This is a genomic window from Microbacterium sp. BH-3-3-3 (assembly GCF_001792815.1).
GTDB lineage: Bacteria > Actinomycetota > Actinomycetes > Actinomycetales > Microbacteriaceae > Microbacterium.
In genome coordinates this window covers 1308085-2224423 of the sequence record NZ_CP017674.1, presented here as the reverse complement: position 1 = coordinate 2224423, position 916339 = coordinate 1308085, and the positions used below count along the sequence as shown (strand labels likewise).

At 70.4% G+C, this 916339-nt stretch carries 847 protein-coding genes, 8 tRNA genes and 9 pseudogenes (2 of these 864 running past the window's edge); 396 read left to right on the top strand and 468 right to left on the bottom strand.

What is annotated here, in order from left to right:
* Positions 1–460, top strand: partial view of a DUF4239 domain-containing protein gene (locus BJP65_RS10295; RefSeq protein WP_055832764.1) — the 3' portion only. The gene continues 329 nt to the left of window position 1, outside the view; the window shows 460 of its 789 coding nt (coding positions 330–789); its start codon lies off the left edge, out of view; its stop codon occupies positions 458–460.
* A gap of 85 nt (positions 461–545) precedes the next feature.
* On the opposite strand, the gene BJP65_RS10290 is transcribed toward BJP65_RS10295, so the two are convergent.
* The 5 genes from BJP65_RS10290 to hemE all read right to left on the bottom strand — a co-directional run bounded on the left by BJP65_RS10290 (position 546) and on the right by hemE (position 4286).
* Positions 546–824 (bottom strand): hypothetical protein, encoded by a 279-nt coding sequence (locus BJP65_RS10290; protein ID WP_055832763.1) that lies wholly within the window; start codon positions 822–824, stop codon positions 546–548.
* Positions 814–1224: a phage holin family protein gene (locus BJP65_RS10285; protein ID WP_055832762.1), complete on the bottom strand. Its 411-nt coding sequence runs from the start codon at positions 1222–1224 to the stop codon at positions 814–816. The genes BJP65_RS10290 and BJP65_RS10285 overlap by 11 nt, the downstream gene beginning before the upstream one ends.
* 3 nt (positions 1225–1227) lie before the next feature.
* Complete coding sequence (locus BJP65_RS10280; protein ID WP_055832761.1) at positions 1228–1629, bottom strand: hypothetical protein; 402 nt, start codon at positions 1627–1629, stop codon at positions 1228–1230.
* 111 nt (positions 1630–1740) lie between these two features.
* Positions 1741–3252 (bottom strand): protoporphyrinogen oxidase, encoded by a 1512-nt coding sequence (gene hemG / locus BJP65_RS10275; RefSeq protein ID WP_070409074.1) that lies wholly within the window; start codon positions 3250–3252, stop codon positions 1741–1743.
* On the bottom strand, positions 3249–4286 hold the full coding sequence (gene hemE / locus BJP65_RS10270) for a uroporphyrinogen decarboxylase (protein ID WP_082516427.1): 1038 nt from the start codon (positions 4284–4286) through the stop codon (positions 3249–3251). Before hemE ends, hemG begins: the two co-directional genes overlap by 4 nt.
* Before the next feature lie 100 nt (positions 4287–4386).
* Between hemE and BJP65_RS10265 the strand changes: the two genes are divergently transcribed.
* The 3 genes from BJP65_RS10265 to BJP65_RS10255 all read left to right on the top strand — a co-directional run bounded on the left by BJP65_RS10265 (position 4387) and on the right by BJP65_RS10255 (position 6734).
* Positions 4387–5730, top strand: coding sequence for a glutamyl-tRNA reductase (locus BJP65_RS10265; protein WP_070409949.1), 1344 nt, complete (start codon positions 4387–4389; stop codon positions 5728–5730).
* Between the two features lie 52 nt (positions 5731–5782).
* The gene (locus BJP65_RS10260) at positions 5783–6064 is read left to right on the top strand and encodes a hypothetical protein (protein WP_055832758.1); all 282 of its coding nucleotides are present in this window, start codon (positions 5783–5785) and stop codon (positions 6062–6064) included.
* Positions 6065–6158: 94 nt separating this feature from the next.
* Positions 6159–6734 carry an HhH-GPD-type base excision DNA repair protein gene (locus tag BJP65_RS10255; RefSeq protein ID WP_070409073.1) on the top strand — a complete coding sequence of 192 codons (576 nt, stop codon included), beginning with the start codon at positions 6159–6161 and terminating at the stop codon, positions 6732–6734.
* 92 nt (positions 6735–6826) lie between these two features.
* On the opposite strand, the gene BJP65_RS10250 is transcribed toward BJP65_RS10255, so the two are convergent.
* Positions 6827–7339, bottom strand: coding sequence for a hypothetical protein (locus BJP65_RS10250; RefSeq protein WP_156784871.1), 513 nt, complete (start codon positions 7337–7339; stop codon positions 6827–6829).
* Positions 7340–7542: 203 nt separating this feature from the next.
* On the opposite strand from BJP65_RS10250, the gene BJP65_RS10245 reads away from it, so the two are divergent.
* The 3 genes from BJP65_RS10245 to BJP65_RS10235 are packed head-to-tail and all read left to right on the top strand — an operon-like array spanning position 7543 to position 9830.
* Positions 7543–8835 carry a hypothetical protein gene (locus BJP65_RS10245; protein ID WP_070409071.1) on the top strand — a complete coding sequence of 431 codons (1293 nt, stop codon included), beginning with the start codon at positions 7543–7545 and terminating at the stop codon, positions 8833–8835.
* Positions 8835–9353, top strand: a complete 519-nt coding sequence (locus tag BJP65_RS10240; RefSeq protein WP_156458908.1) for a hypothetical protein — start codon at positions 8835–8837, stop codon at positions 9351–9353. Before BJP65_RS10245 ends, BJP65_RS10240 begins: the two co-directional genes overlap by 1 nt.
* A gap of 6 nt (positions 9354–9359) precedes the next feature.
* Positions 9360–9830, top strand: coding sequence for a hypothetical protein (locus BJP65_RS10235; protein WP_070409070.1), 471 nt, complete (start codon positions 9360–9362; stop codon positions 9828–9830).
* A 46-nt stretch (positions 9831–9876) separates the two neighbouring features.
* On the opposite strand, the gene BJP65_RS10230 is transcribed toward BJP65_RS10235, so the two are convergent.
* Positions 9877–14463: an SCO7613 C-terminal domain-containing membrane protein gene (locus tag BJP65_RS10230; protein ID WP_156784870.1), complete on the bottom strand. Its 4587-nt coding sequence runs from the start codon at positions 14461–14463 to the stop codon at positions 9877–9879.
* A gap of 169 nt (positions 14464–14632) precedes the next feature.
* On the opposite strand from BJP65_RS10230, the gene BJP65_RS10225 reads away from it, so the two are divergent.
* Positions 14633–17503: an AAA family ATPase gene (locus BJP65_RS10225; RefSeq protein WP_070409068.1), complete on the top strand. Its 2871-nt coding sequence runs from the start codon at positions 14633–14635 to the stop codon at positions 17501–17503.
* Here BJP65_RS10225 and BJP65_RS10220 read toward each other — a convergent pair.
* The 4 genes from BJP65_RS10220 to menC form a co-directional block, all read right to left on the bottom strand.
* Entirely contained in the window at positions 17500–18303 is an 804-nt protein-coding gene (locus tag BJP65_RS10220; RefSeq protein ID WP_055832750.1) for an ABC transporter permease, read from the bottom strand. The genes BJP65_RS10225 and BJP65_RS10220 overlap by 4 nt on opposite strands.
* The gene (locus tag BJP65_RS10215) at positions 18300–19310 is read right to left on the bottom strand and encodes an ATP-binding cassette domain-containing protein (RefSeq protein ID WP_070409067.1); all 1011 of its coding nucleotides are present in this window, start codon (positions 19308–19310) and stop codon (positions 18300–18302) included. Before BJP65_RS10215 ends, BJP65_RS10220 begins: the two co-directional genes overlap by 4 nt.
* A gap of 155 nt (positions 19311–19465) precedes the next feature.
* Positions 19466–20854: a glycine--tRNA ligase gene (locus BJP65_RS10210; RefSeq protein WP_055934809.1), complete on the bottom strand. Its 1389-nt coding sequence runs from the start codon at positions 20852–20854 to the stop codon at positions 19466–19468.
* Positions 20855–20931: 77 nt separating this feature from the next.
* Positions 20932–22065 (bottom strand): o-succinylbenzoate synthase, encoded by a 1134-nt coding sequence (gene menC / locus BJP65_RS10205; protein WP_070409948.1) that lies wholly within the window; start codon positions 22063–22065, stop codon positions 20932–20934.
* 243 nt (positions 22066–22308) lie between these two features.
* Here menC and BJP65_RS10200 point away from each other — a divergent pair, with 243 nt between their 5' ends.
* The 8 genes from BJP65_RS10200 (at position 22309) to BJP65_RS10170 (ending at position 28729) form a co-directional block, all read left to right on the top strand.
* The gene (locus BJP65_RS10200; RefSeq protein ID WP_070409066.1) at positions 22309–22971 is read left to right on the top strand and encodes a response regulator transcription factor; all 663 of its coding nucleotides are present in this window, start codon (positions 22309–22311) and stop codon (positions 22969–22971) included.
* 550 nt (positions 22972–23521) lie between these two features.
* Positions 23522–23716, top strand: a complete 195-nt coding sequence (locus tag BJP65_RS16295; RefSeq protein WP_083285806.1) for an aureocin A53 family class IId bacteriocin — start codon at positions 23522–23524, stop codon at positions 23714–23716.
* Between the two features lie 83 nt (positions 23717–23799).
* Complete coding sequence (locus BJP65_RS10195) at positions 23800–24735, top strand: ABC transporter ATP-binding protein (protein ID WP_070409065.1); 936 nt, start codon at positions 23800–23802, stop codon at positions 24733–24735.
* Between the two features lie 199 nt (positions 24736–24934).
* Positions 24935–25471, top strand: coding sequence for an ABC transporter permease (locus tag BJP65_RS10190; RefSeq protein ID WP_258027459.1), 537 nt, complete (start codon positions 24935–24937; stop codon positions 25469–25471).
* A 173-nt stretch (positions 25472–25644) separates the two neighbouring features.
* On the top strand, positions 25645–26172 hold the full coding sequence (locus BJP65_RS10185; protein WP_083285805.1) for a PH domain-containing protein: 528 nt from the start codon (positions 25645–25647) through the stop codon (positions 26170–26172).
* Between the two features lie 242 nt (positions 26173–26414).
* Positions 26415–27641: a hypothetical protein gene (locus tag BJP65_RS10180; protein ID WP_258027458.1), complete on the top strand. Its 1227-nt coding sequence runs from the start codon at positions 26415–26417 to the stop codon at positions 27639–27641.
* 63 nt (positions 27642–27704) lie between these two features.
* Complete coding sequence (locus tag BJP65_RS10175; RefSeq protein WP_070409062.1) at positions 27705–28514, top strand: SDR family oxidoreductase; 810 nt, start codon at positions 27705–27707, stop codon at positions 28512–28514.
* Positions 28515–28519: 5 nt separating this feature from the next.
* Positions 28520–28729, top strand: a complete 210-nt coding sequence (locus BJP65_RS10170; protein ID WP_055832745.1) for a hypothetical protein — start codon at positions 28520–28522, stop codon at positions 28727–28729.
* 45 nt (positions 28730–28774) lie between these two features.
* Here the strand turns inward: BJP65_RS10170 and BJP65_RS10165 are convergent, their stop codons facing one another.
* Positions 28775–29461 (bottom strand): GNAT family N-acetyltransferase, encoded by a 687-nt coding sequence (locus BJP65_RS10165; RefSeq protein WP_070409061.1) that lies wholly within the window; start codon positions 29459–29461, stop codon positions 28775–28777.
* 174 nt (positions 29462–29635) lie between these two features.
* Between BJP65_RS10165 and BJP65_RS10160 the strand changes: the two genes are divergently transcribed.
* Complete coding sequence (locus BJP65_RS10160) at positions 29636–30040, top strand: MFS transporter permease (protein ID WP_070409060.1); 405 nt, start codon at positions 29636–29638, stop codon at positions 30038–30040.
* Between the two features lie 41 nt (positions 30041–30081).
* On the opposite strand, the gene BJP65_RS10155 is transcribed toward BJP65_RS10160, so the two are convergent.
* Positions 30082–31410, bottom strand: a complete 1329-nt coding sequence (locus BJP65_RS10155) for a nitrate/nitrite transporter (RefSeq protein ID WP_070409059.1) — start codon at positions 31408–31410, stop codon at positions 30082–30084.
* A 173-nt stretch (positions 31411–31583) separates the two neighbouring features.
* Here BJP65_RS10155 and purU point away from each other — a divergent pair, with 173 nt between their 5' ends.
* A complete protein-coding gene (purU, locus tag BJP65_RS10150) occupies positions 31584–32465 on the top strand; it encodes a formyltetrahydrofolate deformylase (RefSeq protein WP_055833210.1) in 882 nt (293 codons plus the stop codon).
* 172 nt (positions 32466–32637) lie between these two features.
* Here purU and BJP65_RS10145 read toward each other — a convergent pair whose 3' ends face one another.
* The 4 genes from BJP65_RS10145 to BJP65_RS10130 all read right to left on the bottom strand — a co-directional run bounded on the left by BJP65_RS10145 (position 32638) and on the right by BJP65_RS10130 (position 36918).
* Complete coding sequence (locus BJP65_RS10145) at positions 32638–33528, bottom strand: FHA domain-containing protein (RefSeq protein ID WP_055934832.1); 891 nt, start codon at positions 33526–33528, stop codon at positions 32638–32640.
* A 14-nt stretch (positions 33529–33542) separates the two neighbouring features.
* Positions 33543–33815: a hypothetical protein gene (locus BJP65_RS10140; RefSeq protein WP_070409058.1), complete on the bottom strand. Its 273-nt coding sequence runs from the start codon at positions 33813–33815 to the stop codon at positions 33543–33545.
* A gap of 109 nt (positions 33816–33924) precedes the next feature.
* Positions 33925–34890 (bottom strand): serine hydrolase, encoded by a 966-nt coding sequence (locus tag BJP65_RS10135; protein WP_070409946.1) that lies wholly within the window; start codon positions 34888–34890, stop codon positions 33925–33927.
* A gap of 48 nt (positions 34891–34938) precedes the next feature.
* Positions 34939–36918: a M13 family metallopeptidase gene (locus BJP65_RS10130; RefSeq protein ID WP_055832738.1), complete on the bottom strand. Its 1980-nt coding sequence runs from the start codon at positions 36916–36918 to the stop codon at positions 34939–34941.
* Positions 36919–37017: 99 nt separating this feature from the next.
* On the opposite strand from BJP65_RS10130, the gene BJP65_RS10125 reads away from it, so the two are divergent.
* Positions 37018–38346 carry an MATE family efflux transporter gene (locus BJP65_RS10125; RefSeq protein ID WP_070409057.1) on the top strand — a complete coding sequence of 443 codons (1329 nt, stop codon included), beginning with the start codon at positions 37018–37020 and terminating at the stop codon, positions 38344–38346.
* 74 nt (positions 38347–38420) lie between these two features.
* On the opposite strand, the gene BJP65_RS10120 is transcribed toward BJP65_RS10125, so the two are convergent.
* Both BJP65_RS10120 and BJP65_RS10115 read right to left on the bottom strand, forming a co-directional pair.
* Entirely contained in the window at positions 38421–38861 is a 441-nt protein-coding gene (locus BJP65_RS10120; protein WP_070409056.1) for a RidA family protein, read from the bottom strand.
* A 20-nt stretch (positions 38862–38881) separates the two neighbouring features.
* Entirely contained in the window at positions 38882–39544 is a 663-nt protein-coding gene (locus BJP65_RS10115; RefSeq protein WP_055832735.1) for an RNA methyltransferase, read from the bottom strand.
* A 77-nt stretch (positions 39545–39621) separates the two neighbouring features.
* Between BJP65_RS10115 and BJP65_RS10110 the strand changes: the two genes are divergently transcribed.
* The 3 genes from BJP65_RS10110 (at position 39622) to BJP65_RS10100 (ending at position 42044) form a co-directional block, all read left to right on the top strand.
* Complete coding sequence (locus tag BJP65_RS10110; protein WP_070409055.1) at positions 39622–40899, top strand: Nramp family divalent metal transporter; 1278 nt, start codon at positions 39622–39624, stop codon at positions 40897–40899.
* 9 nt (positions 40900–40908) lie between these two features.
* Complete coding sequence (locus BJP65_RS10105; RefSeq protein ID WP_070409054.1) at positions 40909–41544, top strand: metal-dependent transcriptional regulator; 636 nt, start codon at positions 40909–40911, stop codon at positions 41542–41544.
* Positions 41545–41612: 68 nt separating this feature from the next.
* On the top strand, positions 41613–42044 hold the full coding sequence (locus BJP65_RS10100; protein WP_070409053.1) for a hypothetical protein: 432 nt from the start codon (positions 41613–41615) through the stop codon (positions 42042–42044).
* Between the two features lie 9 nt (positions 42045–42053).
* On the opposite strand, the gene BJP65_RS10095 is transcribed toward BJP65_RS10100, so the two are convergent.
* A complete protein-coding gene (locus tag BJP65_RS10095) occupies positions 42054–44489 on the bottom strand; it encodes an HAD-IC family P-type ATPase (protein WP_070409052.1) in 2436 nt (811 codons plus the stop codon).
* Between the two features lie 42 nt (positions 44490–44531).
* Positions 44532–45479 (bottom strand): SDR family NAD(P)-dependent oxidoreductase, encoded by a 948-nt coding sequence (locus tag BJP65_RS10090; RefSeq protein ID WP_055832730.1) that lies wholly within the window; start codon positions 45477–45479, stop codon positions 44532–44534.
* Positions 45480–45671: 192 nt separating this feature from the next.
* Here BJP65_RS10090 and BJP65_RS10085 point away from each other — a divergent pair, with 192 nt between their 5' ends.
* From BJP65_RS10085 to BJP65_RS16590, 3 genes are all read left to right on the top strand, one after another.
* On the top strand, positions 45672–45842 hold the full coding sequence (locus BJP65_RS10085; protein ID WP_055832729.1) for a CsbD family protein: 171 nt from the start codon (positions 45672–45674) through the stop codon (positions 45840–45842).
* Between the two features lie 92 nt (positions 45843–45934).
* Positions 45935–46765, top strand: a complete 831-nt coding sequence (locus tag BJP65_RS10080) for an HAD-IIA family hydrolase (RefSeq protein WP_055934863.1) — start codon at positions 45935–45937, stop codon at positions 46763–46765.
* A gap of 26 nt (positions 46766–46791) precedes the next feature.
* The gene (locus tag BJP65_RS16590) at positions 46792–46941 is read left to right on the top strand and encodes a hypothetical protein (RefSeq protein WP_156458661.1); all 150 of its coding nucleotides are present in this window, start codon (positions 46792–46794) and stop codon (positions 46939–46941) included.
* Between the two features lie 152 nt (positions 46942–47093).
* Here BJP65_RS16590 and pyrE read toward each other — a convergent pair whose 3' ends face one another.
* Positions 47094–47672, bottom strand: coding sequence for an orotate phosphoribosyltransferase (pyrE, locus tag BJP65_RS10075; RefSeq protein ID WP_070409051.1), 579 nt, complete (start codon positions 47670–47672; stop codon positions 47094–47096).
* A 117-nt stretch (positions 47673–47789) separates the two neighbouring features.
* On the opposite strand from pyrE, the gene BJP65_RS10070 reads away from it, so the two are divergent.
* Together BJP65_RS10070 and BJP65_RS10065 are read left to right on the top strand one after the other, a co-directional pair.
* Positions 47790–48635: an exodeoxyribonuclease III gene (locus BJP65_RS10070; RefSeq protein WP_070409050.1), complete on the top strand. Its 846-nt coding sequence runs from the start codon at positions 47790–47792 to the stop codon at positions 48633–48635.
* A gap of 252 nt (positions 48636–48887) precedes the next feature.
* A complete protein-coding gene (locus BJP65_RS10065) occupies positions 48888–49313 on the top strand; it encodes a YciI family protein (protein WP_070409049.1) in 426 nt (141 codons plus the stop codon).
* 170 nt (positions 49314–49483) lie between these two features.
* On the opposite strand, the gene BJP65_RS10060 is transcribed toward BJP65_RS10065, so the two are convergent.
* From BJP65_RS10060 to BJP65_RS10010, 12 genes are all read right to left on the bottom strand, one after another.
* Entirely contained in the window at positions 49484–50056 is a 573-nt protein-coding gene (locus BJP65_RS10060; RefSeq protein WP_070409048.1) for an NADPH-dependent FMN reductase, read from the bottom strand.
* Positions 50057–50207: 151 nt separating this feature from the next.
* Positions 50208–51176, bottom strand: a complete 969-nt coding sequence (locus tag BJP65_RS10055; RefSeq protein WP_070409047.1) for an LLM class flavin-dependent oxidoreductase — start codon at positions 51174–51176, stop codon at positions 50208–50210.
* Positions 51173–52294: a hypothetical protein gene (locus tag BJP65_RS10050; RefSeq protein WP_070409046.1), complete on the bottom strand. Its 1122-nt coding sequence runs from the start codon at positions 52292–52294 to the stop codon at positions 51173–51175. Before BJP65_RS10050 ends, BJP65_RS10055 begins: the two co-directional genes overlap by 4 nt.
* Positions 52291–53460, bottom strand: a complete 1170-nt coding sequence (locus tag BJP65_RS10045; RefSeq protein ID WP_070409045.1) for a pitrilysin family protein — start codon at positions 53458–53460, stop codon at positions 52291–52293. Before BJP65_RS10045 ends, BJP65_RS10050 begins: the two co-directional genes overlap by 4 nt.
* Complete coding sequence (locus BJP65_RS16815; protein WP_070409044.1) at positions 53457–54401, bottom strand: T3SS effector HopA1 family protein; 945 nt, start codon at positions 54399–54401, stop codon at positions 53457–53459. Before BJP65_RS16815 ends, BJP65_RS10045 begins: the two co-directional genes overlap by 4 nt.
* The gene (gene lxmK / locus BJP65_RS10035) at positions 54398–55441 is read right to left on the bottom strand and encodes a class V lanthionine synthetase subunit LxmK (RefSeq protein WP_070409043.1); all 1044 of its coding nucleotides are present in this window, start codon (positions 55439–55441) and stop codon (positions 54398–54400) included. Before lxmK ends, BJP65_RS16815 begins: the two co-directional genes overlap by 4 nt.
* The gene (locus BJP65_RS10030; protein WP_070409042.1) at positions 55438–56916 is read right to left on the bottom strand and encodes a flavoprotein; all 1479 of its coding nucleotides are present in this window, start codon (positions 56914–56916) and stop codon (positions 55438–55440) included. Before BJP65_RS10030 ends, lxmK begins: the two co-directional genes overlap by 4 nt.
* Positions 56913–57965 carry a methyltransferase gene (locus tag BJP65_RS10025; protein WP_070409041.1) on the bottom strand — a complete coding sequence of 351 codons (1053 nt, stop codon included), beginning with the start codon at positions 57963–57965 and terminating at the stop codon, positions 56913–56915. The genes BJP65_RS10030 and BJP65_RS10025 overlap by 4 nt, the downstream gene beginning before the upstream one ends.
* The gene (locus tag BJP65_RS10020) at positions 57962–58141 is read right to left on the bottom strand and encodes a hypothetical protein (protein ID WP_070409040.1); all 180 of its coding nucleotides are present in this window, start codon (positions 58139–58141) and stop codon (positions 57962–57964) included. The genes BJP65_RS10025 and BJP65_RS10020 overlap by 4 nt, the downstream gene beginning before the upstream one ends.
* Before the next feature lies 1 nt (position 58142).
* Entirely contained in the window at positions 58143–58334 is a 192-nt protein-coding gene (locus BJP65_RS10015) for an LxmA leader domain family RiPP (RefSeq protein ID WP_070409039.1), read from the bottom strand.
* An 18-nt stretch (positions 58335–58352) separates the two neighbouring features.
* On the bottom strand, positions 58353–58520 hold the full coding sequence (locus tag BJP65_RS16810) for a hypothetical protein (RefSeq protein WP_181015916.1): 168 nt from the start codon (positions 58518–58520) through the stop codon (positions 58353–58355).
* Positions 58521–58651: 131 nt separating this feature from the next.
* Entirely contained in the window at positions 58652–59845 is a 1194-nt protein-coding gene (locus tag BJP65_RS10010; RefSeq protein WP_070409038.1) for a sensor histidine kinase, read from the bottom strand.
* Positions 59846–60052: 207 nt separating this feature from the next.
* Between BJP65_RS10010 and BJP65_RS10005 the strand changes: the two genes are divergently transcribed.
* The 5 genes from BJP65_RS10005 (at position 60053) to BJP65_RS09985 (ending at position 64740) form a co-directional block, all read left to right on the top strand.
* Positions 60053–60718 (top strand): response regulator transcription factor, encoded by a 666-nt coding sequence (locus BJP65_RS10005; RefSeq protein WP_070409037.1) that lies wholly within the window; start codon positions 60053–60055, stop codon positions 60716–60718.
* Positions 60715–61968, top strand: a complete 1254-nt coding sequence (locus BJP65_RS10000) for a sensor histidine kinase (protein WP_258027457.1) — start codon at positions 60715–60717, stop codon at positions 61966–61968. The genes BJP65_RS10005 and BJP65_RS10000 overlap by 4 nt, the downstream gene beginning before the upstream one ends.
* Positions 61961–62635, top strand: a complete 675-nt coding sequence (locus BJP65_RS09995; protein WP_070409036.1) for a response regulator transcription factor — start codon at positions 61961–61963, stop codon at positions 62633–62635. Before BJP65_RS10000 ends, BJP65_RS09995 begins: the two co-directional genes overlap by 8 nt.
* Before the next feature lie 105 nt (positions 62636–62740).
* Entirely contained in the window at positions 62741–63625 is an 885-nt protein-coding gene (locus BJP65_RS09990) for an ABC transporter ATP-binding protein (RefSeq protein ID WP_070409944.1), read from the top strand.
* Positions 63622–64740: an ABC transporter permease gene (locus tag BJP65_RS09985; RefSeq protein WP_070409035.1), complete on the top strand. Its 1119-nt coding sequence runs from the start codon at positions 63622–63624 to the stop codon at positions 64738–64740. Before BJP65_RS09990 ends, BJP65_RS09985 begins: the two co-directional genes overlap by 4 nt.
* Positions 64741–64826: 86 nt before the next feature.
* Here the strand turns inward: BJP65_RS09985 and BJP65_RS09980 are convergent, their stop codons facing one another.
* The 3 genes from BJP65_RS09980 to BJP65_RS09970 form a co-directional block, all read right to left on the bottom strand.
* A complete protein-coding gene (locus BJP65_RS09980) occupies positions 64827–65207 on the bottom strand; it encodes a VOC family protein (protein ID WP_070409034.1) in 381 nt (126 codons plus the stop codon).
* A 16-nt stretch (positions 65208–65223) separates the two neighbouring features.
* Positions 65224–65931: a hypothetical protein gene (locus BJP65_RS09975; protein WP_070409033.1), complete on the bottom strand. Its 708-nt coding sequence runs from the start codon at positions 65929–65931 to the stop codon at positions 65224–65226.
* A gap of 119 nt (positions 65932–66050) precedes the next feature.
* On the bottom strand, positions 66051–67832 hold the full coding sequence (locus tag BJP65_RS09970; RefSeq protein ID WP_070409032.1) for a glycoside hydrolase family 15 protein: 1782 nt from the start codon (positions 67830–67832) through the stop codon (positions 66051–66053).
* A gap of 113 nt (positions 67833–67945) precedes the next feature.
* Between BJP65_RS09970 and BJP65_RS09965 the strand changes: the two genes are divergently transcribed.
* Both BJP65_RS09965 and BJP65_RS09960 read left to right on the top strand, forming a co-directional pair.
* Entirely contained in the window at positions 67946–69307 is a 1362-nt protein-coding gene (locus BJP65_RS09965) for a glucose-6-phosphate dehydrogenase (RefSeq protein ID WP_070409031.1), read from the top strand.
* A gap of 387 nt (positions 69308–69694) precedes the next feature.
* Complete coding sequence (locus BJP65_RS09960) at positions 69695–70279, top strand: nitroreductase family protein (RefSeq protein ID WP_070409030.1); 585 nt, start codon at positions 69695–69697, stop codon at positions 70277–70279.
* A gap of 290 nt (positions 70280–70569) precedes the next feature.
* Here the strand turns inward: BJP65_RS09960 and BJP65_RS09955 are convergent, their stop codons facing one another.
* Both BJP65_RS09955 and BJP65_RS09950 read right to left on the bottom strand, forming a co-directional pair.
* Positions 70570–72768, bottom strand: a complete 2199-nt coding sequence (locus tag BJP65_RS09955; RefSeq protein ID WP_082516426.1) for an ATP-dependent Clp protease ATP-binding subunit — start codon at positions 72766–72768, stop codon at positions 70570–70572.
* Between the two features lie 169 nt (positions 72769–72937).
* A complete protein-coding gene (locus BJP65_RS09950; RefSeq protein WP_070409029.1) occupies positions 72938–73951 on the bottom strand; it encodes a GlxA family transcriptional regulator in 1014 nt (337 codons plus the stop codon).
* A gap of 86 nt (positions 73952–74037) precedes the next feature.
* Here BJP65_RS09950 and BJP65_RS09945 point away from each other — a divergent pair, with 86 nt between their 5' ends.
* Complete coding sequence (locus BJP65_RS09945) at positions 74038–74295, top strand: hypothetical protein (RefSeq protein WP_070409028.1); 258 nt, start codon at positions 74038–74040, stop codon at positions 74293–74295.
* Positions 74296–74359: 64 nt separating this feature from the next.
* Here the strand turns inward: BJP65_RS09945 and BJP65_RS09940 are convergent, their stop codons facing one another.
* From BJP65_RS09940 to BJP65_RS09925, 4 genes are all read right to left on the bottom strand, one after another.
* Positions 74360–75583: a glycosyltransferase gene (locus tag BJP65_RS09940; RefSeq protein ID WP_070409027.1), complete on the bottom strand. Its 1224-nt coding sequence runs from the start codon at positions 75581–75583 to the stop codon at positions 74360–74362.
* Positions 75584–75587: 4 nt separating this feature from the next.
* Positions 75588–76844: a glycosyltransferase gene (locus tag BJP65_RS09935; RefSeq protein WP_083285801.1), complete on the bottom strand. Its 1257-nt coding sequence runs from the start codon at positions 76842–76844 to the stop codon at positions 75588–75590.
* Between the two features lie 197 nt (positions 76845–77041).
* A complete protein-coding gene (locus tag BJP65_RS09930; RefSeq protein WP_258027456.1) occupies positions 77042–79219 on the bottom strand; it encodes an ABC transporter ATP-binding protein in 2178 nt (725 codons plus the stop codon).
* On the bottom strand, positions 79216–80943 hold the full coding sequence (locus tag BJP65_RS09925) for an ABC transporter ATP-binding protein (protein ID WP_070409026.1): 1728 nt from the start codon (positions 80941–80943) through the stop codon (positions 79216–79218). The genes BJP65_RS09930 and BJP65_RS09925 overlap by 4 nt, the downstream gene beginning before the upstream one ends.
* 127 nt (positions 80944–81070) lie before the next feature.
* Here BJP65_RS09925 and BJP65_RS09920 point away from each other — a divergent pair, with 127 nt between their 5' ends.
* On the top strand, positions 81071–81664 hold the full coding sequence (locus BJP65_RS09920; RefSeq protein ID WP_070409025.1) for a hypothetical protein: 594 nt from the start codon (positions 81071–81073) through the stop codon (positions 81662–81664).
* Between the two features lie 87 nt (positions 81665–81751).
* Here BJP65_RS09920 and BJP65_RS09915 read toward each other — a convergent pair whose 3' ends face one another.
* The 5 genes and pseudogenes from BJP65_RS09915 to BJP65_RS09895 form a co-directional block, all read right to left on the bottom strand.
* Positions 81752–82189: a heat shock protein transcriptional repressor HspR gene (locus BJP65_RS09915; protein WP_055832709.1), complete on the bottom strand. Its 438-nt coding sequence runs from the start codon at positions 82187–82189 to the stop codon at positions 81752–81754.
* 96 nt (positions 82190–82285) lie between these two features.
* Positions 82286–83280, bottom strand: a pseudogene (locus tag BJP65_RS09910) (DnaJ C-terminal domain-containing protein).
* Between the two features lie 11 nt (positions 83281–83291).
* Positions 83292–83906, bottom strand: coding sequence for a nucleotide exchange factor GrpE (locus tag BJP65_RS09905; protein ID WP_070409024.1), 615 nt, complete (start codon positions 83904–83906; stop codon positions 83292–83294).
* Positions 83907–83915: 9 nt separating this feature from the next.
* Positions 83916–85790 carry a molecular chaperone DnaK gene (gene dnaK, locus BJP65_RS09900; RefSeq protein WP_055832706.1) on the bottom strand — a complete coding sequence of 625 codons (1875 nt, stop codon included), beginning with the start codon at positions 85788–85790 and terminating at the stop codon, positions 83916–83918.
* 541 nt (positions 85791–86331) lie between these two features.
* The gene (locus BJP65_RS09895; protein WP_070409023.1) at positions 86332–88107 is read right to left on the bottom strand and encodes a DEAD/DEAH box helicase; all 1776 of its coding nucleotides are present in this window, start codon (positions 88105–88107) and stop codon (positions 86332–86334) included.
* 127 nt (positions 88108–88234) lie between these two features.
* Between BJP65_RS09895 and BJP65_RS09890 the strand changes: the two genes are divergently transcribed.
* Positions 88235–89608 carry an MFS transporter gene (locus BJP65_RS09890; protein WP_055832704.1) on the top strand — a complete coding sequence of 458 codons (1374 nt, stop codon included), beginning with the start codon at positions 88235–88237 and terminating at the stop codon, positions 89606–89608.
* 246 nt (positions 89609–89854) lie between these two features.
* Here BJP65_RS09890 and BJP65_RS09885 read toward each other — a convergent pair whose 3' ends face one another.
* Positions 89855–90376, bottom strand: a complete 522-nt coding sequence (locus BJP65_RS09885; protein ID WP_070409022.1) for a MarR family winged helix-turn-helix transcriptional regulator — start codon at positions 90374–90376, stop codon at positions 89855–89857.
* Between the two features lie 106 nt (positions 90377–90482).
* On the opposite strand from BJP65_RS09885, the gene BJP65_RS09880 reads away from it, so the two are divergent.
* Positions 90483–91190, top strand: a complete 708-nt coding sequence (locus BJP65_RS09880; RefSeq protein ID WP_070409021.1) for a hypothetical protein — start codon at positions 90483–90485, stop codon at positions 91188–91190.
* A gap of 60 nt (positions 91191–91250) precedes the next feature.
* Here BJP65_RS09880 and dcd read toward each other — a convergent pair whose 3' ends face one another.
* Positions 91251–91856 (bottom strand): dCTP deaminase, encoded by a 606-nt coding sequence (gene dcd / locus BJP65_RS09875; RefSeq protein ID WP_055832702.1) that lies wholly within the window; start codon positions 91854–91856, stop codon positions 91251–91253.
* A gap of 105 nt (positions 91857–91961) precedes the next feature.
* Between dcd and BJP65_RS09870 the strand changes: the two genes are divergently transcribed.
* A tRNA-Gly gene (locus BJP65_RS09870) sits at positions 91962–92035 on the top strand.
* A 112-nt stretch (positions 92036–92147) separates the two neighbouring features.
* Here the strand turns inward: BJP65_RS09870 and BJP65_RS09865 are convergent.
* A complete protein-coding gene (locus tag BJP65_RS09865; protein ID WP_070409020.1) occupies positions 92148–93287 on the bottom strand; it encodes a zinc-binding alcohol dehydrogenase family protein in 1140 nt (379 codons plus the stop codon).
* 124 nt (positions 93288–93411) lie between these two features.
* Here BJP65_RS09865 and BJP65_RS09860 point away from each other — a divergent pair, with 124 nt between their 5' ends.
* Positions 93412–93927: a TetR/AcrR family transcriptional regulator gene (locus BJP65_RS09860; RefSeq protein WP_181015915.1), complete on the top strand. Its 516-nt coding sequence runs from the start codon at positions 93412–93414 to the stop codon at positions 93925–93927.
* Positions 93928–94155: 228 nt separating this feature from the next.
* Here the strand turns inward: BJP65_RS09860 and BJP65_RS09855 are convergent, their stop codons facing one another.
* The gene (locus BJP65_RS09855; RefSeq protein ID WP_235560490.1) at positions 94156–94485 is read right to left on the bottom strand and encodes a hypothetical protein; all 330 of its coding nucleotides are present in this window, start codon (positions 94483–94485) and stop codon (positions 94156–94158) included.
* A 162-nt stretch (positions 94486–94647) separates the two neighbouring features.
* Between BJP65_RS09855 and BJP65_RS09850 the strand changes: the two genes are divergently transcribed.
* Complete coding sequence (locus BJP65_RS09850) at positions 94648–95265, top strand: YdeI family protein (RefSeq protein WP_070409018.1); 618 nt, start codon at positions 94648–94650, stop codon at positions 95263–95265.
* An 82-nt stretch (positions 95266–95347) separates the two neighbouring features.
* Positions 95348–96046, top strand: coding sequence for an SGNH/GDSL hydrolase family protein (locus BJP65_RS09845; protein ID WP_070409017.1), 699 nt, complete (start codon positions 95348–95350; stop codon positions 96044–96046).
* 64 nt (positions 96047–96110) lie between these two features.
* Here BJP65_RS09845 and BJP65_RS09840 read toward each other — a convergent pair whose 3' ends face one another.
* The 3 genes from BJP65_RS09840 to BJP65_RS09830 all read right to left on the bottom strand — a co-directional run bounded on the left by BJP65_RS09840 (position 96111) and on the right by BJP65_RS09830 (position 97384).
* Positions 96111–96548, bottom strand: a complete 438-nt coding sequence (locus BJP65_RS09840; RefSeq protein ID WP_070409016.1) for a BLUF domain-containing protein — start codon at positions 96546–96548, stop codon at positions 96111–96113.
* The gene (locus BJP65_RS09835; protein WP_055832616.1) at positions 96548–96832 is read right to left on the bottom strand and encodes a hypothetical protein; all 285 of its coding nucleotides are present in this window, start codon (positions 96830–96832) and stop codon (positions 96548–96550) included. Before BJP65_RS09835 ends, BJP65_RS09840 begins: the two co-directional genes overlap by 1 nt.
* A gap of 162 nt (positions 96833–96994) precedes the next feature.
* Positions 96995–97384, bottom strand: a complete 390-nt coding sequence (locus BJP65_RS09830; RefSeq protein ID WP_055832614.1) for an ester cyclase — start codon at positions 97382–97384, stop codon at positions 96995–96997.
* A gap of 158 nt (positions 97385–97542) precedes the next feature.
* On the opposite strand from BJP65_RS09830, the gene BJP65_RS09825 reads away from it, so the two are divergent.
* The 4 genes and pseudogenes from BJP65_RS09825 to BJP65_RS09810 all read left to right on the top strand — a co-directional run bounded on the left by BJP65_RS09825 (position 97543) and on the right by BJP65_RS09810 (position 101757).
* Positions 97543–98115: a hypothetical protein gene (locus BJP65_RS09825; protein WP_156459328.1), complete on the top strand. Its 573-nt coding sequence runs from the start codon at positions 97543–97545 to the stop codon at positions 98113–98115.
* Between the two features lie 190 nt (positions 98116–98305).
* Positions 98306–99012 (top strand): annotated as a pseudogene (locus BJP65_RS09820) (ThuA domain-containing protein).
* Positions 98985–100139: a Gfo/Idh/MocA family protein gene (locus tag BJP65_RS09815; RefSeq protein ID WP_070409015.1), complete on the top strand. Its 1155-nt coding sequence runs from the start codon at positions 98985–98987 to the stop codon at positions 100137–100139. The pseudogene BJP65_RS09820 and the gene BJP65_RS09815 overlap by 28 nt, the downstream one beginning before the upstream one ends.
* Before the next feature lie 172 nt (positions 100140–100311).
* Complete coding sequence (locus tag BJP65_RS09810; protein ID WP_083285800.1) at positions 100312–101757, top strand: HNH endonuclease; 1446 nt, start codon at positions 100312–100314, stop codon at positions 101755–101757.
* 99 nt (positions 101758–101856) lie between these two features.
* On the opposite strand, the gene BJP65_RS09805 is transcribed toward BJP65_RS09810, so the two are convergent.
* The 11 genes from BJP65_RS09805 to BJP65_RS09755 form a co-directional block, all read right to left on the bottom strand.
* The gene (locus BJP65_RS09805; protein ID WP_070409014.1) at positions 101857–103470 is read right to left on the bottom strand and encodes a GMC oxidoreductase; all 1614 of its coding nucleotides are present in this window, start codon (positions 103468–103470) and stop codon (positions 101857–101859) included.
* A gap of 26 nt (positions 103471–103496) precedes the next feature.
* Positions 103497–104990 carry an MDR family MFS transporter gene (locus BJP65_RS09800; protein WP_070409013.1) on the bottom strand — a complete coding sequence of 498 codons (1494 nt, stop codon included), beginning with the start codon at positions 104988–104990 and terminating at the stop codon, positions 103497–103499.
* Between the two features lie 130 nt (positions 104991–105120).
* The gene (locus BJP65_RS09795) at positions 105121–105912 is read right to left on the bottom strand and encodes an SDR family NAD(P)-dependent oxidoreductase (protein ID WP_070409012.1); all 792 of its coding nucleotides are present in this window, start codon (positions 105910–105912) and stop codon (positions 105121–105123) included.
* Between the two features lie 130 nt (positions 105913–106042).
* Positions 106043–107014: a fumarylacetoacetate hydrolase family protein gene (locus BJP65_RS09790; RefSeq protein ID WP_070409011.1), complete on the bottom strand. Its 972-nt coding sequence runs from the start codon at positions 107012–107014 to the stop codon at positions 106043–106045.
* Positions 107011–107985, bottom strand: a complete 975-nt coding sequence (locus BJP65_RS09785) for an amidohydrolase family protein (protein WP_070409941.1) — start codon at positions 107983–107985, stop codon at positions 107011–107013. The genes BJP65_RS09790 and BJP65_RS09785 overlap by 4 nt, the downstream gene beginning before the upstream one ends.
* Before the next feature lie 59 nt (positions 107986–108044).
* A complete protein-coding gene (locus BJP65_RS09780) occupies positions 108045–109178 on the bottom strand; it encodes an FAD-dependent monooxygenase (protein ID WP_070409010.1) in 1134 nt (377 codons plus the stop codon).
* Positions 109179–109213: 35 nt separating this feature from the next.
* Positions 109214–110203: a cyclase family protein gene (locus tag BJP65_RS09775; protein ID WP_070409009.1), complete on the bottom strand. Its 990-nt coding sequence runs from the start codon at positions 110201–110203 to the stop codon at positions 109214–109216.
* A complete protein-coding gene (locus tag BJP65_RS09770) occupies positions 110200–111147 on the bottom strand; it encodes a fumarylacetoacetate hydrolase family protein (RefSeq protein ID WP_070409008.1) in 948 nt (315 codons plus the stop codon). The genes BJP65_RS09775 and BJP65_RS09770 overlap by 4 nt, the downstream gene beginning before the upstream one ends.
* Before the next feature lie 33 nt (positions 111148–111180).
* Positions 111181–112197, bottom strand: a complete 1017-nt coding sequence (locus BJP65_RS09765; protein WP_055832593.1) for a VOC family protein — start codon at positions 112195–112197, stop codon at positions 111181–111183.
* 108 nt (positions 112198–112305) lie between these two features.
* Positions 112306–113064: a hypothetical protein gene (locus tag BJP65_RS09760; RefSeq protein ID WP_070409007.1), complete on the bottom strand. Its 759-nt coding sequence runs from the start codon at positions 113062–113064 to the stop codon at positions 112306–112308.
* Positions 113061–114227: a Gfo/Idh/MocA family protein gene (locus tag BJP65_RS09755; protein WP_083285798.1), complete on the bottom strand. Its 1167-nt coding sequence runs from the start codon at positions 114225–114227 to the stop codon at positions 113061–113063. Before BJP65_RS09755 ends, BJP65_RS09760 begins: the two co-directional genes overlap by 4 nt.
* 112 nt (positions 114228–114339) lie before the next feature.
* Here BJP65_RS09755 and BJP65_RS09750 point away from each other — a divergent pair, with 112 nt between their 5' ends.
* The 3 genes from BJP65_RS09750 to BJP65_RS09740 all read left to right on the top strand — a co-directional run bounded on the left by BJP65_RS09750 (position 114340) and on the right by BJP65_RS09740 (position 117185).
* Positions 114340–115608, top strand: a complete 1269-nt coding sequence (locus tag BJP65_RS09750; protein WP_070409006.1) for an ROK family protein — start codon at positions 114340–114342, stop codon at positions 115606–115608.
* Positions 115609–115692: 84 nt separating this feature from the next.
* Entirely contained in the window at positions 115693–116208 is a 516-nt protein-coding gene (locus tag BJP65_RS09745) for a hypothetical protein (protein ID WP_070409005.1), read from the top strand.
* Positions 116205–117185, top strand: a complete 981-nt coding sequence (locus BJP65_RS09740; protein ID WP_070409004.1) for a restriction endonuclease subunit R — start codon at positions 116205–116207, stop codon at positions 117183–117185. Before BJP65_RS09745 ends, BJP65_RS09740 begins: the two co-directional genes overlap by 4 nt.
* Positions 117186–117259: 74 nt before the next feature.
* Here the strand turns inward: BJP65_RS09740 and BJP65_RS09735 are convergent, their stop codons facing one another.
* From BJP65_RS09735 to BJP65_RS09670, 14 genes are all read right to left on the bottom strand, one after another.
* The gene (locus tag BJP65_RS09735) at positions 117260–118273 is read right to left on the bottom strand and encodes a Gfo/Idh/MocA family protein (RefSeq protein ID WP_258027455.1); all 1014 of its coding nucleotides are present in this window, start codon (positions 118271–118273) and stop codon (positions 117260–117262) included.
* Positions 118246–119118 (bottom strand): ThuA domain-containing protein, encoded by an 873-nt coding sequence (locus tag BJP65_RS09730; protein ID WP_083285797.1) that lies wholly within the window; start codon positions 119116–119118, stop codon positions 118246–118248. The genes BJP65_RS09735 and BJP65_RS09730 overlap by 28 nt, the downstream gene beginning before the upstream one ends.
* A gap of 3 nt (positions 119119–119121) precedes the next feature.
* Positions 119122–120126 (bottom strand): sugar phosphate isomerase/epimerase, encoded by a 1005-nt coding sequence (locus BJP65_RS09725; RefSeq protein ID WP_070409002.1) that lies wholly within the window; start codon positions 120124–120126, stop codon positions 119122–119124.
* Between the two features lie 13 nt (positions 120127–120139).
* Positions 120140–121336, bottom strand: coding sequence for a Gfo/Idh/MocA family protein (locus tag BJP65_RS09720; RefSeq protein WP_156784867.1), 1197 nt, complete (start codon positions 121334–121336; stop codon positions 120140–120142).
* A complete protein-coding gene (locus BJP65_RS09715) occupies positions 121333–121749 on the bottom strand; it encodes a DUF6379 domain-containing protein (protein ID WP_055832576.1) in 417 nt (138 codons plus the stop codon). The genes BJP65_RS09720 and BJP65_RS09715 overlap by 4 nt, the downstream gene beginning before the upstream one ends.
* Positions 121750–121757: 8 nt before the next feature.
* The gene (locus BJP65_RS09710) at positions 121758–122540 is read right to left on the bottom strand and encodes a nuclear transport factor 2 family protein (RefSeq protein ID WP_070409001.1); all 783 of its coding nucleotides are present in this window, start codon (positions 122538–122540) and stop codon (positions 121758–121760) included.
* A 26-nt stretch (positions 122541–122566) separates the two neighbouring features.
* Positions 122567–123613 carry a sugar phosphate isomerase/epimerase gene (locus BJP65_RS09705; protein ID WP_055832571.1) on the bottom strand — a complete coding sequence of 349 codons (1047 nt, stop codon included), beginning with the start codon at positions 123611–123613 and terminating at the stop codon, positions 122567–122569.
* A 95-nt stretch (positions 123614–123708) separates the two neighbouring features.
* On the bottom strand, positions 123709–124815 hold the full coding sequence (locus BJP65_RS09700; RefSeq protein WP_070409000.1) for a sugar phosphate isomerase/epimerase: 1107 nt from the start codon (positions 124813–124815) through the stop codon (positions 123709–123711).
* Entirely contained in the window at positions 124812–125219 is a 408-nt protein-coding gene (locus BJP65_RS09695) for a DUF6379 domain-containing protein (protein ID WP_055832566.1), read from the bottom strand. The genes BJP65_RS09700 and BJP65_RS09695 overlap by 4 nt, the downstream gene beginning before the upstream one ends.
* A 90-nt stretch (positions 125220–125309) precedes the next feature.
* On the bottom strand, positions 125310–126824 hold the full coding sequence (locus BJP65_RS09690; protein WP_070408999.1) for a GMC oxidoreductase: 1515 nt from the start codon (positions 126822–126824) through the stop codon (positions 125310–125312).
* Positions 126821–127615 carry a TIM barrel protein gene (locus BJP65_RS09685; protein ID WP_070408998.1) on the bottom strand — a complete coding sequence of 265 codons (795 nt, stop codon included), beginning with the start codon at positions 127613–127615 and terminating at the stop codon, positions 126821–126823. Before BJP65_RS09685 ends, BJP65_RS09690 begins: the two co-directional genes overlap by 4 nt.
* A gap of 94 nt (positions 127616–127709) precedes the next feature.
* Positions 127710–128546, bottom strand: a complete 837-nt coding sequence (locus BJP65_RS09680) for a carbohydrate ABC transporter permease (RefSeq protein WP_055832560.1) — start codon at positions 128544–128546, stop codon at positions 127710–127712.
* Position 128547: 1 nt separating this feature from the next.
* Entirely contained in the window at positions 128548–129522 is a 975-nt protein-coding gene (locus BJP65_RS09675; protein ID WP_055832557.1) for a carbohydrate ABC transporter permease, read from the bottom strand.
* Between the two features lie 40 nt (positions 129523–129562).
* Positions 129563–130852: an ABC transporter substrate-binding protein gene (locus BJP65_RS09670; protein ID WP_070408997.1), complete on the bottom strand. Its 1290-nt coding sequence runs from the start codon at positions 130850–130852 to the stop codon at positions 129563–129565.
* A 223-nt stretch (positions 130853–131075) separates the two neighbouring features.
* Here BJP65_RS09670 and BJP65_RS09665 point away from each other — a divergent pair, with 223 nt between their 5' ends.
* Positions 131076–132014 (top strand): LysR family transcriptional regulator, encoded by a 939-nt coding sequence (locus BJP65_RS09665; RefSeq protein WP_070409938.1) that lies wholly within the window; start codon positions 131076–131078, stop codon positions 132012–132014.
* An 81-nt stretch (positions 132015–132095) separates the two neighbouring features.
* Here BJP65_RS09665 and BJP65_RS09660 read toward each other — a convergent pair whose 3' ends face one another.
* From BJP65_RS09660 to BJP65_RS09650, 3 genes are all read right to left on the bottom strand, one after another.
* Positions 132096–133574: a DUF6379 domain-containing protein gene (locus tag BJP65_RS09660; protein WP_070408996.1), complete on the bottom strand. Its 1479-nt coding sequence runs from the start codon at positions 133572–133574 to the stop codon at positions 132096–132098.
* A 9-nt stretch (positions 133575–133583) separates the two neighbouring features.
* Positions 133584–134885: a DUF6379 domain-containing protein gene (locus tag BJP65_RS09655; RefSeq protein ID WP_070408995.1), complete on the bottom strand. Its 1302-nt coding sequence runs from the start codon at positions 134883–134885 to the stop codon at positions 133584–133586.
* 120 nt (positions 134886–135005) lie between these two features.
* On the bottom strand, positions 135006–136217 hold the full coding sequence (locus BJP65_RS09650) for an FAD-dependent monooxygenase (RefSeq protein WP_070408994.1): 1212 nt from the start codon (positions 136215–136217) through the stop codon (positions 135006–135008).
* A gap of 60 nt (positions 136218–136277) precedes the next feature.
* Between BJP65_RS09650 and BJP65_RS09645 the strand changes: the two genes are divergently transcribed.
* Positions 136278–136796, top strand: a complete 519-nt coding sequence (locus BJP65_RS09645) for a MarR family winged helix-turn-helix transcriptional regulator (protein ID WP_083285796.1) — start codon at positions 136278–136280, stop codon at positions 136794–136796.
* Here the strand turns inward: BJP65_RS09645 and pcaC are convergent.
* The 6 genes and pseudogenes from pcaC to pcaH all read right to left on the bottom strand — a co-directional run bounded on the left by pcaC (position 136781) and on the right by pcaH (position 140810).
* Positions 136781–137176 carry a 4-carboxymuconolactone decarboxylase gene (gene pcaC, locus BJP65_RS09640; protein WP_070408993.1) on the bottom strand — a complete coding sequence of 132 codons (396 nt, stop codon included), beginning with the start codon at positions 137174–137176 and terminating at the stop codon, positions 136781–136783. The genes BJP65_RS09645 and pcaC overlap by 16 nt on opposite strands.
* The gene (locus BJP65_RS09635) at positions 137176–137949 is read right to left on the bottom strand and encodes an alpha/beta fold hydrolase (protein ID WP_070408992.1); all 774 of its coding nucleotides are present in this window, start codon (positions 137947–137949) and stop codon (positions 137176–137178) included. The genes pcaC and BJP65_RS09635 overlap by 1 nt, the downstream gene beginning before the upstream one ends.
* Positions 137950–137998: 49 nt before the next feature.
* Positions 137999–138043: pseudogene (locus tag BJP65_RS17135) on the bottom strand (hypothetical protein); the annotation flags it as partial.
* A 526-nt stretch (positions 138044–138569) separates the two neighbouring features.
* A pseudogene (locus BJP65_RS17130) lies at positions 138570–139142 on the bottom strand (lyase family protein); the annotation flags it as partial.
* 295 nt (positions 139143–139437) lie between these two features.
* The gene (gene pcaG / locus BJP65_RS09625; RefSeq protein ID WP_070408990.1) at positions 139438–140001 is read right to left on the bottom strand and encodes a protocatechuate 3,4-dioxygenase subunit alpha; all 564 of its coding nucleotides are present in this window, start codon (positions 139999–140001) and stop codon (positions 139438–139440) included.
* Positions 140001–140810, bottom strand: a complete 810-nt coding sequence (pcaH, locus tag BJP65_RS09620) for a protocatechuate 3,4-dioxygenase subunit beta (protein WP_055832539.1) — start codon at positions 140808–140810, stop codon at positions 140001–140003. Before pcaH ends, pcaG begins: the two co-directional genes overlap by 1 nt.
* A gap of 90 nt (positions 140811–140900) precedes the next feature.
* Here pcaH and BJP65_RS09615 point away from each other — a divergent pair, with 90 nt between their 5' ends.
* Both BJP65_RS09615 and BJP65_RS09610 read left to right on the top strand, forming a co-directional pair.
* Positions 140901–141653 carry an IclR family transcriptional regulator gene (locus BJP65_RS09615; RefSeq protein WP_055934952.1) on the top strand — a complete coding sequence of 251 codons (753 nt, stop codon included), beginning with the start codon at positions 140901–140903 and terminating at the stop codon, positions 141651–141653.
* Between the two features lie 112 nt (positions 141654–141765).
* The gene (locus BJP65_RS09610) at positions 141766–142947 is read left to right on the top strand and encodes a 4-hydroxybenzoate 3-monooxygenase (RefSeq protein ID WP_070408989.1); all 1182 of its coding nucleotides are present in this window, start codon (positions 141766–141768) and stop codon (positions 142945–142947) included.
* A gap of 163 nt (positions 142948–143110) precedes the next feature.
* Here BJP65_RS09610 and BJP65_RS09605 read toward each other — a convergent pair whose 3' ends face one another.
* The 5 genes from BJP65_RS09605 to BJP65_RS09585 form a co-directional block, all read right to left on the bottom strand.
* Positions 143111–144547, bottom strand: a complete 1437-nt coding sequence (locus BJP65_RS09605; protein WP_070409936.1) for an amino acid permease — start codon at positions 144545–144547, stop codon at positions 143111–143113.
* A gap of 140 nt (positions 144548–144687) precedes the next feature.
* Positions 144688–145686, bottom strand: coding sequence for a magnesium and cobalt transport protein CorA (locus tag BJP65_RS09600; RefSeq protein WP_070408988.1), 999 nt, complete (start codon positions 145684–145686; stop codon positions 144688–144690).
* A 65-nt stretch (positions 145687–145751) separates the two neighbouring features.
* Positions 145752–145946: a hypothetical protein gene (locus BJP65_RS09595; RefSeq protein WP_070408987.1), complete on the bottom strand. Its 195-nt coding sequence runs from the start codon at positions 145944–145946 to the stop codon at positions 145752–145754.
* A gap of 131 nt (positions 145947–146077) precedes the next feature.
* Positions 146078–146986 (bottom strand): DMT family transporter, encoded by a 909-nt coding sequence (locus BJP65_RS09590; RefSeq protein WP_070408986.1) that lies wholly within the window; start codon positions 146984–146986, stop codon positions 146078–146080.
* Positions 146987–146993: 7 nt separating this feature from the next.
* A complete protein-coding gene (locus BJP65_RS09585; RefSeq protein WP_055832528.1) occupies positions 146994–148265 on the bottom strand; it encodes a serine hydrolase in 1272 nt (423 codons plus the stop codon).
* Positions 148266–148462: 197 nt separating this feature from the next.
* On the opposite strand from BJP65_RS09585, the gene BJP65_RS09580 reads away from it, so the two are divergent.
* On the top strand, positions 148463–149116 hold the full coding sequence (locus BJP65_RS09580; protein WP_055934960.1) for a heme oxygenase (biliverdin-producing): 654 nt from the start codon (positions 148463–148465) through the stop codon (positions 149114–149116).
* On the opposite strand, the gene BJP65_RS09575 is transcribed toward BJP65_RS09580, so the two are convergent.
* Positions 149104–150483: an ATP-dependent RecD-like DNA helicase gene (locus tag BJP65_RS09575; RefSeq protein ID WP_055832523.1), complete on the bottom strand. Its 1380-nt coding sequence runs from the start codon at positions 150481–150483 to the stop codon at positions 149104–149106. The genes BJP65_RS09580 and BJP65_RS09575 overlap by 13 nt on opposite strands.
* A complete protein-coding gene (locus tag BJP65_RS09570) occupies positions 150480–150992 on the bottom strand; it encodes a MerR family transcriptional regulator (RefSeq protein ID WP_082516413.1) in 513 nt (170 codons plus the stop codon). The genes BJP65_RS09575 and BJP65_RS09570 overlap by 4 nt, the downstream gene beginning before the upstream one ends.
* Positions 150993–151042: 50 nt before the next feature.
* Between BJP65_RS09570 and BJP65_RS09565 the strand changes: the two genes are divergently transcribed.
* Positions 151043–151876, top strand: coding sequence for an NAD(P)/FAD-dependent oxidoreductase (locus BJP65_RS09565; protein WP_070408985.1), 834 nt, complete (start codon positions 151043–151045; stop codon positions 151874–151876).
* A gap of 101 nt (positions 151877–151977) precedes the next feature.
* A complete protein-coding gene (locus tag BJP65_RS09560; RefSeq protein ID WP_070408984.1) occupies positions 151978–153057 on the top strand; it encodes a hypothetical protein in 1080 nt (359 codons plus the stop codon).
* Between the two features lie 6 nt (positions 153058–153063).
* On the opposite strand, the gene BJP65_RS09555 is transcribed toward BJP65_RS09560, so the two are convergent.
* Positions 153064–155049 (bottom strand): cytochrome c oxidase assembly protein, encoded by a 1986-nt coding sequence (locus BJP65_RS09555; protein WP_070408983.1) that lies wholly within the window; start codon positions 155047–155049, stop codon positions 153064–153066.
* 77 nt (positions 155050–155126) lie between these two features.
* Positions 155127–155414 (bottom strand): HU family DNA-binding protein, encoded by a 288-nt coding sequence (locus BJP65_RS09550; RefSeq protein WP_055832516.1) that lies wholly within the window; start codon positions 155412–155414, stop codon positions 155127–155129.
* A gap of 203 nt (positions 155415–155617) precedes the next feature.
* Here BJP65_RS09550 and BJP65_RS16585 point away from each other — a divergent pair, with 203 nt between their 5' ends.
* From BJP65_RS16585 to BJP65_RS17010, 3 genes are all read left to right on the top strand, one after another.
* Positions 155618–155770: a hypothetical protein gene (locus tag BJP65_RS16585; RefSeq protein WP_156784865.1), complete on the top strand. Its 153-nt coding sequence runs from the start codon at positions 155618–155620 to the stop codon at positions 155768–155770.
* 75 nt (positions 155771–155845) lie between these two features.
* The gene (locus BJP65_RS09545; protein WP_070408982.1) at positions 155846–157330 is read left to right on the top strand and encodes a LuxR C-terminal-related transcriptional regulator; all 1485 of its coding nucleotides are present in this window, start codon (positions 155846–155848) and stop codon (positions 157328–157330) included.
* Positions 157323–158795 (top strand): helix-turn-helix transcriptional regulator, encoded by a 1473-nt coding sequence (locus BJP65_RS17010; protein ID WP_070408981.1) that lies wholly within the window; start codon positions 157323–157325, stop codon positions 158793–158795. The genes BJP65_RS09545 and BJP65_RS17010 overlap by 8 nt, the downstream gene beginning before the upstream one ends.
* Positions 158796–158855: 60 nt before the next feature.
* Here BJP65_RS17010 and rpsN read toward each other — a convergent pair whose 3' ends face one another.
* The 11 genes from rpsN to BJP65_RS09485 all read right to left on the bottom strand — a co-directional run bounded on the left by rpsN (position 158856) and on the right by BJP65_RS09485 (position 166847).
* Complete coding sequence (gene rpsN, locus BJP65_RS09535) at positions 158856–159161, bottom strand: 30S ribosomal protein S14 (protein WP_055832510.1); 306 nt, start codon at positions 159159–159161, stop codon at positions 158856–158858.
* Positions 159162–159165: 4 nt separating this feature from the next.
* Positions 159166–159336 carry a 50S ribosomal protein L33 gene (rpmG, locus tag BJP65_RS09530; RefSeq protein WP_013584775.1) on the bottom strand — a complete coding sequence of 57 codons (171 nt, stop codon included), beginning with the start codon at positions 159334–159336 and terminating at the stop codon, positions 159166–159168.
* Positions 159336–159572, bottom strand: coding sequence for a 50S ribosomal protein L28 (gene rpmB, locus BJP65_RS09525; RefSeq protein WP_055832508.1), 237 nt, complete (start codon positions 159570–159572; stop codon positions 159336–159338). The genes rpmG and rpmB overlap by 1 nt, the downstream gene beginning before the upstream one ends.
* Positions 159573–159763: 191 nt before the next feature.
* Positions 159764–160423 (bottom strand): DNA-3-methyladenine glycosylase, encoded by a 660-nt coding sequence (locus BJP65_RS09520; RefSeq protein ID WP_070408980.1) that lies wholly within the window; start codon positions 160421–160423, stop codon positions 159764–159766.
* A gap of 11 nt (positions 160424–160434) precedes the next feature.
* Entirely contained in the window at positions 160435–161859 is a 1425-nt protein-coding gene (locus BJP65_RS09515; RefSeq protein ID WP_070408979.1) for a hypothetical protein, read from the bottom strand.
* On the bottom strand, positions 161849–162706 hold the full coding sequence (locus BJP65_RS09510; RefSeq protein WP_055832500.1) for a DUF1980 domain-containing protein: 858 nt from the start codon (positions 162704–162706) through the stop codon (positions 161849–161851). The genes BJP65_RS09515 and BJP65_RS09510 overlap by 11 nt, the downstream gene beginning before the upstream one ends.
* Positions 162699–163727 (bottom strand): permease, encoded by a 1029-nt coding sequence (locus tag BJP65_RS09505; protein WP_070408978.1) that lies wholly within the window; start codon positions 163725–163727, stop codon positions 162699–162701. The genes BJP65_RS09510 and BJP65_RS09505 overlap by 8 nt, the downstream gene beginning before the upstream one ends.
* Positions 163714–164127: a Fur family transcriptional regulator gene (locus BJP65_RS09500; protein ID WP_055832496.1), complete on the bottom strand. Its 414-nt coding sequence runs from the start codon at positions 164125–164127 to the stop codon at positions 163714–163716. Before BJP65_RS09500 ends, BJP65_RS09505 begins: the two co-directional genes overlap by 14 nt.
* A gap of 43 nt (positions 164128–164170) precedes the next feature.
* The gene (locus BJP65_RS09495) at positions 164171–165031 is read right to left on the bottom strand and encodes a metal ABC transporter permease (RefSeq protein WP_070408977.1); all 861 of its coding nucleotides are present in this window, start codon (positions 165029–165031) and stop codon (positions 164171–164173) included.
* A complete protein-coding gene (locus BJP65_RS09490) occupies positions 165028–165840 on the bottom strand; it encodes a metal ABC transporter ATP-binding protein (RefSeq protein WP_070408976.1) in 813 nt (270 codons plus the stop codon). The genes BJP65_RS09495 and BJP65_RS09490 overlap by 4 nt, the downstream gene beginning before the upstream one ends.
* Positions 165837–166847 carry a metal ABC transporter solute-binding protein, Zn/Mn family gene (locus BJP65_RS09485; RefSeq protein WP_070408975.1) on the bottom strand — a complete coding sequence of 337 codons (1011 nt, stop codon included), beginning with the start codon at positions 166845–166847 and terminating at the stop codon, positions 165837–165839. The genes BJP65_RS09490 and BJP65_RS09485 overlap by 4 nt, the downstream gene beginning before the upstream one ends.
* Positions 166848–167015: 168 nt before the next feature.
* Between BJP65_RS09485 and BJP65_RS09480 the strand changes: the two genes are divergently transcribed.
* On the top strand, positions 167016–168530 hold the full coding sequence (locus BJP65_RS09480; RefSeq protein WP_070408974.1) for a CoA-acylating methylmalonate-semialdehyde dehydrogenase: 1515 nt from the start codon (positions 167016–167018) through the stop codon (positions 168528–168530).
* A gap of 84 nt (positions 168531–168614) precedes the next feature.
* Here BJP65_RS09480 and BJP65_RS09475 read toward each other — a convergent pair whose 3' ends face one another.
* Entirely contained in the window at positions 168615–170126 is a 1512-nt protein-coding gene (locus tag BJP65_RS09475) for a PucR family transcriptional regulator (protein WP_070408973.1), read from the bottom strand.
* Between the two features lie 85 nt (positions 170127–170211).
* Here BJP65_RS09475 and BJP65_RS09470 point away from each other — a divergent pair, with 85 nt between their 5' ends.
* Positions 170212–171537: an aspartate aminotransferase family protein gene (locus tag BJP65_RS09470; RefSeq protein WP_070408972.1), complete on the top strand. Its 1326-nt coding sequence runs from the start codon at positions 170212–170214 to the stop codon at positions 171535–171537.
* A 345-nt stretch (positions 171538–171882) separates the two neighbouring features.
* Here the strand turns inward: BJP65_RS09470 and BJP65_RS09465 are convergent, their stop codons facing one another.
* The 4 genes from BJP65_RS09465 to BJP65_RS09450 all read right to left on the bottom strand — a co-directional run bounded on the left by BJP65_RS09465 (position 171883) and on the right by BJP65_RS09450 (position 175075).
* Complete coding sequence (locus tag BJP65_RS09465; RefSeq protein ID WP_055935001.1) at positions 171883–172299, bottom strand: hypothetical protein; 417 nt, start codon at positions 172297–172299, stop codon at positions 171883–171885.
* A 198-nt stretch (positions 172300–172497) separates the two neighbouring features.
* Positions 172498–173097, bottom strand: a complete 600-nt coding sequence (locus BJP65_RS09460) for a methionine ABC transporter permease (RefSeq protein ID WP_207301769.1) — start codon at positions 173095–173097, stop codon at positions 172498–172500.
* 53 nt (positions 173098–173150) lie between these two features.
* Positions 173151–174176, bottom strand: a complete 1026-nt coding sequence (locus tag BJP65_RS09455; protein WP_055832480.1) for a methionine ABC transporter ATP-binding protein — start codon at positions 174174–174176, stop codon at positions 173151–173153.
* Positions 174173–175075 carry a MetQ/NlpA family ABC transporter substrate-binding protein gene (locus BJP65_RS09450; RefSeq protein ID WP_070408971.1) on the bottom strand — a complete coding sequence of 301 codons (903 nt, stop codon included), beginning with the start codon at positions 175073–175075 and terminating at the stop codon, positions 174173–174175. Before BJP65_RS09450 ends, BJP65_RS09455 begins: the two co-directional genes overlap by 4 nt.
* A 194-nt stretch (positions 175076–175269) precedes the next feature.
* On the opposite strand from BJP65_RS09450, the gene BJP65_RS09445 reads away from it, so the two are divergent.
* Complete coding sequence (locus tag BJP65_RS09445) at positions 175270–176673, top strand: MFS transporter (RefSeq protein WP_070408970.1); 1404 nt, start codon at positions 175270–175272, stop codon at positions 176671–176673.
* Between the two features lie 26 nt (positions 176674–176699).
* On the opposite strand, the gene BJP65_RS09440 is transcribed toward BJP65_RS09445, so the two are convergent.
* The 4 genes from BJP65_RS09440 to BJP65_RS09425 all read right to left on the bottom strand — a co-directional run bounded on the left by BJP65_RS09440 (position 176700) and on the right by BJP65_RS09425 (position 181370).
* Positions 176700–178013 (bottom strand): dihydrolipoamide acetyltransferase family protein, encoded by a 1314-nt coding sequence (locus BJP65_RS09440; RefSeq protein WP_070408969.1) that lies wholly within the window; start codon positions 178011–178013, stop codon positions 176700–176702.
* A 79-nt stretch (positions 178014–178092) separates the two neighbouring features.
* On the bottom strand, positions 178093–179070 hold the full coding sequence (locus BJP65_RS09435; RefSeq protein ID WP_070408968.1) for an alpha-ketoacid dehydrogenase subunit beta: 978 nt from the start codon (positions 179068–179070) through the stop codon (positions 178093–178095).
* Positions 179067–180197: a thiamine pyrophosphate-dependent enzyme gene (locus BJP65_RS09430; RefSeq protein WP_055832470.1), complete on the bottom strand. Its 1131-nt coding sequence runs from the start codon at positions 180195–180197 to the stop codon at positions 179067–179069. Before BJP65_RS09430 ends, BJP65_RS09435 begins: the two co-directional genes overlap by 4 nt.
* 96 nt (positions 180198–180293) lie before the next feature.
* Complete coding sequence (locus BJP65_RS09425; protein ID WP_055832469.1) at positions 180294–181370, bottom strand: histidinol-phosphate transaminase; 1077 nt, start codon at positions 181368–181370, stop codon at positions 180294–180296.
* Between the two features lie 120 nt (positions 181371–181490).
* Here BJP65_RS09425 and BJP65_RS09420 point away from each other — a divergent pair, with 120 nt between their 5' ends.
* From BJP65_RS09420 to BJP65_RS09405, 4 genes are all read left to right on the top strand, one after another.
* Positions 181491–181895, top strand: coding sequence for a phage holin family protein (locus BJP65_RS09420; protein ID WP_070408967.1), 405 nt, complete (start codon positions 181491–181493; stop codon positions 181893–181895).
* Between the two features lie 34 nt (positions 181896–181929).
* Positions 181930–182436: a low molecular weight protein-tyrosine-phosphatase gene (locus BJP65_RS09415; RefSeq protein WP_055935022.1), complete on the top strand. Its 507-nt coding sequence runs from the start codon at positions 181930–181932 to the stop codon at positions 182434–182436.
* Between the two features lie 27 nt (positions 182437–182463).
* The gene (gene purB, locus BJP65_RS09410) at positions 182464–183843 is read left to right on the top strand and encodes an adenylosuccinate lyase (RefSeq protein WP_070408966.1); all 1380 of its coding nucleotides are present in this window, start codon (positions 182464–182466) and stop codon (positions 183841–183843) included.
* A 416-nt stretch (positions 183844–184259) separates the two neighbouring features.
* Positions 184260–185300 (top strand): zinc-dependent alcohol dehydrogenase family protein, encoded by a 1041-nt coding sequence (locus tag BJP65_RS09405; protein WP_070409935.1) that lies wholly within the window; start codon positions 184260–184262, stop codon positions 185298–185300.
* 218 nt (positions 185301–185518) lie between these two features.
* Here BJP65_RS09405 and BJP65_RS17005 read toward each other — a convergent pair whose 3' ends face one another.
* Together BJP65_RS17005 and BJP65_RS09395 are read right to left on the bottom strand one after the other, a co-directional pair.
* Positions 185519–185995 (bottom strand): amino acid transporter, encoded by a 477-nt coding sequence (locus tag BJP65_RS17005; protein WP_258027454.1) that lies wholly within the window; start codon positions 185993–185995, stop codon positions 185519–185521.
* The gene (locus tag BJP65_RS09395; protein ID WP_070408965.1) at positions 185992–186624 is read right to left on the bottom strand and encodes an acyl-CoA synthetase; all 633 of its coding nucleotides are present in this window, start codon (positions 186622–186624) and stop codon (positions 185992–185994) included. Before BJP65_RS09395 ends, BJP65_RS17005 begins: the two co-directional genes overlap by 4 nt.
* Positions 186625–186875: 251 nt before the next feature.
* On the opposite strand from BJP65_RS09395, the gene BJP65_RS09390 reads away from it, so the two are divergent.
* From BJP65_RS09390 to BJP65_RS09380, 3 genes are all read left to right on the top strand, one after another.
* A complete protein-coding gene (locus BJP65_RS09390) occupies positions 186876–187649 on the top strand; it encodes an ABC transporter ATP-binding protein (protein WP_070408964.1) in 774 nt (257 codons plus the stop codon).
* Positions 187646–188974, top strand: coding sequence for an FtsX-like permease family protein (locus BJP65_RS09385; RefSeq protein ID WP_070408963.1), 1329 nt, complete (start codon positions 187646–187648; stop codon positions 188972–188974). Before BJP65_RS09390 ends, BJP65_RS09385 begins: the two co-directional genes overlap by 4 nt.
* A 216-nt stretch (positions 188975–189190) precedes the next feature.
* Complete coding sequence (locus BJP65_RS09380) at positions 189191–189598, top strand: NUDIX domain-containing protein (protein WP_070408962.1); 408 nt, start codon at positions 189191–189193, stop codon at positions 189596–189598.
* 317 nt (positions 189599–189915) lie between these two features.
* Here the strand turns inward: BJP65_RS09380 and BJP65_RS09375 are convergent, their stop codons facing one another.
* The 3 genes from BJP65_RS09375 to BJP65_RS09370 all read right to left on the bottom strand — a co-directional run bounded on the left by BJP65_RS09375 (position 189916) and on the right by BJP65_RS09370 (position 192915).
* Positions 189916–191406, bottom strand: a complete 1491-nt coding sequence (locus BJP65_RS09375; protein WP_374754285.1) for an SDR family NAD(P)-dependent oxidoreductase — start codon at positions 191404–191406, stop codon at positions 189916–189918.
* A gap of 156 nt (positions 191407–191562) precedes the next feature.
* A complete protein-coding gene (locus BJP65_RS16580; protein WP_156458665.1) occupies positions 191563–191721 on the bottom strand; it encodes a hypothetical protein in 159 nt (52 codons plus the stop codon).
* A 9-nt stretch (positions 191722–191730) separates the two neighbouring features.
* Positions 191731–192915, bottom strand: coding sequence for an acyltransferase (locus BJP65_RS09370; protein WP_070408961.1), 1185 nt, complete (start codon positions 192913–192915; stop codon positions 191731–191733).
* 260 nt (positions 192916–193175) lie between these two features.
* Here BJP65_RS09370 and BJP65_RS09365 point away from each other — a divergent pair, with 260 nt between their 5' ends.
* Both BJP65_RS09365 and BJP65_RS09360 read left to right on the top strand, forming a co-directional pair.
* A complete protein-coding gene (locus BJP65_RS09365; RefSeq protein WP_070408960.1) occupies positions 193176–195017 on the top strand; it encodes a long-chain fatty acid--CoA ligase in 1842 nt (613 codons plus the stop codon).
* Positions 195014–195952: a DUF1295 domain-containing protein gene (locus tag BJP65_RS09360; protein WP_070408959.1), complete on the top strand. Its 939-nt coding sequence runs from the start codon at positions 195014–195016 to the stop codon at positions 195950–195952. The genes BJP65_RS09365 and BJP65_RS09360 overlap by 4 nt, the downstream gene beginning before the upstream one ends.
* A 12-nt stretch (positions 195953–195964) precedes the next feature.
* Here the strand turns inward: BJP65_RS09360 and BJP65_RS09355 are convergent, their stop codons facing one another.
* From BJP65_RS09355 to BJP65_RS09325, 8 genes are all read right to left on the bottom strand, one after another.
* Positions 195965–196624, bottom strand: coding sequence for a HEAT repeat domain-containing protein (locus BJP65_RS09355; protein ID WP_070408958.1), 660 nt, complete (start codon positions 196622–196624; stop codon positions 195965–195967).
* Positions 196625–196812: 188 nt separating this feature from the next.
* Positions 196813–197970 (bottom strand): GTPase family protein, encoded by a 1158-nt coding sequence (locus BJP65_RS09350; protein ID WP_055832444.1) that lies wholly within the window; start codon positions 197968–197970, stop codon positions 196813–196815.
* Positions 197971–198166: 196 nt separating this feature from the next.
* Positions 198167–198814, bottom strand: a complete 648-nt coding sequence (gene pdxH, locus BJP65_RS09345; protein WP_070408957.1) for a pyridoxamine 5'-phosphate oxidase — start codon at positions 198812–198814, stop codon at positions 198167–198169.
* A gap of 111 nt (positions 198815–198925) precedes the next feature.
* On the bottom strand, positions 198926–199078 hold the full coding sequence (locus BJP65_RS16575; RefSeq protein ID WP_156784863.1) for a PLDc N-terminal domain-containing protein: 153 nt from the start codon (positions 199076–199078) through the stop codon (positions 198926–198928).
* Positions 199078–199821, bottom strand: coding sequence for a hypothetical protein (locus BJP65_RS09340; RefSeq protein WP_156784862.1), 744 nt, complete (start codon positions 199819–199821; stop codon positions 199078–199080). Before BJP65_RS09340 ends, BJP65_RS16575 begins: the two co-directional genes overlap by 1 nt.
* Positions 199818–200138 carry a hypothetical protein gene (locus tag BJP65_RS09335; RefSeq protein WP_070408955.1) on the bottom strand — a complete coding sequence of 107 codons (321 nt, stop codon included), beginning with the start codon at positions 200136–200138 and terminating at the stop codon, positions 199818–199820. The genes BJP65_RS09340 and BJP65_RS09335 overlap by 4 nt, the downstream gene beginning before the upstream one ends.
* Entirely contained in the window at positions 200138–200647 is a 510-nt protein-coding gene (locus BJP65_RS09330) for a hypothetical protein (RefSeq protein WP_156784861.1), read from the bottom strand. The genes BJP65_RS09335 and BJP65_RS09330 overlap by 1 nt, the downstream gene beginning before the upstream one ends.
* The gene (locus BJP65_RS09325) at positions 200638–200946 is read right to left on the bottom strand and encodes a WXG100 family type VII secretion target (protein WP_070408953.1); all 309 of its coding nucleotides are present in this window, start codon (positions 200944–200946) and stop codon (positions 200638–200640) included. The genes BJP65_RS09330 and BJP65_RS09325 overlap by 10 nt, the downstream gene beginning before the upstream one ends.
* Before the next feature lie 312 nt (positions 200947–201258).
* Here BJP65_RS09325 and BJP65_RS09320 point away from each other — a divergent pair, with 312 nt between their 5' ends.
* The gene (locus BJP65_RS09320) at positions 201259–202335 is read left to right on the top strand and encodes an alkene reductase (protein ID WP_070408952.1); all 1077 of its coding nucleotides are present in this window, start codon (positions 201259–201261) and stop codon (positions 202333–202335) included.
* Positions 202336–202424: 89 nt separating this feature from the next.
* On the opposite strand, the gene BJP65_RS09315 is transcribed toward BJP65_RS09320, so the two are convergent.
* Genes BJP65_RS09315 through BJP65_RS09300 form a run of 4 tightly spaced genes read right to left on the bottom strand, consistent with a single transcriptional unit; the run spans position 202425 to position 206265 of the window.
* Positions 202425–203051, bottom strand: coding sequence for a hypothetical protein (locus BJP65_RS09315; RefSeq protein WP_070408951.1), 627 nt, complete (start codon positions 203049–203051; stop codon positions 202425–202427).
* Positions 203048–204064: a tripartite tricarboxylate transporter substrate binding protein gene (locus BJP65_RS09310; RefSeq protein ID WP_070408950.1), complete on the bottom strand. Its 1017-nt coding sequence runs from the start codon at positions 204062–204064 to the stop codon at positions 203048–203050. The genes BJP65_RS09315 and BJP65_RS09310 overlap by 4 nt, the downstream gene beginning before the upstream one ends.
* Positions 204065–204110: 46 nt before the next feature.
* On the bottom strand, positions 204111–205634 hold the full coding sequence (locus tag BJP65_RS09305) for a tripartite tricarboxylate transporter permease (RefSeq protein WP_070408949.1): 1524 nt from the start codon (positions 205632–205634) through the stop codon (positions 204111–204113).
* Between the two features lies 1 nt (position 205635).
* Positions 205636–206265: a tripartite tricarboxylate transporter TctB family protein gene (locus BJP65_RS09300; RefSeq protein ID WP_181015914.1), complete on the bottom strand. Its 630-nt coding sequence runs from the start codon at positions 206263–206265 to the stop codon at positions 205636–205638.
* Positions 206266–206412: 147 nt separating this feature from the next.
* Here BJP65_RS09300 and BJP65_RS09295 point away from each other — a divergent pair, with 147 nt between their 5' ends.
* From BJP65_RS09295 to BJP65_RS16565, 6 genes are all read left to right on the top strand, one after another.
* On the top strand, positions 206413–207252 hold the full coding sequence (locus BJP65_RS09295) for a MurR/RpiR family transcriptional regulator (RefSeq protein WP_055935068.1): 840 nt from the start codon (positions 206413–206415) through the stop codon (positions 207250–207252).
* Positions 207249–208436, top strand: a complete 1188-nt coding sequence (locus BJP65_RS09290) for an MFS transporter (protein ID WP_070408947.1) — start codon at positions 207249–207251, stop codon at positions 208434–208436. Before BJP65_RS09295 ends, BJP65_RS09290 begins: the two co-directional genes overlap by 4 nt.
* Positions 208437–208735: 299 nt before the next feature.
* The gene (locus tag BJP65_RS09285; RefSeq protein WP_083285792.1) at positions 208736–209041 is read left to right on the top strand and encodes a helix-turn-helix domain-containing protein; all 306 of its coding nucleotides are present in this window, start codon (positions 208736–208738) and stop codon (positions 209039–209041) included.
* Positions 209038–210363 carry a type II toxin-antitoxin system HipA family toxin gene (locus BJP65_RS09280; protein WP_181015913.1) on the top strand — a complete coding sequence of 442 codons (1326 nt, stop codon included), beginning with the start codon at positions 209038–209040 and terminating at the stop codon, positions 210361–210363. The genes BJP65_RS09285 and BJP65_RS09280 overlap by 4 nt, the downstream gene beginning before the upstream one ends.
* A gap of 253 nt (positions 210364–210616) precedes the next feature.
* Positions 210617–211489 carry a sce7726 family protein gene (locus BJP65_RS16570; RefSeq protein ID WP_181015912.1) on the top strand — a complete coding sequence of 291 codons (873 nt, stop codon included), beginning with the start codon at positions 210617–210619 and terminating at the stop codon, positions 211487–211489.
* Between the two features lie 52 nt (positions 211490–211541).
* The gene (locus tag BJP65_RS16565; protein WP_156784859.1) at positions 211542–212477 is read left to right on the top strand and encodes a sce7725 family protein; all 936 of its coding nucleotides are present in this window, start codon (positions 211542–211544) and stop codon (positions 212475–212477) included.
* A 386-nt stretch (positions 212478–212863) separates the two neighbouring features.
* Here BJP65_RS16565 and BJP65_RS09275 read toward each other — a convergent pair whose 3' ends face one another.
* Entirely contained in the window at positions 212864–213949 is a 1086-nt protein-coding gene (locus tag BJP65_RS09275) for a DUF3644 domain-containing protein (RefSeq protein ID WP_083285791.1), read from the bottom strand.
* 358 nt (positions 213950–214307) lie between these two features.
* Complete coding sequence (locus BJP65_RS09270) at positions 214308–215516, bottom strand: hypothetical protein (RefSeq protein WP_156784858.1); 1209 nt, start codon at positions 215514–215516, stop codon at positions 214308–214310.
* A 149-nt stretch (positions 215517–215665) separates the two neighbouring features.
* Here BJP65_RS09270 and BJP65_RS09265 point away from each other — a divergent pair, with 149 nt between their 5' ends.
* From BJP65_RS09265 to BJP65_RS09260, 3 genes are read left to right on the top strand one after another with little or no spacing between them, the layout of a single operon-like run.
* Positions 215666–216826 (top strand): DNA cytosine methyltransferase, encoded by a 1161-nt coding sequence (locus tag BJP65_RS09265; RefSeq protein ID WP_070408943.1) that lies wholly within the window; start codon positions 215666–215668, stop codon positions 216824–216826.
* A 56-nt stretch (positions 216827–216882) separates the two neighbouring features.
* Positions 216883–217014 carry a hypothetical protein gene (locus tag BJP65_RS17000; RefSeq protein WP_258027453.1) on the top strand — a complete coding sequence of 44 codons (132 nt, stop codon included), beginning with the start codon at positions 216883–216885 and terminating at the stop codon, positions 217012–217014.
* Between the two features lie 43 nt (positions 217015–217057).
* Positions 217058–217462 carry a hypothetical protein gene (locus tag BJP65_RS09260; RefSeq protein ID WP_258027452.1) on the top strand — a complete coding sequence of 135 codons (405 nt, stop codon included), beginning with the start codon at positions 217058–217060 and terminating at the stop codon, positions 217460–217462.
* Between the two features lie 284 nt (positions 217463–217746).
* Here the strand turns inward: BJP65_RS09260 and BJP65_RS09255 are convergent, their stop codons facing one another.
* From BJP65_RS09255 to BJP65_RS09240, 4 genes are all read right to left on the bottom strand, one after another.
* Positions 217747–218283, bottom strand: a complete 537-nt coding sequence (locus BJP65_RS09255; RefSeq protein WP_070408942.1) for an amidase family protein — start codon at positions 218281–218283, stop codon at positions 217747–217749.
* 233 nt (positions 218284–218516) lie between these two features.
* A complete protein-coding gene (locus BJP65_RS09250) occupies positions 218517–218699 on the bottom strand; it encodes a hypothetical protein (protein WP_070408941.1) in 183 nt (60 codons plus the stop codon).
* A 127-nt stretch (positions 218700–218826) separates the two neighbouring features.
* Entirely contained in the window at positions 218827–219390 is a 564-nt protein-coding gene (locus BJP65_RS09245; protein WP_070408940.1) for a dihydrofolate reductase family protein, read from the bottom strand.
* 130 nt (positions 219391–219520) lie between these two features.
* Positions 219521–220399 (bottom strand): helix-turn-helix domain-containing protein, encoded by an 879-nt coding sequence (locus BJP65_RS09240; protein WP_070408939.1) that lies wholly within the window; start codon positions 220397–220399, stop codon positions 219521–219523.
* Between the two features lie 153 nt (positions 220400–220552).
* On the opposite strand from BJP65_RS09240, the gene BJP65_RS09235 reads away from it, so the two are divergent.
* From BJP65_RS09235 to BJP65_RS09225, 3 genes are all read left to right on the top strand, one after another.
* Positions 220553–221821: a multidrug effflux MFS transporter gene (locus BJP65_RS09235; protein WP_070408938.1), complete on the top strand. Its 1269-nt coding sequence runs from the start codon at positions 220553–220555 to the stop codon at positions 221819–221821.
* Positions 221818–222390 (top strand): cyclophilin-like fold protein, encoded by a 573-nt coding sequence (locus BJP65_RS09230; protein WP_258027451.1) that lies wholly within the window; start codon positions 221818–221820, stop codon positions 222388–222390. The genes BJP65_RS09235 and BJP65_RS09230 overlap by 4 nt, the downstream gene beginning before the upstream one ends.
* A gap of 69 nt (positions 222391–222459) precedes the next feature.
* Positions 222460–223494, top strand: a complete 1035-nt coding sequence (locus BJP65_RS09225) for a zinc-binding dehydrogenase (RefSeq protein ID WP_083285959.1) — start codon at positions 222460–222462, stop codon at positions 223492–223494.
* Between the two features lie 102 nt (positions 223495–223596).
* Here BJP65_RS09225 and BJP65_RS09220 read toward each other — a convergent pair whose 3' ends face one another.
* Together BJP65_RS09220 and BJP65_RS09215 are read right to left on the bottom strand one after the other, a co-directional pair.
* Positions 223597–224028: a cupin domain-containing protein gene (locus tag BJP65_RS09220; RefSeq protein WP_258027450.1), complete on the bottom strand. Its 432-nt coding sequence runs from the start codon at positions 224026–224028 to the stop codon at positions 223597–223599.
* 1 nt (position 224029) lies between these two features.
* Entirely contained in the window at positions 224030–224365 is a 336-nt protein-coding gene (locus BJP65_RS09215; protein WP_070408936.1) for a carboxymuconolactone decarboxylase family protein, read from the bottom strand.
* A 121-nt stretch (positions 224366–224486) separates the two neighbouring features.
* Here BJP65_RS09215 and BJP65_RS09210 point away from each other — a divergent pair, with 121 nt between their 5' ends.
* Positions 224487–225446, top strand: a complete 960-nt coding sequence (locus BJP65_RS09210) for a helix-turn-helix transcriptional regulator (protein WP_070408935.1) — start codon at positions 224487–224489, stop codon at positions 225444–225446.
* An 18-nt stretch (positions 225447–225464) separates the two neighbouring features.
* Here the strand turns inward: BJP65_RS09210 and BJP65_RS09205 are convergent, their stop codons facing one another.
* Both BJP65_RS09205 and BJP65_RS09200 read right to left on the bottom strand, forming a co-directional pair.
* Positions 225465–226334 (bottom strand): helix-turn-helix transcriptional regulator, encoded by an 870-nt coding sequence (locus BJP65_RS09205; protein ID WP_070408934.1) that lies wholly within the window; start codon positions 226332–226334, stop codon positions 225465–225467.
* A gap of 195 nt (positions 226335–226529) precedes the next feature.
* Positions 226530–227177 (bottom strand): SDR family NAD(P)-dependent oxidoreductase, encoded by a 648-nt coding sequence (locus tag BJP65_RS09200; protein ID WP_083285957.1) that lies wholly within the window; start codon positions 227175–227177, stop codon positions 226530–226532.
* Positions 227178–227253: 76 nt separating this feature from the next.
* Between BJP65_RS09200 and BJP65_RS09195 the strand changes: the two genes are divergently transcribed.
* The gene (locus tag BJP65_RS09195; RefSeq protein ID WP_070408932.1) at positions 227254–227838 is read left to right on the top strand and encodes a TetR/AcrR family transcriptional regulator; all 585 of its coding nucleotides are present in this window, start codon (positions 227254–227256) and stop codon (positions 227836–227838) included.
* 82 nt (positions 227839–227920) lie between these two features.
* Here the strand turns inward: BJP65_RS09195 and dnaB are convergent, their stop codons facing one another.
* The 11 genes from dnaB to rpsF form a co-directional block, all read right to left on the bottom strand.
* On the bottom strand, positions 227921–229288 hold the full coding sequence (gene dnaB / locus BJP65_RS09190; RefSeq protein WP_055832400.1) for a replicative DNA helicase: 1368 nt from the start codon (positions 229286–229288) through the stop codon (positions 227921–227923).
* Positions 229289–229874: 586 nt separating this feature from the next.
* A complete protein-coding gene (locus BJP65_RS09185) occupies positions 229875–230618 on the bottom strand; it encodes an amino acid ABC transporter ATP-binding protein (protein ID WP_055832399.1) in 744 nt (247 codons plus the stop codon).
* Positions 230615–231481: an amino acid ABC transporter permease gene (locus BJP65_RS09180; protein WP_055832397.1), complete on the bottom strand. Its 867-nt coding sequence runs from the start codon at positions 231479–231481 to the stop codon at positions 230615–230617. Before BJP65_RS09180 ends, BJP65_RS09185 begins: the two co-directional genes overlap by 4 nt.
* 5 nt (positions 231482–231486) lie before the next feature.
* Complete coding sequence (locus BJP65_RS09175) at positions 231487–232353, bottom strand: ABC transporter substrate-binding protein (RefSeq protein WP_258027449.1); 867 nt, start codon at positions 232351–232353, stop codon at positions 231487–231489.
* Positions 232354–232414: 61 nt separating this feature from the next.
* Positions 232415–232843, bottom strand: a complete 429-nt coding sequence (locus BJP65_RS09170; protein ID WP_070408930.1) for a cupin domain-containing protein — start codon at positions 232841–232843, stop codon at positions 232415–232417.
* Complete coding sequence (locus tag BJP65_RS09165; protein ID WP_070408929.1) at positions 232840–234135, bottom strand: amidohydrolase family protein; 1296 nt, start codon at positions 234133–234135, stop codon at positions 232840–232842. The genes BJP65_RS09170 and BJP65_RS09165 overlap by 4 nt, the downstream gene beginning before the upstream one ends.
* Positions 234132–235502 carry an adenosylhomocysteinase gene (locus tag BJP65_RS09160; protein ID WP_070408928.1) on the bottom strand — a complete coding sequence of 457 codons (1371 nt, stop codon included), beginning with the start codon at positions 235500–235502 and terminating at the stop codon, positions 234132–234134. Before BJP65_RS09160 ends, BJP65_RS09165 begins: the two co-directional genes overlap by 4 nt.
* A gap of 187 nt (positions 235503–235689) precedes the next feature.
* Complete coding sequence (gene rplI, locus BJP65_RS09155; protein WP_055832388.1) at positions 235690–236142, bottom strand: 50S ribosomal protein L9; 453 nt, start codon at positions 236140–236142, stop codon at positions 235690–235692.
* A 10-nt stretch (positions 236143–236152) separates the two neighbouring features.
* On the bottom strand, positions 236153–236407 hold the full coding sequence (rpsR, locus tag BJP65_RS09150; RefSeq protein ID WP_055832386.1) for a 30S ribosomal protein S18: 255 nt from the start codon (positions 236405–236407) through the stop codon (positions 236153–236155).
* A gap of 101 nt (positions 236408–236508) precedes the next feature.
* Complete coding sequence (locus BJP65_RS09145) at positions 236509–237030, bottom strand: single-stranded DNA-binding protein (RefSeq protein ID WP_070408927.1); 522 nt, start codon at positions 237028–237030, stop codon at positions 236509–236511.
* Between the two features lie 5 nt (positions 237031–237035).
* Positions 237036–237428: a 30S ribosomal protein S6 gene (rpsF, locus tag BJP65_RS09140; RefSeq protein WP_055832381.1), complete on the bottom strand. Its 393-nt coding sequence runs from the start codon at positions 237426–237428 to the stop codon at positions 237036–237038.
* Between the two features lie 186 nt (positions 237429–237614).
* Between rpsF and BJP65_RS09135 the strand changes: the two genes are divergently transcribed.
* A complete protein-coding gene (locus tag BJP65_RS09135; RefSeq protein WP_070408926.1) occupies positions 237615–238778 on the top strand; it encodes a hypothetical protein in 1164 nt (387 codons plus the stop codon).
* Between the two features lie 28 nt (positions 238779–238806).
* On the top strand, positions 238807–239925 hold the full coding sequence (locus tag BJP65_RS09130) for a hypothetical protein (RefSeq protein ID WP_070408925.1): 1119 nt from the start codon (positions 238807–238809) through the stop codon (positions 239923–239925).
* Positions 239926–239973: 48 nt separating this feature from the next.
* Here the strand turns inward: BJP65_RS09130 and BJP65_RS09125 are convergent, their stop codons facing one another.
* Together BJP65_RS09125 and sfnG are read right to left on the bottom strand one after the other, a co-directional pair.
* Positions 239974–241044, bottom strand: coding sequence for a putative FMN-dependent luciferase-like monooxygenase (locus BJP65_RS09125; RefSeq protein ID WP_070408924.1), 1071 nt, complete (start codon positions 241042–241044; stop codon positions 239974–239976).
* A 26-nt stretch (positions 241045–241070) separates the two neighbouring features.
* The gene (sfnG, locus tag BJP65_RS09120) at positions 241071–242204 is read right to left on the bottom strand and encodes a dimethylsulfone monooxygenase SfnG (protein WP_070408923.1); all 1134 of its coding nucleotides are present in this window, start codon (positions 242202–242204) and stop codon (positions 241071–241073) included.
* A gap of 123 nt (positions 242205–242327) precedes the next feature.
* On the opposite strand from sfnG, the gene BJP65_RS09115 reads away from it, so the two are divergent.
* Complete coding sequence (locus BJP65_RS09115; protein ID WP_219811343.1) at positions 242328–243389, top strand: LLM class flavin-dependent oxidoreductase; 1062 nt, start codon at positions 242328–242330, stop codon at positions 243387–243389.
* A 480-nt stretch (positions 243390–243869) separates the two neighbouring features.
* On the opposite strand, the gene BJP65_RS09110 is transcribed toward BJP65_RS09115, so the two are convergent.
* From BJP65_RS09110 to BJP65_RS09095, 5 genes are all read right to left on the bottom strand, one after another.
* A complete protein-coding gene (locus BJP65_RS09110; RefSeq protein WP_070409929.1) occupies positions 243870–245180 on the bottom strand; it encodes an O-acetylhomoserine aminocarboxypropyltransferase/cysteine synthase family protein in 1311 nt (436 codons plus the stop codon).
* Positions 245173–245640 carry a hypothetical protein gene (locus BJP65_RS17095; RefSeq protein ID WP_308447280.1) on the bottom strand — a complete coding sequence of 156 codons (468 nt, stop codon included), beginning with the start codon at positions 245638–245640 and terminating at the stop codon, positions 245173–245175. The genes BJP65_RS09110 and BJP65_RS17095 overlap by 8 nt, the downstream gene beginning before the upstream one ends.
* 552 nt (positions 245641–246192) lie before the next feature.
* Complete coding sequence (locus tag BJP65_RS16555; RefSeq protein WP_156784857.1) at positions 246193–246648, bottom strand: hypothetical protein; 456 nt, start codon at positions 246646–246648, stop codon at positions 246193–246195.
* A gap of 86 nt (positions 246649–246734) precedes the next feature.
* Positions 246735–248498 carry an alpha/beta hydrolase gene (locus tag BJP65_RS09100; RefSeq protein WP_070408922.1) on the bottom strand — a complete coding sequence of 588 codons (1764 nt, stop codon included), beginning with the start codon at positions 248496–248498 and terminating at the stop codon, positions 246735–246737.
* Complete coding sequence (locus tag BJP65_RS09095) at positions 248495–248785, bottom strand: type VII secretion target (RefSeq protein WP_070408921.1); 291 nt, start codon at positions 248783–248785, stop codon at positions 248495–248497. Before BJP65_RS09095 ends, BJP65_RS09100 begins: the two co-directional genes overlap by 4 nt.
* A 195-nt stretch (positions 248786–248980) precedes the next feature.
* Here BJP65_RS09095 and BJP65_RS09090 point away from each other — a divergent pair, with 195 nt between their 5' ends.
* From BJP65_RS09090 to BJP65_RS09075, 4 genes are read left to right on the top strand one after another with little or no spacing between them, the layout of a single operon-like run.
* Positions 248981–249910, top strand: coding sequence for an ABC transporter ATP-binding protein (locus BJP65_RS09090; RefSeq protein WP_070409928.1), 930 nt, complete (start codon positions 248981–248983; stop codon positions 249908–249910).
* A complete protein-coding gene (locus tag BJP65_RS09085; RefSeq protein ID WP_070408920.1) occupies positions 249907–250704 on the top strand; it encodes an ABC transporter permease in 798 nt (265 codons plus the stop codon). Before BJP65_RS09090 ends, BJP65_RS09085 begins: the two co-directional genes overlap by 4 nt.
* 28 nt (positions 250705–250732) lie before the next feature.
* A complete protein-coding gene (locus BJP65_RS09080; RefSeq protein WP_258027448.1) occupies positions 250733–251851 on the top strand; it encodes a sensor histidine kinase in 1119 nt (372 codons plus the stop codon).
* A 7-nt stretch (positions 251852–251858) separates the two neighbouring features.
* Positions 251859–252464 carry a response regulator transcription factor gene (locus tag BJP65_RS09075; protein ID WP_082509391.1) on the top strand — a complete coding sequence of 202 codons (606 nt, stop codon included), beginning with the start codon at positions 251859–251861 and terminating at the stop codon, positions 252462–252464.
* Here BJP65_RS09075 and BJP65_RS09070 read toward each other — a convergent pair.
* The 7 genes from BJP65_RS09070 to BJP65_RS09040 form a co-directional block, all read right to left on the bottom strand.
* Positions 252461–252757: a hypothetical protein gene (locus tag BJP65_RS09070; RefSeq protein ID WP_070408919.1), complete on the bottom strand. Its 297-nt coding sequence runs from the start codon at positions 252755–252757 to the stop codon at positions 252461–252463. The genes BJP65_RS09075 and BJP65_RS09070 overlap by 4 nt on opposite strands.
* A 547-nt stretch (positions 252758–253304) precedes the next feature.
* On the bottom strand, positions 253305–253697 hold the full coding sequence (locus tag BJP65_RS09065) for a DUF779 domain-containing protein (protein ID WP_070408918.1): 393 nt from the start codon (positions 253695–253697) through the stop codon (positions 253305–253307).
* Between the two features lie 153 nt (positions 253698–253850).
* The gene (locus BJP65_RS09060) at positions 253851–255401 is read right to left on the bottom strand and encodes an aldehyde dehydrogenase family protein (protein ID WP_070408917.1); all 1551 of its coding nucleotides are present in this window, start codon (positions 255399–255401) and stop codon (positions 253851–253853) included.
* A 355-nt stretch (positions 255402–255756) separates the two neighbouring features.
* Entirely contained in the window at positions 255757–256281 is a 525-nt protein-coding gene (locus BJP65_RS09055; protein ID WP_055832358.1) for a hypothetical protein, read from the bottom strand.
* Between the two features lie 81 nt (positions 256282–256362).
* Positions 256363–257649, bottom strand: coding sequence for a GAF domain-containing protein (locus BJP65_RS09050; protein ID WP_070408916.1), 1287 nt, complete (start codon positions 257647–257649; stop codon positions 256363–256365).
* Positions 257650–257847: 198 nt separating this feature from the next.
* Entirely contained in the window at positions 257848–259275 is a 1428-nt protein-coding gene (locus BJP65_RS09045) for a CCA tRNA nucleotidyltransferase (protein ID WP_070408915.1), read from the bottom strand.
* Positions 259276–259373: 98 nt separating this feature from the next.
* A complete protein-coding gene (locus BJP65_RS09040) occupies positions 259374–260888 on the bottom strand; it encodes a methyltransferase (RefSeq protein ID WP_156784856.1) in 1515 nt (504 codons plus the stop codon).
* 106 nt (positions 260889–260994) lie between these two features.
* Here BJP65_RS09040 and murJ point away from each other — a divergent pair, with 106 nt between their 5' ends.
* The 3 genes from murJ to trxA all read left to right on the top strand — a co-directional run bounded on the left by murJ (position 260995) and on the right by trxA (position 266286).
* Positions 260995–264840 carry a murein biosynthesis integral membrane protein MurJ gene (gene murJ / locus BJP65_RS16870; protein ID WP_219811342.1) on the top strand — a complete coding sequence of 1282 codons (3846 nt, stop codon included), beginning with the start codon at positions 260995–260997 and terminating at the stop codon, positions 264838–264840.
* Between the two features lie 73 nt (positions 264841–264913).
* A complete protein-coding gene (trxB, locus tag BJP65_RS09030; RefSeq protein WP_070408913.1) occupies positions 264914–265900 on the top strand; it encodes a thioredoxin-disulfide reductase in 987 nt (328 codons plus the stop codon).
* A gap of 62 nt (positions 265901–265962) precedes the next feature.
* Complete coding sequence (gene trxA, locus BJP65_RS09025; RefSeq protein ID WP_055832344.1) at positions 265963–266286, top strand: thioredoxin; 324 nt, start codon at positions 265963–265965, stop codon at positions 266284–266286.
* A gap of 186 nt (positions 266287–266472) precedes the next feature.
* Here trxA and BJP65_RS09020 read toward each other — a convergent pair whose 3' ends face one another.
* The 9 genes from BJP65_RS09020 to rpmH form a co-directional block, all read right to left on the bottom strand.
* The gene (locus tag BJP65_RS09020; RefSeq protein WP_055832342.1) at positions 266473–266820 is read right to left on the bottom strand and encodes a hypothetical protein; all 348 of its coding nucleotides are present in this window, start codon (positions 266818–266820) and stop codon (positions 266473–266475) included.
* 83 nt (positions 266821–266903) lie between these two features.
* A complete protein-coding gene (locus tag BJP65_RS09015; RefSeq protein WP_070408912.1) occupies positions 266904–267875 on the bottom strand; it encodes a ParB/RepB/Spo0J family partition protein in 972 nt (323 codons plus the stop codon).
* Entirely contained in the window at positions 267875–268801 is a 927-nt protein-coding gene (locus tag BJP65_RS09010; RefSeq protein WP_374754284.1) for a ParA family protein, read from the bottom strand. Before BJP65_RS09010 ends, BJP65_RS09015 begins: the two co-directional genes overlap by 1 nt.
* A gap of 4796 nt (positions 268802–273597) precedes the next feature.
* Positions 273598–274227, bottom strand: a complete 630-nt coding sequence (gene rsmG, locus BJP65_RS09005; RefSeq protein WP_055832337.1) for a 16S rRNA (guanine(527)-N(7))-methyltransferase RsmG — start codon at positions 274225–274227, stop codon at positions 273598–273600.
* A 5-nt stretch (positions 274228–274232) separates the two neighbouring features.
* On the bottom strand, positions 274233–274736 hold the full coding sequence (locus BJP65_RS09000; protein WP_070408911.1) for a R3H domain-containing nucleic acid-binding protein: 504 nt from the start codon (positions 274734–274736) through the stop codon (positions 274233–274235).
* A 17-nt stretch (positions 274737–274753) separates the two neighbouring features.
* Positions 274754–275827: a membrane protein insertase YidC gene (gene yidC, locus BJP65_RS08995; RefSeq protein ID WP_156458668.1), complete on the bottom strand. Its 1074-nt coding sequence runs from the start codon at positions 275825–275827 to the stop codon at positions 274754–274756.
* Positions 275828–275829: 2 nt separating this feature from the next.
* On the bottom strand, positions 275830–276186 hold the full coding sequence (gene yidD, locus BJP65_RS08990) for a membrane protein insertion efficiency factor YidD (RefSeq protein ID WP_055832332.1): 357 nt from the start codon (positions 276184–276186) through the stop codon (positions 275830–275832).
* Entirely contained in the window at positions 276183–276521 is a 339-nt protein-coding gene (gene rnpA / locus BJP65_RS08985; RefSeq protein WP_055935199.1) for a ribonuclease P protein component, read from the bottom strand. The genes yidD and rnpA overlap by 4 nt, the downstream gene beginning before the upstream one ends.
* Positions 276522–276529: 8 nt before the next feature.
* Positions 276530–276667 carry a 50S ribosomal protein L34 gene (gene rpmH, locus BJP65_RS08980; RefSeq protein WP_013584598.1) on the bottom strand — a complete coding sequence of 46 codons (138 nt, stop codon included), beginning with the start codon at positions 276665–276667 and terminating at the stop codon, positions 276530–276532.
* Positions 276668–276961: 294 nt separating this feature from the next.
* On the opposite strand from rpmH, the gene dnaA reads away from it, so the two are divergent.
* The 10 genes from dnaA to BJP65_RS08930 all read left to right on the top strand — a co-directional run bounded on the left by dnaA (position 276962) and on the right by BJP65_RS08930 (position 287674).
* Positions 276962–278389, top strand: coding sequence for a chromosomal replication initiator protein DnaA (gene dnaA / locus BJP65_RS08975; protein ID WP_070408910.1), 1428 nt, complete (start codon positions 276962–276964; stop codon positions 278387–278389).
* A gap of 449 nt (positions 278390–278838) precedes the next feature.
* Complete coding sequence (dnaN, locus tag BJP65_RS08970; protein ID WP_055832327.1) at positions 278839–279990, top strand: DNA polymerase III subunit beta; 1152 nt, start codon at positions 278839–278841, stop codon at positions 279988–279990.
* Positions 279991–280037: 47 nt separating this feature from the next.
* Positions 280038–281192, top strand: coding sequence for a DNA replication/repair protein RecF (gene recF / locus BJP65_RS08965; protein WP_070408909.1), 1155 nt, complete (start codon positions 280038–280040; stop codon positions 281190–281192).
* Positions 281185–281673, top strand: a complete 489-nt coding sequence (locus BJP65_RS08960; RefSeq protein WP_055832323.1) for a DUF721 domain-containing protein — start codon at positions 281185–281187, stop codon at positions 281671–281673. The genes recF and BJP65_RS08960 overlap by 8 nt, the downstream gene beginning before the upstream one ends.
* A gap of 119 nt (positions 281674–281792) precedes the next feature.
* Complete coding sequence (gene gyrB / locus BJP65_RS08955; RefSeq protein ID WP_055832321.1) at positions 281793–283826, top strand: DNA topoisomerase (ATP-hydrolyzing) subunit B; 2034 nt, start codon at positions 281793–281795, stop codon at positions 283824–283826.
* A gap of 53 nt (positions 283827–283879) precedes the next feature.
* On the top strand, positions 283880–286510 hold the full coding sequence (gene gyrA / locus BJP65_RS08950; RefSeq protein WP_070408908.1) for a DNA gyrase subunit A: 2631 nt from the start codon (positions 283880–283882) through the stop codon (positions 286508–286510).
* Complete coding sequence (locus BJP65_RS08945; RefSeq protein WP_055832316.1) at positions 286507–286911, top strand: DUF3566 domain-containing protein; 405 nt, start codon at positions 286507–286509, stop codon at positions 286909–286911. Before gyrA ends, BJP65_RS08945 begins: the two co-directional genes overlap by 4 nt.
* A 68-nt stretch (positions 286912–286979) precedes the next feature.
* A tRNA-Ile gene (locus tag BJP65_RS08940) sits at positions 286980–287053 on the top strand.
* A gap of 14 nt (positions 287054–287067) precedes the next feature.
* Positions 287068–287140: transfer RNA gene (locus BJP65_RS08935), tRNA-Ala, on the top strand.
* 102 nt (positions 287141–287242) lie between these two features.
* Entirely contained in the window at positions 287243–287674 is a 432-nt protein-coding gene (locus tag BJP65_RS08930; protein WP_070408907.1) for an NUDIX hydrolase, read from the top strand.
* 6 nt (positions 287675–287680) lie between these two features.
* On the opposite strand, the gene BJP65_RS08925 is transcribed toward BJP65_RS08930, so the two are convergent.
* Together BJP65_RS08925 and BJP65_RS08920 are read right to left on the bottom strand one after the other, a co-directional pair.
* Positions 287681–288154: an aminoacyl-tRNA deacylase gene (locus tag BJP65_RS08925; protein ID WP_083285788.1), complete on the bottom strand. Its 474-nt coding sequence runs from the start codon at positions 288152–288154 to the stop codon at positions 287681–287683.
* Complete coding sequence (locus BJP65_RS08920) at positions 288151–288723, bottom strand: hypothetical protein (RefSeq protein ID WP_055832313.1); 573 nt, start codon at positions 288721–288723, stop codon at positions 288151–288153. The genes BJP65_RS08925 and BJP65_RS08920 overlap by 4 nt, the downstream gene beginning before the upstream one ends.
* Before the next feature lie 101 nt (positions 288724–288824).
* Between BJP65_RS08920 and BJP65_RS08915 the strand changes: the two genes are divergently transcribed.
* Complete coding sequence (locus BJP65_RS08915; protein WP_070408906.1) at positions 288825–289382, top strand: peptidylprolyl isomerase; 558 nt, start codon at positions 288825–288827, stop codon at positions 289380–289382.
* Between the two features lie 171 nt (positions 289383–289553).
* The gene (locus BJP65_RS08910; RefSeq protein ID WP_258027447.1) at positions 289554–290327 is read left to right on the top strand and encodes a rhomboid family intramembrane serine protease; all 774 of its coding nucleotides are present in this window, start codon (positions 289554–289556) and stop codon (positions 290325–290327) included.
* A gap of 63 nt (positions 290328–290390) precedes the next feature.
* On the opposite strand, the gene BJP65_RS08905 is transcribed toward BJP65_RS08910, so the two are convergent.
* The gene (locus BJP65_RS08905) at positions 290391–290630 is read right to left on the bottom strand and encodes a cell division protein CrgA (protein ID WP_055832306.1); all 240 of its coding nucleotides are present in this window, start codon (positions 290628–290630) and stop codon (positions 290391–290393) included.
* 53 nt (positions 290631–290683) lie between these two features.
* On the opposite strand from BJP65_RS08905, the gene BJP65_RS08900 reads away from it, so the two are divergent.
* The 3 genes from BJP65_RS08900 to BJP65_RS08895 are packed head-to-tail and all read left to right on the top strand — an operon-like array spanning position 290684 to position 292274.
* Positions 290684–291475: a class E sortase gene (locus tag BJP65_RS08900; RefSeq protein WP_070408904.1), complete on the top strand. Its 792-nt coding sequence runs from the start codon at positions 290684–290686 to the stop codon at positions 291473–291475.
* Positions 291475–291630, top strand: coding sequence for a hypothetical protein (locus BJP65_RS16805; RefSeq protein ID WP_181015911.1), 156 nt, complete (start codon positions 291475–291477; stop codon positions 291628–291630). The genes BJP65_RS08900 and BJP65_RS16805 overlap by 1 nt, the downstream gene beginning before the upstream one ends.
* Positions 291627–292274, top strand: coding sequence for an aminodeoxychorismate/anthranilate synthase component II (locus BJP65_RS08895; protein ID WP_070408903.1), 648 nt, complete (start codon positions 291627–291629; stop codon positions 292272–292274). The genes BJP65_RS16805 and BJP65_RS08895 overlap by 4 nt, the downstream gene beginning before the upstream one ends.
* Here the strand turns inward: BJP65_RS08895 and pknB are convergent.
* From pknB to BJP65_RS08860, 7 genes are read right to left on the bottom strand one after another with little or no spacing between them, the layout of a single operon-like run.
* Positions 292252–293952, bottom strand: a complete 1701-nt coding sequence (pknB, locus tag BJP65_RS08890) for a Stk1 family PASTA domain-containing Ser/Thr kinase (protein ID WP_055832300.1) — start codon at positions 293950–293952, stop codon at positions 292252–292254. The genes BJP65_RS08895 and pknB overlap by 23 nt on opposite strands.
* Positions 293953–293985: 33 nt before the next feature.
* Positions 293986–295776 carry a serine/threonine protein kinase gene (locus BJP65_RS08885; RefSeq protein WP_070408902.1) on the bottom strand — a complete coding sequence of 597 codons (1791 nt, stop codon included), beginning with the start codon at positions 295774–295776 and terminating at the stop codon, positions 293986–293988.
* The gene (locus tag BJP65_RS08880; RefSeq protein ID WP_070408901.1) at positions 295773–297227 is read right to left on the bottom strand and encodes a penicillin-binding protein 2; all 1455 of its coding nucleotides are present in this window, start codon (positions 297225–297227) and stop codon (positions 295773–295775) included. The genes BJP65_RS08885 and BJP65_RS08880 overlap by 4 nt, the downstream gene beginning before the upstream one ends.
* Before the next feature lie 49 nt (positions 297228–297276).
* Entirely contained in the window at positions 297277–298677 is a 1401-nt protein-coding gene (locus BJP65_RS08875) for an FtsW/RodA/SpoVE family cell cycle protein (RefSeq protein ID WP_055832293.1), read from the bottom strand.
* Positions 298674–299912, bottom strand: coding sequence for a PP2C family serine/threonine-protein phosphatase (locus tag BJP65_RS08870; protein WP_055832291.1), 1239 nt, complete (start codon positions 299910–299912; stop codon positions 298674–298676). The genes BJP65_RS08875 and BJP65_RS08870 overlap by 4 nt, the downstream gene beginning before the upstream one ends.
* Before the next feature lie 9 nt (positions 299913–299921).
* Positions 299922–300461, bottom strand: a complete 540-nt coding sequence (locus BJP65_RS08865) for an FHA domain-containing protein (RefSeq protein WP_055935212.1) — start codon at positions 300459–300461, stop codon at positions 299922–299924.
* Complete coding sequence (locus BJP65_RS08860) at positions 300458–301195, bottom strand: DUF3662 and FHA domain-containing protein (RefSeq protein ID WP_055832287.1); 738 nt, start codon at positions 301193–301195, stop codon at positions 300458–300460. The genes BJP65_RS08865 and BJP65_RS08860 overlap by 4 nt, the downstream gene beginning before the upstream one ends.
* A gap of 154 nt (positions 301196–301349) precedes the next feature.
* Between BJP65_RS08860 and BJP65_RS08855 the strand changes: the two genes are divergently transcribed.
* A tRNA-Leu gene (locus tag BJP65_RS08855) sits at positions 301350–301433 on the top strand.
* A 310-nt stretch (positions 301434–301743) separates the two neighbouring features.
* Here the strand turns inward: BJP65_RS08855 and BJP65_RS08850 are convergent.
* Genes BJP65_RS08850 through BJP65_RS08835 form a run of 4 tightly spaced genes read right to left on the bottom strand, consistent with a single transcriptional unit; the run spans position 301744 to position 305670 of the window.
* A complete protein-coding gene (locus tag BJP65_RS08850) occupies positions 301744–303324 on the bottom strand; it encodes a long-chain fatty acid--CoA ligase (RefSeq protein ID WP_070408900.1) in 1581 nt (526 codons plus the stop codon).
* A 59-nt stretch (positions 303325–303383) separates the two neighbouring features.
* Positions 303384–303836: a MaoC family dehydratase gene (locus BJP65_RS08845; protein ID WP_070408899.1), complete on the bottom strand. Its 453-nt coding sequence runs from the start codon at positions 303834–303836 to the stop codon at positions 303384–303386.
* Positions 303833–304735, bottom strand: a complete 903-nt coding sequence (locus tag BJP65_RS08840; protein ID WP_070409924.1) for an amidohydrolase family protein — start codon at positions 304733–304735, stop codon at positions 303833–303835. The genes BJP65_RS08845 and BJP65_RS08840 overlap by 4 nt, the downstream gene beginning before the upstream one ends.
* A gap of 5 nt (positions 304736–304740) precedes the next feature.
* Positions 304741–305670, bottom strand: coding sequence for an SDR family NAD(P)-dependent oxidoreductase (locus BJP65_RS08835; RefSeq protein ID WP_070409923.1), 930 nt, complete (start codon positions 305668–305670; stop codon positions 304741–304743).
* Positions 305671–305748: 78 nt separating this feature from the next.
* Here BJP65_RS08835 and BJP65_RS08830 point away from each other — a divergent pair, with 78 nt between their 5' ends.
* Positions 305749–306222: a MarR family winged helix-turn-helix transcriptional regulator gene (locus BJP65_RS08830; protein ID WP_070408898.1), complete on the top strand. Its 474-nt coding sequence runs from the start codon at positions 305749–305751 to the stop codon at positions 306220–306222.
* Between the two features lie 28 nt (positions 306223–306250).
* On the opposite strand, the gene BJP65_RS08825 is transcribed toward BJP65_RS08830, so the two are convergent.
* A complete protein-coding gene (locus tag BJP65_RS08825; protein WP_070408897.1) occupies positions 306251–306838 on the bottom strand; it encodes a PadR family transcriptional regulator in 588 nt (195 codons plus the stop codon).
* 89 nt (positions 306839–306927) lie between these two features.
* On the opposite strand from BJP65_RS08825, the gene BJP65_RS08820 reads away from it, so the two are divergent.
* Together BJP65_RS08820 and BJP65_RS08815 are read left to right on the top strand one after the other, a co-directional pair.
* Positions 306928–308037 (top strand): aromatic ring-hydroxylating dioxygenase subunit alpha, encoded by a 1110-nt coding sequence (locus tag BJP65_RS08820; protein WP_070408896.1) that lies wholly within the window; start codon positions 306928–306930, stop codon positions 308035–308037.
* 1 nt (position 308038) lies between these two features.
* Positions 308039–309022, top strand: a complete 984-nt coding sequence (locus BJP65_RS08815) for a PDR/VanB family oxidoreductase (RefSeq protein ID WP_070408895.1) — start codon at positions 308039–308041, stop codon at positions 309020–309022.
* A 51-nt stretch (positions 309023–309073) separates the two neighbouring features.
* Here BJP65_RS08815 and BJP65_RS08810 read toward each other — a convergent pair whose 3' ends face one another.
* Genes BJP65_RS08810 through BJP65_RS08785 form a run of 6 tightly spaced genes read right to left on the bottom strand, consistent with a single transcriptional unit; the run spans position 309074 to position 316135 of the window.
* Positions 309074–309922 carry an ABC transporter ATP-binding protein gene (locus tag BJP65_RS08810; protein WP_070408894.1) on the bottom strand — a complete coding sequence of 283 codons (849 nt, stop codon included), beginning with the start codon at positions 309920–309922 and terminating at the stop codon, positions 309074–309076.
* Complete coding sequence (locus BJP65_RS08805) at positions 309915–311597, bottom strand: dipeptide/oligopeptide/nickel ABC transporter permease/ATP-binding protein (RefSeq protein WP_070408893.1); 1683 nt, start codon at positions 311595–311597, stop codon at positions 309915–309917. Before BJP65_RS08805 ends, BJP65_RS08810 begins: the two co-directional genes overlap by 8 nt.
* Entirely contained in the window at positions 311590–312609 is a 1020-nt protein-coding gene (locus tag BJP65_RS08800; RefSeq protein ID WP_083285784.1) for an ABC transporter permease, read from the bottom strand. The genes BJP65_RS08805 and BJP65_RS08800 overlap by 8 nt, the downstream gene beginning before the upstream one ends.
* Positions 312609–314066, bottom strand: coding sequence for an amidase (locus tag BJP65_RS08795; RefSeq protein WP_070408892.1), 1458 nt, complete (start codon positions 314064–314066; stop codon positions 312609–312611). Before BJP65_RS08795 ends, BJP65_RS08800 begins: the two co-directional genes overlap by 1 nt.
* A gap of 51 nt (positions 314067–314117) precedes the next feature.
* Complete coding sequence (locus BJP65_RS08790) at positions 314118–315677, bottom strand: ABC transporter substrate-binding protein (RefSeq protein ID WP_070408891.1); 1560 nt, start codon at positions 315675–315677, stop codon at positions 314118–314120.
* Positions 315678–315709: 32 nt separating this feature from the next.
* Positions 315710–316135, bottom strand: a complete 426-nt coding sequence (locus BJP65_RS08785) for a DUF3237 domain-containing protein (RefSeq protein ID WP_070408890.1) — start codon at positions 316133–316135, stop codon at positions 315710–315712.
* Between the two features lie 259 nt (positions 316136–316394).
* Between BJP65_RS08785 and BJP65_RS08780 the strand changes: the two genes are divergently transcribed.
* Positions 316395–317075: a TetR/AcrR family transcriptional regulator gene (locus tag BJP65_RS08780; RefSeq protein WP_083285783.1), complete on the top strand. Its 681-nt coding sequence runs from the start codon at positions 316395–316397 to the stop codon at positions 317073–317075.
* Between the two features lie 39 nt (positions 317076–317114).
* Here the strand turns inward: BJP65_RS08780 and BJP65_RS08775 are convergent, their stop codons facing one another.
* The 3 genes and pseudogenes from BJP65_RS08775 to BJP65_RS08765 all read right to left on the bottom strand — a co-directional run.
* Positions 317115–318134 (bottom strand): agmatine deiminase family protein, encoded by a 1020-nt coding sequence (locus BJP65_RS08775; protein WP_083285953.1) that lies wholly within the window; start codon positions 318132–318134, stop codon positions 317115–317117.
* Between the two features lie 36 nt (positions 318135–318170).
* A complete protein-coding gene (locus tag BJP65_RS08770) occupies positions 318171–321008 on the bottom strand; it encodes an aminotransferase class III-fold pyridoxal phosphate-dependent enzyme (RefSeq protein ID WP_070408888.1) in 2838 nt (945 codons plus the stop codon).
* A 359-nt stretch (positions 321009–321367) separates the two neighbouring features.
* Positions 321368–323041 (bottom strand): annotated as a pseudogene (locus tag BJP65_RS08765) (amidase); the annotation flags it as partial.
* Between the two features lie 54 nt (positions 323042–323095).
* On the opposite strand from BJP65_RS08765, the gene BJP65_RS08760 reads away from it, so the two are divergent.
* On the top strand, positions 323096–323752 hold the full coding sequence (locus tag BJP65_RS08760) for a TetR/AcrR family transcriptional regulator (RefSeq protein WP_083285782.1): 657 nt from the start codon (positions 323096–323098) through the stop codon (positions 323750–323752).
* Positions 323753–323800: 48 nt separating this feature from the next.
* On the opposite strand, the gene BJP65_RS08755 is transcribed toward BJP65_RS08760, so the two are convergent.
* From BJP65_RS08755 to BJP65_RS08740, 4 genes are all read right to left on the bottom strand, one after another.
* Positions 323801–324622 (bottom strand): N-acyl homoserine lactonase family protein, encoded by an 822-nt coding sequence (locus BJP65_RS08755; RefSeq protein ID WP_070408886.1) that lies wholly within the window; start codon positions 324620–324622, stop codon positions 323801–323803.
* Positions 324623–324659: 37 nt separating this feature from the next.
* Entirely contained in the window at positions 324660–325457 is a 798-nt protein-coding gene (locus BJP65_RS08750) for a sulfite exporter TauE/SafE family protein (RefSeq protein WP_070408885.1), read from the bottom strand.
* Positions 325458–325545: 88 nt separating this feature from the next.
* Entirely contained in the window at positions 325546–326997 is a 1452-nt protein-coding gene (locus tag BJP65_RS08745; RefSeq protein ID WP_258027446.1) for a gamma-glutamyltransferase, read from the bottom strand.
* Positions 326994–327731, bottom strand: coding sequence for a FadR/GntR family transcriptional regulator (locus BJP65_RS08740; protein WP_070408884.1), 738 nt, complete (start codon positions 327729–327731; stop codon positions 326994–326996). Before BJP65_RS08740 ends, BJP65_RS08745 begins: the two co-directional genes overlap by 4 nt.
* Before the next feature lie 144 nt (positions 327732–327875).
* Here BJP65_RS08740 and BJP65_RS08735 point away from each other — a divergent pair, with 144 nt between their 5' ends.
* From BJP65_RS08735 to BJP65_RS08725, 3 genes are read left to right on the top strand one after another with little or no spacing between them, the layout of a single operon-like run.
* Positions 327876–328733 (top strand): ABC transporter substrate-binding protein, encoded by an 858-nt coding sequence (locus BJP65_RS08735; RefSeq protein ID WP_181015910.1) that lies wholly within the window; start codon positions 327876–327878, stop codon positions 328731–328733.
* 49 nt (positions 328734–328782) lie between these two features.
* Positions 328783–329595: an amino acid ABC transporter permease gene (locus BJP65_RS08730; RefSeq protein WP_070408882.1), complete on the top strand. Its 813-nt coding sequence runs from the start codon at positions 328783–328785 to the stop codon at positions 329593–329595.
* 8 nt (positions 329596–329603) lie between these two features.
* Positions 329604–330407 (top strand): amino acid ABC transporter ATP-binding protein, encoded by an 804-nt coding sequence (locus BJP65_RS08725; protein ID WP_308447279.1) that lies wholly within the window; start codon positions 329604–329606, stop codon positions 330405–330407.
* On the opposite strand, the gene BJP65_RS08720 is transcribed toward BJP65_RS08725, so the two are convergent.
* Entirely contained in the window at positions 330355–331020 is a 666-nt protein-coding gene (locus tag BJP65_RS08720; protein ID WP_070408881.1) for a TetR/AcrR family transcriptional regulator, read from the bottom strand. The two genes, BJP65_RS08725 and BJP65_RS08720, sit on opposite strands and share 53 nt — an antisense overlap.
* A gap of 62 nt (positions 331021–331082) precedes the next feature.
* Positions 331083–331442, bottom strand: a complete 360-nt coding sequence (locus BJP65_RS08715) for a hypothetical protein (protein WP_070408880.1) — start codon at positions 331440–331442, stop codon at positions 331083–331085.
* 277 nt (positions 331443–331719) lie between these two features.
* Between BJP65_RS08715 and BJP65_RS08710 the strand changes: the two genes are divergently transcribed.
* Together BJP65_RS08710 and BJP65_RS08705 are read left to right on the top strand one after the other, a co-directional pair.
* Positions 331720–333147, top strand: a complete 1428-nt coding sequence (locus BJP65_RS08710; protein WP_070408879.1) for an APC family permease — start codon at positions 331720–331722, stop codon at positions 333145–333147.
* Between the two features lie 49 nt (positions 333148–333196).
* On the top strand, positions 333197–333967 hold the full coding sequence (locus tag BJP65_RS08705; RefSeq protein ID WP_070408878.1) for an SDR family NAD(P)-dependent oxidoreductase: 771 nt from the start codon (positions 333197–333199) through the stop codon (positions 333965–333967).
* Between the two features lie 177 nt (positions 333968–334144).
* Here the strand turns inward: BJP65_RS08705 and BJP65_RS08700 are convergent, their stop codons facing one another.
* The gene (locus BJP65_RS08700; RefSeq protein WP_070408877.1) at positions 334145–334747 is read right to left on the bottom strand and encodes a TetR/AcrR family transcriptional regulator; all 603 of its coding nucleotides are present in this window, start codon (positions 334745–334747) and stop codon (positions 334145–334147) included.
* A 134-nt stretch (positions 334748–334881) separates the two neighbouring features.
* Here BJP65_RS08700 and BJP65_RS08695 point away from each other — a divergent pair, with 134 nt between their 5' ends.
* The 14 genes from BJP65_RS08695 to BJP65_RS16800 all read left to right on the top strand — a co-directional run bounded on the left by BJP65_RS08695 (position 334882) and on the right by BJP65_RS16800 (position 352351).
* Positions 334882–336405, top strand: a complete 1524-nt coding sequence (locus BJP65_RS08695; protein ID WP_070408876.1) for an ABC transporter substrate-binding protein — start codon at positions 334882–334884, stop codon at positions 336403–336405.
* Positions 336406–336451: 46 nt separating this feature from the next.
* Positions 336452–337393: an ABC transporter permease gene (locus BJP65_RS08690; protein WP_070408875.1), complete on the top strand. Its 942-nt coding sequence runs from the start codon at positions 336452–336454 to the stop codon at positions 337391–337393.
* Positions 337390–339186 carry a dipeptide/oligopeptide/nickel ABC transporter permease/ATP-binding protein gene (locus BJP65_RS08685; protein ID WP_070408874.1) on the top strand — a complete coding sequence of 599 codons (1797 nt, stop codon included), beginning with the start codon at positions 337390–337392 and terminating at the stop codon, positions 339184–339186. The genes BJP65_RS08690 and BJP65_RS08685 overlap by 4 nt, the downstream gene beginning before the upstream one ends.
* The gene (locus BJP65_RS08680) at positions 339183–340031 is read left to right on the top strand and encodes an ATP-binding cassette domain-containing protein (RefSeq protein WP_070408873.1); all 849 of its coding nucleotides are present in this window, start codon (positions 339183–339185) and stop codon (positions 340029–340031) included. The genes BJP65_RS08685 and BJP65_RS08680 overlap by 4 nt, the downstream gene beginning before the upstream one ends.
* The gene (locus BJP65_RS08675) at positions 340028–341800 is read left to right on the top strand and encodes a glycoside hydrolase family 3 N-terminal domain-containing protein (RefSeq protein WP_070408872.1); all 1773 of its coding nucleotides are present in this window, start codon (positions 340028–340030) and stop codon (positions 341798–341800) included. Before BJP65_RS08680 ends, BJP65_RS08675 begins: the two co-directional genes overlap by 4 nt.
* The gene (locus BJP65_RS08670) at positions 341797–344598 is read left to right on the top strand and encodes an alpha-L-rhamnosidase (RefSeq protein ID WP_070408871.1); all 2802 of its coding nucleotides are present in this window, start codon (positions 341797–341799) and stop codon (positions 344596–344598) included. The genes BJP65_RS08675 and BJP65_RS08670 overlap by 4 nt, the downstream gene beginning before the upstream one ends.
* A 450-nt stretch (positions 344599–345048) precedes the next feature.
* Complete coding sequence (locus tag BJP65_RS16995) at positions 345049–345171, top strand: hypothetical protein (protein ID WP_258027445.1); 123 nt, start codon at positions 345049–345051, stop codon at positions 345169–345171.
* 310 nt (positions 345172–345481) lie between these two features.
* A complete protein-coding gene (locus BJP65_RS08665) occupies positions 345482–346762 on the top strand; it encodes a sensor histidine kinase (protein WP_070408870.1) in 1281 nt (426 codons plus the stop codon).
* Positions 346755–347444 (top strand): response regulator transcription factor, encoded by a 690-nt coding sequence (locus BJP65_RS08660; protein WP_055832283.1) that lies wholly within the window; start codon positions 346755–346757, stop codon positions 347442–347444. The genes BJP65_RS08665 and BJP65_RS08660 overlap by 8 nt, the downstream gene beginning before the upstream one ends.
* 202 nt (positions 347445–347646) lie before the next feature.
* Positions 347647–350169 (top strand): class III lanthionine synthetase LanKC, encoded by a 2523-nt coding sequence (gene lanKC, locus BJP65_RS08655; RefSeq protein ID WP_070408869.1) that lies wholly within the window; start codon positions 347647–347649, stop codon positions 350167–350169.
* 5 nt (positions 350170–350174) lie between these two features.
* A complete protein-coding gene (locus tag BJP65_RS16990; RefSeq protein WP_258027444.1) occupies positions 350175–350297 on the top strand; it encodes a hypothetical protein in 123 nt (40 codons plus the stop codon).
* Positions 350298–350803: 506 nt separating this feature from the next.
* Positions 350804–351070 carry a GlsB/YeaQ/YmgE family stress response membrane protein gene (locus tag BJP65_RS08650; RefSeq protein ID WP_055832279.1) on the top strand — a complete coding sequence of 89 codons (267 nt, stop codon included), beginning with the start codon at positions 350804–350806 and terminating at the stop codon, positions 351068–351070.
* Positions 351071–351148: 78 nt separating this feature from the next.
* On the top strand, positions 351149–352147 hold the full coding sequence (locus tag BJP65_RS08645; RefSeq protein WP_070408868.1) for an endonuclease/exonuclease/phosphatase family protein: 999 nt from the start codon (positions 351149–351151) through the stop codon (positions 352145–352147).
* Positions 352148–352213: 66 nt separating this feature from the next.
* On the top strand, positions 352214–352351 hold the full coding sequence (locus tag BJP65_RS16800; RefSeq protein WP_181015909.1) for a hypothetical protein: 138 nt from the start codon (positions 352214–352216) through the stop codon (positions 352349–352351).
* Here the strand turns inward: BJP65_RS16800 and BJP65_RS08640 are convergent.
* The 3 genes from BJP65_RS08640 to BJP65_RS16865 are packed head-to-tail and all read right to left on the bottom strand — an operon-like array spanning position 352348 to position 353880.
* Positions 352348–352749 carry a hypothetical protein gene (locus tag BJP65_RS08640; RefSeq protein WP_070408867.1) on the bottom strand — a complete coding sequence of 134 codons (402 nt, stop codon included), beginning with the start codon at positions 352747–352749 and terminating at the stop codon, positions 352348–352350. The genes BJP65_RS16800 and BJP65_RS08640 overlap by 4 nt on opposite strands.
* A gap of 45 nt (positions 352750–352794) precedes the next feature.
* Positions 352795–353223, bottom strand: a complete 429-nt coding sequence (locus tag BJP65_RS08635; RefSeq protein WP_070408866.1) for a GNAT family N-acetyltransferase — start codon at positions 353221–353223, stop codon at positions 352795–352797.
* 48 nt (positions 353224–353271) lie between these two features.
* Positions 353272–353880 (bottom strand): GntR family transcriptional regulator, encoded by a 609-nt coding sequence (locus tag BJP65_RS16865; RefSeq protein WP_258027443.1) that lies wholly within the window; start codon positions 353878–353880, stop codon positions 353272–353274.
* 360 nt (positions 353881–354240) lie between these two features.
* Between BJP65_RS16865 and BJP65_RS08625 the strand changes: the two genes are divergently transcribed.
* Positions 354241–354447: a cold-shock protein gene (locus BJP65_RS08625; protein WP_055833134.1), complete on the top strand. Its 207-nt coding sequence runs from the start codon at positions 354241–354243 to the stop codon at positions 354445–354447.
* A 72-nt stretch (positions 354448–354519) separates the two neighbouring features.
* On the opposite strand, the gene BJP65_RS08620 is transcribed toward BJP65_RS08625, so the two are convergent.
* From BJP65_RS08620 to nucS, 4 genes are read right to left on the bottom strand one after another with little or no spacing between them, the layout of a single operon-like run.
* Positions 354520–356583 carry a bifunctional lysylphosphatidylglycerol flippase/synthetase MprF gene (locus tag BJP65_RS08620; protein WP_070408864.1) on the bottom strand — a complete coding sequence of 688 codons (2064 nt, stop codon included), beginning with the start codon at positions 356581–356583 and terminating at the stop codon, positions 354520–354522.
* A 39-nt stretch (positions 356584–356622) separates the two neighbouring features.
* Positions 356623–357834, bottom strand: coding sequence for a hypothetical protein (locus tag BJP65_RS08615; protein WP_070408863.1), 1212 nt, complete (start codon positions 357832–357834; stop codon positions 356623–356625).
* Positions 357827–358519, bottom strand: a complete 693-nt coding sequence (locus BJP65_RS08610) for an HAD hydrolase-like protein (RefSeq protein WP_055832266.1) — start codon at positions 358517–358519, stop codon at positions 357827–357829. Before BJP65_RS08610 ends, BJP65_RS08615 begins: the two co-directional genes overlap by 8 nt.
* A 56-nt stretch (positions 358520–358575) precedes the next feature.
* The gene (gene nucS / locus BJP65_RS08605) at positions 358576–359271 is read right to left on the bottom strand and encodes an endonuclease NucS (protein ID WP_055832263.1); all 696 of its coding nucleotides are present in this window, start codon (positions 359269–359271) and stop codon (positions 358576–358578) included.
* A 73-nt stretch (positions 359272–359344) separates the two neighbouring features.
* Between nucS and BJP65_RS08600 the strand changes: the two genes are divergently transcribed.
* The gene (locus BJP65_RS08600; RefSeq protein WP_070408862.1) at positions 359345–359779 is read left to right on the top strand and encodes a VOC family protein; all 435 of its coding nucleotides are present in this window, start codon (positions 359345–359347) and stop codon (positions 359777–359779) included.
* A gap of 32 nt (positions 359780–359811) precedes the next feature.
* Here the strand turns inward: BJP65_RS08600 and BJP65_RS08595 are convergent, their stop codons facing one another.
* The 3 genes from BJP65_RS08595 to BJP65_RS08585 form a co-directional block, all read right to left on the bottom strand.
* A complete protein-coding gene (locus tag BJP65_RS08595) occupies positions 359812–360051 on the bottom strand; it encodes a toxin (RefSeq protein WP_070408861.1) in 240 nt (79 codons plus the stop codon).
* Positions 360048–360305: a ribbon-helix-helix domain-containing protein gene (locus BJP65_RS08590; protein ID WP_070408860.1), complete on the bottom strand. Its 258-nt coding sequence runs from the start codon at positions 360303–360305 to the stop codon at positions 360048–360050. The genes BJP65_RS08595 and BJP65_RS08590 overlap by 4 nt, the downstream gene beginning before the upstream one ends.
* A 134-nt stretch (positions 360306–360439) precedes the next feature.
* Positions 360440–361675, bottom strand: coding sequence for a sugar MFS transporter (locus BJP65_RS08585; RefSeq protein ID WP_070408859.1), 1236 nt, complete (start codon positions 361673–361675; stop codon positions 360440–360442).
* Between the two features lie 77 nt (positions 361676–361752).
* Between BJP65_RS08585 and BJP65_RS08580 the strand changes: the two genes are divergently transcribed.
* The 7 genes from BJP65_RS08580 to mnhG all read left to right on the top strand — a co-directional run bounded on the left by BJP65_RS08580 (position 361753) and on the right by mnhG (position 369210).
* On the top strand, positions 361753–362802 hold the full coding sequence (locus tag BJP65_RS08580) for a LacI family DNA-binding transcriptional regulator (protein ID WP_070408858.1): 1050 nt from the start codon (positions 361753–361755) through the stop codon (positions 362800–362802).
* 98 nt (positions 362803–362900) lie between these two features.
* Positions 362901–365828, top strand: a complete 2928-nt coding sequence (locus tag BJP65_RS08575; protein WP_055832257.1) for a Na+/H+ antiporter subunit A — start codon at positions 362901–362903, stop codon at positions 365826–365828.
* Positions 365825–366406, top strand: coding sequence for a Na(+)/H(+) antiporter subunit C (locus tag BJP65_RS08570; protein WP_055935239.1), 582 nt, complete (start codon positions 365825–365827; stop codon positions 366404–366406). Before BJP65_RS08575 ends, BJP65_RS08570 begins: the two co-directional genes overlap by 4 nt.
* Complete coding sequence (locus BJP65_RS08565; protein WP_055935241.1) at positions 366403–367959, top strand: Na+/H+ antiporter subunit D; 1557 nt, start codon at positions 366403–366405, stop codon at positions 367957–367959. The genes BJP65_RS08570 and BJP65_RS08565 overlap by 4 nt, the downstream gene beginning before the upstream one ends.
* Positions 367956–368570 carry a Na+/H+ antiporter subunit E gene (locus tag BJP65_RS08560; RefSeq protein ID WP_055832244.1) on the top strand — a complete coding sequence of 205 codons (615 nt, stop codon included), beginning with the start codon at positions 367956–367958 and terminating at the stop codon, positions 368568–368570. Before BJP65_RS08565 ends, BJP65_RS08560 begins: the two co-directional genes overlap by 4 nt.
* On the top strand, positions 368567–368833 hold the full coding sequence (locus tag BJP65_RS08555; RefSeq protein WP_055832242.1) for a monovalent cation/H+ antiporter complex subunit F: 267 nt from the start codon (positions 368567–368569) through the stop codon (positions 368831–368833). Before BJP65_RS08560 ends, BJP65_RS08555 begins: the two co-directional genes overlap by 4 nt.
* Entirely contained in the window at positions 368830–369210 is a 381-nt protein-coding gene (gene mnhG, locus BJP65_RS08550; protein WP_055832240.1) for a monovalent cation/H(+) antiporter subunit G, read from the top strand. The genes BJP65_RS08555 and mnhG overlap by 4 nt, the downstream gene beginning before the upstream one ends.
* 2 nt (positions 369211–369212) lie before the next feature.
* Here mnhG and BJP65_RS08545 read toward each other — a convergent pair whose 3' ends face one another.
* From BJP65_RS08545 to BJP65_RS08535, 3 genes are all read right to left on the bottom strand, one after another.
* Positions 369213–369731, bottom strand: coding sequence for an SRPBCC family protein (locus BJP65_RS08545; protein WP_258027442.1), 519 nt, complete (start codon positions 369729–369731; stop codon positions 369213–369215).
* A 204-nt stretch (positions 369732–369935) separates the two neighbouring features.
* Entirely contained in the window at positions 369936–370643 is a 708-nt protein-coding gene (locus tag BJP65_RS08540; RefSeq protein WP_070408856.1) for an ABC transporter ATP-binding protein, read from the bottom strand.
* Between the two features lie 28 nt (positions 370644–370671).
* Positions 370672–372144 (bottom strand): ABC transporter permease, encoded by a 1473-nt coding sequence (locus BJP65_RS08535; RefSeq protein ID WP_070408855.1) that lies wholly within the window; start codon positions 372142–372144, stop codon positions 370672–370674.
* 121 nt (positions 372145–372265) lie between these two features.
* Here BJP65_RS08535 and BJP65_RS08530 point away from each other — a divergent pair, with 121 nt between their 5' ends.
* Both BJP65_RS08530 and BJP65_RS08525 read left to right on the top strand, forming a co-directional pair.
* A complete protein-coding gene (locus tag BJP65_RS08530; protein ID WP_055832233.1) occupies positions 372266–373000 on the top strand; it encodes a response regulator transcription factor in 735 nt (244 codons plus the stop codon).
* Positions 372997–374457: a cell wall metabolism sensor histidine kinase WalK gene (locus BJP65_RS08525; protein ID WP_070408854.1), complete on the top strand. Its 1461-nt coding sequence runs from the start codon at positions 372997–372999 to the stop codon at positions 374455–374457. The genes BJP65_RS08530 and BJP65_RS08525 overlap by 4 nt, the downstream gene beginning before the upstream one ends.
* 67 nt (positions 374458–374524) lie before the next feature.
* On the opposite strand, the gene BJP65_RS08520 is transcribed toward BJP65_RS08525, so the two are convergent.
* From BJP65_RS08520 to BJP65_RS08495, 6 genes are all read right to left on the bottom strand, one after another.
* A complete protein-coding gene (locus BJP65_RS08520) occupies positions 374525–376462 on the bottom strand; it encodes a YhgE/Pip domain-containing protein (protein ID WP_070408853.1) in 1938 nt (645 codons plus the stop codon).
* Positions 376459–377073, bottom strand: a complete 615-nt coding sequence (locus BJP65_RS08515; RefSeq protein ID WP_070408852.1) for a hypothetical protein — start codon at positions 377071–377073, stop codon at positions 376459–376461. The genes BJP65_RS08520 and BJP65_RS08515 overlap by 4 nt, the downstream gene beginning before the upstream one ends.
* Complete coding sequence (locus BJP65_RS08510; RefSeq protein WP_055832225.1) at positions 377070–377675, bottom strand: TetR/AcrR family transcriptional regulator; 606 nt, start codon at positions 377673–377675, stop codon at positions 377070–377072. Before BJP65_RS08510 ends, BJP65_RS08515 begins: the two co-directional genes overlap by 4 nt.
* Positions 377676–377797: 122 nt before the next feature.
* Entirely contained in the window at positions 377798–379240 is a 1443-nt protein-coding gene (gene argG, locus BJP65_RS08505) for an argininosuccinate synthase (protein WP_055832223.1), read from the bottom strand.
* A gap of 405 nt (positions 379241–379645) precedes the next feature.
* Entirely contained in the window at positions 379646–380302 is a 657-nt protein-coding gene (locus BJP65_RS08500; protein WP_070408851.1) for a peptidylprolyl isomerase, read from the bottom strand.
* Between the two features lie 56 nt (positions 380303–380358).
* The gene (locus BJP65_RS08495; protein ID WP_070408850.1) at positions 380359–381051 is read right to left on the bottom strand and encodes a Pr6Pr family membrane protein; all 693 of its coding nucleotides are present in this window, start codon (positions 381049–381051) and stop codon (positions 380359–380361) included.
* 108 nt (positions 381052–381159) lie between these two features.
* Here BJP65_RS08495 and BJP65_RS08490 point away from each other — a divergent pair, with 108 nt between their 5' ends.
* Positions 381160–382446 carry an adenylosuccinate synthase gene (locus tag BJP65_RS08490; RefSeq protein WP_055832218.1) on the top strand — a complete coding sequence of 429 codons (1287 nt, stop codon included), beginning with the start codon at positions 381160–381162 and terminating at the stop codon, positions 382444–382446.
* 1 nt (position 382447) lies between these two features.
* Positions 382448–383647: a beta-propeller fold lactonase family protein gene (locus BJP65_RS08485; protein WP_070408849.1), complete on the top strand. Its 1200-nt coding sequence runs from the start codon at positions 382448–382450 to the stop codon at positions 383645–383647.
* A 40-nt stretch (positions 383648–383687) separates the two neighbouring features.
* Here BJP65_RS08485 and nagB read toward each other — a convergent pair whose 3' ends face one another.
* The 11 genes from nagB to BJP65_RS08430 form a co-directional block, all read right to left on the bottom strand.
* Positions 383688–384473 carry a glucosamine-6-phosphate deaminase gene (gene nagB, locus BJP65_RS08480; protein ID WP_070408848.1) on the bottom strand — a complete coding sequence of 262 codons (786 nt, stop codon included), beginning with the start codon at positions 384471–384473 and terminating at the stop codon, positions 383688–383690.
* Complete coding sequence (locus BJP65_RS08475) at positions 384473–385405, bottom strand: ROK family protein (RefSeq protein WP_070408847.1); 933 nt, start codon at positions 385403–385405, stop codon at positions 384473–384475. The genes nagB and BJP65_RS08475 overlap by 1 nt, the downstream gene beginning before the upstream one ends.
* On the bottom strand, positions 385402–386130 hold the full coding sequence (locus tag BJP65_RS08470; RefSeq protein ID WP_070408846.1) for a copper homeostasis protein CutC: 729 nt from the start codon (positions 386128–386130) through the stop codon (positions 385402–385404). Before BJP65_RS08470 ends, BJP65_RS08475 begins: the two co-directional genes overlap by 4 nt.
* The gene (locus BJP65_RS16985; RefSeq protein ID WP_258027441.1) at positions 386127–386711 is read right to left on the bottom strand and encodes an MlrC C-terminal domain-containing protein; all 585 of its coding nucleotides are present in this window, start codon (positions 386709–386711) and stop codon (positions 386127–386129) included. The genes BJP65_RS08470 and BJP65_RS16985 overlap by 4 nt, the downstream gene beginning before the upstream one ends.
* Positions 386708–387610, bottom strand: coding sequence for a M81 family metallopeptidase (locus tag BJP65_RS16980; protein ID WP_258027440.1), 903 nt, complete (start codon positions 387608–387610; stop codon positions 386708–386710). The genes BJP65_RS16985 and BJP65_RS16980 overlap by 4 nt, the downstream gene beginning before the upstream one ends.
* Positions 387607–388548 (bottom strand): carbohydrate ABC transporter permease, encoded by a 942-nt coding sequence (locus BJP65_RS08460; RefSeq protein ID WP_070408845.1) that lies wholly within the window; start codon positions 388546–388548, stop codon positions 387607–387609. The genes BJP65_RS16980 and BJP65_RS08460 overlap by 4 nt, the downstream gene beginning before the upstream one ends.
* Positions 388538–389461 carry a carbohydrate ABC transporter permease gene (locus BJP65_RS08455; protein WP_070408844.1) on the bottom strand — a complete coding sequence of 308 codons (924 nt, stop codon included), beginning with the start codon at positions 389459–389461 and terminating at the stop codon, positions 388538–388540. The genes BJP65_RS08460 and BJP65_RS08455 overlap by 11 nt, the downstream gene beginning before the upstream one ends.
* 14 nt (positions 389462–389475) lie before the next feature.
* Positions 389476–390753, bottom strand: coding sequence for an alpha-L-fucosidase (locus BJP65_RS08450; RefSeq protein WP_070408843.1), 1278 nt, complete (start codon positions 390751–390753; stop codon positions 389476–389478).
* Positions 390754–390828: 75 nt separating this feature from the next.
* Positions 390829–392088, bottom strand: coding sequence for an ABC transporter substrate-binding protein (locus BJP65_RS08445; protein WP_070408842.1), 1260 nt, complete (start codon positions 392086–392088; stop codon positions 390829–390831).
* A gap of 177 nt (positions 392089–392265) precedes the next feature.
* Positions 392266–393438, bottom strand: coding sequence for an ROK family protein (locus tag BJP65_RS08440; protein ID WP_070408841.1), 1173 nt, complete (start codon positions 393436–393438; stop codon positions 392266–392268).
* A 244-nt stretch (positions 393439–393682) separates the two neighbouring features.
* Positions 393683–394807, bottom strand: a complete 1125-nt coding sequence (locus BJP65_RS08430; protein WP_082516406.1) for an AI-2E family transporter — start codon at positions 394805–394807, stop codon at positions 393683–393685.
* 81 nt (positions 394808–394888) lie between these two features.
* Here BJP65_RS08430 and BJP65_RS08425 point away from each other — a divergent pair, with 81 nt between their 5' ends.
* The 4 genes from BJP65_RS08425 (at position 394889) to BJP65_RS08410 (ending at position 398790) form a co-directional block, all read left to right on the top strand.
* Positions 394889–395194: a chorismate mutase gene (locus BJP65_RS08425; protein ID WP_055832214.1), complete on the top strand. Its 306-nt coding sequence runs from the start codon at positions 394889–394891 to the stop codon at positions 395192–395194.
* Between the two features lie 406 nt (positions 395195–395600).
* A complete protein-coding gene (locus BJP65_RS08420; RefSeq protein ID WP_070408839.1) occupies positions 395601–396920 on the top strand; it encodes a glycine betaine/L-proline ABC transporter ATP-binding protein in 1320 nt (439 codons plus the stop codon).
* Positions 396920–397822 (top strand): proline/glycine betaine ABC transporter permease, encoded by a 903-nt coding sequence (locus tag BJP65_RS08415; protein ID WP_070408838.1) that lies wholly within the window; start codon positions 396920–396922, stop codon positions 397820–397822. Before BJP65_RS08420 ends, BJP65_RS08415 begins: the two co-directional genes overlap by 1 nt.
* A gap of 62 nt (positions 397823–397884) precedes the next feature.
* Entirely contained in the window at positions 397885–398790 is a 906-nt protein-coding gene (locus tag BJP65_RS08410; protein ID WP_055832208.1) for a glycine betaine ABC transporter substrate-binding protein, read from the top strand.
* Positions 398791–398861: 71 nt separating this feature from the next.
* Here the strand turns inward: BJP65_RS08410 and BJP65_RS16545 are convergent, their stop codons facing one another.
* The 3 genes from BJP65_RS16545 to BJP65_RS08400 form a co-directional block, all read right to left on the bottom strand.
* A complete protein-coding gene (locus BJP65_RS16545) occupies positions 398862–399038 on the bottom strand; it encodes a hypothetical protein (protein WP_156784854.1) in 177 nt (58 codons plus the stop codon).
* 122 nt (positions 399039–399160) lie between these two features.
* The gene (locus tag BJP65_RS08405) at positions 399161–399808 is read right to left on the bottom strand and encodes a hypothetical protein (protein WP_070408837.1); all 648 of its coding nucleotides are present in this window, start codon (positions 399806–399808) and stop codon (positions 399161–399163) included.
* 177 nt (positions 399809–399985) lie between these two features.
* Positions 399986–400717, bottom strand: a complete 732-nt coding sequence (locus BJP65_RS08400) for a YqjF family protein (protein WP_070408836.1) — start codon at positions 400715–400717, stop codon at positions 399986–399988.
* A 47-nt stretch (positions 400718–400764) separates the two neighbouring features.
* Between BJP65_RS08400 and BJP65_RS08395 the strand changes: the two genes are divergently transcribed.
* A complete protein-coding gene (locus BJP65_RS08395; RefSeq protein WP_070408835.1) occupies positions 400765–401025 on the top strand; it encodes a DUF3253 domain-containing protein in 261 nt (86 codons plus the stop codon).
* 24 nt (positions 401026–401049) lie between these two features.
* Here the strand turns inward: BJP65_RS08395 and BJP65_RS08390 are convergent, their stop codons facing one another.
* From BJP65_RS08390 to purL, 4 genes are all read right to left on the bottom strand, one after another.
* Positions 401050–401787 (bottom strand): hypothetical protein, encoded by a 738-nt coding sequence (locus BJP65_RS08390; RefSeq protein ID WP_055832203.1) that lies wholly within the window; start codon positions 401785–401787, stop codon positions 401050–401052.
* A 33-nt stretch (positions 401788–401820) separates the two neighbouring features.
* Positions 401821–402810, bottom strand: coding sequence for a hypothetical protein (locus BJP65_RS08385; protein ID WP_156784853.1), 990 nt, complete (start codon positions 402808–402810; stop codon positions 401821–401823).
* Between the two features lie 158 nt (positions 402811–402968).
* Positions 402969–403103: a hypothetical protein gene (locus BJP65_RS16975; RefSeq protein ID WP_258027439.1), complete on the bottom strand. Its 135-nt coding sequence runs from the start codon at positions 403101–403103 to the stop codon at positions 402969–402971.
* A 50-nt stretch (positions 403104–403153) separates the two neighbouring features.
* On the bottom strand, positions 403154–405496 hold the full coding sequence (gene purL / locus BJP65_RS08380) for a phosphoribosylformylglycinamidine synthase subunit PurL (protein ID WP_070408833.1): 2343 nt from the start codon (positions 405494–405496) through the stop codon (positions 403154–403156).
* A gap of 304 nt (positions 405497–405800) precedes the next feature.
* On the opposite strand from purL, the gene BJP65_RS08375 reads away from it, so the two are divergent.
* Positions 405801–406793, top strand: coding sequence for a glycerate kinase (locus tag BJP65_RS08375; protein ID WP_070408832.1), 993 nt, complete (start codon positions 405801–405803; stop codon positions 406791–406793).
* An 87-nt stretch (positions 406794–406880) separates the two neighbouring features.
* On the opposite strand, the gene BJP65_RS08370 is transcribed toward BJP65_RS08375, so the two are convergent.
* Entirely contained in the window at positions 406881–409205 is a 2325-nt protein-coding gene (locus BJP65_RS08370) for an FdhF/YdeP family oxidoreductase (protein WP_070409917.1), read from the bottom strand.
* Between the two features lie 64 nt (positions 409206–409269).
* A complete protein-coding gene (gene fdhD / locus BJP65_RS08365; protein WP_070408831.1) occupies positions 409270–410148 on the bottom strand; it encodes a formate dehydrogenase accessory sulfurtransferase FdhD in 879 nt (292 codons plus the stop codon).
* A 336-nt stretch (positions 410149–410484) separates the two neighbouring features.
* Here fdhD and BJP65_RS08360 point away from each other — a divergent pair, with 336 nt between their 5' ends.
* The 6 genes from BJP65_RS08360 to BJP65_RS08335 are packed head-to-tail and all read left to right on the top strand — an operon-like array spanning position 410485 to position 413640.
* Positions 410485–410967, top strand: coding sequence for an Asp23/Gls24 family envelope stress response protein (locus BJP65_RS08360; RefSeq protein ID WP_055832194.1), 483 nt, complete (start codon positions 410485–410487; stop codon positions 410965–410967).
* Positions 410964–411152: a DUF2273 domain-containing protein gene (locus tag BJP65_RS08355; protein ID WP_055832192.1), complete on the top strand. Its 189-nt coding sequence runs from the start codon at positions 410964–410966 to the stop codon at positions 411150–411152. The genes BJP65_RS08360 and BJP65_RS08355 overlap by 4 nt, the downstream gene beginning before the upstream one ends.
* Positions 411149–411541, top strand: coding sequence for a hypothetical protein (locus BJP65_RS08350; RefSeq protein ID WP_055832190.1), 393 nt, complete (start codon positions 411149–411151; stop codon positions 411539–411541). Before BJP65_RS08355 ends, BJP65_RS08350 begins: the two co-directional genes overlap by 4 nt.
* Positions 411541–412122 (top strand): DNA/RNA endonuclease G, encoded by a 582-nt coding sequence (locus BJP65_RS08345; RefSeq protein ID WP_070408829.1) that lies wholly within the window; start codon positions 411541–411543, stop codon positions 412120–412122. The genes BJP65_RS08350 and BJP65_RS08345 overlap by 1 nt, the downstream gene beginning before the upstream one ends.
* Complete coding sequence (locus tag BJP65_RS08340) at positions 412119–412706, top strand: hypothetical protein (protein WP_070408828.1); 588 nt, start codon at positions 412119–412121, stop codon at positions 412704–412706. The genes BJP65_RS08345 and BJP65_RS08340 overlap by 4 nt, the downstream gene beginning before the upstream one ends.
* Positions 412707–412725: 19 nt before the next feature.
* Positions 412726–413640 (top strand): Asp23/Gls24 family envelope stress response protein, encoded by a 915-nt coding sequence (locus BJP65_RS08335; protein ID WP_070408827.1) that lies wholly within the window; start codon positions 412726–412728, stop codon positions 413638–413640.
* A gap of 301 nt (positions 413641–413941) precedes the next feature.
* On the opposite strand, the gene BJP65_RS08330 is transcribed toward BJP65_RS08335, so the two are convergent.
* A complete protein-coding gene (locus BJP65_RS08330) occupies positions 413942–414436 on the bottom strand; it encodes a DUF1990 family protein (protein WP_070408826.1) in 495 nt (164 codons plus the stop codon).
* A gap of 390 nt (positions 414437–414826) precedes the next feature.
* Here BJP65_RS08330 and glp point away from each other — a divergent pair, with 390 nt between their 5' ends.
* From glp to BJP65_RS08315, 3 genes are all read left to right on the top strand, one after another.
* Complete coding sequence (gene glp, locus BJP65_RS08325; RefSeq protein ID WP_070408825.1) at positions 414827–416011, top strand: gephyrin-like molybdotransferase Glp; 1185 nt, start codon at positions 414827–414829, stop codon at positions 416009–416011.
* On the top strand, positions 416005–416565 hold the full coding sequence (locus BJP65_RS08320; protein ID WP_083285781.1) for a molybdenum cofactor guanylyltransferase: 561 nt from the start codon (positions 416005–416007) through the stop codon (positions 416563–416565). Before glp ends, BJP65_RS08320 begins: the two co-directional genes overlap by 7 nt.
* Before the next feature lie 179 nt (positions 416566–416744).
* The gene (locus BJP65_RS08315) at positions 416745–417014 is read left to right on the top strand and encodes a DUF6457 domain-containing protein (protein ID WP_070408824.1); all 270 of its coding nucleotides are present in this window, start codon (positions 416745–416747) and stop codon (positions 417012–417014) included.
* 72 nt (positions 417015–417086) lie between these two features.
* On the opposite strand, the gene BJP65_RS08310 is transcribed toward BJP65_RS08315, so the two are convergent.
* From BJP65_RS08310 to BJP65_RS08290, 5 genes are all read right to left on the bottom strand, one after another.
* Entirely contained in the window at positions 417087–417485 is a 399-nt protein-coding gene (locus BJP65_RS08310; protein ID WP_070408823.1) for a type II toxin-antitoxin system VapC family toxin, read from the bottom strand.
* Positions 417482–417733, bottom strand: coding sequence for a type II toxin-antitoxin system Phd/YefM family antitoxin (locus tag BJP65_RS08305; RefSeq protein WP_070408822.1), 252 nt, complete (start codon positions 417731–417733; stop codon positions 417482–417484). Before BJP65_RS08305 ends, BJP65_RS08310 begins: the two co-directional genes overlap by 4 nt.
* A gap of 91 nt (positions 417734–417824) precedes the next feature.
* A complete protein-coding gene (locus BJP65_RS08300; protein ID WP_219811341.1) occupies positions 417825–418727 on the bottom strand; it encodes a hypothetical protein in 903 nt (300 codons plus the stop codon).
* 3 nt (positions 418728–418730) lie between these two features.
* Positions 418731–419507 (bottom strand): helix-turn-helix transcriptional regulator, encoded by a 777-nt coding sequence (locus tag BJP65_RS08295; protein ID WP_055832174.1) that lies wholly within the window; start codon positions 419505–419507, stop codon positions 418731–418733.
* Positions 419508–419636: 129 nt separating this feature from the next.
* Entirely contained in the window at positions 419637–420815 is a 1179-nt protein-coding gene (locus BJP65_RS08290) for a citrate synthase (protein WP_070408821.1), read from the bottom strand.
* Between the two features lie 52 nt (positions 420816–420867).
* Here BJP65_RS08290 and BJP65_RS08285 point away from each other — a divergent pair, with 52 nt between their 5' ends.
* The gene (locus tag BJP65_RS08285; RefSeq protein WP_070408820.1) at positions 420868–421953 is read left to right on the top strand and encodes a citrate/2-methylcitrate synthase; all 1086 of its coding nucleotides are present in this window, start codon (positions 420868–420870) and stop codon (positions 421951–421953) included.
* A gap of 71 nt (positions 421954–422024) precedes the next feature.
* Here BJP65_RS08285 and BJP65_RS08280 read toward each other — a convergent pair whose 3' ends face one another.
* The 7 genes from BJP65_RS08280 to BJP65_RS08250 all read right to left on the bottom strand — a co-directional run bounded on the left by BJP65_RS08280 (position 422025) and on the right by BJP65_RS08250 (position 431197).
* On the bottom strand, positions 422025–423098 hold the full coding sequence (locus tag BJP65_RS08280) for a Fic family protein (protein ID WP_258027438.1): 1074 nt from the start codon (positions 423096–423098) through the stop codon (positions 422025–422027).
* A 215-nt stretch (positions 423099–423313) separates the two neighbouring features.
* A complete protein-coding gene (locus BJP65_RS08275) occupies positions 423314–426271 on the bottom strand; it encodes a glycoside hydrolase family 2 TIM barrel-domain containing protein (RefSeq protein WP_070408818.1) in 2958 nt (985 codons plus the stop codon).
* Entirely contained in the window at positions 426268–427023 is a 756-nt protein-coding gene (locus tag BJP65_RS08270) for a glucosamine-6-phosphate deaminase (protein ID WP_070408817.1), read from the bottom strand. Before BJP65_RS08270 ends, BJP65_RS08275 begins: the two co-directional genes overlap by 4 nt.
* On the bottom strand, positions 427020–427916 hold the full coding sequence (locus BJP65_RS08265) for a carbohydrate ABC transporter permease (protein ID WP_197978726.1): 897 nt from the start codon (positions 427914–427916) through the stop codon (positions 427020–427022). The genes BJP65_RS08270 and BJP65_RS08265 overlap by 4 nt, the downstream gene beginning before the upstream one ends.
* Entirely contained in the window at positions 427913–428881 is a 969-nt protein-coding gene (locus BJP65_RS08260) for a carbohydrate ABC transporter permease (RefSeq protein ID WP_258027437.1), read from the bottom strand. Before BJP65_RS08260 ends, BJP65_RS08265 begins: the two co-directional genes overlap by 4 nt.
* The gene (locus BJP65_RS08255; protein WP_258027436.1) at positions 428878–430152 is read right to left on the bottom strand and encodes an extracellular solute-binding protein; all 1275 of its coding nucleotides are present in this window, start codon (positions 430150–430152) and stop codon (positions 428878–428880) included. The genes BJP65_RS08260 and BJP65_RS08255 overlap by 4 nt, the downstream gene beginning before the upstream one ends.
* Before the next feature lie 7 nt (positions 430153–430159).
* Positions 430160–431197, bottom strand: a complete 1038-nt coding sequence (locus BJP65_RS08250) for a carbohydrate kinase family protein (RefSeq protein ID WP_070408815.1) — start codon at positions 431195–431197, stop codon at positions 430160–430162.
* Between the two features lie 130 nt (positions 431198–431327).
* On the opposite strand from BJP65_RS08250, the gene BJP65_RS08245 reads away from it, so the two are divergent.
* From BJP65_RS08245 to BJP65_RS08225, 5 genes are all read left to right on the top strand, one after another.
* On the top strand, positions 431328–432074 hold the full coding sequence (locus tag BJP65_RS08245; RefSeq protein ID WP_083285778.1) for a DeoR/GlpR family DNA-binding transcription regulator: 747 nt from the start codon (positions 431328–431330) through the stop codon (positions 432072–432074).
* Entirely contained in the window at positions 432071–433411 is a 1341-nt protein-coding gene (locus BJP65_RS08240) for a 6-phospho-beta-glucosidase (RefSeq protein ID WP_070408813.1), read from the top strand. The genes BJP65_RS08245 and BJP65_RS08240 overlap by 4 nt, the downstream gene beginning before the upstream one ends.
* A gap of 134 nt (positions 433412–433545) precedes the next feature.
* A complete protein-coding gene (locus BJP65_RS08235) occupies positions 433546–436620 on the top strand; it encodes a glycoside hydrolase family 38 C-terminal domain-containing protein (protein ID WP_070408812.1) in 3075 nt (1024 codons plus the stop codon).
* Complete coding sequence (locus tag BJP65_RS08230) at positions 436617–437882, top strand: nitrate/nitrite transporter (RefSeq protein ID WP_083285777.1); 1266 nt, start codon at positions 436617–436619, stop codon at positions 437880–437882. The genes BJP65_RS08235 and BJP65_RS08230 overlap by 4 nt, the downstream gene beginning before the upstream one ends.
* 77 nt (positions 437883–437959) lie before the next feature.
* Positions 437960–439153: an MFS transporter gene (locus BJP65_RS08225; RefSeq protein WP_070409912.1), complete on the top strand. Its 1194-nt coding sequence runs from the start codon at positions 437960–437962 to the stop codon at positions 439151–439153.
* A gap of 48 nt (positions 439154–439201) precedes the next feature.
* Here BJP65_RS08225 and BJP65_RS16285 read toward each other — a convergent pair whose 3' ends face one another.
* The gene (locus BJP65_RS16285; RefSeq protein ID WP_083285776.1) at positions 439202–440092 is read right to left on the bottom strand and encodes a helix-turn-helix domain-containing protein; all 891 of its coding nucleotides are present in this window, start codon (positions 440090–440092) and stop codon (positions 439202–439204) included.
* Between the two features lie 113 nt (positions 440093–440205).
* Between BJP65_RS16285 and BJP65_RS08215 the strand changes: the two genes are divergently transcribed.
* On the top strand, positions 440206–440715 hold the full coding sequence (locus BJP65_RS08215; RefSeq protein ID WP_070409910.1) for a hypothetical protein: 510 nt from the start codon (positions 440206–440208) through the stop codon (positions 440713–440715).
* Between the two features lie 29 nt (positions 440716–440744).
* On the opposite strand, the gene BJP65_RS08210 is transcribed toward BJP65_RS08215, so the two are convergent.
* A complete protein-coding gene (locus tag BJP65_RS08210; protein ID WP_070408811.1) occupies positions 440745–441116 on the bottom strand; it encodes a hypothetical protein in 372 nt (123 codons plus the stop codon).
* Between the two features lie 101 nt (positions 441117–441217).
* On the opposite strand from BJP65_RS08210, the gene BJP65_RS08205 reads away from it, so the two are divergent.
* Positions 441218–441982: a DUF429 domain-containing protein gene (locus BJP65_RS08205; RefSeq protein WP_070408810.1), complete on the top strand. Its 765-nt coding sequence runs from the start codon at positions 441218–441220 to the stop codon at positions 441980–441982.
* Between the two features lie 3 nt (positions 441983–441985).
* On the opposite strand, the gene BJP65_RS08200 is transcribed toward BJP65_RS08205, so the two are convergent.
* Both BJP65_RS08200 and BJP65_RS08195 read right to left on the bottom strand, forming a co-directional pair.
* Entirely contained in the window at positions 441986–442828 is an 843-nt protein-coding gene (locus BJP65_RS08200; protein ID WP_219811340.1) for a nucleotidyl transferase AbiEii/AbiGii toxin family protein, read from the bottom strand.
* Positions 442825–443364: a hypothetical protein gene (locus tag BJP65_RS08195; RefSeq protein WP_070408808.1), complete on the bottom strand. Its 540-nt coding sequence runs from the start codon at positions 443362–443364 to the stop codon at positions 442825–442827. The genes BJP65_RS08200 and BJP65_RS08195 overlap by 4 nt, the downstream gene beginning before the upstream one ends.
* Before the next feature lie 223 nt (positions 443365–443587).
* Here BJP65_RS08195 and BJP65_RS08190 point away from each other — a divergent pair, with 223 nt between their 5' ends.
* Together BJP65_RS08190 and BJP65_RS08185 are read left to right on the top strand one after the other, a co-directional pair.
* The gene (locus BJP65_RS08190) at positions 443588–443968 is read left to right on the top strand and encodes a helix-turn-helix transcriptional regulator (RefSeq protein ID WP_070408807.1); all 381 of its coding nucleotides are present in this window, start codon (positions 443588–443590) and stop codon (positions 443966–443968) included.
* Between the two features lie 19 nt (positions 443969–443987).
* Positions 443988–444965 carry an SRPBCC family protein gene (locus BJP65_RS08185; protein ID WP_070408806.1) on the top strand — a complete coding sequence of 326 codons (978 nt, stop codon included), beginning with the start codon at positions 443988–443990 and terminating at the stop codon, positions 444963–444965.
* A 268-nt stretch (positions 444966–445233) separates the two neighbouring features.
* On the opposite strand, the gene fdhA is transcribed toward BJP65_RS08185, so the two are convergent.
* The 8 genes from fdhA to BJP65_RS08145 all read right to left on the bottom strand — a co-directional run bounded on the left by fdhA (position 445234) and on the right by BJP65_RS08145 (position 453039).
* Complete coding sequence (gene fdhA / locus BJP65_RS08180; protein WP_070408805.1) at positions 445234–446451, bottom strand: formaldehyde dehydrogenase, glutathione-independent; 1218 nt, start codon at positions 446449–446451, stop codon at positions 445234–445236.
* A gap of 189 nt (positions 446452–446640) precedes the next feature.
* Positions 446641–447084, bottom strand: a complete 444-nt coding sequence (locus BJP65_RS08175; protein ID WP_055832149.1) for a hypothetical protein — start codon at positions 447082–447084, stop codon at positions 446641–446643.
* Between the two features lie 323 nt (positions 447085–447407).
* The gene (sufU, locus tag BJP65_RS08170; protein ID WP_055832147.1) at positions 447408–447869 is read right to left on the bottom strand and encodes a Fe-S cluster assembly sulfur transfer protein SufU; all 462 of its coding nucleotides are present in this window, start codon (positions 447867–447869) and stop codon (positions 447408–447410) included.
* Positions 447866–449128, bottom strand: a complete 1263-nt coding sequence (locus BJP65_RS08165; protein WP_070408804.1) for an aminotransferase class V-fold PLP-dependent enzyme — start codon at positions 449126–449128, stop codon at positions 447866–447868. Before BJP65_RS08165 ends, sufU begins: the two co-directional genes overlap by 4 nt.
* 288 nt (positions 449129–449416) lie before the next feature.
* Complete coding sequence (locus BJP65_RS08160; protein WP_070408803.1) at positions 449417–450319, bottom strand: N-acetylglucosamine-6-phosphate deacetylase; 903 nt, start codon at positions 450317–450319, stop codon at positions 449417–449419.
* A 41-nt stretch (positions 450320–450360) separates the two neighbouring features.
* Positions 450361–450771 (bottom strand): RbsD/FucU family protein, encoded by a 411-nt coding sequence (locus BJP65_RS08155; RefSeq protein WP_070408802.1) that lies wholly within the window; start codon positions 450769–450771, stop codon positions 450361–450363.
* A 26-nt stretch (positions 450772–450797) separates the two neighbouring features.
* Complete coding sequence (locus BJP65_RS08150; protein ID WP_070408801.1) at positions 450798–451766, bottom strand: aldo/keto reductase; 969 nt, start codon at positions 451764–451766, stop codon at positions 450798–450800.
* Complete coding sequence (locus BJP65_RS08145; RefSeq protein ID WP_070408800.1) at positions 451753–453039, bottom strand: L-fuconate dehydratase; 1287 nt, start codon at positions 453037–453039, stop codon at positions 451753–451755. The genes BJP65_RS08150 and BJP65_RS08145 overlap by 14 nt, the downstream gene beginning before the upstream one ends.
* 103 nt (positions 453040–453142) lie before the next feature.
* Here BJP65_RS08145 and BJP65_RS08140 point away from each other — a divergent pair, with 103 nt between their 5' ends.
* Positions 453143–454000, top strand: coding sequence for a fumarylacetoacetate hydrolase family protein (locus BJP65_RS08140; protein ID WP_070408799.1), 858 nt, complete (start codon positions 453143–453145; stop codon positions 453998–454000).
* Complete coding sequence (locus BJP65_RS08135; protein WP_219811339.1) at positions 453997–454782, top strand: SDR family NAD(P)-dependent oxidoreductase; 786 nt, start codon at positions 453997–453999, stop codon at positions 454780–454782. Before BJP65_RS08140 ends, BJP65_RS08135 begins: the two co-directional genes overlap by 4 nt.
* Here the strand turns inward: BJP65_RS08135 and BJP65_RS08130 are convergent.
* Complete coding sequence (locus BJP65_RS08130) at positions 454683–455618, bottom strand: amidohydrolase (protein WP_181015908.1); 936 nt, start codon at positions 455616–455618, stop codon at positions 454683–454685. The genes BJP65_RS08135 and BJP65_RS08130 overlap by 100 nt on opposite strands.
* Before the next feature lie 60 nt (positions 455619–455678).
* Between BJP65_RS08130 and BJP65_RS08125 the strand changes: the two genes are divergently transcribed.
* Entirely contained in the window at positions 455679–456362 is a 684-nt protein-coding gene (locus BJP65_RS08125; RefSeq protein ID WP_070408797.1) for a FadR/GntR family transcriptional regulator, read from the top strand.
* Between the two features lie 99 nt (positions 456363–456461).
* On the opposite strand, the gene BJP65_RS08120 is transcribed toward BJP65_RS08125, so the two are convergent.
* From BJP65_RS08120 to BJP65_RS16535, 7 genes are all read right to left on the bottom strand, one after another.
* Positions 456462–457133 carry a response regulator gene (locus tag BJP65_RS08120; RefSeq protein ID WP_070408796.1) on the bottom strand — a complete coding sequence of 224 codons (672 nt, stop codon included), beginning with the start codon at positions 457131–457133 and terminating at the stop codon, positions 456462–456464.
* Positions 457130–459679, bottom strand: coding sequence for a DUF4118 domain-containing protein (locus BJP65_RS08115; RefSeq protein ID WP_070408795.1), 2550 nt, complete (start codon positions 459677–459679; stop codon positions 457130–457132). Before BJP65_RS08115 ends, BJP65_RS08120 begins: the two co-directional genes overlap by 4 nt.
* A 239-nt stretch (positions 459680–459918) precedes the next feature.
* The gene (gene kdpC / locus BJP65_RS08105; protein WP_070408793.1) at positions 459919–460503 is read right to left on the bottom strand and encodes a potassium-transporting ATPase subunit KdpC; all 585 of its coding nucleotides are present in this window, start codon (positions 460501–460503) and stop codon (positions 459919–459921) included.
* A gap of 11 nt (positions 460504–460514) precedes the next feature.
* Positions 460515–462650: a potassium-transporting ATPase subunit KdpB gene (gene kdpB / locus BJP65_RS08100; RefSeq protein WP_070408792.1), complete on the bottom strand. Its 2136-nt coding sequence runs from the start codon at positions 462648–462650 to the stop codon at positions 460515–460517.
* A complete protein-coding gene (gene kdpA, locus BJP65_RS08095) occupies positions 462650–464323 on the bottom strand; it encodes a potassium-transporting ATPase subunit KdpA (protein WP_258027435.1) in 1674 nt (557 codons plus the stop codon). The genes kdpB and kdpA overlap by 1 nt, the downstream gene beginning before the upstream one ends.
* 13 nt (positions 464324–464336) lie before the next feature.
* On the bottom strand, positions 464337–464423 hold the full coding sequence (gene kdpF, locus BJP65_RS16540) for a K(+)-transporting ATPase subunit F (protein WP_181016022.1): 87 nt from the start codon (positions 464421–464423) through the stop codon (positions 464337–464339).
* Positions 464423–464587, bottom strand: coding sequence for a hypothetical protein (locus BJP65_RS16535; RefSeq protein ID WP_156459319.1), 165 nt, complete (start codon positions 464585–464587; stop codon positions 464423–464425). The genes kdpF and BJP65_RS16535 overlap by 1 nt, the downstream gene beginning before the upstream one ends.
* Before the next feature lie 266 nt (positions 464588–464853).
* On the opposite strand from BJP65_RS16535, the gene arfB reads away from it, so the two are divergent.
* Positions 464854–465291, top strand: coding sequence for an alternative ribosome rescue aminoacyl-tRNA hydrolase ArfB (arfB, locus tag BJP65_RS08085; RefSeq protein WP_055935366.1), 438 nt, complete (start codon positions 464854–464856; stop codon positions 465289–465291).
* A gap of 33 nt (positions 465292–465324) precedes the next feature.
* Here arfB and BJP65_RS08080 read toward each other — a convergent pair whose 3' ends face one another.
* From BJP65_RS08080 to BJP65_RS08070, 3 genes are all read right to left on the bottom strand, one after another.
* Entirely contained in the window at positions 465325–465693 is a 369-nt protein-coding gene (locus BJP65_RS08080) for a PLD nuclease N-terminal domain-containing protein (protein ID WP_070408789.1), read from the bottom strand.
* Between the two features lie 198 nt (positions 465694–465891).
* Complete coding sequence (locus BJP65_RS08075) at positions 465892–467934, bottom strand: APC family permease (protein ID WP_156784942.1); 2043 nt, start codon at positions 467932–467934, stop codon at positions 465892–465894.
* Positions 467935–468100: 166 nt separating this feature from the next.
* Positions 468101–468955, bottom strand: a complete 855-nt coding sequence (locus tag BJP65_RS08070) for a serine hydrolase (RefSeq protein WP_070408787.1) — start codon at positions 468953–468955, stop codon at positions 468101–468103.
* Positions 468956–469034: 79 nt separating this feature from the next.
* Here BJP65_RS08070 and BJP65_RS08065 point away from each other — a divergent pair, with 79 nt between their 5' ends.
* The 5 genes from BJP65_RS08065 (at position 469035) to BJP65_RS08045 (ending at position 473602) form a co-directional block, all read left to right on the top strand.
* A complete protein-coding gene (locus BJP65_RS08065) occupies positions 469035–470123 on the top strand; it encodes a VanZ family protein (RefSeq protein ID WP_070408786.1) in 1089 nt (362 codons plus the stop codon).
* A gap of 121 nt (positions 470124–470244) precedes the next feature.
* Positions 470245–471498: a wax ester/triacylglycerol synthase domain-containing protein gene (locus tag BJP65_RS08060; protein WP_070408785.1), complete on the top strand. Its 1254-nt coding sequence runs from the start codon at positions 470245–470247 to the stop codon at positions 471496–471498.
* Positions 471499–471606: 108 nt separating this feature from the next.
* Positions 471607–472209, top strand: coding sequence for a hypothetical protein (locus BJP65_RS08055; protein WP_070408784.1), 603 nt, complete (start codon positions 471607–471609; stop codon positions 472207–472209).
* Positions 472210–472274: 65 nt separating this feature from the next.
* Positions 472275–473024, top strand: a complete 750-nt coding sequence (locus tag BJP65_RS08050) for a YcnI family protein (RefSeq protein ID WP_070408783.1) — start codon at positions 472275–472277, stop codon at positions 473022–473024.
* A 2-nt stretch (positions 473025–473026) separates the two neighbouring features.
* Positions 473027–473602 carry a copper resistance CopC family protein gene (locus BJP65_RS08045; protein WP_055832098.1) on the top strand — a complete coding sequence of 192 codons (576 nt, stop codon included), beginning with the start codon at positions 473027–473029 and terminating at the stop codon, positions 473600–473602.
* An 87-nt stretch (positions 473603–473689) separates the two neighbouring features.
* On the opposite strand, the gene BJP65_RS08040 is transcribed toward BJP65_RS08045, so the two are convergent.
* The 6 genes from BJP65_RS08040 to BJP65_RS08015 form a co-directional block, all read right to left on the bottom strand.
* Positions 473690–474565, bottom strand: a complete 876-nt coding sequence (locus BJP65_RS08040) for a neutral zinc metallopeptidase (protein ID WP_055937582.1) — start codon at positions 474563–474565, stop codon at positions 473690–473692.
* A gap of 131 nt (positions 474566–474696) precedes the next feature.
* Positions 474697–475731, bottom strand: a complete 1035-nt coding sequence (locus tag BJP65_RS08035; RefSeq protein WP_070408782.1) for a LacI family DNA-binding transcriptional regulator — start codon at positions 475729–475731, stop codon at positions 474697–474699.
* Positions 475732–475760: 29 nt separating this feature from the next.
* Positions 475761–476624: a carbohydrate ABC transporter permease gene (locus BJP65_RS08030; RefSeq protein WP_070409906.1), complete on the bottom strand. Its 864-nt coding sequence runs from the start codon at positions 476622–476624 to the stop codon at positions 475761–475763.
* Positions 476625–476632: 8 nt separating this feature from the next.
* The gene (locus BJP65_RS08025) at positions 476633–477571 is read right to left on the bottom strand and encodes a carbohydrate ABC transporter permease (protein WP_258027541.1); all 939 of its coding nucleotides are present in this window, start codon (positions 477569–477571) and stop codon (positions 476633–476635) included.
* Between the two features lie 66 nt (positions 477572–477637).
* A complete protein-coding gene (locus BJP65_RS08020) occupies positions 477638–478957 on the bottom strand; it encodes an ABC transporter substrate-binding protein (protein WP_070408781.1) in 1320 nt (439 codons plus the stop codon).
* Positions 478954–481137 (bottom strand): glycoside hydrolase family 36 protein, encoded by a 2184-nt coding sequence (locus tag BJP65_RS08015; RefSeq protein ID WP_070408780.1) that lies wholly within the window; start codon positions 481135–481137, stop codon positions 478954–478956. The genes BJP65_RS08020 and BJP65_RS08015 overlap by 4 nt, the downstream gene beginning before the upstream one ends.
* A gap of 144 nt (positions 481138–481281) precedes the next feature.
* On the opposite strand from BJP65_RS08015, the gene BJP65_RS08010 reads away from it, so the two are divergent.
* A complete protein-coding gene (locus BJP65_RS08010; protein ID WP_070408779.1) occupies positions 481282–483981 on the top strand; it encodes a hypothetical protein in 2700 nt (899 codons plus the stop codon).
* 45 nt (positions 483982–484026) lie between these two features.
* Here BJP65_RS08010 and BJP65_RS08005 read toward each other — a convergent pair whose 3' ends face one another.
* Positions 484027–485241 carry an amidohydrolase gene (locus BJP65_RS08005; RefSeq protein WP_070408778.1) on the bottom strand — a complete coding sequence of 405 codons (1215 nt, stop codon included), beginning with the start codon at positions 485239–485241 and terminating at the stop codon, positions 484027–484029.
* Between the two features lie 484 nt (positions 485242–485725).
* Between BJP65_RS08005 and BJP65_RS08000 the strand changes: the two genes are divergently transcribed.
* Positions 485726–486919, top strand: coding sequence for an NAD(P)/FAD-dependent oxidoreductase (locus BJP65_RS08000; protein ID WP_070408777.1), 1194 nt, complete (start codon positions 485726–485728; stop codon positions 486917–486919).
* Between the two features lie 131 nt (positions 486920–487050).
* Positions 487051–488244, top strand: coding sequence for a DUF4190 domain-containing protein (locus BJP65_RS07995; RefSeq protein WP_070408776.1), 1194 nt, complete (start codon positions 487051–487053; stop codon positions 488242–488244).
* 277 nt (positions 488245–488521) lie between these two features.
* Here BJP65_RS07995 and BJP65_RS07990 read toward each other — a convergent pair whose 3' ends face one another.
* Positions 488522–489538 (bottom strand): LacI family DNA-binding transcriptional regulator, encoded by a 1017-nt coding sequence (locus BJP65_RS07990; RefSeq protein ID WP_070408775.1) that lies wholly within the window; start codon positions 489536–489538, stop codon positions 488522–488524.
* Positions 489539–489580: 42 nt separating this feature from the next.
* Positions 489581–491260, bottom strand: coding sequence for a glycoside hydrolase family 13 protein (locus BJP65_RS07985; protein WP_070408774.1), 1680 nt, complete (start codon positions 491258–491260; stop codon positions 489581–489583).
* A 352-nt stretch (positions 491261–491612) separates the two neighbouring features.
* Here BJP65_RS07985 and BJP65_RS07980 point away from each other — a divergent pair, with 352 nt between their 5' ends.
* The gene (locus BJP65_RS07980) at positions 491613–492137 is read left to right on the top strand and encodes an adenine phosphoribosyltransferase (RefSeq protein ID WP_070408773.1); all 525 of its coding nucleotides are present in this window, start codon (positions 491613–491615) and stop codon (positions 492135–492137) included.
* A gap of 92 nt (positions 492138–492229) precedes the next feature.
* Here the strand turns inward: BJP65_RS07980 and BJP65_RS07975 are convergent, their stop codons facing one another.
* The 4 genes from BJP65_RS07975 to BJP65_RS07960 all read right to left on the bottom strand — a co-directional run bounded on the left by BJP65_RS07975 (position 492230) and on the right by BJP65_RS07960 (position 498434).
* Positions 492230–494140 carry an FAD/NAD(P)-binding domain-containing protein gene (locus tag BJP65_RS07975; protein WP_070408772.1) on the bottom strand — a complete coding sequence of 637 codons (1911 nt, stop codon included), beginning with the start codon at positions 494138–494140 and terminating at the stop codon, positions 492230–492232.
* Positions 494137–495525 carry an NtaA/DmoA family FMN-dependent monooxygenase gene (locus BJP65_RS07970; RefSeq protein ID WP_070408771.1) on the bottom strand — a complete coding sequence of 463 codons (1389 nt, stop codon included), beginning with the start codon at positions 495523–495525 and terminating at the stop codon, positions 494137–494139. Before BJP65_RS07970 ends, BJP65_RS07975 begins: the two co-directional genes overlap by 4 nt.
* A complete protein-coding gene (locus BJP65_RS07965) occupies positions 495522–496727 on the bottom strand; it encodes an LLM class flavin-dependent oxidoreductase (RefSeq protein WP_070408770.1) in 1206 nt (401 codons plus the stop codon). The genes BJP65_RS07970 and BJP65_RS07965 overlap by 4 nt, the downstream gene beginning before the upstream one ends.
* A gap of 240 nt (positions 496728–496967) precedes the next feature.
* Positions 496968–498434, bottom strand: coding sequence for an amino acid permease (locus BJP65_RS07960; RefSeq protein WP_070408769.1), 1467 nt, complete (start codon positions 498432–498434; stop codon positions 496968–496970).
* 616 nt (positions 498435–499050) lie between these two features.
* Between BJP65_RS07960 and BJP65_RS07950 the strand changes: the two genes are divergently transcribed.
* The 6 genes from BJP65_RS07950 to BJP65_RS07925 all read left to right on the top strand — a co-directional run bounded on the left by BJP65_RS07950 (position 499051) and on the right by BJP65_RS07925 (position 506932).
* On the top strand, positions 499051–500466 hold the full coding sequence (locus tag BJP65_RS07950) for an FAD-binding oxidoreductase (protein ID WP_070408767.1): 1416 nt from the start codon (positions 499051–499053) through the stop codon (positions 500464–500466).
* A gap of 27 nt (positions 500467–500493) precedes the next feature.
* Positions 500494–502149: an ABC transporter substrate-binding protein gene (locus tag BJP65_RS07945; RefSeq protein ID WP_070408766.1), complete on the top strand. Its 1656-nt coding sequence runs from the start codon at positions 500494–500496 to the stop codon at positions 502147–502149.
* A gap of 64 nt (positions 502150–502213) precedes the next feature.
* Entirely contained in the window at positions 502214–503230 is a 1017-nt protein-coding gene (locus BJP65_RS07940; protein ID WP_070408765.1) for an ABC transporter permease, read from the top strand.
* Positions 503227–504075 (top strand): ABC transporter permease, encoded by an 849-nt coding sequence (locus BJP65_RS07935; RefSeq protein ID WP_055832059.1) that lies wholly within the window; start codon positions 503227–503229, stop codon positions 504073–504075. Before BJP65_RS07940 ends, BJP65_RS07935 begins: the two co-directional genes overlap by 4 nt.
* On the top strand, positions 504072–505745 hold the full coding sequence (locus BJP65_RS07930; protein ID WP_156784852.1) for an ABC transporter ATP-binding protein: 1674 nt from the start codon (positions 504072–504074) through the stop codon (positions 505743–505745). The genes BJP65_RS07935 and BJP65_RS07930 overlap by 4 nt, the downstream gene beginning before the upstream one ends.
* Positions 505742–506932, top strand: coding sequence for a PLP-dependent aminotransferase family protein (locus tag BJP65_RS07925; RefSeq protein WP_070408764.1), 1191 nt, complete (start codon positions 505742–505744; stop codon positions 506930–506932). Before BJP65_RS07930 ends, BJP65_RS07925 begins: the two co-directional genes overlap by 4 nt.
* Positions 506933–507103: 171 nt before the next feature.
* On the opposite strand, the gene BJP65_RS07920 is transcribed toward BJP65_RS07925, so the two are convergent.
* Positions 507104–508123, bottom strand: coding sequence for an LLM class flavin-dependent oxidoreductase (locus tag BJP65_RS07920; protein WP_070408763.1), 1020 nt, complete (start codon positions 508121–508123; stop codon positions 507104–507106).
* Positions 508124–508379: 256 nt separating this feature from the next.
* On the opposite strand from BJP65_RS07920, the gene BJP65_RS07915 reads away from it, so the two are divergent.
* Both BJP65_RS07915 and BJP65_RS07910 read left to right on the top strand, forming a co-directional pair.
* A complete protein-coding gene (locus tag BJP65_RS07915) occupies positions 508380–509156 on the top strand; it encodes a hypothetical protein (RefSeq protein WP_156784851.1) in 777 nt (258 codons plus the stop codon).
* Between the two features lie 82 nt (positions 509157–509238).
* Positions 509239–510000: a L,D-transpeptidase family protein gene (locus BJP65_RS07910; RefSeq protein ID WP_070408761.1), complete on the top strand. Its 762-nt coding sequence runs from the start codon at positions 509239–509241 to the stop codon at positions 509998–510000.
* Between the two features lie 133 nt (positions 510001–510133).
* On the opposite strand, the gene BJP65_RS07905 is transcribed toward BJP65_RS07910, so the two are convergent.
* The gene (locus BJP65_RS07905; protein ID WP_070408760.1) at positions 510134–510850 is read right to left on the bottom strand and encodes a GNAT family N-acetyltransferase; all 717 of its coding nucleotides are present in this window, start codon (positions 510848–510850) and stop codon (positions 510134–510136) included.
* Between the two features lie 206 nt (positions 510851–511056).
* On the opposite strand from BJP65_RS07905, the gene BJP65_RS07900 reads away from it, so the two are divergent.
* A complete protein-coding gene (locus tag BJP65_RS07900) occupies positions 511057–511578 on the top strand; it encodes a GNAT family N-acetyltransferase (protein ID WP_070408759.1) in 522 nt (173 codons plus the stop codon).
* Positions 511579–511736: 158 nt separating this feature from the next.
* On the opposite strand, the gene BJP65_RS07895 is transcribed toward BJP65_RS07900, so the two are convergent.
* The 10 genes from BJP65_RS07895 to BJP65_RS07850 all read right to left on the bottom strand — a co-directional run bounded on the left by BJP65_RS07895 (position 511737) and on the right by BJP65_RS07850 (position 520465).
* A complete protein-coding gene (locus BJP65_RS07895) occupies positions 511737–512312 on the bottom strand; it encodes a GNAT family N-acetyltransferase (RefSeq protein WP_083285771.1) in 576 nt (191 codons plus the stop codon).
* A gap of 59 nt (positions 512313–512371) precedes the next feature.
* Positions 512372–513346: an ABC transporter substrate-binding protein gene (locus tag BJP65_RS07890; RefSeq protein ID WP_070408758.1), complete on the bottom strand. Its 975-nt coding sequence runs from the start codon at positions 513344–513346 to the stop codon at positions 512372–512374.
* A 149-nt stretch (positions 513347–513495) separates the two neighbouring features.
* Positions 513496–514278 carry an amino acid ABC transporter ATP-binding protein gene (locus BJP65_RS07885; protein ID WP_070408757.1) on the bottom strand — a complete coding sequence of 261 codons (783 nt, stop codon included), beginning with the start codon at positions 514276–514278 and terminating at the stop codon, positions 513496–513498.
* Positions 514275–515321 carry an amino acid ABC transporter permease gene (locus BJP65_RS07880; protein ID WP_055935437.1) on the bottom strand — a complete coding sequence of 349 codons (1047 nt, stop codon included), beginning with the start codon at positions 515319–515321 and terminating at the stop codon, positions 514275–514277. Before BJP65_RS07880 ends, BJP65_RS07885 begins: the two co-directional genes overlap by 4 nt.
* A gap of 353 nt (positions 515322–515674) precedes the next feature.
* Complete coding sequence (locus BJP65_RS07875) at positions 515675–516991, bottom strand: M20/M25/M40 family metallo-hydrolase (protein ID WP_070408756.1); 1317 nt, start codon at positions 516989–516991, stop codon at positions 515675–515677.
* Between the two features lie 8 nt (positions 516992–516999).
* Positions 517000–517353 carry a carboxymuconolactone decarboxylase family protein gene (locus BJP65_RS07870; RefSeq protein ID WP_055935442.1) on the bottom strand — a complete coding sequence of 118 codons (354 nt, stop codon included), beginning with the start codon at positions 517351–517353 and terminating at the stop codon, positions 517000–517002.
* A 222-nt stretch (positions 517354–517575) separates the two neighbouring features.
* Positions 517576–518760, bottom strand: coding sequence for an FAD-dependent urate hydroxylase HpxO (gene hpxO / locus BJP65_RS07865; RefSeq protein ID WP_070408755.1), 1185 nt, complete (start codon positions 518758–518760; stop codon positions 517576–517578).
* 8 nt (positions 518761–518768) lie between these two features.
* On the bottom strand, positions 518769–519089 hold the full coding sequence (gene uraH, locus BJP65_RS07860; RefSeq protein WP_055832040.1) for a hydroxyisourate hydrolase: 321 nt from the start codon (positions 519087–519089) through the stop codon (positions 518769–518771).
* Complete coding sequence (gene uraD / locus BJP65_RS07855) at positions 519086–519613, bottom strand: 2-oxo-4-hydroxy-4-carboxy-5-ureidoimidazoline decarboxylase (RefSeq protein WP_070408754.1); 528 nt, start codon at positions 519611–519613, stop codon at positions 519086–519088. Before uraD ends, uraH begins: the two co-directional genes overlap by 4 nt.
* Positions 519614–519805: 192 nt before the next feature.
* Positions 519806–520465, bottom strand: coding sequence for a helix-turn-helix domain-containing protein (locus BJP65_RS07850; protein ID WP_070408753.1), 660 nt, complete (start codon positions 520463–520465; stop codon positions 519806–519808).
* 159 nt (positions 520466–520624) lie between these two features.
* Between BJP65_RS07850 and BJP65_RS07845 the strand changes: the two genes are divergently transcribed.
* The 8 genes from BJP65_RS07845 (at position 520625) to BJP65_RS07810 (ending at position 531617) form a co-directional block, all read left to right on the top strand.
* Positions 520625–522397: an NCS1 family nucleobase:cation symporter-1 gene (locus BJP65_RS07845; protein ID WP_070408752.1), complete on the top strand. Its 1773-nt coding sequence runs from the start codon at positions 520625–520627 to the stop codon at positions 522395–522397.
* Entirely contained in the window at positions 522394–523272 is an 879-nt protein-coding gene (locus tag BJP65_RS07840) for an aspartate/glutamate racemase family protein (RefSeq protein WP_083285770.1), read from the top strand. The genes BJP65_RS07845 and BJP65_RS07840 overlap by 4 nt, the downstream gene beginning before the upstream one ends.
* A 51-nt stretch (positions 523273–523323) precedes the next feature.
* Positions 523324–524658, top strand: coding sequence for an allantoinase AllB (gene allB / locus BJP65_RS07835; RefSeq protein WP_181016008.1), 1335 nt, complete (start codon positions 523324–523326; stop codon positions 524656–524658).
* Positions 524659–524759: 101 nt separating this feature from the next.
* Positions 524760–525914 carry an acetamidase/formamidase family protein gene (locus BJP65_RS07830; protein ID WP_070408750.1) on the top strand — a complete coding sequence of 385 codons (1155 nt, stop codon included), beginning with the start codon at positions 524760–524762 and terminating at the stop codon, positions 525912–525914.
* A 151-nt stretch (positions 525915–526065) separates the two neighbouring features.
* Positions 526066–527811 (top strand): AtzH-like domain-containing protein, encoded by a 1746-nt coding sequence (locus BJP65_RS07825; RefSeq protein ID WP_258027540.1) that lies wholly within the window; start codon positions 526066–526068, stop codon positions 527809–527811.
* 274 nt (positions 527812–528085) lie between these two features.
* Positions 528086–529273 carry an alanine--glyoxylate aminotransferase family protein gene (locus BJP65_RS07820; protein ID WP_181016019.1) on the top strand — a complete coding sequence of 396 codons (1188 nt, stop codon included), beginning with the start codon at positions 528086–528088 and terminating at the stop codon, positions 529271–529273.
* A gap of 76 nt (positions 529274–529349) precedes the next feature.
* Positions 529350–530633: an allantoate amidohydrolase gene (locus BJP65_RS07815; RefSeq protein WP_070408749.1), complete on the top strand. Its 1284-nt coding sequence runs from the start codon at positions 529350–529352 to the stop codon at positions 530631–530633.
* A gap of 126 nt (positions 530634–530759) precedes the next feature.
* Positions 530760–531617 (top strand): PhzF family phenazine biosynthesis protein, encoded by an 858-nt coding sequence (locus tag BJP65_RS07810; RefSeq protein WP_070408748.1) that lies wholly within the window; start codon positions 530760–530762, stop codon positions 531615–531617.
* 228 nt (positions 531618–531845) lie between these two features.
* On the opposite strand, the gene BJP65_RS07805 is transcribed toward BJP65_RS07810, so the two are convergent.
* From BJP65_RS07805 to BJP65_RS07795, 3 genes are all read right to left on the bottom strand, one after another.
* A complete protein-coding gene (locus tag BJP65_RS07805) occupies positions 531846–534791 on the bottom strand; it encodes a molybdopterin-dependent oxidoreductase (protein WP_070409902.1) in 2946 nt (981 codons plus the stop codon).
* Positions 534792–534858: 67 nt separating this feature from the next.
* Complete coding sequence (locus BJP65_RS07800) at positions 534859–535692, bottom strand: FAD binding domain-containing protein (protein ID WP_070408747.1); 834 nt, start codon at positions 535690–535692, stop codon at positions 534859–534861.
* Between the two features lies 1 nt (position 535693).
* Positions 535694–536308 (bottom strand): pyridoxal 5'-phosphate synthase, encoded by a 615-nt coding sequence (locus tag BJP65_RS07795; protein WP_070408746.1) that lies wholly within the window; start codon positions 536306–536308, stop codon positions 535694–535696.
* 107 nt (positions 536309–536415) lie between these two features.
* On the opposite strand from BJP65_RS07795, the gene BJP65_RS07790 reads away from it, so the two are divergent.
* A complete protein-coding gene (locus BJP65_RS07790; protein WP_070408745.1) occupies positions 536416–537438 on the top strand; it encodes a methylenetetrahydrofolate reductase C-terminal domain-containing protein in 1023 nt (340 codons plus the stop codon).
* 431 nt (positions 537439–537869) lie between these two features.
* On the opposite strand, the gene BJP65_RS07785 is transcribed toward BJP65_RS07790, so the two are convergent.
* From BJP65_RS07785 to BJP65_RS16795, 4 genes are all read right to left on the bottom strand, one after another.
* Entirely contained in the window at positions 537870–538865 is a 996-nt protein-coding gene (locus BJP65_RS07785; RefSeq protein ID WP_083285768.1) for an antibiotic biosynthesis monooxygenase, read from the bottom strand.
* Between the two features lie 2 nt (positions 538866–538867).
* A complete protein-coding gene (guaD, locus tag BJP65_RS07780; protein WP_219811361.1) occupies positions 538868–540361 on the bottom strand; it encodes a guanine deaminase in 1494 nt (497 codons plus the stop codon).
* Positions 540362–540464: 103 nt separating this feature from the next.
* Positions 540465–541172, bottom strand: a complete 708-nt coding sequence (locus BJP65_RS07775; RefSeq protein ID WP_070408744.1) for an SDR family NAD(P)-dependent oxidoreductase — start codon at positions 541170–541172, stop codon at positions 540465–540467.
* Between the two features lie 126 nt (positions 541173–541298).
* Positions 541299–541784 carry a pyridoxamine 5'-phosphate oxidase family protein gene (locus BJP65_RS16795; protein WP_070408743.1) on the bottom strand — a complete coding sequence of 162 codons (486 nt, stop codon included), beginning with the start codon at positions 541782–541784 and terminating at the stop codon, positions 541299–541301.
* Between the two features lie 178 nt (positions 541785–541962).
* Between BJP65_RS16795 and BJP65_RS07765 the strand changes: the two genes are divergently transcribed.
* Positions 541963–543009, top strand: a complete 1047-nt coding sequence (locus tag BJP65_RS07765) for an alpha/beta hydrolase (protein WP_083285767.1) — start codon at positions 541963–541965, stop codon at positions 543007–543009.
* 186 nt (positions 543010–543195) lie between these two features.
* A complete protein-coding gene (locus tag BJP65_RS07760) occupies positions 543196–544572 on the top strand; it encodes an amidohydrolase family protein (protein ID WP_055935472.1) in 1377 nt (458 codons plus the stop codon).
* Positions 544573–544617: 45 nt separating this feature from the next.
* Here BJP65_RS07760 and BJP65_RS07755 read toward each other — a convergent pair whose 3' ends face one another.
* From BJP65_RS07755 to BJP65_RS07735, 5 genes are all read right to left on the bottom strand, one after another.
* Positions 544618–546555: a beta-L-arabinofuranosidase domain-containing protein gene (locus BJP65_RS07755; protein ID WP_308447296.1), complete on the bottom strand. Its 1938-nt coding sequence runs from the start codon at positions 546553–546555 to the stop codon at positions 544618–544620.
* Positions 546556–546558: 3 nt separating this feature from the next.
* Entirely contained in the window at positions 546559–547377 is an 819-nt protein-coding gene (locus BJP65_RS07750) for a carbohydrate ABC transporter permease (protein WP_070408741.1), read from the bottom strand.
* Positions 547374–548348 carry a carbohydrate ABC transporter permease gene (locus BJP65_RS07745; protein WP_070408740.1) on the bottom strand — a complete coding sequence of 325 codons (975 nt, stop codon included), beginning with the start codon at positions 548346–548348 and terminating at the stop codon, positions 547374–547376. The genes BJP65_RS07750 and BJP65_RS07745 overlap by 4 nt, the downstream gene beginning before the upstream one ends.
* A 65-nt stretch (positions 548349–548413) precedes the next feature.
* Positions 548414–549670 carry an extracellular solute-binding protein gene (locus BJP65_RS07740; protein WP_070408739.1) on the bottom strand — a complete coding sequence of 419 codons (1257 nt, stop codon included), beginning with the start codon at positions 549668–549670 and terminating at the stop codon, positions 548414–548416.
* 45 nt (positions 549671–549715) lie between these two features.
* On the bottom strand, positions 549716–550738 hold the full coding sequence (locus tag BJP65_RS07735; RefSeq protein WP_070408738.1) for a LacI family DNA-binding transcriptional regulator: 1023 nt from the start codon (positions 550736–550738) through the stop codon (positions 549716–549718).
* Positions 550739–550919: 181 nt separating this feature from the next.
* On the opposite strand from BJP65_RS07735, the gene BJP65_RS07730 reads away from it, so the two are divergent.
* Both BJP65_RS07730 and BJP65_RS07725 read left to right on the top strand, forming a co-directional pair.
* Positions 550920–552665 carry an amylo-alpha-1,6-glucosidase gene (locus BJP65_RS07730; RefSeq protein WP_070408737.1) on the top strand — a complete coding sequence of 582 codons (1746 nt, stop codon included), beginning with the start codon at positions 550920–550922 and terminating at the stop codon, positions 552663–552665.
* A gap of 209 nt (positions 552666–552874) precedes the next feature.
* A complete protein-coding gene (locus BJP65_RS07725; RefSeq protein ID WP_070408736.1) occupies positions 552875–554581 on the top strand; it encodes a CBM35 domain-containing protein in 1707 nt (568 codons plus the stop codon).
* 94 nt (positions 554582–554675) lie between these two features.
* Here the strand turns inward: BJP65_RS07725 and BJP65_RS07720 are convergent, their stop codons facing one another.
* From BJP65_RS07720 to BJP65_RS07670, 11 genes are all read right to left on the bottom strand, one after another.
* Positions 554676–555887 carry an MFS transporter gene (locus BJP65_RS07720; protein WP_070408735.1) on the bottom strand — a complete coding sequence of 404 codons (1212 nt, stop codon included), beginning with the start codon at positions 555885–555887 and terminating at the stop codon, positions 554676–554678.
* Between the two features lie 103 nt (positions 555888–555990).
* Entirely contained in the window at positions 555991–556770 is a 780-nt protein-coding gene (locus BJP65_RS07715; RefSeq protein WP_055935478.1) for a creatininase family protein, read from the bottom strand.
* Positions 556767–558098 (bottom strand): FAD-binding oxidoreductase, encoded by a 1332-nt coding sequence (locus tag BJP65_RS07710; RefSeq protein WP_070408734.1) that lies wholly within the window; start codon positions 558096–558098, stop codon positions 556767–556769. Before BJP65_RS07710 ends, BJP65_RS07715 begins: the two co-directional genes overlap by 4 nt.
* 142 nt (positions 558099–558240) lie before the next feature.
* A complete protein-coding gene (locus BJP65_RS07705) occupies positions 558241–559419 on the bottom strand; it encodes a nitrate ABC transporter substrate-binding protein (protein WP_070408733.1) in 1179 nt (392 codons plus the stop codon).
* A 146-nt stretch (positions 559420–559565) separates the two neighbouring features.
* Positions 559566–560456: an ABC transporter permease gene (locus tag BJP65_RS07700; protein ID WP_055935482.1), complete on the bottom strand. Its 891-nt coding sequence runs from the start codon at positions 560454–560456 to the stop codon at positions 559566–559568.
* The gene (locus tag BJP65_RS07695) at positions 560453–561229 is read right to left on the bottom strand and encodes an ABC transporter ATP-binding protein (protein ID WP_055832004.1); all 777 of its coding nucleotides are present in this window, start codon (positions 561227–561229) and stop codon (positions 560453–560455) included. Before BJP65_RS07695 ends, BJP65_RS07700 begins: the two co-directional genes overlap by 4 nt.
* 29 nt (positions 561230–561258) lie before the next feature.
* Positions 561259–562527, bottom strand: a complete 1269-nt coding sequence (locus BJP65_RS07690) for an amidohydrolase family protein (RefSeq protein ID WP_055832001.1) — start codon at positions 562525–562527, stop codon at positions 561259–561261.
* Between the two features lie 213 nt (positions 562528–562740).
* Positions 562741–563688, bottom strand: coding sequence for a PDR/VanB family oxidoreductase (locus BJP65_RS07685; protein ID WP_070408732.1), 948 nt, complete (start codon positions 563686–563688; stop codon positions 562741–562743).
* Positions 563685–564317 carry an XRE family transcriptional regulator gene (locus BJP65_RS07680; protein WP_070408731.1) on the bottom strand — a complete coding sequence of 211 codons (633 nt, stop codon included), beginning with the start codon at positions 564315–564317 and terminating at the stop codon, positions 563685–563687. The genes BJP65_RS07685 and BJP65_RS07680 overlap by 4 nt, the downstream gene beginning before the upstream one ends.
* A complete protein-coding gene (locus BJP65_RS07675) occupies positions 564314–565612 on the bottom strand; it encodes an amidohydrolase family protein (RefSeq protein ID WP_070409898.1) in 1299 nt (432 codons plus the stop codon). Before BJP65_RS07675 ends, BJP65_RS07680 begins: the two co-directional genes overlap by 4 nt.
* On the bottom strand, positions 565609–566574 hold the full coding sequence (locus BJP65_RS07670; protein ID WP_070408730.1) for an XdhC family protein: 966 nt from the start codon (positions 566572–566574) through the stop codon (positions 565609–565611). The genes BJP65_RS07675 and BJP65_RS07670 overlap by 4 nt, the downstream gene beginning before the upstream one ends.
* A 51-nt stretch (positions 566575–566625) precedes the next feature.
* Between BJP65_RS07670 and BJP65_RS07665 the strand changes: the two genes are divergently transcribed.
* From BJP65_RS07665 to BJP65_RS07645, 5 genes are all read left to right on the top strand, one after another.
* Positions 566626–567195 (top strand): NTP transferase domain-containing protein, encoded by a 570-nt coding sequence (locus BJP65_RS07665; RefSeq protein WP_070409897.1) that lies wholly within the window; start codon positions 566626–566628, stop codon positions 567193–567195.
* A gap of 193 nt (positions 567196–567388) precedes the next feature.
* Complete coding sequence (gene chvE, locus BJP65_RS07660; protein WP_055831994.1) at positions 567389–568510, top strand: multiple monosaccharide ABC transporter substrate-binding protein; 1122 nt, start codon at positions 567389–567391, stop codon at positions 568508–568510.
* 189 nt (positions 568511–568699) lie between these two features.
* Entirely contained in the window at positions 568700–570229 is a 1530-nt protein-coding gene (mmsA, locus tag BJP65_RS07655) for a multiple monosaccharide ABC transporter ATP-binding protein (RefSeq protein WP_055831992.1), read from the top strand.
* A gap of 5 nt (positions 570230–570234) precedes the next feature.
* A complete protein-coding gene (mmsB, locus tag BJP65_RS07650) occupies positions 570235–571455 on the top strand; it encodes a multiple monosaccharide ABC transporter permease (protein WP_055831990.1) in 1221 nt (406 codons plus the stop codon).
* A 147-nt stretch (positions 571456–571602) separates the two neighbouring features.
* Positions 571603–572814, top strand: coding sequence for an ROK family protein (locus tag BJP65_RS07645; RefSeq protein ID WP_083285766.1), 1212 nt, complete (start codon positions 571603–571605; stop codon positions 572812–572814).
* Positions 572815–572883: 69 nt separating this feature from the next.
* Here the strand turns inward: BJP65_RS07645 and BJP65_RS07640 are convergent, their stop codons facing one another.
* Entirely contained in the window at positions 572884–573987 is a 1104-nt protein-coding gene (locus BJP65_RS07640) for a glycosyltransferase family 1 protein (RefSeq protein ID WP_156784848.1), read from the bottom strand.
* 258 nt (positions 573988–574245) lie between these two features.
* Between BJP65_RS07640 and BJP65_RS07635 the strand changes: the two genes are divergently transcribed.
* The 3 genes from BJP65_RS07635 to BJP65_RS07625 are packed head-to-tail and all read left to right on the top strand — an operon-like array spanning position 574246 to position 576468.
* Positions 574246–575475: a glycosyltransferase family 4 protein gene (locus BJP65_RS07635; protein WP_070408729.1), complete on the top strand. Its 1230-nt coding sequence runs from the start codon at positions 574246–574248 to the stop codon at positions 575473–575475.
* On the top strand, positions 575472–576044 hold the full coding sequence (locus BJP65_RS07630; RefSeq protein WP_070408728.1) for a glycosyltransferase: 573 nt from the start codon (positions 575472–575474) through the stop codon (positions 576042–576044). Before BJP65_RS07635 ends, BJP65_RS07630 begins: the two co-directional genes overlap by 4 nt.
* A gap of 34 nt (positions 576045–576078) precedes the next feature.
* Positions 576079–576468, top strand: a complete 390-nt coding sequence (locus BJP65_RS07625; protein ID WP_070408727.1) for a hypothetical protein — start codon at positions 576079–576081, stop codon at positions 576466–576468.
* Positions 576469–576541: 73 nt separating this feature from the next.
* On the opposite strand, the gene BJP65_RS07620 is transcribed toward BJP65_RS07625, so the two are convergent.
* Positions 576542–577945, bottom strand: a complete 1404-nt coding sequence (locus BJP65_RS07620) for a hypothetical protein (protein ID WP_070408726.1) — start codon at positions 577943–577945, stop codon at positions 576542–576544.
* A 176-nt stretch (positions 577946–578121) separates the two neighbouring features.
* Here BJP65_RS07620 and BJP65_RS07615 point away from each other — a divergent pair, with 176 nt between their 5' ends.
* Positions 578122–579582, top strand: coding sequence for a lipopolysaccharide biosynthesis protein (locus BJP65_RS07615; protein WP_070408725.1), 1461 nt, complete (start codon positions 578122–578124; stop codon positions 579580–579582).
* 19 nt (positions 579583–579601) lie between these two features.
* Here BJP65_RS07615 and BJP65_RS07610 read toward each other — a convergent pair whose 3' ends face one another.
* From BJP65_RS07610 to purS, 6 genes are all read right to left on the bottom strand, one after another.
* Entirely contained in the window at positions 579602–580531 is a 930-nt protein-coding gene (locus tag BJP65_RS07610; protein WP_070408724.1) for a 2-hydroxyacid dehydrogenase, read from the bottom strand.
* Complete coding sequence (locus tag BJP65_RS07605; RefSeq protein ID WP_070408723.1) at positions 580528–581994, bottom strand: FAD-dependent oxidoreductase; 1467 nt, start codon at positions 581992–581994, stop codon at positions 580528–580530. Before BJP65_RS07605 ends, BJP65_RS07610 begins: the two co-directional genes overlap by 4 nt.
* On the bottom strand, positions 581991–582485 hold the full coding sequence (locus BJP65_RS07600; RefSeq protein ID WP_070408722.1) for an ureidoglycolate lyase: 495 nt from the start codon (positions 582483–582485) through the stop codon (positions 581991–581993). Before BJP65_RS07600 ends, BJP65_RS07605 begins: the two co-directional genes overlap by 4 nt.
* 105 nt (positions 582486–582590) lie before the next feature.
* Positions 582591–583307 (bottom strand): GntR family transcriptional regulator, encoded by a 717-nt coding sequence (locus tag BJP65_RS17090; RefSeq protein ID WP_070408721.1) that lies wholly within the window; start codon positions 583305–583307, stop codon positions 582591–582593.
* A gap of 199 nt (positions 583308–583506) precedes the next feature.
* Entirely contained in the window at positions 583507–584214 is a 708-nt protein-coding gene (purQ, locus tag BJP65_RS07590) for a phosphoribosylformylglycinamidine synthase subunit PurQ (protein WP_070408720.1), read from the bottom strand.
* Complete coding sequence (gene purS / locus BJP65_RS07585) at positions 584211–584459, bottom strand: phosphoribosylformylglycinamidine synthase subunit PurS (protein ID WP_022878640.1); 249 nt, start codon at positions 584457–584459, stop codon at positions 584211–584213. The genes purQ and purS overlap by 4 nt, the downstream gene beginning before the upstream one ends.
* 282 nt (positions 584460–584741) lie before the next feature.
* Between purS and BJP65_RS07580 the strand changes: the two genes are divergently transcribed.
* From BJP65_RS07580 to BJP65_RS07560, 5 genes are read left to right on the top strand one after another with little or no spacing between them, the layout of a single operon-like run.
* Positions 584742–586019, top strand: a complete 1278-nt coding sequence (locus BJP65_RS07580; RefSeq protein WP_055831970.1) for an ABC transporter substrate-binding protein — start codon at positions 584742–584744, stop codon at positions 586017–586019.
* 60 nt (positions 586020–586079) lie between these two features.
* Positions 586080–587156, top strand: a complete 1077-nt coding sequence (locus BJP65_RS07575) for a carbohydrate ABC transporter permease (RefSeq protein ID WP_070408719.1) — start codon at positions 586080–586082, stop codon at positions 587154–587156.
* The gene (locus tag BJP65_RS07570) at positions 587153–588052 is read left to right on the top strand and encodes a carbohydrate ABC transporter permease (RefSeq protein ID WP_055831968.1); all 900 of its coding nucleotides are present in this window, start codon (positions 587153–587155) and stop codon (positions 588050–588052) included. Before BJP65_RS07575 ends, BJP65_RS07570 begins: the two co-directional genes overlap by 4 nt.
* A gap of 29 nt (positions 588053–588081) precedes the next feature.
* On the top strand, positions 588082–589536 hold the full coding sequence (locus BJP65_RS07565; protein ID WP_070408718.1) for a glycoside hydrolase family 1 protein: 1455 nt from the start codon (positions 588082–588084) through the stop codon (positions 589534–589536).
* Between the two features lie 32 nt (positions 589537–589568).
* Positions 589569–590582 (top strand): LacI family DNA-binding transcriptional regulator, encoded by a 1014-nt coding sequence (locus tag BJP65_RS07560; protein ID WP_055831966.1) that lies wholly within the window; start codon positions 589569–589571, stop codon positions 590580–590582.
* A gap of 18 nt (positions 590583–590600) precedes the next feature.
* Here BJP65_RS07560 and BJP65_RS07555 read toward each other — a convergent pair whose 3' ends face one another.
* The 7 genes from BJP65_RS07555 to BJP65_RS07525 form a co-directional block, all read right to left on the bottom strand.
* On the bottom strand, positions 590601–591392 hold the full coding sequence (locus BJP65_RS07555) for a MerR family transcriptional regulator (RefSeq protein WP_083285761.1): 792 nt from the start codon (positions 591390–591392) through the stop codon (positions 590601–590603).
* Positions 591385–591897: a glycosyltransferase gene (locus BJP65_RS07550; protein WP_070408716.1), complete on the bottom strand. Its 513-nt coding sequence runs from the start codon at positions 591895–591897 to the stop codon at positions 591385–591387. The genes BJP65_RS07555 and BJP65_RS07550 overlap by 8 nt, the downstream gene beginning before the upstream one ends.
* Positions 591898–591993: 96 nt before the next feature.
* Complete coding sequence (locus tag BJP65_RS07545) at positions 591994–593349, bottom strand: MFS transporter (protein WP_070408715.1); 1356 nt, start codon at positions 593347–593349, stop codon at positions 591994–591996.
* Between the two features lie 191 nt (positions 593350–593540).
* Positions 593541–594869, bottom strand: coding sequence for a Na+/H+ antiporter NhaA (gene nhaA, locus BJP65_RS07540; protein WP_070408714.1), 1329 nt, complete (start codon positions 594867–594869; stop codon positions 593541–593543).
* A 125-nt stretch (positions 594870–594994) separates the two neighbouring features.
* Positions 594995–595237 (bottom strand): hypothetical protein, encoded by a 243-nt coding sequence (locus BJP65_RS07535; RefSeq protein WP_070408713.1) that lies wholly within the window; start codon positions 595235–595237, stop codon positions 594995–594997.
* Between the two features lie 478 nt (positions 595238–595715).
* Complete coding sequence (locus BJP65_RS07530; RefSeq protein WP_070408712.1) at positions 595716–597053, bottom strand: uracil-xanthine permease family protein; 1338 nt, start codon at positions 597051–597053, stop codon at positions 595716–595718.
* Between the two features lie 113 nt (positions 597054–597166).
* Positions 597167–598129: a phosphoribosylaminoimidazolesuccinocarboxamide synthase gene (locus BJP65_RS07525; RefSeq protein WP_055831955.1), complete on the bottom strand. Its 963-nt coding sequence runs from the start codon at positions 598127–598129 to the stop codon at positions 597167–597169.
* A 78-nt stretch (positions 598130–598207) separates the two neighbouring features.
* Between BJP65_RS07525 and BJP65_RS07520 the strand changes: the two genes are divergently transcribed.
* The 6 genes from BJP65_RS07520 (at position 598208) to BJP65_RS07495 (ending at position 605302) form a co-directional block, all read left to right on the top strand.
* Positions 598208–599935, top strand: coding sequence for a BCCT family transporter (locus tag BJP65_RS07520; RefSeq protein ID WP_070408711.1), 1728 nt, complete (start codon positions 598208–598210; stop codon positions 599933–599935).
* 314 nt (positions 599936–600249) lie between these two features.
* Positions 600250–600873: a PadR family transcriptional regulator gene (locus BJP65_RS07515; RefSeq protein WP_070408710.1), complete on the top strand. Its 624-nt coding sequence runs from the start codon at positions 600250–600252 to the stop codon at positions 600871–600873.
* Positions 600870–602420, top strand: a complete 1551-nt coding sequence (locus BJP65_RS07510; protein ID WP_070408709.1) for an MFS transporter — start codon at positions 600870–600872, stop codon at positions 602418–602420. The genes BJP65_RS07515 and BJP65_RS07510 overlap by 4 nt, the downstream gene beginning before the upstream one ends.
* Positions 602421–602674: 254 nt before the next feature.
* Positions 602675–603334 carry a hypothetical protein gene (locus BJP65_RS07505; RefSeq protein WP_070408708.1) on the top strand — a complete coding sequence of 220 codons (660 nt, stop codon included), beginning with the start codon at positions 602675–602677 and terminating at the stop codon, positions 603332–603334.
* A 9-nt stretch (positions 603335–603343) separates the two neighbouring features.
* A complete protein-coding gene (locus BJP65_RS07500; protein WP_070408707.1) occupies positions 603344–603973 on the top strand; it encodes a TetR/AcrR family transcriptional regulator in 630 nt (209 codons plus the stop codon).
* A gap of 45 nt (positions 603974–604018) precedes the next feature.
* The gene (locus BJP65_RS07495; RefSeq protein WP_070408706.1) at positions 604019–605302 is read left to right on the top strand and encodes a glycosyltransferase; all 1284 of its coding nucleotides are present in this window, start codon (positions 604019–604021) and stop codon (positions 605300–605302) included.
* 34 nt (positions 605303–605336) lie between these two features.
* Here BJP65_RS07495 and purD read toward each other — a convergent pair whose 3' ends face one another.
* Positions 605337–606608, bottom strand: coding sequence for a phosphoribosylamine--glycine ligase (gene purD, locus BJP65_RS07490; RefSeq protein ID WP_070408705.1), 1272 nt, complete (start codon positions 606606–606608; stop codon positions 605337–605339).
* A gap of 159 nt (positions 606609–606767) precedes the next feature.
* Between purD and BJP65_RS07485 the strand changes: the two genes are divergently transcribed.
* Positions 606768–607124 carry a sterol carrier family protein gene (locus BJP65_RS07485; protein WP_055831942.1) on the top strand — a complete coding sequence of 119 codons (357 nt, stop codon included), beginning with the start codon at positions 606768–606770 and terminating at the stop codon, positions 607122–607124.
* 161 nt (positions 607125–607285) lie between these two features.
* On the opposite strand, the gene BJP65_RS07480 is transcribed toward BJP65_RS07485, so the two are convergent.
* From BJP65_RS07480 to BJP65_RS07455, 6 genes and pseudogenes are all read right to left on the bottom strand, one after another.
* Positions 607286–608218 carry a sugar kinase gene (locus tag BJP65_RS07480; RefSeq protein WP_083285759.1) on the bottom strand — a complete coding sequence of 311 codons (933 nt, stop codon included), beginning with the start codon at positions 608216–608218 and terminating at the stop codon, positions 607286–607288.
* Positions 608219–608324: 106 nt separating this feature from the next.
* Positions 608325–608957, bottom strand: a complete 633-nt coding sequence (locus BJP65_RS07475; RefSeq protein ID WP_070408704.1) for a bifunctional 4-hydroxy-2-oxoglutarate aldolase/2-dehydro-3-deoxy-phosphogluconate aldolase — start codon at positions 608955–608957, stop codon at positions 608325–608327.
* Positions 608947–610173 carry a D-mannonate dehydratase ManD gene (gene manD / locus BJP65_RS07470; protein WP_055831938.1) on the bottom strand — a complete coding sequence of 409 codons (1227 nt, stop codon included), beginning with the start codon at positions 610171–610173 and terminating at the stop codon, positions 608947–608949. Before manD ends, BJP65_RS07475 begins: the two co-directional genes overlap by 11 nt.
* A 105-nt stretch (positions 610174–610278) precedes the next feature.
* Positions 610279–611679 (bottom strand): annotated as a pseudogene (locus BJP65_RS07465) (MFS transporter).
* Between the two features lie 35 nt (positions 611680–611714).
* The gene (locus tag BJP65_RS07460) at positions 611715–612719 is read right to left on the bottom strand and encodes an L-idonate 5-dehydrogenase (protein WP_070408703.1); all 1005 of its coding nucleotides are present in this window, start codon (positions 612717–612719) and stop codon (positions 611715–611717) included.
* Positions 612720–612762: 43 nt separating this feature from the next.
* The gene (locus BJP65_RS07455; RefSeq protein ID WP_070408702.1) at positions 612763–614262 is read right to left on the bottom strand and encodes a mannitol dehydrogenase family protein; all 1500 of its coding nucleotides are present in this window, start codon (positions 614260–614262) and stop codon (positions 612763–612765) included.
* A 148-nt stretch (positions 614263–614410) separates the two neighbouring features.
* Here BJP65_RS07455 and BJP65_RS07450 point away from each other — a divergent pair, with 148 nt between their 5' ends.
* Complete coding sequence (locus BJP65_RS07450) at positions 614411–615382, top strand: LacI family DNA-binding transcriptional regulator (protein WP_055833076.1); 972 nt, start codon at positions 614411–614413, stop codon at positions 615380–615382.
* Between the two features lie 109 nt (positions 615383–615491).
* The gene (locus BJP65_RS07445) at positions 615492–615827 is read left to right on the top strand and encodes a potassium transporter Trk (RefSeq protein WP_070408701.1); all 336 of its coding nucleotides are present in this window, start codon (positions 615492–615494) and stop codon (positions 615825–615827) included.
* Here the strand turns inward: BJP65_RS07445 and BJP65_RS07440 are convergent, their stop codons facing one another.
* Positions 615828–616439, bottom strand: coding sequence for a hypothetical protein (locus BJP65_RS07440; protein ID WP_055935551.1), 612 nt, complete (start codon positions 616437–616439; stop codon positions 615828–615830).
* A gap of 213 nt (positions 616440–616652) precedes the next feature.
* On the opposite strand from BJP65_RS07440, the gene purM reads away from it, so the two are divergent.
* The 3 genes from purM to BJP65_RS07425 are packed head-to-tail and all read left to right on the top strand — an operon-like array spanning position 616653 to position 620491.
* Positions 616653–617795 carry a phosphoribosylformylglycinamidine cyclo-ligase gene (purM, locus tag BJP65_RS07435; protein ID WP_055935554.1) on the top strand — a complete coding sequence of 381 codons (1143 nt, stop codon included), beginning with the start codon at positions 616653–616655 and terminating at the stop codon, positions 617793–617795.
* 6 nt (positions 617796–617801) lie between these two features.
* The gene (gene purF, locus BJP65_RS07430; protein ID WP_055831924.1) at positions 617802–619277 is read left to right on the top strand and encodes an amidophosphoribosyltransferase; all 1476 of its coding nucleotides are present in this window, start codon (positions 617802–617804) and stop codon (positions 619275–619277) included.
* Positions 619274–620491, top strand: coding sequence for a CynX/NimT family MFS transporter (locus tag BJP65_RS07425; protein ID WP_258027539.1), 1218 nt, complete (start codon positions 619274–619276; stop codon positions 620489–620491). Before purF ends, BJP65_RS07425 begins: the two co-directional genes overlap by 4 nt.
* Positions 620492–620504: 13 nt before the next feature.
* Here BJP65_RS07425 and BJP65_RS07420 read toward each other — a convergent pair whose 3' ends face one another.
* Positions 620505–620687 carry a DUF3073 family protein gene (locus tag BJP65_RS07420; RefSeq protein ID WP_055831919.1) on the bottom strand — a complete coding sequence of 61 codons (183 nt, stop codon included), beginning with the start codon at positions 620685–620687 and terminating at the stop codon, positions 620505–620507.
* 166 nt (positions 620688–620853) lie between these two features.
* Here BJP65_RS07420 and BJP65_RS07415 point away from each other — a divergent pair, with 166 nt between their 5' ends.
* Positions 620854–621372, top strand: a complete 519-nt coding sequence (locus tag BJP65_RS07415; protein ID WP_070408699.1) for a universal stress protein — start codon at positions 620854–620856, stop codon at positions 621370–621372.
* A 4-nt stretch (positions 621373–621376) separates the two neighbouring features.
* Here the strand turns inward: BJP65_RS07415 and BJP65_RS07410 are convergent, their stop codons facing one another.
* The 3 genes from BJP65_RS07410 to BJP65_RS16790 form a co-directional block, all read right to left on the bottom strand.
* Positions 621377–621982 carry a PadR family transcriptional regulator gene (locus tag BJP65_RS07410; protein WP_055831916.1) on the bottom strand — a complete coding sequence of 202 codons (606 nt, stop codon included), beginning with the start codon at positions 621980–621982 and terminating at the stop codon, positions 621377–621379.
* Positions 621982–622827: a DUF4097 family beta strand repeat-containing protein gene (locus BJP65_RS07405; RefSeq protein WP_055831914.1), complete on the bottom strand. Its 846-nt coding sequence runs from the start codon at positions 622825–622827 to the stop codon at positions 621982–621984. The genes BJP65_RS07410 and BJP65_RS07405 overlap by 1 nt, the downstream gene beginning before the upstream one ends.
* Before the next feature lie 247 nt (positions 622828–623074).
* Complete coding sequence (locus BJP65_RS16790) at positions 623075–623239, bottom strand: hypothetical protein (protein ID WP_181016006.1); 165 nt, start codon at positions 623237–623239, stop codon at positions 623075–623077.
* A 251-nt stretch (positions 623240–623490) separates the two neighbouring features.
* Here BJP65_RS16790 and BJP65_RS07400 point away from each other — a divergent pair, with 251 nt between their 5' ends.
* The 5 genes from BJP65_RS07400 (at position 623491) to BJP65_RS07380 (ending at position 628843) form a co-directional block, all read left to right on the top strand.
* Positions 623491–623760 (top strand): Rho termination factor N-terminal domain-containing protein, encoded by a 270-nt coding sequence (locus BJP65_RS07400; protein ID WP_070408698.1) that lies wholly within the window; start codon positions 623491–623493, stop codon positions 623758–623760.
* 3 nt (positions 623761–623763) lie between these two features.
* A complete protein-coding gene (locus BJP65_RS07395) occupies positions 623764–624729 on the top strand; it encodes a DNA topoisomerase IB (protein WP_070408697.1) in 966 nt (321 codons plus the stop codon).
* A gap of 46 nt (positions 624730–624775) precedes the next feature.
* Positions 624776–625141, top strand: a complete 366-nt coding sequence (locus BJP65_RS07390) for a CrcB family protein (protein ID WP_070408696.1) — start codon at positions 624776–624778, stop codon at positions 625139–625141.
* Complete coding sequence (locus BJP65_RS07385; protein WP_055831899.1) at positions 625138–625503, top strand: CrcB family protein; 366 nt, start codon at positions 625138–625140, stop codon at positions 625501–625503. The genes BJP65_RS07390 and BJP65_RS07385 overlap by 4 nt, the downstream gene beginning before the upstream one ends.
* Before the next feature lie 178 nt (positions 625504–625681).
* Entirely contained in the window at positions 625682–628843 is a 3162-nt protein-coding gene (locus BJP65_RS07380) for an efflux RND transporter permease subunit (protein WP_070408695.1), read from the top strand.
* 493 nt (positions 628844–629336) lie between these two features.
* On the opposite strand, the pseudogene BJP65_RS17125 reads toward BJP65_RS07380, so the two are convergent.
* The 3 genes and pseudogenes from BJP65_RS17125 to BJP65_RS07370 all read right to left on the bottom strand — a co-directional run.
* A pseudogene (locus BJP65_RS17125) lies at positions 629337–629825 on the bottom strand (DUF998 domain-containing protein); the annotation flags it as partial.
* 340 nt (positions 629826–630165) lie between these two features.
* The gene (locus tag BJP65_RS07375) at positions 630166–631071 is read right to left on the bottom strand and encodes an aldose 1-epimerase family protein (RefSeq protein WP_070408694.1); all 906 of its coding nucleotides are present in this window, start codon (positions 631069–631071) and stop codon (positions 630166–630168) included.
* The gene (locus tag BJP65_RS07370; protein ID WP_070408693.1) at positions 631068–631682 is read right to left on the bottom strand and encodes an antibiotic biosynthesis monooxygenase; all 615 of its coding nucleotides are present in this window, start codon (positions 631680–631682) and stop codon (positions 631068–631070) included. Before BJP65_RS07370 ends, BJP65_RS07375 begins: the two co-directional genes overlap by 4 nt.
* 390 nt (positions 631683–632072) lie before the next feature.
* On the opposite strand from BJP65_RS07370, the gene BJP65_RS07365 reads away from it, so the two are divergent.
* Positions 632073–634475, top strand: a complete 2403-nt coding sequence (locus tag BJP65_RS07365) for a DEAD/DEAH box helicase (RefSeq protein WP_070408692.1) — start codon at positions 632073–632075, stop codon at positions 634473–634475.
* Positions 634476–634525: 50 nt separating this feature from the next.
* On the opposite strand, the gene BJP65_RS07360 is transcribed toward BJP65_RS07365, so the two are convergent.
* Both BJP65_RS07360 and BJP65_RS07355 read right to left on the bottom strand, forming a co-directional pair.
* Entirely contained in the window at positions 634526–635629 is a 1104-nt protein-coding gene (locus BJP65_RS07360; RefSeq protein WP_070409893.1) for an Rv2578c family radical SAM protein, read from the bottom strand.
* 127 nt (positions 635630–635756) lie between these two features.
* The gene (locus BJP65_RS07355) at positions 635757–637169 is read right to left on the bottom strand and encodes a hypothetical protein (RefSeq protein ID WP_070408691.1); all 1413 of its coding nucleotides are present in this window, start codon (positions 637167–637169) and stop codon (positions 635757–635759) included.
* A 272-nt stretch (positions 637170–637441) separates the two neighbouring features.
* Between BJP65_RS07355 and BJP65_RS07350 the strand changes: the two genes are divergently transcribed.
* The gene (locus tag BJP65_RS07350; RefSeq protein ID WP_156784846.1) at positions 637442–638590 is read left to right on the top strand and encodes a M15 family metallopeptidase; all 1149 of its coding nucleotides are present in this window, start codon (positions 637442–637444) and stop codon (positions 638588–638590) included.
* A 128-nt stretch (positions 638591–638718) separates the two neighbouring features.
* Here BJP65_RS07350 and BJP65_RS07345 read toward each other — a convergent pair whose 3' ends face one another.
* From BJP65_RS07345 to BJP65_RS07305, 9 genes are all read right to left on the bottom strand, one after another.
* A complete protein-coding gene (locus BJP65_RS07345; protein ID WP_055831885.1) occupies positions 638719–639279 on the bottom strand; it encodes an ECF transporter S component in 561 nt (186 codons plus the stop codon).
* Positions 639280–639296: 17 nt separating this feature from the next.
* Positions 639297–640118: an energy-coupling factor transporter transmembrane protein EcfT gene (locus BJP65_RS07340; RefSeq protein ID WP_070408690.1), complete on the bottom strand. Its 822-nt coding sequence runs from the start codon at positions 640116–640118 to the stop codon at positions 639297–639299.
* Positions 640115–641797, bottom strand: coding sequence for an ABC transporter ATP-binding protein (locus BJP65_RS07335; RefSeq protein ID WP_083285939.1), 1683 nt, complete (start codon positions 641795–641797; stop codon positions 640115–640117). The genes BJP65_RS07340 and BJP65_RS07335 overlap by 4 nt, the downstream gene beginning before the upstream one ends.
* Before the next feature lie 125 nt (positions 641798–641922).
* The gene (locus tag BJP65_RS07330) at positions 641923–642480 is read right to left on the bottom strand and encodes an ECF transporter S component (RefSeq protein WP_070408688.1); all 558 of its coding nucleotides are present in this window, start codon (positions 642478–642480) and stop codon (positions 641923–641925) included.
* 121 nt (positions 642481–642601) lie between these two features.
* Positions 642602–643846, bottom strand: a complete 1245-nt coding sequence (locus BJP65_RS07325) for an LCP family protein (protein WP_070408687.1) — start codon at positions 643844–643846, stop codon at positions 642602–642604.
* Positions 643847–643978: 132 nt separating this feature from the next.
* Positions 643979–645001, bottom strand: a complete 1023-nt coding sequence (locus tag BJP65_RS07320; protein ID WP_070408686.1) for a pirin family protein — start codon at positions 644999–645001, stop codon at positions 643979–643981.
* Positions 644998–645336: a GNAT family N-acetyltransferase gene (locus BJP65_RS07315; RefSeq protein ID WP_055935615.1), complete on the bottom strand. Its 339-nt coding sequence runs from the start codon at positions 645334–645336 to the stop codon at positions 644998–645000. The genes BJP65_RS07320 and BJP65_RS07315 overlap by 4 nt, the downstream gene beginning before the upstream one ends.
* Positions 645337–645457: 121 nt before the next feature.
* Positions 645458–646402 (bottom strand): alpha/beta fold hydrolase, encoded by a 945-nt coding sequence (locus tag BJP65_RS07310; protein ID WP_070408685.1) that lies wholly within the window; start codon positions 646400–646402, stop codon positions 645458–645460.
* A 132-nt stretch (positions 646403–646534) separates the two neighbouring features.
* A complete protein-coding gene (locus tag BJP65_RS07305) occupies positions 646535–647056 on the bottom strand; it encodes a CGNR zinc finger domain-containing protein (protein ID WP_055935618.1) in 522 nt (173 codons plus the stop codon).
* A 25-nt stretch (positions 647057–647081) separates the two neighbouring features.
* On the opposite strand from BJP65_RS07305, the gene BJP65_RS07300 reads away from it, so the two are divergent.
* Both BJP65_RS07300 and BJP65_RS07295 read left to right on the top strand, forming a co-directional pair.
* Positions 647082–647276: a hypothetical protein gene (locus BJP65_RS07300; protein ID WP_070408684.1), complete on the top strand. Its 195-nt coding sequence runs from the start codon at positions 647082–647084 to the stop codon at positions 647274–647276.
* 62 nt (positions 647277–647338) lie between these two features.
* Positions 647339–648562 carry a DUF5684 domain-containing protein gene (locus tag BJP65_RS07295; protein ID WP_070408683.1) on the top strand — a complete coding sequence of 408 codons (1224 nt, stop codon included), beginning with the start codon at positions 647339–647341 and terminating at the stop codon, positions 648560–648562.
* Here BJP65_RS07295 and BJP65_RS07290 read toward each other — a convergent pair.
* The 10 genes from BJP65_RS07290 to BJP65_RS07245 form a co-directional block, all read right to left on the bottom strand.
* Positions 648559–649884: a S8 family serine peptidase gene (locus BJP65_RS07290; RefSeq protein WP_070408682.1), complete on the bottom strand. Its 1326-nt coding sequence runs from the start codon at positions 649882–649884 to the stop codon at positions 648559–648561. The two genes, BJP65_RS07295 and BJP65_RS07290, sit on opposite strands and share 4 nt — an antisense overlap.
* A complete protein-coding gene (eccB, locus tag BJP65_RS07285) occupies positions 649881–651215 on the bottom strand; it encodes a type VII secretion protein EccB (protein ID WP_055831866.1) in 1335 nt (444 codons plus the stop codon). Before eccB ends, BJP65_RS07290 begins: the two co-directional genes overlap by 4 nt.
* A gap of 4 nt (positions 651216–651219) precedes the next feature.
* A complete protein-coding gene (gene eccD / locus BJP65_RS07280) occupies positions 651220–652554 on the bottom strand; it encodes a type VII secretion integral membrane protein EccD (RefSeq protein ID WP_070408681.1) in 1335 nt (444 codons plus the stop codon).
* A 138-nt stretch (positions 652555–652692) separates the two neighbouring features.
* Positions 652693–652980 carry a WXG100 family type VII secretion target gene (locus tag BJP65_RS07275; RefSeq protein WP_070408680.1) on the bottom strand — a complete coding sequence of 96 codons (288 nt, stop codon included), beginning with the start codon at positions 652978–652980 and terminating at the stop codon, positions 652693–652695.
* A gap of 1 nt (position 652981) precedes the next feature.
* Positions 652982–653299: a WXG100 family type VII secretion target gene (locus BJP65_RS07270; protein ID WP_055831859.1), complete on the bottom strand. Its 318-nt coding sequence runs from the start codon at positions 653297–653299 to the stop codon at positions 652982–652984.
* Positions 653292–654851, bottom strand: a complete 1560-nt coding sequence (locus tag BJP65_RS07265) for a hypothetical protein (RefSeq protein WP_070408679.1) — start codon at positions 654849–654851, stop codon at positions 653292–653294. The genes BJP65_RS07270 and BJP65_RS07265 overlap by 8 nt, the downstream gene beginning before the upstream one ends.
* A complete protein-coding gene (locus BJP65_RS07260) occupies positions 654848–656146 on the bottom strand; it encodes a S8 family serine peptidase (RefSeq protein WP_070408678.1) in 1299 nt (432 codons plus the stop codon). Before BJP65_RS07260 ends, BJP65_RS07265 begins: the two co-directional genes overlap by 4 nt.
* A complete protein-coding gene (locus BJP65_RS07255; RefSeq protein WP_055831853.1) occupies positions 656146–656514 on the bottom strand; it encodes a hypothetical protein in 369 nt (122 codons plus the stop codon). The genes BJP65_RS07260 and BJP65_RS07255 overlap by 1 nt, the downstream gene beginning before the upstream one ends.
* A 173-nt stretch (positions 656515–656687) precedes the next feature.
* On the bottom strand, positions 656688–656975 hold the full coding sequence (locus BJP65_RS07250; protein WP_070408677.1) for a WXG100 family type VII secretion target: 288 nt from the start codon (positions 656973–656975) through the stop codon (positions 656688–656690).
* A gap of 29 nt (positions 656976–657004) precedes the next feature.
* A complete protein-coding gene (locus BJP65_RS07245) occupies positions 657005–657316 on the bottom strand; it encodes a WXG100 family type VII secretion target (RefSeq protein ID WP_055831852.1) in 312 nt (103 codons plus the stop codon).
* A 292-nt stretch (positions 657317–657608) separates the two neighbouring features.
* Between BJP65_RS07245 and BJP65_RS07240 the strand changes: the two genes are divergently transcribed.
* The 8 genes from BJP65_RS07240 to BJP65_RS07205 all read left to right on the top strand — a co-directional run bounded on the left by BJP65_RS07240 (position 657609) and on the right by BJP65_RS07205 (position 673477).
* Positions 657609–658970, top strand: coding sequence for a hypothetical protein (locus BJP65_RS07240; protein WP_156784845.1), 1362 nt, complete (start codon positions 657609–657611; stop codon positions 658968–658970).
* Complete coding sequence (locus BJP65_RS07235; RefSeq protein ID WP_055831847.1) at positions 658967–659989, top strand: RDD family protein; 1023 nt, start codon at positions 658967–658969, stop codon at positions 659987–659989. The genes BJP65_RS07240 and BJP65_RS07235 overlap by 4 nt, the downstream gene beginning before the upstream one ends.
* The gene (gene eccCa, locus BJP65_RS07230) at positions 659986–663987 is read left to right on the top strand and encodes a type VII secretion protein EccCa (protein WP_070408675.1); all 4002 of its coding nucleotides are present in this window, start codon (positions 659986–659988) and stop codon (positions 663985–663987) included. The genes BJP65_RS07235 and eccCa overlap by 4 nt, the downstream gene beginning before the upstream one ends.
* A gap of 84 nt (positions 663988–664071) precedes the next feature.
* Complete coding sequence (gene recQ, locus BJP65_RS07225; RefSeq protein WP_070408674.1) at positions 664072–666111, top strand: DNA helicase RecQ; 2040 nt, start codon at positions 664072–664074, stop codon at positions 666109–666111.
* A 265-nt stretch (positions 666112–666376) separates the two neighbouring features.
* On the top strand, positions 666377–668479 hold the full coding sequence (locus tag BJP65_RS07220; protein WP_055831841.1) for an acyl-CoA dehydrogenase: 2103 nt from the start codon (positions 666377–666379) through the stop codon (positions 668477–668479).
* Between the two features lie 144 nt (positions 668480–668623).
* The gene (locus BJP65_RS07215; RefSeq protein ID WP_055831839.1) at positions 668624–669196 is read left to right on the top strand and encodes a DNA-3-methyladenine glycosylase I; all 573 of its coding nucleotides are present in this window, start codon (positions 668624–668626) and stop codon (positions 669194–669196) included.
* Between the two features lie 219 nt (positions 669197–669415).
* Positions 669416–670969 (top strand): DEAD/DEAH box helicase, encoded by a 1554-nt coding sequence (locus BJP65_RS07210; RefSeq protein ID WP_055935685.1) that lies wholly within the window; start codon positions 669416–669418, stop codon positions 670967–670969.
* A 162-nt stretch (positions 670970–671131) separates the two neighbouring features.
* Entirely contained in the window at positions 671132–673477 is a 2346-nt protein-coding gene (locus BJP65_RS07205; protein WP_070408673.1) for an excinuclease ABC subunit UvrA, read from the top strand.
* A 116-nt stretch (positions 673478–673593) separates the two neighbouring features.
* Here the strand turns inward: BJP65_RS07205 and BJP65_RS07200 are convergent, their stop codons facing one another.
* The 8 genes from BJP65_RS07200 to BJP65_RS07165 all read right to left on the bottom strand — a co-directional run bounded on the left by BJP65_RS07200 (position 673594) and on the right by BJP65_RS07165 (position 681947).
* Positions 673594–674070 (bottom strand): hypothetical protein, encoded by a 477-nt coding sequence (locus tag BJP65_RS07200; RefSeq protein WP_055831833.1) that lies wholly within the window; start codon positions 674068–674070, stop codon positions 673594–673596.
* 197 nt (positions 674071–674267) lie between these two features.
* Positions 674268–675020, bottom strand: a complete 753-nt coding sequence (locus BJP65_RS07195; protein ID WP_070408672.1) for an SDR family NAD(P)-dependent oxidoreductase — start codon at positions 675018–675020, stop codon at positions 674268–674270.
* Positions 675021–675207: 187 nt separating this feature from the next.
* Entirely contained in the window at positions 675208–676956 is a 1749-nt protein-coding gene (locus BJP65_RS07190) for a sodium:proton antiporter (RefSeq protein ID WP_219811359.1), read from the bottom strand.
* Positions 676957–677024: 68 nt separating this feature from the next.
* Positions 677025–678266: a kynureninase gene (locus BJP65_RS07185; protein ID WP_070408671.1), complete on the bottom strand. Its 1242-nt coding sequence runs from the start codon at positions 678264–678266 to the stop codon at positions 677025–677027.
* Complete coding sequence (locus BJP65_RS07180) at positions 678256–679194, bottom strand: hypothetical protein (RefSeq protein WP_070408670.1); 939 nt, start codon at positions 679192–679194, stop codon at positions 678256–678258. Before BJP65_RS07180 ends, BJP65_RS07185 begins: the two co-directional genes overlap by 11 nt.
* Positions 679195–679205: 11 nt before the next feature.
* On the bottom strand, positions 679206–679463 hold the full coding sequence (locus BJP65_RS07175) for a glutaredoxin domain-containing protein (RefSeq protein WP_055831826.1): 258 nt from the start codon (positions 679461–679463) through the stop codon (positions 679206–679208).
* Between the two features lie 43 nt (positions 679464–679506).
* Positions 679507–680634, bottom strand: a complete 1128-nt coding sequence (locus BJP65_RS07170) for a glycosyltransferase (protein ID WP_055831824.1) — start codon at positions 680632–680634, stop codon at positions 679507–679509.
* A gap of 158 nt (positions 680635–680792) precedes the next feature.
* On the bottom strand, positions 680793–681947 hold the full coding sequence (locus tag BJP65_RS07165) for a polysaccharide deacetylase family protein (protein ID WP_070408669.1): 1155 nt from the start codon (positions 681945–681947) through the stop codon (positions 680793–680795).
* Positions 681948–682075: 128 nt separating this feature from the next.
* Here BJP65_RS07165 and BJP65_RS07160 point away from each other — a divergent pair, with 128 nt between their 5' ends.
* From BJP65_RS07160 to BJP65_RS07150, 3 genes are all read left to right on the top strand, one after another.
* Positions 682076–683044 (top strand): Gfo/Idh/MocA family protein, encoded by a 969-nt coding sequence (locus BJP65_RS07160; RefSeq protein WP_070409890.1) that lies wholly within the window; start codon positions 682076–682078, stop codon positions 683042–683044.
* A 41-nt stretch (positions 683045–683085) separates the two neighbouring features.
* Entirely contained in the window at positions 683086–684282 is a 1197-nt protein-coding gene (gene chrA / locus BJP65_RS07155; protein ID WP_070408668.1) for a chromate efflux transporter, read from the top strand.
* A 73-nt stretch (positions 684283–684355) separates the two neighbouring features.
* Entirely contained in the window at positions 684356–685939 is a 1584-nt protein-coding gene (locus BJP65_RS07150) for an AMP-binding protein (protein ID WP_070408667.1), read from the top strand.
* A 59-nt stretch (positions 685940–685998) separates the two neighbouring features.
* Here BJP65_RS07150 and BJP65_RS07145 read toward each other — a convergent pair whose 3' ends face one another.
* The 4 genes from BJP65_RS07145 to BJP65_RS07130 all read right to left on the bottom strand — a co-directional run bounded on the left by BJP65_RS07145 (position 685999) and on the right by BJP65_RS07130 (position 688827).
* Entirely contained in the window at positions 685999–688059 is a 2061-nt protein-coding gene (locus BJP65_RS07145; protein ID WP_070408666.1) for an MDR family MFS transporter, read from the bottom strand.
* A 456-nt stretch (positions 688060–688515) separates the two neighbouring features.
* Positions 688516–688588 (bottom strand) — tRNA-Phe (locus tag BJP65_RS07140).
* Between the two features lie 64 nt (positions 688589–688652).
* A tRNA-Asp gene (locus BJP65_RS07135) sits at positions 688653–688726 on the bottom strand.
* Positions 688727–688754: 28 nt separating this feature from the next.
* Positions 688755–688827: transfer RNA gene (locus tag BJP65_RS07130), tRNA-Glu, on the bottom strand.
* Between the two features lie 214 nt (positions 688828–689041).
* On the opposite strand from BJP65_RS07130, the gene BJP65_RS07125 reads away from it, so the two are divergent.
* Positions 689042–690493, top strand: coding sequence for a M23 family metallopeptidase (locus tag BJP65_RS07125; protein WP_070408665.1), 1452 nt, complete (start codon positions 689042–689044; stop codon positions 690491–690493).
* A 72-nt stretch (positions 690494–690565) separates the two neighbouring features.
* Here the strand turns inward: BJP65_RS07125 and BJP65_RS07120 are convergent, their stop codons facing one another.
* Entirely contained in the window at positions 690566–691099 is a 534-nt protein-coding gene (locus BJP65_RS07120; protein WP_055833321.1) for an inorganic diphosphatase, read from the bottom strand.
* Between the two features lie 181 nt (positions 691100–691280).
* Between BJP65_RS07120 and tilS the strand changes: the two genes are divergently transcribed.
* The 13 genes and pseudogenes from tilS (at position 691281) to lysS (ending at position 703393) form a co-directional block, all read left to right on the top strand.
* Positions 691281–692282: a tRNA lysidine(34) synthetase TilS gene (gene tilS, locus BJP65_RS07115; RefSeq protein ID WP_070408664.1), complete on the top strand. Its 1002-nt coding sequence runs from the start codon at positions 691281–691283 to the stop codon at positions 692280–692282.
* Positions 692283–692305: 23 nt separating this feature from the next.
* Entirely contained in the window at positions 692306–692857 is a 552-nt protein-coding gene (gene hpt, locus BJP65_RS07110) for a hypoxanthine phosphoribosyltransferase (protein WP_055833327.1), read from the top strand.
* Between the two features lie 120 nt (positions 692858–692977).
* Positions 692978–694981, top strand: coding sequence for an ATP-dependent zinc metalloprotease FtsH (ftsH, locus tag BJP65_RS07105; RefSeq protein WP_070408663.1), 2004 nt, complete (start codon positions 692978–692980; stop codon positions 694979–694981).
* A gap of 6 nt (positions 694982–694987) precedes the next feature.
* On the top strand, positions 694988–695575 hold the full coding sequence (folE, locus tag BJP65_RS07100) for a GTP cyclohydrolase I (RefSeq protein WP_055935726.1): 588 nt from the start codon (positions 694988–694990) through the stop codon (positions 695573–695575).
* Positions 695572–696374 (top strand): annotated as a pseudogene (gene folP, locus BJP65_RS07095) (dihydropteroate synthase). Before folE ends, folP begins: the two are co-directional and overlap by 4 nt.
* Entirely contained in the window at positions 696374–696742 is a 369-nt protein-coding gene (folB, locus tag BJP65_RS07090) for a dihydroneopterin aldolase (RefSeq protein ID WP_070408662.1), read from the top strand. The pseudogene folP and the gene folB overlap by 1 nt, the downstream one beginning before the upstream one ends.
* Positions 696739–697263, top strand: a complete 525-nt coding sequence (gene folK, locus BJP65_RS07085; protein ID WP_055935735.1) for a 2-amino-4-hydroxy-6-hydroxymethyldihydropteridine diphosphokinase — start codon at positions 696739–696741, stop codon at positions 697261–697263. The genes folB and folK overlap by 4 nt, the downstream gene beginning before the upstream one ends.
* On the top strand, positions 697260–697745 hold the full coding sequence (locus BJP65_RS07080) for a DUF3180 family protein (RefSeq protein WP_055833345.1): 486 nt from the start codon (positions 697260–697262) through the stop codon (positions 697743–697745). Before folK ends, BJP65_RS07080 begins: the two co-directional genes overlap by 4 nt.
* Positions 697699–698346 carry a PH domain-containing protein gene (locus BJP65_RS07075; RefSeq protein ID WP_083285755.1) on the top strand — a complete coding sequence of 216 codons (648 nt, stop codon included), beginning with the start codon at positions 697699–697701 and terminating at the stop codon, positions 698344–698346. The genes BJP65_RS07080 and BJP65_RS07075 overlap by 47 nt, the downstream gene beginning before the upstream one ends.
* Entirely contained in the window at positions 698343–700052 is a 1710-nt protein-coding gene (locus BJP65_RS07070) for a PH domain-containing protein (RefSeq protein WP_258027538.1), read from the top strand. The genes BJP65_RS07075 and BJP65_RS07070 overlap by 4 nt, the downstream gene beginning before the upstream one ends.
* Positions 700049–700771 (top strand): DUF2520 domain-containing protein, encoded by a 723-nt coding sequence (locus tag BJP65_RS07065; protein WP_070409888.1) that lies wholly within the window; start codon positions 700049–700051, stop codon positions 700769–700771. Before BJP65_RS07070 ends, BJP65_RS07065 begins: the two co-directional genes overlap by 4 nt.
* The gene (panC, locus tag BJP65_RS07060) at positions 700768–701622 is read left to right on the top strand and encodes a pantoate--beta-alanine ligase (RefSeq protein WP_070408661.1); all 855 of its coding nucleotides are present in this window, start codon (positions 700768–700770) and stop codon (positions 701620–701622) included. Before BJP65_RS07065 ends, panC begins: the two co-directional genes overlap by 4 nt.
* A gap of 250 nt (positions 701623–701872) precedes the next feature.
* Positions 701873–703393: a lysine--tRNA ligase gene (gene lysS / locus BJP65_RS07055; RefSeq protein WP_070408660.1), complete on the top strand. Its 1521-nt coding sequence runs from the start codon at positions 701873–701875 to the stop codon at positions 703391–703393.
* On the opposite strand, the gene BJP65_RS07050 is transcribed toward lysS, so the two are convergent.
* Positions 703344–704504, bottom strand: a complete 1161-nt coding sequence (locus BJP65_RS07050; protein WP_070408659.1) for a DUF4192 family protein — start codon at positions 704502–704504, stop codon at positions 703344–703346. The two genes, lysS and BJP65_RS07050, sit on opposite strands and share 50 nt — an antisense overlap.
* Positions 704505–704638: 134 nt before the next feature.
* On the opposite strand from BJP65_RS07050, the gene BJP65_RS07045 reads away from it, so the two are divergent.
* The 3 genes from BJP65_RS07045 (at position 704639) to BJP65_RS07035 (ending at position 707182) form a co-directional block, all read left to right on the top strand.
* Complete coding sequence (locus tag BJP65_RS07045; protein WP_055833357.1) at positions 704639–704836, top strand: hypothetical protein; 198 nt, start codon at positions 704639–704641, stop codon at positions 704834–704836.
* Positions 704837–704900: 64 nt separating this feature from the next.
* Complete coding sequence (gene cls, locus BJP65_RS07040; RefSeq protein ID WP_055833361.1) at positions 704901–706367, top strand: cardiolipin synthase; 1467 nt, start codon at positions 704901–704903, stop codon at positions 706365–706367.
* 77 nt (positions 706368–706444) lie between these two features.
* Entirely contained in the window at positions 706445–707182 is a 738-nt protein-coding gene (locus BJP65_RS07035; RefSeq protein WP_055935746.1) for a hypothetical protein, read from the top strand.
* A gap of 9 nt (positions 707183–707191) precedes the next feature.
* Here BJP65_RS07035 and BJP65_RS07030 read toward each other — a convergent pair whose 3' ends face one another.
* From BJP65_RS07030 to BJP65_RS07020, 3 genes are read right to left on the bottom strand one after another with little or no spacing between them, the layout of a single operon-like run.
* Positions 707192–707425, bottom strand: coding sequence for a helix-turn-helix transcriptional regulator (locus BJP65_RS07030; RefSeq protein ID WP_070408658.1), 234 nt, complete (start codon positions 707423–707425; stop codon positions 707192–707194).
* Complete coding sequence (locus BJP65_RS07025) at positions 707422–708036, bottom strand: hypothetical protein (RefSeq protein ID WP_156458687.1); 615 nt, start codon at positions 708034–708036, stop codon at positions 707422–707424. The genes BJP65_RS07030 and BJP65_RS07025 overlap by 4 nt, the downstream gene beginning before the upstream one ends.
* Entirely contained in the window at positions 708036–708662 is a 627-nt protein-coding gene (locus BJP65_RS07020) for a hypothetical protein (RefSeq protein WP_070408657.1), read from the bottom strand. Before BJP65_RS07020 ends, BJP65_RS07025 begins: the two co-directional genes overlap by 1 nt.
* 190 nt (positions 708663–708852) lie before the next feature.
* Between BJP65_RS07020 and BJP65_RS07015 the strand changes: the two genes are divergently transcribed.
* The 3 genes from BJP65_RS07015 to BJP65_RS07005 all read left to right on the top strand — a co-directional run bounded on the left by BJP65_RS07015 (position 708853) and on the right by BJP65_RS07005 (position 712666).
* Positions 708853–711378 (top strand): ATP-dependent Clp protease ATP-binding subunit, encoded by a 2526-nt coding sequence (locus BJP65_RS07015; RefSeq protein WP_055833379.1) that lies wholly within the window; start codon positions 708853–708855, stop codon positions 711376–711378.
* A gap of 70 nt (positions 711379–711448) precedes the next feature.
* Complete coding sequence (locus BJP65_RS07010) at positions 711449–711958, top strand: amino-acid N-acetyltransferase (protein ID WP_055937627.1); 510 nt, start codon at positions 711449–711451, stop codon at positions 711956–711958.
* 45 nt (positions 711959–712003) lie between these two features.
* Entirely contained in the window at positions 712004–712666 is a 663-nt protein-coding gene (locus BJP65_RS07005; protein ID WP_181016005.1) for a hypothetical protein, read from the top strand.
* A gap of 61 nt (positions 712667–712727) precedes the next feature.
* Here BJP65_RS07005 and BJP65_RS07000 read toward each other — a convergent pair whose 3' ends face one another.
* Positions 712728–714269, bottom strand: a complete 1542-nt coding sequence (locus BJP65_RS07000; RefSeq protein ID WP_070408656.1) for an amino acid permease — start codon at positions 714267–714269, stop codon at positions 712728–712730.
* Between the two features lie 147 nt (positions 714270–714416).
* Between BJP65_RS07000 and BJP65_RS06995 the strand changes: the two genes are divergently transcribed.
* The 6 genes from BJP65_RS06995 to BJP65_RS06970 all read left to right on the top strand — a co-directional run bounded on the left by BJP65_RS06995 (position 714417) and on the right by BJP65_RS06970 (position 719998).
* A complete protein-coding gene (locus tag BJP65_RS06995; RefSeq protein WP_070408655.1) occupies positions 714417–715772 on the top strand; it encodes a glutamine synthetase family protein in 1356 nt (451 codons plus the stop codon).
* Positions 715753–716547, top strand: a complete 795-nt coding sequence (locus BJP65_RS06990) for a gamma-glutamyl-gamma-aminobutyrate hydrolase family protein (protein WP_070408654.1) — start codon at positions 715753–715755, stop codon at positions 716545–716547. The genes BJP65_RS06995 and BJP65_RS06990 overlap by 20 nt, the downstream gene beginning before the upstream one ends.
* A complete protein-coding gene (locus BJP65_RS06985) occupies positions 716544–717899 on the top strand; it encodes an aldehyde dehydrogenase (RefSeq protein WP_070408653.1) in 1356 nt (451 codons plus the stop codon). Before BJP65_RS06990 ends, BJP65_RS06985 begins: the two co-directional genes overlap by 4 nt.
* Before the next feature lie 81 nt (positions 717900–717980).
* Positions 717981–718760, top strand: a complete 780-nt coding sequence (locus BJP65_RS06980; RefSeq protein WP_055833395.1) for a 3-oxoacyl-ACP reductase — start codon at positions 717981–717983, stop codon at positions 718758–718760.
* A gap of 25 nt (positions 718761–718785) precedes the next feature.
* Positions 718786–719502, top strand: a complete 717-nt coding sequence (locus BJP65_RS06975) for a FadR/GntR family transcriptional regulator (protein ID WP_055833396.1) — start codon at positions 718786–718788, stop codon at positions 719500–719502.
* 85 nt (positions 719503–719587) lie between these two features.
* Entirely contained in the window at positions 719588–719998 is a 411-nt protein-coding gene (locus tag BJP65_RS06970; RefSeq protein ID WP_055833399.1) for a hypothetical protein, read from the top strand.
* Positions 719999–720369: 371 nt separating this feature from the next.
* Here the strand turns inward: BJP65_RS06970 and radA are convergent, their stop codons facing one another.
* Entirely contained in the window at positions 720370–721737 is a 1368-nt protein-coding gene (gene radA / locus BJP65_RS06965) for a DNA repair protein RadA (RefSeq protein ID WP_070408652.1), read from the bottom strand.
* A gap of 462 nt (positions 721738–722199) precedes the next feature.
* Positions 722200–723153: an L-lactate dehydrogenase gene (locus tag BJP65_RS06960; protein WP_070408651.1), complete on the bottom strand. Its 954-nt coding sequence runs from the start codon at positions 723151–723153 to the stop codon at positions 722200–722202.
* Positions 723154–723415: 262 nt separating this feature from the next.
* Here BJP65_RS06960 and BJP65_RS06955 point away from each other — a divergent pair.
* Positions 723416–723505: transfer RNA gene (locus BJP65_RS06955), tRNA-Ser, on the top strand.
* A gap of 117 nt (positions 723506–723622) precedes the next feature.
* Here the strand turns inward: BJP65_RS06955 and BJP65_RS06950 are convergent.
* The 3 genes and pseudogenes from BJP65_RS06950 to BJP65_RS06940 form a co-directional block, all read right to left on the bottom strand.
* The gene (locus BJP65_RS06950) at positions 723623–724651 is read right to left on the bottom strand and encodes an agmatine/peptidylarginine deiminase (RefSeq protein WP_070408650.1); all 1029 of its coding nucleotides are present in this window, start codon (positions 724649–724651) and stop codon (positions 723623–723625) included.
* Between the two features lie 53 nt (positions 724652–724704).
* On the bottom strand, positions 724705–727581 hold the full coding sequence (locus BJP65_RS06945; protein ID WP_070408649.1) for an aminotransferase: 2877 nt from the start codon (positions 727579–727581) through the stop codon (positions 724705–724707).
* A gap of 364 nt (positions 727582–727945) precedes the next feature.
* Positions 727946–729619: pseudogene (locus BJP65_RS06940) on the bottom strand (amidase); the annotation flags it as partial.
* 181 nt (positions 729620–729800) lie between these two features.
* Here BJP65_RS06940 and BJP65_RS06935 point away from each other — a divergent pair.
* From BJP65_RS06935 to BJP65_RS06925, 3 genes are all read left to right on the top strand, one after another.
* Positions 729801–730328 (top strand): TetR/AcrR family transcriptional regulator, encoded by a 528-nt coding sequence (locus tag BJP65_RS06935; RefSeq protein ID WP_258027537.1) that lies wholly within the window; start codon positions 729801–729803, stop codon positions 730326–730328.
* Positions 730329–730393: 65 nt separating this feature from the next.
* A complete protein-coding gene (locus BJP65_RS06930; RefSeq protein WP_070408647.1) occupies positions 730394–731071 on the top strand; it encodes a phosphatase PAP2 family protein in 678 nt (225 codons plus the stop codon).
* Positions 731072–731087: 16 nt separating this feature from the next.
* Positions 731088–731891: a DUF1206 domain-containing protein gene (locus tag BJP65_RS06925; protein WP_070408646.1), complete on the top strand. Its 804-nt coding sequence runs from the start codon at positions 731088–731090 to the stop codon at positions 731889–731891.
* A gap of 20 nt (positions 731892–731911) precedes the next feature.
* Here the strand turns inward: BJP65_RS06925 and BJP65_RS06920 are convergent, their stop codons facing one another.
* On the bottom strand, positions 731912–732541 hold the full coding sequence (locus BJP65_RS06920; protein ID WP_070408645.1) for a TetR/AcrR family transcriptional regulator: 630 nt from the start codon (positions 732539–732541) through the stop codon (positions 731912–731914).
* Between the two features lie 172 nt (positions 732542–732713).
* Here BJP65_RS06920 and BJP65_RS06915 point away from each other — a divergent pair, with 172 nt between their 5' ends.
* The 4 genes from BJP65_RS06915 (at position 732714) to BJP65_RS06900 (ending at position 737920) form a co-directional block, all read left to right on the top strand.
* Positions 732714–734180 carry an amidohydrolase gene (locus BJP65_RS06915; protein WP_219811358.1) on the top strand — a complete coding sequence of 489 codons (1467 nt, stop codon included), beginning with the start codon at positions 732714–732716 and terminating at the stop codon, positions 734178–734180.
* A gap of 138 nt (positions 734181–734318) precedes the next feature.
* The gene (locus tag BJP65_RS06910; RefSeq protein WP_055935857.1) at positions 734319–735674 is read left to right on the top strand and encodes an APC family permease; all 1356 of its coding nucleotides are present in this window, start codon (positions 734319–734321) and stop codon (positions 735672–735674) included.
* A gap of 126 nt (positions 735675–735800) precedes the next feature.
* The gene (locus BJP65_RS06905; protein ID WP_070408644.1) at positions 735801–736823 is read left to right on the top strand and encodes a zinc-dependent alcohol dehydrogenase family protein; all 1023 of its coding nucleotides are present in this window, start codon (positions 735801–735803) and stop codon (positions 736821–736823) included.
* On the top strand, positions 736820–737920 hold the full coding sequence (locus BJP65_RS06900; RefSeq protein WP_070408643.1) for a sorbosone dehydrogenase family protein: 1101 nt from the start codon (positions 736820–736822) through the stop codon (positions 737918–737920). Before BJP65_RS06905 ends, BJP65_RS06900 begins: the two co-directional genes overlap by 4 nt.
* 34 nt (positions 737921–737954) lie before the next feature.
* Here BJP65_RS06900 and BJP65_RS06895 read toward each other — a convergent pair whose 3' ends face one another.
* Entirely contained in the window at positions 737955–738761 is an 807-nt protein-coding gene (locus BJP65_RS06895) for a DeoR/GlpR family DNA-binding transcription regulator (protein ID WP_055833427.1), read from the bottom strand.
* A 233-nt stretch (positions 738762–738994) separates the two neighbouring features.
* Between BJP65_RS06895 and BJP65_RS06890 the strand changes: the two genes are divergently transcribed.
* From BJP65_RS06890 to BJP65_RS06870, 5 genes are all read left to right on the top strand, one after another.
* Entirely contained in the window at positions 738995–740287 is a 1293-nt protein-coding gene (locus BJP65_RS06890) for a sugar ABC transporter substrate-binding protein (protein WP_055935867.1), read from the top strand.
* Positions 740288–740360: 73 nt separating this feature from the next.
* A complete protein-coding gene (locus tag BJP65_RS06885) occupies positions 740361–741290 on the top strand; it encodes a carbohydrate ABC transporter permease (RefSeq protein WP_055935870.1) in 930 nt (309 codons plus the stop codon).
* 1 nt (position 741291) lies between these two features.
* Positions 741292–742164 carry a carbohydrate ABC transporter permease gene (locus BJP65_RS06880; RefSeq protein ID WP_235561568.1) on the top strand — a complete coding sequence of 291 codons (873 nt, stop codon included), beginning with the start codon at positions 741292–741294 and terminating at the stop codon, positions 742162–742164.
* Between the two features lie 33 nt (positions 742165–742197).
* Positions 742198–743061 (top strand): ketose-bisphosphate aldolase, encoded by an 864-nt coding sequence (locus BJP65_RS06875; RefSeq protein WP_055833435.1) that lies wholly within the window; start codon positions 742198–742200, stop codon positions 743059–743061.
* A gap of 7 nt (positions 743062–743068) precedes the next feature.
* On the top strand, positions 743069–744322 hold the full coding sequence (locus BJP65_RS06870) for an ADP-dependent glucokinase/phosphofructokinase (RefSeq protein ID WP_258027536.1): 1254 nt from the start codon (positions 743069–743071) through the stop codon (positions 744320–744322).
* Positions 744323–744387: 65 nt separating this feature from the next.
* Here the strand turns inward: BJP65_RS06870 and BJP65_RS06865 are convergent, their stop codons facing one another.
* Entirely contained in the window at positions 744388–745491 is a 1104-nt protein-coding gene (locus BJP65_RS06865) for an FUSC family protein (protein ID WP_070408642.1), read from the bottom strand.
* A gap of 99 nt (positions 745492–745590) precedes the next feature.
* The gene (locus BJP65_RS06860; protein WP_070408641.1) at positions 745591–746556 is read right to left on the bottom strand and encodes an alpha/beta fold hydrolase; all 966 of its coding nucleotides are present in this window, start codon (positions 746554–746556) and stop codon (positions 745591–745593) included.
* A gap of 79 nt (positions 746557–746635) precedes the next feature.
* Here BJP65_RS06860 and BJP65_RS06855 point away from each other — a divergent pair, with 79 nt between their 5' ends.
* Complete coding sequence (locus tag BJP65_RS06855) at positions 746636–746875, top strand: DUF3072 domain-containing protein (RefSeq protein WP_055833442.1); 240 nt, start codon at positions 746636–746638, stop codon at positions 746873–746875.
* Between the two features lie 40 nt (positions 746876–746915).
* Here the strand turns inward: BJP65_RS06855 and BJP65_RS06850 are convergent, their stop codons facing one another.
* On the bottom strand, positions 746916–747404 hold the full coding sequence (locus tag BJP65_RS06850; RefSeq protein ID WP_070408640.1) for a MarR family winged helix-turn-helix transcriptional regulator: 489 nt from the start codon (positions 747402–747404) through the stop codon (positions 746916–746918).
* 135 nt (positions 747405–747539) lie between these two features.
* Between BJP65_RS06850 and BJP65_RS06845 the strand changes: the two genes are divergently transcribed.
* Positions 747540–748067: a MarR family winged helix-turn-helix transcriptional regulator gene (locus BJP65_RS06845; protein WP_070408639.1), complete on the top strand. Its 528-nt coding sequence runs from the start codon at positions 747540–747542 to the stop codon at positions 748065–748067.
* 63 nt (positions 748068–748130) lie between these two features.
* Here the strand turns inward: BJP65_RS06845 and BJP65_RS06840 are convergent, their stop codons facing one another.
* Positions 748131–748442, bottom strand: coding sequence for a hypothetical protein (locus BJP65_RS06840; protein WP_055833451.1), 312 nt, complete (start codon positions 748440–748442; stop codon positions 748131–748133).
* Positions 748443–748554: 112 nt separating this feature from the next.
* Between BJP65_RS06840 and BJP65_RS06835 the strand changes: the two genes are divergently transcribed.
* Positions 748555–748872 carry a hypothetical protein gene (locus tag BJP65_RS06835; RefSeq protein ID WP_055833454.1) on the top strand — a complete coding sequence of 106 codons (318 nt, stop codon included), beginning with the start codon at positions 748555–748557 and terminating at the stop codon, positions 748870–748872.
* A gap of 40 nt (positions 748873–748912) precedes the next feature.
* On the opposite strand, the gene BJP65_RS06830 is transcribed toward BJP65_RS06835, so the two are convergent.
* Complete coding sequence (locus BJP65_RS06830; protein WP_070408638.1) at positions 748913–749251, bottom strand: hypothetical protein; 339 nt, start codon at positions 749249–749251, stop codon at positions 748913–748915.
* A 116-nt stretch (positions 749252–749367) separates the two neighbouring features.
* Here BJP65_RS06830 and BJP65_RS16525 point away from each other — a divergent pair, with 116 nt between their 5' ends.
* The 7 genes from BJP65_RS16525 (at position 749368) to treZ (ending at position 758137) form a co-directional block, all read left to right on the top strand.
* Positions 749368–749508, top strand: coding sequence for a hypothetical protein (locus BJP65_RS16525; RefSeq protein WP_156458694.1), 141 nt, complete (start codon positions 749368–749370; stop codon positions 749506–749508).
* 43 nt (positions 749509–749551) lie between these two features.
* Positions 749552–750229 (top strand): GTP pyrophosphokinase family protein, encoded by a 678-nt coding sequence (locus tag BJP65_RS06825; RefSeq protein WP_055833460.1) that lies wholly within the window; start codon positions 749552–749554, stop codon positions 750227–750229.
* 21 nt (positions 750230–750250) lie between these two features.
* Complete coding sequence (locus tag BJP65_RS06820) at positions 750251–751102, top strand: transposase (RefSeq protein ID WP_070408637.1); 852 nt, start codon at positions 750251–750253, stop codon at positions 751100–751102.
* Entirely contained in the window at positions 751099–751587 is a 489-nt protein-coding gene (locus BJP65_RS06815; RefSeq protein ID WP_055833468.1) for a hypothetical protein, read from the top strand. Before BJP65_RS06820 ends, BJP65_RS06815 begins: the two co-directional genes overlap by 4 nt.
* A gap of 79 nt (positions 751588–751666) precedes the next feature.
* The gene (gene glgX / locus BJP65_RS06810) at positions 751667–753889 is read left to right on the top strand and encodes a glycogen debranching protein GlgX (protein ID WP_258027535.1); all 2223 of its coding nucleotides are present in this window, start codon (positions 751667–751669) and stop codon (positions 753887–753889) included.
* Between the two features lie 5 nt (positions 753890–753894).
* A complete protein-coding gene (gene treY, locus BJP65_RS06805) occupies positions 753895–756300 on the top strand; it encodes a malto-oligosyltrehalose synthase (RefSeq protein ID WP_070409884.1) in 2406 nt (801 codons plus the stop codon).
* A gap of 85 nt (positions 756301–756385) precedes the next feature.
* Positions 756386–758137 (top strand): malto-oligosyltrehalose trehalohydrolase, encoded by a 1752-nt coding sequence (treZ, locus tag BJP65_RS06800; protein WP_070408636.1) that lies wholly within the window; start codon positions 756386–756388, stop codon positions 758135–758137.
* 144 nt (positions 758138–758281) lie between these two features.
* Here the strand turns inward: treZ and BJP65_RS06795 are convergent, their stop codons facing one another.
* The 8 genes from BJP65_RS06795 to BJP65_RS06760 all read right to left on the bottom strand — a co-directional run bounded on the left by BJP65_RS06795 (position 758282) and on the right by BJP65_RS06760 (position 766997).
* Positions 758282–759097, bottom strand: coding sequence for a tryptophan-rich sensory protein (locus tag BJP65_RS06795; protein ID WP_070408635.1), 816 nt, complete (start codon positions 759095–759097; stop codon positions 758282–758284).
* Between the two features lie 128 nt (positions 759098–759225).
* Positions 759226–759954 (bottom strand): GMP synthase, encoded by a 729-nt coding sequence (locus tag BJP65_RS06790; protein WP_070408634.1) that lies wholly within the window; start codon positions 759952–759954, stop codon positions 759226–759228.
* A gap of 79 nt (positions 759955–760033) precedes the next feature.
* Positions 760034–761149 carry an ABC transporter ATP-binding protein gene (locus BJP65_RS06785; protein ID WP_070408633.1) on the bottom strand — a complete coding sequence of 372 codons (1116 nt, stop codon included), beginning with the start codon at positions 761147–761149 and terminating at the stop codon, positions 760034–760036.
* On the bottom strand, positions 761146–761949 hold the full coding sequence (locus tag BJP65_RS06780) for an ABC transporter permease (RefSeq protein ID WP_070408632.1): 804 nt from the start codon (positions 761947–761949) through the stop codon (positions 761146–761148). The genes BJP65_RS06785 and BJP65_RS06780 overlap by 4 nt, the downstream gene beginning before the upstream one ends.
* A complete protein-coding gene (locus BJP65_RS06775) occupies positions 761946–762863 on the bottom strand; it encodes an ABC transporter permease subunit (protein WP_070408631.1) in 918 nt (305 codons plus the stop codon). Before BJP65_RS06775 ends, BJP65_RS06780 begins: the two co-directional genes overlap by 4 nt.
* Positions 762860–763999: an ABC transporter substrate-binding protein gene (locus BJP65_RS06770; protein ID WP_055833486.1), complete on the bottom strand. Its 1140-nt coding sequence runs from the start codon at positions 763997–763999 to the stop codon at positions 762860–762862. The genes BJP65_RS06775 and BJP65_RS06770 overlap by 4 nt, the downstream gene beginning before the upstream one ends.
* 157 nt (positions 764000–764156) lie before the next feature.
* Entirely contained in the window at positions 764157–766154 is a 1998-nt protein-coding gene (locus BJP65_RS06765) for a CocE/NonD family hydrolase (RefSeq protein WP_070408630.1), read from the bottom strand.
* A 120-nt stretch (positions 766155–766274) separates the two neighbouring features.
* On the bottom strand, positions 766275–766997 hold the full coding sequence (locus BJP65_RS06760) for a LysR family substrate-binding domain-containing protein (RefSeq protein WP_083285752.1): 723 nt from the start codon (positions 766995–766997) through the stop codon (positions 766275–766277).
* A 34-nt stretch (positions 766998–767031) separates the two neighbouring features.
* On the opposite strand from BJP65_RS06760, the gene BJP65_RS06755 reads away from it, so the two are divergent.
* Positions 767032–767421 carry a DUF1304 domain-containing protein gene (locus tag BJP65_RS06755; protein ID WP_055833494.1) on the top strand — a complete coding sequence of 130 codons (390 nt, stop codon included), beginning with the start codon at positions 767032–767034 and terminating at the stop codon, positions 767419–767421.
* Between the two features lie 105 nt (positions 767422–767526).
* Here BJP65_RS06755 and BJP65_RS06750 read toward each other — a convergent pair whose 3' ends face one another.
* The 4 genes from BJP65_RS06750 to BJP65_RS06730 all read right to left on the bottom strand — a co-directional run bounded on the left by BJP65_RS06750 (position 767527) and on the right by BJP65_RS06730 (position 774642).
* Positions 767527–767934 carry a transferase gene (locus BJP65_RS06750; RefSeq protein WP_055833497.1) on the bottom strand — a complete coding sequence of 136 codons (408 nt, stop codon included), beginning with the start codon at positions 767932–767934 and terminating at the stop codon, positions 767527–767529.
* Between the two features lie 278 nt (positions 767935–768212).
* Positions 768213–768989, bottom strand: a complete 777-nt coding sequence (locus BJP65_RS06745) for a DNA-formamidopyrimidine glycosylase family protein (protein ID WP_070408629.1) — start codon at positions 768987–768989, stop codon at positions 768213–768215.
* Positions 768990–769156: 167 nt separating this feature from the next.
* The gene (locus tag BJP65_RS06735) at positions 769157–773845 is read right to left on the bottom strand and encodes an ATP-dependent helicase (protein ID WP_070408627.1); all 4689 of its coding nucleotides are present in this window, start codon (positions 773843–773845) and stop codon (positions 769157–769159) included.
* A gap of 128 nt (positions 773846–773973) precedes the next feature.
* Positions 773974–774642 carry an alpha/beta hydrolase gene (locus BJP65_RS06730; protein ID WP_070409882.1) on the bottom strand — a complete coding sequence of 223 codons (669 nt, stop codon included), beginning with the start codon at positions 774640–774642 and terminating at the stop codon, positions 773974–773976.
* Between the two features lie 85 nt (positions 774643–774727).
* Here BJP65_RS06730 and BJP65_RS06725 point away from each other — a divergent pair, with 85 nt between their 5' ends.
* Together BJP65_RS06725 and BJP65_RS06720 are read left to right on the top strand one after the other, a co-directional pair.
* Complete coding sequence (locus tag BJP65_RS06725) at positions 774728–775342, top strand: NUDIX hydrolase family protein (protein ID WP_070408626.1); 615 nt, start codon at positions 774728–774730, stop codon at positions 775340–775342.
* Between the two features lie 89 nt (positions 775343–775431).
* Positions 775432–777354 carry a M3 family metallopeptidase gene (locus BJP65_RS06720; protein ID WP_070408625.1) on the top strand — a complete coding sequence of 641 codons (1923 nt, stop codon included), beginning with the start codon at positions 775432–775434 and terminating at the stop codon, positions 777352–777354.
* A gap of 57 nt (positions 777355–777411) precedes the next feature.
* On the opposite strand, the gene BJP65_RS06715 is transcribed toward BJP65_RS06720, so the two are convergent.
* Positions 777412–778479, bottom strand: coding sequence for a low specificity L-threonine aldolase (locus BJP65_RS06715; protein ID WP_070408624.1), 1068 nt, complete (start codon positions 778477–778479; stop codon positions 777412–777414).
* A 119-nt stretch (positions 778480–778598) separates the two neighbouring features.
* Between BJP65_RS06715 and BJP65_RS06710 the strand changes: the two genes are divergently transcribed.
* Positions 778599–781796 (top strand): DEAD/DEAH box helicase, encoded by a 3198-nt coding sequence (locus BJP65_RS06710; protein WP_219811357.1) that lies wholly within the window; start codon positions 778599–778601, stop codon positions 781794–781796.
* Between the two features lie 67 nt (positions 781797–781863).
* Positions 781864–783405, top strand: coding sequence for an MFS transporter (locus BJP65_RS06705; protein WP_083285751.1), 1542 nt, complete (start codon positions 781864–781866; stop codon positions 783403–783405).
* A 110-nt stretch (positions 783406–783515) separates the two neighbouring features.
* Here the strand turns inward: BJP65_RS06705 and BJP65_RS06700 are convergent, their stop codons facing one another.
* Both BJP65_RS06700 and BJP65_RS06695 read right to left on the bottom strand, forming a co-directional pair.
* The gene (locus BJP65_RS06700) at positions 783516–784214 is read right to left on the bottom strand and encodes an SDR family oxidoreductase (protein WP_070409880.1); all 699 of its coding nucleotides are present in this window, start codon (positions 784212–784214) and stop codon (positions 783516–783518) included.
* An 85-nt stretch (positions 784215–784299) separates the two neighbouring features.
* On the bottom strand, positions 784300–785697 hold the full coding sequence (locus BJP65_RS06695) for a DUF6421 family protein (protein ID WP_156784843.1): 1398 nt from the start codon (positions 785695–785697) through the stop codon (positions 784300–784302).
* Positions 785698–785804: 107 nt separating this feature from the next.
* On the opposite strand from BJP65_RS06695, the gene BJP65_RS06690 reads away from it, so the two are divergent.
* The 3 genes from BJP65_RS06690 to BJP65_RS06680 all read left to right on the top strand — a co-directional run bounded on the left by BJP65_RS06690 (position 785805) and on the right by BJP65_RS06680 (position 788265).
* Positions 785805–786293, top strand: a complete 489-nt coding sequence (locus BJP65_RS06690; protein WP_181016003.1) for an Lrp/AsnC family transcriptional regulator — start codon at positions 785805–785807, stop codon at positions 786291–786293.
* Between the two features lie 63 nt (positions 786294–786356).
* A complete protein-coding gene (locus BJP65_RS06685; protein WP_070409878.1) occupies positions 786357–787538 on the top strand; it encodes a sensor histidine kinase in 1182 nt (393 codons plus the stop codon).
* Positions 787539–787617: 79 nt separating this feature from the next.
* Positions 787618–788265: a response regulator transcription factor gene (locus BJP65_RS06680; protein WP_070408623.1), complete on the top strand. Its 648-nt coding sequence runs from the start codon at positions 787618–787620 to the stop codon at positions 788263–788265.
* Between the two features lie 55 nt (positions 788266–788320).
* On the opposite strand, the gene BJP65_RS06675 is transcribed toward BJP65_RS06680, so the two are convergent.
* Positions 788321–788827 (bottom strand): hypothetical protein, encoded by a 507-nt coding sequence (locus tag BJP65_RS06675; protein WP_070408622.1) that lies wholly within the window; start codon positions 788825–788827, stop codon positions 788321–788323.
* 85 nt (positions 788828–788912) lie between these two features.
* On the opposite strand from BJP65_RS06675, the gene BJP65_RS06670 reads away from it, so the two are divergent.
* Positions 788913–789536, top strand: a complete 624-nt coding sequence (locus BJP65_RS06670) for a 2-phosphosulfolactate phosphatase (RefSeq protein ID WP_055833529.1) — start codon at positions 788913–788915, stop codon at positions 789534–789536.
* Between the two features lie 7 nt (positions 789537–789543).
* Here the strand turns inward: BJP65_RS06670 and BJP65_RS06665 are convergent, their stop codons facing one another.
* The 3 genes from BJP65_RS06665 to BJP65_RS06655 all read right to left on the bottom strand — a co-directional run bounded on the left by BJP65_RS06665 (position 789544) and on the right by BJP65_RS06655 (position 791551).
* Entirely contained in the window at positions 789544–790032 is a 489-nt protein-coding gene (locus BJP65_RS06665; protein WP_055833532.1) for a SprT-like domain-containing protein, read from the bottom strand.
* Positions 790033–790062: 30 nt separating this feature from the next.
* A complete protein-coding gene (locus BJP65_RS06660; RefSeq protein WP_055833535.1) occupies positions 790063–790590 on the bottom strand; it encodes a tetratricopeptide repeat protein in 528 nt (175 codons plus the stop codon).
* Between the two features lie 94 nt (positions 790591–790684).
* A complete protein-coding gene (locus tag BJP65_RS06655) occupies positions 790685–791551 on the bottom strand; it encodes a spermidine synthase (RefSeq protein ID WP_070408621.1) in 867 nt (288 codons plus the stop codon).
* A gap of 323 nt (positions 791552–791874) precedes the next feature.
* Between BJP65_RS06655 and BJP65_RS06650 the strand changes: the two genes are divergently transcribed.
* The 3 genes from BJP65_RS06650 to BJP65_RS06640 all read left to right on the top strand — a co-directional run bounded on the left by BJP65_RS06650 (position 791875) and on the right by BJP65_RS06640 (position 795590).
* Positions 791875–793542, top strand: coding sequence for an ABC transporter substrate-binding protein (locus tag BJP65_RS06650; protein ID WP_070408620.1), 1668 nt, complete (start codon positions 791875–791877; stop codon positions 793540–793542).
* An 84-nt stretch (positions 793543–793626) separates the two neighbouring features.
* On the top strand, positions 793627–794631 hold the full coding sequence (locus BJP65_RS06645; RefSeq protein WP_055833544.1) for an ABC transporter permease: 1005 nt from the start codon (positions 793627–793629) through the stop codon (positions 794629–794631).
* A gap of 53 nt (positions 794632–794684) precedes the next feature.
* Positions 794685–795590, top strand: coding sequence for an ABC transporter permease (locus tag BJP65_RS06640; RefSeq protein WP_235560547.1), 906 nt, complete (start codon positions 794685–794687; stop codon positions 795588–795590).
* Positions 795591–795871: 281 nt separating this feature from the next.
* Here the strand turns inward: BJP65_RS06640 and BJP65_RS06635 are convergent, their stop codons facing one another.
* The gene (locus BJP65_RS06635) at positions 795872–797539 is read right to left on the bottom strand and encodes an ABC transporter ATP-binding protein (RefSeq protein WP_055833549.1); all 1668 of its coding nucleotides are present in this window, start codon (positions 797537–797539) and stop codon (positions 795872–795874) included.
* Between the two features lie 239 nt (positions 797540–797778).
* Here BJP65_RS06635 and pxpA point away from each other — a divergent pair, with 239 nt between their 5' ends.
* The 5 genes from pxpA to BJP65_RS06610 all read left to right on the top strand — a co-directional run bounded on the left by pxpA (position 797779) and on the right by BJP65_RS06610 (position 808678).
* Complete coding sequence (gene pxpA, locus BJP65_RS06630) at positions 797779–798531, top strand: 5-oxoprolinase subunit PxpA (RefSeq protein ID WP_070408619.1); 753 nt, start codon at positions 797779–797781, stop codon at positions 798529–798531.
* 11 nt (positions 798532–798542) lie between these two features.
* Positions 798543–800135, top strand: a complete 1593-nt coding sequence (locus BJP65_RS06625; RefSeq protein WP_181016002.1) for an urea amidolyase family protein — start codon at positions 798543–798545, stop codon at positions 800133–800135.
* A 271-nt stretch (positions 800136–800406) separates the two neighbouring features.
* Positions 800407–803904: a DNA-directed RNA polymerase subunit beta gene (locus BJP65_RS06620; protein ID WP_055833556.1), complete on the top strand. Its 3498-nt coding sequence runs from the start codon at positions 800407–800409 to the stop codon at positions 803902–803904.
* A 56-nt stretch (positions 803905–803960) separates the two neighbouring features.
* Positions 803961–807836, top strand: a complete 3876-nt coding sequence (gene rpoC, locus BJP65_RS06615; RefSeq protein ID WP_055833560.1) for a DNA-directed RNA polymerase subunit beta' — start codon at positions 803961–803963, stop codon at positions 807834–807836.
* Between the two features lie 245 nt (positions 807837–808081).
* Positions 808082–808678, top strand: a complete 597-nt coding sequence (locus tag BJP65_RS06610) for a hypothetical protein (protein WP_055833564.1) — start codon at positions 808082–808084, stop codon at positions 808676–808678.
* A gap of 26 nt (positions 808679–808704) precedes the next feature.
* Here the strand turns inward: BJP65_RS06610 and BJP65_RS06605 are convergent, their stop codons facing one another.
* On the bottom strand, positions 808705–809337 hold the full coding sequence (locus BJP65_RS06605; RefSeq protein ID WP_070408618.1) for a hypothetical protein: 633 nt from the start codon (positions 809335–809337) through the stop codon (positions 808705–808707).
* 120 nt (positions 809338–809457) lie between these two features.
* On the opposite strand from BJP65_RS06605, the gene BJP65_RS16960 reads away from it, so the two are divergent.
* The 17 genes from BJP65_RS16960 (at position 809458) to BJP65_RS06520 (ending at position 835383) form a co-directional block, all read left to right on the top strand.
* Positions 809458–810582 (top strand): hypothetical protein, encoded by a 1125-nt coding sequence (locus BJP65_RS16960; protein ID WP_070408617.1) that lies wholly within the window; start codon positions 809458–809460, stop codon positions 810580–810582.
* Positions 810583–810590: 8 nt separating this feature from the next.
* Positions 810591–811073: a hypothetical protein gene (locus BJP65_RS06595; protein WP_070408616.1), complete on the top strand. Its 483-nt coding sequence runs from the start codon at positions 810591–810593 to the stop codon at positions 811071–811073.
* 103 nt (positions 811074–811176) lie between these two features.
* Positions 811177–811839 (top strand): hypothetical protein, encoded by a 663-nt coding sequence (locus tag BJP65_RS06590; protein WP_055833574.1) that lies wholly within the window; start codon positions 811177–811179, stop codon positions 811837–811839.
* A gap of 166 nt (positions 811840–812005) precedes the next feature.
* A complete protein-coding gene (locus BJP65_RS06585; RefSeq protein ID WP_070408615.1) occupies positions 812006–813139 on the top strand; it encodes a serine/threonine-protein kinase in 1134 nt (377 codons plus the stop codon).
* Positions 813139–819102 (top strand): Ig-like domain-containing protein, encoded by a 5964-nt coding sequence (locus BJP65_RS06580; protein WP_070408614.1) that lies wholly within the window; start codon positions 813139–813141, stop codon positions 819100–819102. Before BJP65_RS06585 ends, BJP65_RS06580 begins: the two co-directional genes overlap by 1 nt.
* A 66-nt stretch (positions 819103–819168) precedes the next feature.
* Entirely contained in the window at positions 819169–820134 is a 966-nt protein-coding gene (locus BJP65_RS06575) for a MoxR family ATPase (RefSeq protein ID WP_070408613.1), read from the top strand.
* A gap of 43 nt (positions 820135–820177) precedes the next feature.
* Positions 820178–821554 (top strand): DUF58 domain-containing protein, encoded by a 1377-nt coding sequence (locus tag BJP65_RS06570; protein ID WP_070408612.1) that lies wholly within the window; start codon positions 820178–820180, stop codon positions 821552–821554.
* Positions 821551–824064 carry a transglutaminaseTgpA domain-containing protein gene (locus BJP65_RS06565; protein ID WP_083285750.1) on the top strand — a complete coding sequence of 838 codons (2514 nt, stop codon included), beginning with the start codon at positions 821551–821553 and terminating at the stop codon, positions 824062–824064. Before BJP65_RS06570 ends, BJP65_RS06565 begins: the two co-directional genes overlap by 4 nt.
* Positions 824061–825806 (top strand): DUF5684 domain-containing protein, encoded by a 1746-nt coding sequence (locus tag BJP65_RS06560; protein ID WP_070408611.1) that lies wholly within the window; start codon positions 824061–824063, stop codon positions 825804–825806. The genes BJP65_RS06565 and BJP65_RS06560 overlap by 4 nt, the downstream gene beginning before the upstream one ends.
* On the top strand, positions 825803–826873 hold the full coding sequence (locus tag BJP65_RS06555; protein WP_070408610.1) for a hypothetical protein: 1071 nt from the start codon (positions 825803–825805) through the stop codon (positions 826871–826873). Before BJP65_RS06560 ends, BJP65_RS06555 begins: the two co-directional genes overlap by 4 nt.
* Positions 826874–827227: 354 nt before the next feature.
* Positions 827228–827596, top strand: a complete 369-nt coding sequence (rpsL, locus tag BJP65_RS06550; RefSeq protein ID WP_017201609.1) for a 30S ribosomal protein S12 — start codon at positions 827228–827230, stop codon at positions 827594–827596.
* Positions 827597–827601: 5 nt separating this feature from the next.
* On the top strand, positions 827602–828072 hold the full coding sequence (gene rpsG, locus BJP65_RS06545) for a 30S ribosomal protein S7 (protein WP_055833595.1): 471 nt from the start codon (positions 827602–827604) through the stop codon (positions 828070–828072).
* A 92-nt stretch (positions 828073–828164) separates the two neighbouring features.
* Positions 828165–830279, top strand: a complete 2115-nt coding sequence (gene fusA, locus BJP65_RS06540; RefSeq protein ID WP_055833598.1) for an elongation factor G — start codon at positions 828165–828167, stop codon at positions 830277–830279.
* A 161-nt stretch (positions 830280–830440) separates the two neighbouring features.
* Positions 830441–831634: an elongation factor Tu gene (gene tuf, locus BJP65_RS06535; RefSeq protein ID WP_055833601.1), complete on the top strand. Its 1194-nt coding sequence runs from the start codon at positions 830441–830443 to the stop codon at positions 831632–831634.
* A 312-nt stretch (positions 831635–831946) separates the two neighbouring features.
* Complete coding sequence (locus tag BJP65_RS06530; RefSeq protein WP_070408609.1) at positions 831947–832555, top strand: hypothetical protein; 609 nt, start codon at positions 831947–831949, stop codon at positions 832553–832555.
* Between the two features lie 352 nt (positions 832556–832907).
* Complete coding sequence (locus tag BJP65_RS06525; RefSeq protein ID WP_070408608.1) at positions 832908–833759, top strand: helix-turn-helix domain-containing protein; 852 nt, start codon at positions 832908–832910, stop codon at positions 833757–833759.
* Between the two features lie 124 nt (positions 833760–833883).
* Positions 833884–835383: a polysaccharide biosynthesis tyrosine autokinase gene (locus BJP65_RS06520; protein ID WP_070408607.1), complete on the top strand. Its 1500-nt coding sequence runs from the start codon at positions 833884–833886 to the stop codon at positions 835381–835383.
* 34 nt (positions 835384–835417) lie between these two features.
* Here the strand turns inward: BJP65_RS06520 and BJP65_RS06515 are convergent, their stop codons facing one another.
* Complete coding sequence (locus BJP65_RS06515) at positions 835418–835690, bottom strand: PqqD family protein (RefSeq protein WP_181016001.1); 273 nt, start codon at positions 835688–835690, stop codon at positions 835418–835420.
* 21 nt (positions 835691–835711) lie between these two features.
* The gene (locus BJP65_RS06510; RefSeq protein ID WP_070408605.1) at positions 835712–836680 is read right to left on the bottom strand and encodes a nucleotidyltransferase family protein; all 969 of its coding nucleotides are present in this window, start codon (positions 836678–836680) and stop codon (positions 835712–835714) included.
* 215 nt (positions 836681–836895) lie between these two features.
* On the opposite strand from BJP65_RS06510, the gene BJP65_RS06505 reads away from it, so the two are divergent.
* A complete protein-coding gene (locus tag BJP65_RS06505) occupies positions 836896–837717 on the top strand; it encodes a hypothetical protein (protein ID WP_070408604.1) in 822 nt (273 codons plus the stop codon).
* 4 nt (positions 837718–837721) lie between these two features.
* Here the strand turns inward: BJP65_RS06505 and BJP65_RS06500 are convergent, their stop codons facing one another.
* From BJP65_RS06500 to BJP65_RS06480, 5 genes are read right to left on the bottom strand one after another with little or no spacing between them, the layout of a single operon-like run.
* Positions 837722–838951, bottom strand: a complete 1230-nt coding sequence (locus BJP65_RS06500) for a hypothetical protein (RefSeq protein WP_156784841.1) — start codon at positions 838949–838951, stop codon at positions 837722–837724.
* Entirely contained in the window at positions 838932–840362 is a 1431-nt protein-coding gene (locus BJP65_RS06495) for an O-antigen ligase (protein WP_181016000.1), read from the bottom strand. Before BJP65_RS06495 ends, BJP65_RS06500 begins: the two co-directional genes overlap by 20 nt.
* The gene (locus BJP65_RS06490) at positions 840359–841456 is read right to left on the bottom strand and encodes a glycosyltransferase family 4 protein (RefSeq protein WP_156784840.1); all 1098 of its coding nucleotides are present in this window, start codon (positions 841454–841456) and stop codon (positions 840359–840361) included. The genes BJP65_RS06495 and BJP65_RS06490 overlap by 4 nt, the downstream gene beginning before the upstream one ends.
* A complete protein-coding gene (locus tag BJP65_RS17085; RefSeq protein WP_070408601.1) occupies positions 841453–842154 on the bottom strand; it encodes a DapH/DapD/GlmU-related protein in 702 nt (233 codons plus the stop codon). The genes BJP65_RS06490 and BJP65_RS17085 overlap by 4 nt, the downstream gene beginning before the upstream one ends.
* 4 nt (positions 842155–842158) lie before the next feature.
* Entirely contained in the window at positions 842159–843346 is a 1188-nt protein-coding gene (locus BJP65_RS06480) for a glycosyltransferase (protein ID WP_181016017.1), read from the bottom strand.
* Positions 843347–843507: 161 nt separating this feature from the next.
* On the opposite strand from BJP65_RS06480, the gene BJP65_RS06475 reads away from it, so the two are divergent.
* Positions 843508–845247, top strand: coding sequence for a DUF4012 domain-containing protein (locus tag BJP65_RS06475; protein ID WP_070408599.1), 1740 nt, complete (start codon positions 843508–843510; stop codon positions 845245–845247).
* A 60-nt stretch (positions 845248–845307) separates the two neighbouring features.
* Here BJP65_RS06475 and BJP65_RS06470 read toward each other — a convergent pair whose 3' ends face one another.
* Together BJP65_RS06470 and BJP65_RS06465 are read right to left on the bottom strand one after the other, a co-directional pair.
* Positions 845308–845592 (bottom strand): hypothetical protein, encoded by a 285-nt coding sequence (locus BJP65_RS06470; protein ID WP_070408598.1) that lies wholly within the window; start codon positions 845590–845592, stop codon positions 845308–845310.
* Complete coding sequence (locus BJP65_RS06465; RefSeq protein WP_181015999.1) at positions 845589–846005, bottom strand: GtrA family protein; 417 nt, start codon at positions 846003–846005, stop codon at positions 845589–845591. The genes BJP65_RS06470 and BJP65_RS06465 overlap by 4 nt, the downstream gene beginning before the upstream one ends.
* 128 nt (positions 846006–846133) lie before the next feature.
* Here BJP65_RS06465 and BJP65_RS06460 point away from each other — a divergent pair, with 128 nt between their 5' ends.
* The 8 genes from BJP65_RS06460 to BJP65_RS06425 all read left to right on the top strand — a co-directional run bounded on the left by BJP65_RS06460 (position 846134) and on the right by BJP65_RS06425 (position 858803).
* A complete protein-coding gene (locus BJP65_RS06460; RefSeq protein WP_070408596.1) occupies positions 846134–846925 on the top strand; it encodes a glycosyltransferase family 2 protein in 792 nt (263 codons plus the stop codon).
* A 2-nt stretch (positions 846926–846927) separates the two neighbouring features.
* A complete protein-coding gene (locus BJP65_RS16785; RefSeq protein WP_070408595.1) occupies positions 846928–847404 on the top strand; it encodes a VanZ family protein in 477 nt (158 codons plus the stop codon).
* Positions 847401–848933 (top strand): hypothetical protein, encoded by a 1533-nt coding sequence (locus BJP65_RS06450; protein ID WP_070408594.1) that lies wholly within the window; start codon positions 847401–847403, stop codon positions 848931–848933. The genes BJP65_RS16785 and BJP65_RS06450 overlap by 4 nt, the downstream gene beginning before the upstream one ends.
* A gap of 288 nt (positions 848934–849221) precedes the next feature.
* Positions 849222–850583 carry an O-antigen ligase gene (locus tag BJP65_RS06445; RefSeq protein WP_070408593.1) on the top strand — a complete coding sequence of 454 codons (1362 nt, stop codon included), beginning with the start codon at positions 849222–849224 and terminating at the stop codon, positions 850581–850583.
* Positions 850584–850643: 60 nt separating this feature from the next.
* On the top strand, positions 850644–852089 hold the full coding sequence (locus BJP65_RS06440) for a lipopolysaccharide biosynthesis protein (RefSeq protein ID WP_070408592.1): 1446 nt from the start codon (positions 850644–850646) through the stop codon (positions 852087–852089).
* The gene (locus BJP65_RS16780; RefSeq protein WP_181015998.1) at positions 852086–852925 is read left to right on the top strand and encodes a polysaccharide pyruvyl transferase family protein; all 840 of its coding nucleotides are present in this window, start codon (positions 852086–852088) and stop codon (positions 852923–852925) included. Before BJP65_RS06440 ends, BJP65_RS16780 begins: the two co-directional genes overlap by 4 nt.
* Positions 852925–853941, top strand: coding sequence for a glycosyltransferase (locus BJP65_RS06430; RefSeq protein WP_156784839.1), 1017 nt, complete (start codon positions 852925–852927; stop codon positions 853939–853941). Before BJP65_RS16780 ends, BJP65_RS06430 begins: the two co-directional genes overlap by 1 nt.
* A gap of 338 nt (positions 853942–854279) precedes the next feature.
* A complete protein-coding gene (locus BJP65_RS06425; RefSeq protein WP_181015997.1) occupies positions 854280–858803 on the top strand; it encodes a DNRLRE domain-containing protein in 4524 nt (1507 codons plus the stop codon).
* A gap of 27 nt (positions 858804–858830) precedes the next feature.
* On the opposite strand, the gene BJP65_RS06420 is transcribed toward BJP65_RS06425, so the two are convergent.
* The 9 genes from BJP65_RS06420 to BJP65_RS06385 all read right to left on the bottom strand — a co-directional run bounded on the left by BJP65_RS06420 (position 858831) and on the right by BJP65_RS06385 (position 870406).
* A complete protein-coding gene (locus BJP65_RS06420) occupies positions 858831–860531 on the bottom strand; it encodes a glycosyl hydrolase (RefSeq protein WP_070408588.1) in 1701 nt (566 codons plus the stop codon).
* Positions 860532–860634: 103 nt separating this feature from the next.
* Positions 860635–862647: an acyltransferase family protein gene (locus tag BJP65_RS06415; protein ID WP_070408587.1), complete on the bottom strand. Its 2013-nt coding sequence runs from the start codon at positions 862645–862647 to the stop codon at positions 860635–860637.
* Between the two features lie 143 nt (positions 862648–862790).
* A complete protein-coding gene (locus BJP65_RS06410) occupies positions 862791–863861 on the bottom strand; it encodes a glycosyltransferase family 4 protein (protein ID WP_070408586.1) in 1071 nt (356 codons plus the stop codon).
* On the bottom strand, positions 863858–864673 hold the full coding sequence (locus BJP65_RS16775; protein WP_181015996.1) for a glycosyltransferase family 1 protein: 816 nt from the start codon (positions 864671–864673) through the stop codon (positions 863858–863860). The genes BJP65_RS06410 and BJP65_RS16775 overlap by 4 nt, the downstream gene beginning before the upstream one ends.
* Before the next feature lie 350 nt (positions 864674–865023).
* Positions 865024–866175, bottom strand: coding sequence for a glycosyltransferase (locus tag BJP65_RS06400; RefSeq protein WP_070408584.1), 1152 nt, complete (start codon positions 866173–866175; stop codon positions 865024–865026).
* Positions 866176–866186: 11 nt separating this feature from the next.
* A complete protein-coding gene (locus BJP65_RS06395; protein ID WP_070408583.1) occupies positions 866187–867119 on the bottom strand; it encodes an NAD(P)-dependent oxidoreductase in 933 nt (310 codons plus the stop codon).
* A 5-nt stretch (positions 867120–867124) separates the two neighbouring features.
* Entirely contained in the window at positions 867125–868126 is a 1002-nt protein-coding gene (locus BJP65_RS06390; RefSeq protein WP_070408582.1) for a GDP-mannose 4,6-dehydratase, read from the bottom strand.
* 250 nt (positions 868127–868376) lie between these two features.
* Entirely contained in the window at positions 868377–868985 is a 609-nt protein-coding gene (locus BJP65_RS16265) for a hypothetical protein (protein WP_083285741.1), read from the bottom strand.
* The gene (locus BJP65_RS06385; protein WP_070408581.1) at positions 868982–870406 is read right to left on the bottom strand and encodes a polysaccharide biosynthesis tyrosine autokinase; all 1425 of its coding nucleotides are present in this window, start codon (positions 870404–870406) and stop codon (positions 868982–868984) included. The genes BJP65_RS16265 and BJP65_RS06385 overlap by 4 nt, the downstream gene beginning before the upstream one ends.
* Before the next feature lie 329 nt (positions 870407–870735).
* Here BJP65_RS06385 and BJP65_RS06380 point away from each other — a divergent pair, with 329 nt between their 5' ends.
* The 4 genes from BJP65_RS06380 to BJP65_RS16510 all read left to right on the top strand — a co-directional run bounded on the left by BJP65_RS06380 (position 870736) and on the right by BJP65_RS16510 (position 875654).
* Positions 870736–871947 carry a hypothetical protein gene (locus BJP65_RS06380; protein WP_156784836.1) on the top strand — a complete coding sequence of 404 codons (1212 nt, stop codon included), beginning with the start codon at positions 870736–870738 and terminating at the stop codon, positions 871945–871947.
* Positions 871944–873824, top strand: coding sequence for a DUF4012 domain-containing protein (locus BJP65_RS06375; RefSeq protein WP_083285740.1), 1881 nt, complete (start codon positions 871944–871946; stop codon positions 873822–873824). The genes BJP65_RS06380 and BJP65_RS06375 overlap by 4 nt, the downstream gene beginning before the upstream one ends.
* 441 nt (positions 873825–874265) lie before the next feature.
* The gene (locus tag BJP65_RS06370; RefSeq protein WP_070408578.1) at positions 874266–874886 is read left to right on the top strand and encodes a helix-turn-helix domain-containing protein; all 621 of its coding nucleotides are present in this window, start codon (positions 874266–874268) and stop codon (positions 874884–874886) included.
* Positions 874887–875111: 225 nt separating this feature from the next.
* Positions 875112–875654 (top strand): hypothetical protein, encoded by a 543-nt coding sequence (locus BJP65_RS16510; protein WP_156784834.1) that lies wholly within the window; start codon positions 875112–875114, stop codon positions 875652–875654.
* Positions 875655–875868: 214 nt separating this feature from the next.
* On the opposite strand, the gene lepB (BJP65_RS06360) is transcribed toward BJP65_RS16510, so the two are convergent.
* Positions 875869–876555 (bottom strand): signal peptidase I, encoded by a 687-nt coding sequence (gene lepB / locus BJP65_RS06360; RefSeq protein WP_083285738.1) that lies wholly within the window; start codon positions 876553–876555, stop codon positions 875869–875871.
* Positions 876552–877244 carry a hypothetical protein gene (locus tag BJP65_RS06355; RefSeq protein ID WP_156784833.1) on the bottom strand — a complete coding sequence of 231 codons (693 nt, stop codon included), beginning with the start codon at positions 877242–877244 and terminating at the stop codon, positions 876552–876554. The genes lepB (BJP65_RS06360) and BJP65_RS06355 overlap by 4 nt, the downstream gene beginning before the upstream one ends.
* 212 nt (positions 877245–877456) lie before the next feature.
* Between BJP65_RS06355 and BJP65_RS06350 the strand changes: the two genes are divergently transcribed.
* The gene (locus BJP65_RS06350) at positions 877457–877672 is read left to right on the top strand and encodes a hypothetical protein (protein WP_070408575.1); all 216 of its coding nucleotides are present in this window, start codon (positions 877457–877459) and stop codon (positions 877670–877672) included.
* Between the two features lie 123 nt (positions 877673–877795).
* On the opposite strand, the gene lepB (BJP65_RS06345) is transcribed toward BJP65_RS06350, so the two are convergent.
* On the bottom strand, positions 877796–878512 hold the full coding sequence (gene lepB, locus BJP65_RS06345) for a signal peptidase I (RefSeq protein WP_070408574.1): 717 nt from the start codon (positions 878510–878512) through the stop codon (positions 877796–877798).
* The gene (locus BJP65_RS06340; RefSeq protein ID WP_156784832.1) at positions 878509–879597 is read right to left on the bottom strand and encodes a hypothetical protein; all 1089 of its coding nucleotides are present in this window, start codon (positions 879595–879597) and stop codon (positions 878509–878511) included. The genes lepB (BJP65_RS06345) and BJP65_RS06340 overlap by 4 nt, the downstream gene beginning before the upstream one ends.
* Before the next feature lie 476 nt (positions 879598–880073).
* Between BJP65_RS06340 and rpsJ the strand changes: the two genes are divergently transcribed.
* From rpsJ to BJP65_RS06180, 32 genes are all read left to right on the top strand, one after another.
* A complete protein-coding gene (rpsJ, locus tag BJP65_RS06335; RefSeq protein WP_013584016.1) occupies positions 880074–880382 on the top strand; it encodes a 30S ribosomal protein S10 in 309 nt (102 codons plus the stop codon).
* 8 nt (positions 880383–880390) lie between these two features.
* Positions 880391–881050: a 50S ribosomal protein L3 gene (gene rplC / locus BJP65_RS06330; protein ID WP_055833690.1), complete on the top strand. Its 660-nt coding sequence runs from the start codon at positions 880391–880393 to the stop codon at positions 881048–881050.
* 2 nt (positions 881051–881052) lie between these two features.
* The gene (gene rplD / locus BJP65_RS06325) at positions 881053–881715 is read left to right on the top strand and encodes a 50S ribosomal protein L4 (RefSeq protein ID WP_055833692.1); all 663 of its coding nucleotides are present in this window, start codon (positions 881053–881055) and stop codon (positions 881713–881715) included.
* Positions 881712–882011, top strand: a complete 300-nt coding sequence (rplW, locus tag BJP65_RS06320) for a 50S ribosomal protein L23 (protein WP_055833695.1) — start codon at positions 881712–881714, stop codon at positions 882009–882011. The genes rplD and rplW overlap by 4 nt, the downstream gene beginning before the upstream one ends.
* Before the next feature lie 24 nt (positions 882012–882035).
* Positions 882036–882875, top strand: a complete 840-nt coding sequence (rplB, locus tag BJP65_RS06315; protein ID WP_055833696.1) for a 50S ribosomal protein L2 — start codon at positions 882036–882038, stop codon at positions 882873–882875.
* 12 nt (positions 882876–882887) lie between these two features.
* Entirely contained in the window at positions 882888–883169 is a 282-nt protein-coding gene (rpsS, locus tag BJP65_RS06310; RefSeq protein WP_013584011.1) for a 30S ribosomal protein S19, read from the top strand.
* Between the two features lie 25 nt (positions 883170–883194).
* Entirely contained in the window at positions 883195–883593 is a 399-nt protein-coding gene (rplV, locus tag BJP65_RS06305; protein ID WP_055833699.1) for a 50S ribosomal protein L22, read from the top strand.
* Positions 883593–884351 carry a 30S ribosomal protein S3 gene (gene rpsC, locus BJP65_RS06300; protein ID WP_055833702.1) on the top strand — a complete coding sequence of 253 codons (759 nt, stop codon included), beginning with the start codon at positions 883593–883595 and terminating at the stop codon, positions 884349–884351. Before rplV ends, rpsC begins: the two co-directional genes overlap by 1 nt.
* The gene (gene rplP / locus BJP65_RS06295; RefSeq protein WP_055833705.1) at positions 884351–884770 is read left to right on the top strand and encodes a 50S ribosomal protein L16; all 420 of its coding nucleotides are present in this window, start codon (positions 884351–884353) and stop codon (positions 884768–884770) included. Before rpsC ends, rplP begins: the two co-directional genes overlap by 1 nt.
* Entirely contained in the window at positions 884770–885081 is a 312-nt protein-coding gene (gene rpmC, locus BJP65_RS17080) for a 50S ribosomal protein L29 (protein ID WP_013584007.1), read from the top strand. Before rplP ends, rpmC begins: the two co-directional genes overlap by 1 nt.
* Positions 885081–885413 carry a 30S ribosomal protein S17 gene (gene rpsQ, locus BJP65_RS06285; RefSeq protein ID WP_070408572.1) on the top strand — a complete coding sequence of 111 codons (333 nt, stop codon included), beginning with the start codon at positions 885081–885083 and terminating at the stop codon, positions 885411–885413. The genes rpmC and rpsQ overlap by 1 nt, the downstream gene beginning before the upstream one ends.
* 34 nt (positions 885414–885447) lie before the next feature.
* The gene (rplN, locus tag BJP65_RS06280; protein ID WP_055833708.1) at positions 885448–885816 is read left to right on the top strand and encodes a 50S ribosomal protein L14; all 369 of its coding nucleotides are present in this window, start codon (positions 885448–885450) and stop codon (positions 885814–885816) included.
* Positions 885817–885818: 2 nt separating this feature from the next.
* Positions 885819–886178, top strand: a complete 360-nt coding sequence (gene rplX / locus BJP65_RS06275; RefSeq protein WP_055833711.1) for a 50S ribosomal protein L24 — start codon at positions 885819–885821, stop codon at positions 886176–886178.
* 2 nt (positions 886179–886180) lie between these two features.
* Positions 886181–886771 carry a 50S ribosomal protein L5 gene (gene rplE / locus BJP65_RS06270; RefSeq protein WP_055833716.1) on the top strand — a complete coding sequence of 197 codons (591 nt, stop codon included), beginning with the start codon at positions 886181–886183 and terminating at the stop codon, positions 886769–886771.
* A gap of 90 nt (positions 886772–886861) precedes the next feature.
* Positions 886862–887260 (top strand): 30S ribosomal protein S8, encoded by a 399-nt coding sequence (gene rpsH / locus BJP65_RS06265; protein WP_055833719.1) that lies wholly within the window; start codon positions 886862–886864, stop codon positions 887258–887260.
* Between the two features lie 7 nt (positions 887261–887267).
* Positions 887268–887804: a 50S ribosomal protein L6 gene (rplF, locus tag BJP65_RS06260; RefSeq protein ID WP_055833722.1), complete on the top strand. Its 537-nt coding sequence runs from the start codon at positions 887268–887270 to the stop codon at positions 887802–887804.
* A gap of 2 nt (positions 887805–887806) precedes the next feature.
* Positions 887807–888166: a 50S ribosomal protein L18 gene (gene rplR / locus BJP65_RS06255; protein WP_055833725.1), complete on the top strand. Its 360-nt coding sequence runs from the start codon at positions 887807–887809 to the stop codon at positions 888164–888166.
* Positions 888163–888843, top strand: a complete 681-nt coding sequence (gene rpsE / locus BJP65_RS06250) for a 30S ribosomal protein S5 (RefSeq protein WP_070408571.1) — start codon at positions 888163–888165, stop codon at positions 888841–888843. The genes rplR and rpsE overlap by 4 nt, the downstream gene beginning before the upstream one ends.
* Positions 888843–889028, top strand: a complete 186-nt coding sequence (gene rpmD, locus BJP65_RS06245; RefSeq protein WP_013583998.1) for a 50S ribosomal protein L30 — start codon at positions 888843–888845, stop codon at positions 889026–889028. The genes rpsE and rpmD overlap by 1 nt, the downstream gene beginning before the upstream one ends.
* On the top strand, positions 889028–889561 hold the full coding sequence (rplO, locus tag BJP65_RS06240) for a 50S ribosomal protein L15 (RefSeq protein ID WP_070408570.1): 534 nt from the start codon (positions 889028–889030) through the stop codon (positions 889559–889561). The genes rpmD and rplO overlap by 1 nt, the downstream gene beginning before the upstream one ends.
* Before the next feature lie 108 nt (positions 889562–889669).
* A complete protein-coding gene (gene secY / locus BJP65_RS06235; protein WP_055833728.1) occupies positions 889670–890992 on the top strand; it encodes a preprotein translocase subunit SecY in 1323 nt (440 codons plus the stop codon).
* The gene (locus BJP65_RS06230) at positions 890989–891582 is read left to right on the top strand and encodes an adenylate kinase (RefSeq protein WP_055833731.1); all 594 of its coding nucleotides are present in this window, start codon (positions 890989–890991) and stop codon (positions 891580–891582) included. Before secY ends, BJP65_RS06230 begins: the two co-directional genes overlap by 4 nt.
* Position 891583: 1 nt before the next feature.
* Entirely contained in the window at positions 891584–892423 is an 840-nt protein-coding gene (gene map, locus BJP65_RS06225; protein ID WP_083285737.1) for a type I methionyl aminopeptidase, read from the top strand.
* Positions 892423–893127 (top strand): thioredoxin domain-containing protein, encoded by a 705-nt coding sequence (locus BJP65_RS06220; protein ID WP_156784831.1) that lies wholly within the window; start codon positions 892423–892425, stop codon positions 893125–893127. Before map ends, BJP65_RS06220 begins: the two co-directional genes overlap by 1 nt.
* Positions 893128–893267: 140 nt before the next feature.
* Complete coding sequence (gene infA / locus BJP65_RS06215; protein ID WP_013583992.1) at positions 893268–893489, top strand: translation initiation factor IF-1; 222 nt, start codon at positions 893268–893270, stop codon at positions 893487–893489.
* A 59-nt stretch (positions 893490–893548) separates the two neighbouring features.
* Positions 893549–893665, top strand: a complete 117-nt coding sequence (gene rpmJ, locus BJP65_RS06210; protein WP_005050492.1) for a 50S ribosomal protein L36 — start codon at positions 893549–893551, stop codon at positions 893663–893665.
* 145 nt (positions 893666–893810) lie between these two features.
* Positions 893811–894185: a 30S ribosomal protein S13 gene (gene rpsM, locus BJP65_RS06205; RefSeq protein ID WP_055833737.1), complete on the top strand. Its 375-nt coding sequence runs from the start codon at positions 893811–893813 to the stop codon at positions 894183–894185.
* A gap of 34 nt (positions 894186–894219) precedes the next feature.
* Positions 894220–894618, top strand: coding sequence for a 30S ribosomal protein S11 (rpsK, locus tag BJP65_RS06200; protein ID WP_013583990.1), 399 nt, complete (start codon positions 894220–894222; stop codon positions 894616–894618).
* 188 nt (positions 894619–894806) lie between these two features.
* Positions 894807–895796, top strand: a complete 990-nt coding sequence (locus BJP65_RS06195) for a DNA-directed RNA polymerase subunit alpha (RefSeq protein ID WP_055833740.1) — start codon at positions 894807–894809, stop codon at positions 895794–895796.
* Positions 895797–895838: 42 nt separating this feature from the next.
* A complete protein-coding gene (gene rplQ, locus BJP65_RS06190) occupies positions 895839–896396 on the top strand; it encodes a 50S ribosomal protein L17 (RefSeq protein WP_055833743.1) in 558 nt (185 codons plus the stop codon).
* A 119-nt stretch (positions 896397–896515) separates the two neighbouring features.
* Entirely contained in the window at positions 896516–897361 is an 846-nt protein-coding gene (truA, locus tag BJP65_RS06185) for a tRNA pseudouridine(38-40) synthase TruA (protein ID WP_070408569.1), read from the top strand.
* Positions 897362–897442: 81 nt separating this feature from the next.
* Positions 897443–898156 carry an endonuclease/exonuclease/phosphatase family protein gene (locus BJP65_RS06180; RefSeq protein WP_070409873.1) on the top strand — a complete coding sequence of 238 codons (714 nt, stop codon included), beginning with the start codon at positions 897443–897445 and terminating at the stop codon, positions 898154–898156.
* Positions 898157–898201: 45 nt separating this feature from the next.
* Here BJP65_RS06180 and BJP65_RS06175 read toward each other — a convergent pair whose 3' ends face one another.
* Positions 898202–898756: a hypothetical protein gene (locus tag BJP65_RS06175; protein ID WP_070409872.1), complete on the bottom strand. Its 555-nt coding sequence runs from the start codon at positions 898754–898756 to the stop codon at positions 898202–898204.
* Between the two features lie 189 nt (positions 898757–898945).
* Positions 898946–900712 carry a DUF4012 domain-containing protein gene (locus BJP65_RS06170; RefSeq protein ID WP_070408568.1) on the bottom strand — a complete coding sequence of 589 codons (1767 nt, stop codon included), beginning with the start codon at positions 900710–900712 and terminating at the stop codon, positions 898946–898948.
* An 88-nt stretch (positions 900713–900800) separates the two neighbouring features.
* Here BJP65_RS06170 and BJP65_RS06165 point away from each other — a divergent pair, with 88 nt between their 5' ends.
* On the top strand, positions 900801–901439 hold the full coding sequence (locus BJP65_RS06165; protein ID WP_055833754.1) for a hypothetical protein: 639 nt from the start codon (positions 900801–900803) through the stop codon (positions 901437–901439).
* Here the strand turns inward: BJP65_RS06165 and BJP65_RS06160 are convergent, their stop codons facing one another.
* Together BJP65_RS06160 and BJP65_RS06155 are read right to left on the bottom strand one after the other, a co-directional pair.
* Positions 901440–902558 (bottom strand): diguanylate cyclase, encoded by a 1119-nt coding sequence (locus BJP65_RS06160; RefSeq protein ID WP_055833757.1) that lies wholly within the window; start codon positions 902556–902558, stop codon positions 901440–901442.
* Positions 902555–904222: a cell wall metabolism sensor histidine kinase WalK gene (locus BJP65_RS06155; protein ID WP_244630658.1), complete on the bottom strand. Its 1668-nt coding sequence runs from the start codon at positions 904220–904222 to the stop codon at positions 902555–902557. Before BJP65_RS06155 ends, BJP65_RS06160 begins: the two co-directional genes overlap by 4 nt.
* A gap of 177 nt (positions 904223–904399) precedes the next feature.
* Here BJP65_RS06155 and BJP65_RS06150 point away from each other — a divergent pair, with 177 nt between their 5' ends.
* A complete protein-coding gene (locus tag BJP65_RS06150; protein ID WP_070408566.1) occupies positions 904400–905200 on the top strand; it encodes a fructose 1,6-bisphosphatase in 801 nt (266 codons plus the stop codon).
* A gap of 45 nt (positions 905201–905245) precedes the next feature.
* Here BJP65_RS06150 and BJP65_RS06145 read toward each other — a convergent pair whose 3' ends face one another.
* The gene (locus BJP65_RS06145; protein WP_070408565.1) at positions 905246–906304 is read right to left on the bottom strand and encodes a hypothetical protein; all 1059 of its coding nucleotides are present in this window, start codon (positions 906302–906304) and stop codon (positions 905246–905248) included.
* Positions 906305–906449: 145 nt separating this feature from the next.
* Here BJP65_RS06145 and BJP65_RS06140 point away from each other — a divergent pair, with 145 nt between their 5' ends.
* Positions 906450–907928, top strand: a complete 1479-nt coding sequence (locus BJP65_RS06140) for a glycosyltransferase (RefSeq protein WP_055833768.1) — start codon at positions 906450–906452, stop codon at positions 907926–907928.
* Between the two features lie 98 nt (positions 907929–908026).
* Here BJP65_RS06140 and BJP65_RS06135 read toward each other — a convergent pair whose 3' ends face one another.
* Positions 908027–908971 carry a response regulator transcription factor gene (locus BJP65_RS06135; protein ID WP_181015995.1) on the bottom strand — a complete coding sequence of 315 codons (945 nt, stop codon included), beginning with the start codon at positions 908969–908971 and terminating at the stop codon, positions 908027–908029.
* A gap of 133 nt (positions 908972–909104) precedes the next feature.
* Positions 909105–910130, bottom strand: a complete 1026-nt coding sequence (locus BJP65_RS06130) for a glycoside hydrolase family 6 protein (RefSeq protein WP_156784830.1) — start codon at positions 910128–910130, stop codon at positions 909105–909107.
* A 74-nt stretch (positions 910131–910204) separates the two neighbouring features.
* Here BJP65_RS06130 and BJP65_RS06125 point away from each other — a divergent pair, with 74 nt between their 5' ends.
* Positions 910205–910522, top strand: a complete 318-nt coding sequence (locus BJP65_RS06125; protein ID WP_055833774.1) for a hypothetical protein — start codon at positions 910205–910207, stop codon at positions 910520–910522.
* Between the two features lie 7 nt (positions 910523–910529).
* Here BJP65_RS06125 and BJP65_RS06120 read toward each other — a convergent pair whose 3' ends face one another.
* A complete protein-coding gene (locus BJP65_RS06120) occupies positions 910530–910982 on the bottom strand; it encodes a MarR family winged helix-turn-helix transcriptional regulator (protein ID WP_055833777.1) in 453 nt (150 codons plus the stop codon).
* Between the two features lie 316 nt (positions 910983–911298).
* Complete coding sequence (locus BJP65_RS06115) at positions 911299–911592, bottom strand: hypothetical protein (RefSeq protein WP_156784829.1); 294 nt, start codon at positions 911590–911592, stop codon at positions 911299–911301.
* Between the two features lie 166 nt (positions 911593–911758).
* On the opposite strand from BJP65_RS06115, the gene BJP65_RS06110 reads away from it, so the two are divergent.
* The 6 genes from BJP65_RS06110 (at position 911759) to BJP65_RS16255 (ending at position 915202) form a co-directional block, all read left to right on the top strand.
* Positions 911759–912136: a hypothetical protein gene (locus BJP65_RS06110; RefSeq protein WP_070408563.1), complete on the top strand. Its 378-nt coding sequence runs from the start codon at positions 911759–911761 to the stop codon at positions 912134–912136.
* A 7-nt stretch (positions 912137–912143) separates the two neighbouring features.
* Entirely contained in the window at positions 912144–912662 is a 519-nt protein-coding gene (locus BJP65_RS06105) for a 2'-5' RNA ligase family protein (protein ID WP_070408562.1), read from the top strand.
* Positions 912663–912679: 17 nt separating this feature from the next.
* Entirely contained in the window at positions 912680–913057 is a 378-nt protein-coding gene (locus tag BJP65_RS06100; RefSeq protein WP_083285734.1) for a PPOX class F420-dependent oxidoreductase, read from the top strand.
* A 275-nt stretch (positions 913058–913332) separates the two neighbouring features.
* Positions 913333–913824, top strand: coding sequence for an FBP domain-containing protein (locus BJP65_RS06095; protein ID WP_070408560.1), 492 nt, complete (start codon positions 913333–913335; stop codon positions 913822–913824).
* A gap of 248 nt (positions 913825–914072) precedes the next feature.
* On the top strand, positions 914073–914294 hold the full coding sequence (locus tag BJP65_RS16260; protein ID WP_082509264.1) for a hypothetical protein: 222 nt from the start codon (positions 914073–914075) through the stop codon (positions 914292–914294).
* 5 nt (positions 914295–914299) lie between these two features.
* The gene (locus BJP65_RS16255) at positions 914300–915202 is read left to right on the top strand and encodes a helix-turn-helix domain-containing protein (protein WP_181015994.1); all 903 of its coding nucleotides are present in this window, start codon (positions 914300–914302) and stop codon (positions 915200–915202) included.
* A 46-nt stretch (positions 915203–915248) separates the two neighbouring features.
* On the opposite strand, the gene BJP65_RS06085 is transcribed toward BJP65_RS16255, so the two are convergent.
* Both BJP65_RS06085 and BJP65_RS06080 read right to left on the bottom strand, forming a co-directional pair.
* A complete protein-coding gene (locus BJP65_RS06085; protein WP_055833795.1) occupies positions 915249–916214 on the bottom strand; it encodes an LLM class F420-dependent oxidoreductase in 966 nt (321 codons plus the stop codon).
* Positions 916215–916322: 108 nt separating this feature from the next.
* Positions 916323–916339 carry the 3' portion of a TerC family protein gene (locus tag BJP65_RS06080; protein ID WP_055833798.1) on the bottom strand. The gene runs 1006 nt beyond the window's last position, so only the last 17 of its 1023 coding nucleotides appear in the window; its start codon lies beyond the right edge, outside the window; its stop codon occupies positions 916323–916325.

Below are 916339 nucleotides of genomic sequence, written 5' to 3'. Positions count from 1 at the left end.
CGTGCAGTACACGCGCAACGTCATCGACGAGGACTGGCCGATGCAGCGGCACCTCGAGATCCCGATGGAGACGGATGCCAACATCACCGCCATGCAGAGCGCCATCGAGGCCGTGGAGCCGACCTCGGCGGTCGAGGTGGTCTACGTGCAAGAGGCCCTCGAGCAGTTCCAGCAGTTGGTGCACGACCGGCGCGACCGCATCGCGCTGACCCACCTGGCCCTTCCGAGCGTGCTGTGGATCGTGCTCGGGGTGGGCGCGGTGCTCAACGCCATCCTCATCGGGCTGATCGAGGTGCGGAACCTGCGCGTGCACCTGCTGATGTCGGGGATGCTGGCGCTGTTCGTCGCCCTGCTGCTGTACGCCATCGCCGGGTTCGACCACGCGTACGCCGGTCCGATCGCGGTGACGCCGGAGTACTTCCAGGATCTTCTGGACGGGTTGTTCGCGAACGAGCCGTAGACGGACTCGGATCGGCGCTCGAGCCGGTCACCCTGTGAACGACGAAGCGGCCCGCCCCGACGGGGACGGGCCGCTTCGATGAGCGTCAGCGCGTGTAGGCGCGGACGATGCTCCAGACCGCCAGGCCGACGAGGCTCGCGACCCCCGCGACGACGGCGGCCGCCGCGGCGGGATTGCGCTGCGCGCTCTCGCGCACCTCACGGACCTTGTCGTCGACGGCCTCGCTCGCGCGGCGCGGGATGTTCGCCTTGTCTTCGAGGGCGGCCAGGGCGGCCTTCAACTCGGCGCGGGCCGACTGGACGGGATCGGTGATCCCCAGTGGCACGGCGGTGCGGGGCACGGGAACGGGACGATCAATACTCATCGCGGGCCTCCTTGACGATGCGGACGTCTTCGGCGATCGCTTCGCCGGGGTTCTCGCGCTTCGACAGCTTCTTGAAGCGCAGGTAACCCAACAGAGCCAGGATCGCGGTGATGACGATCATCACGCCGAACACGACGATCGCCGAGAGCCAGACCGGCCACCACGACGACAGTCCCGCGATGACGAACGCGAAGAACACCGGCACGGCCCAGAACAGCACGATGAGCGCGCCGACGAACCAGCCGGCGCCGATCCCGGCGTCTTTGGCCGTGCGCTGCGCCCACGCCTTGGCGCCGTTGATCTCGGCGACGACGAGGTTGCGCACGAGCTCGGGGATGTCGCCGACCAGAGTGAACAGGCTGTCGTCGGAACGATCGCGGAATCCGCGAGGAGTGGTCATGCCTCAGCTCCCGGACGAGGTGGAGCCGCTCTTGGACGCGCGTGCACGCGTGGTCGCGGCCTTCTCGGCTTCCTTGGCGTCGTCGACGGAATCCTCGACGACGTCGGCGACCTCGGAGGCCGACTGCTTCGCCGCCCGCGTGGCGCGCTCCGCGCGCTCCTGGGCGGTGCCGGACTGGGTCGCGGCGCCGGTGACCGACTTCGCGCCCTTCCACACCACACCGGGGACGGACTTGAGGGCCGAGACGCCGAACGCCTTGACCTTCTCGACCTGTCCCTGGACGACGGGCTGGTCCCAGACCTTCTCGGCCTGCGTCTTGATCTGCTCGTACCGGTCGCGGCCTGCGCGTGCACCGAGCACGTAGCCCGCCACGAGTCCGACGACGAGTGCTGCTTTGCCCCTCATGGGGTCTCCTCACGCTCGAACGAGTGCTGGTCGACTCTCACAGTAGCCATGTATTCCCATTACGGCATCCACCCTTGACACACGGCGGCGGATGACGAAGAACGGCGCCCGTCAGTGTCGCCAGAGCGCGTCGCTGCGCACACGGTCGGCCTCGTCGCGCGCATCGGGGATCACCTGCGCCAGCCCGGTGCCCGAGATCCAGGCGCCCGTGGCCCCGAGCCCGGCGACGGCGCGGATCGCCCCGCGCGCGGCGGCCGTCTCGGCGGCCCGCCCGATGGTCGCCGCCGGCTGCGACTGCACGTAGCGCACCCGGTGCGCGGCACGCAGGGTCGAGGCCGGCAGCTCGACGCCGAGCAGGGCGGCGGCCTCCGAGAGGGCGAGGGCGGCGGCGGCATCGCCGTCGAGGGCGGAGGTGGCGGGCTCTTCACCCTGTGCTCCGAACGAGACCCGCACGACGTGGACGCCGGGCTCGGTGGCATCCCGCACCCAGTCCCACTTCGCACTCGAGTGGGTGAGCGCTTTGGCGATGTGGCTGCCGGGCACGGTCAGCACGCCGGTGCCGCGCGGCGCGCGATCGAGTTCGGGCGCGTGCACGACGAGGGTGACGACCTCGACCACCGGCGCCACGGGGTCGCCCAGGTCGAGACCCGGGACGACCGGGGCGAGCAGGGCGCGGGCGGCGCCCTCGGGAAGCGCCACGATCACGGCGTGCGCGTGGAGGGGCTCATCGTCGGCCGAGGTCGCCACGGTCCATTCGCCGCCGTCGCGCGGGTCGAGACGCTCGGCGGCGACGCCGGTGCGCAGCTCGACCCCGCGCTCGACGAGCTGATCGACGAGCGCGTCGACGAGGCGCGACATGCCGCCCGCGATCCCCTCGACCGCCCCGCCGGGCGCCGCGGTCTTCGACGCGGGACCGGTGGCGACGGGGACATCGGATGCCGGAGCATCGGCGGGCCGCGGAGCCGAACGACGCGCCCGCAGGTCGGCGACGGCGCCGGTGAGCGAGCCGACGCGGGTGAGGGCGGCGTTCAGGCCCGGGGCGGCCAGGTCGACGTCGATGTCGTCGGGGCGGGCGGAGTACACCCCGCTCGTGACGGGGGCGACGAGGCGGTCGAGCACGCGCGCGCCGAGACGCGAGCGCACGAGCTTGCCGAGGCTGTGCTGGTGCCCGATGGTGAGCGGGGGCCGCAGGCGGTCGACGTAGGCGCGCCACGCTCCCGACCATCCGATGACACGGCGCACGTCGGGCGCCCAGGGATTGTCGGGGATGCCGAGCACCCCGCCCTTCGGCAGCGGGGCCGCCCCGACGCCCGGCACGCCGACCACCCACGCGCCGGCCGGATTCGGCGACACGATGTCGTCGGCGAGGCCGAGGTCGTCGAGGAGCTCGCGCACGATGCCGCCGCGCGTCGCGAAGCTCTCGGCCCCCACGTCGAGGGTGACGCCGCCGACCTCGGCGGAACGCACGACACCGCCCACCGCGTCGGACGCCTCGAGCACCGTGACCCGCAGGCCGACCTTGGCGCACTCCCGCGCGGCGACGAGACCCGACACTCCCCCGCCCACGACGACCACGTGCGTCTCGTGCGCGTGACGCGCCAGCCGCTCGAGGGGCTCGCTCACGCGTCTGCGCCGTGCGCGCGGGCGACGATGCGCGTCAGCACCTCGGGATCGGTGTCGGGGGGCACGCCGTGGCCGAGGTTGAGCACGTGCGCGCGGGCCGCGCGGCCGCGGGCCAGCACGTCGTCGACGTGCGCGGCCAGCACCGGCCAGGGCGCGCCGAGCAGTGCCGGGTCGATGTTGCCCTGCAGGGTCACGTCGGGACCGACCAGAGCCGCCGCCTCGTCGAGCGGCATGCGCCAGTCGACGCCGACCGCGTCGGCGAGCCCGCCGAGGCGCATGTCGTCGAGGAAGGCTCCGGTGCCCACGCCGAAGTGGATGCGCGGCACGTCGATGCCCTCGAGCGCCGCGTGCGAGTGCGGGGCGATGAACTCGCGGAACGTGGCCGGCGAGAGCGATCCGGCCCACGAGTCGAACAGCTGCACGGCCTGCGCGCCCCCGTCGATCTGCGCGTCGAGGAAGGCGCGTGAGACTTTCGAGAGCCAGCCGGCCAGGCGGTGCCACGACGCCGGGTCGGCGTGCATCATCCCGCGGGCCCGCAGGTGCTCCTTCGACGGACCGCCCTCGACCAGATAGGCGGCGAGGGTGAAGGGCGCCCCCGCGAAACCGATCAGGGGCACCGCGTCGTCGAGCTCGGCGGTGACCAGGCGCACGGCCTCGCGCACGGGCTCCGCCGCGGAGGCCACCTCGGCCGGGTCGATCGCCGTGATGCGCGCCACGTCGTCGGCCGTGCGCACCGGATCGGCGAACACCGGCCCGCGGCCCGGCTCGATGACGACGTCGACGCCCGCGAGCCGCAGGGGCACGACGATGTCGCTGAAGAAGATGGCGGCGTCCACGTCGTGCCGGCGGATGGGCTGCAGCGTGATCTCGGCCGCGAGGTGCGGGGTGAGGCACGCGTCGAGCATGCGGGTGCCCACGCGCAGCTCGCGGTACTCGGGCAGGGAGCGCCCCGCCTGTCGCATGAACCACACCGGCTGCCGCTCGGGGCGGTCGCCGCGGAGGGCACGGAGCAGGGGCGCGTCGAGGGAGGCCATGGCATCCATCCTCCCACTGGGCGACGGCCGACCAGGGGGATGCCTCGACGTCGAGCGGCCCACCGGAATACCCCACGGGGCGCGGGCGTAGAATATGAACGTGCTGCTGTGCGTCAGCGCGAGTCATAAGACCGCGTCCTTCGAGCTCCTCGAGCGGCTCAGCGTACCCGCGACCCCGGTCGCGCCTCTGATCGCCGAGCACGACGAGTGCGTTCAGGGCGCCGTCGTGGTGGCGACCTGCAACCGCTTCGAGGCGTACGTCGACATGGACGAGCCCGTCACCGCGGGCGTCGCCCTCGGCATCGAGGCCACCCTCGCCGCCATCGAGACCGCCACCGGCGTTCCGGTCAGCGAACTCGAGGGCTCGTACACCGTGCTGGGCGGAAGCGACGTGGCCGAGCACCTGTTCTCGGTGGCATCCGGTCTCGAATCCGTCGTCGTCGGCGAGGGCGAGATCGCCGGTCAGGTGCGCCGCGCGCTCACCGAGTCCCGCGCCCTCGGCACCACCTCCGCCGAACTCGAGCGTCTGTTCCAGCGGGCCTCCGAAGCGCAGCGCGGCGTGAAGAACTCCACCGCCATCGGCCGCGCCGGCCGCTCGCTCGTGCGCCTGGGCCTCGAGCTCGCCGACAGCCGCATCGCCGACTGGTCGACGCAGCGAGTGCTGCTCGTCGGGACCGGCGCGTACGCCGCGGCCACGGTCGCCGCCCTCCGCGATCAGGGCGCCGCCGACATCTCGGTGCACTCCCCCTCGGGTCGGGCGACCAAGTTCGCGACGAAGCACGGCCTGCGCGCCGTCTCGGCCGAGACGTTCCCGATGGCGGTCGCCCACGCCGACCTCGTCATCACCTGCACCACCAGCGAGCACCACGTCGTCAGCGCCGCGACCTTCGCCGCGGGCCGCACCCGCGCCGAAGCCGCCGTCGAGGCGACCGCCGGCGGATGCCCCGTCGACCACACCGCGCGGCGCCTGGTGATCGACCTGGGCCTGCCCCGCAACGTCGACCCCGACGTCGCCACCGTGCCGGGCGTCGACCTGCTCGACCTCGAGACCATCCGCCTGCACGCCCCGCTCGAAGAACTGCAGGCCACCGACGCCGCGCGCGACCTCGTGCGCGACGCCGCCCGCCGCTTCGTCTCGGTCGGCGAGCGCAAGAACATCACCCCCGCCGTCGTCGCCCTGCGCGCCCACGTGTTCGGCGTGCTCGACGCCGAGGTGGCACGCGTCCGCGCCCGCGGCGACGAGGGCGGACAGACCGAGCAGGCGCTCCGCCACCTCGTCGGCGTGCTGCTGCACACCCCCACGACCCGCGCGCACCAGCTGGCCGAGACCGGCCGGGCCGACGAGTACGTCGACGCCCTGTCGGCGCTGTTCGGCATCGAGGTCACCGAGCCCCTCGTCGAGCGCGGCACCGCCCACCCCGACGGCATCGCCGACGCGGGCTGAGGCACGCCGGCTCGCGCTGAGGCGCGGGCGTCCGTCGGGCAGGATGGATGCCGTGAGCACACCGGCATCCGAGGTCTACGTCGTCGCGGGAGAGGATCGCGCCCGCAACGGGCTGCGGTGGGCGAGCACCGTGGTGCTCGGCCTGTTCGACGCGGGCAGCGTCGCGCCATCGGTGAGCGAGGTCGTGATCCGGCGCGTCGACGGGTCGATCGTGAAACGCCTGCCTCCCGGTGACGTCGACGACTTCACTGCGCAGCTGAACGAGATCACGGCCGACCTCGCGACGATGTCCGCCGTGCCCTTCGCCGAGAAGTGGATCGCCGAGCCGGCGTGAGCGGAGACCGACCGCGAGACCGCCCCCGCTGATACCTCGGGTGCACGATTCCCTCGCCGCACCCCTCGCGCGGGGAACGCGCGAGAATGAACGCATGAGTCTGCGCATCACCGACGACCCGGCCGCCGACGAGCTGCTGTCGAGCAACCCGCTCGCGCTGCTGATCGGCATGCTCCTCGACCAGCAGGTCGCGATGGAGACGGCGTTCGCCGGTCCGTTGAAGATCCAGGAACGCGTCGGATCGATGGATGCCGCGACCCTCGCCCACGAAGAGCCCGACGACTTCGCGGCCACCTTCTCGCAGTCGCCCGCCGTGCACCGCTATCCGGGCTCGATGGCGGGGCGCGTGCAAGCGCTGTGCGCGGCCCTCGAGGAGGACTGGGGCGGCGACGCCGAGAACCTCTGGACACGCGACGACCCCGACGGCGCCACGGTGCTGAAGCGCCTGAAGGCGCTTCCCGGCTTCGGCGAGCAGAAGGCGAAGATCTTCCTCGCCTTGCTCGGCAAGCAGTGCGGCTTCGACGGGGCCGGGTGGCGTGAGGCCTCAGCGCCCTACGGGGAAGACGGATCGTTCCGCTCGGTCGCCGACATCACGAGCCCGGAATCGCTCACCCGGGTGCGCGAGCACAAGCGCGCGGCGAAAGCCGCAGCCAAGGAAGCGAAAGCCTGAGGCTCGCCCGCGGGCGCCGAGGGGCAGCCTGCTGTTCCTCGCGTTCACCGCGTTCACGCGAACGAGCGCCTTTCGGGCACGGGCCTTTTGCGCTACTCGTCGCGCCCCGTGAAACTGCAGTCGACGGATCCGGCGCGTTCGTCGGAGACCAGGATGTTGCCGTCGCGGCGGATCTCGCACGAGATCACCGTGGTGGGGGTCGACGCCTGTGCTCCGATGCCGATGACCGTCGCGCTGGAGTCGAGAGTGATGGTCTCGCCAGAGTCCCACTTCTCGTTCGTGCGATCGGCGCCTTCCCTGATGACCACGTTCACGGGTTCCGGCGAGTCGACCGTGAGCGTGTACGTCGCGGACGGGGCCAAGGCTCCCCCGAGGAGTACTGCGCCGATGGTGACGGCGGGAGCGACGATCGCCAACGCGGACAGCACGATGGCGATGATCCGGCCGAAGCGAGGGGCGGCGACTCCGCGCGCCCGGACCGCGAGAACGAGCGCGACCGCACCGATGACCACGGGCACGATCAGCACGGCCACGCGCGACCAGGACAGGAGCATGCCGACCGCGAAGAAGGCGAGAGCGGCGACCGAGAGAGCCATACTCGCCACACGCATCCGCGAAACCGCGAGCGTTCGACCTTCGGTCATTTGTTTCCCCCATTCACGACACGACGATCTTAGGTGGGGTCAGGCACTTTCACCCGCTGGGGTTCTCTTTCGCGACGCGATATGCAGAATAGGGGGAGGGGCGGCTTCGGTGGTGGAGATGATCAGCGGTCGCCCGTTCGCAAGCGACGGATGAGGACATTTCTGTGAGCTACGACGACTTGGACAGTTCAATCGGCGCGTTGAAGAAGGCGGCGATCGACGCCTTCATGGCTGACGACGGCTTCTACGAAGACAAGTTCGGCACCAACTACTACTACAAGTGGGGCTGGGCGCCGAACGGCTACGAGATGCCGAACGCCTCCGGCGAGGGCGGCGGCAAGGTCGACGGCATGCCCTGGAACGACGACATCTCTTACGACGGCGTCCGCTCGCGTGTCGACGACGTTGTCGACAAGTGGCGCGCCCTGCCGACCGGCGCCGACGCCGGGGCGTACAAGACGTCCACGTCGAGTGCGGCCGCCAGTCTCGGGGCGTCCGGAAGCGGTGCGTCCGTCGCCGACGACGGAGCGATCCTCACCTCGACGAACACCATGGGCGATCTGCTCACGCAGGAGTTGGTCGCGTCCTTCATCGGGCCGATGCTCGACAAGTACTACACCCAGTTCAAGGGTGTCTCGCAGAGTCTCGGAGCCGCTGCCGCGATCCTGCAGATTAATTACACGATGCAGTCGACCATGTGGGAGGGCGTGCGCGACGACGTGGCCACCATCGTGGAGAACGCCAAATCCGCGTGTGCCGAGTACGCCGAGAGCAAGGGTTCGGCCGACTTCCAGATCACGCTGGGAGTGGTGGCCACGGTCGCCGCAGCGGTGGCGACCGTGGCGACGGCCGGCGCCGCAGCACCCCTTGTCGGCGCGATGGTCACCCTTTCGTCTGCCGCCTCGACCGCGGTCGCCGCCATCAGTGCGGATGCCTCGATCACCGGCGGAAGCTACGACGAGATCATGTCGTCTTTCGAGGAAGCCCTCGAGACACTCCGCACGGCGGTCTCCGATCAGGAGTCCGAGGTTCGCACCATGCTCTCCGGCGCCGTCAATGCGATCATCGCGGACCCGGGCGGCTTCGATCTGAACCGCTACCGGATCGAGCCGCAGGATCAGAACTTCTCCGACGAGATCGTGATGGTACGCCAGCACACGAATACCGTGTCGAGCAATATGCAGCGTGTGATCGAGGGCCTCGATGCCGCGAAGACCGCGCTCGGATCTCCGCCCTATTCGGACCCGACGCCGCACGCCGCGATCTCGAGCGGAACGCACTCGAATGCGCTGAATCTGTTCGACTACACGGCCGATGCGATCAATTCGACCCTGCAGGAGTACTCGCGCGGCAAAGATCTCTTCGACGCCGAGGTGGAGAACTACTTCAACGCCGACGAAGAGAACCAGCGACTCGTCGAGCAGCTCGCTGCGTCGGAAGCCCTCACGCCCAACTGATGAGCCTCATCCGGCACCCGGACCACAGCAGAACGGATCACATCGCAATGGAAAGCCGTGTCTTCGGACCCGTGGAGCTCGTCGGCGGCGTCGGCGGCGCCGTGTTCGAAACGACGACCGAGCTCAGCGGCGCCACCGTGCCGTTCCGCCTCGAAGTGGACTACCCGTCTCGATTCGATGAGCGGCAGGTCGAGCAACTCGACGCCATCCTCCTGGGCTGGGAGCGGATCGACATGATGGCCCGTGACGCGCTGACCGCGGCTCTGGACGATCCCGATTCCGCTCCATCGGCACTCTTCCGGGAATGGGAAGAGGAGTTCGCGTCGGGGAACGGCGACACCCGCGATTTCCTCGCCGAGCTCAAGCCGGAGAGCGTCACGATGCTGTGGGACGCTCCGGGCTCCCATCAGGATCGCATCGTGATGCCCTGGGGCTATTCGCTGGCGGCCGGCTCGGTCGTTCTGCGCTTTCGCGAGCGCGTGGGTGTCGAGATCGATCCGGCCCGCAGCGCCGTCTAGGGCGTCGTGCTCTCCCTTCGCGAGTCAGTGAGCGATCCGGTGCAGCGGGCGATCACGCGCTCCGCCCTCCGGCGTGGCGTGATCGCCGCGGTTCTCGTTCCGGTCACGCCCGTCACCCTGCTCGTGGCGTTCGACGTGTGGCGCGCCTCGGTCGGTGCGGCCTTCCTCGCCCTCCCCGGCAACCTGCTTCTCGCCGCGCTTTTCGCCGTGGTGGCGATTCGGGCGTTCCTCCTGGCCCGTCGAGGTGCGCAGACCGAGCGGGGGGCGTCCACCGATCGCGCGCTCGTGCTCGTCTGCCTGGTCGTCGGCGGCTTCATGCTGGTGCTTCCCGCCCTCACGGCGCTCGGTGCCCCCGGCGGTATCGCCGTGGCGATCTACGCCGTGGCGATCACCGCGGTCCTGGTCGTCCTCTGCCGCTCGAACTGGAGGACCCCCTCTTCCGGGGCTCCGCTCGCCGCTCACGGCCCCGTGATCTGAACCCTCCGGGCGACTCGGGCGACCTGTCGGTCGCCCCGAAGCGCACTCAGCGCAGGGAGCGGATCGCCAGCGCCACCGCCTTCACCTCGCGGATGCGACGCTCGTACGTCGCGGCGACCACGATGAGCAGGACGCCGGCGATTCCGAGCCACAGCCACCAGAGACCCGTCGCGCTCTCGTAGAGCGCGGTGATCCGCGGCCACAGCTGGGCGACGGCGTGGACGATGAGCACCACCCCGCCGAGCAGCACGGGGGCCTGCCAGCGCAATCGTGCGCCGATGAGGAGCACCGCGAGAGCGACGACGCCGAGCGCGAGGACGCGCCAGAGGGCGTTGTCGGCGCCGAAGTCGAACAGCAGCGAGGGGACGAGAAGCAGCCCGAGACCGATCCCCAGGGCGGGCCAGGTGCGCAGCTCGTGATGCCGATGCAGGGCCCGGATGCCGTGGAAGACGACGGCTGCGGCGAGAGGAGCGGTGGCCGCCTCGACGGGGTCGGCGCTCCCGAGGACCATCGCGGTGAGGGCGAGGACGGTGGACAGGGCGATCACGGCCCAGAACACGATCCGGCCGCGCCACCACAGCCCCAGGGTCAGGACGGCGACGAGCGTCACGACCAGGCGCACAGCGCCCTCCCCCGTCGCCGACAGACGCGCCAGTGTCAGCGCGACCGCGACCGAGGGGGCGGCGAGGGCGAGGACCACCGGCATCCACGAGGCGACGGCTGCGCGGCGCCGGAGCAGCAGCACGGCCACACCCGCCAGCGGGACGGTCGCGAGGAGCATCCAGACGTCGAAGAGCGGTGTGGCGAGTTCGCGCAGGGCGCGGAGCGACGCGGCGACGATCAGCGCCAGTCCCGCGACCGCGATGACGGGCGTCAGGAGCGGGGCGAACGCGTGCCGCAGAAGGAGCACCGCCCCCACGAGCACGGCGTTCGCCGCGACGGCGACGCCGATCGCCCGGGCCGGCGACGCGTCGGCGAGCACGGCGGAGGGCAGCAGTCCCACGGCCAGCCCCGCCGCGGCGAGCAGCACGAAGGGCGGCGTGATCGGGCGGCGGCGCTCGAGCAGGGCGGCGGCGATCCAGGCCAGGGCGAGCGGTAGCGTCATCCACTCGATCGGACGCACGTCGGCTGCCACCCCGGCGACGGCGACCAGACCCGCGCCGCCGAGTCCGGCGATCGACAGCGGGATGCCGAGCAGCGGCGGAGCGGATCGAAGAGCGCCGACGCCGAGGGCTCCGAGCACGACGATCGCTCCCACCGTGCGGACGATCGGCCCCCCGTCGGCGGCGACGAGCGCCGTCGAGCCCAGGGCGAGGATCGCGGCCGCCGTCACCGCGGCGATGCGCGCCGATGCCAGCGCCCACGGCGCAGGGCGACGGGCCACTCCCCGCGCGGCCACCCCGATCGCGACCGCCGTGACCATCAAGACGAGATCGGCGAGACCAATGCCCCCGCGACCGGCCGCGTGCCCGAGCTGCGAGACCGTCAGCAGCACGAGGGCGAGCGCTCCCGAGGCACCGACGGCGACGGGCAGCTCGTCGGGAGTGCGCGCGGGGCGCACCCAGGCTCCGGCGACGAGCACCGTGGCCGAGACAGCGCCGACGACGAGAGTGCGGACGGCGTCGTCGGGAGTGGCCAGGGCGCTGGGGGCGAGAGCGACGGTGATTCCCGCGGCGGCGATGACCGAGGGACCGGCCACGGAGCGACCGTCGACGAGACGTCGCGCACGCTCGTGACCGGCGGCCAGAGCGAGGAGCGCAACGCCGACGGGCACCGTGAACGCTTCGACGGCCTCGGTCTGCTGCCAGAACAGTCGGGTCCACAGCGCCAGCGTTCCCAGCGGGAGCGCGAGCCAGACGAGATGACGCCGCGGGCCGCGCGACCGGAAGAGGCCATCGACGTCGGTCGCCCAGACCATCGCGGTCACCGCGGCGAGCAGGAGGGGGATCCACCGCACGCCCTGCGACGGAGCATCGGCGATCGACAAAGCCACGACGATCGCCGTTCCGGCGTCGAGGAACGCGCGGGTGAGTGCGTCGGCGCGCAGCAGGCGGAGCGCCACCGCAGCGACCACGAGGGCGATCGCCGCGAGAACGACCACGCGCGCGAGAGCGGCCGCGTCGACGAGACGCAGTGCCGCCCCGGCCGCGCCCGCCACGAGCAGCGGGGCCAGCAGGGCCGCGGCCGGCCTCGCCACACGCCACGACCGGTAGGGCGCCGTGAGCACGGCTGCCGACGCCCCCGCCGAAAGGGCCGCCGAAGCGAGCATCCAGACGTCGGCCGCCACCCCCGTGCGGAACAAGAGCGCCAGTGGTCCCACGGCAGCGATCACCGCGAGGGCCGAGACGATTCCGGATTGGCGTTGCGCCGCGGTGAGCCCCACCCCGCGGGCGAGCGGGAGCACGAGGACGATCAGGCACAGGGAGGCCATGACGAGCGACGCGATGAAGAGGGAGAACCCCTCGATGACGACATCGGCGCCGATGCGCATCGCCGGGGGCACGAACGGAGCGCTCCCCGATACGAACAGCACGACCGACACCGTGGACGGCACGCGGAGCCCCGGGTGCACGCCCGCGGCGGCCGCGAGGACGGCGGCCACGACGATCGAAGCGAGCCCCCAGGCGAGCGGAGACGAGAACGACAGCAGCCAGCCGATGCCGAGGGCCAGCGACCCGGCCACCGCGGCGAGCGCGATATCGCCGCGCCGGCGCCGGAGGACGATGAGGGCGATGACAGCCAGCACGAGGTACCAGCCGACGTCGAGCAGGAGCACCCGCAGCTGGGGCCCGGCGAGCAGGGCGACGGTCGCCGCGGCGATGAGCGCGGGCGATCGGCGTTGCGGCCACGACCCCGAGAGGCGCCAGACGACGGTGGCGAGGGCGACGATGGCGGCGAGCGCGATGACGGCGGCGGTGCTCGTGGCATCCGGAGCTGTGGTGTCGACGGCGGACTGCCCGAACGTCGAGATGATCGAGCGCACCGGGGCACCGAAGGCGGTCAGCGCCCAGAAGAACGGGACGACCGCGGCGAGCGCGGCGGCGAGAGCGGCCGCCCAGGCAGCGGTCGCGACGGTGGTCCGACCCACGCCGGGGGTGGCGCGGCGCGCAGCGGCGTCGAGACCGAGCGCGAGAGCGGCGGCGATGAGCACGGGAACCGTCGCCGACAGCGCGGCGTCGGCCGTGCGGACGGCGGAGGCGGCGACGCCCACGCCCAGGACGAGCACCGACAGCACGGCCGCGGTGGGGGCGAGACGCGCGGCATCGCGCCGGGCGAGCGAGCGGGCGTGCAGCGCGAGAGCCACCGCGAGGGCGGCCGACAGCAGAGCGGGACTGGCGGTATTCCGCGGGTCGACGAGCAGGGCGGCGGTCACCGCGACGGCCGCGCCGACGGCGGCGAGTCCCCGTACGACGGCGATCTCGACGGCGAGCGACGGCCGCGGGCGGCGGGCGAGGAGCGGGGCCAACGGGGCCGCCAGAGCGACGACGAGGAGCGCGAGACCCCCGGCGTACCCGCCGAGGACGGCATCTCGCTCGACCAGACCGGTGACCAGCACCGCCGGGCCGATCGCGAGCGACACGACCGCGGTCGACAGCGGGGCACGGAGCCGCGAGAGCCGCGCCCACCCGACGAAGGCTCCGCCCGCGACGATCGAGGTGACTCCCCAGAACACGCGGGGCTCGACGTTCATTGCCCCGCCCAGGTCGTTGGCGCGCACGGCCCAGACGTCGAGGGCGACGAAGGCGATGCCGAGCAGAGCGATGCCCTCGGCGGTGGCGCTGAGACCGCGTCGGCGCAGGATCGACGCGGCGGCGATGATCGCGGCGGTCACCAGCCCGATGATGATCGACCGCAGCACGAGGCCACCGCTGATCCACGCGACGGTGAGGAAGAAGGCCGCCGCGACCGCGAGCAGCACCACACCCACCGACAGCAGGAACACCTGCACGCTCGAGCGGCGCGGCTTCGCCAGCGGGAACGGGGCCGGCGGGGACGGGGCCGGCGGGGACCCGGCGGGCGGTGACCCCGTCGGCGCCGCCACGGCGGAGGGCGGGCCCCCGACGAACGGCGGGGCGGGGGCGGGGGCGGGGGCGGGCGGCGCCGCTGCCGAGGCGGCGGCGGGGGCGGGCGACGGGTCGAGGGGCACAGGAAGAACCGGCGCCCCCGACGGCGGCGCGAAGACCACCTCGGTCGCCGCGACCGGAGCCGAGGCCGCCGCGGAGGGCTCCGCCGCCACCGGGGCCGCAGCTGCGGCGTCGGTGGTGGCTGCGGCGTCAGTCTTGGCTGCAACGTTGGTCGCGGCAGGGGCACGGGGCACCTCGGTGGGGGCCGGCCCCGCCGGCGTCCGCTCCCCCGCAGCCGGAGCCGGAGCGGCCGCAGCCGTCGCTTCCGCGGCTTCGCGGTGGACCCGCAGGAGCACGTCGGTGCGCTCGTCGACGAGCTCGACGATACGTTGCGACAGCTCGAGCACGCGCGCGGTGCGCGAGTCGGCGAGGTTCAGTCCGCACGAGACGCACGGCGTCGCGGTGATCGGGGTGAAGCACGACGGGCAGCGCGAGGTGTCGACGAGCGCTCCCAACCCCGGCGGCCAGGCAGGACCGGAGAACTCTCGTCCACCATCGACTTCCGTCATCGTGCCCCCTCGGCGTCGGTCGTCGACCCCAGGCTAACGAAGTCCCGCCTCCGGCCTGTGTCATCCACCCCCGCCCCTCCTCCCCAGGGGGCGCGGTGCGGCCATCGACCGAACAGCCGATCCCCCCGCGCTCGGCGGGGACCGTCTCGCGCGACCTAGTCTGGACACCGTGCGGGTGAGGTTCTTCGGCGGCCTGGCCGTGACATCCGACGACGGCGAGGCCGTCGTCGTTCCCGGGCGTGCGCGACAGGCCCTGCTGCTGCGCCTCGCCATCGATGCCGGGACGACCGTGGGCACCCGCGCGCTGGCCGAGGACGTCTGGGTGCGCGACGCCCCCGACGATCCCCGCGCGGCCCTGCAGTCGCTCGTCTCGCGCCTGCGCGGGTCGCTGCCGGCGGGGCTCGTCACGTCGACCCCCGGCGGGTACCGGCTCGAGCTCACACGCGACGACGTCGACGTCACCCGCTTCGCCGACCTGGTCGCCGAGTCCCGAGCGGCGAACGACCCCGAGCGCGCTCGCACGGCGCTCGCGCTGTGGACCGGCGACGTGTGGACCCCGCACGAGGGCTTCGACTGGCTGGTGCGCGACCTGCTCGAAGACCGCGCCCACGCCGAGGGCCTGACCGCCGCCGCCGCGAAAACATCGACGGCATCCCCGCCCGCCGCGTCCGCACCGGCGGCGTCGCCCGTCGGAGCCGCGCTGACCGCCCTCGTCGGCCGCGGCGACGAGCTCGACGCGATCCGCGAGCGGCTCCGCACCGACCGCCTCGTCACCGTCATCGGTCCCGGCGGCGCCGGCAAGACCACGCTCGCCATCGAGACCGCCCGCGCGGTCGCCGATTCGATCGTCGTCGAGCTCGCCCCGGCCGCCGCCGGAGACGTGTGGACCGCGATCGCCGGCGCCGTCGGCCGTCGCATCCGCCTGCCCGAGACCGCGGCCACCCCGGCCTCTCCGCTCGACCGGGTCACCGAGGCCGTGGCCGGCCGCGACGTCGTGATCGTGCTCGACAACTGCGAGCACCTCGTGCGCGAAGCCGCGGAGGCCGCTCTGGCGCTGCTGCGCATGAGTCCCGGCGTGCGCGTGCTCACCACCAGCCGCGAGCCCCTCGGCATCCCGGGCGAGGCGTTCGTCGATCTCGGGCCGTTGCCGCCGACCGATGCCCGGAGGCTCTTCGCCCAGCGCGTGCGCTCCGCACGCGGCCGCCTGCCCGACGACGACGAGCGCGCCACGGCGGAGCGCATCGTGCAGCGCCTCGACGGCCTGCCGCTCGCGATCGAGCTCGCCGCCGCCCGCACTCGAACACTCACCCTCGCCGAGATCGACGCCGGCCTCGACGACCGGTTCGCGCTGCTGTCGCACGGTCCCCGCCTGAGCGTGGAGCGCCACCGCACCCTGCGCGCCCTCATCGACTGGAGCTGGGACACCCTGTCTGCGGGCGAACGCATCGCACTGCAGGCCTCCGCCGTCTTCGCCGACGGCATCGGCGCCGCGGACGCGGCGGCCGTGGCTGCCGCCTTCGAGGTGGATGCCGCGGAGTTCGACGCCCTCGTCGACCGCTCGCTGCTCGTGCGTCGCGACGCCCGCTTCCGCATGCTCGAGACCGTGCGCGAGTACGGACTCGACCGCCTGCGCACCGACGGCGCCGCCGAGACGTACCGCCTGCGCGCGGCCGTGGTGCTGACGGAGCTCGCCGCCGCCCGCGAGGCGCGCACCCGCGGACCGGGCCTGCGCGACGCCCTCGCCTGGTTCGACGCGAACGACGAGAACCTCACCGCGGCCCTGCGCGTGTGCGCCGAGGCGCACGACCGGCGCGCGGGGGTGCGCCTGCTGCGGAGTCTCGTGTGGCCCTGGGCCGTGCGCGAACGCACCGACGACCTGCGCCGCGCCGTCGCCGAGTTCGCCGATCCCACCGCCGCACTCGACGACGAGCCCCGCGTGGTGGTCGAGGCGGTCGCCCTGTTCGCCGCGGCGTTCCCCGCGCCGGGTCGGCCGTCGACGGTGACCCTCGAGAGCTACACCGCCCGCCGCGCCGAACTCGAGCAGGCGGCTCACCGGAATCGATCCGACGTCACCGCGCTGGTGCCGCCCCTGCTGCGCCTGGCCCAGACGGTGCTGCGCAGCGGCGCCGGCGACGCCGCGCGCACCTGGCACGTCGACGTCACCGACGAGGAGTTCGCCGCCGCCCCGGCGTGGACGCGCGCGATCCTGCACGCGCTGCGGGCGGGAGCGGCGCAGAACTCCGGCGACATGACCGCGTTGGACCGCGAGAGCGAACGCGCGCTCGCGATGTTCGAGGCGATCGGCGACCCGTGGGGCACGGGGTTCGCGAGCCAGTTGCGCGCGGAATGGCTCTCGCTCGCCGGCCGCCTCGACGATGCCCTGGCCGTCACAGACCGCTCGGCGGCGGCCGTGCAGGGCCTGTCGTCGGTCCCCGACGTTCTGCAGCAGCAGTCGCAGGCGGTGGGCATTCTGCTGCGACTCGGCCGCCTCGACGAGGCACGGCTCCGCGCGCGCGCGATCGACGACGCGGCCCAGGCCGACGGATCGGTGCGCTCGCTCGCCCAGGCGTACATGACCGCGGCCCAGGTCGAGGTCGCGGCGGGCGACGGCGAGGCCGCCCTGCGGGTGGTCGGCCTGGTGGATCTGCGCGGGCAGCCCGGCATCCCCGAGCAGTTCTCGGCATGGCTCGACGCGCAGCGCGCCCAGGCGCTGCTGCTGCTCGGCCGAGACGACGAGGCCCGCGTGACGCTGCGCACCGCGCTCTCGGCGGCGATCTCGTCGCAGGATCACCCGATCATCGCGTCGGTGCTCCTCGCCGTCGCGGGGTGGAACGCCGTCACCGGGCGCTCCGCCCGAGCGCGCGAGGCCCTCGCCCGCGCCACCGCGGTGCGCGGGGCCGCCGACGTGCACGACCCGTTCCACGTGTGGGTGAGCGCACGCACCGGAGCGGGCGCCGAGGAGACCTCGGCACCCGCTGGTGGCATCCGTACCGCCCTGTCGGACGTGGATGCCGAGACCCTCACGGCCCTGCTCGACTAGGCCTTGCGCATGTAGGCGCGCACCGTGAGCGGGGCGAAGACCGCCACGATCACCGCGGCGCCGAGCAGCGACACGAGCACGTCGGAGCCGACGACGCCGTTGTTGACGAGGTCGCGCACCGCCGACACCAGGTGCGACACCGGGTTCGCGTCGACGAACCACTGCAGCCACGAGGGCATGGTGTTCGAGGGGACGAAGGCGTTCGAGAGGAACGTCAGGGGGAACAGGATCAGCATCGAGATGCCCTGGACGCTCGATGCGCTGCGCGCGATGACGCCGAAGAAGGCGAAGATCCAGCTGATCGCCCACGAGCAGACGATGACGAGCAGTCCCGCAGCGACCACGGCCCAGAGCCCTCCGGCCGGACGGAAACCCATCAGGTAGCCCATCGCGAAGGTGATCGTGGTGGCGATCGCGTAGCGGACGGTGTCGGCCAGCAGGGCACCCGACAGCGGCGCGATGCGCGCGATCGGGAGCGAGCGGAACCGGTCGAACACGCCCTTGTCCATGTCTTCGCGCAACTGCGTGCCCGTCACGACCGAGGTCGTGATCACGGTCTGCACGAGGATGCCCGGGATGATGATGGGCAGGTAGTTCTGCACGTCTCCGGCGATCGCCCCACCGAAGATGTACGTGAACATCAGGGTGAACAGGATCGGCTGCACCGTGACGTCGATGAGCTGCTCGGGCGTGCGGCGGATCTTCAGCAGACCGCGGCCCGCCATCGTGAGGGTGTTCTGGACGGTCTGGGCGAGACCCGCGGTGCGGGGCAGGTCACGCGAGAGGGTGAGGGCGCTCATGCGCGGACTCCTTCGAGAGGGGCGGCGCTCTCGCGCGCGCCGGCGTCGTCGGCCGGCACTCCGGCGCCGGTCAGGGTGAGGAAGACCTCGTCGAGGGTGGGCTGCTGCACGCTGAACTCGCTCAGGTGCACGCCCGCCTCGCGGAAGGCTACGAGCAGATCGGTGACCCGATCGGGGTCGGACATCGGCACGGTGAGGCGCGCCGCCTCGGGCGAGACGATCGCCGTCGCGTCGAGCACCCGGGCCACGGTCGTGCGGGCGAGGTCGAGGTCGGAACCGGGCTGCAGCCGCAGCACGAGCGAGGCCTGACCGACCGACGCCTTCAGCTCGAGGGCCGTGCCCTCGGCGACGACGCGGCCGCGGTCGATGACGGCGATGCGGTCGGCCAGCTGGTCGGCCTCGTCGAGGTACTGGGTGGTGAGCACGACGGTGGAACCCGACGACACGAGCCGCCGGATCGTGTCCCACATCTGCCCGCGGGTGCGGGGGTCGAGGCCCGTGGTGGGCTCGTCGAGGAAGATGAGCGGCGGCTGGGCGATGAGGGAGGCCGCGAGGTCGAGCCGGCGACGCATGCCGCCCGAGAACTTCGCCAGGGGGCGGGAGGCCGCCTCGGTCAGGCCGAACTCCTCGAGCAGGTCGCTCGCCTTGCGGCGCGCATCGCGGCGCGAGAGGCCGAGCAGCCGGCCGAAGATCATGAGGTTCTCGGTGGCCGAGAGCTTCTCGTCGACCGAGGCGAACTGCCCGGTCAGGCCGATGAGCTGGCGCACGACGTGGGGCTCTCGAGCGACGTCGTGGCCGAAGATCTCGGCGCGACCGCCGTCGGGACGCAGCAGCGTCGTGAGCATGCTGATGGTGGTGGTCTTGCCGGCGCCGTTGGGGCCGAGCACGCCGTAGACGGTGCCCGCCTCGACGACGAGATCGACGCCGTCGACGGCCCGGTTCGAGCCGAACGTCTTGACGAGGCCCTCGGCGCGGACCGCCGGGACGCGGGTGGATGAAGTGGTCATGACGCAAGAATGCGCCGGGGGCTCTGTCGCGCCCCTGTCACGGGGACAGGGACGCTGTCACGGCACTGTCGCGGCGCTGTCACGGACCCGTGAAACGACGAGACCGGATGCCGCGACCTCGAGGTCGCGGCATCCGGTCAGTCGTGCGTGAGGGGTCAGGCTCCGCGCAGGCGCTCGGCGAGGTAGCCGTGCAGGGCGTCGAGGCCGATGCGCTCCTGGCCCATCGTGTCGCGGTCGCGCACGGTCACGGCGTTGTCGTCGAGCGAGTCGAAGTCGACCGTGACGCAGAACGGGGTGCCGATCTCGTCCTGACGGCGGTAGCGGCGGCCGATGGCGCCGGCGTCGTCGAAGTCGATGTTCCACCCGGCCGCACGCAGCGTATCGGCGACCTCGCGCGCCAGCGGCGACAGGCGCTCGTTGCGCGACAGCGGCAGCACGGCGACCTTGACGGGCGCGAGGCGCGGGTCGAGCTTGAGCACCGTGCGGGTGTCGGTGCCGCCCTTGGCGTTGGGCACCTCTTCTTCGCGGTAGGCGTCGACGAGGAACGCCATCATGGCGCGCGTCAGACCGAACGAGGGCTCGATGACGTACGGCGTGTACTTCTCACCCGAGGCCTGGTCGAAGAAGGTGAGCGACTGGCCCGACGCCTCGGAGTGGCTCTTGAGGTCGTAGTCGGTGCGGTTGGCGACGCCCATGAGCTCGCCCCACTCCTTGCCCGGGAAGCCGAAGCGGTACTCGACGTCGATCGTGCCGGCGGAGTAGTGCGCACGGTCGTCCTCGGGGACGTCGAAGCGCTTCATGTTCTCGGGATCGATCCCGAGGTCGAGGAACCAGTTCCAGCACGCCTCGACCCAGTGCTCGAACCACTCGTTCGCCTCGGCGGGCGGCGTGAAGTACTCGATCTCCATCTGCTCGAACTCGCGCGTGCGGAAGATGAAGTTTCCGGGGGTGATCTCGTTGCGGAACGCCTTGCCGACCTGGCCGACGCCGAACGGGGGCTTGCGACGGGATGCCGTGAGCACGTTCGAGAAGTTCACGAAGATGCCCTGGGCGGTCTCGGGACGCAGGAAGTACAGGCCCGACTCGTCGTCGACGACCCCGAGGTAGGTCTTCACCAAGCCCGAGAACGACTTGGGCTCGGTGTACTGCCCCTTGTTGCCGCAGTTGGGGCAGGGCACGTCGGCCAGACCGTTCTCGGCCGCGCGGCCCTTGCGCGCCTCGAAGTCCTCGATGAGCGTGTCGGCGCGGAAGCGCTTGTGGCAGCTGAGGCACTCGACCAGCGGGTCGGTGAAGGTGGCGACGTGCCCCGAGGCCTCCCAGACGCGCTTGGGCAGGATGATGCTCGAGTCGAGCCCGACCATGTCGCCGCGCCCGCGCACGAACGTCTGCCACCACTGCCGGCGGATGTTCTCTTTGAGCTCGGTGCCGAGGGGGCCGTAGTCCCACGCGGAGCGGGAACCGCCGTAGATCTCACCGGCCTGGAAGACGAACCCGCGGTGGCGGGCGAGGGCGATGACCTTGTCGAGGCGGGACTGTTCGGCCACGGTGGCTCCAATGGTCGGGAAAGCTGTGGGGATGCGGCGCGAGTGCGCGGCTCCAGTTTATCGAGCGTCGGCCCTGCTCACCGTGTGAGCCGCTCGCGGCGCACGGTGAAGCGCTCGAGCGCCGCCGCGTCGATCTCGACGCCGAGGCCCGGACCGGTCGGCACGCGCACGTGTCCGTCGTCGAGCACGGCGGGTTCGGTGACGATGTCGTGCTCGTAGAAGCGGGCGGATGCCGAGATGTCGCCGGGCAGCGTGAAGCCCGGCAGGGCCGCGAGGGCGGCGTTGGCGGCACGGCCGATGCCCGTCTCGAGCATGCCGCCGCACCAGACGGCGATGCCGGCGTCGCGGCACAGGTCGTGCACCGCGACGGCCTCGAGGTACCCGCCGATCCGACCCGCCTTGACGTTGATGATCGACCCCGAGCCCAGCGCCAGGGCGTCGGCCGCCGCCTTCGCCGACACGATCGACTCGTCGAGGCAGACAGGGGTCCGCAACCGCGCGGCGAGCGTCGCGTGGTCGACCAGGTCGTCTTCCTGCAGCGGTTGCTCGATGAGCAGCAGGTCGAAGCGGTCCAGTTCGGCGAGGGTGTCGGCATCCTGCAGCGTGTAGGCCGAGTTCGCGTCGACCTGCAGCGGGATGGATCCGAAGGCCTCGCGCACGGCGGCCGTGTCGGCGAGGTCGCGCCCCGGTTTGATCTTGATCTTGATGCGCACGTAGCCCTCGTCGAGGTACCCGCCGACGACGTCGACGAGCGCCGCGGGGTCGCGCTGAATCCCGACCGAGACGCCCGAGGGCACCCTGTCCTTCTCGGCGCCGAGGTACTGCCCGAAGCTGCGCCCCTCGGCGCGCAGGGCGGCGTCGATCACCGCGAGCTCGAGTCCCGCCTTGGCCATGCGGTGCCCGACGAACGCACGCAGGATGCCGGGAACCTCTTCGGGCGCGAAGGCGCGGCGCTCCAGCAACGCCGGCGCCAGGTACCTCGCCAGCACGTCCCACGCGCTCGCGGTGTACTCGCTGGAGTACAGCGGCGCAGCCATGGTGACCACCTCGCCCCACCCCCGCCCGTCGGGGGTCTCGGCCGCGACGACGATCACCTCGCGCACGGTCTCGGTGCCGAACGACGTCGTGAAGGGCGAGACGAGCGGGATCTGCAGCACGCGCAGCTCGATGGCATCCAGGGTCACGGGGGCGGCGGCGCGGGTGAGCGGCATGAGGGCAGGGTAGCCGCCGGTGCGGGCGCCGGAGGCATCGACCGGCACCCTCACCAGCGCCGCGTCCTCATCTCGCTTCGCCCGGAGGCGATGCCGAGATCGAGTCCGGGGTGACGACCGGGATGAACTAAGGGAAGAACGCTGCGGTTGTCGCGTGCGTCACGCGTTGCCCCATCAGGGACACGCGCCGGGCGGCAGAGATTTTGCGACGGCCGCCGAGAAGCCGCCACATACGCTGCTCGAATGCAACCGATCCGCGTCCTCATCGCCGACGACGAGGCGCTTGTCCGCCGTGCGCTTCGCCTCTTCGTCGACGCTGAGTCCGAGTTGGAAGTCGTCGGTGAGGCGAGCGACGGGCCGAGTGCCGTCGATCAGAGCATCGCCCTCGGTCCCGACGTAGTGCTGATGGACGTCCGGATGCCGGGCGGCGATGGAATAACTGCGATTGAACGGGTCGCAACAGCCCTCCCGCTGACACGCTGCGTTGCTCTCACCACGTACCGGTCCGACGAAACGGTGGTAGCTGCTCTCCGTGCCGGGGCGGTCGGCTTTCTCGTGAAGGACTCGGAGCCGGAGCACATCACGGCGGCGATACGCAGCGCCCATCACGGTGGATTCGTGCTCTCACCCATCGCCGGCCGCGCGCTCATCCGGCGAATTGGTACGTCAGCAGACAATCAGCCGAGTCGTACTCTGAGCGAGGGCGAGCAGGTGTCACGTCGCGAACGCGATGTACTCGAGCTCCTCGCCCAGGGCATGTCCAACGCCGAGATCGGTCAAAGCCTCTTTCTGTCTGAAGCCACGGTTAAGTCGCATCTGCGTCGCATCATGACGAAGTGGAGCGCTCGCGATCGTATCCAGGTTCTTCTCTACGCGGCATCAACGGGCGTCGTTCGCATTCCCTGAGCACTGATGCGCAGGTCGACTGCGACCGGTCCTACTGCCCGCGGCGTGTGCGCTTCACTCGCGAAACAATGGCGAACGTCGTCGCGGCGGCGACCACGCCACAAGAAACGGTGGCGCCCCACCGTATTGGGGCATCGACATCGGTGAAGACCGCGAGCGCGATGTTCACTGCCGCTGCTACTACGCACAGGGCGACGAGCGCTGCGCCGTCTGCGATGGTCCGCTTCATTCCGGCCACAAGAGTCCTTCCGTCACGGGTGCTCTGGCGCCGCGCTGCAGGCGTCCGCACCCAAGGGTCACAACCCCTCGGAGCGTAATCGCGGCGCGCGTCGGTCGACAGAGGCCCCAGGTCTGTTCAGTCCCGGGGCGGTATCACCCACCCTGCGGTTGCGCCTTTCGGTGGGTTCAGGTTGCGCCCCCCGCGTCCAACCGTGGGTCTTTCAGGTCAAGAAATACCTACGACGGCCTGGCTAGCGTCACCCTCGGCGCTGCGATCGCGGTCACGAACGCATCGCCGTTGACAGAAATCAACGGATCGAGAGGAAACATCATGGGGGCAGTTCTTCGGTTCATCTCCTGGGTTTGGGCAAACATCGGCCGCTGGGGCAGATGGGTAGCCAGCCAAGTAGAACGGATCGTCGCGTGGGCGCGTAACAACTGGCGTCGCGTGCTCGAGTGGATCAATGCGGGTATCTCCTTCGGCACGATCGTCGAGTGGATTCTCCGCAGCCTCGGTATCGGCTGAGGGGCATCCGGATGGGGCGGCATCATATGTGCCGTCCTATCCGGATTGATCACTTCGCCCCCAAGAGAAATGAGGAGCAACGCATGCCGCGCGAGCACGACACAGGCATACAAGTGACGGGTGTCAGCAAGAGCTACCGCAAGAAGCGGGTCCTCGATGACATCACCTTCGATGTCCCCGCCGGGACCATCACGGGTCTCCTCGGCCCGAACGGGTCCGGGAAGTCCACGGTTATGCGCGCAATGCTTGGGCTGACCCTCACAGGCTCAGGATCGACGACGTTTGATGGCATTCCTTACCGCGACCTTCCGCAGCCCGGGCGCTGTGTCGGGGCACTCCTCGACCCCACAGCCCACCACCCGGGACGCAGCGTCGAAGACACTCTTTCCAGCGCCGCAGTACTGGCTGGCGTCCCGATAGAACGCGCGCGTGGACTGATCGCCATTCTCGGCCTCGCCTCAGCTTCGCATCGTCGATTCGGCGCGCTCTCCCTGGGGATGAAGCAACGCCTCGCCCTGGCCTTGGCTCTCATGGGCAGTCCTCGGCACCTCATCCTCGATGAGCCGATGAACGGTCTTGATATCGAAACCGCGGACTGGCTTCGAACGACCCTGATACAGCACGCGCACGCGACCGGCGGCTCCGTGCTCGTTTCGACGCATCTCCTTGAAGAACTTCAGACCTTCGCCGACCGTATCGTTGTGCTCAGCGAGGGGACGATTCGATACGTTGGAGAAGTCGGTCAGCTCAGCCCCGAGACGAGCACGACGGTTGTCGCCGTTGACCCCGATGCCATGATGCGGGCGCTGCAGTCTCGCGCGCTGTCATTCAAATTCGACCGGGGGTCGAGCCGGTTCTTCGTCGGAACCGACCCCCGGTCCCTGAGCAAGATCTGCATCTCCGAGAGCATCCTCATCGACGAGCTCGGTGAAGACCGTGAGTCCATCAGCGATGTGTACCGCCGCCTCACACGAGGCGAGTACCGAGTCGAAGGAGACGCCATTGCTACTCACCAGTAGTGGAGTGTCGACAGCTCGCTTCACCCGTTGCCTGCATGCCGAGCTCCGCAACGTGCGGACGACGCGCGGGATCCGTTGGACTCTCGGCATCACGGTGTCCTTATGGGTTGTCGTCGGGGCAGGAGTCGCCGCGATCAATCTCTTGCTCGACCCGGGGTCGGTAAGCATCGCAGGCGCACTCCTAGGCGTTGGTTCTGCTGTGACCGTCTTCGTTCCGATCCTGGCGATCTTGATTGTTGCGGCCGACTGGCAGTCACGCGACGTGATGACGACGTTCACCCTCGAACCACGACGTCACATCGTCTTTTTCGCGAAGGCGATGACGGTGCTCATCGTCTGCCTGGCGCTCGTGATCTTCGCCGCCGTCTTCGTGGTCGTCTTGGCGGTATCGCTTGCGCTGGCGACAGGCTCCGGCGTTGGATGGAACACCGATACCTCCACCGTCGCGCTTTTGCTCGGCGGTACGGCTGTCGGCATGATCTCGGGCCTTGCCTACGCGGCCGCGACGCAGCGCGTCGTCATCGCCATCGTCTTTTCTCTCATTCAAGGTTTTGCTCTCGATCCGCTCCTGATGCTCGTCCCTCACGGCGCCGGCTCGTGGTTCCGCCTGGCCGCGATCAGTGAATTCGTCAGCGGAAGCGGACAGCTCACACCTGCGATCAGTGCTGGTGTGCTCTGGCTTGTCGTTCCGCTCACCACAGGTTTTGTTCGCCACCAGAGGGCCGACGTGCAGTGAGGACGAGATCTTGCCACGAGAAAAGTCTGGCTGGCGCCTCGGTCAAGGCGCCAGCCAGGTGCTCCAATCGGATCGAGAGGAAGCATCCTGATGCTACGCGCCCGCTTCTCGAAACTGACTGGGAGTCGCAGACCCCCGCACCTTCCTCAGCCCGACGATGCGAAAGGAGCGCCGTGTCGCCATCCGTACGGCCGACGCAGCTTCCCCTTCAGGGCCCGCCACCGACGCAGAACGCACCGGGCAACAGTTCGCTGGCTCCTCGCGCGCTCAACTACCTCAACGTCCGGACGGGGTTCAGCACAGCCGCGGCTGTGGCAGTGCTGGGAGGTGGAATCTGCTTCCTCCCTGATGTGATGTGGCGCGGCATCCTTGGCTCGGTCGTCGCCGCGCTCGCCATCATCTCCTTGTGCATCGAGTTGCCGTGGCTCAACCGCAAAGAAGTGCAGAGTTGTAGTTACACGGTGACTCCCGACTTCGTCTACATCAGTCGCGGCTGGCTCTGGCGCCGTAGCACGACGATCCCCACCGCGCAGATTCTGAACGTCGAGATTGTCCAAGGGCCCCTGCTCCGTATGTTCGACGTCGTAAGCGTCAGGTTCACGTGCATCTCCGAAGTCGAAGCCTTGCGTCCGCTCGAGTGGAGCGCCGCAGAGCTCGCGCGTACCACGGTGCTGCTGACCCGTGCAGAGCCACTCGAATGAGTGAACGGACTGAAACGGCAACCCGGCGCTTGCCGCGGCATTACCTCCCGGCGGCATATCTAGAAGCTGCACCGAAACTGATCGGCGGGCTCTCGGCGGGCGCAATCGCCATCTTCGCGCCGGGAGTCTGGCCCGGGGCGTGGGCGTGGCTCGCGTTGGGTCCGTTGATCAGCGTGCTCGCCCTTGAACCGGCCTGGCGTTGGGCGTTCACTCGCATCACCCTTACTCCCACACATTTGATCGTGCGAACCGGCGCCGTCCACCGCCGAGAACAGACCCTCGCGTGGACCGACGTCGGCACTGTCGACAGCCGCCAGCCTTGGGCGTTTGTCCCGTGGCGCCTGCGCGCGATGACGTTGTCCCAGGCAGGAGATGAGCGGACGAAAGTGTCTTTGTGGGCCGCCGACGACGCTCTTCACCACGACGTGACAGCATCCATCCACCGAACGGTGCACGCCGCTCAGCGGGCAGTCAGCGACGGGCATACGGAGGCGGTCGGGGACGCGAAGACCGAAGACCTTCTTCTGTACCGCGCGCGAATCGGCCAACTGCTTCTGGCCAGCGTGGTCTACGGGCAGTTTGCACTCATCGGCGGTGGAGCGGCGATGGCCTTTTCTGAGTGGTTGCAGACGTTTTCGGTCGACAAGGTGATCGCAGGATGGATCCGCCTCACGCCGGCCGCGTGGGCGTTCGTCCTCATCGGAGTCATCGGCACCCTCGGAGTTCTTCTGACAGTGTTCCGATACGCGAACTTCGAGGTGCGGCGAGCCGGGGACGGACGCCTCGTGATCTCCTACGGTCTTCTCTCCACCCACGTTCGGAGTGTCTCGCCGCAGGCGACCATCGGTGTCGTTCTTCAGCGCAACATTGTCGAGACGGCACTCGGCCGGGTTCGACTGTCTTTGTTGACGACGGACTCGGCAGCGCAAGCCGGAACGAACCTCGTGCTTCCGTCACTCCCTCGACGAAGCGTGGAGCGTCTCCTGCACGAAGCGTTCGGGGAGGATCCGTCGACACCACTGCTCACGGCGGACCGTGGCTTCCGCGCAGTCGGCACGGGCGTTGCAGTGCTCGCATCGATAAGCGCCGCAGCGGTGCTCGCCGGGTGGACTACCTCTGGTTGGGGGTGGTCGCCTGCACTGATTCTCGCAGCGGGGGGGTTCGCTATCGCGCTGGTCTGGCCCGCAAGCAGGGTTCTCTGCTCACGGCTGCACGCCAATCCGGAGTCCGACCGAGTCGCCCTTCTCATCAGCCACCTAGTCCAACGGCAAACGATTCTGTCCGCCGGGGCTGTACACGTCATCGCGACAACCCGCTTTTTGAGCCATCCCCTCCTGGTCTGTTTGAGTTACTACGCAGGCATGCCACGCACCTTCCGCGCGCCTCTCTTCTCTGTGCGGGAGGTCGACGCGCTGTCCACTCGTATGGTTCGAGGCGTTCCGCCACCGCGGACGCGCCGGCGACCGTAACGCCCGCGTCCGACGCTGGCAAGGCCGCCGACCGCGCCGGGGCGCACGCGTAGCGTCGGTCGCATGAGCGACTTCACCCCGCGCCACGCGATCGTCACCGGCTCCGACTCGGGCATCGGTGCCGCCACCGCCCTCGCCCTGGCCGACGCCGGCATCGACGTCGCGATCACCTACCACTCCGACAAGGACGGCGCCGAAGAGACCGCCGAGGCCGTCCGCGGCCGCGGCGCCCGCGCGATCGTCACGCAGTTCGACGCCACCGACTTCGACTCCGTCCCCGACGCCGTGAACGCCATGGCCGATGAGCTCGGCGGACTCGACGTCTTCGTCAACAACGCGGGCGGCGGCATCGGGGGCACGTTCCTCGACCTCGACCTGAAGACCTGGCGCACCGACATCGCCCTCAACCTCGACGGAGCGTTCCTCGCCCTGCACACCGCGGCCCGCCGCATGGTGCAGGCCGGCAACGGCGGTCGCCTCATCGCGGTGTCGAGCGTGCACGAGCACCAGCCCCGCGTGGGCTCCGCCCCCTACGTCGCCGCCAAGCACGGTCTCGGCGGCCTGATCAAGACGATGGCGCTCGAACTCGGCCAGTACGGCATCACCGCGAACGCCGTCGCCCCGGGCGAGATCGCGACGCCCATCAACGACATGTCGGCCGACGACGCGGAGCGCACGCATCGCCCGGGCATCCCCCTCGGCCGCCCCGGCAAGCCGAGCGAGGTGGCCGACGTGATCCGCTTCCTGGCCTCGCCCTCGGGATCGTACGTCTCGGGCGCCAGCTGGGTCGTCGACGGCGGAATGCTGCAGATGGGCCCGCAGGCGGGCTCCCACATGGAGTCGGACGCCTGGCGTTCGGCAGGCGAGGAGTGAGCGCGATGAGCGACGAGAAGAGCTTCGAAGAGAACCGTCACGACCAGTTGACGAGCGCACCGAAGGCGACCGAAGAAGACGCCGCCCCGCGTTTCGACGTCACCGAGCACGACGGGGTCACGCGCATCGACGTGCGCGACGACGCGGCCGTGCGCCCGGGCCCCGGTCAGGGCGACCCGGCGGCCGAGAAGGACACCCCGATCACCGAGCAGTGATCCCTGCTGCGTCGCCCGCCCCCACGGAGCGGGCGGCGCGAGGCGTCACCGCACGATGAGGTATCCGCGGCGATCGAAACCGCCGACGCGGCGACCGGATGCCCGGTGCTCCCGCAGTTCGTCGCGCACGCGCACGCGCCACCCGGCGGCGGCCACCGGGTCGCTGCGGCGGAGCGCCGCGACGTCGTCGGGCACGGCCACGGCGGCGAGGATCTCGGCATCCGCGGGGGTCGGTGCGGGCGGCTCGGCGAGCGCCCACGCGACCATGAGGCGGTCGGACTCGTCGCCGCGGTTCACGGCGTCGTCCATCTCGCCGTACTGGTTGACGAGGTAGTCGGTGACGCGAGCGCCGAGCACGGCCAGGTTGAAGTGGGCGTTGCGCGCGACGAGCGGGTCGAAGGTCCAGGTGATGTGCCCGACGCCGCGCTCCAGCGCCCAGGCGCGCTGGTGCTCCTTCAGCTGACGACCGAGGCCGCGGCCCTGGTACCCGGGCACGATGCCGGTGATGTGCGAGTGCATCGAGCGTTCGGCGGGCGGCGCGAAGAACGCCGCCGACGCGCCGACCATGCGATCGCCGTCGAACAGGCCCACGACGTAGTTGCCCGCGTGTTCGAGGGCGCGCAGGATGTTCGCCGGCATCGTTCCGCGCTCGCCCCACACCTCGTCGAGTACCCCCGCGGCCCGGTGGATGCCGTCGATGTCGCCCAGCGTGCGGATGTCAATCGCGCTCATGCTCCGAGTCTCGCACCGGGTCCGCCGGGCGCGTGTCGGGGAAACCCCGTCGGGGCGTGACGATTCCGCCGCCCGGTACGTCTCCTCCGTGACGACACCGTCACCTTCACGAGAGGACATCGACATGGCATCCACGATCATCGACTTCCGCGTCACGTCGCTCGAGGTGCACCCGTGAGGCGCGTGACCTCGGGTGCCCGTCGCCGGCCCCGCGGCGTGTTCATCGCCACCGGCGTGGGTGCGGCCCTCACGGTGATCATCGCCCTCGCGCTGTACCTGCCCCTCGTCGGCTTCCTCGCCGCGACCACGGCCGGCACGGCGGGCCTCGTTCCGTTCCCCGTCGGCGGTGTCGCCCTCGCGACCCTGCTCGGCGTCGTCGTGGCCGCGGGCGCCCTGCTGGTGGCGGTCACGCGCCGCCGCGTCTGGCTCGCGTGGACCTTCGCGGTCGTCGCCGTGCTCGCCGCCCTCGCGACGACCGTGTATCCCCTCGTCGCGGTGGCCGTCGGTTCGGCCGACCGGGCCTCCGACGTGGTGCCGCTGCTCATCGACCTCTGGCAGCGGGTGACCGGCCTGGGCTGACCGGAGCGATCCGTCCTCCCCTGCCGGCCTCACCGCGGGCGTCAGCGCGGCAGCTTGTCGAACCCGCCCACGTGACGGATCGTGCGCCCGCGCTCGACGGCGATCGCGATCCCCCCGACGAGCCACAGCGGCACCTGGGTGAGGAACGCCAGGCGGAAGGCATCCAGAGAATAGGTCGCCGGGGTCCCCGCCCCCTGCACGTCCATCGCGACGCCGATGAACAGGATCGCGAGGAGCGCGGCGAGGAAGCCGCCGCCGTTCACGATGCCCGTCGCGGTGCTGAGCCGGTGGCTGGGAGTGAAGGTGCGCGCGTGGTCGAACGCGATCATCGAGGCGGGTCCCCCCGTCGACAGGGCGAACATCAGCACGATCAGCAACCACACCGGGGCGGGCCCCGGCCAGGCAATCACGGCGATCCACACCACCGCCTGGAACGCCACGACCGGGAGCACGAGCCAGCGCGAACGACGGGTGGGATGCCGACTCGACAACGCGCCGATGACCGGACCGCACACGATGCCGAACAGCACGAGCGTCGTCATGATCAACGACGCCGTCGCCGCCGGAAGCCCCTCGCCCGCGGTGAGGAACGGGAAGCCCCAGAGCAGCATGAACGCCGTTCCCGCGAAGGGGGTGGCGAAGTGCGACCAGAAGCCGAGGCGGGTGCCGGGGTGCGCCCACGACTCGCGGAACCCCTGCCGCAGGTCGGCCGCCGAGGTCACGACCCGGATCGCGCCGGTCTGCGTGTCGACCGAGGTGTCGACCGGGTCGGTGCGACGCTCGGGCGGGCGGTTGCGGATGATCGCGTACGTCAGCACCGCGAACAGCACCCCGAGTCCCGCGACGCTGCCGAAGGCGACGCTCCAGCTCGTGGCGTGCAGCAGCGCGGCGAGCGGCACCACGGCGATGATCTGGCCGAACTGGCCGATGATGCCCGTGAGCTGCACCAGCAGCGGCGCCCGTTGCGCCGGGAACCACGTCGCGATCACGCGCAGCACGCTGGGGAAGATGGCGGCGTCGCCCGCCCCGATGAGCACGCGGGCCAGGATGCCGATCCCCACCGCATCGGCGAACGCCATCACCAGCTGGCCGAGCGCCATGAGGACCATGCCGATCGCGATCATGGGCCGCGCGCCGAAGCGGTCGAGCAGCAGGCCCACCGGGATCTGCATGGCGCCGTAGACGAAGAGTTGGATGACGGCGAACATCGACAGCGCCGACGCATCGGCGTGGAAGCGGGTGGCGGCATCGACGCCCACGGCCGAGAGCGACGTGCGGTTGACGATCGAGACGACGTAGGCGAGCAGGCCGACGCCCCACAGCACCCAGGTGCGCCACCCCGGCCGGTCGAGGCGCAGGGCGTTGTTCACGTCTCCCAGGCTAGCCCCGCCCGCCGACATCGAGGCTGGTGCGGTCAGCCCGGCGCACCGGGGCGCGATCGGTGCACCGGGGCGCGCGATGACCGCCCCGCTGTACGAACAGCGCCCCGCTGTGCGCCGCAACCGTGGTCGGGGACCGCGTCGGCGCACGGCAGAATGGTCCGATGGTCTCCGCGAGCCCCCACCTGCAGCCCGATCACGCGTGTCTCATCGTGCACGGCAGTGACACCCCCGGCATCATCGCCGCCGTCTCGGCCCTCATCGCGCGACAGGGCGGCAACGTCGTCGCCTTCGACCAGTACTCCGACCAGCTGCGCGGCGGCGCGTACTTCCAGCGCGTGGTCTTCCACCGCCCCGACCTGCCCGCGGCCCTGCCCGAGATCGAGGCCGACCTCGCGAAGACCCTCGGCGACGGCTTCGAGCTCGAGTGGACCCTCACCGACCTCTCGACGCCGAAGCGCATGGCGATCCTGTCGTCGAAGCAGGACCACTGCCTCCTCGACCTGCTGTGGCGTCACCGCCGTGGCGACCTGCCCGTGAGCATCCCCATGGTGGTGTCGAACCACACCTCCTCGGCCGACGACGTGCGCTCGTTCGGCGTTCCGTTCTTCCACGTCCCCTCGACGCCCGGGCCCGACAAGTCGGCATCCGAGGCCCGCATCCTCGAGCTGCTCGTCGGCAACGTCGACTTCATCGTGCTGGCGCGGTACATGCAGATCCTCTCGCCCGACTTCCTCGAGAAGATCGGGGTGCCGGTGATCAACATCCACCACTCGTTCCTGCCGGCCTTCATCGGCGCGGAGCCGTACAAGAAGGCCAAGCAGCGCGGGGTCAAGCTCATCGGTGCGACCTCGCACTACGTCACGAGCGACCTCGACGAGGGTCCGATCATCGAGCAGGACACCGTGCGCGTCACGCACGCCGACTCGGCGGCCGAGCTCGCCCGTCGCGGCGCCGACGTCGAACGCCAGGTGCTCTCGCGCGCGGTTCTGTGGCACGCCGAAGACCGCGTGCTGCGCGACGGGAACCACACGATCGTCTTCTGACGCGGTCGCGAGGCGGCGTCGCTACCGCCACGCCCGACCGAGGACGCATTCGTTCGTCGAGACCGCATCCGATCGAGCACACTCCCGTGCGGCCTCGACGAACGGATGCGTCCTCGACGAACGGATGCCGCTTCGACGGCGCCCAGCCCGCCCGGCCAGCCCGTCCACCGTCTCAGTCGGGATCGCTCGCGCGGCTGAGCGGGCCGCTCCCACCCCGCGGCGGCTGCTTGCGCTGACGCGCCAACTCGCCGCCGACGCGCCCGCCGTACGGTCGGCCGTGGTCGGCGAACTCGGCGCGGAAGTACGCGAGCCGCCAGTCGCCCAGCTCGATACGCGCACCGGTGCGCAGGATGCGCCCGCCGCGGTCACGACCCGGGCCTTGCTCGCGCGCCCCGCCGCCCCCGACCTCGTCGAAGCCGTACAGCACGTACTCGTCGTCGCCCTCGTGGCGGATCTCGGCGTGCACCGGCGCCAGGCCGGGCAGGCGCAGGTCGACCTCTTCGCCCGAACCGATCACGGTCTTCTCGGGCAGCAGGTCGAACTCGCGCGGCCGCGAGCCGTCCCACGTCGCGTCGCCGACCGCGAAGATCAGGCGCGGCCGCCCCGAGCCGGGCGTGTAGTGCGTCGTGGTGATGCGGCGGCGCACCGTGCGGTTGACGGTGGGAACCAGCGGCATCGGGGTGCCCGGCGGGATCGGGAAGACCGACCCCCGACCGTTCCGTTTCATCAGCAGCGGTGCCACCGCCGCGACAGAACCCAGTCGGATGTGCGCCGACCCCGTGACCGCCCGCTGCAGGACGCTGCGCTTGACGTCGCCGAGGTGCAGGATCGGACCGTCCGGCCCCTCCACGCGCACCGAGATGCCCCGGGATGCCAGGGCATCGGCCAGGGTCGACAACTCGCCCAGGGTGCGCCGACCGCGGCCCGGCAGGCGCGAGGGGTCGCTCACGAAGACGCGCACCTCGGAGCCCGCGGCGGTCACCGTGCCCTCGAACGGAGGCGACCCGGCATCCTCCGTCTCGTCGCGCTCCGAGAAGGCGAGGTCGATGTCGAGACGCACCATGACGGCGCCGCCCCTCAGCTGCCGCGGTGCGGGTCGGACCCGGCCGCGGTGTCGTCGCTCGTGGTGACGCGCAGGGTGCCGTTGAGCTTCCAGGTCGCGCGCGGGGCGTCGGGACCGATGTCGCGGGGAACCTCGACGGTCATGTCGACGAACGAGTAGTTGACGGCCGCGCCGCGACCGGTCAGATACGACCACATCTCGCGACCGAGGTCGGTCCAGTCGGTGATGGAGTGGCCCTCGGGGCCGGCCTTGTCGGCGAACGGGTCGGTGGTGGAGGAGTCGGACATGGCCCCGGTCCCTTCTTTCGTGTGGAGGCGACCAGCGTCCCAGCGACCCTCCGCGCCGGGGAAGGGATTGCGTTCGCGCGCCCGGTGGGGGAGCATTCTTCGCCGCCCGTCAGTACACGTACTCCATCAGCTCGACACCCAGCACGCGGAAGGCGTCGTGCGCCCGCAGACGGTGGGCGATCGAGAGGTCGTCGAAGTTGACGATCAGCGCGAACGCGACGCCCGCGCGCGGTCCGCCCAAGACGCCGGCCTCGGCGCGCACGCCCGCCGCGCGACCCGTCTTGTTGACGAACAGCAGCCCGTGCTGATCGTTCTCGTGGGCGAAGGGATCGAGGCCGGTGGCGGATGCCACGAGCGACAGGTCGTGGTTCAGGCTCAGCCACTCCGCGACCTGCGCGCTGACCCCCGGCGACACGATGGTCGAGTTCACCAGACCGGCGAACACGTGCGCCATCTCGCGCGCCGTGGACAGGGCCAGATGGGGGGCGTCATCGGGTCCGCGGGCGTCGCGGAACCGGTCGAGCAGCGCCGTGCGCCGCAGGCCCAGCTGTTCGACCCGCGCCCGCACCGATTGCAGCCCCACCCGGTGCACGAGGGCGTTGACCGCGAGAGCGTCGCCCGACGACGCGGCCAACGCCGCGAGATCGGCCACGGGCAGCGCCGGGGCCTTGAGGTGCTGCCAGACCCCGCCCTGGGCGGCGTCGTGCACCGACGCGCGGTCGACGATCTCGAGCGGGTCGAGGCGCCCCGCCTCGATCGCGGCGGCGACCTCGATCAGCAGCGGCACCACGCCGAGGCCGCCGACGGGCAGCGTCACGAAGTCGTCGCCCGACAGCACTTCCGCCCCACCGTCGAGATCGTCGATGCGCACCGAGACCTTGGCCCCCGACGCCGCCAGCTCGTCGAGCGAGCGCAGCGTCGCCGTGAACGACCGACGACCGGCCGCGGCGCGACGCGGGAGGCGCTTAGGTCCCTTGCGTCCCGCCCCGCGGAGGGCGGGGGCGTCGCGACGAGACGACGACTCCACCGGCCCACCGACGGGGTCGGGCACGGCGGGCTCGGGAACCGGGGGCATGCCCACGAGCGTGGCTCCTTCCGGGTCAGGAGGGCAACAAACGCGACCTCACCAAATGGTGACGCGCTGGTCGGCGTCGAGCCAGAGGGCGTCGCCCTCGGTGACTCCGAACGCCTCGTAGAATGCGTCGATGTTACGCACGATCTGATTGCAACGGAACTCGTTCGGCGAGTGCGGGTCGATGGTGAGCAGACGGATCGTCTCGGCGTCGCGCCCCTTCTGCTGCCAGATCTGAGCCCAGCTCAGCAGCAGACGCTGGATGCCGGTGAACCCGTCGACGTCGGGGCCCTCACCCGCCGTCTCGCCCTGTCCCTCGAGGAAGAGGCGGTATGCCGCGATCGCGATGCCGAGGCCGCCCAGGTCGCCGATGTTCTCGCCGATGGTGAGCGCGCCGTTGACGTGGTGCTCGTCGGCGAGGCCCTGCGGCACGAGCGCGTCGTACTGGGCGATGAGGGCCTTGGTGCGCTCCTCGAAGGCCGCGCGGTCGGCATCCGTCCACCAGTCGCGCAGCGACCCGTCACCGTCGAAACGGCTGCCCTGGTCGTCGAAGCCGTGTCCGATCTCGTGACCGATCACCGCACCGATGCCGCCGTAGTTGGCCGCGGCGTCACGGTCGGCGTCGAAGAACGGGTACTGCAGGATCGCGGCGGGGAACACGATCTCGTTCATGAGCGGGTTGTAGTACGCGTTCACGGTCTGCGGGGTCATGTACCACTCGTCGCGGTCGATCGGCTGGCCGACCTTCGCGAGCTGGCGGTCGTGCTCCCACAGGTGAGCGCGGCGTACGTTGCCGATCAGGTCGTCGGCGACGACCTCGAGCTCGCCGTAGTCCTTCCAGCGCACGGGGTAGCCGATCTTCGGCGTGAACGCGTCGAGCTTCGCGAGGGCGCGCTCGCGCGTCTCTTCGGTCATCCACTCGAGGCCGCGGATCGACCGACGGTACGCCTCGATGAGGTTGGCGACCAGGCCGTCCATGGCGTCCTTCGCCGCCGGCGGGAAGTGCCGCTCGACGTAGACCTTGCCGATCGCCTCGCCCAGGGCGGCCTCGACGAGACCCACCCCGCGCTTCCAGCGCTCGCGGTTCACCGGCACGCCCGTCAGCTGGGTGCCGTAGAAGGAGAAGTTCTCGGCGACGAAGTCGTCGGAGAGGAACGACGCGGCGGAGTGCACGATCTTGAATCGCACCCAGGCCTTCCAGTCGTCCAGGCGCTCCTCGACCAGCAGTCCCCCGAGCGACTCGATGAAGCTCGGCTGGTAGACGACGACCTCGGCGAGCGCGTTCTCGTGCCCCGGCGCGACGGCGGAACGCCACGGCTCGAGGTCGAGCCCGGCCAGGGCGACGGTGTCGTCCCACGACTTCAGGTTGTACGTCTTGACCGCGTCGCGGTTGTCTTCGCGCGACCAGTGGTGCGTGGCGATCTCGGTCTCGAGGGCGAAGACGCGGTCCGCGGATGCCGCGGCCTCGGCGACGCCGGCCAGGTCGAGCAGGCGCTCGATGTGGCCGCGGTACGCCGTGCGGGTCTCGTCGAAGTTCTCGAGGCGGTAGTAGCTCTCGTCGGGCAGCGAGATGCCGCTCTGGTACAGCACCGGGACGTAGCGGGTGGGCGCGCCCGGGTCGGGCTCGACGAACAGCGCCAGCAGACCGCTGACGCCGTCGCGCTCGAGGTCGCCGATGAGCTGCAGCAACGAGGCGATGTCGGTCACGGCGTCGACGCGCTCCAGGCGGGCCTCGATGGGCGCGCGGCCGAGCTGCTCGATGCGCTCAGTGTCCATGAAGCTCGCGAAGAGGTCGCCGATCTTGCGGGCCTCGGTGCCGGGCTCGGCATCCTGCGACTCCTGCACGATGGTGCGCACGTTCGCCTCGGCCTGCTCGGCGATGAGGTGGAACGAGCCCCAGCGGGCCTTGTCGTCGGGGATCTCGGTGCGCTCCAGCCAGCGGCCGTTCACGTGGCGGAACAGGTCGTCCTGCGGGCGGATCTCGTCGCTGAGCTCTTCGAGCGCGAGACCGGAACGGAGGTTGTCGGTCATGCAGTCAGGATAAGTGCCCCACATCGGTGCGGGCTCGGAACGGCGGTCGATGACCGCACGCTCCCGGGCGGTGTCGCACCCCCGCCCTAGGCTCGGAGCGTGACCACCCGCCCACCAGAGACGCTGAACCGCGCGATCCTCAGGCTCGCCGTTCCGGCGCTGGGCGCACTCATCGCCGAGCCGCTGTTCCTCATCGTCGACGCGGCGATGGTCGGGCACCTGGGCGTGGCGCCCCTGGCCGGTCTCGGTATCGCGGGAGCGGTGCTGCACACCGTCGTCGGACTCATGGTGTTCCTCGCGTACTCGACGACCCCCGCCGTGGCACGCCGCTTCGGCGCGGGCGAGTTCGGTCGCGCGGTCTCGGTGGGCATCGACGGCATGTGGCTCGCCGTGGGTCTCGGCGCGCTGCTCGCGGCCGTCGGCGTGCTGGCGACGCCCGCGATCGTCGACGTGTTCGGCGCCGCCCCCGACGTCGCCGAGAACGCGCGCACGTACCTGTCGATCTCGATGTGGGGCCTGCCCGCCATGCTGGTCGTGTTCGCGGCGACCGGATTGCTCCGCGGGATGCAGAACACCGTGACGCCGCTGTGGATCGCCGGCCTCGGCTTCGGCGCCAACGCGCTGCTCAACGCCGTCTTCATCTACGGCTTCGGCTGGGGGATCGCCGGCTCCGCCGCCGGAACGGTCGTGGCGCAGTGGGGAATGGTGGGCGCGTACGTGCTGGTCGTGCGGCGATTGGCCCGTCGGCATTCGGCATCCATCCGCCCCGAGCGCGCGGGGGTGAGCGGCACGGCCCGTTCGGGCGGCTGGCTGTTCCTGCGCACGGTGAGCCTGCGCGTGGCGTTCCTCGCCACCGTGGCCGTCGCGACCGGTCTCGGCTCGGCGGAGCTGGCGGGGTGGCAGATCGCGTTCACCATCTTCTCGACCGCGGCGTTCGCCCTCGACGCGCTCGCGATCGCCGCGCAGGCGCTGATCGGCAGCGCCCTGGGCGCCGGTGACTCCCCGACCGTCGGCCGGGTGCTGCGGCGCACGAGCGCCTGGGGTGTGTGGTTCGGCCTCGCCGTGGGGGCGATCGTGGCCGCCGCGTCGGGCGTGGTGGGGCTCGTGTTCACCGGCGATCCCGCGATCGCCGCCCTCATCCAGCCGGCGCTGCTCGTGCTCGCCCTGGCGCAGCCGCTCGCCGCTTTCGTGTTCGTGCTCGACGGGGTGCTGATCGGCGCGGGCGACGCGCGCTACCTCGCCCTCGCGGGCGTGCTCAACCTGGTGCCGTACGTGCCCGCGCTGGTGCTCGTGGCGCTCTTCGCCGGCGGCGGCGCCACGGGGCTCGCGTGGCTGGCCGCGTCGTTCTTCGGCGTCTACATGCTCGCGCGCGCGCTCACCCTGGGGCTCCGCGTGCGCGGGCAGAGGTGGATGACGGCGGGCGGGTGACGCCCGCCCCTCGATCCCACGGGCCGACCTCGCCGCGGAGCCGGTGAGGGCAGCCACCCGACCCGCGTCGGGGCTCAGCCGCGGGCGTCGACGCCCTCGGCCGCGACCTCGTCGAGCACCGCGGCGACGGCTTCGATCTCGACCAGCTGGCTGTCGTAGCCCAGCACCGTGACCCCCATCAACGTGCTCGGCACGTCGTGGTCGCCGAACGCGGCGCGCACGACGTCCCACGCCGCGACCAGGTCGGCCTGACGCGTGGATGCCACGAGCACCCGCGTCGAGATGACGTCGGTGAGCTGCGCCCCGGCATCGGCGAGCGCGGTGACGAGGTTGTCGACGCAGCTCCGGGCCTGTGCCGCGACGTCGCCCACCCCGACGGTCGCGCCGTCGGCGTCGAGGGGGCAGGAGCCCGCGAGGAAGATCAATCGGGCCTCGGCGGGGGCTGTCGCGGCGTAGGCGTACTCGGCGACGCTCGACAGCGAGGCCGAACGGATGAGGGTGACGGCTTGCGGCATCCCTCCACCCTCGCACGGGCTCACGCCCAGCGACGGCACCATTCGTACATGATCACGGCGGCCGCCGACGCGGCGTTGATCGACCGCGTCGACCCGTACTGCGTGATCTCGACCACGCCGGTCGCGGCCTCGATCGCCTCGGGCGACAGACCCGGGCCCTCCTGGCCGAACAGCAGCACGCAGCGCTCGGGCAGGTCGGCCCGGTCGACCGGCACCGATCCCTCGACGTTGTCGACGGCGATCACGGGCAGACCCGCCTCGCGCGCCCAGGCGGTGAACGCCGCGACGTCCTCGTGGTGACGCACGTGCTGATAGCGGTCGGTCACCATCGCGCCGCGGCGGTTCCACCGACGCTTGCCGACGATGTGCACCTCGGCGGCGAGGAAGGCGTTGGCGCTGCGCACGATCGATCCGATGTTGAGGTCGTGCTGCCAGTTCTCGATCGCGACGTGGAAAGGGTGCCGCTGCGCGTCGAGGTCGGCGACGATGGCCTCCATCGACCAGTAGCGGTACCCGTCGACGACGTTGCGCGTGTCGCCGTGGGCGAGGAGATCGGGGTCGTACCGCGGGTCGTCGGGCCATTCCCCGGGCCAGGGTCCAACGCCGTGGGTCGGGGCGGCGGCGCCCCCGTCGGGTTCTGGCGCGACCCGGGGCTCGGGCGCGGGGTCAGCGGCATCCGTCACCGGTTCAGGCTACCCGGGCCGCATCCGCGGCCACTCCCCCGCTTTTCGGTCGCCCGAAATATGGATAGGGTTTCGGCATGCCGAAAAATGACCTGGTCGCCGACCGACGCCACACCCCCGGGCGCGGGCTGTGGCTGCTCGGACCGGCGATGGTCGCGGGGGTCGCCTACCTCGACCCCGGCAACGTCGCCAGCAACATGACCGCCGGCGCGACCTTCGGCTACCTGCTGGTGTGGGTGGTCGTGCTGGGCAACGTCATGGCGTGGCTCATCCAGTACCTCTCGGCCAAGCTCGGCATCGTCACCGGCGAGAGCCTGCCCCAGGTGCTCGGACGCCGCATCCAGCGGCCCTGGGCCCGACGCCTCTACTGGGTACAGGCCGAGCTCGTCGCCATGGCCACCGACATCGCCGAGGTCATCGGCGGCGCCGTGGCCCTGAACCTGCTCTTCGGCGTCCCCCTTGTCTGGGGCGGCGCGATCACCGGCGTCGTGTCGATGCTGCTGCTCGTCGTGCAGTCCCGGCGGGGGGCGCGGGCGTTCGAGACCGTGCTGATCGGGCTCCTGCTCATCATCGCCGCGGGATTCACCTTCGGCCTGTTCTTCGCACCGCCCGACCCCGCCGGTGTGGTCGAGGGGCTCGTTCCGCGTTTCGAGGGGACGAACTCGGTGCTGCTGGCCGCGTCGATCCTCGGCGCGACGATCATGCCGCACGCCATCTACGCGCATTCGGCGCTCAGCCGCGACCGCTTCGCCCCCGGCTCGCCGACGGCGGCAGCCGACCTCGAGCAGGCCCGCGGCATCTCGACGCTCCGACTGCTGCGCGCCACCCGCTGGGACGTCACCATCGCCCTCGTGGTCGCCGGAACCGTCAACCTCGCGATCCTGCTGCTGGCCGCGGCGAACCTCGCCGGCGTCGACGGCACCGACAGCCTCGAGGGCGCCTACGCGGCTCTCCGCGACGGACTCGGCCCGGTCGTGGCGACCATGTTCGCCGTCGGGCTGCTCGCCAGCGGACTCGCCTCGACCTCGGTCGGTGCGTACGCCGGCGCCGAGATCATGCACGGCCTGCTGCGCGTGCGCGTCCCCCTGCTGGTGCGGCGGCTCGTCACCCTCATCCCCGCACTGGTCATCCTGGCCCTCGGCGTCGACCCCACGCTCGCGCTCGTGCTCAGCCAGGTCGTGCTGTCGTTCGGCATCCCGTTCGCGCTCATTCCCCTCGTCGCCCTCACCGCGCGGCGCGATCTGCTCGGCGCGCACCGCAACCGGCCGCTCACCACCGCCGGCGGGGTGCTGGCATCGGTGTTCCTGGTCACTTTGAACGCCGTGCTCCTGTGGCTGGTCTTCGCCGGCGGATAGGCTGACGACGTGGAATCGCCCGTGTCCGACGACTATCTCAAGGCGATCTACCACCACACCGAGTGGCAGGACTCCCCGATCACGCCCTCGCAGCTCGCCGCCGTGCTGGGCCTCGCTCCGTCGAGCGTGACCGAGATGGTGAAGAAGCTCGCCGCCCAGGGCCTGGTGACGCACCGGCCGTACGGTCCCGTCTCGCTCACCGCGGCGGGCGGCCGCCGCGCCGCCGGGGTGATCCGGCGCCACCGCCTGATCGAGACCTGGCTCGTGCGCGAGTTCGACTACGCCTGGCACGAAGTCCACGACGAAGCCGAGGTGCTCGAGCACGCGCTCAGCGACCGGCTGCTGGAGGGCATCGACGCCCGGCTCGGGCGACCGCGCTTCGACCCGCACGGCGATGCGATCCCGGATGCCGACGGCACGGTGCACCGCGAAGCCTTCGTGCTGCTCGCCCAGGCGTCGACGGGCCACACCGGGCGCGTGCTGCGGGTGAGCGACCGTGACCCCGAGCTGCTGCGGGCGCTGGTGGAGCGCAGCATCGACGTGGGGCACGAGATCGAGGTCGTCTCCGACGCCGTGGTGCGCGCGGACGGCGTCGACGTGACGCTTCCCGACGGCGCGGGCACCTCGGTCTGGCTGACGCGCTGAGGATCGCCCCCGCTGTCGCTACGCTGACCCCACCGGCACCCTGCCCCGCCGTCGATCGTGAGGCCCCCATGACCACTCCCGCCACGGTGCGCCGCCCCGTCGCCGTCACGGTCGCGATCGTGCTGGTCTACCTGGGCGGGCTGCTCAACACGGCGCTCGGCATCCTCGTGCTGCTCACCCGCTACGAGGTGACCGACGACCTCGTGCTCCCCGTCTCGCTCGTGGGTGCCGCGACCATCCTGCTGGGCCTGCTCACCGTCGCCGGCGGCTCGGCGCTCGCGCGCGGCAGTCGCCTCGCCCGCACCCTGCTCACCACCTACCTGACGGTCCTGGTCGTCCTGCAGGCCGCGGCGCTGGCGTTGACCGAGCTCGACCCGACGATCATCGTGGCGCTGATCGCGGCGCTCACGGTCATCGCGGCGATGTGGATCCCCCCGCACGCCCGACGCTACTTCGCGCGCACGGGCGCCGAGTCTGCGGCCTCGACGCCGGTGATCTGACCCGTCGCGTCAGCGTCGAGACCCCTCGGCATCGGCCCGCAGCAGACGCCGCACGAACCGGCGATGGGCGAAGCGCACCGCCTCGATCGCGGCGATCGCGACCACGACGATCATCGTGATCAGCACCGCTCCGTCTTCGCCCGGGTCGCGCAGCTGGAAGAAGTCGCCCAGCGCCGGCACCGTGAAGATCGCCGTGAGGGCGATGAACATGGCCCCGATGACGAGCACCTTCACCCGCGTGACCGGCCGCGAGAGCACCGTCAGCACCCAGATCGCGACGATGGCGAGGATGATCGTCGCCCCGGTGCGCAGCTGCTCGACGCTCAGCCCCATGCCCAGCGCGAACCGCGTGTACACGGTGAGCGCGATGGCGATCACGATCCCGGCCGGGATCGCGAAGCTCAGCGACCTCTTCAAGAAGCCCGGCACGTAGCGCTGTGTGTTCGGGAGCAGGGCGAGGAAGAACGCCGGGATGCCGATCGTGAGGCCATCGGTGATCGACAACTGCCGCGGGAGGAAGGGGAACTCCATCACCAGCGCCCCGAACAGCACGGCGAGACCCGTCGCGTAGACGGTCTTGGTGAGGAAGAGCATCGACACGCGCTCGATGTTGGCGATCACCTGACGACCCTCGGCGACCACCGACGGCAGGTGCGAGAACCGACCGTCGAGCAGCACGAGACGCGCCACCGCCTTGGTGGCCGCCGCGCCCGAGTTCATCGCGATGCCGATGTCGGCCGTCTTGATCGCGAGTGCGTCGTTGACCCCGTCGCCCGTCATGGCCACGACGTGCCCGCGCGCCTGGAGGGCGGTGACCATGCGCCTCTTCTGGTCGGGGGTGACCCGGCCGAACACCGTGTGCTGTTCGAGGATCTCGCCGAGCTCGACGTCGTCGTCGGGGAGGCGCCGGGCGTCGTAGCCCTCGTCGACCTCGAGCCCCACCTCGCGCGCGATCGCGGCCACGGTGCGGGGATTGTCGCCCGAGATCACGCGCACGCCCACGCCCTGGTCGCGGAAGTAGGCCAGCGCCTCGGCGGCGTCGGGGCGCACCGCCTCGACGAAGGTGAGCACGGCGACGGCCACGGGCGCGGCGGGAAAACGTTCGGCTTCGACATCGGCGTCGTCGAGCGGTGCGTCGGTGTGGGCGAGAACGAGCGTGCGGCGCCCCGACGACGCCAAGCGGGTCACGGCCGCGCCCAGCTCGGTGCCGGCGTCGCCCGCGACGTCGCCGAAGACCATCTCGGGCGCACCGAGCACCCAGGTGCCGGACGGGCCCGCGGCGAACGACACCGCGCTCCATTTGCGTGCCGACGAGAACGGGATGCGCCGGGAGGCGTCGAGCGGGGCCTCGACCGGGAACGGCTCGCGCAGGCACTGCGCCGTGGCGTTGGCGTCGGGCGCCGCGCCGTACCACCCCAGGGTCTGCTGCCACCCCGCCCGTTCGGCCAGCGGCAGCGCGGCGTCGAACCGGATCTCGCCCGCGGTGAGCGTGCCCGTCTTGTCGAGGCAGATGACATCGACGCGCGCGAGGCCCTCGACCGCCGGCAGCTCGTTGACGAGCACCTTCTGCCCCGCCAACCGGGCCGCCCCGACGGCGAATGCGATCGAGGTCATCAGCACGAGCCCCAGCGGGATCATCGCGGTGAGCGAGGCGATCGTGTTCACGACGGCCTGCGACCAGGTGCCCTGCTGCCACGCCTGCACCCACCCGCCGGCGACCATCATCTGGGCGTTCAGCACCAGCAGTCCGATGGGACCGACGCCCCAGCCGACCCACCGCAGCACGCGGTCGATCGAGGTGCGCAGTTCGCTCGAGACGAGCTGGAAGCGTTTCGCCTCGGTGGCGAAGGCGTTCGCGTACGACTCGGCGCCGACGCGCACGACGCGGGCCGTGCCCTCGCCCGCCACGACGATCGATCCCGACAGCGCCTCGTCACCGGGCCTCTTGTCGACGGCATCCGATTCGCCGGTCAGCATCGACTCGTCGATCTGCAGCGCCCCCGAGTCGACGACGACGGCGTCGGCCGACACCTGGTCGCCGGCGCGCAGCACGAGCAGATCGTCGCGCACGACCTCGGACGGGGCGATCTCGACGTCGACCCCGTCGCGGCGCACCCGGGCGCGCGGTGCGTTGAGCAGCCCGAGCCGGTCGAGCGCCGCCTTCGCGCGGAACTCCTGCACGCATCCGATCACGGCGTTCGACAACGCGGCCACGCCGAACAGGGCGTCCTGCCACCGTCCGAGCAGCAGCAGAACGAGGAAGCACGCGCCGACGATCCCGTTGAAGAGCGTGAAGACGTTCGACCGCACGATGTTCCACGCGCTGCGGCTGCTGTCGGCGGTGAACGCGTTGGTCTGCCCCGAGGCGACCCGTTCGCCCACTTCGGCCGCGCTCAAGCCGCGGGCGTCGTCGAACTCGATGCTGTCGGCGATCGCCTGGTCCATGCGATCACTGTAGGGCCCGCCGGCGACATCGACGGGGGCGGATCACGACGCCGCGCGCCGCGCGCGGTCGAACGGCCAGCGCACGTGCGTCGCCGTCTCGCACGCGCGCCACAGCTCGGCGCCGAGTTCGCTCCCGCGGATGCGGCGCGCGGGCGTGGCCGGGCGCGGGGCGCCCCGCGCGACGAGTGCCGGCCCGTACATCGCCCCGCCCTCGGCGTGCGGGTCGACGAGCGCCCGCACCAGCGCCCAGGCGCCGTGCTCCTTGGACTGGGTGATGGGCGCCTGCAGGTTGTCGAGGAAGCGCTCGAGCCGCGTCGGCTCGTTCACGCCCCGGATGCCGCGGGTGCGCCCGCTCGTGGAGTAACCGGGGTGCGCGACGAGACTCTCGACGGGCACGTCGTGGGCCCGCAGCCGCCGGTCGGCCTCGAGCGCCAGGGCGGTCGTCGCCGCCTTCGACTGCACGTACGCGCGCCACGGGGTGTAGCCCTCGGTGAGCTCGGGGTCGGTGGGAACGTGCCTCCACAGCGAGGTCGACATGCTCCCCACCCAGACCATGCGGCCCCGGGCCGTGGCGAGGGGCTTGAGCAACTCGCCTGCCAGGGCGAAGTGCCCCAGCACGTTGGTGGCGAACACGAGCTCGTGCCCGCCGGCCATCTCACGGGTCTTGGGCGGATGCACCACGCCGGCGTTCAGCAGCAGACCGTCGAGCCGGCCGCGTGCGCGGGCGGTGGCGGCCGCCGCCCGCACCGACCCCATGTTGCTGGTGTCGAGCAGCAGCGTCTCGATGTCGGCATCCGGATCACCGCGCGTGACGGCGGCCTTCGCCGCGGCGAGGGCGTTGGGGTTGCGTCCGGTCAGCACCACGTGGGCTCCGGCGGCGGCGAGCTGCACGCACGAGAAGAAGCCGAGGCCGCGGGTGGCTCCCGTGACCAGGTAGGAGCGCCCCGTGAGGTCGGGGAGGTTCTCGGGGTCCCATTCGGTGCGCGCCACCCTTCGACCCTAACCAGATCGTGGGCCGCCGTCACGGGTGCATTCCGTACGAGGAATATCGGCACGCGGGAAAATTTTCCGAACATCGCGTGACGAATCGTCCCGTCGTCTCGTCTTATCCCCGAGCGCACCCGCTCCGTCGCGACGAACACCCGCCGCCGACGCCGTCACGACAGGTAAAGGAGTCAGGCCATGGGTCTCGACGACAAGATCAAGAACGCCGCTCAGGACATCGTGGGCAAGGCGAAGGAAGCCATCGGCAACGCGACCGACAACGACAAGCTGGCCGCCGAGGGCAAGGCCGACCAGGTGAAGGCGGATGCCAAGAAGGCCGGCGAGAACGTCAAGGACACCTTCAAGTAATCCGCCATCGCGGACGGGCGGGCATCGACTTCGGTCGTGCCCGCCCGCGCTCGTTCCGGCGGCGCGTCGGAGGCCGGGGCTAGGCTGGCCGCATGCGGACCCGAGGCGACATCGAGTGCTGGCTCACCGACATGGACGGCGTTCTCGTCCACGAGAACACCCCCATCGCGGGAGCGTCCGAGTTGCTCGCGCAGTGGCGCTCCGAGGGCACTCCGTTCCTCGTGCTGACCAACAACTCGATCTTCACCCCGCGTGACCTCAGCGCGCGGCTGCGGGCGTCCGGCCTGGTCGTGCCCGAGGCGTCGATCTGGACGTCGGCGCTCGCGACGGCCGACTTCCTCAAGTCGCAGATGCCCGGTGGATCCGCCTTCGTCATCGGCGAAGCGGGTCTGACGACGGCCCTGCACGAGGCCGGGTTCATCATGACCGAGACCGCTCCCGACTACGTGGTGGTCGGTGAGACGCGCAACTACTCGTTCGAGGCCATCACCAAGGCCATCCGTTTCATCCGCGGCGGAGCCCGCTTCATCGCGACGAACCCCGACGCCACGGGCCCGTCGACCGAGGGTGTGCTGCCCGCCACGGGCGCCATCGCCGCCCTCATCACCAAGGCGACCGGCAAAGAGCCCTACATCGTGGGCAAGCCCAACCCGATGATGTTCCGCTCGGCGCTCAACCGCATCGGCGCGCACAGCGAGAACACCGGCATGATCGGCGACCGCATGGACACCGACATCGTCGCCGGCATCGAGGCGGGCCTGCACACCGTGCTCGTGCTCACCGGCATCAGCGACCAGCGCGAGATCGAGCGCTACCCCTTCCGCCCCGACGAGATCCTCGGCTCGATCGCCGAACTCGTTCGCCAGGAGCCCCTCGAGACCGACCTCGCCGACGGCGAAGAGGGCCTCGAAGCGGGTCTCTGAGCCGCCCCCACCGAGAGGACGACCGCATGGACGACCGCACGCTCTGGCTGATCGTCGCCTTCTTCATCACCCTGGGAACGCTCGTCGCGTTCGTGGTGCAGTGGAGACGGTCGCGCCGCGGCGGCGGGGGCCGCGATCCGTTCGATGGGCCGGGGCCGGGAGACGACTCGCCCTGAGGGCGGGATCGAGGCGGCGCGCCGGGGCCCGGCGTCCGTGGGTCGGACCGCGTCAGGAGACAGGCGGCGCCACCGACTCACGCCGCGGCGGCGTGTTCGCGTCGTGGGCCCCGTTCTCGTGACGGGCGCGGACGGGCGGCGCGGCGATCCGACTACTGCGGCGCGAGCCCCAGGTCGTCGAGGTCGACCGAGGCGAGCCACTGCAGGCCCTCGGCCTCGATCGCGGCCTGTGCGCCGGTCTTGCGGTCGACGATCACGGCGACGGCCACGACCTCCGCGCCCTCGCGGCGCAGCGCCTCGACGGCCTTGAGCGCCGACTGCCCGGTGGTGGAGGTGTCTTCGACGACGACGACGCGCTTGCCGACGATGTCGGCCCCCTCGATCTGACGACCGCGACCGTGGTCCTTCGCCTCTTTGCGCACGACGAACGCGTCGAGCGGACGGCCGGCGTGCACCGACTCGTGCATGACGGCGTTGGCGATGGGGTCGGCGCCGAGCGTGAGCCCGCCGACGGCGACGACGCCGTCGAAGTCTTTGACGAGGTCGAGCACGAGACGCCCGATCGCGGGGGCGGCACGGTGGTCGAGGGTGAGCTTTCGCATGTCGACGTAGTACGTCGCCTTCTTGCCGCTCGAGAGGGTGAAGTCGCCGTGGAACACCGCCTCGTCGGAGATGAGGCGGATGAGCGCCTGACGGTCGGCTTCGAGCTCGGGAGTGGAGGCGGTGGTCACGGCGTCGAGTCTAGAGGGGTGGGCTGCGGCGCGCCCGGCGTCTCCGGCGCCGGGTGGGCACAGCGCCGGCCGCTCGCACGCTCATCGATGTCGGCGCACGAAAGTAGGCTGGATGCCATGCGCCTGGCCACCTGGAACGTCAACTCCATCCGCGCCCGCGTCACCCGCACCGTCGAGTTCTGCGTGCGCGAGCACATCGACGTGCTGGCGATGCAGGAGATCAAGTGCAAGACCGAGCAGTTCCCCTACGCCGCGTTCGAAGAGGCGGGGTATCACGTCGCCGCACACGGCCTGAACCAGTGGAACGGCGTCGCGATCGCCAGTCGCGAGCCCCTCGAGGACGTCGAGATCGGATTCCCCGGCATGCCCGGTTTCGAGAAGGGCAAAGAGGGCCCCGATCTTCCCCAGGAAGCCCGGGCCATCGGTGCGACCGTGGGCGGCGTGCGCGTCTGGAGCCTGTACGTGCCCAACGGGCGCGGGCTCGACGACCCGCACTTCACGTACAAGCTCGACTGGCTCGACAAGCTCCGGCAGTACACCGCCGACACCCTCGCGGGCGACCCCGACCTGCCCCTCGCGCTGACGGGCGACTTCAACATCGCGCCCACCGATGCCGACAACGGCGACCCGACGATCGTGCAGGGCGCGAGCACGCACGTCTCTCCCGCCGAGCGGGCGGCGTTCGCCGCCTTCGAGACGGCCGGACTCACCGACGTCGTGCGGCCCCTCCTTCCCACCGGTTACACCTACTGGGACTACAAGCAGCTGCGCTTCCCCCGCAACGAGGGGCTCCGCATCGACTTCATCCTCGGCTCGCGGGCCTTCGCCGACGCCGTGCAGGGCGCCGAGATCCACCGCAACGAACGCAAGGGCGAGGTTCCGAGCGATCACGTTCCCGTGGTGGCCGACCTCGACCTCTCGGGCGCCGACGATGACGACGACCTGCCGATGATCTTCGGCTGAGCGCCGGCTCAGCGGGCACCCGACCGCTCGGGCGGCGGCGCGGCATCGAACGCGCGCACCGGAATCTTCTCCGTGCCGCCGCGGGCTCTGATTTCGGGGCGCTCCCGCGATTCCGCGCCGCACCACGTCCGCGGCATCCGGAAATTCTCTCGGCCCCCGACGATTCCGCCCGGCGCCGTTCGACGCGATAGTAGGGGAAGGCATTCGCTCCCCTCAGTTCGCTCGCGAGAGCACCCACGAGAAGAGTCCACGATGAAGTTCATGCTGATCATGCGCGGCACCGACGAGGCGTACGCGGCGTACAAAGAGATCCCCTTCGAGCAGGTCATCAACGCGATGGGCGCGTACAACGAGTCCATGATCACCGCGGGCGTGCTCGTCGCCGGCGACGGTCTGGCCGAGGACATGAGCGCCAACTTCGTCGTCGAGTTCGGCGGGGAGGAGCCGGTCGTCACCGACGGCCCGTACGGCGAGACGCACGAGCTGTTCAACGGCTTCTGGATCATCGAGGTGTCGACGCGCGACGAGGCCGTCGAGTGGGCCCGGCGCGCGCCGCTCATCGCCGGTAACAAGCTCGAGGTGCGTCGCGTGACCGACGAGACCGACTTCGCGGCGTTCGCCGACAACGAGTACATCCAGAAAGAGGAGGGCTGGCGCGAGGAGCAGTCCTCGCGCTGACCCCGCGGTGAACGCCGACGTCTCGCGTCGCGTCGTTCGGGGCGCCTTCGGTGCATCGGGGCGTGCATCGTCCGCCCCAGTGCACAGAACGCGCCCCACACCCCTGACCGCCCCGCGTCGAACGACGGCGGGGCCGGGGCGAACCCCGACCCCGCCGTGATGCCCGATCGTCAGGCCGCGGGGACCTCGGCGGGCGCGGTGCGCTCGATGAGCGTCACGAGCGCCTCGATGATCGACCGGAGGAACGCGGCCGTGCCCTCGTCGGTCACGGTGCCGTCGTCCTCGAAGAGGCCGGGGGTCGACTGGATGTAGCCCTCGGGCTGCCCCAGGACGAGGGCGTTGTAGTGCAGGAGCACGGAGCGCAGGTGCTGCTGGCCCGCGGCGGTCGCGACGCCGCCCTGCGAGGTGCCGATGACGGCGGTCGGCTTGTCGTTGAACGACGCCTCGCCGTAGGGGCGGGCCGACCAGTCGAGGGCGTTCTTGAGCACGCCGGGGATGGAGCGGCTGTACTCGGGGGTGACGATGAACATGCCGTCTGCGTCTTCGATGGCCTTCTTGAACTCCGTCGCCACCTCGGGGAAGTTGCCGTCGTAGTCGGGCGAGTAGAAGGGAAGGTCCTTGATCGGGATCTCCTTCAGGGTCACGCCCTCGGGGGCGACCTTCTCGAGCGCCTTCGCGAGACGGCGGTTGATCGAGGTGCTGGAGATGCTTCCGACGATGTAGCCGATCGTGTACTCGGTCACGGTGATCCTCCTGTGGGGTGTCGTCGACGGTGCAACGGCCGCCGGGTACGTGCACGGTCAAGGATTCCGACCCGACCTGTGTTTCCGCCCCACTTGACGACGCACCCGCGAGGATGCTGCGCCCGCCGGCGCCGCGCTGCGACCCGAGGGGTCAGACGGGGACCGCGGCGGTGCGCGCAGCGACCGCCGCGAAGATCTCGCGCATGTCGTCGATCGCGGCGGAGGCGCCACGAGTGAGAAAGACACCCCCGACGTTGACCGCGACCTCATCCACCCCGTCCCGCGCGTAGGCGGCGATCTCCTCGGCGATCTCGTCGGCCGTGCCCACCACGAAGACGTTCTCAGCGAGGAGCGTTCGGGCGTTCGCCGCGACGTCGTCGGCCTCGATCGGCAGGCCCGCACGCCGCAGCATGCGCTGGTAGTGCGGCCCGCTGAGGTGGGCGCCCACGATCGCCGAGACGGTGCGCACCGGGTCGAGGCCTGGACGCCGGACGGCGCAGTGCACGACGGCGGTGACCGTCGGACGGGATCGCCCGCTCGTTGAGGCCATCGCGGGGATGAGCGTGTCCGCGATGTAGGGCCGAGGCGCCAGCCAGGTGATCGCGGTGTCGGCGACGGCCCCGGCCGCCTCGGCCATGCGCGGGCCGAGGACGCCCAGACCCAGGCGCACCGGCGGGCTGGGAAGGCGCGGCATCACATCGGCCACCGGATCCCCTGTCGGGCCACCGCCGGCACCCGCGTGCAGCGCGGTGCGCACCGAGGTCAGATACTCCCGCGCATCGGACACCGGCGTCACCGTGTTCATCCCGAGTGCACGACGGAACGCCAGGGACCCACTGCCGAGACCGAGCACGTACTCGTGCCCCGAGACGATGGCGGTCGACCGGGCGTCGACAGCAGCCTTGAGCGGATGCCGCAGACCCATCAGCTGCACGCCGCTGGCGAACGGCATCCCGTAGCCCAAGCCGCTCAGGTAAGAGGCGATGTCGTGCGTCTCGATCCCGAGGGTCTGCCCGGTCCACAGTCGCCGTGCGTCGGCGGCGAAAGCCTCGCGCGCGAAGATGCGAAGGACCGCCGGGTCCGCGGGCTGGGTGGGAAGAAAGATCGACGGCCGGGTCATTCGGCACCTCCGGGGGTCTGGCGGACGAGAGCGCGGACGGCGTCCTGCGCCCGCTCGGTCGCACCGTGCAGGACGACGACCCGCCGCGCGGGGCTCAGCGCCGCGGACGTTCGGATGACGTCGTCGTCACGGGTGGCCGCGATGAGGTCCCCGGCACGATCGAAGTCCTCCACGGGGAGTCCCTGTGCGACGAAGGACGTGATGCCCTCCGCGAGCGCAACGAGCGAGGCGCGCGAGGCCTCGTATGCGGCTGCCGCGTGGGCGCGGGCGCCGTCGAGGACGCCCGGTCGACGCAGCAGAGCTGCGAGATCGTCGAGCACACGGGCGAGGCACGAGTACACCGGGGCCAGCAGTGCGGAGTCGCGCACGCCGACGCTCAGCCGCAGCACGTCGACGCCGGCCACGACGTCCAGCGTCGACGAGACGTCGTACCCGCCGTGCAGGGCAGCGTCGACGGCCGTGGTCACGAGGCCCGAGTGGTGCCCCGCCAGGGCCGTCGACAGGAGCGACCGGGAGAAGGTGTCGCGCGCATCGGTCCAGGGGTCGAGAACGGCGACCACCTCGAGCGCGATCCGCCCCGTCGGCGGCAGAGCCAGAAAGATCGGCCCGTCGACCGGGACGGGCGCACGATGGCGTGCCGCATCGATACCGCCCACGGTGAGCGGACGAATGTCGTCGGCTCCCGGCAGCGCTGCCTGCGGCGCGACGAGCACGACCGAGCGCGGTGCGGCGCCGAGACCTGCGGAGGGGAGCATGGCACCGTCACCGCCGCCGATCACCTGGGCGAGCGCTGTCTCGGTCACATCCGGTGACGACGGCGCCGGGGGGATCTGCTCGTCGCTTCGCGCGATCGCCCGGGCCAGCGATTCGGCGACCTCGCGCGCGGCGTGCGCCGGCGCAATTGCCGAGGTCACAACTCCGGCGCCCCGGGCACTGGCGGTGGCGACATACCCTTTGTCGCGCAGGGCACCGATCTCGTCGCTTCGGTGAAGCGCGCGGGCCAGGTCGGTGGTCGCCCCCACGCCCGACGCGTGAGCCACCACGTGGACGGCGCAGAGATCGAGGTCGGAGGGTGACACGGCGAGGACCTGCAGTCCCTCGCAGCTCCGGCCGATCACGGCAGCACCTCGTTCAGCTCCCGGGCCGCGGAACGGATGCGTTCGCGGGGGCACCGCGCCAGCGCCTCGGCCAGTCGGTCGAAGAGGTCGGGCCGGTCGTACAATTTTGCGGTGCGCGCGCGTGTGCGAACGCGCGTCACCGGCGCATCGAGGCCGAGGGCGAAATCGATGCCCGCACGTGTGCGCGCGGCGTCGGTCGCGGCCCCGTCGCCCGCGCCGGCGATCGAGTCAAGGGCACCTCTCAACTGGTAAAGGGCGCTGCGAGGATCGGGCTGCACCGCCACGGCGAGCGCGAGATCGGGTGAGCCGGTCGACAAGGGTCCGTGGCGGCCGACCGCCGAGGACACACCGAGGGGTGCGAGCATCGCCCGCACGATCAGGTGGGCCGCGTAGCCGTCGGGGTCGGCCACGGCGCAGACGCGGGCGGCGACCGAGGCGGCGACACCGGGGCCGAACGGCGCCGTGACGACCGTCGGGACACTCTGCTCGACACGGACGGCGGATGCCGCGGCATCCGCGCCCGGGATTCCCTCGAAGGCATCGCGCGCCAGCGCCAGCGCCTCGTCGGGAGACGGTGCCTCGATGGCGACGACGATGTTGTCGGCGCGGTAGTGCTCGCGGTGGAACAGCACGATGTCCTCGAGGTCGAGGGAGGACAGTCCCGCGGCATCCCCGTATCCGTCGTGCCAGACGTCGCCGGGCGCACCGTGTCGCCGGAGGTGCTGCACCCACAGATCGTCGGCGGCTCGTGCGCCGGCGCGCGCCGCGCGTTCCTCCTCGATCGCGTTGCGTTCGAGGTCGAGCATCTCGACGCGCACCGACAGCGTCTTCAGCCGCCTCGCTTCGGCGGCCAGGACGCCAGCGAGGTTGTCGGGACGGGCGGTGAGGAAGAATTCGGTGGTGTCGGGGTACGTCGAGGCGCCGAACAGGGCGCCGGCCGCCGTCAGCGTCGTCGAGTGCGCGCGGGAGTCCTCAGAGAGGTCAGACCGGTAGGTGCAGTGCTCGACCAGGTGCGCGAGGCCGGCCGTGTCTGCCGTGTCTGCACGCGATCCGCTGCCCACGACGACCGCGACGGCGATCTGCGGCGCGCGCGACGCGCTCACCACGATCCGCAGGCCGGCGTCCGTACGCACATCGCGTTCCGCGACCGCGAGCGACGTCGTCATCCGAACACCCCCAGGGGCGAGAACGCAGGCGTAGAAAGGTTGCGGGAGGGATGCCGCGGGTCGACGCCCGCATCGATCAGGCTCTTCTCGACCGCGGCGAGGGAAGTACGACGGTCCGCGCCGGCCGTGGACACGAGCGCTTCGGCGACGGCGCGGCTGCGATGCTGCCCGAAGCTCAACCCCTCGTAGCCGGTGCGGGAGTCGTCGGGCTCGAAGGCGAGGGTGACCCCCGGCGCGAGTTGCTCCGCGTACCGTGAGATCGGGCCGGTGGCGGCCGCGACAGCCGACAGGCGAGGTGCCAACTCCGCTGCGGCGCGCCATGACGAGCGCGGGAGGTAGACCACCAGTGCGTCCGCGCGGGGGTAGCTCGCCGGGTGCGAGAGTATCTTGGCCTGCCACGGCGTGCGCAGCTGCCGTAGCGTCGAGGTCGCCGTCTCCCAGACGGCGGGCGCCCGGCCGGCATCCTCGACCCGGGTGTACAGGCGCAGCACCGGACGCGAGAACGCGTCGTTCCACGGCGATGAGCGCACCAGGAAGAACCCGGGGGTCAGGGCGGGGCGCGCACCGATGGTGTCGAGGGTGTGACGCCCGAGCCGAGGCGACACACGGGCCAGCTGCGGGTCGTCGAGCCGCACGCGGACGCCCTCGATCAGCACCACGCCCGCCCCTTCGACGGTGACGTCGTACGACGTGCGGATATCGCGCACGGACTCGGCCAGACGCCGCTCGAAGTCGGTGTCGCGGATGTGCGCGAACCCCTCTAGGGCGTCCGTCGGCCCCTCTCGGCGTGCGTGGACCTCGTCGTAGAGCGCCATCGCAACCGAGATGGCGAGGTCTCGTGGCGAGGCCGCGAGCAGCTCGACGCCGCCGACGACGGCGCGACGACCGTCGGGTGCGATCTCCACCTCGTCGTGCAATTGGGTGAACAGCGGCGCGATCACGCGGCGACCTCTTCTCGCACCGTGCGGACGAGTTCGACGAACTCCTCGGGGGCGATCAGCAGACTGCGCCCGATCCCCGCCGCTGCCTTCGCCGCGCCGTCCAGCCGGAACGCCGACTCCGCCGTGGCGAACAGCCGGTCGAACATATGCCACCCCGCGAAGCGCAGCGACCGCCCCTCGAGTTCTGTCGTGAGCGGCCCGCGCCGAGACGCGTAGCCCTCGACGAAAGCGTGGATGACGGGCGCGACCTCGTCGAGGGCCGCCGACCCGGCCGCCATGATCTCGGTGTGCCCCGCGCTCGTTCCCGGGGCGAGTTCGGCCGCACGCCGGGGGATGGTGAGCAGAGCCAGATAGAGCAGGTCGCCGATCAGCGAGCCGAGGTCGCGGGCCGGATCCCCCGCCCGGGCGTCCTCGAAGTCGCCGAGGAGCAGCTCCCCGTCCGCCAGCAGGATCTGGTCGAGACGAAGATCGGCGTGGATGTAGGCGGGCTCGTACGCACCCGCGCTCTCGGTCGTGATGATGGCGAGGACAGCGGCAGCCAGCTCGGGGTCGGCCTGCAGGAGTCGCACGAGTTCGAGCTCGCCCGCCGTCATTCCCAGGAAGACGTCGAGGGGGATCTCCCCGAAGTAGCGCATCGACGGCAGCAGGTGGGGAGCCGTGCCGACCGCGGTCACGTCCGTGCCGTGCAGAGCCGCGACCTGTTCGCCCACCGCGCGGGCGAGTTCGACCGTCAGCTCCTCGCGCTGGGCGACGGCGCCGAGCGACGTGGCATCCGCAATGAAGTCGTAAACGAGGATCTGGTGCTGCTCGTCGTGGCCGAGCAGGGCCGGACGCGCGGGGGCGGGACCCGCTCGACGCTCGAAGTCCAGGGCGCGGGCGAAGCGCACCGAGTTCGCTCCATACACGCGTTTGACGAAGATGCGGCGCCCGCTGCGGGTGGTCGCCGACACGTTCGCGTTGCGCCCCGCGTAGCGCTGGGTCTCGCCCTCGACCGGGCCGAGGCCGAGGCGGACGACGACATCGTCGATCAGTTCTCTCATGCGGTGACCTCCGAGTCGGTGAGATAGCGGAGCATTCCGCCGTAGCGGCGGAACTCCGGGGCCGACCACCCCACATACGCGGTGTAGTCGTGCAGGTGCAACAGAATTCGTGCCGCGGCCAGCAGCTGCAGCGAGACGACCGGCTCTCGGCCGTAGCCTTCGAGGAAGGCGTCGATGACGCGTCCCCACGCCCGCGCGTCATCCTGGCGGGTGAAGGAGAACTCGAGCAGCTCGCCGAGCACCCACATCAGGTCGGACTCCCGCGAACCCACGTGCACGTCCTCGCCCGTGAGGAGCAGGGCCCCTCCCTCGGCGTCGGGAACCGCCGAACCGAGACCGGGAGCGCCATGACAGACCACCGGGGCGAGCTCGGCCTGGCGCTCGAGTGAAGCGAGCACGTCGACGGCCGTCGTCGCGACCACCTCGTTGCGGACGAGCAGCTCCTGGCGGGCGCTCAGCATGAGGGGCGGCTGTTCCACTGCCTGCAGCCAGTGCCCGAGGCGGGTCAGACCGCGACTCGGGGCGATGACCGCGGTCTCAGGGAGCGCCACTTCGTGCACGGCCGCCAGCGTCGACCCGACCTGCTCGATGAGGCGGAGGAGGTCGACGCCCGGTCCGGCCTCGAGCAGGAGAGATGCCACGCTCCGCTGGCCGGCGACCCGGTAGCGCCGTTCGGAGAGGTCGCCGACCGGTTGCCCCACGACGACTCCGGGGAGACGCGCGGCCGCCACCGCACCGAGCGCCGGATCATCGGATGCAGTGAACGGGCGCGGGGCCTCCGCACCGGGGCGGCGGGTCCACGTCCACCCCTCGGCCGCGGGGACGATCGAGGTGCGCAACAGGCGCGTGCCGTAATCGGCGGGATTGTTCGTCGCCGCCGCGCGCAGGCGGTCGATACGCGCGAAGGCCTCGGGCATCGGCGCGGGAACCCACGCCGTCAGCTCCGTGCGGTGTCTGCTCGTGCCGGGCACGGGCGGCAGCAGTGCGACACCCGGCCGTTCGTCCACCTGCGCCCACGAGCGCCGGAACCCGCCCGACTCCAGTCCCCCGGGCGCGACGCTGGGAGCGATGACGATGGGCGCCCGCGTCAGCTGCAGCGCCAGCAGCGACGGCCGGTCCGCGGCGTCGGCGGCGAGGGCGGCGAGGTAGTTCTGCGAGGCGGGGTAGACGAGCATCGCGTCCGCCCATTCCGCGAGCTCGACATGCAGAGGGCGATCGTCTGCGGCCTCCCAGGTATCGACGGTCACGTCGTCGACGAGGGCGCTGCGCAGACTCGCCGGGGTCACGAAGCGCGTGGCCTGGGCCGACACGAGGACCCGCACCCGCGTCTCCGGGCGCTCCGCTCCCATCCAGTTCAGCCAGTACGGTACATACGCCGCGCTCGACGCGCCCGTCACCACGAGCACGACGCGCAGCGGCGCCGGTGAGGCCGCACCGCTCTCGGCGTCGCGTGTGGTCGCGGGCGCGGCGATCACGGCGTCAGTTCCAGGACCGAACGGCGGGGCGTGGCCGCTCGCACCACCGCGTTCGAGAAGCCCGCCCGCGCAGCGAGGTCGATGAGCTCGTCGGCTTCGCGCACGGGGCGGGAGACGACCGTGCGGTGGTAGAGCCGCTCGCGCGCCGACGTCGCGCGCAGGGCGATCTCAGCCAGCACGACGCGTCCGTCCGATGCAGAGGCCGCCTCGCGGGCATGGGAGAGGATCGTCAACGCGTCGGCTTCGTGCCAGTCCGCAAGGATGCCGGAGAGCACGAACACGTCGGCACGCAGATCGATCTGCTCCAGGAACGATCCGGTGTGCACGTCGATGCGCGACGCGAGCAGGGTCGACGAGGTGTGCGCGCGGGCCACGGCCGCCATGTGCCCGTACTCGAGCACCGTTCCGCGCGCGTTCGGCAGCGCGGCGAGGAGCTTGACGAGCAGGTCGCCTCGACCGCCGCCGAGATCGACGACGGAGCGGACGCCCGTCCAATCGATGGCGTCTCGGACCAGGTCGCTGTCGTAGTCGTCGACGCCGGCCGCGCTCATCTCGCGCGCGATGGTCTCAGCGTTCGGGTCGGTGGCGCTGAGCGCCGTCCAGAAGTCCGTGCCGAAGACGCCGCGAGTGGCGATCTCGCCCGTGGCGAGGGTGTGGTCCATGCCGATCATGGAACGGGCGGTCTGCCCGAACATCCCGCGCATCGTCAGCGCCGACTCGGCCGTCGCCAGGGCCTCTCCCACGGCGGTGAGCGTCACCGCGTCGCCGTGGCGCGTCACGATGCCCACCTCGTCGTAGAAGTCGATCAGGATGCCGAGGAACTCGGCATCCAGTCCTCGGTTCGCCGCGATGTCCGCGGACGTCGAGCCGGCGGCGATGGCCGAGAACACCCCGTGTGTGGCACCGGCGCGGACGGCGCTGGGCGTGAAGAGATCGGTGAGGCGCAGAAGCGTCTGCATCATCTCGAGGTCGGCGGCCGACGGGGCGACCGGGGGCGGGGCGGCACCCGTGACGTCGTCGACCGACGACATCACGGGTGCGCCCGTCACCGTCCCCTCCGCGGAGCGACCGCGATGGTCCCGACCCCTGCAATGGCGAACACGGCAAACACCGCCGAGAGCAACGGCTGTCCGAGGACGAAGAGCACGATGGCACCCACGAGACCGATCAGCGAGGCGAGGATGCCCGAGACCCGCGCGAGCGCGGTGAAGGAGGAGGTGCTCATCTCAGCACCCCGTGTCGACCGTCCACGCCACGGTGAAGCCCGAAGCGAAGGAGGTGGCGCCGATCGTGACCGCCGAGCCGACGATGGACACGGTCGGCGAGACCGCGGGGGCGGTGGCGGTCGAGTTCATGAGCTCGTCCGCCGCGGTGAAGGTCGAGTAGCCCGCGATGAGGCGCTCGTTCAGCATGGTCATGATGTTCTCCGTTCCGGCTCAGCAGCCGAAGTTGTAGGTGGTCACGCCGCCGACGAAGGACGCGAAGCTGAGGGTCGAGATGGGCGTCGCGGGGGTCGGCGAGACCTCGGGCGCCGATGCCGTCGAGGTCATGACCTCGTCAGCCGACACGTAGCGGGCGTAGCCCTCGATGATCTTGTGGTTCACGGTGCAGCCTTCCGGTTCGTGGTCGGGGCGGACGCCTCGGCTCGTGGGTTTGACCCTAGGAAGGGCGGGCGTGCCCGCGGATCATGCGATCGGATAGCGCCGATGCGACGTTCGTCTATACGTCAGTGTGCTCAGCGCGAGGGAACCGTGACCGAAACGATCCAGCGGCCGTCTCGAGGACCGACCTCGAAGGTGCCTCCGGAGAGCAGGGCGCGCTCGCGCATGCGGGCAAGGCCGTAGCCCCCGCGCGGCAGTTGCATCGGCGAAACGGTCGCGTCGAGGTCGTTCTCGATCGTCAGGCGCACGTCGTCGCTCGATCGGTGCACCTCGATGTCGATGTCACCCGCGCCACCGTGTTTGACGATGTTGGTCGTCGCCTCGCGCACGATGTGCGCCAGACCCGCATCGATCGTGCGAGAAAGCGGCTCCCTGTCGGTGGCCAGGTCGCCGACGTTCACCCGGCCTCCCAGGCCCGCCAGCTCGCGCCGCGCGTCGGTCAGCGCGTCCGTAAGCGTATGGCGGCGATCGACGACGTCGTCGGCGCCGGGGCCGGGTGTGAATCGGTGAGCCTGGGTCGCATCCAGCACCCGCCGGATGTCGGCCAGGGCCTGGACGGCCGCGTCCTCGATCGCCCGGCGCGCCATCGCGCTCGTCTGCGGATCACCGGTGCGGTCGAGGACTCGCGCGTGCATGACGATGATCGTCAGCTCGTGCGCGATGAAGTCGTGGAGTTCGTCGGCGATGCGCAGCCGCTCCTCCTGGACCGCCGCGCGGGCGGCGACCGCCTCGGCGCTGAGGCGGGCGACGAGCGCTTTCTGCTTCCGCCGGGCGGAGCGGAACAGTGCACCGCCCAGGAACGAGGCGGCGGCGACCACCAGCAGCACGATCACGAAGGCGAGCGGGCGCACATCCACCCGCGCAGACTCGCCGATGACGATGGCCACGAGGAACACGGCGCCGTATGCCACCGCGAGCGGTACCGAGCAAGAGACCACGACCAGCCCGGCGGCGATCGCCATCCCCAGCAGCCAGACATCGGTGGCACCGAGTGGGATCACCACGATCGCTCCGCCGACGAGGAGGACGACGGCGAGCAGGGGGCGCCAGGCAAAACCGGCGATGATGACCGCGACGATCACGGGGGGAATGCCGTTGGGCAACTCCCCCGCGATCGTCGCACGGATCAGGTCGACGGCCACGGTGGCCCCGACGAGGATCAGCAGCACCACGCGCGTCGCCCGCGAGAGCGGGAAGACCTCCCAGAACCGTGCCCATCGCCCCCTCCAGAGGGTGAGGACACTCGAGGGCGACGTGTTCAGGGACACAGATCGATTATGCCCGTGACCGGAGAACCGTCGCGAGAACCTTCAGACGCACAGACCGAGCCACTGACAGATCGTGTACATCGGAGCACCTCCCCACGAGCATTGCCGATGTCGTCCTCTGATCCTCCGGGGCACCGCGAGGCGTGTCATCCCCCAAAGGTCGGAGATCCACGGACCTTCGTCTCACCCTCCCCGTACACTGTGGCCATGTCATCGCCGATCCGCGTTCTCATCGCCGACGACGAGGCACTGATGCGCAATGCCCTCAAGCTCTTCGTCGATTCGGCCCCCGACATGACGGTCGTCGCCGAGGCCGCCGACGGCGAAGAAGCGGTGAACGCCAGCGTGCGCCATCGTCCGGACGTCGTGCTCATGGACATGCAGATGCCCGGCATGGACGGCGTGGCCGCGACCCGCGCCCTGCTCGAACGCCTTCCCGGAACACACGTGCTCGCGATCACGACCTTCTCGTCGCAGAAGTTCCTCGTGCCCGCCCTGCGCGCCGGAGCTTCGGCGTATCTCGTGAAAGACACCGAGCCCGATGCCCTCGTCGCCGCCATCCGCGACGTGTTCGACGGCTCGTGCGTCATCTCGCCGAGCGTCACGCGCGATCTCGTCGAGTCGGTTCGCCGTACCGTACCGACGCCGGTGGAGGCCGAGCCGACGGGGGCCGAGAACCTCTCGGAGCGAGAGCATGACGTCGTCCGCCTGCTCGGCCGCGGCCTGTCCAACGCCGAGATCGCCGGTGAGCTCTTTCTCTCTGAGGCCACGGTGAAGTCCCACTTGGGACGGGTGATGGTCAAGTGGGGTGTTCGTGACCGCGTGCAGGTGCTCATCCATGCCGCCCGAACGAATGTGATCGACCTGTCGTGACGCCCGCTCCTCGGTACGGACTGCCGATCACCCGCCGGGATCAACGCATCGACCTCGCCATCGCGGGACTGATCCTGATCGGTACGCTGGTCAGCACTTGGCTCACCGCGGCGAGCAGCGCCGTCGATCCGAGGCCCACCCTCCCCCTGGCGACGGCGTACGCCGTGGTGCTCGCTACGGCCCTGTCCGTTCGACGACGGTGGCCGGCCACCGTCGCGGTCATCGTGGCGGCGGCGTACTTCTCCGCTATCTCGGCGGGCCTGCCCGAGGTCTGGGTGGGCAACATCGCCGTGTTCACGGCCTTCTACACCGTCGGGGCCTATTCCCCCGACCGGCGGCGGGCGCACGCGGCGCGCATCGTGATCATCGTCGGCATGGCCGTCTGGTTCTTCGTCGCATTGGTGCTCGGCAGCATCGCCGGCGGGGTCACCGCGACGGGAATCGCCGCGACGGCGCTGACTGTTCTGATGCTGTTGGTGAACGTGCTCTTCTTCGCTGGCGGCTACTACTTCGGCGAGCGCACCCACGCCCAGCTGCGCCAACGCCGTGCTCTCGAGGAGCGCACCGCCGAGCTGGAGCGCGAGCGCGAGCACAGCGCGGCGCAGGCCGTAGCGCTGGAGCGCGTGCGGATTGCGCGCGAGTTGCACGACGTGGTCGCCCACCATGTCTCGCTCATGGGGGTGCAGGCCGGAGTCGCTCGCTCGGTCATGGGACGCGACGCCGAGAAAGCCCGCGACGTGTTGACCGGCGTCGAGGAATCGGCACGCACGTCGTTGAGAGAGCTGCGCCAACTGCTCGAGACGCTGCGCACCCCCGGGCTCGAGGGCGAGTCGACCGACACCGCCCCCACCACGCACGGGCTGTCGTCGATCGCCGCACTCGTCGAAGAAGCCTCGTCCGCGGGCCTGCCGACGACGTTCACGATGGTCGGCGCGGCCGTCGCCGACCCGCCGCCGCTGATGCAGGTCAACCTGTACCGCATCGCCCAAGAAGCGCTCACCAATGCCCGTCGGCACGCCGGGCCGGGGGCCACCGCCGACGTCCGTCTGCGATTCGATCCGGGTGCCGTCGAGCTGGAGGTCGCGAACACGGGCCGACGCGGCTCAACCGCCACCGGCCTCGGCCAGCTCGGGATGCGCGAGCGCGCGGCCGCGTCGGGCGGCACGATCGAGATCGGACCGCGCGCCCGCGGCGGGTACCTCGTGCGCGTGCGCGTGCCGATGACCCCCACCGAGGTGTCCCATGCCTGAACTGCGCGTGCTGCTGGTCGACGACCACGCGATGATGCGGGCCGGTTTCCGCACGATCCTCTCGCTCGAGGACGACATCGATGTGGTCGGCGAGGCGTCCACCGGCACCGAAGCGATCGAGGCCGCCCGGGCCCTGCATCCCGATGTCATCTGTATGGACGTGCAGATGCCCGACATGGACGGTCTCGAGGCCACCCGGCGGTTGGTGGCGGATCCTGAGGTCGCATCGGCGGTGCTCATCGTCACCACCTTCGACCGTGACGACTACCTCTTCGCGGCGCTGGCGGCGGGAGCCAGCGGGTTTCTGCTCAAGAACGCCGGCCCTGAAGAACTGGTCGCCGCCGTGCGCGTGATCGGCGCCGGTGACGCGCTGCTCGCCCCCGAGGTGACGCGCCGGGTGATCGAGCGCTTCAGCGAGGGCAGCGGCGAGGTCGCGGCATCCCCGGTCCCGACGACCCGCCCACTCGTCTTGGCTGAGTCCCTCACCGACCGAGAGACCGAGGTGCTGCGTCTCGTCGCCGAGGCGTTGAGCAACGCCGAGATCGCGGCGCAGCTGTTCATCGGCGAGGCGACCGTGAAAACCCATGTGTCGAACGTGCTGCAGAAGCTCGGTGCGCGCGACCGGGTGCAGGCCGTGGTGCTCGCCCACCGTCACGGGCTGACCTGACGACGGCCTCCCCCTACGGGGGAGGGTCGCAACCCACCCTTGGGCGGAGGCCCCGTCCGTGCGCGCTCCCTAGCGTTGGGGGTATCGATGAAGAAGGGACGCACCGTGCTCGAGCTGGACGGCATCACCAAGAGGTACGGCGACCGCCGTGTGCTCGACGACGTGAGCTTCGGGGTCTCCCCCGGGCGACTCACGGGTTTCGTCGGCGGCAACGGCGCCGGCAAGACGACCACCATGCGCATCGCCCTGGGTGTGCTGGCCAAGGACGGCGGCACGGTGGCGCTGAACGGCGCGCCCCTGACCACCGCCGACCGTCGCCGCTTCGGGTACATGCCCGAGGAGCGCGGGCTCTACCCGAAGATGAAGGTCGCCGAGCACATCGCGTACCTCGCTCGCCTGCACGGCTTCGGCAAGACCGAGGCGAACGAGAAGGCCACCGCCCTGCTCGAGCGGCTCGGACTCGGCGAGCGCCTCGGCGATCTCGTCGAGACCCTGTCGCTCGGCAACCAGCAGCGCGCGCAGATCGCCGCCTCGCTCGTGCACGAGCCCGACGTGCTCATCCTCGACGAGCCGTTCTCGGGCCTCGACCCGATGGCGGTCGACGTGGTCGCCGGCGTGCTGCAGGAGAAGGCGGCGGCGGGCGCCGCGGTCCTCTTCTCGTCGCACCAGCTCGATGTCGTCGAGCGCCTCTGCGACGACCTCGTCATCATCGCCGGCGGCACGATCCGCGCAGCGGGCACGCGCGACGAACTGCGCGCCCAGCACGCCACCCACCGGTACGAGCTGGTGTCGCGCGGCGACGCCGGCTGGCTGCGCGACGAGCCCGGCATCACGGTGCTCGATTTCGACGGCGGCTACGCCCTGTTCGACGCCGACGACGACGGCGCCGCTCAACGCGTGCTGCGGGGCGCGGTATCGCGGGGCGACGTCGTCAGCTTCGCACCCCAGCGCCCCACCCTCGCCGAGATCTTCAAGGAGGTCATCCAGTGAGCACCTCGTCGCCCACTCCCCGTCACGCTCCCAGCGAGCTGCAGAGCGTCTGGCTCGTCGCCGAGCGCGAGATCGGGTCGAAGCTGCGCAGCAAATCCTTCGTCATCTCGACCGCCATCCTCGTCGTCGCGGCCCTCGCCTCGGTGATCTGGGGCGGGTTCGCCGCCAGCAACGCCAGCGGCAGCGGCATCCCCGTCGCCGTCACCTCCCAGACGCAGAGCGCCGTGTCGAGCCTCGACGGGCTCGAGGTCACCGTCGCCGCCGACGACGGTGCCGCGACCGCCCTCGTCGAGGACGGGACGGTGGATGCCGCCCTGGTCTCGGGCTCGTCGGATGCCGCGTTCGACTACACCGTCGTGGTGAAGGACAGCGTGCCCTCGACCTTGCTGCAGATGCTGAGCGAGACCCCGCCCGTGCAGGAGCTCGAACCGGGTGCGGGAGCGGCGAGCGCGCTGCGCTACCTCATCGCCCTCGGCTTCGGCCTGGTGTTCCTCATCGCCGCCTCGACCTTCGGCGGCACGATCGCGCAGAGCGTGGTGGAAGAGAAGCAGACGCGCGTGGTCGAGATCCTCATCTCGGCGATCCCCGTGCGCACCCTGCTCGCCGGCAAGGTGCTGGGCAACACGGTGCTCGCGATGGCGCAGATCGTGCTGCTGGCGGCCGTGGCCGTCATCGGTCTCGCCGTCACGGACCAGGCCGGGGTGCTGAGCGCCCTCGGGGCACCGATCGCCTGGTTCGCGATCTTCTTCCTTTTCGGGTTCGTGCTGCTGGCGGCGCTGTTCGCCGCGGCGGCCGCGATGGTCTCGCGCCAGGAGGACATCGGCGCCACGACCACCCCCATCACCATGCTGATCATGGCGCCGTACTTCCTCGTGATCTTCTTCAACGACAACCCCGTCGTGCTGACGGTCATGTCGTACGTGCCGTTCTCGGCACCGGTGGGGATGCCGCTGCGCATGTACCTCGGCGACGCGCAGTGGTGGGAGCCCGTGCTCTCGCTGGTCATCCTGCTCGTCTCGTGCATCGCGGCCATCGGCGTCGGCTCGCGCATCTACCGCAACTCGCTGCTGCGCATGGGCGCACGCGTCAAGCTGGCGGAGGCGCTGAAGGGCTGATCGCGCGGCTCACGTCGGAGGGGGATGGATGCCAGGGGTTCGGCATCCATCCCCCTCTTCGCGCCGTGACGCCGGTCTCGGCGCCGTCACTCCTCGAGCACGGCGAGCACGTTGCCCGCCGGGTCGCGGAACCAGGCGATGAGCGGGCCGCCCTCGCGCATGATGCCGCGCTCATCGGTGGGGATATCGGAGTCGGGGTAGATCTTGGTGTCGACGCCGCGGGAACGCAGGTCGTCGACGGCGGCCTCGACGTCGGCGACGGGGAAGTTCAGCACCGTGAACGTGGCGGGCTCGTGATGCGGTTTGCCGTAGACGAGCACGCTCCCGCCCGATCCGAGCTGGAGCGAGAGGAAGCCCGTGTCCTCGAACACCTCCACCGTCAGGCCGAGGGTGTCGGCGTAGAACCGGTGGGCCGCGTCGAGGTCGTCGACAGCGAAACCCGAGAAGGCACCGGCGGGATCGAACATGATCGTGCTCCTTCGTTCAGCGCGCCACGAAGGCCGTGACGCTGTCGGACAGGCGGATCGGGATGCCGTCGATCACCGACCGCACCGGCTCCCCGATCGCGACGGTGAGTTTCTCGTCGACGCCGAAGACCGCGGCCCCCGTCTGCGCGCCGCTCGCGCACCCCGCCGACCACGGACTGTTGTCCGTCGAGGTGAAGGTCGCGATGCAGCGCCCGTCGCCGTCGTCGGGTTGCGCGAGGTAGATGCGGAAGTCGCTCACCGTCGCGATGTAGCGCGTGCTGGCGGGGTCGATGCCGCTGTCGCGCAGGATGTCGGCCGAGATCACGTCTTCGACCGTCTGCGGGAACGTCAGCTCGGGCAGGCTCGCCGCCGCGGGGTCCGGGGTCGCGGCGGTCGAGGGCACGGCCGACAGCCCCGCGCCGATCGCGGCGCCGACGCCGAGCAGGGCGAGGGCGCCGACCGCGGCGAGCGCCCACCGCAGGGCGGGGCGCGGTAAGCGGGCATCGGCGTCCGCGGGCTCGGCGCCCTCGGGCGCGGCATCCGGGGTCGGGTCGTCCGACGCGTCGGGGTCGCGCCGGGGCGCACGCTCGGGCTCGCCGCTCCCGGTGCGGCGTACCCGCTCTTCGAGCTCGCCGAGGCGCTCGATCATCGCCGGCGTCGCGGCGGCGCCGTCGGCACCGTAGACCCGCTCGCGCAGGTGCCGCAGCTCGACGTCGTCGTCCATGCGTTGACTCTAGAGCCGCGCCGGGGCGGCGGGGGCGGGAAGCCGGGTCGAGACCATCGGGGCCTCCGCGACGTCAGGCGCGCGCCGTGCAGGTCGAGCGACCCGACGCCGCGACGAGATCAGGCGCCGGGGCGCGGCGCCGTCGCATCCAGCGCGTCGGCCGCCCCCACCAGCGCGAGGTGCGACAGCGCCTGCGGGGTGTTGCCGACCTGGTGACCGGTGGTGGGGTCGTACTCCTCCGACAGCAGGCCGAGGTCGTTCGCGACGGCGGTGAGCCGGTGCATCAGCGTCACGGCCTCGTCGCGGCGACCGCTGTGCGCGTACTGCCCGACCAGCCAGAAGGAACAGGCGAGGAACGGATGCTCGTCCCCGGTGAGGCCGTCGACACCCGTCGTGCGGTAGCGCAGCAGCCACCCATCGGGCATGAGCGTCTCTTCCATGCGGGCGACGGTGGCGAGCATGCGGGGGTCGTCGTACGCGCAGAACCCCACCTGGGGCAGCACCAGCAGCGAGGCATCGACCTCGTCGGTGCCGAAGTGCTGCGTGAACCATCCGCCCTCGTGCACCCCGTGCGCGTCGATGTCGGCGCGGACCCGATCGCGCAGGGTGCGCCAAGTGTCGACGTCGCCGTCGCGCCCGCCCTCTTCGACGGCGCGGATGCCGCGATCGAACGCCGCCCACACCATCGCCCGCGAGTGGGTGAAGAAGTGCGGCTCGCCGCGCATCTCCCAGATGCCCAGGTCGGGCCGGTCGACCTCGCTCGCGAGCTGGTCGAGCAACGCCCGCTGCAGCGACCACGAGAACGTCGTCTCTTCGACCCCGGCGTTCCGCGCCGCCTCGAGCGCCACCATGACCTCGCCGATCACGTCGGCCTGGTACTGGTCGACGGCGCCGTTGCCGATGCGCACGGGGGCGGCTCCCCCGTACCCGGGGAGGCTGGTGATCTCGCGCTCCGGCAGGTCGCGCTCACCCGCGATGCCGTACATGATCTGCACGTCGGCGGGGTCCCCGGCGATCGCCCTCAGCAACCAGGTGCGCCAGCGCTGTGCGGCGTCGAGGTAGCCGTGGTCGATGTACGCGCTCAGTGTGAGGGCCGCGTCGCGCAGCCAGACGTAGCGGTAGTCCCAGTTGCGCGAGCCTCCGAACGCCTCGGGCAGCGAGGTCGTGGCCGCGGCGACGATGCCGCCCGTCTCGGAGTGCGTGAGCGCGCGCAGCACCATGAGGGAACGGGTGACGAGGGCGGCGTGCGTGCCCGCGGACTGCACGCGGTCGGCCCACGACGACCACCACTCGCGCGTGCGCTCCAGCGCCGCCGACACGTCGAACGACACCGGCGGGTCCTGCCACGACGGCCCCCACGACAGGACCGAGTCGACGCGGTGGCCCGGGCTCGTCGTCCACCGCCCGCGGTGGGCGGTGCCGACGGCGATGAGGCGGGGGCCCCGCAGGGTCACGGCGTCGGGGCCGGCGACGGCGAGGATCGCGTGCTCGTCGGCGTGGCCGATCTGCCGCACCCAGGGCACGGCGCGGGCGTAGTCGAAGCGCAGACGCACCTCGCTGACGAAGTCGACCTGGCCCGAGACCCCGACCACGCGACGGATGACGGCCTCCACCCCCTCGTCGACGGGCATGGCGTCGTACACCTCGGCGACGCCGGTCTCGGTCTCCCAGCGGGTGACGAGCACGAACGTGTCGCCGTCGTACCGACGCGTCGCGCGCGCCTGGGGGTCGGCCGGGCGCAACGACCACGCGCCGTGCGACTCGTCGCCGAGCAGCGCGCTGAACATCGAGCCGCTGTCGTACCGCGGCAGGCAGAGCCAGTCGATGCTCCCTCGCGAGGAGACGAGGGCGGCGGACCGGCAGTTGCTGAGGACGGCGTAGTCCTCGATCGGAGTCGTCACCCTCGGATCATGGCAGCAAACACCCGCATCGCACCTCCGGGTTCGATGAGTGGCATCCCTCGGTCATCCGCAAGGGCGGGGCGAGGTCGGAAGGTATCGCTACGCTGAGCGGCATGGCGGCGGACACCACCCTGATCATCCTGGGCGCTTCAGGCGACCTCACTTCTCGACTGCTCCTCCCGGCCCTGGGCCAACTGCTCGTGCGCGAGCCCGGGCGGTCGGTGCGCCTGCACGGCGCGGGCATGGAGGACTGGACCGACGAGCACTGGCGCGAGGTGGTGCACCGGGCGTTCCAGACGATGGACGCCGAGGCCGCTTTCGACTCGGTCTCGGCCACGACCTACTCCCGAGCCGACATCACGAAGGCCGCCGACCTGCAGCAGCTGCTCGACGACGCCGAGGGGCGTCCGGCGCTGTACTTCGCCGTCCCGCCGGCCGTGGCCGAGAAGTCGTGCCTCGCGCTGAGCGACGTGACCATTCCCGAGGGAACGATCCTCGCGCTCGAGAAGCCGTTCGGCACCGACGAGGCCAGCGCGCACAAGCTCAACCAGCAACTGGCGACGCTCGTTCCCGAGGACCAGGTCTTCCGCATCGACCACTTCCTCGGGCGTTCCACGGTGCTCAACCTGCTCGGCGCGCGCTTCGCCAACCGCATCATCGAGAGCGTGTGGTCGGCCGACGACATCGCGTCGATCACCGTCGACTTCCCCGAGAAGCTCGGCCTCGAGGGTCGCGCGGGGTATTACGACTCCGCCGGCGCGCTCGTCGACATGATCCAGAGCCACCTGCTGCAGGTCATGGCCTTCGTCACGATGGAGCCGCCCTCCACCCTCGACCAGCTCGACCTGCGCGATGCCACCTCGGCGGTGCTGCGGGCCACCCACGTGCTCGACGACGACCCGGTGAAGAACTCCCGGCGCGCGCGGTACACGGCGGGCGACGTCGGCGACCGCCACTTCCCCTCGTACGTCGACGAGCCGGGCGTCGATGCGTCGCGCGGCACCGAGACACTGGCCGAGATGACCGTCGAGGTGCGCACCTCCCGCTGGCAGGGGGTGCCGATCACACTGCGGTCGGGCAAGGCGCTGGATGCCGGAGACCCGGCCGCGACCGTCACCTTCAAGCCCGTGCGGCACCTCCCGGGCGGCTTCATCGGCGAGAGCGACCCGTCGGTGCTCGTCTTCTCACTCGGCCCCGACACGATGAGCCTCGGGCTCAACGTCAACGGCGCCGACGACCCCCTCGAACTCGAGCGGGTGACGCTGGCCGCCGACCTCGGCGTCGGCGGACTGAAGGCGTACGGCGAAGTGCTCTCGGGCATCCTCGACGGCGACGCCATGCTCGCGGTGCGCGCCGACGCGGCCGAGCAGTGCTGGCGCATCGTGCAGCCCGTCATCGACGCGTGGCGCCAGAACCGGGTGCCGCTCGACGAGTACCCGGCCGGTTCCACGGGCCCCGAGTCCTGGAAGCTGTGACGCCGAGGGGCTGAGGTCCCGTCGGGGCACCTCGCCGCGGCGCCGCCGCGTGCACAACGGCGGGGGCCGGGCAGACGCGCCGGGGTACCGGCATCCCGAACCGGCGTATTGCCGCCTGGCCCCGCCGTTGTGCACGGGTTGCCGAGGGGTCGACGTTATGCACGGCCGCCTGCGCCGCCGCGTGCACAACGGCGGGGGCCGGGGCAAACGCGCCGGGGTATCGGCATCCTGAAACGGCGCGTTGCGGCCTGGCCCCGCCGTTGTGCACGGCTACCGGGACCGAGGCTGGACGACCCATACCGTCACGAGGGAACACGAAAGAGGCCGGGTGTGTTCAATGGTGGAGGTCAATGGCGACCGGATCTGTCCCCGTTCTCAGGAGTAGCCATGTCCCTCACCCTCGACCGCACCGCGCCCACCGACGCTCCGATCCTCGGCGTGCTCGCCGAGCGCTGGAGCACCCGCGTCTTCGACCCCGAGACGCCGATCGACGAGACCGCGCTGCGCTCCGCCCTCGAGGCCGCCCGCTGGGCACCCTCGGGCATGAACCACCAGCCCTGGCGCCTGATCCTCGCCCGTCGCGGTTCGGCGGCGCACGAGAAGATCGTGTCGGCCCTCATGGGCTTCAACCAGGCCTGGGCCCCCGCCGCCGGCGCCCTGCTCGTCGTGCTCGCCGAGCACGAGACCGCCGAGGGTGACGCGCGCCCGTGGGCGCTCTACGACGCCGGCCAGGCCGCCGCGCACTTCACCGTGCAGGCACACGCCGAGGGTCTCGCGACGCACCAGATGGGCGGCTTCGTGGCCGACGACCTGCGTGCCGCCTTCGACATCGAGGCGCGCTTCACCCCCGTCACCGTCATCGCGGTCGGCGCTCTCGGCGACATCGACGCCGCCGAAGAGGGCCTGCGCCAGCGCGAGCTCGCCCCCCGCGAGCGCCGCTCCGTGGCGGACTCGCTGCTCGTCGACGACTGAGCGGCCCACCCGCGGCGAACGCCCGCCGCACCGGAGAACCCGCCGAGGGCCCTTCCGGTGCGGCGGGCGTTCCTCATGGCGTCGGCGCACGGCCGACGCGCTCTGCCGACGCCCTCTTGCGCATAAACGCTCATCCTGCGCAGAAACGCTCAGCCGACGCGTTTATGCGCACGATGAGCGTTTATGCGGGAGGGGCCGGGACGCGGAGACCGGCACGCGCGATGCGCGGCCGACCGCACACGAGAGGGGGATGCCGCGCACCGCGCGCCGCATCCCCCTCTCGCGTTCGACTACTCGACGATCTCGGCCTCGATCACGTCGTCGTCGCCCGTCTCGGGCTGGGCGGGGCCCGCGCTCGCCAGCACGAGCGAGTCGCCGTCGCTCGCCACGTCGACCCGCACCACATCGCCGTCGCGCACCGTGCCGGCGAGGATCGCCATTGCGAGGCGGTTCTGGATCTCGGTCTGGATCAGGCGACGCAGCGGCCGGGCGCCGTACACCGGGTCGTACCCGCGTTCGGCGAGCCACGAGCGGGCATCGGGCGTGACCGCGAGGGACAGCCGGCGCTCGCGCAGTCGCTTGTGCAGGGCATCGACGGCGAGTTCGACGATCTGCGCCAGGTCGTCCTGACTCAGGGCCTGGAAGATGACGATGTCGTCGAGGCGGTTCACGAACTCGGGCTTGAAGGCCTGGCGCACCAGCGCCTGCACCTGCTCGTGCTTGGTCTCGATCGACAGCGTCGGGTCGATGAGGATCGGCGAGCCGAGGTTCGAGGTGAGCACCAGGATGACGTTGGTGAAGTCGACCGTGCGGCCCTGTCCGTCGGTCAACCGACCGTCGTCGAGCACCTGCAGCAACACGTCGAACACCTCAGGGTGCGCCTTCTCGACCTCGTCGAGCAGCACGACGCTGTAGGGACGACGGCGCACGGCCTCGGTGAGCTGGCCACCCTGCTCGTACCCGATATACCCCGGAGGGGCTCCGACGAGGCGCGAGACGGAGTGCTTCTCGCCGTACTCCGACATGTCGATGCGCACCATGGCGTGCTCGTCGTCGAAGAGGAAGTCGGCGAGCGACTTCGCCAGCTCGGTCTTGCCGACACCGGTCGGGCCGAGGAACAGGAACGATCCGACCGGGCGGTTCGGGTCGCTGATCCCGGCGCGCGAGCGGCGGACGGCGTCGGACACCGCCTTCACGGCATCGCGTTGCCCGATCAGGCGCTTGCCGAGCTCGCGCTCGAGGTGCAGCAGCTTCTCGGTCTCGCCCTGCAGCAGGCGCCCGACCGGAATGCCGGTCCAGGCGGCGATGACCGCCGCGATGTCCTCGTCGGTGACCTGATCGTTGACCATCCGGTCACCGGTGGGCTCCTCGCGCTCGGCGGCCATGAGCTCGCGCTCGAGCGCCGGGATCTCGGCGTACAGCAACCGCGACGCGCGTTCGAGGTTGCCCTCGCGCTGGGCGCGCTCGGCATCCACTCGCGCCGAGTCGAGACGGGTCTTCAGGTCGCCGACGCGGTTGAGCGAGGCGCGCTCGCGCTCCCACCGGGCCTGCAGCTCGTCGAGTTTGGCCTGCTCGCCGGCCAGGGTGTCGCGGAGCGTCGCGAGACGCTCCTTCGAGGCGGCGTCCTTCTCTTTCTTCAGCGCGAGCTCTTCGAGCTTGAGGCGGTCGACGTGTCGGCGCAGCTCGTCGATCTCGAGGGGCGCGGAGTCGATCTCCATGCGCAGACGCGAGGCCGCCTCGTCGATCAGGTCGATGGCCTTGTCGGGCAGCTGGCGCGCGGGGATGTAGCGGTTCGACAGCGACGCTGCGGCGACCAGCGCCGCATCGGCGATGGCGACCTTGTGGTGCGCCTCGTAACGCTCCTTCAGGCCGCGGAGGATCGCCACGGTGTCTTCGACCGTGGGCTCGCCGACGTACACCTGCTGGAAGCGGCGTTCGAGAGCGGCATCTTTCTCGATGAACTCGCGGTACTCGTCGAGCGTGGTCGCGCCGATCAGTCGCAGCTCGCCGCGGGCGAGCATGGGCTTGAGCATGTTGGATGCCGCGACCGAGCCCTCTCCGCCGCCCGCGCCCATGAGCACGTGCAGCTCGTCGATGAACGTGATGACGCGTCCATCGGACTCGGTGATCTCTTTCAGGACGCTCTTCAGTCGCTCCTCGAACTGGCCGCGGTACATCGCGCCGGCGACGAGCGCCGAGATGTCGAGCGACACGAGTTCTTTGTTCTTGAGGCTCTCGGCGACGTCGCCCGCGACGATGCGCTGCGCGAGCCCCTCGACGACGGCGGTCTTGCCGACGCCGGGTTCGCCGATGAGCACGGGGTTGTTCTTCGTGCGGCGGGTCAGCACCTGGCTGACGCGGCGGATCTCGCCGTCGCGCCCGATCACGGGGTCGAGCTTGCCCTGGCGGGCACGGTCGGTGAGGTTGATGCCGAACTGCTCGAGGGCGCTCCGCGCGTCCTCCTGCCCCGGCTGTGGCGTGGCGTTCATGTGTTCTCCCAAAATCTGTTCGCCGTCTCTAAAACTTGAGTTGCGTGGACTCAAGTTTAGCAGTGCACCGGCGAGAGAACAACGGATGCCGCGGCACAGGCGGTAGCGCGGACGCGGGCGCGGGCAGCGCGGGAGCGGTGGCGGTGTGCGAGCGGGCGCGGCGCGGCCCTCAGGCCGGAATCGGTTCCGCCACCGCCGGGGCCGATACGGTCGCGGAGGCGACTCGCTCATCGGCGTTGCACGAGAAACGCGCGCGGTAGGCGGTCGGGGTGAGTCCCATCGCTCGGGCGAAGTTCTGGCGCAGCACCGCCGCCGAACCGAAGCCGCACTCGGCGGCGATGCGGTCCAGCCCCAGATCGGTCTCTTCGAGCAGCCGCTGCGCGTGCAGCAGGCGTTGGCGCGCGAGCCAGGCCGCGGGCGTGGCGCCGAGATCCGCCTTGAAGCGGCGGGCGAAGGTGCGCGGGGACATGTGCGCGCGTGCCGCGAGTCGATCGACCGAGAGCTCGGCATCCAGGTTCTGCAGCATCCACTCGGTCACCGGAGCGAGCGAGAGCGACGAGTCGATCGGGATCGGCGAGGCGATGAACTGCGCCTGGCCTCCGTCGCGCTGCGGCGCGACGACCATGCGTCGCGCGATGCGGTTGGCGAGCTCCGAACCGAGCTCCTGGCGCAGCAGGTGCAGGCACGCGTCGAGTCCCGCGGCGGTTCCGGCGCTCGTGACGATGTTGCCCGACTGCACGTAGAGCACGTCGGGGTCGACCTCGATCTCCGGATACATCCGCGCCATGACATCGGCGTAACGCCAGTGCGTCGTGGCACGCTTTCCGTCGAGCACCCCGGCGGCGGCGATGACGAACGACCCGCTGCACACGCTCAGCAACCAGGCGCCACGGGCATGGGCGGCGCGCACCACCTCGACCACGCGCGGGTCGACGGTGCCCCACTGATCCCGCGGGATGGGGGCGAGAACCAGGATGTCGACGTCGGACGCCGCCTCGAGACCGAGATCGACGTTCACCGAGAAACCGATGTTCGAGTGCACGACCCCGGGTTCGGGCGCGACGATGCGGAAGTCGAAATTCGGGATGCCGTCGTCGCTGCGGTCGAGGCCGAAAGCTTCGCACGCGAGGCCGAACTCGAACGGGGCGAAGCCGGGCTGGATGACGACGGCGACCGAGCGCATACGAACCTCCGGTGTGGCAGAAATATGACGAACACCGTCCATCATGCCACTCGTGACACTTTCCCTCTACTCGTAGCGTCTCTGCCATGGCTTATTTCATCGCCCTCGGCATCCTTTCGCTCGCCGGCATCGTCGGCACCGTGTGGCTCGTGCGGACCGACGGGTACGGGCGCATCCCCACCGACCCCTCGCGCGTCGCCCCCTCATCGCACCGATCGACCCGCTCGCGGGAGAAGACGATCCAGGCCGCTCCCGCGGTCGAAGCCGCACGCCCGAGCATGCACGTCACACTGCCGTCGGCCTCGACGGCCACCGCTCCGCTGCGCATCGTGGGAACGGAGTGACCCGACGACGCGGCACACGCCACCCCGGCACGGCCGAGGCTCGGCGGGCGTGGGATCCGCCGGGTCAGCGCCCCGCGGCGACCGCCCGCTCGTACACGGCGACCATCGCCGCCGTGCGCGACGACTGGCGGAACCGCTCCGCGACGCTCGCGTCGGGCGTGACCGGCGACCCGGCGGCGATGTCGGCGGTCGCGCGGCGGAGGGTCTGCGAGAGCGCCGCGACCGTGGCATCCGGAACCGTCCAGATCCCGGCGCCGAGCTCGGCGCCGATGTCGGGGTCGCTGACGACGGCGGGGGTGCCGAGCGAGGCGGCCTCGAAGACCGTCATGCCCTGCGTCTCGAAGCCGATCGACGTCTGCACCACGGCGTCGGCGTCGGCGAGCCGGCGGAGGGTCTCGGCGTACGACAGGCGTCCCGCGAACGTGGCGGATGCCACCGGCGCCCGGCGCTCGATCAGCCGCTGCGCGGCGCGGAGCTGACCGCCGCCGCCGATGATCTCGACCTCGGCGTCGATCCCCGACTCGGCGACCGCCTCGAGGAAGGGGAGCAGGCGCTTCTCGGGGCTCATGCGGCCGAGCCAGACGAAGCGCGGACGGCCCGGGCGACGCTCGGTGGGTCCGGCCGCGAGGGCGGCGTCGAGCGCGTCGTCGTCGATGCCGTTCCAGATCACGTCGACCGCGTCGGCGACACCGTGCCGTTCCAGACGACGCGCGAAGTGACCCGAGGGGGCGGTCACGGCGCGGGACACCGCGGCCAGACGGCGAAGGTACGCCCAGCCGTCGACGTCGCAGACGGCCGGGGCGGTATCGCGAACCTCCACCGGCGCGGCGACCCGTCGCGGCAGCGCGCGTCGAGCCCACGCGTTCAGCGCGCGCAGCACCAGGCCCGGGAACGGGGCGGTCGCCTCGATGCCCACGTCGACGCGGTTGTGCATCGTGTGCACGACGGGCAGGCCGTGCCGCGCCGCGAAACGGTGCCCGATGTACGCGCCCCAGAAGTCGGCCTGCACGTGCACGACGTCGACCGGCAGGCGCGCGCCCATCTCGGAGTCCACGAACCGGTCGGTCCGGGCACCGGGCCAGGTGAGCGCGTACTCGCGATCGAGCGTGAGGGGGATCGAGGGCAGGTCGAGGTAGGCGATGTCGTCGGGCGCAGGGCGGTGCAGGCGCGGAGCGACGACGGTGACGACGTGGCCCGCGCGCTCGAGGAAGCGTTTCTGCAACCGCATCGACACCTGCGCGCCGCCCAGCGACTCGAGGTGCTGGTCGGCGAACATCACGACGTGCACGAGGTCACTCCGGGAGCGGTCGTCCGCGGTACAGCGCCTCGAAGGTGTCGAGGGTGCGGCCGATGTCGTGCACGATCACACCGTCGAGCGACGCCTGCTGCATCCGCCGACGCTCGTCGGGAGCGGCGGTGAGCACGTCGGTCAACCGGGCCGCGAGCTCGTCGGCGTTTCCGGGCTCGAACAGGTACCCGTTCTCGCCGTCGTGCACGAGGTGCGGGAGTGCGACCGCATTGGCGGCGACGATCGGCAGGCCGGAGGCCATGGCCTCCATCGTCGCGATCGACTGGAGTTCCGCGATCGAGGCGATCGCGAAGACCGACGCGCGCGAGTAGAGCGCGCGCAGCTCTTCTTCGGACGTGTGGCCGTGGAAGGTCACGCGGTGCGCGAGACCGAGCTGCTCGGCGAGCTGCTCGAGGTTGCGGCGCTGGTCGCCGCCACCGACGATGTCGAAGGTCACGTCGAGGGCGGGGTCGATCTTGGTCATCGCGCGCAGGATGACGTCGATGCCCTTCTCGGTGGTGAGGCGTCCGACGAAGAGGATGCGGTTCGCGTCGCGCGGCTCGAGGTCGGGCGTGTAGTTCGAGCGGTCGATACCGCAGGAGATCGGGATGACACCCTCGATGCCGATCGTCGCCTGCAGGAAGTCGGCGGCCCGACGCGTGGGCGTCGTGACGGCGCGCGTCATGACGAAGGTGCGCTTGGCATCGGCCCAGGCCAGCTTGAGCATGATGCGGTCGAGGAAGTCGGGCAGGGTCGTGAAGTCGAGGATGTTCTCGGGCATCACGTGGTTGGTGGCGATCACCGGGATGCCGCGCTTGCGCGCCTCGCGGGCGAGTCCTCGGCCGATGATGATGTGCGACTGGATGTGCACGACGTCGGGCCGGATCTCATCGAGCATAAGTCGCGCGTAGTGCTTCGCGCGCCAGGGCCACACGAACGTGAGCCAGTCGTGCGGAAGGAAGCGGTACGACGGAAGACGGTGCAGCGTCATCGGCTGCCCCTCGATCACCTCGGTCGCCGTGCCCGCGTGACCACGGCCGATGCTGGGCGCGGCCACGTGCACGTCGTGACCGCGGGCGACGAGACCGGCGGCGAGGCGCTCGGCGAAGCGGGCGGCCCCGTTGACGTGGGGCAGGAACGTGTCGGCGCCGATGAGGACCGTGAGCGGACGTTCGGCCGGGGTGGGAGTCTCGCGCGAGACGGCGGGATCGTGCACGTCGTCGGATACGGGATGGTCGGCGGGCGTCGCAGAAGTGGTCACGGGTGGTGAGGCCTATCTATGCGGCGGACGGGTCGCACGGTGCGGTTCATGCGCTCGCACCACTGTACCCGAGCGGTTTTCGCGAACCCGGAGCCGTCTCCCGGTGTGGAGGACGGGGGCGTGGGCGCCCGAAGCGCGCCGGACGCGGCACCGCCCGCCCGGCGTGGCACCGGGCGGGCGGATGGGCGCGGGTGGCGTCAGCCCCGATCGTCGAGCCGCGGGTCGGGCGTGGGAGCACCGTGCGCGGGGCGCGGCGGCCCGTCGGTCCCCGCGGGGGCGGCAACCTCGGATGCCGCGGCCGCCATCGCCGACACCACCACGGCGTCGTCGGTGGCCGGCGCCTGCCGGGGATCGGTCGCGCGGGAGGCATCGGCCTCGGCGACATCGAGGTCGGTGGTGGCCTGCTCGAACTGCGAACGGTAGAGGCGGTAGTACGCCCCCTCGGTGCCGATCAGCTCGTCGTGGGTCCCCTGCTCGACGATGTCGCCGTGCTCCATGACCAGGATGAGATCGGCATCGCGGATCGTCGACAGGCGGTGCGCGATCACGAACGACGTGCGTCCTTCGCGCAGCGCGGCCATGGCCTGCTGCAGCAGCAGCTCGGTGCGCGTGTCGACCGACGACGTCGCCTCGTCGAGGATGAGCACCGACGGACGCGCGACGAACGCCCGCGCGATGGTGATGAGCTGTTTCTCACCCGCCGAGACGTTCGCGGCGTCTTCGTCGAGGACGGTGTCGTACCCCTCGGGGAGCGAGTGCACGAACTGGTCGACGCGGGTGGCGACGGCGGCCTGCTGGATCTCGTCGTCGGTGGCGGTCTCGCGGCCGTAGCGGATGTTGTCGCGGATCGTCCCGGCGAACAGCCACGGGTCTTGCAACACCATGCCGGTGCGCGAGCGGACGTCGTCGCGGCGCAATTCGGCGATGTCCTGACCGTCGAGCAGGATGCGCCCGCCGTCGAGCTCGTAGAACCGCATGATCAGGTTGACCAACGTGGTCTTGCCGGCCCCCGTCGGTCCGACGATGGCGACCGTCTGACCCGGCTCGACCCGGAACGACAGGTCTCGGATGAGCGGGCGATCGGGCGAGTACGCGAAGCGGACGTTCTCGAACTCGATGACCCCGCGTCCGTCGCCCGGGCTCGGGGCGTCGGGGTCGTCGGGGTCTTGCTCGTCGGCATCGAGCAGGGCGAAGACGCGCTCGGCCGAGGCCGTACCCGACTGCACGACCGCGGCCATGCCACCCAACTGCGACAGGGGCTGCGTGAACTGCTGCGAGTACTGGATGAACGCCTGCACGTCGCCCAGGCGGATCTGCCCGCCGGCCACCATGAGCCCACCGAGCACCGCGATGCCGACGTAGGTGAGGTTTCCGACGAACATCATGCCCGGCATGATCATGCCGGAGAGGAACTGGGCCCGGAAGCTGGCCTGGTAGAGCTCCTCGTTCTCGACCTCGAACTTCTCGCGGGCGTCTTTCTCGCGGCCGTAGACCTTGACCAGCGCGTGACCCGAGAACGACTCCTCGACGCGGGCGTTGAGACGGCCCACCTTCTTCCACTGCTCGCCGAAGGCCTTCTGCGACTTCGGGCCGATCACCCCGAAGATGACCGCCATGAGCGGGAGCGAGATGAGCGCGACGAGGGCCAGCTGCCACGAGATGGTGAACATCATGATGAGCACGCCCACGACCGTGAGCACGGAGGTGAGGGCGCTCGAGAGCGACTGCTGCATCGTCTGCGTGATGTTGTCGATGTCGTTCGTGACCCGCGAGATGAGCTCACCGCGCTGCACCTTATCGAAGTACGACAGGGGGAGCCGGTTGACCTTGGCCTCGACGTCTTCACGCAGGCGCCACATCGTGCGCACCATGATGATGTTGATGACGTAGCCCTGGATCCACGACAGCAACGACGAGCCGACGTAGATGGCCAGCACCGTCACGACCACGATGCGCAGCGCATCGAAGTCGACGCCCGCGCCGACCTGGAAGTTGTCCATCGCGCCGACGATGTTGGCGATGTCGCCCTGCCCGGCGGAGCGCAGGGCGTCGACGACGGCGTCTTTCTGGGTGCCGGCCGGGAACTGCTCGGCGAGCCCGCGCGAGACCACGCCCTCGAAGATGATGTTCGTGGCGTTGCCGAGGACGCGCGGGGCCAGCACCGCCAGCACGACGCCGAGGGCCCCGAGCACCGAGACGAGCCCGAAGGCCCCGGCGTGGGGTCGCAGGAGTCCGATCAGCCGGCGGAAGCTCGAGCCGAAGTCCGAGGCCTTGCCCGGCGCGACGCTGTCCCAGTCGCCCGAGTTCAGACGGGCCTGTTCGGCGAGCTCGAGTTCGGCGCGCTCTTCTTCGGTGCGGGTGTCGGGGGTGCTCATGCTTCGACCCCCAGCTGCGACTCGACGATCTCGCGATAGGTGGTGCTGGAATGCAGCAGCTCGTCGTGCGTGCCGAGGCCGGCCATGCGTCCGTCTTCGAGCACGACGATCCGGTCGGCACCGGTGATGGTCGAGACGCGCTGCGCGACGACGATCTTCGTCACCTCGGGGAGCTCTTGCCACAACGCCTGCCGCAATCGGGCGTCGGTGCTGAGGTCGAGGGCCGAGAACGAGTCGTCGAAGACGAGCACCGCCGGCCGGTGCACGATCGCTCGGGCGATGGCGAGGCGCTGGCGCTGCCCGCCCGAGACGTTGGTGCCGCCCTGGGCGATCTTGCCGTCGAGGCCGCCCTCCATCGCCTCGACGAAGTCGCGACCCTGGGCGATCTCGAGCGCGTGCCACAGTTCGTCGTCGGTGGCGTCTTCGCGACCGAAACGCAGGTTGGACGCCACCGTGCCGCTGAACAGGAACGGCCGCTGCGGCACCAGGCCGATGCTCTTCCACAGCAGGTCGAGGTCGGCCTCGCGCACGTCGACACCGCCGACGCGGACGGCCCCCGCGGTCACGTCGAACAGGCGCGGGAGCAGGGAGACGAGGGTCGTCTTTCCCGCCCCCGTCGATCCGACGATCGCCACGGTCTCGCCGGGATGGGCCGCGAACGTGACGCCCGACACCACGGGCGACTCGGCTCCCGGGTACGCGAAGGCGACGTCGTCGAACTCGACCGTTCCGACCGAGGGGAAGACGCTCACCGGGTTCGCTGGCCGCTCGAGCGTCGAGTGGCTGTCGAGCACCTCCCCGATGCGTTCGGCCGACACGGCCGCGCGCGGGATCATCACCGTCATGAAGCTCGCCATGAGCACGCCCATGAGGATCTGCGCCACGTACTGCATGAACGCGAAGAGGGTACCGATCTGCACGCCGCCGGCGTCGACCTGGATGCCGCCGAACCAGATGACTCCGACGACGGTGACGTTGAGCACCAGCATCGCCAGCGGGAACAGCAGCACGAAGAGCGAGCCCACCTTGCGACCGACGTCCATGATGTCGGTGTTCGCCTCGCGGAAGCGCTCTTCTTCGATGCGCTCCCGCACGAAGGCGCGCACCACGCGCACCCCGGTCAGCTGTTCGCGCATCACCCGGTTCACGGCATCGAGCTTGGACTGGTAGCTGCGGAACAGCGGCACCATGCGGGCGATGATGAGGGCGACCGCGACCAGCAGGATCGGCACGGCGACGCCGAGCAGCCAGCTGAGACCGACGTCTTGCTGCAGCGCCATGAAGATGCCGCCGAGGGCGAGCAGCGGGGCGCTGACGAGCATGGTGGCGCCCATCATCGCGAGCATCTGCACCTGCTGCACGTCGTTCGTGTTGCGCGTGATGAGGGAACCGGCGCCGAACTGCGACAGCTCACGCTCGGAGAAGCCGCTGACCTTCTCGAACAGATCGAGCCGGATGTCGCGGCCCGCGGCCATGGCGGCGCGCGCGGCGAAGTAGGTCGCGACGACCGAGGCGACGATCTGCCCGAGCGAGATGCCGAGCATGATCATGCCCTGCGACCAGATGAACCCCGTGTCGCCCTGGGCGACGCCGCGATCGATGATGTCGGCGTTCAGGCGCGGCAGGTAGAGGGATGCCATCGCCGCGACGAACTGGAACACCAGCAGCGCCATGAGGAGCCAGCGGTACCGGGACAGGTAGCGGACGAGGATCTTGCCGAGCATGGGACCTCCGGAGCAGGTCTGACGCGGCCGCCGTGACCGCGAAGACCAGCCTGGCACCAACCTCCGACACCGGGGAACCTTTTCTGCAACTCAGCGCCCGTTCGGTCGCGGCTCGTAGGGTGGAGCCATGTCTCGACTGCAGGCCGACGCCGCCGCCGACCTCTGGGTGCCCGTGACCGGTTCGCTGGGCCTGCGCGGCCGACGACACCGCAAGGCCGCCATCGGCATGCTGCTCGGGCAGGCCGCCCGCACGACCGGCACCGTCCCCCGCCCCGGCGGCGGCGCCTTCGCCTGGATGCTGAGTCAAGCCGCTCCGCTACTCATGCGTCGCGCCGGTGGCCGCGTTCTGGTGTGGGTGTGGAAGAGCGCGCCCGAGCTGCTCGTCGTGATGGCACAGCTGCAAGAGGCCACCGCGCAGCTGCGCACCGCGCGCGCGATGATGCCGATGGAGTACGACGACACCGAGTCGTTCCGCAATCCGCACCTCGGCGTCGGCGAGAAGCTCGCGATGCCGCTGCCGACCGATCCGACGACTCCCCCGTTCGCGACCTACACGTGGGACACGGGCTCGCACTTCGTCACGGTGACGGCGGTGTGCGCCGACCGCGAGCGGTTCGGCACCGTCATCGGCGCGGTCGACGACATCGCGCGCACGCTCCGCGTCGTCGACGACCTCTCGGTCGGAGAGACGCCGACGGTGCTGCGGATCGATCCGGCCTGAGCCGCTGCGCCGCTCCGGCCGAGCCGTCGGGGCACCGTGCGCACAGACCCTTCGACGCGCTCAGGACCTCGGTGCAGCGACGGGATGTCAGTCGTCGTGGATGTCGCGCGGGCGCCAGAGCACGATGTCGGTCGCGCGACGCACGCGCGAGCCGTGGCGGAGCGTCACGACCGAGCCGGTCGCGCCGGCGGCGAAGACGCGCGCACCGGGGCGGGACTGCCGCTCGATCGTGAGCTGCCGCTCGAGGTCGTTCACGCGGCGGGCGAGATCGTGCACGCGCTCCTCGAGGGCGAGGAGGCGCGCGATCGCGGGAAGGCTCATGCCCTCCCCCGACAGGCGGGCGACCTCGCGCAACTGCTGCACGTGGCGGCTCGAGTAGCGACGCGACCCGCCCTGGGTGCGCGCGGGCACGACGAGGCCGAGCCGGTCGTACTGCCGCAGCGTCTGCGGGTGCATGTTCGACAGCTCGGCGGCGGCGGCGATGGCGAAGATCGGGGCGTCTTCGTCGATCTCTCTCTCGGACACGTCTTCACCTCTTTCGTCGTGCCGGCTGCGGGTGCCGGGTTCTCGGCATCCTGACGTATCGAATGCCGAGAACCGCGACGACGCGCGTGGGATGCGTCAGCGCGCCTTGGCCATCAGGTCGGCGCGCGGGTTCTCTTTCGGTTCGAGCTCGTGGAAACGCTCGAGGGCTTCACGGGCCGCGTCGTCGAGGTGCGTGGGAACCGCGACCTGAACCTCGGCGAGCAGGTCGCCGACGCCCTTGGTCGACTCGATACCGCGCCCCTTGACGCGCAGCACCCGTCCCGACGGGGTACCGGGGGCGACGCGCAGTCGCACCGGCTCCCCCCGAGTGTCGGGACCTCAATCGTGGCGCCCAGAGCCGCCTCGGTGAAGGTGACCGGCACCGTGACCCGCAGGTGGAGGCCGTCGCGCGTGAACACCGGGTGCGGACGCACCGCGACGGTCACGACGATGTCGCCGCTCTCGCCGCCGTCGGGCGACTTGCGTCCGCGGCCGCGCAGGCGGATCTTCTGCCCGTCCGACACCCCGGCCGGGATCTTCACCTTGAACGGCACGTTGTCTTCGCCCTGCAGGGTGATCGTCTCGCCCTTGGCCGCCGTGACGAAGTCGATCGTCGTGCGCGCCGTGACGTCGGATCCGCGCTGCGGTCCGCCGTAACCGCGGTATCCGCCCGAGGTCTGACCGAACCGGCCGGAACCGAAACCGGCGCCGCCCTGCTGATCGAACATCGAGAAGAAGTCGTCGAAGCCCCCGGGAGGAGCCCCGGTGCCGCCACTGCGCGGTTGACCGAACCGGCTGAAGACGTCGTCGAAACCGCCCCCGCCGCCGGTACCCGGTGCCGAGAAGCGCGCCCCCGAGCCCATGGCCCGGATCTGGTCGTACTCCTCGCGCTGCTCGGGATCGTTGAGGACCGAGTAGGCCTCGCTGATCTCTTTGAACTTGGCCTCGGCCTTCGCGTCACCCGGGTTCGAGTCGGGGTGGTACTGGCGCGCGAGCTTGCGGTAGGTCTTCTTCAGATCGGCCGCGCTGACGCTCTTGTCGACGCCGAGGACCTTGTAGAAGTCCTTGTCGAACCAGTCCTGACTCGCCATGTGTCCTCCTCCTAGGCCGGCACGGCGACGACGACCTTGGCCGGTCGCAGCTCGATCGAGCCGAGGCGGTAACCCACCTCGACGACCTCGAGGATCGTCGTCTCGGTCACGCCGGGGGTGGGCGCCTGGAAGATGGCCTCGTGCTGCTGCGGGTCGAAGACGTCGCCGACGGCGCCGTACGACACCACGCCGAGGCGCTCGGCCACGGCCCGCACCTTGTCGCCGATGGCGGCGAAGGGCGTGCCCTCGACGAGGTCGCCGTGCTTGACCGCGCGGTCGAGGTCGTCCATGACGGGCAGCAGGCCCTTCACGGCTTCGCCCTTGGCCCGCTCGATCTCGCGCTCGCGCTGGTCTTCGGTGCGCCGACGGTAGTTGGCGTACTCGGCCTGCAGTCGCTTGAGGTCGATCAGCAGCGAGGCCTCCTTGTCGGAGGAAGCCCCCTCTGCCGCGGCCTCGGGCGTCTGCTCGGCGCCGAGGATGTCGTCGATGGTCAGGCCCTCGGCATCCGCGTCGGTCGTCTCGGACTGCTCGCCCGACGGCGCGGGGCCGGAGGTGTTCTCCTCCGGCCCCGTCTCGTCAGGACCGGCGCCCGAGCCCGTGGGCTGTTCGTCGTCCTTGTGTGCCATGGTCTCTGCTTACTTCTTCGTCTCGTCGGTCGGCTCGTCGTCGACGACCTCGGCGTCGATGACGTCTTCCTCGGGGTTCGGCGTCTCACCGTTGCCGGGCTGGCCGACGTTCGGGTCGGCGGGCTCGCCCGCGGCCTGCGACGAGGCGTAGATGGCCTCGCCGAGCTTGCCCTGGCTGGCGTTCAGCTTGTCGAACGCGGTCTTGACCGCGTCGTCGTCATCGCCGGCGAGTGCCGTCTTGAGCGCGTCGACATCGCCCTGGACCTCGGTCTTGACCTCGGCGGGGAGCTTGTCTTCGTTCTCTTTGATCAGCTTCTCGATCGAGTACGACAGGGTCTCGGCCTGGTTGCGGGTCTCGGCGGACTCGCGGCGCTTCTTGTCGTCGGCCGCGTTCTCTTCGGCCTCGCGCACCATGCGCTCGATGTCTTCCTTGGGCAGCGACGAGCCACCCGTGATCGTCATCGACTGCTCCTTGCCGGTGCCCTTGTCCTTCGCCGAGACGTGGACGATGCCGTTCGCGTCGATGTCGAAGGTGACCTCCACCTGCGGGATGCCACGGGGAGCCGGGGCGATGCCGGTGAGCTCGAACGTGCCGAGCGGCTTGTTGTCGCGGGTGAACTCGCGCTCGCCCTGGAAGACCTGGATCGCGACCGACGGCTGGTTGTCGTCGGCGGTGGTGAAGGTCTCGCTGCGCTTGGTCGGGATGGCCGTGTTGCGCTCGATGAGCTTGGTCATGATGCCGCCCTTGGTCTCGATACCGAGGCTCAGGGGGGTGACGTCGATGAGCAGCACGTCCTTGCGCTCACCCTTGAGGACACCGGCCTGCAGGGCTGCGCCCACGGCCACGACCTCGTCGGGGTTGACGCCCTTGTTGGCGTCCTTGCCGGTCTCCTTCTTCACGAGCTCGGCGACCGCGGGCATGCGGGTCGAGCCGCCCACGAGCACCACGTGCGCGATGTCCTCCACCTTGACGCCGGCCTCGCGGATGACGTCGGAGAAGGGCTTGCGCGTGCGGTCGAGGAGGTCCTTGGTGAGGTCCTCGAACTTGGCGCGCGTGAGGGTCTCGCTGAGCGAGACGGGGCCCGAGTCGGTGAGCGACAGGTAGGGCAGGTTGATGGAGGTCGAGGTCGAGCTCGACAGCTCCTTCTTGGCCTGCTCGGCCGCTTCCTTCAGACGCTGCAGGGCGATCTTGTCGCCCGAGACGTCGACACCGGTCGTGTCCTTGAACTGCTTGATGAGGTAGTCGACGACCCGCTGGTCCCAGTCGTCGCCACCGAGGCGGTTGTCACCCGAGGTGGAGCGCACCTGGATGGTGGAGAAGTCGTCGTCCTTGCCCACTTCGAGCAGCGAGACGTCGAACGTTCCGCCACCGAGGTCGAACACGAGGATGAGCTCGTCTTCTTTGCCCTTGTCGAGGCCGTACGCGAGAGCCGCGGCGGTGGGCTCGTTGATGATGCGCAGCACGTTGAGGCCCGAGATCTCGCCGGCCTCCTTTGTGGCCTGACGCTCGGCGTCGTTGAAGTACGCGGGGACCGTGATGACCGCGTCGGTCACGGTGTCGCCCAGGTACTCCTCGGCGTCGCGCTTCAGCTTCTGCAGGATGCGGGCCGAGATCTCCTGCGGCGTCCACTTCTTGCCGTCGACGTCGAACGACCAGGTCGTGCCCATGTGGCGCTTGACGCTGGAGATGGTGCGGTCGACGTTCGTGACGGCCTGGCGCTTGGCGGTCTCACCGACGAGCACCTCGCCGTCCTTCGTGAAGGCGACGACCGAGGGGGTCGTACGGAAACCCTCGGCGTTGGCGATGACCTTGGGCTCGCCACCCTCGAGCACGCTCACGACGGAGTTGGTCGTACCGAGGTCGATTCCCACTGCACGGGGCATATGTGTCTCCTTGCTTGTGAGCCGGACGGATGCCACGACTCGGGGTGTGATGAAAGTCTCTGCGGGGGTTGAGCCCCGATGACTCAAGGTTATCGGGGCCGCGCATCGAGGTCAAGCCGAGTTGATATGAATTGGCTCAACTTCTGGATGCCGTGTGTCGCACGCCGCCGGCCATGTCCCGAAATGTGCAGCAGCGAGGGGTCTAGGCCGCACGAAGTGGGACATGCCCCGCCCCACAGCGTGCCCAGCGTCTCGCGCAGCGCAAACCGTGTCCCGAAATGTGCAGCCCCGAAGGGCCTGGGCAGCACGAAGTGGGACATGCCCCGCCCCACAGCGTGCCCAGCGTCTCGCGCAGCGCAAACCGTGTCCCGAAATGTGCAGCCCCGAAGGGCCTGGGCAGCACGAAGTGGGACATGCCCCGCCCCACAGCACGCACGCGGCGTGAGGACGACACCGGGCGGCGGCCGCGCCTGGGCCCGCTGCACGCACGACGCCCCCGCGACCCGAAGGTCAGCGGGGGCGTCGGACTTATGCCGCGGGGTCAGTCGCGATCGCGGTCGCTCTCACGGCGCTGCGGGCGGTCGCTGCGCTTGGCGGAGCGTCCGCCGCCGTCGAGGCGCAGGTCGATCAGCTGGCCCGAGATGCGGGTGTCGGCGAGGCGGCCGATCGTGTCGCTCGACAGGTCGGCGGGCAGCTCGACGAGCGAGAAGTCCTGACGGATCTGGATCGCACCGAAGTCGTTGCGACGCAGCCCACCCTCGTTCGCGAGAGCGCCGACGATCTGACGCGGCTCGACGCGCTGGCGACGACCGACCGCGATGCGGTAAGTCGAGAAGCGCCCCGAGGTGTCGCGGCGCGGACCGCTGTCGCGCGATCCACCGTCACGCGAACCCCCGTCGCGGGAAGCGCCGTCGCGCGCGGGACGCTCGCTGTCGAAGCGCTGCTGACGGAAGGCCTCGGCCTCGAGCAGCAGCGGGGTGTCTCCCTGGGCGACCACGGCGAGCGCCGCGGCCACGTCGGCCTCGGGCACGTCGTGGTGCTCGACGTAGTGGGCCACCACGTCGCGGAACGTCGCGATGGCGGCGGTGTCCTCGAGGGCGGTGGTGATCGCGTCGTCGAAACGGGTGAGGCGCGTGGCGTTGACGTCGTCGACACTCGGCAGCGACATCTCGGTCAGCGGCTGGCGCGTGGCCTTCTCGATCGCGGTGAGCATGCGGCGCTCGCGCGGGGTGACGAAGCTGATCGCGTCGCCCGTGCGGCCGGCGCGACCGGTGCGGCCGATGCGGTGCACGTACGACTCGGTGTCGATCGGCAGGTCGTAGTTGACCACGTGGCTGATGCGATCCACGTCGAGACCGCGCGCGGCGACGTCGGTGGCGACGAGGATGTCGAGCTTGCCGGACTTCAGCTGGTTGACCGTGCGCTCGCGCTGCACCTGGGCGACGTCGCCGTTGATGGCGGCGGCGGTGTACCCGCGGGCACGCAGCTTCTCGGCGACCGTCTCGGTCTCGTTCTTCGTGCGGGTGAAGACGATCATGCCCTCGAAGTTCTCGACCTCGAGGATGCGCGTGAGGGCGTCGATCTTCTGCTGGTACGACACGATCAGATACCGCTGGCTGATGTTCGTCGAGGTCGCGGTCTTGGTCTTGACCGTGATCTCTTCGGGGTTGTTCAGGTACTGGGCCGAGATGCGGCGGATCTGCGCCGGCATGGTCGCCGAGAACAGCGCGACCTGCTTCGTCTTGGGGGTGTCGGCGAGGATCGTCTCGACGTCTTCGGCGAAGCCCATCTTGAGCATCTCGTCGGCCTCGTCGAGCACGAGGTACTTCAGCTCGCTCAGGTCGAGGGTGCCCTTGTCGAGGTGGTCCATGATGCGACCCGGGGTGCCCACGACGATGTCGACGCCGCGGCGCAGCGCCGACAGCTGCTGGCCGTAGCCCTGACCGCCGTAGACGGGGAGCACCGAGACGCCCTTGATGTGGGCGGCGTACTTCTCGAACGCCTCGCACACCTGGAGCGCGAGCTCACGGGTGGGGGCGAGCACGAGGGCCTGCGGGTTCTTGTGGCCGGTCTCCATCTGCGACAGCACCGGCAGCGCGAACGCCGCGGTCTTGCCGGTACCGGTCTGCGCGAGACCGACGACGTCGCGACCCTGCAGGAGCACGGGAATGGTCGCGGCCTGGATGGCCGACGGGGTCTCATACCCGACGTCCTTGAGGGCTTTGAGCACGTTGGCATCCAGACCCAGGTCGGAGAAGGTGAGCGGGGCGGGGGTGGTCTCCGCCTCAGCGGAGTCGACGGGGTTTTCGGATGCCATGACTCCACGGTAGTCGGCTCCGCGCCGCCGTGCGGGCTCGGCGGTAGCCTGAATGAGCGCGCCAAGGGTGGCGCGGCGTCGCCTCGGGGGTACCGGGCGTTCACCGGAGGGGCCTAGCGTGACCCATATGACCCCTCCCGAGCCCGCCTCCGCCCCCGTCAGCACCCTCCGTCGGCCGGTGCTCGCCTGGGCCCTGTGGGACTGGGGATCCGCCGCCTTCAACGCGGTCGTGACCACGTTCGTGTTCAGCACCTACCTGGCGAGTTCGCTGTTCGTCGATCCCGCCGTGGTGGCTGCGGCGAACGGCAACGACGACGACCCCGCCCTCGTTCGTGCGCTCGCCGACAATGCGAGCCTGGTCGGCGTGGCGCTGATGATCGCCGGCATCGTCGTGGCGCTCGTCGCCCCCGTGCTGGGCCAGCGCTCCGACGGTACGGGGCGTCGCAAGCTCTGGCTCGGCATCAACACCGGCCTGATCGTGCTGTCGATGGCCGCGATGGTCTTCGTCGAGGGCACACCCGAGTTCCTCGTGCTCGGCGCCACCCTCATCGCGGTCGGCAACGTCTTCTTCGAGTTCGCCAGCGTCAACTACTACGCGATGCTCACGCAGGTCTCCACGCGCGAGAACATCGGCCGCGTCTCGGGCTTCGGCTGGGGCATGGGGTACGTGGGCGGCATCGTGCTGCTGCTCCTGCTGCTGGTGCTGTTCATCCAGAGCTTCGGCGCACCCGATGCCGGGGGGCTTCTCGCCGTGCCGAAGGAGGGCGGGCTGAACATCCGCCTCGCGGTCCTGGCATCCGCGGTCTGGTTCGGGGTGTTCGCCGTTCCCGTTCTGCTGCGCGTTCCCGAGATCCCGCCGCAGCAGCGCCGGGTGCGCGTCGGCTTCTTCCGCTCGTACGTGGTGCTGTGGGGCACGCTGCGCTCGCTGTGGCGCGACAGCCGGCAGGTGCTGCTCTTCCTGGTGGCCAGCGCGGTGTTCCGCGACGGCCTCGCCGGCGTGTTCACCTTCGGGGCGATCATCGCCGCGCAGGTGTTCGGCTTCAGCTCGACGGAGGTGCTCTACTTCGCGGTCGCGGCGAACGTGGTGGCCGGTATCAGCACGTTCTTCTCCGGGCGCCTCGACGACCGCTTCGGACCGAAGCGCGTGATCGTAGTCTCACTGATCGGCCTGATCGTCCTGGGCAGCGTCATCCTGTTCATCGGCACCTCGGTGCCGGCGTTCTGGGTGGCGGGCCTGGGGCTCGGCCTGTTCGTCGGACCCGTGCAGTCGGCCAGCCGGTCGTTCCTCGCCCGGGTGGCTCCGGAGGGTCGCGAGGGTGAGATCTTCGGCCTGTACGCCACGACGGGCCGGGCGGTGTCGTTCCTCGCCCCCGGTCTGTTCGCTCTGTTCGTCGGGATCACCGGCGACACCCGCCTCGGCATCGTGGGCATCGTGCTGATCCTGGCGGTCGGGCTGGTGCTGATGGTTCCGGTGAAGGCGCGGCCGGCCGTCATCCGCTGAGGCGGGCCGGGGGCGCTCCGGCCGGGGGTCCCCGCGCGGCCAGCCCCGGGCGCCGAGTGCTCGGGCCGGGGCCGCTCGCGGACCGGGCGCTCGATCCGGGCTCCTCGCGGGCCGAACTCCTGAGAAACGCACCCGCGCGCCGCGCGCACCCGCGTCGATCCGGCGCGACCTCTGCGGTCGACTCGGAGATCTCAGGAGTTTCGCACGCGTCGAGACCTCGCCTCGGCGATTCGGGACAGAGCGAGCTCAGTCGCGCGGCCAGGCGTCGGCGAACTTGCCGAGCAGGCGGGCGAACTCGACGCGCTCGTCGTCGGTGAACGACTCCAGCGCGGAGCGCACGGCATCCCGTCGTCGACCGCGAAAACCCGAGACCATCCCCTCGCCCTCGGGCGTGAGGCGCACGCGCGTGCGGCGGGCGTCGTCGGGGTCGGGCTCGCGTGCGACCAGACCCATCTGCGCCGCCTGCTGAACCAGCCGCGAGGCGCGGGGCTGGTCGACGCCCACCGCCTCGGCGATCTCGCTCACCGACAGCGATCCGGATGCCGCGATCAGAGCGTCGAGTAGGCGCAGGCGTGCGGGTCCGCCGAAGCGACCCTGTGCGGGGTCGGCCCAGGGCGGGGTGCCGCGCCCCCAGGGTCCGCCGAATCCCCCGCGTTCGCCGTGAACGTGCGGGTGATGGTGCCCCTCGGCGCCGAAGGGCGGGCGCGGGCGGCGTCCGCGCAAGCGCCCGAGGGCGGCGGCGATCTCGTCGGCGGGGTCAGTGGCCATGCGGGAATTTTACATGTCGCTTGACAAGCATCAGAGATACATGTCACAGTACATCTGTTGTCACATGACATGTATCGGCGGATGGACCGCCCCGAAAGGACACCCCATGAACACCTCCACATCACCTGATGCCCGCAGCCTCGCCCACCGCCTCACGACGGTCGGTCACGCGCTGCACCACCGCCTCTTCACGCAGCTACGCGACAGCGAGCTGCACCCCAAGACCGTGATGATCCTCAGCGCCATCGACGGACGGATCGACGCGCCCTGGGTGCACGACCGTCTCGCCCGCGGCGGCAAGCGCGTCGACGCTCTCGCCGAGCGCGGCTGGATCGAGCGCGGCGACGACGGCTGGCGACTGACCGCCGGGGGTCGCGAGCTCCTCGACCGGGTGGATGCCGACCGCGCGGCCCTGCTGGCCGACGTGCCGGCCGAGCAGCTGGAGCGCCTGACGACGGCTCTCGACGCCCTCTCGGACGCGCTGGGAGTCGACGCGACCGAGGCATCACCGGAGCGCGGCTTCCGCGGCCCGGGACGCGGCGGTTTCGGCCCCGGTTTCGGCCCCGGCCCGCGCGGGTTCGGTGCACGCTTCGGCCGGGGCTCCGGCCACGGCGATCACGAGGCCGAGCACGGCGGTCACCGCGGACACACCGCGGAACGGCCGTGCGCGGGCGACGAGCGCACCCACGGCGGCCGAGGCTTCGGCCGGGACGGCCACGGCCACCACCGTGGTCACCGGGCCGCGCAGCACGCGTTCGAGCGCGGCTTCGACGCCGGGTTCCGCCGCGGCCGCGAGTCGTCGGCATCCGAATGATCCCGCGAAACCACGAAGCGGCGAGGACTCCCGAGGGAGCCTCGCCGCTTCGTCGTCGGGTCAGCGCCCGACGGACCCGGCCTCGGTGGAGCCGACGTCGGTGCGGTGGAAGTTGAGCGCGGAGCGCGAAGCCGTCGGCCCGCGCTGACCCTGATACCGGTTGCCGTACGGGCCCGAGCCGTACGGGTTCTCGGCGGGCGAGGTCAGGCGGAAGTAGCAGACCTGCCCGATCTTCATTCCCGGCCAGAGCTTGATCGGCAGGGTGGCGACATTTGAGAGCTCGAGCGTCACGTGGCCCGAGAAGCCCGGGTCGATGAACCCCGCGGTCGAGTGCGTCAGCAGCCCCAGGCGGCCGAGAGACGACTTGCCCTCGAGGCGCGCGGCGACGTCGTCGGGAAGGCTCACCCGCTCGAACGTGGACCCGAGGGCGAACTCGCCCGGGTGCAGGATGAACGGCTCGTCGGGAGCGACCTCGATGAGACGCGTCAGCTCGGGCTGCTCCTCGGCGGGGTCGATGAAGGGGTACTTGTGGTTGTCGAACAGCCGGAAGTAGCGGTCGAGTCGCACGTCGACGCTCGAGGGCTGCACCATGGCCGGGTCGAAGGGGTCGAGCCCGAGGCGTTTCGCGTCGAGTTCGGCTCGGATGTCGCGATCGGAGAGCAGCACGGCCCCAGCCTAGGGCGAGGGTCGTTTTCGCGGGGGTCTGTGACGGACGACGGGGAGCACGACGACCGGACGCTGTTATGCTGGCCGGGCTGCCGCAAGGCGCACGGGGCTGTAGTTCAATGGCAGAACTTCTGCTTCCCAAGCAGATAGCGCGGGTTCGATTCCCGTCAGCCCCTCCATGTGTGACTCCCGGACCTGTTCCGGACTCTCCCGCGTCGCTTCAGACTGACGCTCCTCTCGCCGGGCGAGCGCTGTTCCCACACTGCGCTCCGACGCCTCCTCGTGGATCGATCACGATCCCGTCGGTGCGTGGTCGAGGGTGACGACGAGTTTCCGCGCCGATACGCCGTGGCGAAGGGTGTCGATGGCTCCCTGGATCGCCGGAAGGCCGTGCCCCGCGATGTGGGCCTCGGGGTAGAGGTGGTGGCTGCCCGAGGCGAGAGCGGCGGGGAGATACCCGCCCCAGACGGCCGGGCCCACGGGAGACGTGGCGATGGCGCTTCCCCAGATGAACGAAGCTCCGATACCGCGGGGGCGACTGCGCACCTGGAGGAGAGCCGTCCGCGTTCCGAGCTTCAGGAAGAGGCGGATGCGAGCGAGGGAGAGGCCTCGACGGCGCGGTTGATCGTAGAACGAGACGGGAGGGCTCGCCATCGCGATCTGCGTGGCACCGGTTGCGCGCGCGATCCTCAGACAGGGCTCGGCCGACCCCGTCGCCACGGCGAGGATCCCCGCCACCGCGGAGCCGCCGACCTCATCGATGATCCGATTCGCAGCGTCCGGGTCGTGGTAGTCGAAGACGGCTTCCGCCCCCAGCCGCCTCATCTGTTCGTGGTTCTTCGCCGAGGCTGTCGTGACGACCCGATAGCCGGCCGCTCGGGCGAGCTGGATCGCATTGCCTCCGACCGCTGTCGCGCCGCCCCAGATCACGACCACCTCGTCGCGAGGCGCCGCGTTTCCGAGACGGGAGTAGTCCAGTCCCAGTTGGTCCTTCTCGAACAGGCCGGCCGCCGCGGTGGATATCGCCAGAGGCAGGACGGCGGCCTCCTCGAAGGCGATGGCGGCCGGCAGGACGGCGGCCAGGCTCGCGTCGACCGCGACGTAGGCCTGGAAACCGCTCTCGGAGACGGCGTCCCGTCCTTTCTCCAGGCCCATCGCGTACGCCACGACGCGGTCTCCGACGGCGAAGTCGTCCACGCCGGCACCGGTTTCGACGACGACGCCCGCGACGTCCTCCCCCAGGACCACCGGGTAGCGCAACCACCCGTACATGACGGTGCCGTTGGACTGGATGATCGCGTCGAGCGGATTCACCGCCACCGCGCGCACCTCGAGCAACAGCTGCCCCACCCCCGGCTTCGGCATCGGCGCAGCTCGGACCGTCAGGTCTGCATAAGGAGAATCGATCCACGCCGCCGAGTTGTCGCTCATTCTTCCGCTCTCCGATTCTGATGACATTTCGTGTCATCGTGACCGATCTTACGACAGTTCGTGTCATCATGGGTCCATGCCTCGATGGTCACCGGACGCTGCCTTGCGGATGGAAGCCGCGGCGATGACCCTGTTCGCCGACCAGGGGTACGCGGGAACCACGGTTCCCCAGATTGCCGAGGCGGCGGGGCTGACCACACGGACGTTCTTCCGCCACTTCGCCGACAAACGCGATGTGCTGTTCCTCCGGGATCGCGAGTTCCCGCAGGCGGTGAGCGACTTCATGGCATCCATCCCGCAGGAACGTGACGCAGCGGCGACCGTGCGTGAAGGTCTCGCCGCCGCATGCCGAGGCATCCAGGGCTGGCGAGAACAGATCGCACGTCGACGCAGCATCATCCAGAGCGAACCGGCGCTGCACGAGCGCGATCTTCTGCGCAGTCACTACCTCGCGCGCGCCATCGAAGGATCATTGAACCAACGGGGCATCGCCCCCGGGCCTGCGCACGCCTGGGCAGCCCTCGCCGTGACCTGTTTCGACCTCGCGGTGGACCGATGGCTGCAAGGCTCCGCCGATCTCCCGCTCGAGGATGCGCTGACGACGGTGTGGACCGACATGCGGGAATGGTTCACCGCGTGACAGGGCGTACATCTCGAAACGCCAGCGGAGCACGTGGGCATCCGGCATCCGATGACCATGAGGCAACCCGGCGTCCGGGCGGCGCCCGCGAAACGGCGGAGCCGCCCGGACTGTCCGGGGCTCACACGCCGGGACGGTAAACCGGCCGCCGTCGGCGTGGATGCCTCACGCTACGTCGGCGCGCGGCGGCGAGGGTGGGCTTGACGAGCTCCCCCCTCGGGTGCGGGCTCAGGCGCGCGTGAACCCCTCGAGGTCGGGGTCCCAGAAAGCGTCGGGATTGGTGTCGTCGCTCGTCTGCTCGTGGGCGACAGCGGTCGACTGGGGGTAGCGCCGGTGCTGACGGAGCTGCTCGGCGGCCCAGCCGAAGTCGGGCTCCTCGCGCTCCCACGCCGCCGGCGCGCTCAGCACATCGTTGCCCACGCCGATGACGAGCTCCGCCTGTTCGGTCTCGCCGTCGTCGGTGACGATCGGGATGCTCACCGCTTCGGCCTGCCCGTCGGCGGCGATCGACGCGGTCAGCTGCACCAGCGCCTCGGCAACGTCGTCGGTCGTGGTCACGGTCTCGCCCGCATAGGTCACACATCGCATGCACCCATGACACCGGATGCCGAAGGCCGCCGGGGGCCGCTTGCCTCGCACGTGCCCGCTCCGATAGGGGGGCGCCGTGTCGGAGGTGCGCGTTATCGTGCTCGTGCGGCCCGCGCGAAGGAGGCACTCCACATGACCGACCCCCTCGAACTCACCGTCGTCGACGCCGACGCCTGGCGGGCCTGGCTCGACGAAAACGAGAGCACGAACGACGGCGTGTGGCTGGTGCTCGCCAAGAAGGGCACCACCGCCCCGACCTCGCTCACATACGCGCAGGCCCTCGACGAAGCCCTGTGCAGCGGTTGGATCGACGGGCGGAAGCAGTCGCGCGACGCGGCCACGTTCCGCCAGCACTTCACCCCGCGCCGCGCGCGGTCGATGTGGTCGACGCGCAACGTCGGAATCGTCGACCGCCTCGCCGACGAGGGGCGAATGCGCGAACGCGGTGCCGCCGAGATCCGGCGCGCACAGGCCGATGGCCGCTGGGAGCGCGCCTACGCGGGGTCCGCGGCGATCGAGGTCCCCGCCGATCTTCAGGCGGCACTGGATGCCGAGCCCGCGGCCGCGCGTCGCTTCGCGGCGTTGAACAAGTCGGAGCGATACTCCGTGCTGCACCCCGTCGTCACGGCGACGTCCGAGACCGCGCGCGCGGCGCGCATCGCCCGCCACGTCGCGCGGCTCGCGGCACCGGCCGCCGACCACCCCGAGACCCCCGAGACCCCCGAAAGCGGGTCCACGCTCGGCGCGTGACGCGACGGCAGGCGCCCGGCGCGATCCGGCACGGTTCACCCTGGACGGCCCCGCCCCTCGCATCCGCGCCGACAATGAGAGCATGCGCGCGCGACGACTGCTCAGCCTCGTGGTGGTGGCATCCGCGATCCTGGCAGGCACGGCCTGCTCGGCGCAGACCTCCCCCGCCCCCGTCCCCGCTCCGACGGGCGACGGACCTGTCGTGTCGTTCTACGGCGACTCGTACACGCGCGGGACCGGGGCGAGCTCGTCCGACCACCGGTGGTCGACCATCGTCTCGGTCGAGCGCGGGTGGCAGGAGATCAACCGCAGCGAGAACGGCCTCGGCTTCGTCAACCGCCGAGCCACGATGGGGGCGGGTCTCGACGACATTCCCGCCCTCGTCATCGACGACCAGCCCGACATCGTGTTCGTCACGATGGGCCTGAACGACAACTTCAGTTACGACCGCGCGGCCGACCAGATCCGCGCGACGATCGACGACGACCTGCAGCGCCTGCACGACGGTCTGCCGCAAGCGCGCATCGTCGTCGTGGAGCCGTTCTGGTACACCGCGGAACGCCCCGCCTCGGTCGACGTGATCGCCGGGTGGGTCGAGGACGCGGCCGAGAGGATCGGCGCCGACCACATCGAGGGAGCGAGCCACTGGCTCGATGAGCACTACGCCGACGACGCCGACAGCTGGATGGCGTCGGACGGCTTGCACCCGAACGACACCGGATACGCCGTCATGGCCGAGAAGATGGATGCCGCGCTCCGCGCCCTCGACCCGCCGCTGTGACCGGTAAGGCGATCACCCGCCCGCCCTGCTGAACGACTCGACCGCCGTCGCGGCGGTGACGGGATCAGCGGTCGCCCGCCGTGCGGGCCCGGAACCAGACCGTCAACTCGCGCACCGCCCGCGAGCTGATCTCGTCGTCGGCGGACTCGAGGTCGTCGAAGGTGTCGCGGAACCCCTCGGGGGGCGGCGTCGACGGCACACCGATGGGCTCGTAGCCCATCGTCCACTCGTCGAAGCGGCGGTCGTCGAGGTTCTCTCGGAGCAGGATGCGGATGTCGTGGTGCCGCGCGTCCTCACGGATCTTCGCGATCAGGGCGTCCACCGCGTCTTGCGGCCCCTCCAGCACCTGGAAGAAGCGCCCGCGGCGATGCAGCAACATGCCCGTGAGGTCGTGCTCGTGATTGGAGCGCCGACTCTGCGCGAGCAGCGCGGCCAAACGCTCGTCGTCGAAGGGGTTGGTCTCGGTGCTGACGTACGAGACGGAGACGAGGGGAGCCGCCATCAGCGCACCCCGCCTTGGCCGAGCCCGCGCGGGGCCGGCACGCGAACCTGCTGCAGGGTGATCTCGGCGTCCTGCGGGGGCTGCCCGTTGGTGACGGCCGCCATTGCGGCGGTCAGCGCGTCGAAGCGTCCGACGACGCGGGAGCGACCGTCGAAGGCGAGGAAGCCCCCGTCGGCCTGACGATCGATGTACCCGAGGAAGGCGCCGTTGCGGCTGCCGACGTGGAACCCGTCTTCGACACGAGCCCACACGACGCCCGCGCCGGGGCGTTCAGTCGCGTGCATGGGACACCGCTCCTTCTGCCCGTTGAATGACCGGGCATGAGCGAAGCTACCCGGCACCTCCGACACCGCTGCGCCCTTGACAGGCGAACCGGGACCCGTCCGCCGCCGGCGCGGCATCCGGACCCGTCGCCGCGCCCCACCCGGCGATGGCAGTGGGCGTCGTCAGCCCAGGAGCGCGCGCACCTGGGCAGCGTCGTCGGTTCCGGATGCCTCGACGACACGCCCCCGCTCGATCCGGTACATCGCGAACGCGGCGATGCTGGCGCGCCGACGCGTGGGCGCGAGGTGCCCGTACGGGCCGGTGTGCGTCCCGCCCCCGCGCAGGTGCACGGCGAGGCGATCGTCTTCGACGAGCAGCTGGATGCGCTTCCACTGCCAGTCGGGGAAGCCCCGCAGCAGGTCGGCGTAGTCGGCGATCCACGCGTCGGCGCCCGCGGGGAGGTGCGCACGACGGACTCCGGGGTCGAGGAAGCCCCGCACGTCGTCGAGATCGTGGCGGTTGAGGGCGTCGAGGAAGTCGGCGAACCACTCTCGCGTCTCCCAGGATTCCACCCGTCCATTATCGGCGGGGTGGGGCGGGCGGGGATCGGCGGGCCGGGTTCGAGGCGGGGCGCGGGGAGGGGTTCGGCACCTCGCGGGCGGAGCGCGGGGCGTACTGCCCTGCGGGGGAGGACGCCAGGACCGCGGCGGCGCGGCTCTAGGCTCGCCTCATGGATGACGCACATCGCACGCGGGCGGGTCGCGAGGGCGACGCGCGACCGGGCGGTTCGCGGGCCGGCGGTTCGCGAACTAGCGCGCGCTGGCGCGACGTCCTGCGGGCGGCGGCGCGAGCCTGCGCGATGTTCCTGCTGGCCATGCTGGTCGTCATCGTGATCGACACGAGCGTGCAGGCCATCCAGCAGGCCCCGTCGCTCGGCGTCAGCCCGGTGCACGCGTTCACCACCCTGGCCATCACCCTGACCGCGGTCGTGGGACTCGTCGGGGGCGCACTGACCGTCGCCGTCGCGGCCGTGGCGGTCGGGCCGGCATGGCTCGTCGCGAGCGCCCTGCGCCGGGTGGGTTCGACGGGCGTGCAGCTCACGGTCTGGACCGTCTTCGGCGCCCTCACCGGACTGCTCGTCGTGGGGCTCTCCGCACTCGTGACCGACGACGGCCCGCCCACGCTCCCGGAGACAGTGGTCGTCGTGATCGTCGCCGCAGCCTCGGTCGACTACGGCTGGTGGCGCGTCTCCCGATCGAGGCGCCGCCCCCTGGACGACGAGGGCGTCGAACGCGCGGAGTGAGGGGTACGGGCTCGCCCGTGCGGACGACCGCCGGAGGATTCCGGGGTCGGAGGCACGATGGCGGAGCAGGCAGCGTGGGCCGACGTGTCCGGTTCGCGCAGATCACGCGAGCGATGTCGGGGGTCGACGGTAGCGTGACCGTCGATGCCGTCGTCGGGTCGATGGCATCCGGATGCCGAAGGGGGCGACGATGACGTCACGCACAGCTCTGATCGTGCGCGGGGGTGGGAGGGCCACCATCCCGTCGAGGCGACCGACCTGTTCGTGCCGTTCTTGCGCGACAACGACTTCGACGTGCGCATCGAGGACGGACCGGGCGTCTACGCCGACGACGACCTGATGCGGGGCGTCGACCTCGTCGTGCAGTCCATGACGATGAGCGAGGCCGATCGCGAGAGCATCCAGGGCCTGCGGCGCGCGGTGGCCGCCGGAACCGGACTCGCCGGATGGCACGGCGGCATCGTCGACTCGTACCGCCACGACGCGGACTACCTGCAGTTGGTGGGCGGCCAGTTCGCCGCCCACCCGTCCAAGGATCCGGGCGATCGCATCGGAGACGGGACCGACGTGTTCCTCGACCACCGCATCGAGCTCACCGACCTCGGCCGCACGCACCAGATCATGAGCGGGATCGTCGACTTCTCGCTCACGACGGAGCAGTACTGGGTGCTGCACGACGATCTGAACGACGTACTCGCCACCACCACCCACCCGGTTCGCGTCGACGAGCCGTGGCACCGACCGATCGTCTCTCCCGCCGTGTGGACGCGGGCCTGGGGCGAGGGACGGGTGTTCGTCGCGACCCCCGGCCATGACCCCTCGGTGCTGGCCGACGACAACGTGCGCACCATCATCGAGAGGGGGCTGCTGTGGGCGAGCCGACGAGCATCGGTCTGATCGGCCTCGGGGTCATCAGCGAGCAGTACCTCGACACGCTGCGCGAACACCCCGCCGTGCGCATCGCCGCGGTCGCCGATCTGCGGGCGGAACGCGCCGCCGAGGTGGCGGCGTCGCTCGACCACGCGCGGGCGCTGAGCGTCGACGCGCTGCTCGCCGCCGACGACATCGACGTGGTCGTGAACCTCACGATCCCGGCCGCGCACGCCGACATCGCCCGCGCGGCGATCGCCGCCGGCAAACGCGTGTTCGGAGAGAAGCCTCTCGCGACGACCCTCGACGACGCGAAACAGATCGTGGCGGATGCCGAAGCGGCCGGCGTCGAGATCGGCAGCGCACCCGACACGGTGCTCGGAACCGGGATCCAGACGGCGCGCGCAGCGGTCGAGAGCGGCCTGATCGGCACGCCCACCGCCGCCACGGCGACGTGGGTGTCGGCGGGCCATGAGCACTGGCATCCGAATCCCGACTTCTATTACCGCGAGGGCGGCGGGCCGCTGTTCGACATGGGGCCGTACTACCTGACCTCGCTGGTGCACCTGCTGGGGCCCGTCGTCTCCGTCACCGGCGACGTCTCGCGCAGACGCAGCGAACGCGTCATCGGATCGGGGCCCCGCGCGGGCGAGAGCATCGCGGTCGAGGTCGACACGCACGTCACCGGAACGCTCCGGCACGCCTCCGGCGCGCTGTCGACGGTGACCTTCAGCTTCGACGCGGCCGGGTCCACGGCGAGCCCGATCGAAGTGCACGGTGAGGCCGGTTCGCTGGCGGTGCCGGATCCGAACAACTTCGACGGGGTCGTACGGCACCTGGCGCCGGGCGCCCGCGACTGGGTCGAGCTGCCGCCGACCGCCGGGTACGTTGCCGCGGGGCGCGGGATCGGCGTGATCGACATGGTGCGCGGAGGCGCCAAGCCCGACGGCGCGGCGGGCGGTGGCGCGTCCTCGCCCGGGCGCGCGAGTGGGGCGATGGCGCTGCACGTGACCGAGATCATGACGGCGCTGCCGCTGTCTGCGCGGGAGGGCCGACGCATCGTGCTCGAGACCACGGCTCTGGTGCCACCGCTCGTTCCGTTGACGCCGGTGGAGGTGTGGCGGGGCTTCCCTGCGCGTGGCGCGGCCGGGTAGCGAAGGCGCCCGCGGAACCCGTGGGCCTTCGCGAATCGCGCGGCGTGCGCGCGACATCTCTTCGCGCCGAGTGATGCCCCGCCACTCCTCCCCATCGGCCGAGTCCCGTCATCCATCCCGATCTCGCCGCAGACCTCGTCAGGGTGTCGAAGGCCCCCGCTAGCGTGCACACATGCAATCGCCGGCCTCGTCACCAGAACCCGATCACGGGGCTCCGGCTCTCGCGTCGGTGGTGACCGACGTGCTCGATCTGGATGCCGCGATGGCCTCCGTCGAAGCCCGGCGGGTGCGCGCGTTGGCTCGAGCGGGGCGTCTCGCCCTCAGGGGACGCGCAGGGCGACCGGCGTCGTCGCGGGAGGCCGATCTGGCCCTCCGGGAGGTGGCGTCCGAGATCGGGGCCGCCGAGCACCTGTCGGATCGCACCGTGCAGGCGCAGATCCGACAAGCGATGCTGATCGCCGAGAGCTTTCCGGCGACGCTCGATGCTTGGCAGTCGGGCGCTCTGGCGCGAGCGCACGTCCACGTGATCACCGACATCGGCGAGACATTGCCCACGCAACGGCATCGGGAGTTCGACGCCCTCGCCGCCGCCGAGGCCGAGGGGCTCAGCCCCGGCCTGCTCCGGACGCGCCTGGCGGCACTGGCCGAGCGGCTGCAGCCGACCACCCTCACCGAACGCCACCGCGCCGGTCGCGCGCGGCGGAACGTGCGGGTCGTCCGGGGCGACGACGGCATGTCCGATCTCATTGCGACGCTGCCGACGGTGCTCGCGGTCGGGATCTACGACCGGCTGATGCAGCAGAGCCGGGCACTCGTCGATGCCCGTGACGCGCGGCCCCCGGTCACCGCGACACGGGACAGCGGCGAGGCGAGCCGCGCGCCCGCCGGCGGCGCCCCCGTGAGTGGCCGGACGCCGCAGGCGCCACCCGCGCCCGACGTGCGCACGCCTGATCAGGTGCGGGCCGACCTCCTCGCCGACCTGCTCCTCACGGCAGCGCCCCTGTCCGACCCGACCCGCGACGACGACGGGCCGGGGACCCTCGGAGCCATCCGCGCCCGGGTACAGGTCGTCGTTCCGGCCCTGACGATGCTCGACCCCGGCCGCGAGAACGCCGACCCCGCCGAGCTGGTGGGGCACGGTCCCATCGACGCCGCCACCGCTCGCCGGCTGGCCGAGTCGACCACACGTCCGTGGGACCGCGTGATCACCCACCCCATCACCGGGGCCGTGCTGCACGTCGACACCTATCAGCGCACGGCCGCCATCGACCGTTACCTGAGGGCGAGAGACCGCCACTGCCGCTGGCCCGGGTGCACCGCCCCCGCGATCCGGTGCGAAGTCGACCACACGCACGATCACGCTCTGGGTGGCCGTACCGAGACGGGCAACCTCGCCCACCTGTGTCAGCGTCACCACACCCAGAAGCAGTTCACCGCCTGGAAGGTGCGGCAGCGTGAGGGCGGGGTGCTCGAATGGACCTCGCCCACCGGGCGGACGTACGTCGACGAGCCCCGCCCCTACCCGCCCGCCGTGGCTTTCGTTCCCGGCCCTCGACGCGGCGCGCCAACCCCACCCGCTGCGCCGAGACCGCGCGAAGAGAGCCCCGGGCACGGATGAACACCGGGGGATCGGTGCGCCCGCGCGAGCTGATTCGCCTGCACCACCGGACCGATCCTGAGCGCCGGGGCCGGGATGTCGATCGTCCCGGCCCCGGCCTCAGACGGCGGCTTCGACTGGGCGCTCCTCGTCGGCGCCGCCCGCATCCGCGCGCAGTTCGTCGGCGAGGTGGCGGGCGCCGCGCACGGCGATGGCGACGCTCGTCAGGGTGGGGTTCATCGTGTTGGCGGTCGGGATCAGACCGTTGCCGCCGACGAGGAGGTTGTCGAAGCCCCACACGCGGGAGTACGGATCGGCGACCGAGGTGGCCTCGTCGGTGCCGGCGCGCATCGTGCCCATGTAGTGCAGGCTCGAGCCGTTGGGGAGCAGGCGGGGTTCCGCGATGAAGGTGCCCAGCGCCGAGCCGGCGCGGCGGAGGCGCTGCGTGGCCTCGGCGATCTCGGCTTCCTCGCGTTCGGTGAGGGCGTACTCGATCGTGAAGTTGGGCAGACCGCGGTAGTCGAGCTCGTCGTCGCTGAAGGTGGCGCCGTCTTCGACGCGGGGGAACTTGCGCACGCCGAAGCCCATGTTGACGTATCCCCAACGGTTGCCCGCCTGGGGGTGGGCCGGATCGAGAGGGAAGGGAGGGTTCTCGGCGTACATGATCTGCGCCGAGTACGGGTGGGCGGGCTCCGAGAAGGGGATGCGGTTGACCGCGGCGACCGGGTCGGCGGGGTTCGTGGCGCGGCGGGCGAGTTCCGCCTCGAGCTCGTCGTCCGAGACGAGGGCGCTCATGCGCTCCTGGTCGAGCGACACGGTGCTGATGACAACGTGGTGCTCGGTGAGGTAGCGGCCCAGCGGCGCGGGACGGATGCCCGAGGCCCACAGCAGCTGCGGCGAGCGGAAGGCGTCGGCGGCGACGATCACGGCATCCGCGTCGACGAAGGATTCCTCCCGGGTGCGGAGGTCCTCGACGACGAGTCCGCGTACGTGGGTGCCGTCGTGCTCGATGCGACGCACGAGGGTGAGATCGCGCAGGTCGAAGCGGGCGGCGGTGTCGGTTCCCGGCTCGATCAGGGGTCCGAGCACCATGTCGGCGCCGGCCCAGCGCATGGAGCCGTCGGGCTGCGGGTCGCCGGCTACGGGGAGGGTGCTGACGCCGTAGCCCTCGGGCAGTTCGGCGGCGAATTCCCGGTCGAGCAGGGTGCGGATGGCCGCGCCGACGGGCGAGTCCGAGAAGGCGGCGCTCTGGTGGTGCAGGAGGTCCTCGGCGGTGGTGATGAGGTCTTCCCATTCGTCGTCGGCGATGAAGTCGAGCTTCTCGCTGAAGGCGGGGCGTGGGATCGCGCAGGTCCAGTGCGAGCCCTGGCCGCCGACGTTGGTGGCGGCGGCCGCGGCGGGGAAGGTCGGCGCGTGCGCCGAGCCCTCGCCGCCGAAGTCGAGCAGGTGGGTGCCCTGGCGGGCGGTGAACATGCCCTCGACGACGGCACCGGCGGGCAGGCCCAGCGACTCGCGGAAGTCCCCGGCCTGCGGGCCCTGCGAGCGCTCGCGGGCGCGGGCCTTCTCGTCGGGGTCGACGATGTTGCGCACGCTCTCGCCGGGGCGTTCGGTGACCTGGGGGCCGGCCTCGAACATGATCACGCGGGCGGTGGGGAGGTTCTCGAGCAGGACGCGGGCGTAGGCGGCACCGATGGGCCCGCTGCCGACGACGGCGATGGTGGGGGTGTCGGACATGTTCTCTCCTTCGAGACGGGCGGGGATCAGGCGGGTTGACGGGCGGCGGCGGGGGCCGCCGGGGTGGGCGTTTCGTCGGACAGACGTCCCGGGGGAAGCAGCAGCGCGATGACGACGCCGCAGGCGTAGACGACCGCGAGGCCGAGGAAGACGGGGGCGAAGACGTCGTGGTAGATCGCGGCGACCTGGTCCTGCAGGTCGGCGGGCGCGGCGCGGACCGCCGCGGGGGTCAGGGTGTTGGCATCCACCCCCGAGGGGAGGTTCGCCGCGACGCCGAAGCCGACCACGCCCCCGATGACCGCGGTGCCGACGGCTGAGCCGACCTGGCGCACGATGTTGGTCGTGGCGGTGACGGCGCCGAGGTCGTCGCGCCGCGCGGCGCTCTGGACGACGGCGAAGATGAGGTTCATGAAGGAGCCGGTCCCGATGCCGACGGTCGCCATGACGATCATCGGAACCCACAGCGGCGCTCCCACGGGGAGCGCGGCCATGACGCCGAGGCCGGCGGCTCCGAGCGCGGTGCCGATGACCGGGTAGGCGCGGTAGCGGCCGGAGCGGCTCACGAGCCACCCGGTGAGCAGGTTGCTGACGAGCATGCCGAGCACGGTCGCGATGGGGACGAGACCCGACACGGTCGCCGTCGTGCGGTACGCCATCTGGATGTACGTGGGCACGTACGCGACGACCGCGAACAGCCCGGCGCCGATGATGAGCGAGAGGCCGAGGCAGGCCAGGATCGTGCGGTTGCGCAGGATCCTGGGCGGCAGGATCGGCTCGGCCGCGCGCCGCTCGATCGCGACGAGGGCCAGGATGCCGACGACCGCCGCGACCGCGCAGATGACCGCCGCGGGGCGCAGGCCTTCGTCGCCGATCCAGGTCACGGCCAGCACGAGCGCGAGCAGCGAGCCGGTGAACACGACGGAGCCGGGGATGTCGAAGCGCGGGTGGGCGCCGCCGGGAAGGCGCGGAAGGGCGATCAGGGCGAGGGCGAGGGCGACGAGGCCGACGGGGATGTTGATCCAGAACACCCACGACCATCCCCAGTAGTCGGTGATGAGACCGCCGACGACGGGCCCGACGACGATCGCGACGGGGAAGGCCGCACCGATGATCGCCATGTAGCGGGGGCGCTGCCGCGGGCTGGTGACGCGGGCGATGATCGTCTGCGACATCAGCTGGATGCCCGCCGAGCCGAGCCCCTGCAGGACGCGCGCGGCGATCAGCCAGCCCAGGTCGGGCGCGAAGCCGCAGATGAGCGACGCGACGAGGAAGGTCACGATCGATACGAGGAACACGCGGCGCGGCCCGACGATGTCGCCGAGCTTGCCGAGCACGGGGAGCATGGCGGTCGCGGCCAACGTGTAGCCGACCATGATCCAGCTCATGTGCTCGAGGGCGCCGAGGTCGCCGGCGATCGTGGCGAGCGAGGTCGAGACGACGGTGTGGTCGAGGGCGCCGAGGAACGACACCGTGAGCAGGGCCGCGACGAGGATGCGTACGCGGGCGGGAGAGAGAGTCATTCGCGGGGCGCCCGTACGACCGGGCGATCGACGCGACCGTATGTGCCGCTCCGGCTCCCTCACCGGGCGAACGGGCTGCGTGAGCCCCGACGTCCCCCTCATCATAACCGACTTATGTCGAAATTCAACATTACGGCGAGCGGAGCGCATCCGAGAGGTACGCGGCCGCCCCCGACAGCGCCTGACCGCCGTCGACACCGATCTCGGCGCCCGTGAGGAAGGTCGCGGCATCCGAGAGCAGGAAGGCGACGATCGACGCCACCTCACCGACCTCACCCGCGCGGTGGAGCGGGATCACGGCCGCGTTGGCCTCCACGAAGGCGGGAGGGGCGCTCGCGGTCATGGGGGTGCGGATGTAGCCCGGGTGCACGAGGTTGACCCGGATGCCGCGGGGCCCGAGCTCCGTGACGCAGGCGTGCGTGAGGCCCCGCAGAGCCCACTTGCTCGCGGTGTACGCCGCCGTGTAGTGCCCGGTGAGTCCCGCGACCGAGCCGATGTTGACGATCGAGGACCCGGCATCCATCAGCGGAAGGAGGGCCTGGATGCCGAGCATCGCACCCGTGACGTTCACGGCGAACACGCGATCCCAGTCGGAGCGATCGAGTGAGCCGATGCGCGCGCGGTGGGTGATTCCGGCGTTGTTGACGAGCCCGCGCACACGACGACCCGTCAGGGCGGTCGCGAGGGATGCCCACTCGCCCTCGGACGAGACGTCGAGGCGCCGGTAGGCGATCGAATCCGCGGGAGCGGCGGCCAGCAGATCGGGGGCCGCGGCGGCCAGGTCGACGGCGACCACCTCGGCGCCCGCGCGAGCGAGGGTCAGCGCGTCTTCGGCCCCCTGCCCACCCGCCGCTCCGGTGACGACGAACAGGTTGCCGGCGAGACCGGGGAGCCGCAGGACGGGGTCGCCGTCGGACGTCATCGCGATCGCCGCCGGGTCGGCCGCGACCGACCGTTCGCGAGAGGGAGACCCCGCCGCGCTCGTCGCGCCGGACGCAGGCTCCCGTCACCCGAACATCGGTGCGGGGCCCGGGCGGCACCGCGACGCGGGCTCATCTCGCGCGCGCTCGCGACCGGACGCGGGCGCGGGGTACGGGCGGCGCCGCGACGCGCTCGCCGACGACGTTCACGACTTCGCCGACGCCCTCGATCACCAGGCGCACCTCGTCGCCGGGTGCGAGCGGGCGGGGGTCGAGGCCGCCGCGACGGCCCCACAGCTCGCCGAGGCACCCCCCGTTGCCGACCGTGCCCGAGCCGAGCACGTCGCCCGGGACGACGACGGAGTTGCGCGCGGCGTACGCGACGAGCTCGGGAAAGGGCCAGCCCATGTTCGACACGAGGTCGTGACCGATGCGTTCGCCGTTGATGAAGAGTTCGGCGCGCACGGCGAGGAAGCCCTCGTCGTCGAGAAAGGGCTCCAGCTCGTCGGCCGTGACGATCCACGGTCCGAGGGTCATGGCGAAGTCCTTGCCCTTCGCGGGTCCCAGGCGCACCTTCATCTCGCGCGACTGCAGGTCGCGGGCCGACCAGTCGTTCATCACGGTGTATCCGAAGATGTGGTCCGCGGCGGCGACGGTATCCAGATTCTCGCCGTCCGAACCCGGGACCGCTCCGATGACGGCGGCCAGCTCGAGCTCGACGTCGAGGCGCTGCGTCTCGGGGATCGCCACGACGTCGCCCGTCGCGCGGACGGTGTGCGGATTGGTGAAGTAGAACGTGGGGGCCTCGTACCACTCGGGCACGACCTCGCTCTTTCCGTCGACCGAGGCGCTCACACCCTCGACGTGCTCCTCGAAAGCCACGAAGTCGCGGATCGACGCCGGAACCAGCGGGGCGAGCAGGCGCACCTCGGCCAGGGGGCGCGCGGTGTCGGTGTCACGACGGGCGAACAGCCCGGGGAGCGCGCTCAGACCCTGAGCGAGCACCTCGGCGACCCGGAGGCCGTCGGGAAACGGGACGACGGTGTCGGCCTCGATGAAACCCTCGCCGATGTCGGCACCGTCGGCCCAGCGCGCGATTCTCACGCGTGCACCCGGGTGCGCAGCAGGTCGGCGGCGTTCTCGCCCAGCACGGCGCGGACGGCCTCATCGGGCAGTCCCGCCCCGCGCACGAACGCGACGGGCTCGTCGAGACCCATGTCGAAGGGGAAGTCGCTGCCGAGGAGCACGCGGTCGGCCCCCGCCACCTCGACGAGCCAGCGGAGCGCCCGCTCGTCGTGCACGACGGTGTCGAACCAGATCCGCGAGAGGTACGTCGACGGCGCGTGCGCGCAGCCGTGCGCCTCGGGGCGCACCGTCCACGCGCGGTCGGAGCGCCCGATCGCGGTGGGGAGGTACCCGCCGCCGTGCGCGGCGACGAGTCGGAGCCCCGGATGCCGGTCCAGCACGCCCGCGAAAATCAGGTGCGACAGCGCGACGGCGTTCTCGGTCGGCTGCCCGACGGTGTTGGAGAGGTAGAAGCGGTCGAGGCGCTCGTCGAGCGAGCAGCCGAACGGGTGCAGGAACACCACGGCCCGCAGCTCCGCCGCGCGCGCCCAGAAAGGCTCCAGACGCGGGTCGCTGAGCTCGACGTCGCCCGCGAACGACGAGATCTCCACACCCGCGAGACCGCGACCGAGCACGGCGTCGTCGAGCGCGTCGACGACGAGGTGCGGGTGCTGCAGCGGCACGACGCCGAGGCCGACGAGGCGGTCGGGGGCGGCGGCGACGTGCTCGGCGATCAGGCGGTTCGCCTCACCGCTCGCCCAGGTCGCGAGACCCTCGTTCGCCCACGGGTAGAAGTGGTTCGGAGAGGGGCTGACCCACTGCCGGTCGACGCCCTGCGCGTCCATCGCGGCCAGGCGGGCGCCCACGTCGGTGAGGCGCGGGAAGCGCTCGCCGATCATGCGGCCCGAGGCCTGCAGGCTCTCGACGCCGTTGCGCCGCCGCTCGAGGTCGGCCGCGGCCTGCACCTCGTCGGGCACGCGACGCTCGACCTCGGCGTGCAGGCCGGGCATGAGCAGGTGCGCGTGGACGTCGGTGATCTCGCCGTTCGCGGCGCCGTCGCTCGTGAGGCTCACGCGCGGGCCGCCGTGAGCTGCGCGACGCCGAACATCAGACCGCCCATGTCGGCGTCGCGGACGCCGTCGAGCTGCCACTGCCCGAGCTGCACCGAGGCCTCGACGATGGCCTTGGCCCGCTCGACGCGGCGGGTGTGGAACTCGTCCCACAGCGCCTGGTCGACGGCACCCCGGTTCACGAGGAGCTCGCTCAGCACGGCCGCGTCTTCGAGGCCCTGGGCGGCGCCCTGGGCGATCGTGGGAGGGCAGCTGTGCGCGGCGTCGCCGATGACGACGGCGCGACCGCGGTTCCACGGCGCCTCGACGAGGTGGCGAGTGAACCACGTGTAGTTGGCGTCGGCGCCGGCCTCGATGTCGGCGCGGATGTGGTTCCACGGACCGTCGTACGCGCGGGACTGCTCGACCATGATGCGGCGGGCCTCTTCGGGCGTGGCGCCGGAGCGGTCTTGAGCCGCCTCGACGAGGAAGGCGTACATCGTGTCGTCGCCGGTGGGGGTGTACCCGGCGATGTACATCGGTCCGCCGTAGTACAGCTCGCTGCGGTCGACGTCGGGCGGGAGCGACACGAAGGTGCGCCAGATGCCCATGCCGGTCTGCTCGGGCGCGACGTGGATGCCGATCATCTCGCGCACCGCGGAGTGCAGGCCGTCGGCCCCGACGAGCAGGTCGAACGTGCCCGCGGGCTCGCCGTCGACCTCGATCGCGACGCCGTCGTCGGTCTGCGAGACGCGTGTCACGCGCTGACCGAAGTGCACGCGCGCCCCGTTCTTCTCGGCCGCGGCCAGCAGGATGCGGGCGAGGTCGGGGCGCGACATGCCCATCGTGGAGGGGTAGTCGGGACCACCGGTCTTCAGGTCGGGGAGAGCGGCGACGACGGGGGCGCCGGGGCCGGGGGCGCGCAGGTTGAGGCCCTCGAACGCCTTTCCGGCTGCGGCGATCTCGTCCCACACGCCGAGCTCGTCGAAGACGCGCAGGGCGTTGCCCTGCAGCGTGATGCCCGATCCGCGCGTGGACAGCGCGGGCTGGGCGTCGTAGAGGTCGACCTCGACGCCGGCCTTGCTGAGGAAGATGGCGGTGGCCAGGCCTGCGACGCCGGCTCCGGCGATCGCGACTTTCTGAACGGCGGTCATGTCAGAACCTCTCTGTTCTGGGACGGGGTGGGGGATTACAGCAGGGCGACGGGGTTCACGGGCGATCCGACGGCCCCGGTGATCGGCAGCGGCGGCGCCGAGAGCAGGAACTCCCAGCGTCCCGCGGAGGCGCAGTGTTCGGCGAGCGCGTCGAGGTTCCACATCTCGCCGATCGTCAGGCCCATGTTCGGGATGACGACCTGGTGCAGCGGCTGGAACGCGGGCACGTCGAACTCGTTCGGTCGCACCTCGAAGCCCCAGGTGTCGGTCGCGATGGCCGCGATCTCGGTGCGGTGCAGCCAGCCGGCGGTGGTGAGCGAGAGCCCGGGGGCGGGGCCACCGGCGTAGTCGCCCCAGCCGTCACGACGGGCGCGCGTGTAGTGGCCGGTGCGCACGAGCACGATGTCGCCGCGACCGATCCGCACCCCCTCGGCCGCCGCGCACGCGTCGAGGTCGTCGGCGGTGACGGCGTGACCGTCGGCGAGCTCGCCGGTCTCGGGCGCGAGGTGGCGGCCGAGGTCGAGCAGCACACCGCGCGAGACGATGACGTCGGCCGCGTGCTCGATGCCGGTGACCAGGTCGCCGTCGCTGGTGACGACGTCGCCCGCCCGCCGGCCGTTCCACGCGAAGCCGTGGTCGAAGATGTGGCCGAGGCCGTCCCACTGGGTCGAGCACTGCAGGGGCATCGAGATGACGTCGTCGGCTCCGCCGATGCCGTGGGGGAAGCCCTGGTTGCCGCGCTCGGCGTCGGTTCCCGTGTCGGTCATCGTGTGCACGGGGTTGGTGCGTCGGCGCCAGCCCTTCTGCGGACCGTCGGTGTCGAAGGGTTGCGACAGCGAGATCGAGACGCCGTCGCGCACCAGCGCGGCGGCCGCCCGGCGTTTCTCGGCGTCTATGAAGTTCAGGGTGCCGAGCACGTCGTCATCGCCCCACCGCCCCCAATTGCGGTAGGCCTCGGCGCGCGCCGCGATCTCGGACTCGGGGTTCCGGCGGTCGAGATCGGCCGGGTTCTCGGACGGCGTCATTCCGCGTCCTCCGCCACGCACCGCACGACCTGGGTGCCGAGCGCGCCGATGGTTCCCGTCATGACGTCGCCGTCGCGCAGGAAGCGCTTCCAGTGCTGTCCGTTGCCGGCGGGGCTGCCGGTCAGCAGCAGGTCGCCGGGCAGGAGCGGGTGGGTCTGAGACGCCGCCGAGACGAGCGCCGGCACGTCGAACAGCAGATCGGACGTCGAGGCATCCTGCATCACCTGACCGTTCAGTTCGAGGCGCACGGGGGTGTCGGCGGGATCGACGAAGTGCGCGGGGACGAGCAGCGGGCCCGTCGGCAGGAACCCGGGCGCGTTCTTCGCCCGGTACCAATCGGTGCCGATCTCTTTCATGTCCTTGCGGAACACGAGGTCGCGCGTGGTCACGTCGTTCACGATCGTGTACCCGGCGACGTGGTCGAGGGCGTCTTCGCGCGAGACGCGGAACGCCTCGCGGCCGATGACGACGGCCAGCTCCAGCTCCCAGTCGTGCACCTCGCTGTACGCGGGCAGGACGAGGGGAACGTCGTCGCCGACGACGCAGGCGGTCAGGCCGATGAAGAAGTACGGCTCGCCGCTGCGGGCGCGCTCGTCCATCATGTCGGCGGCGAACGCGCGGGCCTCGTCGGGCGTGCGATCGGTGTTCTGCGTCAGGCCGGCGGCCACGAGCTCGATGACGTGCTCGCGGTAGTTGGCGCCGGTCTGCAGCACCTGCCGCGGCTCGACGGGAGCGGTGAGGGTGACGTCGGTGATCGGTCGCCACTCCCCCGGCGCGTCCGCGAGGGCGGCGATCCGGTCCCAGTCGGGGTCGGCGAGGAAAACGTTCAGACCGCCGCCCAGCACGTCTGCGTCGAGCGGGCGGATGCGGTCGCCGGCCACGAGGCCGACGCGCACGGCATCCCCGTCGCGATAGCGGGCGAGTGCGTAAGGTGCGGTCGTCATGTCATTCTCACTTTCCCCGACCGGGATCGTCGGTCAGCCCCGGCCCTGCTGGGCGTAGGGGTTCAGCAGTGCGTCCTTGATCTCGTCGGGCACACCCTCTTCGGTGGCGCTGGGGCCGTCGGCGGGCGGGAACGACTCGGTCATCGACATCGGCATGGCGCCGTTGCGGTACATGTTGTTCGAGCCGAGCGACGGCTTCCAGGTGTTGGCCTCCCAGTCGGGCACGTAGTTGCGGTAGCCGCCCGTGTTCAGCTCGATACGCAGGCTCGACGGCTCGCGGTAGTAGAGGAACGTCTGCTCGCCGATGCCGTGGATGTTCGGACCGTATTCGATCGGCACGCCGTTCTCCATGAGCGTGTCGGCGGCGATGAGGAGCTCTTCGCGGGTGTCGACCCAGAAGGCGTAGTGGTTCACGCGACCGGCACGGCTCGATCCGTCGAGCACGACGCCGAGGTCGTGCGACTTCTCGTTCGTGGTGAGCACCGAGAACACCGAGATGGGCGCCTCGTCGAGCACGGTGCGCGCCATGAAGCGGAAGCCGAGCGTGTCGACGTACCACTGCACGAACGCGTCGACGTCCTTGGCGGCGACCGTGACGTGGTCGAGCTGGCGCGGGGCACCGGCGATCGGGCTGCGCTTCTCGGGACGGTCGGGGTAGATCGAGGCGGTGTGCGGCTCAGCACGGTGACGCTCGACGTCCCAGTGCAGGGTCATGTTGTGCCCCTGCGGACCGGTGAAGCGGAACGCGCGCCCGATGCCGCGTCCCTCGAACCACTCGCCCTCGATGCCGGCGGCCTGCACGCGCTTCGCGGCCTCTTCGAGTGCCTCGGCCGACGAGGTACGCCAGGCCATGGTCTCGAGAGCCGGTTCGTCGCCCTGGGCGACGACAACGGAGTAGGCGTAGTAGTCGCCCCAGCAACGGAGGTAGACACGGCCGTCTTCGCGGGCGACCTCGGTCAGCCCCACCTGGTTGACGTAGAAGTCCACCGAGGCCTCGACATCAGGAGTCGTGATCGCGACGAACGACAGATGAGAGAGAAGCTTGATCATCTTCGATCCTTTCGGTGAATCGGGTCGTTCCGACTCTTCTTCCACTATCCGACCGAAGTAAGTATCAGGGAACCCGATTCTGTGGATGCCGGACATCGGCCTGACTGATCAGCCCAGCGCGAGAACGTCGTCGTGTCGCAGGTCGTCGAGATCGGCGAGGACCGCTCCGGTGGCGACCGCCTCGATCACCCGACGGAGCCCCAGCCGCTCAGCCGATTCCCGACGCGGCGAGACGATCCTGCGTCCTCGTTCGTCGTCGTGGGCGACCTGCGTCGTCATCGTCGCGGCATCCACCCGCACCTCGACCCTCCGCGGGCCCAGCGCGAGCGCCGTCACCGCGCCACCGGCCCCCGACGGGCCACCGCGACCCCCGCCCGCGACCGCGCGGGTGACGCTCGCACCCCCCGCGGCGCCGCGGAGCGCGAGGGTGGCGGCGAGCGGGGTCACCGCGCGGGCCACGACATCGAGCGGACCCCCGCCCAGCACCCGCGCCCACCCGACGGCGTCGCGAAGGAGGGTGGCGGCATCGGCCGGCGGCCCCCACGCGTCGACGGTGACGTGCAGCGGGGCGAGGGGCGGTTCCGCATCGGCCGCCACGTCGGCGCGCAGACGTCGACGCACCACCACGACAGGAACGGGCAGGTCGCGCAGTGCACGGTGCACGGCCTCGGATGCCGGACGGGGCTCGTCGAGCACGATCCCGGCCGTATCACGGGCGTCGGACACGCGGTCCCACCACGCTCCTCGACCGTCGATCACGCGTACAGGCCCCGCCTCGGTCGGATCGGCGAGCCGGGCACGCGGCGCCAGCTCGGCGATGGCCGCCCGGTAGGCGGGAAGGTCGGTGGACACGGCGACGGCGGTCACGTCGCGCTTCCGGCGGGTGCGGATGCGGGGAGGGTCGGGCCGGCGCTCGGAGCGGTGCTCTGGTCGAGGCTCGAGGCCGTGCTCGGGCCGGCGCTCGGGGCGGGCGCGACGACCGAGCCCGGGGCGCCTCCGCCCCGGATCACCGCCGCGGCCGCGTCGGCGACAGCGAGCACGAAGGCCGCGTCGGCGCGGAGCTCGTCGTACTCCATGGCCGTTTCGCCGCGGAGCAGGGCCGCGAGGGCACCCCATTCGGCGTCGTAGCCGTCGCGCCGGTCGAGGGGATACACGGTCTCGACACCGCGCGCGTCGCGCACCGCGATGCGGGCACTCCCCGCGTGCACGAAGGGCGGCGGGAAGTCGACGTCGATGCGGTCACCGGCCGTCGCGATGCTCACGCGCCAGAGCGAATCCGCCCCCTCGGGAACCATCACCACCGTGAAGCGCACCACCGCATCGGCCGAGCGGAGCCCGAGATCGAAGCCGATCGGCGCGATCGGACGCGCCCACGCCACCTCGGTGGCATCCGGAACGAGGTCGCGCACGAGGGGCAGGTCGTGCACGGCGAGTCCGACGATGAGCTGGCGCACGATCGCGGCACTCTGCGCGGGGTCGGACAGATCCAGCGGGGGCCTCGCCGATCCGGGCGGGGCGGGCAGCGGCTCGCCCATGACGAGCGCGTGATAGCGGTCGTTGGGCGAGAGGCACAGGGTGACGGCGACCGCCGCGATGCGCCGGTCGATGGCATCCAGGTGGTGAGTCGCACGTACCCACGCGGGGTCGAACAGGTGGTTCGTGCCGACGACGAGCAGGGCGCCCGCCGCGGCGCAGGCGGCGACGATCTGCTCCGCCTCGTCGGGGGAGGTCGCCAGGGGTTTCTCGCAGAACAGGGCGCGGCGACCGGCGGCCAGGCTCGCCCGCACGTGCGCGGCGTGCTGCGCGGGCGGGCTGCAGATGGCCACGACGTCGACGTCGGGATCGGCCAGCAGGGCGTCGAGACCCGACGAGGAGCGGGCGCCGAAGCGCTCGGCGATCGCCGCCGCCCGGCCGCTGCCCGCATCGCTGACGTGGACGAGCCGGAAGTCACCGGCCGTGCGCGCCAGGGTCGGGGCGTGCAGCGCGGCGACCCCCGGCCCCGCCCCGATGATGCCTACGCCCCACGCCATGTCCGCTCCCTCGCGTCCACTTCAGCACAAAAAACGCTGAAGTCAGAGACTAATGAACCATAGATGGGGCCAAACCGGCAGTCGCGGGGTGGGCTTGTGTGAAGATCAACGCATGGCCAACGTGTCCACCCTCCGCTTCGGCGCGCAGACCGATGAGGTCACGAGCCTGCTGCGCATCGTCAACATGGTCCGCCTCGGCGAAGCCGTCACCCGGCCCGAGATCGGTCGCGTCACCGGACTCGGCCGCGGCGTCGTCGCACAGCGCGTCGACCGCGCCGTCGAGATGGGCTTCCTCGAAGACGCCGAGTACGCCCCGTCCTCGGGCGGCCGCGCTCCCCGCACCCTGCGCTTCCGCGCCGAGCGGGGCCGCATCGTCGTGTGCGCCCTCGGCGGGCTCCACATCCACGTGGGAGTGACCGACCTCGACGGCGAGATCATCGACGAGGCGCACCGCGTCTGGGACATCGCCCGCGGCCCCGACGAGACGCTCGCCACCGCCACCGCCATGGTCGACGAGTTGCTCGCCGGCGACGACGGCTCCCCCGTCTGGGCCCTCGTGGTGGGCCTGCCCGGACCCGTCGACTTCGAGACCGGACGCCCCGTGGCCCCGCCGATCATGCCCGGCTGGAACGGCTTCGACGTGCGCGGCGCCTTCGAGCGGCGCTACGACGCCCCCGTGTGGGTCGACAACGATGTGAACCTGCTGGCCGCCGGCGAACGCGCCCGACGCCGCGACGAGGGCGTCGACCTCATCTACTGCAAGGTGGGCACCGGCATCGGCGCGGGACTCGTGTCGCACGGGCGTCTGCATCGCGGCGCCAACGGCGCGGCGGGCGACGTCGGCCACGTGCGCGTGCCCGGCGCCGAGCAGACCTGCCGCTGCGGCAAGACCGGGTGCCTCGAGGCCGTGGCCGGTGGGTGGGCGCTCGTGCGCGACGCCCGCGCCGCGATCGCGGGGGGCGCCACCGGCGCTCTGGCCGCGATCTCGGCATCCGGCAAAGACCTCGCCCCCGAAGACATCGCCCTCTCGGCCGAGCGGGGTGACGCCCTCGCCATCTCGCTCGTGCAGGCCGGGGCGCGTCAGATCGGCGAGGCCGTGGCCGCCCTGGTCAACATGTTCAACCCGAGCGTCATCGTGATGGGGGGTGCTCTCGCCTCGGCCGGCGAGCTCTTCCTCGCCGAGGTGCGCCACCGCGTCTACGAGCTCTCGCTGCCGCTGGCGACGCGCGACCTGACGATCAAGGTGAGTGAGAACGACAGCCGCGAGCCGCTCCGCGGGGGCGTCGATCTCGCGCAGGAGCAGCTGTTCGAGATCAGCCTTCCCCGGTGGTTCGGCGAGGGACGCCCGACGGTCGCCGCAGTGCACGGCACGGTCGTCTGACTTCTTCCTTTTTTCGACATTAGTCGTTAGGTTGTGAGCGGAAGCGCGCCACGGGGTGCGCCGCGACACGAGGACGTGCCCGCCATGACCCTTTCCGCTCTGCGCGACGACGCCCTGCGCTCGTCTCCCGAACGCTCCGGCGACGTGCCCGGCGTCTCCGCCGGCACCGAGGTACGGCTGTCCCTGCCGTGGATCCGTTCCCTGCCGCTCGCGAGCCTGCTCGACCCCGTCGTGCATGTCGGAGGCCGTCGATACGATCCGGTCATCGTGCTCGGCGATCGCCGCCTCGCCGCGGCCGACCTCGCCGACGAAGAAGGGTGGTGGTACCTGCAGGATCGCGTCGTATTGGGAATCCCGGATGCCACGACCCCCGGCATCCACGAGGTGTCGGTGTCGTTCCGGCTCGAGATCCCGTACCTGCCCGGCGGGCCGGACGATCCCCTGCGTCTGCCGTTCGTCTTCACGAGGGAGCTGGAGAGGGACGCGACGGCGTCGAGCGTGTCGCGCGATGTGTCGGGCGATGTGGGGCGCGATGTGACCCCCGATGTGGCGCGGGATGCGGCGGGCGATGCGGCGCGCGATGCGGAGGGGCTGTCATGACGATTCCTGCGGAGTGGACGCTGGCGGCGAGCGCCTTCAACGTCACCCCCGAGGTCGTGCGCGCCGAGCGCTCGGCCCCCGACCTCGCCCTCACGCTCGTGGAGCGCGGCATCGCGACGGCCATCGAGATCGAGCTGGGCCAGATGTGGCGCGGGTTCCCCGACCCGCCCGCCGCCGAGACGACGGCGTTCCACGACCGGCTCGCCGCCGCGGGAGGGCGTGTGAGCATCGTGGGCGTGAGCATCGACGAGTTCGCGCGCGGGCGCCGACGCACCGACGCCGAGCGCCGCGCGTTCCTCGCACCGCAGCTGCGCGCCGCGGCGAGCGCGGGAGCCGCGGGCGTGCGCCTGCCCATCGGACAGGCCGGACCGCTGCTCGCGGGCCTCGTCCCCCTGCTCGACGAGCTCGACCTCGTGCTGTACGAAGAGGCGCAGGGGCATCAGACCCCGACCGACCCGGGCACGGCCGCCGCGTACGACCGCATCGCCGAACTCGACACCCCGCGCGTGCGGTTGCTGCTCGACATCAGCATGCTCATGCCGGCCCTGCCGGTCACCTACCTCGAGAAGCTCGAGCGCGGCGGCCTCCCCGCGGATCTCGTGCGGCGCCTGCGCGACGAGTGGCGCGACCCCGCCACCCACGGCGCGGTGATCGACGTGCTCCGCTCCGGCGGGGTGCCGGGACCGGTGCACACGCTCTACATGAACCTGCTGGTGCGCTTCGGTCGCTCGAATGTGGCCGACCTGGCATCCGTTCTGCCCCTGCTCGGGGCGCTGCACCTGAAGTTCTGGGACCTCGACGACGCCGACGGGCGCGTGTCGACGCCGATCCGCGAGGTGGGGCGGGCGCTGCGCGCCACGGGCTTCGCCGGCACGCTCTGCAGCGAGTGGGGCGGTCAGGAGTGGCTCGACGACGACCCGTGGGAGATGACCGAACGGCACCTGGCCCTCGCCCGCACGGCGCTCGCTCCCGCCTGAGCCCCGGCGAGTCGCCAGATCTGTCGCTCAGGTGGGCGCGCGACCGACAGATCGTGGCGACTCATGGCGGCGCGTCAGCGCGGCTGCAGCCCGGCGGCTCGGTAGATCTCGTCGACCACCCGCATCGTCCCCACGCCGCGGCGGGCGTCGAGGATGCTCGGCGACCCGTCACCCAGCACCGTGACCAGGTGCTCGAGCTGGCGCGCGTAGCTGTTCTCGTCGGGGTCCGCGGCGACCGAGCGCAGCACGGAACCGTCGGTCGAGGTCACCGTGAGGGTCGCCCCCCACTGCGGCACGATCACGCTCGTCGCCCAGAGCGATGCGGCGCTGCCATCGACCCGCACCCACATCGCCCCCGCGTCGTCGCCGAGGAACGAGGCGCGCAGCAGAGCGGGGATGCCGCCGGGCAGGCGCAGCTCGGCATCGGTTTGCAGGTCGATCCGCGGATCGGCGTCGGAGATCTGCGCCGTGGCCGACACCACCTCGAGCTCGCCCCACGCCGCGCGCATCAGGTCGACGGCGTAGCAGCCCACGTCCATGACCGCTCCGCCGGCCAGGTCGCCGTCGAGGCGGATGTTTCCGGGCTGCACGACGAAGTGCGGAATGCTGAAGTCGATCTCCACCAGCTTCACCTCGCCGAGCACGCCCGAACCGATCGTGTCGAGAAGGCCGGCGATGAACCCGTGCAGGCGGTAGTGGAACCCGACGAAGGCGCGGCGCCCGGCGGCATCCGCCGCATCGGCGATCGCCGCGGCCGTGGTGCCGTTCGCCGAGAGCGGCTTCTCGCACAGCACGTGTTTACCGGCGGCCAGCGCCCGCGTCGCCCACTCGGCGTGCACGACGGGCGGCAGCGCCAGGTAGACGAGGTCGACGCGGGGGTCGGCCAGGACGGCGTCGTAGTCGCCCCACGCGGGCAGGTCGAGACGGTCGGCGAAGGCCCGCGCCCGCTCAGGATCGCGCGCACCGATCGCCACGACCCCGACCCCGTCGACGCCTCGGGCCGGCTCGACCATCGCGCGTTCAGCGATCCCGCCGGCGCCGAGGATGCCGACGCCGAGCATCACCGCTCGCCGTGGTAGTACGGCCACGGGTTGATACGGCGGTCACCGCGACGATCGGGGCCGGTCAGCGTGACCTCGCCGGTCGCCGCCCACTCGACACCCCGCGGGAACATCCGGATGAACTCGATGCGACGGAACGTGTCGATGTCGTGGCCGATCGTGATGGTGAACGACCGACCCGCGCCGTACTCGTTGATCCAGGCGAGGGGCTGCTCGGTGTTGATGCCGGGGAGCGCCGCGATGCCGCCCTCGGGGATGTCCACCGGGTAGTGCGACATGGGCCACACCGGCGCCTTCTCGTACGCCTCGAGGTCGTCGAAGGTCGTGAGCAGCACCTGGGCACCGTCGTACATCTGCACCCCGACGAGGATGTCGTCGCCGGTGACGGTCCAGGTCGCGTTGACACCTTCGGTGATCGGATGCCGCGGCTCGGTCGTGTGCAGCTGCGCCTCGCCCCACGGGCGGGGGCGCAGGCCCGTCTCCCACGCGCTGAGCTTCGCTCCGCGCATGACGTTGTACTCCTCGGGGTACCCCCAGCGGTCCTCTTGCGCGGCGGAACCGTGGAACCACACGATGCCCTTGCCCTCGTCGTGCACGAAGCGCAGGATCGCGGCATCCGTCTCTTCGCCGAAACCGGTGGCGATGTCGTGGTAGCCGTCGCGGCCCTCGAAGATGACGATGAGAACGTCGTACTTGTCGATGATGCTCGCGGGAAGACCGCGGGGATCCTCCACGACGCGGACGGTGAAGCGCCCGGTGTCCTCGAGGAGCGTGGTGATCCACTGGTTGTGCAGGCGGAAGCTGCGGTGCGCGTTGTCGTGCTCGATCGTCATGTGCCCCGAGAGGATCAGGACCTTCAGGGTGTCGGTCACGGGTCAGCCTTTCGAGGAGAACGCGGCGTCGAACAGCTGGTGCGGCGGGGTGATCTCGCCGAGCTTGCGCACGAAGGCGAGCGCCTCGGGGCCGCCGACGAGGCGGTCCATTCCGGCGTCCTCCCACTCCACGCTCGTGGGTCCGTCGTAGCCGATGGCGTTGAGCGCGCGGAAGAGCGGCTCCCACGGCACGTCGCCGTGCCCGGTCGAGACGAAGGTCCACCCGCGGCGCGGGTTGTCCCACGAGAGGTGCGAGCCGAGGACGCCGTTGCGACCGTCGAGGTTCGTCGTGGATTCCTTGCAGTGCACGTGGAAGATGTGATCGGCGAAGTCGAGCACGAACGCGACCGAGTCGAGCTGCTGCCAGACGAAGTGCGACGGGTCGAAGTTGAAGCCGAAGCTCGGGCGGTGGCCGATGGCCTCGAGGGTCTTCTTCGCGGTCCAGTAGTCGTAGGCGATCTCGGAGGGGTGCACCTCGAGCGCGAAGCGCACGCCGACCTCTTCGAACACGTCGAGGATCGGATGCCACCGCGCGGCGAAGTCCTCGTAGCCGCGCTCGATCATGGCGTCGGAGGCGGGCGGGAACATCGCCACGTACTTCCAGATGCTCGACCCGGTGAAGCCGGTGACCGTCGTGACCCCGAGCTTCGCGGCGAACCGTGCCGTGTTCTTGAGGTCTTCCGCCGCCCGCTGCCGCACTCCCTCGGCGTCCCCGTCGCCCCAGACGCGGGAAGGCACGATGTCGTGGTGCCGCTCGTCGATGGGATCGTCGCAGACGGCCTGGCCGACGAGGTGGTTGGAGATCGTCCAGACCTTCAGGCCGTTCTTCTCGAGGATGTCGAGGCGCGACTGCACGTAGTCGGCATCGTCCCAGCGCGAGACGTCGATGTGGTCGCCCCAGCAGGCGATCTCGAGGCCGTCGTAGCCCCACTCGCCCGCCAGGCGGGCGACCTCTTCGAAGGGCAGGTCGGCCCACTGGCCGGTGAACAGGGTGATCGGGCGGGCCATGGCGGCGGTCCTTTCAGAGAGCGGGAACGGGCGAGCCGACGCGCGTCCACGCGGAGTCGGCGGCACTGCTGCGCTCGACGGCGTCGAGCACGCGCTGCACGCGCAGGCCGTCGTCGAACGAGGGGTGGGGGTCGGTGCCGGCGGCGATCGCCTCGACGAGGTCGACGACCTGGTGGCTGAAGCCGTGCTCGTAGCCGAGCATGTGGCCGGCGGGCCACCACGCCGAGACGTAGGGGTGCTGCGGCTCGGTGACGAGCACCTGGGTGAAGCCCTGGCGCCCCTCGGGGGCGGTGCGGTCGTAGAACCGCAGGCTGTTGAGGTCTTCGAGGTCGAACGCGAGCGCGCCGCGATCACCCGACACCTCGATGGTCAGGGCGTTCTTGCGCCCGGTCGCGAAGCGCGTCGCCTCGAACGAGACGAGTGCGCCGTTCGTGAGGCGTCCGGTGAAGAGGGCGACGTCGTCGACGGTGACGGCGCCTCTCTCGATGCCCGCCGCCCCCTTCGACAGTCCCATCGACCCGTCGGTGGGCAGGGGCCGTTCGGCCACGATCGTGTCGATCGTGCCCGAGACCCTCTCCACCCCGAGGTCGGTCACGAACTGCGTCATGTCGATGATGTGCGCGCCGATGTCGCCGAGCGCCCCGGAGCCGGCGTGCTCCTTCTGCAGACGCCAGGCGAGCGGCGTCTCGGGGTCGACGAGCCAGTCCTGGCGGTATGCCGCGCGCACCTGCTGCACGGTGCCGACGGCTCCCTCGGCGATCATGTCGCGCAGCAGCGTGACGGCGGGAACCCGGCGGTAGGTGAAGCCCACCATCGACCGGATGCCACGAGCCCGGGCGCGCCCGGCCGCCTCGGCCATCGCTTCGGCTTCGGCCACGGTGTTGGCCAGCGGCTTCTCGCAGAGCACGTGCTTACCGGCCTCGAGGGCGGCGATCGCGATCTCGGCGTGGGATTCCCCGGGCGTGACGATGTCGACGATGTCGATGTCGTCGCGCGCGATGACCTCGCGCCAGTCGGTGGCCGACTCGGCCCAGCCCCATTTCGCGGCGGCCGAGGCCACGGCATCCGCGTTGCGTCCGACGACCACGGTCATCTCGACCGCGCGCGGCAGGTCGAACATGCGCGGCGCCTGGCGCCACCCGACGGAGTGGGCGGCGCCCATGAAGCCGTAGCCGATCATGGCCACGCGGAGGGGCTGGGCGTTCGTCATGCCAGGACCAGTTCGCGCTCGACCGGGACGCGGTTGGTGACGTAGCGGCCGGGGCCGCCGTCGGCGCCCGGCATGATCTGCATGTAGAGCAGACGCATGGTCAGGACGACCTCGACGGTGACGGTCTCGCCCGCCGCCGGCGGGGTGTCGAGGTGGATGAGCACGTCGGGGCGGTCGGCGACGAACCAGAGAGTCTCGGACTGCTCGGGCAGTTCTTCGATCCGATATTCGCGGCCCTCGAGCGAGAAGCGCAGGTCGTCGGCGGCGACGGCGACGCCGTTCACCGTGACGCCGACGTTGTCGACGGCCGACAGCCAGAGGCTGCGGTACCAGGGCAGCTGCACCGAGACGGCGAGGCCGTCGTCGGTGCGTCGGACGTCTTTCTCGGCGAAGAGGGAGTTGTGGGTGGCCATGGTGTCTCCTAGGCGAACGTGTCGGTGAAGCTCGCGTGCGCGACGGGCGGCGCCGGCTCGAGCTTCTGCGTGGTCTCGGGGCTGTAGGGGTGGTTGGTGTCGCGCACCGGCTCATCGGCCGGCGGCATGAACACGGGCTTGCCGTCGTCGCCGAAGTACATGAGGTCGAGGTCGAACGCGCCCTGGTTCTTCAGGCCGAAGCTGACCCAGTTCTCTTCGAAGGGGGCGCGGGCGAGCTCGTAGCAGCGGAAGGTCCAGAACTTCCACTCGCCGTCCTGTTTGCGGAAGTCGATGGCGTACTTGCACCACACCCAGTGCGCCCAGACCTTCTTGCCGAGCACCTCGGTGGGCGAGTACATGTCGGGGAACGCTTCGGCGACCGTCGGGTCGGTCAGGCCCGACTCGGTGCCCGCCATCATCCAGACGCCCTTGGCGGTCTCGCCGTCGGCGGCCACCTCGATGACCGGGGTGTTCGTCGAGTGCAGGATGAGCTTGCCCTCGGGGTGCGGGCGTCCGCGGTGGTAGTCGGTGACGCTCTGCCAGGTCGTGTACTGGCCGGCGTTCGTGTACCGCGCCCGAATGCCCTCGGTGCCCTCCTTCACCCAGAGCGGGATGATCTGCTCGTCCTCGAACGCGTTGTGCAGGTACATGTACCGGTTGAACAGGTTCTCGACCTGCCCGCGGTCCTCGGCGCGCTGCGCCAGGGCGTGGGCGGCCACGACCTGGTCGCGCAGGCGTGCGACCTCGGCGATCAGATCGGCGACGGATGCTTCGGTGGCGGTGTTCGACATGCTCACTCCTTCGTGTGCGCGACGGTTCAGGCGGGCTGATGCGCGGCCGACTGCTCCGCGACGGTGTCTTCGATGGCCGTGCGCATGAGCGTGTGCTGCTTCTTGACGAGGTCGATCGGGTCGCTCTCGCCGAGGTCGCTGAACGCGTGGCCTTCCCACTCGCTCGAGAGGTAGCCCTCGTACCCGCCGAGCACGAACTGCTTCACGATGCGCGGGATGTCCATGGCCGGCTCTTCGCCGTCGGCGCCGATGTCGTAGAACTTCGCGTGCACGTGGAAGATCTGCGGCATGATGTCGAGCCACTCCTCCGGAGCGACGAGACCGTGCATGTTGAAGGCCAGACGCGTGAAGGGTCCGAAGCGCAGGAAGTCGACGCCCTCGCCCGAGAGGTAGTCCTCGAACTTCTGGTTGCGCACGTGCATGGGCGTGGGCTCGTGCCAGATCTCGTCCATGACCGAGAAGTGCTTCTCGTCCATGCCCATCTGCCCGAGGGTGCGCAGTAGCGTCGGCGACAGCGAGTGCATGGTCGACGAGAAGTCGGCGGTGAAGCCGAGGCGGTCCGACTGCAGCTCCTCGTACATCTCGCGCATCTCGAGCACCTTCGGGTCGTTGGGCCCCGACGGTGCGTGGATCTCGTACCCGAGCTTCTGGTCGTACTTCTCGGCGAGGGGGAGCAGGCTCCGCAGCAGCTCCTTGCCGTGCGAGCGGATGACGATCTTCTTGAAGCCGAGGGTGTGCGCGGCCTTCAGCTGACGGGCGAGGAAGTCGTGCTCCTCGTCGAGCGTCATGTCGCGGCTCTTGCGGCGGCCCATGTCGAGGTTCGTCCCGACGGCGCTGGCTTCGAGGCCGTACTTCTCGAGCGAGTCGAACCAGAGCTTCACGAAGTCGGCGTCGACGTCGGGGTACGAGCGCAGCAGCTGCGCGAAGTTGAACTCGACGCCCGGGCCGATGCCCTGGTCGTGCACCTCTTTGATGAGGGTCTCGGGGGTGTACTGCCCCGCGGCGAACTCGCTGGTCATCGAGTAGAGCGTGGTGCCGAGCTTGATGCCGGTTCCGGCGATGCCGTCACTCATGTGAGGGGTCCTTTCAGATGCGCACGTGCGTGCGCGAAGTCGGGTGCGCGCGGGGGCGCGGAGAGGAGATGCGCGAGGGTGCGCGAAGGGAGGGGTCAGGCACGTACGGCGTGCGAGAGGTGCGCGTCGAGGGCGCGGCGTGCCTCGGCGGCATCCGTGATCATGCGCGAACCGGCCGCTTCGGCCGCCGCCCGCTGCACGAGCTGCTCGCCCCGGATGATCTCGAACGGGCTCTGCCAGTGGTTCCAGTGCCAGCCCTCGTACTCGCTCGAGACGGCGCCGCTGTATCCGTTGTCCACCAGCAGGGTGATGAGGTCGGCGACGGGCACCGAGGGTTCCTGGCCGTTCTCGTCGATGCCGAAGAACTTGCCGTGCACGTGCTTCACCCACGGCATGATCTCGAGCCAGTCGTCGACGCGCGCCGGGCCGAAGAGCCCGGTGCCGTTGATGCCGAAGTCGATGCCGAGGTCGGGGCGGCCGTACTGGTGGCCGAGTCCGATGAAGCGGCCGAAGCGCTGGCCGTGCTCGGCCTGGTCGGCCGGCGGGCCCTGCTCGTAGTACTCGTCCCACAGGGCGACGACGGCTGAGAGCAGCTCCTCCGAGGCCCCGCGGCGGCGGTACGCCTCGATGAGCGAGGGGGCGAAGCCGCTGACCGTGGCACCCCAGTCCATCGTGAAGCCGAGGAAGGGCGACCCGACCTTCTCGTAGCGGTCGCGGAGCGCGAGGATGCGCGGGTGCGAGGCGTACTGGTCGGCGTGCACCTCGAGGGCGAGCGTGACGCCGTACTCCTCGGCGATGGGGGCGAGGGCCTCCATCGAGTCGGGGGTGATCGAGATCTGCACGCGGGCGATGGGGAAGCCGAGCTTCGCTGCCGCCGCGATCTGCTTGCGCATGTAGGCGAGGAGCTCGTCCTGGTTCATGAGCGCGTCGGGCCGCAGGCCGATGTCGGCGTTGACCGCGAGCGAGGTGCGCACGAGCCCCACCTCGTCGATGAGGTCGTTGAAGCGGCCGGCGAACCGGTCGTCGATCTCGGGGAAGCCGCGGAAGCTCGAGAAGCCGATGATCTCCAGTCCCGGACCGAAGCCTTCGGCCGCGGTCTTGCGGATCAGCTGGTCGAGGTCGTACTCGCGGCCGTGGAAGGCGCGGGTGAAGCTGTAGAGGGTGACGCCCTGGATGGGGGTGCCCTTCTGCTGAGCGGTCATGCGCGGGCCTCCTCGACCTGGCGAGCGGTCATCGTCTTGGTGTCGTGCTCCTCGATGTGGAGCACCTGGTCGTCGGCGATGATGATGTAGGGGATGTAGAGCTCGAGATCGACGCGCACCTCGTGCTCTCCGGCATCCGCGGGGACATCCCCCGACAGCACGGCGGAGTCGGTGGGGAACCACCACTGCTCGGTGTTCGTCTTCATCTCGGCGAAGGTGAACTCCTCGCCGTTCATGCTCCACCGCAGGGAGTCGGCGGGCGCCTCGACGCCATCGACGGTCAGTGTGGCTCCCGAGATGCAGGATGCCGGCAGCGCCCGGTACCAGGGCAGGCGCACCTCCACCGACGCGCGCCCGTTCCGGGCGGTGAGCGTCCCCTGCTCGATGATGCGATCCGGGATCACGATGACCTCCTCGTCGGTGCGACCGAAGCCGCAGACCTCTTTGTCTTGATTTCTACATTCTAATGTCTGTTTCCTGCATAAGCAAGGAAATCAGGTGAGGGATGCCGCGATCTTCCGCGCTCCGCGCACCGCCAACGCCACCGAGGTGAGCGTCGGATTGCACGCCGTCGACGTCGGGATGACGCCGTTTCCCGCCACGAAGAGCCCCGGCATGCCCCACACCTGACTGTCGGTGTCGCACACGCTCGTGCCGTCGTCGGCGACGCCCATCCGCGTCGACCCCTGGTAGTGCAGCGACGATCCGGGGGGCAGCGTGAACGGTCGGCTGTCGAGGGGATCGCCGACGGCCTCACCCAGGCGCACGATCTCGCGCCGCGCCCGCTCGATGACCTCGTGGTCGCGGGCGGTGAGCCGGTAGTGGATGCGCGGGGCCGGCATCCCGTAGCCGTCGACGTGCGCGTCGTCGAACGCCACCCGGTCGTCGGCCTGCAGGTCCTTCGCGCAGAACAACCCCAACCCCACGATCGAGCCCGGCACGACCGGATCGTCTTCGGCGAGGGGAATCGGCGAGGCGTCGAGCTGCATGATCTGCCCGTGGAAGGGCGAGCCGTCGATGAAGGGCACCCAGCTGACACCGCTGTACTCGGCGAGTCCCGTGGCGGGCGCGTCGGCGCCCAGCGGCGGCATGTCGCGTAGGCGGGCCGCGAAGACGATCTGCGCCTGGTCGTTGAGGTAGCGGCCGAGGGCGTCGGGACGCACGCCCGAGGCCCACAGCAGCTGCGGCGAGCGGAGGGCGTCGGCGGCGACCACGACGAATCGCGCCGCGACCTCGTGCTCCTCACCCGAACGCAGGTCGCGCACGACCACGCCCGCCGCCCGCCCCGCCGTCACCACGACCGAGGTCACGAGCGACTCGTCGATCAGCGTGAACCCGGGGTTCTCGCGCGTGACGTCGCCGAGCACCACGTCGGACCCCGACCACACCAGGCGGCCGTCGTCGCGGCGATGCGCGGCCAGCGGCATCCGCTGCACTCTCGTGGCCTCCACGCGGCCCTCGTCGACCGCCGCGGAGAGGCGCTCGCGCACGATCGCGCCGAAGGGTGCCCCATCGAACGCGTCGGTACGCACCCCGAGCAGCCGCTCGCCCTCGGTGAGCAGCTCGTCGAGGTCGGGCAGGAAGCCGATGCGCTCGCTGTCGTTCGGGCGCGGGCAGGCGCCCGTCCAGTGCGCCGACATGCCGCCGACGTTGCTCGACATCGCCGCGACCGGCATGCCGTCCTCACCGTCGAACGCGTAGCCGTCGTCGAGCAGGTAGGTTCCGGGCCGTGCGCCGCGCACCCCGGCCTTCGCCGCGCCGGGGTTGGCGACCTTGGCTCCGCGCTCCCCCGGGCCCTCCGACGCCGCCTGCGCGCGGGCGCGCTCCGCGGGGTCGGCGATGTTCTTCACGTGCGCACCGGGAGGGTTCGACACGGTCGGACCGACCTCGAACATCGCGATGGTCGCACCCGGCGCCCGCTCCGACAGGATCCGCGCGTACGCGGCTCCCGTCGGACCGCTGCCGACGATGACGACGTCGACCGAACCGGGGTACTGCCGGGCGCTCATGCCGAGCGCGCGATCTCGACGACGTGGGCGACCGAGGCCTCCGACGCGGTGGTCGGGTAGTACTCCAGGCCCACCGGGCCGTCGTAACCGCTGGCGCGGAGCAGCCCGAAACGCTCGGTCCAGTCGAGCTCGCCGGTGCCGGGCTCGCCGCGGCCGGGAGCGTCGGCGAGCTGCACGTAGTGCACGAGGTCGCCGGCGTTCTCGAGCTCGGCCCGCATGTCCTCGCCCTCAACGGCCGAGTGGTAGATGTCGTACAGCACGCCGAAGTGCGGCGAAGCGACGCCGCGGGCGACGTACACGGCCTCCGAGGTGCGGTCCAGCAGCGACCCCGGGTGGTCGACGCGCACGTTCACCGGCTCGAGTACCAGGCCGATGCCCGATCCGTCGATCTGGGCGATGGCCTTCTGGTAGATCTCGACGAGCTTGTCGAGCTGCACCTGGCGCTTCCACCCGCCGAAGCCGGTTCCGCTTCCCACGACCATGCGCGGGCAGCCCAGGTCGCGGGCGATCTCGACGCCCTCGTCGAGCTTGCGGAAGAACTCGGAGTGGTCCCACGGCGGGATCATGAACTGCGTGCGGGGCTCGGCGAGCTGAGCGGTCAGCTGCACACCGGTCTCTTCGAGCGCGGCCTTCAACGCCGGCAGGTCCTTGGGGGTCGAGGGGGCGTCGACACCGGTCGGACCCCACATCTCCACGGCGTCGAAGCCCGCCGCCGCCGCCGCGCGCACGCGGTCGTGGTAGTCGCCGGCCTCGGTGAAGAGGAGCTCGATGTTGGGGGCGAGTTGGTACACGGGGTGTCCTTTCGGGGGGCGCGGGCGCGACGATCGACGGATGCCGCGCTCCGCGGCATCCCTGTGGGCGGGCTCAGCCCGCGAGGAGAAGGCGTCAGCCCTTCAAGCCGCCGGCGAAGCCCTGGATGAAGCGCTTCTGGGCGAAGAGGTAGAAGGCGAGGATCGGGATCATCGAGACGATGACGATCGCGAAGATCTGGTTCCAGGCCGAGACCAGCGAACCGATGTAGTAGTACATGGCGACCGGCAGGGTCTGGTTCGCCGATCCCCCGAGGAAGATCAGCGAGGTGAAGAAGTCGTTCCACACGATGAGGCCGGCGAGGATCGCCACCGTTCCGGTCGCGGGCGACATCAGCGGAAGCACGACCTGGAAGAAGATCTGCGTGCGGCTCGCGCCGTCGATGGTCGCGGCCTCCTCGTACTCGGTGCCGAGGCCGCGGAAGAACCCTGCGTAGAGGAAGATCGCGAGCGGCAGCAGCATGCCGCTGTAGAGCAGGATCATCCCCCACACCGAACCGGTCAGGCCGATCGAGCGCGCCCCGATGTACAGCGGGACCGTCCCCAGTTGCGTGGGCAGGATGATCGCGACGAGGAACAGGTAGTAGACGCCGCGGCTCCAGCGCCGCGTGCTGCGAGCGATCACGTAGCCGGTGAGCGAGCCCAGCAACACCATGAGGAAGATGCTGCCGGCCGTGATGATCACGCTGTTGAGCAGGCCCTGGATGACGTTCGCGTTGCCGGTGGCCGTGAGGACCTTGGCGAAGTTGCCGAAGTCCGGGGCCGAGGGCGGGGCGAGCGTCGACGACGTGATGACCTCGCGGTCGGACTTCAGCGCCGTGGTGACGAGGAAGTAGAACGGCAGGAGGAAGACCAGGGCGACCAGCCAGAAGCCGACCTCGCGCAACGCGGTGAGCTTGGTGTAGCGGAACATGTCAGTTCTCCTCGGGGCGCTCGGCGGTGGCGCGCTGCTGGATGACGGCGAAGACGAGGATGATCACGGTCAGCAGCAGCGCCAGGGCGGCGCCGTAGCCGAAGTTGCCCAGGGCGAACGACTGCTTGTAGACCTGCGTGGCCAGATTCTCGGTGGCCCCGGCAGGTCCGCCGCCGGTGAGGGCCATGATCTGATCGAACACGCGCAGACCGTTGACGAGACCGAGCGTGGTCGCGATGGCGACCGCCGGGCGGATGGAGGGCAGCGTGATGTGCCAGAAGCGCTGCCAGACGGTGGTGCCGTCGATGGCCGCCGCCTCTTCGATCTCGACCGGCACGGCCGCCAGTCCCGCCATGTAGATCACCATGGCGAAGCCGATGTTCTGCCACACCAGCACGACCAGGACGGTCCAGATCGCCCAGGTGGGGTCGGCGATCCAGGCGCGGGCGACGGAGTCGAGCCCCGCTCCCCGCAGGATCACGTTCAGCGGGCCGTTGAAGTCGAAGATGAACTTCCAGATGTACGAGGTGGCGAGGGGGCTGAGCACCACCGGCATGAAGAAGAGCGTGCGCAGGATGTACCGCGACTTGAGTCCGCGGTTCAGACCCACCGCGATGCCCAGCCCGAGGATGTTGCTGATGATGACCGAGCCGAAGGCCAGGAACAGGGTGTTCCCGAGGGCGCCGATCTTGGTCGGGTCCTGGAAGATCCGCACGAAGTTGTCGAGCCCGACGATCTCGAAGGCCCCGATCCCCGTCCAATTCGTGAAGGCGAAGAAGCCGCCGATCCCCGTGGCGAGGTAATGGATGCCGAGGACGAAGACGATGCCGGGCAGTGCCCACCACCAGTAGCCGAACTTCAGCTGACCCGACCGGCGGGGCGGGGGGACGCGGCGACCGCGCCCCCCGCGCCGGGGAAGGACCACGCGCTCGGTCTCGGTAGCGACCTGTTGTCCGCTTCGGAGTGTTGTGCTCATGTCCTTCTCGTCATCGTCTCGTCGTCGGCATCCAACGGGCTCACTCGCCCCAGGCGTTGTCCATGTTCTGCAGCACCTGATCGATCTGCGTCTGACCGGTCAGCAGGCCCTGGACGCCCACCTGCAGCGCCTCGTACACGGCCGGGTTGGGCCACACGTTGTTGGGGAGTGTCGTGTAGGACCCCTCCGCGAGGATGTCGACGACCGGGGAGTAGATGGTGTCGCTGAGGTCGAGGTTCTTGTACTCCGAGATCGGCAGCAGGCCCGACACCTCGTAGTACTTCTCCTGCGCTTCGGGCGTGGACAGCCACTCGACGAAGGCCGCCGCGGCATCCTTCTTCTCGGACTTCGCGTTGATCGAGATCGTGTAGTTCGAGCTGGCGAGCACGAACGGCTTCTCTCCCTTGGCGGCCGGGAACGGCTGCACCTTGAAGTTCGCCTCGGCGGGGGCCGCCGACGCGATCTCGACCGCGGAGCCCGACGGGATGAAGCTGCCGATCGAGGTGCCCTGCGCGAGTCCGTTGGTGATGGCGTCGAAGCCGCCGCCCTCGGCACCGGGCTGGAAGCATCCGCGGTCCTTCAGGTCGATGATCGTCTGCAGCGCGTCCTTCCATCCGGTGCTCTCGGCGAAGGTCGTGTCGCCCGCGGCACGCTCGGCGTTGAAGTCGGGTTCGACCTCGTAGACGCGCGTGGCGGCGATGCCCTGCGCGGTCAGACCGGCGTTGGGGCCGGCCGCACCGGCGAGCGCGAGCATGGACTTCCCCTGCCCGGAGAGCGTCTCGCACTCCGCGTAGAACTGGTCCATCGTGGTCGGCCACTCGTCGATGCCGTTCTGGGCGGCGGTGCCCATGCTCGCGACGACGGCGCCGATGGTGAAGTCCATGGGCTGGCCGTAGGTCTTGCCGTCGATCTCGAACAGCGGTTCGCTGCCGGAGGGGACGAGCGAGGTGGCGGTGTCGCCCAGCGGCTCGAGGAAGCCGGCCTCGGCGAGGGGGACGAGACCGCGGGCGTCACCCGAGCCGGGGGTCGTCTGCACGACGTCGGAGGCGTTACCGGCCTGGAACTGCGTGCGGATGGTCTCGCCGTACTTGTCGTTCGGGGTGGGGTTGGTGGTGATGGTGATGTCGGGGTTCGCCTCCATGTACGCCTTCGCGAGCGCCTCGTAGGGGCTCTCGAGGTTGTTCGAGGTGGCGAAGGTGAAGGTGAACGAGTCGGCGTTCCCGTCGCCCGAGCCCGAGCCGGAGCCGGAGCAGCCGGCGAGAACGAGGGCGGCGGTGGCGGGAACAACGAGAAGACCTGCGATGCGCGTGAGGCGACGTTGCTGAGTCATGACAGCCTTTCTGACGACGTTGTCGGCGGACCCTTCGATGGGAGCACCTGTGCTGTGTGTCCCAGTATCAGTGGGATGCGCCGAAAACGCACATAAGTCTTCGCGATGCGGCGCATAAGGCGATGAGGCCGCGACCGCATCGCCGTCAGGCATGAGCTCTGGCCCCGCATAGACGCCATTGATACAGTGCAGGGACAGCTCCCCAGCGAAGGATCACGACGTGGTGACCGATCATGCAACGCTCTCGCGCCTCGACCTGAACCTCTTGGTCGCGCTCGACGCCCTCCTCACGGAGCGCAGTGTCACCCGCGCCGCCGAACGGCTGCACCTGAGCCAACCGGCCCTCAGCGCCTCGCTGTCGCGCCTGCGCACCCACTTCGACGACCAGATCCTGGCCCGCCGCGGCAACACGTACGAGCTGACCCCGTTCGCCGTGCGCCTCACCGAGCACACGACCACGGCACTCGAGGCCGCGCGGCGGGTGTTCGAGAGCCAGGCATCGTGGTCGCCCGCGGAGTCCACCCGCGAATTCTCGATCTACGGATCGGACTACGGCTTCGTCACCGTCGGCACGATCGTCTCGCAGCTCGCCGCCGAACAGGCCCCCGGCGTGCGGTTCCGCTACATGCTGCACAACCCCGGCATCGTCGAGGACGCAGCGAACCGCTTACGTTCGGCCGACGCCATGGTCATCCCGCACGGCCCCGTCTCGGGCCTGCCGTATCTCGATCTCTGGCAGGACGATTGGCTCGCCGTCGTCGCCGACGACAACGACGACGTGAGCGATGTCCTGACGATGCAGAACCTCGCCGACATGCCGTGGGTGCTCACGTTCCAGTCGCGATCGGCCTTCACCTCGGCCGCCCGCCAGGTGCAGCAGCTCGGCGTCGAGCCGCACATCGAGGTGGTGCTCGAGAGCTTCCTGTCGGTCGGCCACTTCGTCAGCGGCACCCGCCGGGTCGGCCTGGTGCAGTCGGCCCTCGCCCCGCACCTGCTGCGCATCGGCGGGATCCGCGTCGTCCCCCTGCCGTTCGCGGCGACGCCTCTCGTGAGCGCGCTCTGGTGGCATCCCTCGCACACGCGCGACCCCGAACACGAGTGGATGCGCGGCCTGTTCACCGAAGCGGGCCGCGTCATCGCCGCCGGCCACGCGCCCGCGTAGCCGACGCCCGATCGCGCGGCGGGGTCGCCCCCACGGTCGGGGTGCGGCGAGCCCCCACGCGCGCCGCACCCCGCGGTGCCGTCAGACGGCCGCCGTCACCGCCCTCATCGACGCGCGGATGAGGTCGTGCTGGCGCCGCACGAGCAGCAGCGGGTCGACCTCGCCCAGTTCGGCGAAGGCATGACCCTCCCACTCGCTCGACCAGAAGCCGCGGTAGCCGCCCTCGACGAACACGCGCACGAGCTCGGGGTAGTCGATCGCGGGCTCCTGGCCCTGCTCGTCGATGTCGTAGAACTTCGCGTGCACGTGCAGGATCTGCGGCATGATGTCGACCCACTCGCGCGGATCGACGTGCCCGTGCATGTTGAAGGCCAGGTGCGCGAACGACCCCAGGCGACCGGGGTCGAAGTCGCGGCCGCGGAGGTAGCCGAGGAACTCCTGCTGACGCTCGCGCATCGCGGCATCGGTCGCCCAGATCTCCTGCAGCTTCGCCACCGCCTCGTCGTCGAGACCGGCGCGGCGCACGGCGCGCAGCAGCGTCGGCGACATCGCGTGCATGGTCGACGAGAAGTCGGCGACGAAGCCGAGCAGGGGCGAGTCGAGCTCGGCGTAGGTCTCGCGCACGCGCAGGATCGGCTCGGCGTGGGGCCCCATGGGCGCGTGGATCTCGTACGCGAGCTTCAGCTCGAGCTCCTCGGCGATGGGCAGCAGCCGGCGCAGCAGCGCGGGCTGGGCGCTCTGGATGCGCACGAGCGGGAAGCCGAGCTTCTTCGCGCCCTCGAACATGAGCTTCGAGAACGCGAACTCCTCGTCGGGGGTCATGTCGCGATCGCGGCGACGACCCATGTCGAGGTTCGCGCCGAACGAGCTCGCGACGAAGCCGTGCCGGTCGAACGCCGCCCGCCACGTCCGCGCGAAGTCGTCGCCGACCACGGGGTACGTCGGCACCATCTGGGATGCCACGATCTCGATGCCGGGACCGATCCCCAGCTCCGCGACCCGGTCGAGCAGACCGTCGAAGTCGAAGTACCCCGCGCGGAACTCGGCGCTGGCCGAGTACAGGGTCAGGCCCAGCTGGAACGGGTCGTCGTCGCTCGCCGGGGGCGGCGGCGTCACATCCGACACGAGCGCGGGGATCCCGGCATCCGCGTCGACGACGGTGAGCGTCTTCACGTCGTGCACGACGTTCGGCACGTACATCCCGGGCCCGCCGTCCTGGCCGGGCGCGATCTGCATGTACGGCAGGCGCAGCTCGCCGTGCAGTACGACGTCGTGGGTCTCGCCGAGCGCGACCGGGTCGGCGCGGCGGGCGATCAGCAGCGGGTGCTCCTGCAGGAACCAAAGCCGTTCGCTCTGCTCGGGCAGCTCGTCGAGCCCGAAGACGGTGTCGCCGAACGCCACGCGGAGGTCGTCGGCATCCACCCGCTCGCCATCGACGGTGAGGTCGAGCGAGGTCACCGACGAGAGCCAGAGGCTGCGGTACCAGGGGATGGTCAAGCGCAGCGCGAACCCGTCAGGGTGCGTGCGCAGGCTGTCGTCGTGAATCAGTCCGTTCGGCATGGGGTGTCCTTAGATCCGGTCGGCGATCTGCCGCATGAGCGAGTGCTGGCGGCGCACCTGCTCGATCGAACGCCAGGGCTCCCGCACCCCCTCGTATTCGCTGGAGAGGTACCCGGTGTAGCCGGCGTCCTTGAGTGCCTTCAGCACGGGTTCCCACGGGATCTGCTGGTCGTCGAGCTGCTCATCGATGTCGTGGAACTTCGCCTGGATGAACACCACGTTCTCGATCACGTCGAACACGTCGGCGGGGTCGACGTGGATGCCGTCGAGGAACGCCGGGCGTTGGCCGGGCAGCTCGCCGGGTCCGAGCGGGATCGGTCGGTCCTGGAAGATGCCGGTGTCGAGCAGCAGGCCGAAGTGCTTCGTGCCGGTGCGGCGGATGAGGGCGATGTAGTCGTCGACGACCTCGTGCTTGATGGGGGTCGGCGAGTGGATCTCGGGGCAGATGATGACGTCGAGCTCCTCGGCCAGCGGCAGTGACGCTTCGACGACCTCGGTCCAGATGGGGTGCGGGATCAGGTCGCTCGACACGACGCCGATCTTGGGCCGCACGAACCGGAAGCCCAGGCGCTGGGCGAGCCGCAGGTCGCGCTGCAGCGCCGCCGCGCCCTCGTCCACCGTCATGTCGCGGGCGTTCGGGCCGCTGGAGTGCAGCCGCGTGTCGATCCAGGAACCGAGGTTGGTGGGCTCGAGGCCGTACCTCTCGAGCAGGGCGAACCACTCGTCGACCCACTCGTCGGAGGGGTGCGGGTAGTTCGGCACGTGCGCTTCGCCGAGGATCTCGACGCCGGTGGCCCCCAGGTCGGCGATCGAGGCGAGGGCGGTCTCGAGGTCCATGACCGTGCCGTAGTCGCCCATGTAGCTGTAGAGCGAGACGCCGTAGCGGAAGGGGGCGCCGGATGCCTCGGGCGCCAGCGTGACGTGCTTGGTCACCCGGTAGCGGCTCGGCTGGTGCTCGAGCGGAATGTACGAGGCGCGCAGGCGCAGATCGATCGAGAGCTCGTGCACGCCGTCGGGGAGACCGCCGGGCAGCGGGACGGTGATGATCGCGGCGTCTTCGAGGGGCCAGCGCACCCCGTCGCCGTCCCACAGTTCGGCCAGCGTGTACTGCCGACCCTGCAGGGTCCACAGCGGTACCTCGGATGCCACGTCGACCAGCCCCGGAATGCTCACGCCGATCCCGTCGATCAGTGACGCCGCCATGCCGCGGTACGACGGCATCCGGACGCGGAACTGGAAGCCGGTGATCTCGTCACCCTCGCGGACGTTTCGGAATCCGACGGACTGGATGAGGTCTCTTTCGAGAAGCATCGTCGCTCACTCTCTGTGGGGTGACTTCGACGCTACCCGCCTTATGCTTTATTCCGACATAAGCTGTTGTGATGCGGCGCATCACGATCGCGAGGCCCGTGACGCGAGCCCACCGACACGTCACCCCAGGTGCGCGTAGTCCGGCAGGTCGATGGCGTCGGCCGGCGGCGTGAAGAGTCCCCCCGTGAGACGCTTCGCGAGGGGAGTGGATGCCACCCGCAGCGCGGTCCGGAACGCCCCCACGCCGACCCGCGAGGTCGGATTGGCCAGCCGCGGCGTCCCCGGGGGCAGGTTCTGCGCCTGCGCGACGTAGGGACGCATCAGGCGCTCGTACCCGCCGAACGCGTCGCGGTGGTCGACATGGGCGGCCAGTTCGCCCGCCAGCACGTACGCACCCACGAGGGCGAGGCTCGTCCCCATTCCGCTGACCGGTGAGGCGCAGTACGCGGCGTCGCCCACGAGCGCGACCCGACCACTCGACCAGCGGGGAGCCCGCACCTGACCGATCGCGTCGGTGTACAGCTCGTCGGCGCGGTCGAAGGCGTCGAGCACGCGTTCCGCCTCCCAGCCGGCGTCGGCGAAGACGTCGCGCAGGCGGCGGCGCTGGGCGTCCACATCTCCGCGCTCGCTCCTCGGGCGCGCACGATCGGTGACCACCGACAGCGTCGCGCGGATCGTGCCGTGCGGGTCGGGGCGCAGCGTGATCGACCGGCCGCCCGGCGCGGAGTACCAGCGCCACCATTCGTCGTCTTCGGCGGTGCGCGGGATCGTCCCGTACGTCGTCTCGAGCCCCAGCGAGCGGATCCGCGGCTCCTCGCCGAAGACGAGCCCGCGGGTTCGCGAGCCGATTCCGTCGGCGGCCACGACGAGGGCGAAAGTCTCCTCGGGCGCTCGCTCGAAGCGCACCGTGACACCGTCGGCATCCTGCTCCAGCCCGGTGACCCGGTCGCCGAAGCGGTACTCCGTGCGTCCGGTCGTGCGTTCCACGAGCAGTTCCGCGAGGTCGCCGCGCAGGATCTCGAGCTCGGCGGTGGCGCCGTCGGAGTCGCCGCGGCCGGCCGGGAACTCCGCGACCGTGCGTCCGTCGCCGTCGACGAACCGCGTGCCGACCTCGCCCGTGGTCGCCGCCCGCACGTCGGACTCCAGGTCCATCCGCCGCACCACCTCACGTCCGGCTCCGCGCACGTCGACGTTCTGCCCGCCGGTGCGCAGCGCGTCGGCGCGTTCGACGATCACCGTCTCGTAGCCGTATCGGTTCAGCCAGTACGCGAGCGCCGGGCCGGCGATGCTCGCCCCGCAGATCAGCACGCGTCGGTCGGAGGTCGCCGCCATTCTTCACCCGTTCCGTTGATAATCAATGAGATTGGCAATCTACACGACTATCCTGGACGAGTGGACCCGCTCGACGACCCTCCCGCTGCGCACGACGACCGCCGTGAGCGCGAGCGTGCGCGCCGAAGCGACGCCCCGCTGGGCGACGACGATCTGCGGGCGCGCGTGCAGCGCGTCGCCCTGCGCCAGCAGCAGTTCGAGAAGCACGTCGCCGCCGCCCTCGCCGTCGACGCACCCGGGCTCGAGGTGATGGACCACCTCATCTCGACGGGACCCGCCACCCCCACCGAGTTGGCCCGACGCCTCGGCGTCTCGACCGCCGCGATGACGCTGGTGCTGCACCGCCTCGAGAACGCCGGGCACATCCGCCGCGAACGCCACCCCCACGACGGCCGCAAGCTCGTGGTCACCCCCGTCGACGGCTCACGCGACAGGGCGCGCGAGCTCGTCACGCCCCTCATCGAGGGCGTCGAGACGGTGGTGCAGGCCATGGACGCCGCGGAGCGCGCAACCGTGCAGCGCTTCCTCGACCGGCTGATCGACGCCTACGACGACGCCCTCGATCACTCCGGCGCGTGAGTCGCGTCTTCGGCGAAGACCTGCGACGCGATGCGGAACGCCGTGTTCGCGGCCGGCACGCCCGAGTAGATCGCCGCCTGCAGAATGACCTCGCGGATCTCGTCGATCGTCAGGCCGTTGCGCAGCGCCGCCCTCAGGTGCATCGCGAGCTCCTCGTGGTGTCCGTGCGCGATGAGCGAACTGAGCACCGCGATCGAGCGCGACCGGCGGTCCAGACCCGGACGCGACCAGATGTCGCCCCACGCGACGCGCGTGATGAAGTCCTGCCAGTCGGCGGTGAGGTCGGTCGTCGCCGCGGTCGCGCGGTCGACGTGCGCGTCCGAGAGCACCGCGCGGCGCACGGCCATCCCCTGGTCGTGGCGTTCCTGGTCGGTGGGCATCAGGCGGCCTTTCGAGAGGCGGAGGCGAAGAACGAGCGCAGCAGGGCGGCCACGGCCTCGGGTTGCTCGGCAGCGGGCAGGTGCCCGGCGCCGTCGATGCGCTCGACCCGACCGTTGCCCACGCCCGCGGCGATCTCGACGGCCTTGGCCTCGGGGGCGACGGCGTCGAACGCCCCCCACGCGGCGAGCACGGGCACGTCGATCCGACCGAGATCCGCGCGCACGTCGTACGCGGCGAGCGCTTCGCAGCAGCGGGCGTAGCTGTCGTCGTCGGCGTCCTGCAGCGCGTGCAGCAGCCGGCCGGTCAGCTCGGGGCGCCGCGCGATCGAGTCGGGGGCGAACCAGCGCTGGGCCGAGGCGACGATGAGGCTCGACGTACTCTGCGCTCGCGCTTGCGCGGCGCGCTCGGCCCAGGCGCCGGGGTCGCCGAGCTGGGCTCCGGATGCCACGATTGCGGCGGCGCGAAGACGATCGCCGTGCCGCAGCGCGAGCTCGAGTCCGGTGGCTCCCCCGAGCGAGACGCCGGCGTAGAAGAAGGTGTCGTCGGGTACGGCCGCGGCCACGGCATCCGCGAGGTCGGCGACCGTGAACGCCTCGCGCGCGACGGGCCCCGTGCCGTGGCCGGGGAGGTCCCACGCGGCGACGCGGTAGTCGTCGGCGAGCAGCGGCACGACGTCGTCCCAGAGGATGGTCGAGGTGCCGAGCGACGGCCCCAGCACCAGGAGCGGCGCGTCGGGCGGGCCGACCAACTCGGTCAGCGACACCGCACTCATTCGTCCACCCCGTGTTCGTCCAAGCTGTGTTCGTCCAGCCTGTGTTCGTCCACCCCGTGTTCGTCCAGCCCGTGTTCGTCCGGCCCGTGTTCATCCCGGCCGTGTTCGTGTGCGCCCGATGCCGCGCGTTCTGCGCGGCCGCCGCCTGCCTCGCGGTCAGCCCCGCCCCGCGCCAGCCGCGGAGCCAGGCCGACGTACGCCGACGGGTCGAGCACGGCGTCCACGTCGAGTCCCGCCGCCTCGGGCAGCGCGCGCAGGCGCTCCGCCAGGTCGCCGTCGCCGGCGAGCAGCTCGGCGAACCGCGCCGCGCCGATGAGCGGCACGAGCACTCCGCGCAGGCGCTCGCTCACGAGTCGCCCGCCGGTCAGCCCGGCGTTGCGCCGCGCTACCGGCACGTCGACCCGCAGGTGAGACGCGAGCGATGCCGCGTGCCGCGTCGCCCCCAGCGCCAGACGCAGCAGTTCGCGCATAGTCGGCCACTCGGCGTGCCAGGCGCCGTCGGGGCGTTCGTCGACGGCGAGGGAGGCCGCGAGGTGCAGCGTCGCCCCCAGCTGCGGAGCGCGCAGGGCGGCGGAGCGGATCAGCACCGCCTCGGCGGGGTTCTGCTTCTGCGGCATGGCTGACGATCCGCCGCCCACGCCCTCCGACACCTCGCCGATCTCGGTGCGACTGAGGGTCGCGACGTCGGCGGCCAGCTTGCCGAGCGCGTCCAGAACCTGCACCAGGGCATCGCCGAGCTCGGTGATCGGCCAGCGGGTGACGTGCCAGGGAGCATCGGGGGCGTCGAGGCCGGCGGCCCGGGCGAACGCCGCGGGCAGCGCCGCCGCGTTCTCGTACGAGCCCGTGATCTCGACGAACGAGGCCAGGGTGCCGCCGGCGCCGGCGAGCTGCGCGGGGTACGCGAGCGCATCGATGCGCGCGAGCGCCCGCTCGATGCCCCGCGCCCACGTCGCGGCCCGAGCGCCGACCGTCGTGGGAACGGCGTGCTGGGTGAGGGTGCGGGCGGCCGCGACGTCATCGGCGTGCGTGACGGCGAGCTCCCGGGCCCGCTCCCCCGCGATGCGCAGCGACGAGCGCACCTGCTCCATGGCGCTGCGCGCGACGATCATCAGCGCGGTGTCGAGGATGTCCTGGCTGGTGGCGCCGCGGTGGATCCACGACCGGCAGTCGGCCGGCACCTGTTCCTTGAGCATGCCGACGAGCGGGATCACGGGGTTCCCCCCGGCGACCGACGCCGCGACCAGCGCGCCGACATCGACATTGCGCGCGGGGAGATTCCGCGCGGGCGAGCCGCCCCTCTCGTCGAGCCCGAAGACGTGGTCGACCTCGACCGCCACCTGCCGCGGCGCGACGCCGAGGTCGGCGTAGGCCGCGACCAGAGCGCACTCCGCGCGAACGAGCGCGTCCAGCACGAACCCGTCCGACACGAGCAGGTCGTGCCCCACCGTCACCGGCGAGAGCAATCCGACGTCGACCACCGTGGGGGGCTCAGAAGGCAAGGAAGACCGTCTCATTCTCGCCCTGCAGCCGGATGTCGTGCCGCAGGCCGCCGTCGGCGGTGCGCGTCGCGACGACAGTAGCGCGCTCCTGCGGCGTCAGAGAGGTCAGCAGCGGGTCGACGGCGAGCGCGGCGTCATCACCGGGCACGTAGATGCGGGTGTGCAGCTTGTCGGGCAGCCCCCGCGCGAACACGATCGCCGCGTAGAAGGCGGCGCGGCCCCCGATGCCACCGGGCTCGCGGGTCCAGAACTCGAAGTGCCCCTCGTCGTCGGTGAACGCGCGGCCGAAGCCGGTGAAGGTGTGGTCGTCGCGGCGCAACGCGCCCCGCGCCCGCGGCACCGAGCCGTCGGCATCCGCCCCGAAGATCTCGATGAGCGCATCGGGGATGGGTGCCCCCGCGCCATCGAGGATCGTGCCGCCGAGCACGATCGCGCCGGGCGAGTGCGGGAAGGCGACCTGGTGCTGCTTCGGGAACTCCAGGCCGTAGGCGAAGAACGGCCCCACGGTCTGGCCGGGGGTGGCGCGGTGGGTCTTGGCGGGGACGGCGCTCATCACTCGTCGCCTTCCTGCTCGAAGTAGGTCGCATCGGCGCCGTCGACGACGATGTCGAAGCGGTACCCCGTCGCCCATTCGGGCGAGGTGAGGTCGTGGTCGTAGACGCCCACCAGGGCGTCGCGGTCCTTCTGCCGGTGGATGCTGTTGTAGATCGGGTCGAGCGCGAACAGCGGGTCGCCGGGGAAGTACATCTGCGTGACGAGCCGCTGGGTGAACGACGAGCCGAACACCGAGAAGTGGATGTGGGCCGGCCGCCAGGCGTTGCGGTGGTTCTTCCACGGGTAGGGGCCGGGCTTGATCGTGGTGAAGCGGTACTCGCCGTTCTCGTTCGTGACCGCGCGGCCCGCGCCGGTGAAGTTCGGGTCGAGCGGGGCAGGGTGCTGGTCGCGCTGGTGGATGTAACGCCCGGCCGAATTGGCCTGCCAGATCTCGATGAGCTGGTTCGCCACCGGCCGGCCCCACGAATCGAGCAGGCGCCCCTGCACGCTCATGCGCTCACCCAGCGGTTCCCCGGCATGCTGCAGCGTGAGGTCGGACTCGATCGCGGCGACGTCGCGCTGCCCGAAGGCGGGCGAGAACAGCTCGATCGTCTCGGGGTCGACGAGCCGGGGATTCTTGGTCGGATGCCGCAACACGCTCGAGCGGTACGCGGGGAAGTCGTGCGCGGTCGCGCCGAGGCGCTCACCGGCGGCATCGAGCGCGTCGAGTTCGGCGTGACGGGCGCGGATCTCGTCGACGATCTGACTCTGCGTCGCCTGATCGGGGGCGGCGAGCAGCGTCTCGGGGGCGGCAGCGGGGTGCGACATGGGGTCTCCTTCGACACGTCCATCGTCCGGCACCGGCCACCGAGGCGCCAGAGCGTTCCCGCTGAATGGGAGTCATGGCATCCTGAGCCCATGGCGAACTCCTCCTCGGGCGACTCGGTCACCGACCGGCTCGTGCGCATCCTCGAGACCTTCACCCCCACGCGCACCGCCCAGACGACGGCCGACATCGGTCGTCGCGCCGACCTGCCGAGCTCGTCCGCGCACCGGATCGTGAACGAACTCGTGGATGCCGGACTCCTCGAGCGCGACGACGAGCGCCGCGTGCGCGTGGGCATGCGACTCTGGGAGCTGGCGACGCGGTCATCGCACGCGCTGCGCCTGCGGCAGGCCGCCCTGCCGTACATGGAGCGCGTGCAGCAGAGGGTGCGCGAGCACACGCAGCTCGCGATCCTCGAGCACGACGAGGCCCTGTTCCTCGAGCGTTTGAGCGCGCCCGACTCCGGCGCCAACATCACCCGCGTCGCCGGCCGCCTGCCGGTGCACGCGTCGTCGTCGGGGCTGGCACTGCTGGCCTTCGCTCCGCGCGACCTGCAGGAACGCGTGCTGGCGGGCCCCCTCGAGGCGGTGACCCCCGAGACGATCGTCGATCCGGCCGCGCTCCGCCGCACGCTCGCCGAGATCCGCACCCTGGGGCGGGTGGTCGCCCCGGGATACGTCGACGCGGTGTCGACCGGCGTCGCCGTGCCCGTGCGCGACGAGACCGGGGCCGTGATCGCAGCGCTGTCGGTGGTGCTCCCCCGCGATGCCGAGACGCAGTTCGCGCTCGTCGAGCTGCACCGCGCCGCCCGCGACACGGAGCGCGCGTTGGGCTATCGCCGCTGACGGCCGCGCGCGAGCGCGCGCTGCTCTGCCGCGTCCCGATGAATGGGAGAGTGCGGGTGGGCGGGCGGGGGTGAGGGACACCATCGACTCAGCACCGTCGAAGGAGACGCCCATGAACCCCACCGTCCGCACCCGTGTCGCCATCGTCGGCGCCGGCCCCGCGGGGCTGTTGCTCTCGCACCTGCTGGCCCAGTCCGGCATCGAGTCGATCGTCATCGACCAGCGCTCCCGCGACGAGATCGAGAGCACCATCCGCGCCGGCATCCTCGAGCAGGGCACGGTCGAACTGCTCGACACGATCGGTCCCGCCTCGCGCGCCCGCACCGTCGGGAACCGCCACGACGGGATCGAGCTGCGCTTCGAGGGCGAGGGGCACCGCATCGACTTCGCCGACACCGTCGGTCGCGCCGTCTGGCTGTACCCGCAGCACGAGGTACTCAAAGATCTGATCGCCGCGCGCCTCGAGGCCGGTCAAGACCTGCGCTTCGGCGTCACGGCCGAGCGCATCGACGACGCCGACACCGACCGGCCCCGCGTGATCGCGACCGATGCCGAGGGCGCCCCGTTCGAGATCGAGGCGGACTTCGTCGTCGGCTCCGACGGCTCCCGCAGCGTCGCCCGCGCGAGCGTCACCGGCTCGAGCCAGGGCGGCTACTTCCGCGAGTACCCGTTCGCCTGGTTCGGCATCCTGTGCGAGGCGCCGCCCAGCAGCGAGGAGCTGATCTACAGCAACTCCCCCGACGGTTTCGCGCTCGTCAGCCAGCGCTCCGACACCGTGCAGCGCATGTATTTCCAGTGCGACCCGCACACCGACACCGCGGCGTACTCCGAGGAGCAGCTGTGGGACGAGCTGCAGAAGCGCGTTCCCGGAACGACGCTGAAGCAGGGCCCGATCTTCCAGCGCGACGTGCTGCGCTTCCGCAGTTTCGTGGCGCACGAGCTGCGTCGCGGCCGCGTCGCCCTCGTCGGCGATGCCGCCCATACCGTGCCGCCCACGGGCGCGAAGGGCATGAACCTCGCGATCGCCGACGTGCGCCTGCTCGCCGCCGCCCTCGGGGCCCTGCTGGTCGACCGCGACGCGCGCCTGCTCGACGCGTACCCCGAGACCGCGAGCCGCCGCATCTGGAAGGCCCAGCACTTCTCGTGGTGGATGACGAGCCTGCTGCACGTGGCTCCGGATGCCACCGACTTCGACCGCCGCCGCCAGCTCGGCGAGCTGCGCACCGTCGTGGAATCGGAGCACGGCCGCGCCTACCTGGCCGAGGCGTACTGCGGCTGGCCGTTCGACGCCTGAGCCCCCTCTCGACTCGGCGCTCACCCCCCCCTACAAGCCTGTTGAGTGCCCAGAACACGCCGCCCCACGCCGCCCCGATGCGGCGTGTCCTGGACACTCAACGCCGGGGTGGCGGCGAGAGGGGGCACGACCGAAGAGGGCGCGCGCGCCCGGAGGGGCGGGCTCAGCGCTTCGGGAAGGGACTCGGAACCAGGGGCACCGCGCCGGTGTGGCCCTCGCGCTCGGCGGCGAGCTCGGCGATGCGTTTGCGGCACGCGAACCAGCCGATCGTGATGAGGATGCTCGCCCCGATCGCCACGAGCAGCGTGGCGGGTGAGTCGATGAACACCAGCACCATCACCACCGCGAGGAACACGAGCGTGAGATAGCCCGTGTAGGGCGCCCAGAACAGCCGGAACGCCGGTCGCACGAGCTCCCCGCGGTCGGTCAGGCGCTTGAACTTCATCTGGCAGACGATGATGGTCGCCCAGGTGACCAGGATGCCGACGGCCGCGACGTTCAGGACGGTCTCGAAGGCATCGCTGGGGTTGACGTAGTTGATCACGACGCCCAGCAGCGCGACGACCGCGGTGATCGCGATCCCGCCGTAGGGGACGCCGGCCTTGTTCATGCGCGCCGCGAACTTCGGGGCCGAGCCCGCGACCGCCATCGAACGCAGGATGCGGCCGGTGGAGTAGAGCCCCGCATTCAGCGACGACAGCGCCGCGGTCAGCACGACGAGGTTCATGATGACGTCGACCCCGGGCACCCCGATCGACGCGAAGAACGTCACGAAGGGGCTCTCGTCCTTGGAGTACGCCGTGTACGGCAGCAGGAGCGAGAGCAGCAGCACCGAGCCGACGTAGAAGATCGCGACGCGGAAGATGACCGAGTTGATCGCGCGCGGCATGATCTTCTCGGGGTTCTTCGTCTCGCCGGCGGCGGTGCCCACGAGCTCGATCGAGGCATAGGCGAACACCACGCCCTGCATCAGGATGATCGCGGGCAGGATGCCGTTGGGGAAGAACCCGCCGTTGTCGGCGATGAGCGAGAAGCCGACGGGGGCGCCGGTGGGGGTGCCGAAGACGACGAAGTAGATGCCCACCAGCAGGAACGCGACGAGGGCGGTGACCTTGATGAGCGCGAACCAGAACTCCAGCTCGCCGAACACCTTCACCGACACGAGGTTGACGGCGAGCACCGTCACCAGGGCGGCCAGGGCCCACACCCACTGCGGGACCGCGGCGATCCACGGCACGTACTTGCCGAAGAAGTTCATGTACAGCGCAGCCGCGGTGATGTCGACCATCGTCGTCGTCGCCCAGTTGATCCAGTAGAACCAGCCCGAGACGAACGCGGCCTTCTCACCGAAGAACTCGCGGGCGTACGAGACGAACGACCCCGACGTGGGCCGGTGCAGCACCAGTTCGCCGAGCGCGCGCAGGATGAAGAACGCGAACAGGCCGCACACCGCGTACGAGATGACGATGGCGGGCCCGGCCTGGGCCAGGCGTCCGCCCGCACCGAGGAAGAGGCCGGTGCCGATGGCGCCACCGATGGCGATCATCTGCACCTGACGCCCGGTGAGCCGCTTGTGGTAGCCGGCGTCCTCGAGCTGCACGGTCGACGTGGGGGTCGGCTCGACGGCATCGCCGGAGCGCGGGGTGGAGTCGTTCACCTCCCCATCATTCGATTCACGCAGCGTCTGTCCAGGAAGCGCGCCGCGTGCCGCGGCATCCCGAGCTCACGGATGCCGCGGGCTCAGAGCCACTTCTTCCACTTGAACGTCAGCCACAGACCCGCCGAGACGGCCACCATCAGCAGTAACGCGAGCGGGTAGCCGTACTGCCACTCGAGCTCGGGCATGTTCTTGAAGTTCATGCCGTAGATCGCGCCGATGAGCGAGGGGCCGAACAGGATCGCCGCCCAGCCCGAGATCTTCTTCACCTGCTCGTTCTGCTCGAGCGAGGTCTCGGTCTGGCGCTGGGTGACCAGGGTGGCGTTCACCGTGAGGGCGTTGTCGAGGATGGCGCGCAGCGCCGTGAGCTTGTCGCACTGGCGCAGCACGTGGTCGAGCACGTCGCGCAGTGATCGCTGCAGCTCGATGTCGACGCCGTACTTCTCGGATCCGCGCAGCAGCGCCTCGAGCATGTCGCGCAGGGGTTCGGTCGCGCGCTGGAAGTGGATCACCTCGCGGGCGAGCTCGTAGATGCGCTGGGTCAGTTCGGCGCCGCCCGCCCCGAACAGCTGGTCCTCGATCTCGTCGACGTCGTTCTGCAGGCCCCGCGCCACGGGGTCGTACTGGTCGACCACCTCGTCGAGGATCGCGTAGAGCACCGCTTCGGGGCCTCGCGCCAGCAGGTCGGGCTGCTTCTCGAGGCGGTGGCGCACGTGCGCGAGGTCGGGGACCTCGGCGTGACGCACCGTCACGACGTAATCGGGCCCGATGAACACGTGCAGCTCGCCGAATTCGATCGTCTCGGTCGCGTCGATGTAGCGCGCCGGGCGCAGCACGGCGAAGAGATTGCCGCCGTACCGCTCGAGCTTCGCGCGCTGGTGGCCGGTCAGGGCGTCTTCGACGGCGAGGGGGTGCAGCGAGAACTCGGCGGCGACCCGCTCGAGCTCTTCGGGCGAGGGCCGCAGCAGGCCGATCCAGGCCATCCCGCCGTGGGCTTCCATGTACTCGAAGGTCTGGTCGAGACTCGAGGGGTTCTCGATGCGGTGACCGCCGACGTACACGGCGCTGTCGATGATGGGCATGGTTCCGTTCTACCCCCGCCAGGTGTCCGTGGGGTGACAGCGAGTCCTGCGCGGGCCGAGCGGGTTCAGCGCCGCGCGCGCCCCTTGTTCGCCACCTGCATCGACCCGGCGATCGTCAGCACGATACCCATGGCCGCGGCGAGGACGTTGTTGGCGACGCTCGCACCCGACGAGATGTCGACGATGGCCAGCACGAGGTTGACCACCCCCGCGACGATCATGAGCCAACCGACGAAGGAGAGGAGTTTGAGGCGATCCACGGGTGAACCATAGCGTGAAAAGAACGACCCCGGTCGCTCTTTCTCCGGGTCCTTCCGCTACGGTTCGCGAGCGAGATCCGCCCGACGGCGCGCAGGCGCCGTGCTCACGACCGGGCCGGGCGTGGCATCCCTCAGCCGAGGGGCTCGCCGAGCGCTGCGGCGGCATCGAGTCCCGGATGCCGTGCCCCGGCCGCGCGTCGTGTCGCCGCCCGCACGGCGCCGATGCTGGCCGCGATGACGAGCCCGATGCCGACGAGCTCGAGCCACGAGAGGTGCTGCCCGAGCAGGAGGAACCCGGCGATCGACGCCGTCGCCGGCCCCAGGCTCATCAGGATCGCGAACGCCGAGGCGGGGAGCCGCCTGAGCGCGATGAGCTCCAGCGCGTAGGGGATGGTCGACGACAGGAGGGCCACCGCCGCTCCCACCGCGAGCAGATCGATGCGCAGCAGCGCGGACCCCGCCTGCCACACCCCGAACGGCAGGGCGATCACGGCGCCGACCGTCATGGCGAGGGCGAGACCGTCGAGGCGGGGGAACTCCCGGCCGACGCGCGCCGACGCGAGGATGTACAGCGCCCAGCTCACCGCGGCCCCCAGGGCGAAGACGACTCCGAGCGCGTCGAGGCGGTCCCACCCGCCCGCACCGAGCGCCACCACCCCGGCCAGGGCGAGCCCGGCCCACAGCCACCGGGCCAGGCCCGCCGAGGTGAGGATCGACAGGGTCAGCGGGCCGAGCACCTCGATCGTGACGGTGACGCCGAGCGGCAGCCGCTCCAGCGCCAGGTAGAACAGCCCGTTCATGCTCGCGAGGACGACGCCGAAGCCGACGACCGAGCGCCACGCCGCCGCGTGGTGCCCCCGCAGGCGAGGCCGCGCGATGAGCAGCAGCAGGACGGCCGAGAACAGCAGGCGCAGCATGACGATGCCGAGCGGTCCGGTCTGCGGGAAGAGCATGACCGCGAACGAGGCGCCCACCTCTTGGCAGGCCAGGCCCACCAGCACGAGCGACGCGGCCGACCCTTGGCCGCCGCGAGCGATCATCGCGGGGTCACGCGGCGGGCTGCGGGCAGATGGCGTTGGCCAGGATGCCGTCGCGCATCTGCTGCGAGGTCCACGGCAGGCCCGCCTCGGGGGCGGTCTGCCCCTGCGCCGCGGGCGCCTTCGACGCGATGGCCGCCAGCTCCCACGCCAACCACGCCGACGTCATCTTGTTGCCGCCGGAGTTGTTCAGCACCACGGCGATCGACATGCCCGTGCGGGGGTCGGCGAACGCGCCGACCATGTAGCCCGGCATCCATCCGTACTGTCCGATGAGCGACCCGGCCTGGAAGGCTCCCCCCGACGCCGTGAACCACGTCGGCTGGTCGCCCCCGACGGGGACGGGCGAGGCGAAACGGTCGTCGCCATCGGGGAGCAGGGCACCCGAGGCGAGGGCCTGGGCGTAGTGCCCCAGGTCGGTGATGTCGGTCACGGCACCCGCGGCGGCACCCCCGTAGCTCGCCGACATCTCGGTGAACTCGCGCGGGTCGGTGCAGTTCCATACGCCCTCGGGGCTGGGCTGCGACCAGTAGCCCTGCAGCGACGACGCGGCGGGGTTCGCGGGGGCCGAGGACGGCAGCGCGGTCGCGTCGAGACCGAGCGGCTCGGCGACCCGCTCCGAGATGACCTGCGCGAGCGACTCGCCCGTGGCCCGCTCGACCGCGAGGCCCGCCAGCAGGTAGTTCGTGGCGGAGTCGCCGAACGAGGCGCCCGGGGCGTTCAGGCGGGGGCTCGCGATGCCGTAGGCCATGAGCTCGCGCGGGTTCCACGCGCGGTCGGGGTTGTTGAGCACCATGCCCTCGAGCACCGAGGTGTACGACGCGAGTCCCGAGGTGCCGTCGCACAGCTGACGCAGCGTGATGTCCTCGTACCCGGGCAGGTTGCTGACCCACTGCGTGATCGGGTCGCTGAGGCTCAGCGTCCCGTCGGCGGCAAGTCGGTACACGGCGTCGCAGGTCATGGCGCCGGTCACGTCGGCCGCGCGGAAAGTCAGGTCGGTGGTGACCTCGGCGCCGCCGGGGCCCTGCGTTCCCAAGCCCGACACCCAGGTGCCGCTCCAGGGCGCCCAGACGCCCACGATGGCGCCCGTCGAACCCGTGGCGGCCATCGCGGTGGTGACGGCGTCCTGCAGCTCCGAGACGGTGGCCTCGGGAAGGGGGGCGTCGACCTGCGCGGGAACGTCGAGGGCCACCGACGCCTGAGGCGTGCAGCCACTCAGAACCACGGCGAGCGCGCTGGCGCCCGCGATCGCGATGGCCGCGGAACGACGCCATCCCCGCATGTGTTACCCCCAGGAATCCGAGCGCGGCGAAGCGCCCGCTCGAAAGATTCAAACACACGCCGCCTGAACGTCACCGCCCCTTGCATCCTGGACTCGTCACGTCTGCATCACATCTGGGGGCGGCCGCGGGGCGGATGCCGCGAACTCCGTCGAAATCAGGGGTTAGGCCAGCCTAACTCTTTGCGTATGATGACGTCATGAACGCCGTCATCCCGTTCTCCACCGCGCTGCGCGAACGTTCCAGCAGTGCGCACTCCACGAACGAGTGCGACGGGTTCATGACCGAGCTGCTCACCGGCAGCGGCACCCGCGACGACTACGTCGCCCTCGTCGCCCAGCACTGGTTCATCTACTCGGCCCTCGAAGAGTCGGCGGTCGCTCTGCGGCGCGACCCCGTGGCATCGGTGTTCCTCAGCGACAAGCTCACGCGCCTCCCCGCCCTCGAAGCCGACCTCGCGTTCCTGCTGGGTCCGACGTGGCGCGAGAGCGTCACGCCGCTGCCCACCACGCAGGCGTACGTCTCGCGCATCCGGCGCGTGGCGGCCACCTGGCCCGGCGGTTTCGTCGCGCACCACTACACGCGGTACCTGGGCGACCTGTCGGGCGGGCTCTTCATCGGCCGGCTCATGCAGCGCCGCTTCGGGTTCGACACCAACGGCATCGGCTTCTTCCTCTTCGGCGACATCGCCGACCCGAAGGCGTTCAAGAACGTCTACCGCGAGCAGCTCGACGCCGCCCCCTGGGACGACGACGAGAAGGAGCGCGTCATCGCCGAGGTGCTCGTCGCCTACCGCTTCAACACCGAGCTGTTCGCCGACCTCGCGCGCGCGAAGGCGGCTCAGGTCGCCTGAGCCGCCGCCTGTTGGCGGCCGAGCCACGCCTGCTTCATGAAGCGGCGCACGTCTTCGTCGACCCGGATGTCGCTGGGCCGGAGCGGGCGCGTCAGGTACAGGCCGTCGATCGAGGTGAGACGGCTGAGCGCGACGTAGGTCTGCCCGGGGGCGAAGGCGCCGGCGCCGAGGTCGACGACGGCGCGGTCGTAGGTCTTGCCCTGCGACTTGTGGATCGTCACGGCCCACGCCAACCGCAGCGGGAACTGCGTGAACTCCGCGACGATCTCGCGCGAGAGGTTCTTCGTGCCCGGGTCGTAGGCGTAGCGGTACCTCTCCCAGACCGCGGGCTCCACGTCGTGCTCGGTGCCGTCGACCTCGACGCGCACGCTGTCGCCCGCGATGCGCGTGACGGTGCCGATCGTGCCGTTGACCCAGCGCGGCGCCTCGCCGAACTGCGCCCCGTCGTTGCGCAGGAACATCACCTGCGCGCCGACCTTGAGCGTCAGCTCCATCTCGGCGGGGTAGTTCGCCTCGCCGCGGCCGAAGTCGCCCGAGATCTCGGCGGCCGCCGTCTGCGTGCGCCCGATGAGCTCGTCGAGGTGGCGCCGGTTGATCGTGTTCACCCGGTCGTTGCGGGTGGCGAGCGTGATGATCGGGTGCTCGCCGTCGGCGGGGTGAGGAGGGGTGCGCGCCCCGGCGGTGTTGAGCACCTCGGCCATCTCGGCCGTCACCCGTCCGTAGCGCACCGCGTTGAGCAGAGTCTTGAACCCGGGGTCGGACTGCCGGTGGATCTCGACGAGCTCGTTGACGTGCAGTTCGGCGCCGTGCCGGCCGATGTCGATGAGACCGTCGCTGGCCGACTCCCCCGACCACACCTTGGCGTCGAAGAACCAGAACGAGCGGTAGTGGTCGTCGATGTAGCGCGCCTCGTCGCCGCGCGGCGGCACCGGGGCGAGCTGGTACGGGTCTCCGAACATCACGACCTGCGTGCCGCCGAACGGCTCGGCGCGACGACCCCGGGCCTGACGCAGGGAGCGGTCGATGGCATCCATCAGGTCGGCGTTGACCATCGAGATCTCGTCGATCACCAGGGTGTCGATCGCGTTGAGGATCTTGCGGGTGGCGTCGTTCTGGTCGATGTCGCCGTTCGCGATGAGACCGATGGGCAGGCGGAACAGCGAGTGGATCGTCTGGCCCTCGACGTTCAGGGCCGCGACCCCCGTCGGTGCGCACACGGCGATCTGCTTCTTCGTGTTCCACGCCAGGTGCTGCAGCAGCGTCGACTTGCCCGTACCCGCCCGGCCCGTGACGAACACGTGCTCACGGGTGTCCTCGATCAGCCGGAACAGCGCCTGCTGTTCGGCGGAGAGGGGCGGCGTGGTCACCGGTTCATGCTAGTTCGCACCGCCGTCGCCGGGCGGCGGGGTGTGGACGCGTCGTCGGACCGGGAGCGGGCAGGCGTCTCGCACGACGGCTCGGTGCGCACCAGCAGCCAGCGCGCCTCGCCCGAGAGCACGTCGGCGACGTGGCTGCGGAACCGCGGGCACTCGGTGATGTCATGCGCGCGGCAGCGCAGGGCGTGCTCGGTCATCGCGCGGGCCTGGGCGATGTCGGCCGCGCGCCGATCGAGCTCGGCCACGTGCTCCTCGAGCACCCGGTGGCGGTCGGGCGCGTCCTCGTCGAGCAGCACCTGGATCTGCTCGAGCGAGAGCCCCGCGGCCTTGTTGCGCAGGATCACCGCGATGCGCACGCTGTCGCCCTCGTCGAAGCGCCGACGCCCCGCGGCATCCCGACCCGGGCGCAGCAGCCCCTCGTCTTCCCAGTAGCGCAGCACGTGCGTCTCGAGCCCGAATCGCGCCGCTGCCTCGCCGATCGACTCCCCGCTTGACTTCATGTCGACATGAAGTCACACCATGGACGAGAACGCAAGCGGAAGGAACCCTCATGTACGACGCGATCATCATCGGCGGCGGCCCCGCCGGACTGCAGGCCGCCCTCACCCTGGGTCGAATGCACCGACGCACCCTGCTGCTCGACTCCGGCGCGTACCGCAACGCCACCGTGAGCCACGCCCACAACCTGCTCACCAACGACGGCCGCGACCCTGCGGAGCTGCGTCGACTCGGTCGTGCCGAGATCGGCGCGTACGCGACGGTCGAGATCCGGGATGCCGTCGCCTCCACCGTGGCGCAACAGGGCGACGAACTGACGGTCACCGTCGACGACGAGCCCCTGCGCGCGCACGCGGTGATCCTCGCCACCGGCGTGACCGACGATCTCCCCGCGATCCCCGGCCTCGCCGAGCAGTGGGGCGACCGCATCGCCAACTGCCCCTTCTGCCACGGCCACGAGTTCGCCGGTCGTCCCGTCGCGGTCGTGAACGCCTCGCCGCACGCGGCGGTGCTGGCCCGCATGCTCGAGCCCGTGGCATCCGAGGTGCACGTGGTCGACCCGGCACGCGTCGAACGGGTCGACGGCACGGCCGACGGGCTCCGTCTGCTGCTCGACGAGGGCGGGCACCTCGACGTGGCCGGCGCGTTCATCGCTCCCACCTGGCGCCCGAGCGCCCCCTTCGCCGCCCAGCTCGATCTCGCCGTGACCGAGGCGGGGGCCGTGCGCACCGACGCCTTCGGGCGCACCAGCATGCCCGGTGTCTACGCGGTCGGAGACCACGCGCAGGCCGAGCACCTGCCCGGGCCGATGTTCTCGCTCGCCGCGGCCATCGCCGCGGGGCAGCTGGCCGCGGTCGCCGTCGTGCACTCGCTCGTCGCCGACTGAGACGCGCGACGCGGGCGCCACTCCGCCCCTCCCGGTGCGCCCGCGTGACGCCGCGGGGCGGCGCGCGGCATCTGCGCAGGTGGGCTTCTTAGACTGGGGGCGTGGACAACGCCGGCGGGGGCCCCGCGACGCCCAGGGGCGTCACCGGCGCGCGCCCGCGCGGGCGGTTCGAGATCCCGGCGATCATCGTCATCGGCATCCTGCTGCTCGCCGCCCTGGGCGGGGGAGCCGCATCGCTGTACCGGGAGTTCTACAGTCCCCGGGCCTTCGTCATGCACTACCTCGAGCTGCTGCACGACCGCCGCGCGGCCGAGGCGCTCGCCGTTCCGGGTGTCGCCGTCGACTCCGCCGATCTCGAGGCCGCGGGCCTTCCGGCGACCGCGTCCGAGGCGCTGCTGAGGCCCGAGGCACTCACCCCGTTGATGGATGCCGCGATCGTCGACGAATCCGTCGAGGGAGACGTCACCCGCCTGACCGTGTCGTACACGGCGGGCGGGTACGCCGGCACCACCACGCTGTCGGTGCAGCGCGACGGCGGGTCGAGCCTGCTGCCCCGCTGGCGGTTCGCCCGGAGCCCGCTCGCCGTGATGGACCTGTCGGTGCAGGGGTCGATGCGCTTCTCGGTCAACGGCTTCGAGGTCGACAAGCGCCAGGTGTCGATCGAGGGGGCCGACACCGATCCCGCGGCCGAGGTGCCGCTGCTCGTCTTCTCTCCCGGGCTGTACTCGGTCGCCGTCGACACGGCGATCTCGGCGACCCCCGGGGTGGCCGTGCTCGCCGATGCGCCCCTGGCCGGCATCCCGATCGACGTGCAGGCCGAACCGACCGAGGAGTTCATCGCGGTCGTGCAGCAGCGCGTCGAGGACTTCCTCTCGTCGTGCGCCGAGCAGACGGTGCTGCAGCCCACCGGGTGCCCGTTCGGGTTCACCGTGCGCAACCGCATCGACGGCGCCCCCGCATGGTCGATCGTCGAGCAGCCCGTCGTCACGGTGGTGCCCGACGGCGCCGGCTGGCGCATTCCGTCGGCCAAGGCGGTCGCGCACATCCGCGTCGACATCCGCTCGATCTTCGACGGCAGCGTGCGCTCGGTCGAAGAGGACGTGCCCTTCCGCGTCGACGGCGCGATCACGGTGCTGCCCGACGGCACCGCCTCGATCCTCGTGGGCGGGCAGTCCGACTGAGCGGGATCAGCCGCGCTGGCGTGCGGCGACGCGGGCGTCGCGCTCGGCCATGCGCGCCAGCTCTTCGTTGTACGCGTCGAGTTCGAGGTCTCCGACCCGGTCGACGTGCCGATCGCGGCGCTTCTGCTGCCGTTCGTCGCTGCGGCTCCACTGGATCGCGACGGTGATCGCCAGGATGAGCGTCGGGATCTCGCCCACCGACCAGGCCACGCCACCGCCGACGTACTGATCCTGCAGGGGTGTCGCCCCCCAGGTGCGCCCCATCGCGCCGAACCACTCGGCGACCATGAGGCCGGAGTTCATCATGATCGCGATGCCGAAGAACGCGTGCATCGCCATGATCGCGATGAGCACCAGCAGACGCATCGGATAGGGCAGGCGGTAGGGCACCGGATCGATGCCCACGAGGCTCAGCACGAAGAGGTACCCCGTGACGAGGAAGTGAGCGACCATCCAGATGTGGCCGACGTGGTCGTACAGCGACCACCGGAAGAGGTCGGTGTAGTAGAACGCCCACAGCGAGCCGATGAACAGCCCCGCCGCGACGTACGGGTTGGTGAGCACCTTCGCGACCGGGTTGTGCACCGCCCAGAGGATCCACTCGCGTCCACCGCGGGTGCCGTCGTCGCGTTTGCGGATGGCCCGCGCGGCCAGCGTCACCGGCGCCCCCGTCACGAGCAGCAGGGGGATCGCCATCGACAGCAGCATGTGGCCGATCATGTGCATGCTGAACAGGTAGTCCTGGTACACGTTGATCGGTCCCGAGGTGACCCAGAACACCCCCAGCATGCCCAGGGTCCACATCACGGTGCGGTGGATGGGCCAGGCGTCGCCGCGGCGGTGCAGGCGCCAGACGCCGGCCAGGTAGAAGAACAGGGCGAAGGCGACGACGAACGCCCACAGCAGGTCGACGTCCCACGCGGTGAACCAGCGCTCGAGGGTGAGCTCGGGCGGCAGCGGCGAACCGGTGAGCACCTCGGCCGGGGTCTGACCGACCAGCGGCGCCTCGACGGGCGGGGCGGTGCGCGCCAGCGCGGCGGCCGCACCGCTGGCGACACCCATGAAGACCAGTTCGAGCGTGAGGATGCCCCAGAACCGCCGCGAACCGGGCTCGTCGGCCATGCGTGAGATGAGGCGGCGGCGGTACCACGCGCCGAGGACGCCCATCGCGAGGAGTGCGGCGACCTTGACCAGCACCAGGAAGCCGTAGGTCGAGAAGAGGTTCGACACGTCGAGCAGAGTGATCGAGGCGCGGACGGTGCCCGAGACGGCCACGACGACGAAGGCCACCAGCGCGATCGACGAGTAGCGCAGCAGCACCGACTGCAGCTGCCGGCGCGACATCGCCGGGCGCACGACCACGAGCAGGACGAGACCGCCCAGCCACACGGCCGCGGCGATGATGTGCAGGACGAGCGAGATCACCGCGGCGTTGTGGCTGGCCTCGGTGCCCGCGTGCCCCTGCGTCCCCATCGGGATGAGCGATGCCAGAGCCAGGATCGCGACGAACAGGGTGGGGATCCACGACCGCACGGCGAAGGTCAGCACGGTCAGCACGGCACCGGCGATGGTCGTGATGAGCCACGCCTGACCCAGCGGACTCTCGACCAGGAAACGGCCGAGCTGCTGACCGAAGACGGCGTCGAGGGTGGGCTTGGCGTTCAGGACGTTCAGGAAGGTCAGGTACCCGGTGGTGGCGGCGGCGATGGTGAAGACCGCCGCGCCGATCGACGCGGTGTCGAGGGCGATCTCGAACGGCCGCTCCCCCGCGGGCAGGGCGAACAGCGCCAGCACGAGGGAGCCGACCAGGGTGGCCGCCGAGAGGTTGACCAGCACGGTCGCGATCGGGAGCCCCCACCGCACGACCGGACCGGGGTCGGCGAGCTGCACCTCGGCGGCTCCGCCGCCGTACGCCAGTCCCGCCACGACGGCGATCAGCGAGACCGCGATCAGGATGACGGGTCCCGCGACGCGGAGAAGGCGGGGATTCACCCCTCCAGACTACGTCGCGTACACACAGCACAGGGGGGATGCCGATGGCATCCCCCCTGTGAAGGTTCGAGGTCGTCTTACTTGACGGCGGCCTTCAGCTTCGAGCCCGCGGTGACCTTGACGCGCTTGCCGGCGGGGATGGCGATCTCTTCGCCCGTCTGCGGGTTGCGGCCCGTGCGAGCCGACGTGGCGACCTGCTCGAAGGCGATCCAGCCGGGGATCGAGACCTTGCTGCCCTTGGCGACCGCCTCGGAAACGGTGGAGAAGAGGGAGTCGAGCACGCCCGACACGGCGGACTGGCTCTGGCCGGTCGCGCTGGCGATGCTCGCGACGAGCTCGGTCTTGGTGATGGACTTGTCGGCCATGTGGTGTGTCCTCCAGGCGGCGACGAGCGCCGTCTCTCGTTACTCGGACGAGGAGGAATCCTCCTCGGTGGTCGGGAGACCGCCTCGACAGTATCAACCGAACCGCGGAAATACGCGGATTTTGACGGATTTCGTCCCTTTCGCCGGGGGTGTGTCGCGGGCTCGGGGATTTCGCGGGCCGGTGGCGGCGCACGGGTCGGCCCGTGGACGACCTCATCCTTCGAGCTCTCGGCAGGGCTCAGGTCTCCGGGCGGGTGAATCGCGAGGCGCAGGCGGGCGAAGTCCGGCGGCTTCACCCCGCGGTTGATGCGACGCTCGAATTCACCTGGAAAATAGTGAAATTCGTACCCCTATGATGTGCCTACGAGAACGGGCTCCGGTTCGTGCCCGACGAACCGCCCCCGTTCGATCGGCCCGAATGTGGAGGGTCCATGCCCCGTAGCCGCACCTCGATCGATGCGCGAGCCGCCCAGCACGCGGCCGTCGTCTCCACCGTCATTCGCCTCGCCCCCGGGCACGGACCCCCGCACCAGCGGCATCTGTCGCTCCTCGCCGCCGCCGCCGCTCCGCCCGTCCCGCCGACGTGGACCGACCCCGCCGCCCGAGCGGTGATCGCCCTCTTCGCCGCGCGTGCACGCCGCGACAACCTCACCGACGGTGCGGCCTTGGTCCGCCGCTACTTCGAGGGGGTGAGACTCACCCGCCCCGCCGAGTTGGCCGACGGCACACGCTCCCAGCTCCACGCGAGCGTCGGCGAGTACTGCAACGCCGTCGGGTGGCCGCAGATGGGCGCCCGTTTCGGGGCCGAAGCCCTGCTCTTCGCCGACACCGAGGCGCTGCGCTACCGTGCGCTCACCGTCGTCGCGCTCGGCCAGGCGCTCAACGGTGAGTACGAATCCGCCCGGGTGTCTCTCGCGAACGCGCGAGAGGTGTTCGCCGCGCAGGGCTGGGCACGGGCGGACACCGCGTACGTCGAGTTTCTGGCGGAGACGCTCATCGCCTCCGCCCACCTCCAGGTCGACCGCCTGCATGCCGTGTCGGCCGCGATGACAGCCGCTCAGCCCGACGACCCGTACTGGGCGCATTCGGCACGATCCGTCGAGGCGATGGCCCAGATGCTGCGCGGCGACATGGACGGTGGCCTGGCGGCGATCCAGACCCTGCTGTCAGAGGAGGGCGCACGGCACAGCCACACGATGACGCGGCATTTCCTCGTCTGCATGCGCTCCGACATGCTCGTCGCACAGGGTCGTTCCACCGAGGCCTTGGCGACGCTCGCGCCGTACGAGAACCCGGACGGACACGGCATCTGCTTCTCGATGCAGCGCGCGGCGAGCCTGCTCCACCTGGGCCGCGAGCGGGAGCTCCTCGCCGAGACCGAAGCCTGCGTGGCGACCGGGGCCGACCATTGCCTTCGCACGCTCACCCCGCTTCTGCTGCGCAGGGCGCTGGCGCATCGGCGACTCGGCGAGCGGGACCGCGCAACCGCCAGCACCGAGGCGGCGATGGTTCTGCTGCTGCGCACGGGCACCTCGGGGACCCCCTTCGTCATGCTTCCCCACGGCGAGACCCGCGATCTCATCGCCGCCGTCATGCTCGAGCGTCCGGAGTTCCGCGACGCGATGCCGTGCGTGTTCGACGCCCTGGCGGTCGTCACCGCACCCGACCTCCCGGCACCCCGCTTCGGCCTGCTCGCAGGGCTGACCCCGACGGAGCGCACCCTGACGCACCGATTGACCACATCGCTCAGCATCGCGGGCATCGCCGAGGAACGCGGGGTCTCGGTGAACACGGTGAAGAGTCAGGTGCGATCGGTCTACGCCAAGTTGGGGGTACGCGGCCGGTACGAAGCCGTCGAGGCGCTGACGCGCTCGGCGAACGCGCAACCCGCCTGCGGTCGGACCGCCGATGGCTGATCCCGGCGAGGCGATCAGGCGGGCACATCCCCTGAACGTCGAGCCGCACGACACGCTTCGAGCGGCCGCGCTCCTCACCGCGAGTCGACTGCTTCCCGGCTCCGGTGTGCCCGAACCCCGCCACCTCGCCCTGCTCGCCGAGACGGAGGCCTTCGACCCCCCGCGACGATGGACCGATGACAGTGCACGGATCCTCTCCGCCCTCCTCGTCGCTCGCGCACGCCGCGACGCCCTGGGCGACGGCATCGCGCTGATCGCGCGCTACTTCGACGGCACGCATCTGAACCGCCCCGCCGGGCTGTCGCCCGGCGCCCGGTCGGAGCTGCTCTCCAGCGTGGGCGAATACCTCTGCGCGGTCGGGTCCCCCCAGTCGGGTGTCCGCTTCGGGGAAGAAGCACAGCTCTTCGCCGACACCGACGCCCTGCGCTATCGCGCTCTCGCGGTGAGCAGCTTCGGCCTCGCCCTGAACGGAGAGAACGAGCGCGCGGCGCCCACGGTGCGCGCGGCCACGGATCTCTTCGTCGAGGCCGGATGGGACCCCCGCGAGGGCTCCTTCCTGATCCTGCTCGCCGACTGCCTGGTCTCGGCGGCACGCATGGACCACGACAGGCTGTCCGCGATCAGCGGGGAGCTCGCCGCCCTCGCCCCCGACGACCCCTACCTCGACTACGCCTCGCTTGCCACCGAGGTCATGTGCCGCCTCATCCGGCGGGAGTTCGCCGACGGCATCGCGGCGAGCTGGCAGTTGCTGCACGGCAGCCGGCGGCACAGCAGCCAACGGGTGGTCCGCCATCTGCTGATGTGCATCCGCTCCGACCTCTTCCTGGCGCACGATCAGCCCGCCGACGGGCTCGCGGTGGTGGCCACGGCGCTCAGCCCCGACGGCCACGGCACGTGCTTCGCGACGCAGCGCGCCATCGCGCTGCTGCTGCTGGGCCGCGAGCGCGAGGCGCTCCTCGAGACCGACGCGTGCGCCGCCTCGGAAGACGACCACTGCCTGCGCACCCTCCCGCGGTTGATGCTGCTGCGTGCGATCGCCTTCCGGCGCATCGGTCAGGAGCGACGCGCCCGCCAGAGCATGGCATCCGCGCTGATGCTGATCTCGCGCACCGGAAGCTCGCGGACGCCCTTCATCATGATCCCCGCCGCCGAATGCGCCGATCTCGTCGAAGCCGCGGCCGAGGATCATCCCGAACTCGCGGGCACGGCGGCATCGATCCGCGACGCCCTGCTCCAGCTCGCCGCGCGCCCCCACGCCGTGCCGCCCGCCCGCGACGTACCCGGGCTCACCCCCACGGAGCACGCCCTGGCCGCGCTGCTGGCCACCGGTTCGAGCCTCGCCCAGATCGCCCGCGAGCGAGGCGTCTCGGTGAACACGGTCAAGAGCCAGGTGCGATCCATCTACGTCAAGCTCGGCGTCAGCACCCGGGCCCAGGCGGTCGCGCACCTGAGCGCGGACGCCTGAGAACGCCGAAGGGCGGGGATCCCTTTCGGAACCCCCGCCCTCGGCGCGTGTGTCTGGTGCTTACCAGCTCGACTTGGTCACACCGGGCAGTTCGCCACGGTGGGCCATGTCACGGAAGCGGACGCGCGAGACGCCGAACTTCGTGAGGACGCCACGGGGGCGGCCGTCGATGACGTCGCGGCTGCGCACGCGGGCGGGCGAGGCGTTGCGGGGGAGCTTCTGCAGCCCCACGCGGGCGGCCTCGCGGGCCTCGTCGGTGGCGGTCGGGTCGACCAGGGTCTTCTTCAGCTCGGCGCGCTTCGTCGCCCAGCGCTCGACGACGACCTTGCGCTGCTCGTTGCGCGCGATCTTGCTCTTCTTGGCCATGTGCTTAGCGCTCCTCTCGGAAGTCGACGTGCTTGCGGACCACGGGGTCGTACTTCTTGAGCACGATGCGGTCGGGGTTGTTGCGGCGGTTCTTGCGCGTCACGTAGGTGTACCCCGTGCCGGCGGTCGAACGCAGCTTGATGATGGGACGTACGTCCTGAGCCTTCTTCGCCATTACAGCTTCACGCCCTTCGCCTGCAGGTCACGAACGACGGACTCGATGCCGCGTGCGTCGATGACCTTGATGCCCTTCGCCGAAACGTTGAGCTTGATGTTGCGACCCAGCGACGGAACGAAGTAGGTCTTCTTCTGCACGTTCGGGTCGAAGCGGCGCTTCGTCCGGCGGTGCGAGTGCGAGATGTTGTGACCGAAGCCGGGAACCGCTCCAGTCACCTGGCACACTGCTGCCATGGTGATGTCTCCTTCTGTACCGTGACACCGGACGGTGCCACCCAAGATCCCTTGTCTGCACCCCGTTCGAGCACGACACGAGGCCGCGGTCGAGAATCGGGGAGCGAACTGCGTGCTGGAGTGCGCGCAGACAAGGGGTCAGTCTAGCACGGCCCTGACCCGGACCCCCGGACCGGTCGACGGGACCGGCCTCAGCCACCCGCCGCCTCGGCGGCGCCCCGCCCCCACCGGAACGCCGACACCGTGGCATCCCCCTCGATCCAGAACCGCCACGGGAACGCCGCGGTTCCCGCGACCCCCGCCACCCCCACGCGCGGCCCCGTCGCGACGTCGCGTACCGGTGTCTCGGGCAGCAGCAGACGCGCCCGCGCGCCCGCCTGCTCGACCCCGGTGATCGCGTCGACGCCGTCGTGCACCGGATGCCGCAGCCCGACCGCGTCGCCGAGTCGCCCGGGTCCGCGCGCGAGGTCGCGGGCGGAGCGCACCGCCCCGCGCCGTTCGAGTCGGCGCCGCTCCGCCACGTCGGCCCCCTCGACGACCTCGCCGCCGCGCAGCAGCACACCGCCGGCCACCCCGTCGGGTGCGCAGACGACGTTGACGCACGAATGGATGCCGTGACTCAGATACACGTAGAGGTGCCCCGGCTCGCCCCACATCGTGGCGTTGCGCGCGGTCGGCCCCATGCGGGCGTGCGAGCCCGGGTCGGGCTGCTCGCCGGTTCCGCGACCGTGGTACGCCTCGACCTCCGTGACGCGCAGCACGACGCGCTCCCCGCCGACGACGGTCTCGAGCCGCGCGCCGAGCAGACGCGGCGCGACCTCGACCGGCAGGGCCGAGAGGTCATCCCGCATCGCGGGGCGGCTCACTGCGGGGGCACCTGGCACCACGACAGGTCGAAGCCCTGCAGCGCGACGAGCTCCTGGCCCGTGTCGACCTCGACGAGATGCGTCTGCAGTTTCTCGGGCAGCGGCAGCTGGTAGCGGTCGAACGGGTTGTCGACGGCGCGAGGGGCCACGAGCACGGCCGCGTACCGACCGCTCGGCGAGACGCAGGTCTGCAGCACCGTGTCGGAGCCCGGCACCTCGAGCAGCGATCGCACGGCACCGTCGGTGTCGACGTGCGCCACGGTCGTCGAGCGCGACACCCCGTCGGCGCTGATGTCGGCGAACGAGCGGATGGTCCCCGCTCCGGCGCCCGGCACGGGGGTCGCCCGCCCCGCCAAGCCCGGGGGGTCGACCGGTTGCACGAGCGGCTGCTCGGATCCGTCGGTCAGGTTGATCTCGCGGATGCCCTCGACCCGCTCGACGATCGCCACCGACGACCCGCGGGCGATGCCGTCGATCGACACCGCGCTGCCCAGCGGAGCGGCGTTGCCGCCCTGCGCGTCGGTGAGCAGCAGGCGCGAATCGAAGGTGAGCACGAGCATGCTGTCGGTGTCGGGCACGAAGCGCCAATCGGCGATGCGCACGTCGCCGCCGTTCAGGCCCACCTCGGTGGGGGCGGCGTCGTCGGCCGCAGACGCCGTGAACAGGCGGCTCTCACGTCCGCCGGCGGCGCCCAGATCGGCATCCGAGAAGGTGAAGCCGATGCGCTCTCCTCGATCGGCCGACTGCAGGTTCGACACGAAGCCGGGTCCGGGCAGGGCGATGTCGCGCGGATTGCCCCCGTCGGAGTCGGTCACGATGACGCGGGCCGTGTCGCCGTCGCGCACCGAGATGACCAGGTGGTTCGCCGTCGCGCGGAAGTCCTCGATGTGCGCGTTGACGAAGACCGGCAGCCCCGCCTCGCCCTGCAGGTCGGTGCGGAAGATCGTGTCGCCCTCGGGGGTGCCGCGCTGCATGAGGTAGGCCTGCAGCGGCGGTGTGCGGAAGGTCTCGGTGAGGGTCGACGCCGGCCCCGCGCCGAGGCCGCTGACGCCGTTGACGGTGATGCGGTAGTCGGTGTCGTCGCGCAGCGGCAGCGTGAAGCGCACCCCGACGCTCCGTCCGGCGGTGTCGACCGTGAACGGCGTCGCCGGCTCGACCTGCACCTGCGAGGGGTCGACGGTCTCGAGGGACTGCGTCGTGGTGAGGATGACCCGGGATCCGGATGCCGCGACGGCGGCGGTCGGGTCGACCTGCACGTCGGTGACACGCGGGCCCTGCGCCACGGCGACGACGCCGCCCACACCGCCCACCAGCGCCAGCGCCCCGAGCACGGTGGCGAACGCGACGAGGAAGCCGCGCCCGCGTCGGCGGCGGGCGCGGGTACGGCGGGAGTCGCCGCCGCGGCGCGACTCAGTACTCATACGGATCCGTCGGCTCGTCGATCGAGGCGACCTGCTCGGCGTGCACCTCGAGCTTGCCGTCACCGCTGGAGCGCACCGTTCCCGTGACCGTGACCCACTGCCCGGTCGAGGGCGCATCGCCGGTCGCAGCGATGGGCAGGCGCGCGGTCTGCGCGTCGATGACGCAGTGCGTGATGACCAGGCGCGTGAGATCGAAGCTCGCGCCGTCGCCGCCGGGGGTGATGAACCCGGTGAGGGTGACCGGCTTGCCGTCGAAGGTCTCGGGGTTGGTCGCGTGGGCGAAGACCGCCGACCAATCGCCGACGCCGAACGTCGAGGTGTCGCCGGAGGCCGCCAGGGTGATCACGTCGGATCCGGCGAACAGCGGCGGAGCCCCCACGTCGCGCGACACGGCGAGCTCGGTCGAGAGCGAGGCGGCCGGGGTCAGCAGCACCGCGATGACGGCGCCCGAGGCGAGCACGCCCCCGGCGAAGGCCGCGACGCCCCCGGGGGTGAGCCGCGGACGCGCGGCGAGATGGTCGTGCGCGGCCCGGTCGTGGGCGTCGGTCGGATCGGAGTGCTCGTGGTCGGCGTGCGCGAAGGCCTCGCGGCGAGCCGAGGCCGCCGCGGGTGCGTGCCCGTGCTCGTGATCGTGCCCGTGGTCGGCTTCCGCGCCGAGGGGCAGGGCGAACGAGGCGACCGCCCCGATCAGCGCGACGACCGACATCCCGACCGCGAACCACGCCGAATCGGGGTTGATGTACAGCGACATGCGGCCCGTGACCCAGAGGGTGATCGTGGTGATCGACAGGCAGGCCGTCAGGCCCACCCCGAGCCAGCGCGTGGCGAGGGCACTCGTTCTAGACAAGGAGGTTCACCACCGTTCCGAGGGCGAAGGCGAACAGCACGACCACGACGGTCATCCCCACCAGCACGCGGGTGCTGAACGTGGTGCGCAGCAGCGCCATCATCTTGAGATCGATGATCGGGCCGACCACGAGGAAGGCCACGAGCGATCCGGGCGTGAACGTCGAGGCGAACGACAGGGCGAAGAACGCGTCGACGTTCGAGCAGAGCGAGACCACGATGGCCAGCAGCATCATCGCGGCGATCGACAGGGCCGGGTCGGACCCGATCGCCAGCAGCGCGCTGCGCGGAATGAGCACCTGCACCGCGCCCGCGATCAGAGACCCGATGATCAGCGCCGGCATGACCGACCGCAGCTCGACGACGAGCTGGGCGAGCGTCCGGCGCCCGCGGCCGCCGCGCTCCTGCACGACGATCTCGCAGGTTTCGAGGAACCGCTCGGTGAGCAGCTTGTCGGGATTGGGATGCCGGCTGTACAGCCAGCCGAGCAGATTGGCGACCAGGAACCCGCCGATCAGGCGCGCCACCAGGATGCCGTCGCTGAAGCCGAAGGCCGCGTGCGTGCTGATGATGACGATGGGGTTCACGATGGGCGCGGCGACGAGGAAGGTCAGGGTGTCGGAGACCCCGAAGCCGCGCATGAGGAGCCCGCGGGCGAACGGCACGTTGCCGCACTCGCAGACCGGGATGAACATGCCCAACAGCGACAGCACGGCTCGGCGCGCCCACGGCGCGCGCGGCATCCATCGCTCTATCGCCCCCGGCGGCACCCACACCTGCACGATGATCGACAGCACGACGCCGAGGATCACGAACGGCAGCGACTCGATGAGCACGCTGAGGGCGAGGGTCAGCCCGTCCTGCGCGCGGGTGGGGAGCGGCTGCGAGAAGAACGTGGGCGCGAACGCGTCGACGAGGAACAGCGCCGAGACCACGACGACACCCAGTCCGAGCGCGACCAGCGTCCGCGACGCGCCGGTGCGCGCGGGCGTGGACGCGGCGGTGCGACTAGTCGTCGCCACGCTCGCGAGCCCGCGCCTGGGCGCAGGCGGTGCAGATGCCGAAGATGTCGACCACGTGCTCGGCCTCGGTGAAGCCGTGCTGCGCGGCGGTGCGCTGCGCCCACTCCTCGACGTCGGTGGCGGCGATCTCGACCGTGACGCCGCACGAGCGGCAGATCAGGTGGTGATGGTGACCGCGGGTCTCGCAGGCGCGGAAGAGGTTCTCGCCCTCGGGGCTCTGCAGGGAGTCGGCGTCACCCTTGGCGGCTAGGCCCGCGAGCGTGCGGTACACCGTGGCCAGGCCGATGCCGGTGTTCTCGTCGCGCAGCGTGGCGTGCAGCGCCTGCGCGCTGACGAAGCCGCCCGCCCCGGACAGGGCTTCGCGCACGCGTTCGCGCTGCCACGTATTGCGCTGGACCATGGCGGCGAGTCTATCGAGGGGATCGGTGAATCGGCTGGGCGCGTTACAGGGCGCGGGTGGTGCGATCGCGCCGCGCGCCGATGACGCGGCAGACCAGGTAGATCAGGAACGAGATCGTCGTGATGTACGGGCTGACGGGCAGCGTGCCCGCGACCGCGAGCAGCACGCCGCCCACCGCCGAGACGAAGCCGAACAGCGCGGCCAGCACGGGCACCGACAGCGGACCCGACGCCACCCGCATCGCCGCCGCCGCCGGCGTGACCAGCAGTGCCATCACGAGCAGCGCACCGATGATGTGCACCGCGACCGCGACGATCAGGCCCAGCAGCAGCATGAACGCCAGCGACACCGCCGTGGTGGGCACGCCCCGCGCGGCGGCGGACTGCGGGTCGAGCGAATCGAAGCGCAGGGGGCGCCAGATGAACAGCAGCGCGAGCAGCACGAACAGCCCGATGACCACCAGCCAGCCGAGCTGCGCGCTCTGCACCGACACGATCTGGCCGGTGAGCAGGCTGAACCGCGTGGAACTGCGGCCGTTGTACAGCGACAGGCAAAGGATGCCGACACCCAGACCGAACGGCATGAGCACGCCGATGATCGAGTTGCGGTCGCGGGCCCGGGCGCCGAGCAGGCCGATCAGCGCCGCCGCGATGAGCGAGCCGACGATCGAGCCGGTCACCACGTCGACGCCGATGAGCAGCGCCACCGCGGCGCCCGCGAACGACAGTTCGCTGATGCCGTGCACGGCGAAGGCCATGTCGCGCTGCATCACGAACACGCCGATGAGCCCGCCCACGAGGCCGAGGACGGCCCCGGCGTAGACGGAGTTCTGCACCAGCTCGAGGATGGCGCCGTACTGGCTCACCCCGCCGAAGAGGGCGTTGCCGACGTCGGACCAGTTCATGCGTCGTCCTCGTCGTGGTGGTGGTGGGCCTCGTCGGCATCCGGGGCTCCGACGACGATGAGCTGATCACCGGCGCGCACCACGTACACCGGAGCCCCGTAGAGGGCGGTGAGGGTCTCGGTCGTGAGCACCTCGTCGGGGGTGCCCAGGGTGAAGCGTCCGTGGGCGATGTAGAGGATGCGGTCGACGCGCGAGAGCACGGGGTTGATGTCGTGGGTGACCAGCAGCACGGCGGCGTCGCGCTCGCGGCGATGCCGGTCGATGAGACGCACGACCGCCTGCTGGTTCGCGAGGTCGAGGCTGGTCAGCGGCTCGTCGCACAGCAGCAGTGCGGGATCGTCGGCGAGGGCCTGGCCCACGCGCAGCCGCTGCTGCTCACCCCCCGAGAGCAGTCCCACCGGACGATCGCCGAACTCGGAGGCCCCGACGGCCTCGAGCAGCCCGTCGATGCGCGCGCGGTCCTTCTTTCGCGACAGCGGCAGGCCCAGGCGGTGGCCGTCGACGCCCAGGCCGATGATGTCGCGACCGCGCAGCGGCGTCTCCCGCGGCAGAGGGCGCTGCTGGGGGATGTACCCGATGCGGCGGTTGCCGGCGCGACGCACCGGCGTTCCGAGCGCCTCGACGGTCCCGGCGCTCAGGCGCTCGAGGCCGAGGATGGCGCGCAGCAGCGTGGTCTTGCCCGAACCGCTGGGTCCGAGCACCGCGACGAGCTCGCCGGGCTCGACCTCGAGGTCGAGTCCGGACCACAGCTCGCGGCCGCCCCGCTCGAGGGCGGCGCCGCGGATGCGCAGCGGTGCGGCGGCGCTCACGCCGCCAGCGCGTCGGACAGGGCCGTGATGTTGCTCTGCATCCACGAGAGGTAAGTCTGTCCCTCGGGGAGCGTTTCGGTGAACTCGACCACCGGGATGTTCTTGGCCTTGGCCTCGTCCTCGACCTGCGTGACCTCGGCGCCGCCGGTCTGCGGGTTCACGATCATGACCGAGATCTGCCCCGAATCCAGCAGCTGCAGCGACTCCAGCAGGGTCGCGGGCGGCACGTCCTGGCCCTCTTCGACCGACTCGCTGAACTCGTTCGGGGTGGCGTTGGTCAGGCCCGCGGCCGTCGTCAGGTACAGCGGGACCGGCTCGGTCACGAAGATCTTCGCTCCGGCATCCGTCGCCTCGATCTGGCCGAGGGAGTCCTCGAGACCGGCGATCTCCTTCGTGAACGCTTCCGCGTTGGCGGTGAAGGCGGCGGCGTGGTCGGGCGCCAGCTGGCCGAGCTCGGTGGCGATCGCCGCGGTGAGGTCTTCGACCGTGTGCGGGTCGTACCAGACGTGCTCGTTGAAGCCCTCGATGTGGTCGTGTCCGTCGTCGTCGGCGTGGTCGTGGTCGTCGGCGCTCTCGCTCGGAGCCGGGCTCGCCTCGTCGGCGTGGGCCTCGTCGTGCGACGCCGCCCCCGGGTAGTCGTGGTTGTACTCGACGGCCGTGAGGACCGGGGCGGTCGAGCCGCTGGCCTGCACGAGGCCCTCCATGAAGGCGTCGTAGCCCGCACCGTTCTCGATGACGAGACCGGCGTTCTTCAGCGTCAGCTGGTCTTGCGCGCTCGCCTCGTACTCGTGCGGGTCCTGCGTGGGCGAGGTGATGATCGAGGTCACGTCGACGAAGTCGCCGCCGATCGCCTCGGCGATCGAGCCGTACACGTCGGTGGATGCCACGACGCTGACCTTTCCGGCTGAATCGGCGGAGGAGGCCGCGGGGGAACCGCCGGCGCAACCGGCGAGCGCGAGAACGGAGACGGCCCCGAGGGCGACGGGGGCGAGGATGCGACGGGTCATACCGACACCGTATCGCTCGTGATAATCGTTCTCAAACTCAGTACGCGTCGCATACGACTCTCCCAGGGAGGGACCCTCAGACATCCCGTGCCGATCTGTCCCGCAGTCGGCGACGAGCTCGCCGCTTTGTCAGCGGCGCGAGACGCGCGCGCGGCCTTTACTGGGGGCATGACCGACACCGACCTCCCCGTCATCACGCACTGGATCGACGGCGCCGCCGCCACGTCCGCCGGCGGACGCACCGCCCCCGTCTACAACCCGGCGACCGGTGCCGTGCGGGCCCACGTCGCCCTCGCCGACGAGGCCGACGTCGCCGCCGCCGTCGCCTCGGCCGGACGCGGGTTCGTCGCGTGGAGCGCGTTCTCGATCGCCAAGCGCCAGAGCGTGCTGTTCGCCTTCCGCGAGCTGCTCAACGCCCGCAAGGGCGAGCTGGCCGAGATCATCACCGCCGAGCACGGCAAGGTGCACTCCGATGCCATGGGCGAGATCCTCCGCGGCCAGGAGGTCGTGGAACTGGCCACCGGCTTCCCCCACCTGCTCAAGGGGGCGTACTCCGAGAACGCCTCGAACGGCATCGACGTGTACTCGCTGAAGCAGCCGCTCGGGGTGGTGGGCGTCATCAGCCCCTTCAACTTCCCGGCGATGGTGCCGATGTGGTTCTTCCCGATCGCCCTCGCCGCCGGGAACGCCGTGATCGTCAAGCCCAGCGAGAAGGATCCCTCGGCATCCCTCTGGCTCGCACAGCTGTGGAAAGAGGCAGGCCTGCCCGAGGGCGCCTTCACCGTGCTGCAGGGCGACAAGGTCGCCGTCGACGGACTGCTGAACGCCCCCGAGGTGCAGTCCATCTCGTTCGTGGGGTCGACCCCCATCGCGCAGTACATCTACGAGACCGCCTCGAGGAACGGCAAGCGCGTGCAGGCCCTGGGCGGCGCGAAGAACCACATGCTCGTGCTTCCCGATGCCGACCTCGACCTCGTCGCCGACCAGGCCGTGAACGCCGGGTTCGGGGCGGCCGGAGAACGCTGCATGGCCATCTCGGTCGTGCTGGCCGTCGAACCCGTCGCCGACGCGCTGATCGCCAAGGTCACCGAGCGCATCGCGAAGCTGCGCATCGGAAACGGCGCCGCCGCCGACGAGCCCGACATGGGACCCCTGATCAGCGAGGCCCACCGCGACAAGGTGTCGTCGTACGTCGACATCGCCGAAGCAGACGGGGCGAGGGTCGTCGTCGACGGCCGCGGCTACGTGGTCGACGGCCACGAGGACGGCTTCTTCTTCGGTCCGACGCTGCTCGACGCGGTGCCCACCAGCTCACGCGCCTACACCGAGGAGATCTTCGGCCCCGTGCTGTCGGTCGTGCGCGTGCAGACCTACGACGAGGGGCTCGCGCTCATCAACAGCGGCGAGTTCGGCAACGGCACGGCCATCTTCACCAACGACGGGGGAGCGGCCCGCCGCTTCCAGAGCGAGGTGCAGGTGGGCATGATCGGCATCAACGTGCCCATCCCCGTGCCCGTGGCGTACCACTCGTTCGGCGGCTGGAAGAAGTCGCTCTTCGGCGACGCGAAGGCCTACGGCGTGCACGGCTTCGACTTCTTCACGCGCGAGAAGGCCGTCACGAGCCGCTGGCTCGACCCCGCCACCCACGGCGGCATCGACCTGGGCTTCCCGCAGAACACCTGACGCCGCGGCCCTCTCGCGTGAGGTGCCGATATTTGTCGCTTCCCCCTCGGTGGGGGCGACAAGATCGGGCACCTCACGCGGGTCCTACTCGGGGTCGGCGAACTCCAGGGCGGCCCACAGCTCGGCCCGTGCCGCGAACGACGACAGGTCGAGCTGGAGGAGCTGCTCGAGGTGGGCCATGCGCGCGCGCAGCGTATGACGGTGGATGCCGAGCCCCCGCGCCGCGGGATCCCAGGCGCCATTGGCCTCCAGCCACGCCCGCGCCGACGCCCGCAGCCGCTCGCGCTCTTCGACCGGCAGCGCCTCCAGCGGCTGCAGCACGGTGCGCGCGAGCACGGAGCCCCCTCGCTCGCGGAGCGCCTCGACCAGACCCCGACCGGCGAGCTCCGCGTACGCCCGCAGGTGCCCGGGGGCGGCGTCGCGCGCGGCCTGTTCCGCGTGTCGCAGGGTCGACGCGAGCGCCTCGCCCGCGCCGTGCCGCGCGGTGCCGACCGCGAGGCCGCGCCGCTCGGCCAGCGCAGCGAGCGCGTCGCCCGCCCCCTCGGCGAGCAGCACGATCACGTCGTCGCCCCGCTCGGCCGAGAACAGGCGCTGCGGGTCGCTCGAGACCAGATCGAGCTCGTCGAGCAGCCCGGGGACCGCGGCCGCGTCGCGGACCACCCCGACCAGGTGGGGAGCCGCGGGAAGACCCCCGAGCGACGACGCGGCGACGCGGCGCGCCGTGTCTTCCTGCCCCGCGACGAGCATGTCGACCACACCCGCGCGCACCCCCCTCATCGACGTCTGCAGGTTCCTCTGCTGCTCGAGCGCGATGCTCGCCAGGGCGACGACCGTGGCCACCAGGTCTCGACCGGCCGGATCGAGCGGCTCCGGACCGCCGACGGCGAGCACCCCGCGCAGGCGGGAGCTCTGCCCGATCGTCTGCAGCAGCGCGCCGTTCGCCGACGGGATGACGAGGCTCGCCGCCGTGCGCCGTTCGAGCAGTCGCCGCACTTCGCGCCCGACCTCGCCCTCGACGTCGTCGGGGGCCGATCGCAGCCCGGGCAGCGCCAGACGCCCGCCGACCGCGTCGTACAGGTCGACCCACGCACCGAGCAGGCGCGACAGCGTGTGCAGGATCTCGCGCAGACCGTCGTCGCGTACCGCCGCCCGTGCCACGGCCCGCTGCGCGTCGAGCAGCCATGAGAAGCGGGCAGCGCGCTCAGCGGCGAGAATGTCGGCGACGAAGCGGATGATGCCGATGAAGGGCGCCCGCCCGGCGATCTCCACGATCGGAAGCCCCGCCGCCTCCCCCGCACGCACGACGGCAGCGGGAACGCGCGCGTGGATGATGTCGGTCGCGAAGCCGACCCCCACCACTCCGTGCGCACGCAGGCGGCGACAGTACGCGGCCACCGTCTCGGCATCCGGATCGTCCGAGAACTGGGCGCCGTTGGTCAGCAGCAGGTTCCCCGACTCGAGCCACGGGGTGGGGTCGAGCAGGTCGGAGCTGTGCACCCACGACAGGGGCAGATCGAGCGCGTCGTCGTCGAGCCCCGTCAGGGAGCGCACGGGGAACGAGCCGTCGTCGAGGAGGACGCGAAGGGTGGCGGGCATGGGGGGCCAAACTGTCGATCGTTCCCCGACATTACCGACAAAACGGCGCTGCCGACGCGTGCCCCCGGCGTCGCACACTGGGGGCATGGCCACTACCCTCACGACGACCCGAAACGCCGAGATCAGCGAGCGCGACCGCTCGAGCGTCTTCCATTCGTGGTCCGCTCAGCGCACCCTCGCTCCGCTCCCCCTCGCCGGAGGCTCGGGCGTCGAGGTGTGGGATGCCGACGGCCGCCGCTACCTCGACTTCTCGAGCATGCTGGTCAACGTCAACATTGGCCATCAGCACCCCCGCGTCGTCGCGGCGATCCAGGAGCAGGCGGCGCAGCTGACCACCGTCGCCCCCGCGCACGCGAACGAGATGCGCGCGCACGCCGCCGAGCTCGTGCTCGAGCGCGCCCCCGAGGGTTTCTCGAAGGTGTTCTTCACCAACGGCGGTGCCGATGCCAACGAGAACGCCATCCGCATGGCGCGGCTGACCACCGGCCGCGACAAGATCGTGTCGCACTACCGCTCGTACCACGGCAACACCGGGGCGGCCATCGTCGCCACCGGCGACTGGCGACGGATGCCGAACGAGTACTCGCGCGGTCACGTGCACGTCTTCGGTCCCTACCTCTACCGCTCCGAGTTCTGGGCCGAGACGCCCGAGCAGGAGTGCGAGCGGGCACTGCGCCACCTCGAGCGCACGGTCCAGGCCGAGGGGCCCGACACCATCGCGGCGTTCCTGTTCGAGACGATCCCCGGCACCGCTGGCATCCTGGTTCCCCCGCCCGGATACCTCGCCGGGGTCCGCGAGATCGCCGATCGCTACGGCATCCTGCTCATCCTCGACGAGGTCATGGCCGGCTTCGCGCGCGCGGGCGAGTGGTTCGCCTTCGACGCCTTCGACGTGCGACCCGACCTGATCACCTTCGCCAAGGGCGTGAACTCCGGCTACGTGCCGGTGGGCGGTGTCGTCATCTCGGATGCCGTGGCCCAGACCTTCGAGGACCGCGTCTTCCCCGGCGGGCTCACGTACTCCGGACACCCGCTGGCGGCAGCGTCCATCGTCGCGGCCCAGCAGGCCATGGCCGACGAGGGCGTGATCGAGAACGCGCGACGCATCGGCGACGAGCTCATCGGCCCGCGCCTGCGCACTCTGGCCGAGGAGTCACCGCTGGTCGGCGAGGTCCGTGGTCTCGGAGTGTTCTGGGCCGTCGAGCTCGTCGCCGACCGGGTCACCCGCGAGCCGCTCGCCGCCGCGCGCATCGGCGCGATCAAGGCCGCGATGCTCGAGAAGGGCGTGCTCGGCTTCTTCGCCGAGAACCGCGTGCACGTCGTTCCCCCCGCCGTCATCGGCGATGCCGACGCCCACCGCGGCCTCGACGTGCTGGCCGAGGTGCTGAAGGCCGAGGGCGCGCGCGGCTGACGCCGCGCCCCTCGGGGTTGAGTGTCCAGGACACGCCGCGGTCGCCGGTCCGGCACGGCGTGTCTCGGACACTCAACGCCTCCGCGCCCTCGCGTCACCGCGCCGCGCCCGAACCCTTTGAGTGTCCAGAACACGCCGCACGCACAAGGCCGAAGCGGCGTGTCTTGGACGCTCAACGTCTCCGCACCGCCGCGTCACCGCGCCGCGCCGCCCTCACGTTGACTGTCCAGAACACGCCGCACTCACAAGGCCGAAGCGGCGTGTGTTGGACGCTCAACGGGGTGGGGGATGCCGCGACCACGCGGCGCGTCGAGCAACGCGGAGGCCAGCGCGCCCGACCGCCACTCAGCGCCCGCGGGCTCGTCGCCGCGTTCGCCAGGCCTTCCACGCTCCGGTCGACCACAGGGCCCAGATCACCAGCAGAGGCTGGAAGAGCAGACGGATGCCGCGGGCCAGGTCGGTGTCGAGGCCGAACGCGTCGGTGCCCCGGACGAACTGCTCGATGTTGCCGGGGAAGATCGCGACGAAGAAGGCCGCGACGATCCAGCCGACTGCCACGCGGCGGCGGCGGAGGACGAGGAGAGCGAGTCCGAGCGCGATCTCGACGACCCCGGATGCCACCACCGTGACGTCGATCGGGAGCGGAAGCCACGACGGAACCTGAGCGACGAACTCGTCGCGCGCGAACGAGAGGTGCGCGGTGCCGGTGAACACGAGCGCGGCACCGAGCAGCCAGCGGGCGAGGGTGCGGGGGAGGCTCATCCTCCGAGGGTAGGCGGGATCGCCGTCATGACCCGGCGGCCCCGGGGTCGTCGCCCTCCGTCGAGTGTCCAAGACACGCCGTGTGCAGGGGCCCACCACCGGCGTGTCTTGGACACTCGAGGAGCTCGGTGCGCGGCTGCGCGTTGCGACGGCCGCCGGCGCCCGAGGTTGCGACGGCCGCCGGCGCCCGAGGAGGAGTCAGCGCCGCAGGATCCTCTGCGCGAGCGCGTTGCCGATCAGCTGCCCCGCCTGCACGATCACGACGATGATCGCGACCGTCACCCACGTCGCTTGCGCGTTGAACTGCTGGTAGCCGTAGATGATGGCGAAGTTTCCGAGCCCGCCGCCGCCGATGTAGCCCGCCATCGCCGACATGTCGACGACCGCGATGAACATGAACGTGTACCCGAGGATCAGCGGTGCGAGCGCCTCGGGGATCACGACGCCGAACAGCACCCCGATCCGCCGGGCGCCGACCGCGCGGGCCGCCTCCACGGTGCCGGGGTCGACGGCGACGAGGTTCTGCTCCACCACGCGGGCGATCACGACCGTCGCCATGATCGTGATGGGCACGATCGCGGCATCCGTCCCCAGGGTCGTTCCCGTCACCGCACGCGTGACCGGGGCCACGGCGGTGAGGAAGATGATGAACGGAATGGGGCGGATCAGGTTGATCACGAGGTTCGCGATCGCGAAGACCACGCGGTTGGCGAACAGGTTGCCCGGACGCGTGGCGTACAGCAGTGCGCCGATGACCAGCCCCGCGATGCCCGCGATGAGCAGCGACACGGCGACCATGTAGACCGTCTCGCCGATCGACTGCAGCAGAACCGGGGTCAGGGTCTCCCACTTCACGAGCGCACCTCCCGCGCGGGCAGGACGACGTCGGTGTGCGCGCGCAGCTCCGCCACCACGGCGTCGAGATCGTCGCTGTGCACGCGGTAGGTGAGCGTGCCCAGCTGCCGACCGAGCACGTCGGTCACCCCGCCGTAGACGACCGAGTGACGGGCGTCGTGGCGGTGGAACACGTTCGAGACGTCTTCGCTCGAGAACTCGTTCACCTCGACGCTGACCAGGTCTCCCCCGCCCGCGGCGAGCGCGGCCAGCGCCTCGCCCGACGGCACGCCCTGGGTCACCGCGGCGACGAACCGCTTCGTGAGGTCGGCGCGCGGGTGCGCGAACACGCGGTACGTGTCGCCGCTGTCGACGACGCGGCCGCCGTCCATGACGATCACCTGGTCGCACAGCTCGTGCACGATCGAGATCTGGTGGGTGATGACGACGATCGTGATGCCGAGGCGCCGGTTGATCTCGCGCAGCAGGTCGAGCACCTCGGCCGTGGTCTGCGGGTCGAGGGCGCTGGTCGCCTCGTCGGCGAGCAGGATGCGCGGGTCGGTGGCGATCGCCCGGGCGATGCCGACGCGCTGCTTCTGCCCGCCCGACAGGCGCCGGGGGTACTGCTTCGCCTTGTCGCCGATGCCGACGAAGTCGAGCAGCTCAGCGACCCGCTTGTCGCGGTCGGCTCTCTTCCACCCGGCCACCTTCAGCGGATAGGCGACGTTGGCCGCGACGGTGCGCGAGGTGAACAGGTTGAACTGCTGGAAGATCATGCCCACGCGGCGCCGCAGGTCGCGCAGCTTCGCCTCAGATGCCGCCCCCACGTCGACGCCGAGCACCTCCACGGTGCCCGACGTCGGCTGCTCGAGTCCGTTCAGCAGCCGCACGAGGGTCGACTTGCCGGCGCCGGAGTACCCGATCACCCCGACGATCGACCCCTCCTCCACGCTCAGCGACACGTCGTCGACGGCCGTGGTGGTGGAGCGGCGATCGGTGCGGAAGCTCTTCGAGACGCCCCGCAGCTCGATGACCGCGGTCATCCGTTCTGGGCCTTGAGTGCGTCTTCGAGGCTGGCCAGTTCGTCCTGCAGCTGGGCGGCGGTCCAGTCCGCCTTGAACTGCAGGTTGCCCTGATTGAGCTCGGTGACCGCCGCCTCGACCTCGGTGCTGTGATGCGCCGTGACGAGCTTCTCCCAGCGGGGGTCGTCCTTCTTGTCGTCGCGCGTGACGAAGGCGTTGATGTACGGCGCGAGCTGCGGGTTGTTCAGGTCTTCCTTGAAGATGATGAGCTCGTCGCCGAGCCCGCCCTTCTGCGCCTGCGTGTTGTTCACGATCGCGGCCTGGGCGCTGCCGTCCTTCAGCGCCGTGACGGTCTGGTTCGTGTCGACGGGCAGCAGCTCGACCTTGGTCGTGACGATGTCGGCCGGCGTCGAGAGGGCGCTGCCGCCGTCCTTCAGGGTGAGGAGCCCCGCCGTCTGCAGGTTGAGCAGACCGCGGGCGAGGTTGGTGGGGTTGTTGGGGATCGCGACCTTGGCGCCCTCGGGCAGGTCCTTCACATCGGTGTACTGCTCGGAGTACAGCGCGAGCGGGTAGACCGCGGTGGCCCCCACCGGCACGAGGGTGCCGTTGTTCTCGACGTTGAACTGCGACAGGTAGATGAGGTGCTGGAAGAGGTTCACGTCGAGCTCGCCGTCCTGCACGCCCTGGTTGAGCTGCACGCCGTCGTTGATCGTGCGCACCTCGAGGTCGATGCCCTCTTCGGCGAGCTTCTGCTTCAGCACCGTCCAGTGCGCCTCGGTGCCGTCATCGGCGCCGAGGACGATGCGCGAGGAGTCGTCGCCGGATGCCGCACCCCCGGCGCACCCGGTGAGGGCGAAGAGCAGGGCTGCGGTGGAGGCGCCGAGGATCGTGGCCAGGCGTGCGGTGCGGCGTGAAGTCATGGGTCCACGTCATCACGCGCGCCGGGGATGCCGAAGTCGAGGCGTTACGCGTGGTCACGGGGTGTCATGCGGGGTAACGGATTGGGCGGATGCCGAGTGCTCGGCGATGATCGCGCGGCCCGGGGTGCCACGACCGACGGATAGCCTCGAGAGTGATGTCACGGGATGAGAACGCGCGAAGAAATCTGTCCCGGATGCCACGACAGGGCGTCGTCGTGGCCGTCCTCGCCCTCGCGGGCCTGTGCTCGTCGTTCATGTTCACCCTGGTGGTGCCCATCCAGTCGCAGCTGCCCCAGCTGCTGGATGCGTCGCGCGACGACACCGCCTGGGTCGTGACCTCGACGCTGCTCGCCGCGGCCGTCACCACCCCGATCGCCGGCCGCCTCGGCGACATGTACGGCAAGCGGCGCATCGTGCTCGTGCTGCTGGCGGTGATGATGCTGGGCTCGGTGATCGCCGCCCTGTCGACCGGCATCATCGGCATGATCATCGGGCGCGCCCTGCAGGGGGCCGTCGTGGGCGTGGTGCCGCTGGGCATCTCGATCCTGCGTGACGTGCTGCACGAGAACCGCGTCGACAGCGCGATCGCGCTCATGAGCGCCACGCTCGGCGTGGGTGGCGCCCTCGGACTGCCGATCAGCGCCCTGGTGGCCGAGAACACCGACTGGCACTGGTTGTTCTGGATCGCCGGCGGCCTCGGCGCCGTCGTCTTCGTGCTGACGCTCTGGATCGTGCCGGTGAGCGTGCTCCGCACCGCCGGACGCTTCGACTACCTGGGTGCCGCGGGTCTCGCGGTCGGCCTGATCGGCGTGCTCCTCGCCGTGTCGCGGGGGAACACGTGGGGCTGGACCTCGCCCGTCACCCTCGCCCTCGCGATCGGCGGTGTCGCGGTGCTGCTGCTGTGGGGCTGGTACGAGCTGCGCATCGACTCCCCGCTGCTCGACCTGCGCGTCGCCGCCCGCCGCCCAGTCCTGCTCACGAACCTCGCCTCGGTCGCGATGGGCTTCGCCCTGTTCACCTCGAACGTCGCCTACCCGCAGATGCTCGAGCTGCCGATCGCGACCGGCGTGGGTCTCGGCCTGTCGCTTCTCGCGGCGAGCCTGGTCGTCATGCCCTCGGGGCTCGTGATGATGGTGCTCTCGCCGATCTCCGGCGCCCTCGCGCGCACGATCGGCCCGCGCGTGCTGCTGGTCGCCGGAGCGATCTCGCTCATCGTGGCCTACGGCTTCAGCCTCACGTTCTCGAGCGAGGTCTGGCACTTCGTCGTCGCCAACATCCTCATCGGCTTCGGGATCGGCTTCGGCTACGCCGCGATGCCGATGCTCATCATGCGCGCGGTCCCGCCGAGCGAGACGGGCGCCTCGAACGGCCTCAACGCCCTGGCCCGCTCCCTCGGCACGAGCACCTCCGCCGCGATCGTCGGCGTGGTGCTCGCGACACTCTCGACCGGTGAGGGTGACACCCGCGTGCCGACGGCCGACGCCTTCCAGGTGTCGTTCCTGCTCGGCATCGGCGCGGCCGTCATCGCGCTGGTCCTGGCGCTGCTGATCCCGAAGCGGAGCGCACCCGCCCCCGAGCGGGCGTCACTCCCGGAGTGACCCCGCCGACCTGAACCGCTCCCCGCTCAGTCCAGCAGCAGCGCCGGCTCCTCGAGCACGGATGCCACATCGGCGATGAACCGCGAGATCCCGTCGCCGTCGACCACGCGGTGATCGAACGACCCCGACACGGTGGTCACCCAGCGCGGGCGCACCTCGCCGTCGACGACCCACGGCTTCTGGCGGATCGCGCCCAGGGCGATGATGCCGGCCTCACCCGGGTTGATGATCGGGGTACCGGCATCCACCCCGAAGACGCCGATGTTCGTGATCGTGAACGTTCCGCCGGTCTGGTCGGCCGGGCTCGTCTTGCCCTCGCGCGCGGTGAGGGTGAGGTGCTCGAGCGCCTTGGCCAGCTCGCGCGTGTTCATCGCCTGCGCGTCCTTGATGTTGGGCACGAGCAGGCCGCGCGGGGTGGCGGCGGCGATGCCGAGGTTGACGTAGTGACGCACGCTGATCTGCGCGCCGTCCTCGGTGTCGACCCAGGCGGCGTTGATCATCGGGGTGCGGCGCAGGGCCCAGATCACGGCGCGCGCCATGATCAGCAGCGGCGAGATCTTCACGTCGGCGAAGTCGGCCGAGGCCTTGAGCCGCTTGACGAACTCCATGGTGCGCGAGGCGTCGACGTCGACCCACACCGAGACGTGCGGGGCCGAGTACGCGCTCGAGGTCATCGCGTTGGCGGTGGCCTTGCGCACGCCGCGCACCGGGATCGACTCCTCGCGGGCGTCGGCGACCGGCGCCGGGGCGGCGGGGGCGGGCACGGGGATCGTCTCTTCGCGCACGGCGCCCCACGCCGGCGTCTCGATGTTGCGGAAGACGCTGGCCTGGTCGGCGTGCTTCACGACGTCGTCGCGGGTCACTTCGCCCGCGGGACCGCTGGGCGTGACGGCCGACAGGTCGACCCCGAGGTCGCGCGCGAGCTTGCGGATCGGGGGCTTGGCGACCACACCGACGGATGCCTTGACCGGACGCTCCGCGGGTGCGCGACGCCGCGACGACACCGCTCCGCCCGTGCCGTAACCGACCAATACGGCACCGCCGGCGTCGTCGGGCTCGGGCACCGTGGTGGGGGCCGCGGGGGCCGGGGGCGCGGCATCCGCGGAGCCGATGGTGATGATCGGAACGCCCACCTCGACGGTGGCGCCCTCGACGGCGAGGAGTTCTCCGACCGTGCCCGAGAAGGGCGAGGGCAGCTCGACGAGCGACTTGGCGGTCTCGATCTCGACGATCACGTCGTTGACCTCGACGGTGTCGCCCGGGGCGACGCGCCACTGCACGATCTCGGCCTCGGTGAGGCCTTCTCCGACGTCGGGGAGAACGAAGGTCTGCTCGGTCACGGTGTGTCCTTTGCTCGGGAGCCAGCTTGTCACCGGCGACGCCGCAACGGAATGCTCCGGCGGGCGGGAGGGCAGCGGGTCAGTAGGCGAGAGACCGGTCGACGGCCTCGAGGATGCGGTCGGCGTCGGGCAGGTACGTGCCCTCGAGCTTCGCGGGAGGGAACGGCACGTCGAAGCCCGACACCCGCAGCACGGGGGCCTCGAGGGCGAAGAACGCCCGCTCCATGACGGTGGCCGCGATCTCGGAACCGAGCGAGGTGAAGCCCGGTGCCTCCTGCGCGTAGACCATGCGTCCGGTGCGGCGCACCGAGTCGAGCAGCGGGCCGTAGTCGACCGGCGAGAGCGACCGCAGGTCGATGACCTCGCAGCTCGTGCCCTCGCTCTCGGCGAGCGCGGCCGCCTGCAGCAGGGTGGTGACCATGGCGCCGTGACCGACGAGGGTGACGTCGGTCCCGCGGCGCACGATGCGGCTGGCGTGCAGCGGCAGCGCGGGGGCCTCGGTGTCGACCTCGCCCTTCTGCCAGTACTTCGCCTTGGGCTCGAGGAAGATGACGGGGTCGAGCGAGGCGATGGCCTGCTGCATCATCCAGTACGCGTCGTTGGCGTTCGAGGGGCTGACGACCCGCAGGCCCGGGGTGTGCGTGAAGTACGCCTCGGGGCTCTCCTGGTGGTGCTCGACCGCGCCGATGTGTCCGCCGTAGGGAATGCGGATGACGACGGGCATGCGCACGCCGCCCTCGTGGCGGTTCGTGATCTTCGCCAGCTGCGAGGTGATCTGGTCGAACGCGGGAAAGACGAAGCCGTCGAACTGGATCTCGAGCACGGGCTTGAACCCGCCCATCGCGAGGCCGATCGCGGTTCCGACGATGCCCGACTCGGCCAGGGGCGAGTCGATGACGCGGCGCGGTCCGAAGTCCTTCTGCAGCCCCTCGGTGACGCGGAAGACGCCGCCGAGCGGCCCGATGTCCTCGCCCATGAGCAGCACGCGGTCGTCGGTCTCGAGCGCGCGGCGCAGGCCCGCGTTCAGGGCCCGGCTGATCGGCAGGTTCTCGGTCACTTCGCGCCCCCGTCCATCGACGTCTCGTAGTCGTCGAGCCAGCGCTGCTCCGACTCGATGAGCGCGTGCGCCTCGGAGTAGACGCTCTCGAACATGTGCACCCGGGGCAGGCCGCCGAGCTCGTTCGTGCGGGTGCGCACGTCGTCGGCGAGCGCCCGGCCCTCGGCATCCGCGTCGTCGAAGAACTGCTGCGAGGCGCCGCGACCCTCGAGGAAAGCGCGCATGCGGACGATCGGGTCGCGCCGGCCCCACGACTGCTCCTCGTCGGAGGTGCGGTACTTGGTGGGGTCGTCGCTCGTGGTGTGCGCGCCCATGCGGTAGGTCATCGCCTCGATCGCGCGGGGTCCGCCACCGGCCCGGGCCTCGTCGAGGGCGAGCTTCGACACGGCGTAGCTGGCGAGGACGTCGTTGCCGTCGACCTGCAGGCTCGGGATGCCGTACCCCTCGCCGCGCTTGTACAGCGGCGAGCGCGACTGGGTGGCGACGGGCACCGAGATGGCCCACTGGTTGTTCTGCAGGAAGAAGACCTCGGGGGTCTGGAAGCTCGCGGCGAAGACCATCGCCTCGTGCACGTCGCCCTGGCTGGAGGCACCGTCGCCGTAGTAGACGATGACGGCCTCATCGCGCTCGGGGTCGCCGGTGCCGCTCTTGCCGTCGAAGACCAGGCCCATCGCCAGGCCCGTGGCGTGCAGCGTCTGCGCGCCGAGCACGAGCGTGTAGATGTGCGTGTTGCCGTTCTTCGGGTCGGTCGGGTCCCACCCGCCGTGGGTGAGTCCGCGCATGAGCCGGATGATGTCGAGCGGGTCGACGCCGCGGATGCGGGTGACCACGTGCTCGCGGTACGAGGGGAACAGGTGGTCCTGGGCCCGCGCGGCGCGGGCGGAGCCGACCTGCGCGGCCTCTTGACCGAACGAGGGGGGCCACAGGGCGAGCTGCCCTTGACGCTGCAGGTTGGTCGCCTGCACGTCGAAGGCGCGGATCGAGACCATGTCGCGGTAGAACGTCTCGAGTTCGGCGTCGGTCAGCGCGTCGATGAGCGGCAGATAGCGCTCGGCTGCGGGCGTGGGGGCCAGCGAACCGTCGGCGGCGAGAACGCGCACGAGAGCGGGGTCATCGAGCGGGGTCATGCTCCCACGCTAATGCTCGCCTTATGCCGAGGACCGCATGAGGTGCACAACGGATGCCGCGATTCGGGGTTCGATACCGACAAACGCCGCACCCGGTCAGCGCGGAGCGACCGAGGCCGCGGCCTCGACGATGCGGTCGAGGGACTCCTCTTCACCGATCGAGATGCGCACGCCGTCGCCCGCGAAGGGACGCACGACCAAACCCGCCTCTTCGAACGCCGCGGCGACCTCGACCGCCCGCTCCCCCGCGGGAAGCCACACGAAATTGCCCTGGGCGTCGGGCACCGGCCAGCCCGCCTCGCGCAGACGCGCGACGAGACCGTCGCGGCGCTGGGCGATGACGGTGACGCGCTCGAGCAGTTCCGACTCGGCGCGCAGGCTCGCGAGCGCGGCCTCTTCGGCGGCGGCCGTCACCGACAGGGGTATGGCCGTGCTGCGCGCGGCGTCGAGCACGCGCGTGTGGCCGATGGCGTATCCGACGCGCAGGCCCGCCAGACCGTAGGCCTTGCTGAAGGTGCGCAGCACCACGATGTTGGGGCGGGCGATGATCGCGCGCACGCGATCGCCCTCGACCGACGCGGGATCGGTGACGAACTCGGCGTAGGCCTCGTCGAGCACGATGAGCACGTCGGCGGGCACGGAGTCGACGAAGACGGCGAACTCGTCGTGGGTGACGGTGGGGCCCGTCGGGTTGTTCGGGCTGCACACGATGATCAGGCGCGTGCGGTCGGTGACCGCGGCGGCCATCGCGGGCAGGTCGTGACGGAAGTCCGCGGTGAGCGGCACCGGCACGCTCGTCGCCCCGGCGACCGCGACCAGAGACGGGTAGGCCTCGAACGAGCGCCACGCGTACACGACCTCGTCGCCGGGACCCGAGGTCGCCAGCAGCAGCTGCGCGAGCAGCGACACGCTGCCGGCACCGACGTGCACGTCGTCGGGCGAGACGCCGTGGCGTGCGGCGAGACGTTCGCGCAGGCGGGCGGCCGTGGCATCCGGATACCGGTTGATGCCGGTCGCCCCCTGGATCGCCTCGAGCACCCCGGGGAGCGGGTCGAACGGGTTCTCGTTGCTCGAGAGCTTGAACGCGTCGGGGCTGGCCTGACGCCCCTGGCGGTACGCCGGCAGCGCGGCGATCTCGGGGCGGATACGGGGCAGAACCGGCTCGTCACTCACCCCGCGAGCCTAACCGCGAGGCCCCCGCACGCGTCAGTCCCTTCTTTCGACGGCTTCTCCACAGCCCACGGCGCGAGATTCGTCCCGGGCGCAGCGCCCCGTCCGTGCCAAGGTGGAGGCATGCGCTTCGTCGTTCGCGTGGCCGTCAACGCCTTCGCCATCTGGATCGTCACCCTGCTGCCCGCCCTGCAGGTGCGACTCATTCCGTTCGCGCCGGGCGAGGGCCTGCAGGTCGCCCTCACCGTGCTGGTGGTCGGACTGATCTTCGCGCTCGTGAACACCCTCATCGGCACGGTGGTGAAGTTCGTCGCGATCCCGCTCTACATCCTCACGCTCGGACTCATCTCGCTCGTCATCAACGGATTCCTGCTGTGGCTGACGGCCGTCATCACCGAGAACTGGGACTGGGGCCTGCGTACCGGCGAGTTCTGGCTCACCGCCGTCGCGGCCCTGCTCATCGGCATCATCAACGCTGTCCTCGGCGGGCTGCTGCGCCCGCGCAAAGAAGAGCGCTCACGCCGCTGATGCGCGAAAAGCGCTTCCCCGCCATGATGGGGGGATGACCGCGAGTGCCGACGCGCCCTTCCGCGTCGTGTTCGTGTGCAGCGGCAACATCTGCCGCTCCCCCATGGCCGACGTGGTGTTCCGCCGTCTCGCGGAAATCTCGGGGCTCTCGTCACGCGTGGCCTCCAGCTCGGCCGGTACCGGCGACTGGCACGTGGGCGAGCGCGCCGACCACCGCACCCTCGCGGTCCTCGACCGCCACGGCTACGACGGCTCGTCGCACCGCGCGCGGCAGTTCCAGTACGCCGACTTCGAGCACAACGACCTGGTCGTGGCGCTCGACCGCAGCCACGAGCGCGTGCTGCGCGGCTGGGCGCACGACGACGACGCGGCCGACAAGATCGCGCTGCTGCAGTCGTTCCTCCCCGATGCCGACACCCTCGACGTGCCCGACCCGTACTACGCCGGGGCCCCGATGTTCGACGAGGTGCTCGGTATGATCGAACGCGCAAGCCGAGCCCTGTTCCGACAGCTCGAGCCCGCCATCCGTACCGCGGGCTGACCCGTTCGCGCGATCCCCGGGAGACCCGTGTCCTCTCTGCCTCCGCAGCCCCTCAGCCCCCTCGACGGCCGCTACTTCGCCACCGTCGCAGAACTCGGCGACTACCTGTCGGAAGCGGGACTGAACCGCGCCCGCGTCGAGGTCGAGGTCGAGTGGCTGCTCGCCCTGACCGACCGTTCGCTGTTCGGCACCTCGCCCGTGTCCGACGCCGACCGCACGCGTCTGCGGGCCCTGTATGAGGAGTTCGGCGCCGACGAGATCGCCTGGCTCAAAGAGAAAGAAGCCGTCACCCGCCACGACGTGAAGGCCGTCGAGTACCTCGTGCGCGACCGGCTCGACACTCTCGGGCTGACGGCGCTCGCCGAGCTGACGCACTTCGCGTGCACCAGCGAAGACATCAACTCCACCGCCTACGCCCTCACCGTGCAGCGCGCGGTCGAGCGCGTGTGGCTGCCGAAGCTCCGGTCGGTCACCGCCGCCCTCGCCGAGCTCGCCGTCGAGCACCGCGATGCGGCCATGCTCTCGCGCACCCACGGCCAGCCCGCCACGCCCACCACCATGGGCAAAGAGATCGGCGTCTTCGCGTGGCGCCTCGAGCGCGTCATCCGCCAGCTCGACGCCGGGGAGTACCTCGCCAAGTTCTCGGGCGCCACCGGCACCTGGTCGGCGCACGTCGCCGCCGAGCCCGACGTCGACTGGCCCGAGCTCACGCGCACGTTCATCGAGTCGCTCGGCCTGGGCTTCAACCCGGTCACGACGCAGATCGAATCGCACGACTGGCAGGTCGAGCTGTACGACCGCGCGCGGCACGCGGGCGGCATCCTGCACAACCTCGCCACCGACATCTGGACCTACATCTCGCTCGGCTACTTCACGCAGATCCCGGTCGCCGGCGCCACGGGGTCGTCGACCATGCCGCACAAGATCAACCCGATCCGCTTCGAGAACGCCGAGGCGAACCTCGAGATCGCCGGCGGACTGTTCGGCACCCTGGCATCCACCCTCGTCACCAGCCGCCTGCAGCGCGACCTCACCGACTCGACCACCCAGCGCAACATCGGCGTCGCCTTCGGCCACTCGCTGCTCGCGCTCGACAACCTGCAGCGCGGGCTCACCGAGATCTCGCTCGCCGAGAAGGTGCTGCTGGCCGACCTCGACGTGAACTGGGAGGTGCTCGCCGAGGCCATTCAGACCGTGGTGCGCGCCGAGATCGCCGCGGGTCGCTCGCGCATCACCGACCCGTACGCCCTGCTCAAAGACCTCACGCGCGGTCGCCGCGTGGGCGGCGCCGAGCTGGCGGAGTTCGTGCGCGGCCTCGACATCGGCGACGCCGCGAAAGAGCGCCTGCTCGCGCTCACGCCCGCCGCGTATGCGGGGCTGGCGTCGAAGGTGGTCGACGCGCTGTAGGGCGGGGCCGCCGCGGGGGCAGCCCACGGCGCGAGCCGACGTCCGCGCTCCCGCTCCGACCTCGGAGCCATGTGCCGAACTCCTGAGAAAAAGGGGCGCCTCTGCCTCCGAGACGGGGGGAACGGCGCGAGCAGGCGATTTCTCAGGAGTTCGGCTCGCCCCGAAGAGCCGCCTCCCCACCCCCGCCGACCGTCCGACGCCCACCCCCGTCGGTCGGCCCGTCGACAACCGCTGCCCTCGACGCGTGCCGAACTCCGGAGAGATTGACGGCGTGGGCGGATCGGCCCCGATTTCTCGCGGGTCTCGGCTCGACGGCCACGATTTCTCAGGAGTTCGGCACACCGCCCATCCCGTGACACACCGCCACGCGGCGACCCCGGCGACGCGCAGAAGCCGCGGACGGAAGAATGGATGCCATGCGCGCGATGATCATGGATGCCCTGGCCGAGCCGCTCGAGGTGCGCGAGGTCGACGCCCCGACAGCCCCGGCGGGCGGCGTCGTGGTCGAGGTGCACGCGACCGGCCTGTGCAAGAGCGACTGGCACGCCTGGGTCGGCCACGACGACGTGTCGCTGCCGCACGTTCCCGGTCATGAGCTGGCCGGTCTGATCGTCGAGGTGGGCGACGGCGTCCAGCGCTGGAGCGTCGGCGACCGCGTGACCGTGCCGTTCGTGATGGGCTGCGGCGCGTGCGAGTGGTGCCTCGGCGGCAACGCGCAGGTGTGCCCCGACCAGCAGCAGCCCGGCTTCACGCAGTGGGGATCCTTCGCGGAGCGGGTGGTGCTGCGTGCGGCCGACACGAACGTCGTGCGCATTCCCGACGGCGTCTCGTTCGAGGCGGCCGCGGCCCTCGGGTGCCGCTTCGCCACGGCGTACCGCGCGCTCACCGGCCGCGCGCGCGTGACGGCCGGGGAGTGGATCACCGTGGTCGGTGCGGGCGGGGTCGGACTCAGCGCGGTGATGATCGGCGTCGCCCTCGGCGCGCGCGTGATCGCCGTCGATCGCACTCCCGCCGCCCTCGACGCGGCACGGCGCCTCGGCGCGGAGCACGCCCTCGTCGCCGACGGCTCTGACATCGCCGCGGCGGTGCACGAGCTCACCGGCGGAGGAAGCCACGTCTCGGTCGACGCGGTCGGCAGCGCGCAGACGGCCCGCGACGCGGTGCTGAGCCTGCGGCGCCGCGGACGCCACGTGCAGATCGGCCTGCTGCCCACGACCGACGGCATGACGTCGATGCCGATGGCCCGCGTGATCGCATGGGAACTTGACCTGCTCGGCAGCCACGGCATGGCCGCGGTCGACTACCCCGAGATGCTCTCGCTCATCGAGAGCGGCGCCCTGCGCCCGCACGACCTCATCGAGCGCGTCATCGGCCTCGGCGAAGCCGCGACGCTGCTGCCGGGCATGGACTCCGCGTCACCGGCGGGTATGACGATGATCGACCCGCGTCGGGCCTGAGCGCGGGGGCGGCACGCGCCCAGCGTCACGGTCGGTGCGCGCCGAGGTCGGTGCGGGGCCGAAGCCGACGCACGGCTGGCGCGCTCCGGGGGCCGGAATCCGGCCGGGATCGGTGCTCGGCGGAGGAGATGTGGCCGAGGGCGTACAGAATTCGGCGCTGAGCCCTCCGCTCGTCCCAGGCCCTCCGCTCGTCACCGCGCGGCGCGATGCGGTCGGCGTCAGGCCTTGGGTGCGGTGGTGTCGCCGTCGGGTCCGTCTGCGGCGCTCCGGGTCGGTCGCTTCGCGTCCGTGGGGTCGGTGGACGCCGGCTCGCTGGTCGGCGCTGCCGCCGGAGTCGCCGCCGCCGGAGTCGGTGCCGCAGGGGTCGGTGCCGCAGGGGTCGCCGCGGTCGCGCCGGTGGGCGCGGCATCCTGATCATCCGTCGGCAGCAGCAGCGGACGATCGATCGTCGCGGTGACCTTCGAGGGGTCGACCATGAGCAGCATCAGCGCCACGCTCACGAGCGTGACGATGAACGTCGCTCCCGCGGCCACCGCCGCCACGACGAGGGCGCGCTGGATCTCTTCGGCGGGCCGGGTCTGGAAGAACCCCATCGACATGAGCGTGACGAAGCCTGCGAACAGAGCGGCGACGAAGGCGAGGCCCAGAAGCTGAACGGGCTTCATCAGGTCGCGGCGGGTGGGCTTGTCGGTCATGACGCGGCCTCTTCCGAAGGTAGGGCCGGAGCGGCCTCGGGGCGGCGGGGTGAGAAGCCCGCGATGGCCAGGAACACGGCGACGACCGCCGCGTATCCGCCGAAGAGTCCCACGGCGATGGTGATTCCGGTGAGGGTGAACGAGCCCGCCCCGGCGATGCTGTAGTCGAGCGTGTACTGCTGGAACGGCAGCAGCAGCGCGGCGCCGAGAACCAGGCTCAGGATGCCGATGAGCACCCCGTCGCGCACACCGTCGGTGCGGCCGGCGCGGCGATCGCGCCGTGCCCCCAGCAGTTCGATGAGCCCGGTGAGCAGAGCCCACGCGATGACGACGCCGAAGAAGAATCCCGTGGTGCGCCACGCGGGCACGCTGCTCGCCAGGCCCGCGAGGATCGAGACGACCGCGAGCAGTACGGGCGTCGCGCGCTCGGTGCGGGGGAACACGAGCCAGGCCGACAGCGCGAAGACGAGGCCCGTGGCGAGCGCGAAGCCGCTGAACACGCCGAGCCCGAGGGGCGCCGAGTGATCCGGCGAGAACGTCACCATGACGGCGGCAAGAGCCGCGAAAAGGGCGCGCGCGAGTTGCACGTGGCGCAGGTCGAACGAGCGCACAGAGGAAGGAGTGGTCACGGAGAGTCCCGGAGAGGCGGAGTCGATGGCATCCAGTCTATTCCTCGGCACCTGTGCGGACCTCGGGGCCGCTCGACGTCGAGACGCCCGGGCCCCACGGGTCCCTGCCACGGTCGACGCCGACGGGAACCTCGTCTCGGCTCGGTCATCGAGCGCTACGAGGCGACCGGGCCCGCGAATCGTCCTCGCGACCGACCCGGATACCTCCCCCGACGGACGACCCACCCGCCCCCTCTCGCTGGAATGGAAACATGACTTCCTCCCCCGTCCTCACCGCCACCGGCCTCGTCAAGCGCTACGGAGAGCTGCGCGCCCTCGACGACGTGTCGCTGACCATCCGCGGCGGCGAGTCCGTCGCCGTCATGGGCGCTTCGGGCTCGGGCAAGACGACGCTGCTGCACTGCCTCGCGGCCGTGATCGCCCCCGACTCCGGCTCCGTCGTACTCAGCGCCCCCGGCGTCGAAGCCCGCGAACTCGTCGGACTCGGCGAGGGCGAGCGCGCCCGCGTGCGCCGCGAGTCGCTGGGCTTCGTCTTCCAGGAGCACCTGCTGCTGCCCGAGCTCACCGCCGTCGAGAACGCCGCCCTGCCGCTGCTGCTGAAGGGCCTGCGCCGTCCGGATGCCGAACGTCATGCCGCCGGCTGGCTCGCCGCCCTGGGACTCGCCGGAATGGAGGACCGCCGCATCGGCCAGCTCTCGGGCGGCCAAGCGCAGCGCGTGGCGATCGCCCGCGCGCAGGTCACGGGTGCCCCGGTGGTCTTCGCCGACGAGCCCACGGGCGCGCTCGACTCGACGACCTCGGCCGAGGTGCTGACCGCGCTGCTGCACGCGACGACCGGGCAGGGGCGCACGCTCGTGATGGTCACGCACGACGCCGACGTGGCCCGCCGCTGCTCGCGGATCGTGCAGGTACGCGACGGGCGCATCGTCGCGGACTCGGCGACGGAGGCCACGGCGCCGGGCGCCGGTTCCGCCACCGCGACGCTTCCGGGTGCCGCATCGCTCTCGACGGGTCTCGACCGATGAGCGCCGTCGTCCCCCTCACCCGCCTGCTGTCGCGTCCCGCCCGGCAGGGTCGCGCGGCGATCGCCCTGCCCGTCGTGGCGTTCGCCGTCACCACCGCGTTGCTGCTGGTGGTCGCCGGGGGCGCGCGCATGTTCCTCGTCGACCCGCGCACGGCGGACGAGGGCGGCTTCTACGGCATCCTGGCCGTGCTCGCCCTGGTGCTGCTGGCCGTCCCCCTCGTCACGCTGGGAGCCGCGGCCGCGCGCCTGACCAGCCGCCGGCGCAACGACCGTCTCGCGACCCTGCGGCTGCTCGGCGCGAGCGGACGTGAGCTGTGGTCGCTGACGGTGCTCGAGGCGACGGTCATCGCCGCGGCAGGAGCCGTCGCCGGTGTCGTCCTCTACGGTGCGCTTCTGCCGCTGGTGGGTCTGCTGCCGTTCTTCGGCGGGCCCGTGGGCATCGCCGCCGTCGCCGTCGACCCGCTGCTCGGCGCCGCCGTGCTCACCGCGGTCGTGCTGATCGGCGCGGTGAGCGCGGCGGCGAGCCTGCGCCGCGTGACCGTGACCCCGCTGGGGGTGCGCACCCGCAGCGAGGCCCCGCCGAAGAAGACTGCGGCGTTCGTCACCGGCGGCATCCTGATCGTGGGCGTCGTGGCGCTGGTGTCGAACTTCAGCGTCGTGGGCGAGCTGGTCGGTCCCGCCGTGAGCGTCGCCGTGCTGCTCGCCCTGTTCGCGGGAGCGCTGGGTCTGCTCAATCTCATCGGCGCCCCGATCATCGCCGCCCGCGGGCGCGCGATGGCCCGCCGCGCCCGCACTGCCGCCCAGCTCGTCGCGGGCCGCGAGCTCGCCGCGCACGCCGGCCCCGCGTGGCGCCGGGTGTCGGGCATGGCCCTCGTGTCGTTCATCGCCGTCGTCGCGGGCTCCGGTCTGGCGATCGCCGACGTCGCGTCCGAGGCCGGGCCCCTCATGGCCGACATCCGCACCGGGGTGCTCGTCACCCTCGGCATCGCCTTCGTGCTGCTCGCCTGCGCGGTCGGCGTCACCCAGGCGGCGTCGGTACTCGAGGAGCGCGAGCTGATCGTGGGGCTCGACCGCCTCGGCATCCCCGATGCCGAGCTCCGCCGCGCCCGCCGCCTGACGGTGATGGTGCCGCTGCGCTGGGCCGCCGTCGGAGGCGCGTCCCTCGGCCTGATGCTGGCCGCGCCCGTCGTCGGGATCAGCCTGCTCGTCGCCCCGCTCGCGGTGCTGACGATCGTGCTCACCTTCGCCGCCGGGTTCGCCCTGGTCGCCGCCGCCCTGGCGTCGACGCGGCCGATCGTGAATGGGATCCGCCGCAGCGCGGCGTGACGGGGGGGGGTGCGGGCGGGCGCAGTGCAGCTGCGGGGGCGCGCGGGTGGGGCTGCGGCGGCGTGGGTCGTGAGCGTATCGGCGCGAGCGGCTCGTTCGCACCTCGCCCACACGCCGTCGAGTGTCCAAGACACTCCGCACCCACCCCACGCGCAGCGGCATGTCCTGGACACTCGACGATCCTTCCCGCGCCCGGGTGAGTGCTACCGTGCCGGAGTGATCCCGGATGCCACTCCCCCGCGCCGTATCCACGTCTCGGCCGCGGTCATCACCGACGCCGATGGCCGCTTGCTCGTCGTGCGCAAGGCCGGCACGACGGCGTTCATGCAGCCCGGCGGCAAGCCCGACCCCGGCGAGACGCCGGCCGAGACGCTCGCCCGCGAGCTGGCTGAAGAGATCGGCGTGCGCGTCTCGCCCGACACGCTCGAGCCGCTCGGCTCCTTCACCGCGAGCGCCGCGAACGAGCCGGGCTTCGAGGTCGTGGCCGAGGTGTTCCGCGTCGACATCGGCGACCAGCAGCCGGTCCCGGATGCCGAGATCGCCGAACTCCGCTGGGTCACCGCCGCAACGGCATCCGGGCTCGAGATCGCCCCCCTCGCCCGCGAGTTCTTCCTGCCCGCCTGAGCGCCCGCGCGCGGTCCAACCGCCGTTGAGTGTCCAAGACGCGCCGCAGAGCCTCGCGCCCGCACGGCGTGTCCTGGACACTCAACACCGGGGCACGGCGCGACAGCGCAGCGCGGCGCACCAACAACGCGCGCGACGCGACAGCGTCACACCCCCGCGGGCGGTCCAACCACCGTTCAGTGTCCAAGACACGCCGCAAAGCCGCCCGCCCGCACGGCGTGTTCCGGACACTCAACACCGCGCACCGCCGCACAGCACCCCGCCAGCACGGCGTGTCCTGCACACTCACGCGCGCGGAACGCGACCCGCGGCCGACCTCACCACGAGCTCTTGCGGTAATCCTTCAAGAAGATGCCGAACAGGTCCTCGCCGGCCTCGCCGCGCACGATCGGGTCGTACACACGGGCGGCGCCGTCGACGAGGTCGAGCGGGGCGTGGAAGCCCTCCTCGGCGAGTCGCACCTTGGTGAAGTGCGGGCGCTCGTCGGTGATCCAGCCGGTGTCGACGGCCGTCATGAGGATGCGGTCGCTCTCGAACATCTCGCGCGCGCTCGTGCGGGTGAGCATGTTCAGCGCGGCCTTGGCCATGTTGGTGTGCGGGTGGCCGGGGCCCTTGTATCCGCGGCCGAACACGCCCTCCATCGCCGAGACGTTGACGATGTACTTGCGCTCAGCGGTCGAGGCGGCCATGGCCGGGCGCAGGCGGCTGACGAGCAGGAACGGCGCGGTCATGTTGGCCAGCTGCACCTCGAGCATCTCGAGCGGCTCGACCTGGTCGACGTGCTGCGTCCAGCTGTTGATGCGGTCCTCGTCGGGCACGAGGCCGCCCGCGTCGATCGCGGTGCCCGCGGCCAGACGGTCGAGCGACGAGGAGCCCGCGGCCATCGCCTCGGCGGTGAGCTCGTCGGCGGTGCGGGCGGCGGCCGCGAGGATCGGATGCGACGACACCGACTGCGCGAGCGCGAGCGGGTGGGCATCGTTGGTGTGGCCGAAGGTGAGCAGCTCGGGCAGCGGGCCATCGGGAAGCGGTGCCAGTTCGGCATCCACCAGGGGTTTGTATGCCCCCGGCGAGCGCCGCACGGTCTGCGCGGCGTTGTTGATGAGGATGTCGAGCGGACCCGCGGATGCCACGGACTCGGCGAGTCCGATCACCTGGGCGGGGTCGCGCAGGTCGATGCCGACGACCTTGAGCCGGTGGATCCAGTCGGCGCTGTCGGGCAGCGACGAGAAGCGCCGCACCGCATCGCGCGGGAAGCGCGTGGTGATGGTCGTGTGCGCGCCGTCGCGCAGCAGGCGCAGCGCGATGTACATGCCGATCTTCGCGCGACCGCCGGTGAGCAGCGCGCGCTTGCCGGTGAGGTCGGTGCGGGCGTCGCGCTTGGCGTGGCTCATGGCCGCGCAGTCGGGGCAGAGCTGGTGGTAGAACGCGTCGACGAGGGTGTAGTCCTCTTTGCAGATGTAGCAGGCGCGCGCCTTGATCAGCTCGCCCGCGAACGGTGTGGTCGCGCGGGTCGCCAGCGGAATGCCGCGCGTCTCGTCGTCGATGCGGTCGGCGGCCCCCGTCGCGGTCGCGGCCACGACCGCGCGGTCGGCATCGGCGATGCGCTGACGCTTCTCACGGCGCGACTGGCGCTTGACGTCTTTGTAGAGCTTTCCGGTCTGGCGGCGCAGGGCGATGTACGCGGGGTCTTCGGGGTCGAGGGATGCGGCGGCGTCAATGACGCGCAGCGCGATCTCGAGCTCGGTCGGATCGATGGATGCCGCGGCCCCGGCGTCGAGGGCCGAGTCGGTCGCCACGTCGCGCGGCACGTCGCGGGGCGCGTCGTGAGGGGCGTCGAGGTCGGGGTTCGAGGGCGTTTCGGGCACAGGGAAGTGTACCGAGGCGTTGCTGAACGGCGAATGGGCCGGATGCGGCAGCGGAACGGATCAGCCTGTTCCGGTGGCGCGCCCGTTCCGGTGACGCGGCTAGGGCTTCCCGCCGTCGATCCACCGCGTGTGCGCCTTCAGCGCGGCGAGCACGGCGAGGCGCACCACCACGTACAGCGCTGCGCCGACCACCACGAGACCGAGGCCCCAGGTGAGCAACAGGATGAGCAGGTGGGCACCGCCGACGGCCGAGAACATCCGGCGATGCTACCGGCGGGCGTCGGCCGTCGCCAGGGTCGCGGTCGAGCGAGCCGTCGCGCGTGCCCGATCGCGGCGCAGCAGCCACCGCTGCGCGGGGACCTCGACCGCCTTGTGCAGCACCCACGCGATCGCCAGGGCGATTCCGAACGCGGCGAGCGCGAGCAGCACCGCGCGCCGCCACGGCAGCTGCGGATGCCCGTCGGGCCAGGCCGACGACACCGACGCGATCACGAGCAGGTGCACGAGGTAGAACGCGAACGAGATGCGACCGAGTTCCTGCCAGAGCGGCCGGGCCAGGAACGTCGAGTTCGACCGGGCGTCGGCGTCGGCGAGCGAGGCGACGAGCAGGGCGAAGAAGCCGACGGTCGCGGCGAGGCCGGGGTGCACGTCGGTGCCGGGAAGGGTCGGGGCCTCTGACAGCGCGTATCCGGCGAGGGCGAGCGGCACCGCGAGCGCGAGGCGCACGGGACGCCAGTCGCTGTTCTTCATCAGCAACGCCAGACTCACGCCGATGACGAACTCGGGCATACGCAGCAGCGGTGTCGATGCGGCCGACAGGGGCACGGGCGACACCGCGGCGATCTGGGGCATGAGGGCCACGAGGACCAGGGATGCCACGACCACCACCACGAGGGTGCGGTTCGACGCGCGCACGAGGGGGCGGATCAGGAACGGGAAGCTCAGGTAGAAGAACGCCTCGCACACCAGCGACCAGCTCGCGGGGTTGCCCGCCTGCCACCAGTCGGGCACCCAGCCGTTGACGAGGAGGACGTTGGCGACGACGGGCGCCGCGCCATCGGCGCGGATCTCGGGCACCAGTGTCGCCGCGGCGACCAGCGCGAGCCCGACGCCGACGAGGTGCAGGGGATAGACGCGGGCGAAACGGTGCCACCAGAACGACCGCGCCGACTGCTGCGGCTTGTAGCCCCACGCCAGCACGAAGCCCGAGAGGATGAAGAACAGCGTCACCCCGGTCTTGCCGGCCTCGAACAGCACGCCCCAGACGACCCCGGCGTTCCCGCCGAAGTACTCGACCGCCATGATGTGGTGGCCGAAGATCAGCATCGCGGTCGCCCAGCGCAGCCCCGTGAGCGACGGCAGGGTGCGCACGTGCGAGAGGGGGCCGGGGGCGGCCTCGGCCGCGGCGCGCTGCACGGTCGGCGCGGAGGCGGTCATCGTGCTGATGGTCATCGCCTCCGTCTCGTGTTCGATCGCGACCCCACGCTCTCGACGACACCAGAGGAGTCGACCTGAGCACGTGCAGTCGCGCAGACCGGATGAGACGGTACTCCCCCGCCTTGAGGAGATGCCTGAAAAGGTCGGGGCTTGACGGGGGGACCCCTCCCTTCCTCCCCTCCCTCGCACGCAGTACCCATCCGATTCACGCACTCCTCCGAACACTGATCGGCGGCCCGTCGCTCCGAAGGCCGCGCACTCGCACCGGAGGACACATGCTCGAGACGACCACGCCTGCCTTGGCCCGCCTGGATGCGTTCGCCAACGTGACCGACCTGCTCGCGCGTCGAGCGGCCGAGGCTCCCGAGCACGTGGCCTTCGAGGTGCCCACCGACGACGCCTCGTCGTGGCGCTCGGTGACGACCGCCGCGTTCCTCGACGACGTGCGCAGTCTCGCCAAGGGAATGATGGGTGCCGGCCTCACCGCGGGCGACACGGTCGCCATCATGGCTCCGACTCGCTACGAGTGGGCCGTCGCCGATCTCGCGACCTGGTTCGCCGGTGGCGTCGTCGTTCCGGTCTACGACTCCTCGTCGGCATCGCAGGTCGATGCGATCGTGCACGATGCCGGCGTGCGCCTGGCCGTCGCCGGGTCGCGCGCGCACGCCGACCTGCTGGACGCGGCGCTCGCGCAGGCGGGGACCGACGCGCTCGGCACCTGGACGATGCGGGGAGTCGATGGCATCCCCTCGCTCGACGACCTCGTCGCGCTCGGCGCGCACGTCTCCGACGCCGAGCTCGAGAGCCGGCGCACGCTCGCGGGGCACGACGACCCCGCGACGATCGTCTACACCTCGGGTACGACGGGCGAGCCGAAGGGCGCCGTGCTCACGCACGCGAACTTCCTCGGGCAGGTGCTCAACATCGCCGCGGCCTACCGCGAGGTGGTCACCCCGACGGGCAACACGATCATCTTCCTTCCGCTCGCGCACGTGCTCGCCCGCGGCCTGCAGTTGATCTGCATCGCCAGCGGCATGCGCATCGCGCACCTCTCCGACCCGGCGAAGGTCGTGCCCGCCCTGGCGGTGCTGCGCCCGACGTTCCTCGTCGTCGTGCCGCGCGTGCTGCAGAAGATCCAGGCTGCCGCCGCCGACAAGGCGGCCGCGAAGGGTCTGGGCCGGGTCTGGGCGCGCGCCGTGTCGACGGCCGTCGCCCGCGGACGCTTCGCCGAGAAGCAGGATGCCGGCCATCGCCGCCGCGTTCCCCTCGGCCTCCGCGTGCGCGCCGCCGTCTTCGACGCCCTCTTCTACTCGCGGCTGCGCGCGGTGATGGGCGGACGCGTCGGCTACATCCTGTCGGGCGGGGCGACCCTCGACGGCATCCTGTCGCTGTTCTTCCGCGGGATCGGGGTTCCGGTCATCGAGGGCTACGGGCTCACCGAGACCACCGCGCCGCTGACGGGCAACCTGCCCGGACGCATCGTCTCGGGCACGGTCGGGCTTCCGCTGCCCGGCTCGACGGTGCGCATCAGCGCCGAGGGCGAGGTGCTCGCCCGCGGGGTGGGCGTGTTCGCCGGGTACCGCGACCCCCGCCACGACGCCGACGCCTTCGTCGACGGCTTCTTCCGCACGGGAGACCTGGGCCGCATCGACGACGGGGGGCGCCTGATCCTCGAAGGCCGCCTGAAGGACGTCATCGTCACCTCGAACGGCAAGACCGTGGTCCCCGCCCGCTGGGAGGGCGCCGTCGAGGCGAGCCCACTCGTGCAGCACGCCGTGATGGTCGGCGAGGGCAAGCCCTACCTCTCGGCCCTGCTCATCCTCGACCCCGAGCAGTCCGCCACGTGGGCCGCCGCGAACGGCGCGGTGCTCGAGCCCGGCTCACCGGGAGAACTCCGCGCGATCGACGAGCCGCTCCTGTGCGCGCACCTGCAGTCCACCGTCGACGCCGCCAACGCCCTCGTCGCGCGCAGCGAGCAGGTGCGCCGGTTCACCCTCGTGCTCGCCGACCTCGACGACCGCGAGCTCGTCACCCCCACGCTCAAGATCAAGCGCCGCGAGGTGCTGCATCGCGCCGCCGACACGATCGACACCCTGTACCGAGGAGCCGCATCATGACCGCACCCGTTCCCCCCACCACCAACGGGTCCGCCGACACGCAGAACCGCAAGGCCATCGTCGCCGTCGTCGTGGCCCTCGCCATCGGCGCCGGGGTCGCCGTAGCCGGCAGCCATCGCGGCGCGCAGGTCGGTGGCATCCCGGTGTTCGCCCTCGCGGTGGCCGCGGCCTTCGTCATCCAGTTCCTCGTCTTCGTGCCCTCGGCGCTTCGCCGCACCGAGCGGTTCTTCGACCTCACCGGCAGCCTGACGTTCATCTCGGTGTCCGTCGCGCTGGCGTTCCTCGCGCCCGCGCAGGATGCCCGCGGATGGATCCTCGCCGCCATGGTGGTGCTGTGGGCCGCGCGCCTGGGGTCGTTCCTGTTCGCGCGCGTGCACCGCTCAGGCTCCGACGGACGGTTCGACGAGATCAAGACGAAGCCGCTTCGTTTCTTCCAGGTGTGGTGCATCCAGGGCCTGTGGGTCGCTCTCACCGCCTCGGCCGCGTGGATCGCGATGAGCGCGGATGCCACCGACCGGGCGCCCCTCGACGGTTTCGCCGTGGCGGGCATCGTGGTCTGGCTGCTCGGAATGGTGCTCGAGGTGGTCGCCGACCTGCAGAAGCAGGCGTTCCGCGCCGACCCGGCGAACAAGGGCGAGTTCATCCGCACGGGCCTGTGGTCGCGTTCGCGACACCCCAACTACTTCGGCGAGATCCTCGTGTGGGTCGGCGTCTTCCTCGTCGCGGTGCCGGTGCTGCAGGGGTGGCAGTGGATCGCGGTCCTCTCGCCGCTCTTCGTCATCCTTCTGCTCACCCGGGTCAGCGGCATCCCGTTGCTCGAGAAGCGCGCCGACGAGCGCTGGGGCGACCGCGCCGACTACCGCGCGTACCGTGACGGCACGCCCGTGCTGATTCCTTCGCTCACCGCGCCGTCGGCGAAGGCGGCGCGGCGGTAAGTCCTGGAGGCGTCACTCCTCCGCGGGCAGCGCCCGCTGCGCGACCACCCGCCGCGCTTCGACGACGGCCTCGGCGAACTCGGTGTCGGGGTCGTCCATGACGATCGCCGTGGCCCGCGCGTGGGCGCTCACGACGTCGTAGGGCGACGCGGCCGCGCGCGCGACGGCCGCCTCGGCCCGGAATCCGATGGCGGCGAACGCGCGGCTGAGGCTGCGCTGCGTGTCATGGTCGCCGCGCCCGAACTGGGTCGACAGTTCGTCGGCGAGGCTCTCGTGCTCGCCGTCGGGAACGAGCCCGGATGCCGTTCGCCACGCCGCCCGCGCCACCTCAGGGTGCCGATCGCGCAGCACCGCCGGGGTGATCGCCGTGAACGCCGCGGGGTCGCCGATCTTCGACAGCGTGTGCAGCGCTTGGCTGCGCGCCTGGGGGACCTCGGATGCCACTTCGGGAAGCAGCGCCGGCACGGTGCGGGCCGGGTCGTGCCGCGTGAGCGCCCAGGTCAGCATGTCGCGCACGAAGAAGTCGGGCTCGACCGCGCACCGGGCCACCAGCTCGGCGACGTAACTGTCGTCGGGTCGCGTTCCCGCGGCGAGCGCGGACTGCAGGCGCGCGGACGCATCGGGGTGTTCGAGGGCGGCGCGGAGGCGGTCGGCGGGGGTTTCGTCGGTCATGGTGCCTCCCAGCGTTTCACGCGGCGGGGGCGCGGGGGTCGGGAGGCTTGGTCGATTGCGGTGCGGGGAGCCGTGACCAGCGGAGGGGATGGGGCCACGGGAGGACGCCTCAACGGCATCCGCCCTCCGCTCGTCCCTCGCCCTCCGCCCTTCCCGGGCTCGATCGTGCGACCCCGACGCCGGACGCGCTACTTCTTCAGCACCCGCCGCTCGATCAGCTTCCGGGCGACGTCCATGAAGTTCGGCGCGTACTTGGCCCACTCCTGGTCGAGCTTGCGGACGTCGATCTTGCCCGTGTGCAGGAGTTCGCAGATCCTCAGCCAGCTCTCTCCGGTCGCCGCCGTGAGGGCGCCCGCCACCGCCGCATTCACCACGACGCCGGCGCCGGGGATCAGCTTCAGGAAGCTCGTCGCCAGAGCCCGACCCGCCACCTGCACGCCGAACTGGGCGAGGGCTCCGGCCGAGAGCATCGTCTTGACCTCGAGGTCGTAGACCGCGGCGATCCGCCCCATCATCGTGAGCTGGATCGGCGCAAGAGTGAAAGCATCCGAGACAGGAAGCGGAACGGTCGCCGCTCCCGCGGCTGCCGCGGCCGCTGCCGCGATGATCGGGCGAGCCATCTCGCGCTTCCACGGGAGGTTGAGGCGCTGTGCGATGCGAAAGGCGTCCTTGTCACGCTCGGGAGCGAGGGCGAGCGTCTCGGTGACAAGGTCACCGAGGCCGTGCCCCTTCCCCTTCCCGTGCCGGTCGCGCGTAGAGGTGAGGATGACGCGCCGATACGGCACACGTAGGCGTTCGCCGGTCGCGGCATCGGTCGGGTCGTTCAGCCAGTCGACGAAGGCCTCCACGTCTTTGGCCACGCTCTGATGCCCGGTGATCGGGTTCTTGATCCAATCGACCTTGGTGAGCACCAGGATGACGGGAAGTCCACGGGCGTCGAGTTCACGGATCATGGCGATGTCGGCGGGCGTGAGGCGATCGTCGTTGGCCTTCACGCAGTACCAGACGACCGAGATCTGGTGGTCGCCGGAGTGCGCCGCGATCGCGTCGAGGTGGTTTCGGAGTTGCTGATCGGGCGGAATGGGCGATCCGATCTCGAAGCCCTCGACGTCCCAGATGCCGAGGGAGTCGTCGCTGTAGAACTGCACCCCGCGCGTGACCGGGAGCCCTCGTCCGACCTTCGCCCAGTCGCGCCCGAACACGGCGTTGACGAGCGACGACTTGCCCACTCCGGAGGTCCCGACGATCGCGAGATTGAACCGGCCGTAGCGCGACCGCGCCTCTGACGACGCGTCGACGAACGCCTTCTCGTCGATCGCGGGCTTCTTCGCGTCTTTCTTCGCCATTACGCCCCCTCGCTCGTGCATGTCTCGTCAGTGTCGCATTCGACGCGACCCCGGGACCGCCCATGGACATCGGCGCCGCGCGGTGTCCCGAACACGGACGTGGTCGGCGGTGACGGTCAGGCGAGCAGGAAGGGCGCCGTGTGTCCGGGCATGTTCGCGCTCAGGGCTGACCCGCGCTCAGCTCATGAAGGCGTCGTCACGGCTGCCGCCGGTACGCCGCCCACTCCCCCGCCGGGTCGTCGCGTGAGAACACGATGCGGTCGTGCAGTCGCGACGGCCGCCCCTGCCAGAACTCGATCTCGCGCGGCTCCACCCGGTATCCGCCCCAGTGCGGGGGCCGCGGCACGGACTCGTCGTCGGCGAATCGGGCGCCGATCTTGGCCATCTGCTCCTCGAGCGCGGTTCGGGATGCCACCTGCTCCGACTGGTGGCTCGCCCAGGCCGACAGTTGCGAAGCGCGGGGCCGCGAGGCGAAGTACGCGTCGTCACGCTCGGGCGGCAGCGGCGTCGCCGTACCGAGCACGATGACCTGGCGCTGCAACGCGTACCAGGGGAACAGGATCGACACCGAAGGGTTCTCGTGGAGCGCGCGGCCCTTTCGCGATAGGCGGTTGGTGAAGAACCACAGCGCGCCGTCGTCGTCGATGCCACGCAGCAGCACGGTACGCGAGGTGGGTCGGGCCTCGGCATCCACCGTCGAGACCACCATCGCGTTCGGCTCGGGCAGGTCGGCCGCGTCGGCGAGCCAGCGCTCGAAGAGCTCCATGGGCGAGGCGCTCAACGCGCCGTCGTCGAGCGCGTCGAGGGCGTAGTCGAGGCGGTGGGCGAGGGGGTTCTCGGTCATCGCGCGGTCCTCCGGAGCGTGTGCAGGAGGCCCATCGTACGCAGCCACAACGGTGAGGCGGGCCCGACGGCACAGAACGGCCGCGGGCCCCGCCTCACCGAAGCGCCGAGGTCACAGGCCGGCGATGCGGGCCGATCCCACGACGAAGTACACGAGGATTCCGACGAACGCCACGACGAGCACGACCGCACTCCAGAACAGCGCGATGCGCAGACGACGCGTCTGCGGGGATTCGCCCGGCCTGTTCCAGGGGGCGCGCGCCATCACTGGAGCACCGCCGGCCACGCGGGGATGGTCGTTTCGAAAGTCCCGATCACGCCGGCCGTCGTCGCCTTCGTGTCGTCGAAGAGATCCGTCACTTGGTTGTAGAGGGTGATGGCCGAGATGATCATGCCGACGACGCCGATGACACCGACGACGATCGTCTCCCATCCGACAATGAGCAGCACGAGCGAGACGATGAAAGCCAGCACCGCCAGAGTGATGTCGCGCAGGCTCTTGAAGTACGACTCGATTCCGTCGGCGAGATCACGCAGGCTCTGCCCGATCGGAGTCGCGTAGGTGTCGATGTCGCGGACGGCAGCGTCGCGGCCGTCGATCTTGGCGCGGTAGGTCTCGCTGGCCACGCCGTCGTCGTAGTTCGAGGGCAGGGCCGAAGGAATGTTGCCGAGAACCAGTCGATCGGCGAGCTCGCGGGCAGGCGTGACGAACGAGCTGTCGATGGTGTCGGCCGCCGCGCGCAGGTTGTCGGGGCTTCCCACGTACTGCACCTCCATGCGCAGGACGGCGACGACGAGTCTGCCCTCTCGCACGTGGTCTGCAAGAGCCGCTTTGGCCTGGTCGGCGATGGGATTGACCATCGGTCCCGCGACGGGCCAGGTCTTGAGGTAGATGTTCAACAGGTGGTCGATGATGACCGGCCCGTTGGTGCTGATCCAGTCGAGATTCTCATCCGCCTGACGCAGAGAATCTTCGATCTGGTGCTTCATGTCGTCGACAAAACTCATCCGTCGATCTCCGCTTCCAAGGCCGCGATCTCTGCCGCGGACATTCCGTGTGATTCTCCGTAGACGATGGCGGCGCGAAGCAGCTTCTCTTCGAAGCGCAGAAACTCCTCGCTTCCCCCATCGAGGTAGGCGCCCAGTGATTCCTTGGCCGTCTCGTACGCCGCAGCGATCGCGGCGGCATCGAACGGTCCCGAGAAATCCGGGGTGGCGATCGCGGGCCATGCGTTCTTCGCCGTGACCAGACGCTCGCTCGCGTCTTCCCAGACATCCTCGGCGTCGGCGGTCATGACGTCGATGTTGACGACGACATCGCTCATCAGTGCACCATCCCTTCTTGTGCTGCGGCCTGTCGGGCCAGCGTCACGATCGACGCACTCAGATCCTCGGTGGCGCGCGACAGGAGCGCCCCCTCCGACCCGCGAACCTCGACCGGGCGGCCGAGCACCGTGGTCAGCGTCACCGCACCATCGGGACTCGTATGCGTCGCCGATTGTGCACCGGCGCCGCGATCGCGGATCGCTCGAAGTGCGTCGGGGTCACGGATCAGACGCTGCGTGACGGCCGTCGGAACGGGGGCGGTCGCGAGCGCCAAAGTCACCTTGTGCAGGAGCTCGTCGCCCGCGAAAGAGGCGCGCGTCTCGTCGTCGATGTGCACGGCCTCCACCACGCCATCCAGGTCGTAGAAGACCCGCACACCCGGGTCGGGCGATTCGTCGGGAAGTCCCGCCGCGAGGGACGCGCGCAGGCGCTCCCCCGACGCGCGCAGAGACTCGACGCCGGCCCGCAACTGGCCGATCCTCGCCTGGCGATCAGCGCTCAGCTCCACAGCGCAGCCACCTCTGTCCGCGCCGCCAGGTGGTGGTCGACGCTGGAGCCGGCCAATCCACCGGCCCTGCTGAGCAAGCCGCTGAGCCGCTGCATCGACGCGTTCCACTCGACCTGTGCGCGTTGGTAGGCGTCGGACGCCTCTCCCGACCATTCGCCGCTCAGCGCGTCGAGCCGCTCCCCCAGCGACCCGAGCTGACGATCGATGGATGCGACGGACTCCGACAACGACGATTGCAAAGCCCGAACCGACTCGGTGCTCATCGAATAGTTGCCGGCCGTCGTGGACGATGTTGACATGCGTTCCCCCCTAGGCTCATGCCGTGAACGGGAGACAACGCTAGTCCGCAGAATCCCCGGATGCCAGGGGTGAACCCGCGTTCTCATGCGCGTCTCATGAATGCTCCGCGGGTTCGTGTCGGTAGCCCGCGATGCCGCCGCGCGGGGCAGCCCGCCCCGGCTCGATGCCCGCGGAAGAGTGCCCGCCGCGAAGCGGACATCCGTGCGCGTCCGGGTCAACCCACCCCGCTCCTCCTTGCGCCCCCGGTGGAATAGGTCTCCGCCTCCTCCCGTTGAGCAAGCGTGACCTCCTCCCCTCACGAAAGGACTCCCGTGAGCCTGTTCCACCCCACCACCGTCGGCGATGTCGATGTTCGAAACCGCGTGTCGCTCGCCCCGATGACCCGCCTGCGCGCGTCGGCCGACGGCGTTCCCGGCCCGATCGTGGCGAAGTACTACGCACAGCGCGCGGGCATCGGCCTCCTCGTCACCGAGGGCGTCTTCCCGAGCGACGAGTCGCGCGCCTACCCCGGACAGCCCGGCATTGTCACCGACGCCCAGGCCGCCGGCTGGGCCAAGGTGGCAGAGGCCGTACACGCCGAGGGCGGCACCGTCTTCATGCAGCTGATGAACGGCGGACGCGTCACGCACCCCGCCATCACGGGCACCGACCGCATCGTCGCCCCTTCGGCGATCGCGATCCAGGGCGACACGCGCCTGGCCGACGGCACCAAGGTCGCCTACGCCGAGCCGCACGCGCTCGAGACCTCCGAACTCGCCACGGTTCGTGACGAATTCGTCGCCGCCGCCCGTAAGGCCGTGGATGCCGGCTTCGACGGCGTCGAACTGCACGGCGCCAACGGATACCTTCTGCACGAGTTCCTCTCCCCCGCCTCCAACCAGCGCACCGACGAGTACGGCGGGTCGCCCGAGGCCCGCGCCCGCTTCGTCATCGAGGTCGCCGAGGCCGTCGTGGCCGAGATCGGCGCCGGTCGCGTCGGCATCCGCATCTCGCCCGCCCACAACATCCAGGACGTGTGGGAAAAAGACGAGGCTGAGACCCGCGCCACCTACGAAGCGCTCATCGCCGGCCTCGCGCCTCTGGGACTCGCGTACCTGAGCGTGCTGCACGCCGACCCCGCGGGCGAGCTGATCCAGGACCTCCGCCGTGCGTTCGGCGGCACGGTCATCGTCAACACCGGCTTCTCGAGCATCACCACGCGCGACGAGGCCGTCTCGGCCGTCGACGACGGCATTGCCGACCTGGTTGCCGTCGGTCGCCCCGCGATCGCCAACCCCGACCTCGTCACGCGCTGGGAGCAGGGCGCCGACGAGAACGAGGTCGACCAGGCGTCGGTCTACGGCGGCGACGAGCGCGGCTACACGGACTACCCGTTCTTGCAGGGCTGAACCACGTCGAAGGGCCTCGCACGGACGGTGGATGCCGTTCGCGCGAGGCCCTTCGTCATGACCGAGGGTGCGGATGCCCCGGTGAGGACTCAGCCCACCGACGCCCGGATGCTCGCCCGCTTCCGGGCCTCGCTCTCGAGCTTCTGCTCCGCCAGGTCGACGATGGTGTCCAGCTGCGCGCGGGGGATGAACACGACGCCGTCGGCGTCGGCGACCACGACGTCACCCGTGAGCACGGCCACTCCCCCGATGGCGACGGCGCCGCCGATCACCCCGGGGCCGTTCTTGTAGGGACCGGCCGGCGTCACCCCGCGAGCGAAGACGGGGAGGCCCAGCTCGCGAATGGCATCGACGTCGCGCACGCAGCCGTCGACGACGAAGCCCGCCACCCCGAGGCTCCGCGCCCGCTCGGCGATGAGGTCGCCGATCAGCGCTCTGGTGGTGTCGCCGAACCCGTTGAGCACGATGACCTCGCCCGGCTGGACGACGTCGAGCGCCGCGTGGACGATCTGGTTGTCGCCCGCCGCCGTGAGCACGGTGAGCGCCGGACCGACCAGGCGCGCCCCCACCCACGTCGGTGAGATGCCGGCATCCGGAGACCCGAGGCGCTGCATGGAGTCGACGACCGCCGAGGCCGCCAGGGGCGCGAGACGTTCACGCTCGGAGGCGCTGAGGGGGGTGCGCTCGGCGACGGCTGTCGCGACGGCCGAGGTCACTTCGAGACCTGCAGCAGCTCGTCGATGATGGGAGAGATCGTGGCTTCGCGCTCTTCCCACAGCGTCTCGACCTCGGCACCCGGCATCCACGAGGCGACGGTGGCCGCGTTGGTGAGCTTCTCGACGACCGCGGGGTCCTCGGCGGCGACCTTGAGCGCGGCCTCCAGCGAGGAGCGGATGTTCTCGGGCGTCTCGGCCGGCACCGACAGGGTGAAGCGGCTGTTCATCGGCGCCACCTCGTAGCCCGCGCCGGTCAGGGTGGGCACGTCGGGCATGAGCTCGCTCTGCTCGTCTTCTACGATCGCCAGCAGGCGGATGTCGCCGGACTTGTACGGGCCGTAGAAGCTCGAGACCCCGCCGAGAGCGAAGTTCACCTCACCGGACATGACGGCGGCCACCTTGTCAGCACCACTGTTGTAGTGGACGATGTTGAACCCCAGGTCGAGTTCGTTCTCGAGGATGCGCAGGTTGACGTGGTCGTCGCCGGCGCGCGAGTCCGTTCCCGCCGTGACCGTGCCGGGGTCGTCTTCGACGGCGGCGAACAGGTCGTCGATGGTCTTGTAGGGGCTGTTCGCGGCCACGCCGATCACGACCGAGTTGGTGGCGAAGGAACCGACCGGCAGGAAGCTCTCGCGATCGAAGGTGGCGTTCTTCGAGGGGTCGAGGTAGCGACCGAGGATCGACGGGATGTTCGTGTAGCCGAACGTCGTTCCGTCGGGCGCCGAGGTGGCGAGCTTGCTGAGGCCGACGACCTGGCTGCCGCCCTCGAGGTTCACGACCTGGATGTTGGCGTCGAGGGATTCCTGCATGGCCGGCGCGACGATGCGGGCCAGGATGTCGTTGCCGGCACCGGCTGCCGAGGGGACGATCCATTCGATGTCGGTTCCGGCGGCGGGCCAGGCCTCGTCGGCGCCGTTGCCGTTCGAGGTGGTGCCGGCGGCGGACGAGCATCCGACGAGGGCCACGGCAGCGAAGGCTGCGACGGCGGTGAGGGTCAGGGAGCGGGTTCGCATGCTGATTTCTCCTTCTGGTGGGGATGACGGGTGAGCAGGGACAGGACTAGGCGTCGATCCGCGCGCGGGAACGAGACCGCGACCGTGACCGCACGAAGGCGGCGAGGGCGGGGCGGCTGGCTCCGAGCGCGACGGCGAGGGCGCAGACGAGGAGCAGGCCGGTGGCGATCGGGCTGCTCGTGAACACCCCCCAGTCACCGCGCGACAGGGCGAGCGAGCGCTGGAAGTTCTCCTCGAGCATCGGGCCGAGGATGATCGCCAGCACGAGAGGCGTGAGCGGTACGCGCAGCAGGTGGAAGACGTACCCGATCACGCCCGCGGCGACCATGACGAATATCTCGAAGGTGCTGCCGTTGATCGAGTAGGTGCCGAGGAACATGAACGCGAGGATCGCAGCCATCAGGTAGGCGAAGGGCAGGCGGAGCACGGCGATCCAGACGCGCACGAGCGGCACGTTGAGGATCAGCAGGATGACGTTGCCCACCAGGAAGCTGGCGATGATGGCCCAGGCGACTTCGGGGTTGTCGCGGAACAGGAGCGGTCCCGGGATGAGGCCGTTGACGGTGAACGCCCCCGCCATGATCGCGACCGTGGCCGACGTCGGGATGCCGAGGGTGAACAGCGGGATCATCGACGACACCGCGAGGGCGTTGTTGGCGGACTCGGGGCCGGCGACGCCCTCCATGGCGCCGCGGCCGAACTCGGAGCGGTGCTTCTTCGAGAAGCGCTTCTCGGCGGCGTACGAGGCCAGCGAGGTCGCAGCGCCGGGAGACCCGGGGAGCAGGCCCATGAAGAAGCCGATGATCGACCCGCGGAAGAAGGGCTTCCACGAGCGGCGGAAGTCGTCGCGGGTGGGGTAGAGCCGCCCGATCGAGAGGGGCTTGGCGATGCCGCCGGGACCGCGCTGGGCCTGGGCCAGGATCTCGCTGAGCCCGAAGGCGCCCATCACGATCGCGACCAGGCCGATGCCGTCGAACAGCTGCGGCATGTCGAATCCGAAGCGCACGATGCCGACGCCCGGGTCGAGGCCCACCGTCGCGATCGCCAGGCCCACGCCGGCGCTGATGAGCGCCTTGGCGGGGTTGCTGCCCGCGAAGCTCGTGATGAGCAGCAGCCCGAGGAACGACACGAGAAACAGCTCGGGGGCGCCGAACTCCAGCGCGATCCGGGCGAAGGGGGCGACGAGCACGAACCCCACGACACCGACCAGCCCGCCGATGAACGACCCCACCGCCGCGATCACCAGGGCCGGGCCGCCGCGGCCACGCTTGGCGAGCTCGTACCCGTCGAGGGTCGTCGCCACCGACGAGGCTTCGCCGGGGATCCGCAGCAGGACGGCGGTGATCGTGCCGCCGAAGGCCGCGCCGTAGAGGATGGCGGCGAGCATGATGATCGCCGTCGTGGGCGAGAGCCCGAACGTGACCGGGATGAGCAGCGACACGGCTGCTGCGGGCCCGAAGCCGGGCAGCACGCCGACGAGCATGCCGAGCACACAGCCGAGAAGGGCGAAGAGCAGGTTCTCGGGGGTGAGGACCGTGAGGAGTCCTTGGAAGAGTGCGCCGAATTCCATGTCAGAGGCCGATCATGCGGAGCACGGTGATGCTCGAGTGCGGGAGGGCGGTGCCGAGCAGGTCGGCGAAGACGAACCGGCTGATGACGGCGACGCCGACGGCGATGAGAAGCGCGACCCACCAGCGGCGAGCGCTCACGAGCGTCACCACGCAGAAGAGCAGCAGCGTCATGGTGAGGAGGTAGCCGAGCACCGGGAGCAGGATCGCGGAGAGCACGAGCGCCCCCGCCACGATGGCGACGCGAAGCACTCCGCGACGGTCGGGGAGGGCGATGTCGTCGTCTTCCTCGTCGATCCCGTCGACGACGAGCACGCCGATCGCCGTGTCGGTGGGCGGGTCGACGCGGTTGGCCTCGAACGGGGGCCGTGTGTCCGACCGGCTCGCCTCGCGGCGCCGCGCCGTAGCCGCCCCGAGCAGCTGGAGCGCCCAGAGGACAGCGCCGAGCGCGATCGTGGCGCCCGCGACGACCGGGAAGAACCCCGCACCCACCCCGGTCACGTTCGTCAGGCCGTAGCCGAAGCCCGACACCATGACCGCGATGCCGGCGACGGCACCGATCGCCACGACAGACCATTCCAGGTACTGCCGCGCCCTCGTCGAGGACGAGGTCTCCACCACATCAGACGCCATCGTCATCCGCCTCTCTGCGGGTTTCCGTGCTAGGTGTGTGTGCAAGGCGTTCAACGCAACTTGCGCACTTGCACAGGATTGCAGGATGGTCCAGACTTGTCAACAACCGACCCGCTCGATCGGCGTCGTGCCCTCGAAGGAGAGAACATGAGCTTTCGCGCCGTCGCGACTCGCAACACCGCCGCTCTGAGCGCTACGGAGCAGAAGGTCATGACGGTGCTGCTGAGCGCTGCGACGTCGTCGACGACGGCGGCCGACGTGGCGGCCCAGGCCGGCACGCACGAGTCGACCGTGGTGCGCCTCGCGCAGAAGCTGGGCTACCGCGGGTACCCCGACCTGCGCCGCGACTTGCGCGCCGACGAGGTGAACCCCGCGCTCTCGGGTGCACCGATGCGGCAGGAGTCCGGGGCCGACCTCGCGTCGTTCGTCGCGGATGAGCGAGCGGGCCTCGAGCGGCTGTCGGAGTTCGTCCCCCAGTCCGCGATCGACGCGGCTGCCCGCGACATCGCCGGCGCCGGCGTCGTCTACATCTTCGCCAACGGCGACGCCCGATCGCTGCAGGAGCTGCTCGCCCGCCGCTTCCGCCGGCTGGGGATGGTCGTGGTCACCCTCTCGCCCCAGGCGAAAGACCTCGCCGAGCGCTTCGTGCCGTTCGACTCCACCAGCATGCTGATCGGCTTCGCGCTGCGCGAGACCCCGCGCATGCTCCCCGCCCTCATCGCCGAGGCGCAGCGCCGACGCGGACGCAGCCTGCTCATCACCGACGTGCCGGGCGCGCAGTTCCGGCCCGCGCCCGACCACCTGATCGCGGCCCTCCGCAGCGCCGACAGCGAGTACCGCACCCTCTTCGTGCCGATGGCCCTCTGCTACGCGCTCCAGCTCGCGGTCTACCACCTCGACTCCGAGCGGTACCACGCCGTGCGCGAAGACATCGACGGCCTCACCCGCATGCTCGGCGGCACCGACGAGATCCCCCTCCGGCCGTGACCGGCCCCGCCTGGCGGGCGGCACTCAGCACCCAGGCGGCACTGTCGCAGGCCTCGTGGGTCGGCGTCCGGCTGATGGTCGGCTACCGCGCGCTCGAGCTGGGCGGCGATCCGTTGCTGCTCGCCGCGCTCGCGGCATCCTTCGCCGTTCCGACGATCGTCGCGGCGCTTCCCGCGGGCCGGATCTGCGACCGCTTCGGTGGGAGCACCGTCGCCTTCGCCGGGCTCCTCATCGCCTCGATCGGCGCGATAGTCGTACTCACCCTGCCGTCGACCGTGCTGCTGCTGTTCGCCGCGACCCTCACGATCGGCCTGGGACACCTTTGCGTGATGATCGGCCAGCAGACCTTCGTCGCGCACGCGAGTCGCGGAGGCTCGATGGACAGCGGCTTCGGCACCCTCAGCGCCGCGGCATCCATCGGTCAGCTGATCGGTCCCCCGGCCGTCACCGTCGCCGCAACCCTCGCCGCGCGCGAGGAGCCCGACACGACCGCGGGTTTCGCCGTCTGCCTCGCCTTCACGGTGCTCGCCTTGCCGCTGATCCTCTTCCTGCGCCGCGGCGACACGCACCGCCGCACCACCGCCGCGAAGGCCCCGCGCGCGCCGCTCTCGGCGGTGATGAAGGCCCCCGAGCTGTGGCGGGCCCTCGCCGTCAGCGGAGCCGTGCTCGTGACGGTCGACCTGCTCTACACCTTCGTTCCGCTGTGGGCGGTCGAGAAGGGCATCGCTCCGGTCACCGTCGGTCTGCTGCTCGCCCTGCGCGCCGTCGTCTCGGTGGTGAGCCGACTCGGCCTCGCCCGCATCGTCGCGCGATTCGGCCGCCGCACTCTGCTCGTCGTGGCGATGCTCATGGGCGTCGCGAGCCTTGTCGCCCTGCCCTTCGCGAACCAGTGGGGCGCGATCCCCGTGATGATCGCGCTCGGCATCGCCCTCGGCCTCCCCCAGCCCCTGACGATGGCCTGGACGACCGCGATCACCCCGCCCGCGGTGCACGGCGCCGCCCTCGGACTGCGCCTGACCGCCAACCGCGTGCTGCAGGTGCTGATCCCGGTGAGCGTCGGCCTCGTCGCCGGGCCGTTCGGGCTCGTGGCGATCTTCTGGTCGAACGCGGCCGTGCTCGCCGTGGGGGTGGCGATTGTCGCGACGTCGCGTACGAGTGATCGCGATGGGGAGGCTCCCGAGTAGCGGGCGGACGCTACGAGACGGCTGGGTACCGCTGAACGGTGGCGCCCGAGTCGAACTCTCGTCGATCGACAAGCTCGAGTCGCATTTGGTTCCGGATGCCATTGAGCAGGTGCGGCTAGTTGTCGCCCTGCGTGATCGATGTGCATGAACGGAGAGCAGAGGTCGCGAGGTGCGGCGGGCCGGGCCGAATTGTCGTTCCACGGTACGTCCGAATTTGTGCGTGTACGCGTTGACGTACACCTCGCGGCATGTCAGAATTCTCGTACACAACGGGGTCTGACTGAAATCTCGTACATGGCATGAGCAAGGGAGGGCTACCGGTGCTCGTGAACGTCTCGCAGGATTGGGCGAACATCGTCCGCGACCGCCGCTCTGACCTGGGACTCACCCAGGCGGATCTGGCGCGGCGGATCGGCCGCGCCCGCCAGTGGGTGGTCCGGTTCGAGTCCGGTCACGCCGGAAGCGCGAGCGTGGACAGCCTGATGGCGGTGCTCAATGCACTCGATCTGTATGCCGAGGTCGACACGGCGGAAGACGAGACCGACTCGGATCCGATGTTCATGGATGTCGTCGACCCATGGGACGAGCCGAGGGCGCAACCGTGAGGCTCACCGCGTATCTGGACGGGCGCCGCGTCGGCTGGTTCACCCAGCGCGACGGTGGCGACGTCTCGCTGGAATTCGATCCCGCCTGGCAGCGTGACGCCGGCCGCCTCGAACTGTCACTGTCGTTGCCGAAGAGCCGACGCCGACACGAGGGCACCGCGCCCGGCAACTTCCTCTGGAACCTTCTGCCCGACAACGACGACGTGCTAGCACGGTGGGGGCGAACGTTCGGCGTCTCTCCGCGAAACCCGATGGGGTTGCTTGCCAACGTCGGACGGGATGCGGCGGGCGCCGTGCAGCTCATCGACTCGGCTCAGTGGGACGAGCCGGTCCTCGACGGACCGGGCGAGATCGAGTGGGTCGATGACGCGATCATCGCTTCGCATCTGCGCGAACTGCGAGCCGACCCTTCCGCGTGGGTGGCGACAGGGTACGACGGAGGCTACTTCTCGCTCGCCGGAGCACAGTCCAAGTTCACTCTCGTCCGTGGCCCCGACGCCTGGGGATTCGCGACCGGGAGCGCCGCGTCGACGCACATCGTCAAGCCCGGCGTGGCAGGGCTCCGCTGGGGCGATCTGAATGAGCACCTGACGATGCGCGCTGCGCATCACCTGAACATGGATGTCGCACGCAGCCGACTGGTGAACTTCGACGACGAGAGCGCGATTGTGATCGAGCGCTTCGACCGGCATCGCCGCACCGAGCAAGCTGAGGGAACGTCAATCGCCCGCGGGCACCAGGAGGACTTTGCGCAGGCGACGGGCACGCCCCCGACTGCGAAGTATCAGAACGAGGGCGGCCCAGGCATCGCCGCGATCTCACAGCTCATCATCGACAGATTCGGTCCCGCCGGCCCCACGCACGCCCTAGGGTTCTTCGACGCCACGATCTTCAACTGGGTTGCGCTGGGAACCGACGCTCATGCGAAGAACTACGCGTTGCTTTGGCCGGCGGCTCGAACAGGATGGCCTCGCCTTTCGCCTCTCTACGACCTCGGCTCGGCACTGGCGTACCCCGAGATCAACAATCGCAGAGCAAAGCTCGCGATGTCATTCGACGGCCACTATCGCACCTTCGAGATCGAGCCTCGGCATATCGTGCGCGAGGCAAGTGTCTTCCACGGCATCCTGGGGCAAGGAGCCACCGCGGAGTGGGTGTATTCGCGCGCACGGACGTACGTCGATGGGTTGCCCGATGCGCTGAGCCTTGCCGTCGACGAGGCCTCCCTCAGTGGGGAAGAACGACAGTTCGCCGCGACTCTTATCGATCGAGCCCGCGAGCGCACACTGGATCTGCGGCGGCAGCTAGACCGACGGCAGTGACCCGCTCGCCCGCCGCGATTTTTGCGCAGGTCCCCACCATGTGCCCCTGCGGGGCAGACCCGATTCAACCCAGCTTCGCACCCTTCTGGTGGTGGCTGGCGGTGATTCCAGCGAGACGGCAGAGCCGATGGACGCGGTGCGTGGTCAGCTTCGGTCGGATGCCGAGCAGGCCCCTGCGGTGCGGCCCCCGCGCTCGGCCGCCGTCCGGGCGCTACTAGGTCGTTCTTGCCATCGAGTGACCTACACTCTCCCCGTGTGCCCTTCCGATCTGCGCTCCCTGGCCGGTGCATTCTCCCCTGCGGTATTCAAAGCACTAGCGAAAGCTCAAATCGGCAGCGCGGCTGGGCGGGTGGCTCGACTGCTCGGGCCCGACGTGCAAGCGTCGACTGTGCTCGCTGATGCTTTTGAGGTAGCACACGCTCGCCTACTCTCCACCTATCCAAATGAATACGCGTTCAAGAACGAGATCATTTCAAAGATCATCGTCGGTAAGCACTCGCCATCCACAGCCTCAGCCCTGATCGAGCAGCCGATGGGTTCATCGGTTGCCGATGTGCTAATTCTCAACGGAACATCGACTGTTTACGAGGTAAAGACCGATCTGGATTCCTTTGCCCGATTGCCGGCGCAACTTGCGGACTACAGCCGTCACGCCGAGTATGTCTATGTAGTCGTTTCGGAACGACGGGTGGAGCCTGCCGACCGCGCCGTTCCCGGAAATGTTGGCGTCATAGCACTCCGTCGACGCGGCTCCCTCTCCGTCCTGCGCCCGGCCGTATCAAATCTGGCAAATATTGCCCATTCTGACCTCTTCCGACTCTTGCGAACGGGTGAAGCGAAGTCGCTAATCTTTAGGTTGACGGGACATGCATCGCGAGTAGCCTCTGGCCGTGCGCGTGCAGAGATGTACGAGATCTTTACTACCCTCCCTCTTGAGCAGGCGCATGCTGCAACCGTCGCGGAACTCAGGGGGCGCGGCCTCAGCGCGCGAACGCTGATCACCAATAGCGTCTTCCCGCCGAGTCTCCGGGCACTGGCGTATGGGAGTGAACTTTCGGCGATTGGCACTGCACGCCTTCAGCAACGACTTTTGCTGCCTGTGGGGGCGGTGCTGTCCGCGATTTGACGCGGAGGGTCGGCGAGCGTCAACATGAGGGCAGCCAACCAACGGAGCCCTCATGTACTTCCCGTACTTGTACAGTCGTCAGGCCGAACTGAACGCCGTTTCTGATGTCTCGTCCAATCTCGGCTCTCCTCAGCGCATCGTTCCGCTCATCGAGCCGGTCGAGCCAGCTGCAAAACTTATATCTACCCTGACCAAGCTGAAGTCAAACGCGATGGCCGCGTACGTAGTCGTGAACCCGCACCAAGGCAAGCTCTCAAATTCAGCGGCCGAAGCGGCTTGGCAGAGCGACTTCGCAGCTACACTGACCGATCCGACGGTGGTATACCCGACACTCAAAGAGACGGTAGTTACAACCCTGAAAGACATTTCGAACTTCGTGGCAGCATACCCAGGGCGCAAAATTGGCATCGTTCTGACTACAAGCAAGCTAACCCCCGGGGATCTTGCCAAGGCTCTCTCTGGTTCGGACTACACAGTCTTCTTTCTGGCATCTGCAAACTCTGCAAAGTATCTCGCCACGCTAGGACCCGCCCGAACAGTCGACGTGAGCGACAACTTCCGCAGCGAGGCCCGAAACAAGGATTATTTGGGCGAGGAGTGGCTGGGAAATAATCACACGTCATGGAGTGCAGCAGGTCGCCGCGGTTTCTCCGATTTCACAATGCTTCCCGGGACGTACAAGGACGGAGGCGGACCGGTAGGAGCCGTCGCAGTTCATCTAACGTATGCGCTCGGTTCCGATCTCTGGATTCAACACTTCATTTCAACCACTGATGGGCAGACTGATCCGCAAGCGACCAAGTTTGAGGAAGTTTTGAGGGACATTCACCGGCAACGGGTGGTGACACCTTCGCGATATGAGCTCTCCCCAGGACTTGCTAGCTACGAAACGCAGCGCGTTTCGGGAAGCTACACCAATCTTTCCGGAAATAAGCGTCAGCAGGTTTCGCACCACATATTTACTGTCGCGAAGCACCTTGGGCTGTAGATCCGTAGGGGCGTCAACTCGGAGGGCTTTCCATTGTCGGGTGCGGGGGTCAATGGCTCATCGTAATCTGGAGTGCAGGTAGGGTCTGGAACCTCCAATTCTGAGCAGCGACCTGCGGTGAAGAGGTAGGGCGCCACGACTGTCTAGAGGGACGCCCCGGCCACGGCTGAACCACCCCGGAATGCGCGATATGTTGCAGATCAACCCGGTCGACTGCGATGAAGGCGGCAGGCGACAAATGGCCTCGGCGGTGGGGATGCACGAGAATGCGCACCATCGAATACAGGGCTGCTCTTGAGGACATCGCTCGCAGCGGGACCATTTGGCGCGCTCTGAAGCGCGCACCGCACAGAAGAGGATACGGGGTTTCTTTCGAACGTATCTCGCTAGCCCGGGGTCTGGGCGGGCGTCGAGACCGGCGCGTCCGCCGAGGGGCTCGAAGTCACCGGGGGACGCCAGGCGCGCACAAGCGAGTACTCAGCAGGATCGGTCAGGTGTCTCACGAGGTACTCAACCCAGGCGGGCGTGTACGTGTACTGCTCGAAAGTCGAGTTGTAGACGCAGAACTGGGGCTTGGTCGCAGCGGGGTCCGGGGCGCCTGTCGGGGGTCGAGCGGCAAAGTACTTCCACGCCTGAGTGTGCATGTAGCTGTTGAAGGGAACTTCGAGACGGGCGGCAACCTGCTCGACAACTTCGCCAACCTTGAACCGGTTCAGGTCCTCGACGGGGACACGCTTCTCCCGGATGATCGTCCGCACTTGCTCGATAGCGGCGCGCTGCGCATCCGTGAGATCGTCCTCGCGGATGAATGACATGGAAGCGTCGGCTTCGCTCTTCGGTCCGGTATAAGGAATTAGGTAGATGCGGAAGTCGAAACGCTGATCCGCACTCAGTCCTGGTTCGAGCGACGCGTCAAAATCCTGGAGCCAATCAAGAATTGCCCTGGGAACTTGGGCTCGAACGCGCTTGACGGCCTCGACCGCGTCCTGAGTTATCGCTGAGACGAATAGCGGGAACCGCAGCTCCGAACCGAGGGCTTCGTCGTGCCCGAACCACTCGACCAGGGTTTGTTCGTAGTTGATGAGGAGAGCCTGCGTTCGACCCGCGACGAGCGCAGCCACCTTCGCCTCGTGACGGTGCTCGATGTGGTTACGCAGCCCGAGGAAGAAGACTATGTTGTTCCGGCGAGGGTCGGTGTCGACGAATTGCTCAGCGAGAAGCTCGCGCAATGGCTTGTACAAGTAGCCACCTTCGGGGTGCCTCTTTCGCCACCCACGCTCATCTCTGACAATCAGGTCGCCGCCTGATTCTTCAGTCCGAGCCTGGAGAAGTTTGGTCCACCCAAGGTTCATGTGGACAATGAACGCTTCCAACTGTCGCTCGTTGCCCGACCGGTTATAGAGATCGACTGCCAGCAGAGCCTCTGCCTTCGACGACTGTAGGGTGTGCCACCAACGAGGACGGGGAGCCATAAGCGGGATCCTATGTCGCACCTGACGGCGGGCGACGGCTCGACACGTTCAGAAGTCCGTCGCCTCATATTCACGACCACACCCGCTCGCTCCGTGTCAGGTCACTGCTCACGCCCGCGTATTTGCGTCGCATGCAGACGACTGGGAGTAAAGGGGCGGCAGATCGCGCGGAGATCGTTTTGATCGTCCGAGTGTCTGTCATCGTCGGTGGTGCGGTGACCGCGGGCGAAGCGCAGACGCTCGTCGTCTCCGGGTTATGGACCTACGCCTGTAGGTGCCGTCGTCCGGTAGCGGGTCAGAGGGCCCCGGCGCGACTCCTGCCGACCAAGGCGCTCAGTCAGCACGACAAGTCGCCCCATCACGCGATTGGCCGACTCATTGCTTCAAGCGCCTGGACGGTGACGACCCATCTGATGTCCACATCCTGCTTCGTGGCGAGAAATCCGGGGTACTTGGCGTGCGCGGTTAGCGACGAACTCAACGCGAACCGGAACTCCCACTCGCCCGTAACGGAGAATAAACAGGCCGCAACGACATCGAAAGTGTCGAAACTATACAACCGGCCGGTCGGGTCATCCCTGCTGTTTCGCGTACGCTGCGTTTCAACCTGGACCGTTCCGTCAGCAAGCCGGGTGGGGCTGACGTTCTTACACTCCACAACGTAGGTGACCCCTGACGCCATCGTCACGTCGAAGTCAGCACTACGATCATCTGTTCTTCGCTTCACTGAGACGACCGCAGGATCGGCCTCAAACAGCGTCTGCAAGTGAGCCTCGGCCACGCCTCCCTTCACCGCCGTCGCAAGCATCCTCCGTTCGGCGATTAGATCAAGGATGCGCGGTGCTGACAGCCCGAATTGTCTCTCGAGTGGATGCGTACTTCCCACAGTTTCGTCGGCGAATGAAGTGCTACGAAATCGCTCCGCCAGCTTCACGCGCAACGCGGCGTCGAGTCTAAGATCGGTGGCGCGCCGCTCGAAGCGTGCGAAGTCAAGGAAGCGCTCTGAGGTGAATGCAACGCGAGACTCGAATCCCTCGGGCGTGCGCGCCCCATTGCGAGCCCCACCCCGCGTGTCCACTTCGTACGCATGCCATCCCGACTCCCCCATCGATATGAAGTCGCGTTCATAGGCGTAGAAGGAGACCCCGAGCGGCATGGGGTTCCAAAGCGTTGGATCCAGGCCTACGAACTTCTCCTCCTCAGCATTGATTCCGAGGAACAGCGTGGTGTCGACTCCGGCGACGTCGAACGCGACCGGGTGCACCTCGGTCTTCCAGGTCCGGTCTGCCCCGAACTTGACCTGAGCGTGGTGCTCGTCGACGGGTCGCCCGTTTGTCACGACTCTCGTGAGCCTGACGGGATAGATGAGCAACCCGAGGTTCTCGCCTCGATCCGTGCGGACTGCGAAGTAGAACGGAGACCGGGTGTGGCTGCTCTCCCAGATCACGCGACCGCGGCTTCGGACGATAGCCGCGCGAACGAACTCGTGTAGATCCCGGCGCCCACTGGATCTATACACGCGTGCGTAGATGCGCCCCGCCAGGTTCTCCACCAGAGGTTCTGCCAACGAACTTCCTTGCCTCCTGTCCAGCACAGTGCGGGGCGCTGGACCCCGAGTGATCGAATGTCGGACCTTAGCGACAGACTCCACTCGACGATACTTGGTTGATACGCGGCCCGTCGGGTGTCACGTGTCCAGGTGGATTGAGGTAGCAGATGGCCGAACAGCTTCCCGTCGTGAGTTTGTTCTCCGGCGCGGGAGGTCTCGACCTCGCTGTGGAGCGCAGCGACGCTGAGCCCCTAGCGAAAGACGACCCCGGGACAGGACTGCTCCGCGTCGCGGTTGCGACGGACTACAACGAGCCTGCGCTCCGGACTCTAACGGCAAATTTCGGTGCGACACCCACCCTGACGGGCGACATTCGCAACGTGCCCACCGATCAGATTCTCGAGACCGCCGGCCTGCGCCCGGGTGAGCCCGTTCTAGTTGTGGGCGGACCCCCGTGCACTCCCTTCAGCAAGTCGGGGTTCTGGCTAGAGCAAAAACGTGAGAGCCGCGACCCCAACGCTTCGCTGTTGGACGAGTACGTCCGCGTCGTGCGCGAGTCTCGCCCAGAAGCCTTCGTCCTCGAGAACGTCCAGGGCCTGACCTACAAGACGCATCGTGCTCAGTTCGCGCGTCTGCTCAGCGGTCTAGGGGAGCTGGGGTACAACCCGCAGTGGAAGGTGTTGCTCGCTGCGGACTATGGAGTGCCGCAGCTCCGTCGCCGCGTCTTCGTCGTCGGCCGGCGTGATGGTGAGAAGTTTGAGTTCCCAGAGCCAACACACTCCGGGTGGAGCGAACATTCGCGGACCGTCGACCCGAGCAAGCTGCCTCACGTGACTGCAGCTCGCGCATTTCAAGGACTTCCTAGGCTCGTGCCGGTTACGCACGACGAGATCGTCGACGGCAGCTATGGACAACTGGCCGCGGAGGTACCCCCCGGGCAGAACTACCTCTGGCACACCGACCGTTACGGCGGCCGAGACTTTTTCGAGTGGCGCAGCCGGTACTGGACCTTTCTCCTGCGTCTCGACCCCAACCGACCTTCATCGACGCTTCAGGCGCAGCCCGGCCCATGGGTCGGACCGTTCCACTGGGAAAACGTGCAAACCGCGTCAGGCTTGGAACGGGCGCGACGACTGCGCGTGAACGAGATGCTTCGGCTCATGTCCTTCCCGGACAACTTCCAGATCAACGGGACCCGCGCCGACGTGCAGCGCCAGCTAGGTAATGCCGTTCCGCTCGAACTCGGAAAAGCAGTTGTCCGGGCTTTGACTAGCCAGCTCGGCTATTTAGGCGTTCCGCAAGCCGCGCGGGCAGTTGCGTTTGGCTGACAAGGCGTGCGTTCCGGGCCTGGCCAGTGTCTGACCCCCGGAGTATCGTCCCCGCCATGACCCCAGCCGAGCTCTTCCTCCATTCCGACGCCGGGCTGCGCGAGGTCGTCGACCAGATCGACCCCCGCCGACTTCTCCGCCTCCGTCCCGAAGGAATGGAGTCAGCGCGAGTCGGCGACGCTGCTTGACATCCTCGGGCGGCACGCCTGTGACGAAGCGTGGATCCCCGACGTGATTGCCGGACGCGCGGCCGCCGACGGCGACCCGTACGCCGACGCCGACCTGTTGGGCGACGATCCGATTGCCTCGTACGACGCGCTAAACGACACCGCGACGGCCGCCGTGGGGGCGGGCGACTATGCGGAGACGTTCCGCTTCACCTACGGCGACGATCCGGCCGAAGAGGGGTTCGCGCACCTCGCGACGTACCGGGCGTTCCAGGCGTACTCGATCGCGAAACACTTCGGCATCCCGTTCCACCTCTCCCCCGAGCTCATCGCAGGCACGAACGAGCACGTCACCCCGCACGCTGACGAGTGGCGGCAGTGGGGTGCGTTCCCGCCGGCCATCGAACCGCCCGCGGACGCCGACGACGAGACGCGACTGCTCTGCACGTTGGGTTTCTGGGTGGCCTGAGCAGCAAACCCCAGCGAGACGCGGAGTTGTGGATCCGTTGAGCCGCAGATCTCAAGCAGCGCGCACGTCAAGAGCCCGCGGCATCCATTTGCCGCCGCATCGACGAAGCAACGCGCCCACCTTAGAGGCCCCACCCCGTGCCGAACCGTGTGGCTAACAACGCCCGACACCGCGCCCACGAACAAACGGGGGCAACCTCAGGCCCGGCCGCACCCGAACCGCACGACGAATGCCGCGACCCCGCGCCGTCACGCGAGCCCGCGGCATCCATCCGCACCCGAACCTCAGCTCGGAAACACCGGCACCACATCCACCGACCGCGACCCCTCATACCAAGCCGTCAACCGCAACGTCTCCAAATCCGCGAACCGCCGCCCCGAGATCTGCAACCCGATCGGCCGCCCATTCGCGGTGAACCCGCAGTTCACCGACGACGCCGGCTGCCCTGACATGTTGTACGGCAGCGTGAACGCGATGTGGGGCATCGCGAGACCCGCGTCGAAGCCCCACGGCATCGGCCACTCCGCGGGGAAGGCCGCCACCGGGGCGACCGGGGCCAGCACCGCGTCATACCCCGACGTTGCCGCGACCGTGCGCTTCTGGAGGTCGCCGAATGTCTCGTAAGCCTCAAGGGCGCGGCGGCCGGTCATGTCGGAGCCGGGGTGCTCCCAGTCGGCGATGTGCATGCCGAGCGCCACGTCGGCGACCGTGCGGGCCAGCGGGCCCGCCGAGCGGCCGAAGTACGGGTTGTCGAGCGGGATGCGGCCGTTGCTGGGCTTGAGGGTGGCGACACCCGTCCACGCGGCGGGCAGGCGTATCAACGAGCACCGGGGCTGAATCTAGGTCGGTGCAGGCGTGACCCTCACCGTTGCGGGCGGCGATGTCGGCGAGCAGCGACTCCGCAGCACCGTCAGGCGTGACCCGCCCGAGATTTGCCCTGCGGTCGCCCCGACGCGGCCTCTCTGTCCAGATGGAGGGGTCGCGCAATTCTCGATGTGCCCTCTGACTGAGGCGCCGAGCAGATGGGCCGGTCGGTGAGACCGGCCCATCTCGATCATCGAGGCACGTCGTCGGTGATGCGGTAAGGGATGCCGTAGCCGCCGATCCAGATCCGCTCACCCTCGTACGCCGTCTCCGCGAGAGTCTGCGCGTACCGGGTGGCCTCTCCTTGGTCGTCGAAGACGCCCAGAATCTCGGTCTCTTCATCACCCCGGTAGACGAGCCATGCCTTCTGCACGGGGCCAGGATAAGCGGGCGAGTCGCTCGCGCGAGGCGACTGCGAAGTCGAGCAGCGGGGGTGAACTGAAACCCAGTACCCGGGTCGAACGCGTCTTAGGCAGTGGCGGCGGTTCGGCCTGCGAGCGTTAGAGAGCCTGTCGATACCGCTGCACCACAACCCCCGACCCGAACTCCCGCCGCTCCACCAACTCCAGCCCGAACTGCTCCCGCACCCCCTCCAACAACCGCGGCCCCCGCCCCGCGACCACCGGGTGCACGACGAACGTGAACTCGTCGATCAGCCCGAGCTCCGCGAGCGCCGCCGGCAACCGCACCCCGCCCACCGAGATGCCCCGCCCCGGCTGCGCCTTCAACTCCCCGACGGCAGCGGCAAGGTCACCCCACACGAGCGAGGCGTTCCAGTCCACGGCATCCAGTTCCGTCGATACAACGTGTTTCGGCATCGGGTCCATCACCTCCGAGAAGGCGACCTCGCTGGCATCCATCCAGTCGGGCCACTCCCCCGACTCGGGTCGACGCCAGGTGGACTGCATCAGCTCGTACGTCACGCGGCCGTAGAGCAGCGAGTCGGAGCGGCGCAGTTCGTCGGTCCAGAACGCCATCGACTCGGCATCCGGAGGCAGGCCCGCCTCATGGTGCACGCACCCGTCGAGGGTGACGTTGATGCCGTAGCGAAGCGGTTGGGTCACGGCGGTCTCCCTCGACGCGGAGCTGTGGTGGCGTCAGGCTAGCGCGGCCACCGAAGCGCCGACAGGGCGCGGACGCCGACGCACACCGTCAGCCAACGTCCTGACGACGATGACGCCTCCGGCATCCCCGTCAGGACGTTGGCTGCGCAGCCGCGGCGGAGTCCGTCGCCCACGACGCGAGCAGCCGCAGGCGCTCAGCAGACGGCGAGCCGGGCTCGGCGGAGTAGATCAGCAACACCTGCCCCGGCTCGGCCGTGATCGCGAGCTCCTCGTAGACGAGGGTCACCTCGCCGACGACGGGGTGGTCGAAGCGCTTCTGACCGGATCCGTGGGTGCGCACGTTGTGTGCCGCCCAGAGCGTGCGGAACACCTCGCTCCTCGTCGAGAGCTCCCCGACGAGGTCTTGGATGCCCTTGTCATGCGGATCGCGGCCGGCCTCGGCGCGGATGACGGCGACGCACATGTCGGCGAACAGGTCCCAGTCGGGATAGAAGTCGTGCGCGGCCGGGTCGAGGAACTGGAAGCGCGCGAAGTTCGGCACGCGCCCCGCGTCGCCGATCAGGGGCGAGTAGAACGCCTTGCCCAGGGTGTTGAACGCGACGATGTTCTGCCGCTGATCCCGCACCACCGCCACCGAATCGGTGATGGATGCCAGTGCCCACTCCAGGCTGTTCCGGGGTGAGGCGGGTTTGCTGCCGCGGCGGCGGTTGCGGCCCGACGACGGGATCCCGTCGGCGTTGCGCGCGAGGTCGAGCAGGTGGGAGTGCTCGGCATCGGAGAGCTGCAGGGCGCGCGAGACCGCATCGAGCACGGCCGCCGAGGCCCCGGAGATCGACCCGCGTTCCAGCTTCGAGTAGTACTCGACGCTGACCCCGGCGAGCGCGGCGACCTCGCTGCGCCGCAGCCCCTCGACCCGGCGGTTCGGCCCGGCGGGGATGCCCGCGGCATCCGGCGACACCCGGGCGCGACGGGTCATGAGGAACTCCCGCACCTCTGATCGATTGTCCATGTGCCCCAGGGTAGGTCGCCGTGCTCGCGGGAGGGATGCCCTCGGAGGGGACCCCTCCGGGTGGGCACGCTCCCCGCGCGACAGGGGTTCCCTGGCGGTACACCTCTCATCAGAGACTCCCCGGCCGCGCGCTGAGCGCGCACCGTGGATGACATGACCGCACAGATCTCACCCTCGCGGACGGAGTTCAGCCGCCTCCTGCCCACTCTGCTCCTGCTGCTGACGGTGTTCGGTCCGATCTCGATGGACCTCTACCTCCCCGCCCTCCCCGCCTTGGCGGCGGAACTCGGCGCGGCCACCTCGGTGGCACAGCTCACCGTGACGGCCTGCCTGATCGGCCTCGCCCTCGGGCAGCTGGTCGCAGGCCCCCTGTCGGACCGGTTCGGGCGACGCGGCATCCTGCTCCTCGGCATCGTCGCGTACATCGTCACCTCGGCGCTGTGCGCAATCAGCCCCACGGTCGAGCTGCTGATCACCGCGCGATTCGTGCAGGGGCTGGCCGGCGGGGTCGGGATCGTCATCGCGCAGGCAGCCGGTCGCGACATCTACACGGGTGGCGCACTGGTGCGTTTCTACGGCCGCCTCACCGTGGTGGGCGGGCTCGCCGCGATCATCGGACCGCTCCTCGGCGGGGTGCTGAACACGGTCGCCGACTGGCGGGGACTGTTCGTCTTCCTGGCTCTCATCGGCGCGGGCATCCTCTTGATCGCCCTGCGGATGTTCCCCGAGACCCTGCCCGCCGAGAGCCGCGCGACGGGCGGCCTCACGCACACCCTGCGCGACTTCCGCACGCTGCTCTCCGACCGGGTGTTCGTCGGCGCGATCCTGAACCAGGGGTTCCTCTACGGCGCCCTGTTCGCCTACCTCGCCGGGTCCACGTTCGTGCTGCAGGACATCTACGGGCTGTCCCCCCTCGCGTATGCGCTCGCGTTCGGTCTCAACTCCGCGGGATTCATGACCCTCGGCTACCTCGCCGGCCGGGCCGCGGAACGGTGGAGCGTCACCGGCACCCTGACCGTCGGCATCCTGGTCGCCGGCATCGGCGCGCTCGGATTGCTGTCGTCGGGACTCACCCGGATGCCGCTGTGGGTGGTGATCGTGTCGCTGTTCCTGCTCGCCGGTGGGGTCGCGATCTCGTCGCCACCCGCGACCACCCTCGCGCTCGTCGACTACCCGCAGATGGCCGGCACCGCCTCATCGCTGCTCGGCATGGTGCGGTTCGGGTTCGGGGGGATCGCCGCGCCCCTGGTCGGGGTGGCGGGGGCGCTCAGCATCCTCCCCCTCGGCGTGGTGACCACCGTCGCGGTGCTGCTTGCCGGCGCCGCCTTCCTCCTGCTCGCCCGCCGACCCCAGCCGCGTGCGTCAGCCGGCCCCCTCACCGACGACGAGCACGCCGGGACCGCGAAGGATCGCAGCCGATGACCGCGTTCACCGGCAAAGCACGGGAACACCGACGTCGTGCGCTGCTCGCCGTCACCGTCGGCGCGCTCATGACCGCGGCGCTCACCGCCTGCTCCCCCACCGCCGCATCGTCGGTTCCGCCCGCGGCCTCCGCCACACCGACGGCCGCCGGCGTCGAGTCATCGTCGGCACCGGCACCGACGCCCACCGATGAACCTGGGCAGATCGTGGGCACGGTGGTGCGGTTCACGTCCGACCGCACGAGCGTCGACGTCACCGTCGGGGAGGACAGTCCCGGCGTGCGCGACTTCCTCTCCCTCCTCCCGACGGAGCTGAGGTTCGAGGAGTTCGCCGGCCGCGAGAAGATCTCCTACCTCCCCCGCGAGCTCGTCCACGACGGCTCGCCCGGCTCCGACCCCGAGGACGGAGACCTCATCTACTTCACCTCGTGGGGGAACCTCGGCTTCTACTACGACGCCGACGGCATCGGCTTTTCGGATGCCACCCTGCACATCGGCACGTACGTCGCGACCGAGGAGCAACTCTCGCTCCTCGAGGGCGGCCCCGTGACCGTCGAGATCGTCGACTGACAGCGTCTTTCATCGACGCACGACGTCCGACCCACCCGCCCCCCTGCACCACCCATGAAGGAGAACATCATGCGCGCAACCCTCATGTACGCCGCCGGTGACGTCCGCGTCGTCGACGTGCCCGAACCGACCATCGAGGAACCCACCGACGCGGTCATCCGCGTCACCTACGCCTGCGTCTGCGGGTCGGACCTGCACCCGTACCACGATCTCGGCGACACCCCCGAGGGTCGCCGCATGGGCCACGAGGCCATCGGCGTCATCGAGCAGATCGGCGCCGACGTCACCTCCCTCGCCGTCGGCGACACCGTCATCGTCCCGTTCGCCTGGTCGGACGGCACCTGCGCGTTCTGCCGCGACGGAATCACCACCTCGTGCGTGCACGGTGGGTTCTTCGACGGCGCCCCCTCGGCCACGCAGGCCGAGATGCTTCGGGTGCCGTACGCCGATGGCACCGCCGTCGCGATCCCCGCCGGGACCGACGAGGCGCTCATGCCCTCGCTCCTCACCCTCTCCGACGTGTACCTGACCGGCTACCACGCCGCCGTGCGCGGCGGCGTCGAGGCGGGCAAGACTGTCGCCGTGATCGGCGACGGAGCCGTCGGGCTCTCCGCCGTCTTGGCCGCACGTCAGCTCGGCGCCGAGACGATCATCCTGATGGGCCGTCACACCGCCCGCACGGATCTCGGCCGGGAGTTCGGCGCCACCCACGTCGTCGCCGAGCGCGGCGACGAGGGAATCGCGAAGGTCCTCGAGCTCACCGGCGGCGAGGGCGCGCACGTCGTCCTGGAAGCGGTCGGACACATGCCCGCGTACGAGCAGGCGTACGGCATCGTCCGCCCGGGCGGCGTCATCTCGCGCGTGGGCGTTCCCCAGTACGAGGATGCCGCCGTCGGCTTCGCCTCCCTCTTCGGCAAGAACGCCACCCTCACCGGCGGCCCCGCCACCGTGCGCGCCTACCTCGAGGCCGCCATCCCCCAGGTCGTCGACGGCACGATCGATCCCGGAAAGGTCTTCGACCGGGAACTTTCGCTCGACGACATCGCCGAGGCCTACCGGCTGATGGACGCGCGCGAAGCGTTGAAGGTGCTCATCCGCCCCTGACGGGATGAGCGGCGCCCGCGCGGGGTGTCGGGGCGCCCGCCCCGCCCCCGCGCGTGGACACCTCCGCCGCGAGCGGGGTGCTGCTTTCAGACGATCTCGCCCTCAGCCTGCCCATTCCCCGCCCCGCTCCAGGCCGAGCGCGTCGTAGTGCTCGTCGGCGACGGGCTCGAGCCGCTCGTTCGAGGTGTTCTCCCCCGGCACGGCGATGGCGACGTGACTGAACCACGAGTCGGCCTTGGCGCCGTGCCAGTGCTTCGTGCCCGCGGGAATCTCGATGACCGTGCCGGGGGTGAGGCTGACGGGCTCCTCGCCCTCCGCCTGATACCAACCGCTGCCGGCGGTGGCGAGAAGGATCTGCCCCCCACCGGCGGTGGCGTTGTGGCGGTGCCAGTTGTTGCGGCATCCCGGCTCGAAAGTGACGTTCGCGATGCTCATTCCGAGACTCGCGAGCGGGGCGAGGTAGCTCTGCCCGATGAAGTACTGCGCGAAGGCGTCGTTCTCGTCGCCGCGCGGAAACAGGCTGTCGAAGGTCATTTCAGTCATCCTTCTCGTCGGTGATGTCTTTCAGCACGGTCATCGCGGCCATGCCATTGGGCCAGCCCGTGTAGAACGCGAGATGGAGGATGGCCTCCTTCAGCTCGTCGGTGGTGACCCCGTTCGTGCGGGCATAGTCGAGGTGGAACCGCAGCTGATCGGTCTTGCCCATGGCGGTCAGGGCGGCGACGGTGATGAGACTTCGGTCGCGTTTGGAGAGGTCGCCGCGCTCCCACACCTCGTCGAACAGCACCTTGTCGGTGTAGTGGACGAGGCCCGGTGCGAAGTCTCCGAAGGCGCGCTGCCCTCCGGTCCATCCGTTCTGCTCTTCGGTCATGGTGTCCTCCTTCTCAGACGTCACCACTGAACCGCCTCCCGCGCGGAGGAGGAAGTCTCTGGTGTGACGTGTACTGACAGGGCATCCCACGGCGCGCGGGCCCGCGCGTAACGTCGAACTCATGGACAACAGGGCAGAGGTGCGGGAGTTCCTCACCTCTCGTCGCGCGAAACTCACCCCAGACGACGTGGGGATCTCCGGCGGCAGCAACCGGCGGGTGCCGGGCCTGCGCCGCAACGAGGTCGCCACGCTCGCCGGCGTGAGCATCGAGTACTACTCCAAGATCGAACGCGGGCAGATCTCCGGCGCGTCCGAATCCGTCCTGCACGCGATCGCGCAGGCCCTGCAGCTCGACGACGCCGAACGCGAGCACCTGTTCGATCTGGCCCGAGCGGCTGGACAGACGCCGCCGAGATCGCGCCGCACGCGAAGCACCCCGGCATCCGTCCGCTCCGGCATCGAACTGATGCTCGACGCGATCACGGGCGGCGCCGCGATGGTGCGCAACGGCCGGATGGACATCCTCGCCGTCAACGCCCTCGGACGCGCCCTGCAGACAGAGGTCTTCGAGTCACCGGGCGACGGGAACCTCGCCCGGTACACCTTCCTCGACCCTCGCGCCCGCGACTTCCACCCGAACTGGGAGAAGGCGGCAGACATCACGGTCGGCATCCTCCGCACCGAGGCCGGCCGCGACCCCTACGACCGCGACCTGCAGGATCTCGTCGGTGAACTCTCCACCCGCAGCGACGAGTTCCGCGTCAGATGGGGTGCCCACGACGTGCGACAGCACGGCGCCGGGAAGAAGCAGTTCACCCACCCCATCGTCGGAGCACTGGAACTGAGCTACGAGGACATGCAGTTCGTCCAGCATCCGGGACTCACGTTCCTCGTCTACGTCCCGCAGACCGGTTCGGAGAGCGAGGAGCGGTTCCGGCTGCTCGCCAGCTGGCAAGCGACGAACGATGCCGCACCGTCGACCAGACCACGTCGCTCGCCGACGGCGGCGTCCGAACGGCTGTCCCCTGCTTCAGCGAAGAGAACCGGAAAGCCGACGACCCCCTCGCGGCATCACGACTGAGTTCGAATGCCCTAGAGATCAGTGTGGGAGGGGCGTGCGCGTTTCGGCCCAGTTGGCCAAGAGTTGCATCCGCTCGTGAGTGATCGATCCGGGTTCGGCAGAGAAGACGATCATCTGCAGGCCACGGTCGGATGCCAGATCCATGGCCTGGAATGTCAGGTCGAGGTCGCCGACCACGGGGTGGTGAACGGATTTGAGTCCGGTGTGATGCTCTCGCACGTCGTGGGCACCCCAGAGTTTCCGGAACAGGTCGCTCCGGGTGGAGAGCTCCCCGACGAGATCACTGAGCTGCCGGTCGTAAGGCGAGCGGCCCGCCTCGGCGCGGAGGACCGCGACGATCTGGCGGGTCTGCGCCTCCCACTCCCGGTAGAACGTTTGCGCGCGCGACTCGAGGAACATGAAACGGGCAGCATTCGCGGGTTGCTGGGCGCCGTCGAGCATCTCCGAGAACAGCGCACGACCGAGTCGGTTGGTGGCGACAGCGTCGAGGCGCCCGTTCTGAACGTAGACGGGCACCGTCGACATCGCATCGATCGTCTGCTGCAAACCCTCGGTGACCTGCGACTTGCGAGACACGTTGCGCCGCTGCGGCGGTCGAGCGCCGGCGTTGGCCGAACGGATCAAGTCGTTGAGGTGCGCATGCTCCGCCTCGTCGAGCTGCAGCGCTCGGCTGACCCCATCGATCACCGCTTCGGACACGCCCGTCGCGTTCCCCCGCTCGAGGCGCTTGTAGTACTCCGCGCTCATCCCCGCCATGAGTGCGACTTCTTCCCGGCGCAGCCCGGGCACCCGCCGACGCCCACCGAAATCCGGAAGGCCGACGTGTGCCGGGGTCAGTTTCGCGCGCCTCGTGGTGAGGAACTCGGTGATCGCGGCGGCGGTGTCCATCTCATCGAAAGTACGCCGATTCCGAGCGGGGAGAGGGTCCCTGTCAGTGCACCCGTAACCAGGGCCACGCTAACTCGGGAAAAGGAGCGTTGACTCGAACCGATCACCACGACAGGGGAACACCATGAAGAACGCACACCTCGGAGATCTCGACGTCTCCCGCATCGGCCTCGGCGCGATGACCATGGCCGGCACTTACACGACCGGCGGAGGGCTCGACAACGACGAGTCGATCCGCACGATCCGCCGCGCACTCGAGCTCGGGGTCACCTTGTCGTAGGCAGGAGCGGGCGTCGCAAAATGCATGCTGCCGGCGCCCCATTCGGTGTCGATAGCTCCGGGCTCGACGATGGTCGTGCGGACACCGAACTCGGCGACTTCGGCCGCCATCGCCTCGCTCCACCCTTCGAGACCCCACTTCGCCGCGTTGTAGAGACCCAGCGTGGGCATAGTGCCGGCGGCTCCGACCGTCGATATCTGGACGATGTGCCCTCCTCCCTGGCGGCGCATGACCGGAAGCACAGCTTGCGACAGCCAGAGCGGCCCGAGAAGGTCGGTATCGAGGAGATCTCGCGCCTCGTTCTCGTCCACTTCTTCGATCGCTCCGATGAGGCCGTAGCCGGCGTTGTTCACCAGGACGTCCAGGCGCCCGAGCTCCGACGCCGCTGTCTCGACGACAGCCGTCGCCATCGCCCGGTCGCGCACATCCAGGTGTCTGACGTGCAACTGCTCATGAGCGGGGAGGGTGTGTTCGCCGCGCACGGTAGCCACGACCGTGTGCCCCTCCGCCAGCGCAGCGAGAGTAAGGGCGCGGCCGAGCCCGCGGCCGGCTCCGGTGATCATCCAGACCTGTCGAGTGCTCATCCGGTCACTCTATCCAAAACGAGACGCAGCGTCCCATTTTGGATATGATCAGACCATGGCCAGCACACGAACGCGCGCACGGGTGCATGAGGCGGCTCTTGCTCTCGTAGGTGATGCCGGAATCGCAAAGGTCACGATGGAGGGCATCGCCGCCCGCGCGGGCGTGGGCAAACAAACTCTTTACCGAACCTGGCCGTCGACGTCGACGATCCTGTTCGACGCGTTGCTCGCCCGGAGCGAGACTGCCGAGGGCGTTGTCGCCGTGCCCGATAGCGGCGACTTGAGGTCCGATCTTCTCCTGCTGGTGCAGCAGACAATCCATGAGCTGACCTCGCCCGCGACTGAGCCGTTGTTGCGCACAGTCACCGCCGCCATCCAGACGGACTCTGACCTTGCCCGCCAGTACCGCGACCTATTGCTCGAGCCCCAGATGTCCGCCGTCGCCCAACGCCTCGAACGTGGCGGAGTCACCGAGCCCGATGCGGCGGCGGAACTCTTGCTCGGTCCAGTCCTCCATCGCTGGCTGCTCCGCAGGGGCACCTTCGACCACGGTTGGATGGAAGATCACGTCGACCGCACGTTGCGTGGCGTGGCGTGGAGGTCGACTGACCAGATGAGCTCGACCAGCCGAAGGTCGTGAACCGCGTCCGCCAGGAGCTTGTCGCCTCGAGGCATTCACGGCGGCAATCTGACGTCTTCCGCGGGGATCCACAAAAAGAGAACTACATCCCCGGCGCCATATCCGCGAACCGCGAATAATGCCCCTGGAACGCCACCGTGATCGTGTCCGTCGGACCGTTACGGTGCTTCGCCACGATCAGATCCGCCTCACCCGCGCGCGGCGAGTCCTTCTCGTATGCGGCCTCGCGGTGCAGCAGCACCACCATGTCGGCATCCTGCTCGATCGAGCCCGACTCACGCAGGTCGGAAAGCGCCGGCTTCTTGTCGGCGCGCTGCTCGGCGCCACGGTTCAGCTGCGACAGCGCGATGACGGGAACCTGCAGCTCCTTCGCCATCAGCTTCAGCGCACGCGAGAACTCGCTGACCTCCTGCTGACGCGACTCTACGCGCTTACCGCTCGTGAGCAGCTGCAGGTAGTCGATGACGACCATCTTCAGACCCTCGCGCTGCTTGAGGCGGCGGCACTTCGCCCGGATCTCGACCAGCGTCATGTTCGGGCTGTCGTCGATGTAGAGGGGGGCGTCGTTGATGCGCCCGCGCGTGGAGGCGACGGTGGTCCAGTCGCGCGAGTCGAGCGTTCCCTTACGCATGCTCTGCAGCGGGATCGAACCCTCGGCGCTGAGAAGGCGCATGGCGATCTCGGAACGACCCATTTCGAGCGAGAAGAAGATGCACGGCGCGTTCGACTTGATCGCGGCCGCGCGGGCGAAGTCGAGCGCGAGCGTCGACTTACCCATGGCGGGGCGCGCGGCGAGAACGATCATCTGGCCCGGGTGCAGACCGTTGGTCAGCTGGTCGAGACCGGCGAAGCCCGTGGGGATGCCGGTCATCGACCCGTCGCGACCGCGGGCGGCCTCGATCTCTTCGACCGCGGCATCCACCGCCATCGTCAGGGGAATGTAGTCGTCGGCGCTGTCGTCGCCCGAGACGTTGTAGATCTCGGCCTGGGCGCTGTTGACGAGATCGACCGGATCACCCTCGCCCGCGTAGCCCATCTGCACGATGCGCGTGCCGGCCTCGACCAAGCGACGCAGCAGCGCGCGCTCGGCGACGATCGAGGCGTAGTAGCCCGCGTTCGCCGCGGTGGGCACGATCGAGGTGAGGGTGTGGAGGTAGTCCGCTCCCCCGGCTCGCTGCAGCTCACCGGTCTTGATCAACTCGTCGGTGACGGCCACGACGTCGGTGGGCTCGCCGTGCGAGTACAGGGTGAGGATGGCCTCGAAGATCAGCTCGTGCTTCGGCACGTAGAAGTCGGGGCCGCGCAGGCTTTCGATGACGTCGGCCACGGCGTCTTTCGACAGCAGCATGCCGCCCAGCGCGCTCTGCTCGGCGAGGGTGTCGTGCGGCGGAGTGCGCTCGGGACGCGGGGCTTTTCCGAGACGCTCTTCGGCGATGTCAGCGATCGACACGGGCTCTCCTTCTGATCTCGGGCGCCCTTCGTTTCGGCGTTCCCCCGTGCGCGCGTGCGGCTGCGGGGACGGGACGTCGCGGCGACCTCGGAAGCATCAGATCACGGACGTCCGACATCGACACGAGCGGGTGGTGAGGGGATGCCCGATGGGCTGCCCCCACGTTAAGAGCACCTCTTCTTCCACGCAAATGTGCCTGTGGATAACTCTGTGGAGAAGATGCGGGAAACGCCGTCACGTCTGTGCACAACTACTGTGGATAACCCGGTGGATGGATCGGATTTTAGGCCTTCAAGTGCCGCCTGATCTGGGTTTTCCTTCTCCACAGGTTTCCTGAGGAAATTCGATGTGAAGTTTGCGTTGAAGGTTGTCCGCTAGGGACGCACATGTGTACAACTCGGGGGATAACTTCGCCGACTCGTACTGACGGGCGGGGTCCGTGTCAAGTTTTTCCCCACCCTCGGCGTGTCGTTCGGACACCCCGAGGTCAACCGGTGTTAACCCGCGCCTCAACCGTCACAGGAGCCCCGCTGCGGGCACGCCGACCGCCCCGATGACCACGAGCACGGGGTCGAGGCAATCGTCGTCAGAGCGCCCCGCCGCGACGTTCGCGCTCGAGGAACGCGATGGTGTCGGGGTGCTGCGGAGTGTCGAGGATCTGAGCCGGAGTGCCCTGCTCGACGATCCGTCCGCCCTTCATGAACACGATGCGGTCGGCCACCTCGCGGGCGAACGACATCTCGTGCGTTGCCATGAGCATGGTCGACCCGCGATCGCGCAGCACGCGCACCAGGTCGAGCACCTCGCCGACGAGCTGCGGGTCGAGCGCCGAGGTGATCTCGTCGAGCAGCAGCAGCTCGGGGTCGGTCATGACGGCACGCACGATGGCCACGCGCTGCTGCTGACCGCCCGAGAGGCGGTCGGGGAACTCGCGGGCCTTCGCCCCCAAGCCCAACTGCTCGAGCAGCTCGGTCCCGCGCGCGTAGGCCTCGCTCTTGCTCGCGCGGTGCACCTTGCGCGCCGCGAGGGTGACGTTGTCGATGACCCGCAGGTGCGGGAAGAGGTTGAAGTGCTGGAAGACCACGCCGATGCGGGCCCGAGCGGCATCCTGATCGACGGTCGGATCGGTCAGATCGTCGCCGTTCAGCAAGATCTGGCCGTCGTCGACGCGCTCGATGAGGTTGATGGTGCGCAGCAGGGTCGACTTGCCCGACCCCGAGGCGCCGATGAGCACGACGACCTCGTGCTGGTCGATCGACAGGTCGATGCCGTCGAGCACGACGTGGTCACCGAAGGCCTTGCGCACGTTCTTGACGTCGAGGACGCTCATACGACGCCACCCATCTGCTCGCGGCGGGCCAGTCGCGCCGAGACGTAGTCGGTGAGGCGGATCATCGGCAGGGCCATGGCCACGAACAGCAGCGCCGCCACGATGTAGGGCGTGAAGTTGTACGACTGTGCCGCGGCGATCTGCGCCGCGCGCACGGCATCCACCGCTCCCAGAACCGAGATGAGACCCACGTCTTTCTGCATCGACACGAAGTCGTTCATCAGGGCGGGGACGACCTTGCGCACGCCCTGGGGGATGACGACGATGCGCAGCGTCTGGCCGTGGGTCAGGCCCAGCGAGCGGGCGGCGACGCGCTGCGAGGGGTGCACGGCCTCCATACCCGCGCGGAGCACCTCGGCGATGTAGGCCGAGTACGTCAGCACGATGGCCACCGTGCCCCACAGCACCACCGGCACTCGGCCGAAGACGCCGAGGGCGGGCAGGCCGAAGCCGACCAGGTACAGCACGATCAGCAGCGGGATGCCGCGGAACAGGTCGGTGTACACCGTGGCGAGGGCGCGGAGCGGGAAGAACACCGGGCCCCGCAGCGAGCGCAGCACGGCCAGGGTGGTGCCGAGGATCGCGACCGAGATGGCCGCGACGATCAGCACCTGGATGTTGACCCACAGCCCCGCGAGCACCGACGGAAAGCTCGCCAGCGCGACGTCGACGTTGAAGAAGCTCCGCCGCACGTCTTCCCAGCCGGGACTCGACAGGATCGCCCAGCCGACGACGACGACGAACACGACCGAGCTGATCAGCGCGATCAGCACCGACCTGGTCGACTGCTGACGCCGTGTGGAGCGCCGGGCGAGTTCGAGCTCGCTCGGGCTCCACACGCCGCCGGGTGCGGGGGTGGCCACCGTGGTTACTTGAGCACGGGCGCGGCGGCCGTGCCACCGAGCCACTTCTGCTGCAGCTCGTCGAGCGTGCCTTCGGCGCGCAGGGCGTCGACCGCCTCGGTGACCGGGGTGGTCAGCGCCGAGTCCTTGGGCAGCACGTAGGCGAGCTCGTCTCCGCCGGCCGACGAGTCGGGCAGCTGGCCGACGACCTTGCCGTCGTCGAGCACGGCACCGGCGAGGTAGAACGCGGTCGGCAGGTCGACGACGATCGCGTCGACCTGGCCCGACTGCAGGGCGGCGACGGCGTCGTCGTTGGAGTTGAAGACGCTGAGGTTCGTGGTGCCGAGCTGGTCGGCGGCCACCTGGTAGCTCGTCGTGGCGCTCATGACGCCCACGGGCACGCTCTTCAGCTCGGCGACGCTCGTCGCACCGGCGACGGGCGAGGCACCGGTCGTCACGACGGCCTGCGTGGTCGTGTAGTACGGCGACGAGAAGTCGACGGCCTCTTTGCGCTCGTCGGTGATCGAGAACTGCTGCACGTTCATGTCCCAGTCCTTCGGACCGGGAGCGATGGCGCTGTCGAAGTTGGAGCGCACCCACACCACGTCGCTCGTCGCGAAGCCGAGCTTCTCGGCGACGGCGCACGAGACGGCGGCCTCGAAGCCCTCGCACGACGCGGGGTCGTCGTTCTCGACCCACGGCGAGAACGCCGGCTCGCCCGTGGCGATGGTGAGCTTGCCGGCCGTGACGGTCTGCAGCGCCCCCTCGGAAGCGGGGGCGGCGCCGGCGTCGGAGCCCGTGGGGGCGAAGGCGCAGGCGGTGAGCGAGACGACCGTGGCGGTGGCCACGGCGGTCAGGGCGGCGGCGCGGCGCAGGCGTGCGAAAGTGGTCACGATGTCTCCTCGTGGACGTATCGGGGTCATCCCCGGAGTGCTGTGATGTGCACAGCCTAAATCACGGGGCGAGGCGCCAATCCTCGAAGCTGAAACCTGGCGACACGAGGCAGCTGACGACGACCTCGGACTCCCCCGCCAGCCGAGCGGACTGCCATACCCCGGCGGGCACGGTGTGCTGCAGCACGTGGCCCGCGGCGAGGTCGGGACCGAGCGTCACGGTGCGCGCCTCCCCCGGCTCGGCGCCGTCGCCGCCCAGCGACAGCTCGAGCGTTCCGGGGCCGTGCCAGAGCCACACCTCGTCGCTCGTGACGACGTGCCACGCGCTCTCTTCGCCGGGGGTGAGCAGGTAGTGGATGCAGGTGGCCGCGGGCCGCTCGCCCGCCGGCGTCTCGACCGCATAGCCGCCGGTCCACATGCGGCGGAACCAGCCACCCTCGGCGTGGGGCTCGAGATCGAGCAGGACGGCGGCGGCGGGGCGATCGGTCATGTGAGGACTCCGGTCTCTCGGGTGAAGCCGGCCGAGACCCACCGGGCCTCGCCGTCGATGAAGGTGGCGGCCGCGGAACCCGCGCCGTCCACCGCGAGATGCTCGATGGTGTCATCGACGTCCGACACCGCGACGTCGAAGAACGCCAGGTCGGCGACGGCGCCCACGGCGAGGTACCCCGTGCGGGCGGGTCCGGTGTCGAGGCCCATCGCGTGCGCCCCGCCCAGCGTCGCCGCGCGCAGCAGCAACTCCGACAGGTCGCGATTGACGTACCCCTGGGTCCGCGCGAGGCGATGCAGGGCCGACACGTCGGCGAGCAGGTCGAGTGAGGGACTGGATGCCAGGGAGTCGGTGCCCACGGCGAGCGCATTGCCCTCGATGAGGTAGGCGGCCACGGGCGGCTCGTCGAGCCCGATGACGGCGTTGGAGCGCGGGCAGAGCGCCACCGTCGTGCCGCGGGCGCGCAGGATCGCCCGGTCGCGCGCGGTCATGTAGACCCCGTGCGCGATGTGGCAGTCCGGCCCCAGAACGCCCAGCTCGTCGACGAACTCCGTCGCCCCGGTGCCGAAGCCCTCGTCGCGCAGCGCCCGGAAGCTCGACGGCCGATGCACCTGCCACGGCACGGCCTCGCCGTGCTCGCGCTCGAACGCCGCCTCGCCCAGGTGCAGGTGCAGCCGACTCCCCCGCTCGCGCACGATGTCGGGGATCTCGAGCAGCGGCTCCACGTCGAGCGAGTACGGCGCGTGCGGCGACAGCCCCGTACCGGGAGGGCCGGGCAGCGCATCGAGCCGTGCCTCCACCTCCGCGCGGCCGCGTTGGGCCCACGCCGCGTTGGTCCAGCTCATCACCTCCCAGTAGGTGATGCCGTGCAGCCGCGCGTCGTGCAGCGCCGAGGCCGCCTCAACGTCGGTGACGATGTCGGCCACCGCGGTGGTCCCCGCGGCGATCATGGCGAGCGCGCCGGTTCTGGCATCCGCCGCCCAGTCGTGCGCCTCGCGGTAGACGGGCGTGAACGCCTCGTCCCAGTCGTCGAAGCCCGCGTAGGAACCGCGGCCGACCTCGGCCATGCCCGTGTACTGCAGGTGCGAGTGGGCGTTCACCAGGCCGGGGGTGAGCACGCCCGGCCAGTGCACCTCGTCGAAGGCCACCCCTCGCGCGCGCAGCTCGTGCCGCACCCATTCGCGATCGCCCACGTGCCGGATGCGCCCGCCCGCCACGGCGATCGCCCCGCCCGGAATCGGCGGAGCCGTGATGGGCAGAACGAGGGATGCCGAATACAGCACGACGTTCATGCGGCACCGCCCCGGTAGCGCGGGGAACGCCAGTCGTCGAGGCCGTCGGCATCGAGGACGCGAGGGGCGTCGAGGTCGGCCCCGCGCACGACCAGCGCCGTGCGGGCCACGAGATCGTCGACGCCGGCGTCGAGCGCGTGCACCCCGGGTGCGGGGCGACGCGACAGCAGTTCGCCGAGGGCGGCGAGCTGCACGGCGAAGGACAGGTCCATGATCTCGATGGGGTTGCCCTCGGCTGCGGTGATGTTCACCGCTCCCCCACCGCCGAGCAGCAGGGCGGCTCCCGCGTCGGACACCTCGCCCGGCACTCCCCCGGCGACGGCGATGATCCGCGCCCCCGCGGCGATCTCGGGGGTCACGGTCGCCGGAACACCCGTCGCCGACACCACCAGGGCTCCGGATGCCAGCTCGCGCGCCGCCCCCGTGGCGAAGCCGTCGTGCCGCGCCTCGAGGGCCCGGACGGGATCGGTCTCGGCGATCCGCACCTCTGCGCCGAGGGCACGCAGGTGAGCCGCGACGCCCTGACCCACCGGACCGTAGCCGATCACGAGAGCGGGCTGGTCGGTCAGCGCGATCCCCCGCTCCTCGAGCAGATCGGCGATCGCGAACACGCAGGACTGCCCGGTGCCATAGCGGTTGTCGAACATCGTCTTCGTACGGGCGTCGTTGACGGCCATCACGGCGCAGCGCAGCATTCCGGCGTCGTGCATCCGGCGCAGCGGCGCCAGCCCGCTCGTCGTCTCTTCGCACGCACCGATCCAGCCGTCGACCAGCGCGGGGTCGTCCTCGTGGGCCAGGCGCACCAGGTGCGCACCGTCGTCGAGCAGCACGTCGAGGCCCGCCCGCAGAAAGCCGAGGGCGGCGGCCCGTTCCTCGGCTCCTGCCAGGGCGGGATCGGCGGTCACGGCGAAGCCTCGCGCGCGCAGCTCGTCGGCGACCGCGGCATCGGTCTCGTCGGGGTGCGCGTAGACCGACACCTCGGCGCCCCGCGCGCGCAGCAGCAGCGACAGCACGGCGGTCTTGGGCTCGAGCACCATCGCCACGCCCACCCGTAGGCCGGTCAGGTCGAGGCGCTCCGCGAGAGCGGCGGCGACGGGCATGTGGGTGCGCGCGAAGGCGATGCGGCCGGCGGCGTCGCCGCGCTCGGGAAGGGGCACTCCGTCGAGCGTGGTGGTGTCGGCATCCAGATCGAACTCGACGCGACCGGTCGCCGGCGACGGGCTCGGGATGCCACCCAGCCGGGCGAGCAGAGCGTGCAGGTCGGCGGAACCCTCGCCGCGCACCGCGAAGGGGCGGCCGGCGATCATGAGGTTCGAGGCGCGCGCGAAGCGGCGGACGATGCGCTCGGGTGCGCGGGGGTCGGTCACGGCTCTCAGCCTAGGCTCGGCGGCACCGGTCCCCTCGACGGTCACGGGGTCCTCACCTGGCGCGGACCGGGAGCCGTCCCGGTGGAGGAGCCGTTCGAGCCCGCCGTCGCGATGACGGGCCCGCGGCAGGACGCGAAAAGGCCCCGCCCTGCCGAAGCAGGAGCGGGGCCCATTCGTGCGTCGCAAATTACTTCGCGGCAACCACCTGGAGGGTGATCACGGCGGTGACGTCGTCACGCAGGCGAACGGTCGCCTCGTGCTCGCCGACCGACTTGATCGCCGAGGTGATCTGGATCTTGCGCTTGTCGAGCTCGCCGAGACCGGCGGCCTTGACGGCGTCGGCGACGTCGCCCGTCTTGACCGAACCGAAGAGGCGACCCTCGTTACCGGCCTTGACGGCCAGCTTGACGGTGTTCGACTCGAGCGTGTTCTTCAGGGCCACAGCGTCTTCGTGATCGTGGATCGCGCGGCTCTCGCGAGCGGCACGGATCGACGAGACCTGCTTCTCGCCACCGCGCGACCACGCGACGGCGAAACCCTGGGGGATGAGGTAGTTACGGGCGTACCCGTTCTTGACCTCGACAACGTCACCGGCGCTACCGAGCCCGGTGACCTCATTCGTGAGAATCAGCTTTGCCATCGGGTGCTCCTTAGCGGCCAGCGCCGGCGTAGGGCAGAAGAGCCATCTCGCGCGCGTTCTTGATGGCGCGGGCGATCAGGCGCTGCTCCTGCACGGAGACACCGGTGATACGACGGGCACGGATCTTCCCGCGCTCCGAGATGAACTTGCGGAGGGTGGGGACGTCCTTGTAATCGATGACGCCGACGCGAATCGCCTTCGCGGGGGCTGCGTTCTTCGCGCCCTTCCGCGGCTTGCGGCGGTCGCCAGTGGCCTTTCCAGCCATGCTTCCTTCTTTCGTGTGGTTCGGATGCCTGCTCGGTCACGCGGACCGGCGGATGGCATCCGGAATTTCAGGGATCGTCACGCTCGAGAGCGCGGCGAAGATCAGAACGGTGTGTCGTCTCCGTAGGAACCGGGAGTGCTCCACGCGTCGGCGCCGCCGCCGCTGTTGCCGCCGTTGTTCGACCCGGGAGTCGACCACGGCTCATCAGCCGACTGCTGCACCTGCGGGCGCTGTCCGCCCCCGCCACCACCGCCGCTGGACGCGGCACGGGTGACCTGAGCGGTCGCGTAGCGGAGCGAGGGTCCGATCTCATCGACTTCGAGTTCGATGGAGGTGCGGTTGTTGCCCTCGCGGTCCTGGTACGAACGCTGCTTGAGGCGACCGGTCGCGATGACACGGGAACCCTTCGTCAGCGAACCGGCGACGTGCTCGGCGAATTCGCGCCACACCGAGGCACGCAGGAACAGCGCCTCGCCGTCTTTCCACTCGTTCGCCTGACGGTCGAACGTGCGGGGAGTCGACGCGATGGTGAAGTTCGCGACCGGAAGACCGTTCTGCGTGTAACGCAGTTCGGGGTCGGCCGTGAGGTTGCCCACAACGGTGATGACGGTTTCGCCGGCCATCGTCGTTACTTCGCAGCCTTCTCGGCGGACTCGACCTTGCGGGGAGCGGCGGCCTTGCGAGCAGCCTTCTCCTCGGAGCGCTTGGCTTCGGCGGCAACCTGAGCGATGGCCTCTTCAGCCCGCAGGACCTTGGTGCGCATGATCTGCTCGTTCAGCTTCAGCTGACGGTCGAGCTCGTTCGTGGCAGCGCTGGTCGCGACGAAGTTGACGACGGCGTAGATGCCCTCGTTCTTCTTGCGGATCTCGTAGGCAAGGCGACGGCGGCCCCAGATGTCGATCTTGTCGATGGTTCCCCCATCGGCCGTGATGACCTTGAGGAATCCGTCGAGCTTCGGAGCGACCTGGCGCTCGTCGACCTCGGGATCGAAGATGACCATGAGTTCGTACTGGTGCGTCACTAACCCACCTCCTTCGGACTAGAACGGCTGACGGGCATTTCCCGGCAGCAGGAGGGTGTGGTGCACGTTGTCGCGGGCTTATACGCGCATGGGCGTGACCGGACAACCTTCGTAGTCTAACGGATGCCGGCTCCCCCGGGGAATCGGCGATCGGTAGCGTGGAGCACACCGACGGCGGGGGGCCGCATGACAGGGATACGACCGTTCGACGCGAGGGCACTCCTGATACCCGAGGATCGCGCGGGCGCGCGCGCCTTCACCGCACGGCTGCGCGCCGAGGGGCGCCTGCCGTCGGGCAACGGTGCCGTCGCGGTGGTCGCGTACACGATCGCGTTCGCGATGATCGCCGGAATGGGCGTGTTCTTCGCGTTCTTGGTCGCGGTCTTCGCCTCGGTGCTGCACGAGGGCGCGATCGTCGTCGGGTTCCTCTTCGTTGTGCCCGTGCTGCTGGGACTCGGCGCCCTGATCGCCGGCATCCTCGTCGCTCAGCGCGGCGTGCGGGCGCAGGAAGACCGCCGGTGGCGGATCGCCGGGTTCGCCCGCGACGTGGGCATGGAGTACATCCCCGCGGTGCCGGCGCCCCCGCTTCCCGGGGTGATCTTCTCGCTCGGCAGCGCTCGCACGGCGACCGATGTGGTGCGGGGCCTGCAGCCGCGCTTCGTCGAGATCGGCAACCACTCGTACGTCGTGAGCAACGGCAAAATCAGCACCACCGTGCGGTGGGGCTACATCGCCATCCGCCTCGGCACGCCGCTCCCCCACATCGTCCTCGATGCCACGGCGAACGACGGCGCGTTCGGGTCGAACCTTCCGGCGTCGTGGGTGCGAGGCCAACGGCTCAGCCTCGAGGGAGACTTCGACCGCCACTTCCGCCTGTTCTGCCCCGAGGGCTACGAACGCGACGCGCTGTACCTCTTCACTCCCGACGTCATGGCCCGGTTCATCGACAACGCCGCGGTGCTCGACGTCGAGATCGTCGACGACTGGTTGTTCCTCTACTCCCGCGAGGAGTTGTCGAGCGTCGATCCGGGGCGCTGGGCGTGGGAGTTCTCGGTGATCTCCGCGCTGCTCGACAAGCTCGAGCAGTGGGAGCGGTGGCGTGACGACCGCATGACCGCCGTGCCCGCGCCGACTCCGGCCCCCGTCGCCCACGCCGGGGGAGCGGCATCCGGGGGCGCACCCGTCGTGCCTGCCCGCCTGCTCCAGCCGCACCCGCGGGGAGTGGCTCCGGCCGGCCGTCGACTGCGTCGCAGCAATCCGTGGGTCGTCGTGCTGGTGATCGTGGGCGGGGCGTTCGCCGTGGGAGTGGTGATGCTGCTCGTGCCGCTGCTGGTCCTGGTGTCGCTGTGAGTACCGTCGACGAAGGGAGGCGATCACGATGACCCGGAACGCACCGTTCGACCCCGCGCCGCTCACCGAGCCCGTCGACCGCGCGACGGCGCGCGCGTTCAGCGCGCAGCTGCGACGCGAGGGCAGACTGAGCGGTCGGCTCGTGTCGATCGTCGTGCTGGTGATCGTGGGCGCCGCGTTCCTGCTCGTGGCCGTGCCGGTCTTCGGCGCGATCGTCGCGTCGTTCTTCGCACGCGACGGCTCCGGCCCGATCTCCCTGCTGGTCCTCGCCTTCTTCCTGGCCATCGCCGTCTTCACGGGTGTGGCGATCATCCGCGGCCTCGGGGGAGCGGCCGTGCGCCGATACCGCCTGGACCGCTTCGCGCGCGCCAACGGGATGACCTGGCATCCGGGGTTCGCGAACCCCGAGCTTCCCGGCATGATCTTCGGCCTCGGTCGCGCTCGCGAGACCAGCGATCTCGTGCGCGGAGAACGTCCGCGGGCCGTGGAGATCGGCAACTTCTCGTACGAGACGGGGTCGGGCAAGAACAAGCAGACGCACCGGTGGGGGTACGTCGCCCTCCGCCTCGACACCCCGCTGCCGCACATCGTCCTGGATGCCGTGGGCAACAACGGCCTCTTCGGGGGAACCAACCTGCCCGTCTCGTTCGGCCCACGCCAGCGGCTCAGTCTCGAGGGCGATTTCGACAGGCACTTCGCGCTGTACTGCCCGGAGGGGTACGAGCGCGATGCACTGTATCTCTTCACGCCCGACGTGATGGCGCGCTTCATCGACAGCGCCGCCGCGCTCGACGTCGAGATCATCGACGACTGGCTGTTCCTCTACTCGCGGCGCGAGCTGTCGACGCTCGACCCCGCCGTCTGGGAGCGGTTGTTCGTGACCGTCGACGCGATCGACGACAAACTCGCGCAGTGGGCGCGCTGGCGCGATGAGCGGCTGTCGGCCGCAGCCTCGTCGGGGGTGCCCACGGTTTCGGTCGACGCCGGAGTGTCGTATCCGGCCGCTCCGCTGCTCACTCCCCCACCCCGGGGCGTCGCCGTGCCTGGTCGACGGTTGAAACGCCGCTTCTCGTGGGTCACCGTCGTCGTCGCGGTCGCCATCGGCGGCTGGTGGGTGTTCACCCTCGTCTTCGACCTCTTCCGTTGACGGGGTCGAGGCGAACGCATTCCGACGGAGGAATGTATTCCTCTGGCGTCATACGTCGACGTCGGCCCCGACATTCAGAAGCTCACCGGCGGCCTCGGCCCCCGTGCGCAAGCCGATACGGGGGGCCACCTCCTCGGCCAGCAACTCCAGCGAGCGCAGCGTCACCTCGTGCGCGGGGTCGACGGAATGCACCTGGAAAGCCACATCTGTCGCCCGGGCCAGGGTGAGATCGGCGGTCAGTGAGGCCACGACCTCGTCGACGGTGCCGAGGTGGGTGTCGGAGTCGCGCGCCAGATCTCGCAGATCACCCGAGTCGTCGCGTCGAAGGAAGGTGCGGGTGAGGCGCCGGATGCCGCGCTCAGCTCCGCGCCAGGTCTCGTCGAGGTCGGCAGCGTCGACCACCACCGCCGTGCGCGAGGCGAGGATGCGGGGCTCGACCCCCGACGGCAACGCCGCGAGGTAGGCCTCGATGACCGGCAGCTGGACATCGTGCAGCGCCTGCCCGGGTTCTCGGGGCTGCGTGCGCGAGAGCAGAAGACCGTCGCCCTCCCGCCCGGCGCGACGCCCGCCGTCGACCGAGAAGGTCGCCTGCCAGAGGCGTGAGCCCAGGTGGGGAGCTGGGGGGTTGAGCCGCAGCTCCGTGTCGCGGATCCCGCGCCCGGCGAAGGCGTCGCGGAGTACCGAGACGTGCTCGGCCTGGATCTCGCGCCGGTCGTCGGACGAGCGGCGGAACGCGGCGAACGACGAGGGAGTGCCACCGGTGCCGATGCCGAGCTGCACGCGCCCTGCGCTCAGGGCGTCGACGAACGCGGCATCTTCGGCCACGCGAACCGGGTCGTCGATGGGCAGCGTCACGATGCCGGTTCCCAGGGCGATGTGGTCGGTCTGCACGGCGGCCGCCGCCAGGAACGGGAAGGGCGACGGCAGTCCCCCCTCGTCACGGTCGAAGTGATGCTGGGCGACCCACAACGACGCGAAGCCGAGCTTCTCGGCCGCACGCACCTGTTCGAGCGCCGCACGATACCGCTGGCCGTCGGTTCCGGCATCCAGAAGTCGGGTGAAGAACCCCAGCCGCGCGCCGACCCGCGTGCTCTCGGGCACCCCGCTGATTCGCGCCATTCTTCGAGCCTAAGCGGGGCCTCCGGTCAGCGGGCCGGTACCGCGATCGCGTCCCCGGTGCGCGCGAGATCGGCCTCGAGCTCGCGCACGATCGGGATCACCGTCTCACCGAAGTGCTCGAGCTCCTCCTGGAAATGCAGGAAGCCCAGCAGGAACAGATCGACACCGCGCTTCTTGTATTCGATGATCCGTTCCGCGATCTGCTGCGCGTCGCCGAACAATTTCGTGCGGAAACCGTCGTTGTACTGCACGAGGTCGTCGAGCGACGAGTCGGCCCACATGCCCTTGCCGTCTTTCGTGGCGGCACCGGCTTCTTGCACGCTCCGACGGAATCCCTGCACCGCGCTGTCGTCGGCGTGCTCGATGATGTCGCGCAGCTGCGCCTCGGCCGCGGCACGGCTGTCGCGCTGGATGACGAAGCCGTTCAGGCCGAAGCGCGTGCGGCGCCCGTGCTCGGCGGCGACGCGCGTGACGTCGTCGTACTGCTCGGTGAAGCCGTCGAAGTCCTTGCCGTTCGAGAAGTACCAGTCCGAGAAGGCGCCGCCATTGAATCGCGCGGCGGTGCTGTTCCCGCCCTGGAAGATCTCGGGGTGGGGGCGCCCCGGCACCTCGTACGGGAACGGACGCAGCGTGAAGTCGGTGATGTCGTAGTACTTGCCGTGGAACGAGAACTTCTCGTGTGTCCAGAGGCCCCGCAGCACCTGGATGAATTCGGCGGCCCGCTCGTACCGCTCATCGTGTTCGAGCCATTCCAGACCTAGGTCGGTGTACTCGTCTTTGAACCATCCGCTGACCACGTTCACCGCGGCCCGCCCGTGCGAGAACTGGTCGGCGGTGTTGATGAACTTCGCGAGAACCGCCGGATGCCAGATCCCCGGGTGGATCGCCGAGATGACCTTGAGTCGCTCGGTGTTCAGCAGCAGCGCGAGGCTGATCGAGGTGGACTCGTGCTGCTGGGCCGCGCCGTAGCTGGAGGCGTACCGCACCTGGCTCAGCGCGTACTCGAAGCCGACGCGCTCGGCCGTCTGCGCCAGCTTCACGTTGTAGTCGTAACTCCAGTCGGTGCGCTGCTCGATCGAGCTGATGACCAGTCCGCCACTGACGTTGGGAACCCAGTAGGCGAACTTCAGGGGCTCGTGGGTGGGGGAGATGTCGGTCATGGAATCCTCCTCGCGGATCGGAACACGGCCACCGTCGCACCGGGTCGGCTTCGGGTCAACGTCATGTGACGGCCCGTTTCGCCCCGTGACCCCGGGCGTCTGGGAACGGGTGAGGATGGACCAATGACCTCCCCCCAGCGCGTGCGATTCGGCTACTGGACCCCGATCTTCGGCGGGTGGTTGCGCAACGTCGACGACGAGCAGACGCCCGTGTCGTTCGCCCACATCGCCGAGATCGCCCGCGTCGCCGAAGAGGGCGGCTTCGACCTGACGCTCATTCCCGAGCTCAACCTGAACGACATCAAGGGCGTCGAAGCCCCGTCGCTCGACGCGTGGGCGGTGACCGCCGGTCTGGCGGCGGTGACGTCTCGTCTCGAGCTCATGACGGCGGTGCGCCCGGGGTTTCACAACCCGTTCCACACCGCGAAGCAGGCGGCGACCATAGACGAGATCAGCGGGGGGCGCTTCACGCTGAACGTCGTGTCGGCCTGGTGGGCCGAAGAGGCCAAGCAGTACGACGGCCTGTTCAGCGCGCACGACGACCGTTACGCCCGCACGATCGAGTGGGTCGAGGTGCTGCGGGGCCTGTGGACGCAGACCCCCTTCGCCTACGAGGGCGAGTACTACCGCACCGAGGGCACGTACACCGAACCGAAGCCGCAGGTGCTTCCGCGCCTGTACGCCGGGGGCGAGAGCGAGGCCGGTCGCACCGCGATCACGCGCTTCGCCGACGCGTACCTGACGCACGGCGGCACGCTCGAGGAGCTGTCGACGAAGGTGGCCGACATGCGCCGTCGGCGCTCCGAGGCCGGCGCCTCGCCGTTCGAGGCGTTCGGCATGGCCGCGTACGCGGTCGTCCGCGACACCGACGACGAGGCCCAGGCCGAGATCGACCGCATCACCGACGTGCGCGGGGGAGCGGCCTACGGCTCTTACCAGGACTTCGTGAGCAAGTCGAAGCTCGACACCCCGGTCGACCTGAAGGAGTACTCGGTGTCGAACCGCGGCCTGCGGCCCAACCTCATCGGCACGCCCGATCAGGTTGCCGAACGCATCGTCGAGTTCGCGAACGTCGGCGTCTCGACCCTGCTGCTGCAGTTCTCGCCGCACCTGCCCGAACTGCAGCGTTTCGCCGCCGACGTCATCCCGCGCGTGCGGCGCCTCGAGGCTCTCCGCGACGCCTGATCGCGGCGCCCTCGCGCTGCGCGCGTCTCCCCTGGTGAGGGTTCCGAACGCGCCCCACGCTCTACGTGCGCTTCCCCAGCGTTGAGTGTCCAGAACACGCCGCTCAGTCGGGGTGGGGTGCGGCGTGTCTTGGACACTCAACGGGGGGAGAGAGCGGCCTGCGCGTCTCCACGCCGCGCGCGCTGCGCGGGCGTCCCCAGCGTTGAGTGTCCAGAACACGCCGCTCAGTCGGGGTGGGGTGCGGCGTGTCTTGGACACTCAACGGGGGGAGAGAGCGGCCTGCGCGTCTCCACGCCGCGCGCGCTGCGCGGGCGTCCCCAGCGTTGAGTGTCCAGGACACGCCGCTCAGTCGAGCGCGGATGCGGCGTGTCTTGGACACTCAACGGGGGGCGGGGAGGAGTGCTGCGTCGGCGTCAGGGGCTGAGCTCGACAAAAGCCGCCGAGGCCGACGGATCGGCCCGCGGTGCGGCGCCGCCGGCGTCAGACCGCGCGAAGCGCCTGATCCAGGTCGGCGATGAGGTCTGCGGCATCCTCGAGGCCGATCGACAGACGCACGAGACCGTCGCCGATGCCGAGACGGTCGCGCGTCTCTTGCGTGAAGCCCAGGTGGGTCGTGGTCGCGGGGTGCAGCGCCATCGAGCGGGTGTCGCCGATGTTCGTCATGCGGCTGAACAGGCGCAGCGCGTCGAAGAACCGCTCTGCGCCGTCGCGGCCCCCGGCCACCGTGAACGAGAATACCGATCCCGAGAGCCCGCCGTAGTCGCGGACGGCGAGCGCGTGCTGCGGGTGCGACGGGAGTCCGGCGTAGTCGACGCTCTCGACGCCGCCGTGTTGCTCGAGCCACGTCGCGATCGTGTGTGCGCTGGAGAGGTGTTGGCGCATGCGCACCGACAACGTCTCCATGCCCTGCTGCAGCAGGAAGCCGTTGAGCGGCGACAGGGCGGGACCGGTGTCGTTGGCGATGCCGAACCGCAGGAAGAACTCGAACGCGCGAGGGCCGAACGCGTCGACGAACGAGGCGTGTTCTGCGATCGGCGTTGCGGTGATTCCTGGATAGGGGCGATCGGATGCCGGCCAGTCGAACGTTCCGCCGTCGACGACGGCACCCGCGAGATTGGCGCCGTGACCCGAGAGGAACTTCGTCGCGGAATGCACGACGATGTCGGCTCCGTGCTCGATGGGACGGATCAGGAAGGGGGTCGCGATCGTGTTGTCCACGACGAGGGGGATGCCGTGCCTGCGTGCCACTCGGGCGACGGCGTCGATGTCGACGACGTCGTTCTTCGGGTTCGGCAACGTCTCGGTGAAGATCGCCTTGGTCTCGGGCCGAATGAGGGAGTCCCACTCGCGCTCGTCGCTGGGGTCCCAGACGTAGTCGACGCTGACACCCATGCGCGCGAAGGTGCGGTCGAACAGCACTCGGGTTCCGCTGTAGATGCTCGCGGTCGACACGAGGTGCTCGCCGCTGCCGGCGAGACCCAGCAGGGCCATGGTGATGGCTGCCTGGCCGGAGCCGACGACGATCGTGCCGGCACCGCCTTCGAGCGACGCCAGTCGTGCTTCGGCGACCTGGTTCGTCGGGTTCAGGTTTCGCGAGTACAGGTGCCCCAGATCGGCGCCGCCGAACCGATCGGTGGCCTCTTGGAACGAGGCGAAACGGTACGCCGCCGACAGGTGCACCGGGGTGATGCGGGAGCCGTGCGTGAGGTCTTCGACCTCGCCGGCGTGCACCTGACGCGTCGCGAACCCGAAGCCGTGCCACTCTGTGTGCGGCGAGGCAGCCTCAGCCACGGGCACCCACAGCCTCTTGGGGGAGCAGCGAACCCAGCCAGCGCGCGATGGCACGCGGTCCGGAACGCGGCGCGGTCGCCTCGACATCGGGGTTGTAGTTGGTGTTGGTGTTCACGTCGTAGGTGACGGTGCGTCCGTCACGGGTCTCGATGAACTCGATCCCGGCGATGCCGACCCCCTCGGCGGCGAGGAAGGCCAGGTAACGGTCGATGAGTGCCTGGTCGACGTCATCGCGGAGGCGGAAGAGGGGCTCGGGCTCGACACCGTCGGCTCCGGGCACCGCGCAGGCCTCGGCCGGGCAGAGCTCGAAGCTGCCCGCGCTCGTGTCGACTCGAACGGCGTAGACGAACTCGCCCGCCACGAACTCGGCGCGGGTGATGAACGGCGCCTTCGCGACCAGGAGTTCTTGCAGCAGCGTGATGCCGTCGGGCGACGGCTCGAACTCGGGGAGGAGACCCATTCCGAGAACTCGGCCACGGAGTCCCAGCGGCGTACGCCGAGGCCCTTGCCTCCCTGGTTGTGCTTGCTGATGAACGGTGCCCCGAACTGCTCGGCCTTCGCGGCGAGATCGTCGACGCCGAACACCGCGACGGTCCGCGGCACATCGATACCGGCGTGACGCAGAGCCGCATGCTGAGCGACCTTGCTGACCTCGAGCTCCAGCACGTCGGCGCCGTTGATGACGGTGCGCCCCCACGACGCCAGCCAGCGCAGCACGGCACGGCCGAACTCCTTGCTGTGCGCGTGATCACGCGTATGCGCCGAGGCACTCAGACGCGACCAGAAGATGCCCTCGGGCGGCTCGACCGACAGGTCGATCGACCCGTCGGTGAGCAACCACTCCTCGAACGGCACACCCTCGGCTGTGAACGCCGCCTCGAACGGCGGGAGCCACTGGGGGTTCTCATGGATGACGTAGACCTTGCCCGACATGTGGTCAGGCTAACCCGAGGCTCGGACATCGCGGGTGCGGAGCGTCACCGGAGGACACCCTGAAGTTCGTTCGGTCCTCTCAGTGCGTCGTACCCGACGACGTGTGGGAAAAAGATGAACGTGTCACGCCGTTCAGCAGAAACACGTCACCGGGGACGCAGGGGCTGACGTAGCCAAAGTTGGCGATCCCTGTTCCGAGCCAGAGATTCGAAGTGGAACCGTCCTGTTTCACGCCCTGCAAGAAAGGCGGGTCGGAAAGTATGTATCGGACGGGATCAAGATCGCTGTTGACTGCGGGGGCGGCATCGACGCCCAAGGCCAACCAGCGCTCGCGCACAAGCTCGATCAGATCTTGAGGTCGTCCGGGAATGTCCGCCGCAAGCCTTGAGTCGAGACGCAATTGCACCCGCGCCTGTCCATCAGTAACCCCGCACGATAGCCATTTCTCATCTGTCGACCACGCGTCCTCACCCACGACAGCTCGCACAGCCGCGTACAAGTCGTTCCCGCGAGATAAAACACTGTCGACGGTCATGGTTTCTTCCTCAGATTGGTTCGTGAGCGAGCAGCCCGTAAGTGCGATGCACGCCAGGAGAACGATCGAGACCTTCAACCGTCGTCTCACAGTTCGTTCTCACCCCATTTCTTTCCATCTCTCACCGCGCGATCCTCGGCGGTGCCACCCAGAACGAGACGCCCGTCGTTGCCCATCGTTGCGAGCGCCGTGTTGTACATGGAGGTGGTGTTCGGCGTGAAGTAGCTGGCGTCCGCTTCGGTCTCCGTCCCGAACGGCCCATGCTTGGACACCGCGTAAAGCTCCTTCCCCTCGACGACCGCGGACTCCGACGAGAACACCGAGGCTCCGAACCCGCCGCTCGTCGGGTCTGTGCGTCCAGATAAGACCTGGCCGATCGGGGCCCACTCGTCACGCCTCGATTGCGACGAGAAAACCTGCCCCTCGGGGACATTCAGTGTCGAGGCATCGCCGACATCGCCAGAAATTCCAGCGGAGCCGAGCATCACGAGGTGATCCGCCTCCGCTTGCCGCAGCGCAAGGGTGGCGACGTCCGTTCCGTAGGAATGCGCAACGACGGAGAGCTCCACCGGAGAACCGTCGCCAGCTGTAACTCGCAGTGATTCCAGGTCGTACGCGAGACTGCGGGCTCCGACTCCGGCTAGGTCATCGGAGGCCACCTCCAGCGCGTGGCTATCCGGCATGGGTGGGTGATATCCGATCCAGGCAACCACGCCAAGATCATCGCGATCGACGCCGGATACGCGAGATTGCTGCCCGGCGAGGGCATCAGCGACTTTCGCGTACGCCTCCATGTCACCACCGACCGTCGTCCCCATCCCCGGCACGATCACCGAAATGTGACGAGCCCGATCCAGATCGCCCACCGCTACCTGCGCCAACGGGGGCCGATCGAGCACGAGCGAGGCGAGGGTATTGCCCGTGGCAGCTCTCTCCAGTGCCTCCAGCGCAGCGACCTGATCGGACTGATCCCAGGGGCTATTCCTGGCATCCTGAAGCGCTTGCGCGAGCACGATGCGATTCGCGCGGTCCCGAGACGCGTACGCGACGCCGCCCAGGTTCCCGATCACCCCGGGTGCTTCGGTGATGAGCACCTCGCGCACGTCGGGGTCGAGATCGCGCCACCACGGCGCGATGGCCGCAGGGTCGGCCTGTGCGAGCCTCACCACCAGGTCGGGCCGTGCCCTCAGCAGAGCGGTCAGGGCAGACGGATCGAGCGCGGACATCACCGACAGCACGTGCGCCGACGGCACCGCGGTGCGCCCGAGGCCCTCACCGATCGAGACCCAGACCTCGCCTCGCGCGCGAAGCGGCTCGATCAATGCGTGCACCGCGGCCGCGGCGATGTCACCCGCGGCGAGCACGTCGGCGCACGCGTCGGCGAGCATCGCTTCGGCCCGGCGCAGGGCCTCAGCGCGGGAACTCGGCGCTGCGCCCTGATGGCGTCCGTCCGAAATCATCAGCGGCCATCCGCTCGCGAAGGAACGGAATGCGGGTAGCTCGCCACCGTCGGTCGGCAGCGATGAGGCGTAGGCCCATGCCTCGATGGCATCCTGAGCCAGCCCCTGGGCGCGCGACAATGCGCGGCCATACGTCTGCATCGGTTCGACCAGGGCCTCCAGCGCCTCACCGATCAGCTCCCATCGCCGCGCGATGAGGTCGATCCGCGCGCCGTAGGCGTCGGAGGCGCTCCCCGTCCATCCGTCGATCTCGTGCTGTCGCCGCAGGGAGTGAGAGATGTCATCGGCGACCGAAGATCGCTGCCCGCCGAGACGCACGAGTTCGTAGGCCGCCTCGACGGAGCCGGGAACCAGCTCAGAGGCCAACGTCGTCGCGCCCAGGGCACTCATCGCTGCGCGCCGATGGCGTGGGCGTCTCGTTCGCCGTCGGCATCCGCTCGCTCGTAGATCTGCGCGGTGGCGCGCAGACTCGCTGCCACGGCGTCGATCTGCGTCGTGGCCTCCGTCCAACCGCCCGTCAAGGACTGCAGCAACTCCTCGGCCGCCGCGCTCAGCCGCGCGTGCCCCAGGTTGCGTGTCGGAGTCAACGACGTCTGTACCCCAGCGTGGTCCGCCGCGGCGTCGACCACGTACGCCGCACGGCGCAGTGCCTCCGGCTCGACCGTGAATTTCTGCATCCCCGCACGGTACTGAGGTCTGAGCAGTCGCCTCGGGAGTTATCCACAGATCCACCCCTCACGGGGAAAGGTTCGCCCGCGCTCGTCGCGGGAGCGCCGAACTTCACCCATCCACCCCGACCCATGACGAACGTCACCCCCACGACGTGACCCACGCCCCCCGTGCCGACCGTCATGCGCGACCAGCATGAACACATGACCTCCTCCACCCCCACCCCCGTCGCGATCGACGCGCGGGGCGTCGTCAAGAGCTTCGGCTCCGTCCACGCCGTGCGCGGCGTCGACCTCACCGTCCGTCCGGGCGAGATCGTGGCCTTCCTCGGCCCGAACGGCGCGGGCAAGACCACGACGATCGACATGATCCTCGGCCTCACGAACCCCGACGCCGGCTCCATCCAGGTGTTCGGACACACTCCCCGCGGCGCCGTCGCCCGCGGCCTCGTCTCGGCCGTGCTGCAGACCGGTGGCCTCCTCAAGGACATCACCGTCCGCGAGACGGTGGCCCTCACGGCCAGCCTGTTCGCCGAGAAGCGTCCCGTCGACGAAGCCCTCGAGCGGGCCGGCATCCAGAGTCTGGCGAACCGTCGCGTGGGCCTGTGCTCCGGGGGCGAGCAGCAGCGACTCCGTTTCGCGATGGCCCTCGTGAGCGATCCCGCACTGTTGATCCTCGACGAACCGACCACCGGTATGGACGTGGAGGCGCGCCGCTCGTTCTGGAGCGCGATCCGGGCGGATGCCGCCCGCGGACGCACCGTCATGTTCGCCACCCACTACCTCGACGAGGCCGACGAGTACGCCGATCGCATCGTGCTGATGAGCCGCGGTCGGATCGTCGCCGACGGGAGCACCGCCGAGATCAAGAATCTCGTCTCGGGTCGGGTCGTCCAGCTGACGCTCCCGGATGCCGACCTCACGGCGCTCGCGTCGATTCCGGGCGTCGATTCGGTCGAGGCCGCCGGCGAGCGCGTCACGATCCACACGCGTGATTCCGATGAGCTCGCCCGACACCTGCTGACCGCCACCCCCGCGCGCGATCTCGAGATCACCGCCCAGAACCTCGAGAGCGTCTTCCTCGCCCTCACCGCCGACGCCGCGGAACCCGCCCTGAACGGAGCAGTCCGATGACCGCCATCACCCTCGACCGACCGGTGCCCGCCCTCGGCGGGTTCACACTCACCTATCTGCGCCTCGAGCTGATGCGCAAGATCCGCAACCCGCGCGGGTTGTTCTTCACCGTGGCGTTCCCCGTGCTGATGTTCTTCATCGTCGGGTATCAGCTGCTCGACGAACCGCTGACGGCGACTCCGGTGGCATCCGGGGGAGTGTCGGTGGCCGCGTACATCATGGTGTCGATGGCGATGTACGGAGCGATGATGTCGGCGACCCAGACCGGGGCGTCGGTCGCCGCCGAACGCGCGCAGGGGTGGACGCGGCAGTTGCGCCTCACGCCGCTGAACCCTGTCGTCAATGTCGCCGTGAAGACGATCGCGGGCATGATGTTCGGTCTCGTCGCCATCGTCGCGACCTACATCGTGGCCATGTTCTCGGGCGTCGAGTTGTCGGCATCCCAGTGGATCGTGTCGGGCCTGGCCGCGTGGCTGCTCGCCGGTGCGGTCTTCACGACGCTCGGGCTCATGGTCGGCTACATGGTGCCCGGTGAGAACGTCGCGCAGATCACGAGCCTGGTCGTCGTTCTGCTGTCGTTCCTGGGCGGCCTGTTCTTCCCGCTGTCGAACATGCCGGACTTCCTGCAGGTCATCGGCAAGCTGACACCCGTGTACGGCATCGGTGAGCTGGCGCGGTCACCGCTGACGGGGGATGCCTTCGACATCGGCGCCCTGATCAATGCGGTCGTCTGGCTCGCGGTGTTCGTCACGGGCACGGTCGCCTTCTTCCGTCGCGATACGCGGCGCGGATGAGCGACGGGGGCGTCCTATGGTGAACGTGATGAACGAGCAGGCCGCCCCCGCCGCCGGGCCGGCACCCTCCGCGGGTGCCGGCTTCGCCATGTCGAACCGCGGGTGGTTCATCGGCGCGGGCATGTCTCTCGCCTGGATCGTGCCGACGATGTACACGCTGTGGGCGCAGCCTTCGGCCGTCACCATCGTGCCGACGCTTCTCGTGGCGGTCTTCGGCGGCGCCTTCCTGTGCACGGTTCCGGTGATGCGGCGACTGCAGCCCGGTGCGGTGCGCCTCGTTCCGGCGGCGGTGCTCTTCCTGCTGAGCTTGTCGCTCATTCCGTGGCTCGGCGCCGACGTGCGCTGGTTGTGGACGTTCGTCGGCGTGGCCCTCGCCGTCTCGCGCATGCGGCGCAGCATGCTCTGGATCCCCCTCCTGGTGCTGGCCGGCCTCACCTTCGCCGTGGGGGTGTGGGATGACGCCGACATCGGCAACAGCGCGCTGAACGCCGCTGTCATCCTCTCGGTGTCGGTGATGATGGCGACTCTCACCGGCAACATCACCACCCTGGCGCGTCTCCGGGCCGCGCAGCACCAGGTCGCCGAGCTCGCCGCCGAGCGCGAGCGCGGCCGCGTCGCTCGCGACGTGCACGACATCCTCGGCCACTCCCTGACGGTCATCACGGTCAAAGCCGAGCTGGCGGGGCGACTGATGGATGCCGGATCCCCGGCCGCGCGCGACGAGATCGCCCAGATCGAGCAGCTGGCGCGGGGCGCGTTGGCAGACGTGCGCGCGACGGTGCACGGTTTCCGCGGCGTGAGCATCAGCGGGGAGCTCGCCGCGGCGCGGGCCGCCCTCGAGAGTGCCGGGGTGACGCCCGACCTGCCCGGGTCGACCGAGCAGGTCCCCGCCGATCGTCGGGAGCTCGCCGGATGGGTGGTGCGCGAGTCGGTGACCAACGTCGTGCGGCACGCCGGTGCTCACGCGTGCCGCGTGCGTCTGAGTGCCCGCGGTGTCGAGGTCGACGACGACGGATGCGGACCGTCTGCCACGGCATCCTCGGGGTCGGGGCTCACGGGCCTGCGCGAACGCGTCGAGACCGCGGGTGCCCGCCTCACCGTGGGTCGCAGTGATCTCGGCGGGTTCAGAGTGAAAGTGACGTGGTGACGCGATGGTGATCCGGCTTCTCATCGCCGACGACCAGGCCCTGGTGCGCGGTGCCCTCGCCGCCCTGCTCGGGCTCGAGAACGACATCGAGGTCGTCGCCCAGGTCGGGCGCGGCGACGAGGTCGTCGAAGCGGCTCGCGCGTCTCAGGCGACGGTGGCGCTGCTCGACATCGAGATGCCCGGTATCGACGGCATCGCCGCGGCGTCGCTCCTGCGTTCCGAGGTTCCCGGATGCCGTGCCCTCATCGTCACGACCTTCGGCCGGCCGGGCTACCTGGCACGGGCCCTTCAGGCCGGGGCATCGGGCTTCGTCGTGAAGGACACTCCCGCGGCCGAGCTGGCCGATGCCGTGCGGCGCGTGTCGATGGGGCTGCGAGTCGTGGACCCGGCGCTGGCCGTCGAGTCGCTGGCTCAGGGCGACTCGCCCCTCACGGAGCGTGAGACCGACGTGCTCGCCGCAGCGCGGTCGGGCGGATCGATCGCCGACATCGCGCGGATGGTGCACCTGTCGGAGGGCACGGTGAAGAACCATCTCTCCAGTGCGATCGGCAAGACCGGCGGGCGCAATCGGGCGGACGCCGTGCGAGTGGCGGTCGACCGGGGCTGGCTCTAGCCGCGATGCGGTCGTGCGGGTCCGTCGGGCAGGAAGAGTGCCAGCGCGACCAGGGGAGACGCCACGATGCCGGTCACCGCTGTCGCGACGGACCAGGAGCCGTCGATGTACAGCGTCCGCCCACCGCCGCCCGGGTCCTTCGTTCCCGTGTAGGTGACGAGGTAGGGGACGACGATGGTCGTCGCCGCCTCGGTCGCGACGATGGCCAGCAGCATCAGCCCGGTCGCCACCAGGGCCGCGGCGATGAGCGGGGCCAGGACGAGGGCGAACGCGCGACCGGCGCTGAACTTCATGGGGGCACCCTCCGCGCGAGCCGCTCGCGCGGCTGCCGGGTCTCCTGCCCGGACCGACGACACGCTAACGGCGCCCGCTTCCGCCGCCGAGGGGGGTGGGCGCCGTTTTCGCCCGACGCCGTGGCGTTTTCGCCCGTGAGCCGTCATTCGTGCCGATCGAACCCTTCGCCGGTCGAGCAGGGAGAGCCCGGCAATCGCGGGTGGCGCGGGTGGTTCCGCCCGCCGGGCGGGTGAAACAGGCGCTCTCACCGCCGCGGCGATGGAACACTGGCGAGTCGACCAGACCTCGAGAGAACGAAGCTCCCCGTGCAGAACACCGTCGACATCTCGCTCATCATCTGCGTCTACGCGGTGGTGATCGGCGCGGGCTGGGGCACGCTGGTCGACCCACTCCGGCCGGCGTCCTCCTGGATAGCCGCTGGCGGAGCGGTGCTGACGGGGTTCCTGATCGCTGGCCTCGCTCCCGCCGCGGTGATGTCCGCCCCGCTCCTCGTTCTCGCGTTCAGTGTCGCGACCTTCCTTCGCGACCGCCGGTGGCGCCGCAGCCTCATTCCGAGAGAGTCGTCACCCCGAACGCCACCGCCTCCTGCTCCGTCAACATCCGCGAGCGAATGAGGAATCGCATTCCCGTCGGACCCTCCACCGAGAAGCCCGCCCCGCGCCCGGGCACGACATCGATCGTCAGGTGAGTGAACTTCCAGTACTCGAACTGCGATTCCGACATGTAGACCTCGATGGGGTCGTCGAGGCCCACGTCGACGGTGCCCAGCAGTACGTCGCTCGGCCCCGTGAGGAACATTCCCACCGGGTAACACATCGGTGAGCTGCCGTCACAGCAGCCGCCCGACTGGTGGAACATCAGCGGGCCGTGCTTCACCGTCAGATCGCGCAGGAGCGCGGCCGCGGCGTCCGTCACGTCGACGCGGGAGAGCTGCTCCATGTCCCATTCCTTTCGTTCCATGTCCCCAAATCGGCGGCCTGAAGTGGCTCCAGACCACCGATAGTGGGACATGATTCGGGCCAACCCGCCGACGCGCCACCCGCCGAGAGGGAATGCGACCCCCGGAACTCTGCCCGGGAGCCGCACCCGCACTCAGAAGAAGCCCATGGCCCCATCGGCATACGACACCAGCAGGTTCTTCGTCTGCTGGTAGTGGTCGAGCATCTTCAGGTGGTTCTCGCGGCCGATGCCGGACTGCTTGTACCCGCCGAACGCCGCGTGCGCGGGGTACTGGTGGTAGGTGTTCGTCCACACACGCCCGGCTTCGATGGCGCGGCCGGCACGGTAGGCGGTGTCGCCACTGCGGCTCCACACACCGGCGCCGAGGCCGTAGAGAGTGTCGTTGGCGATCGAGATCGCATCATCGAAGTCGTCGAACGAGGTCACCGACAGGACGGGACCGAAGATCTCCTCCTGGAAGATGCGCATGTCGTTCGTGCCCTCGAAAACGGTCGGCGCCATGTAGTAGCCGTCCGTCAGGTCGCCGCCGAGATCGACGCGTTCGCCACCCGTCAGCAGCTTCGCTCCGCCCGCTTTGCCGATGTCGATGTACGACAGGATCTTCTCGAGCTGGTCGTTCGACGCCTGTGCTCCGATCATCGTCTCGGGGTCGAGCGGATTGCCCTGGCGCACCTTCTTCACGCGCTCGAGGCCGTCACCGAGGAATTGGTCGTAGATCGACCGCTGGATGAGCGAGCGCGACGGACACGTGCACACCTCGCCCTGATTCAGCGCGAACATCGTGAAGCCCTCGAGCGCCTTGTCGTAGTACGCGTCGTCGCTGCGCAGAGCGACGTCTTCGAAGAACACGTTCGGGCTCTTGCCGCCGAGTTCGAGCGTCACGGGGATGAGGTTCTGCGAGGCGTACTGCATGATCAGACGCCCCGTGGTGGTCTCACCGGTGAACGCGATCTTGCGGATGCGCTTGTGCTGCGCCAGCGGTGCCCCCGCCTCGATGCCGAAGCCGTTCACGATGTTCACGACGCCCGCCGGCAGCAGGTCGCCGATGATGTCGAACAGGAACAGCAGCGATGCCGGGGTCTGCTCGGCCGGCTTGATCACGACGCAGTTGCCCGCGGCGAGCGCCGGCGCCAGCTTCCAGGCGGCCATGAGGATGGGGAAGTTCCACGGGATGATCTGCCCGACCACACCGAGCGGTTCGTTGAAGTGGTAGGCCACCGTGTTCTCGTCGAGCTGGCTGAGCGAGCCCTCCTGGGCCCGCAGCACGCCCGCGAAGTAGCGGAAGTGGTCGACGGTCAGCGGGATGTCGGCGGCGAGCGTCTCGCGCACCGGCTTGCCGTTCTCCCACGTCTCGGCGACGGCGATCTTCTCGAGGTTCTCTTCTATGCGGTCGGCGATCCTGTTCAGGATGACGCTGCGCTCGGCGGGAGTGGTCTTCTTCCACGACGCGAACGCCTTCCAGCCGGCGTCGACCGCGCGGTCGATGTCGTGCGCGTCGCCGCGACCGACCTCGCAGAACGGCTTGCCGGTGACCGGGGTGATGTTCTCGAAGTACTCGCCGCTGTGCGGTTCGACCCATTCGCCGCCGATGTAGTGCCCGTACCGCGAGCGGTACTCGGCGACGGCTCCGCGGGTTCCGGGAGCGGCGTAGACGCTCGAGACGCCTTCTTCGACGATGGTCATGCGTGTCTCCTTCGACGGTCATGAGTCGCCGCGACGGCTTCGGGCGGCGATGCGCCGACGCTACGCCGGGGGAGGTTGCATCCGGTTGCGCCCGGGACGCGCGCGCGGGCGGACGGCGGCGTAGCTGTCCCCACGAGACCGCACCCGATTGCCGAGACCGCACCCGATTGGCGGCAAACGCATGCGTCCTCGTCAAAAGGATGCGGTTCCGATCACCCGCCGTCCGTCCGCCGCCCGGGGTGGGCACGCGCGGCGAGAGAACGCCACCGGGTCCGACGCGGGGACCGCGGCCCCCACACGCACCGACGACGGATGCCACGACCCCGAGGCTGTGGCATCCGTTCAGCGCGGGAGGCTACGCGTCGGCGTCAGCCAACACCGACCGGAGCGGCGGAACGTTGACCTCGTGCAGGTCGACGCCGTCGAGGCGCTCGATGCTCTGCACGCGCGGGGCGATGACGCGATCGTCGGCGACGATCCAGCTGCCGACCAGCAGGAAACGGTCGTTGCCGGCCGTGATCGGTCCGGTGAGCGCGAAGGTCTGGTGCGTGGGGGTGAGGAACGTCACGCGGACGGGCGTGCCGTGGGGGAGGGTCGAGGGATCGACGACGTCGGCGCCCAGAGCGGCCTCGGGCTGTTCGATACCCACATCGATGCGCTGGATCTCGGAGCTCGTGGCGAGGATGACATCACCGACGAGCGGCTGACCGCCCACGCCGATGCGCACGGTGCCCTCGAGGGCGTACAGGCCATAGCGGGGGGAGCGGACGATGACCCGGGCGATATCGCCGGCCTTCACCTCGGCGAGGGCCTCGCGAATGCGCCCCACGTCGCGACGGGCGCGAGCTGCCGAGAAGATGTCGAGCGTTTCTTCGTCCATATGTTCAGCGTAACGAGGGGTTCCGACATCGGGAACGCCCGCGGCCCATCGCCGGGCGAACACCCGGCGAACAGGGCCCGCTCACGCCCGCTCGAGCCGCTCCAACCGCGCGACGAGCCCCGAGCGCTTCGGAGAACGCGGGGGGAGCATGCCCAGACACAGCCGCAGCACCTCCTGGTCGTCGCACGCCTCGGCGGTCTCGGCGTAGGCGAGGAGCACGTCGACGCTCGCCTCGGCGATGAGCGCTTCACGCAACGCCGAGCGGACCGACTCGCGCACCTCGACGACCCCGGGTGCGTCCGACTCCGGCAGCACCGAGCCCGCGTACGCCGCCAACGCCACCCGGTGCGCCCCGCGATCGAGCAGCGACAGCACGTGCTGCGCGTCGGTCTCGAGATCCTCCAGCAGGCGATAGGGCCGGGATGCCGGAACCAGACGCGACGCGACGGGGACGAGCGCGCGGCGCAAGCGCACCATCTCGGGCCGCAGCGTCTCGACGGCGGGGTGGCCGTAGACCGCTTCGCTGAGCGCCTCGGCCGACAGCCCTTCCCGGTGCACGGCGAGAAGCAGCAGGATCTCGGCGTGCCGCGCGCTGAGTTCCCGCACCGCCCCATCCACCTCCAGCAGTGCGCGATCGCGACCCAGGATGCGCAGCAACGCGCGCGACGGCGCCGCCCGCTTCGGCGCGGGTGGATGCTGCGCGCGCAGTCGCGCGACGAGGATCTCGCTCTCGATCGCGCGGGCCGTGGCATCCACCAGCAGTTGAGCCTGGGGCGTCACGGCCTCGGGCCCGCCCGTGACGTCGATCACACCGATCAGGCGCCGCGTCTCGGGATCGTGCACGGGAGCCGCGGTGCACGACCACGGCTGCACGAGCCGGTTGAAGTGCTCGGCGCCGCGGATCTGCACCGACCGGTCCAGGGTGAGCGCCGTTCCCGGGGCCGAGGTGCCCACGGCGTCCTCCGCCCAGTTCGCGCCCGCGACGAAACCCATGTCGCCGGTGAGCGTGCGGATGTGCCTGTCGCCCTCGACCCACAGCAGGCGCCCGGCAGCGTCTCCGACGGCGACCACGACGCCCGATTCCTCGGCCGTGCCGGGCAGCAGGAGCGACCGCACCATGTCCATCACCCCCGCCAACGGATGGGCGCGACGATAGGCCTCGAGCTCATCGCTGGCGAGCTCGAGCGAGGGAAGCCCCTCGGGTCCGACCAGCGACGCCAGCGACCGCCGCCACGAGTCCTGCACGAGGGGCCGCACGTCGTCGAGGCGTCGATCCTCGTTGCCGGCGAGCAGCTCGTCGTGGGCGCGCGCGATCAACAGTCCCGAGGTCTCGGGAGAGATGGCCGGTCGCGACCAGGAAGAGGACACAGGACTCCCATCGGCGGTGACGGAGGTGGGTCTCAGTGTAGGTCGACGGCCGTGTCGAGGGGAGGGGTCGGGCGTTTCGGGGCGCGAGCGGTGCACCGGGGCGGTCAGTGAGCACCCCGCTGCACGAAACGTGCCCCGGATGCCTCTCATCCGAAGCGGGCAGCACGCACCCCGAGCGTCGTCGTCAGACGAACGGCGTTACCCCCGCGCCGCCCACCACTGCCGCAACCGCTTCTCGGCCTCGTCTTCGCCGAGCATGCCCTCGTCGAGGCGCAGCTCGAGCAGGAACCGGTAGGCCTCGCCCACCTCGCGACCGGGCTTCACACCCAACACCTCTTGAATGCGGTTGCCGTCGAGCTCGGGGCGGATCGCGTCGATCTGCTCCTGCTCGCGCAGGGCGGAGATGCGGTTCTCGATGTCGTCGTACGCGGATGCCAGGCGGTGGGCCTTGCGCTTGTTCCGCGTGGTCACGTCGGCCCGCGTGAGGATGTGCAGGCGTTCGAGCTCGTCGCCGGCGTCGCGCACGTAGCGTCGGACCGCGGAGTCGGTCCACGCGCCCTCGGCGTAGCCGAAGAACCGCAGGTGCAGTTCGACCAGGCGCGAGACGACGGTCGTGGTGTTCGCGTCGAAGCGCAGCGCCTGCAGACGCTTGCGGGCCAGGCGTGCGCCCTTGATGTCGTGGTGGTGGAAGGTCACGCCGCCGCCCGGCTCCAGGCGCCGCGTCGCGGGCTTGCCGATGTCGTGCAGCAGCGCCGCGAGACGCAGCGGCACGTCGGGGGCGGCATCCGGATGCCGTTCCTTCTCGAGCGCGATGGCTTGGCGCAGCACCGTGAGCGAGTGCTCGTAGACGTCTTTGTGGTGGTGGTGCTCATCGACCTCGAGGCGCAGCGCCGGTACCTCGGGCAGGAACTCGTCGATCAGGCCGGTCTCGACCAGCACCCGGATACCGCGGACGGGGTCGTCGGTCTGGAGCAGCCGTACGAGTTCGGCCTGCACGCGCTCGGGGCTGACGATCTGCAGCGAGGCGCGCAGCTCGACGATGGCGGCGAGCGTGTCGGGGTCGAGGGTGAACTCGAGCTGCGACGCGAATCGGGCTCCGCGCAGCATGCGCAGGGGGTCGTCGCCGAAGCTCACCGCGGGATCGATGGGGGTGCGCAGGCGCTGGGCCAGCAGGTCTTCGACGCCGCCCGTCGGGTCGACCAGGGTGCGGGCGGGAACCCGTAGCGCCATGGCGTTGACCGTGAAGTCGCGGCGGTTGAGATCGGCCTCGAGCGTGTCACCGAACTCGACCGTGGGCTTGCGGGTGACGCCGTCGTAGCTGTCGGCCCGGTAGGTCGTGATCTCGACCTGCTCGCCCTTGACCCTGGCGCCGATCGTGCCGAAGGCCCGACCGACGTCCCACTGCACCGACGACACCGGCTTCACCAGGGCGAGGATCTCGTCGGGACGCGCGTCGGTGGTGAAGTCGAAGTCGTGGGTGATCCGGCCCAGCAACGCGTCGCGGACGGGTCCCCCGACCAGGGCCAGGTCGCGACCGGCGTCGGCGAAGACGCGGGCGAGCGTGGCGACCACGGGGTGGGCCGCCAACTCCTCCAGGCGCGCGAGACCGTCGACCATGTTCAGCATGCCTTCGAGCCTATCCGGGGCCGCCGACAGCCACCGCAGACGTGCTCCGCGCCAGACGCGAGGGCCGACGGCACCCTGTCCGCAGACACCGGCGGGTGTCAGTCGTCGGCGAAGTCCACGAACCCGGTCACCAGCAACTCACGCACACGCGGGAGCAGGTCGGCGCGGAGGGCCTCGGCATCCACTTCGAGCAGCTGCGCGATCGCGTCGACGAGCACGCCCACCGACAGATCGCCGTCGCACGCGCCCACGAGCGCCGCCAACGCGGGGTCGACCTCGAGCGTGCGCGCGAAGCCCCCGCCCTGGCGCAGCTCGATGACCGAGGGGTCCTCTTCACCCGGTCGGTGGTGCCGAGCCTCGGTCACGTCGGGGGCGACGCGCAGCACGCTGTCGGCCAGGCTCTCGTCGTCGAGCAGCGCCGCGCGATCGTGCGCGGCGAGGCAGGCGGCCAGGTGCGGCCCGAACCACGCCTCGCCGCCGCCGTCGACCCGCTCGAAGCGGGCGAGCGTGGGGGCTCCGGCGAGAGGCTTGCGCACGAGCACGTAGCCGAAACCGATGCCGGTCACCCCCCGCTCGGCGAAGTCGTCGAGCCAGGCGTCGATCAACCGCGCGTACGCGGGGGTTCCGGCGACCGTGCCGCCGTCGCGCACCCACAGTTCGGCGTAGGCGAGCGGGTCGAGCACCTGCCGCTCGACGACCCAGGCGTCCATCGACGTTCCGATCCAGTCGCGCACCCGGTCGAGCCCCGACTCACCCTCTCGGTACTCCCAATTGCCGAGCGACTGCGCGACACCGCCGGGGGAGAGGTGCGCACCCACACCGCCGATGACCGACGCGACGAGCGCGTCGCCCTCGAGACCACCGTCGCGGTATTCGTACGCCGGAACGCCGGCCACGCGGGGAGTGATGACGAACGGGGGATTCGAGGCCACACGGTCGAACGTCTCGCCGGCGACGGGTTCGAACAGTGAACCGTGCCGCGTCTCGATGCCGTCGACGTCGTTGAGCAGGGCGTTCAGCCGGGTGAACCGCAGCGCGCGCTCCGAGATGTCGGTCGCGACGACGTGGTCGACCAGACGACGCAACCGCAGGGCCTGGATGCCGCACCCCGTGCCGAGATCGAGGGCGGTGTGCGCGCGACGCGTGAGCTGCAGCCGCGCGAGGGTCTCGGAGGCGCCCCCCACCCCGAGCACGTGGTTCTCGGGGAGCGGGCCCTCGAGCGCCGACTCGTCGAGATCGCTCGCGATCCACCATTCGACGTCGCCCTGGTCGTCGGAGAACCCCTGCGGGCGCAGCAGCACCGCCGGGGTGACCGCATCGCCCGACGCCTCGATGAGCCCCAGAGTCACGGCTCCGTCGACGCGCAGCGCGGGCAGCGCCGCCTCGACGTCGCCGCGTGCCACGGGCAGTCCCAGACCCCAGAGGCGTCCCAGCACGGCCAACGCGTCACCCCGGTCACCCAGCGCGCGCGTGGCGGGGCGACGCAGGCCGCGGGCGAGAGCGTCGTCGGCTTGGGCCCCCCACGCCTCTCTCAGCGCAGCGCTGGCGAAGCCCGCCGCGCGGAGGTCGTCGGCGAGGGCGCGGCACAGCAGGGCGTCGGGTTCGGGGAGCACCGGTCCATTCAACCGTCTGCGCGGGGCTATCGGGGGGCTCCGAGGTGCGCGGGCCTAGACTCAACGCGGTGCGAGGCCCCCTCGTTCCACCGACGCTCGTATGAACGTGACCTCCCAGCCTCCGGGCTCACCCGTGCCGCGGCGCTCCCTCACGCGCCGGCTGCTGGCGACCCTCGCCGCCGGCGCCCTGGCGTTCGGACTCGCGGTCCCGGCGATGCCCGCCGCGGCTGCCGCACCGATCCCCTCGCCGTCGGCCTCGACGACGCCGGCCGTCCTGTCGGCCGCACCCGTCGCCAACGGCATCCTGCGCCCCGGTGAGGCGCTGACGGTCGCCGTGACCCTGGCGGCGGGTTCCGGGGCGGCCGTCGCGACCCCCGTCGGCCTGCAGCTGGGAACGGCGCCCCTGAGCGACGACGCGGCCCTCGAGCGCTGGCTCGGCGGCGACACCGCCGGAGTCACCCTGCAGCAGGTCGCCACCGGATCGATGGATGCCACCGCCTCCGGCGCCCAGACCACCACGGCGCTGTCGGTACCGGCGACCGACGCCGCGCTGGCCGGACGCGCGGCGGGCGTCTACCCGGTGCGCGTGACGGCCGACGGCGCGGGTCTGCGCACTCCGACCGTGGTCGTCGTTCCGAATGACGCGGGCGCGCAGACGCCCGTCGCCCTCGTCGTTCCCATCACGGCCGCACCGATGACCCGGGGGCTGCTGAGCGCGAGCGAACTGGCGGAGCTCACCGCGGTCGACGGCGCTCTCTCGGCCCAACTCGATGCGGTCGACGGAACCGGGGCGACCCTCGCGGTCGATCCCGCCATCCCCGCGGCGATCCGGGTTCTCGGCTCGGCCGCACCCCCCACCGCCGTGGCCTGGCTGCAGCGTCTGCTGGCGCTGCCCAACAACCGCTTCGCACTGCAGTTCGGTGACGCCGACATCGCCGCGCAGCTGCGGGCCGGCCTCACCGCCCCCCTCTCACCGACGTCGCTGCAGTCGTATATGACGGCCGCCGACTTCACCCAGCCCGCGCCCGCCGTCTCGGCGGTGTCGACGCCCGATCCGTCGACATCGGCGACGCCGGGCCAGCCGTCCTACCCGTCGCTGACGTCGCTGCTCGACATCGGTTCCGCCACCCCGAACGTCTTCTGGCCCGCGACCGGATCCGCCGGCGCCGACACCGTCACCGCCCTCGGTGCCCTCGGGACCGCCGATCAGCCCGCCCACGTGCTGGTGCCGTCGACCAGCGTGGTCGGGGGCGCACGTCAGGCCGCCGCCGCCGTGGCAGGCGTATCCACCCCCGTCTACGACGCCGAGGTCTCGCGTGCTCTCGCCGACGCCGCCGGACAGAACGACACGACTCGACGGGGGTCGGCGCTCGCGGCCGCGCAGGCGTACCTCGCCCTGGCTCGCGCGGCCACCGGTGACCAGCCCGTCCTCGCCATCCTCGACCGCGGCACCGACCGCTCGCGCGTGAGTCTCCGCGCGACCCTGGGCCTCGTCGCGACGGCGCCGGGGTACAGCAGCTCCACGCTCGCCGCGGTGTCGACGATCCCGGCATCCGAGACCACCCTCGCCGAGGCGACGGTCGACACCGCCCGCGTCACCGATGTCGCCGATCTGGTCGCCGATGAGCAGGTCATCGACCGTTTCGCGACGATCCTCGACCAGCCCGAGCTGCTCACCGGACGCGAGCGCGCCGAAGTCCTCCAGGTGACGAACGTGTCGTGGACGGGGGATGCCGCCCGCAAGGCCGTCTCGGACCACCGCGCCGCGACGCGTACGACGCTCGATTCCGTCGGCATCCTGTCGTCGGATTTCCGACTCGTGAGTTCCAGCGCGCCGCTGCGGCCGTGGGTGCGCAACGACCTGCCCTGGCCCGTCACGGTCGTGATGGCCGTGGACCCCAACGACGTGCGACTCCGCGTGCAACCCCGCACGACCGTCAACGCTCAGGCGTCCGCCAACACGCGCGTCGAGGTCCCCGTCGAGGCGCGCATCGCCAATGGCGAGGTCAGCGTCGCCCTGCAGCTGTACAGCCCCACCGGAGAAGCCGTGGGCTCGCCGCAGGTGGTCGACGTCGAGGTGCGGGCCGAGTGGGAGAGCATCGGCCTCATCGTCATCATCCTGCTGATCGTGGCGTTCCTGAGTCTCGGCGTCGTGCGCACCATCGCCCGTCGCCGTCGAACGCGCGCCGAGGGCGACGAGACTCCGGATGCCGACCCCCCGCCCGACGGCAGCATCGTGCGCAAGAGCCCGGATGCCGATGGGCGCAGCCCGGCATCGGACGACAGCGCCCCCGACACCGACGACGACGGCACTGACCCGCTGTCATCCGAATCCACCGAGGAGAACCGCCCCGTGAGCAGTATCGGACGGGCGAGTGTGCTCATCGGAGCGGGGACCATCGCGTCGCGCCTGACCGGTCTGCTGCGCACCATCGTGCTGGTCGCGGCCATCGGTTCCATCGGTGGCGCGGGTGACGCCTTCGCCGTCGCGAACCAGCTGCCCAACAACATCTACGCGATCATCTCGACGGGTCTGCTGACCGCCGTAGTCGTCCCGCAGATCGTCAAGGCGGCCGCGCACGCCGACGGCGGCCAGGCATTCGTCTCCAAGCTCTTCACGCTGGGCACGGTGGGCCTGCTGGGGGCCACCGCGCTCGCCATGGTCGCCGCGCCCCTGTTGGTGCAGGTGTACGCGAGCAAGTTCACCGACGATCAGCTGGCACTGTCGACCGCCTTCGCCTACTGGTGCCTACCGCAGGTCTTCTTCTACGGTCTGTACGCGCTGCTGGGCGAGATCCTGAACGCCCGGCGCGTCTTTGGCCCGTACACGTGGGCGCCGATCGTCAACAACGTCATCTCGATCGCCGGGTTCGGCGTCTTCATCCTGATCTTCAGCGGACCGCAGGATCGCGTCGACGCGTGGACGCCCTCGATGATCGCGACGCTCGCCGGCACCGCCACCGCCGGCATCGTCGTACAGACCCTGGTGCTGCTGTTCTTCTGGCGGCGGGCGGGGCTCACGCTGCGGCCCGATTTCCAGTGGAAGGGCGTGGGCCTGCGCCACATCGGGCGTCTCGCGGGCTGGACCTTCCTGATGGTCGTGGCGGGTCAGCTCGCCGGCATCGTGCAATCCAACGTGCTCTCGGGCGCCTCGGGGAACGACCCCGCCATCTTCGTCTCTCAGAACGCGTGGCTGCTGTTCATGCTCCCGTATTCGATCATCGTGCTGTCGATCGGAACGCCGTACTTCACCCAGCTCAGCGAGCACGCGGCCGCGGATCGCCACGACCAGGTGCGCGCGGACATCTCGCGCAGCATCCGCACGCTCGGCTTCTTCATCGTCGCGTCGGCCGCGGCCCTCGCCGTCGCCGCGGTTCCCGCCAGCCGCATCTTCACCACGAACGCGGAGCAGGCCGTCGCCGCGGCACCGGTGCTGCTGTGCTTCCTGGTCTGCCTCGTGCCCCTCGCCGTGCTGTTCGTCGTACAGCGCACCTTCTACGCGTACAACGACACGCGCACACCCTTCTTCTTCACGCTTCTCCAGTGCGCCCTCGTCGCCGGCGGCGCAGTCCTCGCCAGTGCCGTTCTCGGTCGCGGCGAGCTGGCGGCGGGTGTGGCCCTGACCCAATCCATCGCCAGCGTCGTGCAGGTCGTCGTCGCTACCGTGCTGCTGCACCGTCGCCTGTCCGGCATCGGAACGGCATCATGGCTGCTCGCCCTCGGCAGGTTCGCGTTGGCCGCCCTTCCGGCGGCGGCCGCCGGGTACGGGGTGCTGCTGCTGCTCGGTGGCACGGATGGCTGGACGACCAGCAGCGCCCTCGCGGGAGCGGCAGGTGCCGCCATCGTCGGCTCCGTCGTGCTCGCCGTGTACCTCGGCATCCTGGCGCTCTTCCGCACCCCCGAGCTCGCGCCGGCGCTCGCCCTGGGCCGACGCTTCCTCCCCCACCGCTAGCCCCGGGTTCCCGGAATATCCCGGGGCTACCATGGGTTTCATCCGACGGAATCAACGAAGGGAACGCGCTACCGTGCGTCACGTCATCATCATCGGATCGGGCCCCGCCGGCTACACCGCCGCCATCTACGCCGCCCGAGCCAACCTCGAGCCCCTCGTCGTCGCGAGTTCCGTCGAAGCCGGCGGCGACCTCATGAACACGACCGAGGTCGAGAACTTCCCCGGCTTCCCCGACGGCATCCAGGGTCCTGACCTCATGGCCAAGATGCAGGCGCAGGCCGAACGCTTCGGAGCGCAGGTGTTGTACGACGACGTCGTGTCGCTACAGCTCGACGGCCCCGTCAAAACCGTCACGCTCGGCAGCGGCAAGGTCGAAGAGGCTATCTCGGTCATCTACGCCACCGGCTCCGCGTACCGCAAGCTCGGACTCGAGGGCGAAGAGCGACTCTCGGGCCGCGGCGTCTCGTGGTGCGCCACGTGCGACGGCTTCTTCTTCCGTGACCGCACCATCGCCGTCGTCGGCGGCGGCGACTCCGCCATGGAAGAGGCGAACTTCCTCACCAAGTTCGCGTCGAAGGTCTACATCATCCACCGCAAGGACTCGCTGCGGGCGTCGAAGATCATGCAGGAGCGTGCCGTCGCGAACCCCAAGATCGAGTTCATCTGGAACTCCGCGGTCGACGAGATCCTGGGCGACGACGCCGTGAACGGTGTGCGCCTGCGCTCGACGGTGGACGACACCGTGAGCGAGCTCCCCCTCGACGGTCTGTTCGTCGCCATCGGCAACGACCCCCGCACCCACCTCGTGCACGACAAGCTGCAGCTCACCGACCAGGGCACCATCTGGGTCGACGGCCGTTCCTCGCGCACGTCGGTCGAGGGTGTCTTCGCCGCCGGCGACGTCATCGACCCGACCTACCGCCAGGCCATCACGGCCGCCGGCAGCGGTACCGTCGCTGCCCTCGACGTGGAACACTTCCTCGCCGCCCGCGGCGAGGCCGGCGAGCCCGCGGTCGCGGAGAGCCCCATCGAGGGCCTTCCCGACGCCGCTGTCGTCTGAGGAACAAAAGAACGCTCACCAGCGTTTTCATTCACTGAAGCTTCCATCTAAGGAGATATGCAATGACTGCCAAGGCGACGACCTCCGCAACGTTCGAGCAGGACGTCCTGCAGGCTGACGGACCCGTTCTCGTGGACTTCTGGGCCGAGTGGTGCGGACCGTGTCGCATGGTCGCCCCCGTCCTCGACGAGATCCAGAACGAGAACTCGGGCAAGATCACGATCCTCAAGCTCAACGTCGACGAGAACCCCGACCTCGCGATGAAGTACCAGATCACCTCCATCCCCGCGATGAAGGTCTTCCAGGGTGGTGAGGTCAAGACGACCATCATCGGTGCGAAGCCCAAGTACGCACTCGAGCAGGACCTCGCGCCGTTCCTCGGCTGAGTCCCCGCGATCATCGAATCCCCGGCGCCACGGCGTCGGGGATTCGTCGTTTCCGAAAGGGACAGCCCTGCCGAGGTGCCCATACGGCGAGAGAGGGATGCCGGTACGCCACCGCCGCTCGACGGAACGCGGTCGGTGCCCGACGCGAAGCGGTGCCGGCTTCGCCGGCGCGGGGGTCTCCCGCCGTCAGGAGGCGTCGAGTCGAGCGCTGGCGTCCCACACCCGGTGCGACTCCTCTTCGCCCAGGATGCGCCACACAGCCCGCGTCAGAGCCGGATAGTCGAGGGCGATCTGACGGAGCACACGGTAGTTGCGGGCGCGATTGGGGCGAACGCCGCCGTTCTCTGTGATGTTCTCGGCCCGCAGAGTGAGGACCACGAGTTCATCCACGTTCGGCAGGTCTTCCATGAAGTCCCAGGGATCTTCGCCGCCCCGCAGGCGTTCGTGAATCAGCACCGCGAGTTCGTCAGACGCCTCGGCACGCAGCAGCTCCAGGCTGGCACGACGGCGAGGGTTTTGGTCGTTCGAAGTCACCCATCCAGGTTACGTCGAGCCACCGACACCAGGATCGTTTGGCGCCCGGGTGTGTACAAGTGTGCGCACCTGTGGGGTGGGTCTCAGCCCGTGTACCCGTCTTCGCCCAGGGTCGCCAGGATCCGGTTCAGATCCTGAATCGAGGCGAAATCGATGCTGATCTGGCCTTTTTTCGCGGTGAGAGAGACGCGGACCTTCGTGTCGAACCGATCGCCCAAACGCTCGGCGACCTCGTCGAGGCCTGCACGACGCGAGCCTGCCTGCGGTTTCTGCCGCACCGGCGCCACCCCGGGCATCTTCGCCGCGGCTTCGGCCGCGCGCACAGACAGATCCTCGTTCACGATCTTGTCGGCGAGCTTCTGCATCTCGCGCGGGTCGTCGAGCGACAGGATGGCGCGGGCGTGTCCGGCACTCAGGACTCCGGCCGCCACTCGCTGCTGAACGGGGACGGGCAGCTTCAACAGGCGGATCGTGTTGCTGATCTGCGGGCGCGACCGGCCGATCCTCGTGGCGAGTTCCTCCTGAGTGATCCCGAAATCCTCGAGCAGCTGCTGGTAGGCCGACGCTTCTTCCAACGGATTCAGTTGGGAACGGTGAAGGTTCTCGAGCAGAGCATCACGCAGCAGGTACTCGTCTTCGGTCTCACGGACCACCGCGGGGATGGTGTCGAGGCCTGCCTCGCGAGACGCGCGGGTGCGGCGCTCGCCCATGATGAGCTCATAGGTGCCGTCGCCCTTGTCCCGGACCACGACGGGCTGCAGCACGCCGAACTCGCGCACCGAGTGGACGAGCTCAGCGAGATCGTCGGAGTCGAAGTGCGTGCGCGGTTGACGCGGGTTGGGAACGATCAACTTGGGGTCGATGTGCACGAGCCGCGCGCCCGGGACCGTGACGAGACCATCTGCCTCGGCAGATGCGTCAGTCTTCTCCGCGGACTCCGCCGTCGACGAGCTCGACGCACCGGGGAAGAAGACGTCGACCGGACGGGACTCCGACGGCTCTGCGGTGGGAATGAGGGCGCCGATACCGCGACCCAGACCGGTTCTCTTCGCCATCAGGAATCCTTCTTCGTGGTGTCGCGCGCGACGATCTCAACCGCCGCCTCACGGTAAGCGATGGCCCCCGCTGATTGGCCATCGTACGCGATGACCGTCTGACCGAAGCTCGGCGCCTCGGAGACGCGCACCGATCGGGGAATCACCGTGTCGAGGACCTCGTGGGTGAAGTGCGAACGTACCTCTTCGGCGACCTGCTGAGCGAGACGCGTACGGCCGTCGTACATCGTCAACAGGATCGTCGAGACGTGGAGCGAAGGATTGAGGTGCTTCTGGATCATCTGCACGCTGCCCAGAAGCTGACTCAGGCCCTCGAGCGCGTAATACTCGCACTGAATGGGGATCATGACCTCATCGGCGGCAGTGAACGCGTTGATGGTCAGCAGGCCCAGGGACGGCGGGCAGTCGATGATGACGAAGTCGAGGTGATTGTCGTCGATCGCGAGGTAGTCGCGGAGAGCTCCGCGCAGTCGGTGCTCCCGAGCAACCTGCGAAACAAGCTCGATCTCAGCGCCGGCGAGGTGAATGGTGCTCGGTGCGCACAGAAGATTCGGTGACTCCGGGCTCGTCTGCACGATGTCGGCGAGCGGGAAGTCGTCGATGAGAACGTCATACACACTTGGCGTCTCAGCGTTGTGAGCGACTCCCAAAGCGGTCGACGCGTTGCCCTGTGGATCGAGATCGATCACGAGGACGCGAGCCCCGATCGACACGAGAGCGGCAGCCACGTTCACCGCGGTGGTCGTCTTCCCCACCCCGCCCTTCTGGTTCGAGACAGTGAAGACGCGGGTGCGTCCCGACAGCTCGACCTCGCGCGAATCAAGGGCACGGCGTCGCGCAGAAAGGTCAGCGATCTCACGAGCGATGGGGGAGTCCTCGAAGGAAGAGGACGCAGATGCCCCATCGGACTGTTTCACGTGAAACACCTCTCCGTTGCCGAACTTGCTCAGTCTACTCGCGCCATCCCCGGATACCCGGGTGGCACCGTCATTTGTGCAACCAACACAGCTCGACGGGGTTGTGCCGGTCCACCTTTCTCCGCGGACGGCTATTCTCGCGCCGCGATCACGATGAGCGTCCATCGCTCTGTCCTCGGGTGAGACCCGAGCCTTCCTGCTGTGTCCTGTGTGGCGGGATCATGGGGCAGGACGTCGCGGCTGAAGAGGCGAGCTGCCCGCACAACTCGCTGCGGGCAGCTTTGAGTGGACGACTCCCACGACATGTGAGGTGTCTGCCCGACTGGCTTCAGGGAGCGGAGGGTTAACGGTGCAGGCACCTGGCGATGCGATCCGCCGACACTGACGGCTCTCGTCTCGCAACAGGATCCAAGCTCCCCGGTTCACGCTGGGTTGCGTTCTGTACTGCGTGGCTGCGCCTGACCGAGAGTTGCGCGTGGCATATGCGAACGCGACCGATGTGTTTCACGTGAAACATCAGCCATCGCTGTTGCCTGAAAGTGGGTGCGTGGCTCGGTGTCATCGGCAGGCCACTAGTCAGTGAGCGGCCACCCACCTGTGAACCAAGGCGTGTGCTCTCGTCCTGACCGGGCTCGACAGGGCTTCCAGCCAGATCCGAGGGGAGTGCGGCGCACAGCCGGAAGCGCGGTGTCGTAACGATGGCGGCAGGCAGCGGTGTGGCTCCACGCGTGCACGCATGCGGGAATGTTTCACGTGAAACATTCCACCCCGTCCATCCAAACCCGAGATTGCGGCGATAGGGCCGGCATCCCCCGCGCCTGGAATGCGCTCGAGACTACCCAGGTCCCCGTCGACTCGCTCCGAACGAGGATGTTCATCCTGGCGCATCGCCCAGCCAGGACTGCCCTGCGCGCGTTCGATCGCTCAGTGTTTCACGTGAAACATCGCCCAGCCTGGCGCGTGCGCATGATTCGCTCGGTTCGCTTCCCATCCGGACCTCGACTGCCGGGAAGGAGACCTTCCCATCTGGCACCATTGCCCAATCTCAGGACACCCCAGTCAGTCGACCATCATCGCGCCCCGCTGCCCGCCGGAGCGAGAGCCCTCAATGGGCCATTACCGCCCGTCGGCTCGACTGCGGCACGCATCTGGGGGTAACCAAACCGGTGCATCATGAGGCTCGTCTCTCCCTTCGGGGCACTGGTGTCCAGGTCGGCTTCGATCGTGGTCCGCAGATGCGCCTTCTCTGAGCAGCCCAGCGCCCCACGTGAGCGCATACTCCGGCCTCGATCACAGCTTGCACGACGATCTCCTGCCGTTATGTGCGAGTCGACGCCGGTCACTTGTGGAGGCAGCGAATTGGGATACTCGTCCACCATCGGGGGAGTGGGGTCCGTCCTTCGCGTCATCCCCGACGCGCACGAAGCAGGTTCGCACGGAGCGCGCCCAGAGCATTCTGATGCAGCAGACACGTGCAGCGCCCGCGAGCTCGGCGGTCACTGGTCAAGCCGCGTTCCCGGTGGGTCCCCGATCGACGCTCAGACAGCATCTGAAGTCCGACCCGCTCCAGCATGACGATGGCCAACGCGCTTCACGACGCGATCCCTGTCGTAGACGGGCGCGGGGAGACAGGGCTCCCTGTGCGCCGCTTACTGGTGCAATGCGGCGGATCTATCGGCCGGTGACATGCGCGATGTTTCACGTGAAACATGGACTGTCATTCAACGCCCCGGACTTCGGCGTTATACCCGTGGACGTGGACCTGACGCCCCACCAAGTGGCCAAGAGTTCCTCGGATCCGACGGAGCCCAGCACTGGACACCTGCGGTGCTCGTGGGAGCTCGATACACACCTATCGGTGTCGGCAAGATGAGCGGCCTCACCGGTATCTGGCCTCCGGATCTCGGGCACCGCTACTCCCGAAGTGACGTCACTTCTGTGCTTTCACGTTCTCGAGCCGAAGAGCTACGGCACTGGCTCACCACCCTCACGCATGACCTGGCCGAGCCGCAGCGACGCGACCCGCACAGCCACTCGCGCGCTCTCCTCTCTGCTCGAATCGCTGGGTGGTCGCGGCGCAGCAAAGCGCGGGCGCCTCAGCGTGTCGGGCGACGCCGCTCTCTGAGCCGCGCAGAAGCCGGAGTACGCCGCGACCGCCTCTCGACCATGCAGGGGAGCATCCACGGGAGCAGGGGTACGGCGTCCTCTCACCTTCCCAGTGCGCTGTCCCGCCACCGATGCGGCAGCCCGTGCGCATGAGAGTGCTCCCGACCGCACCTGGGCGCGGCTGCGACAACACACTTCGCCGCGCGGTGCATCTCCCTGCACGACATAGGTCCGGCACGAAAGAGGTCCCGGCACGACGTGCGTCCCCGCACGGCCCACCGCCCAGCACATCGCATCAGCCGGCACACACGACCGGCGCGGTGGCTCCCGGGGATGGCCCGTTCTCGCCAGGCCGAGCCCCAGTTGCCCGGAATGGCGCGCGCCCGGATGCGACTACCTCGGTGTGGCCTTCCGTGCACCGTCAGCTCTACGCCGGGCTCTCCACGCAGCGGTGACCTCCACACGAGACGCCGAGTGGTTCTGCGGGGCGCGCGCCGGCCTAGTGTGCACCGTTCGGCCGGCACCGTGCCGGTCGATGACGGAGGCGGTCAGTGAGCCCGCGACCGTGAGGAGATCCCGTCCTCATCCGAATCAGGCGCCGTGACCACGTCGCCAGTCCACGGGAGGCATCTCATCACAACCCACCCTCCGTCACGTCGATCCCTCCGGCGAGACGGCTTGTTGGGAGAACGACTGGTTGAGACCAGGGCTGTAGCGAAGCAGGCCAGACTCCCGGCGGCTGACCGAGTCATCTCTGACCGCGGTAAGTCAGGGCACCGCCATCGCTCATTGCGCAAGCCTCCCACGTCCCGTGAAAGGCGTCGCGCGGATCAAGCCGCACGCACTTGCGCCGCCCGCACAGGACCGACCATTCGGAAGGTTCAAGACGCCCCTCTGGAACCAACGTCTTGGGCAGAGGCAACCGAAAGGCCAGCCCATACCGACCGATCCGCGTGTCGGCCCGAAACTACACCCCAGTCCCACGGGGAGCGCCTGGGCGCGCAGCAATGGGCGGGGGAGCGTCCCGACCATTGATTCTCTGCCGCGATTCCGCGCCCGCGAGACGAGAGCTAGGCGATGAGCTCACGCGGGATCAGCCCGACACCGACGCTCTCTCCTGCCCCGAACTTCAATGTTTCACGTGAAACACACACGGGCCGGTTCAACAGCAAGCCAGAGAGTCGAGATGTTTCACGTGGAACATAAGAGCGACACCGCATACCCGCGCCTGCTGGTCACCTCTCGCTGACCCCTTAGCCTCTCCCTGCAAGCGCGCGCCACACACGGGCTTCAACCGGGCGCAGATCACGTCACCGTCCGCCCCCGTACTCCATGCCGTGCAAGACGGTCGTCCTACTCTGACCGCCCCGAAATATTCTGATGGTCACAACCGAGTTCCCGTGCGCCGCTCCAAAACACGGTGCACGGTGCACAACGCTGGCCCAGGCCCACACCCCGGTCAGGGGAGCGTCGAACACCGACTTACGGCTCACGCCCAGACGCCCCGGGCCCCGCCCACGACGACCGCGTCGAGCTGACTCCACAGCCCGTGAGCAGCCACCTCACGATCGTCACCGTGCATCACGGGATCCCACCCATCGTGGGGCACGTTCACATGAGCAGGACCATTGGGGCAGCGAGAGGCTCGAACGAATCCGCCTACCATCGCGAAACCGCGAACACCGTGGCGTGCGCAGCGACATCCGGACCAGACCCGGACCCCGCTTCGTGCGGGCCATGACAACGGCCCCACGTTCTCGCAACTGGTCAGCACGTTCCTGACCCGTGCGCGAACTGCACCAGAGCATTCGCCCGAGCCACCATCACGCTTCGTAGCAGCAAGAACGGTCGACGCCTCCGAACTCCACCGCACACGGCAGACGCGCTTCGTAAGGTCTCGTTGTCTCGCCCGCGCAGCAGATCCATCCCAGTCCGCGGATCCTCAGATCGAGACGGTGCCCTGTTGCATCTCACCGTCGACGAGACTCGCTTCCCACGGGCCTCGTCGCAAGCTCACCGAAGAGGACGACCATGGCCGCAGAGCCCTCGCCGTAACTCGGGATCGACCGCATCCCCCACCGCACGACGTTCCGCCCACGCGAACCGGTCGTGCGAGCGACGGCGGACGTGACGTGGTGAACAATGTCGGCGAACGCGGACGCAATGGTGACTCGTCTGGCATCCAGAAGAAGACGCGTCCCTCACGAGGCGCACGATGGCTGCAAATGGACGCTCCACGCGCATCCCATCTGACAGAAATCATGCGGCGCGAGATGCGTCAGATGCACCCGTCCTTGCCGACCTCATCGTTGCCCAGAGGGCCATCGCGCCGCCCAAATTCCTTCCTTCACCCATAACTGTATTCATATGGATATATATCGGAGGGGTGGTGTGAACGCGGACTCCCGCAAGATGTCTCGGTACGGCCGCAGCCCTGGCCCATCGTGCGTGGACACGCACCGAAGACAGTCCCTGGCGCTGCCTGAGACCAAGCCACACCGACACCGCGAGGAAAATGCGCACACCCGCGTCAGCGTCGTCGAGGACGACGCCGTATCCGCCCATCGCTCCATACCCGCCACGGGCGCACACCATCCGCGATGCGCCCACAGAGGAGCGGAAGCACCCGCCGCGCACGCCCGCGCGCTCGCGCGTGGGCTCTCAGCGGCGTCTGCAGCCCTTCAGAGCGTCCAAGAACGCTAGCGCGAGACGGTGGCCAAGAAGACGCGCGTGGGCTCGTCCAGCACACCCTCGCCCACGACCTCGACCGAGACGTCTGTAAGGCCGAGCTTACGAACCTGTTTGGCGGCCGATTCGATCTCCGCGCCCACGCTGGCTCCCTTGAGGAACACCAGCCTCCCACCAGGGCGGACCAGGGGAGCGGTGAAGGGCAGGAGGGTGCGAAGCGCACTGACGGCTCGGGCGGTCACCACGTCGAAGATGCGCCCGCGGGCCCACTCTTCGGCGCGCATGCGCTCGACCGTCACGTTGTCGAGCTCCAGCTCGGCGACCTGCTCGGTCAACCACGCCGTACGGCGCTCCATCGGTTCGATGAGCGTCCATTCGACGTCGGGACGAGCGATGGCGAGCACGAGACCGGGAAGGCCGGCGCCCGAACCCACATCCACCGATCGCCCGGAGAAGTACGGCGCCGTGATCGCGCTGTTCAGGACGTGTCGGGTCCACAGCCGCGGAACTTCCTGGGGGCCGATGAGACCCCTCTCTTCGCCATGCTCGGCGAGAGCGGCGACGAACTGCCGCGCACGGTCGATGCGGTCGCCGAACAGCGCGACCGCTGCCGCCGGCTCAGGCTCGAGCTGTTCCGGCATCCTGATCAGCCGCGTCGCAGCACGGTGTGGCGGTCAGCGCCCTCACCGAACGACTCAGAGGTGTAACCGCGGTCCGCGGCGATGTCGTGCACCAGTTTGCGCTCGTAGCTCGACATGGCCGGCAGGGACGCCTGTGTGGCACCCTCGTTGATCCGCTCGATCGCCAGGTCGACGAGGGTTTCGAGCTGGCGCTGCCGCGCATCACGCGACCCGCCGATGTCGAGGATGAGCCGAGAGAATCGCCCCGTCGAGTTCTGCACGGCCAGGCGCGTCAACTCCTGCAGGGCCTGAACGGTGTCGGGGTGCGAGAGCGTCGAGAGGGCCTCCGCGTCATCGGCCTCGACCGACACGTAGGCACGCCCCCCACGTACATCGAGGGCGAGGTCGCCCTCGATGTCGGCGATGTCGAGGAGTCCCTCGAGGTAGTCGGCAGCGATGTCGCCTTCTTGCTCGAGCTGCTCCTCGGTGGCGGCGGTCTGTTCGGGTGCGATCTGATCGGACGTCGTCATCGTGATCTTTCGGGTCGTCAGGGCGCGGGGGACGAGCCGGGCGTGCCGGCCGATCCGCTCGCCGTACCGGTGTTCTTCGTGGTCTGCTGCTTCTTGGCGCGCTGCTTGCCCACGGGCTGCTGCCGCTTGGGCTGCGCTGCACGCACACGCTCTGCCTCTTCGAGAAGACGCTGCTGTTCGGCCTGGTACTTCTCGATCGGAACGACCTTTCCGGTCGCATCGATGGCCTTCCCCTTGCGCGCGAGACGCTCCTCACGAGCCTTGGCCGCGTCGGATCCGGGTGTGGGCATCTCGCGGATGACCACGAACTGCTGGACCATCGTCCACAGGTTGCTGACGAACCAGTAGATGACGACACCGAGCGGGAAGAAGACACCCGAGAAGATGAAGGCCAGCGGCAGGATGTACAGCATGATCTTCTGCATCTGGTACGCCTGACCGGTCTTGGCCTCGGGCGACAGGTTCTTCGAGATGATCTGCAGCTGCGTGAAGAACTGCGACCCGATCATGAGCACCACGAGCGTCAGCAGGATGGCGACGGTGACCTGGCCGTCGGCCTGACCCCATGCGGTGACGAGGTTGACGTGCATGGATGCCACGTCGAACAGGCGCGCGTCGTAGAACTCGGTCGTCAGCTCGGGGGTGAGCAGTCCGACACCGCCGACGCCGCTCGCGGCGTGCTTGGAGACGTCGTTCAGAACGCTGAAGAGCGCGAAGAAGATCGGCATCTGCACCAGGAGCGGCAGGCAGCTCGACACCGGCGTCGTGCCGTGCTTCTTGTACAGCGCCATGGTCTCGCGGCTCATGGCCTCGCGAGAGAGCTGGTCCTTCTTACCGCGGTACTTCTCCTGCACCTTGCGCAGCTCGGGAGCGATCTCCATCATCTTGCGCTGGCTCTTGATCTGCTTGACGAAGAGCGGGATGAGGGCCGCGCGCACGATGAGCACGAGTCCGACGATCGACAGCACCCAGGTGATGCCGGCGGCGGGAGCCATGCCGAACGCCGTGAACAGGGAATGCCAACCGACGAGTACGAGCTCGACAGCCCACTTGAGGGGCCAGAGAAGGGTCCCAATGAGATCGAATTGCACGATCAGTCCTTTCGGGAAGGCACGACGAAACCGTGCGGAGTGAGTTCGTGGCGGAAGGCGCGGTGCGGACGGACATCGTCGATGCCCCCCTGAGCCCAGGGATGACAGCGTGCGAGACGGGCCGCGGTGAACGCGACGCCCTTGACGAGTCCGTGTTGTTGCACCGCTCCCACCGAATAGGCGGAGCATGACGGGTAGTACTTGCACACGTCGCCGTAGACGTGCGAGATCGTCGCTCGATACGCGTGCAGCAGGGCGAGCCCTGCATTCCGGGGGAGGAGGGGGAGGGATGCCAGGACGGCGTCCGGTGCCAGGCGACCGGCCCCGGTGGCCGATGTCGGCAGTGTCGACGCACTCATGCGACGGCCTTGCGTTGCAGACACCGCACCACATCGGCGCGAAGTGTCGCGTAATCCACGGTCGCCGCGGACGGCAGAGCGCGGATGACGATAGAGGCGCCCCCGTTGATGGACGGGAGCGCCTCGGCGCACACCGCTTTGAGGCGGCGGCGAATGGTGTTGCGGGTGACGGCGGAGCCGACCTGTCGGCTCACGATGAAGCCGAAGCGAGGCGAACCACTCTCAGCCGACGATCCGACGTAGGTCACGGTGTGCGCTCCGGCACAACGAGAACCCCGTCGGACTGTGGTTTTGTAGTCCGATCCGCGGGTGAGTCGGTTCGGCTTCGCGAGCACCTGGTAGGTCAGGCCGAAAGCTCGGTGCGGCCCTTGGCGCGACGCGCCGCGAGGATGCCGCGGCCGGCGCGGGTGCGCATGCGGGCACGGAAGCCGTGCTTCTTGGCGCGGCGGCGGTTGTTGGGCTGGAAGGTGCGCTTGCTCATGGGTCACTCCGGAGGTGATGTCGCCCGATGCTCTTCTGCCGGGGACGGGGGTCGGGACTGCCGTATAGGCATAAGTCAACCGACTAAGGCTACGTCGAGCGGGGCGTTAACTCAAACTGGGAAGCCGACCGCTCATTATCCCCAGGCTCCGTCCACAAGCGTGGCAAAGACACGCGGCCGGGACTTACAGTGGATTTTGCTCCTCGAGAGCCGCGAACTAGCGTGGCCCCCGGAGTTATCCACAGGTTCGACGCGACTCGTCGATCGCCGTCGCGTCTAGATCCCGGAGGGGATATGTCTCTGCACGAAGTACCGGATGTTCCCGTCTGGTCCGCCGTGCTAGACCATCTTCTCACCGACGATCGGGTCACCCCGCAGCTGCACGGCTTCCTCAATCTGGCGGTGCCGCAGGGTGTGATGGGCGGGACCCTCTACCTCGACGTCCCCAACGACCTGACCGCGGCGCAGTTCAACAAACGCATGCGCGCGTCGATCCTCGAAGCGCTCGCTCAGGTGCAGGGGAGTGACCCGGAAGTGGGCACCTTCCGCGTCGTGGTCAATCCCGACCTCGTCGAATCCCACCGCACCTCGTCCCGTGACGATGACCGGCCGTCATCATCCGGCCCCGCCGTCTCTGTGCACGCGGCCGTCATCGAACAGACACCGGAGCCGATCGTGCCGGCGTCTCGGAACGACACCCGCCTGAACCCGAAGTACACCTTCGACAACTTCGTCATCGGGCAGTCGAACCGCTTCGCGCACGCCGCTGCCGTCGCGGTCGCCGAAGCACCGGCCAAGGCGTACAACCCGCTGTTCATCTACGGCGACTCCGGCCTCGGCAAGACGCACCTCCTCCATGCCATCGGCGACTACGCGGCCAGCATGTACGCGGGCATCCGCGTGCGGTACGTCTCGAGTGAGGAGTTCACGAACGACTTCATCAACTCGATCGCGAACAACCGCGGCTCGGCGTTCCAGGCGCGGTACCGCGAAGTCGACATCCTGCTGATCGACGACATCCAGTTCCTCCAGGGTCGTGCCGAGACGCAGGAAGCCTTCTTCCACACCTTCAACACGCTCCACGACCACGACAAGCAGGTCGTGATCACCAGCGACCTGCCGCCGAAGCAGTTGACCGGATTCGAAGACCGCATGCGCAGTCGCTTCGAGTGGGGACTCATCACCGATGTGCAGGCCCCCGACCTGGAAACGCGCATCGCGATTCTGCGGAAAAAGGCGCAGAGCGAGCGACTGCTGATTCCCGACGACGTGTTGGAGTACATCGCCACCGTCGTCTCGTCGAACATCCGTGAGCTCGAAGGGGCGCTGATCCGCGTCTCGGCCTTCGCCAGCTTGAACAGGTCGACGCTCGACATGTCGCTGGCCCAGACCGTGCTTCGCGACATCATCGATCAAGACGATGCCAACGTCATCTCGCCGACCGACATCATCACGGCGACGGCGCAGTACTTCAAGCTGTCGGTCGACGATCTCTACGGCTCGAGCCGTTCGCAGGCCGTCGCCACGGCTCGACAGATCGCGATGTACCTGTGCCGCGAGCGCACGAGCCTGTCACTGCCGAAGATCGGGCAGCTCTTCGGAAACCGCGATCACACCACCGTCATGTACGCCTACAAGAAGATCAGCGACCTCATGAAGGAGCGCCGCTCTATCTTCAACCAGGTGTCGGAGATCACCAGCCAGCTCGGCCGTATGCGCTGAGCGCTCCTCTCCCGTCAGGGCTCGTCCACCATCGTGGGCGAGCCCTTCGCGCGTTTTCGGGCCGGAAAACCGCGCACACGCCTCCGTACGAGTGGTTCGCGACACAGTTCTACACAGTGTGGAAAACCTGTGGATAACTCTGATTTGCTGCGGATGACTTGTGTACGAACGGGGCTTGCCTGTGGAGGAGGGCTCGACCGCACTCCCTCCCGTCGCTGTTAACTGCCCAGGCTGTCCGCAGCGCGTCCACAGTTAACAACGGTGTAGTTCCCAGCTGTTAACACGCATGTCGGAAGTTATCCACAGTCTCCACAGTGGTTAACAAGATGAAGATCCTTTTCCCTTTGTTAAGAGAGATTCGATGACCTTGCCGTGCCAGGCCCGTCGTCGGCTCGCCGGAAGCGTGGGGCTAGCATGGGTAAGCCGTACCCGCCATCAAGGGAGCATCCGTGAAGTTCCACGTCAATCGTGATGTGTTCAGCGAAGCCGTCTCGTTCGTGGTCAAGCTCCTGCCCCAGCGAAACCCGCAGCCGATCCTGGCCGGTGTGCTCATCGAGGCCGGGGACCAGGGTCTGACCCTCGCCGCCTTCGACTACGAAGCCTCCGCGCGCACCACCATCGAAGCCACCGTCGACGAGCCGGGCACGATCCTGGTGCACGGCCGGCTTCTGAACGACATCGCCAGCCGGCTCCCCAACGCTCCGATCCAGATCACCGTCGACGACGACGGCGGCATCCTGCTCACCTGCGGCTCCGCACGATTCACTCTCGCCTCCATGCCCGTGCAGGAGTACCCGGCGATTCCCGAAGTGAGCGGAGAATCGGGCCTCGTCCCGGCCGACGAGTTCGCCACGGCCATCGCACAGGTCGCCTTCGCCGCCTCGCGCGACGACGTGACCCCGGTGCTCACGGGCGTACAGCTCGAGGTCACGGGCACCCGCCTGAGCCTCGTCGCCACCGACCGCTACCGCGTGGCTCTGCGCGAAATCCCCTGGGACGGCGGTTCGGCGGCCTCCGACGAACCCACGTCGGCCCTGGTACCGGCTCGCACGCTGCAGGAGGTCGGCAAGACCTTCGCGCACGCCGGCGACATCTCGATCGCCTTCTCGGGCTCGGGAGATCGCGAGATCATCGCGTTCTCGTCCGGCAACAAGACGGTGACCTCGCTGCTCATCAAGGGCAACTTCCCCCCCGTGCGCCGCTTGTTCCCCGCGCAGACCGAGCATCACAGCGTGGTCAACACCGCCGAGCTTGCCGAGGCGGTGCGCCGCGTGGCGCTCGTCCTCGACCGCTCCGCTCCGCTGCGCTTCACCTTCGGTCCCGAGGGCGTCTCGATGGATGCCTCCGGCACCGAGCAGGCGCGCGCGACCGAGTCGGTCGACGCCACCCTCGTCGGCGACGAGGTCACCCTGGGTCTCAACCCCCAGTACCTGCTCGAGTCGCTCGGCGCCGTTCGCAGCGAGTTCACGCGCATCACGTTCACCTCGAGCGACAACGCGAACAAGCTCAGCCCCGTGCTGGTCACCCCGCAGACCTCGGTCGACAAGGGTGGCGAGGGCTCGTTCAAGTACCTTCTCCAGCCGAACCTGCTGCTGCGCTGAGATCGGGCTCCGGTCGTCGTGTCGGAGGCGACGGGTAGTCTGACTCGGTGATCGTGGAGCAGCTGGGACTGAAGGACTTCCGCAATTACGCGGTCGCCGATGTCTCGCTCTCCGCGGGCGCGAACGTCTTCATCGGTCGCAACGGGCAGGGCAAGACGAACCTCGTCGAGGCGGTCGCCTACCTCGCCATGCTCGGCTCGCACCGCGTGTCTCACGACGCACCGATGGTGCGCGACGGAACGGATGCCGCGATCGTGCGCGCTCGTCTGGCACACGGTGAGCGCACGGTGCTCCTCGAGCTTCAGCTCAACCGCCAGGGTGCGAACAAGGCTCGGGTCAACGGCGTCAACGTCCGCACCTCGGAGTTGCCCCGGTACGCGCAGGTGGTGCTGTTCGCCCCCGAAGATCTGCAGATCGTGCGCGGTGACCCGTCCGCCCGGCGTCGGTTCGCCGACCAGCTCATCGTGCAACGGACTCCTCGCATGGCCGCGGTGTTGGGCGACTACGACCGCGTCCTGCGGCAGCGCAGCGCCCTGCTGAAATCGGCGCGCGCCCGCGGGGTGCGCGGCGACGCCCTCAGCACCCTCGACGTATGGGACGACAAGCTCGTCACCCTGGGCACCGAGGTGATCGAAGCGCGCATCGCGCTGGCATCCGACCTCTCCCAGCCCGTGGCGCACGCCTACGAGGCCATCGCGGGCGACGACCACCGACCGCGGCTCACGTGGGCGCTGTCGGTGGGCGGGGGTGACCCCGAAGAAGACGACGCCGTCGAGACCGCGGGCTCGGCCCTTCCTCTGGCAGAGCAGTTCCGAGCCTCGCTGGCCGCACGCCGTTCGGCCGAACTCGAGCGCGGACTCACCCTGGTCGGCCCGCACCGCGACGACCTCGTACTCGAGGTGCGCGGCCTCCCGGTGAAGGGCTACGCCTCGCACGGCGAATCCTGGTCGATCGCGTTGGCGCTCCGACTCGCCTCGGCCGAGCTCCTGCGCGCCGAGTCACGGCTCGGAGACCCCGTGTTGATCCTCGACGACGTCTTCGCCGAGCTCGACGCCGGCCGCCGCGCCCGCCTGGCCGAGTTCGCGGCGGGCTACGAACAGGTCATCGTGACGTCGGCCGTCGAAGAAGACGTCCCGCCCGAGCTGCGCGCCCACGTCGTGCGGGTCGAAGCCGGTCAGATCCGTGAGCCCGGCGATGAGTGACGAGGGCGAGCTGCCCGAGACTGTGGCGACCTACCTGCGGCTGCGCGGACTCGAGCCCTCGCCCTATCGCAAGAAGAAGCGTCGGCGCCGGGTGGACGACGGCGAGAACGCACCGTTCACGCCGGGCCGTGATCCCCGGGGACTCGGCGATGTGCTGTCGGGCCTCACTCGATCGGCGGGCTGGGAGCCCCAGCTGTCGCGAGAGGACCTCGTGCGCAAGTGGGACGAGGTCGCCGGTGCCGAGACGGCGGCGCATACCCGCCCGGTGGCTCTGGATGCCGGCACGCTCACGGTCCAGGCCGATTCGACGGCGTGGGCGAAGCAGCTCCAGTTGATGCGGGCGCACATCCTCTCGGAGATCATCCGACGCTTCCCCGACGCGGGGGTCGAAGCCATCCGGTTCGTAGGGCCGGACGTCCCCTCTTGGAAATGGGGCCCCAGAGCCGTTCCAGGCCGCGGTCCGCGCGATACCTACGGCTAGGCCATGGTCGATCCCGCCTCGGTCCGATTTATCGCCGTGTAGGGGCGTACACGCCATTTTCGCGAGCCCCACGCGGTAGGATGGAGCTTCCGACGAACCGATCTGGAGCGCACGTACCCATGACGTCCGAAAACCCCGACAGCGTTTCCGAGGAACCTCCCGTCGCATCGACCAAGGTTCCCAACGAGTACGGGGCAGACGCCATCCAGGTGCTCGAGGGTCTCGAGGCCGTCCGTAAGCGCCCCGGCATGTACATCGGCTCCACCGGTGAGCGGGGTCTGCACCACCTCGTGCAAGAGATCGTCGACAACTCCGTGGACGAGGCCCTGGCCGGCTACTGCGACACGATCGACGTCACGATCATGAGCGACGGAGCCGTCCGCGTGATCGACAACGGTCGCGGCATCCCGGTCGACATGCACCGCACCGAGGGCAAGTCGACGGTCGAGGTCGTGCTCACCGTGCTGCACGCCGGTGGAAAGTTCGGTGGCGGTGGCTACGCCGTCTCGGGCGGCCTGCACGGCGTGGGCTCGTCGGTCGTGAACGCGCTGTCGACGCGCCTCGAGGTCGAGGTGCAGCGTCAGGGACACGTGTGGCGTCAGTCGTTCCGCGACGGCGGTACTCCCCTCGCCCCTCTCGCGAAGGGCGAAGAGAGCGACAAGACCGGGACGACCATCACGTTCTGGCCCGATGCGACCATCTTCGACACCGTCGACTTCGACTACGACACCCTGCGGACGCGGTTCCAGCAGATGGCGTTCCTGAACAAGGGCCTGCGCATCAGCCTGCGCGACGAGCGGCCCGACGCGGTCGTGACCGAGGGCGACCCCGGAGCAGAGGTCACCCAGGGCCGCCACGACTCGTTCCTGTACGAGCGCGGCCTGGTCGACTACGTCGAGCACCTCAATCGCGTGCGCAAGGCCGACGTCGTCAACGACGTGATCATCGAGGTCGAGTCCGAAGACACCGACCGCCACATCGCACTCGAGCTCGCGATGCAGTGGACGACGGCGTACACCGAGAACGTCTTCACCTACGCGAATACCATCAACACGCACGAGGGCGGAACGCACGAGGAGGGTTTCCGCGCGGCGCTGACCACTCTCGTGAACCGCTACGCGCGGGCGAACAACCTGCTGAAGGAAAAAGACGACAACCTGACGGGCGACGACATCCGCGAGGGTCTCACCGCCGTGATCTCGGTGAAGCTGTCGGAGCCGCAGTTCGAGGGTCAGACCAAGACCAAGCTCGGCAACACCGAGGCCAAGGCATTCGTTCAGAAGGTCGTCGGCGACAAGCTCGGCGACTGGTTCGACCGCAACCCCACCCAGGCCAAGAACATCATCCGCAAGGCGTTCGACGCGGCCACCGCCCGCCTCGCCGCGCGAAAGGCGCGCGAGACCGCGCGTCGCAAGAGCGTGTTCGAGTCGGCGGCGATGCCCGACAAGCTCAAGGACTGCACGTCGAAGGATCCGTCGATCAGCGAGATCTTCCTCGTCGAGGGCGACTCGGCCGGTGGGTCGGCCGTTCAGGGTCGCGACCCCCACACGCAGGCGATCCTGGCGCTGCGCGGCAAGATCCTCAACGTCGAGCGCGCCCGCCTGGACCGCGCGCTGGGCAACAAGGAAGTGCAGGCGATGATCCAGGCCTTCGGCACGGGCATCGGCGAAGACTTCGACATGACCAAGGCGCGGTACCACAAGATCGTGCTCATGGCCGATGCCGACGTCGACGGTCAGCACATCACGACGCTGCTGCTGACGCTGCTCTTCCGCTACATGCGCGGGCTCATCGAGGCCGGCTACGTCTACCTCGCGCAGCCGCCGCTGTATCGCCTCAAGTGGTCGAACCACGCGCACGAGTACGCGTACAGCGACCGTGAGCGCGACGCGATGCTGATCGACGGTCAGGCCTCCGGTCGCCGCATCCCCAAGGACAACGGCATCCAGCGGTACAAGGGTCTCGGTGAGATGAACGATCACGAGCTGTGGGAGACCACGATGGACCCGCAGACGCGCACGCTGAAGCAGGTCACGATCGACGACGCGGCCGCGGCCGACGAGATCTTCTCGGTCCTCATGGGCGAAGACGTCGAATCGCGCCGCAGCTTCATCCAGCGCAACGCCAAAGACGTCCGCTTCCTCGACATCTGATCTCGTCCGGCACGACGACGATCGACGACGACGCACTACGAAACTGAGAAGACATGGCTGACGACTCCACTCCCGAGCCCGACGACGTCCGCGCCGAGCCCGCCCACGACCACGGCAGGATCGACCAGGTCGACCTGCAGCTCGAGATGCAGCGGAGCTATCTCGACTATGCGATGAGCGTCATCGTCGGCCGTGCGCTGCCCGACGTGCGTGACGGCCTCAAGCCTGTGCACCGCCGTGTGATCTACGGCATGTACGACGGGGGATTCCGCCCCGACAAGTCGTTCTCGAAGTGCGCCCGCGTGGTGGGCGAGGTCATGGGGCACTACCACCCCCACGGCGACGCTCCCATTTACGACGCCCTCGTGCGTCTGGTGCAGCCGTGGTCGCTGCGATACCCGCTCGCACTTGGACAGGGCAACTTCGGTTCGCCCGGAAACCAGGGAGCGGCCGCGCCCCGGTACACCGAGACGAAGATGTCGCCGCTCGCGCTCGAGATGGTGCGCGACATCGAAGAAGAGACCGTCGACTTCCAGGACAACTACGACGGCCAGACGCAGGAACCGACGGTCCTGCCGGCGCGGTTCCCGAACCTGCTCGTGAACGGCTCGGTCGGCATCGCGGTCGGCATGGCGACGAACATCCCGCCGCACAACCTGCGTGAGGTCTCGGCCGGCGCGCTGTGGGCTCTCGAGAACCCGGATGCCACCCGCGAGGAGCTGCTCGAAGCGCTCATGGAGCGCATCCCGGGCCCCGACTTCCCGACCCGCGCGCAGATCCTCGGTACTCGCGGAATCAAAGAGGCCTACCGCACCGGTCGCGGCTCGATCACGATGCGCGCCGTGGTCAACATCGAAGAGATCCAGGGCCGCACGTGCCTGGTGATCACCGAGCTGCCGTACCAGGTCAACCCCGACAACGTCGCGGTCAAGATCGGCGACCTCGCTCGCGAGGGCAAGATCACTGGCGTGGCCGACATCCGCGACGAGAGCTCGGGCCGTACCGGTCAGCGCCTGGTCGTCGTGCTCAAGCGCGACGCCGTCGCGAAGGTCGTGCTGAACAACCTCTACAAGCACACCCAGCTGCAAGAGAACTTCGGCGCGAACATGCTGGCGATCGTCGACGGCGTGCCGCGCACGCTCGCGCTCGACGGCTTCATCAGCCTGTGGATCGACCACCAGGTCGAGGTCATCGTGCGCCGCACGCAGTACCGCCTGCGCAAGGCCGAAGAGCGCATGCACATCCTGCGCGGCTACCTCAAAGCACTCGACGCCCTCGACGACGTCATCGCGCTCATCCGTCGCTCTCCGACGGCACAGGATGCCAACGAGGGCCTGCAGAAGCTCCTCGACATCGACGATGTGCAGGCGCAGGCGATCCTCGACATGCAGCTCCGCCGCCTCGCGGCGCTCGAGCGGCAGAAGATCGTCGACGAAGCGACCGAGCTCGAAGCCCGCATCGCCGACTACAACGACATCCTCGCCACGCCCGCGCGTCAGCGCACGATCATCCGCGACGAGCTCACCGCGATCACGGACCGCTTCGGCGATGACCGCCGCACCGAGATCCTGCACGGGTTCGACGGTGACGTGTCGATCGAAGACCTCATCGCCGAGGAGGAGATGGTCGTCACCGTCACGCGCGACGGTTACATCAAGCGCACGCGCAGCGACAACTACCGCTCGCAGCACCGCGGCGGCAAGGGCGTGAAGGGCGCGCAGCTGCGCGCCGACGACGTCGTCGAGCACTTCTTCGTCACGACGACGCACCACTGGCTGCTGTTCTTCACGAACAAGGGCCGTGTGTACCGCTCCAAGGCGTACGAGGTGCCCGAGGCCGGTCGCGATGCGAAGGGCCAGCACGTCGCGAACCTGCTCGCGCTTCAGCCCGACGAAGAGATCGCCCAGATCCTCGACATCCGCGACTACTCGGTGTCGACCTATCTCGTCCTGGCCACACGCGGCGGTCTGGTCAAGAAGACCCGGCTCGCGGAGTACGACACGAACCGTCAGGGCGGTGTGATCGCCATCAAGCTGCGCGGTCAGGTCGCTGAAGACGGTGACGAGGCCGAGCAGGGCGCCGCCGACGAGCTCGTGAGCGCGATGCTGGTCGATGAGGGAGACGACATCCTGCTCATCAGCCGCCTCGGCATGTCGCTGCGGTTCGCGGCCACCGACGACACCCTGCGCCCGATGGGTCGTTCGACCTCGGGTGTGAAGGGCATGGAGTTCCGCGAGGGCGACAGCCTGCTCTCGGCATCCGTCGCGCAGGACGACGAATTCGTCTTCGTCGTCACCGAGGGCGGCTACGCCAAGCGCACCGCCGTGACCGAATACCGCATGCAGAACCGCGGTGGTCTGGGCATCAAGGTCGCGCGTCTGACCGAGGATCGCGGCATCCTCGCGGGCGGAATGATGGTGTCCGAGGGCGACGAGGTCCTTGTGGTTCTTGCCAGTGGCAAGGTGGTACGCTCTGCCGTGGCTGAGGTGCCCGCCAAGGGACGCGACACGATGGGTGTCGTTTTCGCCCGCGCCGGAGGCGATGACCGCATCATCGCCATCGCGCGCAACGCCGAGCGCAACCTTGCCGAGACGACGGAGACAACCACGGAGCCCGCCGCATCCCCTGCGGACGAGGCCGATGCCTCCGCTCCCGAGACCCCCGAGGAAAGTACTGACGCATGAGCACGGTAGCCGACAAACTCGCCAAGAAGTCGACTCACAAGACCCCTGCCAAGCAGGTACGTCTGCGCCTGGTGTACATCGACTTCTGGTCGGCCGTGAAGCTGTCGTTCCTGGCAGCGGTGGCCCTGGCCATCGTCACGGTCGTGTCGTACTTCTTGATCTACCTCGTGGTGTCGGCGACCGGCCTCATCACGAAGCTCGATGAGTTCTTCACGAGCTTCACCGACGGCGGGGCGACGCTCTCGCAGTACGTCGGCCTGCCGCAGGTCATGGCCTTCGCGGCCATCGTGGCGATCCTCAACCTCGTCGTGGTCACCGTTCTGGGCGCCGTCATGGCGGGGATCTACAACCTCGCCGTCAAGGTCACGGGCGGTCTGCTCGTCGGCTTCACGTCGAACTGACGTCGATTCGGAAAAACCTCGGTGATCCGGTAAAGTCTTCGAGGTTGACGTGATCACGTCACCGAGACGGGGCTATAGCTCAGGCGGTTAGAGCGCTTCACTGATAATGAAGAGGTCCCAGGTTCAAGTCCTGGTAGCCCCACCCTTCTCCCTCACGGGGCCTTAGCTCAGCTGGTAGAGCGCCTGCTTTGCAAGCAGGATGTCAGGAGTTCGAATCTCCTAGGCTCCACAACGGTGCAAGAGCCGGTCCATCAGGACCGGCTCTTCTCGTTTCCGGCCGCGCCGCTCGCGCCGGGACGTGCGGCCGCCTCCGCTTCGCTAGAGTTCGGTCATGGACATGCGGGTCGCCGCGTACGCCGTCATCACCGACGCCGAAGACCGCGTGCTGCTCGCCCACTGGGTGCACGGGCGACGCGCGGCGTGGACGCTGCCGGGTGGCGGTCTGGAAGACGGTGAGGACCCCGTGAGCGCTGTGCGCCGCGAGGTGCGCGAAGAGACCGGGTACCGGGTCGGCATCGACGAGCTTCTCGGTATCCATTCGCGGGTCATCCCTGCCGAGTCGCGCGCTGCCGAGGGGAAGACCGGACCCCTCCACGCCCTGCGGATCGTCTACCGCGCGCACGTCGTGGGCGGGCGCCTGCGCAACGAGGTCGACGGCTCCACCGACCGGGCGGAGTGGTTCACGCTGTCGACCGCCCGCAAGCTGCGGCGCGTGCAGCTGGTCGACGTGGCGTTCCGGATGGCGGGCCTAGCCCGGCCGTGAGCCCGGTCAGGCCCGTTCGGTGCTGATGTCGGCGACCACGGCGCCGTAGGACGAGAGGAGATCGTCGGCGTCGACGAACAGGCTGTAGCCATGGGCTCCGGCGCCCATGGCGATGCGCTCCCCGATGATGCGCTCGTCGGCGTAGATGGGCCAGTCGGTGGTGCTGCCGACCGGAACGATGGTCCCACGCTCGTATCCGGTGGCCGCGAGCGCCAACTCCGGCTCGGGGAGGCGGAGCTTGTTGACGCCCACGATCGCGCGGAGCTTCGGCCACGAGATCGCCCGATCGCCGGGGATCAGCGCGAACAGGTAGGTGTCGTCGGATCGCTTGACGACGAGCGTCTTCACGATCGAGGCGGCCGGGATGCCGAGAAGCGCGGCCGCCTCGTCGAGGCTAGAGGCCGCGGGGCGTTCGCGTATGACGACAGAGAGGCCGCGCTCACGCGCGGCCTCTCTGACTCTGATGGTGGGGTCGCTCACGCGTCCGGTGCACGCAGCGGGTCGTCGGCAACCCACAGCTCGTCATCGGCGCGCAGCGTCTGCCAGGCGGCGTACGCCACGCCGGCCGCGGCGACGACACCGAGGATGATCGCGATGACACCGCCGGCGCCGATTCCGTCGTGCTGCGACGGCAGCTTCTTGGCGAGACGCTTCGAGGCCTGCTTGCCGTACTTCTCGGCACGCTTGGCGTACTTGTGAGTGTCGAGCTCGAAGCCACGGCCCTTCGCGAGGCGGTCACGGGTGTCGCCCGCGGCGTCCCACACGGACATGGCTCCGCCGACCACGGCACCGGCGGCCGGGACGACCTTGGTGCTGAGGAAACGGTTGCTGTACTTCACGCTCTTGTCGACGTACGGGGCGGCGTACTTGCTGTACCCGTCCTGCACGGCGGGGACAAGGTCTTCGCGGCTGAAGCGACCGAGCTGGTGGCCGGCTTCACGAGCGACCTTCCCGCTCTCGCCCAGCAGCACCTGCTGCGACTCCCACACCTTGGCGGCGTGCTTCTGGAGCTTGCGCAGTTCCTTCTTGCTCTTGCGGCTGAGGCCCACGGCTCATCCTCCCTATCGATGGGATGTACGTTGCGTTCATCTTGCCAGAAGGGGCCGCCTGCGCCGCCGACCCTTGCAGATAACTCTGAGAGAATGTACCCATGGCCAACCACACTGCCGTCGCGACCCTCCACACCAACCACGGCGACATCGTCGTCAACCTGTTCGGTGACCACGCTCCGCGTACCGTCCGCAACTTCGTCGGGCTCTCCGACGGAACCCAGGAATGGACCAACCCGGCTACGGGTGCCCCGGGCGAAGGTCCCCTGTACTCCGACGTGATCTTCCACCGCATCATCCCCAACTTCATGATCCAGGGCGGCGATCCCCTCGGCCAGGGCATCGGTGGCCCCGGGTACAACTTCAACGACGAGATCAGCCCCGAGCTCGACTTCACCGCGCCCTACAAGCTGGCCATGGCCAACGCGGGACTGCGTCGCAACGCCATCACCGGCAAGGCCGAGGGCACCAACGGGTCGCAGTTCTTCATCACCACCGACCCGACCCCGTGGCTCCAGGGCAAGCACACGATCTTCGGCGAGGTCGCCGATGACGCCTCCAAGGCTGTCGTCGACGCCATCGCCGCGGTGCCCACCGGTGCGCAGGACCGGCCGAAGGCCGACGTCGTCCTTCAGTCGGTCGACGTCGTCTCGGTCTGAGTCCCACGGGCGGCGGGGGTGTCTACGACCGACGAGTTCCGTCGCAACAGCGACAACTTCTGTTACCGGCACCCTGACCGGCAGAGCTTCGTGCTGTGCCAGCGGTGCATGCGCACCGTGTGCTCGGATTGCCGTACCCCCGCCGCCGTCGGAGTCATCTGCCCGGAGTGCATGGCGCAGCAACGCGCCTCGCAGACTCCGGCGCAGAAGAAGGCGCAGCGCCGCTGGGCTTCGCGCCCGATGGCGATCGTCTCGTCGGACCGCCCTCGCGTGACCCTGGCGATCATCGCTGTGACGGGGCTGGTCTACGTCATCGGGCTCATCCCCGGTGTGGGTCCCCTGCTCACCAACCTGCTGGCGTTCAACAGCGTGTATCTGCTGCCGCAGGCCGGTCTCATCCAGCCGTGGCGGTTGCTCACCGTCGCGCTGGTGCACGGCGGGTTCTTCCACGTGGCGTTGAACATGCTCGCGCTGTGGTTCATCGGTCGCAATCTCGAGCCGCTGCTGGGTCGCGCGCGCTTCCTGACGCTCTACGTCGTCGGCGCTCTCGGCGGCTCGGTCGCGGTGGCCCTGCTCGCTCCCGGGGTGTGGACGGTTGGTGCGTCGGGGGCGATCTTCGCGCTCTTCGGCGCCCTGCTCGTAATCGGTCGTCACATCGGTGCCGACATCCGCGTGATCGGCGTCATCATCGCGATCAACTTCGCCTGGCCGTTCGTCGCGGCCGGCGTGCAATCGATCGGGAGCGGCGACTTCGCCGGGGCACTTGCCGCGGTGGGTATCTCGTGGCAGGCGCACCTCGGCGGACTCGCCACGGGAGCCGCCGTGGGATTGATCTACTCCCGCACGCGCGCTCCGCGCCAGCGCGGTCTGCAGATCTGTCTGCTCGTGGCGCTCACCGTGGTGCTGGTCGGCCTGCTGGCCATACCCGCGATCGCCTACGTCTGAGAGTTATCCACAGATCCATCCACAACCTGGGGATGAATTACACGGGTGTAACTTGCGGGCGAGTCAGCGCCAGCGCGTCGTCATGAGGAAGCCGACGAAGGCGATGCCGAAGCCGATGACGAGGTTCCACGGACCGATGCCCGGAATGGGGAACTGCGAGTTGCTGAGGTAGAACACCAGCACCCACACGAGGCCGACGAGCATGAGCCCGACCATGAGGGGCAGGAACCACACGGGATTCGGTGCCGATCCGCCATCATTGCGTTCGGCGATCGGGTCGTCGCCTTTACCAGTTCGCGCCATGCGGTCAGTCTAACGGCCAGGTGACCACGGACCCACGGAACTAGACTCGCCTGGTGCAGACCGTGCAGCAACCACCGACCCGCCGCAGCCGACGTGGTGGCCGCGGTGACCGGCGACGTCTGTCTTTCGTCGGGGTGCTCGGCGACCTCCTGGTGACCGCCGGCGTCGTCGTGCTGCTGTTCGTGGTCTGGCAGCTATGGATCGGCGACGCCATCATCGGCGCGCAGTTCAAAGACGAGGCCAGCAACCTCACCGACGAGTGGGCCAACAGCGCCCCGGCCGCGCCCGCACCGTCGGTCACCCCGACGCCGGGAACGACAGGTCCTGCCACCGCAGAACCCCCGGCTCTGGATCAGCCCGGTGACGGCGAAGTGTTCGGTGTGCTCCGCGTGCCGCGTCTGGGCGCGGACTGGCAGTTCAAGCTGGCCGGCGGGGTGAGCGCGTCGGTGACTCTCGACCCGATCGGTCTGGGGCACTACCCCGACACCTCCATGCCGGGTCAGGTCGGCAATTTCGCGATCGCCGGCCACCGCGGCAGCCACGGCGCACCGTTCGCCGACCTTCCGTCGCTGCGCGTCGGAGACGCCGTGGTCGTCGAGACCGAGGGCGGGTGGTACACCTACCGGTTCCGTAACCTCGAGTACGTGCGCCCCGACGGTGTGGAGGTGCTGCTGCCGTTCCCCCAGGCGCCGCAGATCGAGGCGACCGACCGCGTCATCACGATGACCACGTGCAGCCCTCGCTACGGTTTCTCGGAGCGCGCCATCGCCTACGGCGTCTTCGAGTCGTTCACCCCCCGCACCGACGCCGGCCCGCCGGTGTCACTGACCTCCGGAGCCGCCTGATGTACGGAGCCCTCTGGCGCGTTCTGCCCGGTCCGTGGTGGGTACGCCTGTTCATCGTCCTCGTGCTCGCGGCCGCCGTGCTGTACGGACTGTTCTTCTACGTCTTCCCCTGGGTGAGCGACATCGTCTATCCCCAGGAGGTCACGGTCGAGTGACCGACTGGCGCGTCGTCGTCGTCGACAACCGCGACAGCTTCGTCCACACTCTCGCCGGGTACGTCCGCGACCTCGGCGCCACCACCGTGATGATGTCGGCCGATGACCCGGCCCTGCTCGAGACGACGTCGGGTGCCGACGCGATCCTGGTCTCACCCGGACCCGGTCATCCCCTCGACGCCGGTCAGTCGGTGGCGGTGGTCCGCGCCGCCTACGACACCGGGGTTCCGCTGCTCGGGGTCTGTCTCGGGCACCAGGCGATCGCCGCGGCGTTCGGCGGACGGGTGGGGCACGCACCCGAGCTGCTGCACGGCATCACGAGTGTCATCCACCACGACCACGAGGGCGTGTTCGCCGACCTGGCCGACGGGTTCGTCGCGACGCGGTACCACTCGCTCGCGGTCGACCCGTCGTCGGTGCCGGGCGACCTCGAGGTCACCGCGCGCACGGACGGCGGGGTGATCATGGGTCTGCGGCACCGTTCCGCGCCGATCGAAGGCGTCCAGTTCCACCCCGAGAGCGTGCTCACCGAAGGCGGCCACGCCCTGCTGGGTCGCTGGCTCGAGAACGCCGGCCTGCGGGGCGCCGCGCTGCGCGGCGCCCGACTTCACCCGCGGCGGCTCAGGAGCCCGAGCACGTCGTGAGCGTGATCTCGCTGTGCACCGGTACTTCGCCCGGGGCCAGCGACTGCGTCTTCACCGTCGCCGGCGACGAGGCACGGCATCCGGGATCCTCGGTCACCTGAACGGTGAGCTGCTTCGCGTCGGACTCGAGCTCGCGCTTGGCCGCATCGACCGTGTAACCCGTGTAATCGACGATTACGATCTGACCGCTGGCCACGACGAGGTTCACCGTCGTGCCCTTCGCCACGTCGGAGCCCGAGGCGAGGCTCGAGGAGATGACGGTCCCCCCGGCCAGGGCGGGATCGGTCTGACGACGGATGGAGCCCACCGACAGACCGGCGGCTTCGAGAGCGGTGCGGGCCTCGGTCTCGGTGATGCCGTCGAGGGTCGGGACCTTGGCCGTGTCGGGGCCCGTCGAGACGTAGAGCGTCACGAGCTGCCCCGCGGCGACCGAGGTGTCGGCTTCGGGTGTCGAGCGCGTGACATTGCCCGCGGCAATCGTCTCGCTGGACTCGTTCACGCGGCTGGTTGTCATCTGCTCGGCCTCGAGCGTCTCGACGGCGCGTTCGTACGACATGTCGACGACATTGGGCACGGCGAGCGAGGTGGTGGGCACGTCGTCGGTCTGCTGGATCTGCATGACCCAGATGAGGACGGCGACCAGCAGCACCGCGAGGACGGTCACGCCGGCCCAGATCCACGCGACCGGGGGCCCGGCCTGCGTGCGCCGCATGGTGGTGTCGGTGCTCAGCTGACGCAGGGAGCGCGCGGTCTCGGCGGCCTGGCGCGGGTTCGGACCGTAGAGCTCGTTCGACAGCGCCGACATCTGGCGCTTGGTCGGCGCCTTTCCGTCGACGGTCTCGTCGAGCGCTTCGCGGAAGCTGGCGGCATCTTGCGGACGCTGGAACGGATCCTTCGCCAGGGCGCGGAGCACGATGGCATCCAATGCCCGCGGGATGGTGTCGTTGATCTCGCTCGGCGGGAGCGGTGCCTCGCTCACGTGCTGATACGCGACGGCCACGGGGGTGTCGCCGCGGAAGGGCGTGCGCCCGGCGAGCAGCTCGTACAGGACGACTCCGGCCGAATACAGGTCGGCGCGCGCGTCGACGGATTCGCCCTTCGCCTGCTCGGGGGAGAAGTACGCCGCGGTCCCCACGATCGCCGTGGTCTCGGCGACGGTCGACGAGGAGTCCGACACCGCGCGCGCGATGCCGAAGTCCATGACCTTCACGCGCCCGGCCTCGGTGATCATGACGTTGCCGGGCTTGATGTCGCGGTGCACGACGCCGGCACGGTGCGAGTACTCCAGAGCCTCGAGGATGCCGTCGACGTACCGCAGCGCATCGTCGGTGGGCACCGGCCCCTCGGCGATCACGTCTTTCAGCAGGCGCCCCTGGACGAGTTCCATCACGATGTACGGGACCGGGCGATCATTGCCGTCGAGACCCGTCTCGACGTCTTCACCCGCGTCGAACACCCGCACGATCGTCGGGTGCGCCATGCGCGACGCGGCCTGGGCCTCGAGACGGAACCGCGTGCGGAACGCGGCGTCGCCGGCGAGATCGGTGCGCAGGATCTTGATCGCCACCGTGCGGCCGAGCGTCTGATCGTATCCGCGGTAGACGCTGGCCATGCCGCCGCGACCGATGAGGTCGTCGACGCGATAGCGCCCGGACAGGACGCGCGTCTCAGTGGTCACGAAGGAACTCCTGGCGTGGGGGGATGACGGAGGTCAGGGCTTGGTGTTGCTGCCGTTGTTGCCGCCGTTACCCGTGATCGTGGGGCTCGGGGTGTTGCCGCCGGTGATGCTCGCGGACGCCTCGCCCGAGGGCCCGGCCGTACGATCCGTGCCCGAGCAGCTGACGGTGTAGGTCACCCGCAGGGTCTGACCCACGGAGTTGCTGACCTTCAGCGACGCGGTGCGCGCGTCGGGCTCGAACGACGCCGTGGACTGCCCGTTGGTGTCGAACGTGCCGTTGACGGCGGTGAAGTTGTACGACGCGACCGATCCGGTGCCGGAGGGGCAGGTGTACTGCTGCCACGAGACCTGCACGTCGGCGCCGGCGGTCACCGTCGACCCGGGGAGGGTCGGGGTACCGGGCGCGGTCAGCGGCGTCTCATCGGCGTAGGTCGTGACGGTGATCGTCGTGCCCTCGTCGACGCGACCGGTCGGGTTGACGTCGTAGATGAGACCGACATCGGCCGTGGTGGTCGCGGCGTTGCCGACGCGGCAGTCGGCCACGAGACCGTTGGACTCGAGGATGGCGCGCGCGTCATCGCAGGTCTTGCCGTTCAGGCCGAGAGACGCCACCTCGACACGCGTGGTGGTCGGGCTCGGGGTCGGCGAGGGGGTCGACGGCGCTGGTGCGGGCGTCGACGCCGAAGGTGCGGCGCTGGTGGGCGCGGGCGCCGGGGCGTCTTGGTTCGACAGCAGACCGACGACGGTGGCGCCGAGGATCAGCGCGAGCAGGGCGATGAGGGCGACGAGCGGCCACGTCCAGCGGCTCCGCGCCTTCTTCTGCGGCTGCACGTCTTCTTCGGTGTGCTCCTCGGTGAGGAGCGACGTCGCCGCCGCTCCCGCTCCGGCTGACGGCAGCAGGCGCGTCGCCGCGGAGGTCTGCCCCGCCGTGAGCAGCTGCGTCGCGTCGTCGGCGACGGCGGCACCCGCGGCGATGGCCGGGACCGCTGCGGCAGCCGCGACGAGATCGCCGCGGCGGAGGGCGGTGGCGGCGCGCGAGACCGCGGCCGAGGAGGCCGGTCGGTCATCGGGCTTCTTGGCGATCATCGCCATGACGAGGTTCTGCACCGGCACGGCCACCGTGGGCGGCAGGGGTGCGGGCTGCTCGTTGATCTGCGCCATGGCGATCGCGACCTGCGACTCGCCCGTGAAGGGGCGCTTACCGGCCAGGCATTCGTACGCGACGATGCCGAGCGAGTAGGTGTCGGTCGCGGGCGACGCGGGGTGACCCGACGCCTGCTCGGGCGAGAGGTACTGCACCGTGCCCATGACCTGGCCGGTCGCGGTCAGCGGCACCTGGTCGGCGATGCGGGCGATGCCGAAGTCGGTGATCTTCACGCGCCCGTCGGGCGTGATCAGCAGGTTGCCCGGCTTGATGTCGCGGTGCACGAGGCCGGCGGCGTGAGCCGCCTGCAGGGCCGCGGCCGTCTGGGCGACGATGTCGAGCGTCTTGTCGGTCGACAGGGACCCCTCGCGCTCGAGGATGGTCGAGAGGGCCTCGCCGGGGACGAGCTCCATCACGAGGAAGGCGCTGCCGTCTTCTTCGCCGTAGTCGAAGACGCTCGCGATGCCCTCGTGGTTGACGAGGGCCGCGTGACGGGCCTCGGCGCGGAAGCGCTCGAGGAACCCGGGGTCGCCCATGTATTCGTCTTTGAGGATCTTGATGGCAACGGTACGTCCGATGACGTGGTCGTTGGCTTCCCAGACCTCGCCCATGCCGCCGATCGCGATCCGCGAATCGAGCTCGTACCGCCCGCCGAAGGTCACACCTTGTGTCGGTCTCATTTACCCAGCACCGCCTCCATGACCTTCTTCGCTATCGGGGCGGCGATCTCGTTGCCGCTCCCGCTCTGCCCCTGGCCTCCACCGTTTTCGACCACCACGGCGACGGCGACCTGGGGGTCGTCCGCCGGGGCGAAACCGGTGAACCAGAGAGTGTAGGGACGGGAATCGTTCTCCGCGGTGCCGGTCTTACCCGCCACCTGAACCCCGTCTATTCTTGCATTCGATGCGGCGCCGTCCTGGACGTTCGCCGTCATCATGGTGACCATCTGCGCGGCGATGGTGCTCTCGAGGGCACGACCGAACTCGCTGCTGCTGCTCTCGTCCTTGACGGACAGGTTGGGCTCGATGACCCGGTCCACCATGCGCGGGTTCATCACGACACCGCCGTTGGCGATACCCGCCGAGACCATGGCCATCTGCAGGGGCGTCGCGCGCACGTCGCCCTGTCCGAAGCCGCTGAGCGCGGTCTGCGGGGCGTTGGGCGAAGAGGGGTAGGTGGATGCCGTGGACTCCAGCGGCATCGTGAACTGCGCGTTGAAGCCGTACTTCTCGGCCTCGGCGCGGATCGCGTCGTCGCCCAGGTCGACCGCGAGCTCGGCGAACGGGATGTTGCAGCTCAGGCGCAGGGCGGTCGCGATCGTGACGGTGTCCCCGCCGCCGCACGTTCCGCCGCCCGCGTTGCTGACGACGTTGGTCGACTGCGGCAGCGTGTACGCGGCGAGGTTGGGGAAGGCGGAGTCGGGGGTGTAGCGCCCGGATGCCAGGGCAGCCGAGGCGACGACCAGCTTGAACGTCGACCCCGGAGGGTTGAGGTTGCCGCCGATGGCGCGGTTGTCGAGGGGGCGCGACGAGTCGGCGACGAGCTGGTCGTACGCCGCGTTCACGGCATCCGTGTCGTGCGAGGCGAGGACGTTCGTGTCGTACCCGGGCTTGGACACCATGGCGAGGATGCGGCCCGTCGACGGCTCGATTGCGACGACGGCACCCTGCTGGTCGCCGAGGGCGTCCCACGCCGCCCTCTGCACGTTCGCGTCGAGAGAGAGCTCCACGTTCGAGCCGCGCGGGGCCTGGCCCGTGATCGCACGGTCGATGCGCGAGAAGAACTGGTTCGAGTCCGAGCCGCTCAGCACGCTGTTCTCAGCGGATTCGATCTGCGTCTTGGCGTCGAGCACGGGGTTCATGTAGCCGGTCACGGGGGCCCACATCTCGGCATCCGCGTACTGGCGCTGCCAGCTGTAGACGTCGTCGGACGGCACCGACGAGGCGATGGCCGTGCCGCTGGCGATGATCGATCCGCGCTGGATCTGGTACGAGTCGTACAGCGCACGCGTGTTGCCGGTGGTGTTGGTCAGGTCGTTCGCCTGCACGACCTGGATGACACTGGTCGAGGCGAACAGGGCGATGAACATCGCGAGCATCACGATGCTGAGGCGTCGGAGTTCTTTGGTCACGGTGCCTCCTTCGAGATCGGGGCGCCGGGGCGCGGGGTCATCGGGGCCATCAGCCGATCACCACTCGCGGGCGGCTGCGGACGGCATCCGAGATGCGCAGGAGGAACGCGACGATGATCCAGTTGGCGATGAGCGAGGAGCCACCCGCCGCGAGGAACGGGGTGGTGAGGCCGGTGAGCGGGATGACGCGCGTCACGCCGCCGACCATGATGAACACCTGCAGGGCGATCGTGAACGAGAAGCCCGTGGCGAGCAGCTTGCCGAAGTCGTCCTGACCGGCGAGCCCCACGCGCACGCCGCGGCTGGCGAACACCATGTACAGCGCGAGGATCGCGAACAGGCCGACGAGGCCCAGTTCTTCGCCGAGGCTGGGCACGATGTAGTCGCTCTGCGACAGCGGCGTGATGTAGGGCCGCCCCTGACCGAGGCCCGTGCCGAACAGTCCTCCGTGCGACAGGCCGAAGATGCCCTGCACGAGCTGGTAGCTGCCGCCGTCGCGGTTGACGACCTCGGGGTCGAACGCGTTCAGCCAGTTGGCGAAGCGCCCGTTCACGTACGGGAGGAACCGGGATGCCAGGAACGCGCCGACGCCGACGAGCACGAGACCGATGAACACCCAGCTCGTCTTGCCCGTGGCGACGTAGAGCATGGCGACGAACATGCCGAAGATCAGCAGCCCCGTGCCGAGGTCGCGCTGCAGGACGATGATGCCGAGCGAGACCAGCCAGATGATCAGCACGGGTCCGAGCTCGCGGGCGCGCGGCCAGGTCATGAAGAGGAAGCGCGTGCCGGTGGAGGTGAGGCTCTCGCGGGTGCGCACGAGGTAGCCGGCGAAGAAGATCGCGAGGCAGATCTTCGCCAGCTCGCCCGGCTGGAACGACACGAAGCCGAGCGAGACCCAGACATCGGCGTTCTGGTCGGTGCCCAGGCCCGGCACGAACGGCAGCAGCAGCAGCAGGATGCCGACGAGACCGAAGAGATAGGTGTAGCGGAACAGCACGCGGTAGTTGCGCACGAAGATCAGCACGGCCAGGGCGATGACCATCGCGATGACCGCCCAGGCGATCTGGCGGTTGCCCGTGGCATCCCATCCGCTCGCCTCGTCGGCCAGGTCGATGCGGTAGATCATCGCGATGCCGAGGCCCGTGAGCACGGTCGCGATCGGCAGCACGAACGGGTCGGCGTCGCGGGCACGCAGGCGCAGGACGACGTGCATCACGAGGGCGAGGAACGCGGGAACGCCCGCCAACAGGAGGAAGGCCGGGTCGACGGTACCGTTCACGCCCAGCTGCACGAGGGCGACGGCCGAACCGTAGACGGCGACGGCGAAGACCAGCAGGCCCAGCTCGCGGTTGCGCTGCGTGGCGGGGACTCGGATCTTCTTCAGCGCGCGCATAACGGCGGTGTCGGTCGAGACGGCCTCACCGCGGGTGAGCTTCTGATCGGTCATCCGCCGGCCTCCTCGGTCGGGCGCAGCCGGTCGACGATCAGCTCGGCATCGGAGAGCGATCGTGCCGAGATGGTGGCCTCGACGGTCTGCCGGTCGAAGTCGGACAGATCGGCCAGCACGATGTTGGTGTCTTCGTAGACGGTCGACAGCGAGACCGGGCCGATGGACTGCTGGATGCCGCGGTAGATGACCACGGAGTTCTCATCGGCGCCGACGTAGTAGCGCGTCTGCGTCCAGTTGTACCCCGCGAACAGCGAGACGCCGATCCCCGCCAGCACGATGAGCAGGGCGGCGAGCCAGCCCAGTCGACGACGGCGGGCGCGGCGACGGTCTTCTTCGATGAGCTCCTCGAGGAACTCGGCCGCGGGTTCGAAGTGCGTGGGCTCGTTGGCCGCCTGTCGGGCGGGGTGCAGCCACCCCGAGCGACCCGGACGCGCGGCGGGAACGACGACACCGCTCGGGTTCGAGGCGGATCCGACGATCGTGGGAGTGCCGATGAACACGGGGTGCTGTCCGCCGACGTCGACGAGCACGACCGTGACGTTGTCGGGTGCTCCGCCGTCGAGCGCCTGCTTCAGCAGGGCATCGGCGGTGCGCCCCGGCGGCAGGCCCAGGCCGAGGGTGCGCGCGGTGTGCGGGTCGTCGACGACGCCCGACAGGCCGTCGGAGCACAGCAGCCACCGGTCGCCGTCCTGCGTCGGCATGATGAACGTGTCGACCTCGGGGTCGGGGTCCATGTCGCCGAGAACGCGCATGAGCACCGAGCGGCGCGGGTGGTACCGCGCCTCTTCGGGCGTGATGCGGCCCGAGTCGACGAGGCGCTGCACGAAGGTGTGGTCGGCGGTGATCTGGGTGAGCGTGTCGTCGCGGTAGAGGTAGATGCGCGAGTCGCCGATGTGCCCGATGACGGCGTAGGCGTCGACCATCACGAGCGCGCTGACGGTGGTTCCCATGCCGGCCAGCTCGGGTCGGCGGGCGACGGTGTCGATCAGCTCGGCGGCGGTGTCGGCCAGAGCGTCGCGGATCGCGTGCTCGGCCTCGGACGGCGTCGTGAAGGGCTGATCGAGGTCGGTGAGACGGTGGATCGCGAGGCTCGAGGCGACGTCACCGCCCGCGTGGCCGCCCATACCGTCGGCGACCACGAAGAGATTGGACCCGGCGTAGCCGGAGTCCTGGTTGTTGGAGCGCACCTTGCCCGTGTGGGAGATGGCGACGCTCGAGCCCTGGAAGACCATGGAGGAGGGTTACTTCCTCAACTCGAAGGTCGTGGCGCCCACCTTGATCGGTGCCCCGACCTTGACCTGGACCGGGGAGGCCACGCGCACACCGTCGTGGGAGGTGCCGTTCGTGGAGTCGAGGTCCTGCAGCATCCACTGCTCCCCCCACAGCACGAGACGCGCGTGGTGGCTGGAGGTGTAGTCGTCGCGCACGACGAGGCCCGATTCGCTCGAGCGGCCGATCGTGAGGGGCTCGGTGCCCAGGGGCAGCTCGAGGCCCGCCTTCGGACCGCTCGTGATGACGATGCGCGAGACGCTCGCGGTGGTGGCGAGGCCCCCGGCCGGTGCGGGGACCGGTGCCGCGGGACGCTTGACCTGGGTGGTGACCGCGTCGGGCGAGGCGGTGGGGGCCGCAGCCGCCGGAGCCGCTGCGGCGACCGGCTCGGGGAGCTTTCGCACCTTCACGCCGAACAGGTCGGCGCGCAGCGAGTAGACCACCCCGAAGACGAAGAACCACAGGAGCACGAGGAACCCGCCCTGCAGCAGGAGAAGAGTCAGCTGACTCATGAAAGGGGTCCCCGTTCCCGGACGTCGAAGATGCGCGTGGCGTCGGACGCCGAGGGGCGCCGCGGCGGCTGCGCCTGCGCCACCACTCGGAACACGATATTGGTCCGACCGATCGAGATCGTCGAATCGGGCGGCAGAGCGGCCTCGGTGACCTTGTGGCCGTTGAGCGTGGTGCCGTTGGTGGAACCGAGGTCACGGACCATCGCGCGCTCGCCGTCCCAGAGGATCTCCACGTGCTTGCGGCTCGTGCCGGCGTCGGGGATGGTGATGTCGGCGTCGCTCCCGCGCCCGATGACCGTGCGGGCCGAGGAGAGCGGATGACGCTTGCCGTCGATGTCGACGACGCCGCGCCACGCGACCTGGCCCTCGGTGGTCTGCGAGTCGACGCGCAGGGTGCCGGTGGACAGCGACCCGTCTCGCTCGATCGAGATGGCGACGGGCCCGGCGAAGGAGTACCCCTGCGTGCGCGCGTGCTTCTTGACCAGGGTGTCGAGTTCGGTGACCAGGGTCGACCCGAGCGCGCTCATCTTCTCGTCGTCGGCGGGAGAGAGGCGCACCGAGAACGAGTTGGGCGCCAGGATGCGGTCGCGGGTGACCACGACGGCCTTCTTGTCGAGCTCGCTGCGGAGGGCGGATGCGATCTCCACCGGCTGGATGCCGCTGCGGAAGGTCTTCGCGAACGCACCGTTGACGGCGCGTTCGAGACCCTTCTCGAAACTGTCGAGTAGTCCCACAAGACTCCTTCAGGCAGGCAGACCAGTAGGCACATCGTAGCCAGGGCTGCTGTACAGGTCATGGACGCGCCTCTCGGGGCCCGCGTTTCGTCGTGCGGGCGCGACCGTGATATTCTCGGGAAGTTGGTCGCGTGGCATCCTGGATGCCGCGCACGCGCGAGTGGCGGAATAGGTAGACGCGCTGGCTTCAGGTGCCAGTGCCTTCACGGGCGTGGGGGTTCAAGTCCCCCCTCGCGCACACAACGGGTCTGTTTGGAAAAATACGGCCCAAGTGTCTGGAAAAACAACGAAGGAGCCGGTTGGTGCCGCAAAGCACCAACCGGCTCCTTCGTTCGTGCCCGCAAACCCGCGATCGCGGTGGACACCGCCGCGCGACGGTGGGTGCGAAACGCGCGGCTGCTCCGTCTCCACGTCGGGACCCCGGACGCATTCCCACGCAGGCTGACCCGGGGGTCGGGGTCGATCTGCTGGCGTGCGTCATCAAGATGTCACCTCCACGGGCGGATGCGTCATGCGGTTCCAGATGCGTCACACGGTTCTGTCCAGAATCACCGAAGAGTGCCTCCCCGATCTTTGTTCGGTACGTTTGCAAGCTCGTCCCCGCTCCGGCCTAAACGTGATCGAAGCTCCTCTTTCTGCACCTTGCCCGACGCCGTGCGGGGGAGGGCATCGACGATCACGACGTCCTTCGGCAGCTTGTAGCGGGCCACCTGGCCGTCGAGGTGCGCGCGGACGGCGGCGGTGTCGATCTGCGCTCCGGGGGCGATGGTGACCACCGCGAGAGGCACCTCTCCCCAGCGGTCGTCCGGGATGCCGATGACCGCGACCCCCGTGACGCCCGGCAGATCCGCGATGAGCGACTCCACCTCGGCGGGGTAGACGTTCTCGCCGCCCGAGATGATCATGTCTTTCGAGCGGCCGCTCACGAACAGATATCCGTCGCGGTCGAGGTAGCCCAGGTCGCCGGAGCGGAACCAGCCGTCGTCGGTCTTCGCGGCGAGAGTGGCTTCGTCGAGCCCGTGGTACCCGGCGAACACGTTCGGCCCGCTGATCTGGATCTCGCCGACAGTGCCGGTCGGGACCGGCCGCTGCTGCTCGTCGACCACGCGCACATCGGTGAAGAAGTGCGGCAGCCCGACGCTGCCCTGCTTCAACCTCGTCATGTGTGAGCCCAGAGAGGTGGCGCCGGGGGAGGTCTCGGTCATGCCGTACCCCTGCGAGAAAGAGAGTCCGCGCGCCTCCCAGGCGCTCAGGATTCGATCGGGAACGGCGGATCCGCCGCAGGTGAGGGTGCGCAGGCTCGACACGTCGGCGTCCTCCCACGCGGGGTGGTCGGCCATGAGCTGGAATGTCGTGGGGACGCCCGAGATCATCGTCACGCGGTGGCGCTCGACGAGGTCGAGGGCGCGTCCCGCGTCGAAGCCCTTCTCGAGCACGAGCGTCGCGCCCTTCAAGACGACGGGGAGGGCTCCCATGCCGAGGGATGCCACGTGGAACAGGGGCGAGATCATCAGAGCGACATCGTCGGAAACCACGTCGTAGTCGACGATGGTGTTGACCGCGACCGCCGTGAGGTTGTCGTGCGTCAGCACGGCGCCCTTCGGCCGTCCGGTCGTTCCGGAGGTGTAGACGATCGCGGCGGGGGTGTCGGGGTCGGCGACGACGAGTCCGGGCGCGGGCCCCGCGGCATCCAGCAGTCGGGACAAGCCCGGCTCCCCGTGGCGTCCGAACGCGCCGGTGCGGATGCGCGGCGGCACGTGCTCGAGGGAGGGGAGGGCGTCGAGACGGTCGTCGAAGCTCGGATCGTGCACGAGCACCCGTGCGGCGCTGTCGGTGAGCACATGGGCGATCTCGCGCCCGGCGAGTCGCGTGTTCACCGGCACGAAGACGGCGCCGATCCGGACGGTGCCGAACAGCGCGATGAGGAAATCGGGGCTGTTCTCGCCGAGGTAGGCGACCGCGTCGCCCGCCCCGATCCCGCGCGAGACGAGCACGGCCGAGAACGCCTCGGCGGCGTCGGCGAGCCGGCCGTAGGTCAGGCGCTGGTCCTCGCCGTAGACGACGGCGGCCTTGTCGGGGGAGCGGAGGAGCCGGCGGGGGAGCCAGGCTCCGAGACCTTGGGTTCTCATGCGCGTTCTCTTCGTCGAGGGTGCGGGGTGGATGTGGGAGGGGTCGAGGCCCCTCCCACTCAGGCGTAGAAGCGGTACAGGCCGCGGGCGACGACGGCGGGCTTGCCGCCGCCGTCGATCTCGATCGTCTGGTCGACGGTGAGCTGGTAGCCCCCGGCGATCTCTGTGACCTCGGCGATGACGGCGTTCATGCGCACGTGGGCTCCGACCTTCACGGGTGAGATGAACCGCACCTTGTCGAGACCGTAGTTGACCTTGGTGGTCACACCGGTGACGTCGAGCAGTTCGGTCCAGAAGTTCACCGCGAGCGACAGGCTCAGGAATCCGTGGGCGATGGCCCCGCCGAAAGGGCCGTCCTTCGCGCGCTCGGGGTCGGTGTGGATCCACTGGTGGTCGTCGGTGGCGTGGGCGAAGAGGTTCACGCGATCCTGGGTGATCTCGAGCCACTCCGACCAGCCGAGATCGGTGCCGGTGAGGCCGGCGATGTCGTCGTACGAGACGGTGGTGCTCATGAGTGCTCCTTGGAGGGGGTGGTCAGACCGAGCAGGCGCGCGGCGTTGTCGCGGAGGATGCCGGGCATGACCTCGGGCTTGAGGGTGGTCTGCTCGACGTCGTGCAGCCAGCGGTCGGGCGTGAGCAACGGGAAGTCGGACCCGAAGAGCACGCGGCCCTTCAGGAACGAGTTCGCAGCGCGCACGAGCTGTGCGGGGAAGTACTTCGGGCTCCAGCCCGACAGGTCGATCCAGGTGTTGTGCTTGTGGGTGGCGACCGAGATCGCTTCGTCCTGCCACGGCACCGAGGGGTGGGCCATGATGATCTGCAGGTCGCCGAAGTCGGCCGCGACGCCGTCGAGCAGGATGGGGTTCGAGAGTCCCAGACGTAGGCCCCGGCCGCCCCTCATCCCCGCGCCGATACCCGTCTGACCGGTGTGGAACAGGGCGACGACCCCCGCCGATTGGAGCGCCTCGTAAAGGGGATAGTGCCGTTCGTCGCTCGGGTCGAATCTCTGCACGGTGGGGTGGAACTTGAAGCCCCGCACGCCCGACTCCTCGATGAGGCGCTGCGCGCGGTCCACCGCATCGGCGCGGTTCGGGTCGACGGAGCCGAACGGGATGAGCACGTCGTTGTGGCGGGCTGCGCCCTCGGCGATGTCGGCGCTCGAGAGGGGCGGGTGGCCGAGGTTGCTCTCGGCATCCACCGTGAAGACCACCGCGGCCATCGAGCGTTCGCGGTAATACGCGGCGATGCTGTCGAGGTCGGGACGCGCGGCATCGGTGGAGAAATAGCGACTCGCGGCCGCGGCGAGGTCATCGGGGAGCGAGGAATGCCCGTGCCCGTCGATCTCGACGTGCACGTGCACGTCGATCGCCGTCAGCGCCCCGACATCGATGGCGGGTTCGTAGCGAGTCACGGACGTCACGCGGTGGGGACGGGGCGCTGGAGCTCGACGGGGAGGGCGGGGAAGCGCTCGCCCACGCTCTGCAGGTCGCCGATGGCCTCGGCGAAGCCCGCGGCGAGGGACTCGGCGCTCCAACCGCTCTCGCGGTAGGCCGTGGCGACGGGCTCGGGGTGCGACCACAGCTGCAGGCGATCGCCGCCGATGCCGATCGCTTGGCCGCTCACCCCGGCTGCCGCATCGGAGGCGAGGAAGGCGATGAGTCCCGCGACGTCGTCCGAGGTGCCGAAGCCCAGGTCGTGTCGGAAGAACGCGGGCATGGGCTCGCTCGCAGCCTCGGCCTCGACGGCCGCGGCGAAGTAGGGCACCGTCGCGGTCATCGCCGTGGCTGCGACCGGGATGACCGCGTTGACGGCGATGCCGGCCTTCTTCAGTTCGAGGGCCCAGGTGCGCACCATCCCGACGATGCCCGCCTTGGCCGCGGCGTAGTTGGTCTGGCCGAAGTTGCCGCGCTGACCGGTGGGCGAGCCGATGCAGATGATGCGGCCGGCGATCTCATTCTGCCGCATGTACGTCGCCGCGGCGCGCACCGTGGTGAAGGTTCCGCGCAGGTGCACGCCGATGACGGTGTCGAAGTCGTCGTCGCTCATCTTCCACAGCACGGTGTCGCGCAGCACCCCGGCATTGGTGACGAGGATGTCGAGACGGCCGAAGGTGTCGACGGCCGCCGCGACGAGCGCGTCGGCGGTCTCGGTCGGACCGACCGGCGCGACCACCGCGACCGCCTGGCCGCCCGCGTCGACGATTGTCTTCACCGCGGCATCGGCAGTGGCGGCGTCCACGTCGTTGATGACGACGGCCGCGCCCTGGCGGGACAGTTCCTGGGCGTAGGCGAGGCCCAGGCCGCGACCCGAACCGGTGACGATGGCAACTTTGCCGGTGAGCGTCATGGTGACTCCTTCGATCGGGGACATCGTGACACTCTTTCGTTGAAAATGTCAATGATTGGTCTTCGCTACACTGTCCGCATGACCACTGTGCCCTCCGGTGAGCCCGCCGAGGCCTCGCGCCTGGAGCACGCTCCCCTCGCCGACGACCTCGGCTTCCTGCTGGCGCGCGCCTCGGCCGTGTCGCAGGCGGTCGGCAACGCGGCGCTCGCGGCGCACGAGCTGAAGGTGCGCTCGTATTCGGTGCTGGCGCTCGCCGTCACGGGCGGCCGGCCGTCGCAGCGCGAACTGGCCGCCTTCCTGCGTCTGGACCCGAGTCAGGTGGTCGCCCTGATCGACGACCTCGAGCGTCGCGGACTCGTCGCGCGCGAGCCCGACCCGCGCGATCGACGCGCGAACGTCGTGTCCGCGACCCTCGCCGGTCGCTCGCTCTACCGACGCGCGCAGGCCGATGTCGAAGCGGGGGAGCGACGAGCCCACGTCGGGCTCTCGAGTGTCGACCGCGCCGAGTTGGCGCGCCTGCTGCGAGTGGTCGCCTTCCCCGACGAGGACTGACGGCGCCGGCCGGCGAGGCGGGCGCCGCTCAGGCGCGGGGGTGCAGGCGGTCGAGCAGTTCGAGACCGCGCCGTGCCCAGGCGATCTCGCCCTCGGCTCTGTCGAGGAATCCCTCGTAAGTGAAGACCTTGAAGGCCACGACCGCCTCCGGGTCGTGGTCGGTATCGGTCTCGAGCCGGCGCGCGAGGATCGGGTGCGAACGCCGCCGGATGGAGTCGAGCTGGGCCTGCCACTGCACGCGGCGTACCTCGTACTGGGCGATGTGCCCCTTGAGGTGCCTGCGGGCGGCGTCGGGGTCGGCCCACTCGAAGTAGGCGGCGCGCAGGTGCGCCGGGTCGCGTTCTCGGGCGTACTCGATGGGCTCGTTCATCCAGGCACGGAACGCGTCGAGGCCGTCGTCGGTGACGCTGTACTGCGTTTTCGTGGAGGTCGGTCCCCACGGCACGGCCTCGTCGACGAGCAGTCCGTCGGCGACCATCCGCTTGAGCTCGGGGTAGATCTGCGAATCGGGGGCGTGCCACACATGACCGACCGAGACGTGGAACGCCTTCGCGAGGTCGTATCCGGTCATGGGTTGCGCCGTCAGCAGCGCCAGGAGGGCGTATCTCAGGCTCATCGCGCCTCCTCGAATGCTTGCGAGTACTCGGCATCCACCGTATCTTCTCCTCTATACCTATTGAGATAGTTATTGGACGAAGGGGTCCCATGCAGCAGACAGTGACGGCGAAGCTTCTCGACCACCCGCGCAACGCCTGGTACGTCGCCGCCTGGGACCACGAGGTGGGCCGCAAGAAGATCCTGGCCCGCACTGTCGCGGGCCGGCCCCTCGCGCTCTACCGGACGGAGGACGGTCGGGCCGTCGCCCTGGCGGATGCCTGCTGGCACCGCCTCGCACCGCTGTCACAAGGCGCTCTGGTCGGCCCCGAAGACATCCGCTGCCCCTACCACGGCATCACCTACGACGCCCGGGGCCGCTGCACCTCCATGCCCGCCCAGGAGACGGTCAACCCCAGCGCGCTCGTGCCTTCGTTCCCCGTGGTCGACCGCTACCGCTACGTGTGGGTCTGGGTGGGCGACCCGGCGCTGGCCGACCCCGACCTCATTCCCGACATGCACCAGATGACGGATGCCGCGTGGACCGGCGACGGCCTCACCATCCACGCTCCGTGCAACTACCAGCTCGTGCTCGACAACCTGATGGACCTCACCCACGAGGAGTTCGTGCACTCGAGCAGCATCGGCCAGAAGGAGCTCAGCGAGAGCGAGTTCGTCACCAGCCACACCGACACCACCGTGACGGTCGAACGCTGGATGCACGACATCGAGGCGCCGCCATTTTGGCTGAAGAACATGCGCGATCGCTTCCCCGGCTTCGAGGGGCGGGTCGACCGCTGGCAGATCATCCACTTCGAGGCCCCCTCGACGATCTGCATCGATGTGGGCGTCGCCAAGGCCGGCACGGGTGCGCCGGAGGGTGACCGGTCTCAGGGTGTCAACGGCTACGTGATGAACACCATCACGCCCGAGACCGCGCGCTCGAGCCACTACTTCTGGTCGTTCCAGCGCAATTACCGCCTCGACAGCCAGCTCATCACGACGCAGCTGCGCGACGGCGTGCACGGAGTGTTCGGCGAAGACGAGGCGATGCTCGCCGCTCAGCAGGCCGCTATCGACGCCAATCCCGATTACGAGTTCTACAGCCTGAACATCGACGCCGGCGGCATGTGGGTGCGCCGGATCCTCGAGCGGATGCTGCTCGCCGAAGGCCGCGATCATGCCCCGGCCCCGCGCGCGGGCGCCCAGGTGGTGCGCTGAGGTGGCGGTCTCGCGCAGCGAGGCTTGGCAGGGCGGCATCGTCGCGGCATCCCGAGCCCTGACCCCCGAGATCCGTCGTATCGAGATCGACGTCGACCAGCCGGTCGCGGTGACCCCCGGCGCGCACGTCGATGTGCGCCTGTCGATCGCGGGCGAGCGCGACCGCCGGTCGTATTCGATCGTGGATGCCACCGACGGCGGGCGCCGCATCGCCCTCAGCGTCTACACGTCCCCCGTGAGCCGAGGCGGTGCCGCGGTCATGAACGCGCTCGCCCCGGGCGACCGGCTGGAGCTCACCCAGCCGCTGAACGACTTCCCCCTCAGACCCGGCGCCGACCGCTACGTGCTGATCGCCGGGGGCGTGGGCATCACCGCGATGGTGGGGATGGCAGCCGGTCTGCAGGCTCGCGGTGCGGACTACCGACTGCTGTACGCCGGTCGCAGTCGCCCGCTCATGGCCTACGTCGAAGACCTGCGCGAGGCGCACGGCGAGCGGCTGCGTCTGCACGTGCGCGACGAGGGCACGTCGCTGTCGATCCCCGACCTGGTCGACTCCATCGCGCCCGGGACGGAGGTGTACGTCTGCGGACCGATCCGCCTGATGGATGCCGTGCGACGCGAGTGGATGAGTCGTCGCCGCCCCATCGCGGATCTCCGCATGGAGACCTTCGGCAACAGCGGGTGGTTCGACGCGCAGGAGTTCACGGTCCGCATCCCCGCGACCGGCCTCGAGGCTCGAGTGCGCCCCGACCAGTCGATGCTTGAGGCGCTCGAAGCTGCCGGTGCCGACATGCTCTGGGACTGCCGCAAGGGTGAATGCGGCCTGTGCGAGGTGCGAATCGTCGGGCTCGACGGCGACATCGACCACCGCGACGTGTTCTACAGCGAGCGGCAGAAAGACGCGCGCTCGAAGATGTGCTGCTGCGTCTCGCGCGTGGTGGGGAGCGCGGGACGCGGTGCCGTCGTCGACATCGTCACGACATGACCGGCATCCGATCGAAGCCTCGACCCGGCGGCTTCTGACCTTCCAGTCGGGTCATCGTAACCCTCGCCGCCGTCCTCGAGCGGGCATCGTCTGCACCGCCGCGGTGACCACCGGCGCCGTCACGTCGAATGCCGCCCCGCCGGGCACCGACTCGAGGAGCCGCCGCGTGTACGCCTCACGCGGATCCGCGAACACCTCGGCGATCGGCCCCTGCTCCACGATGCCCCCGTGCAGCAGCACGACCACCTCGTCGCACAGCTGCTCGACGACGGCGAGGTTGTGCGAGATGAAGAGCATCGTGAGGTTCCGCTCGCGCTGCAGCTTCTCGAGCAGCCGCAGGATCTCGGCCTGGGTCGAGACGTCGAGCGCCGAGGTGATCTCGTCGGCCACGATGACGTCGGGGTTCACGGCGAGGGCTCGCGCGATGGCGATGCGTTGGCGCTGACCGCCCGAGAATTCGTGGGGGTAGCGGTCGACGGCATCCGCCCCCAGAGCGACGGATGCCAGGACCTCGACGATCCGCGCGTGGTGGCGCCGCTGTCGCGCACCGACGGGGTCGATCGCCTCGGCGAGCGTCTGCCCGATCGTGCGTCGGGGGTCGAGCGAGGAGTACGGATCCTGCGGGACGTACTGCACACGCCGCCGCACCGCGGCCACGGTCGCGCGCGGCGCGGACGCGAGCTCGACGCCGTCGAAGACGACGGAACCGGCTGCGACCCGATGGAGCCCGACGATCGTCTTCGCCAGCGTCGACTTGCCCGAGCCCGACTCGCCGACGATGCCGACCGTGCGACCCCGCTCGACCCCGAGGTCCACATCGTGCAGAACGCGCGTGCTCCGGATGCCGTGACCCAGGTCGACGGAGAGACCGGTGATGCGCAGAAGAGAGGTGTCAGACACGGTCGTGCTCCTCGATGGGGCGGGGCGTGGTCTTCAGGGTCGGGGTGGAGGCGAGCAGCGCGCTCGTGTACGGGTGCTCGACCTCGCGACGGCGCAGCTGATCGGCGGTCAGACGCTCGACGATCTCGCCGGTACGCATCACGAGCACGCGGTCGCACAACGCCTCGACCACGCCGATGTCGTGCGAGATGAACAGCACGGCGGTGCCGTGGTCGCGGTTCAGGCGGCGAAGTTGCCGCAGCACGTCGGCCTGCACGGTGACATCGAGCGCAGTGGTGGGCTCGTCGGCGATGAGCAGCTTCGGGTCGGTGACGAGCGAGCTGGCGATCCCGGCGCGCTGGAGCATTCCGCCCGAGAGCTGGAAGGGGTGCTGGCCCATCACCTTCTCGGGTTCGCGGATGCGCATCTCGCCGAGGCCCTCGCTGAGGGTGTCGCGCGCCGCACGGCGGGAGAGCCCGAGGTGCACGCGGGCGACCTCGGTGAGCTGGGCCCCCATCCGCAGGGCCGGATTGAAGGTCGAGCCAGGGTCCTGGTAGACGAGTCCGATCTCCTTCGCGAGACGTGAGCGGTGGCCGCCCGAGAGGAGGTCGAGGTCGTCGAGGCGGAGGATCTCGGCATCCACCGTCACTCCGTCGGCCTGAAGGCGGGCGAGCGACATCGCGGTCATCGACTTGCCGGAACCGGATTCGCCAACGAGACCGAGGATCTCACCCGGCCCGATCTCGAACGAGATGCCGTCGACCAGCGTCTTGCCGTTCGGGGCGCGGACGGTGAGGCCCCTGACCTCGACGAGCGCGTCGGGGCGCGCCGAGGAGCCGCGCGCGGCGCGAGGGCCGAGGGTCGATCGGGCCGCGCGGGAACTGCGGGGGTCGAGGTACACGGCCAGGCCGTCGCCGGTGAGCATCGCGGCGACGCCGGCGAAGACGAGCATGACCGAGGGGCCCATCACCTGCAGGGGCTGCGAGTACACGGCGGGGAGTCCCTCGTTGAGGAGGCGCCCCCAGTCGAACTCGGGACTCTGCACCCCCAGACCCACGAACGACAGGCTCGAGATGTCGAGCAGGGTGAGGGCGAAGCTCGACGCGATGAGCACGAGCAGCGGCCCCGAGATGTTGGGGAGCAGGTGGCGGGTGAACAGGCGGAAGCGCGGGACGCCGAGGAGGCGGGCCGTGCCGACGTAGTCGCGATTGGCGACGGCGCCGGTCATGTTCGAGGTGATGCGCGCGAAGCTCGGCACTCCCGCGACGGCGATCGCCACGATCGCCGAGGCGGTGCCGGCACCGAGGATCGCGGCGATGACGAGGGCGAGGATGAGCGAGGGGAAAGCGACGCTGGAATCGATCACGCGCAGCACCGCCTCGCGCACCCAGCGGGGGCCGACCCACACGAGACCACCGATCAGGACGCCGAGGACGACCGAGCCCGCGGTCGCCGCGGCGGCCATCAGCAGGGTCAGGCGCGTGGCCACGAGGGTGCGCGCGAGCACGTCGCGACCGAGGTCGTCGGTGCCGAGCCAGTGCGCGGCCGAGGGGGCGGAGCGGGTGTCGGGGGTGACGGTCGTCGCGGCCGCGCCCCAGAGGATCGGGGCGATCACGGCGATCACCACGAGAAGGCCCAGCATGATGAGCCCGGCGATGAGCGATGCCGGAATGCGGCGGGTGCGTCGATCAGACATGCGTCGAGCCTCCGAGGGTGCGCGGGTCGATGAGGCCCAGGATCACGTCGATGAGCAGATTGATGCCGATGGCGAGGGCGCCCACGGTGAGGACGATCCCCTGGATCACGGGGAAGTCGCGGAAGATGATCGCCTGGACCACCTCGAGGCCGAGACCGGGGAGGCTGAAGACCGTCTCGATGACGATGGCACCGCCCAGCATGCTCGCGAGGATCAAGCCGGTGAGGGTGAGGGTGCTGGCCATGAGGTTCGGCAGGGCGTGGCGGATGTAGAGCCGCGCGGCGTCGAGGCGACGCCCGCGCGCGGTGCGCATGTAGTCCTGCTGCAGGACCGCGTAGGTCTCCTGCACCACCACGCGGGCGACGGCGAAGGTCGGACCGAGGGCGAGCGCGACGATGGGCAGGACGTAGGCGGACTGGGTGGCTGCTCCTCCGGCGGGGAGCACCTTGAGCCAGATCGCGAAGACCACCACCAGCAGGGTGCCGGCGACATAGGCCGGGACCGAGGCGAAGAAACCGGCCACCGTGCCGAACCCGACGGCGAGCCAGGGGCGCCGACCGCTGCGGGTGAGCACGCCGATCGTCATGCCGACCGGGATCGCGATGACGATGACGAGCAGGATCGCCCCGAGGGCGGTGGTCGCGGTGTACGGCAGCTTCGTCGCGATGGTGGTGGTCACGGGTGTGTTGTACCGGAAGCTCTGGCCGAGGTCGAAGGTCGCCAGACCCCTCAGGTAGTCGAGGAACTGCAGCGGCAGCGGCTGGTCGAGGTGCAAGCGCTCGCGGAGCGCCGCGACGGCGTCGGGAGAGGCGTTGGCGCCGAGGATCGCCACGGCGGGGTCTCCCGGGATGAGGGGGACGATGAGGAAGGTCAGCACCACCAGCAGTCCGAGCGAGAGCACGAGGCCGCCGAGGCGGCGGAGCGCGAAGGCGCCCCAGCCGCTGCCCCCTCCGCGCCGGCAGACCGGCGGAGCGGGGGCCTCGGCGATCACCGAGAGATCGACGCCCGACATCAGTCGCCGGTGACCCGGGTCGACGCGTTTCCGGCGAAGGCGGCACCGCGCGCGAGGGGCGCCTGACGGTGCTGCCAGTCGAAGACGGGCTCGAGTTCCGCGCCCACGCGCAGCAGGGCCGCCTCGTCGTAGGGGGCTCCCACCAGCTGTGCGCCGAGGGGCATGCCGTTCGCGCCCGTGTGCACGGGGAGCGAGATCGCGGGGAGCCCGGCGATGTTGCAGAACGCTGTGAACGAGATCGTCGAGAACTCGGTGAGGCGCTCGCCGGCGGGGTCGTTGTTCGCCTCGTCGTACACCGATCCGACCCGGGGGGTGGGGACGGCCGTGGTCGGGGTGAGCAGCACGTCGAAGTCGCGCCCCCACTGGGCGTTCACCTGGCGCGTCTCCCACTGCAGGAGGGCGGCCATCTCAGCGTATTCGCCCGCGTGGAAGGACGCGGCCCGGTCGTAGCGGTACCGGATGTAGGACTCGAGCTTGTCGGCGTCCTCGATCGGGGAAGCCCAGGTCGAGGCGCTGATGATGAGGTCGGCGAACCCGCGGGTGGCGCGCTCCGAGAAGAGGAACGGCGACACGGGCGTCACGTGGTGGCCGAGCGCTTCGAGGGCGCGGGCGGCGACGAGGGCGGCCTCGCGGTTCTCGGGGTCGACGGCCACCCCGGTCGGGGCCTCGAGCAGCAGGCCGACGCGCAGGCGCGGACCCGCGGCGCGGATCTCCTCGAGGTACGGGCGGGCAGGAGCCGGGGCCGAATACCACCCCAGCGGGTCGAGTCGGCCGAGGGCGTCGAGGACGCCCGCCGCGTCTTCGATCGTGCGGGTGATCGCGCCCTCGGTCGTGGAGTGCTCCCACGCGCGCACGTCGTTGGGGATCCGTCCGCGGCTGGGCTTCAGGCCGATGAGGCCCGTCGCCGCAGAGGGGACGCGGATGGACCCTCCACCATCGGAGGCGTTGGCGATCGGCACGATGTCGGCCGCGACCGCCGCCGACGCCCCGCCTGACGATCCGCCCGAGGTGAAGTCGAGGTTCCACGGGTTGCGCGTCTTGCCGTGGCGGGTGTTCTCTGTCGCCGTCAACGCGCCGAACTCGGGGCTGTTGGAGCGCCCGAAGAGCACGAAGCCGGCGTCTTCGATGAGGTCGACGGTGATCTCGTTGGCATCCGCCGGTCGTTCTTCGACGGACATCGACGAGTAGGTCAGGGGCTGATCGCGCACCGCGACGAGGTCTTTGATCGGCATCGGCACGCCCTCGAAGGGGCGCGAGTGGTCGCCGCGGCGGGTGCGCTCGTCGGACTCGCGCGCCCGGCGGAGCACGTCGTCGCGGTCGATCCAGACGATGGCGTTGACCTCGGGATTCACTGCGTCGAGGCGGTCGAGGTAGTGCTGGGCGGTCTCGACGGCCGAGACCTCGCCGGAGCGGATCTGCCGCGCGAGCTCGGTGGCGGAGAGGGAGGAGGAGAACATGATGGGTCCTTTCGGGATGCCGGGCAGCGACGCCCGGCATCCGGGTGGGGGTCAGTTGGCGACGCGGAAGATCGGGTCGTCGAGGGCGCCGCCGAGCATCTGCACGGTGAAGCCGGGACGTGAGGCGTAGATGAATGCGTCGTTGAGGAGCGGGAGGGTGTCGGAGCGGTCGACCAGTGCCTGCACGGTCTGATCGAGCGCCGCACAGCGGGCGGTCTCGTCGGCCGCGGAGTTCGCGGTCGCGAAGGAAGCGTTGGCCCTGTCGTTGGACACGGCGCCGTAGTTGGTGCCGCCCTGGTCGATGGTCGGGCCTGTGAGGTTGAGCAGTGGGCTGGCGAGAGAGCCGAGGAAGTTGAGGTCGGCGAACACCGTCACATCCCAGTCGCCGGGCTTCGCGACGACGGTGGTGATCCAACTGCCGACGTCGGTGTTGGTCAGCTCCACGGTGGCTCCGGCGGCGCGCAGCGCCTCGGCGATGTATTCGTTGCCGGCGCCGGCGGGGCCGATGATGGTCGGCGCGACGAGCCGGATGGTCTTGCCCGAGAGCACCTGGGTGGCCGCGGCGACGTCCTGAGAGGGGATGTCTATCGCGGAGTCGGCGACGCAGCTGACGTCGGGGGCGCCGAGCGAGGTGAGCACCTCTCCGGTGTCCTGCGAGGTAACGCCTGCGAACATCGTGCGGTCGATCGCCCGGATGACGCCTTTGCGCAGGGCCTCGTCGGCGAAGGGGCTTCCCTCGCTCTCGTTGAAGACGAGGTAGCTGTCGGAGAAGTGGTTGACGGTCACCGCGTAGCCGCTCTGGCCCTGGAAGCGGTCGCGGGTGGTGGCCTGGATCTTGCCGATGTCGAGCTGCCCGCCGAGGATCAGATTCGCCGTGGCGGTCGAATCCGGCGAAACGGTGTATTCGAGGTTCTTCGCGGGCGTCCCCGAGATGGTCGTCGACCACTGGGGCCAGGCGGCGTAGTCATCGCGCAGGGTGTAGTCGTACTTCACCCCGGGCTCGAAGGAGGAGAGGGCGTAGGGACCCGACTCGCTCCCCTTCACGGTGCCGGCTGCGAGACCGGCGGGGTCGGCGAGACCCGCGGGGCAGATGATGCCTGCGCTGGCCACCGAGGTGGCGTCGACGAGGTAGGGCCAGGGGGTGGAGAGGGCGACGGTCACGGTGCCGGCGGCGTCGTCGGCGGTGATCGTGGGGGTGTTGCCGGGACCGAAGGTGTAGCTGACCTGCGTGGACCCGCTGCCGGGGCGCGCGAAGTACTCGAGGGAGTTCTTCACGACCGTCGCGGTGATCTTCGTGCCGTCGGCGCAGGTGGCGTCGGTGCGCAGGGTGAAGGTGGCCTCGGTGGGGGTCGAGGTCCACGAGGTGGCGAGGCCGGGGACGAGGCCGCCGACGTCGCGACGGGTCAGTGTGTCGTACGAGCTGCGCGCGAGCAGGAAGTCGGGCAGCGACGTGCTGAGGGTCGGGTCGAAGGTGGCGGGGATGTCGATGGTGGTGCGGATCGTGTCGGTCGTCGCCGAGACGCCGGCGTCGCCGGTGGTCGTGCAACCGGCCGTCGCCATCGCGACGGTCAGGGCGAGGGATGCGGCGATGACGCCGTGTCGCTTTCTCATGGTCTGCCTCTCGGGTGGTGCGCGGGTCGGGTTCAGCTGACGACTTCGAAGATCTCGACGGTCGTGGCGTCGGCGTGGGAGAAGGCTTTGCCGACGAACATCGAGCGGGTGAGCCATTGGAGGCTCGGCGCCACGGTGCGGAACCGCGGCGTGGACAGGAAGTACTCCTCGTGATCGCCCTCGGGCGGACGCACGACGCCGACGTTGTAGACGTCGATGACGTCGCCATCGGTCGTGCGGATGAGGTAGCGCGCCTCGACGTCGTAACTGTTGTCGGCGCGTTCGAGGCACCAGTCGCCGCCTCCGGCGACGATCTCGCCCTCGACATCGCCCGAGACCGGGCCCCCCGTGATGGGGATGAAGGTGAGCACGTCGTCTCCTCTTCGTTCGAGGGGGATGGCGGGGTCGACGCGGGCGACGACGGTGAAAGCGGGGCGGAGCGATGGGGTGGAATGCATCAGGGCCTCCGTGGCGGGTGGGTGGCGCTTCGTTGCGCGTGACCCCGAGTATCCCCATAGTGGATGCGCTAGTCAACAGCATTCACTAACTCGTAACATACGTCGCCGACGGTCGAACGCGCCGGAAGCCGAAGGGGGTCGGTAGGCGTGCAGATCACGCCCCGCTTGTCCCAACCCTTTAGTGAATGAAATGATCTTCCTCATTCACTATGTGTGGAGGGGGAGGATACGCCCCGTCCGCCGGGGATCAGGGGGCGTCATGGTCGAACACACGCGGGTCCGGCGCAAGCGCGGATCTCTCAGCCGCGTCGAGATCGTGGAGGCGGCCCTTCGTCTGATGGACGGCGAAGGCGAGTCTGCCCTGACGTTCTCGCGGCTCGGCGCCGAACTCAAGTCGTCGCCGACGGCGGTGTACCGGCACTTCACGAGCCGCGACGAACTGCTCGAGGCCCTCGCCGATCACCTGGACGGGATCTCGCTCGACGGGTACGAACCGACCGACGACTGGCGCGCCGACCTCGAAGACCTCGCCTGGCGGGCGTGGCGGACCGCCGAGGCCCACCCCGCAGCGGCCGCTCTCAGCCTGATGACGGTGGCCAACAGCATCAACGAGCTCCGCGCCGTCGAGTGGATCCTGCGCGCAATGGCCGTCGCGGGCCTGCGCGGGCGCCCGGCGGTGGTGCAGTACCAGGTCTACGCGCAGACCGTGCTCGGCGCCGCGTCGGCCCACGGTGCGCGACTCGTGGCCGACGCCTCTCGCGAGGTCGCCGACGGGTGGATCCAGGTCTACGCTCCGACCGACCCCTCGCAGTACCCGCACGCCGAGGCCGCGAAGGCGGAACTCGCGCTCGTGAACTACCGCGAGGTCTTCGAGAAGCAGGTCGAGATGTACCTCGACGCGCTCGCGGTCATCGCCGCGGCGTCGCGCGCGGACGACTGACGCCCCGACCCGTCGTGGGAGGACCGGGGCGTCAGCGGGTCAGCCGAGCGCGGGCTGCTGCTGCGTGATGCAGTGGATGCCGCCGCCGCGGTCGAAGATCGGGCGCGAGTCGACCAAGACCACGCGTCGACCCGGGTAGGCGTCGGCCACGATCTCGCGGGCGCGCGCATCGGCGGTCTCGTCGCCGAAGCCGCACAGTACGACGCCGTCGTTGGTGACGAGGTGGTTGATGTAGCTCCAGTCGAGCCAGCCCTCGTCGTCGCGCAAAGCGGTCGGCGCCGGGATGCCGGTGATCCGCACCTCGCGGCCGCGGGCGGCGAACGCGTCGGTCAGTTCGCGCCGCACGAGCCGCGACACCTCGAAGTCGGGGTGCGTGGCATCCGTCTGCTCGTGGATGAGCACGTGGTCAGGTGAGGCGAAGGTGGCCACGATGTCGACGTGCCCGTTGGTGCCGAGGTCGTCGTAGTCGCGGGTCAGGCCGCGGGAGAGCCAGATGGCATCGGTCGCGCCGATCGTGCGGGCCATCTCGGCCTCGACGCGGGTGCGGTCGGCGAAGGGGTTGCGGCGGGGGTCGAGCTGCACGGTCTCGGTGAGCAGCACCGTGCCGGTGCCGTCGACGTGGAGCCCGCCGCCCTCGGCGACGAGGAGGGAGTCGATGCGTTCGGCGCCGAGGTGCTCGGCGACGACCCGGGCGATGCCGGCCGACTTCTGCCACTCGGCCCAGGCGGGGGCTCCCCAGCCGTTGAAGATCCAGTCGACCGCGCCCAGGACATCTGGGCGGTCGGGGTCGACGACGAACGTCGGGCCCATGTCGCGCATCCAGAACTCGTCGAGGGGAGCCTCGACGATCTCGATCGCCGACGAGAGCATGCGCCGGGCGCGGGCCATCTCGGTGGGGTCGACGACCATGGTGACCGGCTCGAACTCCTGCACGGCGTGCGCGACGTCGGTCCAGGCCTGGTAGCCCTGTTCGCGGAACTCCGCGTCCTCGCCGAGGGTGATGCCCTCGCGCGGGAATGCCATCCAGGTGCGCTCGTGCGGTGCGGATTCTGCGGGCATGCGCCACATGGCGTGCTCCTTCTCGGGTCGGGTGGGTCAGTGACCGGTGGTGAGCACGCGGTCGAGGGTGTCGACGAAGACGTCGACGGAGGCGCGCGTGACCACCAGCGGGGGTTTGATCTTGAGGACGTTCTGGAAATCGCCGGTGGGCTGCATGATCACGCCGAGCTCGAGCAGGCGGTCGCAGATCGCCGCGGTCTCGGCGGTGGCGGGTTCGAGGGTCTCGCGGTCGCGCACGAACTCGACGCCGAGGTAGAGGCCCGAGCCGTGCACCGTGCCGATCAGGTGGTGCTTCTCGGCGAGCTCCTGGAGGCGCCGCTTCAGGTGCGCCCCGACGACCCGCGCGTTCTCCTGTAGGCCCTCCTGCTCGATCACGTCGAGCACGGCCATGCCGATCGCCGACGACACGGGCGAGCCTCCGGTGGACGAGAAGAAGTACCCCTGCGTGCGGTAGCGGTCGGCGACCTCGCGCCGCGTGATCACCGCTCCGAGGGGGTGCCCGCCGCCGATCGACTTGGCGACCGCGACGATGTCGGGCACCGCTCCCTGCTGCTGGAAGCCCCAGAACCATTCACCGAGCCGGCCGTAGCCGACCTGCACCTCGTCGGCGATCGCGAGACCGCCGTGGCGGCGGATGGCGGCGTAGACCTCGGTGAGATAGCCGTCGGGCAGGGCGACTCCGCCGGCATTGCCGTAGTAGGTCTCGGCGATCAGTGCCGCCGGAGGGCGACCGGATGCCGCGAGCTCGTCGATCACCGCGACGGCTTCGGGGGCGTAGTTCACGGCATCCGCCCCCCGGTACTTCCCCCGGTAGGAGTTGGCGGCGTCGACGGTGTGCACCCACGCGGGGCGGGTGGACAGCGCGTTCGGGTTGTCGGCGATCGAGGTCGACACCGCATCGCTGGCGTAGGTCCACCCGTGGTAGGCCTCGCGCATCGCGACGATGTCGGGCCGGCCGGTCGCGGCCATCGCGAGACGGATCGCGAGGTCGGTGGCCTCGGAGCCGGAGTTGACGAAGAACACGGTGTCGAAGCCGTCGGGCAGGGTCGCCGCGATCCGATCCGCGAAGTCGGTGATCGCGCGGTAGTGGAAGCGCGAGTTCGTGTTCAGCAGGTGCATCTGGCGCGAGCCCGCCGCGATGACGTGCGGGTGGGCGTGACCGACCGAGGCGACGTTGTTCACCATGTCGAGGTAGACCCGGCCGTCGACGTCGACGAGGTGCTCTCGCCATCCGCGCTCGATGCGCGGCGGGGCGGCGTAGTAGTGCTCCTGCACCTCGGCGAGCACCTCGTGGCGACGAGCGAGGAGGTCGTCGGGGGTCGGGGTCGCGGCCGGAACGCCGATCACGGCGCCGGGGTCGCCGGCCACCTCGCGCCACGCGTCGGCCAGCGCGCGGGTCGTGCGCAGCGGCGGAACGAGGCCGTCGAGAGTGCGGCGGATCGACACGCGCGTGCGCGCGGGAAGGGTTCCGGATGCCGTGCCGTCGGGAACTCCGTCGATCGCCAGGGTCTCGCGCGCATCGCCGTCGAGGATCGCCGGCTCGGCGAGCCACACGAGCACGTCGGTCGGCACGGTCTCGGGCGTCGAGGGTAGCGGGTCGGTCGTTCCGGTCAGGCGCGCGCGCCATGCCGGCACCGTCACGACGTCGGCGCCCGCGTCGAGGGCGGCCAGGGCCGCGTCGTCGAGGGTGGAGGCGTCGAGCCAGGCGCCCTCGTCGTTCAGCGGCGACTCCGTCGCGGCGTCGAGCTCGACGTGACGGACGAGCGAGAGCACCGGAGCGCCGGTCCACTGGGGCTCTTCGGCGCGGGAACGCCCGAGAGCCGCCCGGGTCGCGGCCGTGATCACGGGGATCGGGACGGATGCCGCCTGCTCGAGGATGCGGAACTCGCGGTCGAGCGCGACGCTGGCGTACTCGTTCGCGTCGTCGAGGCGCACCTGCGCGCGGCCGCTGAGCACGAGCACCGCGCCGCGGAGGATGACCAGGGGCCAGAGCACGGTGAGCTCGTCGTCGGTCAGGTCGCGCACACGATCGAACGCGCGGATGGCGGGGAAGGCGGCCTCGGGGGTCGCATCGTCGTGATGCAGCACCGACGAGACGGTCACCGCGATCTCGCCGACGCGCCACGACGCGCACACGTCGCCGAAGTCGATGACCGCGTCGGGGACCGCGGCGCCGGGGGCGCGCAGCACGTTGTCGTCGGTCACGTCGAAGTGCCCGGCCTGGACGGGGAGCCGATCGCGGACCGGAGCCAGCACCGCTCGGGCGGCGTCGGCGGCGCGCTGCACGATCGCCCGCACCCCGGCATCCGGTTCGAGGGGGAGCAGGGTGTCGATGACGCGCTCGGCGTGGCGCAGATCCCACTGCAGCACTCGGGCGCTCGCGGGGTGGGCGAAGTCGGCGAGCGAGAGGCTCACCGCCGCCGACAGCGCGCCCATGCTCTCCACCGCCGCGGGGGAGAGGTAGCCCGAGCCCATCAGCGTGCGTCCGGCGATGTTCTCGATCACGCGCGCGTGGATGCGGCCCTGGCTCGACTCCCACCACGTCGACATCGCGCCGCGCGGCCCCTCGACGATGCGCGGGATGCGCACCTGCGGGCTGCGCTCGGCGACGCGGGAGGCCGCAGCGTCCTGCATCTCGATCTCGGCCTCGCTGAAGACGGGGTTGCTGAGCTTCAGCACCCCGAGCGGCTCGGTCGATTCTCGGGGGAAGACGCGGAAGTTCTGATCCTGCTGACTGCCGAGCGCCTGCACGTCGATATCGACGCCGAAGGTGTCGGCGAACAAGCGCCGCACCTCGTCGTCGGAGAGTGTGGGGGTCGGCAAGTCGACCTGGCTGAAGTAGTCGAAGACGGGGGTCGGAGCGGTCTCGGTCACGGTGTGTTCCTCGGGTGATTCGGGTGTCACAGGGGAGAGTCGGATGTCGTGGCGACAGCGCCGGCGACGGCTCCGCCGGCATCGCGCACGACGACGACGACCAGCGGGCCGTAGGGGGCGACCCACGCGCTCACGGGCTCACCGTGCGGGGCGGGAGAGACCTCGGCGATCACCCGGCCGTTCTCGAGTCGCGCGGCGACGCGGATACCGTCGACGAAGAGGGCGTGGTCGACCGCGATGCCTCCGCTGACGGTGGCCGAGACGGTCACGTGCTCGCCGTCGCGCACGACCTCGTCGACGGCTACCGACAGGTCGCCCTCGGCCGCGGGGCGGGGCTCGGCGAACGCCGCCTCATCCGGCAAGGCGGGGGTGCGCGGGGGCGTCGTGCGACGTTCGCCGAGGGCGGTGATCGCCTGGGCCAGCTGCACGAGTCGGGCGTCGCTGTAGGCGGGGCCGGCGAGGGTCAGGCCCACCGGCATCCGTGTGTCGGCCATGGTGCCCATCGGAACCGTGACCGTGGGGATGCCGAGGTGGCGCGGCACGAGATTGCCGTTCGACACCCACACGCCGTTGCGCCACGCGATGTCGGCCGAGGCGGGGTTCACGTCGGCGTCGGCGGGACCGACGTCGGACTGCGTGGGAAAGATCACGGCGTCGAAGCCCTCGGCCTCGAGCCAGTCCTCGAAGTCGACGCGTCGCGTGTGCTCGAGGCCGCGGAGGCCCTGCTCGAGGCTCGTCACGTCTTTCCAGTCGGGCTCCCAATCCTGCGCGCGGGCGACATACTCGCCGATGTCATAGGAGATGTCGAAGTGCCAGATGCCGTATCGGTCGGGAAGCGCCCCAGGCGGGTGGGGGAAGATCAGAGCCGCCTCGGCGTCGGCGAGACGGGGCAGGTTCGCGTCTCCGTTGGTGCGGAGGAAGGTGTCCATCGCCCACACGGCCAGATCGCCCACCTCGTCGTCGAGGAACGAACGCGAGACGAAACCGCGATCGAGGAAGTCCTCGTCACCCTCGTGCAGCATCTCGTAGCGGTCGACCGCGGGGAAGTCGGTCTCGATCACCTCGGCACCGGCGGCCTCGAGGTCGGAGCGCAGGTTGTTCCACAAGGCCATCACGCTGTCGCGCGTGACGATGGGCGAGGCGTTGTCGGGGTCGCCGTTGATGTAGATGCGCGGGACGGCGAGTCGGAGCCCCGCAAGCGGCAAGGGATCGAGAGCGGCGAACGATGCGGGACGCACCTCCGACGGGCGCGGGAGGTCGATGAACGGCTGGGTGCGCCACAGGTCGCCCTCGGTCTCGGCGTCGTCGGCGACCACTGCGTCGAGCACGTGCTGCAGGTCGCCGATCGTGCGCGTGTGGGGGACGACGACGTCCATCGTGGGCACGAGCGGCCAATTGCCGCGCACCGAGATCACCCCGCGTGAGGGCGTATAGGCGACGAGGGCGTTGTGCGAGGCGGGGGCGCGGCCCGACGACCACGTCTCTTCGCCGAGCCCGAACGCGCAGAAGCTCGCCGCAGTGGCGGTGCCCGACCCGTTGGACGAGCCAGAGCCGAAGGCGGATGCCAGGTACTCGCCGTTGTAGGGCGATTCGGCGCGGCCGTAGACGCCGCGCTGCATGCCACCGGCGGCCATGGGCGGCATGTTGGTGAGGCCCAGGAACACGGCGCCGGCTTCGCGCAGCCGCTCAACGGCGAAGGCGTCGTCGCCCGCCATGAGGTCGCGGAAGGCGGGGGATCCGGATGCCACGGGCAGGCCCTCGACGCGGTAGCTGTCCTTCGCGGTGAAGGGGATGCCGTCGAGGGGACCGAGCGTGCGCCCCTGTGCACGGCGCAGGTCGGACGCTCGGGCAGCGGTGAACGCGCGGGGGTCGAGCACCGGCACGCTGTTGAGGCGGAGGCCGGAGCGGTCGTAGGCCGCGATGCGGTTGAGGTAGCGCGCCACGAGCTCGACGCTGGTGATGCGACCGGCGTCGAGGGCGTGGCGCAGGCTGTCGATGTCGGCGTCGACGACGGTGAGGGCCTCGGAGGTCATGGCGGTAAACATACACCGTTTGTTTTAGGTCTGCGAGAGTGAATTCGTGAGACCGTGTATCCACGGCTCGCACCGAAGGGGGAGGCAGTCATCGCCAGACCGCATACGCCGCTGCTCAGCCGTGATCTCATCGCGCGGACGGCCCTCGCGCTACTCGACCGGCACGGTCCCGACGGAGCCAGCGTCCGCCGTGTCGCCGCGCGCCTCGGGGTCAATCCCGCGTCGCTGTACAACCACGTCCCCAACCGGGCGGCCATGGTCGAGGACGTCCGGGCACTGGTGTCGGCGCACATCGACTCGACGCCGCTGCGCGAGCTGCCCTGGGAGGAGGGCCTGCGCGCCTGGGGACGCTCGTACCGGCGGGCTTTCGCCCGCCACGCCCGCGTCGTTCCGCTGCTGATGACCGAGCGCGCCTCGGCGCCCGTCCTCCTCTCACAATATGAGGACTTCGCGGCGGCCGCCGAGACCGCGGGGTGGGCGCCCCGCGAGGTGATCCCGCTGCTGACCGCCTTCGAATCGTTCATCCTGGGTAGCGTCCTCGACATGTCGGGCCCCGCAGTCGTCTTCGACCCGACGGGGCAGGAGGAGGCGTTCCCGCGGTTCTCCGCCGCCTTCGCGACCCTGGCCGACGAAGACCCCGACGACCCGGTGGCGACCCGCGCGTTCGAGCGGGGGCTCGACATGCTCATCGCCTCGGCGCGACCCCGCTGAGCGGGCGCCCGTGCTCCGGACGGGTGACGCACGGTCGCCCCTTGTGCATCAGCACGCGCTTCGCGTCGCGAGCTCGCGGGGCGGCCATGTCACCGGGCAGTGCCCCGCGACCAGGCGCGCGTCCTCGGCACGCGCGAGGGCGATGAGTCGGTCGTGCGACGTGCGCACCGCCGGCTTGTCCTGTTCGCGCGCCCAAGTGCCGACGAGTCGATCCAGGTCGATGCCGGCCTGCAGGTCGATCGCATCCATCGCGAACAACCACGTATCGCCGTTCGCTGCTCGCACGCGGTAGGACATATGGCCCGGGGTGTGTCCGGGCGTGGAGACGGCGTCGACGCCGGGGGCGATGACCGCGTCGCCATCGAGGACGCGCCATCGGATCGAGGCGCTGTCGTAGTCCTCGCGCAGGTAGGCGTCTTCTCTGCCCGCCTCCGCGAGCGCGAACGCGAGCTCGGCACGTTGGACGCACACCTCGACCCCGGCTGCGGCGAGATGGCGAAGACCGCCCGAGTGATCGAAGTGGAGGTGCGAGACGGCGGCGAAGGCGATGTCGGCGGGAGTGAGGCCGTGCGCCGCGAGGGCGTCGAGAAGCGGATCGCCTTCGGTCGGAAATTCCGGCAGTCCCGCCGGGGCGTAGAGGTCGCGCTCGGGATTGTCTCCGCGGAACCGGCGGGCGTCCGTTCCCGTGTCCAACAGCACCCAACCGACGGAGGTGCGCACGAGAATCGCGATCACGGGCTCGCGGAGGATCTGGTCGCTGCCGCCCTCGAGGGAGATCGACTCGGGGATCTGGTCCCACGCCAGCGTCAGACAGATGATCTCGGTCGCGGACTGGTCGCGAGCCGAAGCGGTGGATGCCTCAGCGTCCATGGGGTTCCTTTCGATGGGGTGCGATCGCACTCAGACGTCAGCGACGACGGAGATTGCGCACCACGAGTTGAACGATGATCGCTGCCAGGAGGGCGGAGAACACGATGTTGGATGCCAGTGGGGTGATGGCGGATGCCGTGAGCAGGCCGAGCGGCGAAGCGACGCATGCCGCGACTCCGACGCACAACCCCCCGCGCACATCGACGTTGCGTCGGCGTGCGTTGCCGATCGTGCCCGAGAGCGATCCGGGAATCATCATGAACAGCGAGGTGCCTTTCGCGATCAGATCGCCCGCACCGAAGAAAAACATCAGCGCGGGTACGACGATGATGCCGCCGCCGACACCAAGGACTCCCGACAGGATTCCCGTGATCACCCCCGCAAGGGCGAGACCACTGATCGTCCACGCCGTGATGTCGATCGCGCCGTCGCGGGAGGGGACGCTGAACCACAGACTCGCGGCCGAGAAGACGAGGAACACCAGGAACGACCAGAAGAGTGCGCTCCGGGAGAGTCGTGCCAGGAGGAAGGAGCCGATCTGCGCGCCGACGATCACCCCGACAGCGAGCGCGATCCCTGCGATCCAGTCGACGTGGCCGGCAAGACCGTACGCCACTGTCCCCACGATCGAGGTGGGCAGGATCGCGGCGACGGAGGTGCCCGCAGCGCGGCGCTGGTCGTAACCGAGGGCGAGCAGAGCCGGAACGACGATGATGCCACCCCCGACGCCGAACAACCCTGAGAGGTACCCGGCGACGAGACCCAGGGCGACGAGGGTCGCCACATGGGCGCGCCGAGGAGCGGTCGACGGGGACGCGGTCCCGAGTCTCGTCATCGTCCTCCCGCCTCCGACTCCGGTCGCACGATGACGGCCGAGCCGTCGGAGCGCGGATCGCTGGCGGCATCCCACCCGTCGCTCGTCTTCACGATGAGGTTGCTGTGACCGAGAAGTTCGTCGCGCGGGGGACCATCTTGATACGCAGACCGGACGCCGCGAGGGCATCGAGAGTGGTTCGCGCGACATCCGCCTCGACGGTGACCGTCTCCTCGACGTCGCCGTCGTCCTGCACGCCTACCACCCACCGCGGGGCGGACGTGGCCTCGAGCGCCGACGAACCTCCGCGGAGCCGGAGCAGGAGGTGCGTGTGGATCTGCGCCTGTGCCTGTCCCCCCATCGTCGCGCCGGCGTAGGCCAGTGCGCCGGCGCGTTCAACGAGTACCGGCATCAGCGTGTGAGGAGGGCGTCTTCCGGGGCCGAAGGCCGCGGGGTGATCCGGATCGAGCGAGAACGAGGTCCCCCGGTTCTGGAACAGGATGCCAGTGTCGGGCTCGAGCACGCAGGCCCCGAACGACCAGAACAGCGACTGGACCAAGGACACCGACCATCCGTCGTCGTCGACGGCGACGAGCCCGACGGTGTCGCCGGTCGCCGGCGCGCTCGCCAGGAGATCGGACGCCGCGGGGGCCTCCATGTCCACGAGCTGGTCCGCACTGTGGTGGGCGGTGTCGGGATCCGACAACCATGCACGGCGGACGCCGTTGCTGCCGTAGAAGGTCGACGCCAACTCGCCGGCATCCGCCCCGAGCACATCGGACCACTGACCCTCGGCGATCGCGCGGAGGTTGCGGAGGAACGCGAACCCCTGGGAGTTCGGTCGTCCGGTGTGCACGTCGACGTCGAAGATCCGGCGTGTCAGAGGGTGGTCGATGGTGGGCCGGTATCGCGCAGCGTCGTCGACGTCGATCATCGATCCGAGCTTTTTCAGTCCCGCGATCCACTTTTGCGCGACACCGCCACGGTAAAAGGCGTCGAGGCCGCGGGCCTGCAGGGATCCGATGGTCTCCGCCAAGGCGGGTTGATGGAGGGTGTCGAGCTCCGTCAGCCCTCGGCCGTCGGGGAAGAATACTCTCGCGCAGCCCGGGTCGGAGAGGAGGGCCGCGCGATCCACCCTGATCGCCGCGCCGACGGAGCGCGAGACGGGGGCTGAGACGGCGAGCTCGTGGGCCGGTTCGAGCAGCTCGGCGATCGGCAGGGAGCCCCCGATGCCGTGCAGAGTGGCCCATCCCCCCACTCCGCCCGGCACGGTGACCGAATCGATCCCCCGCGAAGGGAGGCGATCCCCGTATCTGCGGTGAAGGGTCATCAGGTCCTGGCGGTGCGGAGCGCTGCCCGTGGCATTGACGAATCGGATGGTGCCCGCGGGATCGCGCACCAGCGCGACGAGGTCTCCGCCGAGAGCCACATTGTTCGGGTAGATCACGCACAGAGCCGCTGCCGCCGCAATGGCGGCGTCGACGGCCGAACCACCGGCGCGTAGCATGCGCTCCCCGGCGGCGGTGGCGAGGTAGTGGGAGGAAGATATCGCTCCGCTCATCGACGTTCTCCTGACAGATCGCGGTTCGTGGTGGCTATGAGGATCTGCTCGAAGACGGTTTCGACGTGTGCGCGTGCCGCGTCCTCGGCCCCGATGCTGTCGTGCGCTTCGATCGCCGTGAAGATCCGCCGATGGCCGTCGTTCGAGATGCCGCGGCGTTCCGGGGATTGGAGCGTCGTACGGCGGCTCGGCGCGATCTGAGCGGCGATGAGGTCCGTCAACTGCGCCATGAGCGGGTTGTGGGTGTACTGCGAAATGGCCTGGTGGAAGGCGCGGTCGATCTCCGAGTATCTGGCGAGATCGGTTTCCTCCTCCATCTCGGTGATGAGGGTTCGCAACTGTTCGATGTCGCGCGGGGTGACTCGCATCGCGGCCAACCCCGCGATCGGTGGCTCGATGAGTGCGCGGAGTTCCATGATCTCGGTGAGTTCGGATGCGCCGCCGGGAGCGATGGCGAGGATGGCCGACAGGGGATGCGTCGTCAGGCTCGATTCGCGAGCCCGGACGATCGTGCCGCGGCCGGGCTTGCGATCGATGAGTCCACGTTGCTCCAGCTCATGCAGCGCCTGTCTGATCGAGACGCGCGAGACACCTAGCTCCTGGGCGAGGGCCTGCTCGCTCGGCAAGCGGTCGCCGGGCTGCAACTCCCCGGCGAGAATCGTGCGCTCGATATCGATCGAGAGACGATCGGGCAGTGACAGAGAAGACGATCGTCGCAGGGTCGACCATTCCATTACGGCTTCTTTCACGTCGGAGTCAAAGATTTAACATGTTCGTCAAAGAACAGATTGACGGTTGGTCCTACGAACTGTCAAACTCCGTCAAAGAGTCGGATCGGCTCTGTCTCAGCAGTCACATGGAAAGAGGCACGAGACATGTTGCGCACACGAATCGCCGCCCTGACAGGCGCCACAGCCCTGGTCGTCCTGCTCGCCGGCTGCGCCGGCGCCTCTGGCGAAGCCACATCTTCGGACGGGCCCGGGGGAGGCGGTGCGGGCCTGGGGCTGATCTCCGACGGCACTCTGACCGTCTGCGCGAACCTCGAATCGCCGCCGAACGTTTACGCGGAGGCCGACGGCACACCGGTCGGGGTCGAAGTCGATCTCGCGAAGGACATGGCCAAGCAGATGGATCTCGGTATCAAATTCACCGAGCTGTCGTTCGCCGGCCTCATCCCCGCCCTCCAGGCGAAGCAGTGCGACGTCATCATCTCGTCGCTGTACATCAAGCCCGAGCGCGAGCAAGTGGCGAGCTTCGTTCCGTACCTCCTGTCCGGATCCGGAATCGCCGTGGAGAAGGACAACCCCGCCGGGATCACCGGGTACGACGACAGTCTGTGCGGTACGAAAGCCATTGGCATCAACGGGGCCACCGGAGCCGGCCTCCTGGACGAACAGTCGCAGAAGTGCACGTCCGAGGGAAAGCAACCACTCACCATCACCCTCACCGACAAGGCAGCGGACGCCCTGCAGCAGGTCATCGCTGGACAGCAGGATCTCTACCTCGACACTGCGGAGGGCGCGTCGTTCTTCTCCAAGCAGTCGAACGGTCAGCTCATCGGCGTCGGGGATCCGGTCGGAGAGATCCAGATCGGCGCGGCCAGCCTGAAGCAGAACTCCGCGCTCCATGAGGCGCTGGCGGCCGCCTTCGCCGCGCTGCAGGACGACGGCACTTATAAGGGCATCCTCGACGAGTGGGGCTTCGACGCCCTCGATATCGCGAACGCCAAGTCCTGACCATCCGTGGGGGACGGCGGCGCCGCCGTCCCCTCGAAAGGAAGTCACCATGACCTTCGACTGGGCCTATTTCTGGGAGACCTTGCTGCTCCCGAGTCCGCGATTCCTCAGTGGACTCGCGCTGACCGTGATCATCTCGGTCACCGCAATGCTCCTCGCACTCGTGCTGGGCCTATGCATCGCGCTTCTCGGCAGGAGCCGCTTTATCGTCTTCAAGCTGTTCGCGAGCTTCTACATCTGGGTGATACGCGGGACGCCCCTTCTCGTCCAGCTCGTCATCCTCTACACGGGCTTCGCCGCGCTCGGCCTGTTCCGTTTCGACGATCAGGATCTCGCGGGGGTCCTGATCAAGGGCGCCGTGCAGGCCGCGATCGTCGGCCTGATGCTGAACGAGAGCGCCTACATCTCCGAGATCGTCCGATCCGGATTGGAGTCGGTGGATCGAGGACAGAACGAAGCCGCTCTGTCCCTGGGGATGACGCCGGGTGCCGCCATGAGGCGCATCATCGTGCCGCAGGCGATCCGCGTGATGGTTCCGCCGCTGGGGAACTCGTTCAACGGCCTTATGAAGCAGACGTCCGTGCTTTCCGTCATCGGTGTCGCGGAGATCTTCCAAGCGGGGGCGACGATGAGCGCGGCGACGTTCAAGGTCTTCGAGGTCTATCTGGTGGTGGCGCTGTACTACCTCGCGCTCACGACCGTGTGGACCGTGATCCAGACCTGGATCGAGAACGTCCTCAACGCCCGCGCCGGCCTTCCGCCCGCGGAGTCCATCTGGAAGCGTCTCTTCGGATTGCGCACGCGCCGTCAGAGCGTCACCCGCCCCCCAGCGCTGCAGCCGCAGCCCGTCGAAGCCGCGTGAGGAATCCCATGGCCAGCACCTTCACGACTCCGGTCGCCACCGTTCCCGACGGTCCCATCGTCAGGGCAGAGAAAGTCACGAAGTCGTTCGGCGACAAGCGCATCCTTGTGGACGTCGACCTCGAGGTCGAGGCGGGGGAAGTGGTCGTCCTCGTCGGGCCGTCCGGCGCGGGTAAGACGACGTTCCTTCGCACGCTCAACCGACTCGAAGACATCGACGCGGGGGAGATCTTCATCAACGGCGAGCGGATCGGGCAGCGTCAGACCGGTTCGGGGCGGCTCGTCGACCGCTCGGCGCGGGATCTCGCCCGTCAACGCGCTGACATCGGATTCGTCTTCCAACACTTCAATCTCTTCCCCCACATGTCGGTGCTCGAGAACATCTGGAACTCGCCCGTCAACGTCAAGAAGGAGCGGAAGGCGGATGCCGTGGCCTATGCGCGGGAGCTGCTCGCGCGCATAGGCCTCGCCGATAAGGCCGACGTCCGCCCGCGGTCGCTCTCAGGGGGACAGCAGCAGCGCGTCGCCATCGCTCGTTCCCTGGCCATGCGCCCTGCTCTGATGCTCTTCGACGAACCCACGAGCGCGCTCGACCCGGAGATGGTCGGTGAGGTGCTCGCCGTCATGAAGGACCTGGCGCTGGCGGGCATGACGATGATCGTCGTCAGCCACGAGATGGGCTTCACCCGCGAGGTCGCGGATCGCGTCGTCGTCATGGACTCGGGGCGCATCATCGAGAGCGGCACCCCGTCGCAGGTGTTCAGCCAGCCTCGGAGCGAACGGACGCGACAGTTCCTATCGAAGGTTCTCTGACGAGCGGTCGATCGTCGGTGTCGGTCGGGCAGCCCAGTTCGCCGGCCACCGCCCGCATGCACACGACGGCTTCGTCGTGGGTCGTAACTTTGTCGGCGACGATCTGCAGCCCGAAGCCGTCTTCCAGGGCGACCAGCGTCTGGGCGACCAAGTCGATGCCCACCGAGGGGGAGAAGACACCGGATTCGACCCCACGCTCGAGGACGCGGCGATAGGTGCTCAGCTGCCGCTGGTCGAGGTCCTGGACCAGTCGTTCGTGAAGGGTGGAACTCCCGGCGAGCACATCGAGCTCGTAGAGGAGCCGCATCAGAGCGTCGTCCGGACCTGTGGGCAAACCCGCGTCGATGGCGATCGCCAGCTGCCCCCGTGGGTCGGCCTCCTCGGCGAGACGACGGTCGCGGTCGTCGCAGAAACGCGCGATGCCCGCTTCGTGAGCCTCGACGAGGAGTGCATCCAGGTCTTCGTAGTAGTACAGGATCGCGCCCCGCGTGAGGCCGGCCTCTTTCGCGACGTCCGTCAGCGACAGGGAGCGGATGCCGTGATCAAGGCCGGCGGCGTACGTCGCCTCGATCAGTTCCTGGCGCCGAGCTGATTGATCGCGTTTGCGTGCCACACTGCGACCCTAACGCGGAGCGGGTTCTTCGACGCAAGCGGTTCGCCGCCATCGGAGGCGGGTCAGACCTCGATGTTGGTGTCCGAGGCGCCGAGCAGGCTGGCCCACACTTCGAGCTTCAGGGTCTCGAAGGGGCCGTTCCAGTCGCCGACCACGCGCTCGCAGAGTTCGGAGAACAGCCGTTCGAGGGGCGCGTCGCTCGTGACGAAGGTGAGGACCACGTCCGGCGCGACGTCGGCCCGCACGGCCGATGCGTTGAAGGCGAGGGTCGTGCAGCTGTGCAGTTCGACGATGATGTCGTTGTCGGGGATGTCGAGGACTTCTCTCGCCGCGGTGAACAGCAGGTTCATGACGGTGTCGAGCTGCTCGGTCAGACGAATCTGCGCGTCAATGGTCTTCGGGAGGATGGAGACGTAGGTCACGTCGCCGACGATACGCCGCCGGAGCGTCGCCGGGTAACAAGCGTCGAGGCAAGGCCCGGAGCACGGGATCGGTGCAGCTCGATGGCGCCGAGAGAGGCCGGGGCCGCGCCCGCGCAACGTCGTCACGGTGACTCCGAGGGCTGGGCCTGAGAGGCGCTCACCCCCGACGCCCGCCCCGTCTGTTGACATCGCCGACGCCCCGTGTCATTGTCGACTCGATTATTTGACGTCAAAGTCAAAGAATTCAGAGCGGTCCCGCCACGGAAGAAGGACGCCCATGTCGCAGACACCCATCACCCCCCTCGTGGGCGAGGCGTCGACCCCGCGCAAGCGACTCGAGCGCTCCCTGGGCGTGAGCGGCAACGTGCTGCTGACGCTTTCGTCGATCTCGCCGGCGGCGAGCGTCTTCATCCTCGGCGGTGCGGCTCTGGCCACTTACGGCACCGGCGTCTTCTGGGGCTTCCTCATCGGCGGGGTCATCAGCCTGCTCGTAGCGCTCTGCTATGCCGAGCTGGGTTCCCGCCATCCCATCGCGGGCGGCGATTACGCGCTGGTCAGCCGGACGCTGGGCCCGGCTTCGGGCAGCGCGGTGTTCTTCCTCGGCCTGATCGCCCTCCCGCTCTCGCAGGCGGTCTTCGCCCTCGGCGTCGCCGACTACCTGGGCGTGACGATCGCGGGGATGGACCCGGTGGTCACCGCTCTCGCCGTGACGCTGGTCGCCACCGTGGTGTCGTGCCTGAACATCCGCACCAACGCGTGGGTGACCGGCACGTTCCTGCTCGTCGAGGTCATCGCCCTGGCCCTGCTGACGACTCTCGGTCTCGTGCACATCGAGCGGCCGCTCACCGACCTCCTCACTCCGCAGGCGATGGACGACAGCGGCGCCCTCGCGCCGATCGGGATCGCCGGTCTCGTCCTCGTCGTCACACAGGGCGTCTTCGCCCAGTTCGGTTTCGGCGGAGCCGTGTACTTCGCCGAGGAGACCAAGGATCCGCGGCGCAACATCGCCCGCGCGGTGCTGTGGTCTGCTGTCATCACCGTCATCCTCGAGGTGGTCCCGCTCACCTTCGTCATGCTCGGGGCGGACTCCCTCGACGGCCTTGTCGGATCCGACCTTCCCGTGCAGGCCTTCCTCGAGCAGCGCGCCGGGCACGCTGTCGCAGTCTTCGTGCTGCTGTCGATGGCACTGGCGATCCTCAACGCCAACATCGCGCTGAGTCTGCAGGCGGGCCGGTTGCTCTACGTCGCCGCTCGCGACGGCGCGATGCCGCCGGTCCTCGCCGCTCCTCTTTCACGCGTCTCGGGGTCGGCGCACATGCCGCGTGTCGCCACGATCGTGATGGGGGTCATGTCGGGCGTCTGTTGCCTGATCCCCATGACCGTGCTCGCGAACGCCTCGGGGTCGCTCGTCGTCACCGGTTTTGCCTTCATCGCGGTCGCCGCGATCGTCGTGCGCCGTCGCCCAGGCGCCCACGAGAAGGGATTGTTCCGGATGCCGCTGTGGCCGGTACCCGCGCTCGTGGCGCTGCTCGTCATCGTCGCCGTCGTGGGCATCGGCATGTTCGACCCGTCCCAGTGGGTCAGTCTCGGAGTCGCGGCGGGAATCGTCGTGGCCGGATACGTCTACTACGCCGCGTATCTTCGGCCTCGAAAGGGGACGCAATTCCTCATGCTCGAGGCCCCGGACAACGATCCGGCCGAGTAGAGCGCATGAACGTCACCCACCCGCCCCCTCGCCAGAGAAGAGAAGCACCATGCCCGACTCGACAGACATCGCCATCGTGACCGGAGCCGGGAGCGCCGAGGGCATCGGTGCCGCCACTGCGCTGCTGCTCGGCCGCGCCGGCATGCGGGTGATCGTCACCTCCACCACCGATCGCATCCAGGAGCGCGTCGCCGATTTGCGCGACGCCGGGGTCGACGCCCGCGGCGTGGCCGCCGACCTGACGCATCCGCGCGGAGTGGAGGCGGTGCTCGATGCCGCGCGTCGTGCGTTCGGCGAGCCGACCGTCCTCGTCAACAACGCCGGCATGACTTCCGTGTCGACGGCCGATTCGCCTGCCGCGATCGACGACATCACCATCGATCAGTGGGCCATGTCCTTGGACCGCAATCTCACCACGGCTCTGCGCATGACCCGGGCGGTCGTGCCCGGCATGAGGGCCGCCGGATACGGCCGCGTGGTGAACGTGGCATCCATTTCAGGTCCCCTCATGGCCTACACCGGAGACGTCGCCTATCACGCGGCCAAAGCCGGCATGCTCGGGCTGACCCGCGGCGCGGCCGTCGACGTCGCGGCGGCGGGCATCACCGTCAACGCGGTGGCTCCCGGATGGATCGCGACGTCGTCATCGAGCGCGCACGAGATCGCCATGGGGGCGGCCACTCCCGTCGGCCGTTCAGGCACCCCGGCCGAAGTCGCCGCGGCCGTGGCGTTCCTCGCGAGTCGCGAGGCCTCCTACATTACGGGTCAGCTGCTCGTCATCGACGGGGCGAACTCCATCAACGAGGAACGCGGAGCCTGAATCTCTGTCGGCGGTCAGCTGCTGGCCGCCGGGTTGACCCCAACGGAACCGTCAAGACTGCCCGACTCTGATGCCTCGAGCGGAGCGATCACGAACGTTGTTGTCGCCATTCAGAATGCGCAGTCCAGCTGCGGCGCAACTAGGACGGCAGGGAGCCCGCCGGTGTCGGCGCACGACTTAGAGCGGCTCAGTAAGCAAGTTGTTCAGCATGCGCCGCAAAAGTGCCGCTTGCGAGAATGCGCCCGGTTGATACAGAGCCTGGATCTGCACTCCGTCGGAGAGCCCGATGTAAACCCGAGCGGCATCCTCCGGGTCAACCCCCTCGCGGAGCCTGCCCTGACTCCGGAGTTGCTCGAACGACGCGGTGACCTGGTGCAGCGTCGTGGTGTAGCGGCGTAGGAAGTAGTCGTGCGCCGGGTGCTCGGGTGATGTGGCTTCCGCCGACATTACGGCGAAAAACCGGGTGCCGGTGGGGTCGTTCTGGCCGCGTTCGGCGAGGTCGACTGCGGCACGCAGGAGGTCCAATGGGTCTTCGCTCGCGAACCGCGCTTCGGTCTCCTCCTGCAGCCGATCGAAGACGCCTTCGAGCAGGTGCGTCTTCGTCGCGAAGTGGTGGTTCAGGCCGGCGATGCTGATGCCGGCGAGCTCGGCGATGTCCGCGAGTGAGGCCTGCACGAATCCGGAGCGGCCGAAGACGGTCGCCGCGGCGTCGAGGATCTCTCCCCGGCGGCGCGCGGTCTTCGAGTAGGCGCCGCGGGAACGGGACGTTGTGGCCAGCATGGAGCGAAGCTAGCACGGTCCTGAAGGGGTGTCGCGAAAGCGAAAATAAAAACCGGACGAGCATCCGGGATTTGTGTTAGCTTAGCGGCATCCCGCACAGCGGGCTCCCTTCAGTACCGAAAGGACGTGCAAAGATGCACAGAACCAGGCCCTTCATCGCGGTCGGCCTCGGCCTCGCCGGACTCCTCGCTCTGTCGGCGTGCCAGGCGGCCGCCCCCTCCGCAGGCGAGGGCTCAACCCTCCGCTACGGCTCGGCCGACGCCGTCGCCTCCTTCGCTCCGTGGGAGGCCCGCTGGGCCGGCGACGTCGCCTACCTGCAGCCCGTCTACGACACTCTCCTGCGCGCCTCCCCCGAGGGAGGTTTGGAACCCGGGCTCGCGACGGCGTGGGAGTGGGATGAGGCGCTGACCACCCTCACGCTGACGCTCCGCGACGACGTCACGTTCTCGGACGGTGAGAAGTTCACCGCCGAGGTCGCGGCGGGAAACCTCACCCGCTTCCGCGACGGAACGAGCGACAATGCATCCTTCCTCCGCTCCCTCGCCACGGCGGAGGCGGCGGACGAGACGACTCTGGTCCTCACGCTGACCGAGCCCGACCCGGCCTTCCTCGTGTACCTCTCGCAGAACGCGGGACTGCAGGGAAGTTCGGCGATGTGGGACTCCCCCGACGCGCAGACCACCCCGATCGGTTCCGGCCCCTACGAGCTCGTCGCATCCGAGAGCGTCGTCGGCTCGAAGTACGTCTTCGAGAAGAAGGACGACTACTGGGACCCGGAGTCGGTGCACTACGACGAGATCGACGTCACCGTGTACGGCGATGCGACTGCGCTGGTGAACGCACTGAAGGGCGGACAGGTCGACGTCTCGGCCTCGAACACTCCGACGCAGATCCCTGACGGCGAGGCCGCCGGGTACACCGCGAACCTGGTGGAGCTGAACTGGGCGGGCTTCCTCCTGGTGGACCGCGATGGGACGATCAACCCCGCGATGGGCGACGTCCGCGTGCGTCAGGCGATCAACCACGCGCTCGACCGCAACTCCCTCGTGCAGGCCCTCGCAGGCGGGTACGGAACAGCGACGACCCAGATCTTCTCGGTCAACAGCGACGCCTACTCCGAGGAGCTCGACGAGCGCTACCCATACGACGTCGACAAGGCGAAGGCGCTGCTCGCCGAGGCGGGCTACCCCGACGGCTTCACGCTCGTGATGCCGCGGAACAACTTCGTGCCCGAGGCGGAGTTCGCTATCTACGCGGAGCAGCTCGCCGCGGTCGGGATCGACGTGCAGTGGGAGCAGACCGGCGACGACCTCTTCCCGAAGATGCTCGGCGGCACCTGGGCGGCGTTCCCCTTCCAGCTCCAGTCGGACCCCACCGCGTGGCAGACGATCCAGTTCGCCGCGACTCCCGCCGCGACCTGGAACGCCCTGCATGTCACGGATCCCGAGTTCGAGGCCCTCGCCTCGCAGCTCCAGGTGTCCCAGGGCGATGCGACCGCGGACGCCGGACTGGCCGTGAACACGTGGCTGGTCGAGAACGCCTGGTTCGCGCCGAGCTACCGCCTCCAGTCCGCGTTCTTCAGCGACAGCGACACAGATGTCGTCCTTCAGTCGGACAACATCGCGCCGTACCTCTGGAACATCCGACCCACGAGCTAGGAGCCTCGGCGGGGTGCGGACTCGCGCCACACCCCGCCCTCCCATCATGATCTCCTTCATCTTCCGCCGCATCGGCGCAGGACTCGTCACCATCGCCACACTCTGTGTCCTCGCGTTCTTCCTCCTCTACCTGGGTGCCGGCGCGACCGCTCGTAACATCGTTGGGCAGACCGCGTCCAACGAGATCGTGCAGCGCAAGGCCGCTGAACTCGGTCTCGACCGCCCGCTCGCTGTCCAGTTCGGGGACTGGCTAGTCCACTCCGTCGCCGGCGACCTCGGCCGTTCCTGGTTCACCGGTGAGGCGGTCACGACCACCCTCCTGGTCCGCGTCCCCGTGACGCTCTCGATCACCCTCGGCGCGATCCTGCTCGCCGCAGTGCTGTCCATCGCGCTCGGTGCTCTTGCCGCCGCTCGACGGGGCTGGCTTGACCGTGGCGTGCAGGTGGCATCCGTCATCGGCGCCTCGATCCCCGGATTCCTCTTCGCTCTGGCCCTGGCGACCGTCTTCGGGCTCACGTTGCGCTGGTTCCCCGCGACCGGGTACGTCCCATTGGGCACCTCCTTCACGGGGTGGCTCTCGACCGTGACCCTCCCGGTCGTCGCCCTCGCTATCGGCGCGACCGCTTCCGTCGCCCAGCAGGTCCGCGGATCGATGATCGATGTCCTCCGCCTGGATTACGTCCGCACCCTGCGCTCTCGGGGTCTGACGTCGAAGCGCGTGATCTACCGTCACGTGCTCCGCAACGCCGCCGGTCCGGCGCTCGGCGTCCTGGGGCTGCAGTTCGTCGTGGTCTTCGGTGGGGCGGTGATCGTCGAGCAGGTGTTCTCCCTCCCCGGTCTCGGCCAGGCAGCGGTCGCGGCGACCTCGCAGGGCGACATCCCCGTCGTCATGGGCGTGATCCTCGTCACGGCCGTCCTCGTCGTCCTCATCAACCTCGCCATCGACCTCCTCCAGGGCTGGCTGAACCCGAAGGTCCGACTCTCATGACCTCCTCCCCCGACGTGTACACGGCCGCCATCCCGCAGGGTCCACCGAAGACCAGGAAGAGCTTGTTCCGCCGCCTGCTCGGCAATCCCCTCGGGCTGATCGCGATCGTCTACCTCGCGCTCCTCGCCGCCGTGGCGTGCATCGGCCCCTTCCTCACCCCCTACGACCCGAACACCGCCGACATCGGCAACGTGCTCTCCGCTCCCGGCGCCGAGCACCTCCTCGGCGGCGACAGCGCCGGACGCGATGTCCTCTCCCGTCTGATCGTCGCGACCTCGATCAGCATCGCCGGAGCCCTCGTCACCGTCATCGTCGCAGCGGCCATCGGCATCCCCCTCGGACTCATCGCGGGCTTCTACGGTCGCTGGTTCGACTCCGTCGCCGCCTGGCTTTCCGGACTGGTCATGTCGCTGCCGGCGCTCGTGGTCCTCCTCGCGGTCCGCGCCGTCGTCGGCCCCTCGCTCTGGCTCGTCATGGCGATCTTCGGCGTCCTCATCTCCCCCGCCTTCTACCGCGTAATCTCGGGCTCAGTTCGAGCTGTGCGCGAAGAGCTCTACATCGACGCGGCGAAGGTCGCCGGCCTCAGCGACGCCCGGGTGATCAGCCGCCATGTGCTCACTGCAGTCCGCGCCCCGGCCGTGCTCCTCGTCGCGGGGATCTTCGGCGTCGGCGTCGGCATTCAGGCGATCCTCGACTTCCTCGGTCTCGGTGACACGTCCCTGCCCACCTGGGGCGGCATGCTCAGCGAAGGCTTCTACAACCTCCTCCGCGCACCCGGCCTGATGATCTGGCCGAGCCTGGCGATCGGTCTCACCTGCGTCGCGCTGACGCTGCTCGGGACTGCCGTCCGCGACGAGATGGAGTCGTCGGGTGACCACGCCGTGCGCGCCAGGAGCGCGTGGACTGCTCCCCAGCCGCGTCCCGCCGCCGCCGTGGGCACGGCCACCGCTCCGACCGGAGCGGCGGCCCCGCTCCTCGCGATCACCGACCTCGCCGTCGCCTACCCCAGAGGGAAGGGTTGGACGACCGTCGTCGACGGAGCGACCCTCACCGTTGCCGCAGGAGAGATCCACGCGCTGATCGGCGAGTCCGGATCGGGCAAGACCCAGACCGCCTGGGCGACCCTCGGACTGCTGCCCGCCGGCGGCAGGATCGTTGCCGGGTCGATCGCCTTCGACGGGCAGGAGCTCGTCGGCTCCGGCGAGGTGACGATGCAGCGGCTGCGCGGCCGACGCATCGCCTACGTGCCGCAGGAGCCGCTGAGCAACCTCGACCCCTCCTTCACCATCGGCTCCCAGCTCGTCGAGCCGATGCGCACCGTCATGGGCATGAGCAAGACCGATGCCCATGCTCGCGCGAAGGCCCTGTTGACCAGGGTCGGCATCGTCGATCCGGACCGCACGATGTCGTCCTACCCCCACCAGATCTCCGGCGGCATGGCTCAGCGCATCCTCATCGCGGGGGCCGTCTCGTGCGAGCCCTCCCTTCTCATCGCGGATGAGCCCACCACGGCGCTCGATGTCACCGTGCAGGCGGAGGTTCTGGCGCTGCTGCGTGAGCTGCAGCAGGAGTTTGGCCTCGCGGTCCTCCTCGTTACGCACAACTTCGGCGTGGTCGCCGACCTCGCCGACCGGGTGTCGGTTATGCGCGCGGGCACGGTCGTCGAGACCGGCACGATCGCCGAGGTGTTCACCGCCCCTCGGCACCCCTACACCCGCAGCCTGTTCGCCGCTCTTCTTGACGACGCGCCGACCCGCGCACCCTGGCAGCCCCGCACGGAGGTCTCCCCATGACGCTTCTCGGCATCTCCGGCCTCGCCGTTGCCTACCCCGGACGCGGCTGGCGCAAGCCGGCCTTCCAGGCGCTGCACGACGTCTCGCTCGACATCCGCGAGGGCGAGACGGTCGGACTCGTCGGTGAATCCGGGTCGGGCAAATCCACCCTCGGGCGGGCCGTGCTCGGCCTCGCCCCCATCAGCGCCGGGAGCATCCGCTTCGACGGGCAGGACATCACCCGAGCCGACCGACGTGAGCGCCGCCGCCTGGCCTCGGACATCCAGGTCGTCTTCCAAGACCCCTACTCCTCGCTCAGCCCTTCGCTCACCGTCGGCGAGATCCTCAGCGAGCCGCTGCGCGTCCGCGAGGGGAGCAAGCGCGACGCGAGAGCGCGGATCTCCGAAGCGCTCCAGCTCGTCCGGCTTCCTCAGGACGCCGTCGACCGGCTGCCTCGCGAGTTCTCCGGGGGCCAGCGTCAGCGGATCGCCATCGCCCGCGCGCTCGTCCTCGAACCGCGGCTCATCGTCTGCGATGAGCCCGTGTCCGCACTCGATCTCACCACCCAGTCGCGCGTCCTCGAGCTGTTCGTCGAGGTGCAGCAGCGCACCGGCGTCTCCTACCTCTTCATCTCGCACGACCTCTCGGTCGTCCGGGTGATGAGTCACCGCATCGCGGTGATGCGCCACGGCCGGATCCTCGAGACCGGGACCGCGGCCGAGGTGTCGGAGACGCCCCAGCATCCGTACACGCGGCAGTTGCTCCTCGCGGCTCCTGTCGCCGATCCGACACAGCAGGCGGCGCGACGCGCCGCCTACACAGCTTCGCGAACCGCCGACGTCGGCGACGCGGGAGAGAACCGATGAACCCCTCCGGAACGACCCATGACCGCGATCGGGCGAGCGACCTCGTCGACGCGATGAGCATCGAGCAGAGGATCGGACTTCTCCTCCACCCGATCGTCATCCTGCCGGACGACCCTGACGCCTCCTCCGGTTTCGGCGGACCGAGCATGAGGGAGTTGATCGTCGATCACGGCATCCGCTTCTTCGCCCTCGGGGCCCTCCCGGACCCGCAGACCACGGCACGGATCATCGCCGACCTGCAGACGCTCGCCCGATCCAGCGGACCCCGTCTCCCGATCGTCTTCTCGACCGACCCTCGCCACTCCTTCGTGCAGAACGACGGCGCAGCGCATCGAGCGGCAGGCGTCTCGCAGTGGCCCGAGAACCTCGGCCTCGGCGCCATCGGCGATGAGGACCTCGTGCGCCGATACGCCGACATCGTCCGTCGGGACTACCTCGCCATGGGCATCCGCATGGCGCTGCACCCCCAGGTGGACCTTGCGACCGAGCCCCGCTGGGGCCGGCAGGCGCAGAGCTTCGGCTCCAGTCCCGCCGAGACGAGCCGCCTCCTCGAGGCGTTCCTCGACGGGCTCCAAGGCAGCGAACTCGGTCCGGAGAGCGTCGCCGCCACCGTGAAGCACTTCCCGGGCGGCGGACCTCAGCTCGACGGAGAGGACCCGCACTTCCCCTACGGCCGCGAGCAGGTCTACCCGGGTGGGAACTTCGACGCCCACCTCGAGCCCTTCCGAGCCGCCATCGCGGCAGGAACCGCTGCGATCATGCCCTACTACGGGATGCCGGTCGGGCTGGTCGTGGACGGGGAGGAGATCGAGCCGGTCGGCTTCGCGTTCAACCGGCAGGTCATCACGGGCCTGCTGCGCGAGCGACTTGGATTCGACGGCGTCGTGCTCAGCGACTTCGGGCTCGTCACCGACATCGAGATCGCGGGTAAGCCCTTCCCCGCGCGAGCCTGGGGCGTGGAGCACCTCAGTGAAATAGAGAGGATCGCGCGCCTCTTCTCGGCCGGAGTCGACCAGCTCGGCGGAGAGCGGGACACTGCCCTCGTCCGCCGCGCTCACGATGAGGGACTGCTCGCTGCCGCCGACATCCGCCGCTCCGCCATCCGGATCGTCCGCCTCATGGACGCACTCGGCCTCCTCGACGAGGACGTCACACCTTCGACGTCGGTGCAGCTCCCCCGCGCCGGGGACCAGGAGCTCGGGGAGCAGGCGCAGGCGCGCGCGCTCACGGTGCTGCGCAATGGACCGGACTCCGCTCCTCTTCTGCCGGCCCCGGCCACCGCCCGGGTGCACCTCGTCGGTCTCGACGAGGGGGCGCTCCCCGATGGCTGGAGTGCTGCCGATGCGGCGACGGCGGACTTCGCCGTCGTCCGCACGGGGGCGCCGTTCGAGCACCGCGACCACTTCTTCCTCGAATCCGGCATGCAGCAGGGATCCCTCGATTTCCCCCAGGAGACGGTCGACCGCATACTCGAGCTCACGCTGACGCTTCCCGTTGTGCTCGTGGTCGAGATGAGCCGACCGGCGATCCTCAGGCCCTTCACCGACCGCGTCGACGCGATACTCGCCGACTTCGGCGCCTCCGACCGAGTCGTGCTCCGCGTCCTCCGCGGCGAGGTCGAGGCCGAGGGCAGGCTGCCGTTCGAGCTGCCGCGATCGATGGCAGCTGTCGCCGCCAACCACTCCGACACCCCCGATGACACCGCCGACCCGCTCTTCCCCGCCGGCTGGCGCGTCTCACTGCCGATCGCCGAGGGAGTCTCCCTGTGATCACCGCGCTCCGGCTGCGCGCCGAGTACCGCACCGACTCGCCCTGGGTCGCCGTCGCCCGCCCCCGACTCAGCTGGATCGCCGAGACGGACGATCCCGACTGGGCGCAGTCCGCCGCGGAGATCACCCTCGATGACGGGAGGAGCACCGTCGTCGAGGGCGCTGACCACGTCTTCGTGGCCTGGCCTTTCGCTTCACTCGCGCCGCGCGAAGAGGTCACCGCGCGAGTCCGACTCCGGGATGCGCTCGGCGCCTGGTCCGAACCCAGCGACCCCTGCCGGATCCGGCTCGGATCCGTCCCGGCGGAGGACTGGCGGGCTCGCCTCATCGGGCTCGCAGAACCCACCGACGCGGCGCAGCCCTTCATCGTTCGGCGCACCATCACCGTCGACCGCCCGCTCGCGAGTGCGACCCTCTACTGGACCGCACTCGGCGCAGCCACCGTCCGCATCGACGGGCGACCGATCGATGACACGGTGCTCTCCCCCGGCTGGACCAGCTACGCCGACCGGCTCGTCCACGAGTCGGTCGAGGTGACCTCGCGACTCGCACCCGGCGACCACGTGCTCGGCGCGGAGGTCACTGGCGCCTGGTACACCGAGAGCTACGGCTTCGGCGAGGAAGCCCGCCGCGTCTACGGCGACCAGCCCTCTGTCGCCCTGCAGCTCCACCTCCTCTATGAGGACGGCACGGAGGAGACGATCGCCTCCACCCCGGAATGGGAGGCCGCCGCCTCCCCGGAGGTCATCGCGTCCGGGCTCTACGAGGGCGAGACCATCGTCCACAGCGCGGCCGGACCCTGGTGGGCCGATTCGTCACAGTGGCCGTCCGCGCGAGAAGCGTCCGAGCAACCGGTGCCGGTTGCTCGGTTCAGCGAGCCGGTCCGCAGGATCGAGGAGCTGCAGGTCGTCGAGGTCCTCACCACGCCGTCGGGTCGCACCGTCCTCGACTTCGGCCAGAACCTCGTCGGCCGCCTGCGCCTGGACGTGGAGGGACCGGCCGGCACGACGATCATCGCCCGCCACGCCGAGGTGCTCGAGGACGGCGAGCTCGCCGTCCGTCCGCTGCGCCGCGCCACCTCGACCGACACTTTCGTCCTCTCCGGCGAGGGCCGGGAGAGCTTCGAGCCGGCCGGCACGTTCCACGGCTTCCGCTACGCTGAGATCACCGGCTGGCCTGGAGCGATGGATCCCGACCGCATCCGCGCCGTGGTGATCCACAGCGACATGCGCCGCACCGGCAGCTTCCGCACCTCCCACCCGTTGCTGCAGCGGCTGCACGAGAACGTCGTGTGGAGCATGCGGGGGAACTTCCTCGCGCTGCCCACCGACTGCCCGCAGCGCGACGAGCGGCTCGGCTGGACCGGGGACGCGCAGATCTTCGCACCGACCGCGTCGACTCTGTACGACTGCAACGGCTTCCTCGCTCACTGGCTGGTCGATCTGCGCGCCTGTCAGGCGCGCAGCAGCGGGGTTGTGCCCACTCTTGTCCCCAACGTCTTCGGATTCGCCTGGCCGGCCGCCGGCTGGGGGGACGCCGCCACCGTCGTTCCCAGCGTGCTCGCCGACCGCTTCGACGACGACCAGCTGCTCCACGACTCCGTCGACAGCATGACCGCGTGGGTGCAGGTCGAACTCGAGGCGGCAGGAGGAGCAGGGCTCTGGGAGAGCACCCTGCAGTTCGGAGACTGGCTCGACCCTGCAGCGCCCGCCGATATGGCCGGTGCGGCGAAGACCTCTCCTGGCATCGTCGCGACCGCCTACCTCTTCCGCTCCCTCACCCTCCTGGCCGAGGCTGCCGCTCGAGCAGACCGGATTGAGGACGCCGCGTGGGCGTGGGAACGCGCGGCGGAGGTTCGCGAGGCATTCCTGGAGGCGTATGTCGCTCCGAGTGGTCGCATGGTGTCCGACGCCCCGACCGCATACGCCCTGGCCCTGCGCTTCGGAATCGCCGTCGATCCCGGTACTAGGGCAGCCCTCGCCGCACGCCTGGCCGAGGTCACCCGGCGCGACGCCTTCCACATCTCGACCGGGTTCATCGGGACGCCGCTCGTCCTCGACGCTCTGAGCGACTTCGGCTACGACGCGGAGGCATCGGCTCTGCTGCTGCAGACCCGTGTGCCGTCGTGGCTGTACCCCGTGACCATGGGAGCGACGACCGTCTGGGAGCGATGGGATTCGATGCTGCCCGACGGGACCGTCAACCCCGGCGAGATGACCTCGTTCAACCACTACGCCCTCGGGGCCGTCGTCGACTGGCTCTACCGTCGCGTCGCCGGGCTCGAGCCGATCGAGCGCGGCTACGCACGCGTGCGCTTCGCGCCGATCGCCCTGCCCGGCCTCGACGACGCGGCAGTGGAACTCGACACACCTGCCGGCCGTTACAGCGCGAGCTGGCGACGCCACGACGGGCGAATCGACTGGACCCTCACCGTGCCGGCGCACGGCCGGGCTGACGTGGTCCTCCCGGGTCTCGCGAGCACGGAGGCCGGTTCCGGCCACCATGCGTGGAGCACCGCGAACCCGGCGCCAAACCCGGGATCCGCCCTCTCCCTGTGGAGCCCGGTCGCCGAGATCGTCCTCTCCCCTCCCGCCTATCGCGCCGTCATGGAGGCGCTCGAAAGCTCCGACCCCGGCCTCGCCGACCTCGTCCGACGCCGAACCGACTGGACGCTGCGTACTCCGCTCGCCGCAGCGCTCTTCTCCGTGCCGGCGAGCGTCGTCGACACGGTCGGAGCCGTACTCGACGCCCTCGGTCCGCCCGCACCCGCCGCCTCAGTCCAGGAAGACGATCACTGATTACCGCACCAGACACGAACGCCGCCGAGGCCTGGACGCCGCACCGCTATCCCGCCTCTGTCGACGTCGCCATCGTCGGCAGCGGACCCACGGGTGCCGCGTTCGCCCGGATCCTCACCGAGCAGGTCTCCGACGCACGGGTGGCGATGTTCGAGGTCGGACCGACGATCACTTCCCCCGCCGGCGCTCACGTGAAGAACATCACCGACCACGACCTGCGCTCAGCGGCCCAGCGCGCCTCAGAGGGCCCAGGCCCGCTGTCAGAGACGCTCGCCACCCCTGGCGCGGCCGCCACCGCCAGGCACCGCGCGCGTCCCGGGACCTTCCTCCTCGGCGACGGTGCCGCGCAGCCCGGAGAAGACGGGCTCCCCGTCGCTGCGATGTCCAGCAACGTGGACCGCCAGGCTCCCACTCGTCCTCGGTTTCGAGATCGACGGGCGGCGGCACGACGTGTTCGAGCTGCTTGATCTCATCGAGCGCCAGGTCGCGGGCACCTTCATCAACGCCTGCGTCGGGGTAACGCCCGCCGACTGGGTGGACTTCATCATGAACGGGACCCCACGCCCGGTCTGACGGATGAGCCTGCACCGAGTCCACGAACCGGTGCGTTCGATTGGTCCGAGGCCTCACGCATTGCGAATCAGCATCTGATCAGGGCGGTGTAGAACGCGGCGGCTTAGCGCGTAATTGGCCGTCAGCACTGTGCTGCGAACCCGCGCGACTGGAATCGCGGATACGTATAAAGTGCCACACAACACAGAAGGCCCCGGGTTCACCCCGGGGCCTTTCTCGTTCTCGAGGGCGGGTCGACCCGTTCGACGCCGGCGTCACGCGACAGCGCGAAAATGCGGGAAACCCCGGGGCGAGGCATGACGATGGACTCATGGTGGGGGAAACGCAGACGGTGCAGGAATCCGCGGGTACCGGGCAGGTGATCCAGGCGATGCGCTCGCCCGTCTTCACGGCGGTGGTGTTCCTCGCGACCGTCGTGCAGGTGTGCGCAGACCCGCTGGTCGCCCTGTGGACGGGCGCGGGGGAGTGGGGGCACCAGCTGCCGCCGGCCGTCGTCATCGGCCTCGCCGCCCTCGGATGCCTCGCCCAGGCGCTCTGCGTCACACAAGCGGCCCACCGCCCCGTATCGGCCATGCTGGGGGCCCTGGCCTGCTACCTCGCGATCGCTCTGTGGTTGGGGGTTCCGACGTGGGCGTCTCCGATGCAGTTGGTCGTCGCGGTGGCGATGTTCGCCGTCGGCAGCGCGCGGTCGATTCCCGTCGCCGCGGCGTGGGCGGGGGCGAGCGTGCTCGTGGCCGTGGTGGGGCTGGGCCTCTGGGCCGCGGCGGCCGGAGCGCCGACCGGCGCCGTCGTCAGCTTCGTTCTCACGGAGGGCACCGCCCTGGCATCCGTGTGCTTCGCCGGCGTGGCCCTGGGGATGCTGTGGGCGGTGCTCGAGCGGCGCACGCAGCGCGCCCGTCGACGCGCACTCGCCTTCAAGGCTCAGCAGGCCGAAGCCGTCGAGGCGTCGCGCAACGCCGAACGCGGCCGCATCGCCCAGGAACTGCACGACGTCGCCGGTCAGCACCTGGCGGGGCTCGTCTCGCTGTGCGACGCGTCGGTGGAACTCGCGCCGGAGCACCCGCAGCAGGCACTGCACCTCATCGAAGAGGTGCGCGCCGAAGGACGCTATGCCGCCGCGAGCCTCTACGGCGCGCTCGGCGACCTGCGGGCCGTCGATTCCTCGGCCCAGACGCCCACGCCGGATCTGCGGAGCCTCTCCGCGCTCGTCGCGTTCTGGCGCGAGCGCGGCATGGACGTGCGGGTGACGACGACCGGGGATCTGCAGTCGCCGCCCGTGGTCGTCTCGACCACCGCGTACCGGGCCATCTCGGAGGGGCTCTCGAACGCCGCCAAGCACGCGGCGGGAGCCGCCGTCGACATCGGGGTGCACGTCGACGCCGACCGGCTGACCGCGACGGTCGCGAACGGACCGGCGAGACGGGTGAGGGCCGACGAGGACGACCTCGGACTCGGCTGGGGGTTGGATAGCCTGCGCCAGAAGCTCACTCTCGTCGACGGGTCCGTCGACGCGTCGGCAGACGACCAGGGGGGCTGGCACCTGGGGGTGGAGATCCCCTTCCCGAGGACGACGGAGGCGGAACGTGATTGACAGTGCACCCATCCGGGTTCTCATCGCCGACGACAACCGCCCCTTCCGACGCGGAGTCCGCTTGCGCCTCGAGCACGCCGACGGGATCTCGGTCGTCGGAGAGGCCGCCACCGGTCGCGACGCGCTCGCCGGGGCGCTCGCCGCGCACGCCGACGTCGTGCTGATGGACCTCGAGATGCCTGAGATGAACGGCATCGACGCGACGCGCGCCGTCGTGGAGGAGTCGGGGGGCTCCACCCGCGTGATCGTGCTCACCAGCCATGGCGAGGACCGCCTGGTGATGCGGGCTCTGCGCAACGGAGCGGCGGGTTACCTGCTCAAGACGCACGACAGCGCCCAGCTCATCGACGCCATCCACGCCGCGCACCGTGGTGACGCTCTCGTGTCGACGCACGTGACGGCCCCCCTGCTGCGTGACATCGCCGAGCGCCGGCTGAGCGCCGACGATCGCGCCAAGGTCGCGTCGCTCAGCGCGTCGGAGAGCCGCGTGGTGCGGCTGCTCAGCGAGGGAGTCACCTCGAACGAGCAGCTGGCGGCGCAGTTGGTGGTCTCGGTGAACACCGTGCGCACCCACATCCAGTCCTCGCTGCGCAAGGTCGACGTCTCGGATCGCACGCAGCTCGCGCTGTGGGGAGTGCGGGTGGGCTCCGAGCTCATCGCTCGTCCGGATGGACGAATCTGACCGTCGTCATCTGACGCCTTCGGTCGGGCCCGGAGCGTGGCTCGACCCCCGGGATTGCGCGCGTGACCGGCTCGAATCCCCCCGCGAAACACCCTCGATCCCGCCGTCGGCCCCTCCGCGGTGAGGAGCCGCTCCGCTCGCGCGAGAACACCATGGCTTCGCGCCGCGTCAGTCCGGCGTCTCAGGCGGCGTGGGCGGGGGCATGGACGCGATCTATCCGGTGTTCGCCCGCGCGGACCAGACCTTCTACGACCATCCCTCGCGACGCCCGCCGGCAGCGGACGACCGCCGATTCGTGGTCGACGCGACCGAGGGCTGGAGCCGCGTCGACGACGGGATCTGGACGTACCTCGAGCCGGCCGGGGTCGTGCTTCCCGAGCAGGGCTGGAAGATCCACCTCAGCAGCACGGCGGACACCGCCGACACCGTGCTGCGCGAGGTCGCCGCCCACTGCCTGCGCGCGGGGATCGCCTTCAAACACCTCTCGACCGAGGGCGTGCGGGCGTCGTCGAACGCGAAGGACGCCGGTCGTGAGGGCTCCGGCAAGTTCGTCACGATCTACCCGACGTCGATCGATCAGCTGCACCGGACGTTGACGCACCTCGGGCGGCGCACCGCGCGCCTCGCGGGACCGCACGTGCTCTCGGACCTGCGATGGCGGGAGGGGCCGGTGTTCGTGCGGTACGGGGGCTTCCACCGGATGTTCGTGGACATCGAGGGAACCGCGGTGCCGGCGATCCGGCATCCGTCGGGGCACCTCGTCGCCGACGTGCGGCGGCCGGGGTTCGACCCGCCGGCCTGGGCACCCGTTCCGCCGTTCCTGCGGGATTTGATCGATGAGCTGCGTGACCGCCAGCCGCCCCCGGGCTTCCCCGAGATCACCGGGGTCGTGCAGTTCTCGAACGCCGGCGGCGTCTACACCGCGCGCGATCACGGGCGCGAGGTGATCGTGAAAGAGGCGCGCCCCCACGCCGGGGTGACCCCCGATGGTCTCAGCGCGGTGCAACGCGCGGATCGCGAAGCCCGGACGCTGCGGCGACTCCAGGGAACCGGCACCGCGACCCTGCTACGCGAGTTCACCGTTCTCGAACATCGCTACCTCGTTCTGGAACGCGCACGCGGCCTGCCGCTGCACCAGGCGGTCGTGGCCCGGCATCCGCTCGTGTCGGCTGAGGTCGACGCCGACGCCGTCGACGCCTACCGGACCTGGGCCCTGGAGGTCGCGCGCCGTATCGAGCGGGCGCTGACCGCGGTGCACGCGGCGGGTCTCGCGCACGGCGACGTGCATCCGGGCAACTTCCTCGTCGCCGACGACGGCGAGGTCACCCTGATCGACTTCGAGATGGCGCGCCCCGCGGCCGACGAAGTGCCCGCGGTGATCGGCGCGCCGGGCTTCGTTGCCCCCGACGGTCGCGGCGGGGTGTCCGCGGACGTCTTCGCGCTGCGGCGCGTGCAGCTCTTTTTGTTCGCGCCGATGACGCCCGTCTTCGACCTGCACGCGGGGAAGGAGGCCGAGGTGCGCGCCTGGGTGAGCGAGAGGTTCGACCTGAGAGAAGAGGATGAACGCGCGCTCGGGTTTGCCCGCGTCTCGCCCCCGGAGCCCGACGACCTCGCGGATCCCCTCGCAGCCGTCGCCCGCCAGCTGATTGCGGATGCCACGCCCCAACGCACCGATCGCCTCTGGCCGGGCGACCCGGCGCAGTTCGACGAGCCCCCGTACGCCCTCGCGCACGGAGCGCTCGGCCCGCTGATCGCGCTGCACGCGGCCGGGGGTCGGGTGCCGCCCCCGCTCGTGGAGTGGTGCGAGCGCGCGGTCGAGGCGGCCTCCGCACGCTCAGGACTGTTCGACGGGTTGGCGGGGGCCGCCGCGGCGTTGCAGGCACTCGGGCGGGTCGACGCGGCCGACCGCGCCGTCGAGCGATGCCTCGACGCTCCGCTGCGGTGGGATGCCCCGGGGCTCTACGGGGGACCGGCGGGAACGGCGCTCGGTCTGCTCCGCCTGGCGGACCGGCACCCCGAGCTGGTCGGCCGGGCGCGCGGCATCCTCGACGAGATCGCCGATCGCGCGAACGGGTGGAGCGAGCGTTCGACCGACCCGGTCGCCACGGGGGCGGGCGGTCTGCTGCGCGGCCCCAGCGGGATCGCCCTGCTGGCGATGGGCCTCTTCGACCGCGACGGCGACCCGGCGCTGCTGCAGCTGGCCGATGCGGCGATCCGCGCCGACCTCGCGCGGTGCACCGAGGCCGCCGACGGCTCGCTGCAGATGAACGAGGGATGGCGGCTCCTGCCGTACCTCGGCTCGGGATCGGCCGGCGTCGCCCTCGCCCTCGCCGCGCTCGTGGAGCGGGACCCCGCGCACCCGCTCACCGCCACTCTCGCGGCCCTCGAGCGCGCGAGTCTGCCCGAGTTCGTGCTGGAGTCGGGTCTGTTCCAGGGGCGCGCGGGTCTCATGCTCCTGCTGGCGCGAACACCGACACCCGAGAAGAGCCGCGCGCTGCAGCGCCATCGGCGGCTGCTGCGTCTGCACGAGATCCCCCGCCCCGACGGCGTGGGGTATGCGGGTCGCACCCTGCTGCGCCTGTCGTGCGACCTGGCCACCGGCTCGGCCGGCGTGCTGTGGATGCTCGCGAGTCTTCGTGACGGTCAGCGGTTGGCGCTGCCGTTCCTCGACCTCCCCCCGGTCGACTCCGCCCGACACCGGGCGCCGAGCCCCGGGGGGAGGTGACATCAATGGGATACCTGCTTTCTCTGCAGACGCTCGAGCGCGGTGAGACCGAGCGCAGCGCGGTCTTCGCCAGCTCCTGGAGCACGTCGATCTGCTACAGCAGCACGTCGACCGGCCTCTGCCGCTAGGCGGTGGCACTCGACCGGTGCGGGTGGGACCAGGGGGTTGGGGCTCCTGCCCGCACCGCCGTCCGATCCCCGGGGAGGAGGCTGGGCGGAAGCCGCCCCCAATTGCGGCATCCGCCCAGCATCGGTGTGCAGACCCGAACTGACACCGAGAGCGAGACGGGGAGCGCGAGCCCCACGCGAGCGCGAACGTCTCGCTCCTGCCGACGCTAATCGCCCCCGTCGCCGCAGATTCCGCGCCGACGGCGTGCTTTCTCGCGCCATACCTCGTCGGCCGCCGTGAACAAGCGGATAAGTGCCGCGGGGCCTCGACGAAGTCGCCGCGTTTTCTCGTCTGAAAAGACGACGGCTCCCCGGGACCGCCCCGTCAGACCGACCTCATCGACCCCGAACACCATGTTCGGCTCGAACGCAACCCACCCCCCGAGAATCGAACCTGGGAGCAAGCTGGATGAATCGAGGGACCCGCGAGAGCGGTCTTCGGTTCACACTCGCGAAAGGGACACATCATGGGATTCTTCGGATTTCTTCTTCTCGGCCTGCTGGCCGGCGCCATCGCCAAGCTGATCCTGCCCGGTAAGCAGGGCGGCGGCTGGCTCATCACGCTGCTCCTCGGCGTCGTGGGCGCGCTGCTCGGCGGTTTCCTGGGTGGCCTGATCTTCAACGCACCCCTGCAGGACTTCTTCTCGATCCAGACCTGGCTGCTGGCCATCGGCGGCTCGATCATCGTGCTGCTCATCTACGGCTTCATCACCAGCCGCCGCTCCGCGCGCTGAGGTGAAACGAAGGGCCCGGGGCGGTGGAACCGCGCCCCGGGCCCTTCTGCGTGCACGGGGATCCGCTTTACTGTCCGGATGCCGAACACCCGACGCCGCCCCTTCGTCATCGCGCTGGTGATCGGGGTGCTGCTGGCGGTGATCTGCGTGTGGCCGCAGGCCCTCGGTCTGCACCGGCTGCCCCTCGTGTCGAATGCGATCCCGTTCCGCGGCATCCTGGCCCTCGTTCTCGGTGCTCTTGCGCTCGTGGCCACCGTGGTGGCGGTGCTGCGGCGACGATGGAGCGTGGCAGCGGCCCTCGCGATCACGCTCGCCGCGGCGACGGTCGGTCACGGTGCCGTCCTGCTCGCGCGGGGCGGAGGCAGTGCGATCGCGGAGGGTGATCTGACCGTCGTCGCGTGGAACACCTACGGCGGCGGCGCGTCGCCCGAGAGCATCGCGCGGCTCGTGCGCGAGACGGGGGCCGACGTGGTGAGCCTGCCCGAGACCGATGCGATCGCGGCGGCCGCGGTGGTCGGCATCCTGGCTCGGGATGGTATCGAGATGACGCACGACACCGTCGTGTCGGAGCCGGGCGATGATCCCGTGCCGACCTCGATCCTGATCGCGACCTCGCTCGGCCCGTACGAACGCGACGCGTCGGCGGGATCGACTCCCGGCGTACCGAGCGGCGTGTGGCGGCCGAGCGATGGCGACGGCCCCGTGCTGGTGGCCGCTCACCCTCTGCCCCCGTTGCCGCTGATCATGACCGAGTGGGTCGAGGGGCTGGACTGGGTCGCCGCGCGATGCGCGGAGCCCGACGTCATCGTGGCGGGGGACCTGAACGCGACGCTGGACCACTTCTCGGGGCTGGGTCGCGACGGAGGGGTGATCGGCGGATGCCGCGACGCCGCCGCCGATCGGGGTGCCGCGGCCGTGGGCACCTGGCCCGTGCGGTTGCCAGCCGCGCTCGCCGCACCGATCGACCACGTGCTCACCGGTGGCGACTGGGAGGCACGCGGATTCGCGGTCGTCACTGGCTTCGACGACGCCGGGAGCGACCACCGCCCGGTCGTGGCGACGGTGTCGCGTCGGTGAGGGATCTTCCGCCGCGGGATCGTCGACCCTAGGTTGGTCGGACGATCGATCACCGAGGGGACGTTCATGTCGGAGAAGCGCCGCGTCGAAGAGGCCTACGCCCGGGCCGAGCAGCAGGCGGAGCGAGCCGAACAGGCCAGCGCCACCGACGACTCGTCGATCGAGGTCGACGAGTCACTCGAGGAGTCGGAAGAGCCGAACTAGGGGGCGCGGCGAACGTCCGCGGCGGGCGACGGCGGGTTCTGGCCGCGGGAGGTAGAAGCGCGCTCCGCGGCGGGTGCGTCGCTCGCGACGACCCGGCGGTTGTGCGCGGCGATGGCGATCACGTAGGGCACCCAGATGAGGGCGATGATCGCGCCGCCCGCGATAAGGGCCGCCGCCCACGGCTGCGTCTCGATGAGCCGAGGCATCATGCCGACCCCGAAGACCGTCAGCCCGATCCCGACGGCGCGCGATGCGACGGCTCGACGGGGCGCCTTTCGCGGGGTCGCCCAGTAGGACACAGGCTCTCGCGGGTACGCCCCCAGGGTCAGGTGGATCGACCACCACCACAGCGCGGCACCGATGGCCGCGAAAGCGGCCCACCACCATTCGCTTCCCATGACTCCAGCCGAACACGGATGCCACGGGAGGTCAACGGCCCTGGCTTACTCCAGGGTCGGCGGCAGGACGTAGACGATGTCGGCGCCGTCGCGCTCGTGCTCGACGAAACCGAGGCGGGCGAGAACGGCGTGCGAAGGATCGTCGTCGGCGGACACGCAGGCGTACAGCGGGCGTTCCGGTTCGCGCACGGTGAGCAGACGCAGCGCCTCGGTGGCGGCCTCGTCGCCCGCGTGCGGCGACACCGCGAGCAGGATCTCGCGGTCTTCGTCGACGTCGAGTGCGGCGGCGACCCCCACGACCGCGGCGTCTTCGACGATGGCGTGCACACTCGCGCCGTCGCCGTCGACCCACCGGTCGAACGAGGCGCGGTCGTCGATCGACACCCGTGGCCACGTCGAGGTACTGTCGCGGAGCGCCGCGAAGGCGGCATCCCGATCCTCGTCACGAAGGTCGCGCAGCTCGATGTGGGGCATGGCGCCACGCTAGCGAAGGGCTCCCTGTGCCCCGCCGGCCTTGCGCCGTCAGGCGAAGCCGTGCAGGGCGAGGAACGTCCAGGTGGCGCCGTTCGCGTCGCGCGCCGACACCTGCCCGCGCAGGTGTCGGAACAGGGGGCCGCGGGTGTCCCCGTCGATGCTCGTCCAGCCGTCGAGATTGCGGCGCAGCACCAGCTGGGTCTGGGCGAGCGCCTTTGCAAAGACGATATTGCGCGAACCGGCCACCACGTGGGCGTACAGGGCGAGCACGGCCGTCACGTACGACGGCGAGGTCTCGGCGTCGCGCATGGCGTCGACGTGCCGCACGGCGGTGTCCATGCCGGCGGCGGTGAGGCGGGGGAGGGCAACCCGCATCGCCCCCGCGATGGTGTGCGCGGCGTACTCCCGCATGTCGGTCCGCGCGCGGTCGGTCAGCTCCGAGACGCGGGTGTACCGGTTGGCGGCGACCTCCACGAGGCCGATGCGCTCGAGTTTCTGCAGGGCCTCGCGCACGGGGGTGCGAGAGATGCCCATGAGCTCCGCCAATTCGACGTCGCGCAAACGGTCACCGGGTCGCAGGCGCCCGTCGACGATCGCCTCGCCGAGGGCGGAATACGCCTCCTCGACGAGCGCAGAAGCGCGTCTCCGGGTGTCCATCACGCGGATCATACGACTCCCGGTTATCACAGAACATCGCCATAACTACCTGATTCTTCGTTTTCTTGTCGCGCAGAGGCTCGCGCGACCGGTAATGTCATCACGTCACGCCTCGCGTGACATATCCGGGGGGATCCGTCGACGCCCGGGCTTTGAGCAATGCTCAGCCCGGGCGTCGTATGGGCTCCGGAGTGATTCCCTCTCGCGCACCGGCCGGTCTACCGCGCATGGGGACACCACCACCCCGGCGATCGACGCAACGTTTGTGTCACGGACCTGTGCGCCGAGTGATCCGGCCCGTTACCGTGGGGGCACAGTCCGGCGCGCACGGTGCCGGCTCAAGCGGAAAACGGCATGACGATGAGCACGCAGGGCACGGTCAAGTGGTTCAACTCGGAAAAGGGCTTCGGCTTCATCGCCCCCGATGACGGCGGTCAGGACGTCTTCGCGCACTACAGCGCGATCCAGTCGGGCGGCTACCGCTCGCTCGAAGAGAACCAGCGCGTCGAGTTCGAGGTCGCCCAGGGTCCCAAGGGCCTTCAGGCCGAGGACATCCGCGTCATCTGATCTTCTCGGGTACGTCCCGGATCGGCCCCGGCCGCGCTCGCGTCACTCGACGATCGTGCGCGGCCGGGGCCGTCACTGTTCGTGGCGCACCAGATCGACGCCCGCGGAGGCGAACTGCCGGATCGTGGCGTGCGGCAGGAACGCCCGCGTCAGTGCGGCACCGATGCGCGCGAGGTCGGCCTCGTCGCGGTAGAGGAGCGAGAGCGTCTCGTACCGCGGGTGGAACTTCTGCTTGAAGCGGTGCAGCGAAGCGAACCCGTACACGGGCTCCAGCATGCTCGCCATGCGCGCCTGCAGGTCGACGATGGCCCCGGCGTCGGCGGGGTACTCGTGCGCCAGCGGCGCGCCGGACAGCGACATCACGGCCGCCCCCTCCGTGGAGAACTGCTGCGCCGACGAGCCGATCAGGTACTCCATCACCGGCCCGAACCCGCCTTCGCGTCGGCGCATGAGATCGAGCGTCCACCCGCGCACCGCCCCATCGCCGTAGATCGGCAGCCACGACAGGAAGCCGTCGACGTCGCCGTGCGGCGAGACGGCGAGGGCGATGCGGACCTCGGGGTCGGCCGCCTCGTGCAGGGTGCCGAGCGTGAACCCCATCTCGGGCAGGTCCTTCTCGTCGACCCAGCTCTCGGAGATGGCACGCAGCTGTTGACGCACGCCCCAGGTCTCGTCGGCGAGGCGCGAGAGACGGAACGTCATCCCCTCGCGCTGTGCGCGGTTGAGCGACGTGCGCACGTCGCCCCATGCCTTGCCGGTGAAGGCCAGACCCGGCAGGTCGACGACGGTGTCGTCGGCCACCACGATGCTGCGCCAGTCCGAGGGCACCGCCGCACGCGTCGCGTCGTCGGCGCTGAAGAAGCAGGGCGCGAGCCCGGCGGCCTCGGCGCTCTCGATGAACGCCCGCACGGTGGCGGCGCGCGTCTCGACCGGACCGAGCGGATCGGCCAGGGCGAGCGCCACGCCCGAGCGCCGCTGGTACGCGACGATCCCCCGACCGAATCGCGCGTACGACATCCCCTCCCACGTGGTCATCCACGACAGGGTCCCGCCGCCCGAGGCCCGCAGCTCGGTCTTCACGTCTTCGACCCCGGGGGCGGGCGCGTCGCCGAGGGCCGCGCGCGGGCGGGCGCGGAAAGCCGCGCGCACGAGCACGAAATACGCCGCCGCCAGGATCCACAGCGTCGACGAGGCGAGGATGCTGGTGAGGTCGGCATCCAGGTCGGCTTCGAGCTCGGTCACGCCCACGAGCACGGCGAGGACCAGCGTGAGCAGAACGAGCACGAGGTTCAGGGCGCTGTAGGCCAGGAGCACGATCCACGCCCAGCGCCGGCCGCGGTGGAGAGCCAGGGCGACGACGAGCACGAGCACGGTGTTGACGGCGACGTCGAGCCACGAGCCGTCGGCGGGGCCCGACGAGCCGAAGGGGCCCGTCATGGGAGCGACGTAGCCGATGATCTCCATCGCCCCGAGGGTGCACACCAGGGCGAACGCGATCAGTCGCTGCTCTCGCACACTCACGCGTTGCGGGCGCAGGGAGCGGTCGACGCCCAGCACCAGCGCGGCGGCGAACACGTGCTGCAGGTCGGACAACGTTCCCCAGTACAGGAACGTCACCGACAGGACGGCGATCAGCGTCGTGCCGGCGCGCAGGCGCCAGGGTGAGGGCAGGACCCCGACGGCGGCCGCGAGACAGGCGACGATGCCGCCGGAGGGTCCCACACCGAGCGCCATCGCCTGCTCCTGGGCCCACGCCCACGGGAGCAGGGCGGCGCCCCACAGGAACGCGGCCGCGGCGAGAACGGAGAAGAGCTGGCCGGTGCCGAAGTAGGCCAGTGCCACGCGACTGCCCCGACGGAACTCCAGCAGCGCCATGCCGGCCAGACCCGGAACGACGAGCGCGTAGACCCAGGGGGCGCCGACGAAGAACGAGCCGGTGAGCGGCGTCCACCAGCGGCCCGCCTCGAGCGCCGGCAGGCCGTAGGCCACGCTCGGGAACAGGGGAGACGCGGTGAACGGCTGCCACAGTGCACCCACCGCGACGCCGACGAGGATCAGGATGCCGACGAGTGCGAGCGTGGCCGGGATGCGGCGCGCGACCGCGCTCACGCGGCGGGTCGTGGTGTTCTCCCTCATGCCGCTAAAGATAGGGCAAGGCCGCTCTCGGCCTCTCGCTCAGAGCTCGGCCGAGGATACGGCGTGCCAGGCGGCGCGCGCGTTGGCCAGGGCGACGACCGCGTCGGTGGCCGCCCGGGCCGCTGCCAACTCGCGACGCGCGGTCTCGAGGCGCAGTCGGGCGTCGATGGCCAGAACGCCCTCGCGCGCGTCGGCCGCGGCGAGGGCGGCACGCGCGCAGGCGAGGGTTCCGGGCAGGGCCGTGCGGGCGACCTCGAGCCGATTCCGGGTGCTCGGCGCCTCGCCGAGGGCGTCGTCGCGCACCTCGCGCACCCGCGCCACAGTTTCGACGGCGGTGCGCGGGCGACGGGGAGCGTGGGCGGCCGCGTCGTCGAGGTCGCGGACCACGGAGAGCAGACGCGCCTGCGCGCCGGGCGCGCACGCGTCGGCGCGGGCGGTCGCGAGCTCGATCGCCGCGCCCAGTTCGGCGCGGGCCGCAGCCAGCTCGGCGGTGACGTTGTCGGCGGCCTGCAGGGCGATGCGGTGGGAGTCCTCCACGGCACGCAGGTGGCGTCCGGCTCGGCGGGTGGCGTCGGTCGAGCGGTGCAGGTGCATCATCACGGTTGCGACATCGGCGTCACGTGCCGCAGCGCGGTCGATCTCGGTATCGGCCTCGATCAGTGCGGCATGGCCGGCCCGCGCCGAGAGGGCGGCGTCGCGCCAATCGTCGGCGTCGAAGCGGTCGCCCAGTGCCGCGAGCAGCGGGGCCGGGTCGCCGGCCGAGGTGACGGCCTCGTCGCGGCGCCGACGTGCGGCTGCGACGAGCGCGGCCGGGGTGCGCTGCGCCGTCGACCACGCGGCGAGCTGCGCGCGTGTCGCCTCGACGCGAGCGAGCTGCGACACGAGCCCGGCGCGCAGCCGCTCGGCCTCGACACGTCGTCGCGCGGGGACGACCGCGCCCCGTCGCAGCGACGAGACGTCGGAGAACCCGCGGTCGCGAGCGCGTTGGGCGGCGGTGTACGCCCGACGCAGATCTGCCGGGGCATCGCTCGCGGGCAGGGCGTCGGCCGCTTCGAACGCGATGTCGAGGGAGTTCACCGCATCATCGAGGTCGAGCAGGGCGGCCTCGGCGGCGGTGACGGCCTCGGCCGCCGCCGCCTGCGCACGCGGCGAGCGATGACGCACCCGAACGACCAGCACGACGATCGCCGCGACGAGCAGACCACCGGTGAGCGCGATCGCCGCGGGGATCGCCCAGGCGACGTCAGTCACGGTCGGCGGGGGCGTCGTCGACGAGCAGCAGGGCCCGCAACTGGTCGACGTCGTCGACGGCGGCCTGCGCGCCCTCGGACTCGTGCGGCCAGCTGAACCCCCAGCGCACGAAGATCACGGGCACCTCGGCATCCCGACCGCCCTCGACGTCGTGGTGACGATCGCCGATCAGCACGGGGCGCGAGACGTCGACACCCTGCGCCTCCAGTCGTCGCAGGGCCTCGCGGACGATGTCGGACTTCGTACTCAGGGTGCGTTCGTCGAGCGACGCGCCGACCACGGCCTCGAGGTCGGGGGCGAGACCGAAGTGGTCCATCAGGGCCACGACCTGCACCTCGGGCTTCGAGCTGGCCGTCGACTGCGGCACACCGGCGGCGTGCAGGTCGTGCACGATCTCACCGACGCCGGGATACAGCCGTGCGCTGACGGTGTAGCCCTCGCTGCGGTTGAGACCGCGATAGAACGTGACGGCCTCGGTGGCCTGCTCGGGCGTCATTCCGACGTTCACCTGGAAGGACTCGAACATGGGCGGCCCGATCCAGTGCGACAGTTCTCCCCGCGTCGGCGGAGTGCGTCCGAAGTGCTCGAGGGTGATCGTCAGGCGACGGAGGATCCCCTCGGACGCGTCGACGAGAGTGCCGTCGACGTCCCACAGGACACACGAGAAGGGGGAGCGTACGGGCATGCTCCCACGCTACCGGCGCGGCATCGGCCCGGCTCGCTCCCCACGCGTGGAGTGCGTCAGAACAGCCGCGGCGCCCCCGACTGCACGCCCTTCATCTCGTCGTAGTCGAGGGTGAGGCAGCGGATGCCGCGGTCGGTGGCGAGCACGCGGGCCTGGGGCTTGATCTCCTGGGCCGCGAAGATGCCGGTGACCGGAGCGAGCAGGGGGTCGCGATTGAGCAGCTCGAGATAGCGCGTGAGCTGTTCGACACCGTCGATGTCGCCGCGGCGCTTGACCTCGATCGCGACGGTGCCGCCGGCGTCGTCGCGCAGCAGCAGGTCGACCGGACCGATCGCCGTGGGGTACTCGCGACGCACGAGTCGCAGGCCCTCGCCGACGACCGAGACCTGCTCGGCCAGCAGACGTTGCAGGTCGGCTTCGACGCCGTCCTTGATGAGGCCGGGGTCGACGCCGAGCTCGTGCGAGGAATCGTGGACGACCTCGTGGATGCGCACCAGCAGCGCGTCGCCCGTCTTGGCGTGGGTGACACGCCACCGCTCGATCACGCCGTCTTCGACGTCGGCCTCATCGGGCTGTTCGAGCGTGAGACTGCACGGCGGGCTCATCCAGTTGAGCGGCTTGTACGAGCCGCCGTCGGAGTGCACAAGCAGGCTGCCGTCGCCCTTGTGCACGAGCAGGCGGGTGGCAAGGGGGAGATGCGCGTTGAGTCGGCCGGTGTAATCGACGGAGCAACGGGCGATGACGAGTCTCACCGCTCCACGGTACCCGGGCGTGCTCACCTCCGGCCGACACCATGGTGCGCGGGGTCTCTGTCAGCATGAAGCAGTGAGCGCCGACAGCCCCTCTCTGGTTCCCGAACTCCTGGTTGCGGACATCAGCAGGAGCCTTACGTTCTGGTGTGAGCTCTGCGGCTTCGCCGTCGACTACGCACGTGAGGACGAAGGGTTCGCCTACCTCTCGCGCGGTGGTGCGCACGTGATGCTTGAGCAGCAAGGCATCGGCCGAGACTGGATCACCGCACCGCTCGACCGTCCGTTGGGACGCGGGGTCAACTTTCAGATCACTGTCCCCGACCTTGGACCGATCCTCTCGTCTCTCCGAGAAGCTGGTCACCCGCTCTTCATGGACCCCGAGATGAAGTGGTACCGCATCGGCGACAACGAAGAGGCCGGAGTCGAGCAGTTCCTCGTTACCGACCCCGACGGGTATCTCGTGCGCTTCCAGGCCTCGCTCGGTCGTCGCTCCACCGAGCGTTACTGATGGCGATGGACTCAAACCTCCGTTGTGCCACGTCAGTCGAGCAGGGCGACATACTGCGGACGAGCCTTCATCGCGTGGATGACCATCTCGCTGCCGCTGTCGAAGACGAGTACCACCGTCTCCAGCAAGCGACCGCGTGTATCGAAACCGAGGCGAAGCTGCCTGGCCGGACTGTCGTCGTCGAGGTCCTCGACCCATACCGCCCACTCGGCCGCCTGGCGCGCGTCTTCGGCCTCTATCCCGTGCTTGACGGCGGCGGGGTGGATTCTCACGCGACGGACAGGGCCTCGCGGAGCACCTCCGAGCGGGATTTGCCCTCGCGCGCCGCACGCGCATCCAACGCGGCCATCTCGTCTGCGGTGAGACGCAACGCCACGACTTGCGAGGGTTCGGAGCCTCGGCCCGGACGGCCTCGGCCGCGCTTCTTCAGCGTCGCGACGTCGTATCCCGCCTCGGCCTCGTTCGCCCAGGCTTCGATCTGTTCCTCGGTCACGGGAACGCCGTTGATCGCCTCATGCTCAGCCATAGCATTTATGTTATACGAAATTCGGACTGTCGCCCAGAAAGAGCAGGCGGCAAGGCGAACTCACGCGGGCCTCATGCCGTGGAGCGGCCTGACGAGACGCACCCGTCGAGCCTAATCGCGCTCGCCGCCGGGTATCAGCGGCGGGCCTTCTCGGCCTCGGCGCTCTCGACGACGAGCGGCTTGGCCGCGCCCGAGAAGAGACCGGATGCCACGATCAGGCCGACCACGATGAGCAGCGTGTTGAGCAGCCCGATGTGGTCGCCGATCCATCCGAGGATCGGGGGACCGCAGAGGAACGCGACGTACCCGATGGTCGCCGCGGCGGCCACGCGCGAGGCGGCCTTGGCGGGGTCGTCGGCGGCGGCCGACATGCCGATCGGGAAGCCGAGGGAGGCACCGAGACCCCACAGTGCCGCGCCCACGAACACCCACGGGCCGAACGGCGCGAGGATGAACAGCAGCAGGCCCGCGGCCGCGGTGGCCGCCAGCACCCGCAGCACCAGCACGCGACCGAGACGATCGACCACCGGTCCGCCGGCGATGCGTCCGACGGTCATCGCGACCGAGAACACCGCGAGCACGGCGGGGCCGGCTTCTTCGGGTGCTCCGTGACCGTAGACGACGGCCGAGGGGAGCCAGTCGTTCGCGCTGCCCTCGGCGAACGCCATGCCCAGCATGATCACGCCGAGCGTGTAGGTGCGCGGCTCGCGCCAGGCCTGCAGCGAGACCACGAGGCGCTCGCGCCAGTGAGCGCGCTCCTCGGCGACGGGGGCGTCCATCGCGACCTCTGCGCGGGGAACGTTGGCGACCGAGACGAACGCCACCACGACGATGACCAGGCCCATGGCCACGCAGTGCGCGACGACCGGGATGTCGAAGCGCACGGCGACGAAGCCGAGGGCGGCGCCGATCACCGTTCCGAAGCTGAAGAAGGCGTGCAGCAGGGGCATGATCGTGCGGCCCGTGGCCTTCTCGAGGGCGGCGCCCTCGACGTTCATCATCACGTCGACGGCGCCGTTGCCGAACCCGAACAGCGCGAGTCCCACGAGCGCGACGGCGAAGAGCTGCAGGGAGTCGGTGCCGAAGCCGATGATGGCCAGGCCCACGCCCACGAGCACCAGCGCGACGAGCATTCCCGTGCGGGCGCCGATGCGGGCCATGACGGCGGGGGCGATGGAGAGTCCGATGATGGATGCCACGCCCATGCCGAGCAGCAGGAGCCCGACGCCGGAGTTCTCGATGCCGAGGGACTCGCGGATCGCCGGCACGCGCGAGGCCCAGGTCGAGATGCTGAGTCCGCTCGCGAGGAAGATGGCGCAGATCGCGACGTGCCAACGCACGAGTTGGGACCGGGTCAGCGTGGAATGCATGGCGCCACTGTACCGAATCGATTCGACGTCGATCGAATCGATTCGGAAGCGCGCGTGTCGCGGGTTACGATCGGCCCGTGAGCACCCGACGCGCCACCATCAGCGACGTCGCCCGCGAGGCGGGCGTCTCGCCGTCGACCGCCTCGGTGGTCTTCAGTGGCAAGACCCCCACCTCGGAGGCCACCCGGGCACGCGTGCTCGCCGCGGCGCAGAGTCTCGGCTACACCGGGCCCGACCCGCGCGCGGCCTCTCTGCGGCGCGGACGGTCGGGCATCGTCGGCGTCGTCTTCGACCAGCACCTTGGAACCGCCTTCCTCGACCCGGTGACGACGCACATGATGGACGGCCTCGCCGACGGGGTCTCGCGCCTGGGCGCGGCCTTGCTGCTGCTGCGCGACGACGGTGAGACGGTGAGCGAGCCGTCGCTGCACACCGCGCCCATCGACGCCGCCGTGCTGATCGGGTGCAGCCCCCGCATGCGCGACTCGCTCGAGATCGTCCGCGGACGCGGCATCCCGGTCGTCGTCGTCGAGGGCGACGCCGGCGAGGGGATCCCGCGCGTGCTGCTCGACAACACCGAGGCGCAGTCCGCCGCCGCCGAACACCTGGCCGACCTCGGGCACCGCGACGTCGTTCTCGTCACCCTGCCGATCGACACGTCGCGGCGGCGGGGCTGGATCGCGTCCGACGAGGTCGTGCGCGTCGACGTCACCGCCGATCGACTGGCCGGGGCCCGTCGCGTGTTCCCCGACGCGCCCGCGCTGGCCGCGGCCACCAGCTCGATCGACGAGGGCGCGATCGCCGGACGCACGCTCTTCGCCGACCCCGCGAATCGCCCCACCGCGGTGATCGCGCAGAGCGACCTGCTGGCGGCCGGGGTCATCCGCGCCGCCGAAGAGGCGGGCCTTCGGGTTCCCGACGACGTCAGCGTGACGGGGTTCGACGGCGTCGTCGTCGACGGCCTGGCGCCGCACGTCCTCACGACGCTGGTGCAGCCGGCCACTGCCAAGGGCCGCGCGGCCGGCGAGGCCGTCGCCGCGATGCTCGAGGATGCCGTGCCCTCGGGTCTGCGGTTGTCGTGCACGTTCCGCGAGGGCACGACGACCGCGCCGCCGCGTACCACATGAGGTCGCGGGCAGCGACGAGTCTCATGCTCCGCATAGAATAGTCACGACACCCCGAGAGCCCGGGCACTCCGCCCGTCGACACCCGAGGAGGCCCGACCATGCTGATATTCCTCGGCGCCTTCGCGGCTCTCCCGCTCCTGCTCCCGTGGCTCGTCTCACGCATCGGAGCTCGGGCGTTCTACGTCGCGGCAGTGCTTCCGGCACTCGCCTTCGCCTTCGCCATCGTGCAGGCCGCGTCGGTCTTCGGCGGAGACATTCCGTTCGAGGAATACCAGTGGATTCCCGCGCTGGGCGTCTCGCTCTCGATGCGCATGGACGTGCTGGGCTGGCTGCTGACCCTCGTCGTCACGGGCGTCGGTGCGCTCGTCATGCTCTACTGCCGCTGGTACTTCCGCGGCAAGACGCAGGGCGTCGGGCAGTTCTCGGCCGTGCTGCTGGCCTTCGCCGGCGCGATGTACGGCCTCGTGCTCACCGACGACATCGTCGTGCTCGTCATGCTGTGGGAAGCCACGAGCGTGCTGTCGTACCTGCTCATCGGCTACTACCACGGTCGTGCGGCGAGTCGCCGTGCCGCCCTCCAGGCGCTGCTCGTGACGACCCTCGGCGGCCTGGTCATGCTGATCGGCGTGGTGCTGCTGGTGGTGCAGGCGGGCACCTCGAGCCTGTCGGCGATCCTCGCCGATCCCCCCGTGGGGACGGTCGTCGACATCGCCGTGCTGCTGCTGCTCGTGGGCGCGCTGAGCAAATCGGCTATCTTCCCCTTCCACTTCTGGCTCCCCGGCGCCATGGCCGCTCCCACCCCGGTGAGCGCCTACCTCCACGCCGCCGCCATGGTGAAGGCCGGCATCTACCTCATCGCGCGGCTCGCCCCCGGCTTCGCCGACACCCCGTTCTGGCGCCCGACGCTGATCACCCTCGGTGTCTTCACCATGCTGCTGGGCGGTTTCCAGGCGCTGCGCGAACGCGACCTGAAGCGCATCCTGGCCTTCGGTACGGTCAGCCAGCTCGGCTTCCTCACCGTCATGCTGGGCTACGGAACGCGCGATGCCGCCCTCGCGGGCGTCGCCCTGCTGCTCAGCCACGCTCTGTTCAAGTCGTGCCTGTTCCTCGTGGTCGGCGTCATCGACCGTCAGCTCTCCACGCGTGACATCGGCGAGCTCTCGGGTGTCGGACGCCAGGCCCCGGTCATGGCCACGGCCTCGTTCATCGCGATCGCGTCGATGGCCGGCGTCATCCCCACGTTGGGCTTCGTCGCGAAAGAGACTGCTCTCACCGCCCTGCTGCACGAGGCCGAGGGCGGCGCCGGATGGGGTCTCGTCGCCCTGATCGGCATCGTGTTGGGTTCCGCTCTGACGGCGGCGTACGGCATCCGGTTCCTCTGGGGTGCGTACTGGACCAAGCGCGACGTCGAGAAGACCGAGTGGCCCGACCCGCCCATCGGCTTCCTCTCGGCCCCTGTGCTGCTGTCGGCGGCCTCGCTCGCGCTCGGTTTCCTCGCTCCGATCGTCGACCACTGGCTCGCGCCCTACGCCGACGAGCTGCCCGAGGCGACGGCCGGCGTTCCCGCGCCCGAGTACCCGTACCACCTCGCGCTCTGGCACGGTCTGGAGCCGGCGCTGTTCATCTCGCTGGGCACGCTCGCGCTCGGCGCCGGGGTGTTCTGGGTCGTGCGCAAGACGCAGCTGCACAAGCGCCGCCGCGTGCTGCCGTTCACGGCGAACGACGTCTACAACGCCACCCTGCGCGGCATCGACCACACGTCGGAGTGGGTCACCGCGCGCTTCCAGCGCGGCTCGCTGCCGTTCTACGTGGGCACGATCTTCGTCGTTCTCGTGGTGGCCGAGGGCACCGCGTTGCTCGCCTCGAGCGAGTGGCGCGCGCAGCTCGACGCGTGGCAGTCGCCGGCGCAGCTGATCTCGGCGCCGATCATGATCGCCGCGGGCATCCTCGCCGTGCGGGCGCGCAAGCGCTACACCGGCGTCGCGCTCGTGTCGGTCACCGGCCTCGGCATGGTCGTGCTCTTCGCCACCAGCGGCGCCCCCGACCTCGCCCTCACGCAGGTGCTCATCGAGACGGTGACCTTGGTCGTGTTCGCTCTCGTGCTGCGGCGTCTGCCGGCCCGCATGGGCGAGCAGAACGAATCGGTCGCCCCCCTTGCGCGCGCCGTGCTCGGCGCCGGCGTGGGTCTCACCATGGCCCTGGTCGCCGTCGTCGCGACCGGCGCCCGGCAAGACCTTCCCATCTCGCTCGAGTGGCCGGCCCTGGCGTACGAGATCGGTCACGGCCGCAACGTCGTCAACGTCGCGCTGGTCGACCTGCGCGGGTGGGACACCATGGGCGAGCTCTCGGTGCTCGTGCTCGCGGCCACGGGCGTGGCGTCGCTCGTCTTCATCACCGATCGCAGCGACAACCTGTCGCGGCGCTCGGGCACGGCCCGCAGTCGCACGGGTCTCGGTCGCCGTCGCCCGCTCGTCGAGACCGACAGCGGAGTGCGGGCCCAGCGCGTGGGCGAGACCGATGCTCCGCGGGCCTGGCTCATCTCGGGCTCGAAGGTGCAGCCCGAGAACCGGTCGATCCTGCTCGAGATCATCATCCGGGTGCTCTTCCACTCGATCATGATCGTGTCGCTGTACCTGCTGTTCGCCGGGCACAACCTCCCCGGCGGCGGCTTCGCCGGCGGTCTGGTCGCCGGCATGGGCCTGGTCATGCGCTACATCGCCGGGGGGCGATGGGAGCTCGGCGCCGCCGCCCCCACCGACGCCGGCCGGCTGCTGGGCGCGGGCATGGCGATCGCCGTGCTGTGCGCGCTGGTGCCGATGGCCTTCGGTTTCGCGCCTCTGCAGAGCTTCACGTTCGAGGGCGAGCTGCCGCTCATCGGCCACTGGGAGTTCGTCACCAGCACGATCTTCGACGTGGGCGTCTACCTCGTCGTCATCGGCCTGGTGCTCGACGTGCTGCGCAGCCTCGGCGCCGAAGTCGACAGGCAGTCGCTGCATCCCGAAGACGCGGAGGTGGTGGGCCCGTGACCATCTCTCTCGTCCTCGTCATCGTGATGGCCGTGCTCTTCGCGTGCGGTGTGTACGCCATGCTCGAGCGCAGCCTGACCCGCGTGCTCATCGGCTTCCTCCTGCTGGGCAACGCCGCCAATCTGCTGCTGCTCATCGTCATGGGCGCCCCGGGCAGGGCGCCGTTCTACGACGGGCAGACCGACCCCGCCGACATGTCCGACGCGCTGCCGCAGGCGCTGACGCTGACGGCCATCGTCATCACGTTCGGCATCTCGGCGTTCCTGCTCGCGTTGATCTACCGCTCCTGGCAGCTGGGTCAGGCCGACACGGTCATCGACGACGCCGACGACGTGGCTCTTCGCACCCGCACGGCGACCGAGCCCGAAGACGCCATGGACGAAGAGTCGCGTTCCGACGACGACGACGTCACCACCGACTTCGTGGGCGACGTGGCCTCGCCCATCCGGGTGCTGCACCAGGGCGACCTGTCGCAGCTCGTCGACGACGCACCGGTCGACCGCGTCGCCGTGCAGCGCGACGACGACGACGCCCCCACCCCCGACTCCCGCGACCCCCAGGATGGTGATCGCCCGTGAGCGCCCTCGTTCCCCTGCTCGTCGGCATCCCGCTCATCGGCGCCGCGATCAACCTCGTGTTCGGCCGTCGCAAGAAGACGCAGATCGTCGTGTCGGTGGCCTCTCTCGCGGCCGTGCTCGTGCTCGGCGCCGTGCTGCTCGTCGAGGTGGATACGAACGGCCCCCTCGCCGTGGCCATCGCCGCGTGGGACATCCCGTTCGGCATCGTGCTGTACGTCGACGTGCTCGCCGCGCTCCTGGTGGTGGTCACCAGCATCGTGCTGCTCGCCGTGCTGCTGTTCTCGATCGGTCAGGGAGCCGCCGACAACGACGAGGACACCCCGGTCTCGATCTTCTACCCGGCCTACCTCATCCTCGGCGCGGGCATCTTCAACGCCTTCATCGCGGGCGACCTGTTCAACCTCTACGTGGGCTTCGAGATCCTGCTGGTCGCCTCGTACGTGCTCATCACCCTGGGCGGAACCGAGTCGCGCATCCGCACGGGGGTCGTCTACATCGTCGTCTCGCTGGTGTCGTCGATCCTCTTCCTCGCCGCGATCGCGATGGTCTACGGCGCGCTCGGCACGGTCAACATGGTGCAGATCAGCGAGCGCATGGCGCTGCTGCCGCAGGACACCCAGACGATCCTGCATCTCATGCTGCTTCTCGCGTTCGCCATCAAGGCGGCCGTGTTCCCGCTGTCGTTCTGGCTGCCCGACTCGTACCCCACGGCTCCGGCGCCGGTGACCGCGGTGTTCGCCGGGTTGCTGACCAAGGTGGGCGTCTACGCGATCATCCGCACCGAGACGCAGCTGTTCGTCGACAACGACCTCAACTTCCTGCTGATGATGGTGGCGCTGTCGACGATGATCGTCGGCATTTTGGGCGCCGTCGCGCAGGCCGAGCTCAAACGCATCCTGTCGTTCACGCTCGTGAGCCACATCGGCTACATGATCTTCGGCCTGGCCATCAACACGCCGCTGGCGGTGGGGGCGACGATCTACTACATCGTCCACCACATCATCGTGCAGACCACGCTGTTCCTCGCCGTAGGCCTCATCGAGCGCCGCGCGGGCAGCACCTCGATCCTCAAGGTGAAGGGCCTCATGCGGGCCGCGCCCCTTCTGGCGGTGCTGTACTTCATTCCGGCCATCAACCTCGGCGGACTGCCGCCGTTCTCGGGCTTCATCGGCAAGTACGCGCTCTTCGACGCGGCGGCCCAGGTGGGGACGCCGGTGATGATGGTGCTGATCGTGGGCGGGATCGCGACATCGATCCTGACGCTCTACGCCCTGATGCGCGCGTGGAACCTGTCGTTCTGGCGCGAGAACGAGGATTCGCCCGAGACGATGGAGCGCGTCGCCTACCTCGGCAACGCCCCCGCCGCGACGATCTCGACCGAGCGTCGTGCGATCCCGCGCATCATGACCTCGGCGACGGTCGGCATGGTGGCCGTGACCCTGGCGCTGACGGTGTTCGCGGGCCCGCTGCTCGACATGTGCCTGCGGGCGGGCGTCACCATCACCGACGGCGTGAGTCTCGTGCAGGTGCGGGAACAGGCGGGTCAGCAATGAGCCCGTCGCGCCGCTCCCAGGTGGGGCTGTTCCTGCACCAGCTGCCGTTCCTGGTGTGGCTGGTCGCCCTGTGGATGCTGCTGTGGGGCCAGTTCACGTGGCTGGCGTTCCTCACCGGTCTGGTGGCGGCGATCTTCGTCACGCGGGTGTTCCGCCTGCCCCCGGTCGAGCTGTCCGGCCGCATCAACCTCTGGTACGGGCTCGTCTTCGTCGTCACCTTCCTCGGCGCGGTCATCCGCGGCTCGCTCATCGTGGCGTGGCAGGTCGTCGATCTCCGGCGGCAGCCGGGGGCCGCGATCATCGCGGTGCCGCTGCGTGTCGACGACGACGTGATCATGGCGCACACCGCCGTCACGGCATCCCTCATTCCCGGCTCGCTCATCGTCGACGTCGATCGTGAGAACCGCACCCTGTTCCTGCACACCATCGGCGTGCGAAGCGATGCGGATGCCGAGCATCAGCGCCGCGTCGTGCTCGGCTGGGAAGCCCGCATCACGCGGGCCGTCGGCTCGAAGGAAGAGCTGCAGGAGCTGCGGGCCAAGATCGCCGAGTCCGATGCCGATGCCCGGCACGGAGCCGAGACCCCGCGCGACGGGAGAACCCTGCTGTGAACCCACTCGTCGTCGTCATCCTCGCCGTCTTCGCCGCCGCTGCGGTGCTGGCGCTGATCCGCCTCGTGATCGGCCCGTCGATCCTCGACCGCGCCGTGGCCGCCGACGTGCTGCTCACCGAGGTGCTGTGCATCCTGGGCGCCGACATGGTGATCAACAAGCACACGCAGTCGCTGCCCGCGATGCTCATCATCGCCGCGGTCGGCGTGTTCGGCTCGATCGCGGTCGCCCGTTTCGTCGCGCGCAAGGAGAACCCGAGATGACCCTCGACTCCGTTCTCGACACCGTCGCGCTCGTGCTCGTGCTCATCGGCGCGGTGCTGTGCCTGACCGCGACGATCGGCCTGCTGCGCTGGCGCGACGTGCCGACCCGTCTGCACGCGGCCACCAAGCCGCAGGTGCTCGGCGTGCTGCTCATCGTGTCGGCGGTCGCGCTGTCGCTGCGCACGTGGGAGGCCCTCGCCTTCGGCATCCCGATCGTGCTCATCCAATTCGCAACCGCTCCTCTGGCCGCCCACATGGTCGGACGCGCCGCGTACCGCAACCGCACGACCGACGAGAAGAACCTGTACATCGACGAACTGCACCACAGCACCGAGCAGCCCGGAGCGACGGGCGCGCAGTCGCGCCCCGAGAGCTGAGGTCAGACGCCGGCGTCGCGCACGTCTTCGCGTGCCTGCGGCGACGGGGTGCCGTCTTGCGGGTCGGGCGTCTCGGTGCGGTGATCGAGTTCGCGGGCCTCGCGCTCTTCGCGGCGGCCTTCGGCCAGGAACGCCAGGCGGTTCAGGCACTCGTGGTTGCGCAGGACGAGCATCGGTTTCCACAGGGCCGCGGGCAGCAGTGACGCCGCGCCCGAGACGGGCTCCTCGAGGATCGTGACCGCGGTGCCGTCGGCGTGCGGCCGGGCGTCGATGCGGATCACCCCGCGACCCAGGATGCCGGCCTTCGGCCGCAACCGCAGCCGGTGCGGCGGAGACCACTCGACGATCTCGGTCTCGTCGTGCATCATGACCGGCCAGATGCCGAGGGAGTGGTGGATGCGCGCGCCCTTGCGCGGCCAGTGCTCGTCGACGTCGCGCATGCGCGCCGCCCCGACGACCCACACGGGGTACAGCCAGCCGTCGGACAGCACGGCGAACAAGTCGTCGGGCGTGCAGCGCATCAGGCGAGTGTTTCGGGCGGCCATGGTGTCCCCTCGGTCGTCGTGACTCGACTTTACGGCGCGGGCGGCTCGGCGGCCTCGGGACTTGACGAGGCGGTGGGGAGAGAGCTGCGGAGCCGTCGACGGGGACGGCGAAGCGACCGGGCGTCGAGGGGCGCCCGGTCGCTTCGGTGGGCTCAGCGGCCTCGGGGTACTGAGGTCGAGTCAGCCGGCCGTGATGTCGGTCACCACGCCCTTCGCCAGGCGCAGGCGGCGGCGGGCTCGCCGCGCGACGGCGGAGTCGTGGGTCACCACCACGAGCGTCAGGCCCTCGGCGTTCAGTCCCTCGAGCACCTCGAGGATCTCGTCGCGCATGCTCTCGTCGAGATTGCCCGTCGGCTCATCGGCCAGCAGCACCCGGGGCTGCTTGGCGATCGCCCGCGCGATCGCGACGCGCTGCTGCTGCCCGCCCGACAGCTCGCCCGGGCGGTGGTCGCGGCGATCGGCGAGCCCCACGCGTTCCAGGGCTTCGGTCACGCGCCGTCGCCGCTCGTCGCCGTCGAGACCGAGCGGCTCGAGGCCCATGTCGACGTTCTCGGCGGCGGTGAGCGTGGGGATGAGGTTGAAACCCTGGAACACGAAGCCGATCTCGGCGGCGCGCACGCGATTCAGGTCGGCGTTCGAGGCGCGTGCGATGTCGAGGTCGCCGAGCGTCACCGACCCGGCGGAGGGGCGATCGAGAGCGCCGAGCATCTGCAGCAGCGTCGACTTGCCGCCGCCGGTGGGGCCCTGGATGGTGACGAAGTCGCCCGCGGCGATGTCGAGGTCGACACCGGCCAACGCCTGCACCGTGGTGTCGCGTTGGCGGTAGGTGCGGGTGACGCCCCGCAGGCGGTAGGCGGTCAGGGTGTCGGTGGGGGCGGTGAGGGTCATGATGTCTCCTTCGAAAACGGGATGCCGGTCACGCGACCGAGCGGAGGGCGGCGGCGGGGCTGAGGCGTGCAGCACGCCACCCGCCGAAGGCTCCGGCGAGCACGCCGCCCAGCACGGCGATGCCGACGGCCGCCACCACGACCACGGGGGTCACGGGCGCACTGAGCACGATGTCGGTGGCCTGCGCGGCCGCCTGGCCGAAGCCGCCCCCACCGCCGGGACCGCCCTGACCGCCGGGGCCACCCGTGGTGGCGCTCGACGTCACCGAGACGGTGGGCGAGATGACGTTGATCAGCAGGATGCCGCCGAGGCCGAGGATCAGACCCGCGACGCCGCCGATGAGGCCCTGCGCGAACGATTCCCCGGCGACCTGGCGGACGATCTGGCCGTTGGACCAGCCGATGGCCTTGAGGGTGCCGAACTCCCGCGTGCGGCGTGCGACGCCGGAGATCGTGAACAGCACCGCGAGCGACAGAGCGACCAGCAGGACCACGATCGACAGCCAGGTGCCGAGGTTCGAGATGAGCGATGACGCGCTGGACAGCGAGCCCGAGACCGTCGAGGCGAGCTCCGACTGCGAGCTGACGGTGGCGTCGGGCAGCGCGGTCGAGACCTCGCTCTGCACCGTGTCGATGGCATCCGCGGAATCGGCCTGCACGTAGACGGTCGAGACCACGTCGCCGACGCCCGCGAGACTCTGGGCGACGTCGAGCGGCAGGTACACGTTCGCCGCGGTGTCGGCATCGGACGACGCCGAGGCCACGACGCCGACGATCTGCATCGTCGTTCCGCCCAGGTCGATCGTTCCGCCCACGGCCAGCCCGGCGCTCGCCGCGTACGTGGCGTCGATCACGGCGACGTCGGTGCCGGCGTCTGCAGCGGTGAGGCCCCGGCCGTCGGTGACCGTCACCGACGACAGTGGACCGACGGTGGCGGCGGGGTCGACGCCCAGCACGCTGAACGAGTCGACGCCGAACGCACTGCCGCCGTCGCCGCCGGGGCCGCCGGACGGCGGCTGGCCCGCGCCGCCGCCCATGCCGCCTCCGGTGCCCGTGCCCGCGTCGGTGGTGGCGCTGCGGTCGGGCATCTGACCCGAGAACGTCGTGTTCGTCAGGGCCAGGGCCCCGGTGGCGGCGGACACGCCGTCGAGAGCGGTGACGGTGGTGACGGTCGAGGCGTCGAGGGTCGCGCGCATCCTGTCGGTCATGAGGCGCGACTGGCTGAGGGTGGTCGTGCCGTCCTGCGTCGAACCGGCGTCGGCGCCGAAGTCGAACCGCGGCCCGCCCCCGTCTTCGCCGGGCTGGGCCTGCGCCCCGGTGACGGTGAGGTCGGTGCCGACCCCGTACACCGACGAGAGGGCCTGCGACTGCGCGTCGCGCACGCCCGCCGAGAGTGCGTTGACGACGATGACGAGCGCGATGGCGATCGCGAGTCCGACCGCGACGATCACGGTCTGTTTGGTGCGGCCGGCGAGTTCGCGCCGCAGGTAGGTGCCGTACATGTCTCTCCTCTCGGACGCGGGGTGCGGCCGTGTTCCCGAAGGTAGGAACGCCGCCCTCACCGTTCCCTCACCGTTGCTATGAAGCGGGTATGTCGCGTGACTCCGGGGCCCGTGAGGCTGCATGCTGGCTCTCGTGACCTCCCGCCCCGCACCCCTGGCCCGCCCCGACGGCTCTCCCATCCGTGCCGTCGTCGTCGACGACGAAGCGAACCTCAGCGAGCTGCTGCGCATGGCGCTGCAGAACGAGGGCTGGGACGTGCGCACGGCCGCGAACGGACAGGAGGCGTGGGGTGTCATCCGCGAGTTCTCGCCCGATCTGCTCGTGCTCGACATCATGATGCCGGGCGTCGACGGCAGGGAACTGCTGTCGCGCCTGCGTGCGGCCGGCAACGACGCCCCGGTTCTGTTCCTCACCGCGAAGGACGCGGTGGAGGACCGCATCGCGGGGATCTCGGCGGGGGCCGACGACTACGTCACGAAGCCCTTCAACCTCGAGGAGGTCATCGTGCGTCTGCGCGGGATGGCCCGGCGCCACGTCGCCGCCGTCGCCGACGCCGACCCGCGGCTGCGCGTGGGCGACCTGTCGCTCGACGAGGAGTCCTACGAGGTCGAGCGCGGCGGCATCCCGATCAAGCTCACCGCGAGGGAGTTCGAACTGCTGCGCTACCTCATGCAGAATCCGCGGCGGGTGCTGAGCAAGGCGCAGATCCTCGACCAGGTGTGGAGCTACGACTTCGGCGGCAACGGCAGCGTGGTCGAGATCTACATCTCGTACCTGCGCAAGAAGATCGACACCCTCGGCGAGCCCCTCATCCACACGGTCCGCGGGGTCGGCTACACGATCAAGACGCCATGACGCAGAGGCGATCGACCCGGCGCCGCTGGACGCTGCGGCGCACGCTCGTGGCGGGGACGAGTGTGCTCGTGGCCCTCGCCTTCGTCGTGATGAGCGTCGCGACGATCCTGTCGTTGCGCTCCTTCGCGTTCGATCGCCTCGACGAACAGGTGCGCGAGGGACTGTCGTTCGCCGCCGGACGGGGCGGCTTCGACGGGCGGGGCGATGTCGACCGGCCCCCGGGGATGGATGCCGCGAGCCCCGCGCCGCGGGTCGGCACCCTGCTGGTGGTGATCGCCGGCGACGGCTCGGTGCAGACCTCGGAGTACACGCGCGCCGACGGCACCGAGGTCGCGGTGAGCGACGATCAGGTCGCCCAGCTGCGCTCTTCGGTCGCGACCGACCGCACACCGACGACCGTCGACCTGGGGGGAGACCTCGGCGCCTTCCGCATCGCAGCGGCCGAGAACGACGGCACCACGGTCATCGCCGGCAACTCGGAGGCCGACGTGACGGCGACCACCTCGGCGCTGACGGGGATCCTCGTCGCGGTCTCGGCGGTCACCCTGCTCATCGCGGTGCTCACCCTGTCGCTCTTCGTGCGGAGGAGCCTGCGGCCCCTCGACCGGGTCGCCGACGTCGCCCAGCGCGTCTCGACGCTGTCGCTCGACGCGGGGAGCGTCGACATCCCCGACCGGGTCGCCGCGGCCGACACCGACGCCGATACCGAGGTGGGGCGGGTGGGCTCCTCGCTCAACGACCTGCTGGGGCACGTGCAGTCGTCGTTGGCCGCGCGTCAGCACAGCGAGGAGCAGCTGCGGCGGTTCATCGCGGATGCCAGTCACGAACTGCGCACGCCGCTGTCGAGCATCCGCGGCTACGCGCAGCTGTCGCTGGGCGAAGCCGGTCCGATGACCCCGACGCAGGCCCGCTCGTTCGACCGGATCGAGTCGGAGGCCGAGCGCATGGCATCCCTCGTCGACGACCTGTTGCTGCTCGCGCGTCTGGACGCGGGCCAGCCGCTGCGCCGCGAAGAGGTGGAACTGACCCTTCTCGCCGTCGACGCCGTGAGCGACGCGCAGGCGGCGGACGCCACGCACGAGTGGCGCCTCGACGTCACCGACGACCTCATATCGGTGCCCGGCGACGAGAACCGCCTGCGCCAGGTCGTCGCGAACCTGCTGCGCAACGCCCAGACGCACACGCCGGCCGGAGCGGTGGTGACGCTGTCGCTCGCACGCGCGGGCGGCGAGGCCGTCTTGCGCGTCGCCGACACCGGCCCGGGGATCGACCCCGGCATCGCGGAGCGGCTGTTCGAGCGCTTCGCCCGCGGCGACGACTCGCGCAACCGCGACGCCGGCAGCACGGGCCTGGGCTTGTCGATCGCCCTGGCGATCACGGCGGCGCACGGGGGCTCGATCGCGGTCGAGAGTGTGCCGGGCCGGACGGTGTTCGAGGTGCGGCTGCCTGCGGCGTGAGTCGCCAGAATTCGTCGCCGTCGGGCTGTTCCCCGCGACGAATTCTGGCACCTCACGCGATCGCGGGTCAGCCGATCAGGCTCGGCTGCAGGTCCCGCAGCGTGCGGTGATGCGTCATGCGCGTCACGCCGATCGCGGCGAGCAGCACCCCGCCGACCATCCACGCGCCGAGCACGAGCAGGTCGTAGCCGACGCGGCCGACGTCTCCTCCGTACATGACCTGCCGCATGGCATCCACCACGTATCCCATGGGCAGCACGTGGTGCAGCGCCGCGAGGGGAGCGGGGAGGGTCTGCCAGGGGAACGTGCCGCCGGCCGTCACGAGCTGCAGCACCATCAGCACGAGGCCGAGGAACTGTCCCACCGATCCGAGCCACACGTTCAGCGCCAGCACGATGGCCGCGTACGTCGCCGAGGCGAAGATCAGGATGCCGAGGGCCGCCCACGGGTTCGCGAACGAGAACTGCAGCGCGACGGCGAGCACCGTGAACAACCCGACCATCTGCAGGGCGCCGAGGCCCGCCGGTGTCAGCCACCCGGCGAGGGTCACGCGCACGGGGGAGCGCAGCGCCGTCACCGCGCGCTTGGACACGGGCTTGACGATGAGGAACAGCGCGTAGATGCCGATCCAGCCGGCCAGGGCGGCGAAGAACGGGGCGAGACCGGCACCGTAGTTCTGCGCCTTCGTGACCGCGCTGGTGCCCACGGCGACCGGGTCGGAGATGGCCGAGGCCTGGGCCTGGCGCGTCGTCTGGTCGTTGTCGGGGATCTGCTGCACGCCCGAGGCCAGCCCGTCGCGCAGCTGCGTGGCGCCGGTCGCGAGCTGGGCGAGGCCGGAGTCGAGCTGGGTCGCGCCGTCGCGCACCTGCGCGGAACCGTCGCGCAGCGAGGCGGCTCCGGATGCCGCCGAGCCCGCGCCGTCGGCGAGGGCCGAGGCTCCGTCGGCCGCGGTCGCCGCGCCCGAGGCCACGGACGCACTGCCCGCGGCGACCTGGCGGGCGCCGTCGTCGAGCTGGTCGATCTGGTTCACGGTGTTCTGGACGCGACCGTTGGCCTCGGTGAGCCGCTGACCCACGGGGTCGAGTCGCGACAGGATCTCGTCGATGCGGGCCTGGTCGAGACCGGCGTCGGCGAGGGCCTTCGCGATGTCGGCGCGCGCCTCGGGCAGGCGGGCGGCGGCGTCGAAGGCGACCGAGCCGACCTCGCGCGCGGCGGCGTCGATGCGATCGACACCCCCGGCGACCTGCTGCGCACCGTCGGCCACCTGCGCGGCCCCGTCGCGCAGCTGGGCGGTTCCGTCGCGCAGCTGGTTCGCCCCGCTCGAGAGCTGAGCGGTGCCGTCGGCGAGTTGCGACGAGCCGTCCGCGAGCTGCGACGAGCCCGAGACGAGCTGCGACGAGCCCGACTTCGCCGAGTTCAGACCGTCGACGACCTGCGTCGCCCCGGTCGTGGCATCCACGAGACTGACCCGAACCGTGTGCAGGGCGTCGAGCAGCGTGAGCCCCGCCTCGTCGACGACCTTCTTCGCCACCGACGCCTGGATGCGGGCCACGGCCTGCGTGCCGATGGTCGAGGCGAGGTAGTTGTTGGCGTCGTTGGTGCGCAGCTCGATGTCGGCCTGGCGCGGGGTCGCGCTCGACAGCGACGCGACCGCCTCGGTGAAGTCGGCCGGAAGCGTCACGATGAAGTCGAAGTCGCCCGCCTGCAGCCCGGCGTCGGCGGCGTCGGAGCTGACCCGGTGCCACTCGAACGTGTCGCTGTCGAGCAGTTGATCGGCCGCCTCGTCGCCGAGGTTGCGTTGCTGTCCGTTGACGTCGGCGCCCTGATCGTCGACGACGAGTGCGACGGGGACGCTGGACAGGTTGCCGTAGGGGTCCTGGTTCGCCCAGAGGTACAGGCCGCCGTAGAGGATGGGCACGGCGAGCAGCGCCACCAGGGCGATCACCGACATGCGGGTGGAGGTCAGTCGGCGCAACTCCGCCGCGATCATCTGCGGGATCTTCATCGGACCTGTTCTCCTGCGTTCTCGATCGCGTCGATGGCCGTGCGAGAGGCCTGTCCCGCGATCACGAGCACCGCGTAGCCGCGCTCGGCGAACTCGCGGGCGATGGCCCACCAGGCCGAGGGCTCGCCGCCGTGGCGGTCGGGGGCGACGAGCACCAGCGCCTCGACGTCCTTGCGCAGCGCGGCGAGTTCCAGCAGCAGGCGGATGCGGGCGGCCGGCTCCACGTTGCCGATCGGCAGCCCGGCGATCTCGTCGAGCCCGATGCCCTCCAGCCAGCGCGCGGCGGCGAACGGCGTCGGCGCGTGGCCGGCGAACATCAGTTCCTCGGCGACGACGCCGGTGACCGTGACGTTCGGTTCGGGTTCCGAGACGACCGGCGCATCTACCAGGGCGACGCGACGGCGCAGGGTCCTGGCATCGGCGTGCCCGTCGACCAGTACCGAACCGCTGTCGATGTTCATGCGGCCGGATGCCACGAGGCCCAGCACCGTGGGACGCTGCTCGGTCTCGGCGACGACCAGGGTCGCGCGCCCGGTCTCGTAGGCGGTCGACGTCGCGGGCAGCGCGCGCTCGGCGCGACCCTTCGCGACCGCGTTCAGGACGATTCTCACTGCGCCTCCAGTTCGGGGTACTGCGCCACCAGGTCGCGTGCTTCTGTCCACGAGAGTCCCGCGATGCCGAGCACGGCGCGCACGGCGATGGACCGGGCGGTGCTCGATCCGGCATCGACGCGGGCGACCACGGTGCGCCCGGTCTCTTCGAGCAGGCGCGAGAGCGTGGGCGCGGGAAGGTCGGTGCGCAACTCGCCCGACTCCTGGCCGCGACGCACGATCGCGTCGATGCGGCGGCGGAGCGGCGCGAGGGCGGCCGAGGTCTCGGGCAGGTGCGCGTCGTCGAGCGCGAGGGCTGCGGCGGCCTGCACGTGCGCGGCCTCGGCCCACAGCTCGGATGCCAGACGGGCGAGCGCGACGCGGGAATCGGCGTCGTCGACACGATCGGCGATGGCGTTGAAGCGGGCGGCGCCCGCGGCGATGACCTCGCGCACGATGGCGTTGCGGTCGTCGAAGTGTCCGTACAGGGCGCGCCGCGAGAGACCGGCGCGGCGCGCGATCGTGTCGATCGACGCGCGAGGGTCGTGGCCGATGACCGCGGTGGCGGCGTCGACGATACCGGCGCGGTTCTCGACGGCGTCGCGGCGGGTGGAAGTGGTCACGGTGCCTCAGTGTACGCCGAAAGTGCACGGTCGTGTGCAACTTCTTGGGCGGCGGCACCCCGCCCCCGAATACACGAGAGCCCACGACGTCGAACGCCGCGGGCTCTCGGGAGGACGTGCGGTCAGTCGGTGCCGGAGTCGAACGCGGCAGCTTCGCCCGCGGCATCCGTCGCCTCGGCGAGCCGCTCGCCGGCGGCGTCGAGGGGCGAGGCCGACTCGATGATCTCGTTCGCGCCGCCCGCGGCGACGTCGCCGACGAGCTCGCCGGTCGGACCGCCGAGCAGGCCCATGCTCGCGTACTGCTCGAGGCGGGCGCGCGAGTCGGCGATGTCGAGGTTGCGCATGGTGAGCTGGCCGATGCGGTCGACCGGGCCGAAGGCCGCGTCGCCGACGCGCTCCATCGACAGCTTCTCGGGCGAGTACGACATGCCCGAGGCCACCGTGTCGAGGATCGTGTAGTCCTCGCCGCGGCGCAGGCGCACCGTGACCGAACCGGTGATGGTCGAACCGACCCACTTCTGGATCGACTCGCGCAGCATGAGCGACTGCGGCTCGAGCCACCGGCCCTCGTACATCAGGCGGCCCAGGCGGCGACCCTGCTCGTGGTAGGTCGCGAGGGTGTCCTCGTTCAGGATGCTGTTGACCAGGCGCTCGTACGTGAGGAACAGCAGCGCCATGCCCGGGGCCTCGTAGATGCCGCGCGACTTGGCCTCGATGATGCGGTTCTCGATCTGGTCGCTCATGCCGAGGCCGTGGCGGCCGCCGATGGTGTTGGCCTCGCGCACCAGCTCGACCGGGTCGTCGAAGCGCGTGCCGTTGATGGCGACGGGGCGACCGGCCGCGAACTCGACCGTGACGTCTTCGGTCTCGATCTCGACCGCGGGGTCCCAGAAGCGCACGCCCATGATCGGCTCGACGATCTCGAGCGAGACGTCGAGGTGCTCGAGGGTCTTGGCCTCGTGCGTGGCGCCCCAGATGTTGGCGTCGGTCGAGTACGCCTTCTCGACGCTGTCGCGGTAGGGGAAGTCGTGGGCGACGAGCCACTCGCTCATCTCTTTGCGACCACCGAGCTCGGTGACGAAGTCGGCGTCGAGCCACGGCTTGTAGATGCGCAGCGAGGGGTTGGCGAGCAGGCCGTAGCGGTAGAACCGCTCGATGTCGTTGCCCTTGTAGGTGGAGCCGTCGCCCCAGATGTCGACGCCGTCTTCTTTCATCGCGCGCACGAGCAGGGTGCCGGTGACGGCGCGGCCGAGCGGCGTGGTGTTGAAGTAGGTGCGCCCGCCCGAGCGGATGTGGAACGCGCCGCACGCGAGGGCGACGAAGCCCTCTTCGACCAAGGCCGTCTTGCAGTCGACCAGGCGCGAGACCTCGGCGCCGTACTGCGTGGCGCGGCCGGGGATCGAGGCGATGTCGTCTTCGTCGTACTGGCCGAGATCGCCGGTGTACGTGCAGGGGACGGCGCCCTTGTCGCGCATCCACGCGACGGCCACCGAGGTGTCGAGACCACCCGAGAAGGCGATGCCGACGCGCTCGCCGACGGGAAGGGACTGCAAGACCTTGGACATGCCGTCGATTCTATTGCGCCCGCCCGCACACCCCGATTCGTGGGCGCTGCGGCGCGCGGGCGGACCGGCGCGCGGGCACAAGTCCTGCAGAACGGGGTGCTCCGGCGGCTGTTGGCCGCGCCGGCGGGGGCTTGCAGGAGTCGTGCGCCGGTGTCGGTTACGCCGGGGGCCGGGCCGGCCGCGGGCGGGAGCGCCGCGGCGTGCGGGTCGGCGGCGCGGTGGGCGAGCACAAGTCCTGCAGAATCGGGGAGCTGTGCGACGGGAGGCGGTCGGAGCGGGGATCTGCAGGAGCCGTGCGCCCGCGGACCGCACCGCCTCGCGGGCGCCGGCCGCCGCCCGGATCCGCCGCCCCGCCGCCGGGGCCGCGGGATCCGAGACGGGGCGGGGTGCGGAGACCCCGCGCGGTCAGCCGACCGTGACGTCGGAGATCGTGACGGGGGTGGCGGGGGCGCCGTCGTCGGCGCCGCCGGCCGTGCCCGCGGCGGCGATCGACTTCACCACGTCGAGGCCCTCGGGCGACATGGTGCCGAAGACCGTGTATTTCGGCGCGAGCTGCGTGTCCTCGTAGACCAGGAAGAACTGCGAGCCGTTGGTGCCGGGGCCCGCGTTGGCCATGGCGACGGTGCCCGCGGGGTAGGTCTCGCTGCCGTCGAGCTCGTCCGCGAAGCGGTATCCGGGGCCGCCGCGGCCGGTGCCCGTGGGATCGCCGCACTGCAGCACGAAGATGTCCGACGTCGTGAGGCGGTGGCACTCGGTATTGGAGAAGTACTGCTGCTGCGCGAGCGAGACGAAGCTTTCGACGGTGCACGGGGCGCTCTCGCCGTCGAGGGTGATGGGGATGTCTCCGGCGGAGGTCGACAGGACGACGTCGACCTGCCCCGTCGGACGGTCGGTGCCCGCGGCGGGCGGCGTGACGTCGACCGCCGGCTGACCCGAGGCGGCATAGGAGCATTCCCCGGCGGAGGCGCCCGCCGACGGAGCGGCCCCGTCGGACGCGCCTCCGGAGCAACCGGCGAGCAGGAGCAGGGCGGCGGCGGCCAGGGCCGCGGACATCGATCGCATACGCACGCTCCCAGGGTAGGTCGTCGGCGCGGCCCGCCCTGCGAGAACGTGTCGGTCTAGTGCGGGCGGATGCCGCGTGCCCGACCGATCGCCACGACGCCGACGGCGAGAGCGACGATGGCGACGGCGATGACCACGATGTACCCCGCGACACTGCCCCACCCGCCGGTGCTGGGGTCGAGGAAGGGGTACGGGTACCAGAACGGGGCGCCGGTGGTCGGGTTCGTCACCAGCGGCGCCCGCAGGAGCGTGTAGACGATCCAGGCGATCGGGAAGACGGCCGCGCCCAGGGCGGCGGTCCAGCGGAGACGGCGCCGGTTCGGCCCGAGGCACACGTCGAGGAGCAGGAAGAGCGGCCCCCACACGTGCAGGATCTCGTTGGACCAGCCCACCGTTTCGGGCTGCAGGGGCAGGCCGCGCAACAGCAGGTTGTAGACGATGCCCGTGACGATCATGTAGGTCGACACCCACGCCAGCACCGTCGCGAGCGCGGGCGGATCGACCTTGAGACGGCGACCGCGCACGAGGAAGCGCACGCCCAGCAGCACGAGCACGACCGCGGCCGAGACGTTGGAGAGGATCGTGAAGAAGCTGAAGAAGTTCGCGATCACGGTCGTGGTGTCGCGGCCCCGGGCGACGGCCTCGCCGAGCGTCGAGACGAATTGCGCGACGACGGCGACGACGATGAGCACGGCCACGGCGATCCGTGCGAGGTTCCATCCGGTGGCCCACCCGCGCGATCGTTGCATCGCCCCAGGCTAGCGGCGGTCCCCGTCGGTCGAGGGGGCTTGCGAGGGCGGTGTCGGACCCGCTCGATAGGATGGGGTGACCGCCGGAATCAGACGCGAGGAGCGCACATGCCCGGAATTGTGATCGTCGGAGTCCAGTGGGGCGACGAGGGCAAGGGCAAGGCCACCGATCTGCTCGGTGAGCGCACCGACTGGGTGGTGAAGTTCAACGGCGGCAACAACGCCGGCCACACCGTCGTCATCGGCGACGAGAAGTACGCGCTGCACCTGCTGCCCAGCGGCATCCTGTCTCCCGGGGTGAACGCGGTGATCGGCAACGGCGTCGTCGTCGACCTCGAGGTGCTCTTCGCCGAGCTCGAGGCGCTGAACGCTCGAGGCCTCGACACCAGCCGACTGAAGATCAGCGCCAACGCGCACCTCATCACGCAGTACCACCGCACGCTCGACAAGGTCACCGAGCGCTTCCTCGGAAAGCGCATGATCGGTACGACCGGTCGCGGCATCGGCCCCGCCTACGCCGACAAGATCAACCGCGTCGGCATCCGCGTGCAAGACCTCTTCGACGAGAACATCCTGCGCCAGAAGGTCGAGGGCGCCCTCGACCAGAAGAACCACCTGCTGGTGAAGGTCTTCAACCGTCGCTCGATCACCGTCGACGAGATCGTCGACGACCTGCTCTCGTACGCCGAGCGCGTGCGCCCCATGGTCGCCGACACCTCGCTGCTGCTGAACGAGGCACTGGATGCCGGTGACGTCGTCGTCTTCGAGGGCGGCCAGGCCACCATGCTCGACGTCGATCACGGCACCTACCCCTTCGTCACCTCGTCGTCGGCGACCGCGGGCGGTGCCTCCACCGGATCGGGCGTGGGGCCGAACCGCCTCGACCGCATCGTCGGCATCGTCAAGGCGTACACGACGCGCGTCGGCTCGGGGCCCTTCCCCACCGAGCTGTTCGACGAGAGCGGCGACTGGCTGCGCTCGCGCGGATTCGAGTTCGGCACGACCACGGGCCGTCCCCGCCGCGTCGGCTGGTACGACGCGCCCATCACCCGCTACGCCACGCGCATCAACGGCATCACCGACCTGGTGCTGACCAAGCTCGACATCCTGGGCGGTCTCGACGAGATCCCCGTCTGCGTCGCGTACGACGTCGACGGTGTGCGCTACGACGACCTGCCGGTCAATCAGACCGACTTCCACCACGCGAAGCCGATCTACGAGACCTACCCCGGCTGGAGCGAGGACATCTCGACGGCCCGTACGTTCGACGATCTGCCGCAGACCGCGCAGGAGTACGTGCTCGCCCTCGAGAAGATGAGCGGCACCCGCATCTCGGTCATCGGCGTCGGCCCGGCGCGCGACCAGGTGATCGTGCGGCACCCCCTGGTCGACTGACGTGCGGTTCTGGGTCGGGGCCTACGCCGCCGACAGCGGAGCGGCCGAGGGCATCGGCCTGCTCCAGGCCGGCGAGGCCGACTCGCCGGGGGCCTCGGGCCCTCTCGGCATGGTCGGAACGGCCGTCGCCGCGCCCGGTTCGCCCTCGTGGGTCGCCGCCCACCCGACGCTCGACCTGCTCTACGCGGCGTTGGAGTCCGACGGCACCGTGCAGGCCTACCGCCGCAGCGCCGAGACGCGGCTGGCGCCGCTCGGCGCGCCGATCGACGCGGGAGCGGCGGTCTGCCACGTGGCGGTCGCCCCCGACGCCTCGCACCTGGTGGCCAGCTGCTGGGGCGACGGCCGGGTCGTGAGGATCGACCTCGATGCCGCGGGGCGCCCGTCGCGCCCCGTGATCGCCGCCGACGCGTCGGATCCCTACGGCGCCGATCCGACGGGCGAGACGATCTCAACCGGCGCACGCGTTTCGGGGGCGGCGGTGCCCGATCTGGCTGCGGCAGCCCGCGCGCTGCGCGAGGCCGTGGGTGAGCAGTACGCGCACTTCGTGCCCGCGTACGACGACGTGCCCGTGACCGACGCCGAGTCCGAAGAAGCCGCCGCGGGCGAGCGCGTCTCGCGCGCGCACCAGGCCATCTTCCTTCCGGGCGGCCTGGTCGCGACGACCGACATGGGCCTCGACCTGGTGCGCTTCTGGCGCTCGGGCGCGGCGGGCCTGCGACCGGTGCAAGAGGTCGTACTGCCGAAGGGCAGCGGCCCCCGGCACGGGCTCTGGCACCCCTCCGGGCACCTCTACGTCGTGACGGAGCTCAGCCGAGAGGTCTTCGTGCTGGCCGCCGACGCCTCGGGGCGGTGGAGCATCGTGTCGGGGCAGCCCCTGATCGGCACCCTCGACACCGACACGGCCGCCGAGCTGTGCGCGAGCCGCGACGGCGCGACGGTGTACGCCGGGGTGCGCGGCAGTGACACCGTCGGCGTGCTGTCGGTGCGCGGCGCCGGTGAGCAGCTGCAGCTCCTCGCGCTCGCCGACACCGGCACGCACTGGCCGCGCCATCACGTCGTGGTCGCCGACACGCTGCTGGTCGCCGGCCAGCTCGCCGACGAGATCGTCTCGCTCCCGCTCGATGTGCGCACCGGCATCCCGGGCCGCGTTCGTCACCGCACCCCGTCGCCCTCGCCGACCCGGCTGCTGCCGCTGCGCTGAGCCGCCCCAGCGGCCCGGCCGGCGCGCCGGCCCCGCCCGCTCAGAACGATTGCGCGGCGGGCTTGAGCGCCCACGCCTCGCGGTAGGCCTCGGCCTGCGTCAGCTTCTGCGCGGCGTCCTCGTCGGCCAGTACCGTGACGTGCGGGTGCAGCTGAATGGCCGAGCCGGGCAGGCTCGCCGACACCGGACCCTCGACGGCGCCGGCCAGCGCGGTGCTCTTGTCGGCACCGAACGCCAGCAGGATAAGATGCCGTGCCTCGCGGATGGTGCCGATCCCCTGGGTGATGCAGTGGACGGGGACGTCGCGGGGGTCGGTGAAGAACCGCGCGTTGGCATCCCGGGTCGAGGCGGCCAGCGTCTTCACCCGCGTGCGCGACCCGAGCGACGAACCCGGCTCGTTGAAGCCGATGTGCCCGTTGCGCCCGATGCCGAGGATCTGGATGTCGACGCCGCCGGCCGCGTCGATGGCGCGGTCGTACGCCACCGCGGCCGCGAACGGGTCGGCGGCGCGGCCGTCGGGCACGTGCACGTGCGCCGGGTCGAGACCGAGCGGCATCGTCACGGTGCGGTCGATGACGGCGGCGTACGACTCGGGGTGGTCTGCGGGCAGCCCCACGTACTCGTCGAGCGCGAAGGCCCGGACGCCCGACGTGTCGGTGCCCTCTGCGGCGAGGCATCGGGCCAGGTGACGGTAGAAGCCCTCGGGGGTGGAACCCGTCGCGACCCCCAGCACGAGCCGTGGCCGGGCCGCGATCTCGCGTGCGACGTGGGCGGCGGCGAGGGCCGAGGCCTCGTCGGCGGTTCGGGTGAGCACGACCTCGGCCATCAGACCATCTCCGTTCGCTCGAGGCGGCGTTCGCCGCTCGTCCGGTGCCCCGCGGTGACCGCCGCGCCCCACGCCCCCGCCCAGGAGCCCAGCTGCGCCCGGACGATGGGGGGAACGGAGTGGAAGGTCGCCTGGCGGTGGGCCTTGTCGACCGCGGGGTCGATGATCCAGGTCGGCGAGTTCGACAGACCGCCGCCGATGACGATCACGCCGGGGTCGATCATGGCCATCACGCTCAGCAGGCCGTTGGCGAGGGCCGTCGTCGCCTCGTCGAGGATCGCGCGGGCGGTGCCGTCACCCCGCTCGGCGGCGAGCACCACGTCGAGGGCGGTCGATGCCGCACCGACCCCGCGGGCGCGATCCCAGCGTGCGCCGAGGCGCGTGCCGCCCAGCACCGATTCCAGGCAGCCCGACTGTCCGCACGTGCACTTCTCCCCGCGCCCGGTGGCGAGGTGTCCGATCTCTCCCGCGCCGCCGTGGGCGCCCTTGCGGACCGCCCCGTCGACGACGTGGGCACCAGCGATGCCCGTGCCGAGGGCGAGCACGAACACGTCGTCGGCTCCGCGTCCGGCGCCGAGGACCGCCTCCGCGATCGCGGTGGCGACCCCGTCCTGCACGGCCTCGCCGGGGAGATCGAGACGGTCGGCCAGCTCTCGGGCGGGCGCGAGTCCTTCCAGCCAGCGCATGTTCGCACTGGTCGTCACGACCCCGGACGCCTCGTCGAGAATGCCCGCGACGGTGATGCCGAAGGCATCCGCGCGGTCGTCGGCGAGGAACGCCCGCGTGAGCGCCGCCAGTTCGTCCATCGCGGCGGGTCCGCGGGGGGTCGGCGCATCGTCCGTGCGCACGTGCTCGAGCCGCCCGCCTACCTCTCGCGCGAGCAGCAGCTTGACCCGGGTGCCCCCGTTGTCCACACCCAGAAGAAGCGTCATTTCGCCTCCTCGGTCGACCGCAGGATGCCGAACAGGCGTCGTGCCTCGTCGGGATCGACGGTCTCGTACCCACCGCCGTCGCTCGCGGCGGAACCGAGCGCGACGCCCGGGCGGCCGGTCACGGACCGCTTGGCCGACGCGTGGACGGCGTCGACGCCGGTCGCGGCAATCCGCGCGACGTTGTCGGAGCGCACGCCGCTGCCCGCCATGATCTCGATCCCGCCCCTCGCGCGGCCCACCAGCCGCCGCAGAACGCCGAGCGCGTCGTGCGCCCGAGCCGCGCCGCCCGAGGTCAGCACGCGCGTGACGCCGAGACCGGTCAGGCGGTCGAGACCGGCATCGAGGTCGGACAGGTTGTCGAACGCGCGATGGAACGTGACGTCCGCGCCGCCGGCGACGGCGACGACGCGGTCGACGAGCTCCTCGTCGATCCCCCCGTCGCGCAGACCGCCCACGACGACACCCGCCGCGCCCAGGGAGTGGGCCCACCGCACGTCGTCGACGATGAGGGCTCGCTCGGCGTCGTCGTACTCGAAGTCGCCCCCGCGCGGGCGCACGAGGACATGCGTCGGGATGCCGGAGGCGGCCGCCGCCTCGATGAGTCCGACCGAGGGGGTCAGCCCGCCGAGCGACAGGGCGGCGCACAGCTCGATGCGGTCGATGCCGAGCTCGGCCGCGACGGCGATGCCCGCGGCATCCTGGACCGCCATCTCGAACGCGGTCATCGCAGCACCGTCGCGCTCAGGTCGGGAGCGGCGTCGAACGCGTCGAAGGGGAACATCGGTCGCTCGATGCGGCGGTGACCCAGTCGGCCCAGGTCTTGATCGACCGGGCCGGGGGTGAGGGCGAGCGTCCAGCCCGCGGCGATGTCGTACAGGGTGGGCTCGAGATAGCCGATCTTGGTCACGATGATGTCGGTGGCGAGCGGGTCGATGCCCACCGCCCGGAAGTGGTCGGCGGCGTGGAACGCCTTGCGCCGCTCGGTGACGATCACCCGCAGGGCGCCGACGCCGATGACGACGACGCGGCCCGCGACCGGATCGTCGTACCGCCCGCGCAGCACCCCGGCGATGCGCACCGGCCCGCTCACGCGGTCGTCGACGCGGGCACCGGCCTCGACGTCGACCGACGAGCCCACTTCGGCGCCGTCGAGCGAGGCGACGGCCGAGGCGTCGAAGATCGAGGCCACGGCCACCGTGAGGTCGTCGTCGGCGCCGGTGAGACGCTGGTCGCGCAGCAGTTCGTGCAGGGTCCACGTGACGTCGCCGGAGCCGCCCGCGCCCGGATTGTCGCCGGAGTCGCTCACGAGATACGGCCGGGCGCCGCCGGCGGCTCGATGCGCGAGACCCGCCGACACGCCCTCGGCCAGCGAGCCTGGCGGTCCGACGAACGAGAAGTCGTCGCGGGCGTCCCACAGTGTTTGGGCGAGCGTCTCGCCTGCTCGACGATCGTCGACGCGTCGGCGCCGCTGACGATCACCGTCGCGTGGCTGCGGGGTTCATCGGCCCACGCGTAACCGATCCAGATCGACGCGTCGGTGACGCCCGGCATCCGCTCCACCTGGTCGAGACGCGTGTAGAGGCTCCGGGCGGGCTCCACACGGGTGGACGTCTTCTCGCCGGGGAGCAGGATCGGCACCCGCACCCAGGCGCGCGCTGGGCGTTCGTCGCGCCCCACCCACTCGAGAAGCGTCCGCGCCGCGCGCTCGCGGGTGTCGTCGGCGTCCTCGTGCGGGGCCAGGCGGAAGCACGTCGGCAGGTCCACCGCGCGGGCGAAGCGCTCCGAGACGTTCCCGTGCAGATCCATGGGGGCGGCAATCAGGGGCTCTGCCCCGACCACCGCCCGGACGGCCTCGACGAGGTCGCCCTCGGCGTCGTCCATCCCCTCGACGCCCATCGCTCCATGCACGTCGAGGTACACGGCATCCACCTCGCCGGCGTCGGCGAGGCCGGCGACGATGCGAGCGCGGAAGTCGTCGTACACGTCGCGGCGCACCCGGCCGCCGGGGATCGAGCGGGCGTAGAAGACGCCGATCCAGTCGGCCGCATCGCCCAGGGGCGTGCCCGCCGCGAGGAACGGGTACCGCGTGAGGACCTCGTCGCCGCGCAGCACGACGAAGTCGTCGTGGCCGGCCCGGTGGGCAGCGTACGCGCTGGACTCGATGGCCATGCCGGCGATGACGATCCGGGGGAGTCGCGCGGTCATCGCCCGCCCAGACCCGACGTCGCGATGCCCTTGACGAGGTGCTTCTGCAGCGCGATGACGAGGATCGTGGTGGGGATCATCGAGATGATCGTGGCCGCCATCTGCAGGTCCCACCGCGTTCCGCTCTGCGTGGCGAAGCTCGCGAGGCCGATCGGCAGGGTGCCCAGGGCGTTGTAGTCGTTGACGGTCACGAGGGGCCAGAGGTAGCTGTTCCAGTAGTTGAGGAAGGTGAACACGGCCAGCACCGCGAGCGCCGAGCCGGCGAGGGGCAGGATCACCTGCAGGAACGTGCGCACGGGGCCCGCGCCGTCCATGCGCGCGGCTTCTTCGAGCTCGAACGGGATGCCGCGGAAGAACTGCCGCATGAGGAACGTTCCGAAGGCGGTGAAGGCCCAGGGGAGGACGAGCGACTGGTACGTGTCGACCCATCCGAACCACTGCATGACGACGAACATGGGGATGACGAGCACCTCCTGCGGCACCATCAGCGTGCCGAGGAACAGCACGAACACGACGTCGCGCCCGGGCCAGCGCAGGCGCCCGAAGGCGTAGCCGGCCGTCGACGACACCGCGAGCACGACGAGCACGCCGGCGACCGAGACGATGAACGAGTTCGCGATGTAGGTCGTGAACGGCGCGAAGCTGAAGACCTCGAGGAAGTTCTGCCAGCGCACCTCGCTGCCGATCAGCGTCGGCGGCGCCAGCAGCACCTCGTTCGAGGGCTTGAGGGCCGAGAAGAACGCGTAGATCAGCGGGGCCGCGAAGATCACGGCCGCGACGATCACCGCGAGGTACGCGGCGATCAGACCGAAGCGCTCGCCGCGGGAGGCCGGCTGGCTGCGTCGGCGCCCGCGTCGGCCGCCGCGGGGACCCTCGACGGCGGTCGCGGGCGACAGCGGCGTGGGGCGGTGGGTCTGTCGTAGGGTCTCAGTGCTCATAGTGCACCCACCTCTTCTGCGCCCGGAACTGCAGCGCCGTGATGCCGATGATGATGACGAACAGGATCCACGCGCCCGCGGCGGCGAGACCGAGGTCCTGGAACTTGAAGCCGGTGTTGTAGATGAACATCACCAGCGGCACCGTGGAGGTGCCGGGGCCGCCGCCGGTGAGCAGCTGCGGCTGCGCGAACACCTGCATCGACGAGATGATCGTCATCACCGCGGCGAAGAAGATCGCCGGGGAGATGAGCGGGATGATCACCTGGGCGACGAGACGGATGCCGCGGGCCCCGTCGATCTGGGCGGCTTCCACCACCGAGGTGGGGACCTGCTCGAGCGCCGCGGTCAGCACGAGCATGTTGTAGCCCATGCCCGCCCACACGCTCATCGCGACGACGGCGAGCATGGCCCAGTTCTGGTCGACGAGGAAGTTCGGCAGCTCCCACCCGAAGAGCGAGACCGTCATGCCGTTGAGCAGCCCGTCGGGCTGCAGCGCCAGACGCCAGATGAGCGCGCTCGCCACGATCGGCGTGACGACGGGGATGAAGAACAGCACGCGGAACACGGCGCGACCGCGGATGCGGGGTCCGAGGAGCAGCGAGAGCCCGAGCGCCACGATGAGGTTCAGCGGCACGTAGAGCAGCGTGAACACCGCGGAGTTGCGCAGCGCCGGCCAGAAGTCGGGCGACGAGGTCAGCAGCGTCACGTAGTTGTCGATGCCGACGAACGCGCGCTTGCCGAAGATCGGCCAGTCGAACAGGCTCATCACGATCGCGAGTCCCACGGGGAGGACGGTGAAGACCGCGAGACCGAGCACGGCCGGAGTGATGAAGCCGAGCGCCTGGCGGCGTTCCCTCGTCTCGATCGTGCTGCGGCGCCGTCGCCGCGGGGCGATGGAGGATTCGGTGACCATCCGGTGGCCTTTCGTCAGGAGGAGGCCCGCAGTCGCAGCTCGATCACGGGGAGTGCGACCGACGGCGGCTGGACGGGGAGCTTGAGCGTCAGGGTTCCGGGCGCGGGCGCCGCGGGCAGGAGGTTGAAGGCCTGCTGATCGGCGGGGATGCTCTCGAACAGCACCTCGGACCCGTCGTCGAGGAAGCGCGCGAACTCGACCCGATCGGCGAGGTCGGGCAGGTGCAGCAGGCCGAAGGGCCAGTCGAAGAGGTGCGCGTAGAGGCGGTCGCCGCGCTGGGTGTAGACGACGCCCGACGGTGCGACGAAGCGCGATGCGCCGGCCCCGCGGATGGCATCCGCGTGTCGGGTCATCCACTCGCCCACCTGCGACAGCAGGGCGGCGTCGCGCGGCGCGATCTCGCCGCGACCGGTGGGACCCACGTTGAGCAGCAGATTCCCGCCGAGCGCGACGGAGCTCGCGAGCATGCGCACGAGCAGGGCCGCGCTCTTGCCGTCGTGGTTGTCGCGGTGGTAGCCCCAGCTGCCGTTGATCGTCTGGCAGGCCTCCCACACGAGCGGGACGCCGTCGCGCTCGAACGGTCGGACCGGCTGGTACTGCTCGGGGGTGACGAGATCGGCGGGGATGCCGAGGCGGTCGTTCACCACCATGTCGGGCTGCAGCTCGCGGCACATCGCCAGCAGGGTCTCGGCATCCCAGTCTTCGGGCGACTTGCCGGGCAGGCCGTCTTCTTCGGCGGGCTCGGTGAAGTCGAAGAAGAGGTAGTCGAGCGGACCGTAGCCCGTGAGCAGCTCCCGCACCTGAGCGTGCAGGTACTCGCGGTAGATCGCCATGTCGCGGTCGGCGTTGCGCTCGGCGACGTCGGCGGCGCCGCGCTGGGGGTGGTGCCGGTCGATCGTGTAGTGCGGGTGCGACCAGTCCAGCAGCGAGAAGTAGATCCCGACGCGCAGGCCCTCGGCGCGCAGCGCGTCGACGTACTCGCGCACCAGGTCGCGGCCGCAGGCCTCGACCGCGTTGAAGCCGGTCGTCGCGGTGTTCCACAGGCAGAAGCCCTCGTGGTGCTTGGCGGTGAGCACGACGTAGCGGGCGCCGGCCTCGCGGGCCTGGCGCGCCAGGGTCGGGGCGTCGAAGAGGTCGGGCTCGAAGAACCGCGCGTAGCGGGCGTAGTCCGCGGCCTCGATGCGCTCGTAGTTCTGCACCCACTCGTGGCGGGCGGCCACGCTGTACAGCCCGAAGTGGACGAACATCCCGAAGCGATCGTGGACGAACCAGTCGGTGCGGTCGTCGGTCATGGCGGTGCTCCTGCGTGACGAGGGGGACGGGGTGAGAGGGAGGCGGCGCCCGGCGGGCGCCGCCTCCCGGGGGACTCAGTTGCCGAAGCGCGACTCGAGGTTCTCGAGCACCGACGACATGGTCGCCTGGCCGGTGTAGACGCTCACGAGCTCGTTCGGCGTCGCGGTCGCCACCTGCGTCCACTGGTCGGTCACGCGCTGCGACACGGCGCCCTCGAACGCGGCGGTGAAGGCCTGCGTGAGGTTGTCGCGGGTGGCATCCGGAAGGGCCGTGAAGAACTCCGGCTGGCTGGCGAGCTGGGCCGGGTAGCCGCCCTGCTCCGCGATCACCGACTGCACGTCGGGGCTCGACAGGGCGCTGAGCACCTTGAGCGCGGCCTCCTTGTCCTCGCAGTTGGCGGCGATGCCGTAGCCGGAGCCGAGGGCCACGCCGTACGCGCCGTCGTCGCCGCGCGGGATGCGCACCGCACCGGCCGAGAATCCGAGGTCGGGACCGGTGAGGGTGGATGCCATCCAGGTGCCCTCGATGATCATCGCGGCCTTGCCGTTCTCGAACTGCGTGGTGGTCCACGCCGAGTCCGAGGCGGAGGGGACGGCGTCGGACACGCCGAGCTTGGTGACGAGGTCGCCGTAGCGGGTGGCCGCCTCGACGAAGCTCGGGTTCGTGAGGTCGAGTGCGCCGGAGTCGTCGACGGGCTGCAGCCCCGTCTCGGCCATCGGGAGCGATAGCCACTGGAACTCGTCGACCGAGACGGCGAAGCCCTTCGCGCCGGCCTTCGCGGTGATCTCGCTCGCCGCCTTCTCGAAGTCGTCGATCGTCCAGTCGTTGGTGGGGAGCGGGGCGCCGGCCTGGGCGAACAGATCGGCGTTGTAGAAGAGCAGCATCGCGGCGGTGTCGTAGGGAAGGCCGTAGAGCGTGCCGCCGTTCTCCATGACGCTCAGGGCGCCCGGGTTGTACGCGTCGCGCGAGATCCCCATCGTCGACAGGTCGTCGTCGGTGAGCTCGTCGAACACCTCGGTGTATCCGGCGAGGCGCTGGCCGTTCATGCCCGTGACGCAGGCGACCTTGCCCGACGCCATGTTCGTGTTCAACTTGGTGAAGTAGTCGGCCCAGGGAGCGGTCTGCAGCTCGATGGTGATGTCATCGCCGACGAGCTTCTGGGCGACGGCCATCTGGTCCTTGAGCTTCTGCTCCGAGGCGGTGTCACCCGCCCACATGTTCCAGACAATGGTGGTCTTGCCGCCGTCGGCCGCGCCGCCGCCGGAGGCGCAGGCGGTGAAGCCCATCGCCGTGACGGCGACGAGGCCCGCGAAGGCGATCCGTTTCTTGTGCATGGGGGTTCCTCTCGGGTGCGGGCTGCGGAGTTCGGGTCCGGCGAATCAGCCCGGGACATCGGATGATTAGGTCTTGGGGGGAGGCTAGCGGCGCAGACGAGCACCGCTTCATTCCTTAATCGACCTGTTACATACATCGGATGAAGTCACCATTTCGACTTCAATCCGTGAAATAAGTCAGGCGTTCGACCGCGTCAGGTTGTCGATGGAGGCGGCCGACAGCAGCTCGTCGCGCACGAGCAGAGCGGCTCCGCGCGCTCCGATGTCCCAGCCCTCTTCCGACGCCGAGACCTCCAGGGACGAGGTCGACAGGGGGAGGCACAGGTCGTAGATGCTCGAGCGCACGCCGGCGACGAAGGCGTCGGTCGTGGCGATGATGCCGCCGAGCACGAGCCGCTCGGGGTTGAAGAAGCCCACGACGGTGGCCAGCACGCTGCCCGTGCGCAGACCCGCTTCGCGCAGCAGGCGCGTGGCGAGGGGGTGCCCGTCGTGGGCGAGCTCCGACAGCTGCGCCACGTCGTCGATGCGGATGCCGCCCGCCGTCATGGCCTCGCCGATGGCGCGCCCGCCCGCGATGGCGTCGAGGCAGCCCACGCGACCGCAGACGCAGGCCACCGTGGAGCCGGCCACGGCGATGTGGGTGATGTCGCCCGCCACCCCCGTCGCTCCGCGGTAGAGCGCGCCGTCGACGATGATGCCGACGCCGATGCTCGAGCCCGCTTTGACCACGAGCATGTTGCGCGATCTCCGGCCTCCGGCGATGTGCTCACCGAGAGCCATCGCATTCGCGTCGTTCTCGCAGCGCACGGGAACGCCGGCGATGCCGCCGAGGATCGCCGAGGCATCGATGCCGTTCCATCCCGGCATCCGCGAGGGCGAGATGATGCGACCGTCCGGTACGCCGACGGGTCCGGGAACCGCCAGGCCGATGCCCGCCAGGGTCACGGGCTCGGCGGCCGCCTCGACGAGCGAGAGCACCTCGCGATGGATGCCGCGCAGCACCACCTCGGGCGCCCGCGAGATGTCGAGGGTCATGCGATGACGGGCCACGCGGGTGCCGCGCAGGTCTTCGAGGATGATGGTGGCGTGCGCGGCGCCGAGGTCGATCCCGGCGACGACGCGTCCATCGCGTGCGAGGGCGAGGTTGCGCGGGCGACGGCCCCCACGCGACGCGGTCTCGCCCGCCTCTTCGACGACGCCGAGGGTGAGCAGCTCGTCGACGCGCAGCGTGATGGTCGAGGGCGCCAGCCCGGTCAGTCGCGAGAGGTCCGACCGGGAACGAGCCAGGCCGTCGCGGATGAGCGAGAAGACACCGCCCGTCGAGGCGAGGTGGCGATAGGGGGCGCTCATGGGTGTGCTCCGGTCATGTCGACGTCGGTGACGAGATCATCGCACGCGTCGGCGCCGACGGCGCGCACGTTCCGGAGCCGCGCGAGCGCGCAGACGTCGGATATCTCCGCCCGCCGGGGATGGTGCGCGCCGGCTTCGACCGGGTCAGCGACGGACCGGCTCGGGATGCCGCTATCCCCGCGCACCCGTCATGCGCACGCTCGCGAGCACCGGGGCACGCCCCGGCGGCGACTCCCGTCGGTGCCTACTTCTTGGCATCCTGACGCGGGATGACGATCTGCTTGATGATGAGCAGCACCGAGGCCGTGACCGGGATCGCGACCAGCGCACCGAGGAGCCCCAGGAGGGTGCCGCCGACGAGCGCGCCGATCACCACGAGCGAGCCGGGAACCGAGATCGTGCGGTTCATCACGCGGGGGGTCAGCAGATATGCCTCGACCTGCATGTAGACGAGGTACACGATCGCGAAGATGAGGCCGGCGCTCGGGCTGACGATGAGCGTGAAGACCGTAGCGGTCGCCCAGAAGAGCACCGAGCCGACGAGCGGAATGAGCGTGATCCCGAAGGCAAGGGCCGCCAGCAGCGCGGCGAAGGGCTGCTGCAGGATCGTCAGCACGATGAACGCGAAGACCGCGTTGCACAGCGCCAGCACGACCATGCCCGCGAGGTACCCGCCGACCGAGTCGGTGATCTGACCCGTCATGTCCGAGACCGTCGCGCGGCTGCGCGCGGGCGTCAGACGCACGAGGCTGTTCTTCATCTTGGGCAGGGACGCGAGGAAGTACAGGCTCAGCACCAGCACGATGATCGCTCCCGAGACGAACGTGCCGATGGTGATGCCGACCTGAAGAAGACCGCCGCCGATCGCCGCGATGTTCGTGGGGTTGGTGGCGAAGCCCTGCACCTCTTTGAGCACGTCGCCCAGGCTGTCGCCGAAGTTCGACTCGACCCAGTGCACGGCGTCGCTGTCGATGAGGTCGTTGACGAAGTTCGGGATGTCGCGGACGAACTGCTCGACCTGACGGACGACGGGCGGGATCAGCAACCACAGGGCCCCGGCGAGGATGACGGCGAGGCCGCCGAACACGATGACGATCGACCACGCGCGCGACAGGCCGCGGCGCACCAGCATGCGCACGAGGGGGTCGAGGGCGAGGGCCACGAAGAGGGCGATCGCGATGTAGATGAGCACCGTGGAGATGTTCGAGAGCGCAGCACCCAGCAGGAGCGCGGTGAGACCGCCGAGGGTGAGGAAGAAGCCGGCGGCGTAGGGGCGCGAGACCGCGGACCAGACCGGCTTGTCGCGGGAGGTGGGGGTCCCCGCCTCGGCGCCCTCGGAGGTGGGGTCGGGGCGCGTCGATCGGCTCATGCTCAACACTGTAAGGGTCTACGGGGAGCGCGTTACGTCGACCCTCGCGCGCGGTATCCTCGGAGCGATCTGGGAGGACATATGACCGACGCCGACCCCACCACGATCCTGCAGGGCCTGCGGGGCAGCATCGACAACATCGACGCCGCGCTGATCTTCCTGCTCGCCGAGCGATTCCGCTGCACCAAGCAAGTGGGTGTGCTCAAGGCCCAGCACGGCATGCCGGCGTCCGATCCCTCGCGCGAAGAGCAGCAGATCGCCCGGCTCATGCGGTTGGCGGAAGACGCCGACCTCGATCCCGCGTTCGCCGAGAAGTGGTTCAACTTCGTCGTCGCCGAGGTCATCCGTCACCACCGGTCCGCCGCCGCGCACCCCGGGACCGACTGAGCGGCAGTCGCCTCGGCGCGACGGTTTCGGATGCCGGAGCGCCTCCGCCGACGTCGCGCGACACGCCCGGGCTCGCATTCGGGGATGCCCGCTGGGGAGCGCCCGTGAAGCATCGGGCACGCGCACGCGCGTGCCACAGGGTGCTCGAGAGCGCAACGCGGCGGGCGATTTGCCAGCCGATCCATCACCGTGAAACCTTGGTGGAGGCCCGAATTCGGGCCGCCCACCCGACCAGTCCGCGGTCGCCGGTGACGACTCGGGGGAGTCGACGCCGCGAGCGTACGGTCGGCGGCCTGGGCGTCGGATCCGACATTCGACGCCGACGCACTCCACCCCCCGAAGAGTGCTGACGGCTGCCACCCGGGCGTGACCGCTGCGGCCACCCGAGGCCGCTGAGGTGCACACAGTGACCCATCCGCCTGCGTTCGAGGCGCCTGCCCTCGCGGCGAAGAACCTGTTCAAGGTCTTCGGCCGCGCCCCCCAGGCTGCCGTCGACAAGCTCCGCTCCGGCGCCCGTCGCGACGAGATCGCCGACCACGGGACCGCCGCCGTCATCGACGCGAGCTTCGAGGTCCACCCCGGTGAGATCTTCGTCATCATGGGGCTCTCCGGCTCTGGCAAGTCCACCATCATCCGCATGCTGAACGGCCTCCACGAGGCCAGCGCCGGCACCGTCGAGGTGCAGGGCGACCCCCTCACGGGCGTCGGCACCGCGCGACTCCGGTCGCTGCGGCGCGATCGTCTCGCGATGGTGTTCCAGCACTTCGCGCTCCTGCCGCACCGGACGGTCGCGGCCAACGTGGCCTACCCGCTCGAGATCCGCGGCGTCGGCAAGGCCGAACGCCTCGCCAAGGCCGACGAGATCCTCGCCCTCGTCGGACTCGAGGGGTGGGGCGACAAGCTCCCCTCCGCGCTGTCGGGCGGTATGCAGCAGCGCGTCGGCATCGCCCGCGCTCTCGCCGCCGACACCGACATCCTCCTCATGGACGAGGCCTTCAGCGCCCTCGATCCCCTGATCCGTCGCGAGATGCAGGAGCAGCTGCTCGAACTGCAGCGGACGCTGAAGAAGACGATCGTCTTCATCACCCACGACCTCAACGAGGCCATGTTCCTCGGCGACCGCATCGCGGTCATGCGCGACGGGCGCATCGTGCAGATCGGCACGCCCGAAGACATCCTCACCGACCCGGCCAACGACTACGTCGAGCAGTTCGTGCAGGACGTCGACCGCGCCCGCGTGCTCACGGCCGGCAACGTCATGGAACGTCCCCGACCGCGCGTCGACGCGTCGGCGGGCCCCCGGACGGCGCTGCGCCAGATGCGCGACGCGTACATGTCGGCCGCCTACGTCACCGACCGCGACCGCAAGCCGCTCGGGATCATCACCGACCGCGACGCCATCAAGCTCGTGCGCGCGGGAGAGAACTCGCTGCTCGGCAGGCTCCGGCCGCTGCCGCAGAGCGTGCGCGAAGAGGACGTGCTCATGAACCTCTTCGTGCCGTCGGTCGAGTCGCCGCTTCCGCTGGCCGTGCTCGACGCCGAAGGACGCCTGGCCGGCGTCATCCCGCGCGTCACCCTGTTGGCCGCTCTCGGCCCCGGCCCCACCGCCACCGAGGAGATCACCGTGCTTCCGAACCCGCTCCCGTCGGCAGAGATCGACGCGGTGCTCGACGCGACCTCAGCCGACCCCGGGGTCCCGGCATCCGAGACCGGAGGGATGCGCTGATGGATGGTTTCCGCATTCCGGTCGGCCAGTGGGTCGACGCCGGCGTGGACTGGCTCCGCGACAACCTCTCGGGTCTCTTCGACGTCATCGCCGTGACCGTGCGCTTTCTCGTCGGGGGCCTCAGCGATGTGCTGCTGGCCGCCCCGATCATCGTCGTGATCGTGATCGCGGCACTGCTGGCGTGGCTCCTGCGCTCGTGGAAGCTCGCCCTCGGCACGGTGATCGGCTTCGCCCTCATCCTGGGCATGGGTCAGTGGGTCACGGCGATGCAGACGCTCGCGCTCGTGCTCGTGGCGACGATCGTGGCCGTGGCGATCTCGGTGCCGCTCGGCATCTGGTCGGCGCGCAATCCCACCGTGCGCGCCGTCATGAAGCCGATCCTCGATTTCATGCAGACGATGCCCGCCTTCGTCTACCTGATCCCCGCGATCACGTTCTTCAGCATCGGGGTGGTACCCGGTGTCGTCTCGACCGTCATCTTCGCGCTGCCCCCGGGCGTGCGTCTGACCGAGCTCGGCATCCGCGGGGTCGACTCCGAGACCGTGGAGGCCGGGCACGCGTTCGGCGCGACGCCCGGACAGATCCTGCGTGGCATCCAACTGCCGCTCGCGATGCCCACCATCATGGCGGGCGTCAACCAGGTCATCATGCTCGCCCTGTCGATGGCGGTCGTCGCCGGCATCGTCGGCGCCGACGGCCTGGGCAAGGAGGTCGTGCAGTCGATCTCGACCGTCAACCTGCCCAAGGGCGTCGAGGCGGGCCTCAGCGTGGTCGTGCTGGCGGTGTACCTCGACCGCCTCACCGCCGCCCTCGGCAACCGGTCCGACAACGCCTCGTCGCTGCTCGCGGCGCTGGGCCGACGTCGCGCCCCTGCCGCCCCTGCCGCCCCCACCCCCGCGTGAGTCCCGGCACCTCACACGCGCGCACACACGGAAACGCATACGAAAAGGAAGAGAACACAGCGATGAACAAGCGACACCTCACCACCACCCTGGCCCTCGGGGCCGTCAGTGCCCTCGCGCTCGCCGGCTGCGCGAGCGGCAACCAGGCCGAGGGCGGAGACGGCGGCGGCGGCGACAAGGGCACGATCACGCTCGGGTTCCTGCCGTCGTGGACCGACGGCCTCAGCACCGCCTACCTGCTCGAGGACCAGCTCGAGAAGCTCGGCTACACCGTCGAGATGCAGACCCTCACCGAGGCGGGCCCGCTCTACGCCGGCCTCGCCCAGGGCGACGTCGACATCTACCCGTCGGCATGGCCCGAGCTGACGCACGCCGACTACATGAACACCTACGGCGACAAGATCGAAGACCTCGGCGCGTACTACGACAACGCCAAGCTCACGATCGCGGTGCCCAGCTACGTCGACATCGACTCGATCGAGCAGCTGCAGGCCAACGCCGACCGCTTCGAGGGGCGCATCTACGGCATCGAGCCGGGTGCCGGCCTCACGAAGCAGACGCAGGAGACCATGCTGCCCGGCTACGGCCTCGACGGCGACTTCGAACTCGTCACCTCGTCGACCGCGGCGATGCTCACCGAGCTCGACAACGCCATCGCGGCGCAGAAGGACATCGCGGTCACCCTGTGGCGTCCCTTCTGGGCGAACGACGCCTACGACGTGAAGGACCTCGAGGACCCCCAGGGTCTGATGGGCGACCCCGAGGCTCTGCACTTCCTCGCCACCTCGGGCTTCGCCGAGAAATACCCGGATGCCGCCGAGCTCATCGCCGGCATCCAGCTCGACGACGAGCAGTACGGCTCGCTCGAAGACCTCGTGGTCAACGAGTACGGCGAGGGCAAGGAGCCCGAGGCCGTGCAGGCGTGGCTCGAGCAGTACCCCGACGCGTTCCCGACGCAGCGCGACTGACGTTTCTTACGCCAAAAGGGTCCCTCCGTGCGCGGAGGGACCCTTTTGGCGTCGGTCCCGCTGGCCGTCTCTCAGCCGACGACGACGGCGTCGTCGATGAAGGATCGCTCGAACACGAGAGCGAGGACCTGCCCGGCGATGTGCACGCCTACGACGGCGCCGACCACGACAACGACGGCCGCCGCGATCGATCGAGCCGCTCGACCCCGGACCACGCACAGCACCACTACTCCGAAGACGAGGGTCAAGATCTGGACGGTGAGCCTCCATTCGTCCGGCAGCGGCGCGGCCAGTGCGACGGCGGCTGCCGCGACAGCCCACCAGTGGAGAGAGGAAGCTCGCGATCTGGCCCGCGTGTGTGCAGGGATCGTCATGCCGAGTAGATTCGGCCGTCGACCCGAGCAGGATTGCCCGCTTGCGTCGTGACCGTGTGCACTTTCGTGAACTGGAAGGGCAGGCCCTTCACGAAAACGCTGGCTTGGGTGCGCACATCGCAGGTCCCACGTCCTTGAGAGATCCAAGATGTGGGTGACGAGCTCGCACTGATCACTCCTGATGCAGACCCCGTGCAGTTGATGTTCCGTGTGACTGAGCTGCCACGCGCCTCATATGTGTAACTCAGGCTGAAGGTGATGAACGTGACATTCCCGATCTTGACGTCCTGTCGGTTGCTCACCTGCAGCGTTCGAATACCCGCTGCGGCCAGGGTGGTGAGGCGCCCACTGTCCGAGGGGGCAACAGGTAGCTGGCGAACGGTGGAGGTGGCCTCGGAATAGGTGAATAGTGTCGATGGGTCCGCGGCGCCCGCCTCCTGCTTCTCCTCCGGAAGTGCGGCGAAGTACTGCTCGACCTGGCGCTTACTCGCCGGTGAGAGCGCCAGATCGTCGACGAACTCGTGGAACGTGGACTCGGGGTCCGTCGCACTGTCCCTCGCCGCGAGTGCCGCGGAGGTGGGCGCGAATGCGATGGCGAGGGCAAGGAACGCGGCTGAAATCGCCGATCGATGTTGCGTGCTCATGAATTGTCCTTTCGGCGCGAGCGCCGTGGGGTGGAACGACGTTGGTCAACGCCCACTCACAAGGTAAACATGAGCATGCATACATAACGAGATGAAATCTCACCGCCTTCGGGTGAGTGGCGTCTTCGGCGCACCGGCAGCTCTTCTCGGCGAGACGGACCGCATCCTCCGCCCGACTCAGGCGATCGCGTGCGCCGTCGTGAAGCGCGTGATGAAGCCGGGGTGGCCCGCGGGCATCGCCAGCACCGAGTCGGGCGTGCGGCCGGCGAGCTGGGGGAAGCCGGCGTCGGCGACGAGGTCGTCGTCGAGCACGTCGAGCTGCGCCTCGACCAGGGGCCACGGTTCGTGGCTGTTCGCGGCCCAGATCGTGCGGCCCAGGTGACGCTCGTGGAAGCCCCATCGCGCGGTCAGGAACCGCGAGAGGGGGGTGTCCACCGTGTCGGTGCCGAGGGTGGCACGCACGTGGGTTCCCGGATGCCGCCCCCCGTGACGCCGCGAGCGGTACTCGATGCGCGCGCCGTCGGTGCGGACTCCGGCCCGAGCCCACCGGTAGGGCAGGCCGAACAGCGCGCGGGCCCCGAGGACGGGGGCCAGATGCTCGGCCTCGAGCGTGCGGAACACGACGCCGCGGCGGCCCTCGTCGTCGATCGCGTAGGTGCGCACGTTGATCTCGGTGAACGTGCCGACGAAGGGCACGGGCGGCAGGGGCAGGAAGCGGAACTCGCTGAGCACGAAGGGCACGAGCCCCACCCACGCGGAGCCGTCGTGCACGTCGGGACGGGTGCCGGCCGGAAGCAGCGGCGCGACGTCGGCCGGGTCCACCCGCCAGTGTACGAAGACGGCGCGGTTCCACCGCTGTTCGATGACGGCGCGTCCGGGCAGATCGGGGGCATGGCGCTCGGTGATCACCGGCTCATTCTGACCCCGACACCGCGGCGCGGAGGGACACTGGACAGATGACCCCGGCATCTGGTGCGGATCCTCGGCTCGTGGCATCCATTCGCGAGCTGCTCGCCGCGCGCGACGCCGACAAGACGATCTGCCCATCGGAGGCGGCCCGTGCCATCGGCGGCGACGACTGGCGAGATCTCATGCAGCCGGCACGCGACGCCGCGCACGAACTCGTCGGGCTGGGCGAGGTCGAGGTGACGCAGAAGGGTCGCGTCGTCGACGTGACGACGGCGCGGGGGCCGGTGCGGATCCGCCGCAAGAGCTGACGACTCCGCGCGGGAGCCGTCGCGTCAGACCGCGGGCTCGGGCGGGATGAGCGGAGTGCGGGGTGTGTCGCCGCTGCCGCGGGGCAGTTCGAGCGCGACCTTCTTCTCGAGCACGTCGACGGCCTCGTCGGACAGCCAGATCAGACCGTTCAACTCCTCGCGCACGCGGCGGTAGGCGACCTGCCGCTCGTTGGGGGTGGCGGCCTGGTCGGTGGCGACACTGAGCAGCTGCTTCGCGGTGTCGAGGCGCTTGCGCTCGTCGGCGGTGAACGCGGCGTCTTTGACCCGTCGGGCATCGCGCTCGGCGACCTCGAAGGCCACTTCGTAGTCGGTGACGGCCTCGCGGTACTCCTTGAGCCGATCGGGCGACAACACCTCATCGGTGCGGGGGCGCAGATTGTCGGCGACCTTCTTCGCGCGCAGGAACGCCGCCGTGAGCGGCTGGCGGCCGTCGCTCATCGCCGGGTAGGTGATGAGCTTCGACGCGTCGAGCTCGTACTCGAGCCAGCGGTGGGTGACGGCGTCGTGCGCGTCCACGGCGCGCTGCTGGGCGTCGGCGACCGGGGCGCCCACGGTCGGAGCGGAGATCGACGCCGGAACGGCCCCGCCCTGCGCGCGGATCAGCTCGATCTGCTCGCGGTGGCGCCGACGGGCGGCGACCTCGCGGTGCTTCACGCGCGCGTTGACCGCCCCCATGGTCATTCCGAAGACGGGGAAGACCAACCACCAGTACTGGCCGGCGAAATTCCAGAACTCCTGCACGGCGCCATGCTACGCCGCTCGCCCGACGGCGGCTCAGGATGCCGGCGGTCGCGGCTTCTCGCGCGCGGGCGGCGGCCACACGGGGCGCTCGTTCGGCGTCGGGGGAGCGGCGTCGGGGCCCTTCTTCTGCGCGCGCTTCGCGCCCCGTTCGCTCCAGTTGCGGGCCGCTGCACGGCCCATCGACTCCATCGAACGGGCCAGCGCGCGCTGAGCCGTCTCGGCGAGATCGGAGGCCACGCGACCCCACGCGTCGGTGCCCTCGACGCTGGGCTGCTCGCCGCCGCGCCGCGCGGCGCGCTCCGCGCGGTCGAACGCGTGCGAGACGTGACGCACGGCATCGCGGTACGCGAGGAACTCGGCGGGCTCGAGACGCGTCGTGGTCGAGGCCGGACGCAGCCACTGCGCGCGTTCGTGCGCGCGCAGGAAGTCGGCGAGCAGGGGGGAGCGCGAGTCGGTCATGGCGGGGTAGTCGATCGCCAGCGCGGGGTCGGTCTCGTACGACATCCAGCGGGCGAGGATGGCGTCGTGCTCGGCCAGCAGGCGCGCGACCGGAAGGGGCGCGCCACCGGAGCGGATCGCCGGGAGCATGGCCTTCGCCGCTTTCACTCCGGCGCGGCTGGCCCGCACCTCGGCGGTCGCGGCGCGCAGGTCGCGTTGGGCGTCGACGAGTCGACCGCGGGCGGCGGCGACCACGTCGGCCGGAACGCGGGACGCCGCGCGCTCGGCCTGAGCGCGCACCACCTCGGCGTCGGCGACCTTCACCTCGGCGCGTCCGCGCATGACGGCGTGCCGGGCGCTCTGCAGATCGAGCTGCGCGGCGTCGAGCTCGAGACGACGGGCGGCGTTCTTGCTCAGCGGACGAGAAGCCCAGGCCCGGGCCGCTCGGTCGCCGGTGGTCGTGGTTCCCGCGGGGAGCGCGCGTTGCCGTGTGCGGCGCACGCCGACCCACCCGAGTGTGCCGGCACCGGCCGCTGCGGGGCCGATCCACCACCACTCGGTGAGAAAGATCACCAGCGGTTCCACACCCCCATGCTACGGGCGGTGTCTGACATCACGCCGGGCATTCGGCCGGAACGCGCAGGGGAAGCACCCCCGACGCCCGAGTCGGTTCGACGCGAGAGGGGGCGCTCCGCCGGGACGCACCCTCGGCGACGGGGAACGCCCCTCGCGTGGGACGCGAGTCAGCCCAGAATCAACGTCAGCACGGTCGCGCCGCCACCGGTGAGGATGAGCGCACCGATCACGACCCACGCGGTGAGCTTCACCCGCCGCTGGCGCTTGTCGCTGAACACCGTCATGTCGTCGTCGTCGCTCATCGCACTTCTCCTCTGGGCGGGCGGGGTGTCGGGGCCGAGGGCCCGAACCCTCAGGCCACGGGCTCCGCGACGGTGGGACCGAAGACGGCGGGCAGGGTCTCGTTCGACAGGCGGCGCAGCTCCGGAACCGTGACGGTGAAGACGTCCTGGATCTCGAGGGATGCCACCGTGCCGGGCTCGACGTCGGTCACACCGATGCGCAGCACCGGGTAGCCGCGGCCGTTGCACAGGCCTCGGAACTTGACGTCTTCTTCGCGGGGGACGCTGACCAGGACGCGGCCGGTCGACTCGCTGAACAGGGCCGCCGTGGCATCGACGCCGTCGCGCTCCATGAGCTCGGTGAGCCAGACGCGCGCACCCACGCCGAAGCGCATGACGCCCTCGGCGAGGGTCTGCGCGAGCCCGCCCGACGACAGGTCGTGCGCGCTCGACACGAGCGACTGCGAACCGGCGGCCTTGAGCAGCTCGGCGAGCTTGCGCTCCTGCGCCAGGTCGACCCGGGGCGGGCGGCCGCCGAGGTGGTCGTGGATCGTGCCGGCCCACTGCGAACCGTCGAGCTCGTCGGCGGTGGTGCCGAGCAGGTAGAGGTTCTCACCGGCATCCTGCCAGCCGCTGGGAATGCGAGCCGCGACGTCGTCGATGATGCCCAGGACGCCCACGACGGGGGTCGGGTGGATCGGCTGGTCACCGGTCTGGTTGTAGAACGATACGTTGCCGCCCGTGACCGGGATGCCGAGCTCGAGGCATCCGTCGCTCAGACCCTCGACGGCCCGGCTGAACTGCCACATGACCTCGGGGTTCTCGGGGCTGCCGAAGTTGAGGCAGTCGGTGACGGCGGTGGGCACGGCGCCCGTGACCGCGACGTTGCGATAGGCCTCGGCGAGGGCGAGCTTGGCGCCCTCGTACGGGTCGAGCTGGTTGTAGCGGCCGTTGCAGTCGGTCGCGATCGCGAAGCCGAGGCCGGTCTCTTCGTCGACGCGGATCATGCCGGCGTCGTCGGGGAAGCTCAGGGCCGTGTTGCCGAGCACGTAGTAGTCGTACTGGTTCGTGATCCACGAGGTGTCGGCGAGGTTGGGGCTCGCGACCAGGGTGGTGAACTGCTGGCGGAGGGTCTCGGCATCCGTCGCCCGCGCGAGGGTCGTCGCCGTGTCGTCGTTCAGCGCGTCGATCCACGTGGGGTACGCGACGGGACGCTCGTACACGGGGCCGTCGACCGCGACGGTCGAGGGGTCGACGTCGACGATGCGCTCGCCGTACCAGTCGATGACGAGGCGACCGTCTCCGGTGACCTCGCCGAGCACGCTGGTCTCGACGTCCCACTTGCCGACGACGGCGAGGAACGCGTCGAGCTTCTCGGGCGCGACGATCGCCATCATGCGCTCCTGCGACTCCGACATGAGGATCTCTTCGGGCGTGAGCGAGGGGTCGCGCAGCAGCACCTTGGAGAGCTCGACCTTCATGCCGCTGTCGCCGTTGGCGGCGAGCTCGCTCGTGGCGCACGAGATGCCGGCGGCCCCGAGGTCTTGGATGGCCTCGACGAGGTCGTCTTTGTACAGCTCGAGGCAGCACTCGATGAGCACCTTCTCGGCGAACGGGTCGCCCACCTGCACCGCGGGGCGCTTGGTGGGGCCGCCGTCGGCGAAGGTGTCGGATGCCAGGATGCTGGCGCCGCCGATACCGTCGCCGCCCGTGCGGGCGCCGAACAGCACGACCTTGTTGCCCACCCCGGTCGCGTTGGCGAGCTTGATGTCTTCGTGGCGCATGACGCCCACCGCGAGGGCGTTGACCAGCGGGTTGCCCTGGTAGACGGCGTCGAAGACGGTCTCGCCGCCGATGTTCGGCAGGCCCAGGCAGTTTCCGTAGAACGAGATGCCGCTGGTGACGCCGTGCACCACGCGCGGGGTGTCGGGGTGGTCGATGGCGCCGAAGCGCAGCTGATCCATGATCGCGACGGGGCGCGCGCCCATCGAGATGATGTCGCGCACGATGCCGCCGACGCCGGTGGCCGCGCCCTGGAACGGCTCGATGTAGCTGGGGTGGTTGTGCGACTCGACCTTGAAGGTGACCGCCCAGCCGTCGCCGACGTCGACGACGCCAGCGTTCTGGCCCATGCCCACCATGAGGCGGGTCTTCATCTCGTCGCTGACCTTCTGGCCGAACTGGCGCAGGTAGATCTTGCTGGACTTGTAGGAGCAGTGCTCGCTCCACATGACCGAGTACATCGCCAGCTCACCGCTGGTGGGGCGGCGGCCCAGGATCTCGCGGATTCGGGCGTACTCGTCGCTCTTGAGACCGAGGGCACCGTAGGGCTGCTCTTTCTCGGGCGTCGAGATGGCGTTCTCGACGGTGTCGGCGAGTGCCGTACGGGCGGCGGATTCGGGTGAAGTGGTCACGCGGCTGAGCTCCAGAAATCGCAGGGGCCGGACGGAGTCAGTCTAGTTGGGTGGTCGGACATCGCCGGGGCCGTCGGCGGGCGGCCCGCTCGGGGCGTTCGGGCGCAAGGTCGGTGATTCTCACAACGTCGGTTCGATTCGGGCTCGATCGGCCGAGGGTGCGCGAATCGCTGAGGTTTCGTGCGGGCGGGGGCTCGTGGCATCCGGGCTGAGGGTGCGCGGATCGCTGAGGGCGTGCGGCGGCCGCCCGGCCGCGCGATGCCCGGCGGTAGGGTGCAGACACCCGCCCCGACCGAAGGTGCCCATGCGCGTCGTGATCGCCCCCGACAAGTTCAAGGGCACGCTCACCGCCCAGGAGGCGGCGGATGCCATGGCCTCGGCGGTCCGCGAGCGGTGGGCCGAGGCCGAGATCGTCGTCCTCCCCATGGCGGACGGCGGTGACGGCACGCTCGACGCCCTCGGCGGGCCGACCCGTCGCGACACCGTCACGGGGCCGCTCGGTCTTCCGGTCGCCGCCGCCTGGCGTCTCGACGGTGACAGTGCCGTGATCGAGTCGGCCGCGGCATCCGGGCTCGTCCTCGCCGGGGGGGCGCAGGGCAACGACCCGTGGGGCGCGACGAGCCGCGGCGTCGGCGAGTTGCTGGCTCTCGCCCTCGACGCCGGGGCGACGCGGATCGTCGTGGGAATGGGCGGATCGGCGATGACCGACGGCGGGCGCGGGGCGCTCGACGCGCTGGGCGCTCGCGTCCCCTTCCCGCCCGGAGTCATCGTGCTGACCGACGTCACCGCCGCGTTCGGCGATGCCGCGCGCGTGTTCGGCCCGCAGAAGGGGGCCGACCCGGCGATGGTCGAGCGCCTTACGGCTCGACTCGCGACGGATGCCGCGGAGTGGACCGCACGGTTCGGTCGCTCGCTCGACGGGGTGGCGCGGACGGGCGCGGCCGGGGGTCTGTCGGGCGCACTGTTCGCCGCCGGGGCGGAGCTCGTCGACGGCGCCGCCTTCGTCGCCGCCGCGCGGGGGCTCGACGCGGCGATCGCCGGAGCCGACCTCGTGCTGACGGGGGAGGGCGCGTTCGACGCGACCACCCTCGAGGGCAAGGGGCCGGGTCACGTGCTCGCGCTCGCCGCAGGGCACGGCGTGCCTTCGGCCCTGATCGCCGGGAACGTGGCCCCGGGAGTCGACGGCCCCCACGTCTTCTCGATGACCCGGATCGTGGGGGCGGACCTGGCCTGGCGCGACCCGGTCGTCGCCCTCCGCGCGGCGACCGCGGAGGCCCTGTCGCGGCTCGATCGCTGACCGCCCTGGAGCGGATGGCGGGCGGAACGCGGCACCGACCCGGGTGTCGGGGAGGGGGCCCGCCGTCGTACCCGGCGGGCCCGGCGGTCAGGACGCGGTTTTCGCGATCCGCACCCGGATGTCCTTCATCAGCGGCTGGTCGCTCTGGCGGCTGTAGTCGTCGGGACCGAGCAGCACGTTCAGCTCGGGGAAGTAGCCGGCGGCGCTGCCGCGCGGGGTGTCGTACTCGAGCGCTCGGAACGCCGTGACGCTGCGGACCGACCCGTCGCGCGAGGTGGCGACGATGTCGACCAGGTCGCCCTCGGCGATGCCGCGCTCCTTCATGTCGCGACGGTGCATGAACACCAGCTCGCGGATGTTGCGGACGCCGCGGTACCGGTCGTCGGCCGAGTAGATCGTGGTGTTCCACTGATCGTGCGAGCGCATGGTCTGCAGCACCAGCACGTCGGCCTCTTCGGGGATGACGTCGGGCAGCTCGGCATCCGAGAACTCCGCCTTGCCCGACGGGGTCTGGAAGTCGCGCTCGCGAGCGGGCTGCGGAATGCGGAAGCCGTACTGCTGGCGGACGAGCTCGTTGAAGCCCTCGAAGCCCGGCAGGACCTTCGCCATGGTGTCGCGGATGCGGTCGTAGTCGCCGACGTACCACTCCCACGGCGTCGCCGACTCGGGCATGGTCGCGCGGGCCATGCGCGCGATGATCTCGGGCTCGCTGAGCAGGTGCGACGATGCCGGGCGGCGGGAGCCGAGCGACAGCATGACCGAGCTCATGGCATCCTCGGTCGAGATCGACTGGGGGCCCGCCTCTTGCACGTCGCGTTCGGTGCGGCCGAGGCAGGGGAGGATCAGCGCGTCCTTGCCGTGGGTCAGGTGGCTGCGGTTGAGCTTGGTGCTCACGTGCACCGTCAGCTCGCACCGGCTCATCCCCTCGGCGGTGAGGGCGGTGTCGGGGGCGGCCCGCACGAAGTTGCCGCCCATACCGACGAACACCTTGACGTCGCCGCGGTGCAGGCCCGCGACCGTGTGCACGGTGTCGAGGCCGGGCTCGCGGGGCGAGACGATGCCGCAGACCTCGTCGAGCTTGGCGAGCCATTTCTCGGTGGGCTTGTGATTGATGCCGCAGGTGCGGTTGCCCTGCACGTTGCTGTGACCGCGCACGGGCGAGGGGCCGGTGCCGATGCGGCCGACGTTGCCGCGCAGCAGCAGCAGGTTGACGATCTCGCGCACCGTGTCGACGCCGTGCTGGTGCTGGCTGACGCCCAGGCACCAGCTGATGACCGTGCGCTCCGCGCTCAGGTAGACGTCGGCGGCTCCTCGGATCTCGGCCTCGGTGAGACCGGCCTGCTCGACGAGCTCGTCCCAGCCGGTCGCCTCGACCAGGGCGCGGTAGGCGTCGAGGCCCGTCGTGTACTCGTCGAGGAAGGCCTGGTCGAGCGCGGTGGGGTCGGTCTCGGACGCCTCGAACACGACCTTGGCCATGCCGCGGATGAGGGCGAGGTCGCCGCCGGGGCGCACCTGCAGGTTCATCGTGCTGGTGGGGGTGGACTGGAACGTCGCCATGTCGACGATCTCGTGGGGCACGATCGTGCGGGTCGCCGCCGCTTCGCGCAGCGGGTTCACGTGCACGACCTGGGCGCCGCGGTCGACGGCCTCGGCGAGGCTCGTGAGCATGCGCGGAGCGTTCGAGGCGGCGTTGACGCCGAGCACGAAGAGGGCGTCGCAGCTCTCCCAGTCTTCGAGGTCGGCGGTGCCCTTCGGGGTGGCGAGCGAGGCCGTGAGGCCGCGGCCCGAGCCCTCGTGGCACATGTTGGAGCAGTCGGGGAGGTTGTTCGTGCCGAGCTCGCGCGCGAACAGCTGGTACAGGAACGACGCCTCGTTGCTCAGGCGCCCCGAGGTGTAGAACGCCGCCTGGTCGGGCGAGTCGAGCGCGGTGAGGTGCTGCGCGATCATGCGGAAGGCGTCGTTCCACGAGATCGGCACGTAGTGATCGGATGCCGCGTCGTAGGCCAGGGGGCCGACGAGGCGACCGGCGTCTTCGAGGTCGAAGTCCGTCCACTGCGACAGCTCCGTCACGGAGTGCTCGGCGAAGAACTCCTTGCCGACGCGCTTGTGCGTCATCTCCCACGTGACGTGCTTGATGCCGTTCTCGCAGATGTCGAGGGCGACGCCCTTGTCGTCGGGCCACGCGCAGCCGGGGCAGTCGAACCCGCTCTTGGGGTGGTTCATCGTGAACATCGCGCGCGTCCCCGCGACGGGCTGGCGTTGCTCGAGCAGCACTTTGCCCACAGAGAGGGCGGCCCCCCAGCCGGCGGCCGGGTGCCCGTACTCGCCGGTGCTCGACCACTCGGTCGTGACCGCCGGCCCGAGCCCGCCCTGTCGCGGCTTCTCGGCCATCAATCCGAACGACTCACCCATGTTCACCCTCCGAAGTCTTCATCGCCGGGGCGGTGGCATCCACTCCCACCCCCGTGCGCGTTCGTCAGCGTACGCTCGTGACCTCGTCCGTCGCGGGGGTTGTGGACGGCGCCTGGATGCGATCCGCCCGCGTGTACAGGTTCATGCTGCCACCGCGAACGAACGCGGCCAGCGTGAGCCCCGCGCGCTCGGCCAGCTCGACGGCGAGAGAGGAGGGCGCCGACACCGCCGACAGGACCGGGATGCCGGCCATCACGGCCTTCTGCACCAGCTCGAAGCTCACGCGGCCCGAGACCTGCAGCACCGTCCCCCGCAGCGGCAGGCGGTCTTTCAGCAGCGCCCACCCGACGACCTTGTCGACGGCGTTGTGCCGACCGACGTCTTCGCGGGCCACGAGCATCGCGCCGCTCGCGACGTCGAAGAGGGCGGCGCCGTGCAGCCCGCCGGTCTTGTCGAACGTCTTCTGCTGCTCGCGCAGGCGGTCGGGGAAGGCCGCGACATCGTGCGCCGACACCCGGATGCCGTCGGATGAGACGTCGTAGGACGACACCTTCTCGACCGCCTCGATGGAGGCCGTGCCGCAGACGCCGCACGAGCTCGTCGTATAGAACGAGCGGGCGATGTCGGGCGAGGGGAGGGCGACGCCCGGTGCGAGCGTGAGATCGAGCACGTTGTACGTGTTGCCGTCGGCGCCGCCGGTGCCGGGGCCGCCGCAGTGGATCGCCCGGGCGAACTCGTCGCCGCGGCTGATCACGCCCTCCGACACGAGAAAACCGGCGGCCAGTTCGACGTCATGACCCGGGGTGCGCATCGTGACGGCCAACGGCGACCCGGCGACGCGGATCTCGAGCGGCTCCTCGACGGCGATGGCATCCGGTCGCTCGCGACGGACCCCGTCGAGGGTGAGGCGGGTGACGCGGCGGGAGGCGGTGAGGCGGCCCACGTCAGGACCGGAGGAACGCACGGAGGGGGTTCATGGATCGAGCGTACGCCCGGCGGCGCCGACCGGATCGGGAGGGGCGGGGAGGGGGGATCCGGGGGCGGGGACTACGGGGATCCGCTTCGTCGGGCGTCCGGGGCCGCCGACGCGGGGCGCGTCGTGGGAGCGCATCCACCCGCGGAATCACACGGAAGGCGTCCGTTCGCATTCATGCGAATACAGATCTCGGAGTTTTTTTCAATCCCGACGTGACGATTCCTGCACCCGGTACGTCTTATCCATGTAGGCCAAAGCGCCCACCCCGGAACGACCGGGTCACGACTGTTGAAAGGCACGGACATGGCTGAGAACGCCCCCACCACCCCCGCCGCGCAGAACGTCCCCCAGACGGCGTCGCGCGTGAACCGCCCGCTGAGCGCCCGCGGACAGGACGCCCACACCGAGGGCAAGACCACGATCGCCGAGGGCGTCGTCGCCAAGGTCGCCGGGATCGCTGCCCGCGAGGTCGCCGGTGTGTACGCGCTCGGCGGCGGCGGAGCCCGCGCGCTGGGTGCCATCCGTGACGCGATCAACGCCACCGACCTGACGCAGGGCGTCAAGGTCGAGGTCGGCGAGACCCAGGCCGCCGCCGACATCACCATCGTCGTCGAGTATGGCGCCCCCATCCAGGAAGTCGCCGACCAGGTCCGCGGCCGCGTCGCCGGTGCCATCAACCGTCTCGTCGGCCTCGAGGTCGTCGAGGTCAACGTCGACGTGAACGACGTCCACATCCCGGGCGACGACAACAACGACGACGACAGCAACGAAAAGCGCGTCCAGTGAGCGCCACGACGAAGGGCGCCCTGGTCGGGCTCGTCCTGGCCCTCAGCGCCCTGATCTTCGGCTTCTGGGGATTCATCCTCGTCGCCCTGTTCATGGCGATCGGAATCGTCGTCGCCCGCATCACGGCGGGTGAGATCGACTTCGGCAACATCGTCAACGCCTTCAAGGGTCGGAGCACATCGTGACCACCGTCACCGCTTCTCCCGGGGTCGGCAACCGCAGCTCGGTTGCCGGCCCCGGCCTCCCCGCGGGCCGCGTCGCCATCTCGGACCGCGTGCTGCAGAAGACCGCGGAGCGGGCCGCCGCCGACATCATCGGCGTGGATGCCAAGAACGTCCGCGTCGAGATCGTCTCGTCCCGCGACACGGCCGTGGTCCGCGTGACCTCGGCCTTCCCCGTGCCGCGCCTCGACGACACCGAGGCCGTGCGCGCCGCCACCCCCGTGCTGGAAGCCGCCCGCGTCGCCCAGAGTGAGCTGCGGTCGCGTCTGACCCGCCTGTTCGGCCGCGAGGTCTCGCGCGTCGACCTGACCATCTCGGGCGCCTCCGCCCCCCAGCGAAAGCGAGTGCTGTGATGACCGACGCCGTGCTCCGCACCGTCGTGCGCCGCGAGACCCACTCGCCGCGCACCGTGGCCATGATCGTGGTGGCCGTGCTGCTCCTTCTCGTCCTGGCCTACGCCGCGGTCGAGATCGTCCTCAACCTGGTCGGGCAGCCCGCTCTGCTCGTCGCGCCCGGCGAAGCGCTGAACGCCGTCGTCGCGGCCCCCACCGCCCTGCTTCCCGTCGCGTTCATCGTCGGCGGCATCGTGCTCGCCCTCGTGGGTGTGCTCGTTCTCGTCCTCGCGCTCAAGCCCGGACGCCTGTCGCGTCACGAGATGGCGTGGGGTGAGCGTGCCGTCGTCGTCGACAACGGCGTCGTGGCCTCTGCCGTCGCCCAGCACCTGAGCAACGAGTCGGGCATCGCCCGTGACGACATCGTCGTGGGCGTGGCCCACCGCTCGGTCGACGTGACCGTGCGGCCCCCGGTCGGCATCCCCGTCGACGAAGCCGAGCTGCGCCGCCTCGTCGAAGAAGAGGTCACCTCGTACAAGCTCTCGCCCGCCGTGCGCACCCACCTGCGCGTGCAGCGTCCCGACACCAAGGAGTCCCGATGAATGCGACGCGTCGCGGTCTGAACCGCTTCCTGCTCTTCCTGGTCGCCGTCGTGCTGCTGGCCGCCGGTGCCCTCGCTCTGCTCGTCGGGCTCGCCCCCGGCGGAGCCGACACCTGGACCTCGGTCATGGGCGGCTTCCAGGGCTGGCTCGTGGGCCTCGGTCGCGAGTCCGCCGGCTGGGGAGCGGTCGCCGCCTTCGTGGTGCTGGCCGTCATCCTCATCGTCATCGCCTCGTCCGCCGTGCGCGGTCGTCGTCAGGCACCCCTGCAGTCCACCGGCAGCGCGAGCGACGAGGGCCGCATCACGGTCACCGACAACTTCGCCTCCGAAGCGCTGAAGAACGCCCTGGCCGAGCGCGACGAGATCCTCTCGGCCCGCATCACCGCCGGCGAGATCAACAAGGAGTCGGTGCTGCACGTCGCGGTGACCCCGCGACAGAACACCTCTCCCCGCCAGGTGGCCGAGCACGTCGACACCCTCGTGTCGAACCTCGCCGCCCTGACGGGTCAGAACCTGCGCGCCTACATCTCGATCCACTCGGGTCTGCGCGCGAAGCTCGCGCACGACAACACCCGCGTGCATTGACACCCCACGAGGAGACGTCATGACAACCATCGACCCCGCCATCGACCCCCCGGCCCTGGACGCCGCGGCCGCGCTCGCCGCGACCGCCGCCGGATCCGTCTCGGGCGTCCACTCCCTCGGCAGCCTGCTGGGGCGTGCGTCGGATGCCGTTCGGGAGCGCGTGGGACTCGCGAGCACCGCGCCCGGTGTGAAGATCGACACCGATCGCGCCGACTCCGTCACCGCCACCATCTCGCTCGTCGTGGACTACCCGCACAAGCTGCACGAGGTGTCGGATGCCGTGCGGACGGCCGTCCGCGATGCGCTCGAGCCCCTCGGTCGCGGTCGGATCGACGTCGACGTGGTCGTGACGGGCGTCTTCGGCCCGTTCGACCGTGACGTCGTCGACGAGGCGGAGCAGAAGGCGGATGCCGTGTCGGCCCGCGCCCGCGACGTCGCCGGCGACGTGAAGGAGCGCACGGATGCCGTCGCCGCCCGCGCGTCGGAGGCGGTCGACGACATGAAGGCGAAGTCGAAGGACGTCGCGGCCGGCGCCTCGGCCGCCGTCGATGACGCGGTAACGAAGTCGAGGGACCTCGCCGCCAGCGCGTCGGAGACCGTCGACGTCGCGGTGGCCAGGTCGAAGGACGTCGCCGCCGGTGCCGCAGCCGCTGTCGAGCAGACGGTGCAGGCGGCACGCGAGCGGGTGGCCTCCGCCGATGCGGACGCGGACATCGCTGCGGCGGACCGCGTCACGGAGGGCCTCGAGCCCGAGAGCCCCGTCACGAGCACGCCCGCCGACGACCGCGGAGACGTGCGCGACGTGGTCGCCGAGGCCCTCGAAGACGCCGCGGTCGACCTCGCGATCGCTGCCGACGAGGTACGCACCGACGACGAGACGCCGGCGACGGACAGCGTGCAGTCGGTCGTGGAAGACGACCGTCCCCGCTCCTGACCCCAGGCACGACGAAAGGGCGCTCCGGCTTCGGCCGGGGCGCCCTTCGCGTCGCCGTCGGCGATCTCGGTGCCCGAGCCGTCGCCGACCGCCCGTGCGCAACTCCTGAGGATCGGGCGGTGCGCTGAGGCCGACACGCGGATTTCCGCCCCCGCGGCGGTCGGGTGCCGCCAGAACTCAGGAGTTATGCACGCCGCGGCGCCCCGACGCCGCGCTGCGGAGCGCCGCGGGGCGAGCGCGACGCTCGGCCTGCCGCCGCGTCGACGAAGGCCCGAGTTCATCCGACACGGGGCACCCCGGGTCAGCGCGCGTCGAGTGCCCGCAGATATCGCCGCGTCATCCACGCCTGTACGGCACGGCCGAGCGGTGCGCCCACGCGCGTGAACCAGCGGCCCGGTGCCGAGAAGGCCGCGATGTCGAACGCCACCTCGCCCGATGGGCGCAGCGTCAGCGTGAAACGTTCCTCGCCGCGTTCGGGGTGGCCCGCACGCGTGCCGTAGGCGAAGCCGGCCGAGGTGTCGGTGCGCTCGGCCCAGACGACGAGGCAGGGGATGCGGAACGCCAGGATGCCGAGACCCAGCCGCATCGTGACGCGCGTGCCCTCGCGCATCGGCGTCTCGGACAGCTCGACCCGGGCGCCGGCGCGCCGCTGGGCCTCGCCCGCGAGCAGGGCGTCGGCCGCGCGCTCGAAATCGCCGCGGCCGTGCCCGATCACGCGGTGGGCGCGGACGTGGTGGTACCCCGGGGGCATCTCGCCGGCCGTCGCGCCGACCTCGTCGTAGGTCAGGTCGTCCATGTCTTCACGGTAGACCGGGCGCGTCCGGGGCTCCGGGGGTTGCGGCGAGGTGACGAGCGGAGGGGGTGGGACGGGCGTGACGAGCGGAGGGGCTGGGGCGGGAGTGATGAGCGGAGGGGGTGGGACCGGCGGAGGGCGAGGGACCGCTCTCGCGTCCTCCGCTCGTCCCAGATCCTCCGCTGGCCCCGCTCTCCGCCGCCCGCGCGCCGGCCCCGCACCGAGGCCTCGGCGCCGCCTAGCCCGCCCGCCCCGCTCCGGCCACCCGCGCAGCGCCCGCCCGCCCAGCCCGCCTGACCAGCCCGCTCGTGCAGCCCCCGCCCGCCCCCGCCCGCCCGCACACCCCCGCGCCTACGCTGGAACCATGCCCGTCCCCTCCGCACGGACCCCCGCGTGATCGACGTCGCCGACCACCTCGCCGCCGTCCTCGACGCGGTCGAGCCCCTCGACCCCGAGTCCCGCGACGTGGCGGCGGCCCGTGGCCGGGTGCTGCGGCATCCGGCGCGGGCAGCCGTCGACGTGCCGGCCTTCGACTGCTCGGCGATGGACGGCTTCGCCGTGCGCGATCTCGCGCCCGCGACCCTGCGCGTGGTCGCCGATCTTCCCGCGGGGACCGACCTCGACCCGCGGATGGATGCCGGCGACGCGGCCCGCATCATGACGGGGGCGCCCGTGCCCACCGATGCCCTCGCCGTCGTTCCGTTCGAGGACACCGCGCACGGACTCGCCGGCGGCGTCGAGTCGGTCACGATCGTCGTGCCGCCGCGAGGACCCGGTGCCCACGTCCGCCGCCGCGGCTCGGACGTGCGCGCGGGCGACCTCGTCGTCGCCGACGGGCTGCGGGTCACCGCGGCGCGGGCGGGTGCCATCGCGGCATCCGGAGTCGGCACGGTCACCGTGTCGCGCGCCGCTCGCGTCGCGGTCGTGTCGACCGGCTCGGAGCTCGTCGCCCCGGGCGCGCCGCTGGCGCGCGGTCGGATCCCCGAGTCGAACAGCGTGCTGCTCGCCGGGCTCGCTGAGGAGGCGGGTGCCGAGGTCGTGCTGCGCACGAGCGTGGGCGACGAGGGCGACGGACCCCGCCGCGCGATCGCCGCGGCGGAGGCGGCCGGGGCCGACGTCGTCGTGTTCTCGGGCGGGGTGAGCGCCGGGGCGTACGAGGTCGTGAAGAACACCCTCGGCGACCTCATGCGCTTCGATCGCGTGCGCATGCAGCCCGGCAAGCCACAGGGCTTCGGGCGCACGCCCGCGGGAACCCTGCTGTTCGGCCTGCCCGGCAACCCGGTCAGCGCGGCGGTGTCGTTCGAGCTGTTCGTGCGGCCCGCGCTGCGTGCACTCGAGGGCGATGTCGACCTCGGCCGCGCCGCCGTGCGCGTGGCGCTCGCCGCGGGGTGGCGTGCGCGTCCCGAGCGGGTGCAGTACGTGCCGGTCGCCCTCGACCGCCGTGACCCGTCGCGCTGGCTCGCCCGCCCGGTCGAGCGCGGCACCCGCGGCCTCGGCGATGCCGACGGCCTGGCGGTCGTCCCCCCGGGCGAGACCGATCTCGTCGCGGGCGATCTCGTGAGCGTGATGCTGTGGTGAGGGCCGACGCCATCCTGCTGGCCGGGGGGCGCGGATCGCGGGTCGGCGGCGCGGTGAAGCCCCTGTTCGAGGTGAACGGCGCAACGCTCCTCGCCGCGGCGATCACCGCCGTCCGTGCGGCGGGCGTGGAGCGCATCGTGGTCGCCGCGCCCGAGCTCGCCCCCGGCCTCGACGTCGAGTGGGTGCGCGAGGAGCCCCCGTTCGGCGGCCCGGTGGCGGGGATTATCGCTGCCCTGTCGTCGGTGGATGCCGATGAGGTCTACGTCGTCGCCTGCGACCTGCCGACCGTGGGGCAGGCGGTGGCGCTGCTGCCCGATGCGCTCCCGTCGGGCGTCGACGGCGTCTGCCTCGACGACGGCCGACGCCAGTGGCTGATCGGCCGGTACCGGACGGCGGCGCTGCGCGCAGCGGCATCCCCCCTTCCCGACCGCGGACGCGATGCGTCGATGCGTGCCCTGCTCGGGGGGATGACGGTGACCCCGGTGTCGGTCGACCCGGCCCTGACGCGCGACGTCGACACGTGGGACGATCTGCGGGCTGCCCGAGCCCGGTGACGCTCGCGGCCGCCGTGCACAACGGCGGGGCGATGGGGAGACACGCCGGGGACGAGGTGCTTCGAAGCGGCGGGTCGGGGCGCGGCCCGCGGTTGTGCACGGCGGCGCGGGATGACCCGGCTCTGACGCGCGACGTCGACACGTGGGACGATCTTCGAGCAGCCCGAGGAGGAGCAGCCATGACCGAATCCCGCACCCTGCCGCCCGAGGCGCTCAACGACTGGAGCGCGGCGCTCGCCGAACGTTTCGATCTGGGCGAGGGCGACATCCCCATCTCGCTGATCCTCGACCTCGCGCGCGACGTCGCGAACGGTGTGGCCCGGCCCGCGGCGCCGTTGAGCGCCTTCGTCGCGGGGCTCGTCGCCGGCCGCGCGGGCGGCTCGCCCGCCGACACCGAGGCCGCGGTGGTGGCGGTGGTGGAACTCGCGCGCGGGTGGGAGAACCACTGAGACGCCGGGGCACGAGCGGCAGGGCCTTGAACGACGGAGGGGCTGCAGAGCACGCGGACGCGGGTGGGGGTGCTAGCGAGCGCTGCCGATGACGTCGACCGCGAAGCCCCCCGACGCCGTCTCGAGACGTGAGTCGTTCGTCCAGAGAGCGCGGCACCCCGCCCGTCGGGCGACGGCGAGATGCAGGGCATCCGCCGTCTGCAGGCCTCGATGGCGGGCACGCAGCAACGCCGCGTCGAGAAAGGCGTCGGGGTCCACCGGCAGCAGTTCGAGAGCATCGAAGGCGCTCCACATGGTCGACTGCGCCTGGGCGTCGGCATCCCGCATCGGTTTCACGAGCGCCTCGAGCATGACCAGGGGGCTCGTCGCGAGCGGCTCGTCGGCGGCCGCGAGTGCGGCGCGCGTGCGCTCGCCGATGTCGTCGTCGCGCTCGACCGCGTAGATGACCAGGCAGCTGTCGACGTAGATCACGCCCCGGCGGCCCGATTCTCGGCGACGATCGCATCGATCTCGTCGACCGGTCGCGCTCGCTCCGCAGAGAGAGGGTGTGCAGCCAACCACTCCGCGAAAGCGTTGCGCGTCGGTGACGGGGCGCCCTCGATGGACACGATCCGCGCCACCGGCACCCCGCGGCGCGCGATCGTGACCTCGATCCCCGACTCGGCGTCGGCGATCAACTTCGACAGGTTGTTCCGCGCTTCCAGGACGTTGTACATCATGGCGGCATCCTAGCCAGGAACGTGGCTAGGCGGCGTTCTCGGCGAAGACAACATCACTGCAGTGCGAAACGCGACGCGGAGGTTCCGCAGATCAGCGGCGTTCTCGTCGTCGGTCCACCATGGTGCATGTCGTGAGGAAGGAGATCAGCCGGGTCCCGTCGTCCGTGCGGAACACCTCGTCCAGCGCGACGTTGAACTCCTCGTGCCGCGCGTAGGGGATGTTGATGGGCTCGAAGCCCGACTGGACCAGCGCGCCCGTCATCATGATTCTGGCGGTGCGTTTGTTCCCGTCGAAGTAGAACTGGGACCGGGTTGCCGAGGCGAAGTACACCAGGGCGCGGGCTCTTGGATCGCCGAGTGCGCCGAGCCCGGCGAGCAGGTTCGTGTAGTCCTCCCGGAGCTGCTCCCCGTTCTTCCCTGTCGGGTCACCGTCGACGGTCCCGCCGCTGGCGAGCGTGACGGAACCGCCGCCGTGCACGCTCCCCTCGCCACGGAAGTTGCCCGACTCGATCGCTTCGTATCTGGCAATCACACCGTGGATGCGGTCACTCATCTCTTTGCGCAGCGAGAAGGAGCCGTCACGCACCGCGCTGATCATCAGGCCCATGCCCTCGCTCAGGGCGAGGATTTGCTCCGCCTCCTCGAGCTTCTTCCCACCGACGGTGACACCATCCAGCAGGGTCTGCACCTGCGGCAGCGTGAAGGTGTTGCCCTCCAGGGCGGCCGCGTTCCAGACGAGTTCGGGCAGCGACTTCTCTAGGCGGAAGAGCGACCGCTGCACCGCAGACGGCTCGACGAGTTCGAAGTTGATCGCACCCGGTCGCCAGGTGATCCGGCCCGTGCGCTGCTCACGGGTGGCGTCGCCGACGAACGGATCACGGATCGAGGCCCCCGCCTGGTGTCGGTCACGGTTCTCCTGCGCACGCTTGGCGAAGTCCGCCGCGGTCATACCCCACTTCTTCGGAGACCGCTCCTCCGTGGTCTCTTCGCTCATCGTTCACCACCCTTCGGTGATCTCGTCGGCCAGCTGGTCGTAGCCCAGTCCGTACAGGTCGATCGCCGCCTGGATCGGCGAGACGATCTGCTGCTCCCAGTCCGGCGGGATCATCATGTCGACCAGGTAAGCCTGCATCGTAGGCGCGACCAGAACACCGGCCGGCTGATACTCGTCGACCTCGCGCATCGTCGCCGACAGCCGCTCGGCCACCGCGTCGGTATCCGTCGACCAGACCACCACGGGACCGGGGTCCGGGGCGTGGCCGAGGTAGGCGCGAGCAGCCGCAACTCCCGAAAGTGCCCCACTCAGCGGACGCAGTGCACTGTTGGCCACCTCGATCGTCTGCTGCTGCGTGAGCCCCGGCTTCGGGGCGAAGAACCGGGCACCCTTCCGGTGCTGCGCGGCCGAGTACCGGCCCGCCAATTCGAGCAGTCGATTCCGGTCGGGGCCGGCGTGACGCTCGAGGCGAGCCATCCATTCGTCGATCTGCTGGACTTCCTCAGGTGACGTCATCCCCCAGCCCTCAAGATCTTCCCGGGTCGGGATGGCCGGGTCGGCGACTACTCGCGCCGCCACGGCGGCTGCCGGGTCGCTCACGGGCACCAGCTGCACGTCGATGTCGTACCCGGCCGCCAGCGCGAGCTCGCGTAGCGTCTCGATCGTCGGCGCGGACACTCCATCGCGCACCCGGCGCACGGTCATACGAGAGAGCCCGGTCGCGCGCGCCGTTGCGGTCGGCGTGCGCCCGAGGAGCTCGATCAGAGACGGAACATCCATGTGTCTAGGGTAACAAGTATGTGTCGTGTGACACAAGGATGTGCCAGACGCTGACGGGCGAGGGGGCGGTGCTTTGCCATGACCCCGCCCCGGGCGAGCGAGTCGCAGACCCGGTTGCTTCGTGCGGGGTCACGGCCCGACATACTCCCCACGCGGTCGCAGGCGCATCGGCGCTTCGGCGTATTCCGCGGCGATGTGCGCGATCCACCCCGCCAGGCGGCCCACGACGAAGATCGAGCTCGCCGCGTCGTCCGGGAGACGGGCTCCGGATGCCAGGGCGGCCAGCGCGAGATCCACGTTGGGCCGCGCGTGCGCACGGGCGGCGACGGTGTCGCTGAGCCGGGTCACGGCATCCATCGTTCCTTCTCCGTCGGGGAGCTGCGCGAGCAGCGGGAAGAGCGCGTCGGCGCGGTCGTCGACACCGCTGTACAGGGGATGACCGAAGCCCGGGATGCCGTTGCCGTCCTGCACCGCGTCGGCCAGCGCGCGGTCGGGCTCCCTGCCCCGGCGCACCTGCGTGAGCAGGCGGGAGGTGCGGGTGGCGGCGGCGATGTGCAGGGGCGAGTCGGCGGCTCCCAGAGCTGCGCCGACCGCCGCGTATCCGTCGGCGCGGGCCGAGGCCGCCACCCGCGCGGCGAAGGTCGACACGGCCAGGTCGTGATCGATGAGCAGGATGAGCGCCGCGTTGATCGCGCGGACGGTGGGGCCGTCGCTCACGTCCCAGGCGCCGGCCAGGGAGCGCGCCACGTCGAGCTGCGCGTCGCCGCCGAGAGCCACGGGGAGCCCGGTGAGCAGGGTCCAGCCGATGCGGTGAAGGGTCGTGGGGGCGGTGTCGTGGCGGAGCGGGTCGTCGGCGGCGAACCCGGTGAGGGCGGCACGCAGGCGATCCATGGCCCCCGCGTGCGGGGGGAGGGCCTCGACCATGGCGCGGGCGCTGCCGATCGCGGTGTCGGGGGCGTCGATCCGCTCCGCGCCCCACAGCCACGCGACGACCTCGGCGAACGGCTGGTCGATGAGGTCGCGAGCACGCCGGCCCCGGTACAGCAGCTCGCCGTCTTCGATGTCGGCGATGTCGGTCTGCACGATTCCCAGCGGCATCCCCGTCGTGGGGTGGGTCGGGGTGCGCCCGGCCGTGCGTCGCCGCCCGGCCGCGAAGGCCTCGAGCTCGAGGGCGTCGAACGTCGAGCCGCGCGCGTCGCGTTCGCGCGTCACGAGGCCGCGCGAGACGTAGGCGTAGAGGGTCTGCGGTTTCACCCCGAGACGGGCGGCGGCCTGCGCGGCGGTGAGGCGGGGGAGCGGGGCGGTCATGATGATCCGATCAACGTTGACGCTGGGTTCGTCATGTTCGCACACTGGGCGCATGAGCGAGCTGATCGACGTGCCCCGCGGTCTGAACGGCGTCGTCGCCGCCGAGACCACCATCGGCGACGTGAACGGAGGGGCCGGGTATTTCCACTACCGAGGGCACTCCGCCGTCGAGCTGGCGCGCGAGCGCTCGTTCGAGGAGGTCTGGCATCTGCTCGTCGTCGGACAGCTTCCCGACGCCGGCCGCCGCGCCGCGTTCGCGGAACGCATCGCCGCGGCCCAGGCGGATCCCCGGATGCCGGAGCTGATCGCCGCCGTCGCGATGCACACCGACCAGCCGCTCGCGGCGCTGCGCGCGGTGTGGACGCTCGCGGCATCGGTCCGCCGATCCGCGGCGCTCTACGACCTCGACCCCGATGCGCGGCTCGACGAGGCGATCCGGTTCGCGGCGATCGCCCCGCTCGCCCTCGCGCCGCAACGCGGGGCAACGGGAGCCGGGGTGGTCGCCGACTACCTCGAGCGCGTCACGGGTGCGACGCCCGACGCGGCGCACGTGCGGGCGCTGTCGGCGTACCTGATCGCGGCGATGGACCACGGCTTCAACGCCTCGACGTTCACGGCCCGGGTCATCGCGTCGACGGGGGCAGACATGGCATCCTGTCTCACCGGCGCGCTCGGCGCGCTCTCGGGTCCGCTGCACGGGGGAGCCCCGGCGCGGGCGCTCGACAGCCTCGACCGCGCGGGCGACGATCCGTCGGCCTGGATCGCCGGGGAGCTCGCCGCGGGGCGCCGGCTCATGGGCTTCGGGCACGCGGTGTACCGCACGGCCGACCCGCGCTCGGAGCTGCTGCGTGGCGTCGCCCGCGACCTCGGCGGTCCGCGCGTGGCGCAGGCGCTGGCCTTCCAGGATGAGGCGGAGCGGCAGCTGGCGGCCCGGCACCCCGAACGCCCGCTGCACGCGAACGTCGAGTTCTACGCCGCGGTGGTGATGGAGCAGTGCGGCATCGCGCGCGACATGTTCACGCCCACCTTCGCTCTCGCGCGCACGATCGGCTGGACGGCCCACGTGCTCGAGCAGGCGCGCGACCCCAAGATCATCCGCCCGTCGGCGCGGTACGTCGGGCCGGCTTTCGCGGGGTGAGGTGATTGCCGCGGTTCTGGGGCGGCGACACCGCGGAAGAAGGATGCCGTGGGGCGGTGTGCATGCGGGGCTCAGCCGCGTTGGCGGCGTCCCGCCCTCTCGGCGAACGCGTCGATGGCGTGCAGGATCTCTTCGCTACGCCAGAACGGGCCGAGCTTGTGCTCCGCTTTCGAGCGCACGATGCCGGCGTCGACGAGCGCCTTCAGTGGCGGGTACGCGTTGGGCTGTGCGATCCCCAGCTCTTCGGCGGCGGTCGCCGAGTCGAGAACGGGCCGGGAAACGAAGACGTCGAGCAGTCGCCAGGCGTTGGAGTCGCGTCGGGCGGTCAGTCGATCGTTCCAGGATGCGCGGATGTCGTCGATGTCGGAAACGAGCTCGCGACTGTTCGCGACCGCGCGAAATGCTGCGGCTGCGAAGGCGCGAACGATGTCGTTCGGGTCTCCGTCTCGATAGGCGGTCAGCGCGGCGTGGTAGCCGTCGACGTCGGCCAGGAGGCCGGCGGAAACCGGGATGGCGACGTTCCTGGTGACACCTCGGTAGCGGAGCATCGACTGTGCCAGGGCTCGACCCGTTCGGCCGTTGCCGTCGGTGTAGGGGTGGATCGTCTCGAACTGCGCGTGGGCGATCGCGACGGAGACGAGAGACGGCACGTCCCAGCGGGTCGAGAAGCCAGCGAGGTCTTCGACGAGAGACGCAACGTGTTCGTGGTGCGGCGGGACGAACTCGGCACGGACGGGTGAGTCGCCTCGGGTTCCGATCCACACCTGTTCCGTCCGGTATTCACCGGGGGCGTGCCTCGGCTGCGACTCCATCAAAACGCGGTGCATCGCAGCGATGCTGGCCGGCGTGATCTGCGCCGCGAGATCGAGGGCTGCGTGCAGCGAGCGGGTGTTCGCGGCGATCAGTTCGGCGTTGCGGGATCCCTTCGCGCCGAGTTCCGCGGAGAAGATCGCACGAGCCGACGCGGTGAGGTTCTCGATCTGCGACGAGGAAGCGGCCTCCGAGCGCAGGAGGACCGGGGCGAAGCCCGCGACCCGGCTGCCGAGTTCGGCATCGAAGCGTGCGAGTTCGGCCGCCGCTTCCTCCGCCTCCGCAGCGACCTCAGGGACCAGTGAGGGGTTGAGGGAGGCGATTGTCGGCGGCACGGAGGCCTCATAGCGAACGCGGGCATGACCCTCGCGTGCGGCGCGGATTCCCCTGGCCGCCGTGGGTACCCAGTCGCGCGTCTCGTAGCCGACGGCTGGCCAAGACGTGTCGCCCGCGGGTTCTCGAGGCGGATCGGAATTCATAAGGGGCGCTCCCATTTTTATGACTTACGGCACTATCTCATAAAAATTCCGTCCCCGAATGTGACCTCCGCCTACCCGAACACCACCGTCCACGACACCGCGCGCGGCCAGAGGGCGTATCGCGGCAGCACGTCGGGTCCGCAGGCGCGCGACCCCAACCCGTGCTGCGCGGCGTCGAGGTAGAGCCACAGTCCGCGCGACGGCGGCAGCTCGTGCGCGTGACCGACGCCGGTGCGCTCCTGCGCGGTGTGACGATCGAGCTGGAACCCGGGCAAGCCCGTCGCCCCCGCGTCGATCGCGCGCAGGTGCAGCGGGCCGAGGTCGAGGGCGCGCAGGCCGGGGCGGTGGCCGGTCTCCTGCGGCCGGCCGTACGCGACGCCGAGGTCGTCGACGGCGGCCTCGAAGCGTCCGACGTACGCGGCCTCGCCGCTGTCGGCGTACGACTCCGCCGGTCCCGTGCCGAACCACTCCACCCGCTCGTCGGCCAGCGCGCCCGGCAACCCGATGCGCGCGCCGACCCGCGGCCACGTGCAGTCCCAGGGGCCGAACGGGCGGATGTCGGTGTGCAGTCGCAGGCCGTCGCCGTCGAGGCGCCAGGCGAAGGTCGTCTCGATGCCCTGCGCGCTGTGCGCGGCCATCGACCGCACCCGCTGCACCAGGCCGTCGTCGGTGCGCTCGACCGACAGCACCCGGTGCTGCAGGCGGTCGAGGCCGCGCTCGAGCCACCGCACCGACGACGCCGGCGTGCTCTCGTCGCCGCGGCCGTGCGTGAGGGCCGGGTCGGCCGTCTCGTACGAGCCCTGCCCGTCGAGCTGGTCGTTCTCGGTGGGCGCGCGCCACAGTTCGGGCAGCGGTCCGGAGATGTCGAGGTCGCGCCAGCGCAGCAGGCCGCCGCGGCGGTCGAACACCGCCTCACCCAGGGCGTCGCCGTCCCATGTGGCGCGGCCGCGGCGGGGCGGGCAGGGGGGAGCGGCCCGGAGCGGGCGCTGTGCGCGCGAGACGATGTGCCCGGCGTCGCCCCACGGCGGGGCGTCGCGCCACCTCACCTCGAGGGTGAGCCAGCGCTCGGTCGCGGCATCCGGCAGCCCGTCGAGGGGGACCTCGACGGTGCCCTCCTCGCCCGGGGCGAGCGCGGGCAGGGCGACGATCCCGTCGGTCAGACGGATGCCGTCGTCCTCGATGCGCCAGTGCAGCTCGAGGTGGTCGGTGCCGAGCGTGTGCTGCCGGTTGCGCACCCGCCAGGAGCGCTCGCCGAGGTGTTCCAGCGTCACGGGGGCCCACACCGCGGCCAGTTCGCCGAGACCGGGAGAGGGCGTGCCGTCGGAGAGCACGAGACCGTCCATCAGGTAGACGCCGTCGTGCACGGGCTCGCCGAAGTCACCCCCGTACGCGAAGAACTCGGTGCCGTCGGCGGCGCGGGTGCGGATGCCGTGATCGCGCCACTCCCACACGAAGCCGCCGTGCAGGCGCGGGTACTGCTCCACGAGCGCCTCGTAGTCGGCGAGCGAGCCGGGGCCGTTGCCCATCGCGTGCGCGAACTCGCACAGCACGAAGGGCTTCGCGCGCTGACGTGCGCCCTCGGCGGGACCGATCTCGTGCACGGGCATCGTCTGCTCGCCGCAGACCGAGGCGACCTCCTCGATCGTCGGGTACATGCGCGAGTACACGTCGGTGTACGCCCCGCCGTAGTCGCCCTCGTAGTGGATCGGGCGGGAGTCGTCGCGCTCGCGGATCCACCCGGCCATCTCGGCGAGGTTGCGGCCGGTCCCCGACTCGTTGCCGAGCGACCACATCACCACGCTCGCGTGGTTCTTGTCTCGCTCGACGGTGCGGCGAACGCGGTCGAGGCAGGCGTCGCGCCAGGCGGGGTCGTCGGCGGGGTTGCCCGTCCACTCGACGTCCCAGAACCCGTGCGTCTCGAGGTCGCACTCGAGCACGACCCAGAACCCGAGCTCGTCGGCGAGCTCCAGCATCCGCGGGTGCGGGGGCTGGTGGGCCGTGCGGATGGCGGTGATGTTATGCCGGCGCATGAGGGCGAGCTCGCCGCGCACGTAGTCCTCGTCGAACACGCGGCCGCGGTCGGGGTCGGTCTCGTGGCGGTTGACGCCGCGGAAGATCAGCGGTCGCCCGTCGGCGAGCAACCGGTCGCCGATGATCTCGATCCGGCGGAAGCCCACGCGCAGCCGCACGGTCTCGGCCTCCGTCGACACCTCCACGTCGTACAGGCGGGGTGTCTCCGCCGTCCACGCGTCGACGGCGTCGAGGGGGAGCATCGCCACCTCGGTGGCATCCGCCCACGTCTCGTCGATGCCGAGTTCGGGCACCCGCACGGTCACGGGCCAGCCACCGCGGGGGCGCACGTCGAGGGTGCCGGCGCCGGTCGCGGGGTCGCGGTCGCCGCGCACGAACACGTCGTCGAGGCCGTTCGCGGGCCGGCCCTGCAGCGAGACGCTGCGGAAGATGCCCGGAAGCCACCACTGGTCCTGGTCCTCCAGGTAGCTCGCGGCCGACCACTGGTGCACGCGCACGGCGAGCACGTTCTCGCCGTCGACCAGGTGGTCGGTGACGTCGAATTCCGTCATCAGGCGGCTGCCGGTGAACCAGCCGATCTCGGTGCCGTTCAGCCAGACCGTCGCGAGCGACTCCACGCCCTCGAAACGCAGAAGCGTGCGGCCGCCCGCGCAGAAATCCGGATGCCACTCGAACACGCGCCGGTGGTCGCCGGTGGGGTTGGCATCGGGCACGTGCGGGGGGTCGAGGGGGAACGGGTACCGGATGTTCGTGTACGTCGGGTGGCCGTGCCCCCGCAGCCCCCAGTGCGAGGGCACCGGGATGCGGTCCCACCCGGAGGCATCGGCGTCGACGGCGGCGAACGGCGGCGGGCCATCGAGGTCGTCGCCGGGATCGGCGTCGTGCAGAAGGAAGGCCCAGTCGCCGTCGAGGCTCTGGACCGGGGCGTCGGAGCGCAGCCAGGCGCGCGGGGGAAGGCGGGTGTCGGATCCGGGGGTGGGATCGCCGAGGTGGGTCATCGGTCCTCACGGAGGGCGTCGGGATCGGCCACGACGGTGACGTCGGGATGCCGTTGCAGGAAGGAAGCGGGGTTGTCGGCGGTGACGGGGCCGGTGAGGGCCGCGCGCAGGGCGGCGGCCTTCGCGGCACCGGATGCCACGAGCACGATACGCCGGGCCGACAGGATCGTGGCGACCCCCTGCGTCATGGCGTGCGTCGGTACGCGGGAGAGCTCGCCGTCGAAGTGCTCGGCATTGGCGCGGCGGGTGCTCTCGTCGAGCTCGACGACACGGGTGCGGGTCTCGGCATCCGATCCGGGTTCGTTGAAGCCGATGTGGCCGTTGCGGCCGATGCCGACGATCTGCACGTCGACCCCGCCCGCGGCGGCGATGGCCCGTTCGTAGGCCGCGCCGTCGGCGGCGGTGGAACCGTGCGGCACGCGCACGTTCTCGGCCGGGATGCCGAGGGGCTGGGCGATCATCGACCGCACGTAGGCCGCGTACGAGCGGGGGTCGGAGGCTTCGAGCCCGACGTACTCGTCGAGGGCGAAGAGGTGCAGCCCCTCGGTGGCGAGACCGTCGGCTCGGCGACGGGCGAGCGCGGCGTAGAGCGCGAGAGGGGAGGACCCCGTCGCCACGCCGAGGACGCCGTCGGGGGCGACCGTCGCCACGATGCCCGCCGCCACGTCGCCGAGGGCATCGGTGTCGACCACGATGACCCGCGTCGAGGGCGAGGTCGGCGTGAGAGGGGCGCGGAGCGCGGTCCCGCTCACTTGATCGCGCCCTTGGCGATGTCGCCGATGAACTGGCGTGCACCGATGAGGAAGACGATCAGCAGCGGCAGCACGGCGAGGAGCGCCCCGGCCATGACCATGCCGTAGTCCTGGCCGAAGGCGGTGTTCAGCTGGGCCGTCGCGACCTGGAGGGTCACCTGGTTGGGGTTGGTCAGCACGACCAGCGGCCACAGGTAGTCGTTCCACGCGGCGATGAAGGTGAAGATGCCGAGGAAGCCCAGACCTGGGCGGATGAGCGGCAGGCACACCGTGAACCACTGGCGGAAGAAGCCCGCGCCGTCGAGCACCGAGGCATCCATCAGCTCGTCGGGGATGGACGAGACCATGTACTGGCGCAGCCAGAAGATGCCGAACGCGTTGGCCGCGGCCGGCACGATGAGCGCCTGCAGCTGGCCGACCCAGCCCAGGTTGGTCATCGTGATGAACTGCGGGATGACCGCGAGCTGCATCGGCAGCATGAACGTCACGAGGGTGATCGTGAAGAGCGTGCGGCGCAATGGGAATTCGAACTTCGCGAACGCGAACGCGGCGAGCGAGTCGAAGACCAGCACCAGGAAGGTCACGCTGCAGGCCACGATCACCGTGTTCAGCAGGGAGCCGGCGAAGTCGATGCGCGCGAAGACCGCGCCGATGTTGTCGAACAGTCGCGGCCCCGGGATGAACGTGGGCGGAGTCGTGTAGATGTCGCTCGTGGAGTTGCTGGCCATCACGACGAGCCAGTACAGCGGGAAGAGCGAGATGAACGCGCCGACGGAGAGGATGCCGTACAGCAGGACGCGTCCGGGTGTCGCCTTGCGGCGACGGCGCATCGGTACCCCGGCGGTGGTGATGTGCTCGGTGACCGTGGCGGTGGGGGGCGTGGTGACGGTCATGCGCGGGCCTTGTCTTCCTTCTTGCCGGCGGTGAAGCGCCAGCTGATGATGGTGAAGATCACGACGATGAGGAAGACGCCCCACGCGATCGCGGCGCCGTAGCCGAAGCGGTTGTAGCTGAAGGCCTGCTGGTAGAAGTACAGGACCATGGTCAGCCCGCCCTGGCCCGCGCCGCCGCTGTTCGGGTTCGTCGTGCTCGAGCTCGCGGTGAGCACCTGCGCTTCGGTGAAGCTCTGCATGCCGGTGACCGTCGAGACGACGAGCACGAAGATGATCGTCGGGCGCAACAGCGGCAGCGTGATGGAGAAGAAGCTGCGAATGGGGCCCGCGCCGTCGAGCTTCGCGGCCTCGTAGACCTCGCCGCCGATGGACTGCATCCCGGCGAGGAAGATGATCGCGTTGTACCCGGTCCACTGGTAGGTGATGAGGATCGAGATCGTGAGCTGGATGCCGAAGGGCGTCGACAGCCACTGCACACCCGGCAGGCCCAGCGAGTTGAGGGCCGCGTTGGCCAGTCCGAAGTTCTCGCCGAAGATCGAGCCGAACAGCACCGCCATGGCCACCACCGAGGTGATGTTGGGCACGAAGTAGGCGATGCGGAACGCGGTGCTGAAGCGCACGGCGTTGTTGAGCAGGGCGGCGACCGCGATGGCGATGGCGAGCATCGGGAACGTCGACAGCGCGAAGATGACGAAGGTGTTGCGCACCGACAGCCAGAACGTGCCGTCGGTGAACAAGCGCGTGTAGTTGTCGATCCCGGTCCACTCCGCCGTGCCGAGGCCGTTCCAGTCCTGGAACGACAGCACGAGCGAGTAGGCGGTGGGAAAGAGGCCGAAGCCCAGGAAGAGCAGGAAGAAGGGGGCGATGGCCACGTACATCGGCCAGTGCCGGATGAGGCCCCGGCCCCGGGGGCGCGCGCTGGGGCGCACCCCCGAGGCCGTCATGACACGCGTGGCGGATGTCACTTAGAGCGCTCCCACACCTGCTGGGCGGCGGTCAGCGCGTCGTTCCACGCCTGCTGCGGGTCCTTGCCCTGCGACTGCACGTTGGCGAGCTCGGTGATGAAGGGCGCCGCCACCTCGTTGTCGATGGGGCTGGTGTAGCTGACCGGCATCTTCTCGGACGCCGCCTTGAAGACGTCGGTCGTGACCTGTCCGCCGAAGAAGGCGTCGGGCTCCTGCAGCGCCGGCTGGCTCAGCGCCTCGGTCGACGAGGGGAAGTTGCCGACCTCGGTGTAGGTGGTGGCCTGGTTCTCGGCGTCGAGCAGGTACTCGACGATCTTCACGGCCTCGTCCTTGTTGGCGGTGGCCGCGGGGATCGTCAGGAACGATCCGCCGATGTTGGCGGGCCCGCCGGGCATCGCCGTGACGTTCCACTTGCCCGAGGTGTCGGGGGCGTTGCTCTTCAGGTCGCCCTGGTACCAGGCGGCGCCGAGCAGCGTCGGCAGGGAGCCGTTGTTGACGGCGGCGGCCCAGTCGGGGCTGCCGTCCTGGATGCCGGCGACCAGGCCGCGTTCGTTGGCTTCGATCGCGGTGTCCCAGGCCTTCTTCACCTGGTCGCTCTCGCCGAGGAACTCCCCGTCCTCCGACACGAACTTCGTCTCGCCCTGGCCCATGACCTTGGTGAAGACGTCTTCGAGCGACACCTCGAGGTAGGCGCCCGTGGCGGCCTTGAGCTTCTCGCCGAAGGCGAAGTAGTCCTCCCACGTGGAGGTGGCGGCGGCGACCTCGGCCGGATCGGTCGGAAGGCCGGCCGCGGCGAGCACGTCGGTGCGGTAATACAGCGCGGTCGGGCCGATGTCGGTGGGGAGGCCGATGAGCTTGCCGTCCGAGGTGGTGGCCTCGGCGAGCTTCCACTGCGGGAAGTCGGCGAGCTTGGCGTCGATGCCGAGGGTCGAGAAGTCGGTGAAGAGGTCGGCCTGCTGCAGGAAGTAGGGCATGTCCTCGCCCTTGATCCCGGTGAGCGAGGGGATGCCGCTGCGTCCGGTGAAGACGGTGACGAGCTTCTGCTTGACGTCGTCACCGATGGTGGTGACCTCGAGCTTCGCGTCGGGGAACTCGGTCTTGGCCGAGTCGACGACGCTCTCGCCGATGCCGCCGGGCCAGGTCCAGAGGGTCATCGGGCCGTCGGACGACCCGCCGGCACCGCCGGAGCAGGCCGAGAGGGACACGGCGGCGACGGCGGCGACGGCGACGGTGCCGAGCACGCGTCGGTGACGCGGGGTGAAAGTCATCATGGGCGGGTCACTCCTTGATTCGGGTGGGGCGTGAGGAAGAGGCGGTGCGGGATGCCGCCGAGGCGGCGAAGGGCGATGCGCCGTCGTGCAGCGCAGCGCGGAGGAAGGCGAAGCGCGCCGGGTCGGCGGCCGCCGGGTGGGAGTCGAGCCAGGGGAGGAGCTCGTCGAGGCGGGGAGCGGCGGCCGCGCCGCCGGGACGGGAGACGGTGATCGCGGCCACGAGAGCGGCGAATTCGACACGTTCGCGCAACGACCAGGCCGTGAGCTCGGCAGCAGCGAGCGCTCCGCCGAACACGTCGCCGGCGCCCGTGGCATCCACGAAGTCGATCGCGACGGCGTCGATCTCGACCTCTTCGCCCGCGGCCGAGTCGACCGCGATGGCGCCGTGGCCGCCGCGGGTGACGACCGCGAGGGGGACGCGATCGGCGAGGGCGCGGGCGGCGGAGCGGGCGTCGTCGGTGCGCGTGTAGGCGCGGGCCTCGGCCTCGTTGGGGAGGAAGGCGTGGCATCCGTCGAGCACGTCGAGCGCCGAGGGGTTCCACTGCTCGTCGGCGTCCCAGCCGATGTCGGCGAAGATCTTTGTGCCCTGCGCGGCGCGTGCGCGCACCCACTCCGACACGGAGTCGTCGAGGTGGAGGGCGGCGACGGGCGTGAGGGGCGCACTCTCGAGCAGAGAGGCGAGGGCCGCGGCGGGGCGGCCACCGGTGACCAGGGCGCGGTCGCCGCCGTAGTTCATCGCCGCCGTGACCGGCAGGCTCCAGTCTGCGCGCTCGCGGATGCCGTCGACGATGCCCTCGTCGCGCAGCCGGTCGCGCACGAGCCGCGAGAGGGCATCGGTGCCGGCGTCGGCGCAGAGCACCGTGGGCACTCCGAGTCGGGAGGCGGCGATGGCGTAGTTGGCGATTCCCCCGGGGCCCCAGCCGAAGGCGGGGGTCCAGTGCTCCTCGCCCAGGCGGGGAGCTGCGGCGAGCTCGGCGAAGACCAGATCGAGGAAAAGCTGCCCGGCCGTCAGGAGGCGGGGCGTGGGACCGGATGCGACTGTCATCGGCCCCTCCTCTCTTCGGTGACGACCGGGGCGTTGCACCGTTTATAGCATTCGTCGCTCAGGAACGCGCAAATTTTTGCGTGTAAATATTTTGTTACTGAGCGATTTTGAGCGATAAGGTGATCGCATCATGAAAGACGTCAGAGACCGCGAGATCCTCCAGCACCTCCGTTCCGCCCGCGCGGCGACGGTCGCGGAGCTCGCCGAGGCCACCGGTTCGAGCATCGCCACGATCCGTCGTGATCTGCAGCGCCTCGACGACGCCGGACTCCTGCGACGCACGCACGGCGGCGCCGTGATGGGCGAGGGCGACGCGCCCTTCGCCACCGTCGAGCCCGTCAATCGCGACGGCAAGGAGCGCATCGCCCGCGCCGCCGCCGAGACGATCCGCGACGGCCAGGCCGTCATCCTCGACGTCGGGACCACGACCCTGCAGCTCGCGCGACTGCTCCGCGGCCGTGCGGTCACCGTCATCACCAACAACATGGCCATCTACGACGTGCTGCGCGACGAGCGCGACACGCACCTCGTCGTGCTCCCGGGCGACTACGACCCGGTGTACCGCAGCGTCGCGGGCCACCTCACGACCGAGTCGCTGCGGCTGATCCGCGCCGACCACGCCTTCCTGGGCGTCAGCGGCATGTCGCCCGAGGGCGATCTGCGCGACACCACGCTGGCGCAGGTGCCGATCAAGCAGGCGATGCTCGCGGCATGCGACGCGGCGACCGTGCTCGCCGACCACAGCAAGTTCCCCGGCAGCGGCGCCGGACGTATCGCCCTGCCCCTCGCCCTGCGGCGGCTCATCACCGATGCGCCGCTCGAGGGCCCGATCGTCGAGTCCCTGGGCCGACGGAATGTCGAGATTGTGACCGCATGAAGCTTGCCATGATCGGTGGCGGAGGATTCCGCACCCCCTTGGTGTACCGAGCCCTGCTGCTGGACCGCGATGCCGGACGCGTCGACGAGGTCGCCCTCGTCGACACCGACGCCGCGCGGCTGCGGACGATGGCCCGCATCCTCGAGGACCAGGCGCGCGACTTCCCCGATGCCCCGCGCGTGAGCGTGCACACGGATGCCGAAGAGGGCCTGCGCGGGGCCGACTTCGTGTTCTCGGCCATCCGCGTCGGCGGGATGGCCGGCCGTGCCGCCGACGAGCGCATCGGTCTGTCGCACGGGGTCATCGGGCAGGAGACCGTCGGCTTCGGCGGCATCTCCTACGCGTTGCGGACGCTGCCGGTCGCGATGCAGCTCGCCGAGCTCATCCGGCGCGTCGCCCCCGACGCGTGGGTCATCAACTTCACCAACCCCGCCGGCGTGGTGACCGAGGCCATGGGCCGCGTGCTGGGCAACCGTGTCATCGGCATCTGCGACTCGCCCATCGGCCTCGCCCGCCGCGCGCTCGGGGCCCTCGGCATCCGGGACGCAGCCGACGTCGAGATCGAGTACGCCGGCCTCAACCACCTCGGGTGGCTGACGGCGCTCCGCCGCGACGGCGTCGACCTGCTGCCCGAACTGCTCGCCTCGCCCGAGCGCATCGAGTCGTTCGAAGAGGGAGCGCTGTTCGGCGCCGACTGGATCCAGACGCTCGGGGCTCTTCCCAACGAGTACCTGCACTACTACTCGTACCGTCGCGACGTGCTCCAGGCCGACCAGTACGCCGCGACCACGCGCGGGCGCTATCTGCTCGACCAGCAGGCCGGCTTCTGGGAGACGGCGGCGACCGCGCCGCGTCCCCACGCGGCCTGGGAGGCCTGCCGGCACGAGCGCGAGGTCACCTACATGGCGACCAACCGGGACTCCGCCGGCATGGGCGACCGCGATGAGGAAGACCTCGTCTCGGGCGGCTACGAGAACGTCGCGATCGCGCTGATGCGCGCGATCGCCTACGACCAGTCGGCGCGGCTCATCCTCAACGTCCCCGGCGGGGGCGTGCTGGCGGGCCTCGACGCCGAGGCCGTGGTCGAGGTGCCCTGCATCGTCGGCGCCGACGGCCCGCGCCCGCTCGAGAGCGCGGCCGTGCCCGCGTTCGGGCAGGGCCTCATCGCCACCGTCAAGTACGTCGAGCGCCAGACGATCGAGGCCGCTCTCACCGGCTCGCGCGCCGCGGCGCTGCGGGCCCTGGCCCACCACCCGCTGATCGACTCGGTCCGCGTCGCGCGGGCCTTGCTCGACGACGCGAGCTCCAGCTTCGCCGACCTGTCGTACCTCCGCTGAGCCCGGGGGCGCGACCTCGACCCGAACGTCGGCCGCGCCCCCGCACCAGCCCGCCGCCCCGGCATCCCTCCCCGCCGCCCCTCCCGACGCATCCCGACCCCGCCTCCCGCGCTGACCCCGAAACCGGAGACACCGTGCACCAGAACCTCACGCTCGTCGAAGAGCGCATCCACCGCGTGCTCACCGAGCGCATCGTCCCCGCCGTGTACTCCGCGCGGGTGCCCGTCGCGCTGAAGGCCTGGATGGTCCCCGACGAGCCGGTCCCGGCCTCCGAGGCCCTCGCCGCCGATTACGCCCCCTTCGCCGTCGGCGACAGCTGGGGGCGGGCGTGGTCGACCTGGTGGTTCGAGGTCACCGGTGAGATCCCGGCCGACTGGGCCGGCCGCACCGTCGAGCTGCTGCTCGACCCCGGCTTCCAGGGCGACTGGCCCGGCAACCAGGCCGAGGCGCTCGTGCACACCCCCGACGGCGTGCAGGTCAAGGGCATCCACCCCCGCAACCACTACGTGCGCCTGACCGACGAGGCCGCGGGCGGCGAGCCCGTGCACTTCTTCGTCGAGGCCGCCGCCAACCCCGACATCCTCGTGAACGACTTCGTCCCCACGAAGTTCGGCTCCAAGAAGACCGCTCCCGAGACGCCGATCTACACCTTCCGCACCGCCGAGCTCGCGGTCTTCGAACCCGAGGTGTGGGCGCTGCAGTTCGACGTCGAGGTGCTGTACCAGCTGCTGAAGGAGCTGCCCGAGACCGAGCCCCGCCGCCACGAGGTCATGCGGGCGCTCGAGCGCGCGCTGAACGTGCTCCGCCTCGACGACATCGTCGGTACCGCAGCCGTCGCGCGCGCCGAGCTCGTCGACGTGCTGTCGCGTCCGGCCTCCGCCTCGGCCCACCGCCTCTCGGGCATCGGCCACGCGCACATCGACACCGCGTGGCTCTGGCCCATCCGCGAGACCAAGCGCAAGACCGCCCGCACCTTCTCGAACGTCCTCGCGCTCGCCGAGCAGTACCCCGACTTCCGCTTCGCCGCCTCGTCGGCGCAGCAGTACGCGTGGGTCAAGGAGCGCTACCCGCACGTGTGGGAGGGCATCAAGACCGCGATCGCGAACGGACAGTGGATCGTGGTCGGCTCGCAGTGGGTCGAGCCCGACGGCAACCTGCCCGGAGGCGAGGCCATGGTGCGCCAGGTCACGCAGGGGATGCGGTTCTTCCGCGACGAGCTCGACGTCGAGACGCACGGCATCTGGCTGCCCGACTCGTTCGGCTACACCGCCGCGTTCCCGCAGATCGCGAAGCTCGCGGGCCTGGACTGGTTCCTCACGCAGAAGATCTCATGGAGCCAGACCAACAAGTTCCCCCACCACACCTTCTGGTGGGAGGGCATCGACGGCTCACGCATCTTCACGCACTTCCCGCCCATCGACACCTACAACTCCACGCTCGAGGGCGAGGAGCTGCACCACGCCGTGCGCCAGTTCCGCGACAAGGGCAGGGCGACGACCTCGCTCGTGCCCTTCGGCTACGGCGACGGCGGCGGCGGACCCATCCGCGAGATGATGGAGCGCCAGCGCCGGGTGGAGTCGCTCGAGGGATCGCCGCGGGTCGAGATCGAGCACCCCGACGACTTCTTCGCCGCAGCCCGGGCCGAGTACCCCGACGCTCCCGTCTGGGTGGGCGAGCTCTACCTCGAACTGCACCGCGGCACCTTCACCTCGCACGCCCGGGAGAAGCGCGGCAACCGCGAGGCCGAGCACCGCCTGCGCGAGGCCGAACTGTGGTGGACCGCCGCCGCCCTGAAGGGCGCCGAGTACCCGTACGCAGCGCTCGATCGCCTCTGGCAGGGCGTGCTGCTGCAGCAGTTCCACGACATCCTGCCCGGATCCTCGATCCAGTGGGTGCACGAGCAGAACGAAGAGGACTACGCCGCCGCCCTCGCCGAGCTCGACCACTTGATCGCCGAGGCCCTGGACGCCGCGGGGCTCTCGGCCGCGGTCGTGAACTCCGCCGACCACGCCCGTCGGTCGTTGGCCCTGGATGCCACCGGCACCCCGCTCGCGCTGGTCGAGACGCCCGCGCTGGGCGTGGCATCCCTCGTTCCGGTCGCGCCCGCGCACCCGGTGCGGGCGGAGCGATCCGGCGCGGACATCGTGCTCGACAACGGTCTCGTGCGGGTCACCGTCGACGCCCGGGGCCTCGTGACCTCGATCGTCGACCTCGCCGCGGGCCGCGAGCTCGTGCCCGCCGACCGTGTCGCGAACCTGCTGCAGCTGCACCAGGACCTCCCCAACGCCTGGGACGCCTGGGACATCGACGCCCACTACCGCTACACGTTCGACGACCTCGACACCGCCGACGCCGTCGAGCTCGCGGTCGACGACGAGCTGCGCGCCCGCGTGATCGTCACGCGCACCTTCGGCACCTCGCGGCTGACGCAGACCATCGCCGTGCACGCCGACGACGTGCGCGTGCACTTCGCGGTCGACCTCGACTGGAACGAGCGCGAGAAGCTGCTCAAGGCCTCGCTGCCGTTCGTCGTGCACGCCCACCACCACAGCGCCGAGATCCAGTACGGCCACGTGCGCCGCGCGACCCACACGAACACCTCGTGGGAAGACGCGAAGTTCGAGGTCATGGCCCATCGCTGGGTGCACGTCGAGGAGCCGGGCTACGGCATCGGCGTCACCAACGACGCCACCTACGGCCACGACATCACCCGCACGGTCGGGGCCTCGGGCGAGGTCGAGACCGAGGTGCGCCTGAGCCTGGTGCGCGCGGCGAACTCGCCCGACCCGGTCCAGGATGCCGGCCACCACACGTTCGCGTACGCGGTGCACCCCGGGGCCGACATCGCCGCCGTCGTGGCCTCCGGGTACGAACAGAACCTGCCGCTGCGCCGCCCCGCGGCCGAGGGCACGGTCGAGCCGTGGAGCGTGCTGCGCTCGTCGAACGAGGGCGTGCGCATCGAGGCCGTGAAGCTCGCCGACGACCGCTCGGGCGGCGTGATCGTGCGCGTGTACGAGGCACTCGGACGCCGCGCGGCGACGACCCTCACGCCCGGGTTCGCCGTGGCATCCGCCTCCGAGGTGGACCTGCTCGAACGTCCGCTCGGCGACGACATGGCGCGCTCGCGCCGCCTCGCGGTCGAGGGCGAGGGCATCGCGCTCGAGCTGCGTCCGTTCCAGGTCGTGACGCTGCGGCTCTCGCGCGGATGACCCGCACCGTCTCGCAGAGCTCCCCCGCGGCGCGCGCGGGGGGCCTGCGGATCGGCGTGCTCGTCGTGTGGCTGGTCGGGGTCATCGCCTACGTCGTCTCGATCGTCAATCGCACCTCGCTCGCGGCCCTGGGGCTCGAGGCGGCCGACCGGTTCGCGATCACCGCGGCGACGCTGTCTCTGCTGGCCGTCGTGCAGCTCGCCGTCTACGGCGCGTTGCAGCTGCCCGTCGGGCTGCTTCTCGACCGGTTCGGCGTGCGAACCGTGTTGACGGTCGGCATGCTCGTGATGGCGGGGGCGCAGGTCGTGCTCGCCCTGGCACCCGACATCGGCGTCGCCATCGCGGGGCGTCTGCTCATGGGGGCCGGTGAGGCCGCCATCTTCCCCGGACTGCTGCGCGTGATCGGCATGCGCTTCCCGCCGCGGCTCGCACCGACGGCCGTGCAGGTCACGGGTCTGACCGGCCAGTTCGGGCAGATCGTCAGCGTCGTGCCCTTCGCCGCGCTCGTCGGCGTGGCGGGGTGGGTCTCGGCCTTCCTCTCGCTGGCGGGGGTCACGGCGCTGGTGGCGGTACTGGTCGCCGTGGTCGTCCGCGAGCGCCGGCCCGTCGCCGTCGAGCGGGCGAGCGTCTCGCGCGCCGTGCGCGAGGCGTGGAGATCACCGGGAACGCGGCTGGCGTTCTGGGTGCACTTCGTCACCTCGTTCTCGGGCAACGCCTTCGCCCTGCTGTGGGGCTTCCCGTTCCTCGTGGCGGGCCAGGGTCTGGATGCCGCGACCGCGGGCGGTCTGTTCTCGGTCTACGTCGTGTGCGGCATCGCCTTCGGGCCGATCGTGGGCGCGATCTCGGGTCGCTTCCCCCGGGCCCGCACGGCTCTCGTGCTCTCGCTGGTCGGCGCGCAGGCGGTGTCGTGGGCGGCGGTCCTGGCGTTCCCCGATCGGGCGCCGCTGCCGCTGCTCGTCGTGCTCGCCGCCGCCATGTGCGTCGGGGGACCCGCCTCGATGGTCGCGTTCGACATCGCGCGCGACCACAATCCGCGCGAACGGCTCAGCACCGCCACGGGCGTCGTCAACGGCGCGGGATTCCTCTCCAGCATCCTCGTCATCCTGCTGATCGGCGCCGTCCTCACCCTGCAGGCGGGGGGAGGCGAGTACTCGCCCGGGGCGTTCCGGCTGGCCGAGCTCGTGCAGGTCCCGTTCTGGGTGGCCGGAATCGTCCTCGTGCTGCGGGCCCACCGCACGGTGCGGGCGTCGTCGTCCGATTGAGTCCCCCGCGGACGAACGGTCGGATGCCGCGGACGAACGGTCGGGCGCGCGACGCCGCCGCTCGCGAGCATCGATACATGACCACCACCGCCCCGGTTCCCGTCTCCGCGCCGTCCACCATGAGGTACGGCGGACTCATCGTCGTGATGCTGCTGAGCTTCCTGCTGGTCACGGCCGAGTTCCTGCCCAACGGCGTGCTGACCGAGATGGCCGCCTCGCTCGGCATCACGCCCGGGCAGGCGGGCCAGACCGTCACCGTCACGGCCCTGGCCGGGCTGCTCTTCGCCCCCACCGTGGGCCTGCTGCTGCCCCGCCTCGATCGCCGCACCCTGCTCACCGCCGCCGCGGCCGCGGCCACGGTGTCGAGCCTCGTCGTGGCCGCAGCCCCCAGCCTCATCGCCATCCTCGCCGCGCGCTTCCTACTCGGCGCTGCGATCAGCGCGTTCTGGGCCATGTCGATCACGGTCGCGGCGCGCCTGTCGAGCCCCGACCGCATCGGGCGGGCCGTGATGTTCGGCTCGGCGGGACTGTCGCTCGCGACCGTGGCGGGTGTTCCGATCGGCGTCGCCCTGAGTGAGGTGCTCGACTGGCGGGTCGCCTTCCTGCTCATCGGTGTCATCACGGCCGTCGTCGGCGTCGCGGTGCGCGTCGTGCTCCCGCCCGTACCGGCGGCCTCGGCGTCGAGCCTGCGCATCCTCGTCGACACGCTGCGGCGCCCGGGCGTGGGCGGCGGCATGATCGGTCACGTGCTCGTCGTGCTGGGCCACTTCCTCGCCTACACCTACGTGCGTCTCGCTCTGGAGCGCGTCCCGGGGGTCGACGGGGGCACCATCGTGCTGCTGCTCGCGTTGTTCGGGGTGGGCGGGTTCGTCGGCAACCTCGTCATCGGCATCGTCGTCGACCGCGCCTTCGTGCGGCTCTCGGTCATCGGACCGCTCGTCATCGCGGTCGCCGTCGCGGTCGTCGTGCTGCTTCCGACGGCGATCATCGCGGTCGCGGCGGCCGTGCTCGTGTGGGGCTTCTTCTTCTCGTCGTGGCTGATCATCGTGAACACGTGGGTGGGGCACCGCATGCCCGACCGTCTCGAAGCGGGCGGCAGCCTCGTGGTCACGGGCTTCCAGCTCGCCATCACGATCGCGGCGGGCGTGGGCGGAGTGCTCGTCGACGCGGTCGGGGTGGTGACGGTGGATGCCATCGGCATCGCGCTGCTCGTGATCGGCGCCGTGCTGTTCGGGGTCTCGGTGCGCGAGCGCCGCGCCGTCGCGGGCTGAGGGTGACGCCGGCCGGGCCGCCCAGCGGCAGCGGCGCCGGCGGGGGCGTCAGATCGCGACGGTCGCCCGGCGGCCGGCCCGCCACGCCGACGGGGCGACACCCGCGTGGCGGCGGAACGCGCGGCTGAAGCCCTCGTCCGACGCGTAGCCGAGCACCCGTGAGGTCTCGGACACCGGCGTTCCGGCCTCGAGCAGGTCTTTCGCCCTCTCCATGCGCACCGCGCTCACGTATGCGGCGGGAGAAAGCCCGAAGTTCCGACGGAACCGCTCAGCGAACACCGACCGCGACATCGCGCCGAGCGATGCCAGTTCGCCGATGCTCCAGTCGTGACCGGGATCGTGAGCGATCGCGGCGACGACCCGCGCGAGGAACGGGTCGTCGGCGCGGGGCGGCCAGGCCGCGTCGCGGTCGGTCGAGGCCCACGCCCGCAGCGCTGAGAGCAGCACGGTGGTCACCATGAGCTTGCAGATGGTCTCGTCGCCCTGGCGCTCGGCGGTCTCCGCGTTCGGGGTCGTGCCCAGGTGCGCCGCCAGCGCCGCCGCCGCGGGTTCCGCGTGCGCGAAGCCGCTGACGAAGACGAACGGCGGCAGGCTGCGCGCGTCGCCCGACGGGGCGACCTCGAGGGGGACGACCGTCACCTCGGCGCCGGACTGCGAGGCCAGGGCGAGCCCGTGGCATCCGAGGCTCACGAACGCGTCTCCGGCCAGCAGTGTCCGCCCGCCGACGGTCGTGGCGACCGACCCGCTCGCGGCGTCGACCGTGCAGGCCGTCCGCGCCGAGGCCGATCCGCTGATCTCACCGACGCGCACGTAGACGAGGGCCGCGCCGCCGCGCGGCAGGGCGAGGCGCTCTCGGGGGGCGAGCGTCAGCTGATGCGCGCGACCGGGGCGCACGTCGAGCGTCGACAGGGCACGATCCAGCGCAGGCTCCGGCGTCATGCCTGCGAAAACCTCCGCGGCCCGCCCGCTATTCCGGGCGACCCGCACGCCCGGGGTCCCGCCCTCCACGAAACGGATGGCCTCCGTCGCCGATGTCGGTGACAATGGAGGGCATGCGATCCCCCCGCCCGCTGCTGTTCGTCGCGCTCGCCGTCGCCGGCGTCGCCCTCTCATCGTGCACGGGCCACGTGGCATCCGAGCCCTCCACCGCCGTCGCCGAGTCGCCGTCGCCGCACGGGAGTCCCTCTGCCACGGCCACGCCGGTGCCCGATTCCGGGCCGGTTGAGGCCTTCCGCGCGTGGTGGACGGCCGTGCGCTCCTCCGACACCGTCGCCGCCTGCGGGGCGCTCACCGCGGGCCTGCAGGAACGGATGCTGACGGAGTACACGGCGTCGACGGGACTCGAGGTCGAGGACTGCGCCGAGCTCGTGCGCCAGAGTTCACTGTTGTACGCCGCGGCGGGGATGTCGCCCGACGTCGACGTCGCCGTCGTGACGGAGCAGGGCGATGACGCCGTGCTCGACGTCACCTACGCGAGCGGCGACTGTGGAACGGTGCACCTCTCGCACACCACCGGGGTGTGGATGCTCACCGAACTCAGCCAGGAGTGCGCCGCGCGCTGACCGTCGCCGACCTCGGGGTCGACGCGCGATCAGCCGAAGAACTCCGCGGCCGTCGCCACGCCGACCGAGATCGAGAGCAGGCCGGCGGCGACGCCCGCGATGAAGCCGGCGGCCGCGAGCTCCCGCGCCATCCGCGCGTTCAGGCTCAGGATGCCGCACACCGCCGACACCGCAGCGATGATCCACATGCCGATCTGGATCCACATCAGTCCCTCGAGCTCGGCGATCGCGCTAACCGTGACGAGGAACAGGTACCAGGCGATCACGACGACGCCCGTGACCAGGGCGATGACCGACACGACCCGCAGATCGCCCTTGGGCCGCGGCGGCGCGGGCGGTTCGGGACGGGGTGGGATGCCGTGGGCAGGCTCGAGCGAGTCGGGAAGGTCGTCGTCTGCCATGAAGCGATCCTCGCACCTCGAACGCGATCACGCGCGGCGGTTGCGCGGGCACCCGGCCCCGTTCGGAGAGCCCCCACCCTGTCGCGCCTAGGCTGCTGCCGGTGAGAACCATCGGCATCGACCTCGCCGCGAGCACCCCCGGCACCGCCCTGGCCGAGATCGTCTGGTCGCGCGGCGCCGCGCGACTGACGCGGCTCGAGGTGGGGGTCGACGACGCCGACATCGTGGCGTCGGTCTCGGCCGGCGACGCGTGGCTCGGCATCGACTGCCCGCTCGGGTGGCCCGACGCGTTCGTCGACTTCGTCCAGGCCCACCACGCCGAGGCGGCCCCCGCGCTCGGACCGGTCGACGGGGGAGCGGACTGGCGGCGCCCCCTCGTCTACCGGCACACCGACCACGTCGTCCGCGAGCGCATCGGTCGGTGGCCGCTGAGCGTGTCGACCGACCGGCTGGGCGTCACGGCGCTGCGGTGCGCCGGGGTGCTGCGGCGCCTGGCCGAGGCCGGCTTCGCGGTCGATCGTGCGGGGGAGGGGCGCCTGTTCGAGGTGTACCCCGGCGGCTCGCTGCGCGTGTGGGGCTTCGACACGACGGGCTACCGAGTGGATGACGCCCGCCGCAGCGCCCTGCTCGACACGGTGCGCTCTCGGGTGCCGTGGTTCGACGTCGGGCCGTTCGCCGGGCTCGCGATCGCGAAGGCCGACGCCTTCGACGCGGTCATCGCCGCTCTCGCGACCCGCGCGGGGGCGCTCGGCCGGTTCGAGCCCCCGGCGCCCGAGATGCTCGCCGTGGCGCGGCGGGAGGGGTGGGTCGTGTTGCCGAGTGGGGGGTTGGAGGGTCTTGTTCGGGACGCGTGGAGACGACGCTGAATGTCAGTTCGTCCCCGTCGTTCGGGCCGCGTCGATGCGCGTGATGAAGTCGTTCGCCCACGCCGCGGCAGCGGTGATATCCGGGATGACGTTTACTCCGGTAGAGGATGCGTCGTAGAGGGTGTCCCAGTTCTCGTTCACGACCACGACGGGGGGCCACTGCTGCCCGGCGCGATAGGTGAAGAGGCGTGTGCACGTCTCGCGCACGAGAGCGAGGTCGAGGTCCTCTTCGCGATCGAGCAGTTGCAGGTCGATGAGGTCGTGTGCGCGCTCGCTACCAGGGCCCGTCGCCGCGTGAAGCTTCTGCGCAATCTGATGGTCACTACGCATCACACTGACCGGCTCCGGGCGGGGAAGGCCGACGGATGGGAACAGGTCCGCGAGGTCGTCGGCGAGCGCTGTCTCCGGCGCATCAGCGTCGCCGATCTCGTTGTGGCCCAGCTCGAACGTGACGGTGCACCACGGCTTGCCGAGATAGTCGAGTTTCACATCGAAGGGCTGCATGACGTACGTGGTGGGTACGTCCGCCGGTTTCGGCGCCGTGCGTTCGATGAGGCGACCGGTGAATCCCGACCACCCCGTGCGCAGCCGTTCCTCGAAATCATCGGTGAACTCAGCCAGCGTGCCCGGTCGCGCGGCGTCGAGGTCTTTGGTGAATCGAGTGGCCCGGCCGTAGCGGAGAGCCATGGCGCTTCCACCTTTGACGGCCCCGGCTGGGAGCATCTGGCCGACCACGACCAGCGCCATCCCGACCGTTCGCCTGTTGACTGCTCCTTCGTCGCCCTCGATGTTGGCGAGCCGCTGCCGTAGCGAGGCGAGGTTCGCTGGGGCTTTGTCGTACGTCACGCGGCCAGCGCCACTCGCACTCGCGACATCTCTGCCATGGTCAGGTACCCCTCTGCGCGCGCTTGGGCGGCAGCTTCGAGCAGCCGTCCGGTCTGGACGCGGCCCCGACATTCGAGGAGCGCATCCACCACGGGCTGCGCCGCGATGCCCTCGTACACGGTTGGCTTCGCGCCCGCAGGGGCCGGGGTGAGTTCAATATGTGCGGGCACCGTGCGTCGAGTGCGCTTAGGGGTCGCGAGGGTGATGTTCCGGGGGTTCACATCGGCGAGCCCCAGGAGCGCGAGGACCGTCTCTCCTCGCAGGAACGCACCCTCTCCCGCGCGTAGCGCCGCTTCCGCGTACTCATCCAGAGGGGTGTGCGGGATGGTCTCGTCGCGGTACAACCCGTAGGCGATGTGGGTGAACCTGTTGCGCGTAGCGAGCTTGACCAGCTCGATTCGGGGGACGCCCGCGCTCTCGGCTTCCCGCGTGGTGACGTACCCATAGTTGTCGATCGCGATCTCGTGGACGATGTCGCGGTAGGTGGGCCGAGTCATGTCAAAACTATACCACTTTCGGTATAGTGTTGACATGACTCGGGGAGCTTCGAGGGTCGGCGTGAGTGCTCCGAAGATGGCGTGACTCGGTCCTGTGCACGCCACCAGCCCGGGTCGCCCTGAACGTGTACCTACTTAGGCTCTCCTCGCGCCCGAAGTGCAACGCGAATGCGTGCTCGACAGGTCTTGTGCAGGACCCCTCTCCACGCTAACGTACAACCAAATGGTTGAACAACACCACCTCGACTCCGCCGACATCGATCGCGTCTTCCACGCGCTCGCCGACGCGACGCGTCGCGACATCGTGCGGCGCACACTCGTCATCGAGCAGTCGGTGTCGGACCTCGCCGCGGGATACGCCATGTCGTTCGCCGCCGTGTCGAAGCACATCGCGGTGCTGGCCGAGGCCCGGCTCATCACCAAGCGTGCGGAGGGGAGGGTGCGACTCGTGCGTGCCGACCCCGCCGCCCTCGCCCGGGCGCAAGAACTGCTGCGCTCGTACGAGAACCTCTGGCGCGGCCGCATCGACCGGCTCGATGCGCTGCTCCTCGAGGAACCGGATGCCATGGCATCCATCCCTGCGCCCGAACCGACCGAGAACTGACCCGACGAAGGAGTCCGTCATGCCCGTCACATCCGTTGAGAGCGACACCGAAGCGCTCACCATGAGCCTGGTCGCCGACTTCCCCGTCGGTCCCGAGCGTCTGTGGGCCGTGTTCACCGACCCGCGCCAGCTCGAGCGGTTCTGGGGTCCTCCCGGCTGGCCGGCGACCTTCGACGCGTTCGACTTCTCGGTGGGCGGGCACGCGAAGTACCACATGACCTCGCCCCAGGGTCAGCACGCCGGTGGGGCATGGGAGTTCACGCGCATCGACGAACCGCGAGGATTCGAGGTCATCGACTCCTTCGCCGACGACAACGGAGACCCCATCGAGGGGATGCCGTCGATGCGCATGGTCTTCTCGTTCGAGGCCACGCCCGAGGGCTCACGGCTGACGAACGTGAGCCACTTCGCGTCGGCCGAGGCCCTCGAGCAGGTCGTGGCGATGGGCGCCGTCGAGGGTTCGACCCTCGCGATGAACCAGCTCGACGCCGTGCTGCTCGGACTCCGCGAGTTCGCCCAGGGCACGGGCACGCAGCTCGAGGTGCTCAGCGACCAGCACGTGCGCATCACGCGCCTCATCGACGGCCCGCGCGAGCTGGTGTGGCGCGCGCACGTCGACCCCGATCTCATGCGGCAGTGGATGCTCGGCCCCGACGGCTGGCGCATGACCGTCAGCGAGGTCGACGTCTCGGTGGGCGGTCGATACCGCCTCGCGTGGGAACCCGAGGCCGGTACCGAGGGCGAGGGCTTCGGCTTCGACGGCGAGACCCTGCTCATCGACGAGCCGCGCCGCATCGTGCAGACCGAGCACATGACCGGCACCGACTACCCCTCGACCACGAACGACCTGTCGTTCTACGAGGAAGACGGAGCCACCCTCGTGACGCTGCTCATCGAGTACCCGGATGCCGCGACCCGCGACGCCGTCCTCTCCACCGGCATGGTTGACGGCATGGAGCAGAGCTTCGAGAGGATGGAGCGCGTGGTCCTGGCGTAGCCGGTGCACAACTCCTGCAGATCGGCTGTCGCTCGGCGGAAGACGCCGTGGCGCGTCGGATTTGCAGGAGTCGTGCTGATCGGGCGGGGGGACCCGCCCGGCTGACGACGTTCCGCGAACGGATGCCGCGGCCTCGGGGCTGCGGCATCCCGCCCGCAGACGGGCTCTCGCGGACCCGCGCGCCGAAGCTCGCAGAAGTACGCGAACCTCGCAGATTCCGCGGGGAAGTCTGCGAGCAAGGCGCCGTTCTGCGAGCTCCGGCCTCGCCTCAGCTCTTGATGTACCCGTTCGGGTTCAGCACGTACTTGCGCGGGGCGCCCTTGTCGAAGTCGGCGTAGCCCTGGGGCGCGTCGTCGAGGCTGATGGGCGTGGCGTTGACGGCCTTCGCGATCTGCACCTTGTCGTGCAGGATCGCCATCATCAGCTGCCGGTTGTACTTCATCACCGGGCACTGGCCGGTCGTGAACGTCAGCGACTTGGCCCAGCCGAGGCCGAGTCGCAGCGAGAGCGAACCGACCTTCGCTGCGTCGTCGACCCCGCCCGGATCGCCCGTCACGTACAAGCCCGGGATGCCGAGGGCGCCACCGGCTGCGGTGACCTCGAACAGCGAGTTGAGCACCGCCGCCGGGGCCTCGTGCGATGAGTCGGAGCCGTGCCCGCGCGCCTCGAAGCCGACCGCGTCGACCGCGGCATCCACTTCGGGGGTGCCGAGGATGTGGTCGATCTGGTCGCGCGGGTCACCCTTCGACACGTCGACGCTCTCGAATCCCAGCGACCGCACCTGCGCGAGGCGTTCGGCGTTGAGGTCGCCGACGAGCACCGCCGCCGCGCCCAGCAGCTGCGCGCCGACGGCCGCGGCGATGCCGACCGGACCCGCGCCCGCGACGTACACGGTCGATCCCGGGCGGACGCCGGCGGTGTAGGCGCCGTGGAAGCCGGTGGGGAAGATGTCGGACAGCATCGTCAGGTCGAGGATCTTCTCGAGCGCTTGCTCGCGGTCGGGGAAGACCAGCAGGTTCCAGTCGGCGTAGGGGACGAGCACGTACTCGGCCTGCCCGCCGACCCACCCGCCCATGTCGACGTATCCGTAGGCGCTGCCGGGGCGGTCGGGGTTCACGTTCAGACAGATCCCGGTCTTGCCCTCTTTGCAGTTGCGGCAGCGGCCGCACGCGATGTTGAAGGGCACCGAGACGATGTCGCCGACCTTGACGAACTCGACATCGGGACCGACCTCGATCACCTCCCCGGTGATCTCGTGGCCCAGCACGAGACCCGCGGGGGCGGTGGTGCGACCACGGACCATGTGCTGGTCGGAGCCGCAGATGTTGGTGGAGACGGTGCGCAGGATCGCGCCGTGGGGGACCTTCCGGCCGACGTTCGCCGGGTTCACGCCCGGGCCTTCCTTGAGCTCGAACTCGGGGTAGGGGGTGTCGATGACCTCCACCACTCCGGGTTCTTTGTACGCCACTGCCTTGTTACCGGACATCGTCGTCCTCTCCGGCCGGTCGACCCGACCTGGTCGCGTCGTGTGGGCGGACCCGCAGCGACACCCGACGCGACGTGCGACCGGATTCGGCCGTGAGCGATGCGGGGGTGCCCTCAGCCAAGACGCCGATGACCGGAACGTCAAGGGATGGCGCGAGACGCCACTCGATGCGTCATCCGCGCGACCCGTCTACTCCGAGGGTGAGGCCCGGCGGACGGCGTCGCGAACGGCCCTCTCGACCTCGGCTGTCACCTCGACCACCGCGAACGACACCGGCCACATCGGACCGTCGTCGAGGTGCGCGGTGTCGTCGAAGCTGACCGTGCCGTAGCGCGTCTTGAACTTCGACGCCGGTTGATAGAAGACGACGACCTTGCCGTCCTTCGCGTAGGCCGGGAAGCCGTAGAAGGTCTTCGGATTCAGGTGCGGCGCCTCCTCCAGCACGATGACGTGGAGGCGTTCGGCCATCGCCCGGTCGACGCCCTCGAGGTTGTCGATCGCCTCGAGGCAGGCCTCGTTCTCCTTCTCGAGCTTCGCCGCGCCCTTGAGCCCCTTCGTGGCCTTGAGCTCCTCGGCGCGCTGTTTCATCGCCGTACGTTCTTCGTCGCTGAATCCTGCTCCGCCTGCTGCCATGGCATCCACCTCTCGTCGGTCTGCGGGCAGGATAGCGCCGTTGTCGGCGCGGATACAGGGCCGTGCGCGACGGCGCGCGAGGCGCGCTCGCTCACGGATCTGCGCAAGGTCAGTGGCGATGGGGTGGATGCCGCTGAGGTTGCGGGGATCGCTGAGGTTGTGTCGGGGTGGGCCGGCGGCGGCCGGGGGTGGTGGCGCGCGGCGCGCTCGCTCAGGCACCTGCGCAAAGTCAGTGGCGATGGGGTGGATGCCACTGAGGTTGGGCGGATCGCTGAGGTTGCGCCGCGCTGCGCCGGGCTGGGCGTCCCGGCCCGAAGCGCGACTCAGGCCAGCCGCAGCCCTTCCTCGAGCGCGACCCACGCGAGCATCGCGCACTTCACGCGCGCGGTGTACTTCGACACCCCCGACAGCGCGGCGGCGTCGGCGAACGTCTCCTCGTCGAGGGGGATCTTGCCGCGCGAGCGCATCGCCTCGCGGAACTGCGCGATGAGAGCATCGGCGTCGGCGCGCGGCATCCCGTCGTCGCCGCCGTCTTCCTGCAGCAGCGCGACGAGCATCGACGCCGACGACTGCGAGATCGAGCATCCCGCGCCCTCCCAGGTGACGGATGCCACGCGCTCGCCGTCGTCGGACAGCTCGACGCGGAGCGTGATCTCATCGCCGCAGATGGGATTGCGCTGGTGCACCGTGGCGCTGTGCGCGCCCGGTTCGGCGAGGCCGAAGCCGCGACGGTTCTTCGCGTGGTCGAGGATCAGTTCCTGGTACAGCGATTCGAGCCCGCTCATGCACGTGCTCCCGCCGTGGTCGCGCCGACGCCGAAGAAGCCGCGAACGCCCGAGACGGCATCGAGGAACGTGTCGATCTCGGCGGCGGTGGTGTGGATCGCCGCGCTCGCGCGCACCGACGCCGTCAGGCCGAATCGGCGGTGCAGCGGCTGTGCGCAGTGGTGACCGACGCGCACGGCCACGCCGCGGGAATCGAGGAACTGGCCCACGTCGTGCGCGTGCACGCCGTCGACCGCGAAGGCCTGCAGGGCGATGCGCTCGGCGGCATCCGTGTCTCCGAGCAGGCGGATGCCGTCGATCGAGCGGAGTCCCTCGCGCATGCGTGCTTCGAGCGTCGCCTCGTGGGCGTGAGCGGCGGCGAGATCGTGCTCGCCGAGCCAGCGCACCGCGGCGGCCAGCGCCACCGCCTGCGACACCGGCTGCGTGCCCGCCTCGAAGCGCTGCGGCGGCGGGAGGTATTCGGCCTTGTCGAGTGTGACGGTGGTGATCATCGACCCGCCGGTGGTGAAGGGCGGCAGCGCGTCGAGTACCTCGTCGCGACCCCAGAGCGCACCGATGCCGTAGGGGCCGTAGACCTTGTGCCCCGAGAAGACGGCGAGATCGACTCCGGATGCCGGCAGGTCGAGCGCGAGGTGCGGAGCCGACTGGCACGCGTCGAGCACCGTCAGCGCGCCGACGCCGCGGGCGAGGGTGACGAGCTTCGCGACGGGGTTCACGATGCCGAGCACGTTCGAGACGTGGGGGAACGCGACGACCTTGGTGCGCTCGCCGATGAGGTCGGCCGCGGCATGCATGTCGAGCATGCCGTCGTCGAGGACGGGGATGTGGCGCAGTCGCGCGCCCGTGCGCGCGGCGAGCTCTTGCCACGGGATGAGGTTGGCGTGGTGCTCCGCCTCGGTCACGACGATCTCGTCGCCCTCGCGCACGCGCCCCGCGTAGCCGAGGGAACCGGCGATCAGATTCAGGCCGCCCGTCGCCCCCGAGGTCCACACCAGCTGCTCGGGCTCGGCGCCCACGAACTCGGCGACGGTGACACGGGCGTCCTCGAACAGCTCGGTCGCATCGGCCGCGAGCGTGTGCGCACCGCGGTGCACGGCGGAGTTCGCGCGCTCGAGGAAGGCGCGCTCGGCATCCAGCACGGCACGCGGTTTCTGGCTGGTCGCTCCCGAATCGAGGTACACGAGGGGCCGGCCGTCGATCTCGGTCTCGAGGATCGGGAAGTCGGTACGCACGGCGGCGACGTCGAAGGGGAGTGTCACCCCTCCAGGCTACGCGGGGATGCGTCCGCCCCGGCCTGCCGGAGCTCCCGCAGTCCGGCCTTCCCCCTCGCCCGCCGATCGGGGCCCGGGCCGGACTCCGGAGAAACAGGGCCTCGGGGGGAGTGCGACCGCCGATCGGGCGCTCCGCGCGCGGGATCTCCGGAGTTTCGCACGCTCCGGAGGCGTGAGGTTCGCGCGGCGTCCCGCATGGGAACCGTCAGCGCGACGGATCGCGGCGGGATCGGCGCGCCTGCACCGACGACGAGGACACGCCGACGCGGTGACGGTTCAGTCTCGCGCGAGCAGTCGCGCCGGCACCGTCGTGGCCGCGGCGCGAGCAAGGTCGAGGGGGACGCCCGCCGCCGTCGCCATCTCGATCGCGCGCTCCATCGTCAGGGTGGAGCCGGCGAGGGTGTCGGTGCCCGCGAGGACGGGGCGCCCGTCTTCCACCTCGACCTCGAGACCGCCGAGGCGGTACGGGCCGTCGCCCAGTCCGGTCGCCGACATCGCGTCGGTCACGAGCGCGATGCGACTCGGGGCGGCGGCGAACATCGTGCGGATGACGACGGGGTGCACGTGGATGCCGTCGGCGATCACCTCCAGAACGACATGGTCCCGCTCCAGCGCGGCGCCGACCGGGCCGGGAGCGCGGTGGCCCAGACCCGGCATCGCGTTGAAGGCGTGCGTGAGCAACCGCGCGCCCCGGTCGAACGCGGCGGCGGCGGTGTCATGGTCGGCCTGCGTGTGTCCCACCGCGACGGTGACCCCCGCCGACACGAGGCGGTCGATGGCCTGCATCGCCCCCGGGAGCTCGGGCGCGATGGTGACCTGACGCAGGATGCCATCGGCGGCCGACAGTAGACGATCGACCGCCTCCGCTGTCGGGGCGACGAGGGCGCGCGGATCGTGCGCTCCCCGGCGCGAGTCGGCGAGGAACGGACCCTCCAGGTGCACGCCCGCGACTCCCGGGAGTGCGGGGAGTATCTCGCGGATCTCGCGCAGACGCTCCTCGAGGCGATCGATCGGCGCGCTCACCAGGCTGAGCAGCAGCGTCGACGTGCCGTGCGCGCGATGGAACGCGACCGCGGCCGCGAGGCCGTCGAGGTCTGCGTCGTCGAACGAGTGCCCGAGCGCGCCGTGGCAGTGCAGGTCGACGGCCTCGACCGCGGCGGGATGTGCCGGGGTGTTCATGGGTGTTCCTCCTCGTACGACTTTCGCTGCGCGCGCCCGGGTCAGGCCGACACGACGCCCTTGCGCAGCAGAGCGTTGGCGTAGATCCGCGTCTCGCCCGTGCGCACGATGAGGTAGGCGCCGCGGGCGAGGTCGTAATAGTCGAAGCGCTCCACGAAGCGCGTCCCCTCGGCGCCCACCGCGGCCGCGTCGATGAGCTCCCGCTGCACGTCGAGGACGGCGCCATCGGCCGAGCGCATGAGATCGAGAGCCGGCGCGTCGTCGGCGGGGGTCACGCTGCGGATCGCCGCGAGCACCGCGGGCGATGCGGTGCCCGGCAGATCGATGACCCGCGCGCCGACGGCGAAGGCGGGGAAGTGGGCGTCGGCGACGACGACCGCGTCGGAGTGGCCCATCCGGTCGAGATGCAGCAGCATCTCGCCGGTCAGCAGGGGATGGATGCCGGACAGCATGGGTGGCCTTTCTGTTCGTCGAGCGATCAGGGGATCAGTCGTGCGCGGGCGAGGTCGTCCCAGAACTGCTCGGGGACGACTTGGCGCCACGACTCGGCGTTCTGCTGCAGCTGGGTGGGGCGGCTTCCGCCGATCACCACCGTCGTCACGAGCGGTTCGCGGGCGACGAAGGCCAGTGCCGCGACCGGGAGCGACACCCCGTGCGTACGGCAGACGTCGAGGATCCGCTCGAGCCGCTCCCACACGGCATCCGGCACCCCGCCGTACTCGTACCGGGCGTCGCGCGACGGAGTGTCGCTCGCGAGAAGGCCGGAGTTGAAGACCGAGGCCGCCACGATCGTCGTGCCCCGCTCGCGGCACGCGGGGAGCACCTCGGCCGACGCGGGCTGCTCGAGCAGGGTGTAGCGGCCGGCGACCATGACCTCGTCGAGCGCGGCGCCCCGCACCGCGGCGGCGAGGGCGTCGGCATCCATCGAGCCCACGCCGATGCGGTCGACCCGGCCCTCGGCGCGCAATCCCTCAAGAGCGGGCAGGGCCTCGGTCAGCGCCTGGCCCAGATCGTGCTTCTCGGGGTCGTGCAGGTAGAGGGCGTCGACGCGGTCGAGCCCCAGCCGCTCCAGCGAGTCGTCGAGGCTGGCGACGATCCCGGTGGCCGAGAAGTCCCACACCCGCCGCGCGTCGGTGGGGACGTGGAAGGAGTTATCGAGATCGAGCCCGCCGTCGCCGGCGGGGTTCGGCCGGAGCAGGCGCCCCACCTTCGTCGACACGGTGAACTGCTCGCGCGGCTTGTCTCGGAGGAATGCCCCGAGGCGCCGTTCGGACAGGCCGAGACCGTAGTGGGGTGCCGTGTCGAAGGACCGGATGCCGGCATCCCACGCCGCGGCGAGGACGGCCTGCGCCTCGGCGTCGCTGAGGGCGCGGTGCAGGTTGCCGACGTTCGCCGCGCCGTAGGCGAGGGTGGCGCCGTCGCGGAGGGGAAGGTCAGACGGCGACATGACTCCCCGTCCACGTGTAGGCCTCGCGGCTGGCCGGCAGCATCTCCATGCCCGCGCCGGGAGCCGTCGGCGCGAGATACGCGCCGTCGCGGATGACGACCGGAACGGTGAAGTGCTCGTGCAGGTGGTCCACGTACTCGATCATGCGCCCCTCGCGCTCACCCGAGACGGCGACGTAGTCGAACATCGACAGGTGCTGCACGGCTTCGCACAGGCCCACGCCGCCCGCGTGCGGGCAGACGGGGACGCCGAACTTGGCGGCCAGCAGCAGGTTCGCGATGTTCTCGTTGACCCCGCCGACGCGCACCGCGTCGATCTGCATGACCCCGATCGCGCCGGCCTGCAGGAGTTGCTTGAAGATCACGCGGTTCTGGGCGTGCTCGCCGGTGGCCACGCGGATGGGGGCGACCCCCCGGGCGATCTCGGCGTGGCCGAGGACGTCGTCGGGGCTCGTGGGCTCCTCGATCCACGCGGGGTCGAAGGGAGCGAGGGCGTTCACCCACTCGATCGCCTCGGACACCTCCCATCGCTGGTTGGCGTCGATGGCGATCGGGAAGTGCGGCCCGCACGTCTCGCGGGCGAGGCGCAGGCGCCGGACGTCGTCGTCGAGGTCGGCCCCCACCTTGAGCTTGATCTGGCCGAAGCCGTCGGCGATCGCTTCGCGGCACAGGCGCTGGAGCTTGTCGTCGGAATACCCCAACCAGCCCGGCGAGGTCGTGTAGGCCGGGTAGCCGTCCTCGAGCAGGCGGGCCTCGCGCTCCTGCCGTCCGGGTTCGGCGCGACGGAGGATGCCGAGGGCCTCCTCGCGCGTGAGCGCATTGGTCAGGTAGCGGAAGTCGACGAGCGAGACGATCTGCTCGGGCGTCATGCGGGCGAGCAGCCGCCACAGCGGCAGGCCGGCCCTCTTCGCCTTGATGTCCCACAGGGCGTTCACGACGGCGCCGATCGCCATGTGCATGACGCCCTTCTCGGGGCCCAGCCACCGCAGCTGCGAGTCGCCGACGAGTTCGCGCCACACGGCACCCATGTCGTCGAGCAGCGGTTCGAGCTCGCGGCCCACGAGGAACGGCGCGAGCGCGTCGATGGCCGCGACCTGGACGTCGTTGCCCCGACCGATCGTGAAGACGAACGCGTGTCCTTCGTCGTCGTCCGACACCACGCGCACGTACGCCGCCGAGTAGTCGGGGTCGGGGTTCATGGCATCCGAGCCGTCGAGGCTCAGTGACGTGGGGAAGCGGACGTCGGTCGTCTCGAGCGCGACGATACGGCTCATGGGGCTCCTTCGGGCAGGTGGTGCGGCCGGAGCGGCAGCAAACATCCGATGTCTATACTGGCACACGCCGGCCGTGTGTCGCCGGCCGAGACGAGGAGGACGCATGAGATTCGCACGCATCGGCGAGCGGGGGCACGAGGTGCCCGTGGTCGTGGTCGACGGTCGGTACCGGGACCTGCGTTCCCTGACGCTCGACATCGACGCCGCCTTCTGGGAGTCCGACCCCGTCGACCTCGTATCGCGCGCGCTGGCCGAGGGGACTCTTCCCGAGCTCGCCGTCGGCGCCGACGCGCGGATCGGCGCCCCCATCGCGCGACCGGGTGCGGTCGTCTGCGTCGGGATGAACTACGCCGCGCACGCCGCGGAGTCCGGCTCGCTGCCGCCCGAGCAGCCGGTCATCTTCCTCAAGCTCCCCAACACCGTCACCGGACCGAACGACGAGGTCGTGCTGCCGCGGGACGGCGTCAAGACCGACTGGGAGGTCGAACTCGGCATCGTGATCGGGCAAGAGACGTCCTACCTCGACTCGCCCGACGAGGCCGCCGCGCACATCGCGGGATTCGTGCTCGTCAACGACCTCTCCGAGCGCGCCTTCCAGCTGGAGGTGTCGGGCGGGCAGTGGTCGAAGGGCAAGTGCGCCCCCGGGTTCACCCCGACCGGACCGTGGGTCGTCACCCCCGACGAGCTCGATGCGGGAAGCCTCCGGCTCCGCAGCTTCGTCAACGGCGCACCGCGGCAGGACTCGAACACGGCCGACATGATCTTCTCGGTGGCGCACATCGTGTGGCACCTCTCGCAGTTCATGACGCTGGAGCCGGGTGACCTCGTGCTCACGGGCACCCCCGAGGGCGTCGCCCTGTCGGGACGCTTCCCCTACCTGCAGCCCGGCGACGAGGTCGAGATCTCGATCGACGGCCTCGGCGCCCAGCGTCAGCGCTTCGCGGCGTGGAGCCGGTCGTGAGCGCCGTGGCCCGCGGGCAGCTCGACGGTCTGCGCGCCATCGTCACCGGGGGCGCCTCGGGGATCGGCGCCGCCATCGCCGAACTGCTCGCCGCCTCGGGGGCGTCGGTGGCGATCATCGACCGCGACGTGCCCGCCGAGTGCGGAGACGCCGCGGCGGACATCGCCGCCTACCGGGCCGACGTGTCGGACCGCGCCAGCGTCGAGGCCGCCGTCGCCGCGATCGAAGCGCGGTGGGGAGGCATCGACATCGTCGTCAACAACGCCGCCATCGGCGCCCAGGGCGACGTCGCCGCCAACGACGACGAGGAATGGGCGCGGGTGCTGTCGATCAACGTCACGGGCGTCGCCCGGGTCACGGCCGCGGCCCTTCCGGCGCTCCGCCGTTCCCCGGCCGCGGCCGTGTGCAATGTCGCCTCGATCGCGGCGGGCGCCGGTCTTCCCCAGCGCGCGCTCTACAGCGCGTCGAAGGGCGCCGTCGCCGCCCTCACGCGGGCGATGGCGGCCGACCACATCCGCGAGGGGATCCGGGTGAACGCGGTGTCGCCCGGCACCGCCGACACTCCCTGGGTGCGCCGTCTGCTCGAGTCCGCCGCAGACCCGGTGCGCGAGCGCGCAGCCCTCGAGGCGCGGCAGCCGCACGGTCGCCTGGTCTCGGCCGACGAGGTCGCCGGCGCGGTGCTCTATCTGGTCAGTCCGCTGTCCGCCTCGACCACGGGCGTGGTCCTCGACGTCGACGGCGGTGTCTCGGGGCTCCGGCTGCGTCCGGTCGACCCGAAGTAGAACCCCTCGCCGTTCGCCGCGAGGACGGCATCCCTCCCCGCGGGTCCGAGGCGGTCGAGCGCCCAGGCGTCGACCGCCTCGAGCCACCGGCCCGGGTGCTGCCGTTCGGACACGGGCCAATCGCCGCCGTAGAGCAGGCGCTCTGGGCCGAAGGCCTCGAGGGCCACGTCGAGGAACGGTTCGATCTGCGCGGAACTCCACGCACCGCGCGCCTCCGCCGGGAGTCCCGAGAGCTTGACGTGCACCGACGGTCTGCGCGCCAGGTCGACGAGGTCGCGATGCCAGTCGGATGCACGCGGGTCGACCGGTCGCGACGCGCTGCCCACGGCGGGCTTGCCGAGGTGATCGAGCACGATGGCCAGCCCCGGCACGGCGTCGGCCAGCGCGGCGACGTCGGCAAGCTGGGCGGGCCGGACGCAGGCGTCGAAGCGCAGGCCGCTCTCCGCGAGCAGGCGGGCGCCCGCGACGACGTCGCGACGCCGCGCGAAGCCCGGGGCCTCGTCCTGCAGCGAGCGCCGGACGCCCACGACGAGGGGGGTGGCGGCGAGGCGGTCGAGGTCGTCGGCCACCCGCTCGCCGTGCTCGAGCGGGGAGTACGCGACGATGCCCCGGATCCCGCACTCCTCGGCGAGGGCCGTGACCCACGCGACCTCGTCGAATGCCTGACGCGGATCGCATTCGGCCTGCACGAAGACGGATGCCGTGGGTGCCGACGTGCCCGCCCAGGCCGCCCGGTACTCCTCGGGCCCGAACCGACGATCGAGATCCCCGTCGAGCCAGGGGTACGAGAGGTGGGCGGGATCCCACAGGTGCAGGTGCGTGTCGAGGAGGGGCACGCAGCGATCGTACGCTCGCGCCGAGCCGGTCATCGGATGTCTGCGGCCTATCATGGCGACATGTCTTTGACCGACGACGCGATCGACCAGATCAAGGCCATGATCGTCAGCGGCGAGCTCCGACCCGGCGACCGCCTGCCGCCCGAGAAGGACCTGGCCGAGCGTCTCGGGCTGTCCCGCAACTCGCTCCGCGAGGCGGTGAAGGCGCTCGAGGTCATCCGGGTGGTCGATGTGCGGCGTGGCGACGGCACGTACGTCACGAGTCTCGAACCGGCGCTGCTGCTGGAGGCGATCTCGTTCGGACTGGACCTGCACAACGATCGCTCGGTGCTCGAGCTGTTCGCGGTGCGCCGCATCCTCGAGTCGCACGCCGCCGGGCTGGCGGCCCAACGGGTGGATGCCGACCAGATCGCCGCCCTCGAGGCCGAGGTCGACGCGGTGGGAACCGCCACCTCGCTCGACGACCTCGTCGACCACGACGTGCGCCTGCATCGCCTCATCGCGGCGTGCTCGGGAAACCGGTACCTGGCGGGTCTCATCGAGTCGCTGTCGGCGCACACCGTACGCGCGCGGGTCTGGCGCGGTCTGACGCAGGACGGGGCCGTGGAGCGGACGCTCGTGGAGCACCGGGCCCTCGTCGAGGCCCTCGCGGCGCATGACGTCGAGCGGGCGTCGGTGCTCGCGAGCGCCCACGTGTCGGGCGTGGAGGAGTGGCTGCGGCGTGCGGCGGTGGGGGAGGCCTGAGCGACGCCACGGCGGCACGGCTCCTGCACCCTCGCGCTCTCGGCGCCGGTGGGACGGGTGCGCGCGGATCCTGCCGGCGCCGTGCGCGGCGCACCGGCCTCACAGCACCAGCCGGTACCCCATCCCCTGCTCCGTCAGCAGGTGCACGGGCGCCGAGGGATCGGCCTCGAGCTTCTTGCGCAGCTGCGACATGTACAGCCGCAGGTAGCCGCTGTCGGCGACCTGTTCGCTGGCCCAGATCTCTTTCAGCAGCGTCTGCCGGGTGACGAGCGAGCCTGGGTTGCGGACGAGGAACTCCAGCATGCGCCACTCGGTCGGAGTCAGGTGCACGCGGGTGCCGTCGCGCAGCACGGCCTTCGCGGCCAGGTCGACCTCGACCGCGCCGAAGCGCACGATCGCCTCGCCCGAGGCCGGCGTGACCCGCCGGGCGTGCACCCGCAGCCGGGCGAGCAGCTCGTCGATCTGGAACGGTTTGGTCACGTAGTCGTCGGCGCCGGCGTCGAGCGCATCGACCTTGTCGGCCGAACCGGTGCGGCCCGACACGACGATGATCGGCACGCTCGTCCAGCCGCGCAGCGCCTGGATCACCTGCACGCCGTCGAGGTGCGGCATCCCGAGGTCGAGCAGCACGATGTCGGGATGCGATTGCGCGGCGAGCGTGATGGCCGCGGCGCCGTCGGCCGCGGCGACGACGTCGTACCCGTGGGCGGCGAGGGTGATGCGCAGGGCGCGCACCAACTGCGGGTCGTCGTCGGCGATGAGCACCTTCACGGCGTCCTCCTTCGGATGGCGGATGCCACCGCCACCGCGCTCTGGTCGGCACCGGCCGCGTCGCCGCCCTCGACGGGGAGGGCGATCACCATCGTGAGTCCGCCGCCGGGGGTGTCTTCGGGGGTGAGGGTGCCGCCCATGCCTTCGGCGAAGCCGCGCGAGAGGGCGAGACCGAGGCCGAGCCCCGCGGTGTTGTCGGTGTCGCCGAGGCGCTGGAAGGGCGCGAACATGTCGTCGCGCCGTTCGGCCGCGATGCCCGGTCCGTGATCGATCACGCGGATCTCGGCCGTGCCGCTGAGGCGGCTCGTGGCGATGCGCACCCGCGTGCCCGCGGGCGAGTAGCGATCGGCGTTGGCGAGCACGTTCACGAGCACGCGCTGCAGCAGCACGCCGTCGGCGCGCAGGGCCGGCAGGTCGGGGTCGAGCGCGAGCTCCACCTCGTCGGGACCGAGGCCGAGCTCGTCGAGGGCGGCGATCACGACGTCGGCGGCGTCGACGGGGGCGAGCGAGACCGCGAGCACCCCGGCCTGCACGCGGCTCACGTCGAGCAGGTCGGTCACCAGCAGCGACAGCGTCGCCAGGCTCTCGTCGGCGGTCTCGATCAGCTCGCGGCGGTCGCTGTCGGAGAGGTGGTCGCCGGCGGCGCGAAGCCCCCCGAGGGCCGCGACGGCCGACGCCAGGGGTCGGCGGAGGTCGTGGCTGACGGCCGAGAGCAGAGCCGTGCGCACCTGGTCGGTCTCGGCGAGGGCACCGGCTTCGGCGGCGGTCTCGGCCAGGTCGGTGCGTTCGAGGGCGGCGGCCAGCTGCGCGACGACCACATCGAGCAGTCGGCGCTCGCTCGCGTCGAGATCGCGGCCGTGCAGCTCGAGCATCGCCCGGTCGGCACCCACCGGCACGGTGGTCGACCGACCGTCGCGCACCGGCTCGCCGTCGGTGGCGATGACCTGACCGTCGGCGGTGATCAGGCGCACGCCCGCGAGACCGAACGCCTCGCGCGCGCGGCTGATCAGGGCGGGAACCGCGCTCTCACCCCGCAGCACGCTGCCGGCGACCGTGGCGAGAAGCTCCGCCTCGGCCGAGGCGCGGCGGGCGGCGCGGGCGCGGCGGGCGGCCTGATCGACGACGATGCTCACCAGCATCGCGATGATCACGTAGAGCACGAGGGCGATCGCGTGCACGGGATCGCTGATGGTGACGGTGTAGAGCGGCGCGATGAAGAGGAAGTCGAGGGTCACGCCCGACAGCACCGCGGCGAACACCGCCGGCCAGATGCCGCCGATCAGCGCCACGATCACCACGAGCAGCTGGTACGCCAGCACGTCGGTGGTGATCGAGTCGTCGGAACCGGTCGACAGCAGAAGGAGCGAGATGAGGGGGCCGCCCACGAGCGCGGTGACGAACCCCAGGATGCGACGCTTCGCGCTCAGCGCGGGCCCGGTCAGGCGGGGGAGGGCGAACCGCCCGCCGGCGCGCGCGTGGTTGACGATGTGCACATCGATGTCGCCGGAGGCGCGGATGACGGTGGCGCCGATGCCGGGACCGGTGAGGGCCGCGCCCAGCCGTCCGCGGCGGCTGACGCCGATCACGAGCTGCGAGGCATTGACCGACCGCGCGAAGTCGACGAGGGCGGTGGCGACGTCGTCGCCGACGACCTGGTGGTACGAGCCGCCGAGCTGCTCGACGAGGGCCCGCTGTGCGTCGAGGGCGCCGGGCGTGCTCGCCCGCAGGCCGTCCTGCGTCGACACGTGCACGGCGAGCAGCTCGCCTCCGGCCGAGCGGGCGGCGATCCGCGCGCCGCGCCGCAGCAGGGTCTCGCCCTCGGGGCCGCCGGTGAGGGCCACGACCACGCGCTCGCGCGCCTGCCACGACCCCTCGATGCCCTGCTCGACGCGGTAGCGCTGCAGGGCCGAGTCCACCTCGTCGGCGAGCCACAGCAGGGCCAGTTCGCGGAGCGCCGTGAGATTGCCCAGACGGAAGTAGTTCGACAGGGCGGCGTCGATGCGCTCGGCGGGGTACACCGACCCCGCCGACAGGCGGTCGCGCAGGGACTGCGGCGCCAGGTCGACGACCTCGATCTGGTCGGCGGCGCGCACCACGGCATCCGGGACCGTCTCGCGCTGCACGACCCCGGTGATCTTCTCGACCACGCCGTTGAGCGAGGCGATGTGCTGCACGTTCAGCGTGGTGATGACGTCGATCCCGGCCGACAGCAGCGCGTCGACGTCGAGCCAGCGCTTGTCGTGGCGCGAGCCCGGGGCGTTGGTGTGCGCGAGCTCGTCGACCAAGGCCAGCGCGGGGCGCCGGTCGAGGACGGCATCCAGGTCCATCTCGTCGAGCGCCACCCCGCGGTGCTCGACGGCGCGGCGGGGCAGCATCTCGAGGCCCTCGGCCTGCGCGGCGGTGGCGGCGCGGCCGTGCGTCTCGACGATCGCGATGACGACGTCGCGGCCCTCGGCGGCGAGCCGACGCCCCTCTTCGAGCATCTCGTAGGTCTTGCCGACGCCGGGCGCGGCCCCGAGCAGCACGCGCAGATGCCCGCGCCTCACGAGGCGCTCCCGTGGCGTCGGTCGCTCGAGATGCCCGACCCCGTGGTCGGGACCGCCCGGTCGCGCGGCGCCGATACCCCGTCGAGTGTCCACGGCACGCCGCGTCCGCGCGCGGCCAGCGGCGTGTTCCGGACACTCGACCGGGGTTGCCCCGACGGGCGACGCACGCGAACCCGCCGTCGCGCACGGAGCGCGACGGCGGGGACCACGACGAGAGCCATGTCAGCGATTCTCGTCGCTCATCGGGCGTCGAGCGCGCGATTGAGCTCGACGACGTTGACGCGCGGGTCGCCGAGGTATTCGAGATCGCGGGGCAGGGTGTGCTCCGCGACGAGGGTCGACACCTCCGATGCCGGGATGCCACGGGCCTCGGCGACCCGCTCCACCTGGCGCTGCGCGTTCGCGACCGAGATGTCGGGGTCCAGTCCCGAGCCCGAGGCGGTCACCGCGTCGGCGGGGATCGTGCCGGCACCGTTCAGGTCGTCGAACGCCGCCTGGTGGTCCTGGATCGAGGCGATGAGGTCGCTGTTCTCCGGCCCGAGGTTCGACCCCGTCGAGGCCGCGGAATCGTAGTCCGCGGCCGAGGGACGCGACTGGAAGTACTGCGGCAGGGCGGTGCCGTCGGAATCCTGGAACGACTGGCCGACCAGCTGCGAGCCGTGGACGGTCCCGTCGGCCGAGCGGATGAGCGACCCGTTCGCCGCGAACGGCAGGGCGACCTGGCCGATCGCGGTGATGAGCAGCATGTAGCCGACGCCGAGGACGGCGGTGAAGACGAGCATCGCGCGGACGGCGACGCCGGTGGTCCGCAGGGTGGTGCGCATGACGGGGCCTTTCAGAAACCGGGGAGCAGGCTCACGACGAGGTCGATGAGCTTGATGCCGACGAAGGGGACGAGGACGCCGCCGAGCCCGTACACGAGCAGGTTGCGGCTGAGGATGCTCGAGGCGCTGGCCGCGCGGTATTTCACTCCGCGCAGCGCCAGGGGGATGAGCACGATGATGACCACGGCGTTGAAGATGATCGCGCTGAGCACGGCCGAGGCCGGCGACGACAGCTGCATGACGTTCAGCACCGCGAGGCCCGGGAACACGCCCATGAACATCGCCGGGATGATCGCGAAGTACTTCGCGATGTCGTTGGCGAGCGAGAACGTCGTCAGCGCGCCGCGCGTGATGAGCAGCTGCTTGCCGATGCGCACGATGTCGATGAGCTTGGTCGGGTCGCTGTCGAGGTCGACCATGTTGCCGGCCTCCTTCGCGGCCGAAGTGCCCGTGTTCATCGCGACGCCCACGTCGGCCTGAGCCAGCGCCGGGGCGTCGTTCGTGCCGTCGCCGGTCATCGCGACGAGGTTGCCCCCCTGCTGCTCGCGCTGGATGAGCGCGAGCTTGTCTTCGGGCGTGGCCTCGGCGAGGAAGTCGTCGACCCCGGCCTCGGCGGCGATCGCCTTGGCGGTGAGGGGGTTGTCGCCCGTGATCATCACGGTGCGGATGCCCATGGCCCGCAGCTCGCCGAACCGCTCGCGCAGCCCGTCCTTGACGACGTCCTTGAGGTGGATGACGCCGAGCACGCGGCCGACGCCCGACGAGAGCGTCGCGACGACCAGCGGCGTTCCGCCCGACTGCGAGATGGCGTCGGTCTCGCTCTGCAGCTTCGCGCGCAACGCCTCGGCGACGGGGGCTCCGGATGCCGCGAGCCAGGCCGCGACGGCGGACGCGGCGCCCTTGCGCACCTGCGTGCCGTCGACCAGGTCGAGGCCGCTCATGCGGGTCTGCGCCGTGAAGGGCACGGGTTCCGCACCCCGGGGCAGGTCGGCGACGATCCCCTGGGCTGCCGCCAGCTCGACGACCGACACGCCCTCGGGCGTGGGGTCGGCCTGCGACGACAGCGAGGCGTACTCCGCGAGCTCCGGCCCGCCGACGCCCGTCAGGGCGACGAACGCCGACGCGCGACGGTTGCCGTAGGTGATGGTGCCGGTCTTGTCGAGCAGCAGGGTGGTGACGTCGCCCGCGGCCTCGACGGCGCGGCCCGACATGGCGAGCACGTTGCGCTGCACCAGGCGGTCCATGCCCGCGATGCCGATGGCGCTCAGCAGGGCGCCGATGGTCGTGGGGATGAGGCAGACCAGCAGCGCGACGAGCACCGGGATCGAGACGGGGGATGCCGCGTACGAGGCGATGGGGTTCAGCACCAGCACGACGATCACGAACACGATCGACAGGCTCGCGAGCAGGATGTTCAGCGCGATCTCGTTGGGGGTGCGCTGACGCGAAGCGCCCTCGACGAGCGCGATCATGCGGTCGACGAACGTCTCACCGGGCTTCGAGGTGATCTTCACGACGATGCGGTCGCTGAGCACGCGGGTGCCGCCGGTGACGGCGCTGCGGTCGCCGCCCGACTCGCGCACGACCGGGGCGGATTCGCCGGTGATCGCCGACTCGTCGACCGTGGCGATGCCGTGCACGATGTCGCCGTCGCCGGGGATGAGCTCGCCCGTCTCGACGAGCACGACGTCGCCGAGGCGCAGGTCGCCCGAGGGGACGTCTTCGGTCGCGGCGGCGGATGCCGAGGGGTCTTCGGCGGAGTACGAGACGACGCGGCGGGCCGAGGTGGTCGTGCGGGTCTTGCGCAGCGTCGCCGCCTGCGCCTTGCCGCGGCCCTCGGCGACCGACTCGGCGATGTTCGCGAAGAACACGGTGAGCCAGAGCCAGACGGCGATGCCCCAGGTGAAACCGGCGGGGAGCGTGGTGTCGCCGCCTCCGAGGAACGGCTCGGCGAGAGCGATGAGCGTGGTCAGAGCCGCGCCCACCCAGACGAGGAACATCACGGGGTTGCGCCACTGCGCCGCGGGGTTGAGCTTCTTGGCCGCCCCCGGAAGGGCGGCGACGACCTGGGCGGCGCTGAACGCACGCCGCGGGGTGGGCTGCTCGGGATCGGCGGCGGGGGCCGGAGCGTGGGTGAGGGTGGACATCAGCGGGCAAGTCCTTCGGCGAGGGGTCCGAGAGTGAGGACCGGGAAGTAGGTGAGCGCCGTGACGATCACGGCGACGCCGGCGAGCAGACCCGCGAACTGCGGGCGATGCGTCGGCAGGGTTCCGGCGGTGGCGGGCACGGCATCCTGTGCCGCGAGGGCACCGGCCAGCGCCAGCACGAACACGATCGGCAGGAAGCGTCCGAGCAGCATCGCCACACCGAGCGCGGTGTTGAACCACGGGGTGTTGGCGGTGAGGCCGGCGAAGGCCGAGCCGTTGTTGTTCGCCGCCGAGGTGAAGGCGTAGAGCACTTCGCTCAGACCGTGCACGCCCGGGTTGAGGATCGAGGTCGACTCCACGTCGTCCCGGATGCCGGGAACCCCGAAGCTCAGCGCGGTCCCGGCCAGCACCAGGGTGGGCGTGACGAGGATGTACAGGCTCGCGAGCTTGATCTCGCGCGGCCCGATCTTCTTGCCCAGGTACTCGGGGGTGCGGCCGATCAGCAGCCCGCCGACGAACACCGCGATCACGGCGAGGATCAGCATTCCGTAGAGCCCCGAGCCGACGCCGCCGGGGGCGACCTCGCCGAGCATCATGTTGATCATCGGCATCATGCCGCCGAGGGCGGTGTTGCTGTCGTGCATCGAGTTGACCGCGCCGGTCGAGGTCAGCGTGCTCGTCGACGAGAAGAGCGTCGAACCGAAGATGCCGAAGCGCACCTCCTTGCCCTCGAGCGAGCCGCCCGCGAGCTGGGGAGCGGTGCCGGCGCCGGCGAGCTCGGCCCACGTCATCAGGGCGGTGGAGGCCACGAAGATCGCCCCCATCACGCCCAGGATCGTGTATCCCTGACGGTTGTCGCCGACGATGCGCCCGAAGGCGCGGGGCAGCGAGAACGGGATCACCAGCATGAGGAAGATCTCGAACAGGTTCGTCCACGGCGTCGGGTTCTCGAACGGGTGGGCGGAGTTGGTGTTGAAGAACCCGCCGCCGTTGGTGCCGAGGAGCTTGATCGCCTCCTGCGAGGCCACCGGCCCACCCGGGATCGACTGGGCGGCTCCCGTGAGGGTCGTGGCATCGGTGAAGCCGTTGAGGTTCTGGATGACGCCGCCCGCGAGCAGCACGACGGCCGCGACGATCGAGAACGGCAGCAGCAGGCGGTACGTGCCGCGCACCAGGTCGACCCAGAAGTTGCCGATCACGCCGCTGCGGCGATACGCGAACCCGCGCACCAGGGCGACGGCGACGGCGATGCCCACGGCGGCGCTCACGAAGTTCTGCACGGTCAACGCCGCGAACTGCACGGTGTAGCCGAGCGTCGTCTCGCCCGAGTAGGACTGCCAGTTGGTGTTCGCGACGAACGACGCCGCGGTGTTGAACGACAGTGCCTCGCCCGGTGCCTCGAGACCCAGCGAGAAGGGCAGCACGGTCTGCAACCGCATGATCGCGTAGACGAGGACGACGCCCACGAACGAGAACAGCAGCACCGAGCGCAGGTAGGCCTGCCAGGTCTGCGCGCTGCGGGGGTCCACGCCGATCAGGCGGTAGGTGCCCCGCTCGACGGCGAGGTCGCGCGCGCCGGTGTAGATGCGGGCGATGTAGTCGCCGAGGGGGCGGTACGCCAGTCCCAGGGCGACGATGAGGGTGAGGCTGGTCAACACGATGGACCAGATCATTCCGGCGTCCATGTCAGAACTTCTCGGGGCGGACGAGGGCGACCACGAGGTAGACGACGGCGGCGACCGCGAGCACGGCGGCGAGGATCGTGAAGAACATCACGGCCGGTCCCCGCTGTTCTCGCGGGCTGTCGGGGCAGACGGCGGGGTGGGGCGAGGAGACGAGGCGCGGACCTCGGGGCCCAGCTTCTCGACCCCCTTCGCGACGAGGGCGACCAGCGCGAAGATCGCGACGGTCGCGGCGAGGAAGACGGCATCGAGCACGACGACTCCAGGATCGAGAACAGAACCGCGGGCGGACCGCGGGCGCCGCGGGGCGGCACGTGTTCCGATACAACCGGCGGGGGGTTCGGCATCCGGGCGTCCTCACGGTTTCCCTACGGGTCCGCGGCGGACGCATACGGCGCGCTTACGCGGGGGGCTGCACGACTCCGGCAGAACGGGGTGTCGGGGCTCGCGGCCGCGCGGTGGGGTGGGTAGCGCAGGAGTCGTGCGCGCGCAGCGCAGCAGCCCGGGCGCATGATGGAGTCATGCTCGCGTCCGACGGTCCCGGTGTCGCGGTCACGGCGACGCTCGTGATCCCCGCGTCCGAGCTGTCGTGGCGGTTCTCGCGCTCGTCGGGCCCCGGCGGGCAGGGAGTGAACACCGCCGACTCGCGGGTGGAGGTGATGTGGGATGCCGCGGCCTCGACCGCCCTGTCGCGCGCGCAGCGCGAGCGGGTCCTGGACCGCCTGGGGAACCGCCTCGTCGACGGCGTACTGACCATCGCGGCGTCGGAGCACCGCGCGCAGGCGCGCAACCGCGACGCCGCGCGCGACCGGCTCGCCGCGATCCTCGCCGAGGCGGTGCGGCCGCCCGCCCCTCCCCGCCGCGCGACGAAGCCGACGCGGGGCTCGAAGGAGCGCCGCCTGCAGGCCAAGCAGCGCCGCACCGACGTGAAGCGGATGCGCCGGCGGCCGACCGACTGACGTCGGAGGGCCGACCCGGCCCGCTCCGCCGCGTCAGCCGGCGGCGCCCGCGGAGCCGCCCTCGGCGCGGCGGCGGCGCACCTGCTCCTCGAGGTCGGCGAGGTGCATCTCGCGCTCGAGGTCGGCGATCTGCTGCTCGGTGGTGCGGGAGGCGCTCGGTGCGGCCGGGGCGGGCGTGTCCTTCTGCCAGCGGCGCGGGTCGCCGAACGACATCGGTGCGGAGCGCGCCTCGTACTCGCGACCGAGCGCGAACCACAGGATCGAGCCGATCAGCGGCAGCAGCACGATGAAGAAGATCCACGCGAACTTCGGCAGGTGTTTCACCTGGTCGTCGCGCCGGGTGATGACGTCGATCAGGGCGATCACCAGGACGGCGACGGTCAGCAGGGCGAGTACTGGCATGGCATCCACCCTGTCGCAGAGTCGCGGCCGCGTCCACTGACGGGTCGCGCGGGCCGAACTCCTGACTTTTCGGCTGCGCGCGCGGTGCCGAGCGGTCGGAGACGGCCCAACCCCGCAGTTCTCAGGAGTTTGGCCCGCGCCCGCGCCCGCCCGAAACGCCGACGCCCCCACCACGAGGGCGGGGGCGTCGGACGGGACTCAGGATGCCGAGGGGGGCGGCGCCTTGCGCGAACGCGGCGTCGGGGTGTTGTCCACCGGCTGGCCGCCGCGCTGCTGGCCCGGCAGGGGGCGGGAGCGGCGACCGTAGATGACCTCCGACGAGTCGAGCAGCCACGGCACGAGGGTGATCGAGACGCCGTGCACGAGCATGAGCTGGTGCGCCAGGCGGCGCGAGCGCCGATTGTGCAGGATCGACTCCCACCAGTGCCCCACGATGTACTGCGGCAGGTAGACGGTGACGATGGCCGAGCCGTTCTTCTCGCGGTACTTCTTGATGAACGTCGACACCGGCGAGGTGTACGTGCGGTACGGCGAGTCGATGATCACGAGGGGGATGGGCACCTCGTGCTCGGCCCAGTCGCGCTGCAGCCTCGCCGACTCCTCTTCGGTGATCGCGACGTGCACGGCGAGGGTCTTGTCGTGGTTGGCGGCGAGGGCGTAGTCGATCGCCTTCGACGTGGGCTTCTGCAGGCGGTTCACCAGCACGATCGCCACGTCGCCCGACGAGCCGAAGTGCACCGTGTCGTCCATCTGGATCTCGTGCTCGACGTCGCGGTAGTACCGGTTCACGCCGATCATCAGCACGGCGAGGATCGGGATGGCGATGAACACCAGCCACGCGCCGTGCGTGAACTTCGTGACCGTGACGATCAGCAGCACGAGCACCGTCATCGCGGCGCCGACGGAGTTGATCCACAGGCCCGAGATCGCGGAGCGGCGCTCGATGGCCGCGGACTGCTGCTTCGCCGCCTCGGCGGGCAGGAGCTTGAACTCGCGCAGAGCGCGCCGCCAGTGCCGCACCATTCCGATCTGCCCGAGCGAGAACGACACGAACACGCCGATGATGTAGAGCTGGATCAGCGTGGTGAGGTTGGCCTGGTAGACGATCAGCACGCCGATGGCGACGATGCCGAGGATGATCATGCCGTTCGAGTACACCAGGCGGTCGCCGCGGGTGTTGAGCGCCTTCGGGGCGTAGCCGTCGCGGGCCAGGACCGCGCCCAGCAGCGGGAAGCCGTTGAAGGCGGTGTTGGCGGCCAGCAGCAGCACGCACGCGGTGGCGGCCTGGATGATGAAGAACGGGATGCTGCCCATGCCGAAGGTCGCCGCGGCCACCTGCGCCATGAGGCTCGGCTGCGGGTTGTTGGCGCAGTCGAAGCCGATGAGGTGGCAGGGGTTCTCGGCGTAGTGCACGCCCGAGATCAGCGCCAGAGCGGTCAGACCCGCGAAGAGCACGATGGCCATGCCGCCCATGAGGCTCAGCGTCGTCTGCGCGTTGCGGATCTTGGGCTTGCGGAACGCGGGGACGCCGTTCGACACCGCCTCCACCCCGGTCAGCGCCGAGCAGCCGCTCGAGAAGGCGCGCAGCACGAGCAGGATGAGCGCCGCCTGGGTGAGCGACTCGGCCTGCACGGCGTAGTTGGCGCTCGAGGCCTCGGGAGCGTCGCCGAGGAACGTGCGGGCGAGGCCCACGACGATCATCACGCCGACCGACCCGATGAACAGGTAGGTGGGGATCGCGAAGACGCTCGATGCCTCGCGCACGCCGCGGAGGTTCACGATCACGATGAGGATCACGAAGCCGACGGCGATCTCGACGCGGAACGGGTTGAGTTCCGGCAGCGCCGAGATGATGTTGTCGACCCCGGATGCCACCGACACGGCCACCGTGAGCACGTAGTCCACGAGCAGGGCCGCGGCCACGACCACGCCGGGCACTTCGCCCAGGTTCTTGCTGGCGACCTCGTAGTCGCCACCGCCCGAGGGGTAGGCCTTGATGAGCTGCCGGTAGCTCAGCACCACCACGATGAGGAGCACCACGACGGCGACCGCGACCCACGGGCTGAGGGTCAGCAGGGCCGTTCCGCCGATGAGCAGGATCATCAAGAGCTCCTGCGGGGCGTACGCCACCGAGGAGAGCGCGTCGGAGGCGAAGATAGGCAGCGCCATCTTCTTGGGCAGGAGCTGGTCGTCGAGTTTTTCCGACGTCAAAGGCTCGCCGATAAGGATGCGCTTGGCCATCGGCGTCTCGACGCCGGGCTCGCGACTTTCTTCAGTCACGGCGCGTGACACTACGCGCACTGGACGGGCGGCGCAATCCGACGCGCACGTCGTTCATCGCATGGCAGCCAGACCGTGATCAACGCGACAACCCGATGCCGGGTCGGCTCGAGGCGCGAACCGCGGGTCAGGCCGGGGCGGCCGCCTCGGCGATGAACGCCGCGACCGCGTCGGCGCCGGCGTGGTCGTCGGCGCTGATCGTCACGACGGCGTCGCCGGCGAAGACGATCATCTGCCCGTACGCCCCGTGCAGCCGCCACGCGGCGCCGGGTCCGTCCCACCCGGCCAGGGCGTACCGGCGGTACCCGTCGCCCTGGCTGCCGGTGTCGATCCAGGCCGAGTGAAGGGCATCCACCGTCTCGGCCGGGACGAGTCGTTCGCCCTGCCAGACGCCGCGGTCGCGCAGCAGCAGGCCGAGGCGCGCCATCTCGTCGGTGCGCAGGGCGAGGCCCTCGCCGGCGAGGATGCGCCCGTTGGGACAGCGCTTCCAGGCGAGGTCGGCGAGGCCGAGCGGGGCGAACAGCCGGGGGCGCAGGTACTCCTCGACGTCGCCCGTGCGGTGGGCCAGCACGTGCATCGCGGTGTACGTGCTGGCGTTCGAGTACTGGAACACGCGGCCGCGCGACGGGCGCGAGAGGAACTCGGCGGCGAGGTCGGGCCAGTCGGTCATCATCGTCGGCGACCACGGCAGGTCGATGCCGCTCGACATCGACAGCAGGTGGCGCACGGTCACGTCCGGCGCGGCGGTGGGGACGATGCCCGCGACGGGCTCGTCGAGATCGAGCAGCCCGTCGGCGGCGGCGATCCCCGCCGCGAGCACGCACACGGCCTTCGCGACCGAGTGGATCTCTTCGCGCCCGTCGGGCGTCCAGCGGTGCTCGGCGACGTCGTCGCCCACGCGCACGTGCAGCCCGTGGGCGACGAAGCCGGTGTCGCCGATGTGGCGCACGAGCGCCGCGCGCAGGTCGTGGGCCGGGGTCATCCCCCCAGGCTACGGGCGGGCCGTGTCAACCCGCGGGGTCGTCGGGCGGCGACGCCGCGCTGGTCCCTAGGATCGCGGGGTGAACGACATCGTGGGCTCGGGGCTGCTCGCCGTCATCGCGGGCGGGGTGGTCGCCGTGCTCGCCCTCGTGCCGTTCGTCGCCGTGAGCTACCGGCGCCGCGGGGGTCTGACGCTCTGGCGCACGCTGCTCTGGGCGGGGGCGGCGGTGTACTTCTGGGCGATCTGGACGTACACGCTCATTCCTCTGCCCGACGACGACCTCTATCGCTGCGCGGGAGTCAACCTGCGGCCGTTCGAGTTCGTCGACGACATCCGCGCCGCCGTCGCCGTGTCGGGGCGCTACCTGACCGATCCGACGGTGCTGCAGGTGGCGTTGAACGTGCTGCTCTTCCTGCCGCTGGGCTTCTTCCTGCGGGTGCTCGGGGGCCGCGGCATCCTGGTCGCCGGTCTCGTGGGACTCGCGACCTCGGCACTCATCGAGACGACGCAGCTGACGGGCGTGTGGGGCCTCTTCCCGTGCGCGTACCGCGTGTTCGACGTCGACGACCTCATCATGAACACCTCGGGGGCCCTGCTCGGCTCGCTGGTCGCCTTCGCGGTGCCCGCGGCGCATCGAGGGGTGGCGAAGAGCCCGGATGCCGAGGTGCCCCGCCCCGTGACCCGCCGCCGCCGTCTGCTGGGACTGGTCTGCGACGTCGTGGGCATCTCGCTCGTCGGCGTCGCGGTGTCGGTGCTCGTGCAGGCGGTCACGGTGCTGCTGCTCGGCGAGTCGGCCACCCTCGCGACCGACGAGGCGGCCTCGTGGGCCGGGACGGTGGCGGGCGCGGCGCTCTGGCTGGGGGTCGTGCTGGTGACCGGCCGGTCGATCGGCGACCTCGCGACGCGCGTGCGGTTCACCAACGGCATCCTGCCGGTCTGGGTCGCCCGTCCGCTGCGATTCCTCACCGGGGCGGGCGCCTACGCGGTGCTCGCGGCGCTGCCGGCGCCGTGGTCGATCGCGGCGTTCCTGCTGGCGCTGGTGACCGGCGCACTGCTCGTGGTCTGGCGCGACGGCCGCGGCCTCACCGGCTGGATCGGTCGCCGGCGCCTGGTCGACGATCGCGCCGGGGTGGTAAGCCCGTCGGTCGACACGAGCGCATCCGGGTGACCCGGCTCGGTCTGTGCGGCGTCGACGACGGCGTGCGCGTGCACCGAGTTTTGCCCCCTCGGTGGGACACGAGTGAGGCCGCGCCGACCGACGCCGCGGACCGCCCGCTACCGTAGGCCGCATGGGGGAGCCGCTGTCGGCCGCGGATGCACGCATCCTGGCGCTGGAGTCCGAGGTCGTGCGCGGGCATGCGCTGAAGCTGCTCGTGCTCGAGCCCGGCGAGGCCCTCGATCTCGAGGCGGTGCGCGCGAGCGTCGCCGAACGCCTGTCGGCCTTCCCGCGCGGGCTCCAGGTGGTCGTCGACGACGGCGACGGACCGGCGTGGATCGAGGCGACCGACGTCGATGTCGCGCAGCACGTGCGCCGTCACGCGGCCGACGACCCCGCGGCGCTGCGCGCGGTCGTGGGCCGGCTCATGTCGGAGCCCCTCGACCGCTCGCGCCCGTTGTGGAGCGTCGACCTCGTCGGCCCCCTCGCCGATGGTCGAGAGGCGGTGGCGGTGCGCCTGCACCACGCCCTCGCCGACGGGCTCACTGCCGTGCGCTTCCTCGAGGCGGTGATCTTCGAGCCGCACGACGCCCCGGCGCACGAGGTCGGCCTGCGCGATCCCGACGCCCGCCCGACGCGGTGGAGCGAATGGGAACGGATGCCGATGACCCTGGCCCGCGAGCTCGCTCACCCCGGCTCGCACTCCCCGTTCGACCGCCCGATCAGCGCGCGTCGCGCCCTCGCCTTCGTCGACGTGCCGCTCGCCGAGGCACGCGCAGTCGGCGCTTCGCGCGCCGACCACGCCACGATCAACGACGTGCTGCTCACGGTCATCGCGGGGGCCCTGCGACGCCGCCTCGTGCACCACGGGCACGTGCCGCGGCTCAACGCCCAGGTTCCCGTGAGCCTGCACGAACGCGGCGAGGACGCCGCGGCATCCGGCAATCGCGACTCGTTCGTCGACGTCGGCCTGCATCTCGACGAGCCCGACGACCTGCGCCGGCTCGACCTGCTCAGCGCCCAGACCCGCGCCCGCAAGCACGCCCACGATGCGCGCGCCCTCGACGAGCTGTTCCATGCGCTCGCCGCGGCCGGGTCGGCCGGCGCGCTGCTGCGCGGTCTCGCCGACGATCCGCGCGAGTTCGCTCTCGCCATCTCGAACGTGCCCGGGCCGCGCGTGGCGGTGTCGGTCGCCGGCCGCCGGGTGGGCCACGTGTACACGTCGTCGGAACCGGGGCCGAGGCACGCCCTGCGCGTCGCCGCGATCTCGAACGACCGCTGGCTCGGAGTGGGGTTCTGCGTCGACCCCGAGGCCGTGCCCGACGTCGAGCTGCTGGCCGAGGCCGCGCACGACACGTGGGACGCCCTGCGCGCGGGCACGCGGTGAGCGGCGCGCGCTGAGACGGTCGCGTATCGCTCGGCGTCGGCGCCGCTGAGCGCGCGGGGCGGCACCCGCCCGGTCGCGGGGCACTTAGGCTTTTCGAGAAGGAGGCGCATGTCGTCGAGAGCGGGGCGGGCCCAGCGCGCAGGACGCGGAGTCGCTGCGGCGACCCTGGCGACCTTCGTCGCGACCGTCTCGCACGCCTCCGTCGCCGCCGAGCTGCCGTCGCTGATGAACATCGCGGTGGCGCTGTGCCTGGCCGCGCCCGTGTGCGTGCTCCTGGCCGGCCGCTCCCTGTCGTGGCGGCGGCTCTCGCTCGCCGTCGTGCTCAGCCAGGCGGTGTTCCACGGACTGCTCGCCCTCGACCTGCGCGGGGGCGGCTCCGCCGTACCGGTGGGGCACCACGGCGCGGTGACCTCTTTCCTCGATGCCGCGGCCTCCGGCTCGCTTCCCCCCGACCACAGCGGGCACTCGCCGTGGATGTGGGTCGCCCACGCGTGCGCCGCGGCGCTCACGATCTTCGCTCTGGGAACGGGTGAGCGCGCGCTGCGCGCCATCGCCGGCTTCCTGCTCGCGACCTTCCGCGCCCTGCGGCCGGTCGCGTCGCCTCCGGTGGCGGTGAGCGTTCCCGCCCCGGCGGCCGAGCCGCCGCTTCGCGCGACGGGTATCGCCGTGCTGTCGGTGATGAGGCATCGGGGTCCGCCGCTCGCGGCGTGACCTCGACCCCTCATCCTTTCGCGCGACGCGACACCGTCGCGCGCGCACCGTCAGAAAGCAGCACCATGTCCCGTACCCCCTTCCTTCGTCGTGCCCTCGTCGGCCTCGCCGCCGGCGCGGCCCTCGCGATCGCGGTCCCCCTCGCGGCATCCGCGCACGTCACCGTCAACCCCGACACCGCCACCCCGGGCAGCTACGCCACGGTCAACTTCCGCGTTCCCACCGAGTCCGAGACGGCGTCCACCGTCAAGCTCGAGGTCACCCTGCCCACCGACACACCGCTGAGCGCCGTGCTCGTGCAGCCCGTCCCGGGCTGGACGGCCACGGTCGAGAAGGGCGCCCTGCCCGCGCCCGTCGAGGTCGACGGCAACACTCTCACCGACGCCGCGCTGAAGATCGTGTGGCAGGCCGACCCCGGCGTCGGCATCGGCCAGGACCAGTTCCAGGTCTTCTCGGCCGTGCTGGGACCCGTGCCCGACACCGGTCACGTGGTGCTGCCCGCCGCGCAGACCTACTCGGACGGATCGGTCGTCGACTGGGCGGCGACGCCCGACGAGGTCGCCGCCGACGACACGCTCGAGCCGGCTCCGGTGCTCTACATCAACGACACCCCTCCCACGGGCGCGCACAGCCACGGCACGGCGTCCGCCGCGCCGTCGCACGAGCACGACGCCGGTGAGGCCGCGTCGGCCTCGGGCTCGGCATCCGACTCGTCGGGGGTCGCTCTCGGACTCAGCATCGCCGCGCTGATCGTCGCCGCCGCCGGAGCGGTGCTCGGCGCCCTCGCCCTGTCGCGTCGCCCGAAGCGCAGCTGACCGTGCGGGCACCGCGCGCCCTCGGGCGCTCCCTGGCGGTCGCGGCGATCGCGCTGGGCGCCGTGCTCGGCGGGGCTCAGGCCGCGTCGGCGCACGACAGCCTGGTCTCGACTTCGCCCGCCTCCGGCGACACGGTGTCGACGGTGTCGGAGGTCACCCTCGACTTCAGCGCCAATCTGCTGGGGTACGACGGCGGCAACATCGTCGTCGTGCTGGGACCCGACGGCCGGCACTACGAGGCCGACTGCGTCGCGCTCGCCGGGCCCACGCTGAGCGTGCCCGTCGAGCTGGGGGCACCCGGCGACTACACGGTCGAATGGCGCGCGGTGTCGTCCGACGGGCACCCGGTCTCGGGGACCTTCCCGTTCACCTCCACCGCCGCGGGCACGTCCGTGGGGTCGGACGACTCGCCCTGTGCGAGCGCCGTCGGCTCCGCGGCTGCGCCGGCCGAGTCCGCGTCATCCGAGACCGGCGGACCGTCGGGCCTCACGGTGGGGCTCCTGGTCGGCGGCGGCGTCGTGGTTCTGGTGGGCGTGCTGGTCGTCGTTATCGTGCGCACGCGTCCGCGGGAGGAGTGAGCCGGTGGCCGGGGAGCGCTGCTCCCCGGCCACCGTTCGCGGAAACGTGTCCAGTGGGATGCCGCACCCGGGCGCCGGGGGCGCGACCTACAGGCTCTGCCCCGGCACCGAGAACGTGTCGCAGGCGTTCACGCCGCCCTCACGCCCGGTGTCGAACCAGCGCTGACGTTGCTCGCTCGAGCCGTGCGTCCAGCTCTCAGGGTTGATCGCCCCGCCCGATTCCGCCTGGATGTGGTCGTCGCCGACGGCCGAGGCCGCGGCCAGCGCATCCGTGATCTGCTGCTGCGTGGGCGGCTCGAGGTACGGGGTGCCGTCCTCGTCGACCTGCTCGCCCGCCGCGGCCACCCAGGCCCCCGCGTAGCAGTCGGCCTGCAGCTCGGTGCGCACGCCGTTGCTGTCGGGACCTGTGCCGTCGTTCGGGTACTGCTCCATGACGCCGGTGAGGTTCTGCACGTGGTGGCCGTACTCGTGGGCGAGCACGTACAGCTGGGCCAGCGGGCCCGCCGTGGTGTCGTACTGCTCGCGCAGCAGGGCGAAGAACGTGGGGTCGACGTAGACCGTCTGCTCCGGCGGGCAGTAGAAGGGCCCGGTGGCGTTCGAGGCCGTGCCGCACTGCGTCGAGGTGGCGCCGTCGACGATGATCAGCTGCGGCGGGGTGTACCCGTCGAGGCGCTCCTGCCAGAACTGGTCGACGCTGAGCGAGGCGGCCGCCAGTCGACACGAGTCGTCGGTGTTGGCATCCTGGCCCGTCTCACAGCTCGTCAGGGCCTCGCCCCCACCCGCGGGGGCCGCGGGCGCCTGACCGCCGCCGATGAGCCCGGTCAGGTCGGTGCCGGTGAACAGCGAGAAGAGCAGCACCACGATCGCCCCGAGGCCGACCGTTCCACCGCCCACCGCGGCGATCGTGCCGCCGCGGCGCTTGGCGGTGTTGTTGCCGACGCGGGCGTTGTCGTTGAAGGTCACGTCCGACACCGTAACCGGGGTGGCGTCCCCGCGGGCAGGGGCTGGACTTCTCGGCCGCCCTGCTTCCGGGATGCGGGCGTCGCGCGCCGTGGGCGTCGAGCCCCCCGGAGCCGTCAGAACCCGGGGGAGCCTCAGCCGATGCGCCGCACCGCCGCGTCGGCGGGCGGCGGCGCGGTGCTCTCGCGCACGACGAGCTGCGGGCGCTCCGACGAGAAGCGACGCCCGGTCTCGCCGGCGATCTCATTGAGCAGCAGTTGCAGGCCGCGGCGGCCGAGGCCGGCGAAGTCCTGGTCCACCGTCGTGAGCGGCGGCGTCCACAGCGCGGAGAGCGGGTGGTCGTCGAAACCCGCCACCGAGATGTCGTCGGGAACCCGGCGGCCCGAGGCCACGATCCCGCGGATGACGCCCATGGCGATCTCGTCGTTGCCGCAGAACACGGCGGTGACCGAGGGATCCTCGGCGAGTCGCCGACCGATCTCGATCCCGGACCGCGGGTCCCAGGTCGCGTCGCTGAGCGCGGGGATGACCGCGCCGCGACGTTTGAGGGCTCGTCGCCAGCCGGTCGTGCGTCCGTCTTCGCGGCGCGAGGGGGGCACGCGCACATGGTGCACGGTGGCGTGCCCCAGATCGAGCAGGTGGTCGGTGAGTTCTTCGGCCGCGCGCGACTCGTCGAGCACCGCCTGCCGCAGACCCGACTCGCGCACCCCCGACAGCGCGACCAGCGGCAACGACACCGGGATGCGGTGCAGGGCGGCGACACCGGGCGGGTCGAACTTGAGCACGCAGACGCCCGCGAGCGGCTGGGCCAGGGTCGCGGCGATCGCCCGGTCGATCTCGCCCTCGTCTGTGCTCTCGACGACGGTGATCATGACCGTGTAGTCCTCGGCGCGGGCGGCCTCTTCGATACCGCGGATGGTCTCGGCGTAGCCGTACTGCGACGTGTCTCCGGCGATGACCGCGATGACCTGGGCCTTGCGCGACGCCAGCACCCGGGCGGCGGCACTGGGGCGGAAGTCGAGGGCCGCGATGGCCGCCTCGACGGCCTCGCGCTTCGACGTGCTCACCTTCGCCGCGCCCGTGAGCACCCGCGAGACCGTGGGAACGGACACCCCCGCGCGCGCAGCCACGTCGGCGATCGTCGCCGCCTTCGTGCGGGGGGTGTCCATCGTGCTCCGTCGGTGTGGAGCGGCGAAGGTCATTTGACGGCGCCGCTGGTGATGCCCGAGATGATCTTGCGCTGGGCCACCATGAAGGTGATCAGCAAAGGCAGGCTCATCAGAATGATGTAGGCGAAGATCAGATGCCAATTCTGAAGGTACAGACCGGCGCTCGCCACCTGGTACAGGTTCAGCGGGAGCGTGTCGAGCCGGCCGCCCACCACGAACAGCGCGTAGAAGACGTCGTTCCAGATGTACAGGCAGATCAGGATCGTCGCGGTGGCGAGCACCGGCATGAGCAGCGGCAGGATGATCTTCATGAAGACGCGCACCGGCGAGGCGCCGTCGACGCGAGCCGCCTCTTCGAGTTCGAGCGGGATGGTGCGCACGAATCCGGTGACGAAGAAGATCACCGTCGACATGTACATGCCCATGTACACCCCGATCATTCCGACGGCGGTGCCGGCGAGACCGAGCTGACGCAGCAGCAGCACGATGGTCACGACCGCCGGGGGCAGCACGATGCCGCTGATGGCGAGGGCGTAGACGAAGGCCAGGCCGCGCGAGCGTCGCCGACCGAGGATCCACGCGGCCATAGAGCCGAGGATCAGCACGCCCAGTACCGCGGGCACCATCACCAGGACGCTGCCCCCGAACGCGGCCAGCATGCGGCCGTCACCGATGACGGTGGCGAAGTTGTCGAACAGCCGCCATTGCGAGGGGAGGGCGAGGGTCGGAACGAATGCCTCGGCCTGCGTCTTGGATGCCGTGACGACGGCCAGGTAGAAGGGCACGCCCAGCAGCGCCACCGCGGCGACGATCGCCGCGACCGGCTGGAGCCAGCGCGCGAGCGGCGTGCGGCGCCGGGGCGGGCGGCCGGCGCGACCGGTGGTGAGGGTCATGGTCTGAGTCACAGCACGTCCTCCCGCTTGCGCAGAATCCGGATGACGGGGAAGGCCAGCAGGGCCACGACGAGGAAGAGCACGAGGCTCATGGTCGTGGCTTGGGCGAAGAGCCCCTGGCCGAAGGTACGGAAGATGAAGATGTTGAGAAGCTCGGTGGTGCCGCCGGGGCCTCCCGCGGTGGTCGCCTGCACGATGTCGAAGCCGTTCATCGAGCCCAGCAGCGCGGTGGCGACGTTGAAGGTGACCGCGGGAGCAATGAGGGGGAAGCGGATGCGGCGGAAGGTGGTCCACCAGCCCGCCCCGTCGAGGCGAGCGGCTTCGAGCACGTCGTCGCTGATCGTCTTGAGTCCGGCGAGGTAGATCAGCATCGACAGCCCCATCCACTTCCACGCGTGGATGAGGGCGACCACGACGATGGTCCAGGTCGTGCTGCCCAGCCACGCGACGTCGATGTTCTGGCCCGAGATCGCACTCAGGATGCCGTTGAGCGCGCCATCGGGCTTGAGCATCGCCTGGAAGATGTAGCCGACCGCGAGGGCCGACATGATCACCGGCACGAAGAAGGCGACTCGCAGAGCGCGGTTGGTACGTGTGTCCCGTTCGAGCAGCAGCGCGAGGGCCAGGCCGAACAGGTTCTGGAACACCGCGACGAGCACGGCGTAGACGAGGGTGACCGTGAGGGCGTTCACGAGCGCCCCGTTGGAGAACAGCGAGACGAAGTTACCCGTGCCGATGAAGTCGATCGAACTCTTGAAGCTCGACCAGTTGGTGAAGGCGTAGACGAAGTTGAACACCGTCGGCACGGCGAAGAACACCACGAGGACGGCGAGGGCGGGCAGAAGGAACCACAGGGGGTGATCCTTCTTGTGTCGTCCTCGCGAGGGGACGTGCGCCGAACGCGGCGGCGGCGTCACCGCGCGGGGACGCTCGAGGGTCGAAGTCATTCTGTGCTCCTCGCCGAGAAAGAAGGGGTGGGGCGCCGGGTCGGGTCCCGGCGCCCCGGGTGGGTGTCAGAAGCCGGGTGCGCCGATGGCCTTGGCGAGCTCTTCGAACTGCGCCTGGGTGGCCTCCGCGACCTCCGTGGGCGTCTTCGTGCCCTGGATCATGTCCCCGAGGTTGAGGTAGAGGTCCGGGTTCGCCACGGCCTGGGCCTGCATCGAGGGCACCGCGGAGCCGAGCGAGTCGCTGACCGACAGCAGTGCGTCGGGCACCTCCGACGACGACGACACGCCCGTCTGAAGCGACACCGTCTTCTGCGCGTTCACGAAGTCCTGGTACCCGTCCCCGAGCCAGTACGACAGCAGCTGACGTGCGGCGGCCTCGCGAGTGGCATCCCCGGTCTTGAACGCGACGAGGGCGTTCGCCTGGTCGGGGATGAAGGTGCCGACGTTGCCCGAGGGCGAGATGGGGAAGAAGCCGATCTTCTCGTTCAGCTCGGCGGTGTCGGCGAGCGACTGCAGCTGGCCGAAGTACGAGTTGACCTGCACCGCCATGGCCGCGTCGCCCGAGAGCAGCGCCGGACCCTGGTCCTCGAAGGTCGCGGTCTTGAGGTCGGCGTTGAACAGCCCCTCCTTGATGAGGCCGTCGTACGTGTCGATCGCCCCCTGGATGGTGGGGCCGGTGAACTTCTCCTCGTTCGCGTTCACGCGATCCCACAGGCCGTCCTCGGCGGCGTCGGCCAGCTGCACCTGAACCCACCACTGCGTGGCCCAGGGGGTGCCGCCACCGAAGTCGAAGAAGGGCGTGACGCCCGCGGCCTTCAGCTGGCGCGCGGTGGCGAGGAACTCGTCCCAGTTGCCCGGCGTTGCGGTGATGCCCGCCTTCGCGAACACCTCTTTGTTGTAGTAGACGCCTTCGACGGCGGGGGTGCTGATGAGTGCCGCGTAGCGGGTGCCGTCGAGGATGCCGGTGATGTCCTTGAGCGCCGGGGTGTAGGCGTCGACGAAGGGCGCCCCCTCGAGCGACTGCAGGTTGGTCGTGGCGTTCAACGCGGTCAGCTGCGACGCGGTCGGCTGCCAGAACGCCAGGTCGGGCTTGTCGCCCGTGGCCACCTTGGTCTGCACACTCTGCTCGTAGGGGTCGGGGATCGTCACGACGTCGACCTTCGCGCCGGTGGCCGCTTCGAATCCCTTCACGACGCTGTCGGGCACCGTGTTCGAGTTCTGCGCGGCCCAGATCGTCAGGGTGGTGCCGTCGAGTTTCGCGTCCTGCGCGGGCCAGTCGGCGGGACCGGCGGCGGCGCCGCCGCCGGCTCCCGGGTCCGAGCAGCCGGCGAGTGCGAGGGCCGCGACGGTGGTGAGCGCCGCGGCGGCGATGAACCGCTTCTTCATTGAATTGCTCCTTGGATGTGATCAGTGTGATCTGGTGCGGGCGTCGGTGTCGAACCGGTGGGCCGTGTCGACAGACGCAGGGTGCGCGCGGCGAGGGGGCCATCGGTGCCGCGCACGTGGAGGGTTCCCGTTCCGGCATCCCATTCGGTATGCCAGGCGGGGAGGTCCAGGGGGAAGACCGTGGTCACCTCGACGTCGGAGCCGACGAGGTGGGGGAACGAGAGCGTGATCTCATCGGGGCCGCTGCGCCGCCAGACCGAGACGATCTCGCCGTCACCGGTGCGCAGACCGAGGGCGAGCCAGGCGTCGTCCCAGCGGGGGAGGCCGAGCGGCCAGTCGGGGTGCGCCCCCGCGATCTCGCCGCGCAGGTCCTTCGCCACGGCGATGGCCGACGCCACCCGCTCGCGCTGCGCGGCGTCCATGCGGTTGAGGTGGCCCGAGACGTAGAAGCGTCCGAGCAGGCCCGTGACGAGGCAGAACGTCGACTCCTCGGCATCCATCTCGGGCTGGGGGTAGGCCCAGCTCGCCGCCTGCTCGGGGAGGATCGACAGGGGCGCGGCCACGGCGATCGGGGGGTACTTGCGGAAGTCCTGCTGGTCGGACGTCGACTGCATCGCCAACCGCGAGAGCATCGCGTAGTCCATGCGCATCGCGCCCGAGCTGCAGTTCTCGATCACGAGGGTCGGATGACGATCCAGCACGCCGTCGAGCCACGCGAGCACGGCGCGATTGTGCTGCAGCAGGCCGTCGCCCACGCTGTCGGCGTCGCGGTCGGTTCCGGGGCCGGGGTCGATGTTGTAGTCCATCTTGAAGAACCCGATGCCGAAGTCGGCGATCAAGCGGTCGACGACGGCATCGAGGTGCGCGCGGGCGGCGGGATGCCGCAGGTCGAGGTGGAACCGGTCGTGCTCGACGACGCGCTCGCCGTTGCGCTGCAGGAACGCCTCCGCGGGCAGCCGATCGGCGAGGGGGCTGCGGATGCCGATGACCTCCGGTTCCAACCAGAGCCCGGCGACCATGTCGTCGGCGTGGATCGCGTCGATGACCTCGGCGAGGCCGCCGGGGAAGCGCGTGGTCGAGGGCAGCCACTCGCCGACCGTGTCCCACCAGTGGCCGGAGTCGTCGTACCAGCCGGCGTCGATGCAGAAGACCTCGGCGCCGACCTCGGCCGCGGCGCGGATGAGGGGCAGGAGCTTGGCGGTGGTGGGGTCGCCGTCGAGGGTGTTCATGTAGTCGTTGAAGACCACGGGCATCGCGGCGTTGTCGGGATGGGGTCGTCGGGTCGCCCGCCGGTGGTCGGTGAGGGAGTCGATCGCCGCGGTGCCGGAGGGGCCGAACGCGACCGTCACGGGAACGCTCGCGAAGATCTCGGCCGCGCCGAGCACGCGCGACCATCCGGAGTCGGCGTCGGTGGGCCCGGACAGTGCCAGATAGCCGCCCCGGGTGTCTTCGCCGATCTCCCAGCGCCAGGCCCCGTTGTGCTCGATCTGCCACGCGAGCGCCAGACCGGCCGACGTCGATTCCAGGATGCCGGTGGGCAGCCGGTGCGCCGTCGACCACGTCCCTGTGGAGACGGCGGCCCGTGCGCCCCGCGGGTCGTGGCCCGTGAGGTGCTCGGCGAGGGGAACGAAATCGGGGCCGCGCAGGGGAGTGCGCGTCCACCGACCCTCTCCGAGCCAGTCGCTGACGCCCGTGACGCGTTCCCAGCCGGAGAGCGCGTCGAACGCGTCCCGCTCGGTGAAGCCCGACACCCACGACGCCACGGCCCGCAGCACGATGCGGCCGGTGCCGACGTTCACGACCCGCACGCGGCTCGCGATCGCGGCGATGCCGTCGCGCACCGTCAGCTCGAGGATTGCCTCGAGGTCGCCCGAGCGCTGCCGCACCGTGAGCGTGCGCGCGTCGGCGTTCGTCGTCTCGGTGTGGTCCACGTAGCGCATCCGCGCGCCGTGCTCGGTGTGCGCCAGCCGCCCGGACGCCGGACGGTGACCCGCGTCGGCGGTCAGCACCTCCACGAACGGGAGCCGGTGCACGGGGATCGTGCGACCGGCGACCGTGATCGCGGTGCACGACACGGGTGATTCGGCATCCCACTCGAGGGTGATCGTCACCAGGTCGTTGCCCCACCCCAGGGTCGGGGTCGGCGCCGGGCCGGTGGCCGCGGGCTGCATCGTCGTCATTCGTCTCTCCGTCGTGTCGAACTGTCGAGGACGCTAACCGAGTTTGAAAGCGTTATCAAGTCCGATCTTGAAACCGCTATCAAACCCGGTTACATTTCCCTCGGGCGCAACGCCGCGCCCTCTGATCGATGGAGACAGACCCCGATGAGACACCCCCGATGGATTGCCGCGAGCGTGGTCGGAGCCACCGTGCTCGGAACGCTCGCCGCCGTCGCCGCACCCGCGACGGCCGCCACCACCGACACCCTGACCGTCGACTTCGCCACGACGACGGGCGACTTCCGCGGTGGGGCGTCCGGCACGCTGTACGGTCTGGGCGACGAGGGCGCCCCCACCCAGGCGCTGATCAACGGCGCCCACATCACCAACACCTCGCAGAAGGCGCCCTACGGGACGCAGCACCCGAGCGGTGACTCCCTCAAAGTCGAGAAGGGGTTCTTCGCCAAGAGCGGCACCCAGCTCGACATCTACGTGCAGGACTACTACCCCGACTGGGCGTACAACGCCGGTCGCCGCCCCGGCGACGACCGCACGTACAACCAGGTCGACGGGTCGTACACGACGCAGCCCAACGGCGTCTGGGACTACCTCGAGGTCGTCGAGTTCGTCACCGAGGCGGTCGCCACGAAGTCGGCGTACCCCGACAAGTACGTCTTCATCCCCTTCAACGAGCCCGACGGCGGCAATTGGTACGCCGACGGCAACGTCTTCGCCCAGCAGTTCCTCCCCGACTGGAAGGCCGCCGTCGAGAAGATCCGGCAGGTGTACGCCCGCCACGGTCTCGGAGACCCCGTCATCGGAGGCCCGGGCGATGCGGCGTGGCGCGCCGACCGCACGGCGACCTGGCTCGACTACGCGAAGCAGACCAACACCCTGCCGCAGTTCATGATCTGGCACGAGCTGGGGATCGACAATCTCGCCACCTACCGCTCGCACTACGCCGAGTACCGCAAGCTCGAGGCCGACCGCGGCATCTCCCCGCGCCAGATCAACATCACCGAGTACGGTCTGCTGCGCGACATGGGCGTTCCCGGCCAGCTCATCCAATGGTTCTCGATGTTCGAGGACACCAAGGTCGACGCGCAGACGGCGTACTGGAACTACGCCGGCAACTTCTCCGACAACTCCGCCCGCCCCAACGGCGCCAACGCGGGCTGGTGGATGTTCAAGTGGTACGGCGACCTCGCCGGCAGCAAGACGGCCAAGGTCACCCCGCCGCAGCTGAACGTCGCCGACACGCTGCAGGGGATCGGCGCGATCGACGCCACCGACAAGAAGGCGACGGTGCTGTACGGCGGCTCCGGTGCCGACACCGTCTCACTGAACCTCACCGGTCTGGGCTCGAACGTCTTCGGCTCGCGCGTCGACGTCGAGGTGCGCGAGGCCCCCCTCTCGGGTGCCGAAGGCCTCGCGGCCACTCCGCGTGTGGTCACCACGCTCTCGGGCGCGACCGTCACCAACGGCGCCCTCCAGGTCAGCGTGCCCAACTACGACCGCTACGCCGGCTACCAGGTCGTCGTCACGCCGCAGCGCGACGCCGTCCCCACGACCGCGCAGGTCTGGTCGACCTCCGTCGAGGCGGAAGACACTGCGCTCACGGGCGCCCGCGTCTACGACCAGTCGCCCACCGGAAACGGCGGGTGGATGTTCCTCGCCTCGCACGGTCGAGACGTCGGCTCGTTCAACAACGCCGCATCGAAGGCGGACTGGAACGTCACCGTGCCGCGCGACGGCACCTACCGGTTACAGGTCATCGGCGCGACGCCGGGCACCCCGGGGCGGCATGCGCTTTTCATCGACAACGCCACTCCCACGACGGTGCAGTACACGGCCGACCTCGCCCTGAACGACAACAGCAAGTGGAAGTACCGCGGCAGCGCCGAGGTGCAGGTCGCGCTGAAGAAGGGCACGCACACGCTGTCGTTGCGGGCGAGCGCCGACGGCTCGACCGTGCTGCCGAACTCCGACATCACGCTCGACAAGTTCGTGCTCACCGACGTCACCGACGGCGAGGCGACGGTCTACCCCGCCTCCACGATCCGTCTGGCCGGCACAGCCGCGCTGTCGTACGTCTCCGGACGCCGCGGTGCGGCGACGGTCGGCGCGAACGGACGCGCCGACGTGTACGCCACGGCCTTCCAGCCGGGCTACTACGACGTCAAGGTCGACTACCGCACCACCGCGGCATCCGATCTCGCCGTCGACGTGAACGGTCGCCGCCTGGCGACGGGCACCGCGGCGTCCGCGGGAACCTGGTCGACCACGGCCCGCGTGCACCTGTCGGAGGGCATCAACGAGATCGAGGTGCGCTCGCAGGCGGGCATCGCCCTCACGGCGGTCACCACCACCCGCGTCGCGTCGGCGGACACCGCCGCGATCAAGGTCGAGGCCGAGTCGGGTACCCGTGCGGGCGGGGCGCGCGTCGGCTCGTATGGCGCGGCCACGGGCTCGAACGTGTCGAACGGACAGTTCGTCGGCAACCTCGGCAACGCGGCGGGCAACACGCTCAGCATCTCGCGGGCGCCGGGCTTCGATGCGGCCGGTGACTACGACGTCGTCGTGAAGTACGCCAACGCCGAGGTGTCGGGACGCCACGACTACAACCCGCAGGTCGTCGACCGACGCCTGCAGGTGACCGAGGCCGGGAAGGGCAAGGTGGGCGAAGGTTACTTCCGCTACACGTACGCCTGGAACAGCTTCTGGGAGCGCACGATCCCCGTGACCCTGTCGACGACGAACGGGGCGATCGTCCTCGGCAACGACGGCCCGTGGGCCCCCGATGTCGACTACGTCGTCATCGCCCCGGCCCGCCTCGGACAGCCGTCGACGGTGAAGGTCGGCTGACGCAGCTGCCCGGGAGGCGCCCGCACCCGAGGGTGCGGGCGCCTCTCAGTTCAGGAACTCCCGCGCCGCCACGACCAGGTTCTCGACACCGCGGTCGATGGTCGGCTGCATGACGGGCGCGAAGTACGGCGAGTGGTTCGTCGGGATGTCGCGCTCGAGGGTGCCGCCGGCCAGGGCGTCGGCGAAGGTCTGCGGGTCGACGCCGCCCCAGAACCAGAACACCAGCGGAGCGCCCGACTCGCGCGCGAACCACGACACGTCCTCGCTGCCGGTGAACATGCCCGGGTTGACGACGCCGGCCTCGCCGAACGCGCGGTGGAATGCTCCGGTGAGCCGGGCCGTGGCATCCGGATCGTTGATCGTGGGGGGAAGGGTGTGGTCGGTCGAGATGGTGGGGGTCTGCTCGGCTCCGGATGCCTCGGCCTCGGCGCGGATGATGCGCTCGACCTTGCTCATCACGCGCGCGCGGGCGGCGTCGTCGGGGTAGCGCAGGCTGAGTTCGAGCTTCGCCTCGGCCGGGATGATGTTGTTCTTCAGTCCCGCGTGGATCGAGCCGACGGTGACGACGGCGACGTCGCGCGGGTCGACCTCGCGCGAGACGACGGTCTGCAGGCGCATGACGGTGGCCGCAGCCATGACGACGGGGTCGATCGTGGAGTGCGGGCGCGACCCGTGACCGCCGCGACCGTGCAGCACCACGGTGAGACCGTCCGAGGCCGCCATCTGCGTGCCCGGACGCACTCCGATGACGCCGGCGGGCAGGGGGGTGACGTGCTGACCGAGCACGATGTCGGGCTTCGGGTAGCGCTCGAGCACGCCGTCGGCAATCATCGCCTGCGAGCCGGCGCCGTACTCCTCGGCGGGCTGGAACACGGCGACGACGGTGCCCGACCACTCGTCGGTCGTGGCGACGAGGCGTTCGAGGGCGCCGATGAGCGCGGTGACGTGCATATCGTGCCCGCACGCGTGCATGACGGGAACGGCGTTGCCGGCCGGGTCGGTGCCGCGCGCGGTGCTGGCGTAGGCGAGGCCCGTCTGCTCCTCGACGGGCAGGCCGTCCATGTCGGCGCGGAGCCACACGACGGGGCCGTCGCCGTTGCGGATCGTCGTGACCACGCCCGTGCGCCCCACGCCCTCTTCGACCTCGAGACCGAGGTCGGTGAGGTGGCGCACGATGACGCCGGCGGTGCGCGTCTCTTGGAACGACAGCTCGGGGTGCGCGTGCAGGTCGGTATACAGGCTTTCGAGGTCGACGCTCATGGATCGAGCCTAGTTCGCGCCCGCGCGTCCGTGTGGGGCTCCCGCACGCGCCGCGCTCCGGCCCCGCCGTGCCCGGCGCTATGCCGTGCCCCGCCCCGCCGTGCCCCGCGCCGGACACAGGTCCGGCGCCCCCCAACCGTCGAGTGTCCAAGACACGCCGCGTGTGTGGGGGCGGGTGCGGCGTTTCTTGGACGCTCGACGCAGCTTCGTCTCCGGGGGATGCGGCGTTACCCCCCTGTTGAGTGTCCAAGGCACGCCGTGTGTGCGGGGGCGGGTGCGGCGTGTCTTGGACACTCGACGCAGCTTCATCTCCGGGGGATGCGGCGCTACCCCCCTGTTGAGTGTCCAAGACACGCCGTGTGCGCGGGGACGGATGCGGCGTGTCTTGGACACTCAACAGGGGTTCGCGGGGGCGGCGATACCGGATGCCGTGGGGCCCCGCAAGCCGTCCGGTCCGGCCGGGTGCGACGGCGACGCTGATCGCATGACCACCACACACTTCGACTACCTCATCGTCGGCGGCGGAATGGTCGCCGACACCGCCGCCCGCGGCATCCGCGAGATCGACCGCGACGGGTCGATCGGCATCCTGAGCGACGACGTCGACGAGCCGTACACGCGCCCGGCCCTGAGCAAGAAGCTGTGGACCGACGACGAGTTCACGTGGGACAAGGTGCCGCTGGGCACCGCCGACGACACCGGCGCCGACATCCGTCTGCGCACGCGCGCGACGGCGATCCGCCCCGACGCGCACGAAGTGGATGCCGACGGCGAGACCTTCGCGTACGGCAAGCTACTCGTCGCGACCGGCGGAAAGCCGGTGCCCCTCCCCGTCGAGGACCGGTCGAACGGCGAGCGGGTGCTGTCGTTCCGCACCGCCGAGGACTACCGCCGCCTGCGGTCTCTGGCGCAGGACGTCGACCGCATCGCCGTCGTCGGCGGCGGGTACATCGGCTCCGAGCTGGCCGCGGCCCTCGTGCAGAACGGCGTCGACACCGTGCTCGTCCACACCGGGGCCGTGCTGGGCGACGCGGTGTTCCCCGCCGCGCTGGCGGAGCGCTTCGAGAAGCTCTTCCGCGACGCGGGGGTCGAGATCGTCGCCGGCTCCAAGGTCGAGGGCGGAGAGGCGGATGCCGCGGGCGTGCGGCTCTCGCTCGAGAACGGCGACGAGGTGCGCGCCGACGCCGTGGTGAGCGGCCTGGGCATCGATGTCGCGACCGACCTCGCCGAAGGCGCGGGGCTCACGGTCGACGACGGCGTCGTGGTCGACGCGCAGCTGCGGTCGTCGGCCGACGACATCTGGGCCGCGGGCGACGTGGCCAACTACCCCGATCGTCTGCTCGGGCGCCGCCGTGTCGAGCACGTCGACAACGCCAACGCGCAGGGCACGGCCGCGGGTCGCAACCTCGCGGGTGCCGCCGAGTCCTACACGCACACGCCCTACTATTACTCGGCCGTCTTCGGCATCCGGTACGAAGCGGTCGGAACCCTGGATGCCGAGCTCGAGACCGTCGAGGACTGGATCGACACCGAACGGGGCGTCGTCTACTACCTCGACGACGGCCGTGTCGTGGGCGTTCTGCTGTGGAACGTCGAAGAGGCCCGCGATGCCGCTCGAGCGGTGCTCGCCGACGCCGACACCCTCACGCGCGACGACCTCGTGGGGCGCATCCGCTGACGGTGGCGCGGGCCACGGGGCTTTCTGCCCGTGGTCTGCTCGGCGGCGGCGTATCCGCGCGGCGCGGGTCGTCGCTAATGTGAACGCGTGCCGTGAGCCTGATCGCGACGCCACTCACCCGGGAGCTCTCTATGTCGTCTGCCCTGATCCATCTCTCCGTTCCCGTCGACGCGGCGCGCGACGCGGTCGCCGCCGCCCTCGGTGAGCAGGGCTTCCGCGTGCAGCCCACCGCGTCGGGCTCGCTCGACGTGTCGCGGGGGAGCCTCGGCACCACTCTCGTCGCCGGGGCGTTCGCCGGGCAGGACATGCACGTGCGGTTCGACGTGCACTTCGCGCCGGAGCAGGGCGGGGCGACTGCCGCGTTCGAGCACTCCGCCGCCGGCGGCTTCTTCAAGGGCGGGGCGATCGGCGCGGCGAAGTCGGGTGACGTCGTGAGCGAAGCGGCGCACGCCGTCGGTGTGCGCCTCGCGCAGCAGGGCCTCGTCGTCGGTGCCGTGCCCGCCCCGTCCGACGTGGCGGGCGACCCCGCCGCCGCCGACCCCGCTTCCGCCGACCCGGCGCTCGCCACCGCCTCCGGGTACCCGGGCTATCCCGGTGCCGCGGCGCCGTCGGCCGGATACACGGCCGGCGGGTACCCGGCCGGAGCGATCCCGCCGCCCGTCGACTACGCGAACCGCACCAACGTCGTCTCGATCGTGGCGATCGTCCTTGGCTTCGTCGTTCCCCTCGGCGGCATCATCGCCGGAGCCGTCGGCCTCGCGCAGATCAAGCGCACCGGCGAGAAAGGACGCGGCCTCGCCATCACCGGCATCATCGCCGGCTCCGTCCTCACCGTGCTGACGATCCTCGGCGTGATCGCCCTGATCGTCTTCGCCGTCTTCGCCGAAAGCCAGTCCTCCGCCGACCCGTTCGTGCCGCCGTCGACGTCGGAAGACGGCGGAGTCACCATCGCCCCCGGCGAGCCGACGCCCGACGACGTCTACGTCCTCGCCGTCGGGGAGTGCCTCGACGCCCTGCCGAGCGGGTACGTCAGCGACGACAGCTTCGTCGACTGCGCGACGCCGCACAGCTACGAGGTGTTCGCCGCGTCCTCGCTCGCCGACGGACCCTTCCCTGGAGATGACGCCATCACCGCCCAGGCGGAAGCCGTCTGCGACGCGGAGTTCGCCAGCTTCATCGGACTCTCGTTCGCCGACTCGACCCTCAACGTCGACTACTTCGCCCCCGTGGGCGAGACGTGGGCCGAAGGAGACCGCGCCGTGTCGTGCCTGGTGTCCGACCCGGCAGGCGAGGTCTCGGGCAGCCTGGCGGGTTCCGCGCGCTGATCGCGGGGCGTGGGTTCCGCGCGGCAGAAGGCCGCGCGGGCCATGTGCGCGGCAGGACTCCGGCTCAGCGGCCGTTCTCCGGGCCGCGGAGCCCCGCACGCCGGGTTCTGCAGGAGATGTACGTCACACGGGCGCGGCGGGTGCCGCGGACCTCCGGGAACCTCCGGGAACCTCCCTCCGGTCCTCGTGCGCAGCCACGCCCCGCAGAAAGCAACCGCCCTCGCCCGTACCTCCGGGGCGGCGCGTGGGCGCGGCAATCTGACCGGCCTCGGGGGGCTCAGCGCCCCGACTGAGCCGACGACGGTGGCGCCGTCGAACCGCGGTCGACGAGCTCGAACGGCAACGTGCCGCGGCCCGGAGCGGGGTCGGCTCCCTCGAGCGCGGCGAGCACTGCTTCGGCGGCGCGCGCGCCCTGCCCGCGCGCGAACTGATCCACCGTGGTCAGGCTGAACCAGCGCCCCAGCTCGTGACCGTCGACGCCGATGACCGACACGTCCTCGGGCACGCGCAGACCGAGTTCGCGCGCCGCGAGGATCGCCCCGATCGCCATCTCGTCCGAGGCCGCGAACACGGCGGTCGGTCGCTCCGCCGTCGCCAATACCCGCGTCGCCGCCGCCGACCCGCCCTCGATGGTGAAGTCGGCCGGTTCGACCCGCGGTGCCGACAGGCCCACGTCGGCGAGAGCGGATTGGAAACCCCGCCGACGCAGTCCCGGCACCGACGACGCGGCGTCGGTGGTCACGTCCGCGCCGATGTGCACGAGCCGGCGATGCCCGAGCTCGAGCAGGTGCGTCGTGGCCAGGCGCCCGACCGCGAGGTCGTCGACGGTCAGGGTGGTCAGCTGCGGGTGGGGGCCGGCGATGGCGACGATCGGAACGCCGAGGCCGCGAAGAGACGCCGACTCCTCGGCATCCACCTCGATCGCGATCGTGATCACGGCGTCGATGCGCCGGCGGCGCAGGTGGTCGTCGAACACGCGGCGACGTTCGGCCGGGTCGGCGCTCACGCTGTACAGCGTGATGTCGTAGCCCTCGCGCACGAGGGCGTCGGAGATGCCGGCGAGTACCGTGCTGAAGAACCAGCGGTCGAGGAACGGCACGACCACCCCGACCGCCCGTGCCCGTCCCGTGGCGAGGCTCGACGCGGCCGCCGACACGACGTAGCCCAGTCGCTCGGCCGCGGCGACCACGCGGTCGCGGGTCGATGTCGAGACGGGGCCGCGTCCGCTCAACGCACGCGAGACCGTGGCCGTCGACACCCCCGCCGCGCGGGCGACGTCGTCGATTCCGGCCACGGTCTCGCGTTGTCTTCTCGGATCGGTGCGGATGCGGGCGGCTCAGGCCGCCGCGATCCACACGGTCGTGTCGGTGGGCAGGCGCTCGCCGTCGAGGGGGCCGCTCGCGATGAGCACCTCGCCCGCGGGCAGCTCGACCGGGGCGTCACCGAGGTTGGCGATCACGGTGAGCGTGCCGTTGCGCAGCGCCACGACGTCGTCGCCGTAGCCGTCGAGCCACTCGATGTCGCCCGCACCCAGGCCGCGGGCGCGGCGCTCGGCGAGCAGCGCGCGGTAGAGCGTGAGGGTGGAGGAGGGGTCGTCGACCTGCACGTCGTGCGCGAGCTCGGCCCACTCTGCGGGCTGCGGCAGCCAGGCCTCGCCGGTGGTGTTGAAGCCGTACGCGGGGGCGTCGGCGGTCCACGGGATCGGCACGCGGCATCCGTCGCGTCCGTAGCGCTCGCCGTTCGTGCGGAACCAGGTCGGGTCCTGTCGGGCGTCGTCGGGCAGGTCGATGACCTCGGGCAGGCCCAGCTCTTCGCCCTGGTAGAGGTACGACGAGCCCGGCAGGGCCAGCATGAGCGAGGTGGCGGCGCGGGCGCGGCGCAGGCCCTTCACCGGGTCGGGCTTGCCGGGGGACTTCGGGCCGATGCCGGCGCCCTGCGGGTTCTCGGCCGTCAGCGCCAGGCGGGAGGCGTGGCGTACGACGTCGTGGTTCGAGAGCACCCAGGTGCTCGGGGCGCCGACGGCGGTGTACTCCGCGATCGACTCCGTGACCACGTCGCGCAGGGCCGCGGCATCCCATTTCGTTTCGAGGTAGTGGAAGTTGAACGCCTGATGCATCTCGTCGGGACGCACCCACAGCGCCGTCTGCTTCACCGTCGGCAGCCACGCCTCGGCGCAGAGTGCGCGGTCGCCGTCGTACTCGGCGAGCACCTCGTGCCAGTCGCGCCACACGTCGTGCACGCCCGGCTGGCCCCAGTACGGCACCTCGGCGGCGTCGCCGCCCATCGAGCCGCCCTCGGGGTCGGGCGTGAAGTCGGGCAGGCCCTCGGCCTTGATGAGACCGTGCGCCACGTCGACGCGGAAACCGTCGACGCCGCGGTCGAGCCAGAAGCGCAGGATGTCGCGGAACTCCGCGCGCACTTCGTCGTTGGTCCAGTCGAAGTCGGGCTGCGACTCGTCGAAGATGTGGAGGTACCACTGGCCCGGCGTGCCGTCGGCCTCGGTCACGCGCTTCCACATGCCGCCGCCGAAGACGGACTCCCAGTTGTTCGGCGGCAGGTCGCCGTTCTCGCCCTTGCCCTCGCGGAAGATGTAGCGCGCCCGCTCGGGGCTGCCCGGCGCGGCCTTCAGCGCCTCTTGGAACCACACGTGCTGATCGCTGGAGTGGTTGGGCACGAGGTCGACGATGACCCGGATGCCGCGCTCGTGCGCACCCGCGAGCATCGCGTCGAAGTCGGCGAGGGTTCCGAAGATCGGGTCGACGTCGCGGTAGTCGGCGACGTCGTAGCCCGCATCCTTCTGCGGTGACCGCTGGAAGGGGCTGAGCCAGATGGCATCCACCCCCAGGTCGTGCAGATCGTCGAGGTGAGCGGTGACACCGGGCAGGTCGCCCAGGCCGTCGCCCGACGCATCCGCGAACGAGCGCGGGTAGATCTGGTAGATGACGGCGGTGCGCCACCACTCCGCGCCGGGCGCCGAGGCGAGGTCGGAGCGCGCGTCTTCCTGCGTGAAAGTCATGCGACCACGTTAGTGCAAGCGCTTGCAGTCCTGTGTCTCGACGATGTCCTCGCGCCCCTTGCTCGTTGAGTGTCCAGGACACGCCGCACTCCCGGGTCCGTGCGCGGCGTGTCTTGGACACTCGACAGGGGTGTCGCGCGGGGCGGCGGGCGGTCGTCATGCGGGCGGCGGGGGTGGGCGTCGTGCGGGCGGCGCTCGGCGCCGCGCCCAGCGCCCGGCGCCCAGCGCCCGGCGCCCCGCGCCCGGCGTTGAGTGTCCGAGACACGCCGCTCGCGGTGGGGAGAGCACGGCGTGTCCTGGACACTCAACGAGGGGAAGGGCGGGGGTGGAGCGCCGCGATTAGGCTGGGGCGGTGCCCGACGCCTCTGCTCTCGCCCGCGCTGAATCGCTCATCACGAGCATCCCCGACTACCCGAAGCCGGGGATCGTGTTCCGCGACATCACGCCGCTGCTGACGGATGCCGCGGCCCTGCGCACCGTCGTCGAGGCGTTGATCGAACCCTTCGCCGGCCGCTTCGACGCCGTCGCGGGGGTCGAGGCGCGCGGCTTCCTGCTGGCCGGCGCCGCGGCGATGGTCGCGAACGTGGGGCTCATGCCGATCCGCAAGGCCGGGAAGCTCCCGCGACCCGCCGCCGCGGTCGAGTACGACCTCGAGTACGGCTCGGCGACCATCGAGATGCACGACGACAACGCCGCAGGCGCCCGCGTGCTACTGCTCGACGACGTGCTCGCCACGGGGGGAACCCTGCGCGCCGGTCGCGACCTGCTCCAGGCCGTCGGCAGCGAGGTCATCGGCATCGCGACGCTGCTCGAGATCGACGGCCTGGGCGGCCGCGAGGTGCTCGGCGGCGACGTGCACGCGGTCTTCCACGTCTGACGCCGCCTTCGCCCCGCCTCGCACCCGCCCCCAGCGTTGAGTGTCCACAACACGCCGCGCGGCCCATCGCACGCGCGGCATGTCTTGGACACTCAACGAGAGGGGGCCGTCGCGCGCCGCGGCACGCGCACCGACGCCACGGCATCCGCCACCGCTCCCGCGACCCGGTCGGTCTGGCGCAGGGGCAGGGCGTTCGAGTGGGGCCGCGTGAACGCCCCGGCCTCCATGGCCGAGGTGAAGGGGCCGAGGGCGAACAGCGTCGCGTGGACGGAGCCGTCGCGGGCGACCACCCGCCCGTCGGCGTCGACGTCGATGCGGCCGAGCGACCCGGTGAACGTCGCGTCGCTGACCTGCACCTCGCGGCCGTGGCGGGTGGCCAGCTCGCGCAGCGCCGGATTCTCGCTCGCTGCGGCCCCGCTGCCGGGGAGCCAGGCATCGACGAGGGTGGTGGTGACCAGCTCGCCGGGAACGCGGGGAGAGGATGCCACGAAGCGGCCGTCCGCGATCCGCACGGCCACCTCGGGGCCCAGGAAGCGCACGACTCCGGCGTCGGCGAGGGCGCCGATCTCTTCCAGGCGGTGCGCGGGCGGCCCCGAGGCGACGTAGCTGAAGAACGTGTGCCAGGTCACGGGGAGGTCGACGGCGCGCGACCTGGCGCTCCACCGCTCGGTGGGGATGTCGGCCAGGGCCAGGAACGACAGCAGGATCGTAAGGAACAGCGCCTGCGCGGTGCTGCGTTCCTGCGTCGTGCGCAGCTGCAGGTCGTCGGCGATGTGGCGGCGCACGCGCCGGTGCACGTCGGCGGCGTCGACGAACGCCTCGTCGCCGAGCGGCACGTCGAGCGCGGGCACGTCGAAGCGGTCGAGCGGGTCGGGCACGACGGCGGCGACCGCGCGGCGGAGGGCGGCCGTGTTCCCGTCGACTTCGGGCAGGGTCACGCGGAAGGCCGCCCACGTCGTCGTCACCCGCTCGGGGTGGCCGGTGAACAGCTCGCGGTAGTGCCCCCACACGAGCTCCCGCGCGACGAGGGGCCACACGTCGTCGAGGAAGTCGATCGTGCCCGGACGGGCGAGAAGGTCGGCGATCGCGGCCGGGGTCAGCACCTCGCGCGTCGGCGGTTCGCCCTGCACCTGGGACGACACCTTCGAGCGGTACGGCACCCCGCGGCGGGAGCCGAGGTGCAGCCGCGGCTCCCGCCCCGACGGCTCGTACCGCAGCCGGCCGTCGGCGGTACGCGCGAAGCGGCCGCCGCGTCCTTCGGCCAGCAGCACGACGGCATCCACCGCCGCCAGGCCCATTCCGCGCACGATGACGTCGTCGCCGGGGCGGAGCACCGAGAGGTCGGCGTCGGCGGTGAACGACGGCGGCACGTAGGTCAGCCCGGCGTCGGCGGCCGCGGCGAGCAGATCGCGGGTCTGACCGTCGGGCTCGCGTCCGTTGTGGCCGAGGGCGTACACGACGATGTCGGCGGGCAGACGGATGCCGTCGGCCAACGCCACCTCGTACCCGTCGACCGTGTCGTCGACCCACTGCACGGCGCCGCGGTGCCACCGCACCTCGACGCCCGGGGGCGCGATGGCGACCGTGCGCCGCCAGAACCAGTCGAGGTACACGCTCTGCAGCCGGCGCGTGGGGAAGCTGTCGCCGCGGAGCGCCTGCAGCTCGGTCGCGAGGTCGGGATCGTCGATCTCGACATCGGGCAGCGAGCCCGCGCGCACGCGCTCGGCCCACTCGATGAGCGACGGTCCCGAACGCACAGGACCCGCGATCGTGCACGACTCGTCGGTGAACACCGTGACGTCGCGCGCCATCGAGTTGAGCTTGAGCAGGGGTGACTGCTCCCGCCGCCAGATGCGGCCCGCGCCGGGCGGGTGCGGGTCGACGAGGGTGACGTGCAGGGCCGGCGTCGCGGCTTTCGTGCGTCGGGCGAGCAGGCGCTCGACGAGCATCACGGCGCGGGGTCCCGCGCCGACGATGACGAGCCGCGCCGCCCGGTCGCTCATCGCGCGGCGGCCGTCGCGGTGTCGTGCGGCCCGGGGGTGTCCGGAGCGCCCGCGACCACCGGCGGCAGTCCCAGCAGGTCGTGCAGGGTCGCGCCCTCGTCGTAGGAGCGGCGGTACGACCCGCGCTCCTGCAGCAGGGGCACGACCTTCTCGGTGAACTCGTCGAGGCCGTGCGGGGTGACGTGCCCGACGACCGTGAAGCCGTCGGTCGCGCGCTCCTGCACGTACCGGTCGATCTCGGATGCCACGTGCTCGGGCGTCCCGACGAAGGTGTGGTTCGCCGTCAGGCGGATGACGAGCTCGCGGATGCTGAGGTTCTCGGCCGTCGCCTGCGCGCGCAGCTGCCCCACCCGGGCGCGGATCGCCGCGTGGCGCCCGGCGAAGCCCTGCGCGGTCTCGACGCCCGTGTCGGGTTCGACGTCGGGCAGGGGGCCGTCGGCGTCGTACCCGCTGAGGTCGCGGTTCCAGATCTGCTCGAGATAGGTGATCGCGGTCTGCGGCCGCACCTGGGCGAGCGCGATCTCGCGCGAGTGCTCGCGGGCCTCGGCCTCGGTGTCGCCGAGCACGAAGGTCGCCGCGGGCAGGATCTTCAGCGAATCCTCGTCGCGGCCGTGGGCGGCGAGGCGACCCTTCACATCGCGGTAGAACTGCTGCGCGTCGTCGAACGCGGTGTGCAGCGAGAAGATCACGTCGGCGTGGGCGGTGGCGAAGTCGCGGCCGTCGGGGGAGTCGCCGGCCTGCACGATCACGGGCCGGCCCTGCGGGGAGCGGGGGACGTCGAACACCGCGTCGACGTCGAACAACCGCGTCTCGTGCCGTACCCGCGCGATGGCGTCGTCGCGCAGGAACGCCCCGGTCTCGGCATCCGCCACGATCGCGTCGTCGCGCCACGACGACCACAGCGCTTTCGAGAGCTCGGCGAACTCGGAGGCCCGCACGTACCGGTCGGCGTGGTCGAGGTAGCCGCCGCGGCGGAAGTTCGCGCCGTGGAACGCGTCGGAGCTGGTCACGGCGTTCCACCCCGCACGGCCGCCCGAGAGCAGGTCGAGGGTGCCGAGCTGGCGGGCGAGCTCGTACGGCTCGTTGAACGTCGTGTTGAGCGTGCCGACCAGGCCGATGTGCTCGGTGACGGCGGCCAGGGCGGTGAGGATCGCGAGGGTGTTCGGGCGTCCCGCCACGTCGAGGTCGTGCAGCTGCCCGCGGTGCTCGCGCAGCCGCAGCCCCTCGGCGAGGAACAGGTAGTCGAAGAAGCCGCGCTCGGCGGTGCGGGCGAAGTGCTCGAACGACGAGAAGTCGATCTGGCTGCCCGCGGCCGGGTCGGTCCAGACGGTCGTGTTGTTCACCCCGGGGAAGTGGGCGGCGAGATGGATCCGGCGGCGGGTCATGCGCCGACCTCCTGACGGGCGTAGCGGCTGGCGAGACGGGGGAGTCCGACGCGCTCGCGCAGGGTGGGCGCGCCGTCGTCGGGGAGCAGGATGCCGGCGCTCGCCGCCCGCGGGATCACCCGGTCGGCGATGGCCTCGAGGTCGGCCGGGAGGCGGGCGGGACGCAGGCGCACACCGTCGACCCCGGCGTCGGCGAGGGCGCGGATCTCGTCCACGACGTCGTCTGCGGTGCCCACGACCACGCGGGCGTCGGTGGTGAGCGGCGCGCGCTCCTGCAGGCGGTTCCAGACGGCGGCGGCCGCGGCGGGGGTCTCTTCGACGAGCACGAGCAGGTCGGCGAAGACGCGCAGGGGCTCGTCGAGCGTGCGCGCCGCGTCGGCGGCCTCGGCCAGCTCGCTGCGGATCCCGTGGACCGCGGCCGCGTCGGCGGGCGTCACGAACACGAGGTCGGCGTGCTCCGCGGCGAAGCGGTAGGGCACGCTCTGGTGGGCGAGAGCGGTGACGAGCGGCTGTCCCTGGGGGGAGCGCGGCACGATCGAGGCGCCGGTGATCGAGAAGAACTCGCCCTCGAAGTCGACGTTGTGCACGCGGTCGCGGTCGAGGAACTTCCCCGACGCGAGGTCGCGCACGATCGCGTCGTCTTCCCACGAGTCGGCGAGACGGCGGATGACGTCGGCCACCTCGCCGGCCTCGCGGAAGGCGGCGAGCAGCGCCGGGTCGTCTTCGACGCGCCCGGATGCCGGCAGACCCGTGGGTCCGTCGGCGCGGCGCCCGAAGTTCGCGCGCTCCTGCGCGGTGGAACCCGCCACCAGACGCACGCCCCCGCGGCCCCGGCTGACGTGGTCGAGGGTCTGCAGCCCCGTGGCGAGGTGGAACGGCTCGGGGTGCGTGGTGGTCGCCGTCGGCACGAGGCCGATGCGGCGCGTGACCGGTGCGAGGAACGACGCCACCAGCACCGCGTCGAGGCGCCCCCGCACGAGGTCGCGCCGGGTCTCGGCATCCTGCTCGAAGGAACGGCCGCCGAGGCTCAGCGCATCTTCGATCGTCGCGAGCAGCAGGCCCGCGTCGTCGGCCGTGCGGGCGAGCGCGCGCCAGTACGCCGGCGACGTCAGCTCGGCGGGCCGCGCCGTGCGCTCGCGCCAGGCGGCCGGGTGCCAGCCGGCGCCGTCCAGGGCGACGGCGAGGTGGATGCGGTCCGACATCGGGGGCTCCTTCTGTGAGGCGGGGTGCTGATCACTGTCGCCGGGCGCGGGGCGAGCCTCAATGCGTGTCGTCACATATCGCCTCGCGGCGTCATGAACGGGCACGAGCTCAGAACGCCGCCCGGCAGCAGGGCGTCGGAGCCTCGTCTTCTTCCGATGCTCGGGGTCGTGACCTGATTCCTGGGTGAAGTGCGGCCCAGCCCAGGAATCAGGTCGGCGACGAAGGGCGTCAGGGCGCGCTCAGGAAGAGGAACCCGTGTCGTGCGCTTCCGGTGAACGTCGATGCGCCAGGTTGCGGCGGACGAGCGGCCAGAAGAGCACGAGGACGCCGGTGGCAACGAGGCTGGTCCACACCTGGGTGCGGCCGGCTTCGGTCGTCAGCATGACGACGATCACTGCGGCGATGCACAGGATCAGGAGGATGTTCAGCCACGGGTGTACCCACACCTTGAGCTTCAGACCGGCCTTCTCCTCCGACGTCATCTTCTGGCGGAGTCGCCACTGCGTGAGTGCGATGAAGACGTAGACGAACAGTGCGACGAGTCCCGCGGAGTTCATGATGAAGTCGAAGATCCCCGACCCGGGAGCCACGAAGTTGACGAGAGTCGCGATGAGCCCGCCGATGGTCGATGCGAGCAGGGCCATGATCGGCACGCCGTTCCTCGACTTCTTCGCGACGAACCTCGGCGCGAACCCCTGCTCGGCGAGGGCCGCGAACATGCGCGATGCGGAGTACAGGCCGGAGTTGAGCACGGAGATGACAGCCGTGAAGATGACGAGCTGCATGATGATGCTCGCGCCGGGGATGCCGATTCGCTCGAGCGCGTAGGTGAACGGGGCGCTCGCCACGTCTGTCGGCGCGGGCAGTTCGTTCCACGGGACGACGGTCACAATGACGAGCACCGAGCCGACGAAGAACAACAGGATCCGCCAGATGATCGTGCTCGACGCGTGACGGATGCCTTTCGCAGGATCCTCGGATTCGGCCGACGCCATCACCGCGATCTCCGTGCCGAAGTAGGAGAAGATCACCAGAGCGATGCCCGTGAACGCGATGCCGAGTCCGTTCGGCGCGAAACCGCCGTGCTCCCAGAGATTCGACACCGACGCCTCGGAATCCGGCCAGAGACCGAACGCGAACAACAGGCCCGCGCCGAGGAACACGATGATCGCGAGCACCTTGATGCTGGCGAGCCAGAACTCCACCTCGCCGAACATGCGGACGGAGATGACGTTCGAGATCACGAACAGCGCGATCAGGAAGAGTGACCAGGCCCACGAGGGGACGGCGGGGAACCAGCCGGCCATGGTCTCGCCACCCAACACTGCTTCGTACGCGAGGACGCCGACCCAGAAATACCAGTAGAGCCATCCCACCAGGTAGGCGGCCCAGTTGCCGAGCCCCACCCGCGCGTATTCCATGAACGAGCCGATTGCGGGCCGAGATGCCGCCATCTCGCCCAGCATTCGCATTGCGAGGAAGACGAGCAGGCCTCCGACGAGGTACGACAGGATTGCAGCGGGCCCCACGGTGCGGATGACATTCCCGGAACCCACGAAAAGGCTTGCGCCGATGATGCCGCCCAGTGTTATCATCGTCACGTGTCGAGAACGCAGTTGTTTTGCTTTCGGGTTGGCGCCGACGAAACCAGCTGAGGTCTCAGGCGACACGGGTTTGTTCCAGTTCTGACTGTTCGAGTTGCTCATATCATTTCTCCGTAATGGTTGAATGGTGAGTCAATGTCGGCGCCGACCGTTTTGCGGCCGATGGCCGACCCTCTCGGTCGGCAAAATCGGTGGATCTGGTGAGGTCTGCCCTACAAGTGGTTGACTTGCGGCGAGCGTAGAAGCTCCGTCGCGGGCTCCACAGTCACCGCTGTGTACAGTGCACTCGACTTTTTCGCCGAGATGTCTGTTGCTTCTCGAGACCGCTCTCGTCGTCGATCCGTCGGCCACGATCGAGCCGTTGCCCCGGGTCGGAGTGGGCGCGTCACTCTGCGACACCGGACCGGTGGATGCCGACCGTGCGTTCGTCGCCCAGGGCCGCGCATCGATCGCGTCGGGGTCGGCGCCTCCCTCATTCGCGTCCGCGCACGCCGTCTCGGGTGAGCATGACGTCGCACGACGCTTCGCGGCGCGATGACCATCGCGGACGGCGGGGCAAAGTAGCGTCCGCTCCCGCGCAGCGCACGACTGTGACGCTGCGCGACAGCGCGTGTCGGTCGGTGACGCATCGCGACGGCCCGTGTCGTCCGAGATGAACGCGACGCCGTCGCGCCCTACGTTCGGCTGAACTCCGTCCCCTACTGCGAGAGGTCCGCCGATGAGCGCTGCCACCGCGACCGCCCCGTTCACGGGCCTGTCCGCCCTGCTCGACGACGCCCGTCGCGATGCCGCCGACATCGACGTGCGGCCTCCCTCGACCGACACGGCGACCTTCGGGCACGACGCCGGCACTGCGCCGCGACGCGGGACCGCTGTGCAGGACGGGCCCGCGGTCGCGTTCCCGTCCACCGTCGCCGAGGTACAGCAGCTCGTGCGCCTCGCCGGCCGCCACGGCGTCAGCGTCGTGCCGCGCGGTGCGGGGACCGGCCTGTCGGGCGGTGCCACGGCAGGCGCCGACCAGCTCGTGATCTCGACCGACCGACTCACCCGGATCGTCGAGGTGTCGCCCGCCGACGAGGTCGCCGTCGTGGAACCGGGCGTGCTCAATTCCGCCCTCAACGAGCGCCTCGCCCCTCTCGGCCTGTTCTACGCCCCCGACCCCGCGAGCTGGCGCATCTCGACCATCGGCGGCAACATCGCCACCAACGCCGGCGGCTTGCGGTGCGCGAAGTACGGCGTCACGCGCGAGTCGGTGCTGGCCCTCGACGTCGTGCTCGCCGACGGCAGCCTCGTCTCGATCGGGCACCGCTCGATCAAGGGCGTCACCGGGCTCGACCTCGTCTCGCTGTTCGTAGGCTCGGAGGGCGTGCTCGGCATCGTCGTCGGCGCCACCGTGCGCATCCGTCCGCTCCCCGTCGCGCGGCGCACGGTGACGGCGTTCTCCGACTCCACGGCCGCGGGGGCTGCGGCGATCGGGGCGATCACGGCCTCGCGCGTGCGCCCCAGCGTCATCGAGTTCCTCGACCAGCCCACCCTCGAGGGCATCGACGCGGCGAACGACTCCGGGCTCCGCGTCCGCGGCGCGGCCCTGCTGCTCATCGAGCTCGACGGGTTCGGCATCGACGAGCAGACGGCCGAGCTGACGGCCGCGCTCGAGGCCGTCGGCGCCCGCGTGCGGGTCGAGACCGACGACGATGCCGAGGTGCTCTGGGAACTGCGCCGCTCGGGCCGACGCTTCGATGACGGCTCCTGGTTCGCCGGCGGCGACGTCGCCGTGCCCAAATCGCGCATCGCCGAGATCTTCGCCGGCTTCCCCGAGATCGAAGCCCGCCACGGCGTGACCGTCAGCGCCGTCGCCCACGCCGGCGACGGCAACCTGCACCCGGTCGTCACCCTGCCCATCCCCGCCGACGCCGACCCGGCGGTCGTTCCCGCGGCGGTGCACGACGCCGCCGACGATCTGGTGCGTGCCGCCCTCGCCGTGGGCGGCACGGTCAGCGGCGAGCACGGCATCGGCACGGTCAAGCGCGCGCTCGCCGCCGAAGAGCTCGCCGCCCGCGTGCGGGCGGCGCAGCTCGCGATCAAGGACGCTCTCGACCCGGCCGGCCTGTTCAACCCCGGAAAAGCCCTGTAACCCGTTCCCCACAGCTCGAGGATTCTCATGACCATTCGCACCCGCCCACGTCGACGCCTGCTCGGCGTCGCCTCCGCCCTCACCGTCGGAGCCATCCTGCTCAGCGGCTGCGGCGCGGCCTCGACCGCCGCCCCGTCCGCCGACGCCACCCCGAAGCCCGGCGGCGACCTGGTGTTCCTCATCGACTCGCTCGGTGCCACCTGGATCCCCAACAACAGCTCGATCTCGAGCTACCAGGGCAACATCTGGGGTCACCTGACCGACAAGCTCGTCTACGTCGACGCCGAGGGGGCCCTCAGCCCGTGGATCGCCGAGAGCTGGGACGAGAACGCCGACAAGACCCAGTTCACCCTCCACCTCAAAGAGGGCGTGACCTTCTCGGATGGTACGCCGCTGGATGCCGCCGCGGTCGTGGCGAACATCGACATCTGGGCGAAGGGCCGCCCCGACGAGGGCATCAACCGCATCGGCCTGTTCCCCTCGGCCAACTACCAGGGCGCGGAAGCCGTGGATGCCACCACGGTGACGGTGTCGTTCTCGGCGCCCACGCTGAGCTTCATCCCGACGCTGGCGTACCACGGCTCGATCCTGCTGTCGCCGACGACGCTCGCCCTCCCCGCCGACCAGCAGGCCGACCTCACGAACGACATCGGCAGCGGCCCCTTCACCGTCGAGAAGGTCGCCGACGGCGACAGCGTCGTGCTGAAGAAGCGCGACGACTACGACTGGGGCCCCGAGGCGATCGGACACGACGGCCCGGCCTACCTCGACACCATCACCTACAAGCAGGTGGCCGAGCCCTCGCTGCGCACCGCCTCGGTCGAGTCGGGCCAGGCGCAGGTCGCGTACAACGCCAGCCCGCAGGACCTCGACGCGCTGAAGGGCGAGGGCCTGACGGTCGAGACGCCGCGCTACCTCGGCTTCGTCAACGGCTACGCGTTGAACACCACGGTGGCGCCGTTCGACGACGTGCGCGTGCGCCAGGCGGTGCAGCACGGCATCGACCGCGACGAGATCCTCTCGACCGTCTACACCGAGGACTGGCACGCGGCCGAGTCGCTCATCCAGAGCACCGTCCCCGAGGCGACCGATCGCAGCGCCGACTTCGCCTACGACCCCGACGAGGCGGCATCCCTGCTGGACGCGGCGGGATGGGTGAAGGGCGCCGACGGCGTGCGCACGAAGGACGGCCAGAAGCTCTCCTTCACGCTGTACCCGAACCCCTACCTCCAGGCCTCGCAGTCGGTCGACGAACTGGTCGACCAGCAGCTGACGACCCTCGGTTTCGAGGTGAACCTCGAGACGTACGACGTGCCGACCTACGGCCAGAAGGTCATCGGCAACGCCGCCGTGCCGGCGACCGAGATCACCCGCAGCTTCGTCGACGTCGGAACCGTCGCCGGGGTGCTCACCTCGCAGAAGAAGGGCGACGAGGACTGGTTCAAGGTCGGCACCTCGGATGCCACGCTCAACGACCTCGCCACGCGCATCGCCACGGCCACCGACCGCGACGCCCGTGCCGCGGTGGCCGACGAGCTGCAGGGCTACGTGCTCGATCAGGGCTACTTCGTCCCGCTCACCCAGATCGTGCAGCGCGTCTACGTGCAGGCCCCCGACGTCAGCGGCGTCACCTACAACGGCCTCGCCTACGCGTACTACCTGGACGCCTGGCTGAACGACTGACCTCGGCCGCGGGGGCGGGTGCACGGCATCCGTCCCCGCGGCGTCAGACAGAGAGGAAGAGAACATGCTGCGCATCTACGGCCGTTTCGCCCTGCGGCGCACCGGTCAGGCGATCGTCGTCGTCGTGCTGGCGTACCTGTTCACGTTCGTCGTGATCAGCATCCTGCCCGGCGACCCCGTGACGAGCACGCTGAGAAACCCCGACAACGGGTTCACCGAGGACGACATCGCGCGCATCGTCGCCTACTACGGGCTCGACCAGCCCTGGTACGTGCAGCTGGGCTCGTCTCTCGGCCGATTCGTGGTGGGCGATCTCGGCGTCTCGCTGCGGTCGAACCTGCCCGTCGGCACCCTGGTGTTCGACGCCCTGGGCTCCACGCTGAGCCTCGCGGCGGCCGCGCTCCTCGTCGCGATCGTGCTGGCCGTCGTCATCGCGTACGGGACGCAGTTCCTGCCCCCGCGCTTCGGTCAGGGCGTGCTCCGCTCGCTGCCGTCGCTGTTCCTGTCGGTGCCGAACTTCGTCATCGGCCTTCTGCTCATCCACGTCTTCGCGTTCGGCCTCGGACTGTTCAGCATGATCGACACCGAGACGCCGTGGGGCACCTTCTTCGCGGCGGTGGCGCTCGGCATCCCCGTGTCGGCGCAACTGGCGGAGGTGCTCATCGCCTCGCTCGATCACGAGTCGCGTCAGGAGTACGTCGCCGTCGCGCGATCGCGGGGGCTGCGGTCGGGGGCGCTGTTCCTGCGCCACCTCGCCAAGCCGTCGGCGTTGCCGACGGTGACGGTGCTGGCGTTGATCGTCGGCGAGCTGCTCGGCGGCGCCCTCATCACCGAGGCGATCTTCGGCCGCGTCGGCATCGGCACCCTCGTCGAGTCGGCCGTCGCCAGCCAGGACCTGCCGGTGCTGCAGGCGGTGGTGTCGCTCGCGGCCGTGGTGTTCGTCGTGGTGAACCTTGTCGCCGACCTCGCGTACCCCCTGCTCGACCCCCGCGTCTCGGTGGGTCCGTCCGGGCGCCCGGCCGTCAGCGCTTCGCGCGAGGACCCGGCGCCGCTGCTCCGCGAGGAGGTGGGGATCGTATGACCGCCGCATCGCTCCTCGCGCCGCGGGCGACGATCGCCCGGGTGCGCGGCATCCGTCTCTCCGTTCCGATCGGCGTGATCGTGTCGTTCGTCGTCGTGGCCGTCGTGCTCGCCTGGTCGCTCGCGCCCACGCTGTTCACGACCCAGAACCCCGCGCAGGGAGTCCCCGCCGACAAGCTGCAGGGCCCCAGCGCCGCGCACGTGCTCGGCACCGACCACCTCGGTCGCGACCTGTTCGCGCGCATCGTCTTCGGCGCGCAGTCGTCGGTGACCAGTGCCCTCGTCGCCGTGACGATCGGGGTGGTCGTCGGTGGACTCATCGGTCTGCTCGCCGGCTTCCTCGGGTCGTGGACCGACGTCGTGCTGGCGCGCTTCGTCGACGTGCTGCTGGCGATCCCCGCGTTCCTGCTCGCCGTCGTGATCGTCAGCTCGCTGGGCTTTCAGACCATCAACGCCGCGATCGCCACCGGGGTGTCGGCCGTCGCGGTGTTCGCGCGCGTCATGCGGGCGGAGGTGCTGCGGGTGCGCTCCTCAGTCTTCGTCGAGGCCGCGCGTCTGCAGGGCGGCTCGAACCTGCACGTGCTGTTCCGGCACGTGCTGCCCAACGCCTCGCGCTCGCTCGTTCCGCTCGCGGTGCTGCAATTCGGCCTGTCGATCCTCGTCATCGCGGGGCTCGCCTTTCTCGGCTACGGCGATCCGCCCCCGGCATCCGACTGGGGTCTGCTCATCTCGGCAGGCAAGGACTACCCCCGGGCGCCGTGGCTGGTCGTCTGGCCCGCCCTGGTGACCGTGGCGACCGTGCTGTCGATCAACCGCATCAGCCGCTGGCTCCGGAGGACGTCATGACCACCACCCTCGCGCTTCACCCCGAGACGGTCGTGGCGACTCCGCCGCTGCTGCGCGTGCAGGATCTCTCGGTCTCGTACGGCCGCACCCCCGTGGTGCACGACGTGTCGTTCTCGATCCCGCGCGGCGGCAGCCTCGCCCTCATCGGGGAGTCGGGCTCGGGCAAGTCGACTATCGCGCGCTCGGTGCTCCGGCTCCTCCCGCGCGGCACGGGCCGGGCGCGCGGACGCGTGGCGTTCGCCGGCGACGATCTGCTCGATCTCTCGGAGGCGCGGTTCCGGCCGTACCGCGGGCGCCGGATCGGTTTCGTGCCGCAGGACCCCGCCCACGCGCTCAACCCCGTGCGCACGGTGGGGTCGCAAGCGCGCGAGGCGGCCGCCCTGGCCGGTCTCGCCGACGCCCGCGCGCAGCGCGCGGCGAGCCTCGACGTGTTCGCCCGCGTCGGCCTGCCCGATCCCGCCCGCGTCTACGACTCGTACCCGCACCAGTTGTCGGGCGGCATGCTGCAGCGCGTGCTCATCGGGCTCGCCGTGCTGCCGCGGCCCGAGCTGCTCGTCGCCGACGAGCCCACCAGCGCGCTCGACGTGACGATCCAGAAGCGCATCCTCGACCTGCTCGACGACCTGCGCACCGAGGACGGCATCGGTCTGCTGCTCATCACGCACGACCTGGCGATCGCCGCCGAGCGCACCGACGAGATCGTCGTGCTCAAAGACGGACGCGTGCAGGAGGCCGGCTCGACCCGCACCGTCTTCGCCGCGCCGACCTCGCCGTACACAGTGCAGCTGCAGGCCGATGCGCCCGCGCTGAACCCCGACCGCTACCGCGGCGACGTCGTCGACCGCGGGGTCGACGAGTGGACCACCGACACCGCGTCGGCCCGCATCCACGTCCGCGACGTGTCGAAGAGCTTCGTCGTCGACGGGACGCCGCGCCCCGCGGTGTCGGGGGTGTCGTTCCGCGTTCCGGCCGGGACGACCCATGCCCTCGTCGGAGAGTCCGGCTCCGGCAAGACCACGACGGTCCGCCTGCTCCTGGGGCTGGAGAGCCCCGACGCCGGGGAGATCCTCGTCGACGGGAAGGCGGTGACGGGCCGCACGGAGCAGGAACTGCGCGGCATCCGTCGCCACCTGCAGCTGGTGTACCAGAACCCCTTCACCTCGCTCGACCCCACCTGGAGCGTCGCGCGCATCGTGCGCGAACCGCTCGATCGCTACCGCGTCGGCACGCGCGCGGAGCGTTCGACCAGGGTGGCCGAGGCACTGGATGCCGTGGGCCTGCCGCCCGAGCTCGCTCGCCGTCGCCCCGACGCGCTGTCGGGCGGACAACGCCAGCGCGTGGCCATCGCCCGTGCCCTGGTGCTCGAGCCCGACGTCATCGTGCTCGACGAGCCGACCTCGGCCCTCGACGTGACCGTGCAGGCCGGGGTGTTCGAGGTGCTCCGCCGCCTGCAGCGCGAGCGCGGTCTCACGTACCTCTTCGTCTCGCACGACCTCGCGCTGGTCCGGCAGATCGCCGACACCGTCTCGGTGCTCAAGGACGGTCGGGTCGTCGAGGCCGGCCGCGTCGCCGACGTGCTCTCGCACCCGCGCGAGCAGTACACGCGGGCGCTCGTCGAGGCCATCCCCCGTCCCCTGGCCGCCCTGGCCCGACCCTCGGAGTCGTCATGACCCTCCTCGTCTCATCCCGTCCCGCGCTCATCGAGGCGTTCACCGTCCCGAAGGGTTTCGGTGACCAGACCCTGCGCGACCGTCGGCCCGATGCGATCGAGCTGCTCGGCGGCATCCCGGATCCGTCGGTGCTGCCGACCGCCGAGCTCGCCGAGGCGACGGCCCGCGTGCTCGCCGCCCCCGGGGCGCCGTCGTTGCAGTACTCCCGCACCGAGGGCATCCCGGCGCTGCGGGAGTGGATCGCCGCGCGCGAGGGCGTCGCCGTGGAGCGGGTGCTCGTGACCAACGGCGGTTTCCACGGCCTCGCTCTCGCGGTGCAGACGGTGCTCGAGCGCGGCGACCTCGTGGCCGTCGACAACCCGGTGTTCCCGCTGTTCCTGCGCGGCCTCGAGCTGGCCGACGCGCGGGTGCTGCCCATCCGCGTCGGGGCCGAGGGGCTCGACGTCGACGAGCTCGCCTCGCAGCTGCGCGACGGAGCGCGCCCCGCCGCGGTGTACACGGTGCCGGAGTTCCACAACCCGTCGCAGTCATCGTTGCCGACCGAGCGCCGTCGCGAACTCGTGGCCCTGGCCGAAACCTACGGCTTCGTGGTCTTCGCCGACGACCCCTACCGCGAGCTGCGGTTCCACGGCGAGCCCGAGTCGGTCGCGCCCTTCCACGACTCCGACCACGTCATCCACGTCAACACCTTCACCAAGACGCTCGGCCCAGGGCTGCGCCTGGGATGGGTCGTGCTGCCGGAGCGGTTGGTCCCGGATGCCGTGGCCCTGCGCAGCCGCCAGGACTCGCACTCGTCGACCTTCGTGCAGGCGGTGATCGCCGAGCTGCTCACGAGCGACGCCGGGCTGTTCGACCGCGTGCTTGAGCGGGCGCGGTCGCTGTACCGCTCGCGCGCCCGGGCGCTCGCCGATGCTCTGGAGGCCGAGGCCCCGGGGGTGTTCGACGTCGCGGTGCCCGACGGCGGACTGTTCCTCTGGCCGCGGCTGAACGATGAGGCGATCGATGCCGACCGGCTCGCGGCCGACGCGAGCGCCGAGGGCGTGGAGTACCAGCGCGGGTCGTTCTTCGCCTCCGGCCCCGGAACCGACGCCGACCGGCACCTGCGTCTGGCCTACGGCGACACCGACGAAGACGACCTGCGCACGGCCGCGGCCCGCCTCGCGCGCGCGGTGTCGCGGCAGCGCTGAGGCGGGGCGCACGGGTGCGCGCAGGGTCGGTGCCGGCGTCGCGCGAGGTGGCGCGGGGCGGCGCCGGCGGGTGTGCGCAGGGTCGGCGATGTGCACAACCTCCGTTCGGTTCGGGGGATGCCGGCTGAGGTTGTGCGTATCGCTGAGGTTATGCTCGCGGCGCGGCGGGGCTCACGGCGTCGGGCTCCACCCCAGCAGCGGCCCCAACCGCCCCGCGATGTCCTCGAGGATCTGCACGTAGTCGTCGGGTGCGAGGTCGAACGGCAGGGCGAAGGCCACCTCGTCGATCTCGGCGAACGACGCCGTCGCCTGCAGCTGCTCGGCGATCTGCTCCGAGGTGCCGACGAGGTCGGCGGCGAACAGCAGCCCGCGGGGACCCTGGGGGATGCCGACGCGCCCGCGCCGCGACTCGGCGTAGGCCTCGTATCGCCGACGCTGGTCGGGTGTGGCCGTGTCGGTGGGGACCACCACGAGACCCTGTGACACGCGGGCGTTCTGGCCGTCGGCGTGCGTGTCGCGGTACAGGCGGATCTGCGCGTACTGCTCGGTGTCGAAGTCGGTCGACGTCGTCGACTGGATGACGCTGCTGGTCAGTAGGTGGAAGCCGTTCTCGGCCGCCCAGGTCGTCGAGGTGGGGCTTCCTGCGCCGTACCAGAGCCGGTCGGCGAGGCCCGCGGAGTGCGGTTCGATGCGCTCGGAATACTCCTCGATGCCCTCGGTGCCCGCGAACGGGCTGACGGCCTCGCCCGCGAGGAAGCGGCGGAGCCGCGCGAGGCGCCCGTATCCGAAGTCCTCGTGGTCGGACGTGTCGGGGTACAGCGCGGCGGCGATCTCGTCGAGCCGGCGCGGCGGACCCACCGAGAAGCCCGGCTCCAGGCGTCCACCGCTGAGCACGTCGACGGTGGCCAGGTCTTCGGCGAGGCGGAACGGGTTCTCGTAGCCGAGCGGGATGACCGCGGTTCCGAGCCGGATGCGACTCGTGCGCTGGGATGCCGCGGCGAGCACCGCGACGGGGGAGGACAGGCCGTACTGCAGGTGCCGATCACGCAGCCACGCGCTGTCGAAGCCGAGGCGCTCGCCGCGCTCGATGATCGACAGGGTGGTCTCGTGCCCGGCGCGCGGGTCGTCGCGGTCGAAGAGGCCGATGGTGAGGAAGCCGAGGGAGCGGAGCGCGCGGGTCACACCGGCCACGGTAGCCGGGGCAGCGGAGGGGTGGGCCGCGCGTCGTCATGCGCAGTCACGCCGCCGGGGGTGAGTTCTCGGCCAGCGTTTTTCACCCGCTTCGCCGGACCGGGACCCGGTGAAGAGGGCGGCATCCGGCGTGGTCTACTGCGGAGGCTCACGCACCGGGCTCCGTGAAGCAGATGCCCGTTGCGCCTGGGCGTCACAGCCGGCGTCGACACCTGCTTCACGATGTCTCGCCCCGATTCCTCGAAAGGGAACCCGCATGTCGAATCTGTCATCTCCTCCTCGCGCGATGCTGAGGCGCTCGGCCGCTCTCCTGGCGACCACCCTCGTCGTCGCGTCTGTCGCACTGGGTAGCGCCGTGTCCGCACAGGCCGCGTCGGCGACCCTGACGTCGAGTTCGTCGACCGTGACGGAGGAGGGGCTCCTCACGTTGACCGCCGATGGCCTGACCCCGGGAGACGGTCTGACCTTCGTTCTCGACGGTGCGACTCCGCTGCCGACCGCCCCCCTCGACGGCGGCGCGGAATCGGCCGACGCCAACGGCACCTACGTCGGCGAAGCCTCCATTCCTCTCGGCCTGGGCCTCGGCGTCCACACCGTCGAGGTGACGGGTGCAGGCGGGTCCGCACTCGCCTCGACGACGGTGACGGTCGTCCCTCGACCCACCTCATCGGTGAGTTCGCCCTCGATCTCGCTCTCCGACTACCTGGCGGGTGGCGTCTCTGTCAGCTTCACGGGGTTCGCCCCGGGCGCGTCCGTCTCGCTCTTCGTCTTCAACGCGGCAACCGGCGACCTGGTCGGACCGGATGCCGTTGCGGGGCCGGATGGCGTCGTGTCGTTCGTCTACATCCCTCAGCCGGACAGCACCTACGCGGTGGTGGACCGGTACGCCTTGATCGCGGCCGCGAGCGACCTCAGCATCGTCTCGGAGCCCGCCAGCTTCGAGGTGACCGCCGACGCCGCCCCCAGCGGCATCGCCCCGGTCACTGCTCCCGCGGCGACGCCCGTCAAGCGCGCGGCGACCTTCACGGGCTGAGCGCAGACACTCGCCCCCGCGCCGGGCAGGGACGCACGTCCCGGCCCGGCGCGTCCGTGTTCCTGATCCTCCGGAGAAGCCCGTGATCCGCCGTACGACCGCTCGCGCCCTGGTGGGAGCATCGACCCTGCTGGTGGCCCTGCTCTTCACCGGGTGCGTCGCGGCGAGCCCGCCCGCGGCGACGCCGGCCGCCTCCCGCTCCGCCGCCACCCCCGTACCGAAGTTCCGCAGTCCCGAATCCACCGCACCACCCGCCGTCGGAACCTCGGCGACCGCCGTCGCGGAGCAGCTCGCGATCCACGCGGAGCCCGGCGGCGACGTGACCCAGACGCTCCCGAACCCCCAGGAGTCCGGTGCGCCGCTGACGCTCCTCGTCGTCGCGCGCCAAGACGGGTGGCTGCAGGTCGCCCTCGCTCAGCGACCGAACGGGAGTACGGGATGGGTCGCCGCCGATGCCGTCACCCTGCAGACCCTCGTTTACAGCCTCGACGTCTCCACCGAGCAGAACACCCTGACGCTGAGCGAGAGCGGCCGAGCGGTGAAGACCTACGCCGCGGCCACGGGCACGGGTGGAACCCCCACGCCCCACGGTGCGTTCTACCTCACCGAGCTCTTGGAGCCCACGAACGAGGGGTACGGACCCTACGCCTTCGGCTTATCGGCGTTCTCCGACGTGCTCTCCAGCTTCGGTGGGGGCCCGGGGCAGATCGGCCTGCACGGCACCGATGACGAGGCGAGCATCGGCCAGTCCGCCAGTCACGGGTGCATCCGCCTGTCCAACGCCGACATCACCGAGCTCGCCCAGATCCTCCCTCTCGGCACTCCTGTCACCGTCGGCCCGTGAGGGTTCGCAGAGGGTGAGTTCTCGGCCCGAACCGGGCGAGATGCGGGGCTGACGCGCTCAGCGCTCGATCGAGCAGCGGTTACGGCGAAGTCCCGCGGTCAGAGCACGGTTGCGCCGAGGGCCCGCCGTCGGCTCACGCCGGTGTCCGCACCGAGACGAACCGGTTCCGCCGCCGCAGCGCGAAACCCAGTCGCTCGTACGCCGCGATCGCCCCGACGTTCGTCGCCGCCGCGTGCAGCAGTGCGCGGTCCCCGCGCTGCTGGATGTGGAACGCCACGTCGAGCACGAGGCGCGAGGCGAGGCCCTGGCGCCGGTGGTCGGCATCCACCGCGACCGCGCTGATCTCGGTCCACCCCGTGGGGTGGAGGCGCTCGCCGGCCATGGCCACCAGGCGGCCTTCGCGACGGATGCCGATGTATCGACCCAGCTCGTAGGTGCGGGGCCGGAAGGGGCCGGGCTGATTACGGTCGACGATCGCGATCATGTCGGCCGCGTCCGCGGCATCCAGTTCGATCGCTTCGTCATCGGGACGCGTCCGCAGGGCGTCGGTCTCGACGAGCTGCACCCCCTCGCCTCCGCCGAGGTACTCCCACCCCTCGGGGAAGCCGCCCTCGTAGCCCGACAGGCCGACGTCGGCGCCCGGTCCGACGAGGTCGCGCAGGGCGTCCCAGACCCCGGGTTCGTCCCACGTGCGCACGGCGACGAACGGCGCGACGTCCTCGGGATACCGGCGGACGAGGTCGCCGCCGATGGCGAACGAGGAGTGCGGGCCGGCCAGGGAGTGCCAGGCGGCGTTGTCGAGGACGGTGGCGTCGGCGTGGGGGACGTCGAGGAGCGATGCGGAGGTCACCGGGACACTCTGCGCCGGTCGCGGCGGCCGTGCAAGCCGGGGGTCACGAGACGCGCAACCGGACCACCCCACGATGACGGCGTGTGAAGACGTTCGACGCCCGGTGACGGTCGGCGACTCCGCGTGGCGGGTGTCGCCCGCCGAAGTGTTACCCGCGGTTTCCGGTGCCGGGGGAGAGTCGTGAGGAGCGGGGAGATACTGACGGGATGACGGCGGTGGACAGCACGTGGACGATCGAGCGGGTCGACTGGCACGACGAGCGGGCGGTGGCGTTGCGCGCCGCGATGGATGACGAGATCGGCCCGCGGTACGCCGCGGCGTTCGCGGCGTTCGATGACGAGACGCGCGCCCTGCTGGCCGAGGACTTCGCGGTCGATCCCGCCACGATCGTCGACGTGCTGCTCGTGCACGACGGGTCGTCCGGAGAGCCGGTCGGCCACGCGGCGCTCCGCGCCCTCGGCGGCGAGCTCGAGGTCAAGCGTGTCTTCGTCGATCGCCGCGCCCGCGGGCAGGGGGCGAGTCGCGCGCTCATGGCCGAGCTCGAGCGCATCGCGCGGCACCGGGGCGCGTCCCGGCTCATCCTGCAGACCGGCGACCGGCAGCCCGAGGCCATCGCGCTGTACGAGCGCATCGGGTACCACGCCATCGACACGTTTGCGCCGTACGTGCGGTTCCCCGCCTCGCGGTGCTTCGCGAAGCCGCTGGCCGCGGGATCGCCGGCCGCGTGACCGACGACATCCTCGACGTCGCCGTCATCGGCGCGAGCGCGAGGCGGCCCGCCCGAGCGCGGGGGTTCGGGGCGCGAAACGTGCAGTGGGGCGGACAATGACCGCCCCACTGCACGAACCCCGCCCCGAACGGTGCGGGGCGGGTCGCACCAGCGCCGTCAGAGGTCGTACGCGAATGCCCGCAGGTCGAGGAAGCGCCCCGGCTCGACCTCGACCGGATGCTCGCGCTCGGTCAGCCGGCGGAAGCCGAGCTTGAGGTACAGCGCGTGGGCGCCCAGCATCTCGGGGCCGCTGTTCATCACGACGCGCTCCGCTCCGCGCGCCCGGGCGAGCTCGATCACGTGACGGGTGAGGGCCTCGCCCACGCCGCGCCCCCGGGCCGTCGGCGCGACGGCGAGCTGACGGAAGTCGAGCTCGCCCTCGACCGCGAGCGGAGACAGGCGCTCGCCGGGCCGGGGTGTCCAGACGGTGCCCACGATCTCGTCGCCGTCGAGGGCGACCCACACCTCGCCCTGCGCGACCCGGGTCGCAACGTCGGCGAGCGACGCGAGGTAGCCCGCGGTGAGCCCTTCGTAGCTGTGGCGGTAGGCGTCGGCGGTGAGGCGCCCGGCATCCGCGTGCTCGTCGGGCGTGACGAGGCGGATGGTCAGGGCGGGGGCGTCGGTGCGGGCTTCGGCCGGCGCGAGGGCGTCGCCGGCGCCCGCGGCGCGGTCGGCGGGGAGGGAGGTGGTCATGGCATCCCTTCGAGGAAGCGAGAACGCGGCCCGGTCTCGAGGACCGGGCCGCGTTCAGGTCAGGACTTCGGGAGTCCGGGCGGGTTGATCTGCGAGGTCTCGATGCCCTCGGACTCGAGGTTCCACACCTTCAACACGTCGGCGTACTTTCCATTCCGGATGAGCTCCTCGAGCGCGACGTTGACCGGCTCGACGAGCCCGTTGCCCTTCTTCGTGCCCGCGGCGATGTCGGCCTGCAGCGGCCAGCCGCCGGGGACGATCCCGACGATCTTGGTCTCGCCGGTCTCTTTCGCCGCCCACGCGGCGGTGGCGTTCGGACCGAAGGTCGCGTCGACGCGGCCCGACTGCAGGGCGAGGGTCGCCGCGGCATTGTCGTCGTAGTAGTTGAGCTCGGCGGGGGCCTTGCCCGCGGCCGTCAGCTCGGTGTTCCAGCTCAGCAGCACCTTCTCTTGGTTCGTGCCCGAGCCCACGACGACCTTGAGGCCCGAGATGTCGTCGGCCTTGTCGATCTTCTCGATCGCGCTGTCGGAGCGCACGGCGAAGCCGAGCAGGTCCTGCCGGTAGCTGGCGAAGTCGTACAGCTCCTTGCGCTCCTCGGTCACGGTGACGTTCGAGGTGATGAGGTCGTACTTGCCCGATTGGATGCCGAGGGGCCAATCCGCCCACGCCACCACGACGGGGTTGTACTCGAGGCCGAGGCTCTCGGCGATGAGCGAGCCGATGTTGGGCTCGGTGCCGGCGGGCAGCGTCTCGCCGTCGGGCACGTAGCTCAGCGGGGGCACGAAGGCTCCGACCGCGACGGTGAGCTTGCCCGGCTCGATGGGCGTGAAGCCGCTGGCTTCGAGCGCGGCGACGGCGTCGGGGATCGGATCGGTGTGCACCCACTCGACGGCGGGGGCGGATGCCGAGGGCTCCGCCGCCGCGACCGCTTCGGCCGGGCGGTTGATGCCGAGGGCGACGCCGCCGGCGACGACGGCGACGACCGCCGCGGCGATCACGCCGATCGCGATGCTCTGCTTCTTGCTGAGGGCCATGCTGTGTCTCCTTGTGAGGGGTGGATGCCGTGGCGCCGGTGTCGCGTCACGGACGGCGGTGTGATGCCTCCGGCGGGCGCCGGAAGGCGTTTCGGGTACGGGTCGGAGCGAGCGCGCGGGCGGCGCGACTCGGGGGGCGGGGCTCGGGTTCAGCCGAGGACTTTGGCCAGGAACTCGCGCGTACGCGGGTGCCGCGGGTGTTCCAGCACCTGGTCGGGCGTGCCCTGTTCGACGATGCGCCCCTGGTCGAGGAACACGACGCGATCGGCCACCTCGCGGGCGAAGCCGATCTCGTGCGTGACGATCACCAGCGTGGTGCCGAGCTTCGCGAGGTCGCGGATGACGTCGAGCACCTCGCCGACGAGTTCCGGATCGAGCGCGCTCGTGGGTTCGTCGAAGAGCAGCACCTGAGGTGTGAGGGCCAGCGCTCGAGCGATGGCGACGCGCTGCTGCTGGCCGCCCGAGAGCTGCCTCGGGTAGGCGTCGGCCTTGTCGGCGAGACCGACCCGGTCGAGCAGGCTCCGGCCGAGCCCGCGCGCCTCGTCTCTCCCCAGCCGTTTCAGGGCCAGGGGCGCCTCGGTGATGTTCTCGAGCGCGGTGAGGTGGGGGAAGAGGTGGAAGTTCTGGAACACGATCCCCACCCGCGTCCGCCGCTGCAGCACCTCGCGCTCGTGCAACTCGTGCAGCCTGCCGTGGCGCAGCTCGTAGCCGATGAACTCGCCGTCGACCGTGATCGAGCCGGCATCCACCGTCTCGAGGTGGTTGATCGTGCGCAGCAGCGTCGACTTGCCGGAACCGCTGGGTCCGAGCAGCGCCACGACCTCGCCGGGCTCGACCGTGAGGTCGATGCCGTTGAGCACTTCGACGCCGTGGAAGCTCTTGTGCACGTTATGGATCTCGACGAGCCCGCGCGTCGCGGTGACGGCGGTCATGCGCGGCCCCCCGTCGACGTCGCGGCGGGCTCGGTGGCATCCGTTCGCCCCGGCGGCGCCGGGGTGTCGCCGAGGCGCGCCCACTGGACGCCGGCCCAGGTGCGCGCCCGCTGCACCGGGGTCGGCGGCAGGGCCCGAGCCGCGCCCCGGGCGTAGTGGCGCTCGATGTAGTACTGGGCGACGCTGAGGATCGTCGTGATGAGCGTGTACCAGACCACCGCCACCAGCAGCAGCGGGATCACCCGGCTGTTGCGGTTGTAGATGACCTGCACCGCGTAGAAGAGTTCGGGGATGGCGATCACGAAGACCACCGACGCGCCCTTCACCAGACCGATCACCTCGTTCGTGGCGTTGGGCACGATCGAGCGCATGGCCTGCGGGAGGATGATGCGGAACAGCCGACGGGATGCCGGGATGCCCAGCGCCGCCGCCGCCTCGTGCTGACCGGGGTCGACCGAGACGAGACCGCCGCGGATGATCTCGGCCGAGTAGGCCGCCTGATGAAGACCCAGCCCCAGGATTGCCGCCGCGAACGCGCTGACCAGCTGCACCGTCGGGAACTCCACGATCCAGAAGTCGGTGGTGAACGGGGTGCCCAGGCCCAGTGTCGGGTACAGGTAGCCGAGGTTGTACCAGACGATGATCTGCACCACGAGGGGCACCGAGCGGAAGAACCAGATGTAGCCCCACGCCGCGGCGTTGAGCAGCGGCGACGCCGACAGGCGGCCGAGGGCGAGGACCGTGCCGAGCGTGAACCCCACGACCGTCGAGATGGCGGTGAGCGAGAGCGTGTAACCGATGCCGATGAGCACGGGCTCCGAGAAGAAGTACTGCGCGAAGGTGTCCCACATGTAGCGGTCGTTCGTGACGAGGCTCCACGCGAACTGCGCGACGACGAACACCAGCAGCGCGCTGAAGATCCAGCGCCACCAGTGACGCGTGGGGACGACGGCGATGGTGCCGAGGTCGATTCGGGCGGCGGCGGGCGTGCCGGTGGGTTCGGCGTTCGGGCGGGCGGCGGACGCCGGCGCGGTGGTGGTCATGGGTGCTCCTCGGACTCCGGACCGGCGGGGACGCCGGTGGGTGACCGAAACGCTATGACGGGGTCGGAGGGCGCGTGCGGCGCGGTTTCACACGCCGCAACGCCCCGATACGCACCGCAACCCCGCGCCACGCGGGGTAACAGGCCTGCGCGTGACGGCTCGTCGAGGTACGGCGGGGCCGGGGGCAGGCGGGGCACCGGGCCGGGGCGGGCCGAACTCCTGAGGATCGCGACGGCGGCGCGGCGCGCGGCGCGTCGTTTCGCGGCGGAGTCGGCCTCGGCATCCGGTTCCTCAGGAGTTCGGCCCGCCGCAGCGGGGGGCCGTGCGGCGACCTCGCCGCCGCCCGGCCGGCCTCACGCCTCGCGCAGGATCCGAGCCGTCACCCGCGTGCCGAAGTGCAGGGCGTCGACGGGCACGCACTCGTCGGCGGCGTGGAACTGCCCGAACACGTCGAAGTCGGCGGGCACCCGCAACGGCACGAAACCGTAGCCCCGGATGCCGAGGTGTGCGAGGTGCTTGTTGTCGGTGCTGGCAGGCAGCAGGTACGGCACGACCGTGCCCCCGGGGTCCTCCGCGGTGATGGCGTCCTGCAGCACGTCGACGAGCCGCGCGTCGACGGGCGACTCGATCGCGTGCACCGCGCGTCCCCACGCGATCTCGATGTCGGGTCCGACGAGCGCCGTGAGCTCGTCGCGCAGGGCGTCGTCCTGCCCGGGCAGCACGCGGATGTCGAGGCGCGCCGAGGCCGACGAGGGGATGACGTTCGTCTTGGTGCCCGCCTCGAGCACGGTGGGCGAGGCCGTCGAGCGGGTGCTCGCGCCGATCAGCGAGGCGGCGAAACCCAGCCGCTCGAGATCGTCGTCGAGGTCGGCACCGTCGAAGGGACGACCGCTGGCGCGTCCGTAGACCTCGAGGAAACGCTCGAGGGTGGCCGTGCGCACGAGGGGGAAGCGGTGCGCGCCGACGGCGGCGACCGCCCGCGACAGCCGCACGATGGCGTTGTCGGCGGTGGGCCGCGAGCCGTGGGCCGCGTGGCCGCGCGCGGTGAGTGTGGCCCAGGTGACGCCCTTCTCGGCGGTGGCGACGAGGTAGGCGCAGCGGTCGTCGGGCAGCGGCAGCGAGAAGCCGCCCACTTCGCTGAGCGCTTCGGTGGCTCCGGCGAACAGCTCGGGGCGGTTGTCGACGATCCACCGTGCGCCCCAGACGCCCCCGGCCTCTTCGTCGGCGAAGAAGGCGAAGATCAGGTCGCGCCGCGGCACGATGCCGTCGCGGCGGAAGGCGCGGGCGATCGCGAGCAGCATCCCGGCGAAGTTCTTCATGTCGACGGCCCCTCGGCCGTACAGGACGCCGTCGTGGATCTCGGCCCCGAAGGGCGGGTGCGTCCAGTTCTCGGCCTCGACGGGCACGACGTCGAGATGGGCGTGGGCGACGAGTGCTCCGGCATCCGGATCCGACCCCGCCAGACGCGCGATCACGCTCGCGCGTCCCGGCACCGGCTCGACCAGCGTCGTGTCGTACCCGGCGTCGCGCAGCTGGTCCTGCACGAACAGCGCGGCCCGGGTCTCGCCGTCGCCGATGGTCGCGGCCTCGCCCGTGTTGACGCTGTCGATGCGGATCAGGGCGCGGATGAACTCGAGCGCCTCGGCCTCGAGGGGGGATATGTCGGCCACGGCGCGGGTCAGTGCTGGTGGTCGGGACGGGCGTCGTCGGCGAGTTTGAACGCCAGGCGTCCGTGCGCGTAGCCGCCGCCGGCGCGGATGGCGGTGGCGACCCACGCCGCCTCGGCGAGCTCGGCCTCGGTCGCGCCGGCCTTCACGGCGTTCTGCGAGTGCCCGTCGATGCAGTACACGCACTGCGTCGTGATGCCCACCGCCAGCGCGATCAGCTCGCGGTACTTCAGCGGGATCGCGCGCCCCTCGGGAGCGAAGACGGCCTGGTCGAAGGCGGCGAACGCGGCGAGGATGTCGGGCGTCTCGGCCTTGTAGACCTTGGTGTAGGTCTTGTCGGCGGTGCGGTCGAAGTACTCGGACATGGTGCCTCCCGAAGGCAGTGCGGGGTCGGTGTGCGTCGGTCCCACGGTGCCACGGCCCTCCGCGCTCGTCCCCGTCCCGCCGTCACGCGAGGTCACACGCCCGGCTCGGCTTCGCGTCGCGTCCGCGCGGCCCGCGTCCCGCTTTCGGTGGACCGTGTCCCCGAAACGGCTGCCTGCGCGGCTCCCAGGCCGCCGAAAGTGGGACGAGGTTCGTGGCGAGGCTCAGCCCAGCACGCTCGCCCCGAGTTCCACCGGGCTGCCCTCGATGTTGCCGACGATGCCGCGGATGACGCCCGTGCCGTCCTCACGGCGCAGTCCGTCGTACCAGGCCTGGGTCGCGTCGACGTCGAAGGCGTGCGTCTCGTGCGCGCGCTTGCGGGCGCGCAGCACCAGGTCGCCCGCCCGCTCGGTGCGGATGCGCTCGTACCGCTTCAACGCGTCTTCGACGCCGAGGGTCGAGGTCGCGAACACGATGCCCAGGGCGAAGCTGTCTTCCAGGGCAGAGCAGGCGCCCTGACCGATGTCGGGGGCGGTGTTGTGCGCCGCGTCGCCGAGGATGGCCACGCGACCGCGCACCCAGGTGTCGAACGGGTCGATGTCCCAGATCTCCACGCGGTTCAGGGACTCGTCGGGGTCGATGCCGTCGAGGAGCGCGCGCACCCCGGGGGCGCCCCACGAGCCGAACGCGGCCTCGAGAGCCGACATGCGGTCTTCGACCACACCCGAAGGCCCGGGCACATCGACGAAGAAGTAGAAGCGGTCGCCCGCGACGGGCATGACGGCACACCGTTTGCCGTCGCCGACGTAGGTCGTCCATTGGTCGAGCGGCCCGATGCGCTCGTCGGCGGCGACGAGGCCGTTGTAGTTGACGTAGCCGGAGTACGTGCGTTCGGGGCGGATGCCGGTGGGCTCGGTGACGTAGTCCCGCACGAGCGAGCGTGCTCCGTCGGCGCCGATGAGCAGGTCGGCGGTGTCGGTCGTCCCGTCGGCGAACGTGGCCGTCACCGTCTCGCCGTCGTCGGACACCCCGACCAGCTGACGGCCGAGATGGATGTTCGCGGGTCCGACGGCATCCATCATCAGCTGCTGCAGGTCGGCGCGCGCGACCGGGTACGGACGCTGACCGGTCTGGGTGGTGACGGGGGCGAGGCTGAAGCGGCAGAGCTCGTCTCCGGTGTGGCCGTCGTAGTAGGCCATGTCGTCCATCCGCCCGCCGAGGGCGACGACCTGGGGTCCGAGGCCGAGCCAGTTCAGCACCTTGACGCCGTTGGACCACAGCGACAGGGCTGCTCCGACCGGGCGGTTCTCGCGCATCCGGTCGTAGACGACGACGTCGTGGCCGAGCTTCTGCAGGGCGAGGGCGGCCGAGGTGCCGCCGACGCCCGCGCCGATGACGATGACTCTCATGGTGCTCCTCAGCTGCCGCGGTAGGTCGAGTAGGCGAACGGGCTCAAAAGGAGCGGCACGTGCAGGTGCGCGTCGCCCGCGACGGTGAACGCGACGCTCGCCACGGGGTGGAACGACGCGACACCCCGGGACCGGAAGTACGCCCCGGTGGCGAAGGTCAGGCTGTAGTCGCCGTCGTCGAGGCGGTCGGGACCGAGGGCGAGGCGGCCGTCGGCGTCGGTCTCGGCCGCGTCGATCGTCGCGCCGTCGAGATGGGCCAGCGTCACGGCGACGCCCGCGGCGGGGGTGCCCGCCGTGGCATCCAGGATGTGGGTGGTGAGGTGGCTCATTCGGCGGCCTCCGGTTCGGCGGGGGCGTCGTCGGCGAAGGTCGTGCGCAGGCGCAGCAGGGCGATCTCGGCGAGTTGGCGCGTGGCTTCGATGGTCTCGCCGTCGGGGTCGTTGCCGAGGCGGCGCTCGAGCTCGGCTCGCAGCTCGCCCGGGGTGCGGCCGGCGGCGCGGATGAGGAAGACGCGGCCGAAGCGCTGCTCGTACGCAGTGTTGCCGGCGGCGATCGCGGCGACGTCGTCATCGGCGGCGGCGGCCATCGAGCCCTGTTCGCGACGGGATGCCGCGGCCTCGGCCCCGTCGCCCGAGACGTTCGCGCCGATGCGGGGGTGGGCGTGCAGGGCGGCCTCGAGGTCGGCGGGCGACCAGGCGGCGGCGAGGTCCGCGGCGTAGGCGGCGAGGGCGTCGACGCTCGCGTACGGGCGGCCGTCGACGACGGCGTCGACCCAGCCGGGCACGTCGGCCCAGACGCGGACGACCGCCGTGGCATCCGCGTCGTCGAGGGCATGGAAGTCGTGCAGGTGCATGTCGGCCAGGTTAGGGGTGCTGCGTTACGGGGCTGTGGCGCGATGTGTCGGCGATGTTGCTGTGGGGAACATTCCGGTGGCGGAGGCGCGGGCCGGACGCCCCACTGCGGGGCGCGTTCCGTGCACCGGGGCGCGCAACGACCGCCCCGGTGCACGCATCGCGCCCCGAACCCGACCCGGCCGCGCCCGGACTCAGCCGTGCACGATCAGCCAGTGCGCCACGGCATCCGCGTCGCCGGTGTTGTGCAGGCGGTGGGGGACCGAGCAGGGGTAGCTGATCGCGTCGCCGGCGCGCAGGATCACGCGCTCGGCTTCGAAGTCGATGGTGAGCTCGCCCGCCACGACCGTGCCGACCTCGTACCCCTCGTGATGGAAGAGGCCGTCGGCGCCGTGGGCGGCGGCTCCGGGCGGGTAGATCGATTCGAAGTAGTCGATGCCCGGTGACGAACCGGGGGTGAGGCGACGGAACGACACCCCGCTGTCGAGCACGATGTCGGGCGTCTGCCCCGCGCGCTGCAGCGTGAATCCCGAGGGGCCGGCGGGTTCGACGGGGCGGTCGGATGCCGGGTCGAAGGCCGCCACGAGCGGAACCCCGAGGGCGTCGGTGATGGCGATGAGGCGCGAGACGCTCGGCTGCATCACTCCCCGCTCGATCTGCGAGACGGCGCTGGGGGAGATGCCGAGGGTCTTCGCGAGGGCGCGTGCGGAGATGCCGCGGGACTGGCGCAGGTCGCGGATGCGTCCGCCGACGGATGCCTCGGCGGGTACTCCCGCGTCCGTCGTGGTCGCGACGTCGGTGCGGGCATCGGTGGGCGTGGCGCGGGCGTCGTCAATGGCGGCGGGCTGCGTCATGCCCCGAGTCTAAGGACGCCTCGCTCGTGAAGACCTGACTTCACATGTCTGTTACACGAGTGAAACCCAGCGCACGATGTGAACCCATAACTTCACATCAGAGCTCCACTCCGGCCGCGGACTCCACGTCGTGGCATCCATCGTCCTGAGAGGAATGACATGACCACGACGCCGCTCACCGGTCCCCACGATCTCGTGGAGGCCGCTGGCCACCCCCACGGCGGGGGCAACATGAAGCCGCACTACGACGACCGACTCGCCAACGAGGATCTCGCCCCGCTGCGAAAGCAGAAGTGGTCGAGCTACAACATCTTCGCTTTCTGGATGAGCGACGTGCACTCCGTCGGCGGCTACGTCACCGCGGGCTCGCTCTTCGCGCTCGGGCTGCAGTCGTGGCAGGTGCTGGTGGCGCTGATCGCCGGCATCGTCATCGTGCAGATCTTCGCCAACCTGGTCGCCAAGCCCAGCCAGAAGACGGGCGTGCCCTACCCCGTGATCAACCGCGTGGTGTTCGGCATCCGGGGCGCGAACATCCCCGCGATCATCCGCGGCCTCATCGCCATCGCCTGGTACGGCGTGCAGACGTTCCTCGCGGCCGAGTCGCTGAACATCGTGTTCCTGAAGTTCATCCCCGGCTCCGCGGCCCTGCTCGACGTGTCGTTCGCGGGTCTGTCTGCCCTGGGCTGGATCTCGTACGCCATTCTGTGGACGGCGCAGTTCCTGCTGTTCTGGAACGGCATGGAGGTCATCCGCCGCTTCATCGACTGGGCGGGACCGGCGGTCTACCTCGTGATGATCGTGCTCGCCGTCTACCTCGTGTCGCAGGCCGGCATCCAGAACATCTCGTTCACCCTCTCGACGACCCAGCTCGACTTCTGGGCCTCGATCCCCGTGATGTTCGCCGCGGTCGCGCTCGTGGTGTCGTACTTCTCGGGCCCGATGCTGAACTTCGGCGACTTCGCCCGCTACGGCAAGAGCTTCGCCGCGGTGAAGAAGGGCAACTTCTGGGGTCTGCCGATCAACTTCCTCTTCTTCTCGCTGCTGACCGTCATCACCGCCTCGGCGACCGTGCCGGTGTTCGGCTCGCTCATCACCGACCCGATCGCGACGGTCGAGCGCATCGACACCCCCTTCGCGATCCTCCTCGGCGGCCTGACCTTCGTCACCGCCACGGTGGGCATCAACATCGTCGCCAACTTCATCTCGCCCGCGTTCGACTTCTCCAACGTCGCCCCGAAGAAGATCTCGTGGCGCGCGGGCGGCATGATCGCCGCCGTCGGTTCGACGTTCCTCATGCCCTGGAACTGGTACTCCAACGCCGACGCCATCCACTACTCGCTCGGCGTGCTGGGGGCGCTGATCGGCCCGCTCTTCGGCATCCTGATCGCCGGGTACTACATCGCCGCCCGTCAGCGCGTGAAGGTCGACGCGATGTTCACGATGGACACCGCCGGCCCCTACTGGTACCGCAACGGCTTCAACCCGAACGCGGTCAAGGCGGTCATCGCCGCGGGTGTTCCGACGGTCGCGATCGCGATCTTCCCGAAGCTGTTCGCCGATCTGGCCCTCTTCAACGTCTCGTGGATCAGCGACTACAGCTGGTTCATCGGCTGCGGCCTGGGCTACGTGCTGTTCCTGCTGTTCGAGCGCCGCGACCCCCGCATCCCGACGTTCGAGGGCGAGACGGAGGGCATCTCCGACGGCACCGTCGACGCGGTCGCCGAGGTCGCGGCATCCGAGGCTCCGGTGCTCGCGCAGACGGTTCAGGATGCCGGGACCGCAGCGTCGGCGTCGGGTGCGGTGCTCGCGCAGAACGCTGCGGCCGCGCCGGACTCGGCGCCGGTGCTCGCGAACGAGGTTCCGGATGCCGCGACCCTCGCGTCAGCGCTCCGGCGACCGACCGCCGGACCCTCCCGCGAGGTGCTCGCGTGAGGATCCTGCTGATCAACCCCAACACCTCCCGGGCGATGACCGAGAAGATCGCCGACGCCGCCCGGGAGGTGGCGGGACCCGACGTGCTCATCGAGGCCGTGTGTCCCGCCACCGGAGCCGACGCGATCGAGAGCCACACCGACGAGATCGCGGCGGCGGCGGCCGTCGTCGAGGCGATCGCGGCCGATCGCGACGGCCACGACCCGGCCGACGCGTACGTCATCGCGTGCTTCGGCGACCCGGGCCTCGACGCGGCACGCGAGATCGTGGAGGCCCCGGTGGTCGGCATCGCCGAGGCGGCGATGCACCTGGCGGCGGTGTCGGGTCGGCATTTCGGGGTCGTGACCACACTCAGCCGCACGCTGGGCCGTGCCGAAGACCTCGTCGCCCGGTACGGCATGGAGCGCGCCTGCGTGTCACTGGTGGCGACCGGCATCCCGGTGCTCGACCTCGAGGACACGGGATCCGAGGCGGTCACGACCATCGAGCGGTACGGGGCGCGCGCCGCGGCCGCCGGCGCCGACGTCATCGTGCTCGGCTGCGCCGGCATGGCCGATCTCTGCGCCGAGCTCACGGCGCGAATCGGGGTGCCGGTCGTCGACGGGGTCGCGGCGGCTGTGGGCATGGCATCCGGGATGGTGCGCATGGGGCTTCGAACCAGCAAGCGCGACGAGTACGCGCGGCCGCCGCGGGAGCCCCGCCCCGCGGGGGTGTCGGGTGGCGCGGACGGCCGCGAACGGGGCGCGTTTCGTGCACCGGGGCGGTCGGTGGACGCCCCGGTGCACGGCGAGCGCCCCGGTATGGCGGCGGGCGGCGCGGCGGGGTCGGTCCGCGCCCCTTCTCCCCACGCGGGCGATCTGGCAGTTTTCGCATGAATGTTGATGACGGTTACATTCAGGAAATGCGGGGCGCCTAGCGTGAACGACATGAGCACACGGATCGCCGCCCGACGGGTCTACCTCGACGGCGCCTTCAGCCCCGCCACCGTCGTGATCGATGACGGCGTGATCACCGCCGTCGAGCCCTTCGACGCCGCTGCCGCCACCGTGCTGCCCGGCGACGCGGTGCTGCTGCCCGGGCTCGTCGACTCGCACGTGCATCTCGACGAACCGGGCCGCACCGAGTGGGAGGGATTCGCGACGGGCACCGCCGCCGCGGCGGCCGGTGGTGTCACGACGGTGGTCGACATGCCGCTGAACAGCCTGCCCGTCACCACCACCCCCGAGGCTTTGGATGCCAAGCGCGCGGCCGCGGCGGGAAAGCTCGCCGTCGACGTGGCGTACTGGGGCGGCGCCGTCCCCGAGAACCTCGGAACGCTGCGCACGCTCTCCGAGGCCGGCGTCGTCGGGTTCAAGTGCTTCCTGTCGCCGAGCGGCATCGACGAGTTCGGACACCTCGACACCGACCAGCTCGAGCGGTGCCTCGCCGAACTCGCCGAGTTCGACGGCCTGCTCATCGTGCACGCCGAAGACCCCGCGCACCTGCACCCCGATGGCGCACTCGGGTCCCGCTACAGCGACTTCGAGGCCAGTCGCCCCCCGCTCAGCGAACGGGCCGCGATCCGCCGGGTGATCGACGCCGCACGCCGCACGGGCGCCCGCGCGCACATCGTGCACGTCTCCGACGGCGGCGCGCTCGACGACGTGCGGGCGGCCAAGGCCGAGGGCGTGCGTCTCACGGTCGAGACGTGTCCGCACTACCTGACCCTCGAGGCCGAAGACGTGCCCGACGGTGCGGGGGCGTTCAAGTGCTGCCCGCCGATCCGCGGTGGCGCCAATCGCGACCTGCTGTGGGCGGGGGTCATCGACGGCACCATCGACGCGATCGTCAGCGACCATTCGCCGTCCACCGTCGAGCTGAAGGGCAATCCCGACTTCGGCCTCGCCTGGGGCGGCATCGCGGGGCTGCAGACCGGCCTGTCGGCCGTGCACACCACCGCCCGCGAGCGCGGGCTGGCCTTCGAGAGCCTCCTGCCGTTGCTCACGACGGGCCCCGCGCGCATCGCGGGCCTCGAGGGGCTCGGCGTCATCGAACCGGGAGCGCCGGCTCACCTCGTCGCCTTCGCTCCCGACGAGACCTTCGTGGTCGATGCCACGGCGCTGGAGTACCGCAACCCCGTGACGCCGTGGCACGGCAAGACCCTCACCGGCGTCGTACGCGAGACCTGGCTGCGCGGTGAGTCGGTGTACCGCCGCGGTGCTGCGGTGACCGAGCGTGAGGGCCGCGAGATCCTGCACACCCCCGCGGCGGTGGAGGCGTGAGCGCCCCCGCGGCCGGGGTCCCCGCCGCGACCCGTGCTGCGGCCGGGGCCTACGCCGGGGCCAGGGTTCAGGCCGAGGTCCCTGAGCCTGTCGAGGCGACCGTGCCCGGTGCCGCGTCGCCGGTCCCGATCCTCCAGCCCGGCGTCGGCGCCGTGCCCGGCGACCACTACCTTCGCGCCACCCCCGACACCGTCCTTTGGGGGCGCCTGCCGTGCGCGGGCGACACCGCCGTGCTCGAGATCGCGTCGGGTGCCAGCGTCACGTTCGACACCGTCAGTCACGAGGGCATCCTCGACGACCAGGGCAAAGACCCGGCCGCCTACTTCGCGGCACACGGTGTTCCGCGGGAGCAGGTGCTCGACGACGCCGTCGAGATCGCGGCATCCGTCTCGCGCGATGCGATGGCCGACGGACCCCACGTCGTCGTCGGTCCCGTGCACGTGCGCGATGCGCACCCCGGTGACCTGCTCAAGATCACCGTCGAGACGCTCGTTCCGCGGGTGCCCTACGGCGTCATCTCGAACCGGCACGGCAAGGGTGCGCTCGTGGGCGAGTTGCCGCGCGGCGAGCACAATGTCAGCGTCTTCGCCGCCGTCGCCGAACGCGACGGCATCCTGCACGGCACGCTCCCCGTCGTCGAGGGCGGCGACCCGGTCGTCGCGTTCCCCCTCGCGCCGTTCCTCGGAACGATGGGCGTCGCCGTCGCCGGTTCCGACCGACCCCACTCGGTGCCGCCGGGCACGCACGGTGGCAACATCGACATCAATCTCCTCGTCGAGGGGACGATCCTCTACCTCCCCGTGCAGGTCGAGGGGGCGCTCGCGTACGTCGGCGACCCGCACTTCGCGCAGGGCGACGGCGAGGTCGCGCTCACCGCGCTCGAAGCATCGCTGCGTGCCACGCTGCGCTTCGAGGTGATTCCCGCGGTCGCGGCCCGCGCAGCGTTCGGCGAGGTCGCAGGTCCCCTCGTGCGCACGCCCGACTACCTCGTGCCGACGGGGATGGATCCCGATCTCGATGCGGCCATGCGCGCCTGCGTGCGCTCGTCGCTCGCGCTCCTGCGCGGCCGCTGGGGCATGGACGAGCACCTGGGCTACGCCTACCTGAGCGCGGCGACCGACTTCGACATCTCGCAGGTGGTCGACATCGTCTCGGGCGTGCACGCGCGCATCCGCGAGGCCGACTTCGCGGGTGTCCCGGCCGTCGAGCCCGAGCCCCTGGCATCCAGCCCCATCCCCGACGGAGGCACCGCATGACCCCCGCACTAGAGGCCGCACTCGCCCGCGTCGAGTCCGCCCTCCAGCCCGCTGAGGGTCGAGTGTCCATCACACGCCGTGAGGCGCCGCCCCGGAACGGCGTGTCTCGGACACTCGACGGGCGCGACGACAGAGGGCACGGGGTCGCACGATGATGGATGCCAGCAACCCGGCCACCGGAACCGGCGACGCCGGCACCGCGCCCGCCGCCCGGACGGCCGAGACCGCGACCGGAGCCGCCGTCCCGGCCACTCGCCCGACCGAGACCGCGCCCGGAGCCGCCGGCGCCCCGCCCCTCCCCGCCGACCTCCGTGCGGCCTTCGACGCGTACGAGCGCGCGATCGTCGCGAACGACCTCGACGCCCTCGACGCGTTCTTCGCGCCCGGCCCCGACACCCTCCGCGGTGATACGGCGGGGCTCCTGATCGGTCACGACGCGATCAGCGGTTTCCGCTCGCTTCGCGGCGGCGTCCCCCCTCGCGACATCGCCGAGATCCACTATCGGCCGCTCTCGTCCGCGACCGAGGGGGAGAGCACCGATGGCGACGCCGCCCTGCTGATGTCGGTCTCGCGCTTCGTCGGCGGTGGGCGCGGCCTGCAGACGCAGGTGTGGCAGCGGATCGACGGACGCTGGCTCATCACCGCCGCGCACGTCACCCCGCGTACCCCGGCGCTCGACCGTACGATCTGGCGCAGTGTCGGCGATCCGTTCTTGCAGGGCGCGTGGGAGGGGCCGCTGGCGGGGCTCACGGTCGCGGTCAAAGACCTCTTCGCGATCGCCGGGTTCCGCATCGGCGCCGGAAACCCGACCTTCCTCGAAGGGGCGCGCCCCGAGAAGGCCACGGCTCCCGCGGTCGCCGACCTGCTGCGGGGCGGTGCGTCGCTTCGCGGGATCGCCCGCACCGACGAGTTCGCCTACTCGATCGCCGGAGACAACGCGCACTACGGCACCCCGCCCAACGGCGCCGTCGTCGGCGCGCTCCCGGGGGGATCGTCGAGCGGACCGGCATCGGCGGTCGCCTCGGGACACGCCGACATCGGCCTCGCCACCGACACCGCGGGTTCCATCCGTGTGCCGGCGTCGTACCAGGGCCTGTGGGGTCTGCGCACGACCCACGACCTCGTTCCTCGCCAGGGCATGCTGCCGCTCGCGCAGTCCTTCGACACCGTCGGGTGGCTCACCCGCGACGGTGCGACGCTGCAAAAGGTGGCCGACTGGTGCCTCAGTTACGACGGCTCCGACTCGACCGAGAACGTCTACGGAGCTTCGGGTGCCGACCTGCCGTGGCGCTTCCTCGTGCCCGAAGAGATCCTCGACCACGTCGAACCCGCCACCCGCGCGGCGTTCTCGCGTCTGTTGGCCGCGCTCGCGGCATCCGATGATCCGCCCCCGTTCCGGGCCGTGCACACGGGCGATCTCGATGCCACGTTCACGGCGTTCCGCACGGTGCAGGGCGCCGAGGCGTGGCGCAACGACGGCGACTGGCTGCGCGCGCATCCCGGCGCCGTCGGCCCGGCCGTGGCCGAACGTTTCGAGATCGCGTCGCGCATCACACCCGAGGCGGAGGCGGGAGCCCGCGCCGACCTCGAGCCCCTCGCCGAGCACCTCACCGAGCTGGTCGGCGACGCCGTGCTGATCTTCCCCACGGTGCCGGGCCCCGCTCCGCTGCGGACGGCCGATGTCGAGGCCGTCCGCGCCGCGACGCTGCGTATGACGGCCCCGGCGGCGGTGGCGGGGCTGCCCGCCGTCTCGGTGCCGTTGCTGACGCTGCCGACATCGGCCGGTCCGGCGCCGGTCGGCGTGTGCCTGGTCTCGCGCGCCGGCACCGACATCGCCCTCGTTCGCCTCGCGCGTCGGCTCGCCGCCCTGGTGGGCGCGGGCGTGGGCACGTCGTGAGGGTGCGGATGCGGTTCCGGGACGGCGCCCCCTCCCGTGCGAAACTCCTGAGAAAACGCGTCGCGTTCAGCACCCGACCCCATGACGACGGGGCGCGAACCGCGGGCGCCGTCGGAAACTCAGGAGTTCTGCGCGGCGCGTCCCTCCGCCCCGGCTCCTTCCGCTCCCGTCGCCCCCGTCGCCCCCGTCCCTCCCGCCTCTGCCGCTCCCGCACCATGGAGACCTCGTGAACACCCAGATCCCCGGCCCGATCGACCCGCCCGCGCGTCTGCTGATGGGCCCCGGGCCCATCTCGGCCTACCCCAGCGTGTTGCGCGCGATGGGTGCGCCGCTCGTGGGTCAGTACGACCCCTTCATGACCGCGACCATGACCGAGACGCAGGATCTGTATCGGCAGGTCTGGGGCACCGACAACGACGCCACCGTGCTCATCGACGGCACGAGCCGCGCGGGCATCGAGGCCGCGATGATCTCGCTGATCCGTCCCGGGGACCGGGTGCTGGTGCCCGTGTTCGGGCGCTTCGGCCACCTGCTCGCCGAGATCGCCGAGCGCGCGCTGGCCGAGGTGCACACGATCGAGGTGCCGTGGGGGCAGGTGTTCCCGGTCTCGACGATCCGCGAGGCGATCGAGCGGGTGAAGCCACACCTGGTGGCCTGCGTGCAGGGCGACACCTCGACGACCATGCTGCAGCCCCTCGACGAGATCGGCGAGATCTGCCGCGCCCACGGCGCCCTCTTCTACACCGACGCGACCGCTTCGCTCGGCGGCAACGCCTTCGAGATGGATGCCTGGGGGCTGGATGCCGCCACCGCCGGCCTGCAGAAATGCCTCGGGGGCCCCTCGGGGTCGGCGCCGCTCAGCCTGTCGGATCGCGCGGTCGAGATCGTGCGGTCCCGCGCGCGCGTCGAAGCCGGGATCCGCGAGGAGGGCGATGCCGTGGCCTCCGACTTCATCCGCTCGAACTACTTCGACCTGGCGATGATCCTCGACTACTGGGGCCCGCGGCGCCTCAACCACCACACCGAGGCCACGACCATGCTCTACGGGGCGCGGGAGTGCGCGCGCGTGCTGCTGCTCGAGGGCCGCGACGCCGTGATCGAGCGGCACGCCCTGCACGGTGCCGCGATGCTCGCCGGTGTCGAGGGCCTGGGGCTCACCGTGTTCGGTGACGTGGCCCACAAGATGACCAACGTCGTGGCGGTCGAGATCCCCGATGCCGTCGTCGGCGACGCCGTGCGCAGCGAGCTGCTGAGCGACTTCGGCATCGAGATCGGCACGTCCTTCGGCCCGCTGCACGGGCGCGTCTGGCGCATCGGCACCATGGGCTACAACGCGCGTACCGATGCGGTGCTCACCACCCTCGCCGCCCTCGAGGCGGTGTTGCGTCGACACGGGGCAGCGGTGCCCGCGGGCGGCGGTGTCGAGGCGGCGCAGGGCGTGTACGCGGGGGCGGTGGCGTGAGCCGCGCTCTCGTCCCCGGTGCGGCCGTCGTGCTCGGCCGCGGTCGCCGCGGCCCTCGTTCGCGCGGAGAGCGATCGTGACCGCCGCCACGCGCCTCGCCGTCGATCCCGCGCACATCGACGCGGCCGCCCGGCGCGTCATGGGGCGGTGCGAAGAACTGGCGCGCATCACCGCAACGCCCGGCAGCATCACGCGCGTCTACCTCTCGCCCGAGCACGCTCGCGTCAACCGCCTCGCGGCCGAGTGGATGCGCGAGCTCGGCATGACGACGCGACAGGACGCGGTGGGCAACCAGGTCGGCCGTCTCGCCCCCGCGGGGGCGCCCGACGCCCCGGCGCTGTTGATGGGCTCGCACCTCGACACCGTGCCCGACGCCGGCCGTTTCGACGGCATCGTCGGCGTGCTGATGGCCCTCGAGGTCGTGCGGCTCGTGCGACGCATCGACGACGACGGCGTGGCATCCAGTCCCTTCCCGTTCGCTCTCGAGGTCGTCGCGTTCTCCGACGAGGAGGGCACGCGCTTCGGCAAGGCGCTGCTGGGGTCGTCGGCGGTGGCCGGCCAGTGGGATGCCTCCTGGTGGGAGCTGACCGACGCCGACGGAGTCACCCTGCGCGACGCGTTCCGCGACTTCGGTCTCGACCCCGGCCGTATCGGCGAGGCCGCCCGCGAGCCCGACCACCTCGTCGCCTACCTCGAAGCCCACATCGAGCAGGGACCCGAACTCCACCGCGCCGGGCAGGCGCTCGCCGCGGTGTCGTCGATCGCGTCGGCGCGGCGCTTCCAGCTCGTCGTCGAGGGCGAGGCCCGGCACGCCGGCGGCACGCCCTACGACCTGCGTCGCGACGCGCTGCTCGGCGCGAGCGAAGCCGCCCTGGCGGTCGAGCGCATCTGCCGCGGCGAGCACCACATCGTCGGCACCGTCGGACAGCTCGAGGCGTTCCCCGGCGCGGTGAACGTCGTGCCCGGTGAGGCGCACCTCTCGCTCGACCTGCGCGGTGAGTTCGACACCACCCGCGACGACACGTGGAACGCGATCTCGGCCGAATTGGATGCCATCATGGGCCGCCGCGGCCTGCGGTGGAGCGCCCGCGAGGTGCACAGTGCGCCCGCGGTGTTCTGTGCCCCGCTGCTGCAGGACGTCGTGCGCGCGGGCATCGGCGGCGAGGCCCCCACCCTCTTCAGCCGCGCGGGGCACGACGCCATGGCGATCGGCGCCATCACCGACGTCGGCATGCTGTTCCTGCGCAATCCCGACGGCATCAGCCACCACCCCGACGAGGCGGTCGCGGGCGGCGATGTGGCGGTGGGGATCCGCGCGCTCGCCGAGGCGGTGCTGCACCTGGGCGCGGAGCCCCGCTGAGGCGGTACGGCGATCGGGTGCGCGGCGAACGTCACCCGACGGGCGGCGTCGCCGGAGTGCGGCGACCGATCCACTCACCCTGGATTGGCTGTCAGACGATCGCCGGTCCTGCACGAGAATCGTGGCATGACCGACACCCCCGGCATCCTGCAGTTGCTCGCCTTCGCGGCCGAACCCGGGGGCGGCAACCCCGCGGGTGTCGTCCTGGACGCGACCTCCCTCGACGACGCGCAGATGCAGCGCATCGCGGCTGACCTCGGCCACCCCGAGACGGCGTTCGTGACTGCGCGCGAGGGCGACCGCGTCGCCGTGCGGTACTTCTCGCCCGACGACGAGGTGCCCTTCTGCGGACACGCCACCATCGCGACGGCGGTCGCGCTCGCCGAGATCGAGGGCACCGGCAGCTACGTCTTCGACACCGCTGCGGGCGCGGTCGACGTGGTCACCGAGCGCGACGCCGAGGGCGCCATGGTCGCCGGGTTCACCAGCGTCGAGCCGCGGGTCATCGACCTGGAGCCCGAGGTGGCCGACCGCCTGCTCGGCCTGATGGGCCTGACCCACGCCGACCTGGACGAGCGGATGCCGCTGGCGCAGTCCTTCGCCGGCAACCTGCACCCGGTCGTCGCGGTGACCGCGCGCGAGGTGTTCGACACGTTCACCTTCGATCCCGGTGCGATGCGGGAACTCCTCGACGAACGCGGATGGAAGGGCACCGCCATCGTGGTGCACGTCGCGGGCGGTCTCGCCGACGGCCTCGTCGCCGAGGCCCGCAACCTCTTCCCCGTCGGCGACATCACCGAAGACCCCGCCACGGGCTCCGCCGCCGCCTCGCTGGGGGCGTATCTGCGCGAGCGCGTCGGCGTTCCCGCTCCGTTCGGCTTCACGGTGCGGCAGGGGCGGCACATCGGCCGGCCGAGCGTGCTGGACGTCGACGTCCCGGCATCCGGCGGCATCGTCGTGCGGGGCGGCGCGACGCCGCTCTGACCGCGGGACGCGGCCGCGGCGTCGGCGAGCCGAGGAGCCACGCCTGGAATGGGGCGGCAACGGTGCAGCGGGGCGGGTCAGGGACGCCCCACTGCACAATGCGCGCCCCGAACCCCGCAAGCGCGCGCCACGCTGACTCTGCCCCAACGGCGAGCCCCCGTGTCCCACTTCGTGCAGGTTCCGAGGGCGTGAGTCGCACGAAGTGGGACATGCCGCATCCGGCCCGGCTCAGGCCCCGCCGGCCAACCTCCACACCCGGTCACGCGAGAACGGCAGCTCGTATCCCCGGCGTCCCAGGGCGCGCGAGACCGCGTTGCCGATGGCGGCGCCGACCGGGTTGTAGGGCGATTCGCTCATCGACTTGGCCCCGAACGGCCCCAGGCTGTCGTCGGTCTCGGCGAAGTACACCTCGGTGTCGGGCACGTCGGCGAACTGCGGTACGCGGTATGTGCGGAACACCGGGTTCTGCACGACGCCGTCCTCGAGCAGCACCTCTTCGTACAGGGCGCCGCCCAGGGCCTGAGCGGCGCCGCCCTCGATCTGCCCGCGGCACTGCGCCGGGTTGATGACCACGCCCGCGTCGGCGGTCTGGATCGACTGCAGCACGGCCACCGTGCCCGTCTCGGGGTCGACGGCCACTCGCACGGCGTGCACGTTGAACGCGAGCGAGCGCAGGTCGCCGAACTCCGCGCCGTCGGCCGTGAGGCCCTCGGCGTCGACGTGGTCGGCGGGGGCGGCCGCGATGATCCGCTCCCACGTGACGACTTCGTTCGCGACGCGGATTCCGGATGCCGTGAACTCCACATCGTCGACCGTCTCGGCTGCGGCGGACTCCCCGCCCGCGAGCTCGGCCGCGAGGGCGATCATGCGGCGGCGGAGCGCCGTGCACGCGCCGAAGAGCGCCTTGCCGGCCACGACGGTTCCGGCCGAGGCGAAGGCGCCCGTGTCGTGGCGCACCGCGTCGGTGTCGGCGGCCCACAGCTCGAGACGCTCGGGAGCGGCGTCGAGCACGGTCGCGGCGATCTGCCGGTGCACCGTGGAGGTGCCGTTGCCGAACTCGGCGGTACCGACGCGCAGCAGGTAGGTGCCGTCGGGCCGCAGCGTCGCCGTGGTGTGGGCGATGTGCCCGCGTGGGGCCATCGTGGCGATCATCGCGGCGGCCATGCCCTCGCCGACGACCCAGCCCGCGGGGGCCTCGACGCCGTTGCCGCGACGCAGGGCGTTCTGCGCGAGGTCGAGACACTGGTCGAGGCCGTAACTGCCCCAGATCAGGTCTTCCTCGTACTTCTCGTCGTCATCGGGGTGCAGCGGGTCGCCCTCCTTCACCGCGTTGATACGGCGCAGGTCGAACGGGTCGATGTCGAGCCGCTCCGCGAGCGCGTCGAGCGCCGACTCGACGGCGAAGACCACCTGCCCGAGGCCGTACCCGCGGAACGCCCCCGACGGCGGGTTGTTCGTGTACACGGCCTCGGCGTCGATCCACTTCACCGGGACGCGGTACAGCGTCGTCGACTCGGCGCACGAGTGGAACAGCACGCCGATCGCGTGGTTGCCGTACGCGCCGGTGTCGCTCAGCACGTCGAGCTTCATCGCGGTGAGTGTGCCCCCGGCATCCGCCCCCAAGCTCACGCGTACGCGCATCGGATGCCGGAGGGACGCCCGCACGAACTGGTCGGTGCGCGAGAACTCGTACGCGACGGGCCGACCGAGTCTCAGCACGGCGAGGGCCGTGAGGTCTTCGGTGAACAGCTCCTGCTTCCCGCCGAAGCCGCCGCCGACACGCGTGGCGTAGACGCGCACGCGGTGCGGCTCGAGGCCGAAGATGTGCACGAGTTCGTTGCGGGCGAGGAACGGTACCTGGGTCGACGAGCGCACGACGAGGCGCCCCTCGTCGTCGAGCCATCCGACCGAGCCGTGCGTCTCGAGCGCGGCGTGCGTGACCCGCGACGAGCTCCACTCGCCGGTCACGGTCGTGTGGCTCGCGGCGAGGGCGGCGTCGATGTCGCCGCCGTGCCCGGTGTGGAAGCCCGCGACGACGTTGCGTTCGGCCGCCATCACGCGCTCCGCGGGCGTGCGGTCGGGGTGCAGCAGCGGGGCGCCGGGGCTCCGCGCCTCGTCGGGGTCGAAGACGGCGGGCAAGACGTCGTAGTCGATGCGGACGGCCCGGCACCCGGCATCCGCCGCTTCCGCCGTCTCTGCGACGACCGCGACGACGCGCTGGCCGACGTGGCGCACGACGTCGTCGAGCATGCGGGTGTCGTCGGGGTCATCGGTGCGGTGCTCGTGGCGTCCGGTGGAGTAGCGCACCTCGGGGACGTCGGCGTGGGTGAACACGGCGACGACGCCGGGCACGGCGAGGGCGGCGGCGGTGTCGATGGAACGCACGCGCGCGTGGGCGTGGGGCGAGGTGACGACGCGCAGGATCAGCGGCGGGCCGCCCGGCACGGGCTCGTCGAACGTGAAGGGTTCGCGGCCCTGCACGATCCGCCGCGCCGCTTCGGGGACGACCGAGGTGCCGATGCGTCCCGCTGCCGCGGCGTCGACCCCCGGCTCGGCATGGGCGGCACCCGGCGAGGTCGCGCCGTGTCCCGCGCACGATCCGGCACCGGTCGCCGGGGCGCACGACTCCTGCACATGCGGCTGCGCCAGCGATCCCGGCACGGTCGGCGACGGTACAGCCGGAGTCGTGCACGTCGACCGCGGCGCACGCGTCTCGGCGACCCCACCCGTCTCGCGCACGGGACCCAGCACCGACGCCCGGATCGCTTCGCGGATCGGACGGTACCCCGTGCACCGGCACAGGTTGCCCTTCATCCGGCGGTCGAGGTCGGGGAGGTCGTCGGGGGTGAGCGTGGATGCCGTGACACTCATCCCCGGAGTGCAGAACCCGCACTGGAACCCGAAGCCGGCGGCCAGGGCCTCCTGCACCGGGTGGAGCTCGTCGCCGGGGGCGAGCCCCGCCGCCGTCGTGATCGACCGGCCCTCCAACCGCACGGCCGGCACGATGCACGAGTGCGTGGGCGCACCGTCGAGCAGCACCGAACAGGCGCCGCAGTCACCCGCGTCGCAGCCCTTCTTCACCTCGACGTGGCCCGTCTCACGCAGCAGCGTGCGCGCGCTCTGCCCCGGGCGGGGGTCGGCCTCGACCGTCGCCCCGTTGACTTCGAATCTCACGCGCGGCCCCTCCGTCGAGCGATCGAAACCGTGACGGTCGCGCGACGCGCGGGCAACGCCCGGGCCCTCACGCGGCACCCGCCTGCAGATCCCGCGACAACGCCGTCCGCAGGCGCTCGGCGAGCACGACGCTGACCCCGCGCCGCCAGTCGGCGCTGCCGAGCGGGTCGGTGTAGAAATCGGGGGCGGAGGCCACGGCATCCCGCAGCTCTCCGGCGCCGGGCAGGCGGCCGAAGCGCAGCACGCGCGGTCGACGCACCGCGGCGGTCACGACGAACACGGTCGCCCCGTCGGGGTCGACGCGGGCCGTGACGACGGCGCCCGAGCGCCCGAGCTCGGCCAGGGCGATCTTCTGCAGCCCGACCCGCGAGCGCAGCGCGTGCGCGGGAACGTCGAGGGCGCGCACGACCTCGCCCGGCCTGAGCGAGGTGGCGGCGTTGTCGATGACGAGATCGGCCACGGCGATCACGCGTTCGCCGCCGTCGGGCGTCCACACCAGGGCCGTGGCATCCAGGGTCGAGAGGAAGGCGATCATGGCCCCCGCCGCGAACGCCTGGCACACGTTGCCGCCGACGGTCGCGGTGTTCCAGATCTTGAACGAGGCGAGAAGCGCGTCGGCGGACGGACGGGCGAGGGCGAGCGAGGTCCAGTCGAGCGGCGCTTCGTGCTCGGCCCACGCGAGCAAGCGCGCGATCGTGCAGGTCGCGCCGATGCGCAGGCCCTCGGCGGTGATCTCGAGGTCGGGCCAGTCGAGGGTGGTGAGGTCCACGAAGCCGGTGGTGTCGGGCTGCGGCTCACTCATGATCCAGGTGCCGCCCGCGATGACGGCCTCGCCGGGGGCGAGGGCGAGGTCGGCGCGCGTGCGGGCGGGGCGGTACGAGGTGACGGTGGTGATGTCCATGTCAGCCCGCCAAAATCCGGCCCGACCAGCGGCCGTCGTCGAGCGTGTAGTGCTGCCGGGTGCTCTGGCCGAGGGGATCGCCGCGCCAGAACGTGAGGGTGAGGGGACGCAGGCGGAATCCCACCCAGCGCGCCGGCGGCTCGAGCTGGGGGTGCGCCTCGTCGAACTCGGCCCACAGATGCCGGCGGGCGTCCGCGGGGAGGTGGGCGTTCTCGCGCGTGTTCACCCAGGCCAGCAGCTGCAGGTACCGCGAGCGCTGGGCGTACACCGTGGCGGCCTCGGCGGGCGTCACGCGCTCGACGATCCCGCGCACGACGAGCTGTCGACCGAGCTCGGGCCACGCGACCGCCATCGCGGCGACGGGGTTCGCGCCGATCTCGGCGACCTTCGCGCTGGCGGCGTCGGTGTGGAACGTCAGCCCCGCGGCATCCCGGTCGCTGATGAGCACGTGCCGCAGCGACGGGAGGCCGTCGAGGCCGAGGGTCGAGAGGGCGGCGAGTGGACGCAGCTCGCTGTCGTGGGGAGGAAGCCACTGCACCATCAACGCGAGCGGATCCTCGACGAGCGCGTCGGTGTCGTCGACGTCGAAACCGAACGTGGTGCCGGCCGTGATCATGGGTCCTCCGGGAGGCTGCGGGTATCGCCGAGCGTAGGCATCGCGCATTTCGGCGATGTTGCCGCCATGAACATTCGTGGAAACACGCGCTCCGTACACTCCCCGCCATGACCTCGCTGCCCCTCATCGACGCGTGTCCCAAGCGCATGGAGTACGGCCCGTGCGGCGGTGTCGGCTTCGACGGTTCGTGCGAGATCGACGCGGATCACCGCTGCGCGTTCCTGCACCGCCCGACCGTCCCCTGGACCGGCATCGACCGATCGACGGTGCCCGCTCCCGCCCCACGCACCGCCGGAGCCCTCGCGACGCTGGACGCTCTCGGCACGCGGCCGTGGGTCGTGGCCGATCTTCCCGCGCGGGCGTTGAGCGTGGCATCCATCGACGCGTGCGCCGCCGTGCTCGCCGGAGAAGTGGATGCCGTCCTCGCCGGCGACGCGGGGAGCGCCCGCGTGCAGTTCCCACCCGCATACCGCGCGTCGCTGGTGCAGCGCCGGGGGCTGCGCGTCTGGACCGGGCTGAACATGCGCGACCGCAACCGCGTCGCGATCGAGGGGGAGCTGGCGGCGCTGGCCGTCGAAGGGGTGGCCGGGGTGCACTGCGTCACCGGCGACCACACCGAGACCGGGCATCGACCCGATGCCGCGCCCGTGTTCGACCTCGACTCGACCGAGGCGACGGCCCTCGCGCGTGCCGCCGGGCACGTGGTGTCGGTCGCCGCGTCTCCGGCCGCGCCGCCCGTCGAGCGCCGGGCCGCCCGGCTGCGCGAGAAGCTCCGGGCGGGTGCCGACGTGTGCTTCGTGAACCACGCCGGTGGCGCGGCGCCCGTGCGCCGGTTCATCGCCGAGGTCGCCGCCGAGGCCATGTACATCCCGTGTGTGCCGGTGGTGGTCGATCACGCGTCCGCCGCCCTGCTGGAGTCGTTCACCACGCTCGTGCTGCCCGAGGACTTCCTCTCACGGGTGCGAGACGCCCACGACCCGCGGGCCGAGGGCATCGCCCTGGCCGTGGCGCTCGCCGAGGAGATGCTGGCGCTCCCCGGCGTCGTGGGGGTCAACCTCTCGGGCGGTCGCGAGGGTGCCGAGGAGTCGTTCGCCGAGGCGATGGCCGAGGTGGCCCGGCGGCTGCGCTGACGCGTTCGTTCGCGCGGCGGCACGTCGCCGCCGCGCCGCGCCGCGGGCGACACCTCGCCGCCGAGCGCGCTTCGTCGCCGCCCCGCTCCCGGGCGACACATCTCTGTTGAGTGTCCAGAACACGCCGCGCCGACGCGCAGCGATGCGGCGTGTTTCGGACACTCAACGCCTGGGGGCGGGGGCCGCGGCGCCGACGCGCGGTCCGGGGGCACTTCGTCGTCGAGCGTGCCGGCGCGGCCGCGTCGCCGTGCCGAGCGCCGCGCCGCGGGGGACACCTCTCTGTTGAGTGTCCAGGACACGCCGCGCCGACGCGCAGCGATGCGGCGTGTTTCGGACACTCAACAGGGGGGAGACGCGGGGGAGACGCAGGGGAGGCGCGGGGCGGCGCGGGGGAGGCGCGGGGGAGGCGCGGGGGAGGCGCGGGGGAGGGACTACGCCGCGAGCGACAGCAACCAGGCGTAGAGCGCCATCGATGCGCCGTAGACGACGATCAGGATTCCGAACCCGAGGAGTTGCGCGCGCCAGCCCGGCTTCGGCTTCAGCCACCAGGCGAACATCTTGAACACCCGGGGCATCACGAACCAGCCGAGCAGTTGCGTGCTGACGAAGTTGCCGACGAACAGCGACAGCCAGAACGGGATGGCGTGGGGTCCGTCGAAGAGCGGGGTGCTGACGAAGTAGCCCCACCCGAACACGATCGGATACAGCGCCGCCAGCACGAGCAGGTTGTTCTTCATGACCGACTCGCGCGCGGTCTCGCCCTTGGGCGTCCAGAAGTCGAAGCCGAAGCTCGACGTGGCGACAGCGAGGTCGGCGTTGAACCGTTCGCCCTCGCGGAGCAGACGTTTCCGCTCGGGCGAGTCGATCCAGACCGCGAGATTCTCGGCCGAGTCGAACGTGAGGATGACGACCCACTCGTCTTGGACGCCCGGCACGGGTCGCTGAATGCGGTGCGCTCGAAAGCCCCGGAACTGCGCCTCGGTGTCGGAGATGCGTTTCTGCCACGCCAGGTAGTCCTGCTCGAGTGCCGCGGGAACGGTGGACGAGATGAGCACCGAGACCTCGTCGCCGTGCGTCGGGTCCTCCCGGAACAGCGTCACTTCCTCGTCGAGCACCTGCACGTCGGCGATCTGGGCGTAGAGCGAACGCCGAGCGGGGCCGTCGAGCCAGGCGCGCGCCGAGGCGGCATCGGTGAAGCGCTGCACGAGCGTCCAGTCGCCTCGCGCGTCGGTCGGCGTGATCACGGTGCTGCCGAGGTACCCGGGCGTGCCCGTGAGGGACCGACCCGACTGCTCGACCCATCCCTCGAAGGCTTCGACGTCGTCGGCCGCGACCTTCCGGTGGGTCACGAGAGTGACGGCGGTGTCGGCGGCGCCCGACACCTCCCCGGTGACCGGTCGGCCGTCGGTGACGGCGAGGCGCTCCACCCCTAGCTCTTCTTGTAGCGGCGGATGCCGGAGACCCAGGTCTCGTCGACGTTGCGGTCGTCGCCGACCATCATCACCGCGAACAGTGCGTGCGCGGCCTGTTCCATCGTGGTCGGGCCCTCGTCGCCGAAGAACAGAGACTGGTGCCACGGCATCGCGGACGGACCGGCGTTCCAGTCGAGCGCCACGAAGTCCGCGGACTTCCCGACTTCGAAGTTGCCGACCTGGTCGTCGATGTACAGACCCTCGGCGCCGCCGAGGGTGACCGACCAGAACGCGCGGTAGGGCGAGAGCTTGCTGCGCTCGGCCGCGGCCAGATCCTGGGTGATGCGGTTCGTCGTGCCGTCGAGCAACGTGTTGCCCAGCATCCCGACCTTGTAGGCCTCGTCGAGCACCTGGATCATGCTGAACCGGTTTCCGCCACCCATGTCGGTGCCGAACGACATCTTGACGCGCTTGTCGGGATCGGTCGCTTTCGCCAGGCGGAAGATACCGCTGCCGAGGAAAAGGTTCGAGCACGGGCAGAAAACCACCGCGCCGCCGCTGTCGGAAAGACGCCCGAATTCGTTATCGGAAAGCCAGACCGCGTGCCCTCCCGAGAATTTCGGGCCGACCAGATCGTATTTCTCATAGACGCCGAGATAGTCCGTGCAGTCCGGGTGCGCCAGAAGAAGGTTGGAGATCTCCAAGGGGTTCTCCGAGATGTGGGTGTTCACCCAGAGGTCGGGGTGCTCCTGCTTCAGCCGCTGGCATGCCTTCAGCAGGTCCTTGCTCGCGCCGAGGGCGAACCGCGGGGTGATCGCATAGCGGTTACGGCCCACGCCGTGGTACTTGGCGATCATCGCCTTGCTGTCGTCGTAGAACTCCTCGGGCGTGCTCGTCGAGTCCTCCGGTGCGAACTGATCGATACCGGTGACGCCGCTGATCACCAGCATGTCGCGCCGGGCGGCGGCCTCGAAGAACTCCTCGACCGCGACGGTGGAGGTCGTCGTGAAGGCCTGCACCGTCGTCGTCCCGCCCGCGAGCATGTTGTCGAGGAAGCGATCCGATCCGGCGCGCGCGTACTCGCGGTCGCTGTAGCGCGCCTCCTCGGGGAAGACGGTGTCGAGCAGCCACGGCAGGAGCTGCTGCCCGAAGGCACCGAGCGCCCGCGTCTGCGGAACGTGCACGTGGCCGTCGATGAAACCGGGCGTGATGATGCGCCCGCTGATCTCGGTGATGTCGAGACCGGGGTACTGGGACGAGATGTCGTCGAAAGGTCCGAAGGCGACGATCAGGCCGTCGTCGACCACGAGCAGGCCGTCACGGAGGAATCGCGCCGATTCCTCTTCTCTGCCCACGTGCTTCCACGGGTCGTCGATGAAATCGAAAAACGTGCCGCGGATTCCAGAACTGACGATGATCGCGCCTTTCAGAGAGGGCTGTTCAACGTCCGCGCCTCGGCATCTATACCGTCGGCGGGTCTTTATCGGACGACTGACGACATAGTGGCACAAAACAGTTTTGGTCCGAGGAAATTATCTGCGAACAGTCCGAGGCGGGTTATTCGGAGCCGGAAGGCCCTTTCCCATGCCCGCCTGATCGGCGTACCCGCGCGGCTCAGTGCATGACCATTCCGCCGGTGACGTTGATGGCCTGTCCCGTCAGGTAGCTGCCGGACGGCGACGCGAGGAAGTGCGTCACTCCCGCGACGTCCTCCGGAATGCCGAGTCGTCCCAACGGAGACTTCGCGCTCCACGCGGCGACGTCGGCCTCGGAGCGGGTGTCGGCGCCCATGTCGGTGAGCACGTATCCCGGGCACACGGCGTTGACGGTGACGCCGTGGCATCCCCATTCCTGCGCTCCGGCACGGGTGAGGGCCACGACCGCGGCCTTCGACGCCGCGTAGTGCCCCTCGCCGCCACCGCCCTGCTTGGCCGCCATGCTGGCGATGTTCACGATCGCGCCGCTGCGTGCCTCGAGCATCGTCGGCGCGACCGCCTGCATGGTCACGAGGGTCGCGCGGGCGTTGATGTCGAGCACGCGATCCCAGTCGTCGACGGTGATGTCGAGCAGCGACGCGTGCTGGAAGACTCCCGCGCAGTTGACCAGCACGTCGACGCCGCCGAGGGCTGCGACCGCTTCCCCCACCGCACGCCGGGTGTCGAGCGGATCGCGCAGATCGACGGCGAAGAAGCCGGATGCCGCGCCCTCGGCCGGGGCGCGCCGATCGAGCACGACGACCGCGGCGCCGTCGACGGCGAACCGGGCGACGATGGCGGCACCGATGCCGCCGGAGCCGCCGGTGACGATGACGCGGTAGGGCATGGCACTCCTTCTGGCGAGGTTCGGGTCGCCCTCGGGCGTCACCGTACGCGGAGCGTCGCACGCCGTGACGTCGGGGCTGTTTCGGCGGCGTAACGCTCTCGCCGACCCGCGTCGGCGGTCGTCATCTCACGTGAGCCGTGCCCAGACCGCCGCCGCGTCGACCTCCAGCCGCGCGTCGGTTCCGCGCGTGCGCCACGCATCGCGGTCGAAGACGAACACGCGCTCCACCTCGAGCACGTACAGGCGCTTGTCGGGTACCGCCAGCACCGCGGCGGCGTCCTCGTCGGTTCCGGCATCCCTCGGCAACCGCTCGGCCAGCACGGCGCTGATCGCCGAGGCGTCGGCATCCACCTCGCTCGCTCGGAACGACAGTTGCACACCGTCGGCGTCGGTGATCGCGGCCGACGAGTCGTACACGACCCCGGATGCCACCCCCGACGCCGAGATCGCGCGGGCGTGCCGCGAGGCGCGGCCGGATTCCACGTACATGCCGCGCGCGAGCAGACGGTACTGCGCGGCGGCGGTCCACGGCCCGTCGGCATCGGCCGTGCCGATCACGACGTAGCGCTGCGCGGCGAGGATCGAGGCGGCGCGCTCTTCGGGCACGGTCATGTCGCCATCGTGCGCGTGGCGCGCGACGTCGGTGTTTCGGCCCCGTAACGCTCTGGCGAACCCGCCCTCGCCGCGCGATCGCGCCCCGTACTCTCGCTCTCGCCCGCATCCCCTCTCGTGAGTGTCCAGGACACGCCGGATCCCGCCGCACCGGCGCGGCGTGTCCTGGACACTCGACATGCCTGGAGACCCCGTGACCGACACCGTGCACCCGGCCATCACCGACCCCGACGTGCGCGCACACCTGGCCCGCCTCGCCGCGAGCGCGGGCACGATCCCCTCGGGAGCGACCGATGCCGACGGCGACGACGCCGCGCGCATCGCCGAGTTGCGCGCCAACCCGTCGTGGGTGCGCCTGCCCGACGACGACGTCGTAGAGTCGATCGACACGGATGCCGACGGCCTCGCGCTCCGCCTCTACCGACCCCGCACCGGCCACCGGGGCACCCTCGTCTTCGCTCACGGCGGCGGCTGGGTCGCCGGCAACCTCGACAACAACGACGCCCTCTGCCGCGCACTCGCCGCGGCGACGGGCACCCAGGTGCTGAGCGTGGACTACCGACTGGCGCCCGAGCACCCTTTCCCGGCCGGTCTCGACGACCTCGACCGCGCCCTGCGCTTCGCCGCCGAAGGAGCGGACGGTCTGGTCGACCCCGACCTTCTCGGCGTCGCCGGGCACAGCGCCGGGGGCAACCTCGCCGCGGCTCTGGCGCTGCGTTCGCGTGAGGGCCGGGCTCCCGGCATCCGGTGCCAGGTGCTGCTGTGCCCCGTGCTCGACGCGCCCGATCCCGACCGCCCGAGCTATCGCGCGCACACCGAGAACCTGCCGCTGACCTCGCGCGGCATGCAGTGGTACTGGGGACTGTACGTGCAGGATGCCCCGGCCCCGGCCCCGGCCCCGGCCCCGACGCCGCAGCCCGGCCCGGCGGCAGTGGTGCCCGGGGTCGTCGCCGCGAAGACCTCACCCGAGGTGCCCGTCGAGGCCGCGCCGCTGCGCGCCCCCGACCTCACCGGCTCGGCGCCGGCGGTGATCGTCGCGGCGGGCGTCGACCCGCTGTCCGACGAGGCGGAGGAGTACGCGGGTGGGCTCTCGGCATCCGGAGTCCCCGTGGAGTTCCTCCGCCGCGAGGGAGTGCCGCACCTCTTCCTGGTGTTCCCGTCGACGCCCGCGCGCGACGAGGTGCTCGCCGCCATCGCCCCCGCCGTGCACCGCGCCTTCGCCTGACGCGCGTCCCTCTCGCCCCCCCGGCCGCCCTTCCCGGCGTTGAGTGTCCACAAAACGCCGCACGAGCTCGCCCCCACACGGCATGTCCTGGACACTCGACGGGGCCGCGCGGCTCCGCGCGGCGCGCACACAACCCGCTACCCGCTCGGAACACCGCGGAAACACGCCATTGTTACCGTCATCAACATGTCGCTTCTGGTCATCAACGCACGGCTCATCACGGTTCCCGCGGGCACCGACGACCCCGGTTACATCGAGCGGGGCTTCCTGCTCGTCACCGACGGCCGCATCGCGGCGATCGGCGCTGGCGACCCCGATCCGGGCGTCACCGCCGACGAGATCCTCGACGTCGACGGCAAGTTCGTCGCTCCCGGGTTCGTCTCGTCGCACAGCCACCTCTTCACGAGCGGCTCGCGCGGACTCGGCGTCGACCAGACGCTCTACGGCTGGTGCACCTCGATGTTCAGCGTGCTGAACAACGCCTCACCCGACCAGATCTACTGGGCGACGCTGCACGGCTCGCTCGACTTCCTCGCGAACGGCGTCACCACGGCGTACAACTTCACCGACCCGCTCCTGCCCTGGGAGCCGATGGTCGAGGGCAAGCGCAGCGACGGGGGCGGACAGCTCCGTGACCAGTCCTGGCACACGCGACAGGCCGATGGATGCCACGACGCCGGCCTCCGCTTCGTCGACTCGATCGCGTTGGATGCCACCGTCGGCACCGACGACGAGATCTTCGCGCGCTTCGAGGCGTCGCTGGACCACGTTCTCGCGATGGACCCCGACCTCGCCCTCGGCGCCTCGATCATGGGCCAGGTGCAGTGGTCGACGCGGCCCGACGCCGCCGAGATCGAGGTCGCGGTCATGGACCGCTTCGGCGTCACCAACCAGGCGCACTTCCTCGAGACCTACGAGGCGATCGAGCACCAGCAGACCAAGTTCCAGCTCTACAAGAACGCCGGTGCTCTTCGCCCGGGCATGATGTTCGGCCACTTCATCCAGACCACGCCCGAGATCATCCAGGATGCCGCGGCCGGCGGCGCGAGCATGTCGTGGCAGCCGGCATCCAATGGGCGTCTGGCGTCGGGCATCGCGCACGTGCCCGAGATGCTCGATCTCGGCATGAAGGTCGGCATGGGTCTCGACGACCAGGCCTGCACCGACGTCGCCGACCCCTGGCAGAACATGCGCATGGGGATGTTCATGCAGCGCGCCCGCACCCACGACCCGCTGTCGATGATGCCCGAGCGCGTGCTGCGCCTGCACACCCTCGGGGGAGCCGAGATCATGGGCGTCGACGACCGCGTCGGCAGCCTCGAGGTGGGCAAGTTCGCCGACTTCGTCGTGGTCGACCCGCGCACCCCCGACATCGGACCGCTCTGGAACCCCGTGCGCAGCTACGTGCTCGCCTGCGGGCTGCGCAACCTGCAGCAGGTCTACGTCGGCGGAAAGCTCGTCAACGACCGCGGCGTCTCGACCAACCCGCTCGCCGCCGAGGCATCCCGCGTGCTGCACGAGGAGCTGCCCGCGCTGGCCGACGAGTACGGCGTCATCCTCTGACGCCGTTCCCGTCGGCCGGCCGAACGTGCGGATCGGTGTCGCGCGTCAGTGCGCGTCGCCGGGGGGAGGCGCCAGCGGGACGAAGACCCGCATCCGCGAGGGTCCGCGCTGCGCCCAGCGGTGGTACGGAACGAGCGTCACCGTCGCCGAGCGCGTGACGATCCCGGCATCCGGCTGACCTCCGAAGGGCAGAGGGTCGCCGGAGGGTGTCTGCTCGACGATCACCGCCGACGCGCGGGCGCCGTCGGCTTCCGCCTCCGGTGCGCGCGGCACGAGGCGCACGCTCTCCAAAGCGACGCCGTGCGGCAGATCGACCGACTCCAGGCAGAGCACGAGCGGCCCCCGCTGGACCGCCGCGGTGCCTCGGACACCGTCGATGCGTCCATCGGGGAAGACCAGTCGCGGCGATCGCGGCAGGGTCAGCGTCACGACGGCGCCGGGCGAGACGTCGACGATGTCGTACCAGCCGGGGGCGGCCGGGCGAGCCGGGGCGTCCCCGATCGCGACGGACGCTGCATCGGCCCACGAGGGGATGCGCAGGCGCAGCCGGGCCCCCTCGGCGGGCACGTCGTCAATGCTGATCCGCACGCGATCCTCATCGGGGTAGCGGGTCTCGAGACGCAGACGCCACCCTCCCGCGTGCAGCTCTCCCGCGGCGTACTGCAGCAGCACGATCCCGTCGTCGTCGAGGGCGACCGTGTACGCCGCGAGCGACGCGAGCGTCCGGGCGACGTTGGTGGGGCAGCACGACACCTCGAACCACGGTGCCCGCACCCCGCCCTCGGCCCGCGGGTTGACCCCGTCGGCGGCGGGCTCGCCGGCCTCGCGCTGGTGCAGCGGGTTGGCGTAGAAGAACGCGCGGCCGTCCGGGCTGGGCGAGGTCGCCACGACGTTGAAGAGCGTGCGCTCGATCAGGTCGGGGTAGCGCACATCGCCGGTGTGGAGGAAGAGGCGCCACGCGAACATGATCGAGGCGACTCCCGCGCACGTCTCGCAATAGGCGCGGTCGGCGGGGAGTTCCCAGTCGTCGCCGAACCCCTCGTCCTGGTGGCGCGACCCCATCCCTCCGGTGAGGTAGGTGCGCCGGGCCACGGTGTTCTCCCACTGCCGCTCCAGAGCCGCCAGCAGGTCGGTGTCGCCGGTGTCCACGGCGATGTCCACCGCGCCCGCCGACAGGTAGAGAGCGCGCACGGCGTGCCCTCTGAGCACCGAGGCGTCGCGGACGGGGACGTCGTCCTGGAAGTACTCGGCCGACTGCAGGGGAGGAACGGGCAGGGTGCCGTGTCCCCGGCGCGCCAGGAACACGCGCGCCTGCTCGAGGTAGCGACGCTCGCCGAACGCGCGCCCCGCTTCGGCGAGCGCCACCTCGATCTCGGCGTGTCCGCACACGCCGTCGCGTGCGTCCGCGCCGAACTCGCGACAGATGTGGTCGGCGGCGCGTCGCGCCACCTCGACGAGGGCGTCGTCGGGATGACCGGCGCGCGCTCGGGCGACCGCCGCCTGCAGGAGGTGGCCCATGTTGTAGAGCTCGTGCCCCATGGACAGGTCGCTGTAGCGCGGTGCCTGCCCGCGGTGGCCGAAGGCCGTACCGAGGTATCCGTCGGCATCCTGAGCGTGCGCGACCCGGTCCACGAGGGCCGAGAACGTGACCTCGAGCGCCTCGTCGGGCTGTCGACCGAGTTCCCACGCCATCGCTTCGAGCAGCTTGTAGACCTCGGAGTCCGAGAACACCCATCCGGTGCGCTCCTCGAGCGCCTCGCTCCGGGCGACGCGGTCGAAGTTGGCCAGCCATCCCAGTCGTTCCATCCACTCAAGGCAGTGGGCGAGGGTCGCGGCGGCATTGACCGCTTGCCGGCGTCCCCAGAAGCCGTCGGCATCCATGCGGAGGGCTCCGACGTCGACACCCCGCAGGCGGGAGGTGGCCGGCACGACGGGGACCGCCTGTACTCGTGGTCGGGTGGTGAGGGGATTGTGCAGAACCACGGTTCAGTCCTTCACGGCGCCGGCGGTCACGCCCGCGGCCACGTAACGCTGGGCGACGACGAGCAGGATCGCCGCCGGAATGGATGCCACCGCGGCGGTCGCCATGATGGCGTTCCACTGCGTGGTGTTGTTGCCGATGTAGGCGTAGATGCCGAGCGTGATCGGCTTGAACGCGGAGTTGCGGGCCAGGGTGGAGGCGAAGATGAAGTCCGACCACGCCCACAGGAACGAGAACAGGGCGACGGTCAACACCGAGTTGCGGCTTAGGGGCAGCACGACCGACACGAACGTGCGCCACGATCCGGCGCCGTCGATGCGTGCGGCCTGCAGCAGCTCCCGGGGGAGGCCGCCCATGAACGCGGTGAACAGCAGCACCCCGAAGGGCACCGCCACGGTGGAGTCGGCGAGGATGAGCCCGGGCACGCTGTTGAGCAGTCCGGCGCGTGCGTAGATGGCGTAGAAGCCCATCGCCATCACGACCGCGGGGATCATCTGCGCGACCAGGAGCACGAAGTTCAGGGTGCGGCCCCCGCGCAGGTTGAGCAGGGCGAGGGCGTACGCCGCGGGGGCGGCGATGACGACGGTCACGACGACGCACCCGAGGCCGATCACCAGGCTCGTCCCGAGGTTGGGGAGCTGCTGGCTGAGGACCGCGGTGTAGCCCTCGATGGTCGGGTCGAAGGGGAACACCTGGGGCGGGCTGTCGCGCAGGTTGCTCGTCTTCGTGAACGAGACGTTCAGCATCCAGTAGACGGGGAAGAGCATCAGGGCGGTGAAGATCAGGCCGAGGCCCGTCTTCCACCACGAACGGCGGGCGGTCATGAGTTCTCCTGGCGACGCTGGGCCCGCAGGTACACGAGGCCGAAGACGAGGGCGATGACGATGAGGACGTTGCCGACCGCGGCAGCGGGCGACAGGTCGGGCTGGCCGGTGCCGAAAGCCTCCCGGTACGACCAGATGGCGAGGGTCGTGGTCGCGTCGGCGGGGCCGCCCCGGGTCATGATCCAGATGATGTCGACCACCTTGAGGGTGTAGACGAGGCCCAGCAGGAGCGTGATCGCCGACACCGGGCGCAGAAGCGGGAAGGTGATGCTCCAGAACTGCCGCCACGGGCCCGCGCCGTCGAGCGAGGCGGCCTCGTAGAGGTCGGTCGGGATGTTCTGCAGCCCGGAGTAGAGGATGACGAGGTTGAAGGGGATGCCGAGCCAGATGTTCGCGATGACCACTGCCGTCATGGCGGTGTCGGGCGACGTCAGCCAGTTGATCTGACCGATCCCGAACGCCCCGAGGACGGAGTTGATGATGCCGTTGTCGCTGTTCAGCATCCACGACCAGGTGGATCCCGAGACGATCAGGGGCAGGAGCCACGGAACGAGGAAGAGCCCGCGCAGAAGACCGCTCAGGGGGAAGTGGGAGCGGAAGAAGACGGCGAGCCCCAGCCCGATCGCGTACTGGAAGACGAGCGACACCACGACGAAGATCGCGGTGTTGGCGAGAGCGGGCCCGAACGTGGGCGAGGAGATGACGGCGATGTAGTTGTCCAGGCCGACGAAGGCGGCATCGCCTTGCACGAAGGCCCGCACGGTGTAGTCGTGGATGCTGAGGTCGATGCTGCGCACGAGCGGCCACAGGTAGAACACGACGAGGTAGATCACGAGCGGGGCGGCGAACGCCGCCGCTACCCAGGGGGATCCCTCGAGACGGGCGCGACGACGACGCCCGGCGGCGGGCACGGTCACCGCGACGGTGTCGTCAGACGCGCGGGGGTGCTCGCGCAGGGTCGGGAACGACATGGAATGCCTCTTTCGACGGGGGTGTCCGGGGGACGTCGCCGTCCCCCGGACACCGATGGGTGCCGTTATTTGCCGGTCGCCGACTGCGCCGCGGACTGGGCGGCGTCGAGGGCCTGCTGGGGCGTCTGCGCACCCGAGAGGACGTTCTGCACGGCGGTCCACAGCTGCTCGGAGATGAGCGGGTAGTCGGTGCCGAGGTTGTCGCTCGTGCGGCCCTTCGCCGCCTGCACCGCGGAGACCCACGTCTCGAGGTCGGGGTTCTCGGCCAGGAGGTCCTTCTGGCCCTCTGCGGTGGGCGGGATGTAGTACGCGAAGGTGTTGGCGGTGTCGACGAAGCCCTCGGGCGTCGTCATGCACTCGATGATCTTGCGCGTGGTCTCGTAGCGCGCGGTGTCCTTCTGCACCGGAGCGACGATGAACTCGCCGCCGGTGGGAGCGGGAGCGGCGCCGCCGTCCTTGGCGGGCAGCTCGATGACGCCGCTCGCGAAGGGGGCCTTCGCGGCGCTGTCGACCTGCCAGGTGCCGTTCTCGGCGAAGGCGAAGTCACCGGTGAGGAACTCCTCCCACACCGTGTTCTGCGAGTTGGTGATGACCGAGTTGGGGGCGTAGCCCTTGTCGAGCCAGTCCTTCCACAGGGTCACCGCCTCCACGGCTTCGGGCGATGAGAGGTCGGTGAGGTCGGCGCCTGCGCCCCAGAACCACGGCAGGAACTGGAACGAGCCCTCTTCGGTGTTGATGCCCGAGAAGGTGATGCCCTTCTTGCCCGCGGCCGACACCTTCGCCAGGGCGGCGTCGAGGGCATCCCAGTCCGTGATGGAGGCCGGGTCGACTCCGGCTGCCGAGAGGACGTCGGCGTTGTAGTACAGCGCGAGGGTGTTGGCGCCGATGGGGATGCCGTACGTCTTGCCGTCGAGGACGCCGGCGGCCAGCAGGTTCTCGTCGATGGCGGAGGTGTCGAGACCGAGGTCGTCGGTGGTCGAGAGCATTCCGGTGTCGGCGAGAGTGGACACCGCGGGGTTGTCGATGAGGATGACGTCGGGCGACGTGCCGTCCTGGGCCGAGAGCAGCGCCTGGTTGGTGAGGGCGGTGGTGTCGTAGGCGGTCCGCTGGATGGTGACGCCGGCCTGCGTGCCGCAGTCCTGGACGCGCTTCGCCCAGTCCGAGTCCTCGGCGTGCTGCGGGTACGGATCCCACCAGGTGTAGGTGCCGCTCGCGGCGTCGCCACCGGTGCCGGCGGTGCCGCCGGAACATCCGGCGAGAGCGCCGACGGCGATGCCGGCCGTGGCGACGGCTGCGGCGATGCGCAGGACCTTGGGGTTCATTGTTCCTCCTCGAACATGCTCGGGTGAGCGCTGTGTGTTCCCGTCTCAGCGACGGGGTGGGGGTGCGGCGATGCTGCCGCGGTCATCGATGACGGGCGCGATCAGTTCGACGACGGTGGGGTTCGCGTCGGCGTCGGAACGCAGGCGCGAGACCAGTTGTTCGACGGCGCGTCGACCGAGCAGGTCGGCGGCGCTGTCGATGGCGCTGAAGGGGAGCGAGAACGTGCGGGCGAACTCGTCGGAGTAGCGGCCGATGACCGAGATGTCGGCGGGCGACGACAGGCCGCGCGCGGCGAGCACCGACGGCAGCGCCGCCGCTGCCGCCTCGTTGTTCAACAGCAGGCCGGTGGCGTGCGGGTACTGCTCCAGCACGGCGTGCAGATCGTGTCCGATCCGGGGCTGGTGCGACGATCCGAAGACGTGGTTCAGCCGGATGCCGTGCTCCTCGGCCCGCGCGCGGGCGCCGTCGGCCAGGCGCCAGACATAGGCGCCGCCGCGCTCGACCACGTGCTCGGGCTGCGACACGAGCGTCACCTCGCGGTGCCCCGCCTCGTGCAGTCGGTCCACCATCAGTCGACCGGCCGCGACGAAATCGAGGTCGAACGTGTCGATACCGGTGGCGTCGCCGGGGAGTCCGACGAGCGCGCCGGGTTGGTGGGCCGAGCGGAGCGGGTCGAGTCGTTCGTCGAACTCCGCCACGTTCAGCAGCACGAACCCGTCGACCATGCGCGACGCCGCGATTCGCGTCAGCGCTCCCACCCCGTCGCTCTCGGTGACGAGCAGGGTGTCGAAGCCGAACTCGCGGGCCCGGTCCGTGATGCCCAGGATGTACTGCAGCATGGCGGGCGCGAACTCGTCGTCGAAGAACTGCCCCAGCAGGGCGAGAACGTTGGTGCGCGAGGTCGCCAGCGCCCGGGCGCCCGCGTTCGGGGTGTACCCCAGCTCGCGCACGGCCCGTTCGACGTTCTCGCGCACGGCCGGCGAGATCGTGCGCTTGCCCGACAGGGCGTACGAGGCCGTGCTGCGAGAGACGCCGGCGGCTCGCGCCACATCGCCGATGTTGACCATGTCGCCGTCCTTTCTGTCGCCGGGTCTCTTGTGCCCGGCGGGATGAATCGGTGGTAGTACCGAGTGTCCCCGTTGGGCAACGAATTCAACGTATCGAACTGGTTCGATTCGAACCGGTTCGAAAGTACAATGGCGACATCCGTTTGGCAAGCAGCAATCCTCACGAACCGAAAGTTCCTCGATGACGAGTCCGATTCCCTCCTTCCCTCTGCGGCACGTCCCGTTCAGTCGCCGCGGCTCTTGGCTCGACCTGTCGCCGGTGGTGGCCGCGCACCGCACGGTCGACGACGTCCACCTCGTGTCTCACCGCACCGGGATGCACGCGGTGCTGTCGCTCGTGCCTGCAGTCGCGTCGGGCGCGGTCGATGAGCCGTGGGACGTGGCGGCCGACGCGGCCACCGTGCGCTGGACGACGGGGGCGACGGCGGTCCGCGCCGTCTTCGCTTCGACCGACACGCTCCGCCTCCGCGGCGACGCCGGGTCGAGCCTGCGTCTGGCGGAGGTCGCCGCCGAGCTGACCCCGTTCACGGGCATCTACCTGTTCCAGGATCCGCGTGACGGCAGCGCCGTCTTCACGTCGTACGAGACGGGGTGCCGATACCGCGTCACCGCGCTCGAGGGCCGCCTGCGGATCGAGGGCGCCGAGAGTCTGGGGGCCGCCACGCGCGCTGTCACCGTCACCGGGGGCGATGACGCCGGTCCCTGGGAGATCGCGATCGAGGAGTTCGAGAGTTCGCGCCCGCCCTTCGCGGCATCCTCCGCGTTCGAGGACTGCGTCGCCGAGGTCACCGAGGAGTTCGCGGCCTTCGCCGCGCGCGTCGCCCCCTGGGCCGCGCGCGACGACGTGGCGCAGGGGGCCCGGGATGCGTCGCTGCGCGCGGCGTACGTGCTGTGGTCGGCGACCGTCTCACCGGCGGGATTCCTCCGCCGCGAGGCGGTGCTGATGTCGAAGCACTGGATGGACAAGGTGTGGAGCTGGGATCACTGCTTCAACGCGATCGCCCTGGCACCCGGTGAGCCCGGGCTGGCCCTCGATCAGTTCCTCGCGCCGTTCGACCACCAGGATGCGACGGGAGCGCTGCCCGACTCGATCGCCCACTCCGAACGCCTGTACAACTTCGTCAAGCCGCCCATCCACGGGTGGGCGCTCGCTCGGCTGCGCGCCGAGGGTCTCGCGCTCTCCGACGACGTGCGCGTCGACATCTACGACAGGCTCTCGCGATGGACGCGGTTCTGGCTCGATGAGCGGCGCGTCCCCGGGCGGGCTCTCTCCCACTACCAGCACGGCAATGACAGCGGGTGGGACAACGCCACCGTCTTCGACCGCACGCGCCTGGTCGAGTCCCCCGAGCTCGCGGTCTTCCTGCTGCTGCAGTTCGACGAGCTCGCTCGCCTGGCGGGTGAGACGGGCCACGATCCCGCCCCGTGGCTCGCCGAGGCTGCGCGGATGACCGAGGCGTTGTCGGAGCTCTGGCGCGGCGACGGGTATGCCGCGCGGGGGGTCGCCGACGGCGATGACGTCGAACGCACGAGCCTGTTGCCGGTGCTCGCCGTCCTCGCCGGCGACCGGCTCCCGCCCGGGGTGCCCGAGGTGCTCGCCCGCACCGCGAAGACGTTCCTCACCGAGTGGGGTCCGGCCACCGAGCGCCCCGACAGCGATCGATACGAGGACGACGGCTACTGGCGAGGCCCCATCTGGGCGCCGTCGACCATGCTGCTCGAGGACGGACTTCGTCGCGCGGGCGAAACCGCGCTCGCCGACGACATCAGCGAACGCTTCCGGCGGTTGTGCGAACGCCACGGCTTCGCCGAGAACTTCGACGCGCGCACCGGCCAGGGTCTTCGAGATCGGGCGTACACCTGGACCGCGGCGGTCTATCTGACCCTCGTGCGCGACGCCGTGCGCCGTGGTGATGCCGCGCTGTGATGTGCTCGGGATCCCGGCAGACGCCGTCGTGACCGGGGTCGAAGGTGATCTGTTGACCGCTGCGTAGGACCCGACGTACTCTTGTCGAACCGGTTCACTGTCGAACCGGTTCGATAACGGAGAAACGGGACCATGACCCCGACCGCGACGCACGCCGCGCGACGGGGACGAGTCACCGCCCCCTCCGGTCACAATGCAGAGGAGCACTTGTGAAAACGAAAGCCACGCTGCCCGGGATCGCCCTGGTCGGTGCCCTGACCGCCGCACTTCTCGTGCCCGGCCCGGCCGCCCAGGCCGTCGGACACACACTCGTCGTCGACGCCGGCGCCGTGCTGCGTCCCGTCACCCACGTCGCGGCGGGCGGTCTCTACGGGATCGCCGATGCGACCACTCCGTCGACGGCGATCCTGCAGCCGCTGAGCCTGCGCCAGCACACCCAGCCCCCGCCCGGGGTGCAGCAACTCGGAAACGGGGCGTCCACCCCGACGGGCGACGCGCTCAAGGTCGCGTCGACGGTCATCGGGACCGGAGGTCAGCAGTACATCCGCATGCCGGACGTGTACCCCGACTTCCCGTACAAGTGGCTCGGGTGGGACGACTGGCTGCAGAAGGTGAACAAGATGGTCGACGACCGTCTCGCCGCCACCTCCACGACCAACATCAACGGGTGGGAGATCTGGAACGAGCCCGACGGCACCTGGGACACGCAGAAGGCCGGCCCCTACAACGACGGGTGGACCCGCACCTATCGGGCGATCCGGGCGAAGGACACGGTGACGCCCATCATCGGTCCGGGAACGACCATCTACAACCCGACCTTCATGCGCTCCTTCCTCGAGAACGCCAAGGCCACCAACACGGTGCCCGACGTCATCGTCTGGCACGAGCTGTCGCAGGGGTGGCGCGACATCGATGAGCACGTGGCCGACTACCGCGCCCTCGAGCGCAGCCTGGGCATCTCACCGCGTCCGATCTCGATCAACGAGTACGCCTGGCCCGACCAGGTCGACGTTCCCAGCGCCGCGCTGCACTACATCGCGCAGTTCGAGCGCACCGGGGTGAACGACGCCGAGCGGGCGTACTGGTTCGAATCCGGGACCATGAACGGCCTGCTGCACAACGGCCAGCCGACGGCGTCGTACTGGATGTACAAGTGGTACGGCGAGATGGCCGGGAACATGCTGCCCGTGACGGCGGACGCCGACCTCGACGGCATCGCCTCGCTCGACAGCACGCGCAAGATCGCGAACGTCGTGTTCGGGGGCGACTACGGCGACAACACCGTGCGGGTGGACCGCCTGTCGGGGTTCGGCAATTCGGTCAAGGTGGTGCTCACGACCACTCCCGCCTCGGGACGTGACGTGAACGTGGCCGCGCCGACGACCCTCTCCACGCAGACGCTGCCCGTGGTCAACGGATCCGTCACCATCCCCCTCGCCGGCATGGACGCCCGTCAGAGCTACCAGGCGCTCATCACCCCGGTGAACGGCCCGACCACGTCGTACCAGCAGGTGTACGAGGCCGAGAACGCGACGGTCGTCAACGCGCAGCGCCGCACCTCGTCTTCCGCGTCGAACGGCGGATACGTCGGCGGTATCGACGGAACGGCCGACATGCGGTCGCAGAGCTTCGTCGACTTCACGGTGAACGTGCCGTCGGCGGGCGCGTACACCCTCGGCATCCGCTACGCGAACGGGACCGGCGCCACCGCGACCCAGGGACTGGCGTACAACGGCGGAGCGTGGTCCACGGTCTCGTACCCGGCGACCGGAGCATGGGGACAGTTCGGCGGGTCCGTTTCGACGACGGTCACTCTGAAGGCCGGGTTCAACGTGATCCGCTTGGCGAAGGGATCGCCCGGGTTCTCGGGCGGGGTGGGCTTCGCGGAGCTCGACTCGATCTCCGTGACCCGCTGAGCACCTCTCACCGCGTCACCGCGACGGCGGCCGTGCCCGATCGGGCCGGCCGCCGTCGTCGGTCGCGGTGGCCCCGATCCCCGGAGCCTCGGCGTCAGCGTCGCCCCACCCGCAGCACCGCCTCGCCCACCGCGGCGATCCCCGCGGCCAGCGCCAGCGACACCGCGATCGTGACGAGGGCTGCGGCCGGGCCCGTGGCATCCAGGGCAGCTCCGGCGATCACACCGCCGATCGGCACACCGAGCGACATCGCGGCGGTCGGGTAGGCGAGGGTTTCGGTGACGCGTCCTTCGGGGGCGCGGGCCGAGGCGACGAGGATCCCCGACACCATCACCGGCGACACCGCCAGCCCGAGCAGCAGGATGACCCCGAACAGCACCGGCACGGAGCCCTGCGCGAACGGCAGGCCGACGGCGACCAGGGCCGCCAGAGCCGCGAAGCCGATGTAGCGCGCGGCGGGCGAGAGACGCCACGTGCGCGCGCCGGTGACGACCGAGCCGATCGCGATCGCCACGGCCAGGGCGCTGAACGCCGGTCCGGCCAGCCACGGGCGCCCACCCACCTCGGCCCAGCCGACCAGGCCCACGTCGAACGCGCCGAACACGCCGCCGAGGGCGACACAGGCCAGAGCGATGGGAATCACCCCGGCGGGAGGCAGCACCACACCGCGCCGCTCGGTCCGCGGAGTCGACGCGGGTTGCGTGCCGCGCTGCGAGGCGAGCCACACGCCGCCGATCAGCCCGAGTCCGAGCGAGCCCAGCACCGCGACGGCCGGATCGAGAGCCGCGGCCACCGCCGTGATGGCGGGGGGACCGGCGATGAACACCATCTGGTCGGCGATCGTCTCGAGGGCCAGCGCGGCCGTCCGTTGCGACGGCGGGGCCAGCACCGTCCACCGCGCCCGCACGGCCGAGGTGAGATCCGGGGTCGCCGCCCCCGTCACGAACGCCGCGATCAGCCACGACCAGAACGGTGCCCCCGTCAGCACGAGGGCGAGGAATGCGGATGCCGCGAGCACGAGGCATCCGAGAGACACCAGGATCACGCGCGACTGCCCGTGCCGATCCATGCGCGACGACCACAGCGGGGCCGCGATCGCCATGCCGACCACGAGCGGTGCCACGACGAGCCCGGCCGAGGCGAAGCTGCCGGTCGCGGCCGAGACGAGGAGGATGATGCCGAGCGACAGCGTCGCCCGGGGGAAGCGCGCGAGGATGCCGGCGGCGACGAACGTCCGCGCCCCGGGCAGGCGCAGCACCTGGCCGTAGGCCCGGACGCCCTGGCCGGTTTCGGCGGCGACGCTCATGCGCGTCCCTCGGGCCGCGCACGACTCCTGCAGGCCGGTCGCCCGCCCGCGCGAAGCGAACGTATCCGCCCGTCGTGCAGGAGTCGTGCGCGCCTCGCCCGCATCACGCGGTGTAGTCGAAGCGGCTGATCTCCTCGAGCGCCTCGACGACGAACGACACGCTCTCCTCGAACATCCGCGCGCCGGCCTCGGCGTTCGCGCCGGTCGGGTCGCCGAGCACGCCGGTGGGACCGAAGTCGTTCGACAGCCAGCCGAAGGTCACCGGCTTGGAGTTGAAGCCGATGTGGCGGAACTCGCCGATGTGCGCGGGCACGGTGGCGTGGAATTCGGCCGGGTCGACCAGCTCGGGCCGCAGGTGCATGATCATGCTCGTCTCGCCGTAGCCGGCGTGGATGCCGGTGCCGTGCTCGTCGGGGGTGCCGTCGGTGCCGTCGAACGAGGGCACGCGGGCGGCGGGCATGAAGAAGGTGCGCAGGCCGAAGCGGCGACGCAGCTCGCGGTTGGCGACGTTCAACAGGGCGACGTTGCCGCCGTGCCCGTTGAGGAAGACGAGCGTGCGGGCCCGGGTGGTGAGGATCGAGCGGCCGATGTCGACGACCGTCTGCATCATCGTCTCGGGCGTCAGCCAGAGCGTGCCCGGCGCCCACGAGTGCTCGTCGGACTTCGTGATCGACAGGGTCGGCAGCTGCCAGACGTCGAGGCCCTGGGCGGCGGCCCGGGCGACGGCCGCCGTGGCCGAGGCTTCGGCGACGATGGCATCGGTCGCGAGCGGAAGGTGCGGACCGTGGTGCTCGATGGCGCCGGTGGGCAGCACGAGGATCGAGTCCTCGGTGAGGGCGGCCGCGGCGGCGGGGCCGCTGAGCTCGGCGAGAAGGCGGGTCATGAGATGATCGCTCCCTTTCGGGGTCCGCCGTAGGCGGGGTCGAGCTTGCCGGGGTTCAGCAGGCCGTTCGGGTCGGTGAGGCGGGCGGTGGCGGCGGTCTGCTCGACGTTGAAGTCGACGTTCCACTGATGCGGGTTGTGCACGCCCACCCCGATCGCGTTGAGGTCGGCGATGCCGCGGTACACGTCGTCCTCGCTGACGTAGGGAGCGGCGAGCATGCCGATGGGGTACTCCTTGGTCGACTCGATGTGCAGCTTCCCGCCCGGGAACACCGCCTCGACGGCGTCGACGTCGTCGGCCAGGGGAGCGCCCGCGACCTCGAGGTGGAACACCTCGTGCGGCTGGCTCTTCTGGTACCACTCGATGGGGTGGTTGTAGCTCAGCATCGACAGGCGGATGCTGGCCTGCGGTCCCTCGCGCACGGCTTCGACGCGGCCGCCGGCGCCCTCGATGATCGCGGTGACGGTCTCGATGAGCGAGGCGTCGATGATGGCCCGCAGGCTCGACCGGCCCTCGGGGATGGCCTCGTCGGCGGGGAGGGAGGCCGAGATCTCGGGCCCGTCGCCCGACACCAGGCGCGGTGAGGGGTCGAGGTTGCCGATCGTCTGCAGCACCGACAGCGTGCCGGCGTAGTCGGGGAAGCTCGCCCAGAGCCCTCGCCACTCGCGCAGCGGCTCGAGGCGCACGGTCGCACGCACGATGACGCCGGCGGTGCCGTAGTTGTGCACGTACTTCTGAGCCTCGTCGCCCTCGAAGTGGTGGATCTCGGCGCTGCCGTCGGCGTGCACGACGTCGAGGGCGGCCACGAAACCGCGGTCGTTCGAGCCGTGCGCGATCGAGCCGGTGCCGCCGGAGCCGCCCGAGAGGAATCCGCCGATGGTGGACTGCGCCGTCGAGGGGTACATCCACAGGGCTTGGCCCGCGGCCCACGCGGCCTGTTCGAGCAGCACCATCGGGGTGCCGGCCTCGGCCGTGATGTAGCCGTCGCCGACCTCGACGATGGCCTTGGCGCGGGTGGTGTCGATGACCAGGCCGCCCTGCATCGGAATGCCCTGGCCGTAGTTGCCGGTGCCCTTGCCGCGCACGGTCACGGGAACGCCGTGGCGCGAGGCCGCGGCGACGGCGGCGGCGATCTGCTCCGCGTCGGCGGCGAAGACGACCAGGTCGGCGAGGCCGAGGGGGAGCTTGGCGGCGATGATCGGCGACATCGGCGAGCCGTCGATGCTCGCGCGCTCGCGCACGCGCGGTTCGGTGCTGACGGCGGCGGGACCGAGCAGGTCGAGCAGCTCGTCCTCGAGGGAGAGGACGCGGGTGGCGGTGTCGCTCATGGGTGTGTCTCCGGGTGGAACGGGCGGAAGGGATGCCGGGGGTGTGGGGGAGGAAGTGGTCGCGGTCCCGTCGGCGAGCTCGGGGACCGGGGCGACCCGACCGAACGGCCCGGCCCGCGCGAAGCGGACCGGGCCGGGGCGGTCAGAACGAGATCGAGGTGTCGATGAACTCGTTCGTGTACAGGTCCTCCGCGGTCTCACCCGCGGCGGGCGGGGTGCCGAGGTCGGAGTAGACCTTGCTGGCCTTGGTGTAGAAGTCCGCGAAGCGGGTGTCGTCGAAGTTGCCGTAGGTGGAGTCGGGACCGTTGCCCACCAGGCCCAGGTCGACCTGGGTCTTGACGGAGTAGTCGGCGACGCCCTGCGTGTAGGTCCAGCCGGTGGCGTACTCGTCGACGAGCTTCAGCACGAGGTCGTTCGCCGCCGAGGGGTCCTTGTAGTACTCGACGCCGGCCTTCTGCAGCACGGGGACGAGCTTCGACAGGCACGGGGACAGCTCGTCGAACTTGTCGGACTTCACCGACACCGACGACTGGTACGTCTGCCATCCGGCGTCGTGGATCAGGGCGAAGTCGACCGGCTTGCCCCAGGCCGAGACCTCGTTCTGGTAGACGTACGGCTCGGCCGAGGCGAAGCCCTGCTGCATGTCCTTGCCGCCGGCGGCGACGAAGTTCGAGGGCGTCCCGTCGTACGAGCCGTCGAGGATCGAAGCGTCGGCCAGGCCGGCGCTCTTGAGGTACTCGATGTAGGCCGAGCCGTCGAAGTAGCGCCACACGCCGCCGTTCGACGACAGCGCGCCCTTGACGTCGTCGATCGTCTTGACGTTCGGGTAGGTGGCGGGGTCCCACATGACCATGGTGGGGCTGATGTCGAGGGGAGCGAAGACGGCCTTGGTCGGCGTGGTGGCCGACAGCTGGATCGCCTCGTCGGTGCTGATGTAGCCGAGGGTGATCTTGTCGTCCTGGTACATCTGGGCCGAGACCGTCTGGAAGCCGATCGCGGGACCGCCGGCGCGGATCTCGAGGTTGACGCCGGTGTACTCGCCGTCCGACATCAGCGGGCCGGTGACGGCCTTGGTGTTGGCGTCGATCGTGTAGTCGTCCTTGATCATCTCGTAGAGGTGACCGTGCTCGGCTTCGGGGTTCCAGTCGGTCTGCACGACGACGGTCGCGGGGCAGTCGGCCGAGAGGTCGACGGCGCCGATGGGCATGTCGGTGGCGGGGGCGGCCTGCTCCCCGGCGCTGCCGGCGCAGGAGGTGAGGGTGAGGGCGATCGCGAAGGCGCCGGTGACGGCGGTGCCGCGAAGAAGGGTGGAGCGCTGCATGCTGGTTCGCTTTCTGTGACGGGTGGAGCTCTCGGGTGCGGGTGTTCGGGTGCGGGTGTTCGAGTGCGGGTTTTCGGGTACGCCGGATGCCGCTCCCCACCCGTTGCGGAGGGGGGAGCCGTGGCATCCGGAATGCGGGGAGTCGGTCAGAGCGTGCTGTCGTACCATCGGCCGACGGCCGCCTTCGAGAGCCAGCCGAAGAAGACGAAGAGTGCGACTCCGAGCAGGCACGCGGCGAGGATGGCGGCGAACAGCTCGGCGCTCTGCAGACGCGACTGGTAGTTGGCGATGAGCGAGCCGATACCGGGCTCGCCGCGTCGGAAGAAGTAGTCGCCGACGATCGCGCCGACGACCGAGAGGCCGGCCGAGGTGCGCATTCCGACGAACATCGAGGGGAGCGCGGCCGGGAGGGTGAGCTTGGTGAGCACCGTCCACTTGTTGGCCTTCTGCAGGCGGAACAGCTCGCGCTGGGACTTGTCGACCGACTGCAGGCCGAACAGCGTGTTCGAGACCATCGGGAACAGGGCGATCAGCACGCAGACGATGACGCGGGCGAGGAATTCGTAGCCGAACCAGAATCCGACCAGGGGCACGAGCGCGAGGATCGGGATGCACTGCAGCATCACGGCGTACGCGTAGGTGGAGCGCTCGACCCAGCGGGCGAGCGACATCGCGATCGCCCAGCCGATGCCGAGGACCATGGCGACGATCAGTCCGGTGAGGGCGACGCCGGTCGTTCGGAAGAGTGCGATCCAGATGTCGGCGCCCACCTGCGGGTCGAAGAAGCCGAGGGTGAACATCTCGTGGGGCATGGGCATGAGGAAGCCCTTGCCCGAGGCGCTGAGCCCGATCGAGATGGCGTACCAGACGCCGAGCAGCACCACCAGCACCGCGAACGGCGGCGCGATGACGGCGATGCGAGCCCCGAACCCGCGACGGGCGCCGGTCGCGCGCGGACGCGGTGGCGTGGGTGGAGGAGTGGATGCCGTGGGCGCGGGCGACTCGACGGCGACCGGCTCTGCAGAAGTGGTGCTCATGAGTGTCCTTCCCGAAGGGCGTGGGAGACCTCGCCGACGAGCTTCGCGTACTCCGCGGTGTAGCGGATCTCGGGGTCGCGCGGCATGTCGAAGGGGATCTCGAAGGTGTCGACGAGGTGTCCGGGTCGCCCCGACATCACGACGACCTTGGTGGAGAGGTAGATGGCCTCGGAGACCGAGTGGGTGATGAAGAGACCGCCGAACTTCTGCGCGACGAAGATCTTGATGAGCTCGTCGTTCAGGCGTTCGCGGGTGATCTCGTCGAGTGCGCCGAACGGCTCGTCGAACAGGAACAGTTCGGGGTCGAGGGTCAGGGAGCGCGCGAGCGAGGTGCGCATCTTCATACCCCCCGACATCTGCTTCGGCAGGTGCTTCTCGAAGCCGTTCAGGCCGACGAGGTCGATGGCCCACTTGGCCTTCGGCACGCGCACGCGCTTGGGCTGCCAGTTGAGCTCGGCGAGCAGTTCGACGTTCGACTGCACGTCGCGCCAGGGCAGCAGGGTCGCGTCCTGGAAGACGTAGCCGATGCGGTCGGTGTTGACGGTCGCGGTGCCCTCGCTGGCCGTTTCGAGGCCCGAGGCGATGCGCAGCAGAGTCGACTTGCCGCAGCCCGAGGGGCCGACGACGCTGACGAACTCACCGGGATGGACGGTGAGGTCGACGCCGGAGAGGGCGGTGGTGCCGTTGGGGAATGTCAGGGCGACGTTGCGAAAGTCCAGGATCGGCGCGGTGGGATCCGCGACGGATGCCGGGGCGGGAGAGGCCAAGGTCACGGGGGCGCTCACTTTCCGTTGGGGGCGGGTTACGACGCCGTCGCGGGTGCGGCGGAGCGGGTTCGGACGGGCAGGGCGACGGATGCCGCGGTCTCGGTCGAGACGGTGGTGCGGCTGACGAGTCGGCCGCGGTGCAGCACGACGCGGTCGGCCGACGCGAAGGCGACGGCGTCGCCGAGCGAGTCGGCGCGCACGGCGACGAGGTCGGCGCGGGCGCCCGGCACGGGACCGGCGACGGGCAGGCCCATCACGTCGCGGGCACCGGTCGTGACGGCGTCCATCGCCGCCTCGGGTGCCAGGTGACCGGCCGAGACGAGCAGCGAGGCGGTCTCGAGGTGGTCGCAGCGGCCCACGGGGTTGAAGGGGTCGCGCACGTTGTCGGCACCGGCCGCGACGCGCACGCCGGCTGCGCGCAGGCGGCCGAGGGGCGCGATCCCGCGGGGCACCGCGTGCGCGGCATCCCATCCCTGCAGGTACAGGTTGGTGATGGGCAGGGCGATCACGCCGATGTCGGCGGCGCGGATCTCGTCGGCGAGCAGAGCGAGGTCGGCGGCGGGCATCATGCTCAGGCGGACGCAGTGACCGGCCGTGCGGGGGCGGTGCCACCCGGTGACGGCGCGGGCGTACGCGGCGAGGGTGTCGGCTCCGGCGAGGCTCTCGTCGGTGTGCAGGTCGAGGCCCACGTCGCGGCGGCGCGCGAGGGCGATGAGGCGCTCGAGGTCGGCGAGGGGGTCGTCGGCGAGGTGGGGCGCTCCGCCGACGAGGTCGACGCCCGCGTCGAGCGCGGCGTCGAACACCGCGTCGGGCACGGTGGGGCCGCCGAGGGCGACGAGCTCGATGTCCATCAGGCCCTCGAGCTCGTCGCGCAGGCGCACCAGGGCCCGCACGCCGATGAGGGGGTCGGAGCCGTGCAGCAGATCGACGTGGGTGCGGATCGACGTGATCCCGGATGCCAGCATCCGCAGTGCCGTCGACCGGGCCCGACCGAGCGTCTCGTCTTCGTCGAGGGTGACGGCGAAGGCCTGCCAGCTCTCGATGGCGCGCACGAGGTCGCCGAACGGGGGCTGGATGGCGTCCCACGACTGCGACTTGTCGAGGTGGGCGTGCGGCTCGGCGCCCGCCGCGGTGACGAGGTACCCGGTGAGGTCGAGCGTCTCGCCGTCGGTGTCGGGGAGGGGGCTTCCGGCCGGCACGACCGCGAGCACCTCGTCGCCGTCGAGCGCGATGTCGACGACGGCGCCCGAGGTCAGGCGCACGCCGCGCAGCGCGGCGATCGAGACGGGTGGAACGGCAGACACGGGGTCCTCCGGGGAGTCGGGCAGACAGACGTCGAGACAGGGGCCACAGCATCGGGGCGGGCCACCGGGAGTGGCCGGCCAGTGTTGGTGTGACCAACATCCGGCGATGTTCCGATGCTAGGAACCGCGCGTTTCCGCTGTATTTCCTGGGCGTGACCCTCGTGACAAACCTTGCGCGCAGCCGTGTCGGCGCGGCGAATGCCCGTCCTGCTCCTACAGCTCCAGCGTGATCCGCCCGCACGCCGCCCGTGACACGCACACCATCATCGACCGGTTGGCATCCTGTTCCTCCGGCGAGAGGACGGAGTCGCGATGCTCCACCTCGCCGTCGACCACGGCGACCTCGCAGGTGCCGCACGTGCCCACCCGACAGCTCGAGGGGACGACCGCGCCGTGCTCCTCCACCACGTCGAGGATCGATCGCTCCGGGGGCACGGTCACGGTGAGGCCCGACATCATCAGGTCGACCTCGAACGGCTCGGCCCACACCGGCGGGCCGAGCACCTTCGCCTCGAACCGCTCGACGTGCAGGCTCCCGCGCGGCCACCCCGCCATCGCGGCACCCAGGGACTCCAGAAGGCGCGCGGGTCCGCACGAGTAGACGACGGTGCGCGAGACGGGGGTGCCGAAGTACTCCGCGAGGTCGAGCCGGCGTCCCTCGTCGGCGGCGTACACCTCGATGCGGTCGCCGTACTGCGCGACCAACTCGTCGACGAAGGCCATGGTGCGTCGCGACCGGCCGGCGTACAGCAGCGTCCAGGAGGCCCCGGCGGTCTCGGCTGCCTCGATCATCGGGACGATCGGGGTGATGCCGATGCCCCCGGCGACGAACACGTACGCGCGGCCGGCGGTGGGGGCGAACAAGAAGTGGTTGGCGGGACCGCGCACGCGAAGCGGTGCACCGACGTGCGCGTTCTCGTGCAGCCACACCGAGCCCTCGCGTTCGCGGAGCACCCCGATGCGCCACGTGCCCCGCTCGCTCGGCGATCCGCAGAGCGAGTACTGCCGCTCGACACCGTCGGGCAGCACGACGTCGATGTGCGCGCCGGGCGACCAGTGCGGCAACGTTCCGCCCGTGCGCTCCAGGTCGAGCACGACCACGCCCTCCGCCGCATCGCGACGGGCGCGGACGACGGCTTCGAAGCTGACGCCTCCGGTCATGACTCTCCTTCTGCGGTGTCGTCGACACCGCCGCCGTGCACGAGTTCCTTCACGATGAGCAACCGATACGGCAGTCCGCCCGGCGAGTGCCACCGGTGCGGGGTCCCCGAGCGGCAGTAGACCGAGTCGCCGACCCGCAGGGTGCGCTCGCCGAAGTCCCCGAACGAGATCACCACCGACCCTTCGAGCACGGTGAGGAACTCGTCCTCGTCGTGCACGTAGTGGTCTCCCGGGTCGGGGTTGGCGCCGGTGAACTCGAGGGGTTCGAAGCGTCGGGGGCCCTCCGCGAGCAGACGCGCGGTGCCTTCCGCGTAGGGGCCGATCACGCCCTCGTCGGCGCCGACGAACGAGGGGTGCGCGTCGTGCTCGGGGCGGGGCGGCTCCGAGGCGGCGATGAGTTCGACCCGGCTGGTGCCGAGCGCTCGCGCGAGTCGTTCGAGGCTCGCCATGCTGGGCCGCGCGAGACCGCGTTCGAGCTGGCTGAGGAAGGGATGCGACAGCGTCGCCGCCTCGGCCAGCTGCGTCAGCGTGAGTCCGCGCGCTTTGCGCAGTCCGCGCAGGTGCGCGCCGAGCCGTTCGTCGCCGGTGGGGGTCTTCTCGGCGGGGATCGCGGGAGCCATGGTCGTCATCGTCCCACCCTCTCGAACAGCCGGGCGACGACCTCGTCCTCGTCGGCGGTGACCAGTCGGCCGCCGGCGACGACGACACGGCCGCCGACGACGACGTCGCGCGGACGCCGGCCGGGTGCGGCCCACAGCAGTCCCGCCACGGCATCCGCGACTCCGGCGTCGGCGACCCCCGAGACGTCCCACAGACACAGGTCGGCCGCGGATCCCGGGGTGAGCCGCCCGAGCTCGGGGCGGCCGAGCCCGTCGGCCGAGCCGGCCGTGGCCATCGCGAGCACCTCTGCCGCGGGCAGCTGCGGCCCGACGAGCGCCGAGACCTGCATCGCCAGTCGGGCGTCGGCGAGCAGATGCCCCGCGTCGTTGCTCCCGCCGCCGCTCGTGCCGAGCCCGACGGAGATCCCGGCGTCGAGCAGTCGTCGCACGGGGGCGACGCCCCACCCCATCGGCACGTCGCAGCCGGGTGCGTGGGTGGCGGAGGCCCCGGATGCCGCGATCCGGGCGATCTCGTCGTCCGACACGTCGCACAGGTGGGCGAGGGTCACGTCGGCGTCGAGCCAGCCCCACTCCTCGAGAAGGTCGAGCGGGCGGGCACCGTAGCGCTCGAGGGCGATGGCGACGTCGACGACCTCGTTCGCCTGCGTGCGGCGGCGCAGACCGTGCACGCGGGCGACCTCGCGGAGCGCGTCGAAGGTCTCACGGGGATCGCTGTGCACTCCGGCCGGGCCCACGGCGACCTGCAGCGCACCGTCGGCGCTGATGCCGCCGGGCGCCCCGGGAACGAGGGCGCGCACGATCGCGTCGGCCGAGTCCGCCGCCTCGGCGGGATCGTCGCGCGCGGCACCGCGCACGAACACGAGTCGGGCGCCGAGGTCGCGGGCCGCGGCGGCCGCCGCGCGCGCCATGCCCACGGTGTCGGCTCCGCTCGGCCAGGTCAGGTGGTGGTCGGCGACCGTGGTCACCCCGCTCAGCAGGGCTTCGGCGAGCCCCGCCCGCGCGGCGAGCCCGGTGAGCTCGGGGTCGACGCCGGCGGCGGAGTACGCCGCGGCCATCGCCGGCAACCAGTCGCGCATGGGGATGCCGCGGGTGCCGGGCAGCGTGCGGAACGCCGTCTGCAGGAGGTGGTGGTGCGCGTTGACCAGCCCGGCGGTCACGACGCACCCGGTGGCGTCGATCACGGTCGCCCCCGACAGGTCGGCCGAGGCGACGATCGTGCCGTCGACGCTCACGACGTCGCCGGTGTGCACGCGCCCCGTCCCGTCGACGACGGCGACCGCGCCGCGCACGACGAGCGCGCTCATGCGCTCCTCACCGCGCACGATGCGTCGAGGTCCATCCCGTGCAGGCGTGCGCCGCGCCGGTCGCGCAGCGGACGGGCGTCGGCGGCGTTGCGGGATGCCACGATCTCGGCGATCACCGAGAGCGCCGTCTCTTCGGGGGTGACGCCGCCCAGGTCGAGGCCCAGGGGGGAGTGCAGGCGCGCGAGCTCGGCATCCGTGACCCCCGCCGCGCGCAGGAGCTTCGCGCGGCGCGCGACGGTGGCCCGCGCCCCCATCGCCCCCACGAACCCCACGGGCAGACGCAGCGCCGCGCGAAGCGCCGGCACGTCGAGCCGTTCGTCGTGCGTCAGCACGCAGACCGCCGTGCGCGCGTCGGGTTCGTCGAGGGTGGCGAGGTAGTCGTGGGGGGCCGCGACGACCAGCTCGGTCGCGTCGGGGAAGCGTTCGCGCGTCACCAGCAGCGCCCAGTCGTCGCACACGGTCACCGCGAATCCGGCGGCGGCTCCCAGTCGGCAGAGCGCCGCGGCGTGCTCACCCGCGCCCAGCACGATGAGCCGGGGCGGTGCCGGGCGGTGCAGTACGAGGGCCTCGCCGTCGAGGTCGAGGCGCAGGGTCGCCGCGCGGCCGGTGCGGGCGTCGTCGAGGGCGGCGCGCGTGGCGTCCGCGTCGATCCGGTACGCCACGACGTCGACCGCACCCCCGCAGGCGAGCCCCGCGGCGATGGGGGTGACCGTGCCGTCGTCGCCGAAACCGAACCGCGCGCGGCGCACGGTGCCGGTGCGCAGGGCGTCGAGCCCGAGCATCACGGCGTCGCTCTCGACGCAGCCTCCCGAGATCGATCCGATCACGCGGGCGTCGCGGGTCACGGCGAGAGTGGCCCCCACCCCGCGCGGTGCGCTGCGCACGACGGCGGTCACGGTGACCGCCGCGACGGGCACTCCCGCGTCGAGCAGGGGCACCAGGTCGGCGGCCAGTTCGAGCATGGACGCGACGGTAGTCGGGGCGTGTTTCGCGCACGCTACGCTGTCGTGACCATGCCCGCCGACCCCCTCGTGCCCCCGTGCGGACTCGTCCTCGCCGCGGGCGCCGGGCGTCGTTTCGGTGGTCCCAAGGCCCTCGCCCGCACCCCCGCCGGCGTCCCCTGGATCGCGCTCGCCGTGCGGGCTCTGCGCGCGGGCGGGTGCGGCGACGTCCTCGTCGTCCTGGGCGCGGCCGCCGACGAGGCGGCCCTCCTGGTGCCCGCCGAAGCGACGGTGGTGCGCGTCGCCGACTGGCGGACGGGGGTGGCCGCGTCGCTGCGCGCGGGCCTCGAGGCCGCGGCATCCGGACCCGCATCCGCCGTCGTCGTGCTGCCGGTCGACACCCCCGACGTCGTCCCGGCCGCGATCGCCCGCCTCGTCCGGCGGGCGGCTCCCGACGCCCTCGCCCAGGCGGCGTACACCGGCGAGCCGGGGCATCCCGTGCTCATCGGGCGAGCGCACTGGGCGGCCGTGAGCGCGTCGGTGCGGGGCGATATCGGGGCGCGGCCCTACCTGATCGCCCAAGAGGCGGAGTTCGTCGAATGCGGCGATCTGTGGTCGGGCGCCGACCGCGACGAGCGCTGAGTCACGGTCTGATCACGGCCGCGAGGAATTTTGACGTGCCTCTAGACAAAACCCCCCTCGATGGATAATTTTTCGGAGCCGTCATAATTCGACGGACCAGAGTGCCGGGACGACGACGTACCCGATCCGACGCCGGGGAGGGCGCGGGTGCGGACCACGAGGTCCCTGCTGTTCAGAGAGGAACGCAGATCACATGCTGAAGAAAATCCTGACCGGTGCGGCTATCGCCGCACTCGCCGTCGGTCTCGGAGCGTGCAGCTCCACCCGTCCGGCCGACGGAGGCGGCGACGCCGCCGGCGGTGGCTCGACCGAGTGCAACGTCGGCATCGCGATGCCGACCCGCAGCCTCGAGCGCTGGATCAACGACGGTGAGCAGCTGCAGAAGAAGCTCACCGACGCCGGGTGCACCGTCGACCTGCAGTACGCCGACAACAAGACCGACCAGCAGATCAGCCAGATCCAGAACCAGATCTCGGGGGGCGCGAAGATCCTCGTGATCGCCGCGATCGACGGTTCGACGCTCGGCCCGGTGCTGCAGGAGGCCAAGTCGCAGAACGCCACGGTCATCGCCTACGACCGCCTGATCAACGGCAGCGAGAACGTCGACTACTACGCCACCTTCGATAACTACAAGGTCGGCACCCTGCAGGGCCAGTACATCGAAGAGCAGCTGGGTCTGAAGGACGGCAAGGGCCCCTTCAACCTCGAGCCCTTCGCCGGCAGCCCCGACGACAACAACGCCAAGTTCTTCTTCGCCGGCGCGTGGGACGTCCTGCAGCCGTACGTCGAGAAGGGCCAGCTGGTCGTCCCCAGCGGCAAGTCGCCCGCCAACGACGACGCGTGGGCGTCGATCGGCATCCAGGGCTGGGCGTCCGACAAGGCGCAGTCCGAGATGGACAACCGCCTCTCGTCGTTCTACGGCGACGGCAAGAAGGTCAACGTGGTGCTCTCGCCCAACGACAGCCTCGCCATCGGTATCGAGGCGTCGCTGAAGTCGGCCGGCTACACCCCCGGTGCCGACTACCCGATCATCACGGGTCAGGATGCCGACAAGGCCAACGTCAAGGCGATCCTCGACGGCGCGCAGTCGATGACGGTCTGGAAGGACACCCGCGCCCTCGGCGACCGCGTGTTCACGATGGTGCAGGAGATCAAGGACGGCAAGACCGTCGAGGTCAACGACGAGAAGACCTACGACAACGGCAAGAAGGTCGTCCCCTCGTACCTGCTGACCCCCGAGGTCGTCGTCAAGGACGACGTGCAGACGAAGCTCATCGACTCGGGCTTCCTGAAGGCGTCCGACGTCGGACTCTGATCGATCCCGGACGGGGCGGGCTCGCCCGCCCCGTCCTCTTCTCGCGGCGGGGCGGCTCAGCCCGCCCCGCCGCTCGATCCTTCACCGCCCGGTGAAGGGCATCGGTCGCCTCCGGCGACGATCACACGAGTCGCTTCGGCGGCCCACTTTTGCGTCGCCCTCGGCGACGGTGAAGGGACGACACACACCATGACCGAACCGATCCTGCGCATGGCGGGGATCTCGAAGTCCTTCAACGGGGTTCCGGCTCTCGCCGACGTGTCGATCGACGTGCACCGCGGAGAGGTGCACGCCATCTGCGGCGAGAACGGCGCCGGCAAGTCCACCCTCATGAAGGTGCTCAGCGGGGTCTACCCGGCAGGCAGCTTCGAGGGGAGCATCACCCTCGAGGGTGAGCAGATGGCGTTCCGCTCGATCAACGACAGCGAGGCCGCGGGCATCGTCATCATCCACCAGGAGTTGGCGCTCAGCCCCTACCTCTCGATCGCCGAGAACATCTTCCTCGGCAACGAGAAGGCCCGCCGCGGCGTCATCGACTGGAACGCCACGAACACCGCGGCCGCGGAGCTGCTCAAGCGCGTGGGACTGCGCGAGAACCCCGCCACCAAGATCTACGAGATCGGCGTCGGCAAGCAGCAGCTCGTCGAGATCGCCAAGGCCCTGGCCAAAGAGGTGAAGCTCCTCATCCTCGACGAGCCCACCGCCGCGCTGAACGACGACGACTCCGCCCACCTGCTCGATCTGATCGACCAGCTGCGCGACCAGGGCATCACCTGCATCATCATCAGCCACAAGCTGAAGGAGGTGCTGCGCATCTCGGACCGCATCACGATCATCCGCGACGGCCGCACCATCGAGACGATGCACCGCACCGACGCCGACACCGACGAGGGGCGCATCATCCGCGCCATGGTCGGCCGCGATCTGAACAGCCTGTTCCCGCCGCGCGAACCCGACATCGGCGAAGAACTCTTCCGCGTCGAGAACTGGACCGTGCACCACCCGGTCGACACCGAGCGCGTGGTCATCGACGACGCCTCTTTCATGGTGCGCGCGGGCGAGATCGTCGGTTTCGCGGGCCTCATGGGCGCCGGTCGCACCGAGCTCGCCATGAGCATCTTCGGCCGCATGTACGGCACGGGCATCTCGGGCGAGGTCTACAAGAACGGCCAGCAGATCGACGTGCGCACGGTCGACGCGGCCATCAAGCACGGCATCGCCTACGCCACCGAGGACCGCAAGAAGTACGGTCTCAACCTCATCGGCGACATCCAGGTCAACGTCTCGGCATCCGCCCTCTCGCGCCTCGCCCGCCTGGGCGTGGTCGACCGCTACCGCGAGTACAAGGTCGCCGATTCGTACCGCTACAAGATGAACATCAAAGCCCCCAGCGTCGCGGCGATCACCGGACGGCTGTCCGGCGGGAACCAGCAGAAGGTCGTGCTGTCGAAGTGGATGTTCACCGGTCCCGACGTGCTGATCCTCGACGAGCCGACCCGCGGCATCGACGTCGGGGCGAAGTACGAGATCTACGGCATCATCAACGAACTCGCGGCCCAGGGTAAGGCCGTCATCGTCATCTCGTCGGAGCTGCCCGAGGTCATCGGCCTCTCCGACCGCATCTACACGATCTCCGAGGGACGCATCACGGCAGAGGTCAGCCGCGACGACGCCACGCAGGAGACCCTCATGCGGCACATGACCGCCGGAAGGAACTGAAAGACATGGCCACCGCATCCACCCAGACGGTCGAGGCGCCCACGCAGCCGGGACCGCGCCGCCGCGGCATCCTGTCGCGCATCAACTTCCGGCAGTTCGGCATCCTCGCCGCCCTGGTCATCATCATCGTGCTGTTCCAGGTGCTGACCGGCGGCCGACTGCTCATGCCCGGAAACGTCAACAACCTCATCCAGCAGAACGCCTACGTGCTGATCCTCGCGATCGGCATGGTGATGGTGATCATCGCGGGGCACATCGACCTGTCGGTCGGCTCGGTGGTCGCCATGGTCGGAGCGATCGCGGCGATCTCGATGAACTCGTGGGGGCTGCCCTGGTGGGCCGCCGTCATCCTCTCGCTCGCGGTCGGCGCGGTCGTCGGGGCGTGGCAGGGCTTCTGGGTGGCGTTCGTCGGCATCCCGGCGTTCATCGTCACCCTGGCGGGCATGCTGTTGTTCCGAGGTCTCACCCTGGTGCTGCTCACCGGCGGCACGATCGCGGGTCTGCCCGACGGCTTCACCGCCATCGGCGCCGGCTGGCTGCCCCCGGTGCTCGGCTACATCGGCAACTGGGACTCGCTGACCGTCGTGCTGGGTCTCGTCGCCGTCGTGGCGCTCATCGCCCAGCAGCTGCGCACCCGCGCGACGCTCCGTCGCCTCGAGCTGCCCCGCGAGGTCGCGTGGTCGTTCTGGCTGAAGAACCTCATCGCCGCGGTCGCGATCATGGCGATCGCCCTGACGCTCGCCACCTACAACGGCACGCCGATCGTTCTGATCATCCTCGCGGTGCTCGTCCTGGCGTACACGTTCGTGCTCAACCGCACGACCTTCGGCCGCCACGTGTACGCGATGGGCGGCAACCTGTTCGCCGCCGTGATGAGCGGTGTGAAGACGAAGTGGGTCAACTTCTTCATCTTCGTCAACATGGGCGTGCTCGCCGGTCTCGCGGCGGTCGTGAGCACCGCGCGCGCCGGCAGCGCCGTGGCGTCCGCCGGTCAGAACTACGAGCTGGATGCCATCGCCGCGGTCTTCATCGGTGGCGCCGCCGTCCAGGGCGGCATCGGCACCGTGGTCGGTGCGGTCGTCGGTGGACTGGTGATGGGCGTGCTGAACATGGGGCTGTCGATCCTCAGTGTCGACGCCGCCTGGCAGATGGCCATCAAGGGCATCGTGCTGCTGCTGGCCGTCGCGTTCGACATCTTCAACAAGCGGCGCAACGGCGGTGTCTGACCGGATGGGGAGCGTGGCCCCGGGGCCCGCTCCCCATCCGCGTCCCGGGGCCGCGGCGTCGGCCGTCGGCCCCGCCCCCGTCCTTCTCGACGGCTGCGCGTACCGTCCGTTCCTGCGCGATGGGATGATGGGGGAGGTGCCCCTCTCATGACCCCTGCCGTGTTCGAGCCCGCAACGCCGCTCGCACCCCCGGTCGGTCGTACCACCAACGACCTGATCCGCCAGCAGAACCTCGCGTCGGTGCTGTCGTTGCTCCATTCCCGGGGAGCGCTCTCACGCGCGCAGCTGGGCGCGACGACGGGTCTCAACCGCTCCACCGTGACGGGCCTGGTCATGGAGCTCACCGAGCTGGGCCTCGTGCGCGAGGCGGCCAGCACCGAGCGCACCGGCAAGGTCGGGCGCCCGACCCTCGATCTCGAGCCCGAAGACCACGTCGCCGCCCTCAGCGTGCGGGCCGAACCCCACGCCGTCACCGTCGCCCTGGTCGGGCTGGGCGGGGTGGTGCACGCGCGCCTGCGCCACGACACGGCCAGTCCGCCGTCGCCGCGCCGGTTCGTGCAGATCGTCGCCTCGTCGGTCGAGGCCATGCGCGCCGACATCGATCGGCATTACCGGGTGGTGGGTGCGGGCCTCGCGGTGCCCGGACTCGTCAACGCCAACGGCTCGGTGCTCGTCTCGCCCACCCTGGGATGGAAACGCGACCCCGTGTCGGCCCGCCTGAGCGACGAACTCGGCATGCCGGTGGCCGCCGGCAACGACGCGAGCATCGGCGCTCTCGCCGAGGCGCGCTTCGGTGTCGGCGTCGGTGTCGGCAACCTGCTCTACCTGGGCGGGGCGATGCACAGCATCGGCGGCGGTCTCATCATCGACGGCACCCTTCTGCGCGGCACCTCGGGCTACGCCGGCGAGCTGGGGCACACCGTCGTCGACCCCCGTGGGCGCGCCTGCGTGTGCGGACGCCGGGGATGCCTCGAGGCCGAGGTGAGCCTCGATCTGCTCGAGCCCCTGCTGGGTCGGCGCAAGCTCGACGAAGACGAACTCGACGTCGAGCTGGGCGTGGCCCGCAACCCTCGCGTGATGGCGGAGGTGACGCGCCAGGTCGAGGTGCTCTCGATCGCGCTGACCAACTTCGTCAACGCCTTCAGCCCCGAGACGGTCGTTCTGTCGGGCTACCTCGGCGCCCTGCTCTCGGTCAGCCGCGAACGACTGGCCGATGCCGTGCGCGTGCATCCCCTGGGAGCCGAGGGGCGCACGATCCGCCTCGAACGGGCGCACCTGCGCTCGCGCCTCATGCTCGTCGGCCCCGCCGAGCTCGCCTTCGCCGACCTGCTGTCGAACCCCGGCGGTTTCCGCGGCTGAGGGCGGCGGGCTTCACGGTCCGGATGCCGTGACCCTGGACGCTCCCGCGGTCGCCACCGCCGTTCGGGCTCAGGACTCCAGGGCGTCGCGGTAGGCGTCGAGCGTGCGCGTCGCCATCCACCGCCACGAGAACATCTCGGCGCGCGCGACCCCGCGCTCCCGCAGCGTCTGTGCGAGCGCGGGGTCGGTGAGGACTCGGGCCACGGCGTCCCGCATCCCGGCGGTGCTCGCGGGGTCGAAGTAGATCGCGGCGTCGCCGTAGACCTCGGGCAGGCACGTCGCATCGCTGCTGACCACGGCGCACCCGTGGCGCATCGCCTCGAGCCCCGGTAGTCCGAACCCCTCGAAGAACGACGGGAACGCGTACACCGCCGCCGCCTCGTACAGCCCGCGCAACTGCGCGTCGGTGACGAAACCGGCGAAGTGCACGGCGCCCCGCTCCTGCTCGTCGAGTCCCCGGATCAGGCGCGCCCCGTCGTCGTCGATCTTTCCGGCGACGACGAGGCCGATGTCTTCGCCGGCGTCGCGCAGGTGCACGACCGCGCGGATGAGCCGTTTGAGGTTTTTGTACGGCTCCTGCCGGCCGACGTACAGCACAAAGCGCGGGAACGGCGTCTCGACCGGGGTCGCGGCATCCGCGATCACATCGGCCGCGGGCGAGGTGACGTACAGGCTCGACGCGCGCACGCGGGTGTGGGCGACGAGGTCGCGGCCCCCGTGCGCGCTGATGACGAGGTTCACGCGGGAGCGGTGCGCCGTGAACACGAACGCCCCCGCGCCGATGATGCGCTTCACGGCAGAGACGGCCCAGTGCTTCTTGCGGTTGCGCACCTTCAGCAGCGTCATGTCGAGGAAGGTCGTCACGCGGCGCGCGCCCAGGTAGAGCGGCTGCTGCGGCATCGCGAAGTGCACCAGATCGGGGCGGAGCGCCCGGAGCTCGCGCCCGAACGAGGTCTGCTCGCGCCACGAGAAGTACGGGGTCTCGGTGGCGACCTTCTCGAAGAGCGGACTGGTCGGCGTCCAGTCGTCGAACCGGTCGCGGGGGAGCACGATCGTGTAGCGGTGCGCGGTGTCGATCTGCTCGAGGTGCGCGATGAGGTTGCGCGTGTAGCGCCCGGTGGAGGTGAACATCGAACGGGCGTCGATCACGATGTGCGGCGGGGATGTGGGCACGGAGTCCTCTTCTCGGGCGGGGTCCGCCGCCGAGTATGACCGCCTCCGGCGCCGAGGCTCTCGGCGGTCGGCGCGAGCCGCGAGGAGGCGCTGGGGGTGAGGCGACGGGTGAGGTTCGCGTCCGGAGCCGCCCGTCGCCGCCACCGGCGGGGGATGCCGTCGAGCCGGTTGGTACGTTCCCCGGGACACCCGTCTCTCCCCGCGCCGCCCGTCCGGGCGCCCGAGGTCGCCCGTCGAGAGCGGGACCGGAGGAGAACCGTGCGGATCGTCAGTCTCATGGCCCACGTGCCGTACCCCGGCATCCCCCACGCGGGCGGACAGTACGTGCTGTCGCATCTCCGGGGCCTGCGCGCCCTCGGCCACGAGGTCACCGTGGTCGCGCCCGACTGGCGGGGCAACGATGAGGGAGCCCGGCGCCTGCGCGAGGCGATGGACGTCACGGTCCTGGTCTGCCCGCCGCGCTCCTCCGGCCGTCTCGCGGCGTGGCTCGACACGCAGCAGATCCGGCTGTTCCCCGTGCGGCCGCCGCTGCGGTTCCGTCGGGCGATCCTCCGCGCGGGCGCCGTGCGAGACGCGGCAGCGCGCGCCGACCTCGTCGAGGCGCACTGGAGCGAGATGGGATGGATCGCTCGGGCGCTTCCCACCGGCCCGCGCGCCCGTCGCGTGGTCGTGGCGCAGGACCTGATCGTCCAGACCTACGAGCGGATCTTCGCCACGACCCGTCGATGGACGGCGGCGCGGCTGCTCGGCCGGTGGCGGAACCACAGCGTCGCGCGCGACGAGGGTCGGCTGTACCGCGACATGGATGCCGTGGTCGTCTTCAGCGGAAAGGACGCCGGCTACGCGCGACGCCTGGGGGTCGCGGCCGACGACGTCGTGGTCCTGCGGCCGCCGTTCTCGCCGGACGGCGGCGAGGTGGCGACCGCCGACGGACCGCCGGCCGGGGTTCCGACGGTGCTGTTCGTGGGGGCGTTCTTCCGCGACGTCAACGTCGAGGCGGCCGACTGGCTGATCGACGAGATCATCCCGCGTGTGCGGGCGGCGCGGGCCGATGTGCGATTCGTGCTCGCGGGCGCGGGGCCTACGGCGCGCATGATCGCCGCGGCGCAGACCGACCCGCTGCTCGAGGTGACCGGGGAGGTCGAGTCGCTCGACCCGGCCTATCGGGCGGCCACGGCCGTCGTCGTCCCGCTGCGCATGGGCGCCGGGCTGAAGTTCAAGACCGTGGAGGCGTTGATGCGGGGAATCCCGGTGGTGTCCACGACCGTGGGCGCGGAAGGACTGGTCGGCGAGGGGGAGACGGGTGGTCTCGTGGTCGCCGACGACACCGAGGCGATCGCGCGCGCACTCCTCGCGATCCTCGCCGATCCTCGTCGGGCCTGGAGCGATGCCACCGCGACGAGGGAGTGGGCGCGATCGGTCTTCTCGGCCGAGACTTATCCGTCGCGACTCGAGGACGCCCTGTTCGGACGGGGGGACGAGCGATGACGTCGGCGGTCGTCATCCCGAACTGGAACGGCCGGGAGGATCTCGCCGCGTGCCTCGACTCGCTCGGGGCGCAGACCATGGCGGCGGAGGTGATCGTGGTCGAGAACGGCTCGACGGACGGATCGGTCGAGATGATCCGCTCGTCGTACCCCGGCGTCACCCTGCTCGTGCAGCCCGTGAACCTCGGCTTCGCCGGAGGCGTGAACGTCGGTCTGCGCTACGCCCTGCACCGGGGCCACGAGCACATCGCGCTGCTCAACAACGACGCCGTGGTCGAGAAGACCTGGCTCGCCGAGCTCGTCGCCGTCATGCGCAGCGGGGATGATCTCGGCATGGTGGCGAGCAAGTTCGTGACCCTCGATGGCCGCCGCATCGACAGCACCGGCGAGTGCTACTCGACCTGGGGCCTGCCCTACCCGCGGGGGCGTGGCGAAGAGGACCTCGACGCGTACGACGATGCGGTCGACATCTTCGGGGCAGCGGCGGATCGACCCTCTATCGCGCCGCGATGCTGCGCGACGTCGGACTGTTCGATGAGGACTTCTTCGCCTATTTCGAAGACATCTTGACCTCAGCTGGCGGGCGCAGCTGCGGGGATGGCGCGTGCAACTCGCGCCCCGGGCCGTCGCCTACCACCGGATCGGAGCGACGAGCGGCCGCATCCCGGGCTTCACCACCCACCAGACGCTCAAGAACCTCTTCTGGGTCATGACCAAGAACGTCCCCTCGCGTTTCCTGCCGGTGGTGTTCCCGCGCCTCGCGCTCTCGTACTCGTTCACGTTCGTGCGCGCCGTGCTGCGCGGGCAGGGGGGCACGGCCGTGAAGGCCGTCGGGATCGCCGCGGTCAAGATGCCCCGCAAGCTGCGCGAGCGTCGGGCGATCCAGCGGGGCCGACGCATCGACGACGCCGCCGTGGCGGCACTTTTCACCTGGGATCTGCCCCCGGCCTCGGCCAACCTGCGGCGTTTGCGCGCCGCGGTGCGGCGCTCCTGACGGCCCGGGCGTCGCTCCCGCGGGTCGTGTGATCCGCGGGAGCGGGCGCGCGTCGGAGGACCGCGGGTCCCGCTTACGCCGTCCGGCGGGTGAGCATCGTGAAAGTGGGCGTTTCACCCGTCCGGTCACCCCTTCGACGGGCGAGGGCCGACAGGTCCCGTGCCTGCACGGCGATCACGAACAGCGGCACCACCATCGCCGCGAACAGGGTGTCGGGCGCCTCGACGCGCCACGCCGTCTCGGTGATCGACACCGCCGTGAGCACGCAGAGGAACGTGCTCGCCGCGACCTGGTCGCGGCGGGGAAGATGCTCGGCCGCGCGGGCGGCGGCGGCGAGGACGACGGCGAGGAGCGCGACGAGGACGATGCCGCCCGTGACGACGTACGTCACGAAGACGTTGTGGCCGTGGCTGGCGGCGCTGGAGAGAGCGGCCTTGAGCAGGTCGTAGTGGTCGACGTACCAGCTGTGGCCGAGCCCGACGAGCCACTGATCGCCCGACAGCTGCGACAGGTTGAACCGCCAGATCGCGCCGCGTTTCGTGAACGCCTCGGGGTCGGTCGTGATCAGGGGGAGGGCCACGACGACGACGACCAGGACGAGCAGCAGGGCGCCGAGAACGCGGCCGACGGTCCGGTTGCCCGCGCGGCCCAGCAGCATGCTCACCAACAGCACCACGGCCCACACCGCGACCCCGAACAACGCCGTGCGCGACGCCGACCACAGTATGGCGACGAGCAGCACGGCGGCCGTCGTCCAGCGCAGATACCAGCGCGAGAAGAGGTGCGTCAGCGGCAGGGCGAGCACCAGGAACAGGCCGTAGCCGTTGGGGTGCCCGAAGAAGCCCGCCAACAGCGGGAGCCCGGTCAACGACTTCTCGGAGTTCACGTCGAACGTCTGCGGCATGTACATGAGGGCGGGGGCGCTGGACGTCAGCACCATCGAGACCACCGCCAACCCCGCGGCAGCGAGGGCGTACGCCCGCAGGTCCGACACACGCGGCTGGATCGCCCACAGGGTCACGGCGACGCCGATCGGCAGCAGCATCTGCTCGGTGACGGCTCCTCCCCGCGCGAACTCGTTGAACACGATCCACACCCACGGCAGGACGACGAGCACCAGGGGCGAGACGTCGTTCTGCACGAAGACGACGCGGAAGATCAGCACGAAGACGGCGGCGGCCGCGGGAAGCAGCAGGGCGACGTGCCCCGCGTCGACGACCGCCTGCGTGTACACGCTCGTCAGGCCCTCGGCCGCCTGCGTGCGGCTCATCGTCAGCGTCTGCGCGATGGTGCCGCCGATCGAGGCCGCCCACAGCATCAGCAGCAGGCCGAACGCGACGACGCGGGCCGCGGTGCTGCGAGCCGGTGCCGCGAGCGGCGTGGCCGCCAGGCGCTGTCGCCGCGCTGCGCGCCGTGTGCCGGGCTCGGACTCCGGGCGTACCGAGAGGTCGGACGCGGCGACGGCGGGGGAGGTCATCCGCACAGGCTAGGTGCGCGCGAGCGGTGATCGATCGCGGTCAGGACCGGGGCGGAACGGGCGACCGACCGGGTGAAAACGAGCCCCTGAGGGGCGGCGGAGAGGTGAGCAGCGCGCGGCCGAAAATAGTCTGCTCGAGCGCGGCTCCCGCGGCGCACGCGAGGAGGACGACAGACGTGACGCCCGAACGATCTTCGGGCGCACGGGCCCGGGGTGCGACCCTGCTCCTGTCGACGCAATGGCTGCGGTACGTCCTGCAGATCGCCAACATCGTCGTGCTGGCACGCCTGATCGGGCCGGCGGATTTCGGCGTGGTCAGCCTGGGACTGGCGATCGTCGGCATCGCGTCGGTGCTCGGCGACTTCGGGCTCAGCCTCGCCGCCCTGCGCGAGAAGTCGCTGAGCCAGGCGCAGAAGAGCAACCTGTTCTGGATCAACACCGGCATCGGGGCCGTTCTGGCGCTGCTGGTGGCGGCCGTCGCCGTTCCGATCGGCGCCGCGTTCGGCGACGGCCGGCTGGTCGGGGTCGTGCTCATCGCGGCACCCGCCTACCTCCTCCGTGCCGCGGCGGTCCAGTTCCTGGTCGAGCTGAATCGCCGGGAGAGGTTCTCGCGCCTCGCCGCGTCGGAAGTGGGAGGGGATGCCGCGGGCATCGTCGCCGCGATCCTGCTCGCGCTGCTCGGCTCGGGTTATCTGGCTCTCGCCGTGCAGGGCACGGTGGCGGCCGTCGTGTCGCTCGGGTGGGCCGTCGCCGCGGCGGGCTGGCGTCCCGGACTCCCGCGTCGCGTCGAGATGGGGTCGCTGCTCACCTTCGGCCTGTCGACGCTCGCCACCCACGCGGCGCACTACGTCACGACGAACGTCGACACGATCGTCATGGGGGCCTGGTACCCGTCGGCGATCGTCGGGTTCTACTCGCGGGCGTACCAGCTGGTGATGCTGCCGCTGCTGCAGGTCGCCGCCCCGCTGACGCGCGTGGTGCTGCCGCGACTGGCGCAGGGCGCCGACAGCCTTCCCGCCCTCAACGAGGCGCTGGCGCGTGCGCAGCGGCTCGTCAGTCACGTGCTGCTCGCCGTCACGGGCCTGCTCGTGGTGTGCGGTGCGCCGTTGATCGACGTGGTGCTGGGCCCCGACTGGCTCCCCGCGATGCAGTTCCTGCCGATCCTCGCCGTGGGCACGGTCTTCCAGACCACGGCGTACGCCTACTACTGGGGGTTCGCCGCTCTGGGACGCTCCGGGGCCCTCTTCCTGTCGGAGATCGTCGGGCGCGTGCCGATGGTGCTTCTCATCGTGCTGCTGGCGCCCCTGGCTCCCGCGGGGATCGCGTGGGGAGTGGTCGTGGGCCAGGTGCTCATCTGGGCGTCGGGAACCTTCGTGTTCGCCCCCCGCGCGGGCCTCGAGGTCGGGGTCCTGGTGCGCGCGTCCCTCGTGCCCCTGGCGGTGAGCGGCGGCGCGACCCTCGTCGCGTGGGGCCTGGACCTCGCGGTCTTCGGGCCGTGGCCCGCTCTGCTCCGTCTGGTCTGCCTGGGAGCGGCGTGGCTCGTGGCAGCGGCGGCGATCATGGCGGTGGGGGGCCGCGGCGACGCCCGCCTCATCGCGCAGACCCTCCGGTCGATGCGTCCGCGACGCTCCGCCTGATGCCCGACGGCGGCGGCTCTCAGCCGCCGATGACGACGTTCAGGGGTTCTTCGCCGGCGCGGAGGCGCTCGATCTGACGGCGCACGAGTCGCGCGATGCGCGGGCGCATGGCATCCGTGGCTCCTCCGACGTGCGGGGCGATGAGCACGCCGTCCAGGGCCCAGAGCGGGTGATCCGCGGGAAGGGGCTCGGGGTCGGTCACGTCGAGCGCGGCGCGGAGACGCCCGCGACGCACGTGGTCGACGAGCGCGTCGGTGTCGATGAGGGGGCCGCGGCCGACGTTGACGACGAGGGCGCCGTCGGGCAGGGCCGACAGGGCGGCGTCGTCGAGGATGTGGCGGGTGCGGTCGCCGCCGGGGAGCGAGGCGATGAGGATGTCGGTCTCGGCGAGCACGTCGTCGAGCTTTCCGAGGGGGAAGACCTCGACGTCGTCCTGCAGTCGGCCGTGCGAGGCGACCGCGCGCAGCTCGACCTCGAAGGGCTTCAGGCGCGCGGCAATGGCGCGGCCGACCCCGCCGAATCCGAGGAGCGTGACGCGCTGGTCGGCGAGACCGGTCGCGCCGCCGCCGATCCACTCCGCGCGGTCCTGGGCGCGCACGAACTCCGGCAGGCGCCGCTGCGCGGCCAGGGCCAGCGTCACGGCGAGCTCCGCGGTCGCGGTCTCGTGCACGCTGGAGGCGTTCGCGAAGGCGAGGCCCTTCGGCAGGCGTCCCTCGACGTTGTCGTAGCCGATCGACTGGCCCTGCACGAGGCGGACCTCGACGCTCGACAACGCTTCGATGACGCCGTCCATCGACATGTACGGGGGCACGACCAGGTCGAACCGCTCACGGGGAGCGGGCCCCGTCATGTCCCACAGCACGAGCTCGACGCCCTCGGGCAGGGGCTGCAGATCGTCGCGCAGCTGTTCGGTGGGCACGGACACGATCAGGGGGGTCTCGGTCGTCACCCGCTCGACGCTACCGCCGTCGGCGCCTCGGCGGCGGCGGGTTGCGCGCGTCGGCCGATCTGCACGCCCACGGGAACGTCGTACGCGAGATACTCGGCCAGCAGGCTCGCGGAGTCGCGCGCGAACAGGCGGCGTGAGAGCGCGGCGGCCAGCTTCGTCGCCCCGCCCACGAGGCCGGGGATCTGGTGGCTCAGCATGCCCTGGCTGATCCGCGCACCGTGGTTGAACATGTGGATGCGTGACAGCGCCTCCCCGCCCGCGCGGTCGACGAGCCCGAAGTCGTCGTCGAGGTAGGGGAATGCGGCGAGCCCCGGGTTCTGCGCCGCGGCCTCGGGGGTGAGTCGCTCGCTCCAGAGCACGGCGTCGGCGGCCACTCTCGCCAGCTCGGGTCGTCGGGCGAGGTCCGAGGCGATGCCGGTCGCGGCCAGGACGACGTCGTAGTGGTGGATGCCGTGCGGCGTCGTCACGGCGATGTCGCTGCCCGTCCACTCCACGCCCTGCCACGGCGACGAGGTGAGGAAGCGGAACGTGTCGAAGGCGTGCGCGCGCCACAGGGCGTTCTGCGTGGCGGGCTGGTCGACGGCCGACAGGTGCACGTTGAACGCCCACTTCTGCGCGTCGGTGAAGGTGCCGTAGTTCTCGATGAGTCCGGCGAACTCCATCCAGCGGTACGGGCTGACCTGTGGCATCGCGGCGCGGCGCATGTGCACGTCGACGAGGGCGGCTCCGTGCTCGAGGGCGGTGGCGGCGTTGTCGAACGCCCCCGTGCCGGCACCCAGGATGCCGATGCGCAGGCCCGCGAGGGCGGCGAAGTCGATGTCGTCGTGCGTGTGCCGCACCCGATCCGCGGGAAGGTCGTGCAGCAGCGACGGGATGGACCGCCCGCCGGCTCCCTCGATTCCGGTGGCGAGCACGACGTGGTGGGCCGAAAGCGTCCAGGTTCCGTCGGGGCCCTCGAGCGCGAGGTCGAGCGGACCGTCGGTGGGGGTGATCGCCGTGACGTGGGTGGCGGGCACCACGGTGATGGCCGAGACCTCGCGGTACCACTGCAGGAATCCCTGCCACGCCGTGGTGGGGAAGTACTCGATCTGCTCCCACGCCGCCGTGCCGTACACGGCTTCGAACCACGCGCGGGGACTCACCGCGGGGGTGCCCCACGTCGGCCAGGCGATGTCTTTGGGGGTGCGCAGGGTGTGCATGCGCGCGTAGGTGGTCCAGGGGCCCGCAGCCCCCGCGGGGGCGGCGTCGAGGACCACCACGTCGTCGATTCCGCGGCGCCGCAGGCCCCGCGCGAGCACGAGCCCGGCTTGACCGGCGCCCACGATCACGACGGGGCGCACTCCGTCTCGCGCGCCCACCCAGGGCCGCCCGTCGCCGGCGCTCAGGGCGGACTGGTGCGCCGCCTCGCGTTCGAGGCGCGCGAGACGCGCGGGGGCGTCGGGAAGCGGGGTGAGCACCGTCACTCCGCGTCGATCACGACGCGCACGCCGAAGGCGTCGTCGAGCCGGTGGTTGTGGTGGTCGGTGACGTTGGTGTCGTCGAGCTCGAGGTTGACGAAGTCCATGCTCGGGTCGGCGAAGAACGGTCCCGCGTGCCAGGTGCCCTTGCGCATCGTGATGGCCGTGCGCGGCGGAATGCGGAACGCCCGCAGGTCGTCGAGCGCGGGGGCGTCGAGGCCGGGGGCGGCGACGGCGATCGTCCACTCCACGTCGCCGACGGCCATGAGCGTCTGCGTCGTCTCGAGGTGACGGGTGACGCGCACGAACTCGGGCGACTTGTCGTCGAGGTGCATGAGGTAGAAGCGGGGGATGCCGTTCGACACGTCGAGCACGGCTTCCTCGGCGGTGAAGGGCGTGCCGTCTTCCATCGGGGTCAGCACGACGCCGTAGGGCTCGAAGCCCGCGGGGGTGATGGTCTCGGCGGTGAGGTGGTGGGTGGAGAGGGTGTCGGACACGGGGGCTCGCTTTCGTCGGGTAGCCCGACAGTACGCTTGTCCAACAAGCTTATGAGCTACTTGTCCAACAACTTCACCGCTCGTTTACGCGGCAGAAACGCGCGTTCAGGAGCGGACGCGACGGATCAGCGCATTGCGCAGGCCCGCCGGCGCCGGCAGCTGCACCTCGCGCGACCAGTACCCGATGGCGTCGTCGACCCCGTACCCGCAATACGTCATCTCGATGGCCGGGGTACCGGCATCCGTCGACAGGATCGCGGCGCGCTCGGCGTCGAGGGCGATCGCGTCGATCCACAGGGTCTCCCACGCGACCCGGATGCCGTTGGCCGCCTCGGCCAGCTCGAACACCGGCCGATGCGGGTCGAGATCGACCTCGCGCGAGAGCGGCACGAGGTCTTCGGCCAGCGCATAGGGGGCGGCGTCGACGCGCCACATCTTCACCGTGCGCAGGACCCCGGTGCCGTCGGGCAGCTCGTCGTACCGCGACGGGTCGCCCGCGGAAAGGGTGAGTCGATCGGATGCCACGAGCTCGAGCGTCGGCTCGTACCCCGCCGCGCGGATCGACAGCGAGTGGTCGAACTGCTGGTCGATGCGTCGGCCGACACCGGGGAGCCGCCGGTTCGGCGACGTGCGGGCGCCCTGCGTGCGGTGCACGTAGCCACGCTCCTCGAGGCGGATGAGCGCCTCGCGCACCGAGTTGCGGCTCGCGCCGGTGAGCTCGGCCAGGCGCGGTTCGGAGGGCAGGGTCTCGGCATCCGCTCGCCACAGGTGCAGGATGCGGTCGATCAGTGCGTCCTGGTCGGGCGCGCGCTTCTCGGTCACGCCCTCACGCTATCGCGGGGGCGCCCCGATGCCCGCCGCGGGCGGACGCGCGCACCGCGGTGAGGTGTGGAGCGCGGTGACCAGCGGAGGGCGAGGGGCCGCGGGAGGGCGCTGGGCGGCGGAAGGACCTCCGCTCGCCCCCGGCCCTCCGCACGTCACGCGCGAGGTGGGCGTGCGGGGCCCGGCGACCCGCCGGGTGTCAGGCTGCGGCGCCCACCACGGCGGCGATGGCCGAGGTGAAGAAGCCGAGTCCGTCGACGCCCGAACGCATCGCGACGTCGGTGCCGGGGCCGAAGCCGGGCTCCACCGCGTGCTCGGGGTGCGGCATGAGGCCCACGACGTTGCCGCGCGCGTTGGTGAGGCCGGCGATGTCGTCGAGCGAGCCGTTGGGGTTCACGCCCACGTAGCGGAAGGCCACCAGGCCCTCGCCGTTCACGCGCGCCAGGGTCTCGGCGTCGGCGATGTAGCCGCCGTCGGCGTTCTTCAGCGGGATGACGATCTCGTCGCCCTCGGTGAAGTCGCTGGTCCACGCGGTCGAGGCGTTCTCGACGCGCAGGCGCTGGTCGCGCCGGATGAACTGCTGGTGCGCGTTGCGGATGAGGCCGCCGGGCAGCAGGTGCGCCTCGACGAGCATCTGGAAGCCGTTGCAGATGCCGAGCACGGGCATGCCCTTGGCCGCGGCGTCTTTGACCTCGGCCATGATCGGCGCGAAGGCGGCGATGGCCCCGGCGCGCAGATAGTCGCCGTACGAGAATCCGCCGGGCAGCACGAGGGCGTCGACGCCCCGCAGGTCGTGCTCGCCGTGCCAGAGGGCGACGGGCTCGCCGCCCGCGAGGCGGATGGCGCGCTGCGCGTCGCGATCGTCGAGCGAGCCGGGGAACGTGATGACCCCGATGCGAGCCGTCACTCGACGACCTCGATGTTCACGACGTCTTCGATGACCGCGTTCGAGAGCATCTCGTCGGCCAGCTCGCGGGCGCGGGCGAGGGTGGCCTCGTCGACCTCTCCCTCGACGGTGAGTTCGAAGCGCTTTCCGATGCGCACGTCCGAGAAGCGGTTCTCGCCGAGCCGCGACAGGGCGCCGGCGACGGCCTTCCCCTGCGGGTCGAGAAGCTCGGCCTTGGGCATGACGTCGACGACGATGGTGGGCACTGCAGCTCCAGAAGTCGGGTGGCGTTGTGGATGCCAGTCTACGACGCTCGGGCTCGGCATCCCCGCCTCGCGCGGAGCGACCGCGCGCGCGGGGATCGCACCGGGTGGACCGAGCTCGGGGTCGTCGGCTCCCGGCCGGACCGCAACGAATGTGGGAGCGCTCCCTTGACGTCGTGGGAGCGATCCCATATCGTCGACTTCGATCGGTTGAGAGCGCTCCCACGTGAGGTTGCGGGGGAACACCAGCGCTACCGGTCAGCACCCACCACAAAGGAGTGATCTGTGAATTCTCGTGCCCTGCGCCGGACCGCGCTCATCGCCGCCGTCGCCTCCACCTCCGCCCTCGTGCTCGCCGGTTGCTCCGGTGGCGGGGGAACCGCCGCGGGCGGTGGTGACGAAGAGGTGACCCTCACCGTCGCCACGTTCAACGACTTCGGCTACACCGACGAGCTGCTCAACGCCTACACGGCCGAGCACCCGAACGTGAAGATCGTGCACAACCGCGCGGCCAAGTCGAACGACGCCCGCGCCAACTACTTCCAGAAGCTCGGCAAGTCAGGCCTGGCGGACATCGAAGCCATCGAGGTCGACTGGCTGCCCGAGGTCATGAAGTACTCCGACCTGCTGGCACCCGTTCCCCAGGACCTGCAGAGCCGCTGGCTGGACTGGAAGGTCAAGGCCGCCACCGATGCCTCGGGCAACCTGATCGGGTACGGCACCGACATCGGCCCCGAGGCCATCTGCTACCGCGCCGACCTGTTCGAAGCGGCCGGGCTTCCCTCCGACCCGGCCGAGGTGGCCGCCGCCCTCGAGGGCGACTGGTCGACCTACTTCGAGATGGGCGACAAGTACGTCGCCGCCACCGGCAAGCCGTTCTTCGACTCGGCCGGCAGCGTCTACCAGGGCATGATCAACCAGGTCGAAGCGGCCTACGAGAACCCCGACTCGGGCGAGATCACCGCCACCACCAACCCCGACGTCAAGAAGATCTACGGAATGACCCTCGACGCCGCCAAGACGCAGTCGGCGCACTTCGAGCAGTGGTCGACCGACTGGTACGCCGGCATGGCGAACGGCGCCTTCGCGACGCTGTCCTGCCCCGGCTGGATGCTGACGCAGATCGAGGGCAACGCCCCCGAGGTGGCGGGCTGGAAGATCGCCGACACGTTCCCCAACGGCGGCGGAAACTGGGGCGGGTCGTACCTGACCGTTCCCGGCAACGGCGCCCACGTCGCCGAGGCCCAGGCCCTCGCCGACTGGCTGACCTCGCCCGAGCAGCAGGTGAAGTTCTTCCAGCAGGCGGGCACCTTCCCGAGCCAGGTCGACGCGCTGAAGGCGCCCGAGCTGCTCGCGAGCACCAACGCCTACTTCGGTGACGCCCCCATCGGCGAGATCTTCACGAAGCGCGCCGAGGCGGTCAGCGTGACGCCGTTCAAGGGCGAGTACTACTTCCAGGTCAACGACGCGATGCAGAAGGCGCTGACCCGCGTCGAGAGCAACACGCAGGACGCACAGACCTCGTGGGACCAGTGGGTCTCGCAAGTGGACGCCATCGGCTGATCTCGCCTCGATCACGGGCCGGACGCTCCGCGTCCGGCCCGTGCTCCCGGAAGGAACCTCGTGACCACGACACTGCAGCCCCCCGTGACCCCCGCGGCCTCCGCCGCCGACGGTCCCCCCGCCCGTTCCCCCCGACGTGTCGGCTTCGGCTCGAAGCTCAGCGCGTGGGACCTCAAACTCTCGCCCTACCTCTACATCTCGCCCTTCTTCCTGCTCTTCATCGTCACGGGCCTCTTCCCGATCCTGTACACGGGCGTCATCTCGTTCATGGACTGGGACCAGATCCGCGGCTCGGGGACGTTCGTCGGCTTCGACCAGTACGCCTACGTGCTCTCGCAGCCCGCCTTCTGGGACGCCCTGCGCAACACCTTCAGCATCTTCGTGCTCTCGACCGTTCCGCAGCTGCTGCTCGCGGTGTTCATCGCGGCGATGCTCGATCAGAACATCCGGGCGAAGACCCTCTGGCGCATGGGCGTGCTCGTGCCGTACGTCATGGCCCCCGTGGCCGTGGCGCTGATCTTCAGCAACATGTTCGGCGACCAGTACGGCATCATCAACACCCTGCTCGGCCGGATCGGCCTGCCCGGGGTCGGGTGGCACTCCGACGCGTTCGCCAGTCACATCGCCATCGCCACGATGGTCAACTTCCGCTGGACCGGGTACAACACCCTCATCCTGCTGGCCGCCATGCAGGCGGTGCCGCGCGAGTACTACGAGGCGGCGACCGTCGACGGGGCCGGCAAGATCCGCCAGTTCTTCTCGATCACGCTGCCGAGCCTCAAGCCCACCCTGATCTTCGTCATCATCACCTCGACGATCGGTGGCCTGCAGATCTTCGACGAGCCGCGCATGTTCGACCAGTCGGGCACCGGTGGCTCGGACAACCAGTGGCTGACGATCTCGCTGTACCTCTACAACCTCGGCTGGGGCGAGTGGAACTTCGGCCGCGCCGCGGCACTGGCGTGGATCCTCTTCCTCATCATCCTGGCGATCGGTGCGGTCAACCTCTTCATCAGTCGCTCCCTCGTGCGCGACGAGGGCTCGCGCGACGGTCTCAGCCGCGCGCAGCGTCGCGCCGCCGCCCGTGCCGCGAAGCAGCGGCTCGCCGAATCGACCGGAAAGGTCGCCCGTTCATGAGCGTCATCGACACCAGCCCCGTCACCGGGGCAGCCGATCCGAAGCCCGCGCGCCGGCGCCCGCGCGCCGTCCGCGGCTCCCGACCCGGGTGGTTCGTCTACGCCAGCCTCGGCGTCGTGCTGCTCGCCGCGCTCGTGCCCTACTACTGGGCTCTCCTGATCGGTTCGGGCGACTCGGCGACCATCCGCAACCCCGAGCTGTCGTGGATCCCGGGCGGCAACTTCTTCGTCAACGCCGCCGCGGTGCTCGGCAACCCCGCCGTCAACTTCTGGGCGGGGCTGTGGAACTCCATCTTCAGCTCGGCCGTGATCGCGGCATCCGTCGTCTTCTTCTCCACGCTCGCGGGCTGGGCGTTCGCGAAGCTGAAGTTCCGCGGCGGCCCCTGGCTGCTGTTGTTCGTCGTGGCGACGATGGCCGTTCCCACGCAGCTCGGGGTCGTGCCGCTGTACATCCTCTTCAGCGAGATGGGATGGACGGGCCAGATCGGCGCGATCATCGTGCCCGCGCTGACGAGTGCGTTCGGGGTGTTCTGGATGACGCAGTACCTGCGCCAGGCCGTGCCCGACGAACTCATCGAGGCCGCCCGCGTCGACGGCGCGAGCTCGTTCCGCACCTTCCTCACCGTGGGGGTTCCGGCCGCACGGCCCGCCGCCGCGATGCTGGCGCTGTTCACCTTCGTCACCGCGTGGAACAACTTCTTCTGGCCGTTCATCGTGCTCGACCGCCAGAACCCCACGCTGCCGGTGGCCCTGTCGCTGCTGCAGTCCAACTACTTCGTCGACTACTCCATCGTCCTGGCGGGAGTGCTGCTGTCGACGATCCCGCTGCTGCTGCTGTTCGTCTTCGCCGGCAAGCAGCTCGTGAGTGGCATCATGCAAGGGGCGGTGAAGGGATGACCCTCGCGCCCACGGAAGGAACCCGAACCATGTCCGATACCCGAGCCTTTCCCGAGGGCTTCCTCTTCGGCGCCGCGACCGCGGCCTACCAGATCGAAGGCGCGGCCTTCGAAGACGGCCGCGCCGCGTCGATCTGGGATGCCTTCAGTCGCGTCCCCGACGCCGTCATCAACGCCGACAACGGCGACGTGGCGTGCGACCACTACCACCGCTACGCCGGTGACGTGCAGATGATGAAGAGCCTCGGCCTTCAGACCTACCGCTTCTCGACGTCGTGGGCGCGCGTGCGCCCCGACGGCGGCCCGGTGAACGCGAAGGGCGTGGACTTCTACAAGCGCCTCGTCGACGAACTGCTCGGTGCCGGCATCCTTCCCTGGCTGACGCTGTACCACTGGGACCTCCCGCAGGCGCTGGAAGACCGCGGCGGATGGACCGTGCGCGAGACCAGCGAGCGCTTCACCGAGTACGCGCTCGACATGCACGACGCCCTCGGCGACCGCGTCGACGTCTGGACGACCCTCAACGAGCCGTGGTGCTCGTCGTTCCTCAGCTACACCGCCGGCGCGCACGCTCCCGGCCACTACTCGCAGGCCGAGGGCATGCTCGCCGCCCACCACCTGCTGCTCGCCCACGGCCAGACGGTTCGGGAGCTCCGTGCGCGGGACTCCTCGCTCAACCTCGGCCTCACCCTCAACCTGACGGTGGCGGATGCCGTGGACGCGGCCGATCCCGCCGACCTCGACGCCGCGCGTCGCGTCGACGGCCAGTTCAACCGCTGGTTCCTCGACCCCGTGTTCCGGGGCGAGTACCCCGCCGACATCATCCGGGACTTCCGCGACACGGATGCCGCGGCCGTGGCCCGCTGGCAAGAGGCCGTCCGGCCCGGCGACCTCGACATCATCTCGACGCCGATCGACTCGCTCGGTGTGAACTACTACCACGGGGAGTTCGTCGGCGGCACGCCGCCCGAGGTCGACCCGCCCGCCGGGGACGCGCCCACCACGCGCCCCATCGGAAAGCCGTTCCCGGCCCACGAGAACCTGTACTGGCACGACCGCGGCCTCGCGCGCACCAACATGCACTGGGAGGTGCAGCCCGAGGGGCTCACCCGGCTGCTGGAGCGGGTCAGCGAGGAGTACTCGGCCGAGGCCGGCGTCGCCCTGTACGTCACCGAGAACGGCGCCTCCTACGACGACGAGCTGGTCACCGACGGCGGCGAGGCGCGCGTGCACGACACCGAGCGCGTGGAGTTCGTCGAGGCCCACCTGGGCGCGGTTCTGGATGCCGTGGACAAGGGCGTCGATGTGCGCGGCTACTTCTACTGGTCGCTCATGGACAACTTCGAGTGGGCCTGGGGATACGAGAAGCGCTTCGGCATCGTCTACGTCGACTACCAGACGCAGGAGCGCACGGTGAAGGACTCCGGCCGGCAGTACGCTCGCATCATCGCCGAGCGCGCACTGGTCACCGCACCCGCGGTGTAGGCCGCGCGCGAGGCGGTCGAGGAGGCAACGCGATGGAACTCGCACCCGTGCGGGGCACCGCCACGATCGAAGAGGTCGCGGCGCGGGCCGGTGTGTCACGCTCGACCGTGTCGCGCGTGGTCAACGGTTCCACCGCCGTCTCCCCGGCCGCCCTCGAAGCCGTGCGCCGCGCGATCGACGAACTGCAGTACGTCCCCAATCGCGCGGCGCGCTCCCTCGCCAGTCGGCAGACCCGGGCCATCGCCCTCGTCATCCCCGAGCAGACGGAACGCTTCTTCGGAGACCCGTTCTTCGCCTCGATCGTCGCCGGCATCGGCGAGGTGGTCGGCGAGTCGGACTACATCATGAACATGCTGATCGCCAGCGACGACGCCAGCGCCAAGGCGCTGGCGTACCTGCGCGGCGGCAGCGTCGACGGGGCGATCGTGGCCTCGCACCACACCAGCGACACCTTCCTCGACCGCGTGGCCGACGTCGTGCCCGTCGTCTACGGCGGGCGCCCGGCCCGCGTGCGCGCCGACGACTACTACGTCGACGTCGACAACGTGGAGGGCGGTCGCGTCGCCACCGCCTATCTGCTGGCGCGCGGTCACCGCCGCATCGGCACGATCTCGGGCCCGCTCGACATGCCCGCCGCGATCGACCGCCTGCAGGGCTTCCGCGACGCGCTCGGCGAGGCGGGCGTCGAGCCCGCGGCGATCGAGGACGGCGACTTCACGGAGATGGGCGGCGCGCTGGCGATGAGCCGTATCCTGTCGGCGGGCCCGCTGCCCGACGCGCTCTTCGTCGCCAGCGACCTGATGGCCCGCGGCGCCTACGCGGCGTTGCGCGACAAGGGGCTCGAGGCCGGGCGCGACCTCGCCGTCATCGGGTTCGACGACTCCGCCGTGTCGACGGCGTTGCGCCCGGCGCTGACCACCGTGCGTCAGCCGTCATTGACGCAGGGGCGGCACATGGCATCCGTTCTGCTCGACATCCTCGCCGGGCGCCCCGCGGCGCACGCGACGATCCTGCCCACCGAGGTCATCGAGCGCGACTCGGCCTGAGACTCTCGCGATCGGCCGTCACTCCCAGGCCGCCGTGTCGGGATCGATCCCGTGCGCGCGAGCGCTCGCCTCGATGGCGTCGCGGAGCCAGGCCGAGAGGCCCGGCCGCACGGCGTCGTAGTGGTCCGCGAAGCGCGGGTCGGCGGCGTACATGCGCCCGAGGTGCACCTGCATCTGCCGGGTGACCGGGAAGTACTGCGAGAAGATCTCGCGGTGGCGTTCCACGAGCGCGTTCGCGGTGGCGTCTCCGGGCACCGCTCCCGCGTCGACCGCGGCGCCGAGCTCGGCGTCGAACGTCGCGACCGTCTCGGTCACGGCCGCCCAGTCACCGGCCGTGCGCGAGGCGGAACGCTCGGCGTACTGCTGCCACTGCGCCGATGCGCCGTACGCCTCGCGCGCCTGGGCGGGCCACGCGGTGTTCCACCCCGGGCCGAACGCCTCGCGCTGCTCCTCGTCGGAGAGCAGGATGCCGCGTTCCTGCGCCGCGATCATGCGCTGCAGATCGTCGTCGAGGTCGTGAAGCTGCGCGATGCGCCGCGTGAGCTGGGCGCGCTGCACCCGTAGCTGCGCCGCGACGTCGCCGCCCGGCTCGTCGAGCACGGCGCGGATGGCGTCGAGGTCGAGTCCGAGCTCGCGGTAGACGACGATGCGCCGCAGTCTCTCGAGGTCGTCGTCGGTGTAGAGGCGGTACCCGGCGGTGGATCGCGCCGCGGGACGCGCGAGGCCGATCTCGTCCCAGTGGTGCAGAGTGCGCACGGTGAGGCCGAGCCGGGTGGCCGTCTCGCCCACCGGCATCCCCTGGTCAGTCATGCGACTCATTGTCGTCGCGCCCGATGCCGACGGCCTGCAGATTGCGTCCCTCCGCGGTGGTCGGGTCGAAGACCTTCGCGGCGGTGAAGAGCACGCGGGCGTTCTCGGGTGTGATGACCTCGACGTCGCGGGTGTTCCACGGGGTGTCCCGTGGCCCGGCGTCGATCCCGACGGTCCGCAGCGACTCGACGAGCGGGCCGATCTGATCGATCACACAGGCGAAGCTCACACTGGCCGCCGGTGCGACGGTGGGCGCATCGCCGACCGTCAGCAGCACGTCCTGGAAAGCCCAGCGGCGCAGGTGCACCATCTGCCCCGGAATGCCGAACAGCTCGAAGAACCCGAGCCCCCGCCTCCAGAAGTCGACGGAGGCCGCGAGATCGGCCGTCGGCACGGTGACGAACATCGGCATCCCGTAGAGGCCGCGGTACAGCGGGGGCGCGACGGCGGCGGGGCCGGGAGGGGGGACGGGGCTGACGTCGAAGGCGTCGAAGGTGTCGTTCATGCCCCCAGACTCGAGCCTGACGCCGCGTGAGGGTCAAGCTCGAGTGCGAAGCCGTCGTCGCACCGCCGGGGCCCCGCCTCCCCGGCAGCGTGAACGTCAGCGTCGTGCGGTGCTCGCCCCGACCCCGGGTGCGGGTGCGTCGTCGACTTCCTCGCGGTGCAGGGTCTCGGGCAGAGCCGAGATGCCGATGACGCCGATGACGCTGAGTCCCACGAGATAGGCCGCGACCAACCACGGTGCCCCGCCGGCGAGGCCGACGAGCGCGGTGGCGACGAGGGGCGCGGTGCCCCCGACCAGAGCCGCCGGGATCTCCCGCGAGATCGCGATACCGCTCCACCGCATGCGGGTGGGGAAGAGTTCCGCGAGCATCGCCGCGCTGACGCCGATCGTCGCCCCCTGCACGATGGCCAAGCCGAGCACGAGGGCGACGCCCACCAGAACGGAGCTCTCGGTCTGGAACAGCAGGAACATCGGGAACGCGAAGACGATCGCGAACACGGCCGCGGCCAGCAGCACCGGCTTTCGCCCAATGCGATCGGCGAGCCGACCGAACCCGAGCGTGGCGGGGATGGTCAGCAGCTCGGCGACGATGAGCGCGATGAGCGCGTGCGTCGGATTCACGGCCAACGTGCCCGTGGTGTACGAGATCGAGAACGTCTGCACGATGTAGACCCACGGCAGCGCGAAGACGAAGAACGCCATGCCCGCCAGCAGGGTGCGCCAGTGCGAGCGCACCGCGGTGGCGAGCGGCGCGCGTGACACCTCACCGTCTCGCTCGGCCGCCGAGAAGGCCGCGGTCTCGGTCACGCGCAGGCGGAAGTACAGCGCGAAGCCGACGATGACGATGCTGGCCACGAACGGGATGCGCCAGCCCCACGCCTGGAACTGCTCGAGCGGGAGCAGGCTGATGAGGGCGAACGTGGCCGTCGCGAGGGCCATGCCGAGGTAGACGGAGGCGCCCGGGAATCCGGCGATGAACGCCCGGTTGCGCGTCTCGGACGACTCGCTCGCCATCGTCATCGCGCCGGCGAACTCGGCCCCCGCGCCGGCACCCTGGAACAGACGCAGGACGATGAGCAGGATCGGAGCCCAGATTCCGATCGACTCGGCAGTGGGGAGCAGACCGATCAGGGTCGTGGCGATGCCCATCATGAGCAGGGTCGCCAGCAGCGTGCCCTTGCGGCCGATGCGATCGCCGAAGTGCGCGAAGATGAGGCCGCCGATCGGACGAGCGCCGAAGCCCACCGCGAAGGTCGCGAAGGCGCCGAGGAGCCCGGCGAACTGACCGCCGCCGGGGAAGAACAGCGGCGCGAAGACCAGAGCGGATGCCAGTCCGTACAGGGTGAAGTCGTACCACTCGATCACCGTGCCGACGGAGCTTCCGATCACCGCCCGGCGGCGCTGCGCCCGCGGGTTGAGCTGCCGATCGTCGATGTCGTTCGCGATGTCCATGTCAGGCACTCCCTCGTGTCTTGCGGTACCTCCCCAGGCTAGGAAGGCGCCACCCGCGGCCCGCTGTGCCCACGACACAGCATCCGAGGAGGGGAATGGATGCATCGCACAGGCCGGCGCACGGCGAGGCCCGCGGGCGGGGGGACTCCCCGTCGCGCTGCGGCGGTCGCCGTGCGACGCGCGGTCGGGACTCAGCGGTCGCCGCTCGACGGCTGCTGGTACACGTCTGCGACGTCGTCACCGTCGGCATCCACCGCTTCGTCGCGCGCCAGCTGCGCGTACCGGCGATTGCGCACGAGCAGCACGCACGACGCCAGGAGCGAGGCGAGGAGCGAGGCGACCATGATGGCGATCTTGGCGTCGTCGGTGTGCGGGGAACCGTCGGGGAAGCTCAGCTCGGCGATCAGCAGCGAGACGGTGAAGCCGATGCCGGCCAGCAACCCGACCCCGGCGAGATCGATCCAGCGCAGCGCCGGGTCGAGGCGCACTCGCGTGACGAGCGTGAGCAGGCGCACACCGAGCAGGATGCCGAGGGGCTTGCCCAGCACCAGACCCGCCACGACGCCGATGGTCACCGGGTCGCTGAGCGCTCGGACGATGCCGTCGCCCCCGCCCACGGCGACCCCCGCGGCGAAGAACGCGAAGATCGGCACGGCGATGCCGGCCGAGATCGGGCGGAACCGGTGCTCGAACTGCTCGGCGAGGTCGGTGCCCGCGTTCGTCCCCCGCCGTGAAGGTCCGACGGGGATCGTGAAGGCCAGGGCGACACCGGCGATGGTCGCGTGCACGCCCGACGCGTGCAGGAATGCCCACGCCGCGAAACCGATCGGCAGCAGCACCACCCACGCCGCCCAGGGGGTGCGCGCGAACCACGCGCGTGCGCGATGGGCGATGACGCCGTAGACCACGACGAGTGCGGCGAACACGCCGAGGGGCAGCAGGGCGATGTCGCTCGTGTAGAAGATCGCGATGATGGCGATCGCGATGAGGTCGTCGACCACGGCCAAGGTCAGCAGGAAGATGCGCAGCGGACCCGGGAGGTGCGACCCCACCAGCGCGAGCACGGCGACGGCGAAAGCGATGTCGGTCGCCGTCGGGATGGCCCAGCCGGCGAGCAGGCTCGGCTGGGTGTGCACGACCGCGATGTAGATGAGCGCGGGGACGGCGACACCGGCGACGGCGGCGGTGACCGGCACGATGGCCGTCTGGAATCGGCGGAGGCTACCCACGACGATCTCGCGTTTGAGCTCGAGGCCAACGAGGAAGAAGAAGATGGCGAGGAGGCCGTCGGCCGCCCAGGCGCCCACGCTGAGTTCGAGGTGCCACGGCTCGTAGCCGAAGCGGAAGTCGCGCAGCGCGAAATAGGAGTCGGAGGCGGGCGAGTTGGCCCACACGATGGCGACGACGGCCGCGATGACGAGCAGCAGGCCGCCGACGGACTCGCGGCGGAGGATCGTGGTGACGCGGTGCACTTCGGCGTAGCCGGGCCAGCGCGGGGCACGGAGGTCGTTCTGGGTCATCGCGATTCCTCAGGGGTCGGTCGACAGAATGTCGACCAGACTTCCCGACGCACCGTCACTCATTCTACGCGACAGGCACGACGGTGACCGGCGGTCCGCACCACCGGTCACCGAGCGAGGAGCGGTCAGTCGGACTGCTCGTCTTCCTCCGGGTTGAAGTGCGAGGCGGTGGCGGAGTGCCCGGCCGCGACCCCGTCGGGATCGTTGGGGATGGTCCCGTCGGTGCCCAGGCCGCCCGGCTTGGGCGTGCCCTCGTCGTCGGGCGCGTCGTGCAGGTTCTCGTCCGCCGCGGGCTGCGAGGGGTCGGAGGTTCCGGATGCCATGATCGTGCCTTCCTCGTCATCGGTGGCGAGGCGCCGGTCGGGCACCCTCGCCGAGAGGCCCGACGCTATCGACGCCCGTGCGCGGCGTATGCCCGCTTGCGGGACGGCGGCGGGTGTGCTGCGCCCCGCCGCCACGTCCGGCGCCCGCGAGCGGGGCCAGGCGGGTCCGCCCGCCCGGTGCGCGTACCCCCGCCACGCCGGCTGCCGGCCTGCCCGCGCGGCGCGCGCGCTCGCGGGTCTGCCCGCGCGGGGCGGGGGACCGACGTGCCGGACTCTTGAATTTCCCGAGCGTCGCCGGCGTTTCCGCCCACGAGCGCTCCCGGCCGCGTGACCGATCAGGAGTTCGGCCCGCCGTCGCGCCCCGGACGGCGGGGGTCGGCTCGCCGTGGCGCCCGGGCGGCCTGCGCCGTCGAGACCGCATCCGATTGTCGAGACCGCAGCCTTTCGGCGGCAATCGCGTGCGGTTTCGGCAAACGGATGCGGTCTCGGCGAGGAGGGCGCCCGGCGAGGGGCGCGCCCGGCGTCAGCTCGGGTCGCCGCCCAGCGGCCCCACCGCGGGGATCGGGCCGCCGTCGTCGGCGCCGGTCTTGCGCGCTCGGGCGATGGCGTTGCCGAGGTGGTAGATCACGAGCGCCGCGACCGAGCCCAGCACGATGGCCCCGAGCTGGAAGTCGCCGAACTGCATCGTGAAGCCGGCGATGGCCAGCACCAGCGCGACGGCGCCGGTGTACTGGTTGACCGGGCGCGAGAAGTCGACGCGGTTGTCGACCCAGATCTTGATGCCGATGATCCCGATCAGGCCGTAGAGCGCCGTGGTGACACCACCGAGCACGCCCGGCGGAATGGTGTTGAACACCGCGCCCACCTTGGGCGACAGGCTCAACACGATCGCCGCGAGACCGGCCACCCAGTAGACGGCCGTGGAGTACACGCGGGTGGCGGCCATGACGCCGATGTTCTCGCCGTACGTCGTGGTGCCCGAGCCGCCGAAGGTGCCCGCGATGGTCGTCGCCACCCCGTCGGCGATGAGGGCGCGGCCGGTGGAGCGGTTGGCGGTGGCATCGGTCATGGCGGCGACCCCGCGTACGTGGCCGACGTTCTCGGCCACGAGCACCAGCACCACGGGAAGGAACATCGCGATGACCGACCACGTCTGCGGCGACGCGAAGTCGGCGAGGTGGAACTCGGGCCAGCCCACCCACGGAGCGGCTTCGACGGCGGCGAAGTCGATGAGCTTCTCGCCCGTGCCGGCCTGGATCAGCACCGTGGCGACGTAGCCGACGATCACGCCGAGGAAGATCGAGATGCGGCCGAGGAAGCCGCGGAACAACACGCTGAACAGGATGACGGCGACCAGCGTGATGGTGCCGGGCAGCGGCTGGAGCTGGAAGTTCGACCACGCCACGGGCGCCAGGTTGAAGCCGATGAGGGCCACGATCGCGCCGGCCACGACCGGCGGCATCACCTTGTCGACCCATCCGAGGCCGACGAACTGCACGACGAAGCCGATGGCGGCGAGCAGGATGCCGACGGCCACGATGCCCGCGAGGGCGGAACCCATGCCCGCGGTCGCGGTGGCCGCGGTCACCGGCGCGATGAACGCGAACGACGAGCCGAGGTAGCTGGGGAGGCGGTTGCGCGTGACGAGCAGGAACAGCAGCGTGCCGACGCCCGAGAACAGCAGTGTCGTCGACACCGGGAACCCGGTGAGCACCGGCACCAGGAAGGTGGCGCCGAACATCGCGATGACGTGCTGAAGGCCGATCGCGACCGTGGCGCCCCAGTTGAGGCGCTCGCCGGGTGCGACGACCGCTCCCGGTGCGACGGTGCGCCCGTTTCCGTGCAGCTTCCAGCGGAACATGTGTCTCCTCGTGAGGTCGTGATCGGATGCCGAGATCACACGGCATCGGCGAGGTCACACGTCGTGTCGTGGTGTCTCGGCGACAGCGCGTGATCTCGCGAGGGGGAAGGGGGTCAGGCGGTCAGGAGGCGCAGGAGTTCGGCGTAGCGGTCGCGGGTGCGGGTGACGATCTCGGCCGGGAGCGCGGGGGGCTCGCCCTGCTTGTCCCAGTTGTCGGCGAGCCAGTTGCGCACGATCTGCTTGTCGAAGCTCGCCATGCGCTCGGCCGCGGTGGACCCGGTGCGCCAGGCCTCGGCATCCCAGTAGCGGGAGGAATCCGAGGTCAGCACCTCGTCGGCGAGTGTCAGCACGCCGTCGGCGTCGTATCCGAACTCGAACTTGGTGTCGGCGAGGATCAGGCCGTGCGCCTCGGCGGTGGCGGCGGCGCGGCGGTAGATCTCGAGCGACAGCTCGCGCAGCGCCTCGGCGGTGTCGGAGCCGACGAGCTCGACCGACCGCTCGAACGTGATGTTCTCGTCGTGCTCGCCCATGGGCGCTTTGAACGCCGGGGTGTACAGCGGCTCCGGCAGGCGGTCGCCGTCGTTCAGGCCGGCGGGCAGCGGGATGCCGCACACGGTGCCCGAGTCGCGGTACTCCGCCCAGCCCGATCCGGTGAGGTACCCGCGTACGACGCATTCGATCGGCTGCATATCGAGGGAGCGCACGAGCATGGCGCGTCCGCGCACGGCATCCGGGATCAGTTCGACGGCCTCGTCGCCCACGAGGGCGTGGTCGGCCGCGAGGTGGTTCGCGATGCCGCGACCGCCATCGGCGCCCGCGAGCTGGTCGAACCACCACAGGCTGAGCGTGGTCAGCAGCGTGCCCTTGTCGGGGATGCCGGGTGCGAGCACGTGGTCGAAGGCGCTCACGCGGTCGCTGGCGACCACCAGCAGGTGCGTCGGGGCGGCCTCATCGGCGGTGCCGGCGGGAACGTAGAGATCGCGCACCTTGCCGGAGTAGATGTGGCGCCAGCCGGGGAACTCGAGCGGGGGAGCGGTGGTCACACGCTCATTATTGCGGAGGCGCGGCCTCTTCATCGGCGCGGATTGTGTCATATGCGGCCTCGCGGTGCCCGCCCCCGGGCTCGCGCGCGGCTGTTGACTACCCTCGGAGGAATGACCGAGGCAGCCCCCGACACCGCGGTGAACATCGACCCACACCTGGGTAGTCGCCACAAGACCATTCGCGGCTGGGTCTTCTGGCCCGCCGCCGGCATCGCTCTGGCGTTCATCGCCTTCGCCATGCTCTTCCCCCAAGCGGCCGAAGCCACCTTCGGCGCCGTCCAGACCACCATCGTCTCGGCCTTCAACTGGTACTACGTGTTGATCGCGGCGTTCTTCGTCGTCTTCGCCCTCGCGATGGGCTTCAGCCGCTTCGGCACGATCAAGCTCGGCCAGGACGACGACGAGCCCGAGTTCTCGACCATGTCGTGGTTCTCGCTGCTGTTCGCGGCGGGAATGGGCATCGGCCTGGTGTTCTACGGCGTGAGCGAGCCGCTCAGCCACTTCGCCCAGCCCCGCCCGGGCGTGGAGGGGACCCCGAACCAGCTCGCCCAGCAGGCGATGTCGCAGACGTTCCTGCACTGGGGCGTGCACGCCTGGTCGATCTACGTCGTCATCGGCCTCGCCCTCGCCTACGCGTTCCACCGCCGCAAGCGCCCGCGCACCATCCGCTGGGCGCTGGAGCCGATCCTCGGGGCGCGCCTCGTGCAGGGCGCCTGGGGCAACGCCGTCGACGTGGCGGCCCTGGTCGGCACGCTCTTCGGTGTGGCGACATCGCTGGGTCTGGGCGTCATCCAGATCAGTGCGGGCCTGGACTACCTGGGCATCGTCGCGCCGTCGGCGATCAGCGAGGCCATCATCGTCGGCATCATCACCGGCTTCGTGCTGTTCTCGGTGCTCTCGGGGGTCGGCAAGGGCATGAAGTGGCTGTCGAACATCAACCTCGTGCTCGCCGGCGCGCTCATGCTCTACCTGCTGTTCGCCGGTCCCACCGAGTTCCTGCTGCGCGACGTGGTGCAGTCGATCGGCAACTACATCCAGAACTTCGTCGGGCTGTCGTTCACGACCAGCGCCTATTCCGGTGAAGACGGGGTCGCCTGGCAGGGGACCTGGACCTCGTTCTACTGGGGCTGGTGGATCTCGTGGGCCCCCTTCGTGGGGATCTTCATCGCGCGTATCTCGCGCGGCCGCACGGTGCGCGAGTTCGTCACCGGCGTGATCCTGGTGCCCACGCTCGTCGGCATCCTGTGGTTCACCGTGCTCGGTGGCACCGCGATCTACGGCGAGCTCACCGGCAGCGTGTCGCTGCTCGGTTCCGACGGCTCGGTGAACGTCTCGACGGCGCTGTTCCAGATGCTCGAGGGCATTCCCGGCACCGTGTTCCTGGCCATCGGCTTCCTCGTGCTCATCGGGATCTTCTTCGTCACCTCGGCCGACTCGGGCGCGCTGGTGATGGGCATGATCGCGACGGGCGGCGAAGAGGAGCCCAAGCGGTGGGTGCGCATCTTCTTCACCCTGGCGACCTCGCTCATCGCGTTCGCCCTGCTGCTGGCCGGTGGTCTCACCGCGCTGCAGACGGCGGCGATCAGCATCGCGCTGCCGTTCAGCGTCGTACTGCTGGCGATCTGCTGGGCCACAGTCGTGGCGTTCCGCCGTGAGATGAAGGCGTACGACAAGGCCGAGCGCGCGCACTTGCGCGACTCGATCGGCGAGCACTACGGCCTCGAGGTCGAGGAGCCCAACCAACGGGGCATCTTCGGCCTGCCGGCGCGCTGGCGTCCGCGCAAGTCGGTCACCGCGTCGGCTCCTGAGTCGGACGCCCCGGCGTCGCCGGAGTCGTAGGGCGCTGTCCCGCTGAACGTCCACGACTCCCGGATGCCGTGCCACGCGGCCCGGGTGTCGTGGACATTCGCGTGTCGCGTCGCGGCATCCTGGCCCGCTCCGCGCTCCCCGCTCCGCGCTCCCCGGCACGCGCGCGTGAGTCGCCGCGCTCGCGAGCCCGTTGAGTGTCCAAGACGCGCCGCATGGAGCGCCCCGACTGCGGCGTGTTCTGGACACTCAACGTTCACCCCCCCCCCCCCCCCCCGGCTCGCGTCACGCCAAGCGGAGGCGTATAGTCCACGTGGACTAGTCGACACAGACCATGAGGGGGACGGATGCCGGAGCAGCCCCGCCTCACCCCGATCGCGGTCATGATCCTCGCCACCCTGCGCGAGGCCGACATGCACCCCTACGAGATGGTGCGCTTGCTCAAGGAGCGGCGCGACGATCGCCTCGTCCCCCTGCAGAAGGGCACGATTTACCACGCGGTCGCCCGCCTCGAACGCGACGGCCTGCTCGCCGAGGTCGGCGTCGATCGCGACGGCAACCGCCCCGAGCGCACCACCTACACACTGCGGGATGCCGGGCGCCGGGCCGTCGAGCAGTGGGTGCGCGCCGAGCTCCCCCAGATCGACCGGGCCAGTGACTTCCGCGTCGCGCTGTCGGAGGCCCACAACCTCCCGCGCGACGAGGTCATGGCCCTGCTCGACCGACGCCGCGCCCTGCTCCTCGCCTCGGTCGACGAGCATCGCGCCGGTCTCGACAAGGCCGCCACGTCTGAGACCCCCGAACAATTCCTCGTCGAGCTGCAGCGGCAGTCCGCTCTGCTCGACGCCGAACTCGCGTGGCAGGACTCCCTGCGTGCGCGTCTCGCCGACCGCTCCCTCGCCTGGGGCATCGCCGAAATCCCCGAACACATCAAGAAGAAGCACCGCGTCTCAAAGGAGACCACCCCATGACCGACTCCCGCGCCGCCTCCACGGCATCCACTCGTACGGGATCCACCCGCACCGAACGCAGCCCCTGGCCCGCCCTTTGGGCGCTGGTCATCGGGTTCTTCATGATCCTGGTCGACACCACGATCGTCTCGGTGGCGAACCCCGCCATCAAGGCCGCCCTCGACCCCGACACCAACAACCTCGACAACGTCGTGTGGGTCACCTCGGCCTACCTGCTCACCTACGCCGTGCCGCTGCTCATCACCGGCCGCCTCGGCGACCGCTTCGGCCCGAAGAACGTCTACCTCACGGGCCTCGCGATCTTCACCCTCGCCTCGCTCGCGTGCGGGCTGGCCCCCTCGCTCGAGATGCTGATCGTCGCTCGCGCGGTGCAGGGTCTGGGCGCCGCCCTCATGACACCCCAGACGATGGCCGTCATCACCCGTACCTTCCCGGCGCAGAATCGCGGCGCCGCCATGGGTCTGTGGGGAGCGACCGCCGGTGTCGCCACCCTCGTCGGCCCGCTGGCCGGTGGCCTGCTCGTCGACGGCCTCGGGTGGGAGTGGATCTTCTTCATCAACATCCCCGTCGGCATCATCGGCTTCATCGCCGCGGTCATCCTGGTGCCCCAGCTGCCGCGCACCGCGCACAAGTTCGACATCCTCGGCGTCGTGCTGAGCGCCGTCGGTCTGTTCCTCATCGTGTTCGGCCTGCAGGAGGGCGAGCACTACTCGTGGGCGGCGTGGATCTGGGCGATGGTCGTCGCCGGTGTGGTCGTGATGGGCGTGTTCATCTGGACGCAGGCGCGCAGCAAGGGCGAACCCCTCGTGCCGCTCGAACTGTTCCGGGAGCGCAACTTCTCGATCGCGAACCTCGCCATCGCCGCGGTCGGTTTCACCGTGACGAGCATGGCGTTGCCGCAGATGTTCTACCTGCAGCTCGCCCGTGGTCTCACCCCGACCGAGTCGGCGCTGCTGCTCATCCCGCTGGCGATCCTGTCGGGCGTGCTCGCGCCCTTCGCGGGCAAGCTGCTCGACCGGACCGACCCGCGATTCCTGCTCGTCCCCGGTCTGCTGCTCGTCGGCGGCTCGCTCGGGCTCTACGCCGCGCTCATCCTGAACGACGCGCCGATCTGGGCCTTCCTCATCCCCGCGGCCTTCATGGGCATCGGCAACGCCGGCATGTGGGGCCCGCTGGCCACGACCGCGACGCGCAACCTGCCGCCGCGCCAGGCGGGTGCCGGCGCCGGCATCTACAACACCACGCGCACCGTCGGCTCGGTGATCGGCTCGGCATCCATCGCCGCGTTCATGCAGGCGCGTCTCGAGGCGAACCTGCCGGGGGCCGCGGATGCCGGGGCGAGCTTCGGCGGCGGGACGCTTCCGCCGCAGGTGGTCGATGGCTTCTCGGCGGCGATGGGGCAATCGCTGCTGCTGCCGATCATCGTGATCGCGGTCGGCCTGGTCGCCGTGCTGTTCATGCGTCGCCCGTCGATGATCCGCCCGCACGGTGCCCCGCGCGAGGCCGAGCCTGCCGCGCAGGCTGCCCCCGTCGCCGCGCGCGAGTAGCGTCCGACGCGCGAACGCCGTCGTCCCCCGCGGGGCGGCGGCGTTCGTCGTTCGCGCTCAGCGGTCAGGCGCTCGCGGCGGTGACGAGGGGAGGAGCTGGGGCGGAGGGAGGACGGATGCCGGGCCGGCGGTCCTCCGCTTGCCACCCGCGACGTGATCGTCGATGAGTCGTGGCGGGCGGTTCCGTATTCAGTTATACGCCGCTATAGTCAAAACGAGCCGCCGTCCGATCCCGGTCACCCGCAGGAGCATCCATGACCACCTCTGCCCCGAACACCGCCACCCGCACCGCCGTCGAGAGCGACGCCGCGACGACCGGCACCCGCCCGCGGTGGGCCCGAACCGCCGGCATCCTGATCGTCGTCGGCGGGGTGCTGCTCACCGCGGCGACCGCCGTCGAGCTCACCGCCGACGTCGCCACCGAATCCGGGCCGGCGACCGCCTTCTGGGTGTTCTTCCTCGCGAGCACGCTCGCCCACGTCGCAGCGATGGTCCCGCTCGCGCTGGGCCGGGGCGACGGAGAGGGCGCCGTCGGCTCGTCTCTCGTGGGCAAGGTCGCGCTTCTCGGGTTCGGGGCGCTGTTCCTCGCGAACCAGAGCATGTACCTCGTCACGGCCTACCTGATGCCGTCCGCCGTGTTCACCGAGGGGGCGATGGCGTTCCTGGTCGCCATGAGCGCCGTGCAGGGCGTCGCCCTGCTGGTCGGCGGCATCGTCATCGTCCGCGCCGGGGTTCTGACGGGCGCGGCACGCTGGGCCGTCCTGGTGCTGGCTCTCGTCGGCTTCGCGCTCGGCGTCGTCCTCACCGTGAGCACCATCGAGGCGCTGTCGAAAGCGATGTACTTCGTCTCCACCGGCGCGCAGATCGTCGCGGGGCTCGTGATCTTCCGGTCGACGGTCGCGGCGGCGAAGTAGCGTTCTCCCGTGCCCCGTAGCTACCACTCTCCCCGACGGCAGGCCGACGCCGCCGAGACCCGCGCGACGATCGTCGAGGCGGCGGCCCAGCTGTTCGTACGCGACGGGTACGTCGCCACCTCGATCAAGGCGATCGCGGCCGAGGCGGGGGTGTCGGTGCCCACGGTGCACCTGAACGGACCCAAGCACGGCCTGCTCATCGCGGCGTTCGAGCGCACGTTCGCGGGAGACGAGGGGCGGCACTCGCTCGCCGAGCGCCCCGAGCTCGTCGCCATCATGGGCGAGCCCGACACCGATACCGCGATCGCCCGGTACGTGGACTTCCTCATCGACGCCAACCAGCGCTCGGCGGCGATCGTGCGCGCGATGGTGGCCGCCGCCGACAGCGACCCCGAGGCGCGCGCCGCCTACCTCGACCTCGAGATGCGCCGCCACCGCGACATGACGATCGCCGCGGGCTGGTTCCTGCAGCGCGACCGTATCCGCGTCGACCAGGTCGCCCTCGCCGCTGACGTCCTGGGGCTGCTCACCGGCCCCGACCCGTGGACGCACCTCACCGTGGCCCGCGGGTGGGACGTCGCCGCCTACCGCACCTGGCTGACCGCGCAGCTCGTCCACCTCTCCGACAACCTCGCCTAGACCCCCGCCCCTCGGCGGACAGGGTCATCCTCGAAAGACGCAGACATGACACCCTCCGCCCTGTTGTGCAGCATGCCCGCCACAGGCCACGTGGGCCCGCTCCTCGTCGTCGCGCAGGAACTGCAGCGGCGCGGGTGGCGCGTGCGCCTGCTCACCGGGTCGCGGTACCAGCGGATGGTGGAGCAGGCCGGCATCCTGTTCCTCCCCCTTCCCGCCGAGGCGGACACGCTCGACGGGATCGGCGCCGACGAACGCGACCGCGGACTCGCCACCATCAACCGCGGGGTCGAGCGCGCGTTCGTCGATCCCGCTGCCCCGGCGGCGGCCGCCCTCGACCAGATCCTGAACGACGAACCCGCCGACGTGGTGCTGCACGACATGACCTTCCTCGGAGTGCAGACCTTGTTCGCACGAACGCACTCTCAGCGCCCCCTCACGGTGATGTGCGGCATCGGGCCCGCGGGTTTCTCCAGCCGCGACACGGCCCCGTACGGACTCGGCATCACGCCGCTCCGGCACCCCACGCTGAACCGCCTGCGCAACGGCGTGCTCGGGGTGACGGCCAAGACGGTGCTGCGTCCCGTGCACCGCTCGCTCGACCTCTTCCTCGCGGGCGTCGGTGCGCCGCCCCTGAACGGCGCGTTCTTCATGGACGTCCTCTCGCGCAGCGACCTGCTCGCGCAGTTCACGGTGCAGGAGTTCGAGTACGCCCGAAGCGACGCCCCGGAGGCGCTCCGGTTCTACGGCCCCATGGCATCCGCTGCCGCCCATCCCGTTGCGGCACCGGAGTGGTTCGACGACCTCGACCCGACCCTGCCGCTCGTGCACGTCACGCAGGGAACGGTCGCGAACACCGACTACACCGAGGTGATCGAGCCGACGCTCACGGCACTGGCCGACCTGCCCGTGCAGGTGGCCGTGACCACGGGCGGGCGCGACGTCGAGACCCTGCCCGCCCTCCCCGACAACGCCTTCGCCGCGAGCTACCTGCCCTACGACGACCTGCTCGCCCGCACGAGTGTGCTGGTGACCAACGGCGGCTACGGGGGCCTTCACCACGCGATGCGCTACGGCGTGCCGATCGTGATCGCCGGCGACTCGGAAGACAAGGTCGAGACCTCCGCGCGCGTGCAGCACGCCCGGGTGGGCGTCAACCTGCGCACGGGGCGTCCGACTCCGGATGCCGTCCGCACGGCCGTCCAGCGCATCCTCGCCGACGACGGGTACGCGGCCCGCGCCCGCCGTATCGGCGACGCGATCGCGGTCGCGCCCGGCGCCCCCGGGCTCGTCGACGACGTCGAGAAGATGCTCGCGGCGCGCCGCCGCTGATCTCGCTCCGGGCGGGAGCGCCGGGACCCCGGCGTCAGGCCTCGACGACGCGCGCGGCGATGTCGGCGCGGTACTGCCCGCCCTCGAGGCCGATGCGCTCGAGCCCGGCGTAGGCCGCGGTGCGCGCCTCGCCGAACGTGGAGCCGGTGGCGACGACGCTGAGCACGCGTCCGCCGGTGGCGATGAGCTCGCCGTCGCGGAGCGCCGTCGCCGCGTGGGCCACGTGCACGCCGTCGACCTCTTCGGCCTCGTCGATCCCCGTCAGCACGCGACGGGTGAGCGGCGCCTCGGGGTAGCCCTCGCTCGCGAGCACCACGGTGACGGCGGTCGCGTCGGCGAAGGCCGGGCGGGGCTCGTTGTCGAGCGTGCCGGAGGCTGCGGCCAGCAGCAGTCGCGACAGGGGGTCGACCAGGCGCGGAAGCACGACCTGCGTCTCGGGATCGCCGAAGCGGGCATTGAACTCGATGACCTTCACGCCCTGCTCGGTGAGGATGAGACCGGCGTAGAGCAGGCCGATGAACGGGGTGCCCTCGGCATCCATCTGCCGGATCACGGGCTCCGCGATCACGCGCGTCACGTGGTCGACGAACTCGGTCTCGCCGCCGAAGCGTTCCGACAGCCAGGGGAGGGGGGAGTACGCCCCCATGCCGCCGGTGTTCGGACCCTCGTCGCCGTCGCGCAGGCGCTTGAAGTCCTGGGCGGGGCTGAGGGGCGCGACGCGATCGCCGTCGCTGAGGAAGAACAGCGACACCTCGGGGCCCGACAGGAACTCCTCGATCAGCACCGCACCGGTGGGCAGGTAGGTCTCGGCGTGGGCGAGGGCGGCCTCGCGGTCGGAGGTGACGATGACGCCCTTGCCCGCGGCCAGTCCGTCGGCCTTCACCACGTACGGGGCGCCGTACTCGTCGAGAGCGGTCTCGACGGTGGCGAGGTCGTGCGCGCGCGCCGAGCGTCCGGTGGGCACGCCCGCGGCATCCATGATCCGCTTCGCGTACGTCTTCGACCCCTCGAGCTGGGCCGCGGCCTTGCCCGGACCGAACACGGGGATGCCGTGCGCGCGCAGCGGATCGGCGACACCGGCGACCAGCGGTGCCTCGGGTCCCACGACGACGAGATCGATGGCCTCGGCTTTGGCGAACACCAGCACGGCGGCCGGGTCGAGCGGGTCGAGGTCGACGAGGTGGGCCTCGCGGGCGATGCCGGCGTTGCCGGGCGCGGCGAAGATGGCGTGCGAGGCCTCTTCGGAACGCAGCGCGAGGATGATGGCGTGCTCGCGCGCGCCCGAACCGAGGACCAGGATTCTCACTCGGCCAGCCTACCGAGCGGGGCCTTTCGCCGTTGAGTGTCCACGACATGCCGCATTCGCTCGAGGCGATGCGGCGTGTCCTGGACACTCAACTGGGGGGGGTCCCGGGGATGGGCGGCCCGGGCCACCCGGGGGTGGCGGCGCGGGTACCGTGGAGGCATGCCTCCCCGCCGAATCGAGACCGGTGACGGCCGCGCGGCGCTCGCGGCCGTGGCCGCGGGTGACGCCCCGCGCACGGCGACGGCCACCGCCGTGCGCTACCTGCTGCAGCTCCTGGTCGAGAAGGCTCCCGGCAACTCCGTCGAGATGCGCGTACCGCCCTTCGGTGCGGTGCAGGTGATCGAGGGCCCCCGCCACACGCGCGGCACCCCGCCCAACGTCGTCGAGACCGACGCGGCCACCTGGATCGCCGTCGCCACCGGTCGGGAGCACTGGGCGGATGCCGTGACCGCCGGCCGCATCGTCGCCTCCGGCGTGCGCGCCGACATCAGCGCGCTGCTGCCGCTGCGGCCCTAGGCCCGCCCGCCCGCCCGCCGTCCCCCCCCGGCTCGCGCCGGGACGCCACCGGTTGGCGCCGAGACCGCATTCGTTCGCCGAGGCCGCACGGTATTGCGGACGAACACGTGCGGTCTCGACGAACGGATGCGTCCTCGCGGGGGGCCGAGGGGTGCGCCTCCTCAGCGCCGGACCGGGTCGCCGCCACCGGCGAGGAACCGCACCAGGTCGCGGCGGGTCGGGGCCGCCTCCCAGTCGCCGGGCACGAGGCACGCCATGGCGCCGCAGGCGTTGGCGCGCATGAGCGTGTCGGCGACGTCGAGTCCCTCGAGGTGGGCGCTGAGGTAGCCGGCGACGAACGCGTCTCCGGCGCCGACGGTGTCGAGGGGGTCGATGACGAAGCCGAGCGCCTCGGTGACGCCCGCGGAGGTGAACACCGCCGCTCCCGCGGGACCGCGCTTGACCACCACCTGCTCGACGCCCGCCGTGAGCAGGGAGTCGGCGGCATCCGGGGTCAGCAGGGCGAACTCCTCGACCCCGCCGAACACGAGCGTCGAACGCTCGGCGATCTCGCGCAGGATCGGCCCGGCGACGTCGGGGGCGGCCAGCGCGGAGCGGTAGTTCACGTCGAAGCTCACCGGCACACCGGCGGCGCGGGCGCGATCGACGGCGGCGAGCACCGTGTCGTGCGCCGTGGTCGACAGCAGCGGCGTGATGCCGGTCACGTGGAGCAGGTCGGCATCCTCGATCCATCCGGCGGGGATGTCGGAGGGCGCGAGGCGCGAGCCGGCCGAACCGCGTCGGTAGTAGTGGACGGCGGTGGATGCCGCGGAGGGACGCTCCTTCAGCATGAGGCCCGTGGGCGCATCGGTGTCGACGAGCGCGTGCACGTCGAGGCCCTCGCCGCGCAACTCGCGCGCGATGCGCTCGCCGAGGGGATCGTCGCCCACGCGGCCGAGCCACCCGGCGTCGACGCCCAGGCGCCGCAACCCGACGGCGACGTTGCTCTCGGCCCCGCCGATGCCGAGCGCGAGGCCCGCGGCATGGCGGAGCGACCCGATCTCGGTCGTGCGGGCGAGCGCCATGGTCTCGCCGAGGGTGACGACGCGGGTCACGAGCCGTCACCCGCGTCGCAGGCCGACCCCGCAGCCGCGCGCGCGACGCCGGAACGGCCGACCGCCGAGGTCGCGGCGCAGGCCCGCACCGCCGGGGAGGCGCCGCTCACGCCGAGACCCCTGCGCAGACTGCGACGAACCGCTCGGTCCTCGCGCGCAACGCGCCCAGGTCGCCACCGCGGAACGCGTCGCCGAGCAGAGGTCCGCCGACGCTGACCGCCACCGCGCCCGCCGCGAGCCACGCGGCCGCGCTGTCGGCATCCACCCCTCCCGAGGGGACGACGGCGATGTCGGGGAACGGTCCGCGCAGATCCTTCAGGTAGCCGGGGCCGACCTGGCCGGCCGGGAACACCTTGACCGCCGAGGCGCCCGCCGACCACGAGGCGAACAGTTCGGTGGGAGTGAGTCCTCCTGGCACGATCGGCATGCCGGCGGCGACCGCGTGCTCGACGAGGGTGGTCGAGGTGATCGGGGTGACGACGTAGTCGGCGCCGACGGCGATCGCGCGCTCGAGCTGGTCGGAGTTCGTGACCGTGCCGATGCCGAGGTCGCCGTCGAACGACCCGCGCAGCTCGGCGAAGGCGTCGAACGTGCCCGGCGTCGTGAGGGTCAGCTCGACGCTCTGCACGCCCGCCTCGGCGAGGGCTGCGAGCACCGGTGCGTAGTCCGAGGCCGCGGACGCGCGGGCGACCACGACGAGCTTCGACGAGACGGTGCGGAACGGAAGCTCACCAGTCATGGACGGTCCCATCCAGCAGGCGGTTCACGGGCAGGTAGGCCTTCGTGTACTCGAACGCACCGGCGGCCTCCTCGTCGAGTTCGACGCCGAGGCCCGGCTGGTCTCCCGGGTGCAGGAAGCCCCGGTCGAAGGTGAAGGAGGTCTGGAACACCTCGAGCGTCTGCTCGTTGTGCGGCATGTACTCCTGGATGCCGAAGTTGTGGATCGCGAGATCCAGGTGCAGCGCCGCCGCCATGCCGACGGGCGAGATGTCGGTGGGGCCGTGGATGCCGGAGCGGATGCCGTAGATCGCGGCGAAGTCGAGCAGCTTCTTCATCGCGGTGATGCCGCCGGTGTGGGTGACGGCCGAGCGGACGTAGTCGATCAGGCGCTCGGTGATGAGCGTCTGGTAGTCGTAGACGGTGTTGAACACCTCGCCGATCGCGAGCGGGGTGGTGGAGTGCTGGCGGATGAGGCGCAGCGCCGTCTGATCCTCGCCGGGGGTGGCGTCCTCGAGCCAGAAGAGGTCGTAGGGCTCGATGTCCTTCGCGAAGCGCGCGGCCTCGATCGGCGACATGCGGTGGTGGCCGTCGTGCAGGATCCGCAGGTCGGTGCCGAACTCCTCGCGGATCTGCGAGAAGACCCCGGGCATGTGGTTCAGGTACTGACGGGTGTCCCAGGTCTCCTCGGCCGGCCGGTCGCCGGAGCGCTTCGCCGGCTCGTAGTCGTAGCGCACACCGGGGCCGGCGGCCGAGACGCCGTAGATCTGGCCGAGTCCGGGAACGCCGGTCTGCACGCGCACGGCCGTGAAGCCGAGCTCGCGGTAGCCGGTGATGGCGTTCGAGAGGGCCGCGAAGTCGGTGCCCGAGGCGTGCGCGTAGACGCGCACGCCGTCGCGGCTCGCCCCTCCGAGCAGCTGGTACAGCGGCATCCCGGCCTTCTTGGCCTTGATGTCCCACAGCGCCATGTCGACCGCGGCGATCGCGGCCATCGTGACGGGGCCGCGGCGCCAGTAGGCACCCCGGTAGAGGTACTGCCAGGTGTCCTCGATGCGGTCCTCGTCGCGGCCGATGAGCATCGACGCGAGGTGGTCCGAGAGGTACGACGCCACCGACAGCTCGCGGCCGTTGAGGGTGGCATCCCCCCATCCGACGACACCGTCGGACGTGGTGACCTTGAGGGTGACGAAGTTGCGGCCGGGGCTCGTGACGATGACGTCGACGGTGGCGATGCTCATGCGGGGTCTTTCTGGTCGAGAGGGGAGGGGGGCGGCGAACGGGCGGGCTCGCCGTCACGAGCCCGCCCGGGAGCGGGCCCGCGACGAGGGCGGGCCCGCGCGGGATCACATCGCGGGGCGGGGATCCCGCAGGTCGCGACCGGTCCACTCGGGTGCCACGAGCGCGGCCACCAGAGCCGAGGCGGTGAAGATGCCCATCAGCACCATGATCGGGATGATGCTGCCCGTCACGGCGGCCACCCAGGCGGCGGCGACGACCGGGCCGATGCCCGTCGCGATGATGGCCGCGATCTCGCGGACGACGGCGGTGAGGGTGTAACGGTTGCGGGCGCCGAAGATCTCGGGGATCGAGATGTTCTCCATGGATGCCAGACCCAGCACCGAGATGTTGTGGATCAGCGCGTAGCCGACGAAGATCCAGCCCACCTCGCGGGAGTTGATCAGCAGCAGGGTCGGGACGATCAGCACGAGCGACAGCGCCGACATGACGATGTACATCCGGCGGCGACCCACCTTGTCGCCGAGCCACCCGACGAGCGGGATCGTGATGAAGCCGATCAGCGACGACACGATCACGATCTCGGGGCCGACCTCTTTCGAGATGGCGAGGGTGATGGTGATGAACGAGATGAGGTAGGTCTGCACGATGCCGGAGTTGCCGGCCTGACCGAACCGCAGGAAGAACGACACGAGGACGGCCTTGATCGGCTTCTTCTGCAGCGACTCGAGCGTGCGGACGTCGTTGGTCTCGGTGGCGACCTTCTGCAGCTCGGCGCGCGAGAGCGCCTTGCCGTCGACGACGTCGGTGCGCTCCTCGAAGACCGGGCTCTCCTTGAGGTTGAAGCGCACCCACAGGGCGAAGAGCATGATGATGGCGCTGCCGATGAAGGGGATGCGCCAGCCCCACGCGATGACGTCGCTCTCCATCATCACGGCGAGCAGGATCGCCCAGATGCCGGAGGCGAACAGGGTGCCGCAGTTGGTGCCGAGGGCGACGAGCGAGGCGACGACGCCGCGGCGGTTGTCGGGGGCGTACTCGGCGAGCATGACGCCCGCACCCGAGATCTCCGCTCCCGCGCCGAAGCCCTGGGCGAGGCGCAGGATCACCAGCAGGATCGGAGCCAGGATGCCGACCTGCTCGTACGTCGGCAGGACGCCGATGAGGGTGGTCGCCGCACCCATGAGCAGGATCGTGTAGAACAGCACCTGCTTGCGGCCGATCTTGTCGCCGATGCGGGCGAAGAAGAACGCGCCGACCGGGCGGGCCACGTAGCCCACGCCGTAGGTCGCCATCGCGAGCACCACGGCCATGGCGGCATCCCCTCAGGCGAAGAAGATCTGGCTGAAGACGAGGGCCGCGGCCAGCGAGTACAGCTGGAAGTCCATGAACTCCAGCGCGGTGCCGAGCCACCCCGAGACGGCGGCGCGGGCAAGATCGCCGGTCGACCTCTTGACGACGGGCGGTGACGTCGAGGCATCGACGCCGGGGGCGGAAGAGTTGCTCATCGGATTACTCCTTTGTAGTGATGACGGGTCGGGTGTCAGAGGGAGAGCAGGACCTTGGCGGATGCCGAGGAGTCGCGCGCCGTGGCGAACGCGGCGACCGCGTCGGTGGCGGGGATGACGTGCGAGACGACGGCGTCGAGGGCATCGGTGGATGCGAGGAGGTCGATGGCGTCGTCGATCTCGGTCGAGAAGCGGAACGCGCCGCGCAGGGTGAGCTCCTTGGCGAGCATCGGCGCGAGGTTCACCCCGATCTCGGCGTCGGGGAGCATGCCGACCTGCACGACGGTGCCCGCCCGGCGGGCCGCGCGGATCGCCTGGGTCAGGGCGACGCCCACGCCGGAGCACTCGAAGACGACGTCGAACGACTCGGGCGCGATCGCGTCGGTGCCGACGAGGAACGTCTCGGCGGCGCCGAGGGCGCGGGCTCGCTCGAGGGGCTCGGGTCGCACGTCGCTGGCGCCCACGACCGCAGCGCCCGCGTTCACGGCGGCGGCGACGACGAGCAGGCCGATGGGGCCGGAGCCGATGACCAGGGCGCGTCGACCGGCGAGGTCGCCGGCCAAGCTCACGGCGTGGATCGCGACGGCGAGGGGTTCCGCCAGGGCCGCCCGCTCCAGGGTCAGCCCCTCGGGCAGCACGCGCACCATGTGGTCCTCGACGACGATCAGCTCGGCCGCCCCACCCTGGCGGTGGGGGAAGCCCGCGGCGCTGCCGAGGTAGTCGCCCCCGGCGCGCAGGTGGGGGCGGTCCTCCAAGCCCTCGACGGACGGTCCGAATCGGGCGGGGTGCACCGTGACCGGCGTGCCCGGGGCGAGGCGCCCGGAGGGGTCGAGGTCGACCTCGGCCGACAGCTCGTGACCGGGTGTCAGGGGCTCACGGACGGCGTACTCACCGTTCTTGCCGTGGAAGTAGTAGTGCAGGTCCGATCCGCAGATGCCGACGTAGCGCACGCGCAGCCGCACCTCGCCGTCGCCGGGTTCGGGGGTGGGACGGTCTTCCCAGCGGATGTCCTCCGCGGCGTGGATTGCGAGAAGCTTCATCGCGTCTCCTTCGAGTCTGTGCGCCCGGGTGGGCGCGGATGGGTCAGGGGGTGGTCGGTGCCAGGGCGTCGGATGCCGCGAGGGCGTCGGTGATCGCACTGTCGACGCCCCGCTCGACGATCGTGTCGAGAAGGTCGCAGACGCGGTCGATGAAGGCGGTGCGGTGCGCGAGGTCTTCGCCGAACAGCTGGAGCTCGACGATCGCGCGGGCGGCGAGGTCGCGGCCACCGCGGGTGGCGACGGCGGTGAGGCGCGCGCGCGCCGGGTCGGTCATGGCCGCCGCGTGCGGACCGGGATCGAAGCCGGCGGGCGGGGCGATGCAGGCCAGGTAGGCCGCGACGGTGAGCGCGATCAGGTGCGGGAACCCGCCACCATCGAGGGCGTGCCGCACCGGGCCGGGGATGCGCTGGCCGAGCTTGACCGATCCGTCGGAGCCGACCTGGCTCGTGCGGTGCCCCAGCGCGCTGTTGCCCCAGCGGGAGAAGAGCTCGCGCTCGTACTGCTCGATGTCGACACCCCGGGGCGCGGTCACGGACGGCTCGTACTCGTGCCGCAGGACGGCCGCGGCGGCGGCCTCGACGTCGGGGAGGGCGATGGCATCCGGGATCGTGGGCACGCCGCGCAGCGCGCCGAGGTAGGCGATGAGCGAGTGCGTGCCGTTGAGCAGGCGCACCTTGAGCTGCTCGTAGGCGCCGACCTCGTCGGTGAAGACGGCACCACCGGCCTCCCACGCGGGTCGGCCGCCGGCGAAGCGGTCTTCGATCGCCCACATCGTGAACGGCTCGGCGGGGACGGGTACGTCGTCGCGGACGCCCAGCAGGCCGGCCACGCGATCGGCGAACTCCGGGGTGGTGGCGGGGACGATGCGGTCGACCATGCTCGAGGGGAAGGTCACCGCGCGGTCGAGGTAGGTCAGTGCATCGGCGCCCTCGGCATCCGGCAGCTCCTGCAGGAAGGCGCGGACGAGCTTCTCGGTGTGGGAGCCGTTCGAGAGCAGGTTGTCGCAGCTGAGGATCGACATCGGCTCTCCTCCGGCCGCGGCGCGACGTTGAAGGCCGCGGGCGAGCTGCCCGATGCTCGATCGGGGGTCGCCGCCGCGCAGGTCGGCCGCGACGATCGGGTCGTCGACGTCGAGGCGCTGCGTCGAGGGCGAGTAGCTGTACCCGTTCTCGGTCACCGTGAGGGTGGCGATGCGGATGCGGGGGTCGGCGAGGTCGGCGACGACGCGTGCCGGGTCGTCGGCGGCGACGTACGAATCGGTGTGCGCCCCCGGGATCTCGAGCGTGGTGCCGGTGGGCGAGATCGTCGCGACGGTGTACAGGTGGTCTTGAGCGTGCAGGGCGTCGACGACGCGGCGCGAGCGCGAGGCGACGCCGACGATGCCCCAGTCGCCGCCTGCCGCGCGCATTGCTGCGGCGGTGTACACGGCCTGGTGGGCGCGGTGGAAGCTGCCGAGGCCCAGGTGGACGATCCCGGCGGTGGCGGGGGCGTCGGGCAGGGAGGCCGTCGAGGTCGGCGCGTCGCGGCGCAGTCGGGCGGTCACGCGCGGGCTCCCGGCGACGCGGGAAGGCTCGCCATGAGGGGATCGTCGATGATCGGCATGAAAGCAGTGTGCTGTGTTTGTACAAACTTGTCAACCTTTTTCACGACCGCATGCCCGATGATGGGACGACAGAGGTAAGGGGGTGGACATGGCGGCGAACCTCACGGAGGTGGCACGGCACGCGGGCGTGTCGATCGCCACCGCGTCGCGCGCCTTCGGCGAACCCGACCGCCTCGCCCCCGCCACGCTGGACCGTGTCCGGCGCGCCGCGGTCGAGCTGGGCTACGCCACCCCCCAGGTGGCCACGGGCACCCGCACGATCGCGGTGGTCGTCCCCGACGCGGCCAACCCCGTGTACGCCACCCTGCTCAAAGCCATCCAGGGCCAGGCGTGGCACGGTCGTCACCGCATCGTGCTGTTCGATGCCGACGAAGACCTGCGCCGCGAACGGGAATCGATCGAGCTCGCGGGCCGTACGGACGGTCTGCTGCTGTGCTCGCCGCGACTGCCCGAGGCCGAGGTCCTCTCGCTGGTCGGCGACACTCCGCACGTCGTCATCAACCGCGTCCTGGCCGGTGCCCCGTGCGTGGTGATGGATGCCGAGCGAGGACCGACGCAGGCGGTGGAGCACCTGTCGGCCCTCGGCCACGACCATGTCGCGTACGCGTCGGGGCCGCACGGCTCATGGGCCGACGAACAGCGGGCCGGCGCCGTGGCTCGCGCCTGCGAACGCTTCGGCATCCGCCTGTCGAGATTGAGCCACCACGCAGCCTCCATCCAGGGCGGACGCGCGGGCGCTGCCGCCGCCGCGGCCAGCGGCGCCACCGCCGTGATCGCCTACAACGACCTGGTCGCCCTGGGCCTCGAGGCGGGCATGGCCGAGCTCGGCCGTGTGTGCCCCGACGACGTCAGTATCGTCGGCATCGACGACATCGACCTCGCCGGTGCCGTCACGCCCAGCCTCACGACGGTGCGCATGCCCATCGCGCGCTCCGGCGCCCTCGCGGTCGACCTGCTGCTGCAGGCGATGGTGGGCGCGGCGTCGATCGGCGAGACCGTGCTGCCGTCGCAGCTCATCGTGCGCGGCTCGACGGCGCCCCCGCGCGCGCTCGCGCGCTGACGCGGGGCGCGGTCGACCTACTCGTGCGCCGCAGGCCGTGCGCCATGCGGTGTCACGTCGGCGAGGCATGCGCGACCCGTCCGACGCGCCGCGGTGGGAGAATAGGGGTATGGCCGAGCAGCCCGCCCCCGAACGACCGTCTCCCGTGCGCGATGACATCGAGACGGTCAGCGTGCGCCGCGCACCCAAGTACGGTGTCTTCCTCGCGGCGGGGGCCTTCATCGGCATCCTGGTCGCGCTCGTTTTGACCTTCGCCATCCAGGGCAGCGGCATGAGCCCGTACACGCAGGTGGTGTACTCGGAGCTTCAGGTGTTCGGCTTCACGGCGCTCATCTGCATCGTCGTCGGGTGCACCGTCGGGGCCGTCGTCGCGTTGATCTTCGAGCGCACCGTGGGCAGCCGTACGCGTCAGGTCATCGTCGACCACGAGCGGCACGGGGCCTGATCAGGCCAGTTCCGCGATGATCGGGTGGATCGCGGTGTCGAATGCCGCGACGTCCCCCCGCAGCCCGTCGGTCACCGCCACGGTGAGCGAGCCGATCCACCACACCCCGCGCTGAGTCAGCGGGAGCACCTGCACGTTCAGTTCGAACGAGTGCGCGCGGCGTCCGACGACGCGTTCGTGCGCGGCGATCGCGCTGGCATAGGCCCGGTAGGACACCCCCGGACGCGCCGCCGCCTCGCGGGAGTACCGGTCGTGGGCATGACGGGCGTAGTCGACGGCGTCGTCGGCGTGGGCGACGATCTCGTGCCGCAGGGCATCGGCACCCTCCACGGGAAGCGCGACGAGCGTCTCGAACCCGTCGACCAGTTCGAGCGGCACGGGGGAGGGGTGCGCCTGCGGCTCGACCGTCATCGCCCAGTACTCGCGCCACTCCCGCTCGAGCTGGGACTGCGCGGCATCCGTACGTTCCCCGACCGTCGACGGCGGAACGCGCCGCAGAGCAGGCAGTTCCTCGGGGGACCGGATGCCGAGAACCTGGCGCAGGAAGAGCGCGACGAGCACCGGTTGCGCCGCGTCCTCGCGGATCGTCCACTGCGGCTGGCCGCCCGTCATGGCGTCATTGTAGGACGCGAGGTCGGGGGCGGATGGGCCTTGCGCGCGGCGCATCCGAGGATCGGGGGCGGGGCCCGTGTGCGCGGTCGCCCGGCGGTGGGGCCCCTCCGCTCGTCACGAGACCCCACGCCACAGCCCCCACCCACCCGCCCCACACCCCCCGCCGCGCCGCACTGGACACCCGCGCGTGTCCACCCCGGGTAGTCTGTTCCGGTGGCTTCCGCTCCCCACGAAAACCCATACTCCGCCGCAGGCGTCGATACCGCCGCCGGAGACCTCGCCGTCGAACTGATGAAGTCGGCCGTGCGCCGTACGCACGGGCCCGAGGTGCTCGGTGGGGTCGGCGGATTCGCCGGTCTCTTTGACGCTTCCGCGCTGCGCGATTACGCGCGTCCCCTGCTCGCGACCAGCACCGACGGCGTCGGCACGAAGGTCGCGATCGCCCAGGCCATCGACAAGCACGACACGATCGGCGAAGACCTCGTCGGTATGGTCGTCGACGACATCGTCGTGGTCGGTGCCCGCCCGCTCTTCATGACCGACTACATCGCGTGCGGCAAGGTCGTGCCGCAGCGCATCGCCGACATCGTCGCGGGTATCGCGCGCGGCTGCGCCATGACGGGCACCGCGCTCGTCGGCGGCGAGACCGCGGAGCACCCGGGCCTGCTCGGCATCGACGACTACGACGTGGCGGGGGCGGCGACCGGCGTCGTCGAGGCCGACCGCATCCTCGGCGCCGACCGCGTGCGCAGCGGCGACGTCGTGCTGGCCCTCGCCTCGAGCGGTCTGCACTCCAACGGCTACTCGCTCGTCCGCCACATCATCACCGGCGCGGGCATCGCGTACGGCGGGGCGTCGGCCGAGCTCGGCGGCACGTGGGGCGAAGCGCTCCTCGAGCCCACGCGCCTGTACACCTCGCCGCTCCTGCGCCTGCTCGACGACGGGGCCACGGGTTCCGGCATCCACTCGCTCAGCCACGTGACCGGCGGCGGCATCGCCGCCAACCTCGCGCGCGTGCTGCCGCAGAACACGTGGGTCGACGTCGACCGCTCGACGTGGAGCCCGTCGCCGGTGTTCCGCGTGCTGGCCGACATGGGTGGGCTCGAGCTGACCGCGACCGAGGGCACGTGGAACCTCGGCATCGGGTTCCTCGCGGTCGTCGCGCCGGAGGCTGCGGATGCCACGATCTCGGCGCTCCAGGCCGACGGCATCGCCACGTGGCAGGTCGGCGTCGTCCGCGACGACGCGCGCCCCGACGGAGAATTCGAACAGGGCGCGAAGGGCGTCGACGGAGGCGCCGTGCGCCTGGTCGGAACCTACGCGGATGCCGGTGCGCCGGCGAACGGAGCGAGCTAACACCCCATGTGCGGCATCGTCGGCATGGCCGGGCAGGGCCCGGTCAATCAAGAGATCTACGACGCGCTTCTGCTCCTGCAGCACCGGGGTCAGGATTCGACGGGCATGGCCACGGCCGAGTCCAGCGGCGTCTTCCACATCTACAAGGCCCGCGGCCAGGTGCGCGAGGCGTTCCGCACGCGCGACATGCGCGCGCTGCTGGGCGACATCGGCCTCGGCCACGTCCGATACGCCACCAAGGGCACCGCGTCGAACGAAGAAGAGGCGCAGCCCTTCTACGTCAACGCGCCCTACGGCATCGTCCTCGTGCACAACGGCAACCTCACGAACACGCGCGAGCTGACCGGCGAGCTCTTCCACAAGGACCGCCGGCACCTCAACACCAGCAGTGACACCGAACTGCTCGTGAACATCCTCGGTTCCGAGCTGCAGTCCGAGATCACCGGACCCGACCTCGACCCCGCGCAGGTGTTCCGCGCGGTGGGGCGCGTGCACGAGCGCGTCGAGGGCTCGTACGCCTCGATCGCCCTCATCGCGGGCTACGGTCTGCTCGCGTTCCGCGACCCGTTCGGCATCCGCCCCCTCATCCTCGGCAAGCGTCCCGCGCCGGAGGTCCCCGGCGGCGAGCCGCGCGACGAGTGGATCGTGGCATCCGAATCCCTGGTGCTCGAGAACGCCGGCTTCGAGGTCGTCCGCGACGTCGAGCCCGGCGAGGCGGTGTTCATCACGCTCGACGGCACGCTGCACGCGCAGCAATGCGCGACGCAGTCGACGCTCGCACCGTGCTCGTTCGAGTACGTGTACCTCGCCCGACCCGACTCGATCATGAACGGCATCTCGGTCTACGAGGCGCGACTGCGCATGGGTGAGCGCCTGGCCGACACGATCGCGAAGTACACCCCCACCGGCACCATCGACGTGGTCATGCCGATCCCCGACTCCTCGCGCCCCGCCGCCATGCAGGTGGCGCGCAAGCTGGGCATCGAGTACCGCGAGGGCTTCTACAAGAACCGCTACGTCGGCCGCACGTTCATCATGCCGGGCCAGGCGGTGCGCAAGAAGAGCGTGCGCCAAAAGCTCAACGCGATGTCGAGCGAGTTCAAGGGCAAGAACGTCCTGCTCATCGACGACTCCATCGTGCGCGGCACGACGAGCCGCGAGATCATCCAGATGGCACGGGATGCCGGGGCCAAGAGCGTGACGTTCGCCTCGGCCGCTCCTCCCGTGCGCTTCCCGCACGTGTACGGCATCAACATGCCCTCGCGGGAAGAGCTCGTGGCGCACAACCGCACGATCCCCGAGATCGCCGAGGAACTCGGTTGCGACTACCTGGTTTACCAGGAGGTCGACGACCTCAAGGCCGCGATCATGGAGGGCACCGACCTGGTCGACCTCGACATGAGCTGCTTCGACGGCCGGTACGTCACCGGCACCGTGTCGCCGGAATACCTCGCCTGGGTCGAGGGCAGCCAGGAGTCGTGACCCCGCGCCGGGCGGGGATGGCCGCGCTCGCCGCGGCCGCCATCGTTCTGCTCGCGTTGACGCTGCGCATCGCCGTGGCGTCGCTGTCACCGCTGCTCACGACGATCCAGCGCGACTTCGACGTGCCCGCGGCGATCGTGGGCCTCATCGGCACGGCGCCCCCGGTGGCGTTCGCGCTGGCCGGCACCGTCACCCCGGCGATCGAGCGACGGATCGGTCTGGAGCGCCTGGTGCTGGTGGCCGCGGTGGTCGCCGCCGCGATGCTCGGCCTGCGGGCGGCCGCGATCGACGCGTTCAGCCTGCTGGCGGCGACCGCGGGGGTCTTCGGGGCCGTCGGGATCGCGAACGTGCTGCTGCCGGCGGTGGTCAAGAAGTACTTCCCCACGCGGATCGGCGTGATGACGACGGTGTACTCCACGACCATGGCCGTCGCGACCTTCACGCCCCCGCTCGTCGCGGTGCCCCTGGCCGACGCGGTCGGGTGGCGCGGATCGTTCCTCGTGTGGGCGGTGGTGGCCGTGGCCGCGGTGGTGCCGTGGATCGCGATGAGCCTGCGCGCCCGCGCGTCGCGCGCCGACATCGTCGAGGCCCCGCGTGCGTCGGTGCTCTCGCGCATCGTGCGGGTGCCGCAGACGTGGGCGCTGGTGGCGACGTTCGCGGTGAACTCGTCTGTCGCCTACGGCCTCTTCGCGTGGCTCCCGCCGCTGCTCATCGACGTCGCGGGCGTGGAACCGGCCGAGGCCGGCAGTCTGCTGGCCCTGTTCTCGTTCATGGGCCTGCCCGTATCGCTCGTCGTTCCTCTGCTCGTCGGGCGGATGCGCAGCACGGCACCGTTCTACGTCGTGGCGGTGGGGGCCGGGCTCGCCGGGGTCGCCGGTCTGCTGTTCGCCCCGACGCTCGCCACCACTCTCTGGGTCGTGCTCATCGGGCTACCCCCGCTGATGTTCCCCATGGTGCTGGTGCTGTTCGGCCTGCGCACGCGCTCGCATGACACGGCGGTCGCGCTCAGCGGGCTCGTGCAGAGCGTGGGCTACGGCATCGCCGCGCTCATGCCCCTCGCGATCGGAGTCACCCACGAGCTCACCGGAGGCTGGACCGCCGGACTGCTCCTGTTGGGCGCAGCGGTGATCCTCGTGATTCCGGCGGGCTTCATCGTCTCGCGTGGCGAGACGATCGAGCAGTCCTGGGAGCGCCGTACGGGCGCCACATGGTGACGACGCCCGGGCGTTACGCCTTCTCGTCTTCGTAGGTGCCGCTGTACTCGTCGGCCCACTTGTCGACGTACGCGTCTTCACCCGCTTCGGGTGCACCCAGTTCGCGCTCGAGAGCCGAGTAGTTCACCGAATAGGTGTCGTACTTCAGCTCACGGGCGATCTTGGTGTTCTTCGCCTTCTGACGGCCACGCCCCATGCGAGACCCCCTCACGATCGACGTCGAGGGCCGTGCTTCGGGCCCTGCGTATTGCGGTTCCGGACCGAGCCGGTAAGAGTAACACCCAGGATATCACGGCGCCTTCCTCCCCAGCCGTCGGGCGGGATGCCGGCGACGTGGCCGCACCGACGAAAGGCCCGCGCGCATGACCGACTCCCCTCTCCCGCACACGGCTTCCGGCCCGGTGATCGCCGGCGTCGTGCCCGGTCAGTCCCCCCGAGTCGTGCGGGAAGCGGCTCGGTACGCAGCGCTCGCCCAGGCGGAACTCGTGATCGCCTACGTCGACACCACCCGGTTCGTGGCGTTCGAAGATCCCGACGGCTACGTGCACTCGTCGACCGTCGATGTGGCGGGAGCCGCGGCGCAGGCGGCGCTCGACGAGGTGCAGCGGGCAGCGACCGAGATCCTCGCGGGCGATCCGACGCCGTGGCGCGTGCGCCCGGTGATCGGCGACCCGGCTCTGGCGTTGATCGGCCTCGCCGACGAGCTCGGCGCCTCGCTGCTGGTCGTCGGAACGCGGAAGCGGGGGTTGGGCGAGTCGCTGCGCGAGTTCCTCACGGGCTCCGTGGCCGCCCGGCTCACCCACCGGCAGAACCGTCCGGTGCTGGTGGTTCCAGTGAGCGAGGCGGCCGGCCCCGAGGAGCAACTGCCCTGGGAGAGCTGACGCGTCAGCCGCGCATGGCGCGGGTGACCGCGTCGGACGCCTGGCGCAGCGCCGTCTCGATGTCGTCGACTCCGGATGCCGCGAGCTCGCCGCCGCGCGAGACGTGCGCCCGAAGCTCCGAGCGCACGCGCCCGCGGAACTCGTTGATCGCCGCATCGGCGCGAGACAGCTGCTCGCGACTGCGGGAACGGGCGTCGTCGACGGGGGCGGACTGCGCGTGCTCGCGTTCCTCACGGGATGCGGCGGCGAGGTCGGCGCGCAGGCTCCGCATGGCGTCGCGCACGCTGCCGCGCACCTCGTCGGCGATGAGCCGGACGCTGTCGGCCAACCCCGCCTGGATGCCCTCGAGGTCGCCCGCGCGGGAGGCGACCTCGGCGCGACCGGCGTCGGTGATCTCGTAGACCGTCTTGCGGCCGTCGACGGTCTTGGTGACCAGGCCTTCTTCTTCGAGCTTCGCCAGACGCGGATAGATGGTGCCGGCCGAAGGCGAGTAGGTGCCGCCGGTGCGCTCGCCGAGTGCCTGCATGAGGTCGTATCCGTGCCGGGGCGATTCGTCGAGCAGGCTCAGGATGTAGAGGCGAAGGTCGCCGTGCGAGAAGACGGGGCTCATCACCACTCCTCCTCTCCGGCGAGTTCCTCGGGACGCAGGCCCGAGATGCCGCGGCGTAGCACCGTGATCTCGCCCGAGACGGTGTTCGCGCGCACGTCGACGAACGACCCCGCGAGGGTGCCGGTCGAGCCGGTGTAGTTGGTCGGGCCGGAGCCCGAACGCACGTGACCGTCGATCTGCACGCGCCCGCTCACCGAGCGGGAGACGTAGTTCGCGGGCAGCGAGCGGTCCAGGCGCACGGTGGCGGTGCCGTTGACGGAGTTGAGGCTGATCGACTGGGTCGCACCCGTGGAGTCGACGAGCATCGCGCCCGAGACGGTGTCGATCGACGCCTTGGTGACGGCGCCGGTGACGGCCACGTCGCCCGAGACGCTGTTGGCGCTGAGGGCGCCCTCGAGCTCGCGCACCTGCACGTCGCCCGAGACGGCGTTGAGGGTGACGTCGCCGACGAGGCCGTCGACGATGATGTCGCCCGAGACCGTGTTGAGGCGGGCGTCGGTGCGCAGGCCCGAGACGAGTGCACTCGCGCTGACGACGCCGAGGGTGAGGGCGACCGTACGGGGAACGGCGACGCTGACCTCGGCCTTGGGGCCGCCGGCGCCGAAGTTGCGGAACACCTCGAGGAAGTTGTCCCACCGCAGCTGCGGGTGGTCGATCTCGAGGCGGCCGTCGATCATCTCGATGCGCAGGTCTTTGACGGTGACGCCGTGCACCTCGATGCGCGCGTCGGGCTCGTCATGCGCGATGACGTCGACCTGTCCGCCGACGAGGCCGATCTTGAGTTCGCGCAGCGACTCGATGTCGATGACGCGGGTCTCGCCGGGATGGACGATCCATTTCTCCATGCTGGTGCTCCTCACTCGCGATATATCGCGTTAAGCACAGTATCGAGATATATCGCGAGTTCGTCAAGACCCCGTGCGGTGATCGCGCAGGGTCGCCCGGGGGTCGACGGGCTCTCAGCTCGCGCGGCAGCGCCGCCCCGCGAAAACACGGATGCCACGCCCTCATCGAGGACGTGGCATCCGGGGCGGGGGAACCCGCCGGGGGAGAGGGGTGGCGCGCACCCGAAACGCGCCGCTCCTCGGTGAGTCAGACGGGCTTGCGACCGCTGATGAGGCGGAACAACAGCACGATGAGGGCGATGAGGCCGACGATGATCGCGATCCAGAGCAGGAAGCTCGCGGCCTGGCTCAGTCCGCTGACCACGGCGATGACGATCGCGGCGACGATGATGATGATCAGGAAGATGTTCATGGGGGGACTCCTTGCTGTGTCCGCGTCGAGACGCGGATGCTGTGCCCGCGTCGAAACACGGAACCGGCGAGTGGTTGATTCCACCGTGTCACCACCCCTCGGATGACCGCGCGGGGGTTGACGATCCTATGAGTCCGCTGTTAGCCGGGCTCGCGCGCGATAACACGGTCGCTCGGCCGCGCCGTGTCAACCCCGACAGACCCCGTACCCGGCGGGTCGTAGCGTCGGTGCTCCGACGGAGGGAGGCGGCCATGCCGGAAGGGCGAGGATCGCGCAGCGTGAAAGACCCCGATCTCTACGAGGCCCTGCGCGCTCAGGGCGACTCGAAAGAGAAGGCCGCCCGCATCTCCAACGCGGCGGCGGCCCGGGGCCGCGGCTCGGTGGGGGCGACGGGCGGGAAGGCCGAGAACTATGCGGACCGCACCGTCGCCGAGCTGAGAGCGAGGGCGAAGGAGCTCGGACTCACCGGCTACTCGGGCAAGAAGAAGGCGGAGCTGATCGACATGCTCCGCGACCACTGACGCATGCCGCGCCTTCTGCGCGTACGCCCCTACGAGGACCCGGGCTATCGGCGGGTCCGATCGGGCACGGGCTTCCGGTTCGTCGATCACACGGGTGCCGCCGCGCCCGAGCGCGATTCGGAGCGCGCGCGGGGTCTGGTCATCCCTCCCGCGTGGCGTGAGGTGTGGATCGCGAGAGACGCGAACGCCCACATCCAGGCCGTCGGGACCGACGAGGCCGGACGCCGGCAGTACACGTATCACGCCGACTGGTCGAAACGACAGGACAAGGGCAAGTTCGCGCGTGCTCTGCAGCTGGCCGAGTCGCTGCCGCGGGCAAGAGCGCGCGTGACGCAATCGCTGCGCCGCAGCGAGGGGGACCGCGAGCGGGTGCTGGCGGTGTCGTTCCGCTTCCTCGACCTGGTCGCCCCGCGCGTCGGCAACGCCCGCTACTTCGTCACGAACGGCAGCCGCGGCCTCACGACCCTGCAGCGCCGCGATGCGACGGTCGAGGGCGACATGATCCGCCTCTCGTTCCCGGCCAAGAGCGGCAAGCGCGCCGATCTGACGCTGCACGACGAAGAGCTTGCCTCGCTCGTCGAGGAGCTGGCGCTCGGTCGCTCGCGCGCGGCTCTGCTCAGCTATACACGCGGGCGCCGCCGCGTTCCGCTCACGCCCGGTGACGTCAACGCGTACGTGCGCTCGCTGACGGGCGGGCCGTTCAGCGCGAAGGACTTCCGCACGCTGCGCGGCACGATCCTCGCCGCGGAATCGCTCGCGAAGGTCGGCGCGGTCGGAGGCAAGAACGAGCGCAAGAAGGCCGAGATCGCCGCGGTGCGCGCGACCGCCGAGGCGCTGGGCAACACTCCCGCCGTGGCCCGGTCGAGCTACATCGACCCCCGCGTCTTCTCGCTGTACCGCAAGGGACGCACGATGGAACTGGGTGGGTCGAAGGATGCCGCGATCCGGCGTCTGATCCTCGGGGAGTGAGCTCACGTGCGCGCGCGGGTCACGGGCGTAAGGTGGCGCGGTGAGCATGTGGCGTGACGTCGTCCTCGTCGCCGTCGGCGGTGCCATCGGCACGGTGATCCGCGCCGGTGTCACCCTGGCGCTCGGTGACGACCTCGGCCCGGCTCTGGTGCCCATCATCAACGTCGTGGGGGCGTTCGCGATCGGTGTGCTGTTCGGCTGGAGGTCCCGGATGCCGGGATCCGCGCGCGCGCAGCGCGTGCAGCTGTTCGTGGGCACCGGGGTGCTCGGCGGGTTCACGACGTACAGTGCGCTCGCCGTGGAGGCGGCCGGACCGGCCATGCTGTGGTGGGGCGTGGGCACGGTCGTGCTCGGGACCGCGGCGGCCTGGGGTGGCCTGATGTGGGGCCGCGGCGGACGGCGGCAGCGATGAATCCCCTCGTCTTCGTGGCCGTGGCCCTCGCCGGCGGGGTCGGTGCGGCCCTGCGGTTCCTCCTCGACACGGCGGTGCGACGCGTGACGGGCGAGCGCTTCCCCTGGGGGATCCTCGTGGTGAACGTCTCGGGCGCGTTCGTGCTCGGCATCCTGAGCATGCTCCCGGCTGACGAGGCGTGGCGCTGGATCGTGGGCACGGGGCTGCTGGGCGGGTACACGACCTTCAGCGCCGTCGCGGTGACGACGGTGCTGCTCGCCGAGGAAGGCCGCGGACGCACCGCGACGAACTACGCCGCGGTCTCGTTCGCGGGGTCGTTGTTTGCGGCGGCGGCGGGTCTCGCGCTCGGCTCGCTCTTCTGAGGGGCCCGGCCCTCACGGGCTCGGCGGCCTCGTCGGGGATCAGCGGCCGGTCACCGCCCGCGTCGCACGCCGCCTTCTGCGCATCGCGGCCATCGGGACGGATCCCGCGGGGAAGGCCCGTGTGATACTTACTGTCGATACATCTCTGTATCGAAACTCGACCCCCGAAGGGTGCTTCGTGTCGTATCTGGCCGTTCTGAGCCTGAAGAACCGCGCCCTCATCGCCCTGGTCACCATCGTGGCGGCGATCTTCGGCGGGCTCGCGCTGACGAGCCTCAAGCAGGAGCTCATCCCCTCGATCGAGTTCCCCCAGCTCGCGGTCGTGACGACCTATCCCGGTGCCTCGCCCGAGGTCGTCGAGGCCGATGTGTCGACGCCCATCGAGAACGCGATCCGAGGGGTCGAGGGGCTCGAGTCGACCACCGCCACGAGCACGACGAACTCGTCGATCGTGTCGGCGTCGTTCACCTACGGCACCGACCTCGCCGCCGCCCAGCAGAAGATCCTCGCGGCGATGGCGCGCATCAACGACCAGCTGCCCGAGTCGGCCGACACCACCGTCGCCTCGGCGAGCATCGACGACTTCCCCGTCATCCAGCTGGCGGTCACCGGCTTCACCGATGCCCAGGCCACCCAGGCCACCCTCGAGACGAGCGTCGTGCCCGACCTCGAAGACGTCGACGGCGTCAACGGGGCGCAGATCGTCGGCGGCATCGGCCAGCGCGTGACCATCACCCCGGATGCCACCCGGCTCGGCGAGCGGGGATTCAGCCAGCAGTCGATCACCGACGCCCTCGACGCCAACGGCGTGCTGTTCCCCGGTGGTTCGCTCACGCAGAACGACCAGACCCTGACGGTGCAGACAGGTACCAAGCTCACCAGCGTCGACGAGATCACCGCCCTTCCCCTCGTTCCGAGCGACGCGTCGCAGTTCCAGGCGGGTCGCACGACCATCGGCGACGTCGCGACGGTCGCCCTGCAGACCGACCCGGTCACGACGCTCTCTCGCGTCGACGGGCAGCCGGCGCTCACCATCGCCGTCACCAAGCTCCCCGCCGCCAACACCGTCGATGTCTCGCGCGGAGTGCTCGCGGCCCTGCCCGCCCTCGAGAGCTCCCTCGGTGAGGGCGCGACGTTCACCGTCGTCTTCGATCAGGCGCCGTTCGTGCAGCAGTCCATCGAGGCGCTCGCGCAGGAGGGCCTTCTGGGCCTCGTCTTCGCCGTCGTGGTGATCCTGGTGTTCCTCATGTCGGTGCGCTCGACGCTCGTGACGGCGATCTCGATCCCCACGAGCGTGCTCATCACCTTCGTGGGTCTGCAGGCCTTCGGGTACTCCCTGAACATCCTGACCCTCGGCGCCCTCACCATCGCCATCGGCCGCGTCGTCGACGACTCCATCGTCGTGATCGAGAACATCAAACGGCACTACGTCGGAGACGCCGACAAGATCCCCACGATCATCCGCGCGGTGCGCGAGGTGGCGGCCGCGATCACGGCATCCACGATCACCTCCGTCGCGGTGTTCCTGCCCATCGCGTTCGTCGGTGACGTCACCGGTGAGCTGTTCCGCCCGTTCGCGCTGACCGTGACGATCGCGATGGCCGCGTCGCTGCTGGTGTCGCTGACGATCGTGCCCGTGCTGGCGTCGTGGTTCCTGCGGCCCGGCAAGGTGGTCCGCGACGCGGAGGGCAACGCGATCGACCCCGAAGCTCCGGATGCCCCGCCCTCGCGCCTGCAGAAGGCGTACGTGCCGGTGCTGAGCTGGACGCTGAAGCACTCGGGAGTGACTCTTCTGCTGGCCGTGCTCGTGCTCGGCGGCACCCTCGCCACCGTGCCCCTGTTGAAGACCGACTTCCTCGGCGACTCGGGCCAGAACACCTTCACCGTCACCCAGAAGATCGGCTCCGCCCCCAGCCTGGATGCCGAGGACGCGGCCGCGCAGAAAGTCGAGGCCGTGCTGCTCGACACCGACGGGGTCGAGACCGTGCAGACCTCGATCGGCTCGAGCGGATCGGCGCTGCGCGACGCCTTCTCGGGCGGCGGGTCGGGGATCACGTACTCGATCACCTCGCAGTCGGGCGTCGATCAGGTCGACCTGCGCGAACGCGTGCGCACCGAGCTCGAAGCCCTCACCGACGCCGGTGAGATCGAGGTCGCGGCCTCGGGCGGGGGCTTCGGTTCCACCGCCATCACCGTCGACGTCACCTCGGCCGACTCGTCATCGCTCCAGCAGGCCAGCGATGCGGTCGTGAACGGTCTGCAGGGACGCGACGGCATCGGTCAGGTCACCAGCAGCCTGTCGGCGTCGCTCCCGTTCGTCTCTGTGCGCGTGAACCGCGACGCGGCGGCCGAGCGCGGCCTGTCGGAGCGCGCCGTGGGCGCCCTCGTGTCGAACACGCAGCAGCCCCGCCAGGCCGGCACCGTCGAGCTCGACGGTCGGGGGGTGACGGTGTACCTCGCCGCCGCGAACCCGCCCGCCACGATCGACGACCTGCGCGCGCTCGAGATCCCCACGGCGAGCGGCCCGGTGCGCCTCGACGAGATCGCGACCGTCGAAGAGAGCCAGACTCCGCCGTCGATCACGACGTCGCGGGGGCTGCGCACCGCCACCATCACCGTCACCCCCACCACCGACGACCTCGGCAGCTCATCGGCCAGCGTCACCTCGGCCCTCGCCGACCTGCAGCTGCCCGAGGGGGCCACCGCCGAGGTGGGCGGTGCCGTGACCGACCAGCAGGACGCCTTCAGCCAGCTCGGCCTCGCCCTGCTCGCGGCGATCCTGATCGTCTACGTCGTCATGGTCGCGACCTTCAAGTCGCTGCGTCAGCCGCTCGAGCTTCTCGTGTCGGTGCCGTTCGCGGCGACCGGCGCCATCCTCATGCTGCTCATCACCGGGGTGCCCCTGGGTGTGGCCGGAATGATCGGTGCGCTCATGCTCGTCGGGATCGTCGTCACCAACGCCATCGTGCTCATCGACCTGGTCAACCAGTACCGGGCACGGGGACTCAGCGTGCGCGACGCGACCATCGTCGGCGGGGCCAGGCGTCTGCGCCCCATCCTCATGACCGCGCTCGCCGCGATCTTCGCGCTCGTGCCGATGGCTCTGGGCATCACGGGCCACGGCGGATTCATCTCGCAGCCGTTGGCGGTCGTGGTGATCGGTGGCCTGGTGTCGTCGACGTTCCTGACGCTGCTCGTGCTGCCGACCCTCTACAACCTCATCGAGGGAGCAAGCGAGCGGCGCCGGGAGCGACGGGCGGCCCGAGGGGAAGAGTCCGACGAGACGCCGACCGACGACGCCCACCCGCTGAGCCGCCGAGAGCTGCGCGGGAGCCGCTGACCCGGCCCGGGCCCGTTACCGTACGTCGGCGTGGCACCGGGCCCCCGCACGTTGCTGTCGACGCGGCGCGGTCGCTCGACGCGGGCGCGGGCGGGGTGGTGAGCGTGGGCATCATCGGGACCTGAACCACGGATGCCGTGGCGTGCGAGGTGTCGCGGGCTTCGGGGCGGAAAGCCCCGAGGCCTCCCGCCGGGGCGAGAGCACGTGCGACGAGCGGCACCGGCGGTGTCGTGCTCGACGCGCGGCCGACCTCGGTGACCGACACCGCTCCCAGGGCCCCGGGGCGCGGTGCGCGGGCACTCGACGAGACGGAGCCCGCGCGGCGCGCGATCGACGACCGGTGCGCGCGGCGGCGGGGGGCGAGGTGCACGACGTGGGGGGTCCCGGCATCCGGCGCTCGAACGGCCGTCGCCTGGGCCGAGGCGAGGATGTGCGTGAACATGCCCGCCCACGCGAACATCGCGGCGCACGCGATGGTCTCGAACAGGGCGAGGTTGATCGTCGCCGACACGAACAGTGCGATCGAGATGACCAACCACACCAGGGCGACGCCCGTGCTGATGGCCATGCGCTTGCCGAGGCGGTGGAACAGGACGGGCGAGGTGAGCAGCAGCGCCAGGAAGCCGAGCACCATCGAACCCGCGACCCGGTCGTGCAGGTCTTTGTCGGTGTTGAGCGGAATGCAGCCGACGAGGGCGAGATTCACGCCGATGACATTGAGGCAGAGGAAGGCGATGGTCGCGGCTCCCCGGCGCACCGGTCCGCGACCGAGGCGGCGGACATCGCGGCGCACGCGGAAGGCGAAATACACGACGATCATTCCGCTGACCTTGAGCGTGTTGTTGAAGAATGCGGCCGAAAGGTCGTGGAACGTCCCCAACTGGCTGAAGTGCAGCTGCCACCACAGCGGGTCGCTCGTCGTCGCGATCGACAGCAGCAGGCCGCCCACCAGGACGATCAACGCCGCAGCGCCGACGTGCATCGTGGGCACGGCGTCGAGGCGTCGGACGACTCCGCGCAGGCGCAGGCGCAGGCGCGGGATCGAGGGCGAGGAAGGGGCGGCGGATCGGAGCGCGGTGCTCATGGCGGGGGATCTTTCCTCAGGACGGAACGAGCGTCCCCCCACACCGCGGGACCCTCGGCCCCCGTCGGCTCATTCGGGTATCAACCGAGGGAACCGTGGTCCTCGGCCGCCCCCGGCCTTGACGGAAACCGTCACTCGAATGGTAACGTTCGCGGCGCGTTATTGGGAAAGGGGTTGCCTGAGGATATCCCTGATCATCTGCACATTCCGTGTCCCCCAAATGGGGGACAAGGAATGCTCACGAGTGAAAGACGATGCCCCATTCCCGGGTGAGCGAAGCCCCCGGATCGAGGGTGTCGAGGTCGAGTCCCGAGGCGAAGGCGTTCGCCGGGGCGGTCATCGGCTCGATCGCCACAGCGAGGGGCTGGCCGGGGTACCGATCGGTCGTGAACACCTGCGCCCAACGGAATCCGTCGTCCTGCCAGAGTTCCACGACGCGTCCGTCGGGCGCGGTCAGGGTGTGCCGCGCGTGGCCCTCGGCGTCGCGCTCGAGACCGCGGTAGCCGTTGTCGAGCGAGGCGTCGCCCAGGCGTCGGCCCGCGCGCAGGTCGTTCGTCTCGTCTACCGACACCTCGTCGACCGGGATCTTGCGGTCGTCGAGCACGAGCGTGGTCGTGCCGGTGGACTGCACGACGAGATCGGCGGTGTCGACCCCGCCGATCTGCAGGTACGGGTGCACGCCGAGCGCGACCGGGGCGACCGTCGCTCCGACGTTCTCGATGACGTGCGTGACGTGCAGGCCATCGGGCTGCAGCGCGAACGTCACCCGGGTGCGCAGGTGGAACGGGTATCCGGTCTGCGGAACGACGTCGGCGCCGAGAACGAGGCGATCCGCAGTGTGCTCGATGGGCTGGTACGTGCCGAAGCGCAACAACCCGTGGCTGGCGTTGCCGAGGGCGGGCTCACTGATGGCGAGCTGCCGCTCGACCCCGTCGAAGGTGTACCTGCCGTCGCGGATGCGGTTCGGCCAGGGGACCAGCACGACGCCGGATGCCGCGGGCGTGGGTGCGTCGTCGGCGTAACGCGGAACCAGGTCGACGCCGTCGACCGTGAGCGCCCGCAGCGCCGCGCCCACCTGGGCGATCTCGGCGGACGCGTGGTCGGTGCGCAGGGGGAAGCGGTGTCCGGTGGGGTCGGCGGTCATGACGAGGCCTTTCTCGGGCGGGGCGGGCGCTGCAGCCAGGGGCGCAGCAGGCGGGTGACCCACGGGAGCACCGCGTAGGTCATGACGGGCGTGAGCATGAGGGTGGTCGCGAGCACGCGCAGCACCAGGGGCACCTCGGTGAAACCGGGCACGAAGCCCAGCAGCCAAGAGGCCAGCAGGTTGGTGGGGAAGAACCCGACCCAGATCGTCACCGCCTGCTTCCACCGCGGGGGAGCGGACGGGACCGGTTGCTGCACGGGTTGGGTCCCGGCATCCGTCGTCGAGCCGAACGGGGCGTCGAACCACCCCTCGATCCCGGTGCGTCGCTCCACGCGCTCCTCGCGGGCGAACGGGCGCCCCGAATCGAGCCACCACTGACGCTGCGTCGAGGTGTCCCACTGCTCGAGCGTCGTGATGTCGCGGAACCGGTAGAGCATGTACCAGAGGTCGCTGTCTTCGCCCGCGCGCACCCAGCCCGAGCCGAGGAAGCCGGGGAACGCGGTCGCGAGGTCGGTGCCGGCCTGCATCCAGGAGGTCGCTTCGGCGGTGCGCGTCGGGTCGATGCGCCGCTCGATCGCCACCGTGATGGGGTGGGCGTCGGTGTCTGCCATGGGTCCATCTTCGTCCACGCCGGGCGTTCACCGACGTCGGGGGAGGCATGTCCCACTTCGTGCGGTTCTGAGGCGTCGAACCCGCACGAATGGGGACATGAGCGCGGGGTGGGGGACGGGTGTCCCACTTGGTGCGATCGACGGGCCGCGAACCTGCACGGATGGGGACATGGATGCCATTCCCAGCCGCGACCGGTAACGTCGGGGAGTCGGCTCTGGACACCGCGCGTGATGCGCGGATGGGTTTGTAGTCCAAGGGGCCGATGGAGAGCACGCGATCGCGTCCTCCCATCACTAGTGAATGGCCCCCGGCCGACGGATGTCCGGGTTTCGCACCGCTGCGCGCGGTGCCGCTGTCTCGCGCGAAACAGAACCCAGAAGGACATCGTCATGCCCAAGAACAAGAAGCCCGCCGGCGGCCGCCCCGCCAAGAACTTCGAGCCGCGCTACGGTGCGCAGACCTCGTTCCAGGACCGCAAGCGCCGCCCCGAGGGCGCCGCGTCCGCGAAGCCCGGCAGCAAGAGCCCGAGCCACCGCGGTTACCGTCCCGAGGCCGAGGCCGCCCCCGACAAGCGTCGCTGGAGCGCACAGGACCGCGTCGGTCGCGACGAGTCGCGCGGCATCCGCAGCTCCGCCCGCGATGACCGCTCCGGCCGCACCGACCGCCCCGCGCGCTCGTTCGACGACCGCCCGGCGCGCTCGTTCGACGATCGCCCCGCGCGTTCGTTCGACGATCGTCCCCGCCGCGATTTCGGTGACCGCCCGGCCCGTTCGTTCGACGACCGCTCCGGTCGCCCCGCTCGCGATGACCGCGCCCCCCGCGTGGATCGCGTCGACCGCGACAGCCGCCGCGCCACCGGCGACGGTCGCCCGTCGTTCCGTGATGAGCGTCCGCGTCGTGACTTCGGCGATCGTCCGGCCCGTTCGTTCGACGAGCGTCCGCGTCGTGACTTCGGTGACCGTCCGGCCCGCGACGACCGCCCTGCCCGTTCGTTCGACGACCGCCCGCGTCGTGACTTCGGCGATCGTCCGGCCCGTTCCTTCGACGAGCGTCCCCGCCGCGATTTCTCGGACCGTCCCGCCCGCGACGAGCGCCCCCGCCGCGATGCCGGCGAGCGTCCCGCCCGGTCGTTCGACCGCCGCGACGAGCGTCCGGCCCGTTCGTCGGACGACCGCCCCGCTCGTTCGTTCGATCGCAGCGACCGTCCCGCTCGTTCGTTCGACCGCACGGATCGTCCGGCGCGTTCGTTCGACCGCACTGATCGTCCCGCGCGTTCGTTCGATCGCAGCGATCGTCCGGCCCGTTCGTTCGACCGTAACGACCGCCCCGCGCGCTCGTTCGACCGCAACAACCGCCCCGCCCGTTCGACCGACGACCGTCCTGCCCGGTCGTTCGACCGGAACGAGCGTCCGGCTCGTTCGTTCGACGAGCGCCCGGCCCGTTCGTTCGGTGACCGCCCCGCCCGTGACGAGCGTCCGCGCCGCACCGACGGCCCGAACCGCGCGGACTGGAACGCCACCCCGAAGCGCTCGGCCGAGCACGAGCAGCGCGTCGACGTCGTGCACGAGCGCCTGCAGGCGCAGGCCGTGGACGTCGCGACCGAGACCGGTGTCGGCTTCGCCGAGCTCGGTTTCGGCGACAACATCGTCCGTGCCCTCGCCAGCCTCGGCGCGGCCACGCCGTTCCCCATCCAGGCGGCGACGGTGAAGCCCATCCTCGACGGTCGTGACGTGCTCGCGCGCGGTCGCACCGGCTCGGGCAAGACGATCGCGTTCGGTGCCCCCATGGTCGAGAGCGTCCTGCGTTCGCAGGCGGGCGAGAAGCGTCAGTTCGCTCGCGCGCCCAAGGCCCTCATCCTCGCCCCCACGCGCGAGCTCGCCCTGCAGATCGACCGCACGGTGCAGGTCATCGCCCGCAGCGTCGGCCTGTTCACCACGCAGATCTACGGCGGCGTGCCCCAGGCTCGTCAGGTGGGTGCGCTGAAGAAGGGCGTCGACATCATCATCGGCACCCCCGGCCGCATCGAAGACCTGCTCAACCAGGGCAAGCTCGACCTGTCGCAGGTGCAGGTGGCCGTGCTGGACGAGGGTGACCACATGTGCGAGCTCGGTTTCCTCGAGCCGGTGCAGCGCATCCTGCGCGCCACCGCGAAGGGCAGCCAGAAGCTGCTGTTCTCGGCCACGCTCGACCGTGAGGTCGCCGCCCTCGTCGACGAGTTCCTCGTCGACCCGGCCGTGTACGAGGTCGCCGGTGAGGACCAGGACTCGGGCACCATCGAGCACCGCGTGCTCGTGATCGACCACCGCGACAAGGCCGAGATCCTCGGTTCGCTCGTCGACCGCCCGGGCAAGACCCTCGTCTTCGCCCGTACCCGCGCGTACGCCGAGACGCTCGCCGCGCAGTTCGACGACGCCGGTATCGCCGCGGTCGCGCTGCACGGTGACCTCAACCAGCAGAAGCGCACGCGAAACCTCGAGAAGCTCACCTCGGGTCGCGTCAACGTGCTCGTCGCCACCGACGTCGCCGCCCGCGGCATCCACGTCGACGACATCGACCTGGTGATCCAGGCCGACGCCCCCGACGAGTACAAGACGTACCTGCACCGTTCGGGCCGCACCGGCCGCGCCGGTCGCAGCGGCACCGTGGTGACGCTCATCACGCGGCAGCGTCAGCGCCGCATGACCGAGCTGCTCGACCGCGCCGAGATCCAGGCGCCCTTCGAGCCGGCGCAGCTCGGCGACGACCTGATCGAAGAGATCTCGGGCCGCCAGCTCGCGGACGTCACCTCGTAATCCGCCTCGATCGAGACCCCCGTCGCGTCCGCGGCGGGGGTCTCGTGCGTTCAGAAGAGCCGCGGCTCGCTGGCCGGAGCGACGCGGGGGCGAATGGATGCCGAGGGCCCGGTGCCACGGACCGGACCGAGGCTGCTCGTCGGCGTCGCGCGGGCGGCGAGGCCCGGCTGCGGTCGCCCGCGAGGGTGGTCGTCTTCGTCCCACCCGTCGAGTCGGTGCAGGCGCAGCAGGGGACGCATGCGTGCGCCGAGCCAGGTGCGGTAGGCCTTGGGCGCTTGGGCTGAGACGCCCGGGTAGAGACCGCGGTACGACGACACCAGGTGCGGTTGCTCGCGCCCCAGCCATTCGAGGAACCACTGCTTCGCGCCCGGACGCAGGTGCAGCGCGCCGTAGACGACGCGAGCCGCGCCGGCGGCGCGGATGCGCGCGAGGGCGTCGTCGAGTAGGGCGAGCGAGTCGGTCAGGTGCGGCAGGATCGGCATGAGGAAGACCGTGACGCGGAAGCCGGCGGCGGTGGCGGCGCGGACCGTGTCGAGGCGGGCGTCGGCGCTGGGGGTGCCCGGCTCGATCGCGTTCTGCAGGGCGTCGTCGAAGACGGCGATCGACATCGCCAACGAGACCTTCACCTGCGTGGCGGCGTCGGCGAGCAGGGGGAGGTCTCGGCGCAGGAGCGTGCCCTTGGTGAGGATCGAGAAGGGCGTGCCGTTGTCGGTGAGCGCACCGACGATGTCGGGCATGAGGCGGTATCGCCCCTCGGCGCGCTGGTAGGGGTCGGTGTTCGTGCCGAGCATGACGGGCTCGCGCGCCCACGATCCCCGACGCACCTCCGTGCGCAGCACGTCGGCGACATTGACCTTGACGACGATCTGGGAGTCGAAGTCGGCGCCGTAGTCGAGGTCGAGGTACTCGTGCGTCTTGCGGGCGAAGCAGTACGAGCACGCGTGCGTGCAGCCCCGGTACGGGTTCACGGTCCAGTCGAACGGCATGGCCGACATGCCGGGCACGCGATTCAGAGCGCTCTTGCACTGCACCTCGTGGAACGTCATTCCGGCGAACTCGGGGGTCGTCACCGATCGGACGAGACCGTCGATGCGCTCCATACCGGGAAGCGCCGACGGGTCGTCGACGCCCAGCTGCTGCCCCTGCCATCTCATGTCGAACATTCGAACACATGTTCTACTTTGCCGCAAGCGCAGCGGCGAACGACGAGCAGGACGAGCACGTGATCGACGGGACCCGTCGGAGCCGGAGCGTCGGCCTCTACGAGTCCGCCGCCCGCGCTCACCCGATGGTGATGATCCCGCCCCCCTCGCCCGAGTCGTAGGGCAGGTCGTAGGAGATGGTCGGCGCCTGCGGGTGGCTGACGGCGACGGTGATGTCGTACGGGGAGAAGTAACCGGTGGTGAACAGGACGTCCGACACCGCCAATCCTGTGGCGTCGGTTGTGCGGGTCTGCACGGTTGGTCCGACGTAGTCCCGCCAGCGTGCGGGGCCGCGAGTGATCATGAGGGTCACTATTTCTCCGGCTCCCGCGGAGGTGCCGTCCACCCGCAGGAGCCGCACGCCGACTCCGCTCTTGGTGATCTTGTTCGTCTGCCCGTCCTGGGGAGCCGCGGGCTGCGTCACCCAGACGAGCTTGCGCACCGACGACGTGATCGTGGCGGAGGCGGGGAACGTTTCCGCAGCCGAGCCGGACAGGGTTCCCGATGCGGTCGTCTCGCCGAGCTCGATGCCGGGAAGGGGGGCCGACCCATCGGCACCGGTCGTCACGAGGATACTTGTGGCGCCCCCGGGGGTGAACGTCATCCCGGCACTCAAAGAAACGGTCACCACGTCTCCGGAGGAAGGTGCGCCGTCTCTCGAGACGCGTACGACCACTCCCGAGAGCAGTCTCGACGAGTCGACGGTGTAGGTCGGCGCGTCGAACGACACAGTCGACGGGGTCACCACGACGACGCCCGACTCGTAGGGCAGGTCGTAAGAGATCGTCGGCGCGTACGGGTGGCTGACGGCGACGGTGATGTCGTACTCGGAGAAGAACCCGGTGGTGAACAGGACGTCCGACACCGCCAATCCCGTGGCGTCGGTGGTGCGGGTCTGCACGGTCGGTCCGACGTAGTCCTTCCACCTCGCGGGGCCGCGCGGGATCATGAAGGTCACGACTTCTCCGGCTCCCGCGGAGGTGTCGTCCACCCGCAGCAGTCGCACGCCCACTCCGCTCTTGGTGATCTTGTTCGACTGTCCGTCCTGGGGAGCTGCGGGCTGAGTCACCCAGACGAGCTTGCGCACCGACGACGTGACCGCGGCCGAGGCGGGGGTCACGCCCACCGACGTGGCGGACAGGGTTCCCGATGCCGTCGTCTCGGCGAGTTCGATGTCGGGCAGTTGGGCCGACCCGTCGGCACCGGTCGTCACGGGCAGGCTCGTCGTGCCCCCGGGGGTGAACGTCATTCCGGCGCTCAACGACACGGTGACCACGGCTCCGGCGAGGGGAGCACCGTCTTTCGTGACGCGCACGACCACCCCCGAGAGCAGCCTCGTGAAGTCGACCGTGTAGGTCGGCGCATCGAACGACGCCGTCGCCATCCCGGACGCGGCGGCGGCTGCCGGGGTGGCGACGGAGAGGGCGATCACGGGCACGGACCACGCCGCTCCCGTGACGAGGGTGCGGCGGGAGATCGGTGGGGGAGTCATGCGTCTCTTCTTCCGTCGTGGGACGTTCGAGGTCGGGGCAGGTGGCTTCAACGACGGCGGTGGTGCGCACCTGTCCGGTCGGGGCCGGAACGGCAGGATCGTCCTCACCGACCTTCTCCTGCGGCTGGCACAGGGCTGGGCGACGGGGCGGATTTTGGTCCGTCCCGGCGCAGTTTTTCGCCCGGTGGGTGATGCGAGTGACGAAGGATCCGCCTTGCGCCGGGCGTCGCGACTCGACTCCCCTCCCATCCGGGGCGAGAATGGAAGTCGTCATGTCGCACGATCCCGAGCTCTCGCCCCGCCGCGCTGCGCGCGCGGAGGCCGAGCGACTCGCGACGGCGGCCCTCTCGCTCCCGCCCGCCGCGGCCGAGCCCGTGCCCCCGATCCCCGCCGCCGAGCGGCCCGCCACCGACACGGCGGCCCTCGCCACCCGCCGCCGGCTGCGCGAGGCCACGGCCGCGACCGCCGCGCCGACGACGGCCTCGATCCCGGTCCTCCGCCGCCGTCGTCTTGTCGCCGTGGGCGGGGCCGTCACTCTGGTGGCCGCCCTCGCCATCGCGATCGGTGCTGCCACCTCGGGATCCCCCGGTGGCGCCGCGGCCGACACCGACGCTCCGCCCGTCGCCGCCGTCGTCGCCGGGCCCCCCACCGTGCCCGACGAGGGTTTGCCCGTCGTGCAGCAGGCGGCCGTCGCCGCCACCTCCACGCCGTGCGACGACCCGGCCTTCACCTCGGCCCTGGCCGCGGGTGACGACGCCGGTGCGATCGCGGCCGCGGGCGGTGGGGGCGCCTTCCGCGCAGCGGTGGCATCCGGGATCGCGCCCTGCGTGTCGTTGTCGGACCCGAACCGCGAGTGGATGGTGGTCAACAAGCAGCGCGCGTACGACCCCGTCGACTACCGCCCGGGCGACCTCGTGATGCCCGACAGTGTGCGCGCGCTCGAGGAGTCGGCGCTGCGCGCGCCCGCGGCGGGGGCGCTGACTCAGCTCGTGCGTGCGGCCTCCGACGCCGGTGCCGGCGAGATCGGCTACCTGAGTGCCTTCCGCTCGTACAGCACGCAGCAATCGACGTACGCCGGCCGCGTGGCCGTGGGCGGGGTCGAAGCCGCCGACCGCGAGAGCGCCCGCGCCGGGTACAGCGAGCACCAGTCGGGCCTGGCCGTCGACATCGTGCCGTGCAACGGATCGTGCGCCACGCTCGACGACGTCGCCGCCTCGCCCCAGGGTGCGTGGGTGCGCGATCACGCGTGGGAGTACGGCTTCATCACCCGGTACGTCGAGGGCAGCGAGGGCATCAGCGGGTACGAGCCCGAGGCGTGGCACCTGCGTTACATCGGCCCCGAGCTGGCCCGCGCGTACCACGAGGGCGGTTACGCCACCCTCGAGGAGTTCTTCGGCCTTCCCGGGGCGCCCTCGTACTGAACGTCGAGGCGTCGGAGGGGGCCTCCGGCTCCTCGAGTCCGACGGCGGGCGAGGCCGCGGTCCGGCCGTGCGCGAGGTCGTGCCGCGACGCCGCGCGCCGGCCGGATCGTCCTCCGGCGGGGTCGTCCTCAGGTGGCGCTCGTCCGCGGGCGGCGGCGAGCGAGGCGTGCGACTCCCGCGCGGCGCAGAGCATCGGCGACGGCGATGCCGATCGCCATCCCGGCAGCGGATGCCACGAGCGTGAGCAGGTAGAAGAGCACGACGGTGAGGGGCGCGAACGTGTCGAGTCCGAAGGACGCCCAGGCGAGGGTCGGGTAGACGGCTGCCACCACGACGGCTCCGGCGAAGAACTGCCACCGGTGGAAGAACCGGTACAGCACGACGAGGAACGGCAGCTCGACGAAGAAGGCCCACCAGAGGTTGGTCGCGACGCTGCCCCACCCGTACCCGGAGAGCGGCGCGGCCACGAGGCCCGAGATGAGCCCGACCAGCAGCGCGGAACCGGGGCGTTCGAGTAGGCGCATCGCGACGGCCGCGGGCACCAGCCACAGCCCGGCGAGTGCCACCGCCGCGAACGGCGCGGCGGCGAACAGCACCGTCGACACCCAGTTGGCGGCGGTCAGCATGATGCCGCCGGCGACGCCGATGGCGGCGCAGGTGAGCAGGAAGACGGTCGAGATGCGCGACATGGATGCTCCGGATCGGATCAGACGGACAGGCGGGGAACGACGAAGAGGGCGGCCGAGATCGCCCAGAACGCCAGGGTGAAGACGGTGTCGCCCCGGCGCCAGGGCACGCGGTGGCGCTCGGTGCGGTCGGGGTGGGCGCCGAACGCCCGCGCATCCATCGCGAGGGCGACACGTTCGGCGTGGCGGATGGCCCCGGCCAGAAGGGGCACGACGTATCCGATCCCGCGCGCGGGTGCCGAGAGCACGCCGCCCCGCGTTCCCCGCACGCGGTGCGCCTGGCGGATCACGTCGAGCTCGTGACCGAAGCGCGGGACGAAGCGGATCGCCGCGAGAGCCGCGTAGCCGATGCGGTAGGGCACGCGCAGGTTCTGCACCAATGCCCGCACCAGGTCGGGGCCCGAGGTGGTCAGTCCGCCGACGAAGGCGAGCGTCATGATCGCGGCCAGCCGCAGCGCGGTCGACAGACCCGTGGACACCGCCCCGTCGGTGAGCGCCCACTCCCCGATGCGGATCAACGCGGTGGTGTCCTCCACGCGGGCCGGGTCGACCCAGAGCGAGAAGCCCAGGCCGATCACCACGATCGAGAGGGGCACCACCCCGGCGAGGAGGGCGACGAGACGCCGGGTGAGACGCGTTCCGGTCAGGAGCAGGACGTAGGCGAGGCAGAGGAACGCGATCGGAGTGGTCAGGTCGCGCACGAAGACCAGCGCGATCATGGCGGCGGCCGGGCCCGCGATCTTGGCGAGCGGGTTGAGGCCCCCGAGCCACCGCGTGCCGCGCCGGCCGCGGGTGACGGCGGTCGTGTCGGTGCGTGTCGGTGCCGTGGTGGGGGCGGTCATGCCGACCCGCCCGGAAGGTCGCGCAGTCGCATCAGCGACGCGAGCTCGGGATGCCGCTGCAGACCGGTGAAGGCGCGCCGCAGCGCGGGAGTGCTGAGGCCCGCGCGTCGGACGACGTCCTCGTCGTCGAAGACATTGCCGACCGGTCCGTCGGCGGCGATCCGGCCGTCGTCGACGACGATCACGCGGTCGGCGTGCTCGGCGACCACCTGCATGTCGTGGGTCACGACGATGATGGTCGTGCCGTCGTCGCGCAGGTCGTCGAGCAGGCGCAGCAGTTCCTCGGCGCGGGCGCGGTCCTGTCCGAACGTGGGTTCGTCGAGCACGAGCAGTCGGGCGCCGCCGACGAGCGCGGTTCCCACCGACAGTCGCCGCTTCTGACCGCCCGACAGCAGGAAGGGGTGCATCGCGGCCTTGTCGGCGAGGCCGAACCGCTGCAACAGCGCCTCGGTGCGCGCGCGGACCTCGTTGTCGGAGAGCCGCTGTCGGCGAAGGCCGTGGGCGATCTCGTCGAACACGGTCGTCGCGATGAACTGGTGCTCGGGGTTCTGGAACACGAAACCCACGTGACGCGAAAGCGTGCGCGGATCGGTGCGGCGAACGTCGAGCCCCGCGATCCGCACGGTTCCGCGCGGTGGGCGCAGCACCCCGGCCAGGGCCTGCACGAGGGTCGTCTTTCCCGCGCCGTTGGCGCCGACGACGGCGACGAACTCGCCCGCGCCGACGGACAGGTCGACGCCGTGGAGCACGCGCGTGCGTCCGCGCGAGATCGTCAGCCCCTGTACCTGCACGAGGGGGTCGCCGATGCCTCGTCGCGGGTGTGGGGGAGCGGGTGCCGTCGCGGGCGGGGCGATCGTCTCGAGCGCCCGTCCCAACTCGCGAGGGGTCAGCGGCAAGGGGGTGATGTCGTATCCCGCCCGTCGCAGGCGCAGGGCCGCGAGGGTGGCCGTGGGCAGCCACACCCCGAGCGCGTGCAACTGCTCCGCGCGGTCGCGCAGCACGTCGTCGACGCCGCCGTCGGCGACCACCCGGCCCGTGGCATCCAGGGCGACGACGCGGTCGACCAGACCCATCGCCGCATCCAGGTTGTGCTCGACGAGCACGATCGCCCGGTCACCCTCGGCGACGACGTCGCGCAGCGCCGCGTACACGTCGTCGACGCCGCGAGGGTCGAGGTTGGCGGTCGGCTCGTCGAGCACGAGCAGGGGCGAGCCCATCGCCAGCGCGCAGGCGATGGCCAGACGCTGACGTCCGCCGCCGGAGAGCACGTCGGGGGCGTCGTGGCGACGCTCCCACAGGCCCACGCGGCGCAGGGCCTCTTCGGTGCGGGCGAGCACGACCTCGACGGGGAGCCGCAGGTTCTCGGGTCCGAACGCCACCTCGTCGAGAACGGTGCCCGTCACGAGCTGTGCATCGGGGTCTTGGAAGACCATGGCCACGGTGGTCGCGAGCTCGGCGACGGGCGTGGTCGCGGCATCCTTTCCCCCGACGCTCACCGTGCCCTCCACCGTGGCGGGCACGGCGTGCGGGATGAGGCCGTTCATGGCGAGCGCCGCCGTGGACTTCCCCGATCCGCTCGGACCGAGCAGCAGCACCACGTCACCGGGGTGCACGTCCAGACGCAGCGCGGAGGGGGTGGGCGTCGCGGCGTCGAGGTGGGTGATGGCCACGTCGCGCATGCGCAGCAGAGCCCCGGTGTCGGCGCGGGTGGGCGCGGTATCGGGGTGGGGGTGAGCGGTCACGGGCGAGTCCTCGAGGAGTGAGTACGCCCTAACTTAGTGCAGCCTAAGTTGGCCGCGCGCGCTCACTTCGTCGTCGAGAGACCGCGCCCCACTCCGGCGCGACGCAGACCCGAGCCGATGGCGAGCCCCACTGCCGTCCAGGCCACGGGTCCCGCGACGCCGATCACGAGGTAGGCGACGCGGGTGGCCGGCGCGAGGCTGGCGATGTCGGCCGCGAACCAGACGACCACGGCGACGAGCCCGCCGATCACGAGCGCCGAGCCGTAGAAGCGCACGGACGCCCACACGCGGTACCGGGTGAGGGCGGCGACGCCTTCTTGGATCCCGCCGAACAGCAGGGCCGTGCCGAGGAAACGGAACGTCCACTGCGGCGCCATGGCACTGGCCACCAGTGCGGCGAGCACGTGCGTCACCAGGGCCACCCCGGCGCGGCGCACCACCTGCTGCGCGATGATCCCGGGTAGCACGTGCGAGCCCAGCACGAGCCCGTAGGCCCAGGGTGCCCCCGCCAGGACGATCAGCGTCAGCCACCCGGCGGCACCGCCCACGATGCCGGTCCCCACCCCGATCGCGGCGCAGACGAGCAGCACGCGCGTGGAGAGACCGGATGCCAGGGACACCCGCTCAGCGTAGCGGCGACGCCGGGATCGCTGGACGCCCCGCCGGTCGAGTCGGGCTGGTCACGGGGGAGGCTGCTGAGCGTGACGAATCCGGCGGGCTCGGGGGACTCGGCGACGCCGGTCAGTTCACCACGCCGGCGCTGCACGTCTGCTGCGCCGCGCTCGACCCCGTGATCGACTCGGGAAGGGCCACCGCGCCGGTGTTCGGGTCGACGGTTCCGGGCTCGACCGCTTCGCCCTCGGAGGGCGCCTCGCTCGGCACGGCCTCACCCGGAGCGGGTTCTGCGACGACGACGCCCCCGTTCGCGCCGGCGTCGCCGGTCACCTCGATGCCCTGGTTGGCGAGAAGGGCGTCCCACAGCACCTGCGCCGCGTCGTAGTTCGGCTCGACGCGGTTGGCGTCGGCGCTGGCCTGAACGGTCGGGTACTGCACGAACACGATGTCTTGGAACGGCACGTCCTTGACCGCGGACGCGATCTGCACGAGCGTCAGCGGGTTGGTCAGGCTCTGTGTCGGCGTGACGTTGCGCAACCCCGTGGAGGCCAGACGGAACAGCGTCGCCGGGTTCGACAGCACCTCTTCGCTGACGAGCTTGCGGGCCAGACGCGACATGTACTGCTGCTGGTTGCTCACGCGCGCGAGGTCGCTGCCGCCCACGCCGTAGCGGGTGCGCAGGAACTGCAGGGCCTCGAGACCCTGGATGGTGCGCGGACCCGCGGCCCAGTCGATGCCGGTGTTCTCGTCGCGCATGTCGCTGGCGAGGCAGATCTCGACGCCGCCGATGGCGTTGGTGATCTCGATCACGCCGCCGAAGGTGACCATCGCGCCGAACTGCACGGGTTGCCCGCTCATGTCGGAGATCGCCGTCATCACGCACGACAGTCCGCCGTAGGTGTAGATCTCGTTGATCTGCACGTAGCCGCCGCCCCAGCGGTCGCCGTCGGCGGTGTCGCAGGCCGGGGCGTCGAAGAGCAGGTCGCGCGGGAACGACACCACCGTCACCCGACGCGGGGCATCGGAGATGTGCACGAGGATGTTGACGTCGTTGAGCTGCCCCTCGGCGTCGGGGCCCTCGCAGCGCTCGCCGAAGACCTCGCGCAGGCTCTCTTCGCACGCGTCGATGCCGACGACCATCATGTTCACGCCGCCCTCGAGCTCGCTGAGGTCGGGCGGGACGGGCGGCTGGTTCTCGACGACGACGGCCTCTTCGGTGAAGCTCGTGGTCAGGTCGTAGGCGGTGTACGCGGCAACGCCCGCGGCCGAGACGAGGACCACCACGACGGCGACGGCGAGAACGGTGAGCAGCTGAGCGATCGGGTGCGGGGACCGCAGGCGCGCGTGCTGTGCGACGGTGCGACGGCGCATGGTTCCTCCTCGAATTCCCCCGAGTCTAGGGGCACCGGATGCCGCGGCTCGGCGGTCTCGGCGAGGCGTTTCACGCCGGGCTCGCTGGTCGGGTCGGGCTCGTGCGCCCTGCGCGCTCCGCGGGCTGACGCGTCAGTCGCGCCGCCGCCGCGGCGTCAAGCGCACCGCGGGCAGGGGCGGAGCGGGAATGCGCTCGGGGCCGTGATCGATCACCGTGCCGAAGCGGTCGGCCCGGGCCTCCCAGGCGTCGCGCGCCTCGACGATCTCATCGTGCGAGCGGCCGACGAAGTTCCACCACATCACGATGTCGGCTTCGAACGGCTCTCCGCCCAACAGGAAGACCCGGGCGCCGCCGTCGCTGCGCAGCTCGAGGTTGTCGCGTCCCTTGCCGACGTAGACCAGTCGACTGTCGTCGATCGCCACGGTGGATCCCGGCTCCAGACCCGGCGCCGGTCGTCGCGCGGCGTCGGCGTCGACGGCATCCATTCCCGTCACGGCGTCGGCATGGCCGGTCATGCCGTACAGGGCATACTCCCACTCGGGGCGAAGGGGCACGCGCACGGTCACGCCGGCGGGCAACCGCAGCTCGGCCCCGACGATCGGGGTGTGCACCGTCGCGGGAGAAGCGACATCGCCGAGTTCGCCCATCACGACGACCGCGTCGGCGCCGTCGCCGAGGTCGATCGTGGGCAGGTGCTCGTGTCGCTCGAAGGCGGGAGCACCGTGCCGGCGCGCGTCGGGAAGCGCGACCCACAGCTGAAGGGCATCGAGGGGGATGGGTCCCTCGCCGACGGAGTATTCCGAGTGCGCGATGCCCGCGCCGCTGGTCATGAGGTTCAGCGCCCCCGGCCGAACCACGACGTCGCTGCCCACCGCGTCGCGGTGCCGCACCTCGCCCACGATCGGCCACGTCACCGTCTGCAGGCCGATGTGCGGGTGCGGTTCGACCCGCATGAGGGTCTCTTGCGGTCCGAACCGGTCGAGGAAGCACCACGCCCCCACCATCGGCAGCGCGCGATGCGGCAGCGTGCGGTGCACCTCCATGCCCCGGACGCCGCCCAACGGCACCTCGCGCGCCTCGATCACGAGGGAACGCGGTCCGTCGCACGCGATCGGACCCTCGGATGCCGGCGGGGCGACGTCGAGTCGGGTCACGAGGGTTCGCCGGGCCCGGCGGCGTCGGCCGCGTCGTCTTCGTTCGGCCACTCCACGACGAGGCCCGGCACGTCGTTCTCGCGCAGGTAGTGCGCCACGAAGGGGCACGACGGGATGATGCTGCCGCCGCGTCGGGCGAGGTCGGCCAGCGCCTCGCTCGCGAGGACCTTGCCGAGGCCGCGACCGGCGAAGGCCGGGTCGACCTCGGTGTGGGGGAGGGTCGTGCGGTCCTCACCCGCGGGGCGGAAGTCGAGGAAGCCACCGAGCTCGTCGCCCACGTGGATCTCGTAGCGGCGCGCCTCGTCGTTTCGGGTCACAGTCAGTTCGTCGGCCATGGGCGTCTCCTGTCGTCGGTGTCCGTCGTCGGTGTCCACGACAACGTACGTGCGTCCCGCGGTGTTCCGCCATCCCCGCCCGGTCGACGACGGATCTGGTACCCCCGGTCTTCGCGGAGCCTCACCCGCCGAGGGAATCCACGAACCGCGTCGTCTCGGCCGAGATCTCCGCGGCCGCCGTGTGGTGCAGGTAATGACTGCCCGACACCAGGACGACCTCGCCGTTCTGCACGCTCGCCGCCTGGCGCTCGTGCAGCCCGACCCAGTCCTCCACGTCGGGATCGTCCGCGCGCACGAACAGCAGCACGGGCAGGTCGGGGGCGAACACCTGGGCGCTGACCTCGGCGAAGTTCGCCGCGGTGCGATCCATCTCGTCGAGCATCGTGGATGCCGTCGAGTTGCGCGTCGTCAGGATGCGCATCTGCTCCTTCGCGCTGTCGTCGAAGTCGGCGCCCGCATAGGGGTCGGGGCCGATCGCCTGCAGGACGCGTGTGATGCCCAGGGCGTTCATCGTCGCCACGGCATCCGTCGGCAGCGCCTCGGTGCTGCCCGGCTGGTCGGGCACGCTGGAGTCGATGCCGACGAAGGCGTCGACCTCGTCGCGATAGGCGGCGGTGTACGTCAGGGCGTAGATCCCCGAGATCGAATGCCCGGCCAGGATGTAGCGGTCGACGCCGAGGTACTGCAGCGCCTCGTGCACCTCGCGCGTGATGTTCTCCGCCGTGCGCGGCACGTCGGTCTGGTCGCTGAGGCCGGTGCCCAGGGGTTCGACGGCGATCACTCGGAAGGTGTCGTCGAGCTCATCGATGAGGGGCGCGAAGTCACGGCCGGGGGCGCCCGTTCCCAGGCCCGGGAGCAGCACGATCGTCCGGTCGTGATCGCCCTGGACGACCACGTTCATGCGGTGTTCCCCCACCGGGACGAGCTGGCCGTAGGGGACGATCCGCTCCGCCTCGGTGGCCGTGGCGACGGCGTTGACGGTCGAGGTGACGCCGACGGTGAGCAGGGGCACGCCCAGCAGCAGGACGGGCACCAGTACCAGGGCCACTTTCGTGGTTTTCCTCATTCTCGATCTCCTCGGGTGCGACGGCGGGCGCCGTGAGCGTCACCCGTCTTCCAGCACACCCGAGGCGCGCCTCGGCGGGCAGTGTCGTCGGTCACCGCTCTCCGTGACATTCGTCACGACCCGCCGAGGGGATCAGCGCGGGACGCGCGCGCGATGGCGGCGCACCGCGGCGCGATTCGCGCAGCGCACCGAGCAGTACCGTTGCCGGCCGTTGCGCGTGACGTCGACGACCACGCGATCGCAGGGCTCGGCGGCGCATCGAGCGAGGCGGGTCATTCCCCGGGTGACGAGGTGCAGCGACGTGCCGACCGAGATGACCGCCGCGAGCACGCGGGGGAGCGATTCGTCGCTGTCGCGGTAGTGCAGGTGCCACCCCTCGCCGTCGTGGTTCGTCAGACGGGGGTAGGCCGTGACGGCGGCCATCTGGGCGTTCAGCCGCGCCGCGCGCGCATCGGGATCGGTCTCGTCGACGATCCGCAGCCACTCGTCGACGACGGTGCGGGTGCGTTCGTGGTCGTCGGGTGCCGCGGGGAAGGTCATCGTCATCCCGCTCTCGCGCGTGCGGCGTTCGATCCCCTCGCGGTCGGCCGGCCAGTCGTTCGCCAACGAGGCGGCCAACAGGACGGCGTACTCGCCGTAAGGGTTGAGATGCATAACGGCATTACATCACGCTGGTTCCATGACCGCCCTCCCGACCGTCCTGCCCGCCGCCCCGGCATCCGTCCACGAACACGCGTGGCTCACCGAATCTGTGCACCCCACGAGCGCCGGACGCGTGCGTTACGTGCGCTGCACGGGCTGCGCCGCCCGACGCGTGGACCTGGATCCGGTGTCACCGGCGCCGCCCGTTGCGATGACCCGATCGATCGGCTGACCACGCCTCCTCGCGCGCCGCGCGAGACGGTAGCGTCGGAGCAGACCATCGACGGGGGATGCATGAACGCTCTGGGCCTGATCGCCACGACCGCGGGCGCGGTGCTCGTGCTCGCCGTGGTGCTGCACGTCTGGTATGCGATGGGCCTGTCGCGCGTCTTCGCGGCGCGCGGCGCGGAGCCCTGGCGCGCGTGGGTGCCGATCGTGAACGACGCCGAGGTCTTCCGGCTGGGGCGGGTCGACCCGGTGCGCGCCGTGCTGCTGCTCGTGCCTTTCGTCAACGTCTACGCCCTCGTGCTCAAGGCGACCGCGGCGCACCGCCTGGGCGCTGCGTCGGGACGCGGTGCCGGTACGACGGCGCTGGCGCTCGTTCTGCCGCCCGTGTGGGCGGGGATCCTCGCCGCACCCGGAGCGACCCCGGATGCCGCGAAGCCCCACGACGCGAACGACCCCGCGGTCGACGAGGCCGCGGTCGACGACGCCGAGGAGCCCTCGTCGGGTCCCCTGACCGCGGTCCCCGGGGCGGGAACGCCGGCCGCGGCCGCCGGAACCCGCCGCGCTTCGCGCTCGGTCGAGGTCCCCGCCGCCGTACCGGTGCTGGCCGGACCCGTCGACGTCCCCCCTCGGGGTGCGTCGGTCAGCACGACGACGCCCGAGGTCGGATCCTCCGTGCCGGTCGCTCCCCCCTCCGCCTCCGCCGTGCGCGGCGACGATTCCGGCCCGGCCGAGCACGGCGTCGCGCCGGTGAGTGCCGCCCCCGTCGCCCCGAGCGCCGAGAGCGGCCTCGGGGGGATCGACGCCGCGGACGGACCCGCGGCCGCCGACACCGGCGCGCCGTTCGACCGGGTCGCCGAGACGACCGACGCCACGGCATCCGCCGCCGACCGCGCCGAGATGCCGGTCGCGGCGCCGCTCGACGAATCGACGCAGACCGCTCGGCCCCGCTCCCGCCGCCGGGGGGAGTGGATCCTCGGCCTCCCCGACGGGGAGCAGGTGAGCATCGCCGGACGAACCGTCGTGCTCGGACGCAAACCCGCGCAGACCGAGGAATCCGTGCAGTACATCGCGGTCGCCGATGACACCCGCACCATGTCGAAGCAGCATGCGCGGCTCGACTGGACGGTGACGGGCTGGACCATCACCGACCTGGACTCGACGAACGGCGTGACGCTGCTGCACGACGACGGGCGCAGCGAACGGCTGCGCGCGCAGACCCCCGCTCTCGCCTCGGAGCGGTTCCGTCTCGGCGACGCGCAGATCGATCTGCGTCCCGGCGCGATCGCCTAGTCGGCCGGCGCGTCTCCGTAGAGTCCACGGCCCGTGGGGGCGGGTCGGCGGAGCTCGGTCTCTTCGCGGCGTCGGCTCACGAGGACCGCGAGGGCTCCGATCGCGCCCAGCACGATGAGACCGGCGACGCCGATCCCCGTCGCCAGGGTGATGGCCGCGGCATCCGGTCCGGGTCCGACGACCACCGCGACGGCCTCGGGCGTCTGCGTCGGCTGCGGCGTGGACGCGGCACCCGGGAAGGGGCTCTTGGGGCCGCGGAGCCCTGAGCCGGGCACGAGCACGATCGCGTCGTAGGGCTGCACGATGCCCCAGCCCGACGAGTTCGAGCGCGTGTCGGGCTGCGCCCGCACGGCCGTCGCCTCGAGGCGGTAGGCCCACTGCGCGGGCGTCTCGTCGGGATGGGCGGCGGCGACGAGGGCCGCCGCGGCCGAGACGTAGGCGGCGGCGTAGCTGGTGGCGGGGGCGTCGGTGGCGACCGCGCAGTCGCCGCCCTGCGGCCACGCCGACGCGATGTTCTGCCCGGGGGCGGCCAGCGCGACATGGGAGCCGCGGATGCTCGCACTCGTGACGACGCCCGCGTCGTTGGCGGCCGCGACCCCGATGGCGCCGGAGAAACCGGCGGGGTAGCGCGTGCCGTCGGAACCGTTCTCTTCGACCGCGGAGGTGGAGTCGCGGTTGCCGGCGCTGGCGACGACCAGGCTGCCGCGATCGCGCGCGTACGCGACCGCGTCGGCCAGGGCCGCGTTCTTCTCGGTCGTGCTCATCGAGACGTTGATGATCTGCGCGCCACGGTCGGCCGCGATGCGGATGCCCTCGGCGATGCGCGCGGTGTTCGGACCGAACCCGGCCTCGACCTGCTGATCGGAGTCGCCGGCGTACACGCGCACCGGCAGGATCCGCACCTCGGGGGCGAGTCCCTGAACGCCCGACTTCGGGATGAGCCGGGCCGCGATCTGCCCGGCGATCACCGTTCCGTGCCCGTAGAAGTCGGTGCGCCCGATGCCGTCGGTGCCGTCGGGCACGAGGTTGACGCCGGCGATGATCGCGTCGTCGAGGTGGGGGTTCGGGGCGACGCCGGAATCCACGACGGCCACCGTGATGCCCGCGCCGCGGGTGAGCTCCCACGCCGCCTCGCTCTGCAGCTTGTCGAGGGCGGGCGGGGTCTGGCTGATCCGCGTCGCCGCGAGGCACTGGTCGCGCGACGACGACACGACACCGGATGCCGGGCCCGAGGCCTGAGCGGCGGCGGGCGAGGCCGACAGCAGCAGACCCGCGACGAGGATCGCCGCACCGAACCCGCCGGTCCGCCGGCGAAGGGTCACTTCGACCCCGTGGTCGGGGACTGCTGCGCGGCGCTCTCGCTCAACGACGGGCCCGTGCGCAGCAGCGCCGTCCACCCGTCGGTCACGGCGGCGACGTCGGAGGGGGAGTAACCGAGGCGGGCGATGGTCTCGTCGGTGGCGTTCGGCAGCGGGTAGGCCGTGCCCGTGGCATCCACCAGGGTCAGCACGCTGGAGCTCTGGTCTCCGCGCCCTCCGGCGCGCACGAGGGCACCGTGGCTCGGGTCGACCCGTACGCCGGCCGTGACGGGCGCCGAGGCCGGCTGAGTGGCGAGAGCGGTCGTCGCCTGCCCCTCGCCGCCCCGGAGGATCGCGCAGGGGCGTTCGCCGGCGGCGACGGTCTCGAAGCCGGTGCGCGGCCACTCGTCGCCGAGGCCGGTGGGCGCCGTCGAGAGCGTGCGGATCTCGTCGGCGGTGACCTCGGTCACGGAGCCGTTCAGCGCGCTGCCGCTGCCCAGCTGGTAGAGCTGCCAGGCGAGGGGGGTCAGCGCCTCGAGCACCCCGCCGGTCTGCACGAGGAACCGCTCGTCGTCGGCCGAACCGGCCTGCCGGATCACCTGGCCCACCTTGAGGTTGGTCCCGGGCACCGAGGCGCCGTAGTTCTGCAGCGTCAGGGGGGTGAGGGGCGTGCTGGCGGTGAACAGATCGAGCCACGCCGCGGGCACCGTCACCGGCGACAGCGCCGAGATGCCGGCCGCGCGCAGCACGGCGTCGGCGTCGCTGCTCGACACCGCGAAACTGCGACCCCCCAGCACCACGTGCAGGATGCCGTCGACCGAGACGACGACCGCGCGGTCGGTCTCGGTGGCCGGACCGCTCGCCGTGGACAGGCGCACGTCGAGGCCGGCGACGTCGGAGACGCACGCGCTCCACCCGGTGTTGATGAGCCCCGACGCGGGTGGGATCTCGTCGGGCGCGCCCGTGATGCCGAGGGTGTCTCCCACGGGAGTGCCGGCCAGGGTCGCCTGGTCGGTGGAGATCACGCCGAAATCGCTCGCGGGCAGCAGCAGGCGGGCGCTGGCCGTGTTGATGACGGGGTGCAGGACGCCCTCGACGGTGACGAAACGCGCCCCGGTGTCGGAGACGAGCACGAGCTTGCCGTTCTCCCATCCCGTCGGAAGGCCGGGGCGGATCAGCCCGTAGAACACGCCGACCAGCACGACGATGACCGTGAGGGCGATGGCCGCGATGACCGCGCGCAGCGGAGACGTCGGCTGCAGTTCCTTGCCGCCCGGCGCGCCGCTGACGAACGCGGTGAGCAGGCGTCGGCGCGAGAAGTTCTGCGCCTCGATCAGGTCGCCCTTGGTGGCCACGACGTCAGGCCAGACCGGAGGCGATGACCGACAGCGGAAGCAGCGACGCCAGCACCAGCAGTTCGGCGGTGTCGGCGATCCGGATCAGCCGCAGGCGCGTCTTCGGAGCCAGCAGGGTGACGGTGACCACGCTGACGGTGGCGATCGCGAGCACGACCAGGATGCCGACACGCAGGTCGGGCTGCGTCAGCGAGGCGACCACGCCCGAGACGACGAGACCCAGGATGCCGGTCGTCATCACCGTCAGCACGCCCGCTCGCGCGAACGTCTGCCGGGAGGGGAACATCATGCCGGCGAAGGCCAGGGCGCCCAGGAGCGCCCCCGCGGCGTTCTGCGCGGCGACGAGGGGGACGGCGAGGAGCACGGACGCGGCGAGGGCGAGCCGCAGGGCCATGAGGATGCGCTTGCCCTGCGCCACCCGCTCCGCGACGTCGTCGGCGTCGATGGGCTCCGGTTCGGCGAACATCTCGGCGTCGCTCTGCGGCGAGACGATGCGCAGTCGAGTGGTTCCGAGGGCGAGCCACGGGAGTGCGCCGCCGAGGGTCGCGACGATGCCGACCATGAGCGTCCACACGGTCGCGCCGGGGAAGAAGGCGGCGAAGGTGCCCGTGACGCCGATGACCCCGCCGGCGATGAGGGGCGCCAGCTGAAGTTCGGCGCGGTCGCGGGTGAGGGCCAGAGCGACGCCGGCGATCACGAAGGCTCCGCCCCCCGCGGCGGCGAGGGGCCAGCCCCAGATGTCGAACGCCGGCGGGACGGAGAGGAACCCCGCGACCGCCGCGAACACGGCGGCCGCCATTCCCAGGCCCTGGCCGGCCTCGCGTTGGCCGAGCCGCGCGACGACGGCCGCGACGACGAGCAGCACGACCGCGCCGCCGCCGGCGACCAGGGCGCCGAAGGGGAGGGCGCGACCGGCGGCGAGGAGCAGCACCGCGCAGACGCCGAGCAGGGCCAGGCTGACCGCGAGGGCCGTGCGGGCGTTGTCGCGCGTCGTCCAGGGCCGGTTCTGCTGCGACGTGGCGTCGATGACGGCCTCGACGATGTCGTCATAGACGCGCGGCTGAGCGACGAGCCCGCCACGCACGAGGGTGAGCACCTCTCCGTCGACGATGCCCTGGGCCGAGGCCCCGCGCGACGGATCGACGGTGGTGCCGTCGGCTCGCTGCAGGGCGTAGCCGGCGGAGGTCATCGACGGATCGAGCACCCCGAGCGATCGGGCGAAGCCCGGCAGGAACTCGATGACGGGCACCTGAGCGGGAATCGCGATGTCGAGCCGGCGGCCCTCGCTCTGCACGGACAGGCGCAGCAGCGCCCGTGTGGCGTTCATGACGTCAGCCATCCGCGGCCCCCTCTTTCCGGACCGAAGCCCCCTGCGGTCAGACCCCGAAATCCTATCGTCGGGGCACGGCGTTCCGCGCGCCGAGCACGGGACCGCGCGTCCGATCGGAGCGCCCGGTCACGTGCTCGGTCGACGCGTTCAGCCGAAGCGCGCCGCGGACGCGCGGTCGGCCGTGACGTAGTCGTCGGCGATGTTGTCGGTGGCGGTCGAGATGCGGTGCAGGGCGTCCCTCATCTGCTCGAGGGTGGCGCTCCACTGCTGCTGCGCGTTGTTGTAGGCGACCTGGGCGGTGCCCTCCCATTCGCCGCGCAGTCGGGACACCTCGGCATCGAGGCCGCTCAGAGCGGCGTCGATGCGGCCACTCTCGGCGCGCAAGCGGCCGGCCGCAGCGTGCAGGGATTCGGGTGTGACGCGGAGATCACTCATCTCATTCGCCTCCCAGCAGTGAGCCCAGCCCGTGGATCGTCGTGCTGTGCGCCTCTTCGACGGCTTCCTGGTCACGCGCCGTCGCGGTCAGGGCGGCGCTGAGGGTGACCAGCACGTCGTTGAGACGGTTCGCCCCGGCCGTCCACTCGTTCACCAGCACCCCGTACGCCGTGGCGGCGTCGCCCGTCCAGTTGGCGCGCAGCTCGTCGAGCTCGGCGAGGACCCGGCGGGCGCTGTCGGCGATGTCGGCGTGCGTGCCCGCCACCACTTCGGCGCCTCGGACGAGGGCGCCCTCGCCCGCGGAGATGCGATCAGACATTGTCCTCACTCCTGTCGGACCCGTCGCGACCGCCCGCCTGGGCGTTCTCGGAACGGGGACCGATCTCTTCGTCGTCTTCCATGCGGGGAGCGATGGGGCCACCGAGGCCGCGTGCCGCCTCGTCCTTGCGGTCGGACCGCGAACCCGGTCCGCCCATCCCACCGACGCCCCGGTTGCCGCCCGCTGCGCCGCGCGTCGCGCCGGACGCGGCGCCCGCGCCGCGCGCTCCGCCCGCGGCGGTCGCCGCTCCACCGGCACCGCGGCGTCCTCCGCCGGCGGCTGTGCCACCACCGGCCGTGCCACCGCCTGCCGCTCCGCCCATGCCGGCACCGCGCATGCCCGCGCCGCGTGCCGTCGACGAACCGGCCGCGCCGCCGCCGACACCGCCGAGCCCACCGACACCGCGGGCGCCGGTCCCCCCGCCGGGGGTCTTGCCCAGAAGTCCGCCCGCGCGCCCGCCGGCGCCGCCGCCACCCGCCACGGCCCCGCCGCCGCCGAAGAGGCCGCCACCGGCGCCTCCCGTCGGGGCGCCGACGCGACCGAGCGCGAGGGCGCCGCCGCCGCCGGCGACGAGTCCGGCCGACAGGCCCGAGCCGAGGCCTGCGCCCGGACCACCGGGGGTGCCGATCAGTCCGCCGCCGCCGCCTCCTCCGCCGGGCAGGCTCGGGATGCCGCCGGGAAGGGTGGGCGAGCCCGAGATCGGGCCGTCGGGAGTCGGGTCGGGCGGGATGTTCTCGAGGTCGATCGGCGGCCGACCGGTCGGCAGGTCGGGGTGGCCGTTCGGGAAAGGACCGTACTCGCTCGGGCCCGAGGGGGTGCCGGGCAGCGTCTCGTAGTCGCCGGGGGTCTCACCCATCGAGGGGGGCGGAATGTCGATGCCGCCGTTTCCCCCGCTGCTACCGCCGCCGCCGGGGCCGAGCGGCGACACGTCCCAATTCGGGTACTGCTCGATGCTCCGACCGCCGATGCGTCCAGGCCCGGGTTGCGAGCCGGGTCCCGGGGCGGGCGACGGATCGTCGTCGGGCGTGGCCGTCGGGTTGAACGGTGGTGGGTTGGTCATCGAGATCTGGTCGAGCTCGTCGGAGTGCGCTTGGAACTTCGTCCTCGCGTCGTCTTCGCGTCGATCCGCCAGGTAGCCGTTGATGACGTTGGTGGCACCTTCGCCCGCGAGGAACGACACGGGACCGAGCATGAAGGTGGAGCCCATGGCGGCCCCGCGGACCGCGGTCTCCTGCCCGGGAGTCATCTCCCCGGCGGGCAGCGAGGCCAGCGAGTCCCGCGCGCGCGAACGGATGTCGTTGGCATCAGCGAGGTATCGGGGGATCTCGTCTTCGACGTAGCCGATCTGCTTCGAGACCTCCGACGCGGTGGAGCTGAAAGCCGCTTGCGCCGACGTTCCCGCTCGTCCCACCAGGCCCGGGTCGCTGGCGACGCGATCGAGGACGTTCTTGAGCGCCGTGAGGCCGCTCACCAACTCGGTGCGCGTCGGAACGTCCCATGGAACGCCACCCTCGGCGAGGCGCTGCAGGCGCAGTTCCCAGTCTCCGGTCATGACGACTTTCCTCCCTCTGCCTTGCGGCGTCGGCTGATGGTGATGATGACGATGGTGATGACGATCGCGAGGACCACGAACCCGACGACCGCGCCGATGATCCAGGGGACGAGTGCCCCGATGTCGAAGCCGCTGGGCTCGTCGCCGTAGGCGTCGAAGCTGCGCGACCGCGCAGCGGGGGCGACGTAGCCCTGCGTCTTGGCGGTGGCGATCTGTTCCGCGGTCGGCATTCCCGCGGGCTTGTCCATCAGCGGGGTCTCGTCGGGGTACTGCAGCGGATCGACGGAGAGAAGCGACGACAGCCAGGCGGCGCCGTAGCCGTAGCCGTCATCGGTGCGGGCCGGCGTGTGCACCTCGTCGTTCGTGGTGGCGATGAGGGCCTGCACCAGCTGGTTCCCCGTCGCCTGGGGCGTCTTCTGGGCGGCCAACGCGAGCATTCCCGCGACCAGGGGAGCGGTGTTCGACGACCCCGTCCCCGATCCGGTGGCCGACCAGTCGCCTTCGCGCCCCACCCCGGGGATCCGGAACCCTCCGGCGACCACGGTGGTGTGGGTGATGACGTAGTCCGAGCCGTCCGAGCTCTTCTGGATGTGGCCTTCGCGATCGATGGCCGTGGTGGTCACGACGCCGTTGAGCGCACCGACCGAGGTCTCGGAGTCGCCGAGTTGGCTGGGGTTCGCCGAGGCGCTGACGACGGCGACACCCTTCGCGATGGCGTACGCGATCACCGGGGCGTCCCGCTCGTCCCAGGGCTGGCCGACGGCCGTGTAGACGATCTCGTTGCCGTCGTCGACGGCGGTCTTGACCGCCAATCCGAATTCGCTGATGTCCTCGTCGGAGTTGACGTCGCACCGCTCGTCGCTCTCGGGCCCGTATCCGTAGACGGTGACGTCGGCGTCGGGGGCCACACCGTTGATGTTGCCCGACCCGGTTCCGTTGCCGATGAGCAGTGCGGTCATCGTGGTTCCGTGACGCGCTGCCGAGTTGGCATCCGCCGTCTTCACCTCGGGGGCGTTGGAGCAGATCGGGAAGTCCGAAATGCGGAGGTTGCGTCCCTCGAACACCGGGAGGTCGGGATTGATCTGCTTCTCGATGACTCCGACCTTGACGCCCGCGCCGGTGAGGCCGGCCGCGTGCGCCGCGTCGACGCCGTAGGTGGAGTACCAGAACGCGAGGTTCTCTTGCGGGTTGTCGCTCTCGCCCTCCGCGAGGGCGGGGGAGGCGGCGCCGAAGGAGACGATGGTGGCGACGAGAACGGCGCCGACGGCGCGGCCCGCGGAACGGGGCGCGCTCATCACAGAGGGATGTTCCGACTCGAGAACGGCGATCGGCTGCCCGCCGACGGGGGCGTCGCCGCCGCGTCGATCAGCGAGAGGGCGTTGGTGGCGTCGCTGGCGTTCATCTCGTCGCGATCGCGGAGCGTGGTGACGGCCTGAGCGAGCGCTTCGGCGTTCTGCTGGACGTACTGGCGTACCTCTTCGATGCGCATACCCAGCATCTGGGCGCGCTGCTCGAGGTGCGACGTGAATGCGGCCGCGGGGACCTCGGTCGAGTTGCCTTCGACCATCGCGATGACGGCGGCGGACGGCAGCTGATCGGTCGATGTCGTCAGCGTGCTCGAGTTGTGAAGGGGAAGGTCGCCTTCGTAGCCGATGTCAGACATGGGATCACTCGTTTCTCGAGGTCAGAAGAGGGTGATGCGCGGAGTCTCCGCGCCCGCGACGCCGGGCCGGGGCGGTGCGTGCGACTCCGACGGCGGCGCAGCGCCGCAGAAGAAAGCCTGTCAGGGCCGAAAGAACCGGCGGTCGCGAGTCGCGACCGCCGGCTCGATGCGACTCAGACGAAGCGGCCGGCGGCGGACTTGTCGGTCGAGGTGTAACCCTGGGCCATCTCGTCGGTCTTGGCGGCGATCTGCTGGAGCAGTTCGTTCAGGCGCGTGATGGACTGCGTCCACTGAGCCTGGGCCTGGTCGTAAGCGGTCTGCGCTTCACCGTCCCAGGAGGCGCGCAGCGCGCCGACCTGCGACTCGAGGTCGTCGAGACGGGTGCGGATGCCGGAGGCACCGTTGCGGATCTGACCGGAGAGGGCGATGACCTGCTCGGGACGAACGGACATGGACTGCATGGGAGTTCCTTCTTTCGTGTCGAGCGGGGTCAGCCGAGCAGCGAGCCCAGGTTGCCGATGGTCTGCTGGTGCGACTCTTCCGAGGCCGCCTGGTCGCGCTCGGTGCCGCGCAGAGCGTCTTCGAGCGTGACGAGCACGTTGTTGAGCTTGGTGGTCTCTTCGTTCCACCGCTGCATGAGCTGCGTGTAGGAACCGGCGGCGGCGCCGGTCCAGAAGCCGGCCACCTGGTCGAGCTCGGTACGAACCTTGCGAACCTGCTCGTCGATGCCCGACTTCGCGGTGTTGACCGCTTCGGCTCCGCGACGAAGCGCACCCTCCTGGGCTGCGATGAGATCTGCCACGTCTGTCTCCTCGTTGTTCCTCCGGGCGCGCCCGGGCGTTGCGGATCATGTCTTCACGCACGGGAATCGGACCCGGACGCGGGATCGATGGAACAACCGGAGCCCCCCACCGACCCACTGAATGTACGTAAAGGAGGGGGTCACGGCAAGCCTCTTGCGCAAACCCAAAAATGACAAAATTCTCATCTTCACACCCCGGCCGTCGAGGACCACGCGGCCGGTGCCGGGCGGCTACGCTGGTGCGGTTCCCGCGCCTTCCGAGGCGGACGGGCGGCGAGAACGAGGGGGACCGTTGAGCGCTGAGGTGGTGCACGGGCGACGTGTCGCGCTGGTCGACGGCGCCACGCGGTTCGATCTCGTGGTTCCGCTGCACGCCAGCGTCGACGACGTCCTGCGCGCCGCGGCCGTCACGGGCGACGGCGTGCGGGTGGTGGGCATCGCCGGCCGCGAGATCGATCGGTCCACGACCATGCGCTCCCTCGACGACGGCTCCGTCCTGGTCCTCGTCGATCCCGCGGCCTCGTTCGCCGCCGCGACCGCCGACGCGAAGCGGCCCGTTCTCGCCCGTCGGGCACCGGCCGTGTGGTCGGTGCTGGCGGCGGGGGGCGGCATCCTGGCCCTTCTGCGTCTTCTCGGCGGCGACGCCCTTCCGGCGTCGGTCCGCGTGCCGGTCGCGGTCGTCGCGCTGATCGCCGCGCTGGCCTCGGCCACCGCGTTCTCGCTGTCGGCCCGCTCGACCACGTCGACCCTCGTTCCCGTGGTCGCCCTGATCTCGCTCGCGTTCGGGGGAGGGGTGGCCGTCGTCCCCGACGTGCCGGCGTCGTCGGCGTCGGTGGCCGTGTTCACCGGGCTGCTCGGCGGGGCGATCCTCGCCGGCGTCATCGGCGTGCTCGGCGCTCCCGAGACCCTGCGCGCGCAGGGTCGGACGGCCGCGATCGTGGTGGGCGTGCTCGCGGGCGTCTGGGGCCTCTCTCTTCTTCTGCATCTCGACCCCACGGCGCCCGCGGCCGTCACGCTCGGTCTCGTCCCCGTCGCGCAGCGCGTGCTGCAGGCGAGCCTCGTCGACGTCGCGCCCGGCACGTTCGTCGACTACGCCCGGTTCCAGACCACGCGGTGGACGGTGCGGCAGAGCCTGCCCGACGAGGTGCGCACGATCGAGGCGGCCGATGCCGACGCCCTGGTCGAGCGCTCCACGGCCCGACTCACCATCGGGGTGCTGCTGCTGATCCTGGCGGGGGCGGCCAGCGCGTTCACCGCGCTGCCGTCGTTCCCCTCCGACGATCCGGTGATCCTGGGCGGGCGGATCGCCCTGGCGACGACGGTCGTGCTGGCGTTGCTGCTCGGCTCGCGCAAGAGCACCGTGCCGTTCCTCCGCTGGGTCGAGCGAGCGGGGGCCGCCGTCGTCCTGGCCGCGGTGCTGGTGGCGCTGCTCCCCGCGATCTCGTCGGGCCTGCTCGTGGTGATCGCCGGCATCTGCCTCGCGGTGGGTCTCGGGTGCGCGCTGCTGACGGTGCCCATCGGCCGCGGCTTCCGCTCCCTCGGCTGGTCGCGCACGGGCGACGTCTTCGAGGCGCTCGCGACGGCTCTGTCGCTCCCGGCGGGCATGCTCGCCGCCGGAGCGATCGAGATCGCGCGTGCGATGATGGCGACATGACGCAGACGCCGCCGTTCGGCGCGCCCGCGACGGTGGGGGTGCGCGTGGGCGCCTTCAGCGTCGACGCCGCCCTCGTGGTCATCGCCGCGGGCGTGGCATCGCTTCTCGGCTCTCCCGTCCTCGGTGCCGCGGTCGCGGCCGAGGCGTTGTTGGGGCTGTGGATCCTGCAGGCGCGTCGGGGGTCGACCCCCGGTGCCCTGCTGTTCGGTGTGCGCACGTCGCGGATCGAGGCGCCGCTCGTCCCCGGCGCCGGGCGCGCCTTCGTCCGCGGCCTGCTCGTCGTGCTCGGCGGGCTGGTGCTCGTGGCGGGGGCGTGGGTCGTCGTGGCCTCGGCCGCCTTCGACCGCTCGGGTCGGCGACGCTCGTGGGCGGATCGCGCGGCGGGAACGGTCCTTCTGGCCGTCCCGCGGGGCGAGAAGGCCCCGGATGCCGACGACCCCCGCGCTCTGTCGGAGCCCACGGTCCATGCGCGACCGGCGTCACCGCGCGAACCCCTCCGCGTCGACGCCGGCGTGGCGGCGCTTCCGTCCGCCCCCGAGTGGGATTCCCCGCTCATCGCGATCGAGGCGCCCACGTCGGCGGGCGCACGCCCGGCCCCCGTGGCTCCGGCCGCGACCGTCGACGCCGACGGTGACGGCGACGCCGCGCCGACTCCGCGCACCGGTGTGACGGGCGCCGAGCTGCTGGTCGTCTTCGACACCGGCCAGCGCGCGCAGTTCGCACTCCCCGCCGCGGTCAACTTCGGGCGCGCACCGGTCGCCGATCAGACCGGCGACGTGCTCATCGCGGTCGACGACCCCGACCGCCTCATCTCCAAGACGCACCTGCGCCTCGAACACGACGGCGAGGTGGCGTGGGTCATCGACGCCGGATCGACGAACGGCTCCGAGCTCATCGACGACGACGGCGCCGTCCATCCCCTCCCTCCCGGTGCGCGCACCCTGCTCGAGGACGGCACCCGCGTGCGCCTCGGCGAACGCGTCTTCACCCTCAGTCGCCTGATCGGAGGTCCCGCGTGAGCACGGGTCCGCGCATCGCCCCGCCGTCGCTGCCGAACGGGCGGATCGTGCTGCAGCCGCCGCCCGAGCTCGTGCCGAACGAGGGCGGCAGCGGCATCCTGACCTCGCTCCTGCCGATGCTCGGCAGCGTGGGCGCCATCGTGATGGTCACCATCTCGAACAGCGGGCCGACGGGCTTCCTCATCGGCGGCATGTTCCTGCTGTCGTCGCTGGGCTTCGTCGCCGTCAACGGCTGGCGTCAGCGCGCCCAGCGAAACGCCGAGGTGCTGGGCAATCGACGCGAGTACCTCGCGTACCTGTCCGACCTCCGCGAGACCGTGCGGGTCGCCGCGCGCAAGCAGCGTCGCCACGGCGGATGGATCATGCCCGCTCCCGCCGCCCTGCCCTACATCGCCGAGGAGCGGTCCCGCGTCTGGGAACGCCAGCCGGGCGATGAGACGTTCCTCCTCGCGCGCATCGGCGTCGCCGATCAGCCGCTCAGCCTCGCGCTCGAGGCACCCGAGCTGCCGCCCCTGGCGCAACTCGATCCGGTCGCCGCCTCGGCCGCCCACCGCTTCATGCTGACGCACGAGATCCAGCGCGACCTTCCTCTCGGCTTCCCCCTGGGCGACTACGCGCGCATCGAGCTCGTGGGCGCCGACGAAGACGCCGTGCGCAGCCTCGCGCGCTCGCTCGTCGCCTCGGCGGCGACGCTGCACGATCCCGAGGACGTGATCGTCGCGGTGCTCGCCGGCCCCGCGCAGACGGCCGCCTGGGACTGGGTGAAGTGGCTGCCGCACGCGATGTCGTCGCGGGTGCAGGACCGGCTCGGCCCCGCGCGCATGATCTCGGGCTCGCTCGACGAGCTCGTCGACATGCTGCCGACCCAGCTCGCCGGTCGTCCGCGGTTCGCGCCCGGCGGCGGGGTCACCCCGCACGTCGTTCTCGTCGTCGACGGTGTCGACACGATGGCGCACGCCTCGTTCGCGGGGCTCGAGGGCGCGCAGGGCGTCACCGTGATCGACCTGCCCTCGCGGTGGGACGAGCTCGACGATCCGTCGATCGCGCGCGTGGCGCTCGCCGAGACCGTGGCTCCCGTGCGGCCCCGCCGCGGCGAGACCGCGGCCGTCGTCGCGCCCGCGGAGTTCATCGACGGCGCGGGGCGTGCGCAGACCTTCTACCCGGATGCCATGACCATCGCCGAGGCCGAGGCCACCGCGCGCCGGCTCATGCCGCTGCGGCCCGCGCCCATGGTGGTCGTCGACGCGCCGACGACGCAGGGTCAGGCCGAGCTGACGGAACTGCTCGGCCTTCCCGACGTGCGCGCGGTCGACTTCGACCAGGCGTGGAGCCCGCGCCTCGAGCGCGACCGCTTGCGCGTCCCGATCGGTCAGGAGCCGTCGGGGGCGCCGCTCATCCTCGACCTGAAAGAGTCCGCCTCGCAGGGTATGGGGCCCCACGGCGTGATGGTGGGGGCGACCGGTTCGGGTAAGTCCGAGGTGCTCCGCACCCTCGTGCTCGCGCTCGCGATGACCCACTCGCCCGAGCAGTTGAACTTCGTCCTCGTCGACTTCAAGGGCGGCGCGACCTTCGCGGGCATGGCCGACATGCCCCACGTCTCGGCCGTCATCACCAACCTGGGGGCCGAGCTCGCTCTGGTGGACCGCTTCCAGGACGCCCTGCAGGGCGAGATCGTGCGCCGTCAGGAGCTGCTGCGCGCGTCGGGCAACTTCGCCAACGTCGGCGAGTACGAGGCGGCGCGCCGCGGCGGTCGCTCCGATCTTGCTCCGCTCCCGGCCCTGCTGGTCGTCGTCGACGAGTTCTCGGAGCTGCTGTCGGCCAAACCCGAGTTCGTCGACAGCTTCCTCAACATCGGGCGCGTCGGCCGATCGCTCCACGTGCATCTGCTCCTGGCATCCCAGCGCCTCGAAGAGGGCAAGCTGCGCGGGCTCGACACGTATCTGTCGTACCGGATCGGTCTGCGCACCTTCTCGGCCGCCGAGTCGCGCACGATCATCGGCACGCCCGACGCGTACACGCTGCCGCAGGAACCGGGCGTGGGCTTTCTCAAGAGCGACACCGAGAACCTCGTGCAGTTCCGCGCGGCGTACGTGTCGGGGCGGCCGAGGGGCAACCCCGGCGTCGCCGTCGACGAGTTCGACGCCGTCTCGTCGGGGCCTGCGCGGGTCGAGGTGTTCACGGCCATGGCCCAGCCCGACGACGACACCGACATCGAGATGGATGCCGCGCCGGCGGCGATCTCGGCGCCCGTCGCCGAGAAGCGGTCGACGTTCCAGATCGCCGTGGACCGCATGAAGGACCGCGGTCCCGAGGCCCACCAGGTGTGGCTGCCGCCGCTGGCCGAACCGTCCCCCCTCGACGAGCTCATGCCCGACCTGGCGGAAGACCCCGTGCTGGGCCTCGTCTCGCGCCGGTGGCGTGACGCCGGAGCCCTCACCGTGCCGATCGGTGTCGTCGACATCCCGCTGGAGCAGCGCCGCGACCACCTCACGGTCTCGCTCGGCGGTGCGGCCGGTCACGTCGCGATCGTCGGTTCGCCGCTGAGCGGCAAGTCCACGCTCGCGCGCACCCTCGTCTCGGCGCTGGCGCTGACGGGCACCCCGCAGGAGCTGCAGTTCTTCGTGCTCGATTTCGGCGGCGGCGGCTTCACGGCGATGCAGCGGCACCCGCACGTGGCCGGTGTCGCCACGCGAACCGAGCCCGAGGCCGTGCGTCGCGCGGTGGCCGAGGTCGAGGCCGTGCTCGACGCGCGCGAGCAGTACTTCCGCCGCAACGCCGTCGACTCCATCGAGACGTACCGCTCGCGACGGCGCGACGGGCGGCTCGACGACGGCTTCGGCGACGTCTTCCTCGTGGTCGACGGGTGGTCGACGCTTCGGGCCGAGTTCGAGCCCCTCGAAGCCCGCATCCAGACGATCGCCGCGCGCGGCCTGAGCTTCGGCGTGCACGTCGTGGTGACCGCGAACCGGTGGCTCGAGATCCGCGCGGCACTCAAAGACCTCATCCAGACGCGGGTCGAGCTGCGTCTGGGCGACCCGACCGACTCCGACGTCGACCGCAAGCAGGCGGCCAACGTGGCCGCGGGCCAACCCGGCCGTGGTCTCAGCGCGACCAAGCTGCAGATGCTCACCTCGGTGCCGCGCATCGACGGCTCCGGCGACGCGGGCACCCTCGCCGACGGTGTGGCCGACATGATCGGCAAGGTCGCCGCCGCCTGGCACGGCGAGCCCGGGCCGAAGATGCGACTGCTCCCCGAGACGATCTCGCTCGACGAGGTGCGCGCGCTCGCCGCGCCCGACGACCCGCGCCTGCTGCTCGGCATCGAGGAGGCGCAGCTGTCGCCCTTCGGCGTCGACCCGCGCGTCGAGTCGCACCTGTTCGTCTACGGCGACTCGGGAATGGGCAAGTCGGCGTTCCTGCGGGGCGTGGCGAAAGAGATCCAGCGCCTGTACACGCCCGCCGAGGCGAAGATCTTCGTCGTCGACTACCGTCGCGCGCTGCTCGGTGAGATCCCCGACGACTACCTCGGGGCCTATCTCACCTCGCACGACCTGGCCACGGGCGGAATGAACGACCTCGCGCAGTACTTCTCCACGCGCATCCCCGGCCCCGACGTGACCCCCACGCAGCTGCGCGAACGCAGCTGGTGGAAGGGCGCCGAGGGCTTCATCCTGGTCGACGACTACGACCTCGTCGCCACCAGCCAGGGCAACCCTCTCGCGGTGTTGCAGCCGCTGCTGGCGCAGGCCGGCGACCTCGGTCTGCACGTCATCCTGACGCGTCGGTCGGGCGGTGCGAGCCGAGCGGCCTACGACCCGATCATCCAGCGCTTCACCGATCTCGGCGTGACCGGCATCCTGCTGGGGGGGAACCCCGAAGAGGGCGCCTTGATCGGTCGGGTCAAGCCCGAGCGGGCAGCGCCGGGTCGGGCACAGATCGTCAGCCGCGAGCACGGTCTCGTCGCCTCGCAGCTGGTCTTCTCGCCGCCGACGAGCTGATCACCCCTCCTCCCCACCGCCCCGGCCTCCCCCGATGGAGGTCGGGGCGGTGTCGGTGTCGGTGGGGCGGGTTACCGTGGAGGGGTGACATATCCCGGCGCCGCACCCGAGTCGTACGCCGACGCGCCGCCCGAGTCGTACGACACCCCCGACGACCCCTACGCGGGAGCGGACTGGGACCCCGATCTGTTCGCCCCGCCCGACGACCTCGACGCCCCGCCGCCGCCGACGGATGCCGCGAACTCGCGGTTCGCCCGCGCCGCGGTCGCGACGGGCACCGCCCGCGAGCTCCCGGCCGTGCGCGACTTCACCGGACGCGATCCGCGCGAGGTGCTGCACGAGGTCTACGGCTACGACGCGTTCCGCGGCGACCAGGCCGACATCGTGCAGCACGTCGTCGACGGCGGCGACGCGGTGGTGCTCATGCCCACCGGCGGCGGCAAGAGCGTCACGTACCAGGTGCCCGCCCTCGTGCGCCCGGGCACGGGCCTGGTCGTCAGCCCGCTGATCGCCCTCATGCACGACCAGGTCGAGGCGCTCATCGCCAACGGCGTGCGTGCCGGGTACCTCAACTCCACGCAGGCCCCCGCCGAGCGGCAGGCGGTGGAACAGGCCTTCCTCGCCGGCGAGCTCGATCTGCTCTACGTCGCCCCCGAGCGCCTCAACGGCGCGCAGACGCTGGGGCTGCTGTCGCGCGGACGCCTGAGCGTCATCGCGATCGACGAGGCCCATTGCGTGTCGCAGTGGGGTCACGACTTCCGACCCGACTACCTCGCGCTGGGCGACCTCGCCGAGCGGTTCCCCGGTGTGCCGCGCATGGCCCTCACCGCCACCGCGACCACGGCGACCGCGCAAGAGATCGTCGAACGTCTCCGTCTGCGCGACGCCCGCGGCTTCGTCGCCAGCTTCGATCGCCCGAACATCCAGTACCGCATCGACGCCAAGGTCGACCCGCGTCGTCAGCTGGTGCAGTTCATCAAGGCGCAGCCCGAGGGCTCGGCGGGCATCGTGTACGCGCTCAGCCGCAAGAGCGTCGAGCAGATGGCGGCGTACCTCTGCACGCAGGGGCTCGACGCGCTGCCGTACCACGCCGGTCTCGACGCCTCGGTGCGGGCGGCGAACCAGTCGCGCTTCCTCCGCGACGACGGCGTCATCATGGTCGCCACGATCGCCTTCGGAATGGGCATCGACAAGCCCGACGTGCGCTTCGTGGCGCACATCGACCTGCCGAAGTCCGTCGAAGGCTACTACCAAGAGACGGGCCGCGCCGGCCGCGACGGCGATCCCTCGGTCGTCTGGATGGCCTACGGCCTGGGCGACGTCGTGCAGCAGCGCCGCATGATCGACCAGTCGCCGGGCGACCGCTCGTACAAGATGCGCCTGGGGCAGCACCTCGACGCCATGCTGGCGCTGTGCGAGACGGTCGGATGCCGTCGGCAGAACCTCCTCGAGTACTTCGGGCAGAAGTCCGACCCGTGCGGCAACTGCGACACCTGCCTCACCCCGCCCGACACCTGGGACGGCTTGGTCGCGGCGCAGAAGCTGCTGTCGACCATCGTGCGTCTTCAGCGCGAGCGGGGCCAGGCGTTCGGTGCGGGCCACCTCATCGACATCCTGCGCGGAGCCAAGACCGAGCGCATCGCCCAGCAGGGGCACGACCGACTGAGCACCTACGGGCTCGGCGCCGACCTGTCCGATCAGGACTGGCGCAGCGTCATCCGTCAGCTCCTCGCCCGCGGGATCATCGCCGCGCAGGGCGATTACGGCACGCTCGCGCTCAGCGAGGCGTCGGCCGGGGTGCTTCGGGGCGAGTCGCCCGTTCCCCTTCGCCGCGATGCTCTCGGGCGCACGGGCGGCGGCGGTTCGACCCGGCAGCGCAAGTCGAGCGCCGACGACGTCGCGCCCGCCGATCGCGACCTGTTCGAGGCCCTGCGCGCCTGGCGCGCCGAGAAGGCCCGCGAGCAGGGGGTTCCGGCGTACATCGTCTTCGGTGACGCCACTCTGCGCGCGATCGCGGCGGCGCGACCCGCCTCGACCGGCGACCTCGACGGCATCACCGGCATCGGTGCCAAGAAGCGCGAGGCGTACGGCGACGGCATCCTCACGGTGGTCGCGGCGAACTGACGGCACGGTAAAGCGGCGTGTCCGCGGCGGCGGCGTCGGCCCGGCTCCAGCGGTCGACGCCCGCGGTCGAGCGGGGTGAGCACGCGGTGGGTGCTGCCGACGCCTCCGGCGCGCGGTCAGCGCATCCTCGGAAATGGTGACCCCCCACAACCTCCTGGCCCGACGTCCGCCGGACGAGTTGTGTACATCCCACAGGTCGATTGCCGGGGCGTTGTGGGACACCTACCGTGGGGGTATTCCTTTGCAACGTCGAAAGGTGCCGAGAATGACCGACGCCGCCGTCCGTCCCACCACGCCCGCCACGAGCACGCGTACCCCCGTCGGGGGAGCCCCCGCTGCCCCGCACACCGCCGCCGAGGCCGCCGAAGCGCGCATCGACACCGAGCGGGTCACCGACCTGCTGCTCGGCACGTGGGCCGACACCCGCCGCCAGGCGCGCGAGATGCTCAAGGATCCCGCGCTGTGGCGCGACGATTCGCTGGGCATGGACGCCCACCGCGAGCGCACGCTCAGCCAGCTGCACCTCCTGGTGCAGAACAAGGCGGTGCACCGGGCCTTCCCGAAGCGCTTCGGCGGAGAAGAGAACAACGGAGCCAACATCGCCGGCTTCGAGGAGCTGGTGGCGGCCGACCCCAGCCTGCAGATCAAGTCGGGTGTGCAGTGGGGCCTGTTCGGCTCGGCCGTGCTGCAGCTCGGCACCGCCGAGCACCACGACAAGTGGCTCCCCGGCATCATGAGCCTCGAGATCCCCGGCGCCTTCGCCATGACCGAGACCGGCCACGGCTCCGACGTCGCCGCGATCGGCACGACGGCGACCTACGACGCCGACACCGAGGAGTTCGTCATCCACACGCCCTTCCGCGGTGCGTGGAAGGACTACCTCGGAAACGCCGCCCTGCACGGCAAGGCCGCGACGGTGTTCGCGCAGCTCATCACGAACGGCGTCAACCACGGCGTGCACTGCTTCTACGTGCCGCTGCGCGACGAGTCGGGCGCCTTCCTGCCCGGCATCGGCGGCGAGGACGACGGCCTCAAGGGCGGCCTGAACGGCATCGACAACGGCCGTCTGCACTTCGACCACGTCCGCGTCCCGCGCACGAACCTGCTCAACCGCTACGGCGACGTCGCCGCCGACGGCACCTACTCGAGCGACATCGCCAGCCCCGGCCGTCGTTTCTTCACCATGCTCGGCACGCTCGTGCAGGGCCGCGTCTCGCTCGATGGGGCCGCCGCGTGGGCCTCGGCCATCGGCCTCACCATCGCCATCACCTACGGCAACCAGCGCCGCCAGTTCGACTCGGGCAGCGGCACCCCCGAGGTGACCCTGCTCGACTACGGCAAGCACCAGCGGCGTCTGCTACCGCGCCTGGCGACGACGTACGCCGAGATCTTCGCCCACGACGAGTTCCTGCAGAAGTTCGACGGCGTCTTCAGTGGCGCGCTCGACACCGATGCCGACCGCGAAGACCTCGAGACCCTCGCCGCAGCCCTCAAGCCGCTGTCGACCTGGCACGCGCTCGACACCCTGCAGGAGTCCCGCGAGGCGTGCGGCGGCCAGGGCTTCCTGTTCGAGAACCGTCTCGTGGGCCTGCGCGCCGATCTCGACATCTACGTCACCTTCGAGGGCGACAACAACGTGCTGCTGCAGCTCGTCGGCAAGCGTCTGCTCGCCGATTACGCCCGGTCGTTCAAGGGCAAGGATGCCAAGCAGCTCGCCGCCTTCGCCGTGGGCCAGACGGCCGGAAAGCTCTTCCACGGTGCCGGCATGCGCCAGCTCGGTCAGGCCGTCAGCGACTTCGGCTCCACCGCACGCTCGGTCGAGAAGGGGCTCCGCGCCGAACAGCAGCACGAGCTGCTGGCCGGCCGCGTGCAGCAGATGATCGCCGACATCGCGGGGCGCCTGCGCCCGGCATCCAAACTGTCGCGTGAAGACGCCGCCGCCCTCTTCAACGAGAACCAGTCCCAGCTCATCGAGGCGGCGCGTGCGCACGGCGAGCTCCTGCAGTGGGAGGCCTTCACCGACGCGATCAACCGGATCGACGACGACGGCACCCTGCGGGTGCTCACCTGGTTGCGCGACCTGTTCGGACTGCAGCTCATCGAGAAGCACCTCGCCTGGTACCTCATCAACGGGCGCCTGTCGACGCAGCGCGGTGCCGCGGTGTCGAGCTACATCGACCGCCTGTGCGCGCGTCTGCGTCCGCACGCGCAAGACCTGGTCGACGCCTTCGGCTACGGTCCCGAGCACATCCGCGCCTCGATCGCGTCGGGTGTCGAAGACGATCGGCAGAACGAGGCGGCGTCGTACTACGCCGCGCAGCGGGCGTCGGGCAACGCCCCCGTTCCCGAGAAGAAGCCCGCGAAGTAGCGGCGTTCCGCGGCGAGAACAAGCTCCGCGCGAACAGGCCGATCTCCCCCGGATCGGCCTGTTCGCGGCTGTGTCGCCTGCTCTCGTGACCGCCTTGTCGGGCCGGCGCCCCGCGATGTCGGCGGCCCCCTCTAGCCTGGGCGTATGACCGACCTGGTGACCGGCGCCGACGGCGTCGTCCGATGCGCGTGGGCGGGCTCCGACGCCGAGTATCAGCGGTACCACGACGAGGAGTGGGGCTCCACGCTGCGCGGCGATCGCCCGCTCTTCGAGAAGCTCAGTCTCGAGGGCTTCCAGGCCGGGCTCGCCTGGATCACGATCCTGCGCAAACGCCCGCGCTTCCGCGAGGTCTTCCACGACTTCGCCCCCGAGGTCGTCGCCGCGTTCGGTCCCGACGACGTCGCGCGTCTGCTGCAGGATGCCGGGATCATCCGCCACCGGGGCAAGATCGAGGCGGTGATCGGCAACGCGGCCATCGTGGCCGCCCTGGCCGAGGGCGAGTTCGACGCGCTGATGTGGTCGTTCGCCCCCACCGGGCACACGCCGCCCGCGACGTTCGCCGAGGTGCCGGCCGTCACGCCGGAATCCACCGCGATGAGCAAAGAGCTGCGGCGCCGCGGATTCCGCTTCGTCGGCCCGACCACGATGTACGCCCTCATGCAGTCCTCCGGCATGGTCGACGACCACGTCGCCGGCTGCTGGCGCGCGTCGCACTGAGGCCGACCGGAGTCGCCGATTCCGCGTGTCGCCACTCCAGGCGGTAGGCTGTTCGATTGGAGCGTTCCGCTCCCAGCGTCGTCGAACGCACCGGCCCCTCTCTCGGGCCTTTGACCTTCACGGCGAACGGATGCGCCACCCGGCGCCTTCGCCCATTGCAGCCGCAGCATCGCGGCATCCCGAACCGCCGTGCGTGCCTGCGCGCCGGCAGGAGTATTCATGACGTCTCAGACTTTCGCCGACCTCGGCGTGCCCGCCCCCCTCATCGATGTTCTCGCCGCCCAGGGCAAGAACGAGCCCTTCCCGATCCAGGCCGACACTCTGCCCGACACACTCGCCGGGCGCGACGTGCTCGGCCGCGGCAAGACCGGCTCGGGCAAGACCCTCGCCTTCGCGCTGCCCCTCGTCGCCCGCCTCGCGGCCACGAGCGATCGCCGTCGCGGACGTCGCCCCCGCGCTCTCGTGCTGGCGCCCACCCGCGAGCTCGCGAACCAGATCGACGAGGTCATCAAGCCCCTCGCCGCCGCCTTCGACCTGACCACGACCACCGTCTACGGCGGCGTGAACCAGAAGCGCCAGGTCGACGCTCTCGCCGCCGGCGTCGACATCCTCGTCGCCTGCCCCGGGCGCCTCGAGGACCTCATCGGTCAGGGCTTCGCCAACCTGGGCGACATCGAGATCACGGTGCTCGACGAGGCCGACCACATGGCCGACCTCGGCTTCCTGCCCGGCGTCACCCGTCTGCTCTCGCGCACGCCCGCCGACGGCCAGCGCCTGCTGTTCTCGGCCACGCTCGACAACGGGGTCGACAAGCTCGTCAAGCGATTCCTGCGCAACGAGGTGCTGCACTCCGTCGACGAGGCCCACTCGCACGTCGCCGCGATGACCCACCACGTCTTCGCGCCGGCCGACACCGAGGCGAAGAACCGCCTCGTGCAGACCCTCGCCTCGGGTACCGCCCGCCGCATCCTGTTCATGCGCACCAAGCACCAGGCCAAGAAGCTCGCGAAGGCGCTGACCGCGGCAGGCATCCCCTCGGTCGACCTGCACGGCAACCTGTCGCAGCCGGCACGCGACCGCAACCTCGCCGCCTTCGGCGACGGCCGCGCCCGGGTGCTCGTCGCCACCGACGTCGCCGCCCGTGGCGTGCACGTCGACGGCGTCGAGCTGGTCGTGCACGTCGACCCGCCCGTCGAGCACAAGGCGTACCTGCACCGCTCGGGCCGCACCGCCCGCGCCGGTTCCGCCGGTGACGTCGTGACGATCATGCTCCCCGAGCAGCGTCGCGACACCCTCGACATCCTGCGCAAGGCCAAGATCTCGGCCACGCCCACGGTCGTGACCTCCACCTCGCCCGAGGTCGTCGCGCTCGTCGGCGAGGTCGCCGAGTGGGTCAAGCCCGAGCCCGTCGTTGCCCCGCAGCAGCAGGGTGGCGGACGCTCGCAGGGCGCCAACGCCCAGCGCAAGCGCGCCGCTCGCGGCGAGGGCCAGCAGTCGTCGGGCCGCGGTGGCGCCCAGGGTGCCGGCGGCGGTCGTCGTCGCAGCGCCGGCGCCCCGGCGGCCGACGCCGCATCGGGCGCACGCGCTCCCCAGGGCGGTCGTGGCGGTCAGCGTTCCGGTGCGGGCCGTGGCCAGGGCGCTGGCGGCGCACAGCGCGCCGGTGCCGGCGCCGCACGTCCGCAGGGCGCGGGCCGCTCGGCATCCGGCGCCCCCACGACCGGCATGGTCGTCGGCTCCCGCTCGCCGCGCACCAACCGTCGCGCGCAGGGCTGACCCCGCCTCGATCGACGCCCCCGCAGCTCCGGCTGTGGGGGCGTCGTCGTCTTGACCGGCCGTCGTCGTTCGGGGCCGGCGTGCGAGGAGCCTCGCGGATGTCGGGGGTCTGCGCCACACTGGGGGCGGCCCACCCGGGGCCGATCCTCGAAGGAGCGCCGCATGAGCGACCCCGTCCCCGATGCGCACGACGTCATCCGCGTGCGCGGCGCGCGCGAGAACAACCTGAAGGGCGTCGACCTCGACGTTCCCAAGCGTCGGCTCACGGTGTTCACCGGGGTGAGCGGCTCGGGCAAATCATCGCTCGTCTTCGGGACGATCGCCGCCGAGTCGCAGCGGCTCATCAACGAGACCTATCCCACGTTCGTGCAGCAGTTCATGGGTCAGCTCTCGCGGCCCGACGTCGACGCGCTCGAGAACCTCAGCGCGACCATCCGCGTCGACCAAGAGCGCATGACCGCCAACGCCCGCTCGACGGTGGGCACCGCCACCGACGTGCACGCCATGCTGCGCATGCTCTTCAGCCGTCTGGGGCAGCCGCACGTCGGGTCGTCGCAGGCGTTCTCGTTCAACGTCCCGTCGATCTCGGGCGCGGGGGCCGTGACCGTCGCCCGGGGCGCCCGCAAGGGCCAGAAAGAGCGACGCTCGTTCGAGATCACCGGGGGCATGTGCCCCGAGTGCGAGGGGCTCGGCAAGGTCAGCGACATCGACCTCGACCAGCTCGTCGACAAGACGCTGTCGCTGAACGCGGGCGCCATCCTCGTTCCGGGATACACCGCCGACGGCTGGATGGTGCGCGTGTTCAGCGAGTCGGGCTTCGTCGACGCCGACACCCCGATCGAGCAGTACTCGGCGCAGGAACGTCACGACTTCTTCTACAAAGAGCAGACCAAGGTCCGCATCGCGAACACCAACATGACCTACGAGGGACTCGTTCCCAAGATCACGAAGAGCATGCTGCAGAAAGACCGCGATGCCCTGCAGCCGCACGTGCGGGCCTTCGTCGATCGCGCCGTCACCTTCGTCGCGTGCCCGGCGTGTGCGGGAACACGGCTGAACGACGGCGCCCGCTCCTCGCGCATCGGCGACGTGAACATCGCCGATGCCGCCGCCATGCAGATCACCGACCTCGCGGCCTGGGTGCGGACGATCGACGACTCCTCCGTGGCGCCCCTCGTCGAGGGGCTGGGCGACACCCTCGACGCCTTCGTGCGCATCGGTCTGGGTTACCTGTCGCTCGATCGTGCGAGCGGCACACTCTCGGGTGGCGAGGCCCAGCGCACCAAGATGATCCGGCATCTCGGCTCGAGCCTCAGCGACATCACCTACGTCTTCGACGAGCCCACGGCGGGACTCCACCCCCACGACATCCAGCGCATGAACGAGACCCTCCTGCAGCTGCGCGACAAGGGCAACACGGTGCTCGTCGTCGAGCACAAGCCCGAGGTCATCGACATCGCCGACCACGTCGTCGATCTGGGCCCGCGCGCCGGGCGCGACGGGGGCCGGGTGCAGTACGAGGGCGACGTCGCGGGGCTCCGCTCCTCCGACACCCTGACCGGCCGGTTCCTCGACCACCGTGCGCGGCTGAAGCCGGCGGTGCGCGCGGCGACCGGCGCCCTGCCCATCCGCGGAGCCGTCGACCACAACCTGCGGGGCGTCGACGTCGATGTGCCCCGCGGCGTCCTGACCGTCGTGACCGGGGTCGCGGGGTCGGGCAAGTCCTCGCTCATCCACGGCCACCTGCCGTCGTTCGACGACGTCGTCGTGGTCGACCAATCGGCGATCAAGGGCTCGCGCCGCAGCAGCCCGGCGACCTACACGGGCATCCTCGACGCGGTGCGCGCAGCGTTCGCCAAGGCGAACGGTGTGAAGCCGGCGCTCTTCAGCGCCAACTCCGAGGGAGCATGTGTCGCCTGCAAGGGCCTGGGAGTCATCGTGACCGAGCTCGGGTTCCAGTCGACCGTCGAGACCGTGTGCGAACTGTGCGGGGGAACGGGCTTCTCCGACGCCGTGCTCGAGTACACCCTCGACGGCAAGAACATCGCCGAGGTGCTGGCGCTGTCGGTCGCCGAGGCGGCGGAGTTCCTCGTCACCGGACCGGCCGTCGCGGTCCTTGCTCGTCTGAACGACGTCGGCCTCGGGTACCTGACGCTCGGTCAGGCCCTCAACACGCTCTCGGGCGGTGAGCGTCAGCGTCTCAAGCTGGCGATCTCGATGGCCAAGTCGGGGGCCGTTTACGTGCTCGACGAGCCCACGACGGGCCTGCACCTGGCCGATGTCGACACGCTGCTCGGGCTGCTCGACCACCTCGTCGACGCGGGCAACACGGTCGTCGTCATCGAGCACCACCAGGCCGTGATGGCGCACGCCGACTGGATCATCGACCTGGGACCGGGCGCCGGTCACGACGGCGGCACCGTGGTGTTCGAGGGCACGCCTGCCGACCTGGTCGCTGCCCGCTCGACGCTCACGGGCGAGTATCTGGCGCGGTACGTCGGGAAGTGACGCGCGGGCCCACGTCGACCGAACGCGAGTCGTGAGGCTCCGCCCGACGGGCGGGACCGCGCGCGAACGGATGCGATGCGCTGCCCGCGTCGGACAGACGCGGGGCGCCGCCCGCGTCAGGCGGGTGCGGTGAGCGACGCGTCGTGCAGGTGGCGGTCGCCGTGCGGCAGCACCTTCACCATCACTCCGCGGCGGCGTAGGTCGGCGACCGCGCGCGTCTCGTCTTCGCGCGTGAGACCGAGGGCGTGGACGCTCGCGACCACGAGCACGTCCCCGTGCGTGAGGGTTCCGAAGAACCGGTCCAGCCGCTTCGCCCACCCCTCGAGCGTTTCGGGCGCGGGGTGGCGGAATCCCTCGATCGGCACACCGAAGCGCGTGAGGTCGTCGCGCTGCTGTACCACCGTCGGCATGTCGGGGCGCGAGACGACCAGCCCCACCAGGCGTGAGCCCGCGGGGCGGGCACGCCACCAGTCACGGTCGCTCTGCAGCTCGGTGAAGCACTTCGGGCACTCGGCCGCGGCGTGCACGAGGGGCACGGGGCTGGTCCCGGCGGCATCCGCAGATGACGGCATCGTCGGGATCGGATCGCTCATGGAAACCTCCGTCACCATTGTGCCGTACGCCGCGAGGAATCAGTCAGCTCGCCCCGGCGCACTCTCGTGTCGGTGTCCGGTTCTTGCGGGAAACGGCCGCCCGGATGCCGCCCGTCCAGCCGTCGGGGAACAGGCCTCGCCGTGCCGGACGCACCGCGGGCCCGCCGCGACGCGCGACGGGCCCGGGAGCGGTCGGCTCAGTGGGCCGAGTACCCGCCGTCGACGAGGTGGTAGCTGCCCGAGATGAACGAAGCGGCGTCGCTCAGCAGGAACAGCGTCAGCGCGGCCACTTCGGCGTCGGTGCCCAGGCGACCCGTCGCGTGCTCGTTCTCGAGGTGGGTGAGGGCCTCGGGCGACAGGCTCGAGCGCACGAGCGGGGTGTCGATGAACCCGGGGCCGACGGCGTTGGTGCGTACGCCCTGCGCGGTGTACTCGAGCGCGGCGACCTTCGTCAGGCCCACCAGGGCGTGCTTGCTGGCGACGTACGCCGCGTTCTGGGCGATGCCGACCGAGCCGAGGACGGAGGCCATGTTCACGATGGCGCCGCCGCCGGCCTCGACGATCGCGGGCAGCTGGAACCGGAGGCCGTAGAAGACGCCGTCGAGGTCGACCGCGCGCACGCGGTCCCACGCCTCGATGTCGTAGTCGCCGATGTTCTGCGGGGCGGCGCCGATGCCGGCGTTGTTCACCGCCAGGTGAAGGGCGCCGAACGTCTCTTTCGCGAAGGCGACGGCGGCTTCGGAGTCCTGCCACTTCGCCGTGTTCTGGGCGAAGGCGGCGGCCGATCCGCCCGCGTCGGTGATCTGCGCGACGACGGCGTCAGCCGCCCCGCGGTTGATGTCGGTGACCACGACCGAGGCGCCTTCTTCGGCGAGTTCCCGCGCGATCTCCGCGCCGATGCCGCTGCCCCCACCGGTGACGAGTGCGACTTTGCCGGTGAACCTGCTCATGAACGAACTTCTCTCCCGCCGTCGAGTCACCACGGCTTTCGCGGTGACCGCAGGCGCCTGGGGGAGAACCCACCAGCCGTCGCGCCTATTCCAGCTCCCACCCCCCGCGCGAGTCGCCGAGAATTGTCGCGTCGGGGCCCCGAAAGGGACACATCCTCGCGACTCACGCGGGGGTTGGGGGCAGGGATCAGTCGTCGGTGCCGTCGTCGATGCGCAGCTCCAGGCTCAGCTGGTCGGCGTCGAGCTCGGCCAGGGCGTGGCGCAGGGCGGCGGTGCTGTACCGGCCGTCACGGCTGAGGCGGTCGAGTCGTCGGCGCATGGCATCCAGCGACGCCAGGCGCAGCTCCAGCAGGTCGCGCACCCGGCTGGTCGCCTCGTCGTCGGGCGGCCGGGTGAGCCGCGCTCCGGCGCGTTCGACCATCTCGGCGGGGAAGGTGCCGCCGTCGCGTCGGGTGAGGGTTCCCGACTGCACGGCGGCGATCGCGGCGTCGCGCAGCTCGGCGTCGAGCGCGCGCTGCTCCTCCCGTGACGGTCCCTGGCCGCCTTCCCCGGCCAGCCCGACCGTCCGCACCACTGCGGGCAGCGTGATGCCCTGCAGCACCAGGCTGAAGAGCGCGACCAGGAAGGCCACGAAGATCAGCAGCGGTCGCTGAGTCGTGTCTTCGGGCAGCGTCTGGGCGGCGGCCAGCGTGACGACCCCACGCATGCCCGCCCACACGATCACCGTGCCGTGCCGCGCGCCCAGGGGCGTGTCGCGGTAGTAGTCGAGGTCGGCCATCGTTCGCGAGATGCGCGTGCGCATCCAGCCGATGCGCCGCGCGGCACGGGCCGGGTCGTCGGCTCGCCCCCGCGTGTCGAGCGCACCCGCGTGGTACGCCTCTTCGAAGTCGTCGAGGCGCTGTTGCGCGTTCTCGACGCGGTCCTGGTGACGCCAGAGGCCGTGACTGCGGCGGCCCTGCACCCAGACGAGGCCCGAGACGTACAGGCCGCGCACGACGAGAGCGATGCCGAGGGCCGACAGGGCGAGCCAGGTGCCGTGCCACAGGCCCTCGTGCTCGCGCAGGTTGCTGGTGACGATGTCTTTCAGCTCGAGCCCGAACACCAGGAAGACGCCGCCCTCGAGGATCAGCTCGATCGTGCGCCAGTTCAGCCGGTCGCTCATGCGCTGCTCGGGGGTGAACCGCCGGGCGGCGCCCTGGCCCGTGACGATGCCGGCGACCACCGCGGCCACCAGACCGGAGCCGCCGAGGTGCTCGGTGGGCAGGTACGCGATGAACGGGATGGCGAAGCTCAGCGCGGTGTTGGCGGCGGAGTTGGTGACGCGCTCGCGCACGCGCAGGTTGACCCAGCCGACGACGGCGCCGAGCACGAGGGCGAGCACGACGGCCCACGCGAAGTTGGCGAGGGCGTCGGCGAACGCGAACCCGGATGCCACGGCGGCCACCGCCGTGCGCAGGAGCACCAGGGCGGTGGCGTCGTTGAGCAGGCTCTCGCCCTCGAGCATGGTCACCACGCGGGGCGAGATGCCGAGACGCTTGGCGATGGAGGTCGCCACGGCGTCGGTGGGACTGAGGATCGCCCCGAGCGCGATGCCCAGAGCGAGGCCGAGCCCGGGGACCACCGCCCAGAAGAACAGCCCCAGAACGATCGAGCTGAAGACCACGAGCAGCACCGACAGCCCGGCGATCGGGGCGAAGTCGCGGCGGAACTCGATGGCGGGCAGTTGCACCGCGGCCGAGTACAGCAGGGGTGGGAGCACCCCGATCAGGATCACCTCGGGGTCGACCGCGAAGGCGGGGACGAACGGCAGCAGGCTCACGGCCGCGCCGATGGCGAGCAGCACGAGCGGGCCCGCGACGTTGAAGCGGGGAGCGATGACCGTCACCAGCGCGACGACCACGACGCCCGCGACGATGGCGAGGAGGGGATCGATCACCGTCCGAGGCTATCCCTCGCGAGCGTCCGAGTCCCGGCCGGGAGCCGCGACAGCCCGATGCGGATCCCTCACCCCTCGCGGGCGACGGCGGCGGCGACCGCACGCATGCCGGCGAGGGTCTCGGCGAAGCTCGTCGACAGGGGCGAGAGTCCGATGCGCAGCCCGTGCGGGTCGCGGTAGTCGGGGATGACGTCGTCGGCCCAGAGCCGTGCGGTCACGGCGCGCATCGACGGGTGCGAGAGCGTGAGGTGGCCGCCGCGCTCGGCGGGATCGCGGGGCGAGGCGAGCCGCACACCCAGCGGACTCAGGATGCCGTCGGCCACGCGCAGCGCGAATTCGGTGAGGGCGACGGACTTGGCGCGCACCGCCGCGATGCCGGCCTGCTCGAGAAGATCGAGGGTGTCCTGCAGGGCGATCATCGCCAGCACCGGAGGCGTCCCCGACAGGAATCGGCGCATGCCGTCGGCGGGGCGGTAGAGCGGCCCCATCGAGAAGACGTCGGCCGCTCCCATCCACCCCTGGACCGGCTGGGTGAGCGTCGACTGGTGCCGGGCGGCGACGTAGGCGAACGCCGGAGACCCCGGCCCGCCGTTCAGGTACTTGTACGTGCAGCCCACGGCGAGGTCCGCACCCCAGGCGTCGAGCTCCACCGGCACGGAACCCGCCGAGTGGCAGAGGTCCCACAGCACGAGGGCGCCGGCGTCGTGGGCGATCGCGGTGAGACCGGCACCGTCGGCGAGGAACCCGGAACGGTACGACACGTGGCTCAGCAGCACCACGGCCGTGCGCGGGCCCACGACGGCGCGGAGCAGGTCGGCATCCACTCCCCGGGCCGTGTCGACCTCGACCCACACCACCCGGGCACCCCGTTCGGCGGCGATCCCCTCGACGAGGTAGCGATCGGTGGGGAAGTCGTCGCGCCCCACGACGATCTCGACGCGGTTCGCGTCGGCGGTCATCTGCGCGTCGAGGGCGGCGCGCAGCAACTTGTAGAGCAGCACGGTGGTGGAATCGCCGATCACCGTCTGGCCGCCCGCCGAGCCCAGGGTCGACGCGCCGATCCGGTCGCCGATGACGAACGGCAGCTCCATCCACGCCTCGTCCCACCCGCGGATGAGGCGACCGCCCCACTCGTCGGTCACGAACCGCGCCAGTCGGTCGGCGGTGGCGCGGGGCGGTCGTCCGAGCGAGTTGCCGTCGAAGTACACCAGCGGGCTCTCGGCGCCGACGAAGGCGTCGCGATGCGCCGCGAGGGGGTCGGCGGTGTCGAGGGCGGCGGCTTCGGCGTCGAGGGCGGAATCAGTCGGCACGGGGGAGCTCCTCGGTGGGGACGACCGTTCCGCGGCTGAGCCAGGTCGGAACGTCGTCGGGGTCGGTGGGGGCGGGACCGGCGACGAACGTCGACACGGCCTCATCGGGGACGGTGGCGGGCCACGGGTCGGCGAGAGCGGCGATCAGCGCGTCACCGCGCACGCCGGCCTCGTGCAGGGCGAGGAGTTCGCGGCGATTGAGACCGACCGGCAACGCGCCGTTGCCGAGGTCGGTGCCGTACAGCACGCGTCCGCCACGGGCGGCGAAGGCACGGAGGTTGGCGACCGCGTGATCGCGTGCGGCGCCGCGATGGATGTCGAGGGTCGAGATCCACGCCTGTCCCGCCGTGACGGCGCGCGAGACCAGGCGGCGCGAGACGGGGGCGTCGAAGGGGGTGTGCGCCAGGGCCGACACGCCGGCCTCGACCGCACGGTCGACCTGCCCCGCACCCTGCGCGTGGGCGACGACGGCGAGACCGCGTTCGGCGGCCGCCACGATGACGGCGGCGAGCACGTCGTCGCTCACCACCGGTCCCGCGTCGGCGTGCAGGGCGATCTTGATCACCGATGCACCGGCGTCCGCCTGCTCGTCGACCGCCGTGCGTGCGCCCCCGACGACTCCCGGATGCAGAGAGGCGTCCCAGACGTCGCGCACGATGGCATCCGGAGCCCATCCCCGGCCACGCGGATACCCGCCGGGCGCTGTCAGGAAGGCTCCCGCGTAGGCGACGCGGGGCAGGCCCGTCGTGCGACGGGCGAGGGCCACCGGATCGCCGCCGAGGTCGACGACCCCGGCGATGCCGCGCGCCGCCAGACGCTCCGGGTCGATCAGGTGCAGATGCACGTGGTGATCGACGAAGGCGGGAAGCGCCGTGCCGGCGACGCCGGTGAGCGCGCGGCGGGTGGGACGCGCGGTGGCGAGGGTCATGCCGACCCCGGTCAGATCAGCGACAGCTCGCGGAGCTTGGCCTCGACGTCGGCGTTCGAGGGCTCGACGTGGTGGCTGGAGTCGGGGTACAGCACCACCGGGATGCTCGTACGCCCGGAGATCTCTTTCGCGACGTCGGCCGCGGCCGGGTCGGCCACGAGGTCGACGTACTCGTACGCGACGCCGAGCTCGTCGAGCTGCTTCTTGGTGCGGATGCAGTCGCGGCACCAGTCGGCGCCGAACATACGGATGGGAGCTTCGCTGGACATGCTTCCAGCGTACGCCGCCGCACGGCGACGAGCGCCGATCGGATCAGGCCGTCAGTTCGTCTTCGAGCGGCTCGACGGCCCGCACCGCCTTGCCCACGCGGCTCTTCTTGGGCGCGTAGACGACGAGGGCGTGGAAGACGAAGCGCACCACGAATGCCGCGACCAGCGTGAGGGCGGCGGCGATGACGCTGGGCATGTGCGCGCGCTCGACGAGGATCGCGATGACGGGGATGCGCACGATCGCCTCGACGCCGTTGAACGCGAACGACTTGACGAACCGGTGGCGCATGAGCCCCGACTCGGCCCGCATGTCGGCGAACACGAGGTACTCGAGCGCGAGGAAGTTGGCGACGATGGTGATGACGCTGGCGATGACCGCGGCGAGGATGTATTCGACGTGCACGGCCACCAGGGCCCACATGATCGCGAGGTTGGCCACCGCGCCGATGCCGCCGACCAGGGCGAACGCCGACATGCGGCCGAAGCGCAGCATGGTCAGCTGCGTGAGGAAGCGCATTCCCTGGCTGAACGAGGCCTTGGATTCACCGGCGAAGCGCGGCGCGAACGAGAACGGGACCTCGGCCACGCGCATCTGCTTGCGGGCGAGGATCTCGAGCAGGATCTTGAAGCCGCGCGGGTGCAGTTCTTCGAGGTCGAGCGAGCGACGGTCGATGAGGAAGAAGCCCGTCATGGGGTCGGAGCAGTTGTGCAGCTTCTTCGGGAACATCGACTTGGTCAGCAGGGTCGACGCACGCGAGACCGTGGTGCGCACCGCGTTGGCGAGCCCGTCGGAGGTGCCGCCCGCGATGTAGCGCGAGGCCACGACCACGTCGGCGTCGCCGACCTCGACCCGGTCGAGGAGTTCGGCGATGACCTCGGGCGGGTGCTGCAGGTCGCCGTCCATGACGACGCAGTAGTCCGCCGCAGCGGCCCGGATGCCGTCGACGACGGCGCCGCCGAGGCCTCCGACGGGGTCGTCGCGGTGGATGAGGCGCACCGGGACGTGCGCGGCGGCGGCGACGGCGCGGATGATGTCGGGGGTGTCGTCGGTCGAATCGTCGACGAAGATGATCTCGACGTCGCGACCGAGAAGCGCCTGCGTCGTACGACGGACGAGTTCGGCGACGTTCGGACCCTCATTGAAGGTCGGAACGATGACGGAAAGGTCCATAGGTGCTCGCGTTTTCTCGGTGAGACAGAAGTACACAGCGTAGACCGGCCGACGCGTGCTCAATTGGGCATTGTGGCCGAGTTACCTGGGAGACTGCGGATGCCCACCCCTGCGAAGCACGGGAATCCCCTCGGAAACGTCGGGAATCGGCATCCTGATCAGCCGATGTACCCCTTCAGGTCATCGACGGTCATTCCGTAGTTCATCCGGACGACCGGCAGGGCGAGCTTGTCGGTGCCGATGCGCACGTACCCCTGCTCGACGGTGCGCCCCATCTCGAAGCCGGCCTTTCGCACCGCCTCTTTCGTCGTGTCGTTGTAGTGACCGAACGGGTAGGCCACCACTTCTTTCGCGCCCAGGATCTCGGCGGACTTCTCGAGGTCTGCAGCGATCGTGTCGACGTCGTCGTTGACCATGCGGCCCTTGCCGTTGGCCCCGGCGCGGTGCAGGTCGTGGGTGTGCGAGCGCTGCAGCACGAACTGGTTCGGGGTGGGCTCGGTGCGCGAAGAGGTGATGACGAACGAGGTCGTGAGCAGGTTGCGCCCGTCGACGATCGGTGCGGCGAGCTCGAGCCAGGAGCTGTCGGCGTCGTCGTCGGTGATGATGACGGAGTGCTTCGGCAGGTACAGAGCGCCGTCGATGAACGCGCTCAGCTCGTCCCACGTGGGCAGGTAGAAGCCGGACTGCTGGATGTACGCCATCTGCGCGTCGAAGTCGCCGACGTAGGCGTAGTTCAGACGCAGCCAGGTGTCTTCGCCCTGCGGGTTCCGCGTGAACTGGTGGTACATCAGGATCGGGATGCCGGCGGCCTCGGCCGTGTTCGCCTCGGGGGAGGTCCACCCGGCGTGCAGCGTGCGCTCGCGATCGGTGCACGACACCAGGTCGGCGCCGTTCAGTCGCGCGGAGAGGTTCAGCGCGGCGGCGTCGGTGGCCGCGGCGTACCACCCGGCGAACACGCGACCGGCGGTCCGGGGGATCGGCAGGCCCTGGTACCGGTTGCCCTCGGTCTGCAGCACGGGGGCGATCTCGATGCCTTCTCCCTCGTACGACACCGCGCAGGCTCTCGCGTCGGTCGACGTGGCGAGCAGCTGCTGGGCGGCGCTCAGCGTCGGCGGGGTCGGCGTCGGGGTGCTCGTGGGGGTCTCGACCACGGCGGTCTCGTCGGCGACGGGTGGGGCGGCGGGCCCGCGGGTCAGAGCGAGAGCGGTGACGCCGGCTGCGATGACCGCGACCGCGACGGCGGCGACGAGCGTGCGGCGGGCACGGACGCGTCTCGAGGAGCGGCGACGGTGCTGGGCTCGGGTGGTGGTCATGGTGCCTCGGGCTCGGGTGGCGATTCGCGCCGATCCTATCGGGACGGTTCGCGGCGCCGATGAACGGTTTCGACGGGCGCGAGGACGGGGGTGAGGACGGGCGCGAGGACTCGCGCGACAATGGGGGCATGATCGGCATCGGCATCGGCATCGGCATCGTCGGCACCAGCACCATCTCCGAGCGTCTCGCCGAGGCGGTGGCGGAGGTCGAGGGCATCGAGGTCTCGCGCGTCGCCTCGCGCGACCCCCGACGCGCGCGGGAGTTCGCCGACGCGGTCGGCGCGCCCGGGACCGCCGTCGGCCTCGACGACCTGCTCGCGGCCGCCGACGTCGACGCCGTCTACCTCGCGAGCCCCAACGCGCTGCACGCGGAACAGGTGCGGACGGCCGTGGATGCCGGCATCCCGGTGCTCGTCGAGAAGCCGGCCGTGCTGACGGCAGCGGACTGGGATGCCGCGGTCGCGCACGCCCGTTCCCGCGGCGTCGTGCTGCTCGAGGCGATGCGCACGGCGTACGACCCGGGGCTGGCCGCCGTGCGCGACGCCCTGCCGCGGCTGGGGAACCTCCGCCGCGTCTCGCTGCGCTACGAGAAGCGCTCCGCGCGGTACGACCACGTGCTCGCCGGGGAGCAGACGAACATCTTCGATCCCGCGCTCGGGGGAAGCGCCCTGCGCGACCTCGGCGTGTACCCGCTGCACGCCCTCGTGCGGCTTCTCGGGGCGCCGCGGAGCATTCACGGCGTGCGCGTCGGCATCGCCTCGGGCACCGACGGGCTGGGCAGCGCGCTCGCCGCCTACGACGGGTTCGTCGCCGACGTCGCCTGGTCGAAGATCACCGACACGGCACTGCCCAGCGAGCTCCAGGGTGAGACGGCCTCGCTCTCGATCGATGCGATCGACGCCCCGAGGCGCCTGACGATCACTCCCCGCGACGCCGCTCCGCAGGTCATCGACGTCGCCGCTCCCGCCAACCCGATGGTGGCCGAGGTGGAGCGCTTCCGCGACGCGGTGCTCGGCGCCGACGTCTCCGCGGATCAGGACCTCACCGCCCTCACTCTGCGTCTGGTCGACGACCTGCTGCGGGTGCCGCTGACGTAACGGTTCACCCGGTGTTTCCCCCGGGGCGAGAGGATCCGGCCATGCAACGACCGGGACGCGTGGACGAGGTGTTCCTCGCCTTCCTGCGCCTGGGGCTGACGTCGTTCGGCGGCCCGGTCGCCCACCTCGGGTATTTCCGCGACGATCTCGTCGCGCGGCGGCGGTGGATGGACGACCGCGCCTACGCCGACCTGGTGGCGCTCTGCCAGTTCCTCCCGGGGCCGGCGTCGAGCCAGGTGGGCTTCGCGATGGGTCTGCAGCGCGCCGGGATGCTCGGCGCGCTCGCCGCGTTCGTGGCGTTCACGCTGCCCTCGGCCGTGATCCTCGTCGCCTTCGCCGCGGGTGCGTCGCTCGTGGGCGGTCCCGTCGACGACGGCGTGCTCTCGGGGCTGAAGATCATCGCGGTCGCCATCGTCGCCCACGCGGTGTGGGGCATGGCGCGCACCCTGACCCCCGACGCCCGCCGCGCGGGCATCGCCGTCATCGCTCTGGCGGTGGCTCTCATCGCGCCCGGCGCACTCGGGCAGATCGGCGCGCTGGTCATCGGGGTCGTCGCGGGCCTGTGGCTGCTGCGCGGTGTCGCCGAGCCGCCCGCGGCCGCTCTCGCGCCGTTCGGTGTGTCGCGCCGGATGGCGGTCGTCTGCCTCGTGCTCGCCGTCGCCGGCCTGGTCGGGCTTCCGGTACTGGTCGCGGTGACGGGCTCGGGCACCGCCGCGCTCGCCGACGCGTTCTTCCGCTCCGGGGCGCTCGTGTTCGGCGGCGGCCACGTCGTGCTGCCGCTTCTGCAGGCCGCGGTCGTCCAGACCGGCTGGGTGTCGCCCGAGGTCTTCCTCACCGGGTACGGCGCCGCGCAGGCCGTGCCCGGCCCGCTCTTCACCTTCGCCGCCTACCTCGGCGCCGTGTCGGACGTCGGACCGGGCGGCGTCGCCGGGGCGGCGATCGCGCTGCTCGCGATCTTCGTGCCCGGTTTCCTCGTGCTCGTGGGGGTACTGCCCTTCTGGGACGCCCTGCGGGGGAGACCCCGCGTCCGCGCGGCGATGCGCGGGGCGAACGCGGCGGTCGTCGGCATTCTGGCCGCGGCGCTCTACAGCCCCGTCTTCACCACCGCGGTGACCGGGCCCGGGCCGTTCGTCCTCGCGGCGCTCGGCTTCGTGCTGCTGACGGCGTTCCGGGCACCGGCCTGGGCCGTGGTGCTCGTCGGGGCCGCCGGGGGAGTGCTGCTCGGCCTCATCGGGTGACAGGGTCATCGTCCGCTGTCAGGATGAACGCACCGCACCGCACCTCGCCGTACCGTTTTCGAAGGAGAGAACCGTGTACCAGAGCCCCTTCCCGCGCATCGACGTCCCCGACCAGAGCATCTACGACTACCTGTTCGGCTCGCTCGCCGACGACGATCTCGATCGCGTCGCCCTGATCGACCCGGGCAGTGGCGCCGAGACGACCTACGGCGGACTCCGCGCCCAGGTCGACGGGTTCGCCGGGGCTCTCGCCGCACGCGGGGTCGACACCGACACCGTCGTCGCCGTGCTCTGCCCGAACGTTCCGGCCTTCGCGACGGTGTTCCACGGCATCCTGAGACTCGGCGCCGTCGTCACCACGATCAACTCCCTCTACACCGCGCGCGAGATCGAGACGCAGCTGCGCGACGCGGCGGCGACCTGGCTCGTGACGGTGTCGCCGCTGCTGCCGCAGGCGCTCGCCGCCGCGCGGGCCGCGGGACTCGATGACGACCGCGTGATCGTGCTCGACGGCGCCGAGGGACACCTCGACCTGCGCTCCCTGCTGGGCGAGGGGCGCACGCCGCCCGAGGTGCGTTTCAACCCGTCGACGCACGTGGCCGTGCTGCCGTACTCGTCAGGGACGACCGGGGTGCCGAAGGGCGTGATGCTCTCGCATCGCAACCTCGTGGCCAACGTGCACCAGTGCCGGCCCGTGATCGAGATCTCGAGCGCCGACCGGGTGCTGGCGGTGCTGCCGTTCTTCCACATCTACGGCATGACGGTGCTGCTGAACCTCGCCCTCAAGCAGCGGGCGAGCCTGGTCACCATGCCGCGGTTCGACCTGACGGAGTTCCTGCGGTCGGTGCAGGATCAGCGGTGCACCTTCCTCTTCATCGCGCCGCCCATCGCCGTCGCGCTGGCCAAGCACCCCCTGGTCGACGAGTTCGACCTCTCGAGCGTGCACAGCGTGTTCTCGGGGGCGGCGCCCCTCGACGGCGAGACCGCCGAGACCGCCGGGCGCCGCATCGGCGCGCGCTTCTTCCAGGGCTACGGCATGAGCGAGCTCAGCCCGGTGTCGCACGCGATCCCCGCCGGCGGCGAGATGCCCGTGAGCTCGGTGGGCGTGCTGCTGCCGAACGTCGAGGCGAAGCTCGTCGACCCCGAGACGGGCGACGAACTCGAGATCCACGGCGACGACGGCCTGACGGCGCCGGGTGAGATCTGGGTGCGCGGACCGAACGTCATGCTCGGCTACCTGAATCGACCGGATGCCACGGCCGAGACCCTCGACGACGACGGGTTCCTGCACACCGGCGACATCGGCGTGCACCACGTCGACGGATACTTCACGATCGTCGACCGCCTCAAGGAGCTGATCAAGTACCACGGGTACCAGATCGCCCCCGCCGAGCTCGAGGCCCTGCTGCTCTCGCATCCGCAGATCCAGGATGCCGCGGTCATCGGCGTGCTCGACGACGACGAGCAGGAGATCCCCAAGGCGTTCGTGGTGGTCGGCCCCGGCAGTGAGCTGACCGAGGACGACGTGAAGGCCTTCGTGGCCGCGGAGGTCGCCCCGCACAAGAAGGTGCGACGCGTGGAGTTCATCGACGTCATCCCGAAGTCGACGTCGGGCAAGATCCTGCGCAAAGACCTGCGGGCGCGCGAGCGGGCCTGACGACGACGAAGGGGGCGGGGAGTCCGCGTGACTCCCCGCCCCCTTCGTCGTCTCACGCGTCAGGGCGCGATCAGCGCACCCGTCTGCGCGGCGGCCTCTTCGGCGCGCTTGTCTTCGTCGTCCTTGCCGCGGCGCTCGTCGGCGGCTTCCTGCAGCGCCGACTTGGCACGCAGCGGCGGCGTGCGGAAGAACAGCGACAGCACGAACGCGAGCAGCACGACCGACATCGCGACCCAGTAGACCGTCGTCGACGACGAGTTGAACCCGACGAGGAACGGCTTGGTCAGTCGCGCATCGGCGCCCACCAGGAACGACGTGTCGTCGAGGGCGGCACCCCCGAGCGCGGAGGTGTCGCCGCCCGCCGCGAACTGGTCTTCCAGCGTGCTCGCCACCGTGTCGACGAACGCCGCGCGCTCGCCGGCATTCGAGAAGTCCAGGCTCACCGTTCCGTCGGTGCCGATCCGCGCGACCGGCACCTGCTGCTGGATCTGCGCCGACGCGGCCGAGAGGGCTTGCGAGACGGCGGTCTGCGTCGCCGCGGCCTGCGCCGAGGCGGGGATCTGCCCGGCGGCGACCTGAGCGGCGACCGCCTGGGTCGCGGCATCCGTCGCCTGTTGCACGCCCGCCTGCACCTGGGCGGTCGTGCCCGCGGTGACCTGCGAGAGGATCGGGCCGTAGATCGTCGACATGATCTTCTCGTTCGCCGGCGCCGACGACACCGTGGGGTCGAGGGCGGCGTCGAGCGCGTCGGTGAGGGTCGCGCGGTCCGAGAACGAGCCGATCACGTTCGTGGGCATGAGCGTGAACAGCAGCGACAGCAGCACGGCCGTACCCAGCGTTCCACCGATCTGGCGGAAGAACGTCGACCCGCTCGTGGCCACGCCCATGTCGCGCACCCCGACCGAGTTCTGGCTCGCGATGGTGAGCGTCTGCATCAGCTGACCGAGGCCCAGGCCGATGACGAGCATGGCGATGGCCACGTGCCAATACGGGCTGTCGTACTTGAGGAACGTCAGCAGGAAGAAGCCGACCGACATGAGCAGCGTGCCGAGGATCGGGAACATGCGGTAGCGGCCGGTGCGGGCGATGAGCTGTCCGCTGGCGATCGAGGCGACCATCAGGCCGAGGATCATCGGCAGCATCTCGAGGCCGCTCTGCGTGGGAGAGGAGCCCAGCACGAGCTGCAGGTACAGCGGCAGGGTCAGCATCGCGCCGAACATGCCGAAGCCGACGAGCACGCCGATGACCGTCGCCATCGAGAAGGTCGGGGAGCGGAAGAGCTTCAGCGGAATGAGTGCGTCATCCTTCATCTTCGTCTCGGCGATGACGAAGGCCAGGATGCCGAGTGCTCCGATCACGTAGCAGGCGAGGGCGATGGGCGAGCCCCAGCCCCACTCGCGGCCCTGCTCGGCGACGAGCAGCAGGGGCACGAGGGCGACGATCACCGTGGTGGCGCCCCACCAGTCGATGCGCACCGACCCGCGCGGCTGCTTGGGGATGTGCAGGAACCGCCAGACGATGGCCAGCGCCATGATGCCGATCGGCACGTTGATGAGGAACACCCAGCGCCATCCGGTGATGAACAGGATCTCGCTGGCACCGGCGAACAGGCCGCCGACGAGCGGACCGATGACGCTCGAGATGCCGAACACGGCGAGGAAGTAGCCCTGGTACTTCGCGCGCTCGCGCGGGGCGAGGATGTCGCCCATGATCGCCAGGGGCATCGACATCAGGCCGCCGGCGCCCAGGCCCTGGATCGCGCGGAAGGCCGCCAGCTCGACCATCGAGGTCGAGAAGCTTGCGAGCACCGAGCCGATGATGAAGATCAGGATGGCGATCAGGAACAACGGACGGCGTCCGAAGATGTCGGAGAGCTTGCCGTAGATGGGCGTCGAGATCGTCGAGACGATCAGGTAGGCGGTGGTGACCCACGCCTGCAGGCTCAAGCCCTGCAGGTCGTCGCCGATCGTGCGGATCGAGGTGCCGACGACCGTCTGGTCGAGGGCGGAGAGGAACATTCCGGCCATGAGGCCGAAGATGACGAACATGATCATGCGGTGGGTCATGACCGTGTCGGTGCCGGCGGTGTGCGCGCGGCGATTGCGAGTGATGTCTGACATCGGGGCCTCATCGGGAAGGGCCGGCGGGCGACTCGATCGAGCGGAGTCGGGCGCCAGGTGTTTGCTAAAAGTCAACAAATAGTAGCGCTGTCTGGCGACGTGCGCTGCACCCTGGGGAATCTCGCTCGGTGGGGAGCGGTTCGCGGTGGGGCGGGGCCGAGGTGGCTTGCGTCGAGAAGAGGGGATGCCGCGAGAGCAGGCCGATCGGGCGCTGTGCGGCCTGGTGTCGGTTACCGGACTGGTTCTGAGCGCGGGGGAGGCCGGGGCGCTCAGTGCGGAGCGGCTGAGGAACGGCGTTCGGCCACGTGGAACGGGCTGGGGCCGGCGTACGGCGGAACCGTGGCAACCTCGACCTCGGGGGCGACGAGCCTCGAGGAGGCGGAATCCGGGCAAGGCAAAACCCCCGCGGATAGAAGCTCCGCGAGGGTTTCTGGGATGACGTAATGATCATCCGTGTGGCTCCGACGGGCGTCGATCCCGTGACCTCACGATTTTCAGTCGTGCGCTCTACCAACTGAGCTACAGAGCCGAGCGGCATGTCTGCCGCTTCCGAGACGAAAGGCCTTCTCGAAAGAAGGCCCGTCGCTGTGGAGCGACCCTGACGGGACTTGAACCCGCGACCTCCGCCGTGACAGGGCGGCACGCTAACCAACTGCGCTACAGGGCCATGCGTATTAAGTTATTCCACCGGAAAGTGACCCCAACGGGATTCGAACCCGTGCTGCCGCCGTGAAAGGGCGGTGTCCTAGGCCGCTAAACGATGGGGCCGGATGAGCCTGAAACCTTGCGATTTCATCCTCGCTTGCCGACGACCGAGCCTACTTCACAATCTCGGAGATTGCCAATCGAGGGCGTGGCGTCCGCGCCGACGGCGTGTCGTGGGCCCAGGATGGGGCGCGACAGCGGGAACTCGCCCTGTTGTACGTGTGACTCGTGTTGCTACTGTTGGCCGAGTTGCGAACCGGTGAGATGAGGTATTCCCGTGACGCTCGAGCGCCCCGACGAATCAGATGACTGCGGCTGCGCGCCCACTGCGAAGGAGCAGCGGCGCCTCTGGCCGTCGTTCGACCGACGCAGCGCGCTGAAGCTCGGAGCTTTCGGGGCTGTCGCCGTCGGCGCCTTCGGGGCTGCGGCGTCGAGCTTCGGTTCCCCCGCCTTCGCCGCCGACTACCCCTCGTGGGCCGATGTCGAGGCTGCCCGCGCGAACGAGTCGGCCAAGGCGGGTGAGATCTCGCGTATTCAGGGCCTCATCCAGGGTCTGCAGTCCGAGGTGGCGCGCACGCAGGCCGAGGTCATCGCGCGTTCCGACGAGTACTACGCGGCGCAGCAGGCGTACCTCGACGCCGACTACCGCGCTCAGCAGATCCAGTCGCAGGCCGACGCGAAGGCCGCCGAGGCCGTCGACGCCGCGAACAAGGCCGGCAAGGTCGCCGCGCAGCTGTACCGCTCGGGCGGTGACGACACCTCGCTCGACCTGTTCTTCTCGGGCTCGGCCGCGACGGCCGACGATCTGCTGGCCAAGCTCGGCACGATGGACAAGCTCCTCGACCGCAACCGTTCGGTGTACGCCGCGGCCATCACGGCGCGCGACTCCGCGCAGCAGCTGAGCAACCAGGCCGGCGACGCCCGCACCGAGCGCGACCGTCTGCAGAAGATCGCCGAAGAGAAGATGGTCGCCGCTCAGCAGGCCGCCGAAGCGGCTCAGGCCGCCCTCGCCGAGCAGCAGTCGAACCAGGTCGTGCTCGAAGCCCAGCTCGCCGCCCTGCAGGACACCACGGCCAAGACCGTCGCCGACTACCAGGCCGGTGTCGAGGCCGAGCGCAAGGCGCGCGAAGAGCGCGAGCGCCGTGCCCGCGAAGAGGCCGAGGCGCGCGACCGCGCCGAGCGCGAGCGTCGCGAGCAAGAAGAGCGCGACCGCCAGAACAACAACAACAACAACAGCGGCGGTGGCGGCGGTAGTAGCGGCGGCGGCGGCGGTGGCGGCGGCGGCGGCGGAGGCGGCGATGTCGGAGGCTCCGGGTGGGCGCGTCCCTCGTCGGCGGGCACCACATCGGGCTACGGCCCCCGCTCCAGCCAATGCAACGGCAGCTACTGCGCCAGCTCGTGGCACCTAGGCCTCGACTTCGGCGCAGGATGCTACTCGCCGATCTACGCGGCTGCCGACGGGCGCGTCACGTACGCGGGCTACAACGGCGGCTACGGCAACTACATCCGCATCCAGCACGGCGACGGGTCGTCGACCGGCTACGCCCACATCGTCGACGGCGGCATCTACGTCTCGTATGGCCAGAGCGTGGGCGCGGGTCAGCAGATCGCCGCCACCGGTCAGACGGGCAACTCGTTCGGCTGCCACCTGCACTTCGAGGTCTACCCGCCGTGGGGCGGAACGACCGACCCGGCAGGCTGGCTGCGCGATCGCGGCATCTACACCTGATCCGGTCCACCTCATCGGGTGAACGAGAAAACCCCCGGTCGATGACCGGGGGTTTTCTGCGTCAGACCGAGGTCAGAGGGTGTTGGGCGCTTCGCCCGAGCCCTGCGTCTTGGTCTGGGCGTCGTGCTCCTCGAAGCGCGTGAACGCCTCGCCCACCAGGCGCTCGGCCTCGGCGGCATCCGCCCAGTCGTCGACCTTGACCCACTTGTTGGGCTCGAGGTCCTTGTAGTGCTCGAAGAAGTGCGTGATCTCTTTCTTGGTCCAGTCGTCGATGTCGCCGACGTCCTGGATGTGGTCCCAACGCGGGTCCTTCGCGAGCACGGCCACGACCTTGTCGTCGCCACCGGCTTCGTCGCTCATCTTGAGCACGCCCACCGGGCGGACCTTGGCGAGGATGCCGGGGTGCAGGTCGCGGTCGAGCAGCAGCAGCACGTCGAGCGGGTCGCCGTCTTCGCCGAGGGTGTTCTCGAAGAAGCCGTAGTTGGCCGGGTAGCCGAACACCGTGTAGAGGATGCGGTCGAGGTACACACGGCCGGTGCCGTGGTCGACCTCGTACTTCACGCGGCTGCCGCGGGGGATCTCGATGACGGCGTCGTACGCGCCCATACTCGTGCTCCTTAGATCTGTGGATTTCCGCGCCCAGCCTATCCGGCACGCACCTCACCGCACGGGCGTGCACGACTCCGGCGTGACGCGCGCTATCGCGACCGGTGACGCCGCCGCGCGCACGGGCCCGCTGGAGCGCGCGACACCGCTCAACCGCCGAGCCCGCCGCTACCGTGGAGGCATGGACCACCGCCCCGGGCTCGACCCGTCCGTCGCCGAGGTGCGCCGCGCCGTGCGTGCGGTGCTCGACACGACCGACGGCGCCGTCGTCGTCGCCCTCTCGGGTGGCGCGGACTCGCTGGCTCTCGCGGCGGCGACCGCGTTCGAGGCCGGGCGTCGTGGCATCCGGGTCGAGGCGGTCGTCATCGACCACGCCCTGCAAGCGGGATCGGATGCCGTGGCGGCTCGCGCCGCCGAGGTCGCGCGCGGGCTGGGCATCGGCGCGCGCGTCGTCGCCGTCGAGGTCGCGACGGAGGGCGAGGGGCCCGAGGCCGCGGCCCGCGCGGCACGCTACGCGGCCCTCGCCCGCGCGGCGGAGCAGATCGGCGCCGACACCGTCCTGCTCGGTCACACGCTCGACGACCAGGCCGAGACGGTGTTGCTGGGGCTCGCGCGGGGCTCGGGGAGCCTGAGCCTCGCCGGCATGTCGGCGGAGCGACGCGACTCCACGGGCCCGCTGTGGGTGCGGCCTCTGCTGGGCGTGCGGCGTGCCACGACCGTCGCCGCGTGCGCCGCCGAGGGTCTCGAGCCGTGGGCGGATCCACACAACGTCGACCCGACGTACGCCCGCGTGCGCGTGCGGGAGCGCGTGCTGCCCGTCCTCGAAGCGGAGCTCGGCCCCGGGATCGCCGAGGCCCTGGCCCGCACCGCGGAGCAGCTGCGCGAAGACGCCGCGGCCTTCCAAGACATGATCGACGAGACGATCGAAGACATCGTCGAGCACGCCGAGGCCGGGATCTCGGTCTCGGTCGCCGCCCTCGCCGCGAACCCCGCGGCGCTGCGCAACCGCATCGTGCGCTACGTCGTCGAGAGCGAGTTCGGGGTGTCGCTGTCTCGGGCCCAGACGCTCGAGGTGGCCCGGCTGGCGACCGACTGGCGCGGGCAGGGGCCGATCGATCTGCCCGCGTGCCTCGCCCGACGCGTGGGTGCCCGCATCGAGATCGTCGCGCGGGCGGCATCCTGATTCCCCCGACGTAGACTTTCGGAATGCGCGCGGCCGACATCTCCGACGACATCAGCGAAGTCCTCCTCACCGAGGAGCAGATCCACGGCAAGCTCGCCGAGTTGGCGACGCAGGTCGCCCGCGACTACGAGGGCCGCGACGTGGTGCTGGTGGGAGTGCTCAAGGGTGCGGTCATGGTCATGGCCGACTTCGCCCGGCACCTGCCGATCCACGTCTCGATGGACTGGATGGCCGTGTCGTCGTACGGCGCGAGCACGCGCTCGAGCGGCGTCGTGCAGATCCGCAAAGACCTCGACACCGACATCACCGGCAAGCACGTGCTGATCGTCGAGGACATCATCGACTCCGGCCTCACCCTCAGCTGGCTGCTTGAGAACTTCGCGTCGCGCGGAGCCGAGTCGGTCGAGGTGCTGGCGCTGCTGCGCAAGCCCGACGCCATGAAGGTGCAGGTCGACTGCCGGTACGTGGGCTTCGACATCCCCAACGACTTCGTCATCGGGTACGGCCTCGACTACGCCGAGCGCTACCGCAACCTGCGCGACGTCGCGGTGCTCGCGCCCCACGTCTACTCCTGACCGCGTCGAGAGCGGGCGTGTACGCCCATGACGAACGCACAGGCCCGGCATAGTTCGCGGGCGTTAGCCTAATTCGACCGCATTCTGCGGAGGATCACGAAAGGGCTGGGCTCGCCCACCATGAATTTCAAGAAGATCACGCGTAATCCGATCATCTACGTTCTGCTGGTCGGTCTGCTTCTGGTCATCGGCTTCTCGCTCATCTCCAACCTCAGCGGTGCGCGGCAGGTCTCCACCCAGGAGGGTCTGCAGCTGCTCAAAGGCGGGACGGTCACCCAGGTGGTGACGAACGACCCCGATCAGCGCGTCGATCTCACGCTGTCGCAGCCCTTCGAGGGCGCCAATGACGTGCAGTTCTACTACGGGCAGGCCCGCGCGAGCGAGGTCGCCACCGCGATCGATTCCGCCGCCCCCTCCGACGGCTTCAACGACGTCGTGCCCAAGGCCAGCTGGTTCGACGGCCTGCTGGGCCTCATGCTCCCGCTCATCCTCCTCGGCCTGCTGTTCTGGTGGCTGCTCTCGAGCGCCCAGGGCGGGGGGAGCAAGGTCATGCAGTTCGGCAAGTCGCGCGCCAAGCTCGTGACCAAAGAGACGCCCACGGTCACGTTCCAAGACGTCGCCGGATCCGACGAGGCCATCGAAGAGCTCGAAGAGATCAAAGAGTTCCTGAAGGACCCGAAGAAGTTCGAAGAGGTCGGCGCCCGCATCCCGAAGGGCGTGCTGCTGTACGGCCCTCCCGGAACCGGCAAGACCCTGCTCGCCCGCGCCGTCGCCGGTGAAGCCGGTGTGCCGTTCTACGCGATCTCGGGCTCGGACTTCGTCGAGATGTTCGTCGGTGTCGGCGCGAGCCGCGTGCGCGACCTCTTCAACCAGGCGAAAGAGAGCTCGCCCGCCATCATCTTCATCGACGAGATCGACGCCGTCGGTCGCCACCGCGGCGCCGGCATGGGCGGCGGTCACGACGAGCGCGAGCAGACGCTGAACCAGATGCTCGTCGAGATGGACGGCTTCGACCCCAAGGTCAACGTCATCGTGATCGCGGCGACCAACCGCCCCGACATCCTCGACCCCGCTCTTCTGCGTCCGGGCCGTTTCGACCGCCAGATCGGCGTCGACGCCCCCGACCTCAAGGGTCGCCAGCGCATTCTCGAGGTGCACGGCCGCGGCAAGCCGCTGTCGGACTCGGTCGACCTCGAGGTCGTCGCCCGCAAGACGCCGGGCTTCACCGGCGCCGACCTGGCGAACGTGCTCAACGAGGCCGCGCTGCTCACCGCCCGCTCCAACGCGCAGCTCATCGACAACCGCGCGCTCGACGAGGCCATCGACCGCGTCATCGCCGGTCCCCAGCGCCGCACCCGCGTCATGCGGGACAAGGAACGGCTCATCACGGCGTACCACGAGGGCGGACACGCCCTCGCGGCGGCGGCGATGAACCACACCGACCCGGTCACGAAGGTGACGATCCTTCCCCGCGGCAAGGCGCTCGGTTACACGATGGTGCTGCCCCTCGACGACAAGTACTCCATCACCCGTAACGAGCTGCAGGACCAGCTGACGTACGCCATGGGCGGCCGCGTCGCCGAAGAGATCGTCTTCCACGACCCCACCACCGGCGCCTCGAACGACATCGAGAAGGCGACGAGCATCGCCCGCAAGATGGTCACCGAGTACGGCATGACGAACGAGGTGGGCCCGGTCAAGCTCGGCTCGTCGTCGGGCGAGGTGTTCATGGGCCGCGACATGGGTCACGGCCGCGACTTCTCGGAGCGCATCGCCGAACGCATCGACGCCCAGGTGCGGGCCCTCATCGAGCAGGCGCACAACGAGGCCTACCAGGTGATCAACGACAACCGTGCCGTGCTCGACCGCCTCGCCCTCGCTCTGCTCGAGAAAGAGACGCTCGACCACATCGAGCTCGCCGAGATCTTCACCGACGTCAAGCGACTGACGCCGCGCCCGCAGTGGCTGTCGTCGGGCGATCGTCCGGTCTCGACCCAGCCGCCGGTCGACGTGCCGCGTCGCGCGCAGCCCGCCGGTATCGCGGCCTCCACCGAGGCGCAGTCCCAGACGCAGGCTGCGACGCAGCCCCGTCCGAGCGGGCAGACGCGACCGGCCACCGCCTGAGGCGCCGTGGCCGTCGATCGGGAGCGCGTCGCCGCATTAGTACGCGAGTTGCTGGGGGCGATCGGGGAAGACCCCGATCGCCCCGGTCTGCGTCAGACGCCCGCGCGGGTCGCGGAGTCGTGGGCGGAGTTCTTCGCGGGCGTGGATCAGGATGCCGGCGTCCCCCTGCAGCACACCATCTCGGTGTCGCGCGGACCGGCGCCCGACACCCTCCCCTCGGGCGCCGTCATGCTGCGCGACATCTCGTTCCGCTCGATGTGCGAACACCACCTGCTGCCCTTCCGCGGGCGCGCGCACGTCGCCTACCTGCCCGGTGAAGAGGTCGTGGGCCTGGGCGCGCTGCCGCGGGTCATCGACATCCTCGCGGCGCGACCGCAGGTGCAGGAGCGCCTGGGCGAGCAGGTCGCCGACGCGATCGCCCACGCACTAGACGCGCGCGGAGTGCTCGTCGTGCTCGACGCGACGCACGAGTGCGTGACCATGCGCGGGGGACGCCAGACCGAGGCCTCGACGGTGACCATCGCCGCCCGCGGCGCCTACACCGAGCCGACGGCCCGCGCGGAGCTGGTCGCGCTCATCGGAGCGCGAGCGTGACGCTCATCATGGGCATCGTCAACGTGACGCCCGACTCCTTCAGCGACGGCGGCCGCTACCTCGACCCCGATGCGGCCATCGCGCACGCGCGGTTCCTGCGCGACCAGGGCGCCGACCTGCTCGACGTGGGCGGGGAGTCCACGCGCCCCGGTGCCCAGCGGGTCGCGCCGCGCGTCGAGCAGCAGCGGGTGCTGCCGGTGGTGGAGGCCCTGGCATCCGAGGGCGCGTTCGTGAGCATCGACACGATGAACGCCGTCACGGCGGTCGCCGCCGTGCGCGCGGGCGCTCGGCTCGTCAACGACGTGTCGGGGGACTCGCCGACCCCGACATGCTGGCCGCGATCGCGGAGACCGACGCCGAGGTGGCGCTGGGTCACTGGCGCGGCCCGTCGACCGAGATGTACGCCCGTGCCGACTACGCCGACGTCGGACGCGAGGTGGCCGCCGAGCTGGCCGCGCGCGTCGAGGCGGCCCTGGCTGCGGGCATCGCGCCGACGCGCATCGTGGTCGATCCGGGGATCGGCTTCGGCAAGCGCGGGGCGCAGAACTGGCAGACGCTGCGGGCTCTGCCCGAGATCGCCGGGCTCGGACACCGCGTGCTCATCGGGACCAGCCGCAAACGATTCCTCGCCGAGGTGCTCGGCGACGACGCCGACCTCGGCCGCCGCGACCTCGCTACGGCCGTCACCAGCGCGCTCGCGGCCCGCGACGGCGCCTGGGCCGTGCGCGTGCACGATGTGCCGACCACTCGCGACGCGCTCGCCGTCGCGCGCGCGTTCACCGATGCAGGGGAGTCCTGATGGATGCCGCCGACGAGATCACACTGACGGGGGTACGCGCCTTCGGGTACCACGGCGTCTACGCCGACGAGAAGCGCGACGGTCAGGAGTTCGTCGTCGATGCGGCGCTGGCCCTGTCGCTGCGGCGGGCGGCCGAGACCGATGACGTCGCCGACACGGTGCACTACGGCGAACTCGCCGAGCGCATCGTCGCCCTCGTCGAGGGCGAGCCGGTCGACCTGCTCGAGACCCTCGCCCAGCGCATCGCCGACGACGTGCTCACCGACGAGCGGGTGGCATCCGTGCGCATCACGGTGCACAAGCCGCGGGCGCCGATCCCCGTGCCGTTCGGCGACGTCGCCGTGACCGTGCGGCGGAGCCGCGCGTGAACGTCCGACTCGCCCACGGCCTCGACGCCGCCCCGCGCGCGACCCCGGTCACCGCCGTCGTCGCCCTCGGCGCGAACCTGGGCGCGCGCGCCGACACGCTCGCCGCCGCCGTCGACGAGCTGCGCACCCTTGCGTTGACGGGTGAGGTGCGCGTCTCGGCGCCGCTCGAGACGGTGGCGGTCACGCTCACCGGAGAAGACGCCGACGCCCCCCGGTACCTGAACGCCGTCGCCCTCGTGCAGACGCGTCTCGCCCCGACCGAGCTGCTGGCCGCGCTACACCGCATCGAGGCGCGGCACGGACGGGTGCGCCGCGAGCGGTGGGGCGATCGCACGCTCGATCTCGACCTCATCGCGTACGGCGACGAGACGATCGACCGCGACGACCTCACCGTGCCGCACCCCCGCGCCCACGAGCGCGAGTTCGTGCTGGCGCCCTGGCTGGAGGTGGATCCGGATGCCGAGATCCCCGGCCGCGGCCGGATCGACGCTCTGCTGTCGGGGCTGCGGGGTAGCGCGTGAAGCGCACGGGGGCGGGCATCCTCGTCATCGCCGCGGTCATCGGGGCCGTCGTCGGGTTCGTGACCGACACGCTGCTCACCGCGACGGGGCGTGCCACGTTCTCGCCCGCGGCGAGCCTGCCCACCATCCTGGCCCTGCTCGGCGTCGTCATCGTCGTCCTGGCCGTGCCGGTGTATCGGGCGACGCGCCGACGCGGCGCCCGCCGGATCGACCCGTTCCGCGCGCTGCGCATCGCCATGCTGGCCAAGGCGTCGTCGCTCGTGGGGGCGGCGGCCACCGGGTTCGGCATCGGACTTCTGGCGTTCCTGCTGAGCCGTCCGGTGACGCCGTCGATAGGCTCGATGGGATCGATCATCGCGACGATCGTGTGCGGAGTCGTCCTCGTCGTGGCGGGGCTCGTGGCCGAGCAGCTCTGCACCATCCGGAAGGACGACGATGACGATACCCCCGGAGACACCCCCGCCGGTCCCGTCGGAGCCTGAGCACCCGCTCGCGGCGCCGGCCCCCGCGGAGCCGCATGAGGCGCCGGTCACCGCGACCGAAGCCGAGGCCGACGTGCTCGACGAGCGCACGTATCCGCGCATCCTCGAGCCGCGCGCGGCGGGCCGACTCCCGCTCGGCGACGGCACGTGGCACCAACTGGCGCGGGCGTACGTGCGCGTGCAACTCATCTCGCAAGCGGCGGTGATCGTCGTCGTCGCGGCCGTCGCCATCGGCATCCAGGTGTTCACGCAGGTGCCGTGGCAGTGGATCCCCGCGGGGGTGATCCTGATCGTGACGACGATCGGCCTGATCATCACGCCGCGACAAGCGCGTTCGGTCGGCTACCAGCTGCGCCGCGACGACCTGGTCTTCCGCCGCGGCATCCTGTGGCAGCGGGTGGTGGCCGTGCCCTACGGGCGCATGCAGCTCGTCGACATCACCCACGGGCCGCTCGACCGCGGCTTCGGCATCGCGCAGCTCAAACTCGTGACCGCCGCGGCCTCGACCGGTGTGACCATCCCCGGACTCACGCAGGAGGCGGCCGAGCAGTTGCGCGACACCCTCATCGCCGTCGCCGAGACCCGCCGGACGGGACTGTGAGCGACGACCGTTCCGCGAGTTCCGCGGAGTCCCCGGGCGAGCCGGGGCCCGCCGATGACGCGACGGGACCGGATGCCGAGGGTTCCGCCGCCGCGACTCCCGCCGCCGCATCGGGCGTCCCGGAGGGGACCGCCGGGCCGGAGGCTGCCGAGGCCCCGGCCGGGCCGCCGCGGCGACCGGTCGTGCGCTCGCCGTACAGCGACGGCGAATGGCATCGACTTCACCCGCTGACGCCCGTGCTGCGCGGTGGACTGTCGCTGGTCGTGATCATCGGTCTGCTCGTGGCCAACCTGCGGGAGCGACTGATCGAGTGGTTCTTCCCCGCCTTCACCGACCTGCCCCCGGGGGCGCTGCCGCCCGACCCGGTCGACTTCCTGTTCGCGAACAACCTCCTGCTGATCGCCGGCGGAATCGCCCTCGTGGTGGTGCTGGTCCTGCTGGGGATCTTCCGCCTGTCGTGGCGGTTCCACACCCTGCGCATCGGCGACGACGACGTCGAGGTGCGCTCGGGCGTGCTGTTCCGCACGCACCGACGGGCGCCCCTCGACCGGGTGCAGGGCGTCAACCTCACCCGGCCGATGGTCGCGCGTCTGCTCGGCCTCGCGAAGCTCGAGGTCGTGGGAGCGGGCCTCGACGCCAACGTGAAGCTCGAGTACCTCTCGGGCAAAGACGCCGAGGCGATCCGCGGTGACATCCTGCGTCTCGCTTCCGGTCGACGCCTCGCCGAGGCGGGGGCGCGCACCGCCGGGCGGTCGTCGGTGGCCCGCCAGGCCGCCGAGGCCGTGGGAGCGGGCCTGCAGGGACTCGTCGACGGGGAAGACCTCTCGGATGCCGAGCCCGAGAGCATCGTGCGGATCCCGATCGGGCGGCTCGTGGCATCCCGCGTGCTGAGCGGGTCCACGCTGGTGCTCATCGCCCTCGTCGTGGGCATCGTGGTGGCGGCCTCGGTGTCGACGCTCTGGGTGCTGTTCACCGTCGTGCCCATGTTCCTCGCCTTCGGCGCGTACTACGTGCGCTCGATCGCACGGGGGCTGCGGTACTCGATCGCCCCCACGTCCGACGGCGTGCGCGTCACCTTCGGCCTGTTCACCACGGTGTCCGAGATCGTTCCGCCGGGACGCGTGCACGCGATCGAGGTGCGTCAGCCCCTGCTGTGGCGCCCGTTCGGCTGGTGGAGCGTGTCGCTGAACCGGTTGTCGGGGCGCGCGTCGAGCGACACCAGCAGCGACCAATTCGCCGCAGTACTGCCGATCGGCACCCGCGCCGACGTGGAGCGTGTGCTGCGCATCCTCGCCCCGAGCCTGTCGAGCGCCGAATGGACACTCGTGTTCCGCGACGGCATCCTGGGTCCGGTGGACGACGACCCCTACGTGACGACCCCCGCTCGCGCGCGGCTGCTGCGGCCCCTGTCGTGGCGCCGCAACGGCGTGCGGCTGACCGACGACGCGCTGCTGCTCCGCCGCGGCTTCGTGTGGCGCTCCCTGACCGTGATCCCGTTGGCGCGACTGCAGTCGATCGGTCTGCACCAGGGTCCGCTCGCCCGAGCGCTTCGGACGGCCACCGTGACGGGACACGTCATCGCCGGGACCGCGCAGACCGCGATCGGAGCGATCGACCGCGACGACGCCGTGCGCCTGTTCGAGCAGACCGCCCTGACGACCGTGGCGGCGGCGGCGGGCGACCGCAGTCACCGGTGGGCCGGATGAGCGCCGGGCGCGCCGGTCGTCTCGGCGTCGGCATCATCGGGGCGGGCCGGGTCGGCCCCGTCATCGGCGCGGCGCTCGCCGGTGCCGGTCACGCGCTGACGGCGATCACCTCGGGGTCCGACGACGACCGCGTCGAGGCCATCCTGCCGGGACTGCCCGTGGTGAGCGCCGACGAAGTGGTGCGCCGCAGCGAGCTGGTCGTCATCGCGGTTCCGCACGAGCAGTTGCCGGGCCTGGTCGCGGGCCTCGCCGACGTCGGCGCGTGGCAACCGGGCCAGCTCGTGCTGCACACCGACCCGGCGTACGGCGCCCGGGTGCTCGACCCCGCGGCCCAGCGCGGAGCGATCCCGCTCGCGATCCATCCGGCGATCGTCTTCACCGGGGCCTCGTCGATCGATCTGCGCCAGCTCGCCCAGGCCTACGCGGCGGTCACGGCGCCCGGCCCCGTTCTGCCGATCGCCCAGGCGCTGGCCGTCGAGCTCGGGTGCGAGCCGGTGGTCGTGGCCGAGGAGGACCGGACGGTCTACGCCGAGGCCATCGCGACGGCGACCGAGTTCTCGCGTTCGATCGTGCGTCAGTCGTCGGACCTGCTGACGCGCGTGGGCGTGGACAACCCCGGGGGGTACCTCTCGGCGCTCGTGCGCTCCAGCGTCGATCAGGCTCTGATCGAGGGCGCCGGACTTCGAGGGCTCGACGGCGACGATACGATCGACGGATGATCCGCACCCTTCAGGATCTGCGCACCCGACTCGGAGAAATCCGAGGCGCAGATCGACCGGCGGGCGGCCCGCGCGTCGCCCTCGTCTCGACCCTCGGCGCTCTGCACGACGGTCACGTCGATCTGATCCACGAGGCCCGCTCGAACGCCGATGTCGTCGTCGTGTCGACATTCGTGAACCCCCTGCGCTTCCGCACCGCGGAAGAGACGGCGAGCTACCCGCGTTCTCCGGACGCCGACGCGCGCGTCCTGGCCGAGCTCGGGGTCGACGTCGTGTTCGCCCCGACCGCCGAGGAGTTCCTGCCGCGGGGCACGGCCACCACCCGCGTCTCGGCGGGCGATGTCGGCCTGCGGTACGAGGGGCGCGTGCGTCCGTTCTACTTCGACGGCGTCCTGACCGTCGAGGCGAAGCTCTTCCACCTGGTCGCCCCCGACGTGGCCGTCTACGGCGAGCGCGACGCGCAGCGGGTGTTCCTGGTGCGTCGCATGATCCGCGATCTGGACTTCGCGATCGACGTGGCCACCGTGCCGACGGTGCGGACCCCCGACGGGCTGCCCGTGTCGAGCCGCGTCGCGCTGCTCGACGATGCCGAGCGCCGCGCGGCCTCTCTTCTGCCGCGCGCCCTCGAAGCGGCCGCCTCGAACGCCGATCTGGGCGTGGACTCCTGCATCGCCGCGGCCCAGTCGTCGCTGATGGGTGAGCAGCGCATCACCCTGGAGTACCTCAACGTGGTCGACCCGGCCACGTTCCTGCCCGTCGACGAAGGCCACACGGGGCGCGCCCTCGCCCTCATCGCGGCGACGGTCGCGGGACACCGCTTCATCGACAACACCGAGATCTCGCTGCGCTGACGCGGAGGCGGTGGCCGCGCGGGGTCGGTTGCGCTGTCGCCGCTGGGCGACGTCTGGGCCGCGCCGCCGCGCATCGGTGCGGGGCGCCGGGCGCTCGCCGAGGTGTCTGTCGCACGACACCGGGCGCGGGGCGCCGTGCGCTGCGCACCGGTCGCGGGGCGCCGGTCGCTGCGCGCCGCGCACCGACCGACCGCCACGGCGCCGGTGATCCCGGCGAATAGACTGGAAGCGACCCCGAGGAGCATCCCTGATGACCGACGCGCCCGCGAACGACACCGCCGAACCGACCGAAGACGAGGTCTTCGAGCAGAAGGCGGTCCGCCTCGCCAAGCGCGAGCGCCTGCTCGCCGAGCGCGCCGACGCGGCCGGTGGGCCGTACCCCGTCGCGGTACCCGTCACCACCACGATCTCGGCGTTGCGTGCACGGTTCGGCGATCTCGAGGCGGGTGCCGAGACCGGCGAGGTCGCGGGCGTCGCCGGACGTGTGGTGTTCAGCCGCAACACCGGCAAGCTCTGCTTCGCCTCGCTGCAGGCCGGAGACGGCAGCCGGATCCAGGCGATGGTCTCGCTCGCGAACGTCGGCGAGGAGTCCCTGCAGGCGTGGAAGGAGCTCATCGACCTGGGCGACCACGTGTTCGTCTCGGGTGAGGTCATCTCGAGCCGACGCGGTGAGCTGTCGATCATGGTGTCGGAGTGGACGATCGCGGCGAAAGCCGTGCTGCCGCTGCCCAACCTGCACTCCGAGCTGAACGAAGAGAGCCGCGTGCGCAGCCGGTTCCTCGATCTGATCGTCCGCGATCGGGCACGCGAGACCGTGCTCGCCCGGGCGAAGGTGAATGCGAGCCTGCGCCGCACGTTCACCGACCGCGATTTCGTCGAGGTCGAGACGCCCATGCTGCAGGTGCAGCACGGCGGCGCGAGCGCGCGTCCGTTCATCACGTCCTCCAACGCCTTCGACACAGAGCTCTACCTGCGCATCGCGCCGGAGCTGTTCCTCAAGCGCGCCGTCGTGGGCGGCATCGACCGCGTGTACGAGATCAACCGCAACTTCCGCAACGAGGGCGCCGATTCCACGCACAGCCCGGAGTTCGCGATGCTCGAGGCCTACCAGGCCTACACCGACTACAACGGCATCGCCGATCTGACGCAGACCCTCATTCAGGATGCCGCCGTCGCGGTGGCCGGTTCGACCACGGTGACGTGGGCCGACGGCACCGAGTACGACCTGGGCGGAGAGTGGGACCGCATCTCGATGTACGACTCGCTGTCGCAGGCCGCCGGTCGGACCATCACCCCCCAGGCGTCGCTCGACGAACTTCGCGCCCTCGGAGCCGAGGCCGGCGTCGACGCCCCGCCGCACGAGACCCACGGCAAGTGGGTCGAGGAACTGTGGGAGCACTTCGTCAAGGGCGGGCTCACGCGCCCGACCTTCGTCATGGACTTCCCCGTCGACACGAGCCCCCTGGTGCGCGAGCACCGCTCGATCGCGGGCGTCGTGGAGAAGTGGGACCTGTACGTTCGCGGCTTCGAGCTGGCGACCGGGTACTCCGAGCTCGTCGACCCCGTGATCCAGCGGCAGCGTTTCGTCGAGCAGGCGAAGCTCGCCGCGCGCGGTGACGACGAGGCCATGCCGATCGACGAGGAGTTCCTGCGCGCGCTCGAGCACGGGATGCCCCCCACCGGCGGCATGGGCATGGGCATCGACCGCCTGCTCATGGCCATCACCGGACTCGGGATCCGCGAGACGATTCTTTTCCCGCTGGTGAAGTAGGTCGCTCGAAGATCCACTCCGGCAGGCGTCCGGCGTCGAGCATGGTCAGCACGATCGCGCTGAGGCCGTGCGCACTGTCGATCTCGACGGCGGCCTGAGCGTAGGTGCCCGCGTGCGACGAACGACCGGTGGCCCAGGCCAGCCAGGCGCAGGCCGATAACGCACCGGGACGCCGCTCGCGCGGAACCACCGACGCCACCCGTCGGCAGAGCTCCAGCGCGTGGCGGAGTCTGTCGGCGTCGGGAGCGGGACCTTCGCCCCACATCGGCCGCGCCAGGTCGACCGGGAAGGGTTCGCCGTCGCCGAAGGTCGTCTGCGCGTCGAACACGGCGTCGCCGACCGTGATGTCGCCCGCCCACTGCATGAGGGCGACGTCGCGCAGTGCGGGGCGCTCGAGGCAGAATGCGAGCGCGGCCAGCCGCGCGGGGGTGACCTCGTCGGGGCGGGTTCGGGCGGCGTCCTCGAGCAGCGCGGGAGGGTCGGCCAGGGTGGTGACGATGTCGTCGGCCGCCCCCTGGCGTGCGGCGCTGAGTCGCGCTCGGTCGCGGGGCCGGGCGAGCACCCGGTCGACGTCGTCGAGAAGGCGCGCGACCGCGCGGGCCAGTGCGGGGTCGGGGTCGGGGAGTTCCGCCGCGGAGAACTGGTCGGACGCGACCAGCGTGTCGGGGGCGTCGATGAGGGCGGATCCGATCTCGGCGAGTGGGCGGCCGGCCGGCATCGACGGGTCGAGGTAGCTGTTCCAGGCGTTCGCGCCCACGACGAGCGCGTCGACGACCCTGAGCCCGCAGATGTCGGCGCGGGCGAGGACGGCGTCGACGAAGGCGCGGTGGGGGAGAGGGGCACCCCCGTTCAGCGTCTCGTCGGCGTAGACGGCGAGGGCGATGGCGTCGGTGCGGGCGACCTTGCAGGCGGTGCCGATGACGGTGGAGGCGATGCTGTCGAGCTCTGCCTGCCCGCGCCCGTGGGGCAGGTCGACGCGCAGAGCGCCGAGCGACCGGCCGTGGGCGAAGGGCACCAGCACGAGACTGCGGTGGGGCGTGCACTCCAGCAGGCGGGGGACGAGCGCGAGGAAGGACGACGAGGACGAGGCTCGGACGACGGTGGTGGTCATGGGTCGAGAGTGCCGCGGAGGGAGAGGTCCGCGCGGGCCGAAATGGCTCGACGGTGGACAGTTCCGCAGGGTGCAGGGGTGGGGAGGACGGGTGCGGCGACCGTTGATCCCGGCTGCCCGGGTATTCTGGGGGCATGGATGCCACCTGGGTCGCGATGCTGTGGGCGATCCTGCCGACCCTGGTCGTGTCGGTGGTGTTCTTCTTCATCCTCCGCAACGTCATCCGCATGGATCGCACGGAGCGCAAGGTGTACGCCCGCATCGAGGCGCAGGAGCGCGCGAAGCGCGGACTCCCGCCGGTCGCCGCGAGCAGCGAGGGTTCCGCGAACTGACGGACGCGCGGTCGATGTCGGACGCCGTCGCTACGCTGGGTCCACGACCCGTCCAGGAGGACCCGTGATCAACGCCGCGTTCGAAACGAGCTGGCTCGTCATCACGCTCTTCGTCGTCGACCTGGTGGTGCGCATCGCCGCGATCATCATCGTGCCGCGCAATCGGCGCCCCACGGCCGCCATGGCCTGGCTGCTCGCGATCTACTTCATCCCTTTCGTCGGCGTCTTCCTCTTCCTGCTGATCGGCAATCCGCGGTTGCCGCGCAAGCGCCGGCGCAAACAGGCCGCGATCAACGAGTACATCCACGACACCAGCGCCTCGCTCGAGTTCGGCACGCTGCAGCCGAACGCCCCCGACTGGTTCCGCGCGCTGGTGGGCCTGAACCGCAATCTGGGTGCCATGCCCCTCGCCGGCGACAACGCCGCGACGCTCATCGCCGACTACCAGAGCAGCCTCGACGCCATGGCCGACGCCATCCGCCAGGCCCGGCGCTACGTGCACGTCGAGTTCTACATCCTGCAGTCCGACGACTCGACCGACAATTTCTTCCGCGCCCTCGAAGAGGCCGCTGCGCGCGGCGTGGTCGTGCGCGTGCTGCTCGACCACTGGGCGAACCGGGGCAAGCCGTTCTACAAGCAGACTCTGCGACGGCTCGACGCGATGGGGGCGCACTGGCACCTCATGCTGCCGGTCCAGCCGCTGCGGGGCCGCTACCAGCGCCCCGATCTGCGCAACCACCGCAAGCTGCTCGTGATCGACGGCGACGTGGCGTACATGGGGTCGCAGAACGTCACCGACTCCTCGTACAACCTGCGCAAGAACATCCGCCGCGGCCTGCACTGGGTCGACCTCATGGTGCGCGTCGAGGGTCCGGTCGTGGCGAGCATCAACGCGGTGTTCCTGTCGGACTGGTACAGCGAGACCGACGAGACCCTGAGCGACGAGATCGACCTGTTCAGCGTCACCTCGGGTCCGGGCGAACTCGACTGCCAGATCGTGCCCTCGGGCCCGGGCTTCGACTTCCAGAACAACCTCAAGCTGTTCCTGGGGCTCCTCTTCGCCGCCCGCGAACGCATAATCATCGTGAGTCCCTACTTCGTGCCCGACGAGGCCCTGCTGCTCGCCATCACCACGGCCTGCCAGCGCGGGGTGCACGTCGAGCTCTTCGTCTCCGAAGAAGGCGACCAGGCGATGGTCTATCACGCGCAACGCAGCTACTACGAGGCGCTGCTGCGCGCCGGCGTCACGATCTGGATGTACCGCAAGCCGTACATCCTGCACAGCAAGAGCGTGACCATCGACGACGAGGTGGCCGTCATCGGCTCCAGCAACATGGACATGCGCTCGTTCGGTTTGAACCTCGAGGTGTCGCTCCTGGTGCGCGGCGAGGGTTTCGTGCACGACATGCGCGAGGTCGAGGGGCGGTACCGCGAACTGAGCCGTCAACTGACGATCGAGGAGTGGCGCACCCAGCCCCTGCGCTCCACGATTCTCGACAACCTCGCCCGCCTCACCTCCGCTCTGCAGTGACGCGATCGCGGCATTCGCCGCTGGCATCCAGGATCTTCGGCCATCATGAGCCGGAACGTCCCCCCGTTGGAGGTTCCATGTCTCGTCGCTCGCTGTCCCTCGCCGGAGTCATCGGTGCCGCTCTTCTCGCCGCGGGAGCGCTCACCGGCTGCGCGACCGGTGCCGCATCGTCGGCCGCGTCGGCCGATCCCTCGGTCTCGACCCCGGATGCCACGGCCACGGCGCCCGTCGGCGAGATCGGTGCCGCGTGGCTCGAGGGAGGCCGCTCGATCGCGCTGGTCACCCAGGGGAGCTCGTCGTGCCCGCCCGTGGTGAGCGGTGAACCGTCGGTGGCGGACGGCACGGTGTCCGTGACGCTCGAGGAGTCGGGCCGCGACTCCTGCACGCGCGACATGGCGCCGCGCGCGACGCTGGTGGGACTGCCCGAGGGGACCGACGTCACCCGCGCGTGGACCGTCTCGGTCGACGGTGTCGCGCAGGGCGAGGTGTCGCTCAATGGGCTGCCGTCGGCGGCCCCCGCGGGACTGACCGACTTCGCCCCCAGCGCCGGGTGGGTCGACGACTCGCTCGTCGCGATCCTCACCTACGGCAGCTCGGGGTGCCCGCCCACGGTCGAGTCGGTCACCACGTCGGCGAGTGACATCGCCGTGCAGTTCGCCACGCCCCCGAGCGATCAGATCTGCACGATGGACATCGCTCCCCGCGTCACGCTCGCCGATGTGGGCGGCAACGTCCCCTCGGGCGATGCGTCCGTCGTGCTGTCGGGGGGAAACGTCGAGACGACGGGCGCGATCGCGGTCATCGGCACCCGCTGACGGCGGGGGTCACCGCTCCACCACCAGCAGGTCGCCGACCTCGCACTCGAGCACCCGGCAGATGGCCGAGAGCGTCGAATAGCGAATGGCGCGAGCGCGGTCGTTCTTCAGGACCGAGAGATTCACGACCGAGACCCCGACGAGTTCGCTCAGACGGGTGAGCGTCATGCCGCGTGCCTCCAGGAGCTCGTCGAGGCGGCAGTGGATGCCGGTGGGGCCCTCGTCGCTCGCCGCGGGACTCATACCAGCCCCTCCGTGTCGCGCTGGAGGCGGATGCCGCGCGAGAAGACGAGCGACAGCGCCAGCACGCCGAGCCCCACGAGAGCCCACACCAGGTCGAAAGACGTGCCGACCACGAAGACTTCCCCCGCCGCCGGGTTGAGTTCATCCGCGGCCATCATGCGCCCGAGTCCGGACAGGCCCGCCGAGAGGATCCCACCCACCAGCAGAGCGCAGCCGGCGACCTGCGTGGCCAGGACGAGCGCGCGGTGGAACGGCCGCCGCCACAGCAGCAGCAGGAAGAAGAGCACGACGGCGCCCACCGTGATCAGCACCGTGAGGGCGCCGAACGAGGCGCCCAGCACCAACAGGGTGCGCGCACCCGTGCTGAGCCCCGTGGCCACGACCCAGGCGGACTCGTACCGCGCGGACGCGATGCCCGCACCGCCCGCGGCGGCGGAGTGCTCGACCTCGGCATCGGTGAGAAGACTGAACCCGCCGTCGCCCGTCGCGATGCCGATCGCCGCACGAACGCCCGGAAGCGCCAGGGTGAGGCCCATCACGGCGCCCGCCGCGACGAAGAGCCAGACGATGCCGCGCTCCATGCGCGGGGAGACCCAGGAGGGATTCGACATCAGACCAGCCCCTCGGTGTCGCGCTGTAGGCGGTCGCCCACGGCGAAGACCGTGCCGACGAGGGCCACGACGAAAGCGACCCCGATGAAGCTCGGCAGATCGATCTGCGACACGGTGCCGCGGTCGTAGGTGCGCTCCGAGAGCCAGGCGACGGCTCCGTTGGCGACCATGTTGTGGAAGAACGGCACACCGGCCACGCCGGCGAGGGCGACGATGCCCGCGGTCGACACGAGGACCGTCTGCCGTCGGCTGAAGATCCTCCCGCGCAGCACCGAGGTGGTGACGAGCAGCAGCAGCGTCACCACCGTGACCACCACCACGGCGAACAGGCCCTCGGCGAGGAAGAGCGCCCACAGGGAGGGGGCGGGGAGGGACGGGGCGGTGACCACGCCGCCGGTCAGTTCGATCGGCACGGGGGCACCGGCGGGGCCGATGGGTGCCTGGGCGGCGGTGTCCACGAAGGGCATCGGCACGCGGACGTTGCGGTTGGGGATGGCCGCGACGATGTTCGCGACGCTGCGGACGACGGCCCACACGGCGATCGCGACGCCCACGACGATGAAGAAGACGTAGCCGGCGGTGTCGCTGGGGGAGAGGACACGGGAGGTCGGACGGGGGGAGGTCATGACAACTCCTTATCGATGATCGTTGTTATCGGTTGTCGATAAAGTAACGACTATCGATGTGTTGCGCAAGACCGGCCGTCGTCTCGGTATGCCCACGGCGAACATGGGTCCCCGGCATCCGGCCGCTGGTTACTCTCGATGTACGGCGCGCGGAGGCGTGCCTGTCAGCCCATTTTTGGAGGGACTGAGGATGTTCGAACGATTCACCGATCGTGCTCGTCGTGTAGTGGTGCTCGCCCAAGAAGAGGCGAAGATGCTGAACCACAACTACATCGGCACCGAGCACATCCTTCTGGGCCTCATCCACGAGGGTGAGGGCGTGGCTGCCAAGGCGCTGGAGTCGCTGGGCATTTCGCTCGACGCCGTCCGTGAGCAGGTGCAGGACATCATCGGCCAGGGGCAGCAGCAGCCGACCGGCCACATCCCCTTCACGCCGCGTGCGAAGAAGGTCCTCGAGCTGTCTCTGCGCGAAGCGCTGCAGCTCGGCCACAACTACATCGGGACCGAGCACATCCTGCTCGGTCTCATCCGCGAGGGCGAGGGTGTCGCAGCCCAGGTGCTCGTCAAGCTCGGCGCCGACCTGAACAAGGTGCGCCAGCAGGTCATCCAGCTGCTCTCGGGCTATCAGGGCAAGGAGCCCGCGGGCGTCGCCTCGGGTGCCGGCGAGCAGACCTCGACCGGCACGCAGGGCGGCTCGGCCGTGCTCGATCAGTTCGGTCGCAACCTCACGCAGGCCGCGCGCGACAACAAGCTCGACCCCGTGATTGGGCGCGAGAAAGAGATCGAGCGCGTGATGCAGATCCTGTCGCGTCGCTCGAAGAACAACCCCGTCCTCATCGGTGAGCCCGGTGTGGGTAAGACGGCGGTCGTCGAGGGCCTCGCGCAGGCCATCGTCAAGGGCGACGTGCCCGAGACGCTCAAGGACAAGCAGGTCTACTCGCTCGACCTCGGTTCGCTCATCGCCGGGTCCCGCTACCGCGGTGACTTCGAAGAGCGCCTGAAGAAGGTCACGAAAGAGATCCGCACGCGCGGCGACATCATCGTCTTCATCGACGAGATCCACACCCTCGTGGGTGCGGGTGCCGCCGAGGGCGCGATCGACGCCGCGTCGATCCTCAAGCCCCTCCTCGCCCGCGGTGAGCTCCAGACCATCGGTGCCACCACGCTCGACGAGTACCGCAAGCACTTCGAGAAGGACGCCGCTCTCGAGCGCCGCTTCCAGCCGATCCAGGTGGCCGAGCCGAGCCTGCCCCACTCGATCAACATCCTGAAGGGGCTGCGCGACCGGTACGAGGCGCACCACAAGGTGCAGATCACCGACGGCGCGATCGTCGCGGCGGCCAACCTCGCCGACCGCTACATCAGCGACCGCTTCCTGCCCGACAAGGCCATCGACCTGATCGACGAGGCCGGCGCCCGCCTGCGTCTGTCGATCCTGTCGTCGCCGCCCGAGCTGCGCGAGTTCGACGAGAAGATCGCCAAGGTCCGCGAGCAGAAGGAGCTGGCCTCCGAGGAGCAGGACTTCGAGAAGGCCGCGTCGCTGCGCGACGAGGAGAAGTCTCTCCTCGCCGAGCGCCTGCGCCTCGAGAAGCAGTGGCGCTCCGGCGATGTCGCCTCGCACGCGGTGGTCGACGAGGGTCTGATCGCCGAGGTGCTCGCCCAGGCGACCGGCATCCCGGTGTTCAAGCTCACCGAAGAAGAGTCCAGCCGCCTCATGTTCATGGAGAAGGCGCTGCACCAGCGCGTCGTCGGCCAGGAAGAGGCGATCGCGGCCCTGTCGCGTACGATCCGTCGTCAGCGTGCGGGCCTCAAGGACCCCAAGCGTCCCTCGGGCTCGTTCATCTTCGCCGGCCCCACGGGTGTCGGAAAGACCGAGCTCGCCAAGGCGCTCGCCGAGTTCCTCTTCGACGACGAGGGCGCGTTGATCTCGCTCGACATGTCGGAGTTCGGTGAGAAGCACACCGTCTCGCGTCTGTTCGGTGCCCCTCCCGGGTTCGTCGGATTCGAAGAGGGCGGCCAGCTCACCGAGAAGGTGCGCCGCAAGCCGTTCTCGGTCGTGCTCTTCGACGAGATCGAGAAGGCCCACCCCGACATCTTCAACTCGCTGCTGCAGATCCTCGAAGAGGGTCGCCTGACCGATGGTCAGGGTCGCGTCATCGACTTCAAGAACACGGTGATCATCATGACGACGAACCTCGGTTCGTCGGCGATCGCCGGAGGCCCGGTCGGCTTCCAGGTCGAGGGCAACGCCCAGACGTCGTACGAACGGATGAAGGGCAAGGTCGACGAAGAGCTCAAGCGCCACTTCAAGCCCGAGTTCCTCAACCGTGTCGACGACGTCATCGTCTTCCCGCAGCTGAGCAAGCCCGAGCTTCGCCAGATCGTCGGCCTGTTCGTCAAGCGCCTGGCCGACCGTCTGCTCGACCGCGACATGACGGTGGAGCTGTCGGACGACGCGAAGGACAAGCTCATCGAGATCGGCTTCGACCCGACCCTCGGTGCGCGACCGCTCCGTCGCGCCATGCAGCGCGAGGTCGAGGACCGCCTCAGCGAGAAGATCCTGCACGGCGAGCTCGAGGCGGGAGACCACGTCAAGGTCACCGTCGAGAACGGTCAGTTCGCGTTCGAGACCGCCCCCCGCGGCGAGAAGGTCGCGATCGGGGTCGGAACCGCTGGCGAGATCGCCGCGACGCCTGACACCCTGGCGGGCAGCTGATCGCATAACAGACGAGGGCCCGGATGCCATGGCATCCGGGCCCTTCGTCGTCGCGGCGTACGCTGGGTCGATGACCTCTTCCGCGCCGTTCGTCGTCCGCCCCGCCGGTACCGCCGACGTGCGACGCATCCACGAACTGCTCGAGCCGTTCGTGCAGAAGCGCATCCTGCTCGGCAAAGACCTCGTGGTGCTCTACGGGTCGGTGCAGCAGTTCGTCGTGGCCGAGGCCGATGGCGTCGTCATCGGCTGCGGCGCCCTGCACGTCATGTGGGAAGACCTGGGTGAGGTGCGCACCCTCATCGTTCACGACGAGTGGCTGCATCACGGCGTGGGGCGGGCCATCGTCGAGATGCTCGAGGAGCGGGCGCGCGAGCTGGGCGTCAGCCGCCTGTTCTGCCTGACCTTCGAGGTCGACTTCTTCACGCGTCGGGGGTTCGCCGAGATCGGCGAGCAGGTGGTCGACCCCGACGTGTACTCGCAGCTCGTGCGCAGTCCCGACGAGGGCGTCGCGGAGTTCCTCGACCTCGCGCACGTCAAGCCCAACACCCTGGGCAACACGCGCATGCTCAAGCAGCTCTGAGCGCGCCGTGGGCGGGGACTCAGCCGTGACGCCTACCCTGGAACCATGACCGATGCCCCCCGAAGGCGGAGGCAGTCCCCGGCGGTCTATCGTCGACGTCGTCTCGCGGCAGGGCTCTTCGCCCTGATCGTGATCGGCCTCGTCGTGTGGCTCGTCGCGGCTCCGCCCTGGCGCGCCGTCCCGACGGCCGAAGAGACGCCTGCCACCGCCGAGAGTGCCCCCGACCCCGCCGTCTCGTCGGCTGCTCCGCCGGCCGCGGCGACTCCGAGTTCCACCCCGACGCAGAGCGTGTCGTCGGGGCCCGTCGAGTGCACCGCCGCCGACATCTCGGTCGAAGCACTGTCGGACAAGGCCGAGTACGCGCAGGGCGAGAACCCGCAGCTCTCGATCCGCCTCACCAACTCGTCCGCGAACGCCTGCACCATGAACGTCGGAACGAGCGCGCAGTCGTTCACCGTGACGAGCGGCTCCGACGTGTGGTGGCGCTCCACCGACTGCCAGTCCGAGCCGAGCGATCTCGAGGTCACCCTCGCCGCCGGCCAGACCGTCACGAGCTCGGCGCCCCTCACCTGGGACCGCACGCGTTCCTCGGTCAGCTCGTGCGAGAGCGAGCGGCCGTACGCGCCGGGCAGCGGAGCGACGTACCACCTGAGCGTGTCGATCGGCGGCATCCCGTCGGCCGGGACGGCGTCGTTCGTCCTGCAGTGACGCGCACAGCGACGAACGGAGGGGTGGATGCCATGGCATCCACCCCTCCGTCATCACCGGGTCAGCTGCGCGGGGAATCCTTGCCGAACACCTCGCCCTGCAGGGCGTCGTAGCCCTCCTTCTGCGGGTCGCCGTGCAGACCGCCGGAGAGGGCGTACTCCTCCTCGGGCGAGAGCACGAGGCGGTGACGGCCGTAGACGGCGAAGGCGACGAAGATCACCGCGTAGACCACGATGATCGCCACGATCGCCAGCAGGTAGGCCGAGTTCAGCAGTAGGCCGAAGAACACGACGGCGGCGATGATCGCCGCGGAGTAGGCCCCGAACAGGCCCCACGGGCTCTTGTACGGACGCACCGCGTTCGGGAACTTCTTGCGGAGCACGATGAACGAGACCATCTGCAGGAAGTACGCGAGCACCGCGCCCCAGACGGCGATGTTCAGCACGATCGCGCCGGCGGGGCTCGCGTCTCCTCCCGCCGCTTGCACGATCACCAGGGCGAAGAAGCCCAGCACCGCGCCGAACACGAGGGCCACCCACGGGGTCTTGCGAGCACCGGTGAGAGAGAGCCAGCGCGGGTAGTAACCGGCGCGCGAGAGCGAGTACATGTTGCGGCCGTAGGCGAACATGATGCCCATCAGCGACGCGAGGAGCCCGACCAGGGCGAGCAGCGACAGGAGTGCCGCGGCCTGGTCGCCGACCATCGCGCGGAAGCCGTCGAGCAGGGGTTCGACGGAGGTCCCGGTCTCTTCGGCTCCGAGCACCCCGGTGTTGAGGAACAGCACGATGAGACCCGTGACGATGAGCGTCCCTCGGGCCCAGAGGCCGGCCCGCGGAATGTCGCGAGCGGGGTCGTGCGACTCTTCGGCGGCCAGCGGCAGCTCCTCGATGCCGAGGAAGAACCACATGGCGAAGGGGAGGGCCAGCAGGATCGCCCCGACGCCGTGGGGGAGGAACTCGGTCTGCCCCGCATCGGGGACGATGTTCCACAGCGAGGCCCAGTCGAACGCCCCCGTGACCAGGGACATCACGCCGAAGACCACGATGATGCCGATCGAGATGATCGACACGACGATCGCGAAGCCGAACGAGATGTTCGCGCCGGCGGCGTTGAGGGCGATGAAGAGCGCGTAGAGGATGATCCACCACACGAACGCGGGCAGGCTCACGCCGGTGAGCAGCTCCAGCGCCGAGTCGGCGTATTGGCCGGAGAAGTAGACGACGACCGCCGTCGTGGCGACGTACTCGATGGTCTCGGCGAGGCCCGTGGCCAGGCCGCCCCAGGGACCCATCGCGGATCGTGCGAACGAGTAGGCGCCGCCGGTGTGGGGCATGGCGGCGGCCATCTCGCCGATCGAGAACGTCAGCCCGTAGTACATGACCACGAGCACCACGAAGGCGATGAGCATACCGCCGAAGCCGGCGTTGGCGACGCCGAAGTTCCACCCCGAGAAATCGCCCGAGATGACGGCGGCGACCGCGAGGCCCCACAGCCCCCAGACGCCGGCCGAACGTTTCAGGGTGCGTTTCTCGAAGTACGTGGAGTCGGTCGCCGTATAGGTGGCGCCGGCGACCTTTCTGCGGGAACTGCTCGAGGTGGACATAGGGCCTCCAGACGGTAACGGGCAGGCTTCAGGAGCGCCTGCGCAGAATCATGGCCCTCTATTGGTCGACCTGTCTACCTTTGGCGTGTAAGTTCCTCGTTACGACCTCCGCACGCGAGGTCGCGACGAGCAGGCGAGAGGGACACCATGGCGGGCAATCTCACCACCGCAGAACTGGATGCCGCGATCGAGACCGGCGAGATCGACACGGTCGTCGTGGCCTTCCCCGACGCGCAGGGCCGCCTCGTCGGCAAGCGCGTCGCGGCGCGTTTCTGGCGCGACGAGGTGCTGCCCCACGGGGCCGAGGCCTGCAACTACCTGCTGTCGGTCGACGTCGACCTGAACACCGTCGACGGCTACGCCATGTCGAGCTGGGAGACGGGCTACGGCGACATGCTGCTGGTGCCCGACCTCGACACGCTCCGCCGCCTCCCCTGGCAGCCGGGCACGGCGCTGGTGATGGCGGATCTCGCGTGGGGGGACCGTCAGCACGTCGGGCAGTCGCCCCGCGGCATCCTGAACGCCCAACGCGCGCGTCTGGCGGAGCGGGGACTCACCGCCTACGCGGGCACGGAGCTGGAGTTCATCGTCTTCGACGACTCCTTCCGCGAAGCCTGGGCCAAGGGATACACGGGCCTGCGCGCCTCGACCGACTACAACGTCGACTACAACCTGCTCGCCACCACGCGGCTCGAGCCGCTGCTGCGCGACATCCGCCTCGGCATGGACGGCGCGGGCATGTACTGCGAGGGCGTGAAGGGCGAGTGCAACCTCGGCCAGCAGGAGATCGCCTTCCGCTACGCCGAAGCGCTCGAGACCGCCGACAACCACACGATCTACAAGAACGGCGCGAAAGAGATCGCCGACCGCCACGGCAAGTCGCTGACGTTCATGGCCAAGTTCAACGAGCGCGAGGGCAACAGCTGCCACATCCACCTGTCGGTCCGCGGCGACGGCGGCGACGCCGTGATGGCGGGCGACGGCGCGCACGGCTTCAGCCCCCTCATGGAGCACTGGATCGCCGGCATTTTGGCGACCCTGCGCGAGTTCACGTTGCTGTACGCGCCGACGATCAACTCGTACAAGCGTTTCGCGCTGGGCTCGTTCGCGCCCACCGGAGTGGCCTGGGGCGTCGACAACCGCACGTGCGCGCTGCGCGTCGTCGGCCACGGCTCGTCGCTGCGGGTCGAGAACCGCGTGCCCGGCGGAGACGTGAACCCCTACCTCGCCATCTCGGCGATCATCGCCGGCGGCCTGTACGGCATCGAGAACGAGCTGCCGCTTCCCGAGCCCCTCTCGGGCAACGCCTACACCTCGGGCGTCGACACGCTGCCGACGACCCTGCGGGAAGCGGCGGAGCTGTTCCGCGCGTCGACGATTGCCCGCGCCGCCTTCGGCGACGACGTCGTCGAGCACTACCTCAACCAGGCGCGCATCGAGGTCGAGGCCTTCGACGCCGCCGTGACCGATTGGGAGCGGGTGCGTGGTTTCGAGCGCCTCTGATTCGACCCGGACACCCGTCGTCGGGCTCACGACCTATCTGGAGCGAGCGAAGCAGGGCGTGTGGGACGTGCGGGCATCGTTCCTGCCGCAGCAGTACTTCGACTCCGTCACCGCCTCGGGGGCCAGCGCCGTGCTGCTGCCGCCGCAGCCGCGCCCCGAGCGGGCGGCCGCCGCCGTGCTCGACGGGCTCGACGGCCTCATCCTCACCGGGGGCCTCGACGTGCAGCCCGAGCTCTACGGCGCCGAACGTCACCCGCTCACCGACCCGGCGCGCGCAGACCGCGACGCCTGGGAACTCGCACTCCTCGCGGGGGCGCGGGAGCGCGGCATCCCCATCTTCGGCATCTGCCGGGGGCTGCAACTTCTCAACGTCGCCCTCGGCGGCACGCTCCACCAGCACCTCCCCGAGGCCCTCGGCACCGAGCGGTACCGCGTGGGCGGAGGCGTCTTCGCCGAGAACGTCGTCGAGGTGGATGCCTCGACCCGACTCGCCGGTCTCGTCGGCGCCGGAGCGCTCACCGTCCACAGCTACCACCACCAGGGCGTCGACCGGCTGGGCGCGGGCCTGCGGGTGACGGCGCGCACCGACGACGGACTCGTGCAGGCCGTCGAGGCCGAGGGCGACGACTACCTCGTCGCCGTCCAGTGGCATCCCGAGGAGAACGCCGAAGACCGGCGGCTGTTCCTGGGACTCGTCGCCGCGGCGGCGGCGTATCGCGCCGCGCGTTCCGGCACCGACATCTCCAACTCCGAGCACCAGGGAGCTCTCGCATGAGCACGTTCACCGTCACCGACCCCTCGAACGGGTCGCCGATCACCACGCTCGAGCGCGCCGATCTCGCCCAGGTGGATGCCGCCGTCGCCGACGCCGTGCGCGCTCAGCGCGCGTGGTCATCCCTCGCCCCCGTCGCCCGCGCCGACGCGCTGCGGTCGTTCGCCCGGGTCGTCGAGGCGCACGTCGACGAGCTCGCCGCGCTCGAGGTGAAGAACTCGGGCCACCCGATCGGCTCGGCCCGCTGGGAGGCGCAGCACGTCGCGCAGGTGCTCAACTACTACGCCGGGGCGCCGGAACGCCTGATCGGGTCGCAGATCCCGGTCGCCGGAGGGCTCGACGTGACCTACCACGAGCCCTACGGCGTGGTCGGGATCATCGTGCCGTGGAACTTCCCCATGACCATCGCCGCCTGGGGTTTCGCGCCGGCGCTCGCCGCGGGCAACGCCGTCGTGCTCAAGCCGGCCGAGCTCACCCCGCTGACGGCGATCCGGCTCGGCGAGCTGGCGCTCGAGGCCGGGCTGCCCGAGGGTCTCTTCCGCGTCGTGGTCGGCTCGGGCTCGGTCGTGGGCCAGCGCTTCGTCTCGCACCCCGACGTGCATAAGGTCGTCTTCACCGGCTCGACCGAGGTCGGCACCGAGGTTGCCGCCGGGTGCGCGCGAATGCTCAAACCGGTGACCCTCGAGCTCGGCGGCAAGAGCGCGAACCTCGTCTTCGCCGACGCCGACCTCGAGAAGGCGGCGGCCGGCGTCCCGGGCTCCGTGTTCGACAACGCGGGGCAGGACTGCTGCGCCCGCAGCCGCCTGCTCGTGCAGCGGAGCGTCTTCGACCGGTTCCTCGAGTTGCTCGAACCGGCCGTGTCGGCCTGGAAGGTCGGCGACCCGACGCGGGAGGACACCCAGATGGGGCCGCTCATCTCGGCCTCGCACCGCTCCAGCGTGCAGGGCTTCCTCGACGGGGCCGACGTGGCGTTCCGGGGATCCGCGCCCGAGGGCGACGGCTTCTGGTTCGCTCCGGCCGTGGTGCTGGCGCAGCCCGGCGACCGCGTCGCCCGCGAGGAGGTGTTCGGCCCCGTCCTGGCCGTGATGCCCTTCGACGACGAGGCGGATGCCATCCGACTCGCCAACGACAGCGCGTACGGCCTCGCGGGCTCGATCTGGACCGAGAGCCTGGGCCGTGGCATCCGGGTGTCCCGCGCCGTCCGCAGCGGCGTGCTGTCGGTGAACTCGCACTCCTCGGTGCGGTACTCGACGCCCTTCGGCGGCATGAAGGCGTCGGGCCTCGGTCGCGAGCTGGGTCCCGATGCCGCCGAGCACTTCACCGAGGTGAAGAACGTGTTCTACGCCACCGAGTGAACCCGTCGTCCTGACCCCCATTCCCCACTTGCCCCCGAACAGACAGGGGGACGCGGTACCGCTCGAAAGGAACCACCCGCAATGACCATCGACCTCACCCAGCGTCTCGGCGGCCGCGTCGCCATCGTCACGGGCGGCGCGAGCGGCATCGGCCTCGCCACCGCGCGCCGCTTCGCCGCGGAAGGCGCGCGCGTCGTGATCGCCGACCTCGACGAGACCACCGGCACCGCGGCCGCCGCCGAGGTCGGCGGCGTCTTCCGTCAGGTCAACGTGGCCGACGAGGTATCGGTCGACGCCCTCTTCGACGGCGTGGCCGCCGACCTCGGCAGCGTCGACATCGCGTTCAACAACGCCGGCATCTCGCCCGCCGACGACGACTCGATCGAGACGACCGAGCTGCCCGCGTGGGACCGCGTGCAAGACGTCAACCTGAAGAGCGTCTACCTCTGCTCGCGCGCCGCCCTGCGGCACATGGTGCCCGCCGGTCGGGGATCGATCATCAACACGGCGTCGTTCGTGGCGCTGCTCGGCTCGGCGACCTCGCAGATCTCGTACACGGCGTCGAAGGGCGGCGTGCTCGCCATGACCCGCGAGCTCGGCGTGCAGTTCGCCCGCCAGGGCATCCGCGTGAACGCCCTGTGCCCCGGACCCGTCAACACCCCGCTGCTGCAGGAGCTGTTCGCCAAAGACCCCGAGCGGGCGCAGCGTCGGCTCGTGCACGTGCCGATGGGGAGGTTCGCGGAGCCCGACGAGATGGCCGCGGCGGTGGCCTTCCTGGCATCCGACGACGCGTCGTTCATCACCGCGACGGCGTTCGTCGTCGACGGGGGAATCACCAACGCCTACGTCACGCCCCTGTGAACCGGTGACATGACAGGCTGAGACGGTGACAGACGCGCCGCTCGACGACCTGCGCCGAGCCGTGTACCGGCCGGTGCGCAGCGGCAACGCGCTCGAAGACACCACGGCGCGCATCGTGCAGACCGTTCGTCTCGGCCTGGTCGCTCCCGGGGAGTCCCTCCCGGCGGAGCGCGAGCTCGCCGCGCTGTACGGCGTGAGTCGCGACACCGTGCGCGAGGCGATCCGCGAGCTGGCCGACGCCGGGTGGCTCGAGACGCGGCGCGGACGCTACGGCGGCACGTTCGTGATCGACCCCGTGCCGCGTCCGTCGGAGCCCGCGGTGGTGGCGCCGACCGAGCTCGCCGACGTGATCTCGCTGCGCGGCGTGCTCGAGACCGGGGCGGCGTGGGCCGCCGCGGGCCGCGCGCTGTCGGCCGACGAGCGCGATGTGCTCTGGGCTCGGCACGAGGCGGCGGCCACGGCCTCCGGCGCGGACTACCGGCGCCTGGACACGCTGCTGCACCTGACGATCGCGGAGTTCGCCGGCATCCCCTCACTCGTGCCCCTCGTCGCCGACAACCGGGCGCGCGTGAACGCCTGGCTCGACACGTTCCCCCTGCTGCCGCGCAACATCGATCACTCGACCTCGCAGCACGCGGCGATCGTGTCGGCGATCCTGGCCGGGAGACCGGATGCCGCCCACGCGGCGATGCGGGATCACCTGGCCGGGTCGGAGGCCTTGCTGCGCGGGTTCCTGGCGTAGCGAGCGGGGCTTCGGCCTCGAGTCGCCCGGCCGCGCGGTGCGGTTCTGCGACGCGTCGCCGCGGAGCCGCGGTTAGGCTCGGAGGATGGCCGGAGGCAAGAAGCGCAAGGGGAAGAAGGTCGCCGTGGACTTCAAGAACACCGCGCTGACCGATGCGTTGCAGACCCAGGACATGGCGGCGATCGCCTTCGCCCTGCGGCACGGCCCGACGGTGGTTCCGCTGATGAGCGCGGGAGACCCCGACAACCCGCTCGACGTCGGCGAGGTGTGGACGTACCGCGACCCCGACTCCGGCGAGATCGCGCTGCTGCTGTTCAGCGACGCCGCCCACAAGCCCGAGACGCTGCCGCCGCACGTGGCGCTGCAGTCGCCGCAGTGGCTGCGCGCGTTCCTCGGAGCGCACCAGGATGCCATCACCTCGGTGTTCCTCGACATCGCGGGGCCGCACCCGATCCAGGCGTCGCCCGCCGATCTGATCGCCGCGCTCGACGCCTGAGGCCCGACCGCGGACCAGCCCGCGCTCGAGGGTGAAGTATCGAACTCGCGCGGGTGAAGGACGCGTGCAAGACTCGGGGGCATGGAGTTCCTGATCGCCGGTGCCGTGTGCGCCGCCGGACTTGTCATCCCCGCGGTTCTGGGCATGACGTCGCCGCACCGCCGCCGGCGGGCCGCTCCTCCGGGTCGCTGATCGACGACGCGGGATTGTCGTTCCGGGGGATCTTTCACGCCCTCACCCGGCCCGGTTCGGGCCGTCCGCTGCTCAGCGCAGCGTGACCCTGCCGTCGCGGGACCTCGACCGCGGCGCCTGAGCGCGGCGTCGAGATCGCGTCGCCTCGACCGCGGCGTCGCGGCGTCGGTCCGTGTGGCTCAGAACCCCGGTTCGCTGTCGTCGCGCGGCATGCCGCGCACCTGCAGTTCGTTGAGCGCCTGCGCGAGCTTGCGCGACGAGGCGTCGAGCACCGTGTGATAGCCCAGGCGCTTGGCTTCGGACGCCCGTTGCGCGGCCTGCGTGACGTTGCGGATCTCGCCGGTGAGAGTCAACTCGCCGATCGCGGCGAGGCGCTTCGACACCTTGCGGTTCTTCACGGCGTTGGCCACCGCGATGGCGATGGCGAGGTCGGCCGCGGGCTCGACCAGGCGCACCCCGCCGACGGTCGAGACATACACGTCGCGGTCGGACAGGGTGAGGCCCATGCGGCTCTCGAGCACGGCGAGCACCATCGCCACGCGTGACGAGTCGACGCCGTTCACGATGCGCCGCGGGTTGGGTGCCGTCTGGCGCACGGCGAGTGCCTGGATCTCGACGGGCAGGGCGCGGCGGCCCTCCATCGCGATGGTGACGCACGTGCCCGGCTCGGGTTCGCCGTGCCCGAGGAACAGGGCGCTCGGGTCGGACACCTCGGAGATGCCGGTGCCGGTCATGTCGAAGCAGCCGACCTCGTCGGTGGGGCCGAAGCGGTTCTTGAGCGCGCGCACGAAGCGCAGCGACGTCTGTCGGTCGCCCTCGAAGTGACAGACCACGTCGACGAGGTGCTCGAGGATGCGGGGTCCGGCGATCGAGCCGTCTTTGGTGACGTGGCCGACGAGGATGATGGGCAGCCCGCGTTCTTTCGCGACACGGATGAGCGCCGACGCGACCTCGCGCACCTGCGCCGGCTGACCCGCGGCGCCGTCGCTGTGTGAGGAGGACACCGTCTGAACCGAGTCGACGATGAGCAGGCCGGGCTCGACTTGGTCGATGTGCCCGAGGATCGTGGCCAGGTCGGTCTCGGCGGCGAGGAACAGCTCTTCGTGGAGCGCGCCGGTGCGCTCGGCGCGCAGGCGCACCTGGGCGGCGGATTCTTCACCGCTGGCGTAGAGCACGCGGCGCCCCGCGCGGGCGCTTTGCGCGGCGACCTCGAGCAGCAGCGTCGACTTACCGACGCCGGGTTCTCCGCTGAGCAGGATCGCCGCACCCGGAACGATGCCGCCGCCCAGAACGCGGTCGAACTCGCCGACGCCGCTGGTGCGCCGGGGGGCGTCTTGCGTGTCGATCTCGGTGATGCGCCGCGCCATCCGGGCCGCGCCCGGAGCGACCGGAGCGATCGATCGGACGATGCCCGTCTGCTCGGCGGCCTCGACCACGGTGCCCCACGACTGGCACTCCCCGCACCGGCCGACCCACTTGACCGTCGTCCACCCGCACTCGGTGCAGCGGTATGGAGCGGGGGCTGCAGCGGGACGTCGGGATGCCATGGCATCAGGCTACGCGGGGCCTCCGACATCGCCGGCGCCGGGCCGCGGCATCCGGGATCTGCTGTCGGGCGGCCGCTCGCGCATAAACGCCCTTCCTGCGGATAAACGCGGTGAGAGAGCGTTTACGCGCAGGATCGGCGTTTATGGGTGAGTCACCGTGCCGCGCCGGGCTTGAGGTGTAGCGCGGCCGGGTGCGACCGGGCGGAGGTGCGACCGGGAGGGGCGTGGGCTCGGCTGGGCGACGGTGTGGCCGGGGCGGGTGTGGCCCGACCGGGCGCGGCGGCGGGCTGGGTCAGGGCGGCATCCGTACCCCGCTGCCGGCGGCCCCCACGCACAAACGCCATTCCCGCGCGTAAACGCGGTGAGAGAGCGTTTATGCGCAGGGATAGCGTTTATGCGCGAACCGCCGCGCCGCGCCGGACCCGGCGCCCCGCGCCCGGCCCCGCCCCGCAGAGCCCCGCGTCAGTCGCGCAGCGACTCCGCCACCGTCGTCAACGCGTCGGCCGAGCGGCGCAGAAGCCCGAGCTCGGCGTCGGAGAACGGCGTGCCGGCGAGGGGCACCGCGCCGCGGGCCGAGACGATCGACGGCACCGACAGGGCCATGCCGTCGATGCCGTGGAAGTCCTGCAGCACGGTGCTCACGGGGAGGATGGCGTGCTCGTCGCGCAGGATCGCCTCGACGATGCGCGCGCTCGACAAGCCGATCGCGTAGTTCGTCGCCCCCTTGCCCTTGATGACCTTGTACGCGGCATCGCGGACGTCGACGGCGATGGCATCCAACTCTTCCGTGGTGAAGCGGCCCCCTCCGGGCAGCTCGAACTCGGTGATGGGGACGGATCCGATCGTGGCGGTCGACCACAACGGGAACTCGGTGTCGCCGTGCTCGCCGACGATCCACGCGTGCACGCTCGCGGTGCTGACCCCCGCCCGCTGGGCGAGCTGCCACCGCAGACGCGAGGTGTCGAGCACCGTGCCCGAGGCGAAGATGCGTCGCGTCGGCAGGCCGGTCGCCTGCTGCGCGAGCACCGTGAGCACGTCGCAGGGGTTCGTGACGATGACGTAGACGGCGTTCGGTGCGACCTCGAGCAGCTTCGGCATCATCTCGCGGATGATCCCGGCGTTCGTGGCGGCGAGCTCGGTGCGGGTCTGACCCGGATTCTGCTTCGCGCCGGCCGTGATGACGACGACGTGCGACCCCTCGGCCACCGACACGTCGCTGCCGCCGGTGATGTCGCTGGTGCCGGTGAACTGCGTGCCGTGGGCGAGGTCGAGCACCTCGGCCTCGACCTTCTCGGTGGCGATGTCGTAGAGCGCGACGTGCCGCGCCGATCCGCGGATGAGGGCCGCGTACGCCACGCTCGCCCCCACACTTCCCGCGCCCACGACCGTCAGCTTGGAGTTCTCGATCACGCTCATGCTCCGATCCTGGCAGCGGTCGCGAACCGGTTCCAGGGGGGTGCTTCGACGGTGGACGAACGGATGCCGGGGGCTCGGCGGTGCGGGCGGTGGCGGCGCGGGCCGGGCCGAAGTCCTGAGATGCGGTGCGCGGTGGGCACCGCATCGCCGTAGCGGGCGTCGGCGGCCTGGTTTCTCATGAGTTCGGCCCGCGGCCGACGCCGAGGGCCCGTCGACCCGCTCGGATTCGCGGCATCCCGTCGAGTGTCGTAAGCTGTTCGGCGGTGACGTGTCCGAGCGGCCGAAGGTGCAACACTCGAAATGTTGTGTAGGTTCACCCCTACCGTGGGTTCAAATCCCACCGTCACCGCCACCACGAAGGCCCCGAATCCTCACGGATCCGGGGCCTTCGTCATCTTGTGCGACGTCGCGGTGACCCCGGCGACGTGTCGAGCTCGCCGCGGAACCGGCGCCCCACCCCCCCGGGGGGTCAGCCCACCCGCGGCTGCTGCTGGGTGATGCAGTGGATGCCGCCGCCGCGGGCGAAGATCGCACGCGCGTCGACCGTGACCACCCGCCGTCCCGGGTACGCGTCGGCCATGATCTCGCTGGCACGTGCGTCGGCCGCCTCGTCGCCGAAGCCGCACAGCACGACGCCGTCGTTGGTGACGAGGTGGTTGATGTAGCTCCAGTCGACCCACCCGTGGTCGTCGCGCAGCGTCGTCGGCGCGGGCACTCCGGTGATCGCGACCGTGCGCCCGAGTCGCGCGAAGGCGGTCTCGAGCTCGGCGCGGATGAGGCGTGAGACCTCGAAGTCGGGGTGCGCGGCATCGGTCTGCTCGTGCAGCAGCACGTGCTCGGGCGAGGCGAACGTGGCGACGATGTCGACGTGGCCGTTGGTGCCCAGGTCGTCGTAGTCGCGGGTGAGGCCGCGCGAGAGCCAGATGGCCTCGGTCGCTCCGAGGGTGCGGGCCATCTCGGCCTCGACGCGGGCGCGGTCGGCGTGGGGGTTGCGGCGGGGGTCGAGCTGCACGGTCTCGGTGAGCAGCACGGTGCCGGTGCCGTCGACGTGCAGTCCGCCGCCCTCGGCCACGAGCAGCGAGTCGATCCGTTCGGCGTTCAGATGCTCGGCGACGACGCGGGCGATGCCGGCCGAGGTCTGCCACTCGGCCCAGTCGGGGGCGCCCCACCCGTTGAAGATCCAGTCGACGGCGCCGAGGACCCCCGGGCGGTCGGGGTCGACGACGAACGTCGGTCCGATGTCGCGCATCCAGAATTCGTCGAGCGGGGCCTCGACGATCTCGATCGACGAGTCGAGCATGCGGCGGGCGCGGGCCATCTCGGTGGGGTCGACGACCATGCTCACCGGTTCGAACTCGGCGACGGCGTGGGCGACGTCGGTCCAGGCGCGGTAGCCCTCTTCGCGCGTCTCGGCGCCCTCGCCGAGCGTGATGCCCTCGCGGGGGAACGCCATCCACGTGCGCTCGTGCGGGGCGGATTCTGCGGGCATGCGCCACATGTCGTGCTCCTTGGTCGGTCGGTCGTGTCGGACGAGTCGCGCGGACGGATCGGTCAGAAACCGGTGGTCAGCACGCGATCCAGGGCGTCGACGAAGACGTCGACCGAGGCGCGCGTGATGACCAGCGGCGGCTTGATCTTGAGGACGTTCTGGAAGTCGCCGGTGGGCTGCATGATGACGCCGAGCTCGAGCAGGCGATCGCAGATGGCGGCGGTTTCGGCCGAGGCGGGCTCGAGGGTCTCGCGGTCCCGCACGAACTCCACGCCCAGGTACAGCCCCGAGCCGTGCACGGTGCCGATGATCGGGTGCGTCTGCGCGAGTTCTTCGAGACGGCCCTTGAGGTGTGCGCCGACGACGCGCGCGTTCTCTTGCAGGCCTTCCCGCTCGATGACGTCGAGCACGGCCAGGCCGATCGCCGACGAGACGGGGGAGCCGCCGGTGGACGAGAAGAAGTACCCCTGCGTGCGGTAGCGGTCGGCGATCTCGCGGCGCGTGATGACCGCCCCGAGCGGGTGCCCGCCGCCGATCGACTTCGCCACCGCGATGATGTCGGGCACGGCGCCCTGCTGCTGGAAGCCCCAGAACCACTCGCCCAGGCGGCCGAAGCCCACCTGCACCTCGTCGGCGATCGCGAGGCCGCCGTGGCGACGGATCGCGGTGTAGACGTCGGTGAGGTACCCCTCGGGCAGGGCCACTCCGCCGGCGTTGCCGAAGTACGTCTCGGCGATGAATCCCGCGGGCGCGCGACCGGATGCCGCGAGCTCGTCGATGACGGCGACGGCCTCGGGGGCGTAGTTCTCGGCATCCGTCCCCCGGTGGCGGCCGCGGTACGAGTTGGCCGCGTCGACGGTGTGCACCCACGCGGGGCGCGTGTCGAGGGCGAAGGGGTTGTCGGCGACCGAGGTCGACACGGCATCGCTGGCGTAGGTCCAGCCGTGGTACGCCTCGCGCATCGCGACGATGTCGGGGCGGCCGGTCGCCGCCATCGCGAGGCGGAGGGCGAGGTCGGTGGCCTCGGAGCCGGAGTTGACGAGGAACACCGTGTCGAAGCCGTCGGGCAGCGTCGCCGCCAGGCGGTCGGCGTAGTCGGTGATCGCGCGGTAGTGGAAGCGCGAGTTGGTGTTGAGCAGGCGCATCTGCCGCGAGCCCGCTTCGACGACGTGCGGGTGGGCGTGGCCCACCGACGCGACGTTGTTCACCATGTCGAGGTACACGCGTCCGTCGACGTCGATGAGGTGTTCGCGCCAGCCGCGCTCGATGCGCGGGGGAGCGGAGTAGTAGTGCTCCTGCACCTCGGCGAGCACTTCGTGCCGTCGAACGAGCACGTCGTCGTCGGCCGGGATCGCGGTGGGGATGCCGAGGGCCTCGCCGGGGTCGCCGGCGACGTTCCGCCATGCCGCGGCGAGGGCGGGCGAGACGCGCGCGGGCGGCACGGCGCCGTCGGCTGCACGCCGGACGACGAGGCGGGTGCGCGCGGGCAGGATCCCGGATGCCGAGCCCTCGGGCATGCCGCTGACGATCACCGTCTCGTCGCCCGAGGTCCAGGTGAGGGTGTCGCCGTCGACGGTGATCTCACCGGGGGCGAGCGGGGTCGGCTCGGCGAGCCAGAGCGTGACGCCCGTCGGGATGGTCGCCGTCGTCGACGGCAGGGGGGCGACGGTGCCGGTGAGCTGAGCGCGCCCGGCGGGCACGGTGACCATCGCGGCACCGGCGTCGAGGGCGTCGAGGGCCGCGGCATCCAGCGCCGACGGATCGAGCCAGGCTCCCGCGTCGTTCAGGGGCGATTCGGTCGTGGCGTCGAGTTCCCCCCGCGGCGAGGCGAAGGGCAGCAGGGTCCGCCCCGTCCAGCCGCGCGCGTCGAGCGCGGGGCGCCCTAGGCCGGCGCGCGTCGCGGCGGTGATCACCGGGAGGGGGACCGATGCCGCCTGCACGAGGATGCGGAACTCGCGGTCGAGTCCGTCGGTGGCGTAGGCGTTCTCGTCGTCGAGGCGCACCTGGGCGCGGCCGCTGAGCACGAGCACGGCGCCGCGCAGGATGACGAGCGGCCAGAGCGCGGTGATCTCGTCGTCGGTGAGATCGCGCAGCGCGTCGAACGCGCGGACGGCGGGGAGCGCCGACTCGGGGGAGGCGCCGTCGTGGTGCAGCACCGACGACACGGTCGTCGCGATCTCGCCCACGCGCCACGACGTGCACACGTCGCCGAAGTCGATGACCGCGTCGGGCACGGCCGCGCCGTCGGCGCGCAGCACGTTGTCGTCGGTGACGTCGAAGTGCCCGGCCTGCACCGGCAGGGCGTCGGCCACCGGGGCCAGCGCCGCACGGGCGGCGTCGGCGGCCCGCTGCACGACGCCCCGCACCTCGGTGTCGGGTTCGAGGGGGAGCAGCGTGTCGATGACGCGACCGGCGTGCCGCAGGTCCCACTGCAGCACCCGGCCGCTGGCGGGGTGGGTGAAGTCGGCGAGCGAGAGGCTCACGGCGCCCGAGAGCGCGCCCAGCGCCGCGACGACGGTGGGGGAGAGGTACCCGGAGCCGTTCAGGGTACGGCCCGAGATGTTCTCGATCACGCGGGCGTGGATGCGGCCCTGCGACGACTCCCACCAGGCGGACATGACGCCGCGCGGACCCTCGACGATGCGGGGGATGCGCACGTGCGGGCTGCGCTCGGCTACGAGGGCGGCCGCGGCGTCCTGCATGTCGATCTCGGCCGCGCTGAAGACGGGGTTGCTGAGCTTCAGCACGCCCAGCGGATCGCTCTCGCCCCGTGGGAACACGCGGAAGTTCTGATCCTGCTGGCTGCCGAGGGCGTGCACGTCGATCTCGACGCCGAAGACGTCGGCGAACAGACGGCACACCTCGTCGTCGGACAGCGTGGGCGTGGGCAGATCGACCTGCGAGAAGTAGTCGAAGACGGCGGTCGTGTCGGTGGTCATGTCGATTCCTCGAGACTCGGGGATGTCAGAGAGAGGCGTGCGGGGTGGTCGCGACGGCGCCGGCCACGGTGCCCGCCGCGTCGCGGGCGACGACGACGACGAGCGGACCGGATGGGGCGACCCATTCGCTCACGGCCTCACCGTAGGCGCCGGGAGCCACCTCGGTCGAGCCGCTCACGCGGTCGCCCTCGCGGCTCGTCTCGACGCGGATGCCGTCGACGTAGGCGACCACGTCGGCGGCGGGGCCACCGCTCACGATCGCGGTGAAGCGCACGCGCGTACCGTCGAGCGAGACCTCGTCGACGCGCAGCGAGAGCGCGCCCTGCGCGGCCGGCTTCGGGTCGGCGAACACGGTCTCGTCGGGCAGGGCGGGCGTGCGCGGCGGTGCGGTGCGCCGCTCGCCGAGGTCGGCGATCGCCGAGCCCAGCTGCACGAGCCGGGTGTCGCTGTACGCGGGCCCGGCGATCGTCAGGCCGACCGGCATCCCCGTGTCGGCCATGGTGCCCATCGGCACGGTGACGGTCGGGATGCCGAGGTGGCGGGGCACGAGGTTGCCGTTCGAGACCCAGACGCCGTTGCGCCACGCGATGTCGGCCGAGGCGGGGTTCACGTCGGCGTCGGCGGGACCGACGTCGGACTGCGTGGGGAAGATCACGGCGTCGAAGCCCTCGGTCTCGAGCCAGTCTTCGAAGTCGACGCGGCGGGTGTGCTCGAGGCCCCGGAGGCCCTGCTCGAGGCTCGCGACGTCGTGCCAGTCGGGCTCCCACTCGCCGGCGCGCTGCACGTAGTCGGCGATGTCGTACGAGATGTCGAAGTGCCAGACGCCGTAGCGGTCGTGCAGGGCGCCGGGCGGCGGGGGGAAGATGAGCGCGGCGTCGGCGTCGGCGAGGCGGTGCAGCTCGGGGTCGCCGTTCTGACGCAGGAACGTGTCCATCGCCCAGACCGCCAGGTCGCCGACCTCGTCGTCGAGGAACTCGCGGGTGACGAACCCGCGGTCGAGGAAGTCCTCGTCTCGGTCGTGCAGCTTTTCGTAACGGTCGACGACGGGGAAGTCGGTCTCGACGACCTCGGCGCCGGCGGCTTCGAGCTCGGCGCGCAGGGACTCCCACAGCCGAATGACGCTCGCGCGCGTGGCGATGGGGATCGCGTTGTCGGGGTCGCCGTTGATGTAGATGCGGGGCACGGCGAAGCGCAGACCCGCGAGCGGCGGGGTCTTGAGCTCGGCGAACGAGGCGGGGCGCACCTCGGAGGGACGCGGGAGTGCGATCCAGGGCTGCGTGCGCCACAGGTCGCCCTCGGTCACGGCGTCGTCGGCGATCACGGCATCCAGGACGTGACGCAGGTCGGCCATCGAGCGGGTGTGCGGCACGACGACGTCCATGGTGGGCACGAGCGGCCAGTTGCCGCGCACCGAGATGACGCCGCGCGAGGGGGTGTAGGCGACGAGGGCGTTGTGCGAGGCCGGCGCGCGCCCCGACGACCACGTCTCCTCGCCCAGGCCGAAGGCGGCGAAACTGGCCGCGGTGGCCGTGCCCGAGCCGTTCGACGAGCCGGAGCCGAACGCCGAGGTGAGGTACTCGCTGTTGTAGGGCGACTCCGCGCGGCCGTAGACGCCGCGCTGCATGCCCCCGGCAGCCATCGGCGGCATGGTGGTCAGGCCGAGGAACACCGCGCCCGCGGCCCGGAGTCGTTCGATCGCGAAGGCGTCGTCTTGGGCCATGAGGTTTCGGAAGGCGGGGGATCCGGATGCCACGGGCAGGCCTTCGACCCGGTAGCTGTCCTTCGCGGTGAAGGGGATGCCGTCGAGGCGGCCGCGCTGCTCGCCACGGGCACGACGGGCGTCTGCGGCGCGCGCCTCGTCGAAGACGCGCGGGTTGAGCACGGGGACGGAGTTGAGGCGGATGCCCGAGCGGTCGTAGGCGCCGATGCGGTTGAGGTAGCGGGCGACGAGCTCGACACTCGTGACTACGCCGGCGTCGAGGGCGGCGCCCAGTCGGTCGATGTCCGCCTCGACGACGGTGAAGGCCTCGGTGGTCATGGCGGTAAACATACACCGTTTGTTTTACGGGAACCAGGCTTTTCCGACACCCCGATGCGTAGGCTCGGAACGAACCCCGGAGGCCACCATCGCTCGACCCACGACCCCGCTGCTGAACCGCGATCTCATCGCGCGCACGGCGCTCGCGCTCGTCGACCGTCACGGCCCCGACGGGGCGAGCGTGCGCCGGGTCGCCGCCCGTCTCGGGGTGAACCCCGCCTCGCTGTACAACCACGTGCCCAACCGCGCGGCCATGGTCGAAGACGTGCGGGCGCTGGTGTCGGAGCACATCGACTTCGCGCCGCTGCGCGACCTGCCCTGGGAAGAGGGCCTGCGCGCCTGGGCGCGGTCGTACCGCCGCGCGTTCGCCCGTCACGCCCGGGCGATCCCCCTGCTCATGACCGAGCGCGCGTCGGCGCCGGTGCTGCTGGCCGGGTACGAGCACTTCGCCGTCGCCGCCGAGGCGGTCGGGTGGCCGCAGCGCGACCTGCTCCCCCTGCTCACGGTCTTCGAGTCGTTCATCCTCGGGAGCGTGCTCGACATGTCGGGCCCGAGCGTGGTGTTCGATCCCACCGGGCAGGAAGGGACGGTGCCGCGCTTCGCGGCCGCGTTCGCCGCGCTCGCCGACGAAGATCCCGACGACCCGGTCGCCACCCGAGCGTTCGAGCTGGGGCTCGACATGCTCATCGCCTCGGCGCGTCCGCGCTGAGGAGTGGTTCGACGCCGCGGAGCAAGACCTCGCCGTCACGGCATCGGACCTGCGACGATTCCGGGATGGATGCCACCACCGACGCCGCCCTGCTGCCCGACCGGCCGCGGGTCGATCACCGCCGTCCGATCGCCCTCGTGGTGGGTGTCGTCGCCGCGGTGCTCTTCGTCGGACTGCGCTTCGCTGTCGAGCTGAGCGGATCGGCGCCGCTGCCGATCGACCAGTGGTGGGACGACGCGATGGCCGACCTGGCGAACCCCGTCGCGGTCATCGTCGCCTGGATCCCCGCGATCGTCGGCGGCACGATCGGCATGATCGTCATCGGGGTCGCGACCACGCTCGTCTTCTTGCTGCGGCGGCGCCCCTGGGACGCGCTCGCCGTCGCGTCCTCCATCGCCCTGGTCGTGCTGATCGGGGCGCCGCTGGCCGCGGTGATCGCCCGCGCCCGGCCCGCGGATTCGCTGGCCGAGACCGTGGCCACCTCGTTCCCCTCGGGGCACACCGCCGTGGCGACCACCATCGCCGTGGTCCTCGGCCTGATCCTGCGCCGAGGCTGGGTGTGGGCGGCGGGGGTGGTGTGGGTCGTGGCGATGATGTGGAGCCGCACGTACCTGCACGCGCACTGGTTGTCCGACGTGACGGCCGGCCTGCTCGAGGGGATCGCGGTCTCGACCCTGGTGTGGGCGCTGGTCGAGGTGTGGCGCGTGCGTCGAGCGCAACGCCTGGTCGCGACGGGCGAGTGAGCGTTATCGTTCGCGGATGACCTCCGCATCCGCCGCTGCCGGCAAGGCCCAGGATTCCCGCGCTTTCGAGGCCGCCGCACGCGTCGGCTACGTCGTGCTCGGACTGCTCCACCTGCTCATCGGCGTGATCGCCGTCGGCATCGCCACCGGTGGGGGAGGTGACAGCGCCGACCAGAGCGGCGCCCTGCAGCAGGTGCGCGATGCTCCCGCCGGTCTCGCCCTGCTCTGGGTGATCGCTGTCGGTCTCGCCGCCCTGGCCGTCTGGCAGATCGCGGAGGCCTTCGTCGAGCGTGACTCGGATGCCAAGAAGCGCTGGGCGCATCGCGCGAAGTTCGTCGGCACCGCGATCGCGTACGTGGCCATCGCGGTGACCGCGGTGACGCTGGCGATGGGCGGCAGCTCCGACTCGTCGGAGTCGTCGCAGACTCTGAGCGTGCGCGTCCTCGCGATGCCGGGCGGCGTCGCCCTGCTGGTCGTCGTCGGCGTGGCGGTCGCGGCCGTCGGCGTCGCGTTCGTCGTGCGCGGGTGCACGCGCGCCTTCACGAAGAACCTGTCGATCCCCGCGGGGACCGCGGGTCGCGGCATCCGGGTCTTCGGCACGGTCGGATACATCGCCAAGGGCGTCGCCGTGGGGGTCGCGGGCGTGCTGTTCGTGGTGGCCGCCGTCACGCACGACCCGAACGCCGCGGGCGGGATCGACGCCGCCCTGCGCTCGCTCGCCGCTCTGCCGTTCGGTCAGGTCGTGCTGTGGCTCGTGGGTGCGGGGCTGATCGTGTACGGCCTGTTCTGCTTCGCCCGCGCGCGCTACGCGCGGATGTGACCGTCAGCTCCGCCGGCGCCTCACCCCCGTGAGGGGGGTCGGGCACCGGCGATGAGCAGCGCGAGACCGCGCTCGAAGGCGCGGGTCGCCACAGGGTCGGACGGGTCGTGGTCGGCCAGCGTCGCGTAGGCGGCGGCGAAGCGTGGCACCGTGTTTTCTTGACCCGTCGGGTCGAACATGACCGATGGCCCCGACATGTCGAGCACGCTGCCCAGGATGAAGGACTCGAAGGCCGTCAGCAGGGGCAGGATGTCGTCGCTCGTCCAGCCCACGCGTTCGGCCGCGACCGCGAAGTCCTCGTACTGCGACATGAGCAACGGCGTCGACGACCGGTGCGACATGAGCAGCGGAATGGTGCGCGGGTGCCGCCGGAAAGCGTCGCGGTAGGAGCGCGCCCAGAGCGCGAGGCCCTCTTCCCATTCGCCCTCCCGCAGGAACGACGAGTCGATGCGCGACGACACGAGGGCGCGCACGTCTTCGATGAGGGCGGCCAGGTTCGGCACGTGGTTGTAGAGCGAGGTCGGGTGCACCTTGAGGCGGTCGGCGACCCTGCGGATGCTCGCCCCGTCGGCTCCGTCGCGGTCGACGAGCGCGAGTGCGGCGCGCGCGATGGCCTCGCGCGAGAGCTTGGGATGCGACGGCCGGGGCATGTCGACGCCTTCCGATGGGGGTCTGTCCACGCTACGCGACCCGTCGTGTTTCGGCCATGTAAGGCGTGAGTGACGAGTCTGCGAAACCGCCGTCGACGCGGCTCCGGACGCCGTAGATTTCGTAAAACCTACGCTGTATGTTTCATTCAGCTCAGGTCACGAGGAGGTTTCCATGGCAGTCGTCGTCTTCCGCGGCGGAACCGTGCGCATCGACGGGCACCAGCCCGACGTCGACCGGCTCGTCGTCGTCGACGGCACGATCGCCGAGTCCTGGCATCCGGTGCCCGACGATGCCGAGCAAGTCGACCTCGAGGGAGGGCTCCTGCTCCCGGCGTTCGGCGACGGTCACGCCCACCCGCTGCTCGCGGGACGCGAGCGCCGCGGCCCGGAGCTCCGCGATGCGGCGAGCGTCGCCGAGATCGTCGCGCGGGTCGGAGCATGGGCCGCGCGGTCCGAGGCGCCGTGGCTCGTGGGCGGGAGCTACGACGCCACCATCGTGCCCGGGGGCATGTTCGACGCCCGCTGGCTCGACGAGGCGGTGCCGGATCGCCCCGTGGTGCTGCACGCCTGGGACTACCACACGGCGTGGGTCAACACGGCGGCGCTTCGCGAAGCCGGAGTGGATGCCGACACCCCCGACCCGCCGCTCGGACGCATCGTGCGGCGCGACGACGGTTCGCCTCTCGGCACGCTCGTCGAGCGACCGGCGATCGACCTCGTGCTCGATCGCGCGCCCCACGCCGTCGTCGCCGCCGACGTCGAGGCGCTGGTCTGGGCGGGGGAGCAGCTGGCCGCCCGCGGGATCTCGTGGGTGCAGGAGGCGTGGACCGAAGCGCACGACGTGCCCGCGTGGGTCACCGCCGCGCGGAGCGGCCGGCTCCGCGTCGACGCCGACCTCGCCCTGCGTGCCGACCCCACGCGGTGGCCGGCGCAGCTCGCGGAGCTGCGACGCACCGCCGATGCCGTCGCCGGCGAACCCGGACTCACCTGCCGCACGGTGAAGTTCTTCGTCGACGGCATCCTCGAGAACCACACCGCCCACCTGCTGGAGTGCTACCACGACGCCGAGACGCGCGGCCTGCCGAACTGGCAGCCCGAGCACCTGCGCGACGCGGTCGCCGCGTGCGATGCGGCCGGCTTCGACGTGCACCTGCACGCCATCGGCGATGCCGCCGTGCGCGCGGCGATCGACGCGGCCGAGGGGATCGCCGACAGCCTCCGCCGCGGCCGCCGACTGACCATCGCCCACGCCCAGGTCGTCGACCCCGCCGACCTTCCCCGGCTGGCCGACCTCGAGGTCACCTTCTGCTTCCAACCGCAGTGGGCGATGGCCGACGCGGTCATGACCGACCTGACCCTGCCGCGCCTCGGGCCCGGTCGCGAGCGGCAGTACCGCATGCGCGCGGCGCAGGCCGCGGGCGCGCGACTGAGCTTCGGCAGCGACTGGCCCGTCACCTCTCCCGACGTGCTCGCCGGGATCCGCACCGCCGTCACCCGCCAGGACGCCGACGGGGCGCCCACCGGCGGGTGGCAACCCGACGAACGTCTCACCGTGGACGACGCCCTCGATGCCGCCACGAGCGGCGTCGCCTTCCAGGCCGGCGATCAGGACCACCGGGGGCTCTGCGCCCCGGAATGACCGCCGACCTCGTCTGGCTCGACCGCGACATCCGTCGCGGGCCCGCCGACCGCATCGCCGATGCCCGTATCCGGGGCACCTGGCGCCGTGGCGTCCGCACCTTCTGAATCGCTCTTTCCGACTCGAACAGGAAATCGCATGTCCTCATCCGACACCTCGCTGCGGCGAGTCATGGGGGTCCCCTCCCTCGTCATCTTCGGTCTGGCGTACATGGTGCCCCTCACCGTGTTCACGACCTACGGCCTCGTCGCCGTCACCACCGGCGGTCACGTGCCGACCGCCTACCTGGTGACCCTCATCGCCATGCTCTTCACCGCCTTCAGCTACGCCGCCCTCGTGAAGGCCTTCCCCCGCGCGGGCAGCGCGTACACGTACGCCCGCCGAGCCTTCGGCGGCCACGTCGGGTTCCTCACCGGCTGGTCGTTGATGATCGACTACCTGCTGCTGCCGCTCATCAACTACGTGCTCATGGGCATCTACCTCAACGCGCAGCTCCCCGGCATCCCGCCGTGGGTGTTCGCCCTCGCCGGTGTCGTGCTGATCACGGGGCTGAACGTCGTCGGCATCACCGTGGTGCGCAACGCCAACCTGGTCCTGGTGGGTCTGCAGCTGGTGTTCGCCGCGGTCTTCGTCGTCTGCGCGGTGCTGCACGTCGCCCAGAACCCCGGCGTCTCGCTGCTGCAGCCCCTGTACGACGCCGGCCTCACCTTCCCCGGCCTGCTCGCCGGAGCCGCGATGCTCGCGCTGTCGTTCCTCGGGTTCGATGCCATCTCGACGCTGTCGGAAGAGGCCCGCGACCCCGAGCGCACCGTTCCCCGCGCGATCATCCTCACCACGATCATCGGCGGGCTCATCTTCACGGTCATCGCGTACGTGTCGACGCTCGTCATCCCCCGCGTCGCCGACCTCGAGAACCCGGATGCCGCCGCCAACCAGATCATGGAGGTCGCCGCCGGCCGCTGGCTCGAGGTCTTCTTCCTCATCGCCTACATCGCCGGCTGCATCGCCGCCGCCCTCGCCTCGCAGGCGAGCGTCGCGCGCATCCTGTTCGCGATGGGCCGCGACGGAGTGCTGCCCGCGTTCTTCGCCCGTCTGAGTCCGCGGTACCAGACCCCCGTCGGCGCTGCGCTCTTCGTCGGCGTGGTCTCGCTGGCGGCGCTGGTGGCCGACCTCAACACGGTGGCCTCGCTCATCAGCTTCGGTGCCCTCGCGGCGTTCTCGCTCGTGAACCTGTCGGTCATCAAGCACTTCCTCATCGACGAGCGTCGCCGCGGAGGTGCCGCGATCCTCCGCTTCGGCGTTCTGCCGGCGCTCGGCTTCGCGCTGACCGCCTGGCTGTGGTTCAGCCTGTCGGCTCTGGCGTTGACGGTGGGCCTGGTCTGGATCGGCGTGGGAATCGTGTGGCTCGCGGTGCTGACCCGCGGCTTCCGCCGCCGCCCGCCCGAGGTCGAATTCGACGACGAGGCACCGGCGCCCGAGCGCATCGTCGCCTGACGCCCTCGACGAAGCGCCCGCCCCTCCCCGGGGGCGGGCGCTTCGCCGTGTGGGCGCAACCCCCGGGCCGTTTCCAGGTGCGGCGGGTATTCCGGAAGTCGAACCTTCCGATCGAGAGGAACCGCCATGCGGGGAGTCATCATGCACGCCGCCGGAGATGTGCGCGTCGAGGACCGCGCCGACCCGGTCATCGAAGAACCGACGGACGCCGTCATCCGCCTGGCCGCCTCCTGCATCTGCGGCTCCGACCTCTGGCCGTACCGCGGATCCGACGACGTGGATGCCACGCCCATGGGCCACGAGTACGTCGGCGTCGTCACCGAGATCGGCTCCGAGGTGAAGAACGTCGCGGTCGGCGACTTCGTCGTCGGGTCGTTCATGGCCTCCGACAACACGTGCGAGATCTGCCAGGCGGGCTACCAGTCGCGCTGCGTGCACGTCGTGCCGATGGGGCGCGTGGGCACCCAGGCCGAGTTCGCGCGCATCCCGCACGCCGACGGCACGCTCGTCGCCACCCCCGGTCAGCCCGACGACGACCTCATCCCGTCGCTCCTGGCCGCGAGCGACGTGCTGGGCACCGGCTGGTTCGCCGCGGTGGCGGCCGAGGTCGGCCCCGGTAAGACCGTCGCCGTCGTCGGCGATGGAGCGGTGGGACTGCTCGGCATCCTGGCCGCGAAGCAGCTCGGCGCCGAGCGCATCATCGCGATGTCGCGGCACGCCGATCGGCAGGAGCTCGCCCGGCGGTTCGGTGCGACCGACATCGTCGAGGAGCGCGGAGACGAGGGCATCGCCCGGGTGAAGGAGCTCACCGGCGGCCTCGGCGCGCACTCGGTGATCGAGGCCGTGGGCACGCAGCAGTCGATGGAACAGGCCGTCCGCTCCACGCGCGCGGGTGGCCACGTCGGCTTCGTCGGCGTCTCGCACGACGTCACCCTCGAGGGCCAGGAGCTGTTCCGTTCGGCCGTGCACCTGCACGGCGGTCCCGCTCCCGTGCGGCGGTTCCTCCCCGAGCTCATCCAGCTGATCTGGGACCGCGAGATCGATCCCGGCGCCGTCTTCGACCTGACCCTTCCGCTCGAGGAAGCAGCCGAGGGGTACAAGGCCATGGACGAGCGTCGCGCCACCAAAGTGCTGCTGACGATCCCATGACCACCGCGACGCGGGAACGTCGCGCGGGGGCGGCGGCGGGCCTCGCTCTCGCGCTGATCGCGCTCGCCGGCTGCACGGGGGAGAGGACCGCGTCCCCCGCCGCATCGCCCGCATCGACCCCGACGGCCGGAACCCCCGGGTTCGTCGTCCCCGACGGGGGGCCCGAGGTCGTGGCATCCGGGTTCACCACCCCCTGGTCGGTGGCCTTCGTCGGGGACACCGCCCTCGTCAGCCAGCGCGACACCGGCGAGATCCTCGAGATCATGGGCGACGACACCCGCGTGGTGGGGGAGGTGCCCGACCTGGCGGCGCGCGGCGAGGGCGGGCTGCTCGGCATAGCCCACGCCGATGGCATGCTCTACGCCTACGTGACCACCCCCGACGGCAACCGCGTCTCACGCTTCGCGCTCGAGGGCTCGGCCGGATCCTTCGCCCTGGGGGCCGCTCAGACGGTGGTGGACGGCATCCCCTCCGCGAACACCCACAACGGAGGCCGCCTCGCCTTCGGTCCCGACGGCATGCTCTACGTCACCGCGGGCGATGCCGGCGATCCCGACGCGGCGCAAGACCCGGAGTCGCTCGGCGGCAAGATCCTGCGCGTGACCCCCGAGGGTGACGTGCCCGCCGACAACCCCCTCGCCGGCTCGCCGGTGTGGAGCATGGGGCACCGCAACCCGCAGGGCCTCGGATGGGATGCCGAGGGCACGCTGTTCTCGTCGGAGTTCGGCCAGAACACCTGGGACGAGCTCAACGTCATCGAGCCCGGCGCGAACTACGGCTGGCCCGAGGTGGAGGGCACCGGTGGCGACGACCGGTTCGTCGATCCCGTGCAGCAGTGGGCGCCGGTGGATGCCAGCCCCAGCGGTCTCGCGGTCGTCGACGGCTCGGTGCTCATCGCGAACCTGCGGGGCCAGCGCCTGCGGGTGGTCCCCACCGCCGACCCCACGAGCGCACGGGAGTTCTTCGTCGGGGAGTTCGGTCGCCTGCGCGACGCGGTGCTCGCTCCCGACGGATCGCTCTGGATCGTCACGAGCAACACCGACCGCGGCGGGGGCGGCGACGACGCCGTGCTGCGGGTGCCGCTGACGGCGGAGTGAGCGGCTCGTCCGGTCACCGGAGTCGGAGCGCGCCCTACGGCGTCAGTACCGTGACCCCCGCGTCGGCCAACGCCGCCGCGAGGTCGGGAGAGGGCGGCGCGTCGGTGATGAGGTAGTCGGCCTTCTCGAGCGGGGCGACCTGGGCGAACAGGCGCCGGTCGAGCTTGGAGGAGTCGGCGAGGATCGCCGTGCGATCAGCCCGCTGGATCATCTCGCTCATCATCGTGGCGTCGCCGAGGTTGCTGGTCGAGAAGCCCGAGGCGTCGACCGCGCCCACCGCGATGAGCGCGTAGTCGCAGCGGATCTCGACCTCGGGGGTGTGCGAATTCATCGCGAGGGTCACCGGCCCCGTCGTCGCCTGCGTGATGGTGCGCACCGCTCCGCCGAAGAGGAAGAGGTCGCGGAAGACGCTGGGGGAGATCTCGGCGGGGATGCGCAGGTTGTTCGTCGCGATGGTCAGGTTGCGGTGGTTGCGCAGGGCGCGGGCGACGGCGAGCGTGGTGGTGCCGGCGTTCAGCACCAGCACCGAGCCGTCCTCGATGAGGTCGGCGGCCAGCGTGGCGATGCGTTCCTTCTCGGAGATCTGCATCTGCAGTCGCACGTCGAGGCCCCGGTCGCGGCCGGGAACCGACATCGCGCTGACGGCACCGCCGTGCGTGCGGACGACGATGCCTTCGCGGTCGAGCTGATCGAGGTCGCGGCGCACCGTGTCGATCGAGACGCCGAAATGCGAGGCGAGATCGACGACCGTGACCTGACCCGACTCGGCGACGTAGGCGGCCAGCTCGGCCTTGCGTCCCGCGGGCAGTCGCCTCTTCGTCGTGGCTGTGGCTGCGTCCATGCCGTCATCTCTAGCACAGAGCAGCAACCGAATCGGCACTCGTTGTGTGAAAACGGCATGGAAACGCAGTAAAGCCGCGTTTTTTGCTGCTTGTCGCGCAGTTCGATGCGGCAATTGTCACGAATCTGCATCGAACGCTTGACCGACCCCGCAGGTGAGCGCATACTCGTGCTGAAAGCAGCAATAACGCGCACAACAGCGCTAAATACAGCAAATCTCAATGAGGAGAAACGATGGACAACAGCGGGCGCCGGCGTCGGAACGCCATCAAGCTCGTCGGTGTCGCAGCAGCGGCCTCGACCCTCCTGGCCATGGCGGGGTGCTCGTCGAACGGCGCCGCCACCTCGGCAGACGGAGACGTCACGATCGAATTCGCCCAGTGGTGGGAGCCCGAGCTGGGAGACGGCCAGTTCCGTGGCCTCATGGACCAGTTCGAGCAGGAGAACCCGGGCATCAAGGTCGACCTGGTCAGCGGACCGTACGCGTCGACCAAGGAGCAGCTCTTCGCCGGAGCCGCCTCCGGCACCATGCCCGACGTCGTCGGTCTCGACGGCGCGTGGGTGAGCGACTTCGCCAAGCAGGGCGTCATCGCCGACCTGACGAAGCTCATGGGCGACTCGGGCTACGACGACAGCCAGCTGGCCAGCCAGATCCAGGTCGACGGCAGCACGTACATGATCCCCGTCGTGAACTTCGTGTACCCGATGTTCACGAACGACGGCATCCTCGCGGAGGCAGGTGTCAGCGCACCGCCGTCGACGCGCTCCGAGTTCGCCGACGCGGCCAAGAAGATCTCGGCGCTCGGCGGCGACGTCTCGGGGTGGGTGCTCCCGCTCTCGCTCGAAGCCCCCAACGGCGTGCAGAACGACGTCATGTCGTGGGCCTGGGCCTCGGGCGGCTCGATGCTGAAGGACGGGCAGCCCGACCTCACCAACGCCGACGTCACCTCGGCCACCGACTACATCCAGCAGCTGTGGAAGGACGGGGTCATCGCCCCCGGCTCGTTCACGATGAAGGAGCAGGACAAGGTCGAGGAGTTCACCAACGGACGCGTCGGCATGATGATCGACTCGCTCGCGCACATCAACCTCATCCGCGAGTCCAACCCCGACCTGACCTTCTCGATCTCGGCGATCCCCGCCGAAGACGGCTTCACCGGTGAGCGGGGCATCCCCTACGCCTCGTGGGGGATCGGCGTCGCCGAGAACTCCGAGCACAAGGACGCCGCGTTCAAGCTCGTGCAGTTCCTGATGGGCACCGACGTCAACAGCGAGCTGTCGACGATGGCCAAGGCCTTCCCCGGCAACACCGAGAGCGTGCCGACCTTCGTCGAAGACGACGCGCTGTTCAAGACGGCCTTCGACATCTACAAGGCCGGCTACCCCGCCAACGAGTTCACGGGCCTCCCCGTCGCCGAGGAACTCATGCGCCAGTTCGGCACCCAGTTCCAGTCGGCTCTGGACGGTCAGCAGTCGATGAGCGACGCGCTGAAGAAGACGCAGGACGAATGGACGTCGGAGTTCTGATCCGACCCCGAACCGGGATGCCGCACCGCCCCCACGCACGGTGCGGCATCCCGCTCAGCGAAAGCCGCACATCATGACCATGCGCACCCTCACACCCCCCGACACCGAGGTGATCGTCACCGGACGACCGCTCTCGCGCCGCACCCGCCAACTCCGCAAGGCCGGCGAGGCCTACGCGTTCCTGTCGCCGACCCTGATCCTGCTGTTCGTCCTGATGATCGTCCCGATCGTCATGGTGATCGGCTACTCGTTCCAAGACAACGTCATCCTGAACAAGAGTCCCGAGGTCGTGGGCGTCGACAACTACGTCGCGATCCTCACCGACCCGGGCTTCTGGAAGGCGACCGGCAACACCCTCTTCTTCACCCTCACCAGCGTCGCCGCACACCTCGTGCTCGGACTCTCGTTCGCGATGCTGCTGAACAGCCGGCTCATCGGCGCGATCCCCCGGGCGATCTTCCGCGGCCTGTACGTGCTGCCGTGGCTGTTCACCGTCGCCGTCATCGCCGTGCTCTGGCGCATGCTGCTCTCGCCGAACGGCATCGTGAACTTCCTGCTGAACACCGACATCGAGTGGCTCGCCTCGCCGTCGCTCGCGCTCGGCACGGTGACCTTCATCAACATCTGGGCCGGCTACCCCTTCTTCATGGTGAGCCTGCTCGCGGGTCTCCAGGGGATTCCGAGCGACCTGTACGAGGCGGCGACCGTCGACGGTGCCAGCCCCGCGCAGCGGTTCTGGAACGTCACCATCCCGCAGCTGCGCCCCATCATCGTCAGCCTCGTGCTGCTCGACCTGATCTGGACGTCGCAGCAGTTCGCCCTCATCTGGCTGACCACGGGCGGCGGTCCGATCGACGTCACCGAGATGCTCAGCACCTACACCTACAAGCTCGCATTCGCGAAGTACGACTTCTCGATGGCCTCCACCTCGGCGGTGCTGGTCCTGGCGATGTCGATGATCATCGCGGTGCTCTACGTCCGCCAGCAGAAGGCGAGGGACTGACATGGCCCTGACCACCCCCGCGCGCCCGCGCGCCATGAGCACCGTCGCACGCCGCCGGTTCGCCCAGACCGGCGTGTTCATCGGCCTTCTCCTCGGTGCGGTCTTCGCCGCGGGACCGGTGCTGTGGATGCTGTCGAGCTCGTTCAAGTCGAACACGCAGATCTTCGAGCTCCCGCCGCGCCTGATCACCGAGACGTTCTCGTTCGACGCGTACATCTCGATCTTCACCAACCCCGAGACGGTGCGCTTCTTCATCAACAGCTACGTCGTCGCGGGAGCCGTGACGATCCTCACGCTCCTGGTGGCGATCCAGGCCGCGTACGCCTTCAGCCGGTTCGAGTTCCGCGGCAAGCGCATCGTCAACGTCATCATCGTCAGCGTCCAGGCCGTGCCGCCCATCACCCTGCTCATCCCGTACTTCGGGCTCATGGTGGGACTCGGGCTCTACAACACCTATCCGGGCCTCATCTTCACCTACATGGTGTTCACGCTGCCCTACGCGATCATCATGATGACCGGGTACTTCAACACCCTGCCGAAGGAGCTCGACGAGGCCGTCCGCGTCGACGGGGCCGGATCCTTCACCGCCCTCTGGCGCGTGCTCGTACCCATCTCGATCCCCGGGATCGTCTCGGTGGGCATCTACACGTTCATGATCGCGTGGAACGAGTTCCTCTTCGCGCTGACCCTCACGCGCACCATCGACATGCGCACGGTGCCGATCGGCATCCAGTTGCTCATGGGACAGCACTCGTACGAGTGGAACCAGATCATGGCGATGAGCATCCTCGGCTCGATCCCCGTGCTGCTGCTCTTCCTGTTCTTCCAGCGTTTCTTCATCAGCGGCCTGACGGCCGGCTCGGTGAAGAGCTAAGCCACCCGACCCCACCCAACAAGGAGAATCTCCGTGCTCTACACCGGCAAGTCCATCCTCGACGTGGCGAACGCCCACAGCTTCGCCATCCCGGCCTTCAACATCAGCGACTGGTCGATGTTCACCGGGATCATGGACATCAGCGAAGAGAAGTCCGCTCCGGTCATCATCGCCATCCACCCCGACGAGGTGTCGCACATCACGACCGACCTGATCGCCGCGATGCGCTCCCGCGCGCACCGCTCGAGCGTGCCCGTCGCCATCCACTGGGACCACGGCGGAACCTACGAGCAGATGATCGTCGCGATCCAGTCGGGCTTCACCTCGGTGATGATCGACGCCTCGCTCGAGCCCTTCGAGCAGAACGTCGCCCTCACCCGCAAGGTCGTCGAGGCCGCGCACGCCGTGGGCGTGCAGGTCGAGGGCGAGCTCGGCACCATCGGCGCGAACGACAGCTACGGAGAATCCGGCGCCGCCGAGATCATCTACACCAACGTCGACGACGCGGTGCGCTTCGTCGAGCAGACCGGTGTCGACAGCCTCGCGATCGCGATCGGCACCTCTCACGGGCTGTACCCGGCCGAGAAGAGCCCTGAACTGCGTCACGACCTGCTCGAGCAGATCAAGGCCGCGGTCGGCATTCCCCTCGTGCTGCACGGCGGCTCGAGCAACCCGGATGCCGAGCTGCGCCGTGCGGTCGAGCTGGGCGTGAACAAGATCAACATCTCCAGCGACATCAAGGTGGCCTACCACGACCGCATGCGCGAGATCCTCGGCACCGACCGGCGCCTGCGCGAGCCCAACGCGATCCAGCCCGAGCCCATCGCCGCGATGAAGATCACCGCGGCGGAGAAGATCGACCTGTTCGGCGCCGCCGGCAAGGCCGACCTGTACTGATCGGACGGTGACCGACGTCATGGCAGAAGACCTCGTCCTCGGACTCGGCGGCACCGTCGACTACGAGATCCGATGGGATGCCGCGGTGCTCTCCGCGCTCGCGCAGGAGCACGGCATCCGTCGAGACGAGCTGACCACCACGACGCCGATCATCGACGAGCGCTCGCTCGTGATCACGGTGCTCGCCTTCCTCGCCACCGGCGGGGGAGGCGAGCGCTTCGTCCTGTCGTCGCGGATCGTCGAGCAGTTCGCGGCCCACTTCGACAAGGAGATCACGCTCGGCGGCACGGGCGTGCGCGCGGGCATCGCCCTCGATCGCATCGGCGTCCCCACCGTGCAGCACCTCGTGAGCATCGACGACAACGTGCGGCGCCTGCTGCCGGCCTCGATGCGGGTGGTGTCGTCGGCGACGCGCGACACCCTCGACCCGCACCTGATCGTCCAGTACCCCGAGGGGACGACCGTGCACCTCGCGGACGCGGCGGTGACCGCTCCAGCATCCAATCGCCTGATCTTCGCCAACGACGCCCCCAACCGCGAGATGGCGATCGCCGAGGGACTTGGTGAGGTGCTCGAGGGAGCCGCGGCGTTCCTGATCTCGGGCTTCAACACCATGCAGGATGCCGACCTGCTCGCGCGTCGGCTCGACGACCTCGATGCGGCGATGGGCCACCTGCCCGCCGACGCCCTCGTGTACTACGAGGACGCGGGCTTCTACCAGCGGGAACTGTCTGCCCTCGTGCGCGCCCGCCTGCTCGATCGCATCGACGTGTACGGCATGAACGAGGACGAGCTGCAGGAGTACCTCGCCCGCCCCGTCGACCTGCTCTCACCCGACGACGTGGCTGCCGCGCTCGCCGAGGTCCACGGCCTCATTCCCGCGCGCACTCTGGTGGTGCACACGAAGTACTGGGCGATCGCCGTCGGTCCCGCGGCCGCCGCGCACCTCGCGGGTCTCGACAGTGCGGTGCGCACCGCCGCGACCCGGTACCGGCTCGGCGATGCCTGCACGGCCGCCGACCTCGACGAGACCGCCCGTCTTCCCCGCCACGCGGGTGGGGCGGCTGTGCTGGCAGCGCTCCGCGAGCGACTGGGGGCCATCGGCGTGCCCGCGTTCGTCGTCGACACCGCCCACCCCACCACGATCGGCCTGGGCGACACGTTCGTCGGCGGATTCCTGGCCGCCGTGCCGGCCGCGGCGCGCACGGCGACGGGGGCTGCCCTGGAGCGTGCGCTCGACGCGGCGGCGACCGCGTCCTGACCGGGGCGGACGAGCGCGCACTGCCTTGGGCGCTGCGCGCTCCGCGCGTGGCGAGCGACGCCCCGTCAGCGCGTCGCGGTGTCGGCGTCGGGGTCGGAGAAGGGCCCGCACGCGGCGATCACGCGGCGCAGGCTCACCGCCGCCTCCCACGCGTCGAGGGGTTCCTCGTCGGCCGCGAGCTCACGCAGGCGGTCGGTGTACCGCGTGAGCGCCGTCTCGGCCTCGTGCAGCTGCGGGCTCGTGCTCTGCGGGTCGGGCGGAGTGACGGCCAGGTGCGACACGCTCTCGATGGCCTGGGCGAGCGCGCGCCGGGCGTCCGGGGGCAGGCGCGTGTCGACGTCGGGTCCGGCGGTCAGGCGGCCGAGGGCCGCCGCCAACTCGCGGGTGGCGTCGGCGATGCCGGTGAGGGCATCGAGGCGACGGCGGTTCAGGTCACGCGGAGCCTGCAGGCGCCGGCCGCGGGGGTTGTACCGGCGACTCTCGTCGGCGAGCTCGACCTCTTCTTTCACGTCGGCGAGGGTGCCGGTGAGACCCTCCGAGGCCGCGTCGGCGGCCGCGGGGTCGAAGGCGTGACCGGCGAGCGAATCGGCGATCGCGCGCAGGGCGTCGCCGAGAGCATCGCGCAGGTGGCCCAGCCGGTCGTCGGCCCGCTGCACCCGCAGCGGGGGCACCACCACGAGGTTCACCACCACGCCGACCACGACGCCGAAGGCCATCGTGATCAGGTACGACGACGAGTAGCCGTCGGGGTCGGCGCCGCCCAGCAGCAGCACGAAGAGTCCCGCGATGGCCACCCAGTCGCGGCCGACGCCGAGCGCGCGCACGCCGGCCAGCAGCACGCCGATCAGGATGACGACCGCGACCGCCACGATGCGCGGCAGGCCCGTTCCCACCACGGCGAGGCTCGCGAGGCCCAGCCCGATGCCCAGCGCGAGACCGACGACCGCCTGCACCCCGCTCGAGGCGGAGCGGGCGACGGTGGGGTACATGCTGACGAGCACGCCCAGCGGGGCGTAGTACGAGTACTCGCTCTGCGCGAAGGGCACGAGGGGCGCGAGATACCAGGCGAGGGCGGCCGCCGCAGCGGTCTTGGCGGCCAGCAGAAGGCGGTCAGGGGTGACCGCGTCGGACCACCACCGTCGCGGATCGAGGGACGGGGACAATCTCATGAGCGATGAGGGCGCGGGCGAGTCGACACCGAACCCATCCTGCGGGCGTCGCGACGCGCGGTCGCGGGGGTTGCCGTGGCGCGGCGGGCGAGGTACCCCTCAGCTGCGTGGGCGGTAGGCCTCCCACAGCACCCGGGTGTGGCGCGCCTTGGCCTTCTCCACGCCCGTCTCGTCTTTGCGTGCCGCGCTGACCCACTCGGCGGCGCGGCTGGCCATGGCGCCGAGCACCATGCGCACGTCGGCGTGCGAGGCCGGGGGAACCACGGCGTCGGCCGCCGGCATCCGGCCCTTCGCCGCCAGCTCGTCGCGCACGTGCCGCACGACCAGGTCGGCCACGCCGACGGCGTGACTGTTCACGACGCAGTGCGCGGCCCCCTCGATCTCCCACCGGCGCGCGGAGCGGGAGCGGGCGACCAGGCGCGAATGCAGCCGGCGCGGCGAGGGGCGGTCGAACTCGCCGCGCACGAGCAGCAGGGTCGCGTGCGCTGCACCGATGCGGTCCGAGATGCGGTAGCGCAGCATGTGCGGCAACGTCTCGAAGAAGTAGAGGAACCCGCACAACAGGTAGGCCGACACCGCCAGCAACGCGATGTGCACGGACTCGCGCAGCGTCGACTGCACGAAACGCACCGCTTGGGTGAGGGCGTGGGCCTCGCTCTCGTCGACGACGGGACTCACGAGCACCGCGTGCGAGAGATCAGGCCGCCGCGCGAGCACCTCGGTGACCACCTGCGTGCCCATCGAGTGACCGATGAGCACGGGGTCGTCGAGGTCGTAGTGGTCGAGCACCCCCTCGACCTGGTCGGCGAAGAAGGAGGCGGTGGGCTGCTCCCCCGACGCGGGGACCCCGCCGAAGCCCGGCAGGTCGAGGGCGAAGACGTCGCCCTCGTTCGCGAGCAGCGGTGCGAGGAACTCGAAGTACGTCGACGCCACCCCGATGCCGGCCACGAGCACGAACGAGCGCCCCGTCGTGGCCCCGCTGGATACGCGGGTGACCCTGGTTCGCGCGTCGCCGCGCCGATAGGTCTCGACCTGGACGTCGGCGGGTCTCGGGTCGCGGGGCATCGATCCAGGATGCCGTACTCGCCTGGGCGCTCTGTCAATCCCGGGGGCCGTGTCGACCGCGTCGGCCTAGCCTCGACCCATGAGCGATTCCTCCCGAGAAGAAGAGACCCTGGGTGCCGTCCGCGACAGCGACAACCCCGCCGAGAAGGACCCCTCGGACTGGGTCACCGGCGACGAGCCGATGACCGCCCCGCAGCGCAGCTACCTCGACACGCTGGCACGCGAAGCCGGCGAGGAGATCCCCGCCGACCTGAACAAGGCCGAGGCGTCGGAGCAGATCGAGCGTCTGCAGGCCGAGACCGGCCGCTCCACCAACTGACGGTCGCCTCGCGCCCCGGGCGTCCCGTCCGACCTGCTGGTCAGGTCGTGCGGGACGCTCTGTCGTGGAGCCGCAGCTCGTCGATGTCGTGGGTCTCACCGCGGGCGATGTCGTCGAGGAAGTCGGCCACGATGCGCCGCTCGGCGGCACCCAGACGCCCGGCGGCCGCGGAAGCCGAGGAGTGGCGCACCGCCAGCACGCGGCGGGCGGGGGAGTCGGCGTCGATGGTCTCGCGCACGACGATCGAACGGCGGTCGCCCGGGTACGGTCCGCGCTCCACCCAACCGGCCTCGGCCAGTCGATCGATGAGGGCGGTGGTCGCCGCCGACGAGATGCCCAGCATCTCGGCCAGCAGGCGCGGGGTGACAGGGGCGTCGTCGGTGTCGCGCTGCAGCAGGAACCGCAGCACCTTGGCGTCGTTGGGGCCGATGCCGAGCGACTGGAGTGCGGCCCGCTCGGAGGCGACCCCGGACTCGGTGAGGTCGGTGAGGGCCTTGACGACGTCGTCTGCCGACGTGGTGTCTTCCATCTCGCCTCCCGCGATCTCTCGGCGGCCTAGTGTCTCCGAGGCCGATCAAGTAGACAGCCTCGCTACTAACCATGGTAGCTGTCCGCCTCGCGCAGGGGCAGGGGGCTGGGCGTTTCCCTGTCATAGGATGCCCAGGTGGAGAACGACTCGGGCGAAACGCGCTATTGGTACGGCGCCGCGGACGAGGATCGTCGCCGACGCGCCATCGAGGTGCTGCAGGCGTTCCGCGTGTACCGCGCCGCCGAGGTGGCGATGCGCCGACGCACCCGCGAGTCGATGTCGATGGGCGAGAACGAGCTCCTCGTGCTGCGCTACCTGCTGCGGGCCGCCGGACAGCAGCGTCAGGTCTCACCGAGTGAGCTGACGCGGTACCTCGGTGTCTCGACGGCGTCGACGACCGCCATCGTCGACCGTCTCGAGAAGTCCGGCCACGTCACCCGCACGCCCCACCCCACCGACCGGCGCAGCATCTTCATCGTCGCCACCGCGGCCAGCGACGACGAGGTGCGCGCGACGCTCGGGACGATGCACTCCCGCATGATGGGCGCCGTCGTCGACATGACGCCGGAAGAGAGCGCCGCGGTCATCGCGTGCCTCGGCCGTCTGCAGGATGCCGTCGACCAGGTCGATCCGCACCCGGAACCGGTCGACTCCGAGCGGTGAGTCGCCGATCGACGTCAGCGGGGTGACGCTCAGGGCATCCGGGCGGCAGTCCGCCGGTCCGGGTCAGGACCCAGGGTGCTCCGGCTCGGGCACCAGCAGGAGGCCGCCCGAGGAGTTCGCGGAGTTCGCCAGGTCTTCGACCCAGGCGCGGCTCAGCAACGCCGGCTCCGGCTCGTCGAAGACGAAGCGCAGGGGGATCGACGGGTGCAGCCACACCGTGCTGCGACCCACGTCCTGCCCCGGACCGTGCGTCCACGACAGCGTGAAGCTCTCGCCACGGCGGAGCTTGGTGGCGATGACCACCTTGAGGTGCGCGAGCGCGCGATCCTCGATGTCGATCGGTGTCGCGGCGTCTCCGTAGTAAAGCGTTCCCACACGCTCACGCTAGTCGTGCGGAGCGTGGAGCCCGTCGGGGTTGCCTCACCGCCCCGCGCCGTGGCACCGGATGGCGGATGCCGCTCTGCGTTCCTCGGCTAGGCTCGGACGCATGGGCAGATTCATCTACGACACCGTCGCGAACGCCGTCGACATCGATGACCGCACGCTCGCACACCTGCGCATCGTCGTGATGAACAAGCTGCGCCGCTCGGAATCGTTCATGTTCGACGTCGAGGTCGGTGACGGCAGTGGCCGCCGCAGCTTCTGGATGCACCCGTCGGTGCCCATCCAGTTCCACTTCTACGGGAGCCGTCAGCCCCGCATCAACCGCGTGTGGGTCGAGGACCTCATGCTCGCGGCATCCGGACCCAACGGCCTGGCCATCACGCCCGAGCCCAGCGAAGACGCGGGCGTCGAAGAGGGCTGATCGTCGGCGCGGCGCCGAGAGTGCCGCGGGTCGGGCGCGTTCAGTGCGCCGATGACGAGGCGTCGGCCTCGGCGGACGGCGCGATGTCTTCGGCGACGAGCATGATGCCGCCCGAGGAGTTCGCCGATTCGGCCAGCCGCTCGATCCACTCGCGACTCAGCATCGTGGGTTCCGACTCGTCGAAGACGAAGCGCAAGGGAATGGCCGGGTGCAGCCACAGCGTGCTGCGGCCGCGCTCCTCGTCGTCGCGGTGACGCCACGAGAGCGTGAAGCTCTCGCCACGACGGAGCTTCGTCGAGATCACGACCTTGAGATGCGCGAGCGCGCGATCCTCGATGTGGACGATCGTGCCGCTTCCGCCGTAATGAATGGTCCCCATGCGGCCCACGATACGCGAGGGTCTCGCCGGATACGCCGAGGATTGCCCGGTGTCAAGACCGCCGGACGGGACGGGGTGCCCCTGAGATCGTGGGACCTTCACGGAAGGAGGGCGCCATGACTCATCCCCCCACGCCTTGGCACCCGGAACCCGGCGACGAATCCGACGATCTCCCCCACGTCTTCGACGGACTCATCGGCATCGACGTCATCGACGGCGAGCTCGTCCCCCGCGCCTCGGAGCCGCCACGCCGCTGATGCTCCCAGGGCCCTCGTAGGCGCGCTGGATAACGTCGAGGTCATGACGGACTCGCTGGACGAACAGCAGATCACCGTCTCGGGTGCGGCGTTGCGAGCCCTGAGGGACGATTTCCAACGGTTCCTCATGGAGTACCGCTTCGGGCTGGCCGAGGTCGAGACAAAGATCTCGATCCTGCGCGAAGAGTTCCAGGAGATGCACGCCTACAACCCGATCGAGCACGTGTCGAGCCGGGTGAAGTCACCCGACAGCCTGGTCGACAAGGTGCGGCGCAAGGGCGTCGAGACCGACTTCGACTCGATCCGCGCAGCGATCACCGACATCGCCGGCATCCGCATCACCTGCAGCTTCGTCGATGACGCCTACCGCTTGTCCGACCTGCTCACCCGGCAGGACGACATCACCGTGCGCGAGGTGAAGGACTACATCGCCGAGCCCAAGGCCAACGGCTACAAGAGTCTGCACGTGATCGTCGAGGTGCCCGTGTACCTCTCGACCGGCCGGGTCGACGTTCCCGTCGAGGTGCAGTTCCGCACCATCGCGATGGACTTCTGGGCCAGCCTCGAGCACAAGATCTACTACAAGTACGACCGACTCGTGCCCGACGATCTGCTCGCCGAGCTGAAGAACGCCGCCGACACCGCGGCTGAGCTCGACGCGCGCATGGAACGGCTGCACCGCGAGATCCGCGGAGCGCAGCCGGGGGTGGTCTCGCTCTGACGAGCCCGTCAGAATGGAACGATGAGCGACGACGCCGGCCTCCTCGACGAGGTCGCAGCCGAACTGCTCGTCCTGCCGCCCGCGCGATTCACCGCGGCCCGTAATGCGCGAGCCGACGACGTGGCGGGACCGGTCGGTCGCCGCATCGCGCGACTGCGCAAACCCACGGTCGCCGCGTGGGCGGTCAACCTGCTCGTGCGCGACGGGCAGCTGGGCGAGGCCGTGGAGCTCTCCCGCGCTCTGCACGAGGCGCAGGACGACCTGGATGCCGCGGAGCTCGCCCGCCTCGGACGTCAGCGGCGTCAGCTCGTCACCGCCCTCGCCCGGCGCGCGGGAGAGCTCGCCGCCGCGGAGGGCACGCCGCTGAGCGGCGCGATGATCGACGCGGTGCAGAAGACCATCAACGCCGCCGTCGTCGATTCCACGGTCGCGGCGGCCGTACTGACGGGACGGCTCGTGGCGCCCGTCGACCTGGCCGATCTCGAGTCCGATGCCCTGGGGGCCGCGGTCGCCGGGTCGGTCCCCGGCGTGGTGCCCGCCGCCGGTCCGCGCGACGATCTCGCGGCCCGACGCGCGCGCAAAGCCGCCGAGCGGGCCGTGCGCGAAGCCGAGCGTGCGCGCGCCGAGGCCGATCGCGACCTGGCCGGTGCTGACAAGCGGCTGGACTCGGCGCGAGAGAAGGCCGATCGGGCGAACGAGCGGGTCGACGCGCTGCGCGCCGACCTCGAGCGGGCGGAGGCCGACGCCGCGGCCGCGGCCGCCGCGGTCGATGCGCGTGAGGGCGAGCGCGCCTCGGTCGTCGAGACCGCTCGGTCGGCGGCCCGGGCGCTCGAACGGGCGGAAGCTGCGAGCGATGACGGAGAGGGCGCATGACCGAGTCCACGGTGACGGCGATCCTCGACGCCGCGCGTCGGCGCCTGACCGACGCCCCGCGCGAGCGCATCGGCGAACTGCAGGAGGGGCGGCGGTTGCTCGGCATCCCGCGTGCGGCGCGCATCGCGCAGCGCGGGACGGCGTGGCACCTCGGGGTGCTGCTCGTGATCGACGACGGCGTGCTCGCCACGGGCGACATCGTGCGCTCGCACGAAGAGGTGCGCCGCGGTTTCGCCGCCGAATCGCAACGCCGCCGCGCCGAGCTGTCGGCGGCGGCGGCGCGCGGCGGAGTACCCGAGGGTGAGACGGTGCACATCGGGTGGCACCCCATCGACCTCGCCGCCCTCGACGCGGCATCGAGCCCCCTCGCCGTCCGCGGGGGAGAGGCGCTCGTGCGCTGGAGCGCGGCCGGGGGATACCAGCCGCTCGCCCGATACCTCGAGGAGCGCATCGAGCTGCTGCGTCATCCACCTGAGCGCGCGTGACGCCCCGCGCATAGTCGGGGGTTCGCCGGGTGTCAACTCTCGCGTCCCCGGTCTGTTCCGCGAGCGACGCTGGTCTATCGTGAGCGACGTGCAGCAGGTATGGCCAGGATCCAGTTATCCCCTCGGGGCCACTTACGACGGTAACGGGACGAACTTCGCCCTGTTCAGTGAAGGAGCGGAGCGCGTCGAGCTCTGCTTCTTCGAAGAAGACGGAACGGAGACGCGCTTCGAGCTCGTGGACGTCGACGCGTTCGTGTGGCACGGCTACCTCCCCAACATCCAGCCCGGACAGCGGTACGGCTACCGCGTGCACGGGGAGTACGACCCGGCCAGCGGCAAGCGCTACAACGCGAGCAAGCTCCTGCTCGACCCGTACGCCAAAGCCGTCGAGGGGCAGATCGACTGGGGCCAGCCGGTCTTCAGCTACGAGTTCGGCGACCCCGACTCGTTCAACGACGAGGACTCCGCCCCGCACATGATGAAGGGCGTGGTCGTCAACCCGTTCTTCGACTGGTCGGGCGATCGCCAGCCCAAGATCCCGTACGCCGAGAGCTTCATCTACGAGGCCCACGTGCGCGGTCTCACCCAGCTGCACCCCGACGTGCCCGAGGAACTGCGCGGCACCTACGCCGGCATCGCCCACCCGGCCGTCATCGACCACCTGAAGAAGCTCGGCATCACCGCCATCGAGCTCATGCCGGTGCACCAGTTCGTCAACGACTCCACTCTGGAAGAGAAGGGTCTGTCGAACTACTGGGGCTACAACACCATCGCGTTCCTCGCTCCGCAGAACACCTACTCCTCGACCGGTGACCACGGTCAGCAGGTGCAGGAGTTCAAGGCCATGGTCAAGGCACTGCACGCGACGGGCATCGAGGTCATCCTCGACGTGGTCTACAACCACACCGCCGAGGGCAACCACATGGGCCCCACCCTCTCGATGCGCGGCATCGACAACGAGGCCTACTACCGCCTCGAAGACGACGACAAGCGCTACTACACCGACTACACCGGCACCGGCAACAGCATGAACGTGGGCAACCCCCACACGCTGCAGCTGATCATGGACTCGCTGCGCTACTGGGTACTCGAGATGCACGTCGACGGCTTCCGCTTCGACCTCGCCTCGACCCTCGCTCGCGAGTTCTACGAGGTCGACAAGCTCGCCACCTTCTTCGAGCTCGTGCAGCAGGATCCGGTGGTCTCGCAGGTCAAGCTGATCGCCGAGCCGTGGGACGTGGGCCCCGGCGGGTACCAGGTCGGGAACTTCCCGCCCCAGTGGACCGAGTGGAACGGCAAGTACCGCGACACCGTCCGCGACTTCTGGCGCGGCGAGCCGCAGGCCCTCGCGGAGTTCGCCTCGCGCCTCACCGGTTCGGCCGACCTGTACGAGCACTCCGGTCGGTTCCCGGTGGCGTCCATCAACTTCGTCACCGCGCACGACGGCTTCACGCTCCGCGACCTCGTGTCGTACAACGAGAAGCACAACGACGCCAACGGCGAAGACAACAACGACGGCGAATCGCACAACCGCTCGAGCAACATGGGTGTCGAGGGGTCGACCGACGACCCCGATGTGTTGAAGCGTCGCGCGCAGCAGCAGCGCAACTTCATCGCGACGCTTCTGCTGAGCCAGGGTGTGCCCATGCTGCTGCACGGCGACGAGCTCGGTCGCACGCAGGGCGGCAACAACAACGGGTACGCCCAGGACAACGAGATCACGTGGGTGGACTGGTCGAACATCGACACCCCGCTCATCGAGTTCACCGCCGCCCTCGCGCGTCTGCGTAAGCAGCACCCCACCTTCCGACGCAGCCGGTTCTTCGACGGCCGCCCCGTGAAGATGGAGGAAGGCGCTCCCATCCCCGACGTGGTGTGGCTGCGTCCTGACGGCTCACTCATGCAGCCCGAGGACTGGGACAACGGCTTCGGGCTCGCGGTCGGCGTGTTCCTCAACGGCCAGGGGATCCGCGAGCGCGACCGTCGCGGCGAGTCGATCAGCGACGACCACTTCCTCGTGCTCTTCAACGCGGGTGACGACAAAGTCGACTTCCGGCTTCCCGACTTCGAGTACGCCCCCAAGTGGGACGCCTACGTCGACACGGCGGGCGAGCGGGCCAACACCGAGCCGCTGAGCCCCGGCGAGACGCTGCCGCTGGAGCCCAAGTCGCTCATGGTGCTGCGCGAGCACCACCTTCCCGAGCCCGAGATCGACCACTCGGTCGCGGCCTCGCTCACGGCGCAGATCCAGGTCATCGGCAACGACGACCTGCCAGGTCAAGCACCCAAGCCGGAGCTGTGAGCGACATGCGGCATCCGCTTTCGACCTACCGCCTGCAGATCCGCGAATCGTTCACCCTCGACGACGCCGCCGAGGTCACGGGATATCTCCGTGACCTCGGGGTCTCGTGGGCGTACCTCTCGCCGATCCTCGAGGCCACCCCCGGCTCCGACCACGGCTACGACGTCGTCGACGTCACGCGCGTCGATCCCGCCCGCGGAGGCGCGGAGGGTCTCGACCGCTTCGCCGCCGCGGCGCGCGCCGAAGGGCTCGGCATCCTGATCGACATCGTCCCCAACCACATGGGCGTCTCGGAGCCGCGCTCGAACGCCTGGTGGTGGGACGTGCTGCGTCAGGGGCGCGCCTCGGCGCACGCGACCGCCTTCGACATCGACTGGGAGTTCGGTGGCGGCAAGGTGCGGGTGCCGGTGCTCGGCGACCACCTCGACGCCGTCATCGATGAGATCTCGTACGACCCCACGCCGGCCGACGACGCACCCGACGGGCTCATCCGGTACTACGACCACGCCTTCCCGGTCGCACCGGGAACGGGGACGGATGCCGCGGCCTCGGGCTCGCGCGATGCCATCGAGGCGCTGCTCGACGCGCAGAACTTCGAGCTGCGGTTCTGGCAGGACGAGGCGGCCGAACTCAACTACCGCCGTTTCTTCGCCGTCACGACCCTCGCGGGCGTGCGCGTCGAACGGCCCGAGGTGTTCCAGGCGACCCACGCCGAGATCCTCCGCTGGGTGCGCGAGGGCCTCGCCGACGGCCTGCGCGTGGACCACCCCGACGGTCTCGTCGACCCGGGCGGTTACCTCGACCAGCTCGCGACCGCTCTCACCGAGGCCGGCGGCCCGGATGCCGGGTACGTGCTCGTGGAGAAGATCCTCGAGCACGGCGAAGCCCTGCCCTCGTGGTGGAAGACGGCCGGGACCACCGGATACGACGCCCTCGCCGAGATCGACCGCGTGCTCACCGACCCCGCCGGAGAGGCGGCGCTCGACGCGCTCGACGCGCGACTGCGCGCCGCCAGCGATCTCGCACCGCTGACCGGCTGGCACGACCTCATCCACGACACCAAGCGCAAGATCGCCGACTCCATCCAGGTGTCGGAGATCCGCCGGATCGTGCGCGGCCTTCCCGCGTCGCTCCGCGAGGAGTTCGAGGTCGAGGTGCTGCAGGACGCCCTGGCCGAGATCCTCGCGTGCTTCCCGACCTACCGCTCGTACCTCCCCGCCGGTCGCGCGCACCTCGACGCCGCCGCGGGCGAGGCCGAGGTGCGTCGCCCCGAGCTGGGGGACGTGATCGAGAAGCTCGTGCCCGCGCTCGCCGACACCGCGCTCGAGATCGCCTGGCGTTTCCAGCAGACCACCGGGCCCGTGATGGCGAAGGGCGTCGAAGACACGGCGTTCTACCGCTTCACGCGTCTCGGCTCGCTCACCGAGGTGGGCGGCGACCCCGGGCAGTTCTCGCTCGACGTCGACGGCTTCCACGCGGCGCAGGCCGCGCGGCACGCCTCGTGGCCGACCGCGATGACGACGCTCTCGACCCACGACACCAAGCGCGGCGAGGACACGCGTGCCCGCATCGCGGTGCTCGCCGAGATCCCCGAGCGCTGGGCCGAGGTGCTCGAGGAGTTCCGCGGCATCGCCTCGACCGGGCACGGGCCCTTCGATGCCCTGCTGTGGCAGGCCATCGTCGGAGCGTGGCCCGCCACGGCGTCCACGCGTCACGGGCTGTCGGAGTACCGCGAGCGTTTGCACGCGTACGCCGAGAAGGCCGCGCGCGAGGCGTCGGAGGTCACCGGCTGGTGGGAGCAGGACGAGGCCTTCGAGGAGCGCATGCACGCCGTGGTCGACGCGGCCACCGGTCGCGCTGCCGACCGCGTGCGCGCGTTCGTCGACGAGATCTCGGCCGCGGGCTGGTCGAACGGCCTCTCGGCCAAGCTGGTGCAGCTCCTCGGCGCGGGTGTGCCCGACGTGTACCAGGGCTCGGAGTTGTGGGAGCAGTCGCTCGTCGACCCCGACAACCGCCGCGCGGTGGACTTCGCCGAGCGTCGCCGACTGCTCGCCTCGATCGACGCCGAGGGTGCCGCAAGCCCCGCGGTCGATGAGACGGGCGCGGCCAAGCTGCTCGTGACCTCGCGCGCCCTGCGCGTGCGGCGCGAGAAGCCCCTCGACGTGTACCGGGCGCTCGAGGCTGCGGGAGTGGCATCCGATCACGTCGTCGCCCTGGACCGCGGCGGAGTGTTCGCCGTGGCGACCCGTCTGCCGTGGGGCCTGGCCGAGCGCGGAGGCTGGGGCGACACCGTGTTGCTGCTGCCCGAGACGCCGGTCACCGACGTGCTGACCGGCCGCGAGTTCCCCGGCGGCCCCACCCCTCTGTCGGCCCTGCTCGCGACGTACCCCGTCGCCCTCCTGGTCTGCTGACCTTGCGCGTGAGGCGCCGAGAATCGTCGCCTTACGCGCCCCCGAAGCGACACTTCTTGGCACCTCACGCGTAAGGAACGACCTCATGAGCATTGCCGTCTGGGCACCGAAGAGCACGCGGGTGCGGCTGCGCCGGCTCGACGACAGCGGCGACACCGTCGTCGAAGACATCGAGATGGCGGCCGGTGACGGCGGCTGGTGGACGGCTTCGACGCGCCTCGCCGACGGCGAACGCTACGGGTTCGTGCTGGGCGACGGCGACGACCTGCGTCCCGACCCGCGCTCGCGCCGCCAGCCCGGCGGCGTGCACGAGGCCTCGGCATGGTTCGACCCGTCGGTCTACACGTGGAACGACACCGCCTGGACGGGCAAGCAGCTCGCGGGCGGTCTGATCTACGAGCTGCACCTGGGAACCTTCACCCCCGAGGGGACCCTGGATGCCGCGATCGGCCGCCTCGAGCACCTCGTCGACCTGGGGGTGACCCACGTCGAGCTGCTGCCGGTCAACGGCTTCAACGGCACCTGGAACTGGGGATACGACGGGGTGCTCTGGTACACCGTGCACGAGGCCTACGGCGGACCCGAGGCGTACCAGCGCTTCGTCGACGCGGCCCACGCGGCGGGGCTCGCCGTCATCCAGGACGTCGTCTACAACCACCTCGGCCCCTCGGGCAACTACCTGCCCGAGTTCGGCGAGTACCTGCGCGAGGGCAGCCGCAACACGTGGGGAGACTCGGTCAACCTCGACGAAGACGCGGTCCGCTCCTACATCGTCGAGAACGCCCTGATGTGGATGAGCGACTACCACGTCGACGGCCTGCGCCTGGATGCCGTGCACGCGCTGCTCGATCACCGCCCGGTGCACGTGCTGCAGGAGATCGCCGAGCGCACCGACGCCCTGTCGGCGCACCGCGGCCTGCCGCTCACGACCATCGCCGAGAGCGACATGAACGACCCGAAGCTGATCCTGCCGCGCGAGGCCGGGGGCTACGGCCTCACCGCGCAGTGGTCGGACGACTGGCACCACACCGCGCACGTCGCGCTGACCGGCGAGACCATCGGGTACTACGAGGACTTCGCGGCGCTCGACGCGTTCGAGAAGGTCTCGGAGGGCGGCTTCTTCCACGACGGCAGCTACTCCACCTTCCGCGAGGAGAAGCACGGACACCCCATTCCGGATGCCGTGCCCAACTGGCGCCTGGTCACCTTCGCCCAGGACCACGACCAGATCGGCAACCGGGCCGCCGGTGACCGGCTGTCGCAGTCGCTGCCCTACGACCGCCTCGCCGCGGCCGCCGTGCTGACGCTGACGGCGCCCGGCACGCCGATGCTGTTCATGGGCGAGGAGTGGGGCGCGACCACGCCGTGGCAGTTCTTCACCTCGCACCCCGAGCCCGAGCTCGGCAAGGCCACCGCCGAGGGGCGCATCGCCGAGTTCGAGAAGATGGGCTGGGACGAATCCACCGTTCCCGACCCGCAGGACCCGTCGACCTTCGAGAACTCGAAGCTCGACTGGGACGAGGTCGGCGAGGGCGACCACGCGCAGCTGCTCGGGCTGTACCGCGAGCTGGCGAAACTGCGCCGCGAGCGTCCCGAGCTCACCGAGCCCTCCCGCGAGGGACTGTCGGCGTCGACCCGCGAGGCGTCGGGCGGTCGCGTCTACGAGCTGCGGCGCCACGACCTCTCGGTGATCGTGAACCTGTCCGAGGTCGAGATCACGGCATCCGTGGCCCGCGAGGCCCGCGTGCTGCTCGCGACGACCGAGGGCGTGGTGCTCGACCGCGACACGCTGACGGTGCCCGCGGGAGCCAGCGCGATCGTCGCCCCCGCGCGGTAAGACACGGCGACGGCCCCATCCCCGCGCGGGATGGGGCCGTCGCCGTGCGCGGCTCAGACCTCGAGCGAGCTGCGTCCCGTGTGCCCGGGCGGGAGGCCGGAGCGGTCCACGCGGAGGCGCACCGCCGGCGCCGCGGCCGCGGTGTCAGTCGATGCTCGGACGCAGCAGTCGCATGCCGCTCACGGCCACCGGCACCAGCAGCACGACGACGGCCACGATGATCGCGGTGATGCCGATCGGCGTGCTCTGCGGGGAGCCCGAGAAGCGCTCGACCGCGAGCCAGCCGAGACCCCAGGCCAGGGCCAGGGCCGGGGCCACGCGCCAGGAGCTGCGCCACGCGATGGCGAGCCCGATGAGGGCCACCACGATCAGAACGGTGATGCCGATGGCATCCGCCCCCTGCTCCCAGCTCGGCGGGACCACGGTGGTGAGCCAAGCGGCCGTGTTCGCGACGGTGGCGAGGGTGACCCAGCCCAGGTGAAGGCCCGTGACGCCGTCGATCAGCACGGAATCGACCACTCCGCCGCGGGGCTCGCGCGTGGCGACGGCCACGCGGAAGGTCCACCCGAGGGCGGCGAGCAGCAGCACGATCACGACGACCGTGAGGAACAGCGTGCCGAAGCGCGCGGTGACCAGCCACAGCCCGTTCAGCGTCATGGTGAGGGCGATGAGCCAGCCGAGCGCCCGCTGGCGCGGATTCGCGCGCTGGCGGGGGAGGGCCTGCCAGATCGCGTAGACGATCAGTCCGAGGTAGATGAGCGACCAGATCGAGAAGGCGGGGCCGGCGGGGGCGAGATACGAACCGTCGGTGTCGAGTGCGCCGCCCTGCTGGTCCTCGACGGCGGAGTTGCCGAAGGCCCCGGCTCCGATGACCGCCGCGATGAGCATGAACGACAGCGCGGAGAGGACGACGATCTGGCGTGCGAGGTCGACCCCGCGTGTTGGTGTGGAGGCGTTCATGTCTAGAAGACTAGATAAGCTAGCGAGTTTTACGCATCGGGCTTGACATCACGGCATCCGGTATCGACGCGGGGCGGCACGGCTCGACCACGCGGAACGGGATGCCGAGGGGCTCGGGTGCGGCCGGGTCAGGCCGAGACGACGCGGGCGGCGAAAGAACGCAGCAGCCGGGTGGGCTGCTCGACCGAGGCGGTGCGCACGTGCGCCGACACCTCGTCGAAGGCGTCGGCGTCGAAATAGCCCGCATCGCGGTACACGACCATGCGCGCCACGAAAGCGTCGGCCGTGGGCTCGGGGTGGAACTGCGTCGCCCACAGCCCCGCGCCCGCGCGGTAGGCCTGCACGGGGCAGGCGTCGTTCTCGGCGAGCAGAGTGGCGGTGGGCGGCACGCTCGCGGTGCCCTCTTTGTGGGCGGTCAAGGCCTCGAACCGCGGACTCAGGATGCCGAAGAGTTCGTCGTCGCGACCGGCCGCGGTCAGGGTGATGTCGGTCGGTCCGGTGCCCTCGGGGTGCATCAGCGTGACCTCCCCGCCGAGCAGGCGCGTGACCACTCCGATGCCGAAGCAGGTGAACAGCGCGTTCGTACGCCCCTCGATCGCCGTCGCGGCCAGACGCTCGAGGTCGCGTTCGAGCCGGCGCTGCGCGTCGGTCTTGTCGGGGTCGGTGACGTTGAAGGGGCTGCCGCCCACGACCACGGCAGCGAAGCGGTCGAGGTCGTCGGGCAGGGGATGACGCACCAGGTCGTGGTGGATGAGGTCGTCGTCGCCGACGCCCAGGCCGTCGCGGAACGACGCCCACTCGGCCACAGCCGCCGTGCGCTGCGGCCGGGCGCAGACGTAGAGCAGGCGTGCGGTCATCCCGAAATTGTATGCGGGTGAGTGCGCGTCGGGCAGGCCCTGGACATACGGCGACACGCGGTGGCGGTGCCCTCGCGCGTCAGCCGCCGGCCGGCGACGTGACGGGTCGGGTCAGTGCGGGCACCGCGTCGACCCGGATCCGCACGCGGTCGCCGGGCGTGAGACGCACCTCGGCGGGGTGCTGCACGTGCACGCCCGTCCCGTCGTCCACGCGCAGCATCGAGCGCCGCATGCTCCCGAGGAACGTGCTGGATTCCACGACCGCGTCGACGCCGGAGTCGCCGGGCGACACCACGCGCACGTTCTCGGGGCGCACGAACACCTCGCACGGGCCGTCGGGGGCGGGGGCGAGCAGCGGCAGCCGCTGACCCCAGACCGACACCGTCCCCGCGGAGACGATCCCGGGCACCACGCTCGACGCTCCCACGAACGCCGCGACCTCGGCGCCGGCGGGCCGCGAGTAGAGGTCTTCGGGGCTCCCCACCTGCAGGATGCGACCGGCGCCCATCACGGCGACCCGGTCCGACACCGCCAGGGCCTCCTCCTGGTCGTGCGTGACGAAGACGGTCGTGGTGCCCAGCCGCAGCTGGATGCGCCGGATCTCGTCGCGCAGCTGCACCCGCACCTTGGCGTCGAGGGCCGAGAGGGGCTCGTCGAGCAGCAGCACGCGCGGCTCGGTCACCAGAGCGCGGGCGAGGGCCACGCGCTGCTGCTGACCGCCCGAGAGCTGGTGGGCGTATCGATCGCCGAGGTGGCCGAGCCCGACGAGGTCGAGGGCATCGCCCGCGCGCCGGCGGGCCTCGGTCGCGCCGACCCCGCGGCGGCGCAGTCCGAACGCTGTGTTGTCGAGCACCCGCAGGTGCGGGAACAGGGAGTACGACTGGAACACCATGCCGATGTCGCGCTTGTTCGTGGGCACGCGCGACACGTCGCGCCCGCCGATGCGCACCTCGCCGCCGTCGGCGTGCTCGAGTCCCGCGAGCACGCGCAACGCCGTGGTCTTGCCGCAGCCCGAGGGCCCGAGCAGCGAGACGAACTCCCCGGGGGCGACGTCGAGGTCGACGCCGTGCAGCACGCGGGTGGATCCGTACTCCTTGAGGACGCCGCGCAGCTCGACCCCCGCGCGGGTGCCGGTGGCGAGGCTGCTCGCGGCGGCGTCGGGGAGCGCGCGGATGGGGGTGTCGGCGGCGGTCATGGGGTCTTCCTTCCGGCGCCGATGCGTCCGACGCGGCCGATGACGAGGAGCAGCACGAACGCGAACGCCAGTGCGAGCAGGGTGAAGATGGCGGCGACCCAGCCGTCTTGCTTGTTGACGACCACGAGGGCCGTCTGCAGGGTCTGACGGTTCAGCAGCGAGGCGATCGTGAACTCGCCCAGCACCACCGCCACCGAGATGAGCGCGGCGGCGAGCAGGCCCTGCCGCAGATTCGGCACGATCACGCGCAGCAGCACGGAACCCCAGCCGGCGCCGAGGGTGCGCGCGGCCTCGGCGAGGGTCGTGACGTCGATGGCGTCGATCGAGGCCTGGATCGAGCGGTAGGCGAAGGGGAGCACGAGGATGCCGTACGCGAAAGCGAGCGTCCAGGCCCCGGTCCCGAGCGTGCGACCGATCTGCAGATAGATGGGGGTCAGCCCCACCACGAGCACGATCGCGGGCAGCGAGATCGGCAGCAGGGCGACGAACTCGAAGACGCGTCGCAGGCGGGGGAACGCGATCGCCACCAGCACCATGGTCGGGGTGAACAGCCCCACCACCAGCAGCACGGTCACCCCCGCGAGGAGCAGGGAGTTGCCGAGGCCCGTCCAGACGGGGCGGTACTTGGCGGCGTTGGCGGGGTCGAACAGGCCGGCCCACCGGTCGAGAGAGAGGCCCGAGCCGCCCGGCAGCGGGGTCAGGGTGAAGAGCACCGTGGCCACGAAGGGGACGGCGAACACCACGCCGACGACGAGGCCGATGATCACGCGCACCGCGCGCGGGGGAGCGAGGGGGTTCACGACTGCCACCTCGCCGCACGACGCTGGACGAGCGAGTACAGCGCCATCGCGATGGCCACGACCACGATCATGCCGAGCGCGAGGGCGCCCGCGAGGTTCTCGCGCCCGAGGACCGTCTCGCTGGTCAACGCGGTGCGGATCTGCAGCGGGACGATCTGCGACCCCTGGCTGGCGAGGGCGGCAGCGGTCGCGTACGACGAGAAGGCGTTGGCGAACAGCAGCAGCAGGCTCGCCAGGAACGAGGGGGCGAGCACCGGCATCCCCACGTGTCGCCAGAAGCCGGCGCGGGTTCCGCCGAGGGTCAGGTGCGCCTCCACCCACTGCGGCTTCAGCGCGGCGAGGGCGGGCATGAACGTGATGATCATGAGCGGCACCTGGAAGATGAGGTAGGCCAGCGCGACGCCCGGCAGGTCGTACAACCACACGCCGTTCTCGTAGAACGCGATGCCGGTCAGCTGCCGCACGAACACCGTCACCACTCCCTGCGCCCCGATCGCGGCGATGAGCACGAAGGCGAGCATGACGCCGCCGAACTGGGCGAGGACTCCGGATGCCGCGTCGACGGCCGTGCGGATCGCCCCCGTCTCGGGAAGCCCCAGCAGGGCCAGGCACACCAGCGCTCCCACGATCGCCCCCACGATCGCGGTGACGAGCGACAGCGCCGTGGAGTTGACGAAGGTCGTCACCACCAGCGGGTCGCCCAGAGCGGCGAGGTTGGCGAGGGTGAACGCCCCGTCGCCGTCGACGAACCCCGACGCCACGGCGAGCACCGTGGGCAGGGCCAGGAACAGCGCGACATAGGCGACGAAGGGGAGCAGCCCCAGCCAGGCCCAGCTGCGGCGCGCCGCACCCCGCGGCGCCGGAGCGGAGGGCTCCGGCGCCGCGGGGGCGACGACCTGGTGAAGGACCGTCACTGCAGCGCCGTCGCCCACTTCTGCCCGAGCGTCTCACCGGCGGCCGTGGACTGCGCCTCGGTGGGCACGACGGTGTCGTCGGGGGCGGCGGGCAGGGCTGCGGCGAGCGTCGCGTCGATCGTGCCGGCCGAGGTCATGGCCTCCATGCGGGCCGGACGCGCGCCGCCCTTGAGCCACAGGTTCTGCACGTCGTCGCTGTACAGGAACTCCTGCCACAGACGCGCTGCGGCCGGGTTCGGCGCATCTTTGTTGATGGCCTGGTTGTAGTAGCCGGCGTAACCGGTGCCGGGGAGCACGACGGTCTTCCAGGTGGGAACGGCCGAGGCCTGGGCGGCGTTGAGGTAGTCCCAGTCGAAGACGACCGGGGTCTCGCCGCTGGCGATGGTGGCGTCGGTCGGGTCGACCTTGAGGAAGTTCCCGGCGGCGTTGAGCTGGCCGAAGAAGTCGATGCCGGGCGTGAAGTCGTCGAGCGTTCCCTTCTGCTGAACCGTCGCCAGGCCCACGGCCGCGAAGGCCGAGCCCGCCTGCGTCGGGTCGCCGTTGATGGCCACGGCGCCCTTGTAGGCCGGTTTGAGCAGGTCGCTCAGCTGGCTGGGCGCGGGGAAGCGGGCGGAGTCGTAGCCGACCGACATGTACCCGCCGTAGTCGCCGACGAACAGGCCCGAGCTCTCTTTCAGCGCGTCGGGGATCTCATCGAAGGTCGCGACCTTGTAGGCGGCGAAGGAGTCGGTGTTCTGCAGGGCGACGGCGAGACCGAGGTCGAAGACGTCGGGGGCGGTGTCGAGGCCCTGGTTGGCCGTTGCCGCCTGGATCTCCTCGGCGCTGGACACGTCGGGCGACTGCTCGTTGATCGTGATCTCGGGGTACCGCTCGGCGAACAGGTCGAGGATCTCGCCGTAGTTGGCCCACGTGCGCGGCAGCGCGATGACGTTGAGCTGGCCCTCGGCCTTCGCGGCCGCCTCGAGGTCGGTGAGGGTTCCGAAATCGGCGAGGCTCGTGGCCGTGGCGGCGTCGACGCCACCCTCGGACGAGGAGGCGGAGCTGCCGCCGGCGCACCCGGCGAGCGACAGAGCCGCGACCGTGACGAGGGCGATACCGGCGATGGACCGGCCGGGGGAAAGGCGCGGGAATGACATGGATTTCCTCTCGTGTCTCTCGGGGGATCGACGGGGACGCCGATACGAGACGGAGGAAAGCTATGGGCGCCCCGTGACCATTCGGAGCGGGACGGGTGAACTCGGCTCATCCGCCGTCGAAACGGATGGGGGACGAGGTGAGGGCGTGGGGCGGTGCTCAGCGGGAGGAACGCGTCGCGCGACGGCGCACCAGCGCGGCGCCCAGTGCGAGGGCGGCGATCGCCCCGAGCGCGGCCGCCGACGAGAGCTCCCCACCGGAGCGGGCGAGTTCCCCGCCCGTGGCCGCCGTGGGGGAGGGGACAGGGTCCGCCAGCGAGAAGCTCGGTGCGACCGCGCCGATCGCCACCGGCCACCGGGCGTCCGCGAGGTAGGCGTCGAGGAAGGGCGCCCGTTCCCCGGCGGTCGGCACATCGGCCGACGTGCCCTGCGCGTGCAGGGTCAGGGTGCCGCCGTCGATCGTGACGGTGCTGTCGCGCGGGGAGGGCCGCCAGAGGAGGGAGTCCGTCGTCCCCACCGTCAGCAGCGCGGCGTGCCCCGGGGACAGCGTCCAGTCGATGGCGCGAAGGGTCACGAATGTCGTGCCGCCGGCATCCACCGGGGTGAGGCTCTCATCGATGAGGGTCGGGATGCCGTCGGCGCCGACGTCCCACAGCCGCACGTGCGCCGCGCCCTCGCCGCGGGTGTGGAGCACCACCGCGGCGCTGCCGGTCAGGCGCGTCTCCTCGGCGACGGGGACCGACAGCGTCTGCGAGGCGCCGAGGGTCTCGGCGGTTCGCGGCGCCGTTCCGAAGAACGACCCGTCGCCGTCGTCGCCGTCGGGCAGGGCGCCGGCGCCCTCGCCCGTGTCGACGTACTGCGCGGGGGCGAGGGCGGACGTGACCTCGCGCGTCGCCCCCGGCCACTCCGCCTGGGTCCGCCAGCGTCCGAGGTTGTCCTGCAGGGCGAACGACGGCGCGGCGCCCTGCTGGTCGCGGAGGTGGGCGTCGAAGAACGCGCGCACCTCGCCGAACCAGTCGGCGCGCCCCATCTGCAGGCGACCGGCGGAGTCGACGTCGTTTCCGGCGACGTGGTCCCACGGCCCCGCCCAGGCCGACACCGGCCCTTCCAGGCCGTCGATGAGGTCGACCAGTCCGTCGGCGCGGGTGTTGCGCTCGGTCCAACCCTGGGTGAACAGCAGCGGCACCGTCGACCCCTCCGCCCGGCTCGCGAGATCGCGCGCGACCCATTCGGGTGACGTGCGCTCGGCGACGAGGGTGTCGGAGAGCAGTGACGTCGCGCACTCGGGGTGACGCTTCTCGTACGCGGCGTTGTCGCGGTAGCGGTCGGTGTCGGGCGGGATCACGAGGCCGTCGACGTGTCCCGGGGTCGCGATGCCGGGAAGGGCGGCCATCTGCAGGTACGCCTCGGGCGTGGCCCGGTTGTTCTCGGTCGGGATGCCGTTCTCCCACAGGTACGAGTACGGATCCCACACCGGTTCCTGACTGACGACGGCGGCGAGGCCGGCGGGACGCGCGGCCACACCCATCAGGCCCGTCATCGCGTCATAGGACTTCCCGTACATCCCGACCCTGCCCGTCGACCAGGCGGCGCTCGCCGCCCACTCGACGGCCGCCGTCACGTCGGCCTGCTCACCCGGACCGGCGAAGTCGAGGCACCCGGTGCTGCCGCCGAAGCCGCGCAGGTCGACGAAGACCACCGTGTACCCGGCGGCCAAGAGGTCGCCCTGATCGATGAGCGCTCGATGGCGCTGCGTCGGACCGGTGAAGGGCCGGTGCTCGTCGCTGGCGGCGCCGCTGTGCGAGAAGTAGGGACCGATCGAGAGGATGACGGGGGTGCGCGCATCCGGAGGCAGGTGCGCCGGCCGCAGCACGTCGGCGTGCAGCTCGACGGGGTCGCCATCGGTGGAGGCGGCGGGCGAGGGCAGGTACTGCTCGGTCCACACGGCCCCCTCGGGGACGGAGGGGTTCTGCGCGTGCGTGACGCCGGAGGCCACGTCCGAGGCGGAGGTCGTCGTCGTCGGCGCCGCCGGGGCGATGGATGCCGCGGGTGTCGGCGCGATGTCGAGGTCGGGGGTCGCCGCGGACGCACCGCCCGCCCAGAGCAGCGCCATCACGACGCTCGAGGTGACGATGAGTCCGGCCGTTCGACCCCGCATTTCCCACTCCCTTTTTCCCCCGCAGGTTACCGCGCGGCGGACGCGGGACGATCACGGGAGATGTCGGGCGCGAGGGCTCGATGCGTCTCGAGCGGATGCGAGACCGCGAGCGGCCTCGGCTCAGCGGGAGGAACGCGCCGTGCGGCCCCGCACGACGCCCACGAACGCCTCGACATCGGGCGTCGTGTTCTCCCGCAGCCAGGCCAGCGCGACCGTGGACACGGGTCCGTCCTGCAGGACCCGGTACTCCACGTCGCGACGACGGTGCGCGCGAGCGAGGGACATCGGCACGATCACCACACCCACGCCGGTGGCGACGGTGGCGATCGCCTGGGCGGTGTCGCCCGGGGGCGCGAACGCGGGGGGCACGGCATCCGGGACGATGACGTGCAAGACGTCATCGGCCGCGGCGATCACCACCTGCCCCGCGAGGTCGGCCAGTGCGAGCTCGTCGGCGGCGGTGAGCTCGGAATCCGTGGACATCACCACGACCGGCTGCTCCTCGTAGAGCTCGATCACGTGCAGGTCCTCGGATGCCGCCAGAGGCAGGCGCACCAGGGCGGCATCGAGGTCGTCGATGGCCGCGCGCTGGTGCTCGACCGTGATCTCTCGAAGCTCCAGCGAGACGTGGGGCATGCGTTCACGCCACAGATCGATCCACTTGCCGGGCGTCGCGCCGGGGACGGCGCCCAGGACGAAGGTGCGCGGCTCCTCCCGAGGGGGCGGGGTCGGGCGGGCGACGCTCTTCTTCGCGGGTCGTGCGCGGCCCGCGGCGACGGGACGGGCGGGTCCGCCGCGCCGGGGCGCGCCGCCGCGTCCCCGAGAGCCCTTGCCGTTCACCATGACTCCAGGCTAGCCGCGGGAGTAACGTGAGAGCATGATCGGCATCCTGGCGCTCGTCGTCGCGGGACTCGCGGCCCTGCTGCACGTGTACATCTTCGTGCTCGAGAGCGTGCGCTGGACGAACCCCCGTACGCGGAAGGTCTTCGGCATTCCCGACCAGCAGACCGCCGAGATCACGAAGTCGATGGCCTACAACCAGGGCTTCTACAACCTGTTCCTGGCGATCGGCGCGATCATCGGGATCATCGTCTGGGTCGTCAGCGGAATCGGCGACCCGGTCGGACGCACCCTGCTGGCCTTCTCGCTCGGCTCGATGCTGGCCGCGGCCCTGGTGCTCGTGAGCACGGGCCGCAAGAACCTGCGCCCCGCGGTGATGCAGGGCACCCTGCCTCTCATCGGGCTCGTGCTGACGTTCCTCGCCTGAGCTCTCGCCCGCACGGAGCCGACGGCGGCCGCGCCCGTCGGGCACACGAAAACCCGCACGCTCCGAAGAGTCGTGCGGGTCGTGGATGCCGATGAAACGGCGGAGTCAGGCGGCCAGGCGCAGCCCCCGACGGTCGGTGGCGACGGCTTCGCCGTCGTTGATGATCTCGTCGTCGCCGATCAGCGAGCCGGTGGCGATGCGGGCGTTGTGGCCCACCTGCGTTCGCACGCCGATGTGAGCACCCGCGCCGATCACCGCGCCCGCGCAGATGTGCGCGTGCGGCTCGATGTGCGCCTCGGGTCCGATGACGGCGTCGGACTCGATCCAGACCCCGCGACCGACGCGAACGCCCGCGGCGATCTGCACGCCGGGTTCGACGTAGGCACCGTTCTCGACAAGCGCCGACGGGTGGACCTTCGCGCCGTGCGCGACGAGTCCGCGACCGTTGACGTGCTTGCGGTAACGCAGCGTCTCGCCATGGTCGTTTTCGATGTCGATGTAGTTCTTACCCACGATCCCCTCCGGACGGCTATCGGGTCAGCCGACATGTATGACAACGGGTGCAGAATCGGCTTCATTCCCTCGAATGCTTCTTCGTCGCCCGTGCCATGATCGGTTTGCTCGACGTCGAGAGAAAGTGCGGCACGGTTCCCGGCGTCGGTGTCTTCCCCCGTTCTCCCACGGGGAAGCGAAAGGCGAGGGCGGGTTGACACGCGGGGCGTGCGGGTGGGGTGACGTGGCGTCGGCGTGCGCGGGTCGGTCCGCTCCGCTGCGTCACGCGGCGGGACACCTCACCCGGGCTGGCAGGTGGGGCACCAGTACACGTTTCGCTCGCTGGTGGACGAGGCGCCGAGGCTCGTGGCGCGGATGGGCGTGCCGCAGCGCCGGCACGGGGCTCCGTCGCGGCCATAGACCCAGAACCGTCGCCCGGGGCGACTGTCTCCGGTGAAGGTGCGTTCGGGGCGGGGGAGGTTGGCGCGGATCATGCGCTCGCCGAGGGCGATGGTGGCCTGCACGTCGATCTCGTTCGCCGGGGTGGTCGGCGCGATTCCGCGTACGAAGAGCAACTCGTTCGCGTAGACGTTGCCGAACCCCGCGACGTTGCGCTGGTCGAGGAGTGCGACGTGCGCGGCGCGATCGTCGGCCGCGACGCGGCGGACGGCCTCTGCCTCGTCCCAGTCATCGGCCAGCAGGTCGGGTCCGAGATGCCCGATCACGGTGTGCTCGTCGACCGTGCGGAGGACCTCGACCATCGCAAGGTCGAAGCCCACGGCATCCGCCCCACTCACCCCGACGATCGCGCGTGCCTTGAAGGCTTGACGTCGCCACCGTTCGCCGGGGCGGTAGACGTCCCACCGGCCCTCCATCTTGAGGTGGGAGTGCAGCGTGTAGCCGCCGATGCGGTGCAGCAGGTGCTTGCCGCGCGCGGCGACCTCGTGCACGGTCTCACCGCGCAGATCGGCGGTCGCGCTGCCGGGCACGCGGATGTCGAACCGCGTGACGACCTTGCCGGTCAGGGCCGCCGACAGCTTGGCGGCGGCGCGGTAGACGGTGTCGCCCTCAGGCACGGTGCGCTCCCGGGTCGTGGGGCGTGGAGGGGTTCGCCCGGGTCTGGGTCTGGGCCGAGGACGCCGCGTCGTCGGTCGCGCCGGATCCGCGTTCGGGCCGGCGCGGCCGGACGAACGGCGCGGGCGACGTCGGTGTGGGGGCGGTGCGGGTCACCGGCCCGCCGCGCTCACGCACGAGCGGCCTCGCGAATGGCGTCGCCGGCGGTCAGTTTGCGCAGGGTCAGCCCCTTCGGGGACTCGACGAACCCCGCTTCGCGGAGAGCGCGTCCGACCGCGGTGCCGTACACGAACTCGCCGTTGACCTGCTCGACCGTGAGGGTCTCGAGGCGCCGTCTCTTCGCCGTCTCGGCGAGGTCACGTGTCGCGGCCTGCAGCTGCGCCTCGTCGTCGGTGAAAGCCAGCGCGCTACGGCCGCCACGCTCGAGGTACAGCGTCAGGTCGCCGTCGACGAGCACGACGAGTCCGCCGGCTTTGCGTCCGGGGCGGTGCGTGACGCCCTCGATCGACGGCCACCCGAGGGCCGCGCCGTACGGATTGGCCGGGTCGGTGGCGGCGAGGGTGATCGTGCGTCGCGGTGGGGGGTCGGCGACCGCCGCGAACTCGCGCAGACGGTCGACGGTGGCGGAGGCGGCGAACTGCGCCGCCCCGAGCTTCTCGATGACGTACCCGCGGCGGCAGTGGCCCGCCTCTTCGAAGCCCGCCAGGATGCGGTACACCTGCGCGAAACCGCCGGGGACGCCCTCGGACTGCACCGCTCCTCGCGTGACGACGCCGTACCGATCGAGCAGCAGGCTCGCGGTGGCGGTGGCCCGGGCGGCGGGGTCCGGCTCGCGTTCGGGGAGCAGCGACCATCGGCCGCCCAGCGACGGCGGGCGAGGAGCCGAGGTTGCGCGCGGCATCGTCGCGCCCCGGTACATGCGTGCGCGCGGAGCCCGACGGGCGACGCGGTGGGACTGCCCGCCGCCGCTCAACAGGGTGCGCACCGGCGCGAAGGTGTCGTTCGTGACGCGTCCCGCCCAGGTGAGGGCCCACAGGGCGTCGTTCACCGACTGCTCGTTCTCGGCGCCGGCCAGCTGCCTGAGCTGACCGGCGAAGTATGCGCCCCCGCCGTCGAGGGCACCGAGGATCCGCGCCTCCAACGAATCGGGGGCCGGATCGTCGGCGTCATCCGGGTCTTGACGCGTGAAGGGGGCGGCCTCCGCCGGGTGCAGGGCGATCCAGCCGTCGCGGCCGGGCAGGGTGCCGTGTCCCGACCAGACGACCTCGCCCGTCGCGGTCAGCTCGTCGAGCAGGGCGGGGGAGTAGTCGGCGACGCGTGACGGCAGCACCAAGGATTCCCACGCGCTCGCGGGGAGGGGAACACCCGCGAGTTGCTCGATCACCGCGAGCACGCCGTCGATGCCCTCGAGCGGGCGGCCGAGGTGCTGCCAGACCGGCAGGAACCGCGCGTAGGCGGCGGGGGGAACGGGTTCCACGCTGCCGCGGATCGCCGCCAGCGAGCGCATGCGCAACCGGCGCAGCACTTCGACGTCGCACCACTCGGTGGCGTCGCCGCGGTTCCCACCCGACGCCTCGGGAAGGAAGAAGCCGCTCGCGAGGCGCCCCTGCGACTCGAGGCGCTGCAGCGTCAGTCGCGCGACCGCGATCCCCACGCCCAGGCGAGCGGCCACCGCGTCGGTGGTGAACGGCGCGTGCGTGCGCGCGTATCGGGCGACCAGGTCGCCGAGCGGGTCGGCCAGGGGCTCGAGGAAGGCGTTCGGGATGCCGACGGGAAGTGCGGCGCCCAGCGCGTCGCGCAGACGCCCGGCGTCTTCGATACCGGCGACCCGAGCGACGCCCGCGATCGTCAGGCGGATCGCGCGGCGGTCGTCGACGAGGGTCGCGAGGTGGCGTTCCGCCTCGGCCAGGGCGTCGGTCTCGGCGTCCAGTCGTGCGGCCACCTCGCTCGCGTCGAGCGGGCCGAGGATGCGCAGCAGGTCGGCGACGCCCTCGACGCCTTTCGCGCGACGGTCGGGGTCGAGCCGCTGGGCCTCGCGCTCGAACTGGGCGATGACGTCGGGGTCGAGGAGCTCGCGCATCTCGACCTTGCCGAGCAACTCGCTCAGCAGAGCAGGGTCGACCGACAGCGCGGCGGCGCGGCGCTCGGCGAGGGGCGAATCGCCCTCGTACATGAACGCCCCGACGTACCCGAAGAGCAGATCGCGGGCGTACGGCGAGGGCTGCGAGGTCGTGATCTCGACGAGGCGGATGCGCCGTTCGCCGATCTGCCGGGTCAGGCGCAGCAGCGCGGGAAGGTCGTAGACGTCTTGCAGCACCTCGCGGAGCGTCTCGAGGATGATCGGGAAAGCCGGGTGGCGCTTCGCGACCTCGAGCAGCTGAGCCGAGCGTTGGCGCTGCTGCCACAGGGGGGAGCGACGGTTCGGATTCAGTCGGGGCAGGAGCAGGGCGCGTGCCGCGCACTCGCGGAAGCGCGAGGCGAACAGCGACGAGCCGCCCACTTCGTCGGTGACGATCTGCTCGAGCTCGTCGGGCTCGAAGACGAAGAGGTCGGCCCCGGGCGGTTCGGCGGCGGCATCCGGAACCCTCGCGATGATGCCGTCATCGCTCGCGACGGCGGCCCCCTCGACGCCCAGGCGCTCGCGGATGCGGGCGTTCACCGCGAGGGCCCACGGGGAGTGCACCTGCATGCCGTACGGGGAATGCAGGATGATGCGCCAGTCGCCGACCTCGTCGCGGCTGCGCTCGACGGTGAGCGTGCGGTCGGTGGGCAGGCTGCCGGTGGCTTCGCGCTGTTCGGCCAGGTAGGCGAGCAGGTTGGAGATGGCGTTGTCGTCGAGACCGGATTCGCGCAGGCGCTTCTCGGCCTTGGACCGGTCGCCCCCCGCCAGCTCTCTCGAGAAGGCGCCGAGTGCCTCACCCAGCTCGGCGGGGCGGCCGATGCCGTCGCCGTGCCAGAAGGGCAGCTTGCCCGGTTGGCCGAAGGCGGGTACGACGTTCACCCGGTCGTGCGTGATCTCGACGATGCGCCAGCTGGTCGTGCCCAGGGTGAAGACGTCGTTGACGCGCGACTCGTAGACCATCTCTTCGTCGAGCTCGCCCACGCGGGCGTTCTGCGACTCGCCCGCGACGAAGACTCCGAAGAGGCCGCGGTCGGGGATCGTGCCGCCGCTGGTGACCGCCACCCGCTGCGCGCCCGGCCGACCGGTCAGCGTGCCCGCGTCGCGGTCCCACACCAGGCGTGGGCGCAGCTCGGCGAACTCGTCGGACGGATACCGCCCGGCCAGCAGGTCGAGGGTGGCCTCGTACGCCGAGCGGGGGAGGGATCGGAACGGCGCGCTGCGCTTGACGGTCTCGAACCACTCCTCGACGTCGATCGAGCCGAGGGCTGAGGCGGCGACCGTCTGCTGCGCGAGGATGTCGAGCGGGTTCTGCGGCACCGAGATGGCCTCGATGCGCCCCGCCAGCATGCGCTCGGTCACGACGGCCGTGTGCAGCACGTCGCTGCGGTGCTTGGGGAACAGTGCCGCGCGGCTCACCTCGCCCACCTGGTGGCCCGCGCGTCCGACGCGCTGCAGCCCGGAGGCCGCGCTCGGGGGCGACTCCACCTGGATGACGAGGTCGACCGCGCCCATGTCGATGCCGAGCTCGAGGCTGCTGGTCGCGACGACGCAGCGCAGGACGCCCGACTTCAGTTCGTCTTCGACCTGGGCGCGCTGCTCCTTCGAGACCGAGCCGTGGTGGGCCTTCGCGAGGATCGCGGCGACGCCCGCCGACGAGCCGGCCTGCGCCATTTGCGCCGCCGGCACGGTCGGATCGGGTACCTCGATGCCGACCCGCTCGGCGTAGATCTCGTTCAAGCGCCCGGTGAGCCGCTCGGCCAGGCGGCGGGAGTTCGAGAAGACGATGGTCGACCGCCGCTCGAGGATGCGGTCGACGATGGCCTCTTCGACGTGCGGCCAGACCGACCCGGCCATCTCGGTACTCTCGGGGCGATCCGAGAACCATTCGCCGTCTGCGGCCTCGTCGGGGGCGGGGCTGCCCGGCGGCGGAGGCGGGTTGAGCATGTCTTCGATGGGCACGACGACCGACAGATCGAACGCCTTGGTGGCTTTGGGGGCCACGATGTCGACCGGTTGCGCACCGCCGAGGAACCGCGCGACCTCGTCGATGGGTCGAACGGTCGCCGACAGGCCGATCCGCTGCGCGGGCTTGTCGAGCAGCGCGTCGAGGCGCTCGAGACTCACGGCCAGGTGGGCGCCGCGCTTGGTCGCGGCGACCGCGTGCACCTCGTCGATGATGACCGTGCGCACGCCGCGCAGGGTCTCTGCCGCCTGGCTGGTCAGCATCAGATACAACGACTCGGGGGTCGTGATGAGGATGTCGGGCGGGGCGGTGACGAGCTTGCGGCGGTCGCTGGAGCTCGTGTCTCCGGAGCGCACGCCCACGGTGACGGACGGCACCTCGATGCCCAGCCGGCGAGCGGACTGACCGATGCCGACGAGCGGCGAGCGGAGGTTGCGCTCGACGTCGACGCCGAGCGCCTTCAGCGGCGAGATGTAGAGGACGCGGGTGGTGGTCGGTGGGGTCTTCGCGAGGGTGGTCTTCGCGGCGCCGCGCGGACGACGCGGCGGGGGAGCGGCCTCGGGCCCGTCGGGAGCCTTTTCGCGGAAGATGCGGTCGATCGCGAAGAGGAACGCCGAGAGCGTCTTGCCCGAGCCGGTGGGGGCGACCACGAGCGCGTTGCGCCCCGACGACACGGACTCCCACGCGCCCTTCTGCGCGTTGGTCGGAGCGGGGAACGCACCGCGGAACCAGTCCCGCGTGGCGGGCCCGAATCTGTCGAGTACGTCAGCCATGCCGCCATCCTCTCTCGGACCTCCGACATCGGGTCGGGGTTGACGTTCGCCCGTCGCGGAACGGCCGCTGCCCTCGGGTGTCCGTCCCGTGCTTCGCGGCCTCTCGACCGAACGATCGACCCCTGTCGTCACCCCTCGGTCGGGGTGCCCCCCTCGGCCAGACGCGCCTCGAGGAACGCGCGCACGTCGTCGAGTTCGTCCTGCGAGACCGAGTGGGTCAGCCCGGGGTAGACGCGACCGCTCAGCTCGCTGTGGGCCGGCAACCACTGGGCCGTCATGTCGACGAGGTGCGCGGGGATGACGTCGTCGCGCGAACCGCGTCCCCAGAACACGGGCGGTCGCCGCTCGGCCAGCACGGCGTCGCCCGGCAGCTCGCCGGCGGCGGCGTACCCGGCCAGCACGACGGTGAAGGCCACCGCGTCGGGGTCGACGCGCAGGGTCTGCACCGCGACGGCGCCGCCCTGCGAGAACCCCAGCAAACCGACCGGCCACGGCCCGACCTCTTTGCGGATCCAGGACAGCAGCCCCTCGGCGGCGCGCGTGATCGCGACGGGGTCGCGGCCGTCGAGACCCTCGATCGGGTACCACGACGCCCCGGGGGTGGGCCACGGCGGGGTGAGCGGCGCGCGCACGCTGGCCATCACGAAGTCGGCGGGCAGTTGCGGCACGAGCCCGAAGAGGTCGTGCTCGTCGGACGCGTAGCCGTGCAGCAGTAGGAGCACCGGCCGATCCCCGCGTTCCTCCGGCGGCGCGGACCAGCGCACGAGGGTGGAGTCGAGGGGAGGATGGGTGCTCATGCGGCCCATTGTCGCAAAGGCCTCCGACATCCGCTGTGGGCGAAGACACGCGGCATCCGGGGCGGACGGTTGATATACAAGGATCATGCCCGTACGCACCCCCGACCCCGATTCCGGCGACAACGGCGACGAGAACGAATCGTTGTCGGCGTCCTTCTCGGGCGCCCCGGGGGGCCCGAACCCCAACCCGGGGTGGTTGAGCGAGGTGGAGCTGGCCGAGGCCCGCCGCCGCCTGCCGATGCTGTACGTCGAGGCGCTCCCCGTGCGCACCGACGGCATGGGGGCCGTCACCCAGGTCGGCATCCTGCTGCGGGCGACGCCTCTCGGCGAGATGACCCGCACGCTCGTGTCGGGGCGCGTGCGCTACGGCGAGACCGTGCGCGACGCACTGTTCCGCCACCTCGAGAACGACCTCGGCCCCATGGCCTTTCCCTCCCTGCCCCCGTCGCCGACGCCGTTCACCGTCGCCGAGTACTTCCCGATCCCAGGCGTCAGCGCGTTCCACGACGATCGCCAGCACGCCGTCGCGCTCGCCTTCGTGGTCCCCGTCACGGGAACATGCGAACCGCGTCAGGACGCCCTCGAAGTGACGTGGCTGTCGCCGCAGGAAGCGGCATCCGAGGCCCTCTCCGACGAGATGGAGGGCGGGCGGGGCACGCTCATCCGCCTGGCGCTCGCCTCGGTCGGCGCGCTGCGCTGATCCCCTCGCGGATGCCGTTCCGCGGCCTGGCGGCGGTGGCGTCGGTCCTCGACGTTGCCGGTGTCGGAGGTCGTCCCTAGGGTCGGAGGATGCCGCATCCTCCCCTCGAACCCCTGTCCCTTCCGCTCGACCGCGCCGGCTGGTTGAGCTTCGCCGGGGAGCGCCCGGCCGAGCGTCTCGCCCGCGTGGCCGAGATCGACCGCCGTCTCGTCGCCGAGACGGCGCTGACCACGAGCGAGCGCCTCGACCTCTGGAACGACGCCGACATCGCGCTCGCCGAGGCCGCCGCGCCGTCGCACCTGCTCAGCGAGTGCCACCCCGACTCCGACGTGCGCGCCGCCGCCGAGGCGCAGGCCCAGGCGATCGACGCGGCGCAGGCGCGCCGGCTGCTCGATCGCGACCTGTGGCACGTGTTCTCCGACGCCGACGCCGCGGGCCTCGACCCCGCGCAGCAGCGCCTGCTCGACCACCTCCGGCGCGATTTCCGCCGCGGTGGTGTCGACCTCGACGACGCGGGCCGCGCGCGCGTGCAGGAGCTCGCCGACCGCGACACCGCTCTGTCGCAGACGTTCTCGCGCCACATCCGCGAAGGACGCCGCGAGATCCGCGTCCCGGCCGCCTCGCTCGACGGACTCCCGGCCGATTTCCTGGCCGAGCACCCCGCCGACGACGAGGCCATGGTGACGCTGACCACCGAGTACACCGACCTCATGCCGGTGCGCGAGTACGCCCGCGACATCTCTGTGCGTCACGCCCTCGTCGGGGCCTACAACGATCTGGCGTGGCCCGAGAACGAGGCCGTGCTCGCCGATCTGCTCGCCGTCCGTGCCGAGCGGGCCGCCCTCCTCGGCTACGGCGACTGGGCCGATTACGAGACCGAGACGCGCATGATCGGGTCGAGCGCCGAGGTGCGCGCGTTCCTCGATCGGGTGGCCGAGGCCGTCGCCCCCGCTGCCGCGTCCGAGTACGCCCGCGTGCTCGAGCGCCTCCGCCGCGACGAGCCCGACGCCACCGAGGTCACGATCGCCGACTTCTGGTATCTGCTCAGCGCGCTCAAGCGCGAGGAGTACGACGTCGATGCACAGCTCGTCCGTTCGTACTTCCGCTTCGATCGCGTGCTCGACGGCGTCCTCGCCACGACGGCGCGACTTCTCGACGTCGAGTACGTCCCCGTCGACGCGCCTTCGTGGCACGACGACGTGCGCACCTACGACGTCGTCCGCGCGGGCGAGCGGCTCGGCCGCATCCACCTCGACCTGCATCCTCGCGACGGCAAGTACAACCACGCCGCGTGCTTCGGGCTCGTGCCCGGCATCACGGGGCACGCGCTGCCCGAGGGGGCGCTGCTGTGCAACTTCTCGCGCGGTCTGCTCGAGCACGACGAGGTCGTCACCTTCTTCCACGAGTTCGGTCACCTCGTGCACGACATCCTCGGCGGTCATCACCGCTGGGCGTCGTTCACGGGGATCGCGACCGAGTGGGACTTCGTCGAGGCACCGAGTCAGCTGCTCGAGGAATGGGCGTGGGATGCCGAGGTCCTGGCATCGTTCGCGGTGAACGACGAGGGCCGGGCCATTCCCGCCGACCTCGTCGCGCGCATGCGCACCGCCGACGCGTTCGGCCGCGCCCTCGAGGTGACCCGGCAGCTCGGACACGCCACGACGTCGTACCGCCTGCACGTCGAGCGTCCGACCGACCTTCAGGCTGCGGTCGACGGCTACTACCGGTCGGCGAGCCCGGTCACGCCCCTCGCCGGGTCGCACTCGTACGCCGGCTTCGGCCATCTCACGGGCTACGGCGCCTGCTACTACACCTACCAGTGGAGCCTCGTTATCGCGCGCGACCTGCTGTCGGCCTTCGCCGGCGACCTGTTCGACGTCGAGACGGCGCTCCGCTACCGGCGCGAGATCCTGGAGCCCGGCGGAACCCGCGACGCGCGCGACCTGGTCGAGGCCTTCCTGGGCCGCGAGAGCACGTTCGACGCCTACCGCGACTGGCTGGCGGGGGCGTGATGCGGTGAGGGCCACGGCATCCTGGATCGGATGCCGCGGCCCTCACTGCAGTCGGGGTCAGGCCGTCGTCTCGCGGGCGATCGCGGCGACGAACGCGTCGATGTCCTCGGCGGTGGTGTCGAACGAGCACATCCAGCGCACCTCGCGGCGCAGCTCGTCCCAATCGTAGAAGCGGAAGCTCTGGCGGAGGCGGTCGGCGACACCGGCCGGCAGTGTCGCGAAGACACCGTTCGCCTGCGTCGGCTGGGTGAACTGCACGCCCTGGATCGAACCGTCGGCGAGCCCCGCTTCGACGCCGGCGCGCAGGCGCTGCGCCATCGCGTTGGAGTGGCGGGCGTTGCGCAGCCACAGGTCGTCCTCGAGCAGAGCCACCAGCTGTGCCGAGACGAAGCGCATCTTGCTCGACAGCTGCATGTCGAGCTTTCGCAGGTAGGTCAGGCCGGTCGAGGCCGCCGGATCGAGAACGACGATGGCTTCGCCGATCATCGCTCCGTTCTTGGTCCCGCCGAAGCTCAGCACGTCGACGCCGGCATCGCGGGTGAACGCCCGCAGCGGCACGTCGAGGGCCGCGGCGGCGTTGGAGATCCGCGCGCCGTCCATGTGCAGGCGCATGCCGTGCCCGTGTGCGTGAGCGGCCAGCGCGCTGATCTCGTCGACGGTGTACAGGGTGCCGAGCTCGGTCGACTGGGTGATCGAGACCACGAGCGGCTGGGCGCGGTGCTCGTCGCCCCAGCCCCAGGCTTCGCGGTCGACCAGTTCGGGGGTGAGCTTGCCGTCGTCGGTGGGGACGGTCAGCAGCTTGATCCCGCCGACGCGCTCGGGGGCGCCGCCCTCGTCGACGTTGATGTGCGCGGTGGATGCCGTGATCACGGCGCCCCAGCGGGGGAGCATCGACTGCAGCCCGACGACGTTGGCGCCCGTGCCGTTGAAGACCGGGTAGGCCTCGACGCCGTCGCCGAGCAGGCCGATGAACAGCTCCTGCAGGCGGGCGGTGTAGACGTCTTCGCCATAGGCCACCTGGTGGCCCTCGTTGGCCGCGGTGATCGCGGTGAGGACGTCGGGGTGGATGCCGGAGTAGTTGTCGGAGGCGAAGCCGCGCACCGATGCGTCGTGGAGGGGAGTCACCGCTCCAGCGTAACGACCAGGGGGCCAACCCCTCCTCCCCAGGGCGCGAAGTCGGACTCTGCTCCCCATTCGGCCCGGCGCGCCGACCGGAGGTCGTCGGACCCGACGAGAATGAAGGGATGCACATGGACCCCGAGGCGCTCAGCATCGCCGGCGAGTTGTTCTCGCCGTCGGCGATGGCACGTGCCGACCGGCTCCTCGTGTACGGCTCCGTCGAGGTCGGCGAGGTCAGGACGCTCGACGGTGTCCTCGTGGTGACGGCGCAGTCGTTCGGAGCCGCGGGCTACGAGCACCTCGAGCTGCGGGTGCCCACCGACCTCTCGCGCCTCGCCGGGTGGTGCTCGTGCGGGCGCGGACCCGAATGCGAGCACGGGTGCGCGGCCGCGCTCGTGCTGTTCGACCGCGTGCTGTCGGCGGGGCGCCCGACGCGCCCGGAATGGCAGCGATCGCTCGACGAGCTCTTCGCGGTCGCGCCCGCGGCGGCCACCGACGAAGACCCCGTCGAGCTCTGCCTGTTCCTCGCCGTCCGTCGCGGGGGTGGGCATGGCCGCAGCACAGCCCTCACCCTCACGGCACGTCCCGGCATGCGCGGAACGCGCGGAACCTGGATCAAGGGGCGGGCCGGCTGGGCGGCGCTGTCGTCGCTCCCCGCCGATCCGCGGGCGCGCGCCGCCCTCGACAGTCTGGGCCGAGTCGGTCGATCCGGCCCCGGCGCCTTCCTGTCCGACGAGTGGATACCGTTGTCCGCCGTTCCCCCGCACTCGCTGTGGCTGCACCTCGAGAACGTGCTCGCGGCCGGGGTGCCGATCGTGTCGAGCGCGGGCGCCCACCACCCGGTTCACCTCCCCGACGACCCGGCAGTGCCCGCGATGGCCGTCGATCGCCGTGGCTCCGCGGTGCTCCTGCGGGGGATCATCGAGGGGATGGCCGACGAGGTCGCGGCGCGGCCGTCGTGGGTCGTGGGAGACCCCGCCGTGGCGGTGGCCTTCGTCGCGGATCGCGACGGAGACGACGAGCGGATCACCCTCGCTCGCCTGTCGACGCCGGTGACCGACCCGCTGCGTGGTCTGCTCGCGCGCACGGGAGCCCTCACCATCGACGATGGCGGGTCCGAGACCTTCTTGCGCGAGTATCTGCCCCGCCTCCAGCTCGAGGCGCCCGTGGTGTCGCCGCGCGGCACCGTCGAGCTCCCCCCGGCGCCGCGGCCGGTCCTCGAGGTGCTCGTGGCGCACGGCTCGGGCTCGGCGACGCTCGCCACCCGGTGGGACCGTTCGGCGACGCGCGGACGCCGCGACGACGAGCACGAGCGCGGGGTGATCGCCGCCGTCGACGCCATCGGCGCCGACCTGCGCATCTCCCTTCCCCGTCCCCCGGCGACGGGTACGACTCCCGCCCGGGCGCTGACGGCGGCCGATGCCGCGATCCTCGCCGTCGAGGCCGCACCGCGCCTCGAGGAGCTCGACCACGTGCGGGTGCTCGTCTCCGGCGACGCGCTGACCTATCGGATCGCGTCGGAGGCCCCGTCCGTGCAGCTGAGCACGGGAGCCGACGACGGGAGCGACTGGTTCGACCTCCACGCCCGCGTGACCGTGGGCGACGCCGAGGTCGACTTCACCGATCTCTACAGGGCCCTCGCTCTCGGCGATCGGGCGCTCTTCCTCGGCGACGGAACGTACGTGCGGCTCGACACCCCCGAGTTCGACCGACTGCGCGCGGTCATCGACGAAGCGCGCACCCTCGCCGATCGCCCCGAGGCGGGGATGAAGCTCAACCGCTACAACGTGGGACTGTGGGACGACCTGGCCGAGTTGGGCATGATCGCCGCGCACGAGGCCGAGTGGTGGCTGCGCGTCCGGGGCCTCACCGACGAGGCCGCCCTCGCCTCGATCGACCCGCCGGCCGGACTCCGCGCCACGCTGCGCGACTACCAGCGCGCGGGCCTCGACTGGCTGCACTTCCTGCGCGCGCAGGGGCTGGGCGGGATCCTGGCCGACGACATGGGCCTCGGCAAGACGGTGCAGACGATCGCGATGATGCAGGCGGCGCTCGAAGCCGATCCGCTCATGCCCCCCTTCCTCATCGTGGCTCCCACCAGCGTGGTGGGCAACTGGGCGCGGGAGTGCGCCACGTTCGCCCCCGGGCTGCAGACGGTCACGGTCACGGCCACGCGGGCGCGACGGAAGACGAGCATCGCCGAGGCCGCCGCCGGGGCGCACGTCGTGGTGACCAGCTACGCGCTGTTCCGTCTCGAGCAGGAGCAGTACGCCGAGGGGGAGTGGTCGGGCCTGGTGCTCGACGAGGCGCAGCAGATCAAGAACCCCGCCTCGCGCGGGTACCGTGCGGCACGGGCCCTGTCGGTGCCCTTCACGCTCGTGGTCACGGGCACGCCGATGGAGAACAACCTCCTCGAGCTCTGGGCCCTGGTGTCGCTCGTCGCTCCCGGTCTGCTGGGCACCCGCGAGTCGTTCACGACGCTGTACCGCACGCCGATCGAGAAGCACTCCGATGGCGCACGGCTCGACCTGCTGCGCCGGCGCATCCGCCCCTTCCTGCTCCGACGCACCAAAGAGCTGGTCGCCGCCGAACTCCCGCCGAAGCAGGAGACGATCCTCGAGGTCACCCTGCACCCCGCGCATCGCAAGCTCTACGACCGTCGCTTCCACCGGGAGCGTCAGCGGCTGCTGGGGCTGCTCGACGACGCCGACGGCAACCGCTTCGCGATCTTCCGCTCCCTGACGATGCTGCGCCAGCTCGCCCTCGACCCGGCCCTCGTCGACGAAGGAGAAGCGCCGTCGGCGAAGCTCGACGCGCTCGAAGAGCTCCTCGTCGAGGCCGCCGCCGAGGGGCACCGCGTCCTGGTCCTCAGCCAGTTCACGCGGTTCCTGCGCGCGGCGCGGCAGCGGTGCACCGACGCCGGGCTCGCGTCGGGCTACCTCGACGGCACGACGACCCACCGCCAGGCCGAGATCGACCGCTTCCGCGACGGCACCGATCCCGCGTTCTTCGTCTCGCTCAAGGCGGGAGGCGTGGGGCTCAACCTCGTCGAAGCCGACTACGTCGTGCTGCTCGACCCGTGGTGGAACCCCGCGGTCGAGGATCAGGCCATCGACCGCGCCCACCGCATCGGGCAGACGCGCCCGGTGATCGTGTACCGGCTCGTCTCGTCCGACACCGTCGAAGAGAAGGTGGTGGCGCTGCGCGAGGCCAAAGCCGACCTGTTCTCGCGCGTGCTCGACGGGGGCTCCGACGAGGGCGACGGCGTCTTCGCGGGTGGCCCGCGCCTCACCGCCGACGACATCCGCAGCCTGCTCGACTGACCGTCCCGCCGGCGGCGCCGAGCGCCGGGGTCTGGCCGATGTCGGAGGTCGGGTCTACCGTGTGGCTATGTCCGCATCGCCGCCCTCCGCCGCCGCCCCGGCCGGCGCTCCGACGACCGGGAACCGCACCTTCCTCGCGGTGCTCGTCAACACCGCCGCGGCGAACGTCACGACCAGCTTCCTGTGGTTCGCGCTCACGTTCTGGGTCTATCTCGAGACCCGCTCGGTGCTGGCCACCGGAATCGTCGGCGGGGCGTACATGCTGCTGCTCGCCGTCTTCGCGATGTTCTTCGGGTCGCTCGTCGACCGCCACCGCAAGCATCGGGTCATGGTGTTCTCCGGGCTCGTCACCCTGACGGCGTTCCTCGTCGCGGGCGCCCTGTGGCTGGCCTTCCCCGAGGCGGCGCTGCTCGATCTGGGCGGTCCCTGGTTCTGGCTCTTCGCCGGCGTCATCCTGGCCGGAGCGGTCGTCGAGAACATGCGCAACATCGCGCTGTCCACCACGGTCACGCTCCTCGTCCCCGTCGAGCGCCACGCGAACGCGAACGGTCTGGTCGGCACGGTGCAGGGTCTGGCCTTCGTGGTCACCAGTGTCTTCAGCGGCTTGTCGGTGGGCTTCCTCGGCATGGGCGGCACCCTGGCCATCGCCATCGCGCTGACACTCGTCGCGCTGGTGCACCTGTTGACCATCCGCATCCCCGAAGAGCGCCCGGCCGCGGGCGCCGAGCCCGGCCCCCTGGTCGACGTGCGCGGGGCCATCCGCGCGGTGCGGGCGGCTCCGGGACTCTTCGCGCTGCTCATCTTCTCCACCTTCAACAACCTCATCGGCGGCGTCTACATGGCCCTGATGGACCCCTACGGTCTCGAGCTGTTCGACGTGCAGGTCTGGGGCGTGGTGCTCGGCGTCACCGCGACGGGGTTCATCATCGGCGGCGGGCTCGTGGCGCGGTTCGGACTCGGCCGAAACCCCATCCGCACGATGCTGTGGCTCGTCATCGCGATGGGGGCGCTCGGTGCGATCTTCACCCTGCGCGACTGGTGGTGGCTCTACGTCGCCGGCATCTGGGTGTACATGGCGCTCATCCCCCCGGTCGAGGCCGCCGAGCAGACGATCATCCAGAAAGTCGTGCCGTTCGAGACGCAGGGGCGGGTGTTCGGTTTCGCCGCCGCCTTCGAGTCGGCGGCCGCGCCCGTCACCTCGTTCCTCATCGCCCCGATCGCCGAGTTCGCGATCATCCCCTACATGCGGGGCGGTGAGGGTCGAGCGACGTGGGGCTGGCTGGTCGGCGACGGAGCCTCGCGCGGCATTGCGCTCGTGTTCGTCTTCGCCGGACTGTTCATGGTGGTGGCCGCGTCGCTCGCGTTCCTCACGCGCTCGTACCGCACCCTCTCGCGGCAGTACCGCACGGCCGAGGTCAACGCCGACGTGGCGGACGGGCCCTCTCCCGTCGATGACCGCGAGGTGTCGGTGCACAACGCCGCCGCCCCGCCGATCGCAGACGCCGCAGCGACGACCGCGGCGTCTCCCGCGTGGACCGCCGACGCCGCAACGTCGACCGCGCACGCGACGCCGACCGCGCCTGCGACGCCGGACGACCCGCGCGGCTGACGCTGTCCGCGACGCCGGGAGACGCGCGCGGCTGACCCTGTCCGCGACGCCGGGAGACGCGCGCGGCTGACGCTGTCCGCGACGCCGCGGAACCCGCACCGCCGACGAGGTCAGGCGGGAGCGTCGATACCGATCGTCACGTCGTTCCAGGCGGTCGCGTCGTCATCCCACAGGGCGATGAACGACGCGGCGAGGGCGTCCTCGAGCCCCGACAGGCTGGTGACGCGGAAGATGACCGCCGCGGCCGTCGGCTCCCGCCCGGCGTCGCGGGCGGCCTTCGCGTAGCCCTGCGCGACCGCGCGCACCCAGGTCTCCGATGCCGCCTTGGCCGTCGCGTAGTTCGCCCCACCCGCGAGCGGACGTTCCACCGCGTTCGACGACACGATCGCCAAGCGCCCCGCGGGGGAGGCGCGCAGGTCGTCGTCGAACGCGCGGCTCACGTGTCGGAGCGCTATCACCGACTGCAGGAGGAAGGCGAAGTCGTCGTCGCTCTGCCCGGCCAGGCCCCCGCCGCCCCGCCAGCCACCGACCAGGTGCAGCAGGCCGTCGATGGGACCGTGCCCGGCGCGCACGCGATCGCGCAGCTCACCGACGGCGCGCTCGTCGGTCAGATCGCAGCGTTCGACGGCGATGCCGGGCAGGTCCGCCGCCATCGCCGCCAGACGTTCGTCGGAGCTTCCCACCACGACGACGCGCGCCCCGGTGTCGAGCAGTGCGCGCGCGCAGGCGTGTCCGGCGGCGCTCGTTCCGCCCGCGAGCAGCACCGTGCGCCCCCGCACTCCCTCGTCGTCGTTCCGTGCGTCGGTCATCGTCATCCCCTCGCCCCCGGCCGGCCCCGTCGCCCGCGTCGTCGTTCCCGCGAGAGCCAGGGTACGGCCGTACCCCGCTCCCGCGTCAGTCCGTCCCGCGGATCCCCTCGGTCGATGCGATCACGGGCCGCATCTTCTTCTCGAGCGCTTCGAAGAACATCGACAGCGGGAACTCGTCATCGAGGACGGCGTCGGTGTACCCCTTCGGGAGCCCGGCGAGTACGTCGTCCGAGAGTCCCCGCGCCCACACCGAGGCGGGGTGCGGGGTGACGACCGCGCGCACGAGGTCGTACGCGGCGAGCCAGTGCGCGACCTTGGGACGGTCGATCGAGCGCCAGTACAGTTCGTCGATCGCGTCGGCCAGCGCGATGACCGCGGCGGGCACCTCGTCCCAGTCGAACGCGAGCGAGGTGTCGGTCCAGTGCAGCACGCGGTGCTGGTGCAGCCAGGCGAAGAGCAGCTGTCCACCGAGGCCGTCGTAGTTGCGCACGCGCGAGCCGGTGATGGCGAAGCGGAAGATGCGGTCGAAGATCACGGCGTACTGCACGAGGCCGGCGTGCTCGCGCATGGCGATCTCGGCGGCATCCAGGTCGTCGCGGGCCGACAGTCGGGCCTGAAGCGACACGCACTCGCGGAACGCCGTGAGGTCGCAGCGCAGCTCTTCGAGCGAGTAGAGGAAGAACGGCATCCGCTGCTTGATCATGAACGGGTCGAACGGCAGGTCGCCGCGCATGTGCGTGCGGTCGTGGATGAGGTCCCACATGACGAACGTCTGCTCGGCGAGGTCCTGGTCATCGAGCAGACGCGCGGCCTCGGCGGGCAGCTCGAGCTTGGTGATGTCGGCGGCGGCGCGGGTGACGCGACGGTAGCGTGCGGCCTCGCGGTCCTGGAAGATCGCCCCCCACGTGAAGGTGGGGACCTCGCGCATGGCGACGGTCTCGGGGAAGAGCACCGCGGAGTTCGTGTCGTACCCGGGTGTGAAGTCGATCAGCCGCAGCGAGACGAACAGGCGGTTGGTGTACTCGGTCTCGAGACGCGCGATGAACTCGGGCCAGATGGCCTCGACGAGCACGGCTTCGACGTGGCGGTTGCTCGAGCCGTTCTGGGTGTACATCGGGAAGACGACGAGATGACGGATGCCGTCGACCCGGTGCTCCTGCGGCTGGAAGGCGACGAGCGAGTCGAGGAAGTCGGGTGTGCCGAGGCCCTCGTCCTGCCAGCGCCGGAAGTCGGCGACCGAGGCCGTGAGGTAGGCGTCGTCGTGGGGGAACAGCGGGGTGAGGGCGCCGATGGCGTCGACGATCTCGTCGACGAGGGGACCGGCGGCGGCGGTGTCGTCGATCGAGCCGTCCCTCGCCTGCAGCGTGTGCAGCGCGGTGGCGGCTCGTTTGAGCTGAGCCCACGCGGGGGTGTGTTCGACGTCGTCGACGGCTCGGCCGTCGAGCAGATCGTGCGCGGCACGGGAAGGCGTGGCGATGGTCATGGCATCCTCCGATCAGGCTGTAAATATTCCTGCTGAAGTGGCATACTAACGGAAAACTTACGGACACCGCCAGGGCGACCCTCGCACGCCCTGATACTGTCGAGCGCATGACCGAGGCCCCTGCCCGCGCCGCGCGCCTGGAGGACTCCGTCGACGCCGCGATCGTCCGCGAGATCTCGCTCGACGCGCGCGCCACGCTCTCGCACCTCTCGGAGCGCGTCGGGCTGTCGGTGTCGGCCGTGCAGTCCCGACTGCGCCGACTGGAGTCGCGCGGCATCGTGCGCGGATACCGCCCCGTGCTCGACGCCGAGGCGCTCGGCCGGCCCCTCGCCGCCTTCGTCGAGATCACGCCGCTCGATCCGGCCCAGCCCGACAACGCCCCCGAACTCCTGTCGCATCTGACCGCCATCGAGGCGTGCCATTCCATCGCGGGCGAGGCGGCGTACATGCTCTTCGTGCGCGTGCCCACGCCGCGCGATCTCGAGACGCTCATCCGCGACATCCGGGCGGCAGCCCAGGTCAACACCCGCACCACGGTGGTGCTGCAGACCTTCTTCGAGGCGCGCCCGATCGAGCCCGCCGCCTTCCCCGCGTGAGCGCGGCCGAGATACATCGCGAGACGGATGCCCAGCCCACCCGCGGGGCGTAGCGTGGCCGCGATGTTCACTCCGCGCCCGCTGCAGCGATACCAACTGGTCACCGACCTCGGCATCGCCCTCGTCTTCGGCCTGCTCGCCATCGCCACAGAACTCGCGGGCGGGTCGGGCGCCACCGCCGGCGTCGACCTGGCCCTCGAGACGCTCGGCGGGATGCTGGTGGCCGTGGCCCTGACCGTGGCCGTGGCGCTGCGCCGCCTGCAACCGGCCCTGGCGCTGATCTTCGCCTGGGCGGGGGCGCTGCTGCAGATGGGTTTCGGGCGGCAACCGTCGCCCAGCGACGTCGCCATCTTCGCGGTGCTCTACGCCACCGCGGCCTACGGGACGCGCCGCGTGTTCTGGGGCGGCTTCGCCTCGGCGATCGCCGGGGCGATCATCGTGCCGCTGTACCTCGTCGGTCGCGGGGTGACGGCGCCACTCACCGCGAACGAGTGGTTCGCGGTCGCCGCGTTGCTGCTGGCATCCGGGTTCGCGCTCATGCTGGCGTGGGTGTCGGGGGCGCTGGTGCGCACGGCCATGCGTGCGACCGCCAACAGCAGGGCGCAGCGGGCGGCCGAGGCCGAGACGATCGCCGAGCAGCAGCGGGTGCGCATCGCCCGCGACATGCACGACGTCGTCGCCCACTCGCTCGCCGTCGTCATCGCGCAGGCCGACGGTGCGCGCTACGCTGCCGCGACCGACCCGCAAGCCACGACGGCTGCGCTCTCGACGATCTCGTCGACAGCGCGCGCCGCCCTCGGAGACGTGCGCCTGCTGCTCACGCAGCTGCGCCACAGCCAGGCCGAGGGGCCGCAGCCCACCCTCGCCGACATCGAGACGCTGTACACCCGCATGCGCGCGGCGGGCCTCGTGGTCACCGCCGAGGTCGATCCCTCCCCGCCCGGCGAGCCGCCCGCCGCCATCCAGCTCGCGGTCTACCGCATCATGCAGGAAGCCCTCACGAACGCCCTGCGGCACGGCGTCGACCCACGTGTCCGCGTGCACCTGGCGTGGTGGCCCGACCGGGTGGAGCTGTCGATCCGCAATGCCCGTGCCACGGCATCCGTCGCCCCGGCCGCGCCCGGCGGTCACGGTCTCATCGGCATGCGCGAGCGCGCGCAGTTGGTCGGCGGCCGACTCACGGCCGAACCCGAGTACGGCGAGTTCGTCGTGCGGGCGATCCTGCCGATCGGGCGCCCGGTGTGAGCCCCGCCCCCGCCCCCGCCGGACTCGATCGGCGCAGGGGATGCCGCACCCTCGCTCGACCAGAAGAGGAACCGCCCGCATGACCGCTCCCATCCGCATCGTCCTCGTCGACGACCAGGTCCTGTTCCGCGCGGGCATCCGCATGGTGATCGACTCGCAGCCCGATCTCGAGGTGGTGGGCGAGGCCTCCGACGGGCGCGAGGGTATCGACGTGGTGCGGGCGACCCGGCCCGACCTCGTGCTCATGGACGTGCGCATGCCGGTCATGGACGGCCTGACCGCCACGGCGGAGATCCTGAGCGAACCCGCGCCCCCGCGCGTCGTCGTGCTGACCACCTTCGACCTCGACGAGGCCGCCGCGCGGGCCATCCAACGCGGAGCGAGCGGGTTCCTGCTGAAGGACTCGGAGCCCGAGGCCCTGCTCTCGGCGGTGCGCACCGTGCACGCCGGCTCCGCCGTGATCGCCGCCGAGGCGACGCGGACGCTGTTCGCGCACATCGCCGAAGGCGGCGCCGAGCCGGTGCCCGCGAGCTACGCGAGCCTCACCGACCGCGAGCGCGAGATCTTCGCGCTCGCCGCGGCGGGCCTGAGCAACGCCGAGATCGCAGAGCGCGAGTTCCTGTCGGAGGCGACGGTGAAGACGCACATCAGCCGCGTGCTCACCAAGCTCGCCCTGCGTGACCGCGTGCAGCTGGTGGTCTTCGCGTTCCGCCACGGCCTGGCCTGAACCGCGGCCCGCGTCTCCTCACCGCCTCCCGGCATCCCACATCGGCGCGAGCCGGTCAGGGCGTGGAGGGGGATTCCCCGGGGTCGTGGGCCCAGGTCGGGGCGAGCGCCCGGATGCGTGCCGCGCGCCACTGCCACGTCGCCCACAGTCCCGGCCAGAGCGCCGGGGCGGCGGCGCCGCCGATGGTCAGTCGCTCGCGCCAGAGGGTGCGGCCCGCCTCGCCCGGGGCCGCCGAGACCGCCATCTGGTGGTCCCAGACATCGAGGCTCGCCAGCGGGCCGGTCAACGGGACCCCCCAGTCCCGGAACACCCGCACGCGGCCGTTGCCGTCGTTGGTCTCACGATCGGCGACCGAGATCAGCTGCCGGCCGACGGGGAAGATGCCCGCGACGCTCATCTGCACCGGAACGTCGTCCCCCGACTCGAACGAGGTGGGCATCGTGCCGAGCGCGTCGACCTCGAGCAGGGGGCCGTACAGCTCCGCGACGGCGCGCGGGGAGTGCAGCGCCCGCCACGCGGCATCCGGGTCGCAGTCGATGACGAACTTCAGCAGAATGCGCATGTCACCGATCGTGCCCGACGTGGCCGTCTTCGCCGGTACCGCTTGACGAACACGCGGTGACGCTCCACCGTTCTAGGCTCGGAGGATGCCGAAACACCCCGCCCTCTCGCAGTCCGACTACCAGGTGCGGCTGGAGTGGGGTGGCGCGGGTCTCTCCCGCCTGGCCGACGCCCACGTCGTGGTCCTCGTGCAGACCCTCGGCCTGTCGGCGCGCGCCCTGGCGGCGGCCGAAGCCGGGGCGCCCCTCGACGCGGTCGACGATGCGGCCGCGGCTCTCGTCCGCGCCTCCGCTGCGACCGGGGCGCACGTCGTGGTGGGAGGCCTGCGCAACGCTGCCGCCGTCGCCGCGCACGTGCTCGAGGTGCAGCGCACGCGCGGCGAGCGCACGAGCATCTCGATCGTCGCGGCGGGGTACCCCGACGGCACGGATGCCGAGGGACTCCGCTTCGCCGTCGACGACCTGCTGGGCGCCGGGGCCGTCGTCGCCGCTCTGGGCGACCTCGGTATCGACCACGCCTCGCCCGACGCCGCCGTCGCCGGCGAGGGCTTCCGCGCTCTCGGCGGGGCCGTGCGCCACCTGCTCACGGCCAGCGGCACGGGGCGTCGGCTCGCCGCAGACGGGCGCCGCGATGAGGTGTTGGCCGCGGCCGCGCGCGACGCCGCATCGGTCGTGCCGGTGCTGCGCGACGGAGCGTTCGTCGCCCCCTGACGCGCGCTCAGCGCGGCGTGGAGGCGGCCAGGCGCACCGCGGGCGAGATCTCGCGCCGCACCCACGACAGGGCGAAGCGCGGGTCGAAAGTGGGCGCGCACTTCGCGCACGAGGTGGGACGCGTGGCCTTGCGGTGCCGGTAGGCGACGTGGCCGGCGGGACAGGTGCCGACCCACGGCGCGAGCTCGGTGGCCGTCTCTCCCGCGTGCGTCGTTCCGCCGACGTACCCCAGCTCGCGCGCGGTGCGTTTCCACGCCGCGCCGTGGCCGGCCCGGGCTCCGGCGAGCGCGTGCGCCACCTCGTGCAGCAGCGTCTGGTGGTTCGTGTCGTCGTCGTAACGCGCGGTGAGGTAGCGCGAGACGCTGATGCGCTTGCGGCCGTAGTCGCACAGACCCGCGCGGCGCTTGGCGTTGTCGAACGCGAACGTCCACGACGCGTCGAGGTGCAGGGCGATCAACGCCTCGGCCCAGACGCGTACGCGGTGCAGATCGGACATGACGGGAAGCCTAGGCGGGGCCTACGACACTCAGCTCGCGACGACCTCGCGCGTGCGTCGACGCTCGGCGGCGTCGATCGCCAGCAGGGTCGACTCGAGCTGCGCATCGGTGGCGCCGGCGTTCTGGCGCAGGAAGAGCGCCTGCTTGAAGTCGCGACGCGCGGCGTCGTAGTCGCCCTCGTCGTAGTGCACCTTGCCGCGGTGCTGCAGGGCGAAGGCGGCGATGCTGGCCCACCCCTGGCCCTCGGCCTCGTCGGCGCACATGGTGAGTTCCTGCTCGGCGGCGGCGAACGCCCCGCGGCACTGCAGGATCGTGGCGTGCAGGATGCGGGCGCGCAGCAGGTCGCGGCGGGTGCCGGCCATGCGGGCGACGCGCACCGACTGATCCGAGATGACGAGGGCCTCGTCGAAGCGGTCGAGCACCTTCAGCAGCCACACGCGTTCGAGGAGGGCATGGAGGCTGCGCTGCGAACCGATCTCCTCGAGTCGTTCCGCGCACTCGCGAGAGTCGGTGACCTCGCGCAACGTGTCGGGGTCGTACCCGTGGATGTAGCTCACCGTCGCTCCTCTCGGTCGGGCAGGAGTTCCAGTTTGCGTGGCAGGCGCGCTCAGAACGCCCGCGCCACGCGGTCGGGGCGCGAACACGCCGCCGTCACCGTTCGAAGATCGACGCCGAGGGCTTGGGCGACGGCGTCGCGTCGGCATCGGTCGACGCCCGCACCCCGCGCATGAACTCCTCGATCTCGGCCCCCTGGGCCACTTTCGCGGGGTGGGGACCGGCCGCCATGAGACGCGGGAGCCATTCGACGGGCAGGGGAGCGGCGGAGGCGGCGACGACGAGATTGCCGAAGCGGCGGCCCTTCAGCACCTGCACCTCGGCGAGCACGATCACCTCGGGCAGCACCGCGCGGATCGTGGCGACCTGTCGTCGGGCGAAGGCGAGGCCGGGGCCGTCCGACACGTTGACGAGCAGGACGCCGTCGGGGGCGAGCAGACGCGCGGCGTCGCGGTAGAACTCCACCGTGGTCAGGTGCGCCGGGGTCTGCGCGCCCGAGTACACGTCGCTCACGAGCAGATCGACGGCGCCGGTGAGGCCGGCGGGGAGCTTGGCGAGTCCGGCGCGCGCGTCGCCGATGCGTACGCGGATCGCGGCGCCGCGGGGAAGGGGGAGGTTCTCGCGCACGAGATCCCAGAGCGCCGGCTCCAGTTCGATCACCTGTTGGCGGGAGCCGGGGCGGGTGCTCTCGACGTAGCGGGGAAGGGTGAGGGCCCCCGCGCCCAGGTGCACCGCGGTCAGCGGCTGTCCCGGCATCCGCAGGCGGTCGATGACCGCTCCCATGCGCGCGACGTATTCGAAGTGCAGGTGGGTGGGATCGTCGAGGTCGACGTGCGACTGGGGGGTCGCGTCGACGACCAGCTCCCATCCCGAGACGAAGCCCGACGGCGACACCCGCGCGGTCGATCCGTCCGACAGTCGCGCCGTGGGGGCGTCGTCGGGTTCGATGCGCATGCGTGCCATCCCTCCACGCTAGCCGGGCCCGTCGCGTGAGATGCCGAACCCCGACGCGCGCATTGGCCGCGAAGCGACGACTCTCGGCTCCTCGCGCTGCCCGAGGCGGGCAGGGTGCGCACCGCGGCGGCGGGGGGATGGGCGGAATGCGCCATCGGTAGCCCGGGAGGGCATCAGGATGCCGGATTCTCGAAACACGATCGATACACGCGGGCAATGGGCACGACGCCGCCCGCCCTGTACGGTCGGGGGAACACAGCAAGCGGAGCGCGGCACGATGACGTGACAGCGCCGTCGTTCTCCTCCCTTTCCCCCCGGAAGGTGTACCGAAAATGCTCAGTTCTCTTCGACGACGTCTGCTCGTCGGCGGCGCCACCGTCGCCATCGGCGCGCTCGCCCTGTCGGGCTGCACGAGTCAGCGCGACGATGACGGCGGCGGCGACGCCGGCGGTGACGTCGACTCCACATTCGTGTTCGGCGCCTCGGGCGATCCGTCCAGCCTCGACCCCGCCTTCGCCAGTGACGGAGAGTCGTTCCGCATCTCGCGGCAGATCTTCGAGGGCCTCGTCGGCGTGGAGTCGGGCACCGCCGACCCCGCCCCCATGCTCGCCGAGAGCTGGGAGCAGTCGGACGACGGCCTGTCGTACACCTTCACGCTCAAAGAGGGCGTGACCTTCCACGACGGCACCGAGTTCAACGCCGACGCCGTCTGCTTCAACTTCGATCGCCAGAACAACTTCACCGGCATCGCGCAGTCCGAGAGCCTGTCCTACTACTGGGGCAAGATCATGCGCGGATACGCCGACACCGGCACCTCGATCTACGGCGGCTGCGAGGTGGGAAGCCCCACCGAGGTCACCATCGCGCTGACCGAACCGTTCGCCGGTTTCATCCCCGCGCTGTCGCTGCCCGCGTTCGCGATGCAGAGCCCCACCGCGCTGCAGGAGTACCAGGCCGACGAGGTGGGCGGAACCTCCGAGGCGCCGACCCTCAGCGAGTACGCCCAGGGCCACCCCACCGGCACGGGTCCGTTCCAGTTCGACTCGTGGGAGCCCGGCGCCGAGGCGACCGTCAACGCCTACGAGGGCTACTGGGGTGACCAGGGCCAGGTGCAGAAGGTCATCTTCCGCGTGATCGGCGACACCACGGCTCGTCGCCAGGCGCTCGAGTCCGGCTCGATCGACGGTTACGACCTCGTGGCCCCCGCCGACCTCGGCGCGCTCGAGTCCGCGGGCTACATGCTCACCAACCGCGACCCGTTCAACATCCTGTACCTCGGCATGAACCAGGCCGACCCGGCGCTCGGCGACATCCGCGTGCGCCAGGCGATCGCCCACGCCATCGACAAGCAGCAGCTGGTCACCCAGGTGCTGCCCGAGGGCACCACGGTGGCCTCGCAGTTCATGCCCGACAGTGTCATCGGCTTCAACTCCGGCGTGACCACGTACGACTTCGACCAGGCCGCCGCCAAGGCCCTGCTCGCCGAAGCCGGCTTCACCGACGCCAACCCGCTGACGCTGACGTTCAACTACCCGGTCAACATCTCGCGCCCGTACATGCCGAACCCCGAGCAGATCTTCACGAACCTCCAGTCGCAGCTGCAGGCCGTGGGCATCGTGCTCAACCCGGTGTCGAACGAGTGGGGCGAGTACCTCGACCTGATCCAGGGCGGCAGCGAGCACGGCATCCATCTGCTCGGCTGGACCGGCGACTACAACGACCCCGACAACTTCGTGGGCACGTTCTTCGGCGGCACGTCCAACGAGTGGGGCTTCGACAACGCGGAGCTGTTCTCGGCTCTCACCTCGGCCCGCGGCCTCGCGACCGAGGCCGAGCAGGACCCGGCCTACCAGGCCGTCAACGAGCAGATCGCGACGTTCCTCCCCGGTATCCCGCTGGCCAACCCCGTGCCGACGCTCGCGTTCGCACCCCGGGTGAAGTCGTACCCCGCCAGCCCCGTGCAGGACGAGGTCTACAACGAGATCGAACTCACCGAGTGATCCGGATGCCGCGGGCTCCGCGTCGTGACGACGCCGGGGCCCGCGGTTCCGCGTCCCCCCGTTCCCGACACCCTGTGAGAACCCGTGCTCCGCACCATCGGCAGGCGCCTGCTCCTGCTCATCCCCACTCTGTTCGGTCTGTCCGTCCTGCTCTTCGCCTGGGTGCGCGCGCTCCCGGGCGGCCCCGCCGTCGCCCTGTTGGGTGAGCGGGCCACCCCCGCCGCCGTCGCTCGCATCAACGAGCTCTACGGCTTCAACGAACCCCTCTACGTGCAGTACTTCACGTGGCTCGGGCGTCTGATGACCGGAGACTTCGGCTCCTCGATCCAGACGGGCCGGCCCGTGCTCGAGGAGTTCGTGCGTCGCTTCCCCGCCACCCTCGAGCTGTCGATCGGCGCGCTCATCGTGGCGGTGGGCATCGGCATCCCGCTCGGCTATTGGGCCGCGCGCCGTCACGGCAAGATCTGGGATCACACCGCCGTCGTGCTGAGCCTCATCGGGATCACCATCCCGGTGTTCTTCCTGGCGTTCATCCTCAAGTACGTCTTCGCCGTGCAGCTCGGCTGGCTGCCCTCCGACGGTCGCCAGAACCCGCGCATCGACGCGACGCACTACACGAACCTCTACGTCTTCGACGGGCTCATCACCGGGGAGTTCGACGCGTCGTGGGATGCCGTGCTGCACCTGATCCTGCCGGCGGTCGCGCTCGGCACGATCCCGCTCGCGATCATCGTGCGCATCACGCGCGCCTCGGTGCTCGAGGTGCAGAACGCCGACTACGTCCGCACCGGCCGCGCCAAGGGCATCGGCCGCTCGACGCTGCGCAACCGCTTCATCCTGCGCAACGCCATGCTTCCGGTCATCACCACGGTGGGCCTGCAGGCGGGCCTGCTCATCTCGGGGGCGGTGCTCACCGAGACGGTGTTCGCCTTCCCGGGCATCGGGCAGTTCCTCGCGCGGGCCATCTTCACGCGCGACTTCCCCGTGCTGCAGGGCTTCATCATCTTCATCGCGATCGCGTACGCGCTCATCAACCTGCTGGTCGACCTGTCGTACAGCGTCATCGACCCGAGAGTGAGAGTCCAGTGAGCTCCGGCATCCTCCCTCCCGCCCCCAGCGGCGGTCCCGTCGACGACAACGCGATCGTCGACGGCCAGCTCCTCGCCGCCCAGGCGCGCGGGGGCGGCTTCTGGCAGGACGTGTTCCAGCGACTCCGGCACAGTCCCGTCGCCTGGATCGGCGCGATCATCGTGCTGGCGTTCCTGCTCGTGGCGGCCCTCGCGCCGCTGCTCGCGCCGTACCCGGCCGAGTCCCTGCCCGGACAGCGTTTCATCACGCCGACCGACATCCCGGGGCCGGGCGAGATGGCCGAGTTCCCCCTCGGTCTCGACCGCTTCGGCGGCGACGTGCTGTCGAAGCTCATCTGGGGCGCCCAGGCGTCGCTGCAGATCGGTGTCATCTCGACGGCGATGGGCCTGATCGGCGGCATGGCGCTGGGGCTGCTGGCGGGCATGTTCGGCGGGTGGGTCGACGCGGTGGTCATGCGCTTCGTCGACATCCTGCTCTCGGTGCCGAACCTGCTCCTCGCCGTCTCGATCGCCGCCATCCTCGGCCAGAGCCAGCTCGCGATCATGATCGCGATCGGTGCGTCGCAGGTGCCGGTGTTCGCGCGGCTCCTGCGCGCCTCGATGCTGCAGCAGCGCGGCGCCGACTACGTGCTGTCGGCGCAGACCCTGGGCCTCAGTCGACGGACAATCACGATGACCCACGTGCTGCCCAACAGCGTCGGGCCGGTCATCGTGCAGGGCACGCTCACGCTCGCGACCGCCGTCATCGACGCGGCCGCACTGTCGTTCCTGGGCCTCGGTGGCGGGCTGCCGCAGACCGCCGAGTGGGGCCGCATGCTCACGTACGCGCAGGCCGAGCTGGCGATCGCCCCGTGGCTGGCGTTCCTGCCGGGCATCTGCATCGCCGTGACCGCGCTGGGCTTCACGCTGCTGGGCGAGTCGCTCCGCGAGGCGATGGACCCCCGCACCCGCGCGCGGTAGCGGGCGCCCGGCCCCGACTCGCTCGCGCGGGTCGGGGCCGCGGCGTCGTCGGCGCGGCATCCATGTCCCACTTCGTGCAGTCTCGCCGACCGTTTCTCGCACGAAGTGGGACATGCTTCGGCGCGCGAGCCGCTGCGCCGCCGGCGGTGGGTGCCATGTCCCACTTCGTGCAGGTCTGCCGACCGTTTCTCGCACCAAGTGGGACATGCCTCAGCGCACGTGCCGCGGGGCCGTGGGCCAGCGGGTGCCGGGGGACATCGCCCGCTGCACCGCGAGCTGTTTCAGCCCGCCAAGCCCAGCTCGTTGCCCGGGATCGACGCCAGCAAGCGGCGCGTGTACGGGTCGCGGGGGTTGGTGAAGACCTCTTCGCTGGATGCCGCCTCGACCAGGCGTCCGTCCTTCATCACGCAGACGTAATCGCTGATCAGGCGCACCACCGCGAGGTCGTGCGAGATGAAGAGGTAGCTCAGGCCGTACTCGCGCTGCAGGTCGCCCAGCAGGTCGAGGATCTGCGCCTGTACGAGCACGTCGAGCGCCGACACCGGCTCGTCGCACACGATCAGCTCGGGCGAGAGGGCGAGGGCCCGGGCGATCGCGACGCGCTGCCGTTGCCCGCCCGACAGTTCCGAGGGGTAGCGGCGCAGCATGGATGCCGGCAGGGCCACGTCGTCCATCAGCTGGCGCACCCGCTTCGCGCGTTCCGCCTTCGAGCCGCGCTTGTAGAACGACAGGGGCTCCTCGACGATGCGCTCGACGGTGAACATGGGGTTCAGGCTCGAGTACGGGTCCTGGAAGATCGGCTGCACCTTCTGGCGGAACTGCCGCAGGGCGTCGCCCTTCAGAGCCGCGACGTCCTGCCCGTCGAACGTGATCGATCCGCTCGTGGGCTCGACGACCTTCAGCAGCATGCGCGCGGTCGTCGTCTTGCCCGACCCCGACTCGCCCACGATGGCGACGGTCTGGCCGCGGGGGATCGCGAGCGACACGTCGTCGACGGCGCGGAAGTCGTCGCCCCGCCCCCTCGTCGGGTACACCTTGGTGAGGTTCGAGATCTCGACGATGTGGTCGCGTACCGGCTCGGCGGCGCGCGAGCCGCGGAAGTCCTCGGGGCGCAGTCGCACGGCCGCGACCGAGGGCGCCGCCGCCACCAGTGACTTCGTGTACTCGTGCTGGGGGTTCTCAAGGATCTGGCGTGCGGGCCCCTGCTCGACGACGCGCCCGCGGTGCATGACCACGACTCTCGATGCGCGTTCCGCGGCGAGACCCAGGTCGTGGGTGATGAGGAGCACGGCCGCGCCCAGCTCGTCGGTCTGCTTGTCGATCTGGTCGAGGATCGTCTGCTGCACGGTGACGTCGAGCGCGCTCGTCGGCTCGTCGGCGATCAGCAGGCGCGGCCGGCAGGCGAGGCCGATCGCGATGAGCGCGCGCTGGCGCATGCCGCCCGAGAACTCGTGCGGGTACTGCGTCGCCCGCTTCTCGGCATCCGGCAGTCCCGCGGCCTCGAGCGCCTCGACGACCTTGCCTTTGACGTTCGCGCGTTCGGCCAGGCCGTGGGCGAGCAGCGTCTCGGCGACCTGCGTGCCGATCTTCGCGACGGGGTTGAGGTTCGACATCGGATCCTGGGGCACCAGGCCGATCTGCCGGCCGCGTACCTGACGCATGCGGGCCTCGCCGAAGGTGGTGAGGTCCTCGCCGTCGAGCAGGATCTGGCCGCGGGCCACGCGGCCCCCGGAGGCGAGCAGACCGATGATCGCCATGGCGGTCGTCGACTTGCCGGAGCCGGATTCGCCGACGATGGCGATGGTCTCACCCGCGTGGATGTCGAGATCCACCCCATCGACGGCCCGCACGGGGCCGTCCATGGTGGCGAAGTCGACCGCGAGATCACGGACCGAGAGAAGGGGCAGGGGGGATGCCGGAGCGGGGGGACCGGCGACATCGGAGGTCATCCCACCATCCTCGCCCGCGCCGCCCGTTCTGCCCACCCCCTCCGCCCGATCGTCACACCCCCGTAACGCGCTCGGATCCGCACGACTCAGGCGGATGCGCCCGCTCACCGTCGGTGTGCGTCCGCCGCACGGACGGCGCAGGAGCTGTGCGCGCCGCGCGCCGGCAACGTCGGCGACGGGCCGCGCCGCCCCGCGCCGCCGACCCTCGCGCGCGCGCATCGCGGCGTTACGGTGGCTCCATGCGCGTGGACCTCAACGCCGACCTCGGCGAGACCGTCGACGGGATGCCGACCGCCGACGACGACGCCATGTTCGCCGTCGTCTCCAGCGCCAACGTCGCCTGCGGGGGGCACGCCGGAGACGCCGCCTCCATGCGCGCCTCGGTCGAACGGGCGGCACGGTTCGGTGTCGCGGTCGGCGCGCATCCCTCGTACGACGACCGCGCGAACTTCGGCCGTGTCCGGCGCGACCCCGCCCCGGACGACCTCCGGGCGAGCATCGCCGCCCAGCTCGACGCGCTCGCCGCGGCCGGTGCCGACCTGCGCTACGTCAAACCGCACGGGGCGCTGTACCACGCGGTGATCGACGACGCCTCGCAGGCCGGAGCCGTCGTCGCCGCGGTCGCCGACCTCTCTGCCCGGCTCGGCCGCGCCCTGCCGATGCTGGGTCTTGCGGGGGCGATCGCCGAGGCCGCGGCAGCGGCGGGACTGCCCTTCGTGCGCGAGGCGTTCCTCGACCGCGGGTACACCGCCCACGGGCAGCTCGTGCCCCGCGGGGAACCGGGGGCGCTCGTCGACGACCCCGCGCTCGTCGCCGAGCGGGCGTTGCGTCTGGTGCGCGAGGGCGAGGTCGTGGCCGTCGACGGCACGCGCATCGCGGTCGATGCGGCCTCGCTGTGCCTGCACGGCGACACCCCCTCGGCGGTCGCGATGGCCCAGGCGGTGCGCGGGACCCTCGACGCCGCGGGCATCGAGGTGCGCGCGCCGTGGTGACGCTCCGGCCGATGGGGGAGCGGGCCGTGCTCGCCGAGGTCGCCGACCTGGCCGCGGTCCTGGCGCTCCACGCCGCCCTCGCCGCCGACCCGCCCGCCGGCGTCGACGAGCTCGTCCCCGCCGCGCGGACCGTCCTCGTGGGCTTCGATCCCGCTCGCACGTCGGTCGACGCCGTCCGCTCCTGGATCCGCTCCGCCGCCGGCACGACCCCGGATGCCGTCGCACCCGGCCCCCTCGTCGAGGTGCCGGTGCGCTACGACGGCGACGACCTCGACGACACCGCCGCGCTCCTCGGCATCCCCGTCGCCGCTCTGGTGGCCCACCACACCGGGGTGGAGTGGACGGTGGCGTTCACGGGCTTCGCCCCCGGGTTCGCCTACCTCGTCAGCGCCGATTGGCCGTTCGACGTGCCGCGCCTGGCGCAGCCGCGCACCCGCGTGCCCGCGGGGGCGGTGGGTCTGGCCGCGGAGTTCAGCGGAGCGTATCCGCGCGAGACCCCCGGCGGGTGGCGCCTGATCGCCTCGACCGACGCCGTGCTGTTCGATCCGGATGCCGCCGACCCGGTGCTCCTCCCACCCCGGTCGCGCGTGCGATTCGTGGCGCAGCGCGCCCGCGTCGTCATCGCCGCACCCCCCGCGCCGGGATCGAGGTCGAGCGGAGGGCGAGGGACGAGCGGAGGAGGGGATGCCGACTCCGCGCCCTCCCCTCACCCCTCGCCCTCCCTTCGCCCCACGCCGGAGGCGGACTCCCCGCCCGCCCTCCGCGTGCTCGCCCCCGGCGGTTTCACCACCGTGCAGGACCTGGGTCGACCCGGCCGCGCCGCCCTCGGCGTCGCGCGTTCGGGTGCGTTGGATCGCGCCGCGCTCCGCATCGCCAACCGCCTCGTCGGCAACGACGAGGGTGCCGCGGGCCTCGAGATCGCTCTCGGCGGCTTCGGCGCCCGGGCCGAGAGCGACACGTGGGTATGCGTCACGGGCGCGTTCGCCGAGGTGCGCGTCGACGGGAGGACCGCGGATGCCTACGCGCCGGTGCTCGTGCCCGCCGGAGCCGAGCTGCACATCGGGGCCGTCCGCGCCGGGCTGCGCTGCTACCTCGCCGTGCGGGGCGGCATCGTTGCGCCGGTGGCGCTGGGCTCGCGCGCGACCGACGTGCTGGCCGGGCTCGGCCCCGCGCCTCTCCGCGCGGGTGAGGTCGTTCGCGCGGGGGACCCGGCATCCCCGATCCCGGTCGTCGACGCGTTCCCGTGGTCGGTGCCGCCGGCCGTGATCGACGTGCGCATCACCGCCGGTCCCCGCGCCGACTGGTTCGCTCCCTCGGCGTGGTCGACGCTGGCCGATGCGGAGTGGACCGTGTCGACCCACTCCGATCGCGTGGGCATGCGTCTCGACGGACCCCCGCTGGAGCGCACGCGTCACGACGAGCTGCCCAGTGAGGGGATGCGCCCCGGCGCGATCCAGGTGCCGCCGCACGGACGACCGGTGGTGCTGCTCGCCGACGGTCCGGTGACCGGGGGATACCCCGTGATCGCCGCGGTGACGGATGCCGCGCTCGACGCGCTGGCGCAGGCGCGGCCGGGTGATGCCGTGCGATTCCGGCGTGCCTGACCGCCGATCCGGCGGCCCCGCCGAACAGGCGTGCGCGTTTATACCGCAGGCGCGCGAGGTCGTCAAGAATCGGACTGGACACGGCGCGTCCTCCCGCGTATGCTTGGACTTTGCGCTCCTCGATTCCCCCTGCCCTCATATGGTGGTCGGCTGAGCCTGCCCGTCCCCGCTTCATCGCGGTGTGCGACGGTGGGTTTTCGGGGCAGGAACGCACTCCACCTGACGACAAGGAATCACGAGCCCCTCGCCCGGGCTTCTGGAGGTTATTCCCTTGGCTGCTGCGAACACCGCATCCACCACCACCACCCCCAAGAGCGGACGCGGCGCATCCCGCCTCTCGTTCGCCAAGATCTCCGACAAGCTGACCGTTCCCGATCTGCTCGCCCTGCAGACCGAGTCGTTCGACTGGCTCGTCGGTAACGAGGCCTGGAAGGCGCGCGTCGCCGAGGCTCAGGCCGTCGGCCGGACCGACGTCCCCGAGATCAGCGGTCTGGAAGAGATCTTCGAGGAGATCTCCCCGATCGAGGACCTGAGCGAGACCATGCAGCTCTCGTTCACGAACCCCTATCTCGAGCCCGAGAAGTACTCGATCGAAGAGTGCAAGGAGCGCGGCAAGACGTACGCCGCCCCGCTCTACGTCGAGGCCGAGTTCATGAACCACCAGACCGGTGAGATCAAGACCCAGACGGTCTTCATGGGCGATTTCCCGCTCCAGACCGACAAGGGCACGTTCATCATCAACGGCACCGAGCGTGTCGTGGTCTCGCAGCTCGTGCGTTCGCCCGGTGTCTACTTCGACAAGACCCCCGACAAGACGTCCGACAAGGACATCGTGTCGGCCCGCGTCATCCCCTCTCGAGGCGCCTGGCTCGAGTTCGAGATCGACAAGCGCGACCAGGTCGGCGTGCGCATCGACCGCAAGCGCAAGCAGTCGGTCACCGTCTTCCTCAAGGCCCTCGGCCTGACCAGCGAAGACATCCTCGCCGAGTTCGCCGGCTTCGACTCGATCGAAGAGACGCTCTCGAAGGACACCATCCTCACGAAGGAAGATGCCCTCCGCGACATCTACCGCAAGCTGCGTCCGGGCGAGCAGGTCGCCGCCGAGGCCGCCCGCGCGCTGCTCGACAACTTCTACTTCAACTCGAAGCGCTACGACCTCGCCAAGGTGGGTCGCTACAAGATCAACCAGAAGCTCGGTCTCGACAAGCCGCTGAGCGACTCGGTGCTGACCGTCGACGACATCGTCGCCACGATCAAGTACATGGTGCGTCTGCACCGCGGCGACGCGTCGTTCGACGGCGTGCGCGGTGGCCAGTCCGCCGACATCCGCCTCGACACCGACGACATCGACAACTTCGGCAACCGCCGCATCCGCGCTGTCGGCGAGCTCATCCAGAACCAGGTCCGCACCGGTCTGTCCCGCATGGAGCGCGTCGTCCGCGAGCGCATGACCACGCAGGACATCGAGGCGATCACGCCGCAGACGCTGATCAACGTGCGCCCCGTCGTCGCCGCGATCAAGGAGTTCTTCGGAACCTCGCAGCTGTCGCAGTTCATGGACCAGAACAACCCGCTCGCGGGTCTGACCCACAAGCGTCGCCTGTCGGCGCTGGGCCCGGGTGGTCTGTCGCGTGAGCGTGCCGGCGTCGAGGTCCGTGACGTCCACCCCTCGCACTACGGCCGTATGTGCCCCATCGAGACGCCTGAAGGCCCGAACATCGGTCTGATCGGCTCGCTCGCCTCGTTCGCGCGCATCAACGCGTTCGGCTTCATCGAGACCCCGTACCGTCGCGTCGTCGACGGTCGCGTGACCGACCAGATCGACTACCTGACCGCCAGCGAAGAGAGCGACCACATCGTCGCTCAGGCCGGTGTCGCGCTGCAGGCCGACGGTCACTTCGTGGAGGACCGCATCCTGGCCCGCCGCGGTCAGGGTGGCGAGGTCGACCTGTTCCCGAACGACGAGATCGGCTACATGGACGTCTCGCCGCGCCAGATGGTGTCGGTGGCGACCTCGCTCATCCCGTTCCTCGAGCACGACGATGCCAACCGCGCCCTCATGGGTGCGAACATGCAGCGTCAGGCCGTGCCGCTCGTGCGCAGTGAGTCGCCCATCGTCGGAACCGGTATGGAGGGCTTCGCCGCCATCGACGCCGGTGACGTCGTCACCGCCGACAAGGCCGGTGTGGTGCTCGAGGTCTCGGCCGACGTCGTGACCGTCCAGCTCGACGAGGGTGGCACGCAGGACTACTTCCTCCGCAAGTTCGACCGCTCCAACCAGGGCACGTCGTACAACCAGCGCGTGGTCGTCTCGGCCGGCGAGCGCATCGAGGCCGGCGAGGTCATCGCCGACGGTCCCGCGACCGAGAACGGCGAGCTCGCCCTCGGCAAGAACCTCCTCGTGGCGTTCATGACCTGGGAAGGCCACAACTTCGAGGACGCGATCATCCTCAGCCAGGACCTCGTGAAGGACGACACGCTGTCGTCGATCCACATCGAGGAGTACGAGGTCGACGCGCGCGACACCAAGCTGGGTAAAGAGGAGATCACCCGTGACCTCCCCAACGTCAGCCCCGACCTGCTGAAGGACCTCGACGACCGCGGCATCATCCGCATCGGTGCCGAGGTTCGCCCCGGCGACATCCTGGTCGGCAAGGTCACGCCCAAGGGCGAGACCGAGCTCTCGGCCGAAGAGCGTCTGCTCCGCGCGATCTTCAACGAGAAGAGCCGCGAAGTCCGTGACACCTCGCTGAAGGTGCCCCACGGCGAGCAGGGCACGATCATCGCCGTCAAGGAGTTCAACGCCGAAGACGGTGACGACGAGCTCGGCTCGGGCGTCAACCGCCGCGTCGTGGTCTACATCGCCCAGAAGCGCAAGATCACCGAGGGCGACAAGCTCGCCGGCCGCCACGGCAACAAGGGTGTCATCGCCAAGATCCTCCCGATCGAGGACATGCCCTTCCTGTCCGACGGCACGCCGGTCGACATCATCCTGAACCCGCTCGGTATCCCGGGCCGAATGAACTTCGGCCAGGTGCTCGAGCTGCACCTCGGATGGATCGCCCAGCAGGGCTGGAAGGTCGAGGGCACGCCCGAGTGGGCGACGAACCTGCCCGAGGCCGCTCGCGAAGCAGCCCCCGGCACGAAGGTCGCCACCCCGGTGTTCGACGGTGCGTTCGAGGCCGAGATCGCGGGTCTGCTCGACTCGACGATCACGAACCGCGACGGTGACCGTCTGGTCGACTCCACCGGAAAGACGCTGCTGTTCGACGGCCGCTCCGGAGAGCCGTTCCCGGCGCCCATCTCGGTCGGCTACATGTACATCCTGAAGCTGCACCACCTCGTCGACGACAAGATCCACGCACGTTCGACGGGCCCGTACTCGATGATCACCCAGCAGCCGCTCGGTGGTAAGGCGCAGTTCGGTGGTCAGCGCTTCGGTGAGATGGAAGTGTGGGCGCTCGAGGCCTACGGTGCCGCGTACGCGCTGCAGGAGCTCCTGACGATCAAGTCCGACGACATCCTCGGCCGCGTGAAGGTGTACGAGGCGATCGTCAAGGGCGAGAACATCCAGGAGCCCGGCATCCCCGAGTCGTTCAAGGTGCTCATGAAAGAGATGCAGTCGCTCTGCCTGAACGTCGAGGTCCTCTCGGCCGACGGCACGGTTGTGAACCTCCGTGACACCGACGACGACGCCTTCCGCGCTGCGGAAGAGCTCGGCATCAACATCTCCAGCCGCTTCGAGTCCTCGTCGATCGACGAGATCTGAGCTCCTAGCTCAGCGACCCAGCTCAGATTTCAGAGAATTCCGACACAGGAGAACCAGTGCTCGAATCAACCACTTTTGATCAGATCCGTATCGGTCTGGCCACCGCCGACGACATCCGTCGTTGGTCCTTCGGTGAGGTCAAGAAGCCCGAGACGATCAACTACCGCACGCTGAAGCCCGAGAAGGACGGCCTGTTCGGCGAGCAGATCTTCGGGCCCTCCCGCGACTGGGAGTGCGCCTGCGGCAAGTACAAGCGCGTGCGCTTCAAGGGCATCGTCTGCGAGCGCTGCGGCGTGGAGGTCACCAAGAGCTCCGTCCGTCGCGAGCGCATGGGCCACATCGAGCTCGCCGCGCCCGTCACGCACATCTGGTACTTCAAGGGCGTCCCCTCGCGCTTGGGCTACCTGCTCGACATGGCGCCGAAGGACCTCGAGAAGGTCATCTACTTCGCCGCCTACATGGTGATCTCGGTCGACGAAGATGCTCGTCACCGCGACCTCGCCATGCAGGAGAACAACATCCGCCTCGAGCTGAAGACGCTCGGCGACCGCCGCGATGCCCGCATCGCCGCCCGCCTGGCCAAGCTCGAAGAGGAACTCGCCGCCCTCGAGGCGGAAGGCGCCAAGGCCGACCAGAAGAAGAAGGTCAAGGACGCCGCCGAGAAAGAGATGACGGCCACCCGCAAGGGTGCCGACGAGCAGATCGCCAAGCTGGAGCGCGTGTGGGAAGACTTCCGCACGCTCGAGGTCGGTGCCCTGAAGCCCGAGGACGACGTCTTCCACGAGCTGCAGGACCGCTTCGGTCAGTACTTCGAGGCCCACATGGGCGCGGAGTCGATCAAGCGTCGCCTCGAGATCTTCGACCTGGCCGCCGAGAGCGAGAACCTGCACCTGCAGATCTCCGAGGGCAAGGGCCAGCGCAAGATCCGCGCGATCAAGCGACTCAAGGTCGTCAACTCGTTCCTGCAGACCGGCATGTCGCCGGCCTCCATGGTGCTCGACGTCGTTCCGGTGATCCCGCCGGAGCTGCGTCCCATGGTGCAGCTCGACGGTGGCCGCTTCGCGACCTCCGACCTCAACGACCTCTACCGTCGTGTGATCAACCGCAACAACCGCCTCCGTCGTCTGATCGATCTCGGTGCCCCCGAGATCATCGTCAACAACGAGAAGCGCATGCTGCAGGAGGCCGTCGACGCGCTGTTCGACAACGGCCGCCGTGGTCGCCCCGTCACCGGTACCGGCAACCGCGCCCTGAAGTCCCTGAGCGACATGCTCAAGGGAAAGCAGGGTCGCTTCCGCCAGAACCTGCTGGGCAAGCGCGTCGACTACTCGGGTCGTTCGGTCATCATCGTCGGACCCCAGCTCAAGCTCCACCAGTGCGGTCTGCCCAAGCAGATGGCTCTCGAGCTGTTCAAGCCCTTCGTGATCAAGCGCCTGATCGACCTGGGCCACTCCCAGAACATCAAGGCCGCCAAGCGTGCGGTCGAGCGCTTCCGTCCCGAGGTCTGGGACGTGCTCGAAGAGATCATCCGCGAGCGCCCCGTGCTGCTGAACCGTGCACCCACCCTGCACCGTCTCGGCATCCAGGCGTTCGAGCCCCAGCTCGTCGAGGGCAAGGCCATCCAGCTGCACCCGCTCGTGTGCGCGGCGTTCAACGCCGACTTCGACGGTGACCAGATGGCTGTCCACCTGCCCCTGTCGGTCGAGGCTCAGGCCGAGGCCCGCGTGCTGATGCTCGCGTCGAACAACATCCTGAAGCCGTCGGACGGCCGTCCGGTCACCCTGCCCTCGCAGGACATGATCATCGGTCTGCACCACCTCACCACCCTCAAGGAGGGTGCGTCGGGCGAAGGCCGTGCGTTCGGTTCGGTGGGCGAAGCGATCCTGGCCAAGGACGAGGGCACCCTCGACCTGCAGGCCAAGGCGCGCATCCGCATCCCGGGTCTGACGTTCCTCGAGGGCCAGGCGCCCGAGGGGTACGAGAAGCACGGTCTCGTCGACGCCTCGCTCGGTCAGGCGATCTTCAACGACACGCTCCCCAAGGGCTACCCGTTCGTTCGCGAGCAGGCCGACAAGGGCAAGCTGTCGCAGATCGTCAACAAGCTGGCCGAGGAGTACCCCAAGGTCGAGGTCGCGGCATCGCTCGACCGCATCAAGGACGCCGGCTTCTACTGGGCCACGCGCTCCGGTGTGACGGTGGCGCTGAGCGACATCCTCACGCCCCCCAACAAGGGCGAGATCGTCGCGGGCTACGAGAAGCAGGCCGCGAAGGTCCAGGCGCAGTACGAGAAGGGTCTCACCACCGACGCCGAGCGTCGTCAGGAGCTCATCAAGATCTGGACCGAGGCCACCGACGAGGTCCAGAAGGCGATGCGGGACAACTTCCCCGCCGACAACACCATCAACCGCATGGTCTCGTCGGGCGCCCGTGGTAACTGGCTGCAGATCCGCAACATCGCGGGTATGCGCGGCCTGGTGAACAACCCCAAGGGTGAGATCATCCCGCGTCCGATCATCTCGTCGTACCGTGAGGGTCTCTCGGTCGCCGAGTACTTCATCGCGACGCACGGTGCTCGTAAGGGCCTGGCCGACACCGCTCTGCGTACCGCCGACTCGGGTTACCTGACCCGTCGTCTGGTGGACGTCTCGCAGGACGTCATCATCCGCGAGGAAGACTGCGGCACGTCGAAGGGCCTCGAGCTCCCGATCGCCGCGGCCGACTCGAGCGGCGCGCTGGTCATGGATGCCAACGTCGAGAACTCCGTGTTCGCCCGCACGCTGGCGACCGAGGTCGTCGACGCGCAGGGCACGGTTCTGGCCGAGGCCGGCGACGACGTGGGCGACGTGCTCATCGACAAGCTGGTCGCCGGTGGCATCGAGTCCATCAAGGTCCGCTCGGTCCTGACGTGCGACTCCGCCGTCGGTGTGTGCGCGAAGTGCTACGGCCGTTCGCTCGCGACCGGCAAGATCGTCGACATCGGCGAGGCCGTCGGCATCATCGCGGCCCAGTCGATCGGTGAGCCCGGTACCCAGCTGACGATGCGTACCTTCCACACCGGTGGTTCCGCGTCGGCCGACGACATCACGCAGGGTCTGCCCCGCGTGCAGGAGCTCTTCGAGGCCCGCACCCCCAAGGGTGCGTCGCCGATCGCCGAGGCCGACGGCCGCATCACGATCGACGAGACCGACAAGGCCAAGAAGGTCATCCTCACGCCCGACAACGGAGACGAGCCGGTGGTCTACCCCGTCCTGAAGCGCGCGACGCTCCTGGTCGAAGACGGCCAGCACGTCTCGGTGGGTGAGCCCCTGCAGGTCGGAACGCTCGACCCCAAGGAGGTCATGCGCGTGCAGGGTGCCCGCGAGGTGCAGAAGTACCTCGTGAACGGCGTCCAGGGCGTGTACCGCTCGCAGGGTGTGCCGATCCACGACAAGCACATCGAGGTCATCGTCCGTCAGATGCTCCGCAAGGTCACCGTCGTCGACCACGCCGACACCGACCTGCTCCCGGGTGAGCTCGTCGACTTCAAGCGGTACCAGAACATCAACCGCGCGGCGGTCGGCGAGGGCAAGCGCCCCGCGTCGGGTCGTCCTGAGCTGATGGGTATCACGAAGGCGTCGCTCGCGACGGAGTCGTGGCTGTCGGCCGCGTCGTTCCAGGAGACCACCCGCGTCCTGACGCAGGCGGCCATGGAGGGCAAGAGCGACCCGCTCGTCGGTCTCAAGGAAAACGTCATCATCGGAAAGCTCATCCCCGCCGGAACCGGACTTGCGAAGTACCGCAACGTCACGGTCGAGGCGACGGAAGAGGCCAAGAGCGAGCGGTACCCCAACCGCATCTTCGCCTCGGACGGCGCGTACAGCGACGCCGACCTGAGCTACGTCGATTTCGACAGCTTCTCGTCGGACGACTTCACGCCCGGTACGTACAACTGAATCGACGGATGCCGCACCTCGGTGCGGCATCCTGATTCCCCCGAAGGCCCCCGGCGCACGCCGGGGGCCTTCGTCGTGTCGGCGAGGATGGCGTGCGCGACCGGATCATGTCCGCGCACGGCGGCCGTCGCGACCGCGCCCCGTTCCGTCGGTGTGAAAGCGCACGCGGGTCGGGCGCGCTCCCACGGCGTGTCGAGGACCGCTTCGGCGGGGGGAGTGCGCCTACCGTGGTCGAGGAGGAACGAATGGCTCGAATCGGGGGGCGGAGCCTCTGGCTCGCATGGCCGGCCGGACTGCTGTCGGCGGCCGCCGTCGCCGCGCTCTTCGTGCTCGCGGCCCCCGGGGTCCCCGCGCTCGTCACGTTCGTCGGCGACACCCTCCGCGCCGCCACTTCGTCCTCGCCCGCCGCCGCTCCCGAGCCGGTCGGGCCCGCGGAAGACTGTCGGCATCTGTACTCGCAGCCCCTCTGGTCGTCGCTGGTCTGGTCGCCCGAAGCCCTGCTGTCCCAGCGGCGCACGCCGGCGCTGTCGACGCCCGAGGCCGTGGCGGCGGCGTCTCCCACCGTCGTGGTGACGTGCCACTGGCGGGGCGAGAGCGGACGCTTCGTCGAGACGACCGTGTCGACCGTCACGCCCGAGGCGGCGACGGCCGTGCCCGCCGTCTTGACGGCACAGGGCTTCGACTGCGAGACCGTCGAGGCCGCGACGCACTGCGAGCGGCAGGTGGGGGATCTCGTCGAGGTGCACGACCTGCGCGCGGACCGCTGGGTCTCATCGACCCTCTCGGGGTGGATGCCGACCGACTACGCCGCGATCGTGGCATCCCACGCCTTCGGCGAGTAGTACTTCTCCGTGCGCGAAGGGGGCGCTCAGGCGGACGGTGAGGGGGATGCCGTGGGCGACGGGGTCGCCGCGGGGAAGATCGAGGCGATGACGCTCGCCGTGTAGCCCGTGGGGGCAAGGTTCGAGTACTGGGTGTCGATGAGCACGCCGTCGCGCCAGAAGAGGGTGCGGCCGTCGTTGACGGGGTAGGTGTCGTTGATCCAGGTCTTCTCGCAGCGCGTGCCGTCGTCGGGCGTGTAGCAACTGAAGCCCTGCGTGGCCACGAGGTCGTTCAACATGTCGAGGGCGGGTCCGCGGTCCATCGCCGAGATGCGGGTGACGAGTCCCGTGGTGTCGGCGGCGGGGTCGCGCCAGATGCACACGAGGGTGCCGTCGTCGAGCGTGCCCGAGGGGCCGGCCGCCGGATCGTTCAGCGGCGTGGATCCGAGCTGGGCCAGCACGTCGGCCGACAGCAGGGCGCGGCAGTCGGTGGGAAGGGTCACGGGTTTCGCCGACGGGGTGATCGTGGGGATCGGTGTCGGGCTCGCGCTCGTCGCCGCGGCGCTGGGGCTCGCGGGCGCGGCGTCGCCGCCGGTCTCGGGGGCGCACGCGCTGAGTGCCAGCGCGGCGATGCCGATCACCGCGACGGTGGCGACCTGGAGGAACGGGCGACGGGGCATGGGAACACCCTAAGCGCCGCCGCAGACACGGTCGAGACGCGGATCGCACGGCACGCCTGCGCGCTCGGGCGCGGTGCCCGGGATAGCCTTGCGCCGCAAGCACCGCGTGAGGAGACACCGATGAGCGACCACCAGTCGTACGGCAACCCCGTCGACGAGCCCAAGGATGAGCCGCGCGACGTCGTCGGGCAGGCCCACGAAGGCCTCGCCGATGCCGAAGCCGCCCGTCGTGACGCGGTCGACCCAGCGGTCGCCGAGGCCGCCTGGGACGAGCGCGAGGCGCACGAGCGCGACGCCACCTCCCTCAGCCAGCACGCCCCGGTCGAGCACCAGGACGCCGGCGACTCGTCGGCGCGGGGCGAACACCCCGCCCCGGTGGTGCATGACGCGTCTCCGGTCGAGCCGGTGACCGCGTCGGCATCCGCCGGTTCGTCCTCCAGCGACCTCGACGACGAAGACGCCCGCTGGGCCGCCTACGCCGCGTCGGCCGAGCCGGAGCCCACCCCGACCTCGCGCACGTCCGACACGACGCCCACCACCGAGGCGCCCCGGTACGACGATGACCGCACGACGGCGTATCCCGCCGCCGCGGGGGTCACCGCCGCCGGCGCCGCCACCGCGGCGACCACCCCCGTCGCGTCCTCCGTCGCCGACGAGCCCACCCGCGTCGTCGGGGGCCCTCAGCCCATCTTCGTGCAGGCACCTGAGGCGCCCCGCCCGCGCGGCAACCGCGGCGCGGCCGGCGCGATCGGCCTGCTCGCCGCCCTCGTCTTCGCCGTGCTGTACCTGGCGGCCACGCTCGGGCTGCGTCTGCTGACCGGTGACGTGCAGGTCGCCGACCTCGGCCAGGCCGCGCTGTCGACGCTGGCCACCTGGGGCCTGTGGGTGCCGACCGTCGCGTTCTACTTCGGTTTCTGGTTCCTCGGCGCGCTCATCAACCGCGGACGCTGGGGGCACTGGGTCGTCTGGGGCCTCGTCGTGGGCGTCATCGCCTGGCTCGGGCACCTGCTCGGCGTGCTGCTGGCCGCCCCGTTCTGGATGGTCACCGCGCGCGCGTCGGCCGAACTTCTCCGCGACAACGCGCTGGTGCCCCTGGCCATCGTCGCCTTCGTGCTCGGCCGTGAGCTGACGATCTGGTTCGGCGCGTGGGTCGCCGCGCGCGGTCGCCGCGTCACCGAGATCAACGCCGAGGCGCAGCGCGAGTACGAGCGCACGCTCGAAGCGGGTCCCCAGCTCGCGGGCTGACGGATGCCATGACGAACGAACCGCGACCGGCCGGGGTGACCCCGCCGGTCGCGGTCGTTTTCGCGTCGGTGACGTTCATCGCGTTGTCGATCGGCGGGCTCGGTGTCATGAGCCTCGTGCTCGACGCCGACGTCATCCCCGTGCGCGGGCTCGGCGCGATCCCCGGCGTGATCGGGCAGCTGCTGGCGCTGCTGGCGTTCGCCGGCGTGCTGTGGTGGGGCCTGCGCGCCGACCCGCCGGGGTACCTGACGGCGGTGCCCTGTGCGGTCGGTGCCTACGTCGGCGAGGTGCTCGGGATCGTCGTCGGCGCGATCGTCGGGGGTGCCGACCCCGCCCGCGGGCTCGCCGCCGCCGGCAGCGTCGCCCTCGGCTTCCCGGGTGCGGTCGTCGCGGGTGCGGGCCTGCTGGCGGGTCTGTTCGGGGTGCTGCTCGTCCGCTCGCGGTCGAACGGCCCGCGGTGGCGCTGGGAAGACGACGACGAGACGCCCTGACACGTCGACGACCGGGGCGGGCCTCTCGTGCCGCCCGGGGATGCCGACGCGCCCGGTCGCGGCATCCTGACTTCTCCGGGCGTGTCGCACTAGCGTAGGGGCCGTGGAGCGGTCGCTCGAAAGCCAGGTCGGTCAGGCGGTGGATGCCTGGCTGCGTTGGCTGCCCCGGTGGGAGCCCGCCCATCACCGCGGCCGGGTCGCCCCGTGCCGTCGCTGTTTCGGTTCGCCCGTGCTCTCGGCGGCCGGACTCGGGTCCGACGTGCCCCACGGGGTGCAGCACGGCCTGTCGACGCGGGTGAAGGCCATCGTCGATCACGCGGTCGCCGACTACACCGCCCGAAACCTCCCCATGCTGCAGAACGAGCTCGATCAGCAGGCCGATCGCAACCGGCGGCGGTCGTATCGGCCGGCCGAGGGGCTCGAGCCGGAGTTCGAGGGGATGCCGCTCGATCCCGACCCGGAGCCGGGTTCACCGTTCCTGTTCACGCTGACGGGCCTGGCCGCCGAAGAGGAGGCGTCGCTTCCGGTCCTGCCCCCGCTGTCGGATGCCGCGAAGGCGGCGCTGCGGCAAGAAGTGGGGCTCGCCGACGACTACGCCAACATGATCGGTCGCGAGGTGTGCACGGTGTTGCTGCACCATCGGCTGCGCATCCAGGCGGCGGTCGCCGAATACGTGGAACCGCAGATCGCCGCGATGCTCGACGACCTGACGCGTTCGCTCGACGCCCCGTTCGATCCGCGCGAACCGGGCCCCTCGGCATCCTGAATCTCGGGGCTCGGGAAACGATCCCCGAGCCGGTCGGAGCGCTCGCCTCCGCCCTGTGGGGGAGGGGTGGTGGGGACAAGCTGCGGGGCACACAAAGGCGCTTTTGTTAGCATGCTCCAGTTGTCCGCCCGCTGAGTCGCGGGCGCGTCGTCCGGGAGGGGGCTCGATGCCGCAGCGGCTTCCGTCGTCGCCGCCCATCCTGCCCGGGCTGGCCTACATCCGCCCGCTCGGCTCGGGCGGCTTCGCCGACGTCTTCCTCTACGGGCAGGACATGCCCCGCCGCGACGTCGCGGTCAAGGTCCTGCCCAGCGATGCGCGCGACGCCGACCTGCTGCGCATGTTCAACGCCGAAGCCGACGTGCTCGCGCACCTGTCGGCGCACCCGTCGATCGTGACCGTCTACCAGGCGGGCATCTCCGCCGACGGGCGGCCCTACATCGTCATGGAGTTCTGCCCGGGGTCGCTGGCGCAGCGCTACCGCGTCGAGCGCATGCCCGTGGCCGAGGTGCTCTCGATCGGGGTGCGCATGGCGGGAGCCCTCGAGTCGGCCCACCACGCCGGGCTCATCCACCGCGACGTCAAGCCCAGCAACATCCTCGTCACCACGTTCGGTGCCCCGGTGCTCGCCGACTTCGGCATCTCGTCGTCGCTCGCGCCGCACGGTGCCGACGAGATGCTGGCGATGTCGGTGCCATGGAGCGCTCCCGAGGTGGTCGCGGAGCAGACCGCCGGAACCGTCGCGAGCGAGGTGTGGAGCCTCGGGGCCACCGTGTACTCGCTGCTGGCGGGGCACAGCCCCTTCGAGCGCCGCGAGCGCGGGCAGAACTCGCGCGAGCAGCTGCGCCGCCGCATCGCCCGGGCGACGTACACCGACATCTCGCGCACCGACGTCCCGCCCTCGCTGCAGGCGGTGCTGGCGACGGCGATGTCGCGCAACCCCGGTGATCGCCAGCCCAGCGCCCGCGCGTTCGGCGAGGCCCTGCAGCGGGTGCAGTCCGAGCTCGGATCACCGGCGACCCCGCTCGAGGTGCCGGCGGCCGAGTGGACGTCCGGTGCGCGCACGGTCGACTTCGCCGACGCCACCCAGCGCGGGCCGGTGCGCTCCCGCCTCGAGCGCGAGGGATCCCGCAAGGTCCGCGGCGCGTCGGGCATGGCGGGCCTCGCGCGCGACGAGGACACCGACATCGCCTCTCCCTCCTCGCCGACGTACCGGGTGCTGCCCTGGGTGCTGGCCGGCGCCACGCTCGTGACCGCGGGCGCCGTCGCCGTGGCCGCGCTCTACGCCACGGGGGTGCTGTGATGAAGCGCCGGACCCTCATCGGTCTGGGCTCGAGCCTCGCGGCCGTCGCCCTCGTGGTGACCGCCAGCATCGTCTGGCCCGGTCTCGACGCCCAGCAGACGCCCGAGGTCGACACGTCGGTGTGGGCGCTGCAGACGGGCGAGGGGCAGCGGTACGCCCGCGTGAACACGACGGTGGGCGAGCTCGACACCGTCCGCACCGCGGGCAACCCCAGCCAGGTGGCCCAGAGCGGCGACGGGGCGTACCTCTTCACCGACAGCTTCAGCAAGCTCACCCGCATCGATGAGGCCCAGCCGATCGATCTTCAGCGGGAGCAGCTCGAGTCCGCGCCCGACACCCCGGCCGGCACGACGTCGGTGGTGACGGCGGGCGACTACGCCGTGTACCGCACCGACACCGGCACGCTGTTCGCGGGTCGGCTGAGTCGGGCCGGTCAGAGCACGACCGAACTCGATCCCTTCGGAACGGCCGGCGACGAGGGCGCCCAGTCCTACACCGCGGATGCCATCGCGCTCGACGCGAGGGGAATGCTCTTCGCGTACTCCTCGGCGGACGCCTCGGTCATCCGATACGACCTCGAGGCCGACGAGGTCCGAGCCCGCGATGCTCTCGACGTCGACGTGGCGGCCCCCGTGCTGTCGGCGGCGGGAGACGCCTGGGTGCTCGTCGACCCCGACGCCGGACGCGTCTGGGTCCGAGGGGCGGACCCCGTCGACATCGACACGGGCGAGCAGACGGTCGTCGGTGAGGCCGACGCCGATGCGCGGTCGGTGTACATCGCTGACGAACAGTCGCTGTGGAGCGTTCCCGCCGACGGATCGGAACCCCGTCGCGAGGTGGGCGGCGGGGGCGCCGTGCTCGGTCAGCCCGCGCGACCGCTCACCCACCAGGGCGTCGCGTACGCGGCATGGCTGCTGCCCGGAGACGCGCGCGGCACGCTGTGGCGCTCCGACCAGGGCGAGACCGACCTCGACTACGGCGGGGTGACCATGCCCGACCAACGGCGACCGGTCTTCGTCGCGACCGACCACGCCGTGATCCTCAACGAGACGCGATCGGGGTGGGTGTGGACGGTGCCCGACGGCGCCCTCGTGGCCTCCAGCCAGAACTGGTCGCTCGACGACCGCACCGAGCAGGCGGCCGTCCAGAGCGAGGAACAGCTCAGCGTCGTGCTCGACCCGAAGCCGCCCGTCGCCGAACCCGACTCCTTCGGCGTGCGCGCCGGGCGCCTCGTCACGCTTCCGGTGCTGCTGAACGACCACGACCCGAACGAAGACGTGCTGAGCATCGTGGCCGAGAGCGTCACCGGTCTCGACCCCGGCTTCGGCTCCCTCACCGTCACCGACGCCGGGCAGCGCCTGGCGGTGCGGGTGACGCCCGGGGCGACCGGGACGGCGACGTTCTCGTACGCCGTGACCGACGGCACCACGGCCGATGGGCTCACCTCGCCCTCCACCACCGTGACCCTCTCCGTCTCGCCCGCCGACACGAACTCCGCCCCCGTCTGGTGCGGCGTCGAGACGTGTCTGCAGCAGTGGCCGACCCCCGAGGTCGCGCGCGGAGGCACTATCACCGTCCCGGTGCTGCCCGGGTGGGTCGACCCCGACGGAGACCCGCTGCTGCTGCTGTCGGTCGACAACCCGGGCGGCGTCGGCACGGTCGCCGCGACCCCCGCCGGCGACGTCGTCTACCAGCACGCCGACGACGGCTCTGGCGGCGAGCAGAACGTCCAGCTCGACGTCACCGTGGCCGATACCGCGGGAGCGACCACGACGAAGCCGCTCGTCATCCGGGTGGCGCCCGACCCCACCCTGGCCGTGCAGTCGTTCACCCGGCTCGACACCGCCGGCTCGTCGCTGACCGTCGACGTCGGGCCCCACGTGACGGGAACGGCCGGTGACGTCACCCTGACCTCGGTGCGCGTGCTCGACGAGGCCACCGCCAACGCCACCGTCGTGGGCGGCAGCACCACGTTCGATTTCTCGGCGTCGCAGCCGGGGGTGTACCGCGTCGACTTCACCGTCAACGGCGGAGGACGCGACGCCAACGGCACCGCGCGCATCACGCTGCTCCCGGGCGACGCCCCCGCGCAGCTGTCGACCTCGCCGGTCGTGGCGTTCGTGCGACCGCAAGAAGACGCCACTCTCGACGTGTTCTCGGCCGTGTCCAACCCCACCGGCCGAGTCCTGCTGCTCAGCGACGTGCAGCCGGCCGCCGAAGACGGCGCGTCGTTGACGGTGGACACCGTCGGGCAGAACGATCTGCGCGTCTCGGGCAGCACGGCCGACGGCAGCGCGGGTCTGCTCGGAACGGTGGGGTACACCGTCAGCGACGGCACCGACGACGAGGGATCCCGGGTGACCGGTGAGGCCACCGTGTACCTCCTTCCGCCCGCCCCCGAGATCGCGCCCATCGCGGTCGACGACACCGTGACGGTGCGCGCGGGCGCGCAGATCGACATCCCCGTGCTCGACAACGACATCTCGCCCGCCGGGGGGCGACCCACCCTCGACCCGTCGAGCGTGCAGGCTCAGCCGGCCAGCGACGCGCTGGCCTTCGCGTCGGCAGGGGTGCTGCGCTACCTCGCTCCCACCGCGCCGGGGTCGTACGAGGTGACCTACCGCGTCTTCACGACCGGCACCCCGGCGCTCTGGGACGAGGCGACGGTGCGCATCACGGTGCTCGGCGGCGAGGCCAACCGCGCCCCGCTGCCCGACACGCTCGAGGGCCGCGTCCTCAGCGGCGGGACGACCACGGTGGAGTTCCACGGCTTCGGCGTCGACCCCGACGGCGACGCCGTCACCCTCGATCGCATCGTGAGCCAGCCCGACCGGGGTACGGCATCCGTGACGCCGGATGGTTCCTCGATCGTCTACTCGTCGGTGCCGGGCGACCGGGGGCAGATCACGTTCCGCTACCGGGTCTCCGACACCGCCGGCGCGACCGGTGAGGGCACGGTGCGCATCGGAGTCCTCGACGCCGAGGCCAACCCGAGTCCCATCACCTTCACCGACTACGTGCAGGTGCAGGCGGGGGCCGACAGCGAGATCCGCGTCAGTCCCCTGGCCAACGACATCGACCCCACGCAGGGCCGTCTCACGCTCACCGGGGTGCGCCCCGATCTGCCGCAGACTCTGGTCGATGGCAGCGACAACCCGGAGTACGCGCGCCTGAACGGTTTCGTGCGGACACTGACCGACACGGGCGTGGTCCTGCGCGCCGGTGAGTCGCCCGGCACGATGTCGTTCCTCTACGACGTCGAGTCGGACTCGGGCAACACCGGGCGCGGGCTCATCGTGGTGAAGGTCGTGCGCGAGAGCGTGCCCGATTACCCCGTCGTCGCCGACACCGTGCTGACCGTCGAGAACCGCGACGACTTCACCTCGGGCGTCGACGTGCTCGCGGGCAAGGCGACCTGGTCGGCGGGCGACGTCGGGTCGCTCGACGTGGCGCTGTGGGGACAGCCCGCCGACCTCCGCGTCGACGGGCGGCAGATCTCGGGTGAGCTGCCCACCACCCGCCGCGTCATCCCGTTCGCCGTCTCGGGCCGCTCGGGTGACACCGACGTCACCACGTACGCGTTCCTGCGCGTGCCGGGCGACGACGATCTGAGCCTGTCGCTGCGCCCGGGCACGGCCCAGCGCGTTGACGAGCTCGCCTCGGTCGAGTTCGACATGGCCTCGCTGGTGGCCCTCCCTCGACGCGCGACCCTCGAAGTCGGCCCCGACGTCACGACCACCGGCGTCCGCGCCGAGGGTCGCTGCAGCGTGACCGGATCCGTGGTGCGCTACGACGCGGGTACCGGTTCCCCCTGGACCGATGCGTGCCAGGTGCCCGTGCGGGTCGCCGGCACGCAGGACTGGACCGTGCTCTCGGTGCCGATCGGTGTGATCGCCCGCGATCCCCAGCCCGAGCTGCGGCCGGGCGCGCTCAGCGTCGGACCGGGCGAGACGGCGACTTTCGACCTGCGCAACATGACGTCGTGGCAGCTGGGACGTGAGGACTGGGGCGCGATCCGCTACGCGCTGGAGTACTCGGGCTCGGCCTTCCAGGTCGCGCTCGACGGGTCGACGGTCACCGTGACCGGCACCGACCGCGCCGTGCCGGGCACCGACAACGCCGCCATCATCTCGGTCACCAGCCACAACGCCGTCGCCCCGGCCCGACTCGTGCTGCGCGTGGGCGCGGCCCCCTCGACCCTGCCGCAGGGCGGCACGACGTCGTCGCAGTGCTCGCAGGCCTCGGGGTCGAGCTGCAGCATCGGCGTCATCGGCATCACGGGTGAGGTCAACCCGCTGCCGCGCACGCCGCTCGAGGTCGTGGGCGTGCGCCCGACGGCCTCGTGCACCGGGGTGAACTTCTCGGTGGCGTCGTCGTCCAGCATCGTCGCGTCGTGGTCGACCGATGCTCCCGGTGCGACCTGCAGCGCCAGCGTCACCCTGCGCGACGCCCAGGGGCGCACCACCGCCGCCACCCGCGACGCGCGGGTCGTGCTCGACCTGCTGGGCTATCCCCGTGGCCCCGCGAGCGTGCGGCAGACCGCGTACTCCGACGGCTCGGTGACCCTGCGCATCGACCCGGGCGAGGCCCGTCGCGCCTACCCGTCACTGGCCGGTTACACGGTGCGATGGCGCGGCGAGGTCGTCGCGCAGTGCGGCCCCGACGGCGCCTGCCCGACCATCGCCGCCCCCAACGGGGAGCAGCGCGAGTACGTTGTCAACGCCGTGAACAGCGTGGGGGAGTCCACTGCGTCGGTGCGCACGACCGCCTGGGCCTACGACACCCCCAACCGCCCGGCGGGGGCGAGCTTCGAGCCCGTGCAGACCGGGGGCGACGGCAAGGTCGCCGACCTGACCATCACCGGCATCGAATCGGCCGAGACCGGCACGCTCGAGGTCAAGAGCGCCTCGGGCGAGACGAAGAAGGTCGACGTCGGCCGCAATCAAGACAGCGTCACGCTGCGGGGCTTCACCGTCGGCAGCAACACCGGTACCGAGGTGTCGGTCACGCCCATCTCGCGCTTCACGGTGCCCCCCGGGCTCGGCGGATCGCAGACCGGGCAGGCGCTGGTGTTCACGGCCCACGGGGTGGGAAAGCCCACGCAGCTGGAGCTGAAACTCACGTCGACGCAGAACGGAGGCGGAAAGGTCACGATCAGCGCCGAGGGCTCCGCGTCGACCAACGGCGACGACTCGACCCTGCGCTACGGCTTCGCCCTCGACGGCGCCTGCCGGGTCGACGGCGAGAAGAAGCGCGCCGAGTTCCCCGGGAAGGACGACGGCCAGACGTACACGGTGCGGCTGTGCGTCGACTCGGTCTACGACGGGCGCGTGTACGGGTCGGAGACCATCGAGAAGTCGGTCGACGCCACGCAAGACCCCACCGCCCCGCGCGGGTACACCTTCCGGGTCGGAGCGAGCCCCGACGTGGAGGGCGACGAGGCGTACTGGCGGATCAGCGGCATCCAGGAGGGTGACGATCCCCCGCGCAACAACGAGACCGTCTACGAGAACTGGGGTCCCGGAACCAGCGTGTACGACCGCGACCCGAACATCGGCGTCTACTTCCAGCACAAGGTCTGGCCGACGCGGTCGAATCGCGGCTCGGTGGACGCGGCCTCCGGCAGCGCGCCCTACCAGGTGCAGGCCCGCGCCTCCATCGACTCCTGCGTCGCCGGGAGCCAGCTGAAAGCGGCGTGGGACACCAGCAACGACATCGGCAACGGAACCCCGTCGTACGCCGGGGCGACCTACCGCGACAAGAACGGCAACAAACTCGGCACCGGGGACGATCCCCGCACCGTCCCCCGCGGTGCCGTCAGCGTCACGGGCGTGACCGTCAAGATCGACTGGTCGTCGCGCGACTGGGGGCTCGAATCCGCCACTCTCAAGGTCGACGGCACGTGCGATCCCGGCAAGGCCGCCGAGCCCTCCCAGCCTCCCAAAGACACCCCGCCCGACTGACGCCCCGTCCGCCGACGTCCGGCACCCGACACCCCGCCCCCCCCGCCACAGGAAGACACCACCGACATGACGATCACCCAGGAGCAGGCCACCTGGTTCTCCCAGACCTTCTCGCAGATCGCCGACAACGTCGAGCGCGCCGTCCTCGGCAAGCGGCACGTGGTCGAACTGGTGCTCACCGCCATGCTGAGCGACGGACACGTGCTGCTCGAAGACGTCCCCGGCACGGGCAAGACCTCGCTCGCGCGCGCCGTCGCGCAGTCGGTGCAGGGCACGAACACCCGCATCCAGTTCACCCCCGACCTGCTCCCCGGCGACATCACCGGCATCACGGTCTACGACCAGAAGACGGGCTCGTTCGAGTTCCACACCGGCCCGATCTTCGCCAACATCGTCCTCGCCGACGAGATCAACCGCGCGAGCCCGAAGACGCAGTCGGCGCTGCTCGAGGTCATGGAAGAGGGCAGCGTCACCATCGACGGCGTCTCGCGCGAGGTCGGCGTGCCGTTCCTCGTGCTGGCGACGCAGAACCCCGTCGAGCAGGCCGGCACTTATCGCCTGCCCGAGGCGCAGCTCGACCGCTTCCTCCTGCGCACCTCGCTCGGCTACCCCGACCACGCCGCGACCATCCGCATCCTCGACGGCGGCGCCGTCGCCACGGCCGACCTCCGCCCGATCATCACGCCGCAGGCCCTCGTCGGCATGGCCGACCTCGCGGCATCCGTCTACGTCGACGCGCTCGTGCTCGACTACATCGTGCGACTCGTGGATGCCACCCGCACGGCCGACGAGGTGCGGCTCGGCGTCAGCATCCGCGGTGCGCTGGGTCTCACCCGCGCGACGCGCGCCCGTGCGGCGTCGCAGGGCCGCACGTACGCGACCCCCGACGACGTGAAGGCGCTCGCCGTGCCCGTGCTCTCGCACCGGCTGATCCTTCACCCCGAGGCGGAGTTCGACGGCGTGACGCAGGAGGCCGTCGTGGGTCAGGTGCTGCTCGACACCCTGCCGCCCACGCAGCGCGAAAGCGCGTGACGATGGCGGTGGCCGTGGCATCCTCACCTCCGGGGGTCGGGTCATGCCCGATGTGAACCTCAACGAGTCGAGTCTGACGCGCACGTCGGCCGGCACGGTGGCGACCGGCTCGCGCACGTCGATCACCTCGACGTCGACCCGCCGGCAGCGCCGGATCGTGCGCGCGGTCGTGCAGGTCGCCGAGGCCTGGCGCGTGGCGACCGAGGCGGTGGCCGCGGCTGCGCGGTGGGCGGGCAGAACTGTGCGCCCGGCCGGTGCCGTGGTCGTGGTGTCCGCTTCGCTCGGGCTGGTGTTCGGACTGATCTTCGGCTGGGTCGAGTGGATGGTCGCGGGCAGCGCCGCCCTGCTGCTGCTGGTGATGGCCGTGCCGTTCCTGTTCGGCGCGCGCGCGTACGCCGTCGACCTGGCCCTCACCCACGAACGCGTGGTCGCCGGCCACGGGGTGACCGGCGAGATCGTCGTGCGCAACGAGAGTGCGCGCCCCACGCTCCCCGGTCGTCTCGACATCCCGGTCGGCCGTGGGCTCGTCGAGTTCGGGGTTCCCCTGCTCCGCCCGGGTCAGGACACGACCGAGCCGCTCGAGATCCCACCGCTTCCGCGCGGGGTCGTGCGGGTCGGCCCCGTCACCACCGTGCGCAGCGACCCGATCGGTCTGCTCCGGCGCGAGCACGCCTTCGACGACGTGCACGAGGTGTTCGTGCACCCCCGCACGGTGGGGCTCCCCTCCACCAGCGCCGGCCTCATGCGCGACCTCGAGGGCAACGCCACCCGCCGCCTCGTCGACGCCGACATGTCGTTCCACGCGATCCGCGAATACGTTCCGGGGGACTCCCGGCGCCAGGTGCACTGGAAGTCGACGGCGAAGACGGGCCGGCTGATGGTGCGCCAATACGAGGAGTCCCGTCGCTCGCGCATGGCGGTGGTGCTCGCCGCCGCGACCCAGGAGTACGCGGATGCCGACGAGTATGAGCTCGCGGTGTCGGCCGCCGCCTCGCTGGGTATCCGGGCGGTCCGCGACGCGCGCGACATCGACATCGTCACCGGGTCCGAGATCCCGCGCGTGGTGAAGGGGCGCCTGCGCGCGATCCGCCATGTGCCGGTGATCTCGCCGCGTGCTCTGCTCGACGGGTTCAGCGGACTCGACCGGCACGAGAACACGATGCCGGTCGAAGACGTCTGCCGTTTGGCATCCGAAGCCAACGAGCGCCTCTCGATCGCGTTCGTCGTCGTCGGGTCGGCCGTGCCGCTCGGGCGTCTGCGGCAGGCCGCGTTGGCGTTCCCGGTCGACACGGCGGTCGCCGCCGTCATCTGCGACGAACGCGCTCATCCGCGCATGCAGAGCATCGCGGGTCTGACGGTGCTGACCATCGGCACCCTCGACGATCTGTCCGGGCTGCTCGCGCGGGGAGCCACGTCATGAGCGCGCAGCGCCGAGACACCTCGGCCCGTCGTCGACGCGAGGCGTCGTCGGTTCCGCGACGGGTCGCGGGGGCGTTGTTCACCGCCGCGTGCATCGTGCTGGCGGCGGTCGCGGCGTGGCCGATCTACGCGTCGGCGTCGTTCCTGGTGCTGGTCGTGGGGGCGTCGATCGTCGCGGGCGCGGTGGTCGCCCTCGTCGCGTGGCGGCGCGGGGGCGGGTGGGCGCTCGCGGGCGGTCTGGCGGGGGCGTTCGTGCTCCTCGCGGTCCCGCTCGCCGTGCCGTCGCGCCTCACCTCGCCGCTCGACGTGCTGCGCGGCCTCGGAGAGGCCCTCGCCGGGCTCGTCGTCGCGTGGAAGGACCTGGTCACGGTCGACCTGCCGGTCGGCTCGTACCGCAACCTGCTCGTCCCCGCCCTCGTCGTCTTCCTGGTCGGCACGGGGGCGACCCTTGCGCTGGCGTGGCGCGGCGACCGTCGCGCGACCGGTGCCGTCGTGAGCGGTCTGGCCATGGTCGGCTTCGGTCTGTTCTTCGGCCGCACCGCGACCAGCGCGCCCCTCGTCGTCGGTCCGCTGACGTTGGCGTCACCGGTCGAGACGGCGGTCGGACTGTGCGCCCTGCTGGTGGCGGTGCTGTGGCTGGCCTGGCGCGCGCACGACGAGCGCCTCCGCGCGCTGCAGCGAGCGAGCGACGTGTCGGCGGCTCCAGTCGCGCCCGGCAGGTCGGCCACCGACCGTCGCCGCGCGGCTCTCGGGGTGGCGATGCTCGGGGTCGCGGTGGTCGCCACGACCGCGGTCGTGCCGTGGGTGGCGCGGGATGCCGACCGGCAGGTGCTGCGGTCCGCCGCCGGCCCCGACGCGCAGATCGCCGAGGCGGTGAGCCCGTTGGCCCAGTACCGCGCGATGTTCGCCGACGCCCGCGCCGATGACGTGCTGTTCCGCGTCAGCGGCGAGGGTTCCCTGCCCGAGCGCATCCGTGTCGCAACTCTCGACACGTACGACGGTGAGATCTTCCGCGCCTCCGGCGACATGGGCGGGGGCTTCCTGCGCCTGCCGTCGGTGCGCGACGCGGGGGAGGGACGCTCCGTCGACGCCGACGTCGAGATCGTCGACGGCGACGGGATCTGGATGCCGACCGCCGGGAGCCTCGCCTCGGTGACGTTCGAGGGGGACCGGCGCACCCTGCTCGCCGACCGGTTCTACTACAGCGCCGCCGCCGAAGCCGGCGTCCAGACCGCCGACGGAGGCCTGAGCCAGGGCGACCGCTACCGGCTGTCGGCCGTCGAACCGGAGGCCGTCGACCTCGCGAGCCTGACCCCGCCGGGCGTGGCCGACGGGGTGTCGGGCGGAGACAACCTTCGGCGCTGGGTGCAGGAGCACGCCGCCGGCTCCGACGGGGCCGCCCTGCAGTCGCTGGTGCAGATGCTCCGCGCGCGCGGATACCTGAGTCACAGTCTCGCGCCGCAGGGCTCGGCGACCCCGGCCTGGGCGGCCGAGCTTCCCGGGTACCAGGTGCAGCCGAGCGCCTCCGGGCACTCGCTGGCCCGCATCGACGCGATGTTCGAGCGACTGCTGGAGCGGGAAGAAGATCCACGGGCCGAGACCTCGGGCAACTTCGTCGCCGCCGTCGGCGACGACGAGCAGTTCGCCGTCGCGACCGCCCTCATCGCGCACGAGCTGGGATTCCCCGCACGGGTCGTGGTGGGCACCCGCCTCGTCTCGGCCGACGCCGAGCTGTCCACGTGCGCGGCCGGCGAGTGCCGCGCCCGTGATCTGAGCGCGTGGACCGAGGTGCAGGGCGTCGACGGGCGCTGGGCCGCCATCGACGTCACGCCGCAGTGGGAGCAGTCGCCGAGTCTCGAGGTGACGCAGCAGCAGGACCCCGAGAACGTCACCGAGGTGCGTCCCGACACCGTCGAAGAAGTGGTGCCCCCGGCGCCCGTCCAGGAAGACAACGCGCTCGACGACGACGTCCCCACCGACGACGGCCTCGATCTCGCCTGGCTCTGGCCCGTGCTGCGGGTGGCGGGGATCACCGCGCTGGCGCTGCTGGTGCTCTTCGGCCCGTTCCTCGCCGTCGTCATCGCGAAGGTGCTGCGCCGGCGCGGGCGCCGCCGTGACCCCGACCCGCGTGCCGCCATCGCGGGCGGGTGGGACGAGTACGTCGACGCGGGCATCGACGCCGGCCGGACCGTACCCCTCGCGCCGACCCGCAGCGAACTGGCTCGAGCCTTCGCCACCCCGTCCGCGACCCGTCTGGCCGAAGACGCCGATCGGGCGGTGTTCGCCCCCACCGCGGTGAGCGCTGACGAGGTCGCGGCCTTCTGGCGCATCGTCGACGCGGATCGCCGCGTGCTGCTGCGTCAGCGGGGTTTCTGGCGGCGCGTCCGCGCGGCCGTATCGTTGAGATCGTTCCTGCGGTTCCTCGCCCCACGCCGTCCGCGGCGGGGGTCGCCGCATCGCGACGAGAGGGGGAAGCGTCCTACCGCCCCGGCGGGACGCGACACGACATGACCGATTCCACCGGCTGGATCCTCGGCGCGGCTTCGCTCGCGCTCGCCGTCATCCTCTACCTCTGGCTCGCGCTCGCGCTCGCCGCGGTCTTCCGCAAAATCGGGGAGCCCACGTGGAAGGCCTGGATCCCCGTCCTGAACGTCGCGACGGTGCTGAAGCTGGGCGGCTTCTCGCCGTGGCTCGTGCTGCTCAACATCGTCCCGATCTTCGGCGGGATCGCTTTCATCGTCGTCTTCATCGTCGCGGTGCATCGGATCTCGGTCGGCTTCGGTGCCGGCGCGGGCCTGACCGTCGTGGGTGCGCTGTTCCCCGTGATCTGGGCGAGCATCCTCGGCTTCGGCTCGGCGCGCTGGGAGGGCGACGACGCGGCCGCCCCCCGCTCGGCCGTCGACGAGGATTCCGCCCCGGCGCGTCGAGGTCGTGACTTCGACGGGCCGTACGTGCCGCTGATCGGCGGCTGGACGCCCGACCCCGCGGACGCCGCCCGCGATCAGGATGCCGCGGGCCCGGCCGAGTCCGTGCCCGTCGCTGTGCCGGGCACGGCGCCGGTCGCCGTGCCGTTCGCGGCCCCCTCCGGATCGCTCTCCGACGCCGCCCCGTCGCCGAGCGACTGGGCCCCGCCCGCCGACCTCCGCCCCGCGAACTTCGACGGTCCGCGCCGCGCGAGCGGGTTCCCGCCCGCCGCCGACGTCCCGTCGACCGCGACCTCAGAGGCCGACGCGCAGCCCGCATCGCACGCCGTCGAGCCCGCCCCCGTCGCCCCGGCTCGCGTCGCCCCGACCCCGCCGGTACCGACGTCGGTCTTCGACGTGCTCGACGCGTTGCGCGACGAGGCTCCCGCCACCGGGGAGACCTCTCTTCCGCGCGAGCCCGCGGCCGGCCCCTCGGCCCGCGGTGAGGTGCGACCGGACTCGCGCGAGACCGAAAACGACGCCTCTGGCGTCCGCGACGACGGCTTCTCCCCGGTCAGCGACCGCCCGCTTCCCGGCGCACCGGCACGCGGCGACGCGGCCCCGGCGTGGACCCCTCCCGCGACGTTCTCCGACGCCGCGTCGGCCGCCGGCGTCGACGAAGACTCCGACGGTTCCGAGGAGGCGCCGTGGGCGAACCCGCCGCGGCGCACGCCGCGACCGGATGCCGACGGCGCGACGCCCGCGGCGGGCGCTCCGCTCACGCGTCCGGCGCCCGAGCCCGTCCCCGCGCCGCGCGCAGCGGTCAGCGCCGTTCCCGACGACTTCCCCGAGCTGTCCGAGGCCGTGTCGGCGGTCTCGGAGGCCCCGGATGCCGGGTCGCCGCGATCGGCGCGCACCTCGGTCTCGGCGTTGTACACCCAGCCGGAGGTGCCGTCCGATCAGGCCGACGACGACTTCGACGAGCTCGATCGCACCGTCGTCACGCGGCGCAAGCGCATCCCGTGGGCACTGATCCCGCCGGGTGGTACCCCCGTCGACCTCACCTCGTCCGTCGTCATCCTGGGGCGTCGCCCGGCCCTCGACCCGTCGCGCCCGGACGCGCAGCTCGTACCGATCTCGGATGACACCCGCACGGTGTCCAAGACGCACGCGCGCCTCGAGCTGCGCGGCGACACCTGGTTCGTGACGGATCTCGACTCGACCAACGGGGTGCTCTTCGCCACCCTCATGGGGACCGAGGTCGAGGCCCCTCCGGGGGAGGAGATCGAGGCCGGCGAACGCTTCTTCCTCGGCGACGCGGAGGTGCGTCTGTCGCGGAGGGACGTGTGAGCGGCCCCTACGACCGCCCCGACGATCCCGACGAGGTCACCCTCTGGTCCGGTCGGCTGCGGCCCTGGCCGGCGGCCCCGGTCCCCGAGGGAGACGTCGACGACGAGACGGTGCGCTCGGGTGGGACCGACCTCGACGACGACACCGTGGTGTCGGGTCGCTTCGCGCACGACGACACAGTGCGTTCGGCGCGACCCGAGGTCGACGACGACACGCTCCGGTCGGCTCCTGCCCTCCCCGACGACGACACGGTCGTATCGCGATGCGCGCGCATCGACCCGGGCGCGGCCGCCTCGGATGTCGACCCCGTGGATGCCGATGACCCGGCGGACGCGTCCACCACCACCGCTCCGCGCCGTCCGCTCGCGTCGATCCCCGACCTCGATGAGGTGACACGGCGTCGCCCGGCGCCGGTGCCCGATGTCGACGAGGTGACTCGTCGCCGTCCTGCGTCGGTCCCCGAGATCGATGAGGTGACACGGCGTCGCCCGGCGCCTGCTCCCGATGTCGACGAGGTCACGCGCCGTCGCCCGGCCCCGGCCGCGACCCCCGCCCGAACCCCCGACGTCGACGAGGTGACCCACCGCCGACGCGTCGCGCCGGACTTCGACCTCGACGACACCACCGCGCCGGGCGTGCGAGCACGTTCTGCCACTCCCGACGCCGCGTCCCCCACGACGCCACCTGCTCCCGACCTCGACGACCAGACCGCCTCGGGCGCTCGTCGCCGCGCGGCGCGCGCGGTAGGCGGCGCCGCGGCACCCGACCGCGAGTCGCCCGCTCGCACCTCGTCCGACCTAACCGCGCCCGACCGAGAGGTGCCCGGCACCGTCCGCGCCGCGCACATCCCGATCGCGGGGGAGCAGCAGGCCTACGCCCCGCGCACGGGCGAACCGGTGCGGGTGGAACGCCGCCCATCGGCATCCGCGGTCCGTTCCGAGGCCGACGTGCCCGCCAGCCGTCGCCGCACGGGTCGTCGCGGTGCGCTCCGCGCGCTGATCCTCGCGGGCGTGATCGTCGTGCTGCTGGGTGTCGCGGTCGCCGCCGCGGTACTGCTGCTCGGCTGAGCACCCGGCACCCGGCACACTCCCAGCCCGAGGGGCCGCACACGTTTGCCCCGCTCCCGGGGAGCGCGTATCATTGGCCGGGTGTGCGTTCACGCGCGCCGTGCGTCATGCCTCCGGGCAGGTCGTTCGGATCAACGCTCGCACCATCTCAGGGATTGGCCTGCGAACAGGTCACCCCCACGGCATATCCACCACGACCGCGTCCGATCATTCTGGCGCGTGGCGGATTCCACGTGAGCCCGACACGTCACGGATCGCAAGATCCACGACGTTTCGGGGGAGACACGACGCTGTCACCGTGCAGCACCCTGCGCAGAACCGCAAGGAACCGCGCAGCACAATCAAGGAGAGAACGTGCCAACCATTCAGCAGTTGGTTCGCAAGGGCCGCTCGCCGAAGGTCACAAAGACCAAGGCTCCCGCGCTGAAGTCGAACCCCCAGCAGGCCGGCGTGTGCACCCGCGTGTACACGACGACCCCCAAGAAGCCGAACTCGGCCATGCGCAAGGTCGCCCGCGTGAAGCTGCGCAACGGCACCGAGGTCACCGCCTACATCCCCGGCGAGGGCCACAACCTGCAGGAGCACTCGCTCGTGCTCGTCCGCGGCGGTCGCGTCAAGGACCTCCCCGGTGTCCGTTACAAGATCGTCCGCGGTGCACTCGACACCCAGGCCGTCAAAAACCGTAAGCAGGCTCGCAGCCGCTACGGTGCGAAGAAGGGCTGAGTCAGATGCCTCGTAAAGGTCCCGTCACCAAGCGTCCGGTCGTCAACGACCCGGTCTACGGTGCTCCGATCGTCAGCCAGCTGGTCAACAAGATCCTCGTCGACGGTAAGAAGTCGATCGCAGAGTCGATCGTCTACACCGCCCTCAAGGGTGTCGAGGCGAAGAACAGCCAGGACGCCGTCGCCACGCTGAAGAAGGCGCTCGACAACGTCCGTCCCACCCTCGAGGTCAAGAGCCGCCGCGTCGGTGGCTCGACCTACCAGGTGCCCGTCGAAGTCAAGCCGCACCGCGCGAACACCCTCGCGCTGCGCTGGCTCGTGAGCTACGCGAAGGGTCGTCGTGAGAAGACGATGACCGAGCGTCTGCAGAACGAGATCCTCGACGCCTCGAACGGCCTCGGTGCCGCGGTCAAGCGCCGCGAAGACACCCACAAGATGGCCGAGTCGAACCGCGCCTTCGCGCACTACCGCTGGTAACAGCTCCTTCTTCGACGGGCTCGGGCGGCCGACCCGGCCCGCGAGCCCGTCGAAGAACCCACGACATCCGCCACCACACGTAAGGACACCCCGTGGCACAAGACGTGCTCACCGACCTCACCAAGGTCCGCAACATCGGCATCATGGCGCACATCGATGCCGGCAAGACGACGACGACCGAGCGCATCCTGTACTACACGGGAACCAACCACAAGATCGGCGAGACGCACGACGGCGCTTCGACGACCGACTGGATGGAGCAGGAGCAGGAGCGTGGCATCACGATCACCTCCGCTGCTGTGACGTGCTTCTGGGACAAGAACCAGATCAACATCATCGACACCCCCGGGCACGTCGACTTCACCGTCGAGGTGGAGCGTTCGCTCCGCGTGCTCGATGGCGCCGTCGCCGTCTTCGACGGCAAAGAGGGCGTCGAGCCCCAGTCGGAGACCGTGTGGCGTCAGGCCGACAAGTACAACGTCCCCCGTATCTGCTTCGTCAACAAGATGGACAAGCTCGGCGCGGACTTCTACTTCACCGTCGACACCATCATCAACAAGCTCAAGGCGAAGCCGCTGGTCATCCAGCTGCCCATCGGCGTCGAGAACGACTTCATCGGTGTCGTCGACCTCGTCGAGATGCGCGCACTCGTCTGGGCGGGCGACGCCAAGGGTGATGTCACCATGGGCGCCAAGTACGACATCCAGGAGATCCCGGCCGACATGGCCGACGTCGTCGCGAAGTACCGCGAAGAGCTCCTCGAGACCGTCGCCGAGACCGACGAAGAGCTCCTCGAGAAGCACTTCGGTGGCGAAGAGCTCACCGTCGCCGAGATCAAGGCCGCGATCCGCAAGCTGACGGTCAACTCCGAGATCTACCCGGTGCTCTGCGGCTCGGCGTTCAAGAACCGCGGTGTGCAGCCCATGCTGGACGCCGTCATCGACTACCTGCCGTCGCCCCTCGACGTGCCGGCCATCGAGGCGCACGACCCGAAGAACGAAGAGACGATCATCGAGCGGCACGCCGATCGTGAAGAGCCCTTCACCGCGCTGGCGTTCAAGATCGTCACGCACCCCTTCTTCGGTCGTCTGACCTACATCCGCGTGTACTCCGGTCACCTCGACTCGGGCGCGCAGATCGTCAACTCGACGAAGTCCAAGAAGGAGCGCATCGGGAAGATCTTCCAGATGTACGCCAACAAGGAGAACCCGGTTCCCTCGGTCACCGCCGGTCACATCTACGCGGTCATCGGCCTCAAGGACACCACGACCGGCGACACCCTCTGCGACGCGCAGAACCAGGTCGTCCTCGAGTCGATGACGTTCCCCGAGCCCGTCATCGAGGTCGCGATCGAGCCGAAGACCAAGGCCGACCAGGAGAAGCTGGGTCTCGCGATCCAGAAGCTCGCCGAAGAAGACCCCACGTTCCGTGTCGAGCAGAACAACGACACCGGCCAGACGGTCATCAAGGGCATGGGCGAGCTGCACCTCGACATCCTCGTGGACCGCATGAAGCGCGAGTTCAAGGTCGAGGCCAACGTCGGCAAGCCGCAGGTCGCGTACCGCGAGACGATCAAGAAGACCGTCGAGCGTCACGACTACACGCACAAGAAGCAGACCGGTGGTTCGGGTCAGTTCGCCAAGATCCAGTTCGCGCTCGAGCCCCTCGAGGTCACGGCCGAGAAGATCTACGAGTTCGAGAACAAGGTCAGCGGTGGTCGTATCCCCCGCGAGTACATCGGACCCACCGACCAGGGCTTCCAGGACGCCATGAACGTCGGCGTGCTCGCCGGCTACCCCATGGTGGGCGTCAAGGCGATCCTGCTCGACGGCGCGTCGCACGACGTCGACTCCTCGGAGATGGCGTTCAAGATCGCCGGCTCCATGGGCTTCAAGGAAGCGATCCGCAAGGCCAACCCCGTCATCCTCGAGCCGCTCATGTCGGTCGAGGTGCGTACTCCCGAGGAGTACATGGGCGACGTCATCGGTGACCTCAACTCGCGTCGCGGACAGATCCAGTCGATGGAAGATGCCCAGGGCGTCAAGGTCGTGCGGGCGCTCGTTCCGCTGTCCGAGATGTTCGGCTACATCGGCGACCTGCGCTCGAAGACCTCGGGCCGTGCCGTGTACTCGATGGAGTTCGACAGCTACGCCGAGGTTCCTCGCGCCGTTGCTGACGAGATCGTCCAGAAGAACAAGGGCGAGTAACACCTCCCTCGCGGATGCCGGGAGCCCCTGCTTCGGCACGGGTTCCCGGCATCCACTCAAACTGAATACCGACTCTCTAGTAATCTGAGAACAACCCCCGCGAAGAACCGGTCGCAATCCAGTGCCCGAGACCTCGCAACCAACGTCCTGAGGAGGACCCAGTGGCTAAGGCCAAGTTCGAGCGGACCAAGCCGCACGTGAACATCGGAACGATCGGTCACGTCGACCACGGCAAGACCACGCTCACCGCTGCCATCTCGAAGGTGCTCGCCGACAAGTTCCCGTCGGCCACCAACGTTCAGCGTGACTTCGCGTCGATCGACTCGGCGCCGGAAGAGCGTCAGCGTGGTATCACGATCAACATCTCGCACGTCGAGTACGAGACCCCCAAGCGCCACTACGCGCACGTCGACGCGCCCGGCCACGCCGACTACATCAAGAACATGATCACCGGTGCCGCGCAGATGGACGGCGCGATCCTCGTGGTCGCCGCCACCGACGGCCCGATGGCTCAGACGCGTGAGCACGTGCTGCTCGCCAAGCAGGTCGGCGTTCCCTACCTGCTCGTCGCGCTGAACAAGTCGGACATGGTCGACGACGAGGAGATCCTGGAGCTCGTCGAGCTCGAGGTTCGCGAGCTCCTCTCGTCGCAGGACTTCGACGGCGACAACGCCCCCGTCGTCCGCGTCTCGGGCCTCAAGGCTCTCGAGGGCGACGAGCAGTGGGTCAACGCCATCGTCGAGCTCATGGAAGCCGTCGACGAGTCGATCCCCGACCCGGTGCGTGACAAGGACAAGCCGTTCCTCATGCCCATCGAGGACGTCTTCACCATCACGGGCCGTGGCACGGTCGTCACGGGTCGCGCCGAGCGCGGTACCCTCGCGATCAACTCCGAGATCGAGATCGTCGGCATCCGCCCGACGCAGAAGACCACGGTCACGGGTATCGAGATGTTCCACAAGCAGCTCGACGAGGCCTGGGCCGGCGAGAACTGTGGTCTGCTCCTTCGCGGCACCAAGCGTGACGACGTCGAGCGTGGCCAGGTCATCGTGAAGCCCGGTTCGGTCACCCCGCACACCAACTTCGAGGGCACGGCGTACATCCTGTCCAAGGAAGAGGGCGGCCGCCACAACCCGTTCTTCACGAACTACCGCCCGCAGTTCTACTTCCGCACCACCGACGTGACCGGCGTCATCACGCTGCCCGAGGGCACCGAGATGGTCATGCCCGGTGACACCACCGAAATGTCGGTCGAGCTCATCCAGCCGATCGCCATGGAAGAGGGCCTCGGCTACGCGATCCGTGAGGGTGGCCGCACCGTCGGCGCCGGTACGGTGACCAAGATCGTCAAGTAAGTCTCTTTCGACTTCACTCGGCACAGGCCGGGCCTTCGGGCCCGGCCTTTGTCGTTTCCGGATGCCGTCGGCTCGCTGTGACATTCCTGTCGCGCGCGAGAACGACGGCATTCCGCGTTCGTCCCCGATGCGGTGCCAGTATCCGACCCTTTGCGGTCCATACGAGACCTCGCTGGTGATCTGAGCAACGCCCTTCGCGAGTATCTCGGAGGCGGGACCGATCGGCTCCCGCCTTCACGCGAGGGGGAACCGATGTTGGAAGAATTTTCGTCGAAGGAAGCGTCACTCACGGCGGACGGGGCCCGGGCTGGCGTGCAACGTCGCACCGTGCTCAAGGGCGCCGCATGGTCGGTGCCGGTCATCGCGGCCGCGGTTGCGGCCCCCAGTGCCGCGGCGTCGGTCAATAACGCCGCATTGCAACTGACGACACCGGTGACGAGTCTCTTGGCTCTGCGGGTGCTCGACTCGTCGTCGACGCTGACGGCCGGTGTGGCCATCACCGTGCCGACGAACCTCTCCCTGATCAACGGTGCCGGCGCTCTCACCGGCAACGCGACGGTCACGGTGACCGTCGGCCGGCCTTCGGGAATCAACGTCACCGTAGGGCGCGCGCACGGCTTCGGCGTCGACCGCTTCGACGGCATCGCGTCTACGGCCGGGCAGCGCTCTGCCACCTACCAGAGCGCGCTGGGTTCGCAGTACGGCTTCCCGATCACACAGTTCACCACGACGCGCAGCATCAGCGTCGCGTCGGGGGGAACGCTGAACATCCCCATCGTGTGGGGTCTCGCCGGCAGCCGGACAGGGATCCCCATCAACGTCCTGGCGACGTTCCCGGTGAGTGTGAACGTGGTGTTCCCCCAGCGGACGCTCTCCGCCGCTGGCTCGATCCTCGTTCCCGTGGGTGCTGGCATCCTCTGAGCTGCTGAGCAGGGTACCGGGCGGGCGGCGCCCGGGTGTACCCAGGTAGACGCGCCGCCACCGGGAAAACTACTGATGGGGCGCTCCATCCCTCGCCCAGGGCCACCCTCGTCGCTAGTTTTCGATGGACGCAGTGCCCCGCCCCGACTGTAAGGGGGCGGAGGCGGGGCCTGCTCCCCGGTGACCGGTCATCTTCGTCGAACGAAGAGTGTCGGCAACCGGTCTTCGACCGCCCCCTGATGTTTCGAACCTGATCCGGACTGGGGGGCCCGTGAGTAGTGTCCTCATCGGGGGAGCTCTTACCCCGGTCGATCGAGCACCAATCCGCGCGCTCCTCAGAGATCACCTGCGGATGTCGCGCATCCCGCATCCCGCGGCGGTGACGTCCGCAGGGCGCGCGGCGGTGACGCTGCACGCCGTCGACGACGACGACGAGTGGACGTGGTCGGCAGCCGGCGACACCGGTTATCTGGGCATCGTCTTTCCCGTCGATGACGCGACGGCTGAGATCGAGGGTGGCTCCGCGGCGGATGAGGACAGGGCGCCCCTCCTTCTGCGGCATGGCACGCCCCTGCGCGTCCGCTGGGCACGGGGTGCGGCGGCGACGCTCTGGCTGCCGCGCGATGCGCTCGAAGACCTCGGCCTCGATGTCGATCGGGTGACGTCACGGCCCCTGCTGACCACGCCGGCGCTGGCGGCGCGCTCCTACGTCACCACCGTTGCGAGCATGCGGCCCACCCTGAGCGTGGTGGAGGCGCTCGTCATGGAGCGGACGCTCGCCGACATCGCGTTCGCGGTGCTCTTCTCGTCGGGGGAGCGTGAAGTCGTCTCGGCGGCGCGGATGTCGACGTTCGCGCGCGTTCGCCTGCACTTCGAGTCGAGGTATACCGACCCTCAGTTCTCGGTGTCCGCGGCGGCCTCCGAACTGCACATCACGTCGAGGCATCTCCTGCGCTTGTTCGAGAAACGCGGCACCTCCCCTTCGGCCTATCTGAGGAGCCTTCGCGTCGAATTCGCCCGAGCCCTGCTCGATGTGCGAGGAGACTCCGGAATGATGGTCCAGAGAATTGCAAGACAAAGCGGGTTCGCATCGGTGAGGACCATGCGGCGCGCTCTGGCGTATGGCGACTGTCCGGGGAATCGGACGGGCGTAGAGGGCAGTTGGGTCGACCCACGGAGTTCCACGATGAATGCGGACTTGTGATTTCGCATTGTGCTGCGGACGGGTTCTAGAATCGGGTTGCCCGAGGCATTCTCTCGGGATTCGCGCCGACGGCGCCTGGGGGCGGGGCGTCGCGATGGCGGCGTGCAAAGGGAGCGTGTGAACGATGGAGTTGCAGACATACCTGCGCATCATTCGAGTGGGCTGGGTGTGGCTGCTTCTCGGAACGATCATCGGGATCGGCGGGGCCGCCGGGTGGGTCGCGCTGCAGAAGCCCGTCTACACCGCTGATGCTGGCGGCTTCGTCTCGGTGACGACCGGCGAGGGCCAAGACACCGGATCCGCCTTGATCGCGGACAACCTCGCGAAGTCCAAGGTCAAGTCCTACATCGACCTCGGCACTTGGCGTTCCGTCGCCGATGATGTCATCGCCCAGTTGGGGCTCTCGGCCAGCCCGGAGTCGTTGGTCGACCAGGTACGGGTGACCAATCCCGTCGACACCGTCAACCTCGTCGTCGTAGCGAACGCCTCGACCCCCGAGGGTGCCCGCGACCTCGCGCAGTCCTGGATCCAGGCGATGGCCTCCGAGATCGCCCGGCTGGAGTCCCGAGGCGGGGCGCAGCCGTTGGTCGAGCTCGTCGCCGGGGATTCGGCGCAGCTGCCGCGGAGTCCGAGCTCGCCCAACTGGCGGATCGCGCTGGCCGTGGGTGCGCTGGCGGGTCTGGCCGCGGGCATCGCCGGCGCGGTCGTTCGGTACGTTCTCGATCGACGGATCCGATCGGCCGACGTGGTGGAGCGGGAGACGGGTCACCCGGTCGTGGGAACGATTCCGTTCGAGAAGTCCTTCACCGCCGCCGATCGCCTCGTTCCGCTCGACGGCGGTGCCAGCGCCGGCGCGAGGGCCAAGTATTTCCGCGTGGCCGAGGCGCTGCGCGAGCTTCGCACGAACCTGCAGTTCATCGACGTGGACAACCCGCCGCGGGTCATCGTCATCAGTAGTCCGCTTCCCGGAGACGGCAAGTCGACGACCAGCGCCAACCTCGCGATCGTCCTCGCCGCGAGTGGACAGCGCGTGGTCCTCATCGACGGAGACCTCCGCCGACCGATGATCGCCAACATCTTCGGCTTGGTGGACGGTGCGGGACTGACGGACGTGCTCGCGGGCCGGGCGACGTTCGACGACGTCGCGCAGCCCGTCGGCGTCGATGGCAATCTCTCCGTCCTCGGTGCCGGCATCCTGCCGCCCAATCCCTCGGAGGTCCTGGGCTCGGAACGCATGCGCGACCTGATGCGGATGCTCGCTGCGGGCGCCACGGTGATCATCGACGCCCCGCCGCTGCTGCCGGTGACGGATGCCGCCGTGCTGGGCCATCATGCGGACGGGGTGATGGTCGTGGCGAGCGTCGGCAAGACCACCGTCGAGACGCTGAACAAGGCGATGCTGAACCTCGAGAAGGCGAGTGCGCGATGCCTGGGCGTCGTCATCAACCGTGTACCCGTGCGCGGACGGGGCCGGGGCTACGACGATTACCAGTACACCGGTGACTACTACTCGACGACGGCCGTCGCGGCGCCGGTGCCCGTCGCGGCGGCGGTGTCGAACCCCGACGCCGTCGCGGATGCGCCGACGCCGGGCTCGCGTCGCTCGCGTCGCTCAGCGCGGTAAGCGAGAGCGTCACCCCCGGTCAGGAGGCGACTCGTCACTCGGGTCGGATGCCGAGGACGTTCTGCGTCACGAGTGCGTCCGCGAAGCTCGTGACGGCGTCGGCGACGTCTTTCTCATCGATACCCCACTGGCGCGCGGTCTCGGCCACGATGCCGCTGATGCGGCGCCGGCCATCGACGAGCTCCCAGATCGCCGAGCCGGTCTCGGAGAGCTGCAGGACAGCGAAGGGGCGCAGCTGAGCGGGCAGGGTCACGTAGACCACGTCGCCGGTGCGGACCCAGCCGATCTCCGCCATTTTGTACAGCACGTGGTCCGAGTTCATGTCCATTCAGCGCCTCTTCCGGGTCGAGGAGACGATCCTGGCCAGTTTCAGGGGCGCGGTCACAGCTCGGCGGATGTAGAACGCCGCGAGGCTGAGCGGATCGTTCTTCACCCCGAAGAAGGCCTGAGCGAAGCGCGCGCTGGGGACCACCTTGCGGGCCGCGAGCTGCAGGCGGGCGGTCCATCCGGCATCCGCGAACTGCTCGACCACGGCTTCCGGCAGCGTCTGATCGGAGCCCAACCGACGACTCCAGAGATCGGTGAGACGTTGCTCGTCCGCCGGAATCGGGATCGTCTGGCCCGTGACGCGCTGAAGAGTGCCGGCGAGCGGCCCCGCCGCCCCCAGCACTCGAGCGCGCGAGATCACATCGCGAAGATCCCCGTCGAGTCGCGCTCGAGCCCTGTCCTCGAGATCCATTGCCTGCGCATCGTCATGAGAGCGTGCGGCATGCACGGCGGCGATCAGCCAGTGATCAGACGGCGAGGGCACGACGCATTCCGCGTGCGCGATACGCACCGAACCACGCGCCTCCCAGAGGGCGTCGAACACCTCTTGGACGGGCTTCACAAGCCCCGGGTAGTACCGGTGAAGGTCGAGATGGCACGGCCATTGGGCGTGCTCGAGGGTCCGTGCGTGCGGGGCGAGCACAGAGCCGGCGGGGGGAAGATCCACCAGGACCGCCTTGTCGCGATCGCTCCAGCCGTTCGCGCGAAGAATGTTCCAGAGCCGCGAGAAGTCCGCCGGATCGACCAGGACATCGACATCGGACGAATCTCGCACCGCCCTGAGCCCTTGCTCCGTGAGCGCTCGGCCTTTGATGGTGAGCACCCGGACACCGTGCAGACGCGCGAAGTCGTTGATCGCCGCGGTGAGCAGTTCGACGGCGACGGGGGAGGGAAGCGCGACTTCGGGCAGCTTCGTCGGTCGCTTGAGGCGTCGCGAAACTGCGGGGACATTCTCACCGCGGCGTGTCATTTCGGGTCCCAGATGTCTCGACCTTGTAATCGGAGTGAGCGCGAGCCTACTGGACATTCCCGCCCGTTCGTTCGTGGTGAAGTGCGGGCAAAACTGCTGCCGCGCGCGAAACGGGCAGCAATGGCGCACGCGACGACCGACGAGCGTTTCCCTGCATTCAGCGGGTCCCTTTCCGCGACCGGAGGGTCGCCGCGTCCAGCCCCTAAGCTGAACGGATGAATGACGCCTCCCTCGAGCCGAGCCGACGCTCCCGTCGCGAGGCGCGAACGATCCCCGACCCCGGTCCGTCCGGCGCCCTGGGCGGCGTCGACCGCGACGCGGTCGAACGTCCCGTCGAGCGCCCGCGTGCCTCGAAGGATCGTCCGGCTGGACGCCCGGCATCCGGGTTCTTCGGTACCTGGAAGCCCCTGGTGGCAGCCGCCGCGGCGCTCGTCGTCGCCATCGTCGTCGGGCTGTTGGCCGGAGTCGCCTTCAACGGAGCCGCGGGTCGCAGCGTCGGCAGTGTCCTGGCATCCGTCGTCGTCGGGGGGACCGGCCTCGGGCTGATGGCCCGCACGCGGCCCGCCGGATTCTTCTCGCTGCGGGGCCTCGACGTTCTCTGGGCACTCGTGCTCGGCGCGATTCTGCCCTTCGTCACCGGCATCGCGGCAGGGTCCCTCGGGTGGCCGGCGTTCGCGGCGCTGTCGCCGCGGTGGCTGCTGCTGGGTGTCGTGGCGCCGTTCGTCGTCACCGTAATGCTGGCCTTCTTCGCCATCGGCTTCGTCTTCCCGGCGGCTCTGAGCTATGCGTCGACGCGCTTCACCCCGACCATTGCTCGCGTGGTGGCCGGCGTCGTGTCCGCCCTCGCATTCGCGGTCATCCCGCTCGTCTTCTCGGGCACCGTGTCGGGCATGCCGACCGCGCTGTTCGTGGGCCTCGGCATCGCGGCATCCGTCTTCGTGGGGCTCTCGCTGCGCTTCTGGGGGCCGCTGCTGCTGAGCCTCGTCTTCCCGATGGTCTGGGTCGCGCTCTCGGTCGCCGGCTACCTGCTGGCCTGAGGGCTCAGCGTCCGCGGAGCACCGGTACGGCGGTGACCGACAGCGCACCCAGCACGGCGAGCTGCACCGCGGCGACACCCGCGGCCGCGCCCGCGACGCCGAGCGTCGAGGCGCCGATGAGCACCGCGGGCACGATCAGCACCGCGCCGACGCACACCGCGGCGAGGTAGGCGCCGTCGCGCCCCGCGGGCAGCACGACGCACATGCCGAGCGCCGTGGCGATCGTCATCGCCGCCAACGCGATCCCGCCGAAGAGGGCGGTGAGTGACGAGATCCCGAATCCCGGGCCCAGCACGATGGGCGTGGCCCACGGGACGACGAGGGCGAAGCCGGCGCCGAGCGCGATCGCGAGCAGGGCGTGCAGGCCGACGGCGCGGCGCATGCGGCGGCGCCCTGCCTCGCCGGTGGCCGACGAGACCCACCCCTGGAACGAGCCGGTGATCATGTAGACGCCGATGTAGCCGTATTTCAGCACGCGGTCGAACGGAGCGAAACCGATCGCCGCGGGCGCGCCGGCGATACCGAGCGTCGAGAGGGGCGCCGTCTCAGAGAATGTCAGCAGCCCGGCGGCCAGCGCCGTGCGCCAGCCCCCACGGTAGGCCGCTCGCGCGTCGGCGATCGCCGCACGCGTCGAGAAGCGTTCACGCAGTCCGATGAGCCACGTGGCGACGAGGAACGCCGCGAGCGTGCCGACGAGCAGCACCGCCGGGTAGAGCAGAGGGATGCCGGTGGCCAGCGCCGCTATCGCTCCGGCGAGGTTGAGCACGATCCGGGGGACCGCGTCGAACACGAGCGCCAGGAGCGGTCGACCGACCCCGACGGCGTACCAGCTGAGCGACAGGCCCTGCAGCGAGAACGCCAGCGCCGAGACGATCGCGAGAGCGTGATCGTCGGCGTGGCTGGCCAGGGCGGCGGCGACGGCGACGAGGGGCAGCACGACGAGGCTGTTCGCCCCGCGCACCACGATGCTCGCGCGGAAGACCCGCGAGGGGTGCGCGGACCTCGCCGCCTCGACCGGGCCGCGCACGGCCCACCCGAAGGTGATGAGGGTGGCCGCGAGCGTCCCCAGGGCCTGCCCGATAGCGATCTCGGCGAAGCCGGTGGGGCCGGCGGCGCGTGTGATGAGCGGGAGGGCGATGAGGGGCGAGATCGCCGACAGCGCCGACACGGCCGTCAGCAGGGCGACGCTGCGGGCCCGGTGGGGCCGCGGCGCCTCAGGCGCGGCCGAAGACACGGTCGGGTTCGCGCGCGTTTCCGCGCCCACTGTCACGTGAACCGTTGCGCTCGTCGTCACCGAGGGGGCGCAGGATCACCGCGATGAGGATCCAGGTGATCGCGAACCAGAACATGCTCGTGAGCGTCGCCGACAGCAGATACGAGGCCAGGAGGCCCGCGGCCACGGGTTTGCGTTCGCGGGGGACGCAGACGAACACGGTGACGAAGAGGGCGACCAGCAGGCCCAGGCCCACGATCCCGCCGTCGTAGAGCACCTGCACGGGCAGCATGATGATGTGCCCGCTGATCCCCGGGGTGCCCGGCTGCTCGTGCCGCAGCCCGAAGGTGTTCGTGCCGTTGCCGAACCACAGGTTGACGCCGTGCATCTCCTGCGCGGCGAGTCGGGCGACCTCGAGGCGGAAGCCGATCGTGCCGCCCTGGAAGTCGACGTCGCCGATCTTGTTCTGCTGTTCGGGGTTGGTGGGGTCGGGTTCGCGCGTGGGCGCGGGAGAGGGGGTCACCTCGTCGACCGGCGTCGCGGAGACGGATGCCGTGGGGCTCGCCGACGGAGGCAGAGTGCGGTCGGCGGGCTCGGTGCCGCCGAGGGCCGCGATGATGCCGTACGTGACGACCAGCGTCACGACCAGCACCCCGGCCGGGAGCACGCGGGTGAGGCGCTCGCGCCAGGCGGAGCGGAGCGAGAACACCGTGAACAGTACGAAGACGCCCAGACCCAGCACCAGGCTGAACACGGCGGTGCGCGTCTGCGAGGCGACGAGGCCGAGCGGCACGGCGATCGCGATGGCCGCGGTCTCCCACCGGCCGATCCCGCGTCGGGTGATCGTCAGCAGGGTCCAGAAGATCAGGATCGAGGCGTAGATGTTCGCCTCGATGGCCGTGAGGCGCGAGACGTAGACCTCGTACAACCAGTCGAAGTCGGTGCCGAGGGCGATCTGCCCGCGGGTGACGTTGGCGATGACGTAGGCGGCGAAGCCGACGAGAGCCCACGGTGCCACCGAGATGCGTCCGAGACGTGCCGCGAGGTCCGCGCCTTCGGCGAGAGCCATCATCGAGACGAGCAGCAGCAGGTCGATGACGAGCCAGATGAGGATCGACGCGCTCCACGTCAGGCTCGGCGAGAACACGAGCGTCGTCACGACGTTCCACGCCACGAACGCGGCGTACACGAGCGGCACGGGGTGACGGAGTGCGCGGAGGAACGCTCCGCGCAGCATCGGGTGCACCAGCATCCACGCCGCGAGCGCCAGCGGAACGACCTGCTCCACGCGTACGCGGAACCCGACGATCTCGGCGTCGTAGCGTCCGAGGAACGAGCTCATGACGACCGCGCCGATGAGGATGAGCGTGATGAGTCGCGTCCGGGCGCTGAGGCTCGGCCGGGCGTAGGCGAGAGCGGGGGAGAAGGTCATGAGCGGGGGACCTCGCTCCACAACTCGTCTTCGATGCGGCGGTCGAAGCTGGAGCGCGAGAAGAGCTCGTCGAATCGCGCCCGGGCAGTGCCGGCGGCTGCGCGCACGGTCTCTTCGTCGAGGGCGTCCAGAGCTTTCGTCCAGGCCTCCACATCGCCGGGGGTGACGAGCAGCGGACTGTTCCCGGCGATCTCGCGAAGACCCCCGCCGTCGCTCGCCAGCAGAGCGCGACCCGCCCCGAGGGCTTCGATCGCGATGGTCGGCAGGGGGTCGGGGAGAATGCTCGGTACGAGGACGACGTGCGCGGCGTCGAGGTGCGGACGAACGTCCGACGTCGGCCCCACGACGGTGATGCTCGACCCACGGGGCGACGTCGCCACGAGGGCGGGTACGTCGACGGCTTCACCGCTCGGCGGGCGATCACCGAGCACGTCGAGCCGCAGGTCGGCGCGCTCCGTCGCCCCCCACGCCTTCAAAAGCACCTCGTGTCCCTTCCACGCATTCCACCGGCTGGCGATGACGACGCGGATGCCGTCTTCGAAGGATGGCAACTCGGTGGGGGGTGCCGCCTCGAAACCGTTGTTCACGATGCGCGTGCGGCCGCGAAGCCGGTGGGGGAGCACATCGGCCACCGCGGCGCTGACGGCGATGATGCGGTGCGCGAACCGCAGGAAGGGCAGCACGGCACGCGATCGTCCGTCGATGTGTTCGTGCAGATGCAGAACGACCCGGGCGCCCGACAGGCGTGCTGCCGGGGTGGCGAGGGCTGCGGCCGCGGTGTTGAGGTACACCAGGCTCGGCCGCGCGGCCAGGAGCCGCAGACTCGTCGTGATCGTGCGCCACGCCAGGCCCGGCAGACGGGCCGGTCGCAGGTAGGCGCGGCGCATGATCGGCAACGCGAGACGGCGGACGGGGATGCCGGCATCCTGGAGCGCGCGCGACAGCCGCCGCTCGGGGTACTCGATGTCGGTGGGGAGCCACACCTCGACGTCGACGTCGGCGGGTCTGGTGCGCAGGACCTCGAGCAGAACGCGATCCGCGCCGTACATCTCGTCCGATGGGTGGACGACGATGCACCGGTGTCGACGGCTCACGGGGTGCTCCGCGACTTCAGCTCCCGGGCGGGGATCCCGCCGTAGACGGCGCCGGCTGGCACGTCGCGGGTCACCACCGCACCCGCGGCGACGACGGCACCGTCGCCGATCGTGACGCCCGAAGTGATGGTCACACCGCTCGCGATCCAGCAGCCGGCGCCGATCGTGATGGGCGACCAGGCGACGCCCTGGGACTTGACGTCGAGTGAGGGATCGCTCATCACGTGGTCTTCGGCGAAGACCCGCACACCCGGACCGAGCATCGTCTTCTCGCCGATCGTGACTCCGCCGGAGCAGCCGATGTAGCACCCGGGGGACAGGCTGCTGCCGTCGCCCATGGTCAGGCCCACCCCGATGGCGCGGGAGTAATAGCTGCTCGGACGGATGAGGGTGCCCGTGCCGATCGACACGCGGTCGCCGAAACGGATGCCGTCACGGCTGAGCCCCTGGATCTCGGCGAAGTCCTCGACGATGAGGTCGGCGCCCGCGTGCACCAGGTGGGCGTTGCGTACGCGGACGCCCCGGCCGATCAAGGGCAGCCCCCGCGACGAGCCCAGGCGAGGGGCCAGCAGCGCGCCGCGAACGGCCATCGGGCCGACCTTCGCCGCAAGCTGAGCGCTCACGATCCGCCACCGGTCGCTGCCTGCCTCGCGCAGGCGTTCCCGCTGCTCGTGGATGATCTTTCCGGCGATGCCCATGGCGTCAGCCTTCCCGTTCCTGCCTCGTCGGTCGTTGCGCGGCTGAATCATCGAAGCGGAGATGCGCGCGCAGAAGGCGTTCGTAGGCGGCGTTCACGCTCTCCCACGAGTACGCGTCCTGTGCGCGGCGCACGGCGGCTTCGCTGAGGCGCTGCTGCCGGTGCGGGTCAGTGAGCAGACCGCGGAGGGCCCCTTCGATGTCGGCGGGTGCCGGTCCCGTGAACTCGCCCGCGTCGGTGCCCAGCACCTCACGGCTGTGCACGGTGTCGCGGGCGACGATCGGTGCACCCGCGGCCATGGCCTGCACGAGGGCAGGGTTTGTTCCGCCGACGCTGTGACCGTGGAAGTAAGCCCCGGCGTGCTGCCAGAGGCTGTGCAGACGGTTGTCGTCGTGGACGTGGCCGAACCAGTGGAAACGAGGGAGTCGGGCGGCTAGCGCTGCGGCCCGCTCGTCGAGCTCGCCCCCGTACCCGGCCGACCCCACGGCGATGACGTCGTGCGTCTGCGCAAGCCGTTCAGCCGCATCGAAGAACGGGCCGACGGTGTTCTCGGGGACGAAGCGCGCAACGAGCAGCGCGTAGCCGCGGTGCTCGAAGCCGGGCTCCACGGGAAGTGGAGGGGGGACATCGGCGCCGTAGGGGATGAACTCGCCACCGACGCCGAAACGGCTCTGCCACGCGTCGCCGATGGTGCGGGCGTCGACCACGCGTTCCGTCGACCATTTCGCGGTCACGTGCGCGCCCGCGCGGAACACGGCTTTCCCCAGCGCGCTCCACTTCTCGCGCTCCCATTCCAGCCCGTCGACATTCACGACGGTCGGAATGTTCCGCGCACGCAGCAACGGCAGCCAGAACCCATTCGCCACGTTCATGATGAGCGCGACGTCAGGGCGACGGCGCGCGGCATCGAACGTGGAGGTGAAGCCGTAGGAGAGGGTGCTGAGTGCTCGAGAATCGATCCCCTTGGTCATGCGGGACAGAACGCGGGGGTCCCTCTCGGGATCCTCGGGGTCTGTGGCGCCCGGGCGACCGTATACGGACACATCCCAGCCGTGATTCACCAGATAGGGAGAAAGGCGGCGGACCGCCGTTTCGAAGCCCCCGTAGTAGCTCGGGTATCCCCGAGTTCCGATGATCGCGACGGATGGCGTGCGGCTAGATCCCACGCGTCTCCTCGTCTTTCGGCGGGTCATTCGGATGCGGGCCCCCAACAGCTGCGCACAGAACGCGACCAGCAGTCTTTGCATCCGACTCAGGTAGCATACCGATTCGCGCGACGGGCCCTGTTGCGTGCGACGCCGGATCTGACTCGCGGCGTGATCGGAATGACATGTCGCGTATTTCCCTCGCCCGGATGAGCCCGACCAAGATCGCCTGGATCGCGCTCGGTGCAGTTGCATTCATCTCGCTGGCGCTGGCCGCAGCCGTCGGTGTCGGTGCGTTCATCGCACAGAAGGAATTGCGAGCAGCGGTTCCCGTCGTGTCGCAGCTGCAGGACGAGTTCGGATCCGACGATCGCGCCGCCCTCGATGCATCCGTTCAGAAACTGCAGGGGCATGCCTCCGCGGCGCGCGCCGCCGCCGACACCCCGCTGTGGTGGATCGCGGAACAGGCTCCCTTCATCGGCGCGACGCTCCACGCGGTCCGCGAGTCGACGGTGGCGGTGGACGAACTGGCGCAGGGTGTTCTGCCCGCACTCTCCGACGTCGATCCCGCACTGCTGCGACCCTCCGGTGGTGTGTTCGACGTCGCCGCCATCTCGTCGCTCGCGGCACCCGTCTCCACCGCGGCCGATGCCGGGGTGAAAGCGGCCGATGCTCTCTCTGGCGTCGACCTGGAACAGACCCCTGGTGCGCTTCGGGGGCCGTTGTCCCAGCTGACCGGCGCCGTCGCGGGGCTGCAGCCCGCCCTGTCGCGAGCGAACGAACTCATGCCGTACCTGCCGTCGATGATGGGCCAGGACGGACCGAAGAACTACCTGCTTCTGGTGCAGAACAATGCCGAGGCCCGCGGTACCGGTGGGATTCCGGCATCCGTCGTGATGCTCCGTTTCGAGGGCGGGAAGATGGAGATCGCCCAGCAGGCGACGAGCCGTGACTTCAAGAACACGCGAGAGTCGCCGATCATCCCGTTGGACCCCGAGGTCGTGAAGTTGTACGACGACAAGGTCGGTCGCTATTCGCAGGACATCACCTCGACACCGGATTTCGCTCTGTCCGCAGAGCTGGCAAAGGCGTACTGGACGGAGTCGTTCGGAACGCCCGTCGATGGCGTGATCTCCATCGATCCGGTGGTGCTCTCATACATTCTGCGAGCGACCGGGCCCATCAAACTCGCGACCGGCGACGAACTGACGTCGGCCGATGCCGTCCGTATCCTGCTGAGCGACGTGTACGCGCGGTACCCCGACAACGCGAACCAGGATGCGTTCTTCGCGTCCGCAGCGGTCGAGGTCTTCGACGCCGTCTCGTCGGGAGATTTCAAACCCGTCCCCTTCGCCGCCGCGATCGTCCAGGCGGTGGATGAGAACAGGGTGTACTTCCACTCGTTTGAAGAGGGCGTGAGCTCCGCTTTCGAGGGCTCCCGCCTCTCGGGTCCGCTGCCTTCCACGGATGGCCCGGCGGACTCGACGCTCGGCGTCTTCGTGAACGACCTCACCGAGGGCAAGCTCAGCTACTACACGTGGATGTCCGCGGACGTCGTCGTCGACCGGTGCTCGTCCGTGCCCACCTATACGACGACCGTGACCTTCGTGAATGCCCTCGACCAGGCCACGTCGGACACCTTGGGACGGTACGTCGATGGCGCCCGGCATTACCCGAAGGGATACATCGGGACCGACCTTCAGTTCTACGGGCCGAGTGGTTCCCGGTTCGTCGGGGCATCGTTCGACGGCGCCGACGTGTCCATCACGACCGGAGACCACCTGGGCCGACCGGTCGGCCGCATGTGGGTCGTCAACGGGCTCAACGACGCGCACACGATGACGGTGACGTTCGAAGGCAGCCCCGACGACGGTGCGGACGTCTCGTTGGTCCACACTCCGATGGTGAACCCGGTTCGCACGAGCGTCGTCGACAAGCCCTGCGGCTGATCGAACGAAAACGACGAGAGGCGCCGCAGCGACTGCGGCGCCTCTCGTCTGTTCTTCGGCTCAGAGGGTGGCGAAGAGGTAGGCGTAACCCGCCAGGAGCCCGAGGTTCATGAGGCCCGCGATGGGCGCGAGCACGCCGACGGAACCGCGCCGGAGGATCACGGCGACCACGGCGAGAACCAGCCCCAGCACAGCGCCCGCCGTACTCAGTGCGAGTGTGCTGGTCAGCGGGATCGTTTCGACGAAGGCCGCCCACAGGCGCGCCACCACCGCCAGCTGCACGCCGAGCGAGGCGAGAGCGGCCAGCAGCGACAGGGTTCCGAGGACTCGGGGGGCGGTCTTCACGCGCCGAGCCTACCGGAGGGCTCTTCCGCGACCGGAATCGTGCGGGCGGGCGGGAAGACCACGAAGTGGTAGAGGACGAAGCGCACGACGGTGACCCCGGCGATCGAGACGAGGTTGACGATGTTCAGCCCGATCGGGCCGGCATCCCCGTAGATCGCCTCCAACGCCTGCGCTCCAGCCCACACCGCCGCTGCGCCCAGACCCGTGCAGACGGCGTTCACGACGAGGAAGCGCACCATCTGGCGCCCGGCCCCCGTGCGGGAACGGGAACGGAAGGCCCACTCCCGGTTGCCCACGTACGCATTGACGAGGGCGATGAGAGAGGCGATGACCTTCGCGGCCACCGGACCGACACCCGCGAGCAGCAGCAGGTTGAACGCCGCGATCTCGATTCCGGTGCTGATGGCACCCACGATCAGGAACCGCACGGACAGAGCGCCCGCGCGCCGAAGATTCCTGGTGCGCCCCACGAGTGTCATACGCTACATGTTCGGGGGAGTAGCCGGGTGAATTCATCCCGGAGGAATGCGGGGATGCCAGGGTGCAGGCGCAAGATCACGTCGCGGTCGTGATACCGGCGTTCAATGAGGCCGAGGCGCTTCCGTCCTTCCTCGCAGAGATCCGCGCCTCGTTCGCCGCCGTCGGACGTTCTGTCACGCTGATCGTCATGGACGACGCATCGACCGATGACACGAGCAGCGCGGCCGCGCCGCTCGCCGACGTTGTGCGCGCCCCCGTCAATCGCGGGCATGGACCGACGGCGCTCGCCGCGTACGCCGAAGGCCTGCGCAGTGGGGCGGGGACCATCGTCCACGTCGACGGCGACGGTCAGTTCTACGGTGACGACATCGCCCGGGTCGCCGTCGCTCTCGATCGCGCCGAGGCGGACGTCGTCCACGGCGTGCGCCGAGGCCGCACCGACCCCTGGTTCCGTCGATGCCTCAGCGGACTCGTCCGCTTCGCGGTGATGCTGTTGTGCGGGCGGTCCGTGCCCGACGTGAACACTCCGCTCCGCGCCTACCACCCCGACACGCTGCAGATGCTCGTCGACGGAGTCCCCGACGGCGCTCTCGTCCCGCACGTGCACTTCTCTATCGCCGAAGCTCGCGAGCGCCTCCGCGTCCGCTACGTGTCGGTGGAGAGCATCCCGCGTCGTGGGGCGGTCTCTCAGGGCACCATGTGGGGCGCGGGACGCACGCGCGTGGTGCTCCCTCCTGGTCGACTCGTGCGGTTCGCCGCTCGAGCTTTCGCCGAACTGTGGCGGGTCGACATCCGCGGACCTCGACGAGGTCGGGCGCGCATCTCCGGGCGCGACGCGGCGTTGCGCGGCTGACCATGCGCCTTCTCATCGCCGCAACGGGACTGGGCCTCTGCCTGGCTCTCGTGCTCCTGGTCACCATGTCGCCCACGCCGATCGATCAGGGCTACGAAAGCGCGATCGAACGGGTGCTCTCGGTGCTGCACCGCAACGGCGTTCCGGGGTGGTTCGGGTATCGCTGGCTGGAGTTCTCTGCGAACATCGCTCTCTTCGTGCCGGTGGGGTACTTCCTCTCCCTCCTCTTTCCGACACGCTTCCTCTGGATAGCCCTTCCTCTCGTGCCGTCCCTGTCTGTGACACTCGAGACCCTGCAGTTCTTCGTGCTGCCCGCACGCTTCGCGACCGTGAACGACGTCATCGCCAACACCATCGGTGGGTGGGGTGGGGTGGCAGCTGCGGCGATCACGGTGGCCGCGGTGCACATCCGTGACCGGAGGGTGCTGCAGAAGTGGCGGGAACGCAACGTCGTGGGCGTCCGGGAGCCGGCCGCGTGAGCCTGCTCCGTTCGCGCGCCGCGCTGCTGTCCGCGGCATCCGCTCTCCTCATCAGTGCGCTCGCCTACGTACCGATGATCCTCACGGGTCACATCACGCGCGATTCCGGCGTCTTCCTCTACACCGGGATGGTCGTCTCACGCGGGGGGATGCCGTACGTCGACTCGTGGGATCACAAGGGCCCCCTCCTGGCGGCCATCGAGACGGCAGCGTGGCGGTTGGGGGGAGGGATCGTCGGGGCGCCCCTCCTCGAGGCGCTCGTGCTTTTCCTCGGCCTGTCGATCGCCGGGGTCATCTGGTCGCGGTGGATCGGAGGCTGGGCTCCGGTGGTGGTCCTGATCGCCGGCGTGACCTACCTGGGGGTCTTCGAGGGCGGGAACTTCACCGAGACGTGGCTCTTCCCCTTCCAGCTGGTGGCCTACTCCGCAGCCGCGCATGTCGCTCTGCGCTCGGGACGCGACGCATCCGGGCGGATGGCAGCCGGACTGGGGCTCATCGTGGGTGCGGCTCTCGCTATGGGCCTGTTCACCCGCATGAACAACGTGGTGGGGGTGGTGGTTGTCGCCGTGGCGGGTGTCGTCCTCCTGCGACGCCGGATCGTCTTCGCCGCGGCGGCCGCCGCCGTGGTGGTCGTCGTTGGTGCCGGTCTCGCGCTCTGGCTCTGGGCGGGCGACGCCCTGCGCGCGGGCATCGATCAGTACCTCCGCTACAACCTCTTCTATTCGGGTGGCACCGGCACGGGCGATCGACTGTCGGCGTTCGGCACCTTGGCGCAGTTGCTCGTCTCCGGGGCCGTCGTCGTGGCGACCCTCGTGCTCGCGGGGGCGTGGCTCGCGCTGCGGAGGAGCGCGGATGCCGCCGACTCCCGCACGCCCTCTTTCGTCGTCGCTCTGTTCGTGATCGTCGGGGGACTGGACGCGCTGTCGCAGATGGTGTCTGGTCGGCCCTACCCCCACTACCTCATCGTCGCCACGGCCGGATTCGCCGTCGCCGTCGTCGTTCTCATCTCCCAGCTTCTCCCTCTCGAACGCCCACATGCCTCTCACCATGCGGATGCCGTGTGGCGCGGCGCGGTTGCTGGAGGAGTGGCGCTGCTCGTGCTGGCGGGATCTTCTGCCGGGGCTCTGCATGGGTTGCGCGTCGTGACCCAGGCGGGCGTCTTCGTCGACGGCTCCTACCAGGCTCAGCTCGTCGATCGGGTGGTCGCCGAGACGAGCCCGGATGACCGCGTCCTCGTCCACGGAGCCGAGACATGGATCCTCGCCGCATCGGGGCGGCTCTCGCCAACCTCGATCACGTACTCGCTCCCTGTCGAACAGGGCTACGGGGGGCTCCCCGCGCAGTATCTCTCCGACGTGACATCCTTCCCGCCTGCTCTGATCGTCGAATCGCCGACGTCGTGCGGTATCTCGACCGAGTGCATGCCCGGCGAGGCTAACTTCACGGGGCTGGCTCCATTCGTCGCATCGTCGTATCAGTTGGAGGGAGAGATCGTCGGGTTCAGGTTCTGGCGTCGCGTCATCGGCTGAGCCGGCTGTCGTGCGAGCCCGTGCCCGATGCGAGAAACGGCGACCTTCGCGCGGTGCCCGCTGCGCTCGCCGTTTGCTGGTCCCACAATCAGCACACCGTGGATTAGCCGCAAGAATGCTGCGCCCGTGCGACGTCTTGCGCGCTCGTGTAGCCGTAGATTGGCGCCGGGCGGGCCCGATCCGTGGCAACTGATAACATTCTCGACGGGGGAAGCAGCAGGTGGCCTGTCGCATCTTGCGCATTTTTGGCGCGGACCCTCGCCGGTCCCGAGGCGAAAGTGGAGAGACGTGCTACTCATCGTCGCGCTGATCGTGCTGCTGATCGTCGGCCCGTTCATTGCCATCGCTCTGAACCGGCGGTACGGGTTCGCGGCCAATGCGCTTCTCGTCTTTCTCTTCGGGGCGGCTTTGTTCCCTCGGACGATCGCCACATTTGTCCGATCGCCTGAGTCCACTCCATACGACATCGCTCCGGCGTCGTTGGGCCTGCAAACTCAGATTCTCGTGATCGTCGTTGCGGCGATCATCGTGGTCGTTGGTCAGGGCAGACTCAAGCTCCCCGTCCCTTTGATCGTTTTTGCGTTGCTCCTGACGGTGGCGATGTTCACGACCTGGCAGGGCACCGTGCCCCAGTGGTCGGGGTACGTTGTGCTGCTGAGTGCCGTTCTCGCCTTTGGGGTGGGATGGGCGGTGGGGCGGCAGGCATTCAATCAGGCCAGGTTCGCGCGGTTTTTCCTCGCTGCCATCCTCGTGGTGTTGGTGCTGCAGCTGGGAGTCGCTGTGCTTCAGCTCGCGGGTGTCAGTTTGCCGACGGGGTTGGTCAACTCGGAGCGAACTCTGGAACAGACCGTCGGGCGGGTCTCGGGGACTATCGGCCACCCGGCCAATCTGTCGAAGGTCGCCTTCGCTCTCATGCTCATGTCGCTTCCCTTTACGACGGCAGCCCAGAAGCAAATTTCACGATTGGCGTTCGCGTGTGTTGCCGCCGCCGCGTTGGTTGGTGGATTGACGGTCAGTCGGGCCAATCTGATCGCAATGGCGATCCTTCTGGCCGCGTGGATCCTTACTTTCCCCGGGCGGGCGCGTGTCGGTACCCGTATTGGAGGAGCGGTCGTCCTGTTGGGCGCGGCGGGAGTCTTCGGTCCGCTCGTTCTGGAGCGATTCGAGGACGACTCGCAAGGCGGTCTGAGGCCGCTGCTCCTCACGGCCGCTCTGCGCCAGCTCAATTCGGATTTCCTCATCGGAACCGGGCCGAACGCCTACATCGCGGTGGTTGGCAAGGTCGACGCCGCTACCGCCTCCGGGTACCCGGTTCATAACGCCTTCTTGCTCATGACTGCGGAGCTGGGGATCTTCCTCGCATCTCTCTTCTTCCTGCCTCTCGTGGTTCTCATCGTGTGGTCTATCGCGCGGTTCTTCCGTTCGAGCGAGTACATGCACGCCCCCCGGGCGATCGTGTACGCCATCCCGGGTATGGGGATCATCCTCCTGACTGGTTGGGGAATGATTTCGGTCTTGATCGTTGGGTTGTGGATGTTCACTCTTGGCTTCATCTGGTCGGCTCGCGCCGGCGTTGGATTGGAGACCGTGAGTTCGGCCGAGCGGGCGAGCAACACCTCGTCCAAGCTTGGGCTGGCTACCACCCGATGACCGAGTTCGTTTGTCAGGCCGCTTCGGTTCAGGCGGCCACTACGCGCAGGCGGGCGCTTTATGTCTGACGGTGGAAAGGCTGCCCGCGGCGCCCGCGTGACGCTCGGCGGTCAAGCTATCAAGTTCATCCTGCAGCTGGCGTCGACCGTCATCCTCGCGCGGCTCCTCTCGCCGGACGATTTTGGGCTCTTCGCCATGGTCTTGGCCGTAACCGGCTTGGCTGCGCTGCTGGGGGACTTTGGCCTATCGAACGCGGCCGTCCAGGCGAAGGACATCACCGATCAGCAGCGTTCCAACCTCTTCTGGATTAGCGCGAGTGTGGGTCTCGTCCTCTACGTAGCGTTCTTCCTCGCGGCGCCGCTCATCGAGGATTTCTATCAGGTTGACGGCGTGGCAATGGTCGTTCGGGTGATGGCCGTCGGCTTCGTGCTGTCCGCCTTAGCGTCACAATTCACCGCCCACCTCACGCGGAGCCTCAACTTCGGTCGTCTTGCTCTTATCGACATTGCTTCCCAAGCCGCGGGGCTCGGCTTAGCCTTGCTGCTCGCCGTGAACGGTGCCGGATACTGGGCGCTAGTCGGGCAGCAACTCGCGGCCGCGGGCATGTTGCTGTTGCTGACCCTGATCTTCGCCGCCTGGATGCCTCGGCTTCCAAAGCGAGCGCCAATGCGGTCCCTGCTGTCCTTCGCCGCCAATTCCTTCGGCGTGCAAGCGCTCTCATACGTCAGTGGGAACGTCGACTCCGTCGCGCTGGGGCGGACATCCGGCCCGGAGGCTCTCGGGCTTTACGATCGCGCCTACCAACTGTTCAAGATCCCCGTCCAGCAGATTGCGGCGCCGTTGACGCGCGTCGCCCTGCCAATCCTGTCCCGTCAGCAGAGCGACCGCGCACGCATGAGCCGGTACGTCGTCCAAGCGCAGCTCGGTATGACGTATGTTCTGGGAGCGGCGTTCTGTATGGGTGCAGCCCTGGCCACCCCGGTCATCGAGGTGGCCCTGGGGGCGCAATGGACATCGTCCGCCGGCATCTTCGCCATCCTCGCGTTCGGCGGCATCTTTCAAGTAATGGGGTACGTCTACTACTGGTCGTTCCTGGCCTGCGGCTTGACGGGGCTGCAACTGCGTTTCTCGATCGTCACACGAAGCCTGATGGTCCTCCTCATCATTGTCGGAGCGCCGTTCGGTCCCACGGGCGTGGCCGTGGCCGTGGCGGGCAGCCTCGCGTTGAACTGGATCGTCCTCTCGGCATTCCCCATGCGCCGGACCGGAATGGACGTCGGTGCCATTGTCCGCACCGGCCTTCGCGGAATTGCCGTGAACGTTCTCATGGCCGGCGCGGTCTTCTCGGCAGACATTCTGTTCTTCCACGAGCTGATCCCCATCGTTCGCATCGTGATCGGCATGACGATCGGCCTCGCGTTCTATGCCCTCGCGGCACTCGTGGTCAAGCCGATCGGTCGCGACGTCAGGTCGATCATCCACATCGTTCGAAGGAGTTTCCGTTGACCGGTCGCGTAGAGACTTTCGCGTGGAACCCGCGCACATCTCTGAACCTGCCCTTCCTGCGCCGATTCGCCATCGGGCCGCGCAAGAACAACTTCGGCGATCTCGTCGGTCCGATGGTCGTCGACCTCATGCGTGAGCGGTTGGGTGTGTCGCCCGAGTCGCGTTCCGGTAGTCCGGTCCGCCTCTTTTCTGTGGGCTCGGTGCTGCACTTTGCCGACGACGGAGACGTGGTGTGGGGCAGCGGTATCAATGGCAAGATCTCCTCCGACCGCTACCGCTGGAGCACCCTCGATGTTCGCGCGGTCCGTGGTCCCCTCACACGACAGTGGATTTCCGACCGCACCGGCCACCCAATCCCGGATGTTTACGGTGACCCCGCCCTGCTGCTGTTCGAGCTGGGCTTTCCCCGGCCAGTTCGCGAGGCGTCGCGGGAAGTTCTCTACGTGCCGAACTTGAACGATCTGGGCGGCCCCGTTCCGGCCGGACATGTCGTCTCGCCGCGGTCGCCGCTTAGGCAGGTGCTGACGGAGATAGCCGCGAGCGAGGTTATTGTCACCTCCTCCCTGCATGCGTTGATCTTCGCCGAGATGCTGGGTGTGCCCGTCGCCCTTATCAAGCCCTCCGCCGAGAGCGCCTTCAAGTACGAGGACTACGCGCGCGGAACGGGACGTGAGGAGCTGCCGATGTTCGAAGACTTCCCTTCCGCACTCGCTCACGCATCGACGTCGCGTCACCGCCATGAGAACGCGCTCGCGGCGTGGTCCAGTGCCCCCCTCCTGACAGCGTTCCCTGATGACGTTTTCATGCCGTCCGCTCGGACGGCCGGGGGCGCGTGATGCGCGTTCTGCACACTGTTTATCCCCCGAGCGATCAGGGGAACCCGTTTGCCTCACTGCTGATAGATGCCCTGTCGGAGAAGACCGACTCGTCGTACTTCTCATGGCGCGCGGCTTTCCTCGAGCGGTGGGACGTGGTCCATTTCCAATGGCCCGAGAAGTACTTCGTCGCGGGCAATCCGCTCGTCTCGCTGGCGAAACGTCTGCGCTTCCGAGTATGGATGCGACTCCTGAAGTGGCGCCGCACAGCAATCGTGCTGACGATCCACAACCTCGCCACCCATGAAGACCCGGGAAAGGCCGCCGCTGCGGAACTCGCGCGTCTGGACCGTCGCGTCGACCGTTACGTGGCCCTCAACCCGGCGGTCGATATGGCCGGGCTCGCCGCCCCGGTCGATGTGATCCCGCACGGGCACTATCGCTCGCTCATCCCTGATACAGCACGCGCTCCCTCTTCCGGTCGGCGGATCCTCTACTTCGGCTTCATCCGTGCGTACAAGAATGTGCCCGGTCTTATCCGCGCATTCGGTGCGAGCGACCTCAGCGGACGTGGCTATGATCTGCGGATCGTGGGGAAGCCGCACACCCCCGTGATCGCCGCTGACGTGCAATCGTCCGCCGAGGACGCCACCGGTCAGGTCACCACCCTGCTGAAGGCCCTGAACGATAACGATCTCTACCGGGAGATAACCCGGTCTTCGGTCGTGGTCCTTCCTTACGCTGACCTCTACAACTCGGGTGCCCTTCTCATGGCCTTGAGCCTGGATCGCCCCGTGATCGCGCCGCGAACTCCCGCGACCGAGTATTACCAGTCGCAATTCGGCGTCGACTGGGTCCTGCTCTACGACTCGCCCCTCGACGAGAGTTCCCTCGAGAGCGCAGTGGCCAGCGTCAAAGATGCGGGGGAGCGCGCCGCACTCGAACTCGGAAGCCTCGACTGGCCGGTGCTCGCAATCGATTACCTCAGGACATACCAGGTTGCCACGACCCACGTCGGCCGCCGCCACCGCCGCTGATTTCTGGCTGGCGGGTCGGCTGATTCTCGTCGTGCCCGAGGCCGGGGGAGTTTGTCGTGCCGGGGTTGTTTGCCCTTGAAGGGCACGAACAAAGCAGAACCGAGCTGTTTTGTCCCCCAAATGGCTATTGTGGAGAATGTAATTTTATGCTGCCTATCGAAATTCTGAGTTAGCTGAATTAGATTGACCGTTGCGGCGCTCGGTTGGGTTCCGCCTCGGATGCTGCGATGCGTTCGTGCCAGCTTCGGGTACACGGAGTCCGAATGCGCGTCACACGTTCTGGATCGCGTCACAATTGGGCGATGGTAGTGGCCTCGCTACTAGCCTGTGCCGTCATAGTGGCCGACCTGGCTGTCGCGGTTTCTCCTGCGAAGGCCGCCGTTCGTGCCAATGTTCCGGTTAGCGCCAGCCACCCGCGAATCTTGGTCGCGAATGAAGGCGAGTTTGCGACCATCCGCTCCAACGTCGGCAAGGATGCCGCGTCGGCGAGGCTGCAGAAGGACGTTCTGAACTCTGCCAACTATCAACTCACGCTGCCCGTCGTATCGTACGACTTGCAGGATCCGAGCAGCACGCTGACGACGCCGAAAACGCTGGTCGACCGCGCATACACCTTGACCATGGCCTGGCGCCTGACGAGCGACGCGAAGTACATGGAGAGCCTCTGGAAGAACCTCGACGCCGCAAGCAGATTCCCCGACTGGAATCCCAAAAATTTCTTGCAGACGGCGGAGATCGCGAATGCTTTCGCGGTCGCCTACGACTGGGGTTACAGCTACTGGACCGACGCGCGGCGCACCACGCTTCGCAACGCAATGCTGACCAAGGCCATCCGGCCGGCCATCCCGATGTACGAGTCGCCACAGGACTACCCAGACTCTTGGGTCCCGGCAACCCACAACCGCAATGTCGTCGGCAATAGCGGCGTCGGGCTGGCGAGCCTCGCCATCGCCTCGGAAGACACGAGCGGAGATGCTCAGCGAGCTCTGGGCTACGCGGTCGAGTCGATCAAGAACGGTTTGACGGGATACCTCGCCGACGGTAGCTACGCCGAAGGGCCAATGTACTGGGAGTATGCCACCGACTACGCCGTCACCTTCCTGAACGCTCTGAAGACGGCGACTGGGTCGACCCAGGGCCTGGACGGAATCGGCGGGATCGCTCGCAGCGGTACGTTCATCCGTGACCTGATGAGCCCATCCGGTGACACCTTCACGTTCGCCGACAGTGACACGGCCGTCTTTCCCGCGCTGGGGTTCTCGGGCCTGGCACGCCTGACTGGGGACTCATCACTCGAGTCGATGGCGGCGGGGATGGAGACGAGCCGCAAAGCGGCGCAGCGGCTCGTCTGGCGCAACCCTGCGGTTCCGGTGCTTGCGCCCGAACAACAGTCCCGACCGAGGGTCGCAAATTACCCGGACGGCGGAGTGGCGACGGTGCGCGGAGACACTACCGACGTGCGTGCCCCATTCGCTGCGCTGCGCTACGGCGGGGATCCCACCGTCGGCCACCGGCACGTCGATGCGGGTGATGTGATGGTGTCTGTCGGCGGGGTCACCTGGGCGGAGCAACTCGGCCTCGATCGCGCCAGCTATGACGCTCGCGGAAATGGTGGGGCCGTCTCCGCGCGGTGGAATTATTACCGCAACAGGCTCGAGGGACACAACACACTTACGCTGGATCGCGACTCCACCAACGACTTCCGAGACGCGCCGGGCGGGAGCCTGTCGTCATCCGGCACGGGGGCCGCAGGATCTTTCGCCGTGGCTGACCTGAGCGCGGCTCAGGGAGCAGCCGCGGGGACGTGGCGACGAGGTGTGCGAGTCCTCCCCACCTCGCAACAGGTAGTCCTGCAGGACGAGTTCACCGCCCCCGCCGGTGCGACGGCGCGGTGGGGGTTGCACACGTCCGCGCAGGTCGAGATCACGCAGTCCGGAAGATCGGCCGTTCTATACAAAGACGGTCAGCGTCTCCTCGTCGAGCTTTCGGCTTCGAGTGGAATACGTCTCCGCGCCACCCCGGCAGTCCCTTCCGCGATCTCGCCGCGGCCGGAGCAGGAAGAGAACACAGCTGTCACCAAACTCGTGGTCGATGTTCCTGGCGGATCGTCGCAGACCGTTGCTGTGACGATGACGTTGCTGGCGCCCTCGGCGACCACCGCCTCACGCGCCGGCCAGGTCGTTGCCCTGACCGCCTGGGGAAACTCCCCCGAGGCGGCCGTGCAGTTGTCGCGGCTGACGGTCGACGGGGCAGGGACCCAGGGGTTCGCCGCGAGTCGGCGCAGCTATACGATTCCGCGGGACCCGGCGCTTTCGGCCCCAAACATCGTGGCACGTAACGCCGCTGGAGGCGCGGTTCCGATCAGGGCCACCACGTCGATGCCGGGCTCATATCTGGTCGGGAGTGACCTGGCCACCGGCATCCTGGTCACATTCGTTCCGGAACTCACCAAGGTCAAAACTTCGACCGCTTCCTCGACGACGCGGGGGACACCGGGCGCGGCTCACGACGGCAACGAGTCGAGCGGCTGGGCGACATCCGGCGTGCAGTACATCGAGCTGACTTTCCGCGGCCAGATCGACGTCAACAAGTTGGACATCCTTTGGACGGCCAACTCGTCGCGGCGCATCGATTACCGGATCCTCGTGCCCAAGGACAGTACGTGGATCGCGGCCGCGTCGGGGAGCTATCGGTCGGCGTCAGGGTGGTCATCGAACACGATGGATTCGCCCCCGCGGACGTCGAAAATTCGTGTCGAGGTGTCCGGCGACCCGGGAGGCGACCGCACCTCCACGATCCGTGAGATCGCCGTATCCGGATTCCGCGGGACGCCGGCGCCGGCGAATCTCATGCCCGGTGCATGGAGTGTAGGGCTCACCGACGGCGTGTCCTCACTTGCGGTCGATGAGTGGGCTCCCGTCAGCGCAACGGTGAGCGGAGCGGCGGCCAACGCTCAGATCGAGGTGGTGTCCGGTAATCGCGGTGTCGCTCGCATCGAGGCAAAGGGTGCCGTCGGGGTATCCCCCGGATCGACCGTGCTCGGCGCGTATGCCCGGGTGGGTAACTGGGAGTTTCCCTCTCAGCCCCGAGAGCTTGCTGTCGTCGCGTCGCAGGCGCTGTCGCTACGGCCGGTGCAAGACACGTTCGTGGAGGGAGGAGCGAGCGCTGCCAAGAATTTCGCTCGCGCCGACCGGCTTGACGTGAAACCGACCCTCCCCGCGACACCCGCCGACGGAACTCGGGTGCGCACGAGTCTGCTGCGTTTCGATCTGTCGGGCGTCGACACCGCGCGGGTCGCGAGCGCCGTTCTGGTACTCACTAGTGTGATCGCCGATGGGGCGAGCGGGGATGCTGTGCGGGTCGATGCGTATCGGCCGGCGAGCACCTGGAGCGACACGGGCGTGACATATCAGAACCGTCCCGCATTCGGTGCTCCGGTGGGGAGCACACTAGTCACGCGACAGAGCGGTGAGTCGCGCCTCGATCTCACTGACGCGGTCAAGAAGACTCAGAGCGGGCAACTGTCGGCCTTCGATCTGGCGCTGGGCGGCTCCGCTCCGGACAACGCCGCGCTTATGGCACGTTTCGGTAGTTCCGAGTCATCGACTCCGCCCCGTCTCGAGATTGTCTTGGCCCCAGCGAAAGCGACGGTGTCGCGATCGGCGGCCACAGCGACCCTCCGGGGGACGTCGGCGGCGACGCACGATGGATCGACGTCCACGGGGTGGGCCGGTCGCGGGGGCGCCACCGTCACTTGGGTTCTGCCCCAGACGACGCTGCTGAGGACGGTGCGTGCCGCGTGGAGTCCCGATGCGAGCCAGCGGGTCAGCTTCAAGTTGCTGACGTCTCTGGATGGGAAGAGCTGGAACAACGAAGGCACGTTTGCGTACAGCGGTGGTCAGGGCACAGCCGACTATTCGTTCAAGTTCTCGCGCAAGGTCGCCCAGGTTCGTCTCGAACTCGTCTCAAGCTCGTCGACCTGGCAAGCCGTCCTTCGGGAGGCGGAGCTGCTGTCGCCGGGCTCGGCTCCCGCGGCACTGCCGGACCGGCTCTTCGCCGATGCAACGGTGTCGGTGCCCCCGAAGATTCCGATCGGGCAGACTGTGGGTGTGCCCGTGAAGGCCGTCGATATCACCGGCGCGACGGTCGATTCGGCCGGCGCGACGCATGTCTCCGACGTCCCGTCAGTCGTCTCAGTGGGTGCAGACGGGCGACTCACCGGGCGTGCAGCGGGGGTGGCGACCGTCACGACGACGGTCTCGCAGGGCCCGTTGTCTCGCACCTTCACCAATTCGGTGACGGTCTACGAACCAGGTCTCTTTACGCTCCGCACCGACGGGGACACCTTTACACAGGGCGGCTCCACGACGAATACACTCCTCGGCGGTCTCAACCGGCTCGACGTCAAACCGCGATCCCCTGGGTCATCTGCGGATGGAGCAAATGTTCGAACCTCTTACATGAGCTTTGATCTCACGGGTACCACCCCCGCGTCGACGAAGTCCGCGGTGCTTTCCTTGTACGGTGCCCTTATTGACGACCCCAGTCGCACCCAGGGCAAGGTGGATATCTATGCGGTGTCCGGGTCGTGGTCGGAGTCGACCACGACGTATGCGAATGGACCCCAACTCGGCCAGCGCATTGCATCCTTCACCGTGACACGCGAATCGAAGACGTGGAAAGTTGATCTGACCGACTACATCAAGAAGCTCCCCTCTGGCACAAAGCGCATCTCGATCGCCCTCGGCGGCACAGTAGCCACGACGCCGGAGGCGCTCATGTCGCGCTTCAGCTCGAGAGAAGGGGGAGAGGCGACCGCGCCGACTCTCGTGATCCAGGAGAACGTCACCGGGAGCGGGTGATTACTTGCTCTTGGCGGCGAGGCTCTCTCACCGCGAGGTCTGTGACTCGTCGATGAAGATTGGTTGGGTTCCGACGTCGAGGTCGGTGCGCCCGGGGGTGAGGTTGCGGATCTTCTCCCCGGTGAAGGTGGTGACCGTCGTCCGGTAACCCGGACGGGCGGTGACGGGTACGGTCGTCGTTGGCGAATCGTCGGCGGCGAAGGCCGCATTTTCCCAGAGCACCCGTCGGATCGAGCCGTCCCCGGCGGTGAAGACGAACTCGGACACTCCCGGTGTGGGCGTAGACGAGGAGCTGAGCCGGTAACCGGCGAGCTGGCGGATGAGATACGAGGCTGCCGCCGCGGTGATCTTGGGCTCGAAGGCGGAGACAGAGTGCGTGGGCTGGCGGAATAGGCCGAAGTTTGCCTGTGGATCCGTGAGGTCGGTGCCGTCGTCTATGGCGTCGTACCACACGACCTGTGACACCGCGGGGAGGGATTTCAGAGTGACGAAGATCTTGACGAGCCCAGCGGCAGCCTGTTCTTGCGTGCCGACCCTGCTCACGTATTGGTGAGGGGGCGCAACCGCAGTATTCGACAGCCCTACTTCGCTCACAATGATGGGCTTGGAAACGCCCCCGTTGTGCTTCTTCACCAGGTCGTCGAGGTGCGTGATGCTCTGCCGGAGTGTGGCTGTGTCGCTCGAGTACCCGTGTGTCGAGATGAGGTCGCAATACCTGAGGCCGCCGGCGTCGATGAACTCCTGGAACCACGAGATCGGAGTCCCGGCCGTGTCGCCTGCCACGATCTGCACGTCGGGGTGGGCGGCTTTCACTCCCTGGAAGACCGCCCGGACGAGAGCGGCGTAACAGGTACCGCTCTGGCACGAACTCGTGTTCCTCTTGGGGCGGTTGAATTCGTTCCATACCTCGACCTTGTCGATGTTGGGGTTCGCGTCGAGAACGGTGTTGATGTAATTCACGTAGCCGGCGCGCGCCTCCGCCGATCTCGGCGGTGACATGGCGTCGTTCATGTCCTGGGGGTAAGCCTTCGGATTGCCGTACCCCGCGACGAGCATCATGCGCAGGTTGTTCTTCTGCGTCGCGGTCGACAGCGCGGAGGCGAAGTCGGGAACCGAGTAGGAATCGCGATCCGACTCGACGTTCTGCCACGATGTCTCATCCCGGATTTGTGAGAACCCTAGGGAGGTGACGAGCGGCAGGGTTTTCGCGAGTGGCCACGTCGTAGATGCGAATGATTGTTTGCCCCAATGGGTGGCGACGGAGAAGAAGGGATCCTGCGCTGCCCGGGTGGGACCGTTGACGAGGAAGTTCGTCGTGACCTCGCCGTTTTGGTCCGTCGCGACGAGGGAGTACAGACCCGAAGAGGGCACGCGCGGATGGAAGGTGGCGGCTGGGGAGCTCGGTTCCGTGCCGGACGCGGCGACATGTCCCGACGGTGTTCTGACCGTCCACTGCAGCGTACCGTCGTAACCCGCGATTGTGATCTTGACGTCTCGGGTGGTCGCGAAGACGAGCGACTGGTTCGTTACTGAGATGGTGCTAGAGGGGGAGGTCGCCCCTGCAGGGGCTTCCTGCTCGTCCGTCGCCCAAAAGGTCGCGGCCGCGATAGCCGCAACCATCACGCCGGCGATTACGGCGCCGACGGTGTACTTGTGCGCAATCATGGTGTCGCCTTCCTTCAGCGGTGACAGTAACTCGCGCGTTCTAGCGAAGACTGTGTCGGCCATTAGCGTTGGCGACGTATCTGGTTCAAGCTCTTCGGCTGCCGGTGTGCCTCAGCGCGCGGCCCGCACTGGCCCGCGAAGACCTGTCCTTCGCTCCCGTACCCGGTCAGGGGATGATCGCGTCTAGAGCCACGCCCAGCGGCCTCGACAGTTGCGCGCTAAAGGTCGCCGTGAGGTGATGCGCGTCGCGGTAGACGAGTGTGTCCCCAATGATCGGTTCGCACACGTCCGAGCAGAGAAAGTCCGTCAGGTCGATCATCGGAACGCCTTCCGAGGATGCGGCGGCGACCTCCGAGTCGCGGACGTCGGCGCGGAGGGCTTCGTCGCGCGACAGGCCGCATTGCGCCGTGTCGTTGAGGTGCGCCGATAGGCAGATCGAGGGGGTTTGCCCCAGGTTCGGGGTATCGGCAATGACGGCGACGGGCGTCGAGATGTTCGACAGAGTGGATGCCAACGCGGCACCCCACGCCCGGGGATAGGTTGTGTCGGGTCCGACGTCGATCGTGGCCGTTCCGTAGTTTGCGATCAGAACGAGCGCCGGTTCCTCGATCGCGATCCGGTCGAGCACGGCCTGACGCCACTGGCTGCATTCGCTGTACGGGACTCCGTCGCGAAGCACCGTCGCGTCCACGGACGGGCACGAGCTCTTCGTGTGCACCTCGACTGCGTATCCCTTGTCAGTGGCCCATCCCTGGAGAGCCGGGAACCACTGAGCCGCGTGAGAGTCTCCGAAAAGCACGATTCGCGGCGCACTGGCGTCCCCGTACACGCAATCGGCGGGGGCGGTCTGGGCGAAAGAGCGGTGGCATCCGTCGGGGTAGATGCGGGGCTGGTCCGAAGAGGCCTCCCGGAGCGAAGGGCGGAGGTTCTCCGGCACAAAGGCGGTGAACGACGGTGGGGCCATCATTTCCACCATCTCCACGGACCGCGGCTCGGAGAGAGGCTGGGTCTCGCTCACCGCGTACGCCGCGGTCGCGACCAGCGTCGCCGCAAGGGATGCGCCCAGCGCCGCCCACAGTGTCCGGCGAGGACGAGCTTTCGCCAGCAGACTCCACCCTCGCGCGGGATCTTCCACGAAGCGGTAGAGGAGCCAGGCCACGGGCACACAGGCTGCCGCGATGAGGAGCGTCGCCCACAACGGGAGCGGATGGGCGTAGCCGACCGCGGCTTGCGGGATGACCAGCGCCGGCCAGTGCACCAGGTACAGCGAGTAGGAGATCGCTCCGATGAACATCATCCCTCGCAGCGAGAGCAGATTCGTCGGACCATACCGCGTCGGGGTAGCACCGGCGAGGATGACAACGGCGGTCGCCAGCACGGGGACGGCTGCCCAGTAGCCGGGGAAAGGGGTCTTCGACGTGAAGAAGAAGACAGATACAAGGAGCCCCGCAAGACCGATCCAGCCGGCGGCAGCGGCCGTGCGCGGTCCCCAGACGTGAGTGCGGTGATGCAGGGCGAAAGCCACCAGGCCTCCAACGCCGAGTTCCCAAGCCCTGGTGGGGAGGGAGAAGAACGCCCAGGGCTGGAGCTGGAAGGTCAAGAAAACGCACCCGACGAACGACACGATCACGAGGGCGACCAACACAGCCCCGAGCGCCTTTCTCGACCGCACGAACATCCATCCGAGGGTCAGCAGGAGAGGCCAGATCAGGTAGAACTGCTCCTCGATCCCGAGCGACCAATAGTGCTGGAAAAGCGACGGGGTGCTCTCCGCGAGGTAATTGGTGCCGTCGAGGGCGAAGAGAAGGTTTGGAACGTATAGAGCCGTGGCGACGGCACCCCTCCACACCTCCTCCATGAGCAGAGGCGGGAACCAGATCAGCGCCGCGACGACCGATACAAGCAGCACGAGGAACGAAGCGGGGAGGATGCGGCGCGCCCTCTTCGCGTAAAAGCTCGCGAATTGGACGCGCCCGTGGCGCTCGAGGCTCGTCAGTAGGTGCGACGTGATGAGGAACCCGCTGATGACGAAGAATATGTCAACCCCGACATAACCCCCGGTAAGGAAAGGGACGCCGGCGTGGTAGAGAACCACGGCACCGACGGCGATCGCTCGCAGACCCTGAATATCGCCCCGGAACGTTCTCGGGTTTTGGAGTGCCACCTTTTCCCCTGTCACCTGCCCGAGTTTATGCGGGCCTCGTTGCAGCTTGACCTACTCGGCTGCCGCCATCCATATCCTCGTCGGTACCGAGAGTGAAGCTCACGCCGTGTGAGTTCGGAGCGGGCATCCATCTGTACACGACGTGTTCCGCAGTGTGGTCAATGGGTGCCTCTCGAGCCCGCCCTCGACAAAACGGCGGTGCTTGCCGCAGTTACCGACTCCACGGCCGACGTGATCGTCAAGGACTCTGCATTCGACCGCACGTGCGCTGATACGAGCGCGTGGAACGCGTCATCCGTAGCGAGACGCGAGATGGTGGTCCGCCACCGACCAACGTCGGCAGGGTCGAGGACCAATTCCGCGCGCAGAGTCTCGTCGGTGTACAGCATGTCGGCGCAGCCGAAGGCATCGGAGAGCACGACGGGGATGCCGAGCATCGCCGCCTCGACCGCACTGCGGCCGAAGGCTTCGCGGCTCGATGTGCCTACATATGCCCGCGCTAGGCCCCAGATCTCATCCCGTGCGCGCCAACCACGCACGTCGACATTGCTCGGGGCTCGGACGCGCGTCTGCTCCTCGAGCGGACCGGTGCCATACATGACGCCGGGGGCGTCGACACCCGCTAGAGCATCGAGGAACAGGTCGGGGTCTTTGTCGGCGGAGAAGCGCGCGGCCCACACGATTTCGTTGGCGCCCTCGGCTGGGGCGCCGTCTCCGATAGCCGGCGGAACCAACCCCGGGGGGACGAGTCGGTCGACGCCGCCGCCGACTTCCGCTGCCAGGACGCGGGTCGTGGACCAGACCTCTCGTGCTCGCGACAGGGCGAGCTTCTCCAGCGCCCGCCACACCGTCGACTTGGCCCGCGAACTCTCGCCGGCGGCCGGCCACGGCAGACCACGGAGATACGCGACCCACTCGCGCCGCGATAGCGACAGGGCCATGTCGCTCTGCGGGGCCATGCTGACGACGAGATCGGCGTCGCGGAACTCGGGACATTCGCGTAGCAGGCGGAGCAGGCCCACCACCCCGGCGACGCCTGAGGGCTCCATCTCGAGTTCTCGAATGCCGTCCGCGCTGGTGGCGGAGCCCGCTGCCCTGCGCGAGACGCCGATGACAGCGGTCCAATCAAGACCCGCTGCGCGCGCCGCAGTAACCAGCTCGATAGTCGAGTTGTAGACGCCGCTGCGTGCGATGAGGGGGGCGGCGACGAAGCAGAGGCGGGCGCTCAAGCGGAGGCCGCCTTGTGCAGGACCGCGAGGACCTCGTCGCCCACGCGCTCGTCCGTGCGCAGTCCGGGGGTACGTGCCGCGTTCTCGGCGAGCCTCTGTCGCAGTGGTCGATCCTCGACGAACTTGACGATCGCGGCGCTCAGTGAAGCGACATCGCGCGGGGTGAAGACGAGCCCGTTCTTATGGTCGGTAACCCACTCGACGGGCCCGCCCTCACCCGACACGATGGTGGGCTTGCCTGCGCTCAGGTACTGCAACACGTTCTGACCGAGGGGTTCGGCACGCGTCGACGCCTGGATGCAGACATCCAGAGTTTCGATGGCGCCCGCGACGTCGGACGTGTGACCAGCGAACTCGACACGATCGGCGATACCTAGGTTGCGGGCGAGGTCACGCAGCTCACGGTCGAATGTCTCGTGACCGAAAGCGGGGCCTCCGTAGAAGACCAAGGTCTGATCGCCCGTCGCGCACGCCTGCGCGAACGCTCGCAGAACCTGCTCCTGGCCCTTCCACGGGTCGATGCGGGCGACCATGCCGATTCGATCGACGCGAGGACGAGTGTTCACTGACTCGACCGCGACGGGATTGAGCCCTGCAGGACTGGGGATGACGGCGATGTTGTCCGTACGGACAGCGTCCTTCACCGTGTCCAACGACGCCCGAGAGTTGGCGATGACCCCGGCGGCGCGGGGAAGAACGAGCCGGCGCATGAGGAGGGCTGCGGCCGAGCCGATTGCCTCGCTCCTGATCAGGTCGCGAATGTGCACCACGAACGGCTTTCCGAGCGCGAGGCCCGTGATGGCCACGTACACGCTCGCACGTGTGGTGTTGGCAACCAGGACGTCCGCGTCGCGGACCTGGCGGTGGGTGGCGAGAGCAAGTCCCGAACGGAGGATGCGCGCCGCGAGACCGACGTTGGCGCGGAGGCCGGTGCCGTGCTCCTTCCGTGCGGCGTGCCGCGGTCCGCTGCGGATCATCGACACACCCGAGGGGAGACCCGAGGTGAACACGTCGTCACCGGCAGACGATGATGGCGGAAGGGCGACCGTCGCGCGCCACGGACGTGGAGGCCTCAGCAACCGCAGAAGAGCAAACTCGGCGCCACCCGGTTCGTCAGAGTGGTCCACGAAGACGGCCTTCAAGGGAGCCATTGAACTGTCTCTCATGAGTCGGGGTGCACGCGAGAGGGAGCTGAGTCCGCGTCCAGGCGTGCGATCTCGTCGCGCAGGCGGCGGGCGAAGTGCTCCTCGGTGAAGAAATCGGCGTGCGCGCGGATCGCGTCGTCGTCCCACTCCGTCGCCCGCGACTTCTCCACGGCGGCCACGACCGCGGAGGGAACCGGCTCGTCGAAGTACACTCCTGTACGTCCTTCCGCGATCGTGTCGAGGAAGCCGCCCCATCGCAGGACGATCGACGGCTTGCCGTGAGTGGCGCCCTCGATCGGAGTCAGTCCGAAGTCTTCGTAGCTCGACGACACGACGGCCGTGCAATGAGCGTAGAGCCACTGGATCTGGCCGTCCGTGAGGTTCTTCACCATGACGACCGAATCGCCGGCGAGACCGGAGAGTCTCCGCTCCTCAGGACCGGTGCCGACGACGACGAGCGGCAGTCCCAGGTCGTTGAACGCGTTGATCACGACGTCGACGTTCTTGTACGGCAGGAGGCGGGAGATGCAGAGGTAGAAACCGTTGCCCGGGGAAAGGGGACTGAGGTCGACGGGTTCGTGCGGGATGGTCTTGTCGACGGTATGCGGAGCAGGCAAGACCTCCGAGTCGAGACCATATGTCTCCTTGATGCGTTGCTGAACCACAGTCGAGATAGCGAAGTACTTCGTGGCCGAGCGGGCCGCGCGGAGGTCCCAGCGCTTCAGGAAGGGCGAGAGCGCCCGGAGCACGACGGACGCGGGGGTGAGTCTGGACGAACCAAGGTAGGCGTCCCGCTGGTAAAGCCAGCGTGCGGGCGAGTAGCAGTAGACGACCTTCGACCCGCGGGCGCGGAAGCCGTGTGCCCACCCGCTTGAGCTGACGATCGTGTGATCGGCATCCACTTTCACGCGGGTCGACGCCCAGGCGAGGAACGGCAAAGCCAACCGGTGCGATCGACGGAGGAAGCCCACGCGATTCAGGGGCGAAGTGAGGATCGTCGATGCGGCGAACTCGGGGTAGGTCGTGCTCGGCTCGTACAGCGTTGTGTACACCGGCGCTGAGGGGAAAGCTCGCTGAAGGGCGAGGACCACCTTCTCCGCCCCGCCGCGCTGCGTGAGATAGTCGTGCGCGATCGCGACATGGTCCGTGCGCTTGGATGTTTCACTCATGGTGAGGTCCTTCAGGGGTTGGAGGACTCGGACGGGGTGGGTGCGGCTGCGGAGACATAGTCCCGGATCGACTGGTCCCAGGGGACGGCCGGAACCCAGTCGAACTCGTCTTGGAATCGACGAGAGTCACCTGCGATCCTTGCGGGATCGTTGGGTCGGACTCGGGCGGGATCGACGACCGTGGTCGTGTCTTCGCGGCCCAGTGCGTCAGAGATCACGCGGAGGATCTCCTCTCCGCTGCGCGGTACCCCGGTCGAGATGTTGTACGTGTCGTGCTGGTGTTCGGGAGCCATCGCCAAGGTCAGGTAAGCCCGGGCGACGTCGCGGACATCTGTGTAGTCACGCTGCGCCAGGAGGTTTCCCGTCTCGATTGCGTGCCCGGCGGGGGCCGCGCGCACGGCGGCGGTCAGGTCGGGCACGATGAATCCGCGCCCCTGTCCCGGCCCAATGTGATTGAAGGGACGGACGACCACCGTGTCCAAGTCGCGCTGGGCGTAGTAACGGGCCTGCTGCTCCACGAGCAACTTCGCCACGACGTAAGGACTGGTTGGCGAGGTCTCACACCCCTCGTCGACGGTGCCCGAGGCCAGATGGGCATAGACCGCCCCCGAACTGACGACCACCGTCCTCGGGCGCGCCCCGGCGCCGAGATAGAACTCGCCCAGATTCGTCATGATGCGGCTGTTCACCTCGAGGTACCGCTGGGGATGGGTGAACGACGGGCCGACCGCCGCAAGCCCGGCAAGATGCACGATCGCGTCGACCTCGTCGCGGACGGGCCATTCATCGGCCAGATCGACGGAGACGTATCGCTCGACGTGGGGCGCGATGCTGGGAGAGGGCTCGGACTCACGTCCGATCGCCCAGACGGTGTGTCCGGCCTCCGCGGCGAGTCGGACGACGTGGGAGCCGACGAACCCGTTTGCCCCCGTGACGGCGAGCACACGACTCATGATCGTGCGGCCCGCGCCTGCTCCTTGAGGTCATGGGTCACCATGCGCTCCACCAGCCCAGGGAAGTCGACTTCGCGACGCCACCCCAGCTCGGACTCGGCCTTGGCGGGGTCGCCGAGGAGGATGTCGACCTCAGCGGGCCGCATGAACGCCGGGTTCTGGACGACGTAAGGCTTCCAGTCATCCACGCCGATCTCGGCGAATGCCAACGTGAGGAACTCCTCGATCGAGTGGGTCTCGCCAGTAGCGAGGACGAAGTCGTCCGGTGCGTCGTGCTGCAGCATGCGCCACATACCCTCGACGTAGTCGCCGGCGTAGCCCCAGTCTCGCTTCGGCCAGAGGTCGCCTAGCTCGATGTGGGTCTGCAAACCGAGCTTGATTCGCGCCACAGCGTGCGTGATCTTGCGAGTGACGAACTCGACTCCGCGTCGCTCGCCCTCATGATTGAAGAGGATGCCGCACGAGACGTACATGTCATAGCTCTCGCGGTAGTTCTTGGCGATCCAGTGGCCGTACAGCTTCGCGACGCCGTATGGGCTTCGCGGGTGGAACAACGAGTTCTCGTTGTACCCGGCCCCCGGCCGGTTGTAGTCCAAGCCGCCGAACATCTCAGAGGTGGATGCTTGGTAGAAGCGTGTCTTCGAGGCGCGGCCGGTGACACGGACGGCCTCAAGAGCATTCAAGACACCCTTCGCCGTGACGTCGGCCGTGAGAGTGGGGTTCTTGAAGGAGTACCCCACGTGACTGATCGCCGCGAGGTTGTACAGCTCATCCGGGTCGCTCTGCTCGACGGCGCGGATCAGGGACGTGGGGTCTGTGAGATCCCCTTCGATGAGGGTCGCGAACGGGAACTCGCGGTGGAAAGCTTCTCGTCGAGGATTGTTCTGGCCACGAATGAGGCCGAACACTTCGTACCCCTTCGAGTGAAGCAGCTGAGCGATGTGCCCGCCGTCTTGGCCTGTAATCCCCGTCACCAAAGCACGGCGAGATTCAGTCATATTTCTCTCCAAGATGTCGAGGTCTTTGCCTACTCGTCGACGGGCATCGACCCGACGGCTTCCTTCACGGAAGTTTTCGAGGCTCAGCCCGTCCGAACAGTAACACCCGGCGTTTCACCGCTAGTCACGCACAGATGACTGATTCGTTTCCGGCGAGAACACAGGGCTGTGGATTGTGTGCTGACACCGCCTCGATGTACTCCCGGAAGATCAGGAGTCCGGCGAACCGATTTCGGGCGACGTCGCATGGTCATTGGTTTGCTTCGGCGAGCCGCGCCCCGGCGCGTAGGTACGCCGCAACGCTCCGCGCGGCCGGGACCAGCTGACCGAAGGACGTTCTGTAGGTTTCGTCAGATCGGCGGTACGGATCGATGACATCGAATTCACTGGCGTCCGAAGGCGGGGCGATCGTTCCGCGGAGGGAGGCGGCGAAAGCCACCGCTGCGCGCATTCCGTCATCCGCCGTCGTCGCACCCGATCCACGGACGTAAGCAGGAAGATCGGAGTGGGCTGCCTCTGCGATTCGCGCCAGTTCCCGCAGGGTGAAGCTGCGTCGCATCGCCGCGGGGAGCGTTTCCGCAGCATATCGACGGTGTTCTCGCGCCATTCCGAGAATCAGATCGGCAGAGCGGATCAGGGGAGCTGACACCTGTCTGGCCGTGTGGTGTGACGCGTCGACGTCATACTCCATCGCTATCCGCTGACCGGGTTCCGGAACGGATTCCCCGGTCAGGGCCCCGGTTCCCGCGCTCTCTACGCTGACGCCTCCCTCGTCGGCGAGGAGCGCGGCCAAAGCGAATTCGGCGACGGGTGATCGGCAGACGTTTCCGGTGCAGACGCTGAGGATTGTGAAGCTCATCGGCTGTCCTCGCGTCTCCGAGACCGACGGTCGCCGGAAGCCGAGCTCTTCACTTCGTCCTGCGCGGCGCTGTAGGAATATGCGCCGTATCCGTAGCTGTCGGGTCCCTTGGCGGGGAGCATAGTGACGATGACTCCGAAGAGACGGCTGCCGATGGCACCCAGCTTCTCGACCGCGGCGGTGAGCTGAGGCTTCTTCGTCGTTCCGGACGCCGCGACCATGAGGACGCCGCTGGTGAAGCGCGAAATGACCGCGGCGTCAGTCACCAGCAGCAGGGGCGGAGCATCGACGAGGACGTAGTCGAATGCCTCGGCGAGAGCCTCCAGCGTCCGTTGCATGGCCTGGCTGCCGAGCAACTCGGACGGGTTGGGGGGTGTCCGACCCGAGGGGAGCACGAAGAGCTTTCCCGTTCCCCATTGCTGCAGTACGTCCACCAGTTCGGCCCGCCCGATGAGCACATCAGTGAGACCGACCCCTCCTTCGACGCCCATGTAATCCGCCACGCGCGGGAGCCTGAGGTCGCCGTCCACGAGGGCCACTCGCGCTCCGGTTTCCGCGAGCGCGATGGCGAGGTTCGCCGTTGTGGTGGACTTCCCTTCGCCGGGGCCGGCGCTGGAAACGACGAACGAACGGGACGAGCCGTCTACGTCGACGAACTGCAGGTTCGTCCGGAGGCTGCGGAAGGACTCCGCGCGAGGGTTCCGCGGATCCGCGTGCACGATGAGCGGTCGCTTCTTGGCGTCGGGATCGAGAGCGATACCCCCCAGGACGGGTGCTTCGGTCGCCGCTTCGATGTCGTGCAGGGAATGGATACGGGTGTCGAGAATGGACCGCAGCACGGCCACTCCGATGCCGAGGGCCAAACCGAGGAGAATGCCGAGCCCGATGTTGATCGGGATGTGCGGCGACGACGGAGATGTGGGGACAAGCGCGGGGGCGATGGTCTCGACCCGGACAAGACTCGCAGTGTCCCCGTCCGGCTTCTCCAAGCGATTCACGACGACGTCAGCGAAGTTGGACCCGACTGAATTGGCTATGGCGGCTGCCGTTTCGGCGTTTCCATCGGACACGCGAATGGAGATGATGACGGAGTTCGTTGCGGACGACGCTTCGATCGACTGCGCCAACTGCTGAGCTGTGACATCCAAGTTCAGGTCGTCGATGACCCGGTCGAGCACGAGGGCACTGTCGACGACGTCGACAAAGCTCACGACAGCCTGACGAGCGAAGTTGGTGCCCTGCGCCAGCTCGCTCACGCCTGAACTGTCTGACCGAACTGACACATAGAGCTGCGTGTTGGCTTCGTAGGTCGGGGTCTGAAGGAGGGAGTAGCCGTACGCCCCCGCACCGCCGAGAATCGTCAACGCAAGGATGAGAATCCAGTTGCGGTGAAGGATTCTGAGATAGTCACGCAGTTCCAAGCCTCGTCCATTCGCCGGTGGGGAGATGAGCGGGTGCCCGGAGGATACGCACGAATTCTCGGGCTATTCTGTCCCGGAGCAATCCGCGCCGTATCCGGCGCCCCCTCGACTACCCTACGACATTCGCAGAACGGCGCCGGAGATGGCGCCCGGGAGACGCCATGAACGATCTCAGAACGCTCTTCGGGCCCGACACGGACTCCGAACGAAATGCGCGACCGCCGGGGGAACCATCCGCCGACACGGCATCGCTTCGTGCATTGGTCGGAGCGTCCACGGCGGCACCGCAGCAGCCGCGGAGTGACGGATCTTCCGGTCTGAAGGCGTTGGTGGGCGATTCACAGGCCCCGCACGACGACAGCACGGCATCGGAATTGGCGGCGCTCGTGGGGGGAACTCGTGCCAGCGCCCGCCCGTCCATCATGACGGATCTTTCGTCCTTCGTGGGCTCGGGCGGGGTCGCCGCCGAAGGAGCAGGCTGGCAGGCGCCGGAGCTTGCGCAGGTCGGCAAGCGCCCGATGTTCGGTGGTCGTCGTAAAGCGGGTGCGGTCAACTACCTGAGCGTGGCCGCTGCGGTGATTGCAATCGTCGCGCTCGTCGGTACTGCCTCATTTGCCGTCATTCAGCGAGCGACGGCGAATCCCGCCGATGACGCAATGGTCAGTCTCCGGGAGCGCGAAGCGGAGCTCGCGAACGAGACCCAGACGTTGCAGACGGCGGCCGATCTGTTCGACGCATCCGTCTCCGAGGCGGCGAACCTCGGTCAGAGCAGCGCGTCCGTCCTCGTCGCGCTGCAGGGCCGCGTTGATGCGGCTCCTCTCGCGACTGCCGAGGCCTCGAGACTCAACCTGCTTCAAGTGGCGGCAGCGGCCCAGCCGGTGTCGATCCCGACGTATCAGCGCGCCTCTATCGACGAGAAGGACCTCGTAGACGTCGGGAAAGCCATCGACGGTGTGCGGCTCGCTCGCGAGTCGCTGCCTCCTCTGGTGACCGATGTGCGGGATGCCCGATCCACGGTGACCGCCGCCCTCACCTCGTTCCGCGGCGAGCTGTCCAACCTCGGCTCAGCCATCGAGTCCGAGGCTGCGAAAGCCGTGACGATCAACGACTCCGCATCGCAGAGCTTCCGTGCCGCGGTCACCGACGCGGCGGCGCGTGTCAAGGCGGCGCAGCAGGCCGGTGGCGACGGACTGGCGGAGATGCCGGTCTACGCGGCGTCGCTCGACGCGCTCCGCACCGAGAACGCGCGCATTTTGGCCCTCGAGCAGGCGGAGAGGGATGCGGCACCCACGACTCCCCGCAACCCCGGAAGCGGGTCGAACACCGGTGGCGGAACGAACTCGGGTGGCGGTTCGAACACGGGTGGCGGGAACCAGGGCGGCTCCCCGGATACGGGTACCAATCCCGACCCGGCGCCGTCTCAGCCCGCGCCGGATCCGGATCCGGAGCCGGTCCCCGACCCGACGGAGTCAGAAGAGCCCCCCATCATCATCGATCCTGAGCCCGCCCCGTCCGGCACCGTCCCGGGTGCCACCTCATGACGGACGCACACGACACGCCGTCGAGGCGTCAGCGTCGCGTCGACGTGGAGCCCGAAGCGGCGAGTTCTGGACGCGGACGCGTGGCGGCAGCCATCGCGGGCTGGACTCTCGGGGCCCTCGGCTTCGCCGTCTGCGCGACCGCCGCGGTCGCCCTCGCCTTCGCTCATCAAGCGGGCGTCGTCCGCACCGACCTTCTCGGCGCCCAGGCCAAGCTCTCGTTCGTCCCGCAGATCGTCGCCAATCGCGACATCGCGGGCCTCAATCAGGTCTCGAACGAAGTGCTCGAGCAGACGAACCGCGCGGATGCCAATTCCTCCGGCCCGCTGTGGGATCTGGCATCCTCGATTCCCCTCGTCAAAGACAACACCGAGGCGGTGCAGAGCCTCACCGCCATGACCCGCGAACTGACCGGGCGCGCCCTGCCGCCGACGGTCGCCCTGCTGTCGGCGTCGGACTTCTCGTCGCTCGCGGTCGAGGGCGGTGGCATCAACCTCGAACCGTTCCGCCAGGCCGAGGGTGCGCTTCCCGAGATCACCGCGGCGTTCACCGACGCCAAGGTCGTCACCGACGGCATCGACCGCACCAATCTGCTCCCGATCGTCACCGAACCCCTCGATCAGGTCGCCCAGATCGTCGACCAGGCGGCACCGTCGCTCACTCTCGTGCAGAAGTACCTGCCGTCCCTTCTGGCTGCGGCGGGCGGCGACGGACCCAAGACGTACCTCGTGTTGTTCCAGAACAACGCCGAGATCCGCGCCACCGGTGGAAACCCCGCGGCGTCGAGCGTGATGGTCGTCGACAACGGACGCATCGAGCTCAAGGAACAGTCGGACTCGATGGCGTTCTACGCGGCCGGGCAGGCGGGGCGCTCGGCGCTAGACCTCCCCGAGAGCACGCTGGCGCTGTACCCCGACACCTTCACGCGCTACTCGCAGGACTTCACGTTCACGCCCGATTTCCCGACCACCGCGCGTCTTTTCGAATCGCTGTGGGATCGCACCGACGGCTCGCAGTTCGATGGCGTGATCTCGATCGACCCCGTCGTGCTCGCTCACATGCTCGAGGTGCTGGGCCCCGTCGATCTGCCCACCGGCGAGCAGATCACGGCCGAGAACGCGGTCAAGCTCGTGCTCAGCGACGCCTATCAGCGTTACGGCGACGCGGGTGACAACGGGCGCTCGTCCGACGAGTTCTTCGCCTCGGTGTCGTCGACGGTGTTCTCCCGCCTGTCGGGGGGACAGTGGAACCCCATCGCGATGTTCGACCAGCTCACGCGCAGCGCTCAGGAGCAGCGCATCAACCTCTGGTTCACCGACGAGCAGGCACAGGCTCTCGTGACGGAGGTCGGTCTCGACGGCGGTCTGCGTACGGACAACGCCGCATCGACGCAGGTGGGCATCTACCTGAACGACTTCTCGGTCAGCAAGCTCGAGTACCACCTCGCCACCGAGGTGTTCGCGAGCTGCAACGCCGCGGATCGCACCGTCAACGTCTCGATGAACCTGCGCAACAGCATCACGGATGACATCACCAACGCCTACACGCTGGGTGCGCGCAACGGCACCTACGGCCTGCCGCGCACGACGATGATGCTCGACACCCTGTTCTTCGCGCCTCCGGGTGCCACGATCACCGCGATGGATCCCGCCGATGGTGACATCCCCTCGCTCTCGCGGAGCGGGAACGAGAACGGGAACACCGGAGAGAGTCGAATGGTGACGCTCGGCCAGAACGAGTCGCGCACGGTCTCGTACACGGTGCAGCTTCCGGGCGGACCGCTCGGACCGCTCGACCTTCGTCATACTCCGACGGCGAGCGACACCCCCGTGACGGTCGACGCGTCGTGCGATCCGTTCCTGGCGGGTTTCGCGAGCTGAGGCGCCCGGGCTGTACGCAGGCTCCTTCTTCAACCGGGGGCATTCATTACCTCGCGGAGCCCGTTTGCGCATTGCCCCGGCCGCGAACGCAGGTTTCTTCGTAGAATCTTCGCAATTTCTTGACGTTCCGTTGCGGCTAGCCGGCGGATGCGTTGCGCAAGCGCCGGTTCTATGGGGCCGCGCCGTGCGAATGCCGACGCGGCGAATCTCCGGGTAGTGCCCGCTTCGCCTCTTGCGTCGTGGGGTGGGTAGAACGTGGTCGGTGCGCTGCACGCCGTTTCGCCCCCGGCGGCGATCTTCGGAAGTGTTCGAGTACGGGCCATCGCTGGCTCACAGCTAACGATGCCTCCTACGGATGCCGGTGAAGACGAGGCGTGCCTCGTGGTCTCGCTCGGTCGACCGCCCTCTATTCGTGGCCCTGTGGGGGCGGCGAGTTCCTGCGTGGCGACCATTGCGCCGGCCGCGCCGGTCCAGGCGCACGCGGCGCGCTGTCACCTCGTGCTCACCTTTCCCGCGCAGGTTCTGCACGGCGTGGGGGTCGACGCGCCGGTGCCCCTTCCTCTCGACGTGCATTCCGCATTGTTCTGGCCGTTTCTCACCTTCGCGTGGAGCTGTGCCACCTCGGGCGATCGTCACACCGGACTCACGCTGTACTTCATGGAGCGCTTGCTCCAGGAGATGTTGGTCGGAGTGGTGGTGTCGTCGTTGCGGTCTCAGGGAGGCCCCGCCGTGTCGGACGTCTATTCCGCGGCGCTGTCGGTCATCGCAGCGCGAGTAGGCGATCCCGACCTCAGGGCGGCGTCGGTCGCCGCGGAACTGAACACGTCGATTCGCACCTTGCAACGTCAGTTTTCGTCCCGCGGTACCACGATGGACCGCAGTATCCGGCGGGCTCGAGTGGCCCACGCGGTCTCGTTACTCGAGGATCCCGCCTACGCAGCCCTGTCGATCGACCAGATCGGCCATGCGTGTGGTTTGGCGAACGGGTCGAGCCTCGCCCGCGCATTCGCCGCCGAGGGGCTCGCCTCTCCGTCGGCCGTGCGCCGCCTGCCCGTTCAGTAACCGACCGCGCACGCGACACGTCACTTCTCATACCCAAAGCGTCGTTGTCCCCCTTCACCCCCTGCTTCACCCGGCGAAGCCGAGATCATCACCCTGAAGCCGCCCCGACCAGCACCCGCATGAGGTCGGGCACCCATCGAAACCCCAAGGGGGGCATATGAGCAACGAGAAGTCCGACTCCGTCACCGGCTCCGTCAGCCGTCGTACCGTGATCAAGACCGCGGCATGGGCAGCGCCCGTGATCGCCGTCGCCGTCGCTGCGCCACTGGCAGCGGCAAGCGCCGCCTCAGCGCAAATCCTGGCTCTTGTCGGGGGAACATCCGCGCCAACTTCTCTGCCGGCACCTTCTCCGGTGACTTCCAGAACGCCGGTGTGCAACTCAGCAACGTGGTGGGCTCGTACTCAACGGGCGCGCTGCGCGCATCATACCGGCTCCTGGGTCCTAATGCCGTCGGACAGATCACCAAAGCAGATGGAGTGAGCCTCTTCTCGGTCGGCGAGACCATCACTGCCGGCGGCACCGTGTGGACCGTGGCTCTGGTCGCGGCCTCCGGGCGTCGCGTTGAGTTCACCGGAGAGCCGGTCACGGTGAGTGGCACGTCGTCACAGCCAAGTCAGGTGTCGATCTTTGCGCCTGTCGCGAGCTACACCGGAACCTTCGACCCGGCAGAGGTTTCGGAGGATGACCCCCTTTCCGCCACCGTCACTGTGACGGCTGCCGCGATCAACAACGGGGTTTCCGTCTCCAACTCCTCGAGCACGCCCTAACCCCACCCCTGCAGATGAATGCCCGGTGATCTTGCGCCGGGCATTCATCTGTGTGCCGGTCCCGAGCAGGTGTTCATGTCGGCAAGTCCCGCGACAGGGCCTGATCACTTCTGTTAGTCGGCGCCGTCCCCGCGGTGGGACGCCGACCACAGGCAACGTGGGTCGTGTACGAACTCCTGGGCCAAGCCCTCAGCCAAGTGGGCCGAAGGCGCGATTAAACGGCCAGACGACCGCCCATACCCTGCCGATCATGTCGGCCCGGGAGACGAAGCGCCCGCAGCTCTCGATGGCCGGGATGCCGCGGCATCCCGGCGACCGAATCGGCGGAGTTCGCACGATTGTCGCCCAGCACCAGATAGCTCCCGTCGGGTACGGTGACAGACCCGAAGCACCGTTGAGACGCCGGGACGCTCGCGCAGTCGAGCTGACCGGGGCTGAACGGCGGGTCGTTGCGCACATCCCCCTCGTCCAGAGCGGCACCGTCCACCTCGACGCGGCCGTCTGCCGAGCAGCACCGCACCGTCGTCCCCGGCTCGCCGATCACGCGTTTGACGAGCGCATCGAGGTTGCTGGGACCGAAGCCCACGATGTCGCCGACCCATCCGGCAGCGACCCTGAAGGGTCCTGCTTCCCTGGCATCCGTCTTCCAAGTGTCGGGTCGGGGGAACACGATGATGTCGCCCCGCACCGGATCGGACACGCTCATCGCGAGCCGATTCGCGAGGATGCGGTCACCGGTCTCGACCGTGGGTGACATTGACTCGGACGGCACTTGGAACGGTTTCACCAGGAGAAGCTGAACGAGGGCGAGGGCGATCAAGGCCATCGCCACATGCGTGAGGGGGGAGCGGCGGATCCGCTGCCAGCGCGAGCGCGTCGGGCGGGAGGGAGCGGTGCTCATCGCGCCTCGATCAACCCGTGCGTGTTCAGGTCGTCGAGCGCGCCGGCGATGAGTCGGTCCACGCCGCCCTCGTCGGGCTCGCCGAACTCGGCGACGGCTGCCGCCGCGATCTCGTCGGGAGACGCGCCGGCGAGGCACTGCGTCCAGACGAGGCGCCCGAGCGGGCCGAGCGCCGTGACCACGCCGTGGCGAAGAATGCAGGCACGCCCACCGACGAGGATGGCGTCGTCGTAGGTCGTGGCGCGCCAGGGCCCGGAGCGGTCCGACCGCGCGGGCACCGTCCACGAGGGGGCGGGCAGCCCGGGGGAGGCGAACATCTGTGAGACGAGAGCGGGAAGCTCGACGGCATCCCGGTAGATCACCAGCGTCGGCGCCCCGATGGCATCGAAGAGGCGGGCGAGATACTGCAGCGCGGTGGGGAGTTCGGGCAAGTAGCTGATCTGCGGGGTCATCTTGCAGATAGCGTCGATCGTGTCGACGACGGTCGCACCCGGGGCTGCAGCGTCGGACTGTCGCTCGATGAGGGTGAGTGCGGTGAGGACCAGGGGAGCGCCGGGCAGCTCCCTGAGTCCGAGGTCGCTCGGTGCAATCTGTTCCTTGTGGGCGCGACCGTCGGTGATGACGGACAGCGGTTTGCGGTAAGACTGCACCGAAAGGTCGCCGTCGACGGCGACCGTCTCATGGCTCACATAGGCGAAGTGCGCCCCGAGTCGCCGGGCGGCAGTCGTCTTCCCTCGCCCGGAGGGACCGACGAGCGCGATGGTGCGCCCGTCCTCTGCAGCCACCCGGCCGCTGCCATCGTGGCTCGTGCTCCGTCAAGGGCTACCAGTCGCCCGAGGAGCGCGGAAGAATGATTTCCCACGGAGCGGGACGTGGCCCGCCCGAGCGAGGGAGTTCAGCAATGGGTGTGGACGACATCATCAACAAGGGCAAGAAGCTGCTCGATGAGAACCGAAGCAAGATCGAAGAGGCCCTCAAGACAGAGAAAGCCGAAGAGGTCAGTGACAAGATCCTCGATGGCGCGGCCGATGCGATCAAGAAGGTCGTCCCGACCGAGCAGCACGCCAAGGTGGACGACATCCGCCAGAACGTCGACAAGAACATCGGGAACGCCTGACCGCAGAGCAGGGATCGGCGCCCCCGATGCCCGCCTATGGGGCGCGGCATTCCCCGATGGGCGACCAGTCGTCCTGTATGGATGTTGAATCGGCGGAGCGGGCGCGAGCGGAGATGCTTAGGGTCAGCGCAGGGGAGCGAACGCCCGGTCGGGCGGCCACAGGATCAGCGCGACTTCGCCGATCACATCGGAGCGTGGGACGAAGCGCGCACACTCCTCTACGGCGGGGGCTCCCCGGCATCCGATGACCGAATCGGAGGAGTTGGCGCGATTGTCGCCCATCACGAGGTACGAGTCGTCGGGGACCGTGACCGGGCCGAAGCATCGCGAGGACGCGGGTGTGCTGTCGCAGTCGAGCTGCCCGGGGGTGAACGAAAGATCGGTGCGAACGTAACCCTCGTCCAGGGCGACCCCGTCGACCTCCACACGCCCGTCGTCGGTGCAGCACCGCACCGACGTACCCGGCTCACCGATCACCCGCTTCACCAGGGCGTCGAGATTACTCGGACCGAAACCGACGATGTCACCGACCCAGCCGACGGCCGTCCGCAGAGTTCCCCGAGGTGCGAGATCCGTTCTCCATGCGGCGGGCCGTGAGAAAACGATGACGTCGCCGGCGGCAGGATCGCTGCCGACGAGAGCGATGCGATTGGCCAGGATTCGATCGCCTGTCTCGAGAGTGGGCGACATGGATTCCGACGGCACCTGAAAGGGCTTGACGAAGAAGAGTTGCGTAAGAGCGAGCACGAGGAACGCGGCGACGACGTGGGTGATCGGAGACCGACGTATGCGGCGCCAGCGGGTTCGGCTGGACGCCGGTGCGGGGGACTCGGCGCTCATGCCGCCTCGATGAATCCGAGCACACGGAGTTCCTCGATCGTCGCGGCGATGAGCGCAGTCGCTTCGCCCTGCTCCGGCTCTCCGAACTCGGCGACGGCGGTGGCGACGATCGCTTCCGTCGACGCCCCGGCCAGACACTGCGTCCACACGAGGCACCCGCGCTGGTCGAGAGCGGTGACCATTCCATTGCGCATCACGCACGCGCGTCCCGCGACGATGATGGCGTCGTCGTAGGGCGCGACCCGCCAGGGTCCCGGATCGTCCGCGCGAAGGGGGACGGTCCAGGCGGCGGCCGGATGACCCGGCTCGTCGAGCATTGTGCGCACCAGAGCGGGGAGCTCCACGGCGTCGCGGTAGATCAGCCGGGTGGGGGCGCCGATGGCGTCGAACAGGCGTGCCAGGTACTGCAAAGGCGTGGGCAACTCGGGGAGGTAGCTGATCTGCGGTGTCATCTCGCAGATCGCGTCGATCGTGTCGATCGCGTAGGGCCCGATCGCTGCCGCATCGGGCTGACGGTCGATGAGGGTGATCGCGGTGAGACGCAGGCGAGCATCCGGCAGATCCTTCAACCCGAAGATGCTGGGCGCGATCTGCTCCTTATGAGCGCGACCGGGGGTGATGACGGAGAGCGGCTTGCGGTACGGCTCGACGGTGAGGTCGTCGGCGACCGCCACCGTCTCATCGCTCACATAGGCGAAGTGTGTTCCGACATGACGGGATGCCGTGGTCTTGCCGCGACCCGAGGGTCCGACCAACGCGATCGTGCGTCCGTCGTCGGTGGCCGCCCCGGCGGCATGCAGGAGAAGGCGCGTGCCGCGGAGCGCGTCGAGGGCCTCCAAGGTCACTCGGGTGGAGAGATCGGACAACCCGCGCTCGATGTCGACGAACGCGTCGGGGGAGAGGTCGAGGGTGCGGTGCTGCCGGCCGGCGTCGCCGCGAGGCACGTGGCAGTCGCTCCATGCATCGCGTACGCGCGAAAGCAACGTGCCCGACAGGGTCGAGGTCGCGCGGAGGTGGACATCGACGCCCATCGCGTCGACGGTGACCATCGGCACGGGGGACGGTGCTGCGTCAGCCGGACTCATACGTGCCTTCCTGTCGAGGCGTGCCGCACGGTGCGGGATCCGGTCCATCATCGGGCGCGATAATTGTATGGGCCCGCCTGTCCCCGTCGGGGGCCTCGTGCGCCGGCGATGCTGGGTATCCGCCGCGCGCGACACGCCCGGGTTTGCGACACACCCGGCGGCTACGTAGACTAATGCAGTTCCACATTCCGGCGTGCGCTCGGCGCGCGCCAGGATCACTGTCAGGGCAGTGCACAGGCGGCGCGAAAGCGCAGGGTCCTGGGCCGCCGGCAGCAGAACAGACACCGAGCCCCTTCCTTCATCGGATTCGCACGCGTGCGTGCGGGGTGGGCCGGATGCCATGGCATCCGGTTTGACAGCTGAACAGCGGTGCAGCATCTCTCGCGTGAGCGAGGGGAAGTGCCAGGGTGCGAGAGCACCACCGTGCGTCCAATGCCCCAGGTCGGGTAAGACGCGAGAAAGAGAGAGAGCAGACAATGGCGGGACAGAAGATCCGCATTCGCCTGAAGTCGTACGATCACGCCGGGCTGGACTCGTCGGCGCGCAAGATCGTCGACACCGTGACCCGTGCCGGTGCCACCGTGGTGGGCCCGGTTCCCCTTCCGACCGAGAAGAACGTCGTGTGCGTCATCCGGTCGCCCCACAAGTACAAGGACAGCCGCGAGCACTTCGAGATGCGCACCCACAAGCGCCTTATCGACATCATCGACCCGACGCCCAAGGCCGTCGACTCGCTGATGCGCCTCGACCTCCCGGCCGATGTCAACATCGAGATCAAGCTCTGAGGTTCGACATGTCTGACATCAACTCCAAGATCTCCAAGGGCCTCCTCGGCACCAAGCTCGGCATGACCCAGGTGTGGGACGAGAACGGCAAGCTCGTTCCCGTCACCGTCATCGAGGTCGCTCCGAACGTCGTGACCCAGCTGCGCTCGCTCGAGAAGGACGGCTACAACGCCGTTCAGATCGGCTACGGCCAGATCGACCCCCGCAAGGTGAACAAGCCCCTCACGGCTCACTTCGACGCCGCCGGCGTGACCCCGCGTCGCCACCTCACCGAGGTGCGCACGGCGGATGCCGCCGACTACTCGCTCGGCCAGGAGCTGACCGTTGACGGTCTCTTCGAAGCCGGCCAGCGCGTCGACGTCGTCGGCACCAGCAAGGGCAAGGGCACCGCGGGTGTCATGAAGCGTCACAACTTCAAGGGTGTGTCCGCTTCGCACGGTTCGCACCGCAACCACCGCAAGCCCGGCTCCATCGGCGCATCGTCGACCCCGAGCCGCGTCTTCAAGGGCATGCGCATGGCCGGCCGTATGGGTGGCGAGCGCGTGACCGTCCTCAACCTCACGGTGCACGCCGTCGACGCCGAGAAGGGCCTGATGCTCGTCAAGGGCGCTGTCCCCGGTGCTCGTGGCCGCATCGTCTACGTCCGCAACGCAGTGAAGGGTGCCTGATCATGGCTGACTCGACTCTCGCGCTCGACGTCGTGAAGGCCGACGGCAAGAAGGCAGGCTCCGTCGAGCTGCCCGCCGCGCTCTTCGACGTCAAGACGAACATTCCCCTCATCCACCAGGTCGTCGTGGCGCAGCGCGCCGCGGCACGCCAGGGCACGCACTCGACCAAGCGTCGTGGCGAGGTCTCGGGTGCCGGCCGCAAGCCCTTCAAGCAGAAGGGCACCGGTAACGCCCGTCAGGGCTCGATCCGCGCGCCGCACATGACCGGTGGTGGCATCGTCCACGGCCCCAAGCCGCGTGACTACAGCCAGCGCACGCCCAAGAAGATGATCGCCGCCGCCCTGCTGGGTGCGCTCAGCGACCGTGCGCGTGGGCAGCGTCTGCACATCGTCGACAGCTTCGCCATCGAGGGTGCCCCCTCGACCAAGGCTGCCGCTGCCGCGCTGAAGGCCTTCGGCGCCGTCAAGAACGTTCTCGTGGTCATCGACCGCGACGACGAGCTGACGGTGAAGAGCGTCCGCAACCTCGCGTACGTCCACGTGCTGACCGTCGGCCAGCTGAACACCTACGACGTGATCGTCTCCGACGACATCGTCTTCACCAAGGCCGCTTACGACGCGTTCGTCGCGTCGAAGTCCGCTGCCACCGAGGAGGTCTCGGCATGACCGCCGTCAACAAAGACCCGCGCGACATCATCCTGAAGCCGGTCGTCTCCGAGAAGAGCTACTCGCTCATCGACGAGGGCAAGTACACCTTCCTGGTGGACCCGCGCTCCTCGAAGACCGAGATCAAGCTCGCCATCGAGAAGATCTTCGGCGTCAAGGTGGCCTCGGTCAACACGATCAACCGCGTCGGCAAGGCCCGTCGCACCCGCTTCGGCACCGGCAAGCGCAAGGACACCAAGCGCGCCATCGTGTCGCTCAAGTCGGGCACCATCGACATCTTCACGTCTGTCGGCTGACGGTCGGGATAGAGGACAAGAACAATGGCTATTCGCAAGTACAAGCCCACGACCCCCGGTCGCCGCGGCTCGTCGGTGGCCGACTTCGCCGAGATCACCCGATCGACGCCTGAGAAGTCGCTGCTGCGCCCCCTGTCGAAGACCGGTGGCCGCAACAACCAGGGCCGCATCACCACGCGTCACATCGGTGGTGGCCACAAGCGTCAGTACCGTCTGATCGACTTCCGTCGTAACGACAAGGACGGCATCGACGCCAAGGTCGCTCACATCGAGTACGACCCCAACCGCACCGCGCGCATCGCGCTGCTGCACTACGCGGACGGCGAGAAGCGCTACATCATCGCGCCGAACAAGCTGTCGCAGGGCGATGTCGTCGAGTCGGGTGCCGGCGCTGACATCAAGCCCGGCAACAACCTGCCGCTGCGCAACATCCCCACCGGTACCGTGATCCACGCGATCGAGCTGCGTCCCGGTGGCGGCGCGAAGATGGCCCGTTCGGCGGGCGTCTCCGTGCGCCTCGTCGCCAAGGACGGCCCCTACGCGCAGCTGCGTCTGCCCTCGGGTGAGATCCGCAACGTCGACGTGCGCTGCCGCGCCACGATCGGCGAGGTCGGTAACGCCGAGCAGTCGAACATCAACTGGGGCAAGGCCGGCCGCAAGCGCTGGCTGGGCGTCCGCCCGACCGTGCGTGGTGTCGCCATGAACCCGGTCGACCACCCGCACGGTGGTGGTGAGGGTAAGACCTCCGGTGGTCGTCACCCCGTTTCGCCGTGGGGTAAGGCCGAAGGCCGCACCCGTCATGCGAACAAGGAAAGCGACAAGCTGATCGTCCGCCGTCGCACCGCCGGCAAGAAGCGTAAGTAGGAGTAGAGGAAGATGCCTCGCAGCCTTAAGAAGGGCCCCTTCGTCGACGAGCACCTGCTTCGCAAGGTCGTCTCGCAGAACGAAGCCGGTTCCAAGAACGTCATCAAGACCTGGTCGCGCCGTTCGATGATCATCCCCGCCATGCTGGGACACACCATCGCCGTGCACGACGGTCGCAAGCACATCCCCGTGTTCGTGACCGAGACCATGGTCGGTCACAAACTGGGCGAGTTCTCGCCCACCCGCACCTTCCGCGGCCACGTGAAGGACGACAAGAAGGGCCGCCGCCGCTGACGCGGTGGCGCTAGAGGAGAGAGAAATGGTGGAGTCCATCGCACGCGTGCGACACATCCGCGTGACCCCTCAGAAGGCTCGTCGTGTCGTCGCGCTCATCAAGGGCAAGCAGGCCGAAGAGGCCCTCGCCATCCTGAAGTTCGCGCCCCAGGGCGCGAGCGAGCCGATCTACAAGCTCGTCGCCTCGGCGATCGCGAACGCTCGCGTCACCGCTGACAAGACGAACGAATACCTGGATGACGCCGACCTGTACGTGAAGAACGCGTACGTCGACGAGGGCACGACGCTCAAGCGTTTCCGTCCCCGTGCACAGGGTCGCGCCTTCCAGATCAAGAAGCGCACGAGCCACATCACGGTCGTGCTCGCGACGCCGGAAGACGCTGCTGCGGCCCCGGCGCGCGCCAACAAGAAGGCGAGCAAGTAATGGGACAGAAGGTCAACCCGTACGGCTTCCGCCTCGGCATCACCACCGACCACGTGTCGCGGTGGTTCTCGGACTCGACGAAGGCCGGTCAGCGTTACGCCGACTACCTCGCCGAGGACATCAAGATCCGTCGCCTGCTGACCACCTCGCTTGACCGCGCCGGTGTCAGCAACATCGAGATCGAGCGCACGCGTGACCGCGTCCGCGTCGACATCCACACCGCCCGTCCGGGCATCGTGATCGGTCGCCGCGGCGCCGAGGCCGAGCGCATCCGTGCCGACCTCGAGAAGCTCACCAGCAAGCAGATCCAGCTGAACATCCTCGAGGTCAAGAACCCCGAGGCCGATGCTCAGCTCGTCGCGCAGGGTGTCGCCGAGCAGCTCACCGCTCGCGTGGCGTTCCGCCGCGCGATGCGCAAGGGCCTGCAGGGCGCGCAGCGTGCCGGCGCCAAGGGTGTCCGCATCCAGGTGTCGGGTCGCCTCGGCGGCGCCGAGATGAGCCGCTCGGAGTTCTACCGCGAAGGCCGTGTGCCCCTGCACACCCTGCGCGCGAACATCGACTACGGCTTCTACGAGGCCAAGACCACCTTCGGCCGCATCGGCGTGAAGGTCTGGATCTACAAGGGCGACCTCACCAACAAGGAGCTCGCCCGCGAGCAGGCCAACGCGCCCAAGTCCCGCGGTCGTGACGACCGCGGTGGCGACCGTCGTCGTGGTCCGCGCAACGAGGCCCCCGTGGCAGAAGGAGCGTCGGCGTAATGCTCATCCCCCGCAAGGTCAAGTACCGCAAGCAGCACCACCCCGGCCGTTCCGGCCAGGCCACCGGTGGCACCCAGGTGTCGTTCGGTGAGTACGGTATTCAGGCGCTGACCCCCGCTTACGTGACCAACCGTCAGATCGAGTCCGCTCGTATCGCCATGACGCGTCACATCAAGCGTGGCGGAAAGGTGTGGATCAACATCTACCCCGACCGCCCCCTCACCAAGAAGCCGGCCGAAACCCGCATGGGTTCCGGTAAGGGTTCGCCCGAGTGGTGGGTCGCGAACGTCAAGCCCGGCCGCGTCCTCTTCGAGGTCGCGGGTGTCGACGAGCAGCTCGCTCGTGAAGCACTGACCCGAGCCATTCACAAGCTGCCCCTGAAGGCACGCATCATCAAGCGCGAGGAGGGCGACGCGTAATGGCGATCGGCACCAAGCAGCTCGCCCCGAGCGAGCTCGACACGTTCGAAGACCAGCGCCTCGTCGAGGAGCTGCGTAAGGCCAAGGAAGAGCTGTTCAACCTGCGCTTCCAGTCGGCCACCGGCCAGCTCGAAAGCCACGGTCGCATCCGTGCAGTCAAGCGCGACATCGCGCGTCTGTACACCGTGATCCGTGAGCGCGAGCTCGGCATCCGCGCCACCCCGGCCCCGGTCGAGGCGACGAAGGCGAAGAAGAGCAAGGCGAAGAAGGCGGACGCCGCTGACGACGCCGCGAAGGAAGAGGCGGAGTAATGGCTACCGCGAAGAAGGCAGAGGCCGAGGCGCAGGTCGTCGGTCACGAGCACTCCGAGAACGATGTGCGCGACGAGAACGCCCGCGGTTACCGCAAGGCGCGTCGTGGCTACGTCGTCAGCGACAAGATGGACAAGACCATCGTCGTCGAGGTCGAAGACCGCGTGAAGCACCCGCTCTACGGCAAGGTCATCCGCCGCACCTCCAAGGTCAAGGCGCACGACGAGACCAACTCGGCGGGCATCGGCGACCTGGTCGTCATCAACGAGACCCGTCCGCTGAGCGCCACCAAGCGCTGGCGCCTGGTCGAGATCCTCGAGAAGGCCAAGTAAGCCTCGCGCTTACTTGGAATCCAAGGAGTAAAAAGTGATTCAGAACGAATCCCGGCTGAAGGTCGCCGACAACACCGGCGCCAAGGAGCTGCTCACCATCCGCGTGCTCGGCGGCTCCAACCGTCGTTACGCGGGCCTCGGTGACGTCATCGTCGCCACGGTCAAGGACGCGATCCCCGGTGGAAACGTCAAGAAGGGCGACGTGGTCAAGGCTGTCGTCGTCCGTGTCGTGAAGCAGACCCGCCGTCCCGACGGCTCATACATCAAGTTCGACGAGAACGCCGCCGTGATCCTGAAGAGCGACGGGGAGCCCCGCGGCACCCGCATCTTCGGACCCGTCGGTCGTGAGCTTCGTGACAAGAAGTTCATGAAGATCGTCTCGCTCGCCCCGGAGGTCATCTGATCATGGCGAAAATCAAGAAGGGTGACCTGGTTCAGGTCATCACGGGCGCCAAGCCCGAGCGTGGCGGCGACCGCGGCAAGCAGGGCAAGGTCCTCGAGATCCTGACCGAGCAGAACCGCGTCATCGTCGAAGGCGTGAACTACGTCACCAAGCACAACCGCGTGGGCCAGTCCCAGCGCGGCACCAAGACCGGTGGCATCGAGACGTTCGAAGCCCCGATCCACATCTCCAACGTCGCGCTCGTCGACCCCTCGACCAAGAAGCCGACCCGCGTCGGCCGCCGGGTCGAGGAGCAGGTGAAGGACGGCGTCAAGCGCACCGTCCGCGTGCGCTTCGCGAAGAAGTCAGGCAAGGACCTCTGAACATGAGCACCGTGACTGCCGCGGAGACTGGCAAGATCCAGCCCCGCCTGAAGCAGAAGTACAACGCCGAGATCAAGAAGGCTCTGCAGGAGGAGTTCGGTTACCCGAACGTCATGCAGATCCCCGGACTGGTCAAGGTCGTCGTGAACACCGGTGTCGGCGAGGCCGCTCGCGACAGCAAGGTGATCGATGGTGCGGTCGACGACCTCACCAAGATCACCGGTCAGAAGCCCGTCGTCACCAAGGCTCGCAAGTCCATCGCGCAGTTCAAGCTGCGCGAGGGTCAGGCGATCGGCGCGCACGTCACCCTCCGCGGTGACCGCGCGTGGGAGTTCGTGGACCGTCTCGTCAACCTCGCCCTGCCCCGTATCCGCGACTTCCGCGGTCTCTCGGCCAAGCAGTTCGACGGCAACGGCAACTACACCTTCGGTCTCCAGGAGCAGTCCGTGTTCCACGAGATCGATCAGGACCGCATCGACCGCGTGCGTGGATTCGACATCACCATCGTCACCACCGCGAAGACGGACGAGGAAGGCCGCTCGCTGCTGCGTCAGCTCGGCTTCCCCTTCCAGTCGGCCGACGCTCAGGCCTGAACTCGGGCCCCCGGGTTTCCGGGGGCCCCTCATCGAAGGTCGGCTGTCGCGTAACGGCAGTCGAAACCTCATGAACGAAAGAAGCAACACATGACGATGACAGACCCGGTCGCAGACATGCTGACCCGTCTGCGCAACGCGAACTCGGCTCACCACGACTCCGTGTCGATGCCGAACTCGAAGCTGAAGACGAACATCGCCCAGATCCTCAAGCAGGAGGGTTACATCGCCGACTGGACCGTCGAAGACGCCCGTGTCGGCCAGACCCTCAACATGACGCTGAAGTACGGCCCGAACCGCGAGCGGTCGATCGCCGGCATCAAGCGCGTCTCCAAGCCCGGCCTCCGCGTGTACGCGAAGTCGACCGAGGTCCCCACGGTCCTCGGCGGGCTCGGCGTCGCCATCCTGTCCACCTCCTCCGGTCTCCTCACCGACCGTCAGGCCGAGCAGAAGGGCGTCGGCGGGGAAGTCCTCGCCTACGTGTGGTGATCTGAGAATGTCGCGTATCGGACGTCTTCCCATCGACATCCCCGCCGGCGTCACCGTTTCGGTGAACGGCCGGGAGGTCGCCGTCAAGGGCCCCAAGGGCGAGCTCGAGCTCACCATTGCCCAGCCCCTCGAGGTGTCGGTCGAAGAGAACCAGGTTCTCGTCACCCGCCCCGACGATGAGCGCGAGTCGCGGTCGCTCCACGGCCTGACCCGCACGCTCATCAACAACAACATCATCGGTGTCACCCAGGGCTACACCAAGGGCCTCGAGGTCGTCGGTACGGGTTACCGCGTGGCGCAGAAGGGCAGCTCGATCGAGTTCGCCCTCGGCTTCTCGCACCCCGTCCTGATCGAGCCGCCCGCAGGTATCACCCTCACGGTCGAAGGCAACAACAAGGTCACCGTGAGCGGCATCGACAAGCAGGCCGTCGGCGAGGCCGCCGCCAACATCCGCAAGATCCGCAAGCCCGAGCCGTACAAGGGCAAGGGTGTGCGGTACGCGGGCGAGGTTGTGCGCCGCAAGGCCGGAAAGAGTGGTAAGTAGCCATGGCTGTCAAGACAAAGTCCGTCGCCCGTGCCCGTCGCCACGCGCGCCTTCGCAAGAAGGTCGTCGGCACCGAGCTGCGTCCCCGTCTCGTCGTGACGCGCTCGGCGCGCCACGTGTTCGTCCAGGTCGTGGACGACAGCAAGGGCCACACCGTGGCCTCTGCCTCCACCCTCGAGACCGACCTGCGCGGGTTCGACGGTGACAAGACCGCCAAGGCCCGCAAGGTCGGCGAGCTCGTCGCCGAGCGTGCCAAGGCCGTGGGCGTCGCCGACGTCGTGTTCGACCGTGGCGGTAACCGCTACGCCGGCCGTGTCGCCGCGATCGCCGACGGAGCTCGCGAAGGAGGGCTGAACCTGTGAGTGACAACAAGGAGACCGAAGTGACCGAGCAGACTGCACCGGTAGAGGGTGCGGCTGCGGCCACGGCCCCCGCCGAGCGTGAGCGCGAGCCGCGTCGCGGTGGTCGCGAGCGCAACACCAACCAGCGCGACCGTGGTTCGCGCGACCGCAACGAGAGCCAGTTCCTCGAGCGCGTCGTGACGATCAACCGCGTCTCGAAGGTGGTCAAGGGTGGTCGTCGCTTCAGCTTCACGGCGCTCGTCGTCGTGGGTGACGGCAACGGTGTCGTGGGTGTCGGTTACGGCAAGGCCCGCGAAGTCCCCCTCGCCATCTCCAAGGGTGTCGAAGAGGCCAAGCGCAACTTCTTCCGCGTCCCGCGTTCGGGTTCGACCATTCCCCACCCCGTCCAGGGTGAGGCTGCCGCCGGTGTGGTGCTCCTGCGCCCCGCCGCTGCCGGTACCGGTGTTATCGCCGGCGGTCCCGTCCGCGCCGTCCTCGAGTGCGCCGGCATCCACGATGTCCTGTCGAAGTCGCTCGGCTCGTCGAACACGATCAACATCGTGCACGCGACCGTCGCAGCCCTGAAGCAGCTCGAAGAGCCCCGCGCCGTGGCAGCCCGCCGTGGCCTGGAGTTCGACCAGGTCGCCCCGGCCCGCCTCGTGCGCGCCGAGGCCGCCGCCCAGAAGGTAGGTGCCTGATGGCCGAGCGTCTGAAGGTCACGCAGATCAAGTCCAAGGTGAGCGAGAAGCAGAACCAGCGTGACACGCTGCGTTCGCTCGGTCTCAAGCGGATCGGCGACTCGGTCGTCCGTCCCGACGACGCGCAGACGCGCGGTTACGTCAAGACCGTCGCCCACCTCGTCAAGGTTGAGGAGATCGACTAATGGCTGACAAGAAGGACGAGACCGCAACGGTCGCCGCCCCGAAGAAGGCCTCGGCCCGTAAGACGGCTGAGAAGAAGGAAGCCCCCGCGGCGCGCCCCGGCGTGCTGAAGGTCCACCACCTGCGTCCCGTCCCGGGAGCCCACAAGGCCAAGACCCGCGTGGGTCGCGGTGAGGGCTCGAAGGGTAAGACCGCCGGTCGCGGTACCAAGGGAACCAAGGCCCGCTACCAGGTCCGGGTCGGCTTCGAGGGTGGGCAGATGCCGCTGCACATGCGCACCCCGAAGCTCCGTGGCTTCAAGAACCCGTTCCGCGTCGAGTACCAGGTCGTGAACCTGGACAAGCTCGCCGAGCTCTACCCGCAGGGTGGCGACGTGACCGTCGCCGGCCTCGTGGCCAAGGGTGCCGTCCGCAAGAACGAGAAGGTCAAGGTGCTCGGCACCGGCGACATCTCGGTCGCGCTGACCGTCTCGGTCGACAAGGTCTCCGGCTCTGCTGAGCAGAAGATCGTCGCCGCCGGCGGTTCCGTCAACTGACGCACGACCCCTGAGGGGCCGGCGGCCTTACGGCCGTCGGCCCCTTCTGGGTTAGTCTGATTTGGTGTGCGCCCTGCGGCGTGCCGAGATCGTTCTGGAGGAATCCCCTTGTTCAGCGCCATCGCGCGGGTTTTCCGCACGCCCGACCTGAGGCGGAAGATCGCCTTCACGCTGGGCATCATCGCCATCTACCGGCTGGGTGCCCACGTCCCCACGCCCTTCGTCGACTTCCCCAACGTCCAGCAGTGTCTGAACCAGTCGGGCGGCACCGAGGGGCTGCTGTCGCTGGTCAACCTCTTCTCGGGCGGCGCTCTGCTGCAGCTGTCGATCTTCGCGCTCGGCGTCATGCCCTACATCACGGCCACCATCATCGTGCAGCTCCTGCGCGTCGTGATCCCGCACTTCGAGACCCTCTACAAAGAGGGCCAGGCGGGGCAGGCCAAGCTCACCCAGTACACGCGCTACTTGACGATCGCTCTCGCTCTCCTGCAGTCGACGACCCTCGTCACCGTGGCCCGCTCGGGACAGCTGTTCGGCTCGGCCGGCATCCCCGAGTGCCAGCAGCTGCTCACCAACGACATCTGGTGGGCGCAGCTGCTCATGATCATCACCCTGACCGCCGGCACCGGCCTGGTCATGTGGTTCGCCGAGCTGGTCACCGAGCGCGGTGTCGGCAACGGCATGTCGATCCTGATCTTCACCTCGATCGCGGCGACGTTCCCCGGCGCCATGCTGTCGATCCTCACCTCGCGCGGCGTGGAGGTCTTCCTCCTCGTCCTCGCCGTGAGCATCGTGATCGTCGCGCTGGTCGTCTTCGTCGAGCAGTCCCAGCGCCGCATCCCCGTGCAGTACGCGAAGCGCATGGTCGGGCGTCGCACCTACGGCGGCACGAACACCTACATCCCGATCAAGGTGAACATGGCCGGCGTCGTGCCCGTCATCTTCGCCTCGTCGCTGCTGTACATCCCCGCCCTCATCGCGCAGTTCAACCAGCCGCAGGCGGGCCAGGAGCCGGCCGGTTGGGTGACCTGGATCTCGCAGTACCTCACGCGCGGTGACCACCCGCTCTACATGCTCGTGTACTTCCTGCTGATCGTCGGCTTCACGTACTTCTACGTGGCCATCACCTTCAACCCGGTCGATGTCGCCGACAACATGAAGAAGTACGGCGGGTTCATCCCCGGCATCCGTGCGGGTCGTCCGACGGCCGAGTACCTCGACTACGTGCTGACGCGCATCACTTTGCCGGGATCCATCTACCTCGGTCTGATCGCGCTGCTGCCGCTCGTGGCGCTGGCGACGGTCGGGGCGAACCAGAACTTCCCGTTCGGCGGAGCATCGATCCTCATCATCGTGGGTGTCGGTCTCGAGACGGTGAAGCAGATCGACGCGCAACTCCAGCAGCGTCACTACGAAGGGCTGCTGCGATGACCGCGCGTCTTCTGATCGTGGGGCCCCAGGGCTCGGGCAAGGGAACGCAGGGCGTCCGCGTCGGCGACGCCCTCGGCATCCCGGTCGTCTCGACGGGCGACGTCTTCCGTTCGAACGTCGCCGAGGGAACAGACCTCGGTCTGCAGGTGAAGTCGATCATCGACGGGGGAGACCTCGTCCCCGATGAACTGACGAGCGCGGTCGTGCGCGACCGCCTCTCGCAGGCCGACGCCGCCGAGGGCTTCCTGCTCGACGGGTATCCGCGGAACCTCGCCCAGGTCATGCACCTCGACGAGTTCCTGGGCGGACGCGACGAACGTCTCGACGCGGTCATCGCCCTCGTGGTGCCCCGCGACGAGTCGCTCGCGCGCTTGACGGCCCGTGCGGCCGAGCAGGGCCGTGCCGACGACACAGAAGAGGCCATCGCCACGCGTCTGGGCATCTACGAGCGCGAGACCGCGCCCATCCTCGACGTCTACGGCACGCGCGGCATCGTCGACGAGATCGACGGTGTCGGCGGGCTCGACGAGGTCACGGCACGCATCTTCGCCGCCCTCGAGGCGCGCGGAATCGCCTTGTCGGCTGTCTGACGTGGCGCTGCGTTCCTCCATCTACAAGAAGCCCGCCCAGCTGCGGTCGATGATCGAGCCGGGTCTCATCACGGCTGATGCTCTGGATGCCGTGCGCGCACGGGTCGCGCCCGGGGTGACGACCCTCGAGCTCGACGCCGAGGCATCGCGCGTGATCACGTCGCGCGGAGCGGAATCGAACTTCCAGATGGTGCGCGGCTACCGTCACACGATCTGCGCCTCGGTGAACCAGGAGGTCGTGCACGGCATCCCGAACGACCGGCCGCTGCAGGCGGGCGACATCCTCTCGATCGATGCCGGAGCGCAGTTCCGCGGGTGGAACGGCGACTCGGCGTTCACCGTGATCGTGCCCGGGGATGCCCCCGCAGAGGTCGTCGCACCGCGTCGCCGGCTGTCCGAGGTGACCGAGGGGTCGCTGTGGGCCGGAATCGCGGCGCTCAGTCGGGCCACCCACCTCGGCGAGGTGGGTGCGGCGATCGAGCAGTACATCGACGACAACGCGCCCGACGGCGGGTACGGCATTCTGCGGGACTACGTCGGGCACGGCATCGGACGCAAGATGCACGAGTCGCCGAGCATCTTCAACTACGCGGTCGCGGATCGCGGGCCCGAGGTCCGCCCCGGTCTCGCGGTGGCGATCGAGCCCATGGTCGTCATCGGCGACCAGCAGACCTTCACCGAAGACGACGGGTGGACCGTCTCGACCGTCGACGGCACGGCCGGCTCCCACTGGGAACATAGTGTCGCCGTGCATGATGGGGGCATCTGGGTTCTCACCGCACATGACGGCGGTGCCGAAAAACTGGCGCCGTTCGGTGTGGTGCCGAAGGAGATCGATTGATGATGATGGCGGCTGTACGCAAGTCCACGAACTGGTTCGCGATCGGCGTCACCGCCGCCGCGCTCGTGGTCGTGCTCATCGTGGGCGGGGTGGTGTGGTTCGCCAACAGCCAGGCGACCTCGGCCGGCACGCTGCCGCAGGCGTCGGCGGTGAACACCGACACGGGCGCCATCGCCGTCGGCTCGGGCCCCAAGACGGTCGACACCTACGTCGACTTCATGTGCCCCATCTGCAACCAGTTCGAGCAGAGCTACGGGCCCACGCTCGACCAGCTCGTGGAGAGCGGTGAGATCACGCTGAACATCCACCCGATCTCGATCCTCGACCGGCAGTCGCAGGGAACGCAGTACTCGACTCGGGCGGCGTCGGCCGCGTACTGCGTGGCCGTCGACGACGCCGCGAACGTGCCGGCCTTCGTGAAGGCCCTGTACGCGCAGCAGCCCTCGGAGGGGACGGCCGGTCTCGACGACGCCACCCTCACCTCGATCGCGACGACGGCCGGAGCATCTGATGCCGTTGCCTCCTGCATCTCGGATGGCACCTACACGAGGTTCGTCACCGCGATGACACGCGAGACGCCCCTTCAGCAGGGCGCGGCCGGAATCTCGACCCCGACCATCGCGGTCGACGGCACGGTCCTGACCAACCAGACCGATCTGTCGGGCGATCCGCAGAAGGACATCGTCGAGCGCCTCAACGGGTGAGCGCGGCCCCGGCGAGTTGCCGGGTCACGTGATACCACGTATGCTTGATCTTTGGTGCGTTGCGCCTTCATTGGCGTGTCGAAGCACCGAATCCCCATCCACCGCAGACCAGCCGGTCTGTCCAGAGCGTGAGCGAGTATATGGCGAAGAAAGACGGTGTCATCGAGATCGAGGGCACGGTGTCCGAAGCACTGCCCAACGCGATGTTCCGTGTCGAGTTGACGAACGGGCACAAAGTGCTCGCGACCATCTCGGGCAAGATGCGACAGAACTACATCCGTATCATCCCCGAGGACCGCGTCGTCGTCGAGCTGAGCCCGTACGACCTCACTCGTGGTCGTATCGTCTACCGCTACCGCTGAGCCCGGCTGAGAAGTAACGATCCGCATCCGCGGATCGAAGACAGCGAAACAGGAACATCATGAAGGTCAATCCCTCCGTCAAGCCCATCTGCGATCACTGCAAGGTGATCCGTCGTCACGGGCGCGTGATGGTGATCTGCAAGAGCAACCCGCGTCACAAGCAGCGCCAGGGCTGAGTTCGCTCAGAGCTCGACACTTTTCAACTGAATACACATCGGCAGGATCAGATCTCGCCCGCGTCAGCGGGTGGGGGACACCTCGGGTCGGAGGCCCGAGCACCGATCCTGCTTCACACCTCCACGACACTCTGAGGAGAGCCGCATGGCACGTCTCGCCGGCGTCGACATCCCGCGCGACAAGCGCGTGGTGATCGCACTTACTTACATCTACGGCGTGGGTCGCACCCGCTCCGTCGAGATTCTCACGGCAACGGATATCAGCCACGACATCCGCGTGAAGGACCTTACCGACGACCAATTGGTCGCGCTTCGCGACTACATCGAAGGCACCTACAAGGTGGAGGGTGACCTCCGTCGCGAGGTCGCCGCCGACATCCGCCGCAAGGTCGAGATCGGTTCCTACGAGGGCATCCGCCACCGCCGCGGCCTCCCGGTGCGCGGTCAGCGTACGAAGACGAACGCTCGTACCCGCAAGGGACCCAAGCGCACCGTCGCCGGCAAGAAGAAGGCGCGCTAGGCCTCCGCCGGCGCAGGATTCAGGAGAACCGCACATGGCACAGGCCAAGTCTGCAGCGCGCAAGCCGCGCCGCAAGGAGAAGAAGAACATCGCCGTGGGTCAGGCCCACATCAAGTCGACGTTCAACAACACCATCGTTTCGATCACCGACCCCTCGGGTGCCGTCATCAGCTGGGCTTCGTCCGGCGGTGTCGGGTTCAAGGGCTCGCGCAAGTCGACGCCGTACGCCGCCGGCATGGCCGCGGAGTCGGCCGCTCGCCAGGCGCAGGAGCACGGCGTCAAGAAGGTCGACGTCTTCGTGAAGGGACCGGGTTCGGGTCGTGAGACCGCGATCCGTTCGCTCACGGCCGCCGGCCTCGAGGTCGGCTCGATCCAGGACGTGACGCCCCAGGCTCACAACGGCTGCCGTCCGCCCAAGCGCCGCCGCGTCTGACGCGTCCGTTCCCGGGGAGTGCTCGTCGCTCCCCGGGAACGCCGCGCTTACGCGCGACTCAGACTTCCGGATGCCACGGCTCACCCTCGGCGCATCGCTCAGGTGACTCGGCATCCCGCGAGTACAACTCAACACCTCACCCCATTACACGTGTCATATAGCGGGCACGTGATCGAAAGGAACACATAGTGCTCATCGCACAGCGTCCCACTCTGACCGAGGAGAAGATCGGGGAGTTCCGCAGCCGTTTCATCATCGAGCCGCTGGAGCCCGGTTTCGGTTACACGATCGGCAACGCGCTGCGTCGCAGCCTTCTGTCGTCGATCCCCGGCGCGGCCGTCACGAGCATCCGCATCGACGGCGTTCTGCACGAGTTCAGCACCATCCCGGGCGTGAAGGAAGACGTCACCGAGATCATCCTGAACATCAAGCAGCTCGTCGTTTCGAGCGAGCGCGACGAGCCCATCACGGCGTACCTGCGCAAGACGGGTTCGGGCGAGGTCACCGCCGCCGACATCTCCGCCCCGGCGGGTGTCGAGGTGCACAACCCCGAGCTGGTCATCGCCACGTTGAACGACACGGCCAAGTTCGAGCTCGAGCTCACCATCGAGCGCGGCCGCGGCTACGTCTCGGCCACGCAGAACCGCAACGAGTACGCCGAGGCCGGTCAGATCCCGATCGACTCGATCTACTCGCCGGTGCTCAAGGTCAGCTACCGCGTCGACGCCACGCGCGCCGGAGAGCGTACCGACTTCGACAAGCTCGTCCTCGACGTCGAGTCGAAGGCGTCCATCGCGCCGCGCGACGCCGTGGCGTCTGCCGGTCGCACCCTCACCGAGCTGTTCGGTCTCGCCCGCGAGCTGAACGTCGAGGCCGAGGGTATCGAGATCGGACCCGCCCCCGTCGAGACCGTTCTCTCGAACGAGCTGTCGATGCCGATCGAGGACCTCGATCTGTCGGTGCGCTCGTACAACTGCCTCAAGCGTGAGGGCATCAACACCGTTTCGGAGCTGGTCGCCCTTTCGGAGACGCAGCTGATGAACATCCGCAACTTCGGTCAGAAGTCGGTCGACGAGGTGCGCGACAAGCTCACCTCGCTCGGACTGTCGCTCAAGGACTCGGTGCCCGGTTTCGACGGCGCCCAGTTCTACAGCGGCTACGACGAAGAAACCGTCTGACCCTGTCGGACCCGACCGAACCTTCTACTGGAGTAATACGACATGCCTAAGCCCACGAAGGGTCCCCGCCTCGGAGGCGGCCCGGCCCACGAGCGTCTGCTTCTCGCGAACCTCGCCGCAGCGCTGTACACGCACAAGTCGATCAAGACGACCGAGACCAAGGCCAAGCGTCTTCGTCCGCTCGCCGAGCGACTGATCACCTTCGCCAAGCGCGGCGACCTGCACGCTCGTCGTCGCGTGCTGTCCGTGATCGGTGACAAGGGTGTCGTGCACACCCTCTTCACCGAGATCGCGCCGCTGGTCGCCGACCGTGAGGGTGGCTACACCCGCATCACGAAGGTCGGAAACCGCAAGGGCGACAACGCCCCCATGGCAGTGATCGAGCTCGTCCTGGAGCCCGTCGCGAAGAAGGCGTCGAACAAGGCCGCCGCGGCTCCCGCCGCCGCAGCCCCGGTCGCCGAGGAGCCCGTCGCCGACGAGGCCCCCGCCGAAGAATCCACCACCGACGAGGCCGCCGACGCCGGCGCCGAGTCGCACGAAGAGGGTGCAGCGGCCGAGGCCGCAGCCGAGGACGCCGTCCAGGACGACGCCAAGGCCTGAGTTCTCCCTCTCGGTACGATGCCCCCACCCTTCCGGGTGGGGGCATCGTCGTTTCACCGGCGTCCTTCGGCAGGGTGCGCGGGGGAGGGGTGGGAGATCACCCCGCGTAGGCTGATCGGGTGCGCATTCGTCTCGACATCGCCTATGACGGAACGAATTTCCGCGGATGGGCGCGTCAGCCGGGTCTGCGGACGGTGCAGGGAGAGATCGAAGAGGCGCTCGAGCGCATCCTCGGCGGAGACCCGCGCCTCGTCGTCGCCGGCCGCACCGACGCGGGCGTGCACGCCTCGGGGCAGGTCGCGCACATCGACCTCGACGCGGGGCAGATCGCGCGCCTTCCGCGCCGGCGGCGTGACAACGACGAAGCGGATGCCGTGACGGCCCTGGCGGGCCGTCTGCGCGGCGTTCTGGGCTCGTATGCCGACGTGACGGTGCGCTCGACGACCGTGGCGCCCGAGGGCTTCGACGCGCGATTCTCGGCGGTCTGGAGGCGCTACTCGTACCGCCTCGCCGACGCCACGACGGGCTACGACCCCCTCGATCGCCTGCGCACGACCGCGGTGCGCAGCACCCTCGACCTCGCGGCGATGGATGCCGCGGCTCAGCGGTTGATCGGCCTGCACGACTTCGCGGCGTACTGCAAAGCGCGAGAAGAGGCGACGACGATCCGCACCTTGCTGGAGTACGACTGGCGCCGTGCCGACGACGGCGTGCTCGTGGCGAACGTGCGCGCCGACGCGTTCTGCCACAGCATGGTGCGCGCGTTGGTCGGCGCGTGCGTGGCGGTGGGCGAGGGGCGTATCGAGGTCGACGATGTCGTCGCCATCCGTGACGCGAGGATGCGCATCCCGGAGACGAAGGTGCTGGCGGCCCGAGGATTGGTGCTGGCCGAGGTCGGATACCCGGCCGACGACCTGCTCGCCACCCGCGCGGAACAGACCCGTCGGCGGCGCGACGACGAGTGACGCGGCATCCTGATCCCCTCGGACGGAACGGGTGCAACCCCACCGCTGGCGCAGATCGCTCGGTCGTATGCTGTGATCGCCATGAAGGTCATCTCGTACAACCTCAACAAGCACCGGGCCGCCGGTGAACTCGTCGCTCTCGTCGAGAAGCACGAGGTCGACGTGCTGTGCCTGCAAGAGTGCGACAGCACAGACATCCCGGAGCACATCGGTGGGCTTCGGCTCGCCGACGCGACGCAGCGCAACAGGCTCGGGCTCGCGCTGTACTACCGCGAGAACGCCTACCGCGCCGAGGACGTCCGGGCGATCAGCCTGAAGAAGTCCCTGCACGACTACGTGCTGAAGCCCGCCGAGGAGCGCATGCTGGGCGTGCGACTGCGCGACATCGACAGCGGTCGCGACATCATCGTGGCCTCGTTCCACGCGGCTCCACTGACGGCGCTGAACTCGTTGCGGCGCCACCAGATCCGCACCGCTCTCACCGAGCTGCAGAACCTCGGACCGGGGCTTCCGGCCCTCATGGTGGGGGACTACAACTACCCGGTCTTCAAAGAGAACCTGGGGCAGAAGGTACGCGACCAGGGGTATGAACTGACCCTCAGCGATACCCGCACGTACACCCGGTACCGCTTCTTCCGCGGGCACTACGACTTCGCGACGTCGATCGGCTTCGACATCGCGCACATCAAGACGCTGCCGCAGGGCCTGAGCGACCACCTGCCGATCCTCATCACCGCCGAGGTGACGAACTCCCGTCCGTCGAGCCTCGAGGCCCACACGGACGAAAAACGCTGAAGGGGGCCGCCCGAAGACGGCCCCCTCCGCGTTCGCGGCGGTGACTCAGGCGGAGGCCGCCTGACGGCGACGGCGTACCGCGGCGCCCACGGCGACGGCGCCACCGGCAGCGACCAGCGCGGCTCCGGCGACCCAGAAGCCCGTGGTGCTGTTCGCGTCGAAGCCCGTGACGGCGAGCCCGCCCTTCGAGGTGTTGTCGGAGGTGGCCGCGGTGACGACGACGCTCGAGTGCAGCACGACCTTGCTCGACAGGCCGGTGAAGGTGAGGTAGTACGTGCCCGTCGCGTTCGAGGGGAGCTTGATCGCGACGTTGAGCTTTCCGAACGCGGCCGTCGTGCTCAGTGAGTTGTTCGTCTGCACCGCGACCGACCCGAGCGTGACGGCGCTCGCGTTGGCTCCCGTGATCGAGATCGCCACCTGCTCGTCGGTCTGGAAGGGGGCCGTCGAGGTGGTGAAGGTCGCGGACCCGCCCGGGACGACCGTCGACGGCGACACCGTGACGGCGGCGGGGTCGGTGTACGCGTTGGCGGCCGTCGGCGCCATCAAGGCGGCCGCGGCGAGTGAGAGGGCGGCGACGGCCCGGATGATCGTGGTCTTCATGATGTGCCCCATCTGCTTGGCGTAGTCGAGCCGGTCTGCTGAGTTCGAAGTGGTGCTCGCTCCCCTGAGATGAGGGAAGGCGACTCCTCGTCAGAGTCTCGGGGAACCGTCGCGCACGAACCCCCGCGCTGCGCCCGGTTTCACGTCTCGCCGTGCCCGACTTCACCCGGGCGACGGATGGATTCCGCCTCACGGGAAACGGCACTCGCCCCCGCGCGGGATCTCCGACGGATCGCGCGTCGGGGTCGCGTGAGCGCCGAGCTCGGCGGTGCGGGGGAGCTGCACCTCGAGATCCAGCTGCGCGCGCTGCCCGGGTGAGAGGGTCACCGACCACTTCACGACCTCCCGCCCGTGCGCGGTCCCCCCGGCGAAACCGGGAGTGACGGCGGTGTCGCCGCCGGTCTGACGATCGAGGAGCCGCGCCCCCTCGGGGAGGTAGACGTAGACCCCCGTCAGGGCGTCGCCGACGGGTACGCCGTACTCGCCGCCTCCGGTGACGTAGGCCGGGAGCGACGCGGGGTCGGGTGCGTCGCTGCGCAGCTCGACGTGCAGCGACGCGCGGTCGGGGCCGCACCAGGCCGTCTCGACCTCGGGGCGCAGGTAGTAGTCCATCTTCGAGCCCGTGCCGTCGTTCAGGTACACCCCGAACATGCTGCGCGTCGCGTCGGTGGCGGGCAGCGCACCCTGCAACGGGGTGCCGTCGAGAATGGCCTGGGTCTCGGCATCCGCGTTCCACACCAGCAGGCGTCGCTCCTCACCCGCTCGCGTCACCGCCGAGATGAGAGCCGTCGGATCGGCGCGCCCTGCGGCGAGCGACTGGAACACCGCCGTCGCGGCGCTCTGGAAGAAGGCGTCTTGCACGTCGGGATCGTCGTAGCGGCGGTAGACCTCGTCGAGCAGCAGCGAGACCGCGTTGTCGGCGGTCAACTCCTCGCCCGAGGGCAATGCGACCGGACCGGTGGCGCGCAGCAGGTACGACAGCGTGACCGGGTCGAGCGTGACCACCCCGTCGACCGAGACACCGTGCAGGCGCCGCCACATCTCGCGCGCCAGGGGCGCGCCGACGGAGAAATCGGGGATCTGCGTCGCGTTCTGCACGAAACGGGCCGGGCGCGTGTCGAAGAGCGCGCGGTCTTCGTCGGTGAGGGGGAGGACGGGACCCGCCTCGGCGACGTCGGTGAAGTCGCTCGACGACGCCTGCGACACGAGCGAGATGCGGCCGCCCGCCGTGTCGACCTGGGCCACGGCGCCCACGACTCCGCCGAGGGAGCGCCACTCGGCGTTGTTCTGGAAGAGCACCAGGTACGAGCGCGGTCCGTCGGCGCCGAACGTGGTCGGCACGATCTCGGTCGCCCGGTGCAGCGCATCGGCGCTGTCGGCGGCGCGGATCAGCAGGGCCGTCGACTGTTCGACGGTGCGGGCGAGATCGCCGAGAAGGGGTGCCCGATCGATTCCGGACAGGTCATCGGCCGCGCGACGCAGCGCCGCCGCCGCGAGGGCCGCGGCGGGTTCGACGGCGGCGATCCGCGCAACGTCGATGGTGCCGTCGACGGGGGTCAGCGCCGCCGGGCTCAGGTCGGACGCCGACGCGGCCAGCGGGGTGAGGGCGTGCGCGGAGACGTCGTCCAGGGCCGCCGCGGAGCGTGAGACGGCGGCGAGCTGAGGGCCGACCCACGGCAGGTGGGTGGCCGCCCGCCAGACCGGATCGCCCGTGAGGGCCGCGGCCGCCGCGGTGTCGTCGCCGATCGTGGCGAGGGACGCCATCGCGGCCGAGGGATCGTCGACCGCGGTGGCGGCGGCGACCGTCGCCTGCGCGGAGCGAAGGTGGTCGGCGGCCAGCCCCGCTCGCACCCCGATCCACGTGGCGCCGCCGAGGCCCGTGACCAGGAGCAGCGCCACGGTCCACGAGAAGACGCGTGCGGCCACGTCGGCCGGACGGCGAGGGGTGTCGATCACGCGAACACCCTAGACGGGGCCGTCGGCGGTGGCGCGACCGGGTCGCCGCGGGCGTCTTACACTGGGCTGAGGATCCGGGGGAGAGTACATGAGGCTCGCAGCGCGCAGAAGCAAGGCGATCATCGGGGTGACCCTGATGGGGGCGACGCTCGTGGCGTTGACCGGGTGCGGAGCCCCTCCGTGGGCCCAGGGCGGCGCGCAGGCGTCGTCGTCGGCGTCTCCCACCGCGGCGAACAGCGCCGCACCGCAACCGGTGCGCAACGATCTCTCGAGCGGCTCCACCAAGAGGACGCTGACCGCGGGAGCAGTCGGCGCAACGGTCGACTACTGGTCCACGCTGTCGATGGACCGCTGGACGCCGACCGCTCTCAAACCCGTCAGCATCTCGATGGTGACAACGGTGACGCCCGACGACGGTCAGAAGGTGTACCTGCAGCGCGCGACCATGACCGCGGTTCCCGGCAACGCCTCGCAGTCGTTCGCCCCCCTGACGGCTCAGAGCGATCAGACGGATGCGCCGGGGTATCTGGTGCTCGCCCCGTACAGCTACTCGCAGACCTTCAACGTCGGCGAGGTCCCCGATGACTCCACGTTTGTCACCCTTCAGTTCACCTTCGAGTTCCTCGTTCAGACCACCCCGAACTCGAGCGAGTTCGCGAAGCAGACCGCGACCGACACCCTGACCGTCGCGATCGCCGGGGGCGGCCAGGCCACACCCGCGAGCTGATCAGCCGCGCACGCGCTCCCAGCGGTCGCCGCCCTGACGCGTGGCCGTGGCGGCGGCATCGTCGGCCGCGGCGATGAGAGCGCGGAGGTCGAAGTCGGCCGCCTCGGCGGGGACCCATCCCACGCTCGCGGAGAGCTGGACGTCGATATGGCCCGAGACGTCCACCTCGGTGATGCGGCGGAGGGTGTCCCTGACGTGCTCCCGCAGGACGGTGTCCGGGCGGGCGAGGACCACCACGACCCGTCCCCGTGTCTCGCGGCCGAGGTCGGCTTCGGCGGGGAAGGAGTCGGCGACGATCCCCTCGAACTCCGTGACGAGCCGGCCCCAGCTGCTCTCGCCCGCGGCGCTGCGCAACTGAGCGGGGTCGTCGAGACGAACGGTGAGAACCGCCCACGACTGCTCACGAGCGCGCCGTGCGCGAGCGAGGCGATCGGATGCCGTGGCGACGAAGTGGGGCCACGACGAGGCGGAACGGGTCCCCGTGGGGGAGACCGAGGTGAAGTACAGCAGGGACACCGTCGCGCAGACGAGGTACACCAGCATGGCGAGACCGTTGAGGACGCGGGGGAGCGTGAGGTCGCCCATCTCGGCGGGGGCGGCGACGCCCGCGACCATCACCGCCGCCCCGAGCGCCACGAACGTCGCCGAGACGATGGCCAGAGGAAGGGCGAGGCGTTCGAGCCGATCGGCCGCCCGGAGCAGCTCGAGGTTCGTCAGGCCCGCGAAGACGGCGGCGCCGAGGAACGCGACACGGAAGGCGAAGCCGTAGGCCGAGAGATCGGGGACCACCACGAATACGGCGGCCGTCGCGACCGCCTGCGCGGCGCCGACCCAGGGCAGGGCCCGCACCCCGCGTCGGGCTCGGAAGCCCGACCAGACCAGCGCGGGGGCGCCGAGCATGAGTCCGAGCCCCGCGCGCCGGATCGCTTCGTCTTCGACGATCGATCCGGCGACCGAGACCCAGGTGCTCGTCATCGCCAGCACGAACGCCAGCGACCAGAGCAACGCCGACCGCGAGGGGCGGTGCAGGAAGCCCAACCCGATGAGCATCACGGTGCCCACCGTGGCGACGGTGGCCTGGGCGAGACCCAGGTTGGAGAGGGCGTCGGCGGGGATCACGAGGACTCGGCGGGGGTGTGCGCGGGCAGCACGACGGTCACCGTGGTGCCGGTGCCGAGCTCGCTCTCGATGAGGAGGGAGCCGCCCTCGTCTTCGATGATGCTGCGGATGATGCCCATGCCGAGCCCGGTTCCCGGAGTCGAGCTCTCGCGCACGGACTGCGCGCGGAAGTACGGGTCGAAGACACGCGCCAGATCGGAGGGATGGATGCCGATACCCGTGTCGGCGAAGCGGAGGATGACGTCGTCGGGGGTGAGTTCGCCCGAGATGAGGATCGAGCCGCCGGCCGGGGTGTACTTGATGGCGTTGCTGAGGATGTTGTCGAACGCCTGACGCAGCCGGAAGGCGTCGCCGACGACGGCGGCTGTCTCGGGGAGGTCGTCGACCACGCTGACGCGCCGGGAGGCTGCCGCCGGGCGGAAGGATTCCAACGACGACGCGATGATGCGGGTGGCGTCGGCGACCGAGGGGGCGTTCTGCTCGCGGAAGACCCCACGCGAGTTCGCGAGGATCTCGGAGATCAGCTTCTGCATGCGCTCGCCGGCGCCGGCGATCACCTCGAGCTGGTCCCGCACCTTGGGGGTGAGGCCCGGGTCGTCCAGTGCGAGGTCGGCGTGACCGATGATGGCGGTGAGCGGGTTGCGCAGCTCGTGCGAGACGGTCGCGGCGAGACGCTCGCGCGCGCGCTCGGACTCGATGAGCGCCGTGATGTCGTGCACGATGAGCAGCGTGCTCTCGGGTTCGTCCGAAGAGATGAGGCGCCGCGTCGACACCGACAGCGCGTGCCACTCGCCGTGGGTGTCGAAGAGCCACGTGCGTTCGTCGTCGAACTGCTCGCCGCGTGCCGCGCGGGTGAACGGGCGCTCCGCCTCGGGCAGCGGGTCGCCGCGAAGAGTGGCGTACTCGACGGCTCCCCCCGGACGCTGGGACTCGTCACGCTCGATGCCGTACAGGTCGACGTAGGTGTCGTTCAGCGCCAGCACCTCGCCGTCGGCCGACAGCCGGGCGATGCCGGTGTCGAGCCCGTTCAGCATCTGCGAGACGCGGCGCTCCTGCCCCGACACGCGCTGCAGGGTGCCCTGCAGGCGGCTGGCCTGCCGTCTGAGCAGTTGCTTGAACGCCCGCGTCTGCCGGGCCGAGAGGAACGACGTGATGGCGATGAACGTGAGCGAGAGCAGCACGACGATGAGTCGCAGAGCGGTGACGGGTCCCGCCGCGTTGACCGCGGCATCCACCACGATGATGAAGCCCACCGTGGCGAGCGCCGAGATCATGTACGCGAGGCTGAAGTGGGTGGCGATCCAGATGATCGGGAAGACCCAGAAGAAGCCGAACCGCAGATCGGTCCCGAAGCTCAACAACCCGATGCCGACGATATCGGCGAAAGGGATCGCGGCGACCGCCGCACGCGGGAGGCGGTGCCAGGGCACGACGATCGCGACGGCCGTCAGGGCGATGATCACACCGACGCCCGACGAGAACGGCCACAGGAGGAACAGGGTCGGTTCGAGGGCCTGCACGAGCAGTACCGTGATGACCACGCTCGCCCCGAGGACGAGCTGCAACAGCCACACGGAGCGTGTGTAACTGCTGGGTCCGGTGCCGTCGTCGTCCTGTGCGCTCACGGGAGGAACCGCCGGCGGCACGCTCCTCATGGATGCCATGAGATCGAGTGTATAGAGAGTGGTGTAGTCTTCTGCGCGCCATCCTGTCTCTGCTCGCCGCACGTGCCCTTCTGGGGCGCGGTGCCCGGTCAGACTCCCCCTGAGGCCTGCATCCCGCAGCGTGATGGTCGATTCTCGACCTCTGCGCGCCTTGCGCCGTTACCTCAGGAGACACCTGTGAGCACGCCCCTCCGTCGTCGCGCCCTGCGCGCGAGCGCCCTCGCCCTCGTTCTGGCTTTCGCCGGGCCGGTCGCGCTGACCGGCTGCGGCCAGATCAGCGACGTCATCGGTGCCTTCCCGGGGCAGGGCGGCAATCAGGCGGCCGTCGTCCCGACCCCTGCGCCGTCGGCGTCCGCTGACAAACCGTTCGACTCGCAGTTCACGTACGACGGCTCGGTGTCGCTCTCGACCGAGGTCGCCGACGGCCTCGAGGTGCGTCTCGACGTGTGGGCGGTCAACCCCAAGCGCACGATGGAGTGGACGCCGACCAACGACAAGCAGTTGGGCTTCGCGGTCAACGTCGTCGACCACCGCGTCGACGAGAAGGCCGTGCTCGCGCAGAAGCGTCGCGTCTACGTCTCATCGCTCTCGGTCACGTCGCAGACCGCGCAGACCAGCGGTCAGGTGTCGAGCCCGTTCCAGTTCAGCGCCGACCCGCGCACGCTCGTCCCCTCGGACACACTCCGTTCCGACCGCGGCCTCTTGCTCAACAGCTTCCAGGGCGGCCTGCTGGTCCCCACCACCTCGATCCGCCAGCTGCCCGGTGACACCTACGGCATCACGCTCGAGTTCGCCCTCAACGTCGCGGTCGAGGGCTCGGCCAACACCGAGACGTCGTTCGGGCAGCAGACGGTGTACCAGTACCTGCCGATCGCGATCTTCGCCGACAGCGAGCAGGGGTCGGCCTCGTCGGGTTCCACCACCGCACCCGGCAGCGGTCGCGCTCCGGGGTGGGGGCAGTCCGGCAGCCAGGGCTGATCCCGCCCGCGCGCCCGCCGCGGGCGGCCGGGTAGGCGCAGCGGCTCAGCGAGGACGGAGGCGGCGGCTCTCGAGCAGGTGGGAGAGCTCACCGACCTCGGTGATCACGACGTGCTGGAAGGCCAGGTCGGGGACGTCGTCGTACCCGATGCCCGGCATGCGGGAGGCGAACGCGCGTCGGACGGCGGCATCCTGCGCGTCGCGGTCCGACGCCACGGGCGCCACGACGACGACGGTGTCGCGCGCGGGGATGCCGGTTGCGGCGCGGGGGATCGCGTCGTTGGCGGCGTCGAGCAGCTGTCGCATCATCGTCTCGGCGCGCTCAGAACTGTGCGCGGTGCGGATGAGGTCGAGCTCGGGCACGCGGATGACGGTGACCTGGGCCGTCGCGGCATCGGCGAGCAACGCCGCCGCCTCGGAGCGCAGTGATCCGCGATCGTGCTCCCGTGTTCCCGGGATCGGAGCGTCGTCGAGGTGGCGACCGATGCGCACGGCCGCGAGCGAGACCAGCGCGATGGCGACGGCGCTGACGGCGGCCGTGGTCTCGGCCGAGACGAGTCCTCGTCCGAGGAGGGGATCGAGGCCGGCGACCGCCACCACGGCCAACCGGGCGATGTTGTAGACGCCGTACAGGCCGAGGGTCCACGTCATCAACCGCGCTCCGGAAAGGTCCGCGAGCGGGCGGCGCGCCATCTCGAAGGCGCCGAGCAGGGCGAGCACCGCGAGGCCGGCGGTCTTGACCAGCGTCGCATCGTCGAGGGGGACGAGGAACGTGAGTCCGAACATCAGGATGCCCCCGGCACCGACGCTGATCGCACCGATCGCCGATCGGGAGTTCAATCGACGTGCCCCGGCCCAGAGCAGACCGACGGCCACGACGTTCGTGGCGTTCCCCGCCGCTGCAGCGGTGGTTCCGCCTCCGGCCGCCTCGAACAGGTTCATCGCTCCGCAGAGCAGCGCCGACACGGCCGACAGGTTGCAGTACCGCACGAGGTCTGCCCGGGCTCCGCCGCGATCGTCGCGGGCGCGACCGTGAGTGAGGACGATCGTGGCGAGAGCGAGACCCGCGGCGAGAATCGCGGCGAGGAGGGCGAGGAAGATCACGGAACTCTCGCCTCCTTCGGGGGGCCGGCGCAATCTTGAGCAAATCTTGCGGGGAAGAACGACGTGTGTCCTGGCCGTCTTGCGGCGAACCTACCAGAGTGGGTCTTGGCCGATCCGCCACCGCTCCCACAGGAAGACCACCGTCATGACCGATGCGCGCAGCTTCTCCTCCCCCTCCCGGGAGTTCTCCCACACCGCGGGCGAGCTGACGACGGGGGCTGTCGAGGAGAACCACGGCTTCGCCGACGACTTCTCCGCCGTGCTCGAGAACACCACGGTGCACCGCTCCACCATCGGGTGCGTCATTCCCGCGTACAACGAGGAAGAGTCGATCGCCGACGTCATCGAGGCACTTCTGTCGCAGACGCGCGTGCCGGACGTCATCCACGTGGTGGTGAACAACACCTCGGACGCGACCGTCAAGATCGCCTCGGAGTACAGCGGCCCGCACGAGATCACCACCGAGCTCGGCGAGCAGTTCACCGAGGTGTTCGTGCACGACATCGGCAAGAACCCCGACAAGAAGGTGGGCGCCCTGAATTACGGGTACTCGCTGGTCGAAGGATACGACTACCTTCTGGGTGTGGACGGCGACACGATCGCCGATTCGAAGGCCGTCGAGTATCTCGAGACCGAGGCCGTCTCCGACTCGCGCATCGGCGGCATCTCCGCCATCTTCACGATCGACGACAAGCCCATCAAGGGCCTCGTGGCGCGATTCCTCACCGCGGGTCAGCGCACGCAGTTCGCCGCGTTCAACCTGCAGAACATGCTGCGCGGTCGAAACATGGCGGTGCTCGGCGGGCAGTTCTCGATCTTCTCGACCAACGCGCTGCGCGAGGCGATGAAGCAGAATCACCAGGTCACGCCGTGGGTGAAGGACTCCGAGGTCGAGGACTCGCTCCTCTCGCTGCAGATCAAGAGCGCCGGGTACCTGACGAAGATCAGCCCCTACGCCCGCGCCGACGTGGGCGGCATGACGACGCTGTCGGGCTACGACGCCCAGCAGGTGAAGTGGACCTACGGCGCCATCGAGCTCATGTGGCCCGGCCAGCGCGGCGACACCAAGGGGCAGCCGTTCCACCCGAACCTCCGTCTGCGGTGGTTCGAGAACTTCGGCATGCTGACCAACCTGTTCGTGCGCGTGGCGTTCCTCACGCTGCTCGCCGGCTCGCTGACCCTCAACGCCTTCGTCTTCTCGCCGCTGTGGCTGATCCCGCCCGTCATCGCGATGCTGCTGAACCTGCGCATCGCACGCACCATCAAGTCGGTGGACCGCTCGGACATCCTCTTCGCCATCCTCTTCTTCCCGGCGGAGATCTTCATGTGGATCCGCATCAGCCACTTCGTGCGCTCCTGGACCCGATTCCTGTCGCGCAAGAAGGTCGACAACTGGGCCATGCAGGCCAAGGCCGAGCGCGGTGGCGGACTCGGCCACTGGACGCCGCTGGTCGTGCTGGTGGCTGTCGCCATCGCCCTCGCCGTCATCTGGATCATGGTCGGACCGATGGTGCAGTCCTCGATCCTCTGGATCGGCTGGCCCATCGTCGGTGTGGTCACCGTGCTCCAGACCGTCATGATGTTCACCAAGCTCGTCCGTCGCCACCACGGCTTCAAGGTCTGACGGACCCACGGTCTGATCGCCCGAATGCATCAGAAAGACGGATGCCTCGGCCCTGGGGAGGGTCGAGGCATCCGTGCTGTCCGCGGGGTTCGCGCGAATCAGGTGGGAGCGAGCAGCTCCGACGTGAGGCGGTATCCGACACCGCGTACGGTCTCGATGTACCGCGGGTTCGCGGGATTGTCACCGAGTTTGCGTCGCAGGTTCGTCATGTGGGCCTCGATCGCCCGCTTGTCGGCCTCGCCGACGAAGTAGCTGGTGACGTAGGACTCCCCGCGGAGCACGAGCGTCAGGTCGGCCTTGCTGCGCACCCGGCGCTTGGACTCCATGAGGGTCGCGAGCAGGTCGAACTCGGTGCGCGTGAGTTCGAGCTCGTCGCCGCCCACCCGCACGAGGCGGCTGTCGGGGTCGAGTTGCAGATCGCGGTGGACCACCCACTGGGCACCGGTGGGGGTGAGGTCGTTCGTGGCCATCGCGCCCGCGGCGGGGCGCGGGACGATCTCGGCGCCCGCGGGTGCGGAGCGGGGGTCGGGGCCCTGCGAGGAGGGCACCACGACGGGAGCGCTCGGGGTCGCTACGGGGGGCGGCGTCTCGGTGCGAGGAGTGGGGAAGGACGGCCCGACATTGTCTTGGCGCGGGGCCGACGACACGGCGGGCCCGCCGCCGCGCGGGCGGCGCAGCAGCGCCTCGATCCGCGCGCGCAGCTCGCGAGGGCGGAACGGTTTCACGACGTACTCGTCGGCTCCGGCTCCCAGGCCCAGCACGACGTCGGCCTCTTCTTCGAGGCCAGTGAGCATGATGATGTAGGTATCGCTCTGCTGCCGGATGCGACGGGCGGCCTCGAACCCGTCGATGCCGGGCATGTTGACATCGAGCGTGGTGATGAGGGGCTGGTAGGCGATCACCGCGCGGACGCCGTCGATGCCGTTGCCGACCGAGACGGTGGAGAAACCCGCCGCTTCGAGGACCTCGACCAACAGGTGTCGGATATCGGGATCGTCCTCGACGATCACCGCGGTCTTCAGCATTTCAGTGCTGTCGCTCATGTCACCCACTCTTCCGGCTTCGCACGCTGGCGTGCCCACGTTCTCCCCCGAGCCGCGGTGTCGCAGAGCGACGAGCGCAATCCTGGCACATATTCGGCCCGTCCCGGCCCGATTGCGCGGGATGCGACGGGCCTCAGCCCCGCTCGCGCGCCAGTTCGGCGGCCGCAGCGGGCCACCAGGTTCCGGCCACCGGGCCGCCGTTGCATTCGCCGTCGCTCTCGCCCGGCGGCTTGATCCAGAGGTTCGTGTCGACGACGTCGTCGCCGTACGATCCCCCCGCGCTGCCCACCAGTCGGCCCGAGGGGTTGCACCACTCCGCGCCCGCGGGTCCCGCGCCGTTGCGCGACGTGTCGATGACGGCGTGAGTGCCGCCGAGCTGTTCGGACAGCGCGTGGGCGTAGGCGAACTCCGCGGCGGTGTCCTGGTAGTTCGAGACGTTCAGGGCCACGCCGCGGACGTCGGAGAGCACGCCCGTCGAGCGAAGGAGATCGGCCATCTCGGTGACGGGATGCCATGCCGAGTGGCCGCCGTCGATGTAGATCCAGGTGTTCGTTCCGCGGATGTTGTCGACGGCTGCGCGCAGGTAGGACGCCCGGTCGGAGAACGAGCCGCAGGAAGAAGACAGTGCGATGCTGTCGGGTTCGAGCACGACGATCTTCTGGATGTCCGACGCGTTGCCCAGCGCGTCGCCGATTCGGGCGGTCCACTCGCGATAGGCGTCGGGATCGAGGCCGCCGGCGGAGTGGTTGCCGCAGTCGCGATCGGGCAGACCGTAGACGGCGATCGACAGCGCGGCATCCTGATCCCGCGCCTCGGCGGCCAGGTGCGCGACGCGGTCCCAGACCTCGTCGATCGGGTCGATCTCGGGGGTGAGCCAGTAGGTCGTCGGTTGGGTCGAGAGCCAGCTGGCGGCGTCGTTCTCGTCGGCGCTGCCGGCGGCGGCGCTCGCCGCCTGCGCGGCCTTGGACTCGTCGGGCGCCACGATGCGCGTGTCGACCGCGGGAGGCCGAGCCGACAGAGTCTGGAAGAGGGTGGTGACGAGACTTCCCACGACAGCGATCACCGCGATGAGCGCAGCGATCACGACGACCGCGCCGATCGCCAGGACGGCCCGGGGAACGCGGCGGCGGGGCCGGTTCGGGCGGTGTGTTCTCACCACGTTCAGGACTCTAGTCGAGCGTTCGGCGGCCGGGGCCGCGTTAGCTAACCTTGGTGCCGATATAGGCTGTATCGGTGGGAAAATTGGTTTACAACACGCTCGGGCACTCGTTCGACATCGAAGACCGGACCCTGTCGCATCTGCGACTGGTGTTCATGAACAAACTGCGTCGCGCGGAGCCGTTCATGTTCCATTACGCCCACGGCGACGGCAGTGGTACGCGGAGTCTGTGGATCCACCCCTCGATCCCGCTGGTCTTCCACTTCTACGGCAGCCGAGCCCCCCAGCTGAATCGGCGCTGGATCGACGACATGATGAACGAGGCCAGTTCACCCAACGGCCTCGCGGTCGGCATCGAACCGGAACCCGACGGAGCCGTGGCGGTCGTGTGATCCGGCGTCAGCCGCACTCGGCGTCGACGACCTCGCGGACGCGGTCGAGGAACGACACGATCTGATCGGCGGTGTCGGCCGGGAGGTCGAGGGCGAACTCGCGGATGCGGGCGGTCACCGGGTCGATGGCATCCGGATCCTGATCCCGGTCGAACGGGACGACGAACTTGCTACGTCGGTCCGCGGGGTTCGCCACGAAGGTGATGAGCCGGCCCGCGTGAAGGCGGTCGAGCATTCCGGTGACGGATGCCGTCGAGATGCCCAGCGCCTGGGCGATCTCGGTCGGGGTCACGTGATGGCCGTCGTCGGTGCGCTCGAGGATGAGTCGCATCGCCGCGCGCGCGTTCTCGCTCGGGCCGCAGTCGGTCTGCCGACGGCGGGAGAGCCGGGCCTCCGCCAAGCGGAGTCGTTCGACGGCGCGGGCTGCGCTCGTGGCGGGTTCGTCCGTCGCGATCGTCATACGCCTCCTGTCGGATCCGGGCGAGGTGACCGACAGTCTAGTTAGGTTAACGAGATTCCAGGCGGTCGATACATCTTGGGCGGGGTCCGATAATTCACCTCTGCGGCCGCATATTGTCGGGTTTTCCTGGCCGATAGTTAGGCGGCCTAGTAAAATATGAGTGCGAAATATCTCCTGAGGGAGACGCTCATGGGCCTTCCATACTCCGGGTCGTCCGTACAGCCCATCTCTTTCCCCGACCCGTCGGGCGGGGTCATTCTCGACCCCGAGCGCACCGACCTCGACGTCGCTCACAGCGCCCGCCTGACGCGTCCGCTCAGCGTTGACCGGCGGCGTGCCGGTGAGCGATGACCGACATCCACTGCATCCCCGGACACGGCGGCGCCGAACGGCCGCGCATGCGCTCCCACGCCTCGACGTAGATGCCCTCGAGAAGGGCGTCGGCAGAGGCGGCGACGCCGGTGAGGGAGAGCAGCACCGCGTATACGCGCGGGGCGGTGGCGTCGTAGAACGCGACGAAGGCGTCGCAGTCGCCACTAGCGGCGCGGACGAGCAGAGCGTCCACGTCGGCGTCCTCACTCGATGTAGATGCGGTCTCGGTCATCGTCATGGTCACCCCCTTCGTCGCGTATCGTCAGTCAACCGCGCAGCGCCTCAAGGACACGGGGCTTGCGCGATCCGGCCGGGTGGCGTAGTCGCCGCGATCCGTCGCGCAGAACGCGCGCGTCGTCGTCAAGCCCACCGGATCCACGTCTCGCGGCTCGTACCGTGGTCGCATGAGATCTGTCGTACGATGGGCGCTCGCCCTGGCAATGCTCTTCGCCGGTGTATCGCATCTGACCTTCGCGCGCCGCGATTTCCAGGCGCAGGTGCCGGATGCCCTGGTCGAACGGGGGCCCCTCGACCGCGACGCCGTGGTCGTGGCATCCGGGGTCGTCGAAGCGGGTTTCGGCCTGGCCCTGCTGGTGCTGCCGAAAGAACGTCGCCGGGTGGGGGCCGCCCTCGCGGCCTTCTTCGTCGCGATCTTCCCGGGCAACATCGATCAGTGGCGCAAGCGCCGTTCGGCGTTCGGTCTGGACACGGACCGCAAGCGCCTCGTTCGCCTGTTCTTCCAGCCGGCTCTCGTCGCGGCGGCCTGGTGGTCGACGCGATGACCGCGCGATGAGCGACGTCACCAGCCTGGAACTGCTCTTCGACGACGACACCGACGCGGCCGTCCGACGCGAGTGGGACCTTCTCGTCGCGGCTGACCTCCCCAGCCAAGCTCGGCACACGGGCGAGAGCAACCGCCCGCATCTGACCATGCTCGTGCGCGGGGCCCTCGACGAGATGGATGCCACGGGACTGGCTTCGTCGCTCCCGCTGCCGCTCACGCTCGGGGCGCCGCTGCTGTTCGGCGTCGGTCGCACCCGCGTCATCGCCCGCTCGGTCGTTCCCACATCGGCCCTGCTCGACCTGCACGCGCGCGTGCACGAGCGCGCGGGTGCCGGCGACGACGCCGACCACACGCGTCCGGGTTCGTGGACGCCGCACGTCACCCTGGCGCGACGCGTGCCGGTGGACCGGATCGGCGAGGCGCTCTCGGCGTTGGCACGAGGAGGCGGGGCGGACCTCGCGGGGCGGGCGACGTCGATCCGTCGCTGGGATGCCGCCACGAGAACGGTCTCGGACATCGCGTGACGTGGCACCCTGGAGGAGTGCTGACCGATGACGCCTTCGCCTTCTTGCGCGAGTACCACCTGGCCACCCTCTCGACCGTCGGCCGTTCGGGTCGGGTGCACTCCGTGCCCGTGGGCTTCACGTACGAAGACGGCGTCGTCCGTGTCATCGGCTCGCGCGGCACCCAGAAGTTCGTGAACGCCACGCGCAGCGGCCGCGCCTCGGTGTGCTCGGTCGCCGGGGCGCAGTGGATCAGCTTCGAAGGGCCGGCGCAGGTCACCGATGATCCGGAGGACGTGGCCCGCGCAGTGGAGCTGTACGCCGCGCGGTACCGGCAGCCCCGTGAGAACCCGGAGCGCGTCGTGCTCGAGATGACGGTCGAGCGCACGCTGGGTTCGGCGGCGTTCCGGGCCTGACGGGCGTACCCTGGAGGTATGTCCTTCGTCACTCCTTCGGTGCCCTCCGGGCGTGAGGGGGTCGTCGGCGCGCGGAGCGCCGGCGGCACAGGCGTCGTGCGCGCCGCTTCCCCCGCCGTCTGACCGACGGGGCCCGCTCGCCGGTGTGCGAGCGACCACCTCGATCCCGTGTCGTCCTCTCGACCGGTCGATCACCTTCGCGCGTGCGCTCCTTCTCGCACGCACGTCTTCTTCGGTCCGCCCGCGCGGGCGGACCCTCTCTTCGGGATACCTCCATGCACGCTCTCTCCGCCTCCACCCTCCGTTCCGCCTTCGTCAACGTCTCCACCCGTGAGCGCAGCGCCCTCACGGTGCCCACCGACATCGACACGTCGCCATGGGACCGCCTCGACTACGTCGGATGGCGCGACGCCAAGTCACCCCTGCTCGGGTTCGTCGTCGCCGAGATCGACGGCACGCCGGTCGGTCTGCAATTGCGCCAGACCGAACAGCGCACCCGCACTCGCGCACAGTGCTCGTGGTGCACCGACGTGACGCTGCCGAACGACGTCGTGCTGTTCTCCGCGCGACGGACGGGCAAAGCGGGCCGGGCGGGCAACACCGTCGGCACCCTGCTCTGCGCGGGATTCGAGTGCTCGCGCAACGTGCGTCGGCTCGATCCGCCCGCGTACCTCGGTCATGACGCCGCGGCGGCGCGCGATCGTCGCGTGGCGTCTCTGCGATCGCACGTCGACGCGTTCTTCCGCGACCTGCGCGACGGGGTCTGACCGCGCGGCGCGGGAACGGACTCGTCGCGGCGAGGCCCTCGGCGGTCCGCTCTGCTGCGATACTCGACGCGGGGATCCCGGCATCCGCTGACCCTCCGATCGCGGGGAAGCCGCAACCTCCGATCGACGACGGGTCGGAGGACGCATCCCGTGCGGGACGCGGCCCCGGATCATGGTCGGCGAGGGGGACGCGCCCCGGCACGCCCGCCGAGCGCGCGGGCAGACCCCGACCGGCGGGTCCCGCGCAGGTGGGGCGCCCGTCGTCCGGTCGTCCCCGTTCTTTCGCGGACCTCCGCACCGGGGTGCTCGAGGGGCGCACGTTCGCGTCGTTGCAGGACTTCGCCGTCGCCGCGGTCCTCGAGGGCGGATACTCGGTGTCGACCATCGCGCGTCTGTTCCGCATCCAGCAGTGGCGTCTGCAAAAGTGGGTCGATGAGGCCGCCGCCGCGCCTCGGGTGAGACGGGGATGACACGGATGACGGACGTGACGGTGGACGATCGACTCGACGGCGTTCTGCGTGGCCTCGCCGACCGGGTGCGGGCCCTGCGAAGGGCGCGGGACTTCTCGGTCGCCGGGTTGGCTTTCGAGGCCGGCATTTCGGAGTCACGCGTCCGCGCGATCGAGTCGGGACGCGCGACGGCGTCGCTGGCGACGCTCGTCGCCCTCGCCGAGACCTTCGAGATCGAGATCGCCGAGCTCTTCGGCGGCGTCGTGCGCACGGCGCCGGGCGACGAGGCGACGCGCAGCGAGTACGTGGTGCCGAGCGAGGTCGTGTGGGGCGGCGACCTTCCCCCGGCGCCCTGGATGAGCGCGCCCGCAGCGAAGGTCAGCCCGTACGTGGTGCCGAGCGAGGTGGTGTGGGGTGGGGAGCTCCCCGCCGCGCCCTGGAGTTCTGCGGTGGCCGCGCCGACCATGCCCGAGCCGCCCCTCGCGCCCGTCCGGCCCGAGTCGACGGTCTATCCTCCGACGGAGCAGACGTGGGGCGGGCCGCTGCCGCCCGCGCCGTGGGTGCGCCACGAAGCGCCGATGCGCCCGCCGGAAGCCGCGTGGTCTGCGATGCACGCACCCGCGCCCATCGAGACGGCGTCCCGCCCGGCCCCGCCGGCGACCGGCGTCGTCGTCTCGCGACCTCAGCCCATCGCCGGCTCGGTCATGACCGGCGTCGAGCGTGCCCCGGCACCGCGTCGGCAGCCCCGTACCTTCACCGAACTGCGCGAAGGAGTGCTGGCGGACCGCGAGTTCCGCTCGCTCCGCGAGTTCGCCGTCGCCGCGGTCGTCGAGGCCCGGCATCCGGTTTCGGTCGTCGCCCGTGTCTTCCGCCTGCCCTCGTGGCGCCTCGAGAGGTGGATCGCCGAGACCGGCGCCTCTCCGCGCTGAGCCCGAGAGCCCGGGGCGTCGTCGCCGACGCGCCCCGGACCACGGCTCACAGGGCGCGGAGCTTGTCGAGCAGGGGAGCGGCGATCTCGTCGACGAAGCGCTGCTGCTGCTCGTCGCCGACCTGCACGATGGCGATGTCGGTGAAACCGGCGTCGATGAACGGCCGCACGCTCTCAGCCAGCTCATCGAGGTCGGGGCCGCAGGCGATCGACTCGGCGACGTCTTCGGGTCGCACGAACTGCGATGCGCCCGCGAAGCCCGCGGGGGTCGGGAGGTCGGCGTTGACGGCCCAGCCTCCGGCGAACCAGCGGAACTGGTCGTGGGCGCGTGCGATGGCGGCATCCTTGTCGGGGTCCCAGCTGATCGGGATCTGACCGATCTTGCGCGACGCGCCCTCGTGGTGCTCGTCCCAGCCCTGGACGATCTCGGCATCGGGCTCGGTGGTGATGAGGTGGTCGCCCAGGGGAGCGAAACGCGCGATCGAGTGCTCGCCCGACACCGCCACACCGATCGGCACGCCGCCGTCGGGCGCATCCCACACGCGCGCGGAGTCGACGCGGAAGTATTCGCCGTCGTAGGTGACGAGGTCGCCCGTGTGCAGGGCGCGGATGATCTCGATGGCCTCGACCAGCATGTCCTGGCGGGCGTGGACCGCCGGCCAACCCTCACCGACGACGTGCTCGTTGAGGTTCTCGCCCGAGCCGAGGCCGAGAGTGAACCGCCCCTCCGACAGCAGCTGAAGGGTTGCCGCCTTCTGTGCGACGACGGCGGGGTGGTAGCGAACCGTCGGGCACGTCACGTACGTCATGAGCTCGACGTCGGTCGTCGCCTGCGCGACGGCACCGAGCACGGTCCACGCGTAGGGCGCGTGACCCTGGCTGGTGAGCCAGGGCGAGTAGTGGTCGCTCGAGACGAGGAAGTCGTAGCCAGCGCGCTCGGCGCCGACGGCGTAGTCGACGAGCGCCCGGGGGCCGCTCTGCTCGGTCATGAGGGTGTAGCCGAATCGCGTCATGACCGCCACGGTAGGACCGCCGAGGGACGCGTCCGCCGGGGTTGCGCACGACGCCCGGATACGGCAACGGGCCCACGGCGGTCGCCGCGGGCCCGTCGTCGTGCGGGGTCAGTCCTCGGGTGCGT

Coding starts and splice junctions, on each gene's coding strand:
- BJP65_RS09890 (WP_055832704.1), top strand. CDS start 88,235: ATGACCCCTCCCGAGCCCGCCTCCGCCCCCGTCAGCACCCTCCGTCGG.
- rpmG (WP_013584775.1), bottom strand. CDS start 159,336: ATGGCGAAGAAGGCTCAGGACGTACGTCCCATCATCAAGCTGCGTTCG.
- BJP65_RS07670 (WP_070408730.1), bottom strand. CDS start 566,574: ATGCTCGAACTGGCCGCCGACCTGGTGCCCCTGCTCGACGCGGGAGTG.
- BJP65_RS08360 (WP_055832194.1), top strand. CDS start 410,485: ATGGCTGAGAACGCCCCCACCACCCCCGCCGCGCAGAACGTCCCCCAG.
- BJP65_RS09045 (WP_070408915.1), bottom strand. CDS start 259,275: ATGCTGAACATGGTCGACGGTCTCGCGCGCCTGGAGGAGTTGGCGGCC.
- BJP65_RS09390 (WP_070408964.1), top strand. CDS start 186,876: ATGACTTCCTCCCCCGTCCTCACCGCCACCGGCCTCGTCAAGCGCTAC.
- BJP65_RS08650 (WP_055832279.1), top strand. CDS start 350,804: ATGGGATTCTTCGGATTTCTTCTTCTCGGCCTGCTGGCCGGCGCCATC.
- BJP65_RS10130 (WP_055832738.1), bottom strand. CDS start 36,918: ATGACCGACAACCTCCGTTCCGGTCTCGCGCTCGAAGAGCTCAGCGAC.
- BJP65_RS08275 (WP_070408818.1), bottom strand. CDS start 426,271: ATGACCCACCTCGGCGATCCCACCCCCGGATCCGACACCCGCCTTCCC.
- BJP65_RS08290 (WP_070408821.1), bottom strand. CDS start 420,815: ATGACCGCCCCGCTCCCCCGCCTCACCGCCGCGCAGGCCGCCGCCCGT.
- BJP65_RS09860 (WP_181015915.1), top strand. CDS start 93,412: ATGACCCTGTTCGCCGACCAGGGGTACGCGGGAACCACGGTTCCCCAG.
- BJP65_RS06220 (WP_156784831.1), top strand. CDS start 892,423: ATGATGATGGCGGCTGTACGCAAGTCCACGAACTGGTTCGCGATCGGC.
- rpmD (WP_013583998.1), top strand. CDS start 888,843: ATGGCCGAGCGTCTGAAGGTCACGCAGATCAAGTCCAAGGTGAGCGAG.
- BJP65_RS07410 (WP_055831916.1), bottom strand. CDS start 621,982: ATGAGCCCCGTCTTCTCGCACGGCGACCTTCGCCTCTACATCCTGAGC.
- BJP65_RS16580 (WP_156458665.1), bottom strand. CDS start 191,721: ATGTTCTCGGCCGTCGGCGGTGCCCACCTGCTCATCCTGTTGCTCACC.
- fdhA (WP_070408805.1), bottom strand. CDS start 446,451: ATGTCCGGTAACAAGGCAGTGGCGTACAAAGAACCCGGAGTGGTGGAG.
- BJP65_RS07270 (WP_055831859.1), bottom strand. CDS start 653,299: ATGTCTGATCGCATCTCCGCGGGCGAGGGCGCCCTCGTCCGAGGCGCC.
- BJP65_RS08375 (WP_070408832.1), top strand. CDS start 405,801: ATGCGCGTCGTGATCGCCCCCGACAAGTTCAAGGGCACGCTCACCGCC.
- BJP65_RS08255 (WP_258027436.1), bottom strand. CDS start 430,152: ATGATGACTTTCACCCCGCGTCACCGACGCGTGCTCGGCACCGTCGCC.
- BJP65_RS09615 (WP_055934952.1), top strand. CDS start 140,901: ATGGCGAACTCCTCCTCGGGCGACTCGGTCACCGACCGGCTCGTGCGC.
- BJP65_RS09865 (WP_070409020.1), bottom strand. CDS start 93,287: ATGAGCGACAACTCGGCGGCGTGGATCGATTCTCCTTATGCAGACCTG.
- kdpC (WP_070408793.1), bottom strand. CDS start 460,503: ATGCGCACCACCCTGCGGACCACCGGCGTCGCCGTCCGCGCGATGCTC.
- BJP65_RS06790 (WP_070408634.1), bottom strand. CDS start 759,954: ATGACCGCACGCCTGCTCTACGTCTGCGCCCGGCCGCAGCGCACGGCG.
- BJP65_RS16865 (WP_258027443.1), bottom strand. CDS start 353,880: ATGGACACCCGGAGACGCGCTTCTGCGCTCGTCGAGGAGGCGTATTCC.
- rpsM (WP_055833737.1), top strand. CDS start 893,811: ATGGCACGTCTCGCCGGCGTCGACATCCCGCGCGACAAGCGCGTGGTG.
- BJP65_RS08345 (WP_070408829.1), top strand. CDS start 411,541: ATGACCGACGCCGTGCTCCGCACCGTCGTGCGCCGCGAGACCCACTCG.
- BJP65_RS09220 (WP_258027450.1), bottom strand. CDS start 224,028: ATGACCTTCGACAGCCTGTTTCCGCGCGGCGACGAGAACGACGCCTTC.
- BJP65_RS08425 (WP_055832214.1), top strand. CDS start 394,889: ATGACCGACGCCGACCCCACCACGATCCTGCAGGGCCTGCGGGGCAGC.
- BJP65_RS09305 (WP_070408949.1), bottom strand. CDS start 205,634: ATGGAATTCGGCGCACTCTTCCAAGGACTCCTCACGGTCCTCACCCCC.
- BJP65_RS07765 (WP_083285767.1), top strand. CDS start 541,963: ATGCCTGGAGACCCCGTGACCGACACCGTGCACCCGGCCATCACCGAC.
- BJP65_RS08915 (WP_070408906.1), top strand. CDS start 288,825: ATGGCCAACCACACTGCCGTCGCGACCCTCCACACCAACCACGGCGAC.
- BJP65_RS06635 (WP_055833549.1), bottom strand. CDS start 797,539: ATGACCTCCGATGTCGCCGGTCCCCCCGCTCCGGCATCCCCCCTGCCC.
- rpsR (WP_055832386.1), bottom strand. CDS start 236,407: ATGGCTGGAAAGGCCACTGGCGACCGCCGCAAGCCGCGGAAGGGCGCG.
- BJP65_RS07450 (WP_055833076.1), top strand. CDS start 614,411: ATGGCGGCGAACCTCACGGAGGTGGCACGGCACGCGGGCGTGTCGATC.
- BJP65_RS08675 (WP_070408872.1), top strand. CDS start 340,028: ATGAACCCCTCCGGAACGACCCATGACCGCGATCGGGCGAGCGACCTC.
- rpsS (WP_013584011.1), top strand. CDS start 882,888: ATGCCTCGCAGCCTTAAGAAGGGCCCCTTCGTCGACGAGCACCTGCTT.
- hpxO (WP_070408755.1), bottom strand. CDS start 518,760: ATGAGAGTCATCGTCATCGGCGCGGGCGTCGGCGGCACCTCGGCCGCC.
- BJP65_RS08520 (WP_070408853.1), bottom strand. CDS start 376,462: ATGAAGATCCCGCAGATGATCGCGGCGGAGTTGCGCCGACTGACCTCC.
- BJP65_RS10055 (WP_070409047.1), bottom strand. CDS start 51,176: ATGACCCGGCCGTCGATCTTTCTTCCCACCCAGCCCGCGGACCCGGCG.
- BJP65_RS06525 (WP_070408608.1), top strand. CDS start 832,908: ATGTCGCGCATCCCGCATCCCGCGGCGGTGACGTCCGCAGGGCGCGCG.
- BJP65_RS10285 (WP_055832762.1), bottom strand. CDS start 1,224: ATGACCACTCCTCGCGGATTCCGCGATCGTTCCGACGACAGCCTGTTC.
- BJP65_RS06175 (WP_070409872.1), bottom strand. CDS start 898,756: ATGAAGACCACGATCATCCGGGCCGTCGCCGCCCTCTCACTCGCCGCG.
- BJP65_RS08870 (WP_055832291.1), bottom strand. CDS start 299,912: ATGGTCTTCCAGGGCTCGAGCGTCGCCATCTCCCACACGGGCAAGGTG.
- rplC (WP_055833690.1), top strand. CDS start 880,391: ATGTCTGACATCAACTCCAAGATCTCCAAGGGCCTCCTCGGCACCAAG.
- BJP65_RS08680 (WP_070408873.1), top strand. CDS start 339,183: ATGACGCTTCTCGGCATCTCCGGCCTCGCCGTTGCCTACCCCGGACGC.
- BJP65_RS06095 (WP_070408560.1), top strand. CDS start 913,333: ATGCACGCTCTCTCCGCCTCCACCCTCCGTTCCGCCTTCGTCAACGTC.
- BJP65_RS10070 (WP_070409050.1), top strand. CDS start 47,790: ATGCGCCTGGCCACCTGGAACGTCAACTCCATCCGCGCCCGCGTCACC.
- BJP65_RS09480 (WP_070408974.1), top strand. CDS start 167,016: ATGACCGACACCGACCTCCCCGTCATCACGCACTGGATCGACGGCGCC.
- rpsK (WP_013583990.1), top strand. CDS start 894,220: ATGGCACAGGCCAAGTCTGCAGCGCGCAAGCCGCGCCGCAAGGAGAAG.
- BJP65_RS09475 (WP_070408973.1), bottom strand. CDS start 170,126: ATGCCCGCCACCCTTCGCGTCCTCCTCGACGACGGCTCGTTCCCCGTG.
- BJP65_RS07305 (WP_055935618.1), bottom strand. CDS start 647,056: ATGCATCTCAACCCTTACGGCGAGTACGCCGTCCTGTTGGCCGCCTCG.
- BJP65_RS07205 (WP_070408673.1), top strand. CDS start 671,132: ATGAGCGACCCCGTCCCCGATGCGCACGACGTCATCCGCGTGCGCGGC.
- BJP65_RS16555 (WP_156784857.1), bottom strand. CDS start 246,648: ATGACCGTCGACAGTGTTTTATCTCGCGGGAACGACTTGTACGCGGCT.
- BJP65_RS08850 (WP_070408900.1), bottom strand. CDS start 303,324: ATGAGAACCCAAGGTCTCGGAGCCTGGCTCCCCCGCCGGCTCCTCCGC.
- BJP65_RS07930 (WP_156784852.1), top strand. CDS start 504,072: ATGACCACCACCCTCGCGCTTCACCCCGAGACGGTCGTGGCGACTCCG.
- BJP65_RS07945 (WP_070408766.1), top strand. CDS start 500,494: ATGACCATTCGCACCCGCCCACGTCGACGCCTGCTCGGCGTCGCCTCC.
- BJP65_RS09675 (WP_055832557.1), bottom strand. CDS start 129,522: ATGAGCACAACACTCCGAAGCGGACAACAGGTCGCTACCGAGACCGAG.
- BJP65_RS08785 (WP_070408890.1), bottom strand. CDS start 316,135: ATGCATTCCACCCCATCGCTCCGCCCCGCTTTCACCGTCGTCGCCCGC.
- BJP65_RS08875 (WP_055832293.1), bottom strand. CDS start 298,677: ATGACCGATCAGAAGCTCACCCGCGGTGAGGCCGTCTCGACCGACACC.
- BJP65_RS07845 (WP_070408752.1), top strand. CDS start 520,625: ATGACCACGACGCCGCTCACCGGTCCCCACGATCTCGTGGAGGCCGCT.
- BJP65_RS09300 (WP_181015914.1), bottom strand. CDS start 206,265: ATGGCGTCTGATGTGGTGGAGACCTCGTCCTCGACGAGGGCGCGGCAG.
- BJP65_RS08025 (WP_258027541.1), bottom strand. CDS start 477,571: ATGACTTCGACCCTCGAGCGTCCCCGCGCGGTGACGCCGCCGCCGCGT.
- BJP65_RS06865 (WP_070408642.1), bottom strand. CDS start 745,491: ATGAGATTGTCCCCGTCCCTCGATCCGCGACGGTGGTGGTCCGACGCG.
- BJP65_RS08155 (WP_070408802.1), bottom strand. CDS start 450,771: ATGCTGTCCGGCATCCATCCCCTGCTGACCGGCGAGATGCTGCTGCAT.
- BJP65_RS07485 (WP_055831942.1), top strand. CDS start 606,768: ATGCCTCCCCGCCGAATCGAGACCGGTGACGGCCGCGCGGCGCTCGCG.
- BJP65_RS08415 (WP_070408838.1), top strand. CDS start 396,920: ATGGATGGTTTCCGCATTCCGGTCGGCCAGTGGGTCGACGCCGGCGTG.
- BJP65_RS09470 (WP_070408972.1), top strand. CDS start 170,212: ATGGCCACTACCCTCACGACGACCCGAAACGCCGAGATCAGCGAGCGC.
- BJP65_RS09895 (WP_070409023.1), bottom strand. CDS start 88,107: ATGGCATCCGAAAACCCCGTCGACTCCGCTGAGGCGGAGACCACCCCC.
- BJP65_RS06375 (WP_083285740.1), top strand. CDS start 871,944: ATGACGGACGCACACGACACGCCGTCGAGGCGTCAGCGTCGCGTCGAC.
- BJP65_RS07350 (WP_156784846.1), top strand. CDS start 637,442: ATGTCGCACGATCCCGAGCTCTCGCCCCGCCGCGCTGCGCGCGCGGAG.
- BJP65_RS09445 (WP_070408970.1), top strand. CDS start 175,270: ATGCCACGACAGGGCGTCGTCGTGGCCGTCCTCGCCCTCGCGGGCCTG.
- BJP65_RS08685 (WP_070408874.1), top strand. CDS start 337,390: ATGACCTCCTCCCCCGACGTGTACACGGCCGCCATCCCGCAGGGTCCA.
- BJP65_RS09420 (WP_070408967.1), top strand. CDS start 181,491: ATGCGCTTCGTCGTTCGCGTGGCCGTCAACGCCTTCGCCATCTGGATC.
- BJP65_RS09610 (WP_070408989.1), top strand. CDS start 141,766: ATGAACCCCACCGTCCGCACCCGTGTCGCCATCGTCGGCGCCGGCCCC.
- BJP65_RS08905 (WP_055832306.1), bottom strand. CDS start 290,630: ATGGCGCGAACTGGTAAAGGCGACGACCCGATCGCCGAACGCAATGAT.
- uraH (WP_055832040.1), bottom strand. CDS start 519,089: ATGAGCCACCTCACCACCCACATCCTGGATGCCACGGCGGGCACCCCC.
- BJP65_RS07345 (WP_055831885.1), bottom strand. CDS start 639,279: ATGTCGCGCATCTCGACCGTCTTCCTGCTCACCTGCGCCGCCATCGGC.
- BJP65_RS06480 (WP_181016017.1), bottom strand. CDS start 843,346: ATGACCCGCCGAAAGACGAGGAGACGCGTGGGATCTAGCCGCACGCCA.
- BJP65_RS06700 (WP_070409880.1), bottom strand. CDS start 784,214: ATGACCGACGCACGGAACGACGACGAGGGAGTGCGGGGGCGCACGGTG.
- BJP65_RS10140 (WP_070409058.1), bottom strand. CDS start 33,815: ATGTCCGACTCCTCCACCACCGACCCGTTCGCCGACAAGGCCGGCCCC.
- BJP65_RS09810 (WP_083285800.1), top strand. CDS start 100,312: ATGCAATCGCCGGCCTCGTCACCAGAACCCGATCACGGGGCTCCGGCT.
- BJP65_RS09705 (WP_055832571.1), bottom strand. CDS start 123,613: ATGAGTGACGGCATCGCCGGAACCGGCATCAAGCTCGGCACCACGCTC.
- BJP65_RS17000 (WP_258027453.1), top strand. CDS start 216,883: ATGACCCCAGCCGAGCTCTTCCTCCATTCCGACGCCGGGCTGCGCGAG.
- BJP65_RS09070 (WP_070408919.1), bottom strand. CDS start 252,757: ATGAAGTTCAGCGCCGGTCGCGCGTTCGCCCTCGTCCTGGCCCCGCTC.
- BJP65_RS07360 (WP_070409893.1), bottom strand. CDS start 635,629: ATGAGATGGCAGGGGCAGCAGCTGGGCGTCGACGACCCGTCGGCGCTT.
- BJP65_RS09740 (WP_070409004.1), top strand. CDS start 116,205: ATGACGATTCCTGCGGAGTGGACGCTGGCGGCGAGCGCCTTCAACGTC.
- BJP65_RS07255 (WP_055831853.1), bottom strand. CDS start 656,514: ATGTCTGACATCGGCTACGAAGGCGACCTTCCCCTTCACAACTCGAGC.
- BJP65_RS07395 (WP_070408697.1), top strand. CDS start 623,764: ATGCCGCGCCTTCTGCGCGTACGCCCCTACGAGGACCCGGGCTATCGG.
- BJP65_RS07355 (WP_070408691.1), bottom strand. CDS start 637,169: ATGACTCCCCCACCGATCTCCCGCCGCACCCTCGTCACGGGAGCGGCG.
- BJP65_RS10290 (WP_055832763.1), bottom strand. CDS start 824: ATGAGTATTGATCGTCCCGTTCCCGTGCCCCGCACCGCCGTGCCACTG.
- BJP65_RS07250 (WP_070408677.1), bottom strand. CDS start 656,975: ATGCAGTCCATGTCCGTTCGTCCCGAGCAGGTCATCGCCCTCTCCGGT.
- BJP65_RS09845 (WP_070409017.1), top strand. CDS start 95,348: ATGCGCGCGCGACGACTGCTCAGCCTCGTGGTGGTGGCATCCGCGATC.
- allB (WP_181016008.1), top strand. CDS start 523,324: ATGAGCACACGGATCGCCGCCCGACGGGTCTACCTCGACGGCGCCTTC.
- BJP65_RS07315 (WP_055935615.1), bottom strand. CDS start 645,336: ATGGCCGACGAACTGACTGTGACCCGAAACGACGAGGCGCGCCGCTAC.
- BJP65_RS06510 (WP_070408605.1), bottom strand. CDS start 836,680: ATGACACGCCGCGGTGAGAATGTCCCCGCAGTTTCGCGACGCCTCAAG.
- BJP65_RS07165 (WP_070408669.1), bottom strand. CDS start 681,947: ATGACCACCACCCGAGCCCAGCACCGTCGCCGCTCCTCGAGACGCGTC.
- BJP65_RS06925 (WP_070408646.1), top strand. CDS start 731,088: ATGACCTCCGCATCCGCCGCTGCCGGCAAGGCCCAGGATTCCCGCGCT.
- BJP65_RS08035 (WP_070408782.1), bottom strand. CDS start 475,731: ATGGACACCCCCCGCACGAAGGCGGCGACGATCGCCGACGTGGCTGCG.
- BJP65_RS07675 (WP_070409898.1), bottom strand. CDS start 565,612: ATGAGCGCGCTCGTCGTGCGCGGCGCGGTCGCCGTCGTCGACGGGACG.
- BJP65_RS07340 (WP_070408690.1), bottom strand. CDS start 640,118: ATGACCGCCCCCACCACGGCACCGACACGCACCGACACGACCGCCGTC.
- BJP65_RS07870 (WP_055935442.1), bottom strand. CDS start 517,353: ATGTCCGAGTACTTCGACCGCACCGCCGACAAGACCTACACCAAGGTC.
- BJP65_RS16590 (WP_156458661.1), top strand. CDS start 46,792: ATGGACGACCGCACGCTCTGGCTGATCGTCGCCTTCTTCATCACCCTG.
- BJP65_RS07680 (WP_070408731.1), bottom strand. CDS start 564,317: ATGACGACCATGGCTCCCGCGATCCCCGCCGAGAAGACCCCCACCGGC.
- BJP65_RS09565 (WP_070408985.1), top strand. CDS start 151,043: ATGTACGACGCGATCATCATCGGCGGCGGCCCCGCCGGACTGCAGGCC.
- BJP65_RS07950 (WP_070408767.1), top strand. CDS start 499,051: ATGAGCGCTGCCACCGCGACCGCCCCGTTCACGGGCCTGTCCGCCCTG.
- BJP65_RS09600 (WP_070408988.1), bottom strand. CDS start 145,686: ATGCCCATCATCGACAGCGCCGTGTACGTCGGCGGTCACCGCATCGAG.
- BJP65_RS07300 (WP_070408684.1), top strand. CDS start 647,082: ATGACCGCCCTCCCGACCGTCCTGCCCGCCGCCCCGGCATCCGTCCAC.
- BJP65_RS08460 (WP_070408845.1), bottom strand. CDS start 388,548: ATGAGCACTGAGACCCTACGACAGACCCACCGCCCCACGCCGCTGTCG.
- BJP65_RS16295 (WP_083285806.1), top strand. CDS start 23,522: ATGGGGGCAGTTCTTCGGTTCATCTCCTGGGTTTGGGCAAACATCGGC.
- BJP65_RS09335 (WP_070408955.1), bottom strand. CDS start 200,138: ATGAGCGATGTCGTCGTCAACATCGACGTCATGACCGCCGACGCCGAG.
- BJP65_RS10080 (WP_055934863.1), top strand. CDS start 45,935: ATGCGGACCCGAGGCGACATCGAGTGCTGGCTCACCGACATGGACGGC.
- infA (WP_013583992.1), top strand. CDS start 893,268: ATGGCGAAGAAAGACGGTGTCATCGAGATCGAGGGCACGGTGTCCGAA.
- BJP65_RS07820 (WP_181016019.1), top strand. CDS start 528,086: ATGGGCCCCGGGCCCATCTCGGCCTACCCCAGCGTGTTGCGCGCGATG.
- BJP65_RS07335 (WP_083285939.1), bottom strand. CDS start 641,797: ATGCGCGACGTGGCCATCACCCACCTCGACGCCGCGACGCCCACCCCC.
- BJP65_RS07505 (WP_070408708.1), top strand. CDS start 602,675: ATGACCACCTCTGCCCCGAACACCGCCACCCGCACCGCCGTCGAGAGC.
- pcaH (WP_055832539.1), bottom strand. CDS start 140,810: ATGTCGCACCCCGCTGCCGCCCCCGAGACGCTGCTCGCCGCCCCCGAT.
- BJP65_RS09200 (WP_083285957.1), bottom strand. CDS start 227,177: ATGATCACCGGAGCCGGCCGCGGGCTCGGCCGCGCCCTTACTCTCGCT.
- BJP65_RS10230 (WP_156784870.1), bottom strand. CDS start 14,463: ATGACGGAAGTCGATGGTGGACGAGAGTTCTCCGGTCCTGCCTGGCCG.
- BJP65_RS09780 (WP_070409010.1), bottom strand. CDS start 109,178: ATGACCGCCGTTCAGAAAGTCGCGATCGCCGGAGCCGGCGTCGCAGGC.
- gyrA (WP_070408908.1), top strand. CDS start 283,880: ATGGCTGACGACTCCACTCCCGAGCCCGACGACGTCCGCGCCGAGCCC.
- BJP65_RS08525 (WP_070408854.1), top strand. CDS start 372,997: ATGACGCAGAGGCGATCGACCCGGCGCCGCTGGACGCTGCGGCGCACG.
- BJP65_RS07310 (WP_070408685.1), bottom strand. CDS start 646,402: ATGAGGAAAACCACGAAAGTGGCCCTGGTACTGGTGCCCGTCCTGCTG.
- BJP65_RS07390 (WP_070408696.1), top strand. CDS start 624,776: ATGTGGCGTGACGTCGTCCTCGTCGCCGTCGGCGGTGCCATCGGCACG.
- BJP65_RS09340 (WP_156784862.1), bottom strand. CDS start 199,821: ATGAGTTTTGTCGACGACATGAAGCACCAGATCGAAGATTCTCTGCGT.
- BJP65_RS09235 (WP_070408938.1), top strand. CDS start 220,553: ATGACCGCACAGATCTCACCCTCGCGGACGGAGTTCAGCCGCCTCCTG.
- BJP65_RS08230 (WP_083285777.1), top strand. CDS start 436,617: ATGACCCGCACCGTCTCGCAGAGCTCCCCCGCGGCGCGCGCGGGGGGC.
- BJP65_RS07025 (WP_156458687.1), bottom strand. CDS start 708,036: ATGTCGAATCCCTCCTGGGTCTCCCCGCGCATGGAGCGCGGCATCGTC.
- sufU (WP_055832147.1), bottom strand. CDS start 447,869: ATGAGCGGGCTCGAATCGCTGTACCAGGAACTGATCCTCGACCACGCG.
- BJP65_RS07265 (WP_070408679.1), bottom strand. CDS start 654,851: ATGACCGGAGACTGGGAACTGCGCCTGCAGCGCCTCGCCGAGGGTGGC.
- BJP65_RS09710 (WP_070409001.1), bottom strand. CDS start 122,540: ATGTCGAACACCGCCACCGAAGCATCCGTCGCCGATCTGATCGCCGAG.
- BJP65_RS08845 (WP_070408899.1), bottom strand. CDS start 303,836: ATGAGCACCACCGTCTCGTACGACGACATCGCCGGCCTCACCGGCACC.
- BJP65_RS09325 (WP_070408953.1), bottom strand. CDS start 200,946: ATGTCAACATCGTCCACGACGGCCGGCAACTATTCGATGAGCACCGAG.
- BJP65_RS10145 (WP_055934832.1), bottom strand. CDS start 33,528: ATGGTGCGTCTCGACATCGACCTCGCCTTCTCGGAGCGCGACGAGACG.
- nagB (WP_070408848.1), bottom strand. CDS start 384,473: ATGGCCGAGGTCGTGCTCACCCGAACCGCCGACGAGGCCTCGGCCCTC.
- BJP65_RS08790 (WP_070408891.1), bottom strand. CDS start 315,677: ATGAGAAAGCGACACGGCGTCATCGCCGCATCCCTCGCCCTGACCGTC.
- BJP65_RS08585 (WP_070408859.1), bottom strand. CDS start 361,675: ATGCATTCCACGCTGACCCGGTCCCAACTCGTGCGTTGGCACGTCGCG.
- BJP65_RS07745 (WP_070408740.1), bottom strand. CDS start 548,348: ATGTCGTTCCCGACCCTGCGCGAGCACCCCCGCGCGTCTGACGACACC.
- BJP65_RS07740 (WP_070408739.1), bottom strand. CDS start 549,670: ATGAACCCCAAGGTCCTGCGCATCGCCGCAGCCGTCGCCACGGCCGGC.
- BJP65_RS06825 (WP_055833460.1), top strand. CDS start 749,552: ATGACGGACTCGCTGGACGAACAGCAGATCACCGTCTCGGGTGCGGCG.
- BJP65_RS07925 (WP_070408764.1), top strand. CDS start 505,742: ATGACCCTCCTCGTCTCATCCCGTCCCGCGCTCATCGAGGCGTTCACC.
- BJP65_RS08315 (WP_070408824.1), top strand. CDS start 416,745: ATGACCGAATCCCGCACCCTGCCGCCCGAGGCGCTCAACGACTGGAGC.
- BJP65_RS07735 (WP_070408738.1), bottom strand. CDS start 550,738: ATGGTCAACATCGGCGATGTGGCGCGAGCCGCCGGCGTCTCTCGCAGC.
- BJP65_RS09765 (WP_055832593.1), bottom strand. CDS start 112,197: ATGATCAAGCTTCTCTCTCATCTGTCGTTCGTCGCGATCACGACTCCT.
- BJP65_RS06915 (WP_219811358.1), top strand. CDS start 732,714: ATGGCAGTCGTCGTCTTCCGCGGCGGAACCGTGCGCATCGACGGGCAC.
- BJP65_RS07620 (WP_070408726.1), bottom strand. CDS start 577,945: ATGACCTCCCCCGCCGTCGCCGCGTCCGACCTCTCGGTACGCCCGGAG.
- BJP65_RS10240 (WP_156458908.1), top strand. CDS start 8,835: ATGAGCCTCATCCGGCACCCGGACCACAGCAGAACGGATCACATCGCA.
- BJP65_RS07175 (WP_055831826.1), bottom strand. CDS start 679,463: ATGTCCAGCGAAGCTCCCATCCGTATGTTCGGCGCCGACTGGTGCCGC.
- BJP65_RS08640 (WP_070408867.1), bottom strand. CDS start 352,749: ATGGGAAGCGAATGGTGGTGGGCCGCTTTCGCGGCCATCGGTGCCGCG.
- BJP65_RS07565 (WP_070408718.1), top strand. CDS start 588,082: ATGTCCGATACCCGAGCCTTTCCCGAGGGCTTCCTCTTCGGCGCCGCG.
- BJP65_RS07065 (WP_070409888.1), top strand. CDS start 700,049: ATGAGCGCCGGGCGCGCCGGTCGTCTCGGCGTCGGCATCATCGGGGCG.
- BJP65_RS09580 (WP_055934960.1), top strand. CDS start 148,463: ATGAACGCCGTCATCCCGTTCTCCACCGCGCTGCGCGAACGTTCCAGC.
- lysS (WP_070408660.1), top strand. CDS start 701,873: ATGACCGACGCGCCCGCGAACGACACCGCCGAACCGACCGAAGACGAG.
- BJP65_RS07985 (WP_070408774.1), bottom strand. CDS start 491,260: ATGACTTTCACGCAGGAAGACGCGCGCTCCGACCTCGCCTCGGCGCCC.
- BJP65_RS07715 (WP_055935478.1), bottom strand. CDS start 556,770: ATGACCCGCCTTCTCGCCGAGCTCAGCGGCCCCGCCGCCGCGGCCGCC.
- BJP65_RS07705 (WP_070408733.1), bottom strand. CDS start 559,419: ATGCAGCGCTCCACCCTTCTTCGCGGCACCGCCGTCACCGGCGCCTTC.
- BJP65_RS09660 (WP_070408996.1), bottom strand. CDS start 133,574: ATGCCGAACGGACTGATTCACGACGACAGCCTGCGCACGCACCCTGAC.
- BJP65_RS08160 (WP_070408803.1), bottom strand. CDS start 450,319: ATGAACACCCCGGCACATCCCGCCGCGGTCGAGGCCGTCGACCTGCAC.
- BJP65_RS06720 (WP_070408625.1), top strand. CDS start 775,432: ATGCCGCATCCTCCCCTCGAACCCCTGTCCCTTCCGCTCGACCGCGCC.
- BJP65_RS06110 (WP_070408563.1), top strand. CDS start 911,759: ATGAGATCTGTCGTACGATGGGCGCTCGCCCTGGCAATGCTCTTCGCC.
- BJP65_RS08445 (WP_070408842.1), bottom strand. CDS start 392,088: ATGCACAAGAAACGGATCGCCTTCGCGGGCCTCGTCGCCGTCACGGCG.
- BJP65_RS07235 (WP_055831847.1), top strand. CDS start 658,967: ATGACGCAGACGCCGCCGTTCGGCGCGCCCGCGACGGTGGGGGTGCGC.
- BJP65_RS08695 (WP_070408876.1), top strand. CDS start 334,882: ATGCACAGAACCAGGCCCTTCATCGCGGTCGGCCTCGGCCTCGCCGGA.
- BJP65_RS06730 (WP_070409882.1), bottom strand. CDS start 774,642: ATGAGCACCCATCCTCCCCTCGACTCCACCCTCGTGCGCTGGTCCGCG.
- BJP65_RS08575 (WP_055832257.1), top strand. CDS start 362,901: ATGCTGATATTCCTCGGCGCCTTCGCGGCTCTCCCGCTCCTGCTCCCG.
- BJP65_RS08745 (WP_258027446.1), bottom strand. CDS start 326,997: ATGAGCGGAGCGATATCTTCCTCCCACTACCTCGCCACCGCCGCCGGG.
- BJP65_RS09980 (WP_070409034.1), bottom strand. CDS start 65,207: ATGTTCGATCCCGCCGGTGCCTTCTCGGGTTTCGCTGTCGACGACCTC.
- BJP65_RS06980 (WP_055833395.1), top strand. CDS start 717,981: ATGACCATCGACCTCACCCAGCGTCTCGGCGGCCGCGTCGCCATCGTC.
- BJP65_RS10255 (WP_070409073.1), top strand. CDS start 6,159: ATGAGTCTGCGCATCACCGACGACCCGGCCGCCGACGAGCTGCTGTCG.
- BJP65_RS10085 (WP_055832729.1), top strand. CDS start 45,672: ATGGGTCTCGACGACAAGATCAAGAACGCCGCTCAGGACATCGTGGGC.
- BJP65_RS06960 (WP_070408651.1), bottom strand. CDS start 723,153: ATGAGCGTGATCGAGAACTCCAAGCTGACGGTCGTGGGCGCGGGAAGT.
- uraD (WP_070408754.1), bottom strand. CDS start 519,613: ATGCACCTGCACGACTTCCATGCCCTCGACGACGCGGATGCCACGGCG.
- BJP65_RS08560 (WP_055832244.1), top strand. CDS start 367,956: ATGAGCCCGTCGCGCCGCTCCCAGGTGGGGCTGTTCCTGCACCAGCTG.
- radA (WP_070408652.1), bottom strand. CDS start 721,737: ATGGCATCCCGACGTCCCGCTGCAGCCCCCGCTCCATACCGCTGCACC.
- lepB (WP_083285738.1), bottom strand. CDS start 876,555: ATGAGCACCGCTCCCTCCCGCCCGACGCGCTCGCGCTGGCAGCGGATC.
- BJP65_RS07795 (WP_070408746.1), bottom strand. CDS start 536,308: ATGATCACGGCCGGCACCACGTTCGGTTTCGACGTCGACGACACCGAC.
- BJP65_RS09185 (WP_055832399.1), bottom strand. CDS start 230,618: ATGAGCGTCCTCGACGTCAAGAACGTGCGCAAGGCCTTCGGTGACCAC.
- argG (WP_055832223.1), bottom strand. CDS start 379,240: ATGTCCAAGGTCTTGCAGTCCCTTCCCGTCGGCGAGCGCGTCGGCATC.
- BJP65_RS07365 (WP_070408692.1), top strand. CDS start 632,073: ATGCCCAAGAACAAGAAGCCCGCCGGCGGCCGCCCCGCCAAGAACTTC.
- BJP65_RS08705 (WP_070408878.1), top strand. CDS start 333,197: ATGCCCGACTCGACAGACATCGCCATCGTGACCGGAGCCGGGAGCGCC.
- BJP65_RS06735 (WP_070408627.1), bottom strand. CDS start 773,845: ATGGCTGACGTACTCGACAGATTCGGGCCCGCCACGCGGGACTGGTTC.
- BJP65_RS09295 (WP_055935068.1), top strand. CDS start 206,413: ATGAGCTTTCGCGCCGTCGCGACTCGCAACACCGCCGCTCTGAGCGCT.
- ftsH (WP_070408663.1), top strand. CDS start 692,978: ATGAATTTCAAGAAGATCACGCGTAATCCGATCATCTACGTTCTGCTG.
- BJP65_RS08490 (WP_055832218.1), top strand. CDS start 381,160: ATGCCCGGAATTGTGATCGTCGGAGTCCAGTGGGGCGACGAGGGCAAG.
- BJP65_RS07385 (WP_055831899.1), top strand. CDS start 625,138: ATGAATCCCCTCGTCTTCGTGGCCGTGGCCCTCGCCGGCGGGGTCGGT.
- BJP65_RS08540 (WP_070408856.1), bottom strand. CDS start 370,643: ATGACCCTCACCGCCCCCACCGACACCCTGACCGCCTACCGCCTGCGG.
- BJP65_RS09925 (WP_070409026.1), bottom strand. CDS start 80,943: ATGCTCGGCAAGATCCTCGTCCGCTACCTGTCCCGGTACCGCTGGCTC.
- BJP65_RS06400 (WP_070408584.1), bottom strand. CDS start 866,175: ATGAGTGAAACATCCAAGCGCACGGACCATGTCGCGATCGCGCACGAC.
- BJP65_RS07880 (WP_055935437.1), bottom strand. CDS start 515,321: ATGACCACCACCGCGCCGGCGTCCGCCGCCCGCCCGAACGCCGAACCC.
- kdpB (WP_070408792.1), bottom strand. CDS start 462,650: ATGTCCACCCTCACCCACGCTCCGGCCCCCGCCGCCGATCCCGAGCAG.
- mmsB (WP_055831990.1), top strand. CDS start 570,235: ATGGCCACCGCATCCACCCAGACGGTCGAGGCGCCCACGCAGCCGGGA.
- BJP65_RS07050 (WP_070408659.1), bottom strand. CDS start 704,504: ATGACCACCACCGTCGTCCGAGCCTCGTCCTCGTCGTCCTTCCTCGCG.
- BJP65_RS08740 (WP_070408884.1), bottom strand. CDS start 327,731: ATGGAATGGTCGACCCTGCGACGATCGTCTTCTCTGTCACTGCCCGAT.
- BJP65_RS06135 (WP_181015995.1), bottom strand. CDS start 908,971: ATGAGCGACAGCACTGAAATGCTGAAGACCGCGGTGATCGTCGAGGAC.
- BJP65_RS09880 (WP_070409021.1), top strand. CDS start 90,483: ATGAACACCTCCACATCACCTGATGCCCGCAGCCTCGCCCACCGCCTC.
- tilS (WP_070408664.1), top strand. CDS start 691,281: ATGGACCACCGCCCCGGGCTCGACCCGTCCGTCGCCGAGGTGCGCCGC.
- BJP65_RS09750 (WP_070409006.1), top strand. CDS start 114,340: ATGGCCAACGTGTCCACCCTCCGCTTCGGCGCGCAGACCGATGAGGTC.
- BJP65_RS16265 (WP_083285741.1), bottom strand. CDS start 868,985: ATGAGCTTCACAATCCTCAGCGTCTGCACCGGAAACGTCTGCCGATCA.
- BJP65_RS10165 (WP_070409061.1), bottom strand. CDS start 29,461: ATGAGCGCGATTGACATCCGCACGCTGGGCGACATCGACGGCATCCAC.
- BJP65_RS09550 (WP_055832516.1), bottom strand. CDS start 155,414: ATGGCCGACAAGTCCATCACCAAGACCGAGCTCGTCGCGAGCATCGCC.
- BJP65_RS07195 (WP_070408672.1), bottom strand. CDS start 675,020: ATGAGCAGGTTCACCGGCAAAGTCGCACTCGTCACCGGTGGGGGCAGC.
- BJP65_RS08075 (WP_156784942.1), bottom strand. CDS start 467,934: ATGGCCAAGCGCATCCTTATCGGCGAGCCTTTGACGTCGGAAAAACTC.
- BJP65_RS08185 (WP_070408806.1), top strand. CDS start 443,988: ATGCCCGTCACATCCGTTGAGAGCGACACCGAAGCGCTCACCATGAGC.
- BJP65_RS07420 (WP_055831919.1), bottom strand. CDS start 620,687: ATGGGGCGTGGCCGTCAGAAGGCGAAGAACACCAAGATCGCCCGTGAG.
- rpsG (WP_055833595.1), top strand. CDS start 827,602: ATGCCTCGTAAAGGTCCCGTCACCAAGCGTCCGGTCGTCAACGACCCG.
- BJP65_RS09785 (WP_070409941.1), bottom strand. CDS start 107,985: ATGCCCGGCCTGCACGCCGAGGTCGAGCGTCGCGTGCCCGACGAGGTG.
- BJP65_RS09715 (WP_055832576.1), bottom strand. CDS start 121,749: ATGGCCACCCACAACTCCCTCTTCGCCGAGAAAGACGTCCGACGCACC.
- BJP65_RS09950 (WP_070409029.1), bottom strand. CDS start 73,951: ATGCGCTCGGTCGCCGTCGTCATCCAGCCCGGCTTCGCCCCGTTCGAG.
- BJP65_RS06970 (WP_055833399.1), top strand. CDS start 719,588: ATGGCCGGAGGCAAGAAGCGCAAGGGGAAGAAGGTCGCCGTGGACTTC.
- mnhG (WP_055832240.1), top strand. CDS start 368,830: ATGACCCTCGACTCCGTTCTCGACACCGTCGCGCTCGTGCTCGTGCTC.
- BJP65_RS09275 (WP_083285791.1), bottom strand. CDS start 213,949: ATGGCTCCCCGTCCTCGTTGGTGGCACACCCTACAGTCGTCGAAGGCA.
- BJP65_RS10095 (WP_070409052.1), bottom strand. CDS start 44,489: ATGGACCAGGCGATCGCCGACAGCATCGAGTTCGACGACGCCCGCGGC.
- BJP65_RS07825 (WP_258027540.1), top strand. CDS start 526,066: ATGATGGATGCCAGCAACCCGGCCACCGGAACCGGCGACGCCGGCACC.
- BJP65_RS07970 (WP_070408771.1), bottom strand. CDS start 495,525: ATGACCCGCCGCCGGATCCATCTCGCCGCCCACTTCCCCGGGGTGAAC.
- BJP65_RS07145 (WP_070408666.1), bottom strand. CDS start 688,059: ATGTCAGACATCACTCGCAATCGCCGCGCGCACACCGCCGGCACCGAC.
- BJP65_RS08005 (WP_070408778.1), bottom strand. CDS start 485,241: ATGAGCGTCGACCTCGAAAGCCTGTATACCGACCTGCACGCGCACCCC.
- BJP65_RS07710 (WP_070408734.1), bottom strand. CDS start 558,098: ATGAGCGACACCGCCACCCGCGTCCTCTCCCTCGAGGACGAGCTGCTC.
- BJP65_RS09100 (WP_070408922.1), bottom strand. CDS start 248,498: ATGAGTGCCCTGGGCGCGACGACGTTGGCCTCTGAGCTGGTTCCCGGC.
- BJP65_RS06755 (WP_055833494.1), top strand. CDS start 767,032: ATGATCGGCATCCTGGCGCTCGTCGTCGCGGGACTCGCGGCCCTGCTG.
- BJP65_RS08800 (WP_083285784.1), bottom strand. CDS start 312,609: ATGTCGGGCGTCGATCTCTCGGTGATCGCCGAGGCCCCCGCTCCGCCG.
- BJP65_RS07275 (WP_070408680.1), bottom strand. CDS start 652,980: ATGAGTGATCTCCGCGTCACACCCGAATCCCTGCACGCTGCGGCCGGC.
- BJP65_RS08470 (WP_070408846.1), bottom strand. CDS start 386,130: ATGACCGCGTTCGAGATGGCGGTCCAGGATGCCGCGGGCATCGCCGTC.
- BJP65_RS17095 (WP_308447280.1), bottom strand. CDS start 245,640: ATGGGTCTCCTCCCCGAGTTCGAGCCGTCGCCCGACGGCATCACGCTG.
- BJP65_RS06705 (WP_083285751.1), top strand. CDS start 781,864: ATGTCCGCATCGCCGCCCTCCGCCGCCGCCCCGGCCGGCGCTCCGACG.
- BJP65_RS08145 (WP_070408800.1), bottom strand. CDS start 453,039: ATGAGCCGTATCGTCGCGCTCGAGACGACCGACGTCCGCTTCCCCACG.
- BJP65_RS06180 (WP_070409873.1), top strand. CDS start 897,443: ATGAAGGTCATCTCGTACAACCTCAACAAGCACCGGGCCGCCGGTGAA.
- BJP65_RS10005 (WP_070409037.1), top strand. CDS start 60,053: ATGTCATCGCCGATCCGCGTTCTCATCGCCGACGACGAGGCACTGATG.
- BJP65_RS06495 (WP_181016000.1), bottom strand. CDS start 840,362: ATGACCTTCTCCCCCGCTCTCGCCTACGCCCGGCCGAGCCTCAGCGCC.
- rpmJ (WP_005050492.1), top strand. CDS start 893,549: ATGAAGGTCAATCCCTCCGTCAAGCCCATCTGCGATCACTGCAAGGTG.
- BJP65_RS07400 (WP_070408698.1), top strand. CDS start 623,491: ATGCCGGAAGGGCGAGGATCGCGCAGCGTGAAAGACCCCGATCTCTAC.
- BJP65_RS08830 (WP_070408898.1), top strand. CDS start 305,749: ATGACCACTGTGCCCTCCGGTGAGCCCGCCGAGGCCTCGCGCCTGGAG.
- BJP65_RS08825 (WP_070408897.1), bottom strand. CDS start 306,838: ATGAGCCTGAGATACGCCCTCCTGGCGCTGCTGACGGCGCAACCCATG.
- purF (WP_055831924.1), top strand. CDS start 617,802: ATGTGCGGCATCGTCGGCATGGCCGGGCAGGGCCCGGTCAATCAAGAG.
- BJP65_RS07545 (WP_070408715.1), bottom strand. CDS start 593,349: ATGGACATCGCGAACGACATCGACGATCGGCAGCTCAACCCGCGGGCG.
- BJP65_RS09135 (WP_070408926.1), top strand. CDS start 237,615: ATGACAGGGATACGACCGTTCGACGCGAGGGCACTCCTGATACCCGAG.
- BJP65_RS08690 (WP_070408875.1), top strand. CDS start 336,452: ATGATCTCCTTCATCTTCCGCCGCATCGGCGCAGGACTCGTCACCATC.
- BJP65_RS07510 (WP_070408709.1), top strand. CDS start 600,870: ATGACCGACTCCCGCGCCGCCTCCACGGCATCCACTCGTACGGGATCC.
- manD (WP_055831938.1), bottom strand. CDS start 610,173: ATGAGCATCGCCACCGTCGACGTCATCGTCACGAGCCCCGGCCGCAAC.
- pcaC (WP_070408993.1), bottom strand. CDS start 137,176: ATGCCCACCGACCAGGAACGCCACGACCAGGGGATGGCCGTGCGCCGC.
- BJP65_RS07200 (WP_055831833.1), bottom strand. CDS start 674,070: ATGAGCGATCCGATCCCGACGATGCCGTCATCTGCGGATGCCGCCGGG.
- BJP65_RS09195 (WP_070408932.1), top strand. CDS start 227,254: ATGGCCAGCACACGAACGCGCGCACGGGTGCATGAGGCGGCTCTTGCT.
- BJP65_RS08395 (WP_070408835.1), top strand. CDS start 400,765: ATGACCCCGGCATCTGGTGCGGATCCTCGGCTCGTGGCATCCATTCGC.
- BJP65_RS06830 (WP_070408638.1), bottom strand. CDS start 749,251: ATGGGGACCATTCATTACGGCGGAAGCGGCACGATCGTCCACATCGAG.
- BJP65_RS08055 (WP_070408784.1), top strand. CDS start 471,607: ATGTCGTCGAGAGCGGGGCGGGCCCAGCGCGCAGGACGCGGAGTCGCT.
- BJP65_RS08545 (WP_258027442.1), bottom strand. CDS start 369,731: ATGCGCTGCACGCCCGACGACTTGTTCGCCGTGCTGTCCGACGGCTGG.
- BJP65_RS07810 (WP_070408748.1), top strand. CDS start 530,760: ATGACCGACACCCCCGGCATCCTGCAGTTGCTCGCCTTCGCGGCCGAA.
- BJP65_RS09225 (WP_083285959.1), top strand. CDS start 222,460: ATGCGCGCAACCCTCATGTACGCCGCCGGTGACGTCCGCGTCGTCGAC.
- BJP65_RS08710 (WP_070408879.1), top strand. CDS start 331,720: ATGTCGCAGACACCCATCACCCCCCTCGTGGGCGAGGCGTCGACCCCG.
- rpsQ (WP_070408572.1), top strand. CDS start 885,081: ATGGCTACCGCGAAGAAGGCAGAGGCCGAGGCGCAGGTCGTCGGTCAC.
- BJP65_RS10045 (WP_070409045.1), bottom strand. CDS start 53,460: ATGACGACGTCGCTCGCGGTCGCGGAACGCGATGTGCGTACGGACGCC.
- BJP65_RS09795 (WP_070409012.1), bottom strand. CDS start 105,912: ATGACGTCCGACGGCGACCCCGTCCTGCGGCTCCCCGGTCTCGCCGGC.
- BJP65_RS06880 (WP_235561568.1), top strand. CDS start 741,292: ATGGCCCTGACCACCCCCGCGCGCCCGCGCGCCATGAGCACCGTCGCA.
- BJP65_RS08795 (WP_070408892.1), bottom strand. CDS start 314,066: ATGTTCTCCTCCTCCCTCTCCGCCACCGAGCTCGCGCGGCAGATCCGC.
- BJP65_RS09745 (WP_070409005.1), top strand. CDS start 115,693: ATGACCCTTTCCGCTCTGCGCGACGACGCCCTGCGCTCGTCTCCCGAA.
- BJP65_RS09965 (WP_070409031.1), top strand. CDS start 67,946: ATGGCGGCGGACACCACCCTGATCATCCTGGGCGCTTCAGGCGACCTC.
- BJP65_RS06350 (WP_070408575.1), top strand. CDS start 877,457: ATGGGTGTGGACGACATCATCAACAAGGGCAAGAAGCTGCTCGATGAG.
- BJP65_RS07730 (WP_070408737.1), top strand. CDS start 550,920: ATGACGAGTCCGATTCCCTCCTTCCCTCTGCGGCACGTCCCGTTCAGT.
- rplW (WP_055833695.1), top strand. CDS start 881,712: ATGACCGCCGTCAACAAAGACCCGCGCGACATCATCCTGAAGCCGGTC.
- BJP65_RS09210 (WP_070408935.1), top strand. CDS start 224,487: ATGGACAACAGGGCAGAGGTGCGGGAGTTCCTCACCTCTCGTCGCGCG.
- pdxH (WP_070408957.1), bottom strand. CDS start 198,814: ATGACCGAGAACCCCCTCGCCCACCGCCTCGACTACGCCCTCGACGCG.
- BJP65_RS09360 (WP_070408959.1), top strand. CDS start 195,014: ATGACCGCACCCGTTCCCCCCACCACCAACGGGTCCGCCGACACGCAG.
- BJP65_RS09455 (WP_055832480.1), bottom strand. CDS start 174,176: ATGACCGCGGTCATCGAGCTGCGGGGCGTCTCGAAGAGCTTCCGCACC.
- BJP65_RS09385 (WP_070408963.1), top strand. CDS start 187,646: ATGAGCGCCGTCGTCCCCCTCACCCGCCTGCTGTCGCGTCCCGCCCGG.
- BJP65_RS07935 (WP_055832059.1), top strand. CDS start 503,227: ATGACCGCCGCATCGCTCCTCGCGCCGCGGGCGACGATCGCCCGGGTG.
- BJP65_RS10135 (WP_070409946.1), bottom strand. CDS start 34,890: ATGCCCCCGGTTCCCGAGCCCGCCGTGCCCGACCCCGTCGGTGGGCCG.
- BJP65_RS06520 (WP_070408607.1), top strand. CDS start 833,884: ATGGAGTTGCAGACATACCTGCGCATCATTCGAGTGGGCTGGGTGTGG.
- BJP65_RS08835 (WP_070409923.1), bottom strand. CDS start 305,670: ATGACGCTCACCGGCAAAGTTGCCATCGTCACCGGTTCGGGTCGCGGC.
- BJP65_RS08300 (WP_219811341.1), bottom strand. CDS start 418,727: ATGAGCGAAGAGACCACGGAGGAGCGGTCTCCGAAGAAGTGGGGTATG.
- BJP65_RS09205 (WP_070408934.1), bottom strand. CDS start 226,334: ATGGACACCGCCGCCGCGATCACCGAGTTCCTCACCACGAGGCGCGCG.
- BJP65_RS09460 (WP_207301769.1), bottom strand. CDS start 173,097: ATGGTCGCCGTGTCGCTGCTCATCGCGGGCATCGCGGGGCTGGTCATC.
- BJP65_RS06820 (WP_070408637.1), top strand. CDS start 750,251: ATGAGCGACGACGCCGGCCTCCTCGACGAGGTCGCAGCCGAACTGCTC.
- rpmC (WP_013584007.1), top strand. CDS start 884,770: ATGGCGATCGGCACCAAGCAGCTCGCCCCGAGCGAGCTCGACACGTTC.
- BJP65_RS08645 (WP_070408868.1), top strand. CDS start 351,149: ATGCCGAACACCCGACGCCGCCCCTTCGTCATCGCGCTGGTGATCGGG.
- BJP65_RS09975 (WP_070409033.1), bottom strand. CDS start 65,931: ATGGACGACGACGTCGAGCTGCGGCACCTGCGCGAGCGGGTCTACGGT.
- BJP65_RS06680 (WP_070408623.1), top strand. CDS start 787,618: ATGACCGCTCCCATCCGCATCGTCCTCGTCGACGACCAGGTCCTGTTC.
- BJP65_RS08240 (WP_070408813.1), top strand. CDS start 432,071: ATGAAGCTTGCCATGATCGGTGGCGGAGGATTCCGCACCCCCTTGGTG.
- BJP65_RS09840 (WP_070409016.1), bottom strand. CDS start 96,548: ATGGCGGCTCCCCTCGTCTCCGTCTCGTACGTCAGCACCGAGACCAAC.
- BJP65_RS06625 (WP_181016002.1), top strand. CDS start 798,543: ATGGGGGAGCGGGCCGTGCTCGCCGAGGTCGCCGACCTGGCCGCGGTC.
- BJP65_RS08530 (WP_055832233.1), top strand. CDS start 372,266: ATGCTGGCTCTCGTGACCTCCCGCCCCGCACCCCTGGCCCGCCCCGAC.
- treZ (WP_070408636.1), top strand. CDS start 756,386: ATGAGCATTGCCGTCTGGGCACCGAAGAGCACGCGGGTGCGGCTGCGC.
- BJP65_RS06565 (WP_083285750.1), top strand. CDS start 821,551: ATGAGCGCGCAGCGCCGAGACACCTCGGCCCGTCGTCGACGCGAGGCG.
- BJP65_RS08495 (WP_070408850.1), bottom strand. CDS start 381,051: ATGCAACGATCGCGCGGGTGGGCCACCGGATGGAACCTCGCACGGATC.
- BJP65_RS07030 (WP_070408658.1), bottom strand. CDS start 707,425: ATGAGTCCCGCGGCGAGCGACGAGGGCCCCACCGGCATCCACTGCCGC.
- BJP65_RS06765 (WP_070408630.1), bottom strand. CDS start 766,154: ATGCGGGGTCGAACGGCCGGACTCATCGTCACCTCGAGCGTCGTGATG.
- BJP65_RS07550 (WP_070408716.1), bottom strand. CDS start 591,897: ATGAACGACACCTTCGACGCCTTCGACGTCAGCCCCGTCCCCCCTCCC.
- BJP65_RS08775 (WP_083285953.1), bottom strand. CDS start 318,134: ATGCCCGCAGAATCCGCACCGCACGAGCGCACCTGGATGGCATTCCCG.
- BJP65_RS09170 (WP_070408930.1), bottom strand. CDS start 232,843: ATGACCGATCGCCCCGCCGCCGCCGTCCTGCTCGATCTCGAGCCCCAC.
- BJP65_RS16285 (WP_083285776.1), bottom strand. CDS start 440,092: ATGACGCCGGAGCCTGCGCTGGATCGTGCCCTGTCGACGCTCGACGTG.
- BJP65_RS07210 (WP_055935685.1), top strand. CDS start 669,416: ATGACGTCTCAGACTTTCGCCGACCTCGGCGTGCCCGCCCCCCTCATC.
- panC (WP_070408661.1), top strand. CDS start 700,768: ATGATCCGCACCCTTCAGGATCTGCGCACCCGACTCGGAGAAATCCGA.
- pcaG (WP_070408990.1), bottom strand. CDS start 140,001: ATGAGCGCCGTCCCCGCCAAGACCCACCGCGCCACCCCCGGCCAGACC.
- BJP65_RS08410 (WP_055832208.1), top strand. CDS start 397,885: ATGAACAAGCGACACCTCACCACCACCCTGGCCCTCGGGGCCGTCAGT.
- BJP65_RS10220 (WP_055832750.1), bottom strand. CDS start 18,303: ATGAGCGCCCTCACCCTCTCGCGTGACCTGCCCCGCACCGCGGGTCTC.
- rplQ (WP_055833743.1), top strand. CDS start 895,839: ATGCCTAAGCCCACGAAGGGTCCCCGCCTCGGAGGCGGCCCGGCCCAC.
- BJP65_RS07900 (WP_070408759.1), top strand. CDS start 511,057: ATGACGGCGGTGGACAGCACGTGGACGATCGAGCGGGTCGACTGGCAC.
- BJP65_RS10015 (WP_070409039.1), bottom strand. CDS start 58,334: ATGACCATGCTGAACGAGCGCCTCATCGCGGGCTACTCGACCTTCACC.
- BJP65_RS07260 (WP_070408678.1), bottom strand. CDS start 656,146: ATGAGCGCGCCCCGTTCCGCGGGCCGCGCCGTCGGCGCCGTTCTCGTC.
- BJP65_RS09015 (WP_070408912.1), bottom strand. CDS start 267,875: ATGGCGAAGAGAACCGGTCTGGGTCGCGGTATCGGCGCCCTCATTCCC.
- BJP65_RS10195 (WP_070409065.1), top strand. CDS start 23,800: ATGCCGCGCGAGCACGACACAGGCATACAAGTGACGGGTGTCAGCAAG.
- BJP65_RS07495 (WP_070408706.1), top strand. CDS start 604,019: ATGACACCCTCCGCCCTGTTGTGCAGCATGCCCGCCACAGGCCACGTG.
- BJP65_RS10280 (WP_055832761.1), bottom strand. CDS start 1,629: ATGAGGGGCAAAGCAGCACTCGTCGTCGGACTCGTGGCGGGCTACGTG.
- BJP65_RS06105 (WP_070408562.1), top strand. CDS start 912,144: ATGAGCGACGTCACCAGCCTGGAACTGCTCTTCGACGACGACACCGAC.
- BJP65_RS07850 (WP_070408753.1), bottom strand. CDS start 520,465: ATGACGCAGCCCGCCGCCATTGACGACGCCCGCGCCACGCCCACCGAT.
- rplD (WP_055833692.1), top strand. CDS start 881,053: ATGGCTGACTCGACTCTCGCGCTCGACGTCGTGAAGGCCGACGGCAAG.
- BJP65_RS10110 (WP_070409055.1), top strand. CDS start 39,622: ATGCCGAAAAATGACCTGGTCGCCGACCGACGCCACACCCCCGGGCGC.
- BJP65_RS16255 (WP_181015994.1), top strand. CDS start 914,300: ATGACGGACGTGACGGTGGACGATCGACTCGACGGCGTTCTGCGTGGC.
- mmsA (WP_055831992.1), top strand. CDS start 568,700: ATGACCGAACCGATCCTGCGCATGGCGGGGATCTCGAAGTCCTTCAAC.
- BJP65_RS07180 (WP_070408670.1), bottom strand. CDS start 679,194: ATGACCCTCGCCACCGCGCGTCCCACCCGCCGCGCGCTCACCGGCGTC.
- BJP65_RS09700 (WP_070409000.1), bottom strand. CDS start 124,815: ATGACCGCTCAGCAGAAGGGCACCCCCATCCAGGGCGTCACCCTCTAC.
- BJP65_RS09465 (WP_055935001.1), bottom strand. CDS start 172,299: ATGAGCCTCCCCCGCACCCTCGCCCGCTGGCTGCTCGGTGCCGCGCTC.
- BJP65_RS10175 (WP_070409062.1), top strand. CDS start 27,705: ATGAGCGACTTCACCCCGCGCCACGCGATCGTCACCGGCTCCGACTCG.
- folB (WP_070408662.1), top strand. CDS start 696,374: ATGGATGCCGCCGACGAGATCACACTGACGGGGGTACGCGCCTTCGGG.
- BJP65_RS08265 (WP_197978726.1), bottom strand. CDS start 427,916: ATGACCGTCACCACGCCCCCCACCGCCACGGTCACCGAGCACATCACC.
- BJP65_RS09090 (WP_070409928.1), top strand. CDS start 248,981: ATGACCTCCTCCACCCCCACCCCCGTCGCGATCGACGCGCGGGGCGTC.
- BJP65_RS16785 (WP_070408595.1), top strand. CDS start 846,928: ATGCGCCTTCTCATCGCCGCAACGGGACTGGGCCTCTGCCTGGCTCTC.
- BJP65_RS06675 (WP_070408622.1), bottom strand. CDS start 788,827: ATGCGCATTCTGCTGAAGTTCGTCATCGACTGCGACCCGGATGCCGCG.
- BJP65_RS16790 (WP_181016006.1), bottom strand. CDS start 623,239: ATGAACATCTTCCTGATCATCATCATCGTCGCCGCGATCGTCATCGCC.
- BJP65_RS06850 (WP_070408640.1), bottom strand. CDS start 747,404: ATGGAAGACACCACGTCGGCAGACGACGTCGTCAAGGCCCTCACCGAC.
- BJP65_RS17005 (WP_258027454.1), bottom strand. CDS start 185,995: ATGACCGACAAGCCCACCCGCCGCGACCTGATGAAGCCCGTTCAGCTT.
- hpt (WP_055833327.1), top strand. CDS start 692,306: ATGCGCGCGGCCGACATCTCCGACGACATCAGCGAAGTCCTCCTCACC.
- BJP65_RS06930 (WP_070408647.1), top strand. CDS start 730,394: ATGGATGCCACCACCGACGCCGCCCTGCTGCCCGACCGGCCGCGGGTC.
- BJP65_RS09405 (WP_070409935.1), top strand. CDS start 184,260: ATGCGCGCGATGATCATGGATGCCCTGGCCGAGCCGCTCGAGGTGCGC.
- chrA (WP_070408668.1), top strand. CDS start 683,086: ATGCAACGACCGGGACGCGTGGACGAGGTGTTCCTCGCCTTCCTGCGC.
- BJP65_RS08930 (WP_070408907.1), top strand. CDS start 287,243: ATGGACATGCGGGTCGCCGCGTACGCCGTCATCACCGACGCCGAAGAC.
- BJP65_RS07560 (WP_055831966.1), top strand. CDS start 589,569: ATGGAACTCGCACCCGTGCGGGGCACCGCCACGATCGAAGAGGTCGCG.
- BJP65_RS07075 (WP_083285755.1), top strand. CDS start 697,699: ATGACGATACCCCCGGAGACACCCCCGCCGGTCCCGTCGGAGCCTGAG.
- BJP65_RS07685 (WP_070408732.1), bottom strand. CDS start 563,688: ATGACCGGAGGCGTCAGCTTCGAAGCCGTCGTCCGCGCCCGTCGCGAT.
- BJP65_RS09165 (WP_070408929.1), bottom strand. CDS start 234,135: ATGAACGTCGTGCTGTATTCGGCATCCCTCGTTCTGCCCATCACGGCT.
- BJP65_RS07995 (WP_070408776.1), top strand. CDS start 487,051: ATGTCGTCTGCCCTGATCCATCTCTCCGTTCCCGTCGACGCGGCGCGC.
- BJP65_RS06440 (WP_070408592.1), top strand. CDS start 850,644: ATGTCTGACGGTGGAAAGGCTGCCCGCGGCGCCCGCGTGACGCTCGGC.
- BJP65_RS07525 (WP_055831955.1), bottom strand. CDS start 598,129: ATGAAGAGGCCGCGCCTCCGCAATAATGAGCGTGTGACCACCGCTCCC.
- BJP65_RS06085 (WP_055833795.1), bottom strand. CDS start 916,214: ATGACGCGATTCGGCTACACCCTCATGACCGAGCAGAGCGGCCCCCGG.
- BJP65_RS06155 (WP_244630658.1), bottom strand. CDS start 904,222: ATGGCATCCATGAGGAGCGTGCCGCCGGCGGTTCCTCCCGTGAGCGCA.
- BJP65_RS08215 (WP_070409910.1), top strand. CDS start 440,206: ATGCGATCCCCCCGCCCGCTGCTGTTCGTCGCGCTCGCCGTCGCCGGC.
- BJP65_RS06140 (WP_055833768.1), top strand. CDS start 906,450: ATGACCGATGCGCGCAGCTTCTCCTCCCCCTCCCGGGAGTTCTCCCAC.
- BJP65_RS06605 (WP_070408618.1), bottom strand. CDS start 809,337: ATGCCCCGTCGCCCGTTCCTCCAGGTCGCCACCGTCGCGGTGATCGGC.
- BJP65_RS16795 (WP_070408743.1), bottom strand. CDS start 541,784: ATGACCGTGCCCGAAGAGCGCGCCGCCTCGATCCTCGCCGCGCAGCGC.
- BJP65_RS08370 (WP_070409917.1), bottom strand. CDS start 409,205: ATGGGTGAGTCGTTCGGATTGATGGCCGAGAAGCCGCGACAGGGCGGG.
- BJP65_RS06650 (WP_070408620.1), top strand. CDS start 791,875: ATGCTCAGTTCTCTTCGACGACGTCTGCTCGTCGGCGGCGCCACCGTC.
- BJP65_RS09370 (WP_070408961.1), bottom strand. CDS start 192,915: ATGACCATCAGCACGATGACCGCCTCCGCGCCGACCGTGCAGCGCGCC.
- BJP65_RS09995 (WP_070409036.1), top strand. CDS start 61,961: ATGCCTGAACTGCGCGTGCTGCTGGTCGACGACCACGCGATGATGCGG.
- BJP65_RS09285 (WP_083285792.1), top strand. CDS start 208,736: ATGAGCAAGGGAGGGCTACCGGTGCTCGTGAACGTCTCGCAGGATTGG.
- BJP65_RS07160 (WP_070409890.1), top strand. CDS start 682,076: ATGATCGGCATCGGCATCGGCATCGGCATCGTCGGCACCAGCACCATC.
- BJP65_RS06695 (WP_156784843.1), bottom strand. CDS start 785,697: ATGACCATCGCCACGCCTTCCCGTGCCGCGCACGATCTGCTCGACGGC.
- BJP65_RS09080 (WP_258027448.1), top strand. CDS start 250,733: ATGAACGAGCAGGCCGCCCCCGCCGCCGGGCCGGCACCCTCCGCGGGT.
- BJP65_RS09495 (WP_070408977.1), bottom strand. CDS start 165,031: ATGAACTGGTCCGACGTCGGCAACGCCCTCTTCGGCGGGGTGAGCCAG.
- BJP65_RS08195 (WP_070408808.1), bottom strand. CDS start 443,364: ATGACTCGGCCCACCTACCGCGACATCGTCCACGAGATCGCGATCGAC.
- BJP65_RS09720 (WP_156784867.1), bottom strand. CDS start 121,336: ATGACGAACGCCCAGCCCCTCCGCGTGGCCATGATCGGCTACGGCTTC.
- BJP65_RS07035 (WP_055935746.1), top strand. CDS start 706,445: ATGTCTCGTCGCTCGCTGTCCCTCGCCGGAGTCATCGGTGCCGCTCTT.
- BJP65_RS06900 (WP_070408643.1), top strand. CDS start 736,820: ATGACCACCGCGACGCGGGAACGTCGCGCGGGGGCGGCGGCGGGCCTC.
- lepB (WP_070408574.1), bottom strand. CDS start 878,512: ATGAGCGCCGAGTCCCCCGCACCGGCGTCCAGCCGAACCCGCTGGCGC.
- BJP65_RS08885 (WP_070408902.1), bottom strand. CDS start 295,776: ATGAGACCGACACAAGGTGTGACCTTCGGCGGGCGGTACGAGCTCGAT.
- treY (WP_070409884.1), top strand. CDS start 753,895: ATGCGGCATCCGCTTTCGACCTACCGCCTGCAGATCCGCGAATCGTTC.
- BJP65_RS09930 (WP_258027456.1), bottom strand. CDS start 79,219: ATGAGCACCCCCGACACCCGCACCGAAGAAGAGCGCGCCGAACTCGAG.
- rpsJ (WP_013584016.1), top strand. CDS start 880,074: ATGGCGGGACAGAAGATCCGCATTCGCCTGAAGTCGTACGATCACGCC.
- BJP65_RS07760 (WP_055935472.1), top strand. CDS start 543,196: ATGTCGCTTCTGGTCATCAACGCACGGCTCATCACGGTTCCCGCGGGC.
- BJP65_RS06785 (WP_070408633.1), bottom strand. CDS start 761,149: ATGACCGCCGCCGACACCCCCATCCGCGCGCTCCCCGACGCCGCCGCG.
- BJP65_RS09590 (WP_070408986.1), bottom strand. CDS start 146,986: ATGATCGCTCGCGGCGGCCAAGGGTCGGCCGCGTCGCTCGTGCTGGTG.
- BJP65_RS07005 (WP_181016005.1), top strand. CDS start 712,004: ATGACCGATGCCCCCCGAAGGCGGAGGCAGTCCCCGGCGGTCTATCGT.
- BJP65_RS07375 (WP_070408694.1), bottom strand. CDS start 631,071: ATGACCGCCGACCCCACCGGACACCGCTTCCCCCTGCGCACCGACCAC.
- BJP65_RS09415 (WP_055935022.1), top strand. CDS start 181,930: ATGACCGCGAGTGCCGACGCGCCCTTCCGCGTCGTGTTCGTGTGCAGC.
- sfnG (WP_070408923.1), bottom strand. CDS start 242,204: ATGACCGACATCTCCCCCACCCACGAGCCCCTGAAGTTCGCCTACTGG.
- BJP65_RS09850 (WP_070409018.1), top strand. CDS start 94,648: ATGACCGACCCCCTCGAACTCACCGTCGTCGACGCCGACGCCTGGCGG.
- BJP65_RS08000 (WP_070408777.1), top strand. CDS start 485,726: ATGACCACCACACACTTCGACTACCTCATCGTCGGCGGCGGAATGGTC.
- BJP65_RS09690 (WP_070408999.1), bottom strand. CDS start 126,824: ATGAGCGCCCGGCAGTACCCCGGTTCGGTCGACGTCGTCATCGTCGGC.
- BJP65_RS16800 (WP_181015909.1), top strand. CDS start 352,214: ATGTCGGAGAAGCGCCGCGTCGAAGAGGCCTACGCCCGGGCCGAGCAG.
- BJP65_RS08305 (WP_070408822.1), bottom strand. CDS start 417,733: ATGATGTACAACGTCCTGGAAGCGCGGAACAACCTGTCGAAGTTGATC.
- BJP65_RS09960 (WP_070409030.1), top strand. CDS start 69,695: ATGTCCCTCACCCTCGACCGCACCGCGCCCACCGACGCTCCGATCCTC.
- BJP65_RS08820 (WP_070408896.1), top strand. CDS start 306,928: ATGCAGCAGACAGTGACGGCGAAGCTTCTCGACCACCCGCGCAACGCC.
- BJP65_RS08405 (WP_070408837.1), bottom strand. CDS start 399,808: ATGAGCACGCAACATCGATCGGCGATTTCAGCCGCGTTCCTTGCCCTC.
- BJP65_RS06795 (WP_070408635.1), bottom strand. CDS start 759,097: ATGAACGCCTCCACACCAACACGCGGGGTCGACCTCGCACGCCAGATC.
- BJP65_RS06910 (WP_055935857.1), top strand. CDS start 734,319: ATGTCCTCATCCGACACCTCGCTGCGGCGAGTCATGGGGGTCCCCTCC.
- BJP65_RS09650 (WP_070408994.1), bottom strand. CDS start 136,217: ATGGCGGCGACCTCCGACCGACGCGTGCTGATCTGCGGGGCGAGCATC.
- BJP65_RS08440 (WP_070408841.1), bottom strand. CDS start 393,438: ATGAGCGCCCCCTATCGCCACCTCGCCTCGACGGGCGGTGTCTTCTCG.
- BJP65_RS08455 (WP_070408844.1), bottom strand. CDS start 389,461: ATGGTCACCGAATCCTCCATCGCCCCGCGGCGACGGCGCCGCAGCACG.
- lanKC (WP_070408869.1), top strand. CDS start 347,647: ATGGACGCGATCTATCCGGTGTTCGCCCGCGCGGACCAGACCTTCTAC.
- BJP65_RS09570 (WP_082516413.1), bottom strand. CDS start 150,992: ATGAAGTCAAGCGGGGAGTCGATCGGCGAGGCAGCGGCGCGATTCGGG.
- BJP65_RS17010 (WP_070408981.1), top strand. CDS start 157,323: ATGGCTGATCCCGGCGAGGCGATCAGGCGGGCACATCCCCTGAACGTC.
- BJP65_RS06725 (WP_070408626.1), top strand. CDS start 774,728: ATGCCCGTACGCACCCCCGACCCCGATTCCGGCGACAACGGCGACGAG.
- BJP65_RS08610 (WP_055832266.1), bottom strand. CDS start 358,519: ATGCCCGTACGCTCCCCCTTCTCGTGTGTCCTGTGGGACGTCGACGGC.
- BJP65_RS08635 (WP_070408866.1), bottom strand. CDS start 353,223: ATGCCCCACATCGAGCTGCGCGACCTTCGTGACGAGGATCGGGATGCC.
- BJP65_RS07645 (WP_083285766.1), top strand. CDS start 571,603: ATGACCCCTGCCGTGTTCGAGCCCGCAACGCCGCTCGCACCCCCGGTC.
- pxpA (WP_070408619.1), top strand. CDS start 797,779: ATGCGCGTGGACCTCAACGCCGACCTCGGCGAGACCGTCGACGGGATG.
- BJP65_RS07295 (WP_070408683.1), top strand. CDS start 647,339: ATGAACGCTCTGGGCCTGATCGCCACGACCGCGGGCGCGGTGCTCGTG.
- BJP65_RS07965 (WP_070408770.1), bottom strand. CDS start 496,727: ATGTCGGACCGCATCCACCTCGCCGTCGCCCTGGACGGCGCCGGCTGG.
- BJP65_RS07960 (WP_070408769.1), bottom strand. CDS start 498,434: ATGAGCAACTCGAACAGTCAGAACTGGAACAAACCCGTGTCGCCTGAG.
- BJP65_RS09500 (WP_055832496.1), bottom strand. CDS start 164,127: ATGGTCCAGCGCAATACGTGGCAGCGCGAACGCGTGCGCGAAGCCCTG.
- BJP65_RS08620 (WP_070408864.1), bottom strand. CDS start 356,583: ATGAGGGAGAACACCACGACCCGCCGCGTGAGCGCGGTCGCGCGCCGC.
- BJP65_RS08175 (WP_055832149.1), bottom strand. CDS start 447,084: ATGGCAGCAGGCGGAGCAGGATTCAGCGACGAAGAACGTACGGCGATG.
- BJP65_RS10215 (WP_070409067.1), bottom strand. CDS start 19,310: ATGACCACTTCATCCACCCGCGTCCCGGCGGTCCGCGCCGAGGGCCTC.
- BJP65_RS06855 (WP_055833442.1), top strand. CDS start 746,636: ATGAGCGATTCCTCCCGAGAAGAAGAGACCCTGGGTGCCGTCCGCGAC.
- BJP65_RS09800 (WP_070409013.1), bottom strand. CDS start 104,990: ATGACTCTCTCTCCCGCCCGCGTACGCATCCTCGTCGCGGCCCTGCTC.
- BJP65_RS09670 (WP_070408997.1), bottom strand. CDS start 130,852: ATGACTCAGCAACGTCGCCTCACGCGCATCGCAGGTCTTCTCGTTGTT.
- BJP65_RS08805 (WP_070408893.1), bottom strand. CDS start 311,597: ATGTCTGATCGACGCACCCGCCGCATTCCGGCATCGCTCATCGCCGGG.
- BJP65_RS09775 (WP_070409009.1), bottom strand. CDS start 110,203: ATGACGCCGTCCGAGAACCCGGCCGATCTCGACCGCCGGAACCCCGAG.
- BJP65_RS06610 (WP_055833564.1), top strand. CDS start 808,082: ATGGCTCGAATCGGGGGGCGGAGCCTCTGGCTCGCATGGCCGGCCGGA.
- rplX (WP_055833711.1), top strand. CDS start 885,819: ATGGCGAAAATCAAGAAGGGTGACCTGGTTCAGGTCATCACGGGCGCC.
- kdpF (WP_181016022.1), bottom strand. CDS start 464,423: ATGTTCTTCACGATCCTCGCCGCCGTGCTCGCGGTCGCCGCCGTCGTC.
- BJP65_RS07800 (WP_070408747.1), bottom strand. CDS start 535,692: ATGGACATCACCACCGTCACCTCGTACCGCCCCGCCCGCACGCGCGCC.
- kdpA (WP_258027435.1), bottom strand. CDS start 464,323: ATGATCTGGTCCATCGTGTTGACCAGCCTCACCCTCATCGTCGCCCTG.
- BJP65_RS08865 (WP_055935212.1), bottom strand. CDS start 300,461: ATGAGTCAGCTGACTCTTCTCCTGCTGCAGGGCGGGTTCCTCGTGCTC.
- BJP65_RS07915 (WP_156784851.1), top strand. CDS start 508,380: ATGTCGAATCTGTCATCTCCTCCTCGCGCGATGCTGAGGCGCTCGGCC.
- BJP65_RS08665 (WP_070408870.1), top strand. CDS start 345,482: ATGGTGGGGGAAACGCAGACGGTGCAGGAATCCGCGGGTACCGGGCAG.
- BJP65_RS09265 (WP_070408943.1), top strand. CDS start 215,666: ATGGCCGAACAGCTTCCCGTCGTGAGTTTGTTCTCCGGCGCGGGAGGT.
- arfB (WP_055935366.1), top strand. CDS start 464,854: ATGCTCGCGTCCGACGGTCCCGGTGTCGCGGTCACGGCGACGCTCGTG.
- BJP65_RS08050 (WP_070408783.1), top strand. CDS start 472,275: ATGTCCCGTACCCCCTTCCTTCGTCGTGCCCTCGTCGGCCTCGCCGCC.
- BJP65_RS09095 (WP_070408921.1), bottom strand. CDS start 248,785: ATGCAGAAATTCACGGTCGAGCCGGAGGCACTGCGCCGTGCGGCGTAC.
- BJP65_RS08625 (WP_055833134.1), top strand. CDS start 354,241: ATGAGCACGCAGGGCACGGTCAAGTGGTTCAACTCGGAAAAGGGCTTC.
- BJP65_RS16990 (WP_258027444.1), top strand. CDS start 350,175: ATGGGATACCTGCTTTCTCTGCAGACGCTCGAGCGCGGTGAGACCGAG.
- BJP65_RS09825 (WP_156459328.1), top strand. CDS start 97,543: ATGGATGACGCACATCGCACGCGGGCGGGTCGCGAGGGCGACGCGCGA.
- BJP65_RS08945 (WP_055832316.1), top strand. CDS start 286,507: ATGAGCACGGTAGCCGACAAACTCGCCAAGAAGTCGACTCACAAGACC.
- BJP65_RS07460 (WP_070408703.1), bottom strand. CDS start 612,719: ATGAAGCTTCTCGCAATCCACGCCGCGGAGGACATCCGCTGGGAAGAC.
- BJP65_RS07120 (WP_055833321.1), bottom strand. CDS start 691,099: ATGGGCGCGTACGACGCCGTCATCGAGATCCCCCGCGGCAGCCGCGTG.
- BJP65_RS06430 (WP_156784839.1), top strand. CDS start 852,925: ATGCGCGTTCTGCACACTGTTTATCCCCCGAGCGATCAGGGGAACCCG.
- BJP65_RS08070 (WP_070408787.1), bottom strand. CDS start 468,955: ATGACCCCGGCCCACGACCTGCGCGCGGCGCTCGTGCGCCACATCGGC.
- BJP65_RS06685 (WP_070409878.1), top strand. CDS start 786,357: ATGTTCACTCCGCGCCCGCTGCAGCGATACCAACTGGTCACCGACCTC.
- BJP65_RS07940 (WP_070408765.1), top strand. CDS start 502,214: ATGCTGCGCATCTACGGCCGTTTCGCCCTGCGGCGCACCGGTCAGGCG.
- BJP65_RS07555 (WP_083285761.1), bottom strand. CDS start 591,392: ATGACTGACCAGGGGATGCCGGTGGGCGAGACGGCCACCCGGCTCGGC.
- hemE (WP_082516427.1), bottom strand. CDS start 4,286: ATGGCCTCCCTCGACGCGCCCCTGCTCCGTGCCCTCCGCGGCGACCGC.
- BJP65_RS07775 (WP_070408744.1), bottom strand. CDS start 541,172: ATGCCCTACCGCGTCATCGTCACCGGCGGCTCCGGCGGCATCGGTGCC.
- BJP65_RS09885 (WP_070409022.1), bottom strand. CDS start 90,376: ATGGCCACTGACCCCGCCGACGAGATCGCCGCCGCCCTCGGGCGCTTG.
- BJP65_RS09955 (WP_082516426.1), bottom strand. CDS start 72,768: ATGAACGCCACGCCACAGCCGGGGCAGGAGGACGCGCGGAGCGCCCTC.
- BJP65_RS09215 (WP_070408936.1), bottom strand. CDS start 224,365: ATGACCGAAGAGCAGAACGGATGGACCGGAGGGCAGCGCGCCTTCGGA.
- BJP65_RS08285 (WP_070408820.1), top strand. CDS start 420,868: ATGAGCGAGCTGATCGACGTGCCCCGCGGTCTGAACGGCGTCGTCGCC.
- BJP65_RS16960 (WP_070408617.1), top strand. CDS start 809,458: ATGAGCGACCACCAGTCGTACGGCAACCCCGTCGACGAGCCCAAGGAT.
- BJP65_RS09060 (WP_070408917.1), bottom strand. CDS start 255,401: ATGACCATCGTCGAAGAAGGCGTCTCGAGCGTCTACGCCGCTCCCGGA.
- BJP65_RS07790 (WP_070408745.1), top strand. CDS start 536,416: ATGACCTCGCTGCCCCTCATCGACGCGTGTCCCAAGCGCATGGAGTAC.
- BJP65_RS06895 (WP_055833427.1), bottom strand. CDS start 738,761: ATGGACGCAGCCACAGCCACGACGAAGAGGCGACTGCCCGCGGGACGC.
- BJP65_RS09805 (WP_070409014.1), bottom strand. CDS start 103,470: ATGTCCGACACCCCCACCATCGCCGTCGTCGGCAGCGGGCCCATCGGT.
- BJP65_RS07665 (WP_070409897.1), top strand. CDS start 566,626: ATGCCCGCCGACCCCCTCGTGCCCCCGTGCGGACTCGTCCTCGCCGCG.
- BJP65_RS06505 (WP_070408604.1), top strand. CDS start 836,896: ATGAATGACGCCTCCCTCGAGCCGAGCCGACGCTCCCGTCGCGAGGCG.
- BJP65_RS16805 (WP_181015911.1), top strand. CDS start 291,475: ATGTACGGAGCCCTCTGGCGCGTTCTGCCCGGTCCGTGGTGGGTACGC.
- BJP65_RS09680 (WP_055832560.1), bottom strand. CDS start 128,546: ATGTTCCGCTACACCAAGCTCACCGCGTTGCGCGAGGTCGGCTTCTGG.
- BJP65_RS07570 (WP_055831968.1), top strand. CDS start 587,153: ATGAGCGTCATCGACACCAGCCCCGTCACCGGGGCAGCCGATCCGAAG.
- eccD (WP_070408681.1), bottom strand. CDS start 652,554: ATGGCTGACGTCATGAACGCCACACGGGCGCTGCTGCGCCTGTCCGTG.
- BJP65_RS09450 (WP_070408971.1), bottom strand. CDS start 175,075: ATGACTTCACGCCGCACCGCACGCCTGGCCACGATCCTCGGCGCCTCC.
- BJP65_RS06710 (WP_219811357.1), top strand. CDS start 778,599: ATGCACATGGACCCCGAGGCGCTCAGCATCGCCGGCGAGTTGTTCTCG.
- BJP65_RS07890 (WP_070408758.1), bottom strand. CDS start 513,346: ATGGCCCTCAGCAAGAAGCAGAGCATCGCGATCGGCGTGATCGCCGCG.
- BJP65_RS09905 (WP_070409024.1), bottom strand. CDS start 83,906: ATGGCACACAAGGACGACGAACAGCCCACGGGCTCGGGCGCCGGTCCT.
- BJP65_RS09365 (WP_070408960.1), top strand. CDS start 193,176: ATGCTCGAGACGACCACGCCTGCCTTGGCCCGCCTGGATGCGTTCGCC.
- BJP65_RS06665 (WP_055833532.1), bottom strand. CDS start 790,032: ATGTCCGATCTGCACCGCGTACGCGTCTGGGCCGAGGCGTTGATCGCC.
- BJP65_RS08430 (WP_082516406.1), bottom strand. CDS start 394,807: ATGAGCCGATCGACGCGCCCCGACCCCACCTCCGAGGGCGCCGAGGCG.
- BJP65_RS07370 (WP_070408693.1), bottom strand. CDS start 631,682: ATGGCAGACACCGACGCCCACCCCATCACGGTGGCGATCGAGCGGCGC.
- BJP65_RS09310 (WP_070408950.1), bottom strand. CDS start 204,064: ATGCGAACCCGCTCCCTGACCCTCACCGCCGTCGCAGCCTTCGCTGCC.
- BJP65_RS07010 (WP_055937627.1), top strand. CDS start 711,449: ATGACCTCTTCCGCGCCGTTCGTCGTCCGCCCCGCCGGTACCGCCGAC.
- rplP (WP_055833705.1), top strand. CDS start 884,351: ATGCTCATCCCCCGCAAGGTCAAGTACCGCAAGCAGCACCACCCCGGC.
- BJP65_RS07700 (WP_055935482.1), bottom strand. CDS start 560,456: ATGAGCACCACTTCTGCAGAGCCGGTCGCCGTCGAGTCGCCCGCGCCC.
- BJP65_RS06670 (WP_055833529.1), top strand. CDS start 788,913: ATGCCGAAACACCCCGCCCTCTCGCAGTCCGACTACCAGGTGCGGCTG.
- BJP65_RS06420 (WP_070408588.1), bottom strand. CDS start 860,531: ATGGCCGACACAGTCTTCGCTAGAACGCGCGAGTTACTGTCACCGCTG.
- BJP65_RS08250 (WP_070408815.1), bottom strand. CDS start 431,197: ATGACAGTCGCATCCGGTCCCACGCCCCGCCTCCTGACGGCCGGGCAG.
- BJP65_RS08010 (WP_070408779.1), top strand. CDS start 481,282: ATGAGACACCCCCGATGGATTGCCGCGAGCGTGGTCGGAGCCACCGTG.
- purU (WP_055833210.1), top strand. CDS start 31,584: ATGGTCTCCGCGAGCCCCCACCTGCAGCCCGATCACGCGTGTCTCATC.
- BJP65_RS07405 (WP_055831914.1), bottom strand. CDS start 622,827: ATGGAGAAATGGATCGTCCATCCCGGCGAGACCCGCGTCATCGACATC.
- BJP65_RS07885 (WP_070408757.1), bottom strand. CDS start 514,278: ATGACCGCCGTCACCGCGACGCGCGGGCTCGTCGAGATCCATAACGTG.
- BJP65_RS09635 (WP_070408992.1), bottom strand. CDS start 137,949: ATGAGTGCGGTGTCGCTGACCGAGTTGGTCGGCCCGCCCGACGCGCCG.
- BJP65_RS09130 (WP_070408925.1), top strand. CDS start 238,807: ATGACCCGGAACGCACCGTTCGACCCCGCGCCGCTCACCGAGCCCGTC.
- rplE (WP_055833716.1), top strand. CDS start 886,181: ATGAGCACCGTGACTGCCGCGGAGACTGGCAAGATCCAGCCCCGCCTG.
- BJP65_RS07015 (WP_055833379.1), top strand. CDS start 708,853: ATGTTCGAACGATTCACCGATCGTGCTCGTCGTGTAGTGGTGCTCGCC.
- BJP65_RS09920 (WP_070409025.1), top strand. CDS start 81,071: ATGTCTCGACTGCAGGCCGACGCCGCCGCCGACCTCTGGGTGCCCGTG.
- BJP65_RS08780 (WP_083285783.1), top strand. CDS start 316,395: ATGGTCGAACACACGCGGGTCCGGCGCAAGCGCGGATCTCTCAGCCGC.
- BJP65_RS06585 (WP_070408615.1), top strand. CDS start 812,006: ATGCCGCAGCGGCTTCCGTCGTCGCCGCCCATCCTGCCCGGGCTGGCC.
- BJP65_RS08730 (WP_070408882.1), top strand. CDS start 328,783: ATGACCTTCGACTGGGCCTATTTCTGGGAGACCTTGCTGCTCCCGAGT.
- BJP65_RS08330 (WP_070408826.1), bottom strand. CDS start 414,436: ATGGACGACCTGACCTACGACGAGGTCGGCGCGACGGCCGGCGAGATG.
- rplF (WP_055833722.1), top strand. CDS start 887,268: ATGTCGCGTATCGGACGTCTTCCCATCGACATCCCCGCCGGCGTCACC.
- BJP65_RS06340 (WP_156784832.1), bottom strand. CDS start 879,597: ATGAGTCCGGCTGACGCAGCACCGTCCCCCGTGCCGATGGTCACCGTC.
- BJP65_RS17085 (WP_070408601.1), bottom strand. CDS start 842,154: ATGGGCATCGCCGGAAAGATCATCCACGAGCAGCGGGAACGCCTGCGC.
- BJP65_RS07440 (WP_055935551.1), bottom strand. CDS start 616,439: ATGACGGGCGGCCAGCCGCAGTGGACGATCCGCGAGGACGCGGCGCAA.
- BJP65_RS08700 (WP_070408877.1), bottom strand. CDS start 334,747: ATGCTGGCCACAACGTCCCGTTCCCGCGGCGCCTACTCGAAGACCGCG.
- BJP65_RS07020 (WP_070408657.1), bottom strand. CDS start 708,662: ATGACCTCCCCCCGTCCGACCTCCCGTGTCCTCTCCCCCAGCGACACC.
- BJP65_RS06770 (WP_055833486.1), bottom strand. CDS start 763,999: ATGTCATTCCCGCGCCTTTCCCCCGGCCGGTCCATCGCCGGTATCGCC.
- BJP65_RS08750 (WP_070408885.1), bottom strand. CDS start 325,457: ATGACGAGACTCGGGACCGCGTCCCCGTCGACCGCTCCTCGGCGCGCC.
- BJP65_RS09125 (WP_070408924.1), bottom strand. CDS start 241,044: ATGGCGCGAATCAGCGGGGTGCCCGAGAGCACGCGGGTCGGCGCGCGG.
- BJP65_RS08335 (WP_070408827.1), top strand. CDS start 412,726: ATGACAACCATCGACCCCGCCATCGACCCCCCGGCCCTGGACGCCGCG.
- rsmG (WP_055832337.1), bottom strand. CDS start 274,227: ATGCCGGAACAGCTCGAGCCTGAGCCGGCGGCAGCGGTCGCGCTGTTC.
- BJP65_RS06390 (WP_070408582.1), bottom strand. CDS start 868,126: ATGACTGAATCTCGCCGTGCTTTGGTGACGGGGATTACAGGCCAAGAC.
- BJP65_RS08150 (WP_070408801.1), bottom strand. CDS start 451,766: ATGTCGCCGTCTGACCTTCCCCTCCGCGACGGCGCCACCCTCGCCTAC.
- rpsH (WP_055833719.1), top strand. CDS start 886,862: ATGACGATGACAGACCCGGTCGCAGACATGCTGACCCGTCTGCGCAAC.
- dnaK (WP_055832706.1), bottom strand. CDS start 85,790: ATGCCCCGTGCAGTGGGAATCGACCTCGGTACGACCAACTCCGTCGTG.
- BJP65_RS09585 (WP_055832528.1), bottom strand. CDS start 148,265: ATGCGGGGATGGCGTCGTTCCGCGGCCATCGCGATCGCGGGCGCCAGC.
- menC (WP_070409948.1), bottom strand. CDS start 22,065: ATGCCGCTCACCCGCGCCGCCGCCCCCGTGACCCTGGATGCCATCGAG.
- rplV (WP_055833699.1), top strand. CDS start 883,195: ATGGTGGAGTCCATCGCACGCGTGCGACACATCCGCGTGACCCCTCAG.
- BJP65_RS08125 (WP_070408797.1), top strand. CDS start 455,679: ATGTCTTTGACCGACGACGCGATCGACCAGATCAAGGCCATGATCGTC.
- rpmH (WP_013584598.1), bottom strand. CDS start 276,667: ATGAGCAAGCGCACCTTCCAGCCCAACAACCGCCGCCGCGCCAAGAAG.
- rplR (WP_055833725.1), top strand. CDS start 887,807: ATGGCTGTCAAGACAAAGTCCGTCGCCCGTGCCCGTCGCCACGCGCGC.
- BJP65_RS06815 (WP_055833468.1), top strand. CDS start 751,099: ATGACCGAGTCCACGGTGACGGCGATCCTCGACGCCGCGCGTCGGCGC.
- BJP65_RS09145 (WP_070408927.1), bottom strand. CDS start 237,030: ATGGCCGGCGAAACCGTCATCACCGTTGTGGGCAACCTCACGGCCGAC.
- BJP65_RS07515 (WP_070408710.1), top strand. CDS start 600,250: ATGCCGGAGCAGCCCCGCCTCACCCCGATCGCGGTCATGATCCTCGCC.
- rpsN (WP_055832510.1), bottom strand. CDS start 159,161: ATGGCCAAGAAGAGCAAGATCGCGCGCAACGAGCAGCGCAAGGTCGTC.
- BJP65_RS07630 (WP_070408728.1), top strand. CDS start 575,472: ATGACGTCGGCGGTCGTCATCCCGAACTGGAACGGCCGGGAGGATCTC.
- BJP65_RS09240 (WP_070408939.1), bottom strand. CDS start 220,399: ATGGACAATCGATCAGAGGTGCGGGAGTTCCTCATGACCCGTCGCGCC.
- BJP65_RS09725 (WP_070409002.1), bottom strand. CDS start 120,126: ATGGCCCGCCCGATCACCCTGTTCACCGGCCAGTGGGCCGACCTGCCC.
- BJP65_RS07750 (WP_070408741.1), bottom strand. CDS start 547,377: ATGACCGCCCGCCGTTCGTGGTGGAAGACGGGCCTCGGCCTGATCTTC.
- BJP65_RS10120 (WP_070409056.1), bottom strand. CDS start 38,861: ATGCCGCAAGCCGTCACCCTCATCCGTTCGGCCTCGCTGTCGAGCGTC.
- BJP65_RS16510 (WP_156784834.1), top strand. CDS start 875,112: ATGGGCAGCGCCCGTGATCGCCGTCGCCGTCGCTGCGCCACTGGCAGC.
- BJP65_RS06595 (WP_070408616.1), top strand. CDS start 810,591: ATGACGAACGAACCGCGACCGGCCGGGGTGACCCCGCCGGTCGCGGTC.
- BJP65_RS10200 (WP_070409066.1), top strand. CDS start 22,309: ATGCAACCGATCCGCGTCCTCATCGCCGACGACGAGGCGCTTGTCCGC.
- BJP65_RS07520 (WP_070408711.1), top strand. CDS start 598,208: ATGACCGAGGCAGCCCCCGACACCGCGGTGAACATCGACCCACACCTG.
- BJP65_RS08960 (WP_055832323.1), top strand. CDS start 281,185: ATGAGTGACGAGGGCGAGCTGCCCGAGACTGTGGCGACCTACCTGCGG.
- BJP65_RS07415 (WP_070408699.1), top strand. CDS start 620,854: ATGACCGACTCCCCTCTCCCGCACACGGCTTCCGGCCCGGTGATCGCC.
- BJP65_RS10170 (WP_055832745.1), top strand. CDS start 28,520: ATGAGCGACGAGAAGAGCTTCGAAGAGAACCGTCACGACCAGTTGACG.
- BJP65_RS16575 (WP_156784863.1), bottom strand. CDS start 199,078: ATGGCGCGCGCCCCCTGGAACAGGCCGGGCGAATCCCCGCAGACGCGT.
- BJP65_RS08210 (WP_070408811.1), bottom strand. CDS start 441,116: ATGGCAGACGACGACCTTCCCGACTCGCTCGAGCCTGCCCACGGCATC.
- gyrB (WP_055832321.1), top strand. CDS start 281,793: ATGACGTCCGAAAACCCCGACAGCGTTTCCGAGGAACCTCCCGTCGCA.
- BJP65_RS08535 (WP_070408855.1), bottom strand. CDS start 372,144: ATGTACGGCACCTACCTGCGGCGCGAACTCGCCGGCCGCACCAAACAG.
- BJP65_RS07045 (WP_055833357.1), top strand. CDS start 704,639: ATGGATGCCACCTGGGTCGCGATGCTGTGGGCGATCCTGCCGACCCTG.
- BJP65_RS08140 (WP_070408799.1), top strand. CDS start 453,143: ATGAGATTCGCACGCATCGGCGAGCGGGGGCACGAGGTGCCCGTGGTC.
- rplI (WP_055832388.1), bottom strand. CDS start 236,142: ATGGCAAAGCTGATTCTCACGAATGAGGTCACCGGGCTCGGTAGCGCC.
- BJP65_RS06905 (WP_070408644.1), top strand. CDS start 735,801: ATGCGGGGAGTCATCATGCACGCCGCCGGAGATGTGCGCGTCGAGGAC.
- BJP65_RS08015 (WP_070408780.1), bottom strand. CDS start 481,137: ATGACGACGATGCAGCCCGCGGCCACCGGCCCGGCGCCGACCCCGACC.
- chvE (WP_055831994.1), top strand. CDS start 567,389: ATGCTGAAGAAAATCCTGACCGGTGCGGCTATCGCCGCACTCGCCGTC.
- BJP65_RS06230 (WP_055833731.1), top strand. CDS start 890,989: ATGACCGCGCGTCTTCTGATCGTGGGGCCCCAGGGCTCGGGCAAGGGA.
- BJP65_RS08475 (WP_070408847.1), bottom strand. CDS start 385,405: ATGACGCTTCTTCTGGGTGTGGACAACGGGGGCACCCGGGTCAAGCTG.
- rpsC (WP_055833702.1), top strand. CDS start 883,593: ATGGGACAGAAGGTCAACCCGTACGGCTTCCGCCTCGGCATCACCACC.
- BJP65_RS06475 (WP_070408599.1), top strand. CDS start 843,508: ATGAGCCCGACCAAGATCGCCTGGATCGCGCTCGGTGCAGTTGCATTC.
- BJP65_RS09520 (WP_070408980.1), bottom strand. CDS start 160,423: ATGCGGGATGACCTCTCGGCCCTGCCGGTCGAGGTCGCGCCGCGTCTG.
- BJP65_RS09945 (WP_070409028.1), top strand. CDS start 74,038: ATGGCTTATTTCATCGCCCTCGGCATCCTTTCGCTCGCCGGCATCGTC.
- BJP65_RS07530 (WP_070408712.1), bottom strand. CDS start 597,053: ATGTTCCGCTGGAAGCTGCACGGAAACGGGCGCACCGTCGCACCGGGA.
- yidD (WP_055832332.1), bottom strand. CDS start 276,186: ATGAGTGCGTCGACACTGCCGACATCGGCCACCGGGGCCGGTCGCCTG.
- BJP65_RS09655 (WP_070408995.1), bottom strand. CDS start 134,885: ATGCTTCTCGAAAGAGACCTCATCCAGTCCGTCGGATTCCGAAACGTC.
- BJP65_RS06835 (WP_055833454.1), top strand. CDS start 748,555: ATGGGCAGATTCATCTACGACACCGTCGCGAACGCCGTCGACATCGAT.
- BJP65_RS08030 (WP_070409906.1), bottom strand. CDS start 476,624: ATGACCCTCACCACCGGTCGCGCCGGCCGCCCGCCCCGGCGCCGCACG.
- BJP65_RS06560 (WP_070408611.1), top strand. CDS start 824,061: ATGACCGATTCCACCGGCTGGATCCTCGGCGCGGCTTCGCTCGCGCTC.
- BJP65_RS09770 (WP_070409008.1), bottom strand. CDS start 111,147: ATGACGACCGCACCTTACGCACTCGCCCGCTATCGCGACGGGGATGCC.
- BJP65_RS08500 (WP_070408851.1), bottom strand. CDS start 380,302: ATGCGATCGATGTCCGCGGCCCTGGCCGCCGCCGCCCTGCTCCTGCTC.
- BJP65_RS09065 (WP_070408918.1), bottom strand. CDS start 253,697: ATGGAGCAGCTCTCCCGCGTCGACGTGACGGACGCCGCGGCCGCGCTC.
- nhaA (WP_070408714.1), bottom strand. CDS start 594,869: ATGACCCAGAACGACCTCCGTGCCCCGCGCTGGCCCGGCTACGCCGAA.
- BJP65_RS07215 (WP_055831839.1), top strand. CDS start 668,624: ATGACCGACCTGGTGACCGGCGCCGACGGCGTCGTCCGATGCGCGTGG.
- BJP65_RS08060 (WP_070408785.1), top strand. CDS start 470,245: ATGGGGGAGCCGCTGTCGGCCGCGGATGCACGCATCCTGGCGCTGGAG.
- BJP65_RS09085 (WP_070408920.1), top strand. CDS start 249,907: ATGACCGCCATCACCCTCGACCGACCGGTGCCCGCCCTCGGCGGGTTC.
- BJP65_RS06985 (WP_070408653.1), top strand. CDS start 716,544: ATGAGCACGTTCACCGTCACCGACCCCTCGAACGGGTCGCCGATCACC.
- BJP65_RS06690 (WP_181016003.1), top strand. CDS start 785,805: ATGACCGAGGCCCCTGCCCGCGCCGCGCGCCTGGAGGACTCCGTCGAC.
- BJP65_RS08225 (WP_070409912.1), top strand. CDS start 437,960: ATGACCACCACCGCCCCGGTTCCCGTCTCCGCGCCGTCCACCATGAGG.
- BJP65_RS06890 (WP_055935867.1), top strand. CDS start 738,995: ATGGACAACAGCGGGCGCCGGCGTCGGAACGCCATCAAGCTCGTCGGT.
- BJP65_RS09835 (WP_055832616.1), bottom strand. CDS start 96,832: ATGCACGCGACTGAACGCCCCGGCGCGGGCGTCGTGTGGGCTCGTGTC.
- BJP65_RS09515 (WP_070408979.1), bottom strand. CDS start 161,859: ATGAGTACTGAGTCGCGCCGCGGCGGCGACTCCCGCCGTACCCGCGCC.
- BJP65_RS09545 (WP_070408982.1), top strand. CDS start 155,846: ATGCCCCGTAGCCGCACCTCGATCGATGCGCGAGCCGCCCAGCACGCG.
- BJP65_RS06120 (WP_055833777.1), bottom strand. CDS start 910,982: ATGACGATCGCGACGGACGAACCCGCCACGAGCGCAGCCCGCGCCGTC.
- BJP65_RS06580 (WP_070408614.1), top strand. CDS start 813,139: ATGAAGCGCCGGACCCTCATCGGTCTGGGCTCGAGCCTCGCGGCCGTC.
- BJP65_RS07325 (WP_070408687.1), bottom strand. CDS start 643,846: ATGCGCCGTCGCACCGTCGCACAGCACGCGCGCCTGCGGTCCCCGCAC.
- BJP65_RS08590 (WP_070408860.1), bottom strand. CDS start 360,305: ATGGCTGAGCATGAGGCGATCAACGGCGTTCCCGTGACCGAGGAACAG.
- BJP65_RS09230 (WP_258027451.1), top strand. CDS start 221,818: ATGACCGCGTTCACCGGCAAAGCACGGGAACACCGACGTCGTGCGCTG.
- BJP65_RS06165 (WP_055833754.1), top strand. CDS start 900,801: ATGAGGCTCGCAGCGCGCAGAAGCAAGGCGATCATCGGGGTGACCCTG.
- BJP65_RS08340 (WP_070408828.1), top strand. CDS start 412,119: ATGAATGCGACGCGTCGCGGTCTGAACCGCTTCCTGCTCTTCCTGGTC.
- BJP65_RS06950 (WP_070408650.1), bottom strand. CDS start 724,651: ATGTGGCGCATGCCCGCAGAATCCGCCCCGCACGAGCGCACGTGGATG.
- trxA (WP_055832344.1), top strand. CDS start 265,963: ATGACTGCCAAGGCGACGACCTCCGCAACGTTCGAGCAGGACGTCCTG.
- BJP65_RS08910 (WP_258027447.1), top strand. CDS start 289,554: ATGGCGCAGCAACGCGCCTCGCAGACTCCGGCGCAGAAGAAGGCGCAG.
- BJP65_RS07170 (WP_055831824.1), bottom strand. CDS start 680,634: ATGGACCTTTCCGTCATCGTTCCGACCTTCAATGAGGGTCCGAACGTC.
- BJP65_RS09055 (WP_055832358.1), bottom strand. CDS start 256,281: ATGGACGAAGAAACGCTCGACATCTTCTCGGCAGCTCGCGCCCGTCGC.
- rplB (WP_055833696.1), top strand. CDS start 882,036: ATGGCTATTCGCAAGTACAAGCCCACGACCCCCGGTCGCCGCGGCTCG.
- BJP65_RS06760 (WP_083285752.1), bottom strand. CDS start 766,997: ATGGTGAACGGCAAGGGCTCTCGGGGACGCGGCGGCGCGCCCCGGCGC.
- BJP65_RS07475 (WP_070408704.1), bottom strand. CDS start 608,957: ATGACTGGTGAGCTTCCGTTCCGCACCGTCTCGTCGAAGCTCGTCGTG.
- BJP65_RS06995 (WP_070408655.1), top strand. CDS start 714,417: ATGGCGGGCAATCTCACCACCGCAGAACTGGATGCCGCGATCGAGACC.
- BJP65_RS07895 (WP_083285771.1), bottom strand. CDS start 512,312: ATGACCACCTCCCTCCCCGCCGACCGCGCCGCGGGCGCCGGCGACGCC.
- BJP65_RS06920 (WP_070408645.1), bottom strand. CDS start 732,541: ATGCCCCGGCCGTCGCATCCCAAGCTCTCGCGCGAGGCCATCGCGCGC.
- BJP65_RS10100 (WP_070409053.1), top strand. CDS start 41,613: ATGACCACTCCCGCCACGGTGCGCCGCCCCGTCGCCGTCACGGTCGCG.
- BJP65_RS09755 (WP_083285798.1), bottom strand. CDS start 114,227: ATGGCGTGGGGCGTAGGCATCATCGGGGCGGGGCCGGGGGTCGCCGCG.
- BJP65_RS09350 (WP_055832444.1), bottom strand. CDS start 197,970: ATGGCGAAGAAAGACGCGAAGAAGCCCGCGATCGACGAGAAGGCGTTC.
- rpmB (WP_055832508.1), bottom strand. CDS start 159,572: ATGGCAGCAGTGTGCCAGGTGACTGGAGCGGTTCCCGGCTTCGGTCAC.
- dnaA (WP_070408910.1), top strand. CDS start 276,962: ATGTCTCTGCACGAAGTACCGGATGTTCCCGTCTGGTCCGCCGTGCTA.
- BJP65_RS10020 (WP_070409040.1), bottom strand. CDS start 58,141: ATGAGCACCTCCTCCTTCACCGCGCTCGCGCGGGTCTCGGGCATCCTC.
- BJP65_RS07000 (WP_070408656.1), bottom strand. CDS start 714,269: ATGTCCACCTCGAGCAGTTCCCGCAGAAAGGTCGCCGGCGCCACCTAT.
- BJP65_RS06945 (WP_070408649.1), bottom strand. CDS start 727,581: ATGACCACCGACACGACCGCCGTCTTCGACTACTTCTCGCAGGTCGAT.
- rplO (WP_070408570.1), top strand. CDS start 889,028: ATGGCTGACAAGAAGGACGAGACCGCAACGGTCGCCGCCCCGAAGAAG.
- BJP65_RS08080 (WP_070408789.1), bottom strand. CDS start 465,693: ATGCCAGTACTCGCCCTGCTGACCGTCGCCGTCCTGGTGATCGCCCTG.
- BJP65_RS16525 (WP_156458694.1), top strand. CDS start 749,368: ATGACTCATCCCCCCACGCCTTGGCACCCGGAACCCGGCGACGAATCC.
- BJP65_RS08020 (WP_070408781.1), bottom strand. CDS start 478,957: ATGAAGAAGCGGTTCATCGCCGCCGCGGCGCTCACCACCGTCGCGGCC.
- BJP65_RS08295 (WP_055832174.1), bottom strand. CDS start 419,507: ATGGATGTTCCGTCTCTGATCGAGCTCCTCGGGCGCACGCCGACCGCA.
- BJP65_RS16975 (WP_258027439.1), bottom strand. CDS start 403,103: ATGAGCGACGACGACGACATGACGGTGTTCAGCGACAAGCGCCAGCGG.
- BJP65_RS06575 (WP_070408613.1), top strand. CDS start 819,169: ATGACGATCACCCAGGAGCAGGCCACCTGGTTCTCCCAGACCTTCTCG.
- BJP65_RS07220 (WP_055831841.1), top strand. CDS start 666,377: ATGACCGACGCCGCCGTCCGTCCCACCACGCCCGCCACGAGCACGCGT.
- BJP65_RS06115 (WP_156784829.1), bottom strand. CDS start 911,592: ATGACGATGACCGAGACCGCATCTACATCGAGTGAGGACGCCGACGTG.
- BJP65_RS16980 (WP_258027440.1), bottom strand. CDS start 387,610: ATGACCGCGCGACTCCCCCGGATCGTCATCGCCGGCATGGCCATCGAG.
- BJP65_RS06860 (WP_070408641.1), bottom strand. CDS start 746,556: ATGCCCCGCGACCCGAGACCCGCCGACGTCCAGGTCGAGACCTATCGG.
- BJP65_RS06655 (WP_070408621.1), bottom strand. CDS start 791,551: ATGGCACGCATGCGCATCGAACCCGACGACGCCCCCACGGCGCGACTG.
- BJP65_RS07720 (WP_070408735.1), bottom strand. CDS start 555,887: ATGAGCGTCGCCGCCGAAACCGGCCAGGGCGTCCGGGCCTACGGCCAG.
- BJP65_RS08245 (WP_083285778.1), top strand. CDS start 431,328: ATGAAAGACGTCAGAGACCGCGAGATCCTCCAGCACCTCCGTTCCGCC.
- BJP65_RS09115 (WP_219811343.1), top strand. CDS start 242,328: ATGACCTCCCCCCAGCGCGTGCGATTCGGCTACTGGACCCCGATCTTC.
- BJP65_RS09430 (WP_055832470.1), bottom strand. CDS start 180,197: ATGACCCCGCTCGATGACCCCGCTCTCGTGCGCGTTCTCGCCGCCGAC.
- BJP65_RS09485 (WP_070408975.1), bottom strand. CDS start 166,847: ATGACCCGTCGCATCCTCGCCCCCGTCGCCCTCGGGGCCGTCTCCGTT.
- BJP65_RS10065 (WP_070409049.1), top strand. CDS start 48,888: ATGAAGTTCATGCTGATCATGCGCGGCACCGACGAGGCGTACGCGGCG.
- lxmK (WP_070409043.1), bottom strand. CDS start 55,441: ATGAGAGAACTGATCGACGATGTCGTCGTCCGCCTCGGCCTCGGCCCG.
- BJP65_RS07445 (WP_070408701.1), top strand. CDS start 615,492: ATGGCCGAGCAGCCCGCCCCCGAACGACCGTCTCCCGTGCGCGATGAC.
- BJP65_RS08755 (WP_070408886.1), bottom strand. CDS start 324,622: ATGGACGCTGAGGCATCCACCGCTTCGGCTCGCGACCAGTCCGCGACC.
- BJP65_RS09355 (WP_070408958.1), bottom strand. CDS start 196,624: ATGACCGACGAAACCCCCGCCGACCGCCTCCGCGCCGCCCTCGAACAC.
- BJP65_RS08450 (WP_070408843.1), bottom strand. CDS start 390,753: ATGACCGACGACCGCACCGACTGGTTCGTCCACGATCGCTTCGGGATG.
- BJP65_RS08725 (WP_308447279.1), top strand. CDS start 329,604: ATGGCCAGCACCTTCACGACTCCGGTCGCCACCGTTCCCGACGGTCCC.
- BJP65_RS06570 (WP_070408612.1), top strand. CDS start 820,178: ATGCCCGATGTGAACCTCAACGAGTCGAGTCTGACGCGCACGTCGGCC.
- BJP65_RS07975 (WP_070408772.1), bottom strand. CDS start 494,140: ATGAGCGACCGGGCGGCGCGGCTCGTCATCGTCGGCGCGGGACCCCGC.
- BJP65_RS08190 (WP_070408807.1), top strand. CDS start 443,588: ATGGTTGAACAACACCACCTCGACTCCGCCGACATCGATCGCGTCTTC.
- BJP65_RS06885 (WP_055935870.1), top strand. CDS start 740,361: ATGACCATGCGCACCCTCACACCCCCCGACACCGAGGTGATCGTCACC.
- BJP65_RS09000 (WP_070408911.1), bottom strand. CDS start 274,736: ATGACGACGTCCGATCAGATCGCACCCGAACAGACCGCCGCCACCGAG.
- BJP65_RS16565 (WP_156784859.1), top strand. CDS start 211,542: ATGTACTTCCCGTACTTGTACAGTCGTCAGGCCGAACTGAACGCCGTT.